The organism is Flavobacterium sp. N1994 (assembly GCF_025947145.1).
Classification (GTDB): domain Bacteria; phylum Bacteroidota; class Bacteroidia; order Flavobacteriales; family Flavobacteriaceae; genus Flavobacterium.
The window spans coordinates 806,352-1,729,097 of the sequence record NZ_CP109999.1 but is presented as its reverse complement, the minus strand read 5'-3'; the positions used below and the strand labels follow the sequence as shown (position 1 = coordinate 1,729,097).

743 protein-coding genes, 21 tRNA genes, 6 rRNA genes, 1 other RNA gene, 6 pseudogenes and 1 riboswitch (2 of these 778 running past the window's edge) are annotated in these 922,746 nt (G+C 34.7%); of the genes and pseudogenes, 420 read left to right on the top strand and 357 right to left on the bottom strand.

All coding sequences use genetic code 11. The features are described 5' to 3' along the window. The 8 genes from OLM53_RS07670 to OLM53_RS07635 form a co-directional block, all read left to right on the top strand. A protein-coding gene (locus OLM53_RS07670; RefSeq protein ID WP_264519651.1) for an FtsW/RodA/SpoVE family cell cycle protein crosses the window boundary here: on the top strand, position 1 shows a 1-nt sliver of it. 1,289 nt of this gene lie to the left of the window's left edge; only 1 of the gene's 1,290 nt is visible here; the start codon falls outside the window, past its left edge; the stop codon is cut by the window's left edge — 1 of its three bases falls inside, at position 1. A gap of 2 nt (positions 2-3) precedes the next feature. Beyond that, the gene (gene murG / locus OLM53_RS07665; protein ID WP_264519650.1) at positions 4-1,101 is read left to right on the top strand and encodes an undecaprenyldiphospho-muramoylpentapeptide beta-N-acetylglucosaminyltransferase; all 1,098 of its coding nucleotides are present in this window, start codon (positions 4-6) and stop codon (positions 1,099-1,101) included. After that, entirely contained in the window at positions 1,098-2,438 is a 1,341-nt protein-coding gene (murC, locus tag OLM53_RS07660) for a UDP-N-acetylmuramate--L-alanine ligase (RefSeq protein ID WP_264519649.1), read from the top strand. Before murG ends, murC begins: the two co-directional genes overlap by 4 nt. Further along, positions 2,435-3,157 carry a cell division protein FtsQ/DivIB gene (locus OLM53_RS07655; protein WP_264519648.1) on the top strand — a complete coding sequence of 241 codons (723 nt, stop codon included), beginning with the start codon at positions 2,435-2,437 and terminating at the stop codon, positions 3,155-3,157. The genes murC and OLM53_RS07655 overlap by 4 nt, the downstream gene beginning before the upstream one ends. 6 nt (positions 3,158-3,163) lie before the next feature. Then, positions 3,164-4,558, top strand: a complete 1,395-nt coding sequence (ftsA, locus tag OLM53_RS07650) for a cell division protein FtsA (protein ID WP_264519647.1) — start codon at positions 3,164-3,166, stop codon at positions 4,556-4,558. Between the two features lie 78 nt (positions 4,559-4,636). Continuing rightward, positions 4,637-6,628 carry a cell division protein FtsZ gene (gene ftsZ / locus OLM53_RS07645; protein WP_264519646.1) on the top strand — a complete coding sequence of 664 codons (1,992 nt, stop codon included), beginning with the start codon at positions 4,637-4,639 and terminating at the stop codon, positions 6,626-6,628. 384 nt (positions 6,629-7,012) lie between these two features. After that, positions 7,013-7,462, top strand: a complete 450-nt coding sequence (locus OLM53_RS07640; RefSeq protein WP_264519645.1) for a GatB/YqeY domain-containing protein — start codon at positions 7,013-7,015, stop codon at positions 7,460-7,462. A 10-nt stretch (positions 7,463-7,472) separates the two neighbouring features. Beyond that, positions 7,473-7,546, top strand: a tRNA-Arg gene (locus OLM53_RS07635). Positions 7,547-7,788: 242 nt separating this feature from the next. On the opposite strand, the gene OLM53_RS07630 is transcribed toward OLM53_RS07635, so the two are convergent. Both OLM53_RS07630 and OLM53_RS07625 read right to left on the bottom strand, forming a co-directional pair. After that, complete coding sequence (locus OLM53_RS07630; RefSeq protein WP_264519644.1) at positions 7,789-8,139, bottom strand: hypothetical protein; 351 nt, start codon at positions 8,137-8,139, stop codon at positions 7,789-7,791. A gap of 228 nt (positions 8,140-8,367) precedes the next feature. Next, positions 8,368-9,084 carry a helix-turn-helix domain-containing protein gene (locus OLM53_RS07625; RefSeq protein ID WP_264519643.1) on the bottom strand — a complete coding sequence of 239 codons (717 nt, stop codon included), beginning with the start codon at positions 9,082-9,084 and terminating at the stop codon, positions 8,368-8,370. A gap of 872 nt (positions 9,085-9,956) precedes the next feature. Between OLM53_RS07625 and OLM53_RS07620 the strand changes: the two genes are divergently transcribed. Then, positions 9,957-16,229 carry an SBBP repeat-containing protein gene (locus OLM53_RS07620; RefSeq protein ID WP_264519642.1) on the top strand — a complete coding sequence of 2,091 codons (6,273 nt, stop codon included), beginning with the start codon at positions 9,957-9,959 and terminating at the stop codon, positions 16,227-16,229. 507 nt (positions 16,230-16,736) lie between these two features. After that, on the top strand, positions 16,737-17,765 hold the full coding sequence (locus OLM53_RS07615; RefSeq protein WP_264519641.1) for a T9SS type A sorting domain-containing protein: 1,029 nt from the start codon (positions 16,737-16,739) through the stop codon (positions 17,763-17,765). A 74-nt stretch (positions 17,766-17,839) separates the two neighbouring features. Here the strand turns inward: OLM53_RS07615 and OLM53_RS07610 are convergent, their stop codons facing one another. The 7 genes from OLM53_RS07610 to OLM53_RS07580 are packed head-to-tail and all read right to left on the bottom strand — an operon-like array spanning position 17,840 to position 27,255. Next, a complete protein-coding gene (locus OLM53_RS07610; protein ID WP_264519640.1) occupies positions 17,840-19,510 on the bottom strand; it encodes a sodium/sugar symporter in 1,671 nt (556 codons plus the stop codon). Between the two features lies 1 nt (position 19,511). After that, a complete protein-coding gene (locus OLM53_RS07605) occupies positions 19,512-20,564 on the bottom strand; it encodes a UDP-glucose--hexose-1-phosphate uridylyltransferase (RefSeq protein WP_264519639.1) in 1,053 nt (350 codons plus the stop codon). A gap of 3 nt (positions 20,565-20,567) precedes the next feature. Further along, a complete protein-coding gene (gene galK / locus OLM53_RS07600) occupies positions 20,568-21,737 on the bottom strand; it encodes a galactokinase (protein ID WP_264519638.1) in 1,170 nt (389 codons plus the stop codon). Beyond that, entirely contained in the window at positions 21,734-24,142 is a 2,409-nt protein-coding gene (galA, locus tag OLM53_RS07595; RefSeq protein WP_264519637.1) for a beta-galactosidase GalA, read from the bottom strand. Before galA ends, galK begins: the two co-directional genes overlap by 4 nt. Positions 24,143-24,145: 3 nt before the next feature. After that, a complete protein-coding gene (locus OLM53_RS07590; protein WP_264519636.1) occupies positions 24,146-25,144 on the bottom strand; it encodes an arabinogalactan endo-beta-1,4-galactanase in 999 nt (332 codons plus the stop codon). A 2-nt stretch (positions 25,145-25,146) separates the two neighbouring features. Continuing rightward, complete coding sequence (locus OLM53_RS07585) at positions 25,147-26,202, bottom strand: arabinogalactan endo-beta-1,4-galactanase (RefSeq protein ID WP_264519635.1); 1,056 nt, start codon at positions 26,200-26,202, stop codon at positions 25,147-25,149. 6 nt (positions 26,203-26,208) lie between these two features. Further along, a complete protein-coding gene (locus OLM53_RS07580) occupies positions 26,209-27,255 on the bottom strand; it encodes an aldose epimerase family protein (protein WP_264519634.1) in 1,047 nt (348 codons plus the stop codon). A gap of 103 nt (positions 27,256-27,358) precedes the next feature. Between OLM53_RS07580 and OLM53_RS07575 the strand changes: the two genes are divergently transcribed. Then, the gene (locus OLM53_RS07575; protein WP_264519633.1) at positions 27,359-28,357 is read left to right on the top strand and encodes a GntR family transcriptional regulator; all 999 of its coding nucleotides are present in this window, start codon (positions 27,359-27,361) and stop codon (positions 28,355-28,357) included. Here OLM53_RS07575 and rpe read toward each other — a convergent pair. Together rpe and OLM53_RS07565 are read right to left on the bottom strand one after the other, a co-directional pair. Beyond that, on the bottom strand, positions 28,354-29,013 hold the full coding sequence (gene rpe / locus OLM53_RS07570; RefSeq protein ID WP_264519632.1) for a ribulose-phosphate 3-epimerase: 660 nt from the start codon (positions 29,011-29,013) through the stop codon (positions 28,354-28,356). The two genes, OLM53_RS07575 and rpe, sit on opposite strands and share 4 nt — an antisense overlap. Positions 29,014-29,131: 118 nt before the next feature. Next, the gene (locus OLM53_RS07565) at positions 29,132-29,995 is read right to left on the bottom strand and encodes an RNA polymerase sigma factor RpoD/SigA (protein ID WP_026707723.1); all 864 of its coding nucleotides are present in this window, start codon (positions 29,993-29,995) and stop codon (positions 29,132-29,134) included. 483 nt (positions 29,996-30,478) lie between these two features. Between OLM53_RS07565 and OLM53_RS07560 the strand changes: the two genes are divergently transcribed. Continuing rightward, positions 30,479-31,411, top strand: coding sequence for an FISUMP domain-containing protein (locus OLM53_RS07560; protein ID WP_264519631.1), 933 nt, complete (start codon positions 30,479-30,481; stop codon positions 31,409-31,411). 119 nt (positions 31,412-31,530) lie between these two features. Here the strand turns inward: OLM53_RS07560 and OLM53_RS07555 are convergent, their stop codons facing one another. From OLM53_RS07555 to OLM53_RS07545, 3 genes are all read right to left on the bottom strand, one after another. Beyond that, positions 31,531-33,687: a polyribonucleotide nucleotidyltransferase gene (locus tag OLM53_RS07555; protein ID WP_264519630.1), complete on the bottom strand. Its 2,157-nt coding sequence runs from the start codon at positions 33,685-33,687 to the stop codon at positions 31,531-31,533. 140 nt (positions 33,688-33,827) lie between these two features. Beyond that, a complete protein-coding gene (gene rpsO, locus OLM53_RS07550) occupies positions 33,828-34,097 on the bottom strand; it encodes a 30S ribosomal protein S15 (protein WP_264519629.1) in 270 nt (89 codons plus the stop codon). 106 nt (positions 34,098-34,203) lie between these two features. Further along, entirely contained in the window at positions 34,204-34,659 is a 456-nt protein-coding gene (locus OLM53_RS07545; protein ID WP_264519628.1) for a GAF domain-containing protein, read from the bottom strand. Positions 34,660-34,729: 70 nt separating this feature from the next. Between OLM53_RS07545 and xrtF the strand changes: the two genes are divergently transcribed. The 8 genes from xrtF (at position 34,730) to OLM53_RS07505 (ending at position 41,620) form a co-directional block, all read left to right on the top strand. Beyond that, entirely contained in the window at positions 34,730-35,287 is a 558-nt protein-coding gene (xrtF, locus tag OLM53_RS07540; protein WP_264519627.1) for an exosortase family protein XrtF, read from the top strand. Further along, positions 35,262-35,708: an exosortase F system-associated membrane protein gene (locus tag OLM53_RS07535; protein WP_264519626.1), complete on the top strand. Its 447-nt coding sequence runs from the start codon at positions 35,262-35,264 to the stop codon at positions 35,706-35,708. Before xrtF ends, OLM53_RS07535 begins: the two co-directional genes overlap by 26 nt. Before the next feature lie 56 nt (positions 35,709-35,764). After that, on the top strand, positions 35,765-36,595 hold the full coding sequence (locus OLM53_RS07530) for an ATP cone domain-containing protein (RefSeq protein WP_264519625.1): 831 nt from the start codon (positions 35,765-35,767) through the stop codon (positions 36,593-36,595). 1 nt (position 36,596) lies between these two features. Continuing rightward, positions 36,597-37,952 (top strand): MBL fold metallo-hydrolase RNA specificity domain-containing protein, encoded by a 1,356-nt coding sequence (locus tag OLM53_RS07525; protein ID WP_264519624.1) that lies wholly within the window; start codon positions 36,597-36,599, stop codon positions 37,950-37,952. Positions 37,953-38,005: 53 nt separating this feature from the next. Then, entirely contained in the window at positions 38,006-38,407 is a 402-nt protein-coding gene (locus OLM53_RS07520; RefSeq protein ID WP_264519623.1) for an HYC_CC_PP family protein, read from the top strand. Between the two features lie 49 nt (positions 38,408-38,456). Further along, positions 38,457-40,478, top strand: coding sequence for a TonB-dependent receptor plug domain-containing protein (locus OLM53_RS07515; protein WP_413614242.1), 2,022 nt, complete (start codon positions 38,457-38,459; stop codon positions 40,476-40,478). A 17-nt stretch (positions 40,479-40,495) separates the two neighbouring features. After that, positions 40,496-40,837 (top strand): heavy-metal-associated domain-containing protein, encoded by a 342-nt coding sequence (locus OLM53_RS07510; protein ID WP_264519622.1) that lies wholly within the window; start codon positions 40,496-40,498, stop codon positions 40,835-40,837. A 99-nt stretch (positions 40,838-40,936) separates the two neighbouring features. Next, positions 40,937-41,620, top strand: coding sequence for a DedA family protein (locus OLM53_RS07505; protein WP_264519621.1), 684 nt, complete (start codon positions 40,937-40,939; stop codon positions 41,618-41,620). A gap of 51 nt (positions 41,621-41,671) precedes the next feature. Here the strand turns inward: OLM53_RS07505 and groL are convergent, their stop codons facing one another. The 11 genes from groL to OLM53_RS07450 all read right to left on the bottom strand — a co-directional run bounded on the left by groL (position 41,672) and on the right by OLM53_RS07450 (position 50,823). Further along, complete coding sequence (gene groL, locus OLM53_RS07500; protein WP_264519620.1) at positions 41,672-43,303, bottom strand: chaperonin GroEL; 1,632 nt, start codon at positions 43,301-43,303, stop codon at positions 41,672-41,674. Between the two features lie 48 nt (positions 43,304-43,351). Then, complete coding sequence (gene groES / locus OLM53_RS07495) at positions 43,352-43,627, bottom strand: co-chaperone GroES (protein WP_264519619.1); 276 nt, start codon at positions 43,625-43,627, stop codon at positions 43,352-43,354. A 135-nt stretch (positions 43,628-43,762) separates the two neighbouring features. After that, positions 43,763-44,101, bottom strand: a complete 339-nt coding sequence (secG, locus tag OLM53_RS07490; RefSeq protein ID WP_264519618.1) for a preprotein translocase subunit SecG — start codon at positions 44,099-44,101, stop codon at positions 43,763-43,765. Positions 44,102-44,107: 6 nt separating this feature from the next. Next, positions 44,108-44,920: a tetratricopeptide repeat protein gene (locus tag OLM53_RS07485; RefSeq protein WP_264519617.1), complete on the bottom strand. Its 813-nt coding sequence runs from the start codon at positions 44,918-44,920 to the stop codon at positions 44,108-44,110. A 10-nt stretch (positions 44,921-44,930) separates the two neighbouring features. Beyond that, a complete protein-coding gene (locus OLM53_RS07480) occupies positions 44,931-45,434 on the bottom strand; it encodes an LptE family protein (protein WP_264519616.1) in 504 nt (167 codons plus the stop codon). A gap of 40 nt (positions 45,435-45,474) precedes the next feature. After that, complete coding sequence (locus tag OLM53_RS07475; RefSeq protein WP_264519615.1) at positions 45,475-46,308, bottom strand: hypothetical protein; 834 nt, start codon at positions 46,306-46,308, stop codon at positions 45,475-45,477. Positions 46,309-46,366: 58 nt separating this feature from the next. After that, positions 46,367-47,179 (bottom strand): hypothetical protein, encoded by an 813-nt coding sequence (locus OLM53_RS07470; protein WP_264519614.1) that lies wholly within the window; start codon positions 47,177-47,179, stop codon positions 46,367-46,369. 53 nt (positions 47,180-47,232) lie between these two features. Continuing rightward, complete coding sequence (locus tag OLM53_RS07465; RefSeq protein ID WP_264519613.1) at positions 47,233-48,495, bottom strand: sigma-54 interaction domain-containing protein; 1,263 nt, start codon at positions 48,493-48,495, stop codon at positions 47,233-47,235. Between the two features lie 11 nt (positions 48,496-48,506). Next, positions 48,507-48,878, bottom strand: coding sequence for a GxxExxY protein (locus OLM53_RS07460; protein WP_264519612.1), 372 nt, complete (start codon positions 48,876-48,878; stop codon positions 48,507-48,509). 39 nt (positions 48,879-48,917) lie between these two features. After that, on the bottom strand, positions 48,918-50,366 hold the full coding sequence (gene miaB, locus OLM53_RS07455; protein ID WP_264519611.1) for a tRNA (N6-isopentenyl adenosine(37)-C2)-methylthiotransferase MiaB: 1,449 nt from the start codon (positions 50,364-50,366) through the stop codon (positions 48,918-48,920). Positions 50,367-50,454: 88 nt separating this feature from the next. Next, positions 50,455-50,823: a hypothetical protein gene (locus tag OLM53_RS07450; RefSeq protein WP_264519610.1), complete on the bottom strand. Its 369-nt coding sequence runs from the start codon at positions 50,821-50,823 to the stop codon at positions 50,455-50,457. A 128-nt stretch (positions 50,824-50,951) separates the two neighbouring features. On the opposite strand from OLM53_RS07450, the gene topA reads away from it, so the two are divergent. The 7 genes from topA (at position 50,952) to OLM53_RS07415 (ending at position 60,668) form a co-directional block, all read left to right on the top strand. Then, on the top strand, positions 50,952-53,453 hold the full coding sequence (gene topA / locus OLM53_RS07445; RefSeq protein WP_264519609.1) for a type I DNA topoisomerase: 2,502 nt from the start codon (positions 50,952-50,954) through the stop codon (positions 53,451-53,453). A gap of 3 nt (positions 53,454-53,456) precedes the next feature. Then, positions 53,457-54,611 (top strand): formimidoylglutamase, encoded by a 1,155-nt coding sequence (locus OLM53_RS07440; RefSeq protein ID WP_264522400.1) that lies wholly within the window; start codon positions 53,457-53,459, stop codon positions 54,609-54,611. A gap of 272 nt (positions 54,612-54,883) precedes the next feature. Continuing rightward, the gene (gldK, locus tag OLM53_RS07435; RefSeq protein ID WP_264522399.1) at positions 54,884-56,305 is read left to right on the top strand and encodes a gliding motility lipoprotein GldK; all 1,422 of its coding nucleotides are present in this window, start codon (positions 54,884-54,886) and stop codon (positions 56,303-56,305) included. A 61-nt stretch (positions 56,306-56,366) separates the two neighbouring features. Beyond that, entirely contained in the window at positions 56,367-57,002 is a 636-nt protein-coding gene (gldL, locus tag OLM53_RS07430) for a gliding motility protein GldL (protein WP_264522398.1), read from the top strand. A 54-nt stretch (positions 57,003-57,056) separates the two neighbouring features. After that, positions 57,057-58,598: a gliding motility protein GldM gene (gene gldM / locus OLM53_RS07425; RefSeq protein ID WP_264522397.1), complete on the top strand. Its 1,542-nt coding sequence runs from the start codon at positions 57,057-57,059 to the stop codon at positions 58,596-58,598. A 47-nt stretch (positions 58,599-58,645) separates the two neighbouring features. Then, the gene (gldN, locus tag OLM53_RS07420; protein ID WP_264522396.1) at positions 58,646-59,560 is read left to right on the top strand and encodes a gliding motility protein GldN; all 915 of its coding nucleotides are present in this window, start codon (positions 58,646-58,648) and stop codon (positions 59,558-59,560) included. 64 nt (positions 59,561-59,624) lie between these two features. Continuing rightward, positions 59,625-60,668 carry an NAD(P)/FAD-dependent oxidoreductase gene (locus OLM53_RS07415; protein WP_264522395.1) on the top strand — a complete coding sequence of 348 codons (1,044 nt, stop codon included), beginning with the start codon at positions 59,625-59,627 and terminating at the stop codon, positions 60,666-60,668. On the opposite strand, the gene OLM53_RS07410 is transcribed toward OLM53_RS07415, so the two are convergent. Continuing rightward, on the bottom strand, positions 60,658-61,041 hold the full coding sequence (locus OLM53_RS07410) for a DUF983 domain-containing protein (protein ID WP_264522394.1): 384 nt from the start codon (positions 61,039-61,041) through the stop codon (positions 60,658-60,660). The genes OLM53_RS07415 and OLM53_RS07410 overlap by 11 nt on opposite strands. A gap of 101 nt (positions 61,042-61,142) precedes the next feature. Here OLM53_RS07410 and abc-f point away from each other — a divergent pair, with 101 nt between their 5' ends. Further along, positions 61,143-63,047 carry a ribosomal protection-like ABC-F family protein gene (gene abc-f / locus OLM53_RS07405; protein WP_264522393.1) on the top strand — a complete coding sequence of 635 codons (1,905 nt, stop codon included), beginning with the start codon at positions 61,143-61,145 and terminating at the stop codon, positions 63,045-63,047. A gap of 30 nt (positions 63,048-63,077) precedes the next feature. On the opposite strand, the gene OLM53_RS07400 is transcribed toward abc-f, so the two are convergent. From OLM53_RS07400 to OLM53_RS07370, 7 genes are all read right to left on the bottom strand, one after another. Continuing rightward, positions 63,078-63,221 (bottom strand): hypothetical protein, encoded by a 144-nt coding sequence (locus tag OLM53_RS07400; RefSeq protein ID WP_264522392.1) that lies wholly within the window; start codon positions 63,219-63,221, stop codon positions 63,078-63,080. Continuing rightward, positions 63,221-63,706, bottom strand: a complete 486-nt coding sequence (locus OLM53_RS07395) for a DoxX family membrane protein (protein WP_264522391.1) — start codon at positions 63,704-63,706, stop codon at positions 63,221-63,223. The genes OLM53_RS07400 and OLM53_RS07395 overlap by 1 nt, the downstream gene beginning before the upstream one ends. Before the next feature lie 31 nt (positions 63,707-63,737). Beyond that, the gene (locus tag OLM53_RS07390) at positions 63,738-64,361 is read right to left on the bottom strand and encodes a DUF2807 domain-containing protein (RefSeq protein ID WP_264522390.1); all 624 of its coding nucleotides are present in this window, start codon (positions 64,359-64,361) and stop codon (positions 63,738-63,740) included. A 37-nt stretch (positions 64,362-64,398) separates the two neighbouring features. Continuing rightward, the gene (locus OLM53_RS07385) at positions 64,399-64,755 is read right to left on the bottom strand and encodes a hypothetical protein (RefSeq protein ID WP_264522389.1); all 357 of its coding nucleotides are present in this window, start codon (positions 64,753-64,755) and stop codon (positions 64,399-64,401) included. Positions 64,756-64,896: 141 nt separating this feature from the next. Then, a complete protein-coding gene (locus OLM53_RS07380; protein WP_264522388.1) occupies positions 64,897-66,099 on the bottom strand; it encodes a helix-turn-helix domain-containing protein in 1,203 nt (400 codons plus the stop codon). A gap of 29 nt (positions 66,100-66,128) precedes the next feature. After that, on the bottom strand, positions 66,129-67,280 hold the full coding sequence (locus OLM53_RS07375; protein ID WP_264522387.1) for a GNAT family N-acetyltransferase: 1,152 nt from the start codon (positions 67,278-67,280) through the stop codon (positions 66,129-66,131). Positions 67,281-67,339: 59 nt separating this feature from the next. Next, positions 67,340-67,822: a DUF1761 domain-containing protein gene (locus OLM53_RS07370; protein ID WP_264522386.1), complete on the bottom strand. Its 483-nt coding sequence runs from the start codon at positions 67,820-67,822 to the stop codon at positions 67,340-67,342. A gap of 217 nt (positions 67,823-68,039) precedes the next feature. Here OLM53_RS07370 and OLM53_RS07365 point away from each other — a divergent pair, with 217 nt between their 5' ends. After that, positions 68,040-68,894, top strand: coding sequence for a Two component regulator three Y domain protein (locus OLM53_RS07365; protein ID WP_264522385.1), 855 nt, complete (start codon positions 68,040-68,042; stop codon positions 68,892-68,894). 142 nt (positions 68,895-69,036) lie between these two features. Here OLM53_RS07365 and OLM53_RS07360 read toward each other — a convergent pair whose 3' ends face one another. Continuing rightward, complete coding sequence (locus OLM53_RS07360) at positions 69,037-69,489, bottom strand: KTSC domain-containing protein (protein ID WP_264522384.1); 453 nt, start codon at positions 69,487-69,489, stop codon at positions 69,037-69,039. 557 nt (positions 69,490-70,046) lie between these two features. On the opposite strand from OLM53_RS07360, the gene OLM53_RS07355 reads away from it, so the two are divergent. Both OLM53_RS07355 and OLM53_RS07350 read left to right on the top strand, forming a co-directional pair. Then, a tRNA-Met gene (locus tag OLM53_RS07355) sits at positions 70,047-70,119 on the top strand. Between the two features lie 77 nt (positions 70,120-70,196). After that, complete coding sequence (locus OLM53_RS07350; RefSeq protein WP_264522383.1) at positions 70,197-70,388, top strand: hypothetical protein; 192 nt, start codon at positions 70,197-70,199, stop codon at positions 70,386-70,388. 280 nt (positions 70,389-70,668) lie between these two features. Here the strand turns inward: OLM53_RS07350 and OLM53_RS07345 are convergent, their stop codons facing one another. Both OLM53_RS07345 and OLM53_RS07340 read right to left on the bottom strand, forming a co-directional pair. Further along, positions 70,669-71,184, bottom strand: a complete 516-nt coding sequence (locus OLM53_RS07345) for a hypothetical protein (RefSeq protein WP_264522382.1) — start codon at positions 71,182-71,184, stop codon at positions 70,669-70,671. A 162-nt stretch (positions 71,185-71,346) separates the two neighbouring features. Continuing rightward, on the bottom strand, positions 71,347-71,832 hold the full coding sequence (locus OLM53_RS07340; RefSeq protein ID WP_264522381.1) for a hypothetical protein: 486 nt from the start codon (positions 71,830-71,832) through the stop codon (positions 71,347-71,349). Positions 71,833-72,589: 757 nt separating this feature from the next. On the opposite strand from OLM53_RS07340, the gene OLM53_RS07335 reads away from it, so the two are divergent. Then, positions 72,590-73,282 carry a fibrobacter succinogenes major paralogous domain-containing protein gene (locus OLM53_RS07335; protein WP_264522380.1) on the top strand — a complete coding sequence of 231 codons (693 nt, stop codon included), beginning with the start codon at positions 72,590-72,592 and terminating at the stop codon, positions 73,280-73,282. Positions 73,283-73,364: 82 nt separating this feature from the next. Here OLM53_RS07335 and OLM53_RS07330 read toward each other — a convergent pair whose 3' ends face one another. From OLM53_RS07330 to OLM53_RS07295, 8 genes are all read right to left on the bottom strand, one after another. Then, positions 73,365-74,018, bottom strand: coding sequence for a hypothetical protein (locus OLM53_RS07330; RefSeq protein WP_264522379.1), 654 nt, complete (start codon positions 74,016-74,018; stop codon positions 73,365-73,367). A 276-nt stretch (positions 74,019-74,294) separates the two neighbouring features. Beyond that, positions 74,295-74,717, bottom strand: a complete 423-nt coding sequence (locus OLM53_RS07325; RefSeq protein WP_264522378.1) for a DUF6998 domain-containing protein — start codon at positions 74,715-74,717, stop codon at positions 74,295-74,297. Between the two features lie 5 nt (positions 74,718-74,722). Next, positions 74,723-74,917: a hypothetical protein gene (locus OLM53_RS07320; protein ID WP_264522377.1), complete on the bottom strand. Its 195-nt coding sequence runs from the start codon at positions 74,915-74,917 to the stop codon at positions 74,723-74,725. A 208-nt stretch (positions 74,918-75,125) separates the two neighbouring features. Further along, positions 75,126-75,335 (bottom strand): hypothetical protein, encoded by a 210-nt coding sequence (locus OLM53_RS07315; RefSeq protein ID WP_264522376.1) that lies wholly within the window; start codon positions 75,333-75,335, stop codon positions 75,126-75,128. A gap of 86 nt (positions 75,336-75,421) precedes the next feature. Then, positions 75,422-76,684 (bottom strand): T9SS type A sorting domain-containing protein, encoded by a 1,263-nt coding sequence (locus OLM53_RS07310; RefSeq protein WP_264522375.1) that lies wholly within the window; start codon positions 76,682-76,684, stop codon positions 75,422-75,424. A 245-nt stretch (positions 76,685-76,929) separates the two neighbouring features. Further along, entirely contained in the window at positions 76,930-77,469 is a 540-nt protein-coding gene (locus OLM53_RS07305) for a hypothetical protein (RefSeq protein WP_264522374.1), read from the bottom strand. Positions 77,470-77,510: 41 nt separating this feature from the next. Continuing rightward, entirely contained in the window at positions 77,511-78,176 is a 666-nt protein-coding gene (locus OLM53_RS07300) for a hypothetical protein (protein ID WP_264522373.1), read from the bottom strand. A 99-nt stretch (positions 78,177-78,275) separates the two neighbouring features. Then, positions 78,276-80,021 (bottom strand): tyrosine-type recombinase/integrase, encoded by a 1,746-nt coding sequence (locus OLM53_RS07295; RefSeq protein WP_264522372.1) that lies wholly within the window; start codon positions 80,019-80,021, stop codon positions 78,276-78,278. 233 nt (positions 80,022-80,254) lie between these two features. On the opposite strand from OLM53_RS07295, the gene era reads away from it, so the two are divergent. After that, positions 80,255-81,139: a GTPase Era gene (era, locus tag OLM53_RS07290; protein WP_264522371.1), complete on the top strand. Its 885-nt coding sequence runs from the start codon at positions 80,255-80,257 to the stop codon at positions 81,137-81,139. Here the strand turns inward: era and OLM53_RS07285 are convergent, their stop codons facing one another. Beyond that, the gene (locus OLM53_RS07285; protein WP_264522370.1) at positions 81,140-81,646 is read right to left on the bottom strand and encodes a hypothetical protein; all 507 of its coding nucleotides are present in this window, start codon (positions 81,644-81,646) and stop codon (positions 81,140-81,142) included. It lies immediately after the preceding gene. Positions 81,647-81,740: 94 nt separating this feature from the next. Here OLM53_RS07285 and der point away from each other — a divergent pair, with 94 nt between their 5' ends. After that, positions 81,741-83,048 carry a ribosome biogenesis GTPase Der gene (gene der, locus OLM53_RS07280; protein ID WP_264522369.1) on the top strand — a complete coding sequence of 436 codons (1,308 nt, stop codon included), beginning with the start codon at positions 81,741-81,743 and terminating at the stop codon, positions 83,046-83,048. A 103-nt stretch (positions 83,049-83,151) separates the two neighbouring features. Then, positions 83,152-85,935, top strand: coding sequence for an outer membrane beta-barrel protein (locus tag OLM53_RS07275; protein ID WP_264522368.1), 2,784 nt, complete (start codon positions 83,152-83,154; stop codon positions 85,933-85,935). A 67-nt stretch (positions 85,936-86,002) separates the two neighbouring features. Here the strand turns inward: OLM53_RS07275 and OLM53_RS07270 are convergent, their stop codons facing one another. From OLM53_RS07270 to OLM53_RS07250, 5 genes are read right to left on the bottom strand one after another with little or no spacing between them, the layout of a single operon-like run. Continuing rightward, the gene (locus OLM53_RS07270; protein ID WP_264522367.1) at positions 86,003-86,827 is read right to left on the bottom strand and encodes a TPM domain-containing protein; all 825 of its coding nucleotides are present in this window, start codon (positions 86,825-86,827) and stop codon (positions 86,003-86,005) included. Positions 86,828-86,829: 2 nt separating this feature from the next. Then, positions 86,830-87,267, bottom strand: coding sequence for a TPM domain-containing protein (locus OLM53_RS07265; RefSeq protein WP_264522366.1), 438 nt, complete (start codon positions 87,265-87,267; stop codon positions 86,830-86,832). A 6-nt stretch (positions 87,268-87,273) separates the two neighbouring features. Then, complete coding sequence (locus tag OLM53_RS07260; protein ID WP_264522365.1) at positions 87,274-87,867, bottom strand: LemA family protein; 594 nt, start codon at positions 87,865-87,867, stop codon at positions 87,274-87,276. 20 nt (positions 87,868-87,887) lie between these two features. Beyond that, positions 87,888-88,220, bottom strand: a complete 333-nt coding sequence (locus tag OLM53_RS07255) for a MerR family transcriptional regulator (protein WP_264522364.1) — start codon at positions 88,218-88,220, stop codon at positions 87,888-87,890. Continuing rightward, on the bottom strand, positions 88,220-89,200 hold the full coding sequence (locus OLM53_RS07250) for a peptidoglycan DD-metalloendopeptidase family protein (protein ID WP_264522363.1): 981 nt from the start codon (positions 89,198-89,200) through the stop codon (positions 88,220-88,222). The genes OLM53_RS07255 and OLM53_RS07250 overlap by 1 nt, the downstream gene beginning before the upstream one ends. A gap of 235 nt (positions 89,201-89,435) precedes the next feature. Between OLM53_RS07250 and alaS the strand changes: the two genes are divergently transcribed. Then, positions 89,436-92,063 (top strand): alanine--tRNA ligase, encoded by a 2,628-nt coding sequence (alaS, locus tag OLM53_RS07245; RefSeq protein ID WP_264522362.1) that lies wholly within the window; start codon positions 89,436-89,438, stop codon positions 92,061-92,063. A gap of 317 nt (positions 92,064-92,380) precedes the next feature. Here the strand turns inward: alaS and OLM53_RS07240 are convergent, their stop codons facing one another. Further along, positions 92,381-94,132, bottom strand: coding sequence for an ABC transporter ATP-binding protein (locus OLM53_RS07240; RefSeq protein ID WP_264522361.1), 1,752 nt, complete (start codon positions 94,130-94,132; stop codon positions 92,381-92,383). A 120-nt stretch (positions 94,133-94,252) separates the two neighbouring features. On the opposite strand from OLM53_RS07240, the gene OLM53_RS07235 reads away from it, so the two are divergent. The 8 genes from OLM53_RS07235 to OLM53_RS07200 all read left to right on the top strand — a co-directional run bounded on the left by OLM53_RS07235 (position 94,253) and on the right by OLM53_RS07200 (position 106,519). Further along, complete coding sequence (locus tag OLM53_RS07235; protein WP_264522360.1) at positions 94,253-95,194, top strand: GSCFA domain-containing protein; 942 nt, start codon at positions 94,253-94,255, stop codon at positions 95,192-95,194. Between the two features lie 162 nt (positions 95,195-95,356). Then, complete coding sequence (locus tag OLM53_RS07230) at positions 95,357-95,632, top strand: hypothetical protein (protein WP_264522359.1); 276 nt, start codon at positions 95,357-95,359, stop codon at positions 95,630-95,632. A 45-nt stretch (positions 95,633-95,677) separates the two neighbouring features. Next, positions 95,678-97,579, top strand: a complete 1,902-nt coding sequence (locus OLM53_RS07225) for a sensor histidine kinase (protein ID WP_264522358.1) — start codon at positions 95,678-95,680, stop codon at positions 97,577-97,579. Positions 97,580-97,582: 3 nt separating this feature from the next. Continuing rightward, positions 97,583-99,490 carry an ATP-binding protein gene (locus OLM53_RS07220; RefSeq protein WP_264522357.1) on the top strand — a complete coding sequence of 636 codons (1,908 nt, stop codon included), beginning with the start codon at positions 97,583-97,585 and terminating at the stop codon, positions 99,488-99,490. A 248-nt stretch (positions 99,491-99,738) separates the two neighbouring features. Further along, on the top strand, positions 99,739-100,386 hold the full coding sequence (locus OLM53_RS07215; RefSeq protein WP_264522356.1) for a response regulator: 648 nt from the start codon (positions 99,739-99,741) through the stop codon (positions 100,384-100,386). Positions 100,387-100,476: 90 nt separating this feature from the next. Next, positions 100,477-102,246, top strand: a complete 1,770-nt coding sequence (locus tag OLM53_RS07210) for a T9SS type A sorting domain-containing protein (protein ID WP_264522355.1) — start codon at positions 100,477-100,479, stop codon at positions 102,244-102,246. A gap of 103 nt (positions 102,247-102,349) precedes the next feature. Further along, positions 102,350-103,807, top strand: coding sequence for a formylglycine-generating enzyme family protein (locus OLM53_RS07205; RefSeq protein ID WP_264522354.1), 1,458 nt, complete (start codon positions 102,350-102,352; stop codon positions 103,805-103,807). A gap of 81 nt (positions 103,808-103,888) precedes the next feature. Next, positions 103,889-106,519 carry a T9SS type A sorting domain-containing protein gene (locus tag OLM53_RS07200; RefSeq protein ID WP_264522353.1) on the top strand — a complete coding sequence of 877 codons (2,631 nt, stop codon included), beginning with the start codon at positions 103,889-103,891 and terminating at the stop codon, positions 106,517-106,519. Positions 106,520-106,653: 134 nt separating this feature from the next. Here the strand turns inward: OLM53_RS07200 and OLM53_RS07195 are convergent, their stop codons facing one another. From OLM53_RS07195 to OLM53_RS07180, 4 genes are all read right to left on the bottom strand, one after another. Continuing rightward, entirely contained in the window at positions 106,654-108,411 is a 1,758-nt protein-coding gene (locus OLM53_RS07195) for an aromatic amino acid hydroxylase (RefSeq protein WP_264522432.1), read from the bottom strand. A gap of 368 nt (positions 108,412-108,779) precedes the next feature. Beyond that, positions 108,780-109,313: a DUF4136 domain-containing protein gene (locus OLM53_RS07190; protein WP_264522352.1), complete on the bottom strand. Its 534-nt coding sequence runs from the start codon at positions 109,311-109,313 to the stop codon at positions 108,780-108,782. 62 nt (positions 109,314-109,375) lie between these two features. Further along, on the bottom strand, positions 109,376-111,352 hold the full coding sequence (locus OLM53_RS07185; RefSeq protein ID WP_264522351.1) for a urocanate hydratase: 1,977 nt from the start codon (positions 111,350-111,352) through the stop codon (positions 109,376-109,378). A gap of 28 nt (positions 111,353-111,380) precedes the next feature. Next, entirely contained in the window at positions 111,381-111,563 is a 183-nt protein-coding gene (locus OLM53_RS07180; RefSeq protein ID WP_264522350.1) for a DUF5522 domain-containing protein, read from the bottom strand. Between the two features lie 28 nt (positions 111,564-111,591). On the opposite strand from OLM53_RS07180, the gene OLM53_RS07175 reads away from it, so the two are divergent. Continuing rightward, complete coding sequence (locus OLM53_RS07175) at positions 111,592-111,927, top strand: hypothetical protein (RefSeq protein ID WP_264522349.1); 336 nt, start codon at positions 111,592-111,594, stop codon at positions 111,925-111,927. On the opposite strand, the gene OLM53_RS07170 is transcribed toward OLM53_RS07175, so the two are convergent. After that, positions 111,919-120,717: a fibronectin type III domain-containing protein gene (locus OLM53_RS07170; RefSeq protein ID WP_264522348.1), complete on the bottom strand. Its 8,799-nt coding sequence runs from the start codon at positions 120,715-120,717 to the stop codon at positions 111,919-111,921. The two genes, OLM53_RS07175 and OLM53_RS07170, sit on opposite strands and share 9 nt — an antisense overlap. Before the next feature lie 424 nt (positions 120,718-121,141). On the opposite strand from OLM53_RS07170, the gene OLM53_RS07165 reads away from it, so the two are divergent. The 4 genes from OLM53_RS07165 (at position 121,142) to hemL (ending at position 126,122) form a co-directional block, all read left to right on the top strand. After that, complete coding sequence (locus OLM53_RS07165) at positions 121,142-122,929, top strand: T9SS type A sorting domain-containing protein (RefSeq protein ID WP_264522347.1); 1,788 nt, start codon at positions 121,142-121,144, stop codon at positions 122,927-122,929. 69 nt (positions 122,930-122,998) lie between these two features. Continuing rightward, positions 122,999-123,910: a 1-aminocyclopropane-1-carboxylate deaminase/D-cysteine desulfhydrase gene (locus tag OLM53_RS07160; protein WP_264522346.1), complete on the top strand. Its 912-nt coding sequence runs from the start codon at positions 122,999-123,001 to the stop codon at positions 123,908-123,910. Beyond that, complete coding sequence (locus OLM53_RS07155; protein WP_264522345.1) at positions 123,903-124,808, top strand: glucosaminidase domain-containing protein; 906 nt, start codon at positions 123,903-123,905, stop codon at positions 124,806-124,808. Before OLM53_RS07160 ends, OLM53_RS07155 begins: the two co-directional genes overlap by 8 nt. 27 nt (positions 124,809-124,835) lie before the next feature. Then, positions 124,836-126,122: a glutamate-1-semialdehyde 2,1-aminomutase gene (hemL, locus tag OLM53_RS07150; protein ID WP_264522344.1), complete on the top strand. Its 1,287-nt coding sequence runs from the start codon at positions 124,836-124,838 to the stop codon at positions 126,120-126,122. Between the two features lie 52 nt (positions 126,123-126,174). On the opposite strand, the gene OLM53_RS07145 is transcribed toward hemL, so the two are convergent. The 3 genes from OLM53_RS07145 to lysS form a co-directional block, all read right to left on the bottom strand. Next, positions 126,175-126,504: a hypothetical protein gene (locus OLM53_RS07145; protein WP_264522343.1), complete on the bottom strand. Its 330-nt coding sequence runs from the start codon at positions 126,502-126,504 to the stop codon at positions 126,175-126,177. Positions 126,505-126,574: 70 nt separating this feature from the next. After that, the gene (locus OLM53_RS07140; RefSeq protein WP_264522342.1) at positions 126,575-127,012 is read right to left on the bottom strand and encodes a hypothetical protein; all 438 of its coding nucleotides are present in this window, start codon (positions 127,010-127,012) and stop codon (positions 126,575-126,577) included. Positions 127,013-127,116: 104 nt separating this feature from the next. Then, a complete protein-coding gene (lysS, locus tag OLM53_RS07135; protein ID WP_264522341.1) occupies positions 127,117-128,808 on the bottom strand; it encodes a lysine--tRNA ligase in 1,692 nt (563 codons plus the stop codon). Between the two features lie 247 nt (positions 128,809-129,055). Here lysS and lipB point away from each other — a divergent pair, with 247 nt between their 5' ends. Further along, the gene (gene lipB, locus OLM53_RS07130) at positions 129,056-129,769 is read left to right on the top strand and encodes a lipoyl(octanoyl) transferase LipB (protein WP_264522340.1); all 714 of its coding nucleotides are present in this window, start codon (positions 129,056-129,058) and stop codon (positions 129,767-129,769) included. On the opposite strand, the gene OLM53_RS07125 is transcribed toward lipB, so the two are convergent. Beyond that, on the bottom strand, positions 129,770-130,369 hold the full coding sequence (locus tag OLM53_RS07125) for a ribonuclease HII (RefSeq protein ID WP_264522339.1): 600 nt from the start codon (positions 130,367-130,369) through the stop codon (positions 129,770-129,772). Positions 130,370-130,552: 183 nt separating this feature from the next. Between OLM53_RS07125 and OLM53_RS07120 the strand changes: the two genes are divergently transcribed. The 5 genes from OLM53_RS07120 to OLM53_RS07100 all read left to right on the top strand — a co-directional run bounded on the left by OLM53_RS07120 (position 130,553) and on the right by OLM53_RS07100 (position 141,887). Further along, positions 130,553-133,612, top strand: a complete 3,060-nt coding sequence (locus tag OLM53_RS07120; protein WP_264522338.1) for a SusC/RagA family TonB-linked outer membrane protein — start codon at positions 130,553-130,555, stop codon at positions 133,610-133,612. 17 nt (positions 133,613-133,629) lie between these two features. Next, on the top strand, positions 133,630-135,195 hold the full coding sequence (locus OLM53_RS07115) for a RagB/SusD family nutrient uptake outer membrane protein (RefSeq protein WP_264522337.1): 1,566 nt from the start codon (positions 133,630-133,632) through the stop codon (positions 135,193-135,195). A gap of 155 nt (positions 135,196-135,350) precedes the next feature. Continuing rightward, on the top strand, positions 135,351-138,266 hold the full coding sequence (locus OLM53_RS07110) for a M4 family metallopeptidase (RefSeq protein ID WP_264522336.1): 2,916 nt from the start codon (positions 135,351-135,353) through the stop codon (positions 138,264-138,266). Between the two features lie 104 nt (positions 138,267-138,370). Next, on the top strand, positions 138,371-140,302 hold the full coding sequence (locus OLM53_RS07105) for a putative porin (RefSeq protein WP_264522335.1): 1,932 nt from the start codon (positions 138,371-138,373) through the stop codon (positions 140,300-140,302). 223 nt (positions 140,303-140,525) lie between these two features. Next, the gene (locus tag OLM53_RS07100) at positions 140,526-141,887 is read left to right on the top strand and encodes a pyridoxal-phosphate dependent enzyme (RefSeq protein ID WP_264522334.1); all 1,362 of its coding nucleotides are present in this window, start codon (positions 140,526-140,528) and stop codon (positions 141,885-141,887) included. A gap of 76 nt (positions 141,888-141,963) precedes the next feature. On the opposite strand, the gene OLM53_RS07095 is transcribed toward OLM53_RS07100, so the two are convergent. Further along, entirely contained in the window at positions 141,964-143,613 is a 1,650-nt protein-coding gene (locus tag OLM53_RS07095) for a GLPGLI family protein (protein ID WP_264522333.1), read from the bottom strand. A 55-nt stretch (positions 143,614-143,668) separates the two neighbouring features. Between OLM53_RS07095 and OLM53_RS07090 the strand changes: the two genes are divergently transcribed. The 26 genes from OLM53_RS07090 (at position 143,669) to OLM53_RS06965 (ending at position 181,247) form a co-directional block, all read left to right on the top strand. Continuing rightward, positions 143,669-144,937 (top strand): DUF2851 family protein, encoded by a 1,269-nt coding sequence (locus OLM53_RS07090; protein ID WP_264522431.1) that lies wholly within the window; start codon positions 143,669-143,671, stop codon positions 144,935-144,937. A 23-nt stretch (positions 144,938-144,960) separates the two neighbouring features. Then, positions 144,961-145,188, top strand: a complete 228-nt coding sequence (locus OLM53_RS07085) for a PspC domain-containing protein (RefSeq protein ID WP_264522332.1) — start codon at positions 144,961-144,963, stop codon at positions 145,186-145,188. A 4-nt stretch (positions 145,189-145,192) separates the two neighbouring features. After that, entirely contained in the window at positions 145,193-146,071 is an 879-nt protein-coding gene (locus tag OLM53_RS07080) for a ComEA family DNA-binding protein (protein ID WP_264522331.1), read from the top strand. Positions 146,072-146,099: 28 nt separating this feature from the next. Continuing rightward, a complete protein-coding gene (locus tag OLM53_RS07075; RefSeq protein WP_264522330.1) occupies positions 146,100-147,269 on the top strand; it encodes an acyl-CoA dehydrogenase family protein in 1,170 nt (389 codons plus the stop codon). A gap of 219 nt (positions 147,270-147,488) precedes the next feature. Then, positions 147,489-147,683: a 30S ribosomal protein S21 gene (gene rpsU / locus OLM53_RS07070; protein WP_264522329.1), complete on the top strand. Its 195-nt coding sequence runs from the start codon at positions 147,489-147,491 to the stop codon at positions 147,681-147,683. Positions 147,684-147,755: 72 nt separating this feature from the next. Beyond that, entirely contained in the window at positions 147,756-148,649 is an 894-nt protein-coding gene (locus OLM53_RS07065) for a tyrosine-type recombinase/integrase (protein WP_264522328.1), read from the top strand. Positions 148,650-148,684: 35 nt separating this feature from the next. Then, positions 148,685-148,987 (top strand): ribosome hibernation-promoting factor, HPF/YfiA family, encoded by a 303-nt coding sequence (gene hpf, locus OLM53_RS07060; protein ID WP_264522327.1) that lies wholly within the window; start codon positions 148,685-148,687, stop codon positions 148,985-148,987. Positions 148,988-149,078: 91 nt separating this feature from the next. Next, a tRNA-Thr gene (locus tag OLM53_RS07055) sits at positions 149,079-149,152 on the top strand. Between the two features lie 26 nt (positions 149,153-149,178). Next, positions 149,179-149,259: transfer RNA gene (locus OLM53_RS07050), tRNA-Tyr, on the top strand. A gap of 181 nt (positions 149,260-149,440) precedes the next feature. Beyond that, positions 149,441-149,512, top strand: a tRNA-Thr gene (locus OLM53_RS07045). A gap of 61 nt (positions 149,513-149,573) precedes the next feature. Beyond that, positions 149,574-150,761 (top strand): elongation factor Tu, encoded by a 1,188-nt coding sequence (tuf, locus tag OLM53_RS07040; protein WP_264522326.1) that lies wholly within the window; start codon positions 149,574-149,576, stop codon positions 150,759-150,761. Between the two features lie 65 nt (positions 150,762-150,826). Continuing rightward, positions 150,827-150,897, top strand: a tRNA-Trp gene (locus OLM53_RS07035). Positions 150,898-150,914: 17 nt separating this feature from the next. Next, positions 150,915-151,112, top strand: a complete 198-nt coding sequence (secE, locus tag OLM53_RS07030; RefSeq protein WP_264522325.1) for a preprotein translocase subunit SecE — start codon at positions 150,915-150,917, stop codon at positions 151,110-151,112. Between the two features lie 10 nt (positions 151,113-151,122). Then, positions 151,123-151,674: a transcription termination/antitermination protein NusG gene (gene nusG, locus OLM53_RS07025; protein WP_264522324.1), complete on the top strand. Its 552-nt coding sequence runs from the start codon at positions 151,123-151,125 to the stop codon at positions 151,672-151,674. A 64-nt stretch (positions 151,675-151,738) separates the two neighbouring features. Next, positions 151,739-152,179: a 50S ribosomal protein L11 gene (rplK, locus tag OLM53_RS07020; protein WP_264522323.1), complete on the top strand. Its 441-nt coding sequence runs from the start codon at positions 151,739-151,741 to the stop codon at positions 152,177-152,179. An 8-nt stretch (positions 152,180-152,187) separates the two neighbouring features. Further along, positions 152,188-152,877 (top strand): 50S ribosomal protein L1, encoded by a 690-nt coding sequence (rplA, locus tag OLM53_RS07015; protein ID WP_264522322.1) that lies wholly within the window; start codon positions 152,188-152,190, stop codon positions 152,875-152,877. Positions 152,878-152,900: 23 nt separating this feature from the next. After that, the gene (gene rplJ / locus OLM53_RS07010) at positions 152,901-153,401 is read left to right on the top strand and encodes a 50S ribosomal protein L10 (RefSeq protein WP_264522321.1); all 501 of its coding nucleotides are present in this window, start codon (positions 152,901-152,903) and stop codon (positions 153,399-153,401) included. A gap of 52 nt (positions 153,402-153,453) precedes the next feature. Beyond that, positions 153,454-153,828 carry a 50S ribosomal protein L7/L12 gene (gene rplL / locus OLM53_RS07005; RefSeq protein WP_264522320.1) on the top strand — a complete coding sequence of 125 codons (375 nt, stop codon included), beginning with the start codon at positions 153,454-153,456 and terminating at the stop codon, positions 153,826-153,828. Between the two features lie 250 nt (positions 153,829-154,078). After that, positions 154,079-157,891, top strand: a complete 3,813-nt coding sequence (gene rpoB / locus OLM53_RS07000) for a DNA-directed RNA polymerase subunit beta (RefSeq protein WP_264522319.1) — start codon at positions 154,079-154,081, stop codon at positions 157,889-157,891. Positions 157,892-158,147: 256 nt separating this feature from the next. Then, positions 158,148-162,461 (top strand): DNA-directed RNA polymerase subunit beta', encoded by a 4,314-nt coding sequence (rpoC, locus tag OLM53_RS06995; protein WP_264522318.1) that lies wholly within the window; start codon positions 158,148-158,150, stop codon positions 162,459-162,461. Positions 162,462-162,464: 3 nt separating this feature from the next. Beyond that, positions 162,465-162,773 (top strand): DUF3467 domain-containing protein, encoded by a 309-nt coding sequence (locus tag OLM53_RS06990; RefSeq protein WP_264522317.1) that lies wholly within the window; start codon positions 162,465-162,467, stop codon positions 162,771-162,773. A 234-nt stretch (positions 162,774-163,007) separates the two neighbouring features. Beyond that, positions 163,008-169,526 carry a gliding motility-associated C-terminal domain-containing protein gene (locus OLM53_RS06985; RefSeq protein ID WP_264522316.1) on the top strand — a complete coding sequence of 2,173 codons (6,519 nt, stop codon included), beginning with the start codon at positions 163,008-163,010 and terminating at the stop codon, positions 169,524-169,526. Between the two features lie 41 nt (positions 169,527-169,567). Further along, positions 169,568-170,488: a type IX secretion system membrane protein PorP/SprF gene (locus tag OLM53_RS06980; RefSeq protein WP_264519938.1), complete on the top strand. Its 921-nt coding sequence runs from the start codon at positions 169,568-169,570 to the stop codon at positions 170,486-170,488. A 19-nt stretch (positions 170,489-170,507) separates the two neighbouring features. Then, positions 170,508-172,376, top strand: coding sequence for an OmpA family protein (locus tag OLM53_RS06975; protein WP_264522315.1), 1,869 nt, complete (start codon positions 170,508-170,510; stop codon positions 172,374-172,376). A gap of 44 nt (positions 172,377-172,420) precedes the next feature. Continuing rightward, positions 172,421-173,701, top strand: coding sequence for a hypothetical protein (locus tag OLM53_RS06970; RefSeq protein WP_264522314.1), 1,281 nt, complete (start codon positions 172,421-172,423; stop codon positions 173,699-173,701). 277 nt (positions 173,702-173,978) lie between these two features. Beyond that, complete coding sequence (locus OLM53_RS06965) at positions 173,979-181,247, top strand: T9SS type B sorting domain-containing protein (protein WP_264522313.1); 7,269 nt, start codon at positions 173,979-173,981, stop codon at positions 181,245-181,247. A 175-nt stretch (positions 181,248-181,422) separates the two neighbouring features. Here OLM53_RS06965 and OLM53_RS06960 read toward each other — a convergent pair whose 3' ends face one another. Further along, the gene (locus OLM53_RS06960) at positions 181,423-181,776 is read right to left on the bottom strand and encodes a hypothetical protein (protein WP_264522312.1); all 354 of its coding nucleotides are present in this window, start codon (positions 181,774-181,776) and stop codon (positions 181,423-181,425) included. 868 nt (positions 181,777-182,644) lie between these two features. Here OLM53_RS06960 and OLM53_RS06955 point away from each other — a divergent pair. Next, a complete protein-coding gene (locus OLM53_RS06955) occupies positions 182,645-193,075 on the top strand; it encodes a T9SS sorting signal type C domain-containing protein (RefSeq protein WP_264522311.1) in 10,431 nt (3,476 codons plus the stop codon). 409 nt (positions 193,076-193,484) lie between these two features. Further along, positions 193,485-202,352 carry a G8 domain-containing protein gene (locus OLM53_RS06950; protein ID WP_264522310.1) on the top strand — a complete coding sequence of 2,956 codons (8,868 nt, stop codon included), beginning with the start codon at positions 193,485-193,487 and terminating at the stop codon, positions 202,350-202,352. Positions 202,353-202,430: 78 nt separating this feature from the next. Here OLM53_RS06950 and OLM53_RS06945 read toward each other — a convergent pair whose 3' ends face one another. Together OLM53_RS06945 and OLM53_RS06940 are read right to left on the bottom strand one after the other, a co-directional pair. After that, the gene (locus OLM53_RS06945; protein WP_264522309.1) at positions 202,431-202,643 is read right to left on the bottom strand and encodes a DUF1673 domain-containing protein; all 213 of its coding nucleotides are present in this window, start codon (positions 202,641-202,643) and stop codon (positions 202,431-202,433) included. Between the two features lie 74 nt (positions 202,644-202,717). Further along, a complete protein-coding gene (locus tag OLM53_RS06940) occupies positions 202,718-204,307 on the bottom strand; it encodes a peptide chain release factor 3 (RefSeq protein ID WP_264522308.1) in 1,590 nt (529 codons plus the stop codon). Positions 204,308-204,558: 251 nt separating this feature from the next. Here OLM53_RS06940 and OLM53_RS06935 point away from each other — a divergent pair, with 251 nt between their 5' ends. The 4 genes from OLM53_RS06935 to OLM53_RS06920 are packed head-to-tail and all read left to right on the top strand — an operon-like array spanning position 204,559 to position 209,755. Next, on the top strand, positions 204,559-206,520 hold the full coding sequence (locus OLM53_RS06935) for a peptidylprolyl isomerase (protein ID WP_264522307.1): 1,962 nt from the start codon (positions 204,559-204,561) through the stop codon (positions 206,518-206,520). A 3-nt stretch (positions 206,521-206,523) separates the two neighbouring features. Further along, positions 206,524-207,369: a hypothetical protein gene (locus tag OLM53_RS06930; protein WP_264522306.1), complete on the top strand. Its 846-nt coding sequence runs from the start codon at positions 206,524-206,526 to the stop codon at positions 207,367-207,369. Beyond that, a complete protein-coding gene (locus tag OLM53_RS06925; protein ID WP_264522430.1) occupies positions 207,332-208,759 on the top strand; it encodes a peptidylprolyl isomerase in 1,428 nt (475 codons plus the stop codon). The genes OLM53_RS06930 and OLM53_RS06925 overlap by 38 nt, the downstream gene beginning before the upstream one ends. 42 nt (positions 208,760-208,801) lie before the next feature. Beyond that, positions 208,802-209,755, top strand: coding sequence for an AAA family ATPase (locus OLM53_RS06920; protein ID WP_264522305.1), 954 nt, complete (start codon positions 208,802-208,804; stop codon positions 209,753-209,755). Between the two features lie 127 nt (positions 209,756-209,882). Here OLM53_RS06920 and OLM53_RS06915 read toward each other — a convergent pair whose 3' ends face one another. After that, positions 209,883-211,016 carry a hypothetical protein gene (locus tag OLM53_RS06915; protein WP_264522304.1) on the bottom strand — a complete coding sequence of 378 codons (1,134 nt, stop codon included), beginning with the start codon at positions 211,014-211,016 and terminating at the stop codon, positions 209,883-209,885. A 23-nt stretch (positions 211,017-211,039) separates the two neighbouring features. On the opposite strand from OLM53_RS06915, the gene OLM53_RS06910 reads away from it, so the two are divergent. The 3 genes from OLM53_RS06910 (at position 211,040) to OLM53_RS06900 (ending at position 215,709) form a co-directional block, all read left to right on the top strand. Further along, entirely contained in the window at positions 211,040-212,176 is a 1,137-nt protein-coding gene (locus OLM53_RS06910; RefSeq protein ID WP_264522303.1) for an acyltransferase family protein, read from the top strand. Beyond that, positions 212,166-213,278 (top strand): acyltransferase family protein, encoded by a 1,113-nt coding sequence (locus OLM53_RS06905; protein ID WP_264522302.1) that lies wholly within the window; start codon positions 212,166-212,168, stop codon positions 213,276-213,278. The genes OLM53_RS06910 and OLM53_RS06905 overlap by 11 nt, the downstream gene beginning before the upstream one ends. Positions 213,279-213,444: 166 nt before the next feature. Beyond that, a complete protein-coding gene (locus OLM53_RS06900; protein WP_264522301.1) occupies positions 213,445-215,709 on the top strand; it encodes an aconitate hydratase in 2,265 nt (754 codons plus the stop codon). A gap of 52 nt (positions 215,710-215,761) precedes the next feature. On the opposite strand, the gene OLM53_RS06895 is transcribed toward OLM53_RS06900, so the two are convergent. The 3 genes from OLM53_RS06895 to OLM53_RS06885 form a co-directional block, all read right to left on the bottom strand. After that, positions 215,762-216,139: a hypothetical protein gene (locus OLM53_RS06895; protein WP_264522300.1), complete on the bottom strand. Its 378-nt coding sequence runs from the start codon at positions 216,137-216,139 to the stop codon at positions 215,762-215,764. A 156-nt stretch (positions 216,140-216,295) separates the two neighbouring features. Next, positions 216,296-217,744: a glyceraldehyde-3-phosphate dehydrogenase gene (locus OLM53_RS06890; protein WP_264522299.1), complete on the bottom strand. Its 1,449-nt coding sequence runs from the start codon at positions 217,742-217,744 to the stop codon at positions 216,296-216,298. A gap of 186 nt (positions 217,745-217,930) precedes the next feature. Continuing rightward, positions 217,931-219,319, bottom strand: a complete 1,389-nt coding sequence (locus OLM53_RS06885; protein WP_264522298.1) for a trypsin-like peptidase domain-containing protein — start codon at positions 219,317-219,319, stop codon at positions 217,931-217,933. A gap of 132 nt (positions 219,320-219,451) precedes the next feature. Between OLM53_RS06885 and dapF the strand changes: the two genes are divergently transcribed. The 5 genes from dapF to OLM53_RS06860 all read left to right on the top strand — a co-directional run bounded on the left by dapF (position 219,452) and on the right by OLM53_RS06860 (position 223,444). After that, positions 219,452-220,234, top strand: a complete 783-nt coding sequence (gene dapF / locus OLM53_RS06880; RefSeq protein WP_264522297.1) for a diaminopimelate epimerase — start codon at positions 219,452-219,454, stop codon at positions 220,232-220,234. Further along, entirely contained in the window at positions 220,228-220,755 is a 528-nt protein-coding gene (locus OLM53_RS06875) for a GNAT family N-acetyltransferase (RefSeq protein ID WP_264522296.1), read from the top strand. The genes dapF and OLM53_RS06875 overlap by 7 nt, the downstream gene beginning before the upstream one ends. A 17-nt stretch (positions 220,756-220,772) precedes the next feature. Continuing rightward, positions 220,773-221,801: an endolytic transglycosylase MltG gene (mltG, locus tag OLM53_RS06870; protein WP_264522295.1), complete on the top strand. Its 1,029-nt coding sequence runs from the start codon at positions 220,773-220,775 to the stop codon at positions 221,799-221,801. Between the two features lie 2 nt (positions 221,802-221,803). After that, on the top strand, positions 221,804-222,721 hold the full coding sequence (locus OLM53_RS06865) for a YfiM family protein (RefSeq protein ID WP_264522294.1): 918 nt from the start codon (positions 221,804-221,806) through the stop codon (positions 222,719-222,721). Positions 222,722-222,808: 87 nt separating this feature from the next. After that, entirely contained in the window at positions 222,809-223,444 is a 636-nt protein-coding gene (locus tag OLM53_RS06860) for a peptidoglycan-binding protein LysM (protein ID WP_264522293.1), read from the top strand. Here OLM53_RS06860 and OLM53_RS06855 read toward each other — a convergent pair whose 3' ends face one another. From OLM53_RS06855 to dnaA, 3 genes are read right to left on the bottom strand one after another with little or no spacing between them, the layout of a single operon-like run. Continuing rightward, positions 223,445-224,167: an SAM-dependent methyltransferase gene (locus OLM53_RS06855; protein ID WP_264522292.1), complete on the bottom strand. Its 723-nt coding sequence runs from the start codon at positions 224,165-224,167 to the stop codon at positions 223,445-223,447. A gap of 53 nt (positions 224,168-224,220) precedes the next feature. Continuing rightward, positions 224,221-224,688, bottom strand: coding sequence for a low molecular weight protein-tyrosine-phosphatase (locus tag OLM53_RS06850; RefSeq protein ID WP_264522291.1), 468 nt, complete (start codon positions 224,686-224,688; stop codon positions 224,221-224,223). 44 nt (positions 224,689-224,732) lie between these two features. Further along, entirely contained in the window at positions 224,733-226,160 is a 1,428-nt protein-coding gene (gene dnaA, locus OLM53_RS06845; RefSeq protein WP_236460469.1) for a chromosomal replication initiator protein DnaA, read from the bottom strand. 187 nt (positions 226,161-226,347) lie between these two features. Between dnaA and OLM53_RS06840 the strand changes: the two genes are divergently transcribed. Continuing rightward, positions 226,348-226,746 (top strand): acyl-CoA thioesterase, encoded by a 399-nt coding sequence (locus OLM53_RS06840; protein WP_264522290.1) that lies wholly within the window; start codon positions 226,348-226,350, stop codon positions 226,744-226,746. Here OLM53_RS06840 and OLM53_RS06835 read toward each other — a convergent pair. From OLM53_RS06835 to ribD, 3 genes are read right to left on the bottom strand one after another with little or no spacing between them, the layout of a single operon-like run. Continuing rightward, positions 226,733-227,350, bottom strand: a complete 618-nt coding sequence (locus OLM53_RS06835; RefSeq protein ID WP_264522289.1) for an IMPACT family protein — start codon at positions 227,348-227,350, stop codon at positions 226,733-226,735. The two genes, OLM53_RS06840 and OLM53_RS06835, sit on opposite strands and share 14 nt — an antisense overlap. Before the next feature lie 2 nt (positions 227,351-227,352). Then, positions 227,353-227,961, bottom strand: coding sequence for an HAD family hydrolase (locus OLM53_RS06830; RefSeq protein WP_264522288.1), 609 nt, complete (start codon positions 227,959-227,961; stop codon positions 227,353-227,355). Then, a complete protein-coding gene (gene ribD / locus OLM53_RS06825) occupies positions 227,954-228,994 on the bottom strand; it encodes a bifunctional diaminohydroxyphosphoribosylaminopyrimidine deaminase/5-amino-6-(5-phosphoribosylamino)uracil reductase RibD (protein ID WP_264522429.1) in 1,041 nt (346 codons plus the stop codon). Before ribD ends, OLM53_RS06830 begins: the two co-directional genes overlap by 8 nt. A 28-nt stretch (positions 228,995-229,022) precedes the next feature. On the opposite strand from ribD, the gene OLM53_RS06820 reads away from it, so the two are divergent. Then, the gene (locus OLM53_RS06820; RefSeq protein WP_264522287.1) at positions 229,023-229,508 is read left to right on the top strand and encodes a GNAT family N-acetyltransferase; all 486 of its coding nucleotides are present in this window, start codon (positions 229,023-229,025) and stop codon (positions 229,506-229,508) included. Next, positions 229,509-230,363, top strand: a complete 855-nt coding sequence (prmC, locus tag OLM53_RS06815) for a peptide chain release factor N(5)-glutamine methyltransferase (RefSeq protein ID WP_264522286.1) — start codon at positions 229,509-229,511, stop codon at positions 230,361-230,363. On the opposite strand, the gene OLM53_RS06810 is transcribed toward prmC, so the two are convergent. Next, on the bottom strand, positions 230,364-231,608 hold the full coding sequence (locus OLM53_RS06810) for an ABC transporter permease (RefSeq protein ID WP_264522285.1): 1,245 nt from the start codon (positions 231,606-231,608) through the stop codon (positions 230,364-230,366). 118 nt (positions 231,609-231,726) lie between these two features. Here OLM53_RS06810 and hisS point away from each other — a divergent pair, with 118 nt between their 5' ends. Beyond that, on the top strand, positions 231,727-233,088 hold the full coding sequence (gene hisS, locus OLM53_RS06805; RefSeq protein WP_264522284.1) for a histidine--tRNA ligase: 1,362 nt from the start codon (positions 231,727-231,729) through the stop codon (positions 233,086-233,088). Between the two features lie 92 nt (positions 233,089-233,180). Here the strand turns inward: hisS and OLM53_RS06800 are convergent, their stop codons facing one another. Continuing rightward, a complete protein-coding gene (locus tag OLM53_RS06800) occupies positions 233,181-243,011 on the bottom strand; it encodes a choice-of-anchor D domain-containing protein (RefSeq protein ID WP_264522283.1) in 9,831 nt (3,276 codons plus the stop codon). A gap of 297 nt (positions 243,012-243,308) precedes the next feature. Beyond that, positions 243,309-243,382, bottom strand: a tRNA-Met gene (locus tag OLM53_RS06795). A 144-nt stretch (positions 243,383-243,526) separates the two neighbouring features. Here OLM53_RS06795 and OLM53_RS06790 point away from each other — a divergent pair. Together OLM53_RS06790 and OLM53_RS06785 are read left to right on the top strand one after the other, a co-directional pair. Continuing rightward, positions 243,527-243,919: an START-like domain-containing protein gene (locus OLM53_RS06790; protein ID WP_264522282.1), complete on the top strand. Its 393-nt coding sequence runs from the start codon at positions 243,527-243,529 to the stop codon at positions 243,917-243,919. Positions 243,920-243,970: 51 nt separating this feature from the next. Continuing rightward, positions 243,971-244,806 (top strand): annotated as a pseudogene (locus tag OLM53_RS06785) (aminotransferase class IV). Here the strand turns inward: OLM53_RS06785 and OLM53_RS06780 are convergent. The 5 genes from OLM53_RS06780 to OLM53_RS06760 all read right to left on the bottom strand — a co-directional run bounded on the left by OLM53_RS06780 (position 244,803) and on the right by OLM53_RS06760 (position 249,388). Beyond that, positions 244,803-245,363 carry a YqgE/AlgH family protein gene (locus OLM53_RS06780; protein ID WP_264522281.1) on the bottom strand — a complete coding sequence of 187 codons (561 nt, stop codon included), beginning with the start codon at positions 245,361-245,363 and terminating at the stop codon, positions 244,803-244,805. The pseudogene OLM53_RS06785 and the gene OLM53_RS06780 overlap by 4 nt on opposite strands. 120 nt (positions 245,364-245,483) lie before the next feature. Next, the gene (locus OLM53_RS06775; protein ID WP_264522280.1) at positions 245,484-245,756 is read right to left on the bottom strand and encodes an HU family DNA-binding protein; all 273 of its coding nucleotides are present in this window, start codon (positions 245,754-245,756) and stop codon (positions 245,484-245,486) included. Between the two features lie 175 nt (positions 245,757-245,931). Further along, the gene (fmt, locus tag OLM53_RS06770) at positions 245,932-246,879 is read right to left on the bottom strand and encodes a methionyl-tRNA formyltransferase (protein ID WP_264522279.1); all 948 of its coding nucleotides are present in this window, start codon (positions 246,877-246,879) and stop codon (positions 245,932-245,934) included. Between the two features lie 2 nt (positions 246,880-246,881). Further along, a complete protein-coding gene (locus tag OLM53_RS06765) occupies positions 246,882-248,774 on the bottom strand; it encodes an ATP-dependent DNA helicase RecQ (RefSeq protein WP_264522278.1) in 1,893 nt (630 codons plus the stop codon). Positions 248,775-248,851: 77 nt separating this feature from the next. Beyond that, positions 248,852-249,388, bottom strand: a complete 537-nt coding sequence (locus OLM53_RS06760) for an AAA family ATPase (protein ID WP_264522277.1) — start codon at positions 249,386-249,388, stop codon at positions 248,852-248,854. Positions 249,389-249,547: 159 nt separating this feature from the next. Between OLM53_RS06760 and OLM53_RS06755 the strand changes: the two genes are divergently transcribed. From OLM53_RS06755 to OLM53_RS06740, 4 genes are all read left to right on the top strand, one after another. Then, positions 249,548-249,832: a DUF493 domain-containing protein gene (locus OLM53_RS06755; protein ID WP_264522276.1), complete on the top strand. Its 285-nt coding sequence runs from the start codon at positions 249,548-249,550 to the stop codon at positions 249,830-249,832. Then, the gene (locus OLM53_RS06750) at positions 249,832-250,548 is read left to right on the top strand and encodes a DUF4290 domain-containing protein (protein WP_264522275.1); all 717 of its coding nucleotides are present in this window, start codon (positions 249,832-249,834) and stop codon (positions 250,546-250,548) included. The genes OLM53_RS06755 and OLM53_RS06750 overlap by 1 nt, the downstream gene beginning before the upstream one ends. An 80-nt stretch (positions 250,549-250,628) precedes the next feature. Next, positions 250,629-251,939 (top strand): UDP-N-acetylglucosamine 1-carboxyvinyltransferase, encoded by a 1,311-nt coding sequence (gene murA, locus OLM53_RS06745; RefSeq protein WP_264522274.1) that lies wholly within the window; start codon positions 250,629-250,631, stop codon positions 251,937-251,939. A 67-nt stretch (positions 251,940-252,006) separates the two neighbouring features. Continuing rightward, positions 252,007-252,774, top strand: coding sequence for a sulfite exporter TauE/SafE family protein (locus tag OLM53_RS06740; RefSeq protein WP_264522273.1), 768 nt, complete (start codon positions 252,007-252,009; stop codon positions 252,772-252,774). Positions 252,775-253,143: 369 nt separating this feature from the next. On the opposite strand, the gene OLM53_RS06735 is transcribed toward OLM53_RS06740, so the two are convergent. The 3 genes from OLM53_RS06735 to aroQ all read right to left on the bottom strand — a co-directional run bounded on the left by OLM53_RS06735 (position 253,144) and on the right by aroQ (position 256,609). After that, positions 253,144-255,618 carry a DUF5686 and carboxypeptidase regulatory-like domain-containing protein gene (locus OLM53_RS06735; RefSeq protein WP_264522272.1) on the bottom strand — a complete coding sequence of 825 codons (2,475 nt, stop codon included), beginning with the start codon at positions 255,616-255,618 and terminating at the stop codon, positions 253,144-253,146. Positions 255,619-255,778: 160 nt separating this feature from the next. Then, a complete protein-coding gene (locus OLM53_RS06730; RefSeq protein WP_264522271.1) occupies positions 255,779-256,150 on the bottom strand; it encodes a GxxExxY protein in 372 nt (123 codons plus the stop codon). Between the two features lie 45 nt (positions 256,151-256,195). Further along, positions 256,196-256,609: a type II 3-dehydroquinate dehydratase gene (aroQ, locus tag OLM53_RS06725; RefSeq protein ID WP_264522270.1), complete on the bottom strand. Its 414-nt coding sequence runs from the start codon at positions 256,607-256,609 to the stop codon at positions 256,196-256,198. A gap of 294 nt (positions 256,610-256,903) precedes the next feature. On the opposite strand from aroQ, the gene OLM53_RS06720 reads away from it, so the two are divergent. The 3 genes from OLM53_RS06720 to xerD all read left to right on the top strand — a co-directional run bounded on the left by OLM53_RS06720 (position 256,904) and on the right by xerD (position 259,100). Beyond that, on the top strand, positions 256,904-257,479 hold the full coding sequence (locus OLM53_RS06720) for a porin family protein (protein ID WP_264522269.1): 576 nt from the start codon (positions 256,904-256,906) through the stop codon (positions 257,477-257,479). A 125-nt stretch (positions 257,480-257,604) separates the two neighbouring features. Beyond that, a complete protein-coding gene (locus OLM53_RS06715) occupies positions 257,605-258,120 on the top strand; it encodes a porin family protein (RefSeq protein ID WP_264522268.1) in 516 nt (171 codons plus the stop codon). An 80-nt stretch (positions 258,121-258,200) separates the two neighbouring features. Then, the gene (gene xerD / locus OLM53_RS06710) at positions 258,201-259,100 is read left to right on the top strand and encodes a site-specific tyrosine recombinase XerD (RefSeq protein ID WP_264522267.1); all 900 of its coding nucleotides are present in this window, start codon (positions 258,201-258,203) and stop codon (positions 259,098-259,100) included. A gap of 52 nt (positions 259,101-259,152) precedes the next feature. Here the strand turns inward: xerD and rny are convergent, their stop codons facing one another. The 4 genes from rny to OLM53_RS06690 form a co-directional block, all read right to left on the bottom strand. Then, positions 259,153-260,715 carry a ribonuclease Y gene (gene rny / locus OLM53_RS06705; protein WP_264522266.1) on the bottom strand — a complete coding sequence of 521 codons (1,563 nt, stop codon included), beginning with the start codon at positions 260,713-260,715 and terminating at the stop codon, positions 259,153-259,155. Between the two features lie 50 nt (positions 260,716-260,765). Next, positions 260,766-260,873: non-coding RNA, 6S RNA (ssrS, locus tag OLM53_RS06700), on the bottom strand. Between the two features lie 51 nt (positions 260,874-260,924). Then, complete coding sequence (locus OLM53_RS06695) at positions 260,925-261,218, bottom strand: cell division protein ZapA (RefSeq protein ID WP_264522265.1); 294 nt, start codon at positions 261,216-261,218, stop codon at positions 260,925-260,927. Positions 261,219-261,222: 4 nt separating this feature from the next. After that, complete coding sequence (locus OLM53_RS06690) at positions 261,223-261,513, bottom strand: hypothetical protein (RefSeq protein WP_264522264.1); 291 nt, start codon at positions 261,511-261,513, stop codon at positions 261,223-261,225. A 186-nt stretch (positions 261,514-261,699) separates the two neighbouring features. On the opposite strand from OLM53_RS06690, the gene OLM53_RS06685 reads away from it, so the two are divergent. Genes OLM53_RS06685 through OLM53_RS06675 form a run of 3 tightly spaced genes read left to right on the top strand, consistent with a single transcriptional unit; the run spans position 261,700 to position 266,638 of the window. After that, positions 261,700-263,397 (top strand): M23 family metallopeptidase, encoded by a 1,698-nt coding sequence (locus OLM53_RS06685; protein ID WP_264522263.1) that lies wholly within the window; start codon positions 261,700-261,702, stop codon positions 263,395-263,397. Positions 263,398-263,406: 9 nt separating this feature from the next. Further along, positions 263,407-265,887: a TonB-dependent receptor gene (locus OLM53_RS06680; protein WP_264522262.1), complete on the top strand. Its 2,481-nt coding sequence runs from the start codon at positions 263,407-263,409 to the stop codon at positions 265,885-265,887. 37 nt (positions 265,888-265,924) lie between these two features. After that, a complete protein-coding gene (locus OLM53_RS06675; RefSeq protein ID WP_264522261.1) occupies positions 265,925-266,638 on the top strand; it encodes a hypothetical protein in 714 nt (237 codons plus the stop codon). Here the strand turns inward: OLM53_RS06675 and OLM53_RS06670 are convergent, their stop codons facing one another. The 4 genes from OLM53_RS06670 to OLM53_RS06655 are packed head-to-tail and all read right to left on the bottom strand — an operon-like array spanning position 266,639 to position 271,725. Beyond that, the gene (locus OLM53_RS06670; RefSeq protein WP_264522260.1) at positions 266,639-268,468 is read right to left on the bottom strand and encodes an ABC transporter ATP-binding protein; all 1,830 of its coding nucleotides are present in this window, start codon (positions 268,466-268,468) and stop codon (positions 266,639-266,641) included. Further along, positions 268,468-270,195: a phospho-sugar mutase gene (locus OLM53_RS06665; RefSeq protein WP_264522259.1), complete on the bottom strand. Its 1,728-nt coding sequence runs from the start codon at positions 270,193-270,195 to the stop codon at positions 268,468-268,470. Before OLM53_RS06665 ends, OLM53_RS06670 begins: the two co-directional genes overlap by 1 nt. 36 nt (positions 270,196-270,231) lie before the next feature. Next, complete coding sequence (locus OLM53_RS06660) at positions 270,232-271,191, bottom strand: glycosyltransferase family 2 protein (RefSeq protein WP_264522258.1); 960 nt, start codon at positions 271,189-271,191, stop codon at positions 270,232-270,234. Positions 271,192-271,194: 3 nt separating this feature from the next. Beyond that, positions 271,195-271,725, bottom strand: a complete 531-nt coding sequence (locus tag OLM53_RS06655) for a DUF4199 domain-containing protein (protein WP_264522257.1) — start codon at positions 271,723-271,725, stop codon at positions 271,195-271,197. A gap of 222 nt (positions 271,726-271,947) precedes the next feature. Between OLM53_RS06655 and OLM53_RS06650 the strand changes: the two genes are divergently transcribed. The 3 genes from OLM53_RS06650 to mtaB all read left to right on the top strand — a co-directional run bounded on the left by OLM53_RS06650 (position 271,948) and on the right by mtaB (position 275,091). Further along, positions 271,948-272,199: a type B 50S ribosomal protein L31 gene (locus tag OLM53_RS06650; RefSeq protein WP_264522256.1), complete on the top strand. Its 252-nt coding sequence runs from the start codon at positions 271,948-271,950 to the stop codon at positions 272,197-272,199. Positions 272,200-272,302: 103 nt separating this feature from the next. After that, positions 272,303-273,478: a GlmU family protein gene (locus OLM53_RS06645; protein ID WP_264522255.1), complete on the top strand. Its 1,176-nt coding sequence runs from the start codon at positions 272,303-272,305 to the stop codon at positions 273,476-273,478. A 284-nt stretch (positions 273,479-273,762) separates the two neighbouring features. Continuing rightward, positions 273,763-275,091, top strand: a complete 1,329-nt coding sequence (gene mtaB, locus OLM53_RS06640) for a tRNA (N(6)-L-threonylcarbamoyladenosine(37)-C(2))-methylthiotransferase MtaB (RefSeq protein ID WP_264522254.1) — start codon at positions 273,763-273,765, stop codon at positions 275,089-275,091. On the opposite strand, the gene OLM53_RS06635 is transcribed toward mtaB, so the two are convergent. Continuing rightward, entirely contained in the window at positions 275,088-275,429 is a 342-nt protein-coding gene (locus OLM53_RS06635) for a hypothetical protein (RefSeq protein WP_264522253.1), read from the bottom strand. The genes mtaB and OLM53_RS06635 overlap by 4 nt on opposite strands. A 70-nt stretch (positions 275,430-275,499) precedes the next feature. Next, positions 275,500-275,811 carry a GNAT family N-acetyltransferase gene (locus OLM53_RS06630; protein WP_264522252.1) on the bottom strand — a complete coding sequence of 104 codons (312 nt, stop codon included), beginning with the start codon at positions 275,809-275,811 and terminating at the stop codon, positions 275,500-275,502. A 69-nt stretch (positions 275,812-275,880) separates the two neighbouring features. Here OLM53_RS06630 and OLM53_RS06625 point away from each other — a divergent pair, with 69 nt between their 5' ends. Together OLM53_RS06625 and OLM53_RS06620 are read left to right on the top strand one after the other, a co-directional pair. Then, positions 275,881-276,546 carry an alpha/beta hydrolase gene (locus tag OLM53_RS06625; protein WP_264522251.1) on the top strand — a complete coding sequence of 222 codons (666 nt, stop codon included), beginning with the start codon at positions 275,881-275,883 and terminating at the stop codon, positions 276,544-276,546. Positions 276,547-276,682: 136 nt separating this feature from the next. After that, entirely contained in the window at positions 276,683-277,576 is an 894-nt protein-coding gene (locus OLM53_RS06620) for a lytic transglycosylase domain-containing protein (RefSeq protein ID WP_264522250.1), read from the top strand. A 49-nt stretch (positions 277,577-277,625) separates the two neighbouring features. On the opposite strand, the gene OLM53_RS06615 is transcribed toward OLM53_RS06620, so the two are convergent. Next, the gene (locus OLM53_RS06615; RefSeq protein WP_264522249.1) at positions 277,626-278,141 is read right to left on the bottom strand and encodes a DUF2892 domain-containing protein; all 516 of its coding nucleotides are present in this window, start codon (positions 278,139-278,141) and stop codon (positions 277,626-277,628) included. A gap of 157 nt (positions 278,142-278,298) precedes the next feature. Here OLM53_RS06615 and rpmH point away from each other — a divergent pair, with 157 nt between their 5' ends. Further along, entirely contained in the window at positions 278,299-278,460 is a 162-nt protein-coding gene (rpmH, locus tag OLM53_RS06610; RefSeq protein ID WP_008464848.1) for a 50S ribosomal protein L34, read from the top strand. A gap of 249 nt (positions 278,461-278,709) precedes the next feature. Further along, positions 278,710-281,562 (top strand): carbamoyl-phosphate synthase large subunit, encoded by a 2,853-nt coding sequence (gene carB, locus OLM53_RS06605; protein ID WP_264522248.1) that lies wholly within the window; start codon positions 278,710-278,712, stop codon positions 281,560-281,562. A 100-nt stretch (positions 281,563-281,662) separates the two neighbouring features. Here carB and OLM53_RS06600 read toward each other — a convergent pair whose 3' ends face one another. Continuing rightward, positions 281,663-282,028, bottom strand: coding sequence for a helix-turn-helix domain-containing protein (locus OLM53_RS06600; protein WP_264522247.1), 366 nt, complete (start codon positions 282,026-282,028; stop codon positions 281,663-281,665). A 136-nt stretch (positions 282,029-282,164) separates the two neighbouring features. On the opposite strand from OLM53_RS06600, the gene OLM53_RS06595 reads away from it, so the two are divergent. Beyond that, on the top strand, positions 282,165-282,320 hold the full coding sequence (locus tag OLM53_RS06595; RefSeq protein ID WP_264522246.1) for a hypothetical protein: 156 nt from the start codon (positions 282,165-282,167) through the stop codon (positions 282,318-282,320). Positions 282,321-282,429: 109 nt separating this feature from the next. On the opposite strand, the gene OLM53_RS06590 is transcribed toward OLM53_RS06595, so the two are convergent. The 5 genes from OLM53_RS06590 to htpG all read right to left on the bottom strand — a co-directional run bounded on the left by OLM53_RS06590 (position 282,430) and on the right by htpG (position 288,562). After that, a complete protein-coding gene (locus OLM53_RS06590; RefSeq protein WP_264522245.1) occupies positions 282,430-283,038 on the bottom strand; it encodes a YkgJ family cysteine cluster protein in 609 nt (202 codons plus the stop codon). Between the two features lie 60 nt (positions 283,039-283,098). Next, complete coding sequence (locus tag OLM53_RS06585) at positions 283,099-283,863, bottom strand: NYN domain-containing protein (RefSeq protein WP_264522244.1); 765 nt, start codon at positions 283,861-283,863, stop codon at positions 283,099-283,101. A 49-nt stretch (positions 283,864-283,912) separates the two neighbouring features. Continuing rightward, positions 283,913-286,048 carry a T9SS type A sorting domain-containing protein gene (locus tag OLM53_RS06580; RefSeq protein ID WP_264522243.1) on the bottom strand — a complete coding sequence of 712 codons (2,136 nt, stop codon included), beginning with the start codon at positions 286,046-286,048 and terminating at the stop codon, positions 283,913-283,915. Between the two features lie 51 nt (positions 286,049-286,099). Further along, entirely contained in the window at positions 286,100-286,504 is a 405-nt protein-coding gene (locus tag OLM53_RS06575; protein ID WP_264522242.1) for a DUF2721 domain-containing protein, read from the bottom strand. A gap of 156 nt (positions 286,505-286,660) precedes the next feature. Then, on the bottom strand, positions 286,661-288,562 hold the full coding sequence (gene htpG / locus OLM53_RS06570) for a molecular chaperone HtpG (RefSeq protein ID WP_264522241.1): 1,902 nt from the start codon (positions 288,560-288,562) through the stop codon (positions 286,661-286,663). A gap of 175 nt (positions 288,563-288,737) precedes the next feature. Here htpG and OLM53_RS06565 point away from each other — a divergent pair, with 175 nt between their 5' ends. The 4 genes from OLM53_RS06565 to OLM53_RS06550 all read left to right on the top strand — a co-directional run bounded on the left by OLM53_RS06565 (position 288,738) and on the right by OLM53_RS06550 (position 292,041). After that, the gene (locus OLM53_RS06565) at positions 288,738-289,208 is read left to right on the top strand and encodes a lipocalin family protein (RefSeq protein ID WP_264522240.1); all 471 of its coding nucleotides are present in this window, start codon (positions 288,738-288,740) and stop codon (positions 289,206-289,208) included. Between the two features lie 12 nt (positions 289,209-289,220). Further along, positions 289,221-289,916: an OmpA family protein gene (locus OLM53_RS06560; RefSeq protein ID WP_264522239.1), complete on the top strand. Its 696-nt coding sequence runs from the start codon at positions 289,221-289,223 to the stop codon at positions 289,914-289,916. Positions 289,917-290,060: 144 nt separating this feature from the next. Continuing rightward, positions 290,061-290,729 carry a TetR family transcriptional regulator C-terminal domain-containing protein gene (locus OLM53_RS06555; protein ID WP_264522238.1) on the top strand — a complete coding sequence of 223 codons (669 nt, stop codon included), beginning with the start codon at positions 290,061-290,063 and terminating at the stop codon, positions 290,727-290,729. Position 290,730: 1 nt separating this feature from the next. Further along, positions 290,731-292,041 (top strand): ABC1 kinase family protein, encoded by a 1,311-nt coding sequence (locus OLM53_RS06550; protein ID WP_264522237.1) that lies wholly within the window; start codon positions 290,731-290,733, stop codon positions 292,039-292,041. 73 nt (positions 292,042-292,114) lie between these two features. On the opposite strand, the gene OLM53_RS06545 is transcribed toward OLM53_RS06550, so the two are convergent. After that, positions 292,115-293,530, bottom strand: a complete 1,416-nt coding sequence (locus tag OLM53_RS06545; protein ID WP_264522236.1) for a complement C1q domain-containing protein — start codon at positions 293,528-293,530, stop codon at positions 292,115-292,117. A gap of 180 nt (positions 293,531-293,710) precedes the next feature. On the opposite strand from OLM53_RS06545, the gene OLM53_RS06540 reads away from it, so the two are divergent. After that, positions 293,711-294,634: an ABC transporter ATP-binding protein gene (locus OLM53_RS06540; RefSeq protein ID WP_264522235.1), complete on the top strand. Its 924-nt coding sequence runs from the start codon at positions 293,711-293,713 to the stop codon at positions 294,632-294,634. Positions 294,635-294,661: 27 nt separating this feature from the next. Here OLM53_RS06540 and OLM53_RS06535 read toward each other — a convergent pair whose 3' ends face one another. Then, positions 294,662-297,076, bottom strand: coding sequence for an alpha/beta hydrolase family protein (locus OLM53_RS06535; RefSeq protein WP_264522234.1), 2,415 nt, complete (start codon positions 297,074-297,076; stop codon positions 294,662-294,664). Positions 297,077-297,213: 137 nt separating this feature from the next. Here OLM53_RS06535 and OLM53_RS06530 point away from each other — a divergent pair, with 137 nt between their 5' ends. After that, positions 297,214-298,218 carry a 3-oxoacyl-ACP synthase III family protein gene (locus OLM53_RS06530; protein WP_264522233.1) on the top strand — a complete coding sequence of 335 codons (1,005 nt, stop codon included), beginning with the start codon at positions 297,214-297,216 and terminating at the stop codon, positions 298,216-298,218. 233 nt (positions 298,219-298,451) lie between these two features. Here OLM53_RS06530 and OLM53_RS06525 read toward each other — a convergent pair whose 3' ends face one another. Continuing rightward, entirely contained in the window at positions 298,452-300,872 is a 2,421-nt protein-coding gene (locus OLM53_RS06525) for an outer membrane beta-barrel family protein (RefSeq protein ID WP_264522232.1), read from the bottom strand. A 123-nt stretch (positions 300,873-300,995) separates the two neighbouring features. Further along, entirely contained in the window at positions 300,996-305,618 is a 4,623-nt protein-coding gene (locus OLM53_RS06520) for a T9SS type B sorting domain-containing protein (protein ID WP_264522231.1), read from the bottom strand. 209 nt (positions 305,619-305,827) lie between these two features. On the opposite strand from OLM53_RS06520, the gene argS reads away from it, so the two are divergent. Beyond that, complete coding sequence (argS, locus tag OLM53_RS06515) at positions 305,828-307,606, top strand: arginine--tRNA ligase (protein ID WP_264522428.1); 1,779 nt, start codon at positions 305,828-305,830, stop codon at positions 307,604-307,606. A gap of 170 nt (positions 307,607-307,776) precedes the next feature. Here argS and OLM53_RS06510 read toward each other — a convergent pair whose 3' ends face one another. From OLM53_RS06510 to OLM53_RS06495, 4 genes are read right to left on the bottom strand one after another with little or no spacing between them, the layout of a single operon-like run. Further along, complete coding sequence (locus OLM53_RS06510; RefSeq protein WP_264522230.1) at positions 307,777-309,510, bottom strand: hypothetical protein; 1,734 nt, start codon at positions 309,508-309,510, stop codon at positions 307,777-307,779. Positions 309,511-309,518: 8 nt separating this feature from the next. After that, entirely contained in the window at positions 309,519-310,322 is an 804-nt protein-coding gene (locus OLM53_RS06505; RefSeq protein WP_264522229.1) for a carboxypeptidase-like regulatory domain-containing protein, read from the bottom strand. Further along, on the bottom strand, positions 310,309-311,223 hold the full coding sequence (locus OLM53_RS06500) for a FecR family protein (RefSeq protein WP_264522228.1): 915 nt from the start codon (positions 311,221-311,223) through the stop codon (positions 310,309-310,311). Before OLM53_RS06500 ends, OLM53_RS06505 begins: the two co-directional genes overlap by 14 nt. A 43-nt stretch (positions 311,224-311,266) precedes the next feature. Next, positions 311,267-311,788, bottom strand: coding sequence for an RNA polymerase sigma factor (locus tag OLM53_RS06495; RefSeq protein ID WP_264522227.1), 522 nt, complete (start codon positions 311,786-311,788; stop codon positions 311,267-311,269). 104 nt (positions 311,789-311,892) lie between these two features. Here OLM53_RS06495 and OLM53_RS06490 point away from each other — a divergent pair, with 104 nt between their 5' ends. The 3 genes from OLM53_RS06490 (at position 311,893) to OLM53_RS06480 (ending at position 315,523) form a co-directional block, all read left to right on the top strand. Further along, positions 311,893-312,927 carry a hypothetical protein gene (locus OLM53_RS06490; protein ID WP_264522226.1) on the top strand — a complete coding sequence of 345 codons (1,035 nt, stop codon included), beginning with the start codon at positions 311,893-311,895 and terminating at the stop codon, positions 312,925-312,927. Between the two features lie 325 nt (positions 312,928-313,252). Then, positions 313,253-314,581 carry a signal recognition particle protein gene (gene ffh, locus OLM53_RS06485; RefSeq protein WP_264522225.1) on the top strand — a complete coding sequence of 443 codons (1,329 nt, stop codon included), beginning with the start codon at positions 313,253-313,255 and terminating at the stop codon, positions 314,579-314,581. Positions 314,582-314,635: 54 nt separating this feature from the next. Next, on the top strand, positions 314,636-315,523 hold the full coding sequence (locus OLM53_RS06480) for a bifunctional 5,10-methylenetetrahydrofolate dehydrogenase/5,10-methenyltetrahydrofolate cyclohydrolase (RefSeq protein ID WP_264522224.1): 888 nt from the start codon (positions 314,636-314,638) through the stop codon (positions 315,521-315,523). Positions 315,524-315,576: 53 nt separating this feature from the next. Here the strand turns inward: OLM53_RS06480 and OLM53_RS06475 are convergent, their stop codons facing one another. The 4 genes from OLM53_RS06475 to OLM53_RS06460 form a co-directional block, all read right to left on the bottom strand. Next, positions 315,577-316,533 (bottom strand): hypothetical protein, encoded by a 957-nt coding sequence (locus OLM53_RS06475; protein WP_264522223.1) that lies wholly within the window; start codon positions 316,531-316,533, stop codon positions 315,577-315,579. A gap of 64 nt (positions 316,534-316,597) precedes the next feature. Then, positions 316,598-317,032: a DUF1456 family protein gene (locus tag OLM53_RS06470; RefSeq protein WP_264522222.1), complete on the bottom strand. Its 435-nt coding sequence runs from the start codon at positions 317,030-317,032 to the stop codon at positions 316,598-316,600. Between the two features lie 45 nt (positions 317,033-317,077). Beyond that, on the bottom strand, positions 317,078-317,878 hold the full coding sequence (locus tag OLM53_RS06465; protein ID WP_319799863.1) for an alpha/beta hydrolase: 801 nt from the start codon (positions 317,876-317,878) through the stop codon (positions 317,078-317,080). An 18-nt stretch (positions 317,879-317,896) separates the two neighbouring features. Continuing rightward, positions 317,897-318,373 (bottom strand): hypothetical protein, encoded by a 477-nt coding sequence (locus OLM53_RS06460; RefSeq protein WP_264522221.1) that lies wholly within the window; start codon positions 318,371-318,373, stop codon positions 317,897-317,899. Between the two features lie 109 nt (positions 318,374-318,482). On the opposite strand from OLM53_RS06460, the gene OLM53_RS06455 reads away from it, so the two are divergent. Then, on the top strand, positions 318,483-318,884 hold the full coding sequence (locus OLM53_RS06455; RefSeq protein ID WP_264522220.1) for an excinuclease ABC subunit B: 402 nt from the start codon (positions 318,483-318,485) through the stop codon (positions 318,882-318,884). A gap of 69 nt (positions 318,885-318,953) precedes the next feature. Here OLM53_RS06455 and OLM53_RS06450 read toward each other — a convergent pair whose 3' ends face one another. From OLM53_RS06450 to OLM53_RS06420, 7 genes are all read right to left on the bottom strand, one after another. Next, positions 318,954-319,613, bottom strand: a complete 660-nt coding sequence (locus OLM53_RS06450; protein WP_264522219.1) for a hypothetical protein — start codon at positions 319,611-319,613, stop codon at positions 318,954-318,956. Positions 319,614-319,695: 82 nt separating this feature from the next. Next, positions 319,696-321,687 carry an excinuclease ABC subunit UvrB gene (gene uvrB, locus OLM53_RS06445; protein ID WP_264522218.1) on the bottom strand — a complete coding sequence of 664 codons (1,992 nt, stop codon included), beginning with the start codon at positions 321,685-321,687 and terminating at the stop codon, positions 319,696-319,698. Positions 321,688-321,726: 39 nt separating this feature from the next. Continuing rightward, a complete protein-coding gene (nudK, locus tag OLM53_RS06440) occupies positions 321,727-322,308 on the bottom strand; it encodes a GDP-mannose pyrophosphatase NudK (RefSeq protein WP_264522217.1) in 582 nt (193 codons plus the stop codon). Then, positions 322,305-323,264, bottom strand: coding sequence for a 23S rRNA (adenine(1618)-N(6))-methyltransferase RlmF (gene rlmF, locus OLM53_RS06435; protein WP_264522216.1), 960 nt, complete (start codon positions 323,262-323,264; stop codon positions 322,305-322,307). The genes nudK and rlmF overlap by 4 nt, the downstream gene beginning before the upstream one ends. A gap of 13 nt (positions 323,265-323,277) precedes the next feature. Continuing rightward, positions 323,278-323,940, bottom strand: coding sequence for a thiamine diphosphokinase (locus tag OLM53_RS06430; protein ID WP_264522215.1), 663 nt, complete (start codon positions 323,938-323,940; stop codon positions 323,278-323,280). An 88-nt stretch (positions 323,941-324,028) separates the two neighbouring features. Next, the gene (locus OLM53_RS06425; RefSeq protein WP_264522214.1) at positions 324,029-324,850 is read right to left on the bottom strand and encodes a DUF4249 domain-containing protein; all 822 of its coding nucleotides are present in this window, start codon (positions 324,848-324,850) and stop codon (positions 324,029-324,031) included. 4 nt (positions 324,851-324,854) lie between these two features. Continuing rightward, positions 324,855-327,221, bottom strand: a complete 2,367-nt coding sequence (locus OLM53_RS06420; RefSeq protein WP_264522213.1) for a TonB-dependent receptor — start codon at positions 327,219-327,221, stop codon at positions 324,855-324,857. A gap of 139 nt (positions 327,222-327,360) precedes the next feature. Between OLM53_RS06420 and OLM53_RS06415 the strand changes: the two genes are divergently transcribed. Next, positions 327,361-328,044, top strand: coding sequence for a hypothetical protein (locus tag OLM53_RS06415; protein ID WP_264522212.1), 684 nt, complete (start codon positions 327,361-327,363; stop codon positions 328,042-328,044). A 47-nt stretch (positions 328,045-328,091) separates the two neighbouring features. Here the strand turns inward: OLM53_RS06415 and OLM53_RS06410 are convergent, their stop codons facing one another. The 4 genes from OLM53_RS06410 to OLM53_RS06395 all read right to left on the bottom strand — a co-directional run bounded on the left by OLM53_RS06410 (position 328,092) and on the right by OLM53_RS06395 (position 331,299). Beyond that, a complete protein-coding gene (locus tag OLM53_RS06410; protein ID WP_264522211.1) occupies positions 328,092-329,315 on the bottom strand; it encodes an NADP-dependent isocitrate dehydrogenase in 1,224 nt (407 codons plus the stop codon). A 256-nt stretch (positions 329,316-329,571) separates the two neighbouring features. After that, positions 329,572-329,922 (bottom strand): 50S ribosomal protein L19, encoded by a 351-nt coding sequence (rplS, locus tag OLM53_RS06405; protein WP_264522210.1) that lies wholly within the window; start codon positions 329,920-329,922, stop codon positions 329,572-329,574. A gap of 204 nt (positions 329,923-330,126) precedes the next feature. Further along, a complete protein-coding gene (trmD, locus tag OLM53_RS06400) occupies positions 330,127-330,804 on the bottom strand; it encodes a tRNA (guanosine(37)-N1)-methyltransferase TrmD (RefSeq protein WP_264522209.1) in 678 nt (225 codons plus the stop codon). Between the two features lie 45 nt (positions 330,805-330,849). Then, positions 330,850-331,299: a DUF1569 domain-containing protein gene (locus OLM53_RS06395; RefSeq protein WP_264522208.1), complete on the bottom strand. Its 450-nt coding sequence runs from the start codon at positions 331,297-331,299 to the stop codon at positions 330,850-330,852. A 75-nt stretch (positions 331,300-331,374) separates the two neighbouring features. Between OLM53_RS06395 and OLM53_RS06390 the strand changes: the two genes are divergently transcribed. Next, a complete protein-coding gene (locus tag OLM53_RS06390; protein ID WP_264522207.1) occupies positions 331,375-332,307 on the top strand; it encodes a peptidylprolyl isomerase in 933 nt (310 codons plus the stop codon). A gap of 111 nt (positions 332,308-332,418) precedes the next feature. Further along, positions 332,419-332,751, top strand: a complete 333-nt coding sequence (locus OLM53_RS06385) for a c-type cytochrome (RefSeq protein ID WP_264522206.1) — start codon at positions 332,419-332,421, stop codon at positions 332,749-332,751. Between the two features lie 29 nt (positions 332,752-332,780). Here OLM53_RS06385 and OLM53_RS06380 read toward each other — a convergent pair whose 3' ends face one another. Together OLM53_RS06380 and glgA are read right to left on the bottom strand one after the other, a co-directional pair. Then, positions 332,781-334,052 carry a glucose-1-phosphate adenylyltransferase gene (locus OLM53_RS06380; protein WP_264522205.1) on the bottom strand — a complete coding sequence of 424 codons (1,272 nt, stop codon included), beginning with the start codon at positions 334,050-334,052 and terminating at the stop codon, positions 332,781-332,783. Positions 334,053-334,079: 27 nt separating this feature from the next. Further along, positions 334,080-335,306, bottom strand: a complete 1,227-nt coding sequence (gene glgA, locus OLM53_RS06375) for a glycogen synthase (RefSeq protein WP_264522204.1) — start codon at positions 335,304-335,306, stop codon at positions 334,080-334,082. 135 nt (positions 335,307-335,441) lie between these two features. Here glgA and OLM53_RS06370 point away from each other — a divergent pair, with 135 nt between their 5' ends. Then, positions 335,442-335,795: a tRNA-binding protein gene (locus tag OLM53_RS06370; protein ID WP_264522203.1), complete on the top strand. Its 354-nt coding sequence runs from the start codon at positions 335,442-335,444 to the stop codon at positions 335,793-335,795. A gap of 75 nt (positions 335,796-335,870) precedes the next feature. Here OLM53_RS06370 and OLM53_RS06365 read toward each other — a convergent pair whose 3' ends face one another. The 3 genes from OLM53_RS06365 to OLM53_RS06355 all read right to left on the bottom strand — a co-directional run bounded on the left by OLM53_RS06365 (position 335,871) and on the right by OLM53_RS06355 (position 339,219). Next, entirely contained in the window at positions 335,871-336,545 is a 675-nt protein-coding gene (locus tag OLM53_RS06365; protein WP_264522202.1) for a hypothetical protein, read from the bottom strand. Between the two features lie 465 nt (positions 336,546-337,010). Then, positions 337,011-337,391: a PUR family DNA/RNA-binding protein gene (locus OLM53_RS06360; RefSeq protein WP_264522201.1), complete on the bottom strand. Its 381-nt coding sequence runs from the start codon at positions 337,389-337,391 to the stop codon at positions 337,011-337,013. Positions 337,392-337,461: 70 nt separating this feature from the next. Continuing rightward, entirely contained in the window at positions 337,462-339,219 is a 1,758-nt protein-coding gene (locus OLM53_RS06355) for an ABC transporter ATP-binding protein (RefSeq protein ID WP_264522200.1), read from the bottom strand. 194 nt (positions 339,220-339,413) lie between these two features. Between OLM53_RS06355 and OLM53_RS06350 the strand changes: the two genes are divergently transcribed. From OLM53_RS06350 to yajC, 3 genes are all read left to right on the top strand, one after another. Continuing rightward, positions 339,414-340,520 (top strand): Glu/Leu/Phe/Val dehydrogenase, encoded by a 1,107-nt coding sequence (locus OLM53_RS06350; RefSeq protein ID WP_319799862.1) that lies wholly within the window; start codon positions 339,414-339,416, stop codon positions 340,518-340,520. Between the two features lie 116 nt (positions 340,521-340,636). Continuing rightward, a complete protein-coding gene (gene nusB / locus OLM53_RS06345; RefSeq protein ID WP_264522425.1) occupies positions 340,637-341,548 on the top strand; it encodes a transcription antitermination factor NusB in 912 nt (303 codons plus the stop codon). A gap of 11 nt (positions 341,549-341,559) precedes the next feature. Further along, the gene (gene yajC / locus OLM53_RS06340; RefSeq protein ID WP_264522199.1) at positions 341,560-341,835 is read left to right on the top strand and encodes a preprotein translocase subunit YajC; all 276 of its coding nucleotides are present in this window, start codon (positions 341,560-341,562) and stop codon (positions 341,833-341,835) included. A 59-nt stretch (positions 341,836-341,894) separates the two neighbouring features. Here yajC and OLM53_RS06335 read toward each other — a convergent pair whose 3' ends face one another. The 7 genes from OLM53_RS06335 to OLM53_RS06305 all read right to left on the bottom strand — a co-directional run bounded on the left by OLM53_RS06335 (position 341,895) and on the right by OLM53_RS06305 (position 348,828). Next, entirely contained in the window at positions 341,895-342,746 is an 852-nt protein-coding gene (locus OLM53_RS06335; protein WP_264522198.1) for an alpha/beta fold hydrolase, read from the bottom strand. A gap of 51 nt (positions 342,747-342,797) precedes the next feature. Next, positions 342,798-343,379 (bottom strand): YdeI/OmpD-associated family protein, encoded by a 582-nt coding sequence (locus tag OLM53_RS06330; protein WP_264522197.1) that lies wholly within the window; start codon positions 343,377-343,379, stop codon positions 342,798-342,800. A 33-nt stretch (positions 343,380-343,412) separates the two neighbouring features. Further along, positions 343,413-344,672, bottom strand: coding sequence for a peptidase T (pepT, locus tag OLM53_RS06325; RefSeq protein ID WP_264522196.1), 1,260 nt, complete (start codon positions 344,670-344,672; stop codon positions 343,413-343,415). Positions 344,673-344,732: 60 nt separating this feature from the next. Beyond that, entirely contained in the window at positions 344,733-345,233 is a 501-nt protein-coding gene (locus tag OLM53_RS06320) for a hypothetical protein (protein ID WP_264522195.1), read from the bottom strand. 195 nt (positions 345,234-345,428) lie between these two features. Then, entirely contained in the window at positions 345,429-346,595 is a 1,167-nt protein-coding gene (locus OLM53_RS06315; protein WP_264522194.1) for a DUF1501 domain-containing protein, read from the bottom strand. A gap of 2 nt (positions 346,596-346,597) precedes the next feature. Beyond that, a complete protein-coding gene (locus OLM53_RS06310; protein ID WP_264522193.1) occupies positions 346,598-347,989 on the bottom strand; it encodes a DUF1800 domain-containing protein in 1,392 nt (463 codons plus the stop codon). An 11-nt stretch (positions 347,990-348,000) separates the two neighbouring features. Continuing rightward, positions 348,001-348,828, bottom strand: coding sequence for a hypothetical protein (locus OLM53_RS06305; RefSeq protein WP_264522192.1), 828 nt, complete (start codon positions 348,826-348,828; stop codon positions 348,001-348,003). A 140-nt stretch (positions 348,829-348,968) separates the two neighbouring features. Here OLM53_RS06305 and OLM53_RS06300 point away from each other — a divergent pair, with 140 nt between their 5' ends. After that, positions 348,969-350,453 (top strand): aminotransferase class V-fold PLP-dependent enzyme, encoded by a 1,485-nt coding sequence (locus OLM53_RS06300; RefSeq protein WP_264522191.1) that lies wholly within the window; start codon positions 348,969-348,971, stop codon positions 350,451-350,453. A gap of 10 nt (positions 350,454-350,463) precedes the next feature. Here OLM53_RS06300 and OLM53_RS06295 read toward each other — a convergent pair whose 3' ends face one another. Further along, on the bottom strand, positions 350,464-351,336 hold the full coding sequence (locus OLM53_RS06295) for a lysophospholipid acyltransferase family protein (protein WP_264522190.1): 873 nt from the start codon (positions 351,334-351,336) through the stop codon (positions 350,464-350,466). 101 nt (positions 351,337-351,437) lie between these two features. On the opposite strand from OLM53_RS06295, the gene OLM53_RS06290 reads away from it, so the two are divergent. Together OLM53_RS06290 and OLM53_RS06285 are read left to right on the top strand one after the other, a co-directional pair. Beyond that, positions 351,438-352,079, top strand: coding sequence for a rhomboid family intramembrane serine protease (locus OLM53_RS06290; RefSeq protein WP_264522189.1), 642 nt, complete (start codon positions 351,438-351,440; stop codon positions 352,077-352,079). 51 nt (positions 352,080-352,130) lie between these two features. After that, a complete protein-coding gene (locus OLM53_RS06285) occupies positions 352,131-352,826 on the top strand; it encodes an SIMPL domain-containing protein (RefSeq protein ID WP_264522188.1) in 696 nt (231 codons plus the stop codon). Between the two features lie 391 nt (positions 352,827-353,217). On the opposite strand, the gene OLM53_RS06280 is transcribed toward OLM53_RS06285, so the two are convergent. From OLM53_RS06280 to OLM53_RS06260, 5 genes are all read right to left on the bottom strand, one after another. Continuing rightward, positions 353,218-353,298: transfer RNA gene (locus tag OLM53_RS06280), tRNA-Tyr, on the bottom strand. Between the two features lie 139 nt (positions 353,299-353,437). Next, on the bottom strand, positions 353,438-353,857 hold the full coding sequence (locus OLM53_RS06275) for a TlpA family protein disulfide reductase (RefSeq protein WP_264522424.1): 420 nt from the start codon (positions 353,855-353,857) through the stop codon (positions 353,438-353,440). Positions 353,858-353,859: 2 nt separating this feature from the next. Continuing rightward, complete coding sequence (locus OLM53_RS06270; protein ID WP_264522187.1) at positions 353,860-354,588, bottom strand: DUF4369 domain-containing protein; 729 nt, start codon at positions 354,586-354,588, stop codon at positions 353,860-353,862. Positions 354,589-354,669: 81 nt separating this feature from the next. Further along, positions 354,670-356,082: an MBL fold metallo-hydrolase gene (locus tag OLM53_RS06265; protein ID WP_264522186.1), complete on the bottom strand. Its 1,413-nt coding sequence runs from the start codon at positions 356,080-356,082 to the stop codon at positions 354,670-354,672. A gap of 63 nt (positions 356,083-356,145) precedes the next feature. After that, positions 356,146-356,937, bottom strand: coding sequence for a sulfite exporter TauE/SafE family protein (locus OLM53_RS06260; RefSeq protein WP_264522185.1), 792 nt, complete (start codon positions 356,935-356,937; stop codon positions 356,146-356,148). Between the two features lie 289 nt (positions 356,938-357,226). Between OLM53_RS06260 and OLM53_RS06255 the strand changes: the two genes are divergently transcribed. Next, entirely contained in the window at positions 357,227-357,997 is a 771-nt protein-coding gene (locus OLM53_RS06255; RefSeq protein ID WP_264522184.1) for a polysaccharide deacetylase family protein, read from the top strand. 9 nt (positions 357,998-358,006) lie between these two features. Here the strand turns inward: OLM53_RS06255 and OLM53_RS06250 are convergent, their stop codons facing one another. From OLM53_RS06250 to pulA, 3 genes are all read right to left on the bottom strand, one after another. After that, positions 358,007-358,192: a hypothetical protein gene (locus OLM53_RS06250; RefSeq protein ID WP_264522183.1), complete on the bottom strand. Its 186-nt coding sequence runs from the start codon at positions 358,190-358,192 to the stop codon at positions 358,007-358,009. A 102-nt stretch (positions 358,193-358,294) separates the two neighbouring features. Further along, entirely contained in the window at positions 358,295-358,714 is a 420-nt protein-coding gene (locus OLM53_RS06245; protein WP_264522182.1) for a DUF1801 domain-containing protein, read from the bottom strand. A 3-nt stretch (positions 358,715-358,717) separates the two neighbouring features. Next, complete coding sequence (gene pulA / locus OLM53_RS06240) at positions 358,718-360,679, bottom strand: type I pullulanase (RefSeq protein ID WP_264522181.1); 1,962 nt, start codon at positions 360,677-360,679, stop codon at positions 358,718-358,720. Between the two features lie 256 nt (positions 360,680-360,935). Here pulA and OLM53_RS06235 point away from each other — a divergent pair, with 256 nt between their 5' ends. Then, positions 360,936-361,343 (top strand): response regulator, encoded by a 408-nt coding sequence (locus OLM53_RS06235; RefSeq protein ID WP_264522180.1) that lies wholly within the window; start codon positions 360,936-360,938, stop codon positions 361,341-361,343. Positions 361,344-361,426: 83 nt separating this feature from the next. After that, positions 361,427-367,153, top strand: coding sequence for a PAS domain S-box protein (locus OLM53_RS06230; RefSeq protein ID WP_264522179.1), 5,727 nt, complete (start codon positions 361,427-361,429; stop codon positions 367,151-367,153). A gap of 97 nt (positions 367,154-367,250) precedes the next feature. Here OLM53_RS06230 and OLM53_RS06225 read toward each other — a convergent pair whose 3' ends face one another. Both OLM53_RS06225 and OLM53_RS06220 read right to left on the bottom strand, forming a co-directional pair. Then, positions 367,251-367,691: a hypothetical protein gene (locus tag OLM53_RS06225; protein ID WP_264522178.1), complete on the bottom strand. Its 441-nt coding sequence runs from the start codon at positions 367,689-367,691 to the stop codon at positions 367,251-367,253. 619 nt (positions 367,692-368,310) lie between these two features. After that, the gene (locus OLM53_RS06220; RefSeq protein ID WP_264522177.1) at positions 368,311-368,982 is read right to left on the bottom strand and encodes a helix-turn-helix transcriptional regulator; all 672 of its coding nucleotides are present in this window, start codon (positions 368,980-368,982) and stop codon (positions 368,311-368,313) included. 94 nt (positions 368,983-369,076) lie between these two features. Here OLM53_RS06220 and OLM53_RS06215 point away from each other — a divergent pair, with 94 nt between their 5' ends. The 19 genes from OLM53_RS06215 (at position 369,077) to OLM53_RS06125 (ending at position 380,185) form a co-directional block, all read left to right on the top strand. Further along, positions 369,077-369,277, top strand: a complete 201-nt coding sequence (locus OLM53_RS06215; protein ID WP_264522176.1) for a hypothetical protein — start codon at positions 369,077-369,079, stop codon at positions 369,275-369,277. 130 nt (positions 369,278-369,407) lie between these two features. Then, positions 369,408-371,363: a transposase family protein gene (locus tag OLM53_RS06210; protein WP_264522175.1), complete on the top strand. Its 1,956-nt coding sequence runs from the start codon at positions 369,408-369,410 to the stop codon at positions 371,361-371,363. Between the two features lie 32 nt (positions 371,364-371,395). After that, on the top strand, positions 371,396-372,241 hold the full coding sequence (locus OLM53_RS06205; RefSeq protein WP_264522174.1) for an ATP-binding protein: 846 nt from the start codon (positions 371,396-371,398) through the stop codon (positions 372,239-372,241). Beyond that, a complete protein-coding gene (locus OLM53_RS06200) occupies positions 372,241-372,702 on the top strand; it encodes a hypothetical protein (RefSeq protein WP_264522173.1) in 462 nt (153 codons plus the stop codon). Before OLM53_RS06205 ends, OLM53_RS06200 begins: the two co-directional genes overlap by 1 nt. Continuing rightward, positions 372,686-373,321 (top strand): hypothetical protein, encoded by a 636-nt coding sequence (locus OLM53_RS06195; protein WP_264522172.1) that lies wholly within the window; start codon positions 372,686-372,688, stop codon positions 373,319-373,321. Before OLM53_RS06200 ends, OLM53_RS06195 begins: the two co-directional genes overlap by 17 nt. Before the next feature lie 9 nt (positions 373,322-373,330). Next, positions 373,331-373,678 carry a hypothetical protein gene (locus tag OLM53_RS06190; protein ID WP_264522171.1) on the top strand — a complete coding sequence of 116 codons (348 nt, stop codon included), beginning with the start codon at positions 373,331-373,333 and terminating at the stop codon, positions 373,676-373,678. A 2-nt stretch (positions 373,679-373,680) separates the two neighbouring features. Beyond that, entirely contained in the window at positions 373,681-373,950 is a 270-nt protein-coding gene (locus tag OLM53_RS06185) for a hypothetical protein (protein WP_264522170.1), read from the top strand. Positions 373,951-373,954: 4 nt separating this feature from the next. After that, entirely contained in the window at positions 373,955-374,638 is a 684-nt protein-coding gene (locus OLM53_RS06180; protein ID WP_264522169.1) for a DUF3164 family protein, read from the top strand. A gap of 256 nt (positions 374,639-374,894) precedes the next feature. Next, complete coding sequence (locus tag OLM53_RS06175; protein ID WP_264522168.1) at positions 374,895-375,245, top strand: hypothetical protein; 351 nt, start codon at positions 374,895-374,897, stop codon at positions 375,243-375,245. A 226-nt stretch (positions 375,246-375,471) separates the two neighbouring features. After that, positions 375,472-375,810, top strand: coding sequence for a hypothetical protein (locus OLM53_RS06170; RefSeq protein WP_264522167.1), 339 nt, complete (start codon positions 375,472-375,474; stop codon positions 375,808-375,810). Further along, positions 375,807-376,139 (top strand): DUF4406 domain-containing protein, encoded by a 333-nt coding sequence (locus tag OLM53_RS06165; protein ID WP_264522166.1) that lies wholly within the window; start codon positions 375,807-375,809, stop codon positions 376,137-376,139. Before OLM53_RS06170 ends, OLM53_RS06165 begins: the two co-directional genes overlap by 4 nt. After that, positions 376,111-376,566, top strand: a complete 456-nt coding sequence (locus OLM53_RS06160; protein ID WP_264522165.1) for a hypothetical protein — start codon at positions 376,111-376,113, stop codon at positions 376,564-376,566. Before OLM53_RS06165 ends, OLM53_RS06160 begins: the two co-directional genes overlap by 29 nt. 27 nt (positions 376,567-376,593) lie before the next feature. Next, a complete protein-coding gene (locus OLM53_RS06155; protein ID WP_264522164.1) occupies positions 376,594-377,073 on the top strand; it encodes a hypothetical protein in 480 nt (159 codons plus the stop codon). Positions 377,074-377,078: 5 nt separating this feature from the next. Next, positions 377,079-377,450, top strand: coding sequence for a hypothetical protein (locus OLM53_RS06150; protein WP_264522163.1), 372 nt, complete (start codon positions 377,079-377,081; stop codon positions 377,448-377,450). A gap of 18 nt (positions 377,451-377,468) precedes the next feature. Beyond that, positions 377,469-377,837 (top strand): hypothetical protein, encoded by a 369-nt coding sequence (locus OLM53_RS06145; RefSeq protein WP_264522162.1) that lies wholly within the window; start codon positions 377,469-377,471, stop codon positions 377,835-377,837. A gap of 411 nt (positions 377,838-378,248) precedes the next feature. After that, positions 378,249-379,202: an RNA-directed DNA polymerase gene (locus OLM53_RS06140; RefSeq protein ID WP_264522161.1), complete on the top strand. Its 954-nt coding sequence runs from the start codon at positions 378,249-378,251 to the stop codon at positions 379,200-379,202. Continuing rightward, a complete protein-coding gene (locus OLM53_RS06135; RefSeq protein ID WP_264522160.1) occupies positions 379,202-379,501 on the top strand; it encodes a hypothetical protein in 300 nt (99 codons plus the stop codon). Before OLM53_RS06140 ends, OLM53_RS06135 begins: the two co-directional genes overlap by 1 nt. A gap of 40 nt (positions 379,502-379,541) precedes the next feature. Further along, positions 379,542-379,865 carry a hypothetical protein gene (locus OLM53_RS06130; RefSeq protein WP_264522159.1) on the top strand — a complete coding sequence of 108 codons (324 nt, stop codon included), beginning with the start codon at positions 379,542-379,544 and terminating at the stop codon, positions 379,863-379,865. Between the two features lie 71 nt (positions 379,866-379,936). After that, on the top strand, positions 379,937-380,185 hold the full coding sequence (locus tag OLM53_RS06125; protein ID WP_264522158.1) for a hypothetical protein: 249 nt from the start codon (positions 379,937-379,939) through the stop codon (positions 380,183-380,185). On the opposite strand, the gene OLM53_RS06120 is transcribed toward OLM53_RS06125, so the two are convergent. From OLM53_RS06120 to OLM53_RS06090, 7 genes are all read right to left on the bottom strand, one after another. Then, the gene (locus tag OLM53_RS06120; protein ID WP_264522157.1) at positions 380,182-380,634 is read right to left on the bottom strand and encodes a hypothetical protein; all 453 of its coding nucleotides are present in this window, start codon (positions 380,632-380,634) and stop codon (positions 380,182-380,184) included. The genes OLM53_RS06125 and OLM53_RS06120 overlap by 4 nt on opposite strands. Further along, positions 380,631-381,176: a hypothetical protein gene (locus OLM53_RS06115; RefSeq protein ID WP_264522156.1), complete on the bottom strand. Its 546-nt coding sequence runs from the start codon at positions 381,174-381,176 to the stop codon at positions 380,631-380,633. Before OLM53_RS06115 ends, OLM53_RS06120 begins: the two co-directional genes overlap by 4 nt. A gap of 81 nt (positions 381,177-381,257) precedes the next feature. Further along, entirely contained in the window at positions 381,258-382,499 is a 1,242-nt protein-coding gene (locus tag OLM53_RS06110; protein ID WP_264522155.1) for a phage head morphogenesis protein, read from the bottom strand. 41 nt (positions 382,500-382,540) lie between these two features. Next, on the bottom strand, positions 382,541-383,785 hold the full coding sequence (locus OLM53_RS06105) for a DUF935 domain-containing protein (RefSeq protein ID WP_264522154.1): 1,245 nt from the start codon (positions 383,783-383,785) through the stop codon (positions 382,541-382,543). A 1-nt stretch (position 383,786) separates the two neighbouring features. Continuing rightward, positions 383,787-384,242 carry a DUF1320 domain-containing protein gene (locus OLM53_RS06100; protein WP_264522153.1) on the bottom strand — a complete coding sequence of 152 codons (456 nt, stop codon included), beginning with the start codon at positions 384,240-384,242 and terminating at the stop codon, positions 383,787-383,789. 3 nt (positions 384,243-384,245) lie between these two features. Next, positions 384,246-385,814: a phage terminase large subunit gene (gene terL, locus OLM53_RS06095; RefSeq protein WP_264522152.1), complete on the bottom strand. Its 1,569-nt coding sequence runs from the start codon at positions 385,812-385,814 to the stop codon at positions 384,246-384,248. Then, positions 385,814-386,242 carry a hypothetical protein gene (locus OLM53_RS06090; RefSeq protein ID WP_264522151.1) on the bottom strand — a complete coding sequence of 143 codons (429 nt, stop codon included), beginning with the start codon at positions 386,240-386,242 and terminating at the stop codon, positions 385,814-385,816. Before OLM53_RS06090 ends, terL begins: the two co-directional genes overlap by 1 nt. Before the next feature lie 195 nt (positions 386,243-386,437). Here OLM53_RS06090 and OLM53_RS06085 point away from each other — a divergent pair, with 195 nt between their 5' ends. The 27 genes from OLM53_RS06085 to OLM53_RS05955 all read left to right on the top strand — a co-directional run bounded on the left by OLM53_RS06085 (position 386,438) and on the right by OLM53_RS05955 (position 404,315). Next, positions 386,438-387,418 carry an HK97 family phage prohead protease gene (locus OLM53_RS06085; protein ID WP_264522150.1) on the top strand — a complete coding sequence of 327 codons (981 nt, stop codon included), beginning with the start codon at positions 386,438-386,440 and terminating at the stop codon, positions 387,416-387,418. A 17-nt stretch (positions 387,419-387,435) separates the two neighbouring features. Next, positions 387,436-388,347 (top strand): hypothetical protein, encoded by a 912-nt coding sequence (locus OLM53_RS06080; protein ID WP_264522149.1) that lies wholly within the window; start codon positions 387,436-387,438, stop codon positions 388,345-388,347. 53 nt (positions 388,348-388,400) lie between these two features. After that, positions 388,401-388,754 carry a hypothetical protein gene (locus OLM53_RS06075; RefSeq protein ID WP_264522148.1) on the top strand — a complete coding sequence of 118 codons (354 nt, stop codon included), beginning with the start codon at positions 388,401-388,403 and terminating at the stop codon, positions 388,752-388,754. Further along, a complete protein-coding gene (locus OLM53_RS06070; protein ID WP_264522147.1) occupies positions 388,751-389,212 on the top strand; it encodes a CHAP domain-containing protein in 462 nt (153 codons plus the stop codon). The genes OLM53_RS06075 and OLM53_RS06070 overlap by 4 nt, the downstream gene beginning before the upstream one ends. After that, positions 389,209-389,724, top strand: coding sequence for a hypothetical protein (locus OLM53_RS06065; protein ID WP_264522146.1), 516 nt, complete (start codon positions 389,209-389,211; stop codon positions 389,722-389,724). Before OLM53_RS06070 ends, OLM53_RS06065 begins: the two co-directional genes overlap by 4 nt. Next, positions 389,691-390,101: a hypothetical protein gene (locus tag OLM53_RS06060; RefSeq protein WP_264522145.1), complete on the top strand. Its 411-nt coding sequence runs from the start codon at positions 389,691-389,693 to the stop codon at positions 390,099-390,101. Before OLM53_RS06065 ends, OLM53_RS06060 begins: the two co-directional genes overlap by 34 nt. Then, complete coding sequence (locus OLM53_RS06055) at positions 390,101-391,294, top strand: DUF2586 domain-containing protein (protein ID WP_264522144.1); 1,194 nt, start codon at positions 390,101-390,103, stop codon at positions 391,292-391,294. The genes OLM53_RS06060 and OLM53_RS06055 overlap by 1 nt, the downstream gene beginning before the upstream one ends. A gap of 11 nt (positions 391,295-391,305) precedes the next feature. Further along, positions 391,306-391,719, top strand: a complete 414-nt coding sequence (locus tag OLM53_RS06050) for a hypothetical protein (RefSeq protein WP_264522143.1) — start codon at positions 391,306-391,308, stop codon at positions 391,717-391,719. Positions 391,720-391,763: 44 nt separating this feature from the next. Next, a complete protein-coding gene (locus tag OLM53_RS06045) occupies positions 391,764-392,090 on the top strand; it encodes a hypothetical protein (RefSeq protein WP_264522142.1) in 327 nt (108 codons plus the stop codon). A 154-nt stretch (positions 392,091-392,244) separates the two neighbouring features. Further along, positions 392,245-394,218 (top strand): phage tail tape measure protein, encoded by a 1,974-nt coding sequence (locus OLM53_RS06040; protein ID WP_264522141.1) that lies wholly within the window; start codon positions 392,245-392,247, stop codon positions 394,216-394,218. Beyond that, the gene (locus tag OLM53_RS06035) at positions 394,218-394,880 is read left to right on the top strand and encodes a DUF6046 domain-containing protein (protein ID WP_264522140.1); all 663 of its coding nucleotides are present in this window, start codon (positions 394,218-394,220) and stop codon (positions 394,878-394,880) included. The genes OLM53_RS06040 and OLM53_RS06035 overlap by 1 nt, the downstream gene beginning before the upstream one ends. Continuing rightward, entirely contained in the window at positions 394,880-395,851 is a 972-nt protein-coding gene (locus OLM53_RS06030) for a hypothetical protein (RefSeq protein ID WP_264522139.1), read from the top strand. The genes OLM53_RS06035 and OLM53_RS06030 overlap by 1 nt, the downstream gene beginning before the upstream one ends. Next, complete coding sequence (locus tag OLM53_RS06025) at positions 395,852-396,361, top strand: hypothetical protein (RefSeq protein WP_264522138.1); 510 nt, start codon at positions 395,852-395,854, stop codon at positions 396,359-396,361. Continuing rightward, positions 396,362-396,694 carry a hypothetical protein gene (locus tag OLM53_RS06020; RefSeq protein WP_264522137.1) on the top strand — a complete coding sequence of 111 codons (333 nt, stop codon included), beginning with the start codon at positions 396,362-396,364 and terminating at the stop codon, positions 396,692-396,694. Continuing rightward, the gene (locus tag OLM53_RS06015) at positions 396,687-396,968 is read left to right on the top strand and encodes a hypothetical protein (RefSeq protein ID WP_264522136.1); all 282 of its coding nucleotides are present in this window, start codon (positions 396,687-396,689) and stop codon (positions 396,966-396,968) included. Before OLM53_RS06020 ends, OLM53_RS06015 begins: the two co-directional genes overlap by 8 nt. Before the next feature lies 1 nt (position 396,969). Next, on the top strand, positions 396,970-397,827 hold the full coding sequence (locus OLM53_RS06010) for a hypothetical protein (RefSeq protein ID WP_264522135.1): 858 nt from the start codon (positions 396,970-396,972) through the stop codon (positions 397,825-397,827). After that, a complete protein-coding gene (locus OLM53_RS06005) occupies positions 397,811-398,305 on the top strand; it encodes a hypothetical protein (RefSeq protein ID WP_264522134.1) in 495 nt (164 codons plus the stop codon). Before OLM53_RS06010 ends, OLM53_RS06005 begins: the two co-directional genes overlap by 17 nt. Continuing rightward, a complete protein-coding gene (locus tag OLM53_RS06000; RefSeq protein WP_264522133.1) occupies positions 398,302-399,171 on the top strand; it encodes a hypothetical protein in 870 nt (289 codons plus the stop codon). The genes OLM53_RS06005 and OLM53_RS06000 overlap by 4 nt, the downstream gene beginning before the upstream one ends. Positions 399,172-399,174: 3 nt before the next feature. Further along, positions 399,175-399,672, top strand: coding sequence for a hypothetical protein (locus OLM53_RS05995; protein ID WP_264522132.1), 498 nt, complete (start codon positions 399,175-399,177; stop codon positions 399,670-399,672). Then, positions 399,672-400,382 (top strand): hypothetical protein, encoded by a 711-nt coding sequence (locus OLM53_RS05990; protein WP_264522131.1) that lies wholly within the window; start codon positions 399,672-399,674, stop codon positions 400,380-400,382. The genes OLM53_RS05995 and OLM53_RS05990 overlap by 1 nt, the downstream gene beginning before the upstream one ends. Positions 400,383-400,384: 2 nt before the next feature. Then, positions 400,385-400,753: a hypothetical protein gene (locus tag OLM53_RS05985; RefSeq protein WP_264522130.1), complete on the top strand. Its 369-nt coding sequence runs from the start codon at positions 400,385-400,387 to the stop codon at positions 400,751-400,753. Further along, positions 400,753-400,980, top strand: a complete 228-nt coding sequence (locus OLM53_RS05980) for a hypothetical protein (protein ID WP_264522129.1) — start codon at positions 400,753-400,755, stop codon at positions 400,978-400,980. The genes OLM53_RS05985 and OLM53_RS05980 overlap by 1 nt, the downstream gene beginning before the upstream one ends. A 10-nt stretch (positions 400,981-400,990) precedes the next feature. Beyond that, entirely contained in the window at positions 400,991-401,437 is a 447-nt protein-coding gene (locus OLM53_RS05975) for a hypothetical protein (RefSeq protein ID WP_264522128.1), read from the top strand. A gap of 2 nt (positions 401,438-401,439) precedes the next feature. Beyond that, complete coding sequence (locus tag OLM53_RS05970; protein WP_264522127.1) at positions 401,440-402,174, top strand: hypothetical protein; 735 nt, start codon at positions 401,440-401,442, stop codon at positions 402,172-402,174. A 1-nt stretch (position 402,175) separates the two neighbouring features. Further along, entirely contained in the window at positions 402,176-402,601 is a 426-nt protein-coding gene (locus tag OLM53_RS05965; protein ID WP_264522126.1) for a hypothetical protein, read from the top strand. Between the two features lie 181 nt (positions 402,602-402,782). After that, on the top strand, positions 402,783-403,424 hold the full coding sequence (locus OLM53_RS05960) for a thymidylate synthase (RefSeq protein ID WP_264522125.1): 642 nt from the start codon (positions 402,783-402,785) through the stop codon (positions 403,422-403,424). A 66-nt stretch (positions 403,425-403,490) separates the two neighbouring features. Next, positions 403,491-404,315 carry a DNA adenine methylase gene (locus tag OLM53_RS05955; protein ID WP_264522124.1) on the top strand — a complete coding sequence of 275 codons (825 nt, stop codon included), beginning with the start codon at positions 403,491-403,493 and terminating at the stop codon, positions 404,313-404,315. Between the two features lie 171 nt (positions 404,316-404,486). Here the strand turns inward: OLM53_RS05955 and OLM53_RS05950 are convergent, their stop codons facing one another. The 3 genes from OLM53_RS05950 to OLM53_RS05940 form a co-directional block, all read right to left on the bottom strand. Beyond that, a complete protein-coding gene (locus OLM53_RS05950) occupies positions 404,487-404,894 on the bottom strand; it encodes a DUF3997 domain-containing protein (protein ID WP_264522123.1) in 408 nt (135 codons plus the stop codon). A gap of 801 nt (positions 404,895-405,695) precedes the next feature. Continuing rightward, a complete protein-coding gene (locus OLM53_RS05945) occupies positions 405,696-406,469 on the bottom strand; it encodes an ion transporter (RefSeq protein WP_264522122.1) in 774 nt (257 codons plus the stop codon). Between the two features lie 5 nt (positions 406,470-406,474). Beyond that, positions 406,475-407,350 carry a hypothetical protein gene (locus OLM53_RS05940; protein ID WP_264522121.1) on the bottom strand — a complete coding sequence of 292 codons (876 nt, stop codon included), beginning with the start codon at positions 407,348-407,350 and terminating at the stop codon, positions 406,475-406,477. 651 nt (positions 407,351-408,001) lie between these two features. On the opposite strand from OLM53_RS05940, the gene OLM53_RS05935 reads away from it, so the two are divergent. Further along, positions 408,002-408,676, top strand: coding sequence for a hypothetical protein (locus OLM53_RS05935; protein ID WP_264522120.1), 675 nt, complete (start codon positions 408,002-408,004; stop codon positions 408,674-408,676). A 95-nt stretch (positions 408,677-408,771) separates the two neighbouring features. On the opposite strand, the gene mnmE is transcribed toward OLM53_RS05935, so the two are convergent. Then, on the bottom strand, positions 408,772-410,169 hold the full coding sequence (gene mnmE / locus OLM53_RS05930; RefSeq protein ID WP_264522119.1) for a tRNA uridine-5-carboxymethylaminomethyl(34) synthesis GTPase MnmE: 1,398 nt from the start codon (positions 410,167-410,169) through the stop codon (positions 408,772-408,774). Positions 410,170-410,323: 154 nt separating this feature from the next. On the opposite strand from mnmE, the gene OLM53_RS05925 reads away from it, so the two are divergent. Then, entirely contained in the window at positions 410,324-411,157 is an 834-nt protein-coding gene (locus OLM53_RS05925) for a universal stress protein (protein WP_264522118.1), read from the top strand. 47 nt (positions 411,158-411,204) lie between these two features. On the opposite strand, the gene OLM53_RS05920 is transcribed toward OLM53_RS05925, so the two are convergent. From OLM53_RS05920 to OLM53_RS05895, 6 genes are all read right to left on the bottom strand, one after another. Next, the gene (locus OLM53_RS05920) at positions 411,205-411,894 is read right to left on the bottom strand and encodes a Lipl32 family lipoprotein (protein WP_264522117.1); all 690 of its coding nucleotides are present in this window, start codon (positions 411,892-411,894) and stop codon (positions 411,205-411,207) included. 155 nt (positions 411,895-412,049) lie between these two features. Continuing rightward, entirely contained in the window at positions 412,050-413,168 is a 1,119-nt protein-coding gene (gene dnaN, locus OLM53_RS05915; protein ID WP_264522116.1) for a DNA polymerase III subunit beta, read from the bottom strand. Positions 413,169-413,229: 61 nt separating this feature from the next. Next, on the bottom strand, positions 413,230-414,918 hold the full coding sequence (gene gldG / locus OLM53_RS05910; RefSeq protein ID WP_264522115.1) for a gliding motility-associated ABC transporter substrate-binding protein GldG: 1,689 nt from the start codon (positions 414,916-414,918) through the stop codon (positions 413,230-413,232). After that, positions 414,918-415,643 carry a gliding motility-associated ABC transporter permease subunit GldF gene (gene gldF / locus OLM53_RS05905; RefSeq protein ID WP_264522114.1) on the bottom strand — a complete coding sequence of 242 codons (726 nt, stop codon included), beginning with the start codon at positions 415,641-415,643 and terminating at the stop codon, positions 414,918-414,920. Before gldF ends, gldG begins: the two co-directional genes overlap by 1 nt. Positions 415,644-415,687: 44 nt before the next feature. Further along, positions 415,688-415,984, bottom strand: a complete 297-nt coding sequence (locus tag OLM53_RS05900) for a putative quinol monooxygenase (protein WP_264522112.1) — start codon at positions 415,982-415,984, stop codon at positions 415,688-415,690. Between the two features lie 40 nt (positions 415,985-416,024). Continuing rightward, on the bottom strand, positions 416,025-416,852 hold the full coding sequence (locus OLM53_RS05895) for an S-adenosyl-l-methionine hydroxide adenosyltransferase family protein (protein WP_264522111.1): 828 nt from the start codon (positions 416,850-416,852) through the stop codon (positions 416,025-416,027). Between the two features lie 123 nt (positions 416,853-416,975). Between OLM53_RS05895 and OLM53_RS05890 the strand changes: the two genes are divergently transcribed. The 4 genes from OLM53_RS05890 (at position 416,976) to OLM53_RS05875 (ending at position 420,196) form a co-directional block, all read left to right on the top strand. Then, entirely contained in the window at positions 416,976-417,929 is a 954-nt protein-coding gene (locus OLM53_RS05890; protein WP_264522110.1) for a PhoH family protein, read from the top strand. Positions 417,930-418,054: 125 nt separating this feature from the next. Then, complete coding sequence (locus tag OLM53_RS05885) at positions 418,055-419,002, top strand: phosphoribosylaminoimidazolesuccinocarboxamide synthase (RefSeq protein WP_264522109.1); 948 nt, start codon at positions 418,055-418,057, stop codon at positions 419,000-419,002. Positions 419,003-419,152: 150 nt separating this feature from the next. Further along, complete coding sequence (locus OLM53_RS05880; RefSeq protein ID WP_264522108.1) at positions 419,153-419,527, top strand: ankyrin repeat domain-containing protein; 375 nt, start codon at positions 419,153-419,155, stop codon at positions 419,525-419,527. Between the two features lie 189 nt (positions 419,528-419,716). Next, positions 419,717-420,196 (top strand): hypothetical protein, encoded by a 480-nt coding sequence (locus OLM53_RS05875; RefSeq protein WP_264522107.1) that lies wholly within the window; start codon positions 419,717-419,719, stop codon positions 420,194-420,196. Positions 420,197-420,272: 76 nt separating this feature from the next. On the opposite strand, the gene OLM53_RS05870 is transcribed toward OLM53_RS05875, so the two are convergent. Beyond that, positions 420,273-421,361, bottom strand: a complete 1,089-nt coding sequence (locus OLM53_RS05870) for a M42 family metallopeptidase (protein ID WP_264522106.1) — start codon at positions 421,359-421,361, stop codon at positions 420,273-420,275. A gap of 82 nt (positions 421,362-421,443) precedes the next feature. On the opposite strand from OLM53_RS05870, the gene OLM53_RS05865 reads away from it, so the two are divergent. From OLM53_RS05865 to rrf (OLM53_RS05840), 6 genes are all read left to right on the top strand, one after another. Further along, positions 421,444-422,154, top strand: a complete 711-nt coding sequence (locus OLM53_RS05865; RefSeq protein ID WP_264522105.1) for a DUF4294 domain-containing protein — start codon at positions 421,444-421,446, stop codon at positions 422,152-422,154. A 558-nt stretch (positions 422,155-422,712) separates the two neighbouring features. Beyond that, positions 422,713-424,224 (top strand): 16S ribosomal RNA (locus OLM53_RS05860). A gap of 87 nt (positions 424,225-424,311) precedes the next feature. After that, positions 424,312-424,385: transfer RNA gene (locus tag OLM53_RS05855), tRNA-Ile, on the top strand. Positions 424,386-424,477: 92 nt separating this feature from the next. After that, positions 424,478-424,551: transfer RNA gene (locus OLM53_RS05850), tRNA-Ala, on the top strand. A 103-nt stretch (positions 424,552-424,654) separates the two neighbouring features. Beyond that, positions 424,655-427,537 (top strand): 23S ribosomal RNA (locus OLM53_RS05845). A 124-nt stretch (positions 427,538-427,661) separates the two neighbouring features. Then, positions 427,662-427,771, top strand: a 5S ribosomal RNA gene (rrf, locus tag OLM53_RS05840). The 16S, 23S and 5S rRNA genes sit together here with 2 tRNA genes alongside, the layout of an rRNA operon. 177 nt (positions 427,772-427,948) lie before the next feature. Here rrf (OLM53_RS05840) and OLM53_RS05835 read toward each other — a convergent pair. Beyond that, positions 427,949-428,473 (bottom strand): hypothetical protein, encoded by a 525-nt coding sequence (locus OLM53_RS05835; protein ID WP_264521799.1) that lies wholly within the window; start codon positions 428,471-428,473, stop codon positions 427,949-427,951. 374 nt (positions 428,474-428,847) lie between these two features. Here OLM53_RS05835 and OLM53_RS05830 point away from each other — a divergent pair, with 374 nt between their 5' ends. After that, entirely contained in the window at positions 428,848-429,504 is a 657-nt protein-coding gene (locus tag OLM53_RS05830) for a porin family protein (protein WP_264522104.1), read from the top strand. A gap of 61 nt (positions 429,505-429,565) precedes the next feature. Here OLM53_RS05830 and OLM53_RS05825 read toward each other — a convergent pair whose 3' ends face one another. From OLM53_RS05825 to OLM53_RS05815, 3 genes are all read right to left on the bottom strand, one after another. Beyond that, entirely contained in the window at positions 429,566-430,021 is a 456-nt protein-coding gene (locus tag OLM53_RS05825) for a hypothetical protein (RefSeq protein ID WP_264522103.1), read from the bottom strand. Between the two features lie 10 nt (positions 430,022-430,031). Further along, positions 430,032-433,691 carry a phosphoribosylformylglycinamidine synthase gene (gene purL / locus OLM53_RS05820; protein WP_264522102.1) on the bottom strand — a complete coding sequence of 1,220 codons (3,660 nt, stop codon included), beginning with the start codon at positions 433,689-433,691 and terminating at the stop codon, positions 430,032-430,034. A gap of 76 nt (positions 433,692-433,767) precedes the next feature. After that, entirely contained in the window at positions 433,768-435,333 is a 1,566-nt protein-coding gene (locus tag OLM53_RS05815) for a hypothetical protein (RefSeq protein ID WP_264522101.1), read from the bottom strand. A gap of 160 nt (positions 435,334-435,493) precedes the next feature. Here OLM53_RS05815 and OLM53_RS05810 point away from each other — a divergent pair, with 160 nt between their 5' ends. From OLM53_RS05810 to OLM53_RS05795, 4 genes are all read left to right on the top strand, one after another. Further along, entirely contained in the window at positions 435,494-435,916 is a 423-nt protein-coding gene (locus tag OLM53_RS05810; RefSeq protein WP_264522100.1) for a PaaI family thioesterase, read from the top strand. Then, positions 435,916-436,980, top strand: coding sequence for a chorismate-binding protein (locus OLM53_RS05805; RefSeq protein ID WP_264522099.1), 1,065 nt, complete (start codon positions 435,916-435,918; stop codon positions 436,978-436,980). The genes OLM53_RS05810 and OLM53_RS05805 overlap by 1 nt, the downstream gene beginning before the upstream one ends. A gap of 46 nt (positions 436,981-437,026) precedes the next feature. Further along, on the top strand, positions 437,027-437,743 hold the full coding sequence (bshB1, locus tag OLM53_RS05800) for a bacillithiol biosynthesis deacetylase BshB1 (protein ID WP_264522098.1): 717 nt from the start codon (positions 437,027-437,029) through the stop codon (positions 437,741-437,743). A gap of 62 nt (positions 437,744-437,805) precedes the next feature. Next, positions 437,806-437,879: transfer RNA gene (locus OLM53_RS05795), tRNA-His, on the top strand. A gap of 47 nt (positions 437,880-437,926) precedes the next feature. Here OLM53_RS05795 and OLM53_RS05790 read toward each other — a convergent pair. Together OLM53_RS05790 and OLM53_RS05785 are read right to left on the bottom strand one after the other, a co-directional pair. Further along, a complete protein-coding gene (locus OLM53_RS05790) occupies positions 437,927-438,949 on the bottom strand; it encodes a M28 family metallopeptidase (RefSeq protein WP_264522097.1) in 1,023 nt (340 codons plus the stop codon). A 4-nt stretch (positions 438,950-438,953) separates the two neighbouring features. Continuing rightward, positions 438,954-440,006 (bottom strand): DUF3667 domain-containing protein, encoded by a 1,053-nt coding sequence (locus tag OLM53_RS05785; protein WP_264522096.1) that lies wholly within the window; start codon positions 440,004-440,006, stop codon positions 438,954-438,956. A gap of 71 nt (positions 440,007-440,077) precedes the next feature. Here OLM53_RS05785 and OLM53_RS05780 point away from each other — a divergent pair, with 71 nt between their 5' ends. From OLM53_RS05780 to OLM53_RS05770, 3 genes are read left to right on the top strand one after another with little or no spacing between them, the layout of a single operon-like run. Further along, positions 440,078-440,536, top strand: a complete 459-nt coding sequence (locus OLM53_RS05780; protein ID WP_264522095.1) for a DUF1801 domain-containing protein — start codon at positions 440,078-440,080, stop codon at positions 440,534-440,536. 1 nt (position 440,537) lies between these two features. Then, a complete protein-coding gene (locus OLM53_RS05775) occupies positions 440,538-441,035 on the top strand; it encodes a GNAT family N-acetyltransferase (protein WP_264522094.1) in 498 nt (165 codons plus the stop codon). A 14-nt stretch (positions 441,036-441,049) separates the two neighbouring features. Beyond that, on the top strand, positions 441,050-442,006 hold the full coding sequence (locus OLM53_RS05770) for an ion channel (protein ID WP_264522093.1): 957 nt from the start codon (positions 441,050-441,052) through the stop codon (positions 442,004-442,006). A 55-nt stretch (positions 442,007-442,061) separates the two neighbouring features. Here the strand turns inward: OLM53_RS05770 and OLM53_RS05765 are convergent, their stop codons facing one another. The 4 genes from OLM53_RS05765 to rmuC form a co-directional block, all read right to left on the bottom strand. Beyond that, positions 442,062-444,095 (bottom strand): CRTAC1 family protein, encoded by a 2,034-nt coding sequence (locus OLM53_RS05765; protein WP_264522092.1) that lies wholly within the window; start codon positions 444,093-444,095, stop codon positions 442,062-442,064. Positions 444,096-444,116: 21 nt separating this feature from the next. Next, entirely contained in the window at positions 444,117-445,541 is a 1,425-nt protein-coding gene (locus tag OLM53_RS05760) for an Ig-like domain-containing protein (protein WP_264522091.1), read from the bottom strand. 108 nt (positions 445,542-445,649) lie between these two features. Further along, a complete protein-coding gene (locus OLM53_RS05755; protein WP_264522090.1) occupies positions 445,650-446,198 on the bottom strand; it encodes an acyl-CoA thioesterase in 549 nt (182 codons plus the stop codon). Beyond that, positions 446,191-447,513 (bottom strand): DNA recombination protein RmuC, encoded by a 1,323-nt coding sequence (gene rmuC / locus OLM53_RS05750; protein WP_264522089.1) that lies wholly within the window; start codon positions 447,511-447,513, stop codon positions 446,191-446,193. The genes OLM53_RS05755 and rmuC overlap by 8 nt, the downstream gene beginning before the upstream one ends. An 83-nt stretch (positions 447,514-447,596) precedes the next feature. On the opposite strand from rmuC, the gene OLM53_RS05745 reads away from it, so the two are divergent. Both OLM53_RS05745 and OLM53_RS05740 read left to right on the top strand, forming a co-directional pair. Next, complete coding sequence (locus OLM53_RS05745; protein ID WP_264522088.1) at positions 447,597-448,169, top strand: pseudouridine synthase; 573 nt, start codon at positions 447,597-447,599, stop codon at positions 448,167-448,169. A gap of 3 nt (positions 448,170-448,172) precedes the next feature. Next, a complete protein-coding gene (locus tag OLM53_RS05740; protein ID WP_264522087.1) occupies positions 448,173-448,625 on the top strand; it encodes a tRNA (cytidine(34)-2'-O)-methyltransferase in 453 nt (150 codons plus the stop codon). On the opposite strand, the gene OLM53_RS05735 is transcribed toward OLM53_RS05740, so the two are convergent. The 5 genes from OLM53_RS05735 to OLM53_RS05715 form a co-directional block, all read right to left on the bottom strand. Next, positions 448,612-449,400: an ABC transporter ATP-binding protein gene (locus OLM53_RS05735; protein ID WP_264522086.1), complete on the bottom strand. Its 789-nt coding sequence runs from the start codon at positions 449,398-449,400 to the stop codon at positions 448,612-448,614. The genes OLM53_RS05740 and OLM53_RS05735 overlap by 14 nt on opposite strands. 33 nt (positions 449,401-449,433) lie before the next feature. Further along, complete coding sequence (locus tag OLM53_RS05730) at positions 449,434-449,847, bottom strand: GxxExxY protein (RefSeq protein ID WP_264522085.1); 414 nt, start codon at positions 449,845-449,847, stop codon at positions 449,434-449,436. A 36-nt stretch (positions 449,848-449,883) separates the two neighbouring features. After that, positions 449,884-450,909, bottom strand: a complete 1,026-nt coding sequence (locus tag OLM53_RS05725; RefSeq protein ID WP_264522084.1) for an iron ABC transporter permease — start codon at positions 450,907-450,909, stop codon at positions 449,884-449,886. A gap of 81 nt (positions 450,910-450,990) precedes the next feature. Continuing rightward, on the bottom strand, positions 450,991-452,127 hold the full coding sequence (locus tag OLM53_RS05720; protein WP_264522083.1) for an ABC transporter substrate-binding protein: 1,137 nt from the start codon (positions 452,125-452,127) through the stop codon (positions 450,991-450,993). Between the two features lie 53 nt (positions 452,128-452,180). Then, on the bottom strand, positions 452,181-452,999 hold the full coding sequence (locus OLM53_RS05715) for a T9SS type A sorting domain-containing protein (protein WP_264522082.1): 819 nt from the start codon (positions 452,997-452,999) through the stop codon (positions 452,181-452,183). A 68-nt stretch (positions 453,000-453,067) separates the two neighbouring features. Beyond that, a riboswitch (cobalamin riboswitch) is annotated at positions 453,068-453,267 on the top strand. Between the two features lie 214 nt (positions 453,268-453,481). Between OLM53_RS05715 and OLM53_RS05710 the strand changes: the two genes are divergently transcribed. Next, positions 453,482-455,434 carry a TonB-dependent receptor plug domain-containing protein gene (locus tag OLM53_RS05710; RefSeq protein ID WP_264522081.1) on the top strand — a complete coding sequence of 651 codons (1,953 nt, stop codon included), beginning with the start codon at positions 453,482-453,484 and terminating at the stop codon, positions 455,432-455,434. A gap of 381 nt (positions 455,435-455,815) precedes the next feature. Here the strand turns inward: OLM53_RS05710 and OLM53_RS05705 are convergent, their stop codons facing one another. Then, on the bottom strand, positions 455,816-456,328 hold the full coding sequence (locus tag OLM53_RS05705; RefSeq protein ID WP_264522080.1) for a hypothetical protein: 513 nt from the start codon (positions 456,326-456,328) through the stop codon (positions 455,816-455,818). A gap of 24 nt (positions 456,329-456,352) precedes the next feature. Beyond that, positions 456,353-457,765 carry a S41 family peptidase gene (locus tag OLM53_RS05700; protein WP_264522079.1) on the bottom strand — a complete coding sequence of 471 codons (1,413 nt, stop codon included), beginning with the start codon at positions 457,763-457,765 and terminating at the stop codon, positions 456,353-456,355. 122 nt (positions 457,766-457,887) lie between these two features. On the opposite strand from OLM53_RS05700, the gene OLM53_RS05695 reads away from it, so the two are divergent. The 4 genes from OLM53_RS05695 to OLM53_RS05680 are packed head-to-tail and all read left to right on the top strand — an operon-like array spanning position 457,888 to position 459,908. Beyond that, positions 457,888-458,397 (top strand): RNA polymerase sigma factor, encoded by a 510-nt coding sequence (locus OLM53_RS05695; protein ID WP_264522078.1) that lies wholly within the window; start codon positions 457,888-457,890, stop codon positions 458,395-458,397. Then, entirely contained in the window at positions 458,384-458,833 is a 450-nt protein-coding gene (locus OLM53_RS05690) for a hypothetical protein (protein ID WP_264522077.1), read from the top strand. Before OLM53_RS05695 ends, OLM53_RS05690 begins: the two co-directional genes overlap by 14 nt. 12 nt (positions 458,834-458,845) lie before the next feature. Further along, entirely contained in the window at positions 458,846-459,367 is a 522-nt protein-coding gene (locus tag OLM53_RS05685; RefSeq protein ID WP_264522076.1) for a DUF4252 domain-containing protein, read from the top strand. A 4-nt stretch (positions 459,368-459,371) separates the two neighbouring features. Then, complete coding sequence (locus tag OLM53_RS05680; protein ID WP_264522075.1) at positions 459,372-459,908, top strand: DUF4252 domain-containing protein; 537 nt, start codon at positions 459,372-459,374, stop codon at positions 459,906-459,908. Positions 459,909-459,958: 50 nt separating this feature from the next. Here OLM53_RS05680 and OLM53_RS05675 read toward each other — a convergent pair whose 3' ends face one another. The 7 genes from OLM53_RS05675 to OLM53_RS05645 form a co-directional block, all read right to left on the bottom strand. Continuing rightward, positions 459,959-460,402, bottom strand: a complete 444-nt coding sequence (locus tag OLM53_RS05675) for a sterol desaturase family protein (protein WP_264522074.1) — start codon at positions 460,400-460,402, stop codon at positions 459,959-459,961. A 6-nt stretch (positions 460,403-460,408) separates the two neighbouring features. Next, entirely contained in the window at positions 460,409-461,248 is an 840-nt protein-coding gene (locus OLM53_RS05670) for a phytoene/squalene synthase family protein (RefSeq protein ID WP_264522073.1), read from the bottom strand. Continuing rightward, positions 461,245-462,720 (bottom strand): phytoene desaturase family protein, encoded by a 1,476-nt coding sequence (locus tag OLM53_RS05665; RefSeq protein WP_264522072.1) that lies wholly within the window; start codon positions 462,718-462,720, stop codon positions 461,245-461,247. Before OLM53_RS05665 ends, OLM53_RS05670 begins: the two co-directional genes overlap by 4 nt. Positions 462,721-462,770: 50 nt before the next feature. Beyond that, complete coding sequence (locus OLM53_RS05660) at positions 462,771-463,667, bottom strand: MerR family transcriptional regulator (protein ID WP_264522071.1); 897 nt, start codon at positions 463,665-463,667, stop codon at positions 462,771-462,773. A 113-nt stretch (positions 463,668-463,780) separates the two neighbouring features. Continuing rightward, positions 463,781-463,863: transfer RNA gene (locus tag OLM53_RS05655), tRNA-Leu, on the bottom strand. A gap of 40 nt (positions 463,864-463,903) precedes the next feature. Further along, positions 463,904-463,976: transfer RNA gene (locus tag OLM53_RS05650), tRNA-Lys, on the bottom strand. 29 nt (positions 463,977-464,005) lie between these two features. Beyond that, positions 464,006-464,078, bottom strand: a tRNA-Lys gene (locus OLM53_RS05645). A 127-nt stretch (positions 464,079-464,205) separates the two neighbouring features. Between OLM53_RS05645 and OLM53_RS05640 the strand changes: the two genes are divergently transcribed. Further along, entirely contained in the window at positions 464,206-464,724 is a 519-nt protein-coding gene (locus OLM53_RS05640) for a shikimate kinase (RefSeq protein WP_264522070.1), read from the top strand. On the opposite strand, the gene OLM53_RS05635 is transcribed toward OLM53_RS05640, so the two are convergent. Beyond that, positions 464,716-465,213: a phosphoribosyltransferase domain-containing protein gene (locus OLM53_RS05635; protein ID WP_264522423.1), complete on the bottom strand. Its 498-nt coding sequence runs from the start codon at positions 465,211-465,213 to the stop codon at positions 464,716-464,718. The genes OLM53_RS05640 and OLM53_RS05635 overlap by 9 nt on opposite strands. 285 nt (positions 465,214-465,498) lie before the next feature. On the opposite strand from OLM53_RS05635, the gene OLM53_RS05630 reads away from it, so the two are divergent. Next, entirely contained in the window at positions 465,499-471,372 is a 5,874-nt protein-coding gene (locus tag OLM53_RS05630) for a fibronectin type III domain-containing protein (RefSeq protein ID WP_264522069.1), read from the top strand. A 40-nt stretch (positions 471,373-471,412) separates the two neighbouring features. On the opposite strand, the gene OLM53_RS05625 is transcribed toward OLM53_RS05630, so the two are convergent. Further along, on the bottom strand, positions 471,413-471,649 hold the full coding sequence (locus OLM53_RS05625) for a hypothetical protein (RefSeq protein WP_264522068.1): 237 nt from the start codon (positions 471,647-471,649) through the stop codon (positions 471,413-471,415). 135 nt (positions 471,650-471,784) lie between these two features. After that, positions 471,785-472,552, bottom strand: coding sequence for a hypothetical protein (locus OLM53_RS05620; protein WP_264522067.1), 768 nt, complete (start codon positions 472,550-472,552; stop codon positions 471,785-471,787). A gap of 622 nt (positions 472,553-473,174) precedes the next feature. Here OLM53_RS05620 and OLM53_RS05615 point away from each other — a divergent pair. The 44 genes from OLM53_RS05615 (at position 473,175) to OLM53_RS05400 (ending at position 542,536) form a co-directional block, all read left to right on the top strand. Then, the gene (locus OLM53_RS05615) at positions 473,175-479,081 is read left to right on the top strand and encodes a GEVED domain-containing protein (RefSeq protein ID WP_264522066.1); all 5,907 of its coding nucleotides are present in this window, start codon (positions 473,175-473,177) and stop codon (positions 479,079-479,081) included. A 344-nt stretch (positions 479,082-479,425) separates the two neighbouring features. Further along, positions 479,426-498,826, top strand: a complete 19,401-nt coding sequence (locus tag OLM53_RS05610) for a fibronectin type III domain-containing protein (RefSeq protein WP_264522065.1) — start codon at positions 479,426-479,428, stop codon at positions 498,824-498,826. A gap of 115 nt (positions 498,827-498,941) precedes the next feature. After that, on the top strand, positions 498,942-499,400 hold the full coding sequence (locus OLM53_RS05605; RefSeq protein ID WP_264522064.1) for a UpxY family transcription antiterminator: 459 nt from the start codon (positions 498,942-498,944) through the stop codon (positions 499,398-499,400). A 131-nt stretch (positions 499,401-499,531) separates the two neighbouring features. After that, positions 499,532-500,068, top strand: a complete 537-nt coding sequence (locus OLM53_RS05600; protein ID WP_264522063.1) for an ArsR family transcriptional regulator — start codon at positions 499,532-499,534, stop codon at positions 500,066-500,068. Between the two features lie 82 nt (positions 500,069-500,150). Further along, entirely contained in the window at positions 500,151-500,564 is a 414-nt protein-coding gene (locus OLM53_RS05595) for a sugar 3,4-ketoisomerase (RefSeq protein WP_264522062.1), read from the top strand. Position 500,565: 1 nt separating this feature from the next. Beyond that, the gene (locus tag OLM53_RS05590) at positions 500,566-500,985 is read left to right on the top strand and encodes a sugar 3,4-ketoisomerase (RefSeq protein WP_264522061.1); all 420 of its coding nucleotides are present in this window, start codon (positions 500,566-500,568) and stop codon (positions 500,983-500,985) included. Further along, positions 500,982-501,917, top strand: coding sequence for a GNAT family N-acetyltransferase (locus OLM53_RS05585; RefSeq protein WP_264522060.1), 936 nt, complete (start codon positions 500,982-500,984; stop codon positions 501,915-501,917). The genes OLM53_RS05590 and OLM53_RS05585 overlap by 4 nt, the downstream gene beginning before the upstream one ends. Before the next feature lie 4 nt (positions 501,918-501,921). Then, positions 501,922-502,842, top strand: coding sequence for a DegT/DnrJ/EryC1/StrS family aminotransferase (locus tag OLM53_RS05580; protein ID WP_264522059.1), 921 nt, complete (start codon positions 501,922-501,924; stop codon positions 502,840-502,842). Between the two features lie 49 nt (positions 502,843-502,891). After that, the gene (locus OLM53_RS05575) at positions 502,892-504,016 is read left to right on the top strand and encodes a DegT/DnrJ/EryC1/StrS family aminotransferase (protein ID WP_264522058.1); all 1,125 of its coding nucleotides are present in this window, start codon (positions 502,892-502,894) and stop codon (positions 504,014-504,016) included. 7 nt (positions 504,017-504,023) lie between these two features. Next, positions 504,024-505,508 (top strand): oligosaccharide flippase family protein, encoded by a 1,485-nt coding sequence (locus OLM53_RS05570; RefSeq protein ID WP_264522057.1) that lies wholly within the window; start codon positions 504,024-504,026, stop codon positions 505,506-505,508. A gap of 7 nt (positions 505,509-505,515) precedes the next feature. Continuing rightward, a complete protein-coding gene (locus OLM53_RS05565) occupies positions 505,516-506,238 on the top strand; it encodes a cytidylyltransferase domain-containing protein (protein WP_264522056.1) in 723 nt (240 codons plus the stop codon). Beyond that, positions 506,204-506,887: an inositol monophosphatase family protein gene (locus OLM53_RS05560; RefSeq protein ID WP_264522055.1), complete on the top strand. Its 684-nt coding sequence runs from the start codon at positions 506,204-506,206 to the stop codon at positions 506,885-506,887. The genes OLM53_RS05565 and OLM53_RS05560 overlap by 35 nt, the downstream gene beginning before the upstream one ends. Then, on the top strand, positions 506,835-508,421 hold the full coding sequence (locus OLM53_RS05555) for an N-acetylneuraminate synthase family protein (protein ID WP_264522054.1): 1,587 nt from the start codon (positions 506,835-506,837) through the stop codon (positions 508,419-508,421). Before OLM53_RS05560 ends, OLM53_RS05555 begins: the two co-directional genes overlap by 53 nt. 6 nt (positions 508,422-508,427) lie before the next feature. Next, positions 508,428-509,363, top strand: a complete 936-nt coding sequence (locus OLM53_RS05550) for a glycosyltransferase family 2 protein (protein WP_264522053.1) — start codon at positions 508,428-508,430, stop codon at positions 509,361-509,363. A 26-nt stretch (positions 509,364-509,389) separates the two neighbouring features. Then, on the top strand, positions 509,390-510,463 hold the full coding sequence (locus OLM53_RS05545; RefSeq protein WP_264522052.1) for a DegT/DnrJ/EryC1/StrS family aminotransferase: 1,074 nt from the start codon (positions 509,390-509,392) through the stop codon (positions 510,461-510,463). Positions 510,464-510,468: 5 nt separating this feature from the next. Then, entirely contained in the window at positions 510,469-510,870 is a 402-nt protein-coding gene (locus tag OLM53_RS05540; protein ID WP_264522051.1) for a MaoC family dehydratase, read from the top strand. Between the two features lies 1 nt (position 510,871). Continuing rightward, complete coding sequence (locus tag OLM53_RS05535) at positions 510,872-511,441, top strand: acyltransferase (protein ID WP_264522050.1); 570 nt, start codon at positions 510,872-510,874, stop codon at positions 511,439-511,441. 24 nt (positions 511,442-511,465) lie between these two features. After that, entirely contained in the window at positions 511,466-512,485 is a 1,020-nt protein-coding gene (locus OLM53_RS05530; RefSeq protein ID WP_264522049.1) for a glycosyltransferase family 2 protein, read from the top strand. Continuing rightward, positions 512,485-513,831 carry a hypothetical protein gene (locus OLM53_RS05525; RefSeq protein ID WP_264522048.1) on the top strand — a complete coding sequence of 449 codons (1,347 nt, stop codon included), beginning with the start codon at positions 512,485-512,487 and terminating at the stop codon, positions 513,829-513,831. The genes OLM53_RS05530 and OLM53_RS05525 overlap by 1 nt, the downstream gene beginning before the upstream one ends. Before the next feature lie 15 nt (positions 513,832-513,846). Further along, entirely contained in the window at positions 513,847-515,283 is a 1,437-nt protein-coding gene (locus OLM53_RS05520; RefSeq protein ID WP_264522047.1) for an MBOAT family O-acyltransferase, read from the top strand. A 1-nt stretch (position 515,284) separates the two neighbouring features. Further along, positions 515,285-516,196, top strand: a complete 912-nt coding sequence (locus OLM53_RS05515) for a DUF1574 domain-containing protein (RefSeq protein WP_264522046.1) — start codon at positions 515,285-515,287, stop codon at positions 516,194-516,196. 6 nt (positions 516,197-516,202) lie between these two features. Then, positions 516,203-517,312 (top strand): hypothetical protein, encoded by a 1,110-nt coding sequence (locus tag OLM53_RS05510; RefSeq protein WP_264522045.1) that lies wholly within the window; start codon positions 516,203-516,205, stop codon positions 517,310-517,312. Then, positions 517,312-518,508: a hypothetical protein gene (locus OLM53_RS05505; RefSeq protein ID WP_264522044.1), complete on the top strand. Its 1,197-nt coding sequence runs from the start codon at positions 517,312-517,314 to the stop codon at positions 518,506-518,508. Before OLM53_RS05510 ends, OLM53_RS05505 begins: the two co-directional genes overlap by 1 nt. A 23-nt stretch (positions 518,509-518,531) precedes the next feature. Beyond that, entirely contained in the window at positions 518,532-519,647 is a 1,116-nt protein-coding gene (locus OLM53_RS05500) for a hypothetical protein (RefSeq protein ID WP_264522043.1), read from the top strand. Next, positions 519,644-520,774 (top strand): CapA family protein, encoded by a 1,131-nt coding sequence (locus OLM53_RS05495; protein WP_264522042.1) that lies wholly within the window; start codon positions 519,644-519,646, stop codon positions 520,772-520,774. The genes OLM53_RS05500 and OLM53_RS05495 overlap by 4 nt, the downstream gene beginning before the upstream one ends. A gap of 1 nt (position 520,775) precedes the next feature. After that, positions 520,776-522,668, top strand: a complete 1,893-nt coding sequence (asnB, locus tag OLM53_RS05490; RefSeq protein WP_264522041.1) for an asparagine synthase (glutamine-hydrolyzing) — start codon at positions 520,776-520,778, stop codon at positions 522,666-522,668. A gap of 1 nt (position 522,669) precedes the next feature. Next, entirely contained in the window at positions 522,670-523,680 is a 1,011-nt protein-coding gene (locus OLM53_RS05485; RefSeq protein ID WP_264522040.1) for an ATP-grasp domain-containing protein, read from the top strand. A gap of 3 nt (positions 523,681-523,683) precedes the next feature. Further along, entirely contained in the window at positions 523,684-524,652 is a 969-nt protein-coding gene (locus OLM53_RS05480) for a glycosyltransferase (protein WP_264522039.1), read from the top strand. After that, positions 524,634-525,710, top strand: coding sequence for a glycosyltransferase (locus tag OLM53_RS05475; protein ID WP_264522038.1), 1,077 nt, complete (start codon positions 524,634-524,636; stop codon positions 525,708-525,710). The genes OLM53_RS05480 and OLM53_RS05475 overlap by 19 nt, the downstream gene beginning before the upstream one ends. Then, a complete protein-coding gene (locus OLM53_RS05470) occupies positions 525,710-526,771 on the top strand; it encodes an acyltransferase (RefSeq protein ID WP_319799861.1) in 1,062 nt (353 codons plus the stop codon). The genes OLM53_RS05475 and OLM53_RS05470 overlap by 1 nt, the downstream gene beginning before the upstream one ends. A gap of 61 nt (positions 526,772-526,832) precedes the next feature. Continuing rightward, entirely contained in the window at positions 526,833-527,738 is a 906-nt protein-coding gene (locus OLM53_RS05465; RefSeq protein ID WP_264522037.1) for an NAD-dependent epimerase/dehydratase family protein, read from the top strand. Between the two features lies 1 nt (position 527,739). Beyond that, positions 527,740-528,876, top strand: coding sequence for a glycosyltransferase family 4 protein (locus OLM53_RS05460; protein WP_264522036.1), 1,137 nt, complete (start codon positions 527,740-527,742; stop codon positions 528,874-528,876). A gap of 6 nt (positions 528,877-528,882) precedes the next feature. After that, on the top strand, positions 528,883-529,833 hold the full coding sequence (locus OLM53_RS05455; RefSeq protein ID WP_264522035.1) for a GDP-L-fucose synthase family protein: 951 nt from the start codon (positions 528,883-528,885) through the stop codon (positions 529,831-529,833). A 27-nt stretch (positions 529,834-529,860) separates the two neighbouring features. Beyond that, on the top strand, positions 529,861-531,015 hold the full coding sequence (gene gmd / locus OLM53_RS05450; RefSeq protein ID WP_264522034.1) for a GDP-mannose 4,6-dehydratase: 1,155 nt from the start codon (positions 529,861-529,863) through the stop codon (positions 531,013-531,015). 15 nt (positions 531,016-531,030) lie between these two features. Continuing rightward, complete coding sequence (locus OLM53_RS05445) at positions 531,031-532,191, top strand: glycosyltransferase family 4 protein (RefSeq protein WP_264522033.1); 1,161 nt, start codon at positions 531,031-531,033, stop codon at positions 532,189-532,191. Continuing rightward, positions 532,184-533,317, top strand: a complete 1,134-nt coding sequence (locus tag OLM53_RS05440) for a hypothetical protein (RefSeq protein ID WP_264522032.1) — start codon at positions 532,184-532,186, stop codon at positions 533,315-533,317. The genes OLM53_RS05445 and OLM53_RS05440 overlap by 8 nt, the downstream gene beginning before the upstream one ends. Before the next feature lies 1 nt (position 533,318). Next, entirely contained in the window at positions 533,319-534,326 is a 1,008-nt protein-coding gene (locus OLM53_RS05435) for a sugar-transfer associated ATP-grasp domain-containing protein (RefSeq protein ID WP_264522031.1), read from the top strand. Between the two features lies 1 nt (position 534,327). Continuing rightward, positions 534,328-534,933, top strand: a complete 606-nt coding sequence (locus tag OLM53_RS05430) for a sugar transferase (protein ID WP_264522030.1) — start codon at positions 534,328-534,330, stop codon at positions 534,931-534,933. A 6-nt stretch (positions 534,934-534,939) separates the two neighbouring features. Further along, on the top strand, positions 534,940-535,572 hold the full coding sequence (locus OLM53_RS05425) for a NeuD/PglB/VioB family sugar acetyltransferase (protein ID WP_264522029.1): 633 nt from the start codon (positions 534,940-534,942) through the stop codon (positions 535,570-535,572). Beyond that, positions 535,569-536,129 (top strand): sugar transferase, encoded by a 561-nt coding sequence (locus OLM53_RS05420; protein WP_264522028.1) that lies wholly within the window; start codon positions 535,569-535,571, stop codon positions 536,127-536,129. Before OLM53_RS05425 ends, OLM53_RS05420 begins: the two co-directional genes overlap by 4 nt. Before the next feature lie 5 nt (positions 536,130-536,134). Then, a complete protein-coding gene (locus OLM53_RS05415; RefSeq protein ID WP_264522027.1) occupies positions 536,135-537,280 on the top strand; it encodes a DegT/DnrJ/EryC1/StrS family aminotransferase in 1,146 nt (381 codons plus the stop codon). 15 nt (positions 537,281-537,295) lie between these two features. Then, on the top strand, positions 537,296-539,245 hold the full coding sequence (locus tag OLM53_RS05410; RefSeq protein ID WP_264522026.1) for a polysaccharide biosynthesis protein: 1,950 nt from the start codon (positions 537,296-537,298) through the stop codon (positions 539,243-539,245). A 118-nt stretch (positions 539,246-539,363) separates the two neighbouring features. Continuing rightward, positions 539,364-540,122 (top strand): polysaccharide biosynthesis/export family protein, encoded by a 759-nt coding sequence (locus OLM53_RS05405; protein ID WP_264522025.1) that lies wholly within the window; start codon positions 539,364-539,366, stop codon positions 540,120-540,122. 5 nt (positions 540,123-540,127) lie between these two features. After that, the gene (locus OLM53_RS05400) at positions 540,128-542,536 is read left to right on the top strand and encodes a GumC family protein (RefSeq protein WP_264522024.1); all 2,409 of its coding nucleotides are present in this window, start codon (positions 540,128-540,130) and stop codon (positions 542,534-542,536) included. A gap of 4 nt (positions 542,537-542,540) precedes the next feature. Here the strand turns inward: OLM53_RS05400 and OLM53_RS05395 are convergent, their stop codons facing one another. Next, positions 542,541-543,281 (bottom strand): tyrosine-protein phosphatase, encoded by a 741-nt coding sequence (locus OLM53_RS05395; protein WP_264522023.1) that lies wholly within the window; start codon positions 543,279-543,281, stop codon positions 542,541-542,543. A gap of 163 nt (positions 543,282-543,444) precedes the next feature. Here OLM53_RS05395 and OLM53_RS05390 point away from each other — a divergent pair, with 163 nt between their 5' ends. The 28 genes from OLM53_RS05390 (at position 543,445) to OLM53_RS05255 (ending at position 573,403) form a co-directional block, all read left to right on the top strand. Next, complete coding sequence (locus OLM53_RS05390; RefSeq protein ID WP_264522022.1) at positions 543,445-544,314, top strand: ABC transporter permease; 870 nt, start codon at positions 543,445-543,447, stop codon at positions 544,312-544,314. Further along, the gene (locus OLM53_RS05385) at positions 544,314-545,567 is read left to right on the top strand and encodes an ABC transporter ATP-binding protein (RefSeq protein ID WP_264522021.1); all 1,254 of its coding nucleotides are present in this window, start codon (positions 544,314-544,316) and stop codon (positions 545,565-545,567) included. Before OLM53_RS05390 ends, OLM53_RS05385 begins: the two co-directional genes overlap by 1 nt. Then, a complete protein-coding gene (locus OLM53_RS05380; protein ID WP_264522020.1) occupies positions 545,555-546,835 on the top strand; it encodes a glycosyltransferase in 1,281 nt (426 codons plus the stop codon). The genes OLM53_RS05385 and OLM53_RS05380 overlap by 13 nt, the downstream gene beginning before the upstream one ends. Next, the gene (locus OLM53_RS05375) at positions 546,832-547,710 is read left to right on the top strand and encodes a formyltransferase family protein (RefSeq protein ID WP_264522019.1); all 879 of its coding nucleotides are present in this window, start codon (positions 546,832-546,834) and stop codon (positions 547,708-547,710) included. The genes OLM53_RS05380 and OLM53_RS05375 overlap by 4 nt, the downstream gene beginning before the upstream one ends. A gap of 2 nt (positions 547,711-547,712) precedes the next feature. Further along, positions 547,713-548,837: a dTDP-4-amino-4,6-dideoxygalactose transaminase gene (rffA, locus tag OLM53_RS05370; protein WP_264522018.1), complete on the top strand. Its 1,125-nt coding sequence runs from the start codon at positions 547,713-547,715 to the stop codon at positions 548,835-548,837. Then, the gene (locus tag OLM53_RS05365; RefSeq protein ID WP_319799860.1) at positions 548,825-549,451 is read left to right on the top strand and encodes an acyltransferase; all 627 of its coding nucleotides are present in this window, start codon (positions 548,825-548,827) and stop codon (positions 549,449-549,451) included. Before rffA ends, OLM53_RS05365 begins: the two co-directional genes overlap by 13 nt. Positions 549,452-549,492: 41 nt before the next feature. Then, positions 549,493-550,590, top strand: a complete 1,098-nt coding sequence (locus tag OLM53_RS05360) for a glycoside hydrolase family 99-like domain-containing protein (RefSeq protein WP_264522017.1) — start codon at positions 549,493-549,495, stop codon at positions 550,588-550,590. After that, the gene (locus OLM53_RS05355; protein WP_264522016.1) at positions 550,587-551,492 is read left to right on the top strand and encodes a glycosyltransferase family 2 protein; all 906 of its coding nucleotides are present in this window, start codon (positions 550,587-550,589) and stop codon (positions 551,490-551,492) included. The genes OLM53_RS05360 and OLM53_RS05355 overlap by 4 nt, the downstream gene beginning before the upstream one ends. Before the next feature lie 31 nt (positions 551,493-551,523). Next, entirely contained in the window at positions 551,524-552,192 is a 669-nt protein-coding gene (locus OLM53_RS05350; RefSeq protein WP_264522015.1) for a cytidylyltransferase domain-containing protein, read from the top strand. Between the two features lie 257 nt (positions 552,193-552,449). Continuing rightward, positions 552,450-553,883: a phosphoethanolamine transferase gene (locus OLM53_RS05345; protein WP_264522014.1), complete on the top strand. Its 1,434-nt coding sequence runs from the start codon at positions 552,450-552,452 to the stop codon at positions 553,881-553,883. Beyond that, positions 553,884-554,927: an N-acetylneuraminate synthase family protein gene (locus OLM53_RS05340; protein ID WP_264522013.1), complete on the top strand. Its 1,044-nt coding sequence runs from the start codon at positions 553,884-553,886 to the stop codon at positions 554,925-554,927. A 6-nt stretch (positions 554,928-554,933) separates the two neighbouring features. Then, the gene (locus tag OLM53_RS05335) at positions 554,934-555,920 is read left to right on the top strand and encodes a glycosyltransferase family A protein (RefSeq protein ID WP_264522012.1); all 987 of its coding nucleotides are present in this window, start codon (positions 554,934-554,936) and stop codon (positions 555,918-555,920) included. A 25-nt stretch (positions 555,921-555,945) separates the two neighbouring features. Beyond that, the gene (gene neuC, locus OLM53_RS05330) at positions 555,946-557,073 is read left to right on the top strand and encodes a UDP-N-acetylglucosamine 2-epimerase (protein WP_264522011.1); all 1,128 of its coding nucleotides are present in this window, start codon (positions 555,946-555,948) and stop codon (positions 557,071-557,073) included. 18 nt (positions 557,074-557,091) lie between these two features. Beyond that, positions 557,092-557,955, top strand: a complete 864-nt coding sequence (locus OLM53_RS05325; RefSeq protein WP_264522010.1) for an FkbM family methyltransferase — start codon at positions 557,092-557,094, stop codon at positions 557,953-557,955. 8 nt (positions 557,956-557,963) lie between these two features. Beyond that, entirely contained in the window at positions 557,964-558,935 is a 972-nt protein-coding gene (locus OLM53_RS05320) for a glycosyltransferase family 10 domain-containing protein (RefSeq protein ID WP_264522009.1), read from the top strand. After that, complete coding sequence (locus tag OLM53_RS05315) at positions 558,932-559,654, top strand: FkbM family methyltransferase (protein ID WP_264522008.1); 723 nt, start codon at positions 558,932-558,934, stop codon at positions 559,652-559,654. Before OLM53_RS05320 ends, OLM53_RS05315 begins: the two co-directional genes overlap by 4 nt. 7 nt (positions 559,655-559,661) lie before the next feature. Then, complete coding sequence (locus OLM53_RS05310) at positions 559,662-561,068, top strand: UDP-glycosyltransferase (RefSeq protein WP_264522007.1); 1,407 nt, start codon at positions 559,662-559,664, stop codon at positions 561,066-561,068. Continuing rightward, on the top strand, positions 561,062-561,625 hold the full coding sequence (locus OLM53_RS05305; protein WP_264522006.1) for a serine O-acetyltransferase: 564 nt from the start codon (positions 561,062-561,064) through the stop codon (positions 561,623-561,625). The genes OLM53_RS05310 and OLM53_RS05305 overlap by 7 nt, the downstream gene beginning before the upstream one ends. Positions 561,626-561,627: 2 nt before the next feature. Then, on the top strand, positions 561,628-562,782 hold the full coding sequence (locus OLM53_RS05300; RefSeq protein ID WP_264522005.1) for a glycosyltransferase family 4 protein: 1,155 nt from the start codon (positions 561,628-561,630) through the stop codon (positions 562,780-562,782). After that, positions 562,779-564,320 carry a glycosyltransferase family 2 protein gene (locus tag OLM53_RS05295; protein ID WP_264522004.1) on the top strand — a complete coding sequence of 514 codons (1,542 nt, stop codon included), beginning with the start codon at positions 562,779-562,781 and terminating at the stop codon, positions 564,318-564,320. The genes OLM53_RS05300 and OLM53_RS05295 overlap by 4 nt, the downstream gene beginning before the upstream one ends. Further along, positions 564,317-565,312 (top strand): glycosyltransferase family 2 protein, encoded by a 996-nt coding sequence (locus OLM53_RS05290; protein ID WP_264522003.1) that lies wholly within the window; start codon positions 564,317-564,319, stop codon positions 565,310-565,312. The genes OLM53_RS05295 and OLM53_RS05290 overlap by 4 nt, the downstream gene beginning before the upstream one ends. A gap of 26 nt (positions 565,313-565,338) precedes the next feature. Next, positions 565,339-566,181, top strand: a complete 843-nt coding sequence (locus OLM53_RS05285) for a class I SAM-dependent methyltransferase (protein ID WP_264522002.1) — start codon at positions 565,339-565,341, stop codon at positions 566,179-566,181. Between the two features lie 14 nt (positions 566,182-566,195). Beyond that, the gene (locus tag OLM53_RS05280) at positions 566,196-567,296 is read left to right on the top strand and encodes a glycosyltransferase family 4 protein (protein ID WP_264522001.1); all 1,101 of its coding nucleotides are present in this window, start codon (positions 566,196-566,198) and stop codon (positions 567,294-567,296) included. A gap of 123 nt (positions 567,297-567,419) precedes the next feature. Next, positions 567,420-568,235: a class I SAM-dependent methyltransferase gene (locus tag OLM53_RS05275; protein WP_264522000.1), complete on the top strand. Its 816-nt coding sequence runs from the start codon at positions 567,420-567,422 to the stop codon at positions 568,233-568,235. Between the two features lie 6 nt (positions 568,236-568,241). Next, positions 568,242-569,360: a glycosyltransferase family 4 protein gene (locus tag OLM53_RS05270; RefSeq protein ID WP_264521999.1), complete on the top strand. Its 1,119-nt coding sequence runs from the start codon at positions 568,242-568,244 to the stop codon at positions 569,358-569,360. Beyond that, complete coding sequence (locus OLM53_RS05265; protein WP_264521998.1) at positions 569,357-570,430, top strand: glycosyltransferase; 1,074 nt, start codon at positions 569,357-569,359, stop codon at positions 570,428-570,430. Before OLM53_RS05270 ends, OLM53_RS05265 begins: the two co-directional genes overlap by 4 nt. A 78-nt stretch (positions 570,431-570,508) precedes the next feature. Next, on the top strand, positions 570,509-571,792 hold the full coding sequence (locus OLM53_RS05260) for an O-antigen ligase family protein (RefSeq protein WP_264521997.1): 1,284 nt from the start codon (positions 570,509-570,511) through the stop codon (positions 571,790-571,792). A gap of 216 nt (positions 571,793-572,008) precedes the next feature. Then, entirely contained in the window at positions 572,009-573,403 is a 1,395-nt protein-coding gene (locus tag OLM53_RS05255) for an exopolysaccharide biosynthesis polyprenyl glycosylphosphotransferase (protein ID WP_264521996.1), read from the top strand. Here the strand turns inward: OLM53_RS05255 and OLM53_RS05250 are convergent. Together OLM53_RS05250 and OLM53_RS05245 are read right to left on the bottom strand one after the other, a co-directional pair. After that, on the bottom strand, positions 573,383-574,501 hold the full coding sequence (locus tag OLM53_RS05250; protein WP_264521995.1) for a DUF4105 domain-containing protein: 1,119 nt from the start codon (positions 574,499-574,501) through the stop codon (positions 573,383-573,385). The genes OLM53_RS05255 and OLM53_RS05250 overlap by 21 nt on opposite strands. Before the next feature lie 6 nt (positions 574,502-574,507). Further along, positions 574,508-575,491 carry a PorV/PorQ family protein gene (locus tag OLM53_RS05245; protein ID WP_264522421.1) on the bottom strand — a complete coding sequence of 328 codons (984 nt, stop codon included), beginning with the start codon at positions 575,489-575,491 and terminating at the stop codon, positions 574,508-574,510. 195 nt (positions 575,492-575,686) lie between these two features. On the opposite strand from OLM53_RS05245, the gene OLM53_RS05240 reads away from it, so the two are divergent. Continuing rightward, a complete protein-coding gene (locus OLM53_RS05240) occupies positions 575,687-576,403 on the top strand; it encodes a CDP-alcohol phosphatidyltransferase family protein (RefSeq protein WP_264521994.1) in 717 nt (238 codons plus the stop codon). A gap of 168 nt (positions 576,404-576,571) precedes the next feature. Here OLM53_RS05240 and lptB read toward each other — a convergent pair whose 3' ends face one another. The 4 genes from lptB to OLM53_RS05220 form a co-directional block, all read right to left on the bottom strand. Then, positions 576,572-577,312 (bottom strand): LPS export ABC transporter ATP-binding protein, encoded by a 741-nt coding sequence (gene lptB, locus OLM53_RS05235; RefSeq protein ID WP_264521993.1) that lies wholly within the window; start codon positions 577,310-577,312, stop codon positions 576,572-576,574. Positions 577,313-577,386: 74 nt separating this feature from the next. Beyond that, complete coding sequence (locus tag OLM53_RS05230) at positions 577,387-577,734, bottom strand: carboxymuconolactone decarboxylase family protein (RefSeq protein WP_264521992.1); 348 nt, start codon at positions 577,732-577,734, stop codon at positions 577,387-577,389. Beyond that, positions 577,718-578,539, bottom strand: a complete 822-nt coding sequence (gene tatC / locus OLM53_RS05225) for a twin-arginine translocase subunit TatC (protein ID WP_264521991.1) — start codon at positions 578,537-578,539, stop codon at positions 577,718-577,720. Before tatC ends, OLM53_RS05230 begins: the two co-directional genes overlap by 17 nt. Further along, positions 578,539-579,504, bottom strand: coding sequence for a KpsF/GutQ family sugar-phosphate isomerase (locus OLM53_RS05220; RefSeq protein WP_264521990.1), 966 nt, complete (start codon positions 579,502-579,504; stop codon positions 578,539-578,541). Before OLM53_RS05220 ends, tatC begins: the two co-directional genes overlap by 1 nt. An 85-nt stretch (positions 579,505-579,589) precedes the next feature. On the opposite strand from OLM53_RS05220, the gene recQ reads away from it, so the two are divergent. Further along, the gene (gene recQ, locus OLM53_RS05215) at positions 579,590-581,785 is read left to right on the top strand and encodes a DNA helicase RecQ (RefSeq protein ID WP_264521989.1); all 2,196 of its coding nucleotides are present in this window, start codon (positions 579,590-579,592) and stop codon (positions 581,783-581,785) included. A gap of 36 nt (positions 581,786-581,821) precedes the next feature. Here the strand turns inward: recQ and OLM53_RS05210 are convergent, their stop codons facing one another. Beyond that, entirely contained in the window at positions 581,822-582,058 is a 237-nt protein-coding gene (locus tag OLM53_RS05210; RefSeq protein ID WP_264521988.1) for a hypothetical protein, read from the bottom strand. A gap of 75 nt (positions 582,059-582,133) precedes the next feature. On the opposite strand from OLM53_RS05210, the gene OLM53_RS05205 reads away from it, so the two are divergent. Together OLM53_RS05205 and OLM53_RS05200 are read left to right on the top strand one after the other, a co-directional pair. Beyond that, on the top strand, positions 582,134-583,693 hold the full coding sequence (locus OLM53_RS05205; protein WP_264521987.1) for an NAD(P)/FAD-dependent oxidoreductase: 1,560 nt from the start codon (positions 582,134-582,136) through the stop codon (positions 583,691-583,693). Between the two features lie 301 nt (positions 583,694-583,994). Further along, complete coding sequence (locus OLM53_RS05200; protein WP_264521986.1) at positions 583,995-585,575, top strand: NADP-dependent glyceraldehyde-3-phosphate dehydrogenase; 1,581 nt, start codon at positions 583,995-583,997, stop codon at positions 585,573-585,575. A gap of 30 nt (positions 585,576-585,605) precedes the next feature. Here the strand turns inward: OLM53_RS05200 and OLM53_RS05195 are convergent, their stop codons facing one another. Next, positions 585,606-586,718, bottom strand: coding sequence for a bifunctional methionine sulfoxide reductase B/A protein (locus OLM53_RS05195; protein ID WP_264521985.1), 1,113 nt, complete (start codon positions 586,716-586,718; stop codon positions 585,606-585,608). Between the two features lie 163 nt (positions 586,719-586,881). Between OLM53_RS05195 and idi the strand changes: the two genes are divergently transcribed. The 9 genes from idi to OLM53_RS05150 all read left to right on the top strand — a co-directional run bounded on the left by idi (position 586,882) and on the right by OLM53_RS05150 (position 594,025). Beyond that, the gene (idi, locus tag OLM53_RS05190; protein WP_264521984.1) at positions 586,882-587,409 is read left to right on the top strand and encodes an isopentenyl-diphosphate Delta-isomerase; all 528 of its coding nucleotides are present in this window, start codon (positions 586,882-586,884) and stop codon (positions 587,407-587,409) included. Between the two features lie 2 nt (positions 587,410-587,411). Continuing rightward, a complete protein-coding gene (locus OLM53_RS05185; RefSeq protein WP_264521983.1) occupies positions 587,412-587,822 on the top strand; it encodes a 6-pyruvoyl trahydropterin synthase family protein in 411 nt (136 codons plus the stop codon). Further along, entirely contained in the window at positions 587,822-588,271 is a 450-nt protein-coding gene (locus OLM53_RS05180) for a peroxiredoxin (RefSeq protein ID WP_264521982.1), read from the top strand. Before OLM53_RS05185 ends, OLM53_RS05180 begins: the two co-directional genes overlap by 1 nt. Before the next feature lie 21 nt (positions 588,272-588,292). Then, complete coding sequence (locus OLM53_RS05175; protein WP_264521981.1) at positions 588,293-589,255, top strand: type I phosphomannose isomerase catalytic subunit; 963 nt, start codon at positions 588,293-588,295, stop codon at positions 589,253-589,255. Between the two features lie 55 nt (positions 589,256-589,310). Next, entirely contained in the window at positions 589,311-589,577 is a 267-nt protein-coding gene (locus OLM53_RS05170) for a hypothetical protein (protein WP_264521980.1), read from the top strand. 78 nt (positions 589,578-589,655) lie between these two features. Beyond that, a tRNA-Thr gene (locus OLM53_RS05165) sits at positions 589,656-589,732 on the top strand. A 150-nt stretch (positions 589,733-589,882) separates the two neighbouring features. Further along, a complete protein-coding gene (locus OLM53_RS05160) occupies positions 589,883-590,362 on the top strand; it encodes a nucleoside deaminase (protein WP_264521979.1) in 480 nt (159 codons plus the stop codon). Between the two features lie 16 nt (positions 590,363-590,378). Further along, on the top strand, positions 590,379-591,782 hold the full coding sequence (locus tag OLM53_RS05155) for an FAD binding domain-containing protein (RefSeq protein WP_264521978.1): 1,404 nt from the start codon (positions 590,379-590,381) through the stop codon (positions 591,780-591,782). Further along, positions 591,779-594,025: a xanthine dehydrogenase molybdopterin binding subunit gene (locus OLM53_RS05150; protein WP_264521977.1), complete on the top strand. Its 2,247-nt coding sequence runs from the start codon at positions 591,779-591,781 to the stop codon at positions 594,023-594,025. The genes OLM53_RS05155 and OLM53_RS05150 overlap by 4 nt, the downstream gene beginning before the upstream one ends. A gap of 100 nt (positions 594,026-594,125) precedes the next feature. Here OLM53_RS05150 and OLM53_RS05145 read toward each other — a convergent pair whose 3' ends face one another. The 7 genes from OLM53_RS05145 to OLM53_RS05115 form a co-directional block, all read right to left on the bottom strand. Further along, positions 594,126-595,460 (bottom strand): DUF6986 family protein, encoded by a 1,335-nt coding sequence (locus tag OLM53_RS05145; RefSeq protein ID WP_264521976.1) that lies wholly within the window; start codon positions 595,458-595,460, stop codon positions 594,126-594,128. 40 nt (positions 595,461-595,500) lie between these two features. Then, entirely contained in the window at positions 595,501-596,349 is an 849-nt protein-coding gene (gene uraD, locus OLM53_RS05140) for a 2-oxo-4-hydroxy-4-carboxy-5-ureidoimidazoline decarboxylase (RefSeq protein WP_264521975.1), read from the bottom strand. Positions 596,350-596,355: 6 nt separating this feature from the next. After that, the gene (locus OLM53_RS05135; RefSeq protein WP_264521974.1) at positions 596,356-597,690 is read right to left on the bottom strand and encodes a urate hydroxylase PuuD; all 1,335 of its coding nucleotides are present in this window, start codon (positions 597,688-597,690) and stop codon (positions 596,356-596,358) included. Between the two features lie 87 nt (positions 597,691-597,777). Next, the gene (gene alc, locus OLM53_RS05130; RefSeq protein WP_264521973.1) at positions 597,778-598,797 is read right to left on the bottom strand and encodes an allantoicase; all 1,020 of its coding nucleotides are present in this window, start codon (positions 598,795-598,797) and stop codon (positions 597,778-597,780) included. Then, a complete protein-coding gene (allB, locus tag OLM53_RS05125; RefSeq protein WP_264521972.1) occupies positions 598,779-600,104 on the bottom strand; it encodes an allantoinase AllB in 1,326 nt (441 codons plus the stop codon). Before allB ends, alc begins: the two co-directional genes overlap by 19 nt. A 146-nt stretch (positions 600,105-600,250) precedes the next feature. After that, positions 600,251-611,752, bottom strand: coding sequence for an MBG domain-containing protein (locus OLM53_RS05120; protein ID WP_264521971.1), 11,502 nt, complete (start codon positions 611,750-611,752; stop codon positions 600,251-600,253). Between the two features lie 44 nt (positions 611,753-611,796). Further along, the gene (locus OLM53_RS05115) at positions 611,797-612,084 is read right to left on the bottom strand and encodes a hypothetical protein (protein ID WP_264521970.1); all 288 of its coding nucleotides are present in this window, start codon (positions 612,082-612,084) and stop codon (positions 611,797-611,799) included. 577 nt (positions 612,085-612,661) lie between these two features. On the opposite strand from OLM53_RS05115, the gene OLM53_RS05110 reads away from it, so the two are divergent. From OLM53_RS05110 to OLM53_RS05045, 14 genes are all read left to right on the top strand, one after another. Beyond that, positions 612,662-613,570, top strand: a complete 909-nt coding sequence (locus OLM53_RS05110) for an XdhC family protein (RefSeq protein WP_264521969.1) — start codon at positions 612,662-612,664, stop codon at positions 613,568-613,570. Beyond that, the gene (locus OLM53_RS05105; RefSeq protein ID WP_264521968.1) at positions 613,567-614,736 is read left to right on the top strand and encodes a molybdopterin molybdotransferase MoeA; all 1,170 of its coding nucleotides are present in this window, start codon (positions 613,567-613,569) and stop codon (positions 614,734-614,736) included. The genes OLM53_RS05110 and OLM53_RS05105 overlap by 4 nt, the downstream gene beginning before the upstream one ends. Positions 614,737-614,781: 45 nt before the next feature. After that, positions 614,782-615,528, top strand: a complete 747-nt coding sequence (locus OLM53_RS05100; RefSeq protein ID WP_264521967.1) for a sulfite exporter TauE/SafE family protein — start codon at positions 614,782-614,784, stop codon at positions 615,526-615,528. A gap of 6 nt (positions 615,529-615,534) precedes the next feature. After that, positions 615,535-615,777 carry a MoaD/ThiS family protein gene (locus OLM53_RS05095; protein ID WP_264521966.1) on the top strand — a complete coding sequence of 81 codons (243 nt, stop codon included), beginning with the start codon at positions 615,535-615,537 and terminating at the stop codon, positions 615,775-615,777. 12 nt (positions 615,778-615,789) lie between these two features. After that, a complete protein-coding gene (locus tag OLM53_RS05090; protein WP_264521965.1) occupies positions 615,790-616,821 on the top strand; it encodes a HesA/MoeB/ThiF family protein in 1,032 nt (343 codons plus the stop codon). Beyond that, complete coding sequence (locus OLM53_RS05085; RefSeq protein WP_264521964.1) at positions 616,808-617,254, top strand: molybdenum cofactor biosynthesis protein MoaE; 447 nt, start codon at positions 616,808-616,810, stop codon at positions 617,252-617,254. Before OLM53_RS05090 ends, OLM53_RS05085 begins: the two co-directional genes overlap by 14 nt. Position 617,255: 1 nt before the next feature. Next, the gene (gene moaCB, locus OLM53_RS05080) at positions 617,256-618,173 is read left to right on the top strand and encodes a bifunctional molybdenum cofactor biosynthesis protein MoaC/MoaB (RefSeq protein WP_264521963.1); all 918 of its coding nucleotides are present in this window, start codon (positions 617,256-617,258) and stop codon (positions 618,171-618,173) included. Beyond that, positions 618,160-619,164, top strand: coding sequence for a GTP 3',8-cyclase MoaA (moaA, locus tag OLM53_RS05075; protein ID WP_264521962.1), 1,005 nt, complete (start codon positions 618,160-618,162; stop codon positions 619,162-619,164). The genes moaCB and moaA overlap by 14 nt, the downstream gene beginning before the upstream one ends. Positions 619,165-619,287: 123 nt before the next feature. Further along, a complete protein-coding gene (gene aqpZ, locus OLM53_RS05070; RefSeq protein ID WP_264521961.1) occupies positions 619,288-619,995 on the top strand; it encodes an aquaporin Z in 708 nt (235 codons plus the stop codon). A 72-nt stretch (positions 619,996-620,067) separates the two neighbouring features. Continuing rightward, positions 620,068-620,670, top strand: coding sequence for an alpha-ketoglutarate-dependent dioxygenase AlkB family protein (locus OLM53_RS05065; protein WP_264521960.1), 603 nt, complete (start codon positions 620,068-620,070; stop codon positions 620,668-620,670). Positions 620,671-620,705: 35 nt separating this feature from the next. Then, positions 620,706-621,530 carry a sterol desaturase family protein gene (locus OLM53_RS05060; RefSeq protein WP_264521959.1) on the top strand — a complete coding sequence of 275 codons (825 nt, stop codon included), beginning with the start codon at positions 620,706-620,708 and terminating at the stop codon, positions 621,528-621,530. A 109-nt stretch (positions 621,531-621,639) separates the two neighbouring features. Continuing rightward, entirely contained in the window at positions 621,640-621,912 is a 273-nt protein-coding gene (locus tag OLM53_RS05055) for a TIGR03643 family protein (RefSeq protein WP_264521958.1), read from the top strand. A gap of 129 nt (positions 621,913-622,041) precedes the next feature. After that, positions 622,042-623,901 (top strand): peptidase M61, encoded by a 1,860-nt coding sequence (locus tag OLM53_RS05050; RefSeq protein WP_264521957.1) that lies wholly within the window; start codon positions 622,042-622,044, stop codon positions 623,899-623,901. Between the two features lie 81 nt (positions 623,902-623,982). Then, positions 623,983-624,696 (top strand): DUF4369 domain-containing protein, encoded by a 714-nt coding sequence (locus OLM53_RS05045; protein WP_264521956.1) that lies wholly within the window; start codon positions 623,983-623,985, stop codon positions 624,694-624,696. A gap of 8 nt (positions 624,697-624,704) precedes the next feature. On the opposite strand, the gene OLM53_RS05040 is transcribed toward OLM53_RS05045, so the two are convergent. Beyond that, the gene (locus OLM53_RS05040) at positions 624,705-628,361 is read right to left on the bottom strand and encodes a T9SS type B sorting domain-containing protein (protein WP_264521955.1); all 3,657 of its coding nucleotides are present in this window, start codon (positions 628,359-628,361) and stop codon (positions 624,705-624,707) included. 390 nt (positions 628,362-628,751) lie between these two features. Here OLM53_RS05040 and OLM53_RS05035 point away from each other — a divergent pair, with 390 nt between their 5' ends. From OLM53_RS05035 to OLM53_RS05005, 7 genes are all read left to right on the top strand, one after another. Beyond that, positions 628,752-629,096 carry a helix-turn-helix domain-containing protein gene (locus OLM53_RS05035; RefSeq protein ID WP_264521954.1) on the top strand — a complete coding sequence of 115 codons (345 nt, stop codon included), beginning with the start codon at positions 628,752-628,754 and terminating at the stop codon, positions 629,094-629,096. A 23-nt stretch (positions 629,097-629,119) separates the two neighbouring features. Beyond that, positions 629,120-631,336 carry a B12-binding domain-containing radical SAM protein gene (locus OLM53_RS05030; RefSeq protein ID WP_264521953.1) on the top strand — a complete coding sequence of 739 codons (2,217 nt, stop codon included), beginning with the start codon at positions 629,120-629,122 and terminating at the stop codon, positions 631,334-631,336. Between the two features lie 192 nt (positions 631,337-631,528). Next, complete coding sequence (locus OLM53_RS05025) at positions 631,529-631,927, top strand: OB-fold putative lipoprotein (RefSeq protein WP_264521952.1); 399 nt, start codon at positions 631,529-631,531, stop codon at positions 631,925-631,927. A 7-nt stretch (positions 631,928-631,934) separates the two neighbouring features. Continuing rightward, positions 631,935-632,804 carry a DUF5777 family beta-barrel protein gene (locus tag OLM53_RS05020; RefSeq protein ID WP_264521951.1) on the top strand — a complete coding sequence of 290 codons (870 nt, stop codon included), beginning with the start codon at positions 631,935-631,937 and terminating at the stop codon, positions 632,802-632,804. A 4-nt stretch (positions 632,805-632,808) separates the two neighbouring features. Then, a complete protein-coding gene (locus OLM53_RS05015; protein ID WP_264521950.1) occupies positions 632,809-633,150 on the top strand; it encodes a hypothetical protein in 342 nt (113 codons plus the stop codon). 15 nt (positions 633,151-633,165) lie between these two features. Beyond that, a complete protein-coding gene (locus tag OLM53_RS05010; RefSeq protein ID WP_264521949.1) occupies positions 633,166-633,699 on the top strand; it encodes a YceI family protein in 534 nt (177 codons plus the stop codon). A gap of 54 nt (positions 633,700-633,753) precedes the next feature. Next, positions 633,754-634,596 carry a T9SS type A sorting domain-containing protein gene (locus OLM53_RS05005; RefSeq protein ID WP_264521948.1) on the top strand — a complete coding sequence of 281 codons (843 nt, stop codon included), beginning with the start codon at positions 633,754-633,756 and terminating at the stop codon, positions 634,594-634,596. Between the two features lie 52 nt (positions 634,597-634,648). Here OLM53_RS05005 and OLM53_RS05000 read toward each other — a convergent pair whose 3' ends face one another. Then, positions 634,649-635,656: an FAD:protein FMN transferase gene (locus OLM53_RS05000; protein WP_264521947.1), complete on the bottom strand. Its 1,008-nt coding sequence runs from the start codon at positions 635,654-635,656 to the stop codon at positions 634,649-634,651. A 7-nt stretch (positions 635,657-635,663) separates the two neighbouring features. After that, positions 635,664-636,374: a tetratricopeptide repeat protein gene (locus OLM53_RS04995; protein ID WP_264521946.1), complete on the bottom strand. Its 711-nt coding sequence runs from the start codon at positions 636,372-636,374 to the stop codon at positions 635,664-635,666. A 220-nt stretch (positions 636,375-636,594) separates the two neighbouring features. On the opposite strand from OLM53_RS04995, the gene OLM53_RS04990 reads away from it, so the two are divergent. Both OLM53_RS04990 and OLM53_RS04985 read left to right on the top strand, forming a co-directional pair. Next, positions 636,595-638,703 (top strand): ATP-binding protein, encoded by a 2,109-nt coding sequence (locus tag OLM53_RS04990; protein WP_264521945.1) that lies wholly within the window; start codon positions 636,595-636,597, stop codon positions 638,701-638,703. After that, positions 638,693-639,562 carry a TorF family putative porin gene (locus tag OLM53_RS04985; RefSeq protein ID WP_264521944.1) on the top strand — a complete coding sequence of 290 codons (870 nt, stop codon included), beginning with the start codon at positions 638,693-638,695 and terminating at the stop codon, positions 639,560-639,562. The genes OLM53_RS04990 and OLM53_RS04985 overlap by 11 nt, the downstream gene beginning before the upstream one ends. Here OLM53_RS04985 and rimO read toward each other — a convergent pair. The 3 genes from rimO to OLM53_RS04970 form a co-directional block, all read right to left on the bottom strand. Continuing rightward, a complete protein-coding gene (rimO, locus tag OLM53_RS04980) occupies positions 639,559-640,860 on the bottom strand; it encodes a 30S ribosomal protein S12 methylthiotransferase RimO (RefSeq protein WP_264521943.1) in 1,302 nt (433 codons plus the stop codon). The genes OLM53_RS04985 and rimO overlap by 4 nt on opposite strands. A 134-nt stretch (positions 640,861-640,994) precedes the next feature. Further along, positions 640,995-642,512 carry an OmpP1/FadL family transporter gene (locus tag OLM53_RS04975; protein WP_264521942.1) on the bottom strand — a complete coding sequence of 506 codons (1,518 nt, stop codon included), beginning with the start codon at positions 642,510-642,512 and terminating at the stop codon, positions 640,995-640,997. 75 nt (positions 642,513-642,587) lie between these two features. Beyond that, positions 642,588-643,568, bottom strand: a complete 981-nt coding sequence (locus tag OLM53_RS04970; protein ID WP_264521941.1) for a hypothetical protein — start codon at positions 643,566-643,568, stop codon at positions 642,588-642,590. A 100-nt stretch (positions 643,569-643,668) separates the two neighbouring features. Between OLM53_RS04970 and proS the strand changes: the two genes are divergently transcribed. From proS to rpsT, 3 genes are all read left to right on the top strand, one after another. Beyond that, positions 643,669-645,147, top strand: coding sequence for a proline--tRNA ligase (gene proS, locus OLM53_RS04965; protein ID WP_264521940.1), 1,479 nt, complete (start codon positions 643,669-643,671; stop codon positions 645,145-645,147). Between the two features lie 78 nt (positions 645,148-645,225). After that, positions 645,226-645,297 (top strand) — tRNA-Glu (locus tag OLM53_RS04960). A 155-nt stretch (positions 645,298-645,452) separates the two neighbouring features. Continuing rightward, positions 645,453-645,704, top strand: coding sequence for a 30S ribosomal protein S20 (rpsT, locus tag OLM53_RS04955; protein WP_236400231.1), 252 nt, complete (start codon positions 645,453-645,455; stop codon positions 645,702-645,704). A 48-nt stretch (positions 645,705-645,752) separates the two neighbouring features. On the opposite strand, the gene OLM53_RS04950 is transcribed toward rpsT, so the two are convergent. Beyond that, a complete protein-coding gene (locus tag OLM53_RS04950; protein ID WP_264521939.1) occupies positions 645,753-646,166 on the bottom strand; it encodes a response regulator in 414 nt (137 codons plus the stop codon). A 6-nt stretch (positions 646,167-646,172) separates the two neighbouring features. Beyond that, a complete protein-coding gene (locus OLM53_RS04945; protein WP_264521938.1) occupies positions 646,173-647,894 on the bottom strand; it encodes a PAS domain S-box protein in 1,722 nt (573 codons plus the stop codon). A 165-nt stretch (positions 647,895-648,059) separates the two neighbouring features. On the opposite strand from OLM53_RS04945, the gene typA reads away from it, so the two are divergent. Further along, positions 648,060-649,856 (top strand): translational GTPase TypA, encoded by a 1,797-nt coding sequence (gene typA, locus OLM53_RS04940; protein WP_264521937.1) that lies wholly within the window; start codon positions 648,060-648,062, stop codon positions 649,854-649,856. 324 nt (positions 649,857-650,180) lie between these two features. Here the strand turns inward: typA and OLM53_RS04935 are convergent, their stop codons facing one another. From OLM53_RS04935 to OLM53_RS04890, 10 genes are all read right to left on the bottom strand, one after another. After that, complete coding sequence (locus OLM53_RS04935) at positions 650,181-651,095, bottom strand: alpha/beta hydrolase (RefSeq protein WP_264521936.1); 915 nt, start codon at positions 651,093-651,095, stop codon at positions 650,181-650,183. 3 nt (positions 651,096-651,098) lie between these two features. Further along, positions 651,099-653,111, bottom strand: a complete 2,013-nt coding sequence (locus tag OLM53_RS04930; protein WP_264521935.1) for a T9SS type B sorting domain-containing protein — start codon at positions 653,109-653,111, stop codon at positions 651,099-651,101. 29 nt (positions 653,112-653,140) lie between these two features. Next, positions 653,141-658,234, bottom strand: coding sequence for a T9SS type B sorting domain-containing protein (locus OLM53_RS04925; RefSeq protein ID WP_264521934.1), 5,094 nt, complete (start codon positions 658,232-658,234; stop codon positions 653,141-653,143). 84 nt (positions 658,235-658,318) lie between these two features. Further along, positions 658,319-659,134, bottom strand: coding sequence for an ABC transporter permease (locus tag OLM53_RS04920; RefSeq protein ID WP_264521933.1), 816 nt, complete (start codon positions 659,132-659,134; stop codon positions 658,319-658,321). A gap of 10 nt (positions 659,135-659,144) precedes the next feature. Beyond that, on the bottom strand, positions 659,145-660,041 hold the full coding sequence (locus OLM53_RS04915) for an ABC transporter ATP-binding protein (RefSeq protein WP_264521932.1): 897 nt from the start codon (positions 660,039-660,041) through the stop codon (positions 659,145-659,147). A 51-nt stretch (positions 660,042-660,092) separates the two neighbouring features. Continuing rightward, positions 660,093-660,356, bottom strand: coding sequence for a hypothetical protein (locus OLM53_RS04910; protein WP_264521931.1), 264 nt, complete (start codon positions 660,354-660,356; stop codon positions 660,093-660,095). 123 nt (positions 660,357-660,479) lie between these two features. Continuing rightward, positions 660,480-662,318, bottom strand: coding sequence for a hypothetical protein (locus tag OLM53_RS04905; protein ID WP_264521930.1), 1,839 nt, complete (start codon positions 662,316-662,318; stop codon positions 660,480-660,482). A 138-nt stretch (positions 662,319-662,456) separates the two neighbouring features. Beyond that, positions 662,457-663,515, bottom strand: coding sequence for a nucleoid-associated protein (locus OLM53_RS04900; RefSeq protein ID WP_264521929.1), 1,059 nt, complete (start codon positions 663,513-663,515; stop codon positions 662,457-662,459). A 56-nt stretch (positions 663,516-663,571) separates the two neighbouring features. Continuing rightward, entirely contained in the window at positions 663,572-664,108 is a 537-nt protein-coding gene (locus OLM53_RS04895) for a plasmid pRiA4b ORF-3 family protein (RefSeq protein ID WP_264521928.1), read from the bottom strand. 119 nt (positions 664,109-664,227) lie between these two features. Further along, positions 664,228-664,575: a hypothetical protein gene (locus OLM53_RS04890; RefSeq protein WP_264521927.1), complete on the bottom strand. Its 348-nt coding sequence runs from the start codon at positions 664,573-664,575 to the stop codon at positions 664,228-664,230. Positions 664,576-665,075: 500 nt separating this feature from the next. Between OLM53_RS04890 and OLM53_RS04885 the strand changes: the two genes are divergently transcribed. The 8 genes from OLM53_RS04885 to OLM53_RS04850 all read left to right on the top strand — a co-directional run bounded on the left by OLM53_RS04885 (position 665,076) and on the right by OLM53_RS04850 (position 671,588). Further along, positions 665,076-667,217 carry a TonB-dependent receptor gene (locus OLM53_RS04885; protein ID WP_264521926.1) on the top strand — a complete coding sequence of 714 codons (2,142 nt, stop codon included), beginning with the start codon at positions 665,076-665,078 and terminating at the stop codon, positions 667,215-667,217. Positions 667,218-667,360: 143 nt separating this feature from the next. Then, complete coding sequence (locus tag OLM53_RS04880; protein WP_264521925.1) at positions 667,361-667,981, top strand: hypothetical protein; 621 nt, start codon at positions 667,361-667,363, stop codon at positions 667,979-667,981. A 24-nt stretch (positions 667,982-668,005) separates the two neighbouring features. Continuing rightward, positions 668,006-668,179, top strand: a complete 174-nt coding sequence (locus OLM53_RS04875; RefSeq protein ID WP_264521924.1) for a hypothetical protein — start codon at positions 668,006-668,008, stop codon at positions 668,177-668,179. Positions 668,180-668,186: 7 nt separating this feature from the next. Next, positions 668,187-669,518, top strand: coding sequence for a 2TM domain-containing protein (locus tag OLM53_RS04870; RefSeq protein WP_264522420.1), 1,332 nt, complete (start codon positions 668,187-668,189; stop codon positions 669,516-669,518). Next, complete coding sequence (locus OLM53_RS04865) at positions 669,509-669,820, top strand: 2TM domain-containing protein (RefSeq protein WP_264521923.1); 312 nt, start codon at positions 669,509-669,511, stop codon at positions 669,818-669,820. Before OLM53_RS04870 ends, OLM53_RS04865 begins: the two co-directional genes overlap by 10 nt. Beyond that, positions 669,813-670,130, top strand: a complete 318-nt coding sequence (locus OLM53_RS04860; protein WP_264521922.1) for a 2TM domain-containing protein — start codon at positions 669,813-669,815, stop codon at positions 670,128-670,130. The genes OLM53_RS04865 and OLM53_RS04860 overlap by 8 nt, the downstream gene beginning before the upstream one ends. 46 nt (positions 670,131-670,176) lie before the next feature. After that, the gene (locus OLM53_RS04855) at positions 670,177-670,836 is read left to right on the top strand and encodes a hypothetical protein (protein ID WP_264521921.1); all 660 of its coding nucleotides are present in this window, start codon (positions 670,177-670,179) and stop codon (positions 670,834-670,836) included. After that, complete coding sequence (locus OLM53_RS04850; RefSeq protein ID WP_264521920.1) at positions 670,833-671,588, top strand: LytR/AlgR family response regulator transcription factor; 756 nt, start codon at positions 670,833-670,835, stop codon at positions 671,586-671,588. The genes OLM53_RS04855 and OLM53_RS04850 overlap by 4 nt, the downstream gene beginning before the upstream one ends. 155 nt (positions 671,589-671,743) lie before the next feature. Here the strand turns inward: OLM53_RS04850 and OLM53_RS04845 are convergent, their stop codons facing one another. From OLM53_RS04845 to OLM53_RS04820, 6 genes are all read right to left on the bottom strand, one after another. Beyond that, the gene (locus tag OLM53_RS04845) at positions 671,744-671,926 is read right to left on the bottom strand and encodes a CsbD family protein (protein WP_264521919.1); all 183 of its coding nucleotides are present in this window, start codon (positions 671,924-671,926) and stop codon (positions 671,744-671,746) included. Positions 671,927-672,012: 86 nt separating this feature from the next. Then, positions 672,013-672,783, bottom strand: coding sequence for a CDP-alcohol phosphatidyltransferase family protein (locus OLM53_RS04840; protein ID WP_264521918.1), 771 nt, complete (start codon positions 672,781-672,783; stop codon positions 672,013-672,015). A 48-nt stretch (positions 672,784-672,831) separates the two neighbouring features. Next, positions 672,832-673,851: a COX15/CtaA family protein gene (locus tag OLM53_RS04835; protein WP_264521917.1), complete on the bottom strand. Its 1,020-nt coding sequence runs from the start codon at positions 673,849-673,851 to the stop codon at positions 672,832-672,834. Positions 673,852-673,927: 76 nt separating this feature from the next. Next, complete coding sequence (locus tag OLM53_RS04830; protein ID WP_264521916.1) at positions 673,928-675,352, bottom strand: CCA tRNA nucleotidyltransferase; 1,425 nt, start codon at positions 675,350-675,352, stop codon at positions 673,928-673,930. A 13-nt stretch (positions 675,353-675,365) separates the two neighbouring features. Next, complete coding sequence (locus OLM53_RS04825) at positions 675,366-675,935, bottom strand: L-threonylcarbamoyladenylate synthase (RefSeq protein WP_264521915.1); 570 nt, start codon at positions 675,933-675,935, stop codon at positions 675,366-675,368. 37 nt (positions 675,936-675,972) lie between these two features. After that, on the bottom strand, positions 675,973-676,863 hold the full coding sequence (locus OLM53_RS04820) for a glycosyltransferase family 2 protein (protein WP_264521914.1): 891 nt from the start codon (positions 676,861-676,863) through the stop codon (positions 675,973-675,975). Between the two features lie 87 nt (positions 676,864-676,950). Here OLM53_RS04820 and OLM53_RS04815 point away from each other — a divergent pair, with 87 nt between their 5' ends. From OLM53_RS04815 to OLM53_RS04790, 6 genes are all read left to right on the top strand, one after another. Next, entirely contained in the window at positions 676,951-678,165 is a 1,215-nt protein-coding gene (locus OLM53_RS04815; RefSeq protein ID WP_264521913.1) for a glycosyltransferase family 87 protein, read from the top strand. After that, positions 678,122-679,048 carry a glycosyltransferase family 2 protein gene (locus OLM53_RS04810; RefSeq protein WP_264521912.1) on the top strand — a complete coding sequence of 309 codons (927 nt, stop codon included), beginning with the start codon at positions 678,122-678,124 and terminating at the stop codon, positions 679,046-679,048. Before OLM53_RS04815 ends, OLM53_RS04810 begins: the two co-directional genes overlap by 44 nt. A gap of 2 nt (positions 679,049-679,050) precedes the next feature. Further along, positions 679,051-679,827 (top strand): polysaccharide deacetylase family protein, encoded by a 777-nt coding sequence (locus tag OLM53_RS04805; protein ID WP_264521911.1) that lies wholly within the window; start codon positions 679,051-679,053, stop codon positions 679,825-679,827. 110 nt (positions 679,828-679,937) lie between these two features. Continuing rightward, positions 679,938-680,747: a glycosyltransferase family 2 protein gene (locus tag OLM53_RS04800; protein WP_264521910.1), complete on the top strand. Its 810-nt coding sequence runs from the start codon at positions 679,938-679,940 to the stop codon at positions 680,745-680,747. A gap of 44 nt (positions 680,748-680,791) precedes the next feature. After that, positions 680,792-682,747 (top strand): LTA synthase family protein, encoded by a 1,956-nt coding sequence (locus tag OLM53_RS04795; protein ID WP_264521909.1) that lies wholly within the window; start codon positions 680,792-680,794, stop codon positions 682,745-682,747. A 45-nt stretch (positions 682,748-682,792) separates the two neighbouring features. After that, positions 682,793-683,551: a glycosyltransferase family 2 protein gene (locus OLM53_RS04790; protein ID WP_264521908.1), complete on the top strand. Its 759-nt coding sequence runs from the start codon at positions 682,793-682,795 to the stop codon at positions 683,549-683,551. Here the strand turns inward: OLM53_RS04790 and OLM53_RS04785 are convergent. The 3 genes from OLM53_RS04785 to OLM53_RS04775 all read right to left on the bottom strand — a co-directional run bounded on the left by OLM53_RS04785 (position 683,533) and on the right by OLM53_RS04775 (position 686,438). Next, entirely contained in the window at positions 683,533-684,645 is a 1,113-nt protein-coding gene (locus tag OLM53_RS04785) for a glycosyltransferase family 4 protein (RefSeq protein WP_264521907.1), read from the bottom strand. The genes OLM53_RS04790 and OLM53_RS04785 overlap by 19 nt on opposite strands. 32 nt (positions 684,646-684,677) lie before the next feature. Then, positions 684,678-685,532, bottom strand: coding sequence for a class I SAM-dependent methyltransferase (locus OLM53_RS04780; RefSeq protein ID WP_264521906.1), 855 nt, complete (start codon positions 685,530-685,532; stop codon positions 684,678-684,680). A gap of 90 nt (positions 685,533-685,622) precedes the next feature. Then, the gene (locus tag OLM53_RS04775) at positions 685,623-686,438 is read right to left on the bottom strand and encodes a 2,3,4,5-tetrahydropyridine-2,6-dicarboxylate N-succinyltransferase (RefSeq protein ID WP_264521905.1); all 816 of its coding nucleotides are present in this window, start codon (positions 686,436-686,438) and stop codon (positions 685,623-685,625) included. A gap of 143 nt (positions 686,439-686,581) precedes the next feature. On the opposite strand from OLM53_RS04775, the gene OLM53_RS04770 reads away from it, so the two are divergent. The 7 genes from OLM53_RS04770 to mazG all read left to right on the top strand — a co-directional run bounded on the left by OLM53_RS04770 (position 686,582) and on the right by mazG (position 692,265). Beyond that, positions 686,582-687,466, top strand: coding sequence for a copper resistance protein NlpE N-terminal domain-containing protein (locus OLM53_RS04770; RefSeq protein WP_264521904.1), 885 nt, complete (start codon positions 686,582-686,584; stop codon positions 687,464-687,466). 102 nt (positions 687,467-687,568) lie between these two features. Further along, positions 687,569-688,156, top strand: a complete 588-nt coding sequence (locus OLM53_RS04765; protein WP_264521903.1) for an META domain-containing protein — start codon at positions 687,569-687,571, stop codon at positions 688,154-688,156. Between the two features lie 98 nt (positions 688,157-688,254). Beyond that, complete coding sequence (ruvX, locus tag OLM53_RS04760; RefSeq protein WP_264521902.1) at positions 688,255-688,671, top strand: Holliday junction resolvase RuvX; 417 nt, start codon at positions 688,255-688,257, stop codon at positions 688,669-688,671. 6 nt (positions 688,672-688,677) lie between these two features. Beyond that, positions 688,678-690,156, top strand: coding sequence for a malate:quinone oxidoreductase (locus OLM53_RS04755; RefSeq protein ID WP_264521901.1), 1,479 nt, complete (start codon positions 688,678-688,680; stop codon positions 690,154-690,156). 75 nt (positions 690,157-690,231) lie between these two features. Continuing rightward, positions 690,232-690,819, top strand: a complete 588-nt coding sequence (def, locus tag OLM53_RS04750; RefSeq protein ID WP_264521900.1) for a peptide deformylase — start codon at positions 690,232-690,234, stop codon at positions 690,817-690,819. Positions 690,820-690,930: 111 nt separating this feature from the next. Next, positions 690,931-691,410: a DUF5606 domain-containing protein gene (locus tag OLM53_RS04745; RefSeq protein WP_264521899.1), complete on the top strand. Its 480-nt coding sequence runs from the start codon at positions 690,931-690,933 to the stop codon at positions 691,408-691,410. An 81-nt stretch (positions 691,411-691,491) separates the two neighbouring features. Further along, entirely contained in the window at positions 691,492-692,265 is a 774-nt protein-coding gene (gene mazG / locus OLM53_RS04740; RefSeq protein WP_264521898.1) for a nucleoside triphosphate pyrophosphohydrolase, read from the top strand. A gap of 37 nt (positions 692,266-692,302) precedes the next feature. Here mazG and OLM53_RS04735 read toward each other — a convergent pair whose 3' ends face one another. Beyond that, entirely contained in the window at positions 692,303-694,117 is a 1,815-nt protein-coding gene (locus OLM53_RS04735; protein WP_264521897.1) for a hypothetical protein, read from the bottom strand. A 125-nt stretch (positions 694,118-694,242) separates the two neighbouring features. Between OLM53_RS04735 and OLM53_RS04730 the strand changes: the two genes are divergently transcribed. Next, entirely contained in the window at positions 694,243-695,691 is a 1,449-nt protein-coding gene (locus tag OLM53_RS04730) for an APC family permease (protein ID WP_264521896.1), read from the top strand. Between the two features lie 66 nt (positions 695,692-695,757). Here OLM53_RS04730 and OLM53_RS04725 read toward each other — a convergent pair whose 3' ends face one another. From OLM53_RS04725 to rluF, 6 genes are read right to left on the bottom strand one after another with little or no spacing between them, the layout of a single operon-like run. Next, entirely contained in the window at positions 695,758-697,011 is a 1,254-nt protein-coding gene (locus OLM53_RS04725; RefSeq protein ID WP_413614262.1) for a peptidylprolyl isomerase, read from the bottom strand. Positions 697,012-697,058: 47 nt separating this feature from the next. Continuing rightward, entirely contained in the window at positions 697,059-698,189 is a 1,131-nt protein-coding gene (locus OLM53_RS04720; protein ID WP_264521894.1) for a peptidylprolyl isomerase, read from the bottom strand. Positions 698,190-698,198: 9 nt separating this feature from the next. Then, positions 698,199-698,765 carry a gliding motility-associated peptidyl-prolyl isomerase GldI gene (gene gldI, locus OLM53_RS04715; protein ID WP_264521893.1) on the bottom strand — a complete coding sequence of 189 codons (567 nt, stop codon included), beginning with the start codon at positions 698,763-698,765 and terminating at the stop codon, positions 698,199-698,201. A gap of 4 nt (positions 698,766-698,769) precedes the next feature. Beyond that, the gene (locus OLM53_RS04710; protein ID WP_264521892.1) at positions 698,770-699,774 is read right to left on the bottom strand and encodes a DHH family phosphoesterase; all 1,005 of its coding nucleotides are present in this window, start codon (positions 699,772-699,774) and stop codon (positions 698,770-698,772) included. A gap of 59 nt (positions 699,775-699,833) precedes the next feature. After that, the gene (crcB, locus tag OLM53_RS04705) at positions 699,834-700,205 is read right to left on the bottom strand and encodes a fluoride efflux transporter CrcB (protein WP_264521891.1); all 372 of its coding nucleotides are present in this window, start codon (positions 700,203-700,205) and stop codon (positions 699,834-699,836) included. A 5-nt stretch (positions 700,206-700,210) separates the two neighbouring features. After that, on the bottom strand, positions 700,211-700,984 hold the full coding sequence (gene rluF, locus OLM53_RS04700) for a 23S rRNA pseudouridine(2604) synthase RluF (RefSeq protein ID WP_264521890.1): 774 nt from the start codon (positions 700,982-700,984) through the stop codon (positions 700,211-700,213). A gap of 127 nt (positions 700,985-701,111) precedes the next feature. On the opposite strand from rluF, the gene OLM53_RS04695 reads away from it, so the two are divergent. Continuing rightward, positions 701,112-701,984, top strand: a complete 873-nt coding sequence (locus OLM53_RS04695; protein ID WP_264521889.1) for a cyanophycinase — start codon at positions 701,112-701,114, stop codon at positions 701,982-701,984. Between the two features lie 5 nt (positions 701,985-701,989). After that, a complete protein-coding gene (locus OLM53_RS04690; protein WP_264521888.1) occupies positions 701,990-702,832 on the top strand; it encodes an isoaspartyl peptidase/L-asparaginase in 843 nt (280 codons plus the stop codon). Positions 702,833-702,946: 114 nt separating this feature from the next. On the opposite strand, the gene lpdA is transcribed toward OLM53_RS04690, so the two are convergent. The 3 genes from lpdA to truA form a co-directional block, all read right to left on the bottom strand. Continuing rightward, the gene (gene lpdA / locus OLM53_RS04685; protein ID WP_264521887.1) at positions 702,947-704,335 is read right to left on the bottom strand and encodes a dihydrolipoyl dehydrogenase; all 1,389 of its coding nucleotides are present in this window, start codon (positions 704,333-704,335) and stop codon (positions 702,947-702,949) included. A 112-nt stretch (positions 704,336-704,447) separates the two neighbouring features. Continuing rightward, positions 704,448-706,205, bottom strand: a complete 1,758-nt coding sequence (locus tag OLM53_RS04680) for an ABC transporter ATP-binding protein (RefSeq protein WP_264521886.1) — start codon at positions 706,203-706,205, stop codon at positions 704,448-704,450. Between the two features lie 3 nt (positions 706,206-706,208). Then, positions 706,209-706,946, bottom strand: coding sequence for a tRNA pseudouridine(38-40) synthase TruA (gene truA / locus OLM53_RS04675; protein ID WP_264521885.1), 738 nt, complete (start codon positions 706,944-706,946; stop codon positions 706,209-706,211). A gap of 97 nt (positions 706,947-707,043) precedes the next feature. On the opposite strand from truA, the gene OLM53_RS04670 reads away from it, so the two are divergent. After that, complete coding sequence (locus OLM53_RS04670) at positions 707,044-707,553, top strand: metallophosphoesterase family protein (RefSeq protein ID WP_264521884.1); 510 nt, start codon at positions 707,044-707,046, stop codon at positions 707,551-707,553. 95 nt (positions 707,554-707,648) lie between these two features. On the opposite strand, the pseudogene OLM53_RS04665 reads toward OLM53_RS04670, so the two are convergent. The 11 genes and pseudogenes from OLM53_RS04665 to OLM53_RS04615 form a co-directional block, all read right to left on the bottom strand. After that, positions 707,649-709,438: pseudogene (locus OLM53_RS04665) on the bottom strand (acyl-CoA dehydrogenase family protein). Positions 709,439-709,476: 38 nt separating this feature from the next. Continuing rightward, on the bottom strand, positions 709,477-709,824 hold the full coding sequence (locus tag OLM53_RS04660; RefSeq protein WP_264521883.1) for a four helix bundle protein: 348 nt from the start codon (positions 709,822-709,824) through the stop codon (positions 709,477-709,479). A 21-nt stretch (positions 709,825-709,845) separates the two neighbouring features. Beyond that, positions 709,846-711,026 (bottom strand): annotated as a pseudogene (locus OLM53_RS04655) (acetyl-CoA C-acyltransferase). Positions 711,027-711,119: 93 nt separating this feature from the next. Then, positions 711,120-713,510 (bottom strand): 3-hydroxyacyl-CoA dehydrogenase/enoyl-CoA hydratase family protein, encoded by a 2,391-nt coding sequence (locus tag OLM53_RS04650; RefSeq protein WP_264521882.1) that lies wholly within the window; start codon positions 713,508-713,510, stop codon positions 711,120-711,122. Between the two features lie 43 nt (positions 713,511-713,553). Further along, positions 713,554-713,904, bottom strand: a complete 351-nt coding sequence (locus OLM53_RS04645) for a four helix bundle protein (RefSeq protein WP_264521881.1) — start codon at positions 713,902-713,904, stop codon at positions 713,554-713,556. A 36-nt stretch (positions 713,905-713,940) separates the two neighbouring features. Then, positions 713,941-714,372: a MarR family winged helix-turn-helix transcriptional regulator gene (locus OLM53_RS04640; protein ID WP_264521880.1), complete on the bottom strand. Its 432-nt coding sequence runs from the start codon at positions 714,370-714,372 to the stop codon at positions 713,941-713,943. A 185-nt stretch (positions 714,373-714,557) separates the two neighbouring features. Next, positions 714,558-716,579 (bottom strand): M3 family metallopeptidase, encoded by a 2,022-nt coding sequence (locus tag OLM53_RS04635; protein WP_264521879.1) that lies wholly within the window; start codon positions 716,577-716,579, stop codon positions 714,558-714,560. Positions 716,580-716,681: 102 nt separating this feature from the next. After that, positions 716,682-717,125: an SHOCT domain-containing protein gene (locus tag OLM53_RS04630; RefSeq protein ID WP_264521878.1), complete on the bottom strand. Its 444-nt coding sequence runs from the start codon at positions 717,123-717,125 to the stop codon at positions 716,682-716,684. Positions 717,126-717,361: 236 nt separating this feature from the next. Further along, positions 717,362-720,472, bottom strand: coding sequence for a gliding motility-associated C-terminal domain-containing protein (locus OLM53_RS04625; protein WP_264521877.1), 3,111 nt, complete (start codon positions 720,470-720,472; stop codon positions 717,362-717,364). 2 nt (positions 720,473-720,474) lie between these two features. Further along, positions 720,475-721,104 (bottom strand): hypothetical protein, encoded by a 630-nt coding sequence (locus OLM53_RS04620; protein WP_264521876.1) that lies wholly within the window; start codon positions 721,102-721,104, stop codon positions 720,475-720,477. Between the two features lie 164 nt (positions 721,105-721,268). After that, positions 721,269-722,543, bottom strand: a complete 1,275-nt coding sequence (locus OLM53_RS04615) for a M24 family metallopeptidase (protein ID WP_264521875.1) — start codon at positions 722,541-722,543, stop codon at positions 721,269-721,271. 325 nt (positions 722,544-722,868) lie between these two features. On the opposite strand from OLM53_RS04615, the gene OLM53_RS04610 reads away from it, so the two are divergent. Continuing rightward, positions 722,869-723,153 (top strand): helix-turn-helix domain-containing protein, encoded by a 285-nt coding sequence (locus tag OLM53_RS04610; protein WP_264521874.1) that lies wholly within the window; start codon positions 722,869-722,871, stop codon positions 723,151-723,153. Between the two features lie 472 nt (positions 723,154-723,625). Here the strand turns inward: OLM53_RS04610 and OLM53_RS04605 are convergent, their stop codons facing one another. After that, a complete protein-coding gene (locus tag OLM53_RS04605; RefSeq protein ID WP_264521873.1) occupies positions 723,626-724,765 on the bottom strand; it encodes a transglutaminase-like domain-containing protein in 1,140 nt (379 codons plus the stop codon). A gap of 522 nt (positions 724,766-725,287) precedes the next feature. Between OLM53_RS04605 and OLM53_RS04600 the strand changes: the two genes are divergently transcribed. Then, the gene (locus OLM53_RS04600; protein ID WP_264521872.1) at positions 725,288-725,929 is read left to right on the top strand and encodes a DUF6266 family protein; all 642 of its coding nucleotides are present in this window, start codon (positions 725,288-725,290) and stop codon (positions 725,927-725,929) included. A 128-nt stretch (positions 725,930-726,057) separates the two neighbouring features. On the opposite strand, the gene OLM53_RS04595 is transcribed toward OLM53_RS04600, so the two are convergent. Further along, positions 726,058-726,822, bottom strand: a complete 765-nt coding sequence (locus OLM53_RS04595) for a DUF4382 domain-containing protein (protein ID WP_264521871.1) — start codon at positions 726,820-726,822, stop codon at positions 726,058-726,060. A gap of 650 nt (positions 726,823-727,472) precedes the next feature. On the opposite strand from OLM53_RS04595, the gene OLM53_RS04590 reads away from it, so the two are divergent. Both OLM53_RS04590 and OLM53_RS04585 read left to right on the top strand, forming a co-directional pair. After that, positions 727,473-728,834 carry a tail fiber domain-containing protein gene (locus OLM53_RS04590; RefSeq protein ID WP_264521870.1) on the top strand — a complete coding sequence of 454 codons (1,362 nt, stop codon included), beginning with the start codon at positions 727,473-727,475 and terminating at the stop codon, positions 728,832-728,834. A gap of 484 nt (positions 728,835-729,318) precedes the next feature. Beyond that, positions 729,319-735,918 (top strand): T9SS type A sorting domain-containing protein, encoded by a 6,600-nt coding sequence (locus OLM53_RS04585; protein WP_264521869.1) that lies wholly within the window; start codon positions 729,319-729,321, stop codon positions 735,916-735,918. A gap of 397 nt (positions 735,919-736,315) precedes the next feature. On the opposite strand, the gene OLM53_RS04580 is transcribed toward OLM53_RS04585, so the two are convergent. After that, positions 736,316-736,834, bottom strand: a complete 519-nt coding sequence (locus OLM53_RS04580; protein ID WP_264521868.1) for a helix-turn-helix domain-containing protein — start codon at positions 736,832-736,834, stop codon at positions 736,316-736,318. 1,073 nt (positions 736,835-737,907) lie between these two features. Between OLM53_RS04580 and OLM53_RS04575 the strand changes: the two genes are divergently transcribed. Beyond that, the gene (locus OLM53_RS04575) at positions 737,908-741,792 is read left to right on the top strand and encodes a glycine-rich domain-containing protein (RefSeq protein WP_264521867.1); all 3,885 of its coding nucleotides are present in this window, start codon (positions 737,908-737,910) and stop codon (positions 741,790-741,792) included. A 582-nt stretch (positions 741,793-742,374) separates the two neighbouring features. Here the strand turns inward: OLM53_RS04575 and OLM53_RS04570 are convergent. Further along, positions 742,375-743,403, bottom strand: coding sequence for a helix-turn-helix domain-containing protein (locus OLM53_RS04570; protein ID WP_264521866.1), 1,029 nt, complete (start codon positions 743,401-743,403; stop codon positions 742,375-742,377). Positions 743,404-743,776: 373 nt separating this feature from the next. On the opposite strand from OLM53_RS04570, the gene OLM53_RS04565 reads away from it, so the two are divergent. Beyond that, entirely contained in the window at positions 743,777-749,278 is a 5,502-nt protein-coding gene (locus OLM53_RS04565; RefSeq protein ID WP_264521865.1) for a glycine-rich domain-containing protein, read from the top strand. A 226-nt stretch (positions 749,279-749,504) separates the two neighbouring features. Here the strand turns inward: OLM53_RS04565 and OLM53_RS04560 are convergent, their stop codons facing one another. The 26 genes from OLM53_RS04560 to OLM53_RS04425 all read right to left on the bottom strand — a co-directional run bounded on the left by OLM53_RS04560 (position 749,505) and on the right by OLM53_RS04425 (position 768,809). Then, the gene (locus OLM53_RS04560) at positions 749,505-749,675 is read right to left on the bottom strand and encodes a hypothetical protein (RefSeq protein WP_264521864.1); all 171 of its coding nucleotides are present in this window, start codon (positions 749,673-749,675) and stop codon (positions 749,505-749,507) included. 18 nt (positions 749,676-749,693) lie between these two features. Continuing rightward, the gene (locus OLM53_RS04555) at positions 749,694-750,020 is read right to left on the bottom strand and encodes a hypothetical protein (RefSeq protein WP_264521863.1); all 327 of its coding nucleotides are present in this window, start codon (positions 750,018-750,020) and stop codon (positions 749,694-749,696) included. Continuing rightward, complete coding sequence (locus tag OLM53_RS04550; protein ID WP_264521862.1) at positions 750,017-750,370, bottom strand: hypothetical protein; 354 nt, start codon at positions 750,368-750,370, stop codon at positions 750,017-750,019. The genes OLM53_RS04555 and OLM53_RS04550 overlap by 4 nt, the downstream gene beginning before the upstream one ends. A gap of 22 nt (positions 750,371-750,392) precedes the next feature. Continuing rightward, entirely contained in the window at positions 750,393-750,632 is a 240-nt protein-coding gene (locus OLM53_RS04545; RefSeq protein WP_264521861.1) for a YtxH domain-containing protein, read from the bottom strand. 31 nt (positions 750,633-750,663) lie between these two features. Further along, positions 750,664-750,816, bottom strand: a complete 153-nt coding sequence (locus OLM53_RS04540; protein WP_264521860.1) for a lmo0937 family membrane protein — start codon at positions 750,814-750,816, stop codon at positions 750,664-750,666. Between the two features lie 96 nt (positions 750,817-750,912). Next, complete coding sequence (locus OLM53_RS04535; RefSeq protein WP_264521859.1) at positions 750,913-751,350, bottom strand: low affinity iron permease family protein; 438 nt, start codon at positions 751,348-751,350, stop codon at positions 750,913-750,915. Next, the gene (locus tag OLM53_RS04530; RefSeq protein ID WP_264521858.1) at positions 751,347-751,730 is read right to left on the bottom strand and encodes a hypothetical protein; all 384 of its coding nucleotides are present in this window, start codon (positions 751,728-751,730) and stop codon (positions 751,347-751,349) included. Before OLM53_RS04530 ends, OLM53_RS04535 begins: the two co-directional genes overlap by 4 nt. Before the next feature lie 44 nt (positions 751,731-751,774). Then, positions 751,775-751,978 (bottom strand): hypothetical protein, encoded by a 204-nt coding sequence (locus OLM53_RS04525; RefSeq protein WP_264521857.1) that lies wholly within the window; start codon positions 751,976-751,978, stop codon positions 751,775-751,777. A gap of 145 nt (positions 751,979-752,123) precedes the next feature. Then, positions 752,124-752,849 carry an MlaD family protein gene (locus OLM53_RS04520; protein ID WP_264521856.1) on the bottom strand — a complete coding sequence of 242 codons (726 nt, stop codon included), beginning with the start codon at positions 752,847-752,849 and terminating at the stop codon, positions 752,124-752,126. Between the two features lie 15 nt (positions 752,850-752,864). Continuing rightward, positions 752,865-753,602: an ABC transporter ATP-binding protein gene (locus tag OLM53_RS04515; protein ID WP_264521855.1), complete on the bottom strand. Its 738-nt coding sequence runs from the start codon at positions 753,600-753,602 to the stop codon at positions 752,865-752,867. Next, complete coding sequence (locus tag OLM53_RS04510) at positions 753,602-754,360, bottom strand: MlaE family ABC transporter permease (protein WP_264521854.1); 759 nt, start codon at positions 754,358-754,360, stop codon at positions 753,602-753,604. Before OLM53_RS04510 ends, OLM53_RS04515 begins: the two co-directional genes overlap by 1 nt. An 11-nt stretch (positions 754,361-754,371) precedes the next feature. Beyond that, entirely contained in the window at positions 754,372-754,845 is a 474-nt protein-coding gene (locus OLM53_RS04505; RefSeq protein WP_264521853.1) for a Dps family protein, read from the bottom strand. Positions 754,846-754,863: 18 nt separating this feature from the next. Next, positions 754,864-755,013 carry a hypothetical protein gene (locus tag OLM53_RS04500; RefSeq protein ID WP_264521852.1) on the bottom strand — a complete coding sequence of 50 codons (150 nt, stop codon included), beginning with the start codon at positions 755,011-755,013 and terminating at the stop codon, positions 754,864-754,866. A gap of 12 nt (positions 755,014-755,025) precedes the next feature. Beyond that, positions 755,026-757,341 (bottom strand): glycosyltransferase, encoded by a 2,316-nt coding sequence (locus OLM53_RS04495; RefSeq protein ID WP_264521851.1) that lies wholly within the window; start codon positions 757,339-757,341, stop codon positions 755,026-755,028. Between the two features lies 1 nt (position 757,342). Next, complete coding sequence (locus tag OLM53_RS04490; protein WP_264521850.1) at positions 757,343-758,377, bottom strand: pesticidal protein Cry7Aa; 1,035 nt, start codon at positions 758,375-758,377, stop codon at positions 757,343-757,345. Positions 758,378-758,390: 13 nt separating this feature from the next. Continuing rightward, the gene (locus OLM53_RS04485) at positions 758,391-758,714 is read right to left on the bottom strand and encodes a hypothetical protein (RefSeq protein ID WP_264521849.1); all 324 of its coding nucleotides are present in this window, start codon (positions 758,712-758,714) and stop codon (positions 758,391-758,393) included. Positions 758,715-758,936: 222 nt separating this feature from the next. Next, a complete protein-coding gene (locus OLM53_RS14825) occupies positions 758,937-760,391 on the bottom strand; it encodes an OmpA family protein (RefSeq protein WP_319799859.1) in 1,455 nt (484 codons plus the stop codon). A 282-nt stretch (positions 760,392-760,673) separates the two neighbouring features. Beyond that, positions 760,674-760,973, bottom strand: coding sequence for a hypothetical protein (locus tag OLM53_RS04465; RefSeq protein ID WP_264521848.1), 300 nt, complete (start codon positions 760,971-760,973; stop codon positions 760,674-760,676). Positions 760,974-760,981: 8 nt separating this feature from the next. Continuing rightward, complete coding sequence (locus OLM53_RS04460) at positions 760,982-761,368, bottom strand: hypothetical protein (protein ID WP_264521847.1); 387 nt, start codon at positions 761,366-761,368, stop codon at positions 760,982-760,984. Positions 761,369-761,507: 139 nt separating this feature from the next. Next, positions 761,508-761,942 carry a response regulator gene (locus tag OLM53_RS04455; protein WP_264521846.1) on the bottom strand — a complete coding sequence of 145 codons (435 nt, stop codon included), beginning with the start codon at positions 761,940-761,942 and terminating at the stop codon, positions 761,508-761,510. Between the two features lie 2 nt (positions 761,943-761,944). Continuing rightward, the gene (locus tag OLM53_RS04450) at positions 761,945-764,620 is read right to left on the bottom strand and encodes an ATP-binding protein (RefSeq protein ID WP_264521845.1); all 2,676 of its coding nucleotides are present in this window, start codon (positions 764,618-764,620) and stop codon (positions 761,945-761,947) included. Between the two features lie 15 nt (positions 764,621-764,635). Then, complete coding sequence (locus OLM53_RS04445) at positions 764,636-765,181, bottom strand: helix-turn-helix domain-containing protein (protein WP_264522418.1); 546 nt, start codon at positions 765,179-765,181, stop codon at positions 764,636-764,638. 107 nt (positions 765,182-765,288) lie between these two features. Continuing rightward, complete coding sequence (locus OLM53_RS04440; protein ID WP_264521844.1) at positions 765,289-765,849, bottom strand: helix-turn-helix domain-containing protein; 561 nt, start codon at positions 765,847-765,849, stop codon at positions 765,289-765,291. A gap of 118 nt (positions 765,850-765,967) precedes the next feature. Next, positions 765,968-766,309: a cupin domain-containing protein gene (locus OLM53_RS04435; RefSeq protein ID WP_264521843.1), complete on the bottom strand. Its 342-nt coding sequence runs from the start codon at positions 766,307-766,309 to the stop codon at positions 765,968-765,970. Between the two features lie 922 nt (positions 766,310-767,231). After that, positions 767,232-767,627, bottom strand: a complete 396-nt coding sequence (locus tag OLM53_RS04430; protein ID WP_264521842.1) for a hypothetical protein — start codon at positions 767,625-767,627, stop codon at positions 767,232-767,234. 111 nt (positions 767,628-767,738) lie between these two features. Further along, on the bottom strand, positions 767,739-768,809 hold the full coding sequence (locus OLM53_RS04425) for a proline iminopeptidase-family hydrolase (RefSeq protein WP_264521841.1): 1,071 nt from the start codon (positions 768,807-768,809) through the stop codon (positions 767,739-767,741). A gap of 304 nt (positions 768,810-769,113) precedes the next feature. Here OLM53_RS04425 and OLM53_RS04420 point away from each other — a divergent pair, with 304 nt between their 5' ends. From OLM53_RS04420 to OLM53_RS04410, 3 genes are all read left to right on the top strand, one after another. Further along, the gene (locus tag OLM53_RS04420; protein ID WP_264521840.1) at positions 769,114-769,599 is read left to right on the top strand and encodes an acetyl-CoA carboxylase biotin carboxyl carrier protein subunit; all 486 of its coding nucleotides are present in this window, start codon (positions 769,114-769,116) and stop codon (positions 769,597-769,599) included. A gap of 59 nt (positions 769,600-769,658) precedes the next feature. Beyond that, on the top strand, positions 769,659-771,116 hold the full coding sequence (locus OLM53_RS04415) for an acetyl/propionyl/methylcrotonyl-CoA carboxylase subunit alpha (RefSeq protein ID WP_413614255.1): 1,458 nt from the start codon (positions 769,659-769,661) through the stop codon (positions 771,114-771,116). A 192-nt stretch (positions 771,117-771,308) separates the two neighbouring features. Further along, positions 771,309-772,850, top strand: a complete 1,542-nt coding sequence (locus OLM53_RS04410; protein ID WP_264521839.1) for an acyl-CoA carboxylase subunit beta — start codon at positions 771,309-771,311, stop codon at positions 772,848-772,850. A 67-nt stretch (positions 772,851-772,917) separates the two neighbouring features. On the opposite strand, the gene OLM53_RS04405 is transcribed toward OLM53_RS04410, so the two are convergent. Beyond that, positions 772,918-774,690 (bottom strand): AMP-dependent synthetase/ligase, encoded by a 1,773-nt coding sequence (locus tag OLM53_RS04405; RefSeq protein ID WP_264521838.1) that lies wholly within the window; start codon positions 774,688-774,690, stop codon positions 772,918-772,920. A 118-nt stretch (positions 774,691-774,808) separates the two neighbouring features. Between OLM53_RS04405 and OLM53_RS04400 the strand changes: the two genes are divergently transcribed. Then, a complete protein-coding gene (locus tag OLM53_RS04400) occupies positions 774,809-776,734 on the top strand; it encodes an LTA synthase family protein (protein ID WP_264521837.1) in 1,926 nt (641 codons plus the stop codon). A gap of 72 nt (positions 776,735-776,806) precedes the next feature. Here OLM53_RS04400 and OLM53_RS04395 read toward each other — a convergent pair whose 3' ends face one another. Both OLM53_RS04395 and pyrE read right to left on the bottom strand, forming a co-directional pair. After that, positions 776,807-777,199 (bottom strand): SRPBCC family protein, encoded by a 393-nt coding sequence (locus OLM53_RS04395; RefSeq protein WP_264521836.1) that lies wholly within the window; start codon positions 777,197-777,199, stop codon positions 776,807-776,809. 49 nt (positions 777,200-777,248) lie between these two features. Further along, positions 777,249-777,890, bottom strand: coding sequence for an orotate phosphoribosyltransferase (gene pyrE, locus OLM53_RS04390; RefSeq protein ID WP_264521835.1), 642 nt, complete (start codon positions 777,888-777,890; stop codon positions 777,249-777,251). Between the two features lie 7 nt (positions 777,891-777,897). Here pyrE and OLM53_RS04385 point away from each other — a divergent pair, with 7 nt between their 5' ends. Further along, a complete protein-coding gene (locus OLM53_RS04385) occupies positions 777,898-778,497 on the top strand; it encodes an NUDIX hydrolase (RefSeq protein ID WP_264521834.1) in 600 nt (199 codons plus the stop codon). Between the two features lie 27 nt (positions 778,498-778,524). Continuing rightward, entirely contained in the window at positions 778,525-779,889 is a 1,365-nt protein-coding gene (locus tag OLM53_RS04380) for a DEAD/DEAH box helicase (RefSeq protein ID WP_264521833.1), read from the top strand. Here the strand turns inward: OLM53_RS04380 and OLM53_RS04375 are convergent. Next, positions 779,886-780,410, bottom strand: a complete 525-nt coding sequence (locus OLM53_RS04375) for a hypothetical protein (protein ID WP_264521832.1) — start codon at positions 780,408-780,410, stop codon at positions 779,886-779,888. The two genes, OLM53_RS04380 and OLM53_RS04375, sit on opposite strands and share 4 nt — an antisense overlap. A 310-nt stretch (positions 780,411-780,720) precedes the next feature. On the opposite strand from OLM53_RS04375, the gene OLM53_RS04370 reads away from it, so the two are divergent. The 8 genes from OLM53_RS04370 (at position 780,721) to OLM53_RS04335 (ending at position 787,021) form a co-directional block, all read left to right on the top strand. After that, positions 780,721-781,191, top strand: coding sequence for a hypothetical protein (locus tag OLM53_RS04370; protein ID WP_264521831.1), 471 nt, complete (start codon positions 780,721-780,723; stop codon positions 781,189-781,191). An 84-nt stretch (positions 781,192-781,275) separates the two neighbouring features. Then, positions 781,276-781,836, top strand: a complete 561-nt coding sequence (locus tag OLM53_RS04365) for a hypothetical protein (protein WP_264521830.1) — start codon at positions 781,276-781,278, stop codon at positions 781,834-781,836. Positions 781,837-782,009: 173 nt separating this feature from the next. After that, the gene (locus tag OLM53_RS04360) at positions 782,010-782,549 is read left to right on the top strand and encodes a hypothetical protein (RefSeq protein WP_264521829.1); all 540 of its coding nucleotides are present in this window, start codon (positions 782,010-782,012) and stop codon (positions 782,547-782,549) included. A gap of 170 nt (positions 782,550-782,719) precedes the next feature. Continuing rightward, complete coding sequence (locus OLM53_RS04355; protein ID WP_264521828.1) at positions 782,720-783,190, top strand: hypothetical protein; 471 nt, start codon at positions 782,720-782,722, stop codon at positions 783,188-783,190. A 91-nt stretch (positions 783,191-783,281) separates the two neighbouring features. Further along, positions 783,282-784,034, top strand: coding sequence for a hypothetical protein (locus OLM53_RS04350; protein WP_264521827.1), 753 nt, complete (start codon positions 783,282-783,284; stop codon positions 784,032-784,034). Between the two features lie 192 nt (positions 784,035-784,226). Continuing rightward, positions 784,227-785,099: a phosphatase PAP2 family protein gene (locus OLM53_RS04345; RefSeq protein ID WP_264521826.1), complete on the top strand. Its 873-nt coding sequence runs from the start codon at positions 784,227-784,229 to the stop codon at positions 785,097-785,099. Beyond that, complete coding sequence (gene eptA, locus OLM53_RS04340; protein ID WP_264521825.1) at positions 785,086-786,606, top strand: phosphoethanolamine--lipid A transferase EptA; 1,521 nt, start codon at positions 785,086-785,088, stop codon at positions 786,604-786,606. Before OLM53_RS04345 ends, eptA begins: the two co-directional genes overlap by 14 nt. 22 nt (positions 786,607-786,628) lie before the next feature. Then, a complete protein-coding gene (locus OLM53_RS04335) occupies positions 786,629-787,021 on the top strand; it encodes an energy transducer TonB (RefSeq protein ID WP_264521824.1) in 393 nt (130 codons plus the stop codon). A 20-nt stretch (positions 787,022-787,041) separates the two neighbouring features. On the opposite strand, the gene coaD is transcribed toward OLM53_RS04335, so the two are convergent. Next, positions 787,042-787,500, bottom strand: a complete 459-nt coding sequence (gene coaD / locus OLM53_RS04330) for a pantetheine-phosphate adenylyltransferase (RefSeq protein WP_264521823.1) — start codon at positions 787,498-787,500, stop codon at positions 787,042-787,044. A gap of 6 nt (positions 787,501-787,506) precedes the next feature. After that, entirely contained in the window at positions 787,507-788,493 is a 987-nt protein-coding gene (locus OLM53_RS04325; RefSeq protein ID WP_264521822.1) for a D-alanine--D-alanine ligase, read from the bottom strand. 93 nt (positions 788,494-788,586) lie between these two features. Between OLM53_RS04325 and OLM53_RS04320 the strand changes: the two genes are divergently transcribed. Next, on the top strand, positions 788,587-789,204 hold the full coding sequence (locus tag OLM53_RS04320; protein ID WP_264521821.1) for a PASTA domain-containing protein: 618 nt from the start codon (positions 788,587-788,589) through the stop codon (positions 789,202-789,204). Continuing rightward, entirely contained in the window at positions 789,194-790,243 is a 1,050-nt protein-coding gene (locus OLM53_RS04315) for an RluA family pseudouridine synthase (protein WP_264521820.1), read from the top strand. The genes OLM53_RS04320 and OLM53_RS04315 overlap by 11 nt, the downstream gene beginning before the upstream one ends. A 49-nt stretch (positions 790,244-790,292) precedes the next feature. Here the strand turns inward: OLM53_RS04315 and OLM53_RS04310 are convergent, their stop codons facing one another. From OLM53_RS04310 to folE, 5 genes are all read right to left on the bottom strand, one after another. Then, positions 790,293-790,718, bottom strand: a complete 426-nt coding sequence (locus tag OLM53_RS04310; RefSeq protein WP_264521819.1) for a hypothetical protein — start codon at positions 790,716-790,718, stop codon at positions 790,293-790,295. A gap of 113 nt (positions 790,719-790,831) precedes the next feature. Continuing rightward, the gene (gene lgt / locus OLM53_RS04305) at positions 790,832-791,746 is read right to left on the bottom strand and encodes a prolipoprotein diacylglyceryl transferase (RefSeq protein ID WP_264521818.1); all 915 of its coding nucleotides are present in this window, start codon (positions 791,744-791,746) and stop codon (positions 790,832-790,834) included. A gap of 76 nt (positions 791,747-791,822) precedes the next feature. After that, positions 791,823-792,065 carry a membrane protein insertion efficiency factor YidD gene (gene yidD, locus OLM53_RS04300; RefSeq protein ID WP_264521817.1) on the bottom strand — a complete coding sequence of 81 codons (243 nt, stop codon included), beginning with the start codon at positions 792,063-792,065 and terminating at the stop codon, positions 791,823-791,825. 9 nt (positions 792,066-792,074) lie between these two features. Continuing rightward, positions 792,075-793,553 (bottom strand): cysteine--tRNA ligase, encoded by a 1,479-nt coding sequence (gene cysS, locus OLM53_RS04295; protein ID WP_264521816.1) that lies wholly within the window; start codon positions 793,551-793,553, stop codon positions 792,075-792,077. Between the two features lie 79 nt (positions 793,554-793,632). Beyond that, positions 793,633-794,304: a GTP cyclohydrolase I FolE gene (gene folE / locus OLM53_RS04290; RefSeq protein ID WP_264521815.1), complete on the bottom strand. Its 672-nt coding sequence runs from the start codon at positions 794,302-794,304 to the stop codon at positions 793,633-793,635. 159 nt (positions 794,305-794,463) lie between these two features. On the opposite strand from folE, the gene OLM53_RS04285 reads away from it, so the two are divergent. Continuing rightward, positions 794,464-802,209: a T9SS type B sorting domain-containing protein gene (locus OLM53_RS04285; RefSeq protein WP_264521814.1), complete on the top strand. Its 7,746-nt coding sequence runs from the start codon at positions 794,464-794,466 to the stop codon at positions 802,207-802,209. Positions 802,210-802,810: 601 nt separating this feature from the next. Here OLM53_RS04285 and OLM53_RS04280 read toward each other — a convergent pair. Continuing rightward, positions 802,811-804,007, bottom strand: coding sequence for a pyridoxal phosphate-dependent aminotransferase (locus OLM53_RS04280; protein WP_264521813.1), 1,197 nt, complete (start codon positions 804,005-804,007; stop codon positions 802,811-802,813). A 128-nt stretch (positions 804,008-804,135) separates the two neighbouring features. Between OLM53_RS04280 and OLM53_RS04275 the strand changes: the two genes are divergently transcribed. Continuing rightward, positions 804,136-805,464: a PDZ domain-containing protein gene (locus OLM53_RS04275; RefSeq protein WP_264521812.1), complete on the top strand. Its 1,329-nt coding sequence runs from the start codon at positions 804,136-804,138 to the stop codon at positions 805,462-805,464. Between the two features lie 30 nt (positions 805,465-805,494). Here OLM53_RS04275 and OLM53_RS04270 read toward each other — a convergent pair whose 3' ends face one another. Further along, positions 805,495-805,929, bottom strand: coding sequence for a DUF1573 domain-containing protein (locus OLM53_RS04270; RefSeq protein WP_264521811.1), 435 nt, complete (start codon positions 805,927-805,929; stop codon positions 805,495-805,497). Between the two features lie 279 nt (positions 805,930-806,208). Here OLM53_RS04270 and OLM53_RS04265 point away from each other — a divergent pair, with 279 nt between their 5' ends. Further along, the gene (locus OLM53_RS04265) at positions 806,209-808,836 is read left to right on the top strand and encodes a valine--tRNA ligase (protein ID WP_264521810.1); all 2,628 of its coding nucleotides are present in this window, start codon (positions 806,209-806,211) and stop codon (positions 808,834-808,836) included. Between the two features lie 271 nt (positions 808,837-809,107). Continuing rightward, positions 809,108-809,734 carry a hypothetical protein gene (locus OLM53_RS04260; RefSeq protein WP_264521809.1) on the top strand — a complete coding sequence of 209 codons (627 nt, stop codon included), beginning with the start codon at positions 809,108-809,110 and terminating at the stop codon, positions 809,732-809,734. Between the two features lie 61 nt (positions 809,735-809,795). Here OLM53_RS04260 and OLM53_RS04255 read toward each other — a convergent pair whose 3' ends face one another. The 4 genes from OLM53_RS04255 to OLM53_RS04240 all read right to left on the bottom strand — a co-directional run bounded on the left by OLM53_RS04255 (position 809,796) and on the right by OLM53_RS04240 (position 814,129). Further along, entirely contained in the window at positions 809,796-810,215 is a 420-nt protein-coding gene (locus OLM53_RS04255; RefSeq protein WP_264521808.1) for a nucleoside-diphosphate kinase, read from the bottom strand. A gap of 72 nt (positions 810,216-810,287) precedes the next feature. Next, positions 810,288-811,457, bottom strand: a complete 1,170-nt coding sequence (locus tag OLM53_RS04250) for a T9SS type A sorting domain-containing protein (protein WP_264521807.1) — start codon at positions 811,455-811,457, stop codon at positions 810,288-810,290. A gap of 103 nt (positions 811,458-811,560) precedes the next feature. Then, a complete protein-coding gene (gene bshC / locus OLM53_RS04245; RefSeq protein ID WP_264521806.1) occupies positions 811,561-813,153 on the bottom strand; it encodes a bacillithiol biosynthesis cysteine-adding enzyme BshC in 1,593 nt (530 codons plus the stop codon). 13 nt (positions 813,154-813,166) lie between these two features. Further along, positions 813,167-814,129 carry a hypothetical protein gene (locus OLM53_RS04240; protein ID WP_264521805.1) on the bottom strand — a complete coding sequence of 321 codons (963 nt, stop codon included), beginning with the start codon at positions 814,127-814,129 and terminating at the stop codon, positions 813,167-813,169. Positions 814,130-814,225: 96 nt separating this feature from the next. Between OLM53_RS04240 and OLM53_RS04235 the strand changes: the two genes are divergently transcribed. Continuing rightward, complete coding sequence (locus tag OLM53_RS04235; protein ID WP_264521804.1) at positions 814,226-815,347, top strand: cysteine desulfurase family protein; 1,122 nt, start codon at positions 814,226-814,228, stop codon at positions 815,345-815,347. Between the two features lie 2 nt (positions 815,348-815,349). Here OLM53_RS04235 and OLM53_RS04230 read toward each other — a convergent pair whose 3' ends face one another. From OLM53_RS04230 to thrS, 10 genes are all read right to left on the bottom strand, one after another. After that, the gene (locus tag OLM53_RS04230; RefSeq protein WP_264521803.1) at positions 815,350-816,738 is read right to left on the bottom strand and encodes an alpha-amylase family glycosyl hydrolase; all 1,389 of its coding nucleotides are present in this window, start codon (positions 816,736-816,738) and stop codon (positions 815,350-815,352) included. A gap of 56 nt (positions 816,739-816,794) precedes the next feature. Continuing rightward, complete coding sequence (locus OLM53_RS04225; protein ID WP_264521802.1) at positions 816,795-817,556, bottom strand: C40 family peptidase; 762 nt, start codon at positions 817,554-817,556, stop codon at positions 816,795-816,797. Between the two features lie 55 nt (positions 817,557-817,611). After that, entirely contained in the window at positions 817,612-818,790 is a 1,179-nt protein-coding gene (locus OLM53_RS04220) for an acetyl-CoA C-acyltransferase (RefSeq protein ID WP_264521801.1), read from the bottom strand. A gap of 172 nt (positions 818,791-818,962) precedes the next feature. Then, a tRNA-Arg gene (locus OLM53_RS04215) sits at positions 818,963-819,036 on the bottom strand. 34 nt (positions 819,037-819,070) lie between these two features. Then, positions 819,071-819,145 (bottom strand) — tRNA-Pro (locus OLM53_RS04210). A 4-nt stretch (positions 819,146-819,149) separates the two neighbouring features. Further along, positions 819,150-819,234 (bottom strand) — tRNA-Ser (locus OLM53_RS04205). Positions 819,235-819,522: 288 nt separating this feature from the next. Continuing rightward, the gene (gene rplT, locus OLM53_RS04200; RefSeq protein WP_126745177.1) at positions 819,523-819,867 is read right to left on the bottom strand and encodes a 50S ribosomal protein L20; all 345 of its coding nucleotides are present in this window, start codon (positions 819,865-819,867) and stop codon (positions 819,523-819,525) included. Positions 819,868-819,992: 125 nt separating this feature from the next. Continuing rightward, a complete protein-coding gene (gene rpmI / locus OLM53_RS04195; protein ID WP_011921545.1) occupies positions 819,993-820,190 on the bottom strand; it encodes a 50S ribosomal protein L35 in 198 nt (65 codons plus the stop codon). A gap of 25 nt (positions 820,191-820,215) precedes the next feature. After that, positions 820,216-820,716 carry a translation initiation factor IF-3 gene (gene infC, locus OLM53_RS04190; protein ID WP_264522416.1) on the bottom strand — a complete coding sequence of 167 codons (501 nt, stop codon included), beginning with the start codon at positions 820,714-820,716 and terminating at the stop codon, positions 820,216-820,218. A gap of 76 nt (positions 820,717-820,792) precedes the next feature. Further along, on the bottom strand, positions 820,793-822,739 hold the full coding sequence (thrS, locus tag OLM53_RS04185; protein WP_264521800.1) for a threonine--tRNA ligase: 1,947 nt from the start codon (positions 822,737-822,739) through the stop codon (positions 820,793-820,795). Positions 822,740-823,363: 624 nt separating this feature from the next. On the opposite strand from thrS, the gene OLM53_RS04180 reads away from it, so the two are divergent. The 5 genes from OLM53_RS04180 to rrf (OLM53_RS04160) all read left to right on the top strand — a co-directional run bounded on the left by OLM53_RS04180 (position 823,364) and on the right by rrf (OLM53_RS04160) (position 828,420). Then, positions 823,364-824,873: ribosomal RNA gene (locus OLM53_RS04180) — 16S ribosomal RNA — on the top strand. Between the two features lie 87 nt (positions 824,874-824,960). Next, positions 824,961-825,034 (top strand) — tRNA-Ile (locus OLM53_RS04175). Between the two features lie 92 nt (positions 825,035-825,126). After that, positions 825,127-825,200, top strand: a tRNA-Ala gene (locus OLM53_RS04170). Positions 825,201-825,303: 103 nt separating this feature from the next. After that, positions 825,304-828,186: ribosomal RNA gene (locus tag OLM53_RS04165) — 23S ribosomal RNA — on the top strand. A gap of 124 nt (positions 828,187-828,310) precedes the next feature. Continuing rightward, positions 828,311-828,420, top strand: a 5S ribosomal RNA gene (gene rrf, locus OLM53_RS04160). A 177-nt stretch (positions 828,421-828,597) separates the two neighbouring features. Here the strand turns inward: rrf (OLM53_RS04160) and OLM53_RS04155 are convergent. The 3 genes from OLM53_RS04155 to OLM53_RS04145 all read right to left on the bottom strand — a co-directional run bounded on the left by OLM53_RS04155 (position 828,598) and on the right by OLM53_RS04145 (position 830,806). Continuing rightward, positions 828,598-829,122: a hypothetical protein gene (locus OLM53_RS04155; protein WP_264521799.1), complete on the bottom strand. Its 525-nt coding sequence runs from the start codon at positions 829,120-829,122 to the stop codon at positions 828,598-828,600. A 167-nt stretch (positions 829,123-829,289) separates the two neighbouring features. Continuing rightward, positions 829,290-829,934 (bottom strand): endonuclease III domain-containing protein, encoded by a 645-nt coding sequence (locus tag OLM53_RS04150; RefSeq protein ID WP_264521798.1) that lies wholly within the window; start codon positions 829,932-829,934, stop codon positions 829,290-829,292. 8 nt (positions 829,935-829,942) lie between these two features. Beyond that, entirely contained in the window at positions 829,943-830,806 is an 864-nt protein-coding gene (locus OLM53_RS04145) for an alpha/beta fold hydrolase (RefSeq protein WP_264521797.1), read from the bottom strand. 76 nt (positions 830,807-830,882) lie between these two features. On the opposite strand from OLM53_RS04145, the gene OLM53_RS04140 reads away from it, so the two are divergent. From OLM53_RS04140 to rpsA, 12 genes are all read left to right on the top strand, one after another. Beyond that, positions 830,883-832,823, top strand: coding sequence for an alpha-1,4-glucan--maltose-1-phosphate maltosyltransferase (locus OLM53_RS04140; RefSeq protein ID WP_264521796.1), 1,941 nt, complete (start codon positions 830,883-830,885; stop codon positions 832,821-832,823). Positions 832,824-832,825: 2 nt separating this feature from the next. Then, complete coding sequence (locus OLM53_RS04135) at positions 832,826-834,448, top strand: maltokinase N-terminal cap-like domain-containing protein (RefSeq protein WP_264521795.1); 1,623 nt, start codon at positions 832,826-832,828, stop codon at positions 834,446-834,448. Between the two features lie 129 nt (positions 834,449-834,577). Continuing rightward, a complete protein-coding gene (gene glgB, locus OLM53_RS04130; RefSeq protein ID WP_264521794.1) occupies positions 834,578-836,482 on the top strand; it encodes a 1,4-alpha-glucan branching protein GlgB in 1,905 nt (634 codons plus the stop codon). Between the two features lie 179 nt (positions 836,483-836,661). Beyond that, entirely contained in the window at positions 836,662-839,061 is a 2,400-nt protein-coding gene (locus tag OLM53_RS04125; protein ID WP_264521793.1) for a glycoside hydrolase family 31 protein, read from the top strand. A 37-nt stretch (positions 839,062-839,098) separates the two neighbouring features. Further along, positions 839,099-839,917: a M48 family metallopeptidase gene (locus tag OLM53_RS04120; protein ID WP_264521792.1), complete on the top strand. Its 819-nt coding sequence runs from the start codon at positions 839,099-839,101 to the stop codon at positions 839,915-839,917. A 71-nt stretch (positions 839,918-839,988) separates the two neighbouring features. Continuing rightward, positions 839,989-841,308: an MFS transporter gene (locus OLM53_RS04115; protein ID WP_264521791.1), complete on the top strand. Its 1,320-nt coding sequence runs from the start codon at positions 839,989-839,991 to the stop codon at positions 841,306-841,308. Between the two features lie 43 nt (positions 841,309-841,351). Next, complete coding sequence (locus tag OLM53_RS04110) at positions 841,352-842,455, top strand: fibronectin type III domain-containing protein (RefSeq protein ID WP_264521790.1); 1,104 nt, start codon at positions 841,352-841,354, stop codon at positions 842,453-842,455. Between the two features lie 235 nt (positions 842,456-842,690). Beyond that, positions 842,691-845,141 (top strand): endopeptidase La, encoded by a 2,451-nt coding sequence (lon, locus tag OLM53_RS04105; RefSeq protein WP_264521789.1) that lies wholly within the window; start codon positions 842,691-842,693, stop codon positions 845,139-845,141. A 133-nt stretch (positions 845,142-845,274) separates the two neighbouring features. Continuing rightward, on the top strand, positions 845,275-846,303 hold the full coding sequence (gene porQ, locus OLM53_RS04100) for a type IX secretion system protein PorQ (RefSeq protein ID WP_264521788.1): 1,029 nt from the start codon (positions 845,275-845,277) through the stop codon (positions 846,301-846,303). Positions 846,304-846,315: 12 nt separating this feature from the next. Beyond that, the gene (gene cmk / locus OLM53_RS04095; RefSeq protein WP_264521787.1) at positions 846,316-847,008 is read left to right on the top strand and encodes a (d)CMP kinase; all 693 of its coding nucleotides are present in this window, start codon (positions 846,316-846,318) and stop codon (positions 847,006-847,008) included. 66 nt (positions 847,009-847,074) lie between these two features. After that, positions 847,075-848,328, top strand: a complete 1,254-nt coding sequence (locus tag OLM53_RS04090; RefSeq protein WP_264521786.1) for a nucleoside permease — start codon at positions 847,075-847,077, stop codon at positions 848,326-848,328. A 357-nt stretch (positions 848,329-848,685) separates the two neighbouring features. Next, positions 848,686-850,461 (top strand): 30S ribosomal protein S1, encoded by a 1,776-nt coding sequence (rpsA, locus tag OLM53_RS04085; protein WP_264521785.1) that lies wholly within the window; start codon positions 848,686-848,688, stop codon positions 850,459-850,461. Positions 850,462-850,512: 51 nt separating this feature from the next. Here the strand turns inward: rpsA and OLM53_RS04080 are convergent, their stop codons facing one another. Continuing rightward, complete coding sequence (locus tag OLM53_RS04080; RefSeq protein WP_264521784.1) at positions 850,513-851,229, bottom strand: hypothetical protein; 717 nt, start codon at positions 851,227-851,229, stop codon at positions 850,513-850,515. Positions 851,230-851,452: 223 nt separating this feature from the next. On the opposite strand from OLM53_RS04080, the gene OLM53_RS04075 reads away from it, so the two are divergent. Continuing rightward, complete coding sequence (locus OLM53_RS04075; RefSeq protein ID WP_264521783.1) at positions 851,453-852,019, top strand: fasciclin domain-containing protein; 567 nt, start codon at positions 851,453-851,455, stop codon at positions 852,017-852,019. A gap of 130 nt (positions 852,020-852,149) precedes the next feature. On the opposite strand, the gene OLM53_RS04070 is transcribed toward OLM53_RS04075, so the two are convergent. From OLM53_RS04070 to pheT, 4 genes are all read right to left on the bottom strand, one after another. Beyond that, complete coding sequence (locus OLM53_RS04070) at positions 852,150-852,839, bottom strand: hypothetical protein (RefSeq protein WP_264521782.1); 690 nt, start codon at positions 852,837-852,839, stop codon at positions 852,150-852,152. A gap of 124 nt (positions 852,840-852,963) precedes the next feature. After that, complete coding sequence (locus OLM53_RS04065) at positions 852,964-853,371, bottom strand: hypothetical protein (RefSeq protein ID WP_264521781.1); 408 nt, start codon at positions 853,369-853,371, stop codon at positions 852,964-852,966. Between the two features lie 42 nt (positions 853,372-853,413). Continuing rightward, the gene (locus OLM53_RS04060) at positions 853,414-853,821 is read right to left on the bottom strand and encodes a hypothetical protein (RefSeq protein WP_264521780.1); all 408 of its coding nucleotides are present in this window, start codon (positions 853,819-853,821) and stop codon (positions 853,414-853,416) included. A gap of 490 nt (positions 853,822-854,311) precedes the next feature. Continuing rightward, entirely contained in the window at positions 854,312-856,735 is a 2,424-nt protein-coding gene (gene pheT / locus OLM53_RS04055) for a phenylalanine--tRNA ligase subunit beta (protein ID WP_264521779.1), read from the bottom strand. A 252-nt stretch (positions 856,736-856,987) separates the two neighbouring features. On the opposite strand from pheT, the gene OLM53_RS04050 reads away from it, so the two are divergent. Continuing rightward, on the top strand, positions 856,988-858,493 hold the full coding sequence (locus OLM53_RS04050) for an aldehyde dehydrogenase family protein (RefSeq protein ID WP_264521778.1): 1,506 nt from the start codon (positions 856,988-856,990) through the stop codon (positions 858,491-858,493). Between the two features lie 84 nt (positions 858,494-858,577). Continuing rightward, the gene (locus OLM53_RS04045; protein ID WP_264521777.1) at positions 858,578-858,952 is read left to right on the top strand and encodes a DUF779 domain-containing protein; all 375 of its coding nucleotides are present in this window, start codon (positions 858,578-858,580) and stop codon (positions 858,950-858,952) included. Here the strand turns inward: OLM53_RS04045 and OLM53_RS04040 are convergent, their stop codons facing one another. The 5 genes from OLM53_RS04040 to recG all read right to left on the bottom strand — a co-directional run bounded on the left by OLM53_RS04040 (position 858,953) and on the right by recG (position 867,611). Next, on the bottom strand, positions 858,953-859,879 hold the full coding sequence (locus tag OLM53_RS04040) for an AraC family transcriptional regulator (RefSeq protein WP_264521776.1): 927 nt from the start codon (positions 859,877-859,879) through the stop codon (positions 858,953-858,955). 53 nt (positions 859,880-859,932) lie between these two features. Further along, a complete protein-coding gene (locus OLM53_RS04035) occupies positions 859,933-861,240 on the bottom strand; it encodes a TolC family protein (RefSeq protein WP_264521775.1) in 1,308 nt (435 codons plus the stop codon). Positions 861,241-861,245: 5 nt separating this feature from the next. Beyond that, positions 861,246-864,332 carry an efflux RND transporter permease subunit gene (locus tag OLM53_RS04030; protein WP_264521774.1) on the bottom strand — a complete coding sequence of 1,029 codons (3,087 nt, stop codon included), beginning with the start codon at positions 864,330-864,332 and terminating at the stop codon, positions 861,246-861,248. 15 nt (positions 864,333-864,347) lie between these two features. After that, entirely contained in the window at positions 864,348-865,406 is a 1,059-nt protein-coding gene (locus OLM53_RS04025) for an efflux RND transporter periplasmic adaptor subunit (protein WP_264521773.1), read from the bottom strand. 96 nt (positions 865,407-865,502) lie between these two features. Then, the gene (gene recG / locus OLM53_RS04020; protein WP_264521772.1) at positions 865,503-867,611 is read right to left on the bottom strand and encodes an ATP-dependent DNA helicase RecG; all 2,109 of its coding nucleotides are present in this window, start codon (positions 867,609-867,611) and stop codon (positions 865,503-865,505) included. An 80-nt stretch (positions 867,612-867,691) separates the two neighbouring features. Between recG and OLM53_RS04015 the strand changes: the two genes are divergently transcribed. Both OLM53_RS04015 and OLM53_RS04010 read left to right on the top strand, forming a co-directional pair. Beyond that, complete coding sequence (locus OLM53_RS04015; protein ID WP_264521771.1) at positions 867,692-869,773, top strand: M1 family metallopeptidase; 2,082 nt, start codon at positions 867,692-867,694, stop codon at positions 869,771-869,773. Between the two features lie 138 nt (positions 869,774-869,911). Then, positions 869,912-870,565: pseudogene (locus OLM53_RS04010) on the top strand (magnesium chelatase domain-containing protein); the annotation flags it as partial. An 89-nt stretch (positions 870,566-870,654) separates the two neighbouring features. Here the strand turns inward: OLM53_RS04010 and OLM53_RS04005 are convergent. From OLM53_RS04005 to OLM53_RS03990, 4 genes are all read right to left on the bottom strand, one after another. Then, positions 870,655-870,816 carry a hypothetical protein gene (locus OLM53_RS04005; RefSeq protein WP_264521770.1) on the bottom strand — a complete coding sequence of 54 codons (162 nt, stop codon included), beginning with the start codon at positions 870,814-870,816 and terminating at the stop codon, positions 870,655-870,657. 5 nt (positions 870,817-870,821) lie between these two features. Beyond that, positions 870,822-871,124, bottom strand: coding sequence for a hypothetical protein (locus OLM53_RS04000; RefSeq protein WP_264521769.1), 303 nt, complete (start codon positions 871,122-871,124; stop codon positions 870,822-870,824). A 1-nt stretch (position 871,125) separates the two neighbouring features. After that, the gene (locus OLM53_RS03995) at positions 871,126-871,749 is read right to left on the bottom strand and encodes a recombinase family protein (protein WP_264521768.1); all 624 of its coding nucleotides are present in this window, start codon (positions 871,747-871,749) and stop codon (positions 871,126-871,128) included. 137 nt (positions 871,750-871,886) lie between these two features. Continuing rightward, on the bottom strand, positions 871,887-872,177 hold the full coding sequence (locus OLM53_RS03990) for a hypothetical protein (protein ID WP_264521767.1): 291 nt from the start codon (positions 872,175-872,177) through the stop codon (positions 871,887-871,889). Between the two features lie 137 nt (positions 872,178-872,314). On the opposite strand from OLM53_RS03990, the gene OLM53_RS03985 reads away from it, so the two are divergent. Next, positions 872,315-872,593 (top strand): helix-turn-helix transcriptional regulator, encoded by a 279-nt coding sequence (locus OLM53_RS03985; RefSeq protein ID WP_264521766.1) that lies wholly within the window; start codon positions 872,315-872,317, stop codon positions 872,591-872,593. Between the two features lie 38 nt (positions 872,594-872,631). After that, positions 872,632-873,033: a hypothetical protein gene (locus OLM53_RS03980; RefSeq protein ID WP_264521765.1), complete on the top strand. Its 402-nt coding sequence runs from the start codon at positions 872,632-872,634 to the stop codon at positions 873,031-873,033. On the opposite strand, the gene OLM53_RS03975 is transcribed toward OLM53_RS03980, so the two are convergent. From OLM53_RS03975 to OLM53_RS03930, 10 genes are all read right to left on the bottom strand, one after another. Next, on the bottom strand, positions 873,030-873,899 hold the full coding sequence (locus OLM53_RS03975; RefSeq protein ID WP_264521764.1) for a hypothetical protein: 870 nt from the start codon (positions 873,897-873,899) through the stop codon (positions 873,030-873,032). The genes OLM53_RS03980 and OLM53_RS03975 overlap by 4 nt on opposite strands. 4 nt (positions 873,900-873,903) lie before the next feature. Continuing rightward, positions 873,904-875,913, bottom strand: a complete 2,010-nt coding sequence (gene brxL, locus OLM53_RS03970) for a BREX system Lon protease-like protein BrxL (protein ID WP_264521763.1) — start codon at positions 875,911-875,913, stop codon at positions 873,904-873,906. 3 nt (positions 875,914-875,916) lie between these two features. Then, positions 875,917-878,412: a BREX-1 system phosphatase PglZ type A gene (gene pglZ, locus OLM53_RS03965; protein ID WP_264521762.1), complete on the bottom strand. Its 2,496-nt coding sequence runs from the start codon at positions 878,410-878,412 to the stop codon at positions 875,917-875,919. 16 nt (positions 878,413-878,428) lie between these two features. After that, the gene (locus OLM53_RS03960; protein ID WP_264521761.1) at positions 878,429-879,526 is read right to left on the bottom strand and encodes a hypothetical protein; all 1,098 of its coding nucleotides are present in this window, start codon (positions 879,524-879,526) and stop codon (positions 878,429-878,431) included. A 3-nt stretch (positions 879,527-879,529) separates the two neighbouring features. Then, on the bottom strand, positions 879,530-883,021 hold the full coding sequence (gene pglX, locus OLM53_RS03955; RefSeq protein ID WP_264521760.1) for a BREX-1 system adenine-specific DNA-methyltransferase PglX: 3,492 nt from the start codon (positions 883,019-883,021) through the stop codon (positions 879,530-879,532). Continuing rightward, positions 883,021-886,521, bottom strand: a complete 3,501-nt coding sequence (brxC, locus tag OLM53_RS03950; protein ID WP_264521759.1) for a BREX system P-loop protein BrxC — start codon at positions 886,519-886,521, stop codon at positions 883,021-883,023. The genes pglX and brxC overlap by 1 nt, the downstream gene beginning before the upstream one ends. Then, complete coding sequence (locus tag OLM53_RS03945) at positions 886,521-887,102, bottom strand: DUF1788 domain-containing protein (RefSeq protein ID WP_264521758.1); 582 nt, start codon at positions 887,100-887,102, stop codon at positions 886,521-886,523. The genes brxC and OLM53_RS03945 overlap by 1 nt, the downstream gene beginning before the upstream one ends. Position 887,103: 1 nt before the next feature. After that, positions 887,104-887,706, bottom strand: coding sequence for a DUF1819 family protein (locus OLM53_RS03940; protein WP_264521757.1), 603 nt, complete (start codon positions 887,704-887,706; stop codon positions 887,104-887,106). Position 887,707: 1 nt separating this feature from the next. Next, positions 887,708-887,887, bottom strand: coding sequence for a helix-turn-helix domain-containing protein (locus OLM53_RS03935; RefSeq protein ID WP_264521756.1), 180 nt, complete (start codon positions 887,885-887,887; stop codon positions 887,708-887,710). Positions 887,888-888,316: 429 nt separating this feature from the next. Further along, on the bottom strand, positions 888,317-888,709 hold the full coding sequence (locus tag OLM53_RS03930; protein ID WP_264521755.1) for a hypothetical protein: 393 nt from the start codon (positions 888,707-888,709) through the stop codon (positions 888,317-888,319). A 588-nt stretch (positions 888,710-889,297) separates the two neighbouring features. Between OLM53_RS03930 and OLM53_RS03925 the strand changes: the two genes are divergently transcribed. Then, positions 889,298-890,065, top strand: a complete 768-nt coding sequence (locus tag OLM53_RS03925) for a MarR family transcriptional regulator (protein WP_264521754.1) — start codon at positions 889,298-889,300, stop codon at positions 890,063-890,065. Positions 890,066-890,094: 29 nt separating this feature from the next. Here the strand turns inward: OLM53_RS03925 and OLM53_RS03920 are convergent, their stop codons facing one another. Next, positions 890,095-891,930, bottom strand: a complete 1,836-nt coding sequence (locus tag OLM53_RS03920; RefSeq protein WP_264521753.1) for a recombinase family protein — start codon at positions 891,928-891,930, stop codon at positions 890,095-890,097. A gap of 59 nt (positions 891,931-891,989) precedes the next feature. On the opposite strand from OLM53_RS03920, the pseudogene OLM53_RS03915 reads away from it, so the two are divergent. Then, a pseudogene (locus tag OLM53_RS03915) lies at positions 891,990-892,874 on the top strand (YifB family Mg chelatase-like AAA ATPase); the annotation flags it as partial. Here the strand turns inward: OLM53_RS03915 and OLM53_RS03910 are convergent. From OLM53_RS03910 to panB, 9 genes and pseudogenes are all read right to left on the bottom strand, one after another. After that, positions 892,871-894,223 carry a hydroxymethylglutaryl-CoA synthase family protein gene (locus OLM53_RS03910; RefSeq protein ID WP_264521752.1) on the bottom strand — a complete coding sequence of 451 codons (1,353 nt, stop codon included), beginning with the start codon at positions 894,221-894,223 and terminating at the stop codon, positions 892,871-892,873. The pseudogene OLM53_RS03915 and the gene OLM53_RS03910 overlap by 4 nt on opposite strands. 156 nt (positions 894,224-894,379) lie before the next feature. Continuing rightward, a pseudogene (locus tag OLM53_RS03905) lies at positions 894,380-895,242 on the bottom strand (neutral zinc metallopeptidase). Between the two features lie 11 nt (positions 895,243-895,253). Beyond that, positions 895,254-898,355 carry a PAS domain S-box protein gene (locus OLM53_RS03900; RefSeq protein ID WP_264521751.1) on the bottom strand — a complete coding sequence of 1,034 codons (3,102 nt, stop codon included), beginning with the start codon at positions 898,353-898,355 and terminating at the stop codon, positions 895,254-895,256. A gap of 116 nt (positions 898,356-898,471) precedes the next feature. Then, the gene (locus tag OLM53_RS03895) at positions 898,472-899,206 is read right to left on the bottom strand and encodes a hypothetical protein (protein WP_264521750.1); all 735 of its coding nucleotides are present in this window, start codon (positions 899,204-899,206) and stop codon (positions 898,472-898,474) included. A gap of 44 nt (positions 899,207-899,250) precedes the next feature. Then, positions 899,251-900,582 carry an aldehyde dehydrogenase gene (locus tag OLM53_RS03890; RefSeq protein ID WP_264521749.1) on the bottom strand — a complete coding sequence of 444 codons (1,332 nt, stop codon included), beginning with the start codon at positions 900,580-900,582 and terminating at the stop codon, positions 899,251-899,253. A gap of 60 nt (positions 900,583-900,642) precedes the next feature. Beyond that, entirely contained in the window at positions 900,643-901,989 is a 1,347-nt protein-coding gene (locus OLM53_RS03885) for a hypothetical protein (protein WP_264521748.1), read from the bottom strand. 53 nt (positions 901,990-902,042) lie between these two features. Continuing rightward, entirely contained in the window at positions 902,043-902,735 is a 693-nt protein-coding gene (locus OLM53_RS03880; RefSeq protein ID WP_264521747.1) for an RluA family pseudouridine synthase, read from the bottom strand. A gap of 2 nt (positions 902,736-902,737) precedes the next feature. Next, on the bottom strand, positions 902,738-903,292 hold the full coding sequence (locus tag OLM53_RS03875) for a hypothetical protein (protein WP_264521746.1): 555 nt from the start codon (positions 903,290-903,292) through the stop codon (positions 902,738-902,740). Between the two features lie 12 nt (positions 903,293-903,304). Further along, positions 903,305-904,123, bottom strand: a complete 819-nt coding sequence (gene panB / locus OLM53_RS03870) for a 3-methyl-2-oxobutanoate hydroxymethyltransferase (RefSeq protein ID WP_264521745.1) — start codon at positions 904,121-904,123, stop codon at positions 903,305-903,307. A gap of 135 nt (positions 904,124-904,258) precedes the next feature. On the opposite strand from panB, the gene OLM53_RS03865 reads away from it, so the two are divergent. The 4 genes from OLM53_RS03865 to OLM53_RS03850 are packed head-to-tail and all read left to right on the top strand — an operon-like array spanning position 904,259 to position 906,659. Then, positions 904,259-905,422, top strand: coding sequence for a sigma-54-dependent transcriptional regulator (locus tag OLM53_RS03865; protein WP_264521744.1), 1,164 nt, complete (start codon positions 904,259-904,261; stop codon positions 905,420-905,422). Next, positions 905,422-906,036, top strand: a complete 615-nt coding sequence (locus tag OLM53_RS03860; protein ID WP_264521743.1) for a DEAD/DEAH box helicase — start codon at positions 905,422-905,424, stop codon at positions 906,034-906,036. The genes OLM53_RS03865 and OLM53_RS03860 overlap by 1 nt, the downstream gene beginning before the upstream one ends. A gap of 43 nt (positions 906,037-906,079) precedes the next feature. After that, positions 906,080-906,295: a DUF2007 domain-containing protein gene (locus OLM53_RS03855; RefSeq protein ID WP_264521742.1), complete on the top strand. Its 216-nt coding sequence runs from the start codon at positions 906,080-906,082 to the stop codon at positions 906,293-906,295. A gap of 10 nt (positions 906,296-906,305) precedes the next feature. Then, positions 906,306-906,659, top strand: a complete 354-nt coding sequence (locus OLM53_RS03850) for a hypothetical protein (protein WP_264521741.1) — start codon at positions 906,306-906,308, stop codon at positions 906,657-906,659. A 1-nt stretch (position 906,660) separates the two neighbouring features. Here OLM53_RS03850 and OLM53_RS03845 read toward each other — a convergent pair whose 3' ends face one another. Further along, on the bottom strand, positions 906,661-907,884 hold the full coding sequence (locus OLM53_RS03845; RefSeq protein ID WP_264521740.1) for an MFS transporter: 1,224 nt from the start codon (positions 907,882-907,884) through the stop codon (positions 906,661-906,663). Positions 907,885-908,184: 300 nt separating this feature from the next. Between OLM53_RS03845 and OLM53_RS03840 the strand changes: the two genes are divergently transcribed. Continuing rightward, a complete protein-coding gene (locus tag OLM53_RS03840) occupies positions 908,185-909,819 on the top strand; it encodes an ABC-F family ATP-binding cassette domain-containing protein (RefSeq protein ID WP_264521739.1) in 1,635 nt (544 codons plus the stop codon). 2 nt (positions 909,820-909,821) lie between these two features. Here OLM53_RS03840 and OLM53_RS03835 read toward each other — a convergent pair whose 3' ends face one another. Beyond that, complete coding sequence (locus OLM53_RS03835; RefSeq protein ID WP_264521738.1) at positions 909,822-910,637, bottom strand: DUF6929 family protein; 816 nt, start codon at positions 910,635-910,637, stop codon at positions 909,822-909,824. 27 nt (positions 910,638-910,664) lie between these two features. Between OLM53_RS03835 and OLM53_RS03830 the strand changes: the two genes are divergently transcribed. After that, positions 910,665-911,540 (top strand): PPK2 family polyphosphate kinase, encoded by an 876-nt coding sequence (locus OLM53_RS03830; RefSeq protein WP_264521737.1) that lies wholly within the window; start codon positions 910,665-910,667, stop codon positions 911,538-911,540. Between the two features lie 46 nt (positions 911,541-911,586). On the opposite strand, the gene OLM53_RS03825 is transcribed toward OLM53_RS03830, so the two are convergent. After that, on the bottom strand, positions 911,587-912,621 hold the full coding sequence (locus OLM53_RS03825; RefSeq protein ID WP_264521736.1) for a T9SS type A sorting domain-containing protein: 1,035 nt from the start codon (positions 912,619-912,621) through the stop codon (positions 911,587-911,589). Between the two features lie 125 nt (positions 912,622-912,746). Here OLM53_RS03825 and OLM53_RS03820 point away from each other — a divergent pair, with 125 nt between their 5' ends. From OLM53_RS03820 to OLM53_RS03810, 3 genes are read left to right on the top strand one after another with little or no spacing between them, the layout of a single operon-like run. Beyond that, positions 912,747-914,129, top strand: coding sequence for an MATE family efflux transporter (locus tag OLM53_RS03820; protein ID WP_264521735.1), 1,383 nt, complete (start codon positions 912,747-912,749; stop codon positions 914,127-914,129). A gap of 58 nt (positions 914,130-914,187) precedes the next feature. Further along, complete coding sequence (locus OLM53_RS03815; protein ID WP_264521734.1) at positions 914,188-915,093, top strand: prohibitin family protein; 906 nt, start codon at positions 914,188-914,190, stop codon at positions 915,091-915,093. A gap of 37 nt (positions 915,094-915,130) precedes the next feature. After that, entirely contained in the window at positions 915,131-915,358 is a 228-nt protein-coding gene (locus OLM53_RS03810) for a hypothetical protein (protein WP_264521733.1), read from the top strand. 67 nt (positions 915,359-915,425) lie between these two features. On the opposite strand, the gene OLM53_RS03805 is transcribed toward OLM53_RS03810, so the two are convergent. From OLM53_RS03805 to meaB, 3 genes are all read right to left on the bottom strand, one after another. Beyond that, positions 915,426-916,061, bottom strand: a complete 636-nt coding sequence (locus tag OLM53_RS03805; RefSeq protein ID WP_264521732.1) for a response regulator transcription factor — start codon at positions 916,059-916,061, stop codon at positions 915,426-915,428. Then, a complete protein-coding gene (locus OLM53_RS03800) occupies positions 916,062-917,177 on the bottom strand; it encodes a sensor histidine kinase (protein ID WP_264521731.1) in 1,116 nt (371 codons plus the stop codon). 614 nt (positions 917,178-917,791) lie between these two features. Continuing rightward, entirely contained in the window at positions 917,792-918,874 is a 1,083-nt protein-coding gene (gene meaB, locus OLM53_RS03795) for a methylmalonyl Co-A mutase-associated GTPase MeaB (RefSeq protein ID WP_264521730.1), read from the bottom strand. 239 nt (positions 918,875-919,113) lie between these two features. On the opposite strand from meaB, the gene OLM53_RS03790 reads away from it, so the two are divergent. The 3 genes from OLM53_RS03790 to OLM53_RS03780 form a co-directional block, all read left to right on the top strand. Next, positions 919,114-920,025, top strand: coding sequence for an AEC family transporter (locus tag OLM53_RS03790; RefSeq protein WP_264521729.1), 912 nt, complete (start codon positions 919,114-919,116; stop codon positions 920,023-920,025). Next, positions 920,026-921,234 carry an MFS transporter gene (locus OLM53_RS03785; RefSeq protein WP_264521728.1) on the top strand — a complete coding sequence of 403 codons (1,209 nt, stop codon included), beginning with the start codon at positions 920,026-920,028 and terminating at the stop codon, positions 921,232-921,234. It begins immediately after the preceding gene. Positions 921,235-921,368: 134 nt separating this feature from the next. Next, on the top strand, positions 921,369-922,746 hold the 5' portion of the coding sequence (locus OLM53_RS03780) for an FAD-binding oxidoreductase (protein WP_264521727.1). It continues 26 nt past the right edge of the window; the window shows 1,378 of its 1,404 coding nt (coding positions 1-1,378); its start codon is at positions 921,369-921,371; its stop codon lies beyond the right edge, outside the window.

Here is a 922,746-nt window from a genome sequence, read left to right as displayed (position 1 = left end):
AGAATGAGCAAACTAAAATTCATATTAAGTGGCGGAGGAACGGGTGGACATATCTATCCAGCGATTGCTATTGCCAATGAATTAAAGTCGCGTTTCCCCGATGCAGAATTCCTTTTTGTGGGAGCCAAAGACAAAATGGAAATGCAAAAAGTACCACAAGCTGGTTACGAAATCAATGGGCTTTGGATTGCAGGGTTACAACGAAAATTGACATTGCAAAACGCGATGTTTCCATTAAAGTTGATGAGCAGTTTATGGAACTCCAGAAAAATAATTAGAAAATTCAAACCCGATGTAGTAATTGGAACAGGTGGTTTTGCCAGCGGACCCTTATTGCAAGCGACCAATAGTTTTAATATTCCAACAGTAATTCAGGAGCAAAATTCCTATCCAGGAATTACCAACAAATTATTGAGCAAGAAGGCCAATTCGATTTGTGTGGCGTATGAAAATTTAGAGCGCTTTTTTCCAAAAGATAAAATCGTTTTCACAGGAAATCCAGTTCGTCAAGATTTATTAGATGTTGAGAACAAAAGAATAGAGGGTATATCCTATTTCAAATTGCATGCTAATAAAAAAACGTTATTAATTCTCGGAGGAAGCCTTGGTGCCAGAAGAGTGAACCAATTAATAGCTAAAGAACTCGATTTTCTATTAGAAAGCGATGTTCAAGTTTTTTGGCAGTGTGGCAAGTTATATTACGAAGAATACAAGCATTTTAATGAGAAAGAAAATATACAAGTCGTTGCTTTTATTGATAGAATGGATTTGATTTATGCGGCAGCCGATTTTGTGATTTCGAGAGCTGGAGCCTCTTCGGTTTCTGAACTTTGTTTGGTGGGAAAACCAACTATTTTCATTCCGTCACCTAATGTGGCCGAAGACCATCAAACTAAAAACGCCAAAGCTATTGTAGATAAAAAGGGAGCCATTCTATTAAGAGAAAGCGAATTGGATTCATCCTTTGAAACTACATTTTCAGATTTGATTTCAAATGAAAATCTGCAAAATGAATTAAGTCAAAACATTAAAAAATTGGCTAAGCCCAATGCTACAAAAGATATCGTAGAAGAAATTATAAAATTGATAAAACAAAAGTGAATTTAAACCAAATACATAACGTCTATTTCATTGGTATCGGAGGCATCGGAATGAGTGCTTTGGCTCGCTATTTCCAGAACATTGGTAAAAATGTTTCAGGTTACGACAAAACACCAACCATGTTGACGGATGAATTGATTGCTGGCGGAATGTCTATTCATTTTGAAGACAATATCAGTTTAATTCCAACCGATTATTATGTAGAAAATACTTTAGTCATAATTACTCCTGCTGTTCCAGTTTCGCATTCGGAATGGAATTATTTTCTAGAAAGAGATTATGTAGTGAAAAAGCGAGCGGAAGTATTGGGTATTATTACCAAAGACACATTTTGTTTCGCTGTAGCAGGGACTCACGGAAAAACAACAACGTCAAGTATTCTTGGTCATATTCTTTACGAAAGTGGCGCCGATGTTACCGCTTTTCTGGGAGGAATCGTTGAAAATTATCATTCGAATTTAATTGGAAACGGAAAGACTGTCACTGTTGTTGAAGCTGACGAATTCGATCGTTCCTTCTTGCATTTACATCCCAATATTGCCTGCGTAACTTCCATGGATGCGGATCATTTAGATATTTATGGCGATAAAGCGGCGATTGAAGATTCGTTCCGAGAATTTGCCAATAAAGTTGAAGATAAAAATAATTTGTTTGTTCCAAAAGGATTGCCTTTAGAAGGCTTAACTACAGGAATCAATGAGGAAGCAACTTATAAGGCTTTCAACATCCGAATTGATAACGGGTTTTATGTTTTTGATGTACAAACGCCATCTGAAACAATCCAAAATCTACAATTTGGTTTGCCTGGAAGACACAATTTAATGAATGCCTTGATGGCTTTAGCAATGGCTAAAACTTATGGTACCCCAACCGAGTCCATTGCTAGAGCCTTGGCTTCATTTAAAGGAATTCAACGTAGATTTTCGTATCAGATCAAATCAGATAAGTTAGTTTACATCGATGATTATGCGCATCATCCAACAGAAATTAATGCCGTACATCAAGCGGTTCGTGAATTGTATCCAAACGAAAAAGTGCTGGCTATTTTTCAACCGCATTTGTTTAGCAGAACCAAAGATTTTGCCGATGATTTTGCCAAAAGTTTATCTCAATTTGATGAGATTTTGATGTTGGATATTTATCCGGCAAGAGAATTACCTATGGAAGGAATTACATCAAGTTGGTTGCTTTCTAAAATGGAAAATCAACATAAAAAATTGATTTCAAAAGACGAATTAATACCGTCAATTTTAAAAAGTGAGGCTAAAATAATTGTGACCATTGGTGCTGGAGATATAGGGGAATTAGTTCCAAAAATTAAACAAGCGTTATTATGAAATATTTCACTTGGATAAATATCAGATTATTGCTCATGATTGCCATGGTAATCTTCTTGTTTTCGTTCACTTCGTATCGAAATGAGAGAAGAAAAATCAAGAAAACAGAAGTGATTTTTATTGGCGAAAACACACTTTTTTTAAAGCCAGAAATGGTTAATAAATTGTTAATAGAAAAAAATCAAGACCTAAAAACATTAAACAAAGTTGATTTAGATTTGAAGAAATTGGAGTCCTCTATCAACAAACAAGAAATGATCCAAAAAGCGGATGTGTTTGTCAGTGTTGATGGGGTTCTAAAAGCGGTGGTAAAACAAAAAACACCAGTTGGAAGAGTGTTTGACGAAACGGGTTCTTTCTATATTGATTGTGAAGGAAATAAGATGCCGTTATCAGATAATTATACAGCTAGAGTTCCACTAGTTTCGGGGGAAATTAATGTAGTTAAAAAGGAAAAATTATCTGAAGTTTTAAAGATGATTACCCAAGATGAGTTTTTGAAAAAAAACATCATAGGTGTACAGGTTTTGCCTAACGGTAGCTTGGTTATGGAGAACAGAAATTACGATTATCAAATCGATTTCGGAAGAACTATTAACATCGAGAAGAAATTTAAAAACTATAAAGCCTTTTTTCAGAAGGCAGTTTTAGATAGCACTTTGAATAAATACAAGAGAATTAATTTGAAGTTTACCAAACAAGTAGTTTGCATTAAATAGAAGGTTATGGAAAAAGAGAATATTGCAGTAGGATTAGATATCGGGACAACCAAGATTGTTGCCATGATTGGCAAGAAGAATGAGTATGGCAAGTTAGAGATTTTGGGTGTTGGAAAATCCAAAAGTCTTGGCGTGGCTCGTGGTGTGGTAAATAATATTACCCAAACGATTCAATCTATTCAACAAGCAGTTCTTGAAGCCGAAGCCAATTCAGGATATAAAATTAACGATGTGGTGGTCGGTATTGCTGGACAACACATCCGTAGCATTCAACATACGGATTATGTAATCAGAACTAATCCTGAAGAAGTAATCAGCGGACGTGATATTCAATTGTTGATTGATCAGGTAAACAAATTAGCAATGCTGCCTGGGGAAGAAATTATCCATGTATTGCCACAAGAATTTAAAATCGACGGGCAATCTGAAATTAAAGAACCAATTGGAATGTATGGTGGAAGATTGGAAGCAAGCTTTCACGTAGTAGTTGGTCAAGCATCCTCTATCAGAAACGTAGGAAGATGTATTCAAAGTTCAGGCATTGAATTATCAGGATTGACTCTAGAACCTTTAGCGTCAGCAGATGCAGTGTTAAGCCAAGAAGAAAAAGAAGCCGGTGTTGCTTTAATAGACATAGGTGGAGGAACGACCGATTTAGCCATTTTCAAAGATGGTATCATCCGTCATACAGCAGTAGTGCCATTTGGCGGAAACGTGATTACCGATGACATCAAAGAAGGCTGCTCAATTATTGAAAAACAAGCCGAGTTATTGAAAACCAAATTTGGTTCAGCGTGGCCAGGTGAAAATAAAGACAATGAAATTGTATCGATTCCAGGATTAAGAGGAAGAGATCCAAAAGAAATATCGTTAAAGAATTTATCAAAAATTATCCACGCGAGAGTGGTAGAAATTATTGAGCAAGTTTTTACCGAAATCAAAGCATACGGGCATGAAGATCCAAGAAAAAAGCTAATTGCTGGTATTGTATTAACAGGTGGTGGTTCACAATTGAAACACATCAAACAATTAGTAGAATACATTACTGGAATGGACACAAGAATTGGCTATCCAAACGAACATTTGGCTGGGAATTCAAGCGAAGAAATTTCAAGTCCATTATTTGCAACAGCAGTAGGATTGGTAATGAATAGTATCGAAAACAATTCAAACAGTGCCTACAAAATTGAATTAAAAGAAGTGGCTGTGGAAGCTCCAAAACAAGTAGTTTTTCAACAAGTAGCTCCAACGCCAGTTGTAGAAGAAAAAATAGAAGAAGTTTCTAATGTTATTGAGGAAGAAATCAATCTTGAAACGGAAACTACAGAACATAAAATAAAAAGATCCTTTTTTGACCGTTACGTCGAAAAGATTAAAGATTTTTTAGATAACGCGGAATAGTTGGAAGCGGGAAGAATAAAACAGTAAGATAGACAAAATAAAATTTAGAATATATAATACCTAACAAACCCAAGCAGTATGATAAGCAACTCAGAATTTGGAAACATCTCATTTGATTTACCAAAAAATCAATCAAATGTGATTAAAGTAATCGGAGTTGGTGGCGGAGGAAGTAACGCTATCAATCACATGTTCAAACAAGGAATCAAAGGCGTAGATTTCATTGTTTGTAACACCGACTCTCAAGCACTTCAAAATAGCCCTGTGCCAAATAAAATTCAATTAGGAGTTTCCTTAACTGAAGGACTTGGTGCTGGAGCAAACCCTGATGTAGGTCAACAATCAGCTATTGAAAGTATTGGTGATATTGAAAAAATGTTGGATACCAATACCAAAATGGTTTTCATTACGGCAGGAATGGGTGGAGGAACAGGAACAGGTGCTGCGCCTGTAATCGCTCAATTGGCTAAAGAGAGAGGGATACTTACGGTTGGAATTGTAACAAAACCATTTCAATTTGAAGGGAAAGTGCGTTATGAACAAGCTTTGTTAGGTGTAGAAAAGTTAAGAAAACAAGTAGATTCTTTGATTGTTATCAATAATAATAAATTAAGAGAAGTATACGGAAATTTAGGTTTTAAAGCTGGATTTTCAAAAGCTGACGAAGTGTTGGCAACAGCATCCCGTGGAATTGCAGAAGTAATTACACACCATTATACACAAAATATTGATTTAAAAGACGCCAAAACTGTTTTGTCAAATAGTGGTTCAGCTATTATGGGTTCTTCTACAGCAACTGGAGATAATCGCGCCAAAGACGCTATTATTTCTGCTTTAGATTCTCCTTTGTTAGATGATAATAAAATTTCAGGTGCCAAAAACGTATTGTTGCTTATCGTTTCAGGTTCTAGCGAAATTACTATTGACGAAATTGGAGAAATCAATGACCATATTCAATCAGAAGCCGGACATGGTGCTAATATTATAATGGGTGTTGGTGAAGATGAAACATTGGGCGAAGCTATCGCAGTTACTATCATTGCTACAGGTTTTAATGTAGAACAACAAAATGGAATTGTAAATACAGAAGCTAAGAAAATAATTCATTCCTTAGATGGTGAGCATAAATTAGAGCGTGATTTAACACAAAAGTCAGTTGATGTTTTCCAAACCATTATTGATACTCCTGTTACTGAAGCTAAAGAAGAAAAAATCGTTTTTGAATTAATCGAAGACGAGTTGGAAGTAGAAGCTCCAGTTGTTTTTGAAGCACCTGCTGTTGTTGCTTCTATAGACGAAAACGAATTGATTGCTATGAATCATTTCATTAGAAACTTAGACGTAACCTTTGAAATCGTATCGCCAATAAATGATATCGACTTCAATGTAACAACTCCAGAAGTTCGTGAGATGAAAGTGGTGGAATCTCAAGCTATCGAAAAAGAAGAAGAGCAAATTACTTTTACTTTTGATATTCCGGCTATGCCAACCTTTGAGAAAGTAGAAACTGTTGAAAAAATAGAAGCTGTAGAAGAAAGTAGAATCGTTTTTGATTTGTCTGATTCGCCAAATAATATCGAAGTAAACCAACCAGTGCAATTTGTTCCAGTGACCGAGTTGAATGAGGAAGGTATAATCAAATATTCTTTGGAAGAGTACATGGAGTTAGAAAATGACTTGTTAAACTCAAAACCTGCAGCAGCTGTTGTAGTGGAAGAGCCAATTGCAGAAGAGTTGAACATCACGATGAAACAATTGGATGTCGAAAAACCAATTTCAACAGTAAATCATTTTGAAGATATTTCACCAGTGGAAATGACGATTGAGGAGACTTTGAAACACAGAGCTGACGATAGAAGAAGAAAATTAAAAGAGTTCAATTACAAGTTCCATAACAATCCTTCTAAAATTGAGGAACTAGAAAAAGAACCAGCTTACAAACGCAATGGCGTGGATTTGTCAACTAACACACAAGGGAATACCAACTCAAGAATGTCAGTAGGAACCGATAGTAATGATGATACTCAGTTGCGATCTAACAATTCTTTCTTGCACGATAATGTAGATTAATTCTATAGCTATCCATTATAATCTTTAACCCGTTTCGGAAGAAGCGGGTTTTTTATAGAAATGAGTTAAAACTCATCTACCTAAAGCCCACCGGGCTTCCTCCTTTTAATTTCAAATGTTCTAACAATTCTTTCTTGCACGATAATGTAGATTAATCTACAGGAAACCCCAAAATTTGTAACCCGGAAATTTCTTTGAGATTTTCGGGTTATTTTTTTTAACTTCGCATGGCTTTTTAAGTTGTTGTTTTATTAGGATTTAATGAGGTTTTTTGATAATGTAAAAATACCTGACAGCCACTGGCTGTCCTCCTTTTAATTTCAAATCATCGGGGCTAAAAAGCAAACCATTTGAATACAATCTAACAAATTAAACATTTAAACTATGAGTTTAGCTACCCAAATAATGGACGAAATGAAAAATGCTATGCGTACAAAAGATACCATAGCTTTAGAAGCCCTTCGTGCCATCAAATCAGAAATTTTATTAGCGCAAACTGCAACAGGCTCAAAAGAAGAAATTACAGAAGCCGACGAGATCAAAATATTGCAGAAATTAGTAAAGATGCGTAAAGACAGCGCGACTATCTTCACTACACAAAACCGTCCAGACTTAGCAGAACCAGAATTAGCACAAATCGCTGTCATCGAAAAATTCCTTCCAGCTCAATTATCAGAGGATGAAGTAGAAGCAATCGTTGCTAAAATCATTGCAGAAACTGGCGCGTCTGGAATAGCTTCTATGGGAAAAGTTATGGGACTAGCTTCAGCTCAAATAGGCGGTTCAGCAGAAGGGAAAACTATATCTTCTATTGTTAAGAAACTTTTAGTATAATACTAATAATGGCTCCGTAGTTCAACTGGATAGAATATCAGATTTCGGCTCTGATGGTTGCAGGTTCGAACCCTGCCGGGGTCACAACATCGCATTTGGTTTACAACAAAATCCCGTAAAACTTTGGTTATACGGGATTTTTCATTTTCCTCATATACCGTGTCGCAGCTTATGACTGCTGCGTAAATTTATCACTACTTATCCCAAATACAAAATACCTTTTGAAAATCCGCAGGATTTTCCAAGAAAGCACAGACGTAGCAGTAGTTACAAACTGCTGTTCTGCGTTCGGCTTTTTTATGAGTCAAGATTTTCTTTGGGATTTCTTAAAACACTCCTCGTGAATACTTCAACACTCTTCGTGAATGCTCCAACACTCTTGCAGGATGGTTCAACACTCTTGCAGGATGCTCCAACACTCTTGCAGGACGCTCCAACACTCTTGCAGGATGGTTCAACACTCTTGCAGGATGGTTCAACACTCTTGCAGGATGGTTCAACACTCTTGCAGGACGCTCCAACACTCTTGCAGGATGCTTCAACACTCTTGCAGGATGGTTCAACACTCTTGCAGGATGCTCCAACACTCTGTTTGAACTAAAAGATTTACGCGTTGATTTTCTATATTCCTTTTTTCCTGAAGTACTTTTTTCTAAAGCTAACATAAGCTTACGCATAACAAATATATTATTTATTAGCATTGACAATGGGTAAATTAGAGGTGTGTTATTCTGTAAAGAAAAAAGCCCTTAATGATTGTTAACCCTAGTAAAATAAGATTGAAAAAAACATCTTGCTTTGCTTTTATACGTAATGAAAATTATTAATGTAAAAAAAGGAAACCAACTATGAATGCAAACATAAAAAATTAATTTTAAACAAAGAGATCAATCCGAACCCTCTATTTAAAACCGCTTCACATACTCCTGTGTCGTCACTCCTGTAATGGTTTTAAAAGCAATAATAAAAGTATTATAGGAAGAAAATCCAACTTTTAATGCAAGAGATTCTACCGTGTGATTTATAAGATAGCCATTTTCAAGTAATTTGGTAGCGTCGTTAATGCGCACAATTTTTTTATAATCTGAAAAACTTTCGTTGCAATGAAATTTGATAATATAATGAATATGGCTGTTAGGAATTTTTAACGTGGCTGCAATATCGTCAATAGTTAAATCGGGATTTCGGAACGTATGGGTATGAAACGAAAGTTCTTCAATTTGATGCAGATATACCATTAACAATGATTTCATTTTTTCTTCCAGTTTTTTATCCTTATTGCTGCTAATGGGTAAAGAAGTACCTTCAATGTTCCAAACGCTATTGAGTACCATTTTTTCGGTAGTACTATTTATAGTTTTGTTTAAAATGTCATAACCAAATAATATTTCGGGACTCAAGATTATTTTTACAAAAATAGCTATCCAAACTAAAGCGGGCATCCAAAGGTTATCATTGCTTACATTTCCAATTTTATGTGCAATTATAATATTAACTAATCGTATGATAAAAATTAAAACAAACGAACAATACAAAAACAAACACCAGTTTTTGATTTGGTCATTTTGCTTTTGAATAATCTTAATATGAGTTGTGCGACGCCACACATGTTTATAAAGCATTATGAACCCAATTATAGCATAGAAAATATAAAATATAACAGCGAGAACGAAAAACAGCTTTAAAAACAACTCCTTTATTGTAGTAGAGTTAAAGATATTTGAGATAAAAATACTTCCTAATACTAGTGGAAATATAAAATGCATCAAATTAGATAATTCAAACTTTTTTTCATAGATAATGTTTTGAAAATAAAGATAATAACAGGGTATCAACATCACAAAGCTAACATCTATTATGGTTATTAATTTGCCAATATGCATTTCTGGGTAGGATTCTGATATCCAATGAAATAAAAAGCGTATAGCGACATTGGCAGTGATAATAATCAAGTATTTATTAATCAATGAATTCCCATTGCTTTTATTTTTTATTAAGATTAAAGCAGTACTTAAAAATCCTAATATGGAAGTAATTAATAATATAGTGTTACTTAACATAAAGCTAATTTTGTTTTAAATGAAGAGCGCTATTTCAACCTCAATATTTGTTTAAAATGAAGTTTCAAAAGTACTGTAATAATCATAAAAAAAATGAAACCAAATATCTCATAAAAAGGATAATACCTCCGAATAATTGGAAAAAAGCATATTATAAGCGCTTAAAACTTCTTTTTTAGCTATATTATAGAACTTCTTTTTTTATAAAATACGATTTGTTTTTGTTTTACTAATTGAGTTCGCTAAAATGAATCTCATTTTATGGACTTTTATATTTGCTCCTCAACTTCTACCATACCGAGAAACTAGTAAGAAGATAAAGTTCTACCAATAAACGGAAATCAAATTTTAAAACAAGGAAAACCAAAAGGCGATATTGGATATAGTTAATTTTTACTATTGTTTTGTAACCTCAAATATCAAAAAAATTAAAAATGAAAAAATTAAAAACACAAATCAGTATTTTAACATTATTGCTGCTGCTGTCTTGTAGCTTTGTTAGAGCACAAAATCCTTCCTTGCTTTTTGCAAAAGGAATTGGATCCAAATTTCCAACAGGTAGTACTCTTGTTGTGAATGCCATCAAATTGGATGGATCGGGCAACCGATATGTAACAGGTTCTTTTGTTGCCACTGCCGATTTTGACCCAAGTACAAGCACTGCCGACCTTGTAAGTGCTGGGAATTCAGATATATTCATTGCTAAATATGATGCAACGGGTAAATATGTATGGGCAATTAGAATGGGTGGCACAAGTATCGAAGTGGGGAATTCCATAGCGCTCGATAGTAGTGGTAATGTGTATATAACCGGTTATTTTAACGGCACTGCAGATTTTGACCCTAGTTCGGGTACTGCCAACCTTGTAGCTAGTGGAGGTAATGATATATTCCTTGCTAAGTACGACGCTTCTGGTAATTATGTAATGGCCAATAAAATAGGTGGTTCTGGTGATGATAAAGGTTTTTCCCTGTCGGTGGATAATGGTTATATAAGCATAACAGGGTATTACACCGGTACAGTAGATTTTGATCCAAGTGCAAGCACTGTAAACCTATCAAGTGCGTCAGGATCTGACGATATATTTCTTGCTAAATACAGTACTGTTGGAACTTATGTTTGGGCAAAAAGTATAGGATCAAGTAGTTCTGATGAAGCAAGATCACTAGCAGTGGATGGCAGTGGAAATATAGTGATAACAGGTTATTTTCAAGGCACTGTAGATTTTGACCCTAGTGCTAGCACTGCCAACCTAACAATGGCTGGAGGTATTGATATATTTGTAGCTAAATATAATTCTTCGGGCAATTATCTATGGGCTGATCGTCTTGGCGGTACTGATACTGATGTTGGTATTTCTTTAGCGTTGGATGGTAATGGTAATGTGCTGGTAACGGGAGTATTTAATGGCACAGCCGATTTTGACCCAAGTGCAAGTACAGCCAACCTAACAAGTGCGGGTGTTGGTGATATATTCATAGCAAAATATAACTCCTCAGGAAATTATGTATGGTCTAATCGTATTGGTGGCACAGCTGATGATTACGGAAATTCCATAGCTGTAGATAGTAGTGGTAATGCGTTTGTAACAGGTTATATAAATGGAACTACGCCAATTGATTTTGACCCTAGTGCAAACACTGCCACCCTAACAGGTGCTGGAGGTAAAGATATATTTGTTGCTAAATATGATACTTCGGGTAATTATGTAGGGGCAACTAGCTTTGGAAGTACAGGTGATGAGCAGGGTTTATCATTATCAGTGAATACTAACAGTGTGGTTGTAGCAGGATTTTTTAATAGCACGGTAGATTTTGACCCAAGTACGAGCACTGCAAACTTGAATGCGCCCGTACAAAATGGTTTCATAGCGAGTTATACCACAAATGGTATTTATAATGATGCGGGTATTTTGGGTAATTACAATTCTTCAAATAGTTTAATTTCAAAATATATTGTAAAAGATAGCTCAGGTAACTTGTATGTAACAGGCGTTTTTTATGGCACAGCAGATTTTGACCCAAGTGCAAGCACTGCCAACCTAACAAGTGCGGGAGGTACTGATATATTTATTGCAAAATATGATGCTTCAGGCAATTATGTATGGGCAAAAAATATGGGCGGTACTAATTATGATTATGGAAGTTCCATGGCAGTAGATAGTAGCGGCAATGTGCTTGTAACTGGTTATTTTGCAGGCACAGCCGATTTTGACCCCAGTGCAAGCACTGCCAACCTAACAAGTGTGGGAGCTAGTGATATATTTATTGCGAAATATGATGCTTCGGGCAATTATGTATGGGCAAAAAATATAGGCGGTACTGGTTATGGTTATGGATATTCCGTGGCAGTAGATAGTAATGGCAATGTGCTTGTAACGGGTAATTTTAGTAGCACAGCCGATTTTGACCCCAGTGCAAGTACTGCCAACCTAACAAGTACGGGAGGTTATGATATATTTGTTGCTAAATATGATGCTTCGGGTAATTATGTATGGGCAAAAAATATGGGCAGTACTGGTTCTGATTATGGATATTCCATGGCAGTAGATAGTAATGGCAATGTGCTTGTAACGGGTAGTTTTAGTGGCACAGCTGATTTTGACCCAAGTGCAAGCACAGCTAACCTAACTAGTGCGGGAAGTAATGATATTTTTATTGCGAAATATGATGCTTCGGGCAATTATGTATGGGCAAAGAATATGGGCGGTACTAGTTATGATATTGCATATTCCTTGGCATTAGATAGTAATGGCAATGTGTTTGTAACGGGTTATTTTACTGGCACAGCCGATTTTGACCCAAGTGCAAGCACTGCAAACCTTACAAGTGCTGGTGGAAGTAGTGATATTTTTATTGCTAAATATAATTCTTCGGGCATTTATGTATGGGCAAAAAATATGGGATCTACTGGTCCAGATGTTGGAAATTCATTGAAAGTAGATAGTAATAACAATGTGTTTGTAACTGGTTATTTTGCTGGTACAGCTGATTTTGACCCAAGTGCAAGTACTGCCAACCTAACAAGTGCGGGAAGTAATGATGTATTTGTTGCTAAGTACAACACTTCGGGTAATTATGTATGGGCCATTAGTTTGGGAGGAACTGGTAACGATATAGGAAATTCACTGGAGTTAGATAGTGATGGCAATGCTTTGGTTACGGGTCAATTTTTGGACACAGTAGATTTTGACCCAGGTAGTGGCACTACTAACTTAAGTACAGGAGAAGTAGGCAAGAGCTATGGGTTTATAGCTAAATATGGTACTATATATACCGTTACTTTCGATAATAATACTGGTTCTGGCACAATGACCAGTCAGGTAGCTTCTGCTTCTACGGCATTAACAACCAATACCTTTACCAAAACTGGTTATCATTTTACAGGATGGAATACTGTAGCTAATGGATCAGGAACAGCTTATGCAGACGGAGCTAGTTATTCCTTTGCCGCCAATATAACATTATATGCACAGTGGGCTAGAAATATCCCAACGATAACTACGGTACCTACAGCAAGTAATATAACTTATGGTCAAACATTGGCTTTTTCTACTTTAAGTGGAGGTGTAGCAAGTGTAGCAGGTACTTTTGCGTTTACTACGCCAAGTACTACACCAAATGCAGGTACTGCTAATCAAGGCTATACTTTTACCCCTACAGATACCATTAATTATACTACAGTTACAGGTACGGTAAGTGTAACGGTAACAAAAGCTACTCCAAGCATTACTACTGCTCCTATAGCAAGCAGTATCTGTTTAGGTAATTCTCTTGCCTCTTCTACTTTAAGTGGAGGTATTGCTAGTGTGGGGGGTACATTTGCTTTTACTACACCGAGTACTACACCAAGTACTGGTACTGCTAATCAAGGCTATACTTTTACCCCTACTGATACAACCAATTATAATACTGTCACAGGAATGGTAAGTGTTACCGTTCAGCCAGCACCATCGAGTGCAGGAAGCAATGGTACATTAACAATTTGTTCTACTACGACTTTAACAACAGGATTGTTGTTTGGAGCCTTAGGTGGTTCACCAGCAGCAGGAGGAACTTGGTCACCAGCTCCAATAGGTGCAGGAACGTATACTTATACTCAGGCAGCAACTTCACCATGTTCAGTTAATAATACTGCTACAGTTGTGGTTACGGTTCAACCAACAGCAGCAAGCGCAGGAACTAATGGAACTTTAACGGTTTGCGCAGGAACTACTCCTAGTAATGCACAATTGTTTGCTGCTTTAGGAGGTTCTCCAGCAGCAGGAGGTACTTGGTCAAACGTTGGATTGGTTTATACTTATACTCAAGCTGCCACTTCACCATGTACTGTTAATAACACAGCTACAGTAACTGTTACTGAGCAAGCCTTACCAGCAAGTGCAGGAAGTAATGGTACATTAACAATCTGTTCTACTACTCCTTTGACCACAGGACTGTTGTTTAGTGCCTTAACTGGTTCACCAGCAATAGGAGGAACTTGGTCACCAGCTTTAGCAGGTGCAGGAACTTATACTTATACTCAAGCGGCCACTTCGCCATGTACTGTTAATAATACAGCTACGGTAGTTGTTACGGTTCAACCAGCACCAGCAAGTGCAGGGACAAATGGAACTTTAACTGTTTGTGCAGGTACAACACCAAGTAATGCACAATTATTTGCTGCTTTAGGAGGTTCGCCAGCAGCAGGAGGAACTTGGTCTAATATAGGATTGGTTTATACTTATACACAAACTGCTATTTCACCTTGTGCTGTTAATAATACAGCTACAGTAACAGTTACTGAACAAGCCTTACCAGCAAGTGCAGGAAGTAACGGAACATTATCTATTTGTTCTACTACTACTTTAACTACAGGAATGTTGTTTGGCGCCTTAACAGGTTCACCAGCAGCGGGAGGAACATGGTCACCAGCTCCAGCAGGTGCAGGAACTTATACTTATACTCAAGCGGCTACTTCACCATGTTCAGTTAATAATACTGCTACAGTAATAGTATCTGTTGTTAGTGCTCTTACTTGGTATCAAGATTTAGATGGTGATGGTTATGGTAATTCAGCGGTTAGTCAAGTAACTTGTTCTAATCTTGCTCCAGCTTATAGTCTTTTAGGTGGAGATTGTAATGATGCTGTGGCCACTATTAATCCAGGAGTAACAGAGATTTGTTATAACAATATTGATGATAATTGTAGTGGAGCAATGTCTGAAGGATGTGCACCAGTAGTTGTAAATATGACACCATCGTACAACAATACTACTTTGGTATCCTTATCAACAGCCATTCCAGCGGTAGGGTATTCTTATCCAGGAACTTCAAATATTAAATATCGTTTCTCTATCACTAATGTAACTACTAATGTTACTTCAGCCGATATTATTCAAACCTCACGATATGTAACTATTCCTTCAGCACTTCATGTATATGGTGCTACCTATACTATTAAAGTATCCGCAGTGATTAATGATGAAGTTGTTCCTTTCTACGGAAATACTATAACAGTAACTGGACCTACGGTTCAATTGATTACATTGAGTTCATCAAGTTGTGGTGCTACTTTGGTTAGTTTGTCTTCTACGATTTCGGCTAATGGAGGATTGAATGCTACAGGGTATACTTTCCGTATTCGATTGGCAAGTGATAATGGACCAACACCAACGTATGGTTTCTCTCCTTCAGCAACTCGTTTTGTGGGAGCTAATTCATTTGCAGGTTTCCCATTGCAGTATAATTCAAGCTATAAAGTGGCAGTACAATATACTTACACGGATCCTTTAACAAGTATACCAGTTCAATCAGGTTATGGGGCAGAGTGTACTGTATTAACTCCATCAATTCCATTGATTGGTTTAGCTGCACCAACTTGCGGTTCACAAGTAGCGACATTGAATGCAGGTATTACAGCTAGTCCAGCAGCTTATGCTACAGGATACCGTTTCCGTATAAGAATGACTACTGATAATGGGCCAACGCCAACGTATTACTATTCCTTACCAAATGCTAGCAGATTCTCATCTTTAGTAGCATTCCAAGGCATTACGTTTGCTTACAATACACAGTATTCTATCGCGGTAGAGTATAGTATTTTGAATAATAGTGTAACAGTATGGTCAGGATTTGGTTCAGAATGTATCGTTCAAACCCCATTCTTCCCAACTACATCGTTAGTACCATCACAATGTGGATTGTCAACTGCAACATCGTTAACACAACAGTTGAATATTACACCTTACCCAGGTTTCCCTAATTATAAAGTGAAGTTAGATGAAATTAGTGGAGAGGATGTAGTTAATTCACAAGAAATCATTGTTACTTATTCTAACTTTAGATTGAATCAATTCTCGATTGCACAGTTAGGTAAAAACTATAACGTATCGGTAGCTATTAAATTAAATGGTGTGTTTGGAGATTATTCAACCGCTTGTGATATGTTCACAGCAGCTCCACCAAGAACAGTTAAATTACCATTTAAAGCTACAGCGTATCCAAACCCATTTGCCAATAACTTTATGTTAGATGTTACTACTTCAAGTAAATCAGTTGTAGGCGTAAAAGTGTACGATATGGTTGGAAGGTTAATAGAACAACGTGAGGTTAATGTATCTGATATGGAGAACACCACCATCGGAGACAGATATCCTTCAGGTGTTTACAACGTGGTTGTATCACAAGAGGATAGTGTGGAAATCGTTAGGGTGGTTAAGAGATAAGTTAGGTTTAATTTATTAAATAAAAATCTGATGAATGCATGGTTTTATTTTATTCTTCAATACAATGAGGCATGATTTATTAATTAATAATTCATAAATTTTTCAAGAAATTTTATTGTTAGATTTGAAAATAAGTCTACTGAGTTCACAATAAATAGATGAGTAAAGTAAATGTACAAGTTAAAAGGTACAAATACTTTACTCATCATTTTTTATATCCAAGTAATAGCCTAAAACGATATTGAAATATATTTTATATACTAAATGTTGCAAAAGCTATTTTTTTTGTTGAGATTGAACTAACCATACCTAATTATCAATATGTTTACTAATCTAATAACGATAGCTTAATAGTAAAAGAACTGGCTAATAATACAATTACTGACGATAAAATTTTTTAACTGTTAAATAAAGCCATTCGTCTACAGAAAATGGCTATTTGTCTATTATTTTAAACTCGCCTTTTAGATGTACATAAGTTTGTTTTTATAATTTAACAAATGGATTATGAAAAAAACTACTCTTTTATATATTAAATTTTTATTATTAGGTTTAACACAAATAGGTAACGCTCAGCTCTATACTAATGGTAGTATTTCTACAGGAACTATAACTGTAAATGGGACAGTGGCTCCCGCTTCGTATTCTTGGAGCGAATTACCTTCTGATGTTGGGAATGCTTTAGAATCCAATGGCTCTCTGGGATTTTCTGGGTTTTTCAATACAGCTGAAACATCAAGTTTTCGATTAGCAGATGATTTTGTCGTGCCTGTTGGTGCTACTTGGAACATAACTGATTTTTCTTTTTATTGTTATCAAACAAATTATACTGGAACAGTTCCTCCAATTGATGCCCTTAGAATTCAACTATATAATGGAGATCCTTCTTCGGGAGGTACACTAATAGCTGGAGATATGACTACAAATGTTTATGATATGGCTAACAGTACTGATGCTTTAGCTTACAGAATTTTAAACACTTCTATTCCTACTGTCACAGTACCGGGAACGACCAGAAAAATATGGAAAGTTAGAGGTAATTTAACAACTTCAATTTCATCAGGTACCTATTGGGTAGTTTTCCAAGTTCATGCCCTTGACGATGGTAGCATATTTTTCCCTTCGGTAACTATTGCGGGGTCTAGAGGTATACTTACAGCAAATGGGAAACAGTTTGTAGCATCAAATTCATTATGGAAACCCATTATAGATAGTGGAAATCCAGTTACAGCGCCTGATGTAACTCAGGAGCTACCTTTTCTAATTAACGCAAACACTTTGTCCGTTAACAGTAATAGTTTAGATGTAGGCATTTCAGTATATCCAAATCCAATAAAAGATATCATTACAATTTCAAATGTTTCTGATGCTGTAATTAATAGTATTGAGATATCTGATTTAAATGGTAGAATAGTTAAGAAGGTTTTGAATACTTCCGATTCAGAAATTAAGGTCTCCGATTTACAAACAGGTATTTATTTGATAAAAATTATGTCAGACAAAGGAATTGCAACAAAAAAAATTATTAAAGAATAATTTCCAATCTCTTTAAGGTCAAATAAAAAGCCAGAAGTATTTACTTCTGGCTTTTGTTTTTAACTATAGAAAATCTACCAAAACACAGTATATAACGCCGCTAACACTGCGATAATAATTAACATTCCAACAGTAAAACTTGGTGACATTTTGAACATGGTTTTATCCACTTCTAAACCATGAGGTTGAACTCCTTTTCGGTTTTCATACATGCTGATAAAGTACATTCCTATTACGCAAATCAGAAATACAAATCCCATACGATCAATAAATGGAATCTCATAAACACCAGTAGCATTTGGCACAGCAAATCCCATTGGGTTTAAGAAAGCTAAGTCCACAAAGGCGGGCATGAATTTGAAAATAATGGAAAATATAAATCCGCCAATAGTAGCAAATAAAGCGGCATTAGAAGTGGTTTTCTTCCAGAAGAATCCTAAAATAAACATCGCAAAAACACCTGGACTCACAAACCCAGTATATTCCTGAATGTATTGAAAACCTCCTTTTTTATCAATGCCCAAAAATGGCGCAACAATAACGGCAACAATCATGGCAATTAAGATGGTCGCTTTTCCAATTTTGACTAGTTTCTTCTCATCAGCATCCACATTTAATTTGGTTTTGTAAATATCTAAAGTGAATATAGTTGAGATACTATTTACTTTTCCAGCTAAGGAAGCTACAATGGCTGCCGTTAATGCCGCAAAAGACAATCCTTTTAAGCCAACAGGTAATAAGTTTAATAAAATAGGATAGGCTCTATCAGGATTTACACTGCCGTCTTGTAGCATCTCAGTGTGAAAGTGTCCGTTTTGATATAATACATAAGCAGCAATTCCAGGTAAAACGACGATTACAGGCATTAATAGTTTTAGGAAAGCCGCGAATAATATTCCCCCACGAGCTGTCTTTAAATCGGCTCCTAAGGCTCTTTGTGTGATGTATTGGTTACAGCCCCAATAATTTAAATTGATAATTAGCATACCGCCAATCAATACAGAAAGTCCTGGTAAATCCATATAATTGGGATTCGATTTATCAAATATCATATGGAAGTGATCATTGGCATGAGTAGTCATCAAATGAAACCCATTGATTACTCCAGTAGAACCAAATTCGGTCGCCACCAAATTCAAAGCCAAATAAGTTGTTACCAATCCACCCAAGATTAAAAAGAACACCTGAATTACATCGGTATATCCAATCACTTTCATTCCGCCAAGGGAAATCATGATAGCAAAAAGCGCCAAGAACACCATACAAAATGTAATGTTCAGCCCAGAGATACTGCTGATAGCCAAAGCTCCTAAGTACAAAATCGAAGTCAAGTTGACCAACACATAAAGCAAGAGCCAAAATACCGCCATAATCATGGCTACATTACTGTTGTACCGTTTGTTAAGGTATTGTGGCATGGTGAAAATTTTGTTCTTTAGATACACTGGCATAAAGAACACTGCTACTATAACTAGTGTTGCTGCCGCCATCCATTCATAAGTAGCGATGGCCAATCCCATTTTGAAACCACTACCACTCATTCCGATGAACTGCTCAGCACTGATGTTACTGGCAATTAAGGAAGCACCAATAGCCCACCAAGTCAGGGAACCTTCGGCTAAAAAATAATCCTTACTACTTGTTTGTGCTTTCTTTTTTCGGTTGTAAATCCAAAATCCGTAACCTACGATGATTACGAAATAGAGGAAGAAAACAATATAATCTTTGGTGGCTAAGGTTTGCATTTCAATTGGTTTTAGTTTTGTAATGAATGTTAGGTAAATCTCTTAAAATTTTAGCACTTTGCTCAGGGGAAATATCACGTTGCGCTTCTCCGAGCATTTCGTATCCAACCATGAATTTTTTCACCGTAGCACTTCGCAACAAAGGCGGATAAAAATGCATGTGGAAGTGCCATTCAGGATGAGACACTCTATCCGTAGGTGCTTGATGAATTCCAGAGGAATAAGGGAAGGATGTTTCAAAAAGATTATCGTATTTGACTGTAATTCCTTTTATGATATCGGCAAAAGCGGTGGTTTCTTCTTTATTCATTGCGATAATGTTACCGAAATGTCTTTTGCTGATAATCATCGTTTCATAGGGCCAAATCGCCCAAAACGGAACCAAGACAACAAAATGATCGTTCTCCATAACGATGCGTTCCTGTTGCTTTATTTCTTCGTCTAAGTAATCTTTGAGCAAACTAGTTTTGTTTTTTTCGTAATAGTTTTGAAGACTCTTTTGGGTTTTCTCTACTTGTGTTGGCAGAGAAGATTGTGCCCAAATTTGACCATGGGGATGCGGATTACTACAACCCATGATACTTCCTTTGTTTTCAAAGATTTGAACATAATTGATAAAATCCTGATTGCCTAGTTCGATGTATTGGGAGGCCCAAGTTTGAACCACTTTCTCAATATCTTCCACTTCCATTTCAGGCAAAGTGAGGTTGTGTTTGGGCGAAAAACAGATTACTTTGTTCATGCCTCTTTCAGGTTTTGATTGGAATAAACTATGTTTTGTATTGGTATAATTGACTTCCTCTTTTAGCAAAGCCGAAAAGTCATTTTCAAAGACATAACAGTTTGTATACTCGTCGTTTTTTATACCATTGGCACGAACATTTCCCGCACACAAATAGCAATTGTCATCATGTTCAGGCCGATGTTCATCAGTAATTTTTTCGTTCTGTCCTTGCCATGGTCGTTTAGCGCGATGAGGAGAAACCAATATCCATTCGTCTAGCAAAGGATTGTATCTTCGGTGAGGATGTTCGTTATTGTTGAATGCTGTCATGATTTAGTTTTTGTAAAGCGAAGCGCCTTTAGAAATTTTTACTTTGTATGCTTTTAATTCGATACCAAAAGCTTTTTGATAGCGTTCTGTTATTTTCTCAATGAGTTTGGATTCAGAGCCTTTTTTCACTAAATTGATAGAACATCCTCCAAAACCGCCGCCCATCATTCGAGCACCTAAAACGGTTTTTTCATGTTGAACAGCATCCACTAAAAAGTCGATTTCTTCACAACTTACTTCGTACTCTTTTGATAATCCTTCGTGAGTTTTTGACATTAATTTACCTAATCTTTTAAAATCAGAATTATTTAAAGCCTCTGCTGCTTCTTTTACACGCTGAATTTCATTTACCACAAAATGGCATCGTTTGAAAACGGTTTCGCCTAAAGTGTCTTTCAATTCTAATACCATGCTTTCAGTACAATTTCTAAAGGTTCTAACTTCTGGAAAATGTTGTTTGATAATTGATAATCCTAATTCTACTTCTTGTCTTCTAACGTTATAGCCTGATGTTAAATGCGTGTGTTTTACATTGCTATCTAATAAAAGTAACGAATATTTTTTAAAATCAGCTTTGTAGTATTCATATTCCAGAGTATTACAATCTAGTTTAATGACACTGTTCTTTTTTCCAAAAACGGAAGCGAATTGATCCATAATGCCGCAATTGACTCCAGCAAAAGTGTGTTCTGCCTTTTGACCTATAAGCGCTATATCTTCTTTGGTTAACCCTAAATGAAACAATTTATTCATGGCATAACCTATTCCACATTCAAGTGCTGCAGAGGAAGAAAGTCCAGCGCCCATTGGGATGGTGCTACTGAAAACAATGGTAAAGCCACTCATTGCAAATCCTTTCTCTTTGAGTTGCTGTAAAACCCCTAAAATATAATTGGCCCACATTGTATCAATGGGTTTCAATTCGTCATTGATATCAAATTGGTAGGTATCGTTTAAATCTTTCGCAACGAGAGTGCATTTAGAATTTTCATTTTTTGAAATGGCAAAGCAGATGTATTTATTGATGGCAGCGGGCATAACAAAACCATCATTGTAATCAACGTGTTCACCAATAATGTTGATTCTTCCTGGAGAAAGGAAAATATAGTCAGGTTTTTGTTGAAACATTATTTCGAAATGTTCTGTCGTTTGTTGAATTAATTTTTTCTTCATGGCTTAGAGATAAGAGTAATTGTTGCCGATTGTAATCCGTTTGATTTGGCTTCCAGTTTTATGGAACTTGATGTTTCCCCTGCCTGAATGATAACTTGACATTTGCCATTGAAAGTACTTCTTTGCCATTCCCCATCCTTGCATTTATCGGCTTCATGAGAGCTAGGGTCACCATTTCCAACCCCAATGATTTTGGCGTCAGCAGTGACAGTGAATTTAATTAGGTTATTAGCATCTGGTACTTCTCTACCTTTATCATCGGTTAGAGAAACGTTGACAACTGTTGCGTCTTTTCCGTCAGCAGTCAATATAGTTTTATCTGGAGTCAGCACTACATTTATAGCTTGTCCAGTTGTTTCTATTTTTGTGGTTAGTTTTTTACCTTTTTTATGCGCAATAGCTTCTAAAGTTCCAGGCTCATAAAGTACTTCCCATTGTAAATGGCTGTTTCTTGGCATGACTTTTTTGCCCAAACTCTTTCCGTTTAAAAATAATTCCACATCATCTGCATTAGAATTTACCCAAACATCAATTGGTTTACCCATTTTATCAGGCCAGTTCCAATGCGGGGAAATGTGAAGTACCTCTTCATTGGTCCACCAACTTTTATAATAGTAATAAATGTTTTTTGGGAAACCGCAAACATCCATAATGCCAAAATGCGAATTGATATTCGGCCACTGATACGGTGTCGGTTCACCACGATAATCAAACCCTGTCCAAACAAAACCACCAAGCCAATACTTGTTTTCGGCAGCGAGTTTCCACCAAGTTTCAGCTTTACTAGCCCACCAAGGAGCAGTGATGTCTTGATCAGGAACATAAGCTCTTATACTATCTTTTTCATAAATACCACGAGTGGTAACTGTACTTCCCATTTCGGTTCCAAGAAGAGGTTGGTTGGGATGGTCGCGATGATAGTCGGCAACAGCATATTCTCTGTAATTGAATCCTCGTATTGGAATTACTTCATTAACCCCTTTAAAATCATTACCCATATCGGCTGCATAAGTACTAGTTCTGGTTGGGTCCAAATCTTTTTGAATAGCTAGTAGGGATTGTGCAATTCTTTTGCCAAATTCATTTCCTTGTATGTTTTGTTCTTCATTTCCTATTGACCATAAGAATACGGAAGGATGATTTCTGTCGCGTTTAATTAAACGTTTGAATTGATCGGTATATTCTGGACTACTGTTTAGTAATCGTTGCTCATCTAACACTAACATTCCTAAGCTATCACAAGCCTCTAAAAGTTCTGGAGTAGGAGCGTTATGGCTTGTTCGGTAGGCATTTGAGCCCATCTGTTTCAGTAGTTTGATTCGATAGTATTGCAAATAATCAGGCAAGGCGCTACCTATTCCTGCATGATCTTGATGATTGTTGGTGCCTTGAATTTTGATATGCTTTCCGTTAAGAAAAAAACCTTCATTAGCATCAAATTTTACGGTTTTAATTCCGAATCGGGTTTTGGTTTGATGTACAATTTGGTTACCAGCCTTGACTACTGAAATCACTTTGTATAAATACGGATCTTCTAACGACCAAAGGCGGGCATTGTTTAGATTTACTTGCTGCTTTAAGGTGAAGTCTTTATGAATTCCTAATGTGACTTTTTGCACTGATGTCTTGGCTAACACTTTTCCGTTTCTATCTGTTATATAGGAGTAAACGGAACATGAAGAAGCATTTAATGAGTTGTTTTGAACGGTAGTTTCAATGGATACTGTAGCATTTTTGCCTTTTACTTCTGAATGAACATACAATCCGCCTTCAGGGATAAAGTTTTTGTTGGTGATATTTAACCAAACATGCCTGTAGATTCCAGCGCCTTCATAAAACCAACCCTCAGATTGTGTTGCATCCACTCGAATGACCATCACATTATCGCCTTCAAAATTGATATAATCCGAAACATCATAAGAATTGCCGACATATCCACTGAAGTTGGTGCCGACATAAAATCCGTTTAACCAAATTTCAGCATTTCTGTAGATGCCATCGAATTGGATTTCGAAACGTTTGTCTCTTTTTGATTTATCGACAGTAAAATGTTTCCGATACCAACCAATACTGGTTTCCGGATAAGAGCGCCCTACTGGTTTGTAACCATGAGAATCCATTTCGTGTGTGTTGGATTGAACAAAAGGAAGTTCGACAAGCCAATCGTGTGGGACGTTTATTTTACTCCAGGTTGTATCCACAAATTTTGGACTGATAATTGTAGTCTCAAAGACATTTGATTTATGGAGCAACAATTTGGTTCCGTAATCAAAGTCTTTTTCTGGATTGGCAGCGTGACCAAAATGGAATTTCCAATTTTCGTCAAGACTAATTTTTTCTTGTGCCTTTGCCATGGAAATCAAGCAAAACAGTAATCCGAGTAATAATGATTTTTTGAGTTTCATATCTTATTCTTTAAAAGCATCTAGGGCAGGTGAGGGTTGACCATTTTCTAACCAAGCACTTAAAGCATAATGACTCCAGCTTCTAGCACCTTGAGGTTCCCAATAGAAAACACCTAATCCTTTATTGTTAGGCACTTTTTTTACGGCTTTTATTGTTGCTGCTAATAGCTCATAAGTATTTTGAACTTTATCATCTTCACCACCGACTTCAACAACCATGACTTCTTTTCCGTACCGTTTTGCCATATCATTTAGATTGAATTGTAAGTCGGCAATAGTTTCAGAATAATCTTTTTTTATCCAATAAGGATAGTAAGACAAGCCGATTATATCGTATTTTACTTTTTGAGTTGTGGCATTGTCAAAGAATTCTCGGAACTTTTTGTTGTTGTTTCCTTCATCGACGTGAACAATTACTTTAATTTTTTTGTCTACTGCTTTTATAGCTTCATACCCTTTGTTTAATAATTGACCTAGCTGTTTCCAGTTTTTTGTGCTTCCATCGGGCCACAGCATTCCGCCTGGAATTTCGTTCCCAACTTGAACCCATTCTGGAGTAACGCCAGCTGTTTTTAAAGCATTGATTACATCATAAGTGTGATGGTAAACATCATTTAGTAATTCCGGAAAAGTATGTTTCTCCCAAGCTTTTGGTTTAAATTGTTTTGCTGGATCAGCCCAAGAATCAGAATAATGGAAGTCAATCATAACTCGCATTCCCATTTTTTGAGCTCGTAATGCCATGGCAACGGTTTCTTCCTTACTACAATGTCCGCTAGCTTTATCATCATTTGGATTTACCCAAACTCTTAGACGGATGGAGTTCATTCCGCGGTCTTTTAATAATTGCAGGCAATCTTTTTCTTTTCCGTCTGTATCATAAAATTTATAACCTGTGGCTTCCATCTGAGGCAACCAACCGACATCAGCACCTTTAACAAAGGGTTTATTTTGGCTAAAACCAAATATAGAAAGCAGTAATAATAAATAAAATTTTCTCATAATTAGTTAGCATTAAAAGCATCCATCGCTGGAAGTGAATTATTTGTAAAGTCCCAAAGTGCTTGATTTTCCCATGGAGAGCCATTAGTTGATGTTGGTCCACGGAAAGCGACCCATTCGGCACCCCAATAACAAAAACCAATTCCATTTGTACTTTGTTTTACCAAATTTTTGATGGCTAATAGATATTGTTTTTGTCCATCATTTGAAGCAGCATAAGCAGGGATTATTTGACTTGAAAGGCCTAAGATATTATTGGTGTAATCGTTGTATCCAAAAGTAAACGGATACGCTGTTTCGGCTATTACTACTTTTTTATTGTACAACTGCCCAAGAGTATTCATCTTATTTTGTAAATCGGTTAAGCTTTTTCCATGATAAATTGGATAATAAGAAATACCAATATAATCGTAATCTACATTAGCTACCTTGCTAAAAAACCAATCAGAACCGGATATTCCCGCATAATGTAGCATTATTTTGGTTGTTGTTGATTTGCTTCTCACGGCAGTAACTGCTGTCGAAACTAATTCTAAATATTGTGATTCGTTGGTTGATAATTTACCTTCGGGCCAAAGTAGACCATCATTTGTTTCATTGCCAATTTGAATGATATCAGGATAGATTTCAGTCATAATTTGTATGGTGTAATTTGAAACAGCAGTTTTTAAATCGGTATAATTTAGATTTTGCCAAGCTACTGGTTTGGTTTGATTTCCTGGGTCCGCCCATGTATCTGAATAATGTACCGTCAGCCAAACTTTCATACCTACCTGTTTTACTCTGAGTGCTAAAGCTTTTACTTCATTTAAACTGGAATGTCCATCAGATGGATTTTGCCAAAGACGAATTCTGATAGTATTACAACCTGCATTTTTTAATGTAGTAACGGCATCTTCGGCGACATTGTTGTGTTTGTATATAGTTCCTTCACTTTCGATTAAAGGCAAATAGGACATGTCTGCCGCCCGAATAAAAGTATCCTGAGTACCAGACTTACTATCTGAGGAGCAAGATAAAACCATTGCTATTACTGCCAATAAAGCTAATTTTTTCATTTTTAATTATAGGTTTTCAAATTTGAACTTTGTTTGGTGGAAATAAGTTTCATTTTTCTTCAATACAGCATTCGGAAAGTGACTGTGATTTGGAGCGTCAGGAAAATTTTGTGTTTCAAAACAAATGCCACTTAACGCATGATAGTTTGCATTTTCTTTTCCTTTGATTTTATTAAAACAATTCCCTCCAACATATATATGTACTGCAGGTTGATTGGTAGTAACCGTCATTTTTAGATTGTTTTTTTTACTGATAAGAGTTGCAGCATTTTCGTTGTTTAATACAAAAGTATTATCAATTGATACAGGACATGGTTTTGAAGTAGAAAAGTCAAAGTCATTATTTTTTAAATCAATATAATTTCCTGTTGGTATTAGTTCGTTATTGGTTTCTAGAATTTTTTGAGAGTTAATAATTAGCTCCTGTTTAACAATATCATTTGAATGTCCGTCGAGATTAAAATAACTGTGTTGCGTTAGATTAATTATGGTGTCTTCAGAAGATGTAGCTGTAAAAGAGACTTCAAGTTCATTTTCTGTTGTCAATGTATAGGTTACTTGAACGGTTATTTCTCCTGGAAAATTTTCTTCGTTATGTTTGCTAATATATTCTAGTGTTATAGAGGAACTGTCTCCTGTCACGAGTGACTTAACATTCCAGAGTTTTCTACTAAAACCTAAAATGCCTCCATGAAGATGGTGTTCGCCGTGATTTTTATTTAAATAGTTTTGTTTTCCATTTAAAAAAAACTGTCCATTATTTATTCTTCCAGCATACCTTCCTATTGTTGTGCCAAAATAAGGAGGGCTTGGCAAATAGTACGAATTTATATACTCTGTTAAAGTTTCAAATCCTAAAACGACATCTATTTTTTTGTTATTAGAAACGGGTATTTTTAAGTCAGTAATCGTTGCGCCATAATTTATAACAGAAAATTCAAAACCATTTTTATTTGTTAAATTATAACAAAGTACTTCTTTTTTGTTGGCTAGTACTCCGAACGGTTTTGTGTTTTTTCGGTTTAATATTTGCGAAATGTGATTTTTTACCATGGTATTTTTAATAATCTCACAACGAAATTATCATTATATTCTAAATACACATACCACTACCTACCAGTTTTTTTATAACTTGCCACCAGTTAGTATTCTTGAAATGAAAATTATAAATATAAATAATCAGTCTGCTCAACCAAAATATAAGCAAATAGTGATGTCAGTTGAAATCGCTATTGCTGAAAAGCGCATTAAAAGAGATGAAAAATTACCATCAGTAAATAAAGTTAGCTTAGAGTTTTCAATATCTAGAGATACCGTTTTGTTAGCTTATGATGAATTAAAAAAGAGAGGTATTATTTATGCTGTTTTGGGGAAGGGATATTATGTCAAGAGTGTTGAGTTTAGCTTTGAACAAAGATTCTTTTTATTGTTTGATGAGTTGAATATATTTAAAGAAGATATCTATAATTCATTTTTAAAAGCGGTAGATAATAATGTTCAGGTTGATATTTTTTTTCATCATTTTAATATTGATATGTTTAGAAAATTAATTAATGAAAGCAATGGCAACTATTCTAAGTATATAATAATGCCAACGAATTTAATTGGTGCAGCATCAGTCATTAAAACATTACCTAAAAATGACGTTTATATCCTTGATCAAACAAATAATGAGTTAACAGAATATCCATCAGTGCATCAAAATTTTGTAAAAGACATGTATGAAGCCCTTTTAAAAGGGAAAGATAGAATCAGTAAATACAACAAGTTGATACTCATTTTTCCTGGATTTAAAGAGCCTTTAGGAATGGTTGAAGGTTTTCAGAAATTTTGCAAAACTATTTTATTCCCTAACGAAATTATTGCAAACTTTGATAAAAGACAAATTCAAAAAGGCGAAGTTTATATTATTCCAAATGACAGGGATTTGGTTAGTGTAATAGAACAATCTAAGGCTCAAGACTTTAAAATAGTTGAAGATTTTGGAATCATTTCCTATAACGACACACCTCTAAAAAAAGTTGTTGAAAATGGGATAACAACAATTTCAACTGATTTTAGTAAAATGGGGACTTTGCTTGCCAATATGATTTTGGAAAATAGAAAAGAACAAATTGAAAATGAAAGTTGCTTGATTTTTAGAAACTCACTTTAGGAAATCAATAGTTTTAAATCTTTTATAGTTTGAGTAGGGTTTTCAGCTTTAAATACATAATTTCCAGCAACCAGAACATCTGCACCGAACTGAACTAATTGTTTTGCATTTTTATCGGTAACTCCACCATCAACTTCAATTAAAGTTGTTGCATTTTTTCTAATAATTAAATCCTTTAGTTTTTCCAATTTTGCATAAGTGTTTTCAATAAATGATTGCCCTCCAAAACCAGGATTTACACTCATCACACAAACCAAATCAATGTCATTTATTACATCTTCTAATAAAGCAACATTCGTGTGTGGGTTTATTGCAACTCCAGCTTTCATGCCTTCATTTTTTATGGCTTGTAAAGTTCTATGCAAATGAGTACAAGCTTCATAGTGAACGGTTAAAATATTAGCTCCTAATTCTGCAAAAGTCTTAATGTATCGTTCAGGTTTAACAATCATTAAATGCACATCGATTGTTTTCTTAGCATGTTTAGAAATAGCTTCCAAAACAGGCATTCCAAAAGAAATATTAGGAACAAATTCACCATCCATAATGTCGATATGAAACCAATCCGCTTCACTCTTGTTAATCATTTCGATATCCCTTTGTAGATTAGCAAAATCAGCAGCAAGAACAGATGGAGCAATGAGTTTATTTTTCATTAGTTGTAATGTTTTAGCAAAGATAATTATAAAAAATAAAACTCCGGTAATCAGCCGGAGTTTCAATCATCAATCAAAAAACGAACAGTTAATCAGACTGTTGTTATCGTTATTAGGATTAACCTAAATATGTTTTTAATATTTTACTTCTAGAAGTATGTTTTAATCTGCGAATAGCTTTTTCTTTAATTTGACGCACACGCTCACGAGTTAAATCGAAAGTTTCTCCAATTTCTTCTAATGTCATAGGGTGTTGATCTCCTAAACCAAAATACAGTCTAACAACATCTGCTTCTCTTGGTGTCAATGTTTCTAAAGAACGCTCAATTTCTGTACGCAATGATTCGTGGATTAATTCTCTATCAGGATTTGGAGATTCACCTGAACGTAAAACGTCATATAGGTTAGAATCTTCTCCTTCTACAAGAGGTGCATCCATTGATAAATGGCGACCAGAGTTTTTCATAGACTCTTTAACATCATTTACTGTCATATCTAATTCTTTTGCAATTTCTTCAGCAGAAGGTGGTCTTTCGTTAGATTGCTCTAATAAAGCATACATTTTGTTGATTTTATTGATAGAACCGATTTTGTTCAATGGTAAACGAACAATACGAGACTGTTCCGCTAATGCTTGTAGGATAGATTGACGAATCCACCAAACAGCATATGAAATGAATTTGAAACCTCGTGTCTCATCAAAACGTTGAGCGGCTTTAATCAAACCTAAATTCCCTTCGTTAATTAAATCGGGAAGTGTTAAACCTTGATTTTGGTATTGTTTTGCTACCGAAACTACGAAACGCAAATTAGCTTTTGTCAACTTTTCTAATGCACGTTGATCTCCGGCCTTAATTTTTTGAGCTAATTCTACTTCTTCATCAGCAGTAATTAGGTCAACTTTTCCAATTTCTTGTAGGTACTTGTCTAAGGAAGCAGTTTCACGATTCGTTACCTGCTTGGTGATTTTGAGCTGTCTCATTAATGTGTCTCCTTTACTTTAAAGTGTTCAGGTGGTTGTACGTAAAGAAGATCAAAAAAGTTACAAAAAGATAAATTTAATTTAATTGAGATTGTAATACGGAATATTTTTGTTGTACAAATTAGGTCTTGAATATTAATGCTACTGTCATTGCTAGAGGAATTAATATTATAACTGTCGGAATACTAATGAATAATTGAACTTTTTTCAGATTCTTTTATTTAAATTCAATGAATAGTCTTATGCAACTAAAAAAGATGTGTTAATAATCAAATGAAACCCCGATTCGTATTTTGATTAGGAGTTTTCTAAACTATTGGAATTCATTATTAATTTCTCTTTATCTTATTAATAACTCATATCTCTTTTTAGAAAATACTTGTATTAAACGTTTTTTTTTCTATTACTTTGTGAAGATGTTGTTTATAAGATTTTAAAGAAATTCTTGTTAAGGATAAAGCATTCATTTTAAAAATTACAATCATGAAAAAAAATTATATATTTCTATTAGTTTTATTTTTAATTTTTCAAACTAAATTATCAGCTCAAACAGCAATATTGCCAAGTATTAATATTGGAACACAAACTTGGCAAAGCACAAATTTGGATGTAACAACCTACAGCGACGGAACACCCATCCCGCAAGTGACTGACGATATTGAATGGAGTAATCTAACCACAGGAGCTTGGTGTTATTATGAAAATAATACGGCAAATGGTGCCATTTATGGCAAATTATATAATTGGTATGCAGTTGTAGGTATTTACGATGCAGCCTCATCAACCAATCCAGCTTTACGAAAAAATCTTGCTCCATCTGGTTGGCACATACCTACAGATTCTGAGTGGACTACTTTAACTAATTATTTAGGCGGTTTAAATGTTGCTGGAGGCAAAATGAAAGAAATTGGTATGGCTCACTGGCAAAGTCCTAATAATAACGCAACTAACAGTAGTGGATTTACAGGCCTTCCGGGTGGATATCGATATGCTTATGGTCCATTCTATAGTATTGGCGAAAAGGGCTACTGGTGGAGTGCTACTGAATACACCTCAGCCGTATCTTGGCTATATGATTTGTATTACTTTAATGGTATTTCTCATAGAAACTACATCGATAAACCAATAGGTAACTCAGTGCGTTGTGTCCGTAATCAAACATTGCAGATTCAAAATCAAACAACGAATTTAGAAATAAAAGTATTTCCTAATCCAGCATTTTCAATCCTAACTCTTCAAAATCCTAACAACACCAATTTTGATAAAATAATAATTACAGACATTACAGGTAAGACAGTTGTTAGTCAAATGCAATACTCTAATCAAGTTAATGTAGAACTATTAACAAGTGGGACGTATATTATAGAAGCCTTTTCAGGTAATCAAAAATTCCAATCTAAATTTATAAAGCAATAAATAAATTATAATAATGTTACAGCTGCTTGTCCCAAAGTGAGGGCTGCATTCAAGTAAAAATATAACCCCCGATTCAAAAATCTTGAATCGGGGGTTTCTATGAATTAATATAATCTAGATTAACCTTGAGGAGCGTCTTTTCTTTCTTCTCTAGGAGGTCTTGGTAAAAGCGCTTTTCTTGATACTTTTTCTTTTCTTGTTTTAGGATCAACACCAAGGTATTTTACCATAAACACATCGCCCATATTCACTACGTCAGTAACGTTTTCTGTGCGTTCCCAAGCCAATTCAGATACGTGTAATAATACTTCGTTTCCTGGAGCTGCAGTATATTCTACAACCGCACCAAAATCAAGCATTTTAATTACTTTCACTTCATAAGCTTCCCCAACTGTTGGTTTGAAGATGATAGAATCAATTTTTGCTAATACTGCTGCAATTCCATCTGGATCTGTTCCTAAGATTTCAACAACACCTTGTTCGTCTACTTCGTTAATCACAATAGTAGTTCCTGTAGCTTTTTGTAATTCTTGAATCACTTTTCCACCAGGTCCAATTAAGGCACCAATGAAGTTACCAGGAATAGTTCTCATGATAATTTTAGGAGCATGTTTCTTAACATCAGCTCTTGGAGTAGCAATAGTTTCAACCAATTTGCCTAAAATGTGCATACGACCGTCACGAGCTTGGTTCAAAGCTTGTTCCATAATATCATAACGCAATCCATCAATTTTAATGTCCATTTGACAAGCAGTGATACCGTCTTTAGTTCCAGTTACTTTAAAGTCCATATCACCCAAGTGATCTTCATCACCTAAGATGTCTGACAATACAGCAAATTTTTGGCCATCAGTAATCAATCCCATAGCAATACCAGAAACTGGTTTCACCATTTGGACTCCAGCATCCATCAAAGCCATCGTACCAGCACAAACGGTAGCCATAGAAGAAGAACCGTTAGATTCTAAAACTTCCGATACAATACGTATAGTATAAGGACAATCAGCTGGAATCATATTTTTCAAAGCACGTTGTGCCAAGTTTCCGTGACCAACTTCTCTTCTTGAAGTTCCTCTTAAAGGTTTAGCTTCTCCTGTTGAAAATGGTGGGAAATTATAATGTAAATAGAATTTTTCTTCACCTTGTTCTGATGGTGAATCAATTTGATTAGCTTCTCTTGAAGTTCCTAGAGTAACTGTAGCCAAAGCTTGAGTTTCTCCACGGGTAAATAAAGAGGAACCATGAACAGATGGTAAATAATCGATTTCACACCAGATAGGTCTGATTTCAGTTGTTTTTCTTCCATCCAAACGAATTCCTTTTTCAAGGATTACGTTACGAACCGCTTCTTTATTGGTTTTGTAGAAATATTTTCCAACTAATCCAGCTAGGTCAGAATTTGCAGCATATTCTTCTTCAGTAAATAAGGCTTTACACTCTTCTTTAACTGCAGCAAATTTTTCACCTCTTTCACTTTTTCCTGAAGCTTCTTGAGCAATAGCATAACATTTGTCATACCCAGCTGCTTTTACTTTTTTGTAAACTTCTTCATCTTCTACTTCACCTTCGTAAGTACGGATTTCTTTTTTACCAAAAGCTTCCTGTAATCTTAATTGAGCGTGAATTTGAACTTTAATAGCTTCGTGAGCAAATTTAATGGCTTCAACCATTTCTGCTTCTGAAATCTCTTTCATTTCTCCTTCAACCATCGCAACCGAATCCAAAGAAGCTCCAATCATCATGTCAATATCTGACAATTCTAATTGCGCTCTGCTTGGATTGATAACAAATTTTCCATCCACACGTGCTACACGTACTTCAGAAATTAAGTTGTAAAAAGGAATGTCGGAAACCGCTAAAGCCGCTGATGCTGCTAAACCAGCTAATGCATCTGGCATCACATTTTCATCATGCGACATTAATTGAATCATCACCTGAGTTTCAGCATGATAATCATCTGGGAAAAGTGGACGTAAAACACGGTCAACAAGACGCATGGTTAACACTTCATTGTCACTAGGACGCGCTTCTCTTTTGAAAAAACCACCAGGAAATCTTCCTGCAGCGGCAAATTTTTCACGGTAATCTACCGTTAATGGTAAAAAGTCAACTGCTGGGTTTGATGTTCTTGCTGATACAGCTGTCGCTAAAAGCATACAGTCGCCTAATCTAACAACAACAGAACCATCTGCTTGTTTTGCTAATTTACCTGTTTCGATTGTGATAGTTCTTCCATCACCTAAATCGATTGTTTCTTGGGTTACTTTTGGAATCATAAAAATTAATTCGTTTAAACTATTAGGTTAGTTGTGTTGTAGTTGTTGTAGTAGTTGTTTGTAACCCAATGAAAAACCGAAACTTTTCTCTTTATTTATAAAACAAAAAGAGGCGCGCAAGCACCTCTTTTAGATATGTATTATTTTCTAATACCTAATTCTTTAATAATCTCACGATATCTGTTAATATCTTTTTTCTTCAAGTAATCCAAAAGACTTCTTCTTTTACCTACCAAAAGTACTAACGAACGCTCAGTATTATAATCGTGACGATTTTTTTTCAAGTGTTCTGTTAAGTGTGAAATTCTGTGTGTGAACAATGCAATTTGTCCTTCTGCAGATCCTGTGTTCTCTGCTTTTCCTCCGTGTTTAGCGAAGATTTCTGCTTTAACTTCTTTAGTTAAGTACATGCTAATATTATTTTAAATGATTATTATGTATGAATTAAGGTTTTCTCAATTCGTGTGCAAAGATAATCTTCTTTTTTGATTAGGCAAGTAAAAAGATGTTGTTAACTTAAAAAAGTTTGGCAACTTCCTCATTTACAAACTCTAAAAAGCGCTCGTCTGCATCTGTGAAAGGATTAATGACATGACTGTCAATATCAATTTGTCCTATGTTTTGACCATTTACAAATAACGGAACCACAATCTCTGATTTCACGGTAAAGCCACAAGCAATATAATTGTCTTGAGCGGAAACATCGGGTACCACAAAATTAGCATTAGATTCGGCTACTTGTCCGCATATGCCTTTCCCAAATGGAATTACGGTATGATCAGTTTCAGCACCAACATAGGGACCAAGATGCAAGGTTTTATTTTCATGGTTTGCAAAATAAAAGCCAACCCAATTGTAATACTCCACCTTGTCTGAAAGGAATTGACAAAGGTTTTTCAATTTTGTATCTCTTTCAGAATTAGCATCAGAAAGAATAGCAATTACTTCAGATTTTAAACTTTCAAAATTCATTTTCAATTTTTTATGCAAATGTAACGACTGCGCTTTTTTTATTTTATATAAATTTGTTAAAAATTATCACTTGAAAAATCTGCTCCTGCAATACAAACCCTTTTTGCTTTTTCTAGGAAAATTTATTGTTACTTATTTGGTTTTAACGTTGGTGTATCAATCGTATTTGAATCGCTTTGATGCTAAAAATGCTGAAGTGGATACTTTTACACAGCTAGTCGCTAATCAATCTACAACGGTATTGACTTGGTTTGATTCGCAATCCTACACCATGCCACATCTGAAAGAGCCAAGTGTAAAATTGTTTTACAAAGGCAAATATATTTCCCGAATCATTGAAGGCTGTAATGCTTTGAGTGTTATTATTTTATTTATTTCTTTTGTAATTGCATTTACAGGAAAATTCAAAAACACCCTACTTTTTATACTCTTAGGAAGTCTTTTAATTCATGTTTTAAACATTGGTAGAATCTCACTTTTGTGTGTGGCTTTATATCATTTTCCACAGTTTGAACATTTATTACACGGAGTAATTTTCCCTTTAGTTATATATGGCATTGTGTTTTTGTTATGGGTTGTTTGGGTCAATAAATATTCGTTTTATGCTACAGAAGTTGATAAGAAATAAAGAAAAAGTGGGCTGGTCAATATTTTTGATATTGCTTTTAGTTTTGATAAGAGCTTTTGAGGAAACATTGTTTTACGATCCGTTTTTGAATTATTTCAAAAGTGAATATTCTCAATTGGCTTTCCCAAAAATCAATATTTTTAAATTATTTTTCAGTTTAGGAATACGGTTTTATCTCAACTCGGTTATTTCATTGTTTTTACTTTATGTCATTTTTAAAGACACTCAAATAGTCAAATTCTCGGCATTGTTATATATGATTTTAGGCTCCATTTTAATGATAAGTTTTATTTTCACCCTTAATTTCTTTGGTGAAGAAAGTAAAATGACTTTGTTCTACATCAGAAGATTTCTTATTCAACCTATTTTTATTCTTTTGTTTCTCCCAGCGTTTTATTACCAAAAACAAAGCAAAAAGTAAGCGGTTTTTTCGTAACTTTACTTTGGTTCTAAAGGCTATATTTAAATTAGTTTGCCATGAAAATAGTAAAGCATTCAGGCTCTATAGTTGATTTTAATCGAGATAAACTTAAAAGTTCTTTGCTCAAATCAGGTGCAAGCGTAAAAGTTGTAGAAGATGTTTTACAAGTAATCGAAAAACAAATCTACGAAGGAATTTCTACTAACAAAATTTACAAACTTGCGTTTGGTTTACTCAAAAAATCTTCTAGTTCTCATGCAGCAAGATATAATTTAAGAACTGCTATTCAACAACTCGGACCAGCTGGTTTTTTCTTCGAAAAATACATCGCAAGGTTGTTTATTTCAGAAGGTTATTTGGCACAAACTAATCTTTTCTTATCTGGTAAATGTGTGGGTCATGAAGTTGATGTAGCTATCATGAAAAACAAGTATATCGAAATGATTGAATGTAAATTTCATGCCCGAAGTGAATCCAATTCTGATGTAAAAGTGCCAATGTATATTCTTTCAAGATTTAACGATTTAAAAGACAGGAGCCACCGAATTTTTACTAAAAATGATACTATTTCAGGCTGCTGGATAGTTACCAATAACCGATTCACCTCTGATGCTATGGCTTTCGCCAAATGTTCTGGCTTGCAACTTTTAAGTTGGGATTATCCTGAGAACAATAGCTTGAGAAAACGAATAGACAAGGATCATCTATACCCAGTAACTTGTTTAACTACTTTGACTTTAGCAGAAAAAGACAAACTCATGGTTTCTGATATTATTTTGGCCCAAGAAATAATCAACAACTCAGAATTGCTTGAAAAAATCGGACTAAGTCCTAACCGAGTAAAAAATGTACTAAAAGAAGTTTCCGAACTTTGTAATTACTTATAAAATGAAAATCAAATTTTTAGGAGGAGCAGGAACGGTAACAGGTTCCAAAACATTGGTAGAAAGCAATGGAATAAGAATTCTAATTGATTGCGGACAATTCCAAGGAATCAAACCTTTGCGAGAGTTGAATTGGGAACCACTACCCATTTTGCCTAATACCATCGATTTTGTTTTGCTTACGCATGGCCATTTAGACCATTGTGGTTGGTTGCCCAGATTAGTCAATCAAGGATTTGAAGGTAAAATTTATTGTACAAGTCCAACGAAAGATATCGCCAAATTGATTTTGTTAGATAGTGCCAAAATTCAGGAAGAGGAAGCTGAACGCGCCAATAAAGATCATTTTTCCAAACATGAAAAAGCAGAACCTTTATATGATTTGGCTCAAACAGAAAAAGTCTTTCCTTTGTTTAGAGTTGTAAAACCCAATACAGAAATTCAGTTGGATGCCGAAATTTCAGCTAAATTCCGGAATGCTGGTCATATCATTGGTGCTTGTTCAATTGAATTGAAACTCGAAAACAAAACGTTAGTTTTCTCAGGAGATATTGGGAGAGATGATGATGTGTTGATGTATGCACCTGTAAAACCAAAAGTGGCCGATTATGTTTTTTTGGAAAGTACTTACGGCAATCGTATTCATCCTGATGAAGATGTGAAACTCTCCTTGGAAACGTATATCAACAATGCTTTTCAAATGGGAGGGACTGTAATCATTCCGAGTTTTGCCGTAGAACGCGCCCAAAGTATTATGTATTTACTTTGGCAATTGAAAAAAGAAGACAAAATCCCCAACATTCCCTATGTAATTGATACCCCAATGGGCATAAGCGTTTTGGAGGTTTTTACTAATAATAAAAATTGGCATAAGCTTTCGGAAAATGATTGTGTAGAAATGTGTGGGATGTTTACAATGAATACAGATTATCAGGAAACCATCAATACTATTTATGATAAAGGGCCAAAAGTGATTATAGCAGCTAGCGGAATGATTACGGGTGGTAGAGTATTAAGTTATTTAGAACGTTATATTGGATTGCCTGAAACTACGGTTATTATTGTGGGTTACCAAGCTGAAGGAACAAGAGGGAGAAAACTTTTGGAAGGCGCTGCTGAATTAAAAATCTATGGTAAATATTATCCGGTTTTGGCTAAAATAGTAGAAATAGAAGGTTTATCTGCGCACGGAGATCAAAATGATTTATTGAATTGGCTTTCTGAATTAAATCCTAAACCAAAAAAAGTGTTTTTAGTTCATGGTGAAAATCAGCCTGCAGATGAATTACGCATTAAAATTCAAGAGCGATATGGTTTTGAGTGCTCTGTTCCTATGATGGGACAAGAACTTGAATTATAAAGTTTTAATACGATTTTAAGTTTTTACTAATCCGATTTTAGTAGCTTTGCACTATGAATTTCAGAAAACACATCAGTCTTTTGTTAACATTTTTCCTGTTGGTTTCCAATTTAGGATTAGCGTTCAATGTGCATTATTGTGATAATGAATTCGAATCAATATCGTTAAAGTTAGTGCCTTCGGTAGAAAATGAAGTTGATGCATGTTGCGGTATTGTTGAAAAAGATTCCAAATGTTGTAACGATAAAATCATAAAAGCTGAAATCAAATCAGACCAGATTCTCGTTAAAAGTTTGTCGTTTGATTCTGGTTTTGTTCCAACATTTTACGATTGGAAACCTATTTTATTTGCTTCTAATTTCAACTTTAAAACAAGGGATACTTTTACTTACTATTGCGATGCAAATGCCCCGCCATTATATCTCTTGTACAGCCAATATACCTTTTACGCCTGATTTTATTATTCGATAAAAACTTTATACGAATATTAAAATCTTATTTATAATGAAAAAAACATTGTTATTTCTAACGTTGTTATTTACTGTATTTTCGTTTTCTCAAGAAACATTAAAAAAAGATACTTTAAAAACAGTAACGGTAGAAGTTAGACGAAAAGGATTAAAAAAATCACTATCGGGAACTGCTAATACTACTGTGGTGACAAGCAAAGAATTGCTTAAAGCTGCATGTTGTAATTTAGCAGAAAGCTTTGAAACCAACCCCTCTATAGATGTCAATTTTTCCGATGCTTTGACGGGAACCAAACAAATCAAAATGTTAGGTTTGACAAGTCCATACATCATGATTACCGAAGAAAATATTCCTTCGGTACGAGGAGCTTCTCAAGCTTATGGATTGTCATTTACGCCAGGAACTTGGGTGGAGAGTATCCAAATCACCAAAGGAGCAGGAAGTGTGGTTAATGGATACGAAAGCATTTCTGGTCAGATCAATACCGAATTAATTAAACCAATAAAAGACATTCCTTTCTTTCTAAATGCCTATGGTTCGACGGATTCTCGTTTTGAATTAAACACACATTTCAACAAAAAAGTCTCTGATTATTGGGCAACAAGTTTATTCGTTCACGGGAATGCTCGTGTGGCAAAAAATGATATGAATAATGATGGTTTTCTAGATAATCCATTGGGCAAACAAATTAACATTACGAATCGTTGGCAGTATTCTAACCCAGAGACAGGTTGGGTTTCGTTTTTGAATCTTCGTTTTATGAAAGATAATAAACAAACTGGTGAACTCAATTTTGACCCGAATAGAGATAGATTGACAACTAATTATTGGGGCTCAGAAATCAATACAGAAAGAATTGATTTTACTTCTAAAGTAGGCTATGTTTTCAAAGATATGCCTTATCAAAGTATTGGTTTTCAAAATGCTTTTAGCAATCACAATCAGCAATCGTATTTTGGATTGAATCAATATGATATCAAGCAACAAAGTTATTATTCGAACCTTATTTTCAGTTCGATTATTGACAATACGAAAAACAAATTTTCTACGGGATTGAATTTTACTTATGATAAATACGCTGAGTTTGTGAATTTAGCGGATGTTAGTCGAATAGATAATTCGGTTGGAACTTTCTTTGAATATACTTATGATAACTTGGATAAATTTAGCTTCATTTTAGGAGGAAGGTTTGATTATCATAACCGATTAGGAGCTTTCTTTACGCCAAGATTGCATGTAAAATATAATCCGTGGGAAAAAGCAGTCTTGCGATTCTCTGCAGGAAGAGGGAAACGCGCAGCCAATATTTATGCCGAAAACCAAAACTTGTTTGCTAGTTCTAGAACGTTTCAGGTTTTAGATACCAATGGAAAAATCTATGGCTTGAATCCTGAAATTGCTTGGAATTATGGAGTGAGTTTTACTCAAAATTTTATTTTGTTTGGAAAAAATGCGGATGTTACATTAGACTTCTATAGAACCGATTTTCAAAACCAAGCTGTAGTTGATGTTATGAATTCACCGCAACAAGTATTGTTCTACAATCTAAGAGGAAAATCTTATGCCAATAGCTTGCAACTTGATTTTAATTTGGAAATCCTCAAACATTTGAATTTGAGAACGGCTTATAAATACTATGATATTTCCACCGATTATCTTTCGGGTAGTTTTCAAAGACCATTACAGGCAAGACATCGTTTCTTTGGAAACCTAGAATACGAAACTCATATTGTAGAAAAAGGAAAACAATGGAAATTTGATTATACATTCAATTGGTTAGGAAAGCAGCAGTTGCCAAATACTGCAAGTAATCCATCTCAAGATAGGCTGCCCGAGTTTTCACCATCATTTGGTGTGATGAATGCACAAATAACAAGAACATTTTCGAGTACATTAGAATTATACATTGGTGGAGAAAACATTGGAAATTACCGTCAAGACAAAGCTATTTTGGGAAGTAATAATCCTTTTGGATCTACCTTTGACACTTCAATAGTATATGCACCAGTGTTCGGTCAAATGTATTATGCAGGATTGCGATTTAAAATAAAATAATTTAAAAATAATAATTTATGAAGAATATAGTTTTAGGAATGATGTTACTTTTTGTATCACTTTCAACTCAAGCACAAGAGAAAAAAAATAAAAATGCCAAATGCGAGTTTGAAGTAAATGGTAATTGTGAACAATGTAAAAAGAGAATTGAAAAAGCAGCATTTTCAGTATCAGGAGTGAAAAGTGCAGATTGGCATATAGATGACCATATGTTGCACTTAATAATTAATGAAGAAAAATGTTCTTTGCTTGATGTAAAAAAAGCTGTCGCTAAAGCGGGTCACGATACGGATGATGTTAAGGCTACGGATGAAGTCTACGAAAAATTGCATACTTGTTGTAAGTATGAAAGAAAGTAATTTAAGCCAAGGTTTATTAATCTGAATAAAATACTTTTAGTACAGCAATCATAAATCATAAAATATCATTAATTTCACGCTCGATAAAATGTATACCCCATGAATAGTTTTGACTGGACCCAATTATTAAATCCCGAATTTTATATCACAATGTCAATTGGAGGGGTAAAGGTGGGTCTTTGGATTGTGTTGTTTATTGTTTTTGCTGAAACAGGTCTTTTTGCAGGCTTCTTTTTGCCAGGAGACAGCTTACTTTTTTTGTCGGGTATTTACAGTCGTGATTTGATAGAGAATTTCTCTTTTATCGAAAGTGATATGGTTAATGTTACGTTATTATCAACATTAATTGCTGTTGCTGGGATATTAGGCAACATGATGGGATATTGGTTTGGCTCCAAAAGCGGTTACTATTTATATAAAAAAGAAGATAGTTTTTGGTTTAAGAAAAAGTATCTAATTCAATCTAAAGATTTCTTTGAAAGATTTGGAGGGAAAGCAATAATTTTTGCTCGTTTTCTTCCAATTGTTAGAACATTTGCCCCAATCGTTGCTGGCATTGTTACAATGGATAAGAAGAAATTCATGTTCTATAATATTGTTAGTTCTTTTTTATGGTCATTTATCCTAATATTCTCTGGACATTATTTATATGGGATGTTCTTAGAAAAATTTGACATTGATTTAAAAAAGCATATTGAAGTTATTGTTATAGGGATAATCATAATTTCAACATTTCCTGTCTTTCTAAAGATATTCAAGAAGTCTCCAAAACAAGAAGAATAAAAAACGTCCCGAATTATCGGGACGTTTTTTTATATAAATAATCTATTTTGATTACATCATTCCTGGCATTCCGCCTCCCATTGGCATTCCACCACCAGCGTTTTCTTCTTTGATTTCCACCAAAGCACATTCCGTAGTTAATATCATTCCAGCTACAGAGGCTGCATTTTCAAGAGCCACACGAGTTACTTTTTTAGGGTCGATAATTCCAGCTTTTAGCATGTCAACATATTCATCAGTTTTAGCGTTGTAACCAAAATTAGCTTTTCCTTCAGCTACTTTCGCAACTACTACAGAACCTTCTAATCCTGCATTTTCAACGATAGTTCTCAAAGGAGATTCTACAGCGCGTGATACAATTTGTATTCCAGTAGCTTCATCAGCATTGTCCGCTTTGATTTTGTCTAAAACCGATTTAGCTCTTAATAAAGCTACTCCACCACCTGCAACAATACCTTCTTCAACAGCTGCACGAGTGGCGTGAAGTGCATCGTCAACACGATCTTTTTTCTCTTTCATTTCTACTTCAGAAGCAGCACCAACATACAAAACAGCAACACCACCAGCTAATTTAGCCAAACGCTCTTGCAATTTTTCTCTATCATAGTCAGAAGTTGTTGACTCCATTTGACCTTTGATTTGGTTTACACGATTTTTAATCATGTCTGCCGTTCCAGCACCATTTACCAAAGTGGTATTATCTTTATCGATAGTTACTTTTTCAGCCGTTCCAAGCATTTCTAAAGTAGTGTTTTCTAATGTATAACCGCTTTCTTCTGCAATTACAGTTCCGCCAGTTAAGATAGCAATATCTTCAAGCATAGCTTTTCTTCTATCACCAAAACCAGGAGCTTTAACAGCTGCAATTTTCAAAGCACCACGTAATTTGTTTACCACTAATGTCGATAACGCTTCGCCATCAACATCTTCAGCAATAATCAATAAGGGTTTTCCTGATTGCGCTACTGGTTCTAGTATTGGCAATAATTCTTTTAAAGAAGATACTTTTTTATCGTACAAAAGAATGTAAGGTCTTTCTAATTCCACTTCCATTTTTTCAGGATTGGTCACAAAATAAGGAGAAAGATATCCTCTGTCAAACTGCATTCCTTCTACCACATCCACGTAAGTGTCTGTTCCTTTTGCTTCTTCAACAGTTATTACGCCTTCTTTTCCAACTTTACCAAAAGCGGTAGCTATTAAATCTCCAATAACTTCGTCATTATTAGCCGAAATAGAAGCAATTTGTTTTATTTTTTCAGAATCGCTTCCAACTACTTGAGCTTGCTTTGCTAAGTCAGCAACGATAGCTTCAACGGCTTTGTCAATCCCTCTTTTTAAATCCATCGGATTAGCTCCAGCGGCAACGTTTTTCAATCCTTCTTTAACGATAGCTTGAGCTAAAACTGTTGCAGTTGTTGTTCCATCTCCAGCTAAATCATTGGTTTTAGAAGCAACTTCTTTTACCATTTGAGCTCCCATATTTTCTAATGGGTCTTTCAATTCAATTTCTTTCGCTACGGTAACTCCGTCTTTAGTTACATTTGGTCCACCAAATGATTTCCCAATAATTACGTTTCGACCTTTAGGTCCTAAGGTTACTTTTACTGCATTCGCTAAGGCATCAACACCACGTTTTAAACCGTCGCGTGCTTCAATGTCGAATTTTATATCTTTTGCCATAATTTTTTAATTGTGTATTTGATAATTTTAGTATTCGGTTATTTTGGATTAGATAATGGCAAGAATATCATCTTCTCGCATGATTAAATAATCTTTTCCATTAAATTTCAAGTCGGTTCCAGCGTATTTCCCATAAAGAACTACATCACCAACCTTAACAGTTAAGGGTTCTTCTTTTTTACCATTTCCTACAGCTACTACAGTTCCTTTTTGTGGTTTTTCTTTAGCAGTATCAGGGATAATAATTCCAGAAGCTGTTTGCGTTTCAGCAGCAGCAGGTTCAATAATTACTCGGTCTGAAAGTGGTTTAATATTTAATGCCATAATAATAAATTTATGTTGTTTTAAATGTTCGCTTTTGGCTTTTCAGAAACTGTGCCAAGCAGTTCAAACTGCCATTTTTTCCTAAAAAAAATGCCAGCATGTCAGCGCTGGCATTATATATTTTGTATCTAAAAATTATTTTTTTGGAGTCTCAACTGGTTTAGCTGGAGTATTCGTAGTCGTAGTCGTTTTTGGTGCAACGCTTTCTTTGTCATCTATAATTTTTGAATTAGAATCGCTCATGCTTCCTGTGAAACTTAAACTTGACAATAAAATCAAAATGATTAATACGGTTGCTAATGTCCAAGTACTTTTATCTAAAAAGTCAGTTGTTTTTTGAACGCCTCCCATTTGTGTTGATCCTCCTAATGAAGAAGACAAACCGCCACCTTTAGGATTTTGAACCATAATTACGATGATCAATAGAAAACAAACTATTGTTATTAATACTAAAAAAATTGAAAATGTGCTCATTATGAATTAATTATTTTGTTGTAAAATTTTAATATCCGAAATTCGGTCTGCAAAGAAACTACTTTTTTCTGGATATTTCAAAATTAATATTTCATAAGCTTGAATTGCTTTTGAATATTTCTTTTGTTCCAGATAAACTCTCGCTAATGTTTCGGTCATCAAGTACGAGGTGTCTTCGGGAACTGTCTCTATTGTTGGCACTACAGCATCTTTTGCTATGGGTGTTATTTTTGGATTATTCTCGATAAATTTATCAATTAATGCCAGTTTTTTCTTTTTTTCATCAACAACAGCAACTGGGTTCTCCGCTCTTTCAATAGGTTTGAACCTTGATAATTGTAACCATTCTTGAAAAGAATGTTTTTCATCTCTAGAAAATTCTAAAGGTTTACCGATGGCTAATTTCTCAGCTACTTTTTGCTCTTCAGTTGTGGTAGCTTCTTTGATTGAGGTTAAAATAGATTGTTCAAGGGGATCAATAGTTGACTCTTTGGCTTCCACGATAAGGTGTTCGCTTCCCACAACACTCATATTCATTAATTCTTCTAATTTCTTTTCGTAAAGTCCTTTCTGAATAGAAACAAAGGAATCAGAAGTAATAAAATCAAACAAAACGCTCCTGTCTGTAGTGTAAGCCGCTGAAACTTTTAAAGCATAGTTGTAGTTAAAACTATCTTGATTATACAAATGTTTCAACCTCAAAACACGAGCACTTTGAAAATAAGGAAACGCCATCAAAACATTTTCCAATGTCTGAGCATGCTTATCATTTATAGCTTCGGGTTTGTTGAGTAAATACGTATAATCCGTTATGTTCATTTCAAATTAATTACCACTTGGCAAGTGATTCATTAAATATATCTTGTGTAATTCGTTCAAAAATCGTGTCCAAAGCTTCTGTCAATTTTGAACCTACCAATTGTGTTGTGCCATCGTAATCAAAGTAGAATGTAAATTTCTTCTCAAAATTATCAGCTTCTTTGTTTTTATTGCTAAAGCGTACATTAACCGTTATAGTCAATCTGCTTTGGGCCGCATTTTGATTAGCTGTAGCTTGCATTGGGGTAATTCTATACTCCACAATTTCCCCTTCATATAACAAATCACCATTAGAACTAGCTAAATTCAAATTGGTTTGATTTTGAATAATTTCCTGAAGTTTAATTGTAAAAGTTCTATCAATTCCTGGTTCAATCAGTTGAGCACTATTTTGAAAATGATTCACTTGAAACGTCTTCGCGTTAATTTTACCAGTCCCAGTAAAGTTATATACAGAACAACTATTGACTGTTAAGGCAAGAAATAAAATAGATAGGATTTTTAAAAACTTCATGGTAACAATTAAAGTCGCTAAAGTAATTCTTTATTTTGAATTAAGGAAGTACATCGCCTTGGTAGTAATAATTTGCTGAAGCAACTGTGTTTTCATAAGTTCCGTGATAATAGGAATCATGAGTCTGAGCTTCAGGTAGATTATTAGCGTTATAAGTGTAATGGTAAACAGAACTTTCAGGATCTTCAGAGCAATAATTATGAGTGAGAACATTATTGGCCGAATTATAAAGACCATCAATCCATCGAGAACCCGATACAAAACTGAAAGCTTTGCAAATAGCAAGTGTAGCATTTCTTATAGGATTGGTTTTGTCATCATAAGTAAATGAATTACAACTGTCACCAGGAGAGTAGGACATTATATTGTTATTTGAATAATTGACAATCATTTCAGCCCATCGAGTTTCATTAGTTCCAGTTATGTCAGTTTCTATTATCACAGTTCTTCCTTCAACTATTAGCTTATCACCATTAATCTTGGTTAGTCTATAACGGTCATTTAAAATACCTGTGTAATATGCATCTACCCCAGCATCATAATGTACTGTTTCTCCATCTACTGAAATAACAAAATCATTGTTATCATAAGTAAAAGTATGGGTTTCATTTATTCCACTAGTATTAAATAGAGTAGAGCTCGTCAAACGATTAGAAGTGTCATAAACAAAATTCTGCACAACAGTTCCATCTGCTTTGGTGATCTGGGTTAATAAACCATGGGTATTAAAAAGCCAATGTCTCTCTGAAGCAAGACCAGGATAAAAATCTATTCTTTGCAGTAAGTTTGGATTAGTAGATGTGTTCGATGAGGAATCACTAGTGCAGGAGGATAAGGCACAAATGGCAATCAAAAGAAAGTAGAACTTTTTCATATTGAATGATTTAGTTCTATAAAAGTAAGAAAAATAATTTTTAAATCAGATTTTCTAATTATTGAAAGTAATAATCAGCAAAAGAATAAACGTCAACGGCATTATTACTGCTGTCTAAAACCTCAATACCAATAGAGAAATCTTTAGTGCTATGAGTTGGATTAGTAGTGGTAGAAGAAGAGTAACCATAACTATAATAATAAGGATCAGACGTACCTCTGTCATAACCTCCTGCTATTCTTGTCGATACCACACTTTCACTAAAGAAACTTGGGTCAGTCAACGATTTTATTCTTGCTACTGCTAGAATAGCATTGTGAAGAGGGTTTGTGTAAATTTCATCAAAATGGAAATTTTTAATGATGTCGGTTGAACCACTATTTATTTTTTTGAATGAAGTCATATCACCATTAGCATAAGTCATATGATATTCACTTGCGTTAGTTCCTGTTCGCACGAAATTTTCGGCTAAAAAATCGGTAGTAACTTTACAACTAATAGTAAAACTACTTCCGTAGGTATACTCATAAGTTCTTGTTGTGGCATCAAAAGAGTAAGGTAAACCATTGATACTATTAATAGTGCTGTCAGTGTTGTAGGTGATGACGTCTGTTTCTGTAGCGATGCCATTGTTGTACTTTACGTCTCTTACCACACGATTCTGATTGTCATAAGTAAACTCTTCAACAACAGTTCCGTCGGCAAGAGTAATAGTTCTTAATAAATCATTACTGATATTCCATTGTCTTTGGTTTGCACTACCACTATAAAAAACAACTTTTTGGAGAGTTTGCGTAGGTGTCACAGTTGAATCACTACTGCAAGATATCAATGAGATAGCTACTATAAAAAGGCAAATTAAATTTTTCATGATTAATAGGTTGGGTGTCGTAAACTTAACTAGTTATTTGAAAACGAAAAAAATTACAGGTCATACTGCTTAATTTTTCGATAAAGTGTACGTTCTGATATACCTAACTCGTCTGCAGCTGCTTTTCGTTTACCTTTATGACGGGCTAATGATTTTTTAATAAGCTCAATTTCTCGTTGTTCTAATTTTAGTGTTTCTTCTTCTTCAACGGTTTCAGCCATTAAGTAATTAGCGTCATCGTCATCATCAAATTCCTCTTGTTCTATAACGTTTTGAGGGGCAAGATTGCTTATTCTATGTTCTTCTTCATAACTCGAAACGCCTTCTTCTTTTTGCCCAAATACTTTTTGAATTAAATTTTTATTCATTTCCTGCACCTTAGTGCTTCCGTTTTGCATCAATTCTAAAGTTAATTTCTTCAAATCGTGCAAATCACTTTTCATGTCAAAAAGGACTTTGTACAAAATATCTCTTTCGGTAGCAAAATCACTATCCGATTTTCTTCCACCAATAACCGATGGCAAACTACTGCCTTCCATAGGAAGATAGGATTGTAATGTGGCCAAGGAAATCTCTCTGTTAGTTTCTAAAACCGAAATCTGTTCTGCCACATTTCGCAACTGACGAATATTACCACTCCAACGGTATTTTTGTAAAAAAGCAATAGCGCTTTCACTCAATTTTATAGGCGGCATTTTATATTTATGTGCAAAATCAGCAGCAAATTTTCGGAATAATAAATGAATATCCTCTTTTCGTTCACGCAAAGGAGGCAACATAATATCAACCGTACTCAATCGATAATACAAATCTTCACGGAATTTCCCTTTTTCAATAGCATCAAACATATTGACATTGGTTGCTGCCACAATTCGAACATTTGTTTTTTGAACTTGAGAAGACCCCACTTTAATAAATTCTCCATTTTCTAAAACACGCAGTAAACGGACTTGCGTAGTCAATGGCAATTCTCCCACTTCATCTAAAAAAATGGTCCCACCATTAGCTACTTCAAAATACCCTTGACGTTCAGCATTGGCACCAGTAAAGGATCCTTTTTCATGTCCAAAAAGCTCACTATCAATAGTTCCTTCTGGGATGGCTCCACAGTTTACCGCTATATATTTTCCATGTTTTCTATGGGATAGCGAATGAATAATTCGTGGAATACTTTCTTTACCAACTCCGCTTTCCCCAACAACCAATACCGAAATATCTGTAGGAGCCACCTGAATGGCTTTTTCTATGGCACGATTCAGTTTTGGGTCATTCCCAATAATCTCAAATCGTTGTTTTATACTTTGAACTGTTTCCATATTTTATTTTATTATATCACCAACCTTTTATGTGTTAGCGATTTGTTCTGAAAGTTCGCAATGATCCCAAGTTGTGAATCAGCAAGTTTCATGTAATTTATGGTTTGAGCTATGTGCTCGTTGTTGATTTCTTTAACGGATTTTACTTCTAGAATAATTTCTTCATAAACTATAAAGTCGGCATAAAACTTATGAGGTAAAATAGTGCCTTTGTATTCTATAAAAAACTCTTTTTCTCTTGCATAAGGGATATTATTATTTCTAAACTCAATTTCTAAAGCATCTTTATATACAATTTCCAATAAGCCTGGTCCAAGAATCCTATGAACTTTCATACAAAGTCCAATTATAGTATAATTCTCTTCTTTTCTATACAACTCCATAATTGGTGAAAATTAGTGTAATTTGTGGCTTACTATTTTTTAATTCATTTCACTATACCCAACCGCTTCTCCAATTAAAGTTCCACTAGTACAATTCGTAATTTTCACATTCACAAAATCACCAATTTTATAATGCTCTCTCGGGAACACCACCATAAAACTCTGTGAGTTTCTTCCAGATAAATCGTTATCTGATTTTTTAGAAACTTTCTCAACCAAGACTTCTACCGTTTTACCCACAAACTCTTTGGTTCTAATGCCACTATGAATCCTTTGTAAATCAACTATTTCTTGTAATCGGCGGAACTTGGTTTCCTCAGGAACATCATCTTCCATTTTTCTTCCGGCCAATGTTCCAGGACGCTCTGAATAAGCATACATATAGCCAAAACCATATTTTACGGCTTCCATCAAACTCAATGTGTCTTGGTGATCTGTCTCAGTCTCGGTCGGAAAACCAGCAATCATATCTTGGGTCACACTACAATCCGGAATGATTTGATGAATTTTATCTATCAATGCAAGGTATTCTGCTCTGGTGTGTAAACGATTCATTTCCTTCAAGATTCTATCGCTTCCACTTTGCACTGGCAAATGAATATGGTTACAAACATTAGGATACTTTGCAATCACATGCAATACTTCTTCATGCATATCCTGCGGATTAGAAGTAGAAAAACGAATACGCATTTTAGGAAATTGTACCGCCACCATTTCTAATAATTGATCAAAACCAACCGCTGTGGCTTGCTGCATTTCGGTAGCTTTTACAAAATCTTTTTTCAATCCACCACCATACCAAAGATAACTATCCACATTCTGACCCAAAAGCGTCACTTCTTTAAAACCTTTATCCCACAATTCTTTAATTTCTGCCAAAATACTTTGAGGTTCTCTACTACGTTCTCGTCCTCTAGTAAAAGGAACTACACAAAACGTACACATATTATCACAACCACGCGTAATCGATACAAAAGCAGTCACCCCATTACTCATCAAACGCACTGGCGAAATATCTCCATAAGTTTCCTCTTTAGATAAAATCACATTGATGGCGTCTCTACCTTCTTCCACTTCTTTCAATAAGTTGGGTAAATCTTTATAAGAATCTGGACCCACCACCATATCTACAATTTTTTCTTCATCCAAGAATTTCTCCTTCAATCGCTCCGCCATACAGCCTAAAACCCCCACTTTCATTCCTGGATTCACCTCACGTTTTACCGCATTGTATTTTTCCAAACGCTTTCTAACCGTTTGCTCTGCTTTGTCTCTGATGGAACAGGTATTCACCAAAACCAAATCGGCTTCTTCTAATATAGTAGTAGTATTATATCCTTCATTCGTCAATATAGAAGCCACCACCTCACTGTCCGAAAAATTCATCGCACAACCATAGCTTTCAATATACAGTTTTTTGGTGTTTTCTTTTTTGTGTTCCAAAACAAGACTGTTGCCCTGCTTCTTCTCGTCAATTTCTTTTTCCATGCCTTAAAATAGTCATTCCAATTTTTTCGGAATCTGGATAGCAAAGATAATACTAAAAATCAAAATCTGACAAGATGGCAGTAAGGGTTTAACAAAAGATTAAATAAAAAGGCAACGAAATGGGTTTTTGAAATGTCTCTATTTTTAGTTCGGCGCAAGTCGTTCCAAGGTCGGCGCAAACACTTTCTAGGATGGCGCAAGCAGTTTCCAGGTCGGCGCAACTCATTCCAAGGTCGGCGTAAATGATTTCCAGTACGGCGCAAATGATTTCAAGTGCGGCGCAAACACTTTCCAGGTCGGCGCAACTACTTTCTAGGTCGGCGCAAGTCATTTCAAGTGCGGCGCAAACAGTTTCTAGGTCGGCGCAAATGATTTCCAGTACGGCGCAAGCAGTTTCTAGGTCGGCGCAAACACTTTCTAGGATGGCGCAACTACTTTCTAGGTCGGCGCAACTCATCCTTAGGTCATTACTAGCTGTAGTGACTCCTAGTATTGTTATTTAAAATGCATTTTATCGTGAAAAAAGTACAATAAAACGGTTTTTTAAAAAAAACAATTACTTTTGTCCGCAGAAACAATAGGGATATGGCAAAGAATTTAGTTATCGTAGAGTCACCGGCAAAGGCCAAAACAATCGAAAAATTTCTGGGAAGCGATTACCAAGTAGAGTCAAGCTACGGGCACATTGCCGACTTGCCCTCTAAAGAAATAGGAGTAGATGTCTTGAACGGATTCAAACCTAAATACGAAGTCTCTTCCGATAAAAAAGCGTTGGTCACTAAACTAAAAGGACTAGCCAAAACCGCCGATATGGTGTGGTTAGCTTCCGATGAGGACCGCGAAGGGGAAGCCATCTCATGGCACCTAGCGGAAGAATTAAAACTAGACAAAGCCAAAACCAAAAGAATTGTTTTCCACGAAATCACCAAAAATGCCATTCTAAAAGCTATCGATAACCCTCGCGAAATAGACTATAACTTAGTCAATGCCCAACAAGCCCGTAGAGTGTTAGATAGATTAGTAGGATACGAATTGTCACCTGTGCTTTGGAAAAAAGTAAAAGGGGGTTTGTCTGCCGGACGTGTGCAATCGGTATCCGTTCGTTTGATAGTAGAACGTGAAAGAGAAATTCAAGAGTTCAAATCAGTAGCCTCCTACTCAGTTACAGCCGAATTCACTAACGAAGCTGGAAAAGTAGTAAAAGCTAAATTGCCCAAAAACTTCGCCACCAAAAAAGAAGCCGAAGATTTTCTAAATAAAAACATCGGTTCTACTTATAAAGTAGCCGACTTAGAAACAAAACCAACCAAAAAAACTCCTGCTGCACCTTTTACAACGTCTACCTTGCAACAAGAAGCCGCTCGTAAATTATATTTACCAGTAGGAATCACGATGCAAATAGCACAAAGGTTATACGAAGCTGGACTCATCACTTACATGAGAACCGATAGCGTGAATCTTTCTCAAGAAGCTATGGCTGCAGCACAAGCTGAAATCACTAGCTATTACGGAAAGGAATTTAGCAAGCCAAGAAGTTTCAACACCAAGTCGAAAGGGGCTCAAGAAGCTCACGAAGCTATCCGACCAACGGATATGTCGCGACACACCGTAAATGTAGAAAGAGACCAAGCACGACTTTACGAATTGATTTGGAAAAGAACGCTAGCCTCTCAAATGGCCGACGCCGAATTAGAAAGAACCAATGTTAAGATAGAAGCTAATAATCACAGTGAAGTTTTTCAAGCAACCGGAGAAGTAATCAAATTTGAAGGTTTCTTAAAAGTATATTTAGAAGGGAACGATGATGACGATGAAGAACAAGAAGGAATGTTGCCAGCCTTAAAAGTCAACGAAAAATTACTAAACAATTCGATTGTGGCTACCGAAAGATATTCGCGTCCAGCCTCTCGTTACACTGAAGCTTCTTTGGTAAAGAAATTAGAAGAGTTAGGAATTGGTCGTCCATCAACGTATGCGCCAACCATTTCTACTATTATTAATAGAAACTATGTTGAAAAAGGAAACTTGGAAGGTGTAGAAAGAAAATATGTGCAGTTAACCTTAGCTTCCAACAAAGTAGAAGAAAAGATATTAAAAGAAAATACAGGTTCTGATAAAGGTAAGTTGGTTCCAACTGATATTGGTACCATTGTAAATGATTTCTTGGTAAAAAACTTTGCAGCAATTCTCGATTACAATTTCACTGCCAAAGTAGAACAAGATTTTGACGAAATAGCCGAAGGAAATATCAACTGGACCAAAATGATGCAGGAGTTTTACAACAAATTCCATCCCAACGTTCAAGAGGTAGAGAAAAATGCAGACCGTGAAAGCGGCGAAAGAATATTAGGGGTAGACCCAAAATCAGGAAAACAAGTCTCGGTTCGTTTAGGTAAATTTGGACCCATGGCTCAAATTGGCGAAGCAGATGATGAAGAGAAGCAATTCGCTAGCTTACGTCAAGAACAAAATATTGGGAATATTACTTTAGAAGAAGCCTTGAACTTGTTCTTACTGCCAAAAAATCTTGGAACTTATAAAGGAGAAGATGTTGAAGTAAGTAATGGTCGATTTGGCCCTTATGTTCGTTTCGGGAAACAATTTATTTCGTTACCAAGAGGAGAAGATCCACTAGACGTAACTATGGAACGTGCTCAAGAATTGATTAATGAAAAAGTCAAAGCTGATGCACCAATTGCAGTCTATAAAAGCATGGATGTTCAAAAAGGTGTGGGACGTTTCGGGCCTTTCCTAAAATGGAACGGTATATTTATTAATGTAAGCAAGAAATACAACTTTGATAATTTATCACAATCTGATGTGGCCGAATTAATAGAAGAGAAATTACAAAAAGACATCGATAAAGTAATTCATAATTGGTCTGAGGATGGTATTCTAGTTGAAAAAGCCCGTTGGGGGAAATCAGTAATTACTAAAGGTAAAATCAAGATTGAATTAAACAAAGATGTTGATGCTACTAAACTGACATTGGAGCAAGTTAAAGAGATGATCGCCAAAAAAACACCAGAAAAGAAAACGACCGCCAAGAAGACTACAACCAAAAAAGCACCAGCCAAAAAGAAATAACCTATGGAATTTGATTTTCTATCACCAGTTGATGATGAAATTATTCAATTTGTAAAAGGACTCTCTTCTCAACATTTGGGAAGCAAAGTAGCTTTTCATACCGATAAAGATTTTCCAGATATCGATCAAATAAAGATTGCTATCGTTGGGGTATTAGAAAACCGTGGCGCGGTAGGCTACGTAGATGATGAAGTGAATTTAAATCCAATTCGTAAAGAATTGTATGGGTTATATCCAGGGAACTGGCAAAGTTCTATAGCTGATTTAGGGGATATTATTCCCGGGAATTCATTAGAAGATACTTTTTTTGCTTTGCAAAAAGTAGCAGCAAGATTAATTAGAAAAGGAATTATACCTATCGTTATTGGCGGGTCTCAAGACTTGACTTATCCTTTGTATAGAGCCTATGATAATCAAGAACAAATGGTCAACTTGGTTTCAATTGATAATAAATTTGATTTAGGCAAACAAGAGGATGGAATTTCTGCTAATTCCTATTTGTCAAAGATAATTCTTGATGAACCTAACAATCTTTTTAATTATAGTAATGTTGGTTTCCAAACCTACTTTAATTCACAGGAAGAAATAGATTTAATTGAAAAACTGTATTTTGATGCCTACAGATTAGGGGAGATGTCCAATAATATTGAACTAGCGGAACCTGTTTTTCGAGATGCTGATATAGTTAGTTTAGATTTAAATTCTGTAAAGTCCTCTTACTCGGGAAATTTCATTACCTTTAATCCCAACGGATTTGATGGAAAAGAAATTTGTAGTTTGGCTAGATATGCTGGTATTAGTGACAAAGTAAGCTCTTTTGGAGTTTTTAATCATAATAGCACAAGAGAGGAATCAGCTCTAATTGCTCAAATAGTTTGGTATTTCATTGAAGGTGTTAATTACCGCTCAAATGAATACCCTTTTGGAACAAGAGAAAACTTTTTAAAATACATTGTACCTCTAGAAAGTGAAGAGTTAGTTTTCTACAAGAGCAATAAAACAGGGAGATGGTGGATAGAAATAAATTTTTTCGCAAGTCAGCACAATAAACTTAAAAAAAATACGTTATTACCTTGTTCACATGAAGAATATTTAATTGCTTGTAATCAAGAAATACCTGAAAGATGGTGGAAAGCACAACGAAAAAATAGTATTTAATATTCATGTAATAAATATTCTATTTAAATAGAAACACATTAAGCATAATAAAAAGATTACAAAAACAACACAAAAAGAACAGTTTATCGTTAAAAAGTGCATTTTATCGATAAAATATTTTTTTATTACTAACAATAATTCTATTTTTGAAATGTCAATTAATAGAATGAAATAGGATACAAATAAATTTAATATTAATTAATTGCTTTTTTGAAAAATAATAAATAGGTTTACGCCCTAAAAAAATATTCAAATAACCCCAAAATATACATATGAAGAAGTTCATAACATTTGCGTCATTTTTAGCTTTATTAACCAGCTGTGGTGGGTCGAGCGACAAAGGTGAATTAGTAGGAGTTAAAGGAAAAAAATGGCACCCAGAAAAACCATTCGGGATGACTTTAATTCCTGGTGGTGCATACATTATGGGTAAGTCCGATGATGATCCAGCCAACGTGCAAGACGCGCCTACTAAGACAGTAACCGTTAGGTCATTCTACATGGATGAGACCGAAATTACAAATAGTGAATATCGTCAATTTGTGGAATGGGTAAAAGATTCTACGATTAGAGTTCGTCTAGCTATACTTGCCGATGAAGTTGGTCAAACTGCTGGTTCAGGTAAAGGTGGTAAAGGTGGTAAAGGTGGAAAAACTGGTGGAAGCATTGGTGACTACGCTTTCAATGATACTGACCCTGCAAAAATGACTCCATACGATAAATACATGTATGAGAATTATTATAGTGTAGGTACTGATGATGATCCTTATGCAGGAAGAAGATTGAATAAGAAGATTAAACTTATTAAAGACACTAAAAAGTATCCAGACGAATATTATACTGAAGTAATGGATACTATGTATTTGCCTATTGCAGAATCTTTCAATGGCTTAAGAACTATTGACGTTCGTAAATTGAAATTCAGATATTCTTGGATGGATATTCAGGCAGCTGCTAAAGCTAAAACAGGTAAAAGAAGTTCTTTTATAAAAACAGAACAACAATTAGTTTATCCTGATACAACAGTTTGGATTAAAGATTTTGCTTATTCATACAATGAGCCAATGCACAACGATTATTTTTGGCATCAAGCGTATGCTCAATATCCAGTAGTTGGTGTGAGTTGGAAACAAGCTAAGGCTTTTTGCGCATGGAGAACATTAAACAAAAACTCTTATATTAAATCAAAAAAGAAACATCATGATTTAATCAACACCTTCCGTTTACCAATTGAATCAGAATGGGAATATGCGGCTAGAGGTGGTTTAGAATCAGGGACATTCCCTTGGGGTGGTCCATATGCTAAAAATGATAGAGGTTGTTTCTTAGCTAATTTCAAACCTAATAGAGGAGATTATGCTGCTGACCAAGCTTTGTATACGGTTGAAGCAAAATCTTATGAGCCAAATGGATACAATTTGTATAACATGGCTGGTAATGTTGCTGAATGGACTGATTCGTCTTATGATGCTGCAGCTTATGAGTATGTTTCATCAATTAATCCAAATGTTCAAGATTACAAAAACATGAGAAAAGCCATTCGAGGTGGTTCATGGAAAGATGTTGCTTACTTCTTGCAAGTAGGAACAAGAGATTTTGAATATGCAGATTCTGCCAGAAGTTATATAGGTTTCCGTACTGTACAAGACTACATGGGAACAAAAGTGACTAAAAATGGCGCACCTAAAAAGTAATTTCAAACTAACTTAAATAAATTATCTTAACTAACTTTAACTAACTAAAATTTTTATTATTATGGCATTATTACCAAAAAAAGTTATGAATTTCGCCTACGGTATGGGCGCGGCAGTTGTAATCGTAGGAGCATTATTCAAAATTCAACACTGGACAGGAGCAAGCGCAATGCTTATTATTGGGTTATTAACTGAAGCATTAATTTTTGGTCTTTCCGCTTTTGATGCACCGGACGTAGAATTAGATTGGTCATTAGTATATCCTGAATTAGCAGGAGGACAAGCTAAAGAAAAAACAAAAAAAGCTGAGGATCCAAAAGATGCTCAAGGTCTATTGTCTCAAAAGTTAGACGCAATGTTAAAAGAAGCTAAAGTAGACAGTGCTTTGATGGAAAGTTTAGGAAACAGTATTAAAAACTTTGAAGGTGCTGCAAAAGCTATATCCCCTACAGTTGATTCTGTTGCTTCAACTAAAAAATATGCTGAAGAAATGACTAAAGCAGCTACTCAATTAGAAACTTTGAATGGTTTATACCAAGTACAATTACAAAGTGCTGAAAGAAATGCAAAAATCAATGATGAAGTTGCTGAAAACAATTTAAAATTAAAAGATCAAATGCAAAGCTTAACTTCTAACCTTTCTATATTGAATAATGTTTATGGTGGAATGCTTTCTGCAATGAGTAATAAAGGATAATTAGTTTTATAACTATATTTTAAACAAAATAATAATTTAAACTAATTAGAAAAAATGGCAGGAGGAAAACTAAGCCCTAGACAGAAGATGATTAACCTGATGTATCTGGTTTTCATCGCGATGTTGGCATTAAACATGTCAAAAGAAGTATTAACCGCTTTTGGTTTGATGAACGAAAAATTTGAAGGCGTTAATAAATTTTCAGAAGAATATAACAAAAGTTTACTAGGATCTTTAGAGCAAAAAGCAGAAGATGATCCGACTCGTTTTAAAGGACCTTTAGATAAAGCTAACCAAGTACAAAAAATATCTAAAGAACTTTACACTTATTTAGGGTCTTTAAAAGACGATGTTTCTAAAGAATTCCCAAGAGAAGAAAAAACAGGTAAATTACCATACGAAGCAATGGACAAAGGTGGTTACATCGATGAACATTGGTTTAAAGGAGACAAATATTCTCCAAAAGGTGATGAAATAGTTTCTAGAATTGAAAAATACAAAAAAGACGTAATTGCAGTATTTGGAAATGATGTGAAATACCAAAAAATCGTTGAAAACATCAACAGTAAATTTAATTTAGGTGATGTTAAAGATAAAGATGGTGTATCTAAAAAATATTTAGCCTACCACTTTGAAGGATTCCCAGCGGTAGCTTCTATTGCAAAACTTACTAGTATGCAAAATGATGTGGAATCTACAGAACAAGATATCTACAATGCTTTAATTGGTAATACTATAGCTCAAGCAGCTTCTTTGAAAAATTTCCAGGCAATGGTTATTTTAGATAAAAATGTTTATTTTGAAGGAGAAACTGTTAAAGGTAAAGTAGTATTAGGTAAGTATGACGCTAATACCGTTCCAACTAGTTTTTCTGGACCAGGTAAAATTGAAAACGGACAAGCTGTTATCTCTATGACTGCTGGAGGTGTTGGTGAAAAAAATATTACTGGTACATTTTCTTTCATGGAAGATGGGAAACCAGTGCCTTTAAAATTTGAAGGCAAATATGTTGTGGTTCCGCGTCCAAATTCTGCTAACATTTCTGCAGATAAAATGAACGTAGTGTACAGAGGTTTACCAAACCCAATGACTATTTCATTTGCAGGTATTCCTGAAAATAGCGTAACGGCTTCGGCTCCTGGATTATCATCTGTTGGAAAAGGGAAATATAATTTAGTTCCTGGATCTGGTACTGAAGTTATTGTAACAGCAACTGGTAAAATGTCAGATGGTAAATCTGTTTCAGATAAAAAAGTATTTAGAATTAAAAATATTCCTGCCCCAGCTGGTGCAATCGGTGGAGTTACGGGAGTTCAAAAAGGGGCTAAATCTCGTTTAGAGGTTTCAACTGTTACTGCTGAACTTCAAGACTTTGTTTATGATTTAAAGTATGAAGTAACACGATTTAGTTTCAAAGTTCCTGGACAAGCTGCCGTTATTGTTAATGGAAGTAAAGTTGATGGAAAATGTAAAGCAGCTTTAGCAAGAGCATCAAAAGGAGATCAGATTTCAATTTTTGATATCAAAACTAAAATTGTAGGAGTTGGTGGAATTGTTCCTAAAGATGCTTCACCAGTTATATTTGAAGTACAATAATAATTTAAGTTGATATAAACCTACTTAAATAACTTATATTATAAATTATGAAAATTAAAAATCTTTTATCAGTAGCTTTTGCAGTAGTATGGACTTTATCCTCTTTTGCTCAGTCAAACTTGTTAAATGCCAAAACTCCAGAGGAGATTGGTAAAAAAACACCTGCTCAGTTAATTTCTGATAATGATAAACCATTGCCTTATGGCTACGTTCATGACAGAGATGTATTGATGGGCAAAACAATTTGGGAGTTTGTAGATGTTGATGAAAGAATTAATTTTCCTTTATACTATCCTATTGATACCGCTTTTGTTGGAAAAGAAAGAAGATCATTATTTGATGTTCTAGTAAAAAACATCAAGAATGGTAAAATAACTGAAATTTATGGTGATGATTATTTCAATACAAAGAAGACATTCAAGGATATGGAATCTTCTTTCACCTATATTGATACTACTGATGCTGGTAAAGATGAGATTAATAACTATTACGATGATTACAAATCTGGAAAAAAAGTATTAGATCCTCAATTTATCAACAAAAAAGAGTTAGATGCAAGTTATATTTCTGGATATAAGATAAAAGGATTTTGGTATTTTGACAAACGTCAAGGAGAATTGAAATATAGATTATTAGCAATTTGCCCAGTTACTCCAGAAGCACGTGATGCTGGAAATGACAAAGCAGATGTTATTGACTTATTTTGGGTTTACTTCCCTACCATTCGAGATATTTTGCATGAAGCGAAAGCATTCAATGACAAGAATTCAGCCATGCCTATTACATTTGATCACTTGTTGAATTCCCGTAGGTTTAACGGTGAAATCTATAAAGAAGAGAATGTGTATGGCGATAGAATGATTGAACAGTACATGAAAGATAATGCGCAATCGCAATTGCTAGAATCTGAGCGTATCAAAGAAAAGATTCGAGATTTCGAATCAGATATGTGGAACTACTAAGATTTATTTTATAATACAATATAAAACTCTCACCTTTGGGTGAGAGTTTTTTTAGTTTACAAATATGGTGGATTATATCATTGTGGGTTCTGGTTTAGCCGGAATCGCTTTTGCAGAAACGTTACTTCACAACAATAAATCATTTGTAGTGTTTGAAAACTATTCTCAAAATTCTACAAAAATTGCTGGCGGCTTATACAATCCAGTTATCTTAAAAAGGTTTAGTGAAGTTTGGAATGCTAAACAACAACTTGAATTAGCAGATAATTTTTATCAACGTGTGGAAGCCAAACTAAACACTCAAGTTGATTTTAAATTGCCTATTTACAGAAAGTTTTTTTCGGCAGAAGAACAAAATAATTGGTTTACTGCCTCAGACAAACCTAATTTAGCACTCTTTCTTTCTACAGAAATCATTCATACAAAGTATAAAGCAATCGATGCTCCTTTTGGTTACGGACAAGTATTGCATACTGGTTATGTTGATACGGTTACTTTATTAAATCAGTATCATGCTTATTTAAATGATCGAAATTGGTTTAGAAAAGAGGTTTTCGATTATGATGTCTTACAGGTTTTTGATGACTATATAGCCTATCAAAACTTAAAAGCTAAACATATTGTGTTTGCTGAAGGCTTTGGAATGCATGCTAATCCATTTTTTAAGCATTTGCCACTCGATGGTACAAAAGGAGAGTTATTTGTTATTAAAGCTCCTGATTTGGATATAGATGTCATTGTGAATACTAGTGTGTTTATTTTGCCATTAGGGAATGCCCTTTTTAAAGTTGGTGCCACTTATAACTGGGAGGACAAAACGGACGTCCCTACCGAAGAAGGAAAACAAGAACTTATCGACCGAATCAAAGAAATCATAACTTGTGAATTTGAAATTATTGAACATTTTGCAGGTGTAAGACCCACAGTAAAGGATAGAAGACCTTTACTTGGGACTCATCCTAAATATAAAAACATTCACATTCTCAACGGACTTGGCACAAGAGGTGTTATGCTAGCTCCAGCAATGGCCATCGATTTATATGATTATATCGAAAACGGGAAACCGTTAGATAAGACTATTGATAGTAACAGGTATGCTACTTCTTAGTGGCTTCTTTGTCGTAACCCACAAAAATATTGATGTAAATATTTCGTGATATCCTAGCAGTAATAGGCATTAAAACAATTAATCCAACTATAATGGCGATAAAGGTGGTAATCAAATCTAACCCTAGGATTAGTTTTGAGATGATAAATACGGCTACACCAATACCAACGGTTAAACCATAACTGACATACATAGCGCCATAAAAGAAAGAAGGCTCTATCTGATAATGCAGTCCACAATGGCTGCAGTTTTCATGCATATTGTAGATATTTTTTAGATTGTATGGATTTTGGTCCACATACATGCTTTCTTCTTGGCATCTTGGACAACTTCCTGTTAAAATACTATTTAGTTTGGATCCTTTTTTTAACATTTGCAAAAATTTTAACTTTTGTTCCGATTGGTCTTATGACTTCGGGTTTACAAAGGTACTTTATAGAAATCTTTTACATGTAACTTTTGTAACAAATCATTATGTTAAACATTCACAATTTATCGGTTTCGTTTGGTGGTACGTATCTTTTTGAAGAGGTGACTTTTCGATTAGGTTCTGGAGATAGAGTAGGACTGGTGGGAAAGAACGGTGCTGGAAAATCAACTATGCTCAAGATTTTAGCGGGTGATTTTAAGCCAGATAGCGGCCAAATTGCTACTGAAAAAGAAGTTAAAATAGGGTTTCTTCGTCAGGATATCGATTTTGTCAAAGGGAGAACCGTTTTAGAGGAAGCTTATCAAGCTTTTGAAGAAATCAAAAGAGCTGAATTAAAAATTGACGAAATCAATCACCAATTGGTGACCCGAACGGATTACGAAAGTCAAAGCTACTCTGATTTGATTGAACAATTAAGTGATGTTACACATCATTTTGAAATATTAGGAGGTTATAATTATGTAGGCGACACCGAAAAAATCCTTTTAGGATTGGGTTTCAAAAGAGAAGATTTCGAAAATCAAACGGATACTTTTTCTGGGGGTTGGAGAATGCGTATCGAATTAGCCAAGTTGTTATTACAATCTAATGATATCCTTTTACTAGATGAACCTACGAATCACTTAGATATTGAGAGTATCATTTGGCTCGAAGGGTTTTTAAGAAACTTTCCGGGCGTTGTTGTCATTGTATCGCACGATAAGATGTTTTTGGATAATGTGACTAATAGAACGATTGAAATCTCTTTAGGGAAAGCGTATGACTTTAATAAGCCGTATTCACAATACTTAGTATTAAGAGAAGAAATCCGAGAAAAACAATTAGCCACTCAAAAGAATCAAGCCAAGAAAATAGAAGAGACTGAGAAACTTATTGAAAAGTTCCGTGCCAAAGCTTCTAAAGCCTCTATGGCGCAATCACTCATCAAGAAATTAGATAAAGTAGAACGCATCGAAGTAGATGAAGATGATAACTCGGTAATGAACATTTCGTTTCCTTTATCACAAACACCCGGAAGAGTGGTAATCGAAGCAGAGCATGTGACCAAAGCCTATGGGGATAAAGTCATTTTAAAAGACATTTCCCTTTTAGTGGAACGTGGAAGTAAGATTGCTTTCGTGGGTCAAAACGGACAAGGAAAATCAACCTTTATCAAAGCTATTGTCAACGAATTCAAATACGATGGTTCGATTAAGTTAGGTCATAACGTGCAGTTAGGCTATTTTGCCCAAAACCAAGCGGAGTATTTAGATGGAGAAATCACTTTATTAGAAACCATGACGAATGCGGCGACAGATGGTAATCGTTCTAGAGTGCGTGATATGTTGGGTTCTTTTTTGTTTAGAGGTGATGATGTAGAAAAGAAAGTCAAAGTATTATCGGGAGGGGAACGAAATCGACTGGCGTTGTGCAAATTATTATTACAGCCTATCAATGTATTGGTAATGGATGAGCCTACCAATCACTTAGATATTAAATCAAAGAATGTATTGAAAGCGGCACTTCAGAAATATGAAGGCACTTTGCTTTTAGTATCCCACGACAGGGATTTTCTACAAGGAATGTCTAATATTGTTTATGAATTCAAAGACCAAAAGATTAAAGAATATTTAGGGGATATCAATTTCTTCTTAGAGCAAAGAAACGCCGTTAACATGCGAGAAATTGAGAAAAAAGACGTAGTTGTTGCGGCAACAAAAGAAACCAAAAACATCTCCTACGAAGATCAAAAGAAAAGCAAATCATTACAAAATCGTTTGAGTAAAATAGAAAGTCAAATCAAACAAATCGAAATTGATATTCAAAATGATGATAAAGCTTTGGCTTCTAATTATGATAAGCATGTAGAAGATGCTAATTTCTTCATCGCTTACAACAAAAAGAAATCAGAACTTGACAAACTGCTTGAGGATTGGGAAATCGTACAAGGAGAGATAGATAATTTATAACTGAAAAGAGTTCCTAATGGAACTCTTTTTTTATTCTTTATTAAAAACTAAATTGACATAAGTAGTATCTTTTTTTGTATCGAAGAGAATCCGTCTATTGGGTTTGTTTTGCAATTCAAAGTTTCCGTTAACCGTACGAATAAGTGCTGCTGTTATTTTAAAAATAGTTTTCATTAGGAAGTTTTTTTACGAGTTAGTAAATAATCAATGCCAAATCGGCCAGAACCCTGAATCATATAGAAAAGACCAACCCACAGGAATCCCATAGCAGGCAAGTAATTCCACATACCATTATGGATTTGTTGCATAAAAATAGCGACCAACATCGTTCCCATAATTAAGAATGAAGCGATACGAGTTTGGAGTCCAAGTACTAAAAAGATACCGCCAACCGCTTCACTAAAAGCGCCCATCCAAGCAAAGAAGGCTGGAGCAATGGCAAATAATCCTCCGTAAGCTGCTACATCATTAGGAAACCAAAAGGCGACTTCAAAGAGACCTAAGTTTTTATCAGCGGGTGACCAAGGCAACCCAAATTTATCAGCACCAAAACTAGATGTTAATAGAAAGCCACAAACGATTCTTGGAATGGCTAATAAGAAATCTTGCGACCAATGGGGTGACAAAATAGGGGTTGTAATTCTTTTTAGTAGTTTCATATTAAGAAGATTATAGTATTTGTATGGGTTCTTAAATAGCTTTTGCCGAACCAATGTTTTGAATATTTCCGTTTCCTGATCTTGTTTGTTTTATCTCGTTCGATACATTTACTTTTGCGTTTCCGTTGCCTTTACAAACAATAATTGCCTTTTTGGCTTGTAATTTGGTCGCATTTAAATTTCCATTTCCTTTACACAATACCTCCAAATTATCTACAATGCCAGATAGTGTCGTACTTCCGTTTACTGGATTTATGGATTTGAAATTTTTACTGTTAATATTCGTAACATTCAATCCAGAGTTCCCGTTATTGCTTACTTCAGATAAAAAGGGCATCGTGATTGTTACTTTGATTTTAGTATCTTCAATATATAGTTTGTTATTGCGATTGCCTTTTAAAGAAATGGTCAATCCTTTTTTGGAGGAGTCTTCAATTACGGATAGCAAGTTTATTAAATTGTCATCTATTGTAATCGAAATACTAAATGGTTTTCCAACTTCTATTTGGAGATTTCCATCCAAATCATCAAAAAACACTTTGTCAAAATTTTGATAATCATAGGTTTTGGTAATGGTTTTTCCTGAACCTTTTAGTTGTGCTGATGACAATATAGTTACTAAAGTCATTGCGATTGTAATTAGAATTGTTTTCATGATATTTTTATTTATTGATTTGATGATTGAAACGCTACTACTTTTTGTATCCCATAGATAAACCTGTATCGCCGGTTACATATAAATCTACTGAAGCTACTTCGTTAGATTTATTTTCGATTATAAGTGCTGTGTTCTGTTCGGTCTTTACGGTTACAGATTCATTTGGATTAACAGTAACTGGTGAATGAGTTCCGCCTTCCAATGGAGCCATAAAAACTTTTAAGGAATGATTAGAAACATTTTTAAGTTTTACTTTAAAATTCCCATGTTCGTTGTTGCCCAATACAAAGCTGTCATTAGGTTGAATTGTTGTATTGGATGTTAATGAACCAAAGACACTGCAAGACGCTAGTGTTAACGCTAAAAGAAAGGTGGTGATTTTTGTTCTCATGTTTTTACTTTTTAGGAAACCGATTGCTAGGTTTCTGGTTATTTGATGAGGCAAAGATGCAACAACACAATATGTCAATCGCTTCAAATTATGATTTGAGACCAATTGATGAATGAGTGGGAAGTATTGTTATCGCTGAGATTACAGCTTTTCGATAAATTCTTTTGGGGAAAGCCCTGTGTTTTTTTTGAAAGCTCTGTTAAAAGTAGCTTTAGAATTAAATCCGCAATCAAAGGCAATGCCAAGCAAAGTCGATTTTTTATGTTCTCCTTGTTGGAAACTTCTTTTTACCGCTTCAATTCGGAAGTTGTTGATGAAGTCGTTGAAGTTTAATCCAAACCCTTGGTTTATCGCTTTTGAAATTACTGCAGCATTAGTATCTAACTTTTTAGCCAAATCAGTCAAAGTAAGTTCTGGATTTTGATAAAGTTTCTCTTCAGCTATTATATTTTCGATTTTCTTTTTCCAAGTTTCAATTTCAGGAGAAGTCTGAGCTTCAAAAGTTTCATGTTCAATATCAATTATAGCTTCTTCTACACTGAAATTATTGGCTAAAAGTAAAGCTGGCTTTTTATCAAATACTGAAATTTCAAATGGAATTTTGGTTACAATAGGATTAGCATAACCCGTTACGGCTATATAATACATGACAATCGAAAAGAATAGAAAAAACCACCAGCTTCCGGTATAGGAATTTAATTCTGGATAAAAAATAGTGATGGTATCAAAGACAATCGGTAGCACCAGCATGATTAAAAAACTATAGAGATAGGTTTTAATCCATTGAAACAAAATACTATCGGCATAACTGACCACTTGAAACATTAATTTTCGATACAAATTATAATAGCGGATAGAAGCTATAAAATAGATTGCCATGGAAACCATACCGGTATTGTGGTACCAACTTTCAAAATCTTTATCAATACCATCTTTATAGAAATAATAATCTTTAAAAATATACTTGTCGTAAATCCACATAAATAAGGTGTAGAACAAGTACAAAATCCCAGGAACTAAATGCAAAAAGTTTCTTTTGGTTAACCGAAAGGAGGGGTTGAGTAAACTTTGAGTGTAAAAATAGATTACTGGTCCAATAAAGAATAAATGCTGAAATGGGGTATAAAATAGGAAATCCCGATAAGGCTGATTGTCATACCAACCCGCAAATCCTAACATCCAAGGAGCCACGAATAGACTGCACAAGAAAATAAAGATACTCAGCCAGTAATTGGAATTGGTTTCCGTTTTAATAGCTTTTACTAAAAGCAACAAACTATAAACAATCCCTTGAGAGAAAGTGATGAGAAGCAACGAACTGTAAAAACCAAATTGGAAAAGCATACCTCAAATTTGGTTAAAGATATAAAAGTTTAGTGTTCTTTGAAAGGATGGCGTTGTTGCCAAACAACAGTGGGCTCTAAACGAGGAAATAGTTTAGGCATTAATTTATCTACCCATTTATTGGTGTGATATATAAATCCTGTCATCAGCAAGGGTGCAGCACCAATAGAGCTTTTGATCTCTAAAGCCGTTCTCCCAAAAATTATTTTTTTGAATTGGTTGTCAATGCCAAACTTTGTCATGTTGTACAACATGTTTAAATAAAGCATTTTTTCTTTTTGGACTTGCTCGTCATAGCCTAGAAAGTAAGTTTCTAAAACGGTTCCGTTTAAAAGTAAGGTGTGAAAGCCTACTAATTTCTCCTCTAAAAAATAGCCCACCAATTTAAATCGGTCACCACACTGTTTTTTAAAACTGGAAAAATGATTTTCAGCTAAGAAGAACGTGTTAAAGGGAGCATTTTTAGCCACGTGATGGTACAATTCATAAATGCGTTCTTCGTTTGAAACAATTTCTTCCCAAGTTAATTCTCGATTGGTTATGCCTTCAATCTTTTTGTGCGCTCGTTTATATTGGTCCCGGTATTTTTTGGAAAAGGCGGCTATATAATCTTCATTGGTTTTCCAATTAGGGTTCAAATCAAAGATCATGTTAGGTTGTGTATTGAACTCATACATCGAGGCAAAGTCAAACTTTTTGAGTTCATCGGCACAATGTTGGTAAAAATCTTTGAAGGAAACGATATGTATTTTCGTATTCTTACTTTTAAAATACTTAATAATCTCATCGGCACAGGCTACTAATAATTCGCTTATGCTTTTAAAGTCCATATTTTTATTGAACACATAACCGTTTTGACCAGTAATCATATTGTTTCCAAGAAATAAAACATGAGAAGCAAAGTTTTTGAACACAAAATTCCGAACATAGGTTTTGAGACATTGATCTCTTTCTCCAAAGGACTCTAGCTTATTCACATCAAGATATTGTGCCAAGGCTACCCCAATCAATTCTGTATTTTCAAAAATACCTATGTAGAAACATTGCATATTGGTAGGAGCAGACTTGTCCAACACTTTCAAATAAGAAGTTTGTAAAAAGGCATTCTCACTAGCAACTGTATCCCAAGAGCTGGGAAGTTGTGAGATAGTGGAATATATTTTATAGGTAGTTGTTTCCAATAAGCTAAAAAAAATCGCCCTACAAATGTAGAGCGATTGGTTTATAATTAAATGTTAAATTATTGCATCATACAGATGATACCACCCATGATCGTAAAGCAAACAATCCAGAATCCAGCCGTTATCATAACATATTTAAAACTTCTTCTTTCGTACAAAGCACTTGTTCCTATTACTGGAAAAATCATGAATAATCCCGCAATGAAACCATGTAGAGCTCCGTGTTTGAATGTACGAAATGCTGTTCCATAATCAGCCATAAAAGCATTATAAGAAGGTAAAGCTTTTGAAGGGTCACCTCCAACCATTCCTAAGGCTCCAAATTGATGAATGACTACCATTTGTAATACAAATGAAACAAGAAAAGCATAAATGAAAGTGCTAGCCAACATTTTAAACATGTTGCCTCCTTTCATTTCTTCTTCTTCCATTCCGATTTCTTTCATCCAAACGTTTCCAAAAACTTTTGGGTTGTACCAAATAAATCCAACAACTAGTGCGGATAATGCAGCAAGTAATAATGCTAAAAAATTGATGTTCATAATAATACAATTAATTGGTTAGTATATCAAATGTAAAAAATAAAATTTAAATAGTGTTTATTCTCATTTGCAAGTCAATTTTAATAAGAAATTTTAACATACTTGTAAGATAAATTCAGTAAAAATCAACTCAATAATGCATTTCGTCGATTTTATTTGTTTTTAAACGAGTATCTGTATAGTTTTACTACGTCATAACCCACAAACCCTAAATGATATGAAAACAATTTTTACCTACATCACAATGCTTTTTGTTTCAGCATCACTGTTTGCTGAAATATCACCAGCCGAGAAAAATGCTTTAGTTAAATTAAACAAAGCTACTAAAGGCTCACAATGGATTAACAAATGGGATTTGAAATCACCAGTAACCACTTGGTATGGTGTAGAAATCCAAAACGATAAAGTAGTTTCTATTAAATTAGTAAATAATAATCTTAATGGAGAATTGCCAAAAGAAATTGGTGATTTAGCTTCATTGCAAGTTTTGAATCTTTTCAGAAACAATCTTACAGGTGCTTTACCAACTTCTATTGGTAATTTAAAGAACTTGACTAAATTGAATATTGCGTTCAATCAAATATCTGGAGCTTTACCAGAAGCTTTAGGGAATGCTAAACAATTGAAATCAATTGAAATGCACATGAACCGTTTAACAGGTGTATTGCCTGTAGCGGTTGGGAATTTAGCTAATCTTGAGACTTTGTCTTTATTTAATAATGAAATCGAAGGTCAGATACCAGCTTCTTACTACCAATTGAAATCGTTGAAAGTATTGTTGTTAAACAGTAACAAACTTACTGGTAAATTAGACAAAGAAGTTTCTAATCTTTCTTCTTTAGAAACCTTGAGTTTGTTTGAAAATAAAATGGATGGTCAAGTACCATTTGATTTAGAAAAATTAGGACACTTGAAAGAAATGAATATTTCTTATAATATGTTCAACGGATTAGTTTCAAAAAACTTATCTAAACTTGATACTTTAAATATGACAATGGTAAATGAGCAAGGTGTTGCTACTACATTAAAAGTAAGTATCGATAAAAATTCAGCTTTCGCAGCTGACGAATAGAAAATAAAGATAGAGAAAATACCTGACTGCCACTGGCAGTCCTCCTCTTAACTTCAAATGTTTTGTGTTTATAAATTTAAATTTTGTTAGGTTAAAAAAGGTCTTGAGAAATCAAGACCTTTTTTTTAAACCTATTTAAAGTCTATTCAGCGGCTACTAATTTAGAAGTACTTCTATAGATATAGTCATTATAAATGTGTCTTCTGGCAAAACGACTTGGCGATTCAGCATTGACCATTTTGATATAAATAGGTCTTAAAACACCAAAGTATTCAAAAGCACTACCATCAAGGAACGTAATGTAAAGCACTCCTTTTTCATAATAGAAGTCGGCAATGTTAGTACTTGAAGTGATGCGAGTGTATTCGGCTTTGTCTTTCTCTAAAGTTTCGGGTGCAATACTTACTAAGAAATGATATGCTGCAATAATTTCTGTGCTTTTCTCCTCTGCTGCCAAACGTTCTGCTGCATCCTGAATAGTATCCGGATGAATGTCTTTCATACAGTTTCTATAAATAGTTTTTAGCTCTTTCAAGGTGGCAGTCTTCGTAACTCCTAATAATGCTCGGTATTCAATAATTTTTTTTGTATTCATTTTGCTGGAATATAACCCTTTATGGGTTTTTTAAATTTTTGGCAAAAGTAGTTCTTTACTTTAGATATTTAAGGTGAGGGTTAAAAATAAATGAGTTTTTTTATTCAAACACCCTGATGCTGATGTAAACGGTAGGCTTATATTTTTGTTTTAGGATCCTAAAGTATGATGTTCGTGTTACTAGAGGGGAGTCCTAATGGTTAGAATTTAATTTTGCTAACGCGTCAACATTTTCTCGAAGCCGCTTCAACATTTTATCAAAGCCGCTTCAACATTTTGTCGACGCGGCTTTGACATTTTGTCCACCGTATTAGAAACAAAAATCACATCCTGATACTCATTAGGATAAACCAATCTGAAGGCCAAACTCTTAGGATACTTCGAATGTTCTGTCTTGTTGCCAACAACGAGAAGGAATGTATGGAGAAGCTTTTCTTGCAAACTTTTCTTTAATAATTAGTCCCTCACTGACTCAGTCACTTACTCCCCAAAACAATATATTTTAAACTTTTCCTTGACTTATACAATATTCCGTTGTATATTTGCACTCGAAACAGCGCGGGATAGAGCAGTAGGCAGCTCGTCGGGCTCATAACCCGAAGGTCACAGGTTCGAGTCCTGTTCCCGCTACTAAAGAAAAACTCCAACATCTTCGTTGGAGTTTTTTTTATGTCTTAAATTAGCAATCACTAATTTAATATGGCCTTATGAAAGCTGAAGAAGTATATAACATTGCCATTCATCTATCTGAAATGGAATTGGAACGATTATATGCATTATTAAAAAAGAGGATTTGCAAAAAGCAAAACATTGTTTTCAAATCACCTAAAAAGTTATTGATAACTGATGAAGAGGCGAGGAGGTATCTTTTAAAAACAGTCTTTAAAATGGATATATAGGTATCGCTATCAATAGACTAATTTTTAACTCAATTTTTTTACTTTACTTTTTCTAAAGACATTATTTTATTCTCAAAAAATTTCGAGCGAAGCTCGAAATTACTATACTTTAATAAGGGTGGTTGAGAGACTTTTACTATTTGCTGACGTTCCGCGGCTTTGCTTCAGTTGCGACTGAAGGAAAGCTTTGCTTTCGGTTAAGAAGAACGAAGATAGAAAACAATTGCGTCATTTCCGCAGGAAATTAGCAATTGAGCAAAACCGCTGTTAGCAGAAGGCTTTATACTTTTCGAGCCAAAACTTGTCTGAAATACTTATTAAAAAATCCAATTCCATTAAATTTTTCCAGAACGATTGGTTTTGCAGAAACAACAGCTTCTTCATATTTCTTTCGGTCTAAATTTGGTAAATCTCCTAAATAAACCATTCTGTATATTATATTTTCTGGTTCTATTTCTGTTGCTTTTAAAATCATTTTTGAACCTTCGTTTTCTAAATCATCATAATCTCCAAATTCATATGGAAAAATGGAAACAGTATAACCAGCAATAAAGTTAAACTCTGCCAATTCTGAAAAATTCTTTTTTCCCTCAACAAACTTTTCTTTGAGTTCTTTACTTATATCAATTCTTTCTTGGAATTCAAGAGGCGAATCTTCAATACAAATCCATAAAAAGAAAAAGAAATGTTTCCATAATTCAAAATCAAGATTTTGATTTGAATATAACTTTTGATAAGCTTCAAACGCTTTGTCAAATTCGTTTCTTTCTTCTAGAAGTAATATACTTTCGTTCATTTTTATAGTGAAGTTCTGAAGCTTTCTGCTAACGTTCCGCCGCTTCTCGTCGGTTGCGAAGTTCGAAACTGCTTACTTTCGGCTAAGATAAAAATTCTTGCGAAACGTAAACGGGAACTTACCACAAAATTTGCAATTGCGAGAAACGGCTGTTAGCAGTAGTTATTGTTTCTCTTCCGCAACTTTTGATTGCATTTGATTTGTCGCCCACAACCAAACACCTAACATTGGAATAATTGTTATCGAACCTGTTTTGACAAGTGGAGTTAAAAAATATGTAGTTATAAGTCTTTCGAAATTATCTGGAGTATTTGTTTTGTCTTTTACAACACCTACAACTCCAGCATAAATTATTATTGCCAAAATAATTAAAATCACATATTTAACTGACGTTAAAATATAATTTTTCTTTTCAAGAATTATTTCTTTTCCTGCACTACTTCCAAACAAAAGTGTCAAACCAAACAATATTGCCATAATAGCAAGAAAATGGATATTTAAAATTGCTTCAAAGAAGAATAAAATTCCATTCCCAAAATCGCTTATGGTTGACATAATCAGAAATATTATTAAAAGTATTCCAACAATTAGTCCTGTTCCTTTTACAACTTTTGTTCTTCCGAAAATTTGTGCTTCTTTTATATTCATGTGCTTAATAATTACTGCTAACGGGTCCCGGCTTAACGCAGTTGGGGACTAGTGACTCTGGCGTTTCTATTATCACTATCCGATAAAAATACAAAAAAATTGTGATAATCGACCAGAGCACCCCCAATTGCGTTAAACCGGTGTTATGCGTAGTTTTGTTTTCGAGTGAATACAAACGGAGTCTTTTGGGTTTCACCTCTAATAATTTTCAACGTATTCTACTTCTATGAAACCATTTTTATTGCGCAAAACCGATCAGACGGCTTTGCTCAGTCCAAATGGGTTTTTCGGGTATTTTTTTATGACTAAACGAAATTTGTAAATATAAACGCTTGACTTGTTGCGTTTTATTTAATAACTTCGCCAAGTCTTTACGTTGTCAAACGTTTTAAAAGTGAAACTTTACACGATTCTAATCGAAAGACTTGAAGCAAAAAAGTTCCTTTTTTCTAGTCAAAAAAAATCCCGAAAATTCATAGCGAAAATATCCAGTAACCCAACAGATTACGCATAACGTTCCGCCGCTTCTCGTCAGTTGCGAACTGCGGAACTGCGTACTTTCTGCTAAATTAAGATTTTCCAGCGGAAAATCGATAACCGGCTTAAGCAAAATTCGCAATTGCGAGAAACGGCTGTTAACCCACGTTTTTTTTCAAAACCTGAGCACGCAATGTGACACAGTTTCTTTTCTGTTTCATCCACTTTTTATTAAATATTATATATTTACATATTATTAATTTACAAATTTAGTTAAACAATGAAAAAAATATTTATTTCTATATTATTAGGTTTACTTATATCTTCTTGCATAAACAATTCAAATTCAACTGTAAGTATAGGCAAACAAGGTACAGATGGCAAAGAACAAATCTGGATGATTAAAAATCTCGATGTCACCACTTATAGAGACGGGACAAGCATACCAGAGGTAACCGACCCAGCAGAATGGGCGAACTTGACAACTGGTGCTTGGTGCTATTATAACAATGATTCTGCTAATGGAAAAGTTTATGGTAAATTATATAATTGGTACGCAGTAAATGACCCAAGAGGATTAGCACCTGAAGGGTTTCATATACCTAATGCTGATGAATGGAATGCTCTGACTGAATATTTAAGCATATCAAGTGTAGACAACTCTATTGGTGATAAAATTGAAGAAGGTGGCACACCTGGGTTGAAGATGAAAGAAGCTGGTACAACCCATTGGACTAGTCCTAATGATGACGCTACAAATAGTAGCGGGTTTACAGGTTTACCGGGCGGTGAACGTTTTGACAATGGTACATTTAAATGCGTTGGTTTATATGGTTATTGGTGGAGTTCAACTGATGAGATTACTAATAAAGATGCTGCTTGGCAATGGAATTTGAGTTGGGATAGCTGGGGTGTCGAAAAGTACTATTACAAAAAGACATACGGTTTATCTGTTCGATGCCTAAAAGATTAAACAGAATAACTATTGCATATTAAGAAAGTTAACAAACGGTTTTTTTATTAAATAAAAAAAAGTTCGTTTATAACCATATGATTTAATTGTCATTATTGAAAAAGTCAAATTTGTTTTGATAAAATTCAATTTTAAATTGTTTAACAGGGTGTTCAAATTGTTGATAGTTTCTTATGTTGTTTAGATAAGTTGCTGCACGTGCAATTCCTCTATTAGCATTATTTGAAGGTGAGTATAAAACCACACATCTAATTTGTCTGCCAAAATAATTTTGAGGAATTGTAAATTCACTTGTCATTTGATTAAAGTTGTTAGGAATATTAAATGTGTTAACAAAAATTCTTGCGGCATTATTTTTACCAAACCTTGAAGTAAAATAAATTGTGTCGACTTGGCTATTTTCTATTCCAGCTTGTATTTGCTGTGCATTGAAAATTATGTTGTAAAGCTTTGAATCGGCTGTTACATTTTCATTCTCTCTATCACATTGTCGAATAATGTCTGTAATTGCAACTTTAAAATTATTTAGTGTTTGAATTATTTCATCACGATTTCCAAATTGTCTTTGAGGAAACGCATTGGATAATATATCCCAAAAACTGCCTATGTTTCCGTAGAAGAAATCTATATTGAAGTTCTGAATTAAATGAGGGTGAATTGTGCCGATTATTAGCCTTCTACTATTCGGGCTAATTGGATAATTATCTATATAATTGTGAATCGTAGTTATTGGCATTTATTTTTATCTTTTTCTTGTTTCTGTCTCGTTTTAGTTTTCTGGCAGGTTTTCACGGATTACTTTTTGATAATTTTCAAATGTCATTTAGAAACCAAAACCTCAATATTCAGCTAAATTTCTATTGAAAACGAGGCGCGAAAAATGTGGGTTAACGTTCCGCCGCTTCTCGTCAGTTGCGAACTGCGGAACGAATTATTTTCTGTTAAAGATAAAAATTCTTGCGAAACGTAAACGCGAACTTACCATAAAATTCGCAATTGCGAGAAACGGCTGTTATGCGTTCGCCTTTATTTTTTCAAGTTGCTTTATCGAGATAAATTTCTGTTCAGCTTTTTTATTTTTAATCAAATTCCAAACTGGCTCTCCATTTCCGTTATAAATGATATTTGGCATTCCTGTTTTGTCAATCTGTATTACGATTAAATTCTTTGGTTCGTGTCTTAAACCAACTTTATTGCGTTGGGTAATTTTAATTTGATATTCTTTCTTTGTTACTTCATCAATTGCATCGTGAGTTTTTGCAGAATTATTGTAGAGTGTCAACTTGAACTTTTCTTTTGCATAAACTTCTCCAATACTGCCTAATAAATGACCGTCGATTGTAAATTTTTTACCATCTTCAAAGTAATTTTTTTCTAAACGGTTAACAATTTCCCATAGTTCAACGATTATTTTCTGAAGTTCTTTTTCGCTCATTTTATTTAGCTAACTTTTACAATATCCCAGTTTCCAGCACTTCTGTATGATTGTGCGTCTGCATTGAAACCTAATCTTTTAATTTCCTTTTCAATATCTTCTGCATTTGGTTGAGGAATAGTTGCAGAAGCAACTTGAAATTCATAACCACCAGGCATATCGCCATATTGTCTTCTCGCTTTTAGTTTGTATAATGTCATAATTTTAAATTTTGGATTTCTATTTAATTTTCTCGTTTAAGATTTTCGTCTCGAAAGGTGACGCATAACGTTCCGCCGCTTCTCGTCAGTTGCGAACTTCGGAACTTTTTATTTTCTGTTAAAGATAAAAATTCTTGCGAAACGTGAACGTGAACTTACCACAAAATTCGCAATTGCGAGAAACGGCTGTTGGCAGATCGTTTTTTCTTTAGCGTCTGTGTCTTCCGTAATGATTAGATGTGCTTCTATGTTTATAATGACCGCCTCTATGAGAACTTCCGTGTCCTCCTGAATAATGTCCTCCGTGGCTTGAAGTATGTCTTCTACCTGAATATCTTTTTTGTGCATTCAGTTGGGCAGTACTTAAAATCATTACTAAAAAGAATAATAGTCCAATTGTGATTTTGTTCTTTAACATAAGTGTTTTTTAAAGATGATTAAATATTCTTGTTATTGTTAGATGCCAATTCTAATTCAATTTTCTGTTCAATTTTGTTATTCAAATTATCTTTTCAATATCTTTTTGGAAACTGTGCCTTTATCTGTGGCTATTTGGATAAGATATATGCCAGTTTCAAGATTACTTGTGTTTATAGTTGTATTATTTTCAATAATATTTTCAGAGTAGATTATTCGACCGTTCATGTCTAAAATATTTACATTAGAAGCAGTTATATCTTTTAATTCAATAGTTATAAATGTTGAAGCAGGGTTTGGATATAGTGAAACTTGATTTTCTAATTGAAAATTAGTAGCAGATAAAGCATTGGTGATTTTCCGTATACGATTATTACCAGAATCCGATACAAAAAGATTCCCAGCAGTATCTGCAAAAACCCCAGCAGGTACATTGAATTGCGCTAAAGTTCCTATTCCATCTGCATAACCACCAGTGCTTCCTGCCAAAGTGGTTACCACTCCAGAAGTCGTAATTATTCGGATGCGGTTATTCTCGGTATCTGCTACGAAAAGATTTCCAGTAGAATCTACTGTCAAGCTGTGAGGATAATAAAATTGACCTATTGATTCTGCTAACGTAGTTACGACACCTGTATCCGTAATTTTACGTATACGATTATTATAGGTGTCTGCTACAAAAATAGTCCCAATATTATTAATAGCCAAGCCTTGAGGAGAGTCAAATTGTGCAGAAGTTCCTGTGCCATCTGCAACACCTTGAGAACTTCCTGCAATCGTAGTTACTACACCAGCAGTAGTAATTTTACGGATGCGAACATTACCTGTATCTGCCACAAAAACATTTCCATTAGCATCTACTGTCAAGCCTTGAGGCCAGTTAAATTTTGCAGAAGTTCCTGTGCCGTCAGCAAAACCTTGAGTAGCATTCCCAGCTAAGGTGGTAACTACACCTGCTGTCGTAATTTTTCGAATGCGATTATTAAAGGTGTCTGCAACATAGACATTTCCAGCTATATCTACAGCTAATCCTTCAGGAGAATAAAATTTTGCAGAAGTTCCTGTGCCGTCAGCAAAACCTTGACTACTTCCTGCTAAAGTGGTTACCACTCCTGTAGTTGTGATTTTTCGAATTCGATTATTATATGTGTCCGCAACATAAATAGTCCCATCATTAGCTATAACTACACCAGAAGGATTCCAAAATTGAGCTGCTGTTCCTGTGCCGTTAACAAATCCTTGAGTGCTACCTGCAAAGGTAGTTACAGTTTGTGCATTGGTGTTAAGAAAATAAAAATATGATAAAAGAAAAAAGATTGTATTTAGGTTGTTTTTTGTAATTTGATTCATAATAGTTTCTATTTTTTCATTTCTAATTTCGTTTTTTTCTTCTGCAGTTTTGGGGTAAAATGTCTGCCAACGTGTCGCGGCTTCAAGAAGTGGCGATGAACCAAGACCAAGCCTTCACAAATATAAACAAAACTTTTAATTAAAAACCTTTCCAATTTCTGATAAATCCCGAGCCTCGCCATTTCTTGAAACCGCTGTTAGTGGCAGGTTTTGTTATTTATTGTATTATTCACTTTTTAAACATTTTAATTCCAAGCATTTTTATCGTTACTTAATTCCGCTTCTTGAACGCTTCCATCCAAATCTTTAAATTTGACATACCATTTAACACTCCTTAAAGGAGAATAACCTACAATAATTTCATTACCATTAGATAAAATGTAAGTGGCGTAAGATTCTTCAGCTTCATTAGTTTCAAATGGTTTTAAACATTTTAAATTAAGTACAGTTCTGTCTGCCAAAGTGTATGTTAAATTTGATAAATCTTCTGAAAATATTAATTTACTTTTTACTTTTTTTGTTTCATTTTCAATTCCGTCTTTCCATACTTTGATATATTGAAAAATATTGCTTTTTGGAATTTCAACTTGTGGAACTTCAATTGTTTCAAGTTGTTGGTCTTGAGATTTTTCAATTTCAGGAATTTCAAATGTTTCTATTTTGTTTTCGTTACTTTCATTTGTATTATTTGATTTTCCACAGCCTACAAAAATTAAAACAGATAAATATATAGTTGTTAATGAAAATATCTTTTTTATTTTTCTAATATTGTTTGAATTGTTCATTTCTTATGGTTATTTTAATTAAAGTGATTTAACTTGCGTCTTCATTTCTTGTTTGTTACTTTCATTTCAGATTCTATTATTACTTCTGCTGGAACTATTTTACAAAGATTTTCTATTGAACCAATATTTATTATTTTAGGTGAATTATTCAAATTTTCAATTATAATTCTAAATTCGTTTTGATGACTGTGTTCTATTTTTTTATCAAATGGCGTTAAATCTATTTTACCAACATTTAAATTTTTGTAACTAACTGAATTCATTTCATAATTAATTTTTTCAAGTTTTAGTTTTTTTTCTATTCGTTTTAAAAATTCAAATGGGTCTTCAATTACTATTGCCGTATCATATTTTGAATTTTTCATTTTTGAATCAACTTTAAAAATTCCACTTTCATCAAATGCAGATTTATAAATTGTATATAAACTAAATGATAAAAAATAATCATTATATTGAGTTATTTTGAAAATAGAATTTGGAATTGGGGTAAAATTAAAAATTTTGTTTCCTGGATATTCTGCTCTGATACTTTTCATTTCTGAATTATCAATCCATTCTGCTCCTTCATTTTGGTCACCAATTTCTTCATTGTCAGAAGAATTGTAGTAATTTGGAAGATTGAAAAATAGTTCTCCATTTATTAACTTTTCTGCATATTTTTTCTGAGTAAATTTTACAAACATTAAACAGTCATTTAAGTTTTTCATAATTGCATTAAGTTGTAGTTTTTCACGATTTTCGGTAAACTTGCCACTAACTAGTAAATATACACAAGTTTATGCAACTTTTTTAAGTGTAGCAAATAACTAATCAAGTTTTTTCTTGTTGTTTTCATCTACTAATCTGTCTAATGGGCTTTGAATTTTATTCACAGCACTTTGTGTAAGGTGTGTGTAAACTGTTGTGGTTTTGATGCTGGAATGTCCCAAAAACTGTTGAATGTATCTAATATCTGTACCGTTTTCTAGTAAATGGGTTGCAAAACTGTGTCGTAATGTATGAACTGTAGCCTTTTTTTCTAGTCCACTACGCTTTAATGCTTCACGCATTACTGTCTGTACACTTCCTACACTATAGGGCTCTCCAGCATATTGCCCTTCAAAAACATAGTGCTTTCCTTTATACAATTCTTTATAAATTTTTAAAGATTGCACAATAGAGTAGGGAAGCATCACCATTCGATCTTTTTTACCCTTTGCATTTTTGATGTGAATTTTATATTCATCGAAAAGAATGTCATTCCACTTCAAAGTTACAATCTCACTTACCCTGAGTCCAGCGCCATAACCCACTAATAGTAAAAGCTTGTGTTTTGGGTTATCTACCACTTGAAATATCCTCAAGCATTCATCCATAGTCAAAACAACTGGTAATTTTTTTTCTTTTTTTGGTCTTGGTAACTTAAAATCATATTCTTTTTTGCCAAGGACATAATGATAGTAAAAGTGTAAACCATTCACCATACTATGTCCTGTACTTGCCGAAAGACCACGCTCCATTAGTGAACCTAAAAAACGTATAACTTCCTGCTGCGTTAGGATATCAGGGTCTCTGAAGTCAAAATGACGTAAAAACTGTATAAAAGCATTGGTGTAGGTTCTCATCGTGGAATTGCTGTAATTCAAGGCTAGCAAGGTGTCAAGCATATTCAGCACATAAGGTTGGCCAGATGGCGGAACTTGATCTAGTAAATTTTGTTTCGTTTTTGTTAAGTCAATCCGCTTTTTGTTTGGCAAATGCTTTGCTTGTAAATAGGCAGCAGGCAATTCGTTACTAATTTTGATTTGTAACACTTCCATTTGCAATTGTATACTCTCATACACTATTGGAGCAGCTGGTAGCAAATAACAGTCTTTGATTTTACTATACCTAGCCATCGAAAACCGTTTCATTTTTTCATGTACAGCCACTAACTTGGGAATGTAAATTTCCATCCAAGCAAAATCTTCTTTATGGGGAGCAATTCTAATGCTTTCTCCACGGTAAGTGGTTTCTTTGGTCAAATAATCATCTCCAAAAAAAGGGTAAACCCCCAGTATTTCTTCTACGGCTTGTTTTACTTTTGAATTCCTTAAAGCCATAAAACATTGGTAATTACTATTCCAGTAAACGCCTTTTATGGCTAACAATGATTTGCTTATCTGTTGATGATACTGCATTTTAAAAAGCCAATATTTGCCAATATTTTCTAGCAACACCAATCGCAATTTTTGGTCAAGCTGCACGTTTGCTGCTTTATGTTCAGGATTATTTGCTTTTGACAAATCTAACTGACGGTCGCTTTTAGCTATGGGTGAAAGGTCACGGCTTTTGCCGGTCACCGGTAGCGATGGTGTAACGGTTTCTTCAAAAGACTCAATTATAAGTGAACCAAAATGATTTTTCAATTTTTGATAGACACTCTTTTCATAAGGGATATGCCAGCAGGTGTGCGTTTTGCTATATACACCTCCTATGGTTTTTAAAAATTGAATTTTTTCAACATCGTATTTAAAAAACACACCAATCCTAAAGGAATCCTTATGCCAAAGCTTTTTGATAGTAATCGACATATTTGTAAATAAAAAGCTAAAATTAAATAAAATAGTGTTCCGAAACAAATAAAAAAGTAAGATAATTACTTTAGTTAATCCGATTTTATTTTAATGTCAGTTTATAAATGCTAGGAAAGAAATTCCAAAATAAATTTTGATTCAAGTTCAATAACTCAAATGTGTGTTTCTAAGCAGCAACATAAAAATTCTAATAAAAATAAGCCCTATCTTTGCACCCGAAATAGTTTATTATGGAACACAAAGCTGGTTTTGTCAATATCATCGGAAACCCTAACGTAGGGAAATCTACATTAATGAATGCGTTCGTTGGAGAGCGTTTGTCTATTATTACTTCTAAAGCACAAACCACCCGTCATAGAATTTTAGGGATTGTTAACGGAGAAGACTTTCAAGTAATCTTATCCGATACCCCAGGAATTATTAAGCCTGCGTATGAGATGCAGAAATCCATGATGGACTTTGTGAAGTCGGCATTTGAAGATGCAGATGTCTTGATTTATATGGTAGAGATAGGCGAAAAGGAATTAAAAGACGAAGACTTTTTCAATAAAATAATCCATTCTAAAATTCCGGTATTGTTGCTTTTGAATAAAATCGATAAATCGAATCAAGAGGAATTGGAATCCCAAATCGCTTTATGGAAAGAGAAAGTGCCTAATGCTGAGATTTATCCGATTTCTGCTTTAGAAAATTTTAATGTAAAAGAAGTCTTTGCTAGAATCTTAGAATTATTACCACTATCACCTCCTTATTATCCAAAGGATGCCTTGACGGATAAGCCAGAGCGTTTCTTTGTAAATGAAACCATTCGTGAAAAAATCTTATTGAATTACGATAAAGAAATTCCGTATGCTGTAGAAATTGAAACTGAAGAGTTTCTAGAAGATGAAAAAATCATCCGAATACGCTCTGTAATTATGGTGGAACGCGATACGCAAAAAGGAATTATCATCGGTCACAAAGGTGCCGCTTTAAAGAAAGTTGGGATGCAAGCCCGTGAAGATTTAGAGAAATTCTTTGGCAAACAAATCCACATCGAATTGTATGTAAAAGTCAATAAAGATTGGAGAAGTAATGCTTATCAGCTTCGTCGTTTTGGGTACAACCAAAAATAATTAGCTTTCTAAAATTTTTTCAAAAACAGCTTCTAGTTCATTCATTTGATCGTAGCCTCTTTCTCTTATTTGTCTAGCAAATACATAGAGTAGGAACCAAATGATAGTCATGATAAACATAATGATTAAGTCAGTCAGTACAGGTTTTTTCAGCGTGTAATCGGAATAAGCAAACATAGCAAAAGTCAAAAATACTCCAGCAACTATAAAATGCAAAAACATAAAAAACGTCCACAAGGTTTGAGCTGGGCCAAATAATCCTCTGATGTGAGTTGCGTTTTTTTCATTGCCTTCTTTTTCTTCCAATTCTACTGATAAGTGGGGCGACCAATATTCGTGTTTTTCACCAGCCATAGTGAATTGAATGTGGTAGTTTCTAATTTTCATCACAAAATCGGGAGACAAATTTTTTCGGTAGTTCACAAATTTATCTCTAATCACGCTGACATTTTCTTCTACATCTTTGTAAAAGCGCAACCGCAATCTAATGTTTTTTTCAGTTTCCATACTGTTTTGATTTTCAGCTTGTCACACACTAAAATAATAAAAAAATTGATAATGTGCTCTTTAATACTACCTTTGCACCATATTTAAAATGATTATGAACAATATTGTAGCCATAGTAGGAAGACCTAACGTAGGGAAATCTACTTTTTTTAACCGTTTAATCCAAAGAAGAGAAGCAATTGTTGACTCGGTAAGTGGTGTTACGCGCGATAGAAATTATGGAAAAAGTGAGTGGAACGGGAAAGAGTTTTCCGTAATTGATACAGGAGGTTACATCAAAGGTTCTGATGATGTTTTTGAAGCTGAGATACGCCGTCAAGTAGAATTGGCGATAGATGAGGCGGATGCCATTATTTTTGTGGTAGATGTTGAGGAAGGTATAACACCAATGGATGCTGAAGTAGCCAAATTGCTAAGAAAAGTTACAAAGCCAATCCTTTTGGCCGTGAATAAAGTAGACAATGCGATGCGTGAAAAAGACGCTATCGAATTTTATAATTTAGGCTTAGGAGAATATTTCACTATTGCTAGTATTAGCGGAAGTGGTACCGGTGATTTGTTAGACAAATTAGTAGAAGTATTACCGGAACTGCCTGAAACTACTGAGGAAGAAGTGTTGCCAAGATTTTGTGTAGTAGGTCGGCCAAATGCAGGGAAGTCCTCTTTCATCAATGCTTTAATTGGCGAAGACCGTTATATCGTTACTGATATTGCAGGTACTACAAGAGATTCAATTGATACGAGATACAACCGTTTTGGTTTCGAATTCAACTTAGTAGATACTGCTGGAATTAGAAGAAAAGCTAAGGTAAAAGAAGATTTAGAATTTTACTCCGTAATGCGTTCAGTACGTGCTATTGAGCATTCGGATGTTTGTATATTATTGATTGATGCTACTCGTGGTTTTGAGGGACAAGATCAAAGTATTTTTTGGCTAGCCGAAAAGAATAGAAAAGGGGTAATCATTTTGGTAAACAAATGGGATTTAGTCGAAAAAGACACCATGTCTACAAGAGATTATGAAGCTAAAATCCGTGAAGAGTTACAGCCGTTTACCGATGTGCCGATTATCTTTACCTCAGCCTTAACGAAACAACGTTTGCTAAAAGCGTTAGAAGAAACGGTAAAAGTATACGAAAATAGAAAACAACGAATCCCGACATCAAAATTCAACGACTTCATGTTGAAATTGATAGAAGCTTATCCACCGCCAGCTTTGAAAGGGAAATATGTGAAAATTAAATACTGTATGCAGTTGCCAACCCCAACCCCACAGTTTGTGTTTTTTGCCAATTTGCCACAATATGTTAAGGAACCTTATAAACGTTTTCTAGAAAATAAAATCAGAGAAAATTGGGATTTCTCAGGAGTGCCTATTGATATTTATATTAGAGAGAAATAACACAAACGTTAAAGTTCCGTAAGAATTTTATTCTTGCATAATAAAATCATTATTTAGCCGTTATTATTGTTTTCGAACTTATAGTAACAGCTAAATTTTTTTTATGCCAAAATCATTTCTCCTTTTTTGTACCCTTTTATTTTGTTCTTTAACTTTTGCGCAAAGCACTATTTCTCTGAAGGGAAAAGTAATTGACCAAACTACCAAATTACCCATTGAATCTGCTACAGTCTATCTGACAAAAGTCAAAGACTCCACGGTAATTGATTACACCATTACCAATAAAACGGGTAATTTTATTTTTAAAATCAAAAAAGACAAGGAGCCTTTATATCTCAAAGTCTCTTACATGACTTATCAGGATTATAAAGTTGATGTAACTGCATTGACGGCTGACAAAGAATTTGGAACTATTGAAATGAAAGAGGCCGTAAATGCCTTAAATGAAGTAGTAATAAAGTCTGAAATCCCACCCATCAGAATCAAAAAAGACACCCTCGAGTTTAATGCATCTTCTTTCAAAGTAGGAGCGGATGCTAACGTAGAAGCCTTACTGAAACAATTACCTGGTGTTGAAATATCTCCCGAAGGTAAAATCACCGTTAACGGGAAAGAAGTCAGTAATATTTTGGTAAACGGAAAACCATTTTTCGGTAAAGATGGAAAAATAGCCACGCAAAATCTTCCAGCAGAAATCATTGATAAAGTGCAGGTAGTTGATGCCAAAACCAAGTCAGAAGAAATCTCAGGAGAGGCATCAAGTTCTCAGAATAAAACCATAAACCTTACGATTCAAGAAGATAAGAATAAAGGCTTTTTTGGTAAAGTGGTTGGCGGATATGGTTCGGATAAGCGTTATGAATCTAGTTTGTTGCTCAATTATTTTAAAGGGGAGCGTAAGATAAGTTTATTGGCATCTTCCAACAATATTAATTCCATTGGGTTTTCTATGGATGAGATTTTTGATAATATGGGTGGCGGAAGAAATTCGTCTGTTTATTATAGTGATGACGGAAGTTTTGGTATTAACAATATGACTTTTGGAGGAGGTAATCGAGGTATAACACAATCCAATTTAGTGGGAGTCAATTATCAGGATAAATGGTTTAAAAAAGTAGATGAAAGCGGTAGTTATTATTTTTCAAATGCGGAGACTGAAAACAACAATAGAACCGATAGAATTAACTTGTTGCCCTCAGGAAAAACGTTTACTAACTCTGATAGTTATAACAAAACCATTAGTAATGGGCATACGGCGAGCTTTGATTTTGAAATAAAAATTGACTCTACTTCAACCCTTTATATCAATCCAAAATTCACTAAAGGCCTTTCTAAAAATCGTTATACTAAAACACAAAAAACTACTAACGAAGCTTTGGCAGAATTAAATAATAGTAGTAATGATGATTACAGCGAAAATGAAAATACCTCCTTTAGTACGGAAGCTAGCTACAGTAAAAAATTCAATAAGAGAAACCGAGCTATGGTGGTCAATTTCAATACAGAAATTAATAGAAGAGATGATTTTCTAGATACCAATTCGGAAACGTATTTTGCCAATGCTACACCAGCAGATATTCGAAAGCAAAACCAATTGGTAAAAGACAAGAATGATTTGTTCAAATTGGAAGTCCGTTACGGAGAACCTTTGACCGATTCACTTCGATTGAGTTTAACTTCTGAAGTAACATACAAGAAAAATAGGAATACGACTAATACTTATGATTTTAATGCTTCATCAAATGCCTATTCTGATTTTAATGACCAACAGTCAAGCAACATCAATTCAACAGTCAGTACTTATTTTCCTTCAACGGGAATCTTGCTTGGAAAATCAAAAACAAATGGAAGAATAAACTTTGGTCCGGAATTTGTCAACTTTGAGGCGCAATCCTTTTATTTAGGGCAATTGACTAATAGAAATAAACACTATGTGTTTCCAAGGGTAAAGGGTTTTCTTAGTCATACTATTGGAAAATCAAAGTCAATTTATGTCAATTATGATTTCAAAATGGATGTTCCGGAAGGAAATCAGGTTTTGCCTTTTGAGAATTTGTCCAATCCTTTAAATACTATTGTAGGGAATGAAAACTTGCGTCCGACACAAAAACACGATTTGTATTTCAATTTCAATAATTATGATTATCCAAGTAGATCAGGCTACTTTATATATACTGGATTTTCCTTAAGTAAGGATGCTGTAGTATCTTCAACTGTTTTTGATGCTAATTTTAAATCAGTAACCACCTATCAAAATGTAGATAAAGGATTGATGGCTTATTTAGGTTCTAGTTTCAATAAGTCCTTTAAAAAAGACAAAAGGACACTGCGTTTCGGAACAGGGATGGATTTCAATTACAATGTAACACAAGGATTGACCAATGCCGTTTTGTATGAATCGCGTAGTTTTGAAATCAACCCTAAAGTCAATATGTCTTGGAGTATTGATAAGTTAATTACCATTTCACCAAGCTATCGTTATACTTATTCCACTACCGATTTTAAAAATTATATTGTTGAAAATGCCAATACTTTTAGACATTATGGCAAAATTGAAATCACGTCTTATTTTCCAAAGAATTTTGTTATTGGGAGTGATTTTGGGTATACCTACAATTCTGGAATAGCTCAAGGCTTTAAAAAAGATTTTTATTTGTGGAATGTCAGTTTGGGCTATAACTTTTTTAAGGACCAACTCTTAGCTAAAGTCAAAGTTTATGATTTATTAGATCAAAACTTAAATAGCACTAGAACAATAACATCAACAGCTATTATAGATGCACAGAATACCGTTTTAAAACGGTATGTGATGTTTTCATTAACTTACAAGCTTGAAAAATTTGGAGGGAAGAAGAAATCTGAAGGAGGCATATTTATAGAAGATTAGAAAAGAAAAAAGCTCGGTTAAAATGACCGAGCTTTTATATATATATATATAATATTAGGATTAGAATCTACCAGCTTCCGCCAGCACCACCTCCAGAAAATCCACCACCGCCGAATCCGCCACCGAATCCGCCGCCACCAGAACTTCCTCCGCCGAAGCCACCACCAAAGCCACTGCCACCAGAGCTTCTGCCAAGGCTACTCAATAATATAATATCGACTAAATCCATACCGCCTCCGCGACCTCCTGAACCACCACCGTTATTTCTGTTCTTAGCAATAATGATGAATATGACTATAGCGATAATAATTATTGGAACAATTGGAAAATTGGACTCCTTTTTTGCTTGCTTTCTTTCGCCTTTGTATTTGCCTTTGAAAACATCAAAAAGGGCATCTGCACCTTTGTCTAGTCCGTTATAATAACTTCCCGCTTTGAATTCTGGAATAATTATATTTCTAATGATTTCTCCGTTTATTCCGGCGGTTAGTCGGTCTTCTAAACCATAGCCTGGTGAAATCCAAATTTTATGTTCTTTAGCTGCAACTAAGATAAAAACTCCGTTGTCTTCTTTGGCTTGACCAACACCCCACTCATGTCCCCATTTTGGCGTTAGAATACCAATGTCTTCACCTTTTAAACTTTCGATAGTAGCCACAACAATTTGAGTTGAAGTAGAATCGGAATAGCGAATCAGTTTTTCTTCTAATTGTGTTTTTTCGGTTGCACTTAGAAGATTGGCGTAATCATAAACCGAAGTTTGAAAGTCAGGTTTCTTTGGAATATCAAACTGCGCAAAAGAGGGTAAAAAACTAAACAGTGCAACAGCAATAAAAAGGACTCGAACCCCTATAGAATTCGTAATTTGTAATTTACAACTTGTGATTCTCATAGCTATCCTTTTGATATTTCGTTTGAAAGTTCGTTGGTATCATCCTCTTGATAAGGGAAATGGGCTTTAAGTTGTTCGCCAGCTTTCAAAACACCTTCAATTAATCCTTGTTTGAAATCCCCATTTTTGAAATGATTAGCCATAATATTTTTGGTAGAATTCCAAAAATCGGCACCTACTTTTTCGTTAATGCCTTGGTCACCATAAATAGCAAAATGTTTGCTTTTTACCGCCACATAAATGATAACGCCATTTCTTTCTTTGGTGTTCTCCATGTGGAGTTTGCGAAAAACTTCCACCGCTCTGTCAATAGGAGCGATGGTGTTTTCTTTTTCTATGTGTACTCTAATTTCACCCGAAGTATTTTTTTCGGCTATACCAATAGCTTTAACAATTTCTTGTTCTTCTTCAGGAGTAAGAAAGTCTTCTACTTTAGACATTTTCAATTAGAATTTTACCTTAACCGCTTTGTCAGCGCCAACTTCAGCTTCGAAAAATGGTTTTTCTTTAAGACCATACATACCCGCAAGAATATTTCTTGGGAAAGTATTGATGTTATTGTTATAAGGTTTAACCGCTTCATTAAAACGAGTTCTTGCTGTTAAGATTTGGTTTTCTGTACTAGCCAACTCATCTTGTAATTTCATAAAGCTTTGATCGGCTTTTAGGTTAGGATATTGCTCTACGCTAACCAATAATCTTGATAAAGAAGACGAAACTCCTGACTGAGCAGCATTGTAAGCAGATAATTGTTCTGGAGTAACGTTTTTAGGGTCAATAGTAACAGAAGTAGCTTTAGCACGAGCTTCGATAACAGCAGTTAATGTACTTTTTTCATGTTCGGCATATCCTTTTACCGTTTCTACTAAATTCGGAATAAGGTCATTTCTACGTTGATAAGCAGTTTGAACATTTCCCCAACTTTCTTTAACGTCTTGTTCCAAAGTCACCGCTTTATTATAAATTCCACTAGCCCAGCTGTAAAGTCCAATAACTACAACTGCTACAATAATCCAAGGTAAAAATTTTTTAAAGTTCATGTTTGTTTATTTTAATTTATTTATAATTGATTTTTAATATTTACTAATTGTGCTTTTACTGTTTCCAGTTTGCTGATGATTTCAAACTTATCTAAGGTTTTCTTTTGGCCTTCTTTCAAATGCGTTTTGGCTCCTTCAAGAGTAAAGCCACGTTCTTTAACCAAATGATAAATCAGTTGTAAATTTTTCACATCTTCGGGAGTAAACATTCTATTGCCTTTCGCATTTTTCTTGGGTTTTAAGATGTCAAATTCTTTATCCCAAAAACGGATTAGCGATGTGTTCACATTAAAAGCTTTGGACACTTCGCCAATGCTGTAATATCTTTTGCCTTCTTTTAGTTCTATATGCATTAGTCTAGAGATTGATTTTCTTGATTAGCCATTTTGGAGATCACTACATATTCTGCAGCCGATATATTTCCATAATAAAAATTCAACGGATTTACTACTTTACCGTCTTTGTGTACTTCATAATGTAAATGAGGTGCCTCACTTCTTCCAGTGCTTCCCACATACCCAATGACATCACCACGCTTAACACGTTGTCCAGCTCTGCATTTGTATTTGCTTAAATGACCATATAAAGTCAAATATCCAAAGCCATGATTGATTTCAATATGATTCCCATACCCTGATTTTGAATTGTCAGCACTAACGACTATACCGTCACCAGTAGCATAAATAGGGGTGCCTGTTGGGGAAGTAAAATCCATTCCTTCATGCATTTTACGCACTTTGGTAAAAGGATCACTACGATAACCAAAGCCCGATGCCATGCGTTTCAACTGTTCGTTTTTTACAGGTTGTATAGCTGGAATGGCTGATAATAATTTATTTTTTTCTTTAGCCAATTTCAAAATTTCATCTAGTGATTTCGATTGTATAGCCAACTCTTTTGAAATAACATCCACTCGTTTAGAAGTATTGATGACTAATTCCGAATTGTTATAGCCTTCTAATTCTTTATATCGGTTCACACCCCCAAAACCAGCCTTGCGTTGTTCCGCCGGAATAGGAGAAGTATTAAAATAAGCTCGGTAAATGTTATTATCTCTATCCTCCACATCGGCTAAAACTTCGTCTACTTGATCCATTTTTTTATTCAAAATGGCATAACGCAATTTCATGGTTTCAATTTCACGAGCTTGCAAACGGTCTTTGGGAGTTTCTAAAAGGGAAGTATTTAATAAAGCCACAAAACAAAGAAAACCAAACAGCCCAGAGGCTAATAAAAACAACCCAGCATATCCTAGTTTTTTGGACAGTTTAGGTTTGATTTTTCGGTAAGCTAAACTTTCGGTATCGAAATAATACTTTACTTTTTTCGCCATCTTTTATTTTATACTATTTTTGTGCTTGTTTTAAGAAAACAATGGTTATACGAACAAATTTAACAAATGTTTCAGTCAATCCCTAAATTTATTTTAGGAGCGAAAGGATCGGGCATTTTTGTTATCCATTTTCCTGCTATACGCACTACAAGGTAGTTGCTCCTATCAGGGCTAATTGGGAAACCATTTTTTCTAAATTTAATAATCTAAAGATCTAACAGTCTAACTATCTAAAATGAAATCACAAGACATTCGTAAACAGTTTTTACAATTCTTCGAATCCAAAGGACACTTAATCGTTCCCTCTGCGCCTATCGTTTTAAAAGACGATCCAACCTTGATGTTTAACAACTCCGGGATGGCACAATTCAAAGAATACTTCTTAGGCAACGGAACTCCTAAAAGCCCAAGAATAGCCGATACACAAAAATGTCTCCGAGTTTCAGGAAAACATAATGACTTGGAAGATGTAGGATTTGATACTTACCATCACACCATGTTCGAAATGTTGGGCAACTGGTCGTTTGGCGATTATTTCAAAAAAGAAGCTTTAGACTGGGCTTGGGAATTTTTAACGGAAGTGTTGAAACTAGACAAAGACCGTTTGTACGTTTCTGTTTTCGAAGGGAATCCAAAGGAGAATGTACCTTTTGACCAAGAAGCATGGGATATTTGGAAACAATACGTTCCAGAAGACCGAATCATTCTGGGGAATAAAAAAGACAACTTTTGGGAAATGGGAGATCAAGGGCCGTGCGGTCCATGCTCCGAAATCCATATCGATTTAAGAACTGATGCCGAAAGAGCTTCAGTTTCAGGGAGAAGCCTAGTTAATGCTGACCATCCTCAAGTAGTTGAAATTTGGAATAATGTATTTATGGAATTCAACCGTAAAGCAGATGGTTCCTTAGAAAAACTGCCAGCCCAACACGTGGATACCGGAATGGGATTCGAGCGTTTGTGTATGGCTATGCAAAACGTAACTTCTAATTATGATACCGATGTGTTTACTCCGCTTATCCAAAAAGTAGAAGAAATCACAGGATTAAAATATACTTCTAATGAAGTCAAAAATATAAGTGAAGAACAGAATAAAACCAACATCGCTATTCGTGTAATTGTAGATCACGTTCGTGCAGTAGCGTTTGCTATTGCTGACGGACAGTTGCCATCAAATACCGGAGCAGGTTATGTCATTCGAAGAATTCTTCGTCGTGCCATTCGTTACGGATTTACTTTTTTGAATACGAAAGAACCTTTCATTAACAAATTGGTGGAGGTTCTTGCCAATCAAATGGGCGAATTCTTTCCTGAAATCAAATCACAACAGCAATTAGTGACCAATGTAATCCGAGAAGAAGAAGCTTCATTTTTAAGAACTTTAGAGCAAGGGTTGCAATTGTTGGATACAGTTGTGTCCAAAACAAAAGGCAATGAAGTTTCCGGAGTAAAGGTTTTTGAATTAAAGGATACTTTCGGTTTTCCGGAAGATTTAACGGAATTGATTTTACGCGAAAGAGGATTTACTTTTAATAAAGAAGAATTTAATAAAGAACTTGAAGATCAAAGGAGAAGAGGGAGAGTGCTGGTAGAAAGAGATGACTGGATGGTGCTTATTGATGGCAATGTCGAAACTTTCGTTGGTTATGATAAAACGGAAAATGAGGTTAAGATTTCCCGATTCAGAAGGATTAAAAATGATAAAGGTGTTTTATACCAAATTGTTTTAGACAACACACCTTTCTATCCAGAGGGTGGAGGACAGGTTGGTGATAAAGGAACTTTAGTTTCGGCAAACGAAACCATTGATATCATTGACACAAAGAAAGAAAATAATTTGATTTTGCATTTTGCCAAACAGCTTCCAGAAAATATTGAAGCTAGTTTTGTGGCTAAAGTCAACACCGATTTAAGAACATCAACGTCTAAAAATCATTCGGCTACACACTTGATGCATTTGGGGTTGAGAACCATTTTAGGAACTCACGTGGAGCAAAAAGGGTCATTGGTGAATCCCAATCATTTGCGTTTTGACTTTTCCCATTTTGCCAAAGTTACGGATGAAGAAATCAGAAAAGTTGAAGATTTTGTTAACGCCCGAATTGAAGAGCAATTGCAATTAGTAGAACATAGAAGTATTCCAATTCAACAAGCGATGGCACAAGGTGCGATGGCTTTGTTTGGCGAAAAATATGGAGACAATGTTCGTATGATTGAGTTTGGAGATAGCAAAGAATTGTGTGGTGGAATACACGTAAAAAACACGGGCGAAATCTGGCATTTCAAAATAGTTTCTGAAGGAGCTGTAGCGGCAGGAATAAGACGTGTAGAAGCTATAACTGGAGATGCTGTAAAAGACTATTTTGCACAGCAAGAAAGCGATTTGGATGCTATAAAAGAAACCCTTAAAAATCCACAAGATACATTAAAAGCAGTGGTTTCATTGCAAGATGATAATGCCAAATTAAGAAAACAAATTGAGCAGTTACTTAAACAAAAAGCCAAAGGATTAAAAGGTGAATTAGCTTCGCAATTGCAGGATGTCAACGGAATGAAATTCCTAGCAACACAAGTCGATTTGAATCCAGAAGGGGCCAAAGATTTAGCTTATGAACTAGGTACGTTAGGAACAAATTTATTCTTAGTGATTGCAACATCTGAAGACGACAAACCAATGTTAAGCTGTTATATTTCTAAAGAATTAGTTGCCGAGAAAAACTTAAACGCTGGAACCGTAGTTCGAGAACTTGGGAAATACATTCAAGGTGGCGGAGGTGGTCAAGCATTCTTTGCAACAGCCGGAGGAAAAAACGTCGCTGGAATTAAAGAAGCTTTAGCCAAAGCAATTGATTTTTTGAAGTAATTAACTCAGTAAACGATTCATTTCAAATTATATATTAAACAAAATCCCTTTCAATGTTTAACGTTGAAAGGGTTTTTTATGGGTTCTTGTTTTGTCCCAGTAAATAGCGAATGCAATGCAAGTCCATAGCAAGTCCATAAAAAAGAACAAATCTATGGACTTGCTATGGACTTGCTATGGACTAGGTATGGACTTGCTCCGAATCAAAACAGCATAAAAAAGCGTAATACCGCCCTGATTTAGCTGTATAGATTTCTATTTAAATAAATGATTTATAATACTAAAAAAACCTTTCATTTGAAAGGTTTTTTTAGTTGTTATTCTTTTTTACGTTCCCCAATCTGCTGACGCCACATGGCGTAATACAAGCCTTTTTCTTCTAATAAAGCTTCATGTCTGCCTTGTTCTATAATTCTGCCTTGTTCTAGTACAAAAATCTTATCAGCATGCATTACGGTGGATAATCGGTGGGCAATTAAAACAGTGATTCTGTTTTTATCTGAAATGTTTCGGATAGTGGCATTGATTTCCTCTTCGGTAATCGAATCTAAGGCTGAGGTCGCTTCGTCAAAAATCAATAAGTTCGGATTCCTCAAAATGGCTCTGGCAATAGATAAACGTTGCTTTTCTCCGCCGGATACTTTAATTCCGCCTTCTCCGATAGTAGAGTTTAAGCCGTCTTCAGCACGTTCTAATAATTTGTCACAACTGGCTCTATGCAATACATTCAGCAATTCTTCGTCGGTTGCCGATGGTTTAACAAACAATAAGTTTTCTCTAATCGTTCCCGAGAATAATTGGGCATCCTGAGTTACAAATCCAAGTTGCTTTCTCAAATCCAATAAATCTATTTCGGTAGAATCAATGGAGTTGTATTTTACATGACCTATTGCTGGTGGATACAATCCTACCAAGAGTTTTACCAAAGTCGTTTTTCCAGCTCCAGACGGACCCACAAAAGCCACCGTTTCACCTTGCTTTATATCAAAAGTAATATGCTCAACGGCAGGATATTTAGCGGTTTTATGTTTGAAACTCACATTCGAGAACTGTAAGGTTTGAATGGCTCCCACATTTTTAGCCTCTTTTGGGCGAAATTCTTTTGGGGCATTTAACAATTCTTTGAAATTCTCCATAGAGACTTTGGTTTCATTCAACGCAATGATAAACGAACCTAACTCTTGTAAAGGCCCGAAAATAAAGAAGGTAAAGAATACCATGGTCAATAAATCACCCACAATAATTTTGTTGCCAAACAAGAAATAATAAAGCGTAAACACCACACATGTTCTAAGAAAATGAACGGTAGTGCCCTGAATAAAACTCAAACTTCGGATGAAACGAATTTTCTGTAATTCGAGTTGCAGAATTTTAAAAGTATTTAAGTTCAAACGTTTTTCCTCTTGATAAGTCAATCCCAAACTTTTTACCAACTCAATATTGCGCAAACTTTCGGTGGTTGAACCCGCCAAAGCGTTTGTCTGTGTTACAATTTTTCGGGAAACTATTTTGATTTTTTTACCCAAATAAGAGCTTATGATTGCAATAATAGGAGCTGTAATTAAAAAGATAACCGAGATTCTATAATCAATTCGGGAAACGTAAACAATCACAAAAACAAATCCGATGACTGTTTGAAATATCAACGAAATAGACAACGTGATTAGCTTTTCTGAATCTAAACGAACCTTAGTTAATTTGCTTAAGGTTTCACCACTACGTTGGTCTTCAAATTCTTCAAAAGGTAAATCCAGCGATTTTTTGATACCGTCAGTGTACATTTGGGCACCCGTTCTCTGAATAACAATATTGGTAAAATAATCTTGAAAGTTTTTGGTAATTCGGGATATCATAGCGGCTCCTAAAGAAAGACCAAGCCAAAAGGAAACCGATTTAATAAAGTTCAGTTCCTGTCCTTTGTATTTGGCAATACCTACACCACAATCCTGCATCAATTTACCCGTAATAACAGAGTCGGACAAACTGAAACAGATATTTATAGCGGCCATTAAGAGGGCGAAAAAAAGCAATAGTTTGTGTTTTTTAAGATAAGCGTATAGTAGTTTCATGAAGTATAATTTTGAATGCCAAAAGTAGAAAATAAAAAGGCAGTGTGGTGTGGTTTGAATTGTATTACTTTATAATTCGATAGAGAGGTATGGTTAAAAATCATTTTGTATTTTTGAAAAATGAACTTCACCACTAAAATACCCATTACCAAATCAAGTAATCCTATAGATTATGATTCTAAAATCTTGTCTTTGGGTTCTTGTTTTGCCGAAAATATGGGAGAGAAGTTAAGTTATTTTAAATTTCAAAATGAGGTCAATCCGTTTGGGATTATTTTTAATCCTGTTTCTATTGAAACTATAATTTCAAGAGTGGTCCATCAACAAAAATTCACTGAGGACGACATTTTCTTTCATAACGATTTATGGCATTCTTTTGAAGTGCATTCCGAGTGGAGTCATCCTAATAAAGAAACACTACTTCAAAATCTAAATCAAGTTCTTGAAGCAACATATCATCAGATTACTCAAGCTACACACATTATAATTACTTACGGAACTTCGTGGGTTTACCGAAATAAATCCTCTAAAAAGATTGTAGCTAATTGTCATAAAGTGCCGCAAAGTCAATTTGACAAAGAAATACTTTCTGTTGCAATCATAGAGCAATCCATTCAGAATACTATTGATTTAATTCAAAAAATAAATCCAAAGTGCGTCTTCATTTTTACTATTTCACCAGTGCGACACCTTAAGGATGGCTTCGTGGAGAATCAAAGAAGTAAAGCACATTTGATAATAGCAATTCATAATTCGCAATTTATAATTCACCATTATTTTCCTAGCTATGAAATCATGATGGATGAACTTAGAGATTATCGTTTTTATACAGAAGACATGCTTCATCCAAGTAAAATGGCAATAGAGTATATCTGGAACCGTTTTTATGAAAATTATATCTTAGAATCCTGTTTTGCTACTATGGAAGAAGTCAGTAGTATTCAAAAGGCCTTATCTCACCGATCTTTCAATCCCGATTCAGCCAGCCACCAAAAGTTTTTGCAAAACCTGCAATTAAAAATAAAGCAGCTACAGCAAGATTTTCCGCAAATTGTATTTTAATTTTTTATAAAATATAGCGCTATAATTTCCCAAAACTTTAGATTCAAAACTCAAAATCATAGTAAATACGACAATTGTCGTATTGTATAAAACTGTTTTTGAAAGCAAATTTGTAGTATCAATAACTTTGAAAAAACTATTTGCCAACAAAATCAATTGAATATGATTTACCTACTGCTTTTTATCATCGTATTACTTTCGCTTGTGATTGTTTATCTCCTAATCCAATTCAGTCAAAGCAATAAACTATTTAAGCAACAGATTGGCGTTTTGGAAGCGTTTTTACTGCAACTAAGCAAAGAGCAAAAGGAACAAAGCCTTAAAGTGCAATTGAACAACGATTTAAAAATTAAAATGAAGGAGGTAAATGCTACTCTAAACAAAGAAATATTTGATTTAAATTATCAGTTGTTCCAAGAGATACATTCTAGCAAATAAGTGTGTTTGTTATTTTTTACTATATTTATAATACAAAAGGATTAAATGAAAAGAACACTACTTTATTTATATTGCTCTCTTTTTAGCTTTGTTTTTGGGAATGCACAAGACGTTCAAAAAACATTGCTTAAGGCATTTAAGTCTCAAGACTCTTCCGATTACTATTTCAAAATAGCCAAAAGAAATTGTAAAACACCCGCTGATGAAGCGGAATATTATTTCTGTAAAAATGCCCGTTGCACCGACTACAATATACCAGACAGTGCTATTTATTATGGGAATATAGCCTTGAAGAAATTTAAGGAACTCAAAGATTTTAACAAGTTAATTTACACTCTAAATAACTTAGGGAAAACATACCACAAACAAGGGAAGTACGATAAAGAAATTGAGATGTTCTTTGAAGGAACCAAAATAGCCGAAAAAGAAAATTACAAAATGTGGATTCAATATTTTCCAACGGCGATTTCAAATGCTTATCATGATTTTGAAGATTATAAAAAAGGGGTTGAATATGGAAAGGTGGCCTTAGCAAAAGCTAAAAAATTAGACAAAAAGCCATGGATTAATATTGCTGGAGCTTTAAATGTAATTGCCATTAATTTTGATGATTGGAACAAACCCGATAGTGCTTTATACTATCATTATAAAGTGTTCAAATACATTAAAGGAGTCGATACTCTTAGTATTGGGAATACATACAATAATATTGGGAATACCCTGTTAAAGCAAAAAAAATACAAACAAGCAGAACGTTGGATAAAATCATCGGTCGCCATTAATGAAGTCAATTTTAAAAACGAGGGAGGGAAAAAAGATGCGAGTTATTATTATGATCTGGCTACTAATTATACCAACTTAGCCAGAATTGCCTATGAAACTGATGATTTTGCCAAAGCAGATAAAATGTTTGCCATAGCAGAGGACGCAGCAAAAAAAAGCATGAACGCAGAGAAATTGAGAGATTTATATATGGCTCGTTCTCTATTTAATAAAAAAAGAAATAATCTCGAAAAAACAGTTCAGGACCAAGCGGATTATATCAAATTAAGGGACTCTGTTTTTGATGTTGATAGAGCAAAACAGTTTTCAGAGTTAGAAGCCAAATACCAAAATGAGAAAAAAGAAAAACAACTTTTACAATCTAAAGCTGAAATTGCAGAGCGTAACTTTCAAATTAAAAGGAAAAACACTCAATTCATCATCATGTCAATTATTGGGTTGGGTCTTTTGATTATCATTTTCTTGGTGTATCGTCAACAAAGATTAAAAAACAAACAACAAGAACAGGAGTTCCAACTGAAATCGGCTATTGCCAAAATAGAAACGCAAAACAAATTGCAAGAGCAACGTATCCAAATCTCAAGAGATTTACATGACAATATTGGCTCACAACTGACCTTCATAATATCTTCTGTTGATAATATAAAATATGCTTTTGAACTTCAAAATTCAAAACTTGATAACAAACTTTCTAGTATTAGTAGTTTTGCTAAATCCACTATTATTGAGCTTCGTGATACGATATGGGCTATGAATCATAGTGAAATATCCTTTGAAGATTTGCAAACCCGAATTCATAATTTTATTGATAAAGCCAAAGAGGTAAAGCAGGATATCCACTTTAATTTTTTTATCGAAACTACTTTGAAAGAGTTAAAATTCACTTCAATTGAAGGAATGAATATTTACAGAACTATTCAAGAGGCTATCAATAACAGCTTGAAGTATGCGGAAGCCAAAAATATTTCTATTCAAGTGAGAAAAGAAGGCGATAACATTCAAATTACATTGCAGGATGATGGAAAAGGATTCGATAAAAACAATGTAGAAGAAGGATACGGATTAACCAATATGCAAAAACGAATTACGGAGATAGGTGGTAATTTCACCATTCAAAGTGATGTTAATGGAACCGAAATTATACTGCTTTTGCCTAAAAAATAGTGGATGAAAAATAAAAAAAGTATTAAAAGCTGGCTGATACTATTGTGTTGTATTTCGCAATTTGGTTTCGCTCAAAAAACACAAACACCCGAACACAAAAAGGTATTTAAAATCCTGAAAAACTTGGATGATACTTTTACCAAGGATGAAACTAAAGCGCTAAAAACATTAGATTCTTTGAATCCGATACTTCAAAAAAAATCCGAATATTCGCTTCTTGGTTTTAGCCGCCGTATTGCTTCTGATATTTATCTCAATCAACTAGACAAAACGAAAGCACTCACTGCCATTGACCAATCCATAGCATACTACAAAAAAGACAATAACAACAGAGGAACTGTTTTGTCAACGCTCAATAAAGGCAATATTTATTTTTTAAAAGGCGATTTAAAAATAGCCATGCAAATTTATACTGGGGGAATGGAGTTGGCTCAAAAAAATGGTTTGGAATATGAGGCTGCCACTTTGGGTAAAAACATTGGTCTTGTTTTCTTTAATCAGGAAAAGATTGATGTTGCTTTACAATGGTATACCAAATCACTTAACGTTTTTTTGAAACTCAATAAAAAGCAAGATGTAGCCGATACTTACACCAATATTGGCAACTGTTACTATGAAAAATACGATTCCAAAAACACAATAAGCAATTATACAAAAGCATTGTCTTATGTCGGTACAGATACTATTACGCTTGCCAAACTCTATAACAACATCGGTGCTGTATATGTCGAAGATGAAAAAGACACACTAAAAGGATTGGGTTATTTATTACATGCTTTGGATTTGAAGGTGAAAATTAATGACCAAAACAATATCATTTTTCAATATGAAAATATTGCTACACTTTATGTAGATATGAAGCAGTATGATAAAGCGGAAAGCTATCTTAAAAAAGGATTTGCCTTAGCCATAAAAGCAGAAAGCAAAGAAGAGTTAAAAGAAATTTATGAAATTTATTCGCTCATTTATGCCGGTAGAAAGGACTATAAAAAAGCTTATGATTATCATAAGTTATTTATGAAAGCTAAAGATACTTTGTTAAATATAGAGAATCTAAAAGCTGTTGAAGAAATTAAAACCAAATACGAAACCGCCAAAAAAGAGAAGCTGTTACTTCAAAAAGAAATTCAAATTAAAAACACAAGAAATCAATTGCTAATGGTTTCTTCAGTAGCTTTATTTATTGGATTAATCGGATTCTTAGTCTACCGTCAGCAAAAACTCAAAAATAAACAACAGGAGCAAGAATATCAACTTAAATCGGCTATTGACAAAATAGAAACGCAAAACAAATTACAGGAACAAAGACTCCAAATTTCAAGAGATTTGCATGATAATATTGGTTCCCAACTAACCTTTATAATCTCCTCCGTTGATAACATAAAATATGCTTTTGAACTTCAAAATTCCAAACTCGATGCGAAACTTTCTAGTATTAGTAATTTTGCTAAGTCCACTATTATTGAACTTCGGGACACCATTTGGGCCATGAATAATAGCGAAATCACTTTTGAAGATTTACAATCTCGCATTCATAATTTCGTCGAAAAAGCAAAAGAGGCCAAACAGAGTATCATCTTTACTTTTACTATAGAAGAGAGTCTAAAAGATTCAAAATTCACCTCTATTGAAGGAATGAATATTTACAGAACTATTCAAGAAGCGGTCAATAACAGTATCAAATATGCAGAGGCCCAAAATATCAATATCGCAATACAACATCAAGATAATGATATTGTAATCGTGATTAGCGATGATGGAAAAGGATTTGAAGACAAAGAAGTGGAATTGGGCAACGGAATCAACAATATGAAAAAAAGAATTGCCGATTGTAATGGTACCTTAAATATCAAAACAAGTTCAAACGAAGGAACAGAAATAACTATCAGATTTCCAAATAAAATTTCTTAAGAACGGGTCAAATTATTAGAATACGACATTTGCCGTATTTTATTCCTGCTACTATCTAGCCATATTTGTAAGGTCAAGTGGTATTGATTATTATGATTTAAAACAGCTTTTGTTTTTTATTGTTGTCCTTTTCAAACTAAGCATTAGTCAAGCAATATCAACTTAGTTTGGGAAGGACTTTTTTTAAATCATTATATTGTATAACTTCACGGTAATGAAATAGAAGAGTTTTAATTTAAATAGCAAAAATGTCAGTAAGAATAGCCATAGTGGACGATAATGTTTTTCTGCAAAAAGCCATTGCCGAAAAACTCTCTTTTTTTGAAGATTTGGTATTAAAGTTTACGGCTATCGAAGGAAATGATTTGCAGCAAAAATTAGAAAAAAACAAAAACATCGATTTAATTTTGATGGATATCGAAATGCCAGAATGCAACGGAATTGAAGCCACAAAAATTATCAAATCCAAATACCCTCAAATCAAAATCATCATGCTGACGGTTTTTGATAATGATGAAAATATTTTCAATGCCATAAAAGCAGGAGCCGATGGGTATTTGTTAAAAGAAGTAAACCCAAAAGATCTTTACCAAGGGATTATAGAAACCTTAAATGGAGGAGCTGCTATGAACCCATCTATAGCTTTGAAAACCTTAAAGCTACTAAGAAATCCAGTAAATTTTGAATTGAAACCCGATGAGGATATCAAATTAACCACAAGAGAAGTGGAGGTTTTAGAACAACTAAGCAAAGGATTAAATTATAATGTAATTGCCGATAATCTCTTCCTGTCTTCAGGAACCGTTAGAAAGCATATTGAGAATATCTATAACAAACTACAAGTTCATAACAAGCTCGAAGCGATTCAAAAGGCTAGAAATAATAATTTGATTTAAAAAAATCACAGTTTTAAAAAATACGCTATTTAGCGTATTTTTTTTTGACTTCAAACTCATCACATTTACATAAAACTTAAAAAATATATTATGAAAAAACTATTACTATTATTATCCCTTTTTTGGGTTGTTTATGCTCACGCACAAGTGGTTCAAAATTGGACTTCTGGACTGCCAACTGGTGGCTATAACAACCACACCATTGCAACGGATTCTCAAGGAAATATCTATTCCGTTGGAACCTACGACGGTACTGCCCGTGATTTTGATCCAGGATCAGGGGTTTTTACTATGAGCAGTTTTTCTAATAGTATGTATATACTTAAATTAGATTCTTCAGGTAATTTTATTTGGGCAAAAGAGATAGGTGGGCCTACTAATTATGCGATAACTTCTGCAACAGCAATTGCAATTGATTCATTAGATAATATCTACATATCAGGTAGTACTGATAAAATTGTTGGCTTCGGAAATTTAGATTTTGATCCTGGTGCAACTATTGTAAATGTGACAAACCCTACAAGTCATTATGTAATGTATATTCTAAAATTAGATTCAAATGGGAATCATATTTGGAACGCACAGTTTAACAATCCAGCTAACACCTCTTATGATTTAGACACTATACAATCGATAAAAGTAGATACTTCTGGAAATGTATATGCTACAGGGGGATATAATGGGACGGTCGATTTTGATCCAGGTAGCGCAGTTTTTAATCTAACCTCTGGAACAACATCCTTAAGTACAGAAATATTTATACTTAAGCTGAATAGTTCTGGAAATTTAGTTTGGGCAAAAGCCTTGCAAAACAATAGTACTACTACCGGAAGCAAAGTTGATAAAGGATATGCTTTAGACCTTGATACTTCAGGGAATGTATATTCAGTTGGATATTTTTGGGGCGGTATCGATGCAGACCCAGGAACAGGAATACATAATTTGGTTGGATATACGAGCGATAATCCCGTTTTAAGTGCTTCCAATGTTTTGTATGTTTCTAAATTAGATGCTTCAGGAAATTTTGTTTGGGCATACAATCTTATAGGAGATCATAATTTACAATTTTTGCCATCTTTGGTAGTTGATGGTTCTAATAACATAATTGTTTCTGGTTATATGTCAGGGAATACAAGTGCCTTAACCGATTTTGATTTTGGAACTAACACAGCTTATTTAAGTTCAACATCAGGACCTTTTGTATTAAAGATCGATGCTTCTGCTAATTTTATTTGGGTAAAAAGCACCGCAAGTATAACCACAGCGATAAATGCACAATCGTATGGCACGGGAATGACATTAGATGCAGCAGGAAGTATTTATACCACAGGAGGGATTTATAACGGAACCTATGATTTTGATCCTAGTAGTGGAACTTCATTAGTAACCCCCAGTAATGTTGATGCTTATATTTCTAAACTAGATACTAATGGTAATTTTGTTTGGGCAACAAAAGTTGGTGGGACAGGTCTTGAATGGGGCTATTCGATTGCTGTGAGTCAATCAGGTAAAATTACTGTTTCGGGTTCTACTGATACAGGCTTTAGTAAATCAGCAGCAACTGTTACAGGTGCAGGAGGTTTTCTAGCTTCGTTTACTCAACCAGCACTTTCGGCAACACAATTTGAGTTAGAAAAAAACATATCCTTTTATCCAAATCCAACAAAAGGGGTTTTAAATATTAAAGCAACTAGTTTAATAACTAAAATTGCTATTTATGACATGTTAGGAAATGAAATTTTAACACAAAATTCGAATTCAGAAACTATTGATTTGTCAGTCTTTACTTCGGGTATTTATTTCAGTAAAATTTATCTAGAAAATGGAGTAGTAGCAACTAAAAAGATTATCAAAGAATAGTCAAGAATACATATTATAATAGCTTAAAAATACGACAGTTGTCGTATTTTTTTACATATAGTGGTAGGCTACATTTGTCTTATAACTTTTAAAAATCAAGACAATGAAAACAAAAAATTATTTTTCAAAATTGGCAGTAGCAATACTGTTTTTAGTTTTTGGCTTTACAGCTAAAGCAAACAACTTAACGATTACAGGAACTTCAGTATCGGGTTCTAATATTACTTTCGATATTTCCTGGGAAAACAGTTGGAATGCCAATGTGGCTCCGGCGAATTGGGATGCCGTTTGGGTATTTGTTAAATATCAAGATTGTAATACAAGAATTTGGGCACACGCAGGATTGAGTACCGTTTCAGCTGATCATACTGCAGGTTCTCCATTACAAGTGGATACAGTAACTGACGGACGTGGTGTATTCATCCGCAGAAGTGCTTTAGGTGGTGGAAATATTGGAGCTACTTCTATTACTTTAAAAATGACAATTCCAGCAGGAACTTATAACTATAAAGTTTTTGGAATAGAAATGGTAAATGTACCACAAGCGGCTTATGATTTAGGAGATGGTGCTGCTACTTCTACTTTTAATAGTATCAGTGTAACTGCCACTTCTCAATCTAGTGGTTTATCTGCAGCTACTATCGGAGGTGCTGCGGTAGCTGCACCAGCTACTTTTCCAATGGGATATAATTCTTTATACTGCATGAAATATGAAATCTCTCAAGAGCAATATGTTGATTTCTTAAATTCATTAACCTATGACCAACAAGCAGCGCACGTTGTAAATGATCCAGTTAGTGTTGCAGGAACTTATGCCATGTTTGCAGCTTACTATTACAGAAATGGAATTAGAATTTTAACGCCAGGAAACAACAATGCTATTCCAGCTGTTTTTGCTTGTGATGCTACTGCAGGTGTAGAAAACAACACCAATGATGGACAAAATATAGCAATGAATAATTTGTCTTGGAATGATTTGACTGCTTATTTAGATTGGGCAGCGTTACGTCCTATGACTGAAATGGAATATGAAAAAATAAGCCGTGGACCAGTAGGTCGTATAGCCAATGAATATGTTTGGGGAAGTACTACTATTAATGCTGTTAACAACGGTGTAACATCAAATAATTTGCAGCCTAATGAGTCTTATGCTAGTGTTTTAAATGGATTGTGTGCTTATGGATTAAATTCATCAAATGTAGGTTATGGGCCGTTAAGATGCGGAATATTTGCCACTGGAAGTTCGGGAAGAGCTTCATCAGGAGCAGGATACTATGGTGTTATGGAAATGGCTGGAAATGTATGGGAAAGAGTAGTGTCTCTTGGTAATGCATCAGGTTCAGCATTCAATGGAACCCTTGGTGACGGAACAATTACTGCTCTTGGATTAGCCAACCAAGCTACTTGGCCATCACCAACAACAGCTTTAGGTACAGGTTATAAAGGAGGGTCATGGAATGATTATGGACCAAGCGGTTACGAACAAACATCTAACAGAGCAGTATCAACAACAGCTGATGCTGCAAGACAATATTCATTTGGTGGTCGCGGTGTTAGATAATTATCTGATTTGATAAATACATAGAAAACCTTCTATTGTATTTTAAAATGAATTATAAACAATTTTAAAAAATCAAATTAGATGAAAACAACTAAATATAAAATAGTTGTATTCTTAACATTCTTATTAGCACATATATCCATTTATGCTCAATATTCAGGAGGAAACTCCGATGGGTTTTCTAGCGAAACATTGAGTAATACTTCTTGTCCAAATCCAGCACAATTTTATGCTTATTTTGGAGGAAGTAATGATGGGTCGAGTGTCGATACAATGATGAATACAATTTGCGGTACACCAGCCTCTTTCTATGCTTATATAGGAGGAAGTGGAGATACATCAGCAACAGATGCTTTTAATCCTGCTGCATGTGGTACACCACCCTCTTTCTTTGCCTATTTTGGGGGAAGTAATGACGGATCAGCTCTAGAAACAATAAGCAATACAACATGCGGTTTTCCACCACAATTCTATGCTTATTTCGGAGGACAAGGTGATGGCTATTCTTTGGATAAAACAGCTCCAATTTGTCCAACATTACCGCCATTTGCTAACTTTACAGCTTCTGCTACATCAATTTGTGTAGGACAATCGGTAACGTTTACAGATACGTCTACAAATATTCCAGGAGCTTGGACATGGACTTTACCAGGTGGAACGCCAAATAGCTCAACAGTTCAAAACCCAACGGTAGTTTACAATACGGTAGGGACGTATACGGTAACTTTACAAGCAGCTAATTTTAATGGTCTAGATACTAAAGCAGTTACCAATATGATAACGGTTACTGCATATCCTACGGTTACGACTACTACTCCTGCTAGCCGTTGTGATACAGGAACAGTAACATTAGGAGCTACAGCATCGGCTGGAACATTGAGTTGGTATGCTGCTGCAACAGGCGGTTCCGCTTTAGGAACGGGAACTAGTTTTACCACACCAAGTATTAGTACTACCACTACTTATTATGTGGAAACGGCTAATGGAAGTTGTAATTCAGCAAGAACAGCTGTGGTTGCAACGGTTAATACAACGCCAACAATTACATCAACTACTCCGGGTAGTCGTTGTGATGCGGGTTCTGTAACTTTAAATGCCACTTCAAGTGCAGGAAATACTATTTGGTATGCTAATGCAACAGGAGGTGCAGCATTAGCTACAACAAATAATTTTGGAACACCATCTATTAGTAGTACTACAACTTATTATGTAGAAGCTTCTACGGGAAGTTGTATTTCACCAAGGACTCCAGTAATTGCAACGGTTAATACAACCCCAATAGTTACTGCCACTACGCCAGCAACTCGTTGCGATAGCGGTACGGTGACCTTAGGAGCGGTAGCCAATTCTGGAACTTTAAATTGGTATTCAGCAGCATCGGGTGGTTCAAGTTTAGGAACTGGAACCAGTTTTACTACACCAAGTTTAACAGGGACCACAACTTATTATGTGGCTGCTTCTAATGCCACTTGTACTTCCGTGAGAACTCCAGTAATTGCCACAGTCAATGCTACTCCAACGGTAACAGGAACAGCGGGTAGTCGTTGTGATTCAGGAACAGTTGTGTTATCAGCTTCAGCAAGTGCTGGAACTATTAGTTGGTTTGCCAATGCATCAGGGGGTACGGCTCTTGGAACTGGAACAAGTTTTACCACACCAAGTATCTCATCGACTACAACTTTCTATGCTGAGTCGGTAAACGGAACTTGTACTTCAACAAGAACAGCTGTTGTTGCTACGATAAATACAACGCCATCTATTACTTCTACCACTGGGGCGACCATTTGTGGCCAAGGGGGAGGGACTTTGACTGCAATAGCGAGTGCTGGAACTGTTTATTGGTATAGTGTAGCCACTGGAGGATCTGCTTTTTATACGGGAACAAGTCTTCCTGTAAGTGGAGGATCCTATACTTTTTATGCCGAAGCTTCAACTGGTAGTTGTACTTCAGCAAGAGTTCCAGTAACGTATACTTATATTCCAACACCAAGCATAACAGTAGCAGGTTCAAACAGCAGATGTGGGGCTGGAAGTGTAACACTAACAAGTGCTGCAGATTCAGGAACTATAAGTTGGTTTACTGCAGCAACAGGAGGAAGTGCTATAGCAACGGGAACAAGTTTTGTAACACCAAGTTTAGCGTCAACTACTACTTATTATGTTGAAGCAGCTAATGGGACTTGTTTATCAAGTGCAAGGACTGCCATTACAGCAACCATTAACGTAACAGCACCACCAATTGCAAATGCAACTCAAACATTTTGTAATGCAGAAACAGTTGGGTTAATTGCAGTGATTCCATCTGGACCAAGTATCATTTGGCATACGGCTGCAACTGGAGGAACAGTTATTCCTAATAACACACCTATAGTTTCGGGAACTACTTATTATGCTTCTCAAACTATATCTGGTTGTGAAAGTACTGTTAGAACTGCAGTTACGATGACAACGGGGGCTTGCTTGGGTAATGATGAATTTGAAATGAAGGCCTTAAAAGTATATCCAAACCCAACGATAGATCTTTTGAATATTTCATACAATGATTCAATTTCTAAAGTAGAAGTGTTTAACATAATTGGACAACAAGTATTGTCTGTTGAAAATAGCACCAATGAAATTCAAATTGATATGTCTCGTTTTGCTAGTGGAACTTATTTGATAAAGGTTTCTGCTGCTGACTTATTTAAGACAGTCAAGGTGATCAAAAAGTAGTTAGTAATTTTTTTATTTTTTTTAAACCATCTCGATTTTTCGGGATGGTTTTTTTATTGAAAGTAAACAACAAACCCTGCCTCAATTAAGAAACAGGGTTTGTTATATTTAGTAATTTAAAATGGCTAAGTGTATTAAACTAACTCCTTTTTAAAAATCAAATCCAATCCGCCGGAGATTAAATGAGCAATTTCAGGACGTTTTTGTTTTACGTTTTCAAGATGAATTAGTACTTCTTCTAATAATTTTGGTTCATTTTTGTCTTTTAAGATCTCAACAATTTCAACCGATAATAACCAATCGTTTGGATGACTTGATTTTAATTTAGTGAAGATGTTTGGTAATAATTCCTTGTTTTGGTTTCCTTCTCGAATAGTTCTAACGGATTTATATAACCCTTCTAATTCTTCACGTTCAAGCGATTTTTTTGCTTTGATAGTATGAGTTGAAGGTACATGATTAACCATATCAAAACTATTCACATCGGCTGGGCCCGAAAAAGCAGCAATTACTTTTTTACCCACAGCCATATCATAAACGCCCCATTCTGGTTGGAATAATATAGTTTCATTATGCGTTACGGTACAATTTTTAAAACTGATGACAATAATTTCTCCTTGTAAATTTCTTGAACCCGTGATGATTTCTCCAGTAACAGTAATGTTGCCTTCAAACTCAAGGGTTACCGATTCTGCCTCATAAATATCATAAGCGCGCAAATCTCTTGGGCTCATGTCTTCAATAGCTAAGTTGATGCCTTTTAATTTCCCGATGGGTGAACCAAAACCTTCCGCATGATATTGTGTTCCGTGACCCACCAATTCTTTTTCACGGTAGGATAATGCCGTTTTTCCAGTGGTTTGAACATAAACAGGTTTTCCTTCATGTTCAATAACATTAGTAAATAAACCTGAAATTTGAATTCCAGTGCTTAATTCTATTGTTCCTAAAGCGTTTGAATGGATTAGTTTTTTAATGCCAGATAATCCGCCTGTTCTAAGTGCCATAGTATTGGCAAATTCTTCTAAAACCAAACTTAAATGAGCAAAATCAGGAGTGACATAAAGCTGAGGTTGTGGTTTTGTAATATCAAAACTTTGGTCGGCAGCCGAAATATCATAGGGTATTTTTTTTACTTCATCTGTCATGCACCAAGCACTTTCCCCAATAGAGGATAGCAATCCAGCGCCGTATATTTTAGGATTATCTACTGTTCCAATTAAACCATATTCTACAGTCCACCAATGTAAATTTCTAATGCGAGACATTTCAGAAAGCTCTCCCATGTTATTTTGTAAAAATTCCACTTGGTCTTCTGCTTTTTTAATCTCTTCTTCTGGAGTATCTTCAGCTTCTTTTAATATTGATAATAATCGAATGGCTTCATACATTTCATAATCACGAGAGGAAGAAATAGCTTTGCACCCAATTTCACCAAAGCGACGCAAATATTCAGCATATTCTGGATTGGCAATTATGGGAGCATGACCAGCACCTTCATGAATGATATCGGGAGCCGGAGTATATTCAATATGCTCTAATTGACGAATATCGGAAGCAATAACCAACACATTATAGGCTTGAAATTCCATAAATGCGTTTGGTGGAATGAATCCATCGACAGCAACAGCGGCCCAACCAATTTCTTTAAGAATACGGTTCATACCATACATATTCGGAATACTATCCACTTCCAAACCTGTTTTTTTCAAACCGTCTAGATAGGAACTGTGTGCTACTTTTGAAAGATAATCCACATTTTTACGCATCACATAACGCCAAACCGCTTGGTTAATTGGAGTGTAATCTGCATAATCTTGTGGCTTGATAAATTGCTTTAAATGCTCTGGTAATCGGTCAATCAAAGGGTTGCTTTCAAACGGTGCTTCCATAAAATCTAAAATTGTTGTGATGGTAAATTTACTAATCTTAATGGAAAGGAGAATGATAAATATCATAAAAAAAGCCAACTGTATCTTCGCAATCTTATTTCAAAGACTAATTTGTTTTTTTAATTAGAAATTTTCGAAAATATTTATTGTGACAATATTTTTTAAAATATTTTTTTTGTCACAACCTTGTGATAAAAAATTTTTCTGTTTTGAAATTGTCACAGTCTTGTGGCAAAATATTTTTTTGATTTAAAACTGTCACAATTTTTATCAACTGATTTACTTTTTCAGGTTTGTTAAGCAACAAAAAAAACCGCAACTAGATTGTTACGGTTTCTGTTTTTTCTCTGCCAACTATTGTTGACTGCCTACTTTTTCTGTGGTGGATATTGTTCCAATATTTTGGTTACAAATTCTTTTATTTTTTCGTCTTTTTTGTTGGTGTCTTTTGTTAAAACCCCTTCGCCATCACCTTGCCAGATTAATTCTTTTTTCTTGGCGTCAATTAAATCAATGTACAAAGTTCCTTCAGTATATCTTGAAACAGAAGTATTTCCTCCCCAAAAGTAGGGGTTCCAACCATATCCCCATCCGTAACCCCATCCTGCATTGAAATGGTTAACATCTACTTGTTCGCGTTCTTTAGTGAATATATTCACTAATAAATCTGGAGTTTCACTTTTAGTAAATCCTTTAGCGGTTAAGGCTTCATCAACAGAGCGTAAGATTCGTTTCTTATCTAAATCAGATATTTCAACTTTATCTATGCCGTTTTTGTAAAAGGCAAAAGTCTTGTATTGGGCAAAATCTACTTTTTTATCATAATCAGAATTCACTTTGATAGCATCACAGGAAGCTAGAGCAAAGAGAAGGAGGAGCGGTAAAAATTTTAGTGTTTTCATAGTTATTTTTAATTAAAGATTTCTAGTTCAAATTTGCTTTAGAATTAGAAATTAATACTAAGCTAAAACAACGAATCGTCAACTATGTTAGGGATGGTGACTTTCAATAAAGGTTGCGTTTGCATCGCTCTTTTTATAGCAAAAATGGCTCCTTCATTTCTAGCCCAGTTTCTTCTTGAAATTCCGTTATTCACATCCCAAAAAAGCATTGATTCTAAACGTCTTGACGCGTCCACTGAACCATCAAGAACCATACCAAAACCACCATTAATCACTTCACCCCAGCCAACACCTCCACCATTGTGGATAGAAACCCAAGTTGCGCCTCTAAAACTGTCGCCTATAACATTTTGTATTGCCATATCGGCAGTAAAACGCGAACCGTCATAAATGTTGGATGTTTCTCTGTAAGGTGAGTCGGTTCCAGATACATCATGATGATCACGTCCTAAAATAACATAACCAATTTCGCCACGAGCGATAGCCTGATTAAAAGCTTCGGCAATTTTGATTCTTCCTTCAGCATCAGCATATAATATTCGGGCTTGAGAACCAACAACTAATTTATTTTCTTGGGCACCTTTAATCCATTGGATGTTATCGGCCATTTGTTGCTGGATTTCAGTAGGGGAGTTTTTCATCATTTCTTCTAAAACGTCGCAAGCAATTTTATCTGTTTTGGCTAAGTCTTCAGGATTCCCTGAAGCACAAACCCAACGGAATGGGCCAAAGCCATAATCAAAACACATGGGTCCCATGATGTCTTGAACATAACTTGGATATTTGAAATCGATATGATTTTCCGCCATTATATCGGCACCAGCTCTAGAAGCTTCTAACAGAAAAGCATTTCCATAATCAAAGAAATAAGTTCCTTTTGCAGTGTGTTTATTGATGGCAGAGGCATGACGACGTAAAGTTTTTTGAACTTCTTCTTTAAATTTTGTTGGATTATTAGCCATTAAATCATTGGATTCTTCAAAGGTATATCCGATAGGATAATACCCACCAGCCCAAGGATTATGCAATGAAGTTTGGTCAGAACCCAAATCAATATGAAGATTTTCTTGATCAAAACGTTCCCAAACCTCCACTATATTTCCGAGATAAGCTATAGAAACTACTTCTTGATTGGCTAATGCTTTTTTAACTCTTGGCACTAAGTTTTCGATATCGTCTATAATTTCATTAATCCATCCTTGAGAATGACGAATATGGGTGATCTTTGGATTAACTTCAGCACAAACGGTTACGCAACCAGCAATGTTTCCCGCTTTAGGTTGAGCGCCAGACATACCTCCTAATCCTGAGGTTACGAATAAACCTCCTTTTGGAGCTTTTTTAATTTTTCTGAATCCGTTTAAAACGGTTATGGTGGTTCCATGAACAATTCCTTGTGGACCAATATACATATAACTTCCAGCAGTCATTTGGCCGTATTGAGAAACCCCTAATGCGTTCATTTTTTCCCAATCGTCAGGTTTGGAATAATTTGGAATAACCATTCCGTTAGTAACCACCACTCTTGGAGCTTCTTTATGAGAGGGAAACAAACCCATTGGATGACCTGAATACATGGTTAAGGTTTGCTCATCTGTCATTTCTGCCAAGTATTTCATGGTTAAAAGATACTGTGCCCAGTTCTGAAATACAGCTCCATTTCCGCCATAAGTAATCAGTTCATGGGGATGTTGAGCTACAGCATAATCCAAATTATTTTGAATCATCAGCATAATAGCTTTTGCTTGTTCTGATTTTCCTGGGTATTCTGAAATTGGACGTGCGTACATTTTGTAATCAGGACGGAAACGGTACATATAAATTCGTCCATATTTTTCCAATTCTTCTTTAAATTCAGGAAGTAAAGTAGCATGATGTTGTGGTTCAAAATAGCGCAACGCATTTTTTAAAGCCAATTTTTTTTCTTCTTCCGATAGAATTTCTTTTCGTTTAGGAGCATGGTTTATCTCTATCTCGTAGGGTTTTGGTTCTGGTAAAATGCTTGGAATTCCTTGTTGTATTTGTTCTTGAAATGTCATTTTTTGATTTATGCTGTAGTTTAGTTTATTATTTTTTTGGTTTTATTGTTCCTGTTTTTTTGTCAAATCCGTAAGGGCAATGACGACATCCACTTCGGCAACAATACCCTCTTTTTAAGTGGTATTTTTCAGTGAAACACTTATAACCTTCAGGAGTGATATAAAAATCTTCTCCTTCGATTAATTTATTTTCATTATTTTGCTCATTCATAGCTACAAATTTAAAGACTTTATAATAAATGTTTATTATCGTTTCGAGATATTTAATTCCAAAAGGGTATCAAGGGATAACTTTCTTCCCTTTTATTATTGTTGCAGATCACTATTGGAAGCAGAATCTAGTTATGGTTAATCATGAAAAAATTCATATTCGGCAGCAATTGGAAATGTTGATTTTGCCTTTTTTTATTTGGTACGGAATGGAGTTTTTGATCAGATGGATTATCTATCAAGATAAAAATATTGCCTACCAGAATATATCTTTTGAACGAGAAGCTTATGCAAATGAAAAAGACCTTAACTATTTAAAGCAAAGGTCTTTTTGGAAATTTTTAGATTATTTGTTTCTAAAATAAAATTTTCTTAATCACAGTTTCACCTGTCTGTAATTTTATTTTTAGTAGTAGTGTACTATTGTTTTTGTGAAGACCAAAAAGCGTTAAGAAATTACTGTTTACGTTATTATAGGTGTTTAATTTTTGCCCTAAAACATTGTAAACTATTATTGATTCCATTACAAGATTACTTGAACTTACTGTTACTTCCTCATTAGTTATGATTTTTATATTGTTTTCAATTGTATAATCAATAGTCCCTAACACATTATCGATATAGATTATTTTAAACCTATCTTTAATAGTTCCTGCGGTAGTTGTGAAATGATATGGATTTGTTTTTAAGTCATGAGTGATATTTAACAAATTATCTTTCAAATATATGTTTTGTGTATTAAACAATCCGTCTAAGGCTCCAATAGCAAAAGTATAATTTCCTTGTACAGGAGCTTTTATACCGATGAGGATTTCATCGTTTGTGTCAAAAGGTAAGCTTCTTCCCTGAATTTCATATACTTCGGTATCATTTTCAATCATTGAGAAAAGTTTCATTCCAGACGGCACTGCGGTTATTGCATCAAATAATGGGTCATAATTGTTTGTTGCATTTGTCGCATAACCTAAAAGTATTCTTGAAGATTGGCTATTTGCATCGACAAGATCAAGCCAAATTCTGTTTCTTTCAAATGAAAAATCAGAATTTATTGTATTACCGTTTTTGAAGAAATTACTGTTGTTATAAGGAAGTATTGAACCGTCATATCTCATGCTATTGTTAAAATTAATAGTGCCTGATCCAGTAGCACCATCAACCATTTGTACAAAAAATGCTTGGCCAGCTTTAATAATGTCTGCTATACTTGGTGTTGTTGAACCAAGATAATTTAATGTCAAATAATCATTTGCACTATAATTGTAAAGATATGAACCATAAAAAGGATTCGCAGCTCCATAAGTTGGGTCTATTCCATGGAGCCAAAGTTTTACATTTCCTAATATTTGACCAGTTGGGTTTGTAGTGATATCATAAGTGTTTAGTTGTAAAAATTTCAAGGCATTAATGGATGAAGGGTATGGATTACCAACTAAATTGTAATTGTCATTAAGATTTGTTATTTGGACACCATTAGCACCGTTGTATGGAACTCCAGTGTAACTTCCTCTTTCAACGGTGTATGGGATAATGCCATTAAATGGTGTTCCGTTAAATGTCACTGGAATACTACTAGCTGGCATACCAAAGCTACTTGAACCACGTATAATATATCCTCTTGCCCTTGTCATTATTCCACTAGCGGACTCCCAAAATCCCTGACTTATATTTCCACCAGCTCCGTTTCCATTATTTAAAATAGGGTTCCATTGATATCTATATCCCTGTGCTCCAATATCGTAAATAGACCCAATATTCTGATTAAATACTGGTGATGACCAATATACGTAGTCAGAACCTTTAATATTGGGTGCTATCCTTTTGTAAAAAATACTACCAGTATTAACTGCGGTGTCATTTATCTGGATTAAATTGGCATTATTATTGACTGTTAATGCTCCAGTTGAGGGTGACTGAACATCAATTTTATCCGTAATGATCAGATTTTGACTTGAGCCAACGGTTAAAGATGCATTGCTATAAACAGCTAAATTATAACCAACAGCATCAGGAGCAGCAGAAATTAGTGGATAGCGACCATTTCCAACTACAGGCACTACAACACAGTTAGCGTTAGTTGGAACACCACTTGGAGTCCAATTAGAGCTTACATTCCAATTTGTGTCAGTTGAACCATTCCATATTTTATTTCCATTAACAGTTACTACAACATTATCAGTGTACTTTAAGTTGGTTCCACTACAAAGTGCGTAGGTTACTTCTGCAGTGTAAGTTGTTGTAACAGTTGGGCATACATTTATAGTGTCTGTCGTTCCCAATTGCGTTCCAGATGTACCGTTTCCTTCGTACCATTTTATAGAGGTCAAGGAAGGGCCAGTTGGAGTAAATCGCCATGCTTCACCTGAGGCGGTCCAGTTGGTATCTAATCCATTTCTGCTTGGAGGTACTACAGCAGCTGTTCCAGTTGAATTTTGAATTCCTACTATAGCATTACCATTGTTCCAAGTTGAACAAACATTTTTTTCTTTAACATAAACTTCAATAACATTTGTGTTTTCATAGAGAACAATCATGCCTGTATATAGCTGAGAATTACAACTTGATGAAAACATAGGAATATCATTCCAAGACGCAACTAGCGCTCTACAACCAGTATTGAGTGTAATTAATTCCCATCCAACTTGACCACCTTTACTTGGATCTATATCCTGATAAACTCCAAAAATAGTATTCTTAAAAAGGGAAACATCAGGTAAATTAGTATTAAACGACCAAGTTGAATATCCGCCTGGAGAGTAGGTAGTGGTGTCAAAAGTTATAACCCCATTAGAACCAATTAGGCATTTATTGTAATTGTTGCCATAAAAACAGAAATTAAAAGGAAGGTTAATTGTAGATGACCATATATCATCAACGTTGACACTTACTGGATTCTGCAAGCATGTATATTGATAAGGTGGTGAATATGGGATAGAAGCAACACTGTAATTGGTGGCTTGATTTAATTGTAAATATGTAGCTTCTAAGTTAGCGCAAGTCAAAGAAGAACACATCATAGCTGCAGGGTTTGCTCCACTCAAGCCTTGACCTCCAGCTACTACTGAAGGACATTGATTTGTAGTTATACCGGTTCCATTTCCAACAGCACATGGGGTATAGTTTGTTGGTCCAAACCAGGCACTGGTATCAGAACCTCCACAATAAGAACGTACCCAGAAATAATATTTTAAACCTGGTGTTAAGCCAGTAAGTGTTACACCTATTACTCCAGCAGCAGTTGATCCTGTTGGAGTAGTTGCTGCTGTTGGTGCTATACCGGTAGTGTTTATAAAATAGTGGTACCCGCCCGAAGCAGGTGGAGTTGAAGCTGTCCAGTTTACTGTAATACTTGTTGTTGATAAAATATTGGCATACAAATCAGCTGGAGAAGGACAACTTGGCGTTGTGGCACAAATACCAAAAGTTCCATTATTGTCATTTCCATATTCCCAAACTCTTATATAAATAATTTGCCCAGGGGTTAACCCATTCATCGAGATATAAGACATAGATCCATTATTACTGTCGTCATCATCACATTCTAATAGGGTTAAGGAGCCACAAGTGCCTGAGTAAAATGCCATACCACTATCAGTCATGGCACCACTTTGTAAATCTACATCAAGTTCTCCAGTAGCAGGTACTACTGCTGTAAACCAAACATCTCCACCATCATAATTAGCACATCCTGGTGCAGTAACTCCACCAGTACCAGCTGCTCCTGAATTAGTATAAGTACTATAACTACAAGTGGTACTTACGGTTAAGGCTATAGCATTACAAGGTTCATCATTTGTAAGAGGTGGCGTTGGACAATTAATAGTAAAATTTACACTACCACCTGAAGAAGACTCAGGGTCTAATAAAATGTAATATTGGACACCAGCAGTTAAGGTAAAACTAGTAGTAGTTCCCGCTCCTGACAGGGTATCTATACAAGACCATCCTGCACTACTACATCCAGATAAGACTGGTTTAAATTGATAGTCAATATAGGTAAAAGAACTAGCTTGTGTGATAGTGAAATTTCCACTAGATGCTGGTGTGAAAGTATAAATTTTTTCTACTCCAGGGGTGGTCCATCCGCACGAAGAAGGGCTGTAACCTCCTATTCCAGATGGAATTGTAACAGTGTTTCCTGACCCACAAGATGCAATATTTGATATTGATGTGCAAGGGTTATAAGGCACAACGCAAGTTCTTGAAATGGTAAATGTTCCTGTATCAGAGCTTGTGCCTCCAGAATAATAATTGGCAATGTATACATAGTAAGTAACTCCTATGGCAGTTGTAAAAGTATAGGTCTCGGTGCCATTTGAAAGAGCAGAATCCTGACAAGCAATGTTAGTTAAGTTTCCGCAACTTCCACTAGAGATTGACAATTCGATATCATTATTTGTAGTAGTTACTGAAATAGTACTTGAATTCCCATCACCTGTAAAAGTATACCATACACCATAATTACTCATAAGACATCCAGTACCATGCGTATAACTTGCTGCAAGCACAGTTGTTCCAGCTAGATTTGAAGTGCCACAAGGTAAAGTAGTTGCATTTGCACATTGATTATTTGAAGGCGGTACGGGAGATGTTATACAAATTGTGAAGGTACCAGTATTTGTTCCGTTCCCGTTACTGTATACTCTTACATAATAGGTTTGTCCAGAAGTTAAACCAGTTAGGGTTGTTGTCTCAATACTTGATCCAGAAGTGTTATTAACACATATTGTTGATGCTAAACTAGCGCAATTTCCGTTGAATACTTCAAAAACGGCATTGTTAAGTGTTAACGGGGTAACTGTTACTATATGAGAAATCCCAGTGGCAACAAAGCGGAACCAAACATCGTCATCAGCATTTCCTGTACATCCTACTTGAGATTGTGTTGCACCTGTTGTAGTACCAGTAGAACTAATTATACAAGTCGAATTTGGATTTACAGTTAATAATACTGCTCCAGAACAATTATCATTAGTTATTGTAGTAGTTACTGTTCCTGTTTGATATGGGCTATCGCAACTGCCGTTGCTAGCTTTAACTCTATAGTAGTATACTGTTCCTCCGTTTAGACCAGATAAAGAATAAGTTATAGCTGTGCCAACTGAAAAAGGAGAGCCTGAAATAGGTGTTGAGTATCCAGAATCACTATAAACTTCCAAGGTATAATTTATTGTGGCAGCACTTCCCCCAGCTGGAGAAGCCCCCCATGTTATGGTACAACTTGTTCCAGTTATAGCTGAATTTACAGGAGCGCTTGATAAAGCCGCAACACATGTTATAGCATTGTTGCTTAATGGTGATGTAGTGAAATAGAAAGGTGCTCCAGAACAAGCATTATTGTATGAGAAAATATAATAATAATATTTTGTATTACTTGTTAAACTAGTATCTGAAAAAGATGTAGAAGTACTTGCAACAACACTTCCTTGTATGACTAGAGTTCCTACTCCAAAAGTTGTAGAGCCAACTGCATAGGTTGTCCCATTTATAGGTGAGGGTGGAGTGGCACTAGTACTTCTAACTATTAAATAACCACTTGGTATGGTGCTAGCATTCGTAAAAGCTCCAGCTATAGTAGTTGTAGTTATAGATGACAATACAAGGGATGTAGGTTGAGACGTTGGGGTAGTACAAGGAGTCAAACCAATTATATTGACAATATAATCTTCTGTTTCTCCATATGAACTATTTGATACCCCACAAGCTTGAGCAGTTGTAAGGGCACTGTCATCTCCCCCTCTAACTCTCATTCGGGTATTACCCAGTATAGCCCCTGCGGGTACAGGAATATTTAATGTTATAGTTCCACCTGATCCACCTGTTACTGTTGAAACTACTCCTTCAGTAGCTTCAAAAACCCCATTTTGATTAAAATCAATCCAAACCGCTGCATATTGACTGCTGCCCGAACCAAAAGTAATAGATATTGAGGCAGTCGTTGATTGAGAAAGATTAGGTATTGTTGCGGTGTTGTAAAAGGTATAATATGGAGATGCTGATGCTCCAGTTGAATTATTAAGTGTACCTAGAGACACATTTGTAATTTCATCTCCTCCAAATGAAGTTCCGTTACTATATGTTGGTGTACAATAACAAATTGCAGATGCAGTTGTAAAGATCCAAGTTATAGGAGTGCCAGTAGTAATGCCGCACGCATTTTTGGGTACTATTTTCCAATAATATGTGGTTGAAGCTAATAGTGCACCGGTTGTATATGATGTTGTGGCTACGTTAGATGTTATACTGCCAGGAAGACTGCCAGCTCCAAAGTAAACATCGTAGGATGTAGCACCAGCTGCTGCAGTCCATGAAACATTTGTAATAGCTCCCGAACCAGAATAACAAATTCCAGTTGATGAGTTAGCTGGAGAAGGAACAGTAGCTAAAGTGCTTGGACTGTTATTTACAACAACAGTTGCACTACCTTGGCCTGAACTCCAACAACCTGTTGAAATTATCTGTGATCTAATATAATATGTTCCTGAAGTAGTTGCATTATAAGTATTGGCACTATTAGAGGTATTCGTTCCCAAAGAAACAGTTTGCCAATAATAGTTTTCAGAACCCGGAGGTGCAGCAGCTCTTGTTAAAGTCACACCAGGAGGATTACATTGTGGAGAATCACTTGTTGGATTTCCAGGATTTGTTGGTAATGGGTTAACAGTTACAGCATAAGTTGCAGGAGTACAAGATCCTATAGTATAATTGACAGTTACTGTTCCTGCGGCTGTTCCAGTTAGAACTCCACCAGCAGTAATGGTGGCGGTGCCGGTTCCGTTGGTAACCGACCAAGTTCCTCCACCGTTTGGATTAGTAAATGCAGGTGTTGAAGCGCTAACACACACTGTTGCTGCTCCACCAGCAATTGCTCCTGGTGTTTGTTGAACGGTTAATGCTTTAGTTACGCTACAAGTTGATGGTAAAGTATACACGACATTAACTGTACCAGCAGTACTTCCAGTTGCAACACCTCCTATTGAAATTGTAGCAGAACCAGTTCCATTGGTAATTGACCAAGTTCCACCCGCAGTAGCATCAGTAAAAGCAACCGTATTAGCTCCTGTACAAACTGTAGCGGCTCCTCCAGCAATAGCAGCTGGTATTGGATTAACAGTCACAGAATAAGTTGCAGGAGTACAAGAACCTATAGTATAGTTAACGGTTACGGTTCCAGCGGCAGTACCAGTTAGAACACCACCCACAGATATAGTTGCGGTACCTGTTCCATTGGTAACTGACCAAGTTCCTCCAGCATTTGGATTAGTAAATGCAGGTGTTGAAGCACTAACACACACTGTCGCTGCTCCACCAGCAATTGCTCCTGGTGTTTGTTGAACGGTTAAGGCTTTAGTTACGCTACAAGTTGATGGTAAAGTATACACGACATTAACTGTACCAGCAGTACTTCCAGTTGCAACACCTCCTATTGAAATTGTAGCAGAACCAGTTCCATTGGTGATTGACCAAGTTCCACCTGCAGTAGCATCAGTAAAAGCAACTGTATTTGCTCCTGTGCAAACTGTAGCGGCACCTCCAGCAATAGCAGCCGGTATTGGATTTACAGTTACTGAATATGTTGCAGGAATACAAGACCCTATGGTATAGTTCACGGTTACAGTTCCAGCGGCAGTTCCGGTAAGAACACCGCCCGCGGTTATAGTTGCGGTTCCTGTTCCGTTGGTAACTGACCAAGTTCCTCCGGCATTTGGATTAGTGAAAGCAGGCGTTGAAGCACTAACACACACTGTTGCGGTCCCACCAGCAATTGCTCCGGGGCTTTGTTGAACGGTTAATGCTTTAGTCACGCTACAAGTCGTTGGTAAAGTATAAACTACGGTTATAGTACCAGCCGTAGTACCTGTAACATCCCCAGTTGTTGAAATGGATGCTGAACCAGTTCCGTTTATGATAGACCAAGTTCCGCCAGCTGTTATGTTTGTTAAAGTCGTCGTTGTACCAGTACATACAGTTGCTGCTCCTGAAATACTTGCAGGTAGTGGGTTTACAGTAAAAGTTCCTATACTAGTTGCAGTTCCACCAGCTGTTGTTACACTGACGGTTCCAGTTGTTCCTGCACCAATTACGGCAACTAATGTACTTCCGTCATTTGATGTTATTGATGAAACCGAAGTGCCTCCAATTTTTACGTTTGCTGCAGTAGCCCCTAACAGATTAGTTCCAGTAATTGTTATACTTGAACCGACGCAACCACTTGAAGGTGTCAATAAGTTTGTTATGGTGGGAGGTAATGAATGAGTAACACAAATAGTAAAGCCATTAGAAATTAAATCCCCTTGAAAATCGTGTACTTGTATTTTGTAAAAGTTTCCAACTGTTAATCCAGTTAGAGTAAGTGTTTCTATTCCACCATCAGCTGTATTATCAATACAACTTCCACCTGTAGGACTACCAGCAACTCCACAAGTATTAATTACACTCAAAACAGGGTCAAAACCAGTGATTCCATCAACAGTGACAATGTGTGTTGTAGTAACTGCTTGGAATTGAAACCAAACTGCATTTTCTGCACCAGTTGTACAATCTCCTACTTCATTGTTGTCAGTAGCCCCAGAAGTTGAACCATTAATAGTAACACAACTTGTGTTGGAGGTTAATAATTGCGCATTGGAACATTTATCATTAGTTATAATAACAAATGATGAAAGACTCATGTTGTTATTGGTTGAATTTCCAACTCTAACATAATAAGTAACGCCAGAAGTCAATCCTGATAAACTCAGTGTTTCAGTATGTCCACCAGTTGATGTGGTTGCATTAGCACAACTCATGAATGTTAATCCTACTCCACATGTTCCAGAATAAGCATACAATATGGGATTTCTATTTGTAGCGGTAGTAATTATGTTAGCTTCAGTCCCATTTGCTACAAAACTAAACCAACCGTCTCTTACTGGAGATTGTCCATTGCATGTAGCTGGTGTTGGATCATTAACTGTTGCATCTGTGATTGAAAAAGTTGTATATTCTTGATTCAAATTTACTGCAGTAGCTGTAGCACAAGATGCACCTTGACCTGTGGCATTACTAAAACAACAAAGAAGTATAACTATAAAAGCAATGTTTTTAAAAGATACAATGTTTTTTATAACTTCATTAGGTATTTTTTGAGAATTTTTTTTGAAGTAGTTCTTTTTCATATATCATTTATTGTTTGGGGGAGAAATTCGTTATTGAATCCAATTTCTGTAGCTTACATTTCTTTTAAATTAGGTATAGCAAATAAAAATAGTGTTTTTTTAGGTGGCAAATCAATAAAATAGATATAATACAAATATTATCGGTGAATTGCATTTTTTGAATTTTAACAAAATAAATTTAATTATAACTATTCTTTCAAATTTTACAAAGCCAAAAAACAAAAAGCAACTTTAAAAATGGTATATCAATATTTTTGCTCTATTTACATCAATAAACTAACTAAAAAAACATAAAATTAGTTACGATTTGATTTTATTTTCGGTTTTAAAAATCTTGGAGTTGTTAAATAAAAATTTCTTTCTAGGTTTGAAAATGAAATAGATATAAAAATATTTCTATTTTTGTAATATAACAATTGAATTTATGAAAAGAGTAGTGCTTGTTTTTTGGATTGTGTTTTCTGTAAACTTAATTTCTGCGCAGATTTATGTTAAAGGTACAAGTTACATTTTTAATAAAGGAACTGTAGTTTATTCTAAAGGAAATTTAGAACTTAATGGTGCTAGTAGTAATTTTTACTTAAGAAATGAAGGACAGTTTCTCCAAGGCACCACAGGAACGTCAACTAACTTAGGTCTTGGTAAATTTTCTGTTTTTCAAGAAGGAACTGTAAATAATTATGCCTATAACTATTGGTGTTCTCCTGTAGGAAACGCTTCTACGACTGTTGGAAATGAAGATTTTGGAATTACTATGCTGAATGTGCCAACATCAAATATTTCAAGTACTGCCGCAACCATTACCAGTGCAAGTTATAATGGATCATCTTCGGCTGGTGCATTGACAATAGCTTCGTATTGGATATTTAAATTTTTATCTCAGGCGAATTATTCAGGTTGGGTACAGTCAGCTGCAACAACCAATATTTCTGCTGGTCAAGGGTTTACTATGAAAGGAGCAAGTGGTTCAGATGCTACAAATGTTGGGGAAACCGCTTTAAATAATCCAGGAAGTGCCCAAAGATATGATTTTAGAGGAAAACCTAATGATGGCAATATAACCGTGAATGTTGCAACAAATAACTATACATTAACAGGTAATCCTTATCCTTCAGCTTTGCATGTAAATGCTTTTTTATTGGATGCAACTAATACTGCATGCACAGGTATTGCTTATTATTGGGAGCAAGATAAAACGGTGAATTCACATGTTTTGCTTGCTTATAAAGGTGGTTATGGTACTTATTCTCCAGTATCTTTAGTTTCAACTGGTATTTATGTTCCTGCTACTTTTGACACCTATACTATCTCTGGTACAATTAATACAACAGGATCTTCTTCAGGACTAGTTATCTCAAGAAAATATGCTCCAATAGGACAAGGGTTTATGGTTAAAGGAGCATCGAATGGTTCGATCACTTTAATGAATTCTCACAGATTTTACTATAAAGAAAGTACATTGGCCACATCTCATTTTGAAAAATTTAGTAATTCAATAAATCAGACTGATAATCAAAGCGATACTACAGTTTCTCATATTAGATTAAACACTTCTTTTAATGGCTTATACACTAGACAGATTGCGTTGGCTTTTGTTGGTGGTGCTACTGATGGAGTTGACAGAGGAATTGATGCTGAAAGTCCAGCTGGTGCAGATTTAGCTAACGACTCTTATTTTGTATTACAAAATGGGAAATACGTCATACAAGGAATTGAATTTGATACAAATAAAAGGCTGCCACTTGGATTAAAAATAACCGATAATACCACAGTGAAGTTTGATTTGGCTGATGAAATTAATTTTGATTCTAATCAAGATGTTTTTATTTATGACTCACTCGATAATTCTTATCACAATTTAAAGACTGATGGTTATTCCGTAACGCTTTCTACAGGTGTTTATAATGATCGTTTTCAACTAACGTTTAAAAGTGAGGCATTATCAGTTATTCATCCAATAAAAGATAATGTGATTGTTTTTCAAGACAATGCAAACCAACAAATGGTGATTTCTAATCCCAATTTATTAGATATAAAAACAGTGGTTTTATATGATATTTCGGGTAAACAATTGTTTGAAAAAACAAATTTACAGTCAAAAAGCAGCTATGAATTTTCTACTTCTTCCTTTAGTGATGGAGTATATTTAGTCAAAATACAATCTAGTGATGGACAAAGTTTTGGACAAAAAATTATAGTTTCTTCCAAATAAAAATGACATTGAAGCGATTTTATATCGCTTTTTTTGTAGCATCCCATTTCCATAAATTACTTTTGAATAATGAGGTTTTTAGAGAGTAACAATCAAGAAATTATATTCGAAAATACTGACGTCACCCTTTTTATAAAGCGTGAGGATTTGTTACATCCTTTAATTTCAGGAAATAAATTCAGGAAACTTAAATACAATTTGGCGCAAGCCAAAGTCGAAAAGAAAGATACATTATTGACCTTTGGAGGTGCTTTTTCAAACCATATTTTAGCAGTAGCTGCTGCTGGGAAGGAATATGACTTTAAAACTATTGGGGTTATTAGAGGTGAAGAATTAATTAGCCAAATTGAAGAAAATCCAACTTTGAAAAGAGCTCAAGAATTAGGAATGATTTTTGAGTTTGTATCCCGTGAAGATTATAGAGAAAAAGAAACTCCTAAATTCTTAAATCAGTTGAAAGAAAAGTTTGGTAATTTTTATCTATTGCCTGAAGGCGGAACTAATCTTTTGGCTGTAAAAGGATGTGAAGAGATTTTGAATGAAGGAGATGCCACATTTGATTATATATGTTGTGCAGTTGGAACAGGTGGTACTATTTCTGGAATTATTAATTGTTCAAAAAATAGTCAACAAGTTTTGGGTTTTCCTGCTTTAAAGGGTGATTTTTTAAGAAAAGATATTAGTAAATTTGTTACCAATTCAAATTGGGAATTAATTACAGACTATCATTTTGAAGGTTATGCAAAAGTTTCAAAAGAATTGATAACTTTTATAAACGAGTTTTATAACAAATACAACATTCCTTTAGATCCAATTTATACTGGAAAAATGATGTTTGGTATTTTTGATTTGATAGAAAAAAAATATTTTCCAAAAAACTCAAGAATTTTAGTAATTCATACTGGAGGTTTGCAGGGAATTATGGGAATGAATAAGCTCTTAAGACAAAAAAAACAATTAGAAATTACAATCAATGATTAAGAAAACCATTTTACTGTTATTTATGATTTTTGTTGCTTCATGCAATGCGCATCAATCAGTTGTTAGAACTACAAAACCTGACCCTAGAAAATCGGAAAGACCAGTTGTTCAAAGAGTGAAAAAACCAATTTACAGACCGTCTTCTTCTGTTAGAAAATCTGTAGCAATAACCCAAAAGGACACACCAACTACAGGTAGTTTTTCAAATGCTACTGAAATTTTAGAAGCAACAACAAGAGTAAAAGTGACCACCAAAATGGTCTTAGATTATATTGAAAAATATAAAGAGGTTGCTAAAGATAATATGCTTAAAACAGGAATACCTTCCAGTATAACCTTAGGTCAAGCCATATTAGAGTCTGGAGCGGGCACAGGACCATTGAGTGTTCAAGCTAATAATCATTTTGGAATAAAATGTCATAAAGAGTGGACAGGGCCTAGTATTAAATATACCGATGATGAAGAAAATGAATGTTTCAGAAAATATGACGATCCAAGTCAATCATTCAAAGACCACTCTTACTTTTTAACGAGCAGACCTAGATATGCTGAGCTTTTTGAATTTCAAAAAGACGATTACAGAAGTTGGGCTTATGGTTTGAAAGCCGCGGGCTATGCCACTGATAGACAATATCCAGACAAACTTATTGCATTGATAGAAAAGTATCAGTTAAACAAATTTGATGCAGAAGTTTTAGGTAAAGATTTTGTACCAACGAGAACTGTTGTGAGTAAGCCTATTGCCTATTCAGATGATGTTCAAAAATATACTGTAGTTAAAGGGGATTCATTATACTCTATTTCTAAAAAGTTCAATATTTCTATTGAAGACTTAAAGAAGAAAAATAATTTAAATGATAATACTTTGGCTCTTGGGCAAAGTATAATTGTCAAATAATTTCATACTAAAACTCACATTTCAAATATGATTTATCAAAGAAGCAGTCAGCTATTTGCTGAAGCCGAAAAAGTAATTCCTGGTGGAGTAAATTCTCCAGTAAGGGCATTCAAAGGTGTTGGGGGAACTCCCGTTTTTGCCAAAAGCGCCAAAGGAGCTTATCTCTATGATGAAGACGGAAACCGATTAATTGATTATATTAATTCATGGGGTCCAATGATATTAGGTCATGCCTTTCAACCTGTAGTTGACGCCATTATAGAAAAAGCCCAAAAAGGAACTTCCTTTGGAATGCCTACAGAGTTAGAAACTAAAATTGCTGAATTGGCTGTTTCCATGGTTCCAAATATTGATAAAATCCGATTTGTAAATTCCGGTACAGAAGCTTGTATGAGTGCCATTCGTTTGGCAAGAGGATTTACTAAAAGAGACAAGATTATTAAATTTGCAGGCTGCTATCACGGACATTCCGATTCATTCTTAATTCAAGCTGGAAGCGGTGCTAGTACTTTTGGAACTCCAAATAGCCCTGGAGTTACGCAAGGAACAGCTAAAGATACTCTATTGGCAAATTATAATGATCTTGATAATGTTAAAGCCTTATTTGAAGCCAATAAAAATGAAATTGCAGCTATTATTATTGAGCCTGTGGCAGGTAACATGGGCTGTGTTCCGCCAAAAGATGGCTTTTTAGAATCATTAAGACAACTTTGCGATGAGTATAATTCTTTGCTGATTTTTGATGAAGTAATGACAGGATTTCGTTTAGCTAAAGGAGGAGTTCAAGAATTATATAATGTAAAAGCGGATGTTGTTTGTTTTGGGAAAGTTATTGGTGGGGGGTTGCCAGTAGGTGCCTTTGCCGCTAGAAACGAAATCATGAATTATTTGTCTCCCCTCGGACCAGTTTACCAAGCTGGAACACTCTCTGGAAATCCTCTAGCAATGGCTGCTGGATTTGCCATGTTGCAAACGCTAAATAATGATACTGCTATATTCAAAAGACTAGAAGAAAAAACCGCTTATTTGCATAATGGAATTCAGAAAGTATTATCAGACAATAAAATCGTATTTACCATAAATAGAGTAGGGTCAATGATTTCTGTCCATTTTGATGCTAATCCTGTTTATGATTTTCAAACCGCCAAAAATGGAGATAATGAAACCTTCAAAAAGTTTTTTCACGGACTATTAAGTGAAGGTATTTACATTGCGCCATCTGCTTATGAAACTTGGTTTATCACAGATGCTTTGACTTATGAGGATTTAGATTTTACTATACAAGCGATTGATAAAGTTTCAAAAAGTTTATAAATAAAAAAAGCCCCAATTTAATTGGGGCTTTTTTTATGAAAGTTATAAAAACCTAGTTTATTAATTTTTTGAATAAAGCTGGATTTTTCTCTAATTTATCCATTTGCTTTGCATCTAATGTAGCTCTGATTTTTGCTTCAATAACTCTAGTTAATTCAGTTCTTCTTTCTTGACTTAAATCTTTAGATTCAAGAATACTATTTTTTTGTTCAAAAAGTCTAACAAAGTTTTCACTCATTGTTTGGTCTAATGCAAGATACTCAGTCAATTCAGCAGCTTCTTTTTTTCCTTTTTCAGAGGATGTTAAACTTTTTTTATCTTGTGCATTTGCATTTACTGAAAATGCTAATAGTAACGTTAAGGCAGCAATTAATTTTTTCATTTGTTTGTTATTTAGTAGAATAATAACTCCAAAGCTAATTTATTTTGATTAAAACTCAAAATATATTTTTTTATTTTCTTTCAGGAAGTTTATCAGAATCTTTTCTTTCTCTTCTTTCCATCATCTTTTCTTTCATTTTTTCTTTTCTTTCATCACGGATTTTCTCCCATTTAGCATACTGTTCTGCAGTTAATATTTTTTTCATATCTGCACTCATCGCAGCTTGATCAGCTTCCATTTGAGCTCTCATGTCTTTTCTTGCTTGCGCTTTGTTTTCTTTCATTTCTGCTCGCTTGGCTTCTCTTTTTTCCATTTCTTTAGCAACTAGAGCTTTAACATCTGCGACTTGTTTTTCGTTTAAACTCAAATCTTTTGTCATTCTTTTTACCTGAAAATCAATCTTTTGTTCTGGAGTTAATTTTTCTCGGTCCATTTTTCTTCCTTCTTGCTCTTGTGCAAATGCTGTTATTCCAACGGCTAATAATGCAGCTAAAAATACTTTTTTCATTTTTTATAGTTTTTTAAATTAATGTGACCATTGGACAAAGGCTTTTTTAAAAGGTTTAATAGTTAACAAAACTTTACAAAAACTTTTGTTTTATTTTATTTTCTTTAGTTTAACACTACGGTCTTATTATCTCCTTCTACTACTACCTTTGTTAGACCTATTTTAGCTAATCCTTTCATAGCAGCATCCCATTTTTTTCCGCTCAATTGAGATTTTTCTTTTAGTTGTCCTAAAGGCTGATTGTTCTCTAATTTCAGTAAACTGATGATCAATTTTTCGTCCTCCGTTAAATCCAATTGTTTTTTTTCTGGTCTCATTTGAGGGAAGAAAAGCACTTCTTGAATGGAAGGATTATTAGTTAAAAACATAATCAATCGGTCCATACCAATTCCCATTCCTGAGGTTGGTGGCATTCCGTATTCTAGGGCTCTTAAGAAATCATTGTCAATGAATTGAGTCGCTTCATCATCACCTCGTTCTGCTAATTTTAATTGGGCTTCAAAACGTTCTCTTTGGTCAATTGGGTCGTTCAATTCTGAATAGGCATTAGCAATTTCTTTACCACAAACCATCAACTCAAAACGTTCTGTCAAATCTGGATTGTCTCTGTGTTCTTTGCAAAGCGGAGACATTTCTTTTGGATAATCTGTGATGAAAGTTGGTTGAATAAAATTGCCTTCGCATTTCGCGCCAAAAATCTCATCGATAAGTTTTCCTTTGCCCATGGTTTCATCTACTTCAATCCCCATTCCTTTGGCCGCTGCAAAAATCTCAGCTTCACTTTTACCTGAAATATCAAAGCCAGTAAAGTTTTTAATAGCATCTGTCATTGTAACACGGGTATAAGGAGCTTTGAAATTTACTTTGTGCTCCCCAAAAGTAGCTTCAGTAGTTCCATTCACTTCTTGAGCACAATATTCCAATAAGTTTTCAGCAAACTCCATCATCCAATTGTAATCTTTATAGGAAACATAAATTTCCATGGCCGTGAATTCTGGATTGTGGGTTCTGTCCATACCTTCATTTCTGAAGTTTTTCGAGAATTCATATACGCCGTCAAATCCACCAACAATTAATCTTTTCAAATACAATTCGTTAGCAATTCGCATGTATAACGGAATATCCAAACTATTGTGATGTGTAATAAAAGGTCTTGCAGCAGCTCCACCAGCTATCGATTGCAATACTGGAGTTTCTACTTCCATATATCCCGCTGCATTAAAAAAGTTACGCATGGCGGTAAATAATTTGGTCCTTTTGATGAATACTTCTTTCACATGCGGATTGACTACTAAATCAACATAACGCATTCTGTATCTTAACTCGGCATCATTAAAGGCATCGTGTACATTCCCTTCTTCATCTTTCTTTGGTAGTGGTAACGGACGTAAAGTTTTGCTCAAAAATGTAAACTTATCCACTCGTATGGACTTTTCACCAACTTTAGTTAAGAACATTTCCCCTTCCACTCCGATGAAGTCTCCTAAGTCAGTTAATTTTCTGAACACTTGTGTATATAATGTTTTGTCTTCGCCAGGGCAAAGAACATCACGGTTGAAATACAACTGAATTCTACCTTCACTATCTTGTAATTCTACGAAAGAGGCTTTTCCCATATCGCGATCACTCATGATTCTTCCGGCCAAAATCACCTGTTTCCCTTCTTCAAAATGTTCCTTAACCTGCTTTGAAGTATGGTTTACTGGGAATAAATTGGCTGGATAAGGGTTGATTCCTAATTCGCGCAAAGCGTTTAGTTTGTCTCTTCTGATGATTTCTTGTTCCGAAAGTTGCATATCGTATGGTATTAAGCGGGCAAAGATAGGGATAAGTGATAAAGTTTCAAAGGGACAAAATTTGAAAATTGTTTCGACTGCTTTTAGTTGGGTTTTGTTCGGGTTTTGTTCGGGGTTGTGCTACCCCTTTGCGAACAAACTACGAACATAGGCAGGAGATAATCCGAAGAATACTCATTTTAATTTGCAAAACTTTATCAGTACGATATAGGTTAAAGTTGTAATTTTGTTTCCTCATACTTCAAAAATGAACAAGGAAATTCAACTTCAGGATTTAGGCAATAAGGATTACAAGGAAACTTGGGATTACCAGGAAGTGCTTTTTAAGGAGATTGTTGACATCAAACTAGAAAAGCGAAATCAACCTGAGTTAGAAACTCCTAATTATTTCCTTTTTGTTGAACATCCGCATGTGTATACTTTAGGAAAAAGTGGTGATATGAGTAATTTGCTTTTATCCGAAAAACAATTGGAGGCTAAAGGAGCAACTTTCTATAAAATAAATAGAGGAGGGGATATCACTTATCATGGTCCAGGTCAAATTGTAGGCTATCCGATTTTGGATTTAGAAAATTTCTTTACCGATATTCATAAATATTTAAGATTTCTTGAGGAAGTGATTATTTTGACTTTAGCAGAATATAATATAATAGGTACAAGAAGCGAGGGAGAAACTGGAGTTTGGTTAGATGTGGGCACTCCCTTTGCTAGAAAAATATGTGCTATGGGTGTTCGTGCTAGTCGATGGGTAACCATGCATGGTTTTGCTTTAAATGTAAATGCCAATTTGGGTTACTTTGATAATATTATTCCGTGTGGTATCAAAGGAAAAGCTGTTACTTCATTACATGTAGAATTAGGAAGAACCATTGATGAAGAGGAAGTAAAAGCTAAAATCATTGAACACTTCCAAACTCTTTTCGAAGCGAAGTTCAATTCTTCAGTAATCATTAATCAATAATTACAATTCTAATTGAAGTTGTTCGGGTAATAATCGGAAAGACATTCGATGGTATTTGGTTACACCATACTTTCTGATAGCCTCTCTGTGTTCTATAGTAGGATAGCCTTTGTTTTTTTTCCAATTGTACATAGGGAATTCTTCGTGTATGGTATTCATATAGTCATCACGATAAGTCTTTGCTAAAACGGAAGCAGCAGCTATACTTAAAAATTTGCTATCTCCTTTCACAATGGTGGAATAGGGGATATCGTTAATAGGTTTAAATCGGTTTCCATCTACTATAATATAATCGGGTGTAGGATTTAGAGTAGTAATACACTCTTGCATGGCCTTAATGGAAGCATTTAAAATATTAATCTCATCTATTACTAACGGTTCAAGATGTTTTACCGAAAAAGAAAGTGCTTTCTCTTCAATTATAGGTTTTAACTTTTCTCTTATTTTTTCTGAAAGTTGTTTGGAGTCGTTAAGAAGGTCTAATACAAAATCATCTGGAAGTATTACGGCTGCTGCAGTAACAGGGCCAGCAAGACAACCTCTTCCGGCTTCATCAGTGCCACACTCAAGGGAATGGTTGGAATATTTTAATTGCAACATTGTTTTTTTTATAAAAATAGGTATTATGACGCAACTTTTCAAAATTTATATCATCATTATTTGTGAGTAATAAAATGGAATTCAATATTTAACATCATACAAAATTATAATTAGGTGTTAATATTTGGTTAATTAATAAATTATTAAGAAGTTTGCAGAATAACTAACTCAAATAAATTTAATATGAGATCGAAGTTCAAATGGATTTTTACGCTACTTATAGCGTTTACAATGCAGTTTTCGTTTGCACAAGAGAAAACTGTAACTGGAGTTGTTTCAGATAATTCTGGGCCAATCCCTGGTGCTAACGTTTTTGTTAAAGGAACGAAAAAAGGCACGCAAACAGATTTTGATGGAAAATTTTCAATTGTTGCTAAACAAGGCGATGTTCTTGTTTTTTCTTTCGTAGGAATGGAAGATACTACAGCTACAGTGGGAACATCCAATACTGTTAGTGTCAAAATGCAAAGTGGAATAAAGCTTACTGAAGTTGTAGTTCAAGGGTACAGAGAAGTAAGTAAGAAAAGTGCAGTTACTGCCTCCGCAACGGTTAACTCAAAAACAATTGAGAACCGACCTAATGCCAATGTTATTAATACGCTTCAAGGGCAATTAGCAGGGGTAAATATTACAGCTAGCTCAGGTCAGCCTGGGGCAAAATCAACAGTTGTTATTAGAGGGGTAGGAACTTATAATGGTAATACTGATCCGTTATATGTAATTGACGGTTTCCCTTCAAATAGTGACAACTTTAGATCAATTAACCCAAATGATATAGCTTCTGTCGATGTTTTAAAAGATGCAGCAGCACTTTCAGAATATGGTTCAAGAGGTTCTAATGGAGTAATTGTAATAAAAACTAGACACGGTAAATTTGGTGAAGCTAAAACTACTTTTAGATATTCTACTACTTATGGTGTAAGTGATTTACAAACACCAAAATATACTTATGCTAATGCAAGACAGTTGTTAAGAATTGAAAGAGATTATGGTTCAGGCTTAGGAGCTAATAACCCTGCTACAGGAGCTGCATTTACTGATGCAGAAATTAATGCTTATAATGTTCAAACGGACTGGGTTAAGTATTTCTTTAGAAAAGGGACTTCAACTAGTAATAATTTAAGTATTGAAAACAGCTCTAAAAATCTAAATGCATTTACCTCTGTTAGTTACTTCAACCAAGAAGGGGTATTGTTAACTACAGGTTTACAAAGATTTACAGTTAGAAACAACATTAATGGAAAATCTAACAACGAAAAATTTAAGTATTCTATCAATACTTCATTTGGTTATTCTAAGAATAATGAAGCTACTAACTTAGGGGGTGGCGCTATTAATAGAAACTATGTTTTAGGAGCTTACCTTTCTGCACCTTACATTTCTCCAGCTCAATATACGGGATCACAAGATGTTTACGATTTATACCAAGCTGATGGAACTTTATTATATACTCCATTGTTCTTGATTGATAAATTACACACTTATAGTAATTTGACAGAAGAAACCAGAATTGATGTATCTACTGAAGCTTCATATAAATTGACTAATAATTTCACAGCTAGAGTAAGAACTGGGGCTCAATTATTGACTACAAGATTTAATCAAGCAGAGTTTCCAATCTCTTTTAACGCCTTTTTATTTGCTCCTGCTGATGGTATTGGTGGTTTTGAAGATATCAACCAAAGAAGAGAGTTTTTATTTAACAATCTTTGGCAGTTAGAATACAACAAAACAATTGGAAAACATACTTTCAATTTAACGGGTAGTACTGAGTACAACCACTCAAGATTAAATACAAATAACTTCAGACAAAGAGGTTTAGATCCATTAACTTTTGTGCCAAACACTGGTGCAGGATATGTAGGAGATACTTCAGCGAATGATTTTCACGTACCAACTATTTCAGCTTCTCAGTTAAGAGTTGATTTAATTTCTTATTTTGCTTCTTTTGACTATGACTACAATAAAAAATATGGTTTTGTCGCTTCTTACAGAAGAGATGGAGCTAGTAGATTTGACAAAAGTAAATGGGGTAGCTTTTGGTCTTTAGGTGGAAGATGGAATATTGAAGAAGAAGGATTTATGAAGTCGTTAGATGCTGTAAAAGTTTTAAAACTTAGAGCTTCTATTGGTACGGTGGGTAACCAAAGAATCGTTGATGGTACTATCTATGCAGGAGTAAATCCACCAGCTTTTGCTGACATTTATTCTAATGCTAACAATACTTATAATGGAGGTCAAGGTTACAATATTAGTTTTGGTTATCCAGATTTAAGATGGGAAACTACAAGACAATATAATGTAGGTTTGGATTTTGAATTGTTGAAAAATAGTAGAATAAGAGGATCTATTGATTATTACAATAGAAAAACTATTGATTTATTTATAGGTCAACCTGTATCTCCTACAAGTGGAACAACATCTATTCAAATTAACTCTGATGCTGATGTAACTAACAAAGGGGTTGAGCTTAATTTAGCTTATGATTTGATTAAAAATTCAAATCTTACTCTTACCATTCGTGGTAACGGTTCTTATAACAAAAACACCATTGATGGTATTAAATCAAATAATGGTGTGATATTAGACGGTACACAGCCAACTTATATAACACAAAATGGTGGTTCTCTTTTTGAAGCTTATGTATATCCTTATTTAGGAGTTAATCCTGTAGATGGGGAGTTATTGTTTGAAGATATTAATGGTAACCCTACAGAAAACCCAACAGCTGCTGATAGAAGAGCTACAGGGAAAACTGCTGTACCAGTTTATCAAGGTGGTTTTGGATTTGATTTAGACTACAAAGGATTCTTTATGTCTACTTCATTTACATGGGCTGCTCAAGTTTGGAGATTTGATGCCGATTTACAAAATCTTTACGATCCAGATAATATTGGTACCTTTAATGTTACTAGTGATTTGGCTAATGCTTGGACTCCATCTAACACTTCAACAAATGTTCCGTCTAATACTGCAGCTAATAGAAGTGCAACGAATGATTCTGATAGATTTTTAAAAGATGCTTCTTACATCAGATTAAGAAATATTCAATTAGGTTATAAATTCCCTAAAAGATTTATTGAAAAAACATTCTTTACTGATGTTGCTGTAACATTACAAGGGGAGAATTTAATCAACTTTACAAAATGGCAAGGATTTGACCCAGAGAGTGATAGAACCTTAGACGTGTATCAATATCCAACACCTAAACAAATTACTTTAGGTTTAGACTTGAAATTTTAATTAAATTGTATATAAAAATGAAAAAATTAATTATATTATTGGTGTTTACAGGACTGTTCTCAGTTTCATGTGACGATGATTTGCTTACACCTTTTACACCTGGTTCATTGACAGATGAAGTTGCTGTTCAAAACTCAACAGGTTTAAGAAAGGTTATGAATGCAGGATACAATTACATGACAGACCGTGAGGATTGCGTATTTACTTCTGTTTTTACAGATGAAGTAGGTATTGGATATGCTAATGGAGGTCAAGGTATTGATGACAACTGGATTTTCTTTTTAAATCAATCTTCTTTCTCTCCAAATGAGATTTGGGATAATGCTTACTTTGCTTTAGCAAGAATCAACCGTGTTATTACTTATGCAGACAGATTAACCCCTGTTGATGCAGCTGATGCAGAAATTATTGCAAGAACAAAAGCTGAAGCCTTAGTTTGTAGAGCATTATGTCATATTAAAATTATGTCTTATTGGTCACCAGATCCTAAAAATGATGCTGCTTTAGCCGGTATTTTATCTGATCATATTATTACTACAGGTGAAGCTTTGCCTAGAAGTACAAACGGTGCCTTTTATACTTTGATTCACTCTGATTTAGATAGTGCTATAGCAATTTTTAATTCATTAGTATTGCCTACTCCTGCTTATGTAACGAATCCTACTTATTTTGCTAATAAGAATTTAGCAAAAGCTTTAAAAGCTAGAGCTTATGCTTTAAAAGGGGATTACACTAATGCAGAAATCTGGGCTGATGATGTTATTGCTACATCTGGAGTTGCTTTAGCTTCTACTCAAGCAGCTTACAATCAAGTGTTTTTCACTGATAATGAAGCGGCTAACACAGAGGTGATCTTCAGATTAAAAAGAACAGCGCAACAAAACTCTCAAGCTGATAACCTTCACAATGGTTGGTGTTCAGTTAGACCTAATTTAGCTGGTTCTCCATTTTTTGAAGTAGGAAGATCATTATTTAATGTTCTTGATTCAAATCCTCTTGATTTTAGAAGAAAAACAATTGTGGCTCCTTCTTCAATCATTGATCCAGGTTATGCTACTTCTAGTGATTTTAGAAATACAGATAAATTAATCATCGGAAAACACGGTGGTGTTGCTACTGGAACTGCTACTGCTGCTACAACAGCAACTAACGGTTTCAATAATGACCATAAAATATGTCGTATCTCTGAAATGTATTTAATCAAAGCGGAAGCAAGAGTTGCTGCTGGTGATTTAACAGGTGCAGCTAATGCTATAGATGCTTTAAGAGATAAGCGTTTCGTTGCTAATCAAGCTACACCAGTATATGCTAATGCTACTGCTGCTTGGAAAGCTATTCTTGACGAAAGAAGAATTGAATTTGCTTTTGAAGGATACAGATATATAGATATCAAAAGACTTGGTGCTCTAGCGGGTATTACAGGAGTAGATAGAAATCCTGCAGATTATACTTCTAGTTCTGCAAATTATCCTGCAGCTGACCCAGTTAACTTACCAATAACAAGTTACAAATGGGCATTGCCAATTCCACAAGACGAATTTAATGGTAATGGGGGGGTTCAACAAAATCCAGGATACCTATAATTAAATTAAATAGTATAAAAAAAGAGCTGCTTTCTAAGCAGCTTTTTTTATTTATACTTTGTTATTTTTGCCTAACTTTGTTTTCCTTTTGAGAAGCATTTTTTAAACATACTTTTCAATGTCAACAGTTTTAGTAATTTTTTAAAATAAATTTCATGAAAAAGCAGCATTTGGGTTTATTATTTTTTCTTTTCTTTTCTCTCCTATTAAATGCACAGAATAGATTTAAAGAAAATGAACCCTTTCAAAAAACAGTAAAGTTTACTGTAAATATTTCAAAAGAAGAAGCTATTAACTATTTTGTTACTAAGCTAGGATTAGATTCTAATACTTCTTTTACCTCTAGCAAAGAGACATCAGATGAAAGTGGTTTGACTCACCAAAGACACCAACAATTTTATAAAGGAATTAAAGTACAATTTGGAACATTAATAACCCATGTTAAATCTGGTAATGCTGTTTCAATTAACGCAGAATTATATAATGCATCCTCATTAAATTTGGTTCCAACTTTAAATCCTCAAGAAGCTTTCAATAAAGCATTATTAGATATTCATGCAACAAAATATTTATGGGAAGATCAAGGGCAATCACAAATTGTCAATTATCAAAAACCTCAAGGAGAGTTAGTGATTTTTCCAATCATTAAAACAGGAGAAGTTAAATTAGCCTATAAATATGATATTTATACTATTGTCCCAGTTTCTAGACAAGAAGTTTTTGTTGACGCTCATGATGGGCAAATACTGTTTAAAAACCCAATTATCAAGCATGCTACTAACATAACTATTCAAAATAATGATAGTTTTGAAATAAACAAGTTAGAGACTTTAATTACGGGTAATGCCAATACAAAATATAGCGGATTAAGAAGTATTGAAACTAGATTTGATACGCCACTGAATCAATATGTTTTAAATGATTTAACTAGAGGTTCTCAAATTGTAACTTACAACTGTGAAAGGGTTGTTAATACGTATCAAAATGTCCATTTTAAGGATAATGATAATAATTGGACTTTGGCGGAACATGCTAATGCTTTTTTTGATAATGCTGCTCAAGATGCTCATTGGGGTGCTGAAATGACTTATGATTTTTGGAAGACTACTTTTAACAGAAATGGTTTTGATGATAATAATGGATTGATTAAAAGTTATGTACACTTTAAACAAACTACTGCAAACTTAAATAACGCATATTGGAATGGCTCATTTATGACTTATGGAGATGGTAGTTCAAGACCTTTTACTTCAATAGATATTTGCGGACATGAAATCGGACACGCGATTTGTACTTATACAGCAGATTTAGCCTATCAAAATCATTCTGGAGCTATGAACGAAGGATTCTCTGATATTTGGGGAGCTTGTATTGAGCATTATGGAAGAACAGGTTCTTTAACTGGAACTCCAGTAGCAAATGTTTGGAAAATAGGAGAGGATACTACTGCCGGTGGGACTGGATTTAGATCGATGGCGACACCACTTACTTTTGGTGATCCTGATACCTTTCGCGGAACCAATTGGGTTGTAACTGCAGAAGATGGTAGTTGTACTCCAACCACTGCAAATGATCATTGTGGGGTACATGCTAATAGTGGTGTTATGAATCATTGGTTTTATATATTGACAGCTGGAGCATCTGGAACAAATAATGCTCCAATTGCAGAAAGAGATACTTATAATGTTACTGGAATAGGAATGGTAAAATCTTCTAAAATTGCTTATTATACAGAAAGAGATTATTTGACACCAAACTCTAATTTTTATGATGCTAGAGAATTTTCAATAGTGGTTGCTAATAATTTATATTGTTCAAGCGGGCCAGAAGTTATTGCGGTAACTAATGCTTGGTTTGCTGTGAATATTGGAATAAATTATGCAACGATTCTTAATGATGTTAGTTTAGATAGCATTCCTTCAAATAATTCTATAAACTGTGGTGTTACCAGCGTTTCTCCTACTATTTACTTCAAAAATTTAGGAACAAATCCAATTACAACGGTTACGATATCCTATAATATAGATGGAGGTTCAAGTACTAATTTGGTTTGGAATGGTAATTTAGCCACTTGTTCTACAGGTAGTCAACAAATAACGGTAAATACTGCTTCATTGTCAGTTGGAGCTCATTTATTAAATTTTACAACTACTGTTCCTGGAGATATATTTAGCTCCAATAATTCTAAATCAACCTATATTTTTGTAAATCAATCTGGAGTTGTAAATCAAGTTAATGGTTTTGAATCTTCAACAGATAATTTGTTAGCTTCTGATGAAGTAGTCTCACCAACACCTTTATGGCAAAGAGGTATTTTGAGTAAGGTTAATTTAACTAGTGCTGTTGCAGATAATTCTACTGTGTATGCTACGGGATTAACGGATGTATATACAAGTAATACTAAATCGTATTTAACATCAAGATGCTATGATTTGTCACAAATAGCCAACCCTATTTTAAAGTTTGATATGGCATTTGATTTGCAGTATAGTGGTGATATTTTATATATGCAATATTCTACAGATGGAGGAAATACTTGGAGTTTATTAGGTACTCCATCTGATCCTAATTGGTATACGGCTAATACAGGATGTTCGTTTTGTGTAGGAGGTGAATGGACTGGTGATGCAGGCAGTACCAATGGTAGCGGTACAACAAATGGAACTAAACGTTTATACAGTTATAATCTTTCTTCATTTGGATCATTATCTACTACTCCACAAACGAATGCTTTATTCCGATTTGTATTTCAATCAGATTCCCAAGACAATTATGATGGGGCTTTCATAGATAATTTTGTTATTGAGACTGGTGGATTAAGTAATCAAGATTTTTCTTCTAATACGATTAGTGTTTATCCTAATCCAGCAGGAAACATTCTGAATTATAATATCCAAAGTAATATGGCACTCTCTGCTATAAAAATAAATGATATTTCGGGTAAAGAAGTTTATAATACTACAAGTCCATCGATGACAGCAATTGATATTTCGAGCTTAGCATCAGGAGTGTATTTCGTTACCTTTAAATCAGATGCCAACTCTGTTACCAAAAAATTTATTAAGCAATAACAATATCGTTTAATCACATTTTAAAACATCCCGATTCATCGGGATGTTTTTTTATGATTTTATTCCAATTTGTTTTATGTATTTTTGCCTCGAAATAGTTTAAGATGAAAAACGTAGTCATTGTATTTTTTTTATTGATATGCTCAACAGCCTTTACACAAGTAAAAAAGACTGATGATTCAAAGCAAGGTAACGTTATTGGCGGAGTGGTAAAGTCAGCGCCAAAAGCAGCTTACAATCAATATAGAATTATTACTTTGGAAAAAGATACTACGTATGTAGATACTTCTTTGACTATTAAAAAAGAATATGAATACAATTATTTAAGAAAAGATATCTTTGGCTTACTTCCCTTTGCTAACGAAGGGCAAACCTATGCTGTTTTAGATTATGGATTGAAAAATGTAACTGCCTTTCCTGAAATTGGGTATTCAGGTAAACAATTTAACTATTTAGGAGTTCATGATATTAAGTATTATTCTGTTGCAACTCCGGTAACCGAGTTGTATTTTAAAACCGTAATGGAGCAAGGACAAAACGTTGATGCTTTTATTACAGTTAATACTTCGGAACGATTTAACATGTCAGTTGCTTTCAAAGGATTGCGCTCCATTGGGAAATATATCAACCAACTTTCTAGCACAGGTAATTTTAGATTCACCGCCAGCTATAATACTTTGAACAAAAGATATTATTTAAATTTCCATTTCACAGGACAAGATTTTCTCAATGGTGAAAATGGTGGAATTACAACTCCTGACAATTTTGAAAGTGGAGATGGAGCCTACTCCAATCGTGCTAGATTAGAAGTTTATCTCACCGATGCCCAAACCTTTATGAAAGGAAAACGAACATTCTTTGATCATAATTTTCGCATCAATCCCAAAAAAGGAGATAATAATTTATACTTAACGCACCAATTCAATTACGAAAACAAATTTTTTGAGTACAATCAAAAGACAGTGCCTTCTACTGTTAATGGTACAACAGTTTATCGTTTTGGAGATTCTTATGTTACTAGTAATATAGTAGACCATAACCGTTACAATAGAATGTACAATAAAGTGGGGGCTATATATGAAAATGCACTACTTGGTAAATTTCAGTTCTTCGTCGAGGATTTTAGATACAACTACTATTTTGATAAGGTGCTTATCTTGAACTCTGGAATCATTCCAAGTTCCTTAAATGACAGAATCAACACCGTTGGCGGGCAATACGATTACAGAAAAAATAAATGGAACGGAACCTTTACTTACTCCAACTCCATTTCAAATCAACCCATGTCCAACATTGAGGCCAAGTTAAAATATAAACTCAATGAGAAGAACGAATTTACTTTTCAATACCAACTGTTAAGTAAAATTCCAGATCATATTTATGATTTGCACCAAAGTAGTTACGTAGGGTACAATTGGTCCAACGATTTTAAAAATGAAAAAATAAATAAGATTGAAGCTATTGCTAAAACGCAATGGTTTGATGCAGCCTTACAAGTAAGTTCCATGAAAGACCACTTGTATTTCAGCAACGATGCCATCAATCCACAACAACAGATTATTTCGCCAAAACAATACGACAATGTCATTAATTATTTATCAATAAAAGTAAGCCGTGAGTTCAAATGGTGGAAATTAGCTTTAGATAACACCTTGCTTTACCAGCAAGTAGACCAAAAAGAGGACATCGTCAATGTGCCGAAAATTGTCACCAGAAATTCCTTGTATTTTACCAATTACTATTTCAAAAAAGCCTTGTATCTCCAAACAGGTTTCATCTTTAATTATTTTACAAAATACTACATCAACGATTATAACCCAGTTGTGGCCGAAGCTTTTGTTCAAAATCAGAAAAAAGTGGGCGACTTTCCAATGATAGATTTCTTCATCAATGCCAGAATTCGTCAAACTAGAATATTCCTGAAAGCAGAACATTTTAATTCCAAAATGACGGGAAGCGATTTTTACACCGCTCCTAATTATCCATACCGTGATTTCATTGTCCGATTTGGTATCGTATGGAATTTTTTCCAATAGTAAAATCAGGAACCCATCGTTTGGGCTTTATCAGTAATTGTAATTCCTGCTGTTCGCGCTACACGGTAGCCACTTCCATCAGGGTTAGTGAATAAACCATTTGAATTTTTGTAAACATTTTTATATTCAATATCTTTACCTCGCTTAAAAAAACAAGCAAAGCAAACTTCATAATGACTTAAGCTTGCAAATGCATAAGATCAAAAAACAATAAACAAGAAGAATGAAATACGCAGAAAACATACTAGGAACTATTGGTAACACTCCTTTAGTAAAACTAAACAAAGTAGTAGAAGGAATCGACGCCTTGGTTTTGGCCAAAGTAGAAACCTTTAATCCAGGCAATTCCACAAAAGATAGAATGGCACTCAAAATGGTAGAAGATGCCGAAGCCGATGGAAGATTAAAACCAGGCGGAACCATCATCGAAGGAACTTCAGGAAATACCGGAATGGGATTAGCTCTTGCTGCTATTGTAAAAGGATACAAATGTATTTTTGTAATCACCGACAAACAATCCAAAGAGAAAATGGATATTCTTCGTGCTGTAGGTGCTAAAGTTATCGTTTGTCCTACGGATGTAGAGCCAACCGACCCACGTTCGTATTATTCTGTATCCAAAAGATTAGGAACTGAAATTCCAAATTCTTGGTATGTAAATCAATACGATAATCCATCCAATGCTATTGCACATTACGAACAAACCGGTCCAGAAATTTGGGAACAAACAGACGGAAAAGTGACACATTTTGTGGTTGGAGTAGGAACAGGAGGGACCATTTCAGGAATCGGAAAATATTTGAAAGAGAAAAATCCAAACATTAAAATTTGGGGAATAGACACTTACGGCTCAGTATTTAAAAAATACCACGAAACTGGAATTTTTGACGAAAATGAAATCTATTCTTATATCACTGAAGGAATAGGAGAAGACATTCTTCCAAAAAATGTAGACTTTTCTTTAATAGATGGTTTTACCAAAGTAACCGATAAAGATGCTGCCGTTTATACTCGAAAAATTGCTTTAGAAGAAGGAATATTTGTGGGGAATTCTGCTGGTTCTTGTGTGAAAGGATTGCACCAGTTAAAAGAACATTTCACCAAAGATGATGTGGTAGTGGTTTTATTTCACGATTCAGGAAGCCGTTATGTGGGCAAAATGTTTAATGATGATTGGATGCGCGAAAGAGGATTCTTAGATGAAGAAATAACAAAAGCAGAAGATGTTATCAAAGATCACAAAGACAAACCACTGGTTGTGGTTCGCACTGAAGAATTAGTTTCTCATGCGATTGAGCGTCTAAAAAAATATAATATTTCTCAGATACCAGTAATAGATACCACAGGTTTTGTGGGTAGTTTAGATGAAACGGATTTGTTCAGAAGTTACGTAGAAGACCGAAACATAGCGGATAAACCTATTAGAGAAATCATGGGGAAACCTTATCCGATAGTAAGCGCCAATGCACCTATTGAGGAAATCTCCAAACTAATCAATAAAGATAATCAAGCGGTTTTAGTTGATTTAGGAAACGGAAAACACCATATCATTACGAAACACGATATTATCAGTTCGATAAAGTAATTTTTTTAAAATCAAGATGCAAGAGTCAAGAAGTAAGATTAGAAAAGTCTTTTTTCTTGACTCTTGTTTCTTTTCTCTATTCACCAATCAATATTCCTGAAACATTCCAAGAACTAAAACTAGTTCCCTCAGGTAAACCTTGTGGAATCTTAATTTGTAGGGAATGATTCCCAGCTTCGAGATTACCTAAATCAATAAAGACAGGATTGGTTACGGTTCCTGGACACCAATTGGCTCTACTGTAATCAGAAGAAGACAATCCGTTAGGAAAATTTCCAGAGGCGGGATTGTATAAACGGTAAGAACCACAATCTTGTCGCCAAGGCGTAAAGCTAAATGTTTCTTTCCCATCTAAATAAATAGTGTTTTTCTTTGGTACAAACTCATCACCATTCTCCCAACCACCATGGCCGGTAGTTATATAACGAAGTTTACAGTTTTTCATAGGTTTCTCTAAATTGAAAGTCACTGCCAAACCTTTATCATTATTGAACATGGTTCCATATTCTTGACCTGCCATTTCCATAATGTTGTTAGTGCAGAAAAGGGGGACAATATGCGTTGCTATTACTTTAGTTTCCTCCTCAAGATGAATAGTAATATTGGCTGAAATTTTGTGACCTCCTTTATCATAATTGCCAATGAAAATGCCGATCCAAACTTCTTGATTACTTAATTCTGTTCTCAAATCGGAAACATCCTGACGATACAAAACATTTTCTGCCCAAGTTTTATCTTTCAGTTGTAATGTATTGTATTGCTTCACTCCGAAGGGTGTATAAAACCGCATCAATTCAACAATGGGATTATAGTTTTCTGTTGCAACAATTCCTTGATAATCTTTGCCATTTCCGTTGTTATAAATAGGCAATGTTTTCACTCCGTTTTTTAAACCATCTAAAAATGAAGTGGCTTTATCAGTTGGAATCATAAAAAAAGACCCGGTTCTATCATAGGCATCACCATTGGATTGTTCCGAAACATCTACAAAAATCTGACTGCCTAATTTGATTTCAGGAATTTTGATTTTTCTCACGGCTATGGTTCCATTGGCAAAGCGAAGGATACTGTCGTTGGATTTTGAGGCATCAGAAAAGTTTATGATTTGGTTTTTGAAAACGGGAATTGTCGTGAATCGACTTTTCCAGAGTAAATCTTTATAAGTCAGTAAGTCAATGGTTTGTTTCGCTTTTTGGATAACAGGTAATGATTTTATCTTTTCTACTTTAGTGGCAGCTATAACAAAGTTACCGTTGCGATTTAGTTCTAATACTAATCCTAAATTTTGACCAAGTGGTGTAGGGGCTCCTTTTATGTTGATGTCATTTGTGTACCAAAGTTCGACAGTGTTTGAATTGACAATCGTTTTGGCTTTTTTGCAATTGTACCCTAATATTTTTTTAGTGTCATTTAAATATTCAAAACTTTGTTTCGCGAGTGAAAGACTGTCTTTCGAACAGATAGTTGATGATGAATTCAAAACCGCAATTTGACTAAATGAATTGGATCTTCTATCAACGATAGTTTGTTCAAAAGGATAAATTGCTTTACCATTCGAGATGCTTTGTGAGGTTATTTGCGTTTCATTGGCATTGATAAAAACCCAAATCGGATCTTGTCCATCAATCAAAGTTCCGTTGGAGCTTTTTAGATAAGTGATTTTATAGTTTTGGGAAAAAGAACTTCCAAAAACAAACAGTAAAATAGAAATAAGTAACTTTTTCATTACAAAAAATTTGAATATAAAAGTAATTTTCTTACTTTAGATGAAAATTAGGAATGTGAAAGAAGATTTTCTTCATTACGTATGGCAATATAAGAAGTTTGACTTTTCAAACCTAACAACTGCGTCTGGAGATTTGTTGACTATAGCAAGTGTTGGTCGTTATTTGCAACAAGCTGGTCCTGATTTTTTTAATGCCCAAATCACCATTGGAAAGCAAAAATGGGCAGGTAATGTTGAAATTCACATAAAATCTTCAGATTGGTATTTGCATCATCATGAAAAAGATTCCCATTATGACAATGTAATTCTTCATGTGGTTTGGGAACACAACACGCCTGTTTTTAGAAGAGACAATACGGAAATTCCTGTTTTGGAACTTAAGAACTTTATTTCTAAAGAGGTTTTGACTCACTATCTTTCCCTGATTTCTCCCAAGTCTTGGATTTATTGTGAAAACCAAATCGCAACTATAGATGATTTTGTTTGGCAAAATTGGAAAGAGCGATTGTACTTTGAAAGATTAGAAAGAAAATCAATTTCGATAGAACAGCTTTTATCCTCAAATGAGAATCATTGGGAAGCTGTTTTGTTTTGTATGTTGGCTAAAAATTTTGGATTGAACACTAATGGAGACTCGTTTTTAAAAATGGCAAAAGCTATTCCTTTTGGTGTCATAAGAAAAGAATGTTTTGATGTAGAAAATTTAGAAGCTTTGTTTTATGGTATAACAGATTTGTTGTTGGATTATCACGAAGATAGGTATGCCAAAGATTTAAAGAAAAGATTTGATTATATTTCTCAAAAGCATCAACTCAAAAAGACAATTATAGAACCACTTCAATTTTTCAAACACCGACCAGATAATTTCCCAACCATCCGCTTAGCGCAATTAGCGATGCTATATCACAGTCATCAAAATTTGTTTTCGAAAATAATAGCTGTAAAAAAACTTGAAGAAATGTATAAGTTATTTGACGTTTCTGTTTCTAAGTATTGGGAAACTCATTATCAATTTGATAAAGAGAGTCCCAAAAAGAAAAAGCCTTTTTCAAAATCATTTATTGATTTATTACTTATTAATACTATAATTCCTTTTCAATTTGCTTATGCTAAAAGTCAAGGCAAAGAAATTTCAGAAACTATTTTGGAAATGATGCAATCTATAAAACCAGAGCAAAATGCTAGTATTGAAAAATTTTCTAGTTACGGAATTACAACAAGGAATGCTTTTGAAACTCAGTCATTGTTGCAATTAAAAAATGAATATTGTTCTCATAGTAAATGTTTGCAGTGTGCTATAGGAATTGAACTTTTAAAGCCTTAATTTTATACTTTAAATCAAATAAAATGTCACCCGTTATCCAACTGAAATATTTTTTTGAAAAACATGGTTTCCACGTTTCTTCCCGCTTAGCAGATAAGCTTGGAATGCGTGCTTCTAATGTTCGCCTGTTTTTTATTTATATCACTTTTGTAACGGCGGGTTTATGGTTTGGAGTTTACTTGACTTTAGCTTTTTGGATTCGATTAAAAGATTTAATCCGAGGAAAACGAACCTCTGTTTTTGATTTGTAAAAATTTGGAAATTTCTAATTCAGTCATAAAATCTGTTTTAAAATATTCGAAAAGTCAACGAATCGGAATTATGTTGCTTTTTGGATTGATAATTTCGCTCCAAGGGTTTTCCTTTTTTTATGATTTTGGAAACAAACAGAATAATCATTCTGATCAGCATTGGTTGGCATTTCAAAAAGATATTGATAGTGTTAAATCTCAAAGTAATAACTTTAAAAGAACTATTTATCCATTCAATCCCAATTTCATTACTGATTTTAAAGGATACCAGCTTGGTATGTCTGTGGCAGAAATCGATAGATTGCTAGCTTATAGAAAGCAAAATAAATATGTGAATTCGGTGTCAGAGTTTCAAGCGGTTACTAAAGTGTCGGATTCTTTATTAAAAGCAATTTCTCCTTATTTTAAATTTCCAGTTTGGGTAACCAATAAAAAAAATACACAATCAGCTTTTGAAAAAAATACATTTGTAAAGCCTATAAAGATTGCCGTTCTTGATATTAATAAAGCCACTAAGGAAGATTTGATGAAAGTTTATGGGATAGGTGATAAAATATCAGACCGGATTTTAGAACAAAAACTTAGATTAGGGTCTTTTGTTTCGATGGAACAAATGGATGACATTTGGGGATTATCACCTGAAGTCATTCAAAAACTGAAAGCTTCTTTTGCCATTCAATCATCAGTTACTCTCAATAAAATAAATATTAATAATGCTTCGGTCAAAGAGTTAGCCAACTTTCCTTTTTTTAGATACCCATTAGCAAAAGATATTGTGGTTTACAGAACGATGAACGGCGATATAAAAATTGAGGATTTGTCAAAAATTAAAGGATTCCCTGTTGAAAAGATAAAAATAATTGCCTTATATTTGGAATTCTAAAAAATAAGATAAAAAATCGCTTAGTTATATGAATTCATTTTACTTCACCGAAGAACACGAACTATTTAGAGAAAGTTTTAAAGATTTTTTGCGAATTGAAGTAGTGCCACATATTGAGAAATGGGAAAAGACAGGTACAATAGAACGCTTTATTTGGAAGAAATTTGGCGAAATGGGTTTCTTTGGGATTGCTTATCCTGAGGCTTACGGTGGATTAAATCTAGATTTGTTTTATACAGTGATATTTTTGGAAGAACTCCAAAAAATAAAATCTTCTGGTTTTGCCGCTGCTATGTGGGCACACGCTTATTTGGCTATGACGCATTTAAATGCCGAAGGCGATGAAAGAATAAAACAAGAGTATTTAGCAGCAAGTATTGCTGGAGATAAAATAGGCGCTATGTGTATTACAGAACCTTTTGGTGGGAGTGATGTAGCGGGCATGCGAACAACTGCTGTAAAAAATGGAAATAAATATATTATTAATGGTTCAAAAACATTCATTACGAATGGTGTTTATGCCGATTATTATGTAGTAGCTGCTAAAACAAATCCAGAACTTGGGAATAAGGGAATTAGTATTTTTTTGATTTATGCCAATCAAAAAGGAATCAATGCAACCAAATTAGATAAATTAGGATGGAGAGCTTCTGATACAGCTGAAATTTCTTTTGATAATGTTGAAGTTCCAGAGGAAAATTTAATGGGCGAAGAAGGAAAAGGATTCCCTTATATTATGCAACATTTTGCATTAGAGCGTTTGATAATGGCTATCAACGCACACGCACGTGCTGAATATGCCATCGATTATACAATAGAGTATATGTCGCATCGAGAAGCATTTGGAAAAACGATAAACAAGTTTCAAGCACTAAGACATACTATGGTGGATCATGCTACAGAAGTGGAGCATTGCAAAATATTTAATTATGCGGCTGTAGCTAGATTAGATAAAGGAGAATATGTAGTAAAAGAAGCTACTATGGCTAAGTTAAAATCTACTAAAGTGGCAGATGAAGCTATTTATAGCTGCTTGCAAATGTTAGGAGGTTATGGTTATATGGAAGAATATCCATTAGCTCGTTTATTTAGAGATAGTAGATTAGGGCCTATAGGTGGTGGAACTTCAGAAATTCTTAGAGAGATTTTATCTAAAATGATAATTGACAAGCAAAACTATCAGCCAGCAGTAAAGTAGCATTGCGATAATAAAGGAATAAAGAATAGATTAACTTGCAGAAAATGTGACTTGGTCTATTTTGTTTGCGTTAGCGATTGGAGGGAGTACCTTGTACTGCGGAAAGCACGACCCAAAGTGGAACGCCCAACAATAAATTAAATTTTTTCTCTTTCTTCTTGTTTCTTTCTTCTTTTTTCTGTTACCTTTGCACCCTTAACGAGAGGAGGTGTCTATATTATGTTAATTATACCAATTAAAGACGGAGAAAATATCGATAGAGCATTAAAGCGCTATAAAAGAAAATTTGATAAAACAGGAACTGTTCGTCAGTTACGTTCACGTCAGGCTTTCATTAAACCTTCAGTTGTTAGAAGAGCCCAAGTTCAAAAAGCGGCTTACATTCAAAACATGCGAGACGGATTAGAAAGTTAGTCGTTAATTTTCTAAAAATATACTAACCGTTAGTACTTAAAGTTTCATAACTTTGATGCTAACGGTTTTTTCATGGAAAATTTTAAAAATAGATTTAAAGATTATTTACTCTTAGAGAAAAATTATTCTTTGCATACTGTTGCTGCTTATATTAATGATGTAGGTTTTTTCGAATCGTTCTTGTCCAATGCTTATGATGATGATAATTTGATTGCTGTAAATTATAATCAAATCCGTTCTTGGATTGTCTCACTTTCAGATGATGGGATTTCTAATTCATCCATTAACAGAAAAATATCTTCCCTAAAATCATTTTATAAATTTTTACTAAAAACCAAGCAAATTGATTCTAGTCCCTTGCTAAAACACAAAGCTTTAAAATCACCAAAAAAAATTCAAATTCCCTTTTCTGAAAAAGAACTCGATTTGGTTTTAAATCAAATAAAGTACAGTAATGATTTTGATGGTATTCGAGATAAATTAATTGTTGATTTGTTTTATACAACAGGAATTAGAAGAGAAGAACTAATCAACCTAAAGTTGCAAGATGTTGATTTGTCAAGTCATACCATAAAAGTTTTAGGTAAAAGAAACAAAGAAAGAATAATTCCGATTTTGCCTATTGTAGAAAATCAAGTTAGAGATTATTTATCCGAAAGAGCACAGCTACAAAGCATTACGGATTCGGGCTATTTTTTTCTGCTGTTAAAAGGCGTTAAATTGAATAATTCGTTTGTTTATCGTCTAATAAATTATTACTTTAGTAATGTCTCAGAGAAGGTTAAAAAGAGTCCGCATATATTAAGACATACATTTGCAACTCACCTACTAAATAACGGGGCAGATATAAATTCAGTTAAAGAATTATTAGGACATTCTAGTTTAGCTTCTACACAAGTATATACTCATAACAGTTTAGCAGAACTTCAAAAAGTATACAACAATGCTCATCCTAGGAATAAATAATGATTCTCAAATGTTTAACCAATAAAAATTTGATTATGAAGATAAATGTTAATGCAGTAAATTTCGCTGTCGATAAAAAACTGGTTGATTTTATCAATGAACGATTAGGAAAACTTGAAAAATTTTATGATAAAGTTGTCTCGTCGGATGTTTTTTTGAAGGTAGAAAAGACAAGTGAAAAAGAAAATAAAATCGTAGAGGTTAAAATTCATGTTCCTGGAGATGACTTTATGGTAAAAAAACAGTGTAAAACATTTGAGGAAGCAGTAGAGTTATCAGCAGAATCTTTAGAAAGATTATTGTTAAAAAGAAAGGAAAAAATCAGAACACATATATAAGGTAAAAATTTTTCTAAAAATGTTTTGATTAAAAGATAAAATCCATACATTTGCAGTCCGTTAGAAATAGCGGACTTTTTTTATTGATATTGCCAGCGTAGCTCAGTTGGCTAGAGCAGCTGATTTGTAATCAGCAGGTCGTGGGTTCGAGTCCCTCCGCCGGCTCAATTTAGGCATAAATAAAAGAAGTTGGGGAGATACTCAAGCGGCCAACGAGGGCAGACTGTAAATCTGCTGTGTGAACTTCGCAGGTTCGAATCCTGCTCTCCCCACAAGATTTTTAAAAGGTTTTTTCTGAAAGCTTGCTTTAGAGAAAATAAATTTTAAAAACCTTAGATAAGGCAACGTCTTATCAGGATCATCATCCTAAGGTTGGTAATCCAAAGATTGGAATTTAGAAATAAGAATTTGGTTTTTCTGAATTCTAAAATCTAACTTCTGGACTAGGCACAAGCCGACTTAGCTCAGGGGTAGAGTGCTTCCTTGGTAAGGAAGAGGTCACGGGTTCAATTCCCGTAGTTGGCTCAAATTAAATTGAAAATTGAACACTAATAAATATATATAACTAAGTTTAAAATTAATTAAAATGGCAAAAGAAAATTTTAACCGTAACAAGCCCCACTTAAACATTGGAACAATTGGGCACGTTGACCACGGAAAAACAACTTTAACTGCAGCAATCACAAAAGTATTGTCTGATGCAGGTTACTGTCAAGCGAAATCATTTGATCAAATTGATAACGCTCCAGAAGAAAAAGAAAGAGGTATTACTATCAACACTTCTCACGTTGAGTATGAAACTGCTAACCGTCACTACGCACACGTTGACTGTCCAGGTCACGCGGATTACGTTAAGAACATGGTTACTGGTGCTGCTCAAATGGACGGTGCTATCTTAGTTGTAGCTGCTACTGACGGACCAATGCCACAAACACGTGAGCACATCCTTTTAGGACGTCAAGTAGGTATTCCAAGAATCGTTGTATTCATGAATAAAGTGGATATGGTTGACGATGCTGAGTTATTAGAATTAGTAGAAATGGAGATTAGAGATTTATTATCTTTCTATGATTATGATGGAGATAATGGTCCTGTAGTTCAAGGTTCTGCTTTAGGTGGATTGAATAACGATCCTGCTTGGGTACCAAAAATCATTGAATTGATGGAAGCTGTTGACAACTGGATCGAAGAGCCAGTACGTGACGTTGCTAAGCCATTCTTGATGCCAGTTGAAGACGTATTTACAATTACAGGTCGTGGAACTGTTGCTACAGGACGTATCGAAACTGGAGTTGCTAATACTGGAGATCCTGTTGAGATTATTGGTATGGGAGCTGACAAATTAACTTCTACAATCACAGGGGTTGAAATGTTCCGTAAAATCCTTGACAGAGGTGAAGCTGGAGATAACGTTGGATTACTTTTAAGAGGTATCGACAAAGCTGATATCAAAAGAGGTATGGTTATCATTAAACCAGGTTCAGTAAAACCACATGCTAAATTTAAAGCTGAGGTTTATATCTTGAAAAAAGAAGAAGGTGGTCGTCACACGCCATTCCATAATAACTACCGTCCACAGTTTTACGTTCGTACAACTGACGTAACAGGAGTTATTTCTTTACCAGCAGGTGTAGAGATGGTAATGCCAGGTGACAACTTAACTATTGATGTAGCTTTATTAAGCCCAATTGCAATGAACGTAGGTTTACGTTTCGCTATCCGTGAAGGTGGTAGAACAGTTGGTGCAGGTCAAGTTACTGAAATCGTAGAGTAATTTAACTAAAATAGAAATCCAGCAGAGAGCCATTTTGGCGCTCTGCTGTTTTTTAATAATAATCAACGGGCGTAGTTCAAGGGTAGAATAGCGGTCTCCAAAACCGTTGATGGGGGTTCGAATCCCTCCGCCCGTGCAAAAAATAATAGTACAATGACAAAAATTGTTAATTATATATCAGAAGCATTTGAAGAGTTAAAAACAAATGTTACATGGCCAGAATGGGCTGAAGTACAACGTTTCACAATTATTGTGGCTGTATTTTCAGTAGTTTTTGCTTTGTTGACATGGGGAGTTGATGAGCTTTTTGCTAAATCAATCGCTGGTTTTTTTAATTGGTTGAAATCATAATTTTTTTCAAATGGCAGATAATAATGTGAAGAAATGGTATGTGGTTAGAGCTGTAAGCGGACAGGAAAACAAAGTCAAAGCTTACATCGAAACTGAAATCAATAGATTAGGAATGTCGGATTATATCTCTCAAGTGCTTGTGCCAACGGAAAAAGTGGTTCAAGTTAGAGATGGGAAAAAGATAGCTAAGGATAAAGTTTATTTTCCTGGTTATGTTATGATTGAAGCTAATTTGGTTGGTGAGATACCACATATTATTAAATCGATTACTGGAGTTATTGGGTTCTTAGGTGAAGTTAAAGGGGGTGATCCTGTGCCTTTGCGTATGTCTGAGGTAAACCGAATGCTAGGTAAAGTAGATGAGTTAGCTGTAAATACAGATACTCAAAATATTCCATTCAATATTGGTGAAACAATAAAAGTAGTGGATGGTCCTTTCAACGGTTTCAACGGAACTATTGAAAAAATAAATGACGAAAAGCGTAAGCTAGAAGTAATGGTTAAAATTTTCGGAAGAAAAACTCCATTAGAGTTAGGCTTTATGCAAGTTGAAAAAGTATAATTTGTTACACTATTATAAACCGCAAACGTCTGCTTCCACAGACTGATGCAATTTTTTAAAAACAATGGCTAAAGAGATTAGTAAAGTAGTTAAACTACAAGTTAAGGGAGGTGCTGCGAACCCATCGCCACCGGTTGGACCTGCTCTGGGAGCTGCTGGTGTTAACATCATGGAGTTCTGTAAGCAATTTAATGCTAGAACACAAGATCAACCTGGCAAAGTGTTACCGGTACAAATTACCGTGTACAAAGACAAATCGTTCGATTTTGTTGTAAAAACTCCACCTGCTGCAATTCAATTATTGGATGCTGCTAAATTGAAATCTGGTTCAGGCGAGCCTAACAGAAAAAAAGTTGCTAACGTAACTTGGGATCAAATTAAAGGAATCGCTGAAGACAAGATGGTTGATTTAAATGCTTTCACAATTGAATCTGCTATGAGCATGATTGCTGGAACAGCTAGATCTATGGGTATAACTGTAACTGGGGATTCTCCTCTAAAATAAGGTAAGAAATGGCAAAATTGACAAAAAAACAAAAAGAGGCTGCTTCAAAAATTGAAAAAAACAAACTGTATTCTTTAAAAGACGCTTCGTCTTTATTGAAAGTTGTTGCTTCAGCAAAATTTGACGAGTCTGTTGACATTGCTGTTCGTTTAGGAGTAGATCCAAGAAAAGCAAATCAAATGGTAAGAGGTGTTGTAACCCTTCCTCATGGAACTGGAAAAGATACTAAAGTATTAGCTTTAGTTACTCCAGATAAAGAAGCAGAAGCGAAAGCTGCTGGTGCTGACTATGTAGGATTGGATGATTACCTTCAAAAAATTAAAGATGGTTGGACGGATGTTGATGTTATCATCACTATGCCTGCTATCATGGGTAAATTAGGTCCATTAGGACGTGTATTAGGCCCAAGAGGTTTAATGCCAAACCCTAAAACTGGAACGGTAACCATGGAAATTGGTAAAGCTGTTGCAGAGGTAAAAGCTGGTAAAATCGACTTTAAAGTTGATAAAACAGGTATCGTACATGCAGGCATCGGAAGAATCTCTTTCGAAGCTGATAAACTTGTAGATAACGCTCACGAAATTATTCAAACATTACTTAAATTAAAACCAACTGCAGCTAAAGGTACTTACATCAAGTCTATTCACTTGTCAAGTACTATGAGTCCTGCTATTGCTTTAGATCCTAAAGCAGTATAATTGGTAGTTAAACAAATTTTATTATGACAAGAGAAGAAAAATCAATCGCGATAGAAGATTTAACTGCAAAGTTGGCGGATAGTAATATAGTTTATATTGCTGACACTTCTGGATTAGATGCTGAAACAACTTCAAATTTAAGAAGAGCTTGTTTTAAAGCAGGAATCAAATTAGAAGTAGTTAAAAATACTTTGCTTGAAAAAGCAATGGAAGCTTCGGCAAATGATTATGGTGATTTATCATCTGTGTTAAAAGGAAACTCTTCCATTTTTATTTCAGATATTGCTAACTCACCTGCAAAAATCATTAAAGATTTCAGAAAAAAATCTGACAAACCAGCTTTTAAAGGAGCTTATATCAACGGTGAAATTTACATCGGAGATAACCTTTTAGACAGTTTAGCTTCATTGAAATCAAAAGAAGAAGTTATTGGAGAAATCATTGGATTACTTCAATCTCCTGCTAAACGTGTTATTGCAGCATTGTTAAACAATGCAGAGCAAAAAGGTGAAGCAGCAGAATAATTAGAGCACACTAAAAAATAATAATTAAAGAACATTTTAAACGATAGAAAAAATGGCAGATTTGAAACAATTCGCAGAACAATTAGTTAACTTAACAGTAAAAGAAGTTAATGATTTAGCTACAATATTAAAAGATGAGTATGGTATCGAACCAGCTGCTGCAGCTGTTGTAGTTGCTGCTGGTGGTGCTGGTGGTGGTGAAGCTGCTGAAGAGCAAACAGAATTCACTGTAGTACTTAAAGAAGCTGGTGCTTCTAAATTAGCTGTTGTAAAAGCGGTTAAAGAATTAACTGGTCTTGGCTTGAAAGAAGCTAAAGATTTAGTTGACGGTGCACCATCTAACATCAAAGAAGGAGTTACTAAAGCTGAAGCTGAAGGTTTGAAAAAATCTTTAGAAGAAGCTGGAGCTGTTGTTGAGTTAAAATAATCCAACACCAGTTTTAGAACTAGGTTTAGGCCTTGGACAAATGCGTCCAAGGGCCTAAACCATTTTTCGTATAATAAAATTATATCCAGTTTTATTGTTAGTACGAAAATTTTTTGATCGATAACGAAGAAAGAAAATGAGCGAACTTGGTTTATTTTTAAAGATGTATCGGTTACAAAAAAGAAAGTATGGATTACTTAGTGTTTCTACACAAAAAATTACTTTTTTTTAATCAAAATTTTGATCATTGATGATAACAAATCAGACTGAAAGATTGAATTTCGCCTCTACTAAAAACATACCTCAATATCCGGATTTTCTTGATGTTCAGGTAAAATCTTTTCAAGATTTCTTCCAATTGGAAACGAAATCAGACGAGAGAGGCAACGAAGGGTTGTACAACACCTTCATGGAAAACTTTCCAATTACTGATACAAGAAACCAATTTGTATTGGAATTCTTAGATTATTTTGTTGACCCACCTCGTTATACTATTCAAGAGTGTATCGAAAGAGGTTTAACATATAGCGTGCCTTTGAAAGCACGTCTAAAACTTTATTGTACTGATCCAGAGCACGAGGATTTTGAAACTATCGTTCAGGATGTTTATTTAGGAACTATTCCTTACATGACACCAAGCGGTACTTTCGTAATCAATGGTGCTGAGCGTGTAGTAGTTTCTCAATTGCACCGTTCCCCTGGCGTTTTCTTTGGTCAGTCTTTCCATGCTAATGGTACTAAGTTATACTCTGCCAGAGTTATTCCTTTCAAAGGATCATGGATTGAATTTGCTACCGATATCAACAGCGTTATGTATGCTTATATCGATAGAAAGAAAAAATTACCTGTAACTACTTTATTCCGTGCTATCGGTTTCGAAAGAGATAAGGACATTCTTGAGATCTTCGACCTTGCTGAAGAAATTAAAGTATCTAAAACAGGTCTTAAAAAATATATTGGTAGAAAATTAGCTGCGAGAGTATTGAATACTTGGCACGAAGATTTCGTGGATGAGGATACTGGCGAGGTAGTTTCTATCGAACGTAACGAGATTATCCTTGATAGAGATACCATTATCGACAAAGATAATGTGGAAGAAATCATTGATTCTAACGTTAAATCTATTTTGTTACATAAAGAAGATGCTAATCAAGGTGATTATGCTATCATCCACAACACGTTACAAAAAGATCCAACCAATTCTGAAAAAGAAGCCGTTGAGCATATTTACAGACAATTGCGTAATGCAGAACCGCCTGATGAAGAAACGGCTCGTGGTATTATAGATAAATTGTTCTTCTCTGACCAACGTTACAACTTAGGTGAAGTAGGTCGTTACAGAATGAACAAAAAGCTTGGTTTGGATATCCCAATGGAAAAGCAAGTGCTTACTAAAGAAGATATCATTACCATCGTAAAATATTTGATTGAATTAATAAACGCGAAAGCGGATATTGATGATATCGATCACTTATCAAACCGTCGTGTTAGAACAGTTGGTGAACAATTGTCTCAACAATTCGGTGTTGGTTTAGCGCGTATGGCTCGTACTATTCGTGAGAGAATGAACGTTAGAGATAACGAGGTGTTTACACCAATTGATTTGATTAATGCCAAAACATTATCATCGGTTATCAACTCTTTCTTTGGTACTAACCAGTTGTCTCAATTTATGGATCAAACGAATCCATTAGCTGAGATTACGCACAAAAGAAGATTATCAGCATTAGGACCAGGTGGACTTTCAAGAGAAAGAGCAGGATTTGAGGTACGTGACGTTCACTATACGCACTACGGAAGACTTTGCCCAATTGAAACTCCTGAGGGACCAAATATTGGATTGATTTCGTCACTTGGTGTTTATGCTAAAGTAAACGGAATGGGATTCATCGAAACGCCTTATCGTAAAGTAACTAATGGTGTGGTTGATTTAACTTCTGAACCAATTTACTTAAGCGCTGAAGAAGAAGAAGGAAAAATGATTGCTCAAGCAAACATTGAAATGGATGCTAAAGGGAAAATTACTGCTGATAAAGTTATTGCCCGTGAAGAAGGTGATTTCCCAGTAGTTGATCCTAATCAAGTTCATTTCACAGATGTTGCGCCTAATCAAATTGCCTCGATTTCAGCTTCGTTAATTCCTTTCTTGGAACATGATGATGCGAACCGTGCGTTGATGGGATCCAACATGATGCGTCAGGCTGTACCATTGTTACGTCCTGAAGCACCAATCGTTGGAACTGGTTTAGAGCAACAAGTAGCTTCTGATTCAAGAGTATTGATTAATGCTGAAGGAGATGGAACTGTTGAATATGTTGATGCTAACATGATTACCATCAAATACGACAGAACGGAAGCCGAAAGAATGGTAAGTTTTGACCCAGATGAAAAAACATACCAATTAATCAAATTTAGAAAAACGAATCAAAGTACGTCTATCAACTTGAAACCTATCGTAAGAAAAGGGGACAGAGTGAAATTGGGACAAGTACTTTGTGAAGGATATGCAACGCAAAACGGAGAGTTAGCTTTAGGTAGAAACCTTAAAGTTGCTTTTATGCCTTGGAAAGGGTATAACTTCGAGGATGCGATTGTGATTTCTGAAAAAGTGGTTCGTGATGATATTTTCACTTCTATCCACGTTGATGATTATTCTTTGGAAGTTAGAGATACTAAATTAGGTAACGAAGAGTTGACTAATGACATTCCTAACGTTTCTGAAGAAGCAACAAAAGATTTAGATGAAAATGGAATGATTAGAATTGGTGCCGAAGTAAAACCTGGCGACATTCTAATCGGAAAAATTACACCAAAAGGAGAATCAGATCCTACTCCAGAAGAGAAATTGCTTCGTGCCATCTTCGGGGACAAAGCTGGTGATGTAAAAGATGCTTCATTAAAAGCTTCTCCATCATTACACGGTGTGGTTTTAGATAAAAAATTATTCGCAAGAGCGGTAAAAGATAAAAAGAAAAGAACCAAAGATAAAGACGATTTGACGGCTTTAGAAATGGAATTCGAAACCAAATTTGTCGATTTAAAAGAGAAATTAGTAGAGAAACTTTTCACTATTGTAAACGGAAAAACATCTCAAGGTGTAATGAATGATTTGGGTGAAGAAGTTTTACCAAAAGGTAAAAAATACACCCAAAAAATGCTACACGCCGTAGAAGATTTCGCTCACTTAACCAAAGGACAATGGGTTGCTGATGACGAGTCAAACAATTTAGTAAATGACTTAATTCACAACTACAAAATCAAATTAAATGATTTACAAGGTGCTTTAAGAAGAGAGAAATTCACTATCACTGTTGGAGATGAATTACCTGCTGGTATCTTGAAACTGGCTAAAGTTTATATCGCTAAGAAACGTAAACTGAAAGTGGGAGATAAAATGGCGGGACGTCACGGAAACAAAGGTATTGTGGCCCGTATCGTTCGTCATGAAGACATGCCATTCTTAGAAGACGGAACTCCAGTTGATATCGTATTGAATCCATTGGGTGTACCTTCTCGTATGAACATCGGACAGATTTATGAAACGGTTTTAGGTTGGGCTGGAATGAACTTGGGTAGAAAATTTGCTACACCAATTTTTGACGGAGCAACTTTAGATCAAATCAATGAATTTACTGATGAAGCAGGCATTCCACGTTTTGGTCATACTTATTTGTATGATGGTGGAACTGGAGAGCGTTTCCATCAACCAGCAACTGTTGGAGTTATCTATATGTTGAAACTTGGACATATGGTTGATGATAAAATGCACGCACGTTCTATTGGTCCATACTCTCTTATTACACAACAACCATTGGGTGGTAAAGCTCAATTTGGAGGTCAGCGTTTTGGAGAAATGGAGGTTTGGGCACTTGAAGCTTATGGAGCATCAAGTACGCTTAGAGAAATTTTGACTGTTAAATCGGATGACGTTATTGGTAGAGCTAAAACTTACGAAGCTATCGTTAAGGGAGAGTCAATGCCAGAGCCAGGATTACCAGAATCATTCAATGTATTGATGCATGAATTGAAAGGTCTTGGATTAGACATCAGATTAGAAGAATAAAAAGAATGCAGTATTCAGTCTCATATTATTTGAGACTGAATACTTATTATACTAAGTTTTTAAAGATTTATACCCGTAAACCGTTCCGATTTTTTATTGAACCTTTAGGTTTTTATAATTAGCACTTCAGGATGAAAGAGGCTTGAGGTTTAGAGAAGTAATTCGAGGTAGTAGCTGAATGAAATACTCTTTTTTTTGAGAGGAAAATCATAAATCTAAATTCAATTTAATTGCAAATAAATCAATAGTAAAAACTATGATGAATAATAGAAATAATAGTCGAGACAGCAAAAACACCATTAAGAGATTTGATAGAATTTCAATTGGTTTAGCATCTCCAGAATCTATCTTGGCTGAGTCAAGAGGCGAGGTTCTGAAACCTGAAACAATCAATTATAGAACTCACAAACCAGAACGTGATGGTCTTTTCTGCGAGCGAATTTTCGGTCCAGTAAAAGATTTTGAATGTGCTTGTGGTAAATACAAAAGAATCCGTTATAAAGGAATTGTGTGTGACCGTTGTGGAGTTGAAGTTACGGAGAAGAAAGTACGTCGTGATAGAGTAGGACACATTAACTTGGTGGTGCCTATTGCTCACATTTGGTACTTCCGTTCTTTACCAAACAAAATTGGTTACATCCTTGGTTTACCATCTAAGAAATTAGATATGATTATTTACTACGAGAGATACGTAGTAATTCAAGCGGGTATTGCTGTGAATGCTGAAGGTGAATCATTACACCGTTTGGACTTCTTAACAGAAGAAGAATATTTGAATATTCTTGATTCCTTGCCACAAGAAAACCAATATCTTGATGATTTCGATCCTAATAAATTCGTTGCCAAAATGGGAGCGGAGTGTATTATGGATTTATTAGCTAGAACCGATTTGAATGCTTTGTCATACGAATTGCGTCATGCTGCTAATAATGAAACATCAAAACAAAGAAAAACAGAAGCTTTAAAAAGACTGCAAGTTGTGGAATCCTTCCGTGATTCAAACAAAAACAGAGAAAATCGTCCTGAGTGGATGATTATGAAAGTAGTTCCTGTTATTCCGCCAGAATTGCGTCCGTTAGTGCCGCTTGATGGAGGTCGTTTTGCAACATCCGATTTAAATGATTTATACAGAAGAGTTATCATCCGTAACAATCGTTTAAAAAGATTAATGGAGATTAAAGCTCCTGAAGTGATTTTGAGAAATGAAAAACGTATGTTGCAGGAATCTGTTGACTCGTTATTCGATAATACTAGAAAAGCTTCTGCTGTTAAAACAGAATCTAACAGACCATTGAAATCACTTTCGGATTCCTTGAAAGGAAAACAAGGTCGTTTCCGTCAAAACTTATTAGGAAAACGTGTGGATTATTCTGCTCGTTCGGTAATTGTTGTTGGGCCAGAAATGAAATTGTTTGAATGTGGTTTGCCAAAAGATATGGCTGCCGAACTATACAAACCATTCGTTATTCGTAAATTAATCGAAAGAGGAATTGTTAAAACCGTTAAATCGGCTAAGAAAATAATCGACAAGAAAGAGCCAGTAGTTTGGGATATCCTTGAAAATGTAATCAAAGGACATCCTGTAATGCTTAACCGTGCTCCTACTTTGCACAGATTAGGAATCCAAGCGTTCCAACCTAAACTTATTGAAGGAAAAGCAATCCAATTGCACCCATTAGTATGTACGGCGTTTAACGCGGATTTTGATGGTGACCAGATGGCGGTTCACTTGCCACTTGGACCTGAAGCTATATTAGAATGTCAACTATTGATGTTAGCTTCTCACAATATCTTGAACCCTGCTAATGGAGCACCTATTACGGTACCTTCTCAGGACATGGTATTGGGTCTATATTATATGACTAAAGAAAGATTGTCTACTCCAGAAATGAAAATTTTAGGAGAAGGTTTAACTTTCTATTCTGCTGAAGAGTGTAATATCGCTTTAAATGAAGGAAGAGTAGAATTAAATGCTCGTGTTAAAATTAGAGCTAAAGACTTTAATGAGAACGGAGAATTAGTTTATAAAATCATTCAAACTACTGCGGGTAGAGTTTTATTTAATGAAGTAGTACCTGCTGCAGCTGGTTATATCAATGAGGTATTGACTAAAAAATCATTACGTGATATTATTGGAAAAATCCTTTCGGTAACTGATGTTCCTACAACGGCTGCTTTCCTTGATAACATGAAGGATATGGGATACAAATTCGCTTTCAAAGGTGGATTGTCTTTCTCATTAGGAGATATTATTATTCCGGAAAGAAAAGGCGAATTGATTGCTGATGCAAGAGAACAAGTTGACACTATTTCGGTAAACTATAACATGGGTCTTATTACTAATAACGAACGTTACAACCAAGTTATTGATGTATGGACTTCAACGAATGCCTTACTTACAGAATTGGCTATGAAAAACATTAGAGAAGACCAACAAGGGTTTAACTCAGTGTATATGATGCTTGACTCTGGAGCGAGGGGTTCTAAAGAACAAATTCGTCAGTTAACTGGTATGCGTGGTTTGATGGCTAAGCCTAAAAAATCGACTGCTGGTGGTGGAGAGATTATTGAGAATCCGATTCTTTCTAACTTTAAGGAAGGTCTTTCGATTTTGGAATACTTTATCTCTACTCACGGTGCGCGTAAAGGTCTTGCGGATACGGCTCTTAAAACAGCGGATGCTGGATACTTAACTCGTAGATTACATGACGTTTCTCAAGACGTAATTGTAAACTCTGTAGATTGTGGTACGTTAAGAGGAATTGAAGTTTCTGCCTTGAAGAAAAACGAAGAAATCGTTGAGACTTTAGGAGAAAGAATCTTAGGACGTGTGGCATTGCAAGATGTTATCAATCCGTTGAATAATGAAATATTAGTTCACTCAGGTGAGCAAATTACTGAAGCTATCATGAAAGCTATTGAAGAATCTCCACTTGAAAGAGTTGATGTTCGTTCTCCATTAACTTGTGAAGCTAAAAAAGGTATTTGTGCTAAATGTTACGGAAGAAACTTAGCTACTGGAAAAATGACTCAAAAAGGAGAAGCTGTTGGAGTAATTGCTGCACAGTCTATTGGAGAGCCAGGTACACAGTTGACATTACGTACGTTCCACGTTGGTGGAGTTGCGGGTGGTGTTTCTGAAGAATCTACAATTGTAGCTAGATTTGGTGGAAGACTTGAAATTGAAGATTTGAAAACAGTTGTTGGTGAAGATGCTGATGGTAACAAAGTAGATATCGTAGTTTCTCGTTCGACAGAGTTGAAATTAATTGATAGTAAAACAGGTATCTTATTGAGCACGCATAACATTCCTTATGGTTCAGTTATCAGTGTGAAAGATGGTGATGTTGTGGAAAAAGGTGCTGTTATCTGTAAATGGGATCCTTATAATGGAGTTATCGTTTCTGAGTTTACTGGAAAAATTGCTTACGAAGATTTAGAACAAGGACAATCGTTCCAAGTGGAGATTGATGAGCAAACTGGTTTCCAAGAAAAAGTAATTTCGGAAGGAAGAAATAAAAAATTAATCCCAACCTTATTGGTATATGGTAAAGACGGAGAATTAATCCGTTCTTATAACTTACCAGTTGGAGCTCACCTTATGGTAGAAGATGGAGAGAAAATTAAAGCAGGTAAAATCCTTGTTAAGATTCCTCGTCGTTCTTCTAAAGCTGGGGATATTACAGGAGGATTGCCAAGAATTACCGAGTTGTTAGAAGCTCGTAATCCTTCAAACCCTGCGGTAGTTTCTGAGATTGATGGTGTAGTTTCTTTTGGAAAAATTAAAAGAGGTAACCGTGAGATTATCATCGAATCTAAATTTGGTGAGATTAAGAAATACCTAGTGAAATTATCTAGTCAAATCTTGGTTCAAGAAAATGACTTCGTGAAAGCTGGGGTTCCTTTATCTGATGGTGCTATTACTCCAGAAGATATTTTAAGAATTCAAGGACCATCTGCTGTTCAACAGTACTTGGTAAATGAAATTCAAGAGGTATACCGTTTACAAGGGGTAAAAATCAATGACAAACACTTTGAAGTAGTTATTCGTCAGATGATGCGTAAAGTTCAGGTGCAAGATCCAGGAGATACTTTATTCCTTGAAGAACAATTGATTCACACTGCTGATTTCTTGGTAGAGAATGATAAATTGTACGGAATGAAAGTGGTAGAGGATGCAGGTGATTCTGAAGTATTGAAACCAGGTCAGATTGTTTCTCCACGTGAATTGCGTGATGAAAATTCGTTATTGAAACGTAATGATAAAAACCAAGTTGTGGCTCGTGATGTTATTACGGCTACTGCTACTCCGGTATTACAAGGTATTACAAGAGCATCGTTACAAACGAAATCATTCATCTCTGCGGCATCGTTCCAAGAGACTACAAAAGTATTGAATGAGGCAGCTGTTGCTGGTAAAGTAGATACATTAGAAGGTCTTAAAGAAAATGTTATCGTTGGACATAGAATTCCTGCAGGTACTGGTATGAGAGATTATGATCATACTATTGTAGGTTCGAAAGAAGACTATAATGAGATCATGGCTAGTAAAGAAGAATATATCTACTAAGTTATGAGTGATATCAATCAACAAGGCCAAATCAATATTGAATTGGATGAGAAAACAGCTGAAGGGATTTATTCTAACTTAGCTATCATTAATCATTCTGCTTCAGAATTTGTTGTCGATTTTGTAACCATTATGCCAGGCGTGCCTAAGGCTAAGGTTAAGTCGAGAATTGTATTGACTCCACAACATGCTAAGAGATTCCTTAAAGCATTGGGAGAAAATATTCATCGATTTGAACAAGTTAATGGTGAAATTAAAGATACCGAACAACCACAGATTCCTTTGAACTTTGGTCCTGCAGGTCAAGCATAATTTTTTAACATCTATTCATAAAAAAACCTCTTCAGCGATGAAGAGGTTTTTTGTTTTTTATGAATAAACTGCGTTCTCATTATGATTAACGCATTTTAGGCTTTTTATTTTTTAACAGTTATATTTTTATTAATCTAAATTTTGAAAAAAAAACATTTAATTTTATTTTGTAATCAAATGTAATGGGTATTCTTTAATATATTAGCGGTTCATTTTTTATAAACTAAATTAATTATGAAAAAAAATATTTTTATTTCATTAGTCCTCTTGTTAAGTTGTTTAAATGGTTTCTCACAAGTTTTTTCAAATTCAACTATTTCTGCTGCGGGTTCTTGGAATGGAACATTAACAAAAACGGTAACTGTTTCTGGTTTGTCAAATTTGAATGCAGGAATTTTTGAATTAGTACAAGTTAATCTTCATATGGGTGATGATGCTAATACCAGAAATTATAATTTGTATAGAATAACATTAACCAAAGGAACTACAAGTATAGAATTAGTTGCAAATGGAGGTTTGCCAAATTCTACTGTTAAACAAATCAATACCAAATTTAGATACAATACATATTTAAAAAGACTATTTGAACACGGTGGAACTGCTGAACCTTTTAGCGTTGGCTATTATCGTTCACAAGATGATTTAACAGCATTTAATGGGATTGACCCAAATGGAGTTTGGACTGTAACAATAACAGAAACTTCCTCTGCAACGGGAGGTCGATTTAACAATGTAGACTTGGTATTCAAAACACCGTTCACCGTTCAAGATTACACTACACTTACTAGTTATGATAATTGTTCTACTCCTTATTGTTTAGGTACCGCTGAAATTATTGTAGCGTCTAACAATGGATTTACAAATCAATCAGGTGACATGTACAATCCGAATACACCTTCATGTAGCTGGAATGCGGCACAAAACAATTCGGCTTGGTTTAAATTTAGAGCTGCTCAAACTTCAGTAAAAGTTACAATATCTGCTATATCTGGGAATTTACAAATTTTAGCGGTTGATGCAGGAGCAGATAATAATCCATGCACTCCTGGAGATAATTTAGTTTTAACTGGAGGTTGTCCAACATTAAGCATTAATGATACTTATAGTAGCCCACAATATACAAATGGCTCGACAAAAAACAATCAGCTCAATTTAAGTGGTTTAACCATAGGAAAGTATTACTATTTCATTGTTGATGGATCAGGAGCGTCTGTTTCTCCTTTTTATATAGAGACTACAGGAACATCATTTGATTGTTCTAATTGTGCCCTTAATGCTACATTAGGTAGCAATAGCCCAGTTTGTCAAAATGGAACATTAAATCTAACTTGTAATGATGGAACAAGTTGGTCTTGGACAGGTCCAAATGGTTTTACAAGTAGTAGTCAAAATCCAACTTTAAACAATGTGACATCTTTGGCCTCTGGGACCTATACTGTTGCTATCACAGACAATAATGGATGTACCGATACTAAGTCTATAGACGTGGTTATATCTCCTAATATAGTTCCTTCTTTTAATACTCCAAGTCCAGTTTGCATAGGCTCAACATTAAACCCTCTTCCTACAACTTCAAATAATGGAATTCTTGGAACTTGGAGCCCTGCTTTGAATAACACAACTACAACAACTTATACTTTTACCCCTAATGCCGGTCAGTGTGCTTCAACTACTTCACTATCCATTACGGTTAATAATTGTGATTTTGGACCTTATGCCACCGCTGTTTGGATGGATGATTGTACTACTCCTGGTGATGGTAAATTTTATAATACAACTGGAGGAGGAGCTGATTTGATTAATCAAGAACCTGGCAATACCTTCATCAAAGATTTTGGAGTTCATATAACAAACTCTTCGACTTTAATTTTAAGAGGAGGGGAAGTAAAGACTTATAGAAATGGCAATACTAATGTTTGTGGAGCCAAAATGTACTACAGGTATTATTTAAACTCTGCATCAGGTGGTGCTTTTGCTCCAAGAAACTTAGCTTTTTATAGTGATTGTAATACTGGTATAAGTGAATTTATAAATGGAGGTGGACCTTGTGTTGCTGGTCAGCAAAAATGGCAATGTGTTTCTCAATCTGGATGTGATGCTCCTGTAGATTTAACTACTCTCGCACCTGGAGATTATACATTAGAAGTTTACTATGATGTAACAGGCGATTTTAATTCTACTAGTTTATGTCGTGATACTATCATTTTAAATAACGGTGGGACAAACTATAAAGCTAATTTTACTATCATAGCAGTACCAACAGTAAGCAATACTAATCCAACAACTTGTAACGGCACAGAGGGAAGTATTACTATTTCAGGCCTTAGAGCTAATGATGTTTATGCGGTTAGTTACCAATTTAATTCAACCTCAATTGGGCCAAATAATTTTACTTCAAATAATAATGGAGAAATTCTAATTTCAAATTTAGGTATTGGTACTTATTCTAATTTTAGTTTTGTTATCAATAGTTGTACAACCACATTACCTTCTAGTGTGACGCTTCAAAATCCAATTTTCACTCCTGTTTTTAGTACACCAAATCCTTTTTGCTATGGAGCTACTGTGCCAGCTACGGTATTTCCAACAACTTCAAATAATGGGATTACAGGAAGTTGGTTACCAGCTATAAATAATACTGCAACGACAAACTATACATTTACACCAGATGCTGGACAATGTGCTATTACCAGCAATTTAACGGTTGTGATTAATCCTGAAATTACCGGAGCAATCAATTCAAATCCAAACACGGTTTGTAATGCAAGTTCTTCTGGCTGTTCTCCTTCGGGGACACATGTTGTAATTAATGAAGTGATGCATTTTCCAACCACAGCTCAAGGGCTAGTTGCTAATGGGACTGAATATGTTGAGCTTTACAATCCGACATGTTCTCCAGTAGATTTATCATGTTATACAATAGCTACAGCAGCTAGGCCAAATTCCAATCCAGGAAGCGCTCTTTCTAGAGGAGGTACTATTATTTTACCATCAGGGACTACTTTAGCGCCTAAATCACATTATGTTATAGGTACTTCTACTTCCTCTTCAAATCTTGCCAATATTGATTACAATACAACTTTAACTTCAAATTATTGTTCTATCAATCAATTTGTAATGGCCAATGGAGATGGTTGGGTTGCCTTAAATGATGCTAATGGAACTCCAGTGGATGCTATCTATTGGACAGTTGGAGCCAATGAAAGTTCTAAAATAACAACAGATGATGATTTAGATGACGCACCATGTATTCCTTCATCGGTTGGTTCTTGTAATACTAGTAGTTTGACATTGTTATCTGCCAAAGCTATCTATCAATTAAATCCAGCATTAATTAATTATGTTGGACAAACCACAATTCTAGGATTAGGATCAACAGGAAATACGTTTAGTAGAATACCTGATGGTGGTTCTTGGCAAAGAGATATTCCTGGAAGTATTAATTTAGTTAATTGTAATAATGGTATTTGCGATACAGCTCCAACGGCTACTTGTAATGGAAATGCAACAGTAATCATTACTCAAGGCTCAGGAAATTATAGTTATTTATGGAATGACCCTCAAGCTCAAACTACTCCAACAGCCACTAATTTATGTGCTGGGAATTATTGTGTTACTGTAACTGACTTGGATACTAATTGTAACCAACAATTCTGTGTAACTGTAAACGATAACATTCCAAATGTAACACCAACTTTTAGTTTTGGAACAATTTCAAATATTTGTTCAGGAGGCGTAGTGCCAACATTACCAAATACTTCAGCAAATGCAATTACAGGAACTTGGTCGCCTAGTGTTGTTGATAATACAAATGGTGGAACTTACACTTTTACTCCGGATGCCGGACAATGTGCTCTAGTCACAACATATACTGTTAATATAATTCCTCAAAATACACCAACTTTTAGTTTTGGAACAACTTTAAATACTTGTTCAGGAGGCGTAGTGCCAACATTGCCAAATACTTCAGCAAATGCGATTACAGGAACTTGGTCGCCTAGTGTAGTTGATAATGCTAATAATGGAACTTATACTTTTACACCGGATGCCGGACAATGTGCTACAGTTGCCACATTTACAGTTAACATAACACCTCAAACAACACCAACTTTTAGTTTTGGAAACAGTTTAGGTATTTGCTCAGGAGGTTTAGTGCCAACTTTACCAAACACTTCAGGTAATGCTATCACAGGAACTTGGTCGCCTAATGTAGTTGATAATGCCAATAACGGAACTTACACTTTTACTCCGGATGCCGGACAATGTGCTACAGTTGCCACATTTACAGTTAACATAACACCTCAAACAACACCAACTTTTAGTTTTGGAACTAGTTTAGGAGTATGTTCTGGAGGTTTAGTGCCAACTTTACCAAACCCTTCGGGCAATGCTATCACAGGAACTTGGTCACCTAGCGTAGTTGATAATGCCAATAACGGAACTTACACTTTTACTCCGGATGCCGGACAATGTGCTACAGTTGCCACATTTACAGTTAACATAACACCTCAAACAACACCAACTTTTAGTTTTGGAAATAGTTTAGGTGTATGTTCTGGAGGTTTAGTGCCAACTTTGTCAAACACTTCAGACAATGCTATCACAGGAACTTGGTCACCTAGTGTTGTTGATAATGCTAATAACGGAACTTACACTTTTACCCCAGATGCAGGACAATGTGCTACAGTTGCAACATTTGTCGTTACAGTAACTCCTCAAACAACACCGATATTTAGTTTTGGAAGTACATTGAGCACTTGTTCGGGTAGCGCAGTGCCAACATTACCAAACACTTCAGATAATGCGATCACAGGAACTTGGTCACCTAGTGTAGTTGATAATGCCAATACCGGAACTTACACTTTTACTCCTGATGCTGGACAATGTGCTACAGTTGCCACATTTACCGTTATAGTAACTCCTCAAACAATACCAACTTTTAGTTTTGGAACTGCATTGAATATTTGTACAGGTGGAATTGTACCAACTTTACCAACTATTTCTAATAATGCTATCACAGGAACATGGTCGCCTTCTGTTGTTGATAATAACAACGACGGAATCTATACTTTTACTCCAAATTCATCTAGTTCGTCTTCTCCTAATTTAATTGTAAACGGTGATTTTTCTCAAGGAAATTCGAACTTCAGCAGCGATTATCAGTACCTCGCGAATGCAGGCCTAAATGGAGTACAAAAAGCGTACGGAATTGTATCTGCTGCCAATTCATGGTTTCAATTTTTTCAGCCTTGTTTAAGTAATGCGCCTTCTGGAGGAAATATGATGGTAATTGACGGCTCAACATCTAATGGAGGAACTGATAAAGTTTGGGGACAAACAGTAACTGTACTTCCTAACAGAACTTATACTTTTAGCTATTGGTTGCAAACAATTGCTACTCCCAATCAAGCCTTAATTGACGTTAAAATTAATGGTGTTTCTATAGGAACATCATCAGCCCCAAATACTAATTGTCAAACCGTACAATATACTTACACATGGAATTCTGGTACAAATACTACAGCTCAAATTGAGATCTTTGATAGAATTTTTGTTGCCAATGGTAATGACTTTTCTTTAGATGATATTTCATTTGTTGAAAATGGTTCGCAATGTGCTACCAATTCAATACTTACTGTAACTGTTACTCCACAAACAACTCCAACATTTAGTTTTGGAACAAGTATAGGTATATGTTCAGGAGGAGTAGTGCCAACATTACCAAACACTTCGGATAATGCTATCACAGGAACTTGGTCACCTAGTGTTGTTGATAATACCAATAACGGAACTTATACTTTTACACCTGATGCAGGTCAATGTGCTACAGTTGCAACATTTGCAGTTTCCATAACTCCTCAGACGACACCAACATTTAGTTTTGGAACAACTTCGATTATTTGTTCAGGAGGAGTTGTGCCAACATTACCAAATACTTCAAACAATGCTATCACAGGAACTTGGTCACCAAGTGTTGTTGATAATACCAATAACGGAACTTATACTTTTACACCTAATGCAGGACAATGTGCTTCAGTTGCTTCATTTGTGGTAACTATAACTCCTCAGACGACACCAACTTTTAGTTTTGGAACTACATCGAGTATTTGTTCTGGAGGGGTAGTGCCAGCTTTACCAAACACTTCAGGAAACGCTATCACAGGAACATGGTCACCTAGTGTAGTTGATAATGCCAATGATGGAACTTACACTTTTACACCAGATGCAGGACAATGTGCTACAGTTGCCACATTTGTGGTTACAATTAATGAAAAACCTCAATTTACAATCTCAGGTGGATGTGACGGGATAAATTATGTTTTGAATATCGTTCAACAAAATCAAAATATTAATTCAGTTCAATGGTTTTATAATAATGTAATCATTGGTCAAGGAAACTCAATTGTCATTACAAATGAAGGTACTTATACAGCAGTTGCAACTAACTCACTTAATTGCGATAATAATGCTCAATTTGTTGTTACCAATGATTTTTGTTCTATACAAAAAGGGATTTCTGTTAATAATGATGGATTAAATGATGTTTTTGAATTATCAAATCTAGGGGTAAAATATTTGCAAATTTTCAATAGATATGGCATGAAAGTATATTCAAAAAGCAATTATACAAACGAATGGGGTGGTAAATCTGACAATGGTGATGAACTTCCAGATGGTACGTATTATTATGTAATAGACAGAAATAATGGCGAGACCAAAACGGGATGGATTTATATCAATAGAGCTCAATAACACATTAGATAATTTGTATTCAAAATAAAAACAAACACAAAATGAAGAAACTATATTTCATTGCGATATTGGCTTTAGCGATTACCGAGTTAAAAGCACAGCAAGACCCGCATTACACGCAATACATGTATAACATGAGTGTGATAAATCCGGCATATGCTGGTTCAAAAGAAAGTTTATCTGGAGGTTTACTTTACAGAGCCCAATGGGTGGGAATAGAAGGAGCGCCAACAACAGGTACCTTCTTTCTCCATAGTCCTGTGGGTAGAAATGTTGGTTTGGGACTTTCTGTAATTTCAGATAAGATTGGTCCTGTTGAAGAAAACAACATTTATGGTGATTTCTCATACACCCTAAATTTAGGAGGAGAACATAGATTAGCCTTTGGTTTAAAAGCGGGAGCTACTATGCATAAAATTGATTTTGCAACGATTTACCCAACGTTGCCTAATCCTTCTACGAGTGATCCGTTTTATGCATCAAATCCGAATAGTACGTTTTTAAATATTGGTTCAGGACTTTTCTACTATACCAATAAATATTATATCGCTTTTTCTGTTCCAAACATGTTAAGATCTAAATATTTAGATTTCAATGGAAGACAATACGGGACGGATGTCATACATTATTTCTTAACTGGAGGGTATGTGTTTGATTTAAATCCGAATTTAAAATTCAAACCATTTGCCATGATAAAATCGTCAGTTAACGCACCAACATCTTTTGATGTTTCTACAAACTTTATGTTTTATGATAAGTTAGAGTTAGGAGCAACTTATAGATTGGAAGACTCTTTTGGGGCTATGGTGAATTTTGCCATTACACCAAGTTTAAGAATCGGATATGCTTATGATCACATCATTTCTGATTTAAAAGTAGTAGCACCAGCTTCTCATGAGTTCATGCTATTATTTGATTTGAACTTCCCGAAAAAAGTATCACGTTCACCAAGATATTTCTAACCTAAAGTACTTCTAAAAAATGAAAAATCTATATATAGCATTAAGTTTTGTGGTCATCAGTCTTACTGTTTCGGCGCAAAATAAAAACACTAAATCAGCTGATAAATTATTCAATAGATTTGAATATGTTGATGCAGCCAAAGAATATCTAAAATTGGTTGATAACGGCAAAGCAGACCCTTACGTTTACAAACAATTAGCCGATACCTATTACAACATGTTTAATTCTACGGAAGCTGTTAAATGGTATGCCAAAGCTACAGAGACTAATCAAGAGGCCGAAACATATTACCGCTATGCTCAAATGCTAAAAGCTAATGGGAAATATGAGGATGCTAACAAACAAATGCAAAAGTTTGCGGCTGCAGCTCCAAGTGATTCTCGAGCTAAGGCATTTAAAGAAAATCCTAATTACGTTCCAAGATTATTGGATAAAACCAAATTATACAATGTTAATCCTTCTGATATCAGTAGCGATAAGTCTGATTTTGGAGCGGTGCTTTACGACAACAGTTTGTATTTTGCTAGCGCTAGAAACGGAGCTAGAAAAACGTATGGTTGGACAGATGAGCCTTTCTTAGACATTTATAAAGCAGATTACAATGCTGATGGCACTATCACCAATGCTTCTCCACTAACCGATTTAAATTCTAAATGGCATGATGGTCCAATCACTATTAGTGCTGATGGAAATACGGCTTACTTTGCCAGTGAGAGTTTTAAAGAAAAGATATCGGAAAAAGATAAAAAAGCCAATGCTAAATTCAGTCAAGTGTACTTATTCAAAGCGGTTAAAACTGGAGATAAATGGGGAGACATTACGGCTTTACCGTTTAATGATAAAACCTTTTCCAACAGTAATCCAAGTTTAAGTCGTGATGGTAAAACATTGTACTTTTCTTCAAACCGACCTTCAAGTGTTGGTGGAACAGATATTTGGAAAGTAGCTATTAATGCAGACGGAACGTATGGTGAACCTCAAAACTTAGGGGTAAAAGTAAATACCGAAGGCAATGAGACTTTTCCTTTTATAGCCGATGATAACAAAACATTATATTTTGCTTCGAGTGGTAAACAAGGATTTGGTGGCTTAGATGTGTATCAAATAGATTTATCTAATGGTTCTGAAGCTAGTAATTTGGGTAAACCAGTAAATACGGAGAAAGATGATTTTGCTTTCACGTTTAATGAAAGTAAAAAAGCAGGTTTCTTATCTAGTAATCGTAATGGAAACGACGATATCTTCGCTGTAAGTCCGATTTGTGGTGTAGATGTTCAAATTGTAGTTACAGACGCTAAAACAGGGGCTATTTTAGCTAATGCTAGCGTTTCTATATTGGATGACAAGAAAAATGTTATCGCTACTGAAATGGCTAATGCTAAAGGTGAAGTAAAATATAGAGTGGAATGTGACCGCGCTTATGTAGTGCAAGCTTCAAAAGACGGGTATGAAGGCAGTACTTTTGCTGTGACTAAAAGTAAAGGACCATCTGCTACTGTGGCTGCTGCTTTACAACCTATCGATGTTATTGTAACGGAAACAGAAATTATTTTGAAGCCGATTTACTTTGAATTTGACAAAAGCAATATCACACAGGAAGGCGCTTTTGAGTTAGACAAACTAGTTCAGGTGATGAAAAACAATGATAAAATGGTGATCATGGCCAAATCACATACCGATAACAGAGGAAGCGATAAATACAACTTAGCGTTATCTGATAGAAGAGCAAAATCTACTGTTCAATACATTGTTTCGAAAGGAATTGCTGCTGATAGAATTTCAGGAAAAGGAATGGGTGAATTAGAACCAAAAGTAGATTGCGGAAAAGATTGTACTGAAGCACAACATGCACAAAACAGACGTTCTGAATTCTTGATTGTGAAGTAAAAAATTAAAATTATATTTGCTGTCAAAAGAAACAAATATCTCTTATGACATTTAAACAATTTTATTTACTTGGTTTATTTGGAATTACTTTTTCAGTAGCAACATATTTGTTTTTTTTAAGACTATCACATTCTAACAAGAGCAAACAAAATAATTATTATAAAGAAATAAATCAAGGTTTATTGTTTATAATATTTGCCATTCTTTCATGGTCAGTTGTAGCAATTTACAAGATTTTTGATTTAAAAGAATTTTCACTTTCTTATATCATCAACGATAGAATACTATCGTCAATGAATAATCTTTTCCTTTTCTTAAGTTTGGCTTTTTTCCCAATTAAAGAGAAAAATATTTTTACGTCTTATTTTGTTAAGAAAGAAAAATGGGTTATCAATGTATTTATAATCTTTTCTATAGTTATCTGTTTTTTTACAATAACGGATAAGATTAGTGATAGTTTTAATTTCGTTTCGAGATTATTGATAGTTGGATTAGATTCTGTTTTCTCCATTGCTTGCTTATCGGGTTTAGGCTATGTTTTGTATTATGCCTATAAAGAATTAGGTTTTGAAAAATGGACACTAACCTATATTAAGATTTCTATTGGACTCTTATCTTTAACGCAAGTTTTATTGCCTTTGTCAAAGATGGTTCCTGGTGCATTAAGCCTTTTTTACCCACACTTTTTAGCTTTTTTCATCATCTGTATTACACAGTTGGTTTTTTTGATTGCAAATTATTATACAGTTTTATACTATTCTTTAAAAAACAATTCATTAGCAGAAAACAACTTTTTAAAAGACCAAAATATCAATTCTCAAGATATTGCGGAAATATTGAAAATTGAAATAGGATATAGTAATGAAAATAAGTTATTCTATTTGACTATAGTGTTTAAAGATCAATTTCAAAAGCAATTTAAAGAGACTAATGAAAATTCAAAATTATTACAACCGCTATTATATTGGTTATTATTTTCAGCTGCCAAAAAACAAAATGTTATGCTAACTCATCAAGATGTAGCATTGGCAAAATATAGAATGGTTGATTATTGGAATAAAGAAAGTAATTTTAAACTAAACCAGGAGTTATTGTTTTTTAACGAAAGTGGTTATTTTGAATTTAAAATTAACGAAGAAAATATAACTATATGTGAAAAAGATTTTTTCAAATCTAAATTATCTGTAAAAGAAATTTTCAAAAAATACTTCATTTGTTTTGTGCCACAAGAAATCAAAACTACAGAACAATTAAATAACAAGAAAAATGCAGACAAGTATTTGTTAGATAATTTTGAAGCTTTTTACAAAAATATTTTAGAATAATTTTCATCTCTCAAGGATAGTTGTGTTGATGTTTATTCTTGTAACGAAAACACAATCAAATTGTTGCCTATTTCATTATATTTCTTTTATAGCTTGAAATATTTATTTCCCTTCATAATTCTTATTATTTTTTAAAAAAAAATAAATTTGATTTGTAAAATGTATTCAAATACGATAACCAATGCCATCCTTAAACTCAATAAAAAAATATCTTCTATTCCTTTTTCTTATATCATTTACTTTTTCAGTAAATGGTCAGGTTGTAATTAATGAGTTAATGGTACGACCCCCAGGAACGGTTAACACCCCTCCAAATGGGCTGATTTATAATAGCAGTCAGGAATATATAGAGCTTTATAATAGCGGTTGTTTGCCAATAAATGTTTCTGGTTATTTTATAGCCATGAAACAAACCATCGGGACTATAAATACTGGTGGAACAATAAGAATTCCAAATGTTGCCGCAGCTATAATTCCCTCAGGAGGGCATATAGTTTTAGCTTCTGCAAATCCTGCTGGTGCAGCTGTTGGGAATGTAGATATTCCTTTAGCAGCAGCGGATTATTGTTTTTATAATGGAAATTTTGTTCTTGCAAATACGGATGGATGGTGTGCACTTTATAATGCGGCAGGTGTTGCAATTGATTGCGTTTATTGGTCCTCTAGTGCTGCTAATCTTACATCCAATACTTCTGATTATAATACAGGTCCACTATGTTTGCCTACAGGAAGCCCTGCTGTTACTTTACAAACCCCTTTTCAATTAAATACTTCAAATCCATCGATTATAAAATATGGAGGAGCAAATCCTGCTGCTGGTAGTCCTTTGAGTAGACAACAAGATGGCTCAAGTACTTGGGTTCAAAATTTAGCTACTTCAATTAATTCGATTTCTGCAACGGGTCATTGTAATGGTGGTACTTGTGTTACTCCGTCATTACCTGCAGCCCCTGTTGTCACAACTCCAATTAATTATTGTCAAGGCGCCACTGCTTCAGCTCTTTCTGCAACTGCATTAACGGGAGGTACTTTAAATTGGTATGGGACGAATGCAACTGGAGGTACTGCTAGTGCTACTGCACCAACACCTTCTACTACTACAGTAGGGCCTACTACTTATTATGTTAGTCAAACGATAGGCGGATGTGAAAGCCTTAGATCCGCTATTGTTGTGAACGTCAATGCCTCATCTAGTAGTGTTGTTAGTTGTGGGATTCCAACAACTACCTCTGTAACTTTTAATTGGACGGCAGCAACAGGAGCAACAGGATATACTATTTCATACCAAGTTAATGCGTTAACACCAGTAAACGTTGGCGCAGTTGCGAATACACCAACCTCATATACCGTTGGTTCATTGAATTCTGGTGATAGTGTAACTATTACGGTTACACCAACCGGTGCAGCCCCTACTTGTTTTACTTCAACCACTTTTTCTTGTGCTACACTTGTTAATAATGCCTGTGGTGCTTGTGCAACTCCAACTTGCCCTATAGTTGGTGTGTCTAGTTATGCCAACTTGAATTTTTCAGCTGGGTCTTGTAATACTTGGACACCTCAAGCCACAAATACGACACTTACTAATTATTATTTGGCAACCTCTGATGCTTCCGGTTTTCTTGGAATAGCTCAACAAGCTACTAGTTCTCCGGGTTTATGTATAGTGCGTTCTGCCGTTATTAGACCTTTGGCAACCTCTTGTAATGTAGCTTCTTCTATTTCTCCTTCTGCTACCAATGCGAATAGTGTTGCGTCTGGATTTAATCCTGAATGGTATGGATTGACACCTAATACACAATACATAGTTGTTGAAACCGTAGTTTTGAGTGCCACTTGTTCATTAACTTCATTATGTACAAACTATTATGGATGTACAACCCCTGCAACTCCTACAGCTAGTGTAACTGTTCAGCCAACTTGTTCTACTCCTACAGGTACTATAGTTGTTTCAGCACCAGTTGGAGCTGGAAATTTATATAGTATTGATGGTGTTACCTATCAAGCTAGTACCACATTCACCGGATTATCGCCTAATAACTATACTGTTACTGTTAAGAAAACACCAACAGGCTGTGTCTCAGGCGGAACAATACTAACTGTAAATGCTGTCCCAACTATTACTGCGCCAACCGCTAGTGCTACAGTTCAACCCACATGTACTACACCTACAGGAACAATAGTTGTAACCGCTCCAACGGGAGCCAATCTTGAATATAGTGTTAATGGTGTCACATATCAATCTAGTACAACCTTCACAGGATTGGCACCCAATAATTATAATGTAACAGTTAGAAATACCTCTAATGGTTGCGTTTCAACGGCAACTGTTGTTACTATTAATGCTGTTCCGACTATTGCAACACCAACTGCTAGCGCGACAGTACAACCATCGTGTGCCACGCCAACAGGAACCATAGTGGTTACAGCACCAACAGGGGCAAATTTGGAATATAGCGTTAATGGGACTACCTACCAAGCCAGTGCAACCTTTACAGGATTAACACCCAATAATTATAATGTTACTGTTAGAAATACTATAAACGGTTGTGTTTCAACAGCCACAATTGTTGCTATAAATGCTGTGCCAACTATTGCTGTTCCCACAGCTAGTGCAACTGTGCAGCCAACATGTGCTATACCCACAGGAACTATTGTTGTAACAGCTCCAACAGGAGCCAATCTGGAATATAGTGTTAATGGAACTACCTACCAAACTAGTGTAACTTTTACAGGATTAGCAACAAACAATTATAATGTTACAGTTAGGAATACTACTAATGGATGTGTTTCAGCCGCAACAATAGTTACTATAAATGCCGTACCTACCATTGCCGCTCCTTCTGCCAGCGCTACTGTACAACCAACATGTACCACTCCAACAGGGACTATAGTTGTTTCAGCACCTACAGGGGCAAATTATCAATACAGCATCAATGGGGTTACTTATCAAGCTAGTATCACTTTTACTGGATTGGCACCCAATACTTATAATGTAACCGTTAGAAATACTACCAATAGTTGTGCTTCTATCCCAACTATAGTTACTATAAATGCTATCCCAACCATTGCAACACCAACGGCTAGTGCTACAGTTCAACCAACATGTACCACGCCAACTGGAACTATAGTAGTTACAGCTCCAACGGGAGCCAACTTAGAATATAGTATTAATGGAACTACTTACCAAACTAGTACGACTTTTACAGGATTAACTCCAAATAATTATAATGTTACGGTTAGAAATACCACTAATGGTTGTGTTTCAACAGCTACGATTGTTGCTATAAATGCTATCCCAACCATTGCAACACCTACTGCTAGTGCTACCGTTCAACCTACTTGTACCACCCCAACAGGAACTATAGTGGTTTCAGCACCAACAGGAGCCAATTTAGAATATAGTGTTAATGGAACTACCTACCAAACTAGTACCACTTTTACAGGATTAACTCCAAATAATTATAATGTTACGGTTAGAAATACGACTAATGGCTGTGTTTCAACAGCTACGATTGTTACTGTAAATGCTATACCAACCCTTGCTACTCCAACGGCTAGTGTTACTGTTCAGCCGACTTGTACTACACCAACCGGAACTATAGTTGTCACTGCTCCAACGGGTGCGAATTTAGAATATAGTGTTAATGGAACTACCTACCAGACTAGTACAACCTTTATAGGATTAACTCCAAATAATTATAATGTTACGGTTAGAAATACTAGTAATGGTTGTGTTTCTTTAGCGACTCCTTTAACGGTTAATCCAATTCCAAGTGTTGCAGTGCCTACAGTAACTACTCAACAACCCGATTGTACTGTATTAACTGGAGCCATTCAAGTTACTTCCCCTTTAGGGACTACTTTAGAATATAGTAACAATGGAGTATCCTTTCAATTGACAACAGGATTTTTAAATTTATCTCCTAACAATTATGTGGTTACCGTTAGAAATACTATAAATGGTTGCACCAGTTCTACAGCGCCTATTATAATTGCCAATAGTGTTAATGATGTTGTTGTAAATCCAAACCCTCTTCCATTACAGGATTGCGATCCTAATAATGATGGTTTTGTAACTTTTGATTTAACACAGATTATCAATAGTATTACTGGAGGTAATCCAAATTACACTGTTACTTTTCATGAAACACCAGACGATGCCTTAATCAATGGAACCACTATTCCGAATCCTTTGATTTACGACAACATAAATCCATTTGTTCAAACTATTTATGTTAGAGTTGATTCCAATACAACAACGTGTTATCAAATAGTACCCCTTCAATTAATAGTCAACAAGACTCCAGTTCCGACCCAACCAACGCCATATGCATTGTGTGATTACACCGGAGCCGTTGGCTTTGAGACTTTTGATTTAACCACAAAAATTAATGAGATATTGGGTAGTATTAACCCGGCATTAACAAGCGTAAGTTTCTACACAAGTCAACCGGATGCTGATGCAGGAACCAATGCTATCACTAGTATTTCTAGTTATGTGAATGCTAGTCCAAACACCCAAACGCTTTATGTTCGAGTGGAGACTATCGCTACGGGATGCTATGATGTAGTAACCTTGCAATTAGTAGTGAATCCGATACCGAATTCACTTCAGCCGAACTACCCACAGTATTCTCTTTGTGATGTTGACCAAAGTAATATCGGCTTTGAGACCTTTGATTTAGGCAGTAAGATCAATGATATTTTATTAGGACAAACCGGAATGACGGTTAGGTTTTATATCAGTTTAGGAGATGCTCAGAATGGGACTAATGAAATTACCAACTTACTGTATCAAAACCAGATACAGTATGTTCAAACCTTAGGGATAAGCATTACCAATAATGCCACAGGATGTTCTGTTATCTCTACGATGGATATTAGAGTAGAGCCTTTACCAAGTTTAATTCCACCTACACAGCCTTACACACTTTGCGATGATGATCAAGATGGGTTTACTACTTTTGATTTAACGAGTTTGTTACCAGGATTGTTAAATTCGATTACTACTTATACAGTGAGTTTCCATGAAACGCCACAAGATGCTGCTAGTAATGGTACTACGATTCCTAATCCGGCGCAGTATATTAATATCAATCCGTTTGTTCAGATTATTTATGCCAGAGCGGAAGATAATTTAACCCACTGCGTTAGTGTTATTCCCATAGAGTTGGATGTTAATCCGAGTCCAAAAACGCCAGTATCTTTAGTTGATATTACAGTATGTGATACGGATAACAATCCACAAGATGCAAGTACAAGAGTTGATTTAACCCAATTAACCGCTAGTGTTCTATCACAACAACCTTTGCCAGCTACAGCCTATAGTGTAACGTATTACACCAGCTTAGCTATAGCCCAAGTAGGAACCGCACCGATTATACCAGACACGAACTATGTTGGCAGTAATGGTCAGACGATATGGGTTAGAGTAGAGAACAATGTGACCCATTGTTATAATATAGGCACCTTCTTGTTGCATATTAATACTCCACTGTTGCTTACTACTCCCACTCCGCTTAGTTTGTGTGATGATGATGCTAATCCAAACAATCAATACCATACTTTTGATTTAACGGTAAAAAATGCTCAAATCACCCAAGGATTATTAGGATATACCGTAACGTATTATCCAAGTTTACTAGAAGCACAAACCCATACTAATCCAATTACTACACCAACAGCGTATCAAAATGACCTATTACATCCAGCGGTACAAACCTTGGGAGTAGTGGTTAGTAGTCCAGCACCGGCGAATTGTGAAAGTATCACGACCTTGGATATTAGAGTCTTACCAATTCCAACTCCAAATACCAATCCAGCGGCTTTGGCACCAAAATGTGATGATAATAATCCGGGGGATATGCTAGAGTATTTTGATTTAACGGTTAATGAAAGCTACATTAGAAATAATGACCCGAACTTAAGTTTCCATTACTTCCCAACACAAGCAGATGCAGAAAATAATATTGTAGCCAACGAAATACTAACCCCAACCAACGCTTTAGTGGGGACTAATGTTTGGATACGAGTAGAGAACACCAGAGTGGACTATCAAGGGAATCACTGTTATGTACTGGTTGAACAAGCTTTGAAAGTGAATCCACTGCCAACGGTAGTACAACCATTAGCTCCTTATAGAGTATGTGATAATGATACCGATGGATTAGCCCCATTTGATTTGACTAACCCATTGTTAGCCCCACAGATACTAGGAGCAGCACAAGCTACTACAGACTTTACGATAAGCTACTACTTAACAGCAGCAGGCGCTAATCCACTGACTAATACAGGACAACTACCGCTAGTATCTCCGTATACTAATGTTACTGCCAATTCACAAAACATCTACATTAGAGTAGTAAACAATACCACAGGATGTACTAATACAGGAGTACTTACTTTAGCCGTAGAACAATATGCTACCGCTACAGGGCCACAAACTTTTGCAGAATGTGATAATTATAATGACCCTTATGATGGTATCCACCAAATTGACTTGACTCAATATGCTACGGCTATCCTTAATGGACAAAGCCCAACGGTATTCTTAGTAAGTTATTATACTAGTTTGGCAGACGCTACAGCAGGGACAAATGCCTTAACACTAGCCCAAGCTCAAGCCTATCAAACCGATCCAGATACCGATACAATATGGGTTAAGGTAGAGAACAGCAGTAATACCATTACGCCTTTATGTTATGCTATTACCACTATTGATATCACCGTGGAGCGTTATCCTAATCCTATTATCGTAACGGATAATGGTGTGAATACGATTTGTGTTAACTTTGATACCAACGCAGTAGTAAGACCATTAACACTAGATAGTGGTATTGCTAATCCCGGGAATTATACTTTTGAATGGTTTGAGGATGCAGCCACTACTCCGATAACAGGGGCAACAGGACCAACGTATACGGTGAACACTTCATCGGCAACGGGAGCTACTAGAAATTATACGGTGCATGTTACTAGTAATAGTGCACTGGCTTGTGATACTACCTCGGCCTCGTTTGCGGTGATACAATCAGGGCAAGCTTCTATTCCGACTGGAACTATTGGGTATACAGTAACTAATGCCTTTACTGAACAACAAATTATTACGGTACTTATTCAAGGATATGGAACGTATGAATACAGTTTGGATGATGGACCAAGACAGGCGAGCACTATTTTTGACAGTGTTTCGTTAGGAACCCATGTGATCCATGTTTGGGACACTGAAGGCGGCATCGCTTATAGTTGTGAGGAGCTTATAATAGAAGATGTACAAATCATTGATTACCCACATTACTTTACTCCGAATGGTGATGGCATACACGATACTTGGAATATTGTTGGATTAGGTGGACAACCGGATGCGAGGATTTACATCTTTGATCGCTATGGCAAGTTGTTGAAACAAATTAGTTCTGCCGGAAATGGCTGGGATGGAACTTACAATGGACATCTCTTACCATCGGATGATTACTGGTTTAGTGTTGATTATATTGAGAACGCTAGTGCCAAACAATTTAAAGCACACTTTAGCCTTAAGCGATAGTTAAAAATCCCCTTCAGAGATGAGGGGGATTTTTTTGAGTTGTGAATGGTGAATGATGAATGATGAATTGGGGTTGTGGGTTGTAGGTTGAGAATTACTAATTACAAATTTATTTCTATAAATTGTTACTAAGCACAAAAAAACCGAAACAACTGTTTCGGTTCTCTTTTTAAGATTAAGCTTTCACTTTTCTTACGGGTTTTTTTCTTTCGCTTTTTCTAACACCACCAGCCATTTCATATTCGCTGCTGTTAGTGCCATACTTAGAAGCTACCCCGTTTAACATTCTCTCATTCCAATCTTTAAGACTTTCAATACGTGCCAAAGCGGTATTATATAAGTCATCAATAGTACTCAAGGTAGTGTTGTAAAGTTCAACAGCATCTTTGGTTTTTCCAACCTCAGCCTCGTAGTTTTCAATGGTTAAACCATTGCCTAGATCTAAAGCAGCATTTATACTTTTAACAGCTGCTAATCGTGTACGACCTTTATCTAAATCGCGAACACGAACTAATTTTTTTCTGGCCATTTTAATTTGAATTAATAATTAAACATTAAATTTTTCACACAACACCACTAAATCAAATTATGTGCCAAAATTGTTTTTATGGAACTATTTAATAAAAATTTAACATTAATAGTGTGTAAATCTTGGAATATATCTAAATATTTTGTTTTTTAAATAGCGCATAGGGTGTTGCTTACTCTGTATCAAGTGTTGTTTATTGTGTATCGAGTGCAGGGTTCTCTGCATTGAGTGTTGCTTACTATGTATCGAGTACAGCCTTCTCTGCATTGAGTGCAGGGTTCTCTGCATTGAGTGTTGCTTACTATGTATCGAGTACAGCCTTCTCTGCATTGAGTGCAGGGTTCTCTGCATAGAGTGTTGCTTACTATGAATCGAGTACAGCCTTCTCTTCGTCGAGTTTGGCTTACTCTTGGTAAAGTTTACTAATTTGACCCGTGAAATATAAATTCATATCAATTTCTTAACAAGGGGTACAGTCTTATTTTTACACCATTCACTTTTCTAAAAAACTTTACTTTACTTTAATGTTTTATTAAGTGATTTATATCAATTTTGTACCCGATTTTGTTTTTTAGCTTTGGTTTTTTTTAATAAAATTATTTTAACAGCATTAGAGTAGGGTCGCTAAATTCTTAACTGTTTTATATAGAATTTGGGATAAGTAGTACAACGTAAGCGTTTACAAAGAATTAATCGTAGAAAAACTTTTTTTTTATATATTTTAATGTATTTTTACGCTCCCTAAATCTGTTTTTAAAAAATAATGACTTGAAAGACAGTAGTTTTTCAACTCATTTTTTTTGATTGTATAATTGCGTTTATTTACCAAAAAGAGATATATTTCAAGATAATTAATACCAATAGATTTATGAACATTTTTACACCGTCTACATTTCAATTTAGTAGTTATTCTTTTACCCGTTTCGCGACGAGTTTAGCGTTTTTATTTGTTTTGCTGTTTAGCGGAGGAATGAATGCCCAGAGTAATGCGAATTACACTCCTGCTACCAACGCGACTGCTTCTTTAACAGATATGTCAACTGGTACTACGGAATTGTCATTAGCAAGTGCTGCTATCCCAAATACAGTTTATCACGATGATGATGCTACGCCGGTGACTACTTTTTCATCCACTACGCCATTTGTATTTCACTTCATGGGAGTGCCTTACACACAGTTTAGTGTCAATTCAAATGGTCAAATGAGATTAGGAGGTACAACAGTTGGAGGAACAGCCATCACAGCAGCACAAGCGGGGCCTATATTAGCGCCACTAAGTGGAGATAATGCTATTCAAACCGATGGTAAAGTCCGTTACAAAATTACAGGTTCAGCGCCAAACAGAATTGCTATAATTGAATGGACTAGTTTTAGAGTACCATTCTCCTCTACTGCGGGAACTGGTAGCAATATGCAAGTTAGACTTTATGAGGCAACTGGAGCAGTGGAATATGTTTATGGTATTATGTATGCTAATGCTGCAACATCTAGAACGGTGGCATGGTCCTCAGGAACAACTGCTACTACAAGTGCCTGGATAGCTACAATAGGAGGTACTCCGACTAATACTTACTCAACAGCTTGGACAACCACTAGTTTTGGTGGAACAGCCAGTATGACTAATTTAAATGGTGCTAGTAACGGTTCTAGAAGAATTTTCAGTTGGACACCGTCAGTAACACCAACGGTACCAACTACACTTACTTTTACATCAGTGGCTAGTACCTCAATGACATTGAATTGGGTAGATGCTTCTACTAACGAATATAATTTTGCTGTATATAATTCATCAGACGGTGGTACTACATGGAATTATGTAGGTAATACAGCATCTACTACAACCGCTGCAACTGGTGGCGCGTATACCTTCGCTGCTACAGGTTTAGCAACAGCAACTTCGTACCAATGGCGTGTTTATGCCGTAGGTGAAGGTAAATATAGTACTGCTTTGAGTGGCACAAAAGGAACACCAGTAACTTATACGTCAGTAGCTAATGCTGATTGGAATACAGCCAGCACGTGGAGTCCAGCAGCTGTTCCTACTGCGGGAGATGTTGTAATCATAAATACTAACGTTACTGCTTCATCAACACCAACTAATCAAGTTGGATCCATCACAGTAAACAATGGTTTTACCTTAACATTGAATGGAAATTATACAAACCCAAGTGGTAGTAGCATCACGGTAAATAGTGGAGGCACGCTGGCTTTAGGAGCTGCTTTGACTAATACAGGAACTACAACAGTTAGTGGTACGCTTCAAATAAATCAAGGAGGTTCTGTTACAGGAACAGCTGTTGCTTACGGTGGTACAACTACACTAACCTATGCTGGAACAAGTACCCAAACAGCAACTGCCATTGAGTTTCCCGCAGCAAGTGGTCCAACAAATTTGACAGTAAATAATTCAGGAGGTTTCAGATTGCCATTTTCGAGAACTGTTGCAGGAAATGTTACGGTGACTAGTGGGGATGTACAAAATTTATCTGGAACGGCGGTTACTTTAACCATGACAGGAACAAGTGCTACCTTAGCTGTAGGAGGATCTATAACAGGTACCAATGTAGGATCTGGTAATGATATAAATTTGACTTATGCAGGTACAGGTACCTTGACGGTAAACGGAGCAGGTTCTTTATGTAGATTTTTAAATGTTACCATTCCAACAGCTACCACACTGGCAATTGCAAGAGGGCTTGAAGTTATGTTTGGAACATTTGCTATCAATGGTAACGCTACATTACAAATAAACGCAGGCGGATATGTTAGTACAACATCGCCTACTTACTCGTCAACATCAGCATTGATTTATAATACAGCAAGTACTTCTGGTTCACCTTATACCGTTGGAACGGAATGGATTGGTTCTTCAGCAACCGCAGGAGTTGGAATACCGAATAACGTAACTATACAAGGAAACACCTTTATTACGATGCCAAGCGGTAATCGTGGTGCTGCTGGTTTTTTGAATGTCAATTCAGGTTCGGGTATTACGTTAAATGCTTCAACAGGAGACTTAAGTATAGGAGGGAACTTTACACAAAACGGTACGTTAACTCATAATGGAAGAGCTATCAATTTCTTTGGTACTTCTGCTACTACACAAACTATTTCAGGTTCGGGTTTAAATACAGCAGGTGCTACCAACTGTTTTGCCTATTTCCTTAACAATACAACGGGTACTGGTGGTGTTACTATAGGTACCAATGTTACTGTTTATTCTACTGCTGGTGATGTATTCCAATTATTAAATGCAGGGCCTATAAAAATAGGTGCTTTTACCCTTACCCTTGATGGGAATGGTGGAAATATTTTAACATCGGGAGCGGCGAGAGTAATTGATTTTACCTCGGCGAGTGGTATTTTATTATTAAAAGGCTCATCGGCAACAACTCTTAAAACAGTGACCTCTGTAAGTAGTGGTTCCTTGAGTATTACTTCCTCTACTCCAGGTGGTCAGGTACAAGTGCAGTCGGGTGGTTTTGATTGTGGGTCTTCTTTGACTACTATAGGTAGTGGTGCTTTCTTAACAATTAATACGGGTGGTTATGTTGTGAATAATTCTCCAACTTATGCTACTGGTTCTACACTGTCTTTTAGAACGGGTGCCGGTTATGTTGTAGGTAGTGGTGATAAAACATGGGGAATAGGAACTAGCGGTGTTGGAGTGCCGGATAAAGTGGAGGTGAACACGGCTAGTACTAGTGTAAGTATTACTGAAGATAGAACGGCACGTAGTTCTGTTACTGTTACTTCGGGTACATTAACTAATAATTCAAAAACTTTAAATATAGCTACTACTGTTACTACTGGAGCCACTGCTTTGAATATAAATGGAGGGACAGTTACGAATGGTGGTGGTACTATAAATATTGGAGTTGCCAATGGAGGTAATCAAGCCTTATCATTAACCTCGGGAGCACTAACTATTAGTTCTGGAACTGTAAATCTTAATGGAAATGTAGTTAATTCGGGAGGAACACTTACTATGAGTGGTGGTAATTTTACAATCGACCCTAATAGCGGTACACTAGCAACAAGTGTTGCATCAGGAACAATCGTATTTAGTATTACTGGTGGAACGCAAGCCGTTACAGGAGGTACGATTACTTTTGTTGATCCACCAAGTGCCGGTGCTGCATTGACATTGGGGTATTCGATAACAACAACAAACCAATCATGGGTAGGAAATACCATAGTGGTTGGTGGTAGCTCTGGAACAAATGCTACTACGGCTACGGTTGGTTTTGCCTTTGATAGTTATATTGGATCTGGTCGTTTACAACTAGGAGCAGTAACAGTTGCTGGTGGTAATACTACAGACAGGTATATGAGCGGACCTGCAAGTACTGCAGACGAAGTGCTCATAGGTGGTACTTTAACAATAAATTCTGGTTCTGAATTACGTATTGGCTCTTCAGATGAATTTAACTTTGCCGGAAATATTGTAAATAATGGTACATTAACTTCATTAAACACCTCAACTACGGCTGCCTCTTCAGCTATTAATTTTGAAAAACAAAGTGGTGCGACCTCTAACACCGTTGCACAAACAGTGAGTGGTACAGGTACATTTAGGAATTCAACTACATCATCTACTGCAAAATTCTCTTCTATTACTTTTGATAACACAGCATCAGGTGCTGCAGTTACATTTAGTATAGGTGATGTTACTGTAAGTTCAGCAACAAATTTTGTAAATGGTATTGTAGATATAGGAAACAACAACAGTTTTACTTATGTAGGTACTGGTGTTGTTGTAAACAGAACCAATGGTTACGTATTAATACAAGGTACTGGGCAAATGAAAAAAGATTTTGCTACCGGTGCTTCTTCTTTTACTTTTCACGTCGGAGAAAATACTGGGACTACAGAATACTCTCCTTTTACATTGTCATTTTCAGCGAACTCAACAGCTAGAACTATAGGAGTTCGTCCTGTGGATGCTATTCATCCTTCTATGGACGATGTAGATGTACAAACCGATTATATCTCAAGATACTGGCAATTGAGCAACAGTGCTGCTGGCACGTATACTTACACTGCTACAGCTACCTATTTACCAGCTGATATTAATGGTACAGAAGGCAATATCAAAATGAATTTGTGGACTGGAACTTCCCCTTGGACACTATTGACTAGTTCGGCAGCATCCAATGTGCTTACGATTACTAGTGGTGTTACGAATGTTTCAGCCCCATTAGGTGCTACGGCAGACTTTACGGGTAGAGTAAAAGGGTCAACGACTTATACTTGGAACCAAACTGGTTCTGCTGTTTATTCTTTGGATACCAACTGGACTCCGGCAAGAACAACACCAGCCGCTAATGATATTTTGGTTTTTGACGGAGCTATTACGCCATCACCAACCGTTACAGGTTTTGCTTCTCAGACAATTTCAAAATTATTATTAACCAATAGCGTTAATTTAAATTTACAACCAACCGCTACTGCTACTTTAACTATAGCAGGAGGAACAGGAACTGATTTGGATATCCCATCAGGGTCTACTTTAAATTTAAGCGGTGGTGCTTCGGTAGGTTTAGCCTTTACAGGTACTACTACTAGTAGTATTGCTGGTACTTTAACGTTTTCTTCTACTGCAGGAACTCCTACTTTAGATTTGACTAACAATATAGCAACCGTAACTGGAACTATTAACTTGTCTTCAACAACCAATGCTACTATAACCACTACAAGTACTACATTATTGATGAATGCAGGTTCTTTTATGAATCTTACTAATGGAACCACCATTATTCCTTTGGCTACTTGGGATACTGCTTCTACTATTGTATTGTCTGGATCTGGAAGTTCTTTTACAAATGCTAATCAAAGTTATGGTAATTTTACCTATAATTCTTCTGTAAATGCCTCAACTGTATCGTTCTTTACAACAACTACCACAGGAGTTATTAAAGGAAATGCAAATATACAGGCTACTGGTACAGGAAGATTCCGTTTCCTTACTACTGGAACATTAGCCATAAACGGAAATGTGAATGTTAGTAATGCTGCTGTTGTTGATTTTATTAATGCAGCGGCGACCTTAACTGTAACAGGAAACGTAAATGTGAGCAATACAGCTGTTCTTAATTTTGCTAACGGAGCTGGTACGATTAGTATTGGTGGAAGTGTTACTGCCTCAGATGCTTCGATTATTAACTTTGGTTCTGCAGCAGGTGCTAACACTACTACAATTGCTGGAAACGTAAATCTTAATTCTTCGGCTACTTCGGTTTTATCTTTAGCATCAGGTTCTACTCAAGTGGTAAGTGTTGCTGGGAATTTTACCCAAACAGCAGGTACCTTCTCTATGGGAACAGGAACAGGAGCTGGAACTTTAAAAGTGGCAGGTTCGTTTACTGCGATTGCTTTAAATAATCCTGGTACAGGAACGGCTAATTTAATTGAGTTTAATGGAACTACGAGTCAGGCGGTTTCTCCGGGAGCCTCTATAAGTGGGGTAATTAACTTTAAAGTATCTAACCCATCGGGTATTGCTGTAACAGGTACTTTACCTTTGAATAATGGAACTACCTTTACTGCTGCTTCTAGTGGAACGGCTGTAACATCTGGGACGGTTACTTATGGTACAACAACAACATTAGCTTATGTAACAGCCGTTGGTGCACAAACTACTGGTAATGAGTTTCCTGCAACAAGTGGGCCGGTTAATGTTACTATTAATAATACTAATGCTACACCTAATGTTTCTTTAAGCGGTTCAAGAACTGTAACCGGTACATTGACTATTACGGCTGGTAGAATTCTTTTAGGAAGCAATGATTTAACTTCAACCGGAACACAATCTATTACTACACCAAGTACTACTAAAATGATTGTGACAGATGGTAGTGGTTTATATAAAAGAAGTATAGCTTCAGGAACAGGGACTTACCTTTTTCCTATAGGAGAAAATACAGGTACTATTCAATATTCACAAGTAACTTTACAATTTACAGCAAACTCTGTAGCACGTATTGTAGGTGCGAAAGTAATAGATGCTGTTAGTACTAATATGAATACCCCTTCTACACCAACTAATTATTTAAGTCGTTATTGGACTTTCTCTGAGAATGGTGCTGGAGGTACTTATAATTATTATATTAATCCGGCTGTTGCTATTACAGGAGCAGAGGATGAGAACGGAACAGCTTCTTTGATTAAAGCCGCTTATTGGAATGGTTCTACTTGGACGCTTTCTGCCAATACTTATACTAGTGGTAGTTTAGTGTCTGCCGTTGCAGGTGTATCAGAAACTGCTGCGCCACTTGGAAGTGTAGAATGGACAGGACGCGATAATCCTCCAGTATCCTATGCTTGGGTTGGTTTTACTGATGGTTCATGGAATACAAGTACAAACTGGAGTCCAAATGGTATACCAGGTTCATCTGACAGCGTAACCTTAGCTAATGGTAGTACAGGAGCTGCGGCTAATTTGAGTTTAACTACTGCAGTAACTGTTAATAACCTTACCTTTAATGGTACTGGTAATTTCTTTACCGTTGGTGCTTCACCAGCAGCTATTACTGTGTTAGGAAATGTTACTTATACGGCAGGTACAGGTACGTGGAATGCTACTAGTACTTTTAGTTTATCATCTGCTTCTTCACAAACGATACCAGCCTTTAATTATGGTAATTTAAACGGTACAGGAGGAGCCCGTGTTTGGACTGCTGGAACTACTGGTATAGCAGGAACCTTTACTACGGGTGCTGGCGCTTATACCGCTACTTCGGGAAGTACCGTTGATTATACTGGTTCAGGGTCACAAACTATTGCCTCAACAAAATACTATGATTTAACTAATAGTGGTAATGGCGCTAGAACTTTGACAACAGGAACTATAGATGTTGCGAATTCCTATACACCAAGTACTGCTACTACTACACCAGGTACTTCAAATATATTTAACTTTAGTAGTGCAGGAGCTCAAACCATACCGGCTTCATCTTATGCTAATATTACTAATACGGGTAATGGGAATAGAACCTTGGCCAGTTCAGGTACTATTACTATTGCTGGAACAACATTTACGCCAGGATCAGGCACTTATACTGTTACAGGAAGTACAGTAGCGTTAACCTCTACAACAGGATTTAATCTTACTTTACCAACTGTAAGCAGTGGTAATAGTTTTAACGTATTAACTATTAATGGTGCAGGTGGTACTTATACTTTACCATACTCTGCTACCACACAAAACTTGGCTACTACTTTAAACATTCAAGCAGGTACATTTGTTACGAATCCTGCTTCAAATACAACTGCTTTGGTCAATAATATTGCAGTTGGTACTGTTAACTTTAGTGGAGGTACTATAGATGATAAATCTACAGGTGCAGTGGTTACTACTACCAATCTTTTAATTAGTACTGCTTGGAATCAAACGGGAGGTTTAGCTACTGTTACAGGAGCTGGATTAGCGAAACTAATCTTTACTGGAGGAGGAGCTACTACATTTACAGGATTAACTCCAAGCACTAATATAATATATTATGGTTTACAGGTATCCAATACTACCACGTTAACCCTTGCCTCTAATTTAGCGATAAATGGTATAACAGGTGGAACACCAATTCTTGTAGATGCTGGTTCTACACTTAATGCTAGTTCATTTGTTTTATCGACTACTAGTACAACCAATACATTTTCAATAAACGGGACCTTTAAAACTTCTAATTTAATTGGATTTACAGGGTCAACGACTACAGCATTCAACACTACTACTAACACTCCTACGGTTACTTTAGGAACAGCTTCAACGGTTGAATATACTGCTGCTAGTACACAAGTAGTAACAAACCGAACCGATTATGCTAATCTTACCTTAACAGGAGGGTCTAAAACCATTGGTTCAACAGCATTAACACTTTCTAAAACGTTGACTATTAATGCCGGCGCTACTTATAATGGTGCAGCTAATCCTGCATTGACTATTGGAGGGGATTTCCTTAATAGTGGTACCTTCACACAGGGAACAGGCTTGTTAACTTTTAACGGCACAACCTCTCAATCGGTTGGTGGATCTACCGAAAGCACGTTTAACAATGTTACCGTTAGTGGAGCTGCAGGTGGATTATCATTAGGTAAAAGCCAAACGATTAATGGTACACTTACTTTATCGGCTTCTTCTGGAGGTAATGTTGATTTGAATGGAAGTAATAATATAACGTTAGGAGCAACAGCAACTGTAACTGGAGAAACTTGTTCAAGACAATTTATTAATACTGGTTCGCCTACACAAGGGAATGGTTATATTCAAACGACCCGTACTTTTGTTTCGGGTACTAATTACTTAGGCATTGCTATTACTACTGCAACTTCATTGGGAAGTACTAACATAAAACGATTTGTTCAAAAAACAGTTGCTACACCAAGTGGTACCAATACTATTAAACGTGTATATAGTGTAACTCCTACCACTGCTGCTACAGGCAATGTAACCTTAACTTCATCGTATTGTGATGGAGAACTTAATGGGAACACTGAGTCTCCGGTTTTAATTACTTATTATGGTACTGGTACTAATGAAACAACAGGATATAGTAATGTTTATGCTACTGCTTCTAATGATGCTACTGCCAACACAGTAACTACTGGGACAATAGGTTCTTTGATAGCAGGACAAAATAATATTACATTGGCTAATGCTGGTCCGGATGCTTATTACACCGTTCAAAATGGTAACTGGAATACAGCTGCCACATGGGCATTAGGTGCAGTTCCTCCAACCACCGCCGATGTAACTGTAAAACATACGGTTGCTGTAGTTGCTGATGCTACTGCGAATTCAGTTAAGATTAATGCAAGTAATTCGGTAACAGTGACTTCAGGATTTGATTTAAATGTTGCAAATGCTATTGTAAATAATGGAACATTAACAATAGAAAACAATGCTAATTTATTGCAAACTAATAATGTTGCCAATACAGGTACTGGTTCAACAATAGTAAAAAGAAACTCAGCTGCAATAAAACGTTTGGATTATACTTTATGGTCTTCACCAGTTACTGGTCAAGAGTTGTATGCTTTTTCACCGTTTACTTTTGCTAATCGTTTTTACACTTATAATCCAAGTAACGATTTGTATACTGCTTATTCAGGATTTGCTATTACAGGATTGAATGCCGATAATGTGAACGGAACAGATGGTAATCATGCGTTGTTCTCTACAGGAACAAGTTATTTAATTAGAGCTCCATGGGATCATCCTACTGCTCCGACTGTTTGGACAGGAATTTTTACGGGAGTACCTAATAACGGAACAGTAACACTTTCTAGTTTGACTAGTGGTAAGTTTTATGCTGTTGGAAATCCTTATCCATCTACTATTAGTGCGGATCAATTTATTGCTGATAATAGTATTGGAAATAATCCATTGACACCAGGAGACGGATTGTATTTCTGGAGAAAAACCAATAATTCTTCGGCTTCTTCTTATGCTACTTATACTACTGCAGGTGGTGTTAAATCGGGAGGAGACACTTTGAATATTGTTCCGAATGGAGTTATTCAAGTAGGACAAGGCTTTATTGTTAAAACGACTTCTACTTCTTTAGCGTTTAACAATGGTCAACGTGTTGGTAATAATGCGGATCAGTTCTTAAGAAGTGCCGCTATTGAACGTAATAGAATTTGGTTAAACTTATCTAGTTCGACGGATCTTATTAATCAGATGATGGTGGCTTATATGACAGATGCTACTCAAGGAATAGATGTTGCTATTGATGGTCGTTACTTTAATGATAATGCTACTGCTTTGAACTCGTATTTGAATAATGAAGAGTTTGCTATTCAAGGAAGAAGCTTACCATTTGATGCTTCGGATGTTGTTCCGTTAGCGTTTAAGGCTGCAGCTGATGGAAACTATACTATTACTTTAGATCATGTTGATGGTTTATTTGCAGGTGGTGGACAAACTATTTATTTGAAAGATAACTTGACTAACTCACTTTATGATTTGAGTACTGGTGGTTATACTTTTGCTACTACAGCAGGAGCTTTCAATAGTCGTTTTGAACTTGTTTACCAAACCGCTTTAGGAACTACTCATCCTACTTTTACTGCTAACAATGTAATTATCTATAGTCAAAACCATGATTTTGTAATTAACACTGGAAGTGTGATTATGTCTTCTGTAAAAGTATTTGATATTAGAGGCAGATTGTTGCTAGAGAAAAAAGGCATTAACTCTAACCAAACAGTATTCAATGGAGGAGAAGCGAATCAAGTTCTTATGGTTCAAATTACTTCTGAGAATGGTGAAGTAGTTAACAAGAAAGTGATTAGATAATTACGAATTACGAATTGTCAATTACGAATTGACAATTACTACTGAATGATAATTGAAATCCCCGCTAGCGATAGCGGGGATTTTTTTGTTTTATTACTCTTACGATATGTTGATAACTATTGTATGGTCAATAAGTTGGTTTTTTGTCGTTAAACGAGTTTAATGCTAATTTTGTCGAAATAAACTTATTTAAAGTTTTACTTACTCTATTTTTGTTGCAAATGATTTGCTTAAGGTTAAAATATTGTATAATTTAAAACCTACAAAATGGAATTAAAACATGCGTTTCATCGATAAAAAAATGTTTTTTACCGATGTTATTGTTTTTTAGTCTTATTTTTTCCACAAGTTAATCAAAATATACAGTTACAAGATTTCTTAATAAAGTCTCATAAAAAAAGAATTCGATATGGAAAAATTATTACCCCATTCCCAAGGAAGAGTTTCAACATTCTTGCTTTTATTTTTATTTTTTGTTAGCGTTGGAAAAGCACAAACGACTATTGGTCTTCAAAACTTTGAAGCATCAGGAAGTACGATGACCTATTCTGCTTCAGGAGGAGCAGTAAAAAATGGGACTTCAGGTACAGGAGACCGGCCAGCTTCTTCAAATTTTTATACAAGTGCAAGCAATGGTTATTGGATTAATAATGGAACAGCCACAGTTACTTGTGCTAATGTTACTGGATTAGGTTCTTATGTTGGTAAAACAGCCAACTTTAGTTTAGCTTCTTTTTCAGTCGGTGCAACAAACAATGGAGCTGATGGACCAGATAAAGTTACAATTTCGGTTTCACTTGATGGTGGTACCACTTACTCTGATGAAATAGAAATAGATGGAAACACAAATGCTTACTGGGCTTATAGTGCTACTGGTGTTGCATCGAGTACCTATGATGGTGATAATACTACTACTGTTTTTGCGCCTGCAGCAGGGGGAAGTAGAACTACAGATGGTTATTCTACTATAAGCATAAATCTTCCGGATAGTGCTACTCAGGTTAGAATTAAGGTTACTATGTTGAATAATTCTGCTAATGAAGGTTGGGTTATAGATGATATAACAGTTAAGGGATTTACTCCTACTAATTATTACTCTAAGTCTACAGGTAATTTAAATACATTGAGTACATGGGGAACCAATACTGATGGAACAGGAACTGCACCTTCTAATTTTACTGCTTCCAATCAATATTTTAATATCAGAAACAATGCAACACCTACTATAGGGGCTGCTTGGACCGTAAGCGGAAGTAGTTCGAAAGTTATAGTTGGAGACGGAACTACTGCTACTAATTTTACTGTACCAAGTGGGTTTGCCTTTACGGGTACTGTTGATGTATCTGCTAATGCTACCTTAACTTTAACGAATGCTACTATACCAACAATTGGGACTTTAGCCACAACCAGTACGGTTGTTTATAATGGTTCTACTGCTCAGTCAATAAGTGCAGAAACCTATGGTAATCTTACCTATAGTGGAACTAATACTGGAACCGTTGCAGGAGATTTTGATATTGCTGGGAATTTTAGCTGTACCTCTGGAAATGTAAATTTTAATAATTCGGGTACCGCCCGTACTTTTAATATTACTGGAAATTTTTCTTCGTCTACTACTGGAAATATAGAATTTGGTTCTGGTGCTGGCTCATGCACAATTAACCTTACGGGAAATTTTTCTAAGACTAATGGTGTAATGACTACTACAACTGCCTCGGCAAATGCCGATTTTAATATGGTAGGTACTACACAAACCTTACAATCTACTAATACAGGTACTATAATGAAATGGGTAGATTTTACAATAGCTAGTGGAAGTACGTGTTCGTTTTTAGGAAATTTTTATTATAATGGTTCAGCAGGAACGCAAGGAGTTATTACTGTAAGTTCAGGGGGTACTTTAAATTGTGGAACTAATATTTTACTTGGAACTGCGAGTACTACTACTTTTGTGGTAAGTGCTGGAGGTACACTAGGTGTTGGTTCAACCGTTGGTATTACAACTACTGGAGCAACAGGGAACATTCAGTCAGCTACAAGAACTTATACAGCTGGAGCTAACTATGTTTATAATGGTACTTCGGCACAAGTTACAGGTAATGGATTAACTGCAAATATACCAAACGATTTAACTATAGATAATAGCACGGGTGTTACCTTGAGTGCAGCCACTACAATAAGTGGTGATTTGTTAATTTCATCGGGGACTTTAAGCACCTCAGGAAGTAATTTTGCTATGAGTGTAGGAGGTAGTTGGACAAATAATGGAGGATTCACTGCGGGGACTAGTACGGAAACATTTACGGGATCTGCACAAACTATTGGAGGTTCAAGTAGTACTACCTTTGGAGCAGTTGTTATAGCTTCAGGAGCAACGTATACTATGAATAGCAGTAATACGGCTAGTAGTTTAACCTTTGCTGCGGCAGCGGTAAATAGTTCGTTGTCACATGCTACAGGTACTACATTTACAGTAAATGGAGCCGTAACTATTAATCAACCAAGTGCTAATACTCTTAACTCCTCATGGAATATCAATGCTGGTACAGCAACGGTTTCTGGACTTATCACTTTTGCAGGAGCTAATACAACAACTAGCAGAGTGGGTAAGATTGTAATTACTACTGGAACTTTAAATGCGAATGGAGGGATTACATTTGTAGGCTCGGCGGCAGCTACTAAAGTTATTGATATGTCGGGTGGTGCAGGAAATCTTAATTTGAAAGGTGCATTAACAATTCCGGCGGCATCAGCAACATTAGTTCCAGGTACTTCTAGTACATTCTCCTATGTAGATACTGGAGCACAAACTGTAAATAATTTCAATACGGGTAATTATTACAATCTTGCTGTTAGTGGTTCGGGAGTTAAAACATTTGGTGCAGTAACTACTATTACCAATAATTTTTCTATAACTCTGCCAGCTACGGTAACTTTTCCTAATACTACAACTAGTTCAGCAAATTCTCTTACGTTAGGAGGCTCTGGACAAAATTCAGGAACATGGGGAGGAACAGGGTCAGGCGCAACTAATATCAATACTAGTTATTTTAATGCTACTACAAATGGAAGAATTACTATTACCACTGGTACTTGTACGACAGGGTATTGGTTAGGAGGAACTAATAGTGCTTGGAATACAGCTGCCAACTGGTGTGGTTCGACTATACCTTCCTCTTCTACAGATGTTGTTATTCCTACAGGTACTCCTTTTGCACCAAGTATTACTGCTATCACTGCAGCTTGTAAAAGCATCACGATTAATTCTGGAGCTACCTTAACCTTATCGGCTAGTGCCTCTAGTATATTAAACATTAGTGGAGATTTTATTAATAACGGGACATTGACTGCAGGTGCTGCTAGTTCGGTAAACTTTGTTGGAACTGCCAATCAAGTTTTAGGAGGTTCATCCACTACTACTTTTGCTAACCTTACTATAAACACAGGTACGAGTTCAGTCACTGTTACAAATTCATCAACAGCCTTTCAAGCAAGTGGTAATCTTACTGTCACTAAAGGTAATTTAGTATTACAAGCGACTAATGCTAATTACAATTTAACAGGAAATCTTTCTGTGGCAACTACTGGAACATTGACCCATAACGTAGATTGGGATGTGGCAGGAAAACAAATAAACGTGGCAGGAAACATAGCTATTGACGGTGTTTACACAAAAGGTTCAGGAGCACGTTCCCATGTGCAAATCACAGCTCCTGCTACTAAATCAGTTCATACAGGAACCTCTTCTTTAAGCATTTTTACCATTAATACTGCAGCAGCCATAACTGCTGATGGAGCATTAACAGTTGATGATAATTTTTGGGCACCTATTGCAAATGGAGGATCATTTTCTACCAACGGACAAACCGTTATTGCAAATGGAAGTTTATTAGTCAATTCTGGTGGAACATTAAATGTGAATGGAGGTAGTTTAACCATTGTTGGAGGATTATCAATAGGTCAAATAGGTGCAAATGGAGGAACTGTTAATCTAAGCTCAGGAACCTTAACAACTGATGGAATTACAATTGGTGAGGGTACAACAGGAACGACAACAGCTTGTTCATTAACCCAAACTGGGGGAACTTTGCAGGTAAATGGTGCTGTTACTATTAATCAACCTACAGCCAATACTATTACCAATTCCTGGAATATCAATGCTCAAACTGCCACTGTTACAGGACTAATCACTTTTGCAGGTACAGATGTAACTACTTCAAGGGTGGGAAAAATAGTGATAACAACAGGAACGTTGAATGCTAATGGAGGTATAACGTTTGTTGGTTCAAATGCAGCTACAAAAGTAATTGATATGTCTGGTGGTGCTGGTAATTTGAATTTGAAAGGAGTCTTAACTGTTCCAGCTGCTTCTTCAACATTAACTTCTGGAACAACTAGTACTTTTTCTTATGTAGATTCAGGTACTCAAACTATAAATAAATTTAGTTCTGGTAATTATAATAATTTAAGCATTAGTGGTGCAGGTGTTAAAACTTTTGCTGCCTTAACTGCTATTACTAATAAACTTTCAATAGCAACAGGTTCATCTCTAAATTTAGGGACTTTTGCTAATACTGCTGGTACACTTTCTTTAGGAGGTTCTGGAACAGCAGCAGGACTTTGGGGAACTAATACAACTTCAAATCCTTCAGCCGCTACCTTTACCAACAATACTTTTTTTGCAGCTACTACAGGAAGTGTGCAAGTAGGAGCAGGTTCATGCTCTGCTTATAACGCTACAATTACTGGTACTGCTACCATTTGTAATGGAGGAAGTAGTACAATTTCTGTTACACCAATAACGGGAGGAGTAAGTCCTTATAAAGTAATTTATGTTGGTTCACCAAGTGGTGGTGCAACTGTAAATGGTTATACTGTTGGAAATACTATTTCAGTAAGTCCAACTGTTACTACAACTTATACGCTTAGTTCTGTAACTGATAGTTTTGGATGTACTGCTACCAATTTAGGTTCGGCTGTGGTAACAGTATATGCAACCTTTACTTCAGGAGCAATCAATACCACAGGAGAGACTATTTGTAATGGCGGAACCCCTGCCACAACTATTGGCAGTGCAACTGCTGCTAGTGGAGGAGACAATACTATTACGTATTCATGGAGAAGTTCAGCAGATGGTTACACTGCAGCTATATCAGGAGCAACTAGTGCTACTTATTTACCACCAGCAGGATTAACAACTACAACAAGTTATCAACGATATGCTAAAGATGGGACTTGTAATACTACACCAACGGTTTCAACAGGAACTTGGACGGTAACGGTAAGACCAGCTTTCACATCCGGAACTATCAATACCACTGGCGAAACTATCTGTAATGGAGGTATCCCAGCTACAACCATTGGAAGTGCAACTGCTGCTAGTGGAGGAGACAATACTATTACGTATTCATGGAGAAGTTCAGCAGATGGTTACACTGCAGCTATATCGGGAGCAACTAGTGCTACTTATTTGCCACCAGCCGGATTAACAACCACAATAAGTTATCAACGATATGCTAAAGATGGGACTTGTAATACTACTCCAACGGTTTCAACAGGAACTTGGACGGTAACAGTTAGACCTGCCTTTACTTCAGGAGCAATCAATACCACTGGCGAAACTATTTGTAATGGCGGTACCCCAGCCACAATCATTGGAAGTGCTACAGCGGCAAGTGGAGGAGACAATACTATTACGTATTCATGGAGAAGTTCAGCAGATGGTTACACTGCAGCTATATCAGGAGCAACTAGTGCTACTTATTTGCCACCAGCCGGATTGACTACGACAACAAGTTACAGAAGATATGCTAAAGATGGCACTTGTAATACTACCCCAACCGTTTCAACTGGAACATGGACAGTAACAGTAAATGCAACCTTTACTTCAGGAGCAATCACTACTACAGGTGAGACTATTTGTAATGGAGGTACTCCAGCTACAACAATTGGTAGTGCAACTGCTGCTAGTGGAGGGGATAATACGATTACTTATTCCTGGAGAAGTTCAGCAGATGGTTATACTGCAGCTATATCGGGAGCGACTAGTGTTACTTATTTACCACCAGCAGGATTAACAACGACAACAAGTTACAGACGATATGCTAAAGATGGCACTTGTAATACTACACCAACGGTTTCAACAGGAACTTGGACAGTAACGGTAAGACCAACTTTCACATCCGGAACTATCAATAACACAGGCGAAACTATCTGTAATGGAGGAACTCCAGCTACAACAATTGGAAGTGCTACAGCGGCAAGTGGAGGAGACAACACTATTACTTATTCTTGGAGAAGTTCAGCTGATGGATATACAGCAGCTATATCGGGAGCAACTAGTGCTACTTATTTACCACCAGCTGGATTAACAGCTACCACAAGTTACAGACGTTATGCTAAAGATGGCACTTGTAATACTACACCAACGGTTTCAACAGGAACTTGGACAGTAACGGTAAGACCAACTTTCACATCCGGAACTATCAATAACACAGGCGAAACTATCTGTAATGGAGGAACTCCAGCTACAACAATTGGAAGTGCTACAGCGGCAAGTGGAGGAGACAACACTATTACTTATTCTTGGAGAAGTTCAGCTGATGGATATACAGCAGCTATATCGGGAGCAACTAGTGCTACTTATTTACCACCAGCTGGATTAACAGCTACCACAAGTTACAGACGTTATGCTAAAGATGGTACTTGTAATACTACCCCAACCGTTTCAACTGGAACATGGACAGTAACAGTTCGACCTTTATTTACTTCTGGAGCAATTAATACCACAGGCGAAACTATCTGTAATGGAGGTACACCAGCCACAACCATTGGAAGTGCAACTGCTGCTAGTGGAGGAGACAATACTATTACGTATTCATGGAGAAGTTCAGCAGATGGTTACACTGCAGCTATATCGGGAGCAACTAGTGTTACTTATTTACCACCATCCGGATTGACTACGACAACAAGTTACAGACGATATGCTAAAGATGGCACTTGTAATACTACCCTAACCGTTTCAACTGGAACATGGACGGTAACAGTGACAGCAAATAATACTGCTGGCTCAGCATCATCATCACCTACATTGTGTATCAATACGGCCTTAACAGCGATTACTCATACCACTACTGGTGCAACCGGAATAGGAACTGCAACAGGTTTACCAACAGGAGTAACGGCAGCATGGGCAAGTAATACTATAACCATTAGTGGAACTCCGAGTAACTCAGGAACATTTAATTACAGTATTCCATTAACAGGAGGTTGTACTACTGTAAATGCTACTGGAACTATTACTGTTAGACCAGCCTTTACCTCAGGAGCAATTGGGACTTCAGGAGAGACAATTTGTTTTGGAGGTTCACCTACATTAGGGATCAATAGTGTTACAGCTGCCAGTGGAGGAGATGGTTCAATTACCTATAAATGGCAAGCGAATGGTGTTGATATTCCGGGATCCAATTCGGATACGTATGATCCACCACCAGGATTAACGGTTACTACTACTTACACTAGATTTGCTAAAGACAATACTTGTAACACTACATTTACGATTTCATCAGGTAGTTGGGTAGTTACGGTTTCCAATACCAATACTTGGACTGGATCAGTAAGCACCACATGGGGTACAGTAGGAAACTGGTCTTGTGGATATGTTCCAACTTCTGCAACAGATGTTGTTATTGGGACAGGGAGTTTTTATCCAGTACTTGTATCCGATGTTTCTATTCATTCATTGACACTGAATTCGGGAACAACCCTAAAAGTTAATTCAACCTATGACTTAACCGTTACGGATGCTATAGTTAATAACGGAACGTTGACTTTTGAAAATAATAGTAATTTGGTGCAAGTAAATAATGTGTCGAATACAGGATCAGGTTCAACAATTGTAAAACGAAATTCAGCTGCTTTACTACGTTTAGATTACACTTTGTGGTCTTCGCCAGTTTCAGGACAAGGGTTATATTCTTTTTCACCATTTACTTTACCTAATCGTTTTTATGTCTATAATACAGCAACGAACCTTTATAGTAATTCTGTTGGATTTAGTTTAACAGGTTTGCAATATCCATCACCATTGGTTTCTCCGAATGGAGTTAATGGAACAGATAGTAATAATGTTCAGTTTGTTTCAGGAAAAGGTTATTTAATAAGATTACCTTGGGATCACCCTACTGCAGCGACAGTTTGGAATGGTACTTTTACGGGTGTAGCAAACAATGGTAATATTACTTTTGCAATGACTACGGGTTATAATGCTGTTGGAAATCCATATCCATCTAGACTTAATGTTAAAGATTTTATCGATGGGAATACTAACATTTCAGGGCCATTGTATCTTTGGAGAAAAACGAATGATAATAATTCAACATCTTATGCGACACTTACTAAAACAGCTTATGTAGCTAATGGTGCAATAGGAGGAGATACTGGGACGGGTTATTTCAATGCTGGAAATGAAGCCAATTGGGTTCTTAATGTTGGACAAGGATTTATTGTAAATGCAACTAGTAATTCTAATTTGACTTTTACTAATAGTATGAGAAGAAGTTCCAATGCAGATCAATTCTTTAGAGCCTCACAAACTACAGTCAATACAGCAAATAGTGGATTGTATTGGTTGAATTTGAATGCAAGTACAGGAATTTATAGTCAAATGGCTGTAGGGTATAGTTCGGAAGGGACATTAGCTGAGGATAGAGGTATTGATGGGAGAAATATTAATCAGGAGTTTTATTTAACTAGTTTAATAGGGGCTGATGCATACTCAATTCAAGGGAGACCAGATTTTCAAGATACTGATATCGTTCCTTTATCCTATAAAGTTAGCACTGCAGGTAATTATACCATTACTATTGACCATGCAGTAGGTGTGTTTAGTGGAGGAGCGCAGTCAATTTATTTGAAAGATAATCTAACGAATACTATCAACAATTTAAGTGCTGGAGCATATGCTTTTACTTCAGCTGCTGGAACTTTTACTAATCGTTTTGAAATTATTTATCAATCGCAATTAGGAACTGAGCATTTAACCTTTTCTGATAATAATGTAACTGTTTATACTCATAACGATGAATTAGTAATTAATACTGAAAACATCATTATGGCAACCGTAAAAGTGTTTGATGTTAGAGGTAGATTACTTCAAGAGAGAAAAAACATCAACGCTAGTCATACCAGTATTAATGCAGGATTAGCTAATGAGGTTCTTTTGGTTCAAATTACATCAGAAGATGGAATTACAGTAACCAAAAAAGTAGTACGTTAGAAAATGAATTAGTAATATAAAAAAATCCCCACTAGAATAGTGGGGATTTTTTTATATTTAAAAGATTATAAATCAGTTTTAATAAATAGTCTTTCTGTTTTTTCTGTAGGTATAAAAAACAAAAAACAAACCTGAAATAGCTAATAATATTAATTTTCCATTAATTGGCGCTGGTGCTGGGTCTCCACCTTCAAGTCCGCCACCGGTATCGTTATCGCCAGGCTGCGCGTAAGTAACAAAATCTGATAATAAGATAATCGACAACAAATAATATTTCAATAGTTTTTTCATAAACAGTCTATTTCAGCGTGTAAAGATAGCAATCATTTTTAAATTTAAAAAATTTAGTTTTGTTTTTGGACTAATTAATCAAATTCTGAAGTAAAAAACAATTTTACATTTGGAAATTTACTCTGAGTCATCTGAATTGTAAATTCAGAATCGGCTAGAAAAACCAATTGACCATATTTATCGTGAGCTAAGAATTTTTGTTTGATTCTTTTGAATTCCTTAAATTCTTCACTCTTAGGGTCGTTTGGTTTTACCCAACAAGCTTTATGAACTGGGAAGTTTTCATAACTACATTTTGCACCGTATTCATGTTCTAAACGGTATTGAATTACTTCATATTGAAGGGCACCAACCGTTCCAATTACTTTTCGATTATTCATCTCTAAAGTAAAGAGTTGTGCAACTCCTTCGTCCATTAATTGGTCAATTCCTTTGTCTAATTGTTTTGCTTTTAATGGATCGGCATTGTTGATGTATCTAAAATGCTCTGGCGAGAAACTTGGAATCCCTTTGAAACTCATGATTTCTCCTTCTGTTAAGGTATCACCAATTTTGAAATTTCCTGTATCGTGTAATCCTACAATATCTCCAGGATAGGAAATGTCTACAATTTCTTTTTTCTCAGCAAAGAAGGCATTTGGACTAGAAAATTTTAAATTTTTTCCTTGACGAACATGTAAATACGGTTTGTTTCTCTCAAAAGTCCCTGAAACTATTTTTACAAAAGCCAAACGATCTCTGTGTTTTGGGTCCATGTTCGCATGAATTTTGAACACAAAACCGGCCATTTTTTCTTCCTCAGGTTTAACTAATCGTGTTTCCGATTCCTTTGGTCTTGGTGCTGGAGCAATTTCTACAAAACAATCTAACAATTCTCTAACTCCAAAATTATTCAAAGCCGAACCAAAGAATACAGGTTGTAAATTTCCAGTGAGGTATTGTTCCCTGTCAAATGGGGGATAGACTTCCGAGATTAATTCTAATTCCTCTCTTAGTTTAATTGCAGGTTTTTCACCAATTATTTTCTCTAGTTCTGGACTGTTGATATCAGAAAAGGCAATCGTGTCTTCAATATTCTTTCGGCTATCACCGCTAAAAAGATTGATGTTTTGTTCCCAAATATTATAAATCCCCTGAAAATCATATCCCATTCCGATAGGAAAACTCAAAGGCGTAACACTTAATCCCAATTTCTGTTCTACTTCATCCATCAAATCAAAGGCGTCTTTTCCTTCTCTATCCAATTTATTGATAAAAACAATCATCGGAATGTTTCTCATTCTACAAACAGCAACGAGTTTTTCGGTTTGTTCCTCAACCCCTTTGGCCACGTCAATGACAACAATAACACTGTCAACAGCTGTTAAGGTTCTAAAAGTGTCTTCAGCAAAATCCTTGTGTCCGGGAGTGTCAAGTATATTTATTTTTTTACCTTGATAATTAAAAGCCAAAACCGAAGTCGAAACCGAAATTCCTCTTTGTCTCTCAATTTCCATAAAATCGGAAGTAGCTCCTTTTTTGATTTTGTTATTTTTAACCGCACCAGCTTCTTGTATAGCACCTCCAAAGAGTAGTAATTTCTCAGTTAGTGTAGTCTTTCCAGCATCGGGATGCGAAATAATTCCAAAAGTTCTGCGGCGTTGTATCTCTTTTAAAAAACTCATAATTTTTGATAAATTGGTTGCAAAAATACTATTATTTACTGATTATTTTGACATGGTTTTGATTTCAAATTTGGCATTAGTTAATTGTACTCTGAACAGTGTTAATAAAATTTTGTTAATACTAGGTGTGATAGTTGGATAATGTGTTTGAATTGTTATTTTTGTTGATTGTTACGTTGCTATTCTAAACTATTTAGGGAAGTCAATGAACATAAGGTTTAATTGTAAATTTTATAGAAATTTTAATCAGTATGAAATTGAATAAGTTTTTTTTAGGGTTGCTATTTTTAGTCTCAGCAATCGGTTTAGCACAAAATAATTCTAAAGAAGTTTTGTTTACCATTAATAATAAACCCTACTACACAGATGAATTTTCAAGGATTTATAAAAAGAATCTAGATTTAGTCAAGGACGATTCTCAGAAGGATTTGAATCAATATTTAGAATTGTTTGTAGGCTATAAATTGAAAGTTAATAAAGCTTATAAATTAGGTTTGCAAAATGGGAAGTCCTACCAAAATGAATTAAAAACTTACCGTTCGCAATTAGCAAAAAACTATTTTAACGACACTAAAGTGACTCAAGAACTTATTGAGGAAGGTTATAATAGACTTCAAAAAGAAATTAGAGCATCCCATATTCTTATTTTAGTCGATGAAAATGCTTCGCCAGAAGACACCTTAAAAGCCTATAAAAAAATAGAAGACATTAGTAGAAAAGCTAAAGCTGGAGATAACTTTGACGATCTAGCAGTACAGTATTCAGAGGATCCTTCTGCTAAAGATAACAAAGGAGATTTAGGGTATTTCACCGCTTTTAGAATGGTGTATCCATTTGAAAATGCCGCTTATACAACACCAAAAGGAAGCATCTCAAAAATAATCAGAACGCGTTTTGGGTATCATATTTTAAAAATTAATGATGTTAGACCCAATCGTGGAGAACTTACTGTGGCTCATATCATGATTTTAAATCCAAAACCTGAGGAAACAGGTAAAGATGCTAAAACCACTATTAACGATATCTATAAAAAAATTCAACAAGGCGAGAAATTTGAAGATTTAGCAAAGCAATTTTCTGAAGACAAATCCTCATCTTCTAAAGGGGGAGTCTTAAATAAATTTGGGTCTGGACAATTAAGTTCTGAAGAGTTTGAAAATGTTGCTTTCTCTCTTGAAAAAGCGGGAGATATATCAAAACCTTTTCAATCACAATTTGGCTGGCACATCATTAAGTTAATTGAAAAACATCCAATAAAAACATTGGATGAAATGAAAGCAGAGTTAGAGACTAAAATAGGGAAAGACGATAGATCAAAAAAAATAACTGAAAAACTCAATGAGAAATTGAGAAACAAATACTCTTACAAAAGAGATAACAAGCAATTTGCCATTCTATCTAAATTGGTAACCAACGATTTTTATGATTCGAAATGGGTACTTCCTGAAAATGCTAAAACCTACACAACACCACTTTTAACTATCAATGCAAAGAAAATTGATGGAACAGCGTTTTTAGATTTTGTAGATAAACAACAAAAGGCAGAACTAAAAGTTAAACCATTATCAAAATTAATGGATGTTTTGTATACTAATTTTTTAGATGAGCAATTGAAAGCTTATTATGATGAAAATTTAGAAACTGAATTTCCTGATTTTGCCAATGTTATGGATGAATATCGTGATGGATTGTTGCTTTTTGACCTAATGGAAAAAGAAATTTGGGAACGTGCTAAAACCGACACTCTTGGTTTAAAAGCGTTTTACGATGCTCATAAAATGGAACACATGTGGAAAAAGAGAGTAGATGTAACGGTTGCTTCCTCTACTAAACAAGATATCATAAAAAAAGCCCAAGCTCTTTTGAAAAAAGGGGAAGAACCTGAAACCATAAAAAATAAATTGAATGTTGATAATGTTGTCAACATAATGACGAATAGTGGTGCCTTTGAAGAAGGAAGTGATGCTTTGCCAAAAACGATGAAATACGACGTTGGTGTTTCGGATGTTTTTAAAGAAGGCGAATATTATTTTGTAACCAATGTAGAAAAGGTAATCCCCGAAACCGTAAAGAGTCTCGAGGAATGCAAAGGGAAAATTGTCAATGATTATCAACAATATTTAGAACAAAGATGGGTTGATGATTTGAAGCAAGAATTTACCGTTAAAATCAATAGAGACGTTTTTGATCGCTTAAAGAAACAGTTGCAATAGGAAATGAGAAATAGTTTCTTCCTGATTTTTTTAATGATTTGCTCTTGTAATTATTTTAAACCCCAACAAAAGTCACAATCCATTGCTAGAGTAGGAAAAAGTTATTTGTACAAAAGTGATGTTGCCACTTTAGTTCCAGCTGGGACATCCAAAGAAGATAGTATACTTTTAGTTAGGGATTTTATTGATAGATGGGCTAGTCAGAAATTATTAATTGATGCCGCAGAAAGAAATCTCAGTGATACTAAAAAAGCAACATATAATGCCTTAATAAAACAGTATAAGGTTGATTTATATACTAGAGCTTACATAGAAGATGTAGTAAAGAATACCGTTGACACAGTTGTTAGCGAATTAGAGTTAAAAAAATATTATAACGAAAACAAAGAAAATTTCAAAACCAACGGTTCCTTAGTCCGATTACGATTTATCAATCTATCAAAAGAGAATCCACGTTTCGAAACCATAAGAAGTAAGTTTTTTGATTATTCTAAAAACGACAAAAACTTTTGGAAGACCTACGCGTTACAATGCAAGAGTTTTGCTATGAATGATACGGTTTGGGTTGATATGAGTCAAGTCTACACTAAATTGCCTTTTATTACACCAGACAATAGAGATGAGTACATCATTGCTGGGAAAAGAATTGAAAAAAATGATAAAAACGATGTTTATCTAGTAAAAATTACCAATGTGATTGATAAAAATCAAATCAGTCCATTTGAATATATAAAACCAACATTAAAAGAAGTTCTACTGAACAAACGAAAATTAGAATTGATTAAAAAATTTGAAAAAGATATCACTAATGATGCCATTAAAAACAATGATTATGAAATATATAAATAGCAAACTTACTGTAGCAATAATTGCCATTTTTTGCACGGTATGTTTTGCCAATGCTCAAGAAATTATTAAAGATACGGTAAAAACAAAACCTATAGCTACTAGTTTTAAAAAGCAAAAAGTGGATGGTGTTATTGCAACTGTTGGAGACTATATCATCTTGGATTCCGATATTGATAAATCTTATTTGGAATTATCAAGTCAAGGGAATTCTATAAAAGATATTACTCGTTGTCAAATGCTGGGAAAATTATTGGAAGACAAATTGTATGCGCATCAAGCGGTTCAAGATAGTATCATTGTAAAAGATGAAGAAGTCAAAGAAAAAATGGCGGAGCAAGTGAATTATATGGTTGAGCAACTTGGTTCTATGGAGAAAGTGGTGAAATACTTTAAGAAAAATACGGAAGAGGAATTCAAAAACGAGTTGTTCGATATTATCAAAACGAATAAACTAACAGGTGAAATGCAAAAGAAAGTGATTGATGGCGTATCCATCACACCAGAAGAAACGCGTAATTTCTTTAAAGCTATCCCAGAAAGTGAATTGCCAGTTTTTGGTGCTGAAATGGAAGTGGCTCAAATCGTAGTTTCTCCCAAAATATCAGAGGAAGAAAAACAAAGAGTAATTACCAGATTGAAAGAAATAAAGGCTGAGGTATTGGCCGGTTCAAGTTTTAAAACTAGAGCTGTTATTTATTCAGACGATAGAGGTTCAGCCTCTTCAGGTGGGTTCTATAAAATTAACAGAAAAACGCAATTTGTAAAAGAATTTAAAGATGTTGCCTTTAGTCTTGGCGAAGGAGAAATTTCAGAGCCATTTGAAACGGAATTTGGATATCATATTATTATGGTAGAAAAAATCAAAGGACAAGAGGTGGAATTAAGACATATTTTGATGATGCCTAAAGTATCTGATCAAGCTTTAAAAGATGCTAAAGAAAAAATTATTGGAATTAAAAAACGAATTGAAAACGGTGAAATTACTTTTGCAGAGGCGGCTAGAACTTTGTCTGATGAAAAAGAAACACGTGCTAACGGTGGTGTTTTGATTAATCCTAAAACTCAAGATACTCACTTCGAATTAACCAAAATGGATCCAAGTTTGTATAGTGAAGTTTCTAATTTAAAAGACAATGCCATTACTTCTCCTATTTTAGATGATGATCCAAGAAGCGGTAAAAAATATAAAATCATTACTGTTACGAATAGAATCAATGAGCATACTGCTGATTACGCTAAGGATTATATTAAAATTAAAGATTTGGCTTTAAAAGAAAAACAAATCAAAGCCATTGCTAAGTGGACAGATGAAAAAATCAAAGAAACTTACATTAAAATAAATGGGGAATATAGAGATTGTGTATTTGCCAATAATTGGATCAAAAAGTAGTTTAAGTTTATAATATCAATACAATTTAAAATCTAATACCATATGTCGGACGTTACTGCTATTCAAAATTTAGTTCAAAAAAGAACAGAACTTAAAAAAGAAATTGCCAAGATTATCGTAGGTCAAGACGATGTAGTGGATCAAATTTTACTTAGCATCTTTTCTGGAGGACATGCTCTTTTAGTTGGTGTTCCAGGTTTGGCTAAAACCTTGATGGTAAATACCATTTCCCAAGCATTAGGTTTAGATTTTAAAAGAATACAATTCACCCCAGATTTGATGCCTTCGGATATCTTGGGAAGTGAAATTTTAGATGAAAGCCGTCAATTTAAATTTATAAAAGGACCTATTTTTGCCAATATCATTTTGGCCGATGAGATCAATAGAACACCACCAAAAACGCAAGCTGCCTTACTAGAAGCCATGCAAGAACGTTCGGTAACTATTGCCGGTCAAAACTATAAATTAGATTTACCTTATTTTGTTTTGGCCACTCAAAACCCAATTGAGCAAGAAGGAACTTATCCTTTACCAGAAGCACAATTAGACCGTTTTATGTTTGCTATAAAATTGGATTATCCTTCTTATCAAGAAGAAGTTCAAGTAGTAAAAAGCACCACTTCAGATAATAAACCAGTAATCAATCCATTGTTTTCTGCTCAGGAAATTATCGATTTCCAACAATTGATTCGTCGAGTTCCTGTGGCAGATAATGTAATTGAATATGCGGTTACTTTGGTTAGCAAGACAAGACCAAACAATCCGTTATCCAATGATTATATTAAGAATTATTTAGATTGGGGAGCAGGTCCAAGGGCTTCTCAAAACTTAATTTTAGCGGCTAAAGCCAATGCTGCTTTCAACGGAAAGTTTTCTCCCGATATTGAAGATGTAAAAGCAGTAGCTACTGGAATTTTGCGTCACAGAATCATCAAAAACTACAAAGCTGACGCTGAAGGAATTACCGAAGAAATGATTATTGACAAGTTACTTTAATTTCTTTGAAGTAGTTTTTCAACAGTTTTTTAATGATAAGTATACTTTTTTCCGTTTATGCCTTTAAACCGTTTAGTTTATAGGCATAAACTAAACGGTTCATCCGTATTAATTTTTTTAAGTCGTTTTACTTCTTTTGAAGTATATCATCCAATTCCTTATCGTAAAAAAATAAAAACATACTTCCCATCATATCTTGTTGTATTTGGGAAGTGTTATCAACTTCTAATACAATTTCATAATCATGATTTTTGTATAACCAAATCCCTTCTTCGGAGGAGAAAGGTTCTATACTCGTTAGTCCTATTGTACCTTTATGATTTACAATTTTACTAGTGAAAATAGGTTTGTTTGTTGTTTTATCAAATAAGGTTATTTGAGTTGCAAAAGGGTGAACATGAAGCGCAGCGGCATGCAAACGCAAACTATCCTGAATCTGTAATTGCTGGTTTACCGAACTGTGATAAGTATTTTTGCCAATAGGGATTACCCAATGTCCAGAAAGTTTATTGCCATGTCCATCATCATAAGTGTGATTCTTAGTTTCAACAGGAATGCATTGATTAGTGCCTAGATCAAGTGGCGATTTATAAGGGTCTGATTGATTAAAAGGTAACATGATAAAAGCTGTTCTACTCATCAACGGCCTTAAGTTTTTGGCTTTCGAATAATTAATATCGACTTCATGACGCATCCAAAAATTGGCATCAGGGAGGTTATGATTTAAGGATTCAGTAGTTACATAAAGCAATTGATTTCCTTTCATGGGAACGCCATAACCAGCAGGAAAACTAAAATCTTCCATACCATGAGAAAGCGAAGTCAACCTAGGATATTGTGTTCCGATTCTTTTTTGCAAATGAAAGGAACTATAATAATTTACATCATTAAAATCGACATTGGTATGACAAATAAAGTCCTTTGAAATAGTTTTCAATGATTTTGAATCCAAGGCTTTGACATGAAAACCTGTAAGCCAAAGTACTGTTGAGTCTTGAGAAAGCTGTACATAATTTGAAGACTTCGGACCTTCCATCGATTTGTATATGCCGTCAATATAAAACTCAGGCGAAATCATTTTATAGGTTTCCGATTTGTTTTCGACTTTCCAATTTGGATTTACAATCCCAAGTTTTTCAAATAAGAAGGATTTAACAATAGCTTTATGTCGATTAGGCAATTGCCCATACCAAATTCCACCCCCTATACATCCCAACAAAAGTAGAACTCCTAAAATTTTATATATCTTTGATTTTCTCATGATTGTCAAAATTACATTTTTATATGAACGATAGAAAACAAATCAGTGCAAAAAGATTTTTTGGATTGGATTTTTTAAGAGCACTTTCTATAAGTTTGTTGTTGTTTTCGCATTGCTCATGGATTTATAATTCCACTTCTCTTTTTGGCAGATTGCAAGACGCCAGTGGTTTTTTAGGTGTTGAATTATTCATTGTCTTAAGCGGATTTTTAATAGGAGGGATACTTTTCAAACAGTTTCTCCATGAAAATTATGGTGTAAAAGATGCTCTTCTGTTTGTTTCCCGAAGGTTAATGCGGGTTTTGCCAAGCTATTATTTGGTCGTTTTTATACTCACGATTGTTTATTTGATATTTGGATTTTCGGTTGCTCAAGTTTGGAAATACCTTTTACTGATTCAGAATTTCGCAACGCCAATCCCAGCCTTTTTTCCAGAATCTTGGAGTTTACCCGTAAAAGAAATGGGTTATATATTTGCAGTGTTCTTATTGGTAATTTCAGCTAAATTAGTTGTTAATGCCTCTAAGAAAGTTCTTTTCTTAAGTGTTGTTTTTGGTCTTATCATTTTGACCTTTGTTGCCAAAACATATTATAATTTACATTCCGCTAATTTAGATTTAAAACTATGGAGTTTTGAGATTCGTTCTGTTGTGATTTATAGGATTGATTCGGTTTTGATTGGAGTTCTTTTCGGGTATTTCAACTATTACTACAATGATTTTATGGTAGCTAAAAGAAAGTTGTTTTTTGCATCAGGAATTATGTTGTTCCTTGTATTGATACTATCTATCGTTGTTTTAAAATTGCGATTAAGTAACGCGGCTTGGTTTTGGAATATCTGTTGTCTGCCATTGGTTTCCTTAATGATTTGTATGTTTATCCCTTTTTTATTGAGTTGGGAGATGAAGTCAAAAAGGATAGCTAATGCCATTCTATTTATCTGTAATATTTCCTATTCTATTTATTTGCTGCATTACAGTTTGGTGCTTTTCTTGATGAAATATTTTATAGATACCAAGAATTTTAGTCTTTGGCAGTTAAATGGTTTTGCTCTTTTGTATTTGCTAGTTACCGTTGGATTGAGTTATCTTATGTATACTTTTTATGAAAAACCAATCAATCAATACAGAGCTAAAAATTTTAAATTAAATGAAAAGTAGTATAAAAGAAAGAGTTTTTGGCCTCGATTTAATGCGTGCCATTGCTATTTTAATGGTGGTGTTCGGGCATAGTCTTTGGATTTTTCCGCCAAGTCAAAGATTTATTTATCAGATTTTTGTCTTGTTTGGTTTTTTTGGCGTCGAGATTTTCTTTGTATTAAGTGGTTTTTTAATTGGTAAAATACTATACCAAACCTACATTAAAGAGGATTTTTCTTTTAAGCAACTCTTTCATTTCTTAAAGCGAAGATGGTTCAGAACTTTACCTAATTATTTTTTAATATTACTTTTGAATATTGTAGTCTCCACTGTATTGGGATATTCGATTGATTCACTTTGGAAATACTTTTTGTTTCTTCAAAACTTCAACACTCCCATGTTGCCTTTTTTTACAGAATCCTGGAGTCTTTCAGTTGAGGAGTTTGCGTACATAGTTTTGCCCATTTTTCTTTTGATTTCAGCAACTTTTAGTAAGCCAAAAAATAAATCAAGATTTTTTCTTTTTTCAGTATTGGCTTTGATATTAATTTTCTTTTGTAACAAAATTTATTATCAATATCACACAACTAATACAACTATAACACAATGGAATGCCTCTTTAAAATCGGTTGTACTTTATCGTTTAGATAGTATTTTTATTGGCGTTTTATGTAGCTGGATTTATTGTAACTATGCTTCTTTATGGCAGAAAAGCAGAAAAGTATTTTTTGTTTTAGGAGTGTTGTTTTTTATGTTTTTGTTTGTTGGAATTGGTCGATTAGGGTTGTTTATAGAAACCCATTCGATGTTATGGAATGTATTTTATCTTCCTTTCGTTTCTATTACTGTTGCTTGCTTTCTTCCTTTTTTGTCAGAATGGAAAGAAGAAAAAAATCTCCTTGCTAAACCAATCACTTTTATCAGTATCATTTCCTATTCTATATACCTCTTGCATTATAGTTTGGTGTTGCAATTGATGAAGCATTATTTCCCAATGGAATCTCAAAATTCTTTGATGCTGAGTTTTTTTCTGCTAATTTATTTTGGGATAACGATTACATTAAGTTATTTATTGTATCGTTTTTTTGAAAAACCAATGATGGATTTAAGGGATAAAAATTAAGAATAGTCATTTTATACTGCTTTAATTAAAGTATTTGCAATAAAGCAATGGCAAAAATCATCATTTCGCAAAACATCAGCTAAAAGCAACATATTCAATTAAAAACTTTTCAGAAGTACAACGTTTTCGTAAATTTGCACTGCAAACAAATAAACCTATATATACTATGGCTTTTGATATTGAAATGATTAAAAAAGTGTATGCCACGATGGCTCAAAGAGTCGATAAAGCTCGTGAACTTGTTGGTCGTCCACTTACGTTATCTGAAAAGATTTTATATTCACATTTATGGGAAGGTAATCCTTCACAAGCTTATTCAAGAGGAAAAGATTATGTTGATTTTGCTCCCGATAGAGTAGCTTGTCAAGATGCAACAGCACAAATGGCATTATTACAATTTATGCACGCTGGGAAAAAGACAGTTGCCGTTCCAACTACCGTTCATTGTGACCACTTAATTCAGGCTAAAGAAGGTGCTGCAACAGATTTAGCTTTTGCAAACAATCAATCGAAAGAAGTTTTTGATTTTCTTTCTTCAGTTTCTAATAAATATGGAATTGGTTTTTGGAAACCAGGTTCAGGAATTATACACCAAATCGTTTTAGAAAATTATGCATTCCCAGGCGGGATGATGATTGGAACCGATTCACACACCGTAAATGCAGGAGGATTAGGAATGTTAGCCATCGGAGTTGGTGGTGCAGATGCTGTAGATGTTATGTCTGGTATGTCATGGGAATTAAAGTTTCCTAAACTAATCGGAGTAAAATTGACAGGAAAATTAAACGGCTGGACTGCGCCAAAAGATGTAATCTTAAAAGTAGCTGATATTCTTACCGTAAAAGGAGGAACAGGCGCTATTGTAGAATATTTTGGAGAAGGAGCAACTAGTATGTCTTGTACTGGTAAAGGTACCATTTGTAACATGGGGGCTGAAATCGGAGCTACGACTTCAACTTTTGGTTATGATGATTCGATGAGAAGATATTTAGCAGCTACTGATCGTCAAGATATAGTTGATGCTGCTGATAAAGTGGCAAATTATTTAACTGGTGATGCTGAAGTTTACGCTAATCCAAGTCAGTATTTTGATCAAGTAATTGAAATTAACTTATCAGAATTAGAGCCACATATCAACGGACCATTTACTCCAGACAGAGGAACACCAGTTTCTAAAATGAAAGAAGAGGCAATAGCTAATGGATGGCCTTTAAAAGTAGAGTGGGGATTAATAGGTTCTTGCACCAATTCTTCTTATGAAGATATGGCCCGTGCGGCATCCATCGTAGAGCAAGCAGTTGCTCACGGAATTACACCAAAAGCAGAATTTGGTATCAATCCAGGTTCAGAGCAAATTCGTTACACTATAGAAAGAGACGGAATCATTGCCACTTTCGAAAAAATGGGAACTAAAGTATTTACTAATGCTTGTGGGCCATGTATAGGACAATGGGATAGAGCAGGAGCGGATAAAGGAGAAAAAAACACTATCGTTCACTCTTTTAACAGAAACTTCTCTAAACGTGCAGACGGAAACCCTAATACACACGCTTTTGTAACTTCTCCAGAAATGGTAGCTGCTTTAGCGATTTCAGGAGATTTAACTTTTAATCCAATAACAGATACATTACTAAATGATAACGGTGAAGCTGTAAAGTTGAACCCGCCTCATGGAGATGAGTTGCCAAAGAGAGGCTTTGATGTTGATGATGCCGGTTTTCAAGCTCCAGCAGAAGACGGAAGTCATGTTCAAGTAGCTGTTTCTCCTACTTCAGAACGTTTACAATTGTTAGCGCCATTTGAAGCTTGGGATGGTAAAAACATTACTGGTGCAAAATTGTTAATTAAAGCATTTGGTAAATGTACTACTGATCACATCTCTATGGCTGGACCATGGTTGCGATTCCGTGGACATTTAGATAATATTTCCAACAATATGTTGATTGGAGCAGTGAATGCTTTTAACCAAGAAGCTAATAAAGTTAAAAATCAATTGACAGGAGCTTATGATGCTGTTCCTGCGGTTCAAAGAGCTTATAAAGCAGCTGGAGTTCCAACCATTGTAGTGGGAGATCAAAACTATGGTGAAGGGTCTTCTCGTGAGCATGCGGCTATGGAACCAAGATTCTTAGGCGTTAAAGCGGTGTTGGTGAAATCATTTGCTCGTATCCATGAAACTAATTTGAAAAAACAAGGAATGTTGGCATTGACATTTGCTAACGAAGCAGATTATGACAAAATCCAAGAGAATGATACTATTAATTTCTTAGATTTAACAGACTTTGCTCCTGGTAAGCCTCTAACTTTAGAATTTGTTCACTCTGATGGTTCGAAAGATATCATCTTAGCAAATCACACTTATAACGAAAGTCAAATAGGTTGGTTTGTCGCGGGTTCAGCATTGAATTTAATTGCTGCTGGAAAAGCATAATTAATTTAATGGAAGGATAAAAAAATGCTCAACATTTGTTGAGCATTTTTTTTTATTGTTGTAAAGTATTTTTATAAACTTCTTTGAGACCTGTGTTCCAAGCTACTTCTTCATAGTAGAAGTCTACTGCGGTTAAACTGTTCTTTTTTCGGATAACACATTTTCCAGTAACATCGGCTTCAGCACCATCAACAGTTACTTTTTTATTGCTTTGTAATTTATTAGCTAAATACAAATCATACAATCTTCTTGCAATGTCTTGACGAATTGTCATTTTAGAATTGAAGGTGCTCACTATGATAACACCTTTTTTGGAACGAGCTACCAACTCCATTCCATTTTGACCATAATTATAGGTCTCAATCTTAGGTTCTCCTTTAGAGAACGCAAAACAAGTTACGATAAGTAAACCAAAAAGCACTTTCTTCATATGTAATAGATTTGTGTGGGGCAACAAATTAGAGGCGAAAATTAATAATTATTTTAATGCAAAACACGTTTATCAACAAAAAAATGTTGATAACTACAAAAAATCCGTTTAGCTCTAAACAAACTAAACGGATTTTACCCTACTGAAATACTAATCTTAGTAATAAGTATAACGTCTTACTTTAGCTATATATTTTGCTAAACGGATTACTTGATGGCTATATCCGTATTCGTTATCATACCATACATATAATACAATGTTCTTTCCATCGCCTGAAACAATGGTTGCATTACTGTCATAAATTGAGGGTTGAGCAGTTCCAACAATATCAGATGAAACGAGTTCGTTATTTAATGAATATCTAATTTGTTCCACCAATTCGCCTTCAAGGGCATATTTTTTCATTATAGCATTTACATCCTCGAAAGAAGTTTGTTTCCCAACTTCCAAATTCATAACGACTAAAGAACCATTAGGAACAGGAACTCTAATGGCATTAGAGGTTAATTTACCAGCTAAACTTGGTAATGCTTTGGCAACTGCCGTTCCGGCACCTGTTTCGGTAATAACCATATTCAATGCTGCTGCACGACCACGACGGTATTTTTTGTGCATGTTGTCAACCAAGTTTTGGTCGTTTGTGTAAGCATGAATCGTTTCAATATGGCCTTTTACAACTCCTAGCGTATCTTCTATTACTTTCAGAACAGGAGTGATAGCATTTGTTGTACAGGATGCCGCTGAAAAAATATCAACTTTATCTGGATTATAGTCGTTGTGATTCACACCATATACAATATTTGGAACTCCTTTTCCAGGTGCAGTCAATAATACTTTGTCAACTCCTTTTGAAGTAAGGTGACGTTTCAATTGTTCTTCTGTTGTAAAAGCTCCAGTATTATCAATTAATAAAGCATCCGAAATCCCGAATGGAGTATAATCAATTTCTTCTGGACCATTAGCAGTAATAACATGAACTGTTGTGCCGTTTATTATTAAAGCATTATTTTCAGCATCGGCTTGAACTGAGCCTTGAAAATCACCATGAACCGAATCATAACGAAGTAAGGATGCTCTTTTTTCTAATGAAGAAGCATCGTTTCTATCTCTAGTTACAATGGCCCGTAGACGAAGTTGTTGTCCTTTACCCATTTTGCTCATCATCTCACGAGCTAACAAACGACCGATTCTACCAAAACCATATAAGACTACATCTTTTGGTTTTAAATCTTGAAAATCTTTAGCATTTTTTAGTTTGTCAATAACAAAAGCACGACTGTCATGATATTTATTGTCTTCAAGATGATACTCGTAAGTCAATTTTCCAATATCAATTCTAGAAGGTGGTAAGTCTAAATTTTCAATGGCACGGGCAATCTCCACAGAATCAAAAATGTTGATTGGTTTTTGAACAAACTCACCTGCATATTCATGAAAATTGATAATATCACTAACATTTTTATCAATCAATTGATTTCTAAAAAGAACTAACTCGATAGATTTGTCATACCATAAATCGCTGATGATTTTGATTAATTCAACAGCGGCTTTACGTCTGTCTGCTTGAAAAGATAATTCCTTCTCGTAAAATTTGTTACTGTCCATAAAAAAGATAAGTTTTAGTTGTGTGTAAATTTAAATTTAACTCCGTTCAATTCGGCTTGTCAGCCTCGGGTGGCGCAAAAATATAAAATAGAAGTCTTTCACGAAAACGATTTCGTAACTTTTTTACAAAACAAAAAAACCAGTTCAAATTTCGAACTGGTTTTAATGATTATTAATCTTTAACCTTTATAAAATGACTTGAATTATTTGTCCTAACCTATTAAGCATCTGAATGTTTACGCTTTGGTTTTCATCTTTTTTATTTAAAAACCTAGAAATACTTTCGACATCAGTAGCTTTTACGTTGTCAACAGAAAGTATTATTCCTCCTTTTAGTTGATCATAGTAGGGTTTAAGATTATCATTATTAATATCTTTAATCCTCACACCATAATCAATTTTGAATTTTTTCTTATCAGTAGCCTCAATGTTTTCTAATTCTAGTCCTTTAAAGTCCGTAGTAAAAACATCATTCTTGATTAAGGTTACCGCAGCTGATTTCGTTTCACCATGTCTAATGAAAGTTACTTTTACTTTATCGTTGGGTCTTTTGGTACTTATGTATCCTGAAAGCTCAGCGAAAGTATTAATTTCTTGATTGTCTAATTTTTTGATAATATCACCCTTTTGTAAACCTGCTTTTTCTGCTCCTGAATTTTTAGTCACTTTGCTGATATAGAAACCTTCAGTATCATTAATGCCTAATTCTTTTGAAGCTTTACTGTTTAATTCTCCACCTTCAACACCTAATATACCACGTTGCACATTCCCGAATTCCATTATGTCTTCAATAATTTTTCTTGTAATATTGGATGGAATAGCGAAAGAATAACCGGCATAACTTCCCGTTGGGGATGAAATCATAGTGTTTATTCCGATTAATTCTCCACGAGTGTTAACCAAAGCGCCACCAGAATTTCCTGGGTTTACAGCAGCATCAGTTTGAATAAAAGATTGAAGTCCGTTGTTTTCTAAATTTCTAGCTTTTGCCGAAACAATTCCTGCCGTAACTGTTGATGTTAAGTTATATGGATTTCCAACAGCCAAGACCCATTCCCCAACTTTTACTTGATCTGAATCAGCAAAAGTAGAATAAGGTAATTTTTCATCAGCATTGATTTTTAATAAAGCAATATCCATTTTTGAATCGGTTCCAATAAGTTTTGCTTTGTATGACTTATTGTTGTTTAAAGTTACTTCCAAATCAGTAGCGTTTTTTACTACGTGATTATTAGTTACAATATAACCATCTTCTGAAATGATGACACCTGAGCCTGTTCCGACTTGTTCTTGTTGTTGAGTGCCGCTACTTCCATAAAACCATTGCATCATTGGATCGTAAACGGTTCTAATCGAAACATTTTTAACGTGGACTACTGTATGAACTGTGTTTTCTGCAGCAGCAGTAAAATCAATAGCTTCACTCGATAATCCTACATTTTTGGTGTAATTATTTGGTGCCATAGTGACAATCGAATCACGATTGCTTTTTCCTTCAATAAATAATTTATAAGCACCAAGTGTGGTTGCCCCACTAAATAAAGAAATTAGAAATAAACTTGATATACGTTTCATAATCAATACCATTTTAAATTATTTGAAAGTAAAATTATAAATTTCTCTTTTTCAAAAAATCAGTTTAACGCTCGTTTAACAATTTTTAAGTTAATCTTAATAATTGCTATCTTTGTGAGAGTAAACTACGCTATGCAAACCACATTTTACAAATACGAAGGAACTGGTAACGATTTTGTCTTTATTGATAATCGTCAAAATAATTTTCCAAAAACAGACACTAAACTCATAGAAAAACTATGTGACCGCCGTTTCGGAATTGGTGCAGACGGATTGATATTGTTAGAGGATGATTTGGAAACTGATTTTAGAATGGTTTATTACAATTCGGACGGCAACCAAAGTTCTATGTGTGGTAACGGGGGAAGATGTATAGTAGCTTTCGCCAAAAGCTTGAATCTGATTTCAAATGAAACTACTTTTATTGCTACAGATGGTTTACATCATGCTTCAATTTTTGAAAACCATATTATTTCTTTAGGGATGAAAGATGTGAATGAAGTAAAAATAGAAAATGATTTTGTTTTCTTAAATACGGGTTCACCACATCATGTTATGTTAGTAGATGATTTAGATCATTATGATGTTAAAACCAATGGAGCTAAAATTCGCTATTCAGATTTGTATGGAAAGGCAGGAAGTAATGTGAATTTTGTAAAGCAAATTTCTGAAAATCATTTCCGTTTAAGAACTTACGAACGCGGAGTAGAAGATGAAACTTTTTCTTGTGGTACAGGAGCAACTGCAACAGCCATAGCAATGAATGCGCTTGGAAGAACAAATTCTAATCATATTTATTTAGATGTTGAAGGAGGAAAGCTCGAAGTCTTTTTTGAAAAAAATGGGAATGAATATACTAATGTATTTCTAAAAGGTCCAGCTACCTTTGTTTTTGAAGGAGAAATAGAATGGTAACATTACAGGGAAATATAAGTTATCTCAGAGCACTCGAACCTGAAGATTTAGAGTTTATCTACGCCATAGAAAACGATGAAAATATTTGGGAAGTCAGTAATACTATAACTCCTTACAGCAAATTTCTCATTAGACAATATCTCGAAAATGCACATCAAGATATTTATGAAGCTAAGCAACTCCGATTAGCCATTTGTAAAAAAGATACTTCTGAAGCTATTGGATTGATTGATTTATTTGATTTTGATGTTAAAAACAAACGCGCTGGAGTTGGAATCATCATCCAAAATGAAAATGACAGAAACAATGGTTTTGGTAAAGAGGCTCTAGGTTTGGTAATTGATTATGCTTTTAAGCAATTGCAGTTACATCAGCTTTATGCAAATATTGGAACAGAAAATAAAGCGAGTTTAATGCTTTTTACTACATTTGGATTTGAAAGAATAGGTATAAAAAAAGATTGGAATTTCAACAATGCTATTTTCCAAGACGAAGCTATTTTTCAATTAATTAATAAATAAATTTAAACCTTTTAGTTTTGAACAAGAGTAAAATTATAAAGATTTTAGGTGTCGTTTTTATCGTTTTTGTAGCGATTATTTATATCAAATTTTTCACTTCGGATACCAATTTCGAAAAAGATGAAATTTATGTTCAAATTCCAACCGGTTCAAAATATGAAGATGTTCAGAAAATAATTTCGCCCTTTGTCAAAAACATGAGCGATTTTGAGTTCATTGCTAATCGTCGTTCCTATCCTGAAAATGTGAAAGCTGGACGTTTTTTGTTAAAAAAAGGAATGAGTGCTTTTCAATTGGTCTCAGCAATGAGGAGAAATGTTCCAGTAAAATTGGCTTTTAATAATCAGGAACGATTGGAAAATCTATGCGAACGCTTGAGCTCTCAAATTGAACCAGATACTACCAAACTTTTGGCAACTTTTCGTGATACCATTTTCTTGAAGAAAAACGGTTTTACAAAAGACAATGTTTTTGCTATGTTTTTGCCTAATACCTATGAAGTATATTGGAATATTACGGCTGAAAAATTCAGAAATAAAATGCTCGATGAATACAATCGCTTTTGGACAAAAGAGAGAATTACAAAGGCGACCGCTTTAAATTTAACTCCAGTTCAAGTAATTACTGTTGCATCTATAGTGCACAAAGAATCTGTTAAGAAAAGTGAGCGTCCAATAATTGCAGGAGTTTATCTTAACCGATTGAATCAAGGAATGCCTTTGCAAGCAGATCCTACAGTAATTTATGCTTTGAAACTAAGAGATAACGATTTTAACCAAGTAATCAAACGCGTTTTATACAACGATTTATTTATAAATTCTCCATACAATACCTATAAAAATATTGGTTTGCCTCCTGGACCAATTGCTATGCCTGATGTTGATGCCATTGATGCTGTTTTGAATGCTGAAAAACACGACTATCTTTATTTTTGTGCCAGCGTTGAAAAATTTGGCTATCATGTTTTTGCTTCAACTTACGAGCAGCATCAAGTAAATGCTAAAAAATATGCTGATTGGTTGAACGAACAAGGAACAAACAGATAATTTTGAAAGTATTCAAAAGTTTAGTTTTTACACTGCTGTTGTGGTGTTGTCAAATTTCTTTCGGGCAAAGTGCTATTGATAATTTTTTAAAACCTTCTGACACTTTAAGTAAAAAGCGACTAAAAACGCTGGTTATTTCTGAATCTGTCATTGGAACAGCAACTTTGGTTGGTTTAAATCAACTTTGGTATGCCGATTATCCTCGTTCCAATTTTCATTTTATAAATGATAATGCAGAATGGCTTCAAATGGATAAAGTGGGTCATGTTTTTTCATCTTATCATTTAGGAAGTTTTGGCGCTAATACCTTAAAATGGACAGGAGCAAGTAGAAAAAGCCAATTAATTTATGGGTCAACTCTAGGTTTGGCATTTATGACCACTGTTGAGGTTTTTGACGGCTATTCCGCCAATTGGGGAGCTTCTTTAGGAGATGTTGCTGCGAATGTTGCTGGAACTGCTTTATATGTTTCTCAAGAACTATTATGGAAAGAGCAACGAATTGTTCCTAAGTTTTCATTTCATACCACTCCCTATGCTTCTGCAAGACCTAATGTTTTGGGAAGTTCTGTTCAAGAGCAAATTCTTAAAGATTATAACGGACAAACCTATTGGTTATCTGCTAATATTTATTCCTTTGCTAAATCAAGTTCTTTTCCAAAATGGTTAAATATCGCTATTGGTTATGGAGCAGAAGGTATGATTACGGGGGATGAAGGGTTTACCAATTCTATTTTCTTGCCAGAAAGTAAAAGATTCCGCCAATTTTATCTCAGTTTAGACGTTGATTTGACAAAAATAAAAACCAAATCACATTTAGTTAAGACAATTTTAACAGTTTTTAATTCCATCAAAATTCCTGCTCCAACGTTTGAAATCAAGGGCTCAGGAGGAACTCAATTTCACATTCTTTATTTTTAACTGCTTGATAGTCAAATTTATAATTTTTAGTTGTATATTTGCGCTCGGAAATATCAAGATGGTGACAGCGCTTGGAAATAACCTTAAATGATAAAGAAAAGTATATTTTACGTTTCAATCCTACTAACTGTTGCTTTTATAAGCACAGGTTTTAAACCTTATGACTCCCAAATCAACAACGGATTTCGTGTTGATGAAAACGAAGAACTATCCTATGTTTTTCCTTCTCAAAATTCCATCGATTACGCTAATCTTAGAATTCCATTTACTGGAAGATATTTTATTGGATTTAAAGAAGCTATTGCTCACAAAGAATCTCAAGGTAAATACGGAAAGATTAATACCCTAGGTTATCTAGGTAAATATCAGTTCGGAATGGAAACATTGAAATCTATTGGAATCAATGATAGCGTTGGTTTTATGAATAATCCAAAGCTACAAGAAAAAGCCTTTGTCGTTTTGCTTTCTAAAAATAAATATGAATTACAGGACTACATCAATTATTTTGAAGGAAAAGTGATTGATGGTGTTAAAATCACCGAATCTGGTATTTTAGCAGCTGCTCATTTAGGAGGTTCAGGTTCGGTAAAACGTTTTCTGAATTCAAACGGTGAGAAAAAATGTAAAGACGATTATGGTACTTCAGTCCGAACTTATTTGAAAGATTTTGGTGGATTTGAAACGGATGGCATTCAAGCAATCAAAAACGCAAAAATAAAATAATTACATTTTATGAATAATAAAAATAGTAGGTCGGTTATGTAAATCGACCTTTATTTTTTTCCAATCAGCCACTCTGTGTGTTTTGATATACTCTGTTGGCAAAGTGATATCTGTTGCAATGCAAAGATGAGTATTGGGTTGTAACGATTGTAATAAATCTTCTAAAAGCTTATTGTTCCTATATGGAGTTTCAATGAATATTTGAGACTGATTTTTAGAGTTTGATAGATTTTCAAAGTTTTTTAGAGCTGATTTTTTTTCGCCTTTATCTATAGGAAGATACCCATTGAAAGCAAAACTTTGACCATTCATACCCGAACCCATCATGGCTAATAGGATAGAAGAAGGACCTACCAATGGTATAACTTGAATCCCTTTTTCGTGTGCCATTTTTACAATTACAGCACCTGGGTCTGCAACACCTGGACATCCTGCCTCGCTCATTAATCCAATGTTTAATCCATTAAGGCAAGGAGCAATCATGGTGTTGTATTCGCTAACTTCTGTGTGTTTATTGAGTGTTGCAATTCTTAAACTTGACTGAACTTTTTCTGGTTGAATAGATTTAATAAATTTTCGAGCCGTTTTTTCATTCTCAACAATATAGTCGTCAATAAAGTCGATGGCTCTTTTTACGGTTTGTGGTAAAACATCATGAGGATTCATTTCTCCCAATGTAGTTGGGATTAAATATAATTTTCCTTTCAGATCTACTGGTTTCATCTGCTCTTTTTTTTATTGTTTTTTAGGGGTCAGATGTAATGCTATAAAGCATTTCATGAATGTTTTTCAATTAATTTTTGAGCTAAAATAGTGCAAGTTTCGTCAAGCATTTCATAAACCATATCAAACCCATTTTGAAGTCCATAATAAGGATCTGGAACATCTACGTTGTCGTCTGGAAATAATTCATTTAAAATGAGTTGCACTTTGTTTTTATGATTTTCGTTTTTGGCTAATTCAATTACATCATCATAATTGGAGTTGTCCATCACATAGATATAATCATAATCATCAAAATCTCTTGAGGTGAATTGTCTAGCTTTTTGATTTGAAATATCAAGTCCGTTTTTTTGTGCAGTAAGCACTGAACGTTGATCAGGTTGCTTACCAATATGATAAGCGCCAGTTCCGGCTGAATCAACTAAGAATTTATCTTTTGGAAGTTTTGCAGCTAAAAGTCCTTCTGCCAATGGTGATCGGCAAATATTTCCAAGGCAAACCATTAAAATTTTAACGGGCATAGTAGTAGTGTTTCTCTAAAGGACAAACTTAGACAAAAACAGAATTATAGCGATAATTTTTTGTGAATATCTTCAACAAATTTTTTGAACTGTTTGTCAGTAGAAACTAAGTTGTCAACCGTTTTACAAGCATGAAGAACTGTTGCGTGATCTCTGTCGCCTATTTGAGAACCTATATTAGCTAAAGATGATTTTGTAAATTTCTTAGCAAAAAACATAGCTAATTGTCTAGCTTGAACTACGTGACGTTTTCTGGTTTTTGATTGTAAAGTGTCTATGTCTAATTGGAAATAATCAGAAACTACTTTTTGAATGTAGTCAATAGAAATTTCTCTTTTTACATTTTTGACAAATTTCTCAACTACACTTTTTGCCAAATCTAATGTCACTTCTTTTTTGTTGAAAGAAGACTGAGCGATAAGAGAAATAATAGCACCTTCAAGCTCACGAACATTTGATTTGATATTTCGCGCTACATATTCTATAATCTCATCAGGCATTTCAACACCATCACGATATAAAATATTTTTTAAGATAGAAATTCTGGTTTCATAATCTGGCTGGTGTAATTCTGCAGATAATCCCCATTTGAAACGAGACAACAAACGTTGCTCAATGTCTTGCATGTCAACAGGTGCTTTATCAGAAGTTAAAATTACTTGCTTGCCATTTTGGTGTAAGTAATTAAAGATATGGAAGAAAACATCCTGAGTTCCTGTTTTTCCAGAAAGGAATTGGACATCGTCAATTATCAACACATCAATTAATTGGTAGAAATGAATAAAATCGTTTCTATTATTCTTTTTAACAGAGTCTATATATTGTTGCGTGAATACTTCGGCAGAAATATATAAAACTGTTTTTTCTGGATATTTATCTTTTATCTCAACACCGATAGCATGAGCTAAGTGTGTTTTACCTAATCCAACACCACCAAAAATTAACAGCGGATTAAATGACGTTCCACCAGGTTTATTGGCAACAGCCATTCCTGCAGAACGGGCTAATCTATTAGAATCTCCTTCAAGGAAATTGTCAAAGCTATAATTTGGATTAAGTTGTGATTCGATTTTTAAATTTCTTATTCCTGGTATTACAAAAGGATTTTTGAGTTCTGGATTAAGATTTTTAAAAGGAGCATCAACGTCTTGAGATTTTATCGGACTTCTATGAGCACTTGGCAATTGTTCAGTAAACGGTTGTTTATTGCCATAAGTGTTCTCCATTTTAATTTTATAGAGTAACTTTGCGTTTTTACCAAGTTCTTTAGTTAACGCAACTTTAAGTAATTTCACATAATGTTCTTCAAGCCATTCGTAAAAAAATTTGCTAGGAACTTGAATGTAAAGAGCATTATCAGTTAGTTCAACTGACTTAATCGGTTCAAACCAAGTTTTGAAAGCTTGTTCTTGAATATTGTCTTTTATAAATAGTAGACAGTTTTCCCACACCGATTGCGCAGTTTTGCTCATATTTTGTTTAAAATTATAGTATTTACTTATTAGGTTTTGACTCAAAAAAAACAACGAGTGTTTTCATGTTTTTCGGGGTAACAAATATGTGAATAAAATTCGTTAAAAAAAATTAAAATAGTATTGATTTTTTAAAAATATTGTTGTAGAGATAAATTTAATTTTAGATTAAAAGCAAAAAAATCAGATGAAAGAACATCAAATTCAAGTTAGAGTACGTTACTCTGAAACCGATCAAATGAGTGTGGTTTATCACGGAAATTATGTCCCATATTTTGAGATGGGCCGCGTGGAATGGCTTAGAAACAAAGGGATTTCGTATAAAACACTAGAAGAAAACGGAATTGCATTGCCAATTGTATCTATGACTATAAATTACAAAAAACCAGCACGTTATGACGACCTACTTACAGTTATAACCAAGTTCAAAGGGCAATCTTCAGTAAAGATAGAATTTGATTGTGAAATTCGTAATGAAAAGGATGAGTTGTTAACAACTGCACATTTTTTATTGGTTTTTGTGGACATAAATTTAGGAAAAGCCATTCACCCACCACAATACCTTTTGGATATTATGAATGATTGATTTTTTTTATGTCAATTTCAAATAAAGTAGTAAAAATGTCGAATATAAGTTCGGCATTTTTTTTTCGGGTACTAATTTCTATTTGGCAATTTTCCTCCATTTTTTGAGAAACAATAGAGAGATTTTTCTCTTTAATAACCCGCATGACCTTATTCATGTTTTTATAATCAAAGGAAATCTGAAAATGTAAATTTATGGTTTTTTCGATTATTTCAGCTTCTTCTAATGCCATTTGTGCGGCTGTTCGGTATGCTGAAATTAAACCACCAACTCCCAATTTCACACCGCCAAAAAATCGAACAACTACAACTAAAACATTGGTTAATCCAAAGGATTGGATTTGTCCATAAATTGGCATTCCTGCTGAATTACTAGGCTCACCATCATCGTTAACCCGAAAATAAATAGTATCTGTTCCAATTTGAAAGGCATAGCAAAAATGACCAGCTCCAAAATGTTGTTTGCGTAATTTTTCTATATGAGATTTGATTTCCTCTTCTGTAGTTATTGGAAAAGCATAACCAAAGAACTTGCTGTTTTTTTCTTTAAAGAGAATTTCGTTTGATGGGCAAGCAAGTGTTTTATAAGTGTCTTTTATTTCCAAAGCTATAAAGGCAGGTGTTTTTGCTCGAATAAATCAACAACATCTTCTTTGCCTACTTGCAAATTCCAAACGTGTAAGCCAAGAGATTCTGCAGTATCAGTATTGATTTTTTTGTCATCAACGAATAAAGTTCTTCTTGGGGATAAGTCATGTTTTCGTATCAAAGTATTGAAAATTTCAGCATCGGGTTTGCGCATTCCCATTTCATAGGAATAATACACTTTTTCAAAACATCGATAAAAATCAGAATAAAAGGACATGCCTACTTTATGCTCAAAACGACTGATGTGGATTGAGTCAGTATTCGTCAATAAAAACAAACGATACTTACTTGAAAGCATTTGTAGAAATTCTAATCGATGTAAAGGGAATTCACCTATTACTGAATTCCATGCTTTTACTATTTCTTCAATACTTGCATTTGGAATATATTTTAAAAAGGAATTGATAAATTGTAATTCAGTAATCTGTCCTTTTTCAAACAAATCATTTTGGATTAATAAATCTTCATTTGGACCATCCAATCCTAATTTTTTAAATTCTTCAACAGACGCTTCTTTCCTTAGATTGATAAAAACATCTCCAAAATCGAAAATAATAGTGTTAATCATGGTTGAAATAAAGTTTTAGTTTGTCGTCCTTTATGTTTTTTGTTTGAAATTCTCCATTTAAATGAGGTGACATGATACCGCTTTTTAAATAAATCTTACCAATAAAAACTCTAGCTTCATCCCAAAGATTGTCATCTATAAAACTTTGAAGGGTTTGTTTTCCGCCTTCAATTAGTATAGATTGGATACCATATTTATAAGAAATATGGGCAATGGTTTTGGTCAGCTGGATATCAAAGATAGCATTTTCGTATATAAGATGTTCACTATCTGTTAAATTTTCTTGCTCTGTAATGATAATGGTTTTTGTATTTTTATCTTTTATAAAAGAGTTGCTTGGAATTTTTCCGGTTCTATCTAAAACAATCCTTACTGGGTTTTCTCCTAACCAATCTCGTACGTCTAATTTTGGATTGTCGTCTAAAACGGTATTGGTTCCTACTAAGATAGCTTGTTCTTCACTACGCCATTTGTGGACTAATTGTCTAGAAAATTCATTAGAAATCCAAACGGGTTCTCTTTTTTCTTTAGTTAAAGGAGCTATAAATCCATCCAGACTTTCGGCCCATTTTAATATGATATAAGGACGGTTTTTGTTGTGAAACGTAAAAAAGCGTTTGTTTAATTCAGCACATTCTTTTTCTAGAATTCCAACTATAACATCAGCTCCATTTTCTACTAATCTTTTAATGCCATTTCCTCCTACTTTACTATTAGGGTCAATAGTTCCAACCACTACATTAGGAATTTTATGCTTGATAATCAAATCGCAACAAGGAGGTGTTTTTCCAAAATGGCTACAAGGTTCCAAGGAAACATAGATGGTAGCTTTTGCCAATAGTGATTTGTCTTTTACTGAATTGATTGCATTTACTTCAGCATGAGGCTCTCCTGATTTTTTATGCCAGCCTTCACCAATAATTTTATTGTCATAGACGATTACACTGCCTACCATCGGGTTGGGATAGGTCGTTCCGAGACCATTTTTGGCCAATTGAATACAGCGTTTTATGTAAATTTCATGTATCTTCACGGCACAAAAATAAGACATTACTTTTAGAATGAAAGGTATAGTAATTAGAGAAATTCAAAAGGAAGACAGTGCCCAAATAGCTTCAGTTATTAGAGAAGTTTTTATTTCTGATGATTATCCAAAAACGGGTACTGCGTTTGCCGATGCTCAATTGGATTTTATGTTTGAAACTTATGATAAGCCAAGAGCTACTTATTTTGTTGTAGAAGATAATGGCAAAATCATAGGCGGAGGTGGAGTTTCTCAATTGGATAACACTTCTGAAAACATTTGTGAATTACAAAAAATGTATTTTCTACAAGAGGCTAGAGGGAAAGGACTTGGTTATCAAATGATAAAGAAATGTTTAGAAAAAGCTTCTGAATTTGGTTATGAAAAGTGTTATCTAGAAACCTTACCTGAAATGCTAGTGGCCCAAAACCTCTATAAAAAAGCAGGTTTTGAATACCTTTGTGCTCCATTGGGGAATACGGGTCACAGCACTTGTCCAATATGGATGATAAAAGAACTATAAATGCTACTCAAAAACTATAAAACTATATTTCTTCAGGAGCTATCTTCCTTATATGATGAAAAGGAAATAGAGAGCTTCTTTTATCTTGTTTTGGAAAATTTTCATCAAATAAAAAGAATTGATTTAGCTTTGAATCCTGAGTTAACTATGGATGCGAAACAATTACTTCGTTGGGAAAGCGTTGAGCAAGGATTAAAGAAACAAAAACCTATTCAATATATTTTAGGGGAAACGGAGTTTTATGGTTTGCGCTTTTTGGTTAATGAAAATGTTTTAATTCCAAGGCCAGAAACAGAAGAATTAGTCGATTTAATTATTGCTAATAATCTAATAGCTCAACAATCTAACCATCTAAAAATCCTTGATATTGGAACGGGTAGTGGTTGTATTCCCATTACTTTGAAAAAGAATCTCCCTAATGCTGAAGTCTTTGCTATTGATGTTTCCGAGAAAGCTTTGGCTACAGCCCAACAAAACGCAGCGCTTAATGAGGTACGCGTTCGTTTTATTTTGAAAGATATTTTGCAAACCAATGATTTAGAGCAACAATTTGATATTATAGTTTCCAATCCGCCTTATGTTCGTAATCTGGAAAAAGCTGAAATTAATCCTAATGTTTTAGAATATGAGCCGCATTTGGCTTTGTTTGTAGAAGATGATGATGCTTTGATTTTCTATAGAAAGATTGCACAATTGGCCAAGAAAAATCTAATGCCTGATGGTAAGTTGTACTTCGAAATCAATCAATATCTCGGAAAAGAAACGGTTCAGCTGCTTGAAGATTTACATTTCAAGCATATTGAATTGAAGAAAGATATTTATGGAAACAACAGAATGATAAGTTGTTCGTTATAATTATTCATAACGCAACGCCTCAATAGGGTCAAGTCTAGAGGCTTTTATAGCTGGATAAGAACCAGAAACTACCGCCACCAAAAAAGTCGTAATCACAGCAGCCATAATAGCTAACCAGGGAATTACAAAACTAAAATCAATAGCGACTGCGATAAGATAACCTGTAATAATACCAAGAATAATTCCAACCAAACCACCAAGCTGTCCAATAATTAAAGTCTCTACAAAAAACTGAAAGGCAATAGTACTTTTTTTGGCGCCAAGTGCTTTTCTGACCCCAATTTCACGAGTTCTTTCGGTTACCGAAACCAACATAATATTCATTAGTGCAATGGAAGAACCAAAAATAGTGATGATACCTATAATCCAAGCAGACCAGTTTAAAACCCCTGTTATTTCAGCAATTTTATTAATCAAATCATCACTTCTAGATACAGCAAAGTTGTTTTCTTCCACAGGATTCAGTTTTCTTACTTTTCGCATTGTGATAAGTGCATGGTCTACCGCTTCATCTAGCAATTCATTTTTGTCAATCATAGTGCTGATAGTATAATTGATATTGGGCATAGAAAACATGGAGCGCGCTAATTGAATTGGAATCAACATTCTTAAATCCTGACGGTTACCAAACGAAGAACCTTTCTCTTTCAAAACGCCAATAACTTTGAATTTAGCACCGCGAACGGATAAGGTTTTGCCAATTGGATTAACATCTTTCAGTAATCCTTTTGTAGCAAAATCAGAACCTACAATACAAGAATGGACATTATTTTGAATATCAAAACTATTAAAACTACGGCCTTGTGTTACCTCTAGACCAGAATTGATTAGGAAATAATCATCAACTCCCATAACTGAAATTTCAGGATCTGTTTTTTTATTTTCAAATTTTACTTCAGCTGTGGAAGTTGCAGTAAATGATAAAGAAGTATGTGTTAAAGGATAATCATAGATTTCTTTGAATGCTTTGGCTTCAGGATACGAAATAATAGGATTTATTTTCTCTACTTCGTTACCTCCATTACGTCGGTTGGTGTTTTCGTATTGATTGATGTTAAAAGTATTGGAACCCATTGAAGCAAAATTAGTGGAAAGCGTATTTTGCAATGCCGAAACTACAGTAAGAATGCCAACCAAAGCCCAAATTCCTAAAGCTATAATTAACACAGTAAGAATGGTACGCAACAATTGAGTTCGGATAGAACTAGTGGCGATTTTAATATTTTCTTTGAATAATCCAATCATGGTGGTAATTTGACACGAAATTACAGTTTTTGTTACAAGAATATGCTCTTGGGTATAGAAATTAGTTTTAAAAAATAAGATATTTGCAAAGTCTATTCGTAATTCACAATTAAATAAAATGGCATCAAAACCAAGTATTCCTAAAGGGACAAGAGATTTTTCACCAGCAGAAGTGGCTAAGCGTAATTATATTATTTCGGTTATGCGAAGTCATTTTGAGAAATTTGGTTACCAACCGATAGAAACTCCGTCGTTTGAAAACTCTGAAACCTTGATGGGAAAATATGGGGAAGAAGGAGATCGTTTGATTTTTAAGATATTGAATTCGGGAGATTATTTGGATAAAGTAACTTCAGAAGAATTACAGACTATCAATTACAAAAAACTTACTAGTAAGATTTCCGAAAAAGCACTTCGCTACGACTTAACCGTTCCTTTCGCACGTTATGTCGTACAGAACCAAAATGATATTGTGTTTCCGTTTAAACGCTATCAAATACAACCTGTTTGGCGCGCTGACCGACCACAAAAAGGAAGGTTTAGAGAGTTTTATCAATGTGATGCTGATGTGGTAGGTTCTACTTCTTTATGGCAGGAAGTCGAGTTGGTGCAATTGTATGACTCTGTATTTACCTCTCTTGGTTTGAACGGAGTTACTATCAAAATCAATAACCGAAAAATATTATCTGGAATTGCTGAGGTCATTGGTGCTTCGGATAAACTTATTGATTTTACGGTGGCTTTAGACAAGTTGGACAAGATAGGAGAGGACGGCGTTAAAAAGGAGATGATTGAAAAAGGCATCTCTGAAATTGCTTTAGAAAAAGTACAACCGTTATTCAGTTTCAGTGGAACTATTCAAGAAAAATTAGAAAAACTTTCTGGATTGCTAAGTACTTCAGAAGAAGGGAAGAAAGGAATTGAAGAGCTGCGTTTCATTTGTGACAACGTTACCAAACTAGGATTGCAACAATCGATTTTAGATTTAGATGTGACTTTGGCTCGTGGGCTGAATTATTACACTGGCGCTATTTTTGAAGTGGCTCCTCCAGCTGGAATTGCTATGGGCTCTATAGGTGGAGGCGGACGATATGATGATTTAACAGGTATTTTTGGATTGAAAGATATGAGCGGTGTTGGTATATCGTTTGGTTTGGACAGAATTTATTTGGTACTAGAAGAATTGAATTTATTTCCAGAAGCCGTTACCACATCAACGCAAGTTTTGTTTTTGAATTTTGGTGAAAACCAATGTTTTGAAGCCGTTAAGTCTATTACAGCGCTTCGAAATCAAAATATTAAAACCGAAATGTATCCTGATGCTGCTAAAATTGACAAACAGTTTAAGTATGCTGAAAGAAGAAATATTCGTTTTGTAGTCAAAGAAATTGAGGGTTCTAAGTTTACTTTGAAAGACACTCAAACAGGAGAACAAGTCAAAGTAAGTTTTGAAGAACTAATTGCGAAAATTTCTAAATAATTTTATTACTTACTTATCATAAATAAAAAATCCCCGAAGTTGGGGATTTTTTATAGTGCAATTTAGTGTCAAATAAAGAGCAAAATGAATCATTATTTTATTAAGATTTTTTTGGTTACGTTTCCATTGTCGGTAACTACTTTTACAATGTAAGTACCTGTGCTTACCTCTGAAACTGGTAAGTGAATATCTGCTTGGTCTTGGTTGTTAATTGACCACTCTGTTACTTTTTGTCCCAATAAATTGAACAATAAAACAGATTTTACAGTAGCCTCTTGCAATTCGTTTTTGATGTTGATCATGTTGTTTGCTTGTGAGTGATTCACAGTAATTCCATGATTTTCTTCAACGTCTGTAGTTCCAAGAGCTCCTCCGTTTTTAAATCTTAACGAGAATCTAGTGTCATAAGTTCCAGCTGGAAGGTTCACTTGATAAGGTTGAGATTTAATACTGTTGTAAGTACTTGTTACATTGTCATAGATGTATATTTCTTGATTAGCATCAAAGTTTTCTTTGGCATCCACAACGAAAGTAACATTACCAGAAGTTGCATTTTTAACCCCTAAAGGATAAATATTATTTACATTGAAATAGCCATCACCATTAATGTTTAAGTGATCTGTTCCATTGATAAAATACATATCATTTGAAAGTGTTTCAATACTTACTCCATCATATCCATTATCAAATCCAGCTGTTGCGTGTTGGTTCATAAAACCTAGCAAAGTTTGTCTGTGATAATTGTCAGTAGAATTATATCCTAATCTTAATTTCATAAATTGTTCTTGAACAAAACTATCTTCCGAATTATTCATAGCAGGGTTTGGATTTGCTACAGTAGGATTAGTTGTTTTGAACATAGTATAAGAATTGGTAGCGTCATCTTCTTTTATGAATAGTCTTTGACCATTGTTAAAAGTGATAGTTCCACCAGTAGCTGAACCTGTTACAAAAAATCCTTGTCCAACTGGTATAAATCTCTTAGGTGTTTTACTACTTGAACCTAAACCGCTAACTCCAGCTGGAGCTACAGGAGCTGTTCCTCCAGTTTTGGTATAAGTTGCATAACCACCTTGATACTGAACAGTAGTATGAGAATTATTTGAGCTGTAATGTTGCCAGATATATAATGTCCCTTTTATACTTGTTGCGTTGTCATCAATAAACTGATCCGCATCGATTGCTGATGGATAAGGATTACCGCATAGGTTTAAGTTATTAGCTCCTACAGCTGAGGTAATAATACCATTATTTGGTTTTCCAACAAAAGTATAGTTTTGATCTGCTGTTGCTGAACCACAACCTTTCATTGTAAATCCTTGTCCTGGCAATAAAGCTCCGTTTTGTCCAGCAGATGACCAGTTAGCATAACTATTAGTTGAGTTTTGGAATTTAAATATCCAGTAGCTACTCAAAGTAATAGGTGTTGTAGGTGAACCGTTTACTCCAGTTGTCCAGTTTAAATTTTGGATGTTGTTTGGATCAGTTCCGTCCTTCATAACTCCAGCTACAGTGAATCCATGATTGATTGTAGTATTGTTTATTGAACTAACAGGAGAAGACCAATAGTTATAATTATATTTATTAGACTGTCCTTGTTGGTCTCTTTCTAATGAACCAGCACTTGTTACATCTAGCTCAGAATTTGCAGTTTGAACAAATTGAGATTTACCAGTTAAATCAATTTTACCATCTAGTTTGATATACCAATCGTTTTGAAGTTTGGTATCATTATTCATTTTAACAGTTACTCCTGGATCAATAAACATGGCTAAATCAACATTGTTAGTAGTATCAGTAATATTGTGTTTTACTTGAATAATTGAATAATCCAACTCAGTTGCATCTAAACCTCTAATGTCTTTTGTTGTATCATCAATAGCTGTTGCAAATGTTCCAGTTCTCAAAGTTGTGAATGGCATTGGAGCTTGTTGTACAGCGATAACTTTGTGGTTGTACAATTTCATTCCGGTTCCTGTATCTACAGATGCTGTTGTTAAATCATCTACAATATCATCTTTGTATGTATCCATTTTATAGTATCTCAATACATTAGCAAAAGGGAGTGAACCAACATCTTTAGGAACAATAGCACCTCTAACTTGTGAAGCTGTATTTTGAATTTCTTGATACACCATTCTTTGCACTTGTGCAGCTGTTAATGTAGTATTAAACACTCTTACCTCATCAATTTTACCTTTGAAATATTTGTTTAATGTAGATGGGTTTCTACCCAAAGTCAATTTTGTAGCATCAGCGCCAATAGCACCTGATACTGCTTGTGTAGCTACTAATTTTCCGTTTAAATACAGGTTTAAATTACCACCTCCATAGGTTGCAGCCACGTGATACCATTGTGAAGTATTTAAAGCAAAATTATAGGTCAATGTGATTCCGTTAACAGCCACTTCTAATTTTTTTGCAGCTGCCATTCTTATGTGAAATAAGTTTTGACCTACGATAAAACCATCAGCATTGTATCCTGGAGCAAGGTCAACCCAAGCCATCAATGATGCATTTGATAATCCACCTAAAATTGATGAATCTTCAGCATAATCATTTCTACCATCAAAATCTAGATATAGTTTTCTGCTTAAATCTCTTGGAGAACCTCTTAAGGCATCATTAGTATCGAATACATTTAGAATACCATCATTATCAGAGTCACCAGTACCATCAATTTTTCCGTCACCATTAGTATCGTAACTAGCATATAAACCAGTTTGGATGTCATCAGTACCGTCGTCATTTGAGTCTAGTTGTAAGAAATCAGGAATTGTATTTCCATCACTATCTTGAGCATAAGCTCTGAAAGTTGAACCAAAAGCAGTTGAATTATCAAAAAGATTTAATAAACCGTCACCTTCTGTATCAGCTCCATCGCCTTTTCCATCATCATTAATGTCACCATCACCATTTAAAGTATTGGCTTCATCAACATCAAATAAAGTATCATTATCACTATCTAAATCTAAGTGATTAGCTATACCATCACCATCAGTATCTGGAATAGAATAAGTTAATGCAGTAATCTTCGCATCAATATAGTCATTAATTCCATTTGCATTTGTGTCAGTCCAGTTAGCAGGATTGGTTTTATCCATAGTACCAGTATTGTTACTATATTGTTTAAATCCAGCTTCTTCAATATCTGGAATACCATCGTTATCACTATCTACATCAAGAATATCAGCAACACTGTCTCCGTCTGTATCCACACAGTTTTGGTTGATGATAATTTGTATGTCATCAATAAAATTACCATAAGATAATCCTCCTGTTGATGAAACAGCTGTAAAGGCTAGAACGATAGAAGTTTGTCCAACTGGTATAGTATAAGTTCCAGAGTAAGAACCCCAAGCAGTATTTCCATCTGTCATAGTTGCTACTGTTGCAATTGTTCCTAAAGTAGCTCCAAATCTAACTTCTGCTACGTCTGTTCCAGATCTTCCTCTGTGTTTAAGAGCCCAGTTGATAGTTCCACCAGCACCGTTCAAACAAAAAGTTTGGTAAAGATTTCCTGCCACATTAGCATTTAATTCGGCAAATTGATTTCCAGCAGCAGAAGGCACTCCGTTAAATCCTGTACTCCAAATTTCGATGAAGTTTTCAGCACTATTAGTCCATCCAGTTACGTTAGCAGCAGGTTCTATACTATAAGTTGAAGCTCCAATAACAGGTGTTTCAAAACTACCATTTACAAATGGGTCACTAACACAAGTACCACATTCAATAGTATCTATAATACCATCATTATCATCGTCTTGATCAGCATTGTTTTCTATTCCATCTCCATCATTATCAAGTAAACCTGTTCCTTGAATTGCAAAAGTGTATGGGTTTTCATCGCTATCGTTATTTACGATATTGATTTGAGCAACTCTTGTAAATACAGCACTAGGGTTAAAAGTTACTTGGAAAGTTGTACTAGAACCTGCACCGATAGATAATGTTCCTGGGTTAGCAGTTACTGTAAATTCAGAAGCATTAGCTCCAGAGATAGTAGGGTTAGATATAGTTAATGGAAGTGAACCCGTGTTTAGAATTGTAAAAGTACGAGTTACTGTTGCTAAGTTAATATCAGCTGGACCAAAGTCAGTTCCATCATTAACAGAAGTAACTAAGTCACCACTTGCAATAGATAGACCAATTCCTTGTACATCTATTTCTCTTGTAGTACCTGTTCCTTGAATGTTAAAGTTATATGGGTTTTCATTATTGTCGTTATTTACAATACTAAATACGGCAGATCTAGTTCCAATAGCAGTAGGTAAAAATGTGATTGTAAAAGTTGTGCTGCTAAAAGCTGCAACAGAAGCTGCTGGAGCAGAAGTTACTGTAAACTCTGAAGCATTGGCACCAGTAATAGAAATTGCTCCAAGCGTTAATGCTATATTTCCGTTGTTATAAATTGTAAACGTTCTTGTTCCTGCAGTAGAACTAAAATCAGTCCAGTCTGTAGTTGAAGGAGTAGTATCACCATCAACAATTGAAGTTGCATTTCCTTGAATATCAATTTCAGGGATTATACCAAATCCTTGTATTGCGAAATCATATGGATTTTCTGTGTTGTCATTATTTACGATGCTTATTGTAGCAGTTCTTGTATTGATTGCACTAGGAGTGAATGTTACTACGAAAGTTGTACTACTGTTAGCAGCAACAGTTGCAGCAGGAGGAGTGGTAACAACAAAATCAGAAGCATTTGTACCACCAATTGTTATAGTACCAATAGTTAGTGCCACATTCCCAGTATTACGAATAGTAAATGTTCTTGTTCCAGCAACATTGCTAAAATCGGTCCAATCTGAAGTTGTTGGAGTCATATCGCCATCTACAATAGAAGTTCCATTTCCTTGGATGTCTATTTCTTGTTCAATACCAGTTCCTTGTACGTCAAAGCTATATGGGTTTTCGTTACTATCATTATTTGAGAAGGAAATAGTAGCCGTTCTTACCCCAATAGCAGTTGCTGCAAAAGTTACTACGAATGTAGTACTAGAGCCAACAGCAACAGTGCTACTTGGAGGAGTAGTAATAGTAAATTCACTAGCATTGATACCAGTAACGTTTACTGTTCCAACGGTTAGTAATGCACTACCAGTATTTCGAATTGTAAAAGTTCTAGTTGAGTTTGTTGTTCCAAAATCAGTCCAATCTGTTGTTGAAGGAGTAACATCTCCACTTACAATAGAAGTTGCATTTCCTTGAACATCAATTTCTGGATAATTTACCGTTGCCACAACAGCAGTCCTTGGTGTAGAAGGACAAGCTCCATTAATAGCTTCAACATAGTAAGTTGTGGTTGTTGAAATAATAGGTGTTGTAAAAGGATTTCCAGTTCCTAATGAAGAACCACCAGTTGATGCAGCATACCAGTTTATTGTCCCTAAAGACGCTGTCGCTCCAAGTAATACAGTTCCAGTTCCAGTTCTTGATCCAGGAGTTGTACTAGTAATAGTTGGAGTTGCAACTACATTAATAGTTCTAGTAACAGTTGCAGGAGTACTGCATCCCGTTCCAACATTAGAAGTAAGAGTAAGAGTAACAGTTCCTGTGAAATTAGCAGCTGGAGTATAAGTTACAGTAGCAGGAGAAGCAGTTTGAGCCGTAGAGCTTAAAGTTCCTCCACCAGAGGTAATAGACCAAGCCCCAGTAGTGGCACCCCCACCAACACTAGCTCCAGTTAACGTAATAGCAGATGGAGTAGCTGATTGGCATGTATTATCAGGACCACCAGCAACAGCAGTTGCTATAGGAGTAACAGTTATAGTTCTTGTAGCTGTAGCAGCGGTACATGAAGTTCCAAAATTTGAAGTAAGAGTAAGAGTAACTGTTCCAGAGAAATTAGCTGCTGGAGTATAAGTTACAGAAGCAGGAGAGGCAGTTTGAGCCGTAGAGCTTAAAGTTCCTCCACCAGAAGTAATAGACCAAGCTCCAGTAGTGGCACCTCCACCAACACTAGCACCAGTTAAAGTAATAGCAGAAGGAGTAGCTGATTGACATACTGTATTAGGGCCACCTGCATTAGCTGTTGAAGCCAAAGTTACATTGATAGTTCTAGTAACAGTTGCAGGAGTACTACATCCCGTTCCAACATTAGAAGTAAGAGTAAGAGTAGCTGTTCCAGAGAAATTAGCTGCTGGAGTATAAGTTACAGAAGCAGGAGAAGCAGTTTGAGCCGTAGAGCTTAAAGTTCCTCCACCAGAGGTAATAGACCAAGCTCCAGTAGTGGCACCACCACCAATACTAGCGCCAGTTAAAGTAATAGCAGCTGGAGTAGCCGATTGACATACTGTATTAGGACCACCAGCAACAGCAGTTGCTATAGGAGTAACAGTTATAGTTCTTGTAGCTGTAGCAGCGGTACATGAAGTTCCAAAATTTGAAGTAAGAGTAAGAGTAACCGTTCCAGAGAAATTAGCTGCTGGAGTATAAGTTACAGAAGCAGGAGAAGCAGTTTGAGCTGTAGAGCTTAAAGTTCCTCCGCCAGAGGTAATAGACCAAGCTCCAGTAGTGGCACCACCACCAACACTAGCACCAGTTAAGGTAATAGCAGTTGGAGTAGCTGATTGACACACTGTATTAGGTCCACCTGCATTAGCAGTTGAAGCCGAAGTTACATTGATAGTTCTAGTAACAGTTGCAGGAGTACTACATCCCGTTCCAACATTAGAAGTAAGGGTAAGAGTAACAGTTCCTGTGAAATTAGCGGCTGGAGTATAAGTTACAGTAGCAGGAGAAGCAATTTGAGCGGTAGAGCTTAAAGTTCCTCCACCAGAGGTAATAGACCAAGCCCCAGTAGTGGCACCACCACCAACACTAGCACCAGTTAAAGTAATAGCAGCTGGAGTAGCCGATTGACATACTGTATTAGGGCCACCAGCAACAGCTGTTGCAATAGGAGTAACAGTTATAGTTCTTGTAGCTGTAGCAGCGGTACATCCAGTTCCGAAATTAGAAGTAAGGGTAAGAGTAACCGTTCCAGAGAAATTAGCTGCTGGAGTATAAGTTACAAGTGCTGGTAAAAGTGTTTGAGCTGTAGAGCTTAAAGTTCCTCCTCCAGAGGTAATTGACCAAGCTCCAGTAGTTGCAGCCCCACCAACATTAGCTCCAGTCAGGACAATAGGTAATGGGGTAGCCGATTGACATACAGTATCAGGCCCACCTGCGTTAGCAGTTGAAGCCAAACCTACATTAATGGTTCTAGTAACTGTTGCAGGAGTACTACATCCCGTTCCAACATTAGAAGTAAGCGTAAGAGTAACAGTTCCAGAGAAATTAGCAGCGGGAGTATAAGTTACAGAAGCAGGAGAAGCAGTTTGAGCCGTAGAGCTTAAAGTTCCTCCACCAGAAGTAATAGACCAAGCTCCAGTAGTGGCACCACCACCAACACTAGCACCAGTTAAGGTAATAGCAGCTGGAGTAGCTGATTGACATATATTATCAGGCCCACCAGCAACAGCTGTTGCAATAGGAGTAACAGTTATAGTTCTTGTAGCTGTAGCAGCAGTACATCCAGTTCCGAAATTAGAGGTAAGAGTAAGAGTAACCGTACCAGAGAAATTAGCAGCGGGAGTATAAGTTACAGTAGCGGGAGAAGCAGTTTGAGCCGTAGAGCTTAAAGTTCCTCCACCAGAGGTAATAGACCAAGCCCCAGTAGTTGCGGCCCCACCAACACTAGCACCAGTTAGGGTAATAGCAGCTGGAGTAGCTGATTGACATACTGTATTAGGCCCACCTGCATTAGCTGTTGAAGCCAAACCTACATTAATGGTTCTAGTAACAGTTGCAGGAGTACTACATCCAGTTCCGAAATTAGAAGTAAGCGTAAGAGTAACCGTTCCAGAGAAATTAGCTGCTGGAGTATAAGTTACAGTAGCAGGAGAAGCAGTTTGGGCTGTAGAGCTTAAAGTTCCTCCACCAGAGGTAATAGACCACGCTCCAGTAGTGGCACCACCACCAACACTAGCACCAGTTAAGGTAATAGCAGTTGGAGTAGCTGATTGACATATATTATCTGGCCCACCCGCAACAGCTGTTGCAATAGGCGTAACTGTTATAGTTCTAGTAACTGTTGCAGGAGTACTACATCCAGTTCCAACGTTTGAAGTAAGGGTAAGAGTAACCGTTCCAGAGAAATTAGCAGCTGGAGTATAAGTTACGGTAGCAGGAGAAGCAGTTTGAGACGTAGAGCTTAAAGTTCCTCCACCAGAGGTAATAGACCAAGCTCCAGTAGTTGCACCACCACCAACACTAGCACCAGTTAAGGTAATAGCTGATGGAGTAGCTGATTGGCATGTATTATCTGGCCCACCAGCAACAGCCGTTGCAATAGGAGTAACAGTTATAGTTCTTGCATCTGTAGCAGCGGTACATCCAGTTCCGAAATTAGAAGTGAGAGTAAGAGTAACCGTACCAGAGAAATTGGCTGCTGGAGTGTAGGTTACAGTAGCTGGTGACGCAGTTTGAGCTGTAGAGCTTAAAGTTCCTCCACCAGAGGTAATAGACCAAGCACCAGTAGTTGCACCACCACCAACACTAGCACCAGTTAAGGTGATAGCAGATGGAGTAGCCGATTGACATACTGTATTAGGGCCAGCAGCAACAGCTGTTGATGCTTTAGTTATGGTTAGGGTTTTCGTTGAAGTTGCATTTGAACAAGCAGGATTTGAAGCTGTTAATGTTAGTGTAATAGTACTTCCAGCAGTATTTTCTGCCGCACTAGGAGTATAAGTACAAGTTGTTAAGGAATTTGGATTAGTAATAGTTCCAGTTCCATTTGATGTCCAAGTTACTAAAGTTTGATTAGTGGCACTAGAACCTCCAGTAATATTAACTGCTCCTGAAGTAGAACAAGTGTTCATTGCAGAACCTGCCACAGCTGTTGGAGTTGAATAAACACCTACAGATACTGTGTTGTTACTTGAAATTGCACTTGAGCAGTATGAAGACGTTAAATTAGTAACTGTAATTGTTGTTGTTCCTAAATTTATAGATGAAGTTGTAAAAGTTCCTGTTCCAGCAGTTGATACTGTCATTGCTGCTGTACTTCCTGAAGCAACAGTTGATCCTGAAAGGTTATAAGTCACCGTATAAGTACCTACTGGTAAAGAAGTAGCAGATCCATTTAGAGTTACTGTAGATACTGCAGCACCACACATATTCGGTGAAGTTGTTGATGTTAAAGCGTAGGTTGGACAAGTATAAGTGATGATCATATATCCACCTGCACCATTTCCTCCATTTGAATTTTTAGTTCCGCCTCCGCCTCCGCCTCCGTAGTTACTACCTGAAGTTCCTACTGAAGTTCCTGAAGTTGTACCAGCACCACCAGCACCAGCAATTGGTCCGCCACCAGCAACACCAGCATTTGGAACAGATCCACTACCGCCATTAGCTGTTGTACCACCGCAACCACCACCACCACCGGATCCTGATGTAGTTCCTGAACCTCCAGTTCCACCATTTCTTGTTCCGCTTCCTCCATTTCCTCCATTTCCTCCATTTGAATAGCTTTTTCCACCAGCACCACCAGTAGCGTTAATTGTTGTACTTCCAAAGGTTGCAGTAGTTGTTGTACCATTACCACCATTACCACCTGTTGTTCCGCTTCCACCATTTCCAATAGTTAATGAATATGATGTTCCTGGCACCACAGTAACAGAGTTAATTAAAGTATAAGCTCCGCCTCCGCCTCCGCCTCCGCCATTTGTACTACCACCACTACCACCGCTACGGCCGAAACCACCACCACCACCACCACCATAGGCTTCAACCTGAATGGTTGTAACTCCTGCAGGGACTGTGAATGTACCGTTTGTTGAATACGTTTGTGTACTTTGACCTCTACTTATAGAGGTAACTATTAATAGTAGGATTAATAGGCTGTACTTTTCTGATTTAAGTAATAATTTTTTCATAACTCTGGGGTTATTACGATTTATTATTTAAATGAAGCATTTTGTACTTCATTTTGTTTTTATTTGACGATTCAAAACTATATTTTTTTTAAATATAATCGATAAAAAGCATAAAAAAATCGACGAAATGCATATTTCATTGTTTTTAAAAAGTAAAAAACTTACAAAATATTTTTTTAATATAATTATTCAACTACTTTTTTAAGTTATTCATGAAATGGTGTTGAAATGTAAAAGAGGTGAAGTGGAAAGCAAAAAAAAAGGTTTGGAAAGTTCCAAACCTTTTAATTTTTTTTGTAGCGAGAGGGAGATTTGAACTCCCGACCTCAGGGTTATGAATCCTGCGCTCTAACCGACTGAGCTACCTCGCCATTATTTAGCATTCCCTGAATGCGGGTGCAAATATAAAATTAATATCAATGGTTCCAAAGCTAAAACACTTATTTTTTTTATTTTTTAAAAAGCTTTTTTATTGATATTATATTCTATATATTTCCAAAAAATTTATTCAGATTATGGAAAGTAAAATCCGCTACGAGCTTGAATTTCCTTTAAATTCCTCACCTCAATTACTTTATCAATACATTTCTACACCTTCTGGATTGCAAGAATGGTTTGCTGATAATGTTAATTCTAGAGGAGAGTTCTTTACCTTTATTTGGGATGATGTTGAAGAAAACGCACGTCTTGCCTCAAAAAAAACAGGTGAGAAAGTAAAATTTAAATGGGTAGACGATTCCAAAAAAGATACAGAATACTATTTTGAATTAAAAATTTTAGAAGACGAGATTACTAAAGATGTTTCTTTAATGGTTGTTGACTTTGCAAATGAAGATGAAATTGATGAATCAAAACTATTATGGGAAAATCAAATTTCCGATTTAAAACATGTTATAGGTTCTATTTAGAATCCATTTTATATAAGTTATATTTGTCCCGTTTTAAAACGGGATTTTTTTATGATTAATTTTAATGGAGTAGTTCAGGATACAAATCTGCATTTGTCGATTTCTAATCGTTCTTTTTTATATGGTGATGGCGTTTTTGAAACGTTAAAGGTGGTAAATAATAGAATTCTATTTTTTGAAGACCACTATTTTAGATTAATGGCCTCCATGCGAATCATTAGAATGGAAATCCCAATGACTTTCACATTAGAATATTTAGAAGAACAGATTTTAGATTTAGTCAGACGCAATAATTTTGAAAACTCAGCCCGAGTTCGATTTAATGTATATAGAAATGAAGGAGGGTACTATTTGCCGTCAGATAATTCAGTTTCTTTTCTGATACAGGCTATTGAGTTGAATCAAAAAAAGTATCAATTTGGTCTAAGTCAGTTTGAAGTTGATTTGTATAAAGATTTTATAGTACCTAAACAGTTACTTTCTACTCTTAAAACAGCTAACAAGATTACTCATGTTACAGCAAGTATTTTTGCTAAAGAAAATCAGTTGAATTCTTGCTTGCTTATTAATGAAGTTAAAAATGTGATTGAAGCCACCAATGGTAATTTGTTTATGTTATTGGGGAACACTTTAATTACCCCCCAATATCAGAGGGTTGTCTGAATGGAATTATGAGAAAGCAAATAATTTCTTTAGCCAAACAAATAGATACTATTGATATGGTTGAAATGGAGATTTCTCCATTTGATTTACAAAAAGCAGACGAATTATTTGTTACTAACGTTATTATTGGAATCCAACCCATAACAAAATACCGTAAAAAAGAATTTGGAGTTAAGGTTTCTAATCTATTGCTAGAGAGACTAAATCAATTGATTGAGGATTAATTTAAGATTGGATTTTCTGGAGCATTGGACCAAATTAGGTATTCACCTCCTAATTCTATAATTTTTTCTTTCCAAAAATGGGTAGATGCTTTTCCGAGAATTTTATTTTCATAAATATTTTTGGTTAAAATCCAGGAATTTGCTTGCATCTCACTTTCTAATTGGTTGGAGTCCCAACCAGTATAACCTAGAAAAAAGCGAATGTTTTTTTTCTTAAGAATGCCAGTATTGATTAAGTCTTTGGTCAACTCGAAATCACCTCCCCAATATATTCCGCTAGAGATTTCAATACTATCTGGAATTAAATTAGGAACATTGTGAATAAAATAAAGATTGTCTTGTTCAACAGGACCACCATTGTAGATTTTAAAATTTGATTCAATTTCTGGTAGTAAATCTTGAATCGTATATTTAAGAGGTTTATTTAGAATAAAACCAACAGAACCTTCTGAATTATGATCAGCTAATAAAACGACAGACCTATTAAAAGATAAATCTCCTATTATAGAAGGTTCGGCTATTAGCAAATGCCCTTTTTTTAGTTTTTCTGTAATCATTTTTAGCTAATTTTTAATAAAGTTGGGAAAAAAAATAGTATTTTCCAAATTATTAACCACAAAAAGCAAAAAAGCCACTCGCATTGCGAATGGCCTTTGTATATCAGATTAACTATATTATTAGTTTACTGCTCCGTCTAATTCTGCACCAGCTTTGAATTTAACTACATTTTTAGCAGCAATTTTGATAGTTTTACCAGTTTGTGGGTTTCTTCCATCTCTTGCAGCTCTTTTAGATACTGACCAAGATCCGAATCCTACTAAAGAAACTCTTCCACCTTTTTTCAAAGTTTGGCTTACATTTCCTAAAAATGATTCTAAAGCTAATTTAGCCGCAGCTTTTGTTACTCCAGCGTCAGCTGCAATTGCATCGATTAATTCTGATTTGTTCATAATGTTAGTTATTAATTGTTGGTTAAACATTTTGTTAATGATAACAAATTTAATAGGAATTCCTTACTGCACAAGCGTTTTCGTATTTTTTTCAAATTTTTGTTGATAACTTGGTTTATTTGTTGATAAACCATCGTTTTAGTGATGATTTTGTCGACTAAATACTCTTTAAGCCTTACTCTGCTTGTGCTTTTTCAGAAAAAGTGATACCGTTTAATAGTTCATTTGTCATCATTTTTTTCTTTGCTGGAAATTGAAGATTTAAGATTTGGATAAAACCATCTTTTACAGCAATCTTAATCTCTTTTTTGGAAGCAATAATTTGTCCTATATTATAATTGTGAATTTCTACGTGAGTCCTAGCTTCGTATATTTTAACATTCCATTCTTCACCATTGTCTTTAAAGAAACACCAAGCTGTTGGATAAGGTGATAGTCCACGAATTAAATTATGAATTTCAGTGGCCGACTTACTCCAGTCAATTTTACAATTGTCACGGTTTAGTTTATAAGCAGTTTTGATTTCTGCGGTATCTTTTTGAATAGTTGTCTTAACATTTCCTTTTTCTATAATAGATAAAGTTTCTACTAGTGCTTCACTTCCTAATCGCATTAACTTATCATGCAAAACTCCTGCATTTTCCTCTTCAGTAATAGCGATTTCTTTATTCAAAATCATTGCGCCAGTATCAATTTTATCATCAATAAAAAATGTGGTTACCCCTGTTTTAGTTTCTCCATTGATTATAGCCCAGTTTATTGGTGCCGCCCCTCGATAGTTAGGTAACAAAGAAGCATGCAAATTAAAAGTCCCAAGTTTTGGCATTCTCCAAACCACTTCGGGCAACATTCTAAAAGCAACCACAACTTGAAGATTAGCGTTTAAACTTTGGAGTTCTGATAAGAAAACTTCGTCTTTGAGATTGGTAGGTTGCAATAATTTTAAGTTGTTCTCTAAAGCATATTCTTTTACGGCTGAATATTTTATCTTTTGGCCACGACCCGCTGGTTTATCTGCTGCGGTTATGACACCAACAACCTCGTACTTATTTTTAATGATGGTATCCAAAATGCCAACAGCAAATTCAGGAGTTCCCATAAAAACAATGCGTAACTTTTCCATTTTTATTTTAAAGAGTATAAATTATTTGATTTGATGCTAATGGTATCCTTTTCCAAAAGGTTTTGCAGGGCAAAGATAACATCGTCTTTCGGAAATTTGGTTAGTTTTTGAATATCCCTTGAATTGAAATCCTGAATTTTTAACAATGCAATAATTTTTTCTGATAAATCATCTGGATTGCTTTTCTTTTTATTTTTTGAAATACAATAGGAGCAAACCCCACAATCTTTCTTTATAGTTTCACCAAAATACTGCATCAACAATTTCTGTTTACATGTCTTGTCGTCTTTGCTATAGTGCAGTACCGCTTGCAATTGCTCAATTTTTAATTTATTTTGAGCTTCTAGATATTTTGAAACTCTATTAATAGTACGCTCGTCTTCCCTTACTTCGTTAAATGTAATCTTCGCATCGTTGTTTCTAGCAATCAAATCAACAATTTGCTTTTCTTTTAGTTTTTGTAAAAGCGTTACTACTGCAACTTCGTTTGTATTAGCCTTTTTGGCAATTAATATCGGGTTGAAAGCGGTTTGCATATCATAAATTCCGGGATAGGTTCTCAAAATAGTCAGCATAATTTCTTCGTCATTCGGATTTAAACTCATGTACCGAATGACTTCTTTAGACGGAATCGTAAATTGTAAACTTATTTTCTCTGAAAACTCTTGCGATAAAGTAATGATTCCTTGTCTGTCCAAGAACTGTAATGCATTATATGTCTTTAATGTTGGGAAATTATATTTGCTGCAAAACTGATTGAGATTAAAACCAAACTGTTCATCAATGCCTTCTCCGTATGCGATTTGTAAAAACGAACACAGTTTTGAAAATACCAAATTTAAAAAAGGTTTGTCAGGTAAAATGCTTATAAATTGTGACTCAGCATGGAAAATATCAGAAGGATTGTTAAGTAAAATCGCAAAAGCCTTTTCTCCATTTCTGCCAGCACGACCTGTTTCTTGGTAATAGTTTTCCAGATTTTGAGGTAAATGCAAATGGATTATTGTTTTGACATTCGCTTTATCTATGCCCATTCCGAAAGCATTGGTAGCAACCATCACTTGCACTTTTTCTTCCATCCAAAGTTGCATCTGTTTCTCTTTATCTTTTGAGGACAGACCTCCGTGATAAAAAGTAGCTTTGAATCCCATATTCTCCAACTGAAAAACAGTTTCTGAGCATGATTTTCTATTGGTTACATAAATAATGGATGGTTCACTGTTCTTGTGCAATATTTGTTGCAAAAGATGCAATTTGTCTTCGGTTTCAAAAACCATATAAGCAATGTTTTCTCGGTAAAATGATTTAGAGAAAACCTGTGGGTTGTCCAATTTTAATTGGGTAATAATATCTTCTTTCACCCGCGATGTTGCCGAAGCGGTCAAAGCCAAAAAAGGTACTTTGGGAAATAATTCTTTGAGTTGTGCAATCTTCAAATAAGCAGGTCGGAAATCATGTCCCCATTGCGAAACACAATGTGCTTCATCAATGGCAATGAGGTTGATAGGAAGGCTTTTAATGCGTTCCAAAATCCAATCGTTTTGCAAACGTTCGGGGGAAAGATAGAGGAATTTATAGTTGCCAAACTGACAATTGTCCAACAAATCAATAATCTCATCTTGATGAATTCCACCCGTCAAGGCTATGGCTTTTATTCCTTTTCCTTGCAAGTTTTGAACTTGATCGCGCATCAAAGCTATTAGCGGAGAAATAACCAAACAAATTCCGTCTTGCATCATAGCAGGCACCTGAAAACATATTGATTTTCCGCCACCAGTGGGCATCAAAGCAAAAGTATCCTTGCCATCTATCACCGAAGTAATTATAGCTTCCTGTGGCTCACGAAAAGCATCGTGTTTCCAATACTTTTGGAGTATTTCTATGGCTTTGTTCAATGTAAGAATGCTAAATGTTTTGGCTTTGGGATAAAAGTATGAAAAAGAAATGGTCTGCTATTACACAAAAGGTGTAATTATGCCAGTTGGTTCAAGATAAACTGAATACGTTCTTCAACAGTTCCTCTTGGAACTTCAACGAGTTCGTAACCATAGTTTTGATAGGTTTCTAACAAATGCTCGAAGATGAGTTTGGCTTGCTCAAAGTTTTCATAGCGCTCTTCATCACTTTCGTAAATGTCTTCCCAAGGGGGTAACACAAATATTTTAGAGTAATTATGTTCTTTACAAGCCTGATCAAAAAAAGCGGGATAACTGTCGCCAATGTAATGCATATACGCTAAAACATCAGGTATTCCTCTGTCCATGAATACAATTTCGGCTTGATCGGCAAGAGCTTGTTGGTGCTGTTTTTTTCTGCCTTCTAATAATAATTCGCTAAAGAGTAATGGTTTTTCCAAAAACAATTGTTCGATACCTTGTTTTTTGGCTTCCATAGTAACTTGACGAGAAATTTCGGGAAAGCACGCATAGCCTTGTTCGATGAGAGCATCGATGATAGTGGTTTTACCTGTTCCGGGACCACCTGTTATGACTATAAGTTCTTTTTTCAAGATTTTTTGAAATAAGGGGCAAATTTATTGAAACTAATTAGAATATGTAAAGCGAATTAGCATTTATTTTTCGGAATGAAAATTATTTTTTTTAAATCGTATATTGCTATTTCCAAAATCTAAAACCAATACTGTATATTTGCTTTTATTTTGAAATTCATGGATAAGAAAACAGAAGAATTTTACATAAGATTACGAGAAGAATTAAATAATACTTCAACGTGGCCCAGCGAATACTTATACAAATTTATTGTTCCCACCGATGCTAAAAAAATTGAAGAAGTAGAAAATGCTTTTGATAATTTAGGGGCCGTAATTCATACTACACAATCCAAAACAGGAAAATACACTAGTCTTTCCGTTAACGTTTTGATGCAAAGTCCTGAAAGCGTGGTGGAGAAATACATAGAAGTTTCAAATATTGAAGGAATAATTTCATTATAATGGTTGAGAGATATATAAAAGAAAATGCGAATGACGTTGTACACCATTTGGAATACAATGCCGAAAGACCGCATTTAATCATTCCAGAATATGGTCGTCATTTGCAAAAATTGATTGATCAGGCTACGGTTATTGAGGATAGACAAGAACGCAATAAAGCGGCCAAATATATCATTCAGGTAATGGGAAGTTTAAATCCGCACTTGCGAGATGTACCCGATTTTCAACACAAGTTGTGGGATCAAATTTTCATCATGTCTGATTTTAAATTAGATGTTGATTCTCCTTATCCGATACCAACAAGAGATGTTATCAACTTAAAACCGGAACGGTTAGGCTATCCTCAAAAAAATCCTAAGTATCGTTTTTATGGTAACAATATCAAATACATGATTGATGTAGCCAACAGTTGGGAAGAAGGCGAAATGAAAAATGCTTTGGTAAAAGTCATTGCCAATCATATGAAGAAATCCTATTTGAGTTGGAACAAAGACACCGTTACCGATGTCGTTATTTTTGAACATCTTTTCGAATTGTCAGGAGGTAAATTAAATTTATTGCAAAGCTCTGAAGAGTTATTGAATACCAATGATTTGATGCGTACCAATAAAAAAATGTCCAATAAGAACATGCCGCCATCCAACGCTAAAATCAAAAGCAACAAGATGGGCAAGAAGCCTTTTATAAAAAACAATAATAACAATAATCAGAAATAGTTGTAGGTTGTAATTTGTGGTTTCTAAGTTAAGCTAATCGCAACATACAACGTATAACACACAACCTATAACAAATACAAATGGGAACTTTTAAAATTGAAGGTGGCATTCAACTAAAAGGTGATGTAACACCACAAGGAGCCAAAAATGAAGCATTACAAATCTTATGTGCCGTACTTTTAACTCCGGAAAAAGTAACGATCAACAATATTCCAGACATCATCGATGTTAATAAATTAATCACGCTTTTAGGAAATTTGGGTGTTAAAATCCAAAAAAACGGACCAGGTTCTATCACCTTTCAAGCGGATGAGGTGAATGTGGGCTATCTAGAAACAGAAGCATTCAAAAAAGAAGGTGGAAGTTTAAGAGGATCTATCATGATTGTTGGGCCTTTATTAGCGCGCTACGGAAAAGGATATATTCCAAAACCAGGAGGTGATAAAATTGGAAGACGTCGTTTGGATACCCACTTCGAAGGGTTTATCAACTTAGGAGCTAAATTCCGTTACGAGAGAGAAGACCATTTTTATGGCGTGGAAACCAAAGGAAGATTAAAAGGAGCTCACATGTTATTGGATGAAGCTTCGGTAACAGGAACGGCAAACATTGTTATGGCTGCTGTTTTAGCAGAAGGTATCACCACTGTTTATAACGCGGCATGCGAACCGTATTTGCAACAGTTGTGCAAAATGCTAAACTCGATGGGTGCCAAAATTACTGGAGTGGGGTCAAACTTGCTAACGATTGAAGGTGTTGAAAAACTAGGAGGATGTGAGCACAGAATTCTACCGGATATGATTGAAATTGGTTCTTGGATTGGATTGGCAGCGATGACTCGAAGTGAAATTACTATCAAAAATGTTTCTTGGGAAAATCTAGGGGTTATTCCAAATGTATTCAGAAAACTAGGCATCACTTTAGAGAAAAAAGGAGATGATATTTATATCCCAGCTCATACTAAAGGATACACGGTAAAAACCGATATCGATGGTTCTATCTTAACCATAGCTGATGCGCCATGGCCAGGATTTACGCCCGACTTGCTAAGTATCGTTTTGGTAGTAGCTACACAAGCTAATGGCGATGTCTTGATTCACCAAAAAATGTTTGAAAGCCGTTTGTTCTTCGTAGATAAATTGATTGATATGGGAGCCAAAATTATGTTGTGCGATCCACACCGTGCCGTAGTAATGGGCCATGATTTTAAATCGCAATTAAAAGCAACAGTAATGAGTTCACCTGATATTCGTGCGGGAATCTCTTTATTGATTGCAGCGCTTTCTGCTAAAGGAACATCCACCATTCAAAACATTGAACAAATTGACCGAGGGTACGAAAGAATTGATGAAAGACTTCGTGCATTAGGAGCGAATATAGTTCGTATGTAATTTTAAAAAAAATATAGAATACTGAAAAACAGAGGCGCTAATGGTGCCTCTTTTCATTTAAACCAATATGGAAACCTACATCATCATTTTGCTTTGTACCGCTGCTTTCCTTGCCGGATTTGTAGATGCTATTGTGGGCGGTGGTGGATTAATACAAACGCCAGTTGCCATGATTTTGTTACCCAATCTCGCTGTGGCTACTGTAATTGGTTCCTTGAAAATACCCTCCTTTAGCGGAACACTTTTGGCCGCTAGACAATACTTGAAGAAAGTAGGAATGAATTGGGTATTACTTTCTATTATGGCAATTGGAGCTTTTGCCGCTGCTTTTTTAGGGTCTACTTTATTGACCAAAGTGCATAACGATTTTATGAAGCCTTTGCTTTTAGTGGTGTTGACTTTAATCGCGATTTATACTTTTATCAAAAAAGACTTTGGTGCCCATCAAGCTAAGGAACATAGTCCTAGAACCCAAATTTTCCTTGCGATAATCATCAGTGTAGTAATTGGTTTTTATGACGGATTTATTGGACCTGGCACTGGAAGTTTCTTTGTGTTGGCTTTTGTAATAGTTTTAGGTTTCGATTTTCTTCACGCTTCCGCGAATGCTAAAATGGTGAATTTGGCGACCAACTTTGGTTCGATATGTTTATTTATTCTGAAAGGAAAAATCATTTGGGCTATTGCTATTCCGATGGCGATTTGTAATGCTATTGGCGGATTTATTGGTGCCAAACTCGCTATCAAAAAAGGAAACGGTTTTATTCGGATATTCTTTTTGATAGTCGTCATCGGAACGTTAATCCGTTTTGGCTATGATGTGTTTTTTAAATAATAAAATGAAAATCAGCCCTAAGAAGCTTATCCGAAGGGTAATAAAGACTTAAAGTAAGCCTTAGAAACCTTATCGAAAGCAACCGAAAAGGAATTGCACTCTCCAGCAGCTCTTTTGAAAGACACAGAAGCTTTTGAGCAGGAGTCAGAAGACCTTTCGCAAGAGTCCGAAGACCTTTCGCAGGCTGGGAGGGCTTGGAAATGCTAGAAAGTTGGTTTTTGGAGGGGTTTGGGTTATAGTCCTTTTTTAATCTATTATTTGTCATTCTGACGAAGGAAGAATCTAAACCAAATTGAACTATAAACAAAGATTCCTCCTTCGTCGCAATAACAAAAAGGAGGAATCGGATTATTCTAACTATTTTGAAAACTACTCCAACACATTCAAAAACTTCAATCCAAAAATCACCCCATCACCTTGATACCCGTTTTGATACCCACGAACATAATCGATTCTAAGCAGACGGTATTTGCCAAAGCCTAGATTGTCTAATCCCACCGAGAATTCTTGATAAGGCTTTCTATCTGGCACAGCTAGGTTATGAAATCCTAACACCAATTGCGATTGCAAGTACTTCAGCAACGGAATCTTATTCATAAAATACCCTTTGTCATTATGCTCTATATGGGTTTCGCTATAACTCTTATTAGTACTTGCTACATAATAAGGTAATAAATTAAACACATTAGTATAAGTATCAGCCTGACCAATATGCGTTAGGTTACCATTAAAATGACGGTAATCTACAAACGAAATATTATCGGCGTTGAAAAACTTACCTCCTTTGAAAACCATTTGCAAGGTTCCTTTATTGCCCAATGTCAGTTCGTAATCTATTTTTCCTGCTACAAAATCGTATTCGTTATTTTTATCGGTGGCGGCAAATGCTTTTTCATATCCTAAGGTTAAGGATGGATAATCCTCATTTGGTATGTTGTATTTTCCATCGGGTCTGGATAAGTATTTTTGCCCAAAATTAAAGCGAAAAGCCACATTGGTTTTAACCAAATTGTTTTTTACAATTGCAGCCGTAGTTTCGTTAGTAGGATCAAGCGGATTGTTAGAAGTATACAAATCATTGCTCTTAATTACCGATTGATTAGTGGTATTGTATAAGGGTTTGCGCTCGGCATATTCGGCACTGGCATTTACATAAATTCCATTAACTATTTCCCTGGTAAAAGAAGTGGTCACAAAATTCTTTTCATACAATTTCATAAAATTATTTTTGAAGAAAAGGGTACTCACCGTATTCACTGCATTTGAAATAGGATTGTTGCCATTAAATTGCGCCACAGCACTTCCTCCGTTTATAGTAACGATGCTGTTATTGATGTTGTTGAATTTGTGTGTAAAATTGGCAGTAGCTCGCAACTTGTTTTCTGAGAAGCCATAGTCAAAGCGAGAACCAACTCGGGTAAAGGTTCTTTTTTCTTCGTTGCGTTTGGTATACGATAAACCAGCATTCAATTTCCAACCTTGTACTGTATTGAAAGCAATTGAGGTAAGCGGACTGTCATAATCTATAGACCATTTTTTGAATGAGTTTTTATAACTATAGCCTGTGAGGATATCTGTGATTTTAAATTTGTTGTGTTTGGCATCAATAGAGTCGAGGTATTTTAATGATTTCTTTTTGGTTTGTAAAATATCTTTCTTCACATAGTCCTTTGATTCTTCCTCAGTCAAAGGTACAGGGCGGATGGTATTCCAAAAAGCATCTTCTTTTTTATTGGCATTTTGCTGAAAAGATAGGATTTCATTAGTGAATGTTTTTTTGGCAAACTCCTTTTCAAATTCAAAATTCGAATAGACATAAGTAAATCGGCCATTCACTTTGATGCCTATCATCCCTGCTATAAAGTCGAGTGTTTGTGTGTTTTTGACCCAAATTTTATTTACCGAATTGTAACTATAGCTTTGTTTTAAAGTTAGCTGATCAATAACTGGCGTTTGCATTTGACTCCCTTTGATAGATAAATCGGTGGCGTAAATGGCAAAAGTATCATCTACAATATAGATATAGCCTTCCATAGCCGGTTCTGTATCGCGACGTGGCGTTACTTTTATTTTATTGATTTGTTGTTTGTTTTCTGAAAAGAAGGAACCTTCAAATTTGTATTTGTAATAATTGAACGCATTGTCGGCAATAGGAGAGACCACATTAATTTGAAACGGAAGATAATTTTCGTAACAATCAAAATTAACCGAAGCCGCATTGTTAAAACTAAAACCATTGTCTTTTCCGCTGACTTTTGAAGCAATAATAACTTCTTTCATCTTATCTGGTTTCTGGTAAGTAATCTTAGAAACCGTCTCCGAAAGGTAAATGATGCCACTTCTGGTAGAGTCTAATATTTCATCAAAGAAATCAAACTTTTGTCCCATGATGGTTTTCGGAGCGTCTTTCAAACGGATAATACCTCGTGAATAGAAATCGGATTTATAGCGAGCTGTCTTTTCGGAGTTGTCTTTTTTGTTTTTAATCGCATTCCGAATGATTTCATTAGCTGGATTTTCTTTAGTATTGATTACCACTTCATTCAAAGTGATGTTTTCTTCTAGCATTACGACATCAATTGTTTCAGATGCTTTATCTAGGTCGATAATACGTTTGGCTGTTTGGTAACCCAAGTATTGAAAAATAACAATATGTTTTCCTGGGACTCTAATGTTCAATTCAAATTTTCCTTGCTCATTAGTAGTAGTACCATTATAGGTATTCTCTTCAAAGATGTTGACAAAGGCTAGTGGAATTCCTTTTCCATCAGTAACACGGCCTTTGATTTGTGAATAGCAACTAAGGGAAATCAATAGAAATAGGATAAAAGTAATTTTTTTCATAAATGTTTTTGTTACACAGAGATTCACAGAGTTTTAATTATTTTTCTTTTTGGAGATTCACAGAGATATATATAGTTTATTTAATTTTCTCAGTGTATCTCTTTTTTTCTAAGTGCATCTCTGTGAAATTATTTTTTTAGTTACATAGAGATGCACAGAGTTATATTCTAAATCTTTTTATTCCTTGTTTTAGCATTTTAGTATTGAAATTTATTAATAATCCAGTTGAATAATTCCCTAGTTTCATATAAGTTAGAATTTGTGCAAAGTGAACATCGGTAAAAGCTTCAACAGTTTTTAGTTCAATAACTAGTTTGTTTTCTATTAATAAATCAATTCTATAACCTTGTTCTAGTTTTATTTCTTTGTAAATCAATGGCAATGCTTTTTCACATTCAACATGAATTCCATTTTTTTTAATTTCATAGAATAAACATTCTTTATAAGCAGATTCTAATATCCCTGGACCAAGATGCCTATGAACTTCAATTGCTAAGCCAATTATTTTTTCAGTTAAATCATTTATTTCCATATTCTCAGTGTATCTCTTTTTTTTCCTCAGTGCATCTCTGTGTAATTAAAGAAAAGACTGAAGCGCTAATTCATAACTCTTCAAACCAAAGCCAATGACGATTCCTTTAGCATTTGGGGAAATATAGGATTGATGACGAAAAGGTTCTCTAGAAAAGGTATTGGAAATATGAACTTCAATCACTGGTGTTGTTACAGCTTTTACGGCATCACCAATGCCAATAGAAGTATGAGTATAAGCTGCGGCATTCAAAATAATACCATCAAACGAAAATCCAACTTCCTGAATTTTATCAATCATTTCCCCTTCTATGTTGCTTTGAAAGTAGTACAGTTCAACTGATGGGTACTTGTTTTTAAGTTCTTTAAAAAAGGTTTCAAATGTAATAGCCCCATAAACATCGGGTTCTCGTGTACCCAATAGATTTAAATTTGGCCCATTTATGATGATTATTTTCATAGTATGTGGGTATGTTTTTTAGTAAAAGTAAATAATCTTCTCAATAAAGAAAGCGTATTTGAGTACTATTTTTTTAAAATTAGGAGGAAAAAGCTACCGTTTTAGCGGTGTTTTTGCTTTTTTGAGTTTTTATGAAAACAAGAAAACCTTGTTAATTACTCAGTAAAATAATGAAAACGAAATACTTACAAAAATAAATTGTTAATAAAAATGTTAATAACTGTAGTCAAGCCTTGCGTGGCTTGATGTTTATTACTTATAAATTTGTCGTATTAATTTTAAAATTAAACAAACATGAAAAAAATTATTTTAACAGTAGCTGCAGTATTCGCTTTATCGTTTGCTAACGCTCAAGACAAAAAAGAAAGTTCAGTAGGATTTGCTAAAGGTGATGTTTACTTAACAGGTGCATTCAGTTTTTCAAATGACAAAGATGCTGCTGGAGTTAAAACAGATGGTTTAACAGTTGCTCCTGGTATTGGTTATTTTTTAACTGACAAAGTTGCTTTAGTTGGAAATTTAGAGTACATGTCATCAAAAGATGCTTCTGGAGCTAAAACTACAGGTTTTGGTTTACATGCAGGTGTTAAATATTTCTGGACACCAGCAAGTCAATTCTCTTTATCAATTGGTGGTGAATTAGGTTATGACACTGAAAAAAATGATGTAACTAATGTAAAAATTAACACAATTGGTCTTAATGTACCAGTAGGTTTGAATTATTTCGTATCTAATAGTTTTGCTCTTACTTCAACATGGGGTGGTCTAAACTATTCATCTGCTAAAGCTGATGGTGGTGAAGCTGCAACTAAATTAGGATTAAATTTAGACATGTCATCTATCAAATTTGGTTTACTTTACAAATTGTAATCTAAATTGATTCATAAATTAAACCGCGCCCAACAGCGCGGTTTTTTTATATACGATAAATGACGTATTTGGTTATTTAACAAATTATATTACATTTGCTTAACTAATTTTAAAATTAAACAAACATGAAAAAAATTATTTTAACAATGGCAGCTGTTTTAGCATTAACTTTTGCTAATGCACAAAAAAAAGGTGATTCAAGTGATGGTATGAAGTTTGGTGTTAAAGGTGGATTGGATTTAGTTTCTGTTAAATACAATGGTGGAGGCTCAGAGTCATTAACAGGGTTTTTTGTTGGTGGTTTTGCCGAATTTAGTATTGCAGATCAATTTACATTACAACCTGGGCTTAATTATCATACCGCTACAAAATCAGTTAATGGAGTCGATGTAAAAGCAAATTTTTTAAGTATTCCAGTTTTGGTAAAATATCAAATTGCTGAGAAATTTAATGTTTTAGCTGGTCCTTCTTTGTATTATAGTTTAGAATCTAATGATACGGATAAAACAAGATTTAATCTTGATTTAGGAGCTTCTTATGATATTACTGATAATTTCTTTGTTGAACCAAGATATTCAGTTGGTTTATCAGGTGATGCAAAAGTCAGTCACTTTTTGATTGGAGTTGGATATAAATTCTAATCGCTACCAAATTAAATATAGAAAACCACTTAAGCAATTGAGTGGTTTTTTTATTGCTAATCATTTCGTTACTTTACTCCATGAACTGGAACAATTATATCAAAAGTTTTCAATCCTATCTTAAAATTGAACGGGGTTTGTCAAAAAATACCGTAGCTAATTATACTTTTGACTTAGAGCGTTTGTGCTCCTATTTACTAGAGAATAGTATTTCGGTTTCTCCTGAAAAAATTAATGAAGAAACCATACAGCAGTTTATTTATGCTGTTTCCAAAGAAGTCAATGCGCGTTCACAAGCCAGGATCATATCTGGATTAAAGAGTTTTTTCTCTTACATGATATTTGAAGATTACCGCTCTGATAATCCAATGGAGTTAATAGAAGCCCCAAAAATTGGCAGAAAACTTCCAGATACACTTTCTGTTAATGATATTGATAATCTAATCGCTGCGATAGATTTGTCAACCCCAGAAGGAGAAAGAAATCGAGCTATGCTTGAGACACTTTATGGTTGTGGTCTTCGTGTGTCTGAAATTATTTCCTTAAGAATATCCGATTTATTTTTTGAGGAAGGTTTTATTAAAATAACAGGAAAAGGCAATAAGCAACGATTCGTTCCCATCGCAAAATCAACTCAGAAATTTATTGAATTCTATAAAAATAACGTTAGAAATCATTTAGAAATTGGTAAAGGTTTTGAGGATACCTTATTTTTAAATAGAAGAGGAAAGCAACTTACACGGGCTATGGTTTTTACCATTATCAAAACTTTGGCAGTAAACATCAATTTACAAAAAAATATTAGTCCACATACTCTAAGACATTCATTTGCTACCCATTTATTAGAAAATGGTGCCGATTTGCGCTCCATACAATTAATGCTTGGACACGAATCTATAACAACCACTGAAATCTATGTTCATCTTGACAGAAAGCATTTAACACAGATTATCAATACTTTCCATCCTAGGAAGACATAAAAAAAGACTTGTCTTTTGAACAAGCCTTTTTTAAATATGAGTATTTTATAGTTTACTTCGCAATATTTACGGCTCTAGTTTCTCTAATTACCGTGATTTTTACTTGACCTGGATAAGTCATTTCGGTTTGAATTTTTTGTGAAATTTCAAATGAAAGGCTTGCTGCATTTTCATCACTTACTTTTTCACTTTCCACAATCACCCGAAGTTCACGTCCAGCTTGGATAGCGTAAGCATTTTTAACACCGTTAAATCCGAATGCAATATTTTCTAAATCTTTTAATCTTTGAATATAGGAATCAAGAACTTGACGTCTTGCGCCAGGTCTTGCACCCGAAATAGCATCACAAACCTGAATAATAGGAGAGATTAAATATTTCATTTCAATCTCGTCGTGGTGTGCTCCAATGGCGTTACAAACTTCTTCTTTTTCACCAAATTTTTCAGCCCATTGCATTCCTAATAATGCGTGTGGTAAATCACTTTCAGCATCAGGCACTTTACCAATATCGTGAAGTAAACCAGCACGTTTGGCTAATTTAACATTCAATCCCAGTTCGGCTGCCATGATTCCACAAAGTTTTGATACTTCACGAGAGTGTTGCAATAAGTTTTGACCATAAGAAGAACGGTATTTCATTCTTCCCACTACTTTAATCAATTCTGGATGTAAACCATGAATTCCTAAATCGATTACAGTACGTTTACCCACTTCAATGATTTCATCATCAATTTGTTTAGTGGTTTTTGCCACAACTTCTTCAATTCGAGCTGGGTGAATTCTTCCGTCAGTTACTAATTTATGTAAAGAAAGACGAGCAATTTCTCTTCTTACAGGATCAAAACAGGAAAGGATAATAGCTTCTGGTGTGTCGTCAACAATTATTTCAACTCCCGTTGCTGCTTCAAGTGCACGAATATTTCTTCCTTCACGACCAATGATTCTTCCTTTTACATCATCTGATTCAATATTGAAAACGGATACGCAATTTTCAACCGCTTCTTCCGTTCCGACACGTTGAATGGTATTGATGATCACTTTTTTAGCTTCTTGTTGAGCGGTTAATTTAGCTTCCTCAATGGTGTCTTGAATGTGTGACATCGCTTTTGTTTTGGCTTCTGCTTTTAAGCTTTCTACCAATTGTTCTCTAGCATCTTCAGCTGAAAGACCAGATATAACTTCAAGTTGTTGTACTTGACTTTTGTGTAATTTTTCAATCTCTTGTTGCTTCTTATCTAGCAATTCAATTTTAGAATTGTACTCGTTAGTTTTTGCTTCGTAATCATCATTGATTTTTTTAGCTTTTGCTAATTCACTAGAAACCTGAGACTCTTTATCACGAGTTCTTTTTTCTACTTCTGCAATCCGCTTGTCTTTGTTTAAAATCTCTTGTTCGTGTTCTGATTTTAATTCTAAAAACTTTTCTTTAGCTTGAAGAAGCTTGTCTTTTTTAATGTTTTCGGCCTCAAGATTGGCGTCTTTTAAGATGGATGCTGCTTCTTTTTTAGCATTTTTCACCATATTGGAGATGTTGCTTTTTTCAAGAAATTTTGCAACTCCAAAACCGCCTGCAATTCCTGCGATAAGTGCAATTATAATTAATGTAGTTCCCATTTTTTTGTTTGTGTTTATATATAAAAAAAGCCTACATTAGGTGAATGCATAAACTCGAAAGGACAAGTTTTGAGCTAACTCGTTGGTCAAGCTTCCACTAATTACGTGGCATGCTTTAGTAACGACGATTTACTCATTTTAATTTGTTAGTGTTGAGTTTACCAATTAAAATCTAATGTAGGCGGTATTGTAATCCTAATGTAAGAACGTTATTTTTTTTCGAGATAATCGAATAATAAATTATTAATCTTTTTTAATCTTTCTAGAGTTGGACCATCAATAGCATTTTCTGTTTGCTTTTGTTCCACCTGCGAGGCAAATTGTAAAGCGCACATGGCTAATACATCTTGTTTGTCGCGAACTGCATAGTTTTCTTCGAATTGCTTAATCATAGCATCAATCTTTTTGGAAGCACTTCGGAGTCCTTCTTCTTGAGACGTATCCACCGTTAACGGATAAACTCTGTCTGCGATTAATAATTTTATTTTAAGCTTATCCTCCATGCTTTTAGTCTGATAACTGCGCGATGCAGTAATCTATCTCTCTGATTAATGAATTTATTTTAAGCTTGGTATCTCGTTTGTTTTCTTCACCGCCTAATAATGAATTAGTCATCTTGAGTGATTCGCATTCTGATTTCAATTTGCTAATCTCTTCAGATTGCTTTTGAATCACACTTGCAGCATCACTTAATTGTGCTTTCAATGAAATAGAATCTCGCTCTAAACTATTTATTTTAGTAAAAAGTTTTTCAATTCTATTTTCAAGAGAATCAATTATTTCTGCAATTTCACTCATGAAATACTTTATTCATTACTTACTTCACAAAGTTAGGATTCTATTTTGTTTGCGCAATTTTTTTGTCAATTATTTATTTCGATTTTTGACATAATTTGTAATATTTTGTTTTTGAAATAGTTACAAAGAAATTGTTTATTGTAAATTTTTACTCACTTTTAATTATCTTAGCAGAAACAACACTTTATGAAAAATTATTGTTTTATTTTTTTGGTTTCTGTTTTAACTTTTGGACAAAATCAGTACCCAAAAGACTATTTTCAATCTCCACTTGAGATTCCGTTACAATTGGCTGGGAATTTCGGAGAATTACGCCCTAATCATATTCATTCGGGTTTCGATTTTAAAACACAACAAAAAGAAGGTCTACCAGTTCATGCAGCTGCCGATGGTTATGTTTCTCGAATTAAAATTTCTGAAGTTGGATACGGAAAGGCTATATACATTACCCATCCGAATGGCTATACCTCTGTTTATGGGCATTTGAAATTGGGGTATGGTGAAGTTGAAAAGCAAATTAAAAAACTACAGTACAAAGCAAAATCTTATGAGATTGATGTTCAACTTTCACCAAATGAATTGAATGTTAAACAAGGTGAAATTATTGGTTTTTCAGGAAATACAGGAGGATCAGATGGACCTCATTTGCATTTTGAAATTCGGGATACCCAATCAGAAAAAATTATTAATCCATTATACTTTGGATTTGATTCGGTTATTACAGACACTAGAAGGCCAATAATTAATAGCTTGTGGGTATATCCTTTGGATAAAAATTCAATAGTGAATCAAACCATCAAACCTATTTATTTAAGTTTATCATTGCAAGAAGATGGAAGTTATATTGCAGAAAAAGTAATGGCTTCTGGTAAAATAGGTTTTGGAATTACCGCATTAGATTTTGACGATGTGTCTTGGAATGCTAATGGGGTTTTTAAAGTGCAAAGTTTTTTGAATGGTAAATCTTCTTTTATGTACAAGTTTGACACGTTCGCTTTTGATGAAACAAGAAACGTTAATGCTTTAATTGATTATGGAAAATATAAAAAGCAAGGACAAAGAGTACAACGTTTATTTATGCAAAATCCTTATGCATTAAGCATTGTAAAACCAGGAATTAATAACGGAACTATTACTGTTGTACCCAATTTTTCTCAAACATATCGAATAGAAATTGCAGACTTCAATGAAAATACAGCAAAAATATTTATCCCAATTCAGTATTCTAATTTGCCCTCAAATGTGAAAGAGGAGCTTATAACTTCTAAATATTTAGTCAAAACTCAAAAGGAAAATATTTTTTCTTTAGAAAATGTAACGGTGACTTTTCCGGCCAATACTTTTGTCGATGATTTTTATATGGATTTTGAAGTTAAAAATGGAATAGCCAAAATTCATGAAGATGTAATTCCGGCTTTTACTAACTTTTCAGTAACTTTTGAAGACAGTATAACGCCTCAAAAAGACAGAGAGAAAATGTTTATTGGTTTGATGGATGGCAAAAAAATTAACTATTATAATACTAAACGCTACAAAAATTCGTTTACTGCTTACACCAAATATTTGGGTAGTTATAAAATAGTAAGAGATGGTATGCCTCCCAAAATCAAATCGGATAAAAAAGTTGGGGGCAAATGGATTAGTAATCTGAAAGAATTGCAATTCACCATATCCGATGAGCTATCAGGCATTAAAAGCTATGACGGTTATTTGAATGGCAAATGGATTTTGCTAGAATACGAACCTAAAACCAAAAAGCTCATTCATCACTTTGATGATGGCATTGTTGATGAAGGGAAAAATGATTTAAAAATAGTCATTACTGATAATGTTGGAAATTCTACTATCTTTGAAACACAATTTTTTAGAAGTCAAAAACCTTAATTATATAGTTTGAGAACAAATAAATATCTTTTCACGCTCCTTTTTTTTACCCTAAGTATCATCGCTTTTGCTCAAAATCAAACCGCCAAAGTGGCCGGAATTGTACTTGATGAAAATAGCAAACCTGTCGAAGGTGTTAATGTTAGTTATCAAACTAAAACTGTAAATACAGATGGTAATGGTTTTTACAGCATTACTGTTCCAGCCAATCAAAATGTAGTTTTGGTTTTTACACATACTGCGCTTAAAAAAGTAACAGCTACTTTTAATTTGAAACCCAACGAAAATCACGAATTCCACCCAATGATGAGCGATAAAGCGGAACAGTTGGGAGAAGTCGTGATAACCAATAGTAGAAAACGTGTTCAAGGAATAACAACAGTTGAACCTGAAACCATTCGTAAAAATCCAAGTGCCATGCCTGGTGTGGAAAGTGTTTTAAAAACTTTTGCTGGAGTTAATGCCAATAATGAGTTGAGTTCAGGCTACAATGTTCGTGGTGGGAATTATGATGAAAACTTGGTTTATGTCAACGAAATTGAAGTCTATCGTCCGTTTTTAATTCGTTCTGGTCAACAAGAAGGATTAAGTTTTACCAATACGGATATGGTACAAAATGTAGATTTTTCTGCAGGGGGATTTCAGGCAAAATACGGTGATAAATTATCATCTGTTTTAGATATTACTTACAGAAAACCTACTAAATATGGCATAGCTGCAGAAGCTAGTTTTCTTGGCGGAAGTATAACAGGAGAAGGCGTTTCTAAAAACAAAAAATGGTCCGCTATTACCGGAATTCGATATAGAGATAATTCACTTTTGGTAAACAGTCAGGAAACACAAACCAATTATAGACCCACTTATGCTGATGTTCAGACCAATGTGAATTTCAGTCCCAATAAAAAATGGCAATTTAGTTTTTTAGGAAATGTTTCTCAGAATAAATACAATTACCAACCTTTAACGAGACAAACCAATTTTGGAACCATTGATGAACCAATTGCTTTACAAGTTTTCTATGATGGACAGGAAAAAGATAAATATCAAACTTTGTTTGGAGCACTTAAAACTACCTTTGCAGCGAATGACAACAACACTTTCAAATTAATAGGTTCCATTTATCATACACAAGAGCAAGAGTATTTTGATATTTTGGCCGCTTATTATTTAGGAGAAGTGGATACTAATATTGGTTCGGAAACCTTAGGGCAAGTAACGTATAATAGAGGCATCGGAACTCAATTAAATCATGCCCGTAACGATTTAGATGCGTTAATTGTCAATGCAGAAATTAAAGGAACGCATCAAATCAACAACAAAAAACATCAAATAGATTGGGGTTTTAAATACACTCGCGAAAATATCCGAGACCGAATAGTAGAGTGGGAAGTAATCGATTCTGCTGGATTTTCAATTAATCCACCCATTGTAACTTTGCCAAATAATGATCAACCATACAATCCTTATACAGGTCCATTAGTGCCTTATCAAAATGTGAGAGCTACTAATTTTATTGATATTAATCGTTTTTCAGGTTATGCTCAATGGAGTACTAAAACTATGATTGGCAATAATCAATTATGGATTACCGCGGGTTCTCGTTTTCACAGTTGGATAGTTTCTGGCGCTGGAATTACAGGGGCAAAACAACAAACCGTTTTTAGCCCGAGAGCGCAATTGACTTTAAAGCCAGATTGGGAAAAAGATATGGTCTTCCGATTATCGGTTGGTTATTATCATCAACCGCCATTTTATCGTGAGTTAAGAGATTCATTAGGAACGGTAAAACCCAATATAAAAGCACAGCAATCGATACATTTTGTGTTGAGTAATGATTATAATTTCAAGATGAATAATCGTCCGTTCAAATTAGTTTCTGAAGCTTATTATAAAACGATGACAGACGTAAATACTTATACTCTTGAAAATGTTAGGATTCGGTACCGAGCTAATAACGATGCGGTTGCTTATGCCTATGGTTTAGATTTACGATTGAACGGAGAATTTGTTCCAGGAACTGAATCATGGTTGAGTTTTGGCTATATGAAAACCGAAGAAAACATCAATGACAAAGGCTATATAGCTCGTCCAACAGATCAACGTTTGAAATTTGGAATCTTATTTCAAGATTATATGCCTAACATTCCGAATATGAAATTGTATTTGAATTTGGTTTACAATACAGGTTTGCCTGGAGGTTCACCTTCTTATGCTGATTCCTATACTTATCAAAGTCGTTTGAGAGATTATCGCCGAGCTGATGTTGGATTTTCGTATGTGCTGACCGAAAGAAATAACGAAAGACCTGATGGACATTGGCTTAAAAAATTCCAAGATTTATCGGTTGGTTTTGAAATTTTCAATTTGTTCAATAATCAAAATGCTATTACTAATACTTGGGTTCGTGATGTCTATACCAAAAATCAATACGGAATTCCAAATTACATGACTACACGAGTTTTCAATATTAAACTGACGGCAAGATTGTAGAAATAAATCACTAATTTTGAGTGAAAACTTTATCAAAATGAAAAATAACTTCCCCTATATAGTAGTATTTCTAGTGGTACTTTTTGCTAGTTGTAAAAAACAAGAAGCAGAAAAACCAAAGGTTACTTACGATGCAACTTCTAAATCAAAACCAGAAATTCCTGTTGATACCACACAAACGGAAGTAGCAGATTTGCCTATTACTATGGAAGGAACGAATATTTTAATTCATCCTATTGGCAATTTAATAGGAAAAGGAAAAGCCATCAAATCATCAAACTATGCCGAAGAAGGTTTTACGGTTTCCAATTATGGCGAATATCAAATCACTGGCTATTTGAAAAATTTAAAGTTTCAGGAAATAGGAAAAGATACTATTTATGCTTTAACCGATAAAAATGTTTTGATAGAGACGGCAACCTATTTAAAAACATTTGCTGATAAAAGTAAACAGCAATTATTGCTCTATTCTTTGGCGGATATAGATACAAACAATGATGGTAAATTAGATAGCAATGATATAAAATCCTTATATATCAGTACCATTTCGGGACAAAAATTCACCAAACTTTCTACAGATTTACAGGAACTAATAGATTGGAAAGTTATTGATTCTAAAGGAATCCTTTATTTCAGAACTATTGAAGATACTGATAAAAATGGGGAGTTTGACAAGCAAGACAAGGTTCATTATTATTTTATGAATCTTATGGATAAAGACTGGAAAGTAAATAGTTATAATCCGGTTTAACTAATCAAAAGACTGCATGGAAACCAATTTAGAATAGGTTCCGTTTTGAGCCAATAGTTGTTCGTGATTTCCTTGCTCTACAATTTTACCTTTGTGCATTACCGCAATTATATCAGCATTTTGTATCGTTGAAAGTCGGTGGGCAATTACGATAGAAGTCCTGTTCTGCATCATATTTTCTAAAGCCATTTGAACTAATCTTTCGCTTTCTGTATCTAGTGCCGAAGTAGCTTCGTCTAAAATCATAATAGGAGGGTTTTTCAAAACAGCACGAGCGATAGATAAACGTTGTTTTTGTCCACCTGAAAGTTTGTTTCCACCGTCTCCAATGTTGGTATAAATGCCTTCAGGTAATTCTTTTACAAATTCATAAGCATTAGCAATTTTTAAAGCTTCAATAATTTCTTCATCAGAAGCATCTTGTTTACCTAGAATGATATTAGCTTTAATAGTATCATTAAACAAAATAGAATCCTGAGTTACCAATCCCATCAAACCACGTAAGGAATGAATATCCATATCTTTTATGTCAATGTTATCAATGCTGATTTTACCCTCATTAACATCATAAAAACGCGTCAATAAATTAGCTATGGTACTTTTTCCACTACCAGATTGTCCAACCAATGCCACTGTTTTTCCTTTAGGAACCTGAAGAGAAAAGTCTTTTAAAACATTTTCCTCATGATATTTAAAGTTGACATTTTCTATTGAAATTCCAGTTTCAAAAGTGTCTTTATGAATAGCATTTGGTTTAGAGGTAATCGTATTTTCTTCTTCCATCAAAGTAAAGACACGTTCCGCAGCTGCCAATCCCGTTTTTACTTGATAGGAAGCTTTTGAAATGTTTTTAGCCGGAGTTAATATTGTGTAAGCTAAAGCGATATAGCCTAGAAAAGCAGTGCTAGCCAATGATTTGTCAACTATAACCATATAGCCTCCATAATATAAAAGAACAGCAATAGTTAGTATTCCTAGGAATTCACTCATTGGGGATGCCAAGTTGCTTTTGTTTCCAATACTATTAGCTAACTGTTGTAATTTTTTTACAGATGCGTTGAATTTTGCAATTAAAAGATTTTCGGCATTATAGCTTTTCACTACTTTCAAACCACCTAAAGTTTCATCTAAAATCGAAATAAAGTAGCCTGTTTCTTGTTGCGCTTTAGTAGATTTTGCTTTCAAATTTTTACCAATTCTAGAAATAATTAAACCAGAGATTGGAATAAAAATAAATACGAATAGTGTTAGTTTGTAACTAATGGCAAGCATGGCAGCAATTGAAAAAATAATGGTCAAAGGTTCGCGGACTACCAGTTCTAAAACTTGAAAAAAGGAATTTTGAACCTCCGTAATATCGCCAAGCATTCTCGACATTACATCGCCTCTTCTTGTTTCAGAATAGTAAGATACGGGAAGGTGAATAATTTTTTCATATAGTTTTTCTCGCATATCTTTTAAAACACCAGTCCGCAAATGCATGATGTGATAAGAAGCCAAAAAATTGAAAATATTCTTCAAGAAAAAAACCACAATGACTATCGAAACTACAAGCAATAGTGCGTATTCTTCGCCTCTTTCTGTTGATAATTTCGTGATATAATAATTCAATAAATCTTCTCCATATTTACCAATGTAGCCAATACTTTTATACGTTGGATGAACGGTTACTTGTTCCGTTTCTTTGAAAAGTACTTTTAAAGTTGGAATGATAGAAACCATTCCTAAGGTGGAAAAGAAAGCATAAAGTATATTGAAGACAATGTTTAAAATGACATTGTTCTTGTACTTTAAGGCAAAAGGAATTAATTTTTTGAGATTACTATCCATTAGTTTAATTGCATTTCTGAAATTATATTCTTGATTTTAGTGTCTAAAAATACTTCTGCAGCTGAAATTTCTTCTAAACTTTCAATCGCAGTATTGACACTGAAATAGAATTTTATTTTCGGTTCTGTTCCACTTGGACGTGCACAAATCTTCGAACCATCTTCTAAATAATAAATCAACACATCCGATTTTGGAACCGATAAAGTTTCTGTTTCATTACTTAACAGATTTCTGGCAGTTGAATTTTGATAATCTTCCACCATAATCACACGTTGTCCATTGATTTCAGAAACTGGAGTTTCACGCATATCAACCATCATTTGCTTGATTTGATTGGCGCCTTCAATTCCTTTTTTGGTAATTGAAATTAGAGATTCTTTATAAAAACCAAAGTCAACATACATTTGCTCTAATTCTTTATAAACTGAACTTCTTTTTTCTTTGGCTTGTGCTGCAATTTCACACATTAATAAAATGGCACCAACGGCATCTTTATCACGAACGGCATCGCCTACCATAAAGCCAAAACTTTCTTCGCCACCGCCAATAAATTTCAATTCAGGGAAATCACGAATGAATTTGGCAATCCATTTAAAACCCGTTAATCCTACTTTACATTCTACATTAAATTCAGATGCCAATTCTAACATCATGGGTGTAGAAACGATAGTCGAACCAATAAATTGTTTGCCGTTAATTTTTCCTGCTTTTTTCCATTGTTCCAAAAGATAGTGCGTCATTACTACCATCGTTTGGTTTCCGTTTAACAACTGCATTTCGCCTTTATTGTTTCTAACAGCTACACCAAGACGGTCGCTATCTGGGTCTGTTCCAAAAACAATATCTGCATTGATTTTATCTGCCAAAGCTAAAGCCATGGTCAGTGCTTCAGGTTCTTCTGGATTTGGAGAAATTACAGTAGGAAAATCACCGTTTGGTTCAGCTTGTTCCGGAACAATATTTACATCAGTATAACCTGCTTTTTCCAATACTTTCGGAACCATTTTGATAGATGTTCCGTGTAATGAAGTGTAAGCTATCTTTAGACTTTGTCTGGCTTGTGCCGATGTATTAAAACTTGCATTTTCTATAGTCGATTTGGCGAAAGCTTCATCAATTTCAGTATCTATATATTGAATTAAACTTTCGTCTGCATCAAATTTGATTTCGTTGTATTTTAAATTTTCAATTACTTGAACAATTTCGGCATCATTTGGCGGTACTAATTGTCCTCCGTCTTGCCAATATACTTTGTATCCGTTGTATTCTGGTGGGTTGTGAGAAGCGGTTAAAACAATTCCAGCATGACAATTCAAATGTCTTACAGTAAAGGACAATTCTGGAGTTGGACGCATATCAGAAAACAGAAATACTTTGATTCCGTTTGCCGAAAAAACATCAGCTACTACTTTGGCTAACGTATTACTGTTATGACGACAATCAAAAGCAATAGCTACTTTAAGTTGTTCGCCTGGAAATGATTTTTTTAAATAATCAGATAGTCCTTGAGTGTTTTTTCCTAGAGTATATTTGTTGATACGATTGGTTCCAACGCCCATTATTCCTCTCATTCCACCTGTTCCAAACTCCAAATTCTTATAGAAACTCTCTTCAAGATTTTTTGGAGAAGAAGTCATCATTTCTTTGATTTCGTCTTGTGTTTTTTGGTCAAAAGTTGGCGTAAGCCATTCGTTTACTTTGTCTACTATATTTTGTTCGATGTGCATAATCTTTTGTTTTACTTAGTTCACTAAGATTTTGAATTATAAATTGACTTCGTTAGAAACTTTATAACGTTCTTCATTGTTTTTGGTTCTCAAGATGATTTCTCCTAAAAACCCTGCTAAAAATAATTGAGAACCAATTATCATCGCAGTTAATGCAATATAAAAAAGAGGGTTTTGTGCCACTAGTGTAGTCGGTTCATGGAAAGCAAATAGTTTCAGTAACTTAATACCAATAATTAAGAAAGTCGATATGAATCCAATAATAAACATAACAACACCAAGCGCACCAAAAAGATGCATAGGTCTTTTGCCATATTTGGACAAAAACCAAATGGTGATTAAGTCAAGAAATCCATTAATAAAACGACTCATGCCAAATTTTGACTCGCCATATTTACGAGCTTGGTGAATCACTACTTTTTCTCCTATTTTACCAAAGCCAGCATTCTTAGCTAATACCGGAATATAGCGATGCATTTCACCTGAAACTTCGATGTTTTTGATTACAATGTTTTTGTAGGCTTTCAATCCACAATTGAAATCATTGAGTTGCACTCCAGAAGTTTTTCGGGCAGCCCAATTGAATAATTTGGAAGGTAAATTTTTTGAAACTACCGAATCATAACGCTTCTTTTTCCAGCCTGATACTAAATCAAAATTCTGATTTACTACCATATTATATAAGTCTGGAATTTCATCTGGGCTGTCTTGTAAATCGGCATCCATTGTAATAATAACATCTCCTTTGGCCTTGGCAAAACCGGCATGTAATGCTTGTGATTTTCCAAAATTCCTAAGAAAGCGAATGCCTTTTACGCTTGGATTTTCTTTGGAAAGTTGTTCAATGATTTGCCACGATTCATCAGTGCTTCCATCGTCTATAAAGATAATTTCATAACTGTAATTGTGGGTCGTCATAATTTTGACAATCCATTGATGTAATTCGGGTAAAGATTCCTGCTCGTTGAGAAGCGGAATAATGATGGATAGATTCATCTATTATAATCCTTGATTCGATCTTGTTTTAAAAATAGCAGCTAGGATTAAACCAAAGATAGCTTGAATTACTAGGCCTACAGCGAAGCCAAGCATTAAGTTTCCAAGAGAATAGTTGTCCGTTTGAGCTAACTTCTGCATTGTTTCGTTTACTGATGCTGCTGGTGCTCCAAATTTCTCCATCATATCAGCAGTATACTTCAAAGTGATTTCTTTGATAGTTTCTTTAGCTTGTGTGTCTATGAAATTAAATAAAATGTAATAGAAAAGCGTTGATATTAAAGAACCAATGGCTGCAGCAATAAAGTATACAGTAAAGGCTTCCTTGAACGCAATGTTACCACCCATTTGTTTTTTAGTTTTTGAAACTAAAACTACACCTATGGTAATTGCTATTACTATAGATACAATGCCAATCCACCAACTTGTAAATAAGTGTAAATCGATAACATAAATTGCTGTTGTGAATAAAACTGAAAATAATCCTAAGATAATTCCAAAAGTTACGCCGTTTTTCTTAATAATTTCATTCATGGTTTTAGGTTTTAAATAATTAACAAATATAGTAATTCCATTATTACTATAAGTATGTTAGGTTTATTTAAAAAAAGTTACACATCGCTTTGTTTATTGTAAAAAAGTTGTATTTTTGCACACTCTAATTAAAAAAAGAATTAATAAAAGCTGTAGCTAGTTTACACCTTTCAGAAAGAAAGCTTCAAAACAAACTACTTCATAACAATAAAAAGATTTATCATGAAAAAAGGAATTCACCCAGAAAATTACAGATTAGTTGCTTTTAAAGACATGTCAAATGACGATGTATTTATCACTAAATCAACAGTTGAAACTAAAGAAACTATCACACACGAAGGAGTTGAATATCCAGTGTACAAAATGGAGATCTCTAGAACTTCTCACCCTTTTTACACAGGTAAATCTAAACTTATCGATACTGCTGGACGTATTGATAAATTCAAAACGAAATACGCTAAACACGCAAAATAATTGTATTAGTGTTTCAATTTTATTAAAACCATTCATGAAAGTGAGTGGTTTTTTTATGCCGTAAACTTTTGTAACTTTGGACTCACAACTCATAACAAACAAAATGAACTACATACTTTTTGACGGAACAGTTCGTAATGCCCTTTTACCATTCACTTTTACAAGACCCGTTGCTGATATCCGTATCGGAATTTTGACTATTCGTGAAAAATGGGAAAAACATTTAGGATATACCACTACGACTTTGACTGAAGAATACCTTTCAGAAAAATTCCCTATGGTGGAAATGGAAGACAATGTAATGATTAATGCTTCTTTTTTGCCCAATGATATCTTGTCTGAAATGGTAATCAGTTTAGAGAAAAATCAAGCCATTTTTCAAGGCGATGAGGTGATTGCTTTTTACACTAACGATACTCAAGAAGAAGTTGATTTTGACAGTTATGAAATACTTGAATTTAATGAAGAGTGCCTGAAAGTAGAACACACTTGGGATATTTTTGCCAAAAATGACGCCGCACTTCGAGAAGATTTTGAATTAATAACCGAAGGAAGAAACTCGCACCCTATACCTAAAAGTGTGAATGTAATTTCCCCTGAAAATATATTTATAGAAGAAGGAGCAAAGCTTGAGTTTGTTACTTTAAATGCTTCCACAGGACCAATTTATATTGGCAAAAATGCAGAAATCATGGAAGGTTCTGTCATTCGTGGCCCTTTTGCTTTGTGCGAATCAGGCAGAGTGAAGTTAGCTACTAAAGTGTATGGTGCAACAACTGTTGGTCCACATTCTGTTATAGGTGGCGAAGTGAGCAATTCCGTTTTAATGGGCTATTCCAATAAAGGTCACGACGGATTTTTAGGAAACTCTGTTTTGGGAGAATGGTGCAATATTGGAGCCGATAGTAATAATTCTAATCTAAAAAACAACTATGAAGAAGTTCGCTTGTGGAGCTATGAAACAGAAGGCTTTGCTAAAACTGGTCTTCAATTCTGTGGCTTAATGATGGGAGACCACAGTAAATGCGGTATCAATACGATGTTTAATACTGGAACTGTTGTTGGTGTTTCTGCCAATATTTTTGGTTCAGGGTTTCCACGAAATTTTGTGCCAAGTTTCTCTTGGGGAGGCGCTTCAGGATTTACCACTTATTTGACTTCAAAAGCATTCCAAACCGCTAAAATTGTAATGGCTAGGCGACAGGTTGAGTTTTCAGAACAGGATGCCAAAATCCTAGAGCACGTTTTTGAAGAAACCAAAAAATACAGAAAAGAATAATAATAGAAAGCACCTTTAAGGTGCTTTTTTATTGTATCAATAGATGTCCTTAGTTTGTTCTAAATACCTTTAATATACTACTGTTATGATTTTAATACGAGTCTAATAAAAATAGGCTTTTCATTAGACTTGTATTAGACTTGTATTAGACTTGTGCCGAACAAATTTTAAAGCTAAAGCTATTCTAATTAAAAAAATAATACATGGAATATTGACTGACTACCACATTATTGTATCTTTGCGCTCTCAATTTTTGACAACGATTTCATCAATTGAGCAATACTATGGAAAACAAAAAGAAAGTCGCCTTTTATACTTTAGGGTGCAAATTGAATTTCTCCGAAACGTCTACTATCGCGAGAAATTTTCAAGACGAAGGTTTTGATCGTGTTGATTTTGAAGAAGTGGCCGATATTTATGTGATCAATACTTGTTCGGTTACTGAAAATGCTGATAAGCAATTCAAGCAAATTGTAAAAAAAGCCATGAAGCTCAACGATAAAGCATTCGTTGCAGCTGTAGGTTGTTATGCCCAATTAAAACCTGAAGAGTTAGCTGCAGTTGATGGCGTAGATTTAGTTTTAGGCGCTACAGAAAAATTCAAAATCACCGATTATCTTAATGACTTGTCTAAAAATGATATGGGAGAAGTGCATTCTTGCGAAATTGAGGAGGCTGATTTTTATGTGGGGAGTTATTCTATTGGTGATAGAACTCGAGCTTTTCTGAAAGTTCAAGATGGATGTGATTATAAATGTACTTATTGTACGATTCCGTTAGCGCGTGGAATTTCTAGAAGTGATGCTTTAGATAATGTGCTAAAAAATGCTTACGATATCTCTAAACAAGGCATCAAAGAAATTGTTTTAACTGGAGTGAACATTGGAGATTATGGTAAAGGGGAGTTTGGCAATAAGAAGCATGAACATACTTTCTTAGATTTGGTTAAAGCCTTAGACGAAGTGGAAGGAATTGAAAGACTCCGAATATCTTCTATAGAACCTAATCTTTTGAAAAACGAAACTATAGAATTTGTATCGCAAAGCAGAACTTTTGTGCCGCATTTTCATATCCCATTGCAAAGTGGAAGTAACACTATTTTAAAGAAAATGAAACGTCGTTACTTGCGAGAAGTGTATACAGATAGAGTAAATAAAATTCGTGAAGTGATGCCACATGCTTGTATTGGTGTGGATATTATTGTAGGTTTTCCAGGTGAGACGGATGAAGATTTTCTAGAGACTTACAACTTCTTAAACGAAATGGATATTTCTTATCTACACGTTTTTACTTATTCTGAAAGAGATAATACCGAAGCTGCTGAAATGCCAGATGTTGTCCCGATGAATGTTAGAAATAAAAGAAGTAAAATGCTTCGTGGCTTATCAGTAAAAAAACGTCGTGCCTTTTATGAAAATCAAATAGGAGCGAATAGAACGGTACTTTTTGAAAGTGAAAACAAAGAAGGCTATATTCACGGCTTTACTGAAAATTACGTAAAAGTGAAAACCCCTTGGAATCCAGAATTAGTAAACACATTACACGAAATCAATTTAACTAAAATTGATGATGACGGTTCCGTTCGAATGGAGTTTTTGAATGTTGAAGTTTAGTATTTATAATGAAACCGTAGTTTGGTAATTCTGAAAACAGTGTCGCTATATTGTTCAATAAATTCGAACTTATTTCTTCCGGTTTGTTTAAAGTCAATAATGCGCTCTGCTGAAATTTCGTAATAGGCGCCTTTTCCTTCAAACATGAATTTGTCCCCGCTAGTTCTGTAAGCTGAACGCACTAAGTCGAATTCGGATAAATTCCAAGCCGTTAAATTGGCATCAAGATTATCTAATTCAGAAAATAATCCTTGGGTTATTTCTGTTTTACTGCCGTAATATTTATCTATAGTCTCAAAAAGAGCAATAATACTTTCGCGAAAATCTTCTCTATTCATTTGATAAATATAAAAAAAAAGCCATAAAAAAAGGAGCTTCATTTGAAACTCCTTTTCGGTAACTAATACTTTATATTTTAATTCCAGGTGGAAGTAAATCTCTATAAGTAGTGTTTTTTCTGAAGAACAGTGCGATTTTTGGTAAAATCGGAACCACTTTTAGCTTCCTTTCGTAAGCAATCTCCATGATGTTTTTTAATAAATCAGTGATAAATTCTTCATCTTCAAAGCCATCGAAAGTGTTTATTCTTGTTAGGAATATTTTCTTTTCTTGAAATGAATATTCTACAGAAATCAATTTACCATCTACCAAAGTTTCAAATTGACGAGCAAAGGTGTTGTCTTTGATTTCAATTTTTTCCGAAATAACTGTTGTGTTCATAATCAAGTAAAATAAAAAGGATTATTTTTAGGCAAATTTACTAATAATTAACGAGTTCACAGTTAAATAATGACTAAAATTCACGTTTATTTTATGCCTGGTATGGCAGCAAGTTCTTCTATCTTTGAGAGAATCAAGCTCCCAACAGACACTTTTGAAATGCATTTACTCGAATGGGTTTTACCAGAAAAAGCAGAAACACTAGAACATTACGCACTGCGTATGGCTAAAAAAGTCAAACACGATAAGGCTATTTTAGTGGGAGTTTCCTTTGGCGGGATTTTAGTTCAGGAAATGAAATCGTTCTTGAATACAAGTAAAGTTATTATCATATCAAGTGTAAAATCGAATGTTGAATTACCAAGAAAGATGAAACTGGCTAAAACGACTAAAGCCTATAAACTGATACCAACACAGTTATTTGAAAACATGGAGCATTTAGCCAAATATACTTTTGGTTCTTCTATTCTAAAACAACGACTGAAATTATATGAAAAGTTTCTATCGGTTCGAGACAAAAGCTATCTAGACTGGGCCATCGAAAATATCATTAATTGGAAAAGAACAAAAATTGATGCAGAGATTATCCATATTCATGGAGATGCCGATGAGGTTTTTCCAATTCAGTATATCAAAAATGCTATACATGTTAAGGGTGGAACCCATATTATGATTTTAACAAGGTACCGATGGCTCAATGACAATTTACCTAAAATTATGTTAGAAGAACAGTAATTGCTACATATTTTTGTAGTTTTACAGTACGAATAAATGAATTATGACATCGCCACAAAAAAAGAGTTTGTTGAAAACAAACACCAACAAATAAAAGGCGATTGCATATCTGACCAAAAAAATAAATCCTACAGATATGAAAACGAATAAAGCCCTATTATCTACACTTGCCGTTGTTATACTTTCGGGACTACTAGTTTTTGGAATTGCAGGGGATAATAAAGATAAACTAATGCACGAAGGAACTGCGATGTTCTTTCCAGAAAGTATCGATTTTGCTGGAGAAAGTGCTCCATTGCAAATTACAGATGTTAAAGAACGATTGGATAGAGAATTACTTATTAATGCTAATTTAGATGCTACAACGGCTCTAATTATAAAACGTGCCAACAGAGCTTTTCCTATCATCGAACCTATATTAAAACAATATGGTGTACCTGATGATTTTAAATATTTAGCCGTTATTGAAAGCGGTTTGATTAATGCTACTTCTTCCTCTGGAGCCAAAGGAGTTTGGCAGTTTATGCCTGATACCGCCAAAGAAAAAGGCATGGAAGTGAATGATATTGTGGATGAGCGTTATCATTTAGAGAAATCGACTGAGGCTGCTTGTAAATATTTTTTAGCAGCTAAAGAAAAATTTGGAACATGGACTATGGCCGCTGCCTCTTATAATGGAGGAATGAACGGTTTGAGCAAAAAAATTGATGAGCAAAAAGTAACTAATTACTATGATTTGGGTTTAACCGAAGAGACTTCACGTTATGTTTTTAGAATTTTGGCTTTGAAAGAAATCATGAAGCAACCTGCAAAGTATGGTTTTACTATATACCCAACGGATTTATATGCGCCAATCCCAACTAAAAGTGTAGAAGTGGATAGTACCATTACTGATTTAACCAATTTCGCCAAGTCACAAGGGATTAATTATAAAATCCTAAAAATTCACAACCCTTGGTTAAGAGATAAACGACTACCAAATCCAACGAAGAAAAAATACGAAATTAAAATTCCTTTGGAAGGATATTAAAATAAAAAAGTCCCAATAATTTGGGACTTTTTTATAAAGTAATTTATGATTAGATCTTCTTCATCTGCTCTTTCATCATCGTGATCTGATCTTTTAGCATGTTTTGTTTGTCTAGCTTTTTGGCTTCGTTTAATAAAGTAGTGGCTTCCATTTTACGTCTTCTTGACATGGCTATTCCAGCTAAGTTTAATTTGGCTACAGCCAAATCCATATCCATACTTAACCCTAATTCAATAGCTTTCTTGAAGAATTTTTCTGATTGATGAAGATTCGTTTGTGATAACATTAAACCGTGAAGGTAATTGTAGTAACCTTGTTGTTTTCTTACTAATGCAGTTTCTGGGTTTTTGATTTTATCTAACCACACTTTAGCCCCTGCGAAATCCTGTTTTCTTAACTTTAAGAAGGCCATAAGGATAAATTCGTTTTTATAATAAAGGAAAATTGGAATGGCAGTTAGTAAAATTAGGAAGATTCCGTTTCCTATATTTCCTTCTGTGAATTGCCAAACGGCTGTTACTACTAGTAAAGCAGCTATAATTAATTTAATAAATCTGTGAAACATAATTTTGTGTTTTTTGTGGTCGCAAAGGTAATAAAAGGATTTGAAAATATTTTTATAAAACTACTTGCCAGAAAAAAAAAGCTTTGTATATTTGCACTCGGTTTTGAAAGAGCCGTATACCATAGAAATTAATACAAGATTTTAAAGATACTAAGCAATGAGCAAAAGAACGTTTCAACCATCGAAAAGAAAGAGAAGAAATAAACACGGATTTATGGACAGAATGGCTTCTGCAAATGGAAGAAAAGTCCTTGCACGTCGTAGAGCAAAAGGAAGACATAAATTGACTGTATCTTCAGAACCAAGACACAAAAAATAATGATTAGCAATTAATCAATATTAAGCCGTTACTTTTAGTAGTAACGGCTTTTTTTATAACCTGTTTATAAATATTGATAAGTTGCAGGAGCTATTTCCCGCTATCCGTTCCAATCTTTTTATTTTTAAAGAAAAAATAAAAAGGATTTCTACTGCTATCGGGGCTAGAATCAAAAGCATAAACAACATACAACTAAACAACTAAAATCTAAGAAATCTAATTTTCTAAGAATCTAAAAATCTAACTACAATGCCAAAAGACAATTCCATTAAATCGGTTTTAATTATAGGTTCTGGTCCTATTGTTATTGGACAGGCTTGCGAATTTGATTATGCTGGGTCACAATCAGCACGTTCCTTACGGGAAGAAGGGATTGAAGTCATCTTGATTAATTCAAATCCAGCGACTATTATGACCGACCCGAGTATGGCGGATCATGTTTATTTATTGCCTTTAACCACTAAATCGATTATTCAAATTCTTAAAAACCATCCTCAAATTGATGCTGTGTTGCCTACGATGGGAGGACAGACGGCTTTGAATCTTTGTTTGGAAGCAGATGAAAAAGGCATTTGGAAAGATTTTAATGTGCGTTTGATAGGGGTTGATATTAATGCTATCAATATTACAGAAGACAGAGAGCAGTTTAAACAATTGTTGCAAAGAATTGATGTACCTACTGCTCCTGCTAAAACAGCTACTTCCTTTTTAAAAGGGAAAGAGATTGCTCAAGAGTTTGGTTTTCCTTTAGTAATTCGGCCTTCGTTTACTTTGGGAGGAACTGGAGCGGCTTTTGTACATAAAAAAGAAGACTTTGATGATTTACTTACAAGAGGATTAGAAGCTTCTCCAATTCACGAGGTTTTGATTGATAAGGCTTTGTTAGGTTGGAAGGAATACGAATTAGAATTGCTTCGGGATCAGAATGACAATGTTGTGATTATTTGTTCTATTGAGAATATGGATCCAATGGGAATTCATACCGGAGATTCTATTACGGTGGCACCCGCCATGACGTTGTCGGATACTACTTTTCAGAGGATGCGGGATTATGCTATTTTGATGATGCGTTCTATTGGGAACTTTGCTGGAGGTTGTAATGTGCAGTTTGCGGTTTCTCCGGATGAGAGAGAAGATATTGTGGCTATTGAGATTAATCCGCGTGTGTCTCGTTCTTCTGCATTAGCTTCTAAAGCTACTGGGTATCCTATTGCTAAAGTGGCTACTAAATTGGCTTTAGGCTATCACTTGGATGAATTGCAGAATCAGATTACCAAATCGACTTCGGCGTTGTTTGAACCTACTTTGGATTATGTGATTGTGAAGATTCCGCGTTGGAACTTTGATAAGTTTGAGGGTTCTGATAGAACCTTGGGACTTCAAATGAAATCGGTTGGAGAAGTTATGGGGATTGGGCGTTCTTTTCAAGAAGCGTTGCATAAAGCTACTCAATCTTTAGAGATTAAGCGAAATGGTTTAGGAGCTGATGGGAAAGGGTATAAGAACTATGAACAAATTATTGAGAAACTTACGTTTGCGAGTTGGGATAGAGTGTTTGTGATTTATGATGCGATTGCAATGGGGATTCCGTTGTCTCGTATTCATGAGATTACTAAGATTGATATGTGGTTTTTGCGACAATATGAAGAGTTGTATCATTTAGAAAAAGAGATTTCACAATACAAAATAGATACTTTACCGAAAGAGTTATTATTGGAAGCCAAACAAAAAGGCTATGGAGATAGACAGATTGCCCATATGTTGCAGTGTTTGGAAAGTCAGGTGTATAAGTTGCGGGATGAGATGAACATTAAACGGGTTTATAAGCTAGTAGATACTTGTGCGGCCGAGTTTAAAGCGTTAACTCCATATTATTACTCTACGTTTGAGGCTGAGATTGAAACGGCTACAGGAGAGCGTTATGTACATAATGAAAGTGTGGTTACCAATAAAAAGAAGGTAGTAGTCCTAGGTTCGGGGCCGAATCGTATTGGGCAGGGGATTGAGTTTGATTATTCTTGTGTTCATGGGGTTTTGGCGGCGAAAGAGTGTGGCTATGAAACTATTATGATTAACTGTAATCCCGAGACGGTTTCTACTGATTTTGATACTGCGGATAAGTTATATTTTGAGCCTGTTTTTTGGGAACATATTTATGATATTATTCGACATGAGCAACCTGAGGGTGTGATTGTACAATTGGGAGGACAGACGGCTTTGAAGTTGGCTGAGAAATTGGATCGCTATGGGATTAAGATATTAGGAACTTCTTTTGATGCTTTGGATTTAGCGGAAGATAGAGGTCGTTTTTCTGAGTTGTTATCAGAGTTGAAGATTCCTTTTCCTAAGTTTGGTGTAGCAGAGAATGCGGATCAGGCTTCGGCGCTTGCGGATATTTTGGATTTCCCTTTGTTGGTTCGTCCTTCTTATGTTTTGGGTGGACAAGGGATGAAGATTGTCATCAATAAGCAGGAGTTGGAGGAGCATGTGATTGATTTGTTGAAAAACATACCAGGGAATAAATTGTTATTGGATAACTATTTGGATGGAGCTATTGAGGCAGAAGCAGATGCGATATGTGATGGAGAAAATGTGTATATCATTGGCATCATGGAGCATATTGAGCCTTGTGGTGTCCATTCGGGGGATAGTAATGCTACTTTGCCTCCTTTTAACTTGGGGGAGTTTGTGATGCAACAGATTAAGGACCATACGAAGAAGATAGCTTTGGCTTTGAGAACGGTGGGGTTAATCAATATACAGTTTGCTATCAAAGATGATATTGTTTATATCATTGAGGCGAATCCTAGAGCTTCGAGAACGGTGCCTTTTATTGCTAAAGCTTATGGGGAACCTTATGTGAATTATGCTACTAAAGTGATGCTTGGGGTGAATAAAGTAACCGATTTTACTTTTAATCCGCAGTTGAAGGGGTATGCTATTAAGCAACCGGTGTTTTCTTTTAGTAAGTTCCCGAATGTAAATAAAGCGCTGGGTCCTGAGATGAAATCTACTGGGGAGAGTATTTTGTTTATTGATGATTTGAAGGATGATCAGTTTTATGAGTTGTATTCGCGTCGTAAGATGTATTTGAGTAAATAAAGAATTACGAATTACGAATTATCAATTACGAATGGAGCTACTTCGCAAGCTCAGTTTGAAGAAAATATATAACCGCCTCGATTACATTGAGGCGGTTTTTTTATATCCTTTTGTTTAGGATTTCTTTGTAGATGGCGAGTTCTTTTTTTAGGGCTTCGATTTCTTGTTGTTGTTCTTGGATTTGTTCTTGGATTTGTTGTTGGAAGCTGGTTTTGTTGGTTTGTTGGAGTTCTTCAGGGAGTTGTTGAATTAAATCGGTGAAGAGGTTGTAGCCTAGGGCGTGGCTTAGCTTCCAGAGGGTTCTGGTTTGGAGGGTTTCTTGAATAAAATAGCCATTTATTGTGGATTGATGGATATTCATTCTTCTTGCTATTTCGGAGTATCTAATATTATGTTCATCTATTCTGTTTTTGATGAAGGTACCCATGTGTGGGAGTTGGTTTGCGGAGTGGGAGGTTGTTTTCATATGGTTTGTATTAGATTCAACATAATTTACTATTTGTTCTTCTGTGTCAAATAGTTATCAAATTTTGTGCCATTTGGTATAAACCCAATGGGATATAGTATATACCTAACAGGGTATGGTATTAATTCAAAGGGATATGGGATTAGCCCATGGGGGTTTGGTATTAACCCAAAAGGACATGGGATTAACCTATGGGGGTATTGTATTAACCCAAGGAGATATTGGATTGACCCATAGGGGTTTTGGATTACCCCAAGGAGGTTTGGTATTAACCCAAAGAAGTTTGGGATAACCCCAAATAATTACGAATTATTAATTACGAATGAAGATACTTCGCAGGCTCAGTATGACAAGAGTGAGGTGTGATGTTATTTGTGAATAAGGAAATGAAAATACCTTTACTATGCTGGAGTTTTGAGGTCGGTGGGGAAGGGGTGGTAGGCGTAGTAGTGGAGGACTTCTTCGATGGCTCTTTTTAGGGCTTCGTTTACGGGGAGCATAGTTTTGGCTAATTTGAAATCGATTTGGGAGAGGTGCATGTAATAGTCGGAGAAGATGGGAATGTAGAGGCCTTTGCTGATGGCTTCGGTGGTATTTTGGTAGTTATCGGGTTGGTTTTCTTTTATGATTTTGCAGGTGGCTAGGCGTAGTTTTCCGAATTGGTCTCGGCTGGCAGCGTATCCGAAAAGGCGACAGATTAATCCTCGGTATTTATAGTTGGAGCAGCTTCCGTTATCGCTGTCTACTATGGATAGGGGTCGGTAAATGTGGCAAAGGGATTGGTTGGAATCGTTTAATTCGTCTAACATTCTTTCGGCTTGACCGTTTAGATAGAGGTGGAAAGCCCAAGGGAAGAACTCTAGAGGAGAGGCATCAATGTGAGGCGTAGTGCAACATCTTCCGCAACCTGCTATGCAATGTAACCCAGTTTGGGATTGGAACTGGGAGATTTCTTTTTCTAGTCGGTCAAATAGTTGTTCTACTAATTTTACCTTGGTTTCGATAGCCATTTTTTTGTAAGGTAGGCTATTTTGAATTGTGAATTGTAAATTGTGAATTTTGAATTATTTTTATTTTCTTCTGACGTAGATGTGTTTGATGTTGTTTTTGCCACTATCGCGTTCGTCAATTTCGAAGCGGTTGATGCTTTTGATTAAGGCTAGTAATTTTGGGAAACCGTAATTTCTTGAATCGAAGTCGGGTTTCTTTTTTAGCATTAAGTTGCCTAGCTCTCCTAAGAACGCCCATCCGTTTTCATCTTCGATGTCGTCTATACTATCGGCGAATAGTTTGATGATTTTTGGATCGATTTTGCTGATAGGGTTGCTGGCAGGGGCTTTAGTATTTTTAGATTGTTTTGGATTATTGGTTTCTACTGTAGGCTCCTCATCGTTTTTCTTTAGGATTTCGATGTAAATGAATTTATCGCAAGCGGTGATGAATGGCGTTAGTGTTTTCTTTTCGCCGATGCCAATGACTTTCATTCCGGCTTCCCGAAGGCGAGTAGCTAAACGAGTAAAATCGGAATCGCTGGAAACGATGCAGAAACCGTCTACTTTTCCGGTATAGAGAATATCCATCGCGTCGATGATTAGGGCGCTATCGCTAGCGTTTTTCCCGACGGAATAACTGTATTGTTGGATGGGTGTTATGGCATTTTCTAACAGGACTTTTTTCCAACCAGAGACGGTAGGTTTGGTCCAATCGGCATAGATGCGTTTGAACGTTGGGGTTCCGTATTTGGCAATTTCTTCGAACATTTCTTTTACGTTAGCGTAAGGAACGTTATCGGCATCGATTAGTACGGCTAGTTTTAGGTCTTTTTTGATTTCCATTATTGTTGTAGCAATGGCACTTTGGTTTTAGACTTTAGTGTTTCTTGCTTTAGTTTTTAATTAATTTATAGGTAGTTTTTTCCTGTTCTGTTTTGATGGTTACGAAATAAAAACCGGATTGTAGCGTAGCAATATTTATAGGTTGCAAGCTTTGGATAGTTCCTTTTAGCAGTGATTTTCCGTTGATATCTATGATTTCATAATTAGCATCAACATTAGTTTTGGCTTCTATGGTAATGAAGCTTGTTGCTGGGTTTGGATATACTGAAAAGTTATTTTTGATAAAGTTGGTTGTAGCCAAAGCAGTTACCTGTGTTGTTACGGTATTGGTGTATATTGGAGGATTATAATCAAAGTAAATGGCAGAGCTGGAAGACATAATGTCCCACAGGGCTATTGTTGCTTTAGGTTTGATTCGGTAGGCCATCCAACCGTGACTTGCTGGTTCGTTTGCTGATTCATATGGCAAATTGATGTTGGAAAAAGTATAGGTAACTTCGTTTCCGTTTCTGATTTGAATGTTGGCGTTGTGGCTTGATGCTATGGGTTCAAAGGTATCCCAGTCTAATTTTGAATCTAAGGTCTCTTTTATTACAACGGTTGTTGCGTTTGCGGTTCCTGTGTTTTGGAATTGAGTGACATAATTTAAATAATCATTGGTTTGTCCGATATCGATAAATCTACCTTCGATAACGGTTTTATCATTTGGGTCGAAGGAGCTTCTTACGGTTTGATTCCACGTAAAGGTATTATCAGATGGATAGTCATCACCAGCAATAGGATTGGCAATTACTGAAAAAGGTAGTGAGGAGCCCATAATGGCTGTCGTTGATACAGTAAAAGCCAAATCAATATAGCGGCTTTCGAAAGGTAGAAGATTAGTGTAATTCCATGTTAAGGTATTGGCAGTAGCACTGTTCTGAGCAGGGTAGGCATTGGATAAAGTTAATTTTCCATTGTCAAATGTCAATTGTATGCTCCCACTTAGATTGGTACTTCCGTTATTGGTAAAATGGATTTTATAATTTGCAATGTTGCCAGGGATAGCTTCATTGGTTTTGAACATGCCCACACTAAGATTTGTATAATTCCCTATTGAACCTATGCAAAAATTATTATTGTTATAATCTATTGGATTTACAGAATTGTATGTTGAGACATTTGTAGAAGAAGGATTACTAGTAAAATGACTATTTAAATCTATTGACGCTAGGATATCATAATTAGTGCTCATGTTAGGCACCATAATATAGTAATCTCCAGATGTATTTGTGAAAGAAGTAAATGTATTAGTATTGTTGGTTGCAGCTATCCTACGGTTAGGGAAATTAACTCCAGTTGCGCAATTGTCATTATTATTGTTTAGCTTGACTTTACCTGAAATTGTATGCGGTGTCAGATCGGTTATTTTGGTAACTATATTGTACCCTGGATTTGGGCATGAATAGCAGGGAGTATCATCTATAAAAGGCATATCATTTGTAAAACATTCGGTTGTATATACTACATAAGAGTTGTTATATACGTAGCCAATATTTATATCTGAATTGGTAAGATAATGAATACCGGTTGTGATTAGTCCTTGAGTAGGATTTACAATTGCATTATCATCAATAATTGTGTAGGGAACGATACTGTTTACTTCATAGGTATAATTAATGCAGTCGCCAACATCTACTATACTATTGCCATTTAAATCCTGGTATACTGCATTTTCTGTAGCGCTGACATTTACAGAATAAAATGATTGGGTTGGGATATCGTTATAATAGGAACCATATTCTGGATAGCCATTAACAATTTCATAATTTGTTGGGTCGGATGATAAATCAGTAATTACGGAGGTATCTGAAGTGGTGGCATGGACAATGGTTTGGCTTATGTCATAACACAAAGCACCGTATTTATATCCATTAAACATAACTACTTCGCCTGGAGCCAAACTGGCAATCGGTGTAAAATTATACATAATAGGGGTTGTTCCCGGGGCTTCTGTTATATATACATTGGTCAGCGTTTCGGTACCAGTATTTTTTACAGAAAAATAAAACTGAACATAATTAGGAGGCCCCATTAATCCATTCATCTTTAATCCGATTGCAGCTCCCGTCGGAGGATTTTCAGTAGATTTTGCTACTGCAATAGAAAAACAAAATAAAAAGAAAGAAAGTAATTTTAGTTTCATGGTAAATAGTTTAATTTACAGTAGCTTACGAATGTAAATATATAAAAATTCTTATTTACTTTTCTTGTCTTCTATCAAATCACTTAAATGCAAACGTAAGGCAGTCACTGAGATACTGATTTCCCAAAAGGAGATTCCTAAAGAGGTCAGTAGGCATAATAGACTTGCTGCAAAAAGATATATACCTAATACTTGTTGTTCCAGAAATAGGCAGAACATAGCAAAAACGGAAAGGAATAGGCATAATACCCCGAAAAGTTGCATGTATCTTATAAGCGATAGTCTTAAGTTGAGGTTTTTGATTTGGAGGAGGATACTTTTGCTATGGACTTCGTCGTAGTGTTTTTTTAGGCTTCTAACGATTTGGGCTATGGTTAGGAAGCGATTGGTGTAGGCTAGCAATATTAATGATGTTGCTGAGAAGAGAAGGGCTGGGGTTTCTATGTGTAGGGTCATATTAGTTATGAGTTTTGAGTTATGCCCTTCGACTGCGCTCAGGGTGACAATGAACTGCTAAGTTCGGGAATTTATTTAAATAAAAAACCTGTAAGTTGGAACTCACAGGTTTTATATTATGCAGACCCCTCGACTGCGCTCGGGGTGACAAATGAATTATTTAATCAACTCAAAGCTACGTTTAACGAATGCCGTTAGTTCTTCGCCTTTTAGTAATCCTTGAGAGATTTTGGCTAAGTCTAAGGCTTGTTTTACTAAACTTTCTTGGGCTGATTTATCTTCTGTATTTAGAATGGTAGTGGCCAAATCAGAGTTGGTATTCACCACTAAGTTATACATTTCAGGGAAGTTGCCCATTCCGAACATTCCGCCACCACCAGATTGACTCATTTCTTTCATACGACGCATGAATTCAGGTTGCGTGATGATGAATGGTGCTGCTGAGCTGTCCATTGGTTCTAATTGTACGGAGTAGTTTGTTTTTGGTACAATTTCTTCTACTACGGTTTTTAGTTTAGAAGACTCTTCTTCGGACAGTTTTGAAATTTGAGTATCTTCTTTTTGGATTAATTTATCGATATGGTCAGAATCTACACGAACAAAAGTTAGATTTTCGTTATCCCCTTCTAGTTTTTGGATTAAGTGTGAAACTATAGGAGAATCTAATAGTAATACTTCATACCCTTTTTCTTTAGCAATTTCGATATAGCCATGTTGTGCATCTTTGTTGGAAGCATAAAGTACAACTAACTTTCCGTTTTTGTCGGTTTGGTTGGCAGTGATGGCTTCTTTTAATTCGGCTAAAGTGTAATATTTATCATCAACTGATGGGTATAATACGAAGTCACCAGCTTTTTCGTAGAATTTAGGTTCTGAAAGCATACCATATTCTAGGACGATTTTGATGTCGTTCCATTTTTTCTCGAAGTCTTCGCGGTTTTCGTTGAATAGCGATTTCATTTTATCGGCTACTTTACGAGTGATGTAGTTTGAAATTTTCTTTACGTTACCGTCGGCTTGAAGATAAGAACGGGATACGTTAAGTGGAATATCTGGAGAATCTATTACTCCTTTTAGCATGCCTAAAAATTCAGGTACAATACCTTCTACGTTATCGGTAACGTATACTTGGTTTTGGTATAGTTGAATTTTATCTTTTTGCAATTGCAAATCGGCAGACATTTTTGGGAAGTATAAAATTCCAGTCAGGTTGAAAGGATAGTCAACATTTAAATGAATATTGAATAAAGGTTCTTCAAACTGCATTGGATACAATTCGCGGTAGAAGTTTTTATAATCTTCATCAGTTAAATCAACAGGTTGTTTTGTCCAAGCTGGATTTGGGTTGTTGATGATGTTATCGACTTCCACTTCAGTGAAAATATTGTCTTTATTTTCTTCTGCAACGCTTTCCCCTTTTTTCTGTTCGATTTTTTCTTTGCGTGTTCCGAATTTAATGGGCACTGGCATGAACTTGTTGTATTTGGTTAACAGTTCACGGATTTTGTATTCTTCTAAAAATTCTAGAGAATCTTCGGCAATATGAAGTATGATTTCGGTACCTCTGTCGGTTTTGTCATGTGGCTCTAAGGTGAACTCTGGACTTCCGTCACAAATCCAATGAGCGGCAGGTTCCTCTTTATAGGATTTGGTAATGATTTCTACTTTTTCGGCAACCATGAAGGCCGAATAGAAACCAAGACCGAAGTGACCGATGATACCTGAATCTTTGGCAGAGTCTTTATACTTCTCTAAAAACTCTTCAGCGCCAGAGAAAGCCACTTGGTTGATATACTTTTCTACTTCTTCGGCTGTCATGCCAAGACCTTGATCAATGAGGTGAAGTTTTTTACCTTCTTTATCGATTTTTACTTCGATGATTGGGTTGCCATATTCTACTTTGGCTTCGCCAATGCTGGTTAAGTGTTTTAATTTAAGCGTAGCATCCGTAGCGTTGGATACTAATTCGCGCAAGAAAATTTCGTGGTCGCTGTATAAAAACTTCTTGATTAGTGGAAAGATGTTTTCTACTGATACATTAATTTTTCCTGTTGTCATATTGTTTTATTTTTAAGATTAAACGATTTGCTTATTTACTACTCAAAAGTGAGACCACTTATAGTAATTATGACAAATTGACGTAGTAACAATTCTACAAGAATTTAGTAGGATTATGTAAATTTCATTTTAAAAATGAGCGTATATTTGCAATTGATAATATAAATTTAAACGTATGAAAAAAATTATTTTTGTAAGCTTGGTCTCGCTTTTGATTTTTTCTTGTAAATCAACTTCAGCTACGAGTACTAAATTAGATTCAAAATCACAGGTTGATTTGAAAGGAGACTGGACGATAAGTTCTGTTACTTATCCAGGGTCTAATGTAATAAAAGTAACTTCATTTGATTTGGCAGATTCTAAATGTTTTGTTGGTAGTACTTGGAAACTTATTTCCAACAACAATAAAGGCAATTTTTCATTAACTTCTTCCAAATGTACTGCTTATAGCACCCCTATAACATGGTTTATAAATAAAGATGGAGAGTTTGTCATGAAAATTTTAGATGAAACAAAAGCCAAAAAGGTTACTACTGGTTATGTTTTGAGAGTTGCCAATATTACAGAAAATTCATTTCAATTGATAGACAAAATTAATGTTGCAGAAAAAATGACAGATGTAGTTTATCAATTTAACAGAAATTAAAAAAATAAGATTATGAAAAATATCAAAATAGTTGCTTTAGCAAGTCTTTTTCTTTTAGGGAATTTATTCACAAGTTGTGAATCAGTAAAAAACACTAATAAAACACAACGTGGCGCTGCCATTGGAGCCGTTGGAGGAGCCCTTATAGGTGGAATCTTAGGGAATAATATTGGCAAAGGTGGTAATGGTGCTCTTGGAGCAGTTTTAGGTGGAGTTATCGGTGGTGTTGCCGGAGGTGTAATTGGAAATAAAATGGACAAGCAAGCACGTGAAATTCAAACTGCTTTGCCAGGTGCTCAAGTAGAAAGAGTAGGAGAAGGAATTAAACTGACACTAGGTGAAAATTCGGTTCGATTTGATACTAATAAATCCACTTTAACGGCAGGTGCAAAAGCTAATTTGGATAAATTGATTCCAGTTTTTAATCAATATCCAGATACTAATATTCAAATTTATGGCTATACTGACAACACAGGTTCTGCTGAATATAATTTGAAATTATCAGATCAAAGAGCGGCTTCTGTTAGAAGTTATTTAGCTGGAAAAGGGATTAGTAATGTTCGATTTGCGACTACAGGTTTAGGAATTGCAGATCCAATTGCTACTAATGATACTCCAGAAGGAAGAAGTCAAAATAGAAGAGTAGAGTTTGCTATTACAGCTAATGAGAAAATGGTTCAAGATGCCCAAAAGCAAGCTGGGAAATAGATTCAAAATGCAAATATTATTGAAAGCTGCCTTGAAAAAGGTGGCTTTTTTTTATGCCATTAAAACTTTAACAAAATATTTTGTTTAATAAATATTTAAAATAGTTAAACAGTTCGTATCTTTATGCAGTTTAAAATTAGAATCATGGCAACAACAAAAAAAGCTTCCGCAAAGAAAGAAATCATGGATGATGATAAAATCATTTCACTTTATATGAATGATGCATTGCTTCATAATGAAGAACCTAAGAATGTCTTCGTTTTTTGTTCGAAACACGAAATAGAAGAAAGTGATTTCTATACTTTCTTTGGGTCTTTTGATTCCTTGAAACAAGAAGTTTGGGTTAAATTTTTTGAAAATACCATTACTTCTATTGAAAAAGATACCTCCTATAATGGATACTCTGACAAAGACAAATTATTGACCTTGTATTTTACTCTTTTTGAGGTGTTGACATTAAATAGATCTTATGTTTTGTTTGCACTTAAAGAAAACAATCAAGGATTAAAAAATTTAAAATCGCTAAAACAATTTAGAAATAGATTTAAAGATTTTATAGTTGCAATTATCAGAGAAAGCTCCACATCTGGAAATGAAAAGTTACTAAAAGTGAGTGAGCCTGTTTTCTCTGAAGGAGCATGGATACAGTTTTTGTTTTTATTGAAGTTTTGGATAGAGGACACTTCAAAAAGTTTTGAAAAGACTGATGTTTTGATTGAGAAATCGGTGACTACTGTAGTAGGTTTATTGGATACAAAACAATTAGAAAATTTATTTGACTTGGGAAAATTCCTTTGGAAAGAAAAAAAATAAAATGAAAACATTAGATAAAATTCCAACTGGAAAAATTGAACGAGCCAGTCAGTTAGTTAAAACTGGTTTTAAAGTAGGAGGAAACTATGTCGCTTATTATGGGGAAAAGATGGTCAACCCTTCATTGAACCGAGATAAGCTCAATGAAAATAATGCTGAGGATATTTATGATGGATTAAAAAATTTAAAGGGAAGTGCTTTAAAAGTAGCTCAAATGTTGAGTATGGACAAAAGTATTATGCCACAAGCTTATGTGGATAAGTTTTCGCTTTCTCAGTTTTCGGTTCCGCCTTTATCTGCACCATTAGTTAGAAAAACATTTAAAAAATATTTGGGAAAATTCCCGGAAGAAATATACGATTCGTTCACTCCAGATGCCATGAATGCTGCTAGTATCGGTCAGGTACACAAAGCAACTAAGAATGGGAAAAATTTTGCTGTGAAAATCCAATATCCTGGAGTGGCGGAGAGTATCAGTTCTGATTTAGCTTTGGTAAAGCCATTTGCAACGAGAATGTTTAACTTAAAAGGGAAAGATTCTGAAAAATATTTTCAAGAAGTTGAAAATAAATTATTGGAAGAAACCGATTATGTATTAGAGTTAAAGCAAAGTATAGAGGTATCCGATTGGTGTCAATCTATTGTTAATTTACGTTTTCCGAAATACTATCCTGAGTTATCTTCTGAAAAAATTCTAACAATGGAGTGGATTGAGGGAGAGCACTTATCTGAATTTACCTCTCATAATGAAGATCGAATCAAAGGGGATAAAATTGGTCAAGCCATGTGGGATTTTTATATGTATCAGATGCATCATTTAAAGCAAGTGCATGCTGACCCTCATCCTGGAAATTTTTTGATTGATAAAGACGACAATTTGGTTGCGATAGATTTTGGTTGTATTAAACAAGTGCCAGAAGCCTTTTATGTTCCTTATTTTGAATTGGCAAACCCAGATATTATTGGTAATCCAGATTTATTTACTGAAAAATTATATGAATTAGAGATTTTACGTTCAGATGATTCTAAAGAAGAAATTGTTTATTTTACTAGAATTTTCCATGACTTATTAAGTTTGTTTACTAAACCCTTTCATGGGGATTTCTTTGATTTTTCTGATGAAGATTTCTTTGGACAAATTGCTACTATGGGAGAAGAGTTTGCCAAAGATTCACAACTAAGAAAAATGAATGGGAATAGAGGTTCTAAACACTTTTTATATATCAACAGAACCTTTTTTGGACTCTATAATTTACTACACGATTTGAAAGCAAGAATTGATACTAAGTCATTTGAAAAGTATATTTCTTGATGAAATAAGATTAGTTACTGGTTAGGTTGATAAGAGCGATATTACACTTTTTAGTTTTGTCGCTCTTATTTTTTTATCGAATTTGTTTTACTTCAAAATACGTTTTCCCTGAAAAAGAATCAATGGTGGTACCACTAAAGGTATTGTGCGCATATATTTCGATATAATCTCCAGCAGTAAGGCTAATCAAACAGTTGATGGTTCTTGAAATAAGATTGATTCCATAATGATGCGCTGAAGTTTCTTGATATTCAGAACCATTTTTATAAACCGCAATTCCGTAGTAATTGTTATCACTTTGATTGAAGGTGTGAAAGCCTGCATTGATTTCGTAGTAGCCAGTTTTTGCCGCAACAAATCGATTTGTTCCTGTATTAAATTCAGAATTAGCATCAAAAACTACGGTATTAAAAGATACTTTTTGCCATCCACTTGTTCCAAGAGATTGGTTAGTACTTAAATTGGTTCGGACTACTGAAAGCGTATTGTTAGCTGTAGTCCATGAAGTTACTCCTGCTCCGTTTGTTTGTAGCACTTGTCCAGATGTCCCTCTATTAGTTGGAAAAGCATAACCTGTTGTCGCTGGATTTCCCACTTGAATTGTACCATTGGTTCTCACGATTCTATTGTCAAACTCACCATAAATAAGGGCATTATCTACACTTGAATCAACACCATTTACACCAGTTGACATCTCAATATATAATTTATTACTACCTGTTTCATTATAAGCAGCTTGATGACCAATAGCAACATTATTTATTCCAGAAGCATTTTGTCGTAGTGTTGCAAAACCTAGGGCAGTATTGGCATTGGCATTAGCGCTTGTAAGCGCTTGTCTACCTATAGCCACATTTTCACTTCCTGATGTATTAGAAAACAAAGCTCCCACACCAATTACTGTATTCGTACTTCCACCTTGGTTTGAAAACATAGATTGATCTCCAATAGAAACATTAAGTTGCCCAGTGGTATTACTTGGCATGACATTGGTCCCAATAGCCGTATTTCTTATCCCTGTTCCTGCAGCATTTAATGAATTAGCACCAAATGAGGTGTTTTTATTTCCAGTTGACGTATTAGGATTTCCAATAAATCCAGCTCTAGTATTAAATCGTTTGAAAACAATATCTACATCATCAGTAGTTCCTAAAAAATTGGTTGCTGCACTTGTTCCAGAGTTCCCAGTTAATGACCAATTTGTATTATTTACAGTTGCCAATTGAACCCAAATCGTACCATTCCAATAATAATAACCATTTGGCGAAAAGCCTGAATTATAAACTAATAATGAAGTTACAGGAGAAGCAATAGTGGTTACATCACTGACACTAGTTAAAGCCACTCTTGGAATCAAAAGGCCACTATTAGTTGATGTAATGTCAAGCATTGATGACGCGTTAGGAGAAGTTGTTCCTATGCCTACTTGCGCATGAGTTAATCCTACTACTAAAAGTAAAAGTAGTGTTATGTAGATTTTCAATTTCATCAATCTCCTATATTTACTGATATTGGGTATACAAAAGTATGTTTAATTTAACAAAATTCATAAAAATAACATTCAAAATCTGAATGTTAAAGTCTATTAGCTTTAAGAAAACTAAATAGTAAGCTAATTAAATTTTTTATTTCATAATAGAATGTTCAATTTTGTAAATCAAGTTTCCTTATGCTAGAAGTTAAAAATATATCATTTTCTTATAAAGAAAAACCAACAATAAATGCCATTTCTTTTACTTTAGAAAAAGGGAGAAGCCTTGCTTTTATTGGCGAAAGCGGTTGTGGTAAAAGTACGTTGTTAAAACTTATATATGGCTTGTATGATTTAGATAAAGGGGAAATATTTTGGAATACCCATCCAGTTTTAGGGCCAAAGTTTCATCTTATTCCAGGAATGGATTTTATGAAATATCTAGCTCAAGACTTTGATTTAATGCCTTTTATCACCGTTGCCGAAAATGTAGGGAAATACCTTTCTAATATTTATTTTGAAAAGAAAAAGGAGCGAATTGCTGAGCTTTTAGATATTGTTGAAATGACAGATTATGCCAATATAAAAGCAAAAAATCTAAGTGGCGGACAAATGCAAAGAGTAGCTTTAGCCAGAGTCTTAGCTCTTGAACCCGAAGTTTTATTACTTGACGAGCCTTTTAGTCACATTGATAATTTCAGGAAAAATAGTTTACGCAGAAAACTTTTTGGGTATTTAAAAGAAAAACAAATTACTGCGATTTTTGCTACCCATGATAGTTCTGATGTGTTGTCTTTTGCCGATGCCGTTTTGGTTTTAAAAGACGGTCAAATCATAGAAGAAGGAAATCCAAAAGAAATTTACAATCATCCCAAAACTAAATACATTGCGTCACTTTTTGGGGATACTAACGAAATTGAAATTGATGGCAAAGCAGCATTCGTTTATCCACATCAATTAGAAATTGTATCAAAATCAAACATAAAAGTTGAGGTGGTGAGTTCTTATTTTCTAGGAAGTCACTATTTGATTGAAGCCAATCATAAAAGCCAATCACTATTCTTTGCAAGTGACAATGAAATCGAAATCGGAAGTCAAGTTCATTTAAAAAAGAAGCCCTAAAATCAGTAGACTTTAGGGCTTTTAACTTTAGTTTTTTAAATACTTTTCTAAGAACTGATCTTGTTCCCATAATAAATGGAGAATATTTTCTTTCGCCACATAACTATGTTGCTCTTTTGGTAATAAAACTAATCGAACGGGTGCTCCCAAATTTTTCAAAGCCTGAAAATAACGCTCTGATTGCAATGTAAATGTTCCTGGATTATTATCAGCATCTCCGTGAACAAGAAGCAATGGAGTTTTCATTTTATCTGCATTCATGAAAGGTGACATTTCGTTGTAAATAGTGGGGATATCCCAATAATTTCGTTGTTCGCTTTGGAAACCAAATGGAGTTAAAGTTCTATTATAAGCCCCGCTTCTAGCAATTCCGCAGGCAAAAAGATTAGAATGTGTCAATAAATTAGCGGTCATAAATGCACCATAGGAATGGCCTCCAATAGCACATTTTTTTCTATTGATGTAACCCAATTTATCTACGGCATCAATAGCGGCAGCAGCATCGTCAACTAATTGTGTCATGAATGTGTCGTTTGGTTCAGTCGTTCCTTCACCAATAATTGGAAACGAAGCATCATCAAGTACGGCATAGCCTTTGGTTACCCAATATACAAACGAACCATAATAAGGAAAGGTAAACTCATTTGGATTTTGTTTGTTTTGACCTGCGGAGTTTTTATCTTTAAATTCTTCTGGATAAGCCCAAATCAGTAAAGGTAATTTCTCCGATTTTTTAACTCTGTCATATCCGTCAGGTAAATATAATGTTCCCGAAAGATCAACACCATCTTTACGTTTGTATTTAATCACTTCTTTATAAACATTTTTGATGCTTTCAAACGGGTTTTTGAAGGTAGTAAGTTGGGTCAATTTTTTTGATTTTAGATTTCTGAAATAATAGTTTGGAAATTCATTTTTTGATTGAATTTGGACTAATACTTCTCCTTTTTTAAAATCTTCAATAGATAATAAACTTTCTTTTTTGTCTTTATATAATGAGGTATAGAGACGTTTTGTTTTTAAAGTTCCCAAGTTATATTCATCAATAAACGGAAACTGACCTTCTTTTGTAAATCCGTCTCCAATCAAATAAGCATTATTGTTTTCAATAGCCAAAACATAGCGATTGTACTCGTTTCTTTTGGTTTCAAAATTGCCTGGATCGGAATAAATATCTTGAGAATTTCTATCGGATATAATTTTTGGAGCTTGACTAGGATTAGATGGATTGATTATGTAGGTTTTTGTATTTCTAGTATCATACCATTCATCTGAAACGATTGCAATGTTGTCATTACCCCAAAGCACGCCATCAAAACGTTGTTGGGTTTTTACAAGAGAAACTGGTTCGTTTGTAAATGGAGCATCCCATGAGAAAAGTTCATCTCTGAAATCAGCTTTTTTTGCTTGATCACCTTCATCAAGTGATACTACATAAGATAAGGTTGCTGGTTTATCAGCTCTCCAGCCCATGTTTCTTTTTCCTTTTCTGACCGATGAAAACCCTTTTGGAATCACCTCGTTTAAAGGTACTTCATTTACTACCTTAATTTCTCTTCCAGTAACATCATAAACAATAGTTTTTAAAGGGAATCTATTGTATGGAACGATATAAGAAAACGGTTTTAGGATAGTTGTTATCATTAAAAAATTGCCGTCAGGAGAAAAACTTTCGCCAGCATATAAATCACTTCCTTTGAAAAAATCAATTTTACTAGATAGGTTTACTTTATATAGTTCTGAGGTCATTAAGGTTTCAAAATTAGTTTCATCCGTTTTGTTTTTTAGCAAATCGGGATACGTTCTGTTTTGCGATTTTGAACCATCACTTGAAGAAACGGTTGGTCCTTTTGGCAAATCTTTTTTACTATCAATTAAGGTAGGGCGATTTTTAGGAATCGTTTTGATTAATAAAGTTTCGCTGTCTTTCATCCAGTTGAATGGACTTCCGAGATTGGCATTTAAATTAGCTTCAGTGATTTTTTTAGCTGATGCCGAAACCACATCTATAACCCATAATTCAACTCCGGTGGCAATCGTATTTGTAAATGCAATTTTGTTTTCGTTTGGAGACCAACTGATGTTTGAGATTTTTGGGTTAGCAGGTAAACCACTAATTTGAGTTTCCACTTTATCATTTACTTTTCTAATTTTTAAGTTAGAAATATAATTCGCTGAACTGGAAATGTTAGTAATCGGATTAATCCTTAAACCGCCTAAGCGTAATTCTTCCTGATTTAAATCATCAAGGGTTTTATAAGTGCTTCGATAGGAGAAAAGAATATATTCTTTTTTCGAATTCATACTTACACTTGGAGCTCTTTCATAATCGGCTAAAGCCAAAATACTAGCAGATGGTTTTTGATACGTAAGGTTTTCTTGAGCTTTAGCAATTGTAGCTGAAAGGCAAAAAATAAGGAAGAGTAAAATACGGTTTCTCATAAGATTAATATTTGATTTTTGATTGGTCTAATTTACAAAGGAGTTGTTACATTTTATTAAATTCTAAAATAAAATCGTTCCCATTTAAAAATGTTTAATTTTGTCTCTTGCTTTTTGATAATTTAATAAAAACAATTATGTACCAATCTAAAATATCAGGCTTAGGATTTTATGTTCCAGATAATGTTGTGACCAATGATGACTTATCTAAAATAATGGATACCAACGACGAATGGATTCAAGAAAGAACAGGTATTCAAGAAAGAAGACATATTGTTCGTGGGCAGGATACCACAACATCTATGGGTGTAAAAGCGGCAACAATTGCTATCGAACGTGCTGGGATTTCAAATGATGATATCGATTTTATTGTTTTTGCTACCATTTCACCTGATTATTATTTTCCAGGACCAGGAGTTGAACTACAAAAACAAATGGGGCTCAAAACAGTAGGAGCTTTGGATATTCGTAATCAATGCTCGGGCTTTATATATGCTTTGTCAGTGGCTGACCAGTTTATCAAAACGGGGATGTATAAAAACATTTTAGTGGTAGCTTCTGAAGTGCAGTCATTGGGATTAGATATGACTACTCGTGGTCGTGGTGTTTCCGTTATTTTTGGAGATGGGGCAGGAGCGGTTGTCTTGACAAGAAGTGAGGATGGAAGTGGAGTGCTTTCTACACACTTACATTCAGAAGGAGAGCATGCTAAAGAATTAGCGGTTTTAGCACCTGGAATGGGAGGAAGATGGGTTACTGATATTTTGGCAGAAAACAATCCAGATGACGAAAGTTATTTTCCATATATGAATGGGCAATTTGTTTTTAAACATGCTGTTGTTCGTTTTAGCGAAGTAATTAATGAAGGTTTGAAAGCGAATAATTTGGAAGTTTCCGATATTGATATGTTGATACCACATCAGGCGAATTTGAGAATTTCACAGTTTATCCAGAAGAAATTCGGATTGACGGATGATCAGGTTTTCAATAACATTCAAAAATATGGTAACACTACAGCAGCTTCTATTCCGATTGCATTAACTGAAGCATGGGAACAAGGAAAAATTAAGAAAGGAGATACTGTTGTTTTAGCAGCTTTTGGTAGTGGATTTACTTGGGCAAGCGCTATAATTAAATGGTAAATTGTGAATTGTGAATTGTGAATTGTGAATGATTGAGAGATTAACTACACTAGATGCAGCAAAATGTTATTAATAGCCCCGATAGGAGCTAGCTACCATGTAGCGCGGATAGCGGGAGGATGCGTCCTTAAATATTCTATCGTTGTGCTCCTAGAACTTAAAAATAAAAAAAGCCATCTCGTTTTCACGGATGGCTTTTTCGTTACAACTAAATTCAAATAAAATATAAAATCTTACATCATTCCGCCACCGCCTTGGGTTTCGTTTTTGTCTCTTTGTTTTCTTTGTAATGCTGCATTTTTGCCACCACCAAAACGGTAACTAAAACCTAAATATACACTTTGACTTTCCCAATAAAAAGCACCTTCTTGTTTATAAGGTAAAGTCCCGTCAAAGCTAAAATTCATAGTGTTAAAGATGTCACTTGCTCTAGCACTTATGGTTCCTTGACCTTTAAGAATATTATAGCTGGCTCCAAGGTCTGTTTTATACATGCTTTTTCTCAAAAACTGTAATCCTTGTTCTTGTCCGCGATACATGCCAAAAAGTTGGAAACGAAGATTTTTAGTAGCTTTAAAGGTATTGTTAATTCTTCCGTTGAAGATAGAAACGTCTTTTTCAACAAACTGATTTGAAACGGTCCCTCTAATCGTTTTGAAATAAATATCAGTTCCTATATTGGCGCTCCACCATTTGGTAAAATCAAGATTTGCTGAAATTTCGGCTCCATAAGAATTGTTATCTTTAAAATTGTCATACGACAAAATATTTCTGTTAGGATCATTCGGGTCAATTTCTACTAAACGAGTTATTTCTTGTGAAATCATTCTATAAAAAATAACGCTCGATATCGAACCTATTTTGGTTTTACGAGTATAATTCAATTCAAATGAATTGGTGAATTGAGGTTTTAAATAGGGATTTCCAATAGATGTTACGGTTGGTGTACTCCATTCACGGATTGGATTCACTTGTCCAATACTTGGTCTGTCAACGCGTCTAGAATAGTTGAAATTAAACGTATTCTTGTCTGAAAGTTTATAGGATAAATAACCACTTGGATACACGGTGTTTATTTTATCGTTGAATGTTTTGGCAATGATTTCTGTTGTGTTTCCGTTTCCGTTTTCATCATTGGCATCTACTGCATGAAAGTTGGCATCAGCAGTGTAGTTTTCAAATCGGGCTCCAAGTTGATATCCCCATTTTGTCCATTGTTTTCCATAAGTTACATAAGCAGAATGGATTTGTCTTTCGTATTTAAAATCAGAATTATAAACAAAGTCTTTGTTGAAATTATTATTAGTTGTCTCAATACGTGTTTCTAAACCAACTTCAAGTTTGGCATCTTTTGGCAACGGATTTGTGTAGTCTAAGTTGATTTTAGTATTGTTGTTGACATTCGTAATGTAATTGTAGTAATCCGAAACATTAGCACCAGCTATAGTGGTGAAATGTGAATCTTCGGTTCCTTTGTTTCTATTGTAATTGGCTTCCAATTCAATGTTTTCACCTTCTTTTTTAAATTTATGTTTGAAATCTAAATTATAAGTACCGGATGGATTGTCGTTGCGACTTTCATTAGTCTGAGCTATATCAGAAATTAAATTGTCTTGATAATTAACACTTGTTATACTATTTCCGCTAGATAAGTAGATGTTTTGATTGGTGTAAATGGATAGTGTATTGTTATCATCTAGATAATAATCGACACCAATTTTATATAGATGTGAGGTGTTTTTATTTCCAAAATCAAAAGCCACTGTTTTCTCTGCGTTGGGTTGATGGCTATTTACAAAACCGTGATTTTTTTGTAACCCATGATTGAAACCATAATTGGTATAAAAATTAAATTTTCCCACTTTGTAATTCATATCAAATGACGAATTTACTTTTGGTGTTTTGGCAAAAGTTACGCCGTTATTTATGCTTGCATTAAAACCTTGATTGGCATTTTTATGCAAAACAATATTTATAATTCCGCTCATGCCTTCTGGATTGTATTTGGCAGATGGATTGGTAATCAGTTCGATTTGTTTGATTGAAGCAGATGGAATTTGTTTTAATAACTGAGCAGGATCAATGTTGGTTGGTTTTCCGTCAATTAAAACCCTAACGTTTTCGTTTCCTCTTAAACTGATGGCATTGGTTTGAGCATCAACACTTACCGAAGGAATATTGTTTAGGATTTCTCCAGCTGTAGCGCCAGCAGAAATAAGGTCTTTTCCAACGTTGATAATTTTCCTATCAATCTTTTGTTCGTAGGTTGATTTTTCCTTGACAATTTCTACACCTTCTAATTGTACCGCTTCTTCCTCAAGAGACATGGTATTTAGATTAATACTTTTTGAAGTTGTAGTAAGTGAAACCGTTAGGACAACTTTTTTATAACCAATAAATAAAATTTCAGCGGTATAGGTTTCTAAAGCTAAATTCTTGATTGTGAAATTTCCGTTGTCTTGAGTGATTCCTCCTGTGATTATTTTATTAGCTTGTTTAATGCTAATGTTTACGTATGGAATTGGTTGTTTCGTGTTTTTGTCGATTACTTTCCCCGAAATGCTACCAACGTTACCTGTCGATGAAGTTGAATTTTGTGCTTGAAGCAAAGATAATGTGCAAAAAAAGAAAAGAAGGGATATTTTAAATCGCATGATTTTGAGATGTAATTTTTTTTAATACTAAAGTAGACACAAATGCCATAATTTTGTTACAAATTTTAACATAAAAAAACTCCTGATTTTGTCAGGAGTTTTTAAACATAGTAGGTATATAGGTTATCGCTTCATAGCAAAATGGGCTCTAAATTCTTGTGCAACTTGGTGTTCGTCGGTATAACTAACACTAAACCAGTAATCATCTGAAGGCATTTGGTGTCCATTATAAGTTCCGTCCCAACCACTGTTGCTTGGTTTTATTTGAGTAAGTAATTTACCATATCTGTCAAAAATTTCAATTTTAGCTGTTGGTTGACTTGATAAATCTTTAATATTCCAAGTGTCATTATATCCATCTCCGTTTGGTGTGAAGAATTTAGGATAGTTCACAACTAGAGCTTGAATAGTGGTACTTCCGCAACCATTTTTGTCTCTAACAGTTACAGTATGCATTCCAGAGTTTACATTTTCAAAAACATTACTGTCTTGGAATGGACCATTATCTAATTGATACTCAAAATTATTTCCTTGACCCGTAGCGGTCACAGTTATTGTTTGGCTATCTGTAAAATCTTGACTCACTTCATAAGCCACAACTGCAGGCTCAGATGGAGAAACGGTTACATCTACTGGTTCAGAAGGACAACCTGTAGCAATATTGGTTGCTACTACTGTATAGACTCCAGGTAAAATGGCTTGGTAATTAGTTGCAGTGCCAACAGTAGCACCAGTGTCATTTGTCCAAACAAAAGTATGTCCAGCTGAAGTTAAACCACTATACATAGTGTATGGGTTTAATAGAGTCCCTGTTTCGCTATCAATACAAATTATTCCGTCAATAGGAGTTGGAACAGGTAATTTATTTACTATAATAGTTATTGGTTTAACGTCATAACAATTTGCTGTCAAAGTATTTTTAACTCTAACATAAACTACTGATAGGGAAGAAGTAGTTACAGGATTTGTTCCTGTAGTTGCATCGGCTAAACTTTCGTAATATGTAACTTGAAATTCACTTCCTGTTTGTGAACCAAGAACTGATGAAGATAAACTACTCAAGTTAAATGGAGTTACCCCATCATTGGTTCCATCCTGATCACAAACAGTTCTCAGATTAGCAGGAACTGAATGAGCAAATGGTGTATCAATTATAGTAACTGTAAACGAACTTTCATCACTACATCTTGGAAGGAATGGAGAAACAGCATATACATAAATTGTTTGTGATGTAGAAACAACTGTTCCTGCATTTAACAATATTCCTGTGCCATTTGGACCAGTATAGTATTTTCCTATAGTTAAAGCTGGTAGCGTATAACTTTCACAAATAGTCACGTTTGGTAAATTATCTACATTAAATATAGAGACAGTAAAACTTCTTTCACTACTACAATCAGGTGAAGTCGCAGTATTGGCATAAACATAAACCGTTTGATTTGTTGTTAATACATCACCTGCATTTAATAAAGTTCCAGTCGCATTTGGGCCTGTATAATAATTGCCAATTGTTAGTGATGGTAATGTATATGAATTACAAGACGATACATTTGCAATTGGGGCAATAGTTGGTGTATGGTTAATAATTACTGTAAAGGAACTTTCATCAACACAAGAGAAAGAGGTTCTGATAATAGATTCTTTGAATATATATATCGTTTGACTTAAAGTAATTGTTGCTCCTGCTGCTATCTCCATTCCAAGACCATTCGGACCTCCGGTTTGTGTATAATATTTATTACCAGCAGTTAATTGAGGTAAGGTATAACTATCACAAGCGGTTATGTTTTGTGAAGTATCAGCAGTTGTACTAAAAATATTAATTTGAAAACTATTCTCAGCGCTACATGGTGGAGTACTGTTTGATAGAGCATAAATATAAATTCTTTGAGATGATGTAATAACAGTATTAGCGGCTAACAATGTACCTGTTCCACCTGGACCAGTATAGTAATCTCCTACTGTTAATGGTGTTAAAACGTATTGGTCACAAATATCAATGTCAGAACGTGAATCTATAGTTGGTAAAGGATTTATTGTTACAGTAAAACTAGTTTGGCTTGAACAAGTAGCATTTAATCTTTTAAAAATATAAAGAGTTTGAGTATTTAGAATAACATTTCCAGCAAACATTGGTGTGCCAGTTCCGTCTACACCAGTAAAATAATCACCATTTGTTAAAGCAGGTAAAGAATAGGTTTCACAAGCAGAAACATCGGGTAATGTATCTATTGGGGGTTGAGCAAAAGTTAATGTAAAATGTAAATTATCGGTACAATTAACTCCACCACTAGTTGTTTGGGCATAGATATAAATAGTTGAATTAGTGTTTATTACTGTTCCTGCTGGTATTTGTTGACCAGTCCCAGTTGGACCTGTATAATAATTTCCAATAGGTAATGGAGGTAAAGTGTATCCATTACATTGAGAGACATCTGCAGGTTGAGTAATTCCAATATAAACTTCAAAACTATCTTCTGCAATACATGGTGTTGGTCCAGGTGTTGCAGCATATACGTATATTGTTTGACTTGATGTGATGACAGTTCCTGCAGCCAATTGAGTACCAGTTCCACCACTTGCAGTATAATAGTTTCCTACAGTTAATGGTGGAAGTGTATATGAAGTACAATCAAAGACATCTGCTCTGGTACCAACATTTAAATTATTAACAATTGTCACATAAAAGCTTGAGTCAACAACACATATAGGTTGTATTGTAGTTGTGAAATAATAAAATATTTGTTGTGAAGTTGATATTACAGTTCCAAAAGGAATTACAGTTCCAGTACCTGTAGGTCCACCAGGTGCAGTATAATATTTTCCATATGTTAATGAAGGTAAAGTATAACTGCCACAATTTGTCAAATCACTAGGTGTAAGCGAATCTTCGTCTACTATAGTAACTTTAAAAGAACTATTTGCAGCACAAGTTCCTGGTCCACCTGGTTGATTAAAAATATAAACGGTTTGAGTTTGTGTAAGAACATCTCCAGCAAACATTGGTGTGCCTGAACCGCCAATTTGAGTGAAATAGTTTCCATTAACTAATGGCTGCAATATATATTGATTACAAACTATTACGTTTTCAAGAACATCAACTAAAGGCGTTTGATTTACGATTAAATTAAAACTAGATATACTAAAACATCCTGGGTCACTACTATTTTGAACTCTAACATAAATAGTGGTGTTACCATATACTCCATAAGAAGGATCTGCAATGGCATTTATTCCATTAGTAGCATTATTTGAAGAAGTATAATAACTAACGCTATATATACTTGGAGATTGTGTTCCTAAAACAATTGCAGTTTGAGAAGTAAAATTAAAATAAGCTGTGGTTTCTGTGTTGGTAAGAGTACATCTTAACAAATTTGGTGCTTGATACGCCACAGGCGGAGGAGAAACTTGCAACTGAAATGATTTTACTGTATAGCATTGGCTGTTTGGTAGCTGAATTCTAACGTATATGGTTTGTCCACTTGGGCTATTATACAACAATGGAAGTTGATTGATATTGTTATCAGCATCATTTTGAGTTAAAAAATAAGAAACAACAGTTTGTGGCGATAAGCCTTGTTTAACTACAGGAGTATTTAGATCTAAATTATAAGTATAAGATGCTAAACCCATATCACATTTGTAAATTGTTTTAGGATTTGGAGTAATTATTTGAGGACTGTATTCAACAACTATAGAGTCGGTAATTGGAGAACAAGTGCTAAATAAATTTGTGTAAGTAACGGCATAAGTTCCAGGTTGTGTAACAGTCAAACTTGGCCCAGTTTCTGAGGGAAGCACAACGCCGTCTTTTTTCCAAACAAAAGAATAATTAGTTGCACTCAAGCCAGTTGAAATTTGCTGACTTGCGCCATAACATACTGCAGCATTATTCGCAATAGTTAAGTCTTGACCTAATACATCTTGACCAATATTAAAGCTGTCAGAAGATAAGAATATAGCTGAATCGGATTGTGGGTCTGCCCTGTCTGCAATTACTAATTTTATATGATAAGGAACACCAGCAGTTAAAACGGAAGCAGCGGTTAGAACTTTTGTTTGACCATTAAAATTTGTTGCTGAGTTTGCCATTCCTGAACCTCCATTAAAACTTCCAAAATATTGTGGGTTTGCAGAAGGACATGATGAGTTATATTGAAAATCTCTAATGGTTACAACAGAAATGGGCAAATTGGTATTAGGAACTACGGCTAAATTTGTAGTTACCCCCGTACTCATGTTAGTTAATAAAAATGCGAAAGCATCAGAATATAAACATTGAAAATTTCCATATTCTTCAGAGGCAAAAATGAAATCAAAACTAAAGTTTGGTGAAATAGGAGTAAAATCAAATTCCAAAACGGAAGCGTTCTTAGAGACCATGTTTATACCAGCTGCTGCCAATGTTGTTTCTAAACTACTATCACCAGGCCAACTGGTTGAACCATCATTTAATAAAGAGGTATTAGGTCCTGGAATATTTAATATGTTACCTGTACTTAACACAACACCGCTTTGCATTGGAAAGTTTGGATTAGTGTTTTGGAAAAATCCAAGACCATTGGTAGAACCAAAATTGGTTCCTGTACTCCAAGTAATATTGGTTGCAGAAACACAAGGTGAATTAATTAACACATTATTTACCAATTGTGGTACAGTGTAACTAGTAGAACTTACAGATAGTGGTTGTGAGAAACCAGCAGTGGTAAGTGTAATGAAGATTAATAGTAGTAATTTTTTCATAATTTGGGGATTTTGACAAAACAAATATTGAAACAAATGACGTTTAAACGCAAATAAAATCGACGAAATGCATTATATTTATTATTTTAAAGTATAAAAACTTACAAAAACATATTTTTATAAGATGAATGACCTCAATTTTTTTATAAATCCGCCTAATTATTAATATTGTGCTGTAATGTTTATCTTTGCCAACTCAAACTTTATACATCATGCTTTCTCAAATTCTCAAAACTCCAATTCAAAATGCAGTCAAACAATTATTTGATATTTCAATTGAAAAAATTGAATTTCAAATTACTCGTAAAGAATTTGAAGGTGATATCACAATGGTAATTTTTCCTTTATTGAAGGTTATTAAAGGAAATCCAATAGAAATTGGCACTAAAATTGGAAACTATTTAGTTGAAAACTTAGATGAAGTTGTACGTTTTAATGTTGTGTCTGGGTTTTTAAATATTGTTATTTCAGACTCCTATTATATTAAATTCTTCAATGAAATTAAGCCTAATGAGAATTTTGGATTTGTTTCAGCTTCGCCAAATGATAAAGCAATTATGGTTGAATATTCTTCACCAAATACCAATAAACCTTTGCATCTGGGTCATGTTAGAAATAATTTGTTAGGATACTCTGTTGCTGAAATTATTAAAGCTTCGGGGAAAAAAGTATACAAAACTCAAATCATCAATGACCGAGGAATTCATATATGCAAATCGATGTTGGCTTGGCAAAAATTTGGCAAAGACCAAACACCCGAAAGTACTGGCTTAAAAGGGGATAAATTGGTTGGGAATTTCTATGTGAAGTTTGATCAGGAATATAAAACTCAAATAGCGGAATTAATTGCTCAAGGTAAAACAGAGGAAGAAGCTAAAAAACAAGCCCCAATTATCTTAGAGGCACAACAAATGCTTTTAGATTGGGAGGCAGGTAAACCTGAAGTAATAGCTCTTTGGAAAACTATGAACCAATGGGTTTATGATGGTTTTGCTCAAACCTATAAAAATCTTGGAGTTGATTTTGATAGCTATTATTATGAAAGTAATACGTATTTGTTAGGAAAAGAAGTAGTTCAATTGGGATTAGAAAAAGGCATTTTCGAAAAAGATCCTGATGGTTCCGTTTGGATTGATTTAACAGAAGATGGTTTAGATAGAAAAATTGTACTCCGTTCTGATGGAACTGCGGTTTATATGACACAAGATATTGGAACAGCCATACAACGTGTAAAAGATTTTCCAGATGTTGGAGGAATGGTATATACGGTAGGAAACGAACAAGATTATCACTTTAAAGTATTGTTTTTAATTCTGAAAAAACTTGGATTTGATTGGGCTGAAAGCTTATATCACTTGTCCTATGGTATGGTCGAATTGCCATCTGGGAAAATGAAATCTCGTGAAGGAACTGTTGTTGATGCTGATGATTTGATGGAAGAAATGACAGCAACAGCTGGTAAAATTGCAACTGAATTAGGAAAATTAGAGGGCTATTCAACTGATGAAAAAGAAAAGTTGTTTAAAACTATTGGTCTTGGAGCACTAAAATATTATATCTTAAAAGTAGATCCCAAAAAACAAATTCTTTTTAATCCAGAGGAATCTGTTGATTTTGCTGGAAATACGGGACCGTTCATTCAATATACTTATGCACGAATTCAGTCTATATTGCGAAAAGCTAATTTTGATTTGAATGTTGCTTCGAACATCATTACTATACATCCAAAGGAAAAAGAGTTAATAAAGCAAATTGAGCTTTTTCCCGAAGTTATTCAGAATGCAGCTCATAATCATTCTCCTGCCTTGGTTGCTAATTATACTTATGAGTTGGTAAAAGAGTATAATTCCTTTTATCAATCAGTTTCTATTTTAGGAGAAGAAGATTCGGATAAGAAAACCTTTAGAGTGCAACTTTCAAAAAAACTAAGCGAAATAATAAAATCGGCATTTAAATTATTAGGTATTCAAGTGCCAGATAGAATGTAAATTTTAAATAAAAAATCCTGATACAAAAGTTATCAGGATTTTAAACTCAAAACAAACTCAAAAACTAAAAAATTATCTCAGTCTGAGGCTATAATTACTATTATGCTACTACTGAAACAGTCGATAATATTAACATCTCAAAAATAAATTACCCTACTGAGAATGACAATTTAAAAGTTTATCCTCGCGAAAGCATTTAAACTTCGTTGTAATGAAAAGATGTTAACTTGTTCAATAGTTACAGCATTCTGATTTACACGATAGTATTGATTGATGTTGTTTTTAGTATCTAATAAATTTTGAATAGAGACGCCAAAAAGAATCTTAGTGTTTTTAAGGAACGAAAATGAGTAACTGCTTGAAAAATTCATCTGAAAATAATTATCTAAATTGGATGAATTGGGTAAATTATAAGAGACTTCAGGAATCCCCTGATTATTAGTTACAGGAACATTACTCATTGGTTCCGTATTTGGTTTTCCGGTAAACCAATGAGAGCCTAATGCCATTTTTAGTTTTTTATAATCATAAATTAGTGCCATACCAATATTATGATTTATCTCAAAATTATTAGGAAAAGAAGTCGTTGAAAAATCATTAAAAGTATAATTGCTTTTGGAATTGGTATAACTCAGCCAAGCGGTAATTTTATTGAATTGTTTTTGGATTAAAAACTCATTGCCCAGAATTGAATAATCACCATTTAGTTTTAAAAATTCTAATTGATTTTGAAACCCTTGACTTCTAGTTGAAATTCCGTTTACTTTTTTGTAAAAACTTTCCAAAGTAATAAGCCAATTGTTTTTTTTATAATTTAACCCAAGAGATACTTGATTACTCCTTATTATTGGTACATCTTCATTATTTGAAAGTATCCATCTTCTTTTTTCAACACCTAAAAAGTCTTGTTGTAAATCTATAACTTGAGCTGAAGTTTGACTTTTCATTTCTGCTAATAATTCAATGTTTAAAAAGGAATTTATAGCATAATTGCTTTGCAGTCGTGGTTCAAAAATAATTTTTTTAAATTCTTCCACATAACTCCCTCTTGCTCCCAAATTGGTTATTAGTTTTGTGTTTTCGGATTGGTATTGTAATTCAGCAATTAGTACATGGGTTCTTAAAACATCTTTAATTTCTCTTGAAAAAAAGGGACTATTGATTTGGTCAAAATTGGTAATGCCAATTTCATTAAATTGATAACCATTATTCAAAACCAGTTTTTTTGTCAATTGATGACTGTTTTTTAATCGAAATCCTAAATCTAATATTGAATTTTCTTGATTAAATATTTGGCTGTTTTGTATTGATTCGTATTCGGAAACTATGGAATAATAAGAAGTATAAGTACTTAATTCAGTACTGTTTTTTTCATTCCATTGGGTTTTAAATAAAATGCTTCCGCCCATGGTTTTTTGGCCGAGATTACTATTTCTGTCTACTGTTGTGCCGTTTTCTAATTTACTTTGTGTTAAATCAAAATGATTGGATATGGAAATTCCATCTATAAACAAATCGCTTTTTTTATTGATTTTTTGATGAAATTGTAATGTGAAATCATAAAAGTAAAATTTTTCATTATTGATAAAATTTACAATTTGATTATTTGCTAAATCGGTTACTATAGTGTTTTGAAATATTCTATTAAAATAGCTTTTATAGGTTGGTGTCTCAAAAACATCAGTATAAGATCTTCTTCCACTGAATTCAATGTTAGATTTAGCACTTGTTTTTATTTTGCCATAAAAATCAGCATTAATCATGTTGACACCAAAAGATCCTTTGTTTCCTTCCACATTATCGCTATGAGTTGAAATATCAACCACACTAGAAACACTTTCTCCATAAAAAGGAGAGCTTCCGTTTTTAGTTACTTTTATAGTTTGAGGCAAATTGGGATTCAAAGCTGATATTAAACCAAAAAAATGGCTCGTTTGAAATAAACGAATACCATTCCACAGAAATAAATTTTGATCATGTGTCCCCCCCTGACATTGATGTTGGAGACGGTTTCATTAACACTCACAATACCTGGAATTTCTTTTAATGTTTCAAAAACGTCGGGCTCTGTGAGTCCGGGTAATAAACCAAATTTTTTGGGTTTTATTGTTATAGTACCATCATTTTCTTTGCTTATTCCTGATGATAAATATTGATTTGCTACAACTTCAGTAAGATTAGTAGTTACAGATTTTAAATTTAGTTTAGGACAAGTTGTAATATATAATTCTTCGGGATAGATAGTCTTAGGTTCGTAACTTTGGTGCTTTATTACAATTCTATTGGAAGATACTTTGGGCAATTCGAAATAGCCATCAGCATTAGTAAAGGTTGTAACGTTACTTTTTTCAATAGATACTAGTGCATTTTCAATTCCGAATCCTGTATCATTATCAATTAAGTAACCACAAAGGGGTTTGTCTTGATTTTTGTTATTATAAATAGTATAATATCCTTCAGAGATTACTTTGAATTGAAGGTTTGTCTTCTTTTTTAAATCTGTTATTTTTTCTTGTAATGTCCAATTTTTTTCAGGTGGAATAATAGCATAAACTACGACTTCATCCTCTAAATAGCTAAATTTTACTTTATGCTGTTCGCTAATTTGAGTCAAAATATTTTTTAATGGAAGCACACCCTCTTCTTTTTGAGCTATGCAAAATGAAAAAGAAAGGGTAAAAAATAAGAGGAAATAAATGGTCTTATTTTTGAGCATCAACCGATTTTAAAATGATATTGTTTTCACTCACTTTTACAGGTTGCAGATGGTAGGTCGTAGACAAAACTTGTAGCGATAAATCTATGTTCTGAGCCGGAATGGTCCCAGTAAACAATTGTGAATTGGTATTGCATTTTAATTGTAAAGAAATATTAAAATGTCTTTCAAGTTCTTTAACGATATCTTTTAAGTCTTCTTTGTAAAATACTAACTCATCATTTAGCCATTCAGGTTTTTGAGTTGTGTTTTCAGGAATGGGTATTGATGTTCCATCTTTAAATGACACCCGCATCCCTTTGGTAATAATTACTTCTTTTTCATTATAATTTACTTTGACTCTACCTTCATAACAAGTAACATCAAATCTATTTTCGCGTTGTTTTACATTGAATTGAGTTCCAAGAACAGTGACTTTTCCTAAAGGAGTGTTAACTTCAAACTTTTTACCTTTAGCAACCCTGAAATAGGCTTCACCAGAGAGGTTTAGTTTTCTATTATTATCCCAATTCCATTTTTTATAGTCAATTTCTGAACCAGAATTTAAAACTACTTCTGAGTTATCAGGTAGTGAAAATGTTGTCTTTGTACCATTTTCTGCCAATTCAGAAGAAGTAGAGAGGAAGGTGTAGGCAAAAAGTAATCCAAAGCTAATAACAACAACTGCAGCTACACGTAGCAACCAATTAGATTTCATTGAAATGACTTTTGGGCTGTCTTTTTTTGCCGAAATTACTTTTGAGAATAATTTTTGTTCCTCGAAAACAGGAGTCTCTAATTCTGAAGAATAGAGTCTTATTTTTTGGTACAAATGATAATCTGATTCTGATTGGAATTCAATTAATTCCTTATCAGTCATTTCATCATTAAGCCATTTTGCTAATTTGTAATTTTCTTCCATGATTCCTGTATTCGTTATTAAAACAAATTATATTAATTTAACCCTACTTAAAATAGTCAAACTCTTTTCTTAACTCTAATAATGCCAAATGAATACGCTTTTCAACAGCTTTAACACTAATGTTTAATTCTTCTGCAATCTCAGCATATTTTTTTCCGTCTATGCGATGCATAAGGAAAGCAACTCGTTGATTTTCATTTATTTTCTCAATTGCTATTAATAGTTTGTCTTTAAATTGTTGCTCTTCTAAAATGAATTCTGGACTTTGATTTGAACGGTCTGAATGCGAATTGTTATTTTTATAATTCAACTTTACTTTTTCATGAGCAATAACATTTAAAGATGAATTGGTTGCAATAGTATAAATATAGGATTTAGCTTTTTCAATAGGGACTTCAGAACAATTTTGCCATAATTTAATAAAGGCTTCTTGTGTTAAATCTTCTGCTTGGTCCTGATTGCCAAACTTATAGAGTAGATGGTTTCGTAATGGCTTAGCGTGTTTTTTAAAGAAATCAGAAAAAATAGTTTCTTTGCATAAACCAGTATTTTTGGGGTTCTCCATTATAAGAAATAAAATTATAATGTAAATTTACAAAAATATAATTTAAACTTGGTAGGGTAATTTAGAAGTACGGTGTTTGAATTTGTATAGCGTAAAGATTTGATATGAAAATTAAATACTTAATACAGTTGTTTTTACTTTTGATTCTTTTGGGATCGTGTCAAAATGAAAAGGACACTTCTAATCAGAGTATAAATAACATTGTTGTCAATTCTCCTTTAGCAAAACTAATCTCTAGAACAACGCAAAATCCAACGCAGGATGATAATGTTTTAGATAATTCGAGTGCAATAAGTATTCAATTGCCAGTTACAGTAACTGTTGATGGAAACACTGTTTCAGTAGCTACTCCAGATGATTATCAAGTGGTTCAAGATATTAAGGACGAGTATAGTAATGATAATGATATTGTATATTTTGATTATACAAACTCAATTACTATAAAGTATAAAAATTTTACTACTCAAGTAATTCATAATGCCACCCAGTTACATGATGCCATAGAAGCATGTGGTGAGGATGATGGTTTTTATGAGATTGATTGTATTTCTTTTAATTGGCCAATAGCAATGAATGTATATGATAGTAACAATCAGGTTGCTAATACGATTACTATTCAAAGTAATCAGCAATTATATAATGTTATTGCTTCTTTGTCAAATGGTACCATTACATCAATTGTTTATCCAATTTCAATGAAAGATGCTAATGGACAAAATATAGTCATCAATTCAAATGTAGAATTGGAGACTTTTATTGATAGTTCAATTGATTCTTGTACTGAGCCTTCAACTTCAAATCCAACTTTTCAATCTATTTTAAATTCAGGTTCTTGGTATGTGTACTACTTCAGTGAAGGAGAAAATGAAACTTACCATTACACAGGATACAATTTTACTTTTATAAATGGCGGAACAACAAATGTTACTAAAAATGCCGTAACTAGTAGTGGAACTTGGTCATACTACACAAGTAGCAGTAGCGGTCAAAATAAATTGAACTTGACTTTTAGTGATTCTAATCTGCATGAACTAGTAAAAGATTGGATAGTTACTGAATATAACCCGTCTATAATTCACTTAAAACATTTAAGTGGTGGTGGTAGTGAAATTCATTATTTGGATCTCAAAAAGAATTAGAAGTAATTAATAAGAATATTGATGAAACTTTTACACAAAAAACATTTAAAAGAAGAAAACTATAATTTTCAAAAAAATATTGAAAAAGAAGAAAGCATTATAAAAAATAACACTAACACTACTGTTTTTCAAATACTTATTTGGTCAGTAATAGTCGCATTGATAGTGGTGATTTTTAATAAGTGTTTTATAAATTAAGATTAAAAATAGATATATTTTTCACCAAAAAACCATTCATTTAAATGAATGGTTTTTTTATTTGTTCAATCACAAAAGTTCTAAATCAAATCCTTAAATTTGCACTTCATTAAAAGTAATTCAGCATATGTTCAATAATTTAAGTGATAAACTAGATAAAGCATTTCATATCCTAAAGGGACATGGAAAAATTACCGAAGTCAATGTAGCCGAAACTTTAAAAGAAGTTCGTCGTGCTTTACTTGATGCCGATGTTAATTTTAAAATCGCCAAAGATTTTACCACAAAAGTTAAAGAAAAAGCTATTGGTGAAAATGTATTAACCACATTACAGCCTGGGCAGCTATTAGTAAAAATTGTAAAAGACGAATTAACGGAATTAATGGGAGGGGATGCCACAGGAATAAACCTCTCAGGAAATCCAACTGTGATTTTAATGTCAGGGTTACAAGGTTCAGGTAAAACAACTTTCTCTGGAAAATTAGCCAATTATCTTAAAACAAAAAAGAACAAAAAACCTCTTTTGGTCGCTTGTGATATCTATCGTCCTGCTGCAATCAATCAGTTGCATGTGGTTGGAGATCAAATTGGAGTTGAAGTATATTCAGAACCAGAAAATAAAAATGCAGTTCAAATAGCATTGAATGCCATTCAGCACGCAAAGTCAAATGGTTTTAATGTTGTTATCGTTGATACCGCTGGTCGTTTGGCTATTGATGAGGAAATGATGAATGAAATTGCTAATGTTCATGCCGCTATCAAACCTCAAGAAACATTGTTTGTTGTGGATGCCATGACTGGACAAGATGCTGTGAACACGGCTAAAGCATTCAATGACAGATTAAATTTTGATGGTGTAATTCTAACTAAATTAGATGGGGATACTCGTGGTGGAGCTGCCATTTCTATTAAATCAGTTGTTGATAAACCTATTAAGTTTATTGGAACGGGAGAAAAAATGGAGGCCATAGATGTGTTCTATCCATCGCGTATGGCGGAAAGAATTCTCGGAATGGGAGACGTAGTTTCTTTAGTTGAAAGAGCACAAGAACAATACGACGAAGAAGAAGCTAGAAAAATTCAAAAGAAAATCGCCAAAAACGAATTTGGATTCGATGATTTCTTAACCCAAATTCAACAAGTGAAAAAAATGGGGAATATGAAAGATCTTGTCGGGATGATTCCAGGGGCAGGAAAAGCTTTGAAAGATGTAGAGATTGAAGATGATGCTTTCAAACATATTGAAGCAATTATTTACTCGATGACACCTAAAGAAAGAACTAAACCTTCTATCATCGATATGAAAAGAAAAACCAGAATCGCAAAAGGTTCAGGAAGAAAAATAGAAGAAGTAAATCAACTGATGAAACAATTCGACCAAATGAGCAAAATGATGAAAATGATGCAAGGCGGTGGCGGAAAGAATCTGATGAAGATGATGAGTGGAATGAAATAAAAAAGTAGAGACGCGATTTATCGCGTCTTTTTTATAAAAAACAACAACACTAAGATGAAGTTATTAGACGGAAAAAAAATTTCGAGTGATATCAAAAATGAAATCACAGCCGAAGTTGACAAAATGAAATCCAATGGTGAAAAGGTGCCCCATTTAGCAGCCATAATTGTTGGCAATGATGGAGCCAGTTTAACTTACGTAAGCAGCAAAGTAAAAGCTTGTGAATTGGTCGGATTTGAATCGACTTTAGTCAAAATGCCAAGCACAACCTCAGAAACCGAACTTTTAAAAAAAATAGCCGAACTCAATGAAGATGACAACATCGATGGGTTCATTGTTCAGTTACCATTACCAGATCAGATTGATACTCAAAAAATAATTATGGCTATTGATCCAAGTAAAGACGTAGATGGATTTCACCCTGAAAACTTTGGTAAGATGGCTTTAGATATGACTACTTTTATTCCGGCTACACCTTTTGGAATTTTAGAATTGTTAGAAAGATATAATGTAGAAACCAAAGGAAAACATACTGTTGTAATTGGTAGAAGCCACATCGTTGGAAGACCCATGAGTATTTTGATGGGAAGAAAAGGTTTTCCTGGAAATTCTACGGTAACCCTCACACATAGTTATACTAAAAATATTGCTCAAATCACTACTCAAGCTGATATCATAATAACGGCTTTGGGTGTCCCTAATTATCTAAAAGCAGAAATGATAAAAGATGATGCAGTGGTAATTGACGTTGGAATTACCCGTGTAGCAGACGAAACTGACCCAAGAGGCTATCGAATCACTGGTGATGTAGATTTTGATGCTGTTTCTAAAAAAGCTTCTTATATAACACCTGTTCCAGGTGGTGTAGGACCAATGACCATTGCGATGCTTTTGAAAAATACTTTATTGGCACGAGAACAAAAACGATTAAGACAAGCATAAAAAAATCCTGAGTTGTAACTCAGGATTTTTTGTTTTATAAGAATTTATGTTTTTTACAACTTAGCCAACCAAAGCGAAGCATTCAGATGCAATCTTGAGTGTGAAGCTAATTCTGTCCAACCTGGATATAAAGTATCGCCCGTAGCACCTGTTCCATCATCAGCAGGTGAGCTGTCGCCAATTACTACAACTCTTCCAGTTCCGAATGTAGCAGTAGCACACATAATGTTAGAAGTGCCTTGTGAGGAACTTCCTCTCCAAATTAAACCTTGAGCCGTTGCATTGGCAGTGGTATTGATTGACATTGTAGCTCCGTTAGAGTATTTTAATTGCGTTACAGTACCTTGTGAACCATTCAATATCGGATTTGTAGTAGTACTTAATCTGTTAGATGTAGTTTCTGAAATATTATTTAAAGTAATAGTAATTCCAAAAGGATTTGTTTGTACTGAATTTGTAGACATCAAATCATTCCAAATAGCTGGTGAATCCCAACCGTCATTGTTTCTATCTGAAACGGTATGATCAGAAATCATAAATAAACCACCCCCATTTTTAACAAAATTTAAAATGGCTGTTTTCTCAGCAGCAGTGAATCTTGTATTTGGCTCATCCACAACAAATACATCGTAGTTTTTTAAATCTTGAGCTCCAGTTCCTCCATAAGTAATAGCAGTTCCTGATGGTAAAGTTTCAACAGTATGCCCTAATTTGGCCAAAGCAATTCCCCAAGAAGACAATCCACCTCTCCAAAAACTTTCCGTCGTTGAAGCTGTAATGTTGGATTGAGCTGGAGTTGGGAAACGTTGCGGTGAAGAATCGGCATCTAAAACCCAATCCGCATTTCCAGCAGTTTCAGCTTTAGTAGCGTCAAATAAAAATTTCTTTGGAGTAGTAGCTAATGTTGTTGCTACTGTAGTTTTTGAAGTTGTAGTGCTTCCATTTTCATTACTACAAGAGAAAGAAATAATTGCAAGACCTGCAATCATTAGTTTACTAATTACATTCATCTGTTTTTATAGTTGGTTAGTCACTTAATAACAGTCAAATATATAATTTACCCTAATATAAAAATTATTTTTTCCCGTTTTTAAACTTAACTTTTTCAACAATTTCAATTTTTGGAGCGGGTTTCTTATCTTTAGGATTGAAAGGCTTCTTTTTGAAATCTGTTTTGGGTTTAGGTTTAAATTCTGCTTTGGGCTTGAATTCAGTTTTAGCCTTTTCTGAAATATTTTTTCTAACCACTTCTTGATTTTGTTTGATAACCTCCATGGCGTTTTTAGGATTCTCTTTGGTACCGCGTAGATGAATCACTAAACCGTTTAAGAAGTTACGCAAAACTTGATCGCCACATTCCATAAAATCAGCATGGTCTTGGTTGCGAAAAAGATTCCCTATTTCTCCTTTTGACATTCTGAAATCTACTAATTCCAGGATTTCTACAATTTGGTCATCACGTAATTGCAGCGCCACTCTTAGTTTTTTGAATATATCGTTGTTGTTCATTTTGTTTTTATTTATGTTTTTTACTTCGTACTTCTATCATCGTACTTAGAATAGCCAAAGGTAAGCCTTTTTAAAGCTTTCTCTCCACAGTTTTTCATTGTGCTGTCCGCCTTTAACGATTACTTCTTTGTTTAATTTTTTACATTCACAACGTTTAGTGTTAACCCAATGTTCCACATTTTTCATATCCGGAATAACATCAGCATCACCTTCGTTATCTCCACAAAGGAAATATACTTTAGCGTTAAAATCTTTAGTCTTTGCTAATAGATCATTCATCTCTTTTCTTCCAAACCAAAAAGAAGGCGAAAAGCACCCCACTTTTCCAAAGACATTTGGATATTTAATGGCAGCATAAAAAGAAACTAATCCACCAAGAGAACTGCCAAAAATAGCGGTGTTTCTAGTACTTGTTTTGGTTCTATAGGTAGCATCTATTTTTGGTTTTAGTGTTTGGACAATGAAATCCAAATAATCATCGGCTTTGCCACCTCCATATTTTACATGTTTAAACGGAGTTAGTTCCTCCATTCGTTTGTCACCTCCATGTTCTATTCCTATTACAATAACTTGTGCATTGATGCTGTCCAAGGTTTCATCTATATTCCATTCTCCAACATAAGAGGTAGTGGCATCAAACAAATTTTGTGCATCATGCATATAGATTACGGGATACTTTTTGGTAGTACTCGCATAATTTTTAGGGAGATATACCCAAATCTTTTTTGTGGTCTTCAGTTGGGGTGCCTCAATCGTAAATGACGATACTTGTTTACTAGCAGTGCTTTGCTGAGCAGTTACATTTAATAAAACAAAAAGAAACAGTATTGGTAAAAGATACTTCAAAATAGGATAGGTTAAAATTTATTCATTCTCTGTTTCTTTCTTCTCTTTCTTTTTTTTCTTTTTGTCGTCTTTGTTTTGGCCTTTTTCTTCTTTTAATTTTTGGTATTTTTCTCTTTGGGAAGCATTTAAATAGCTATTGATGGTTTTGTCCGTCTTTTCTCTAATCGACTTAATTTCATTGCTTTTCTCTTCATCGGTGAAATCTTTTTTCATTACAATCTCGATACTCTTACTACTAGCAACAATTTCATTTTTAATAGCAATTAACTGAAGCTCATCTAAAGTTAGTTCCTCTTTTAATTTAAGCATTAACTCATCAATTTTTTTGTTTTTATCTTTTTCAATATCTTCTGCTGATGGAGCTTTAGGAGGTGATTGTGGAAATTGGTTCGTTCTTGCTCGACCACCATTACCGTATGGATTATTTCCATATTGTGCTGTGGCGCTCATAGAACAAAATAAGATACTAAATAAAACAAGCTTTAAGAGATTCATGATTTCAGATTTAATGAAGTAAAAATAAACCAAAAACAATTTTCAAAACAATAAAGTAGCACAATTTCACAAAAAATTATATTTTAGCTTAAAAAATAACTTCTATTTGATGAATAATTACGAAGAAAGATTAGCCCTTTTGTCTGAAATGATTGCCTTTTCTGTTATTGACGGAAGATTGCACGAAAGAGAATATCTTTTCTTGACCATGATTGCAGAAGAACTTCAAGTACAAAAACATGATTTTAAAAACTTGTTTCATCAAGAAGAATATCCCATTGTAATTAAATCTGAATTTGAACGCATTCAACAATTCTATCGTTTAGCATTACTGATGCATTGTGATGGAGTACTACATGAACGAGAGCAAATCAAAATACACGAAATTGGGATTAATATGGGATTGAACCCCCATGCTATTAAACGGGTTTTGAAAGCGATGGAAACTTCACCAAATAAGATGATATCGCCCCAGTTCCTTATAGAAGTTTTTCAGGAACAACTCAATTAAAACCTATATAGCCAAGCTTCCGGAATTTTTAAATGTTTAAGCTGAATTTAGTTTCGTAAACTATTTAAATTATCTTGTCAGAACTTTTATCATTCCGTCTGCACCTTTATCATCAAAGAGTTCCACACTTTTAGGTATTGAAAGTATAGTAATGTCTTTGATGTTTAGTTTTTCAAGTGTTTCGTAAAGTCTGTTTTGGGGGTAATCCGTCAAGGTTTCATTGATATATAACAGTGGATTGGCTCCAATTTCATAGTCTACCACTTTATCTTCTAATAATAATCGGATGTTGTATGTTTTTTGACCTAAAGCATCGACTTTATAATAAATGTCTTCTTTGACTTTAAGCTTGTTTTCTCTGATAATTTTCCAAAATTTCTCAGCCCATTGTCCGTTATCCCATAGCTCTTTTTTATTGTTTAAGGTATTTTCAATAAGTGGTGCTGGTATTTTCAAACCGACTATTATCTCAAGTAACGAATGCATTTCTAAAGGCCATTTGCAATTGTCGAATCGGTTGATTAGTGCAGTGCTGAAAGGTTTTAAATCGGTTTTATGGTCTTTTTTTAAGGTTGTCAAAAAAAGAGATAAATCAGAAGTTTCTAATTTTGATATGCTATCATTTACTGCTTTTTCAAATTGAATTTTTGGCAGTTTTTTTAATTTGGTATAGTTGTCGTTCTGAGAAAAACATACTAGCGGAACAATAAGCAAAAAGAGTAATTTCATCAGAATTGAAAGGATTAACTATATAAAGATAATTTTTTTCCAATTAAATAGGATTGAAATATAAAGACTTTAGTGTTCATTTTTAAGCCATTTTATCTTGTAACATTTTAATCTCATCACGCAGTTTGGCCGCTTGCATAAAGTCGAGTTCTTTGGCCGCTTTTTCCATTGCTTTTCGAGTGTCACGTATTTTCTTCTCTATTTCTGGCTTTGATAAGTACAAGCTTTCAGGTTCTGCCGCTTTCGCGATTTTGTCTTCATAATATTGGGTGGAAACCGAATTGCCACTCAAAGCACTGCCCAAGCTTTTATTCAACGCTTTAGGCTCTACTCCGTGTAAAGTGTTATAGGCGATTTGTTTTTCCCGACGGTAATTGGTATCATCCATAGTTTTCTGCATACTGTTAGTAATCTTGTCAGCATACATAATCGCTTTTCCATTAACGTTACGCGCAGCTCTACCTACCGTTTGTGTAAGTGAGCGATGACTTCTCAAGAAACCTTCTTTATCCGCATCTAAAATGGCAACCAAAGAGACTTCTGGTAAATCCAAACCTTCTCTTAATAAGTTGACACCAATCAAAACATCAAACAATCCTTTACGTAAATCTTGCATGATTTCTACACGCTCTAAAGTATCTACATCGGAGTGAATATAACGACATCTAATGGAAACTTTAGTCAAATATTTAGTCAGTTCTTCCGCCATTCGTTTGGTTAAAGTCGTAACTAAAACTCTTTCATCTGCTTCGCAACGGACTTGTATTTCTTCAATTAAATCGTCTATCTGATTCAAACTCGGACGCACTTCTATAATAGGGTCTAGCAATCCTGTTGGGCGAATCACTTGTTCAACGTATATTCCTTCTGATTTTTGCAATTCATAATCGGCTGGTGTTGCCGAAACATAAATCACTTGGTTTTGCATGCTTTCGAATTCCTCAAACTTTAACGGACGGTTATCCATCGCCGCAGGTAATCGGAAACCATATTCTACCAAGTTTTCTTTTCGGCTTCTGTCTCCACCATACATAGCATGCACTTGCGAAATCGTAACGTGACTTTCATCCACAACCATCAAATAATCATCCGGAAAATAATCTAATAAACAGAAGGGACGTGTTCCAGGTAAACGGCGGTCAAGGTAGCGGGAATAGTTTTCAATTCCGGAGCAATAACCTAATTCGCGAATCATTTCCAAATCAAAATTGGTGCGTTCTTCCAAACGTTTAGCTTCAAGATGTTTGCCAATTTCTTTGAAATAATCTACTTGTTTTACCAAGTCTTGTTGGATATCCCATATGGCGGCTTGCAATACATCAGGAGATGTTACAAACATATTGGCGGGATAAATGTTTAGTTTTTCAAAGCGCTCTATCACTTTGGTACTTTTGGCATCAAAGGCTTCGATTTCTTCAATTTCATCTCCAAAAAAATGCACTCGATAAGGCTCATCGGCATAACTCGGAAAAATATCAACGGTATCTCCTTTGATTCTAAAATTTCCTGGCGTAAAATCGGCTTCAGTTCTGGAATATAAACTTTGTACCAATCGATGTAATAACTTGGTTCTAGAAATGGTTTGTCCTTTTTCAATCGACACCACATTCTTTTGAAACTCTACAGGATTTCCGATTCCATACAAACAAGAAACAGAAGAAACCACAATAATATCGCGACGTCCGGAAAGTAGGGCAGAAGTAGTGCTCAAACGCAGTTTTTCTAATTCATCGTTGATAGATAAATCTTTCTCGATGTAAGTTCCTGTTACTGGAATAAAGGCTTCGGGTTGGTAGTAATCGTAGTAAGAAACAAAATATTGTACCGAATTGTTAGGGAAAAACTGTTTGAATTCCGAATACAATTGAGCTGCTAAAGTTTTATTATGCGCTAAAACCAATGTCGGTTTGTCCACTTGCTGCACCACATTGGCCACAGTAAACGTTTTACCAGAACCCGTAACGCCAAGTAAAGTTTGGTATTTTTCACCATTGAGAATTCCAGCAGAGAGTTTCTCAATAGCTTGTGGCTGGTCACCAGTAGGGACATAATCGGATACGACTTGGAATTTCATAGCAAAAGTTCAGAAGCGTAAAGATAGGAAGAATGCATTCTAAATCAAACCATTGATTTTAGCATGTTGCAACAACATAATAGTCTTGGCATCTTTGATTTCTCCAGTGGCAATCATGTTACAGGCTTTATCAAAGTCGAGTTCCAAAACTTCAATATTTTCTTGTTCATCTGCCACACCGCCACCTTCGTTAACCTTCATGTCTTTCGTATATTCGGCGACAAAGAAATGTACTATTTCCGTAACAGAACCAGGAGACATATAGACTTCAAAAACCTTTTCTACAGAAGAGATTTTATACCCTGTTTCTTCTTCGGTTTCTCTTCGGATGCATTCTTCGGGGTTGTCTTTATCTAATAACCCGGCGCAGGTTTCAATTAGCATTCCAGTTTCATTGCCATTTAGATACGTTGGCATACGGAATTGTTGGGTTAAGATTATTGTTCGAGTAGTTTTATTGTACAACAAAATGGTAGCACCATTTCCTCGGTCATAAGCTTCACGTGTTTGTGTTTCCCAAGTGCTGTCGTTTTTGAGATAGTTGTACGTTATTTTTCGGAGCGTGTACCAATTATCTGAAAGCACTTCGGTTTTCAGGATTTCTATTTTTGGATTACTCATATAGTCAGAGAATTTATCATTTCTTGTTGTTGAATAGGCGATTGAAACGTCCAAGCTACTATTCGACTAGTCTTTTGGCCTTGAGCCATATCTATAGTTTTAACCTCAGCAGCACCCACTTTATTCAAGAGTTTGTATATGTTTTTAAGATTGTCTTTTTTGGAAACTAAAGTCGTAAACCATAAACATTGCATCGGATACTTCACACTTTCGTATATCATTTGGGTAATGAAACCTAACTCTCCACCTTTACACCAAAGTTCCGCATTTTGCCCACCAAAGTTTAACGTAGGTTTCGATACTTTATTATTTTCTAAAGTATTTATTTTTCGCAAAGCACTTTTTGCAGCTTCTTCGGGAGAGGCATGAAAAGGGGGATTGCAAATCGTAAAAGCAAATTTATCTTCGGGAAGGATGATGTTTTTGAAGATGAATCTTGGTTCGACTTGCAATTGTAAACTGATAACCTCAATTAGTTTTGGGTTGTCAGCGATAATTTTTTTACAGTTTTGAAGTGCTTTTTCATCGATGTCAGTTCCAACGAAAATCCAGCCATAAGAAGCGTTTCCGATGATTGGATAAATACAATTGGCACCAATTCCGATGTCTAGTCCGACTATCATTTCTCCTTCAGGAATAGTTCCATTATTGGTCGTGGCTAATAAGTCGGCGATATAATGAATATAATCGGCTCTTCCTGGAATAGGGGGACATAAATACCCTTTAGGAATATCCCAATTTTGAATATCATAATTTGAAATTAATAAGGCTTTATTCAATGTTTTCACAGCATCGGGATTGCTGAAATCGATAGTTTCAACCTTATGCTCATTAACCGAAACAAAGTTTTTTAAATCAGGGCAAGCACTAGTCAAGGCATCAAAATCATACCGAAACCGATGTGGATTTCTGGGATGTAAGCCTGCTTTTTCTGTGGTATTATGTGTTTTTTTCAAGAGTGTTTTTTGTTTAATCCCAACATTCCATTAATAATAAATCGCCATCGGAATGAGTTATGGAAACGATTCCATCTTCTGATACATGATTACTACTTCCGGTTCGGTAGCCGATGGTTAATTCTTCATTGTTCAACGAATAGAAAAGATTTTTAGTTGTAATTCCAGTTACTTTTCCAATAGGAATTAAAGAAAGAATGGTGTTAGCCGTGTACCATTTTTCAAATGTTGTTGGCAACAAATATACTTTAGAATGATCATCTAAAATAACCACTTTCAATAGGTTTCTATAAGCAACGATGTTGGTTAGATTAGTGATGGTATGATCGGCTCTTCTTCCGGTTGCCCAAATGACGTTGGCGGCTCTGTGTCCTTTTTCTATTAAATAATCAAAGGCTTTTTCTAAATCTGTTTTGTCTTGGTTGGGTGCGTGAACAATTTCAATAGGATATTGTTTTTCTTTATAATACTCGGCATCAAAATCCCTGTCAAAATCTCCTAATAAGACATCAATTTTAATTCCCAATTCCAGAACTCGTTCTATAGCCGAATCTAAAACAATAACCAAGGGAGACCATTCTAGTAATTGCCCTAATAGTTCAGGACTGCAAGCTTCACCGTTAGCAATGATGAGAGCTGGTTCTTGATCGTCGCGAACGATATGGTGTGAGGACATTTTAAAGTACGATGTTAGAAGTTGAAAGCACGAAGTGTAAAAGTATAAAAAAAACTTCCCACTTCGTGCCTCCTACTTTGTCCTTTATTTATTGAATTAGATAATTTCTAAAATCCGTTTCTGAAACATTAAAATACCCTAAAGCATAATTATCAGGATGAGTTTGATTGATGATATTACCTCGAACGGTTGCAGGTGGTGTTGAGAACGGACCGTTGCTTCCGCCTGAAATCAAAATTAGTTTACTCATATAATCAAAATAGCGTTTAGAAATACCATAAATAGTTATGTCAAGGTGATCTCCCGTTTTTATATCTTTATTAGTAAAGTAACCAAAAAATGAGTTTCCTTGATAGAATTCATCATCTGATACATCATAATTTGGTATCGCATTGTTACTTGCTTTGTATTTGAATAAATAATAGTTATCTACATTTCCAGGGTCGTTATAATATGTTTTTATTTCAATATCGTTTCCTGAGAATCCACCATCGTTGGTTTGAACAATATTCGTAATAGGGGAAACACTTTTTAGCGATTCTGTTGCCGTGTAAGTTTCTCCATTTAAAATGACAGTCAGGACATAGGTTTTATCCATTTCTGGAATAAAATTGTGACACAAGTATAAGCCTGAATTTGGAACTTCTTCGGTAAAATTGAAAGTTATGTTATCACTATTAGTCACTGCTACTATAGCTCCAGAAACCGTTGGAATAGTCGTGCTATAAAATCCAGTAGTAGTTGATAATTTTATTTTTTGTTCGTTACCAGAAGTTCCTTTTTGCCATTGAAGAGACCCTTCAATCACTAGTTTTGGAGCAGCAGTATCTAAGTCAACTTTAACAACATCTTGGCAGCTTGCTAGTAAAAAAAGAGAAAGTATAATTAATATATAGTGTATTTTTTTCATGAGATTAAAATTTAAAGTTATAACTAATACCTGGAACTACTCCGAAAATGGATAATCGAATCGCTTCATTTGCTCCAGTATCTACATTTTGTCTAAATGAAATGGAAGCGGCATTTTTTCTGCCATAGAGATTGTAAATGCTGAATACCCATTCACTTTGCCAACCTTTTTTCTTGTTTGGTTTTGGGGTATAAGTGGCAGAGATGTCCAAGTGATGATAAGTAGGCAATCTGTTTTCATTTCTTAACCCGTAACTCGGAATAGTAATGCCTCCATATTCATATTGTCCGTTTGGATAAGTTACAGGTTGACCCGTTTGCAATACAAAGTTGGCTCCAAAGGTCCATTTTGGATTCAAGTTGTAGGAGCTTGTTATAGATAGGTTGTGTAATTTGTCATAACCTGAACGATACCAATTTCCATTATTTATACCAGGTTCATTTGCATTTCTTCCAGGAGTTCTTTGTTCAGATTTTGACAAAGTATAGGAAATCCAACCGTTAAGTTTACCAGTATTTTTTCGGAATAAGACTTCTAAACCATAGGCTCTCATTTCACCATTTAATACTACTTGTTCAATGGCTTCATTGGCAATCAAATCAGCACCATCGATATAGTCGATACGGTTTTTAATTTTTTTGTAAAACGTTTCCACTTCCAAGGAATAGTTGTCTTCTTTAAAATTTCTGAAATACCCTAAAGCTACTTGGTCTAGAATCTGGGGTTTAATATATTGATCACTTGGAGTCCATACATCTAAAGGGGTTGGAGAAGCAGTATTTGAAATTAATTGCAAGTATTGTGTCATCCGATTATAACTCGCTTTTACCGATTGATTTTCATCTAACTGATAGGAAGCAGCAAAACGGGGTTCGAGATTATTAAAGCTTTCAATGACTTTATTATTGTCATAATATTGTGTTCCTGTTGGAGTTCCTTTTTCATAAATCTGTAATTCAGAATTAAAGACAACCGCTTGATTGTTTTGATAAAGATTGACTGTCGAACTTCCTAATCGATAAAATAAGCTGTAACGCAATCCATAAGAAATAGAAAAATCTTTTGTTATTTTTTGTTCGGCATCAATATAGATTGAGGGTTCAAAAGCATACTTCTTTTCTAATTGTTTGTAATTGATTCCTGAATTTGCATCAGAGGGTTCAATAGTTCCTGGATTGAATTTGTAATAAATGCCACTAACTCCATAATTCAGCTTAACTTTATCGGTTAGATAATGTTTGAAATCATATTTGATATTGTAATTTTTAATGCCTGAATTCCATAAGAAACCTAATAAATTTAAATCCAAACCATAATAATAATCACTGTAAATCAAGGATAAATTAGAGAATAATTTATCTGAAAATAAATGGTTCCAGCGCAAGTTTAAGGTGGAGTTTCCATAAGTGTTTACAAAACTATTACTTAAACTAAATACGTCACGGCCAAAATATCCCGAAAGGAATAAGCTGTTGTTTGAGTTCAGTTTGTAATTCATTTTTGTGTTTAAATCATAGAAATAAGCTGAATTTTTATTGTTAGATAATTTCAAAAATAAATGAGCATAAGAAGCTCTTCCTGCCAAAAGAAACGAACCTCTATCTTTTACAATCGGTCCTTCAGCTAACAATCGGCTTGAAATTAATCCGATGCCACCATTCATGCTGAATTTATTGCTGTTTCCATCTTTTTGATAAATGTCAAGTACAGATGAAACTCTTCCGCCGTAGCGAGCAGGAATACCTCCTTTGTACAATTTTAAATCTTTTATAGCATCGGGATTAAAGACAGAAAAGAAACCAAAAACGTGAGAGGAATTAAAGATAGTTGCTTCGTCTAGTAGAATTAAATTTTGGTCGGCACCACCACCTCTAACATTAAAACCTGATTGTCCTTCTCCGGCATTGGTTACTCCGGGTAATGTTAGTAATGCTTTTAAAACATCAACTTCACCTAAAACCACAGGAATCTTTTTTATAGTTCCTATGGAAAGTTTGTTGGTACTCATTTCGGGTTTTCGGGTGTTCGTTGCTGTTTTTTCTGTGATAATGACTTCGTCTAATTGTTCGCCGGTTTCAGTTAAGTTGAAATTTTTCTTAATGTCTTTTGTTAAATCAATAGTTTCTTCTATTGTTTCATATCCTAAATAACTGATTTGAATTTTATAAGTTCCTTTAGGTAAGGTGATGGAATAAAAGCCATATTCGTTAGAGGTGACTCCAGCTTTGCTTTGGGGGATAAAGATATTTACACCGATGAGAGTTTCGTTAGTTTTTGTATCTGATAGCGTTCCGCTGAGGGTAAATTTTTCTTGAGAAAAACAGATAGTTGTTACCAATAAAAGTAACAATAGGGTGATTTTTTGTTGCATGTAATTGATGATTTTTGTTTTGATTGCCCGTTTGACGTTTAAAGATAAGTAATGTTACTGATGATTTGTTAATCAATGGTTAATTTGAATCAATTTTTGAGTAGAATTTAAATACTTTTACAACTTAAATAGTTTCTGCATGAAAGCAGTTGTTGCTTTTTTATTTTTATTGCTATGTTCTTTTAAAGGTTATTCGCAATTTGAAAGCCCTAAAAGAACCATCAATATTGCACCCATTTCAGATAATAAAGGAAAAGTATCGCCTACTAGTTCTAGAGCAATAACTTACCCGAGCCTTTTTGATAAAAAAGACAAACTTACCTCCAGTGTTTCTTTACTAAAAAAGAAGGAAGAAGAAAAAAGTATCTTTGAAAAAGAACAATTTGCTAGCCCTGCAAAAGAGTACACAGAAAAAATGAATAACCAATTGAAATCAGAAGGACTCACGAGTGTTGTTGAAAACAGTGATTTCTTTTTTGGAGAATTTAAAGTCTATACTAAAACCCTATTCATTTCGTGTAAGGATTATGGTGCCATTGATGGTGATGCTATTGCCATTTGGTTAAATGGTGAAAAAGTTATCCCTCTTATTATGCTAGAGGCGGGATTTAAAAGATACACTTTTGAACTAAATGTAGGTTTAAATATTGTTCAAATTGAGGCTTTAAATACGGGTCAGCTATTCCCCAATACAGGTCAGTTTGCTATTTTTGATGGAAATGAGAAATTGATTAATAATCAACAATGGGTTCTGAATACAGGCTATAAAGCTGTTTTTAAAATTTTTAGGGTCAATGGGGTTGAACTTGAAGTAAAGAAATAAAAAAAGCGACTAATAAAGTCGCTTTTTTTATTCAATATGAATTAGTTTTATCCCAATTTAACATCTAAATTTTCTTTGATGGCAGCAAGGAAACCTTCTGTAGTTAAATAATCAGCATTAGTTAAACCTTCTGGTTTTACTAACATGGCTAGATCTTTAGTCATTTTGCCGCTTTCTACAGTTTCTACACATACTTGCTCTAAAGCATGGCAGAAATTGATTAATTCCTGATTGTTGTCTAATTTACCTCTGTGCTCTAATCCACGTGTCCAAGCAAAAATAGACGCAATTGGATTGGTAGAAGTAGCTTTTCCTTGTTGGTGCATTCTATAATGACGAGTTACTGTTCCGTGAGCAGCTTCAGCTTCCACTGTTTTGCCATCTGGAGTTACTAAAACAGAAGTCATTAATCCTAATGAACCAAATCCTTGTGCTACAGTATCCGACTGAACATCGCCATCATAATTTTTACATGCCCAAACAAATCCACCATTCCACTTCATACAAGAGGCTACCATGTCGTCAATTAAACGGTGTTCGTAGGTCATACCGTTTTTATCAAATTCAGCTTTGTAGGTACTTTGAAATACTTCTTCAAAAATATCTTTAAATCTTCCGTCGTAAGCTTTTAGAATGGTGTTTTTAGTGGAAAGATATAAAGGCCATTTTTTGGTCAATGCCATTTGGAATGACGAATGAGCAAATCCGTAAATACTTTCATCTGTGTTATACATTGACATGGCCACACCATCCCCTTTAAAATCATAAACATTCCAAGAAGTAGTTTCTCCGGCTTCGTTGGTGAAAGACATAGTCAAGGTTCCTTTTCCTTTAATTACTTTATCTGTAGCTTTATATTGATCTCCAAAAGCGTGACGACCAATAACAATGGGTTTAGTCCAGCCTTGAACATAACGAGGAACATTTTTCATAATAATTGGCTCACGGAAAACGGTTCCGCCCACAATATTACGAATGGTTCCATTGGGAGATTTCCACATTTCAGAAAGATTGAATTCCTTTACTCTTTCTTCATCTGGAGTGATGGTAGCACATTTGATACCTACATTATATTTTTTGATTGCTTCTGCTGAGTCGATGGTGACTTGGTCTTTGGTAGCATCTCTGTGCTCTATGCCTAAGTCGTAGTATTTTATATCTAAGTCTAGATAAGGAAGTACTAGTTGTTCTTTAATGAAACTCCAAATAATTCGTGTCATTTCGTCGCCATCCAATTCTACTACTGGATTGGCTACTTTAATTTTTGCCATATTGTTGAGGTTTTACTCCGCTACGCTCCATACAATTCGGCAGCGCCTCGGGTGTTGTTTAAAAATTTTCGCGATAGCAAATATAATTAATATGATAGAATTTTGGTTGCTAACCAGTGCGAAATCGATTGAATTATCAAATTGTTATTTTGAGGTTAAAAAAATAAAGATTTAATAAAATAACCTCTTTTAATTGATATAATAAAAAAAGTCTCGATGAAAATCGAGACTTTTTTTATGAACAGAAAGTTTAGAATTATCTTCTTCTTTCTTTGATTTTTGCTTTTTTACCAGTAAGTTCTCTAAAGTAGTAGATACGAGCTCTTCTAACTTTACCTCTTTGGTTAACTTCTACTTTTTGTAAAGCTGGCATGTTCACTGGGAAGATACGCTCTACACCAACTGCACCAGACATTTTACGGATGGTAAAAGTTTCAGTCATTCCAGAACCTTTTCTTTGGATAACAACTCCTTTGAAAAACTGAGTTCTTGTTTTTTCACCCTCTTTAATTTCGTAGTAAACTGTGATAGTATCACCAGCTCCGAAAGCAGGGAAATCTTTTTTTGTTGATAATTCGTTATTAACGAAATCTACTAAATTTGCCATTTTTGTAATTATTATGGTTTAAATCTGAGCAACATTCACGGTTTTCGCCAGAGGTTGGTCAAATGTGGGGGCAAAGATAAGTAAAAAGTTTAAAGTTGCAAGTGTATTTTAGAAAAAAGAAGCAAGAGACAAGAGTCAAGAAATCAAATAGTTAGGATTTATTTAAACAAAAATATCTTTCTTCTTGTTTCTTTTTTCTTTTATCTAGTCTTCAAGCAAGTCTGGACGTCTATTCTTCGTGTGTTCATACGCCATATCTTCTCTCCATTTATCTATTTTAGCAAAATGACCACTAGTTAAAACTTCTGGAACTTTCCAACCTTTGTAATCGGCGGGTCTTGTGTATATTGGTCCAGATAACAAATTATCCTGAAAACTATCTGTCAAAGCTGAAGTTTCATCACTTAAAACTCCCGGAATCAAACGAATAATAGCATCGCAAAATACAAGGGCTCCAATTTCTCCACCTGAAAGTACATAATCACCAATTGAAATTTCTTTGGTAATAAAGTGATCGCGCACTCTTTGGTCAACGCCTTTATAATGACCACAAAGGATGATGATATTTTCATACATCGAAGCAGTGTTTGCCATTTTCTGATTCAATGTTTCTCCGTCAGGCGACATGTATATTATCTCGTCGTAGTTTCTTTGACTTTTTAAATGAGTAATACATGCGTCTATTGGCTGAACCATCATTACCATTCCAGCACCACCGCCAAAAGGATAGTCATCCACACTTTTTTGCTTATTGGTAGTATAGTCACGTAAATTATGAAAATGAACTTCTACCAAACCTTTTTCAATGGCTCGTTTCATAATCGAGGCTTCGAAAGGGCTTTTCATTAATTCGGGTAAAATGGTAATGATGTCTATTCTCATTATATTTTGAGTTGAAATTTTTTATATGGTGGCAAAAGTACAAAGTTAAACCCCAAACTGCTCTAAATGATGATGGGTATGTTTCCACATTAACGCATCCCAATCCTCATAAGTCATTTTCCCCCAAAATGGATGGTTCATCAGTTTAATGGAAGATTTTCCTTCTGATGCAAATCGGCTAAAGTTGGCAATAAAAGCAGCTTTCGCTTTTTCAAATTCAATATGATTGGTTATAATAAATTCTTTCGCAGTAGGCGAGTTTTTGCCCATATCACCACCATAAAATACCTTTTTCTTAAGCATTCGTCCCAATAGTTTCAATAAGAAATTAATTTTTATTTCTCTTTTTCCAAAAGCTACATCACTTGTTACGGTGCAATGTTGCAACATTTGATCCACCGTCATTTTTCCCCATAAAGCTTTGCTTTCAGGAGTTAGTTTGTTGATTCTTGCAATGATTAAATCGTTGTCTGTTTTATTGTAAATAGAACTCATGTTTTCAGGTTTAATGCTAGTCAAAATTACAATTTTATATAGTACCTTTGCACAGCATTTTTAAAAATATACACAATGGAAAACGGAATATATGCTAAATTCAATACTTCAAAAGGTTCGATTTTAGTAAAACTAACTCACGATTTAACCCCAGGAACAGTTGGAAATTTTGTTGGATTAGCCGAAGGGCAACTAGAGAATTCAGCAAAACCCATGGGAAAACCTTATTACGATGGATTAAAATTCCATAGAGTCATTCCTGACTTTATGATTCAAGGGGGTTGCCCACAAGGAATTGGAACTGGCGGTCCTGGATATAACTTTGATGATGAGTTCCACCCAACATTAAAACATGATAAGCCAGGTGTTTTATCAATGGCTAACTCTGGCCTTGGTAGTAATGGCTCACAGTTTTTTATTACGCACGTTCCAACCAATTGGTTAGATGGAAAACATACTGTTTTTGGGAATGTAGTAGAAGGACAAGAGGTTGTTGATGCAGTTGCTCAAGGTGATTTGATAGAAAGTCTAGAGATTGTTAGAGTAGGGGATGAAGCTCAAAAATGGAATGCAATTGAAGCATTCAGAACGTTTGAAGGTTCTCGTTTGAAAAGAATTGAAGAAGCAAAAAAACAAGCTGAAGAGGCGATGGAGAAATTAGCGGCTGGTTTTGATAAAACCGAAAGTGGTCTTCGTTATAAAATCATTCAAAAAGGAAACGGAAAACAAGCAGAAGCTGGAAAAACAGTTTCGGTTCATTACACAGGACAATTAGAAAATGGTAAAACCTTTGATTCTTCTTATCCTCGTAAAAAACCAATTGAATTCCCATTAGGAAAAGGACACGTTATTGAAGGTTGGGATGAAGGTATTGCATTATTAAAAGTAGGGGATAAAGCGCGTTTCGTGATTCCTTCTTATTTAGGTTATGGTTCAAGCGGAGCGGGAGGAGTAATTCCACCAGATGCCACTTTAGTTTTTGATGTTGAATTAATGGATGTAAAGTAATTGATAAAATTATTGAACAGCTACTAAATTAATATTTAGTTAAAATTAAAATCCCAATAGTATCTGTTGGGATTTTTTTTATAGTTTTACTCAAACCAACAAACCAAAATCATGAAATATAAAATTGTAGCCTTTTCTGCTTTAGCTGTACTTCTTTTTTCGTGCGCTTCTAAATCAAGTGTACCGACTACAGAAGTTAAAAAAGAAGAAATCAAAGTAGCAGATTCAAAACCAGTGGCAGCTGTTAAAAACACAGTAATGACAGCAGAACTAGCGGAAGGAAAATCACTGTATGAAAACAATTGCGCTAAATGTCACAAGTTATATGATGCTAAAGATTTTTCATCAGAAGAATGGAAACCAATTGTAGCAAGTATGCAAAAGAAAGCCCATCTAGATAATTTGCAGGGACAAAAAATATACAACTATTTAACTATGAATTAAAAAAAAACGCTCTAATCAGAGCGTTTTTTTTAAATAGTAAAGCCATCGGGAAGAGTGGCTCCTTTTTTTACTACAATAATTCCATCTTTTATAGTATACAAATTGGTATTGGTATCTTCTAAATGCTTGCCGCCATTGAGTTGCACATCATTTCCTATTCTACAATTTTTATCTACAATGGTATTGTTTATAAAACAACGTTCACCAATGCCTATATTGATAATGCCATTGATACTGTTGGTTCTAATTTCTTCTAAATTTTGATAATAATCGTTACCCATTAGATAGGAATCAATAATTTTTGAACCATAGCCAATTCTACTTCTAATACCCACAACAGAATGTTCTATAGAAACGCCATTAATAATACAACCTTCAGCAACAACCGATTTGTCTATAGTAGAAGCTCCAGTAATTTTTGATGGCGGTAATACTCTGGCACGTGTATATATTTTGCTAGAATTATCAAAAAGATTGAATTTCGGAATATCATCAGTTAAACCCAAATTGGCTTCAAAAAACGAATCAATATTTCCAATGTCGGTCCAATAGCCTTCATATTGGTAACTTAAAATCTTTTGTTTTCCTATGGCTTGCGGAATGATTTCTTTTCCAAAATCTTTAGTATCTGGATTTTTCATTAATTCTACCAACAAATCCCGATTGAAGATGTAAATCCCCATTGAAGCTAAGTAATGCTTTCCTTCTGCATTTGATTCTTCACTTACTTCTGATGTCCATTCCGGTAACAAACTAACATTCGGTTTTTCAATAAAAGAAGTAATAAAATTGTCGTGATCGGTTTTGAGAATACCAAATTCTGGGGCTTCTTTAGCCGTTACTGGCAAAGTTGCAATGGAAATGCTAGCGCCACTTTTTTCATGTGCTTTTATCATTTCATTAAAATCCATTTGATACAATTGATCTCCCGATAATATCAAGGCATAATCAAAATCATGATTCATAAAATGTTGCATGCATTGTCTAACCGCATCCGCTGTTCCTTGAAACCAAGTTGGGTTATCAGGCGTTTGCTCTGCCGCTAGTATGTCTACAAAAGCCGTACTGAAATGACTAAAATGATACGTGTTCTTGATATGTTGATTCAAGGAAGCCGAATTGAATTGCGTCAAAACAAACATTCTTTTTATATCCGAATTGATACAATTGGAAATCGGAATATCTACCAAACGGTATTTTCCCGCTATCGGAACTGCCGGTTTAGAACGACTTTCGGTTAGTGGTGCTAATCTTGAACCTTGTCCGCCGCCCAAGATGATGGCTAGTGTGCTTTTATTCATTTTTTATTGGAATTAATGAGTTTTGTTTTAAGCTTTTTCTTTTTCAAATCGATTGATTACGGTTGTGTAATAGTTGAAAGTAGTTTTAGCTATCGACTCCCAGCTGAATTTTTCTAACACTCTTTCTCTTCCTGCTTTCCCCATTTTGTTGGCCAAATTTTCATCGTCCAATAGTTGATTCACCTTAGCAGCAAAGTCCTTTTGAAAGGCTTCCGGGTTTTTCGGATTGAAATCGGTTCGCGAGATACTTTCTAAGCCAATTAAATACCCCGTTTCCCCCTCCACAATAATTTCTGGAATACCACCCACAGCACTACCAACGACTGGAGTTTCGCAAGACATGGCTTCTAAATTGATTATGCCAAAAGGCTCATAGAGTGACGGACAAGCAAATACGCGCGCGTGACTATACAATACTTTTATTTTTTCGCGAGGTAGCATTTCCGAAATTAAAATAATGCCCTCCCGTTTGGCTTTTAAATCAGTAATGAGTTCCTCAGTTTCTTTGGCAATTTCTGGTGTGTCTGGCGCTCCGGCACACAAAACCACTTGACAATCTGTATTGAAATATTTCGCAGCCGATATCAATTGGGAAATCCCTTTTTGACGCGTAATTCTGCCCACAAATAAAACAAACGGAATTGCTGGATTTATGCCGTATTCCTTTAGTAAATCCTCATCGAAGGTTGGTTGGTAAAAGTCAGGGTCAATGCCGTTGTGAATAACCGTTACTTTTTCAGGAGCCACACCATAAGCTTCTATAACATCGGTTTTCATTTGTTCGCTTACCGCAATGATACCATCAGCGGTGTTGTAGGCATGGTGTTCAATCCAACGGGAAAGGAAATAACCGTTTCCTAATTGCTCTACTTTCCATGGGCGATGCGTTTCTAAACTATGGGTGGTTAAAATTAATGGCGATTGTAATAACTCTCTAGAAAAGATTCCGGCCAAATGCGTATACCAAGTATGACAATGAATCACATCTGCTAGTAAAGTATGTTGGGACATTTCTACATTCCGACTCAAATTATGAAACATCTTGATGTGCGGATTGTCGGGCTCTTCCATTTTGTTCAGCGAAGATTGTATGCCCTCAATGTTCATGGTTCCATGGGTTTCCAACTGATGACCAAAACAACGCACCTCTACTTGACCCAATTTGGCTAACTCCTGACTTAAAAAATCGATATGAACGCCGGCACCTCCGTAGATGTTGGGTGGAAATTCATTAGTAAAAAGCGCTATTTTCATAGAGTTAACGTTAAATGATTTTAATACCTTGCATTTTGATTTAAATGTATAAAATTTATTTAGTTTATGCTTTAGCAAAGCCTATATAAAAACTATACATTTTTGTTAGTCAGTAATAATTTAATTGATTTTGGTATGACAAACGAGTTATCATCAACAATACAATGGCAAGATTTTGAAAAAGTAGACATGAGAGTGGGCACCATCCTCGAAGTAAATGACTTTCCCGAAGCCAGAAAACCTGCGTACCAATTGACCATTGATTTTGGTACTGCCATCGGAATCAAAAAATCATCGGCTCAAATTACCCAATGCTATGCTAAAGAAGATTTACTTGGGAAACAAATTGTAGCTGTGGTTAATTTTCCCAAAAAACAAATTGGCCATTTTATGAGCGAATGTTTAGTCTTGGGTTCTGTTGGTGAAGAGAATGATATAGTATTGCTTACTTCTGATTTAAAAGTGGAAAATGGCTTGCGGATAGGATAGTTACTATACTCTGTAATACAAAAAAAGCACCCGATTAAGAGTGCTTTTCCAATAGTAATTCAAAATTCAATACTTCTAAGAAGCCCAAATACTCTGAGGATTACTCAAAGGAGAAACTCCAGCCGTATTCGCACCAAATACATAGAAATAGTATTTCTTACCCGGAGTTAAACCCGCAAATACTTTTTTACGGGATTTATTAAAATCCTGACGCACCATAGGGTCTGTAGCATGAAGTACAATTTGACCATTGTAAAGAGCTGGAGCTTGCAAAGGAGCATCTTCAACACAAATACAATTGTAGTTTACATTCAACTGATTGGCATAAGCCGGAATATCAATCAAAATTTCTCCTGATGATTTTGACAAACTCACCCCAAAAGCCTCAATTTTTGGAAGTGGTTCAGTACTTTGTGGGGTATCACTAGTAGGAACAAAACCTCCTAAAGCAATAACCGATACATTTCCCACGGCTACCGAATCGACATAAGTTGCCAACTTGTCAAGGGTATACATCAAAATAGCTTTAGCTTGTACATAGACTACTTTTTTGGTAATGCCATATTGCACATACTCGGCAGCAGCATTGTTAAAAGCATTTTGTTGTGCTGTTATATCAGCTTCGGTAACGGGTGGAGCTACAAAAACAGTAGGATTATTAAATATACCGTTTTTTACCTCATTCGAAAAGGTGTCTAGGGCAGAGGTACCATACTTGTGGTACTCTAATCTGCAGGTAATCGTTTTCATCTTTTTAAAAATTTACTAATTCAACATTTACTAAAAACTCAAAATGATATCATTACCTCTAGAACGCATGAGAATAGTTTTTATTACAAGAGAAATACTACTTTAACAAAAGTTTTACTTTTGATTATCAATATTTTAACTATTTACCTATTGGTTTTGCACCATTTCCTATTGGTCAAAGGGTATTTTCCATTGGTTTTTACTGTTTTCCTAATGGTTTTTTCAAATTTCCTAAAGGTGAGAGGGTATTTTCCATTGGTTTTTACTGTTTTCCTAATGGTTTTTTCAAATTTCCTAAAGGGGAGAGGGTATTTTCCATTGGTTTTTAGTGATTTCCTAATGGTTTTTTGAAATTTCCTAAAGGTTTTTATAGTATTTCTTTAAGTTTAGCTAGAAGTAAGCATAAAAAAAGTCCAAAACGTTACCGCTTTGGACTCCTTACTAGTTGTAATTACTAGTTACTTTTTAGATATCGTCAAAGTCGATATCGGTGAAACTTTTTTCAGCTGGTGCTGTAGTTTCTTCTGTGGTATCTTGATTGTATTCTCTTTTAAAATCTTTTTGATGTCTTTCTGAAATTACTTCTTCTCCTTTGTGGTTTAACACATACGCTGTCATTTCTTCTAAAATATCAGTAAAAGCAGCAAAATCTTCTTTGTATAAATAGATTTTATGTTTTTTGAAGTGAAAAGAGCCATCTTCTTCGGTAAACTTTTTACTTTCGGTAATGGTTATGTAGTAATCATCAGCTTTAGTTGCTCTAACATCGAAGAAATAGGTTCTTCTTCCCGCTCTTAAAACTTTAGAAAAAATCTCATCTTTTTCTAACATATCATTTTCTCTCATGTTCTTTCAGTCTATTATTAGTATTACTTGACAATTCAAAAATGGTAATTTTTTTGTTACGAAACAACATTTAATTTAATTCTTTTTCCGAAAGTTGTTTCAAGTAAATTTCGGCATAATACCCGTCTTGGTTTACTAATTGATTATGAGAACCTTCTTGAATAATTTGGCCTTCATCCATTACAATAATTTTGTCGGCATTTTTAGCAGAAGAAACCCTATGACTCACAATTATCGTTGTTTTGTCTTTTGAAATGTCAAGTAGATTGTTCAAAATTTGCTCCTCAGTTTCGGTATCAACCGCAGAAAGACAATCATCAAATAATAAGATTTGTGGATTTTTGATGATAGCTCTTGCAATAGACACTCGTTGCTTTTGTCCGCCAGAAAGGGTAATGCCTCTTTCACCCAAAATGGTTTCGTACTGCTTGTTGAACGTCATGATATTATCATGAACCACCGTTTTTTTTGCAGCTTCAATCACTTCTTCATCGGTAGCATTTTCTTTGCCAAACTTGATGTTGTTTTTAATAGTATCCGAAAATAAGAAAGCATCCTGTGGCACTATACCAATGCTGTTTCGCAAATCGTATAAATTAACATCCTCTATTTTTTTACCATCAATAGTAATAGTGCCTTCTGTAATATCGTGCATGCGAGTAAGCAAGGATAAGATACTCGATTTTCCAGCACCTGTTTTGCCTAAAATGGCTAAGGTCTCTCCTTTTTTTACTTTGAAGGAGATGTTTTGTAGTGCGGTTATATTAGTATCATCATAAGTAAAAGTCACATTGTTGAATTCAATTTCACCTTGAATTATAGACTTCTCAGAAGTTTTGTTTTTAATATCAGGTTCAATTTTAAGGAACTCATTTATTCTTTTTTGAGAGGCTTCTGCTTCTTGTACTAAAGAGGAAACCCAACCGATAGAGGCTACAGGCCAGGTTAGCATATTGACATATAATATGAATTCGGCTATGGTTCCTATACTTTTTATGGTGCCGTCAATGTACATTAAGCCCCCAAAGTAGATGACTACCAAGTTGCTCACACCAATTAGCGCAATCATCAATGGTCCGAAAAGCGATTGTACACCCGCTAAGCTCATGCTTTTGGTTTTGCTTTCTTTCGCTAATTCTTCGAGATTATTTTGGTATTGTTTTTCTAAGGCATAGGCTTTTACCACCCGAATTCCAGAGAAAATCTCCTGAGTAAAACTAGATACTTTCGATAAATATTGTTGGAAAATAGTACTACGCTTGTTAATTTCTTTACTTAATCTGAAAATGATAAAGGATAGAATAGGTAAAGGTAAAATGGTGTATAAAGTCAGCAAAGGAGATACATTATACATATAGATAATAACGACTGTAAACCGAATGAAAGTATTAATGGTGTACATAACCGCTGGGCCAACATACATTCTCACTTTCGCTACATCTTCACTAATACGATTCATTAAATCACCAGTGCGATTGCGTTTGTAAAAATTCTGATCTAAGTTTTCGTAGTGTCGGAATACCTCGTTCTTTAAGTCAAACTCCACATGCCTTGACATTACAATCAAAGTCTGACGCATCAAAAAGGTTAACACACCAGCAATCAGGGTGGTACCTATAATCCAGAAGATATTATGGATTAATTCCGTTTTAACTATTTCATTTCCTAAATTGTTTTTGTGATACTCTTCAATAACCTTAAATGATTTACTGATGAGCTTTGGTGTGAACAGAGAAAAAATTTGTGCTACAATGGTGATGATAATTCCTAATAAAAAATGGAATTTATATTTCACAAAGTATTTGTTTAAATATTGAAGTTCTTTCATCTAAAATAGACCGATTTGGGATTTAAAACCTACTTTTTTGTTAAATTTTTAAAAATAGTTAAATTATTGTATTCTTTATTTAAATTGATTTTATTAACAAATTACTAATTATTGGTGATTTCAATGAATTTTATTGAATAAAATTTTAATTTTGTCGGGACTTTTTAAAAAAGTCTAAATTAAATAATTACAAAATGACTTCAGAAATCACTACACCAGCAGAATTGCAAAAAATGAATCCAGTTTTTGGCCAGCTATCTTTTGATAATCACGAACAAATTGTTTTTTGTAATGACAAAGATACAGGATTAAAAGCAATTATTGGTATCCATAATACAGTAATGGGACCAGCACTTGGTGGGACTAGAATGTGGAATTATGCTAATGAATGGGAAGCATTAAACGATGTGTTACGTCTTTCTCGTGGGATGACTTACAAGTCGGCTATAACAGGTTTGAACTTAGGCGGAGGTAAAGCAGTAATCATCGGAGATGCTAAAGCAGATAAAACACCAGAAATGATTACTCGTTTTGGTCAGTTTGTTAATTCGTTAAGCGGAAAATATATCACTGCTGAAGATGTAGGTACGACTACTGAAGATATGGATAGAATTCACGAAGTAACTAAATTTGTTACTGGAATCTCTATTGAAAAAGGAGGCTCTGGAAATCCTTCTCCTGTAACTGCTTATGGTGTTTACATGGGAATGAAAGCAGCAGCTAAATACCAATTTGGTTCGGATAACTTAGCCGGTAAAAAAGTTTTGGTACAAGGAACAGGTCATGTAGGTGAAACTTTGATTAGTCATTTGACAAAAGAAGGAGCGATAGTTTTCGTATCCGATATTCATCAAGATAAAATGGAAAATATGGTCGCTAAATACGGCGCTCAAATTTTCACTGGAGCTGATTTATACGCTGCTGATGTGGATATCTATTCACCATGTGCCTTAGGAGCTACTATTAATGATGATACCATTTATAAAATTAAAGCTAAAGTAATTGCTGGTGCGGCTAATAATCAATTAGCAGTAGAAGCCATTCACGGACCAATATTAAGAGAAAGAGGTATTGCATATGCACCTGATTTCTTGATCAATGCTGGTGGGATTATCAATGTTTATGGTGAGTTAGTGAAATATGCCGAGGGAGAAGCCATCAGAAGAACAGAGAATATTTATAATACCACTTTAGAAATATTCGGTTTTGCGGATCAAAACAATATGACTACACAACAAGCGGCTATGCAAATTGCTCAAAACAGAATTGATCAAAGAAAAAAAGAAAACGCTGCTAAATAAAGCCGTTTCAAAATAAAATAATTACTATTTTTGCAAAGCGAAAGATTTTCTTTCGCTTTGTTAATTTTAAAAAGTTCTTACAGGTGTTAAACAGAAGACATATTCGAGTAAAAGTAATGCAATCTATTTATGCATTGCATCAAAAAAGCTCTGATGATATTGAAAAAGAAGAAAAGTTTTTGCTTCACAGTATCGATGCTATTCAAGATTTGTATTTAATCATGTTGTCTTGTTTGATAGAAATCAGAAAGAAAGAAGTTATTTTCTTAGAAGCTTCTAGTAAAAAACATTTAGCTACCCCTGAGGAGAAAAATCCCAATAGAAAATTTGTCAATAACGCGGTTCTTCAACTATTAGAAGAGAATAACTCGTTGAGTATTGCGTTAGAAAAAAGAAAAATCAATAACTGGTCGATGAATGACGACTATATATTGCTTTTACTGAATGAGATCAGACAAAGTGATTTGTATCAAAAGTATATGAGTACCAAAAAATCTTCTTTTCAAGAAGATAAGGACTTTGTGATTGACATGTTTACCGATTTGATTGCACCCAACGAAAAGTTATATGACTATTTGGAGGATAATAAACTAACTTGGATTGATGATATTCCGTTAGTGAATACACAAATCTTAAAGCAGCTGAAACAAATATCGGATAAAGAAGATTTTAGAGTGGTTAAACTTTTTAAAGATGAGGAAGATAAAGAGTTTGTAAGCTTGTTGTTCAGAAAAACAGTGCTTAATGAAGTCGATTTAGCCAAAGAGTATATTGATAAAACACCAAACTGGGACGCCGAAAGAATAGCTGAAATTGATACTATCATTTTGAAGATGGCTATTTGTGAGTTTTTAAAATTCCCATCCATTCCTGTTAAGGTAACTATCAATGAGTATTTAGAAATTGCTAAAGAATACTCAACACCCAAAAGCAGTCTTTTTATCAACGGAATATTAGACAACTTAGTCAAAGAATTCCAAAACGAAAATAAAATCCAAAAAACCGGAAGAGGTTTAATTCAAAATTAAAATACATTATTATGGGACAAATAGGTCAATTTTTACCGTTTTTACTAATGTTTGTGGTTATCTATTTCTTTATGATTAGACCACAACAAAAGAAAATCAAACAAGAAAAAGAATTCGAAGCTACTTTAAAAGTGGGCGATAAAATCATCACTAAAAGTGGTTTTCATGGCAAAATAGCTGAGTTATCAGAAACAACAGCCGTGATTGAAACGATGTCAGGAAAACTTAAAATAGAGCGCTCTGCAATCTCGTTAGAATTAACAGCTGCTTTGAATAAAAAGGCATAAGCTTTTTACACATTTCAATATTTATAATCCCAAAGACTAGTAATAGTGTTTGGGATTTTTTATTCTAATGTATAAAGCACATCTCTTATTTCTTTATAATGTTCCCATGGAATAAAATGGTTGGCATCCTTGATAGAAATGATTTGTAGTGATTGTGCATTAACAAATTCCAGTCTCATATAGGCCACGTTACTATAAGGTACTAAAGGATCCTTGGTACCATGTATGATGATAACATTTGATGTGATGTTTTGCAGCATTGGTTTTAAATCATACAAATCTTTCTTTAGCCACCACAATTCATCATTAGAAGGGCGAAGTGCTCCAGGGATGATATAACGTATAGGTCTTGTTTTAATGACCGCTCTCCAAGTTTCAGGTTTTTCGGCTTTGGGGTCAACCGCTCCAGCTAAGATGATTAATTCTTTATAATCATTGGGTTTATCTGCAGCCATTTGCACAATAGTTGGTCCTCCTAAAGAATGCCCAATTAAATAAATAGGTTTCCCATTGGCTGTTAATTTTGTAAACTTTTCAAGGATGTTAGCCTGCGTTTTTAAGTCTTCGGCCTTACCAAAATTACTGTAACCAAATCCAATTCGGTCAATGGCAATCATTCGGTATTTAGAAAGTAATAAACTATCTTTTAAATAGTCTTTGTAGGCATCCCAGCTTCCAGGAGAACCATGAACAAAGAAGAGGGTAGAAGCATTTTTGTTCCCAGTTTCGATATAATGAATAGTAAAGCCATTTATTTCCTTGGAAGAGTCTATATAAGCTGTTTTGGAAGTTGTGAAGAAGGCTTTGGTTTCCTTAGTCGTCATTCGCATTCTCATACAAGATTGACAAAAAGCCAAGTAGAGTATCGCCAAGAAACTTAAAATTGATTTTACTTTATTTCGTTTTATCATGAGTAGTAGTTTTTGCATTAGTGAAATAAAGAATTATGTTAAAAACAATTTTTAAGTTCGATACTTATCATTCAAACCTCGATATTCCATAATCAAAGGTTTTATTTTTTCAAAGCGACTGACTTTAGTCTTCTCTTGTTTGGCAGTGGCCATGTATTCCCAGAATTCTTTTTGTTTGTATGGACTGAATTTTTCAAAAGCCAGTTGTAAGGCTTTGTCTTTTTTCAATTCTATTTCAAAGAATTCACATTGCATGGCTTCTTTCTTTTCAGGTTTAATGGAAAGCCCAGCTTTTTCATTAGCAATTGCCTCATGAATGTAATGTAAAACTAATTTTTCATTGACTTCTTTAGCTGAAGTAAAACGCCATTGCCGTAATCCTTTCGTAACCCCTTCATTTGCATTTACTAAAACTTTAGCTTCGTCTTTTAGAAACACACCGTTCATAAACCAAATGGTAAAATAGTTTTTGAAACCCCCAATACCCATAACGTTTTTGTTATTGATGGTGTAGATTTCACCTCCCCATTTATTGGTTTCGACCAACTCAGTTTTATGAATAATGTTACGCAATAAGGCTAATTCTTCTCCCCATTGATTAACTTTATCCCAGGTATGTTTCTCTTCTTTCATGAATACTAATTCCTACTCACTAATCATTCTTTACTATTTTTTCTTTTTAGAAAAATCAGTAGTAGCGGTTAATTCAGCAATTTTTATAATAACGTCAATCGCTTTCTGCATACTCTCAACAGGAACATATTCATATTTCCCATGGAAGTTATGCCCACCCGCGAAGATATTTGGACAAGGTAATCCCATATAAGACAATCGGCAACCATCAGTACCTCCACGAATAGGTTTGATTAGAGGTTTGATGCCTAATGATTTCATAGCTTTTTCTGCCAAATCAACGATGAACATTACAGGTTCTACCTTTTCTTTCATGTTGTAGTATTGGTCTTTTATGGTAGTAATAACAATGTCTTCTCCAAATTGTTTAGCAAATTTCTTATTGAACTTTTTAGTCAGTTGCTCAATTAAGGCTTTACGTTGTTTGAATAATTTCATATCGTGGTCCCGAATGATTAATTCCAACTTCGTTTCTTCAAGGCTCCCTTGCAATTGGGTTACGTGAAAGAACCCTTCGTAATCTTTTGTTTCCTGTGGGGTTTCTCCTTTAGGTAATTCATTGATAAAGTCATTAGCGATAAGCATAGAGTTTATCATTTTTCCTTTAGCATAACCTGGATGCACGCTTTTTCCTTTGAAGGTAATTTTCACTCCAGCCGCATTGAAGTTTTCATATTCTAATTCGCCAATCTGACTTCCGTCCATAGTGTAAGCCCAATCGGCACCAAATTTTTTCACATCAAATAAATCAGCACCTCGACCAATTTCTTCATCAGGGGTAAAGCCTACTCGTATTTTTCCGTGTTTGATTTGTGGATTGTTTATCAAATATTCCATGGCGGTTACAATCTCAGTAATACCTGCTTTGTCATCGGCGCCAAGCAAAGTCAACCCGTTTGTAGTGATAAGCGTTTGTCCTTTATAAAGCAATAAATCTTTAAAATAACTAGGGGATAAAACGATATTTTGTTCTTTGTTCAGAACAATATCGCCACCATCATAATTAGGAACTATCTGTGGTTTAACATCTTTACCTGTAAAATCTGGAGTGGTGTCAAAGTGAGAAATAAATCCTATAGTAGGTACTTTATGATCAACATTAGAAGGTAAAGTAGCCATGATGTAGCCATGTTTGTCAATAGTAACTTCTTTTAGTCCGATGGCTTTGAGTTCTTCAACTAATTTATTGGCTAAATCAAATTGTTTTTTGGTACTTGGAGTGGTGTCTGAATTAGGATCCGATTCGGTGTCGATAGTGACATAGCTTACAAAGCGGTCGATAATATGTTGCATGATTATTATTTTCTTCAAAGATATTGAAAGATTGAGTAATTGTTATTACTTAATTAAAACTTACTTTTTATTAAAATCAAATTTGATGTAAATATTATTATCTCTATTGATAACTATATACATTGGCACGAAATCTTTAGGACCAGCATAAAACATGTGTCTTCCGTCTTTTTGATTAGGGAGCAGTTTTAAAATTCTGTTAGCAGGAAAGTCAACTATTGTATTGTAATCAATTCGACCAACTGACAGGCAAATTTTAGAGCTGTCACACAAAATAATTTTATCTAAATCAATTTCTTTTTTTAAGGCTGAATTGTTTTTAGCTTCTAGTGTAACTATAAAAAACTTTCCATTTTTCACATGGCTAAATACTCCGCTTCCGTAACCATTTATGTTTCCCATATGCTCAATTTTAGACAGTTTAAAATCAATACTATCATAAGAAATGGTAAGTTTATCTTTGTCTCCAATTATTCTATTCACAGCACAAGAGCTTAGTAAGAAAACCATGAGAAATATTAAAGTTACTCTAATCACATAGCTCTCCATATTTTGTTTCATAATGATATACCTTTTAGACAAAGATAAAAAGTAATACTATATTATGATTTTTGAATTTTATATTTTTTTATACTGTTGAGTATATCATTTTAAGTTCTCACTACTACATTGAAATATTAGCAAAAAATTACACCTGACAAGATATAAAACCTGTCTGGTGTGAATAATTTAATTTCAATCCTAATTATTTTTAACTCAAAACAATCCATTTACTAATGTATTGCTAATCCCAATTTTGGTATAATCAAAGTTCATTTTACTTTGCAATAAGGTAGCATAAACACTTCTGAAATCAACTTCGTGTTTTAAATCTCCGTTGTCTAAGTTTGCAAGATTAGGGTTTTTGCCAATAATGGTTCCTTTGTTATTCCCACCAATGATAAACATAGGCGCAGCAGTTCCGTGGTCAGTTCCGTTGCCGTTGTCTTTTACGCGTCTTCCAAATTCTGAAAAAACAACTAACGTTACATTTTGTAATAGTTGGGCTTTTTTTAATTCGTTGTAAAAGCTATAAATCGCATCATTCAATTCGGTCAAATTGCGTTGTTGAATATTCACTTGATTATCATGGGTATCATAACCATTTTGGGAAGTATAATATACTTTGGAGTTGAGGTTGCCTTTTATTAAACGAGCAATCCATTCTAAGTTTTTGCCTAAACCTGTTTTAGGATAACTGGTTTCTGAAGTGGATTTGGACAAAGCATTTTGAATGTCATCAGAACCTTCAGAAACCGAATTAGCAATCTTACGAACAAAATCGAGTTGAGGATTATCGGATAGTTTTACTGTTTCTTCTTTGTCTGATTTTATTTTAAAGCGATTAGGATCTTTTACGGTTATTGAGTTAGGTTCATTTCCTTTAAGAGATAAATTATCAATACTGTCAAAATTAACTCCAGCTGTAGGTTGATGTTCCTTGCATTGTAAATCTAGATAACGACCTAGCCAACCACTACTTAAATATTCATTAGATGCTGATGCTGTTTGCCAAATTTCTTGACTGCGAAAATGAGAACGATTTGGTTCGGGATATCCAACGTTTTGAATGATTGTCAAATCGCCATTTTGCTGCATGGTTGCAAAATCTTTTAATGCTGGATGAAATGCCATTCCTTTGTTAGTGCTAATTACCTCATTTTTTGATAAAGCAATTTTAGTTCGGTATTCATAATACAATGGGTCATCATAAGGAATAAACGTGTTCAAACCATCGTTACCACCATTCAACTGTATAAAAACCAAACATTGTTCGCCAATAACCAAAGTAGACTGTGATCCAAAAGCATGAAGGAAATCGGGGAGGAGTAAGGTTCCTGCTGTGAAGGTTCCTGTTAGTGAAAGAAAGTTTCTTCTGTTCATGATTAAATGATTTGGAATTCAGGAGTTTTTATCATGTTGTTAAACAAACGCATCACTGCATTATCGGCACTTTCCGCTTTGGGGTTGAAGTCATATTTGAGAAGTGTTTCCCAATCTTTTTGCAGGTCTTCATCAGTTTGAAACAGTAATCGGTCTTGTAATTCAGCGATAATAGTTTTATTCGTTCCAGATTTCGTCCAATTCAAGGATACTTTTATCAATTGGTTCACATTTTCACTGGTCATGTCGTCATTTATAATCTTTGCTCTTCGACTGATGTTTCTTCCGTTACACAACAAATCAGCTACGTTGTTTCTTTGTAAATATACTTGAGAGCTTAACCATTCTTTCCCGCCGTTCCAACCTTTAACATTGGGTTGATTGAATAAATCCATGCCTTGTTGTTTTAAATAAAAAGCCAATAACCTTGGATTTAGTTGCTCAACATTCAGTTCATTCATTAGTTGTAAAATGTAAACGAGCGGATCTTTGATTTTACTGCCAGCGTTGTCTTTGGGAAATTCTTCGGTAAAGATTTTGGTTAATAAAGGCTTAATTTCAAAATCAACTTTCCTAAAATAATCGCCATAATAAGTTACTAAAGCTTCTGTAGGATTATCATAGATAAACCATTTTAATATTTTTCGGGTAATTAAATAAGGAATTGCCTTTTGTTCAAAAATAATATCAATCATATCCTCCGCTTTGAACTTTCCAGTTTTACCAAAATAAGTAATGGTGTCATCATTCTCTAGGAAGCGTCTGTATTCCGCTTGATCTTCGCCTAAGGTAAGTCCGGCTAAACCTTTTGCTCCATTTTTGATATCTTCTTCGGTGTAATTGCCAATACCAAGGGTAAAAAGTTCGAGTAATTCCCGACTCAAATTTTCATTGATTTTATCTCTTTTGTTATCTACATTGTCAAGATAACGAACCATGGCATTGGATTGAACTATCTTTTTTGTCAAGGTTTTGAAGTTGCCAAAAGCATTTTCTCTCAATATTTGATTGTGTTGGAAAATCCAATGATTCACTTTTACTTTTTGGAACGTAGACACAAAATGATTGTGCCAAAAGCAGGTCATTTTTTCGCGTAATGGAAAGTCATCTGTCATCATTTTTTGAAGCCACCACGCTTTCATTTCTTGTTGCACTTGAATTTCTACTTTCAATAATTCTTTGACATTATCAGCATTTGAACTCTTAATTTCCTGACGTCTTGTTCTTAATTCTTTTAATGATTTTGGACTATTATCCAGAAAGGAAGGTGTTTTCTTTTCATATGAGGAACGAAAAGATTTCTCAAGAAAAGTGGATAGTCCCATTTGTTCAATAGCTCGCTGCTGTTTTGCAGAAAAACCTAAACGGAGAGACCAAAGTGTGTTTTTGTTCATGACAATGAAGTTTATCTTCTTCCTCCTCTTACACGACCACCTCTCATTCCACCTCTCATTCCACCTCTAACTCCAGCTCTTCTGCCTTGATGAATGATAGTTGTGCCTCTACGATTATGGATAACTAAAGTTGAAGAATGTCTTCTAGGATAATATATTCCTCTTGCTACTACTACTCGTCTAATTGCTACTGGGCGATAATATGGTCGATAACGAACACCATAACTATAAAAAACAGGATGTGCTACTGGACGCCATGGTTTCCACCATCTTGGATAAGCTCTCCAACGATAAGGAGAAATCCATACGGAATATCTTGGACCATATAAAAATCGGACACTTGGCCAAAACCAAACATTAACTACGGTTGTATTTTCTACTACAGCAACATTAGATTCAGTTTTTAAGTTTTGTACGGCTCCTTTTTCTTCAGCTTGAGGTTCTACTATAGTATTTTTGGCAAACAAATCTTCATCACCTTCAATTTGAAGTACTGCTTTGTCATTTCCAGTTTTTTCAAGTGTAATGATAGCGATATCTTGTTTTTCGGTTTCATCAAGATAGGTGCTCATAACAATGATGTGGGTATCATTTTCCTTGATGTCTTCTACATTAATATAATCAATATCACCATCTCCGTTGAGGTCAAGATTATTAACGTTATTTTTTTGATCGTTGAGGTTTTTTTCAAATTCTTCTAAAGAATTAGAACTTTTGAACAATTCTAATGCTCCTTCTAAGCTAAAATCATCTCCAGTGTTTGCTGATCGATTGTCTTCTTGACTAAAAGCTGTAGTCATTCCTAGAATAACTAAAAGCAGCGCAATTTGATTTTTCATAAGTAAAATTTTTAGGTTTAAGACCTTCTAACAAAGTTAAGGTTTAAATGGATATGAATATTTGTGAATTTCACAAAGAAAGGCATTTGTTTTTAGCTAAAATTAAAAATAGTGTATCTTTGAAATCAAATTGTTACCCTATGATTACCACAGCAACCGAAACTCAATTAGAACACTATTTTCAGCAATTCCGCAAGCATATCATTGGCGTTGACCAAGAGTTTGAAACGCCTTTTGGAAAAAAGAAAATAGTCTACACGGATTGGACGGCTAGTGGAAGATTATACCGTCCCATTGAAGAAAAGTTAATGAATGAATTTGGTCCTTTTGTGGCTAATACTCATACGGAAACAACCATTTCTGGAACGGCTATGACTATGGCCTATCATGAAGCAAAACACATTATAAAACGACATGTAAATGCTAATGACAATGATGTTTTAATCAATACGGGAACAGGAATGACAGGGGTTGTAAATAAATTTCAACGTATCCTTGGACTAAAAGTGCCAGAAAACCTTAAAGAGTTTACTGCTATTCCAGCCGCATTAAAACCAGTTGTTTTTATTTCACATATGGAGCATCATTCTAATCAAACCTCTTGGATAGAAACTATTGCTGATGTTGTGGTTATTCCGGCTAATGAAGAAGGTTTGTTTTGTTTGAATGAATTCCAAACACTTCTCGAAAAATATAAAGATAGAAGCTTTAAAATTGCCTCTATAACTTCTTGTTCTAATGTAACTGGTATCCGAACGCCTTATCACGAAGTGGCTAAAATTATGCATCAAAACAATGGCGTTTGCTTCGTAGATTTTGCTTGTTCCGGACCTTATGTTGATATTGATATGCATCCTGATTCTGAAAGTTATTTAGATGCTATTTTCTTTTCGCCTCATAAGTTTTTGGGTGGGCCAGGAACTTCAGGAGTGTTAGTTTTTAATAAAAATTTATACAACAATAATGTGCCCGATTGTCCTGGTGGAGGAACTGTGTCTTGGACGAATCCTTGGGGAGAACATAAATATATAGACAATATTGAAGACCGAGAAGATGGTGGAACTCCGGGTTTTCTTCAAGTGATTAAGACTGCATTAGCTATTCAGCTGAAAGAGCAAATGGGAGTTAAAAATATCATGGACAGAGAGCATGAAATTGTGGATTATGTTTTTTCGGAGCTAAATAACATTGAGAATCTTAAAATTTTAGCCAATCAACATCAAGAAAGATTGGGCGTTATTTCTTTTTATATTGATGATTTGCATTTCAATCTTGGGGTAAAATTACTAAATGATAAATTCGGTATTCAAACTCGAGGTGGATGTAGTTGTGCTGGAACTTATGGTCATTACTTATTACATGTAGATCAAGAAACTTCTCATGATTTGGTGTGCCAAATTACCTCAGGCGATTTAATTAAAAAACCAGGATGGATCAGAATGTCTATTCATCCAACTACTACTTCAGAAGAAATACAGTTTGTTTGCGAAAGCATTAAATCGTTAGCAAAAAACCATAAAGACTGGGCAAAAGATTACGATTACAACCCAAAAACAAATGAGTTTGTTCATAAAAATGCAAAGCATAAGGAAAATGAAATGGTGAAGTCTTGGTTTAAATCCTAGTAACAGAAAACTATATTTTCTTGTGTTTCCAACGTTTGTGTGTCCACAAATAATATTCAGGAGCTTCTAAGATTTGTTTTTCGACTCTTTTCAGAAATTCATCCGAGATTTGATAATTAGGTACTTCTTTCGGATTATCAAACATCAATTCAAAAGTAGCTTCATAAAAGCCACGTTTCACTTTTTTTACCCTTAAAAAAATCACATTCATATCAAATCGTTTAGCTAACATTTCGGCACCTGTATGGACTGGAGTTTCAATACCCATAAATTTGGTCCAATGAAAGGCTTTGTGAACTTGTGGCGATTGATCGCTAGCAAATCCATAAACACCATGATGATTGTTTCTGATATTTCTCTCTATTGTTGGAATAGTTTCTTTGGTAGTAATTAAAGTCGCTTTAAATTTGGAACGAATGTCTTTTACCAGTTTATCAAAGTATTTATTATTCACTTTTTTATAAATAGCAAATCCTTCAAATTGAATGTGCTTATTCATAGAGATAACCCATTCATAGGTAGCATAATGGGCAATCATAACGGCAATACTTTTCCCTTCTTTTTCTAACTCTTGATACAGTTCTAAATTGGTAAAGACAAATCTCTTATCCATTTCTCTTTGGGAAATAGTCATGGTTTTCATCATTTCTAAAAACATATCACAAAGGTGATGGTATGATTTCTTTTCTATTACTAATCTTTCTTTTTCCGATAAATGGGGTAACGCCTTTGCAATATTTTGTCTAACTGTTTTTCTTCTGTATTTGATAATATGATAAACAAGAACGTAAACGATATCTGAAAAGCAATAAAGAATTCGGAAGGGAAGTATGGAAATTAACCAGATTATAGGATAGGCAAGGATAAAAATAATAAACTGCATGTTGCTTAATTTTATGCAAATATAAAGTTTAAACTCATTTAATAGATTGTGATTAACAAAACCTAAAGAAGTTTGTTATTTTTACGAAAATATTTCAAACTATGGATAACATCTTCGTATTGGCAATTATTGCAGCCAATGTCTTGTTTAGTTTAAAAGGATTTAATGATCCCTATTTTTTCAGAAAGTACGAATTTCATGTTGGTAGTATTAGAGCAGGAGAACAAATCAGAATGATTTCGTCCGCTTTTCTTCATGTTGATTTTGTTCATTTGGCATTCAATATGATCGCTTTATATTCTTTTGCACCTGTAGTTACTCAAACTTTAGGGAATTTCACTTTTCTATTAATTTACATTGGGAGTTTAATTTTTGGAAGTTTACTTACGATGGTTTTTCATTCTAATGACTATGGGTATCGTGCCGTGGGTGCATCTGGAGCAGTAACAGGAATAATTTATTCAGCTATCCTTTTATATCCCGATATGACTATTGGTATTTTTGGAATTATACCTTTACCAGCTTATATTTTTGGGATAGGTTACTTGTTTTACTCCATTTATGGAATGAGAGCCAAGAATGATAATATTGGACATACAGCGCATTTTGGTGGAGCTATTGGTGGTTATGCTATTACCTTATTAAAGGAGCCAATATTATTACAACAAAATACCTTAATGGTCATTCTACTAGCTATTCCTATTATTATACTTTTTGTTATGGCAAAGCAAGGCAAATTATAATTGGCACAACTTTTGTAAAACAAAAACACAATATCATTAAATAAACAAATTATGAAATCGACTGTATTAATTTTAGTAACACTATTTGGATTAACAGCATTAGCTCAAGAGCAAAAAAATCAAGTACCGCAAATTTCGGTTACTGGAGAAGGAAAGGTAAAAGTAATTCCAGACCAAGCCCTAATAAATGTTGGTTTTCAGAACTCGGGTAAAGATGCCAAAGAAGTAAAAAGTCTCAACGATGAGGTGGTTGACAAAGTCATTAAGTTTCTGAAGAAAGCAGGAATACCAGCAACCGATTTTAAGACTAACAACGTCAGCTTAAACAAAAGCTACGATTACGAAAAAAAGAAATACAATTTTCAAGCCAATCAATCCTTGACTATTACACTTAAAGATTTATCAAAATATGATGATATCATGATGGGATTGAATGATGCTGGAGTAAATTCGATTCAAGGAGTGGAATTTAAATCCTCTAAAATGGCCGATTACGAAAAAGAAGCCAGAAAAAATGCCGTTCTAAATGCAAAACAAAAAGCAACTGATTATGTTTCGGTATTAGGACAAAAAGTAGGTAAGGCATTGTTGATTACTGATAACTCTCAAAGCTATACACCACAACCTATGTATAAAGGAAACATGATGATGGCTATGGCAGCTGATGGTGCAACACCAAGAGAAACCTTAGCGGTTGGAGAATTGGAAATTAATACCAATGTAAGTGTAACTTTTGCTTTAGAATAAAGATTGAAATCAATTATAATAAAAACGCTTCATGTAATTGAGGCGTTTTTTTGTTTATGAAATTAAGGGAGCAGGATTATCTCATGATCCGTAAGGATGAATCTTGTATATAACGTTTTAAAATAAAACATAGTAATACAGCTTTTGGTACTGATACCATTGCATTAGAGTAAACAGGATTTTGCTTCGCAACATCCCAAGTAAGGTACCCTTACTCAAAGCAAAAAGCCCAAAACATTTATAAAAGTAAACTTTTTAAATGTTTTAGGCTTTTGACTTCGTGGGGAGAGCAGGATTACTTTATGATCCGTAAGGGTGAACCTTACGCAACATTTTAAAACAAAAAAACCATCAAGCGAGCTTGTGGTTTTTTCTTGTTTAAAACATTGTGTGGGGAGAGCAGGATTCGAACCTGCGAAGTTCTCACAGCAGATTTACAGTCTGCCCTCGTTGGCCGCTTGAGTATCTCCCCAGCAATGATGCGAGTGCAAATATAAAAACACTTTTCAGCTTCGCAAACAAAAAAATAACTAATTCACAATCCTTTTCTCAACCTTTTGGTTTTAAGTAAAATAAAAAACCTCCCGAAGGAGATTTTTTTATCGGTTGTATTATTTTATGGCTAAAAGTTCCTTGATTTTAGCTTTTAACGAATCACCATATAAGTCAATCGCAACAATTTTTCCAGAGGCATTTATTAAAATTGTAGATGGAATTAAAGTCACACCATATTGTAAAGCAATGGGGTCTTTCATTTCCTTTAAATTAGAAACCTGAATCCAAACTAGTTTATCATTAGCAATGGCATCCTTCCATTTTTTAGCATCTTCATCTAAGGAAACACTAATAATGTTTAATCCCTTGCTGTGAAACTCAGTATAAAGTGCAGCCACTTTTGGATTTTCTTCTCTACAGGGCTGACACCATGATGCCCAAAAATCGATTAAAGTAACTTTTCCTAAATTCTCTTTTAAAGAAGTACTCTTTCCTTCAGGAGTTGGTGCTTTAAAATCAGGAGCTAATTGACCAATAATTACTTTAGCGCTGGTTTTTTTTTTAGATCAGCAAGACTTTGTTTGATGGCTTTACCTGGTTTTGTTTTTTTCAAAGATTCATCAAGTGAATTGTAAATACCCTCAGCATCTTTTGAATATTTAGGGTTGTTTATCATCATTTGAGTAATCAAAACACTGATATAAGATTTTGGATGTGTTTTTGGGTAACCAAAAGTATAATCAGTAATATCTTTTTGAAGTAAATCATATTGTTTTCTGATGGAGTTCATAGTAACAGTATCATTTTTTTGTTGTGCTTCATTCATAGCAGCCATGTTTTTCATTTGAAAATCCATCACTTGTTTTTGCATTCTTTTTTGAATTTTATTAGATTCAGTATTAAAAGTGTTGAATTCATCATTGCTATAAGTTCCGCTCAATTTAGATTTGAAAAGACTGTCTTTGTCAACAGTAATTTCTATTTCACCACCTTCAAGAATAAAAGGCACTTTACCGTTTACTTTATCAATTTGAATAAAATGAATTTCTGGCTCTGTTGTTTTTCCTTTGATTTCAAATTTACCATCTACAATTTTTACGGTGTCGATAGCTTGAGCACCCATTCCCATAGGGTTTTGTTTTTCTAAGAAAACCAAACCAGTTTTAATCCCTTTTACATTTCCTGTAATTACATATTCACCTTCTGCTAATCTATTACAAGAATATAAAGCTACGGCTACGGCTACTATAAGAAGTATTTTTTTCATGTTTTTGTTTTAAATTTTTTACGAATGCAAATGTATTTAATTTGCCTATTTAATAATTAGTTATTTGATTTTTTTTGTGATTTATTTTTTGGTTGAAGGACATACAAATTGCGTACAACTTACCTTAGTTTGTTTGATGCCGCTCATTCCTTTTTCAATATTTATGATGTTATGAATACCTCTCGATTTTAAAAGGGATGCCATAATAACAGATCGATAACCGCCAGCGCAATGCAAAAAGAAATCGTCTCCTCTTGGAACGGTTTGAAAGTTTTCATTAATAGTGTCCAAAGGAATATTCAAGGCATTACTTACATGTTCTGCTTCAAATTCACTGGGTTTTCTAGCATCAATTACAATACTTTTAGAATTCAATTGAGTAGCAAATGCTTCAGGAGAAATGGAGGCAATACTATCCGTTTCAAAATCTTCTGTTTTCCATGCTTCAATGCCGCCTTTTAAATACCCTAGCACATGGTCGAAGCCTACACGAGATAATCGGGTTATAGTTTCTTCTTCTCTTCCTTCTGGAATGACTAAAAGTAATTTTTGGTTAACGTCTCTCAACATAGAACCCACCCAAGGCGCAAAAGCTCCTTGAATTCCAATAAATATTGAATTCGGAATATGAGCTTTTACAAAGTCATTTTCATGTCTAACATCCAAAATAACAACATTTCCTTGATTCGCAACAGCTTCAAATTCTCTTGGGGAAAGACCAACTTTGCTTTTCTCAATAATACTATCTAAGGAGTCATATCCTTTGATATTCATCATGACATTCTGAGGGAAATAAGCAGGAGGAAGGCCTAAACCATCAAGGAGTTCTTTAGTGAATTCTTCTTTAGTCATGTCTGCTCTCAAGGCATAATTGTTTCGTTTTTGGTTGCCCAAAGTATCTGTGGTTTCCTTACTCATGTTTTTACCACAAGCACTTCCAGCCCCATGACTTGGATACACCATTAACTCATCTGATAAAGGCATTATTTTATTTCGTAACGAATCAAAAAGATAGCCAGCTAATTTTTCTTGAGTTAAATCATCTACTAAAGCTTGCGCCAAATCAGGACGACCCACATCGCCAATGAATAAGGTATCACCCGTAATAATTCCGTGTTGATTTCCGTTTTCATCGAAAAGAAGATAACAAGTACTTTCTAAGGTATGTCCAGGAGTATGAATGGCTTTTATGGTATAATTCCCCACTTTAAATTCTTGTTCGTCAGTGGCAATTATCGCATCAAATTCTGGATTAGCGGTTGGACCATAAACAATTTTGCCGCCGCTTTTCTTAGCTAAGTCTAAATGACCAGAAACAAAATCAGCATGAAAATGAGTTTCAAAAATGTATTTTATAGTGGCATTATCTTTTTGGGCTTTATCTAAATAAGGCTGTACTTCACGCAATGGATCAAAGATGGCGGCTTCCCCATTACTTTCCAGATAATAAGCGGCTTGGGCAATGCATCCTGTATATATTTGTTCGATTTTCATTTCAAAAAATTTTAAGCAAAATTAAAGAATAGCTTCAGTAATCAATAATCCATTTGGAATACTTTATGAAAAAACCTCTTTATACAAAATAAAGAAGGACATAATCAATACAAAGAAACCAAATATTTTTTTTAAATGTTTTTCATTGATATAGTGTTGAATATAAAGACCAATAAAAATACCAATCACCGAGAAAGTAGTAAACGTAATTAGAAACGCCCAATCGATTTCCATGTTCTGCACATCACCAGTAAAGCCAATCAATGAATTAATAGTTATGATTAGTAACGAAGTGCCAATGGCTTTTTTTATGGGTAATTTGGCAATTTTTAGTAGTGCAGGAATAATTAAAAAACCACCACCAGCTCCAATCAATCCAATTAAAATCCCAACAAAAAATAGTTGGATAATCGTAATCCATAAAGAATTGGTTTTATATGCAACAGCCTCTTCTTCTTTCTTGGTTTTCAACATTGAGTAGGCTGCCAAAAACATAACAACCGCAAATAGCAACATTAAAAAAGTTTCTTTTGACAATTGAGCCGAACCAAAATAAAATAGTGTTTCGGGTATCTTAGGGACTATAAACTTGCGAGTGATATAAACGCCAATTACCGATGGAATGGCAAACTGAAGCGCTGTTTTCGGTACGACTAATCCTTTTTTAAAGTTTTGAAAAGTACCAAATCCAGAAGTGGTGCCGACTATGAATAGAGAATAAGCGGTTGCCGTTATCGGATTGTAGTTGAGGACGTAAACTAATATAGGAACCGTTAGTATGGAACCACCGCCTCCAGTAATTCCTAATACTATACCAATAAATAAAGCTCCAATATATCCTAAAACTTCTAACACTACTAAAGATTGATACTGTAAAAATAGTGTTATTTTTTAAAGATAAACGGTTATTTTTTATTAGTATTCGAGGATTGTTTTTGGGCTACCAATTGGCTTGACTTTAAAGAGTAGCAGTGATGTCTTTTAATAGCTTTTAAAAAGGAGCAGGGGTAAGGTTTAATTTCTAGGCATAGAATATAGGAGTTTTCTTTTCTATTGACGGACGTTTTCCATTGTAAAAAAAGCTTTAAATTTGAATCCATCATTGTCGAAAATAAATCTAGCTCTTGTCCCAAACTCTTTTTATATGAAACGTATTCTTTTTAGCTTTTTACTTTGTTTACCATTACTATTCTCGGTGTCTTGTACGCCCAAAAAGACCAAACCGGATGTCCAACATGGTGGAGTAATCTTAAGTTTTGACGATGCCTATGTTGACGAATGGTACGAAGCCGATCAATTATTAAAACCTTATGGCTGGAAAGCTACTTTTTGTGTCTGCCGAATTGATTCTATTGGGACACCGCAAATGCAAAAGTTATATGATTTACAAAAAGAAGGACACGAAATAGCAGGGCATGGGTACCATCATTTTAACGCGGTGAAATATATAGCTGCTAACGGAATTTCCACTTATTTGAAAGAGGAAATAGATCCTATGATAGCCTCGATGAAAAAAAGAAAGTTCCATTCGACATCCTTTGCTTATCCATACGGCGAAAGATCGGCCGAATTGGATTCGGCATTGACACCGAAATTCGATATTATTAGAGGTCGTGCTTTTTGTGGTGATGCTCCAGAGAAAGAAGGCTGTTATTTTAGAGGGTCTAAGTTTGTCTATGCTTTTGATATTGATAATAGCCATGTCCATTTCAGCATACCCTATCTTTTAGAGTTATTAGATGATGCCAAACGAACCAATAAAATCCTCGTTTTGTGCAGTCATCGTCCAGTAAAGAACATTACCGATAATTATCAAACCAAATTTGAAACCCTAGAATTTGTGTGTAAATACATGAAGCTAAACCACATGAAGTTCTACACGCTATCCGACTTAAATCAATGGATGTCTAAGTAATATCAAGCTCTAGCGTTGGTATTTATAATCATGTGAGTTGCCTCTAGGGGCTTTTCCAGTCCCATTAGTAGCACCGTTGGCTCCTGTTCTATCGGAAGCGGTTCCTGAGTTGGGATACCTACCTGAAGAGCAAGAAAATATTGTTAAAGCTAAGAAAAGCAATAGCATAGTACGGAAGTAGTATAAAGTTTTCATCATCTACTATTTTAGTACTTTAAAGGTACTTCGCACTAATGGATTTGTTCTTATATACTGATGGGATAAAGTTATACAATTCCAGTACTATTTCATGTTAGGCTACGCTTGAAATCCATCACGGATAGCGGCTTCTAGAATTTTAATATTGATAGCTTTTATCGTTTTGAACTTAATGCAATATCCAGTGACAGTTGCTTTGCCTATGGTATCTCCATAGGTTTTGGCTAAATAGGTTTTATCCTCAATGCCCAAAATATAAACAGAGATGCCGCTAGTGTTAGTACTTAGTCCAATTTGATAAAATTCCTTAGTAGTTCCATCAGCATAGTGTATAGTTCGAAGTCCATACCCAATATTCGGATTAGAAACGACCTTGCCCTCACTATTTTTACCATCCAAGAACCATAGTTTAGCAGTAGGTTCAATACCTTGAATGATACCGTGCAAGATTTCTAAGTCACTGCGTTTAGGTTCAGCTTGACTGGTTATGTAGTTTTTGATTTTTGATTCTATGTTCATATCCTATTTATATAATACCAAAGCACTAATGCGACCCACAGAAATAGTTCCGTTTACCTTCTCAATTCCTTTTTCGTTTACCAAATCTCCATTCGCCACTACGGTCCAATTACCTTCAGGAAGCGTGATGGTTTTATCGGTTTTATCTCCATTCAACACAATTAAGATGTCTTTCCAAGCATCGCCATTAGCATTATTACTGATTTGAAATTGGATTAACAATGAATCTTTACTTTCCCTAAAGGTTACATGCTCTTGTATCATCTTTGCCGTTGGCATTCTAAACGCTGGATGGTTTTTACGCATCGCTAACAACGACTGATAATAAGTAAAGACAGCTTTGTATTTCGATTTTCGACTCCAGTCAATAGCATTAATGCTATCGGGGGATTTATAGGAATTGGCAACTCCTTGTTTGGTGCGTAGCATTTCAGCTCCCGAATGGATGAAAGGCACTCCTTGAGAAAGAAAGACAGTCAATTGTGCCAGCTTGTCCATTTTAATTAAATCGGATTCAGAGGCTTCAGGATTGGCAATTTTTAGTCGGTCAAATAAGGTGTTGTCATCGTGGCAAGAAGCATAGTTAATACTTTGAGAAGGTTCAACAGCCCAAGGAGCATCTGAATGATTGACGGCTTTGTAATTAATTTGCGGATGCGAAACAGCGCCCACTATGCCAAACTTCACACTCTCGGCCGTTCCCGTTTTTCCACCAACAAATCCGGTTTCTTTTACCTTATCATAAGGTCCGTGCAAACCGTCCCGAATATCATCACTAAAAGCGGCAATCTTATTCAATTGATAGACATTTTTCTTCACCGCTCTAAGTTTCTCGTCAAGCGGACTAGCCCCTGCAGTCCAACCTTCGCCATAAATAAAGATAGAAGGATTGATTTTATGCAAAGCCGCACTGATGTCATTCATAGTAGCTATATCATGCACGCCCATCAAATCAAATCGGAAACCATCCACATGGTATTCTTTCGCCCAATAGCATACCGATTCAATGATGAACTTACGCACCATAGCTCTTTCAGAAGCTACTTCATTTCCACAACCCGTAGCATCTGAGTAGCTTCCATCGGGATTTTGTCTGTAAAAGTAATCGGGAGTAAACTGATTAAAACTACTATCGCGTCCCGAAGTATGATTGTACACCACATCCATGATTACTCCAAGTCCGTTACTGTGCAACGCCTGCACCATGGACTTAAATTCTTTGATACTCACTGTTCCATCCTTGGCATTACTAGCATAACTGCCTTCGGGAACATTATAATTTAATGGGTCATAGCCCCAGTTGTATTGCGCTAGTTCGGGTTTTGACTCATCTACCGAATTAAAATCAAAAGCAGGCAACAGATGAATGTGCGTGATGCCTAGTTCTTTTAAATGATCTATTCCGGTTGATAATCCTTCAGCACTTTTAGTTCCTTTTTCCGCCACGCCTAAGAACTTTCCTTTAGCAGTAATCCCTGAGTTAGCATCGATAGAAAAATCTCTAATATGCGATTCATATAACACCATATCCGTGGCATTTTTTACGACAGGTCCTTTATCAAGAGTCCAGTTTTTCGGATTGGTTTCTTTTAGATTTACTACCATGCCTCGTTTGCCATTTACCCCCACTGCTTTGGCATAACTGTCAGGTGTTTCTAAAAGCCATTTCCCATTTAGCATGACTTGGAAAGTGTAGTAAGTGTTTTTTAGGTCTTTAGCAACTTTGGTTTGCCAAGTGCCTTGCATTCCTTTTACTAAAGCAATCTCTTTCAAAGCAGTTCCGCCACTACCAGCAACATACAAACGTAAAGTAACTTGTGAAGCTTTGGGCGCCCATACTTTAAAGGTTGTTGCTTTCGGTGTATAAGTAACGCCAAGGTCAGTGCCAGCATAGTTGGGATACTCTTGCAATTGGATTTGGGAAACAGCAAGGGCAGGAAGAAATAGCAGCATAAAGAGTTTCATATCAATTTGTTTTCAAATAAGAGTAAAGATATAATTTTTATATTGTTAGTAATGCAACAAAAAAAGTTATACATTTATGAATAGGGCATAGATGGGAGGAATTGTGTAACAAAAGCAATTTGAAACTTCAACATATGTTAAATAATTTATTTAAACATTAATTTCTTCAACAAGCAAGTTAGATTTAGTACTTTAACAGAATAAATTTCTTACTGAAAATATTGATTGAATTTCCTCTAATTTCTAAAAATAGCCTATGACACATACTATACTATTGATAGAAGATAATGAAGGTGATATTGTTTTGATGAAAGAGGCTTTGAAAGAGGCTAATTTTCAAGGGAAAATAATGGTAATAAAAGAGGGTAATGCTGCAATACGTTTTTTTAAAGAAAATGTTGATGCCGAAGCACTTTCCATTAATTTAGTATTACTGGATATTAATCTGCCCAAAAGAAATGGGCATGAAGTGCTAAAGTATATTAAAAGTTCTCCTGAATTAAAGCATTTACCAGTAGTAATTTTTACAACATCTTCTTCAAACGCTGATATAGAAAAAGCGTATCAAAATTTCGCAAACGCCTTTGTTACTAAGCCAACTGATACTGATGAGTTTCTTGAAGTAATTGCAAAAATTCAAAATTATTGGATTTCAGGTATTTAAACGCTAAAAGAAAACAATGCAATATTTCGATTTTGTTCAAAACAAGATTTTAATCGCCAATTACAATTTGATATTTTGAAAACATGAAGAATAGTCTAGAAAAATATAAAATAATTTTTGATAACTCAATATCCGCAATTTTATTTACCACTCCTGATGGCAGTATAGTAGAGGTCAATAAAACGGCAGAAGAAATGTTTGGTTATACCCAACAAGAGTTTGTCTGCTTAGAAAGAAAAGATGTTGTTGACTATACAGATGCTGATATCCAAAAACTTATTCAAGAACGAAAAGAAAAAGGAAGCATCAAAGCGGAGCTGATTGGAATAAGAAAGAATGGCGAAAGATTTCCGATTAAATTCACATCCACCTTATTTGTTGATGATGATGGAAAAGAATACAGTTGCACTACTATGCAAGACATTTCGATCCGAAAAAGTTCGGAACAGGAAATGGCAGTAATGATTGACAATACAGGGGAATCATTTATCTTATTGAATGCTAATTTAAATGTTGTTTCTTTTAGTAAAGAGTTGCAAAATTTAGGTAAAAAATATTTAGGCTTTGAAATAAAAAAGGGAAATTCAATCTTTGATTACGCCCAGCCAGAGCGAATAGCCGACTTGAAAGCCATATACACCAGAGTGCTAAAGGGTGCTGTAGAAAAATCAAACATTACAATTCCCTTGGCTGATGATGCTAACCGGTACTTTACGTTTACTCATTCTCCCACAAAAGATGAAAAAGGAACTATAATAGGGGTATTTGTTACAGCCAGAGACGTTACCGATGAAACCGAGAGTCAACTCGCTATCAAGGAAACTAAAGCGGAGTTGGAGAAAATCATGGATTTTTCACGAGACGTTATTTGTACGATTGATGTTACTGGCAATTTTGTAAAAGTAAGCAAGGCATCTGAAAAAGTATGGGGTTACAGCCCTGATGAATTGGTTGGGCAAAGCTTTACTGCACTAGTTCATCCAGATGATTTAGAAAAATCCATAAAAGCTTCACTTGAAGTTATTGCAGGTATTGATCAAACCAATTTTCAAAACAGGTATATAAAAAAAGATGGTACCATAGTGCCAATTATTTGGTCTGCCAAATGGGATGAGACTGAAAAAATGATGTTTTGCGTCGCCAAAGACGGTACCGAAAAAGTAAAAAAAGAAGAGGCTCTTGTGGAATCAGAGAAACTCTATAAAAATCTTTTTGAGAACAGTCCGGCTCCCATGTTTATTTTTGATTTTAAGACACTTCAAATCATAGATTGCAATGAGGAAACCCTGTTAAAGTATGGGTATACTAAAGAAGAGTTTTTATCGCTCACCATCAAAGATATTCGGCCTCCAGAGGATATTGAACAACTTGAACGTGCCGTTTCCGACGAATCTATTTACGGTAGGATACATAAAAACATTTGGCGTCATAAAAAAAAGAATGGCGACATTATGTTCATGGATATCAGTGGTCACTTAATGACTTACAAAGGAAGGAGAGTATCCTTAGTGATTTTAATTGATATCACCGATACATTAAAATTAGAAGAACAAAAAGAATTTGAAAAAAGGGATAAAGAAGCTTTAATTAATGGTACTGATGATTTAATATGGAGTGTAAGTAAAGATTTTAAATTAATAGCGGCTAATCAAGCCTATATTACTACTATTAAAGAACTCACAGGCATTACCATTGAAGCAGGAGACGACATTTTGATGCCCACTGTTTTTTCTGGGGAACTTAATGATTTTTGGAAAACTTTTTACAGCAGAGCTTTAGCTGGAGAATCATTCAAGGAAGAGATAAAAAGTCCTGCTACTAAAAATAGTAAAGAAACTTGGTCTGATATTTCTTTTAATCCTATTTATAAACAGGGAGAAATAGTTGGGATTGCTTGCTATGGTAGAAATATTACTGAGAGTAAAAAAGCTTTAAGTGTTTTAAAAGATAGAGAGGCCAAATTACGAGCTGCCCAACAAATTGCTAAATTGGGTTATTGGGAAAGAAACATCGAAACAGGTGAACTGTTTTGGTCTTCAGAGGTCTATAAGATTTGGGGCATCAACAAAAATGGTAAGCCCGATTATGAATTGTTTGAGGCTACGATCCACCCAGAAGATATTAATGCTTTCTTGGAAGAACAGTCGGCTGTAATAGCTGGCGATAAAGAAATGGATATTGAGCACAGAATTTTGCTAAAGGATGGAACTATAAAATGGGTACATGTAAAAGGGAGCTCCAAAAAAGACAATCAGGGAAACACTATCTTTTTGGAAGGTACAGTGCAAGATATTACAGAACGTAAGAAAACAGAAGAGAAACTAAAAGAAAGTATTGAACGCTATGAGAATGTTACTAAAGCAACCTCGGACGCTATTTGGGATTGGGATTTAGTGACTAATGTTACTTATAGAGCTGAAGGATTTAAAACCAGTTTTGGATTTAATTTAGAAGAGCTCAACGCTCCTGAAACCAATTGGGATAATTATATTCATCCAGAGGATAGAACCATAACGCAACAAAGTATTAAGGATATAATCCATAGTAATGAAAATTTCTGGAAACAGGAATACAGAATCATAAAGCCTAATGGACAACAGGCATTTGTTCAAGATAGTGCTTATCTTGTAAGAGATGAAACTAATAAAGTTGTTCGAATTATTGGTGCACTTAAAGATATTACAGAACGGAAGAATACAGACGATAAACTAAAAGAAAGTATTGCGAGATATGAAAATGTGACCAAAGCTACTTCAGATGCTATTTGGGATTGGGATATAGCAACTAATAAAGTTTTTTGGGGGGAACCTTTTAATCACTTATTCGGTAAGATGGATGATGTAGCAGTAAGGGATGAAGAAAAGGTTAAAAAGCGATTGCATCCGGAGGAAGTTGAACAAGTTATACAAAGTGCTAAAGAGGCTATTAAAAGTAATGATGCTAATTGGTCCTATGAACATCGTTACCTTAAAGCTGATGGTACTTATGCTTATGTTACCAATAAAGCGCTTATAATCAGAGATAAAAAAGGAAATGCTGTCCGAGTTATTGGCGCTATGCAAGATATTACTCAGCGTAAACAAGAAGAACTGCAGTTGAAATTAATGAGTTCTGTGGTTACCAATACCGATGATGCTGTTTTAATCACTGAAGCGGAACCGTTTAATGAGCCAGGACCTAGAATAATTTATGTAAACGATGCTTTTACCAAAATGACGGGCTATACTGCCGAAGAAATAATTGGTAAAACCCCAAGGATATTGCAAGGGCCGAAATCAGATAAAAAAGAGTTACTACGGTTACGAAAAGCACTTGAAAATTGGGAATCATGTGAAATCACACTTGTTAATTATAAAAAGAATGGCGAGGAATTCTGGGTTAATATGACTATTAGTCCGGTAGCCGATGAAAAAGGATGGTTTACCCATTGGATAGCTATAGAAAGAGATGTAACGATACACAAAAATGAAGAACTGCAAAATGAACTTATTGCTGATATTAGTATTGTTTTTAATGAATCTGCAAAACTTCATGAAACCCTAGATAAAACGCTACGTCTTATTACTAATTTTGGAGGTTTTTGTTTTGCCGAAGTCTGGATTAGTGGTAGTCAAAAAAATGTATTACTAAAAACCAGCACGCACTCTACTACTGCTAACATGAAATTGTTTCTAGAAGATACAAACGCTATAGAAATTTCCAGACAAGGAGAAGGTTTTGTTGGTATCGTTGCTGAAAGCAAGGAGATTGTGATATTAGGAGATTTAGCGAACCAAAAAGTATTAAGACGAAGAGCAACTATCCTTAAATATGGTGTAAAAACACTAATAGGTTTGCCCTTGCTTTCTAATAATGAAGTTATTGGAGTGCTGGCTTTTGGACTAGATTATGAGGTTCTAAATCAGGCTAAATACATCACGTTATTTAATTCCTTGTCCAATTATTTAAGCCCAGAAATTAAACGAAAACAACTAGAGCAAGAATTGAATCAATTATTCAATTTTGCTCCCGATTTAATTGTAATCGTTGGGCTTGATGGATACTTTAAAAGAATAAATCCAGTTGTTTCTGAACTTTTAGGGTATACCGACGCAGAGCTGTATGCGGTTCCTTATACCAATTTTGTTCATCCGGAAGATAGAGATAAATATATTATAGAATTAGACTCGTTAATAGAATCTAATACTACCAATTACTTTGAGATTAGAAATATAACCAAATCAGGAAAGGTAAAATGGTTGGCGTGGAATGCTATTTATATTACAGAAGAAAACAACATTTATGCTGTTGCTAAAGATATTACGGAAAAGAAAGAATTAGAAGAATTACTCCAAAAGGCAAATGAATTAGCCAGAATTGGAGGCTGGGAAGTTGACATCCCTAACAATACTATTTTCTGGTCTGATATTACTAAAGAAATTCATGAAGTGGATCCTGATTATATACCTAAATTAAAATCGGGTGTTCACTTTTATAAAAAAGGAATCAGTAGAAATAAAATCAATAAATATATCAAGCAGGCTTTTAAGACTGGTAAATCTTGGGACGATGAATTTCAAATTGTTACTGGGAAAGGAAATGAACGTTGGGTAAGAGTTATAGGGGAAGCAGAGTTAGTAGATGGAAAATTCAATAGGATTTATGGTAGTTTTCAGGATATTGATGATAGAAAAAAAGCAGAAGAGCAAATTAAAAATAGTGAAGAGCGGCAAAAGTTAATCATGAATGCCGCTTTGGATGCCATTATTTGTATCGATAAAAAGGGAATAATTACCTTCTGGAATCCAGAAGCAGAGCAAATATTTGGATGGAATGCCACAGAAGTTGTGGGTAGGTTATTGTCAGATATTATTATCCCTGAATCTCATCGAGCGTTGCACGAGAATGGCATGAAAAATTATTTAAAAACAGGAAAAGGACCCGCCTTAAACGTTTTACTTCAATTTAAAGCTATCCGAAGAGATGGGGAACATTTTCCAATTGAATTAACGGTATTGCCTATTCTACAGGATGGAGAAGAATTCTTTTGTGCTTTTATAAGAGATATATCAGAACGAAAAGCCTATGAATCTCGTTTGATTGAGTTGAATGAAAGTCTAAAAAAGCAAAAAGCAGAACTTATTGTTTCTAATCAAGAATTAGAACAGTTTGCTTATATAGCTTCACATGATTTGCAAGAACCATTGCGAATGGTTTCTAGTTTTATTACCCTATTAAATAAAAAATATGGGTCCAATTTTGATGAAACGGCAACCAGTTATATTGACTTTGCCTTAGATGGAGCCAAAAGAATGCGTCTGCTTATTTTAGATCTTTTAGAATATTCAAGAGTGGGTAAGATGCCTGAAACAAAAGAGTCTATCGACCTTAATACATTAATTGAAGAAATAAAAATTTTATACAGAAAGCAAATTGAAGAACAAGATGCCAGTATCATTGTTTTTGGGACACTTCCTCTCATAAAATCATATAAATCACCATTGTTGCAGTTATTTCAAAATTTGATTAGTAATGCTTTAAAATACAGTCGTAAAAACATTCATCCGATTATAAAAATTTCAGTTATTACTCAAGATGATAACTGGTTGTTTGCTGTAGAGGATAATGGAATAGGCATTGAGGAAGAATATTTTGATAGAATATTTGTGATATTTCAACGTTTGCATAGTAGAGAAGAATATGGGGGAACAGGCATGGGATTGGCTGTTACCAAAAAAATTGTAGAATCATTGGGTGGTAAGATTTGGTTAGATTCAACCCTTAATGAGGGGAGTACATTTTATTTCACCATACCAAAGCACTTGGCCTAAACCCTCTTGCTCAATATGGTTTTGTTAAGACGTTATGATTTACCCACAAATCAACGAAAGCTTCGCTATTTCGTCAAAGGGCTGTTAGCAGTAGGCTTTAGATTGTTATAAAATTCTTTTCAAAATCGCTTAAATCCGAATTGGATTTAATTTCATTTTTAACGCCAATAATTATCATTATTGGAATTTCGTCAATTTTCCCAAATCCAACGTATCTAAATGTTCCATCATTCATTTTATATAATGCGCCTTCAAGTATTTGGTTTCTGGAATTAAATTTTATTTCGCGCTTTTCTGTAAATTGTATTTGTTCTTCGATTTGTTTTAGCGTTTTTTTACGCATTGAACTTCCTGAAGATTCAATAGTAAACCATGAAGCTGAAAAACCATTGCATTCATTTATTTTAGTTTCTGATTCCGCTACACAATTTTCTGGAATATTTATCGTTGATTTTCCGTATTGAAGTTTTTCAATTTTATTTTGAGCGATTGCTGTTGTTGCAAAAAATAAGAAGGCAAGGATGATTTTTTCTTTCATAGATAAAGTTGGTTAAAGATTACTACTAAAGTTACGCCACTACTCCTAGTAACGAACTTCGGAACTTTTTATTTTCCGTTAAAGATAAAAATTCTTGCGAAACGCAGACGTAAGGGGGGTAAAACAAAAAGTATCACTACACTAAACCAAAAAAGGTCTAAAAAGGTCAATAAAATCAACCATTTAGGCTAAAAAGGTCTAAAAAAAGTTTAAGTACGAAAAGTACATTTACTACCATTTAACTTCCATTGATTGGGTACTTTTAAACGCTTTAAATATCATTACTACCATTACATACATCAAAGAGGTTTAAAATTGCTATAAGAGCAACAAAATAAGCTATTAAACTCTTTTTAATAACCGTTTAAACTAACATTTAAATGGTTTTTTTATGCCTTAAATTTTGATATTTATAATAAATAACAATATTGCAATTATTAATTTTGGAGTGACAGTTGCCGTGACAGTTGCCGTGACAATTTTATAAAATAATTATACATTGTAATACCTATAAATACTAAATAATATAATATAAATATCAAAAACATAGTTATGCAAGTGGGGATAATACTATTTTAAATAATAATAAAAACATATTAAATAATTGAATTACAGTAATTTACTCTAGTCTAATCACTCCAACTACCAATGCTATACCCTTTATATCATCTTTATGTACTTCAAAAGGCTCATAACTTTTGTTATCTGAAACCATTATCAATACATCTTCTTGTTCAGATTTTTTTAGTCTTTTAATTATAATTCCTTGCTCTTTTGTTGCTACTACATGAGTTTTATTCCATTGAATAAAAGTGCTTTCTTTGATAATTGTGCATGCAACTACATCTCCACTATTATATTTTGGATACATACTACTGCCTTCAACCTCAATCATAAAATCTATTTTTTTATGTTTAAATTTTGGAATGACATAGTACTCTTTCACATCCTGCTGCATTATTACAAAATCACTACTACCAAATCCGCCAATTGCTGTTACTGAAACAAATGGAAAACCATCATTTAAATTTTCAATTTGAATTGCAACTGGAACATCTTCCTTTAGCATGGATCCTTCTCCTGTTAATAACCAATTTGAGTTAATGTTGGGAAAACGATTAATTAAATTTTGAATTGGTGTAATACCAGCATTAGTTCTTTTTTTACAGATTTCTGTAATTAAAGAAGGGCTCACTTCTATTTCATTAGCAAAACCTTTAGGGGTATGTACTATTTTAGTAGTTTTTAAATACTCGTAACATTCTAAAAATCTTATTGTTATGTCATTCATATAAAATAATTTACAAAATTCTGTATAATTTATTTTTTACATACAGAAAACTGTATATATTTGCATTGTATTGATATTGTAACCAAATAAAACAATGAGTAAAGATAGAAAAACAAAACCATATGCAATATATAACAAAGCCATTATTAAACGATTACGTGAAAAACATGGCTTTACATCACATTTTATTTACGCATCACTTCGAGGTGATAGAACTAGTGAAAGCTCAGTAAAAATATGTGAAGATTATAAAAATATGGAAATTGAAATCAATAAAACACTAGGTAAGCTATGAAATTTCGCATCATTCATCACGTAAACTGTGACTTCACTTATAAAGTAATCGAAAAGCAATTACTAATAAATGAAACTGTTATCAGCTCTGTATTTTCTGAGGTAAAACCTATTTAATCAGTTGTTAAACTATGTTTGAATATCATCAAAATACACTTTGTGTAGTTAGTAGTTGGCTTTGGGAAAATAATATTCTCACAGCAGAACATTACAGAAAACTATGTAGTAGAGGTCACATCAAAAAACTAACCATTGGCGGAAATGGTCGTAAAGCATTAGTTGCTTTCGAGTCTATTCCAGAGCGTTTCAAAAAAATGATCCGTGAAAAAGGTATTGATCCCTACGCAAGCGTTAAGAAAATTGTTTTTAGTGAATACATGCACTGGGACCACAAAGCGGAGGATTACTATAGAGACTATCTACTTGACAATGGTACCCATTTACCTGAAGAGAAACAACAGGAATATACTCATCAAGCAATAATGTTCAATACAGTTAAGCACATTGCAGTTAATGTAGTAGTTCAAAAGCGTTTTGGAGGTAAAAAACAAATGTGGGAAAGAATGCTGGAGGCAATTCAAAACTTACCCGAAACATGGTTACATACCCGCTACAAAAATGTAATCTCATTCAAAAGAGCATTTAAAAAATATGAAGACGAAGGCTACGGTAGTATAGTTTCTGGAAAGTGGCTTAACTCTAACCCATCAAAAATAGTTGATGATGTTGCTGACTTCATTTTATCTCAATACTGCCTACCTGTTAAGTACACAATATCGGAAGTGATCTATATCTATAATTCAGTTCGTGAGACCAAAGGATGGAAGTCATTAACCGAAAGGGCAGTTGGCGCATGGCTTGATAAGACAGAACAAAAAAGAATTTGGATGCTCGCAAGAGACGGAAAAGAAGAATATATGAAACACTTTGGACATACAGTTACTAGAAATCGTACACAATGGTTCCCTAATGCTTGGTGGGCTATTGATGGAACTAAGCTAGACTTAGTACACTTTGCTAACAACAAACAAAAGATGGCAGCTGAACTAAAAATAAACGTAGTTTTTGACGTTTACAGCGAAAAAATCATTGGTTGGGATATTGCATATTCAGAAAACCATGCATCGCATTTCAGAGCCATAAAAAGGGCTGTAAATGAGTCTGGCTGTAAACCGTTCCTATTTACCTATGATAAACAGTCCGGACACACCTCTGCACGTATGCAAGACCTATATGATAGACTTCCTGCAAAAGGAGGAACGCATTACAGTCACAAAGTAGGTCGTAAGTCATCTCCAGCTGAGCAAATATTCAACCGTTTACAGCAACAAGTAATTTCTAAAATGTGGTTTTCAGACAAACAAGGAATTAAAGTGCGTAAGGCCACTAATAAACCAAACACAGACTTTATAGTTGAGTACAAAGAAGCCCTACCAACGGTTGATGACTTCAATAAAATATTTCAAGCCCTGGTTAATAAATGGAATGCTGGTAAACAAGAAGATTGGACTATGAGTCGAATTGAAATGTATGAGCAACCAACAGAACACCGAGAAGAAATAGACATGATGGACCAGCTTTCAATGTTCTGGATTGACGAAACCAAACCCAAAAAATATTATGCTCACGGATTACCTCTTACGGTTGAAGGTCAAGACTACATATTTGAAGTATATGATGCAAATGGTAAAGTAGATATGGATTTCAGATGGAAATGGGTAAATGAAAAAATAATAGTTCGCTACGATCCTGAATACTTAAATGACTACGTGGCACTTTACGAATTGACACCATCTGGAGAAAAAAGATTTATAACCTATGCTCAAAAGAAAAGAGCTCATGAGAGCATACCAATACTTATGGTTGAAAATTCTAAAGCATTACTACTCGAAGACATGGCTATACGTGATCTAGAATTGAAAAAATCACAAGAGAAATATGAAGCATTGATTGAAAGAACAGGCATCACCCGTGAAAGCTTAATCGAAGAGCAAGAGTTAATGGTAAAATTCCAAGGTCATTTACCCAAAGAAGAACAAATGGTAACCGATACAAACGCATTTCATTCAAGATTTACAAAATATTAAAAACTGTTTAAACCCTAATTAAACCTCACATTATGACACATCAAGACAAAATTCAAACTGTAGAAGCTTTAGAGCGTATGATAACCATAAAAGGTTCTCAAAACAAATTGGCTGCCGATATGCCAGGAGTATCCCCGGCAACACTTTCGCAAATGAGAAATCACAATTGGGAAAATATAGCTGATGAAATGTGGCGAAAAGTTGCTGTTTATGTTGGAGTAAGCTCTAACTCTTGGAACTATGCCCCAACTCGTAACTCAATGGAGCTAATGCAGTTCTTTCAAGATAGTCAAAAGTATTCGCTTGTTATGGCTGTGACTGGAAAAGCTGGAAGCGGAAAAACCGAGACTGCAAAGAAATTTGAAAGCGAAAACAAAAATGTTTTTTTGCTTTCGTGTAATGAATACTGGGATAAACGTTGGTTTTTACGTGAATTATTAGCCAAAATGGGCAAAGATCATGCAGGATTGACTTTACCAGAAATGATGTTCAAAGTTACGCAATTACTAAAATCTTTGGAAAATCCAACTATCATCATGGATGAAGCCGATAAATTGGCGGATAACGTGCTTTTATTTTTCATAACCCTATACAATGAGCTTGAAAATCATTGTGGAATAGTGCTAATGGCAACACATTTTTTAGAAAAAAGAATCAAGCGTGGTGCAGCAATGGAAAAGAAAGGTTACCGAGAGATATACAGCCGTGTAGGACTTCGTTTTATCGAGTTAGAGACTACAAGTTACTCAGATGTAGAAAAAGTGTGTAAAGCTAACGGAATTGAAGATAGTGCTACCATCAGAACCATCAGCAAAGATTGCGAAGGTGACATAAGAAGAGTTAGAAGGTTGATTTTTTCAAATAAAAGAGCTGCATAATGGAATTTAGATATCACCCAATACTTGAAGGGCTAAAGGTCAATGAAGACGGAAGTGAGATTATTTATTTAGGTAAAAAGCTAGAGCCTAAAACGTATGAAAGAACAGGAAAGTCTATCCCGATGCAAGTAGTCAACATAAAGTATAAAAACATCACAGTAATGCGATTGGTAAACGAATGTTGGAATGGTGAAAGTGAAAATTTAGACTACATAACTAAAAAAATAGATCCAGAAAAAGGAAACCATTATTCTAACCTGTGCTGGTCTAAACAAGGAGTTGGTATGTCACATGACAATAGCCCAAACTTTGGTACAAAACCAAAGTTTAGTGAACAGCAATTCAAAAACTTAAAAGCCGAAATCAAACCAGGCGAAACTGTAACTGATTTTTTAAAGCGAAAAAAAGTAAGTACAAAAGCCTACTACACAGCCAAAAAGAAGTATGAAGAAAAGCAATAGAGCCTATTCAATATCAAACGTTCTTACTAAAAAGTTTCATCCGTTAGAATTTGAAGGCGAATGGGAAGATACTTTGGGAAAACCAGATAAAGCATTTTCAGCAATACTCTACGGAGGAACATCTAACGGAAAAACAGAAGCTGGAGTAATGATTGGAAAGTATTTAAGCAATTTTGGTAAAGTAGATTACAATTCACTTGAGCAAGGATTGTCAGCCACTATAAAAGATGCCTTAATTAGAAATCACATGGAAAGTTGTAAAAATAATTTTCGATTGCTTGATAGAATGCCATTTGATGAATTGATAAAACGGTTTTCAAAGCCAAAAAGCGCCGATTTTCTTATAGTTGACTCTGTACAATATTTGAGAATAACCAAAGCACAATACTATCAGTTGAAAGAACTAATGTTATCAAAAGGGAAAGGCATCATATGGGTTAGTCAAGCAAAAGGGAAACTTCCCAAAGGAGCTTTAGCCGATGATATCATGTTTGATGTAGACTTGAAGCTTTGGGTAGAAGGTTTTAAAATTTTTCCTGAAGGAAGATTAAACGGCGGCGGAGAACCTTTCATTATATGGCCCGAAAAAGCAGCAAAATATTGGAAAGAAATAATATAAACAAAAGACATGAAAACAACAATCAGCACAATACTAAAAAAAGACGAAGTAGAATTCGAAGAGATACAAATAGCTAGATATATGCGTTGGTGCATTAATTTATCTAATAAAACAGGGTTGAGTTTACAAGCTATACTTGCCAACACTGGTATAAACAACTATTACAACTACGAATTTTCAAAGCTTGAAAATAAGTTTAGAAGTTTAGTTAATGGAAAAAGTCAATGGCTTGAGCCAAAAGCTCTCGAAGATATGTATAACATAATTGTTGTTGATATTTTTAAGATATATCCATCTCCATTAATAGAAGCAGCTAAAAACTTAAAAATAGAAAACCCACCATATACCATGAACTAACTATGAATTATCAAGCCCTAAACTCTCAAGAATATGAAAAAATAAGCTCTCGACTTGAGCTATTGTTTGAAGTACTATGGCATTGCTCACAATGTAAAGAAGTAAATCGAAGTGTTTTTACAGTCAATGAGCGAATATTAATCAACCAGGAGCGTGGAGCATTAATGAGTCAACAAAATTTGCTTTTAGAGATTTATAATGAAGATGTCCGCTACTATCAAGTGCATGAAAATATTGAAAAAAAAATACAATTAATAAAATCTAAATTATAAAACTATGAATAAAACAGATGAACCAATAGACATCAAAAATCTATCTGCTGAAGATAGAAAGGCATTAAAAGCACAACTTGCTCAAGAGGACAAAGCAGAAAAAGAAGAAAGACGTGCCAATGTCCAAGCATTAAAAGACATGGGACTTGAGTTCCTCAATACAAACATTGATTCTCTAGCATTAGCGCAAAGTGAAATGGAAACTAATGTAGCTAGCATTTTCAAAAATATGTCAAGCTATATTGATTTAAAAGCAAAAATTTACGGACTCGACAAATTAGATCAGGATAGCCATACTATTACTCATCCCGATGGCAATTGCTCTATTACAATTGGCTATAATGCTGGCATTTCATTTGATGGTACCGAAACCGCTGGTGTACAAAAAATAATGGATTACATCACAGCTTTATCTGGAAATGAAGAGGATGAAAATGCAATGAAATTGGCTAAAGCAGTTAAATTCTTTTTAAAGCCAAATTTAAAAACAGGAATGCTTAATCCTGGTCGTATCATTCAATTGAACCAAATGCGAAAAGACTTCAATTCTCCAGAGTTTGATGAAGGAATGGATATTATCATCGATGCTCAAAATAAAACCAAAGGCAGCACTTATGTGAGCGGTTGGAAGCATGTAGATATTGGAGATAATAGAACTAGAAAACTAGAGTTCAGATTTACAGTATAAAATGGAAAAGTTAATTCAATTAATACAAATCTTTTTGAAAATAGTAGCATGTGGAGCAGTTTCCATATTGGGATTTTATGTATGTATTTGGATTGGATTATTTCGGAATTGGTTTTTAAAAACGATGGATGATTTAAGCAAAAAATATAAAAGATAGTTTGATTAGGTTAACTGGTCTCCCGGAAAGTGGCAAAAGCGCAAAGTGGGGTTTGCGTACAGGTTCGAGTCCTGTTCCGGGAACAAAATAAAAACAACAATGACAACAACAACTAAGAGACAACCAATAGCATACAATGGCAGCGGTTCTGCCATTGATAACTATATGAAACCACAACCCGAGCAAGTGCAAAAGGTTGAAAATTGGGCAAGTTTTACCAAATTAAAACCTGATCCTAAAAAGCGTAAAGTATTGTTTTCATTATTGCATCAAGCGCAATGGACAAAACCGAATGCAAAATATGGAGAAGTTCCAAACTTAGAACGTTTGAGCGATTTTTTGAAAAGTGATAAGTCTCCAGTACAAAAGAAGTTGATTGATATGGAAATTGTAGAAATGGAAAAAATAATCAAAGCTTTCAAAGGAATAGTAAAATCAACATGGAAATAACCTTCTCAATATTAGACATAATTATAATGGAAATAGCAGCCTACGTAATCGTAACTTTTTTACTTGTTTTTTTTCTTGCTGAAAGGTTAAAAAGAAAAATAAAGCAATCACAATGCATACATCAGAACAAATTCACACACGTTCAAACTAGTTATGCAACTTGTGAAGAAACCGTAGAAACATGCCTTGATTGTTTTAAAATACTTTCTAAAAAAACCGACTGCAGATGAAAAAAATAGAACTACAGCTTACAGCTAGACAACTAAATACTTTAGTGTATTGCTTCAATTTTATAGGTTTTACATATCCTAAAACACGTGAGCAAAAAGTAATGAAGTCCATACTAGATGATGTCATATTGAGAGTAAAGAAAAAGCATTTAGAGGTTGAAAGTAGTGTTAATACGCTTTTCACAAAACCTAAAAAGTCAAAATTCACATTCAAATATTATGAAGCCGATTGTTTGGAGAAGTTTTTAATAATGAGTGAGCAACAAAGCTTAAGCGAGTATGATAGAAATGTAGTTCTTTTTATAAACAACAAAATAAACCAACAATTAGCATGACAACAATTTACATCGCTGGCAAAGTTACTGACGTTCCAGTTGCCCAAAGAACAAAGAAGTTTCTAGAAGCTCAAAACATGCTTGAAAAAAGAGGTTTCAAAGTTATTAATCCAATAAAGTTAATAGCTGACCCACATACTAATTGGCATGAGGCAATGGATGTTTGTTTAGTGGCATTAAAACAATGCGATGCAATATATATGCTTCCATGTTCTGTTGATAGTACAGGTGCTCAACTTGAATTACAACATGCTTTAGATTTAAACATGGATATCTATTATGAATTAGAAAATGTTGAAGATGGAACAACTGACAACCTACCGAGCTAAAGGAAAAACAATAGGGCTTGAGTTCCTTTTTAAATACGATTTAAACGGCAATTTAAAGTATTTTGAAATTGTGGAAGGCCAACTAAATGAAGAGCAAAAAGGGTGGTTATTCAGCAACAACTTTCCAGCAACTGAAGCAGATATAAAAGCGAAGTGGTTGAAGCTTGAAAAGTATAAGAAACACTTTGAATTAACTGTTGCTCCAGCAAATTTAAGTTTTGAAGCTGCATGGGAATTATTTGGACACAAGATTAAAAAGTTTGAAGCTGAGGAGCGATGGAAGAAAGCAACAGAAGGAACTAGAATAAAAGTATTTACATCGATACCCGCCTATAAAAAATATATAGAACGAAAAGGAGTATCACAAACCAATTTAGCCACATTCATTCATAAACGATATTTTGAGGATGATTGGAGAAAAGCATAAAAATTTAAACATTAAAACAATTATAACATGAGTGAACAATTAACAGTACCAAAAGATGTTGTATTAAATGAATACAACAAAGCAAAAACAAGAGGCAAAGTTCGATTAGAACGAATATTCGGTTTAAAGACTTTCTGTCCTAATATTATGGATAGGATTAATGGATTTGAAGACATCTGCAAAGAGCTTGGGAAAAATCCAAAAGATTACATCTGCAAAAGTGATGATCCTGATGATATAGCAGCCAATGCTCTTAAACAAGCATTATTAATTTCAAGATGTTACAATGCTGCTGAAGCTCCAAAAACTATTGATTGGGCTAATTCTAATCAGCCTAAATACTGTCATTATTATGAGTACTCTCCTGCCTCGGGCTGGTCGTTGTTCGATGTCGATTTCTGGATCTCGTGTACGTACTGCGGCTCCCGCCTTTATTTCATAAACAAGGAACACGCACAAGATGCTTGGAACAAATTCTCTGAAATTTATATTAATCTAGTAAAATAACAACAATGGAATCTAAAATTTTAACACTAGCCGATGCATTCATCGCTGAAGGAATTAACCCGGATACAAGACCGGATGTTTCAATGCTTCCTGAAATAGATCAGGAGCCAACAATCAAAAAGTTTATTGCTGAAGTACTGATAAGAGCATTAAATAATGAAGGTCAAGAAAAGCCTTGGGTAGCTGATTTTTCAGATGATAGTCAAACTAAATATGAACATATATACCATTTCTCTCCTGCCTCGGGCTGGTCGTTGTTCGGTGTCTTTTACTGGAGCTCGGTTACGTACTGCGGCTCCCGCCGAGTTTTTAGAACGAGAGCCATAGCAAATGATGCTTGGAACCGTTTCAAAGAGCATTTCATAGCAATTTTATAATCTAAAAAAAACAAGGACATGAGTAAAAAAAATATAACATTCGAAGAGTTCTGCGCATTAAAAGGAGTATCCGCAGTTCTACCAGAAATCACAGGTATTTCTGAAAAAGTCAAAAATCAAATGTTGGCAACCTATCAATGGGAATTTATCGTTAAAACATTAAATGATGAAGGTCAAGAAAAAGAGTGGGAACCTGACTATGCAAATGAGTATGAGCAAAAATGGGAATTATGGGTTGAGTTCTCTCCTGCCTCGGGCTGGTCGTTGGTCGATGTCGATAGCTGGTCCTCGCATACGTTCTGCGGCTCCCGCCGAGTTTTTAGAACGAGGGAAATTGCACGTTATGCAGGAACAGAACTATTACATTTCTACATAGCAACTTTTTAAATTAATTAAGGTTGTACATTGAATGCTGCTGCTTTGGTTCGGTCTCCTGCCTCGGGCTGGTCGTTGCTCGTTGTCGATTACTGGTCCTCGCGTACGTACTGCGGCTCCCGCCGAGTTTTTAGAACGAGGGAAATTGCACGTTATGCAGGAACAGAACTATTACATTTCTACATAGCAACTTTTTAAATTAATTAAGGTTGTACATTGAATGCTGCTGCTTTGGTTCAGTCTCCTGCCTCGGGCTGGTCGTTGAACGATGTCGATAACTGGAACTCGAATACGAACTGCAGCTCCCACCATGTATAATAAAATTATTCAATGTAAACCCTGCCAGCATGGCAAAAAATCACAAAGTTAAAGGGGCATTAGTATTCAATTCTTGTAAAGAACGTGACCCAATAATGCAAAGGCATGAAACGCAAAAACAATCTTTTTAATCAAATAACATCTTTTGATAACCTCCGATTAGCTGATACCCGCGCCCGAAAGGGTAAGGGTAGTCAGTACGGAGTAAAAGTTTTCGACAGAAACCCGGAAGGAAATTTACTCTTACTTCAAGAGCTTCTAATCAATAAAGGATATCAAACCTCTGAATATTCTACATTCAAAGTGTACGAGCCAAAGGAACGCCTTGTATTCCGTTTAAAATACTTTCCCGACCGAATCACCCATCATGCAATTATGAACGTTATGGAGCCATTATTTGCATCATGGTTTACAAATGATACTTACAGTTCAATAAAAGGAAAAGGAATTCATGCAGCTGCTAATGCAGTTAAAATGGCCATACAGGATAAAACTGCTACAGCATATTGTTTAAAGCTTGATATTACTAAATTTTATCCCAATGTTGATCATGATATTCTAAAGCAATTACTGCGAAGAAAAATAAAAGACAGGGATTTACTTTGGATACTTGATGAAATAATTGATAGTGCACCAGGCATTCCAATTGGTAATTATTTGAGTCAATACTTCGCTAACTTTTATCTTACTTATTTTGACCATTGGATCAAGGAAACAAAATCAGTAAAAGATTATTTCAGATACGCTGATGACATAGTAATTTTTGCAAGTACTGCAAAGGAGCTACACAAGCTTCGTGTAGAAATTACTGAGTATTTGAAAAGAGAGTTAAAATTGGATGTAAAAGGGAATTATCAAGTATTTAAAATCTGTAAACGTCGAGGTCTTGATTTCGTTGGATATGTCTTTTGGCATACACATACATTTATGCGAAAGTCAATCAAAAAGAATTATGCCAGGGCAGTAAAAAAGAAAAAGCCCAAATCTACATTAGCTGCCTACAAAGGATGGGCGATACACGCCGACACTAAACACTTAAGACGAAAATTAGCAGCATAATGAGCAATAACTTTAAAGACTTCGGAATAACACCAGAAGTAAATTATTTCACAGGTAAAAGCATCTCAATAGATGAAATACTAAACATTAATATCAAAGTATTCAGTTTCAAAATAGAGCCTTCTAAAAAGAAAGCAAATAGCGACTACTTAACACTTCAAATTGAACATGAAGATAAGAAAAGAGTAATTTTTACAGGAGCATCAATTTTGATACAAACGATTAAAAAAATTCCATTAGAAAAATTTCCATTTAATACAACGATTGTGAAGAAAAACGAATATTTAGAATTCACTTAAACAAATTTCTTACTTTTATAAACTTTAAAAACAACAAATCATGAAAAAATTTATTTTATTACTTAGTCTTTTAGCTATTATTAGTTGCACAAATAGTAGCCCTGATGATTCAAATGTAAAAGATGTAGCAAGAGCTGTAATTTTGCATAATTTAAAAAGTGCAAATTCTACTGAATTTCATCATAATGAAACAATTAATCATTTAAATGATAATACATTTGAATACAAAGAAACAATTAATGCAACAAATAGTTTTGGAGGTTCTTTAGTTGAGAATGCAACAGTAAAAATTAAATGGACTGGAGGTGATCCATCAAAAACTGAAAATTGGAGTGTCGTTGATGTAAATTTTTCAGAAAGATAATTAGATTAAAGCATATAAACCCACTATTAAAGTGGGTTTTTTTATGTCAAATACTTTCTTACTTTTGCTATATGTCTAGCTCCGATAATCGTTCTCTTGGAATTCAACGCAATAAGCTGTTACGATACAAGCTTATCAAAGAGCTATATGAAAAACATAAAACGGAAGACATTCCTACAACCGTGGTTTGGCGAAAGTACATTTGCCCAGTTTATCCAATTTCTAGAACTACATTATATGAAGTTTTAACAACTCCTGTAACTTCTGAACTTCGAAAGATTGAACTGCTTATTGATCAGCAAACAAAACTATTTGATTAGACATTGGTAATACCAATAGTATAAGTCACTTCATATTCTTGAATACCATCGTCACGCTTTACTTTTCGTATGTTTGTTCTCATCATAGCACCGGCAGAACCTTCAACACTAATTCCGTGAAGCTTCTTATGTATATCTTCCACAATATCCCAAATGCTCCAAGAATTATCTTTTTGTGATTGTGGTGTTCTGGCACTTGTGTTGGTAAGTTTTAAATTGGCAATACTCAATACAATTGTTCCAGTTGCCATTTGTCGATTAACAGGAGTTAAACTTCTATCTTTAGAAATATCACTATACTGTAAGCTTCCAATATCAATAAGTACCAAAGGAAATTGAGTTGGTGGATTTGGACTATAATCATCCAATTGGCCCCAATCTTCATCAATGTATTTCAGTTGCGGGACGTTGGTTAAAATGCTTTGAATATTCTGTAATACTGCTTTCATCGTTTCAGTTTATTAAAAATTTGCTTTTCTATTTCTTTCATGTTTAGATCAACAACATGTTCAATTCGATGTCTTACTTCTGGGTGATCACCTATGAACTGTCGTTGCTTAACTTTCATTTTTGCTCCTACTTTTTGTAATGCTAAAGATTTCCACATTCCTGCCTCTTTAGAAAGCCTCATGCCTCTTTTGTCAAGAACCGCTGTCTTTGTTTTTACATCATATCTTACAGCATTTACAGCCTTATAATACATAGCCCAAAAGAAACGTTTCATTTTTTCAGTAACAATAATCTCTCCACCTTCATTTTGCAAACTAGCATACGGTAAACTACTAGACCAGGTTAACTCATTATTACTTTGTATTGATTTTATGGAACGACGTAGTTTGCCGCTTCTCATCATCAAAGTTCCTTTTCTATTTGTGAATTTTGTATCCTCCCAAGCTTTATCAAAAAATGCTGTACGTTCAAAGTTTCTGTCGAATTCCTCTGTTAAGTCAACCCTCAAATCGGAGAGAATATTTTTTATAAAATCTTGCATTTCAAAAAGTTTTGTATATTTGCAACTTAGAGTTCGAAAAAAAATGTTAGGATTGAGACCTGATTGAGTTTTTTTTGGACTCTATTTTTTTATGATAAGATTAGCAGAATAAGGTTTTTCAAACTTTCCATTTATCTCTTCAGTATTTAATCTAAAAAGTTGTTTTTTCCATTCAAATTCATAATAATGAAAATTAGTAACCCCTTGTAAAACTTTCTTTTGATAGTTTTTACTATTTGGATCTAAAGGGGCAGTTCCAAGATGTTTACAGTTTTTTAAATTGGAAATTATATTTTTTGCAACTTCTTTTAATTCGGGTGCAGAAAAATGGTCACCAATACTTTTTATAGAACCTCTGGATATTTTAACTTGTCCAGTTTTAAAGTTTTTAAGATTTACAATTTTTGCAGTTTCTGGAATATTAGCTTTTGCCCATTCTTTAATTTCAGCATCTTTAGCTTTTCTTAATGCTGCATTTGCATTGGTAAACATTTCGTTTATAATTGGAGTAGCGACCTTAGCTCCAGCAATCATATTGTTTGGGTGTAATGGAGGTAATAACTTTTTATCTGCACCAGGATTAAATCTAAATATGGCTAGTCGGTTCTTACCATCTTTGCCAATTTGAGTAGTTGCTGCTTCTCCTTTAGTTATGCTTTCTTCAGAATTACTAACAGGATATTTATCTTTTAAAACTTCTACAAGTGTACAACGACAGTTCCATCCATTAGGGGGAGTGTAAGAACTCCAAAAAGCATCACTTTCAGGTAGAGTAGTTCCATTAAGATTTGCATGTTCTTGTCGAACTCTCGTATCTCCTGCAGTTCTATATTGCAAATAGTATCTGTTATTAGTGCCAAACGTAGACCATTTGGCAGCCATTTGTGACGAACTTACGGCAAACTCGTATTCAGACTCTAAATAGGTTTTATTGTAGCTTACATTAAGTTTGTCAAATTCATTTGATAATTGTTGAAAGGGTTTTAATTTACCATTGTCATCAAGTAATAATTTTGAAGCTTCAAAAAGTTGTGCATGTGTTTTCAAACCACCAAACAAAAAAGCATCGCTTTGTAAAGCTATACGCATTTCACTTGGCATGTCATTGTCGGTAATTGCAAAATTGAAAACATCAAAAGTTTGATTAATCAAATCTTGATATGCCTTTTCAGTTTTTAAATCTTGTGGTTTGTAACTACCAATTTCGTGCAAGCGTTTATAGGCTGTTTTACCAGCATTTAAAACGTTTTTAAAAGAATTACTTATTGATAAGTTTAATTGTTCTGATTTGTGTTTACAATCATCACACCCACAATTATACAAGCTTGTAATTCGAGAGTGAAATGCCCTAAAATAATTAGGGCTTAGACGAAAAAACGCTCGTAGTCTTCTAAACTTAATTTAGCCGGAGGTGTAGGGTTCAATTGTTTTGCTCCAATCACTTCAATTCCAAAGGTATCTTTCACCCAATTAGAATCTATTTCTAAAAAGGCAGCAGCTTCAGTTGTCATTTTCCATAACTTATCTAAATCCTCAGCTGGAGGATAAGTGTATATAACATCTTTTGTAATAATACCTAAAGCTTTCAATGCAGGAATTACAGTTGAATTCCATGCTTGCTCAATAAGAGACAAATCACTATCTATTAAATCTTGTAAAATTGATATTGACGTTTTCTCTTTTGAGTTAGAACCGTTCTTGGTATCTTGGCCAACAACAGTGCCTGCAATTCCCATAGACATTTCATTATTACAAAAAGTCATAATTCCTTTGTAAACATCACCGTTAGTTGATACACCTTGTGCAAACTCGAAGCTTTCGTTTTCATCGATAATAAACCAAGCTGCAGCACCCATGTCTTTCATCATTCTTTCTCCACGACTTACCATAGTTCTGTCTTGTGTATTAGTTTTTAAAACACGAGGTGGAATTCCATATATCTCACAAAGTTCCGAATAACAGCTTTGAGCAAATCTTTTAAAAAGTACGTGAGGAATGCATCCGTCTAGTAGTCCAAAATCTTTATTAGCTCCAAATTCAATTAACCAAGAGCCATATTCTTTTTGCTGACGGTATTCTATCTTCTTTTCGTCTAAATAATCGTAAATCAAATAGCCATTAACAGGCTCAACATTTTGTCTGGGTACTAGATTAAAAACTAAATCACCATTAACATAGTCAAATTCTCCAAGCGAGTGACCATAGTAAATAGTTTGTAAAATAGCTTTATTGACTTGGTATACAAATCTTTTATTTTGCAACAAGTCTGTTAATTCTTGATCTAAATTTCCTTTTAAATCTTTCATTATAAAAGGCTTTGAAAGCGATTTTAACATTCTATTATTTATCTGACTTTGCAAATGCAAATCAACCATAATGTTATCAACCAAATTGTAATATGGATAACGTTTAGGGTTCTCAGCACTCAAAAACATATTTTTGGCAAGCATCCAGTTTTTTATATCCTGGCGTGTTTGTGAAATAGTTTTTGGAGCAATGGTAGAAGCATAACTAGTGCCTTTTTTTGCTGTCGTATTTCCAGCAGCTAAATTTGTTGTAGCAATTTTAGACCCTAAAGCCACATCTATAATATCTTTAAATTTTCCCATCTTAATAATCGTGATTAAATTTTGCTCTTGAACCAGAGCTAAAAGGATTTCTGTCTTCAGTAGTTTCAATGTCAATTCTTGGTAGTGATGTTAGAACCACAGTTCCTTTTGCTAGTTTGGTAAACCAATCTATAGCTCTATCATATCTTTCTTTAGCTTGTTCATAGATAAAGTCAGCATTACATAAAACTGCAACGTGGAATTTTGCTAAAGTCAAACAGTGTTGAAGTATCAATGAATTTCTGTCTAATCCTGTTGCTGAAAAAATGGCTTGAACATCATAAACAATGCGCCCATCAAAAGTTTTTAAACTATTGACATTTGCTGTCAAATAACTTTTTGCCTCTTCTACTGCAGCAGAAAGAGCTTGAGCGACAATATTCTCGTCACCTTCAGTTATCTGATCTACTTGGTATGCGTATATCACATTTCCAAAGTCTTTTTTTTCTAAAAACATAAATTAATATTTACGGTTACTTCTTTCTCCAAAAGCATAACTAGCTCTGGATATTCTGCTCTTTTGGTTTAAATATGAAAATGCCCCGTGTGTTGCATCTGGACCATCGTCGTGAGAATTACTTCCTTTTTCAAAGGCTAAAAACTGATCAATTAAAACCTGCATATCATTGTTTGGAATTTCATCAGAATTGAAAAAAACATTCTTGCGTTCAAAGTGTCCATTAAGACTTTCAATTCTATCATATTTATCAGCTTTACTTCTTTTGTCTGCTGAAACTGGAATGTAATAACCTCTCTTTTCACCTTCAGCATCAAAGTCAGATACAAACTCATCCATGGCAAAAAGCCCTTCAATTTTATACCGAATGTTAAAGTTTTCTAGATTATATAATTCATACATATCATAAAGCCATTTTGCAGAGTGAGCTCGGCTTTTTTGTTGTAAATAGGCTAATAGTATATGAAATTCTTTGCCTTTTATCCCTACTAAAACAAGTGCTTTGTAATCAGCGTTTGCCTTATATGACAAATCGCCATAAAAACACAGAGCTTCATAATCTTTTAGCGGGAGTGCCTTTTTTCGTTGGATATCTTCATATTTAAAAATAGCACCATCTTCAATGTGAACGTGCATATACTCACGCATGAAGGAACGATAAGGCATTTTGTTAAATTTCTTTTTCCAAAAATCTGCACTTGTTTTTTCTTTCCATTCAGGTTCAAAAGTTGCAGTATCTTTAACAGCACAAACTGTTAGAATAGAATACAATGTATCTGTAAGATCATCCTCATCTTGATTTTTAATGACTTCTTTAAAATAAAGTTTTAGTCTATTGGTAATACTATTTTTATGGAAGTTATTATTAGCATAAACAAATCTCTCTATAGCATCATCATCGGCATCGAAACAACCCCAAATATCTTCGGTAATCATATCAACAGACTCACGCATTAATCTATCGTTATTTACGTGTTTTTTACTATCAACATCATCAACAGCGATATAGTCCGGTCTTTCAGCTTGCTCTCTTGCACCCCTTGGATTTTGTCCAAAACCAAGTGACATAAACTTAGTGCCGTCTACAGTCGTAAAATCTCCATCAGCCCAACTTCCTTGTTGGAATTTTTCACCATAATCATTTTTTAAACGGTTATTAAATTGTAACTGTCCTTGTATTCCGCTTAATAAAGTATTTGCCTTTGGTTCTGTTTCTCCGATTAATAGCATGAACTTTAATTGGCCAAGAACTAAGTATAGAAATAATGGAATTCCCATATCAATATGTACAGACTTACCAGCACTTCTAAACATTTCAGCTACAAAGCGTAGACGCTTGTTTTTAATAATTATGTCTGCCATTTTCTTATGAAACCAACCACATTTTTTCTTTGCATAATTTGGAAAATAGTACTCAAACCAATCAATGTAGTTACTCTCTAATTTTTTAATTCTATCTCTTTTTTGTTGAGCGCTTTCATGTATATTAATAGAAGTGGCTTGACCAATACGAATGCAATGTTTATCGTAGTCTTGGAGTAACTTTAAATATTTTGAATTCTCTATACTCATTAGTTTTCTAAACTTATTCTGAATTGTAAAAATTGCTTGTGAAATGTTGTGCATTTTGAAGCAAATGCAGGGTCAATTTGAGAAATGAACAGGTCTAATTCTTTCAGTATACTATGTACAACTATTGGATCGGCTTGCTTATTTAAACGGTCAAGTGTTGCCATTAATTTAGAAATGCTATCGGCAGGAAGTGTTGCCTTTTCACCATTAGCAATTTTTAATAATTCTTTCTGAAGCAATTGTTTAATTTTTGTTGGTGATGCATGAAAGTCCAAACGTTTTTGCTCCCAATCATATTTTTTCACCCATTCACCAATTGTCTTTTCTGTTACTTTAAATAATTCTGCAACTTCTTTTTGAGTTACTTCTATATTTTCCATATAAAGAGCTTCGGCTTTAACTCTTATGCCATCTTTTGACCTTGCCATTTTCTAATTATTTGTTTCAAAATTGAAGTATTAGAAGCTCTTAAAAAAATTACCGTTTACTTGCTTTACACATCTGTTAGGTCTTGCTACACAAGTGTTCAACAGCCGTGCATTAATTTTATTTAGAAAAGCTATCTACTAATATTTGTCATCTCAAAAGCGGACAAATCGCTTTGTTAAGCTGAAAAATAAGTAATGCCAAAATCAAAAGTTTTTGTTCTAAATGATGATACTGTTCAAAACAGTTATGGCTTTTTCATATTAACATCTGGAGGTAAACTGGATCGTTTTAAAAGCAATCCTGTGATGCTTTCTAATCATGTTAACTTAAATGAAAATGTTATTGGTCGTTGGTCGAATTTGACTGTCATGGATGGTATTATTCAAGCCGAACCTGAATTTGATGTAGACAGACCAATTGGTTTGGAAATATCTGGCCAAGTCGAGCGAGATTTTATAAAAGGGGCTTCGATGGGAATTTTACCAGACTGGGATTCTATGGAAAGAATCGGGGATAAACTCATTTTAAAAGAATGGGAATTAGTCGAAGCTTCAATAGTTCCAGTTCCATCCAATAGAAATTCAATCGCTATTTATAGTGTTGATGGTAAAATCTTGGAAGAGTCTGAAATTCAAAACTTATGCTTGTCTTTTCAAAACGAGGGAAATCCAAACTTAAATCTAAAAAACAGTAATATGAAAAAAATCCTTTTAAGCGTAGCATGTCTTATGGCATTAGGTTATAAAGACCAACCAACGGAGGGGCATGATGCTTCAGATGTTGAAAGTAAAGTTTTAGACTTAGCTACCAAATTAAAAGCACTTGAAATTGAAAATGAGGGCTTGAAACTTGCAGCTCAAAAAATCAAAGAAACTCAAGAAGCTGAGGCAAAAACTAGAATCACTACCAAAGTAGAATTGGGTATTACTCAAGGAAAATTTGGAGCTGATAAAAAAGAGGAAATGATCAGTTTAGGATTAGCTTCTGAAAGCGGATTAGATACAGTATTAGCATCTATTGCTCCTAAAGCAAATTTTACAGCTGGTCTGGTTATTCCTTCTGGAAATGGTTCTGCAACTGTGGTAACTATGGAAGAATTCCAAAAGCTTTCTGTTGAACAACAATTATCATTCAAAAATGATAGTCCAGAAGAGTACAAAAAATTATTTTCTTAATCAATAAATAAAAAAATATGCCAGCAAATTTTGCAGAGGTTTGGGTAAATAGAGTTATTCAAAACTTAACTACAACAGATGTAGCACCCTGGTTGGATGGAATTCCTGAATTAGATACTACAGTTGCCGAAATGGGATCGGGTGAAGCTTCAGAAATGAATGTTATTCACATTCCTAGAACCAATTTTAATCCTAACGTATTATTGAATAACACTGCTTATCCAATTGCGTTACAGAGTTACACAGACGATGAAGTTGTTGTTGCTCTTGACAAATATCAAACAGAAGTTACAACACTTTCGGATGATAAAATTGTTGGAGCTTCATATAACGTGATTGATCCTGCCACAAAAGGCCACGTTAAAGCAATCAATTCTAAAAAGTTTAAAAAAGCAATACATGCTATTGCTCCTGCCTCTGATTCACTTTATACTCCTGTAATTGTTGCAACAGGAGACCCATTAGTTGCGGGTGGTTTACCAACATTAACTTATAATGATTTGGTAACATTAAAGGACAGATTAGATGCAGATGATACTATTCCTGTAGAAGGAAGAAGATTAGTATTGTGTTACCGTCACTGGAACGACATCTTGAGAGATAGAAAGTATTTTGGTGATAAGTTGGTAAACTACAACACTGGTATGCCAGCTCCAATTATTGCAGGTTTTGAGTTGTATCAATACAATGGTAATCCATTGTTTACTTCAGCAGGAGCTAAAAAAGCTTTTGGTGCTGTAAAAGCAACAGGTGATCGTGAGGCTTCTGTAGCTTATTGGGTAGGTGCAATTGCTAAAAAAACAGGTTTTACAAAGCAATATTTCACTCCAGCTGCTATCAATCCTAGAACACAGGCTAATGAATTGAACTACCGTCATTATTTTATTGCGGTTCCTTTTCAAGCTAGAGCAGTAGCTGCTATTTATTAATAAATCAATGGCCACTATCAGTTGATAGTGGCTATTCCTTAAAACTTATTAACGTGTTAGAAACTGTTGTTTATCCTGTCCTTGCCTCTGGGCTTACTGCTTTTATTCTTAAAATAATAGAATGGAGAAAAAACAAAGCCGAATCCAAATCAACTGAAATTGATAACGAAGCTAAGTCAGCTACGTTTTATCAAAATCTATTAGACGATGCTACTAAAAGGATAAACCAGTGTCTTGAAATCATTGATAATCTTAATGGAAAAATTACTGAACGCGATAAGATTATTGAAACTCAAGATATCGAAAAAAAGCAGCTTCAAACACACATAAAAGAGTTAATGGATTCTATCGAAACGTTGACAACTGAAATAAAGAAATTCAAACAACTAAACGGTAAAACAGAATGAGCACATTAGCATTAAGAGCACTTGAAATAGCCAAAACACAACTTGGAGTTCAAGAAATACCAAGAGGTTCAAACGCTGGTCCAGCAGTTGAAAAATATCTTAAATCGGTAGGCTTAGGTAAAGGCTATGCTTGGTGCGAGGCATTTGTTTATTGGTGTTATCAAGAAGCTTCAAAACAGCTAGGAGTTCCAAACCCACTAGCTAAAACAGCCGGAGTATTAGATCAATTGAATAAGAGCCAAAAGTATGTGGTAAAAACTCCACAAAAAGGGGATTTATTCATTATGGATTTCGGAAAAGGTCAAGGTCACATAGGATTTGTAGATGATGCTTTTATTGATAAAATCAATACGGTAGAAGGTAATTCTAATGAAGACGGAAGCCGAGAAGGATATGAAGTTTGTCAAAAACCAAACGGAAGAAAAATTAATACTATAAAAGCATTTTTAAGAGTATGAAAACGAAAATAAAATTGTTGTTCTTGTTTGTCTTGTTTGCTATGGTTTCGTGCTCAAGCACGAAACCATCAGTAACAGATAAGGAAGTTACATCAACTAAATCAGTTGAAACGGTACATGATACAATTTTTAAAACTGAAATAGATAGCAGCACTTACAGAGCTTTACTTGAATGTAGAGAAGGAAAAGTAGTTGTGAAAGAAGTTACTCAAGCCGAACCAGGACGGAAATTAAAAAGTCCAAAGGTTCGGATTGATAACAATGAATTAAAAGTTGACTGTAAAGCTGAAGCAGAAAAACTATTTGCTTTTTGGAAGTCAACACAAGTTCAAGACATCCAATATAGGACAATAACCGTTACAAAATTCACTAACATTTTAACTTTTTGGCAGCAGTTCCAGATTAAAGGATTTCGCATCCTTTCTATTTTATTCCTGGTACTAATCATTGGGTTAATTCTAAAATCAAAATTAAAGTTATGGACGACGTTTTTAAACAAAACCCCAAATTAGAGAAATACTATAGTACTTCTGATGGCGAAGCTTTCTACAATGAAAATGATGCCAAAAACCATGCTAAAAACTTAGAAGTTAAAACTGTTGAAACTGTTTTTAATGAACTGTTTTTGGATGTGATCAAAGACGAGGAATTGTCTGAAGAAGAAAAAGAAGCTTTACAACTTGCAGAGCAAGAAAAAGCAAAAGAAGCAAAAGCAGAATTAGAGAAATCTTTGTTAGCATTTGATTCAGCAAATACAAAATACAATGATGCTGTGAAATTATTCAGAGCATTAGGTTTGACTGCTGATTCAGAAAAGCAAGATGTCATTTATCCTATTCTTTTAGCTGAGCAAGCTAAAGTTAAAGAAGCAAATACAACTCAAGCATAATGGAAAAACCTAGTGTAGATGTAGCATTCGAAAACGGTAATCTTGGAGTGGTTGCCACAAGTCCTGACGGTATTTGTGCAATCGTTTCAAGTGCTACCGCAAACGATGGCTTTGCTTTAAATACCCATTATACGGTATTTAGTTTAAACGAAGCTGAAACGTTAGGCATATTGCCTACAGTAGCCAACTATGAACTTCATAAAACTATTAAAGAGTTTTATGCTGAAGCTGGAGACGGAACCGAACTCTGGATTTATGGTGTTGCCAAAACCAGAACTTTAGATGAATTGGTTGATGATAGCCAAGTTGTATTAACTGCTGCCAATAGAAGAATTCGTTTTGTAACGTGTAAATATGCTCCATCTGTTGAAGAAACAGAAACAGAAAATGGATTGCGAGTAGATTTTCCTGCAACATTAGCAGCGGCTCAAGCAATAGCTGATGATTTTACAGATAATAAGATTGCACCAGTAGTTTTCATTATTGAGGGGTATAATTATACCGGTGTTCCTGCTGATTTAGTTGGATTTTCAGAAACTACTTTTAATCGTGTAGCAGTTATGATTGGTGATACTGAAGCTAGAACTGGAGCAACAGCATCTAAAGGTGCAGCGGTTGGAGTTCTTGCCGGAAGATTAGCAAAAATTCAAGTTCATATTAGTGCCGGACGTGTGAAAAGTGGAGCATTGAAACCTTTACAATTTTACGTTTTGGACACTCCAGCTGAGCAAGTAAATATTGATCCTTTATACGACAAAGGGTTTATTGTTCCGACAACACATGTTGGTAAGACTGGCTTTTATATCTGTGAAGACATATTGGCATGTACGGTAGAAGATGATTATCACTTCATTCGCGACCGTCGAGTTATTGACAAAGCATTCATCTTGGCCAACTCAACTTTAGTGAACTACACTCTTGATGATTTTAACCTCGTTGATGGTGGAAAACTTTCACCAATTGATGCTAAAGTTATTGAAGCTGAAATTGAGCGAGTAATTGCTCAAGAAATGAGTGCCAATGGAGAGCTTTCAGTTGATGTTACAAAGGCAAATGATACAGGAGTTAGAGCATTAGTTGATTTGACAAATAATGTTAAAACTACCGGAAAGATAAAAGGTAAAATTAAAGTAAAGCCAAAAGGTTACGGTAGGATTTTAGAATTCACAATCGGGTTTACACTTAACTCTTAATACAAAAAAACATGAGTTTTAATAGTAGAGAATACGAATGGGCAGATATTACTGTTTCTGCTGGTGGAATTGATTTACTCGCAATAAGAGCAGTAAAATATAAAAAGAAAGTAGAGCAAGAAGGAATCTATGCTAAAGGACGTGAACCTTATGCAATTCAAAAAGGTAATGCTTCTTATGAAGGAGAACTAGAACTTTTAAAAGGAGGTTTTGACCAATTAGAAGATGCTGCTGGAGGTGATATTACAACTGCTCGATTTGATATTTTAGTCCATTACGGAAATCCAGCAAATGGTGATGTAATGCGAACTAATAAGATTACAGGAGTATCAATAGGTGAAAATGAGGAAGCTTCTAAACAAGGGGATAAGTTTATGCCTGTAACACTTCCATTCTTAGCATTGGGAATAAAGAAAAATGTATAACAAAAGTCCCAAGCAATTGGGACTTTTAAAATAAAACAAACAAAATGAATACTCAAGAAACAACAACACACGCAATTTCAGAAAAAACCGCATGCCCGGAACAAATAGCATCTTGGAAAGCACAGTATGGCGAATTCTTTGGAATTGTCATTGAGGATAAAGTATGCTACTTAAAAAAACCAGACCGTAAAGCTTTAAGCTTTGCCTCTCAAGTTGGTTCTGACCCAATGAAGTTTAACGAAGTTATTTTGAAAAACTGTTGGATTGGTGGTGATGAAGAAATACTTACAGATGATAGCTTGTTCTTGGCGGCATCATCAAAATTGGATCAAGTAATTGAATTCAAAAAAGCAGAGCTGGTAAAGTACTAGAGTCATCAGAAGTTGACGAAAAAGATTGGCTTCGAGTAACTAATGCCCAATTGCGCTATTACATGAATATAGCCAATCCTGATGACTTATCGGATACCGAATGGGCGCAACGCTACAAAGAATTAGAATTCATTAGAAAAAAAGAAAACGCTAAATGAGCAATACCTTAAGTTATATTATTCAGATTAATAGCAACTTTGAAAAGGTTAATTCTTCATTTAACACTTTTGAAACCAACGTTCATAAGGGTATTGATAAAATTCAGAAGCAATTAAATAGCGTAAATATGAACGCTATGATTCAGAATATTAGTGCTGCTGCTGATGGCCTAACTTCTTTGAATGATCCTGGAATAAAATTGAGTTCTAGTCTTGCTGATTTATCAGCGATTACTGGACAAACTGGTAAAGGATTAAAAGAAATTGAAGGTTATGCTCGTGAAAATGCTAAAACTTTTGGAGGTTCTGCTGCTGACGGTGTTGAAGCCTATAAGATAATATTATCAAAGCTTACACCTGAAATTGCTAAGCAACCAAAAGCGCTTCAAGCAATGGGTAATTCAGTTGCTACATTGTCTAAAACCATGGGTGGCGATACTGTTGCAGCAACCGAGGTTCTCACAACTGCAATGAATCAGTACCAGGTTTCAATGACTGACCCAATACGTGCCTCTAAAGATATGTCTACTATGATGAATATCATGGCGGCAGCAGCAAAAGAAGGGTCAGCGGAACTACCAGAAATTAAAAGTGCTTTAGAGCAAGCGGGGCTTGCTGCAAAAACAGCTAATGTAAGTTTTGCAGAAACAAATGCCGGAATACAAGTTTTAGATAAAGCAGGTAAGAAAGGAGCTGAGGGAGGCGTTGCATTACGAAATGTAATGTCAACATTAGCAGAGGGAAGATTTTTACCTAAAGAAGTTATTACAAATTTAAAGTCTGCTGGGGTTGACATTAATAATTTAGGCGACCGATCTAAAACTTTAAAAGAACGTCTTGAGCCACTTAAAAAAGTTATGGGTGATCAAGCTTTAATGACTAAACTATTTGGTCGTGAAAATATTGCTGCAGCCATTGCTCTTATTTCTGGAACCGATGAAATGGGTAGATTAACTAAAGTTATTCAAGGTACTAATACTGCTTATGAGCAAGCAGCAGTTGTTATGGACACACCGCTTGAGAAAAATAAAAGATTACAAGCTCAGATTGATGATTTTAAAATTTCACTTTTTAATTCAACAAATGGTTGGTTAGGTTATGCAAATGTAATTGGAAATACAACCAGAGATTTTAGCAACTTAATGCCGCTTTTTAATGGTGCCACTACAGTAATTGGAACATTAACCAGTGCTACAAAAATGCAAGAGCTTTGGACTAATACTGTTTCTAAAGCTACCAAAGTTTGGTCAGCAGTTCAAATGGTTTTTAATGCTGTAATGGCTATGAATCCAATAGTTTTAATTGTCTTGGCAGTAATAGCTTTAATTGCCGCGATTGCAATTGTTGTCTCTAAAACAGAAGGTTGGGGCAAAGCATGGAAGCATACTATGAATGCTGGAAAATTAATCATTGCTGCATTTGTTGAAGCTGTGAAATTATATTTTGGTTTATTAGTTGAACCTTTTTTGGTAGCAATCGATTTAATTAAAGTTGGTTGGCTTGAGCTACAGGATTTTTTAAGTGCTGATAATTCAAATGCTGCAGCAATTGCTAAAATTAATGCCGATGCAGATGCAAGGCAAAAGGCATTATTAGAATCAGCTAAAAAGGTAAAAGATTACACATTACAAGCAGGTAAGGAAGTAATATTAGCGGCAACTTCTGTTCATTTTAAAAAAGAAGGTAAAACTACAGACAACAAAATTTCAGAAGCAAATATTCCTGGTACTGATTTTGGAAAAGGAGGTGCTGTAGGAGCTGGTTCTGGAGCTAGTAAAGTACAAAAATATAATGAGGCAGTAGCTACAGGCGGAACAAAACATAATTACTTCACCATTACAATTCATGAGGTAAACGGTTTGAAAGATGTAGTAGTAAGTGCAAAAGATGTAGCTGTCAAAGCAGGAGATGAAGTAGCCGACGGATTATTAAGAGTTATAACAATGGCAACAACCGCAACAGGATCATAATGAGTTTAACTAATCAAGACATATTATTTGCCAGTTTAATGGGTGTTAGAAACATTGGTTTATATCAACGTTCACAAATGGTGCAAAATGAATTGAGCAAACATGTTTTGCCTAATATTCCTTTTTTGCCTTTGCAACAAAATGATAATTCTGTTACTGCTGCTAAAACTATAAATCCTAGTTTTAAAATAAATGAATCTGATGCACCAACTCCTGAAGCACAACAATTTTTTCCTTTATCATTCAGTTTTACTAAAGATGGACAAAAGTGGTTGTTTCCTTATGAACCAATGATTAACATTAGTTCTGGTAATAACATTGTGAAAAGAAATGTTGCTAAACAAGGAAATAAACTTATTGGAACAGTAAAAGAAAGATGGTCACGAAAAGATTTTGATATACAAGTTACAGGAGTTCTTATAGGTAGTTTATTGAAAGGTTCAGTAGAAGATTGTTATCCAAAACAGCAATTGCAAGAACTATTTGAATTTTTGATATATGAAAAAGAATTCTATGTGTATTCTCCACCATTGGAGGCATTGGGTATAACAAAAGTGGTTGTAGAAGATTATAGTTTTCCTTTTTCAAAAGGAGAAAATGTTCAAGCTTACGATATAAAATTGGTCAGTGATTTTTCATATAATCTATTGGTAAAAGAATAATGTATAATGAGATTTGGAGTATAAAATTTAAAACTGATGGAGATACTTATAGACTAGAAACTATTGCAAGTATTGATATTGATTGCTCAGTTGACAATCTTGTTGATACAGCTTCTATAACACTTCCTGAAGCAGTTATGAATCAAGTTTTAAATATTGGAAATCAAGTTAAACGAGGTTCGGAAGTTATTATTAAATCGGGTTATGATCAAGATTTAGTGACCGAGTTTGTTGGTTATGTTGAAGATGTGTTATCCAACGATAGTTCTTTGAAAATTAAGTGTGAGGATGCTTTATTCCTTTTTAGAAAAGGAGTTAAGGATGTGGAATTAAAACCAACATCATTGCCAAAAATAGCACAACTTCTGATTAATCAAATTGACCCAAGTTTCAAGTTGGTTTGTGATTATGATATCACTTATGAAAAGTTTGTTATTCATCAAGAAACAGGCTATGATGTTTTGAAAAAATTAGCTGAAGAAACTAAAGCCAATATTTATTTCAACACGGAAAAGAAAGAATTACATATTCATCCGCCTTATTTAGAAAAAGCTGGAGAAGTAATTTACTCAATGCAGGATAACGTTGAAAAGAGTTCTTTAGAATTTAAAAAAGCACTTGACCGGAAAGTTGAAGTAACTGTAGAGAGTACCAACTTAAAAGGCAAGGTAGAAAGTCACACTGTTGGAACCAGTGGTGGTGATAAGATTACACTTAAAGTAGGTTCTGTCGATGCAGCAAGTAGAATTAAAATTGCCAATGCTGAATTATTGAGACGTTCAGCTGATATGTATGAAGGTTCAATTGATACATGGTTAGTTCCATTTGTTGCACCAACCTATTCGGCAAAAATCAGAGATGAAGATTATCCAGAAAAGAATGGAACATATTATGTAACTGGAGTTACAACAAGTATTAATGAAAATGGAGCGAAACGCACCGTTAAAATTGGAGTAAAATTAAGTGCATAAATGGATGTAGCAGCGGAAATAAAAAAGGCATTAATTGAATTGATTGGAGCTAATCCAAATCTTCCAATTACAGCAACAATAGTTTCTGTTGAAGGTGATACTTGTACTATTAAATTATTGAGTGAGCTCGTTCTATCTGATGTTCGATTAAAAGCAACGATTTCAGATGATACTGATAGCTTACTTATTACTCCAAAAGTTGGAAGTGAAGTAATGGTATTAAGTCAAACTGGAAAGTTGAGTGGTTTAGTAGTTATTAAGGTAGATAGTGTAGAAAAGATAGCTTATAAAAAAGCAGATTTTGAATTTGAAGTTGATGGAACTACTGGTAAAGTTACTTTGAAAAAGCAAGGAGCAAACTTTGGATCATTAATGAATAATTTGATAGATAGCATTGCAGGAATTCAAATCATAAATTCAGACATGACAACTGGAGCATTAAATCCAGCTTCAATAACTCAATTTGAACAAATAAAAACATCGTTTAATTTGATTTTAAATACTGTTTAAATGAAAGATTTAGCAATTCAGTTAACAGATGGGAATTCAGATAATATTGATTTAAAAATTGATGTTGTACGTGATACTGAAGGATTGATAACTCAAGGTTTGGTTGTTGGTAATACGCTTCATCAAAATCAAGCAATTTTATTAATTGTTAATCCAGGAGAATTGAAATTTAATCCGACTATAGGAGTAGCAATTGGCGATTTATTATTAGACGATGATTATTTACGTTATCGACATCGAATTAGAGAGGATTTTACTAAAGATGGCATGAAAGTAAAATCTATTGAACTATCAAAGGATAAGACACTTAAAATTGATGCAGGCTATGAGTAAAAAAATTGTTTATAGTGGTCAGTCTTTTTTAGACAAAGTGCTTGAGTGTACTGGTGATGTTACAAATGCTGTTGAGATGGCAGTTGAAAATGGAATTAATATTACAGATGATTTGGTTGTTGGTAATGAGGTTAAATCAAGTAGCATAACTAAAAAAAATGTAGTTAATTTTTTTACAGAGGATAATAGGCCAGCAACAAGATATGTGCAATTGGCGAATAACGTAAGTGATAATTATGGATTCCCAGAAGGTGAATTCCCAATAGGATTTTAAAATGGCTAGATCTCACAAGGAAATAAAAAAGTTAATGACTGATGATTTCATCAGTAATCCAGATGTTATAGCAAAATATGGTTTAACAGCTGGTAACAGCTTTGAGCAGGAGTTTTCAATTGTTTCTCTTGAAAATATATTGTTTGACAACATTGCATTTTCTATTATGGCCCATGAGCAAACTGCTGAACTAAATGCATTAGTTAATTTGCAACAGAATGAGCTTAATTTTAAAGCAATGGTTGCTTCCTATGTTGATGGCGCACCAGTGATTCATGTCAATGGAAGATATCAACAAGATTTATCTGGGCTTACTGAAGATGAGATTAAAGCAAGAAGAATAATTAAACGAAATGCTGTAATAACAACTGCAGAAGGAATAATTGTAAAAATTGCTACAGAAGTTGGAGGTGTTTTACAACCTGTAACTAATGATCAAGCTCAAAGTATCTTGTATTGGATATCGATAAATGCAACTCCGGGAGTTCCTATTACATTAATTAATAAAGCTCCAGACAAATTAAAAGTTGTTGTTGATGTTTACATAGATCCAATTGCAATTGAAATAGGAACCGGTAAACTTAAAAATGCTACAGAAGATACTTTCCCTGTTAAAGATGCTATAAAAGAGTACTTAGAAAACATTGAGTTCAATGGTGCTTTTGTTAAAAATAAATTTGAATCACAATTGGAGAGTGCGGCTGGAGTTAAACTTATTAACCTAACAACATTAGAATGGAAATATGAATCACTTCCATTTGTTGATGCAGGAATTTATAGAGTTTCTAGTTCTGGATATTTTATAATTGATGATGCCGATTTAACAATAAACTATATGAGTTATGGTAGTTTGGCATAATCCCGATTTATTTAAACTCAACAGAGAGCTTATTCCTAATATTTTAAGAAAGGAAATGGTTATGTCTTTTTTGGATGCAGTTGTTACTCCATTGGCTATAATACAACAGGAAACTTTGTATACTTCACAACATAATAGCTCCAAGATTTATCTTGAAAAGGTGTTGAATGACTATTATAATATTTCTGGATTTGACCCAAATATGCATGAAACAACCAAGAAGATTTATATAGAAAATATACCACGCCCTGGTTCTGTTTTTATATATCAACCCCTTGAAAATAGTGCAGTCTTTTTAGGTGATAGTACAAACTCTAATGAGGTCTTTATTAAACAGATGAATGAAAATGTGAATCCTTTCAGTTTTACAATTTTTATACCGGACACAGTTGTGTTTGATGAGCAAGATTTAAGAGCACAATTTGATAAATATGCCAGTGTAGGCAAATTATATAATATTCAAACTTATACGATATGAGTAACATTATAGATTTTAGTCGATTAGGTGGCTACAGATTAGAGCAACCTACATTTGATAAAATGCAGTCAAATACCTTTGGAATTCTTGATGCCTTAATGGGTCATTTGAGAGTTCCGAATGTTGGAAATTTCATTGTTTCTGGTTGTGAGCTTGCAGCTGGTAATATTGGTCCTGGTATCATGTACATAGATGGTGTTCTTTGCCCTTTTGCAGGAACAACTTCGGGAACTGAAACCACAGCAACTAAAATTAAAAAAAATGTAGTTACAAGTTCATTGTCGTTTGAAAATGGAACTAACCCGGCTGTATTTACTGCAATAAATGCAATTGTAGATGCAGCAGGAACTGCACTAAGTTCCTTTATTAGAATACCATATAATGATGTGGTGGCTTGGTCTACTTTAGTGGATATCCCTACCGATCTAGTTCATGATGCTGCTTATGTTCATACGGATAATAATTTTACTAATGCTCAAGTCATAAAATTATTAGGAATTCAACCAGGCGCACAGGTTAATATTAAACCTAGTTGGATAGCTCCTGCTGGAGCAGCAAATGAAGTTTTAGACAAACCAGATGGCCTTCTAATTACTTACTTGAAGCAATTTACTTATATCCATGGTGATTTGATTGGTGATAGAGCATTGGTTACTTTATCATTTCCAGATATAGGAACTTCTGACTATAAAGTTATTATTAATCAAGTTGGTTCTGGTAGTGATTATGCAGCTGACGGATTGATTAATTATCATACCAGAGAACACACTTCAACATCTTTTAAGTTAGCCCTTGTAGATAGATTTAATTCTAATAATCAAAGTGTAAAATTTCAAATAATACTAACTCCAGATATAACAAATTAAGCTATGAAACAGACGTATTTTAATGCGATAGCATTAGCAAATAAACCCTTTATTTCTTGGATTTCAGTTGGAAGTTTTACTCCTGCTGAATTTGCAGCTTCTGAGTATGCAGATGATCCTTTGATTATACCTGAAGATGAAGTTCCTTTTCCTTACAATGTTTTTGGCGTTTGTCCTAAAAAGATTGTTTCAGGTGTTTTAGAAGATAGAACTCCAGCAGAAATGGCAGTTTTTGAAGCTGAGTGGATTATAGAGAATAGTTTGAAATTAGAACGAACAAAAAAACAAGGAATTGATGATAATAAGTTCTCTTATGATGGTCAGTACTTCCCAATGGATGAAGTTAGCCGATTGTTTTATTTAGCCATTGAAAAGAATCGTGGTAATACTAAAATCAAAACAATGAGTAATACACTTTACTCATTATTGGATGGCGATATTGATGACTTCTTAGCAGCTTATTACTCAAGATTATTAACTATATCTCAACATACAATCTAATGTTACAGAACGGAAATCCACCTCAAAAAATTGATACTCCTGAGCGATTAGCCTGGGCAGTTGGTAAAGACCCAAAAACGTATGAGTCTGCTGCTGACTATAATTTTTTATTGAATAGATTAACAGTACTTTGGGCTATTGCAAATCCTAACCCGGCTAATTTTCATCCTAGCAGAAAGATTGACTTAGGTACAATTTCAGTTCCATTCATTACTTATCTTAATACTAACACTCCTAGAACGTTTTTAGAGCCTTCTTTTGTAGTTTATAAAGTTGGAGAAATTCAGTATGTCTATGCATTTGTTGGTAAAGAGGGAACTTATGGAATAGGACATGTTCCATTGACTGAAGCCCAATTCATATTTTTAAGTTCAACTGATATACCAGAGCCAACTCTACCTAGTCGAAAAATAGCATTTGGGACGCTAAGTGGTGATGTTTTTGATGCATCAGTAAATAGCTTAGGATATGAAATTACAGTAAATCAAGTAGATGATTATTGGTTAACAAATATTCCTTTTTTTCCTACGACTGTTGTGAGAATTCAGGATCCTTTAAATATAACTATTGATACTGGAGGTTTTGTAAAGGCATCCTGGTTTAATCAAGGAGGATTTGTAGCATTAAAAAATGTTTATTTTCCACAACAAGGAGCTACATCTGATGGCGGTGAGTTTTCTCATGCCTACATAGAATTTGAACAATTATAATTATGAAACAACAGGTAACTATAGACCCAAGTATAGCGGGTATTGTAAACATTGCGACTATTGGTAAAAATGAAATTGTACCGATTTATTTTGAGGCTGAGCAAAATTGGGTTGGCTCTTATGTCTACAAAGTTTGGACAACGGATAAAAAAACGACAGCTCTTACTATTCCAGAAACTTTTTATGTTCAAGTCGATGCTCCACCCGCAGAGCCTGTAGTTTATAAAACTATTGAGGTTATTGAAAAAATAATGACTTTAATTATTGCTCCGGCTGAACAGAATTTAACCTCAGGTGATTTTTACTTTGAAATCATTGAGCAAAACTCAAGCAGAGTAGTATTTAAAGGGATAAAAAAAATAGTTGAATAATGCTTGTAAACATTACATCACCGGAGGCAATTAAAGTAACAGTAACTTGTGGTAAACCTAATATTATTGAGGTTGTTCAATCCGCGCCCGTTAATGTAGTTTTATCTGTTTTTAGAGATGGATTATCGGCTTATCAGATTGCAGTTAAATATGGTTTTGTTGGAACTGAGCAAGAATGGAACAACCAATTTCAAAACCCGAACATTGACGGAGGATTAATATTTTAAATAAAAGATTATGAGTAATATAATTAGACTTAGAACCAAAACAACAACAGGAGCTCCTGTATTAACCGATTTTCAAGCAACACGAGAAATTATTTTTGTTGCTCCTGATAATGCCTTCTATATTAAAAAAGATGTTAGTACCATAGTTGGTCCTTTTGTTGTAGCCGGTGCTGGAGCTGATATGCAAAAATCAGTTTATGATACCAACAATAATGGCAAAGTTGACAATGCAGATAACGCAGATAAGTTGGGCGGAATTGCCGCTGCTAGTTATGCTACTACAGCATCTGTTACGGCTGCAATTAATGCTTTGGTAAATTCTGCCCCAGGAGCATTGGATACTTTGAACGAGCTTGCGGCTGCTCTAGGTAACGATCCAAATTTTGCATCAACAATAACTGCTTCTCTTGCTTCTAAGCTTGATGGTAACTCAACGATTGACGGCGGTACATTTTAATTATGGCAAACACTATTAAAATAAAAAGGAGCAATACTACCGGAACGGTACCAAGTTCTTTGGCTGATGGCGAAATTGCCATTAACCAAAAGGACAAACTTTTATTTTATAGAGATGATGCCGGTAATGTGAAATCATTGGATTTAACTAATCCTGTTCCAGATGCAAGTAGTTCTGTAAAAGGGAAAGGAAAGCTTTATACTGGTACAGGTTCCGGTACTGATGGCTCTATGACTCAGAATGCTATTACTAATGAATTATCCACTAGGGTTAAAAGAATAGTTAATGATGTTACTAGTGTTAATGTAACTGGAACTACATCGGAAACATTGCTCAAAACTTATACGTTTACTCCTGGTACTTTACCCACAAGTGGGTTTTTGGATTTGTTTGTATATACTACAAGAACTGGATTTAGTGGAGGCTATACTGTAAATATTAGAGTAAATTCAACTAATAATTTTGCAACCGCTACTTTAATTGCCTCGCCACAAACAGCAGGTAATTTTAATCCTCAGATGCAAATTGCTAGAAAATTTACTCTTAAAGGGGGTAATATAATGACAGCTTCTTTAGTAACAGCAGGTAATAATAACTACACAGATATTGGAGCATTCGGAAGTGGAGTTTCTGCAGCTTGTGATAATACAACTAATAACGTTTATGTCTATGTATCGATAACGCCTACTAATAGTGGGTCAACTTGTCAAATAGAAAGCGTTGAAATCAAAGTTTAAAATGAAAACAGTAATTGATAAAAAAACTGAAAAAGTACTTTTTGTTACTGCAATTGAGGTAGAACTTAGTGGTGACCAAACGTTAATTGATGATTATCCTACTGGAGAATTTTCAAATCCTTATTACAGTATTTCCAAAAAAGAATTTTACGAGGGTGTTGCAGTTATTGAAGTGGTTCCGGTTCCTGTAGAAGTTGCTCTTTGGAGAATAAGAACCATTTTGAAACTTAATGATAAGGAAACCATTATCGAAGATGCTTTAAATAGTTTGGAGGATCCAATAAAAACTGCAGCACTCAATATTTGGCAATTTGGTACAACAATTGAAAGGCAAAGTCAAACGGTTGGTTTATTACAAAATATATTGCAGATGACTAATGATCAAGTAGACGAAATATTTATACAAGCCCAAGGTATAGATTTATAACATTCTCAGGAGGAGAGAAAAAAAGTCCTCCAACATTAAAAAAAACTTCTCAAGGTAATTAATAATAGCACAAAGCCAGCGTTGGAGGACAAATGTCTTCTGATGCTGGCTTTGTTATGTTTAATAATTTCCTTGAGAGGCGCAAAGGTATAATAATAATCATCAATCATCAATCAAAAAAATGAACAAGTATCATGAAATTTTGACGAAAATCGTCAAGAGAGGGAAACGCCAGGAGAACAAAAAAGGTGCAATTACTTATTTGCTAAATCAATCACTTGAACTAAAGCCAATTGACTTATTGGAGTTATTCGAAGGGCATCCGTTAGTTAAAAAGAAGCTTAAGGAAGAGTTGAGCTTATTTATGAGTGGTGAGCGGTCAACAGAAGCCTACAGAAATATTGGAGTAAATTGGTGGGATTACTGTGGCCCAATCTTAGTCAACAGTTATCCAACTTACTTTGAACAGCTGCCAAAGCTTATTGATAAAATTAACCGAGAAAAGCGGCCGTCAAAGAATTATGTTTTGTTTTTAGGTTCCACCAACACTGAGAGCAACCAGCAGCCGTGTTTAAGCCTGGTGCAATTTCAAATTGAAAATAATAAGTTGGTAGTTACTGCATATCAAAGAAGCTCAGACGCATCGCTCGGATTACCTTGTGATATCTATCACTTGTATTTGATAAGTAAACAAATTAATGTGCAATTAAAGAGCATAACATTGTACTTAGGCAATGTGCATATCTACGAGAATAACCTCGAAGCAACTAATCAATTGCTCGATGGAAAAACCGCCACATTTACGCTAAATGTAGGTGCATAAATAACCCTTAAACACACTATAAATATACAAATCATTAATCAATAAAACAAATAATTAATCAAAAAAATGACTAAAAAAACGAAGAATTTTATCACTGCACCATTGCCGTTTATGGGACAAAAACGCAACTTTTTGAAAGATTTTAACAAAGCTTTAGAAAACTATCCAGATAACGCAATTTATGTGGATTTATTTGGAGGTTCTGGGTTATTATCGCACACAGTCAAACAGCTTTATCCAAAAGCTAGAGTAATTTACAATGATTACGATAATTTTTCAAAAAGGCTTCAAAATATCGCTAAAACAAACGCTTTATTAGCAGATATTAGAGTGATTTTAGAGGGATATCCAAAAGATAAAAAGATAGATGACCCTTATAAAAGTGCAATATTGAGCCGTTTAGAACTGGAAGATAAAGCAGGGTTTGTTGATTGGATTACTATAAGCAGCTCTATTTTGTTTAGTGGTAAGTATCATTTGAACCTGCAGGAGTTCCAGAAGGCTACGTTATACAATACTATTCGAATGAGTGACTATAGTGCTGATGGTTATCTTGAGGGTGTTGAGCGTGTGGCCGATGACTATAAGAAGATATTTCAAGCATTTAAGGATAATGAGTGTGTTGTCTTTTTAGTTGATCCGCCATATTTATCTACTGATGTGAAAGCATATAAGAGTTACTGGAAGCTTGCGGACTATTTAGATGTTCTGACTGTGCTTGATGGTACCAGATACTTCTACTTTACCAGTAATAAATCCTCAATAATTGAACTGTGTGAATGGATTGAGAATAGTACTGTGGGTAATCCATTCAAGGATGCGAATAGGTCGTTTGTAACTAATTCAGTAAACTTCAATGCAACCTATACGGATATTATGGTGTTTAAATAGTATTAAAAGGGCGTTTAAATTGAATTTTAGCGCCTTTTTTATTTTTTTGGTATTCTGGTGTAGAATGATACTTTTTGCTCTGTAATAATGTACTTTTCGATTTTCCGATTATAGACGTGAACTTACTGCAAAATGCGCAAGTGCGCGAAACCGCTGTAAGCGGTAGTATTTTTATGGATGCTCGTTAAAATTCATATCAAACTTAATCTTTGCTATTTTCAATTGCTTAGTTAGACTATCAAATTGAATTTTATTTAAAGGTCCATAAACACCTTTCTTCGATTTCACATTTTTAATTGTGTCAATTATGTAATAATGAATATCGGGATTATTTCCAAAATGAGTTTTTGCAAATATAAATTTGTCACTATGACCAACTGAATAAACATAAGAATCTACAATAATCTCAAATATTGAACCGCCGATTGTACCTTTACATATTCCTCTGTTAGATTCTAAATCACCCCAATAAGTCACATAACTGCCTTCTATTTTCTTAACTTCGCTTTCGTCTAGCCAAGCGCACCCGACAAAAAACGTTAATATGAAAATTACCAATAAAAGTCTAAGTTTTCTCATGTGTTGAAATTGTACCACTAACGTTCCGCCGCTTCACAAAGTAACGAACTTCGGAACTTTTTATTTTTTGTTAAAGATAAAAATTCTTGTGAAACGCAAACGTGAGGGTACCACAAAATGCGCAAGTGCTTGAAACGGCTTTTAGCACTCGTTTTTTAATTACTTCATTAATTTTTCAAACCAAACTCTAATTCTCTGTTGATAATTAATTATAAATATGATTAAGCTCAAAAAAACTAAAAGAAAAAATAAATTTCTAGAAAAAATATAATCAGAAGTTGTAATAAATTTATTTAACATAAAATCATAATATACATTAAAATCAACTTTTCCTGTTTTCTTGAAAACATCATAATTATGTGGGTGAACTTCAAAAACATAATTCTTGTTATTAATTTTAACTATTGCATCTGATTTAAAAGAATGTCTTTCGTAGTATTTATTAATTTTAACTATTTCAAAATTTAACTTCGGAGTCTTGTTTGTTATGTAATAATTTTTACTCATTACAATAAAAAACCATAAAGTTGTCAAAATTAGTAAGACTTTAAAATACTTATATTCTTTAAACATTATTGTCAAGTTCTGTGGATAAATTCGATTTTAAGTAGTTTGGCTAAAATGAGTGCTAACGTGTCGCGGCTATATTTAGTTGCGAACTTCGGAACTTTTTATTTTCTGTTAAAGATAAAAATTCTTGCGAAACGCGAACGTGAGGTTACTACAAAATGCACACACGAGCGTAGCGACTGCCGAAGGAATTGTGAGAAACGGCTGCTGGCTGATGCTTTTTGTTTTTAATTAGAATTTTGTTCCGCAATTCGGGCATTCACATTCTTTTCCATTTTCTTTATCTTTTTGCATTCTACTAATAAATGCTGAACTTATTATTCCTGTTGGCAAAGCAACAAATCCAATTCCGATAAGTGCAATTATAGAACTTAAAATTTTTCCTAAACCTGTAATTGGGTATATGTCGCCATAACCTACAGTTGTTAAAGTTGCAACTGACCACCAAAGGGATTGTCCAATATTTTCAAACTTGTCAGGTTGAGCTTCATTTTCTACATAATACATTAGAGTTGATGATAAAATCATCAATATAAATGCAACAAATAAGGTTATTGATAATTCTGATTTCGATTCTTTTAAAACACTTGTGATGGTTTGAAGTGACTTTGATAATCTTCCCAGTTTAAATATTCTCAATAATCTGAATAAACGCAAGATTCTCAAAACTCTTAAATCGAAAGGAAAGAGTAGAGGCAAATAAAAAGGCAAAATTGCAAATAAATCAATTAAGCCAAAAGCAGATAAGCTGAATTTCATTCTTTTTGAAAAAGGGGAGCCTTTTTCATAATCTAAATCTGCTGTCCAAAACCTTAAGATATATTCTACCGAGAAAATTATGACTGAAAACAATTCAAAGTTTTCAAAAAACAATTCGTATTTGGTATAAATCTCCTTGTAAGATGCGAGAATTAAAGAAAGTACATTTAAAATTATTAAAGTATAAATGAACTTTTGGAATAACGAATTTATATTAATGAAATTGTATGTTTTTTTCTTTAGCATTTAGTTTAGTTTTTTGAAATGTATAAATAAAACAAAAGCCCCATTGAGATTATTAATGTTATTCCATTATATAATATTCTAGAAAATTGTTGCTTCTTATGTAATTCAAGTTCTTCATCTGTAAATCTTCTGTATTCCTTGATAACTGAATTATAACGCACAATTCTTTTTCCACTTGAATAACGATTATCTCTTTTATAAACAGGAACGCGTTCATAAATAGGAACTTTGCGTTTTAATAATCTGAATAAAGAAGTTATTAATTTTTTAAACGAGAAAAAGGCAATTAGCATATAAATGAAATGTTGAAACCATCTACTTTCTGGTTCTTTTGTGTCTATTTTTTTTACATATTCAATAGGAATATAAAGATTGTCTGAATATTTATGTTTCTCATCAAAACTAAAATCAGTTCTACTTGGTTCGGTCAATTTTAGATTTGAAGTTCTTGTAAAACCAATTAAATCCTCTTTATCTGAATTTTTAATGGCTTCTCCATTAAAAATTCCAATAGCTTTTTTGAATTGAAAAGTTGAGTCTATTTTCTGTGAAAGATTATAACTTACAATTGTATCTTTTTTAAGTGTGTCAGCTGAATACTCATTTTTTTCTATTGCCATTCTGTAAACTGGAATTTCATCAAAAGTGTAATTTTTCCAATTGTTTACATATAAACTATCGTTTTTTTCTAATTGGAAAATGGTTAAATCATTCTTTTTAGAAAAGCTATAACTAAAACTGATAATAATTATAATTGCAAAAATTGAAAACAAAAAATTCCAAATATTACTCAAAGTTAAATGATGTGCAATTTCGTCTCGGTTTTCTGAATATGTTCTGTAAACTTCTCTTGCGAAAATGTATCTTATTATGGAATTCATTCGTTCTTGTTTTTCGTATTTACAATCTTCTACAGCTATTAAATATACACAAGTTCACACCACTTGTTTATATCCGTAACTATTCAAATATATAAAAAAGAGTACAAATTCATCTTTAACTGTCCTACAATCATCAAAAGTTACCCTCAAAGCAACGAAAGTTAGGGTCAAAACGAACTAAATAGCTCTAAGAACGAAGAAAGTTGGGGTCAAAACGAACTAAGTAACCCTCCAAACGAAGAAAGTTGGGTTCAAAACGAACTAAGTGACCCTCCAAACGAAGAAAGTTAGGGTCAAAACGAACTAAATGACCCTCCAAACGAAGAAAGTTGGGGCCAAAACGAACTAAGTGGCCCTCCAAACAAAGAAAGTTGGGGTCAAAACGAACTAAATGACCCTCCAAACGAAGAAAGTTGGAGTCAAAACGAACTAAATAGCCCTCCAAACGAAGAAAGTGGTGTTCTAAAACGTTAAATAAGAGTTAAAGTCTTCAATGTTAGACCTCTGCAATCCCTTGTATTTCCTAAATCCTACAAAAATATAACTTTTTATTAACACTTTATCCTACATTTTGGCATCATTTCTGTAAGGTAAATAGTCATGGTACCTATAAAGTTAAAATAAGCTATTAATCATTAAATTTTTTTTACTATGAAATTACGTTATTGTAAGTTGGAGTTCCATTCGTTTGGAACTACAAAACTGGACACTTTTGCCAGTGAAGTAAAAAACGGGGTATATACCAATACCAGCGTTTTTCCGAACCCTACTGTTAGTGATGCTGATTTTACCAAATCTCTAACTGATTTTAACGCGGCCGCTGCAGATTATGCTCTGTATGGGTTAACCAAAAAAACGGTCTTTGATACGAAACGTCAAGTGTTAATCAACTCTTTGGATAGTTTGGCTAGTTATGTTGATTCCGTAGCGCAAGGGGATGTGTCTACCATCGCTCTTGCGGGCTATTCACCAAGTAGCGGTACTTTTGAACGAGTACCTATTTTGAATAAGCCAGAATACTTTGTGTTAAAACGTACCAGTGTAGCGGGTGAAATTATAGTCGACATACAACCCATCACCTCAAAAGGGGCTGTGAATTATGGTTGTATTTGTACTGAAGGAGCACCTTTAAGTCAACCGGTCTTTGCCTATGGACAATTAAAATTGAGCACAGGTGATCCTAATGTGTTACATGATACCAACAAATCGCGTCGTAAAGTATTTAGCAGCTTAACGCCAGGTGTGGTGTACTATTTTTATGTATATGCGACCAATACGGTCAGTGTATCTCCGCTAAGCGACCCGAAAAATATTTTGGCAGCTTAGTTCATTCTTACTTTTTAACTTAAAACAAAACTCCCAAGTCGCCTTGGGAGTTTTTTCGTGGTATTTATAGAAATTTCTCAGTTGAGAAGGTTGTTTTATTTTCCGATACAAAAGTTAGCGAAGATGTTGCCCAAAAGCTCATCATTAGTTACTTCCCCCGTAATCTCGCCAAAGTAATACAAGGCTTGTTTGATATCAATTGCCATCAAGTCGGAAGACAAGTTAGTATCCATACCAAAGCGTACTTTTTGAATTTCTTCTAAAGCTTTTAACAACGAATCATAATGACGCGTGTTGGTCACAATGGTTTCGTTATTGCGCAAGGCTCCAGTATTCACAAAAGAAAGGAGTTGGTTTTTAAGTGCTTCTATGCCCGACTTTTCTTTAGCCGAAAGCAATAAGATGTTTGGGATATTGGATTTGAGATTATCCACCTGAGCTTCGGATAATTTATCGGACTTGTTGCCAATAACTACTAACGCTTTTAACGGAAACTGATTTTTTATTTTTTCGAGTTCAACCTGAACTTCTTTGAGGTTCTCATTATCTAAAGCCAATTGGGAACTGTCAATTAGATAAATGATAACTTGTGCCTGTTCTATCTTTTCAAAGGTTTTTTTGATGCCAATGCTTTCAACTACATCTTTGGTTTCTCGTATACCTGCGGTATCAATAAATCGGAAACCAATGCCTCCAATGACTAATTCGTCTTCAATAGTATCTCGAGTAGTACCTGCAATTTCGGAAACGATGGCGCGTTCTTCATTCAATAAAGCATTCAATAAAGTAGATTTCCCCACGTTAGGTTCTCCCACAATCGCTACCGGAATCCCATTTTTAATCACATTACCCACCGCAAAAGAATCGATTAAGCGTTTCAAGACAAACTCAATGCGAGTCAATAATTCTTTAAACTGAGTACGATCGGCAAATTCTACATCTTCTTCGGCAAAGTCTAATTCGAGTTCGATAAGTGAAGCAAAGTTTAAGAGTTCTTCTCTTAGTTTGCCAATTTCATTCGAGAAACCCCCGCGCATTTGCTGCATGGCAATTTGGTGACTGGCTTCATTATCTGAAGAAATCAAATCGGCCACCGCTTCGGCTTGAGATAAGTCGAGTTTACCGTTCAGAAACGCTCTTAAAGTAAATTCCCCCGCTTGTGCCATGCGACAACCTTTTCGCAACAGTAACTGAATGATTTGTTGCTGAATGTAAGTCGAGCCATGACAGGAAATCTCTACCACATCTTCGCCAGTATAGGAGTGAGGGTTTTTAAAAATAGACAATAAGACTTGGTCAAACACCTTTCCCTCTTCTACAATATGTCCTAAATGAATGGTATGCGTTTTTTGGAGGCTAATAGATTTCTTAGACACCGATTGAAAGACCTGTTCTGCAATAGTCAAAGCATGGGGTCCCGAAAGTCGGATAACGGCAATCGCACCAGCACCTGATGGAGAAGCTAAAGCCACAATAGTTTCTTGAGAAATCATAGTCACATTTTTGGCAAAGTTAAGAAAACTAACGAAGTATTATTTTATAAAATGTAAAACGGTCTATTCGTGTTAAATAATTTATAATCTGATATATATCATATTGTTTTTGGTGGTTTAGACGTAATTTTGAGTAGATATAAATTCCATTACCATGAAAAAGATTCTTTTACCGTTAGACTTTTCTAAAACTTCAGATAATGCTTTTATCTATGCCTTAGAGATGGCGAAGTTGTTTAAATCAGAGTTGGTGTTATTACACACGTTTGATTTGCCTATAGTGGATAGTCAGGCGATGCCTATTAATTATTCTGTGATTTATGATACGATTGAGTTGGCTAATTTTGAGCACTTCAAAGAAGTCATGCCCAGATTAAGAGCCTTAGCCGAAGAAAGAAACTTGGGACACATCGCAATGAGTCATATTTTGATGGATGGGGACTTGGTTTACAACATCAAAAAAGTAATCCAACAAGAAAACATCGATTTTGTGGTTATGGGTACCAAAGGGGCTTCGGGATGGTTAGACTCTTTTATAGGAACAAATACCAGCGCTGTAATTTCTAATGTATCCGTTCCCGTTTTGAGTGTTCCGGTAGAAGCCCAATTCAAAAAAATTGAAACCATAGCTTTTACTACACGCTTTAGAGATAAAGATATTGAAGCACTCGTTAAGGTGTTGCTTTTTGCCAAAAAAATGAATGCAAAAGTAAAATGCTTGTATGTAAAAACACCTGATTCTGATGTGTCAGACGAAATGATTAAAAAATGGGAAGCGCACTTTGAGGCCGAAAAAGAGTTGCAATTCTTTATCATTCCTAATGAGAACGTAAAAGAAACCATAGAAGATTTCTTGTTGAATCAAGATGTGGATATCCAAGCCATGTTGACCTACAAACGAAACTTCTTTGTGGAACTCTTTACCAATACTACTACACAACAATTGTCTTATCATTTAAAAACACCGATATTGGCGTTACACGAATAAAAAAAGCCCCAACTCCTTGGGGCTTTTTCATTTTATTTAAAACTAAATTATTGTTTTTTAATTTCAGCTGGGTTAACCGCCACTTGAACTCCAGGGAGTTTAATAGGAGCTCCTAATTGCGCTAAGAAACTTCCTTGTACTTCACCTGTTTTGTATGTTGTGAAACCTATTCTGTATAATCCCATTACTAATGATTTAGAAGGGTTAGACGTGTCGCTGGTAATTCTCATCAAAGAGTTGTATTTGCTACCAGAAGGTTGAGCTGGCATTTCAGACGAATCATCATTGGTTTCATATTTTGTCCAAGATGTCGTTTTAACTTTTGAAGCGATATCTTCAATTTTAAAAATAAGATCGGCTCTTTCAAAAGTTACCCAAGTGTCAAAGAAACTCTTAGTATCGGCAGCATTAGCAGTGTAATCAGCCGATTTGTAATCTTTATCAGAGGGTGACATGCCTTCTGGCACTGGAGAAATCATTCTAATACCAATTTCTGGTGCAGCAACCGGAATCCAAACGTAGATATAGTACATTTTTTTTCCTGCTTTTACTTCATCTGGTTTTGATCCTGGTTTGATAAATCCATAATAGCTAGTCATATCGGTGTAAGGAACTCTAATTTCTTTTCCGAATACTGATTTTTTAGCTAAATCGGCACCAAAGCTGCCTAGTTTTTGAGCGGTAGCGCTCATTCCAATAGCAAGACATACTAATCCTGCCAATACGTTTTTCTTCATGTTTTGTTAGTTTTATAATTGTTAGGTTTTCAAATATAAGAAAAAATATAAAAGTTGCAACATTAACTGATAAGTGCTATTTTGATGGTAACAGCAATAAAAAAACCGCAACTTCTTTCGAAATTACGGTTCTCCGGTATAAAGGTTAGTTTATATTAGTTGTTTAACATTACTGGCATAACAAGCATAGTAACAGTTTCGCCTTCATCTAATCCATCTATAGGAGTTAAGATTCCAGCGCGATTAGGCATTGACATTTCTAACATGATTTCGTCAGAAGTTAAATTAGTCAACATCTCCGATAAGAAACGAGAGTTAAAGCCAATTTGCATATCATCGCCTTGATAATCACAAGTCAATCTTTCTTCTGCTTTGTTGGAGTAATCAATATCTTCCGCAGAGATGTTCAATTCGGCACCTGCAATTTTCAAACGAATTTGGTGGGTAGTTTTGTTAGAGAAAATGGCAACACGTCGCACAGAGTTCAATAACAAGACACGGTTAATCATTAATTTATTTGGGTTTTCTTTTGGAATCACCGCTTCGTAGTTTGGATATTTTCCATCAATCAAACGACAAGTCAAAACATAACTATCAAAAGAGAACGTCGCATTAGAATCATTGTATTCGATAGTAACATCAGAATCGGAAGTTCCTAAGATGCTTTTCAAAATGTTCAAAGGTTTCTTTGGCATGATGAAATCCGCCACTTGTGATGCTTTTACATCGGTGCGAGTATATTTTACTAGTTTGTGCGCATCGGTAGCTACAAAGATTAACCCTTCTGGAGAGAATTGGAAAAATACGCCGCTCATTACAGGTCTTAAATCATCATTACCAGCAGCAAAGATGGTTTTTCCGATAGCGGTAGCCAATACATCTGAGGCTACTACAGTAGAAGAAGGATTGTCTAAACTTACAGATTTTGGAAATTCTTCACCAGGAGCATAAGCAATAGCATATTTCCCTGAATTCGAACTGATTTCAATAGTGCTGTTTTCTTCTACCGTGAAAGTTAACGGTTGCTCTGGAAATGTTTTTAGAATGTCTAATAACAATTTCGCAGGAACAGCAACACTTCCTTTGCTAGTAGAATCAATTTCTAAAGTAGCCGACATGGTAGTCTCTAAATCAGAAGCAGAAACCGTTAAGTTTTTATGGTCTAATTCGAAAAGAAAATTATCTAAAATAGGTAAAGTATTACTACTGTTGATAACGCTACCTAAAACTTGTAGTTGTTTTAATAAGTAGGAACTCGATACTATAAACTTCATTTTATTTATTTTTTACAAATATATCTTAAACTAACAGATTTCAAAAAGTTTTTTATTAACATTACTTACTATACTTTCGCTTGCGCAAAAAGGTGAATGCTACTCCAAATAACAATAGAATAACTATTGGAACTGCTACAGTTATGACCTGCGAATACGTGTAAGAAGCATAGACTTTTTCTTTGTCTAAAATAGGCAAATTCACTTCTTTGCTTCTAATGTTGATAAGTCCGTTGTCATCCAATAAATAATTGACGCAATTCATCATGAATTCTTTGTTGGCATACAAGTTATTGGTCCATTTATCATACCCTAGTTCTAACGGTTGCAAGTTTTTGTCCAACTGGTTTTTGATGACATCACCATCGGAAACGATAATCATTTTTCCAGATTTGTCTGTGGTTTTAAAAGTGCCATCTTTAAAAGGCAACACGCGATTCTCATAAACCGAATGAAATTGACCTTCTAATAAAACTGCTACAGGATAGTTTCCAGTACCTGTGAAGTCTTTAGCATCGGGTCTTTGAGAAACTACTTTTAAATTCACTTCCGCAGGTGTTCCAACTAACTTAGAATATTGAGACGATTGTAATAATACCGTTTTCTTAATAGGATTCTTCAAAGGTTCAATCGGACTGGCAAACTCAAATTTGATGCCGTCAAGATTACTAACAATAGGATTCTTAGAATGCAATTCCGGATAAATCATGGGTGAATAAAACCAAGGATATTGCGTGTATTGAGTAGCACTTCCTTGACCTCCAGTTGCGAGAGCGATTGGAGTATTTTGCAAATCAAAAATCAAATCAGGTCGGATTCTAACGCCGTATTTGAAGAACATATCATTTAAGTTCAAATCTCTAGGAAAGGCTAAATTAGCACCTGACTCGTTATACAAACTGTCCATTTCCATATTCACTTGATCTACTAGCCACAAGGTTTTACCTCCGTGAATTATAAATTGGTCAAGCACTTGTTTTTCTTCATCGGTAAACGCTTCTGTTGGTTTCGCTATGATAGCTAAGTCATACTTCTTAAGGTATTTCAAACTCTCTACCGGACTTTTAGCCACTGAATCCAAAGTAAAAGGACCAATGTAATAGTTGTCTTTAACCGATTTAATAAAATCAGCCATTAAAGCATCGTGCAATTCACCGTTGCCTTGAATAACCGCTACTTTCTTTTGTTTGACTCTAGAAACCGTATTGATAGCATTGGCGAAAGCATACTCTAAGTGTTGCACAGAACTCACGACTTTTTGTGCCGTTGAAGCCCCCATCATATTTTTCAACAAAGGCACTTTCACCGAGCGATTGCCACAAGTAGCCACCGCCCAAGGGAAAACCACTTCTTGAGTTTGTTGTCCTTTATCATTTACGGTAACATTAACAGGAGTCATACCACGCTCTAAAAACGATTGCATGGTTTTGTCTTTGTCGTCTTCGTTTTCTAAAGGATTTACAAATTGAAAGATGATGTTGGAATTTTGAGCTTTATATTCCTCTAGTAATTGCTGTGTCTCGGTTTGTAGTTTCTTAAATTCTCCCGGAAACTCTCCTTCTAGAAAGACATCTATATATAAAGGTTCTTTAACCTTGCCAACAATGTTCAGCGAAGTTTCCGAAAGGGTATACCGTTTGTCTGCCGTCAAATCAAAACGATGGAATACGAAATGACCAGCTATGTTCAATAGTACTATAATGGCAATAGTAACTAGTATTCTTTTGAAGTTATTTTTAGTGGTGCTCATTACGATTTCAAAGATTTAAGTTTAAAAACAGTAAAGGACAAGAACAAAAAGGCGACACTCACAAAATAGAGAATGTCTCTGGTATCTATAACACCGCGTGACATACTTTTGAAATGATAATCCATTCCAATTCGGGCCACAGCATCTTCAAAACTTTTAACATAAGTGGAAATGCCTTCAAACCCAAAGTAAAAAAGAAAACACAAAAACACCGATAACAAGAAAGCCACAATTTGATTTTCAGATAGGGTAGAAGTAAAAATCCCAATAGCGGTGTAAGCACTTATTAAAAACAACAATCCAAAATAAGACCCCATCGTGCTGCCCATATCGATATTACCTTCGGGCATTCCTAAACCATAAATAACGTATACGTATACCAAAGTGGGAAGTAGTGCAATGACAATCAAAAGAAACGAACCTAAAAATTTCCCGCTTACTATTTGCCAAAGCGATAAAGGCTTGGTTAACAACAACTCTATAGTGCCTTGTTTTTTTTCATCCGAAAAACTACGCATGGTTACCGCTGGTATTAAGAAAATCAAAATCCAAGGAGCCAAAGTAAAAAACGGACTCAAATCCGCAAAACCACTTTGCAAGATGTTGTATTCGCCATCAAAAACCCAAAGGAACAACCCATTGAGCAAGAGAAATATCCCAATCACCAGGTATCCAATAGGAGAACCAAAGAAGGATTTTATTTCGCGTAACGCTATTGATTTCATTAATATCTGTTTTTTCGTAATTCGTAATTTCTAATTCGTAATTCTTATGGTAGTGTAACTACCTTGTCTACACTCCATGCTTCTGGTTTTTCGTTAAAGAGTTGTTTGGTAAACGTCCACACCTCATAAAACAATTCCGAACGGCGATAGTTTTCCAAGTCTTCTTCGGTGTCCCAATAGCTATAAGTAAAGAACACGCACGGATTATCTTTGTCTTGGTACAATTCTAGCAACTGATTGCCTTGTGCGCCTCTTATCTTTTCTTTCATCACGTCAAAATTTTCCAAAAATTTCGGAATATGTTCTTGGTGAAAACTCATTTTAACTATTCTAACAAACATAATTGCTCTTCTCTATATTCTTTTCTCTTGCTTCTTGCTTCTAATTCCTAAACTCAATCGTAACCACATCTCTATAATTCAATCCTAATAAACTGGCTGCGGAACCTACGGTTTCTGGATTACTTCTAAAAATGGCAATCTCTAAAAAACCAGCTTCATTAAAAATGGCCAATTTCTGTCCTTCATAATCTTTTAATGGATATTGTTCTGAAAGTCCGATATCCGAGTATTTGGAGAAGATGGTTTTGATGTTTTTGTTTTTAAACTTAATCTCATAAGGACGTGTTTTGCCAATTTCTAAAAACAGCTTCTTAGAAATATTAGTTACCACATTGCCCAAATGATCGGTATAAATGACATACCCTTTAATTTGGTTGTCGGAGCTAATGGGTTGCAACTCGGTTACTTCTTTAATAGCTTTGATTTCTTTACCAATAACGTTAGGCAATCCTCCTTTAGCTAAATGACAGGCTACTTTAACGAATACATCCAATTCGGTAGCATCACTGGGCAATCTATCATGAATATTAATGGCCACTAATTTCTGTGGTACTATTTTTTGAATCAGCATGCTCAAAATCCCATTATCAGCACAAACGAAATACTGGTTGTTCCATTGCATGGCAATGTGTTGTGGTGTTTCTGGATTGATTTCGATATCTACTCCTATTAAATGCACCGTTCCTTTGGGGAAACTACTGTAGGCGGCATTAATCACATAAGCCGTTTCAGCAACATTAAAGGGATCAATATTATGAGAAATGTCAATGATAGTAGCTTCTGGAAACTCTGATAATAATTTACCTTTTAAAGCCCCAACAAAGTGGTCTTTTACTCCATAATCGGTCGTTAAGGTAATTATTGACATAGATTGTTTATAACTTGGTTGAAATCGGTTCCAAAAATAGTAAAAGCTATTCTTTTAATTGATTAAATTTGGATACAAAGCTAACAATATATAGCGAATTATTTTAATTTAATACTCCCGCTTTTGAACGAACGTATCATTGAATTACACGACATTGCTCCAAAAGAATTTTGGGGCGCTCAAGATACCCATCTTGAAACTATTAAAAGGTACTATCCTAAACTCAAAATTGTCGCTCGTGGCACAACTCTAAAGGCGTTTGGCGAAAAAGAAGAACTCGATGAGTTTGAAAATCGTTTTAATCGCTTGATGTTGCATTTTACGCGGTACAACAATATTGATGACAATGTAATTGATCGAGTCATTCATAGCAATTCTCACGAAGAGCAACGTATGCCAGACAGTGATAAAATCTTAGTTCACGGAATAGGAGGAAAGCTGATTAAAGCTATGACTCCTAACCAACAAAAGCTAGTTGATTTTGTTGCCAAAAACGATATGGTATTCGCTGTTGGTCCAGCTGGAACTGGAAAGACTTATACAGGAGTAGCTTTAGCAGTAAAGGCATTAAAAGAAAAACAAGTAAAACGAATTATCTTAACACGTCCTGCTGTGGAAGCTGGGGAAAATTTAGGGTTTTTACCAGGGGATATGAAAGAAAAGCTAGATCCTTACATGCAGCCTTTGTATGATGCTTTGCGCGATATGTTGCCACCACAAACTTTGGAAGATTATCTACTAAAAGGAATCATACAAATTGCACCACTAGCTTTCATGCGTGGAAGAACCTTAGACAATGCTTTCGTAATTTTGGATGAAGCACAAAACACTACGCATTCGCAAATGAAGATGTTCTTAACGCGTATGGGTAAAAATGCCAAGTTCATCATTACTGGTGATCCGGGTCAGGTAGATTTACCAAGAAGAACCATCTCAGGTTTGAAAGAAGCCATACTAGTTTTGAAAGATGTAGAAGGTATCGGAATCATTTACCTAGATGACAAAGATATCGTGCGTCATAGATTAGTTAAGAAAGTGATTGATGCGTATAAGAGTATTGAGAATAATGACTATTAAATAAATGTTGTTTCAATAACAAACCCTGTCAAATTTAACTTGGCAGGGTTTGTTTTTTATTTTCAATTGTTATCTAAAAAACTAATCTCAAATCCCTATTTTTGCACTAACAACAACACTATATAATGAATACAATAACTACAACCAATTTTCATTTCCCTAAACAGAAATCCGTTTATCGAGGCAAAGTCCGTGAAGTCTATAATATCAATGACGAACTTTTAGTTATGATAGCCACAGATAGACTTTCCGCTTTTGATGTCGTTTTACCCAAAGGCATTCCTTATAAAGGGCAAATTCTAAATCAAATCGCTACGAAGTTCATGCATCTCACACAAGACATTGTGCCTAATTGGCTTATTGCAACACCTGATCCTAATGTTGCAATTGGACATCTTTGTGAACCGTTTAAAGTTGAAATGGTGATAAGAGGTTATCTTTCAGGTCATGCAGCTCGTGAGTATGCTTTAGGAAAAAGAATTATTTGTGGAGTAAACATGCCTGATGGACTAAAAGAAAATGATCAGTTCCCAACCCCAATTATAACCCCAACCACTAAAGCGGATAATGGTTCCCATGATGAAGATATTTCGCGTGAAGCTATTTTAGAAAAAGGTATTGTCTCTGAAGAAGACTATTTGATATTAGAAAAATATACAAGAGCCCTTTACCAACGAGGAACAGAAATTGCAGCTAGCAGAGGTTTGATTTTAGTAGATACGAAATATGAATTTGGTAAAACCAAAGAAGGTAAAATAGTTTTAATAGATGAGATCCACACTCCCGATTCTTCTCGATATTTCTATGCAGAAGGCTATCAAGAAAGACAAGATAGAGGAGAAGAACAAAAGCAATTATCCAAAGAATTTGTTCGTAGATGGTTAATTGAAAATGGATTCCAAGGTAAACAAGGGCAACAAATTCCCAATATGACAGATGAATACATAGAGTCTGTTTCAGAACGCTACATCGAATTATATGAAAACATTCTTGGAGAAAACTTTATCAAAGCTGATATTACTAATATATATGAACGCATTGAGAATAACGTTTTACAGTTTCTAAAATCCTAAATGAAGATAATAATACTAACTAGTGCCACGTTATGCGTGGCTTTTTTTATGCCTTATGTTAAATAAATGTTATTGTTAATTTCTTGTTGTAACGAAAATTAGTTGGCTATCGTCTTACTCGTTAATCAATAACTTTTAAAATCAATCATCATGAAGAAAACAATCATTTTTGCAGGTTTAGCTCTAGTAGCTTTCGCTAATGTTTCATTAGCATCTAATGTGACAACTTTTCCAATTTCAAAAGAAGTTGTGAATTATGACAACACCCCTTTATGCACAGCTATTTATAAAGGAGATTTAGCAACTGTTAAAAAATTCATTGAGTACGGAGCCGATGTAAATGAAATGTCAAATGGTTTAACACCATTAATGTTTGCTGCTCGCTATAACAAAGTTGATATTCTTAAATATTTAATAGCAAAAGGAGCAGATAAAGACAAACAAGATGAAAGAGGACGAACAGCAAAACAATATGCAGAGTTCTCCAAATCACAAGAAGCTTTGGACTATCTGAATCAAGTCTAAAAGAATCTAGAAGCACCGATTGATAATTCAATCGGTGCTTTTTCCTTAAAATCAAATAGATGCGATTTACTAAAAGTTAAAATTTTGTTAAATATAAGTACTATGCAATACAAGATACTTGTTTTTAGATATATATTTGCATAGGATATTAATAACAATATAATCATCATCAATAAAAAATCAATCATTATGAAATCAACAATTATTTTTTTAGGACTAGTTGCTTTAACTTTCACTACAAATGCAAAAGCAACAAATGAGTTTAAAACTCAAGATTTAAACCAACAAGAAGTAACTACTTTGAACGTAGACATCGCTCAACAAAATCAGTTAGCTTGTGTAAATGAAGCAGTAAACACTAGAGGAGAAAACACCGCAGAAGACACAGTAATTTTTAATCCAAATACTGTTCTTAAAACAACTTACATCAAAACGGAAGAAGAAGTTATTACTGAAGACAAATTGATTATTGAAACTAATGAAGTAAGTATTCAGCCAATAACAATTGCTTCAACAGTTGTGGACCAAATTACAGAGGACAATCAAATCATTGAAAGTGCTATTAGTAATGAAGTATATCCACTAAATTTTGACAAAATCAATCGTTCAGTAAAAAGTACCAAAGTGTCAAATAACAATTTGGCAATTACTGTAGATTTAAAATTATAAGTTTAGGTTGATTGCTTTCGCAGCCATGCGAAAGTTAAAAGCATCCCAATTTGATTGGGATGCTTTTTTTTTGGAATTATTTGAAATAGGAAAACGAATCGTTGTTTTCTATTTTTTGTAAACTTTCGTAAATTAATTTAATTACGTTTTCAACATCTTCTCTATGAACCATCTCAACAGTGGTATGCATATAACGTAGCGGTAATGAAATTAAAGCAGAAGCTACACCACCGTTACTATAAGCAAATGCATCAGTGTCAGTTCCTGTTGCTCTAGAAGTGGCATGACGTTGAAAAGGGATTTTATTATTTTCAGCTGTTGAAACAATCAAATCTCTTAAAGTATTATGTACCGCTGGAGCATAAGCAATTACAGGTCCTTTGCCCATTTGTAAATCACCTTCAATTTTTTTCTCAATCATCGGGGTGGTTGTGTCGTGACAAACATCAGTGATAATGGCAACATTAGGTTTGATGGTATTGGTAATCATTTCGGCACCTCTAAGACCAATTTCTTCTTGAACGGAATTAGTAATATACAAACCAAAAGGTAATTTCTTTTTATTTTCTTTTAAAAGCCTAGCTACTTCAGCAATCATAAAACCACCCATTCTGTTATCAATAGCTCGACAAACAAATTTGTTGCCATTCAAAATCATAAATTCATCCGGATAGGTAATCACGCAGCCTACATGAACCCCTAATTTTTCAACTTCTTCTTTGGTAGAACATCCACAATCAATAAAAATGTTGTGCAATGTAGCTGATTCTTCTTTACCTCGATTTCTAGTATGAATAGCAGGCCAACCAAATACTCCCTTTACAATACCATTTTTAGTATGAATGTTTACCCTTTTAGAAGGCGCAATTTGATGATCAGAACCACCATTTCTTATAACATATATAAGACCGTCAGAAGTAATATAATTAACATACCATGAAATTTCATCAGAATGACCTTCTATTACCACTTTATATTTGGCATCAGGATTAATAACACCCACAGCAGATCCATAAGTATCAGTAATAAATGTATCTACATAAGGTTTTAAATAGTTCATCCAAATCTTTTGACCATTCGATTCATAACCCGTTGGAGAGGCATTATTTAAATAGGTTTCGAGGAAAGAAAGTGATGATTTTGTCAATATTGATTTTGCTGCCATAAATATTTTTTTTGCTAAAATATAAATTTGGCATTAGAGTTGATAGGGATATTATATATTTTTACCTTAACAATCTATAACTATGAAATCAAAGATTCAAGATTACCAAAACAGCAATTTTAAAATCATGAGTAAAAAGTTAATTTATTTCTTTTTTTTCTTTACTATTTCCTTCACTTCAAAAGGACAAATAACTAACGATTCTATTAAAAAAGAGGTGGTTAAAGACGAAAACGATACGATTGTCCCTCTAGAAGAAGTGGTTGTTTATAAACATAGACTAAACGCTGCTGAACTAAAGGAATTTCAATTACTTCAAAACAGAGTCTATAAGGTTTATCCTCTAGCAAGAGTAGCCGCAGAAAGATTGACAGTGTTGAATAAGAATATGGATAAGTTGCAATCTAAAAGAGAAAAAAAGAAATACTTCAAAATAGTAGAAGACTATATGGAGAACGAATTCACAGGACAACTCAAAAAACTTTCCAGAAAACAAGGACAAATATTAGTCAAATTAATCCATCGCCAAACAGGTTATACAACTTTCGAGCTTATCAAAGACTATAAAAGCGGATGGAAAGCCTTTTGGTCCAATAATACCGCAAGATTATTTGATATCAATCTCAAAACAAAATACGCTCCCTATGAAGTTAACGAAGACTTCTTGATAGAAACCATTCTAGATAGAGCTTTTCTGAGAGGCCGATTAGTTCCTCAAGTACCAGCTAATCCAGTTGATATAGACCAGCTATATAGTTTCTGGGAGAAAAAAGCTCAAACTCTCCAAAAATAACTTTTTAAATACCAGAAGCACCAAGTCAGTATTCTTTAAGAGCATATGCTCCCGCTATCCGTTCTATCTTTTTCCTTTAAAAAAGGAAAAAGGATGCCACTACTATCGGGGCTAGTGATGACTTTTGGTTTTCATCAGGAAGTAGTTTTTAGTAGTACTCGACGAATGGTAATTGTAAAACACAAGTTATCAACATCTTAAAAAAAGATGGAAAAAAGGGCAAATTTTATTTGGATTGAAAGAAATAGAGTTCTTATATTTGCACCCCGCAAGAGAGGAAAAGTTCATTGAAGACTGAAAAAACGAAGGAATTAAAATAATTCAAAAATAATTTTAAAAAGCCTTGTTAGTTAGAAAAGAATAATTACTTTTGCACCCGCTTTGAGAATGAAAGCGGTATTAAAAAAGAAGAACACGTTCATAGACATATTGAATTGACAGCCGTTTTAAGCAGTGATGTTTAAAACAAATAAAAGAGAGTAAGAGAATCGAAAGATTTGAAAAAGCCTAGCCTTTGTCTAAATTACGATGCAGATAGCGATATCAGCATAACAATATACGATGAAGAGTTTGATCCTGGCTCAGGATGAACGCTAGCGGCAGGCCTAACACATGCAAGTCGAGGGGTAAGGTAGCAATATCTGAGACCGGCGCACGGGTGCGTAACGCGTATGCAACCTACCTTTTACAGGGGAATAGCCCAGAGAAATTTGGATTAATGCCCCATGGTGTATTTAAGTGGCATCACTTGATTACTAAAGTTCCAACGGTAAAAGATGGGCATGCGTCCTATTAGCTAGATGGTAAGGTAACGGCTTACCATGGCTACGATAGGTAGGGGTCCTGAGAGGGAGATCCCCCACACTGGTACTGAGACACGGACCAGACTCCTACGGGAGGCAGCAGTGAGGAATATTGGACAATGGGCGCAAGCCTGATCCAGCCATGCCGCGTGCAGGAAGACGCATCTATGGTGTGTAAACTGCTTTTGTACGGGAAGAAACACTCCTACGTGTAGGAGCTTGACGGTACCGTAAGAATAAGGATCGGCTAACTCCGTGCCAGCAGCCGCGGTAATACGGAGGATCCAAGCGTTATCCGGAATCATTGGGTTTAAAGGGTCCGTAGGCGGTTTGATAAGTCAGTGGTGAAAGCCCATCGCTCAACGATGGAACGGCCATTGATACTGTCAGACTTGAATTATTAGGAAGTAACTAGAATATGTAGTGTAGCGGTGAAATGCTTAGATATTACATGGAATACCAATTGCGAAGGCAGGTTACTACTAATGGATTGACGCTGATGGACGAAAGCGTGGGGAGCGAACAGGATTAGATACCCTGGTAGTCCACGCCGTAAACGATGGATACTAGCTGTTCGGAGCAATCTGAGTGGCTAAGCGAAAGTGATAAGTATCCCACCTGGGGAGTACGTTCGCAAGAATGAAACTCAAAGGAATTGACGGGGGCCCGCACAAGCGGTGGAGCATGTGGTTTAATTCGATGATACGCGAGGAACCTTACCAAGGCTTAAATGTAGATTGACCGGTTTGGAAACAGATCTTTCGCAAGACAATTTACAAGGTGCTGCATGGTTGTCGTCAGCTCGTGCCGTGAGGTGTCAGGTTAAGTCCTATAACGAGCGCAACCCCTGTTGTTAGTTGCCAGCGAGTCAAGTCGGGAACTCTAACAAGACTGCCAGTGTAAACTGTGAGGAAGGTGGGGATGACGTCAAATCATCACGGCCCTTACGCCTTGGGCTACACACGTGCTACAATGGACGGTACAGAGAGCAGCCACTGGGTGACCAGGAGCGAATCTACAAAACCGTTCTCAGTTCGGATCGGAGTCTGCAACTCGACTCCGTGAAGCTGGAATCGCTAGTAATCGGATATCAGCCATGATCCGGTGAATACGTTCCCGGGCCTTGTACACACCGCCCGTCAAGCCATGGAAGCTGGGGGTACCTGAAGTCGGTGACCGTAAGGAGCTGCCTAGGGTAAAACTAGTAACTGGGGCTAAGTCGTAACAAGGTAGCCGTACCGGAAGGTGCGGCTGGAACACCTCCTTTCTAGAGACGATAAAAAGGACTAGACCTTAAATTAGAAATTCAATTACTCTCGCTGTTAGTTCAAATATTATAATAAGCAAAATACAGAGTCTCGTAGCTCAGCTGGTTAGAGTACTACACTGATAATGTAGGGGTCCCCAGTTCGAGTCTGGGCGGGACTACTTTGTTTAGCTTGTTTAAGGAAATTTTAGAGGTTGAGTGACCGTTTGAAGTACTGTTAACTGAAAACTGTTAACTGTCCACTAAATAGAACGGGGGATTAGCTCAGCTGGCTAGAGCGCCTGCCTTGCACGCAGGAGGTCATCGGTTCGACTCCGATATTCTCCACAGCCGCTAACGCGGAAAAGTTCATTGACATATTGAGATAAGAAAATAATAACAAAGTAGAAAGAACACGCTCTCTATGCAGTAATGTGTAGAAGCAAAAGTACAATAAGCAAAATAAGGGCGTATGGGGGATGCCTAGGCTCTCAGAGGCGAAGAAAGGCGTGATAAGCTGCGAAAAGCTACGGGGATTGGCACACACGAATTGATCCGTAGATACCTGAATGGGGCAACCCGGCATGTTGAAGACATGTCACTCCGATAGGAGAGCAAACCCGCTGAACTGAAACATCTAAGTAGGCGGAGGAGAAGAAAACAAAAGTGATTCCGTAAGTAGTGGCGAGCGAACGCGGATTAGCCCAAACCAAAGTTGTTACGGCAATTTTGGGGTTGTAGGACCACGACATTTCTTGCGGATTGAATTAGAATAACCTGGAAAGGTTAACCGAAGAGGGTGATAGTCCCGTATAAGTAAGAGAAGATAAGGATAGTGGTATCCTGAGTAGGGCGGGGCACGTGAAACCCTGTCTGAATTTGGCGGGACCATCCGCTAAGGCTAAATACTCCTGAGAGACCGATAGTGAACCAGTACCGTGAGGGAAAGGTGAAAAGAACCGTGAATAACGGAGTGAAATAGATCCTGAAACCATACGCTTACAAGCGGTCGGAGCCCTTTCGTGGGGTGACGGCGTGCCTTTTGCATAATGAGCCTACGAGTTAACGTTGCTGGCAAGGTTAAGGTATTAAGTACCGGATCCGTAGCGAAAGCGAGTCTGAATAGGGCGCTTTAGTCAGTAGTGTTAGACGCGAAACCGTGTGATCTACCCATGGGCAGGATGAAGCTGTGGTAACACATAGTGGAGGTCCGAACCGGTTGACGTTGAAAAGTCTTCGGATGACCTGTGGGTAGGGGTGAAAGGCCAATCAAACTCGGAAATAGCTCGTACTCCCCGAAATGCATTTAGGTGCAGCGCAAGTGTTAAAGTTATATAGAGGTAGAGCTACTGATTGGATGCGGGGGCTTCACCGCCTACCAATTCCTGACAAACTCCGAATGCTATATAATGTTTACTTGCAGTGAGGGCATGGGTGCTAAGGTCCATGTCCGAGAGGGAAAGAACCCAGACCATCAGCTAAGGTCCCCAAATATATGCTAAGTTGAAAAAACGAGGTTTGTCTGCCCAGACAGCTAGGATGTTGGCTTGGAAGCAGCCATTCATTTAAAGAGTGCGTAACAGCTCACTAGTCGAGCGGACGAGCATGGATAATAATCGGGCATAAGCATATTACCGAAGCTATGGATTTATACGTAAGTATAAGTGGTAGGGGAGCATTCTAACAGGGTTGAAGGTGTGTCGTAAGGCATGCTGGACTGGTTAGAAAAGAAAATGTAGGCATAAGTAACGATAATGCGGGCGAGAAACCCGCACACCGAAAGACTAAGGTTTCCTCAGCTATGCTAATCAGCTGAGGGTTAGTCGGGTCCTAAGGCGAATCCGAAAGGAACAGTCGATGGCCAACGGGTTAATATTCCCGTACTACTGTTAATTGTGATGGGGTGACGGAGTGATGAAAGCGCCGCGAACTGACGGAATAGTTCGTTAAAGTACCTACCTATAAGAGCCGCAGGCAAATCCACGGCTTTTGGGGAAATACGATAGTACACGGAGTCTTCGGACAAAGTGATAGTGCGCCTAAGGGCTTCCAAGAAAAACCTCTAAACTTAGATTAACAGTACCCGTACCGTAAACCGACACAGGTAGTCGAGGAGAGAATCCTAAGGTGCTCGAGAGATTCATGGCTAAGGAATTAGGCAAAATAGACCTGTAACTTCGGGAGAAAGGTCGCCAGCAGCAATGCTGGCCGCAGTGAAAAGGTCCAGGCGACTGTTTATCAAAAACACAGGGCTCTGCAAAATCGTAAGATGAGGTATAGGGCCTGACACCTGCCCGGTGCTGGAAGGTTAAGAGGAGATGTTATCTTCGGAGAAGCATTGAATTGAAGCCCCAGTAAACGGCGGCCGTAACTATAACGGTCCTAAGGTAGCGAAATTCCTTGTCGGGTAAGTTCCGACCTGCACGAATGGTGTAACGATCTGGACACTGTCTCAGCCATGAGCTCGGTGAAATTGTAGTATCGGTGAAGATGCCGATTACCCGCAATGGGACGAAAAGACCCTGTGCACCTTTACTATAGCTTAGTATTGGTCTTGGATAAGTGATGTGTAGGATAGGTGGGAGACTATGAAGTGGCGTCGCTAGGCGTTGTGGAGTCATTGTTGAAATACCACCCTTTGCTTATCTGAGGTCTAACCCCGCGTATGTGGGGGACATTGCTTGGTGGGTAGTTTGACTGGGGTGGTCGCCTCCAAAAGAGTAACGGAGGCTTCTAAAGGTTCCCTCAGCACGCTTGGTAACCGTGCGTAGAGTGCAATGGCATAAGGGAGCTTGACTGAGAGACATACAGGTCGATCAGGTACGAAAGTAGAGCATAGTGATCCGGTGGTTCCGCATGGAAGGGCCATCGCTCAAAGGATAAAAGGTACGCCGGGGATAACAGGCTGATCTCCCCCAAGAGCTCATATCGACGGGGGGTTTGGCACCTCGATGTCGGCTCGTCACATCCTGGGGCTGGAGAAGGTCCCAAGGGTTGGGCTGTTCGCCCATTAAAGTGGCACGCGAGCTGGGTTCAGAACGTCGTGAGACAGTTCGGTCTCTATCTATTGTGGGCGCAAGAAATTTGAGTGGATCTGATTCTAGTACGAGAGGACCGAATTGGACAAACCTCTGGTGTATCTGTTGTTCCGCCAGGAGCACCGCAGAGTAGCTACGTTTGGAAGGGATAAGCGCTGAAAGCATATAAGCGCGAAACCCACCACAAGATGAGATTTCTTTTAAGGGTCGTGGAAGATGACCACGTTGATAGGCTATAGATGTAAAGGCAGTAATGTCATAGTCGAGTAGTACTAATAACCCGTAAGCTTATGTACACGCTTGCGCCTCGAAAGAGGCGCAGCACTCTTTGTTACTTGAAAATTGTTATTTCTTTATCTCAGTATGTTAAGATATTGTGTAATGTTGATTGATTAAGTCAATCACCTTTGCAAAACCTTTTAAGGTGGTTATTGCGTCGGGGCTCACCTCTTCCCATCTCGAACAGAGAAGTTAAGTCCGACTGCGCAGATGGTACTGCAGTTATGTGGGAGAGTATGTCGCTGCCTTTTTTTAGAAACCCTATCCTAACGGATGGGGTTTTTTGTTTTATATAAATTTTTAGAAAAAATTAATTAAAGATAGTCGAACAGAGAAGTTAAGTTATTGGCGAACTGAAGTTCGCGTACCTGACTGCCACTGGCAGTCCTCCTTTTAATTTCAAATCTTTTTTTAGAAACCCTATTCATTTATTTGGATAGGGTTTTTTGTTTATAGTTATTGGCGAACTGAAGTTCGGGTACCTGACTGCCACTGGCAGTCCTCCTCTTACTATCAAAGGTTCTCGATATAATTCCGATTGCATCGAAATCACTCGAACTGACGTGGAGAGCCAATATTCTTTCGATGTAAGTTAAATATCTTTCGGCGTAAGTCGAATATCTTCTGATGTAGGTTGAATATCTTCCGATAGAAGTCAAATATCGTCTGATGTAGGTTAAATATCTTCCGATGTAAGTCGAATATCTTCCGATGTAAGTTAAATATCTTTCGGCGTAAGTCGAATATCTTCTGATGTAGGTTGAATATCTTCCGATAGAAGTCAAATATCGTCTGATGTAGGTTAAATATCTTCCGATGTAAGTCGAATATCTTCCGATGTAAGTTAAATATCTTCCAATGTAAGTCAAATATCTTCCGATGGAAGTTAAATATTCTCTGATGGAAGTTAAATATTCTCTGATGGAAGTCAAATATCTTCTGATGGAAGTCAAATATCCTTTGATGGAAGTTAAATATCTTCTTATGTAAGTTAAATATCGTCTGATGGGAGTTGATATTTGGTTTAATAGGATGTCTTGTTTTATGACTATTGCGTGAGGGATGGGAGCGAGTACCGTGTACTGTGGACAGCCCGACCCGAAGGGGCACGCCCATGTTTCTAAATATTTTTTAATGGATATTGGCCGTCTTGTTCTTACTATAAAACCAATTGAGTGGAAATTCAAAAGAGAAATTATATAACTTATAAATAGAGTTGTGTAATTGGTTTCATTGAGATTATGCTGAATTTTATACAGTTATTCTTATTCAAATTAGAGTATGAAAACCGTCCAAAAATTGGATGTATAATTTAAAAACAAAAACAATGAAAAAAGGAATCTTAGTAATCGCATTAATTACAATAGCAACAACAAATGCTATTGCTCAAAATGAGTCCACATCAACAACAACTACCGATAATCGAGAAAATTTATTTTTTGGATTAAAAGGAGGGGTTAATTTATCTAATGTATATGATTCAGAAGGGCAAGATTTTGTTGCTGATGCTAAGTTTGGATTAGCTGTAGGAGGTTTTATCTCTATTCCTATATTGGGAAAGTATATTGGTATTCAACCAGAAGTTTTATTCTCCCAAAAAGGATTTAAATCAACTGGGACATTTGCTGGTAGTACTTATGAAATGACCAGAACTACTGACTATATAGATATTCCACTTTTGGTTTCCTTTAAACCTATAGAAAGTGTTTCGGTGTTATTTGGTCCACAATTTTCTTATTTGCTAAAACAAAAAGATGATTTTAAAGGAGGAACCATTTCCTCTACCCAACAACAGGATTTTAGTAATGATAATTTTAGAAAAAATACTTTCTGTTTAACTGGAGGAGCCGATTTTAATCTAGATCATATCGTCATTGGTGTTAGAGCAGGTTGGGATGTAACCAATAATAATGGAGATGGCACTTCTACCACACCGCGTTATAAAAATATGTGGTATCAGGCTACCTTAGGGTATCGATTTTAAGAAAATGAAAAAGCTCCTGAATTTCAGGAGCTTTATTTTATTATAGGGAATTCAAGAAAAATTATTTTTTAGTTGTTTCCTTGTAGTCTTTGCTTCGTTCTCCTTGAATGAACATTTTTTTTGAACTGAAATGAATAGTAAATTCTACGGATTTCCAATTACTGTCCTCTTCCGTATCGCCTTCTTGTTTTGTAGTGTATTGGTACCAAAGTATATACTTAGCATTGTCAAATCCTTTTTTATATTTTAGGGCTCCCGATTCATCACATTCTAAACCCCATATCATCGGTCTTTTGGGCTGATCGTGAAGCTGATAAAACCCAGCTCCGAATTCATTAAGTTCCACCACAGGTTCTTGTCCTTCAAATAAATATTTACCTAGGATATCTAGATTGATATTATTCATATAATGTGAAATGTAATGCATGCCATCTTTAGCTTCGATTTTATCCCAGTTTTGAGAGAAGCTATTTACTGTAAATAATAAAGCAATTAGAAGTAATTTTTTTGATTTCATACTATTAATTTTATCTGTTATCAATCCACAATCTTGCATTAACAAATGCTTCTAACCAAGGCGATACTTCGTCTTTTTTATCTGTTGGATAATGAGCCCAATTCCACGGAAAAGTCGAGCGTTCGATATGCGGCATCATTACTAAATGTCTACCAGTTGTATCACAAAGCATAGCGGTATTATAATCAGAGCCATTTGGATTAGCTGGGTAACCTTCGTAGGCATATTTGGCTACAATGTTATATTGATTTTCTGGCTCTGGCAAATGGAATTTTCCTTCTCCGTGTGATACCCAAACCCCAAGAGTTGTTCCAGCTAGTGATTTCAGCATAATAGAGTCGTTTTCCTGAACTTTTACGGAAGTAAATATACTTTCATGTTTATGTGAATCGTTGTGCTTCATTTTGCCATGAATTTCGTGTTCCGGATTGATTAACTCTAATTCCATGAACAATTGACATCCATTACAGATTCCGACTGAAAGCGTATCTTCTCTTTGGAAGAACTTTTTCAATGCCGTGTTCGCTTTTTCGTTGTATTTGAAAGCGCCAGCCCAACCTTTAGCAGAACCTAATACATCAGAGTTAGAAAAACCACCAACAGCTCCTATGAACTGAATTTCTTCTAACGTTTCGCGACCCGAGATTAAATCAGTCATGTGAACATCTTTTACATCAAATCCCGCTAAGTACATTGCATTTGCCATTTCCCGCTCGGAATTACTGCCTTTTTCACGAATGATGGCAGCTTTTGGGCGAGGTTTTGAGTTGTCAATTATTGGTTTTATACCTGAAAAATGTTCTGGAAATTTATAATTTAAAGATTGGTTTTTGAAATTCTCAAAGCGTTCTTTGGCTTTGTTGTTTTTGGTTTGTTTTTGATCGAGTAGATAGGAAGTTTCGAACCAAATGTCTCTTAATTGCTGGATGTTGTAAGTTGTAATTCCAGAGTTGATTTTGATTTCTAATGAATTGCTTTCAATCACAGTTCCTATTTTGAAGAACTCCATTCCATTTAATGTTTTTTCAAATAGAGTATCGTCTTTTGCCTGAAGTACTATCCCAATATTTTCTGAGAATAAAATTTTCACTAAGTCTTTTTCTTCAAAAGAACTGAAATCGATTTTAGCTCCTAGAGTAGTATCTGCAAAACACATTTCTAACAAAGTAGTAATCAAACCACCGCTTCCTATATCGTGACCAGCCACTATTTGTCGGTCTTTAATTAAATTCTGAATGGTGTTGAAAGCTCGTTTGAAGAAATCAGCATTTTTGATAGTAGGTGTGTCGTTTCCAATTTTATTTAAAACTTGAGCAAAGGAACTTCCTCCCAATTTGAAATCATCTTGCGACAGATTGATATAGTAAATGGACCCCCCGTTTTTTTGCAGTACTGGTTCCACCACTTTGGTAATATTGGAACAATTTCCTGCTGCAGAAATGATTATAGTTCCCGGAGCAATCACTTCGTCATTCGGATATTTTTGTTTCATGGATAAGGAATCTTTTCCTGTTGGAATGTTGATTCCTAATTCGATGGCAAAATCGGAACAGGCTTGAACGGCTTCATATAAGCGGGCGTCTTCCCCTTCGTTTTTGCAGGGCCACATCCAGTTGGCTGAAAGAGAAACGCTTTTGAGATTGTCTTTTAAAGGAGCGAAAATAATATTGGATAATGCTTCGCCAATAGCATTTCGGCTACCCGCAGTTGGATTGATTAAAGCTGAAATTGGGGAATGTCCTATTGAGGTTGCAATTCCTTCTTTGCCATTAAAATCTAAAGCCATTACTCCAACATTATTTAGAGGTAGCTGTAATGGACCAACGCATTGTTGTTTGGCTACTTTTCCGCCTACACAACGGTCAACTTTATTGGTTAACCAGTCTTTACAAGCTACAGCTTCTAAACGTAACACTTGCTCTAAATAGCTTGGAATATTTTCTTGAATATATTCTAAATCTGTATAATTTCTTTTTATGGTTTTGTCGGCCATAATCGTTTTTGGTGAACTGCCAAACATGTCTTCTAAAGCGAAGTCCATTGGTGAAGCGCCAGTAGATTTACTTTTGAATGTAAATCGATTGTTATTCGTGACTTCACCCACTTGATACATTGGTGAACGTTCTCTGTCAGCGATACGTTGTAAGGTATCAATATCTTTTTGACCAATGACTAATCCCATTCTTTCTTGTGATTCGTTGCCGATGATTTCTTTGGCTGAAAGTGTAGGGTCTCCCACTGGCAATTTATCTAAATCAATCAAACCTCCGGTTTCTTCTACCAATTCAGAAAGACAATTTAAATGTCCACCAGCACCATGGTCATGTATGGAAACAATACGGTTTACTTCACTTTCCACCATACCGCGAATAGCATTAGCCGCTCGTTTTTGCATTTCGGGATTAGAACGTTGGATAGCGTTTAATTCGATTCCGGAGCCAAAAGCACCAGTGTCTGAAGAAGAAACGGCGGCGCCTCCCATACCAATTCTGTAATTTTCTCCACCAAGAATAACAATTTTATCCCCAGGAGTTGGTTTCTTTTTGATGGATTGGTCTAATTTTCCATATCCAATTCCACCAGCTTGCATGATGACTTTATCATAACCGAGTTTTCTGTTTTCTTCTTCGTGTTCGAAAGTTAGGATAGAACCAGTGATTAAGGGTTGTCCAAATTTGTTTCCAAAATCAGAAGCTCCGTTAGAAGCTTTGATTAGGATATCCATAGGCGTTTGATACAACCAGTTTCTTTCTATCATTCCGTTTTCCCAAACTCTACTTTGGTTTAATCGAGAATAAGATGTCATATAAACAGCAGTTCCTGCTAATGGTAAAGAACCTTGTCCTCCTGCTAAACGATCGCGAATTTCACCTCCAGAACCTGTTGCGGCTCCATTAAAAGGTTCTACGGTTGTTGGGAAATTATGCGTTTCGGCTTTTAAGGAAATGACAGAATCAAATTCTTTGGTTTCATAGAAATCGGGTTTGTCAGCACTTTTTGGCGCAAATTGAGTAACTCTTGGTCCTTTGATAAAAGCTACATTATCTTTATAAGCAGAAACGATATCGTTAGGATTTTCTGCTGATGTCTTTTTGATTAATTTGAAAAGAGAGGTTTCTTTTTCTTGACCGTCAATGACAAAGGTTCCATTAAAAATTTTGTGACGGCAATGTTCTGAATTCACTTGAGAGAAACCAAATACTTCAGAATCGGTTAGTTTTCTGCCTATTTTTTTCGAAACATCATTCAAATAACTCACTTCTTCTGAACTCAAGGCTAAACCTTCTTGTTGGTTATAAGTGGCTATATCGTCAATTTCTAGAATAGGTTCTGGTTTTATATTGATGGTAAAAATGTCTTGGTTTAATTCGCTATACTTTTGCGAAAGCATAGGATCAAAATCTGTAAAATCAGCAGGAACTTTTTCAAATTCTTCTATTCTGATAATGCCTTCTATGCCCATGTTCTGGGTTATCTCGACAGCATTGGTACTCCAAGGGGTCACCATAGCGGCACGTGGGCCAATAAAAAAATCCGTCAGGACGGATTTTTCTATTTTATTTGCGTTATCAAAAAGCCAATTTAGTTTTGAGATAGTTTCTGCTGAAAGTTCGTTTTGCGATTGAATGGCAAAAACAGTAGTACTTTCGTTTCCGAAGAAATGAATCATTGTGTTGTTGTTTTTAGTTGTAGTTGTTAGCGCAAATTTAGGCTAAATAAATGAAACCAAAAAACGGCTTTTTAAATTAATTCTTTCCAGATGGTGCGGGAAATGTTATCCAATTATAAGCCCCTAAATCATAAGAACCTACTCTAGCATTCCCTAAAATATCATTAGCAACTCCAACATCTACTCCAAAACCTTTTGCATCTGAATCAGCTCCAATAAACAGTTTGTTTTTGCTAATATTTAAAAAATCGGGGTCTCCATTTTTTATAATGTTTGTCACGTCATTAATGAAAGCATAATCAGGATTATTGGTAAATTGATTGGCCGTATTATTAAATCGGATTTGGCATTTGGCAAAAACGGGTGCTGTCCAATTAGTATCTGGGCTTATAGTACTTTTATTTAAAAGGAGTTCTACTTGATTTGAACCAAAAATTATGCAGTTCTTAAATACAGCGCTTTCTAAAACATAAGGATGTTCGGTATTGGTGTCGTCTTTATAAAAATTATCAATTACTACTGCTACTTGTTTAGAGCTAGACCAATTGTTATTGAAAGTACACTGTTTGAATTCATAATTACCACCAAGCGTACAAGCCAAAGTGGCTACACCAGCCGTGTTAATAACCATATTTTTTCCTCTAACATGAGCAGCTCTTGCTAATATTCCAATATTGGAGCAATCGTAAATTTGAGTATTCTCAATGGTCATTGGTGTTCCGTAATTATTTTCAATCAATAAACCGATGACTGCATTTTTAAGGGTTAAATTTTTAATGCTATGATTAGTACTTCCTTGTCTTAGATAAACTGTTCCCCATTGTCCTGGCACATCAGAGAAATCGGGTTCTAAACGATCGCCTTCAAAGATGACTTCTTTTTCTAATAGGGTAGGAGAAGTGGACTGAGAACCTTCAATATGTAAACTTCCTCCTTCTTGCACTACTAATCCAGAATTGGCATGAAAATGTACTCTAGCGCCACCAGGTATAGTCAAAGTTTCTCCATTGGGCACACTCGCGTAACCATAGACGACATAGGGTTTGTCTGTTTTAAAAGTATATTCATCTCCGTTATCGGGATGAGAGTGACTTAGATTTCTTCCATTTGTACTTAGAACAGTACCATCTTCATTATAGCCAATTGGAATTTGATCAATAATTCCATTGGTTCTGTTTGGGAAAATGAAATAAGCATCTTGAATAAGTGTTACCAATTCTACTTTTTGGAAATTAGCTCCACTGTCAAACTGAATTTGGTCGGTATAAAGGAAATCCGTTGGATTGGCGTCTGCAATTCCGGCCGTAGTTTCTACGAAAATATACATGCTGTCTTTAGCCAATAATTCCACGTCATGGAAAATCCTGTTGTTGTCTCCGGTCATTCCGTCAACAGTCATTCTGTATTTTGAAGCTTGTCCTTTACCTAGTTGAATGGTTGGAATTTTGATATCTGTATTACTTTTGTTATACACTTTCAAAGTGTAGGTGCTAGAGCCGATATTGGTAAAAACGGTATCTAAATAGATGGTGTCTCTTGAAAAAGTTAAATTCCCTTTACTAGCTTCAAAAACAAAATCTTGACGACAAGAACTAAGGGTAATGGCTAAACCAACAAAAAAAAGAATAACGAGTTTACGCATTGGTACTATGAATTTTGGTAAATGTAAGTATTAATTTGAAAATTTAAAAATCTTACCACTATAACGTTGAAAAACCAAATTTATTGTTAAATGTAGTTAATTCCATCCCATTTGGTTTTTAGATTCTTGTAAATAAGTCTTATTTTTACAAAAAAAAGCTATGTCATTTGATAAAGAAAAAATGCTCCAACTTTGTAATGATTGGTGCAAAAATACTTTGATGGATACTTTAGAAATTGAATACATTGATGCAGGCGAAGATTACTTAACTGCAAAAATGCCTGTTAATCCAAGAGTACATCAACCTATGGGATTGCTTCATGGAGGCGCTACAGTTGCCTTAGCAGAAAGTGTTGGAAGTGCAGCTTCCTTTCTGTTTATTAATACAGAAAAACAAGAAGTTAGAGGAATTGAAATTTCGGCGAATCACTTAAGAAGTAAAAGAGAAGGAACTGTTTATTGTACCGCTAAAATTATTCATAAAGGCAGAAGTATTCATCTTTGGGAAATTAAAATTACGGATGAAGAAGGAAAATTGGTTTCGCTTTGCAAGTTGACTAACATGATTTTACCTCGAAGATAATGACCGATTTATTCATAAAAGTTAAAACACATCAAGAACAAAAACTACCTTATGTGTTGTTTTGCAAACCCAATTCGGATAAGATTGTTGGTGTTTTTCAAAAAAATGACCATCTTTATTTTTTAGAAACTTTTGAAGAAAAAGGGTTTGTTTTAGCCCCATTTGATGCTGATGAAGTTCCTTATATTCCCTTGGAACATGCAAACGTATATATCGACAATGTTACTTCAATTGATTATTTTTTTGAAACAGAAACTACCGATTCAACAGATTCTACGGGAAAAGATTTTTTTGAAGAAGTTGTAGCCAAAGGGGTCAATGCTATTCTTCAAAATCAATTCTCAAAAGTCGTTATATCCAGAAAGGAAGAAGTTGCTGTTCCTAATTTTGACATAGAGAATACTATGAGGAAAATGATTCATTATTATTCTAATGCATTTAAATATTGTTTTTTTCATCCTAAAATTGGTACTTGGATAGGAGCCTCTCCAGAACAATTTTTAAATGCTCAAGGCACTACAATTAAAACAGTGGCGCTTGCTGGAACACAATTAGCCTCAAAAGCAAAAAATGTGGTTTGGGAAGAAAAGGAGAAAACGGAGCAACAAATGGTAACCGATTTTATTGTGGAAGGTTTAGAAGGGTTGGTTAAAGAAATTACTATTTCTAGTCCGTATTCATTAAGAGCTGGAAATTTGTGGCATATCAAAACGGATATTTCCGCCAAATTAAAATCGAATAAAAGTATTAAAAAATTAATCTACGCTTTACATCCCACTTCGGCGGTTTGTGGATTGCCCAAGCAAGCGGCAAAAGATTTTATAATAGAAAATGAAGGCTATAATAGAGAATATTATTCGGGTTTTTTAGGAGAGTTAAATATTGATTTTGTTACTTTTAGGACCTTGCATACAGATTTGTTTGTTAATTTGCGTTGTATGAAAATTATCAAAGACAAAGCCCAATTGTTTATTGGTTGTGGCATTACAAAAGACAGTATTCCTGAGCGGGAATATTTGGAAAGCGTCAACAAATCGATGACTATGAAAAAGATTATAAACTGATAATTGATAACTGATAATTTTGACAGTTACTAACAAATAATAAAATATGAAATTAGATATATTGGCTTTTGGTGCGCATCCAGATGATGTTGAATTAGGTTGTAGTGGTACTATTGCCAAAGAGGTTTCGCTTGGAAAAAAAGTGGGGATTATTGATTTGACAAGAGGTGAATTAGGTACTCGGGGGTCTGTTGAAATTCGGGATTCTGAGTCTAGTTTGGCTGCAGAAATATTAGGGATTTCGGTTCGTGAAAATCTAAATATGCGTGATGGTTTTTTTGTAAACGATGAAGCGCACCAGATAGAAATCATTAAGATGATTAGAAAATATAAGCCTGAAATAGTGCTTTGTAATGCCATACGTGACCGTCATATTGATCATGGTAAAGGGAGTAAATTAGTTTCGGATGCTTGTTTTTTATCAGGTTTGCGAAAAATTGAAACCACATTTGATGGTAATAATCAAGAAGCTTGGCGACCAAAAGTAGTGTATCATTATTTACAGTGGGAAAATATTGAACCTGATTTTGTAGTAGATATTACTGGATTTCTTGATCAAAAAACAGATGCTATTTTAGCGTATGCTTCTCAGTTTTATTCTGAAAATTCGAAGGAACCCGTAACGCCAATTGCTACTAAAAACTTCTTGGAAAGTATCCATTATCGTTCTCAAGATTTCGGAAGGTTAGTAGGGGTAGAACATGCTGAAGGTTTCACTGTAGAAAGATATTTGGCAGTCAATAGCTTAAGTGATTTAAAATAACTTTTTAATTTTTTTCTTGTCAAAAGAAAAGAATTATAATATATTTGCACTCGTTAAAAATGGTGGTTGTAGCTCAGCTGGTTAGAGTATTGGTTTGTGGTGCCGAGGGTCGCCGGTTCGAACCCGGTCAGCCACCCTTAAGTAAAAAGTCCTGATAATTCAGGACTTTTTTTGTTTTTAACGTTATGGATTATCTTTTTTATCTACTACTAATTTATCTTTTCTGTTGGCAATTTCCCAAGCAATAGCAAAACCATATTGGGCTCTTTTAGTAAGCGTATCAAATTCTATTTTGTTTACTTCATCTGTAGGCTTGTGGTAATCGGCATGAGTTCCGTTGAAAAGGAATACGACAGGAATCCCATATTTGGCAAAGTTGTAATGGTCTGAACGATAATAAAATTTATTAGGATCATTTTTATCATTGTATTTATAATCCAAAGAAAAGAAGTTGTATTTTTTATTGACGTCTTCACAAACATTAAACAAATCGGTAGACAAATAATCGGAACCTATAACGTAGACGTAGTTATTACTTTCTTTATGAAAATCATCGCGACGGCCAATCATATCAATATTGACATCGGCAACAGTATTAGTTAAAGGGAACAAAGGGTTTTCAGAATAATACCTTGAGCCATGTAAACCGTGCTCTTCTCCTGTCATGTGAAGAATTAAAATAGAACGTTTTGGTCCGTGACCTTCATTTTTAGCTTTTTGAAATGCAGCGGCTATTTCCATAATGGCTACTGTTCCTGAACCGTCATCATCAGCACCATTGTAGATTTCTCCCTTTTTTACTCCAACATGATCATAGTGAGCTGAAACTACTACAATTTCATTTGGTTTCTCAGATCCTTCTATGAAGGCCCAAATGTTTTCGGAGTCGTTTAAATTTTCATTGTATTTGGCGTTTAAATAGGCTGCAGGAATATGTTGGTAATAATCGGTGGCTCCTTTTGGGAAACTAATGCCATGACTTTTATAGAAATCAATCATATAACGACCTGCTTTTTTTTGACCTTCACTACCAGTGTCTCTTCCTTGCATTTCGTCAGAAGCTATTACAGTTAAATTAGTACGTAAACTTTCGGTTGTAATGGTTTTGAAATAGTCTTCAGAAGTTATACTTTTTGTTGCTGTTTTAGTCGTAGAGCAATTAGTAAAGATTACAATAAGTAGCAACAAAGCAATTGTTTTTCTCATGATATTAATGAATGTTAATTAGAGTATATATAAAAAATAACGCAAGTATAATAATGATAAAAATCATGTTAATAAAGAACAACGTAATACTTTTGAAGAAAGAAATCCATCGGGTTTCTCCATAAAATCGATGATGCGCTGGGAAAAAGTAATAGAACATCCAAATGGAACCTATGAATCTGACAATCCCTTTGATAATGATAATTATTCTTGCTTCTCCAAATAAGGAAAGGGTACTTGATGAAAGAAACATGATTAAATAAATCAAGAGGAGGAATGAAAAATAATGCAAGGTAAAGATTCCATGATCAAAATAATACCAACGTTTTTTGCCATGAAACAACCAAAGGAAGAAAGCAAAAAGCGGCATGTAAATCAGTAATACTTTTGGAAAATTATGACTTGCAGATTCAAAAAGCTTTTCTACAATTTCTGCTCTGGTATTATGGTCGTTTACATTCTGAATTTTTCGGGTTATCCAATACTCAACAGGATCTAATCGGTCTTTTTTCTTGCCATATTTTTGAAGGGAATCTAACTCTTTAACTGATTTATACCCCATATTGATAAAATGATCTTCTTCTTTATTTTTATTATTATCTAATGAGTCGGCTGCATCTCCTTTTGACAAAAGCTCTTTTAAACCTATGGTCTTGTTACCAATAGTATCAATTTTGACTTTGTTATTCTCAACGGTTGATGTAGTTTTAGTTTGATTTATATTCACTAAGTTTTCACTGGCATTGGGAAGAACGGCCACTAAAAAAAAGGTTACAAAACTGATGAAAATATACAGTCGAACTGGAGCTAAATAAGAAAGACGCTTACCCGAAAGATATTCTTTAGTTAACGAAGAAGGACGGAACAATAAGTTTTTTATAGTTTTCCAAAACGCATTTTCGTAGTGCGTTAAATCTTCAAAGAAGTGAATAAAAAGATGATGAAATGTTTTTCGAGTATCCGTATTTTCTTGACCACAGTTAGGGCAGTATCTTTGGTCAACAACGTGTCTACAATTTAAGCAGGTTTTATCTTTTCTTAACGGACTTTTAGACATATACTTGTAATAAAATTCAATAGGTAAATCTATAAAATTATTTCTATTTTTGAGAAACAAAATTCAAAACTATGCAATCTAAAGCACTAAACCCCGAGCAATACTTGTTGGAACTCCCTGAAGAAAGAAAAGAAGCCATGAACAAACTTCGGAAAACAATTAAGGACAATCTTCCAAAAGGTTTTGAAGAAGTAATGAGTTATGGTATGTTAGGGTATGTTGTGCCTCACAGCATCTATCCCAACGGATATCATTGTAATCCAAAATTGCCTCTCCCTTTTATCAATTTAGCTTCTCAAAAGAACTTTATTGCCCTTTATCATATGGGTGTTTACGCCAATAAAGAGTTATTGGATTGGTTTGTTGCCGAATATCCAAAACACAGTACAACCAAAATTGATATGGGGAAAGGATGTTTGCGTTTTAAGAAGTTGGATACCATTCCTTATGAATTTATTGGCCAACTGGTAGCTAAAATAACGGTAGAAGATTGGATTGCTCAATATGAGAAAATGTGGAAAAATAGATAAAATGATAGTAATAGAGAGAAATCGAGATGACCATTTTGAAGCTGTCAGAGCTATTGCCAAAGAAGTTTGGCCTGTAGCTTATGGTGCTATTTTAAGTCAAGCTCAATTGGACTATATGATGGAAATGATGTATAGTGTTTCCTCGTTGCAACTTCAATCGGGTGCTAAGAAAAATTATTTTATTTTGGCAAAAGAAAACGAAAATGTAGTAGGCTTTGCTTCCTATGAATTCAATTATGGTAAAAAGCCTAAAACTAAAATTCATAAAATCTATATTCTAACCTCTCAACAAGGTAAAGGAATTGGAAACCAGCTTATAGATTATATTGCCAATGAAGCAAAAAATCGTCATCAAAAGGGGTTGGTTTTGAATGTAAATAAAAAAAATATAGCCACCCGTTTTTATGAAAGGATTGGTTTTTCCGTTAGCTTTGAGGAAGTTATTGATATTGGTAATGGATATGTTATGGACGACTTCGTAATGGAAAGACCCATTTAAAAAGACAACAATTTATGCAGTTTTTAAAAAAAATAAATAGCAAAGCAAAATCGGATTCAAACACTGGTTTTGGAATTAACGCCTCTAGTTACGGTGAGCGATTTTTTACTAAAAAGGGCGATGCCAATGTTAAGAAATCAGGAATTGGTTTGTTTGAAAGTATCAGTTGGTATCATACGATGCTGAACATACCGCGATGGAAATTCTTGGTCATTATCGTGTCATTTTATTTTTCGGTAAACTTTGTTTTTGCTAGCCTTTATTATGCTGTGGGTGTTGAACACTTAAACGGGATGACTGCGGTTACCAGCTTGGATAAATTTGGCGAAGCTTTTTTCTTTAGTATACAAACTTTTACGACGGTTGGTTATGGACATATTAGTCCAACTGGATTTGCTACTAGTTTTGTAGCTGCAGTAGAAGCCTTATTTGGGTTGTTGAGTTTTGCTATTGCAACAGGTTTGTTTTACGGAAGATTTAGCAAACCCAAAGCTCACATTAAATTTTCGCATAATGCTTTAATTGCACCTTATCAAAAAGGAACGGCTTTAATGCTTAGACTTACGCCCTTTAAAAACACTAATTTGACAGAGGCAGAAGCCAAAGTAACTTTAGGAATGAAACTAGAAGAAGGTGGAGTTTTGGTAAATAAGTTTTACACTTTGGACTTAGAGTTATCCAAAATTAATGCCTTGGATTTGAGTTGGACATTAGTACATCCCATTACCGAAAATAGTCCGTTGTACAATTTAACCAAAGAGGATTTCGAGAATATTAATGGTGAGGTTTTGATTTTTCTAAAGGTTTTCGATGATATGTTTAGTACGACTGTTGTTAAAAGAGCCTCTTATTCATTTGAAGAAATTGTATTTGGAGCCAAATTTCTCCCCATGTTTTCCCGAAGTGACAACCAAAGCAAAACCATGCTTCACATTGACAAACTAAATTCTTTTGAAAAAGTAACGTTATAAAAAAGTCCCTTTTTGAAATTTCAAAAAGGGACTTTTTTAAAGATTGTAAAGTAAGTTATTCTTTTATGAACTTTTCAGTATAGTGTTTTCCTTGCTCATCTTTTAATAATAAGATGTAAGTTCCAATAGACAGTTTTTCCACATTTACAGTAAGATTAGTTACTGCTGTTTCAAGTACGATTCTTCCATTTAAATCGAAAACTTGTGCTGTTTTTAACGCAACAGAACTTGAGGCATTCAAGACAATGTTAATATTGTTTTTAACTGGATTTGGATATATAGTGAACTCATTATTGTTAAATGAGCTAACTGCTAAAGTACTACCTTCTACTACTAAAACTGTTTGATTTGCTGTAATGTTGTTTACCGTATCTACAACACCTGAAGGCCATCTTACGATCATTTGAGTTACTACAGTATTGCTGCCTAAACCAAAATGGGTATTCAAGGTACTCATATTTCTGAATCCAGTGCCACTTTGAACATCTCTTATTTGTTTGCCAAAAGCACCATAGATTTCAATTCTAGCCCCAATTCCGTTTCGGTTACTTTGTATTCCTTGCAGATTTATTTTTAGCCATTTATTACTATTTCCGTTATTGAATAATACTGAACCGTTGCTTTGTATATCTAAAAAGCCATCATTATTCAAATCTCCAACAGGTTTGTTATATGCATCTAAAGGATAAGTGTTAGGGTTTGGTGTGAAATGAAAATTACCGTCACCAAACATTATAGTATTTCCAGATCCTAAAACATCTAAATTACCATCATTGTCAAAATCATGAGCTACATACTCTCTTCCCATTGCTGTTATAGTATCATAACCAGAACCTGTGGTTACACTTGTAAATGTTCCGTCACCATTATTTCGTTTTACATTTGTGTTGCCATTAGAGGTAGAGTTAACACCAACAACAATATCCATCCATCCGTCATTGTTAAAATCGCCAACTGCTGACGACCATGTTTGTTCTGGATCGGCTAAATTAGCGGCTGCTGCTTCATTAATATACGTTCCATCACCATTGTTTTTATACATTTGGTTGATATTACCTCCAACTCCAGATCCGCCTTGACCGCATTTTGCAATGAACATATCAAGTTTACCATCATTATTATAATCAAACCAAATAGAACCATAATTACCACCAGTTGGAAAATCTCCAAGACCTCCTTGATTGTGATTTAAAGTTGTGCCATCGTTTAAATAGTATCGGTTAGGTGAGTTGTCATCACAAGTAAAAGCATCTAACTTACCGTCATTATTAATATCAACAAAATTAGAACGTTGTACTAAATAGGATTGTGATTTTCTATCAGAAGTATATCCAGTTCCATCACTATTCGCTTTTAAAAAACACACTCCGCTTCCAGAACCATAAATTAAATCATTATATCCATTATTATCATAATCTCCCGCAGCAATACTCCATGATGGAAGTATTGTAGTGTTAGGAACGGTAAAGGTTGTGGTGTTGAAAGTTCCTCCTGTTTGTTGGTAGGTTATGGCTAAATGAGTAGCATCTATCGCAGAAACAATATCATCTTTATAATCTCCATTCATATCAACTACGCAGTTGTAATAAGTGCCAGCAATACCTGAAACGGGTTGTGAAGTGAATGATAATCTATCTGGTGCTGGTGCTGGTGACTGCATAAGGGTAAAGTCAAAACCTGCGGAACTATATTTGTTATCAAAAACTATGGTGTAAGTGTTGCCAGTAGTAACATTAAAAGATACTTGTGATCCAAGCCCCCCGTTATAATCATCATTAGAAGCTACACACATAAGTACTGTACAATCTCCAGAATAAACTATAACTCTGGTGTCTGTATTGCTGTTTTGAGCCAAAACCGTAGAGACGGTAACATTGATGTTTTGAGTAGGGATGTATTTGTACCATTTTCCCTTTAGAGCCCCAGTATTCAATCCACAATAATTAGTTGGGGGTACACCAGTTTCATTGGTGAATGCAGGCGCAGTGTTTGTGCTGTTTAAACTTAATGGTAACGCACTACTACAATCCGTTTGCGCTGATACAATGGTAGTAGTTACTAGTAATAAAAAGAGTAATTTTTGTTTCATTTTATATTTTGTTAGGTTGGTTTAATTGCAAGTTTGCGTTAAAGAATTTATCCATTCTTGAACGAGGGCTACACCTTCGTCGTGAACAATTGTTCTTCCTAATAATGGCATCCTCTCGCTTTCTACATTAGAGTTTAATCTGTAATTCATTACTGATTTACTAGCATTACCCGGCAAAATTAGTTTTTGTAGTGTAGGACTTATTGGTTCGTCGGCCTGTACACAAACTCCAACAAGAGTATTGTTTGTGGTTAAAGAAAAACTAAGTCTCAAAGCTCGATAATCACAACGTCCCAAATCTTGATGACAATGTGCACAATTGGCATCAATATAAGATCGGAATCGTAAATCTATTGATTGTGTGGTGTCATGATAATCTACAGTGGAAACAATGGAAGTAGGATAGTTTTCTAAGTAACCTTGTTCCACCAATTTTTGTAATTGATTCTTACTTCCTTCTGCATAGTTGAAATTATGATTAATGTTTTGAGGCTTAATCCCAATTGGTGTTCTTACTTCATTTATTTTATGACAAGCATAACATTCAGATTCTGATGGAATTCTATAGTTTACAGTAACTATTTCGTTATTTGGTTTTTGGAAAGTAAAGGTTTTTACACCGCCATTTTCAAAGTCAGCTCCCGTTTCTAAGAGAGCATCAGTTTGCGCATCATTCCATAAATATTCATAAAAATACCAACGATCTGATTTTAGTACCATCAATCGAGTTTCAATTATCTTAGTCGTGTTACCGGGCTGAATAGTATTGTAATAAAAATTCTTTATAAGCACTGTTCCAACTGGGAAATTGAGTACTTTACCATCAGTGTTGTAAGTCGCTTTTACACCAGCAGGCATCCAAATAAATCTTTTTTTCAAAGCATAATCGGTGAATAAACCACTAGCAGGTTCAAACGGAATAACGTTTAACGATGGTACTAAATTTTTAATGTCACCAATAAAGAAATGGTAATCAGATAGCTTTGTGAATGGAACCTGAGTTAAATCTGCCGTTACAATCGGAACCGCATTTATAGTTACTAATGCAGCATTAGAAACATTATTTTGAGCATCTTTTACCGTATAGGAAATTTGAGTTGGATTACCAGTAAAGGTCGCTATTGGTGTAAAAGTTAGTACGCCAGTTATGGCATTTACACTCCATGTTCCTTGATTGGGAACAACCAATTGGTCTAAAGTTCCATTAGCATCGGTATCCGTTCCGCCAACTATACTTACTGAAGAAGCTACAACTACATCTCCATTAGTGTCATTTGCTAAAATGGAGATCACTTCAGGTTGGGTTAAGTTACTGCTGACAACATCATCGGTAGCAATTGGTAAGGTATCTATAGGAATATATTGGTCATCATTATCAGAAGAACAGGCAATAACAACGCTTAACAACAATATGGAGGCAACAAAGAAGAGGTAGTTTTTTTTCATGAGTTTTAAAAATGCAAACCAAAAATAATAAAAAAAACGTAACGTCGTAACAATAAAACTATTACTCTGAGGAATATTTAATTTTATTAAGAATAGTATAAATAAAATTTAAAAATTTTCTAGTTTAGTTCGATAGGATTTAAGAGATTCAAGAGCGGTTTCCGATTTATAATCAAAAGCTTTTTCATGCTGATTTTTATCTTTTTTCAAACTGATTTGCTTGATGCCATTACAAAAACGTCTGATTTCTTCATCGCTTGATAAAATTAACCCAGGAACCAAAACATTGTTTTCTTGCTCATCTTTGGCTACCATGGTAAAGTAACTAGAGTTGCAATGTTTTACTTTTCCGGTTTGAATGTTTTCAGCTTCCACACGGATGCCAACAATCATCGAACTTTTGCCTACATAATTGACGCTAGCTTTCATGGTAACTAATTCGCCAACGTCTATCGGACTCAAAAAATCAACCGTATCTACAGAAGCAGTAACACAATAATGCCCCGAGAATTTAGAAGCACATGCAAAAGCAATTTGATCCAGCAAAGACAAGATATAACCTCCATGAATTTTACCGCTGAAATTAGTATGCGAGGGCAACATCAATTGGGAAATAGTAATTTTAGAAGATTTTACGGTTTTAAATAAATCACTCATCTTTTTCAGCTCGGGTTAAAATATTTTCAGGTAAGGCTTTCTTGGCTTTGGCTCCCATTTTTTTGAGTTTTTCTACACTGGTAACCAAATTTCCTTTACCATCCACTAGCTTGTTCATGGCACCTTGATACTCGATTTTTGCTTCATCCATCTTTTTGCCGATTTTTACCAAATCACCAACAAAACCTTCAAACTTATCATACAAAGCACCTGCTTGTCGAGCAATTTCTAAAGCATTTTCTTGTTGTTTTTGATTCGTCCACATGCTATCAATAGTTCGCAAAGTGGCTAAAAGGGTAGAAGGCGTAACGATTACAATATTCTTTTCAAAAGCTTTATTGTAAAGCGATGTATCTTCATTCAATGCCAAAGCAAAAGCGGATTCAATCGGAATAAAAAGCAATACAAAATCAGGGCTTTCCATTTGGTATAAATCCTGATAGTTCTTTTCACTCAATTGATCTACGTGACGTTTTAATGACATTACGTGTTCTTTTAAATGTTGCGTTTTCTCCGTTTCATCTTCCGAATTAATATAGCGTTCATAGGCAGTCAAAGTCACTTTTGAATCCACTACCATTTTCTTGCCATCTGGTAAATTGATTACTACATCTGGGAAAACACGATTGCCTTCTTCAGTCACAAAGCTTTGTTGTACTTCATATTCCCGACCTTTTTCTAATCCTGATTTTTCAAGGACTCTCTCCAAAATCAACTCTCCCCAATTCCCTTGCATTTTACTGTCGCCTTTTAATGCTTTGGTAAGGTTCAAAGTTTCTTTACTCATCTGCTCGTTCATTTCACGTAAGCCTAAGATTTGTTGGCGCAAAGCAGCATGATAATCAATACTTTCTTTATGAGTGTCTTCGACTTTCTTTTCAAATAATTGAATTTTATCTTGAAGCGGCGTCAAAATGTTTTTAAGGTTTTCTTTGTTTTGTTCGGTGAACTTAACGGTTTTTTCTTCAAGGATTTTGTTGGCCAAATTTTCAAATTCTTTGGTAAATTTCTCTTGTAGTTTTTCGACTTCCTCTTTTTGTTCTTTGTTGCGTTCCCAAAGATTTTCAAAATCGGTTTCTTTTTTTGATAGTTGAATAGCTAATGATTCTTTTTCGGTTCTAATGTTTTCACGTTCCTGTGCCGTTTGATTGACTTGGTTTTTAAGTTGCTCAATTTGCTGCAACAAGCCGTTTATTTTTTCTTCCAAGGAAGCTTTGTCCGATTTAGAATTGGCTGCAAAAAGCGTTTTTCCAATAAAAATGCCAATGGCTAAGGCGATGATGAAAGCAAGAATGATGTATAACGAATCCGACATTATGAGAATATGTTTTTTGTAAAAATAAGCATTAAATTGAAATTCACTATTTGAAAAATGTATTTTTGTTTCAAATAAAATTCATGCACTATCACTTCCTTATTCACAAGCCTCACGGGTATTTGAGCCAATTCATTTACGAGAAAAAGCGACCTAAAAAGTTGCTAGGAGAATTGTATCCTTTTCCAGAAGGGACGATGGCTATTGGTCGCTTAGATGAAGATTCAGAAGGATTATTGTTGCTGACCACTGATGGTATGATGAGTGAAATCGTAAGAAGCAAAACCGTCGAAAAAGAATATTATGCCCAAGTAGATGGAATAATTACAGAAGAAGCTGTTAATCAATTAAAAAACGGCGTTGAAATTGGCTTCAAAGGCATTAGGTACACCACCAAAAAATGCGATGCTAAACTCATTACTCAACTTCCTGACTGCATAGGCGAGGGTAGAAGAATTAGAGACGAACGGCACGGACCAACTAGCTGGGTTTCGATAATCTTAACGGAAGGTAAATTTCGTCAAGTCAGAAAAATGACTGCTGCAGTTGGATTTCCAACACTAAGATTAGTTAGAATTCGAGTGGGAAATATACATTTGCAAAACTTAAAAGCCGGAGAAGTAGTAGAAGTGGCTTCTTTTCAAATAAACGAATAAATTATGCTCAACATCGTATTAGTAGAACCTGAAATTCCAAACAATACTGGTAATATTGGCCGACTCAGTGTGGGTACAGAAAGTCGATTGCACTTAATTCATCCGTTTGGTTTCAAAATTACCGATGCTAATCTAAAGCGTTCTGGTTTGGATTATTGGGTACATCTCGATTGGCATCAATACCAAAATGTAGATGAATGGATAACACAAATTCCAGATAAAACCAGAGTTTTTCTAATGAGTTCTCATGCAACCAAATCAATTTATGAAGCCGAGTTTCAAGATGGCGATTGGTTGGTTTTTGGTAAAGAAAGTGTAGGTTTGAGTCAAGAAGTTTTAGCGCAATTCGTGAATCACTTAACAATTCCTATGTCCAGCTTAATCCGAAGTTATAACATAGCTAATTCAGTGGCGTTTGTAGTTGGTGAAGCGAAAAGACAGATTAGTTTGAAATAACAAACTTTCCCTTTTCACCATCAAAAGAAATGGCATCGTCTTTAAATAGCGTACTAAAAACACCTTTAGTAATCAAATTACAGGGTTGGTCTTGAACCACATGCTTTTCCGTCATGACAATCATTTCATCCGAAAGTTGTATCGCCAAATCAATATCATGCGTAGAAAAAAGAATGCACTTGTTGGTTTCTTGTGATAGTTTTTTTAGCAATTTAAAAACTGCTACTTTATGATGCAAATCCAAGTGGGTAGTAGGTTCATCTAAAACAATTAGCGGTGTGTCTTGTGCCAAGGCTCTAGCAATTAAAACAATCTGTAATTGACCGTCACTGATTTCATGATGTATTTTGTTAACCAAATGTTCAATATGGGTCAGAGCAATCGCTTGATGTATTTTGTCTAAATCGGCTGCTGATAGTTTTCCTAACCAATTTGTATAAGGCTGTCTTCCTAAAGCAATCAATTCAAAAACAGTAAGGTTGCTTGGCGGTAATTTATCGGTCAACACCAAACTTAAATTTTGTGCCAAAGCTAAGCTACCAAAGGAAGTAATGTTTTTATCGTTCAAGTTGACACTTCCAGCTATAGGTTTCTGAATCCCTGTTAAGGTTCGCAATAAAGTAGATTTTCCAATACCGTTGGCGCCCACTAAAGCAATGAGCTGTCCTGAGGATAGGGTAAGATTCAAATTCTCAGCAATAATAGTATGTTGCCCTTTGGTGTGATACCCAATGCTTAAATTAGAAGTACTTATTATTTTTTTTTCTGAATTCATATTTTATTTTAAACACATAGGGACATAGTTTTTTTATTCTAACGATAATTTTTTAAAATATTCATTAACTATGGTTTTTTGACCTTCTTTAAAAATATTGGAACAATTAAAATTGATTAATATTCCTTTAGGTGCTTTTAGAAGTTTCATATAGGTTTGAAGCTGCGCTTCAAATATAGGATTAAGTTGTTGTACCGATTTAAGTTCTATTACTAAACAGTTTTCTACAAATAAATCACATCTAAAATCTACCATTAGCGGTTTGTCTTTATAAATCAACGGGACTTTTTTCTCTGTCAAAAATTTTATTTTTCTATGATGTAACTCTTCTTGCATACACAAATGATAAACACTTTCAAGCAAACCTCTTCCCATTGTTTTGTGCACTTCAATAGCAGAACCAATAACTTCATAGGTTAACTCGTCAAGATATTTTTGTGTTATCATTTTAAAATAAATACTATGTTTCTATGTGTTTTAAATTTACGATATACTTTTTTTTCTAACAATCAACCATATGACCACTGGAGCTCCAATGATGGAAGTTATAGCATTAATCGGTAAAGTAAAATCAAAACCTGGCATTTGGGAAACCGTATCACAAAATAACATGATAATAGCACCAACAAAAAGTGTCCCAACAAATAAAGTGCTATGGTTACTGGTTTTGAAAACTAGTTTTACTAAATGAGGAACAGCTAAACCAATAAAGGCAATCGGTCCAGCAAAGGCAGTGATGCTTCCTGCTAAAACACTGGTGGCAAAAATAATTAGGTAACGAGCTTTTTTGATATCCAACCCCATACTTTTGGCATAGTTTTCTCCTAGCAATAAAGCATCTAAAGATTTTAAGGAAAGCAAGCTAAATAGTAATCCAATAAAAATAGCAAAAGCTAAAATGGATATGTTTTGCCAAGATAAATTGCCAATACTTCCCATAGACCAAAAGGTGTATTTCTGTAATTGCTCTGCCGAACTGAAATAGGTAAAGACACTAACAATAGCACTAGTAAAACTGCTAAACATCAACCCCACAATCAAAATAGACATAGTATCACGCAAGCGTTGAGAAACAATTAAGATCATCAGTAAAACCGCTAAACTTCCTAAGCAAGACGCTAAAATGATTCCGTAAGAGGACAATAAAAACTGTGAAAATACGGCAGGTAGAAATCCAGCGCCTAGAATCACAAAAGCCACTCCCAAACTCGAACCCGAACTTAAACCCAACACATAAGGACCCGCCAAAGGGTTTCGAAATAAGGTCTGCATCAATAAACCAGAAACTGAAAGTCCGATACCGACTAATACCGCCGTAATCGCTTTGGGTAACCGAAAATTAAGAATGATATAGTCCCAAGTCTCTTTGGAAGCATGACCTCCAAACAAACTCTTAAAAACTTCTTTCACTGGAATAGCCACTTGTCCCATGGAAATGTTCAATAGCAAAGTGAACAATAAAGCCAAGGCTAAAATGGAAAATAAAAGTGTATTTCGGTTTTTAGACATTTATTACTTAATGATTTTGTCTTTCTGACGAAGGAAGAATCTCGAGATTCCTCATACTTCGGAATGACAAATTGAGGTGTTTTATTTTAATTTTTCAAAAAAGAAAGGCTTGTAACCAATCAACAATTCAGGATGCAATATTTTTACTAAATCTTTCAGCACTATATCAGGTCTGTTAGGAGCCAGTTCATAATACAGAATACCACCGGTTGTTCCTTTTTTGCCACTGAACGAATATACATTATTATTTTGAAAAGCTTTGAATTGACCGTAATGTGGATTAGAATCCGTCATCTCTTTTAAGGTAGAAAATTGTCCTGAAGTAATCCAAACATCTGCGTTTTGTGCTTTTTCCAATACGGTTTCAAAGGATAAAGACAAACTTCCCGTTCCTGTAGTTTCTTTCCACAAATAATCAGACTTAGCTTGTTTTAAAAGCAAACTACCCCAGCTGGTGCCTTTGGGCAAATACCAATGATCTTCGAACATATCGCCAGCTAAAATAGTGGGAGTAGTGGTCGCTCTTTTGGCAATGTCAATGGTTTTCAAATAATCTTTTTCAATTTTAGTAAAGAGTTCATCGGCTAATTTTTGTTTGCCAAATAAGGCTCCGAAAAACTTAATCCATTCGGCTTTTCCTAGAGGGTTTTCTTCGTTCCAATCGCCATTCAACATGACTTTGAGACCGCTTTTCTCCAAATTGTCCAACGTGGGATTATTGTTGTCAATGCCGTAGCCAATAATTACATTGGGTTGTAAATCGAGTAGGACTTCGGTATTTAAGTCATGGTTGTTGCCGAGTTCTTTGACTTTTTTAGCTTCAATACGCGCTCTCACTTTTTCAGAAGAAATATAATCGCAATGAGGAAAACCCACAAGTGAATTCACTTCATCCAACATCTCCAAAGAAGGAATGTGCGTGGTTGAGGTAACGACTATGGTTTTGATGGGAACCGGGATAATGATGTTTTGTTTCAAACTATCTGGAACAATTCCGTCTTTTTCTTTGAGGATGTATAGGTAGGTTTTAGTAGCTTTTGGCCAAGGATTCTTTACCGTTACTATTGAATACCCTTCATAGTTAACTATCGAAAAACCTTTGGCATAGTGTACTTCATTTTGAGGAGCCACTACCGCTTCTGGTTTTGTTTCGCTTTTGCAACTGAAAAGAAAGACAAGAAAGAAAGAGAATAGAATTTTTGATATAATAGATTTCATAAGGATGCTTTGCAAGTGATGCAAAGGTAAAAGGAAACCCTAAAAAATCTTTTTTATTTTTTAATCAATTTATAATTGGCTGTCTGTCCGTTATCAAAATTAAGATTCAAGATATACATTCCAGCACTTAATTGCGAAGATTGATTATCTAAATTTGATTTTGATGATGTTGAAACTATTGTTTTTCCCATAACATCTGTTATAGAATAGTTGGTGATGGTTTGCTCTGTTTGAATATCAAAATTATATGAAAATGGATTGGGTGAAATGATAGCTTTTGGTTTTTGAAATTGCGGATTAGAGAGCACTGTTCCTTGTACAAATTGGGTGGAGGCAATTACCGCAGTATAATTATCAAGTGCTGATTTTAGGTCAATTGCATCACAATCGCATACAACAGCATTAGTGGATGAGTAATAAAAGACATTATAAGTCTGGAAAATCTGATTTAAAACAGCATCATTTGTTACGACTACATTTCCTATTGAACCAGTCTGATAAATACTGCCAGCACTAACAAACTGAACATATAAAGCATCACTAAATCCGCCATAAGTATATCTAGCCGATGCAACAACACTTGAATAAGCTCTCAAATCAGTAATTAACTGAGCAGGATAAGTTCCATTAAAACCAAAGATTTTACCTTGATAAGGAGGATAAGGATGAGCTTCATAAGTCCTGAAATAAGTAACGGTATAATTACTTAAAATAGCATTTAAACCTGTATCATTTGTGGTGTTGCACAACCAATCATTGAAAAAATAATCACATTGTGGTGTTCCAACATTCGAATTAACCAATCTAATTTCCACACCTGTTTGCGAAATAGCAAAATTGGAAAATAAAAGTAATAGTACTAACTTTTTCATAATCATAGGATTAAAGGATGTTGTAAAGCTAAGAAAATATTTTCAAGTTATTTCCGTTTTCTATGTTATATTTGCCCTCGAATTAAGGTTGCGATTTCTGTTTTTCAAAATCGCATTAAAAGGGAATTTGGTTCAAATCCAAAGCTGTTCCCGCAACTGTAAGCTATTAAGCTTGTTGTTATCTACAAAACCATTGTCCTATTTTCGGGATGAGAAGGTCAACAACAAGACGCAAGCCAGGAGACCTGCCTAGTTCATCGAGTAACAAACTTTCGGGAAAAAAGGTTTGGGTATGGGTAAATTCTATACTTTTCTCCCACAATGGTAATTAATCAAAAGGTTTAAAAGACATGTTTTTCTCTCTGTGTATCTCTGGGCTACTTCGTGTATCTCTGTGTAATTTTTTTATTTCGCAGAGTTTCACAGAGAAAAATTAGAGATTCACAAAGATTTTAAAGTTTTTGATTGTAGTATTAATTTAAATGAAAAAAACAGTAAGAGCAGTGGCTATAATAGCCTTGCTAAACTCTTGTGTCTATGCGCAAGAAAAGGATTCTACCAAAGTGAATTCGTTAAAAGAAGTGGTGGTTTCGGACACCAAATTTGCACAAAGCAAAGAAAAATCAGGAAAAGTAATTGAGGTCATAACGGCTAAAGATTTAGAAAGAAAGTCAGGGCAAAGCTTAGCCACCGTACTATCCGAAGTTAGCGGCGTTGAAATCAACGGAAACCAATCGGCTAACGGGAAAAACTTAGGCTACTACATTCGAGGTGGTAAAAACAGACAAGTTTTAATTTTGATTGATGGGATTCCAGTAACGGATGCCTCGGGAATTACTCTTGAATATGATTTGCGTTTACTGCCTGTAGAACAAGTAGAGAGCATCGAAATCATGAAAGGAGCTGCCAGCACACTTTATGGTACAGGAGCTGCTACCGGAGTGATTAACATCACCTTAAAAAAAGCTTCTAAAAAGGAAATCCAAGGGAATGCTTATGTGAATATTGGTTCCAATAATACGGCAGACAATTCTAAATACAACGGACAAGATTTCAACCAAGGGCTTTCAGTAAATGGCACCTACCAAAAAGTCAATTACTTTGCTGGATTCAATAGTACCGAAACCAAAGGCATGTCTCAAATTGCTGAACCTAATTCGGCTGCTAACTATGAAAAGGATCCTTTTTCTAGACAGAATCTTTTAACGAAATTAGGTTTTAAAGCTACAGAGAAACTAACTTTGAACTTCTTTGGGAATTACGACAGAATCAAAAATGCTTACGATTTGCCTTTTGACAATACAGGTTTTGACGATACTAATGTGAACAAAACTACTTCAGAGCAAATCCGTTTTGGATTCGTGCCAAAATACCAATACCGTCATGGCGAATTGGTCCTAAATGCCGGGTTTACCAAAATCAATCGCGATTATAGTGAATTCAATTCTTATACTTCAGGCACTGATTATTCGTCTTATGGTTCTCGAAGTATCGTGGTAGATGCTTTTAACAAATACAGTTTTAGCAACGAGTTTACTGTTATTGTGGGTGTCAATTATCAGTTTCATGATATGTTGAGCCAAACGCCTTATAGCACTATAGACAACAAAAACACCAAGTTCAACATCTTAGATGGTTACACCACTTTTGTATACAATCTTGATTTTGGATTAAATATCAACACCGGTATTCGTTTGGACAATCATAGTGCTTATGGCAATAATTGGGTAGCCAATTTTAATCCGTCATTCAATTTTAAAACCAGCTTTCCTTTGAAAGTTTTGGCTTCTTACAGCACGGCTTATATCACGCCAAGTTTGTACCAACTCTATTCGGAATTCGGCAACGCTAACTTAACACCTGAAGCCAACTCCACCATAGAGGCAGGCTTTGAAACCGAGTTAATCAACAAAAAAGTAAAGTTCAATGCCGTAGCTTTCTACCGTGATCAAAACAATGCTATCGATTTTTATTATAACCCCACCACTTTTGCAGCCTATTACATAAACGTAGACGGAAAAACAAAAGCCAAAGGAATAGAAACGTCGTTGAACATTGCCCTAACGTCAAGACTAAACTTGAACGGAAACTATACTTTCACCCAAGTAGATGAAGTACTAGACCGATTAATTCCAAAACACAAAGCCAACGCCAGTATCGATTTTCACCCCACATCCCGAACCTTATTCAACGTGAGTTACCAGTATTTTGATGCTAGGAAAGATGCTTTTTATGATGCGAATACGTTTGGAGTCTTAACCACTCAATTAGGGTCTTATCAATTGGTGAATGCTTTGGTAAAATACGAACTTATCAAAAGCCGTTTGACTGTTTTTGGTGCTGCTACTAATATTTTCAACGAAGCTTTTGTAGAGAATTTAGGCTACTCCACCAGAGGACGAAACTTTAAACTAGGATTGACTATTATTTTATAGATTAAGAAAAGGCTAACCGAGAGGTTAGCCTTTTTTGATAAGCATGATACTCTCTCTTTTACTCTCTTTTTTGTAAGAAAGGTATAGTCTCAAAGGAGCTTTGTTCGAGTCATGTTTTGGATTTGTTCGGTAAAAGGCTATTTAGGGTAGTACAACTACGAACAAAACCCGAACAAAACCCGAACAAAACATGTGCATAATAATGATATTTTGTAATTGATTATTCTTACGAAACATGCTTTTTTATGCTTAAAAAAGAGTTTAAATTTTTGTAAGAATAAAAAAAGCACCCCTAAGAGTGCTTTTGTGATAATAGTAAGTAAGGATTGAACCTTTTTTAGCTTTTGTTTGACTGCAAGTTGGTCAATGTACTATTTGTGATTACGGTTTGTATTGTCCAATTTGCGTTAAAACTTCTTTTAGTGCCTCGGGTTTATTAGTGCCTATTAATAGAGCAGCATTGTTGGTTGTAACCAATTGCAATCCTTGGTTTCCGGAAACGTTTAAGGCTTCTCCAGCACCAAAAAGACCATATCGGATGCCCCAACCACCATATTCTGTGATAGGGCTGTATTTTCTAACGTATAGTTTGTTGAGGTTATCCCAAGTATATTTTCGGTATTGAATTCGGAAAGGGTAAAATCGCACATACACCCCATCACTTTTAATTTGGGTTTGTAGTTTTATAAAACCAAACATAAGGGTTAACAAAAGCATCAGTCCAAAGCCAATATACAATCCGCTATCACTAGTGGGGTTATCCCCGAAAGGTACTTTTTCAACGATTTGTTGGTATATACCAAACAAAAATATCCCATTAAGGCCTATAAGTAGTAGCCAAAGCCACCATTGTTTGAATTTTTGTTCTTCGTAGAATAGGATTTTTTCTTCCATTTAGGGTTAACTGTTGTTATAGTCTTATTTATGATTCAAATACATGTCGGTGCCCATAGGAATCATAGTCTTAGCATTGCTAAAGTCACGTTCAATAACACTTGGCACTTGAGGTAACATTTTGCCACTGGCTATAATTAGGTTATAGGCAGCATTAAAGAGAGGTTCATCGGTACTTCCCAAAACTCCCATGTTATTAAAGTTTTCAGGAAGCAAATTAGTAGGAGTAATCCCTGAGGTGTAATCGCCAAAACCGTTTTTATTTACAATCTTTAATACGATAGGCTGCATGGCATATTTATGATTAGGATTCGCATCCGATTTACCAAAAGTAGGAGAGTCATATAAAGTAACCGATCCTACATTTTTTCCAGTAGTGATGTCGCCAATTTGCACTACATTGATATAAGGTTTCAAACAGTTTATGACCAATTCACTAGCAGAGGCAGTAGCTTTGGTAGTTAAAACGTATACTTTGTTGAGGTGCAAACCATTCAATCCCCCGATGAATCTATTTTCTAAAGAACCTGGATTATTGTTGAGATAATAGGCTTGTGCTTTAGCATTCCATTGTTGGCTAGCAAATAATTGTCCGCTAAATTGTCCCGTAATCATACTCGCTAATTTCACAGCAGTATTGATGGAACCTCCTGAATTATAGCGTAAATCCAATACCAAATCGGTTACGTTTTGAGCCGCAAAATTACCAAACATGGTATTCAATTGATCATCATAGCTAGGATAAAAACCATTGTACATCAAATACCCAATATTGTGGGTTCCATGGGTAATCACTGTATTGATAAAAATAGGGTTTTCAGCAACATCTGTTTTAGTTAGCGTTATCGATTGCCCATTCGGAGTAATATTGCCATTGTCATAATCGGCTAGGTTGATGGTGTAGGTAGTAGCATTTAACAGCGAGAGGTTGTTATCTGTAGCGGTTTGGTATAAAGGAGTACCATTTACAGCATAGAAAATAGTACCACGTTGTACATTTTTAGCAGCGGCATCGGTATTAGGCAGCACATAATGAACCCAACCAAAAACAGGGCCAGAGCTTCCTGACTTATAGCGTAAGCCATAGTCCATGCCGTTATTTAAAGTATTGCCAGCTAGAACTCCTTCCAGAACCGTGTAATCACTGGTAATTCGACTAAATTTATCTATAACATTTTGTTGGTAAAGCAATGATTTAAATAAATCAGAAGGAGAAGCAAATGGAGTTAGATAGGTATTTAATTCACCTTGATTAGCAAAACGAGTGTCTGATAAATCAGGAACATCCGCTTGCCAGAGATAGTATAAGTTCATTCCTTTCCAAACAAAGTCTTTAATTTCTAAACTATCTGGAACAGCATTGTCATTCATATCAGTACATCCAATAGGAGCAGTAAATAAGAATAGCAGTAATGAAGCAACAACAATTTTTCTCATAGCAGCGATTTGTTTTAATAAACGTAAATTTACTAAGTTTAGATTAATAATATCATTTTGTTTGTAACAAATAAAAAGGAGTCTCGTCTAGGCTATATAACCACTAACTAAGAGTAGTTTCAATGAATCAAAATGAGTTTATGCAATTGGTGAATCCGTTTAAGGATAAACTCTTCCGAGTGGCAAAACGATTACTCGTGAGCACAGAAGAAGCCGAAGATGCTACTCAAGAAGTTTTGGTAAAATTGTGGAATAGGAATGAAAGTTTAGACGAATATAAAAGTGTTGAAGCGGTTGCGATGACCATGACTAAAAACTATTGTTTAGATCAATTAAAATCGAAACGCGCCAGTAACATGAAAATTGTTCACAATAATTTTACGGATAGGGAAGCAAGTTTGCAACAAAAAGTAGAGGATAGTGATACTTGGTATTGGGTAGAAAAAATAATGAATGAGTTGCCTGAACAACAAAAGCTAATAGTGCAAATGCGAGATATTGAAGAAATGGAGTTTGAGGAGATTAGTCAAGTTTTAGATATGAATGAGCAAGCTATTCGTACGGCATTATCAAGAGCAAGAAAAGTGATTAGAGAAAAAATGATAAAAACACATCATTATGGCATTGGATAGAATAGAAAAATTAATAGAAAAATACTTCGAGGCAGAAACCAGTATTGCTGAAGAAAAGGAATTAAAAGAGTACTTTGCTTCATCAGATGTTGCTCCGCCTTTGAAACAATACCAACCCCTATTTGGTTATGTCGTTCAAACAAAACAAGAACAGTTCAACGCAACGATTCCATTAAACACTAAGAAACGCAATAGCGTAGTTTGGTTATCTGTTGCCGCTTCTGTGGTGGTTTTACTTGGTGTGAGTTTGTTTACATACCATTATTTTAATCAACCCAAATCCAATGATTTAGGTACTATTGATGATCCTGAAGTAGCCTTTAGAGAAACACAAAAAGCATTGGCTATTATTTCAGAACATGTAAATAAAGGCATAGGAAGTATGAGCTATTTAAATGAATATGAACAATCAAAAAACAGAATTTTTAAAAAATAACAATCAGAAATCATGAGAAAATTAATTTTAAGTTTAGTATTAGTATTAAGTGCAAATACCTTTTTTGCACAAACGGTTTTCGATAAATTTGAAGACCAAGAAGGGATAACTTCAATCGTGGTTAACAAAAAAATGTTTTCACTTTTAAGCAAAATGAAAGTGGATGATAAAGAGACACAACAATATGTGAATCTAATCAAAAAGCTTGATAATTTGAGAGTGTTTGTTACCAAAAGTGACAAGAAAGCGGATGAGATGAAAGCCATTTCGGATAAATACATTAAAACAGCTTCTTTAGAAGAGTTAATGAAAATTAATGAAAAAGGGAAAAGCGTAAAAATATTTGTAAAATCAGGGGCTTCTGATTCTCAAATCAAAGAACTAATGATGTTTATTGAAGGCTCAGGGAACGAAGAAACTGTTTTAATGTCTTTAACGGGAGACTTTGACTTAAATGAGCTATCGGTATTGACCGATAAAATGAAATTGCCTGGTGGTGATGATTTGAAAAAAGCTTCAAAAGGTAAAAAATAAGTTCATGAGAGTAGTAGTTTATTTAACCGCTATTTTGGCTTCACTCTTGCTATTAAGTTGTAATAGAGAACCCACACTCCAAAAGTATTTTGTTGATAATTCGAGTAAGCCTGGGTTTATTGAGCTTGATCTTTCGTCTAGTTTTATCAATAAAGATAAAATAAAACTGACCCCAGAGCAAAAAACAGCTTTGGCTTCATTTGACAAAATGAATATATTGGCTTTTAAACTAGACGAAAATAATAAAGCACAATACGATGTTGAAAGCCAAAAGATAACGGCTATTTTAAAGAATAAAGAGTATCAAGAGTTGATGAAAGTAGGTTCAGGAAAAGATGCTGCAACAGTTAGCTTTGTTGGTGACGAGAACCATATCGATGAGTTTATCCTTTTTGCCAAAAAGAGAGAAAATGGATTTGCAGTAGTTAGAATTCTAGGAGATGATATGAATCCGAATAATATTATGAATATGATTTCACTGCTAAAAAGCTCTAATATAAATATGGATCAATTAAAACCGTTAGAAGGTTTAGTGAAATAAGACTCAGGTTAGTTATTCAAATAGAAAGTCCCGATTATATCGGGACTTTCTTATTTTTTAAAATATTTAAAAGGGACAAATAACATACCGAAACATTCTCCATCTCCTTTTCCAATATGTTTGTGATGCATTTTGTGAGCTCTTCTAACCCCTTTTGCATAGAGGTTATTAGCGTTTCTGAATAGTTTAAAACGTTGATGGATAAAGATATCATGAACAATAAAATAGGCTACACCGTAGGCGAAAATTCCAAGTCCAACGGCAATTCCTAATTCAAAAATACCTTTTTGCCAAAGTAAAAAACAAGTAATACTTACAACAGCATAAAAAATAAAAAAAGCATCATTACGCTCAAACCAAGAGTCATGGTCTTTCTTGTGATGATCTGCATGTAAAACCCATAAAAATCCATGCATGATGTATTTATGAGTAAACCAAGCCATAAATTCCATGATGCAAAAAGTAAGTATAAAAACAATAATTTGGAGAGCCATAATAGGTTATAATAAGTTTAATCGATAATTAACGTAACATCTAGCTAAAAGTCCAATTTTTTGATAATCAGGAACACGGATTCTAGTATTCTTAATTTCTAGAGATGGGGTCTTTTTTAATTTAGATAATAACTTCTTGTAGTAAACATAAGCGGTGTAAACACCAAATTTGGCTTCTAAAGGCAGTTTTAAAATCCCTTCAAAACCAGCATGAAAATCAGCTTCAATTTCTTTTATAATAGCTTGTTTAGACTCTTCATCTAAACGTGATAAATCTGTATTGGGAAAATACGTTCTATTCAAATCTTCGTAATCTGCTTTTAGGTCGCGAAGAAAGTTTACTTTTTGAAAAGCCGAACCTAATCGCATTGCTGCATGTTCTAATTCATTAAACTTAGTGTCATCGCCATTTACAAACACTTTCAAACACATAAGTCCCACTACATCAGCAGAGCCATAGATATATTCGTTGTATTCATCAAAGGTTTTATATTCACTTTTGTGTAAATCTAATTGCATGCTTTTCATAAAAGCAGCGATCATCGTTTGTGGAATATTATATTTATGAACGGTATGTTGAAAGGAATTCAGTACAGGATTTAAACTGATTTTATTTTCTAAGGCACTAGTCAAATCCTTTTCAAACATCTCAAATAAATATTCTTTGTTATAGTCATGAAAAGAATCCACTATTTCATCAGCAAAACGAACAAATCCATAAATATTATATATGTCCTGACGAATGTTAGGAGCCAACATTTTTACAGCAGAAGAAAACGAAGTACTATAAGATTTAGTTACGTTTTTACTACAATCGAAGGATATTTTATCAAATAGTGATTTCATATTGTTGTAAAGTTAGTTTTTTTTTCGATAAGTTCAGATACAAGTTTTCCCGATATCAAAGCAGGAGGAACTCCAGGCCCTGGAACTGTCAATTGTCCTGTAAAAAAGAGATTTTTTACTTTCTTACTTTTCAATTTAGGTCTTAAAAAGGCAGTTTGTAATAAAGTATTGGCTAATCCATAGGCATTTCCTTTGTACGAATTATAATCTTTAATAAAATCATTTAAACAAAAGGATTCCTTGAATAAGATATTATCTTTTAGAGATTGCTGTGTCAATTTTTCAAATCTTGAAATTATCTTCTCAAAATAGGCTTCCCTTAATTCGGGAGTATCTTCTAGACCGGGTGCGAGTGGAATTAAAAATATTCCAGCTTCTTTTCCACTAGGAGCTACATCAGCATCTGTTTTTGAAGGGAAACTAGCATAGAATAAAGGTTCGTCTGGCCATTTTGGAGTATCATAAATGTCTTGAGCATGAACATCAAAATCAACATCAAAAAATAAGGTATGATGTTCTACATTTTCAATTTTTTTATCAAAACCAACATAAAATAGGAGTGAGGAGGGGGCAAAAGTTCTATTCTCCCAATACTTTTCCGAATAGCCTCGATACTTTTCCTCTAATAATGTTTCACTATGATGGTAATCGGCACCACTTAAAATAATATCCCCTTTTATACTTTTGCCATTTACAACAATAGCATTAGCAACTCCATTTTCTACTATAATTTTTTCGATATTTGAATCCGTATGTATTGCAACACCTAGTTCTTTGGCTAATTTTTCCATAGCTAAAATGACGCTGTACATACCGTTTTTTGGATGCCATGTGCCCAAACCAAAATCAGCAAAATTCATGAAACTGTAAAAGGAGGGAGTGTCTGAAGGCTTTGCTCCAAGGAAAAGTACAGGAAATTCAAGTATTTGTATCAGTTGGGTATTGGTGAAACGTCTTCGGATGTCTTTGGAAATATTACCAAAGAACTGATTTACTTTTTTTGCCGTTTCAAGAGTGATTAATTCCAAAGGAGAAACACCGGGACGATAGACTAAATCTTTGATAGCAATATCATAATTGCTTTGAGCTTCTTTCATAAAAGCCTCCAATTTTCGTCCGCTTCCTTTTTCTATACTTTCGAATGTTGTTATGATTTCGGATAGGTTATCGGCAATAGTGACAAAATTGTTGATACCAAAGTACACTTGATACGCTGGAGATAATTTTATCAGTTGATAATAATCGGAAGGTTTTTTGCCAAAATCGGCAAAGAATCTTTCAAACACGTCAGGCATCCAGTACCATGTTGGCCCTATATCAAAAGTAAATCCTTCTTTTTTAAGTTGACGTGCTCTTCCGCCAATAGTGTTATTTTTTTCGTAGACTTCTACATAGTTACCTTCTTTGGCAAGATAGCATGCAGCCGCTAATGACGAAAAGCCTGAGCCAATTATTTTGATTTCTTTTTTCATATTGTTTAACAAAACTACAAAAAAGCTAAACAATAAAAAATCTTTTTATATTATAAATTATCAACCAACTCTTTTATGGAGCTAAAGATACTAATTTTTCCTGAGATTAGCCTATTGTCTATGTTATGAATCATTCTTCCGATAAGCCAGAATTTGGAGGTCTCGTCTAATATTTCTTCACTAATTTCTTTAATGTAGGGATTTATATGTTCTTTATTGGGTTCTACAGTAGTGTAACATATATAAGTTATGTTGTCGAAATACTTTTTAACATCTCTTAAACTATCTGTTGGCACACTTTCCCCTAGATAAATACTTTTATACCCATGACTTAAAATTTCATAATTGAGATACATTAATCCTAATTCATGAATCTCATTCATTGGTAGGTATAAGATAAAAACAGTATCCTTATTAACAGGTTCTTTTATTTGAACCATTTCAGTATTAATCAAAAGCTTTTGCTTTATTAAATAAGAAATAAAGTGTTCATGTGCAGGACTTACAGTGCCAGCTTGCCATAATAACCCAATTTCTTCTAATAGTGGGATAAAGACTTCATAAAAAACACTTCTAAATGATTTTTCAGATAGTAATTTATTGTAAGTATTGAAAAACAAGGTATGATCAAAATTCATCATAGCCATTTTGAAAGAACTTATGGCATGATGTTTTGCGCTTTTGTCAGATATAATTTCGTTCACTAATTCTGGAATTCTTTCATTAGAGAGTTTGGAAATATTCGAAATTTTATAACCATGTTTGTGTAATAGGGTTATGTTTAGTAATTTTTGAAGACTCTCTAAATCGTATAATCGAATATTGGTTTCGGTTCTCATGGGTTCAAGAATGGCATATCTTTTCTCCCATATTCTTATAGTATGTGCTTTGATTCCAGAAATATTCTCTAAATCTTTTATACTGAAAACACTTTTAACATTGTTCATGTTTTATTTCATTTTGTTAAACAAAATTAACAAAATAAGTTTACAAACATAGTTTTGAATAATAAACTTCAAAAAAAAAGAGTGAACTCAATAGAATTCACTCTTTAAAAATGTGACCACGGTGGGATTTGAACCCACACGCCCTTACGAGCACCACCCCCTCAAGATGGCAAGTCTACCGTTTCTCCACGTGGCCTAAAACAAAAAAAAGTCAAACACTTCTGTTCGACTTTTTGTGACCTGACTGGGGCTCGAACCCAGGACCCCATCATTAAAAGTGATGTGCTCTACCAACTGAGCTATCAAGTCATAGCATCAAAGAAATGGAAAAAAAATTGTGACCTGACTGGGGCTCGAACCCAGGACCCCATCATTAAAAGTGATGTGCTCTACCAACTGAGCTATCAAGTCATTAACCTTTCTTCAATGCGGGTGCAAATATAAGACCTTATTATTTATATTTCAAAGCAATTTTATTATAAATTTACCTTTTTTTGACAATGGGTCTTAATGGCTTAATTTATAAGGTTTTATTGCTATGCAAAAAATAATTTTAGTGGGTTATATGGCTGTTGGCAAGACCACAATTGCACAATTATTAGCTAAAAAAATTGATTTTAGAACGGTCGACTTAGATAAATTAATCGAAAAAAAAATGAATTTAACTATCAATCAAATTTTTGAATTGAAAGGAGAAATTTATTTCAGGAAATTAGAACATGAACTATTCAAAGAAATTCTAGAGAACGATGAAAATATAATTATTAGTACAGGCGGAGGGACTCCTTGTTATGCTAATAATCATTTATTTTTAAATGGAGAAAATTGTATTTCAATTTATCTAAAAGCATCTATAGAAACAATTTTTGAGAGACTTAGAAATGGAAAAATGGATAGACCACTAGTTGCTCATAAATCTGAGGAAGAGTTAAAAGAGTTTGTTGCTAAACACCTATTCGAAAGAAGTTATTTTTACAATCAGGCCACTTGTACTGTTTTGATTGATAATAAAGATCAGGAAAGTATAGTAAAAGAAATCCTTGAATTGTTACACTAGATAAGCGTAGTTGTTATTTTTTTCAAAAACGACATGAACATGTTCTTTGAGCGATGTTGAAAATGAAATCCCTTTAAAATCAACTTTCACAGGAAACTTTTTATGATTTCGATCAACTAAGACCGCTGTTTTTATTTTTTTAACAGGAACGTCTAAGAAATGTTTGACGCCATATATAAGTGTTGACCCTGAGTTTAAAACATCATCTATGACAACTATTCCTTTGTTGGTGTAAACTTCTTTTGAAATTGATGTTGTTACGGTATTAAAAGGATTTGATTTGTCAATTTTCACTTCACACAAAGTTATATTCAAATCGGATATTGAGCTTAGAATACTACTTATTTTTTCTGCTAAAATAAACCCATTGCTTGCTATTCCTGCTAAAACAATTTCATTTTCATCTGAGAAAGTTTCAAAAATTTGATAGGATATTCTTTTAATTTTGTGTTCTAGTTCTTGATGGTTTAGTATTACATTTTGATTCATTGTAAAGTTTTTTTTCAAAGATAAATAAACTGCTGGTTTCATTTTTATGGATTTTAATTTATTGACTAAAAACATAAGAATTATAACAATTTAAGCACGACCCTAATCGAATTAATTTAACATTTCAACGATTTTAAATAAAATTTAGATTCCAAACACTTTTTTTTTAAAGATTTCCTATATATTTACAACCTTATGTGAGACGTATAGTGATGATTTTAATTTAATTACGAATAAGAAGTTGGTTTCCTTCAGTATTTTTTGGAAATGATTTTAGAGAAACAAATGAGTAGTAAAAGTACCCCAAATACAACCTTAAGTAAAAAAAAGCAGTTATTTGTTTTTTTTATTGCGTTGTTATTTTCCTTATTTAACCAACTTTGTTTTGCTCAGGTTTCAACCTATAGCTTTAGCGAATCAATAACTAGTTATACTCCTTTAGCTACATCATCCATTGCTTATACTGCACCATGGGATGATCATACATCAGGCGCTGCTTTTACAGCTCCTATTGGTTTTACGTTTACCTATGATGGTGTTAATCAAACGCAATGTTATATAAGTCCTAATGGATTTTTGTCTTTTGGTGTCCAGCCGGCCTCTAATAATTATTTGCCTCTGAGTGTTGCAACTACATTTACAAATGGTGGAACCATTGCTGCTCTTGGTATGGATTTAATATCAGGAACTCCAACAGATAATATTGTTTACAACACTATTGGCTCAGCTCCTAACAGAATTTTTGTGGTGCAATGGACTAATGCAAGAAGAAAAGTAGCGACAGGAAATTATAATTTTCAAATTCAATTATTCGAATCGACCAATGTTATAAAGATATCTTATGGGCTTTGTGTTCCTAGTGACCCCACTGTTTATAATGGTCAGGTAGGTATTCGTGGTGCTACTAACGATTTCTTACAAGGGAATATTAATAATCGTCTCCAAAATGGCGCAAATACTAATTTACCATGGTCTGGTAAAACGATTAGTGGAACCGCCAATTCAAGTACTGTAAGAACCAGTGTTACGGAATATCCCAATGATGGATTAGAATATACGTATACACCTTCCTTGCTATGTAGTACTCCAACAGTTAGTCCAACAAGTTTGGTAATAGGAAGTACTAGTGTTACTTCAACAACTTTTGTTGGAAATAGTTTTGCAGCAGCCGCACCAGCTCCAACTAACTATTTAGTTTTAAGAAGTACCGTTAATACTACCCCAACTAATATAGATATACCAAATCGTGTTTATTGGTCAGTAAATGATTTGATTAGTGGGATTTATACTGTATTAAGTAATTCTAATGCTACTTCTTTTACGCAAACAGGTTTGACACCTAATACAATGTATTATTATTGGGTAATTCCATATAATGCTGGTTGTTCTGGAGGGCCAATTTATAAAATGAGTGGTATTTTAAATGCATCAAAAGCAACATGTCTTACTGCTACAAGTAGTGTGTCTTCTTCAAATGTGGATGGTAATTCATTTACAGCATCTTGGAGTCCAGTTGTAGGTGCTACAGATTATCAAATAGATGTTTCTACCACCAATACTTTTTCCTCTATTTTACCTACTTATACCAATTTTTCTTCAGCTGGAGCAACAAGTATTGTAGTTTCGGGATTAAATCCGTTAACAACATACTATTTTAGAGTTCGTGCTATTGGTATAAGTTGTGGAACAGACAGTAGTTTAGGTACAGCCACAACCTTATGTGGGGCTTATCCAATACCTTATTCCCAAAATTTTGATACAACACCTATAGCCACATTACCCAATTGCTTTACTGTCGTAAATGATAATCTTGATGCGATTACTTGGCAAGTTCAAAATGCCTTAGCGTCTTCTTCTCCCAATGCTTATCAATTAAATACAAGTTCAGGAGTGAATAGTGACGATTGGTTTTTTATGCCTGGATTGAATTTAACAGGGGGTGTAACTTATCGATTAAAATTTAAATATAATACCGCTAATGCCGGTTCTTCAACAGAAAATCTTAGAGTTAGACTTGGATCTAGCGCTACTGTGGCTAATATGAATTTTACGATATTGAATTTATCTAATTTTATTAATACGGCCTATCAAACAGCCATAGCTGATTTTACCCCAGTCACTAATGATATTTATTATATAGGTTTTCAAGGTTTTAGTTTTGCTAATCAAAGTAAAATTTTGATTGATGATATAAGTGTTATTGTATCTCCAACTTGTTTTGAACCCACCAATCTTTCTGTGACTAGTGTAGGTGTTACAACAGCTACTTTAACTTGGGATGCTAGTGTACCGCCTCCTGCAAATGGGTATAATTATTATGTAAGTACTTCCAATACTACTCCAAGTAATTCTGTAACTCCTACAGGCTCTGTTGGTGCTGGAATTACTACTGCAAATATTACAGGATTACTGTCAGCTACACTTTATTATGTTTGGGTTCGAGGTAATTGTGGAGGAACAGATAGAAGTGAATGGAGTCTTTTAGAAACTTTTACTACTGACTGTGATGTGCCAGCCTATTTAACAGTAACAAATGGAACATTGTGTGGTGGGGGCTCTGCTACACTAACTGCTACAGGTACATCAGGATCAATTATTGAATGGTATTCAGAGCCCACAGGAACAATTTTAGTTGGAACAGGAACTAGTTTTGTGACACCAACACTTTTTGCTACTAAGACTTACTATGCTCGATCTAAAGTTAATGGAGGTCTCGAAGTTGTTGGACCTTTTTCACCTTTAACAGAAGGAGGCTCCTTAGGAGTTCAATCCAATCCTGCTAATATTGGTTTTTCTGTTTTTAATACTACTGTTTTTCAGTCTTTTGATATTTATCCAATGGTTGCCGGTCAAAATGGCGTGATTTATATTCTTAATGCTTCAAGTAATATTATAGGAACTTATAACTATGTTACCAATGTAGGTGGGGGTAATACTCCACAAACCATTACTTTGGCAATAAGTTTGACTCCTGGGAATTACTTTTTGAATATGGATACGTTGCCAACTGCAGGTTTAGTTATCAATGTTGACACTACATCTTATCCATTTACCTCCACTAATGCAAACATTACAGGTAATGATTATGATAATACTTTTTATTTGTATGCTTACAACTGGAAATTTTCTAATGTTTGTAAATCATTATTAACACCAGTTAATGCTAATATAACTACTGCGCCACTACTATCATTTAGTTCATCAACTGCAACTATATGTTATGGAGAAACAACACCTCTAGTTACTGTTTCTGGTTATGGTGCCTACAACAATTTTGTATGGTCACCTAATACTGGGATTTCAGGTTCGTTAGCTACGGGATTTACTTTTAATCCGACAATAACCACTACTTATTCCCTAACAGCTACACAAACGTCTGGTAGTTTATGTGCTTCTTTAATTACCTATACAGTAAATGTCAAAGCTCAACCACCAGCTATTAGTTTAGCACCCGCTAGTGTTACCATTTGTCAAGGTGTTATTCAGCCTTTAACAGCAAGTTTAGCTGCCGCAACGGCTTCTACAATACTTAGTGAGAATTTTAATGGTGCCACTAACAATTGGACTACTGTAAATAACTCTGCTGGTGGTAATCCTTCTTTAGCGGCTTGGACCTTAACCAATAGTCCTTATTTTGCTAGTAGTGCCAATTGGAATAGGACTTTTAGTAGTAATGATGCTTCCCAGTTTTATTTTACCGATTCTGATGCACAAGGTCCGCCAAGTACTAATGCCACTAAGACATACTTAATATCTCCCTCATTTAATTTAGCGGGATACACTACTGCCTCATTGAGTTTTTGGCAGTATTTAAGATATATTGGAGGGAATAGGGCTAGAGTTGAAGCTTCCATTGATGGAGGAACTACATGGGTTACTATGCTTACACAAATTGCTTCGCAAGGTACCTCTAGTGGTTTTGTTAATACTACAGTGAATTTATCAAGTTTATTAGGAAACTCTAATGTAAAGATTAGATTTTATTATGATGCCACATATGATTATGGATGGGCAGTAGATAATGTATTAATTACAGGAAACCTAGCTTTAGAAGTAAATTGGTCTCCTGCTACTGATTTATATTTTGATGTTACAGCATCTACTCCATATATCGCAGGAACACCTGCTGGAGTTGTATATGCTAAGCCAAATGCAACCATTACTTATACAGGTACAGCTTTAGGATCCAATGGATGTTTTACAAGTAATACTTCTGTAATAACGGTTACTCCAAGTGTCACTACTGGTACGCTTTCAGGGAACCAAACCATCTGTGGAGCATTTACACCTAATAGTTTAGTATTGTCTGGGTATACAGGTACTATAGTTAGATGGGAATATGCTACTAATGCCACTTTTACAGTAGGATTGACCACCATTGCTAATACTACTAATACTTTATCAGCCGCATTAATTGGAACCTACACAGGTGATCGCTATTATAGAGTGGTACTTCAAAGTGGCTCTTGTCCTGCTGTTTATTCGGGTTCTGTTTTAGTTAGTTTTCCAACTACTATTTGGAATGGTTCAGCATGGAGTAATGGTACTCCAAATTCTACGCTCAAGGCAGTCTTTAATGGAAATTATAGCTCTACAGGAGATTTGCAAGCTTGCTCTGTTGAGATAACTTCGGGAGCTGTTACTTTTAATACGGGGCATACTTTAACCGTTCAAAATAATGTAAAAGTTACTGCGGGATCTCTTAGTTTTGATAATAATTCTAGTTTAGTTCAAGTAAATGTTTTAGATAATAATGGTGTTGCCATAACGAACTCAGGAAATATTACTTACAATAGAACCACTACTGGATTGTTTAAATTTGATTATACTTATTGGTCGACACCGGTAAGCCCTCAAATTTTATTTAATGTATCTCCATCATCACCGGCTAATTTATTCCTTCAGTTTAATTCGGCTACAAACGCTTGGCAATATATTTCTAGTCCTAGTACAACGGTTATGGTACCAGGTAAAGGATATATTTTTAGAGCGCCAACTACTTATGCTATAGGGTTTCCTGGTTCACCAACCCCTTTTACAGCTAGTTTTATAGGAGTTCCTAATACTGGAACTATTACTATACCTGTAACAGGAGGAGCAAGTCAGTTTAATTTATTGGGTAATCCTTATCCGAGTGCGCTTTCTGCGGATGCCTTTTTATTAGATGCTGCTAATGCGGCCACTTTGAGTGGAACTATTTATTTATGGACACACAATACACCCTTAAATGCATCTTATCAATATTCGGGAAGTGATTATGCAGTTTATAATTATTTAGGAGGAACGGGTACTAGGGCAGCTACTAACGCTGGGGCAAATGTTTCAGTGCCTAATGGTAAAATTGCGTCAGGACAAGGATTTTTTATCAAGGGATTGTCTAGCGGGACAGCTACTTTTAAAAACAGTATGCGTATGACAGGTAACAACGATCAGTTTTTTAGAATGGTATCTCCTGCAGCTAATACTATTACAACTACTGACATTGAAAAACACAGATACTGGTTAGATATAACCAATACTCAAGGAGCCTATAAGCAAACCTTGGTAGGATATGCTGATGGGGCAACTCTTGGTTTGGATCGTTTGTTTGATGGAGATATGGTAGATGCTGGAAATGTTATCAACCTTTATACCATTGGACAAAATACTAAATTAGGTATTCAGGGACGTCCTTTGCCATTTGATGTTAACGACATTGTTCCTTTAGGTTATAAGTCGACAATTAATACAACTTATACTATTGCATTGTCTAATTTTGATGGTTTGTTTGTGGATCAGAAAGTATATTTAGAAGACAAAGAACTAAATATAGTACACGATTTGAAAACAGGTCCTTATACTTTTACTACTGGTATTGGAACTTTTGATACTCGATTTGTATTAAAATATACGGATAGTACTTTAGGAATACCTTCTAATGAATTTACTGAACATTCTGTTGTAATTTATAAAAATACAGAAGGTAATTTTGTGATTTCAACGGGTGTTTTTGACATGGCTACCGTTAAGGTATTTGATATTAGAGGCCGATTATTATTGGATAAATCAGCTATTAATGCTTCACAAACTCAGTTTAACATAGGTATGACTAATGAGGTTTTGTTAGTTGAGATTACTACTGTTGATGGACTTAAGGTTACTAAGAAAGTGGTTCGTTAATATTTTTAAAAGACTTTATTATATAAAAAGGTATTCCCTGTCATTTGATGGGGATTTCTTTTTTATCTTTTACAGGATGGTTTAACACTCTTGCAGGATGGTTCAACACTTTTACCGGATGCCTCAACACTCTTGCAGGGTGGTTCAACACTCTTGCAGGATGGTTCAACACTTTTGCAGGATGCTTCAACACTCTTGCAGGATGGGTCAACACTTTTGCAGGATGCTTCAACACTCTTGCAGGACGGTTCCACACTCTTGCAGGATGCTTTAACACTCTATTGAATTTTGTCGCATTTTTGGTTTCCCGCCTTCGCGGGAAAGACAACTGAATTTACATGTTTGCGATTTATATTCCATAAAAAAAGAGTTTCGCGATGGAAACTCTTTAGGTTAAATAAGATTTTAAATTTTAGTCTTTGTTGGGTTTAGTAAATCTTAACCCGCTTATTTGACGGTATTCTCTGGAGGAGGCTCCGAATACTGATTTTATGTATTTTTTTACTTCGAAAGCCAAGTCCACTAGACCAATTTCGGAATCGTAGAGTTCTTTATCCCTTGCTATTAGGGCTTTGCTGTAAGGGACTAAAGCGTTTCTTACTCGGGTGTTTATTGCATTTAGACTGTCAAGGTAGCTTTGTAAAGCTGTTGTTTTTAAGTCGGCTTCGTTTGGATTATAGGTTCCTTCCGTTTGTGCTAGTACTACTAATTCTTCGAAATTATCCACTAGGCGGTCGAAGCTTTGTTGGGACACCGATATTTGATTTTGTTCTGAGTCATCCTTTGGTGTATTATCGGCTCTTTTTCCGGTTAACTTTCGGATGATGGTTCTGGCGTCTTTTACCACTGTAGCCGGTGCTTTTTGTGCAATAAGTGCGTTGATGACTCTGGTACCGTATGGTTTTATTGGTTTGAACAGCATTTGTCTTTCTCCAACCACTGAGTCGTAAGGTTGTTTGGTGTCTTTGACTACTTTTAGTTTTTGTCTTGATTTGTCGTACTTAGCTTGTAAGTTGCTAATAAGAAGGTCGCTGTTTGCAGGGTTATAGTCCTCACCATACCCGTTACAAAATGCCAATAGTGTTTCGAAAAGGGCTACGTTTTTGATGTGACCTGTTTCGCTTACCGAAGTTCTACTAGTTTCGGATTTTGAACTGTTTGTTTTTACACTTTTTTTCATGTTTTCTATTGATTAATAAGTTATTGTGAATTATTTCACAAATAGCTATTACCAAATACTGTGCCAAAGTTGTAGGAATAGTTCTGGATGGTGAATGATTAATTGTGAATGGTGAATTTTGAATGGTGAATTTTGAATGATTAATTGTGAATTGTGAATTGCGAATGGTGAATTTTTGATGGCGAATGGTTAATTTTGGATGACGAATGGTTAATTTTTAATGGTGAATGGTGGGTGGTGAATGGTAAATTGTGAGTTGTGGGTATGCTTAAAAAATGCTATAATACTGACATTCAAAGTAATTTATTAACAAAAGTTGTAAAATGTTCACATTTTATTACTTTAGCACGCGTTTTTTTTGTAAAAAAAGCTAAATTTGGTAACATTTTAGTAACAATAATACCCTTTTGGGTGTTGTATTGTGCATCAATAGGGAGCAATAAGTCGATACATAGGCTTATTTATACTGCTTTTGTCGATGCTTTTTACAGTTTGTCGAAAAACGTTGTTTTTTGGTTACCAAACGCTTGCTACTATATTTTTAAGATGTATTTTTATATCCTTAACCTTAAGATAACCTCTTGTTTTTGTTATCTTATATAATGTCAAAAAAAAAATAAGAATGAAAAAAAAATTACTATCCCAATTCGTAAAGAATACATTTGAAACTTCCTATTCGTTTTGTAAGTATTTATTAGTTTTGATGGTGCTTTTGTCTTCTTTGAGTACACTACATGCTCAAAATTTAGCTGCAAACTATACCGTAACACAAACTGCTATTTCTCCGATTTATGCTGCTTTAGGAGCCACTAAAATTCCGATTATTGATTTGAATCCCAATCCTTGGGACGATAACGTATCTGCTGCCGTTAGTTTACTTGCTGCTTCTAATACTAATTTGGGGGGAATTGATTTTGCATTTAAATTTAACAATGTCACTCAGACTTCTTTTTATGCTTCCTCTAATGGATTTATCACTTTTGGTTCGGCACCAACTACAACTAACTATACTCCCTTAAATACTACTGAAGGTTCAGGAGGTGCTATTGCTGCATATGCCACTAATTTGAGTGTGTCTTCTTATTCAGCCAGTAATACAGTTTCTTATTTTGTTTCCGGAACTGCACCAAATAGAATAATGCAAATAGAATGGAGAGGATTTAGACGTATCTCTTCAGATAATAGTCAAATGAATATGCAAATTTGGTTGTATGAAACGACCAATGTAGTTCAGTTGCGTTATTTGACACAGGGTGCTAAATTTAATGTTGATGCTTATGGTCAGATTGGATTGCGTGGTGCAGAGGGTTCTGTAGGAAACATGACTAATGCGAGTGCTTTGTTTTGGGATGGTATTACTCCAGCGAGTATTCCATGGCCAACTTCGCCATCTACTATGGGTACAGCTACTTCTAGAACTGACAAAGTTTATACAGCTGCTTCAGGATCGGCAAATACTATACCGGCAGCTTGTAATAGGATGTTTACTTGGACACCAGTAGTAGTTTCATGTTCGGCACCTACAGTTTCGGTTTCTAACGTTTTGATTAATACAGCGACTGCTACTTTAAGTGGTTCTACCAATTATGAATATGTTATATCCAACTCGGCTACTGCTCCTTCTGGTTCAGGTATAGCCCTTACTGCTCCGGGTACTACTTTTAATATTACAGGATTAACTCCTAGTACTTCTAACTATTATTTTTGGCTTCGATCGGATTGTGGAGGAGGATCTTTTAGTAGTTGGGCATCAGCGGGACCTTTTGCAACATTGTGTGCTGGTTTGACTGTTCCTTATTCACAAAATTTTTCTAGTGCTGCTAATACTTTTATTCCAACTTGTACGGCTAGGCAAGTTTTTAGTGGTAATCTTTGGGGGGTTTCTAATCCGGCAGATGCCGCTTCAGGTTATGCTACTCCACATTTAATGTACATACAAAGTGGTGTTGCTAATGCCGATAGTTGGTTTTATACCGAAGGTATCTCTTTAACAGCGGGACAAACTTACAGATTATCTTATAATTATGGAGGAACTGATGGTTCTACTATTATAAATAAGATGGATGTTAAGTATGGCTTGGCACCTAATTCTACTAGTATGTTATTGCCTTTGGACAGTCATCCTAATATAAAAGGTATAGGGAGTTCTAACATAGTGCTTTTCACAGCACCTTCAACAAAAGTTTATTATTTTGGTTTCAGAGCTTATTCAGCATTAGCTATGGGAAGGATTTATTTAGATGACATTTCTATTACTACTTCTGATTGTGTTAGACCTACTTCGGTTTCTGCTAATTCAATTACAGGAACTTCAGCTTCAGTGACATGGGGGCAAGTGGCTTCACCACCATTACCTGCTACACCAGGATACTCTTATTATGTTACTTCAGCTGCTGTAAGCGCAGGCTCATTTGCTATTGGAACATCCTATCAAATTGCATTTGTAGGATCTACTGATTTTACTACAGTAGGTGCAACGACAAGTGCTGTTGTTACAGCATCTGTTAGTGGTACTACAATGAACGTTACCGCAGTTACAAGTGGTACTTTAGCCATTGGACAAGCTATTTGGTGTACTGGTATATCCCCAGGAACTGTTATTACAGGTTTTGGTACAGGTAGTGGTGGTACAGGAACTTATACTGTTAGTATTTCTCAAACTCTTGGGTCACAAAGTTTCAAGGCTTTTACTCTAGGTACTGCTTTTACAGCAACTGCTGCAGGAACTGGTAGTGGAGTGGCTAACATTTCAGCTTCAGTTCCGATTGTAACTGCTGGTGGTTTTGTGGTGGGTACTCAATATGAAATTGTTTCTTTAGGTACCACTAACTTTACGTTGATAGGGGCAAGTAGTAATACAGTAGGTACTTATTTTGTTGCTACTGGTGCTGGTACTGGAACAGGAACTGCTTCTACTGTTTTATCTAATGGGACTGCCCCTTCGGCTACGCTTGCTGGTGGTATTAATGGAGTTAATTTAACTGGTTTAGCACCTAATACTACATACTATTTTTGGGTCAGAAGTTCATGTGGTGGTGGTGATTCCAGTTTATGGAGTCAATATTTTTCATTTACCACTTTAAATACAGCTGGATATTGTACGCCGACAGGAAATTCAGCCTCTAGTTATCTTTCTAATTTTGCTACTTCAGGTGGTCTAACTAATATTAGTAATTCTACAGGTTATGCATCTCCATCAGGTTATGCTAATTACACCAGCCAGTCAGTAACACAAGTAGCTGGTAGTAGTTTTAATTTCAGTACTTTAATAGCAGGGCCAACAGTTGGAGTTGCTATTTGGATTGATTGGAATAATGATAATGTGTTCAATAATGCCGCTTACCCTGCTGGAGAGCGAATGTACAATACTGCTGCCTATGTATCAACAGCTTCTGGTAGTATTACAGTGCCAGTAGGTACTGCTATAGGTAATTATAGAATTAGAGTTTGTATTGATTATTGGGCTACTAGTCCAAATCCATGTTCGTTTACCAATAATGGAGTTCGTAGAGGAGAAGTAGAAGATTATAATTTGTATGTTTCTGCACCACCAGCTCCTTTAACATTGTCTGCATCAACTAGTACGCAATGTATTAGTGCTAATTCTCCTTTGATTACTTTGACAGCAGGTGCTTCAAGTTATGATACTTTTGCATGGACGCCAGCTGCAGGTGTTACTGGGGATCAGACGACGGGTTGGATTTTTAATAATGCAACAACAACTACTTATACTTTAAATGCTATTAAAACTAGTCCTTTTTCTGTAAATAGTGCTACTTTTACCTATGTAGCATCACCACCACCATCAGCAGTTATTATTACTCCGGCTAGTCCAACAGTTTGTCAGACAGGATCAGCCGTTTTGCTTACGGCTTCTGGGGGAACAGTTTCAAATAGTGTTGCTCTTTCTGAAAACTTTGAAACTGGGGCTACTTCATGGACAATAACTAACGCCTCTGGAGCATCTAATCCAGTTACAACAAGTCCAGCTCCACAACCTTTATGGACTATTAAACCTAATAATTATAGTAGACCACCGCAGTTTAACAGTAATGATAACTCTCAATTTATAATTTCTGATTCTGATGCTCAGGGATCTGGGACTAATACAAGTGTTGTTTTAGAGTCACCAGTTTTTACTTTATTGAATTACACTTCAGCTAATTTGAGTTTTTGGCATTATTATAGAACTTGGACACCATCTACTGCTTTGGTAGAAATATCTACTAATGGAGGAGGTAGTTATACTACTTTACAAAGTTACACTACCGTTACTCAGGGTACTTCAACTGCTTTTGTGAATGTAAATATAAACTTGAGTGCTTATTTAGGACAAACTAATTTGAAAATACGTTTTAAATATGATGCTAGTTGGGGCTATTACTGGGCTATCGATAATGTTGTTGTTAGTGGGAATAAATCAGCTCAAATTGTTTGGACTCCAAACGGTGCAGGTTCTGAATTATATACCGACATAAATCATACAATCCAATATTCTGGTGCTGTCTCATCCACAGTTTATACCTTTGCTAGTAGCAACAGGACCTATACTGCTACATCAGGAAGTTCGGGAACTTGTACTACCAATCAAACGGTAAATGTAACTTATGTGCCATTGGCAGTTGGAACTGCCTCAGGGACACAAACAATTTGTGGTGGGTTACCTTCTGATTTGACATTGGCTGGTTATTCTGGTACTATTCAATGGCGTTCCTCAACAGATAATGTCACTTTTACGGATATTGTGGGAGCTACTTCGGCCACTTTGACTTCTGCTCAAATGGGAAGCTTAGCTGTAACTACTTATTATTTAGCAAGAGTTAGTAATGGAGTTTGTTTTAAAGATTCTAATGTTATTACTGTTACTGTTTCAAAAGTCACTTGGTTCTCTGGTGCTTGGTCAAATGGAACGGGTCCGGATGCCACTACTTCAGCAGAGTTCAAGAGTAATTATACTTCTTCAATTAACGGAGGTCCTACAGGAAATTTATCTGCTTGTAGTGTTTCTATAATTAATGGTGCTAATGTTCTTTTTGACAAAGGTACTTTGAGTGTTGAAAATACTGTTGCTGTTACTTCAGGAACTCTAACTTTTGATGATTCTACTAATCGAGATGTTGCTTTGTATCAACGCAATAATGTTACTAATGCCGTAGGTTTTTATAATGGAGGTAATACAGGAAATATAAGCTTCAAGAAAACTTCTTCTCCATTGTTTAAGTTTGATTACACTTATTGGTCTACTCCTGTGAATCCTCAAAATTTATTAGCAGTATCTCCTGATTCACCTGTTGGTTTATTTTTAGATTATACTACAGCATGGCATTACATATCAAGTCCAGGGACAACAACCATGGATGTAGGGAAAGGTTATATTATAAGAGCCCCCGTTACTTACAATTTGTATCCAGGTACGCCATTAAATTATCAAGCGCCTTTTGCAGGGGTTCCTAATAATGGAAATATTTCAGTTCCTATTATTGGAGGAGCTGGGCAATTCAATTTTATTGGAAACCCATATCCAAGCTCTTTATTTGCTAATGATTTTATTAATGCAAATTCTAATATTAGTGGGACTTTATATTTCTGGACACACAATACACCAATTAATGCCAGTGGTCAATATGCTCTTACTGGGGACTATTCTTCCTATAACTTATCAGGAGGAACAGCTTCTACGAACAATGGTGCTGGTAATATCACTCAGCCAAATGGTTATATATCTTCTGGACAAGGGTTTTTTGTAAAAGGATTATTGACTAGTCCTGCCGTATTTACTAATGCTATGCGAAGAGCTAGTGGTAATGATAATTTTTATAGAACTTCTTCAAATACCACTCTTCAAAGTGATTTAGAAAAACATCGTTATTGGTTGAATATTAGCAATACAGAAGGAGCATTTAAACAAGCCTTAGTTGCTTATGTTGAAACGGCTACATTAGGTTTTGACCGATTATTTGATGGAGATTTGGTTGAATTAAGTAATGTTATTTCGCTTTACACTAAAGTTGATCAAAGTAAATTGAGTATTCAAGGAAGACCATTACCTTTCCAAGTTTCTGATTTGGTACCTTTGTGTTATAAATCAACTATTGCTAGTACTTATACTATTACCATGTCACAATTTGATGGTTTGTTTACTGAGCAACATGTTTATTTGGAAGATAAAGTACTTCATGTAATACACGATTTACGAGAAGGTCCTTACTCATTTGCTACTGAAATAGGTACTTTTGAGGATCGATTTGTATTACGTTATACTACTCAAGCTTTAGGAACTAGTACTCCTATATTCAATGAACAAAGTGTAGTGGTTTATAAAAATGCACAAGGTTTATTTATCAATACAGGTAATGCCATTATGAAGGCTGTCACTATATATGATATACGAGGAAGAATACTTGCTGCTCAAAAAGGAGTAGGAAGTAACAACACCGTATTTACTACTTTACCAAATACCCAAGAAGTCTTACTAGTAAGAATTGAAGGTGAAAATGGAGGTATTATTACTAAGAAAATAGTATATTAAACAAGGCGATAAAATAATAATGAGATTTCCATAAGTGCTTCATTTAAGTAGATATATGGAAATCTCAATTTATTTCTGTTGATTTTTTTATGCTTTACCTCCTATACAAACCCACTACAAACTACATTTATATCATGATTTTCAGTTTATTTAGAAGGTTTTTTTCTATTGCAATCTCTAGTATAAGTATTTAAGGTACTTATATAGAATATTTTACTATTTTCGACTTTGCTTAGTCATTGGTCGAGAAAAAGTGTTTTTCATCGATTTAGTGCTTTTTTATTTTACATTTTCTTAACATAATACTATTTTAACGGTCTTAATTAACCCAATTTTTTTTATTTATGGAAAATTATTACAATTCTTTGAACAGCGGTATGGTTACTTGGTTCAAAAAAACTGCAACAAATTTGTTTGGTTCCTCAAAATCAGATAAGCTCGTTGTTTCAACTTTTCGTAATAGTTATACACAAGTTTTGTTTTTGCTATTATTAGTTGCTTCTCTATTTGGAGGGCAACAAATGTCAGCGCAAACTTATTTAACAGAAAGTTTTGAAAGTGAATTTACTCCAAACACGGCTTCAGGACCTAATGCTCCTTCTTCTTGGACACAAACTAGATTGGGTACTTTAACTACTGCTCCAGGTACACCAGGTCTTAGTGGAGCTAGGGATTGGGGAAAAATGACTTGGAGTGGAAGTGCTTGGGCATCAAGTACTGCACCAAATTCATCTCAAATTCCTTATAGTACCGCTACAAATGGTCCTACTGGAGCTCAGCTAGGAACTGGTTCAGCATGGTTTAATGATGGATATTGTGCTGGTAGTGGTACATCTGGTACTAATATAAGAAGACTTGAGTCACCTATTATTGACTTGTCTGGTTCTTCAGCTCCTATAGTTTCCTTTTATCATGCTTACACTTCAGGTTCTGCTGGGTTAGCTTTGGTTGCTTCTAACGATGGTGGTACTACTTGGAATACTATTCAAACATATACTAGTGTTGGGTCTTGGGCGTGGACTTTACGAACTGTGGTGCTTCCTGCCATTTATAAAGTTTCCAATGCAAAAATTGGTTTTTTAGCTACTAATTCTTGGGGTTCAAATGATATATTTATTGACAATGTAAAGGTAGCTGAAGCTGGTAATATAACTTCTACAATAGGTGGAGGAAACTGGAGTTCAACGGCCACTTGGGTTGGTGGTGTTGTTCCTAGTGCAGGTGATAATGTTACCATTGTTGATGGTGCAACAGTTACTATTGATGCTACTGCTACTGCTGCTTGTAATAGTTTACTTGTAGGTCAAGGTGTAAGTGGTGTTCTTATTTTTAATGCCACAACTGCAAGAACAATTACAGTAGGTGGTAATCTTTTTGTATCCTCTGGAGGTACTTTTCAAAGTGCGGCAACGGGAACCATTACTACCCATGCTCTTTCAATAGCAGGAAATATAACTAATAATGGTGTTTTAGATTTTAGTACCAATACAAATACTGCTGGAGCTGGTATTACTTTTACAGGTGCTGCGAATCAGTTATTTTCAGGTACTGGAGGAACAACAGATTTATTTACTTTAACAATGACTAAAACAGCGTTAGCTAATTTAGTTGATTTTAATTTATCAAATTTCACAGTACGTGGTTTGTCTACTGCTGCTACAGGAGCTCTACTAACAACTAATACAGGAACAGGTACTTTAAAATTTAGTGGTTCAAATACGTTTAGTGGAACTTTATGGTCGACAGCATCATATACGATTCCTTCTACCTTAGGAATTTGGTTAAATAATTCTAATTTTAGTGTTACAGGTTTAGCAGGTAGTCCAACAATGAGTGGTCTTTTAAGGCTTACAGCTGGTACTTATACTTTTGGTACTGCTGTAGGTAATGCTGTGGGTGGAGCTGCTACTTCAAGTTTTGTTATTGAAGGAGGTACTTTAAACATTGCTTCTTCTTTAAGTATAGCTTCGTCAGGGGCATCGTTTACTATGTCTAGTGGGACAGTTAATGTTACTACAGTTGCTAATGCTTCAACCTCTGCTGGTTTTGGATTTACTAGTACAACGTCTGTTATTTCAATAACTGGAGGGACTATTAATTTGGTTCAAGCTAGTTCAGGGGCAACTCCCTTAGATTATTCTATCTCTGCAACATCTCCTACTATAACAGGTGGTACATTAAATATTGGAACCGCTTCAACAGCTACGAATTTTAACTTCAGAATTGCGGGAGCTATTCCAACTACTATTATTGATACAACTACCAATAATAAAACCGCCTCATTAGCAGCTGCCACAAATTCTTATGCCGATATGACTATTAATTCAGGAGCTACTTTGAATTTAAATGGTTTTGCTTTTACCGTAAGAACAGGTACCTTTACCAATAATGGTACATTAACAGGAACTGTTGCATCAAGTAGGTTTACCTTTGCTTCTCCAACTAATGCCCCTCAAACTTTTGCTGGTACAGGTACTGTAACTTCTCCACTTGATGGATTAGGAGTTAGTACTACTGGAGGATTGACGATTACTCATGTTAATTCTATTCCCACGTTACGTGTCAATTTATTTGTTGGTACGATAACTAATAGTAATAAAATTACTTTGGGTACTGGTGCTGCTTTACCAGTAGCTGTTCAAGTTTCTCAAGCTAGTAATACGACAATTCCAGGAGGTTTCTTTGACCAAGCTCCTAACTTTAATTTGGGGACTGGAGTTTATAGTATAAGTTATTTACAAGAGTCAGTTGGAAGAACTACTGGTTTTGAAATTCCATCAGGTAGAGTTGTTGGAAACGTTACTATCAATAATACTAATGGTGTTACTATAAGTGGTGGGGATATAACAGCTACTACAGGATTGACTTTTACCACTGGTCTTCTAAATACTGGTAGCAATACTTTTATTTTAGGAACTTCTGTTGCTACACCTGGTACTTTAACATATACAGCTGGTGGTTTTACTTATGGTAGTAATTTCCAACGTTGGGTTGGTACAGCTGCTATAACTATTGGAAATGTGGCTGGACAGTTTCCATTTAGTAATGCTGCTGGAACTCAGTTTAGACATGCTTATTTTGGAAGTGCTACAGCAACAACAGGAGGATTTATTAAAGTTCAGTATAATGATGTTGCGGGTACTACTCCAGTTTCAATCTCAGATATTTACAGTGTAGGATTGAGAAGTAACAGTAATTGGGTAGTTTCAACAGGAGGAAGTTTAGCCATAACCAACTCGGATGCACAAATGCGTTTTAGAGGTGATGGAATCTTTACTTTAAACAATATTAATAATTTTTTAGCGGTAGGTTCTTCAACAGTTGCAAATGGAACCTCAGTTTTAGGAACAGGTACACTTGCCCTACCTGAGGCTAATAAAACTTTATTGTCAACAGCTGGTTTATCTCAAACCGTGTACGTTGGTACTGCTAATACTATTACTTCAACCGCTACAGGTGGTGCATGGGATGTTGGTACTTCTTGGATTGGAAATACAGTTCCTGGATGTGGTGATAATGTTATTATTGCTAATGGGGCAACCGTTACTGTTAATGCAGCCGCTGCTAATTCAACTTCGGTAACTATAAACGCTGGAGGTACACTATTGGTTAGTGGAAATACATTAACTGTAGGATGTAGTGCTAACAATAATTCTCTTCTAAATAATGGTACATTGTCTGTATCAGGAGGAACATTAGTTGTTAATGGTAACATTAATAATACAGCTGCTTCTTCATTCTCGCAAACAGGTGGTCAAATCACTGTAGATGGTAACAGTAATGTTGTGGCAACTTCTGTTGCTACGGGAACCCCACTATTTTGGTTACAAAATACTATTTCGGCTAATGTTACTTTATCAGGAGGAACTTTAACCATACTTGATCCTCATTTAGGGGCTGTTGCTGCTGACGATGCCTTCCGATACTCTGGAGGTGCTGTCATTACTGCCGGAACGAATCATACCTTGCAACTAGGTAATGGTGTTGCTTCTTCACAAGTAGGAGGAAACACTACAAATGGTTTTAGTATTGCGGCGAATGCATCTGGAAGAGTTGTTCTAGGAAATGTTGTGGTTAATGCTCCAACTCCAGGGACTACAAGATTTGTTGCTAATAGATTAACAGGTGATATCATTGGTGGTAATTTAACAGTTACAGCTGGTGAGTTTAGATTCCTTTCTGGTTTAACTACAACAGTTGCAGGAAGTATTTCTAATTCAGGTGTATTGACTACCATTGGGACATTACAGTTGGCTGGTGTATCTGGAGGTTCTATACTTCCTAATACTGCAGCACAAACTATTGATGGTGCTGGAACTTTCCAAAACGCTACAAGTGCTTCTACAGCTAACTTCGCTAATCTAATTGTAAATAATGGTAATGCTACTGGTGTTACATTCAATAATCTTAATTCCTTACTTTGTACTACTGGAGTAACCAATACTGGTACTGTAAGTGGCACATTAACTTTGACAGCAGGTAAAATTAATACTGGTTCTAATATCTTTTATTTAGGTGTTTCAACCGCAACTCTAGGAACTTTGTCTTATACTTTAGGAGGATTTGCTTCTGGAAGTACTTTGTCTAAATGGTATGCTGCAGGTACAGCAGGAACTACAATTACGTTAAATACTTTGCCAACCTCTACAGGAACTTTAGGATCAGGTACCTATCCGTTTGTTGCTCCAAATGGAGTTGAAAGTCGTTTTTTCTATTTGCAAAGACCAGCTACTACTGGGGCTACAGGAGGAACCATACGTGTTAAATATACGGATGCTTCTGGAGTGAATACTTTATCTCCTACGCTTGCTGATGGAGCTTATACTATGGACAGACAGACTGCTGCAAAATGGACTGTTTCTATTGGAAACTCCTTTGCTGTAGGTACAGGTACTTTCAATTATGCTATATCGGGTGCTAATATCTTTAATCCTGCAACAGCTGTTGCAAGAGTTGTTAAACAAACTTCTGCTACAACAGCCTCTTTAGCAGGTACTTTCCAAGCAGGTACTACATTGCCACTTGGTCAAGTTACTGCTATATCGGCAGCTAATTATTTAGGAGACTTTGCTCTTGGTTTTGCTAATTCAGATAACTCTTTTACTTCTGTAGCTTCAACAGACTGGAATTTAGGTACAACATGGAATAAAGGAACTGTTCCAACTTCTACTGATAATGTATTTATCGGAAGTGGTACTTCAGTATCGGTTAGTGATGCAAGATCTGTAAATAGTGTTACAGTAAATGGGGGTGGTACTCTTACTGCATCTAATTCTGGAGCTTTAACAGTAACAACTACTTTGACTAATACAGGTACAGTAAATGTTAGTGGAGGAACAATTACCACAACAACTAACATTACTAATAATGCATCAGCAGTTATAAACGTAACCTCTGGTACTTTAAATGCAACTGGTACTTTGACTAATGCAGGTACCTTTAATGCTACTGGAGGGACTACTAATGTAACAGCGGCTTCAACTACTGGTATTACTATTGGTACCACTGGAGTATTTACAATTGCAGGAGGAACTGTAAATATGGGTACTGCTATAACAGGTTGTAATCGTACTTTTACTAATAATGGAATTCTTACTGTTTCTTCAGGGACTTTAAATATTTATGGTAACTTAGTTGTTGCTTCTGGTTCTTACTTCAATCAGAGTGGTGGGGATATTAATGTAGATGGAAATGGAGCAGGAGTTGTTCCAAACTCTTCTGCTGCTGCTTTAGTTTCTATTAATAGTAATTTAGGAACTGTTACTGGAGGTAATCTTACCATTGTTGACCCATCTGCGGTTACTACAGCTGCAGCTGCTACAAGATCTTTTGCTTATAATTTTGGGACAGCCAATAGTACCAGTTGGACAGGGCATACATTGATACTTGGGAATGGTACAAGTACTGATGTTGGCGGAAATGCTAATGGTTTTGAATTAGATTGTTATGTAGGTTCAGGTACTTTAATATTAGGAAATGTAATAGTAAATGGAGGAAGTGGAACTAATAGATATACTACATCAACTTCTTCTACAGGTAATGGTTTATTTTTACAAAATTTAACCATTAATTCAGGTTCTGAGTTTAGAGATGGTTCAGCGACTAACTTTGTTATTAGTGGAAATATCCTTAATAATGGTACAATGACCAATCAAACGGCAATACTTAATTTGGCTAATGTTAATATTACTTCTATTGTAAATACTACTAATGCACAAACCATTGGTGGTTCAGGAACTTTTAGAAACTCAACTACAGCTTCAACAGCAAGCTTTACATCGGTTACTGTAAGAAATACTAACGCAACTGGAGTTACTTTGAATGTTCCCTTATCCATTAGTGGAACTTTGACAATGAATTCAGGATTAATCAATACTACATCTACTAATTTATTAACCTTGGGAACAACTTCGGTAGCCGGAACTTTTGCTGGTACACCAAGTGCTACTAATATGATTGTTGGTCCATTTGCAAGAACATTTGCAACAGGTAGAACAGCAGTTGGAACTTATGATACCACGACTATTTTCCCTGTGGGTAAAGGAGGAGCGGCTTATCCAGTATATGTTGACCCAAGTACTACAGGTGTTGTAGTGTTTACAGCTCAGGCTTTCAATTCTACTTCAGGCAGTACTTTTTCAGGAGGAGCAACAAGTCTTTCGACCAATAGATTTGAAGTATTACCAACTACTGGTTCTGCAAACTTGACTAATACTTTTATTAAACTTTCGGACGCCAACATAGCTTCAACAAGTAAAATTTTACAATCTTCTGCTGCTACTGGAGACTATTCTCCTATAGCTTCTGCAGTAACCTATACCGCTGGAACACCAAATACTTTGACCACCGTTTCATCACTTTTGGCGGCTAGTTATACGGGTTATTTATCTTATGGTAATGTTGTTAATTGCGTTGCTCCAACTAACCAGCCAAGTTCTTTTGTAGTTTCTTTAAAAGGAACTACAAGTTTTACAGGAAGTTTTACTGCAGCTTCATCTAATCCAACAGGCTATTTAGTTGTTCGTTATCCTTCAGGTGGTACAGTAACACCTCCTGCTGATTTTACAAGTTATTCTGTTAATGGTGCCTTGGGGACTGGAACTGTAGTTTACTCTGGTTTAACAACAACTTTTAATGCTACAGGATTAACAGCTAACACTACTTATGATTTTTATGTGTATAGTTTTAATAATTCGGGTTGTGCAGGACCTGTTTATTTTACTACTTCACCATTGTCGCAAACAGTTACTACTTGTGCAACAGCTATTGGTGTGCCAGGTACGCCAACAAGTACTAATTTATCAACTAATGGAGTTACTGTTTCTTGGACTGCATCTTCGACTTCTGGAGTGAATTATTTCATTGATGTTGCTACTAATTCAGGATTTACTTCGTTAGTTAGTGGTTATAATAACTTAAATGTTGGAACTGTTTTAACTACTAATATTACTGGATTGACCGGTAATACTCCTTATTGGATTCGAGTTCATGCTGAATCAGTGGCTGGATGTTCTAGTACCCTTAGTTCTAGTTTGAGTATTACAACTCTTTGTACTGGTGTTAATGTTCCGTATATTGAAGATTTCGAATCAGTTACTGTTCCAGCTTTACCATCATGTACTAGTATTCAAACTATTTCTGGTACTTCTTGGACTACTTCGAGCCCTGCTAGTAATGGATTTAATTCTAAAACTTTACAATATACTTATTCTTTTTCAACCTCTGGTAATACTTGGTTTTATACTAGAGGGGTTAATTTAACTGCTGGAACCTCTTACACTATATCATACAGATATGGTACAAATGGTTACACAGAAAGTTTACTGGTAGCTTATGGCACATCACCTGTTGCTACCTCGATGACTTCTACATTAGCTGATTATCCATCTATTACAACCACTTCTCCTATTACTGAAACTAAAATTTTCACGCCATCTACTAGTGGAGTTTATTATTTTGGTTTTAAAGATTATTCAACTTCAGGTCAGTTTTATTTATTTGTTGATGATATCTCTGTCATTAAAACACCTACTTGTTATCCACCAACAAGTTTATCTGTTTCTAATTTGTCAGACACTACTGCTAAAGTTAATTGGGTTGCTCCAGCCAGTGGAACACCAACTCAGTATAAGTATGAAATAAGAGCTACTGGAAATCCTGGAACTGGAAATACAGGTTTAGTTGCTAGTGGTACAACTACTGGAACACCTCTTTTTGTTAATATATCAGGTTTAACGGCTAATACTCCTTATACTGCTTATGTAAGTTCTGATTGTGGTTCAGGGGATATAAGTGCTTGGACTACAGGATTTGCTTTTACCACAAATTGTGCAGCAGCATCATTACCTCAGACTCAATTGTTTAATTCTTCAACGATACCAAGTTGTTGGTCACAACAATTTGTTACTGGTGCTATATCTTTTAGTTTTCCAACTTCAGGTTCTAGCCCAACGGTTTCCCCTCAGGAAGGTACAAATATGGTTTATTATAATTCCTATAGCAATACTACAAAAACCCGTTTAGTTTCTGCTAATTTGACTTCCGTTGGAACTTCTAGTGTTGATGTTGAATTTTATTGGTATCATGGTTCTGATGGAGGAGCTACTTCCTATCTTACAGAAGGTGTTACCCCACAATATTCTATTGATGGCGGAACAACATGGACTTCTATAGGTACGCAAATACTACGTTATAATGCAGTTGTCGGTTGGAAAAAATATACTCTAACTTTACCTGCTGGAGCAGGAAATGCTCCTTCTTTACTAGTAGGATTCTTGTTTGAAGGGAATTCAGGGTATAACAGTTATTTAGATAATGTTATTATTAAATCTTCCCCAACTTGTTATCCACCTACTAATATTACTGTTAGTAATATTACCGATACAAACGCTAAAATTAATTGGACATTACCAGCTACGGGAACTCCAACGCAATTTAAATATGAAGTACGTTCTACTGGGTTAGGAGGAACAGGAAGTACTGGTTTAGTTGCCAGTGGCACTACAACAGGTGCGCCATTATCTGTTTTGGTACCTTCTGTTTTGTCTGCCTCTACAACTTATAGTGTATATGTTCAGTCAGATTGCGGCAGTGGTGATTTAAGTGTATGGAGTCCTGGTACAACTTTTACAACAAATTGTACAGCCATTGCTTTACCTCAAACACAATTATTTAATGCTTCGACTATACCAAGTTGTTGGTCACAACAATTTGTTAGTGGTTCATTATCTTTTACTTTTCCAACTTCAGGTTCAAGCCCAACGGTTTCTCCTCAGGAAGGAACAAATATGGTTTACTATAATTCCTATAGTAATTCTACTAAAACCCGTTTAGTTTCTGCGAATTTGACTTCTGTTGGAACACCAAGTGTTGATGTTGAATTTTATTGGTATCATAGTACTGATGGAGGAGCTACATTTTATCTTACCGAAGGTGTTACTCCTCAATATTCTATTGATGGAGGAACAACATGGACCTCTTTAGGTTCACAAATATTGCGTTATAATGCAGTTGCTGGATGGAAAAAATATACTTTGACATTGCCAACTGAAGCAGCAAATATATCATCATTACTAGTAGGATTCCTTTTCGAAGGGAATTCAGGATATAATAGTTACCTAGATAATGTGACTATAAAACAAAGTCCAAACTGTTTTGAACCTACTAATATTACTGCTACTAATGTGTATGATACTTATGCTACATTTAGTGCTAATGCACCTGCCGTTGGATTAACTCCTTTGGCGTATAATTATGAAATTCGAACTAGTGGATTACCAGGAAGTGGAAATACAGGTTTAGTTTATAGTAATTCAGGTTCATTCCCAATTGCACTTCCTACAGGAACTTTAATAAAATTAACTAATTATACTTTATACGTACAATCAAAATGTGCAAGTGATTCAAGTAATAATAGTACTTGGTCTTCAGGATTAAGTTTTACTACTTCTGATTTATTATGTTCTGGTACTCCAGTTGCAGGTTCAATTAATCAAACTGCTATCTCAACATGTGCAGGTTCTACAATTGCTGCTTTAACCTTATCGGGTGCAAATCCTTCTAATAATGGAGGTATATCTTATCAGTGGGAACAATCCACAACTGGAATTGGTACTACAGGTTGGTCTAATGCCATAGGAGGAACTGGGGCTACAACAACTTCATATACACCACCTAATGCTACTGCAGGTACTCTTTACTACAGATGTAAAGCAACCTGTTCTATTGGAGGTTCAGTTGGCTATACTTCAAATACTTGTTCAGTTACTATAACGATGTGTACCTATAATACGGCTTACACAGCATCAGGTGCTGCATTCACTTCTATTATGCCTGCAAATGGCGGAAATGGTTTGGCATATTCTGGTTGGATAAATACAAGTGGAGACGATAACACTACCACTACGGTTCCTTTGAGTACTACTTTCCAATATCAAGGTGTTTCTGTATCAGGTTTCCAAGCTTGTACGAATGGTTGGATGACGTTTAATACATCTAATACATCAACTGCTTATTCTAATAATCTTACTTCTTCTTCACAAAATCAGGTTTTAGCACCATTTTGGGATGATTTAGTTTTAACAGGTCAAGCTTATGCTAATAGAGATATTTGTATGAGATACTCTACGTCTAATTTGAATTCAGGTAATGGTGTTATCACTATTGAATGGGCAGGATTGGAGAGATTCAGTATACCTGGTCCAAACTTGAATTTCCAAGTTAAGCTATATGAAAATGGTAACCGTATTGAATTTATATACGGTAGTTTCGAAGGTTTTGATGGTACAGTTACCTCTGCTTATTCCTATAGTATAGGTTACAACGGTTCCTCTCCAACAAGTGTTGATTCTATAGGACGTTTTGCTCTACAAACAGCTAATGCAAATCATTTCTCTGCTACAACAGATCCTGCTAGTTTGATTATTATGCCGACTTGTTATTCAATGTACACCTTAACTCCTGGTATTTATAGTGGTTTAACAACTGCGCCTTCAGTTGCTGTACCTGCGAATAATGAAAGGATTGGAGCTACTAATCTTATAGCAACAACATTACCACCATCAAGTCTATGTGGATCTTATTTTACCTCACAAGCAGCAACTAATTCTGGAGCAGGTCAGGCTTGTGCCACTACCTCAGGTTATGAAGATGATGATGTATGGTTTAAGTTTGATGCAGTGGCCGGTAAAAATTATACCATAAATCTTAGAAGTTCACCTAATTATGATGGTGTTTTGCAACTATTTGGAACAGATGGAACTACTTCTATTGCCTGTGTTAATGTAACAGGAACTGGTTCAATAGAAACTTATAATACTTCAAATTTGCCAGCGGGAACTTATTTTATAAGAGTATTCCACAATGGTACAACTATAGGAAGTAGTAATGGTCAGTTTGCTATTACTGTTAATGAGTTGATTTCACCTCCAATTAATGATGAGGTAAATTCTGCTACTAGTTTGACTGTAAATTCAACATGTACAACTACCTCAAGTCAATTGCCAAATACTTTAGCTGCTACAGCTTCTACAACTACCCCTGCACCTTCATGTGGTACACCAGATGATGATGTTTGGTATTCATTTACAGCTACTTCAACATTAAATAAAATTACTGTACAGTCAGGTACTGGTTATAATGCAGCTATGCAAATTTTATCATCTTCTAACAATTCAGCTACGGGTGGTACATTTACAGAATTAGCATGTATTAATGCTACTAGCACTGGTGGTATTGAAACTTATTCGGGACCTTTTGTTCCAGGAAACACTTATTTTGTTAGAGTTTATCATTCATTAACTGGTAGTGGAACAGGTAATTTCACCATTTGTGTGACGGCTCCACTTCCCGCTTGTACAACTAATACAGCGCCTGTAGATGCTATTATTACAGCTTCAATTACGCCAACTTTATCATGGACTGCTTCAGCTGATGCTAGTAGTTATGATATTTATTTATATCCTACATCTGGTTCTGTGCCATCAATTCCATTTGCTAATTCAACGACCACAAGTTATACTGTGCCAGCTGGACAATCTCTATTAGGATTGACTCAATATACTTGGTTTGTTGTTCCTAAAAATGGTAATGGTTCTGCTACATGTTCAGCTACAAATGGTACAACATTTACTACTGTAAGCTCATGTACGGCACCTTCTGCTATTGCTTTTACGAATCTAAATCCATCCACTAGTTTAGTTGATTTGTCATGGACTGCACCAACAATTGGTCTTACACAATCTTATCAATATATTGTTACTACTTCGTCAACTGCACCAGTTAATGGTACAGGAGCTACAACTCTTACTGGTACTTCAGTCACTGGCTACAGTGGATTAGTTCAAGGTTCTACAGTTTATTTATGGGTTAGAACTTATTGTGGTGGATCAGACTATAGTGCATGGGCTAGTTCTACTGCATTTAAAGTTCCTGCTATAGTTCCTGCTCCATGGTTAGAAACTTTTGATGGTGCTGATATTGTTGGGTATGATTTTACAAATAGTTTTGAAGGAAATTATATTGGGCTTACAGCTAATCCTGGTTCAGGTATTACAGGTCAGTTATATGCTAGTAATACATCATACGATTTCCAAACTGTAAACGTAGGACCTGTTACATCAAGTCAAACATTATCATTTGATTATGCTGCATTTAGGACTACTTCAACTTCAACTGCACCAGCATCTGGATCAGGCAGTTTTGATGTTCAAATATCAACTGATTTTGGAGCTACATACAGTACTCTTGATACTGTGACTAATGATGGTGTATTTGGTTTTAGAAGCAAATCATACTCTCTTGCTGCCTTTGGAGGTCAAATTATTAGAGTTAAAATATCTGCAACTAGAAGTTCTGGTAATTACATACTTACTTTCGATAATTTTAGTGTTCAGTCACCTTGTTCAGGTACTCCTAATGGAGGTACTATCAACATTGAATCTCAATCTGTTTGTAATTTATTACCACCTTCTTCATTAACTGTTACTGGGGCTTCTGCTGACACAGGTATTGTATACCAATGGGAACAATCAACAAATTCTGGGGCTTCATGGACTAATGCAGTTGGAGGAACGGGAGTTAATACAACAACTTATACACCACCTATATATGCAGGTACACCTATTTTGTATAGAATGAAAACAACTTGTGTGTCTTCATCAGTTTACACAAGTAATACCTCTTTGGTTACAGGTGCTCCTAGAGCATTGCCTTATAAAGAAACTTTTGAGACATTATCTAATCTAGCTGGATGGAATGCTCCAGCATGGGGTTATGGATCTTATTCAGCTGCTCCTGGTAATTCAGGTAATAATGCGAATGTATCATTATATAGTTTATTTACTTCAGCAAGCTTATCTACTTCACCCTATGGTCCAGTATCTGCGAATCAAGTACTAACATTAGATTACAATATTTCTAATTCAAGTAGTCCTTATGCTCCACCTGCTGCTGGATCTGGTAGTTTCCAAGTGTTAATCAGTACAGATTGTGGTGCGAATTATGTTTTGTTAACTACTGTTACAAATGATGGTGTTAGCGGATATCGTACACTTACCTATCCATTATCTAATGCTTTTGTAGGACAAAATGTTTTGATTAAAGTAGCTGCTACATGGGTTTCAGGTGCTTATACACTTTCGATTGATAATTTAGGTATTATTACTCCACCACCAACTATTACTTCTTATGCTCCTACAGCAATATGTGCTGGAACATCAGGTTCAGTTGTAATAACAGGAACTAATTTTAGTACTATAAGCGCTGTTAAAATCGCTGATGTTGACGTGCCTTATACAATTGATAGTCCAACTCAAATTACAATTAATTTGGCCTCTGGAAATACGTTTACTTCTGGATTGATATCTATTATTAATACATCAAATGATAGAGCTAATACAAGTAGTAATTTCACGTTTAATCCTTTCCCACCAGCCTTTACAGTAACGGGAAGTACCAACACACTTTGCAGTGATGGTTCATTTACCACTTTAGGAACTAATATTACTACATCAGGTAATTTATGGACTAGTACTAATCCAACTGTTGCTTCTGTTGATGGTAATGGTAAGGTAACCGGATTAGCTCCAGGTACATCTACTATCGGTTTCTCAGTTCTTAATAATGGATGTCAAACGTTTAACTCTAACACTTATGTTGTTACGGTTAAAGATAAAATTGCTATTACACAGCAACCAGGTAGTATTTTTGCACTAGTAGGTAATCAGAAAAAAGTTAAAGTTATCGCTAGTGGTGATGGAACTTTAAGTTACCAATGGTACAGAAAAGTTAACCCTACTACTTCTACTATAGTTACTAATACAGCCACTACTGCTGGTGTTACCACCTTTAGTGGTGCTACTACTAATGAATTGACTATAACAGATATTCAAGCTAGTTATGACGGTTATCAATATTATTGTGTGGTATCATCAGATTCTGGATGTTCTTCGGTCAATTCAATAGGTGCGTTTATCAGTATTGGAAATATTAGTATCGATTCTGACCCAATAAGTGTAAGTCAATGTAGTTTAACACCACAAACTTTCAGTATTACACTTACCAATCTAGATTCTCCAGTGAATGCTGTTGATTTATTAGCGGATACTTTATATAAAATTACCACTGTAGGAACTACTGATTTCACAGCGATAGGTGCTGCTTCTAACACTGTTGGAACTATTTTTACTGCTACTGGTGCAGGTGATGGAGACGGCACAGCTTCAGCTCTTTTAACTTATAAATGGGGTATTATTGATGTGGTTAATGGTTATACTCCTATTACAGACAATGCTAAGTATAGTGGAAGTAATACACTTTCACTAACGGTGACACCAACAGTTGCCATAAATGAAACATACGGTTTGAGAATATTTCCTTTAAGTAGTGATCCAGATACTTACTTAGATTCTAATTATGCTTCGTTCTCAGCTCAATTGCCGGTGAGTACACCTATAATAAGTAATGCTACTCAAACATCTTGTAAAGTGGTGGGTACAAAAACATTTACAGTAAGTACATCAGCTGCAGTATCTTCTATTCAATGGCAAAGTTCACCAACAGGTTTGGCGGGTAGCTGGACTAATGTAGGAACGGCTTCTTTGAATAATACTCTAACAGTGAATGTAACAACAAGTTCAGCATCAGGAATTACTTATTACCAAGCTATAGAAAGTGGTTTTGGTTCTTGTCCTCCAGTAACATCTAATACTGCTACCTTGACAATAACACAACCAACAGTTAGTGTAAACCAAAGTGCTGCATTTTATTGTACACCAAGTGGTACAGCTGTAACTTTAACAGCTATTGGTACTTCGGCTACTTACGGTTGGACAGGTACAGGTATTCCAGCTAATACTACTGGGGCTACATTAAATGTAACGCCAACAGGAACAACTACATATACAGTAACGGCAACTGATACTAATACTTGTACAGCTTCTGCTACTGCAACAGTTACTGTTGGAAATGCGTTTACAGCTGTGGTTGCAAGCTCACCGTCAACAGCAGTATGTCCTGCAACCCCAGTTGCATTGACTAGTACCGTTGCACTGGTAGATCCATCTAATATATCAACTATTGCAAGTTATACATTTAATAATACTACCTCACCATATGCTACTATAGTAGGTGGTACAGGTACTACAGCAGTTACATTATCTGGAACTGATTCCGCAATATCATCAACACAAACTTTACCTTATTCATTCAGTTTTGGAGGTAATAGTTTTAATAGTTATAAAATTAATTCTAACGGATGGATAACATTTGATGCTACTTCAACTAGTACAACAAATTACAATTCATTGAATGGTACAGATAACAACGTGATTGCAGCATTTAGTTTTGATATGGATTCTAATGGTTCAGCATCTACAACTTATTATACTCAAACAGTTGGAACTGCTCCAAATAGAATAACAAAAATTGAATGGACTAATTTTAAAAACTACTACTCAACCAGTAATCCAAATTCTGGTAATGCTCAAATATGGTTGTATGAAAATGGCACAGTAGAAATTCGTTATGGTGCATTTACATCTTCTTCAGCAAGAACGACAGCAACTACATGTCAAGTAGGTTTAAGAGGAGGTAGTACATCAACTACAGATGTCTTGTCAATTAGTAATACAGGTGCATGGTCGTCTCCTACTGTAGGTAATACTAGTACTTCAACTATTGATTTAGGAACTTTTGCAAGTTCATTGCTTCCAGATAATGGTAGAGTGTATCGATTTACACCAAAAGCGGTACCGCCAGCGAATGTTTACACTTATGCTTGGACATCAACTCCATCTGGTTTAGTGTCAAATGCGACAAGTTTAAATGTTAGTCCATCGGTTACTACAGATTATAACTTAACCGTCACGGCTCAAACAGGATGTTCTGCTCAAGTAACAAAAACAGTTTCTGTACTTCCAGTTCATACTATAGCATTGACGAGTGGTTCATCAACACCTACACTTTGTATTAATACTTTATTAGGAACTAATATTGTATATACTGTTGGTGGTGGAGGAACTGGAGCAGGAGTAACAGGATTACCAACAGGTATGACAGGAACTTTTGCTAGTGGTACTTTCACTATTAGTGGAACACCTACTCAAAGTGGTACTTTCCCTTACACCGTTACAACTACAGGAAATTCTTGTAGAGTTGCAACAGCGACTGGAACCATAACGGTTAATCCAAATCATGCAATAGCATTGACTAGTGGATCCGTTACACCAACACTATGTATTAATACATTATTAGGTACTAACATTGTTTATACTGTAAGTAGTGGAGCAACGGGTGCTGGAGTAACAGGATTGCCAACTGGCATGACAGGAACTTTTGCTAGTGGTAAATTAACTATTAGTGGTACACCTACTCAAAGTGGTACATTCCCTTATACCGTTACAACTACAGGAAATTCTTGTATTGTTGCAACAGCTACAGGAACCATAACGGTTAATCCAAATCACGCTATAGCATTATCTAGTGGTTCGGCTACACCAACACTATGTATTAATACATTATTAGGTACTAACATTGTTTACGCTTTAAGCGGTGGTGCAACAGGAGCAGGAGTAACAGGATTACCAACAGGTATGACAGGAACTTTTGCTAGTGGTAATTTCACTATTAGTGGAACACCTACTCAAAGTGGTACTTTCCCTTACACCGTTACAACTACAGGAAATTCTTGTACAGTTGCAACAGCGACTGGAACCATAACGGTTAATCCAAATCATGCAATAGCATTGACTAGTGGATCGGCTACACCAACACTATGTATTAATACATTATTAGGTACTAACATTGTTTATACTGTAAGTAGTGGAGCAACAGGTGCTGGAGTAACAGGATTGCCAACTGGCATGACAGGAACTTTTGCTAGTGGTAATTTCACTATTAGTGGAACGCCTACTCAAAGTGGTACATTCCCTTATACCGTTACAACTACAGGAAATTCTTGTATTGTTGCAACAGCTACAGGAACCATAACGGTTAATCCAAATCACGCTATAGCATTATCTAGTGGTTCGGCTACACCAACACTATGTATTAATACATTATTAGGTACTAACATTGTTTACGCTTTAAGCGGTGGTGCAACAGGAGCAGGAGTAACAGGATTACCAACAGGTATGACAGGAACTTTTGCTAGTGGTAATTTCACTATTAGTGGAACACCTACTCAAAGTGGAACTTTCGCTTATATAGTTTCGACTTCGGGTAATTCTTGTGTGCTTGCAACTGCAAATGGATCTATAACTGTTAATCCAAACAATACGATTGCTTTGAGTTCTGCTCCAGCAACAACTGCACAAACAGTTTACACCAATGGGCCAATAACTGCAATTACCTATAACACTACAGGTGCTACAGGAGCTACATTTACTGGTTTACCAGCTGGTGTTACAGGAAGTTGGTCAGGTAACGTGGTTACAATTACGGGGGCTCCAACTTCAAGTGTTGGTAGTCCATTTAGTTATACAGTGACCTTAACAGGAGGTTGCGCTACAGTTACTGCCAATGGAACTATAACAGTTAATCCATTATCAAATTGGTATTTAGATGCTGATGGTGACCATTACTATACAGGTGCGGCTATTTTACAAGGTCCTACACCAGGTGCAGGATATACTACATCTGTTATAGGAGGAGGCGATTGTAATGATGCTGTTGCAGCTATTAACCCAGGAGTAACTGAGGTATGTTATAACAATATTGATGACAACTGTAATGGAACTTTATCAGAAAGTTGTGCGCCAGTAGTTGTGAATATGACACCTTCATATAACAATACTACTTTGGTATCCTTATCTACAGCAATTCCTGCAGTAGGTTACACTTATCCAGGGACTACGAATATTAAATATCGTTTCTCTATTAAAAATGTAACTACTAATATTACTGCAGCAGATATTATACAAGACTCACGTTATGTAACTATTCCTTCAGCACTTCATTTATATGGAGCTGCTTATGATATCAAAGTGTCAGCAGTGATTAATGATGAAGTTGTTCCTTTCTACGGAAATACTATTAGAGTAAACGGACCAACTGTTCAATTGATTACTTTGAGTACGGCTAGTTGTGGAGCTACTTTGGCTACTTTGTCTTCTACGATTTCGGCTAATGGCGGATTGAATGCTACAGGGTATACTTTCCGTATCCGATTAACAAGTGATAATGCGCAAACACCAACTTATGGTTATTCCTCTTCAGCAACTCGTTTTGTGGGAGCTAATTCATTTGCTGGTTTCCCATTACAGTATAATACAAGCTACCAAGTAGCAGTACAATATACTTTCACTGACCCAGTAACGAGCTTACCAGTTCAATCAGGTTATGGAACAGAGTGTACCGTTTTAACTCCATCTATTCCATTAATTGGATTGGCGGCACCAACTTGTGGTTCACAAGTAGCGACATTGAATGCAGGTATAACAGCTAGTCCAGCAGCTTATGCTACAGGATACCGTTTCCGTATTCGATTGACAAGTGATAATGGGCCAACGCCGACGTATTATTATTCATTGCCAAATGCTAGTAGATTCTCATCTCTAGTAGCATTCCAAGGAATTACGTTTGCTTATAACACCCAATATTCTATCGCGGTAGAGTATAGTATATTGAACAACAGTGTAACACAATGGTCAGGATTTGGTTCAGAATGTATCGTTCAAACCCCATTCTTCCCAACTACATCGTTAGTACCATCACAATGTGGATTGTCAACTGCGACTTCGTTAACACAACAGTTGAATATTATACCTTACCCAGGTTTCCCTAACTATAAAGTTAAGTTAGATGAAATTAGTGGAGAGTCTATTTCTAATTCACAAGAAATCGTGATTACATATTCTAACTTTAGATTGAATCAATTCTCAATTGCACAGTTAGGTAAAAACTATAACGTATCGGTAGCTATTAAATTAAATGGTGTGTTTGGAGATTATTCAACAGCTTGTGATTTATTCACAGCTGCTCCATCAAGAACGGTTAAATTACCATTTAAAGCTACAGCGTATCCAAATCCATTTGCAAATAACTTTATGTTAGATGTTACTACTTCAAGTAAATCAGTTGTAGGCGTAAAAGTTTATGATATGGTTGGAAGATTGATAGAACAACGTGAAGCTAGTGTAACTGATTTGCAGAATGCTACTATCGGAGACAGATATCCATCAGGTGTTTACAACTTAGTTGTAACGCAAGAAGATAATGTTGAAACCGTTAGAGTAGTTAAGAGATAATCGTTTAATTTAAACTAATACTATTAAAGACCTTCGAGCAATCGAAGGTCTTTTTTTTATATTTATGGTATACTTATTTTCAGTAATTTTGAATTTCATAATTAAAAATAATGATATGCCATGGTATGCTTTATATACAAAGTCAAGACAAGAAAAAAAAGTAGCAGATCGTCTACTTCAAATCGGTATTGAAGCATATTGTCCTTTAATTATCCAAGATCGTCAATGGTCAGATAGAAAAAAAAGAGTTGAAGTACCCTTATTACCATCCTACGTTTTTGTTAATATAGAATCACAAGAAAGAGAACTGGTTTTTCAAGTTTCGGGAGTAGTACGTTTTTTGTACTGGCTTGGTCAACCAGCTATTATTAAAGATTATGAAATCGAAATGATCCAAAAACGATTAAAAGACAAAATCACTTCTTATGAAATTGTAGGTATTCAACCAGGTTCTTTATATGAAATTACCTCTGGTCCTTTTATAGGTCAAAAAGGAATTGTTGATAAGGTTGATAAAAACCAAATTACTTTAGTCTTAGAACAGTTAGGTGTAAAAATTATTCTACATAAGTAATTCTTTTTCATTCTGTTACTTTTTTTTGGTAGTTTAAATCTTAATAACTTACTACATTTTCTCAAATTTTAGTATAGTTTTAACATTTATTAAAATTATTGAGTACATTTGTTACTCGGAAAATTTTATTGATGCTTGAAAATTTAATTACTTCGAAAACACGATTACGTCTCCTTGTAAAGTTTTTTATAAACGTTGCAAATGAAGGCTATCTTCGTGGTTTGGCATCAGAGATGAATGAGTCAACCAATTCTATTCGTAAAGAATTAAATAACCTCACAGATGCGGGTTATTTGATACGTAAAGAAGCCAATCAAAAGATTACATATAAAGCTAATCAGCATAATCCTTTTTTTATTTTACTTCAACAAATTGTACGGAAGTATATTGGACTCGATACTATTATTGAAATGGTCTTAGAGCGAATGGGTGCTGTTCATCGAGTTTTTATTGTTGGGGATTATGTTAAAGGAATTGATAGTGGTAGAATAGAAGTTGTTTTAGAGGGGAAAGATTTAAATGAAGAATATATTAAACAATTGTCGCATAAAATTGAAGCTGAGATACAGAAGAAAGTAGTTTTTTATCTCACGAATAAACATGATAATAGTGGTTTATTAGTTTTTGAAAATGAACTAGCAATCAATACTATTGTGACAAATACTTAAAATTAATTTTGATTAAAATTGATCGCTTTGTTGGTTTACAGATGTGACTGACCAAGCGAAGCTGTGTAAAAAAATAACGTTTATGGATACATTAGAAATGGATAAACCACAACTGATTCAGCTTCCTAAAATACATGATTTAAGGGGGAATTTGACTTTTATACAACATCCAGACCATTTGCCTTTTGAGATAAAACGAGTTTTTTGGATTTACGATGTGCCTGGAGGTGAAACTCGAGGAGGACATGCTTATAAAACACAACATGAACTTATAATTTCTTTGAGTGGTAGTTTTGATGTTGTCATAACATATCCTGATGGTAAGCTGCAACGATTTACACTTAATAGAAGTTATTTTGCTCTTTATATACCATCTTTACATTGGCGACATATGGAAAATTTTTCAACTAACTCGGTTTCATTACACCTATGTAGTGATAGTTTTGATGAAGATGATTATATGAGAGAATTAGATTCTTATTTAATACACAAATAACATGAGCAGTACAACTACTATCTTTGATTGTAAGCTTTTAGATTTTCCTAAGAACCATCAACTTAATGGAAATTTAACCTCAATTACTAATGGTAAAGAAGTTCCTTTTGATATTAAAAGAATATACTACCTATATGACGTACCAGGAGGGAATAGTAGAGGAGGACATGCACATAAAGATTTGGATCAGATAATGGTTGCTTTAAGTGGGAGTTTTACAGTTACTATTGATGACGGAAATAACAAGCAAAGTTTTCATTTGTTTCAACCTTATCAAGGTTTGCTAATTCCACCAGGTTTGTGGCGAGATTTAGATACTTTTTCCAGTGGTTCTATTTGTATGGTTTTAGCCTCTGAATTGTATGATGAAGCGGATTATTTTAGAGATTATGAAGAGTTTTTAAAGTATAAATTACTATGATTGAGTTAAAAAAATATGATTCCTCTCAGAAAACTATTTGGGATACTTTTATTACCAATTCGAGAGTAAATACATTTCTCTTTCATAGAGATTTTATGGAGTATCATTCCGATAGATTTGAAGATTTTTCATTATTAATTTATCGAAAAGGAAAGCTAGAAGCTGTTTTGCCTGGCAACATAAAAAATAATATTTTCTATACTCATCAAGGTTTAACTTATGGCGGATTAGTTACATCAGCTAAAATAACAGCAATTGATGTCCTCCATATTTTTGAAGAAGTAAATCTTTTTTTAAAAGAAAACGCAATAAATGAAGTGGTATATAAAGCAATACCATTAATTTATCACAAACAACCAATGCAAGAAGATGTTTATGCATTGTATAGACTTAAAGCAGATAAAATATCGTGTACGCTATCAAGTTCTATCTTTACAAAAAATAAAATCCCTTTTACAGAATCGAGAAAAAGTGGGTTACGGAAAGCGAAAAATACAGGAATTAGTATAGAAGAAAGTACAGATTACACATCTTTCTGGAATATATTAGATACAAATCTTACCAATAATCACGGAGTAAAACCAGTACATACTTTAGAAGAAATTGTAAAGTTGAGAAATTTATTCCCAGAAAATATTAAGTTGTTTTGTTCTTATCTTGATGGAAAAATGATAGCAGGCACAGTACTTTTTATCATGGAAAATATCATTCATGTTCAGTATATTTCAGCCAATGATGAGGGAAAATTATCAGGAGCTATTGACTTATTGTTTGATGAAATTATTAATGTGATTTTCAATGACATTGAAGTAATTGATTTCGGTCATTCTAATGAAGATTCAGGAAATTATTTAAATGAACGATTAATTTTCCAAAAAGAAGGATTTGGAGGTCGAGGAGTAGTGTATGAAATATATAGTTATAAAATTTAAATAGGTGTTTGTACTAAATCCAGATCAATTTTTGTTGCCAGCTTACAGACTATGTCCATTTAAAACAGACTATGTTGCTTCTAATTCTGTAGTACCTGAAGATGATTTTGCAGTAACTTACTTTAATACTAAATTCGGAAAAGGGAACTGGCGCTATACTTTCAACGGGCGTGAAGCCATCCGATTAGCACTAGAAAGCTATGAGTTGCAACCAACAGATTTGGTGACTATAATTACTACATCTCAGAACTTTTATATCAGTTCTTGTGTAACCAACACTATTGAAAAATTTTGTCGTTGGAACAGAGAATTACTTCCTGAAACTAAATTGATATTGGTTAATCATGAATTTGGATTTGTTCATCAACAAATGGAAAAGTTAGTAGCTACTGGATTACCAATCATCGAAGATTGCTGTACCACTTTTTTTAGTCAAGACAGTAATAATGCTATTGGGAAATATGGTGATTTTTCGACTTACAGTTTTACCAAATTTTTTCCAATTCAAATAGGTGGCATTTTAGTAAATAATAAAGGGATTTCAAAAATTAATACATCTAGTTTAAGCAGTCAACAAACACAATATATTCAAAATGTACTTTCAAATCAGTTGAAAAACAACCCAATTCAATTGGATAAAAGAAAGAAAAATTATGATTGTTTATTGGAGTTATTGATTCCATTAGGTTTTACAGCACGCTTTGACAATACTGATTCAACTGTTCCTTATGTTTTAGTTCTGAACAATAATGGGGTGATTAAAGATTTAAATGAACTAAAAATATTTTTAAATAATAACGGAATACAAAGCAGTGTTTTTTATGGAGAAGATGCCTTTTTTATTCCTTGTCATCAAAATTTAGAATCTTTAGACTTGAGCTATTTTAGTCAGGTAATCAAAGAAATAATAAAAAAAGTTCAATAGAGGTTCTGAAACAACCTTAATTACAAAAGTATTTAACGAATAAATTACAATGATTAAATTCTTAGACTTACAAAAAATAAACGCTCAATATGCAAACGAACTAAAGCAAACGGCTTCAGAAGTTATTGATTCTGGTTGGTTTTTAATGGGTGAAAAAGTAAATAGTTTTGAAACTAAGTTGGCCAACTATATCGGAACAAAAAATGCCATAGGGGTAGCCAATGGATTAGATGCTTTGCGATTGATTTTAAAAGCATACATCGATATGGGTGTTATGAATGAAGGTGATGAAGTGATTGTTCCAGCAAATACCTATATAGCTTCTGTTTTGGCTATTACAGATAACCGATTGAAACCTATTTTAGTTGAACCAAAAGTTTCTAACTTTAATATCGATATTGATTTAATAGAAAGTCAAATCACTCCGAAAACGAAAGCCATAATGATTGTTCATTTATACGGACAAGTTTGTTGGAATGACAAGTTAGCCGATTTGGCTAAAAAATACAATTTAAAAGTTATCGAAGATAATGCCCAAGCCATAGGTGCTATATGGAACGGAATTAAAACAGGAAATCTTGGTGACGCAGCTGGGTTTAGTTTCTATCCTGGAAAAAATCTGGGTGCTTTAGGTGATGCCGGAGCTGTGACCACTAATGATGATGCATTGGCAAAACACATTCGAGCTTTAGGAAACTATGGTAGTCAAAAGAAATATGTCAACGAATTTCAAGGATTGAATAGTAGATTAGATGAGATTCAGGCTGCTTTTTTAGAAATAAAACTGAAATACATCGATACCGAAAATCAATACCGAAGACAATTAGCATCGTTATATCTTAAAGGAATTAAAAATCCAAACATAACATTGCCATTTCCAGAAAATACCAAATTGGATTATGCTCAAAATACGGAACATGTTTGGCATTTGTTTGTTATTCGTTGCACAGATAGAGAGAAATTGCAAGAATATTTAATAGCAAACGATATTCAAACGTTGATACATTACCCAATTCCACCCAACAAACAGCTTGCCTATAAAGAAATGAATCATATGGATTATCCAATTACAAATGCTATACACAACGAGGTAATGAGTATACCAATTAGTCCGGTGATGATTGAGGATGAAGTTCAAAAAATTATAACCATCTTAAACGAATTCAAGGTATAATTTAACGGTGCAAAAATCTACCAGTTATAAATCTATTTTTAAAGCAACTTCAATTTTTGGAGGCGTTCAGGTATTTAACATTTTGGTTACCCTTATTCGTAGTAAAGCGGTCGCTGTCCTTATTGGAACTGCTGGAATGGGTTTGAACGGTTTGTTTATGTCAAGCTTGAATTTAATCAAAACCATTTCTGGGCTTGGTATTTCGGAAAGTGCAGTTCGCGATATATCCAAGGCACACTCTACAGGTGATACCGAGCATATAGGAAAGACCTTTACCGTTTTTAAACGCTGGATTTGGATAACGGCTGCTCTGGGAATTGTAATAACCATTGCATTTTCACCTCTTTTGAGTAAAGTTGCTTTTGGCTCGACCAAAAATTGGACTTCTTATATTTGGCTTTCGGTTACATTTCTTTTTGGAGCATTATCAGGTGGAATCTATACATTTTTAAGAGGAACACGACAAATAAAATATTTGGCTCAAGCCAATATAATTGGTGCCATCGCAGGATTGTTTGCCGCTTTACCAATTTTCTATTTTTACGGAATTGAAGGCATCGTTCCGGCAATTATCTTAACCGCCTTAGGAAATTACTTGGTTTCGCTCTATTTCAGAAGAAAAGTCAAGTTTACCAAGGTAAATATTAGTTGGACTGAAACATTTAGTTTGGGTAAACCAATGGTGCAATTAGGATTGAGCTTAACCTTGATTAACCTAATGACAGCTGCGATTGCGTTTGTTTTAAACGCATTCATTTCCAAAACCGGAAATCTGTCTGACCTTGGCTTGTACAATGCAGGTCAGGCCATTGTTGAAGGTTATGTCGGAATGGTTTTCACGGCTATGGCGACTGATTATTTCCCGAGGTTATCCGGAGTTATTAGCGATGATAAAAAATGGAAACAACTTGTAAACGAGCAGTCAGAATTAGTTATTATTATTCTGAGTATCGTTTTGGTATTACTAATTTCAACCACGCCAATCTTAATCCGTATTTTGCTAAGTAAAGAGTTTTTAGCTTCACAAGATTTTATTCTTTGGGCTGTACTTTCAATACCATTAAAAGGATTGGTTTGGGTTACTGGATTTGTAATTTTAGCCAAAGGACACAACAAGCTTTTCCTTACCGTTGAATTAATTACCAATATAATTTTACTCGGATTCAATTTGGTGTTTTATAAATTTTATGGGCTTAACGGACTTGGAATATCTATTATAATAAGCTATTTTATTTTTACTATTATTATGATTGCCGTTTTAAAATCGAAGTATCAATTTAATTTTTCAAACGATGTAATACTGCTTACACTGAAAAGTTTAATTGCTTTATCATTGTGTTTGGCATCAATAAAACTCTTGGGGTATCCCAATGCTTATTATGTTGAAGCGGTTATTGTTGTAATCACCATTTCGTACAGTTTATACGAACTCAATAAAAGAGTAAATCTCAAAGGGATTTTACTTTATGTTAAAGACAAGATTAAAAGATAAAATATAAATGAAAATATACGCTATAATTCCGGCCCGTTCTGGTTCAGTCGGAGTAAAAAATAAAAACATCAGACCCATCGGTGGGCAACCCTTGATGTCGTATTCCATTCAGTTTGCCAAAGCTTTAGGGGTTGATCGAGTTTTCTGTTCTACTGATTCGGAAGAATATGCAACTATTGCTAAACAATATGGTGCTGAAGTTCCTTTTTTACGCTCTGATTTTGCAGCTTCTTCTACAGCTATGGAACAGGATATTTTAGTCGATTTGTATCAAAAGTTTGAAGAACATAACATTCCACAACCCGATATTTTAGTTTGGCTCCGACCAACATTCGTTTTTAGAAGCCTTGCCGATGTTCAAAAATGCATTGATCAATTGAAAAATGATTCTTTATTGTCTGCTTCAAGAACGGTTTGTGAAAGCGAAGGAAGATTATACAAAGTAGAGAACGATATTTTAGTACCTTCATTTGATGATAATGGAAAATCGATGATGAGAAGACAAGATTTTGGAGATAGATACAAAGTCTTCAGTACCGATGTTTTTAGATCCGACAAAAAAAATACTACTGATGATTTCCTAGGCAGAAAAGTAGGAGCGGTAGTAACCAATAAATTATGCGGTTTGGATATCGATGATGAATTTGATTTCCAAATTGTAGAAAATGTTTTAAAATATAACAGCGCTATTATAAATGAGTACATTGACGCCTCTTATTTCGGAAATTAAAGCCCAATTAGAAACGGTTTTACAACTTCGGAATACCAAGAAAAAGAAAGAAGATGACAGCTATGTCTCTGAAGGAGATTTGCTATTGGATAAAGTTTGCATGGATTACATCAACCGCACTTATTCTTCAGTACAAATCATTACCGAAGAAACGTATTCTAATGGAGAAGTCGATTTGAATGCCTTCGAATACACTGCCGTTGTTGACCCGATTGATGGAACCGAAAATTTCGTTTCAGGCTTAATGGAGTGGGGTGTTGGCGTTTGTATTTACAAAGGTTCACAATTCGAAGAAGCTTTAATTGCTTTGCCCGAATTGAATCAGTATCTGTTAAGTGATTCGTTGGTCTTCGAAAAGTATGATTCCAGAATCTATGGCATTTCATCATCATTGACAAAAGAAGATTTACTAAATTTAGAATCAGGCTTTGAATACCGAATCATCGGTTGTTGCATGTATAATATGTTTAATGTAATCACCGGAAGATACAAGATGTTCCAAAATCCAAAAGGTGCCCGTTGTTGGGATATTTTACCTGGACTTAATATGGCGCATAAACTAGGATTAGACGTTACCGTAAATAATAATAAATACAATGGAGAATTTTTACAACCAGCTGAAAAGTATCGTTTCAAAATTTCCAACTGATTTCAATAACATCGTTATTGTTGGAAAAGGCGAGAGCATAAAGCAAATTAATAAAGAGGTGCTTTCGGGGTCGTTGATTATCAATGTCAACGATTCGGAGTTGTTGATTAACGGTCACTTTACCATTTTTTATGCTGAAAGAGTTTTAGAATCATTAAAGAAAAATGGTTTTAAAAACGAGGTATATATTTCAAGTCAAAAGTTGGAACCCGTTCTTCCGAATAGCGCAGAATACATTCACGCTGACTACAATCCGTTAACGAATGAAGGCGTTGAGCATATTGCCGCCCTTTTTGAAAAAGACAGTTTTGAATTAACCGATTTCTTATTGCTTTCGGCCATAAAATTAGCTTGGCTTATCAATCAGGCATCTGCAAAACAGTTACCGATATATTTGATTGGATTTGATTTTGATTTGGAAAAAGAATCCAAACCCAACGATAATTCACAGCATGATGCATTGTACAGAGAAATTCTCTTTAAAACCCAAAAATCGCAATACGCTTTCATTCAGCAATATCTAAAAGACAAATTAGGAATTCAGTTGCGCCACGTTGGCAATGCTAACTTTAGTAGTTTGTCGGTAGCCGAGTTCAATCAACTGACAACACAGGAAACGGTTGTTGCAAAGCAGTCTACATTTGACAATGTTGCCGAATATCAAAAGCTTTTGGATAAAGTTATCTATGAAAATTACACCATCGTTGTGGCCGAATTGACCAACAATCATATAGGTGACATTGATCGACTTCGAAAAATGATTAAACTAGCAAAAAATGCTGGTGCCGATATGGTCAAAATTCAAAAACGAGATGTAGATACTTTTTATACACAAGATGAATTGAATACGGAATATATTTCGCCATTCGGAAACAAATTAAAAGATTACCGCGACGGTGTTGAGCTTGACGATGCTTTGATGAAAGTTTTGATAACCGAATGTGAGCAAAATGAAATTGTCTGGTTTTCATCAGTTCTTGACTATCCTTCGTTGTTATTTTTAGAAAAATACAATCCACCTTTAATCAAACTGCCTTCTACGATTTCCAATCACCGAAACTTCCTTAAAAAAGCCGGAGACGAATTCAAAGGTGATTTAGTAATATCAACAGGTTTCACTGATAAAGAATACGAAAATTTTGTTCTAGAAAACTTCTGTACTAATAGAAATTTATTCTTGTTACAATGCACATCAAGTTACCCTGCACCACCAGAAGCTTGTCAGATTTCGGTTGTGAGACATTACGATAATTTGGATTTACCAAATTTATTTGCTGGATACAGTAGCCACGACATAGGAAGTTTAGGCTGTATGATGGCTGTTGCTGCTGGAGCAAAGATGGTTGAAAAACACGTCAAACTAGGCGATTTAGATTGGATTCATTTTGATGGAGTTGCCTTGGATTTAGCAACAAACCAATTCGAAATATTTGTAAAAGATATCCGTAAAGCAAGTATTATGTGCGGTTCTAAAGAAAAGAAAATCCACAAACAGGAACATCATAAATACACTCCAAACGAGAAACACTTTTAATCCATTATGTTAGTATCTGTTCCAATAACGGCATACAATTCGGCCGAATATATCATAGAAACTCTAGAAAGCATTTATAATCAAACTTATAAAGAGTTAGAGCTGATAATTTCTGATGATTTTTCTACTGACGCAACAATACCTTTGGTAGAAGAATGGGTCAAATTAGATCGAGTAAAAAAACGTTTTTCTAGAATTGAAATCATAACAGTTCCCAATAATACTGGAGTTTCTGCTAATTGCAATCGATGTGTCAATGCTAGTCATTCTGATTGGCTTATGATGGTTGCTGGAGATGACATTCTTTTGCCAGATTGCATTGTAGATAATATGCAATTTGTTGTGGATAATCCCCATGCCCATGTCATTTTCAGTCAAGTAAAATTATATAAAGGCACTTTTGAAGAAAAGAACTATATAAAATCAATTCCCAGTTCGTATCCAAACAATATCATGCACGAATCTTTCGATGCCAATGATCAATACCAATTGCTTTTGTTGTCGGATAGAATTCAATATACTCCTTCTTTTTTTGTTAATAAGAAAGCAATTCATAGTGTTGGAGGTTATGACGAGTCCAATCGTTTGGTTGAAGATTATCCCATGTGGTTGAAATTGACGGGTTCAGGAGAAAAATTGTATTACTTCCATAAAGAAACGGTTGGATACCGAATGCACTCTAAAGCAACTAATAATTCAGGGCAGGATGTTTTAATTAAACCATCAGTAATTAATAGTTATTTAATCCGAAAAAAATATGCGCATCCCCATTTACCAAAACTATTGGTTTTAGAAGAAAAATGGGTTTACAACACGGCTGTACTATTTAAAAAAATGGGAATCACAAAAGCCACAAACTTCAATAAAAAGTTATACAAATTGATGACAATATACCTCAATCCTTTTTTTTATTGTCAAGCGATTATTAAGCGAATTAAATAATTTTTTCATCAGTTAAACACTAGAAAATGATAAACGTTACCAAAACTTTTTTTCCGCCTCTTGAAGAATATGAACAACATTTGCAAAGAATATGGAAAAATCAATGGTTAACCAATAGAGGGGCATTACTTCTAGAATTAGAAGAAAAGATTAAAAAGTACCTTGAAGTTTCCAATGTGATTATCATGAATAACGGAACCATTCCAATTCAAATTGCATTAAAAATTTTAGGGGGTAATGGTGAAATTATCACTACACCTTTTAGTTATGTAGCTACTACTGCCTCAATTGTTTGGGAAAATTGTTCTCCAGTTTTTGTAGATATTCATCCAGAATATTTAACCATTGACGAAACTAAAATTGAAGCTGCTATAACTCCAAAGACTACAGCAATTTTAGCCACTCATGTTTTTGGGAATCCTTGTCATGTTATAGCTATAGAAAGTATTGCTAAAAAACATAATTTGAAAGTGATTTATGATGCAGCACATGCATTTGGTGTTACTTATGAAGGGAAGTCGATATTTGACTATGGAGATGTTAGTACTTGTAGTTTTCATGCTACTAAGTTGTTTCATACTGGAGAAGGAGGGGCTCTTTTTTGTAATGATGAATTACTTAATCATAAAATGTTTTATAGTCATAATTTTGGGCATAATGGACCGTTAGATTTTCATGGTCTTGGGGTGAATGGAAAAATTTCAGAATTAAGTGCGGCTATGGGATTAGCAGTGCTGCCTTATATTGACGAAATTATTCAAAGCAGAAAAGATGTCGTTGATTTCTATACAGAGCACTTAGATTTTGCTAAACTAAAAACAATCAAAATAAGAGAAAATACGACTTGGAATTACAGCTATTATCCAATTTTATTGGAGTCGGAATCAAAATTATTAGAAGTCCAAAAAGCTTTGAATACTTCCGAAATTTTTCCAAGACGTTATTTTTATCCATCCTTAAATACAATTGATTTTACAAAAGGTCAATCCATGCCAGTTTCAGAAGATGTTGCCTCTAGAGTTCTTTGTCTTCCTTTATATAAAGGACTTACAAATGATGAGTTAGAGCTCATAACAACTACTATTAATAGAACAATTTAAGCATTATGAAAAGACAAATTAATGTAGGTGACAAAGCCAACAGTTTCTTTACTTATACAACAGCGTTAGTAGAACAATTTTCTTCTATTTCAAAAGACGTAAATCCAATTCATTTAGATAAAGAATTTGCTGCGAAGACTCTTTTTGAAAAACCTATTGTACATGGTATATTTGTTTCAGGGCAGATTTCTGCACTTATAGCAAACGAATTGCCGGGACCGGGCTCAATCTATCTCTATCAGGATTTAAATTTTTTGGCACCAGTGTATCACGACGACACCATAAATTGCATAGTAGAAGTTGTCGAAAAAAAAGAAGAAAAAAATATTTTAATATTGAAAACAATTTGCCAAAACCAAAACGGGAAAAATGTTATTGAAGGTAAGGCAGTAATAAAACTAGTATAAAATGGGATTTTTAAGCAAAGAGCAACTGTTGTCAATAGGATTTAAGTATTTAGGAAAAAATGTAAATATTTCTGATAGAGCCGTATTTTACAACCCAGGTAATATTAGTATTGACGATAATTCCAGAATCGATGATTTTTGTATATTATCTGCCGGTGAGGGAGGAATTCAAATTGGAAAATATATTCATATTGCTGCTTATTGCTCCATGCAAGGAAGCGGTAAGATTACTATGGAAGATTTTAGTGGACTGAGCAGTAGGGTAGCTTTATACTCAAGTAGTGATGATTACAGTGGAGGTGCAATGACGAACCCTTGTGTACCTAAGGAATATACTAATGTTATATCGGGAGATATCACCATAAAAAAACATACTATTATAGGCGTTTCAAGTTGTATTTTACCTAATGTGACAATTGGAGAAGGTTCAGCAATAGGCGCATTTTCATTAGTAAGTAAAAGTATTGAAGATCATGTTATAGCGGTTGGAGTTCCAGCAAAAGCTAAAGTACCCCGAAAAACAACAATTTTCGAGCTTGAGAAAAAATTCCTTGCAGAGAAAAAAGAGTAATTTCAAAAGGACTTATACTGCTATATGCTCAATACCAAAAAAATAAGTATCATAATTCCAGCCTACAAAGTAGAGGGCTACATTGAAAAATGTATTCGAAGTTTGGCGGATCAAGATTTATCAACGGAAGAATACGAAATCATTGTCACCAATGACGGTTCACCTGATCGTTGTCGTGAGATTGTAGAAGAATTGCAAAAGGAATATTCTAATCTTATATTGATTAATCAGGAAAATCAAGGAGTTTCAATGGCTCGGAATAATGCTATTGCTATAGCACAAGGTGAATATATTTTACCAATTGACCCTGATGACTATGTGGTTCCGAATGTTTTGAAATCGGTTTATGAAAATGCTAAATCCCGAAACTTGGATGTTTTGTATTTGGCCTACGAAATCTTTGACCTTGAAGGAAATTCGGTTTGGGAAACGGATTATGAATCGAAAAACGATACTATATTTGACGGAGTAGAAGGTTACTTTGCACCTCGAAGTGTGGAGATGAAAGATCCTGACAGGAGTTGGGCCGTACTTTACCGATTGGAAATGTTGAATCAAAATGGAATCAATTACCCTAAAAATGTGCCTTTTTTAGAAGATGGTTTGTTTTTAGGTAAAGTGTTTACAGTGGCTAAGCGAGTTGGATTTTTATCAGCCAAATTTTATCAAAGAGCCACTAGAATGGGTTCTGCCACGAATTCGAAGTTGTTGTTTTCTAAAAAAGCTATAGATGGCTTTTTACTTGCAGTAAATGACTTAATGTATTTTTCTAAAACCATTCCGAATCAAAGTAAAGAACGTGGATTAATAAATCACGTAACGGCGAAGTTTGTCTTTTTGCCTTTGAGTTCGTGTTTAAAATCAAACAACTTCAAGGACTTTTTTAAAATAATTAATGCATTGAAAAAATTAGGTTTAAAGAAGCTTGATTTATATGGTTGTAGCGGAGTTTATCTTAGATATGGTATAGCTTACAACAAATCTATTGCACATTTTATGGCAGTATATTACAGCCGTCTTTTTAAAGTAAAATACAGCCGATAATGACTGAAAAAATAGAACAATTTTATCATGCATTATATACCGAATTACAGTCTAAATTGGGTGTTTGTATTTATAAAGAGATTGATGTTGTTCCGTTGGAAATTCAGTTTTACATCAACACTTTTATCAATAGTAAAACGTTTATTCATCGCATTGAAGAAGCGGTTTCAGAGAAAGAGCTACAGCTTTTAGTAGAACGTTATTTTGAAGGCTATTTTTTGGCTAAAAAAAACAGTCAAAAAATAGTGGTTATTATTAAAGATGTTTTCAGGTATTTGAATCATCAGTTATTTCATAAATCAAAGCAATCAAAAGCTGATTTCTTTGTGTTAATTACCAATAAAAAGTTCTTTTCGTATATCAAACCTATTCAGGATGTATTGGAACAAAAGGGACAGAAAGTAGCATTTCTGCTTTGGGATAAAAACGATTCTAATCAAAACACCCATTTGCCTAAGACCGCATTTCCTGCTTTTTGGAAAAAAGGGTATTTGGAATATCACAGCTTTACAAGCTTGATTGACCGAGCTAATGGATTTTTACCATTGTTAAAAAACAAAAAAGGTATTCTAATTGAAGGTGATTTAGAAGCACACCATATTTTAGGTTTGTTAGGTAAAGAACATCAATTTGAAACTTATTGTTTACAATGGGGATTCTTCGGGAAGACTGCAACAAAGCCGGGTTGGAGAGATATGCCTTATGATAAGCTTTTAGTTTGGGGCGATTTTTTTGCAGAGAACTTTAAAGTATATAATCCAAAACTAAACATTGTTTCTTGTGGGCACCCATCATTACAAAAAAATGTTATTTCTGATAAAGGAAACGTAATTTTATTCGCAGTTCAAAAGCAGTTTGGTGAGCATATCACTAAGCAGGATGTTATTGATTTTATTCATTTTGCTGTAAAAACTGCCACACAAATGCCCAAATATAAAATCATTGTCAGAAGCCATCCCGATTTTGAAATTCCAGAAAGCATCAAACAAGTATATCAATCGATTGGGAATGTCATTTGGCACGATTATAAAAATTTTAGCCTAAGTCAGAGTTTGAATCAAGCCAAATATTGTGTCAGTATTTCGTCAACAGTAAGTTTAGAATCGATAGCATTTGGATGTTATCCAGTGTATTTAAAAATCAATGATTTACCGTTGCAAATTCATCAGTTACTAGCACAGCATTCAGAGTATCAACACGTTTTTGATGCTGAGAACTTTGTGTCTGGAATTCAACATTTGGAAAAACAAAATCTGAAAGACTATTTGACCGATTTTGAACATAAGCTCTACAGAAAGCTAGGAAATGAAGCTATAAATGCCATTATTTCTGAAATCAACACTTAAACTTATCCGCCATCTATGCTTTTTAATTCTATAAATTTTGCAATTTTCCTTCCAATAGTTTTTATTCTCTATTGGTTTTTTGCAAATAAAAATCTGAAACTCCAGAATTTGTTGATTCTAGTTTCAAGTTATTTCTTTTATGCCTGTTGGGATTGGAGATTCATGTTTTTATTAATCTTCTCTACACTTTTAGATTATTTCACAGGACTAAAAATGCATGAATCAGAAAATGGTAAACAAAGAAGATTTTGGTTTTGGTTAAGTATTATTGTTAACCTTGGATTTTTAGGAATTTTTAAATACTATAACTTTTTCGCAAAATCTTTCTCAGAATTGATTGCTAACTTTGGGTTGCAGGTTAATCCTTGGACCTTAAAAGTGATACTTCCTGTTGGGATTTCATTCTATACTTTTCACGGATTATCCTATGTAATCGATATTTATAAAAAAAGAATTCCAGCAGAAAAAAACTTTGTAGAGTACGCTGTTTTTGTTAGTTTCTTTCCTCTTTTAGTAGCTGGGCCAATAGAAAGAGCAACCCATTTATTACCACAAATAAAGGTCAAAAGAATTTTTCAATATTCTAAAGCTATTGATGGTTTGAGACAAATTTTGTGGGGATTGTTTAAAAAAATTGTGATTGCCGATCAATGTGCGATTTACGCAAATCAAATTTTTAACGATGTTGGACATCAATCAGGAAGTAACTTATTTTTAGGAGCTTTATTTTTCACTTTTCAAATTTATGGCGATTTTTCAGGCTACTCAGATATTGCTTTAGGAACCGCCCGACTTTTCGGGATTGAATTACTTCGAAATTTTGCCTTCCCATATTTTTCTAGAGATATTGCTGAATTCTGGCGTCGTTGGCATATATCATTATCGACTTGGTTTAGAGATTATTTATATATTCCTTTAGGGGGTAGTAAAGGCGGAACTTGGATGAAAGTTAGAAACACATTCATCATTTTTCTAGTTAGCGGTTTTTGGCATGGCGCTAATTGGACTTTTATTGCATGGGGATTTTTAAATGCGTTATTCATAATGCCATCTATAATTTTCAACACGAATCGGAATAATCTTGAGATAGTAGCTCGTGGAAAATATTTGCCAAGTGTCAAAGAGTTTTTATCTATTACGGTTACTTTTCTCCTAACGGTGTTGGCTTGGATATTTTTTAGAGCATCGAGTATAGGAAATGCTTTTTTATATCTAAAAAAATTGTTTTCGGAAACGCTATTTACTTTCCCTACAGTGATGCCTTATCTATTGCTCTTTTTTATTGCCTTTTTTATGACCATTGAATGGTTTGGACGTGAAGAAGAATTTGCCCTAAATAAATTTGGATTAAATTGGCCAAAACTTATTAGACAAGGTTTCTATATGCTCTTGATATGTGCCATTTTCTTGTTCTCAACCAAAGAACAACAATTTATATACTTCCAATTTTAATATGAAAAAGTTCATTATAAAAATAGTATCTTTTGGAATGTTGTTTTTTGTATTTGATAAAATATTTATAGCATTTATCGTCATATCGCCTAGCAAAGAAATAGATAAACGTCTGGAATTATTGATCAATGGAAAAATTAATAAAGAAATTGTAGTTATTGGTTCTTCAAGAGGAGCGAGAAATATTATCGCTTCTGAATTAGAAATGAAAACACATCATTCAGCTTATAACTTATCGTATCCAGGTTCAGATATTGAGTTTCATGAGTTTATAGTTAGAACATTAGTTAAATTCAATAAAGCTCCAAAATTAATCCTGCTTTTTATGGATTATCCTATGGAATTTTTACCAGATTCGATTTTAAATTTTAGGTTAGATAGATTATATCCTTTGGTAAAATACAATTATATCAATAATGAATTGGTTTCAAGAGGAGAAAAAAATAAGGTTATGTCTTATCTATTCGCTTTGCATAGAATGAATAAAGCCAATTTTGATATCAGTCAAAAAAAATTCACTGATTTAGATACTCTTTTTGCTGATGGGTCAATGCCCATAAGTTTTCAAAAGAAAGGTGAAGATTGGACACCATCAACTACTATTGAAAAATATAGAATCGTAAATGAATTAAAAGTAAAGCAAGAAAGTTTCAGAAAAATTATAGCTATTTGTAAACAAAAGAATATAAAATTGGTCTTGGTATTCCCTCCATTATTTGATTCTATGGATTTGAAATTTAAAGAACGAGTATTGCAATTAGCAGGAAACAATATTGATTTTTATGAATATAATGATGAAAATCCTATTTATAAAAACAAAGATTATTTTTATGATAGAACACATTTGAAAAATAATGGCGCATTATTATTTTCGGATGAATTGGCCAACCATTTAAATAGCATTAAGTTTTAATAACCTATGAATTCTAAAAAAATACTAATAGTCTGTAACGGTTTTTATCCCGAAATATCCCCTCGTTCTTTTAGAGCTACCGAATTAGCAAAAGAACTTGTCAGACAAGGAAATGAAATAACGGTTTGTACCCATTTTCGTGACGGACTTGAAGCTTATGCTCTTAAGCATAATTTTAAGGTTATCGATTTAGGAAAACTGACTTGGCCAAGACCAGTAGTAAAAGGTAGTGGAATCGCACTATTATTCAGAAGAATAGTGGCAAGGTTTTCATCCTTGTTATTTGAATATCCATCGATTCAGTTGGTTTCATTGGTTAAAAAAGCGCTTAAGAATGAAAAAGGGTATGATGCTTTAATTTCTATTGCTGTTCCCTATCCAATACATTGGGGTGTTGCTCGCGTTTGGTCGAAAAATAATCAAATTGCTAAAACATGGATAGCCGATTGTGGAGACCCTTATATGGGACAGGAAAATGACACTTTTAAACCTCCTTTTTATTTTGGATGGGTAGAAAAATGGTTCTGTAAAAAAACTAATTTCATAACTGTTCCGACCCAAAACTCTATTCTGGGATATTATCCGGAATTCCATCAAAAAATTAAAGTCATTCCACAAGGTTTTCGTTTTGAAGATGTGACATTGTATGAAGGTGCCCTGGACCAGAACAAAATTATTTTTGGCTATGCCGGAATGTTTATTCCTGGAAGACGCGATCCCTCTGAGTTTCTAAATTATCTTAACGGTTTGGACGACAGTTTTAAATTTGAGTTTCATATTTATACTACCACTCCACAATTTGTAGCACCATTTGTCGAAGCAAGCAATGGTAGAATCATTCTACAACCCATAGTTGCCAGAGAAAAATTACTCTATGAATTATCGAAAATGCATTTTGTAGTTAACTTTGAAAATGTAGGTCACACACAAACACCAAGTAAATTGATTGACTATCTTATTATCGATAAACCAGTATTAAGTATTACTTTTGGTAACTTTGATTCAATTGTTTTTCATGATTTTTTAAAAGGAAATTATATAGGAAAAATGGTTTTACCAGAAAAAGACAATTACCGTATTGAAAATGTTGCTTCTCAATTTTCAGCATTATTATAATGAAAAACGCTATTTTTTATTTTATTATTTTTCCTTTTCTGGGGTTTATTAACGCCATAAAAAACTATAGAAGTTCGTGGGCAAAACCAACAATGATAGCTTTTGTAGCTTTTTTTGGTATGTCGATGGTGAAAAGTGATTCAGTTGATAGTGCCAGATATGTTCATAATCTTGAAAGCATGTATGCTAGCAATAAAAGTTTTGATAATATTAAAAACAGTTTTTATAGTGAAGAAGATGGTCAATTGGATATTTATGTTGCTGTAGTAACTTATGTATTTTCTTTTTTTACAAATAATGGAAACATTCTTTACTTATTTTATGGTTTAGTGTTTGGTTATTTTTACGTCAATAACATAGGTTTAGTTTTAAATCAATCTAAGGGGAAATTAGCATGGGAACAAATTTTATTATTAATTGCCTTTAGTTTTGTTGTTGGATTTTGGACTTTAAATGCCGTTCGAATGTGGACAGCAGCTCATGTCTTTTTTTATGGAGCCTTTTTATATTTATATCAAAATAAAAAAAAGGGAATACTCATAGCTTCTTGTAGTTTTTTGATTCACTTTTCTTTTATACTACCTGTAGCTTTATTAATTGCTTATAGTTTAGTTCGTTTGAATTTTAGGATTTTATATCTATTTTATATTGCCAGTTTCTTTATTGTTGAACTTAATATTGATTTTATTAGAAGTGCACTAGAATCTAATTTGCCCGATTTTATGTTGCCAAAAGTTAAAACTTATTTTAATGATGATTATCTAGAAGGATACGAGGAAGCCAGTGTTGCTGTTAATTGGTATGTTTTGTATTATAAAAAAATACTAACCTATTTTACTGTTATTTTTATTTCAATTTTATTTTTTAAATCAAGCCCATCAGCTCAGGCTCGAAAATTATTAGGATTTACTTTATTGTTTTTATCCGTTGCTAATGTTTTGAGTTTACTTCCCTCAGGTGGTCGTTATTTAAATGTAGCCTTTCTTTTTTCTTTAGCAGTTTCTTTCATTATTGTATCAAATAGCAAAGAACTTCTTATTGCTAAAGGGGTTAAATGGCTTTCGCCAATGTTAATTTTGTTTTGTATCATTTCAGTTCGTTTATCCTTTGACTATTTTAATATCACCACATTAACTAATCCTTTAGTGGTTATGTTTACCAATATTAATACCCCACTTATTGATTTGTTTAAATAAAATCAATCTATTAACAAGTAATAATGTCTTTGTTTACCAATAAAATTTCATTTCTAAAATCTTTCGCAACAGGAGTTGATATCAATAAGAAAGGAATTTCTATAAAAGAAAAACTTATTATTATCGAGTCTGATGATTGGGGAGCTATTCGAACACCTTCAAAAGAAACGGTTAGCTATTTTGAACAAAAAGGGTTTGGAATTGCCAATAGTATCTATAAAAATGATGCCCTAGCATCTCAAGATGATTTAGAAAAATTATTCGAAGTGTTGCAACTTTATAAAGGAAGTGACGGGAAACCGGCGGTTATTACAGCCAATAGCATTATGGCAAATCCAGATTTCGAGAAAATTAAAGCTCATGATTTTCAGGAGTATTTTTGGGAATCTTTTACAGAAACATTTAAACGATATCCAAAACATCAGAACAATTTTCAACTTTGGAAACAAGGTGGCGAAAATGGTGTTTTTCATCCGCAGTTTCATGGTCGTGAGCATTTAAATGTAAAGCGTTGGATGAAAGCTTTGCAATCAAAAAATGAGGACATACTAATCTCTTTTGATCAGCAAACTACTTATTCTGGAGATGGAGATTATAGTTTTATGGAAGCCTATGATTGGGACACCCAAGACGAAATAAAACAACATGAAATCATTATTGCAGAAGGACTGAAAATTTTTGCAGAACATTTCGGTTTCAAACCTAAAAGCTTTATTGCTCCTTGCTACAATTGGGATACAAAATTAGAACCTTTTTTAGCTAGTCAAGGTATAGAATGGATTCAGAGTTTACGCTCACAGTTACAACCAACGGGAGTTTTTAATGAATACGAATCGATTCGACATAGTTTTGGTCATCAGCAAAATGGATTGCGTTACAATATCCGCAACTGCTTTTTTGAACCAAGTATGTTGCCTCAAAAAAATTGGGTAGATAGTTGTTTAGCTCAAATTCAAGCAGCTTTTTTATTCTCAAAACCTGCTGTGATTTGTTCTCATAGAATTAACTTTGTAGGCTATATCAACTCGAAAAATGGAGAGAGAGGTTTGAGTGATTTAAATCAATTACTGAAAGCAATAGTAAAAAAGTGGCCAGAAGCAAAGTTTATTACCACCGATGAATTATCTAAATATATATGATTAAAATAGGTTTTACTGGCGATTTTTGCCCATGGCTTCGCGTTGAAAATGAATTTAAAGCGAACAATTGGCAACCTCTATTTCAAGAAGTCAAAACTTTTTTTGACCAAAACGATTTAAATGTTCTTGATTTAGAATGCCCTTTAACTAATGCTGTTGATGGAATTAACAAAACAGGACCACATATTAAAGCTCATCCAGAAACGGCAACTATTTTAAATCATTTGAATTGTGAAGTAGTAGCCACTGCCAATAATCATTTTAAAGATTATGGTTGGAAAGGAATGCAAGAAACCTATGAAACTTTGACTAAAAATAAAATTTCTTGGTTAGGTAGCGGTGCTAATTTTGAAGAAGCTTCTAAAACTTTTTATTGGAAAAAAGACGATTGCACTATAGCTTTTATAAACATTACCGAAAACGAATGGACCACAACTCATGACTCCAATCCAGGTTGTCATCCTATTGATTTAGCAAATGTTTTTAATCAGATACAAACTGCTAAAAAATGTGCTGATTTTGTTATTGTCATTGCTCATGGTGGTCACGAGCATTATGAATTGCCAAGTCCAAGAATGAAAAAATGGTATCGCTTTTTTGTTGATGCTGGAGCCAATGCTGTTGTAGCCCATCATACCCATATTATTTCTGGTTACGAGGTGCATCATGATTCTCCAATTTTTTACAGTCTTGGAAATTTTTGTTTCGATTGGGAAGGACTAAGGAATAAACCTTGGAACAAAGGAATGATACTTCGCTTAGCATTCGAAAAAAACAAGCCTATAACTTTTGAAATGGAATTTGTTTCCCAAAATAACGATGCTGTTGGTCTTACTTTATTAAAAGATGAAGATAAAAAAACCATGATGACCCACCTAGATAAATTGAATGTTATCATTGCCGATGATGCAAAGTTGGAAGCTGAATTTCAAAAGTATGCAGAAACTTGGAAAGCGGTTATGAACACTTGGATTCAGCCTTATAAAGGAAAAATTATGTCCAGCCTTTACAAACGTGGCCTTTTGCCATCAATTATTACTAAAAAAAAGAAACTGCTTTACACTAATTTGATTCAATGTGAAGCGCACCGAGATATTCTTTTACAATCCATAAACCCTAATAAATAGTATGTGCGGATTTACAGGATATTATTATTTTAATGACCAAAAAGATTCGAATAATCAAATTATTCGTCAAATGCTCTCAATTCAAAAGCATCGTGGACCTGATGATTCAGGTATTGTAGCGATTAATACAGTAGAGAAGTCTTTTGAAAATGTTTCTATTGCAGAAGAAGTGAATTTTAAAAAACCAAGTGATCTAATCTTTGGTTTTAACCGTTTAAGCATATTAGATCTTTCTCCAATGGGACACCAACCAATGGTTAGCCCAAATGAAAAAGTGATTCTAATGATGAACGGAGAGATTTACAATGCTTTTGATTTTAAACCCGAGTTAGAGCAAAAAGGATATAAGTTTAAAAGCACCTCTGATACTGAAGTTATTCTGCATTTGTACACTGAATACGGCATGAAAAAAATGATTTCAATGCTCAACGGAATGTTTGCTATGGCAATTTATGACTTGGAATTAGACACCTTATTTCTGGCTCGAGATCGATTTGGAATTAAACCGTTATACCTTTTACAAGAAAAGGGAAGATTAGCTTTTGCATCAGAAATGAAAAGTTTTAAAGCATTGGCAAACTTTAAATTCGAACCCGATTTCAGTAAATTAGATGAGTTTTTATTGTTCAGAAATGTTATCAATGATACTTTGTTTAAAAACATTACCAATTGTATTCCGGGTACTTATTTAAGTATTAAAAGTGGAAAAATTCAATCGCATACCTATTATGAATTAGACAAAGAAGGGACTAATACTATTCCAAGTAATCAAGCACAGTATCAATTAGAGAATGCACTTCAGAAAAGTGTCGATTCCCAAATGATAAGCGATGTGAAACTAGGTTGCCAGCTTTCCGGTGGTGTCGATTCCTCTTTAGTAAGTTATTATGCCGCCGAGTCCTTGAAAGAAGGGAATCTTGAGACCATTTCCATTATTTTTAAAGACCCCCGTTTTTCGGAAGAAAAATTTATTGATAAAGTTGCTCAGCAATTAGATCTAAAGGCTCATAAATTTGAAATGGATGCTCAATACTATTTTGAGGTGTTGGAGAAAGCAATTTGGCATTTTGAACAGCCCATGAATCATCCTAATACCATTGGAATTTATTTATTAAGTCAAGAAGCCAAAAAACATGTTACGGTTTTGTTGAGTGGAGAAGGAGCAGATGAATGTCTCGCGGGTTATAGCCGATTTGTTAGAGCGCTTCAGTTCCCTTATTTTAAAAGACAATTTTTAGGTGGTTTGAAAAGAAATATCAATTTTGCTTTTGAATATTTGAACTATTTTTTCAATGCCAATAAAAGAATGGTTATGGAAACTGCCTTTGGAAGTTTGGCCACAGCTCATGCGTTGAAGTCTAATTTCAAACTTGACAATGCCATAACTGAAAGAGTACAACTTCTAAAGAAATTAAAAGGGAATACCAGTCTTAAGCAAAGAAAATACGAATTGCTAACTTATTTGCCTGATTTGTTAATGCGTCAAGATAAAATGTCGATGGCTCATTCTATTGAAAACAGGGTGCCTTTTTTAGATAATAATATGGTTACTACCTCTTTAAATATTTCAGGTGATTTATTGACAGGAAAACATAACGGAAAAGAGGAAAGTAAAATTTTACTCAAAGATATTTGTGCTACCAAATTTGGTGAAGACTTTGCTTACAGAGATAAAATGGGATTCGGAATTCCGTTAAGAGAATTTTTTTCATCTACCGTTTTCAAAGAAAAATGGAATACACAAATTGCGCCTAAAATAAAAAATAGAGGTCTATTTGAAGTAAAGGAATTAAATTCTTGGATGCAAAATATTGATCATGCCTCATCAGATCAAATGGATGCTATCTGGTTGATGTTAGGTTTTGAATTATGGGCACAACACTATTTAGATTAAAATGATAGCTATCCACAACAATACAAGTACTGATTTATTCCATTTTAGATGGATTGAATATTGCGATAAAAACAACATCCCGTATAAGTTGGTTAATTGTTATGATAGCGATATCATTCAGCAATTAAAAGGGTGTTCCACTTTAATGTGGCATTATCATCAGGCGAATCCAACGGATATTATCATGGCAAAATCGCTTCTCTTTTCTTTAGAACAGAGTGGGGTAAAAGTTTTCCCTGATTTTAATACAGCATGGCATTTTGACGATAAAGTTGCACAGAAATATTTATTAGAAGCCTTAGAAATTGATATAGTTCCAACCTGGGTTTTCTATAATAAAAAAACAGCTAATCATTGGATTGAATCCGCTTCATTTCCCAAAGTTTTCAAACTAAAAGGAGGAGCAGGTTCTCAAAACGTGCAATTAGCAAAAACAAAAGAGGACGCCAAATCATTGGCCGATAAAGCTTTCGGAAAAGGTTTTCCAGCTTATGATGGTTGGGGAAGTATTAAGGAAAGATTTAGAAAATGGCAGTTAGGTAAAACCAGTTTTTTCGATGTCTTGAAAGGGTTTGCGAGATTGTTTAATCCACCGCGCTATGCTAAGGTAATGGGTAATGAAATGGACTACTTGTATTTTCAAGAGTTTATTGCCAATAACGATTCTGATATTCGAATTGTTGTTATTGATGGAAAAGCATTTGGAATTAAAAGAATGAATAGAGAGAATGATTTCAGAGCTTCTGGTAGTGGATTTATTTTATATGATAAACAATCAATAGACGAATGTTTCGTGAAAGCTGCTTTTGAAGCCAATAGAAAACTAAATGCCCAATGCATTGCCTATGATTTTGTATTAGATAATGAAAACAAACCGCTGTTGATTGAGATAAGTTATGGCTTTGCCAATGGTGGTTATGATGCTTGTGTTGGCTATTGGGATGAACAATTAAATTGGTATGAAGGATCATTTAATCCCTACGGATGGATGATTGATTTGATGCTTAAATAGATAATGATGAAGTACGCCCCAATTTTTGTAATGGTCTATGATCGATTAGATAGCTTAAAAAGATGTATTGAATCACTTCAAAATTGTGAAGAATCCTCGGAATCTATCCTTTACATATCTTCAGATGCTGCTTATAGAAGTCAGGATGTCGAAAAAATTGAATCCGTTAGAAAGTACATTCAAACAATTTCAGGTTTTAAAAAAGTGATTCCAATTACTCCTAAAGAAAATTTAGGATTAAATAAGGCATATCATTTTGCCATCGATTTGATTTTTAAAGAACATGAAACTTATATTTTTTTAGAAGATGATATTATTGTCGCTCCCGATTTTTTAAAATTCATGAATGAAGGATTAGAGTTCTATAAAAATGATGCTAAAATCATTTCTATTTCTGGGTTTTCACATTCCGTTTTTTTTGATGTTGATTCGAGTTTACAATCAGATGTTTATTATACAAATCGCTGGTGTCCCTGGGGATTTGCATCATGGAAAGATAAAATGACAAGGATGTCAACCCTTTCATTAGAACAATTAAAACAAGATTTGAATACTAAAAGTTTTGTAAATAAGTTGGACGAAATTGGAATCGATTTATACACGGCTTTTCAGAGAAAATTATACAAAAAAGAACCTTTGGTTTTAGATTATAATTTTGTTCATCACATGGTGAAAAATGATTTGTATACCGTTACTCCATACAAAACAAAAACGTTCAACATCGGTAACGATGGATATGGGACGCGAACTAAGAAAAATGAAAAGTTTACAAAGTTTGATACTACTGCTTTAAATCAGATTAATCCTTTTCAGTTTTCTGAGTTTTCAAAAGATAAAATAAACAACACGTTTAATTTTTTATGCAACAATACTAGAACTAGTAAGCTAAAACGTTTATTAAATTCGATTGGCTTATTACAGTTTGGGTATTATTTACATGAAATCAAGAAAAAATGGCGAAAAAGAAAATAGTCATAGTATTGCCCAAACTAACTCCAGGTGGAACAGAAAGAACCGCTGTAGTTTTGGCAAATTATATGGTCGATAAAGATATTGATGTTACTGTTTTGGTAATGTTCAAAAGAGACAAATTCTATGAACTTCATCCAAATGTAAAACTTGTTGAGCCAGCAAATTTTCGTGATAAATATGGCAAAATTTTATCATTTCCGATTTTACTTTGGTACTTGAGAAAAAACATCAAAAATGAAAAACCAGACACCATTTTTTGTCTTGGTTATATTCTCCTAGGAATGATCACTTCACTCGGATTAAAATCAAAAGTCATTATTTCTGGAAGAAGTAGCCCAGACAGACTAAGATTTCCTGGAAATAAATTGTTTAATGCATTTTATAACCTTTGTTATTCGATTTTGAAATTCAGAATCAACGGAATTATTGCACAAACGAATTATGCCAAAGAAGTTTATCAAAAAAAATACAGTTGCCCAATTGTTGTTATTCCCAATTTTCTAAGAGAAATCAAAGAATATAATCACGAGCGGAAAAATCAAATCATCACATTAGGAAGATGTTCTTATGAGAAAGCACAGCATTTTTTACTAGAAGCTTTTTCAAAAGTTAATGCACCTAACTGGGAATTAGCCATTGTTGGAGACGGACCCTTAATAGAAGATTTAAAAAGTCAGGCAAATGAATTGAATATTGCAGAAAAAGTCGAATTTTGCGGTTTTCAAAAAGATGTTGATTTTTATCTGTCGCAGGCCAAAATTTTCGGATTCACTTCAATAATAGAAGGCTATCCAAATGCGCTAATTGAAGGTATGGCAAACGGTTTGGCTCCAGTTAGTTTTGATTGTGTTGCTGGACCTTCAGATATTATTAAAGAAGGTGAAAACGGATTTTTAATTCCAGTTGGGAATGCTACTCTATTAGCCGAGAAGCTACAGTTATTAATTGATAATCCAAAGGTGTTGAACGAAATTGAAAACAATGCTTCAAAAATTAAACAAACCAACGATTTGAAAATTATTGCAGAATTGTACAAGGATTTTTTAATAAAACAATAATGAGACTAAAACATTTTACAGAATTAGACGGTGTAAGAGCGATTGCTGCTTTGATGGTTATGGTTTTTCATTTTTGTAATAACATACAAACGACTAGTCCAATTTTAATTTTAATAAAAAAGTTTGCCTTTATTGGACAAACAGGGGTGTCACTATTTTTTGTTTTATCAGGTTTTTTAATTACAAGAATCCTATTAAATTCAAAAAAATCGGACCACTTTTTCTTGAATTTTTATATTCGAAGAGCGTTGCGAATTTTTCCTTTGTATTATCTATTTCTCATTATTTTTTATTTCCTTTTGCCAGCTCTAGACGGATCCGAAATTGTTCCTTTTGGACAGCAGATTTATTTTTGGGTCTATTTGCAAAACATTGCCATGACATTCAGATGGGACCCAATAGGGCCACAGCACTTTTGGTCTTTGGCAGTTGAAGAACATTTTTATTTTTTCTGGCCTTTTTTAATTTATTATTTAAATACTAAAAGAATTAAAATAGCTATTTGGATGATTATTTTAATTGCTTTTGTTGTCAGAGTTCTTATGGTTACTAACCACATCGAAGTTTTTTATTTTACTATTTCAAGGATGGATGAATTAGCGGTGGGTGCTTTACTTGCTCTTTGGGAGCTAAAGGGTAAATTACAAGAATCCGAATCTAAAAAATTTATTGCACTATTTGGACTAATATTAATTCCAACCTTCATTTTATGGTATTTTACTTCAGGAATGAAAATAGATTTTATTCAAATGGTTAAATTTATCTTATTAGCATTTTGTTACTTCTGTTTCATTGGATATGCCATCACTTGCAAAGCAAATCATTGGATGAAAAAGATGTTGCAACAACGATTTCTACTTTATTCAGGTAAGATTAGTTATGGTTTATATGTCTATCATCCTTTATGTTTTATGATAGTGAACAAGTATTTCAAAAGCAATTCTATTATAATTGACTTTTTAACTAGTTTTATTTTTTGCTATTGCATTGCAAGTCTAAGTTATTATTTGTTTGAATCTTTATTCTTGTCATTTAAGAAAAAATTTAGTTATAACGCTTAAAAACCCCAAGCAAATTATTTGATTGGGAAAAAAATATATTTTAAAAATTTAAAATTTATATATGAAAATTTTAATAATTGGCTCTAAAGGATTTATTGGTGGTGCAGCTGTTGGGTTTTTCAAACAGCTTAACTACGAAGTGTTTGGTTGTGATGTAGTGACTGATTATGTAGACAAAAAATATATTCAGATTGATGTGACAAATTCAGATTACAATAGCATTTTTAAAGAAAATAAAATAGATGTTTGTCTCAATTGTTCCGGTGCAGCGAGCGTTCCTTTATCCATTGAATTTCCATTGAAAGATTTTAACCTAAATACAGTTAATGTTTATAAAATATTGGAAGCCATCAGGATGCAACAACCTAAATGTAAGTTTGTAAATCTTTCTAGCGCTGCGGTTTATGGAAACCCGACTATTTTACCTATCAATGAAAGTGCATCATTAAAGCCATTGTCTCCTTATGGTATTCACAAGATGCAGGCCGAGCAGATATGTAAAGAATTTTATGATTATTATAAAATAAAAACATGTTCTTTAAGAATATTTTCTGCTTATGGAAATGGCTTAAAAAAACAATTGCTTTGGGATTTATTTAAAAAATTTGCTTTTAATGACAAAGTTGAATTGTTTGGAACTGGTAATGAAACCAGAGATTTTATTCATATTGATGATGTTTTACATGCAATTCACCTGATAATCCAAAAAGCTTCTTTTGTTGGTGAGGAAATTAATTTGGCAAATGGTGAAGAGCAATCAATAGGTTATATTGCTGAATTATACAAAGATATTTTAAGAAGTGATAAAGCAATAGTATTTAACCAATTTTCAAAACCAGGTGATCCTCTAAATTGGAGAGCCGATATTTCTAAACTTTTAGCAATGGGTTATGTCCCAAAGAAGAAGTTGGAGGATGGAGTTAAAGAATACATACATTGGGCGAAACAATTAAAAACTGATTATTAAGATGATTATTGAGAGAATTAGGCTAGGAATTCTTTTTAATTTCAATGTTAAATGGACAGGTGGAATTATTTATAATCTTAACATAATAAAAACCCTTAATTTTTTAGATGATAAGCATAAACCTCATGTATTGGTATTTTATAATCCAACCTTAAAAAAATACATAGACGAAATTGATTATCCTTACCTTCAATTGGTGCCGTATTATTTTCCTTCGATATATAAAGGTTACATCGATTCTTTTCTGAAAAACAAAAATACGTTTGTACATGATTTGGTTGTCAATCATAAGCTAGATGCAATTTTTCCAATGCATGATTATCCAGTGAAAAGTAAATTAGACGCCAAATTAGTTTCCTGGTATGCCGATTTACAGCACATGTATTACCCGCAGTTCTTTACCAAACGAAAAGTAATCGAGCGTAACGCCCGAATTAAATTGATACTTAAAAATTCTAAAGATTTAGTGGTTTCCAGTCAGGCGGTAAAAGATGATTTCTTGAAATTTTTCAAAGTTCCAAAAAACCTAAATATCCATATTTATCATTTCGTTTCCATCATTGAAGGTTTGCCCGATATGACATTTGATGAAATTCGAGCGAAGTATGATTTGCCTGAACATTTCTATATGATTTCTAACCAGTTTCACAAACACAAAAATCATAAAGTAGTATTTGAGGCTGTCGCCGAATTAAAGAAAAAAGGTATCGAAGTTAGTATCGGAATCACAGGACGTTTTCCGGACGAACCGGATTCGCCTTACATGCAGGAATTGCACGATATCATCAATAAAAATGATTTGAAAAAATCGATTAAATTTTTAGGATTGATTCCGCGTGGCGACCAATTATTATTAATGAAATATTGTAAAGCCATCTTACAACCCAGTTTATTTGAAGGCTGGAGTACCGTTATCGAAGATGCAAAATCCCTTCAAGTTCCAGTAATTGCTGCTAATCTAAACGTAAACATTGAACAGCTTGAAGAAACTGGGACTTATTTTGAACCTCACAACGTGGAGCAATTAGTTTCGATTATGGAAAAATATCCCAATAGAGATTACACCAAACCATTATACGATTCGTATGATAGCCGCATGAAAGCTGCTGCCAACGAATTATTATCTGTTTTTAAATAAATACTAATGAACAAATCTTCAAAAATATACATTGCAGGACACAAAGGAATGGTAGGAAGTGCCATTTGGAATGCGCTGAAAGCTAAAGGATATGAAAATCTTATCGGTAAAACCAGCAAGGAACTCGATTTGAGAAATCAGGCCGCCGTTCAGGATTTTTTTGCTACTGAAAAACCCGATGTGGTTATTGATGCAGCTGCTAGAGTAGGCGGAATATTGGCCAACAATAATTATCCGTTTACGTTCCTGATGGAAAACATGCAGATTCAAAACAATCTAATTGATACTTCTTTAAATCAAGATGTAGATAAGTTTATCTTTTTGGGAAGTTCCTGCATTTACCCAAAACTAGCACCACAACCTCTAAAAGAAGAATGTCTGTTGACCTCGTCATTAGAACCTACAAACGAATGGTATGCTATTGCCAAAATATCCGGAGTGAAAGCTTGTGAGTCTATCAGAAAACAATTCGGGAAAGATTTTGTGAGTTTGATGCCAACCAATTTATACGGACCAAACGATAATTTCGATTTGCAGACGTCACACGTTTTACCAGCGATGATGCGTAAATTTCATGAAGCGAAATTGAACAATAACGAAGCAGTTACACTTTGGGGTTCGGGTTCACCAATGCGGGAGTTCTTGCATGTTCATGATTTGGCGGATGCTGTAGTTTTTGCTTTAGAGAACCCCTTTGCAGAGAATTTGTACAATATTGGAACTGGAGTTGATTTGACTATAAAATCGCTCGCTGAAATGATTCAGAGAACAGTCGGACATAAAGGAGAAATCATTTGGGATAGTTCAAAACCTGATGGAACGCCAAGAAAATTAATGGATGTTTCCAAAATGGCAAATCAAGGCTGGAAAGCTAAAATCACTTTGGAAGAAGGAATAAAATCAACCTATAGTTGGTTTTTAGAACACGAACATTCGTTTAAAGAAATCAAAATATAATTATATACTTAAAAAAAAATCAAACTAATGAAAACCGCATTAATTACTGGAATTACAGGACAAGACGGAGCTTATTTAGCAGAATTGCTTCTTGAAAAAGGCTATATGGTTCATGGTATCAAAAGACGTTCGTCGCTTTTCAATACAGATAGAATCGACCATTTATATCAAGACCCGCATGCTAAAGGAATTCGTTTGAAATTGCATTATGGTGATATGACTGATTCGATGAATATCACCCGAATCATTCAGGAAGTACAACCGGATGAAATATACAATCTGGCTGCAATGTCTCACGTTAAAGTGAGTTTTGATACACCAGAATATACCGCAAACGCGGACGGAATAGGAACACTTCGACTTTTAGAAGCCGTTCGCTTGTTAGGATTGCAAAACAAGACTAAGATTTATCAGGCATCAACTTCTGAGTTATACGGTTTGGTACAACAAGTGCCACAATCAGAAACCACTCCTTTTTATCCGCGTTCACCTTATGCTGTTGCTAAAATTTACGCCTATTGGATTACCGTAAATTACCGCGAAGCCTACAATATGTTTGCCTGCAACGGAATTCTGTTCAATCACGAATCACCTTTGCGTGGGGAAACTTTCGTAACCCGAAAAATAACCCGTGCTGTTGCCAAAATTGCTTTAGGATTACAAAGCGATTTATACATGGGTAACCTTGATGCACAACGTGATTGGGGACATGCTAAGGATTATGTAGAAGCGATGTGGAGAATCTTGCAACAAGATACCGCAGAAGATTATGTAATTGCAACAGGAATCACAACAAGAGTTCGTGATTTTATAAAAATGGCATTCCAAGAAGTTGGTTTCAAATTAAGATTTGAGGGAGAAGGCGTAGAAGAAGTTGGGATTTTAGAAGAAATTGATACTGAAAGATATCATACAGCTTTAGGAAAAGAGTTTGCTACAAAAGAATTCAAGATTCCTGCTATTGGAAGCACTTTGGTAAAAGTAGACCCAAGCTATTTCCGTCCAACTGAAGTAGATTTACTAATTGGAGATCCAACCAAATCGAAAACGAAATTGGGTTGGCAACCGAAATATGATCTTAAAATGCTTGTTGAGGAAATGGTTTCATCGGACGTAAAATTATTCCAAAGAGATATTCATTTAGCTGAAGGCGGACATAAAATCTTACGTCAAGCAGAATAATTGTAATTTCATTTAATGGAAAAAATAAAAGATAGAAAGATAGTAGTCGTCAATCAGGCGTCTAATTATCTAACTGTTGGTTTTTGTAACGCTTTCGCAGATAGGTTTGAGAATGTTGCCTTGGTTACCGGAAGCATTCACATTCAGGGCGAAGAACTTTCTCCAAATGTTGAAGTCACGTACATCAACAAATGGGTAGAGCGTCCTGCCAGTAAAAAGTTCTTATCATACATCAAGGCGTGTTTCAAAATCTATTGGCTATTGATGACAAAATACAGAAATCACGAAGTGTTTTTTGTTTCGATTCCGCCTATGGGTTATTTGTTGAATCTTTTGGTTTCTAACCGATTTAGCATGGTGGTTTGGGATGTCTATCCCGATGTGTTCAAAATTACTGGAATGAAAGAAACGCATCCAGTTTATAGAATTTGGGCATTTCTAAACCGAAAATCTTTTAAAGATGCCTTCCGATTATTTACCATTGGAGATAAAATGGCGGAGCTTTTAGAAGTGTATGCTTCAAAATCCAAAATCATCATTCAACCAATTTGGTCTATTTTTCATGCGAATGAACGGGTTGCCAAAGAAGACAATCCATTTATAAAAGAACATAATTTACAAGACAAATTCATAATTCAATATTCCGGTAATATCGGTTTGACTCACAAAGTTGAGGTTGTGGTAGAACTGGCTGAACTTTTAAAAGATAATACAGAAATCATTTTCCAAATAATAGGACGTGGTCCACGAGTTCCGGCTTTGCAAAGAATGGTAGCAGAAAAGAATTTGCCGAATTGTACTTTTCTTCCGTTTCAATCGGATGAAATGTTTCCGTTTTCGTTATCCGCAGCCGATTTAGGGATTGTGATTCTGGATGAATTGACCTCCAAAGGAAGTGTTCCGAGTAAGTCATATAATTTAATGAGTTATGGAATTCCATCAGTATATATCGCAGGTGAGGATTCAGAATTGAATACGTATGCACACAAATACAAAGCCGCAGAATGTTTTGCCGAAAAGGATTTGCATTTGGCCAAAGACTTCATTCTCGACTTAAGCAAAGACAAACAAAAATGGAATGAAATGTCAGCCAATGCTATTGCCACAGCGAAACTTTTCAGACGCGATAATGCTGATAAATTTGTCGATTATTATTTGAATCCACTACATGATTAAAACTATACTTTCTACTATTATTTCGAATCTAAAAAATAGCATCGGTTGGAAAACCCATCGTAAAATTGTTGTTTTTTCAGTAGATGACTATGGTAATGTCCGATTAAATTCGGCGCAAGCCAGAAAAAACATGGATGCAGCCGGAATGAAAATCTACTCGCGTTTCGATGCTTTAGATACTTTGGAAACTACACAAGATTTGGAACAACTTTTTGAAACCTTGTCCTCTGTAAAAGATAAAAACGGAAGACATGCTGTTTTTACGCCATTTGCTTTGCCTTGTAATATTGATTTCGAAAAAATGGAAGCAGATGATTTTCACCATTTCTATTTTGAAACGCTTCCCAATACATATAAAAAACTTGCCCTTGAACAACCTGAATCCTACACCGGAACTTGGGATTTATGGAAAGAAGGAATCGCCAAAGGTTTTCTAAAACCACAATTTCACGGAAGAGAGCATTTGAATCTGACTGTTTTTAATGACAAATTGAAAAAGAGAGATTCACAGTTGTTGACAGCCTTAAAAAATAAATCTTACACCAGCATTTCAGATGATGACTATCCAACGATGTCGAGTACAGCCGAATTGGATTTTTGGGATGTGAACGAAAATGAAGCTTTAAAGCCAATTTTAAAAGAAGGTTTACAGCTTTTCGAAGAAGTTTACGGATATAAAAGCAATTATTTCACACCACCAGTTTTCAATATTCATCATTCATTGTTTCAAACGTTAAAAGACAACGGAATACAATTTTTAGACTTAGCTTTGCTTCGAAATGAGCACCAAGGTTTGAATGTTTATAAAAAATCATTCAATTACATTGGTAAGCAAACTAAAGAAGGCTTGACCATCATGGTTAGAAATGTGGTTTTTGAACCAACTGAAGATAGAGGAATGGATTGGGTAGATTATACGATAAAGCAAATTGAAACAGCTTTTCGTTGGAATAAACCTGCCATCATTAGTTCACATCGTGTGAATTTTTGTGGACATATTGACCCTCAAAACCGTGAAAAAGGTCTTGACAGTTTGAAACGACTATTGCAAGAAATTGTAAAAAAATGGCCAGATGTTGAGTTTATGGCAGCCGATGAATTAGCAACATATCTTAAAAATAAATAACATGTTTAAAAGGGTACTTTATTTAGGATATTATCTAAAAAAAATGGATTGGAAGAAGTTTCAACTTTTTCTGAATCACGCTTTGAAACTTTCTGGTAAAAGTAAAATCAGTCTTGTTTTGGATGCCGTTTCTAGTGTGTTTAAATACAATATTTCGCTTTTAGAATATTTTCAATTTCGATTTTTTGAACAAACGAATGAGCAGCGTAAAACTTGGGCGGGAACCGGATATATGTTCGAGTATCAACTGAAAATGAATCCGAAAAACTCTAGAGATATTCTGGATGATAAGACGAAATTTTATCGTTCCTATAAAGATTATTTTGTACATAATGTTGCCGATATAGCCGATTTGAAAGCGTATCCCGAATTGCTTAAAAAACTACTACAAACCCCTTCGGGTAAATTAGTTTTTAAGGTGGCTGATGGTAATTGTGGTATCGATGTTTTGATAAAAGACGCGAAGGAATTCGACGAAAAAAGTATCATCACTTTTATGGAAAATAGTCAGTTTGATTTGGTGGAAGAATTTATACAGCAACATTCGGTTCTCAATGCATTATCGCCATCAGCCGTAAATACCGTTCGGATTTTTACTCAGTTAGATGATAACAATGAAGTGGTTTTATTAGGCTGTAGACAAAGAATCTCTGTAAACTCCTCAGTAGATAATATGGCAGCGGGTAACATGGCCGCATCTATTGACGAAAACACCGGACAACTTTCGGGTCCCGGAATTTACAGTGATATCACAAAGCCACAAGAGAAAGTACATCCGATAACGGGCATCGAAATTATAGGTTTGCAGGTTCCGTTTTGGAAAGAAACTGTTGCTATGGTTAAGAAAGCAGCAAAAGAACATCCTGAAAATCGTTCGATAGGTTGGGATATTGTTATTACTGAGAATGGTCCCGGCTTTATTGAAGGTAATCATGATTGGTGTAAATTGTTATGGCAATTGCCTGCTCAACAAGGATTAAAATCGAAATTAGAACCTTTTCTGAAATAAGATGTATCGACTGTTTTTAAAACGATTTTTGGATATTTTGGTTGCTGCTATCGGATTGATTGTTGCTTCACCAATTCTGATTGTTGTTTTTTGTATTTTAGGATTTCAGAATAAAGGGTCGATTTTTTTCTTTCAGGAGCGTCCGGGTTTTAAGCAAAAAGCTTTTAAAATTGTAAAGCTCAAAACCATGACCGATGAAAAAGATGCTGACGGAAAGTTATTGCCCGACAATCAAAGAATAACTAAGGCCGGAAAAATAATCCGAAGATTATCTATTGATGAATTGCCACAGTTGGTAAACGTTCTCAAAGGAGATATGAGTTTAATTGGGCCACGACCCTTATTGTTTAAATACATTCCGTTGTACTCGGAAGAGCAATTACGCCGACACGATGTTCGTCCCGGAATCACAGGTTGGGCACAAGTCAACGGAAGAAATTCCATTAGCTGGAAACAGAAATTTGATTTTGATATTTATTATGTGGATCATTTGTCACTTGGGTTGGATATCAAAATTTTGTGGCTGACGTTTATAAAAGTAATTCGTACCGAAGGCGTAAATCAGTCGACAGATAGACCGATGCAACCCTTTAACGGAAATAATTAAGAAGATATGACGCAAAAACTACTTATAATTGGTGCCGGAAGTGTTGGTAAATTTGTTGCTTACAATATCAATCAGTTTAATCAATCTTTTGAAATTATTGGTTTTTTAGATGATGATGCTTCAAAACATAATACGATAATTGCCGGTGTTCCTGTATTAGGTGCGATTGATAAATTACAGGAGTTTTCAGGGAAAGATATGGCCATTGTTTGGGGAATTGCTTTTCCATCAATTAAGAAAAAATTATTTGATAACTATCAGAACCTATCTTTTAATTTTCCCAATTTTATTGCCAAAGATGCTTGGGTTTCAGAGGCAGTGACTTTTGGGAAAGGATGTATTATTTATCCGGGAACCACTATTAACTATGAAACCGTTATTGCTGATTTTGTTGTGATTAATATGAATTGTAGTTTGGGACATAATTGTTCGATACAATCGTTTTCATCCTTGGCACCTGGTGTAAATTTAGGTGGCAATACGGCAATAGGATGTTGTGTTGAAATGGGAATTGGTTCATCCACCGTTCAAGGAGTTATCATTGCTGATGATGCTACTGTTGGAGGACAAGCCATGGTGGTTGCTAATGTTTCTAATGCTGATGTTGTAGTTGGAGTTCCGGCTAAAAGTATCAAATGAAAGCCATCGTAAAGAGAGTTTTCGATTTCGTTGTTTCGTTCATTGCATTGATGATTTTTTTGCCATTTATTATAATTTCTTGGTTGATTTTGATAGTAGACACACAATCTGACGGATTGTTTTTCCAAAGAAGAGTAGGGCAATACGGTAAACTGTTTACCATTTATAAGTTAAAAACGATGCATCCGAAAACGGGAAATATTTCTAAAATCGGATTCTTTTTTAGAAAATATAAACTAGATGAGCTGCCACAGTTTTTGAATGTATTGATAGGCGAAATGAGCATAGTTGGGCCACGACCCGATATTGAAGGATACTATGATAAACTGGAAGGCGAAGAACGAAAAGTATTGGAATTAAAACCTGGAATTACCAGCGAAGCTTCGATAAAATATTACAATGAAGAACAAATTCTAGAGCAGCAAAAGGATGCTTTATATTACAATGACACGGTTATTTTTCCGGATAAAGTGAAGATGAATCTAGATTACTACCACAATCAGAATATCTTTTTAGACATAAAAATTATAATTAAAACCATTTTAAAAGGTAATTAATAAAAATGAATAATTCAAAAATTTGGCTGTCCTCTCCACATATGGGAGGTAATGAGCAACAATTTGTAAATGAAGCTTTTGATACCAATTGGGTAGCGCCATTAGGGCCTAATGTGACTGGTTTTGAACAAGATTTAGAACAGTTTTTAAATGATGAAGTATGTGTTGCCGCTTTAAGTTCAGGAACAGCTGCCATTCATTTGGGGTTAGTTTTATTGGGAGTTCAGGCTGGAGATGAAGTGATTTGTCAGAGCTTTACATTCTCCGCATCTTGTAATCCGATATTGTATTTGGGAGCCACCCCTGTTTTTGTTGATAGCGAGTCAGAAACATGGAATATGTGTCCGATTGCGCTTGAAGAAGCTATTGTTGACTGTATTTCAAAAGGAAAGAAACCTAAAGTTATTATTCCGGTTCATTTGTACGGCATGCCATTTAAAGCAGAGGAGATTAGAGCTGTTGCCGATAAATATGGAATCCCGATTTTGGAAGATAGCGCTGAAGCTTTGGGAAGTACTTATAAAGGCAGAAAATGTGGTACTTTCGGAGATATTGCAGCTCTATCATTTAACGGAAATAAAATCATTACTACTTCTGGAGGCGGAGCATTGGTCTCACATTCAAAGGAAGTTAAAGAAAAAGCAGTTTTCTTGGCAACTCAGGCCCGAGATAACGCGCCACATTATCAACACTCAGAAATTGGGTACAACTATAGATTGAGTAATGTTTGTGCTGGAATTGGAAGAGGACAGATGGAAGTCTTAAAAAAACATATTAATTTAAGACGACAAATGCATGAATTTTATCTTGATTTTTTCAAAGATATAAGTGAGGTGACTGTTTTTCAAGAGCCAAATTCAGATTTTTTTTCAAATCATTGGTTAAGCTGTATTGTAATTGATTCCAATACTTTAGGCAAAACAAGTACTGAGTTAAGATTGTTTTTGGAAAGAGAAAATATTGAATGCAGGCCTTTGTGGAAACCAATGCATTTGCAACCTATATTTGAAAAATATCCTTATTACGGGGGGAATGTTTCAGGGCACCTTTTTGAAAATGGATTGTGTTTACCATCGGGTTCTAATCTTACAGAATTCGATAAAAAAAGAATTTCTGATGTATTAAAAAGATTTTTTAGTATAAATTTGTAGAAATAGGGTTTCTAAATGCAAGAGTATTTATTTAATTTTTTGAGAAAAATCATCTCTACCAAAAGATTCCAAAACATTGGTTATTTACCAAGATGGATAATTTTTGCTATAGATGTTTTTATAGTTTCTTTGGCTTGTGTGATTACACAAATAATAATTCAGAGTTTAAATGTAAAGCTTTATCCAAATCTTAGTCTGTTTTTTCAATATGGTTTTGTAATTTTTATTAATGCCGTTTCGTTTATTTTCTTTAGAACCTACAGTGGTATAATAAGGCATTCTACTTTTATTGATGGCGTTAAGCTTTTAGTTGCTACAACTGCTTCTTATTTATCATTAATGGTTTTCAATTATACCTTACAAATTATTTTAAAAGAAAGGTTATTATTGTCAACAGGTTTATTTATTACTTATGTTATTTCATTTTTATTATTATTTCTCTTTAGAATTTTAGTAAAAAATATTTTTGAAACTTATCTTCAAGTTGCTGATTCCAATCAATTAATCAAAGCTTTAATTTATGGTGCTGATGCTAATGCTATATCAGTGGCTAATGCATTAAAAACAGAGAAACCTGCGCGATTTAATGTTGTTGGTTTTGTAAATAAGTTTGAACAGAATAAAACAAATAAAAGCATATTGAATTTACCAATAATCAATCAAAAAAAAGGAATACATGTGATTCTAAAATCAGTAAATGCTGAAGCTTTGATTATTGCTGAAAAAAGTTTGACTAAAGAGGAAACTAGAACATTGGTTGAAGAATGTTTAGAATATAATTTCAAAGTCTTTACAGTACCATTAATCACAGATTGGGAGGATCAAAATCAAATATCCAATCAATTAAAGAATTTTGCTATTGAAGATTTATTAGATAGAAAACCTATAGTTTTAGATAACGAAAAGATTTCAGCTCAAATTAAAGGAAAGACCGTTATGATTACCGGTGGAGCAGGATCTATTGGAAGTGAAATAGTTAGACAAGTACTAAATTTTAATCCATATAAAATAATTATTCTAGATCAAGCAGAGTCTCCTTTGCATAGTTTACAACTTGAAATTTTAGAAAATTCAAAAGACATAAAAATTAGAACTGTTTTGGCAGATATAAAAGACAATAATGTGCTTGAAATGGTTTTTGAAAAATACAAACCCGATTTTGTTTATCATGCAGCTGCTTACAAACATGTTCCATTGATGGAAGAAAATCCTTTACAGGCTATTTTAACCAACGTGCTTGGAACTAAAAACTTAGCTGATTTAGCTAAGAAATATATGGTTGAAAAATTTGTAATGATATCTACTGATAAAGCGGTGAATCCTAGTAGTGTTATGGGGGCAAGTAAACGTATTGCTGAAAAATACGTTCAATCTTTAAATTATCATCTAGTTAATTCAAACAAAAAAAATCCTACCAAGTTTATCACTACAAGATTTGGAAATGTTTTAGGTTCTAATGGTTCTATAGTTCCATTATTTACTAAACAAATTCAAGAAGGGGGACCAATTACAATAACGCATCCAGAGATTATAAGGTATTTTATGACGATACCTGAAGCTTGTCAATTAGTGCTTGAGGCCGGAGCTATGGGCAATGGAGGTGAGATTTATATTTTTGATATGGGGGAACCTGTAAAAATAATTGACTTAGCTAAAAAAATGATACGCTTGGCAGGCTTTATTCCGGATAAAGACATAAATATTAAGATAATAGGTTTAAGACCTGGTGAAAAATTATTTGAAGAATTATTAAATGACTCTTCAAAAACGTTGCCTACTCATAATACTAAAATTATGATTGCTCAAGAGAAATGGGATGATTTTGATGAGGTTAAAGAATCAATTACGGAATTAATAACAATAACAAAGAAATATTCAAGTTTAGAGGTAGTTGCTCAAATGAAGAAAATTATACCAGAATTTAAAAGTATGAATTCAGAATATCAAATCTTAGATGCAAATTAGTATTTGTTATTCATTTATTTTGATGAAAACTTCTTAATCATATTAAAAATATAAAATCTAATTGTAGATTTGCTTTTTTTAACTATCCACCAGAATTGAATTACTTAAAATTATTAGAATGATAAAAAAAATATTACTATTTGTATTAGCTTTAACTATCACATCTTGTGCCAGCAAAAAGGATGTTTTATATTACCAAGACATCAAAAATAGTGGACAAAGCACTATACAATTCATCCCAAATGAAGTCCAAATTAATGATATTTTATATATTAACATTTCTTCATTGATTTTAGAATCAGCAGAGCCTTTTAATGTAGATAAAAGATACACTAATCTATCAAACATTCAAACTTTGAAAGTTCAAGGATATCTAGTTTCAAAGGAGGGAGAAATTGTTTTTCCTATATTAGGTAATATCAAAGTTGCAGGGAAAAGTACAGAGGAGGTACAAAAAATCATCGCAGACATGTTAAGTAATAAAGGTTATCTAAAAGATCCTATAGTAAGTGTAAGAGTGATTAATTGCAAAGTAACTATTTTGGGAGAAGTTAAAGCACCTGGAACTTATAGTTTTGACGAACAAAACATTTCACTTAATCAAGCTATTGGATATGCAGGTGATTTAACTATTAATGGTATTAGAAAGGATGTTCTATTAATAAGAGAGAGCAATGGTACAAGAACTTATACTAAATTGGATTTAACTTCCTCAAGTTGGTTTAATAGTCCATATTACTATATAAAGCAAAATGATGTCATAATTGTAAATCCAAATGGAGCTAAAGTTATGAATTCAGGATATTTAAGTAATATTGGAAGTGTATTAGGAGTACTTACTTTTGCTGCTACAATGTATTTATTATTAAAAAAATAGTTTTAATGGAAAATTCCCAGCTTGATCTTCAAGAAAAGCATAATAATTTTGACTTTATAGAACAGTTTTTTCTCTATTTACGCTATTGGCATTATTTCTTAATTTCAGTAGTAGTTTGTTTTTTTGTTGTGAAATATTATTTAAACCACACGGTTTCAGTTTATGAATCAAGAGCAAAAGTTAAAATAATTGATGATTCTAAGAATAGTTTCATAATGCCTAATAGTCCAGTAGCTTTATTTGGAAAAAGTAAAGTGAATTTGGATAATGAAATTGAAGTTATAAAATCGTATCGAATTCTTGAGCAAGTTTGTAAAAGTTTAAATCTAAATAATCAATATTACAATGTTGGTTATTTGAATAATATTGAGATTTGGAAAAACAGACCTTTTACAATTGAATGGTTGGATAACTCTTCGAAAATGGATGAGAAATCTATTTCTTTTGAGATTGAAATAGCCAATGGAGGATATAGAATAGCTAATTCCTCATCGAGTACTTCTTCAAAAGTTTATCCTTTTAATTCTGTTCAATATGTCAATGGAGTTCCCTTCAGGTTATCACTTCAAGTTGGGACAAACTTAAAAGCATTAAACACAAGAAAGTTTTTGATTGTTCATGCCACAATTGAGTCAGTTGTCCTAGGCTTAGCTGGAAGTTTAAATATTTCAAATAGCAATAAAAATTCTGATATTCTAATACTATCTTTAGTTGGAGCCAATAGAGATAAGTCTGAAGTTATCCTAAACGAAATCATAAAACAATTTGATGCTGATGGTTTGAATGACAGAAGGTTAGTGTCTAAAAGAACCATTAATTTTGTTAATGAAAGATTTAAATCATTAGAAAAACAATTAGACTCTGTTGAAACAAATAAAGCTAATTTTAAACGTAATAATGAATTAACCTTTATAAATGAAGATGCCGTAAGCGCAACTTCAAACAAAATAATTGCTTCTAATGATGTCTTTCAAGTCGAAACTCAAATCGCACTGGCAAAAATTTTAGAGCAAACAGTAAAAGAAGATAAAAAATTAGGATTGTTACCAGCCAATTTAGGGCTAACTAATCAAGGAATAAATGAATTAATTTCCGAATTTAATGTAGCGGTTTTGCAACGTGAAAGACTGGCAGTAAGTGGTGGAGTAAATAATCCAAATATTCAACTTTTAAATGCTAAACTGGCAAATCTTAAGGATAATATTATAGGGTCTATTAAAGCTTACCAAAAAGAATTAGAGGTTTCTCTTTCTAAAAATGACTACATCAAAAAATCATCGATTGATAAATTTAGTGCTATCCCAAATGATGAAAAAGTATTGAGAAAAATTGAGCGTCAACAAAATATTAAAGAAACTTTATATCTTTTGCTTTTACAAAAAAGAGAAGAAGCTGCTATAAATTTAGCCATAACTTCTTCTTCTTTAAAAATTGTAGATTACGCCTTGACAAGTTCTAGCCCAGTAGCACCTAAAAAAGGAACCTATTATTTAGTATCAATTCTTATTGGATTGTTGATTCCATTTTTAATATTATATTTAGGGTTCTTACTTGATGATAAACTTCATACCAAAGAAGATATTTTAAAATTAACAAGAAATAAAATTATTCTTTCAGAAGTTCCACACATTAATACTAAGGATAAATTAACAGCACTGAATGACAGATCTATACTTGGTGAATCATTTAGAATATTAAGAACCAACTTAACGTATATTTTCCCTTTACAAAAGGAAAAAGTTGGTCAAACTATAATGATAACCTCTACTATAAAGGGAGAAGGTAAAACATTTACAGCTCTGAATTTGTCTATTTCATTTTCAATAATGAATAAAAAAGTGTTGTTAATTGGTGCAGATATGAGAAACCCTCAACTGCATAATTATTTAAACATTAAAAAGAATCAACACGGACTTCAAGATTACTTACATGACATTTCTGTTGATTGGCACAGTACTGTAAATAAAAATACTTTAGATAATATTAATTTAGATATTATTTTGTCAGGAACGATACCTCCAAATCCAGCAGAATTATTATCAAACGGAAGATTAGAAAAATTGATTGCAGAAGCTAAAAAAGAATACGATTTTGTCATTGTAGATACTCCACCAACATTATTGGTAACTGATACACTCGTTATTTCTCATTTAGTTGATACTACTTTATATGTTGTTAGAGCCGATTATACCCCTAAGAAAATATTAGAATTTTCTGTTAACTTAAGTGAGAAGGGAAAATTAAGAAATATGGCTTATGTTATAAATAATGTTGGAGCCAATTATAAAGGTTATTCTAGTTATGGTTATAATTATAAATATAACTACGCTTATGGATACGGTTATGGTTATGACTCAGATTTAGGAACAAAAAAATCGTTAGTTAAAAGATTTTTATCTTTCTTTAAAAAGTAAAAAACTAAAAGTCAAAAAGAGAATTATTTTGAAAAGCAGAAGTTAAGTATTCATAATTTTTCAAAATAATTCTTTTATGCATGTATTCCATGTGACGATTGTGATGAACATCTGAACCAATAAAATCGATTAAACCATTTTTCAATAATAAATCAGCTGCTTTAGATACTCTTTCACCATAATAGCCTGTTGTAGAAAGCATATTAAGTTGAAATAAACATCCAGCATTTTTAAGTTTTTTATATTCATCCAAGGAACTATGATAAAAATTATATCTTTCTGGATGGGCTAAAATTGGTCGATAGCCTGCTACCTGTAAATCGAATAAAATTTCAAATAATTGAATAGGCGGGTTTAAGTATGATATCTCAACTAAGACATAATTATCTTTTAGAGTTAGTAGTGATTTACTTTTGAATAAAGCAGTAAACTCTGAATCAATCATATATTCAGCTGCAGTTTTCATGCGATTATCAATATTTGGAATCTTTAATTCAGCAATAGTAGCCAATAATTTTTCGTTAATTTGATCATTGGTATTTTTCCAAACATCACCCATTACGTGAGGAGTTGTGATAAATTTTTTAAATCCAATTTCTTGCAAACCATTTATATAACTGGTAGTGTCCTCAATACAAGTAGACCCATCATCAATTCCAGGTAACAAATGAGAATGAATATCAATATAATTATCTGGAATTAAATCTTTTAAAAATGGTTTTTTATGTTTGAAGAAATGTAGCAAAATGATGTCTTTAGTTTACAAAATTAGTCAAATAAAAGTACTTTATCTAAATGTTAATAGTTTCTCCAATAAATCAATTCAATTCTTTTTCTGCACCTATTCAAATTTATATATTTGTAGCCAACCATAGTATGACAAATATTTTTAATTCCATAAAGCAGTAATGAAAGATAATGGACAATCTCAAAATTGGGATTTAATAATCAAAGGACATACTTCGCTTTTTGATTTAAAATTTAGAGACCTTTGGCATTATAGGGATTTATTGTTCCTTTTTGTTAAAAGAGACTTTGTTAGTTTCTATAAACAAACTATTCTTGGACCACTTTGGTTTTTCATTCAACCCATTTTTACTACTATTGTGTTTTCATTCGTATTCGGAAACTTAGCTGGTATTAGTACTGATGGAATCCCAAAATACCTTTTTTATCTAGCTGGAATTACTTCATGGAATTATTTCTCTGATTGTTTGACCAAAACTAGCACCGTTTTCAGAGATAATTCAAATATTTTCGGAAAAGTATACTTCCCAAGATTAATCATGCCACTAAGTATCGTTGTTAGTAATTTAGTCCGTTTTGGAGTTCAGTTACTTTTGATGATTTTCATGATGATTTATTTTTACTTTAAACCAATACCGGGAACGAGTTTTCATGTTACATCAGGAATATTTTTATTTCCTATTTTGGTGTTATTAATGGCATTATTGGGATTAGGACTTGGCTTGATTATTACTGCTATGACCACTAAATATCGTGATTTAACATTTTTAGTCACCTTTGGAGTTCAGTTGCTTATGTATGGAACCACCGTTATTTATCCGTTGAGTTATGCCAGAGAAAAAGGATATGGATGGATAGTTGAGTTGAACCCTATGACTAGAATTATAGAAGCTTTCCGATATGCCTTTTTAGGTAAAGGAGAGTTTACAGCCATGACTTTATTAAGTTCAGCATTAGTTACTTTTTTAATTTTAATTGTCGGTATCATTATTTTTAATAAAACCGAGAAAACCTTTGTTGATACCATCTAATGAGTAAGCCAATTATACATGTTGAAAATTTATCAAAAGCCTATCAGATTGGACAAATCGGAACAGGAACAATATCACGTGATATTGAGCGTTTTTGGTTAACTAAAGTACTTGGAAAAGAAGATCCTTTTCTTAAAATTGGAGAAACTAATGATAGAAGTAGTAAAGGAACTAGTGATATTGTTTGGTCTTTGAAAGATATCAACTTTGAAATTAATCAAGGTGATGCAGTGGGGATTATAGGAAAAAATGGGGCTGGAAAAAGTACATTACTCAAGTTATTATCAAGAGTTACTAGTCCAACTACTGGTGAAATTAAAATAAAAGGAAGAATTGCCAGTTTACTCGAAGTAGGTACTGGTTTTCATCCTGAATTATCAGGAAAAGAAAATATCTATTTGAATGGGGCAATACTTGGGATGCGAAAGAAAGAAATCACAAGAAAGCTCGAAGAAATAATTGATTTTTCTGGAGTTGAAAGATATATTGATACTCCAGTAAAAAGATACTCCTCTGGAATGTATGTTCGTTTAGCTTTTGCTGTGGCGGCTCATTTAGAGAGTGAAATTTTAATTGTTGATGAAGTATTAGCAGTTGGTGATGCCGAATTTCAAAAAAAATGCCTTGGCAAAATGGGAGATATCAGCAAAGGGCAGGGCAGAACCGTACTTTTTGTAAGTCATAATATGGCAGCTGTAAAAAGCTTTTGCTCCAAAGGAATGGTGCTTGAAAACGGAATAATAAAACATTCAGGCGATTTAGAAGATTCTTTAACCTACTATCTGAGAAATAATTCAATTGACGATGATTTATCAGAAATACAATTTGAAGAGGATAAAAACAAAAAATCACAAATTTTAGAAGTTAGTATCAAAGATTCTGAAGCTAATGCAGTAACAGAGTTTTTTACAGATCAAGAAATATTTATTCATCTAAAACTGAAAAATGATTTTCTAGAAGAAAATTTAAGATTGAATTTTTCATTACTGGATAAATTTGAAAATGTAATCTTTATTAAAAGAAGAGAAATAAATTTTGTTGGAATTAATACATGGATAATAAGAATTCCTAAAGATATTTTAATAGCCAACAATTATGTAATTGGACTTGCAATTGATGTTCCAAAGGTTAAGTTATTAGATTTTCCTGCCAAAAAATTGAATTTAAAAATAATAGATATCGGACAGGAGGAATTTAAAAAAGGAGATGTTGAAAACGGATTCTTTAAAATACCAATGGAATGGGAAAAGTAAAAAAAAACATTTTATTACTTTCAACAGGGGATGTTAATGGTGCTTATGAAGCAATATACAGACTAGCCAAATTATATAGTGAAGAAGGGCATCAGGTAGCCATGCTTGTAAAAAACAAAACAAAAAGCGACCCATTTATTATCAAGTACAAACCCATACTTAAAAACAAGTATATAAGCAGTCTCCAAAAAATAGTAAAAAGTCAGTTAAGAAAGTATAATAAAGTTGATCCTAATTATCATTTTATAAGTGATGACGAGCAAACTAAAAATATTGACCCTGCACATTTACTAAATCAAATTGGTTTTATTCCTGAAATTACTTTCGTTGGGATGACGGATAAGTTTATGAATTCAACGGATATAGTAAATATTCAGCAATTAACTAAATCAAAGGTTTATACGATTGCTGTAGATATGAACCATTTTACTGGAGGATGCCACTATGCATGGGATTGTAAGGGTTATGTTAGCGGATGTAGTACTAATTGTCCAGCCATACTTGATGCAAAAAACAAGGGCTTGGCTAAGCTAAATTTTGAAACTAAATTCCATAATGCTAAAAAAGGAAATTTTCAAATAATTTCTATGTCGGAATGGACTTTAAATCAAGCAAAAAATTCAAAAATATATAAAGATCAAATTGAGTTTAAGAATATTAATAGCATAATTGATGTTGATCAATTTAATCCGAATAAAAGGAATATTGCTAAACAAGTATTTGACTTTGACGAAGATAAATTTTACATCCTCTGTGGCTCTCAAAATTTGAAATCAAAAAGAAAAGGATTCCAGTATTTTATGGAAGCATTAAAAATATTGGAAAATAATTTAACTGAGGAGCAAAAGAATAAAATTGTAATCTTAAATGTTTCAAGAGAAACTCAGAGTGAATTATCGGATTTGACTTTTGAAATGAAAAACATTGATTATATCAATGATTACAGACTTTTATCTCTATTATATCAAGCAGTAGAAGTCTTTGTAAATCCATCCATTGAAGATTCTGGACCCATGATGGTTTCTGAAGCTTTAGCTTGTGGTACTCCGGTGGTTGGTTTTGATATGGGAATCGTTACTAATATGGTAATTGATAACTATAACGGGTATAGGGCATCACTAAAAGACAGCGAAGATTTGGCATTTGGAATTAAGAAAATTTTTGAGTTATCAAAATCAGAGTATCAATCCTATTCTAATAATAGCTATAAATCAGTTTCTGAAAATTCGTCTTTAAACTCTATTTTAAAATTAAATTTACTTCAATGATAGGTTTATTTTTAATGTCCGAGAAAGGATTTAATGTGGTAGAAAGTTTAATAGCCAATAAAAAGCTAAACTTAATTGACTTTATCTGCATAGGAACTGATAATAAAGTTAAAAATGACTTTTCAAATCAGATCAAAGAACTATGTGCAGCAAATGATATTGTTCATTTTTTTAGAAATGAAGAAAAAGATATTACCACTTTTAAAAGTCATTACTATATAGCCATATCATGGAAATGGATGTTAGATTTGCCTAATTTAATTGTAATTCATGATTCATTATTACCTAAATATCGAGGGTTTGCTCCTTTAGTGAATATGTTAATCAATGGCGAAAAAAAGATTGGTGTTTCGTCCATTTTTGCTTCTGAAAAATATGATATGGGGGAATTGATATTTCAAGAAGATGTTGAAATTCAATATCCAATAAAAATAAATGAAGCTATTAGCATTATTAGCAAACTATATGTTAGTGTAGTTTTAAAATTAACAACCGCTATTGAAACAGGAATTCCACTAATTTCATATAAACAAAATGAGAGTGAAGCAACTTATTCTTTGTGGTTGGATGATGAAGATTATTTTATAAATTGGAATTTATCCTCAGATAAAATAATTCGAAAAATTGATGCCTGTGGTTTTCCATTTACTGGTGCCAAATGTTTATTAGATAATGAAATAGTTATCATAGAAAATGCATTACTAGTGGAAGATGTTGTGATAGAAAATCGACAACCCGGAAAAGTAATTTTTATAGAAGACTCTTTACCAGTAATTGTCTGCGGAGAGGGATTGATTAAAATTTCAGATGCATTTTATGAGGATACTAAAAAAAGTATATTTCCTTTGACTAAATTTAAATTAAGATTTAAATAATTATGATTCCCTTTAATAAACCTTACCTATCAGGCAATGAAACATTGTATATTGAAGATGCCGTAAGAACTGGTAAAATATCAGGTAATGGTAAGTATACTAAACTGTGTCAGGATTTTTTTGAAAATAAATATGGTTTTAAAAAGTGTTTGCTAACCACTTCGTGTACAGATGCTCTTGAAATGTGTGCTATTTTAGCAGATATTAAGCAAGGTGATGAAGTAATTATTCCGAGTTATACGTTTGTTTCTACAGCATTGGCTTTTATCAGACAAGGAGCAAAAATTGTATTTGCCGATTCAGAAGCATCAAATCCAAACCTAGATGTTACCCAAATTGAAAAACTAATTACTTCCAAAACTAAAGCAATTGTTCCGGTACATTACGCTGGTGTAGCTTGTGATATGGATGCTATAATGACTTTAGCCAATAAATATAATTTACTGGTTATTGAAGATGCCGCTCAAGCTATTGATAGTTATTACATCAGTAGTAATGGCGAAAAAAAACCATTAGGAGGTATTGGTCATATGGCCGCATTTTCTTTTCATGAAACAAAAAATATCATTTCAGGGGAAGGCGGATTATTAGCCATAAACGATTCTAAATTTGTGCAAAGAGCAGAAGTTATTTGGGAAAAAGGAACTAATAGAGCGGAGTTTTTTAGAGGAGAAGTGAACAAATACGGTTGGATAGATATTGGGTCCTCTTTTTTGCCTTCAGAAATTATTGCGGCTTTTTTATGGGCTCAATTAGAAAACTTAAATGACATCCAAAATCGAAGAAAACTTTTGTGGAAAACTTATATGGATGCCTTTCAAAAGCTCAATAACAGTAGTATTCAATTACCAGTTTTTCCAGATTATGCAACCAATAATGCTCATATGTTTTATTTGGTTTTACCCGATTTAGCATCACGGTCTGATTTGATTACCCGTTTAAAAGAAAATGGATTTCATTCGGTTTTTCATTATATTTCATTGCATTCAAGCGATTATTATAAAGATAAACACGATGGCAGAATATTACCCAACACTGATAGATTTTCAGATTGTCTAGTAAGGCTTCCATTTTTTTATGAATTAGAAATTAATGATATAAATCGATTAGTTAAATGCTTAGAATAAATAAAATGGTAAAAAAAATCATCCTTTTTTTTATAAGGCCTTTAATTAGATTCATCAATTTCATTATACATGAAAAGGCTAAATATGAAAGAGACGAATTAAAGCAAAAGTTCAAAAAAGTGGGCGTTAAATTTACTATTGGGAAAGACAGTAGAGTATTTAATCCTAAGTATATAGAAATTGGAGATAATTTTATCGCTCTAGACAGATTCAGAATTGAAGCTTGGGACAAATATGAAAATGACACTTTCCAACCTAGTATAAAAATAGGGAACAACGTAATTTTTAATACAGATATTCATATTGGCTGTATCAATTCTGTTGAAATTGGAGATAATTGTCTATTTGCCAGTCGAATTTATATTACAGATCATCATCACGGCGATACTTCTGATGGCATGATTAAATTACAACCTTCCAAAAGACCACTAATAAGTAAAGGTAGTGTCAAAATCAAGAATAATGTTTGGGTTGGCGAAGGGGTTGTAATAATGCCAGGTGTCACTATCGGAGAAAACTGTATTATTGGTTCAAATGCCGTTGTCACAAAAGATATCCCAGATAATTCTGTTGCTGCCGGAATGCCAGCTAAAGTGATCAAGAATCTAAAGTAAATCATTCATTAAATAAAAATACAAATCATTATATCATTAAAATGAGTAAAGCTAGAGTAATCGCTTATTATTTGCCACAATTTCATCCCGTTGCTGAAAACGATGAGTGGTGGGGAAAAGGTTTTACAGAATGGACGAATGTTGGAAAAGCTAAACCCTTATTTAAAGGCCATGATCAACCAAAAGTCCCAGCTGATTTAGGATATTATGATTTGAGAATTCCAGAAGTTCGGGAACAGCAAGCCAAAATGGCTAAAGAATACGGCATTGATGGATTTTGTTATTGGCACTATTGGTTTGGTGACGGAAAACGATTACTCGAAATGCCCTTTCAAGAAGTTATGAAAACCAAAAGTCCAGATTTGGGATTTTGTCTGGCTTGGGTTAATATTAGATGGGGTGGAGTCGCTTATGGCGATTTGTATGAGAGAATCTTAATGGAACAAACTTATCCTGGAGAACAAGATTATATCAATCACTTTAACGAATTATTGCCAGCTTTTAAGGATGAACGTTATATGAGGATAGATAATAAACCTATCTTTGTTATATACAACCCAACGGGACTGCCAGACTCCAATCAATTTATAGACTTATGGAATAAATTGGCCAAAGAAAATGGTTTAGAGGGAATTTATTTTATTGCCTATCAGCATTTTGACTTTCCATATAAAGAAAAAGGATTTCAAGCGTTGACCCCGCCATCTCCAAGTCACCTTTTTATGAGGGTTAAATATGGCATATTGGATAAGCTTACCAAAAAGATTCTAGATAAAAAATGGAATCAGATTAAGTATAGTGCTTATAAAATCAAAAATATATACACTCACAAACAAATAGTGGCTGCAAGCAATTATTCAAATGTTCCTAAAGACATAAAATTCTTTCCCAGTTGTGTTCCCAATTGGGATCATACGCCAAGAAGTATTTACAAAGGGCAAGTTATAGTTGACAGTGAACCGGAATTGTTTTATGAAAATTTAATGAACTGTTATGAAAGAATCAAAAACTACAAAGACGAGGAGAAAATAATTTTCATTAAAGCATGGAACGAATGGGCAGAAGGAAATTACCTTGAGCCCGATTTAAAAACAGGATTTCAAAATTTGGAACAAATTAAAAAATTCCAGAATTCGTGAAGAGTGTTTATAAAATCTCAATATTAATTTCAACTAAAAATCGGTGTGATGAATTACTTTATTCACTCAACAAAATAAAGTATTTACTTGGACCCAATGTTGGATGTGTTGTTTTTGATGATGGTTCAAACGACGATACTTATAAGCAAATCGCGACTCTTTTTCCAGAAGTTGAACTAAAAAGGAATCCCATTTCCAAAGGATACATTTATTGCAGAAATAAAATGCTCAATGAAACGGATGCTGATTTTGCCATTTCTCTTGACGACGACGCTCATTTTTTAGTTGAAAATCCAATTGAAATTATAATCGATTATTTTGAAAAAAATCGAGATTGCGGATTGATAGCAGCTCGAATATTTTGGAGTAAACAATCGTTTCAAAATAGTACTACCAACGAAATTCCGCAACAAGTAAAAAGCTTTGTAGGCTGTGGTCACGTTTGGCGAATGACAGCTTGGCGAGGTATCCCCAATTATCCTGAATGGTTTGAGTTTTATGGGGAAGAAAATTTTGCCTCTTTTCAATTATTTAAGAAAAAATGGAAAGTGGATTATGTTCCAGAACTTTTTGTTCAGCATCGCGTTGATTTAAAAGAAAGAGCGAAATCGAAATCAGTATTTGCCTTTCGATACCGTAGAGCTATTCGTGCTGATTGGTATACTTATTTTTTGTTTTCCCCAATTTTAAAGATTCCCAAAAAAATGGCCTATTCTATTTGGATGCAATTCAAAACGAAGATTTTCAAAGGTGATTTCAAAGTAATTCAACCCTTGTTTTTAGCTATTTTAGATTTGATTATTGCCTTTCCAAAACTTATAAAACATCGAAATGCTTTAACATCTAAAGAATATCAAGCTTACTTGCAATTAAACGAAGCAAAAATATATTGGAAACTCTAAAAAAAGTTACTTTTACGACTTAGTTTTGCTAATGAAAAACATTGTAATAATCCCCGCCCGTGGTGGTTCAAAAAGATTGCCAAACAAAAACATACTGCTTCTTGACGGTATTCCATTAATTGCACATAGTATTCTTTATGCCCAAAAAAATGCTGGGATAGTAGACGGAGTTTTTGTTTCTACGGATGACGAAAAAATTAAAGAAATTGCTCTTCAATTTGACGCACAGATTATTGACAGACCAGCATCATTATCAGGAGATTTAGAACCTACAGCTAGCGCATTAAAACACGGTCTAGAATTTATCAATGATCCTGCTATTGAAAATATAATTTTGTTGCAACCCACAAATCCATTGCGTCCTGAAAATTTGCTTAAGGATGCGTTCCGTTTTTATACTGAAAATAATTGCGATAGTTTATTTACCGTTTCAGAAAATCATCAAAAATTTGGAAAAATTGCAGATAATAAATTTGTTACTTTTAACTATGAAATCGGACAAAGAAGCCAGGATTTAGAGCCTCTTTATTTTGAAAACGGATTATTATACATAACAAACACCAAAGCTATTTTAGAGGATTCAATAATTACAAAAAATGCCTTTCCTTATCAAGTAAATCATATTTTTGCCAATATTGACATTGATACTCAAGAAGATTTTGATTACGCTGAATTTGTATCGAAGAAGTATAAATTTTAAATATGAAAGCACTGTTTACTAAAATTATATTCCTGCTCAAAGAATACTTGTGGATAGTATATATTTTGATAATTTCGGAGTTCTTTTTTATCAATAAATTTTTGGTTTCAGGCTTTTCATCAAGTCCAGTGGCACAATTCGTAATGAATATTAGCGCCAACCTTTGCATCCTTCTTTTTATAAATATTTTTTTTAATAAAAAGATAACACTGATTTTATTCTCCTTATTCATTTTAATTCCCAATTTTTTTGAGCAGATGACTTTGATTTCGATTGGGGGTTTTATCACTCAATCGGCAATTGCTGCCATGATTAACACTAATTCGAATGAGATAAAAGAATTTGTTTCAAAGTTTTATATCGGAATACCACTTTTTTTAGTGTATTTGTTTTTTATAGTTTTAGCATTCAGACAAATAGAAAACAAAATCAAACTTGGTAATAAAATTAAAATCATAATTAGTGGAGTGTTAGTTTTCTTGCTATTTAATATTGTAATTGCAATCCCCATGTATAAAGAGGTGCGGACACATTACAATAAATATTTTTTTGTTTTTCAAAACAGCGATTTCACTTTTCATAACACCAAAAATGTACCGCCTTTAAATTTTTACCATCAGTTGATTTTACAGAATGAATTTCTTTCTAAAATTTCACCTTTATTAAAAAAGCAAGAGGCATTTACATTCAATGCGAAACAAGAAAAAAAGAATAATCCCGAAATTGTAATTTTAGTTATCGGGGAAAGAATGCGATATAAGAATTGGGAAATCAATGGATATGACAGAGCTAACAATCCCTATTTGAAAAATGAAACGAATCTAATTTCGTTTAATAAACATTTTTCAAATGGTAATTCCACCATGGCTTCAATTCCTTTCTTATTGACCGAAGCCACGCCAAAAACACCAATGAAACCCTATGAAGAAAAAACAATAATAAGTTTATTCAAAGAATGTGGCTATAAAACATATTGGATTTCTAATCAGGGGGTATTTTTCCTTTATAACGACAAGGAACCAGATTCTTTAATTAGCAATTTTAATGGCAATACTGTTGATGATGTAGTCATTAATCAAGCTAATAAAATAATAGATAATGGAGATTCTGGCCCAAAATTCATATTGATAAACTTATTAGGAGGGCATGGTAAAATTCCTAAAACCTTCAAAACGAATCAGTACAAAAAAGTTAGTTATTTAAATTCGGTGCAAGAAGAAGAGTTAGATCATTATGATAATTTAATCTTATATCATGATTTTATTCTTTCTCAACTTTTTAACGAAATAAAGAAAACCAATAAATCAGCGGTTCTATATTTCACTCCTGATCATGGAACTTTACTTTACGATAATGATTCTGCAAAAAATAAATTTGGATACGGTTCAGAACAAGTATATTTAGGCGAAGTTAATATCCCTATGTTTGTAATGTATACCGATAAATATGGCAAGGATAATCCCTATTTAATTGAAAATTTAAAAAAGAATAAAGATAAACTCACCACGAATGACAATTTGTTTAATACGATATCAGACATGGCATCCATTAAGTATAATCGTTATGATGACACAAAAAGTTTTAGTAATTCAAAGTTTGTAGAAGACGATACATTATTGGTTTACAATCGAATAACAACAAAAAAGTTTACTAAAAAAGAAGTTTATAAATACACTAATAGTAAAAAATAAATGAGCAATCCTTATATTGAAATTGCAAATCGAAGAGTAGGATTAGATTATCCACCATTAGTTATTGCTGAAATCGGAATTAATCACGAAGGTTCACTTGCGGTTGCTAAAGAAATGGTTGATGCTGCTTTTCGCGCTGGAGTTGAAGTAGTAAAACATCAAACGCACATAGTGGCTGATGAAATGAGTGGCGCTGCTAAAAAAGTAATTCCTGGTAACGCAGATGTTTCCATCTATGAAATCATGGAGCGTTGTTCTTTGAACGAAGCTGATGAATTGGAACTTAAGAATTATGTAGAACGCAAAGGAATGATTTTTATCTCTACACCATTCTCTCGTGCTGCAGCAGAAAGATTAAGAAAATTTGATATTCCAGCTTATAAAATTGGTTCAGGCGAATGCAATAATTATCCATTGCTAGAACACATTTGTAGTTTTGGAAAGCCAGTGATTTTGAGTACTGGAATGAATACTATTGAAAGCGTTCAAAAAGCCGTTGCTATTTTTGATAAACATAAAATTCCTGTAGCACTTTTGCATACAACCAACTTATATCCGACTCCAATACATTTGGTTCGTTTTGGAGCGATGACACAACTACATGAAGCCTTTCCCGATAAGGTTTTTGGACTATCAGATCATACATTAAATAACAATGCTTGTCTTGGTGCAGTTGCGCTTGGAGCGAGTATTTTAGAACGTCATTTTACGGATCATATGCAAAGAACCGGACCAGATATTGTTTGTAGTATGGATGAAAATGCCTGTTCGGAATTGATCGTTTCTTCTAATGAAATTTGGCAAATGCGCGGTGGACAAAAAGAACCTGCAAAAGAAGAGCAAGTTACTATTGATTTTGCTTTTGCAACCGTTTGTTCTATTGCCAAAATTAAAAAAGGGGATGTTTTAACCAAAGAAAATATTTGGGTGAAACGACCAGGAACTGGTAAAATTTTAGCTGAACATTTTAATAATGTATTAGGAAAAATTGCTGTTCGGGATATAGAAAATGATGAACAATTAGACTTTTCAGATTTTAATTAGTACGATATGAGAGTTGGAATGAATCCTCAAAAGCAGGAAAAGAAAATCGATTTAAAATCTAATCACAGAATTGTGATTGTTGTATTTATTCCAAAGCTTGAAGGATATTATGCCGATATTTTTGATGTTTTAAAACTTTCAGTTAATTCCGCTTTTGCTACCAAAAATAACAACTGCGAAATTACACTTGTCAATAACGGAAGCTGTAAAATAGTTACTGATTATTTGAATCAATTATATGATGAAGGAATAATTAATTGTGTTATTCATCATAAAGAAAATATCGGGAAAATGGATGCTCTGATAGGAGCCGCGAGAACAGCAAGAGAAGAATTTATAACTACGGCTGATATCGATATCTTATTTGTAAAAGGATGGCAGGAAAATGTTGAGAACTTATTTAATTCGATTCCCAATGTAGGTTCAGTTTCTCCAATTTCAGTAAGAAAGTCACACCGATATGCAACATTCTCAACAATGGAGCGGATTTTACTGAAACAAGTGAATTTTAAATATGAACCAATAGAAGAAAATTTTGATACTTATAATAGATTTTTGGAAAGTATTAATTGGGAAAAAGAAGAAGACCCAAAATTGAAATGGCCTGTTATTACCTATAAAAATCAAAAGGCAATTATGGGAAGTTCTCATCAAATTTTAACTATAAAAAGGGATTTGTTGTTCTCAACTATTCCATTTGAACCATCACTAACACTTGTTGGCAATAATTCGGAATATGAATATGTCGATTTGCCTATAGATTTATCGGGTAAAATGAGATTGTCAACTTATCATAACTTTGCATTTCATATGGGAAATAAAGTTGAAAGTTGGATGACAGATATTCAAAAAGCTAATTTATCCCAGCCAATAACTACAAATCCATCGCAAAATTTTGCTCCAAATACAGTTAATAATTCGGAGACTTTTGGTTTTAAGTTGAAAAGGAAAATGGTAAAAAAACTATTTAAATTAATCTATAAATTTCAGTAGCATTCCTTGTGAAGATTTTGAATAAATGAAGAAAATCCTTTTTCTTACGGGTACTAGAGCCGATTTTGGTAAAATAAAATCACTGATTTCAATTCTTGAAAATAGTCAAGAGTTTGAAGTTTTTGTTTTTGTTACTGGTATGCATTTGCAAAAGGAATACGGATTTACTCTTATTGAAATTGAGCGATGTAATTTTAAGAACGTTCACGCATTCGAAAATCATACACACGAAACTACAATGGATTTAACTTTAGCAAAAACTATTGAAGGTTTTTCGAGCTATTGTAAAAAAATTGAGCCAGACATGATTGTTATTCACGGTGATCGTGTGGAAACTTTAGCTGGTGCCATTGTTGGGTCGCTTAATAATATTTTGGTTGCTCACATCGAAGGAGGTGAGTTATCAGGGACAGTTGATGAATTGATTCGTCACAGTGTTACAAAATTGAGTCAAATTCATTTTGTTTCCAATGAAGAAGCTGCGAAACGATTATTACAAATGGGGGAAATAAAATCCTCTATTTTTACAATAGGCTCACCCGATGTTGATATCATGTTTTCGGATGATTTGCCCAGTCTTGAAAGCGTGAAAAAATATTATCAAATTGATTTTGAACGCTATGCCGTTGTTATGTTTCATCCGGTGACAACTGAAGCAAAACAGATGCAACAATATGCTGATGATTTTGTGAAAAGTTTACAAGAGTATGAGGAAAACTTTGTGGTCATTTATCCCAATAATGATTTAGGCAGCCAATACATCATTGATGCCTATCAAAATATCAAAGACAATCCTAGATTTAGAATTTTCCCTTCGTTACGATTTGAATATTTCTTGGTGTTACTTAAAAACGCTAAGTTCATTATAGGAAACAGCAGTGCCGGAATTAGAGAAGCACCCTATTACGGAATTCCAATTATTAATATAGGAACTCGTCAGCAAAATAGAACGTTAAATGCAGATATTATTAATGTTGATTACAATAAAAACAATATTCTAAAAGCACTACAATCTATCTCTAACCATAAGATTAATCAAATTAATTCTGATTTTGGAAAAGGAAATAGTGCCGAATTGTTTTTAAATTCTTTATTGACCGATAAAATTTGGGAAATAAGCCATCAGAAGAAGTTTAAAAACATCAATTTTTAGAACCATTTTATCCACCAAATGCAAAAACTATTACATTTATACAGATTAAATTTCGCTAATCAAATTTTGGTTTTAAAGTATCTTTTAAAGCGTATTTTTCAATTAAAAACTACAGAAGAAGAAAAGCAAATCAATGAATATTATTTCCATTTAATAGCCTTTAATGGTTTTTTAAAGCAAGAAAATAGTAAAGATTTTGTTTTTAATTATCCTGATTTTGAGAATACTATTAAACTTAGAAAAAGACCTTCAAGCGATTTGAATGTATTTGCTCAAATATATCAATACAAAGAATATAAGCCGGTTGTTGAAGCATATCAGAATCATTTTCCAAATGATAAAAAACTAAACATCATTGATGCTGGAAGTAATATTGGGCTTACCTCGGTTTATTTATCGCATTATTTTCCGAGTTCAAATTTTATTGCCATTGAACCAGATACATCCAATTTTGAAAGTGTTTGCTACAATTTAGAGAGTAACGGAATTCAGAATGCTATTAAAATTAAAGGTGGAATTTGGAGTAAAAACACCAATCTAAAAATCGTTAATGATTTTAGAGATAAAAAAGAATGGTCAATACGAGTAGAAGAAACAAAGGAAGAAGCCGATTTAAAAGCATTTTCATTAAACTATTTGATGAAGGAATATAAATTTGAACAGATTGATATACTCAAAATAGATATTGAAGGCTCAGAAAAAGAAGTCTTTACCGGATTAAATGCGGATGTTTCTTTTTTATCTAAAACAAAATGTATTGCTGTTGAAATTCACGATGAGTTTGATTGCAGGGAAGCGATTTATAAAATTTTAAAAGAGTATAATTTCGATTTCTTTGAATCGGGAGAATTGACTATTGGGATTAACCAAAACCTAAAATAAACTATTTTATGATTGTTAAAATAGAAAGCTATTTCAAACATCATTTTGATATAAAAAAGCAAACTCCTAATAGTGCAATGCAATGGGGAGGCTTTACATTTACTGATGAAGATGTTGAGGAATGTGACTATTTAGTAATTTTGGATTATCCCAAAACTGATTTTTCGGTTAAAGTAAATAGAAATAATATCATCCACATTTGCCTAGAACCACCCAATGAAATTTCAAAATACAGACAATATGCTAACAAAAATGTTAGCTTAATTTACAATCAGTTAGATATCAAAAGAAATAATGTTTTGTCTCACGGTGCTTTGCCTTGGCATGTGAATAAAAGTTATGATTTCTTGTCAAATGTTAAAGTAGCAGATTTATCAAAAGAAAATAAGATTGTTTGGGTTACTAGTAATCAAAGATCTTCTAAAGGGCATAACGTAAGGATGGATTTTTTAGATGCCATTAAAACGTTACCATTTGTTGAATTATACGGAAGAGGAATCAAGCCAATTGACGATAAATGGGATGTTATAAGTACTTCTAAATATGCCATTGCCTATGAGAATTTTCAAAATGATTATTATTGGACTGAGAAAATAATGGATTGTTATTTAAGTTTTGCAATGCCATTATACTATGGATGTAATTCGATTGAAAAATTCTTTCCTAAAGATTCGTTCATTCAAATTGATCCAAAAGATAAGCATTCGGACTTACTTTTAAAAGAAATTGTAGCTTCAAACCAATGGGAAGAAAATTTAGATGCTATTGTAAAAGCAAGAGATTTAATTTTGAATGAATATCAATTATTTCCTTTCTTGCACCATGAAATTAAAGCACTAGAAGCCAAAAAAGAGGTGAATGTTGCCACGCGTAAAGAAGTATTTCATTTTAAAGGCGGAAACGACTATTTTGATAATTATCCGATATCGGTTGATATTGAAAAATGGATGATGAAGATTAAGAAAAAAATTAAATTATGAGCACTATGTATTATTCTCAATGCCGACAAGATGAGTTTTTGAATACCGTTATCTTTAATAATAAGAAAAAAGGTTTCTTTATAGATATTGGTGCTCATGATGGAAAAACGTATAGTAATTCCCTGTTTTTCGAGTCTGAAAATAATTGGAACGGAATATGCATCGAGCCCAACCCAACAGTCTTCGCCAAATTAAACTCGTTTAGAAAATCAACCAATCTGAATGTTTGTATTGGAGCCTCTAATAAATCAATTAAGTTCACACAAATTGAAGGATATGCCGAAATGCTTAGCGGGATTTCTGAAAATTATGATGAAAGACATATTCAAAGAATAGATCGCGATATAGCTAAAAATGGCGGAAAAAGAAATGAAATAGATGTCGAAATGATAACGCTTAATAGCATCGAATTACTCAAAACGCAACCCATTGATTTTATATCAATCGACACTGAAGGGAATGAGTTTGACATAGTTTCAAGTATGGATTTTGACAAATTGGATGTAAAATCTATCGTAATCGAAAACAATTACAAAGACAACAGAATCAAGGAATTTCTTTCTGGATTTAATTTTGTTCAACTTTATAAATTAGATTTTGACGATGTGTATGTCAATAAAAAATATCTTTCTCCCAGAATTAAGCTACGTTTAGAATTATGGAAAATGAATGTTCTTTTGAATCGAATTAAAAATAAATTTAAAAACGTTACTAGATAATTAGATAATGCCTAACAAAAAAATATTCATACTTCTCCCGGATGGTATTGGCTTAAGAAATTTTGCCTTTACTAATTTTCATAAGCTTGGATTAGAAAAAGAATACGATATTACTTTTTGGAACAATACGCAATTTGATTTGTCAAAATTGGGTATTAAGGAAATAAAAATTGAAAAAGCTAAAGCACATCCTATAACTGATTTGCTAAAAGGAGCACAAACACAAATTGAATTATCTCAAAATATAAAGCGATCAAAAGATAAAGTTTATAATTCTTATCGTTTTCCATTTTCGTATAGAGATGCAAAATCTACTGTAAAGAGTGTTATTATAAAAACACTAATTTTTTGTAATAATTCTCAAAATGGATTAAAAAGAATTAGAGAAAATATTGCCAAAAACGAAAGAAAAACTAAGCTCTATTTTGATAGTTTGACAACACTTCAAAATGAAAATCCAGCCATTGTTTTTTGCACGAACCAGAGAATAATGCTGGCAGTTGCCCCCATTTTGGCGGCTCAAGATTTAGGAATTCCAACTGCAACATTCATTTTTTCATGGGATAATTTGCCTAAAGGAACCAAAATTTTAGAAACCGATTTTTATTTTGTTTGGAGTACTCACATGAAGAATGAATTACTCTATTATTATCCCCATATTAAAGAAAATCAAATACTAATAACAGGGACACCACAGTTCGAGCCTCATTTTCAAGAAGATTTGTTAGTGCCCCAAAGCACATTCTTTAGAGATAATCAATTAGAGGAAAGTAAAAGATATATTTGTTTTTCTGGTGATGACATAACCACTTCTCCTAATGACCCTGTTTATCTAACGGATTTGGCGGAATCAGTGATGAAATTAAATGAAAAAGGGAATAACTTAGGTATCATTTTTCGTCGTTGCCCTGTTGATTTTTCAGATAGGTTTGACTCTGTTTTGAAAAAGTATGCCAATACCATAACTAGTATTAATCCAAAATGGGAGAAAAAAGCAGATTCCTGGCATTCTATTTTGCCTACAAAAGAAGATTTGGTGCTTCAAATGAATACCATTTTTCATTCGGAATTGGTTATTAATCTGGGTTCTTCAATGGTTTTTGATTATGTTGCATTTGCTAAGCCTTGTGGCTTTATAAATTATGATGTTCCAAATCTTGATAATCCTAATTGGTCTGTTAAAAAAATTTATAATTTTATTCATTTTAGATCAATGCCTTCCAAGGATGCTGTTTTTTGGATAAATAATCCAAAAGATTTTGAAACTGTAATGGAAAAGATGTTAGATAAGGATTCAAATAAAGTTATTAAAAATGCTCAAGAGTGGTTTAAAAAAATAAATCAGCATCCACCGCAATTGGCTTCAGAAAGGATTTGGAATGTCATTGATGAAATTTGTAAAAAGCAATGCTAAAAGAATATATTTTATCGGATTTTAAACGCTGTGGTATCCAAAAAATATCAATAGGAGTATTGTTATCTACGTTTTATATTCATCCTAATCCTGGGTTGAAATTCATGACAATCTTTAGAGCAACACAACATTACAGAAGAAAAAACAAACTGTTGTTTTATTTTTTCTTTTGGTGGCTTAGACGGTTAAAATTTAAATATGGTTTTGATATTTCCTATAGAACTCAAATTGGGAAAGGCTTTTATATCGGACATTTTGGGAACATTGTTATTCATGGAGACGCAATCATTGGTGAAAACTGTAATATTTCTCAAGGAATGACCATCGGAGTAAATAATTACGGAGAAAAGAAAGGTGTTCCAACGATTGGGAATAGAGTTTTCATTGGTCCAAATGCTGGAGTTTTTGGGAACATATCTATAGGTAATAATGTCACGATTGGTGCCAATGCTGTTGTTACAGAGAGCATAGGAGATGGTAAAACAATTTTGCCTTCAAAAATGATTGTTATTGAGAAAGATTTATCTCCTTATTACATTCATAATAGCCCCATTTAATTATGAAAATTGCTTTTCTAACTTCTGAATTTCCGCATCCAAAAACAGGTTCTTCTGGCGGAATTGGCACTAGTATTCTAAATTTATCTAAAGGATTGTCGGAAGCGGGACACGAAGTTTCTATTCTAATTTATGGACAAAAGGAAGATGAATTTTTCATAGAAAACAATATCTCCTTTTATAGAATTAAGAACAAAAAACTAAAAGGCTTTTCAAGATTTTTGACACAAAAAAAAATACAAAAACTACTCAATAGATTAGTCAAAGAAAATAAAATAGAAATCTTAGAAGCTCCAGATTGGACAGGAATCATGTCTAATATGCATCCAAAATGTCCCGTAGTGATTCGTTTGAATGGCTCAGATACTTATTTTTGTCACTTAGATAATCGTCCAGTAAAGTTTTTAAATAAACATCACGAAAAAAAAGGGTTGCTTAATGCTGATGCACTACTTTCAGTTAGCCAATACACTGCTGATGTAACTAAAGAATTATTTTCTTTATATCGTAATTTCACGGTTATTCCAAATAGTATTGATATCGAAAAATTTTCTTTGGAGGATACCATCGAGATTCAAGAAAACACCATTCTTTATTTTGGAACCCTAATTAGAAAAAAAGGGCTTTTAGAATTACCGTTGATTTTTAATGAGATTTACAAGAAAAATAGTAAAGCAAAATTGATTTTAATTGGTAGGGATTCAGCCGATATTATTTCAGGAAATGCCTCCACTTGGGATATGATGCAATCTTTATTTGATAAAGAAGCTCTTCAAAATGTGAATTATTTGGGAAGCGTTCCTTATGATAAAATCAAAGAATATATTAGTTCCGCAACGGTTTGTATTTTTCCAACATTTGCTGAGGCTTTACCCGTTTCTTGGATAGAAGCTATGGCAATGAAAAAAGCAATTGTAGCATCCAATATTGGTTGGGCCACCGAAGTTATTGAAGATAATGTTAACGGATTTTTAGTGCATCCAAAAAACCATAATTTGTTTGCAGATAGAATTTTAGAACTACTAGATAATCAAAACTTAAGAAATCAGTTTGGTGTAGAAGCCCGAAAAACGGTGGAGCAAAAATTCAGTATTGAAGTGGTAGCCAAGCAAAGTGCCGAGTTTTATCAAAAAATAAGTAAAGAAAAAAATCAATGATTATTTTTTACCACAATAACTATAAAATTACCGAAATAGTTTCAACAGAAGCGGATCATTTTTCGAATTTCATCAATAGAAATATTACGGCTGTTTTGTTTGATTTTGCCAATAAGTTTAAAGATCAAATTTTGGTTTGGTGTCATGATAGTGAAAAGCAAAACTTGAATATTGATGCTATAACAGATTTATTTCACCACGATAAATTCCTTTTTTCTTATAACGCTTCTAATTATTTTGACAGACGATTGGGATACTTCGAAGATTCTCCTTATGTCAAGGTTAACAAGGATGTAACCTATGGAACTTGGCAAATGAGTAGTCATGTGGGAGCCATTCACGCAACGGCTTTAAATGCATGTAAAGACGATTTGAAAGTGGAGTCTAACTTTGATTATTTTCTAAATTCCTTTGCCAAAAGAGCTATGGCTCATGGATTGTTATGCTATTCTAATCCTCAATTATTGCAAAAGAGAAGTTTGCCCATAGAAGCCAACAAAGCCAATATTTATCAACTTTTTAAATTCACAAAACAGCATTATAGAATGCGTTGGGTGTTTCTTTTGTTTTTTAATCTGATACTTTTTGAAAAGAAGTTTCCAATGCTACCGTTTTTAGCTTCCTTTTTTTATAGCAAACGCAAGTTCAATCCAACCTTACTGAATAAAATTCCTTTAAAGTCTTCTAAAAAATTAATGGAAAAAGAAACCATTGATGTTTTAATTCCAACAATTGGGAGGAAAGACTATTTGCTTAATGTTCTAAATAATTTAGCTTCTCAAACTTATTTGCCAAAAAATGTCATCATAATTGAACAGAATCCGGATGACAATAGCCAATCAGATTTAGATTATATTCAGAATCAAAAATGGCCTTTTGTTATCAAACATCATTTTACCCATCAAGCAGGTGCCTGCAATGCAAGAAATATTGGTTTAGCATTGATTGAAAGTGAATTTTGTTTTATGGCTGACGATGATGTCGTTTTTCAAAATGATTTATTAGAAAAAGCGATTCGAAATGTTCAAATCACTGGGAATGAGGTTTTTTTGATAGCCTGTCATTCGAAATCACAAACGGTTGTTCCTCAACTGCCAATTCAATTTCCTGTTTTTGGAGCTGGACATGCTTTTGTTAAATCCTCATGTATTAAGAATTTGAAATTTAATATGGGATTTGAATTTGGTTTTGGTGAAGATGCTGATTTTGGAATGCAATTACGAAATAGTGGTTTTGATGTTCTGTATATTTCAACCTCGACGATTTTGCACTTGAAAGCGCCAATGGGTGGTTTTAGAACTAAGCCTGTTTTAAGATGGCATAGCGATGAGATTCAGCCTAAACCTTCACCAACAGTAATGTTATATAGATTAACGCATGATACCCAAGAGCAAATTTTTAATTATAAGTCGATGATTTTTCTTAAAAATATGAATAAAAGTGTTCTCCTAAACCCTTTCAAGTATACTAAAACATTCAAGCAAAAATGGAGTAGAAGTGTCTATTGGGCTAATGTTTTAAAGAATCAAAAATCATGAATTTCACGTTAATTGTTTGTACTTACATGCGTCCAACTGCCTTACTGAGTTTATTAGAATCAGTAAAGGAGCAAACACTTTATCCCAATGAAATTTTAATAATTGATGGGTCAACTAACAATGAAACGGAAATAGTCTTAGAGAATAATAGATTTCAAAACCTAAAGTATTTTACAGTTCCACCTGAACATCGTGGTTTAACCAAACAAAGAAATTATGGTATTGCTAGAGTTGAAAAAACTTCAGAAGTCATTTGTTTTCTAGATGATGATATAGTTTTGACTCCAACTTATTTTGAAAATCTACTAAATACCTATACCTCTTATCCGGATGCTTTAGGAGTAGGAGGATTTATTGTTGAGGATGATATTTCTTGTGAATATGTAGGTGATAATTATAAACCAACTATCAAGGAATATTATTTTGATGGTTGGAAACGCAAAGAAGCAAGTCGTTTCATTATGCGAAAAAGATTTGGTTTAGATAGTGATTGTCCACCTGGATTTTCAAGTTTATATTCACACGGAAGAAGTGTCGGTTTTTTACCTCCAAGTGACAAAGTATATGAAGTAGAACTGCTAATGGGAGGAGTTTCCTCATTTAAAAAATCGGTTTTTGAGAGCTTGCAGTTTTCGACTTATTTCGAAGGGTATGGGCTCTATGAAGATGCTGATTTTTCCATTAGAGTGGCAAAAACAGGAAAATTGTATTTGAATACTACGGCAAAATTATACCATTATCATGATGCTTCTGGAAGGCCTAATCAATATCAATATGGTAAAATGGTGGTTCGAAATGGTTGGTATGTTTGGAGAACTAAAAACCCGAAACCACTTTTGGATGCAACCATTAAATGGCATTCGATTACGCTACTTTTGACAATCATTAGATTTAGCAATACCTTTGCAACCCATAAAAGAAAAGAAGCATTTACAGAAGCATTAGGCAGAACAATGGGTTGGTTTAGTTTGTGGTTTAATAAACCAAAATAACAGCAATAGTAAAACTATAATTTAATATGACGCAATACGAGAATTGCAAAGTTTGTGAAAGCAACATCAAAGTAGTAAACGAAAAATATAATTTAGGGCAATGTGATTCTTGTAAATTAATTTTTTGTTTAACTATTTTTTCTCAAGATGAATTTGTCAAAGTTTATGATGAGTTGTATAATAAGGTAAACGCAAATTACAAGTATCATTCTATTGTTGAATATAACATGTTGCTTGAGAATAAAACAATCAAAGTTGGTTTTCACAGAGCAAAACTTTTAAAAAAATATGTTTTAAATAAAAAATGTCAATCTGTTCTCGAAATAGGTAGTGGAGTAGGGTTAATAGGTTCTTATATTCGGCAACATGATGCTAGTGTAAATTATACAGGAATCGAAATTGACAAAGAAGCATTTGAGAAATCGCAGACATTAGGTCTAAATACTATAAACAATGATTTCAAAGCTATGGATACTATTGAAGAAACCTTTGATGTAATTATGCTTTGGGAAGTTTTGGAACATCTTCAGGATTTAAAATCATTTCTTGACTTAGCGCATAAAAAGTTAAATAAAGGAGGCAAAATAATTCTTTCTGTACCAAACTATAATAAAATTTATAATACTCCGAATAGAGAAAAAGACGCTATTTTTCAGGATTTACCGCCAATCCATTTAAATTTCTTTACCAAGGAAAGTATCATCAATGTTTTCGAACTAAATCATTTTAAAGATTGTAAAGCAAGCGTAAAAAAGTTCCCCTATATCAGTTTAAAGAAAACAAATTTTTATATCGAATTTATCAAAGCGTTGCTCAATAAATATAATGGTTCAACCATACATTTTGTTGGTTCCAAATCTAATAATTAAAGCAATAGATAGTTATGAAAACAGTACTTATTGCCCATAATTATAGCGTAACCACATTCTCAGCAATGAGTTATTATTTTGCGCATCATTTGGCCGACACAGGACATAAAGTTATCTTTATATCGCATAAACCTTTTTTTTCTGAGAAACAGATGGTAAAAACAGAAAAAGGAGAAATCCATCTGTATTCATGGTCATCCGAAAAAAGACCTACTTCTATTGCTGATTTTATTTGGTTTTCCAAAATTTATCGGGAGCATAAACCAGATATAGTAATCGGGCATTTCGTAGGGACGAATATCAGTTTCATCGTTTCAAAATTGCTTTCTTTTTGGAAAGTAAAAACCTACGAACATTATCATACCCTATCGGATCAGATTTTGACGGATTTAAAAAAAATGTCTTTAAAACAAAGGCTTTTATTTTTCAGAAGGAAACTATTTTATCCCATTTTTTGTGACCAAATCATCTGTACTTCCCAATTAGGAAAAGAGGATTTAGAATCTTTTTTTGGTGCAAAAAACAGTTTTGTTTTATTAGGTCCAATGGTGGATAGATTTGAAAGCAAGAAACCCATTTCTAAAGATTCGATAATCATTTCATTTTTAGGCAGATTAGATCCATCAAAAGGTGTTATTGATTTGATAGAGGCTTTCTTTAAGTACAAGCAAAAGAATCCTAGCTCAAAAATTAGCATAAACATTGGAGGCTCTGGGCGACTAGAGGCGGAAATAAAAGAATTAATCAAGGATAATGACTCCATAAACTTTGTGGGACCTCTGACTTACGATAAGGTTGATGATTATTTTAATCAAAGTCATTTTAGCATCATTCCTTCTAAGATTGATAATTTACCAACAGTGGGTCTAGAATCTTTAATGAATCAAACTCCTATATTGATATCAAATAATACAGGTTTGACACAGTATTTAGTTGACGGAAAGGACTGTTTTAAATTTGATGCCAATGTTGATGCAATGATTTCTTTATTGGAGAAAGTGGAAGCCAAATTTGAGGATTGCCATGAACAAATGAGTATTGAAGCCCGAAAAACATTTATGGATAAATTTAGTGTCAAAACCTATTGCGAAGATTTTAGCAAAGCCATTTTATAAAAATGAATATAGTTGGCATTTATAAGATTTAGCAATATATTTACGACCGTTAAAGAAAAAAGAAATCTCCAGAAGAATTGCGTTTATTCTCTGTATTCTTTAAACAATACTTTATAAAAAACTATGAAAACACAAGAAGAAATTATTGAAATCAATAAGAAGCAAAAAGATTTTTATAATCTGAAAAGTGATAAGAAAAACTTGCCTACCAAAATTTGGTATTATTTCAGAGAAAAAACGTTAAAAAAAATCCGAAAAGATATTGGTATTCTTAACGAATCTTATGAAATACACAAAACATGGTTTGGCGATTTATCTAATAAAAAAGTGTTGGATTTAGGGTGCTTTGCCGGAAATCACTGGAGTTTATATTTGGCAGAACATAGTAAAAAGTTTATAGCATTAGATTTAAGTGATGTTGCCATTAAGCAATTAGCGGAAAGATTAAAACCTTTTCCAAATGCAGAGGCTTTAGCAGCTGATTTTCTTTCGGAACAATTTGCTGAAAAAGATTTTGATATTATTTATGCTTATGGTGTTTTACATCATTTTCAAAATCCAGATGTTTTAATTGCCAAACTGGATGAGAAATTAGCACCTAACGGAGTTATTATTAGCTATGATCCATTAGAAACTAGTTTACCCATAAAAATAATGAGAGTCATGTATCGTCCTTTTCAATCGGATAAAGATTGGGAATGGCCATTTACTAAAAAGACTTATTTTAAGTTTGCTAAAACCTTTAAAGTTGTTGAACGCCATGGTCTTTTAGGTCAAGCCAAATGGTATTTCGTGATGAATTTTATGCCTTTCCTTTCAGAAGAGAAAAAGCAAAGTATTGGAAAAAAATGGCATAAGAAAGATTGGGATTTATCTGCAAAATCAGATAGTCATTTGTTTAAATGTATGCATTTGACCATGTTAATGCAAAAAAAATAAAGTAAGATGAAATTTGCCATAATTACTCATGTTATTCATGGTAAAATTTCAGACAAGTATTTTGGCTATGAACCTTATGTTCGTGAAATGAACTTATGGATAAAAAATGCCTCCGAAGTTTTAATCGTTGCGCCTCTTGAATCTATTCCCAAAAGTCCTATTCAAGAGTTTTATGTTCATGATAGCATAGCATTTACTCCAGTTAAAAGCTTCGATATTTCCAATATAAAAAATACTTTATACTCCTTAATGGTCATGCCTTCCATAGTTTTGAAAATATATCAAACTATGAAAAGAGCTGACCATATTCATTTGCGCTGTCCCGGAAACATTGGTTTGTTAGGTTGTTTAGTTCAAATTTTCTTCCCTTCAAAACCTAAAACCGCTAAGTATGCAGGTAATTGGGATTTAAATGCAAAACAACCCATTACTTATCGTTTGCAAAAATGGATTTTGAGCAACACCTTCTTGACCAAAAACATGAAAGTTTTGGTTTATGGGGAATGGGAAAATAGCTCAAGTAACATCAAACCATTCTTTACTGCTAGTTATTTTGAAAAAGATAAAATAGAGGTTAAACCTAGAACTCTATCTGGAAAAATTTCGTTTGTTTTTGTTGGGACATTATCCAATGGTAAACAACCATTGTATGCTATTCAAATCATAGAATTACTTCATAAAAAAGGGAATGATGTTCAGTTACTACTTTATGGTGAAGGAAGTGAAAGAGCCAGTTTAGAAAAATATATTTCAGATAATCATTTGGAAAATATCGTAAAGTTAATGGGAAATCAAAACCAAGAAACGATTAAAAAAGCCTATTTAGAAAATCATTTTGTAGTTTTACCATCATTGAGTGAAGGCTGGCCAAAAGTGGTTGCAGAAGGAATGTTTTGGGGCTGTTTGCCTATTGCATCAAGAGTTTCATGTGTTCCCAATATGCTTCAAAATGGAAATAGAGGTTTGCTTTTAGACTTTAAATTAAACCAAGATATTGATCACATCGAATCTATTTTAATAGATAATAATTTATATCAAGAAAAAGTTAGTCAAGCAATCAATTGGTCAAGACAATATACTTTGGATGTATTTGAAAATGAAATTAAACTGCTTTTACAGTCATGAGAATAGTTCAAATCATTGATTCATTAGAAATTGGCGGAGCCGAAAAAATGGCTGTTAATTTTGCTAATGGTCTTTCTAAGAGAATTGAATTTTCTGGATTGGTTGCGACAAGAGAGGAAGGGAATTTAAAATCAGAGGTGATTGATAATGTCTCCTATATTTTTTTGAAAAGAAAACGAACGATTGACATTCCAGCTGTTTTTAGATTGAGCAACTATTGTAAAAAAAATAAAGTTGATTATTTACAAGCGCATAGTAGTTCTTATTTTACCGCATTATTGGTGAAATTGGTTTATCCAAGAATAAAAATTATTTGGCATGACCACAATGGTTTAATTGAAAGTATAAGTACTAAGGAATCTTTTGCATTGAAAATAGCTTCATTTTTTTTCAAAGGAATTATAGTTGTAAATTATCAACTTAAAGCTTGGGCAGAAAAGGAATTGAACTGCAAAAATGTAATTTACTTGCCTAATTTTACAAGCATTGAAGATTCAACATATGAAGAAACCGTTTTAAAAGGAGCTTCAGGAAAACGCATTTTGTGTTTGGCCAATTTGAGAGAACAAAAAAACCATTTTTTTTTATTAGAAGTGGCTAAAAAGCTTATGGTATCAGCTCCTGATTGGTCATTCCATTTGGTAGGAAAAGATTTTGGAGATGACTATTCTAGAAAAATTAGAAATCTAATTAAGCAAGGAGATTTAGAGAATCATGTTTTCGTTTATGGTTCAAAAAAAGACATAAAAAACATTTTAAATCAAATAGATATAGCCATTTTGACCTCAAAATCGGAAGGCTTACCTGTTGCTTTTATTGAATATGGGCTTTCAAAAAAACCAGTTTTAACTACAAAAGTTGGTGAAATCCCTTTAATTATTAAAGATGGGATTGATGGTTTTATGGTTGATGTAAATGACTTAGACTTGTTTTGTCAAAAGTTATCCAAGCTTGTATTAGATGAAGAATTAAGGTCTAAACTTGGGAATTCGTTTTATGAGACTATTAGCAAAAATCATACAGAAAAAGGAGTTATCACTCAATATTTAAATTGGGTTTTAAGTTTATAAAATATGAAAGATAAAAAATATATTATACTGGTTTCTCTTCATATATTGATAGGAATTTTGATATACTTATTTCGACCATTGTCAAAAGCATACTGTGTTGCCATGCTGGCATATGGAGTATATTTTGTGATGAAAAGTAGAAATAGAAATAATGAAGTTTTGTATATCTCTGCTTATATTGTTGGTAGTGAGGTTTTTTTGAGGATGACAGGGGGGAACTTGTTATATGAAACCTCAAAATATGGAGTAATGATCTTTTTAGGTCTCGGAATGTACTACAGCGGACTATCAAAAAACACGATTCCATTTTGGATTTATTTATTGTTATTATTGCCAGGTGTAATAGTGGCTACAGATGCTTTAAATCTTAGCACAGAAATTAGGAAAGCTATTGCTTTTAATATCTCGGGGCCAGTTTGTCTTGGTGTTTCGGCTATATATTGTTACAATCGGAAAATTTTACTTTCACAAGTCAATGATATTTTGTTAGCCTTGGCTTTGCCTGTCTTTGCTACTACTATATATCTGATTTTATATACTCCAGATTTAAAAGAAATCCTAGTAGGGACAGGCTCAAATAATGAGACTTCCGGTGGATTTGGGCCTAATCAGGTAGCTACTTTATTAGGAGTTGGAATGTTTGTTTTCTTTTCTAGATTAATTCTTGAATCAAAATCAAAGGTACAGTTTGTCATCAATCTAATTATATTATTTAATATTACCTACAGAGGTTTAGTTACCTTTTCAAGAGGTGGGATGGTTACAGGATTTGTAATGATAATTATATTTTTATTTTATTTACTTATAAAAACTAAAAGCCAAGGGAAATATAATTTGTATCGAATAATAGCCTTTATGTCGGTCGCTTTTTTAGTGACATGGCTATATACTTCTAATCAAACAGGAGGATTAATTGACAAAAGATACGCGAACAAAGATGCTGCAGGAAGAGTAAAAGAAAGTCAGTTAACCGGTAGAGAAGAGATATGGGATAGTGAAATTGAAGATTTTTTGGATAGTCCAGTATTTGGTATAGGTGTTGCCAAAGCTCTAGAGGTTAGGGAGGTAAAAACGGGTGGAGCTATTATAGCTTCTCATAGTGAAATCTCCAGAACATTAGCGGAACATGGAGCTGTTGGAATAGTTGCTCTTTTAATAGTGTTTTTCACTCCAATTTTTTTATTCCTCGATAATAAACAAAATATTTATACGTTTAGCTTTTTGTTATTTTGGATATTGACCATTAATCACGCTGCAATGCGAATAGCAGCACCAGCTTTTGTATATTCTCTTTCTTTATTGAAAGTTTATATAAATGATGGGGCTATATTGCCTATGAAACAAGCTCCCAAACTAGAATAATAACTTTAATGAATTTCTTTAGAGTGTTATTTGCATGCTACTATTCAAAGTGTCAGACTTTTCCAAAACTTGATTTGATAGTTGATTTATTCTCCAAAAGAAAAGAATCTTTGAAGAGTTTTGAATTGATGATAGAAAAAAAGCAATGTATACAATTACCTATTTAATAACTAATATTTATTAACTTGCGTCCTCAAAAACGTTTTCAATCAGAGCATGAATAAGCATAAAGGAATACATTTTGAAGTTTCAGAAAGAAAGATTCTTTTAAGGATTTTTGATGTCGTTTCTGTATTACTTTCATTGTATTTGGTTGGTGTTATTTTTAGATTTAATTATTTTAATATCTCTGAAACCAATTTTTATTGGACCATCGTTTTAGGAATTTATTTAAATTTTATAGGTTCTGTTTTTGAAATGTATAATTTGCAAGTGGCTAGTAATCAGTTTCAAATTATAAAAAGTATTATTCTAACTACCTCAATTACGGTTTTGGTGTATTTATTAACTCCATTATATACACCAGTACTTCCTTCAAATCGTATTCAAATCTTTATTTTTTTCATCGCTATTTTTTTAGCATTGTTTACTTGGAGAATGACTTATCTCCGATTTTTTGCATCCAATAGATTTTCCAAAAAAGTAATACTAATTTGTGATAAAGAACAGCTGATAGAACTAGTTCAAGGACTTGAAAGTGCTGATCCACATTATAGAGTTTTAGGTTTTGTTAATTCGGATAGTGCTAATACCAAAACGAGTAATAACTTAAAGATTAAGAATATTGACATTAACAACCTCAAAGATTTTGTCAATAAAAATGCCGTTTCCGAAATTGTGATTGCCTCTCAAAAAACAGACGGAATTACAGTCAACCTTTACAATCAATTAATACATTTATTAGAAAACGGTTACATCATCAGGGAATATACTCAGGTTTATGAAAATCTTACCCAAAGAATTCCTGTGCAATACGTGTCTCGAGATTTTTATCGTTATTTTCCTTTTAGCCGAAGCAATCAGAATCACTTTTATTTAATTATGGTTCGTTTTTTTGAAATCGTAATATCATTAATTGGTTTGCTAATTGGTGTTATGATACTCCCGTTAATCCTAATTGGAAATCTAGTTGGGAACCGAGGGAAACTGCTTTATACTCAGGAAAGAGTAGGTAAGAACGGAATGGTTTTTAATATAGTTAAATTTAGAACTATGGTTAAAAATGCCGAAAAAGGAGGCGCAGTTTTTGCCACTATGAATGACAGTAGAGTTACACCATTTGGTAAAATTTTGAGAAAATCTAGGATAGATGAATTTCCTCAATTCATCAACATTTTGAAAGGAGATATGGCTGTTATTGGACCTAGACCAGAACGACCAGTTTTTGTAGATGAAATTGCTGAAGTAATGCCTTTTTATGAAACACGTCACGTTATAAAACCTGGATTAACAGGCTGGGCTCAAGTTAATTACTCTTACGGAGAAACTATTGACGATAGCTTAATTAAGTTGCAATATGATTTGTATTACATCAAACACAGAAGCCTTTTTCTAGATGTAAATATTATATTTAAAACACTAAGTACTGTTTTACTTTACAGAGGTCAATAGTTTAAATGGATTACTACCATTTAATTTCAATAGGATATACAGGTTTGTAATGATGAATGGTAACAGGATAACCAAGTGCGGTTTTGTTACCATTATGATACAATATAGTAATAGCATTATCAATAATGTTATATTCAATTTTTTCAGGAAATTACTTTTAACAAAAGGAATTAATAGAAAAAGTGGGTTGAATAACAAAGCATTATAATTCCAAAGTAATTCTTGATGTTCTGAATAAAATCCAACCAAGCAAAGAAAAGCTCCTAGAATCCCTGCTGCAAAAAGATAACTAACAAACAAAAATCTTTTATTGATTACTAGCAAGATTAGTAGTAATGCACAAATGAAATAAATACTGTTTAAAAAAGAAAAAGCATGTTCTGTTTTGTCACCATCTACAACAGTTTGTTTTTTTGATACTAATGGTTTTCCATCAATGGTAGCTTTATCTAAACTGTTTTCTAATTCTATAGGAAGAAATAATTTCTCAGCTTTGGCATCTGTTTTCGCTCCAAAAATGATATTAATTCCCAATTTGTACCAAAAGAAATCCTCAAAATAAGGATACAAAAGTGTTCTATAGCTTATCGATTTATCATCTACTTTTTCAATTTCTTTTTTGCCTAAAACACCATTGATTTTATCGACAATCATTGAGGTACAATTTCTATCAATAAATTTATAAGTGTAGAACTTCTCACTAGAAAGTAAGGCCGAATTTAAAGTATCAAAAAGTTGCTGTTTCTTTTCTAAAGACAAATTTAAAGTTTGCTCCACTACTTCTCTTTCATCTGTTTGGTATTCAACAATAAAATCTTCGTAGGAAGTGACATTCATAAAGTATTGTAAATCCCCTTTTACAAATTTAAAATAGAAATTGTCAGTCCTAAAGTCAAAGTAGCCATAATTATACACTACATCGAGTTCGTTTACTGGGTCTTTTATTCGGAGTGCTGTGTGTCCAAATGTTGAATATAATTCTTGACCTCTGCCACAGGTAAAAATACTAACTTCGGTATTGGGTGATAACTTCGGAACTTGTGAGAATCCAGTAAGACTAACTAAAAGAAGTAATAGGAGTACTGTTTTTTTGAGCATAACTTTTTATCTAAAAATACTGAGATCAACTTTTACTGAAAAAATATTAGAATATAAGGCTGCACTTTGATCCCCTAAATCGGTTAGTGCATAGTCTATTTGGATGCCTTTGTATTTAAAACCTAAACCGATATTGGGTTGGAAATTAACTTTTTTACTGCCGTCAATTTGTTCTACATTTTGAAAGTTACCTACACCCGCTCTAAGAAAAACCAATTCGGTATAACCAAATTCAAGTCCTAATGCTGGATCTATACTCACGGCATCAGATGAAATGACATCATTGGTTCTGTTAAATTGCATATTTAAATTGAGCGCGGCTAATAAGGTATAATCATAATGGAAGTCAATTTTTCTTGCGATACCTAATTGGGCTTTTGGCAAGGTAATTTCAACACTTTCTGGTAATGCTTGGTTTTGTCCGGCTACTGCATCTTTAATTTGATTGTATTTTTCTTCATTAATAGCCCAAACATTGTATGTAGTAGTAATGTCTCGAAGCATCAAACCATAATGCCAATCGTCCTTGTCATATTGAATTCCAGCATCAAAACCAAATCCCCATGAACTTGCAAAATCTCCAATGATTCTACGAATTACTTTGGCATTCACACCATAGTGTAACCCGTCAAACTTCATCTTTCTAGCATAGGAAAAAGTCAATCCATAATCGGCAGTTGAAAAGAGGCTGATTCTATTGTAATCAATATTTCCTTGAGCATCTATAAGTTGGGTAGTGTTCATGATATCATCCACTCCAAAACGAATTAAGGAAATCCCCCAAGCACTTTGGTCGTCAATCTTTTTAGCATAAGCAGCGTAATCATAAGCCGCAATATTGGCAAAATAACTAGCATGCATCAGGGAAACTTCGCTATCTTCAATTTTTAATAATCCTGCTGGGTTCCAATAGCCCGAATTCACATCTCCAGAAGAAGCCGTTACTGCATTAGACATCCCTAATGCGGCAGCATCCACTCCAATATTCATAAATTCATTGGAGTACTTTCTAACCGACTGAGCGTGAGTAATTGTGCTAATAAAAAGGAATAGAATAGCAATTGTTTTTTTCAAGGCAATTTTTCTTTTTACAAATATCAAATAAAAATCTCTATAATAAAACGTAGAAAGCTTTAACTTATTGTATTAAATTTGTATTTCTTTAAAAATACTAAACAATTACAGATGAATATTAAAGCGCAGATTCCCAATTTATTTACGATGTTAAATTTATTTAGTGGTTGTGTAGCTTTGGTAATGATAACTGATTTGCGATTTGATTTAGCATTTTACTTTGTTTGTCTTGGGATTTTCTTTGATTTCTTTGATGGTTTTTTTGCACGTAAATTTAATGTTGCCGGACCATTAGGTGTTCAATTGGATTCCTTGGCAGATATGGTTACTAGTGGAGTGGTTCCTGGTTATGTGATGTTTAAATTATTGAGTAATAATGATGCTTTTGGGACACAAAGTTATTTACCTTATTTAGGTTTTATCATAACTCTTGGGGCATGTTATCGCTTGGCTAAATTTAACATTGATGAAAGACAATCCGATTCTTTTATTGGTTTACCAACACCTGCTAATGCTTTGTTTTTCTCAAGTTTGCCTTTGATTAACATAGCTTTCTATGATGATAATTTCTCGGGAGTAATTTATAATAAATGGTTCTTGGTTATTTTGACATTAATAAGTGCTTATGTAATGAATGCCGAAATTCCTTTGTTTTCTTTGAAGATCAAGAATTTTAGTTTTGCCAAATATAAATTGCAGATTTCCTTTTTAGCAGTATCTATTTTGGTGCTCATCTTCCTTCAGATATTGGCGATTCCGTTGATTATTATTCTTTATGTTTTGCTTTCGGTAGCCGATAATTATTTCCATATTACTAAGAAACAATAGCAGTAGTATGCTCTGTTTTCAAGAATTAAGGGCACAAGGCGGCAGCAGTATGCTATGTTTTTAAGAATTAAGGGCACCAGGCGGCAGTAGTGTGCTGTGTTTTTAAGAATTATGAGCACAAGGCGGTAGCAGTATGCTATGTTTCAAAAATTTAGTGCAGTCTACGGCTTAAAAGTGTAGTTTCTTTTTACGAAGCTCAAAGTTTTGACCGAGATATACTTTTCGAACCATTTCGTCTTCTGCTAGTTCTTCTGGAATTCCAGCTTTTAGAATTCCTCCTTCAAACATCAAATAAGTTTTATCTGTAATGGCCAATGTTTCCTGAACGTTATGATCAGTAATTAGGATTCCGATATTCTTATTTTTCAATTGGGCTACAATTCTTTGGATATCTTCTACGGCTACTGGGTCAACGCCTGCAAAAGGTTCGTCAAGTAAGATGAATTTTGGGTCGGTGGCCAATGCTCTAGCAATTTCTGTTCTCCTTCTTTCACCACCCGAAAGTAAATCACCACGATTAGTTCGAATGTGTTCCAAACTAAATTCGGCTATTAAACTTTCCATTTTAGCCACTTGTTCTTCTTTGCTCAACTTAGTTAGTTGTAAAACACTAAGAATATTGTCTTCGATGCTTAATTTTCTGAATACTGAGGCTTCTTGTGCCAAATACCCGATGCCGTTTTGAGCACGTTTGTACATAGGATATTCAGTAATATCTAAATCATCCAAAAATATCTTTCCCGAATTAGGTTTAACTAATCCAACAATCATATAAAAGGAAGTTGTTTTTCCGGCACCATTTGGACCTAAAAGGCCCACGATTTCTCCTTGATTCACTTCTACTGAAATGCCTTTAACGACACTTCTTCCTTTGTAAGTTTTGACTAAATTTTCGGCTCTTAACTTCATAATAGACTTCTTAGATTCTTAGATTGTTAGACAAATAAACGAATAACCCAACGACCAAATTAACTCTTTAACAATTATTTGTCTTCTTCTAGTGCTTCCCAAAATTCGTAAGCTCTTCTTAAATGTGGAATTACAATGGTTCCGCCTACTAATGTGGCAATTCCCATGGCTTCCATCATTTCTTCTTTAGTGATTCCTTCTTTGTAGCTGGTTTCTAAATGGTATTTGATGCAATCATCACAACGCAAAACGGTTGATGCTACTAATCCTAGAAGCTCTTTCGTTTTAACATCTAGCGCTCCTTCAGCATATGCATTGGTATCTAGATTGAAAATTCTTTTTACAATTTTATTATTGTCGGCCAATAATTTCTCGTTCATTTTAGAACGATACTCATTAAATTCTTCAACTAATTTGCTCATCTCGTTTTTTATTTTTTACTACAACAGCTGAAATCCAAATACATCCCTCATAAATAATCAACATAGGCACAGCTACGGTAATCTGACTCACCACATCTGGAGGTGTAACAATGGCTGCGATAATTAATATGATTACGATGGCATATTTTCTATATTTTCTCAAGAAACTAGGACCTACTAATCCTAATTTGGTTAAGAAATAAATGATAATAGGCAATTCGAAATACAAACCACTGGCAATAACTGCTGTTTTGACCATACTCACATAAGAGTCAACACTAAATTGATTTTTGACTACGCTACTAATACTAAAAGTAGCCAAGAAATTAACTGACATTGGTACAATAACATAATAGCCAAAAAGGACTCCAAGAAAGAATAAAATAGAAGCTACAAAAATAAAAAGTTTCGCTCCTTTTCTTTCTTTCTCATATAGTGCAGGGCTAATGAATTTCCAAAATTGCCACAATATGTATGGGAAAGCCAGAATAAATCCAGCCGTAATACAAACCCAGACAAATATATTGACTTGGCCTTCCATTTCTGTATTTTGGATAATGAAGTTGAGTTCGGTTATACAAATACTATCAGCAAAGCCTAAGTAATGAGAGGCTTCACAAAAAAAACGGTAGGTTATAAAACTGGGATCAGTTGGTCCAAATATTAAATCAGTAAAAATATAATCGGCAAAGAAATAAGATATAACGGCCATGAGTACTACTGCAGCCGAACATCTTACCAATACCCATCTCAATTCTTCAAGATGCCCCAGAAATGACATTTCTTTAAATTCCTTTTTTGCCATTATAGAATCCCTTCTTTTAAAATGTCATGTAAATGAAGTACACCTTTGTACTCGCCACTATCAACAACCATCAATTGTGTAATTGAAAAGTCTTCAAGGATATTTAAAGCATCACTTACGAGCTCCGTTGATTTTATGGTCTTTGGATTTATCGTCATTATGTCTTTGGCCGTTAAACCGGAAATGTTTTCTGTTTTATTCAACATTCTTCGGATATCACCATCAGTTATTATTCCGATTACTTTATCATTTTCTATAACAGCCGTAACTCCTAAACGTTTTTCAGAGATTTCATGAATCACGTTTTTAATCGTTGAGTCTGGAGCTACTGTTGGTTTGTGAGTAGCATCAAGCATTTCGCTTACACGAAGTAATAATTTTTTACCTAAGGCACCACCAGGATGGTATTTGGCAAAATCTTCTGCAGTGAAATTTTTCATTTCCATCAAACAAACTGCAATGGCATCTCCCATGACTAACTGTGCAGTGGTGCTATTGGTTGGAGCTAAATTGATTGGACAAGCTTCTTTCTCCACATAAGTATTCAAAACATAATCCGCTTCTTTTCCAAGGAATGAAGTGGTGTTTCCGGTAATAGCGATTAGTTTATTTCCAAATCGTTTTAATAAAGGGACTAACACTTTAATCTCTGGGCTGTTTCCGCTTTTTGAAATGCAAATCACGACATCTCCGGGTTGCACCATGCCTAAATCACCATGTATCGCTTCAGAAGCATGCAGAAATAGGGAAGGGGTTCCAGTAGAGTTTAAAGTAGCTACAATTTTTTGGGCGATGATAGCACTTTTACCAATTCCCGTAACCACTAAACGTCCTTTTGAATTATGGATGATTTCTACCGTTTTTATAAAGTTGTCGTCTAAAAGCGTCACTAGGTTTGCAATAGATTCACTTTCAGACAAAATTGTCTTTTTGGCAGAAGCTAAAAGGGTATCTTTATTTATCAAAATTGAAAAATATAAAATTTGTATGTGTAAAAGAAAATAGTATCTTTATGTTTGCAAATTTATGTAAAAATACCATTAACCAAGAATGAATTTAAACGAAATTGACATTCATAAAGAATTAAAAAAGTATTTTGGTTTCAACCAATTTAAAGGATTACAAGAACATGTCATAAAAAGTATTATTACTCAAAATAATACATTTGTTATAATGCCTACTGGTGGCGGAAAATCATTGTGTTACCAGTTGCCAGCCCTAATTCAAAACGGAACCGCTATTGTGGTTTCTCCCTTAATTGCCTTAATGAAAAATCAAGTGGATGCTATACGAAGTTTGTCTTCTGAAAATGGCATTGCACATGTATTGAATTCATCCCTTACCAAAACTGAAATAAATCAAGTTAAAAAAGATATTACCAGTGGTATAACCAAACTGCTATATGTAGCCCCTGAATCATTAACAAAGGAAGAATACGTTGAGTTTTTACAGAGTGTGCCCATTTCTTTTGTGGCTATTGATGAAGCACATTGTATCTCAGAATGGGGACACGATTTCAGACCGGAATATAGAAATTTAAAAGCCATCATAAAATTAATTGGTGATGTACCTGTTATAGGTTTAACAGCAACCGCAACACCAAAAGTTCAGGAAGATATTTTGAAGAACTTGGATATGTCTGATGCGACTACTTTTAAAGCTTCCTTTAATCGTCCCAATTTATTTTACGAAGTACGTACCAAGACTAAAAATATCGAAGCGGATATTATTCGTTTTATCAAACAGCATAAAGGCAAATCGGGAATCATCTATTGCTTGAGCCGTAAAAAGGTGGAAGAAATTGCAACGGTACTTCAAGTTAACGGTATTTCAGCAGTTCCGTATCACGCAGGGTTAGATGCTAAAACTAGAGCTAAACATCAGGATATGTTTTTGATGGAAGATGTAGATGTGGTAGTAGCTACGATAGCTTTTGGGATGGGAATCGATAAACCCGATGTTCGTTTTGTAATTCATCATGATATTCCAAAATCATTAGAAAGTTATTATCAAGAAACAGGTCGTGCTGGTCGTGATGGTGGCGAAGGACATTGTTTAGCTTACTACTCTTATAAGGATGTAGAAAAGTTAGAAAAATTCATGTCTGGAAAGCCTGTTGCTGAACAAGAAATTGGATTTGCTTTGTTGCAAGAAGTGGTAGCTTACGCAGAAACGTCAATGTCTAGACGTAAATTTTTATTACACTATTTTGGTGAAGAATTTGATAATGAAACAGGAGAAGGCGGCGATATGGATGATAATGTTAGAAATCCAAAAACCAAAGTCGAAGCCAAAGACCAAGTAAAAATGTTGTTGGAAGTCGTTCGCGATACCAAGCATTTATACAAATCAAAAGAAATAGTGTTTACTTTAATAGGAAGAGTAAACGCCACTATAAAAGCCTATAGAACAGATACTCAAAACTTCTTTGGAGTAGGTGCTGCGTTTGAAGAACGTTATTGGATGGCTTTAATACGTCAAGTATTAGTAGATGGGCTTCTGAATAAAGATATTGAAACCTATGGTATTTTAAAAGTATCTGACAAGGGTCATGACTTTATTAAAAATCCAACATCCTTTATGATGTCGGAAGACCATGAATACAATGAAGCCGAAGATGATGCTATTGTAACAGCAGCAAAAGCTAGCGGAACTGCAGATGAAGCATTGATGGCCATGTTAAAAGATTTACGTAAAAAGGTGGCCAAGAAATTGGGAGTACCACCATTTGTAGTTTTTCAAGATCCATCGCTTGAGGATATGGCTTTGAAATATCCAATTACCATGGAAGAATTAACCAATACTCATGGTGTTGGGGAAGGGAAAGCTAAAAAATACGGAAATGATTTTATAGCTCTTATTGCAAGATATGTTGAAGATAATGACATCATTCGCCCAGACGATTTGGTGGTTAAATCAACAGGTGCCAATTCAGCTAACAAACTCTATATTATTCAAAACATTGACCGAAAGTTATCGCTTGATGATATAGCCAAAGCCAAAGGAATGAATATGGATGCTTTGCTCAAAGAAATGGAGCAAATCGTTTATTCAGGAACCAAACTAAATATCAATTACTGGGTAAATGAGATTTTAGATGAAGAACAACAAGAAGAAATCCATGAGTATTTTATGGATTCTGAAACTGATAAAATAGAAGACGCTTTAAAAGAATTTGAAGGTGATTACGATATCGAAGAACTACGATTAATGCGGATAAAATTTATAAGTGATGTAGCGAATTAATTGATTAGAGAAGTTTATGCTTCTCTTTTTTTTATCCTATAGATATAACTCTCCACGATGTGGCTTCAAGGCATCTCGAACAGCAATCATATACTCATCGGTTACCACCATGAAGGCGATAGCGTGCATTTCGTTTTTTATCTCAAACCCCGTTATGTTTAGTGGTAATTTTTCGATAGTAATATATTCTTTCAAATGAATTTCATGATGCTCAGCCGTTTTTGCTGATGCTTCTCCACGAAAATCCCAAATTAATTTTATCTGTCTTGACATTACTTTTATAGGTTGTTCTGAAGCAAAATTACAATAACAATTTTCAAATTGCTACTTTTGTCAAAATTCTAATCTATGCCACAAGAACTACAACTTCAGGTTTCTCCCGTAATAGCTGCTAATGAGCAGTTATTATACGAACAGGTGGCTCAATTAGTTCGGGTTTCTCCTAAATTGGTGCATAAAGTTGTAATTCTCAAACGTTCCATTGATGCCCGTCAAAAAGCAATTAAGGTCAATCTTAAAGTTTCGGTCTATCTCATAGATGAAAAATATAAGGAACAGCCAATCGAACTTCCAGATTATCAAAATGTTGCTAACAAACAAGAAGTTATCATTGTTGGTGCAGGTCCGGCCGGATTATTCGCTGCTTTGCAATTAATAGAATTAGGTTTAAAACCAATTGTTATTGAACGCGGAAAAGATGTTCGTGGTCGCCGTCGTGATTTGAAAGCTATCAATGTAGATCATATTGTAAACGAAGATTCCAATTATTGTTTTGGAGAAGGAGGCGCTGGAACTTATTCTGATGGAAAGCTATATACTCGTTCCAAAAAACGAGGCGATGTTGATAGAATTTTACGGCTATTAGTTGGTTTTGGTGCCACACCAGATATTTTGGTTGAAGCGCATCCTCATATTGGAACCAATAAATTACCCCAAATTATTCAAGATATTCGGGAGAAAATTATAGAATGTGGAGGCAAAGTGTTGTTCGAAACCCGCGTTGTAGATTTCATTATAAAAAACAACGAAATGCAGGGTGTCGTTACTCAAAACGGCGATACTATTGCAGCCAATAAATTGATTTTGGCAACCGGACATTCGGCTCGAGATATTTTTGAATTGTTAGATAGAAAAAAAATCTTAATCGAAGCTAAACCTTTTGCCCTAGGCGTTCGTGCTGAACATCCTCAGGAATTGATTGATAGAATTCAGTACAGTTGCGATTTTCGAGGCGAATATTTACCTCCAGCACCTTATTCGATAGTGAAGCAAGTTAATGGTCGCGGGATGTATTCTTTTTGTATGTGTCCAGGAGGTGTAATTGCTCCTTGTGCCACTAGCCCAGGAGAAGTGGTTACTAATGGTTGGTCGCCATCCAAACGTGATCAAGCTACTGCCAATTCGGGAATTGTGATTGAATTGAAACTAGAAGATTTTAAACCCTTTGCCAAATTTGGAGCACTTGCCGGAATGGAATTCCAAAAAAGCATCGAACAAAAAGCATGGCATCTAGCTGGAGAAACTCAAAAAGTGCCAGCACAACGAATGGTCGATTTTACTCAAAATAAAGTTTCAACCTCTATCCCAAAAACCTCTTATGTTCCAGGAACAACCTCTGTAGAAATGGGACAAGTATTCCCTGGATTTTTAGCTCAAATATTGAGAGAAGGATTTGTAGAATTCGGAAAAGCAATGCGAGGCTACATGACGAATGATGCCATACTCCATGCTCCAGAAAGTAGAACTTCATCACCAGTAAGAATTCCACGTGACAATGAAACATTAGAACATCTCCAAATAAAAGGACTCTATCCTTGTGGAGAAGGCGCTGGATTTGCTGGCGGTATCATTTCAGCGGCTATTGATGGTGAGAAATGTGCTTTAAAGATTGCAGAGGCTTTGCAATAATTTAATAAACTCTTTGGATGTAATTATTATAAATTCAACAGTTCAAAAAATTAAACACATAGATACATAGAAAAAAGATTGACCTAGACCAATTCTTGGTAGCACAGAGCTATATCTTACTATGAAAAGTAAAATGCCTTGATATTTTTTTAAAAACTATGTTACTATGTGTTTGAAATAAAAGAAATTGAATCCAACGGAATCTACTAAATTCAATTACAACGTTTTAGTTAATTACTTTTTCTAAAGGGATGTAAATGGTTTTCATAGAAACTGTAATTTTATAAAAAATCACTTTTTTATGACTACAATTCCAGCTGAATTTCAAATTACAACTTTATTACATCAAGATACTTATTTAGTAAATGGAGAATTAAAAAAATGGACAGGGGAAACCTCAGAAGTTTATTCTACCATTTCCTCTACCCAAAATTATGCTCCTACACTTTTAGGTTCTATTCCTACTATGGGAGAAGAGGCGGCCGATGAGGTTGTGAAATCAGCTGTGGCAGCTTATGATAAAGGGCAAGGAATTTGGCCTACCATGAAAGTCATAGATCGTATTAAATGCATGCAAAATTTTGTCACCCAAATGAAAGCCACTAGAAACGAAGTAGTGAAGTATTTAATGTGGGAGATTGGAAAATCATTGGGCGATTCAGAAAAAGAATTTGACAGAACGGTAGAATATATTTACGATACGATTGAAGATTACAAACAACTTGACCGCAACAATGCTCGCTTTACCAAAAGTCAAGAGGTAAATGCTATGGTACGTCGTGGCCCTTTAGGGGTTGTGTTGTGTCTTGGACCTTATAATTATCCGCTGAATGAAACATTTGCCATGCTTATTCCAGCTATTATCATGGGAAATACCGTGATTTTTAAACCCGCTAAACATGGTGTTTTATTGATGACTCCTTTGCTTGAAGCCTTTAGAAGTAGTTTCCCAAAAGGAGTGGTAAATATAGTCTATGGGCGAGGTAGAGATGTAGCATCACCCATAATGAAATCTGGTAAAGTGGATGTTTTAGCTTTGATTGGCAATAGTAAATCGGCCATCGCTTTGCAGGACCAACATCCCAATAAAAACCGTTTACGTTTAATCTTAGGATTAGAAGCCAAAAACCCAGCGATTATTTTACCGGATGCCGATTTAGATTTGGCGATTCAAGAATGCATTATGGGAACCTTGTCTTTTAACGGTCAGCGTTGTACGGCTTTGAAAATTTTATATGTACACGAATCTATTGCAGCAGAATTTAATAAACGATTTGCTGAAAAAGTAGATGCTTTACCTTTTGGAAATCCATGGGAGAAAGGGGTATCCTTAACTCCGTTACCGGAGGTAGAAAAACCCAATTACTTACAGGAATTAATTGATGATGCCAAAGCTAATGGTGCCAGTATTTTAAATGCAAAAGGAGGGGAGCGAACCGAGAATTACATTTTTCCTGCTGTTTTATTTCCTGTAAACAAAAAAATGCGGGTGTACCACGAAGAACAATTCGGGCCAGTAATTCCAATATTAACCTTTAAAGATATTCAGGAACCCCTAGATGATATGGCGGAATCGAATTATGGTCAGCAAGTGAGTTTGTTTGGTAAAGACATTAAAACGATTGCTCCGCTGATTGATACCTTGGTCAATTTAGTTTGTCGAGTAAACTTAAACAGTTCTTGTCAACGCGGTCCTGATGTTTATCCGTTTACCGGTAGAAAAGATTCAGCAGTCGGAACCTTAAGTATTCATGATGCTTTACGCTCGTTTTCTATTAGAACTTTTGTCGCTTCTAAAGATAATGAGTATAACAACTCCATTTTGCAAGAACTACTCAATAGTAAAGAATCTAACTTTATTAATACCGATTATATTTTATAAAAAAAGTCCCGAGCAATCGGGACTTTTTTATTAGTGTTTCTTTTTCAATCTCTCTTTAAAGACTTTCTCAAATTTCTCTAACTTCGGCTGAATCACCATTTGGCAATACGGCTGATTTTTATTGTTTTGATAATAGTTTTGATGATAATCTGCTGCAGCATAAAACGCTTTGAACGGCTCAACGACAGTAACTATTTTGCTACTATAAACATTTTTTGAGTTCAATTCGTTGATGATACTTTCAGCGGCTTTCTTTTGTTCTTCGTTTTTGTAAAAAATCACAGAACGGTATTGCGTACCCACATCAGCACCTTGTCGATTCAAAGTGGTTGGATCATGAACGGTAAAAAAGACTTGAAAGATTTCATCCAAATTCGTTTTGGTTTTATCATAAGTAATTTGAACTACTTCAGCGGCGCCAGTGCTTCCAGTGCAAACTTCTTCATAACTCGGATTTTCGACAGTACCGCCAGAAAATCCAGAAACTACTTTTTGAACACCATCTAATTGTTCGTATACGGCTTCAACACACCAGTAGCAACCCCCACCAAGGACTATGGTTTCGGTATTTCCTTTACTTTCAATAGATACAATTCCATCTGGAACAAAATCTAAAGAAATGGCATTCATACAATAGCGTTTTCCTGTAGGCTCAGGACCATCATCAAACAAATGGCCTAAATGACTATTGCATCTTCCACAAAGGGCTTCTGTACGTTGCATCCCAAAAGAATTATCATTTTTAAAAACAATACTTTCTTTATTGTCTTGTTCAAAAAAACTTGGCCATCCACAACTACTAGTAAATTTTTGGTTCGATTTGAATAATCTCAATCCGCAAGCGGCACAATAATAAGTTCCTTTAGTTTCTGAATTCCACATGGTTCCAGTAAAAGCTCTTTCAGTATCTGCTTCTCTAGCTACAGCATACAAATCAGGAGATAATACTTTTTTCCATTCGGCATTAGATACATTTAGTTTTTTGGTATCAGTATTAGAATAATAAGGATTGTTTGGTTTAGAAATTACATTTTCCATAGCAGTGGTTTTTGTTGTTTTAGTTTGAGTTTTATTGTTTTGTCCGCATGCTGTTAACATAAACATCGGAAGCAAAAGTAAATAGTTTACAATGGATTTTCGCATAGTGTTTGTTTTTAAATCTGATACAAATTTACACCACATATACGGGACAAAATGTCAAGTAGATTACAAATTACCGCTATTTAAGGAAAGTTTAACGGTTGTTCAAAATGGATACTACAGAAGGCTTATTTTTTTTCGTATTTTTGAGCGTTTAATAAAAGCTATGACAGAAGAACAAGTAATCTTGGTCAACGAACAAGATGAACCCATTGGGTTGATGAATAAACTCGAAGCACATGAAAAAGCGGTTTTGCATCGCGCCTTTTCTGTTTTTGTTTTAAATAGTAGCAATGAAATCATGTTACAACAACGAGCCCATCATAAATACCATTCCCCTTTATTATGGACCAATACTTGTTGCAGTCACCAAAGAAAAGGAGAAACTAATATTCAAGCTGGAACACGCCGTTTGTTTGAAGAAATGGGTTTCAAAACTGAACTCAAAGAGTTATTTCATTTTATCTATAAAGCCCCATTCGATAATGGTTTGACGGAACACGAACTTGATCATGTGATGATTGGGTACTATAATGACGAACCCATAATTAACGAAGAAGAAGTAGAAAGCTGGAAATGGATGAAAATTGAAGACGTGAAAACTGACATGATTCAGAATCCTAACATATACACCGTTTGGTTTAAAATCATATTCGACGAATTTTATCATTACCTTGAAGACCATAAACTTTAATTATGAAAGTAACCGTATCTAGAAAAGCACACTTTAACGCAGCACATCGTTTGTATCGCAAAGATTGGTCGATGGAACAAAACGACAAAGTTTTTGGCAAGTGCAACAATCCCAATTTTCACGGACATAATTACGAGTTAATCGTTTCGGTAACTGGAGAAATTGACCAAGAAACAGGTTTTGTTATAGATGTGAAAATCCTATCCGACTTAATCAAAGAACACATAGAAAACGCTTTTGATCATAAAAATTTAAATCTAGATGTTTCCGAATTTGCTGATTTAAATCCAACTGCCGAAAACATAGCGGTCGTTATTTGGCAAAAACTTCGAAACTATATTGATGTCAATAAAGAGTTGGAAGTTGTTTTATATGAAACGCCCCGAAATTTTGTAACCTACAAAGGCAACTAATGGCACTTAAAATTGGAGACAAAATCCCTTCATTTACTTCGATAGATAGTAAAGGAGATTCATTTGAGATAAAAGATTACTTAGGAAAACCAATAGTGATTTATTTTTATCCAAAAGATGACACGCCGGGTTGCACTATTCAAGCCTGTACTTTTCGGGATAAGTATGAAGATTTCAAATCGTTAGGAGCCGAAGTTATTGGTATTAGTAGTGATAGTTTGTCATCCCATCAAAAGTTTGCTTCTCGATATAAGCTTCCTTTTATTTTACTTTCTGATTTTGACAAAAAAATAAGAACACAGTTTGGCGTTCCTAATGATTTTCTAGGGTTAATTCCAGGAAGAGCCACCTATGTTATTGATAAAAATGGTGTTGTTCAGTTAATTTTTGATAGTACTTCGTCTAAAATTCATATCGAAAAAGCACTCGAAATTCTGAAAAGAATGTAAGTTTGCTGAAAATCATTCCCAATGAAATTATATCCTTTACAATTTGAACCCATCTTAAAAGAAAGAATTTGGGGTGGAACCAAATTAAAGACTTATCTCAACAAACCTATCACTTCTGATATTACTGGTGAAAGCTGGGAAATTTCTACTGTTCAAAATGATGTTAGTGTTATTGCCAATGGAGCATGCAAAGGAAAATCTCTTAATGATATACTTACTGATTATCCTGAAGCTGTTTTGGGAACTAAAGTTTATGCCCAATTCGGGAAACAATTTCCATTGTTATTTAAATATCTTGATGCTCGAGAAGATTTATCCATTCAAGTGCATCCTAATGATGAATTAGCCAAAAAACATCACAATTCGTTTGGTAAAACTGAAATGTGGTATGTAATGCAAGCTGATGCTGATGCTAAATTAATTGTAGGTTTCAAAGAAAAATCATCCCCAGAGGAATTCATTCAAAATCTTAACAATAAAACTGTATTGAGCCTTCTCGACACAAAAAAAGTAAAACAAGGAGATGCTTTTATGCTAAACACAGGAACGATTCACGCTATTGGAGCAGGAACGGTTATTGCAGAAATTCAACAAACCTCTGATATTACTTATCGCGTGTATGATTTTGATAGAGTAGATGCCAATGGAAATACTCGGGAATTACATATCGATTTGGCTTTAGAAGCTATGAATTATAATGTAGTTGAAGCGCAACGAACCTACTCTAAAGTGACTAATGTTTCCAATGAAGTAGTGAATTGCCAATATTTTACGACTAATGTTATTCCGCTTGACGGAAAGGTAACAGTTACAAAAAACAAACAATCTTTTACAGTTTATATGTGTGTGGATGGAAGCTTTAAATTAACTGTTGATGCTCAAATTTTCCACTATCAAAAAGGAGATACGGTTTTAATTCCAGCCTCTTTAACTGATTTTGAGCTTTCTGGATTAGCTACTATCTTAGAAATTTATATTTCGTAGTTGGAGTTCTAAAGATTTAATGTAATTTTGCACCAAATTTTAAAAATAAAAGAAAATGCCAAGTGTTAAAAATTTAAAGAAAGATATTAACTTCGTATTAGGTGATATTATTGAAGCAGTTTACATCTATGAAATGACAACTTCAGGAAAACCATCTGATAAAACAAATGCTCTTATTGATGAAGCTATCGCTTCTTTTGACGGTTTGATAGCTAAAGTTAATGCTAAAAATGTTGAAAATAAAAAAGCGCATTTCAAACAAATCAATGCCGATTTAGAACAAACTGCTAATCAATTGGTTGAAAAAATCAACGCACTTTAATAAAATAATTTCAGAAAAAAGTTCACAAATATTTTGGAGAATTAATTTTCACTTCTATATTTGCAGAACAATTACGCCGCCAGCGTAGCTCAGTTGGCTAGAGCAGCTGATTTGTAATCAGCAGGTCGTGGGTTCGAGTCCCTCCGCCGGCTCCAAAAAAGGAAAACGAAAGTTTTCCTTTTTTTTATGGTATAAAATCAAGCTTTCCCAAATCCTGTTTTCAAAAAAACTTTTTTGTAAACCATTTCTATTCGTATCTTTATTGGCTTCAAAATTTTGAAAAGATAAAATAGTAGAATAAAAATATGTGCTCAACAAAACAAAGTGAATTTATGACGGAAGCGATTCAGCTTTCTATAGAAAATGTAAAATCAGGGAAAGGCGGACCATTTGGTGCAGTTATCGTTAAAGATGGAAAAATCATCGCACACGGAGCCAATAGTGTAACATCAACCAATGACCCAACAGCCCATGCCGAAGTGGTAGCGATAAGAAATGCTTGTGCAGCATTAGGAAGCTTCCAATTAGACGGTTGTGAAATATATACCAGTTGCGAACCTTGTCCTATGTGTTTAGGAGCTATTTATTGGGCGAGACCAGACAGAATGTATTTTGCCAATACCAAAAAAGATGCTGCTGATATCAACTTCGATGACCAATTCATTTATGAGGAATTAGAATTACCTTATCAAAATAGAAAATTAGAAACCATTCAAATGATGAATGAAGAAGCATTAGAAGCTTTCAAACTATGGTCAGAGAACATCAATAAAATAGAATATTGATTGCTAAAAAATCTTTATGATTCAATTTATATTAAATAACCAACTCATCAAAACCGACAAGCCAGCAAGTACTACTCTGCTGGATTTTGTTCGTTATGAGGAAAACTTACGCGGTACAAAAATCGGTTGTCGTGAAGGGGATTGCGGAGCTTGTACTGTTTTAATCGGGACAATGAAAGAAGGAAAACTTGAATACATGAGCGCCACTTCCTGCTTAACTCCATTGCCAAATGTTCACGGGAAACATGTCGTTACTGTAGAAGGGTTGAATCTCCCTGACAAGCTAAACCAAGCTCAACAAGCTATGGTGGATTGCTCCGGGACACAATGCGGTTTCTGTACACCAGGTTTTGTCAATTCGATGTGTGGTTATGCTTTGACTTGTGGTGAATCAACTTTAGAAAGTGCCATCAGTGCTATCGATGGAAACATCTGTAGATGCACAGGTTATAAAACCATCGAAAGAGCTTCGGCAAAACTAGCTGAGAAACTAAAATCCAAAGACCAAGAAAATCCAATGGCATGGTTAGTTGCCAATGAGTTTGTGCCTGATTATTTTTTGAATATTGAAGAGAGAATAAAGACGATTCAAACCAATGAATATAAGTCGAATGGGCAAATACCAATAGGTGGAGGAACTGATTTGTATGTTCAAAAGCATGACGAATTGCACAATGTCGATTTGGATTATTTATTCGATAAAGAGCATCTTAACGGAATTTCTTTCTACGGAAATACCTGCGTTTTAAAATCATCAGTAACTGTCACCGATTTAATAGAGAATAAAACCTTATTGGATGCTATTCCAAATTGGTATCATTACCTCAAATTATTGTCATCGACACCCATTAGAAACATTGCTACCATTGCTGGAAATATTGCTAACGGTTCACCAATTGGGGACTTTACGATTATTCTTTTAGCGATGAAAGCGCAATTAACATTGACCAATAAAGCTAATGAAACCAGAAAGGTGATGCTGAAAGATTTCTATCTAGGCTACAAAACTTTAGATAAGAAAGCAGACGAAATCATCAGTGAAATCGCTTTTAAATTACCAACTAACGGAACGAAATTCAACTTCGAAAAAGTCTGTAAAAGACAATATTTGGATATTGCCAGCGTGAATTCGGCCATCACAGTATCCAGTTTTGAAAATAGTATTACCGAAGCTCATGTTTCTATGGGTGGAGTAGGACCAATTCCGAAATATTTAGCGAAGACCAGTGAATTTTTGGCAAACAAAACTATCACAGTTTCAGTTATAAAAGAAGCGGAGCAGGTACTCCAAACCGAATTATCACCAATAAGCGACGCGCGTGGTACGGAAGCCTACAAAAGATTATTGGGACGCCAATTGTTCTTCAGTCATTTCATCACACTTTTTCCTGAAACCATTAAAATGGACGACCTGATATGATAAACATAGACGCACACAATCACGTAAAAGGAAAATCCATTTACCTTGATGATATTCAGGAAGTAAACGGAACTTTATATGCACTTCCGTTCGATTCAACCGTGGCTCATGCTAAGATTAAGAGCATTGATTTTGAAGCGGCTTTAAATCACAAAGGAATCGTTTCTATTCTAACCGCCAAAGATGTCACCGGTTTAAACCAAATAGGAGGTATTATTCCAGACGAACCTTTATTTGCCGAAGATGAGGTGCACTTTCGTGGACAAGTAATTGCATTAATTGTTGGATCTACTGAACATCATTGCCGACAAGCAGCTAAATTGATTAAGGTTGAATTCGAAGAACTTCCAGTCATTGTTGACCCACGGGAAGCACAAGCCAAAGGGAAATTAATCGTACCACCAAGACAATTTAAATTAGGAGATACTGAATCCGCTTGGTCTCAATGCGATCATATTTTTGAAGGCCGAAGCGATGTCAACGGTCAAGAACATTTATATATAGAAACGCAAGGTGCTTACGCTCGACCCAAAGAAGACGGAAGCATTATCATATCTTCCTCAACTCAAGGACCAACAGCCGTTCAAAGAATGGTGGCTCAGGTTTTGGGAATCCCGATGCACAAAGTTGAAATCGATACGGTTCGACTAGGCGGAGGTTTTGGTGGAAAAGAAGACCAAGCGACACCTTGGGCAGTAATGGTAGCTTTAGCTTGCCAGATTCTGCATAAGCCGGTAAAAATGTCAATGCACCGAATGGACGATATGCGCATGACAGGAAAACGCCATCCGTATTCTGCCGATTTTAAAATTGGTTTGGATAAAAACTATAAAATCATTGCCTACGAAGTAACGCATTTCCAAAACGCTGGAGCTGCAGCCGATTTGTCTCCAGCAGTTATGGAAAGAACCTTATTCCATTCCACCAATTCGTATTTTGTTCCGAATGTGATTGCGAAAGCTTACAGTTGTAAAACCAACTTGCCACCCAATACTGCTTTTCGTGGATTTGGCGGACCTCAAGGAAAGTTTGCTATTGAAGCGGCTATTGTAAAAGCAGCGGAGTCTTTGGGAGTTAGTCCGGCTGTGATTCAGAAAGCCAACTTGGTTAAGGATGGTGACGAGTTATCGTATGGACAGATTTTACAACAAGTAGAAGCTACTAATGCCTGGGAAACCTGCATGAAAAACTATGATTATGAAGGTCAAAAAAATAGGGTAGAAGCCTTTAATAAATCCAATACCCGATTCAAAAAAGGATTAGCGATTCAGCCGATTTGTTTCGGAATTTCGTTTACCAATACTATGATGAATCACGCTAGAGCATTGGTACATATCTATCACGATGGAAGTGTTGTGGTCAGTACGGGTGCAGTAGAAATGGGGCAAGGGGTTAATACCAAAATGCTACAAATTGTAGTCCAGACTTTCGGAATCAACGCTGATAAAGTCCGCATAGAATCTACTAACACCTTACGCGTTGCCAATACATCTCCAACTGCCGCGAGTGCTGGAGCCGACCTAAACGGTAAAGCGCTACAAATGGCTTGCAACAATTTATTGGAACGATTAAAAGCAGTAGCTCAAAAAGAATACACCGATCAAATCATCGAGCTCAAAGACGAAATGGTTTTTGCTAATGAAAGCAAAACGGAAATGAGTTGGAAGGATTTAATTCTGAAAGCCTTCACCCAACGTGTCGCTCTTTCTGAAAACGCTCATTATGTCACGCCTACCATTCATTATGATAAAACCAAAGAAAAAGGACATCCGTTTGCCTATCATGTCTACGGGACTTCCATTCACGAAGTAACTGTCGATTGCCTTAAAGGAACCTACGAATTTGATAGTATCAATATTGTTCATGACTTCGGGAAAAGTATGAATCCAACGATTGATAACGGTCAAATAGAAGGCGGATTAGTACAAGGTATTGGCTGGATGACGTTAGAAGAAATTGTCTATAACGATCAAGGAAGATTACTATCTAATGCCTTATCGACTTATAAAGTGCCTGATATTTATTCGGTACCAAAGCAAATCAACATACAACATCTTGAAACCGAAGGCCACGAATTAGCCATCAAAAAATCAAAAGCAGTAGGCGAACCACCCTTGATGTATGGTATTGGAGCTTACTTTGCGATACGAAATGCAGTAAAAGCCTTCAATCCAAATGCTGATTTGGTGGTTAATGCACCGTATACTCCAGAAAAAGTTTTAATGGATTTGTATCGAAAATAATAATCAAATTTTGAACCTTATTTATATAAAAAGCCGCATCAGTCTGATGCGGCTTTATTTTTTTGTCTAATAAGTCTAAAAATCTAATAAGTCTAATTATCTATTTCCCAGCTCTATTTTCTAATATTTTCTTGAAAGAACGTCCTCTGATTTCCTCTAAAGTCAGTCCAGTTGCCAATACTTCTTCTTCGGTAATTGCACCGCTGTTTAAGGCTCTAAGGAAATAGTTTAATAATCCTTGTCCTGTAGCGGCATCATCAAATACATCTCCGATTAGCGTAGCACGCGCTGCTTTTTCAACAAAGGTTTTTAAGCGGTCAACGGCATCATCATAACTCTCCAAAAAGAACGCATACACCGCTGCATAACGCATAGGAAATTGTGCCGGATTCAAATCCCAACCCTGATAATAGCCATTCCATAACGAATGACGGATATGGTCGTAGCCTTTTTTCCAAGCTCTGTGCACCACTTCTCTATTTTCTTTTTCTTGTTGAGGTGTCAAGTCTCCTCTATGTGGTCCGATAGGCATTGTGTTTGTGGCACCATCGCTTAACCAGATGCCAGTATGTGCTAAAGCTACTTTAGTTACGTGATGAGCAAAATCGCAAACAGGGTGATCCATTTCTTGGTATTTCGCCGTAATACTGCAACTTGCTGTATAATCATAGGTTCCAAAATGCATCGCAATACATCTTCCTTGAGCGGCTTTTATAAATCGGTATAACGGATTGGTTCCCGCAATATCCATAATAGCTTGTGTGGTTTCGACCATCATTTCCATTTTCAGAGATCCTTTGGCTAAGCCTAATTCTTCTTCCAAAATAGTCATGAAGTTGGCTAGTGTTTCTGGTTGCTCTGGGATAGTCACTTTGGGTAACATTACGACGAAATTGTCTGGTAATTTACCTCCGGTTTCTTTTACTAAAGTTGAAATAAAAATATCTAAGGTTCGCAATCCTCTTTCTTTCATTTCTTCAGTAAAAGGTTTGATACGAATACCAATGAATGGAGAAAGCGTTTTATCTTTCATTCCTTTTGCTACTTCTTTGGCTGTTGATTCAGCCGTCGCATCTTCTTCTTCATTGCTTCGGTTGCCGTAACCATCTTCAAAATCAATACGGAAATCTTCAATGGCTTCCGATTTTAATTTGGCCACGACCTTATCATAAATTCTCTTACTGAAATCATTGCCACCATTTAATCCAAAAGCTTTTCCAAAAACTTCGTGGTTAGGGGCATAGGTTTCTAATATCTCCAAAGCTCTTTGACCCAATAGGATAGGAGCGTCCGATTTGAAAAGGTTAGCACCACCATAAAGGGTATGCACCGGCTGACGATCACTTCGGTCTCCTGGATATATTTCGTTGAAAGTCGAATTGGCTTTGCTTAAACTGTTGAACAATTGTTCTTTTTTATTACTAGGAATAGTCATCTCTATTATTTTAAATTTTGAATTATAAATTTTAAATGAATTAGCTGCCTCTGTACGTACTATAGCCAAAAGGATTAAGCAGAAGCGGCACATGATAATGCGTTTCATCAAAAGTGCTGAAAATGATTTCTACTTTTGGGTAAAAGGTTTTGGTATTGGTTTTTCCGTAATAACTTCCCGTATCGAAAACCATTTTATAGGTATCAGGTTTCAGATTTTTGTCTTGTGGCAATAAGTCTGGAATTCTACCGTCATTATTAGTAATCCCTTGCGCGATGGTTTGCCAAATAGTATTTCTAAAAGCTTGTAATCTGATGGAAATGTCTTTGCCTGGAATTCCCGTTGCCGTATCTAAAACGTGGGTCGTGATTTGGCTTACCTTCAAGAAACTGAAATCCCCATCAGGGAGCATCTTCTTGAAACGGATGATGGAAATCTTTTGTTGTTCGCCCATAGCAATGTGCAATTCTTCCTCGGCGGTATTTTGCAAGCGGTCATTTAATAAGGCTAACATTTCATCAGCTGATTTTCCAGTAGCACAGACAATGAAGATAAATCCGTTTTTAGTTTCATAATCGGAATTGGCTTTCGCCAAATGCTGTATCGTTTCCTGAGTTGCCACTGCTACTCCAGCTTGTTCTTTACCAGCAAACTTTTCAGTAAGACTTTTAACATCGCCAATTTTCGGATGATGCGTAAACGATTCTCTCCAATCCGCTTCAGTACATTCGTCATACCATATTTGGGAAGACAAATCCACCAATTGTTTTTCAGAAGCAAAAGGGAAATGTTTCATCATTCCATCTGCCCATTGGTTTGAACCACAACAAGCGAATAGCTCTTTTCTAGCCGATTCTTTATCTAAACTATTAAATGCAGTTAAATTCATAACGTTTTATTTTAGGCTCGCACCTTGTTCAATCCAACACCGAATCATATTGCGTTCTTCTTCAGTAATGTTGGTTTTATTATTCTGAGGCATCGTCTTGGTAATGACCACGCGTTGCATAATCAAATCTTTCTTATTGAAAATATCTTGAGGTGTATCGTATTTCACGCCATTCGGAGCCGTTTTATAAACATCATCCGTAGGGTTAGAGGAGTGGCATTGCACGCAACGTTTCTGAACAATCTCCTGAACTTCCGCAATACTAACTTCTTTTTTGCATTCATAAGGATTAGTACTGGGCGCCGAAATAAAGCAAGCTGCCAAAAGAATTACAACTGAAACCGGCAAAATCCATACGTTGAGTTGGTTCTTTTCTTTTAAGTTCAAATAGTGTTTCACTCCAGCCGCACCTAAGGAGATAATCCCCAAAATCAGCCAAGGATACTCATACCCAAATGTAGACGGAAAGTGATTGCTCACCATCACGAATAATACCGGTAACGTAAAATAGTTATTGTGTAACGAACGCGCTAACGCTTTTTTACCCAAACTAGGGTCTAACGGAATACCCAATTTGGCACAACGCACCATTTCTTTTTGTCCCGGAATAATCACAAAGAACACATTGGCCACCATAATGCCACCAATCATCGCACCAAAATGAATATAAGCGGCACGTGCACTAAACACATGGCAATAAAACCACGCAAAGAATATTAGGAATGCAAATCCCACTAAAGCAAAAGCCAATTGGTTTTTGATTAAGGAAGACTTACACATGCGGTCGTATATCAACCATGCTACTACAAACGAACTTACTCCAATTAGAATTCCTTGTAAAGCGGTAATGTCTAAAACATTCTTGTCTATTAGGAACGCAGAAGCATTGAAATAATACACTACAAACAACAAGCAAAAACCAGAAAGCCAAGTAAAATAGGCTTCGTATTTGAACCAGTGTAAGTGTTTGGGAATTGTTTTTGGCGCGACTTTGTATTTCTCTAAATAATAAAAACCCCCTCCGTGAACCGCCCAAAGATTTCCAGCCAATTCGTCGCGAACATCTTCTGTTCTGTTCAAGGCATTTTCCAAGAATACAAAATAGAACGATGCCCCAATCCAAGCAATTCCGAAAGTAATGTGCATCAACCGAATGACGATATTCAGCCATTCCATCATATGACTTTCCAAAGGAGTGCCTTGTACTAAAATGTAAGTATTGACCAAAATCCCGACAATCATCAACAACATTCCAGCGTAACAATAATTCAAGCTAGTGTTTCTGATGTCTTCATCGCCTTGCAGATTCTTCTGCGATTTTCCTTTGAGGAAGCTCGGCATTTTATAAGAGATGTAGCCCAACGTAATCAATACGCTGAAGTAAATCACATATAAAACGATTAATATAAAGGTATTGATGACCACTTGTTAACTGATTTTACCAAACAATCTCAAACGACTAATACCTCCGTCAGGGAAGATGTTCATTCTAACGTGAGTTATTGCAGGATGGGTGTTTATTTCTTTTACATATTCGTGCTCGTTATCGGCACTTAATTTTTGTTGGGGTAGCAAGGTCTGCCAATTACCATTATGGATAACATCAGCATCATTGTCGCTTACGCAGAATTCTATCGAACAACTATCAGGATAATTGCCTTTGAAATGACAAGTGTCCACCACAATTTTCTCGACGGTTCCTTTGTGAGCTAATTTTAAAATCACCCAGTCGCGATTGTTTGGTGTTCGATTTCTTTTGGTTTCCCAGCCGTCTCCCATATTGGCACCACGATTAGGCATAATCAAATTACTCATAGCACTAAAGAACATGTCATTACAAGCAATCGCTTGACCACCATTAATAGCTGCTGCTAAATCTAGTGTTTCAGAAGTAGAGACTGCATTCCAATTTTTGAATACTTCTCCGTATACTCTAAATCTTGCTACACCACCATCAGGGTATATGTGTAAACGTAAATGAGTAAAGATTTCGTCACTTTGACATTCGTAAAAGTTTTGAGAACCTGCATCCAAATGTGATTTTGGTAGAATTTCTTTCCAAGCTACATTTTCCCAATCGGTTATTCCATCTGCATTAGCCAAATTAACTGCTTCAATAGAAGCATGAGGTGGATGATTGCCCAAAAAGAAATTGGTATCAATATCAAAACCCCTAATTTTTCCTGAAGTGGCTAATTGAATAACAGCCCAATCGTGTCCTGGAGTTCTTTTCCGTCTACTTTCCCAGCCGTCCATCCATTTGCCTCTGTCTGTGTATTTATCGGTAATAAAAATGCCTCGTGTGGGTAGAATTAAGTTTTCTTTTTCCGCAAAAAAATCATCGGTAGCATACAATACTTTTCCACCTAGGCGCTCTGCTGCTAAATCAGTTAGTGCTGTAAATGCTGGTGATTCTTTGATAATCTCGGTTACTTTTGCAAAAGCCATTGTCCTTTATTTTTGTTTTGTATTGATTTATTTTGAAAAACGGTAGTGCCATTTACTATCGTTTCTAGCACTTTTCCGTGTAAGTTTTGTGCAATATATGGACTTATTTTATATCTGAAAAATACGTCTTCAGCTTTTACTAAATCGATTTCGTTGGGATTCCAAATTACAATATCAGCATCGTAGCCTGTTTTAAGTTCTCCTTTGCTTTTAGATTTGATGAAATGTGCTGGTTTTGAGGTTACTAAAGGAATGAATTGTTCCAATGTCACAGTATCTTTCATAGCCGTCCAAGAACCCGTCAAAAGAAACTGAATACCAGCAATGCCACCCCAAGCTTTTTTCAGATTGCCACTTTCCATTTCTTTTATGTTGGGTGGAGCAGGTGAGTGGTCTGTTGTAATAAAATCTAAAACACCAGAACCAAAAGCTTGTTTCAATTGATCATTGTTGGCCTTTTCTCTTATTGGTGGGGCACATTTGTATATGCAATTGGCATTGGGAATAGTTTCGGCATTAAAGAAAATATATTGCGTACAGGTTTCGGCAGTAATCGGTAACCCTTCTTTTTTGGCTGCTTCGATTTTGGTTAATGCTTCCGCAGAGGCTACATGAACAATATGAACAGGGCAGTGGTGTTTTCGACACATTCTGATCATTAAGTCAATTGCATCATTCTCCCATTTTTTAGGTCGGCTCGCCAAATAATGTTGGTAGCTTGTTGGATTATTTTCAAAATCACAGTCGATTTCAGTATCGTATAATTCGCAATGTGCTAATAACGGAATATTGTGTTTAGCAATAATGGGCATCGCCTCATCTAAATCTTTTTCGGTCACATTGGGAAATTCATCTATGCCCGAATGCGTAAGAAAACATTTAACCCCTACCACACCAGCTTGAATTAAATCTTCTAAATGAACTGAATTACCTGGAATCAATCCAGCATAAAAGCCCACATTGACATTCATTTTTCCTTTTGATGCCTCTAGCTTTTCATTAAAAGCATTTAAGGTTGTTGTCACCGGACTCGCATTTAAAGGCATGTCGATAATGGTGGTAGAACCTCCGGCTGCTGCGGCTTGAGTGGCTGTTTCAAAACCTTCCCATTCGGTTCTTCCGGGTTCGTTGATATGAACATGTACATCAATAACACCTGGCATAATTACGGCATTGCCATAATCTTCAGCAGTATCTAGCCTTTCCAAATGAATGGCAGTAATGGTTCCGTTATCAAAACAAATGGAAGCGGGTTGTAATTGATTGTTAACCCAAACGCGTTTGCTATATAGTATTCTTTCTTGCAAGACTTTCTTTTTTTAATTACGAACCTACAAATATAGATTTAAATTGAAAATAAGGAAGTGATGATTTTAGTTATGTTTAGTAAAAAATAAAAGCCTCTAACTTTCGAAAGAGGCTTAAACAACTTAAATAAAAAAACTCTTATTTTTTATTCGTCTTCAGCTAATTGTGTTTTTATTTTCAATTTTTTATCAATTTTTAGAGACGTTCTTTGGAACAATACCTTTTTAGTTACCATTGCACCGTCTTCTGAAGTGATTTGAACCAATAGAACTTCATCGGTACCCCCTCCATTCATAGTAGTATGGTTAGCGTTAATCCCCTTTTTTTCTTCAATCAATCGACCTCTAATATCAAATATTTTTACAGATGACATAATGGTGCTTCCTGAATCAATTGTTAATGCATTGTTTTGATTATAGATAATCACATTATTACTCGTAAAGACAGCATGTTGTGTTCCTAATGTGGATTGGTAAATAATTTCAAAACGATTTGTAAAAGTTCCCACATCTGAAGTAAAAGCATAGGGCCCAGTACTTAAATTATTTATTGTATTCGTAAGGTTATCTTTTAAATAGATAGATTGTGTTCCTCCACTAAACAAACCTGCCGTATGATCTATAGTAATGGTATAATTACCCGCGACGGTAACTTTATAAGATAAAGGAACGATATCTGAATCTTGAAAATCTGGTCGCCCTTGAATTGAATATTCATCGGTTCCTATTAAACTAGTTAGATAAAAATCGGGATTGATATTTTTCCCATCAATACCTCTATCCTCGGCCAATGTTCCTTCTGAACTATAGCCTACAGCCATTTGACTAAAAACACCTGTATCGGTATTCAAATTCAACCAATACAATCCATTAGTTGAAGAAGCTACAGTAGGTTGTGACGCTCTAAAAAATTGGTCTCCATTAGAACTTCTTCTCATACTATTAGTAAAGGTTATGTTCGAACCACTAGTGGTTCTTATAATAAATCCTTGTCCAATATTAAGGGCCCAATTGGCTTCATTTCCTGGATTGAAATAATTATTCCCATTAGTTACACTATTTGGGTCCCCATTTGAAACAAAAGCTGTTTTTGTGAGTGTAGAATAAGAACCATTAGAATTACCATTCGTTTTTCTCCAGATATATATTGGTCCACTAATATTAGAATTTCCATCTATAAAGTCTTTAACATTAAGTCTTGATGGATAAGGATTTCCAACAGCATTATATCCAAAAGATGTTCCAAACGTAATATCTCCATTGTTAGGAATCCCCGTAAAACTTCCATTCCAAACGGTGGCTGTTGTAGGATGATCCCATGGCACTCTTATTAAATAACTTTTTCCATTGACAAATTGAATATTGTTAGTATCTGTTCCATTAACTCCATTTGGAGAAACCAATGGCGAAGGATACTGCAATCCTGTCAAATTAAAACCGACAGCGTTATTTAACTGATTAGTAGCTGTGTCATAGTAATAAAAACGATTAGGCAATGTAAAGGGTGAAAAAGCATACAGCCCCTGACCAGTAACAGGAGAAGACCATAAAGTATAATCCAAACGTTTTAAAGCAGATGAGTTACGCTTAACAACAATATTGCCAGAATTGGCTACTGTAGTATTTTGTATTAAATTAGCCGTATTACTTAAGGTAAAAGTACTTCCGGAATCAACAGTCAATTTACCATTCAACGTAACATCAAATCCAGGGGATACTGTCACCACTGCATTATTGATTAATCGAAGTGAACAAGCTGAAAAATCAGCATTTATTATGGCTGTAGCACCATCAAAAATAACCGATTTTGAAATACTCGGACTTCCATTAGACCAAGTTATTCCTCCATCCGTTGAGGTAGTAGCATCAATAACAACAACAGCAGAACCAGTATTTCCAGTTCCTACACAACCATTAGCATCGGTAACAGAGATCAAGTTATACGTGGTAGTACTAGTTGAAGAAATCGAAATATTGGAACCACTAGTATAATTACTTACACTTCCCGAAGTATAAACAACAGTGTATGGAGAAGTCCCTCCTGTAATGGTAACTTGTAAATTCGTTGAACTAGCGGAACAAATAGCTGCAGTGCCTGTTATAGATGCTGCTGTAGAGCCTGACCTAACAGTAATAGTTCCAGTTGCATTTACAGTGCCACAACCTCCTGTTAATGGAATACTGTAGTTAAAGGTTCCTGAGTTACTTGGCGTACCGCTAATTGTAATTGTATTACTAGCCCATGCTGCTGTCACTCCGGTTGGTAAACCTGTTGCAGTTCCTATTCCGGTTGCACCAGTAGTGGTATGTGTAATTGCTGTTAAAGCTGTATTGATACACAATGTTGGAGTACTTGACCCTGCACTTGCTGTTTTGTTTGGGTTAACCGTAATAGTACCTGTAGCATTTACAGTTCCACAACCACCTGTTAATGGAATACTGTAGTTAAAAGTTCCTGAGTTACTCGGTGTACCGCTAATCGTTATGGTGTTACTAGCCCATGCTGCCGTTACTCCAGTTGGTAAACCTGTTGCAGTTCCTATTCCTGTTGCACCAGTAGTGGTATGAGTAATCGCTGTTAAAGCCGTATTGATACACAATGTTGGAGTACTTGACCCAGCACTTGCTGTTTTGTTTGAGGTAACTGTAATAGTTCCAGTAGCATTTACAGTTCCGCAACCTCCAGTTACTGGAATAGTGTAGGCAAATGTTCCTGAAGCTGTTGGTGTCCCACTAATAGTAATGGTGTTGGTAGCCCAAGCAGCCGTTACGCCTGTTGGAAGCCCTGTAGCTGTTCCGATTCCGGTAGCTCCTGTAGTAGTATGAGTAATAGCTGTTAAAGCTGTATTGATACATAAGGTTGGAGTAGACGATGCTGCACCTGCTGTATTAGCTGGTGTAACAGTAATAGTTCCAGTTGCATTTACAGTGCCACAACCTCCAGTTAATGGAATAGTGTAGGCAAATGTTCCTGAAGCTGTTGGTGTCCCACTAATAGTAATGGTGTTTGTAGCCCAAGCAGCCGTTACGCCTGCTGGTAAACCAGTAGCCGTTCCTATTCCTGTAGCACCTGTTGTTGTATGCGTGATAGCTGTTAAGGCTGTATTGATACAAAGTGTTGGTGTGCTTGAAGCAGCACTTGCTGTCTTGTTTGGTGTAACAGTAATAGTACCTGTAGCATTCACTGTACCACAACCTCCAGTTACTGGAATAGTGTAGGCAAATGTTCCTGAAGCTGTTGGTGTCCCACTAATAGTAATGGTGTTTGTAGCCCAAGCAGCTGTTACGCCCGCTGGTAAACCAGTAGCCGTTCCAATGCCTGTAGCACCTGTTGTTGCATGAGTAATAGCTGTTAAAGCTGTATTGATACATAAGGTTGGAGTAGACGATGCTGCACCTGCTGTATTAGCTGGTGTAACAGTAATAGTTCCAGTTGCATTTACAGTGCCACAACCTCCAGTTAATGGAATAGTGTAGGCAAATGTTCCTGAGTTACTTGGCGTACCGCTAATCGTTATAGTGTTATTTGCAAATGCTGCTGTTACACCTGTTGGTAAACCTGTTGCAGTTCCTATTCCGGTTGCACCAGTAGTTGTATGAGTAATCGCTGTTAAAGCGGTATTGATACATAAGGTAGGTGAACTTGAGGCAGCACTAACTGTTTTGTTTGTTGTTACTGTTATAGTTCCTGTAGCATTAACAGTTCCGCAACCTCCTGTTAATGGAATAGTGTAGTTAAAGGTTCCTGAGTTACCCGGTGTACCACTAATTGTTATAGTATTACTAGCCCAAGCAGCCGTTACGCCTGCTGGTAAACCAGTAGCGGTTCCTATTCCTGTAGCACCTGTTGTTGTATGAGTGATAGCTGTTAAAGCTGTATTGATACATAAGGTTGGTGTAGATGATGCAGCACTAGCTGTCATAGCCGGAGTTACGGTAATAGTTCCTGTAGCATTTACAGTACCACAACCTCCTGTTAATGGAATAGTATAGGTAAATGTCCCTGAATTGGTTGGTGTACCACTGATAGTAATCGTATTAGTAGCCCAAGCTGCAGTTACACCTGTTGGTAAACCTGTAGCCGATCCAATTCCGGTAGCTCCTGTAGTTGCATGAGTGATAGCGGTTAAAGCTGTATTGATACATAAGGTTGGTGTAGACGATGCAGCACTAGCTGTCATAGCCGGAGTTACTGTAATAGTTCCTGTAGCATTTACAGTACCACAACCTCCAGTTAATGGAATAGTATAGGTAAATGTCCCTGAATTGGTTGGTGTACCACTAATGGTTATCGTATTAGTAGCCCAAGCTGCAGTTACACCTGTTGGTAAACCTGTAGCCGATCCAATTCCGGTAGCTCCTGTAGTTGCATGAGTGATAGCGGTTAAAGCGGTATTGATACATAAGGTTGGTGTAGATGATGCAGCACTAGCTGTCATAGCCGGAGTTACGGTAATAGTTCCTGTAGCATTTACAGTACCACAACCTCCTGTTAATGGAATAGTATAGGTAAATGTCCCTGAATTGGTTGGTGTACCACTGATAGTAATCGTATTAGTAGCCCAAGCTGCAGTTACACCTGTTGGTAAACCTGTAGCCGATCCAATTCCGGTAGCTCCTGTAGTTGCATGAGTTATAGTGGTTAAAGCGGTATTGATACATAAGGTTGGTGTAGACGATGCAGCACCAGCTGTTTTATTAGGAGTTACGGTAATAGTTCCTGTAGCGTTTACAGTACCACAACCTCCTGTTACCGGAATAGTATAGGTAAATGTCCCTGAATTGGTTGGTGTACCACTAATTGTAATCGTATTAGTAGCCCAAGCTGCAGTTACACCTGTTGGTAAACCTGTAGCCGATCCAATTCCGGTAGCTCCTGTAGTTGCATGAGTGATAGCGGTTAAAGCGGTATTGATACATAAGGTTGGTGTAGACGATGCTGCACCAGCTGTCATAGCCGGAGTTACGGTAATGGTTCCTGTAGCGTTTACAGTACCACAACCTCCTGTTAATGGAATAGTATAGGTAAATGTCCCTGAATTGGTTGGTGTACCACTAATAGTAATGGTGTTTGTAGCCCAAGCAGCCGTTACGCCCGCTGGTAAACCAGTAGCGGTTCCGATACCGGTAGCTCCTGTTGTTACATGCGTGATGGCTGTTAAAGCCGTATTGATACAAAGTGTTGGTGTGCTTGAAGCTGCACCTGCTGTATTAGCTGGTGTTACGGTAATAGTACCTGTAGCATTAACAGTACCACAACCTCCAGTTACTGGAATAGTATAGTTAAATGTCCCTGAAGCTGTTGGTGTCCCACTAATAGTAATGGTGTTTGTAGCCCAAGCAGCCGTTACACCTGTTGGTAAACCTGTAGCAGTACCAATGCCTGTTGCTCCTGAAGTTGTATGAGTGATAGCGGTTAAAGCAGTACTGATACATAAGGTTGGTGTGCTTGAGGCAGCACCAGCAGTCATAGCCGGAGTTACTGTGATAGTTCCTGTAGCATTAACAGTACCACAACCTCCTGTTACCGGAATAGTATAGTTAAATGTCCCTGAAGCGGTTGGTGTTCCACTAATTGTAATCGTATTAGTAGCCCAAGCCGCAGACACTCCTGTTGGAAGTCCGGTAGCCGATCCAATTCCGGTAGCTCCTGTAGTTGCATGAGTGATAGCGGTTAAAGCAGTACTGATACATAAGGTTGGTGTGCTTGAGGCAGCACCAGCAGTCATAGCCGGAGTTACTGTGATAGTTCCTGTAGCATTTACAGTACCACAACCTCCTGTCAAAGGAATGGTATAGCTAAATGTACCTGAAGCTGTTGGTGTTCCACTAATAGTAATACTGTTGGTAGCCCACGCAGCCGTTACGCCCGCTGGTAATCCAATAGCCGTTCCAATGCCTGTAGCACCTGTTGTTGTATGCGTAATAGCTGTTAAGGCTGTATTGATACAAAGTGTTGGTGTTGATGAAGCTGCGCCAGCAGTATTATTCGCTGTAACTGTTAATGCCCCATCAATATAAGAAATGGAATAATTGGCTGCAGTAAATGATACTCCTGTTGCGGCTGATGGTGTTATACTATAACTGCCGGCGGCAGCGGCTGAACTCGCTCCTAATGACGTTAAAGTAACACTACCTATTGTTTCCCCATTTTGCAGTCCAGAAGATGTAAATGCAGTAGTTCCAAAAGTATAAGTTGTACCAAAACATTTAGAAGCATTGTTGGCTGTAATGGTTAATGATGCAGTTGTTACACTCAAATTATTAGTAACATAATTTATAGTGTAATTGCTCAACGTAGCTGTTCCACTTGTTTTTACAAAGACACTTGGCGATACAGCTCCGGTATAAGTTCCTACTGCTGATGTGGCGATGTTACCACTAGTATAAGCAAGGGTTACTGTTCCTGCTAAAGTCTCTGAGTTTTGCATGCCTGTAACACTCAATGGTGATGCACCTGCGCCTGGCGTTAAGGTAGCTCCATAAATATGAGTAGCTATGTTTGCCGTCACCGTTAAAGCCGCGGTGGTAATTGTTACAGCACCATTGGCTGCACTAAAACTATAGTTAGTAGCGGTTAAGCCAGTAATTAATGGTGTAATAGTTACCGAAGCTGTAGCTGCTGCTGTAGTAGGGGTATACGTAGTGCTGTAAGTTGCTAAACCTCCTATTACTGAGGATGTTTCACTATTCACAAAACCAGTAGCTGTATAAGTACCAGCACCGGTAACGGTTGCTACAGCAGTACCATAAGAAACAGTTTGGTTTACAGCGGTAATTGTTAGTGGGGCTTTATTGATGGTAAGCGTTGCGCTCGTGCGGACAGCACTTGTGCATCCGGTAGTAGTATTTCTAGCTTGGGCATAAGCAGTATAGGTACCAGCATTTATTCCTGTCGGTGCATAAGTTAGTGTTCCCGATGCAAGTAATGTACCTCCAGTAGCAGCATCATACCAATCTATGGTAGCTCCAGCACTCGCTACTGCCGAAACGGTAGTGGCATTAGCAATACCTGTATAGGTTTTGCTATTACCAGTTGCTGACGTTACTGTTGGTAATGCCAATATAGTTTGTGCAGCAGAAGTAAACACGGTATTTCCCGGACCTACGCCTCCGCCATTATTACCAAACCAGGAAATGCCTTCATACACTATATCAAAAGTAAGGTTATTGGTTCCGGCAGCTAAAGCAGTGGTATAAGCACTTCCTGTATTATTGGATGCCGTTATGGTAAAAGTATAGGTAGCAGTTTGTCCCGGAGCCAAGTTATTGGCACTGGTTCGCACATTATAGTCCGCCCAGTTGGAGCTATTTGTATTCCATTTTACCCCAATGTTAATCGTACCAGAACCATTTGTTCCATCCGTCCAGGTGGCTGTTCCAATATTTTTGATTGTTACCGTTATATTTCTTGTTTCACCTGAACACCAGCTGGTTGAACCTAAATTGGCTGATATAATCTGGCTTTTATAAGTAAGTTGTTTATAGGTTATAGCAACTTTTCCACTACCGCCTGCACCTCCTGATCTAGTACTAAAATTAGCAGTTGCCCCGGCACCGCCGCCGCCACTATTGACTGCTGCTGAAGCACCGTTTGCATTGTTTGTTGATCCGTTAGCGCCAGCACCTCCTCCGGTAACTGCGCCACCGCCTGCAGTTCCTGTAGCAGTGTTACCATTTGAACCGGTACCTGCACTACTACCGCCACCTCCGCCAGAAGTACCTCCATTACCTCCAGCCCCTCCGTAATAGGAAAATGGTGCAGTAGCCCCAACGTTTCCAGTACTGATAGCTGAAGCACCTGCTGCACCGCTACCACTTGAGCTTAAACCTCCGTTGCCGCCTTTTGCTAACACGGTCGTGGTGGAACCAAACCAACTGTCTCCTCCTGTTCCTCCTGTCCCTGTACTACCAGTTCCTCCTGCCCCTACAGTTACTGTGTAGGTTGTATTAGGAACAACTGTTATGGCAGTATTTTTAACATAAGCTCCTCCGGCTCCGCCACCTCCAGCTGCTGAGATAAAAGAAGAAGCGCCACCTCCAGCACCTCCAGCACCCCAGGCTTCTACCGTAACACTGGTAACACCAACTGGTGCAGTCCAGGAGCCTGTAGCAGTAATAGTTGTGCTTGCTTCAGTTGCAATGACAATAGTAGCCGTGTTGCCGCTACTAATCGTGCTGCTGCAGGTTGCTGCATTTTTTATGGCCGTAATGGTAATAGTGGTATAACCTGCTGTTGCCAATGCAGATGTTGCAAAGGTTCCTGTACCAGCTACTATCGAAACACTTGCGGTGGAACCGGTTGCTGTGTTATCACCGGTAAGATTATAGGTAACGGTGTAAGTACCGTTAGCCAAACTTGTTGAATTGATGGTTACTGTTGAGGTACCTCCGGCTACGGGGTTGGTTACCCCAACACTAAAATTGGATATATCCGGCGATGCATTGACTGTTAGGGAACCATCTGCATAACTAATGTTGTAGTTGGTCAAACCCGTACCTGTTGCATTAGCGGCAATAATAGGGTAAGTGCTTGCATTAGAAGAAGATGCAGATCCGGCACTTGTTAAAGTAACACTGCTTACAGTATTCCCATTTACCAATCCACTTGTCGAAAATTCGGTACCTGAAAAAGAAAATGGGATACCAGCGCAATTCGTTTGATTATTTGCTGTAATGGTCAGTGCTTTTGTAGCAACTGTGCCACTGTAATCTATATAAGAAATATTGTAGTTGCTTTCCAAAAAACCTCCCGTACCAGTTGCTACAGATGGCGTAACGGTATAGGCAGCGTTTGCCGCAGTAGTTGCTGAAAGTCCCGCTGAATCTGGTGTAAGCGTTACACTGGTGAGGGTTTCTGAGCCGACAAGGGTTCCTGCAACACTAAAATTAGTAGTGCTAGCACCCGCTGTTAAGGTAGTACCATACGTTTTGGATGGACCTGTAGCCGTTACTGTTAATGCTATTCTGTTAACTATCACACTAACTGTGGTTATAACTGTACTATAATTCGCAGCATTTGTTGGTGTGAAAGTAACTGATTGACTTGTTGTTCCTGCATTTGGCGCAGTGGATGGTGTGGTTAAGGCAAATGTTCCTGCCACACTTGCTACACCGCCACTCAAAGTTGAAGCTGCCAACGTTTGACCATATGTAATTGCTGTGGCAGTTGGCGCAGTGGTAATAGTTGGAGTAGTTCTTGTATCACTACCTGCTGTTACATTACCTGTTATACCCGTAGTGAAGAAGGTGTTGGTTTTGTTTGTTGCACTTGTAGCGGCAACTGCCCCCCAAGTACCATTAACAGTTCCTACCCCCCCAACTGTTAAACTACCTACAGAAATATTAGCATTCGTTACACTTGCTGTAGCGGACCCTGTAGGCGCAATAGAAAGATTACCTGACGTAAGTGTGCCACTTGCTGCAGTACCTATGGTTTTTGCTCCAGATCCAGAAAGGGTTAGGTTATTGTAAGTAATAACTGCTAGCGTTTGATTGCCTGCAGCATTATAATTTACGGTACCTGTGCCTGCTGTAAATGTCCCTCCTGTTCCGCTAATCGGAGTTGGAGTTGCTGAAAGGGTTAGTGTACTCGACCCTCCGTTAAGCGTTCCAGCTGTTCTGGTCCAAGTTCCCGTAAATGTATGTGATAAGCCTGCGCCCAGGTTCAAAGTGCCGCCTGTTCCATTAATAGTCAACCCTCCACCGTTTACATTACCTGCAAAAGTAGCTGTTCCGGCTGTCTTTGTCATAGAAACGGTACCTGTAGTGGTGAACCCGTCTATGGATTGAGTAAGCGATGTCCCAGCAATGGTTACACCGCCAGAACCACTTGTTAATGTTCCACCGTTGATAAAATCTCCATGAAGTGTAATAAGATTAGCACCAGGCGTTAATGTAGCCCCCGTGTTGATATTCAAATCTACGTTGGTATTGTTACCCACCTGTACAGCTCCAGGAGTAGTGATAGCTCCCGTATTTTTTATAATGATACCTCCGGTGGCAACAAAAGGAGTAATCCATTCTTTAGAAGTTGCAGTGTAGGAAGCTGGTTTATTGTATTGAAGGGTAGCATTTGCTCCATAAGTAACTACTCCTGATGTGACAGAAACCGTTGCCGTGCCTTCCAAAGATAAAATTCCGTTCACAGTTGGTGTGGTGGCAAATGTTTTTGCTAAAGACCCTGATAAAGTAAGATTGTTGTAGGTAGTTACCAAGCCGGTTTGTGCAGCGCCAGTATAGTTTACTGTATTACCAGCAGCTGAAGCGGTTAGCGAACCAGTTACGCTCCCCCCGATATTTAATATCCCTGTTGCACCCTGTGTTAAAGCAGCAGTTAAAGTAAGTGTTGTATTGGACGTTATTGTGCCGTTGTTGGTGTAGGAGCCTGTAAACGTCACTGTTGGAATTGCCAACGCAGTTGCCCCACTGATTGTTTTTGATGCTCCTGAAAACGTATGCGTTCCAGTATTGGCGGTAAAAGTAGTGGCATCATTTGTAAAATGGCCGGCAAAGGAATAAGTAGAGACGCCTGTTTCATTCCAAACGCCACCTGCATTAATATCTACATCTCCAGTAAAAGTTTTAGCACCAGTACCAGCTAATGTAAATGTACCGGTTACTGAAGTGACGCCGGTTACCCCAAAAGTAAAAGTGGCACCGGTATTTAAAGTACCTCCGCTATCAATGGTCAAGTCACTTGCTGTTGCATTGGCTGCTAAGGTAACCGTATGACCGTTTCGTATGGTAACCAAATCATCGCTACTGTTTGGTACGCTGGTGGCCGTTACCCAGTTAAGTCCTCCGTCGGTAGATTCCTGCCAGCTAGCCGCTGTGCCCCAATTAAAAGTAGTTGCATTACTTCTAAACTGTTTTGCGGGCCTAAGTGCAATTATTTGCCCCCCAATTCCAGAGGAAATAACACCTGCAATATTTCCGGCACCAGTTGAACCAGCCGTAGCCTTGGTAGCCCAAGCTGCACCAACAGCACCTGAAGTTCCTGTACCAGGGCCAAAGTCATATAAACTATTAGATAATGATGCCGGAGAAGTGGTGGTAAAAGCACCAAAGTTGGCATTGGTGGTGGTGGTACCTCCACTTGACATTCCAAACATTAATACGGCCGCATTGGAAGTTACTGTTGTAACAGCCGTAATTGAAGCCAATGAGGTTGAGGCGGTATTACCTGAAGTAGTAAATGTACTAGTTGGTGTTACATCAAAAGGGGTTACCGTATTTACTCCAGAAAAAGCAACAATCGCACCTACAAAAGAATTTGCTGCCGTTGTAGAAAATGTATAGGATGCAGGCTCCGCAGCAGTGGCTACCCTGTACAACAAGGTGCCAAATAGCTTGTTATTACCTCCCAGCGCACCAGAACTTATAGCCGTCCAACTCGCATTAGTGACAGCAGCGGCTGATTGAGGGCTCTTATAAGTTGCAAAGTTTGCAATCATCACATCGCCCGCAACAACACCTGTTGGTACATTAATGGTAACTGATGTGGTAGTTGCTGAGGCTGTAGTAGCCGTTCCTCTTAACGCAATCTGCGCACTTATTCCTTGCGCACTAAAAACTAAAAGAAATAAAAATAAAATCCTAAGCATCCTATTTTTAGGTATAGCCGAAAAATTGTGTGTTGTGGTCATTGTACTGTATTTAGTTTGAAAAGTTATATTTGACTGTGGGGATTTTAAATTGTAAATGAGGGTATAGTAGCTGAGAGCACCGCACCAAGTCTAGGTTGATTAGTTACTGTGGGGACGACAACAATATCAGTTGCCGACGTTCCTAGATAGTTTGTTCCGCTGGTCTTACTCCAGTTGGTCGTATTATTCCATACTCTACTACTGGAACCTGTCCAAGTATAGGTGATTTGAGCATTTGTGCTTTCAGAAATCCCGAATACTAGAATTAGTAGTAGGTAAAAGTGTTTAAAGCTTTCTAGGGTAAGTTTAGGGTTAGATAATTTTTGAATCATGACATTAAGTATTTATTAGACTTTAGGGTTTTGATAAAGCAAATATCTATAGGTTATTAATTTTCACCTCTTGAATAAGTCGAATGAACAAAAAGTGTAGACAAAAGGTAAAATCGAATAGTTTAAACTATTTTTTTATCGATAAAATGCGTTAAATTTTATGATTTGTTTATTCAAAAGTCTTTCGGAATAGGAGGCTTACTAAAATATTCTCTGTTTCTAATTTTTGGTTTGTACAAGGCACTAGAAATGCAGAGTTAAAGCAAAAAGTTAATTTATCTTGGGGGCTTTACACGGAATATCTTCTTATCAAGTCCAAAGCTTAAGCATATCAAATCCATAGCTAGTCCATAAATTATTGCAAAACTATGGACTAGCTATGGACTAGCTATGGACTAGGTATGGACTAGCCTCGAAGAAAATCATATGTAAAACAACTATTGATTATTGTCTATTCAAAACAAATGGTACTCTATTTTTCTTTAGTTAACTAGTATAGTTTTTCGATTTCCCCAAAAAACTAACGTCAATACTTAAGGATAAAAAGTTAATTTTGACAAATCGAATATGCTAAATAATGACTCGAGACTTCTACAAGAAACTTCAGCAGATTCTCCAATCCGAAAAGCGATTGGTATTGATGGTTGTAATTGCCAACGAAGGGAGTAGTCCTGGGCGGAAAGGTTTTAAGATGGTGGTAGCCAAAAACCAAATGTCTGGCACCATCGGAGGTGGAATAATGGAGCATAAGTTGGTGGAGTTTGCACAATCACTTTTAGAGAAACCATCGTTTGAACCTTTTATAAAACATCAGATTCATGATAAATCGGCACCCAAAGACCAATCGGGAATGATTTGCTCTGGTCAACAAACCATTGCTTTTTATGATATTACGACTGATTTTCTTCCTTCGGTTGACCAAATTTTAACCAAAGATAATTTTCAAATTACCTACACTAATTTCGGAATCAATACCGCAGCTGATAATCCTGAATGGAGTTTTGTTGAAACCAATTCGCTACCACAAAAAGTCTATATTATTGGAGGAGGTCATGTAGGGTTGGCATTGAGTGAAGTGCTTTCCCGAATGGATTTTGAGATTCATATTCTAGATCATCGGGAAAACCTGAATACAATGGAGCAAAATCATTTTGTGCATTCAAGACAAACTGTCGAGTTTGAACAAATTGATGCTTATATTCCAGAAGGAGAAGCTATTTATGTAGTAATTATGTCTTTTGGTTACCGAACGGATGATATCATTATAAGAAGATTGATTAATAAAAATTTCAAGTATATCGGAATGTTAGGCAGCATAGAAAAGATTGCCACCTTATTTCAAAATATGATAGAGGATGGCTTTGATAAAGACCGAATTGCCAATGTTTATGCTCCCATAGGTATCCAAATCAAAAGCGAGACTACCCAGGAAATTGCGATAAGTATTGCAGCACAATTAATCAGAGTTAAAAACCATAACAGATGATTTCCACTTCCGAAGCCTTTTCGATACTTGAAAACCTCGATTGCCGCAAAAGAGTAGTGGCACTTTCTTTGTTGGAAGCCCGAAATCATGTCTTAGCAGAAACACTTTATTCGCCTATTAACATGCCGCCTTTTCGTCAAGCTACTATGGATGGGTTTGCCATTGCTTTACACGATTCGTTGGAGTATGAAATTGTTGGTGAAGTAAAAGCAGGCGATTTTTGGGATACCCAATTAAAATCAGGTCAAGCGGTGAAAATATTCACAGGTGCCGCAGTGCCTAATTCAGCGCAAGCAGTGATTCAGATTGAGAAAGTGATTGTTGTAGAGACTTTTTTGCATTTGAAAGAAATAAGTAAGCCAGAAACCAATATCCGTCAATTAGGAGCCCAGATAACAAAAGGAGCAATGGCTTTAGCGGAAGGAACTTTTCTAAATCCAGCTGCTGTTGGTTTTTTAACTGGATTGGGATTTACGAAAGTGAAAGTCTATCAAAAACCAAAAATCGGAATTGTAGTGACTGGAAATGAGCTTGTCTCCGCTGGAGAAATCCTTCAAGATGGAAAAGTATACGAAAGCAACACAATCATGCTGCAAACGGCTTTATTTGAGGCTAATTTCAATACGATTGCACTTTATAAAGTAAATGATAATTTCGAAAACACGAAAAACACACTTGAAACAGCCATAGCGGAAAATGATGTAGTGTTGGTTTCAGGTGGTATTTCGGTGGGTGATTATGATTTTGTGGGCAAAGCTTTGGAAAGCTTAAAAGTTGAAACGCTGTTTTACAAAGTCAATCAAAAACCAGGAAAACCGCTATTCGTTGGAACACAAAACGATAAAATTATCTTTGCCTTACCAGGAAATCCAGCGGCAAGTCTTACTTGTTTCTATGTTTATGTACTGCCAAGATTGCAAAGACTTTCTGGAATACAACAGCCCTATGGTTCGTCGTTGCAAAAGAATTTAGCTCATGATTTTTTAGTAGATAATCCAAGAGCTCAGTTTTTGAAAGCTTCGATAGCGGAGGAAGAGGTTACTGTACTTGCGCATCAGGATTCGGGTATGTTGAATTCCTTTGCGCTTGCGAATGCTTTGGTTTATGTTTCTGAGGGAACTTATCAATTGTTAAAAGGTGACAAAGTTTTGGTTTATCGCATCTAAAATCATAATTGTCTTTATATTTACAGTTCGTTAATTTTAAAAAATATGCTCGCTGGCGAACTTATTCAGTCTCCTTTATTACTCATTTTATTGCTTGTTGTGGCCTTTTTGTATGCCAGTGTTGGGCATGGAGGAGCAAGCGGTTATTTGGCATTGATGAGCTTATTTGCATTCCCTATCACCTTTATGAAACCAACGGCTTTGGTGTTGAATATCTTGGTTTCGGGCATTTCGTTTTATTTTTATTATCGAGAGAAAAAGTTTGATGGTACCCTGTTTTATCCGTTTGCGATAACCTCAGTTCCTTTTTCCTTTTTGGGAGGAAGCATTACCATTGAGACCCACGTTTATAAAATAATTCTAGCCACCGTTTTGTTATTCGCAGTAGCCAGATTGTTAGGGTTGTTTGGAAAGCAAAAAGCAGCAATAAATCCCATAAACCTCCCGTTAGCATTATTCATTGGAGCGGTAATCGGATTTTTATCGGGCTTGATAGGCATAGGAGGAGGCATTATTTTGAGTCCAGTGATTTTACTTTTGGGATGGGCGGATATCAAAAAGAGTGCAGCGGTCTCGGCTTTGTTTATTTTGGTGAATTCCATTTCAGGGCTTTTTGGGTTTATTTCAAAAGGAGGGACTTTGCCTAATGCTTCGGTTTCATTAATTACCGTTGCTTTGATGGGAGGTATTCTTGGAGGATATTTTGGGAGTAAAAAGATGAACAATGCACTACTAAAAAAGGTATTGGCTTTGGTCTTGTTAATAGCTATTTTTAAATTGTATACAACGTAGTTTAAGATGGAAGTTACACTAAAATATTTCGGAATTATTGCTGATATTACGCAGAAAACAGAGGAATCATTTTTTATAGCCGAAGAGTCAATTACCTTAAATAATATAAAATTAAAAATTGAAATAAAATATCCTAAAATACTGGTTATTAATTATTCAATAGCTATAAATAAAAAATTCTTACAAAATGATATTTTGCTAAAAAACCAAGATGAAATAGCCTTTTTACCGCCCTTTGCAGGAGGCTAAAAAACAAACCCAATGAAGCGATACGAAAGACAAATAGTGCTGCCTGAAATCGGAATTTTAGGCCAACAAAAACTAACTGAAGCCAAGGTTTTAATTATTGGCATGGGTGGTTTAGGTTGTCCTGTTTTGCAAAATTTAGTAGCTGCTGGTGTCGGTAAAATTGGAATCGTTGACGGGGATGTAGTAGAGGAAACCAATTTGAATCGACAGTTTCTCTATTCTTCACATGACGTTGGAAGAAATAAAGTGGCAGTAGCAGCTGAGGTGGTATCCAAACAAAACCCAGAAGTGGCATTAGTTCAGTATTCGGAATATTTTACCAAAGACAATTGTCTTGCCATCATTTCTGATTACCACCTTATAGTGGATTGCACGGATAATATATCCACGCGCTATTTAATTAACGACGTGGCTATTATGAAAGGAATTCCAATGGTTTATGGGTCAATACATAAGTTTGAAGGACAGCTTTCGGTTTTTAATTATCAAAACGGTCCGACCTATCGTTGCGTATTTCCCGAGAGTGAAACTTTAGAAGCTATTCCGAATTGTAATGATGCTGGAGTTTTGGGAGTACTTCCCAACCTTTTAGGATCGATGCAAGCCAATGAAGTGTTGAAAATAATACTAGGAATTGGACATGTTTTAAGTGGTGTATTAATGTTGTATAATAGTTTAGATAATAGTTTTCAAAGTATTGAAATACAAAAAAATATAAATTTAAATAATAAATATAAATTTAGGGATAAGAGCAATATAGTTACGAATTTATGCACTTCTAATTATTCTCTGATTATCGACATTCGCGAAGCGTATGAAGAACCAAAATTAAATCTAGAAAATTGCAAAAATGTACCTTTGTCTCAGTTGGAAAATTTTATGAAGGAGGTTGATTTAAATCAAGAAATAATTTTGGTTTGCCAATACGGAAATAGAAGTGAATTAGCCGTTGATTATCTCTTAAAAAAAGGATTTAAGAAGGTTTTTCATTTGCAAAACGGAATAGAATCTCAAAAAACAATGAACAGTAATGACGTCAGATAAACCCAAAAAAACATCGTTTATTCAGGGTGCCATACCTCCTGAGTTTGTTGGTAAGGCTATTGCTAAGCATCAAAGTAAAACTACTATTGGCGCTCATAACATTTTCCTCGGGCAAGTTCGAGCTGATGTAATTGATAGTAAAACAGTGGTTGCTATAGAATATTCAGCTTATGAAGAAATGGCAGAGCAAAGTTTGTATGAAATTCGGGAAGCTGCTTTCGCTCGATATGAATTATCTTGTCTGCATATATATCACAGCTTAGGATTGGTTAAAATAGGTGAAATTTGCTTGTTTGTTTTTGTTTCGGCACCAAGACGTAAAGTAACTTATGAAGCTTTAGAATTTTTGGTCGAAGCAATAAAAGAAAAGGCAGCCATTTTTGGCAAAGAAATCTTTGAAGACGATACCTATACTTGGAAAAAAAACACATAAAATGGTAGATATAACTCATAAAATAACAACGCTAAGAACCGCGGTAGCTCAAGCTATTGTAAAGGTGGGTTCTTATGATACTATAAAAGCTATTCTTGATAAAAAAGTTCCTAAAGGCGATGTATTGGAAGTATCGAGAACGGCTGGCTTATTTGCTGTTAAAAATACGTCAAGTGTCATTCCGGATTGCCATCCAATACCTATTGAGTTTACTGGAATTCACTTTGAATGTTTGGATGACAGCATCAAAATTGAAGTGACTGTAAAAACCATTTATAAGACGGGAGTTGAGGTTGAGGCAATGCATGGTGCGTCAATAGTGGCTTTGACCATGTATGATATGTTAAAGCCAATTGATAAAAATGTTGAAATTGCTACAGTAAAATTACTGCATAAAAAAGGAGGGAAGTCGGATTATGCTGCCAAGTCAATGCTAAATCTTAATGTTGCGGTTTTGGTTTGTTCTGATAGTGTTTCTTCAGGAAAAAAGGAAGACAGTGCTGGAAAAGTGATTGTTGAAAAGCTTGAAAAATTAGGCTTACGTATTGCGAATTATGCTGTTATTCCTGATGAGGTCGCTACTATTCAAAGCAAGGTCAATTCATGGCATGAAGCCAAAACAGATTTGATAATTCTAACCGGTGGAACAGGATTGTCTCATAAAGACGTAACTCCGGAGGCCATAATTCCTTTACTTGACAGAAGAATTCTTGGAATTGAAGAAGCTATTCGTTCGTATGGTCAAGAACGAACTCCTTATGCTATGTTGTCTCGAAGTGTGGTTGGCTTTAAAGGCGATACTTTACTTATGGCTTTGCCGGGCTCTACTAGTGGTGCTGCCGAGTCTATTGATGCTGTTTTTCCTTCCGTATTGCATTTATTTCAATTGTTGAATGGTTTCGATCATGGAAAGCAGTAATCTTTTGCAGGATACTTTAGGGCGCAAGCATGATTACTTGCGTATTTCAATTACAGAACATTGTAATTTGAGATGTACTTATTGTATGCCAGAAGAAGGAATTTCGCTTACCCCAAAACCTCATTTGATGACGGCTGATGAGATTATTGTCATTGCTCAAACTTTTGTAAATTTAGGTGTGACAAAGATTAGATTGACAGGAGGAGAGCCTTTAGTTCGGAAAGATGCAGCTGCTATTATGTTGCGATTGGGGAAATTGGGAGTTAATTTAAGTATAACCACTAATGGAATTCTAGTTTCGAATTTTATTCAGACCTTCAAAGAAGCTGGAATCAAAACCGTAAATATCAGCATAGACAGTCTAATAAAAGATAAATTCAATGCCATTACTAGACGGGATTATTTTGACGTTGTTCAAAAAAACATTGATTTATTACTACAAGAAAAATTTAAGGTTAAACTTAATGTAGTTTTAATTAAATCCTTTAATGACAATGAAATACTCGATTTTATTTCTTTGACAAAAAACAAAAATATTCAAGTTCGATTTATTGAGTTCATGCCTTTCAATGGTAACCAATGGGACAAATCAAAATTGGTTTCTTATGCCGAAATTATGGAAATCGTTCAGTCGAAATATAAAATGAGTGAGATAGAACGGCTACAAGATGCTCCAAATGATACCGCTAAAAACTTTAAAATTAATACCTATCCAGGTAGCTTTGCCATCATCAGTTCGGTTACTAATCCATTTTGTAGCACTTGTAATCGCATTAGGTTAACGGCTGACGGAAAGCTTAAAAACTGTTTATTCTCTAATTCAGAAATTCCATTGTTAGAAACCCTTCGTTCAGGAGATTCTATACTTCCCTTGATACATCAAAATCTGATTACTAAAAAAGCAGTTCGTGCAGGATTGGATGATGATTTGAAATTCCAAAATCCAGAACTATTTTCACAGAACAGAAGCATGATAACCATTGGAGGATAAATAAGGTAATTGGTTCAGAACCTTGTTAATAAGTTTGCTTCAACTCATTTTTTACCAAGTAATTTCCTTGTAATTTTAAGTTACTAACCAATCATGATCCTTCATGATGTAAACAAAACTATTATGAGAAAACTATTTGCAGAATTTTTTGGTACTTACTGGCTGGTCTTTGGCGGTTGTGGGAGTGCATTATTTGCCGCAGGAATTCCTAATTTGGGCATTGGATTCGTTGGAGTTTCACTAGCCTTTGGATTAACCGTTTTAACCATGGCTTATGCGGTGGGACACATTTCTGGAGGACATTTTAATCCAGCAGTTTCTTTTGGATTATGGGCCAGCGGACGCTTTTCAGCAAAAGACTTACTTCCCTACATTCTTTCGCAATGTGTTGGAGCTATTGCAGCAGCAGGCACACTTTTCTTTATCTGGTCTGGAAAAACTGGAAATGTTATAGACAATACTAAAGCAGGCGCATTTGCTTCCAATGGTTTTGATGCTTTTTCTCCAGATGGTTATTCGATGATGTCATGTTTTGCTGCCGAATTCATTTTGACGATGTTCTTTTTATTAATAATTCTGGGAGCAACGGATAAATTCGCTAACGGAAAATTTGCTGGAATTGCTATTGGATTAGGCTTAACTTTAATTCATTTAGTTAGCATTCCTATTACCAATACTTCTGTAAATCCGGCTCGTTCTTTGTCACAAGCTATTTTTGCTGGTGGCGAACCATTACATCAAGTGTGGTTGTTTTGGGTTGCCCCAATTGCTGGAGCTTTAGTAGCTGGGTTTATTTATAAAATGCTATTAGAACAAAAAGAAGCTGCATAATCTCCCTTAATATTTTTTTGTTTAAAGAGAAAAGAGTGAATGAGTTCATTTTTTTCTCTTTATTTTTGAAGTATGAATTCACTTTTCCCCAAAGAACAAATCACTTTCAACATCCCAGATGCGGAGATTGAATATTATCCCAATTTCTTTGATGCCAATCGCTCCAACGAACTTTTTGAGAAACTTAAGAATGAAATTCCATGGCAGCAAGATAACATTACTGTTTTTGGAAAAACACATCCACAACCTAGATTGACCGCTTTATTTGGCAACGAAGGCAAACCTTATAGTTATTCTAATATTGTCATGCAGCCTCATCCTTGGAATCCACTATTGATGTTTATCAAAAATGAAATCGAGGAAATTTGTCAGGAGAACTTCACCACTGTATTGCTTAATTATTACCGAGACGGGAAAGACAGTAACGGCTGGCATGCGGATAACGAAAGAGAATTAGGAAGAAATCCTATCATTGCGTCAGTAAGTTTTGGTGAAGAGCGATTTTTCCATTTACAACACAATACACTCAAAGAGCAAAAACTAAAAATAAACTTGGAACATGGAAGTTTGTTACTTATGAAAGGAACAACACAACATTTTTGGAAGCATCAAATTCCGAAAACAACCAAACCTATCGGACCAAGAATTAATCTCACTTTCCGAATTATCAAATAGTTCCTTTTAGTATATTTGAATCAAATACTTAAGCCATGAACGAAATTATTAACTACTTTTCTACTATTCCTTCTTCTCATAGAGCTTTAATTTTAGCCAGTGGAATAGCCTTCTTTTGGTTGATTGAAACCGCGGTTCCTCTGTTTAAATTCAGTTATAACAAATGGCAACATGCTGGAATCAATATCTTTTTTACAGTCACCACCATGATTGTCAACTTTTGTTTGGCCTTGATTTTATTGAAAGCTGCTAATTGGGCTACTGAACATCATTTCGGAATTTTAAATTGGTTGCCAAGCTTTAATATCTGGATGTATACTATTGTCGGCTTGCTCCTTTTGGATTTAATCGGAGCTTACTTAATTCATTTAATAGAACACAAAGTAAAGTTCCTATGGCGCTTTCATCTGATACATCATACCGATACTTGGATTGACACCACTTCGGCCAACCGACATCATCCTGGAGAAAGTGTATTACGCTTTATTTTTACAACCCTAGGGGTTTTAATAGTAGGATGTCCAATGTGGATGGTGTTTTTGTATCAAACTTTATCGGTAGTGGCAACCCAATTCAATCATGCCAATATCTTTTTACCAAAGAAACTAGACAATTTCTTGAGTTACTTTATTGTCTCTCCAGATATGCATAAAGTACATCATCATTATGTTTTGCCTTACACGGATAGCAATTACGGTAATATATTTTCGGTTTGGGATAGATTATTTGGAACCTTTAAAACTTTAGACAGAGACAAATTAGTATATGGCGTGGATACTCATATGAAACCCGAAGAAAACAATAAACTTTCGAATTTATTGGCTATTCCTTTTCAAAAAACCAGAAGGCCCAATTCTTAAGATTTGAAAAAAAAGATATTGATGTTTGTCAACTAATTATTTTTTTTACTAATATTGAAATACGAATTAACAAATAGAATACGGATTTTTATAAAATGCTTTTACAGAAATGAAAAAAAGTAAGTTAGCGGAACTTGATAGCGAACAACTAGAAAGAGTTGTAAGCATGGCGCAAGAGGAAAGAAAACCTTTTGAAGTAATTAAAGAAGAATTTGGACTTACTGAAAATGAAGTGACCGAATTAATGCGAAAAAGATTGTCTAAAGACAATTTCGAACTTTGGAAAAAGAAAGCTGTAGGTAGTAAGCCAAAGCCTAAACCAATCATTGACGACTTCGATGACTTAGATAGTAAATATTACATCAAAAATAAATTTGATTAAAACTCAAAACTCTTGCAATAGCGAGAGTTTTTTTTTGGAAGAATTTAGTTAATCAAATCTAAAAAAAATAAAACCGTTGTAACTATTGGTTACTTTTGGGGACATATTCAAAAAAATAAATAGGAACTAATGAAAAAATTAATTTTTAGTACTGTTTTTGCTTTAGCCTCTTTCAGCTTCAGTATTACAGCACAAAACAAACCATCAACAGAAGTCGAAAAAGTAACAATAGATTTGAATACGGTAAAAAATGACAAAGTGATGGTAACCATTACACCACCAACAATTACCACAAGCGATATTGTATATCACATTCCAAAAACAGTTCCCGGAACCTATTCTGCCGATAATTATGGTAAATATATTGCCGATTTTAAAGCATTTGGAAAAAATGGTAAGGAATTATCTACTAGTAAAACAGATGATAATTCATGGAAAATCTCCAATGCTAAATCGCTAACCAAAATCACCTATTGGGTAAATGATACCTACGATTCTGAATCTGGTAAAGGATATGGGAAAGACGATATCTTTTCTCCTTCAGGAACCAATATTTTGGATGGTGAAAACTTTGTGGTAAACAACCATGGGTTTGTAGGCTATTTTGAGGGTAAAACCGAGATAAACTTCAACCTTACTGTTTTGCATCCAGCAAAACTTTTTGGCGCTACTTCTTTAATAGATATGGATAAAAGCGATACCGTTGATAATTTCGTTGTTTCACGCTATTTTGATTTGACAGATAATCCGATTATGTATGCTAAACCAGATTATGAAACGTTTACAGTAGATGGAATGGAAATTCTATTTAGTGTATATTCTCCAAACGGAACACATACTGCCAAAGAATTGTTACCTGATTTAGAAAAAACAATGCGAGCTCAGAAAGCTTTTCTTGGACCGATAAACACCAATAAAAGATATACTGTTTTGTTATACTTATCGGATATGCAAAAAAATGACGCTAAAGGCTTTGGAGCATTAGAACACCATACTTCAACTACTGTAGTTTTTCCTGAAGTTATGCCCGCCGATGCTTTAGGGGAACAATTAAAAGATGTCGTTTCACACGAATTTTTTCACACAGTAACTCCTTTAAGTATTCACTCTAAAGAGATTCAATATTTTGATTATGCTAATCCTAAAATGTCTAAACATTTATGGATGTATGAAGGGGTAACTGAATATTTTGCTAATCTATTCCAAGTAAATCAAGGGTTAATTGATGCAGATGAGTTTTATCAAAGAATGGTGGGTAAAATCACCAATGCCTCAACTTTAAATGACACTATGCCCTTTACCGAAATGAGCGCTAATGTTTTGGTTCCACCCTATAAAGACCAATATCTAAACGTATATGAAAAAGGAGCGTTAATCGGAATGTGTATCGATATCATCATCCGTGAAAAAAGTAATGGAGAAAGAGGTATTTTAGATTTAATGAAAAAATTATCAAAAGAATATGGCGTTAGCAAACCCTTCAATGATGATGAGCTTTTCGGAAAAATAACCGAGTTGACTTATCCTGAAGTTGGGGAGTTCTTAACCACTTACGTTTCGGGTAAAACGCCAATTCCTTACGATGTGTATTTTGCAAAAGTTGGGGTTAACAAAGATAAAGTTCAAATCCCAATGAATCCTTTCTTAAAAGATGAATCAACACCTTTTATCACAATTAACCCTAATACCAAAGAAATCGTTATTATTCCTGGTTCAGATTTAAATAACTTCATGAATAACTTGGGTATTAAAGGAGGTGATGTCATTGTAGCTATCAACGATAAACCTTATAATTTAGATTCTGTTTACGACATGATTATGCAAAGTCAAAACTGGAAAACGGATGATCCTATCAGCGTAAAAATCAAAAGAGACGGTAAAGAACAAACCATCAATGGCAAAGTAAAATTGTCTTTTAAAGAAGAAGAAGGATATAAGTTTACAGATACTTCAAAAGAAAAACTGAATGCAGCCTGGTTGAAAGGATAGTTCATTCAAAAATAAACTTCAAAACCTCAATTTGTGAATCAGATTGAGGTTTTTTTAGTATCATTGCCAAAATTTTAAATCATGCGTAAATCACTAATTGCTCTGTTTTCTATACTGGTTCTGATTTCTTGTACTGAAAAAAAATCAACCAAGAACTTTGTTTTAACGGGAAACATTAAAGGATTAAAAAAAGGAACTCTATACATTCAAAGAATAAAAGACACAGCCCTAGTCGCTATTGATACCATAAAAATTAATGGTGATTCCCATTTTACCAGCGAATTTGATTTGCAATCTCCCGAAATGTTATACTTGTTTTTAGATCGTGGAGTGACCAATTCACTGGATAATAACATTCCGTTTTTTGCTGAACAAGGCCATCTTAACATTGATAGCTCATTGGATTTTTTTACGGCCGATGCTAAAATCACAGGTTCAAAAAATCAAGAGTTATATGAGGAATACCGAAAAGTAGTTTCAAGATTTGTAGATCAGGATTTAGATTTGATTGAAAAGAAATTCAAAGCAGTAAAAGATAAAAAAACGGAGGAAGTCAATAAAATAGATGAAGAACAAAAAGACATCTTAAAAAGAAAATACCTGTACACTACCAATTTTGCAGTCAATCACGCAGATTATGAAGTAGCTCCGTATGTGGCTTTGGCCGAGATTTACGATATCAATCTAAAATTTTTAGACACCATTCAAAAATCAATGACACCAAAAATCGCCAAATCTTTTTACGGTAAAAAACTTAACAAGTTTATTGCCGATAGAAAAAAAGACGAAAAGTAAAACGCTGATTAGCGCAACATAGCAAAGTGACCTTTGTGAACTTTACCATCTTTTCGAGTTACATAAAACCAATAATCATCAGAAGGCATCATATAACCATTATAAGTGCCATCCCATGCTTCAGAACTATTCATGGTTTTAAGTAACTTGCCATAACGGTCAAATATTTTTACATCAAATTCCTGTTCAAATTGCGAAAACTTAATGTACCAAGTGTCATTAATGGAATCATTATTGGGCGTAAAAAATTTAGAATAGTTTAATAACAAAGCTTCGTCCGTTACAATACCACATCCATTTTTATCCTTAACAAATACTTGATAAATACCCGGAACAAGATTCTCAAATAAATTACTCTCTTGATAGGTTATACCATCTAAGGAATAAACATAATCTTGAGGACGTATGCCAGTGACAAAGACTTCAATCACATTTTGATTGGCAGTCCAGTCAATAGTTTTAATAGAGGTGATTGTAGCTGGATTAGATAAAAACACAGAGAAACTCTTCGTAGAATCACAAACCAAACTGCCATGATTTTCTGTCACAGTAACGGTATAATTCCCCGGTTGCGCAATCGGAATAGCATGAAAGGTTTGTCCTGAGGACCATAAGTAACTATCAAACCCAAGCCCAGCGTCTATCAAAACATTTCTGTTTTCACACACGGGATAGGAATCCTGCATATGTATTCTTGGCGAATCAATGAAAATAAATTTAAGTTGCGCTACCTTATAACAACCATCTGAAGAAGTGACTCTAACATAAACGGTATTATTGGTATTACTCATGTTATAAGACGTAAAATTGGATATAATACCCGATGAATTTGGAGTTTCAGCGTATAAAGCACTAGTATAATAAGCAAAAGTGTAATTACTCGAATTAGCAATCAAGTTAGAAATATACAAAGTCAAATCAACATTCTCTGAACCGTCATTAAACGCATCGCAAAGTGTAGTCTGGTAATCACTAGTCACAGGAATCGGAAGATAATGCGAGTACAAGTAAACATATCGTGTACGTGAAATACAAGTAGCTTTTTTTACCACGATACTAAAGTTAGCTGGCCCATTTAAATTAGCAAGCACAGGGTTTGTAGTCCATGTCAACCCACCATCAAAACTATAAAAATCTCCCGGTGTTTCAATGGTTAACGTAGCATAGGTGCCACAACCAGCTTCAATCAAATCATACTCTGGGTAACTGTCCTCTAGATTAGTTAAATAAACATAAACGTTAGGCGATGTACATCCTTGTGCATCTTTTATTTTAATAAGGTAACTTCCGTCAGTCAAATTCCCTAAAGTATTCGAAGTTTGCCAAGTGGTTCCACCATCAAAACTATATTGGCTAGCAGGTGTAGTAATGATAATGCTTCCCAGATTACCACAAAAGGGATTGTCCTTGATATAAAGAGGAGGCGATAAAAACTCACTATTTAAATCAACACTATTAAAATTAGAAACACAACCCTGAGCATCTCTGGTTCGAATCAAATAAATACCCGAAGGAAGTCCACTAGCAACATTATTAGTGGTCCATGTTACGCCATCATCAAAACTATATTCTGCAGCGGTAGTCGTAATAGTGATACTTCCCAATCCACCACAAAAAGTAGGGTCAACTTTAGTAAATGAAGGAAAAAAGGATAAATAAGGGATAATACTAACAGCAGAACTATACGAAGTACAACCCGCCAAGGTTCTAATCTTAACATTGTAAGTACCATAAGGAAGATTAGACATGGTATCGTTTGGACCCCAAGTAACACCATTGTCAAAACTGTATTCTGAAGCAGGGGAGGTCACATGTAACGAACCCGTACTAGTGAAACAAGTAGGTTGGGTAACCACAATAGAAGGCAACGGTGCCACATTATTACTTAATATGGTTACCGAACCAGTAGCAGAACACCCATTACTGTCAACAACGGTTACCGAATAAGACCCTATAGAAGTTACCGAAATACTTTGCATAGTCTGCAAACTGCCCGCCCATAAATAACTTGCACCTTGGGTAGCCGTCAATACAGTACTTCCGCTACACACATTCAAGATACCGCTAATATTTACAAACGGATTTTTCACAACCAATTGAATCGGAATAATTTTATAGCAAGTAGCACTCAAAGTAACCCTTATAAAAATGGTAGTCGAGTAACTATCATAATTCAAAAAGGTAGTAATCGGATTGGTGTCTGCCGTAGCATTAGCCAAAGATTCGTAATAACTAAAAGTTAACCCAGCCTGAGGAGTAGTAACCAGCACATTGGCATTCGACAGATTAAAAAATTCTTTTCCATCATGATTCGTATCACACAAAGTAAGACTGGCAGTTTGAACATTGATAGCACAATTGGCACAATTCAAAAACCAAATATCCCAACCCGGATTAGCATCATCATCAGTAGCTGCATTAAAAGTAGCCCCAGAACAATTCGTTTGAAGGATGCCAAAATTAATCGTCACACTAACGTTATACGTACCAGTAAGAACATTGGGTAAGTTAGAAGCGGCAATATCAAAACAAAATCTCTTGGTAGCAATATCAAGCGATACAGGCGTTTGTGAAGTATACACTATCGCATTAGTAGCATCTCTAACATTCAAAACTACCGAGGTTACATTAGCATTAACTCCTCCTGAGGTAGGTAAAGTAAATTTACCACAAACCGAAATAGGAAGGGTAGGACAGACTTTATTCAAAGGATCTAATTCAATACTGCCTTGTAAACTTTCATTAGAATGTAACAGACAAATATCATCTATATAAGTATAGCCAAAATGCCCATTCAATCCACATCTCGAGGCCATAAACTCAACCGTAAAATCTTGATTATTCGGGATACTCGAGATATCTAAAATACCAGATTGCCAATTCGGATTATACAAAATAATACTACCGCCCTCAATGACAGGAGCCTGCGTAAAAATACAATTGGCAGGGTCTCCAATCAAACAAAATTCATCTACTATAACCCCGGCATTATTGATTATTCTAGCCTTCAGAAAAGGTTGCTCATTGTCGTGATCACTTCCAGTAATACTCTGAAGTACTGCTTTATAATTGAATTTTAACTGATTCTCATTATTCGTTTTAAAGCGTTTGGCTTGCACCAATCCTAAGCTGGTAGAAGATTCTTTAAAATTAATCTTTAAAGTATATTGATCAAAAGCATTAATGTTACCAATAAATTCATCAATAAAATTAGACGGAACTGTAGAAGCCATCAAACCAGAATCCGCCGGATCATATTGCTTAATTCTAGCATTAGCTTGATCATCAATAGGCCGGCATTGCATAGGATTAATAGGGTCTCCCGAAGTAGTCTCGAAATTCTTCAACACATTAACGCTTCCTAAAGTCTCAAATTCCTCAAAACCACCATTAGAACACAAGGGCACAGAGGGAAGCGAAGCCAAAGCGGAAACGCTATTCTTTTTTTGCAAATCAATGGCTTTCTGTCTTTTTTCAAAAAAAGCTTTTCGCGCCAAAGGATCCGTAATCAAACGACCATTGCGGTCCTCAATTTTTTGGTTTCCATCAAGTGAAAAAGGAGCAGTAGTTTTTTTAGAAATAATTTTGTGCTGACCCATTGCAGCACTGCAGCAGAGCAAGAGGGCAATAAAAGAAATTGTCTTCAAAGGGCTTGTAACTAACATAACAAATCATTAATTTTTATTAAAAACCAAACTACTGTCAGCTAGTCGGGAACCAAAAATAAAGATAATTCTTTAAAAACTAAAAAAAATCAATCAAAAAGGTAAATTTTTTAGCACTAAAAACGCAAGGCAACAAGAGTTTAATGTATATCGAACGACTTTATTTTTATATCTTATTACTTTATTTTTAAAACTAACTATTATATTATTATATTGTAATATTTTATTATTATAATTTAATTATTATATTTTATATTAGATTAATAATATTTTACAACTTATCTATTTAGTTTTATAACTATTTACTAATTACTTATTACTAATTATTTTTTTTTCATATCTTAGCATGTAATTTTTAGTACTAATGACTGATTTTTTAAACTAACCACTATGATTTTCTTTAATTTCTCCCGAATTTTCAAACTAAAAGGAATTACTAAGCCTTTTAGCTATTTAGTAAATAATGGATACTCCGCTGGTTATGCTACTAAATTAACCAATGATAGAGTACAAGAAATAAACCTCGAACGTCTAGAAAAATTTTGTAAAGATTTCAATTGTACGCCCAATGATATCCTAGACTTTCGTCCCAATACCAAAGACAATCTCACCAAAGACCACGCCTTACATACTTTAACCAAACCCGAAATCTCCAACGAAATCATCGGTAAGATTAATGCCATGTCCGCCGAGAAAATTCAGCAAATCCACGACATCATAAAAAATATGGAGTAATTTTGTTCCTCGATATCCCATCCATGAAAGACCTTCTATTACTCACGCCACCCTTCACACAGCTAAACACACCGTATCCGGCTACAGCATACCTGAAAGGTTTTCTAAACACCAAAGGCATTGCCGCCTTCCAAATGGATTTAGGAATAGAAGTCATTCTCCAACTCTTTTCAAAACAAGGTTTAACCAATATTTTTCAAGTTGCTGACAACAACTCACAACTTACAACCCACAACCTACAACGAATCTATTCGCTAAAACAAGAATACATCAATACTATCGATGCCGTAATTGAATTTCTCCAAGGTAATAGTCAAACACTGGCACGCCAAATCTGTTCTGGTAACTTCCTTCCCGAAGGGTCTCGTTTCGAACAACTAGATGACATGGACTGGGCCTTTGGTTCCATGGGAATGCAAGACAAAGCGAAACACCTTGCCACACTTTACCTAGAAGATCTCTCCGATTTCATAGTAGCCTGCATAGATGAAAACTTCGGTTTCAGTCGCTACGCCGAACGGTTAGGTAGAAGCGCCAACTCTTTTGATGAACTACATGACCATCTCCAAAAAGAGCTAACCTATATTGATGGTATCACGTTAAATATCCTAAAAGAAAGAATTCAGGAAGTTTCTCCGAAATTAGTGCTCATATCAGTCCCCTTTCCAGGGAATTTATACAGCGCCTTTCGATGTGCACAGTTCATAAAAAAACATTTTCCAGATATAAAGACAGCCATGGGAGGCGGTTTTCCCAATACGGAACTAAGAGATTTAAAAGATAAAAGAGTTTTCAACTACTTTGATTTCATCACTTTAGATGACGGCGAACTCCCAGTCGAATTATTACACCACAACGTTTGTCATTCTGAACGAACTGAAGAATCTCAATTCAAACGAACCTTTCTTCTAGAAAACAACGAAGTAGTTTATAAAAACAATACCTCAAAACCTGATTACAAGCAAAGTCAAGTAGGCACCCCTGACTATTCTGATTTGGTTTTAGAGAAATACATCTCAGTAATTGAAATAGCCAACCCAATGCACAGCCTATGGAGCGACGGCCGTTGGAATAAACTCACCATGGCTCACGGTTGTTACTGGGGAAAATGTACCTTTTGCGACATCTCTTTAGATTATATCAAAGTATACGAACCTATTCTTGCTTCAACTTTAGTAGATAGGATGGAGGAAATGATAGCGCAAACAGGGGAAAATGGTTTTCATTTTGTAGATGAAGCAGCACCGCCCGCTTTAATGAAAGAACTAGCTCTAGAAATCATTCGCAGAAACCTAATTGTCACGTGGTGGACCAACATTCGCTTTGAAAAGAGTTTCACTCGTGATTTATGCCTATTGCTAAAAGCTTCAGGATGTATCGCCGTCTCAGGCGGACTAGAAGTAGCCTCTGATAGATTGTTAAAGTTAATTCAAAAAGGAGTAACGGTAGAACAAGTAGCCCAAGTAACAAGAAACTTTACTGAAGCTGACATTATGGTTCACGCTTATTTAATGTATGGCTATCCAACACAAACTATTCAAGAAACAATAGATAGTTTAGAAATGGTACGTCAATTATTTGAAGTAGGGGTTTTACAATCCGGATTTTGGCATCAATTTGCCATGACAGCTCACAGTCCAGTGGGAATGTTTCCCGATGAATTTGGTGTTATTCCTGAAATAAATGAAATAACTTTTGCCAACAACGATATTCAATTCAAAGATAAAACCGGAATCAATCATGATAAATTCAGTTTTGGATTAAAGAAATCCTTGTTCAATTACATGCACGGAATTTGTTTTGATTATGAATTACAAGATTGGTTTGATTTCAAAATCCCAAATGCTACCATTCCTTCCGATTATATTATTTCTTGTCTTGAAAAAGAAGATAAGTTCACGATAAAACCTTCGGCTAAAATTATTTGGCTAGGAAACAAACCAATTACTGAAATTTATAGTAAATACAAGAAAGGAAATTCATGGGAAATGATGAAATTAACCTTTCATGATAAAAAAGAGACTTTCGAAATTTCACTAGAAAAAGACAAAGCCAATTGGTTACTAAGAACATTGGATGATATAACAATTAAAAATTATTATGCTACCCCAAATAAGGAAATGCAAGTTACCTTTATTCAACTAAAAACGGATTTTGAAACGCAATTTGATGATTTTGAGCTGTTTTGGTTTTCTAAACCAATTGCTATTTTGAAAGAATTTGGCTTAATTTTAATTTGATTTGGTCCTTTTATCTATTTTTTTTCACTTTTATAGACTTTTTTTTAAATTTTGGGTGGGGTATTATTTGTCATGTTTGTTTTAACCATCATATAAGCAATATCATTTAGTTGTATAATCAATTTTCACTTAATGAAATAAGATTTGAGATTAAAATAAGTTACAATTATAAGCACTTTAAATACTTTATATATGAATAAAACAATCAAAATACTACTTCTATTAGTAGTCATAGCAGTAGGAGGCTTTTTTGGAGCTCGCTATTATGCTTACCACGGAGGCAAAAGAGATATCCAGTCAGAAGAAGCTGCCTTTACAATAACAACAAAAGCCATTGTTGCTGAGTTTACTTCAAACGTTGATGCTGCTAACAAAAAGTATTTAGAAAAACCAGTTGCTATTTCGGGAACTGTAACTTCTGTTAACGATAAAGAAGTGATATTAGATAATGCTGTTAATTGTAATTTTTCTTCAGCTGATACTACTATAAAAAATGGTCAAAATGTGACTATTAAAGGAAGAGTAGTAGGATATGATGATCTTTTAGGGGAATTAAAATTAGACCAATGTAACCAATCAAATAACAAATAAACTCAAGATGAAATTAATTAAAATTGCGTGTTCAGCTTTCTTGATATTTGCTTTTAATGCAGCAAGTGCTCAGGATTTAATGAGTGAACTCGATTCAGTGCCAAAACAAAAACTAGCTGTTTCAGCAGCATTTAAAGGATTGCAAGTATGTAATATGCAATCCACTAAGTTACCAGCCAAAAATGAGTGGTATTTTCTAGTTTCTCACCGTTTTGGTGATTTAAAAGAAGGAATCAATAATTTCTTTGGTCTAGACAATGCATTAACAAGATTAGGTGGGATTTATGGAGCAACGGATTGGTTGTCTTTAGGATTGTCTCGCCACACTTATCAAAAAACATTCGAATTTTCTATCAAATATAGATTGGCGAATCAATTGGAGAACGGTTTTCCATTTACTATAGTAGGATACAATACAATGGACATCAATTCCTCTAAATTTGATCCTAATTTGTATCCAGATTTTAAAGAATCAAATCGTTTCGCATTTACTAGTCAATTACTTATTTCAAGAAAATTTTCTGATGCCATTTCATTAGAAGTTAATCCAGTGTTTATTCACAAAAACTTATATGATTTACAACCAGGGACAGATAGAAAAGATCAAATGGCTATTGGTTTCGGCGGAAGATGTAAATTATCTAAAAGAATTAGTTTTAATTTAGAATATGCTGCTCGTTTAACTCCAGTAGAGCATGAATATTATCACAATCCTTTAACAGCCGGTTTTGATATAGAAACAGGAGGTCACGTATTTCAGTTAGTTTTCTCTAGTTCTCAGCCTATGAATGATGTTGCTTATTTTACCAACACCACAGGAAGATGGGACGCAGGAGGAAGTATTTATTTTGGGTTTAACATGTATAGAGCTTTTTAACAATATGAAAACAGTAAAAATTCTTTTTTTAGTAGCCATTGGAACATTAGTAGTTTCTTGCGAATCGAATACCTATTCGGGTATTTCAGGTTTTGTTGCCAATCCAACGTATGAAGGTAAAATAAAACAAATAATGACTGCACAATGTGTATCATGTCATAGTGTCAATGGGACTCGACCAGATTCTCCATTAGAAACCTATCAACAAGTAGTTGATAATGCTGATAATATTGCTTGTAGACTTGATGGCTCTTCATGTGGATTAATGCCACAAACAGGTAAATTACCTCAAGTACAAATAGATATGTTTAATGCATGGATAGATCAAGGGCTTATCCAACAATAATAAATTAAAATAATTATGAAAAAAATTGCAATTATAGTAGTAGCTCTTTTAATAGGTGGAGCAGCATTTTCTCAAAAAATGATGACACGTGTTGGAGAGATTAAGTTTGACGCCACTGTTCCTGGAGCTATGGACGAAGTTATAGGAACTAACAAAACAGTTTCAAGTATTTTTGACAAATCTACTGGTGAAGTTGTTGTTCAAGCTATGGTAAAATCATTCAAGTTCAAATCTCCTTTAATGGAAGAACATTTCAATGAAAACTATATGGAAAGTGATAAACTTCCTAAAGCAAGTTTCAAGGGAAAGGTTTTAAATTATGATGGAAAAACTGGAAGTTACGATGTAGAAGGTGATTTGACTATTCACGGAGTGACTAATAAAGTAAAAACTAAAATGACTGTTACTAGTGAAGGTGCTAAATTAAATATTGCTGGAAGTTTCACTATTAAACTTGCTGATTATAAACTTGAAGTTCCTGCATTAGCCAAAAAAACATTAGCAGAAACTGCTAAAATCACTATTAAATTACCACTTGAAAATAAATAATAATAAGAACTTAAATGAAATTCATTTAGTTCAAAAAAGTAAAACATTTTAATTATGAAAAAAATTATACTAAGTATTGCAACGATATTTGTGATGTTCGGTTTTTCTTTTAAAGCATCAGCTCAGACAGCAGGAACATTAACATTTACATTAACTTGTCCAAAGCATACCTCAGGGAATTATGAAACTGATGGTAGATATGTAATAGCTGTTTGGATTGAAAGTTGTACTCCATGTGGAACTACTGCAGGAACTTCAACTTTTGTTAAAACTAAAGCCCGTTATTGGGCAGGTGGGACCAATGATCATTTAGCAACTTGGGTTTCTAAATCTGGAAGTAGCGTTGTAGATGCCTCTACTGGAGCAACAATGGGAAGAGGAGCAACTGGAACGCCTAATTCATTAGCGAATGCGTTTTTACCTCATACATACACTTGGAACGGAACAAACGTTGCTGGTACAGTTGTAGCAGATGGATCTTATAGAGTAGTTGTTCAAGAAACATGGGGACATAGTAGCGCTACAGCAACAAGATATTTCCCTTTTACTAAAGGTCCAAATACTGATTCACAAACTCCAGCAGCTGACACTAACTTTACCGCAATTTCTTTAAGTTGGGCAGCAACTTTAGGTGTTGAAGATTTTAATACTACACCAGCTTTTGTAGTTTATCCTAACCCATCAAAAGGTATTTTTAATATTGATTTTAAAAATGAAGTTAACAATATTAAAGTAGTAAATATTTTAGGTGAAGTAGTTTATAGCGAAGATGTTGATTCTTCATTGATTGATACCACTAAAAAGATAGATCTATCTTCCTTTGCTAATGGTATTTATATTTTTAGTTTAACTAATGACAAAGGAACAGCAACTTATAAAGTTCTTTTGGATAAATAATTTTTTTGAGACTATGTTTTTAGGAAAAAGCATCCATTTATGGATGCTTTTTTTATTCTTCATCAGTTACTTCAGAAAGTATTAGTTTTATGCCAGGTGTTTCAAAGATTTGATAATTCCCTTTTTCATCAGAATAAATCAAATAAGCTTGAAGTTCAGTATGCTTTTGTAAAAACGCTTTAGCCTTTTCTAATCCCATTACTAAAATACCTGTAGCATTGGCATCAGAACTGATACATTGTTTCGAGAAAACAGAAGCGCTTAGTAAATTATTTTTGGTTGGATATCCTGTTTTAGGATCTATATGATGAGCGTACTTAACGCCATCTTCAATAATAAATCTTCTATAATTTCCAGAAGTCGCTACTGCTAAGTTTTCTAATTTGACTACTGCTTTCAGAGGGTTTAATTCCGTTTTATTGTCAATAGGTTTTTCAATTCCAATACTCCAATTCTCACCATTTGGTTTCTTACCATTGGCATAAACTTCCCCACCAATTTCAACTATATAATTGTGAATTCCTTTTGAATTTAAAAATCCAGAAACTACATCCACTGAATATCCTTGGGCAAAGGCGTTAAAATCAAGGGCAACTCGAGGATCTTTTTTAACTATTGTGTTTCCTTTTAATTCAATCAAATCAAAACCAACAAACTTAAGGATGCTATCAATTTTTTCCTTTTCAATTTTTTGTTTTTTTCCTGGACCAAAGCCCCATGCATTTACTAAGGGGTAAACCGTTGGGTCAAAAGCACCATTAGTATTCTTCCAAACTTCTTTGGCTTTTTTAAAACAGGCAATAAAATACTTGTCAACTTTGACATTTTTTTGATTGGAATTTACTCTAGAAATAATTGAATTGGGGATATAAGTTGAAACAGATTTATCAAAGTCTTTTAATAATTTCTCAATTTCAGGTTTCAGATTTCTATTTTTCTTATCAAAATAAGTGATATGATAAGTTGTACCTTGAGCTTCTCCTTCTATTTTGACAGGTTCATTCTGAGCATAACCAAAAATTGAAATTAGAAGAAAACTAAAAAAATGTATTTTTTTCATTATGTAATTAGTTACAATTAACTTTAGGTAATTTTGATTTAAAATTTTCATCTAATTCACAGCATTTTTTAAAGTCATCACAAGCACTTTTTTGCTGACCAATTTTGACTTTTAATTTGCCTCTCTTTAAATAGAATTCAGGATTGATGTCATTTAATTCAATAGCTTTATTATAATCTAGCATAGCTTTTTTATATTCTTTAAATTGCATTTCAAGCGAAGCTCTATCAGCATATACTTCAGCATGATCGGGTCTTAATTTTATCGCATTTGCATAATCATTCATAACGTCTTTAAAGTTTTTTAATGCTACTTTATTTAGGCCACGAAAATAATAAGCATCCGAATTTCTAGGTTCTAATGCTATAGTTTTTGTATAATCTAAAATGGCTCCTTTATGGTCTTTTACTTTTTCTTTTGCCATAGCTCTAAAGAAATAACTATCGGCAAAAGTTGGGTCAATTGCTATTTGTTTTGTGTAGTCGGCGATGGCATTTTTATAATCGTGAAGTAATTCATAAAGTTGCCCCCTAAAGTTATAAGCGGATGAATCATTGGGGTATAATTGAATGATTTTAGTATAGCATTCAAGACTTTCTTTAAACTCTTCTTTATAGAAATGTTGAGAAGCTTTTTCTTTATATTCTTCTTTTAACGTTTGGCTATTAGCATTTGTTATAGAGGTCATAGTTATCAAAAACAAGAATAGTATCTTCATAATTATTATCGAATATCATATATAACAAATTTAAATTTTTATTGTGAAAATGTCTTTAAAAAATGAATAAATCATGGTCTTTTTTTAAGATTTTGTGAGGCCAAGAAACTATTCTAAATTCTTAATAACTTCTTGATTGTTTTTATTTTTATGGGTAGTTATTTCCGTTTTTTTAACATATTTTTAATGCTCAGCAAAATAATTATCTATATCCGTAATAATGACAGTAAAAAAGACATTTCCCAAAATACTTTGGTTAATATTTTCTTCCAGCATTTTTTTTATCCTTCTCTACTTCGCCTTATTTTATTATACCAAAAAAGCAGAAACACAAGTTTATGGGCATACGATTGAACAGTTTAATCACGAAATAAATAAACTACTTGAAGTTAATGCAAAGCCCATATTAGTTGCTATAAATAACGATACCAATTGGGACGAATTTGTGAATTTCATCAAATCAAAAGATGAAAATTGGTACAATAGTACTATAGGAAATGAATTAGAAATCTATGAAGCGGATTACTTAGGCGCTTATGATGCCCAAAAGAACTTTATCATTAGAACACCAACAGCAAAAATTAAAACACTAGATTTTATTCCAAAAAAAGAAATGGAATTACTAGATAAAGTTGGGATTAATAAATTCTATATGAAAATTCCAGAAGGAATTGTAGAAGTAACCGGTGCCGCAATCCATGCGTCAAATGACCCTATGAAAAATAAAACGCCAACTGCGGGCTATTTTTTTGTGGTTAGATTGATAGATATTAAATATGTTAAAAACCTAGAAAAATTAACCAGTTCAACAATAATTTTTACCGATACTAATCCGGTTTTGCCAAAGCATAAAAATGAAATTACTTCCTTGTACAAATTGACCGATTATAACAATCAATTCGTTGGAAATTTTTTATTTAAAAGAAAGTTTGAAGTCTATTTTGAGAATGCCATAAGTATATTATATGTTATTATAGTTGCCTTCATTATTAATCTTTTAATTAATTTATTTTATACAAGAAGGTTAGTGTACTACCCATTAGATTTGGTAAGAAGAGCATTAGAAACTGGGAATAGAAAAGCTATAAAAGAGTTAAAGAAAACTACCGGTGAGTTCAGTTATATAGGGGATTTATTTGAGGAGAATAGCAATCAAAAAATTGAATTAATCAACGCCAAGATAAAAGCGGAAGAAGGAGATAGATTAAAATCATCCTTTTTAGCTAATTTATCTCACGAGATAAGAACTCCAATGAATGCCATTAATGGTTTTACAGAATTAATTATTAATACTGAAATCAGTAAATCTGAAAAACTAGAATATCTAAATATAATTGAAAAAAGTGGTAAAAATCTAGTTTCTATTATTGATGATTTGATTGAAATGTCCAAAATAGACTCGAATCAACTCATTCCAAATCATGCTGTTGTTAATTTAGAATCCTGTATTAATGAGCTTTACGAAACAGTTAAAATAACCATAAAGAATAAGAATATTGATTTCAAATTAATAAAAAGTAAAGTTCCGACCGAGTTTAATATTATAACCGATGATATAAAACTCAAACAGGTAATAATTAATTTGTTGACTAATGCCATCAAATTTACCGAAAAAGGATCTGTTACTTTAGGTTTTGAAATTGACGAAGAAAATAAATTAATTCATTTTACAGTAAAAGATACTGGTTTGGGAATTGATGAAGATAATCATAAAAATATTTTTGATAGATTCAAACGTGTTGATAGCGATATTTCCATCAAAGTTGGCGGATTAGGATTAGGTCTAGCTATTTCAAAAGCCTACATAGACTTATTGGGAGGAACGATTAGTTTGTCATCAAAAATTGGTGAAGGCTCTACTTTTTACTTTTCTATACCATTGGTTTATGCTAAAGCGGAACATATAGTTGTAAAACCTGTAAATAATGTCGAAGTTATTCAATCAGAAGATCAAGTTATCCTTATTGCCGAAGATGACAATATTAATTTCTTGTTGTTCCAAAAGATGATGCAAAAAACAAATTTCAAAATTATCAGAGCTATCAATGGTCAGGAAGCCGTAGATGCATGCCTCAATAATCCGAATATTGATTTGGTTTTGATGGATATTAAAATGCCATTAATGAACGGTTTTGAAGCTTTGGAGCAAATTTTACCTATGCGTCCAATGTTACCAATTATCGCTCAAACTGCCTATTCTTCCTCTGATGATAAAGTAAGAATTGAGGAAGCTGGTTTTACAGATTACATAACAAAACCATTAAATAGAGAGAGACTATTTGAACTAATAGATCAATATCTTAATAAAAAAAATAGTTATGAAATTTAGGGTATTGTTTTTATTTTTAGTTTTCTCTTCTTCAATGTATTCACAAGAAAACCAATTGAAAACGGATAGTATAAGCAGTGAAAAAGAGAAAAGCATATCATTAAAGTTAGATTTGGTCAGTCGTTATCTTTGGAGAGGTCAATGCTGGGGAGGGGATTATGTTGCATTGCAACCTACAATTGAATATGCAATTACACCTAAATTAACTCTAGGCTTTTGGGGAACGACCAATTTTAAAAGTGATTATTTTTATCCAGATGAGACTACTTTTTATAAAGGCTATCAAGAAATAGATTTTTATGCCACGTATCAATTAAATGATTTTTTACAAGTGCAACTTTGGGATTATTATTGGCCATCCGTTAATAGAGTAGATGGTGTTGATAATAGGTTTTTTAACTATGGAAATGATGGTGTAAAAACGGTAGACGCTATTTTGTATTTTGATTTTTCAGAAGGATACAAATATCCATTTAATGCTACCATCAGCACGCTTGTTGCTGGTAATGATTATCAATATGATAATAATGGAGAGAATCCCAAGCAAAATTACACAACCTATTTTGAGTTGGGTTACACACTAACTTTATTTCAAAAATCTTTAATTAAAACTTTACAAGGAATTGAATTAGACCCTTTCATTGGAGCTGTTATCAATAATAAAGCTGCCTATTACAATTACGCTGATTACGACGAAGTATCATTTTGTAACATGGGAATCAAAGCCACAAAAGAAATAGATTTAGGTAAAGGAATTTCTATGCCACTTTCATTGAATTTTGTTCATAATGGAGCCAAAAATAACACTGAAACTTTTGGTAAAAACTTTCTAGTAGTTGGGATTAGCTTTAACTATTAAACAGGTTCTCCGTAAAGATCAAACTCAGTAGCATCTATAATTTTCACATTGACAAAATCACCAGTTTTTACATAGAATTTGGAAGCGTCTATAAGTACTTCATTATCAACATCAGGACTATCGAATTCGGTTCTTCCAATGAAATATTGGCCTTCCTTTCTATCAATAACGCATTTGAAAGTTTGCCCAATTTTTTCCTGATTTAAATCCCAAGAAATTTGTGATTGTAAGTCCATTATTTCGGCTGCACGGGCTTGTTTTACTTCTTCAGGAACATCGTCTTCTAATAAATAAGCATGAGTATTTTCTTCGTGTGAATAGGTAAAACAGCCTAATCTTTCAAACTTCATTTCTTGAACCCAGTCTCTCATTGTTTCGAAATCTTCTTGTGTTTCTCCGGGATAGCCAACAATCAGAGTAGTTCTAATTGTCATTCCAGGAACAGCTTTTCTGAAGTCTTTTAAGAGTTTTGTTGTTTTTTCTTTGGTAGTACCTCTTCTCATAGATTTTAGAATATTGTCTGAAATATGTTGAAGAGGAATATCAATATAGTTGCAAATTTTTGGTTCACGTTTCATTAAGTCTAATACGTCCATTGGGAAACCTTTAGGGAAGGCATAATGCAATCGAATCCATTCAATTCCTTCTACTTTTACAAGGTTTTCCAATAATTCCGCAAGATTTCTTTTTTTGTATAAATCCAATCCGTAATAGGTCAAGTCTTGTGCAATTAAAATTAATTCTTTCACACCGTTTTTAGCTAAACCTTCAGCTTCTTTTACTAATTTTTCTATAGATTGTGATATATGTTTGCCTCGCATAATTGGTATAGCACAAAAGCTACAGGGTCTATCACAACCTTCAGCTATTTTTAAGTAGGCATAGTTCTTAGGGGTAGTTGTTATACGTTCCCCAAGTAGTTCATGCTTATAATCGGCTCCTAAAGCCTTTAAAAGTAATGGTAATTCTGTTGTGCCAAAATATTGATCAACATTTGGAATTTCTTTTTCTAAATCGGGACGGTATCTTTCCGAAAGACATCCGGTTACAAATACTTTGTCAACAAGCCCTTTTTCTTTTTTATCAGCATATTCAAGTATAGTATTTACAGATTCTGCTTTGGCATTATCAATAAAACCACATGTGTTTATAACAACAATGTTTCCTTCTTCTTCATGCACAACATCTTTTCCGCTGGCTTTCAATTGTCCCATTAAGACTTCACTATCATAAGTGTTTTTAGAACACCCTAGAGTGATAACATTGATTTTATTCTTCTTTAATGACTTAGTTCTCATAGCTTTAATTCCGATTGTTTTGAAGGCGTGCAAAATTACTCTTTTTATTTTAATTTAAAGGAGTCCCCATTCTTTATAAATAAAAAAAACCATCTCAATTGATGAAGATGGTTTTTTAGTGAGAGTCTATAAGTTTAAAAATTCATAGAGTAACTTATGGTTACATTGTTGTAGTAACTACTTATCCTAGCGGCATCAGTCATACCTGAAGATAGAAATGTTTGATTCATACTTCTATGGTCATAAGAGTAGGCTAAATCTATTCTGCTATCGCCAAATGTATATCCTAAACCTCCAGAATACCCTGTCAGATCACCAAAAGGCAAATCTACTTTATAAGGACTTTGATCGAAGTGGTAACCAGCTCTGAAGCTATATTCTTTGTATTTATATTCACCACCAAGACGTATCTCATATGCTTTATCTAAAACAGAACTCATATAAGAATTTATACCCTGGTAGTCATTTTTCGGTCTAAATGATGTATTACTATAATCTTTTAAGGAAGTATCAACACTTAATAATCCCTTTTTTCCAAAGATATAAGCAATACTTCCTGTCCATTTACTAGGTGTTTGAACTGTGTAGGGCAAATAAACCATAGTCACATCAGGATTAAATACTACTGGATTATTAGAACCACAGTTTGGACAATCAGCATAAACTGCTTGTCTTTGCTCATCTTTTAATCTATACCAAGTTGGAGATTGGTAGGCTAATCCCAGGCGCAAACCTTGAGTTGCTTTAACGATAGCTCCTAGGCTGAATGAATAACCACTTCCAAATGTGTGAGTTTCTGTATCAAATTGAACAGATTGCAACCCTGATGCAGAATTTGTTGTGTCATAGGATTCATATACTGATGATGTTTTTTTAATATCAGTGTAATGGTAGTTCAGATTAATTCCTAAAAATAAAATATCTTTATATCCAGTAGCAAAGTTTCCAGTAAATTTTCCGTTGTATCCCGTTGTGATATTATAATAATCTTGATAGTAGTTATTACTTGTTGGAACATTAGAAACATAAGTTGAATTTTGAGGATTAGTACCATCTACAGGATTAAATATATAGGCTTGATATCCAAGAAAAGCTTGTTGATCAATAAAATTTAAATTTTCAAAATAAGCATTTTCAAGAGTATTTAGGGTTATTCCTCCTTCTTGAGGTAAGCCGTTGGCAAATCTTAAAAAATATTTATCAATAGAATTATAAGGATTAATTCCAGCGGAGTAAATGTTATTATCGAAATTATTATTGTTTTCGTAATTGAGCGCTACAGTAAATTTTTTCCAATCATTTTTCGGATTATTATCTTTAAAAACAAATGCTACTCCAGCTTGATTAATATCTAATGTATTGCTGTTGTCATTAGTCTTATTTCCAAAATAAGTTGAACCATTTTTAGTATTATAACTAGTTCCTGTAAAAGTGGCATAATTATTATTGAAGAAAATAGAGCCAGCAGGGTTTTGATTAATTGCTGATAAGTCACCTCCAACTGCTCCAAAAGCGCCACTCATTCCTCTGAAACGAGCTGATCCTGTTAAACTTTCAACTGCATAACGAAGTGCATCTTCTGGTGTTGTTTCTTGTGCTTGAGTTGCTGAAAACGCTAATCCAGCAATAATAATAGATAAGTACTTTTTCATAATGTTTTATTTTTTATTCAAAAAAATATCTATACTACAGATTAAAATAGTATAGATATTTATAATTCATTTTTTTTATCTTCTACCACCACCGCCTGATGATCTTCCGCCACCGCCACCACTGAAACCACCACCTCCTCCAAATGATGAAGATCGGGTGCCATAGTTTGATGATGGTGTATAAGTACGAACTGGTTGTGATTCATTACTTCTTGTTGGCTGTTGATACGTATTATTTCTTGTAGGTGAAGAATTGTAATTAGTATTATTTCTAACTGGGTATGAAGTTGAAGATCTTGTATTATTATTGAAATAATTGTTTCTAGTAGAGGAATTCATAGACTCTGTAGTTGAATTTCTTCTGCCACCACTCATTCCGTTGTAAATAGAACTTCTACCACCTCCAATACTACTGTAATTTGAACTTCTTCCTCCTCTAAATCCATTGTAGGCATAAGCATTTGAAGTTCCTCTTCTACCTCCATTATAATAATAGTTATTGTAATAATTACCACACCAATTGTTACAGCCATAGTAACCAGGTCCATACCAATTATTCCATCCAATACCCCATCCTAAACTCCAACTTGGACCGTACCAACTATTCCATCCCCAACCAAAACTTGGTCCATACCAGTTATTATATCCCCAATAACTTCCGTACCAATAATTATTCCAATAACCATACCCCCAATTACTATCGTAAACATTCACTGTTACGCTTTGTGGATTATTTCCCCAACTGGAATTATTTGCATTGTAATTATTAGTGCTGCTGCTATTTATGGTGTCGTTACTTACAGAACTGTATTTGTCAACATCAGTAAAAACTTGAGAGTCTTTATTTAAATCACTAAAATACTCTTGATATTTATTGCTTTGAGAATAGTTTTTGTTTGAACTTTCTCTTTTATTAGATTGGGAATTCCCATAAACTCCATCACTATCATAATAAGAACTGTTTTGATAAGATCCACAAGAGGAAATTACAAATACAACTAATCCAAGTATAGAATAAATGGATAATTTTTTACGGGTAAAATAATAAGTTTTCATAACTACAGCATTTTTATTGTTGGACTATACAAAAATAGTTAGTTTTGTCGAACTATTTAGTTAAAAAAAGTTAAACAATTATTATGCCAAACTATTCAAAATGAGTAAAAACTTAACAAAAAGAGCAGAAGATTATTCAAAATGGTATAACGAACTAGTCGTAAAGGCTGATTTAGCTGAGAATTCAGGAGTTCGAGGATGTATGGTTATTAAACCATATGGTTATGCTATTTGGGAAAAAATGCAAGCAGAATTAGACAGAATGTTTAAAGAAACTGGGCATAGTAATGCTTATTTTCCTCTTTTTGTGCCCAAAAGCATGTTTGAAGCTGAAGAAAAAAATGCAGAAGGCTTTGCTAAAGAGTGTGCCGTAGTTACTCATTATCGACTTAAAAATGACGAATCGCGCCCAGGAAAACTTATGGTTGATCCAAATGCAAAATTGGAAGAAGAATTAATTGTTCGTCCAACCTCAGAAGCAATTATTTGGTCTACTTATAAAAATTGGGTTCAATCATACAGAGATTTACCTCTTTTAATTAACCAATGGGCTAATGTCGTGCGTTGGGAAATGAGAACAAGATTATTTTTGAGAACAGCAGAATTTTTATGGCAAGAAGGACATACCGCTCACGCGACAAAGGCAGAAGCAATAGAAGAGTCTGAAAAAATGATGCATGTGTATGCAGAATTTGCTGAGAATTTTATGGCTATACCAGTAATTAAAGGATTAAAAACCGAGTCAGAACGTTTTGCTGGAGCGGAAGAAACTTATTGCATAGAAGCATTGATGCAGGATGGAAAAGCATTGCAAGCAGGAACATCACATTTTCTCGGACAAAATTTTGCTCAAGCCTTTGATGTAAAATTTGCCAATCAAGACGGAAAACAAGAATATGTTTGGGGTACATCATGGGGAGTTTCTACTCGACTGATGGGAGCCTTAGTGATGACACATTCAGATGATAACGGATTAGTTTTACCTCCAAACTTAGCTCCAATACAAGTAGTAATTGTTCCAATTTTTAAAACAGATGAAGAACTTGAAACTATTTCCACTGTTGCTAATGAATTAATCGCTCAATTTAAAAAATTAAATATTTCGGTTAAGTTTGATAACAGAACTACTCAAAAACCTGGGTTTAAATTTGCAGAATGGGAATTAAAAGGAGTTCCAGTAAGAATTGCGATTGGACCAAAAGATCTAGAAAATGGAACTTTTGAGATAGCTAGAAGAGATACTTTATCCAAAGAAGTAAAACCTAAAGAGGGTATCGTTAACTATATTTCTGACTTACTCGAGCAAATTCAGAAAGATTTATTTAATCGTGCTTTAGATTATAGAAATGCACATATAACTGAGGTAAATACCTTTGAAGAATTTGAAGATGTTTTAGAAAATAAAACAGGATTTATTGCTGCACATTGGGATGGAACTCCAGAAACAGAAGAAAAAATCAAAGATTTGACTAAAGCAACCATCCGTTGTGTACCATTAGATAGAGTAGAGGAAGAAGGAAAGTGTATTTTTTCTGGTGCTAAATCCACTGGTAGAGTGTTGTTTGCGAAAGCTTATTAAAAAAAGATTAAAAAAAATATCTCAGTCTCTTGTGAAAATAAAAAATAGTTGTATTTTTGCATCCGCATTGAGAAAGATGGCCCGTTCGTCTATCGGTTAGGACGCCAGGTTTTCATCCTGGTAAGAGGGGTTCGATTCCCCTACGGGCTACAAATTAGTTGTAAATTAGTTTTATAAAACAAGAGTTCAGTGTCTCGAATTTTTGTTTTATTAGTTAAAACCAAAGTGATTATGTTTAATTGTGGGAGGTTTTTCTTTTTTAACTAGTATTTTATTAATTACAATTAAATTTAAATTACAAGAAAATGGCAAATCACAAGTCAGCTTTAAAAAGAATTAGAAGTAACGAGAAAAAAAGAGTATTAAACAGATACCAACACAAAACTACTCGTAATGCAATAAAAGCATTAAGATTAGCGACTGACAAATCTGATGCTTCTGCAAAATTATCTGCTGTTGTTTCAATGATCGACAAATTAGCAAAGAAAAATATCATTCATGATAATAAAGCAGCTAACTTGAAATCTAAGTTAACAAAACACGTTTCAAAACTGTAATTGAAACTTTAGAATATAAAAAAACCTCTCGAAATTCGAGAGGTTTTTTTATTGTGGAAATTGAGGTTTTAAATTCTCTAACATTTCTTTTGTTACTGGTTTTGAAAGAAAACCTATTACTGGGTATGTTTTAGCTCTGTTTATATCGTAAGGATCAATAGAAGAAGAGAGAACGATGAACCTGGTTGAATCAAATACTTTATGGTAATCTTTGCTAATATAGCATTCCAAAAACTCCCATCCATCCATTACAGGCATATTTAAATCCAAGATTACTAATTTTGGATATACTACAGAATCATTATTCTTTCTGCTTTCAAATAAATTGTCAAAATAGATAATAGCTTCTTCTCCATTGTTAACAGTAATTATTTCTCTTGCAAAATCAACCTTCTCCACTACTTTTTTACAAAGCATGAGTGTAATTGGGTCATCATCTACACATAAAATTTTGTCTAACATTTTCTGCTAACTGTTTTTAAAAATAATGGTAAAGGTAGTTCCTTTTCCAACAATACTACTTACTGAAATCGTTCCTCCCATACTTTCCACTTGCGATTTGACTAAATACAATCCCAATCCTTTACTGTCTGGGTAATTGTGAAATCTTTGATAAAGACCAAAAATTTTATCTTTATTTTTATTTAAATCAATACCTATTCCGTTGTCTTTAAAGGTAATGATTAAATTATCATCCTCTACTTTTGTAGCTATACTGACTTTTAGTTGCCTAATTGGGGCTCTATATTTTATAGCATTCGTCAGTAAATTTAAAAAAATACTTTCTAAATAGGACTTGTTTATTTCTAAAATCGTTACGTCTTCTAAATCAATCTTTAAAATAGGTTTGTGAACACTAATAAGGAAGCTTAATTGATTAAATACATTTTCAAAGACTTCTTTTATTAAAACTTTTTCTTTTTGAATGGAAGGACTATCTTTAATGATAATCACTTTTACTAAATCATTTATCGTTTCATTTAATAAATGTGTTGATTTGGAGAAACCAGTAATTATTTCTTTTAACTCAGGGTCTTCTATATCGATGTCATCAATAAGATTCAATAACCCCGTTAAATTAGATAAAGGAGCTCTCAAATTGTGAGAAGTAATATAGGAGAATTGCTTTAAGTCGTTATTGTTCTGTGTCAATTCCCGAATGAGTTGTTCTCTTTCTTTTTCTTTTTCTTTTTCTAAAGTGACATCTCTTTGAATGGATATCCAGTGGGAATGTTCTCCATCTTTATTGGTTACTGGAATCATAGAAAAATTAACCCAGAATTCTTTACCATTCTTTTTATAACTAATGGTTTCAATAAAACATTCTCTGTATTCTTGAATTGCAGTTTTTAATTTGTCATATTCTAAAAAATCTGATTTTTTTCCAAAAAAAATCGAAGGCGATTTGCCTATAACATCTTTTGCCGAATAACCAGTCATGTCTGTAAAAGCAGAGTTGATGAAGATAATATTGGGAATAGGATCTTCACTAGTGTCAATGTCGGTAATCATAACCGCATCTTTCGTCTGTGTAATTACGGTTTCCAATAATCGAAGTCTTTGCTCTTCCTCTTTTTGTTTGGTAATGTCTTGAATGGCTCCAATCATTCGGATTAACTTTCCATCTGCATCTTTTACCAAAAAGCCCCTGTCAAAAACATATTTGTAACTGCCATCAGCACATTGGAAACGATACTCATCTTGCCATTTTTCAGTCTTTTGTTCAAGGAAAGAGTATAGTTTAACCGACATTTTTAAACTGTCTTCAGGATGAATTCTATCAAACCACCATTTGGATGTTTTCCCAACTTCTTCTTTTTTATACCCAAATACTCCTTGTATTCCTTTGTTCCAAATAAAGCTATCGTCTTCCATTTTCCAATCCCAAATGGTATCACTGGTCGCTTTGGCCACAATGTCATAGCGTTCGTTAGATTCTTTGATTTCGATGTTGGTTAATTGCAATTTTTCAAAAACCGATTTATTTCTCATTTCATTTTGGTACAAAATGAGTTTTAAAACCGCCCCCGAAATAATAATAAAAAGGAGGTCTTTTATAAAATTTAATTGCAGTAAAGACTTGGTATTGGATTCAGAAAAATAATCTGCGAATAATTTATGGCCAAGGATTGCCACAAACACCAAAATAAGTACGTATAGTAATGTAATTTTATTAGAATTATTTTTCATTGACCCAAATTTACATAATCAAAAATTAATTTTCATTATTTAAATATAAAAATTGTGTAAAATGTTACTCTTTTCACTTCTGAATGTTAGCAAATTTTAAACAAACGAATAATCCGTTTTTTATCTAAAAATAAAGTGTACCTTTGCACCCACAAAAAAACACAGATGGAATCTATTAGAAACATTGCTATTATTGCTCACGTTGACCACGGTAAGACTACCTTAGTTGACAAAATCATGTATCACTGTCAATTATTTCGTGAAAACGAAAACACTGGTGATTTAATTTTGGATAATAACGATTTAGAGCGAGAAAGAGGAATTACAATTACTTCTAAAAACGTTTCGGTTGTATATAAAGGTACAAAAATCAATATTATTGATACTCCAGGTCACGCCGATTTTGGTGGTGAGGTAGAAAGAGTATTAAATATGGCCGATGGAGTATGTCTACTAGTAGATGCTTTTGAAGGGCCTATGCCTCAAACACGTTTCGTTTTGCAAAAAGCTATCGACTTGGGATTAAAACCTTGTGTGGTTATTAATAAAGTAGATAAAGAAAACTGTACTCCAGAAGAAGTGCACGAAAAAGTATTCGACTTAATGTTTGAATTAGGAGCAGAAGAATGGCAATTGGATTTTCCAACGGTTTATGGTTCGGCTAAAAACAATTGGATGTCTGACCATTGGGAAAATATAACGGATAACGTAGAAGCATTATTAGACATGGTTGTTGAACACGTTCCAGCTCCAAAAGTGTCTACAGGAACACCTCAAATGCTAATCACCTCATTAGATTTCTCTTCATTTACCGGTCGTATTGCTATTGGTCGTTTAGAAAGAGGAGAATTAAAAGAAGGAATGCCAATTTCTTTAGTAAAAAGAGATGGTAGAATATTCAAATCAAGAATTAAAGAATTACACACTTTTGAAGGTCTTGGACGTAAAAAAGTACAAAGTGTAATTGCTGGAGATATTTGCGCTATTGTTGGAGTTGAAGGGTTTGAAATTGGAGATACTATCGCCGACTTCGAAAATCCAGAAGCTTTACAAACTATTGCCATTGACGAACCAACAATGAGTATGTTGTTTACTATTAACGACTCCCCATTCTTTGGTAAAGAAGGAAAATTTGTTACTTCCCGTCATATTAGAGATCGTTTGACTAAAGAGTTAGAAAAAAATCTAGCGATGAAATTAGGTGAAACGGATTCCGCTGATAAATTTATGGTTTTTGGTCGTGGCGTATTGCACTTATCAGTTCTTATTGAAACGATGAGAAGAGAAGGATACGAATTACAAATTGGTCAACCACAAGTAATCATCAAAGAAATTGATGGTAAAAAATGTGAACCAATAGAAGAATTAACCATCGATTTACCTGAGCATTTATCAGGAAGAGCAGTCGAGTTTGTTTCGATCCGTAAAGGGGAAATGCTTTCGATGGAAGGGAAAGGCGAGCGTATGATTGTAAAATTCAATATACCCTCTCGTGGAATCATCGGATTGAGAAATCAACTTTTAACGGCTACTGCTGGTGAAGCCATTATGTCACACCGTTATATTGGTTACGAACCTTACAAAGGAGAAATTCCAGGAAGAAACAACGGTTCGTTAATCTCTATGGAAAACGGAAAAGCGATTCCTTATTCTATCGATAAATTGCAAGATCGTGGTAAATTCTTCGTTAATCCAAATGATGAAATTTACGAAGGTCAGGTTATTGGAGAAAACTCTCGTAGCGATGATATGAGTATCAATGTTACTAAAGCTAAGAAACAATCTAACGTTCGTTCCTCAGGGAATGATGAAAAAGCTAGAATTATCCCACCCATTATTTTCTCTTTAGAAGAAGCGTTGGAGTACATTCAAAAAGATGAATATGTAGAGGTTACGCCAAAATCAATTCGTTTGAGAAAAATCTATTTGAACGAAACGGATAGAAAACGTAATAAAATTTAATCTTAGTTTTAAGATATAAGAGAAACCCTTTCAGTGATGAGAGGGTTTTTTGTTTTTAGAATTTTAATTATGAGATTCAGTTCTCTTCAGAAGGGAACTAGTTCTCTAAATAAGGAAGTGAGTTCTCTTCGGAAGGAAACTGGTTCTCTAAATAAGGAGGTGAGTTCTCATCGGATGGAAACTGGTTCTCTACAAAAGGGAGTGATTGCTCTTCGGAAGGACATCATTGCTCTAAATATCGTGGCGATTGCTCTTCAGTAGGACATCATTGCTCTAAATATCTTGGCGATTGCTCTTCAGATGGACTAACAATCACTTATAATTTTATTTTCCCAATAAAAATTCCAAAGGAATTGGTAATCTTTCGTGCCAAGCTTTTTCAGAATGGTCTTTACCAGGGAAGAATTTGGTGATCCAGTTTTTAGCTGTAAATCCTTTTTCAATCATAATAGCATCAATTTTTTCTTGAAAAGGTTTGTAAAAACTGTCTAGTGTTTGGTCACCATAATCAAAATAGATTTTATGATCCTTTGGATTTGGCAAATGTAATCTTAGATACTCTCTAAATTTAGAAGCAATATCAGCATCAATATTAAAAGTAATTTTTTCTTTTAAAATCATAGGAGTATGGGTAGAAAGGCAAGCTGCTCCACCAAATACTTTAGGATATTCACAAATAGCATACAATGAAATCAAACCTCCCATACTGGAACCCGCAATGAAAGTGTTTTTGACATCGGTTTTAGTAGCAAAGTTTTTATCGATAAAGGGTTTTAATTCGGTTACCAAAAACTTAAGATAATTGTCTGATTGTGGTTTGTTTTTTAGTTGTTCTTCGATAACCAATTTTTTAGTTGGTTCTGGGATATCCTTGATAATGCGCTGTGGGAAATATTCTGAGTGACGATACTCTCCATTATTCCATATCCCTACCACAATGAATTTTTTAGTTTTGCCTTCAGCTATTACTTTTCCGGCCACTTCATCTACCTCCCAAGCTTGTTTGTTCCAAGTGGTTTCGGCATCGTAAAGCATTTGCCCATCATGCATATAAAGCACAGCATATTTTTCATTTGGAGAATAGCCATCGGGTAACCAAACATCCACATTTCTGGCATCCACATATTGTGATTTAAAATTAGCAAAGCGTTGTACTTTTCCCGAGGTCACTTTTACTTCTTGTGCGTTGGAAACTATACTCATCAGTATAAGAATTACAATGGAGATTTTATTTTTCATAAATTATCGTTTTAAAGTGAAATGTCCTTTAGCGTTTCTTCCGTCTTCTAATTGAATGAAATACCAGTAATCATCAGCGGGCATTAGTTTTTGGTTAAAATTACCATCCCAGCCTGGACTAAGAGCACTAATTTGTTTTATAAGTTTTCCTAATCGATCAAAGATATAAATTATGGCATTAGCATTGGGTGACACAGGATTGATGCCTTGAATGTTCCAATAATCATTATAGCCATCGTTATTGGGAGTGAAATACTTAGGTACTTGCATGAGATAAAACTCTTGAAAAACCGTTCCACAACCATTTTTATCTCTAACAAATGCAGTGTAAACTAGACCGCCTAAGTGTTCAAAAATGGGACTGTCTTGATAATGAATGCCGTCTATGGAATACTCATAGTTTCCATTACCCGAGGGAACTATTTCAACCGAACTGTCATCATTTAAATCATTTATTATAATGTTACTGATAGTAGCTATTTCTGAACCGAGTACTGTAAAGGTCTTTATTTTAGAACAACCATCAGTATTTTGAATAGTAACGGTATAGGTTGCCGGATTGGAAACCTGAATAGATGGTGTTATATCGCCAGTACTCCAAAGATAGGATGGATAACCACTGTCAGCTAAAAGGGTTGTCGAGTTGTTATTACATATGCCAATTGTTACATCAGCTATAGGATTAGCAAAAACCTTTATGTTTAGCGTTACTGGAAATGCACCATAACAAGTAGTGTTATCAATTTTTGCGTAGATAATCTGTTGAAATGGGATGGTGTTTAAATAGGAGTTGGGTAATGGTGTGGTACTAGTGGGACTACTATAAAAACTCACTTGGTAACTGGCAGGCAAATTCGTAAATAAGGTGGGTACAAAATCACTTAAGGTAACCGTGGAAATTCCATCTTGGATAGCATCTTGATCACAGTATGTATAAGAAGTTTGTCCAGTTATAAGTTGTGGAGCAAAATCCAAATCAATATCCGTAACAGTCGAACAGGTAGGGGAATAGGTCGTAGTTAGGGAATAATTTCCGTTTTGAGAACTGCTGTAAGGCGGATTGAAACTTAAGGTTGCTGCATTTTGTCCTGGAATGGGATTCCCGTTAAAATTCCACTGATACGTTTGCATTCCTGTAGATGATGCTCCATTTAAAGTTAGGCTTTCATTGAAGCAAACCGGATTTTGATTGGCAAAAGTTCTATCAGGTCCCAAAGAAACACCAAAGGAAAAGCTACTTCCTTTTAAAAATATGGCAGAATCGTATCTGTAATTTCCTTCGTCAGCAATGACTAATTTTATATGGTATTGTTGCCCCGGAATCACAGCTGATTTAGCGGTTAAGATTTTAGTTTGCCCATTGAAGTTGGTTGGGTATTCCGTTGGGTTAAAGGCATCAAAATATTGTTCGTTTTGCGCGGTACAACTTCCAGAAATATCAGGATGAACCGAGGTTACTTTCACAGGAATTGTAGTATTGGGAATTAAAGCCAAGTTTTGATAGGCAGGATCTCCCACTTTCTTTAATAAAAAGGCAAAACCATCAGAGTAGGTGCAAGTGGCACTATCATGATATTCTTCAGAAGCAAAGATGTAGTCAAAACTAATCTGATTTCCTAGCGGAACAAAATCAAATTCAAGAAAAGTAGCATTTAGAGAGTTGGATATGCTTAATGCCGAATTTAAATCTGAATCCCCATTCCAGCCCATTCCACCACCATCATCAGAAACAAAAGCATTTGGTCCTTGCGCATCTACAATTTTTCCGGTACTCAGAATAATCCCCTCTGTAAATGGAAAAGTGGAACCATTAGCATTAAAATAACCCCAGCTTTTTTCACCAGTTGTAAAATTACCTCCTGAAACAGATACATTAGTAACCGAAGCACAACCAGAATTAATTAATACATTTTCTATTAATTGAAGAGGAGTATGAGTTTCATCTGTAGTAATATATTGAGCAGAAGCTGCTGAATATATCAATAAAAGTAAGAGATGAAATTTTTTAAAAAGCATTGTGGTATTTTTGACTAGGCAAAGTTACACTATCTTTTTAAAGTAAAGTGTCCTTTAGCACTTCTTCCATCTTCAAATTGTATATTGTACCAGTAGTCATCGGCAGGCATTGGATGACCGTTAAAGGTTCCATCCCAACCAAGTCCAGTGGTTCCAATTTGTTTTAACAATTTTCCAAAACGATCAAAAATGTATATTGTTGAGTGATAATTAAAATCGGCACTAACTCCTTTTACATTCCAGTAATCATTATATCCATCACCATTTGGCGTGAAATAATGTGGAATTCCAAGGACAGCGACAGTAATGGGGCCTACTGTACCACACTCATTTTTATCTCTAATATAAATTTCATGGATTCCCATAGGAACATTATAAAATAAATTAGAGTCTTGATAAGGTCCACTGATATCATCTATTGCATATTCATAAACTCCTGCACCGGTAACGTTAACTGTTATAGTATCGACATCCGACAAATCCACAACATCAATAGATTGAATGCTGGCAATCTGCGAACGGGTAACCGTAATAACTCTAGTTTTCGTGCAACCAAAAGCATTAGTGACATCAACACTATAAGTTCCTGTTGCGCTAACGGTTAGCGTTGGAGTAGTAACACTAGTCATCAATACACCATTAGAATACCATTGAAATTGATAGTTAGAGGTTGGTGAATTATCTAGAATCCCTGCATCAAGAATAGCTTGTGTATCCGGTAAACAGATAATGATATGTTCTTGTTGATCTATTTTTGGAGTGGGATGCACCACAAATGGAATAATTACTTGAGCAGTACAAGTGGTGTTAATTGGATTGGTAACCGTAACCAAGACATTTTGAGTTCCGGTTCTAAATGGATTAGGCAAATGATTTAAAACCGTTCCGTTTTGAAGGGTATAGGATATTTGCATTCCGGTTTGACTTCCAAGAATAGTAGCTTCAAAAGTTGAAGTATTAAAATCAAGTAATCCGTTTTGATCAACAGGATTGGGTTCATCATCGCAAAATGAAGTTAAGTTAGGATTTAGGGCAAATGCTTCTGGTAAATCGTCTACTATAAATTGTAATGTTTCCTCATCATAACAAGGTTGTCCGCCTGTTAGAGTAGTATTGTTTTGCACTCTTATCGTAATAGTTTCAGTACCGTTTACAAAAAATGGGTTTGGTAATGGTGTAGAAAGTGGGGTTCCGTTAGCTCTAAAGTATTTAACATTGGCATTGGTTTGTCCATTCAAAACGGTGGCTTGAATTGTTGAGGTATTAAAACCATAAATTCCGTTTTGGTCATCATCACAATGACGAATTAGATTTAAGGCATTCACTGGATTTGCAACTGGCAATGCTTCAACGATGACATCAAAAGTTTTGAATCCAAAACAAGAATTATCCAATGTGCTTTCTACTCGAACCCAGATGGTTTGATGGTTTGGGAATCCAATATTTCTGTAGTTTGTTGGATTTTGAATGGCTAAAGAGTTTCCAGATGCATCGGTTTCTGCCAGAAAATCAGCTTGAGTTTTATAATATTTTATAGCAACGTTTGTTGGCAAAATAGCTACAAGACTGGCGGTTATACTACTAAAATTAAAACTAGAAACACCATCTCTATCATCATGAGCAGCATCTATAAAATCATCGCATTTATATTGATTTGGAATGACAAAACTTGCTGGAATTTGAGTCACAGAAACAATTAAATCAATTCGAGCCACTCTATAACATCCGTTACTATTTTCGACACGAGCATAAACACTTGCACTACTTGAAGTGAAGGCAATTGGGTTTGAAATTAAGAAAGCATTGTTTTGAGTATTTGCTGCAGCTTGGGTTGTGTAATATGTAAATGTTTCTGCCAAATAGTTAGTTGATATTACATCGTTTTTTTGTGTTAGATTAAAAATGGATATTCCATCAGTATCATCATCACATTGTTTTAATGTTATTGGGGTTGTAATAACTGGTAAAGCGAAGGTAGTAAGCGTTGCTGCATTAGAAAGCAAGCCACAGGTATTTCCATTTTTCATAAGGAAAACTCGATATTGATAACCAACCATAGCGGGTGTTACATTAGAAACAGTAAGCGAATTTGTTGCTGCCCCCGAGTAGGTCGCGTTATTTGAAATGAGTGACCATGATATACCACCATTAGTGGATAGTTGCCACTGATAACTGTTTACAGCATTTGTACTAATTGAAAAAGTAGCACTTTGTAGTTCACAAGCTGTTGTGTTTTGAGGCTGTGTAGTAATTACTATAGGAGCAGCTGTTATATAATTTGGATTTGGATTTCCATAGCCAGTTCCACTAGTTACAAGCCCAGTAGTATTTACTGTTGGAGGTGCTGTCCCTCCTAATAATCCATCAAGATTGCTGTCTAAATACCCGGCCTCAATTACATCATTGCATGAATCATTATCGCTATCTAATTCAATCGCGTTATAAATTCCATCTCCATCAGTATCGGCTAAGCTGTAAATTGGGTTTAAAATTCCGCTATCAGGTGAAGTTTCTAGAGAGTTTAATAATCCATTAGTCCCAAAATTGGAGCCGTCGATAACACCATTATTATTAGCATCAATGGTATTAAAGCCCGATTCATCTAAATCATGAATTCCATCGTTATCCGAATCTAAATCTAAATAGTTTGGGATTCCATCATTATCAGTATCAATTGGATTTACTCCAGAATTAAAAACATCGTCAATGCCATCTTGATTAACATCAACATTAGAAAGTATAGTACCACTTTGTCCTCGTATTTCATATATATCAAGTATCCCATCATTATCACTATCGTAATCGTCTTGATCGGGAATCCCATCATTGTCGCTATCTTTTGGTACACAAGTAGCGGTTACGTGAAGTTTGACGCGACTAGAACTTACATCAGAGATATTCAAATTTTGAATAATTAAAGAATTGATAGCGGTTCCTCTTATAGAAAATGTTCCAGATCCAGCAACTAAAGGAGTTACACCATTCAATCGTAAACGTAATTCGAATGAAGAAAATTGCGTAACACCACTTTCAAAAATCCCATCATAATTAGTGTCAATCAATAGTTGATTGTTAGTATTGAGTATAGTCAGCGTTTTATTTACAGGGCATGTAATTCTTATTTCTGAAGCAGCGGTCAATAAATCATTAGTTAGTGCACTTGTTGGATATTCAATGGAAATATTCAAAGGCTTTGTGAAATTAGATAGCGTATAAAGTACCGAATTGTTTTTAGGTATGGCCGTTTCTGAAGTAAAATTACCCTGAGAATCACCTGTTACGGCAATGGTTTGAGGGGTTCCAGTACCTAAAAAACTAACAGCGCCAGTATAAGAATTTGAATAATTAGCTACTGCGATAGTACCGGTAGTTAAATTTGTAAAATCGAAATCTTTATTTCCAAAAGATTCCATACAATTGGTAATTCCATCATCATCATTATCTAAATCTAGGCTATCAATAATTCCATCATTATCAGCATCCGTTGGACAAGAACTCACAGGAATGTTATCAGAAGGAGGAACACTTAAAGGACACCCTATTAGTTGACCCACTACTTTGTAATAGCCTGGTGTAGTGGGAGTATAGGTATTGGTTGTAGCACCCGAAATGGGATTATTGTTAAAAAACCATTGAAAACTATCAAAGTTGCTAATTGCATTTACAGACAACACACTATTTGGGATACAGAATGTTTGAGTAGTAGCTATTCCATTCAGAGCAACTTCCGGTTTAAAGGTGAAACCAGAATAGAAGCCTCCATAAGTTGCAGCTCCACTCGAGCCATAATAAGAGAGATAAACTTCTTCAGAAGAAAAAACGGAAATATTACCAATCAAACCTTCAAATGTATAAGTAACATAGTTTGTATTACCAGTGATAGTTGAAGGACCATTTACGCTAGTAGCTGGAAGATTAGCCAAAGTATAATTTGTTCCATCGATTATAAAATTTAAAGTAGCTCCCACTTTTGTAACAATACATACTGTACCATTAAACCCTCCCAAAGTTCCTACTTGACTAATGTAAGGAATATTATTGATGGATTTTGGGGTTTGACAACTAAGAGGGGGAAGGAACTGCATGTTTTGATTAGCTTGACTAGTAGAACCTCCTATTCCTTGATAGGCAAAAACATTTTTGGAAGTGTTTATATATAAATTACCATTTGCTGAAAAACTAGTTCCATCCAATGAAAGATACTGTCCAGAATTTAAGGTTATATAAGGTGTAGTTGATCCATTTAAAAACACATCCGTTCCATTTTCATTAGCTACAATTAAGGGTCTTTCTACTTCATTGACTCCTGAGCCTTTTATGAAAATATATTCTTTACCAGTTCGTTCTGCTGATACAATTTGGTCAAAACCTAAATCTAAGTTATTGGTTGTGCCATTAGTTCCAGCAAAAGAACCACAATTAACAGCAATAGGTTTTGTAGAAGTAATAGAAGCACCAATAAGACCATCTTTATTAGCTGTATTTGTTCCTTCAACAGCTATTGCATAACTTTCTCCAGCATTTAAAAAGATGTTTGCTGGAGTGTTACCAGCTGCGGTATTATTAATTAATTGGACCCCTGGTTTTATATCACCAAATGAAATTTCAGTATTGTTTTCAGTGGCAAGAATGGTAGCAAAAGTATAATGATTAGCAGAAGTACTAGGAGCAAAAGTATTTACAAAAGCACCAATTCTAAATTGAGTTCCTAACGCAGCATTGCCTTTGGAAACAATACCGCCAGCCTGAAAATCACCTTGAGAAGAAGTCATTCGTACGGTTACGTATACTAAGTCTTGTGCTTGTATAATATATCCTTTGTTATTTTTGATAGTTCCTACATCACTTCTCGAAATTAATACTTGAGTATCAAAACCAGTCCCAATATCGTAGATGTATGGATTATCTCGACTTACTGTACCTGTAATAGTGGCACCACCAATTTCTTGTAATTGAAAACTAATAGGAGTAATACTAGGGCATGAAATATACAAGGTTTGATAATGAGGCTCTTGTAAATCTGAATTGGATAGTGGCGGAATATAGTGAGTTTTACTAAATTGTGATTGACAATTCAACGAGCAAAGCAAAACAAAAAGTAAAAACAGTAACCTCTTTTTCATTCGCTAAAATTAGCAAATAATTAAGAAAACATAAAAGAAGTTAAGTCTTTTATGTTTTCTTTAAGGAATTGATTGATGATTGAATTATAAATCTCTTTTTTGGATAATTTTATAGGATAAGAAGAGGAACAAAATACTCCAAAATAGGACTATGAGAATTGCAGAAAAATGAACATCATAGTCTCTAAGCAAATCTTTTCCAGACACTTGGTTTTCTATTGCTCTATAAGCTTTAAATCGAGTTATTGGTTCAGGAATTAAGTTGTACATAGATTCTAAAGGAAGAAATTTATCTAATGAATTAGGGATGTTAATCACATGCATTAAGATTTTTTCAAAGATGTACCAAATAAAAATAAACCCTATGGCAAAAGCGGAACGCTTTATTAAAGTTCCAATAAATAAGCATAGTGAAAAGAATCCCATCAGTTTTACAAAATAACCTATTAGATATTCTAAATCAGAAAAAACAATAGCTGATTCATCAAAAGAGGAAAAACTATAACCTAAAATTAGTGTCATTATGAAAACATAAATTGTAGACAACAATGAGAAAAAAAGAATAGTATAAAATTTTGAAAGGATGAACTCTTTTTTGCTAAGGCCGTCTATTAGGTTTTGTTTAAGGGTTCCATAACTATATTCATTAGCAATCATTGAAACAATTACTATGGCAAAGAAAAACTTAAATAGACCTGCAACGAATGTGTTAAAATGCCAAATAAAAGGAAAATTATAAATTCCCATATCTGCCATTCTAATATTCAATCCAATAAAACTAAAATTTATTGAGGATATTAAAGCTATAGAAGATAGTATCACAAAATAACTAATAGTCAAAACTCTACTGGCACGATTTTTCCAAATTTTTTGTAATTCAATGGCGAGTAATCTTTTCATACTTTGACTTTTATTTATTGGTTAATGCTAAAAATTGTTCCTCTAAACTCAATTTTTTATAGACTAAATGATTGAGAAAAACTCTTTTTTCTGATAAATAGCGATTCAGGATAGAGGCGTCAAACTGATTCTTAAAATGGACTATTATTTTTCCTTCTATTTCTTCTATCTTTTCAACTTCAGGATGATTTTTAAGGATATCTATGAGCTTATAATTATTATCAGCATGTAATTCAAAAAAACCACCACTGTTAGTCATTCCATCAACAGTTCCTGAATACAGAATTTCGCCAAAGCGTAAAACCAAAACATGACTGCAAACTTTTTCTACTTCATCCAACAAATGAGAAGCCAAAAGAATTGTCGTTCCTTGTGAAGCAATCAATCGAATAATATCTCTGATTTGGTGGATTCCTTGCGGGTCTAAACCATTTGTAGGCTCATCTAGAATTAAAATTTCAGGGTCGTTTAAAAGGGCAGAAGCAATAGCTAATCGTTGTTTCATTCCTAATGAAAAGGATTTGAATTTGCTGTCTTTTCTATCGATAAGCCCTACAATTTCGAGCTTTTCATTTACTTTAGAATAATCAATATTTTTGATTTTGCAGACCAACTCCAAATTTTCTTTAGCTGTCATATAAGGGTAAAAATTGGGGCGTTCAATAATAGCTCCAACTTTTTTCAGTGCTTCATGAGTCTCAATTGTACCACCAAACCAACTATATTCACCAGAAGTCTTATTGACAACATTGAGAACAATTCCTAATGTAGTCGATTTTCCTGACCCATTTGGACCAAGAATTCCGTAGACATTACCTTTATGTATTTCGAGGGAAACGTTGTTTACAGCATGAACTTTGCCATAACGTTTGTGAAGATTTTTGATAGAGAGAATAGTCGATTCCAAAGGTTTTGGTTTTAGAGTTTCCTTTAGGACGACTAAAGCTAAATTTTGTTACTATTCTTTTTTTCTAAAGTAAAACCTAGAAACAAATTGTTTCTTCAAATTGATATAAAAAAGAGTTTCATTGATGTCTTTAAGTTCTGAAGTTAAAGCAATTTTATTATTTCTAATATCATTTGTAGCCTGCATTTTACAAACAGTACATTCAAATTCGCTAAAATGAGCATTTACTTTTTTTGTTTCTACAAAACGATGGCCCAATAAAGTACAGAAATAGCTTTTTTTAACCATTCCTTGGGTTAAGTAGTTTAATTTCATAACATTAGGGTTTAGGTTTGTTAAAATAAATCTATTTGATTGTCGTCATCAAACCAAAAATAATCGATGAAATACACTTTTTTGTAATTTTATAGTGTTTAATACTTACAAAAAAAGAAAAAATTAATTATAAGGGACAATGGTAGGTTCACCAATTTGGAAGTCAGGTAAGGATAAATCATTGTTTTTAAAACTGTTAGTTTTTATGACATTAGTTCCTTGATATGGTATGGAAGGATAGAAGGAAAATGAAACTTGAAAACTATTAAATACTAAATAATCATTGTTTATCAAAGCACCAATACTAAAAACAGAGTAAACTTTATCATTAAGGAATTTATTAGTTTCGTTTCCAAGTAACCCTAATGTCATATTAAAAAATGGGCTAAAGTGGAATCCATGCCAGTTTCCTGGAACATAAGTTTGTGTTTGAAAAGTTGTGAAAAGTTTTTTAGTACCATTAATCAGTGGGTTATTAAAACCAGAAATTCCGTTTTGATCCGAAATGATTAGTCTGTCGGATATAATTGGTACTCTGTGTGTACCCATTACAAATGTGGGTTTAATAAATTGTCTAACTCTCCAACTACCTATTGACAATAGATTTGTAAAATAATTAGCCTCAATTCTTAATGTTGTTTCTTGCGAATTGCCTGTATCAAAGAAACTTCCTAATTCAATATTAATGCTTCCGTAACCAACAGGAAAATAAGTACCATATGAAAAACGCCCACCAAAATAAGTTCTTCTTAAATTATTTTTATCTTGAAATCCACCAGTAATCGAATATACCTGACCATAGGGAACATCTTCAATAATACCAAAGTTGAATAAATATTTATCTTCGGTAAACTTTCGTGTATTCAAGCCAATAGTTGCTAAGTATAGTTTCTCTGAAGAAAAATACCTCGAAGGATCATATACTATGGAAGGATTTAATATATAGGCAACATTTTTATATCCAAATGTTGTTACAAGATTAGTACTTCTAAAATCCTCGCTACGTCCCTTAAAAATTTTAAAAGAATGACCTAACCAATATTGTTGTGTTTCTGTTTTAAAATCTTGTTTGGCAAACACCCCTGCATTGTCGGGCAATGAATCTACTCGAAATCGGTTTTCAAAATACGCACCACCAGCCAGTCTTGTTAATGGAGAGAAAAATTGTCTTTCTATTCTGGCACTTCGTTTTATGTTATCATTTAAATCTTTGTCGTAGGCAAAGGTTGTTTTTATATAAGTGTTTTTGATGTTGTTAATAGTGTAACTAGCATTGTAGCCTTTTTTTCCATCATTAAATCTTCTTATAAAGTCATTTTCAATTTCATGACCTAGACCAAAAAAATTCCTTTCAATCAAGTCAAAATTCCCTTTGGAATCTGAAACAGCCCCCGTTGGAATCAAACTCCATGAATCTAAAACTCTAACAGAAACATCTATTGAATCGTTAGAGCCAGGAATTTCAACGGGTTTAATAATTACGCTTCTGACATAGCGCTGTCTTCTTATCAAACGTTCTGATTCTTTGGCTACAAGCGAATCTAAAGGTTCATTCTTTTTGAAAAGCAATAAATTTCGAATGGTCCAATTCTTGGTTTTTATATGTAACCTGTTTCCAAATTTTTCAAACCCTTTATCAGGCTCATCTTTATAATTATCAACCGAATAACCAAAAGGGTCTAAGGTTTCAATTCTTATTTCTCTAATAATTTTCCCTTCGTTTCTATCAAATGATTTTTTGATAAAAAACTCTCTTCTAACATTTTTTTGGGATTTGGTTTCGCTTCTTTGGGATTTAAATAGAAGGCGATAAATGAATTTTTTGAACTTCGATTTCTTAGAATAATCCTCAATTTTTTTATATACTTTGACAGAATCATTGCCGCTATTTTTTATCTGGGCATGACTTAGCTGACAAGCTAGGAAGAAAATAAAAATAAAATATAGGAATTTGAATTTCATAGCATGTTCGAAACAAACAAATATAATAGCTTTTTAGCAATTTTAATTTATATAATTCTCAGTTTTATTTGTACTAAAAAGTAAAAATCCCCAACTGCCTTTAACAATTGAGGATTATTTTTTATGATTTAAAAAGTTTTATGACTTCTGTTCTTTGTTGAAATAAACTAAGTAATAATACATTTGTTTTTCCTCATCCCACCCTTTTTCTACATATTTTTCGGCACTTTCAGGGTTAATGAAATCTAATTTGATTTGAATATTAGTATCCAAATTAATTACATTTTTGATCGATTTTCTAGCGTCAGAAACGGCTCCATTAGCGATAGGAAAAGTAGTAACGTCTTCAATACTGTATTTTTCTCCTTTATCAACTTTATAGTTTTTAAATTCAGGAATTAAGTCGGGATTGTCTAACACTTCATTCAAGAAATTCGTTTCTTCAAACTGATCGTTTTTGGCAAAATAATTAACCGAACGATTCATGAACATCACTTCTTCTTTCTTGTCTTCTGCAGGAAATACTACGTCTTTAGCAAATCCTTGACAGAACTTCAAATATTTTTTGGTGATAAAATTTTCATCTTGAAAAGCATCAACTGAAAGGAAATGCTCTAACCAATAGCGAGTGTCATATCGGTTACTATCAACCGATAAAATCTTGTAACCTTCTTCTTTTTTGTAATTAAAAATCAAACAACCTTTATCTAATTTATTAAGGTTTATTCCTTGTTGTAAAATCATTTGAAGGGTCTTTCCTTTTTCTTCAAACTGCATAAAATCGGACATGATTTCACTTTTGAAAACACCTATGGCATCAACAACATTATTGTCAATATTCAGATTGGTTAAATAAGTTACATAAACTTCACCATTTTTGATGTGAGGATGATTGGACTGTTCAAAAAGATGGTTTGTAATTTTTTTTGAAATTTCATGAGCATCACTCGGATTCGTAAAAATTTCGGTAGCCAAATTGAACATATCGTTGTATTCTAAATCTACCTCGTGGGCAAACTGGAAATAGTTTTCTTCCTTTTCACGAAACGATTTGAAAAAATATTCTTTTAACAAAGGAACAATTTCGTCATTCAAATTATAGGCTTCCTCCGAAAGAAATACGGCTTCATTGCGACTTTTATTTCCAACTCGGTGTATTGACAAGCTCTCAATATGAGCATTAAATAGGTTTATCATTTTTTTATTTGAAATGTATTAAATGACTAGCAATCATTTAAAATATAAAGTAATTTTTAATTCCAATTCTCCTCAAATCCGTAATCTTCAAAACTATCATCACCTCCAAAAGCATCTAAATCATCTTCATCTAAATCATCTTCAAACTCGGAGTAGAAATCTTCTCCTTCTGATTCAAACTCTTTTTCAGGTGCAATGGCAGGCAACTCTCCATGCGAAAATAATAAACTTGGATAGGTTTCACCAATTTCTGCTTCTTCCATGGCAGCAAGTTCTACCAAGAATGTCCACATATTGATAAAATCATAAACATAAATGATCTTAGTTTGATCTTTATCAAATAAATGATTCAATTGATAATCACTCATTGTTTTTTGTTCTCCTGGAATATCACCAGTATCAAACATTGGGATTTCATCTTCTTGATTCCAAGTATCATCGCAGGTATAAAATGAAGCCACTTCTAATCCATCAAAACCAAAGGCATTTACAATGGTATTATGTAAATCTTCTAAAGTATCTTCTTCTTGAATAGCAACATCTCTGAAAACATCGTCTTCGGCATCGAGTATTGCTCTAAATTTATAAATCATAATCTAAATTTTAGTAAGCGAGCAAAGGTAAATTATAAATTATAAATTATGAATTATGAATTGTGAATTGTTGAAAAGATTTTCCGTAAAAAAACCTAACGATTGTTAGGAATAGATTATTACTTTTTTTCGGCTATACAGAGTCCAATGATTTTATGAAAAGTTTCATGTAAGACATTGAAAGCTGATTTTATTTCAACATCAGAAGCTTTAGTTTCAACTAAATCATGAACTATGACTGTATTTTTTTTCAAAGTCAATAAGGTTTCAATCATTTTTGGATTTCGAAACGCTTCAGGTATACTTTCTACACATAAATTATCTGCTCTTTCCAATAATACCTTAGAATTTAATTTAATCGATTTAAGATTTACTTCTTTACGTTTATAGGTTTTACTAATAATTTCGTGATACGCTTTTATCTGAGGCCAATTTATTTCGAACGGTAAGGCAGATGCAGAATTCATAGAAAAGAATGTAGCAAAAGCAAACAGTGATTTAATAATTTTCATTAATAGGTTTCTCTTTTTTTGGTTTCGTAATGCTACTAATTTTAATTTTTATTTACTGTTAAAAAACATACTTTTTTGATTTAAATTGTTAAAAAAAAAGGCAATGTTTTGAGTTTGAATTACATAAAAAAAACATCGATGAAATGCACCAAAAATTGAATAATTGTAACTCTATCGAGTATTGAGGTAGTTTAACGATTAAGTTATAATTAGGAATAGTATTCCACTAATTTAGCCTTATAAAGTTAGAAAAACATCAAGATATACTACTTAATTCGTAGTGTTCTTTAAAGATAAATATCCTGTCAGATAATTAATAATTCAAACTGAAAAAACCTATTCTTAATCGAATAGGTTTTTTTTTGCAGTTCATCCTTAAAAAATAACATTTCAGTAAACTTAAATTGTATAGTTTTAACTCTTGATGCAACTTTGGCCCATCAAAACATAAACATATGAAGACGCTTTACACTTTAACACTTCTTTTTATTGCTTTTATAAGCAATGCTCAGCAAATCATTTCAGGAACTATAGTCGATGAAAAAAGCAAACCAGTTGTTGGAGCTAATGTTTTTATCGATGGTACTTATGACGGTGCATCTTCTGATGAAAAAGGGAATTTTACTTTCCAAACGTCAGCTTCAGGAAATCAAATTCTGGTGATTAGTTTCTTAACTTTTGAAACCTTAAAAGTGGCTATTGATGCTAGTAACTGCAAAGACAAAACATTTAAACTTAAAGAAAGCGTCAATACATTAGATGCCGTTGTTGTTACTGCTGGAACATTTAGTGCTGGAGAAAAAAGTAGAGTTTCGGTTTTGAAACCATTAGATATTGTTACTACTGCAGGTTCTGCTGGAAATATTATTGCAGCCTTGCAAACTTTACCAGGAACACAAAACGTTGGAGAAGATGGTCGATTGTTTGTTCGTGGTGGTGAAGCCGATGAAACGCAAACCTTTGTTGACGGAATTCGAGTAGCGCAACCCTATGGGGCATCGACTAATAATTTGCCAACTCGTGGTCGATTTTCTCCTTTTTTGTTTAGTGGAATTTCATTTTCTACTGGAGGGTATTCAGCCGAATATGGGGAAGCTCTGTCAAGTGTTCTATTATTAAACACACAAGATGAAGCCACTCAAAACAAAACGGATATTTCCTTTATGACTGTTGGTTTAGGTTTGAGCAATACGCAAAAATGGAATAAATCTTCTTTAAGCGTAAATACAGCATACATCGACTTAGCAGCCTATCAAGCAGCGATTCCACAAAATGTAGATTGGAACAAACCTTTTCAATCGCTATCAGGAGAGTCTGTGTATCGTTATAATTTTGCCAATGGGATATTCAAATTTTATGCTGCGTTTGATGCCTCACGATTTGATTTGAACCAAGAGGATATTAACCAACCCAACAAAGTAAGAATTAATTTAAGAAATAATAATTTTTATCTCAATTCTTCTTATAAAGGTAATTTTGGAATGAATTGGCAAATATTTACAGGCTTAAGTTATGGTTATGGTCAAAATAAAATAGCCATTGATGCTAATGATATAAGCAATGCAGAGCACGCTTCTCATTTAAAATTTAAACTTACTAAGAAATTGTCTGACAGAATAAAACTCAATTTTGGTTCGGATTATTTTATCACCAAATTTGATGAAAACTATAACACAACTTTCAAAAGTGGATACAATGCGGGTATAGCAGCCATTTATACGGAAGCTGATATTTTCTTCTCGAAAAATTTCGCTGCCAAAGTAGGTGTGAGAGCTTCTAACAATAATTATATCAGGGAAAACAGCTTGTCACCACGTGCCTCTATAGCTTATAAAATTTCTAAAAACTCTCAGTTTTCTTTTGCTTATGGTACTTTTGAACAAGCACCTAAACAAGACTATTTGAAATATTCAGATGATTTTAAAACCGAGAAGGCAGCGCACTATATTCTGAATTACCAATATGTTAAAAACAGTACTACCTTAAGAGCTGAAGTTTATTTTAAAGGATATTCCGATTTAGTAAAATATGATACCCCATCGGCACAGTTTAATTCTCAGTATTCAAATAATGGAAAAGGATATGCTAAAGGATTAGATTTATTTTGGAGGGATGGCAATAGCATCAAAAACTTAGAGTATTGGATTTCCTATTCTTATATCGATACCCAAAGAGATTATAAAAATTTCACTGCCGAAGTGACGCCAAGTTTCGTGTCTAATCACAGTTTGTCATTGGTTACCAAATATTGGATATCAGACTGGAAATCACAAGTAGGATTTACACAACAGTTTAGTTCTGGCAGACCTTACAACGACCCTAATCAAACTGCTTTTATGAACGGAACAACAAGAACCTATAGCAATTTAAGTTTCAATTGGGCGTATTTATTATCTCAACAAAAAATATTGTACTTTTCAGTTTCTAATGTTTTAGCGACAGAAAACATCTTTGGCTATCAGTATGCTACTACTCAAAATGCAAGTGGTATGTACGATAGGAGAGCCATTACGCCTACAGCAGATAGATTCTTTTTTGTGGGGTTCTTTTGGACGATTAGTGATAATAAGAAAGACAATCAGTTGAAGAATTTGTAATACAGTAAACAACTATAAAACAATTCATCCATCAAAATCAACAGTTCAGTAAGTATAAATTTTATCAGAAGCAAATCCACAATATTTTTACATCAGAATTAAAAACAAGGTTTCAATTAATCAATCCAAAAAAAAACAATAACATGAAAACAATTATCACATCTTTCGCTTTATTTATTTGTTCATTATTATCCGCTCAAACCCAATACGAACAAGGAATGGGAAAAGCCATGCAACTTTGGGGGCAAGGAAAAGACACTGAAGCAGTAGCCACTTTTGAACGCATTGCATCAGTTGAAAAAACTAATTGGTTACCTAATTACTACATCGCTTTTATTTGCACTATTGATGTTTTTGGTGCCAAAGACAAAACACAAGTACCAGCACTTTTAACCAAAGCGCAGAATGCCTTAGACAACGCAACAGTTATTAGTCCAAATAATCCTGAAATTATGGTAGTTCAGGCCATGCTTTACACGGCTATATTAATTCAAGATCCAATGACCAATGGACAAAAATATTCTGGTTTAGCTCTGGAACAATACAACAAAGCCTTAATTATAGACCCTAAAAATCCAAGAGTGGTATTCTCCAAAGCTGAGTTTGAAATAGGTGGTGCTAAATACTGGGGATCGGATACCAAACCAATGTGCGAAGCAGTAGCCAAATCAATTGAACTTTTTGCTAACTTTAAACCTGAAAGTCCGTTTCATCCAAGTTGGGGATTAGATAGAGCACAAGAAACATTGAAAAATTGTAAATAATCTAAATCTTTAAGTTTTTTAATCATGGAAAGTCAAGACAAAAAAAGAGATCACATTGATTGGTATATATTCATAGGATGTATGTTCATAGGAATGGGAATTGGAGAAGCGTTTGATAGTGGTGGAGTGGGAACTATGGTTGGAATGGGTGTAGGATTTTTGGCATCGGCACTTTACAAAGGCGAAAAAAGTAAATAAGAAAATGATGAAATTCAGACTAAGAGAGGTTCTAAGATCAATAGGAATTGGCATAATTATTTTTCTTGTCATTCTTCTTTTGAATATTATTTATGGTGACAAAATTGAATTCAACCGCCAACTTGGAGTACTGTTTTTGTATACGATGTTGTACTCTATTGTGTTGGGTTATTCCAATAGATTAGTGTTTATTTACCTCGATAAGAAGTTTGCTGCTGAACGGTTTTCATTAAGAAGAATGATTGTGGGTTTTGTAACCTCTTTTATAGTAACGATTTTTGTTATTTTTTTACTGCGGATTTTTACGGATGTTGTAATAGAAGGAGGTACTTTCCAAAAGTATTGGGCCAATGAAAAACTTGCCAATTATGTTTTTGCCTCAGCCATGGCCTTTATTGTGTTGCTTTGTTTTTATATCTTTTATATTTATAAGGAATACAACGAAAGCAAAGTCAAAGAACAAAAGATTATTGCAGGAACGGTATCGGCACAGTTTGAAAGCTTAAAAAATCAAATCGATCCCCATTTCCTTTTCAACAGTTTGAATGTGTTGAGTTCTTTGATAGAAGAAAATCCCGATAATGCGCAGCGTTTCACCACTTCCTTATCTAAAATTTATAGATATGTTTTAGAACAAAAGGATAAAGAATTAGTTTCGGTTTCAGAGGAATTGGCTTTCGCCAAAACCTATATGAACTTGCTAAAAATGCGTTTTGAGAACAGTATCACATATGAAATCCCCACTGATTTTGATAATCTTGAAGCGAAAGTAGTTCCATTATCATTACAACTTTTATTAGAAAACACTATTAAACACAATATTGTTAGCGAGAATAAACCGTTGCATATTAAAATCTATATTGAAAACAATTATCTCATAGTAGAAAACAATCTGCAAAAGAAAGAAGTACTCCAAGATAGAAGAGGAGTAGGCCTTCAAAATATTGTCAACCGTTACGGACTAATTTCGGAACGTAAAGTGCTGATTGAAGAAAACGAAGCTTATTTTAAAGTAAAAATTCCAATATTAACAAAACAAATTGCTTTTATGGAAACACAAAATATATACAACGAAAACATGGCTTTTATGAGAGCCAAAGACCGAGTAGAAAAGCTCAAAGGATTTTACGGCAACTTGATTTCTTATTGCTGTGTGATTCCGGTTCTAATATTCATCAATCTGCAAAGTGGAGGATTTCAATGGTTTTGGTTCCCTATGGGTGGATGGGGAATGGGACTAATTTTTCATGCCTTTGAAACCTTTGGTTATGGTAAATCATGGGAAGAAAAGAAAATTCAAGAAATTTTGAACAAAGACAAACAAACGAAATGGAATTAATCATGGAACAGTATAACGAAGAATATGAAAGATACCAACGTGCTAAAAAGCAGGTAGATGAAATCAGGGGCTTTTATGGCCACTTACTTTCATTTGTTTTAGTTATGCTCATTTTATTATTTATCAATCTAAAATATACACCTCAAAATTTATGGTTCTTTTGGCCGATGTTAGGTTGGGGAATTGGATTGTTGTTTCACGGATTAAAAGCGTTTAACTTTTCACCTTTCCTAGGAAAAGATTGGGAACAAAAAAAGATAAAAGAATTTATAGATAAAGAAAAAGGCAATAAATATGAATAACAATTACACTCCAGACGAAATCAAATACCAACAAGCCCTTAAAAGAGTTAAGCGAATTAAAGGATTTTATACGCATTTGATTGTATATATAGTAATCAATGCCATGTTGTTAATTGTTAAATATAAAAACATTGATGTCAATGAAAATTTTTGGCGCTGGCAAACTTTTAATACGGTCTTCTTTTGGGGAATAGGTTTATTGGGTCATGGTCTTTCTGTATTTTTGCCAACAATGGTTTTAGGCAAAGATTGGGAAGAAAGAAAGATCAAAGAATTAATGGAAAAAGAAAAGCAAAATAAATGGGAATAAATGAATTGGTTCTGTTATCAGTAACAGTTTATTTTTAATATAAAAGATGGAATTAGTATTTAAAATTTTACTCGTAATTCATGTCATAGCGGGTTGTATTGGTCTTATTACAGGAACTTTAAATGTGACAAGAAAAAAAGGAAACAAACCACATCGACAAGTTGGAGTTTTTTTCTTCTTTTCAATGATAATCAATGCTGTTGCAGGATTTGTAATGTCCATTTTACACGAAAATTTATTTTTGCTAATTATTGCTGTTTTCTCTTTTTATATGACGGCAACTGGCCAACGAATTTTGGCTTTAAAAAGTTTAGATAAAGGTCAGAATCCAAAACGAGAAGATTGGACATTAACTATTTCGATGATTCTTTTTGCTGTTTTCTTTATTGTTTATGGTATTTATTTACTTGCAAATGATACCAATTTTGGTTTGGTCTTATTAGTTTTTGGGACAATAAGTATTCTAATGGCTAAAAAAGATATTGCCATATATCAAGGAGATATCAAAATAAAAAACTATTGGCTTTTAATCCATATTCAACGAATGATTGGAGCTTATATTGCTGCTTTAACGGCTTTTTTGGTAGTCAATAATACTTATTTACCTCCTGTTTTTGCCTGGTTGTTGCCAACTGTAATTTTAACACCGCTAATTTTTTATTGGTCTAAAAAGTATGCAACAAAAAACCTAATTCATAGAAAATGAAAATTATTATTATAGAAGATGAAAAGCCTGCCGCACGATTGCTTCAACGTAAAGTTGAAAAATTAGGCTTAGAAGTCAATACGCTTTTGCATTCTGTTGAAGAAGCTATTCATTGGTTCAATTCGAATACACATCCTGATTTAATTTTTCTTGATATTCAGCTTTCTGATGGCTTGTCATTTGAAATTTTTGAAACTATTGATATCAAAAGTGCTGTTATTTTTACTACTGCTTATGACGAATATGCTTTGCGAGCTTTTAAGTTAAACAGTATTGATTATCTGTTGAAACCTATTGATGAAGATGATTTGGAAATCGCTGTCAATAAATTCAAAGCAAGAAATAGTGGCTTACCTAATTTATCGCTCGACTTTGAAATGATAAAGAAAATGTTGGTAAACCCGATGGATAGAAACTATAAAAAACGTTTCACCATAAAAATGGGTCAACAGCTTAAGATGATTAATATAGAAGAAGTAGAATGTTTTTATTCCGAAAACAAAGGAACCTATCTCCATACCTTTGATAACCGTGATTATTTACTAGACAACACTTTAGAACAACTCGAAACAGAACTTGATCCTAAAGATTTTTACCGTGTTTCCCGAAAATTCATTGTCCCGTTGAGAGGTATCAAAGAAATTCAGATTTACAGCAACTCAAGATTAAAAGTTATTTTACTATCGTACAAAGACGATGAGGTAATTGTGGCTCGAGAACGAGTCAATGATTTTAAGGAATGGTTGGGTTAAAAGGTTATAGTTAACATATTATATATGCTACTATTGGATATACTCACTGTCAAATAAAAGTATCCAGAAAACACAAATTAGACATAAAAAGCCTCAATTTACAGAGGCTTTTTCATTGATTCAACATTTTTGAAATAATTAAAGTCTTATTTGTTTTAATCAAATAAGGCTTTAATCTCTTTTTCAGTCTTTCCTATTTTTTCCTGCAATCTTCCCCACATTTCTTGTTCTTTGCCTTCTTCATAAAGCAAATCATCATCAGTTACTTCAGCATATTTTTGCTTCAATTTTCCTTTTAATTGTTCCCAGTCTCCTTTAATTTCTTTTGAATTCGGCATGATTTATAGTTTAAAATTTATGTACCGTAAATTTCCTAATTTAGAAGCAATAGGTGTTATAAAATTATAAATCGATATTATATAATTCACAGTATTAATTTTTTACGAATCCCAATCAAAGCAAAAATCAATAACGTATAAGCAATAAAAAAAGGAACAATATATTCTATCCAACCTAATGGTAACATTATCGCGATGATTAGTAGTTGAAAACCTAATCCATAAACAGAAAGTAATGTCATAAACCAATTTGGAAATGTCTTTACTTTATAGGCATCTTGGTCTAATGCATGTATAATTTTGTCAAAGGTGCCGTAAACGATGGTATAAATTCCAAATAAAATATTGACAGATTTTTGACTTTCTCCTGGTAATGCTTTCGGCGTTTTGTATTCAAATATCTTACTTGTTGAATCGCCTCCAACCGATTTTGTTCTCAGAATTACATAATAGTAATTGTATAAAGTACCTTGTAATTGGATACCAATAAAAGCCAAAAAAGTAAACCAAAATGTGGTTTTTGAAACATAACAAATCGTCATTAAAAACATAAAATTTAAAATAATGTCAAATACACTATCTAAATAGCGCCCTGAATAAGAGGGTGTTTGTTTTAGTCTAGCTAATTCACCATCAGCAGCATCAATCCCTGATTTTAATAAGATAAAAAATCCGGCAAGCCAATAATGATTAGTCAGAATACAATATATAGCAATCAAACCAGAAAGCCCGAAAAGCAAGGTAACATGAATAGGGGTAAAGCGAGTATTTTTTAATTGATAGGCGAAAAATCTACCGAAAGATCTTCCATAATCTGATAAATCTATAAATTTATCTTGAGCAGCAAGTTTAGACATTTAAGTTGGTAAACGAGTAAATGCGACAATATAGTCTGGGTAAGCGTATTATTTTGATAATCTGTGTAATGTGTAGGTCATCGCCGTTAATAAAAAGAAAGCTGTGATTTGATGAATTAATCCTAACCAAAGAGGAACGCTATATAATAACGTAAAAACTCCTAAAGTAAACTGTAGAAAGACGATAAAAACCAAAGCATTCAATCCATTTTGTTGTTGTCTTGAAAGTGGATATTTTTTACTTTTAAAATATAAGAATAGAATTAAACTTACCACAACATAGGCCATAGTTCTGTGTACAAATTGAACTCCACTTTTGCCTTCTGTAAATCGGGCTATCCACGAATCTTTTTCTAATGTAATACTGTCGTGAAAAAACTGTCCGTCGCTCATTAAAGGCCAATGATTGTGAATCAATCCAGCGTTTAAACCGGCTACAAATCCACCATAAATGATTTGAATTAAAAGAAAAACAAATGTGATTCGAGCTAGTTTTTTTAACGGAACAATGACTTCTTTTTTTTCTGGATAAATCAAATCAAGCGATACCCAAAGAGTGTAAGCAAACGTTATAAAAGCAAACGTTAGATGCAATGCTAAACGAAAATGACTCACATCAGGATTATCCACCAAACCGCTTTTTACCATAAACCAACCAAAGAAACCTTGTAAAGCTCCCATACCGAGGAGGATGTAGCATTTTTTTAATGTTTCTTTGTCAATACGTTTCTTAATTAGGAAATAGACAAACGGGATGACAAATACTAGTCCGATGATACGACCTATAAAACGGTGAAACCATTCCCAGAAATATATGAATTTATAATCTGTGAGCTGAAAATCGTTATGAACGTTTATTTTTTGATATTCAGGAAACTTCTTGTATTCTTCAAAAGCGGCATTCCATTTAGCATCTGTCAAAGGAGGTAAAGTATCGGTAACCAAATGCCAATCCGTCATTGATAGTCCCGAATTGGTTAGACGTGTAATACCTCCAACCACTACCATTAAAAATACTAAAACACAACCTGAAAGTAGCCAGTAAATAACCGATTTATCTTTTTTCATTTCTATTAAAATGTTTTGCAAAATTAGTTATTGAGTCTCAAATTTTGCATTCAACAATAGTTAATCTACTATCAATTTATACAACTTTTTTTAATCCCATTTTTTCGGCTTTCGCCAAAACAAAATCGTAGGCCGCTTGATACTCATTTGGAATTTCACCTTCAAGAATTGCTTCTTTCACAGCTTCTTTTAGCATTCCAATTTCGCGAGATGGTTTTAAATTGAATAGTTCCATGATTTGTTCCCCAGAAATTGGAGGTTGAAAATTACGGACATGATCACGCTCTTCCACTTCGATGATTTTACGACGAACGATATCAAAATTGTTATGATATTTTTTAAACTTGGTTGGGTTTTTGGTTGTGATATCAGCTTCGCACAAGGTCATTAAATTATCAACATCTTCACCAGCATCAAATACCAAACGGCGCACTGCAGAATCGGTAACAAGATCTTCCGAAAGTACTATGGGTCTTGAACTTAGCATCACCATTTTGGATACAAATTTCATTTTTTGATTCAATGGCATGTGTAATCTTTCAAAGATTTTCTTTACCATTTTTCCACCTAAAAATTCGTGTCCGTGAAACGTCCAGCCTTGTTTTTTGTTGAAACGTTTAGTTGGCGCTTTTCCAATATCATGCAACAAAGCAGCCCATCGCAACCAAACATCATCGGTATTCGGACAAATATTATCAACCACTTCAAGGGTATGATAAAAGTTGTTTTTATGTGTATGACCTTCAATTTCTTCAACGTTATTTAATGCTGTCAATTCAGGCAGAATGATGTCTAGAAGTCCGGTTTTGTATAAATGTAAAAATCCGATAGAAGGCTTTTCTGTGGATAAGATTTTGTTTAACTCATCTACAATACGTTCACCAGAAATAATCTTGATTCTGTCTTTGTTTCTTTCAATGGCTTTTAAAGATTCGGCTTCTATAACAAAGTTCAACTGTGTTGCAAATCGAATCGCACGCATCATTCTTAAAGGATCGTCAGAATAAGTAATATCAGGATTTAAAGGTGTTTTAATGATTTTGTTTACCAAATCGGTTGAACCATCAAAAGGGTCCACTAAATCTCCAAAATTCTTTTCATTTAAAGAAAAGGCTAAGGCATTAATGGTAAAATCACGACGGTTTTGGTCGTCTTCAAGCGTTCCGTTTTCAACAACTGGATTCCTGCTGTCTTCAGAATAGCTTTCTTTTCGGGCACCTACAAATTCTATGTCGATTTCTTTGTAACGCAACATCGCTGTTCCGTAGTTTTTGAAAACTTGAACTTTTGGTTTATTTGGTAACAATTCAGCAACTTTTAAAGCCAAATCAATACCAGAGCCAATGGCAACAATATCAATATCTTTTTTAAAATCGCGTTGCAACAAATAATCGCGAACAAAGCCACCAATGACATAACTTTCAAGGTTAAGTTCTTGTGATGCTTTTGAAACGATTTCAAAAATTTTATTGTCTAATGCTATTTTGTAGTTTTTTGACACTAAGTATAATAAGTTACTTGCGAATTATTTTCACTTGATTATCTAACGAGAGTTTAATAATAGTTGATGGTTTATCGCAAATTTTTTCGTGGTGCAAATTTACTACATAGTCTACACCTTTTATAATTTCGGAATCAATTTCTTTGAAAGACTTTGGAGTAAACATCCCCGAAATATTTGCTGAGGTAGAAACCAAAGGTTTTTTCATGCGTTCCATCAGTTTGAAACAAAAGGGTTCTTTCACTATTCTTACCCCAAGTGTTTTGTCTTCTGCAATGATATTTGGAGCTACATTTCTTGGATTGTCAAGTATTAATGTTGTTGATTTTTCGGATAAATCTAGGATTTGCCATGCTGTTTCTGGAATATCTTTGAACACGTTATACATCATTTTTTCACCATTCATCAACACAATCATGCTTTTAGTTTCTTCCCGCTGTTTTAAAGCATAAATCTTTTTTACTGCTTCTGCATTGGTAGCATCGCATCCTATTCCCCAAACAGTGTCAGTAGGATAGAGGATGATGCCGCCGCTTTGAATAATCTCGAATGCGTTATGGACTTCTGTATTGATGTCGCTCATTGCTTGTAAATTGTTATTAAATTTTAAAAGATAGTTTCTACTTTATTGTTAAATAAAAGGCTTTCAGTTTATTTATAAAGTAGTTAAAATTTTTCTTTAGAACTAATTGTTTTCCATCATAATTATCACCAAGTCTTAAAACGGTTTTATATAAATAACTAGAAGTTATTCCCCATTTTGAAGCAAATGTTTTTCTGTAATTATTTTTTTTAACCTTAACTGTACTCTTAGATTGAAAGTGGTACACGAAAGATTTACCAATCCCTTTAAAATTTCGAACACCTTCGTCCCAAAGTTTCATACTAAAGTCGGGATCAGAGCCAAATCCTGGTGAATACTCAATATCATATCCGCCAACTTTATCCCATATTTTTTTGTGTACAATGGAAGGAGGCCATGAAGCACCAAACCAATCTGATTTTTTAGCAGTTTTTAGAAAATCTAATAACTCTTTCTCTTTGAAATTATCTGCAGTAGTCCCAAAATCATAGGGTGATAAAACACACTTATTGCTTTTTCCAGTATGTTCAATCATTGTCCCAGAAAAATAGAAATATTCATCGCCTTGTTCTTGGATGGCATCCATTAGGTATTTATCCCAATCGGGACAAGTATACATATCGTCATTTATATACAATATGTAATTGCTAGTTGCTAATTTAGCCAATGCATTAAGAGCATAACAAACCCCAACATTTTGATCACTATGAGTATGACTATAATTATTGGCTTTAACCCATTCTAAAGAGCCATCAGTGCCTTCATTAATGTGTATGATTATTTGATGTTTGAAATGAGAATTTTTTTCAATGCTTTCGACACAAATTTTTAATAAATCTAAGTTGTTCCAAGTGGGTATTAAAATTGAAAAAACAGCATTTTCGTCTAATTTTCCTTTAAAAGAATTTATAGGATGATTATAATTCATACATTTATTTTTTGGCTCTATAACTTACAAAATTAATTAATAAATTTGTAAAATGGGTTTTTAATTTATCTGCCTCAAATTATTACTATGATTAATAAAATTCTACTATTTTTTGACAAACCTTTTTTTAAAAGCAAAAGAAATATTTCTATTATATGGCTTGTAGTCAATATAATAGCAATTTTACCCAAATTTTTCAGAGATAAGTATAATAATTATTTGATTTATAAAAATGTGTTTTGGCATGTGTATGATCAATTGCCTTTATACGCTCATTATCCTGATTTGTATTTCGATATTAACTTGTATGGTCCCGTTTTTAGTTTAATTATAGCGCCATTTGCCTTACTGCCTAATTTTTTTGGATTGCTTTTGTGGAGTGTTTTTACAACCATCTTAATTTTATCAGCCATTCAAAAGTTACCTATAAAGTCAATCAATGTTGTTATTATACTTTGGATTTGTTTGAATGAATATTTGATTACTGCACAAAGTTTTCAAGTGAATCCAATCATGGTTTACATCATAATAATGACTTATGTTTTCATTGAAAAAAAACAAGATTTTTGGGCAGCTATGTTGATTGCTGTTGGGACTTTTATAAAGCTGTATGGTATAGTAGGGCTTGCTTTTTTCTTCTTTTCAAAAAATAAAATAAAGTTTATTTGGTCTTTGGTTTTTTGGAGCCTACTTTGTTTTGTTCTTCCGATGCTAATTTCCTCACCACAATATATTTTAGATAGATATGTAGAATGGTATAATGCCTTAGTAATCAAAAATGATGTTAATGCTGTTTTAGGTTCGTATCAAGATTTTTCTGTTATGGGTGTCGTTCGAAGAGTAACAAATGATAATTCTATACCTAATTACCCTTTCCTGTTAGGAGGATTATTACTATTTGGGTTACCCTATTTGAGATTTAAAGCTTATGCTAATTCTAAATTCCGACTTTTAACTTTAGCTTCTGTTTTAATTTTTACTGTAATTTTTAGTTCAGGTTCAGAATCACCAACTTACATCATCGCTTTTGTTGGGGTTGCTATTTGGTATGTAGAACAACCGCTACCAAAAAGAGGTTGGGTAAATGGTTTGCTTATATTTGCCATAATTTTAACAAGTTTATCCCACACGGATTTATTTCCAAATTTTATAGTAGAAAATTATGTTAGAAAATATTCTTTAAAAGCAATACCTTGTATAGTCATCTGGTTAGTAATAGTATATCAATTGATGACTTTAAAATTTGAAACAACAATAGATGAAGACAATAGCGATAATAATACCAGCCTACAACGAAGCTGATAATATACTTCCGGTATATCAAGAAATACAAAAAGCTCTTTTAAGTTTTACTTCTTATAATTGGGAGGTAATCTTTGTAAATGATGGAAGTTCAGATAAAACGTTAGAAGTTTTAGAGTCAAGTGCTAAGGAATATGCTAACTTGAAATACATTTCCTTTTCGAGAAACTTTGGTAAAGACAATGCTCTAAAAGCGGGTATTGATAGTGTTAAATCGGACCTTGTTATCACTATGGATGCAGATTTACAACATCCACCTTCGCTTATTCCAGAATTAATTTCAAAGTATGAAGAAGGCTATAATGTGGTTTATGCGCACAGAAAAGGGAATAATCCACACGCTTCTTTTTTTAATAAATTATCTTCAAAATTATTTTGGAAAATTTTAAATATGCTTTCGGGATTAGATTTAGAAGATGGAATCTCAGATTTTAGATTATTAGATAAAAAAGTGATTGGCGTTTTAAAGTCGATGAATGAAAGTGAATTGTTTTTCAGAGGAATGGTGAAATGGGTTGGATTCAATCAAATAGGAATTGAATATGTTCCAAACGAAAGATTGAAAGGAGAGACTAATTACTCAAAATCGCAACTTTTAAAATTAGCCATCTACAGTATAACTTCTTTTAGTACAAAGCCTCTCTATAGCGCAATTTATATCGGTTTTATTTTTTCTGGATTGTCCATTTTATATATTCCTTACATTATTTATTCCATCATACATCATCTTGAAGTTCCAGGATGGTCTTCCATAATTATGACTATCGTATTTTTTGGAGGGCTGCAATTAATCATGCTTGGAGTTATTGGCATTTATATTGGAAAAATGTTTATGCAAGCAAAAGATAGACCGAATTATATAATCGACACAAAAAATTTCTAACAATGGTATTGCTAAGTTTTGATATTGAAGAGTTTGACTTACCATTAGAATATAATAAATCAATAGATTTTATTGACCAAATAAGTATATCTGTTGAGGGCACTACTGCTATTTTAAATATCTTGAAAAAGCACCATGTAAAAGCCACTTTTTTTTCTACAGCTACCTTCGCTATACACGCTCCCGAAATTATCAAAAGAATTATTGATGAAGGTCATGAAATAGCCTCTCATAATTATTATCATAGCGATTTTAAGGTAGAACATTTAAAATTATCTAGAGAAAAATTGGAAGAACTCACAGGTCAAGAAGTTCATGGATTTAGAATGCCAAGAATGCAGCCTGTTGATGAAATAGAAATTTTTAATGCAGGTTATCAATACAACTCATCATTAAATCCTACCTACATTCCCGGGAGGTATAATAATTTTAAAAAGCCGAGAACTTTTTTTAAGGAAAAAGGAGTATTACAAATACCTGCCTCTGTTAGCCCGATAATTAGATTTCCTTTGTTTTGGTTGTCGTTTCATAACTTGCCTCTTTCTATTTATGAATTTTTATGCAAGCAAACTTTAAAAAAAGATGGTTACCTTAATTTATATTTTCATCCATGGGAATTCACTAACTTAAATCAGCCTGAGAGATTTAATTTTCCCGGATATGTCTCCAAAAACTCTGGTGTTTCAATGATACATCGTATGGATTTATTCATTGAATGGTTGAAAAAAGAAAATTACTCTTTTGTTACCTTCAAAGAATTTATTTCTGAAATGAAATAGTAGTCTTAAATTTGAAAATACTTTACGAACTACTTTAATAATTTAGAAAAAGAAAAGCTTTTTATAAGTAGTATTAAAAAATATAGTATTTTCACTTTTCAATAATTTTGATGAAAGCTTCCATAATAATGACCACATACAATTCAGAAGATTGGTTAAGAAAAGTCTTGACTGGATTTAGTGTTCAAACAGAAATGGATTTTGAAGTTATTGTTGCTGATGATGGTTCTACTATCGAAACTAAAAAGGTTGTTGAGAGTTTTGCATCCAAATTTAAGTATCCTATAATTCATGTTTGGCAGGAAGATGATGGTTTTCAAAAGACTAAAATTTTAAATAAAGCCATACTAAAAAGCACTTCCGAATATCTTATTTTTACTGATGGCGATTGTATTCCGAGAAAAGATTTTGTTCAAAATCATCTAAAAAATAAAGAAAAGGGTTATTTTTTATCGGGAGGCTATTTTAAATTACCAATGTCCATTTCAAAGTTAATTTCTGAAAATGATATCATTAGCCAAGATTGTTTTAAGATTTTATGGTTGAAAAAGAACGGATTAAAAATCAATTTTAAATTAACAAAACTCACTCATAACAGCTATTTTTCGGCTTTTATGAATTGGGTCACTCCTACAAAACGTTCTTGGAATGGACATAATTCATCGGGTTTCAAATCAGATATTCTTGCTATAAATGGTTTTAATGAATTATTACATTATGGCGGAGAAGATAGAGAAATGGGAGAACGATTATTTAATAACGGATTACTATCAAAACAAATTAGATACATTGCCATTTGTCTGCATTTAGACCATTCAAGAAGTTATGTAGATCCCGAAGGGATAAAGCAAAATTTAGCCATCAGAAAGTTTAATAAAAAAAATAAAATAACTAAAATTGAAACCGGAATTAAGAACTAATAAAATGTTCATTATATTCGAACGCCATTAAGTTATAATAAAACATGAAAGATTATATTAGAATCAATGAATACAAGGTTTTAGCATACAGGTTACTTTTATTGTATTTGCTTAATACCATTACCCGTATTTTATTTGTTTTGCATAACTCTAACTCCTTGCATATTGATAAATCGGGAATTCAAGATTTATTTTTATTGTTTTTTTATGGTTTAAAGTTTGATACGGTTTCGATCATCTACTTGAATATTCTTTTTATCTTATTTTCTTTAATTCCATTAAAGTTCTTAAGCCATAAAAAATACCAGAGAGTTTTATCGTATTTCTATTTTATTCCTAACACTATTGGATTAATATTTAATTGTGTTGATATAGTTTACTACAAATTTACTCTGGCAAGAAGTACGTCTCATATTTTTGAAAGCATTGAAAATGAACCAAATAAAATAAAATTACTATCCACTTTTTTGGTGAATTATTGGTATGTATATGTTTATTTCTTTGTCTTACTTATCCTTTGGATTTTTTTGTTTAAAAAAGTAAAGCCTAAAAAAAACCACTATGTTACCAATGCAAAGTTTTATTTCTTTTCTATAGTTATTACCTTGACAATTTTCTTGGTTGCCTTTTTTGGTATTCGAGGCTCTTTAGATGTTACCAATCGACCTATTAATATCATAGATGCAAACAATTATGTAAACGATAGAGCACAATCCGACATTGTCTTAAATACTAGTTTTTGTGTGATAAGAACACTTGATGATCAAAGTTTTAATAAAAAAAATTATGTTTCCCAACATGCAATTGAGACTACTATCCAACCCATAAAAAATTATGCCGAGGTTGGAAAGCCATTCAAAAAAATGAATGTAGTTGTTTTTATTTTGGAAAGTTTTGGGCGTGAATATTTAGGGTCATTCAACAAAGACAAACACATAAAGAATTATGTCAGTTACACTCCTTTTTTAGATTCATTAGCAACGAAAAGTTATATTTTTACTAATGCCTATTCTAATGGAGTCAAGTCAATACATGCCATGCCTTCTGTTTTAGCTGGTATTCCCTCTTTTGAAGAGGCTTTTACTACTTCACCTTATATAAATACTAAAATTGAATCGGTTGTTTCCGTTCTGAATAAAGAAGGATACGACACTTCGTTTTTTCATGGAGCACCCAATGGTTCTATGAGTTTCCTAGGATTATGTGGTATTTTAGGTTTTCAACACTATTATGGTCTGAATGAATACAATAATAATGATGATTTTGACGGGGTATGGGGAATTTGGGACCATAAATTTTTCCAATACATGGATGCCACTTTGTCTAAAAAGAACAAGCCATTTTTTGCTACTGTCTTTTCAGTTTCTTCTCATGATCCATTTCAAGTTCCTAAAGAATTTAAAAATCAATTTAAAGAAGGTGATGTTCCGCTTCATAAATGTATTCGATACACCGATTATTCATTAAAAAAATTCTTTGAAAAAGCATCAAAAGAGAAATGGTTTTCCAATACCATCTTTGTAATTACCGCCGATCATTGCAATCAAATTTATTACGATGAATACTTTAAAACGTTAAATAAATCCGCTGTTCCCATCCTTATTTACATGCCTGGGAACCCAGAATTTAATGGAATTAATAAAGATTGGGCTCAACAAATAGATATTTATCCTACTATATTGGATTTGTTAGATTATGACAAGCCTTTCAGAAGTTGGGGTAGAAGTTTGTTCAATACAAATGAGGTAAAACCTTTCGTGGTTAATTATATAAATAACCAATATCAATTTATGTATGGTGATTATATATGTACATTTAGTGGTGATAAAGTAACTGGGTATTATTACAAAACAGATTCGAATTACACTAGAAACTTAATCAAAGAAAACAGAAAAGAATTCAAATACATTGAAGTCTTCTGTAAATCATTTATTCAGAATTATTACAACTCAATAATTGATAGACATTTGGATAATGTTCAAGCAAGTAATTTAAACTAATAGATTACCTTAAATAAAGTTCAAGATCTAATAAAACAATCTATAATGAATCATAAAATTTCGGTTTTTATTATTACTTACAATGAGGAAAAGATCATTGAACAATGTCTAAAAAAATTGCTTTGGGCAGATGAAATCATTGTTGTTGACTCAAAAAGCACAGATAAAACCGTGGCCATTTGTGAAAAATATGGCGCTAAGGTTTATTTAAAAGATTTTGAAAATTACGGTATACAAAAACAGTTTGCTTTAAACAAAACTACTAATAATTGGGTTTTATCTCTTGATGCTGATGAAATACTATCGGAGGAACTGTGTAATGAAATTCAATCACTAGATTTAAACGGAAACAATTTTTCAGGATATTTAATTCCTAGAACTCATGTTTTTTTAAATAAAATTTTTCGTTATGGGTCTGAAAACAAGAAACCTATTCTTCGTTTTTTTGATAAAACTAAAGGCTCTTTTATTGAGAATAAAGTTCATGAAACTATAGTGGTTGAAGGAAAATTAGGTAAATTAAATAGCGAAATGCTTCATTACACTGTATTCGATTTTGGTAATGCAGTTCAAAAACAAACAAAATATTCTCTTTTAGGAGGTGAGTTTTTATTTGAGAAAAATAAAAAAGTTTCTGTTTTCAAAGTAGCTGTAAAATTTCCTTTTGAATTTATTCGAGTGTATTTTTTTCAAAGAAATTTTATGAATGGTTATGAAGGTTTTATTTGGAGCATGTTGGCTTCTTACAGCAGTTTCATCAAATATGCCAAACTTTTTGATTTACATTATAACAAACCCTTGTAACAATTGATTAATTGTTCAGCAATTATTGGATCATTAAATTTTTGCACAAATTGATATCCTTTTTCAGCTACTTCATTTCTCAATGTTTCATTACTTAACAACGAAATAATTTGTTTTTTTAATTCTTCAGCATTGTCTGGATTAATGTAAATAGAATCAGGACCACCAGCTTCTGGGAAAACGCCTGATTTGGTTGTTATAACTGGAGTTTTCGAATATAAAGCCTCAATAATTGGAATTCCAAACCCCTCAAAAATAGAGGGGTAAACAAAAATAGTGGCTAATTGATATATGATGGCAAGCTCTTTGTTATCTAGTTTACTCAAATGGTAAACTCTTTTTTCCATTTTATGGTCAATAATATATTGATGAATCTCATTGTAGTAGGACGTTTTTTTACCAATAATAACAAGAGGAATATCAATATCTTTTATCGACTTTGCAATAGTGAACAAATTTTTTCGTTCTTCAATTGTACCAACATTTAGAATAAACTTTTCTGGTAAGTTATGTTTTTCAACTACTGCTTTTTTTTCCTCTAGAGTGTATTCTTTTTTAAATACATCTTGGCATCCTTGATAAATGACTTTAATTTTCGCTGGATTAATTTTTAAAAAATCAACAATGTCTTTCTTAGTTTGTTCACTTATGGCAATAACTAAATCAGCTTTTTTTGCTGCGTATCTGAATTTCCAAAAATATATTTTTCTATCAAAAAAACCATATAGATTAGGATAACGAATGAAAATCAAGTCATGTATTGTAACTATCTTTTTAGTTTTATTATTTAAACCAATCGGCAATTCTCCTGACAAACCATGATAAATTTCTATACTATGATTTTTAATGTCATTTGAAATAAAATACAAACGCCAAAGCGAACTCAGTTTTCTGAATAAAATATTTGAAGGAAGTACTTCGATTACTTTTGAAGAGTAATTTTGTAAAGAAAACTTACTTGATTGTTTCGGATTAAAGAGCAAATAATCATTTTCAGAATAAGCATCAGATAATAGCTTAACCAAACTTCTGCTATAGTTTCCTAAACCAGTTTTGTTATGAAAAAATCTTTTGGCATCAAATCCGATTCTCATTTAAATGGAAATATCAAGAATTTATTAAATAGTTACATTATTTTATCAAAGGATTTCATAGTCGATTTAAAATTAAAATCTATTTCATTTAATTGTTTTTCTTTTTCAAAAACTATAAAAGTGTGCTTGGTCAAAAGATTTTTAACACTCAAATTTATTTTTAATTGTTCACGATATACTTCCTTTTTGATAGCTGTAGGGACTTCCTTTTTTTTCTTTAAATTTTTGAAGTATCTAAGGTATGAGCTTATAAAAATAAAAGGATAAACTATTGGAAACAATACTAGGGAACCTTTGCTCAATCTTAAATATTGTATTTCTTTAACTTTAAAGCCAGATAATTTTCCGAGCATTCTTAATTTTTGAAGTCCAACAAGAAAAATGTGACCATAATAAATTTCGGTTGTAGCTTCTTTATCTGACATCCAAATATCATCAATTTCGTTAGGAGGCATCAACTTAGTAGTTTCACTTTCAAAAAGCATATAACTAAATTTTGAAGCCAAATTGGATTGCGAAGGAGTGGTAATTATTAATTCACCATTTTTCTTAATCACTCTATTAAATTCTTTAAATACTTTTAACTGATCACTAAAATGTTCGATCCCTTCTTGACAAATTAAGAAATCAGAAAAATTATCCTCAACTGGGATTTTATCAATAATATCAGCTCTTTTACATTCAACTCCTTCTAGCATAAAATATTCAGGAAATAAATCAAACGCTATTGGTTTTGCTCCATTCATCAATAAAATTTCTGTAGTTACTCCATTTCCAGCTGGCAAATCAATGACAATTTTATTTTTAAACCGTTCAATGTGATGGTCTAAATATTTTTTGACATAATACTTTGGGCTTTTGGGGTTAAATACATAATTGTCTATCATAAGTATTTTTTTAAAAATTATAAATGGTTGTAAAGCTAATCAATTTATTTTATTTCAAGTAAGCACTGCTAAGTGTCACTATATATTATTTTATACTGCTACATCATATTCTCTCAAAGCATTGTTGAGGGATGTTTTTAAATCGGTTGAAGGTTTTCGCGTACCAATAATTAAAGCGCAAGGTACTTGATATTCACCCGCTGCAAAAGATTTAGTATAGCTACCAGGAATTACAACAGAACGTGCAGGAACATACCCTTTGTATTCAATTGGTTCACTTCCTGTAACATCAATAATTTTTGTAGAGGCCGTCAAACAAACATTGGCACCAAGAACCGCTTCTTTTTCAACACGAACTCCTTCCACCACAATGCATCGGGAACCTATAAAAGCCCCATCTTCTATAATTACTGGAGCTGCTTGTAAAGGTTCTAAAACACCACCGATACCAACTCCACCAGAAAGATGAACATCTTTACCAATTTGAGCACAGCTTCCAACAGTAGCCCAAGTGTCAACCATAGTTCCTTCATCAACATAAGCCCCAATATTAACATAGCTTGGCATCAAAATCACACCTTTAGCAATATAGGCTCCATATCTTGCAGTGGCTGGCGGAACAACTCGAATTCCTTTTTCGGCATACCCTGTTTTTAGTAACATTTTATCGTGGTATTCAAAAATTCCTGCTTCCCAAGTCTCCATTTTTTGAATGGGAAAATACATTACTACCGCTTTTTTTACCCATTCGTTTACTTGCCAACTATTGGCTGTTGGTTCTGCAACACGTAAAGTACCTGCGTCAAGCAATGCTATGACTTCACGGATGGTTTTTAAAGTAGTTTCGTCTTTCAATAATTCTCGGTTTTCCCAAGCTTTTTCTATTATGGATTGTAAGTGATTCATGTTTTTTTAATTTTCTTGCCTATCCTCGATAAAAGGTATCGAGTGCTCAAAGATAAGTTTTTTAGCCTATTGTTAAAAATGCATTTTATTTAACTTTATTTTACGATATGATTTGATAATTTTGAGCAACTTATAGTACTTCCATGAAAAAAACTATTCTACTAGTAGCACTCGTTTTTATAGTAAGCTGCCAAAAACAGAGCAATTCAAATAATAATGGTAAAGATTCAAAGAGTATATCTTCCCTAAATGCTAAATATCCATTGAACTATGTTGGAACTTATAAAGGAATTCTTCCTTGCGCTGATTGTGATGGGCTGGAAACAGTAATTGCAATAAATGAAAATTCGACTTATTCTGTAGCAACAAAATATTTAGGTAAAGGAGCTAAAGTCTACATTCAAAAAGGAAATTTTGCTTGGAATAAAAAAAAGACAATAATCATCCTAACCGATGTAAAAAATGCACCCAATCAATACTTAGTTGGAAAAAATACTTTAACCCAGCTAGATTTATCGGGTCAAAAGATTTCAGGGAGTTTAACTGATGAGTATATTTTATCAAAACAACCTACTGATACTTCTTCTATAGAAACTGTTGAAGAAAATAATGAAGCGACCGTTGATTTAAATAGTAGGATGGCCACAACAACAGTGATTCAAAAGGTGAATCCAGCCGTTGGGAAATATACTTTAGCAGAGACCAAATGGAAATTAATTTCGCTCAATAAAACGAAAGTTACTCAAGAAGGAAAGAAAGTTTATTTCCTAAAATTAAATTCAAAAGACGCCAGATTTAGCGCTTATGCAGGCTGTAATTCTATCGCCGGAAATTATATTATGCCCTCATCAGACACATTAGATTTTTCAGAAGTTATTATGACAAGAATGGCTTGCCCTGATATGACATTAGAAGATAAATTCGGTGCGATGCTTGTTCAAGTAATTAAATTTAAATTAGAAGGCGAAACTCTTACTTTATTTGGTCAAGGAAAAAAAACCATTGCAAAATTTGTAGCTATTAAATAAAAGCTATTGAATTGTGTAATAAACAGCTAAAATTGTATAATTCTTTTAAATTTCATAAGGTTAATTTTGCATCATATAGTACAAATTACTATACCTAGATTTATGAGAAATATTTATTTTACGGTTGCTATTTTGTTTTTGGGTTTTACTAGTTGTAAAAATAATGAAGCAACTGAAGTTGAAAATACTAATGATTCTATCGCTGTGGAGCAAAATAGAGTAGAAGCCAAAGATACTGCGAGTTCTGATGTTACCTCAACAGAAAGCGATTCGTCGGATGTTAATTTGCCTAATAAAATGTCAACATCAACATCCACAAACACCACAGATCCTTCAAAAGGAAAATTTGCTTTAGCAGAAACAAAATGGAAGTTAGTTGAATTAAACGGAAAGGCAGTAGAAAGCCCTAATAAAAAAGAGTATTATATAAATTTTGATTCTAAGAGCGGAAAATTTGAAGCTTTTGCTGGTTGCAATACAATTAAGGGAACTTTTTTTATGAAAGCTGCTAATAAGCTAGGATTTTCTAAAATTGTTGGAACTAAAAAAGCATGTGATGCAATGGATTTTGAAAATGATTTTATTAAAACCATTCAAATGACAGACAATTACATGATTGAAGAAAAAGGAACAATGCTGCATTTTCATAATGGAAAAAAAGCAATCGCTAAGTTTAAAGCTATTAAATAGATAACATTTATTTAATTTATAATCCTTGCCTTTGGTGAGGATTTTTTTTATTCAAATCTTAATACACTTAAGTATCTTTGTTTAATAACCCAAAAAGAATGTCAAGAATTCTAGCTATAGATTATGGAATAAAACGAACAGGAATTGCTGTTACCGATGAATTGCAAATTATTGCATCGGGACTAACAACAGTGGCATCCGATACGGCTATATCATTTTTAAAAGATTATTTTTCTAAGGAAAATGTGGCTAAAGTTCTTATCGGTGAACCCAAACAAATGAATGGTACTGCTTCAGAAAGTACGCCTATCATTGAAAAATTCGTGAAAGAGTTTGTTACTAATTTTCCCGAAATACCTGTAGTTCGAGTTGACGAACGCTTTACTTCCAAAATGGCTTTTCAAACCATGATTGATAGCGGATTAAAAAAGAAACAAAGACAAAATAAAGGGTTGGTAGATGAAATTGCTGCTACAATTCTACTTCAAGATTATTTGACCCGAAAAATGATATAAAATTTTATGGAAAACCCTGATGTAATTCTAATTGGTGCCGGAATAATGAGCGCAACACTAGGTGTTTTCCTTAAAGAACTCCAGCCAGACATTAAAATTCACATTTACGAAAGATTAGACAAACCAGCACAAGAAAGCTCTGAGGCATGGAATAATGCAGGTACTGGACATTCTGCTTTTTGTGAATTGAACTACACTCCAGAAAATGAAAACGGAGCCATTGATTGTAAAAAAGCCATCAAAGTGGCAGAGCAATTCCAATTGTCAAGACAGTTTTGGAGTTATTTAGTTGCTAATGGTAAGCTGACAAATCCTGATAATTTTATTCATTCGGTGCCCCATTTGAGTTTTGTTTGGGGAGATAAAAATATTGATTTTCTTAAAAACAGGTATCAAACAATTATAAAAAATCCTCTTTTTTCAGCGATGCAATTCAGTTCTGATTTCAATCAATTAAAAGCTTGGATGCCTTTGGTTATGGAAGAAAGAAAGAGACAAGACAAATTTGTAGCGACCTATATGCCTTTGGGAACTGATGTGAATTTTGGAGTATTAACACAAAGCATGATTGATTATTTAGCGAAACAAGATGGCGTTTCTATTTATTACAATCATGAAGTTCGTAAAATAAAGCAAAAAGAAGACAAAACTTGGCGCTTAAAAATTAAGAATGCAACTACTCTTGAAACTATAAAATCAAAAGCTGCATTTGTATTTATCGGAGCGGGAGGAGGTTCTTTATTACTGCTTGAGAAAGCGGATATCAAAGAAGCAGAAGGTTTTGGTGGATTTCCAGTTTCCGGACAATGGTTGAAATGCAACAATGAAGCTATAATCCAAAAGCATCAAGTAAAAGTGTATGGAAAGGCAACAGTTGGTGCGCCGCCAATGTCAGTTCCGCATTTAGACACTCGAATCATCAACGGAAAGAAAGAATTACTTTTCGGTCCCTTTGCTGGATTTTCAACTAAATTTTTAAAGAACGGCTCTTATCTTGACTTAATAAAATCTATTGAACCGGATAATATAATTCCCATGCTTTCTGCAGGTTGGCATAATTTACCTTTGACCAAATATTTAGTGGAGCAAGTCATGCAATCTGATGAAGAAAGAATGGAAGCACTAAAAGAATATTTTCCTAATGCCCAGAAAGAAGATTGGGAATTACTCGAAGCTGGTCAACGGGTTCAAGTGATCAAAAAAGATGAAAACGAAGGTGGAATTTTAGAATTTGGTACAGAAGTGATTTCAACTTCTGATGGTACTTTAGCGTGTTTACTCGGCGCTTCTCCCGGCGCATCAACTGCTGTAGCTATTATGATAGATGTTTTGAACAAATGTTTTAGTAGTAAAATGCAGCGCTCTATTTGGCAAGAAAAAATGAAACAGATAATTCCTTCTTACGGACAATCTCTAAATGATAATCCGGAATTGTTGGCTTCAATTCAAGAAATGACAAGCAAAACCTTGAAATTACATTACTAATTTATTTTTTTGATTACTTTTGCATTCGATAAAAAGTAACGTATTCTATTGAATACTTAATCTGATACTACAAAAATGATTATTCCTATTTTCGGATATGGCGAACCGGTTTTAAGACAAGTGGGAGCAGAGATTTCTCCTGATTATCCTAATCTAAAAGAAGTTATTGCCAACATGTATGATACAATGTATAATGCCTATGGCGTTGGATTAGCTGCACCTCAAGTGGGTTTAGCCATTCGTTTATTTATAATAGATACCGAACCATTTAGTGATAGTGATGATTTGTCAAAAGAAGAACAAGCACAATTAAAAAACTTCAAACAAACCTTTATCAACGCTAAAATGTTGAAAGAAGAAGGAGAAGAATGGGGTTTTAATGAAGGTTGCTTAAGTATTCCAGATGTTCGGGAGGACGTTTATAGAAATGAAAGAATCACCATCGAATATTGCGATGAAAATTTCAATAAGAAAACAGAAGTCTTTGATGGTTTGATTGCTAGAGTAATTCAACACGAATATGATCATATCGAAGGGATTTTGTTTACTGACCATCTTACTATATTGAAGAAGACTTTGATAAAAAAGAAATTACAAAACATCATGGATGGTAAAGCATTCCCTGATTACCGAATGAAATTTGCCAATAAAAAAGGAAGATAGTTTATCAATCCCCAAAAAAAGAACATTATTAATTTTACCTTAAAATGAATTTTGCTTTTTGAACTTTGGGATTTTTATTATTTATATTTGCCCCATAAACTAAAATAAAAAATGAACGTAGAAAAAATATTAGCTATTGCTGGAAAACCAGGTTTATTCGAATTGAAAATACAAACCCGCTCTGGCTTTTTAGCAGAATCATTATTAGACGGAAAGAAAATCACTGTTGGATTAAGAAGCAATGTAAGTTTGCTTTCTGAAATCTCCATGTATACTTATAGCGCTGAAAAACCATTGGTTGAAATTATGCGCGCTATCGCTATTAAAGAAAATGAAGGACCAACTGCAGTTTCTCATAAAGATGATAATGCTAAGCTAATTGCTTATTTTAAAGAAATTCTTCCTGATTATGATGAAGATAGAGTGTATGCTTCGGATATAAAAAAATTGTTGAATTGGTACAATATTTTGCAATCAAAAGGATTAGTTTCAAAAGAAGAACCAATAATTGAGAACGCTGAAGCTGTTAAAGAACAAGTGGTAGAAGAGGTGAAAGCTAAAAAAGAGGCTAAACCCAAAACCAAAAAATAGTTAATTACTTTCTAATAAATATACATCCCATGGCTAATTTCTAGTGATGGGATTTTTTATTTTTACATAAATCCAAATTTTATGAACACCCGTCAACAACAACTAGAAGCTTTCAACAGATTGTTAGATATCATGGACGATTTACGTGAAAAATGTCCGTGGGATAAAAAGCAAACCCTAGAAAGTTTACGTCATCTTACTATCGAAGAAACTTATGAATTGGGCGATGCTATTTTAGATAATGATTTACAAGAAATCAAAAAGGAGTTGGGCGATTTGTTGTTGCACATAGTGTTTTATGCTAAAATTGGTAGCGAAACCAATGACTTTGATATCGCAGACGTAGCTAACAGTATTTGTGATAAATTAATCGATCGTCATCCTCATATTTATGGAGATGTTGTAGTGGCTGATGAAGAAGAAGTAAAGCAAAACTGGGAGAAACTAAAACTGAAAGAAGGCAAAAAATCGGTGCTAGAAGGAGTTCCTAAAAGTTTACCAGCCATAGTGAAAGCTAGCAGAATTCAAGACAAAGTAAAAGGAGTAGGTTTCGATTGGGAAGAACCCCATCAGGTTTGGGATAAAGTGCAAGAGGAATTACAAGAGTTGCAAGACGAAGTTCAAGCGGGTAATCAAGACAAAATTGAAGCCGAGTTTGGTGATGTATTATTCTCTATGATTAATTATGCCCGATTTTTGAAAGTCAATCCAGAAGACGCTTTAGAACGTACCAATAAAAAATTCATGAAGCGATTTATGTACCTAGAAAGTAAAGCTGGAGAACTCGGGAAACCCTTAATGGATATGACTTTAGCTGAGATGGATGTGTTCTGGAACGAAGCTAAAAAACTTTAAAAAAGCGACTTGAGTTAAATTTCAAGCCGCTTTTGATTTATGCCATTTCTAATTGTGGTATTTCGATGCTTAAAACAGCATTTTTATACTCATACAATTGGTTTTGAATTTTCTCAAAATCTGTTTTAAAGAATTTAGTTTCTTTAAATAAGGCAACATAATACTCAATGCCTTCTAGTAAATTATTTTTAAATGATTGTAGTTTTTTGATTTGTGCCGATGTAATTTCATTTGCCATATCACCAATTTCATTTTGCAAATAATCAACATACATTTTCAATTCATTGAGGAACAGATTAGGGCGATTGATATTGCCTAATACCGATTTGTTTCCATAAATATGTTGTACCATGTCTGATAATGAAACTACTTTATCAAAATAGGCCAAATTTGGTCCTGGACAAATCACAACGCCTTGTTCTTCGCCTTTTATTTTAATTCCGTTTTCCAAATAAGCCGCATTCACTAACCCTACACAAAGACAAGATTTGTCTGTGATTTTTGTTTTTCTCTTTTCAAATTCAACATCGGATAATATATCTTTTAAAGCATTCAATTCTTCGAGCTTAATATCCTGATATTTTCTTGAAGCGGTACAAGTTCCTTGTTCTGAAAATTCTTTACTCAATGCCAATAATTTCTTCGGACAGGAACTTCCCGATTTATCTTCGGCGATACGATCCACTTTTAATAGTTCATTTGTTGTACCACGTACGGTATTAAAAGGAACTCCTAAGGGAGATATTTGGCTGATATAAAAATCTTTTTCTTCTGATTTTGCCAATAAAGCTCTAGTCTCATCATCAACAGAAGTGGCTTCGGGAACCAATAAAAAAGGAGAGCCCCAACCCACAGAATCTACATTATAATAATCTAGAAGAAAATCATGTTCTTCCGCTGTGCCCACACCACCTTGAACGGTAATTTTTAATTCTAACGGTTTTTCAGGAGCGGGCATTTCTTTTTGAGCCAAAGCTTTAACCATTAAATCATGTGCGGATTGAATTAATTGCTCTTTCTTTTGCTTGAATTCTTCCATGATAGGCCCTAGTAAAAATCCGTCGGTTGCAAAGGCATGACCTCCGCAATTCAAACCCGATTCAATTCGGTATTCCGAAACCCAAAGTCCTTTTTTAGCTAAAAAATTCCCTTGAATCATAGCCGAACGGAAGTCACTTACTTTTAGAATAATTTTCTTTTTTAATTTGCCATTGAAATCAGGAAAGAAATCTTTAAAACTTTCAAAATAGCTGTATAATCTTGGATTCATTCCGGCAGAAAGAACAACGGATGAGGTTAATTTACTATTAGCAAATCCGCGTAATGAAGCATGAGCATCGTTAAAAGTGACTGGTAATTGTTCGTTTTTAATGAAGTTGTCTTTATCCACTTTAGTCATAATATTGACATCAATACTTCCTGGATGTAAATGTTTTTCAAGATAATTCTGTATGACTTCTTTGGCTGCAATTCCATCATTAATTAGATGTTGTAACCCTTTTTTAAGTTCTGATTTATTAGGAAGTAAGGCTATATAATTTTCTAACGCTTCTTTACTTTCGACTAATTCTTGTTTGAATGCTTCAAACTTCTGTTTTACAACATCGTCTACCATATTAAGATAGGTCGTGATTCTTTCGGCACGATAATCATGAATTTTAATAGAGATTCCTTCATAATTAAATTGAAATTTTTTGCTGTAAAAGAGATGCATTTTTTCGATAAGCTCATCATCTATTATTGACATTACGGAGGAAATTCCATAGTGTGCTACTCTAATCGGACTATCAATGGTGTAGGCCAATCCCATTACTGGAATATGAAAAGTATGAGCGGATTTATTATTATTCATAAGTAGGTACTAGTTTATTTAATTTACAAATATTAGAAACCATAAAGATTTAAAAACTGATAAATATCATACCAATGAAATTTTATAGTAAAAAAATGTATATTTGAGATTATAGAATTAAAAATATGTCAGAAGAAAAACACGAATTAAAGCGTTCCCTTGGCCTAATTGATGCCACAAGTTTAGTTGCCGGTTCCATGATAGGTTCCGGAATTTTTATTGTTACGGCTGCCATGGCAAGAGATGTAGGGTCGGCGGCTTGGATATTAGTTATTTGGTTAGTTACTGGTTTATTAACTATGTCAGCTGCCTTAAGTTATGGGGAATTAGCTGGAATGATGCCCAATGCTGGCGGACAATATGTTTACATTCAAAGAGCTTATGGAAAATTAATTTCATTTTTATATGGCTGGACCGTTTTTACCGTAATTCAAACAGGAACTATTGCAGCAGTAGCTGTAGCTTTTTCTAATTATACTGCTGTTTTTTTTCCAATGCTGGAAAATAAAATTCTAACGATAGGAACTAGTTTTTCATTTACCAACAAGCAGGTTTTGGCGATAATTATTATCATGCTTTTAACCTTCATTAATACAAAAGGAATCAAAAGTGGTAAAATAATTCAAGTTGTTTTCACTTCTGCTAAACTCATTGCTTTGTTTGCTCTAATAACATTGGGAATTTATATCGGTTTTCATAGCAACACTTTTGCTGAGAATTTTGCCACTATGTGGGAAGCCAAAAAAACAGTTTTAAATGAAAACGGAACATTAACCATAACCAAATTATCCGGAGTTGTATTAGTTGGTGCTATGGGAGCTACTATAATAAATTCTTTGTTTTCGAGTGATGCATGGAATAATGTGACTTTTATTGCTGGAGAAATTAAAGACCCCAAAAAGAATATTCCGAGAAGTTTGTTCTTAGGAACTTTGATTGTTACTATTATTTATATTCTAGCGAATATTGCTTATTTAGCCTTATTACCACTTTATGGAACACCTAGTGATGATGGAACTATAGCGCAACACGGAATTATGTTTGCCAGTCAAGATAGAGTAGGAGCTGCCGCAGCTAGTGCTATTATGGGTAACATAGGGGTTTTAGTTATGGCTGGATTAATTATGGTTTCCACCTTTGGGTGTAATATCGGACTGATTTTATCGGGAGGTAGATTGTTTTATGCGATGGCTAAAGATGGTCTGTTTTTTCAAAAAGCTGCCGAATTAAATGATTATGATGTTCCAGCAAAAGCCTTGTGGTTTCAATGTATTTGGGCTTCCTTTTTATGTCTAACAGGACGTTATGGAGATTTATTGACTTATGCCACCTTTGCTTCTTTGTTATTCTATATTCTAACTATTGGAGGTTTATTTATACTTAGAAAAAAAGAGCCTAATGCTGAGCGTCCCTATAAAGCATTTGGTTATCCGTTTGTGCCGATTTTATATATAATAGTCACGAGTTTAATTTGCGTTGATTTATTAATTTATGATACCCGAAATACTGGTATGGGCTTAGTGATTGTAGCCCTTGGAATACCTGTTTATTATCTTTTTATGAAGAAAAAATAATCGAATAATAAAAAAAGTCCCGATACTATTTTTAGAATCGGGACTTTTTTATTTTGCTTTATTACATTATTGCTTAGCTGCTGGAATTGGAGCATTTTCCAACATTTCAACTTCAAAAATGATGTTGGCATTTGGCGGAATAACATTTCCTGCTCCTCTTTCTCCATAAGCAAGTTTTGAAGGAATATATACTAAAACTTTATCTCCAAAATTCATTAGGTTTAACATTTCAATGAATCCAGGAATCAAACCATCTTTTTTACCATAAGGAAAAGGAAATGGTTGGTATCCATTTTGTTTTGCTCTGTTTTCATCAAATTTTCCATACTCTTTATTAATACTTTCAATACAACTATCAAATAAAGAACCATCTTCTAAATATCCTGCATAATTAATATAAACGTTTGCTCCATCAGCTGGTTTTTTACCCGTACCAGTTTGTAACATTTTATATTTTAAACCTGAAGCTGTTTCTGTGGCTGTAGCTTTTGTTTCTGTCAAATATTTTGCTTTAGCTGCTATTACAGGTCCATATGTTTTTAAGTATTCAGCTTTTTTCTGTGCTTCTAATTCAGCTTGTTTTTTTTGATTCTCTGCCGCTATAGCAGCCTCTTTAGCATCATCTCCAGCTTTGTTTGCCATATAATCAGAAAAAGTTTTGGCAGCGTCAAATTTTTTAGCTTCAGCGCCTTTTCTAATAATAGTAACTTTATTGATTACATCATTTTGTTTAGTTGTATTTACTATATCCATTCCTTTTACAACATAACCAAAAATAGTATGTTTACCATTTAACCATGTTGTTGGTGCTACAGTAATAAAAAATTGGGAACCATTTGTCTTTGGCCCCGAATTAGCCATCGCAAGAATTCCTGGTTTGTCAAATCCAGCATCTGTAAATTCATCTTTAAAGGCATAACCCGGACCACCAGAACCATTTCCTTGTGGGTCTCCACCTTGAATCATAAAATCTTGTTGGTCGCCATTGTATTTAGTAATTACTCTATGGAATTTTAAACCATTATAAAAAGGTTTTCCTTTAAGTTTTTCATCGGTTACAAAAGTATTTGTTCCTTCAGCTAGCGATATAAAATTAGCCACAGTAATAGGCGTTTTTTTGTACTCTAATTGAATGGTAATAGTTCCTTTTGTAGTTTGCATTTCAGCAAAAATTCCCTCATCAATTGAGGTTGTTGCGGGTTTTAAACCTACTTTTTTAGTTGTAGTTGGTTTTGTTGCTTTTGGTCCTGTTTTTTTGGCAGTTTGTGCAGTTGCACTTATCATACCAATACAAATCAAAAGAAGAATGTTAATTTTAATTTTCATGATTTATTAATTTATACTTATGGTTTATTACTATTTATAATTTACTTTTTTAGTTCGACTTCAAATATCAAATTAGCATTTGGAGGAATTACATTTCCAGCTCCTTGTTCTCCATAACCTAAATTATATGGAATATAAAAAATAGCTTTTTCACCCAGTTTTAATTTGCTTAATCCTTCAACAAAACCAGGAATCATTCTATTAGAACCCATTACATAAGGTAATGGAGAATAACCATTTTGTATAGCTCTTTGTTCGTCAAACATACCAAATTCTTTGGCAACTGCCGAGTCACTAGTATCAAAAAGTGTCCCGTCTTCTAAAAACCCTGAGTATTCTATATAAACAGTTTCTCCATCTTTTGGTATATCTTGTTTTGATTTTTGAAGTATTTTGAATTTAAACCCAGATGAAGTTTTAGTGGCTGATTTTTTTAATTCATTGAAATACAAAACTTTTTTGTCTTTTACCGCTTTGTATTTTTGGTCATATTTTCTTTTGTTCTCAGCATCAATTAAAGCTTGCTTTTTTTGATTTTCAAGTTCTTTTTTGAAATAGTCATCAAAGACTTTTACAGCATCAAATTTTTTAACGGCTTCTCCTTTACGGATGATTCGTATGGTTTTGATAACATCCTCTTTTACAATCGAATTTACTACTGTCATTCCATCTCCAACCACTGAACCGAATACAGTGTGCTTTCCATCTAACCATTGTGTTTCTACTAAAGTGATAAAAAATTGACTGCTATTAGTATTGGGACCAGAATTTGCCATAGATAAAACTCCTGGTTTGTCATGTCTTAAATCGGTAAATTCATCTCTGAATTTGTAACCAGCATCGCCTGAACCATTTCCTAAAGGGTCTCCAGTTTGTACCATAAAATCTTCAGTATCACCGTTTAGTTTTGAGATTACTCTGTGAAATTTTAATCCATCATAAAAAGGTTTTCCTTTGAATTCTTCTGTAACAAATTGGTTTTTACCTTCAGCCAACGTAACAAAATTGGCTACAGTAACTGGGACTTTTTCGTAATCCAGTTTTAGTAAAACGGTGCCTTTTGAAGTTTCCATCTCGGCATATAATCCGTCTTTCAAATCTTTATATTCATCTTTGCAAGAGGTTAAACTTGCTGTAATAATGGCTAATAAAAGAAAAATCTTTTTGTTCATTTTGTGCTATTAATTTTCTGGTTTTACTTTTTCTTGCGGTTTAAAATCATTTAAGGTGACAGTACAAATAATGGGCTCATTCGATTTAATCAACTTGTTATCACCATGATATCCGTAAGCCATATGAGATGGAAAAAGGAACGTTACTTTTTCGTTCTTATGCATTAATTTTATTCCGTCACGTAACCCCATCAATATATTTTGTTTATCAACATGATAGGTTTGAGGTCGCAATTCTACTTCTGAATAGACAACATTACCTTTTAAGTCCATGATTTCATAATCAAATTGAGCAATATCTCCTTTTTTTGGACGAAGAGTATCGCGCTCATTTTTGGTTACATAATGATACCAATATCCTTTTTGAGATGCGATATATTGTATTTTTGGATTACTCTTTATGATGGAGTCTATTTTACTTTCTTCACCTGCAATAAGCTTCTTATTTCTAATAGCAGATTCTTTCATAAAGGTTCCTGAAGAACGTGAAATTGGCATACGGGCTTGTTGTTGTTTACAACTTGTGAACGCTGTAAGTGCTAGAAAGAGAATCAGTATTTTAACTAGATTTTTCATGTTCTTAAATGATTATTTTTGAAATTAAAGCTTCAAATTTAGCAACTGTAGCTTTCATACTTTCATATGATTTTCCACCGGCTGCATTAATGTGTCCACCACCGTTGAAATTTTCTCTGGCAAATTGATTCACATCAAAATTACCTTGAGAGCGGAACGAAATCTTGATAATATTTTCATCTTTATGCTCAATAAAAATGGCAGCAAAATGAATCCCTTTTATAGTTAACCCATAATTCACAATGCCTTCAGTATCTCCTTTTTCGTAATGAAATGTATCTAATTCCTTTTGTGATAAAGTAATATAGGCGGTCTTATATTCTGGAAACAGTTTCATATTCTGCAAAGCCCTACCTAGAAGTTGCAAACTACTGTATGAATTATTGTCAAAAAGTAAATTATAAACCTCGCTGTTTTGAACCCCTTTGTCAATTAAATCAGCCACAACTCTGTGCGTTGTACTTGTAGTTGATGGGAAACGGAACGAACCAGAGTCGGTTAAAATTCCAGTATAAATGCAAGTGGCAATGGTTTTATCTATCAATTCTTTTTTGTCTAAAAAGGAGATGAAATTGTAAATCATTTCACAAGTGGAACCAAAAGAAGTATCAGAATAAGTAAAGGTAGCATAAGTATCTGGTTTCTGATGATGATCAATCATTATCATTGGAACAGAAAGTTTGTTCAACACTTGCTCCATTTCACCAGTTCTGTGTAATGCATTAAAATCTAAAGTGAAAACTAGTTCAGCGTCATTTATTATTTTGGTGCAATTTTCTCTACTGTTTTCATACACTAAAACTGTTTCCGAACCTGGCATCCAAGCCAAAAAATGAGGAAAATCATTTGGAGCAATGACGACAGGTTGGTGATTTAATTTTAAAAGAAAATGATATAATGCCAAGGTGGAACCAATAGCGTCACCATCAGGGCTTCTGTGTGGAATTATAGCAATCTTTTTGGGAGTTGCCAATAAATTTTGAATGGCACTAATTTCTTCTTTTTTCATCGTTGGCGAAAGTACTAAAAAATGAAACAAGATTGCACAGCTTAACGAGATTTTAAGTTTTATTTAGCCATCAAAAGACCAAACCAAATGGCAAAAAGTCCAAGGAATAGGCTCATTGCAATATATCCAAAAGCCAATAGTGAATTATTGTTCTGAAACAAATTGTAATTCTCCATTCCAAAGGTAGAAAAAGTCGTAAATCCACCACAAAAACCAGTGATTAAAAACCACTTTAATTGACTGTCACTCAACTGATTTTTTTCTAAAATCCCAATAAATAATCCAATTAAAAAACAACCAACCAAATTAGCAATAAAAGTGGCTAAAGGAAACTGATTTGACCAGAATTTAGAAACCAAAACAGAAGTCAAAAAGCGCAATACGCTTCCTAAGGCACCTCCAATAGCTATATAAAAAATGGTTTTTAACATGTTTATTAAGAATTTGGATTTCTATTAATTCTATGATTCTGCTTGGGTAAACTAGCCTCTTCTGTTTTGCTAGAAGGTTCAATTAATTTGTTTAATTGTTTGATTTCATCTTCCGTTAAATCTCTATAACGACCCACATGAACATCAAGTGAAATATTGATAATTCTTGTTCTTTTTAGTGCTGTAACTTCATAATCCAAGTACTCACACATTCTTCGAATTTGACGATTCAACCCTTGGGTTAAAATGATTCGGAAGACAAATTTACTGATTTGTTCTACTTTGCATTTTCGGGTAACGGTATCCAAAATTGGAATTCCATTGCTCATTTTTTGGATGAATCGGTCCGTAATTGGTTTGTTTACCGTAACGATATATTCTTTCTCGTGATTGTTTCTGGCGCGGAGAATTTTGTTTACTATATCTCCATCATCGGTCATGAAAATTAAACCTTCACTGGCTTTGTCTAATCTTCCAATAGGAAAAATTCGTTTAGGGTAATTGATGTAATCAACAATATTATCTCTGACATTTTGGTTGGTAGTACACTCAATTCCAACGGGTTTGTTAAAGGCTAAATAGATTGGTTTTTCTCTTTTTTCTCTAATCAATTTACCATCCACACGCACTTCGTCATCTAAAGAAACTTTGGTTCCCATTTCTGGAACAATTCCGTTAATGGTAATGCGTCCTTCTTCCAATAATTTATCCGCTTCACGACGAGAACAAAATCCCGATTCGGAAAGAAATTTATTAATGCGTGTCTGATTGATTTCCATTTGGCAAATATAGGATAATTTAAGAAGTTGATTTTAATTTCTGTTTCTTGATAAGTAAGTTAATAACTGGTTCCAAAAAAATAAAAAAAAGATTTGTAAGTAGTAAGATTTTCCTATTTTTACCCACATGAATATACGTGGAAAACTAATTATAATTGGTGGAGCTGTTGACAAAGGCAGTTTTACTGAGACCGATTTAGATAAAAATGCCGCAAAGAATTTAAACTTTTTTGAGGCTGGAATCTTAAAACGAATTATAGACGAATCAAAGCATAAAGCCAATTCTCGCATTGAAGTGATTACAACTGCTTCCAAAATTCCAAGAGAAATTGGACCAGAATATGTAAAAGCATTGCATTATCTTGGAGCTGACAACGTTGATGTACTTAACATTGAGCGTCGGGAACAAGCTATGGACAATGAAATATTAGATCGTTTAAAAGCTGCGGATGTGGTAATGTTTACTGGTGGAGATCAGTTGCGATTGACATCTATTCTTGGAGGAACGCCATTCCATGATGTTTTATTAGACAAATACCATAATGAAGAGTTTGTATATGCCGGAACTTCTGCTGGTGCTGCTGCGGCTTCTAATAATATGATTTATCAAGGAAGTAGTAGTGAAGCTTTGCTGAAAGGTGAAGTAAAAATCACGAGCGGTTTAGGTTTAATTGATGGTGTAATTATCGATACTCATTTTGTACAACGGGGTAGAATAGGAAGGCTTTTTCAAGCTGTAGTGGGTAATCCAAAAGTGCTTGGTATTGGACTTGGAGAAGATACTGGTTTGTTGATTACCAATAATTCTATGATGGAAGCCATTGGATCAGGGCTTGTAATTCTAGTGGATGGAAGAGAAATAAAAGATACCAATTTGACGCAAGTAGAATTAGGACAACCTATATCCATCAATCATTTGGTTACCCATGTGATGAGTATTAATGATACGTTTGATTTGACTACTTTTAAGATGACTATTAAGTCTTCACAATACGTTTAACCACCATGAAAATTATCATTCACGGAGGTTTTTTCTCTGAATCATCTACCAATCATGAAACCAAAGTTGCCAAACAGCAAGCCTTACTTCATATTGTCAAAGATTCCTATGATTATTTAAAAACACATTCTGCACTTGATACGGTTGTGTACGCTACATCATTATTGGAAGACGATGAGTTATTCAATGCTGGTATTGGTTCCCAAATTCAAAGCGATGGCAAAATCAGAATGAGTGCTTCGTTGATGGATGGCTCGACTTTAAAAATGAGCGGAGTCATAAATATTGAAGAAGTAAAAAATCCGGTGCAAGTTGCCAAAGTTTTACTGAATTACGATGACAAAGTTTTGGGAGGCAGCGGAGCTACAAATTTTGCAAGGGAACTTGGTTTTGAAAAATTCTCTACCGAAATTCCGCAACGTAGAGCAGAATATGAAGCTAAACTAGAAGCAACAAGAATAGGAACTGTAGGTTGTGTAGCCTTGGATGCTAATGAGAAAATTGCTGTAGCTACTTCTACAGGAGGAAAAGGTTTTGAAATTCCGGGAAGAATATCCGATTCGGCAACAGTAGCTGGAAATTATGCCAATGAATATTGTGGCGTAAGTTTAACAGGAGTTGGTGAAGATATAGTGAGTGGTGCAGTAGCAGCCAAAATTGTCACCCGAGTTACTGACGGATTTACTTTAGCGGAAGCTTTTGAGAAAACCTTTAATGAACTAAAACCTTTCGATGGTTTTGCTGGCGCCATTGCCATTGACAGTAGAGGAACCATTTTTCACCAAGACTCTCATCCTAGTATGGTCTTTGCTAGTTTTGATGGTGAAAAAGAGGAGGTCTTTACTTAGTACTTATAAAAATATAAAATAAAAGCCCAATCGAAAGATTGGGCTTTTATTGTTAATCGAAAATATCCGTCTTGCTTTAACAAAACGGATTTTCTATAAATTCTTATTTGTTATTTATAAATGTATCACTTCTCCATAAGCATCAGCTACAGCTTCCATAACGGCTTCACTCATGGTTGGGTGTGGGTGGATTGATTTCAGGATTTCGTGTCCTGTAGTTTCCAATTTACGTGCTACGACAGCTTCTGCTATCATATCCGTAACTCCGGCACCTATCATGTGACAGCCTAACCATTCACCATATTTAGCATCAAAAATTACTTTTACAAATCCGTCTGGAGTTCCAGCAGCTTTAGCTTTACCTGAGGCTGAGAAAGGGAATTTTCCAATTTTCAATTCGTATCCTTTTTCTTTAGCTTGTTTTTCGGTTAAACCAACAGAAGCAATTTCAGGAGTAGCATAAGTACAACCTGGTACGTTTCCATAATCTATGGGTTCAACATGTAATCCTTTTATTTTTTCTACACAATTGATTCCTTCCGCTGAAGCCACGTGTGCTAGAGCTTGACCTGGAGTAACATCACCAATAGCATAATAACCAGGAACATTAGTTTGAGAATAAGCGTCTACTAAGATTTTATCTTTATCGGTTTTGATACCCACTTCTTCTAGACCAATGTTTTCAATATTAGTTTTAATACCAACAGCCGAAAGTAATATATCAGCTTCAAGAATTTCTTCTCCTTTAGCAGTCTTTACAAAAGCTTTTACTCCTTTTCCAGAGGTATCTATTTTTTCAACAGAGGAATTGGTCATAATATTGATACCTGCTTTTTTCAACGAACGCTCAAATTGTTTTGAGATGTCTTCGTCTTCTACTGGAACAACATTAGGCATAAACTCCACAATGGTAACTTCTGTTCCCATCGCATTGTAAAAATGCGCAAACTCCACTCCAATAGCTCCTGAACCTACAACAATCATTTTCTTTGGTTGCGTTGGCAAGGTCATGGCTTGTCTGTATCCAATTACTTTTACACCATCTTGTGGTAAGTTTGGTAATTCTCTTGAACGGGCACCAGTAGCGATGATGATATGATCAGCTGAATATTCGGTTACTTTTCCGTCAGCAGCTGTTACATCAACTTTTTTTCCTGGTTTTATTTTACCAAAACCATCAATAACGTCTATTTTATTTTTCTTCATTAAGAATTGAACCCCTTTACTCATACCATCAGCAACATCTCTCGAACGTTTTACAACGGCTGAGAAATCTTTGTCAAATTCTTTTATCGTTAGTCCATAATCAGAAGCATGTTTTAGGTAATCAAAAACTTGAGCTGATTTTAGTAAGGCTTTGGTTGGGATACAACCCCAATTTAAACAAATACCGCCAAGGTTTTCTTTCTCGATTACGGCTACTTTAAAGCCTAATTGTGAGGCACGAATAGCAGTAACATAACCGCCAGGACCACTTCCTAAAACAATAATATCGTATTTCATTTTTTCGAATTTATTTTAATATTGGTAAAAATGCAGTCGCAAAAGCTTGTGTCATTTTTGTATGATTTTCTAAATTAATTGAGACTGCGAATTTATGGATTTATTTTGAAATTTATTCAACTTCAGAAGCAAACTGAGAATCATACAATTTTTTATAATACCCGTCTTTTTTGTTGACTAACTCTTGATGTTTTCCTTCTTCTACAATCTGTCCTTTATCCATTACAATAATTTTATCGGCATTGATGATGGTTGCTAATCGATGAGCAATTACAATAGAGGTTCTGTTTTGGGTAATAGTTTCAGTAGCTCTTTGAATTAATTCTTCACTATAGGTATCAATAGAGGAAGTCGCTTCATCCAAAATCAAAATACTCGGATTACTCATATAAGCTCGAAGAAATGCAATCAGTTGTCGTTGACCAGAGGATAACATTACCCCACGTTCTTTTACATCATAGTCATAGCCATTGGGTAAACTTTTTATGAATTTATGAATGCCAATTTTTTTAGCAGCAGCGATTACATCTTCTCTAGTTATGGCCGGATTATTTAAAGTGATATTATTGTGAATGGTATCCGCAAAAAGAAAAACATCTTGAAGTACAATGGCAATTTGAGCTCGTAAACTATCCAACTGAAAATCATCAATGTTTTCATCATCAATGTAAATGGCTCCCGAACTTATTTCGTAAAAACGATTTAAAAGATTGATAATAGTTGATTTTCCTGCTCCTGTAGCACCGACGATAGCAATCGTTTCGACAGCGTTTACTTTTAAATTAATGCCTTTCAACACTTCTTCATTATCAATATAGCTGAAACGAACTTCCTCAAAACGGATATTACCTTTAAAATGACTGGCTATTTTTTTTCCGTTACTTTGGATATCGTCATCGCTATCTAGTATGTCAAATACTCTGTTGGCCGCAATCATTCCCATTTGCATTTCATTGAATTTATCAGCAATTTGACGCAACGGATTAAATAATAAACCAATGAACATGGTATAGGAAAACAAATCCCCAAAGGTGGTAAATTTATCACCATCTAAAATATGAAAACCACCGTAAAGCACTACAGAACCTAGTACTAAAGAAGAAATAATATCGGCAATAGGGAAGAAGATGGAGTTATAAAAAATGGTCTTTATCCAAGCATTATTGTGTTTGCTATTGATTTCTTTAAACTTTTCATATTCAATGTCTTCTCGATTGAATAGTTGTACAATCTTCATCCCAGTAATGCGTTCTTGAACAAACGTATTCATGTTGGCTATTTGCGTTCGTACTTCTTCAAAAGCCACTTGCATTTTACGCTGAAATATTCTTGTAATATAAACTAAAAGAGGCATGGCAATAATAACAATCCAGGTTAATCGCCAGTTCATATAGAGCATGAAAAAGAGCACTACCACCATTTTCATCATGTCACTAAAAATCATGAACAAACCTTGGCTAAAGATTCGAGCGATTTGTTCTATATCAGAGACAGAGCGAGTTACTAATTGTCCAACGGGAGCGTTATCAAAATAGCGCATTCTAAACGTTAGCAAATGTTTGAACAATTTAGTTCGGATATCTTTGATAATATCTTGTCCTAACCAATTCGCCCAATACACAAAATAGAATTGCGAAAAGGTCTCTAAAAGCAACACAATTCCCATCATAGCTACATAAAACAGTAAGCCATGTTCGTCTTTGGGTTTGATATAGGAATCAACAGTTTGTTTTAATAAATAAGGACGCAACGCAGCAAATACAGATAGTGATATAGCAAATAAAACCACACCATAGTACCTGAATTTATAAGGCTTGGTGTATTTTAAAATTCGTTTGAATAATTGGGTATCAAATGCTTTTGCTTGCATTTATTATTTTAGGTATTTGTATTCAATTTGGGTTAAATATAATCCATGTGCTGGTACTGAAAATCCAGCTTCATTACGATCTTTACTTTCAATTATTTTTTCAAAATCTGTTACATTTATTTTTCCAGTGCCAATGTTAATCATCGTTCCTACAATAGCTCGAACCATATTCCGTAAAAACCTATCCGCCGCAATGGTAAAAACGATAGTGTTTCCCGATTGCTTCCAATGAGCTTCAAAAATAACACAATTAAAAGTTCTAACATCGGTATTTGTTTTAGAAAAACATTCGAAATCATTGTACTTAAAAAGGAGTTGACAGGCCTCGTTCATTTTGTCTAAATCCAATGGAGCGGTAACAAACCAACTATCGTCACTTTCAAAAGCATCCTTAGCCGTATGGATATGATATTCATACGTTCTTTTAGTAGCATCAAAACGAGCATGTGCTTCATCAGCTACTTTGATAATGTTGAAAATCACAATGTCTTTCGGTAAAAATGAGTTGAGCTTTTTTACTAAAGGTTCCACTTCAATGGCACTATCATAATCAAAATGAGCAAACATTTGCTTGGCATGAACGCCCGTATCAGTTCGACCAGCACCAACAATGTCGATTTCATTTTTTAGTAATAAAGATAAGGCTTTATTCAGAGTTTCTTGTACAGAACTAGCATTGGGTTGGTATTGCCAACCGTGGTAATTCGTTCCTTTATACGCTAATTCAATAAAATATCTCAATGTTGAAATTCCAAAGTTTTGACATTACAAAGTTACAAAGTTTTTATGTTGCCAAATGGTTAAAGTTTTTGGTATAAATTTGTACCCTATTCAAACGATGAAAAAAATACTACTTCTTTCCGACACCCACAGCCACATAGATGATGCTATTTTAAAATATGTTCGTCAAGCGGATGAAGTATGGCATGCTGGCGATATTGGTGATTTGAAGGTTACAGATACTTTAAAAAAAATTAAACCACTACGAGCTGTTTATGGGAACATTGATGATGATAAAGCCAGAATGGATTTTCCTTTGAACAATAGATTTCAATGCGAGGATGTTGATGTTTGGATTACTCACATTGGTGGATATCCAGGGAAATACAATCAAACTATTAGGAATGAAATTCAAATTAATCCCCCAAAGCTTTTTATTTGTGGACATTCGCACATCTTAAAAGTGCAGTTTGACAAAAAACTGAATTTGCTACATATGAATCCGGGAGCGGCTGGAATTTATGGGTTTCATCAAGTTCGAACCATGTTACGTTTTGAGATTGATGGAGATAAAATTCAAAATTTAGAAATCATCGAATTGGGAAAACGTAATGTTGTTATTGACTAGCAATAGTATAAAAGACATTCATTGGGCCGAACAAAAAAAAGGCACCCATTATTGAGTACCTTCTTCTTTTTCAAAACATTTAACTTAACTTCTAACTAAAAACAATAGCCATTCTCCGCCACTAACTTGGTGGTAATGGTTTCTCTTAAACCAACTATATTGGGCATGTTAGTATATTTTGTAAAACGACGTAATCCCATTAGCATCATGCGTTGTTCATCGCCTTCGGCAAAGGAGATAATGCTTTCTTTTCCTTTCTGAGTTACTACATCGACTGCTTTGTATAAGTATAATTTAGCCATAGCAATTTGCTCTTTTACATTGGCTTCTCCTTCTTTTTTGGCTAACTTTTCTGTACGCAATACAGTACTTTCGGCCATATAAATTTCAATCAAGATGTCAGCAGCAGCCATTAATAACTGTTGGTGTGAATCTAAATCAGGTCCATATTTTTGTACGGCACCACCCGCTACCATAAGGAAGGCTTTTTTCAGTTTACCGATAAGTTCTTTTTCTTCTGAAAACAACTCAGAGTAATCAGGTGTATCAAATGAAGGAATACCCATCAATTCCTCTTGTACTTTAGAAGCTGGTCCAAGTAAATCAACATGTCCTTTCATAGCTTTTTTAATCAACATTCCTACGGATAACATACGATTAATCTCGTTGGTGCCTTCGTAAATACGAGCAATACGAGCATCACGCCAAGCACTTTCCATCGGAGTATCTTCAGAGAATCCCATTCCACCATAAATCTGAATCCCTTCATCCGCAGCGTTTTGAACATCTTCCGAAACGGCGACTTTAAGAATAGAACATTCGATAGCGAACTCTTCAACCCCTTTTAACTCGGCTTCTTGGTGAGAAGTACCTTCTGCTTCACGTAATTTGATTCGGGTTTCGATATCTTTTGCTGCACGATAAGTGGCACTTTCTCCTGCATAAGCTGAGGTTGCCATTTCGGCTAATTTATATCGTATTGCACCAAAACTAGAAATAGGAACATTAAACTGAATTCTTTCGTTAGCATAATTCACTGCATTTGAAGTAACTCTACGTTGCGCATCCAAACAAGCAGCAGCCAATTTGATTCGACCTACATTCAAAGCATTCATGGCAATTTTAAACCCTTCACCACGACCGGCTAACATATTTTCGACAGGAACTTTAGTTTCATTAAAAAATACTTGACGAGTAGAAGAAGCACGAATTCCTAATTTGTGTTCCTCTTCGTTCATGGTGATTCCATTAGCTGGATCATTTTCTACAATGAAACCAGTGATGTTTTTATCGTCTTCAATTCGGGCAAACACGATGAATAGTGAGCAGAAACCAGCATTTGAAATCCACATTTTTCCTCCAGTAATGCTATAGGTTTTTCCATCAGCAGAAAGTACTGCTTTAGTCTTTCCTGAATTGGCATCACTACCGCCCCTGGTTCTGTTAGGCAATAAGCACCAAACCATTCTCCTGAGGCTAACTTAGGAACGTATTTTTGTTTTTGTTCTTCGGTTCCGTATAACGTAATGGGCATAGTCCCAATTCCAGTATGAGCCCCAAAGGCTGTAGAAAACGAACCTGTTGCTCCGGAAATATAGTCACATACCAAGCAAGTATCTACGAATCCCATTCCCATTCCACCATAAGCTTCAGGAACAGCAACACTCAGGAAACCCATATCACCAGCTTTCTTCATTACTTCTTCGGTAAAAGCATAATCTTTAGCCTCGAATCTGTTTTTGTTGGGCCATATCTCTTTGTCCACGAATTCTTTAACCGAATCGCGCATCATAATTTGTTCTTCCGAAAAATCTTCGGGAGTGAAGATATCTTCACATTTGGTTTCTTTTACGAGGAATTGTCCTCCTCTTGTTATATCGCTCATGGCTTTATTATTTTAAATTTTGAATTATAAATTTTAAATTATTTCTTCTCTTGTGATGTTTTGATAATCTTAGTTATTATGTTGATTATGTGTTCTATTTCTATGAGGTATTCTTCAACATTTATTTTAGTCAATTCTGATTTATCTAATAGTCTTAACCAATACTTAGTTTCTCTTGCTTCTTTGTTAGCAATAGAAAGCTTATTGATAAAATCTTTCATTGACTGACCTGCAATCGCTTCTTCAACATTTGCTCCAATACTAGTTCCACATCTTAATAACTGCTTAGAAACTATAAATTCGTTTTCTTTTTTTAATTGAATAAATAATTTGATAATCATCAATGAAAAATCAAATGTTTTATTAGCTATCAAATTATCTTTCATTTAAAATTTAGAATTTAAAATTTATAATAATTCATAGACTCCAGCCGCACCTTGCCCAGTTCCTACACACATAGAAACGATTCCGTATTTATCACCACGACGTTTCATTTCATCAAATAATTGTACCGATAATTTAGCTCCTGTGCAGCCAAGCGGGTGCCCTAAAGCAATGGCACCACCATTCACATTTACAATTTCTGGATTGATTCCTAATTCGCGTGTAACGGCTAATGCTTGGGATGCAAAGGCTTCGTTTAGTTCAATTAAGTTAATATCATTTAATGTTAGTCCTGCTTGTTTCAAGGCTTTCGGAATTGCTTTTACTGGACCAATTCCCATGATTCGCGGTTCAACCCCTGCTGCTGCATAACTTACCATTCGGGCAATAGGAGTGAGGTTTAATTCTTTTACCATATCCTCGCTCATGATTAAAACAAAAGCGGCTCCATCACTCATTTGAGAGGAATTACCAGCCGTTACACTACCACCAGCTGCAAAAACAGGTTTTAATCCGGCTAAAGCTGCTGTAGAAGTTCCAGCTCTTGGTCCTTCGTCTTTGGTTACTGTGTATGATTTAGTTTCTTTTTTACCATTTTCATTGATGAAGGTTTGCTCAATAGTTATCGGTACGATTTGTTTGTCAAACTTACCATTTGCTTGAGCTTCCAAAGCCTTTCTGTGTGAATTAAAAGCAAATTCATCTTGGTCTTCACGAGATACATTGAATTGTTTGGCCACTGCTTCTGCTGTTAATCCCATTCCCCAGTAGTAATCCTCGTGACCTTCTTTAGCCACAGCATAATCTGGAGTGGGTTTGTAACCACCCATTGGGATGAAACTCATGCTTTCGGCACCACCTGCAATAATACAATCTGCCATACCACTTTGAATTTTAGAAGTTGCCATGGCGATGGTTTCCAATCCTGAAGCGCAATAACGATTTACGGTAACACCGGAACTTCAGTAACTTTTAATCCCATTAACGAAATTAAACGCGCTACGTTTAATCCTTGTTCGGCTTCGGGCATGGCGTTTCCTACCATTACATCATCGATACGGGTTTTATCAAAATCGGGCAACTCATTCATCATAAACTGAATGGTTTCGGCAGCTAATTCATCGGGTCTTTTGAATCGGAAAACTCCTTTTGGCGCTTTCCCAACGGCTGTTCTGTATGCTTTTACTATATAGGCTGTTTTCATATTTTTATTTTTTGAGAGGAAAGAGGCAAGAGGCAAGACCGCTTTGCTGAAAGATTGTTTTTTGTCTTTCTTCTTTCTTCTTGTTTCTTTCTTCTAATTTCTCAATGGTTTTCCTTTGGTTAACATAAATTGGATACGTTCCAATGTTTTTCTTTCGGTACAAAGCGATAAAAAGGCTTCTCTTTCGATATCCAATAGGTATTGTTCGGATACTAAGGTTGGTTCTGATAAATCGCCACCCGCCATAACATAAGCTAGTTTGTTAGCAATCTTTTGATCGTGTTCCGATATGTATTTTCCAGCTACCATTTGGTCGGTTCCCACTAAGAACATCCCTAAAGCTTGCTTTCCTAAAACCTTTACATCGGTTCTTCGGATAGGTTGTGTATAACCAGCTTCAGCCATTAGCAACGCGTGTTTCTTAGCTTCAGCAATTTGACGGTCTTTATTGACTACGACAATATCTTTGCCTTTTTGCAATACTCCGGTATCAAATGCTTCGTAGGCTGAAGTTGATACTTTAGCCATCGCCACAGCTAAGAAATATTCCTGAAGTACATTTAATTCCACATCGTTTTTACGGAATAAATCAGAAGCACGCAATGCCATTTCTTTAGAACCCCCGCCACCTGGAATTACTCCAACTCCAAACTCTACCAAACCAATATAACTTTCAGCGGCAGCCACCACTTTATCAGCATGTAACGTCATTTCGCAACCCCCACCTAAGGTCATGCCATGAGGAGCAACAATAACAGGAATTGAAGAATAGCGCACTCGCATCATGGTGTCTTGGAACATTTTGATGGCCATATTTAGTTCATCGTATTCTTGTTCTACCGCCATCATAAATATCATTCCGATATTAGCTCCCACAGAGAAATTAGCTCCCTGATTACCAATCACTAATCCACTGTATTCTTTCTCGGCAAGATCTATTGCTTTGTTGATTCCAACCAAAACATCACCACCAATGGTATTCATTTTGCTTTGGAATTCTAAATTCAAAATACCATCGCCTAAATCGTGAATAACAGCACCACTATTGCTCCAAACTTTTTTGCTTTCGCGGATGTTATTTAGTATGATAAAACTATCTTGTCCCGGAACTTTAGTTTGTGATTTTGTTCCGATGTTATAGAAATAAGTAGCCCCTTCTTTTATAGTATAAAAACTAGTATTCCCAGAAGCTATCATGTCATTAACCCAGGCAGCAGGTTTTAGACCTTCGGCTTCCATTAATTCGATTCCTTTTTGAACTCCGATAGCATCCCAAATTTCAAACGGACCATTCTCCCAACCAAATCCCGCTTTCATGGCATCGTCAATTTTGTAGAAGTCGTCAGTTATTTCAGGAACTCTGTTGGAAACATAAGCAAACATGGCAGTAAAATTCTTTCTGTAGAAATCACCTGCTTTGTCTTTTCCTTTTACTAATACTCTAAATCTATCAATAGGTTTATCAATAGTTTTGGTCAATTCTAATGTTGCAAACGAAGCTTTTTTCGCTGGGCGATATTCCATCGTATCTAAATCTAATGATAAAATATCTTTGTCAACTTTCTTGTAAAAACCTTGTCCTGTTTTACTTCCCAACCATTTGTTTTCCATCATTTTGTTGATGAAATCTGGGAGTTTGAATAGCTCGTGTGCTTCGTCATTTGGGCAACCCTCATATAAACCATTGGCTACATGAACTAAAGTGTCCAAACCAACCACATCCACAGTTCTGAATGTAGCCGATTTTGGTCGACCAATAACGGGTCCAGTTAATTTATCCACTTCTTCGATGGTTAGGCCCATTTCTTTTACCAAATGAAACAAACTTTGAATTCCGAAGATTCCAATTCGGTTCCCAATGAAAGCAGGAGTATCTTTGGCTACGACCGAAGTCTTCCCTAAATATCTAGAACCATAATCAAATAAGAAATCTAATACTTCTTGAGCCGTTTGAGGTCCCGGAATGATTTCGAACAATTTTAAATAACGAGCAGGATTAAAGAAATGTGTTCCGCAGAAATGTTTTTGGAAATCTTCGCTTCTTCCTTCACTCATAAACTTGATAGGAATACCAGAAGTGTTTGAAGTGACCAAAGTTCCGGGCTTACGGAATTTATCGATTTGTTCAAATACCAATTTCTTGATGTCTAGTCGCTCTACTACTACTTCAATAACCCAATCGTAGTTAGCTATTTTCGCCATATCATCGGTAGTATTTCCAGTAGTAATTCTACTAGCAAACTTCTGACTGTAAATAGGAGAGGGATTCGATTTCAAGGCATTCGCTAAATGATCATTCACAATACGATTGCGAACCGCTTTACTTTCTAACGTCAATCCTTTTTTAGTTTCGATTTCAGTAAGGGCATTTGGAACAATATCCAATAACAAAACTTCTAATCCAATGTTAGCAAAATGACAAGCAATTCCAGAACCCATGATTCCAGAACCCACTACAGCCACTTTTTTAATTGTTCGTTTCATTTATTTTTTATTAGATGAAAGAAGCAAGAAGCAAGAGAAAAGATTATTCCAATTTACTGATAAAACCAGTAATCATTTTTTGGAATTCAATTATCTTATTTTCTACTTCTTTTGTTCTTTCTTCGGTTATATAATTATTTTGATATGCTATTAATACTTGTGTTTGTAATTCAAAAGAGGAACCTAAGCTGATATTTAAAAAATGTTTAAAATGAATGTCACTTCTGTTAGACCCTTCAGCTATATTTGATGGCATTGAAATCGCAGCTCTGTTCATTTGACTTGTTAAACCATAAACCTCATATTTAGGAAAATCATGTGTCATTTTATTTATATCTGATGCAATATCCATTGACAATATCCATATTTTAAGATTTTTAAAATTATGTTTCATAAGTCTTGCTTCTTGTCTCTTGCTTCTTTCTTCTATTTAAAATATCTTTTTCTCGGTTATCAAATCATTAATCACTTCAGCAACCTCCATGAAGTGTTGTAACTTTTCTTCAGAGATGTTTTGTTTTACTATTTCGTTGAATTTTAAAACAGTACTTTTTGATTGTTCTCGCATCTGTTTTCCTAAATCGGTTAGGTATATCAATACCCCACGACCGTCATCTGGATTTTTCTTTCTGATGATTAAGCCTTTTTCTTCAAGGGTTTTTAAGGTCCGTGTTAAGCTTGTAGGTTCCATTCCCATTCGGTTACTGATATAAGTAGATGGGGTTCCGTCTTCTTTATCAATACTTAATAAGGCAAATCCAATTGCCATAGAACCTTCAAATTTGGATGCTTCTTCGTTATACATGCGGGCAACGGCTTGCCAAGTAGCGCGGAGTATATAATCAATGGTTTTGTCTTTCATCTTGGTTTACGATAACGTTTTAGTTCCGAAGTCAAAGATATAAATAATTTATTATGCACGCATACTATTTGTGTTAAATTTTATGCATGCATACTATTTTTTATTTTGAAAGTAAAGTTAGGGAACAAAAAAAGCGAAAGAAATTACTCTTTCGCTTCTGTAAACATTCGATTCATATTTTGCTCCTAGTGAAGTCCTAAGCTTTTAATGTAGGCTTTATTATTAGAAGGCCTTCCTAAAAATTCTTCAACGGCTTCTATGATATCTCTTTGGGTTCCGTTAGCTAAAATTAGTTCACGATAGCGCAACCCTGTTTTAGTATCGGTCAAACCATTCTTTTCAAATTGGGTAAACATATCTTGCGCATAAACTCTGGACCATAAATAACCATAATAATATACAGGGTGTGTATTGATGTGAATCCAGCTAGCTTGCGGATGGGTATTATCTACATAAAAATTCATTATGCCCAATTGCTTATCAATATTTTTCCATATTTGATCGGTAGCAATTGGTGCTTTCGAATTGTATTTGTCATACAAATTCATATCATACAAACATTTTTGAAGTTGTTGTATGGTACTTAAACCAGAAGCTACTGTTTTGCTTTTTTGGATATTCTCAAAGGTAGCTTTTGGAAGTGTTTCACCAGTTTTGTAATGTTTGGCAAACGTACTAACAATGTCATAATTACTAATCCAGTTTTCAAATAACTGTGACATCGACTCTACAAAGTCGGGTTTTGAATCCGATTGAAAAGAATAGTCTCCATGAAAAGACATCATGTTTACAATATGTCCAAACTCATGAAATAACGTATTTAACTCTTTTTGGCTCAATAGTGAAGGAGAAGTTTTGCTAGGTTTTGTAAAGTTTCCTAATAGCATGGAAACCGGTATTTCCTTTCCTTTTCCAGAAGCTATGTTTACTCCATAAAACCAAGTTTCTTTATTTGGTCTCGGAAAAAGATCCATATAAAACCGACCTTTTAAAGTATTGCCTTCATATACTTCATACATTTCAACATCTTCTTGCCATACCGAAGGATGCTCCACTTTTCTAAATTCAAAGCCTAATAGTTTCTGATAAATGTCAAACATTCCTTTTAGACATTGTTCCATTGGGAAATAGGCTCTTAATTCTTCATTATTCACCTGGTGCTTTTTCTTTACTATTTGATTTTTGTAAAAACTAATATCCCAAGGCGCTAACTCCACCTTATCTTTTGTGTTCAATGCCGCTTTTTTCTCATCGGTTAACAGTTGAACATCGGCTATTGCCTTTTCTTTGGCACGACTTATCAAATCATTGATAAATCCCCAAGCCGTTTTTGAGTCTTTTGCCATTTTCTGAACCAAACTATAAGCAGCAAAGGTGGGATACCCCATGACTTTGGCTAACTCATCGCGTTTTTTGACCATACTATCTAAGATGCTTAGGTTTTTATCCGCTGCTCTATTATTGAATTTAATATAATAAGCCTTTCTGGTTTCTTCTAATGCGGCATTGCTCATAACCGTTTCATTAGTAGCGTTAATGATAGGGATTTCATATTTTCCTTCACCTACTTTATAGTTGTTTTTAAATTCTTCAGGCAGTCCTTGCATTCCCTTTTCATCTACTACTAGGATATCTTTGGACGTATTCATATTGTTAGAATAGTCAGTAGAAAGGTCACCGATTTCTTGGGTCAGTTTTTTGAATTTTTGAAGCTGTGCCTCACTCAAATTTACTCCAGAACTCTCTGACTTAAGAATCATGTCATCTACCAACATCTTTTTAATTCCTTTAAGCTCTTTATAGGCAGCCGATGATTTAAAACCAATCATTTTAGCATAAATATCTTTATCGGCATTGATAACAGTAGTTAATGAGTCTATAACATGATAACTAGCGATTCCTTTGGCACGGATAAGCGAATCAGTAGAAACCCAATTCAGCATAAAACAATTATAGCTAGTGGTGCTAATCCTATTTCTAACTTCATCCATAGCTTCAAATACATTGGCAAAAGTGGTGGTAGGCTCTTTCTTAATAGCAGCCATCTTTTTGCTTACTTCTTTAATGATGTAATTTGCATAATCGGTTACGTCATTGGGAGTCACTTTTGCATAGGCTACTGGTTCATTCAAACCTACTAGAAAAGGATTGTTTGTATTCTCTTGTTTTGATTGAGAATGGCCTATAACTATATTTAAGGAACACATAAGAAAAGTTAGGTATGGCAATTTTGTTTTTTGAATCATGATGATACTATAATTGAGAATTGTATTGTTTAGGATAGTGATGTATTTTAGGTGTCTCGGTATTTAATTCCCTAATATTTTTCTTTTTTGTTGTTCAAATTCTTCTGAAGTGATTACGCCGTCATCTACCAAGTCTTTGAGCTTTTTTAGTTCGTCGGCTATGCTTATGTTGCTTGTGGTGGAGCTTGCATGGGTATGATTAGGCTCATTTTGCATGGCACTTTTTATTTCCATTTTTCCTTTTTCGATGCCTTCTTTGATTTGTTTTACTTCGGCTTTGGTAAAACCATTAGCTGCCATCATAGTACCCCCTGCAAAAATAGTAATGGAAGAGAAACCTATTAATGGCGTATCTATCTCAACAGAGGCTATATGATCGTAATCAAAATGTTTGGTTTCTCCGCTAAATAGTCCAGGTATTTTGATGGTAATGCCTGAGGGTTCTAAATAGATTTCAGCAGGAAACAGTTTATTGCCAGAGGATAGGCGTGAAGCTACAAATTTCATAACGTATTATTTTTAGTTTTTGGTAGCCAAAGATAAAGAGTAATTCGATTTTAATTATAGATACCATCATTATTTTACTGATGAGCTATATACAACTTATAGATGGCCCAAAGAAGTATTGCCAATGTTATAGAGCCTAAAAGTAAGGCCACTATTCTCATTCTTTTTCTAAGTTCTTCTCTCATGAAAGGTATTCATTACTATACTATCAATGGAATTTCAAACTATGATAAAGACTAGTCTTCTCTTAAAAGATAAATCCAACCTGTTTTTGATTCTTGTCGGTTATCATTAAAATCAATTACATAGAAATAAGTACCATCAGGTAATATGGTGCCATCATCTTTTTGACCTTTCCATTCTTTTAAATAATTATCTTTAGAATAGACTTTCATGCCATATCTATTAAAAATACTTAAGTGTTTTACATTTAATAGTTGCAAGTCGAAAAAATCATTTTTGTCATCATTATTTACTGAAATCCCTTTCTGAACCCCACAAAAAACATGATCAACAAGAACGTTTTTACTCACTGCACAGCCATTAGTATTAATCACTTTTATAGTGAAATTCAAAGGCAACGTTTCTATAGCTGGTGTTCCATTTAAATAGGCTGTCACATCAAAAAGCGCCGAAGTACTAACGGTTTGATTATTCAGCTGCCAAATATAAGAAGCTGTAGTGCCATCAAAACTTTGATTTAATGGAGTAACCTGAAAATAGAAATCACCATTGTCACAATAACCTTTGTACTCAAAATCAAAATCATTATACACCTCTATTTTCAAAGTAGTTGTATTGGCACATTCACCAATATTAGGACTAAAGGTATACGTGGTTGTTTGGGTATTATTGATAGCTGGAGACCAAGTACCTTGAATACTATTGTTAGACGTTACTGGAAGATTAGTAATGCTACTTCCATAACAGGCGGTGGCTACTGGAGTAAAAGTAGGATTGACTTTTGGATTGACTGTAATCGTTATTTGTTTTGGATTAGAACAAACACCAGCATTTGGCGTAAAGGTATAAGTAGTGGTAGCTAAATTATTGACACTTGGTGACCAAGTTCCACTAAAACTGTTATTGGATACCAAAGGCAGCGGCGAAAGCGTATCTCCTTCACAGATGGGGTTTATAGTAGTAAAGGTAGGATCTACTTTCGGATTTACAACTACGGTCATGGTGGCACTATTGGTACACAAACTAGTTGCCGAAGGAGTGAAAGTATAAGTCGTTGTGTTGTTATTATCAATACTAGGAGCCCATGTTCCTGTCACGCTATTATTAGATTGAGTTGGTAAGGTGAAGGTATCTCCAACACAAATTGGATTCACTTGCGTAAATAATGGAGTAACTCGTGGATTTACATTAATAGTAATTTGAACATTGTTAATACAAGTCCCAGCACTAGGGGTAAAGGTGTAGTCAGTAGTAGTTACATTATTGGGAGCTGGTGACCAACTTCCTGTAATATGCTCGATAGAACTGGTTGGTAATGGCAATAATACATCTCCTTCACAAATTGTGGTTGGTATACTAAAGGTTGGCACCGACCCCGTTGGAGAAACCACTATGGTCATATCCGCTGTGTTGAGACAGCTCCCTGAACTTGATGGTGTAAAGGTATAAGTAGTGGTGGTTTGGTTATTTAAAGCTGGTGCCCAAGTTCCCGTTATCCCATTATCCGAAGTAGTAGGCAAAGGGTTTAAAGGTTGCCCTTGACAAATAGACGGAACTTGAGTAAATACAGGCGACACATTGCCCCCTACACTCACAGTTGCTACCGTAGATAAATTATTAGAACAAGTCCCAGTAGCTCCTAAAATATAGACCAAATTGATGGTTTGATCGGTAGCGGCATTAGGTATAGTAACAACAGATGTTCCACCTGTTCCTATAGTAACATTAAGTGTACTACCATTATTAATTTTATAACTAACAATGTCCCCAGGAGTACCTGATATAGTAAAAATGGCATCTTGACCAGGGCAAATAGGAGAATTAGTAGTTACCACTGGAGTAGTACAAAGCGTACCACAAACAGCAACAATAGGGGGGGTAATAAAATCGAAGGACGTTTGGTTCATGTCTTGGTTAGTACCATCTCCCATAGAACCATTAATACGATGCCCTACATAACCATATCTAATGCTTCCTAATTTAATCACAGCAGTAGAATGTCCACCAGTTTCACAATGCGTAATGACATCGGTGCTCTGAATACCAGCAGGGATATTTAAATAATTAGTTCCTGATTCAACGGCTCGGCCTGCCATATAATAGCTATTAACACCCGCTGTATATAGAAGCCCTCCAGCTTTTATGACCGATAATCCAGGGTATAAATTATCATGTTCATTAGCCGAAATCCAAGCAGCATCGGTAATTACTGAGCCATTTGGATTTTTACAATTCACCCATATATTTCTATCAGTCGCAGTATTATCACCCAATTGACCATTACCATTCTCCCCCAAACTGTATACTTTTTTATCGGTACCTAAAACATAATACGAGGGAGACCCCGAAGAGCTACTGTCAAAGGTTCCTTGAATCATCTTTATTCCCGGAATCCCTGTTGGTAATGTCATTTGTGTGGCAAAAGATCTGTCTGTTGCCCCTGTGGCATTTCCTAAATAGGTAGATTCCCCCCATGTCCAAAGTGTACCATCCGATTTTAAGGCAAATCCAAAATTACCAGAGCCTCTACTAACAATTACATTACTCAAAGGGGTGGTTGGGTCTTGCATTATCTTTACCCAACCTGTTTCTGTTCCTGTATTTCCTCTCATCAGTGAATTTCGAGATAATACGTATACCTCTCCAGTACAAGTTGTTATCATTACAGTACCTGAAGATATAAAAAGAATTTTAACATCGGTAGGGGTTATGTTCAAGGGTAGGCCATCTGCTTTTCCAGCTACTGTAATTTTTCTAAAAGAACTAGAGGTAACGACAGAACTGCTTATTACAGAATTTGGAGACCCCACAACAAATAGTCCTGTTGAAGTTAACACTACCATTTGTGTTAAATCCCCAATCCCTATTTTAAATATAGTGCCTGTTAAAGCGGGATAGGTGGTAGCATTAATCGTAGTTGGAGATAGAAAATGCCCATTCCCAGTATTATTGATGTAAGCCCCCCAAGCTCTCCAACTCCCATTAGGCTCTCGGATATAACTAGCATGATAAGCAGCGCCCATATTATCATAGGCAATACTGGCGGCATCATCATTAGAGTAAAGACCGGTATTTCCATTACACACCTCAGAATCGCATTGCCCAAATAGTGGATTTATGGCAAATAAACAAGTCGCGAACAATAGTATCACTATTTTTTTCATAATTAATCTTGTATAGGTGTTACTAAAGAAACAGATTGAACGGTATCATTGGCATCAATAAAATCGAACATGAGCCAGGAGTTTTCTGTTACCTGTCCGGTTAGTGAATATTGAATGATATGGGTGCCATCATAATACACTCTATTACTATTTTTTAAATGAGCCGTTATGGTAGTGCCAATACCCGCTGATGTAACTGTTTTATTATTTAGTACTACAGGTTGTTGATCATAAGTAGTTATAGTAACTGGGATGCTTACGGTAGTGTTAGCCGTATCTTTATTTTTCCGAATGGGTTCAGAAAACGAAATGTGTTTAGTGTCAAAAGTCATTTTAATGCGACTTACATTGAGCTTAATTTCATTAGGTAAGTGAACCTCTTCACAATCTTTTTTCTTAGAGGAGTTGTCTATGATTTTAATGGTATATTTTCCAGGCTTTTGAAATTTGTAACTATTAATTTCATTGCCTTTTAATTGGATTTTTTCTGTTCCTCCCGTAATGATAAATTGGGTTTTAGTACTAACATTACTCAAATGAATGCTTTCGTTAAAAGAAATGGTCATGTCATTTTGTGCCAAAATAAAATGGGAAATGAACAATATAAAAAAGGAAGATAGGAATGCTTTCATATTTTAGAGAAATAGTTAGTTTTTTTGTTTACGCATAGTTAACAAAAAATATTATAATAGTAAGAATTTTTAGCATCTATTTATTCATTTTGTTTTAACAATAATTTCATTTAGAATTATATAGACATCTTTTTAGCTTTGATAAAGTTTTAGAACTTTAAATATTAGGCAAAGGGTTCATCAATAGAGTGGCTAGGAGGAGAAAACCATTTAGGGCCTTCTTCAGTCATATACACACAATCTTCTAAGCGAATGCCAAATTCTCCAAAGATAGAAATATTGGGTTCTATACTAAAGCACATACCGGTTTGTAGCAGGGCTTTATTGCCTTTTACCATATTCCCCCATTCATGTCCATCCATGCCAATGCCATGTCCAGTGCGATGAGGTAGCCCCGGTAATTGATATCCCGGACCAAAACCAGCATCCGTGATTACTTTACGTGCTGCCGCATCTACGGCTTCACAAGGTGCTCCTATTCTAGCAGCAGCAAAACCAGCCGCTTGTGCTTCTTTTTCAAGATTCCATATAGCGATTTGCCTTTTAGTAGGTGGGGCTCCAAAAACGATAGTACGGGTAATGTCTGAATTATAGCCTTCTACCGTGCAACCACAATCCATTAATACAATATCTCCTTTTTTCAGACTCTGTGGTACTTTAGTGCCATGCGGATAGGCAGAAGCCTTCCCAAACAAGCATAAGGCAAAATCAGCGTTTCCTCCTAATTGGGTCTGGGCTTCCATGATGATTCCAGAGAGTTCGTCTTGCGACATGCCTTCCTTTAGTTGACTAGCACCGTATTTTATAGCGGCAAGGGTAATGTCATTAGCCTTTTGCATGAGTTGAAGCTCCGCAGCAGATTTAATAATACGACAAGGAATAGTAACGGGGTCACCACTGACGTAAGAAAGATAGGGTGCCTCTTTTTGTATGCCGTTGCTGATAAAGAATCGGGTTCTTTCTTCTATGGCAATGGTTCCAAAAGGAGTCCCCATTTCTTTGAGTGCTTTGGCTGTTAGTTGGAACGGACTCTCGTCTTCTTGCCAAACATAAACCTGATTGCCAATTGTTAGCTGTTCCCTAAGTCTAGCTTCTTCAAAGGCGGGACCTACATAACGCACGGCTCCTTTAGCCGGAATAATTGCTAACATAGTTCGCTCACTAGGCCACCAACTGACACCGGTAAAGTAAAAGAGACTAGTACCAGCTTCCACCACTAAAGCGTCTATTTTATTTTCAGTAAGTAAGCGTTGGGCTTTGGTAATTCTGGCTTCCCGTTCTGCTACTGAAATAGGAACGACATCAGCAGTCATTGAGGGTAAGGTGCTGTTTCCTTTGGGGGTTTCTTTTGAACGGTCAGTAGGGTAAGGAGTGAATCCTGTAACTAAACCACTAGCGGCTACCATACCGCTTAAACTTATAAATTCTCTTCTTTTCATAGTATAAAATTAATAGGCACCACGTATAGTATGGCGCTGTCAAATCTTCAATTTAATTCGATAGTGGGAAAATAGTGTTTTTTCTTTTTGATTTATCGCTAAATATACTCTTTTTTAGAGTACAAAAAGTAGGAAGGAATAGTATTTTAGCACATAAGGCTAAAAACCCATAGTGCATGATGGCTTATGTCTATTGGTTTGATTGATATTAACTTAAGATTTGCTTAAGATTTCATTAGTGATGTAAAAGTATCAAAAAAAGGCACGAAATTTGTAAGAGGTCGTATAGCCCTGACGACTTTATTTATAACTAATGCTATTCCTTATGAAAAACAATGACATCAACGCCATTATGCAGCAACTCCAAGAGCTGATAGCTAGGGCAGGCTACAACAAAAGTAACTTACTAGAAGAAGTTTTTTTAAACAGTGACCAAATGGAGCGCTTGCTCAAATGCAGTCCAGCCACCTTATACCGCTGGCGGAACAAAGGCATAATCCCTTGCTGCAAAGTAGGAGGGGTATACCGCTACCCAAAAAGCTTCCTTACTCAGGAATTCCTAAACAGCATTACGAAAAACGAAGACCGCTCTAAACGGTTTGATGATTAAACCCAATGCATTCTTTTGATTGTAGCTTACAGATGGTAGGAGTATACCGCTTGCGCTTTTGTGGTTACGAGACAATTACTGCCACACGAAAGGATTCGTGCGGTAGCGGGGGAAAAACGAAGACCGGTCTAAACGGTTTGATGATTAAACCCAATGCATTCTTTTGATTGTAGCTTACAGATGGTAGGAGTATACCGCTTGTGCTTTTGTGGTTACGAGACAATTACTGCCACACGAAAGGATTCGTGCGGTAGCAGGGGGGGGTGATGATTAAACCCAATGCATTCTTTTGATTGTAGCTTACAGATGGTAGGAGTATACCGCTTGTGCTTTTGTGGTTTGAGGCTATAAGACTATACTAATATCACACGAAAGGATTCGTGCGTTAGCGGTGGGGTTACGAGACAATTACTGCCACACGAAAGGATTCGTGCGGTAGCGGGGGAAAACCTGTATTGGCAGATCATACTTATTATTTATTTGGTTCTGTCCAAAATAAACTTGGATTATTAGTTTTATAGTGAATAAATTTCACACCTGTTTTCGTATTCGTTTGCTCTTTTTTTTGTGGAGTTTGTACAATTCCGTCTAATGGTAAGAGTTCAACATAAGTTATTTCTTTTCCGCTTTTCCAAGTTTCAGAATCATATTCACTTACCAATGGCGTTTCTAATCTATATAGGTTTTTAGCCATATAAGTTTCTAAATAATATTCTTTTGTTTGTGAATTTTTTTTATTCCAATTTGCTTCTGGATTTAATATTAATGTTTTACCTTTTATTAATCTTTCACGGACTTCACCAAGTCCAAGTAATTCTCCTTTTTCATTCATTACATAAGCATCAAATGTTGGGTCAATCCAAATCCATTTTTTTAATTCATTGCTGTAAACCATATTTATTACGTGACAATCATCAAATTCTGTTTCTTTAGGCATACAAGTTATATATCTTGATTTTATTCCCATTGATAAGTAACATTCATTTAGAATAGTTGCCATCATTCTACAATTAACTCCACGTTTTTCAGTTTTACAAACTTTAATTAAATCGATTGCATTTTTTAATGTTGGATTATTACTACTACCATCGTGTCTTATTATATTATGAACCCAATGTAATAAGTTAAGAATTTTTGAAACTTCATTTCCGTTACCTGCAATTGAATCTAATTTTAAATCTTTTCTTATTTTTACAAGATTAGGGTTATCCATTGATTGATATTCAAATTTTGGAATAAATCGATTGTCGGATGAGTTATATTTTTCTGCTTTCTTTAATTTTTCTAAATACGGCATTTTATATTTTATTTGCGTATTTGCTTTTATTGAGTCATTTAATAAAACGATAAAATTAAATTCCGTGTCTTTTTTAATTTTAATTGTAATTGAATCTTTATCAGTAATAAAAGTAACTTTTTGTCCCAAAGAACTTGTTTCATAAACATCAGGATTTATTTCAGGTGAAATTGTCCAATTTTGTTTTCTGAAATTTTTTCCATCTCGCACGTCTATTTTTTTAGAAGTTGCTTTAATAATTGGAATGTTTTTTTGAGCAAAAAGAAATTGAACAAAAAGTGATAAAACTGTAATTAAAGTGATTTTAATTTTCATATGTTTAGTTAATTTTCTTTATAACGTATTTTTTCGTCAGATAGTATGTCTACCAACTAATAAATCTACTAAAGTTCTTACCCCTTTTTAAAAAGATAAAACAAGACTTCTAGTTATTAGTACCAAACTTACAAAACTTTTCCCACCCATACCTCACCACTAATGGTGATTTTCAAGTAAGGTATTACTTTGATTATAGTAGTTTTTTAGGGTTAAAATCTGCTCTCCTTTCTTATTCCATTCTGCTTTCCTCCACAACTTCTTCGCAAAATACCCCCATTTTGCGAACGAAACCCGACCAAGACCCGAACCACATCCGAAGAACGGGGTTCAAGAAGGGGTTTTTCATTAGTCAACACTAGTCAATACTAGTCAACAGTAGTCAATACTAGTCAAAACTAGTCAACTCTAATCATTACTAATCACGCTATTGTGCAGGGAAAAGGGTTGGTATAGCTTTGTTGTACTCAGTGACCAATAGGGCTGAGATTCTTAGTATAAATCCCTTAAAATCTATTAGTTATGGGAACTTACAACAAGGGCATATTAGGCCCATTTTCAGGAAAAGTTGGTACTGTGATAGGCGCCAACTGGAGAGGTAAAGACGTAATGCGTTCGTTACCTAAAAAAAACAAACGAACTCCAAGTGAGACACAAAAGTTGCAACGTCAGTTGTTTACTAACGTTTCCGAGTTCTTAACCCCGATAAGCCCAGTGCTATCGCTGTATTTTGGAAGACGAGGCGGAGAGCAAAGCCGTCGCAATCAGGCCACATCCTATCACATGAGGAATGCGGTGCAGTATGTAGCCCCCGATTTTACCATTTTGTACAATAAGGTGCAAATCAGCAGAGGGGATTTAGAAGGTATTCAAAATCCGGCTGTAATAGCTTTAGGTGGTAACAAGGTTAGCTACACTTGGGATAACAATGCCGACCAAGGCTCGGCTAAAGCTAGTGACCAATTGATAGTGGTGCTGTATGCTCCTGCGGAAAATTTGTATTACTATTTATTGAATGCTGCTACCCGAGATGCTACTACAGTTATCTTGGCTTTGCCTAACTACTTCGTAGGACTTGAGGTGCAAAGCTGGATTACGTTCGCTTCGGCGGATAATACTAGCTATGCTACTAGTGTGTATATGGGGGCGGTGACGGTGAGTTGAGGTTAGAAGCAAGAAGAAAGAGGCAAGAGGTAAGAACTTTTTGCTAAAAGGAGGGAATGAAAAAATCGCCTATAAAGTATTTTACAGGCGATTTTGATTTTGTTTTACCCGCAAGGGGTGGTGGTTTGTTACAAGGCTATTGTACCAAGATTGGTAGCTACACCTGCTGTTACGGATACATTGACTTGCGTTACTGGAAGTAAAGGTAAAACAGGAGTTATAGTAAACGAATACACGCCAGCAGGAAGTCCTAAAACTTGAAACTGACCCAAAGCATTTACATTACTAGAATACACTACGTTGGTAGCAGAAGTTGCTGTTACTGTGGCAAGCGTTCCAATAGGAGTAATCGATCCTTTGATACTTCCTGATGCCGTTACCACTACATTTCGCAATACCGGTTTTAATTTGTAAGTACCAGCTCCTGTTTGCACAATAGAGGTATTTGCATCAAAATCGATTAAGATTTCATTTTCTACGTTTTGCACTAGGGTTTGATTTAGATTTATTTTCAACCCCGTTTGGTCAGCACTTGGCGTATCCAAAGGATATGAAACCCCATTCACTACTACCGAATTATTAGTACCCAATAATAATCTAATTTGTGTAGCATTTACATCGCTTAAGCCACTAGTAGCAATGATGGCATTCACCCCATTAGAAAGGGTCAACAAATTGTAGATACCAGCTGTAGTGTTTAAAGTAACTGTTTGTCCATCACTGCCAATTACTTCTACCGCTTGTAGATCGATGTTTACTTGGTCATAAGGACCAGGAGCATCCGTCATACGCACTTTGTACGCATATTTCCCCGTTGAATTAGAGTCGCTAGTACAAGAATTAAATGAAATTCCCAATACCATAAATGACGCCATTAAAATTACTTTTTTCATAGTTTAAATATTATGTTGTGAATTAGGTTTCACAACAGGACAAAGTTCATAGTAATCTTCTTTTGGATTGTTTTACAATAAAAAGTAAGTTTTATATAATTATAAGGTTTTGGGATTGTATCCCGTTTTTGAAGGTCTTTTTACAAGATAAAGTAGCTTCTTGTAGGTTTTTCTATTCTTCGAAATCTTATATATTCACAAAGAAGGCATCTATTAATTCCATTTTATTTAATAAATATCCTATATAATTCGAATAGTATAATTATCATTTTATTGTATTTTAAATAAAATTATTGTTTTTTACCCATAAATTCTACTAAATATTTTAAAATAGTACGGTTATTTAGGGATTAAATAGTCAAAAAACCTATACAACAACAATACAAAATATAGGTTTTGACAGTATTTAGCTTCATTTGATAGGAAGGTTTTAAAAAAACAATATTTCTAAAATCCAGCTATAGCTAGCCATTTAAGCGATTGATGTATAAAATGGTATTGTATAGTTCTTATATACTATAGTAAAAACGATTGTAACTATAACTTCATTAAGTTTAAATTCCAAAATCTTCAGAACTAGAAAACACTTTCTCGTTCACCTACAGCATCTCGAATCAACCTTAAGTTTTAAAACTTAAATAAAGTTAAACATGAAATTATTTTTATTTTCAGCCATGCTGCTTTTTTCAAGCTTTGTATTTCCACAAGTGGGTATTGGAACCACAAACCCACAAGGAGCTTTAGATGTTACTTCTACAACTGATGGTTTTTTAATTCCAAGGGTGCCATTAACAGTGGGGACAGCTAATGCGTTACCACTTACGGCACCTATCACTTCCGAAATTATATACAATACTGCTACGGTTGGTGGTGCTACACCTGGCTTTTATTATTGGAATGGGTCTAGCTGGGTAAGATTTGCTACTGGAGTTACAACGGGTTGGCTAACTGCAGGAAATACTGTTGGAGCAGCAACTTCTTTTATAGGAACGCTAGACAATTTTGACGTTGCATTTAAAAGAAGCAATACAGCAGCTGGTTTTATTGGAGCTACCAACACTGCTTTTGGTGTTAGTTCTTTAGCGGCTAATTCAGGAACAAACAATACCGCATTTGGTACCAATGCTTTAGCAGCTAACAATTCGCCTGGTGATAATACCGCCATTGGTTATAATGCCTTGGCAGCAAACACACTAAATTCGGGTGCAGGAAATAAAAATACTGCTGTTGGAAGTTCATCATTAGCTGCGCTTAATGGAGGAGCTCGTAACACCGCAGTGGGTGCGCTTGCTTTATCAGGTGTAAATGGCAATGCTTCTTTGGATAATGTTGCGGTTGGTCATAATGCGTTGCCAGGAGGTGGCACTATCGATCAGTCTGTAGCTATAGGATCTAATGCTTTATCTGGTAGCGGCACCGGATCAACAAGGAGTACGGCTATTGGTTATAATGCAGGAAATGCTATTTCAACAAGTATTGATAATGTAATTATAGGTTGGAGTGCTCAAGGTTCTGGTGCCACAGCTAGGAATCAAATCGTAGTTGGGGCAGGTGCTAGTGCTAATGCTGATAATACGATTACCTTAGGAAATGGTTCCATTACAACTTTAAGATGTCAAGCTACTACGATTACAGCATTATCTGACCGAAGAGATAAAGCAGATATCGTGACATTAGCAGAGGGAATTGAATTTATAAAGAAATTAAAACCCGTAACATTCACTTGGAATACTAGAGATAAGTCAAAAGTTGGAGCTAAGGCAGCAGGTTTTATAGCTCAAGATTTATTGGATTTACAACAAAAATCTGCCATAGGAGAGAATTTAGATTTAGTAACTTATAATAATCCTGAAAGATTAGAAGCTCGGTATGGAAATTTGCTTCCAGTTATTGTTAAGGGAATCCAAGAACAACAAGAAGAAATTGAAGCGCTGAGAAAAGCCAATGCTGAACTGATGAAAATGAATGAAGTTATTATGAAAAGACTAGAAGCTTTAGAAAACAAAAAATAAGGTATTCTATTTTTTTATCTAATTCGAAATGAGTTTGTAAAAAACATAAAAAAAAGATGGTTTTTTTAAAGTATCCGTTTTTTTATTGATAAAAAAATAACAGATTAATACAAATGGATAGGAGTTCTATTAATGGTAAAGCGTTGTTTCAATACAACATTAATACAACATTATAAATAAAAAGTGCGAATATACAGAAACACAGTTAGGTATTTTTTTTTAACAATAAAAGCTACATCGATTGCGTGTAGGCTATATAAGGCTAGAATTTTTAATACCACCAACTTGTATGGTTTTTGTATACTCAAACGTTGTAGTTACAGAATGCAAATAAATATAAATTTACCAACCACTAAAAAAAATTAGATTTTATGAAACAAAATACTTTGGACACAGTCACTTGATTTTATTCAAGTTAGCAGCAAACCTCAACCAAAAAAAGCACCTACATTTTAAAATAATACAGAACTATAAATTTATGAACATGAAAAAACTATTATTACTCTTCTTCCTGATGACTTTTTCATTAGGATATTCACAACCCGGAGCAGGGGCGTCAGCTCCTCCTGCAAGAAATAGCTGGGATGTGCTTTCCGTCTTTAGCGATTCCTATACTCCACAACCTGGAACTAGGACTTATAATCCAGGTTGGGGACAAGCTGGGTCTGCAAGTGTTGTTTCCATAGGTGGTAACAATGTTTGGAGTGCCACAAATCTTAATTACCAAGGTTTAGATTTTGGAGGTAACATCAATGCTACAGCCATGACTACGTTCCACGTAGATGTTTGGACTGCCAATGAAACTTCTTTACAATTTTATCAAATCAACAACGGAGGTGGTGAGCGTTCTTACACCCTTACACCCTTAGTTCAGAACTCATGGAATAGTTATGATATTCCATTAACGGCTTGGACAAGTCAATCTGGTTTTGCCGTAAATGCTTTATTCCAATTTAAAGTAGTAGGTTCAGGTGGAAAAACAGTTTATTTTGATAACATGTATTTCTACAGAGCAGCTACTGCTCAGCCTCCAACATATGGTGCCTTTACAGTTCCAGCTAAATTAACTACTAGTGCACCTTTTACTTTAACACCTCCAACTTCAAATAATACTAGCCCATTTACTTATGTTAGTAGTAATACAGCTGTAGCTACTGTTAGTGGTAGTACAGTAACTATTGTTGGAGCCGGTACTTCTACTATTACAGCTAGTCAGGTAGCTGATGGTACTTATGGTCCAGGTTCAACAACTGCTTCTTTAGTAGTAACGGTCCCACTTCCGGCTACTCCGGCTCCGAATCCTCCAGCAAGAAATGCTTGGGATGTCATCTCTTACTATAGTGATACTAATGTAGGTTCGGTCTACGCCGTTGCCTCTGCGCCAACTTGGGGTGGACAAACAGCCGATACCCCTATATCGGGTAATGCTACTAAGTTTTTAGGTAGCTATCTTTTTGGTCAAATTGCTTTTGCCAATAAGAATGTTACTTCCATGTCAACAATACACCTAGACTTATATTCTGTAGACCAAACCACTACATGGTTATGGTTAAATAATGAAAAATATATTATTACCCCAGTTACCACTGGTGTATGGACTTCCTTAGATATTCCATTATCAACTTTTGTGGTAGCCGATAAAACAGCTATTAATATTATTAAGATAGAAAGTCCAACAGGGGCAGCAACTCCTTTAAGAAATGTTTATGTAGATAATATCTATTTTTACAGAGCAGCTACTTTACAACCACCAACGTTAGGAAGCTTAACGGTTCCTTCAAAAGTGGTAGGGGATGCTCCGTTTACTTTAACGAACCCAACTTCTAATAGTTCGGGTGCATGGACTTACACTAGTAGTAACACTTCAGTAGCTACCATTTCAGGTAACACGGTAACTGTACTAGCAGGTGGTGTTACTACTATTACTGCTACTCAAGCTTCAGATGGCACTTATGGGGTAGGTACTGTAACGGCTCAACTATCTGTATTGCCTCCAGCAGCGCCAACACCGCCAGTTAGAGTGGCAACCAATGTTATTTCTTATTATAGTGATGCTTACACGCTTGCAGCTACTCCAACTTGGTCAAGTAGCAGTACTAATGCTGATGTATCTTTAGGAGGTAATAATGCAAGGTTTGTGAGTAATTTTACATTTGGACAAATAGCCTTCGCTAATAAAGATGTTTCTGCTATGAGTACTATCCACGTTGATGTGTATTCTTTAGACTCATCGCTTTTATGGTTATGGGTAGGAACTAATAGAAAAGATATCGCTGTAACTCCAAATACTTGGACGAGTATTGATATTCCTTTGTCACAATATTCTGCTATTGGAGTTAACTTAACAGCCGTTAATATTGTTAAGATTGAGAATCCACTTGGAGCAGGTACTTTGAGAAATATGTATGTAGATAATATCTATTTCTATTTTGCCTTGACTGCACCAACGTTTTCTAACTTCTCATCCGTAGCGAAAGTTATGGGAGCAGCACCATTCACTTTGGCGGCTACTTCTACTAGTCCAGCAGCTATTACGTATACTAGTAGTAATACAGCTGTAGCTACAGTAAGTGGTTCTACTGTTACAGTAGTAGGTGTGGGAACTTCTACACTTACTGCTTCGCAAGTAGCTACTGGGTCGTATGCAGCAGGTTCTGCAACAGCTACCTTAACGGTTACGGGTTCTACAACGCCATTGGCAGGTCCTACAGCACCTCCAGCAAGAAATTCTTGGGATGTGATTTCAGTCTTTAGTGATGCTGCTTATACTGCGGCTCCAGGAACTAGAGGATACAATCCTAGTTGGGGACAAGCTGGTTCTGCTAGTGTGGTTTCATTAGCAGGTGACAATGCTTGGCGTGCTACTAACCTTAACTATCAAGGATTAGATTTTGGCGCTAACGTAAATGTTTCAGCCATGACTACGTTCCACGTAGATGTTTGGACTTTTGATGAGACTTCTTTACAGTTTTTCCAAATCAACAATGGTGGTGGAGAAAGATCTTATACCCTTACTCCATTAGTTCAAGGGCAGTGGAATAGCTATGACATTCCAATCACAGCTTGGACAAGCCAATCTGGTTTTGCAGTTAACGCTTTATTCCAATTTAAAGTTGTAGGTTCAGGTGGAAAAACAGTGTATTTTGATAACATGTATTTCTACAGACCAGCTACAACGCAACCTCCAACTTATGGAGCCTTCACTATTCCGTCAAAAGTTGTTGGAGATGCTGATTTTAATTTAACGCCTCCAACATCTAATAATACTAATCCTATTACTTACTCTAGTGGTAATACAGCAGTAGCCACGGTTACTGGTACTTTAGTTCATATTGTAGGACCTGGAACTGCTGTTATTACAGCAAGTCAAATTAGTGATGGCACTTATGGTGCAGGAAGTACGACGGCTACGTTAACAGTAACCCCTCCTGCAGCACCCACTCCAATTACCAGAAATACCTGGGATGTAGTATCTCTATATAGTGACGCTTATACCACTTCTTCTTCGCCAAACTTGGCAGGATTTGGTACTGGTGTTACGCTATCAGGTAACAATGGTAGATTCCTTACCGGTTCACCAACATATCGACTTGCTTTTACGTCTACTGATGTTTCAGCGATGACTTATTTACATATAGATGTTTATGCTCTAAATCAAAGTTCATGGCAGTTTAGATTGAATGACAAAGCAGTTACAGTAGGTACTCCTGTGAATGGATGGACAAGTGTTGACATTCTTTTGTCAGATTATATTCCGTCTGGGTTAAATTTGGCAACCGTTTCTTATTTTGATTTTTTCAATCCTAATGGAGCTAATCCAAACTCATCTTATTTAGATAACATCTATTTCTATAGAGCTGCAACGCTTCCTCCAGCGACAGTAGGTACTTTTACAGTTCCTGCTAAAGTATTGGGCGATGCGCCATTTACCTTAACTCCTCCAACTTCTAATAATACTAGTCCGTTTACTTATAGTAGTAGTGATACTAATATAGCTACTATTAGTGGAAGTACCCTTACAGTAGTAGGTGGTGGAACGGCTACCATTACAGCCTCACAAGTTGCAGATGGAACTTATGGGCCAACTAGTAAAACAGCTAGCTTAGTAGTAACTTATCCTGCTCCTGGAGCTTCTCCAGTGCCACCAGTTAGAGATACGGCTAGAGTAGTATCTATGTTTACTGGTACACCTTCAGTATATGCCAATGCTATTACAGCAGTTCGTTCTAGCTGGACAGGTGCAACTACTATGACCACGATTCCAAATGGAACTAATACTTGTTTACAATTAGATAATCTTGGGTTTTTAGGTTTAGTAGCTAGTTCAGGCACTTTCAGTGCAGTAGGAATGACTAACTTGCATGTAGATGTGTATTTAAATTCACCTATTTCAAATATGTTTGTTGTTCTTGTATCAACAGCTGCTGATAAATTATACAACACCGGAGCTCTTGTAGCAGGGTGGAATTCTTTGAATATTAATTTAGCAACTGCATATCCTGGATCACCTTTAGGAACTATTTATGGTTTGAAATTTGAGCAAAACGTTGGAGCAGCTCGTCAGATTTATCTAGACAATGTATATTTCAGCAATGATTATTATACTTTCTATGCTGACACCGATGGTGACGGATTTGGAGATTTAGCTTCAACTGTTTCAGCTACTACCGCTCCTAGTGGATATGTAAGCAACAGTACTGATTGTAATGATTCAGACCCAGATGTATGGAGAAGTGGAGATTTCTACATTGATGTTGATGGAGATGGTTATAACTTAGATATTCCATTAGTAAATTTATGTTATGGAGCTTCTTTATCACCATTATACAGTGCTACTTCACTCGGAGTAGATTGTGATGACAATGATCCAGCTATCCATGCACCATTGACACCATCAGTTCAATTGGATAGTAGTGATGCTGATAACTCATTCTGTACAGGAACTAGTGTTACCTTCACTGCAACGGCTTCTAATGTTAGTGGTCCAGCTACAACTGGAGATGCTGTAGTAACTTATACATTCAAAGTAAATGGTTCTTCCGTTCAATCTAGTATTGATAATACCTATACTACTACTACCTTGACTACTGGTCAAATAGTAACAGTAGATATTGATATTACAGGGGGTACTTGTAGAACTAGTGATACAGCTTCTAGTACAGGTATTACCAATACTGTAAATCCGTTACCAACAGTAACTGCTGGAAATGTGAGTGGTTGTGCAGGATCAGCTATTACTTTAGTTGGTTTACCAGCAGGAGGAACGTTTAGTATTGCTAATCCATACACAGGACCAAGTACTACTTATACTTACTCTTATACCAATGCCAGTGGATGTTCGGCTACGAGTGCTTCTGCAACAGTTACTATTACAGCACAACCTTCATGGTATTTAGATGCTGATAATGATGGTTACTATACAGGAACAGCAGTGGCCTCTTGTACTTCACCAGGAACAGGATATACTACAGCTAGCTTATTTGGTGGTGGTGATTGTAACGATAGCGTTGCAGCCATTAATCCAGGTGCAGCTGAGGTTTGTTATAACAACATTGATGACAATTGTAATGGTACTTTGTCAGAAGGTTGCGCACCAGTTGTTGTCAATATGACATCCTCTTATAATAATAGTACTTTAGTATCATTAGCTACAGCTATTCCAGCGGTAGGGTATTCTTACCCAGGCACTTCGAATATTAAATATCGTTTTTCTGTTAAAAATGAAACGACAGGTGTTACGGCTCCTGATGTTATTCAAGGATCACGCTATGTAACTATTCCAGCCGCACTTCATTTATATGGTGCTACTTATACTATCAAAGTATCAGCAGTGATTAATGATGAAGTTGTTCCTTTTGCTGGTAATACTATAACAGTAACTGGACCAACCGTTCAATTGATTACTTTGAGTTCTGCTAGTTGTGGTGCTACTTTAGCTACTTTAGCTTCTACGATTTCGGCTAATGGAGGATTGAATGCTACAGGGTATACTTTCCGTATTCGATTAACAACGGATAATGGACCAACACCAACGTATGGTTTCTCTTCATCAGCTACTCGTTTTGTGGGTGCTAACTCATTCGCAGGTTTCCCATTGCAGTATAATACAAGCTACCAAGTAGCAGTAAAATACAGTTATATAGATCCTCTGACTAGTTTACCAGTAGAATCAGCTTACGGAGCAGAGTGTTCTGTTTCAACGCCATCGATTCCATTGATTGGTTTAGCAGCACCAACTTGTGGTTCACAAGTAGCTACAATGAATGCGGGTATCACAGCTAGTCCAGCAGCTTATGCTACAGGATACCGTTTCCGTATTCGATTGACAAGTGACAATGGCCCAACGCCAACGTATTACTATACATTGCCAAATGCTAGTAGATTCTCATCATTAGTAGCATTCCAAGGGGTTACGTTTGCTTACAACACCCAATATTCTATTGCGGTTGAGTATAGTATCTTGAGTAACAGTGTAACGCAATGGTCAGGTTTTGGTTCAGAATGTATTGTTAAAACACCATTCTTCCCAGTGACTTCGTTAGTACCATCACAATGTGGATTGTCAACTGCGACTTCGTTAACACAACAGTTGAATATTACACCTTACCCAGGTTTCCCTAACTATAAAGTTAAGTTAGATGAAATTAGTGGAGAGTCTATTACCAATTCACAAGAAATCGTGATTACTTATTCTAACTTTAGATTAAATCAATTCTCAATTGCACAGTTAGGTAAGAACTATAATGTATCGGTAGCTATTAAATTAAATGGTGTGTTTGGAGATTATTCAACCGCATGTGATTTGTTCACAGCTGCTCCAACAAGAACAGTTAAATTACCATTTAAAGCTTCGGCCTATCCAAACCCATTTGCCAATAACTTTATGTTAGCTGTTACTACTTCAAGTAAATCAGTTGTAGGCGTAAAAGTGTATGATATGGTTGGAAGATTGATAGAGCAACGTCAGGTAAATACATCTGATATTGAAAACACTACTATTGGAGACAGTTATCCATCGGGTATTTACAACGTAGTTGTATCGCAAGAGGACAGTATTGAAACCGTTAGAGTGATTAAGAGATAAATAACTCTCTAGTATAAATAAGAAAGACCTTCGAGCAATCGAGGGTCTTTTTATTTTTAATACGGTGGACAAAATGTCCAAGCCACGTCAAGAAAATGTTTAGGCTGCGTGGTGAAAAAATCAAGTCGCTATTTAAAATTTGTCAACTGCATTTTCAAAAGTTGTCAGGATCTTGTCCCGAGAGAAGTTGACTATAAATCCGATAATACTCTCAAAATAAATAAGTCCATAAATTTATCCTCCAATGCACAATGCTTTACTTTCAAATAAGGCACCTTAGTTTCTAATAATTCTTTTACGCCGACTCTCCAATTATCGAATTGAAGTTAAAAAAAGTTGTAGGATGGAAATTCGAATAGACCTAGTTTACTATAAGACGGAAGAAGTTAGCTACAAATTATAACCGCTTTACATACTCCTGCGTCGTTACTCCCGTAATATTTTTAAAAGCAATACTGAAGGTATTGTATGATGAAAACCCTACTGTGGTAGAAAGCGTTTCTACTTTATGGTCATTGAGGTAACCCTCTTCTAGCAATTTTGTGGCATCGTGAATGCGTACAATCTTTTTATAATCGGTGAAACTCTCGTTGCAATGAAATTTAAAAATAAAATGGATATTGCTAACAGGAATTTTTATCGCAATAGCAATATCCTCCAAAGTCAAATTGGGACTTCGAAATGCATGCGTATGAAAAGAATACTCTTCCAGTTTATGAACATATTCCAGAAGCACTGGTTTCATCTTTTTCTCTAGTTTTTTATCCTTCTCACTTGCAATAGGAAATACCGTTCCTTCTAAATTCCATACAGTGCTTAGTACTAATCTTTCTTTAGCGGTATCAATGGTTTTGTTTAATAAGTTATATCCGTAAAGGATTTCGGGGGTAAGAATTATTTTTATAAATATACCCATCCAAATTAGTCCTGTTATCCAAAGGTAGTGGTCCCTAGACGTACCATTTCTATAGCTGATAATACTTATTGATATCCGTATTAAAAAAATAAAAACAAAAGAAAAATACAGAAATAAACTCCATTTTTTTATCAATTCGTTTTGTTTTTGGATAGCCTTGATATAGGTTTTACGCCGCCATACATGTTTATAGAGTATCACGAATCCAAAAACAGCATAGTTGATATAAAACAAAAAGACAAATAAGAAAAACAGTTTTTTTATCAAATCTGCTTTTTCAGGATTACTATGAAGAAAGGTGAAAAATAAACTGCCCAACAAAAAAGGCACTACAAAATGCAACAAATTTCCTAGCTCGAACTTGCTTTCGTATATAATATTTGTAAAATAAAGGTAAAAGCAGGGCATCAACATGATAACGCCTATATCGAGTACAGTTACAAATTTACTTATGGACATTTCTGGGTACGATTCTGCTATCCCATGAAAAAAAAATCGTATCGCATTACTTGCAGTAATAATAGTCAGGTATTTATTTATTAGAGAATGTTCCTGATATTTATTTTTCCCAAAGATTAATGCTGTGCACAAAAATCCGAGTACGGCTGTAACAAATAATATAATGTTGCTAAGCATAAAGCGAAATAATTTAAAGAAGAAAGACCTTTGATATTCTCCCAAAATGGGATGTAAAAAAGACTGCAATTTACCATATTAATTGTCACCGTTTCAAAAAAAAAACATCTCAAAAACTGGAAATAATCTCTCAAAAAATTGAAAAAATGTCGTAAAACAATAAAAAGGGGATATTTGGAAATTTCATCAGGCTATTATTTTTTTGATATAATCTAACCATTTTTCTCTAGCTAAAACTAGTGTAATGCCTGTCCTAATATTTTAGAGGAATAGGCTATCGTTTTCTTCATTTTTAGGACTCCAAAAACCGGGAAATAAAAAATAGTATCTCAAAAACTAGGAATCGTAAATCAAAAATCAGTAAAAAAAAGAATTGTTGTTGCGGGCAGTATATTATTTCACATTTTTGTCCTATAAAATTAAAAACAGTAAAAAAAATGAAAAGAATTTATTTAAGTCTTTCTCTATTAATCTCAATGATTTTTTCAGTTTCGGCGCAACAGCTAAATGTGGATGTATTAGTAGTTTCTGGCGGTGGTAGTGGTGGAGCAGGTTTTGGCGGCGGCGGCGGCGGCGGCGCAGTAAAATACTTTACTAATCAATCAATTTCCGGTGCCATAGCAACAACTGTTGGTGCAGGTGGAGCTGCAGTAAGTACAGCAAATGGAATAGTAGTTGGAAATCCGGGAGCGAGCTCCAGATTTGGATCGTTAATTGCAACATCAAGTAGCAGCGCTAATGGCCCTAATGCCGATGGTGGCGGTGGAGGTGGTGCAGGTTCTGGCGGTGGCGCTGGTGGAAACACCACCACGTCTTTATTATCAGGAGGAACAGCGGTATCAGGTATGGGTAATAATGGTGGCGGTTCCCAAGGCAATAATAAGAATTTTTCAAATATTTGTGGCGGTGGCGGTGGCGGTGCAGGAGCTGTTGGTGGTTTAGGAGGAACAAGCAATGGAGTCAAAGGCGGAAATGGTGGAGTGGGTGTATCTAATAGCATAACTGGTGTTGCTGTATTTTATGGCGGCGGCGGCGGCGGCGGTGTAACTTTTAATGGATCTGCTGCGGGAGTTGGTGGAAATGGTGGGGGCGGCGCTGGTTCGAAAGGTGATGTTACTGCTACTAGTGGTACTGCAAATACTGGCGGTGGCGGTGGCGGTTTTGGAAGTACTAATGGAGGAGTAAGCAATAACTTATCGGGTGCGGGAGGTTCAGGAATAGTAATAGTTAGGTATTTAGGTTCCGTTATACGAGCAACCGGAGGGACTGTTACGCAGGTGGGTAACTATACAATACATACCTTTACTAGCAGTGGTACTTTTACTGTGGGGCCGACGATTACCACTTCATCAACTGCAACAGCAGTTTGCAAAAGTACCAGCGCACAAAATAGTTCGTTGGCTTACAGTGCAACAACACTCGCGCCCACAACCTACAGAATTAGTTGGAGTGGGACGCCCGCCAATAGTTTTGCGGCAGTTACTGATGCTACATTAACATTAGGTCAAATAAGTATTGCTGTTCCGGCAAATACTACTGAGGGAACTTACACAGGTACTATTACGGTAAAAAATGCAGCTGGAGATGTAAGCATAGGAACCAATTTTACGATAACGGTTAATGCCTTGCCAACAATTACTGCTGGAAATGTATCGGGATGTACAGGAACAGCGATTGCATTAGTTGGTTCACCAGCAGGAGGAACGTTTAGTGTTGCTAATCCGTACACTGGACCAAGTACTACTTATACGTATTCATACACAGACGTAAACGGATGTTCTGCAACAAGTGCTTCGGCTACAATTACACCCAATCCATTACCAATAGTTACTGCTGGAAATGTATCAGGATGTGCAGGAACAGCGATTACTTTAGTTGGTTCACCAGCAGGAGGAACGTTTAGTGTTGCTAATCCATACACTGGACCAAGTACTACTTATACGTATTCTTATACAGACGGAAACGGATGTTCTGCAACAAGTGCTTCAGCTACAATTACTACCAATTCATTACCAACAGTTACTGCTGGAAATGTATCAGGATGTGGAGGAACAGCGATTGCATTAGTTGGTTCACCAGCAGGAGGAACGTTTAGTGTTGCTAATCCATACACTGGACCAAGCACTACTTATACGTATTCATACACAAACGGAAACGGATGTACTGCAACAAGTGCTTCGGCTACAATTACTACCAATCCATTACCAATAGTTACTTCTGGAAATGTATCAGGATGTGCAGGCACAGCGATTGCATTAGTTGGTTCACCAGCAGGAGGAACGTTTAGTATTGCTAATCCATACACTGGACCAAGTACTACTTATACGTATTCTTATACAGACGGAAACGGATGTGCTGCAACAAGTGCTTCGGCTACAATTACTACCAATCCATTACCAGCTACACCAACAATATCAGCTGGAGGCGCAACTTCGTTCTGCGCAGGTGGAAGTGTTGTGTTGACAGCAACTGCAGGCAGCAGTTATTCATGGTCTAATGGAGCTACTTCACAAAGTATCACTGTTACTACAACAGGAAATTATACAGTACAGGTAACTAATTCATTTGGATGCGTAAGCGCATCATCTCTGCCAACTACAGTAACGGTAACGGCTCAACCCTTATGGTATTTGGATGCTGATGGTGACCATTACTATACTGGAGTTGCAATTCCATCATGTACTTCACCTGGAGCAGGATATACCACTAGTGGTTTATTAGGTGGCGGCGATTGTGCTGATGATAATTCAGCTATAAATCCAGGAGCTACAGAAATATGCTACAACAATATTGATGATAATTGTAATGGTATAAAATCAGAAGGTTGTGCACCAGTAGTTGTAAATATGACCCCTTCTTATAACAATACTACTTTAGTCTCATTAGCTACAGCTATTCCAGCGGTAAGTTATACTTATCCAGGAACCTCGAATATTAAATATCGTTTTTCTATCACTAATGTAACCACAAATGTTACTTCAGCCGATATTATTCAAACCTCACGATATGTAACTATTCCTTCAGCACTTCATGTATATGGTGCTACCTATACTATTAAAGTATCGGCAGTGATTAATGATGAAGTTGTTCCGTTTTATGGTAATACTATAACAGTAACTGGACCAACAGTTCAATTAATTACTTTGAGTTCTGCTAGTTGTGGTGCTTCTTTGGCTACTTTAGCTTCTACGATTTCTGCTAATGGCGGATTGAATGCTACTGGTTATACTTTCCGTATTCGATTGACAACTGATAATGGACCAACACCAAACTATGGTTTCTCATCATCAGCAACTCGTTTTGTGGGTGCTAACTCATTTGCAGGTTTCCCATTGCAGTATAATACCAGCTATCAAGTAGCAGTAAAATACAGTTACATAGATCCTCTGACAAGTTTACCAGTAGAATCAGCTTACGGAGCAGAGTGTTCTGTTTCAACGCCATCGATTCCATTGATTGGTTTAGCAGCACCAACTTGTGGTTCACAAGTAGCTACAATGAATGCGGGTATCACAGCTAGTCCAGCAGCTTATGCTACAGGATACCGTTTCCGTATTCGATTGACAAGTGACAATGGCCCAACGCCAACGTATTACTATACATTGCCAAATGCTAGTAGATTCTCATCATTAGTAGCATTCCAAGGGGTTACGTTTGCTTACAACACCCAATATTCTATTGCGGTTGAGTATAGTATCTTGAGTAACAGTGTAACGCAATGGTCAGGTTTTGGTTCAGAATGTATTGTTAAAACACCATTCTTCCCAGTGACTTCGTTAGTACCATCACAATGTGGATTGTCAACTGCGACTTCGTTAACACAACAGTTGAATATTACACCTTACCCAGGTTTCCCTAACTATAAAGTTAAGTTAGATGAAATTAGTGGAGAGTCTATTACCAATTCACAAGAAATCGTGATTACTTATTCTAACTTTAGATTAAATCAATTCTCAATTGCACAGTTAGGTAAGAACTATAATGTATCGGTAGCTATTAAATTAAATGGTGTGTTTGGAGATTATTCAACCGCATGTGATTTGTTCACAGCTGCTCCAACAAGAACAGTTAAATTACCATTTAAAGCTTCGGCCTATCCAAACCCATTTGCCAATAACTTTATGTTAGCTGTTACCACTTCAAGTAAATCAGTTGTAGGCATAAAAGTGTATGATATGGTTGGAAGATTGATAGAGCAACGTCAGGTAAATACATCTGATATTGAAAACACTACAATTGGTGACAGTTATCCATCGGGTATTTACAACGTAGTTGTATCACAAGAGGATAGTATTGAAACCGTTAGAGTGATTAAGAGATAAATAACTCTTTAGTATACATAAGAAAGACCTTCGAGCAATCGAGGGTCTTTTTTTTATGATAAAACCAACCTAAGCCCTCTGTAAGGTTCTTTAGAGGGCTTTTTAATGGTTGTTTAATTATTTTTTTTCTAAAGCTTCTAAGCGTTTTAGGATGGCTTCGTTTGCTTTTTGAAGTTTACTATTTTGTTCTTATTGTTCTTGGAGGGCTTTTTTGTCTTTTAAAGAAAACCGTAATATAAATTTAAAGTACTCTTGTAATAAATGCAGGCTAGCGAACACTAAAAATGACAAGTTAAAGAAAAGAATGAAACTTAAGTAATCTTGAATAATTCTTTGGTTCTAAAATCAGTTCATTTTTCTTATGCTATAGCGTACCACTTTTTCAGTTTTGGCATTAATGGTTTTATTTGAAAAATTAGTGGCCTTCTTAGATTTAGTCTCGAACAATTTGCTGCTAGATTTCGAGAAGATACTTATGTTAATTGCATTCTTAAAACATAAATAAATATATGTTTTTAACTATTTTATTTTTATATAAAACCGTTTATAGGGAATTGATTTTACTAATGATTATCAATTATTTTAATCACTATTAATGGATGAAATGTATTGATGGGGCGATTTACCAACAACATCTTTAAAACAGGTAAAAAAGGGGTTGTATGAGCTAAACCCTACCTCTTTTGATAGTGATTCGAGCGTGTTTGTAGTTAGATAATTGTTATTGATTAATTCTAATGAATTTTGAATTCTAGATATTTTCTTATAATCTGAGAATGATAATTTAGAATGGTATTTAAAAATATATTTTAAATGACTATTGGGAATATTTAACACTTGCGCTAAATCTTTAATAGAAAAATCGGGATTTCTAAAATAACTATTGTTAAATAAAAGTGCGTTTAATTCAAAGACGTATGGTTCAATTTTAGTACTTATTTTTTCTTTTAGCAATTGGTCTTGGTTATTATTTATTTTAATTTTTGACTGTATATTCCAATAATTATTGCTTTTTAAATCGGAATTAGTTTTAGTGGTTTCTACCTGTAAATAAGAATAACCGTAAAGTAACTGTGGATTTGATAAAATTATCAAAAATAATACAATCCACACTAATGCGGTTACCCAAAGGTACTTTGTAGGTTCTATAATTAAAGGTTCATAAAATAAATATTCTTTGTAATACAAAAGAAAGAAGCGCAATACAAAAGCATTTATGGCAATAAAAAATAGTATAGTCCATTTCGTAATTAAATTATTTTGGGTTTTCACAAAACTTAAAGTTGCTTTTTTATGCCACACATTTTTTTTAAGCAGTAAAAAAATCACTACTAAATAAACGAGAACGTAAACCGCAACAAATTGACTAAGGTAATAGTTCAATTTACAATCAAATAAACTGTCTAATAGCAAAAATTCTCGCTCTATTATTGCTAAAAACAGCACTACTATATGCAATAAATCTTTAAAAATAAAATGTTTATGATTGTTAATTAAATATTTAAAATATAAATAAAAACAGGGTATAAATAAAACAGTATAACTATTGCTTGTTATAGAAAATTTTTTTAAATCAGCTATATTATACATTTCTGCGATGCCATCGATCATCAAACGGGTATATTCGATATAAAAAAAATAATCAATAAAAAAGAGTTTACTATTATATTGTTTTTATAATTTTTAAAGGCTAAAAAAATAACGATATAACCTAAAAAAACTGATAAAAGTATTATAATGTTAGCAGACATAGAGGCATGGTTTTACTGGTTGCTTTGCAATTTTATTTATAAAAAAAGCTCTAATTTGCGATTTTTAGTAAGTGCTAAATTATATAAATTAAAGCAATGTAGGTAGTATTTTTTGTTACTAAAAATTGTAAATTTTTACTATTTATTAAAAAAAATAGTAGGTCTATATTTTATGACCTTTATGTTTTGCAGTACTGTATTATCATTGCCAAAAATTTAAAAAATATATTAAAATGAAAAAAGTTTTTTATTTGTGTATTGTTATGTTAGGCATGAGCATTTCGGCGCACGCTTCTCGTATTATTGCTTTCAATGAAATTACAAGAGCAAATGTTGATACAACCCTTTCAGTTCCCAAAGGAGCTATCTCACCGTCAAATGAAGCGGTAATGGCTGGTGCTGGGATTATGAAGCGTTCTTTCGCTGTTACTGGTGTAGCACCGACTTTTAAAAATTTTGATATTTTAACACACTCAAGTGCTCGTACGTCCTTAAAAATTTTAATAAATACTGTAGGAGCAGCTTCTTCTACTCCGACTATATGCATCAATACACCTTTGACTTCTATAACTCATACTACCACAGGAGCAACTGGTATTAGCAATGACGGAGTAGCAGGAGCTAACGGTTTACCAGCTGGAGTATCTGCAACATGGTCTAGCGACATCATTACCATTAGTGGTACTCCAACAGCATCAGGAACTTTCAATTACAGCATTGCATTAACAGGAGGTAGCGGAAGCGTGAATGCTACAGGAACTATAACGGTAAATCAATTCAACAGTGTAATAATTGGTCAAGTATTGGTTGTTGCGGGTGGAGGAAGTGGTGCAAAAGGTAGACAACAATTAGGAGGAGCAGGTGGAGGAGCAGGTGGAGTTGTTTTTTCAAACGCTTATACTTTAACTTACGGTACCTATAGTGTTACAGTTGGTAATGGTGGAACTTCTGTAACGTCACCTGGTATCGGTGCTGTAAATGGCAATAATGGAGGCAACTCAGTATTTGGAACCCTAACCGCCATTGGCGGCGGCGGCGGCGGGAGTGATTATATAAGTTCTGCTTACTTCGGTCAAAATGGAGGTTCCGGTGGAGGTGCAGCAATATCGTTGTCTGGTACTACTGCTACTGCAGGATCATCTACTCAAACAGCACAAGTCAATGAAACCAGTCATTATGGAAATGGGGGTGGTAGGTCTTATAGTGGAAGTACTGGTTTCCCTGCTGGCGGCGGCGGCGGTGCTGGAAATGCAGGGTACTCTCCAAATTTTAACGGTTATGGTGACTATGGTGGAAATGGTGGTGAAGGGGTGACTGTTAGTTTTAGTTCAGGGTGGCCATCTGGTTATTTTGCAGGCGGTGGCGGTGGATCTGGAGGAGATGCTGGCGCAGGCGTTCCTGGGCGAAGAAATAAAGGAGTAGGAGGTAGTTCAATTGGTGGAAATGGAGATGGTGCTGATGCTAATTTTGTTACATCGGGTGTAAGTAACACTGGAAGTGGCGGTGGCGGAAGTTCCGGAAGACCAAGTGGTGCTGGTGGTTCAGGAATAGTTATTATTCAATATCCTGGAGCTCCAATTGCATCTGGTGGAACTATTACACAGAGCAATGGGTATACCATTCATACTTTTACATCGTCTGGAACATTTGCATTTAGTAATAATGGCTTAGATATCGGATCTAACCCACAAACCTTGTGTCAAAATGCGACAGTTACCGCTTTAACAAGTAGTTTGAGCACAGCTCAGTATACTTTTCAATGGTATAGTAATAATTCGGCTAACAATACAGGTGGAACAATTATTAGTGGGGCTACTTTAAACAGTTATACCCCAAGTTCTGCTATTATAGGCACAACCTATTATTATGTTGTAGTAACCAATTCTAGTGGCTGCTCTGCAGCAAGTAATGTCTCTGGTGCAATAACAATTACACCAATCAACACAGTAAGTGCAGCATCAATCACGCCAACCTTGTGTATTAATTCGGTTTTAACATCAATCACACATACTTCTACAGGTGCCACGGGAATTGGAACGGCTACAGGTTTACCAGCAGGAATTACAGCATCATTTGCAAATAACACCATTACTATTAGTGGTACTCCAACAGCATCAGGAACATTTGCTTACAGCATCCCAGTAACAGGAGGTTGCGGTACAGTAAATGCTACTGGAACAATCACGGTTACAACAAACAACGTAGCAAGTGCTGCATCAAGCACGCCAACTTTGTGTATTAATTCGGTTTTAACATCAATCACACATACTACTACAGGTGCCACAGGAATTGGAACGACTACAGGTTTACCAGCAGGAGTTACAGCATCATTTGCCAGTAACACCATTACCATTAGTGGTACACCAACAGCATCAGGAACTTTCAATTACAGCATTCCATTAACTGGAGGTTGTGGTACAGTAAATGCTACTGGAACAATCACGGTTACACCAAACAAAACAGTAAGTGCTGCATCAAGCACGCCAACCTTGTGTATTAATTCGGTTTTAACATCAGTCACGCATACTACTACAGATGCTACAGGTATTGGAACTGCGACTGGTTTACCAGCGGGATTAAGCGCTGCGTGGGCCAGTAACACCATTACCATTAGTGGTACACCAACGGCATCGGGAACATTTGCTTACAGCATCCCAGTAACAGGAGATTGTGGTACAGTAAATGCTACTGGAATAATCACGGTTACAACAAACAAAACAGTAAGTGCTGCATCAAGCACGCCAACTTTGTGTATTAATTCGGTTTTAACATCAATCACGCATACTACTACAGGTGCCACAGGAATTGGAACGGCTACAGGTTTACCAGCAGGAGTTACAGCATCATTTACAAGTAACACCATTACCATTAGTGGTACACCAACAGCATCAGGAACATTTGCTTACAGCATCCCAGTAACAGGAGGTTGTGGTACAGTAAATGCTACTGGAACAATTATAGTGAACGACCTACCTGGTGTATATTTAGGATCGGCAGTAAATACAAATGCGCAAACGGTATGTATCAATCAAGGTATTGGAACCATATATTATCAATTTTATGGAACTTCGGGAGGATCTTCAGGAATAACAGGAGTTACCGTCTCGGGATTACCATCAGGTATTTCAGGCACATATTATCCTTCTACATATTCGCCTGTATTATATATTACTGGCTCAACAAATCAAATAGGTACATTTCCTTATACCATCACTTCAATAGGAGGAGCATGTAATGCAGTAAGTGCTTCGGGAACCATTACCATTTCTCCCCAAACCGTTGCTGGAGCGGTTACGGGTAGCACCACCGTATGCAGCGGGACCAATTCGACCACTTTAACCTTAAGTGGTCAAACAGGTGATGTCATCAAATGGCAATCTGCACAGTTAGGTACTTTTCAAAATGCTGTCGATATTAACAATACAACAACAACTTTAATCGTTTCTAATGTAACTACTAGCACCTATTACAGAGCAGTGGTAAGAAGCGGTGGTTGTGGTATTGGAAATAGTGATGCGGCAACTGTAACAGTAAGTCCACCATCAGTTGGAGGAACAATAGCCGGTAGCGCAACAGTTTGTGCAGGAACCAATTCAACCACTTTGACTTTAAGCGGCCACACAGGTGCTATCACCCGATGGGAATCCTCTTTGGATAACTTCGCAACTGCAGGAACTAGTATTGCCAATACAACCACATCTTTGACTGTGACTAATTTAACAACCACTACTTTTTATAGAGCTGTGGTTACTAGTGGCGCATGTAGTGCAGCAAATAGTGCAACAGCAACTATTAGCACTAATCCATTACCCGCGACACCAACAATATCACCTGGTGGCGCAACTTCGTTCTGCGCAGGTGGAAGTGTTGTGTTGACAGCAACTGCAGGCAGCAGTTATTCATGGTCTAATGGAGCTACTTCACAAAGTATCACTGTTACTACAACAGGAAATTATACAGTACAGGTAACTAATTCATTTGGATGCGTGAGCGCATCATCTCTGCCAACTACAGTAACGGTAACGGCTCAACCCTTATGGTATTTGGATGCTGATGGTGACCATTATTATTCAGGAGTTGCAGTTCCATCCTGTACTTCACCTGGAGCAGGATTTACCACTAGTGGTATACTTGGCGGTGGTGATTGTGCAGACGGTAATCCAGCTATAAATCCTGGAGCAACAGAGATCTGTCATAACAATATTGATGATAATTGTAATGGTACTGATTCAGAAGGCTGTGCACCAATGGTGGTTAATATGACTCCTTCCTATAACAATACTACATTGGTGTCCTTTTCATTAGCCATTCCAGCATTAGGGTATACTTACCCAGGCACTTCGAATATTAAATATCGTTTTTCTGTTAAAAATGAAACTACAGGTGTTAAGGCTCCTGATGTTATTCAAGGATCACGCTATATAACTATTCCAGCCGCACTTCATTTATATGGTGCTACTTATATTATCAAAGTATCAGCAGTGATTAATGATGAAGTTGTTCCTTTCTACGGAAATACTATTAGAGTAAACGGACCAACCGTTCAATTGATTACTTTGAGTTCTGCTAGTTGTGGTGCTACTTTGGCTACTTTAGCTTCTACGATTTCGGCTAATGGCGGATTGAATGCTACAGGGTATACTTTCCGTATTCGATTAACAACGGATAATGGACCAACACCAACGTATGGTTTCTCTTCATCAGCCACTCGTTTTGTTGGAGCTAATTCATTTGCTGGTTTCCCATTACAGTATAATACAAGTTATCAAGTAGCTGTACATTATACTTTCACTGACCCAGTAACGAGCTTACCAGTTCAATCAGGCTATGGAACAGAGTGTACCGTTTTAACTCCATCTATTCCATTAATTGGTTTGGCGGCACCAACTTGTGGTTCACAAGTAGCTACAATGAATGCGGGTATTACATCGAGTCCAGCAGCTTATGCTACAGGATACCGTTTCCGTATTCGTTTGACAAGTGATAATGGGCCAACGCCAACGTATTATTACACCCTACCAAATGCAAGTAGATTCTCATCATTAGTAGCATTCCAAGGTGTTACGTTTGCTTACAACACCCAATATTCTATCGCGGTAGAGTATAGTATTTTGACTAATAGTGTAACGCAATGGTCAGGATTTGGTTCAGAATGTATTGTTAAAACACCATTCTTCCCAGTGACTTCTCTAGTACCATCACAATGTGGTTTGACTACTCCAACATCGTTAACACAACAGTTGAATATTACACCTTACCCAGGTTTCCCTAACTATAAAGTTAAGTTAGATGAGATTAGTGGAGAAGATGTAGTTAATTCACAAGAAATCATTGTTACTTATTCTAACTTCAGATTGAATCAATTCTCAATTGCACAGTTAGGTAAAAACTATAACGTATCGGTAGCTATTAAATTAAATGGTGTGTTTGGAGATTATTCAACAGCATGTGATTTGTTCACAGCGGCTCCATCAAGAACAGTTAAATTGCCATTTAAAGCTTCGGCCTATCCAAATCCATTTGCTAATAACTTTATGTTAGATGTTACTACATCAAGCAAATCAGTTGTAGGCGTAAAAGTGTATGATATGGTTGGAAGATTGATAGAACAACGTCAGGTAAATGCATCTGATATTGAAAACACTACAATTGGAGACAGTTATCCATCGGGTATTTACAACGTAGTTGTATCACAGGAGGATAGTATTGAAACCGTTAGAGTGATTAAGAGATAAATAACTCTTTAGTATAAATAAGAAAGACCTTCGAGCAATCGAGGGTCTTTTTTTTATGATAGGAAGATCTTCGTCTTTATAGCCCCGATGGGAGCAAACTACCTTGTAGTGCGGACAGCGGGAGGGGAAGTGTAAAGAAGAAGGGGAGTAGTGCTTCTACTGTTTAACTATTTTTTTCAGTAACAGCAATAAACAAAAAAAACTCCTCGGCAAGGAGAAGTTGGATTTAAATGGAGACTATTGTTTTCTTAGTAAAGGCTAACCAAATATAATGATTGCCATTAACTACCGCTTTTAAGGCTAAGTAGGAAATGAGAAACACAATGCAATAAAAAAGGTCTAATTTGTTTTGTTCTTCCATTGCTGCATTCGGTTGCAACTCTTTTGATTTTAACATGGGTTCTATGATTTAACCTTATAGTTCTTTTTTCGGACTTAACTTATTGAGTAAAGTCATCGTCAAGTTACCCAGTATTTTCTTGATGGGTTTTTGAAAAACTCCTAATACAGTATTTTTTTCAATAAAATTGGAAGCCATATTGATAGTACCATGAAGTAAGTCTGATTTTATATCGGGAGAACCTATAATACCAGAAATAGTATTTTTTAAAAAATACAAGGGATTTAATTGTTCAATAGTGGAGTGAAATTGTTTTTTGAGTAAATGTAATTCAGCGGTTTGTTGTATTTCTAAAGCACTGATGCGTTCCATTAAATACACCTTTTTGTCTATAGTTTTCATGATTTCTGTTCAGATTCAAAACTGTCAATAACCAAATTGCTGATTCGGATTTTAATCCATGGTTTTCTGAAAATATAGATGATAATGCCTAAAACAACATAAAAGATTCCCATGATTAAAAAACCATAAGCTGTTTTCTGTAAAACATCACCTATCCATAACGCTAATGCCACTGTGAAAAGTAAAGTGACGATAAAAGTTATTAAAGTGAATACTAATTTTACAGCTAATAAGGAAAATAGCGCTGCAGTTTTATAAATGGCAGAATACTTATATAAATCAAATGAAGTTTTACTATACTGCTCTATCCTTTCGACTAGATTTTCTATTGTTGTGGCGCTATTTTCCATAAATTTTTAAGAAAGGATAAGTTTATTTTTCCTGATGATCAGAAACAAATTCTTTGGCATCTTCCATCACATTTTCATATTGAGTTGCAATGTTACCATATAAGTCCTCGAATTTATTTTTAAGGTCTTTGGTATAATCACTTCCTTTTTTCATGATTCTTTTTCTAGTTTTGGTTCCTTTGGCTGGGGCAAACAGCACTCCGGCTAATGCACCTACGGCTACGCCACCTAAAACGCCTAATACTACTGTACTCGTTTTCATAATCTTAATGTTTTTAATTAATTATTTATTGTTAAATTCTTTTTCCTTGTATTAATCTTAGTATTATAGCTATCACCGCTATCACTAGTAAAATATGTATAATAGCACCTGCACTGTAGGCGAAGTAACCAATGGCCCATAGAATAATTAGTATTACGGCTATGGTGTAAAGTAAATTGCTCATGATTGTCTTTTTTTAGTTATTTTGATATTGTAAAGGTATCTTGAATCGAGACCATTTCCCTTACACAATTTTGAATAAGAATTGTAGTATTCACACTTATACATTGTGATTGTTTTGTGTATTAACGTCAGTATCTGCTTCTGATTGTTTAATGGTTTCTTCAAGAATTTCTTCTTCTATTTCTAGATATTCTTTTGCTAATTCTCTTATTTCCTGTTCGGTTTTTTCGCCAGTATTCATCACGGCATTATTAGCTGTTTCGTGGGAAGAGATTAGTTCGTTCATTTTTAAGTGTACTAGGGCAGAGTAGCGGTTGAAGGATTTTTGGATGATAAACAAACTTAGAAAAGTAGTCCCAAAGATAAAATCACCAATATTCTGGTGAAGATCATTAGAGATAAACATGCCCCGAGTCCACCAAAAAAGCACAAGGCAAAGCGCTAAAATAAAGGTTATAGAATTCCCGAGTATTTTAGTAGCTATTGAAGTTAATTTTTCAAAAATCCGTTCAATTACGATATAGGGTTTATTCATAGTTTATTTAGTAAAAAATAGTCAGTCACAAAATCATTTTGTTGCTCTGTAGTTAGCATTTTGGTTGGTTTAGTAGCTATGATTATTTTATAAAAACGATTATCCGATGAAAGACTTTTAAAGAGTTGCGTTATTACATTGGGCTTACCAAACAAGACTACTTCATCATATTGTAGCACATAATCACTCAATTTTTGAAAATACTCCTTACTGAGATAGTCTTCTTTATATTCAAGATGAATTTCATTGGTTTGAAGCGTATGGTTTTCATCACTTACGAAAAGGCATTGAGATGCTCCTATTTTTAGTTGGAGCAATTCAAGGGTAAATTCAATGAGATTTGCCGATGCGGTTTCCATGTAAATGCCCAATTTCTTCATAGTATTATCTGTTGGTTAAGAGCAGTAGGAACTACTACTGTTATTTATTGATTTATAGTGTATTTTTTTAAAATTGATTCTAAGGAGTTGAAATACTCTTGCAACACCTTATTAGTCATTTCTGGGTTATTAACATCGGGTAATGTAACTGTAAGTTCATTCAAATACTTTAATAATTCGGGATGTTCATTCCGAATTTTCATAGTGATTTTTAAGATGTCTTCGTTTAATTTTTGTTCTAAAAGCATAATGTAGAGATTAGAAAAAAGCACCATAAAAAAGGTGCTCTTTTAATGAAATGATTCTTTTTTACGACCTAATAAAGGTATGATAATACTACAGCTGCGTAGTTATATAATACTGGAATTAAGTTATAGGATTCCTACTTTTTGGTTACTTTTTCTTTTTCGATTGTTTTTCCTCTTCCAATTCCTGTTTCTTTTTTGCGGCTTCTTTTTCTTGTTTTTTAAAGTAACCTCTTAGTAAGAAATTATGTTTAGCCGCTTCCATATTTTCATTTAATCCTTTTGTGGCATGTTGCATATTGGTTAGTGTTGCATCAAGCGATTTGCCCATTTTATCATCGTTTACCAATTTAGAAAGGACACTGTTTTTATTGTTCATCTTAGAAGTGAACTCCGCCAATTCATATGTGATGTATTGTGCATTATCAACACTGACTTTGACGCTTTTCATAATGTCTTCGATTTCAATGGCTTTGGTAGTGGCTATTAGCGCATTGTTTTTTACCATTACTTTTGACTTACTTCCTGGGGAAATGGTTAATACTTTATCCCCCATCAACCCATCAGATCCAATACTAGCCATAGCGTCTGTTTTGATGTATCGATGGACTTCTTCTTTGATAACGACTATAACCACGACGGCAGAGTCTGAAACAAAATCAATGGCTTTTACAGAGCCAATGTTGATTCCGGAAAAGCGAACATTATTGCCTACTTTTAATCCGCTAACGTTTTTAAAATTAGCTTTTAGTTGAAACGTTTCACCAAAGAGGTTTTTGTTGCTTCCAATTACATAAATCCCAATAGCAAAAAGAAATATGCCTATGATGACAAACATACCTAACTTCCATATATATCCTGTTTTTTTAATCATAACTGTTTTTTTTAATTATATAAAAAATGATTTTACCCAAGGGTCTTTGCTTTTTTCCAATTCAGCATAAGTACCTTCCGCATTAATCACTCCGTCTTTTAAAATCATAATTCGATTTCCTGTTACTTTGGCGCAAGCCATATCGTGTGTGATAATGAGTGATGTTGTTTTGTATTTTTTTTGAATCGAAACCATTAATTCGCTGATTTCTCTTGAGGTAATGGTATCTAATCCTGAAGTTGGTTCATCGTACAAAATAATTTCTGGTTGAACGATTAAGGCTCTGGCCATACCAATTCGTTTACGCATACCTCCTGAAAGCTCTGAGGGCATTTTATCTATTGCTTCTAATAAACCCACATTGTCTAAGGCTTCGTTTATTTTAGTATCAATGATTTCTTTGGTGCTATTTTTATCATGGTGTTTTAAGGTAAACGTCAGGTTTTGTCTGACGGACATAGAGTCGTAAAGGGCTCCGTTCTGAAACATAAAACCAATGCGAGCTCTGATGGTATTGAGTTCATTTTCATGGAGTTTTGTGATGTCGGTACCAAATACTTTTATGGTTCCCTCATCTGCTTTTTCTAATCCGACGAGGCATTTAATCGTAACTGATTTCCCTGATCCAGAGCGACCTAAGATTACTACATCCTCACCTTTATTGACGGTGATATTGACACCATTAAGCACCTCATTTTCTCCGAAGGTCTTATGTAGGTTTTTGATTTCTATGACGGGTTTATTGGTTTCCATTAGAAAAATAAATCAGTTATTTGAACGGCCAACATATCGATAATAAAAATAGAAAGCGATGCTGTCACGACAGCTGAATTAGCAGCCACACCAACACTAGCTGTACCATTGGAAGCATTAAATCCTTTGTAGCAACCAATGAGTCCGATAAAGAATCCAAAGAAGAAAGTTTTAATGGTGGCAGGCATAACATCTAGAAATTCTAAATGTTCGAATACTCCGGTAAAATAGCGGTACATACTCATATCGCTATGAATGTTGTATCCAATATAACCACCAAAAATCCCCACTAAATCGGCATAAATTACCAAAAGGGGAATCATTAATGTTGTGGCTAATATTCGGGTTACCACTAAATACTTATAGGGGTTGATAGCCGAAACTTCCATAGCATCTATTTGCTCGGTAACTTTCATCGAACCTAATTCGGCACCAATACCCGAAGCAATTTTTCCGGCACAAATTAACGCAGTGATTACAGGAGCAATTTCCCTAATCAGTGAAAGTGAAACCATACTGGGCAACCAGGATTCTGCCCCAAACTTAGCCATAGTAGGACGGGATTGAATCGTTAGCACTAAGCCCATGATAAATCCAGTAATGGTTATCAAAGGCAATGATTTATAGCCAACGGCATAACACTGCCTTATGAACTCGTTAATTTGGAAAGGTGGTTTGAAAACTTCCTTGAAAAACCTTGCGGTAAATACTGTAATCGAACCTGTATCGGTAAAAATATTTTTAAGTCCTGCTATCATATACTTTTAGTCTAATTTAAATAGCGTCTTAAAATCCAAGCCATCGTTTCGTGTTGTTGCAATATTTTGGTCAATAAATCCGCTGTACCCGCATCATGATTTTCATTAGCACATACATCAATATCTTTTCTGATTTCGGTTATTAAAGTTTCGTTATCCTTTAATAGTTCTAAAATCATATCCTTTTGAGCTGGATAGTTATTTTCGTTTTCTTCCAATCGAGACAGATTGGTAAACTCTTTCATGGTTCCGATAGTTTTACTTCCCAGTTTGTTGATACGTTCAGCTACTTCGTCTATTATTGCTTCAAATTGTATGTACTGAGATTCAAATAATTTATGCAGTTCCATAAAACTGTTGCCTGAAATATTCCAATGGAATTTCCTGGTTTTGACGTATAAAGTCATTTCATCCGACAAAAGAATGGATAATAAAGAAGTACTTTTTTTCAAGTTAGTTTCAGCTATTCCTATTTTGGGTGTCATTATCATGGTGTTATTTTTTTATATGGAGTCGTTATCGCCAAATTCATTGATTTTCTTTTTGATATTCTGTTTGGAATAAGGTGATTTATTGCTGTTATCTGCATTAGTTGTGTTTTTTGTGGTCCCACTCTTTTTAGGCATCACTTTTGTTTTTTTTGGAAATGGCATAATGTTCAGTTTTTAAATTGGTATATGTTGTAATTGTTTGCTTGTTTTTAAGTCTCTTTTTTGAATTACTAAAGGGAGATTTTTAGGTTCTGTTTTAAAATAGTGTCCTAAAGTCAATCGAGCCATTAAATAACTTACTGTTGATTCGGCTCCTTGATTTAAATTGACATAGTCTTCCTCAAGTCCATCATAACAGCCACCAGTACAAGGATTATAGATGATTTGATTTAAGTGATTTTTACCCAAAAACCAGTTAAAAGCTATCACCATTTTTTGCAAATAATCAGTATCGCCAAAGGCATCATAAAATTTACTCAAAGCCAAAATAGTATAAGCCACATCTATAGGTTGCTCGCCACCAATTTTTCTAATATGTTCTTGTCCACTATGCATCCAGCCCTTATTAGAGACAACTTTTATACTGTCTTTGGTGAAGATTTTTGATAGCAAAAAATCAAATGAGAGTAAGGCAATTTCTTTGTAAATAGGAGTTTCTAAAGTTAAATAGGCGCAGAGCATCGCTTCTGATAAAATGCTGTTCCCATACGTTAAATAGCTTTCAAACCACTGCCAATTTTCATTAGCTTCATGTTTGTACATTTGGACTAATTTGTTGGCTAAGTGTTCTAAAATGAGTAGATTAGTTTCTGATTTATTTTTGATATTGGCATAATAAATGCCTTTTATGATAAAGGCCATGGCTCTTGGAGAATGTATCTTTAGTACATTGGATAATGATAATTTCATTGTCGCTTTAGCTTCTTCAACCAAATCAAATGGAAGGTGGTCACTTATTGAAATCAAATACCCCAAAGCCCAAATGGCTCTTCCGTTAGAATCTGATAGATTAGTTTCGTTGTTTTGTTTTGTAAACTGTTGATTGATATCTACATAATTTAAAAAATACCCCTCATCCTGTAAACAGTATTTGATGAAATTAAAATAAATACGAATGTATTCCAGGCAGGATTTGTCTTTAGTGAGTTTATATTGCTGACACATGGCTACTAGAGCTCTGGCATTGTCATCTAAAGTAAAGCCCGAATCTAAATCAGGTTTATTGATAATAGAGAATTGAAGCATACCAAAGGGTGTGGTCAGTTTTTTGATGTGATTCAAGTTTACTTCAGGAATTTTGAATTGCAATGGCAATCCCTTTTCAGAAATGGTGTCAAAAAGCATACTATGAGCGATAGCCGAGTTTTCCCAAGCGCTAGGTGCTATTTTATGAATTCCGTTAGCTGATATTCGGGTGCAATAATTTACATCTTCAATAAGTTCGATAACTTTTCTAGCTAATTGTTTTGGGTTTTCAAAATCGACTATGATTCCCGTTTCGTTTTGTAACACTTCAATAGCATGTGGAATTGGTGTTGAAATTATGGGGCAACCACAACTCAAAGCATAGGAAAAAGTACCACTCACGGCCTGATTTCTGTCTTTGGAAGTGAATAAGTAGATGTCGGTAAGTTGTAAATATTCTAGTAAATCTGTAAGCGGCAAATATTGATTGATGAATTTTACATTGTATTCTAAATGCAATGTTTTAATTTTTGCTTCCAATGAATTGCGATACTGTTCTCCTTCTTCTTTGATAACATTTGGATGCGTTTTTCCAATAACTAAAAAAAGTACATCGGGATATCTTTTTACTATGATTCGCAAGGCACTTATAGTAGTTTCAATGCATTTTCCAGAACTTAATAAACCAAATGTGGCTAGTATTTTTCTACCACTCAGATGGTATTTTTCTTTTAAAATTTCTTTGTCCAAATGCTGAACAAGATGTGTTCCGTGAGGGATAACAGTGATTTTATCAGCGCTGATTTCGTAATCGGAGGTTAGTATTTTAGCTGACGTTTTGGTCATTACTACGATTTGTTGCACAGCAATATTGATGTTTTTAACTAATTTTTTTAATACATCACCTGGCTTTGGCAAAACCGTATGAAACACCATTATTATAGGCTTATTAAGTTGCTTCAAGAATTCTATAAAATCATTTTCATTGTTTTTAAAAAGGCCAAATTCGTGTTGCACAACAATAATTTTGATAGTCTTACTTTGGTTGATGTTTTCCGCCGTTTCAATATAGGATTCAGAGTTATCTGTTTCCAAGACATAGGCTACCTCTTTAGGATAATTGTATTTGGCTGTCTGATGTTCTAAAGCACAAATACTGATTTTAAATGACTTCCCAAATTTATTTCTTATGGCAGTAATCAAATCTTGAGAATAGGTCGCTATGCCACATTCTCGTGGTGGATAAGAGGTAATACAAACAATTTCGGGTAAGTTATCGGGAGTATTTTGGGTTCTGTTTATCATGCTATATTTTATTTGCTATTAATTCATTTACTAATTCGGTTAAACTCATAGTGGCACAAGCAATTCGTTCATCGGCAGCACCATAATAAATGTATAGCGTGTCATCAAAAACTACCGCTCCAGTGGGGAAGCAAACATTGTTGACTTCACCTTTTAATTCCCAATAAAACTCGGGCACAAACAAGGGATAGGGTAATCTTGACAACTCTTTTTGCGGATTTTCTAAGTCCAATAACGCAGCACAAGCCGAGTAAACATAACCTTTCAAAGAATCATGAACACCATGATAGATAAGCAACCAGCCCTGTTCGGTTTCAATAGGAGGGCAACCTCCTCCGATGTAACTGACTTCGTGGTCGTATTTGGGTTTCAAAACCACATAGTCTTTAAAATGTAAGAAGTAGTTTTCCCAAAATTCTTTAGTTAATTCTTCTAATGTTTCAATTGAGGTTACAATTTGTATTTCGGGACGGATGCGGTGCAGAAAAGTCAATTTTCCGTTTATTCTTCTAGGAAAGAAAATAAGATTCTTGTCCCAAATCAACATCTCTTTTCCATCTTTTTCAAGAATGTGATCGTGTTGGTTGTAGCGATAATACTTTTCATTGCTGATACCCTCTGCATTAATCAACCGATTAAATTCTTCATAAGTTATCTGAGGCACTATAATTCCTTTTCGGTTAAAATGGATTAAATCTTTCGAGGTAGCCAAACAACCTAGTGCATTAACACCATCATACCCTGTAAAAGTTAGGTAATAAGTGTCATCAATTTTTACAATTCTAGGGTCTTCAATACCATGAGATTCATAATCAAATTGAGGAGCGAGCAAGGGTTTTTTATCTCGAGTTTCAATAGATAAAGGTCCATTGAGTTTACAATAACCAATACTCGAGTGATTGCCTTTGCTTACTGCTCTGTAAAGAAGGTGAACAAACTCGCCATCTCTTATAGCTGCTGGATTTAAAACCCCTTCGTTTTCAAAATCAAGACCCGTTTTTTGAAGCAGTATGCCTTCTTTAATTACGTTTATCATGGTTGAGGTGCTTTTATAAAATTAAAATCAATAACAAAATGATAATGATAACCGCTCCGATAGAAAGGTATATCCCTCTACTAGAAGCTTTCATACTTTTTTTAATGGCTTTAACTTCTGAACGAAGTGCTTTCTTATCCGCTCTGGTTAGGTTGGATTTATCCATGTCTTTGATTTCATTCAATCGATTCAATAATACTTCAGTTTTAGCATCTTCTGATGGTGCAGCGCTAATGGCAGTAGTAGTTATAGGATTATTGGTATTCGCGGCCATTGGTATAGAAAAAACCAGTACCAATAGTAGACTTATCATTTTTAGTTTTGAAGTAGTTTTCATGATTTTAAGATTTAATTTCCTTTTTTGGTGTTTTTTAGTTTAAAAAAAGGATTAGTTTATAATTATAAATTTCGTTCTATTTCAGTGCTAAGCTGTTATACAAATCTGTCTATAAATTATATTATTCACACTTTAATTATTTTCTAGTCAGGCTATAAAAGCAAAAAGGTTGCCTCATTTGAGGCAACCTTTTATAAAGAATTGAGCAAACAAAATTGTGGTTTAGTAAGCTGTTCTCAATTCTACTCTTCTGTTTTTAGCACGACCTAAAGCAGTTTTGTTATCAGCGATTGGTTTGCTTTCGCCAAAACCTGTAGCTGTTAAACGTCCACCAGAAATACCTTTGCTGATTAAATAGGCTTTTACAGAATCCGTACGTTTTTGTGAAAGATTTAGGTTTAAAGCATCTGAACCATTGCTGTCGGTATGACCATCTATGAATAGATTGGCTCCTTCATATTTATTTAAAATTTTCACTAATTCATCTAAATTCACTAGAGAAGCTACTTTCAATTTAGCACTATTGTTTTCAAAGAAAAGTTTACTTCCAATATAAGTGATTCTCACGATGTCTTGTTTGGCAATTTCTGGACAACCTTTGTTTTCCATAGATCCTTTAGCATTTGGACAACGGTCATCAATATCCGCAACTCCATCTCCATCTGCATCTGGGCAACCTTTTAAACTGGCTAGTCCGAAAGCATCTGGACAACGATCTTCATCATTCATCACACCATCTTTGTCATTATCTAAAGCACAACCTGTTGCATCTACACGGCTTCCCGCTTTTGAGTTTGGACATTTATCATCTAAATCGGCCACACCATCACCATCGGTATCAGGACATCCTTTTAATTCAATAGTTCCTTTTGTATCAGGACAACGGTCTTCTGAATCGCTTACTCCATCATTATCTTTATCTGGACAACCGTTCATTAGGGCATTACCTGCCATGTCTGGACACTTGTCTAAATAATCGGCAACACCATCGCCATCTTTATCAAGAGGACATCCTGTTTTATCCACCGCTACACCTGCTGGTGTATCAGGACATTTGTCTCTACTGTCTGAAACACCATCGTTATCGGCATCTTTTTTGCTTCCAAAATTGAAAGTTAAACCTGCAGAGTGCATTAAGTAGTCATCATTTTTACCTGCAACAATTCCATCTCTAGCATCATTATTGGTAAACATAAATGTTTCCTGAAGGTTAAGAGTAACCACTGAAGATAATCTAAAGTTAATACCAGCACCGGCCGTTGGTAATGCGGAATCAATTAGCTCTTTGTGAAAATTAAGTTGTCTGTCAAACAAGATGACACCTATACCACCAAATACATAAGGTCTAACTATATATTCAGAAGTTATAAAATTCCATCTTAAATTAATGGTAGCAGCGCTAAAATCACTTTTATAACCAGTTGTTCCGCTATCGTAACCCAATGTTCCTCTTGAATACATTCCATTAATGTCAATGTATTTCCATAAATACCTTGAAACGCTTATCCCAGCAAAACCATACATAGCTTTATCGGTCTTATACCAATCTCTGCCTAAATCTCCATGATATTGAATAACTCCGCCATGAAGACCCACATTCCATTTTTTGTCTTCGGTTTGAGCTTTTGTCGAAAATGTTGCCGCTAAGCAAATACATAATAGTAGTAATTTTTTCATTTTTATAATGTTTAATTATTTGAGACAAAGGTTGCATAGTTTTAAGGGTAACCAGTTACACAACTATTATTATAGTTTGCGTTATTCCCACATTTTAAAATGAGTACATAAAAAAAGTCCTGCCGCGAAGTGTCGACAGGACCAATAATAAACGGTCTCAACGTTTATTATCAACTAACCAAAATTCAACCTAAATTCCGAAATGCCTTTAGAGCATGTAGTTGGTTATTCTTGAATAGCTTTTTTAAGTGTAACCTTAATTTACATTTTGTTTGAATTGTTTTATTTATTTATTTTATCCGCTTTACAGATGGATGGGAAATTAGCTTCTAAGTCTTTAACATGTTCTCTTGTATATTTGTTTAGAACAGTAAGTGTTTCCACTAATTCAAAAGTAGAGGCACTACTTATTAGCAATGGAATTGCAATCAAAAGTTGTTTTTCATACCAATAGATTTTTTTTAATTCAATCATTGCTTTTTCATTTACCAATTCTGAATTATTCATTTTTTTTCTGTCAACCATTTCTTTGAATTGATAATAGGATACTTTAGTTTGATAATTAGCAGCTCTATTTTTCATACTATTTTTTATTTGGCAGCAAAAAAATCTCTAACAAAAGCATGCTGTTGCTGTGGCGTCATTTTGTCTGTTTGTTTTACCTGTATTTTGATATCATGGAAGCGAGTATCAGCAACGATAACATTGAAAAGCTCTTCTTTAGCATTGGTAGGGCCAAAGAGAATTACTTCATTGTATTTTTTTACAACATCCATTAGTTTCTTATAATACTTTAATTGCTTTTGTTGTTCTTTATTATGCAAGTGAAGTTCTCCTTTTAAAAGGCTATCCATTTTTTCCTGATGTGTAAAATTAGATTCGATGGTATTTACTTCAAATGGGTTATTAGAAAACTCCATTAGATGTGCGATGGAATGATCCATCCAAATGCCAATTTTGGTTGCTGTAGTCGCCATGTTTCTTTGTATTAATTGAAGATTGTTTTATCAATACAAAGTTGGGAAGGAAGAAGATTAAATCTGTTATATGATTTAGGTCTTTATTTTAATAATTCACACATTCTGGGGGTGTTGTGCTTTTGAGAGGTATTGAAAATTACATTCTGTCCATATACCAATTGAGTTCTTTCTCCATTTTTTGGTATTTAAAAATATTTGAAATTACTTTTTGTAATCGAACAAATGCAGTTTCACTTTTCACTACATAATCAAAAGCTTTGTGATGCATGCAACTTACTGCTACTTCAATTTTATCTTGACTAGATAACATAATTACTGGGATTCCAGCATTAGTTTCTTTGATTTTATCTAAAGTCTGCATTCCGTTGATAGCATTTTTTACTATACCATCTAAATGATAATCCAATACAACTATATCTGGTTTTTTGTTTAAATTTTGAATACACAATTCTCCTGTTGAAAATGTTTCTACTTCGAAATCATCATTTTCCATAAATTGTATTTGTAGTGCTTTTAAGAAAACGGCATCGTCATCTACCAAGAAGAGCTTGATTTTATTTCCAGTTTTCATACTTATTTTTTTAAATTGATTAATTCATTTTCTAATTCAAGAAATGACTGTAAACAACCTTTCTCTAGTTCTGTTAATAAGCTATTTAATTCAGATGAAAGTTCAAGCTTTTCAGCATAGTCATGAATTTTTTTAGCTAGATTTTCATATTGAGGATTCATCCCCATTATGGCGAAAGAAGGCATTATTTTGTGAGCGGTTGCTTTTAATAATATCCAATCTTTATCTTTATAACTTTGCTTCATCGATGTTAATAAAGAGGGTGTTTGTTTTAGATAGACCTCTATCATTTCTGTCATTAATTCAGGATTGGCTTTAGTAATCAGTGACAAATAACTCAAATCAACATATCGAATAGTTTGCATGTTTCCTTTCGTTTCCTTTTCGATAATAGCAATAGGTTTTTTAATAAAACTTATTAATTTACTATATAGTAAACGCTCGTCAACAGGTTTTGAAATATAATCGTTCATTCCTACTGCTTTACATTTGGCCACATCCACTGTGGTTACATCGGCTGTTAGTGCTATAATAGGCAGCATTAATTTCATGTTTTGTCTAATATGTTCTGTAGCTTCAAAACCATTCATTTCGGGCATTTGCAAGTCCATCAAAATAATATCATAGTTGTTTTTTTGAAGTTTTTCTATAGCGATTTTACCATTAGCAGCAATATCACATTCGAAACCGAAATCATCTAAAAGTGTTTTCATTAGCAACTGATTCAGTTCCATATCTTCTACCACTAATATTTTAGTGTGTTTTATTTCGGTATCAATTTCTAAAATTTCAGGTTCTAACACCGCTTCCACATTTGTTTTGTCAAAATAGAGTACAAAGCTAAAATTGGATCCTTTACCAATAGTACTTTCCACCTCAATATTCCCATTCTGTGCTTCAACCAACTGCTTTACAATAGCCAAACCTAAACCAGTTCCGCCAAATATCCTGGATGTGCTACTTGTGGCTTGTTGAAAGTTTTCGAATATTTTTTCGGTTTTTGTTTCACTGATTCCTATACCCGTATCGGCTACGGAGAATTTTATAGCCACATCGTCATCAGTTTCAGAAACTAAATCCACACTGACAGTAATCTTTCCAACACTGGTAAATTTAACAGCATTGCTAACTAAATTCAGAATGATTTGATGCAAACGTACAGGGTCTCCCACTAATACTTCGGGGATATCCTTATCATAATGGGTTACTAATTTTAGGTTTTTCTCTTGAATTTTGGTTTCAAAAAGATGCAACATAGCTTTGATAGACAATTTCAATTTGAATGGGGTTTTTTCAAAAGTCATTTTTCCTGCATCTACTTTGGCTAAATCGAGAATATCATTGATTAGTACGATTAAAGCATCACCACTCATTTTTATAGCAGTCAGGTATTCTTTTTGTTTGGCTGTCAATTCGGTTTTTAGCACCACTTTGGTAAACCCAATAATGGCATTCATAGGGGTCCGAATTTCATGACTCATATTTGACAAGAACTGTTGTTTTGATTTAACCGCTTCGTTGGCTTTGATAGTGGCGGCTTCAGCAATTATTTTGGCTTCTTCAGCTATTGATGATGCTAATTCAGCATAAGTCTTAGCTTCAATTAATTCTTTTTGTGCTTTCTTCTGTTCTGTTATATCTCTTGCTACTACTACGGCACCAATGATATTGCCTTCTTCATCTTTATAAACGGCACCATTGAATAATACATCGGTAAGTTTTCCATCTTTTAAAACCAAGGGATAATCAACCACAAAACCTTTGGAAAAAACTTCTTCATACCCTTTTTTAGCTTTTTCAGGTTCGGTGAAATAATTGATGAAATTGGTGTTAATTAAATCTTCTTTAGAAACTTCTGTAACTCTTACAGAGGCTTGATTGGTATCGGTAATTTTGCCTTGAGGGCTAATGGTAAAAAGCGGATCACGACTAGCTTCTATAAGACTTAAAGAATATTGCGAAGCTAATTTGAGTGAATAATTATAGGCCTCCAATTCTTTGTTTTCAAAGACGCGTTTTTCTTTTTCTTCGTTTTGAAAATTAAGTTCTTTATCGGCAATTACTAATTCTTTATTGGCAATTACTAATTCATCCGCTCTGTCTTGTTTTTCTCCTGTTTGATATAACAATTCTTTATTGGCTACCTGCAATTCATTAGCCCGTTTTTCTTTCTCGCTGTTTTGATGCTCTAACTCTTTATTGGCAATTACTAATTCTGCTGCTCTTTTTTCTTTCTCTTCATTTTGAAAAGCCAGTTCTTTATTGGCGAGGAGTAATTCGGCTGTTATTTTCTTTTGATTGGTGATGTCTATGAAAGAAGTGTGGTTGTATTCAATTCCTTCATAGTCTATGATTTGAATGGAAATTAGAAACCAAATAGAATCTCCCTTTTTATTACTGAGTTCAATCTCGATATTATTTGAATTTTCTTGATTTTTTAATTTCAGTATAATTTCATCTCTAATTTGAGGAGTTATAATCCCTACATCTGTAGCGGTTTTTCCAATAATTTCTTCTTTGGTATAGCCAAAGCAATTCAGAAAGGATTGATTGGCATATTCAAATTTTGAAGTTTTTACATCGGAAAAAGCCATACCGATAGCACAGTTTTCAAACATGTCAAAAAACAAATCGTGTGATTTGATTTTTTTAATTTCTGATATATTGAATTGATTCATCTAATTTAATTAACATTAATTGCCTACTTCTTCAATGGGGCTTCTTCGTTTGTCTTTAAGTAGTTTGAAATGGGAAGGCGATAAACCCGTTACTTTTTTAAATTGTGTAGATAAATGGGCTACACTGCTGTAGTTCATTTTCCAGGCAATTTCCGTAATGTTCAGTTCGTCATAAATGATAAGTTCTTTGATGCGTTCCACTTTGTGTAAAATCACAAATTGCTCTATAGTGGTTCCTTGTACTTCCGAAAATAAGTTGGCAAGCGTGGTATAGTTTTGATCTAATTTTTCGCTAAGGTATTCTGAGAAAGTCACTTTTAGTGGCTCCTCTGCATAGTGCACCATTTCAATGATTACGTTTTTGATCTTTTCAATCATGATGGCTCTCTTGTCATCCATAAGTTCCAATCCCGATTCTAATAAACCAGCTTTGAGAAGGGCCCTTGTGTTATCCGAGATGTCCTCCATAATATCAACCACGCCCAAATCAACAATCATAAAGTGTAAACCTAATTTTTTAAGTTCCTCTTTTACCATCATTTTGCAACGGGTACTGACCATGTATTTTATATATAGTTTCAAATTCTCTATTTTTTGACTTTTTTGGGCAAAGGTTTACTTTTTGAAGCGTTACTAGGTTACACAATAATCAGTTTAAATTGCAAGATTCACACTTCGTCAAGAGTATTCCGCTTTTTGTCTTTAAGATTTTTAAAGAAAGTAGGGGTTAAGCCAGTAACTTTTTTGAATTGGGTGGATAAATGCGAAACACTACTGTAGTTCATTTTATAGGATATCACGGTGAGGTTGAGTTCGTCATAAAGTAACAACTCTTTTACCTTCTCAATTTTGTGGGCAATGATGTAGTGTTCTATGGTAATTCCTTTGACTTCAGAAAAGATGTTCGCCAAATAAGTATAATCATACCCCATTATTTTACTGATGTATTCGGAGTAGTTTACTTTGGGTAATTCATCGTTGTAATGAATCATTTCGGTGATGACAATTTTTATTTTTTCAATAAGCATAGCTTTTTTGTCATCCATCAATTCTAAACCAGATTCAAGTAAATTGGCTTTGAGTTTTTCGCGTATTTCTGGAGTAATGTTTTCTATAATTTCAACAGTGCCTAATTCTACCAATACATAATGTAATCCCAAGTTTTTTAATTCTTCTTTGACTAACATTTTGCACCGCAAGCTGACCATATATTTGATATAGAGTTTCATTTTTGGTAGTTCATTTGAAAAGCACTTCGTTGCACTTTCAACGTTAAACTAATTTTTTATTTTTTCTTTCGAATATGCGGTAACTTTTAGTAGAAATGAAAATTAGGAAGGGCAAGCTCTAATCTTCGTAACCACTTTTAATAATGGTAGAAATCATTTTGAATTGCTCGTTAGCATTAAAGCTATGTTGTGCATGTGCTGGAATAATGATTCCTTCTCCTAAGCACAATTTGTGTTTGTGTTTTTTGATAACTATTTCGGCAGTTCCATCAATAATTTGAATGTAATTATCATAGGGAGATATTTTTTCTTCCAGTTCTTCTCCGGCGTCAAAAGAGGAAGCTGTAATGTTTCCTGTTGTTTTTTTGATAATAGTTTTGCTTACCACTGCATTGGGAATGTATTGAATGATTTCAACAATAATGTGAGATTTAGCTTTGTCAAGTTCCGAAGTATCCATGATTTTTTTTTAAGGGTTATAATAAATAACAATATCACAAAATAGATTTCTATGTAATATTATATATACAAAGGTAGTCACTTTAAATTGAGGAAAACGATATGTTTAAATTCAATTTATATTGACACCTACGATTCATCCTTGGTAGTTCTTACTAAATTGATACCTGAAATAAAAAAAAGTAATCCTAAGACTCCATATATGACTAGTGTTTTTATATCTCTAGTGCTTTCTGTTGCTGACAGAAATACTTGTGCGGCATAGATGAGACTTCCTATTCCTAATAGTGTAAGTAGTGCTCCAAAAATTCTTTTTAGATTCATATTCCTTTTTTAATGTTGGTAAACAACTGTTAAACGATACAGCGACAAAGGTTATTCCTTTTATCTGTTAACTCTTGCATAATAATTTTATTAAGTTGCATATTTCCCACATTTTTACTTTTAATGGTCTTAAAAAACTAATTAAATGTTATTTTATTTCTCCTATTTTAATTGATACGCCAATAAATGAATATGCCATCGTCATAAATGAATACCCCGCCATCATAGATAAATAGTACATAGTCATGGATGAATACCCCGCCGTCATAGATAAATATGCCATCGTCATGAATGAATACCCCGCCGTCATAGATAAATATTCCATCGTCATAAATGCATACCCCACCGTCATAGATAAATATGCCATCGTCATAGATAAATATGTCATCGTCATGAATGAATATCCCATCTTCATATATGAATATCCCATCTTCATGAATGAATACCCCATCTTCATGAATAATATATCAGGGTAATATATAATGTTGCTTTATGTTAGAATAAAACAATTAGTCAGGCTTTGTATTTAGACTACCTATAATAAAAAAAACGCCTGAGAATTTAATCTCAGGCGTTTTCTCATTATAAAAACTATGTAATTACTTCATTTTACCGTTGACTACGGCAACAGCGGCTCCTACAACTGCTGCTACGACCATTGTAGCTACAATGTCAATTCCCATTAACTTAAAATCAATAACTTCTTTATACATGTTTCTAAAGAAATTATCACTTAAGCCTAAGAATAAGGCAATACCGACAGCCATTTTAATTCCATTCATGCAAGTAGAAATGCCTTCTCCTTTTGAAAAAACATAAGAAATTAAAAATCCGAAAAACAGGCATCCTAAGAAAATAAAGGTCATGTTTTCTGCTCCGGCGCCCTCAGGTTTAGGAAAAGTGTCTTTCAGCAAAATGCCCCAAACGAGCCATCCCATTAAAAAGTCTACAATTCCGCCAACAATTCCACCGACAATAAAGTTTTTAACATTCATAATTAATAATTTAATTGGTTAGTACATTAAAAGTATTAAAAGAATGAGCATGTAATAATTTGGTAACTGTTTAATTGTTAACTTTTTAAAATCAGTAATTGTTAATAACCTCTATTGTAATTGATGACTAGTTTCTTTCTTGAAAGTCCCATTATCAACGTCTTTCAAGAACTTAATAACTCCGGGGAAGTAATGTTCTTGGTCATCATATTGAGAGCAATGACTTCCGTTAGGACAATATAAGAACCGTCCGTTTTGCACTTCATTAGATATCCATTCCATGTGTTTGGGGTCCATAGTGTCGTATTGAGCTCCAATGGCTAAAGTAGGGATAGTCAATGTTTTTAAACGAGCAGTTACGTCCCAATTTTTTAGAGTAGCATCACCAGTGATTCCAAACTCACTCGGACCCTGCATAAACACATATACATTAGGATTCAGGTGTTTGAAAGCTCTGTTGATAGACTCAGGCCATTGTTCAACAGGTTTTCTTAAGATGTGTTCTGAATAGTAATATTTCATTAGCAATTCCATATATTTTGGATTGGTGTAGTCTTTATTTTTTTCAAAAGTTTTGATTTGGTCAAAGACTTCTTTTGGTAATTTTGGACCTAACACATCTTCCGCATATTTGTTATATGCTGGTGCACTGGCCATCATATTGGCGATGATTAATCCTTTTAAATTCTTTTGGTATTTCAGTGCATATTCCATGGCAAGAATTCCGCCCCAAGATTGTCCCATTAAATAGAAATTAGTATTGTCTAATTTCAAGGCTTTACGGACTTGTTCCACTTCTTCTACAAAACGCTCTGTCGTCCAAAGTCTGTTGTCATTGGGTTGATCGCTGTAGTAAGACCCTAATTGATCATAATAAATATACTCGATGCTTTCTTGCGGAAAATAACCATCAAAACTTTCAAAGAATTCATGGGTTCCGCCAGGGCCTCCGTGAAGTAAAAGCACTTTTATTTTGGGATTGTTCCCCACTGTTTTGGTCCAAACCTTAAACTTGCCAATAGGTGTAGTAATGGGAATCATTTTGATACCACCAGTAGCTTGGTCATCTCTTTTGGAGAAATCCAAATAATTGGCTTTTATGGAATCTTCGGTTTTACTTTCTTTACAACCCGTCAATAACAGTAATGTTAGCAAAGTACTTAGGAGTAGTTTCATTTTCATGTTTTATAATTTATGAGTTATTATTTAGATAATAGAAATTAAAAAGGTAACTAGCGTGTTGTTAGTGAATTACTTCAATCGCATAATATTCAAATATAAACATAATTTCGGTTAGCTACTTTTCTTTTGTTGGTAATCCAATATCTTCTGATGGAAGTCGAATATCCTTTGATGTAAGTCACATATCTTCTGATATCCAGTAAAAAATGTCACATAACTATATTAAATAAGCAATAAATTGATTTTTATCATTTCGCAATCGATTTCGAATCCCTATTTTTACTTCAAATTTAAATTAAGAATTATGAGTAACTCTTATACACTTTCGGTAAATCACAACCTCTCTTTTGATTTGTCTGAAAGCGATCTAAAAAAATTAGATGCTGTCAGCGTTGAAAAAAATAAATTTCATGTTCTCCAAGATTCCAAACCCTATAAAGCAGAAATTATAGCTGCTGATTTTTTGGCCAAAAAATACACTGTTAAAGTCAACAACAATACTTATGAAGTAGCGATAGCCAATGATTTGGACCGGTTGATAAAAAGCATGGGCATTGAACGCGGACGCACTAAAGTAATCAATGCTATCAAAGCTCCTATGCCTGGATTAATTCTTGAAATTAATGTTGCTGTGGGCCAAGAAGTAAAAGAAAACGACCTTTTAATCATCTTAGAAGCCATGAAAATGGAAAACAGTTTTATTTCACCACGAGATGGAGTGATTAAATCGATTGCTGTTGAAAAAGGACACGCTGTAGATAAAGGACAATTACTAATTGAATTTGAATAGAAAATAGAAACAAGAAGCAAGAAACAAGATAGGATCTTTCTTCTTTTAATCTTTAAAATATGAAAAAAATAACCAAAATATTAGTTGCCAATAGGGGTGAAATTGCCATTAGGGTAATGAAGACCGCTAAGAAAATGGGTATTAAAACAGTAGCCGTTTTTTCAACAGCCGACAGAAATGCACTTCACGTTAAATATGCTGATGAAGCCGTTTGCATTGGAGAAGCTGCTTCTAGTCAATCGTATTTGCGTGGCGATAAGATTATTGAAGTTTGTAAAGAACTTAGTGTAGATGCCGTTCATCCTGGCTATGGTTTCTTGAGTGAGAACTCCGCTTTTGCGGAAGAATGCGAAAAAAACAACATCATTTTCATCGGACCCAAATCCAAAGCCATTGAAATGATGGGAAGTAAATTGGCAGCGAAAGAAGCAGTGATGCAATACAATATTCCAATGGTTCCGGGTATTGACCATGCCATTACAGATATTGAAGAAGCGAAAAGATCAGCTAAAGAAGTAGGTTTTCCTATTTTGATTAAAGCCTCTGCAGGTGGTGGTGGAAAGGGAATGCGTATCGTGGAAAGAGAAGAAGATTTTGTTTCCCAAATGGATAGAGCGATTAGTGAAGCTACTTCTGCTTTTGGAGATGGTTCTGTTTTTATTGAAAAATATGTAACCAAACCGCGCCACATCGAAATCCAAATTATGGCGGATAGTCATGGCAATGTGTTGTATGTTTTTGAAAGAGAATGTAGCATTCAACGTCGTCATCAAAAAGTTGTGGAAGAAGCGCCATCGTCTATTTTAACTCCGGAAAAACGTAAAGAAATGGGAGAGGCTGCTGTAAAAGTGGCTCGCGCTTGTGATTATCTTGGAGCTGGAACCGTAGAGTTTTTGATGGACGATAAACACAATTTCTATTTTTTGGAAATGAACACCCGTTTGCAAGTGGAACATCCCGTTACCGAAATGGTTTCTGGTTTAGACTTAGTAGAATTACAAATTCGAGTAGCTCGAGGCGAAGAACTAACTATCAAACAAGAGGATTTAGTAATTCACGGTCACGCTATGGAACTTCGAGTATATGCCGAAGATTCTATGAATGATTTCTTGCCGAATGTGGGGCTTTTAAGTACTTATCAATTGCCTGTGGGCGAAGGCATTCGTGTGGATAACGGAATTGAAGAAGGTATGGAAGTGCCTATTTACTACGACCCAATGTTATCGAAACTGGTTACTTACGGAAAGACCCGTGAAGAAGCCATCGAGTTGATGATTAAAGCTATAGATAATTATCATGTAGAAGGAGTAGCGACAACTTTACCTTTTGGAAAATTTGTTATGGAGCACGAAGCCTTCCGTTCCGGAGATTTTGATACGGGTTTTGTGAAAGCGTATTATAATCCTGAAAAAATGAAAGCCAATCTAGACACCGAAGCAGAAATTGCCGCGATGATAGCTTTACAACAATATTTAGCTGATGCCAAAATCTTAAGATTACCAATAATTAGTGATTAGTAATTAGCGATTTATATTAACACATTAAATTAATTTAAACCACATAGAATCATAGGAGGTTTAAGATTTTAAAAGATAAAATAGAAAAATCTTCGATTTTCATAGTAACTATGTAATCTATATAAAGCGAAGCATCTCAACACAAATGAAATTATTAATCTATGTTTCTATGTGTTTAAAAAATAAAAAAAAATGGAAGATAAAATCAAAATATTAAACGATAAAATTGCCTTGGCCAAATTAGGCGGAGGCGAGAAAAGAATAGCCAAACACCACGACAAGAAGAAACTAACAGCAAGAGAACGTATAGCGTATTTAATGGATGAAGGTTCTTTTGAAGAAATCGGAATGTTAGTAACCCATAGAACCACTGATTTCGGAATGGAAAAAGAAATCTATTACGGTGATGGGGTGATTACCGGTTACGGAACTATTAACGGTAGAGTAGTGTATGTTTTTGCTCAAGATTTTACAGTTTTTGGTGGTGCTTTATCAGAAACTCATGCGGAGAAAATCTGTAAAGTAATGGATATGGCTTTACGAAGCGGTGCCCCGATGATTGGATTAAATGATTCAGGTGGTGCTCGTATTCAAGAAGGGGTTCGTTCTTTAGGAGGATATGCGGATATTTTTTATAGAAACGTACAATCTAGTGGAGTCATTCCACAGATTTCGGCTATCATGGGGCCTTGTGCTGGTGGGGCGGTGTATTCGCCTGCTATGACCGATTTTACCATGATGGTAGAAGGGAATAGTTATATGTTTGTTACTGGACCTAACGTGGTTAAAACCGTAACTAACGAAGAAGTTTCATCTGAAGAACTTGGTGGTGCAAGTACGCATTCGACAAAATCGGGTGTGGCACATATTACTTCTCCAAACGGAATCGAATGTTTGGAAGACATCAAAAAGTTGTTGAGCTATATGCCTCAAAACAATAGAGAAACTACTCCGAAATTGCCCTATTTTACCAATGATGAAATACGCGAAAAATTAGATACAATAGTTCCTGATAATGCAAACAAGCCTTATGACATGCACGATGTAATAGACAACATCATTGACGAAGACTCATTCTTTGAAATTCATAAAGACTTTGCTGAAAATATCATTGTAGGTTTTGCTCGTTTGGGAGGAAGAAGTATCGGGATTGTGGCCAATAATCCTAAGTTTTTAGCAGGATGTTTGGATGTGAAATCATCTATTAAAGGAGCGCGTTTCGTTCGTTTCTGTGATTGTTTCAATATTCCGTTGTTAGTATTAGAAGACGTTCCTGGTTTCTTACCTGGAACCGATCAAGAATGGAATGGTATTATTGTTCACGGAGCTAAATTACTATATGCTTTCAGTGAAGCTACTGTGCCAAGAGTAACTGTTATTACTCGTAAAGCTTACGGTGGTGCTTATGACGTAATGAATTCCAAACACATTGGCGCCGATATGAATTTTGCTTGGCCAAGTGCGGAAATTGCGGTTATGGGAGCTAAAGGAGCTTCTGAAATTATCTTCAAAAAAGAAATTAGTGAAGCAGCCGACCCAGCGGCGAAATTATTAGAAAAAGAAGCAGAGTATGCTGAGTTGTTTGCTAATCCCTACACAGCAGCGCAACGTGGTTTTATTGATGAAGTAATTTTACCCAAAAATACTCGAAGAAAACTGCTTAAAGCGTTTAGTATGTTAGAAAATAAAGTGGTTAACACTCCAAATAGAAAACACGGTAATATTCCGTTATAACAACCCAATTAAAATAAAAAACTGCCCAATATTGGGCAGTTTTTATTTAAAGGAAACAGTAAACTTATTAGTTATAAATCTTTTGATACAAATCTTTGTATTTCTCCATTACGATTTTGCGCTTCAATTTGAGCGTAGGAGTGAGGTGTCCACCATCAATAGACCAAACATCTGGGGTTAGTTCAAAACGTTTTATTTTTTCCCAGTTGCCAAATTTCTCATTCGAAATATCTACTTCTTCTTGTATTCTTTTGATGACTTCTGGATTGGCTATAATCTCTTCATTGGTGGTTCCTATAGTTATATTTTTTCTTTTGGCCCAATCTTTCACAAAATCAAAACTAGGTTGAATAAAAGCCGCTGGCATTTTTTCGCCATCCCCAATCACCATTACTTGTTCAATAAACAAGGATTGTTTCATGGTGTTTTCTATTAATTGAGGGGCAATGTATTTTCCGCCAGAGGTTTTGAACATTTCTTTTTTACGGTCGGTAATTTTTAAGAACCCTTCGGAGTCAATTTCTCCAATATCTCCAGTATGGAAATAACCATCTTTAATGGCTTCGTTGGTCAATACTTCATCTTTATAATAGCCCATCATTACGTTGGGACCTTTACAAAGTATTTCTCCATCAGAGGCAATTTTAACCGTTACATTTTTGATTACTTTACCAACAGTTCCGACTTTAAAGCCTCTATTTCTTTGATCATTTACAGTGATTACTGGTGAAGTTTCAGTTAGACCATAACCTTCCATAACAGGCATTTCAGCAGCGGCAAACATTCGGATAAGTCTTGGTTGTAAAGCGGCACTTCCTGACACCATTACCGTTAAATTTCCACCCAAACCTTCTTTCCATTTGCTAAAAATTAGTTTACGTACTATGCTCAATTGGAACTCATACCACCAACCATTAGCACCATAAGGTTCGAATCGCAATCCTAAAGCAATAGCCCAAAAGAACAGTACTCTTTTGATTCCGGTTAGTTCTTCGCCTTTAGCGTGAATTTTATCGTATACTTTTTCTAAAAGTCTAGGTACTACAGAGAACACAGTAGGTTTTACTTCCTTGATGTTATCCGATAATTTATCAATTGATTCGGCAAAATAGATAGCGACCGAATAATATTGATAAATATATAAAATTACTCTTTCGAAGATGTGACAAATAGGAAGAAAGCTTAAAGCTACACTCGTTCCTTCTTCAAATGGAATGCGTTCGGCACTATCCAATACATTCGAAACAATATTATTATGCGAAAGCATTACGCCTTTAGGTTTTCCTGTGGTTCCTGAAGTATAAATTATGGTCGCTAGTTCTTCTGGTTTTACGTGGTTTTTTCGGTCTTCTACTACATCCTGATTGCTGGTGTCTTCACCTAAGACCAAAAGCTCTTTCCAGTTTTTACAACCCGTAATTTCATTGAAAGAATAAACCTCTTTAAGGTTAGTCAATTTGCTTTTGATGAGGTTTACTTTGCGCAACACTTCTTCATCCGAAACAAAACAATATTTAGCTTCACAATGGTTTAAAATGTATTCATAATCATCCTCTGAAATCGTGGGATAAATGGGAACATTTTGAGCGCCCACTTGCAATACGCCAATGTCCATAATATTCCATTCGGTTCTATTGTTGGAAGAAATGACCGCAATTTTATCATCTTTTTGAACTCCCAATCGAAGTAGAGCTCTCGATATGGTATTAGCCTTTTCTAGGTATTCTTTAGTTGAGGTTTTTATCCATTTGCCGTCGTATTTGGTGACAAGACAATTGGGCATATTGTTTTTTTCAAGCTGATAGTATGGAAAGTCAAAAAGTCTTGTGATGGACGTCATTAGAATGGTAATTTTAATGCAAATTAATTAATAATAGTTTTATTCACAATATTAATTTAAAATATAAAAAATATATAGCCGAAATATGTAGTTTTGTCACTTTAAATTTTACTTTTTCATGAAAAAATACCCACGGTTTCAGGAGTATAAAGTATTAGGCTATAGAATTTTATTGGCTTACGTTTTTTACTCTGTTGCAAGAGTTTTATTCTATGTTTATAATAGTTCTTTAATAAAAGTTGGTAGCGTTTCTGATTTTCTAGAGCTGTGTTACCACGGTATAGCCTTTGACACTACAGCGCTGATGTATGTAAATAGTTTGTTTATTTTACTATCCATCATTCCGATACTGTCCAACTCTAAAAAGAAGTTTCAAAAGTTTTTATTCTACTTGTATTTTGTAACCAATTTGATTGCGTACGCAACCAATTTCGTCGACTTTATTTATTACCGTTACACCTTCAGCAGAAGTACGATTGCTTCACTGGATACTCTTGAGCATGAGAATAATAAGATGCTTTTACTTTTTGATTTTATAGTCCATTTTTGGGATGTGTTTTTATGGTTCTTTATATTGGCGTTTGCTTGGATTTACTTGTACAAAAAGGTTAAAGTGCATCACGTAAAAGAAACGCCTAATGCTAAATACTTCGGGTTCTCTATACTAACCTTTCTTGTAGTGGTTACGCTTTGTATTGGAGGCATTCGTGGCGATTTCAAGAAAAGTACCCGACCTATTAATATTTTAGACGCTAGCCGTTATGTTACTAATATCTCGCAATCGAATTTAGTTTTAAATACGCCTTTTGCTATTATTCGAACTTGGGATCTTAATAACTTTAAGAAAGTCAATCTAGTTTCCAAAGCCCAAATTGATAGTTTAATAGTGCCGATAAAACAGTATAAAAATAATCCTCCTACCAAGCCTAATATTGTCATTTTTATCATTGAAAGTTTTGCGAGAGAATACAATGGAGCCTTTAACAAAGGAACTAAAATTCCCAATTATCAAAGCTACACGCCTTTTGTAGATTCGTTGGCGCAACACAGTTTGATTTTTACGAATGGGTATGCCAATGGTTGGAAATCGATTCACGGAGTGTCTTCTGTTATTGCTGGAATCCCTTCGTTTAAAGATGCGTTTACATCATCTCCTTATCCTCAACAGAAAATAGAATCGTTGGTGTCTACTTTGAAAAGCGAAGGCTATGACACTTCCTTTTTTCATAGTGCCCCTAATGGTTCAATGGGTTTTCTTGGTTTCGGAAACATCTTAGGCTATGACCATTATTATGGTAAGACCGAATACAATAATGATGCTGATTTTGATGGGGTTTGGGGTATTTGGGACGAACCTTTTTTCCAATTTTACAATAAGACTTTGTCTCAGAAGAAACAACCTTTTATGGCTACTCTTTTTTCTGTTTCTTCTCACGAACCCTATAAAGTCCCTGAAAAATATGCAGGTAAGTTTCCAAAAGGAACAGTCAACATTCATGAAAGTATTGGGTATACCGACTATGCTTTAAAGCAATTTTTTACTGCAGCCAAAAAAGAACCTTGGTACAACAACACCATTTTTGTAATGGTAGCCGATCATTGTAATACGATTGCTTATGATGAATACACAAAGGAATTCAATAAAAACACGGTGCCAATTTTGTTTTTCTCTCCTAATGAAAAATATGTGGGAGTTAACAACGATTGGGCGCAACAAATCGATATTTATCCAACGCTGCTAGATATGATTGGCTACCAAAAACCTTTTAGAAGTTGGGGTAGAAGTTTGATTAATGACAAACAAGTGGCTCCCTTTGTAGTGAAGTACAGTTCCGATATGTACCAATTTATGAGCGGCGATTACATTTGTACTTTTGATGGTATGAAAGCGACCGGCTTCTATGATAAGAATGACAAAGCGATGGAACACAACTTAATCTTAAAACGAAATGCCGCTATGAATTTGCTGGAATTGAGATGTAAAGCATTCGTCCAGGATTATATGGAAAGGGTTATCGATAAGCGTTTGACTACGGTTAAATAAAAACAAAAAAGCTACTCAATGAGTAGCTTTTTTTATAGGTTCCCGCCTTCGCGGGAAAGACAATTTAGTGTTTTATAATTTATGCATATTCTCTGCTAAAGTCTCGATGAATTTAGAGATAGGCCCTTTAATCATCATCGCCATCATAGGATTGAAATCGCCTTCAAAATGTAATTGTACCGCACTTGAAGTATCAGAAAGACTGTCAATATTAGCCGTTAATGTAAAAGGTAATTTATCACTAGCTGCTGCTAATACTACTTTGGAATTCGGAGTTTTGTCCTTCATTTTCAATTTGATTTCGGGCATGCCTTTTAAACCAAAGTTGAAAATATCATCTCCCAACACTTCAAACTTAGCGATGTTCTCAGGCATTAATTTTTCAAAATTCTTGACATCCGATAACGAATCAAAGAGATGTTGTGCTGATTTTTCTACGGTAACTTTCGGACTTTCTAAATTCATAGTGTATAGTTTGTTGTTTATTTCTTTTCTCTTGCTTCGTTTCTCTCCATTACACACTCCAAGTGGATGGACTTTCACGCCATTCTTGTAATGCTTTCAATTCCTTTTCGGTGATATAATTTTTGGCTACGGCTAGGTTTAATAATGTTTCATAATTGCTCAACGTCTTTAAATCAATATTGGCATTTTTGAAGTTATCCACAGCTACATCAAACCCATAAGTAAAAATAGCGACCATGCCTTTAACATGTGCCCCTGCTTCTTTTAAAGCTTCTACAGCTAATAAACTGCTGTTGCCCGTGCTGATTAAATCTTCTACCACGACAACGTTTTGTCCTTTTTGTAAAAAGCCTTCGACTTGGTTTTGTCTGCCATGTTTTTTAGGCTCTGGGCGAACGTATACGAAGGGTAATCCCATATATTCTGCTACTAAGATCCCGATACCAATGGCTCCCGTGGCTACTCCGGCAATCACATCCGGTTTTCCAAATTCTTTTTCAATTTGTTTAGAAAATTCTTCTCGGACAAAATTTCTTATCGCTGGGAATGAGAGGATTAGTCGGTTATCGCAATAAATTGGCGAATTCCAACCCGAAGCCCATGTAAAAGGATTTTTTGGATTCAATTTAATTGCATTTATTTGTAAAAGCAATTCGGCAGTTTTTTCGGCTGAGTCTTTATTAAAAATCATAGTACAAATGTATAAAGTTTTTGTCAACGACAAACCTCTTTTTCTAACAAATGAAATCGCTAAAGAAACCGATTTTCAATTGTTTTTGCTGGAAAGCATTGATATTGAACAGCTCATCATCAAAATGTTTCAGAACAAAATTCAGAAAGCCTCTTTGTACTATCCCGATGAAAAAGCCATACTGAAAAAACTCAAAGAAAAAATTCCAGTTTGCAAAGCAGGGGGAGGATTAGTTTATAACAAAGATGGCGATGTTTTGTTCATTTTTAGAAACGGAAAATGGGATTTACCCAAAGGCGGCATCGAAAAAAATGAAGAGATTGAAGACACCGCTATGAGAGAAGTTGAGGAGGAGACCGGTGTTAGTAATCTAACTATCACCAAAAAACTCCAAAAAACCTATCACGTTTTCAGACGCAACGGAAAATACAAGTTGAAAATTACGCATTGGTTCGAAATGCAATCTACTTTTGAAGGCACTCCGTTTCCGCAAGCCAATGAAGGGATTGATAAAGCCGTTTGGCTTAACCCAGTGCAAATCAAAGAAGCCTTGCTGAATTCTTATGAGAACATCAAATTGCTGTTTGAAGAAGAACATCTCTTGTAATTCACTTTTTGGGGCTATCTTTGCCGCATGACGCATCACCACCATTCTACCAATTTATTGCTGAATTTAGGCATTGACAGCTTAAATGAAATGCAACTTGCCGCACAAGAAACTATTGTCAATGATTCTAATGTTTTATTGCTTTCGCCAACAGGTTCGGGGAAAACATTGGCTTTCTTATTGCCCATCTATGAATTGTTAGACGAATATGTGGCCGGGGTGCAATGCTTGATTTTAGTTCCATCCCGAGAATTGGGATTGCAAATTGAGCAGGTTTGGAAGAAAATGGGCACCACTTATAAAGTGAATGTGTGTTATGGTGGACATTCCATCGAAACGGAAATCAAAAACTTATCAAATCCACCCGCGGTTTTAATTGGAACTCCAGGACGAATTGCGGATCATATTGATAGAGGGACGTTTAAAGTAGACCGTATTCAAACTTTAGTATTAGATGAATTTGACAAATCGTTGCAATTGGGTTTTCATGAGCAAATGTCTTTTATCATTGGGAAATTATCCAAACTGAACAAACGCGTTTTGGTTTCGGCTACGTCCGGAATTGAAATTCCAAAGTATACTCGAGTAGTCAATCCGACGGTTTTAGATTTTATTCCATCCGAAGAAGAGAAAGTCAATCTTTCTATGAAAATGGTAGTTTCTAAAGAGAAAGATAAGATAGGGAGTTTGTTTCACTTACTTTGTTCGTTGAAATCGCAATCGGCTTTAATCTTCTGCAATCACAGAGATGCGGCTGAACGGATTAGCGACACTTTAAACGAAAAAGGAATCTACGCCACCTACTATCATGGAGGAATGGATCAGGACGAACGCGAGCGCGCTTTAATTCAGTTTCGAAATGGCAGCGTGAGTTATTTGGTTACGACCGATTTGGCAGCAAGAGGGTTAGACATCCCCGAAATGAAACACGTCATTCATTATCATTTGCCGTCAAAAGAAGACGAATTCACCCATAGAAACGGAAGAACAGCGCGAATGTTAGCTTCGGGAACTGCTTATATCATTGCGCACGAAAGTGAAAAAAAGCAAGAGTATCTGGATTATAGTATGCCCGTTTTAAAGGTTGACAACCAAACTACTTTACCCAAGCCACCCGAATTTCAAACGATTTACATTAGCGGAGGCAAGAAAAACAAACTCAATAAAATTGATATCGTAGGCTTCTTTTCTCAAAAAGGAAAACTAGAGAAAGGCGATTTGGGATTGATTGAAGTCAAAGATTTCATCTCTTTTGCCGCTGTAAAATTCAATAAAGTAAAGGACTTGCTTTCCAATATTCGAGACGAAAAAATGAAAGGCAAGAAGTTTAAAATTGAAGTAGCGCGTAAAGTGATTAAGAAAGAAGAGGACGCAAAACCTGAGAAGTACTAAGCCAACTTTTCCAACGCTGCTTTTAGCAAAGAAGCTTCGTATTGCAATACCTGTTGTTTTATTTGTTGGGTAACCAAATCGGGCAACACTTTTTGTTGTTTGTCTTTTTTGGTTCTAGTTTGGATGCTTTGCACTACCTTTTCTGTGAAGGTTGTTTTTTTGTTGGGATGATTTTCGAAATACTGTACCAAATGCATTGCTGCTTCCTTAGCTTGCTGTTTTTTCTCTAATCGATTTACTTTTTTATCGTTTCGCATTTGCTGGTACTGATTTTCTTTTAGCAAGGCCTCAAGTCTTTCTTTAGTTTCATTTTTTTGACTAGCCAAAAGGTTTTCAGTATTCTTTGCCTTAGCTGATTGTATATGGGTGAGTAGTTCCGCTAGTTGTTCTTTGGCTTCTAGTGGCAAATCTCGTTTTCCTGATACGAACATAGACCATTGGCTACGATTAATATTTAGGAACATAGCTGTCTCATTTTGAGTAGTACCTAACAATTCGGTGATAGTTTCTTCTTTTTTCATAACGCTATTTTTTTGGTGTCTTTTTTTTCACAGCAAAAAGTTTGCCACATTTTTTGTGTCAACTATTTTGAAATGAAATTTTTGACACACTTTTTGTGTCATTTTTTTCAAAACGAAAAGTTTGACACACTTTTTGTGTCTTTTTTTCCAAAATGAAAAGTTTGACACAAAAAAATTAAGTTGTTGATAATTATAAAGGAAACCCTTCTGGTTGCCTTTGATTTTGTAATATTTTTACGTTGAGTGAATCGGAAAAGGATGAGAGGCTTGAGGAGATTTGCTTGTTAGTGGTAACACAAAAAAAAGGATAATGAAAAGACATTTAATAATAATTTTAATTTCAATTTCTATCTTAATATCATTAATATTTACTGGTTTTCCAATAGAATTTAGCGATATGTTTACTGAAAGAATAGCAAGGTTTGTTATTTCAATTTTAGTTATTATAATTTTCTTTTTTCTTTTTAAATTATCAAAAAAAATTAATTCCAAAATACTCAGAATAGCTTTCATAATTTTAATTGTTTTAACAGCCTTGCCTTATACCTTAATTTGTATCTATAATATTTCAACTGCATTTTCTAATAATTATTCAAGATGGAAAGACATATCAATTCTTGAGAAAAAAGATGGAAAAAAAATAGCTTATCAAGTTTTAGAAAGTGGCTCAATTTATAACTATAGATATAGGAAAATCATATATGAAAACAAATCAATAAGAATTTCTGTCAATTGTGATATTGGCAATCAAACTGGTTGGTCGGAAACAAAAGTTAACTAATTATGAGCACTACTGATAACAGCTGTTTCCCACATAAGCAAATTTTTTAGTTGAGCAACATTCCAATAGACTATTAAGCATTTTATGAAAAAAAAATTGTCCATCGAAGAAGTAAGAGAAATAATTGCAGCAAAGTATTCTCCAAAAAATATTTTGCAAAAATGGTCTCCATCGGTTACTTATAAAGAATATTTGGAAATTAAAAGTTCTGATTACAAAACTAAAGATCAAACGAAAAACCTGAGAATTGGGGTTGACAAAACGAGACCAATAGTTATATTGATTATTTCGGCAACTTTTTTGTTTATTTTTCCTTTCATTAACTACGGTAATGAAAAGTCGGGTTTTCTGATTTTACTAGGCTGTATTAGCTTCGGGTTACTAGTTTTATCCCTCTATACTATCTACTTTAACAGTAAAATAATTTTCACGACCAATTCAACCTCGTTCACTTTTAAAGACCAGACCATAATTTGGGACGATATTATGACTACTGGAATTGAGATAGTTCATGGAGGTCCATCCCATCAATATTTGGTATTAGGCCTTTCTAACGGAGAGATAGTTAAACTTGACGTTGGAACATCGGATATTGGTCCAACAGATTTGATTAGAATGATTCACCTAAATAGAACTGTAGAATAGAAAAATCGCACGACAGTCGTTTTACACAACACAAATTTTCTAGTAAGTCCACAAACGTTTAGTAAGAAGTTTTATCTTTAACAGAAAATAAAATGTTCTGAAGTTGGCTACAGCTTGAAACATCGGAACAGTGGCAGGCAGCATAGTAAAAAATACTAAAACTGAAAAAAAACATGAAAATTAAAGAAGTAATAATTATTATGGCAACTTGTTTTATGTACACAAGTTATTCCTTTGGGCAATCAAAAACAATTGAGGGATTAAAACATAAAATCGTTGTTGAAAAACCTATAAATTGGATTCAGTTACCTGATGAAGGACCATTTTATATTATACCTGATTACGAGGATGCAAGCGGAGAAACTTATATAAAGCTAATTGGAAACGATTATTCTAAAACGCCAAAATTGGAGGAATTTATTGAGGAACTTCATGAAAATATTAAAAAGAATCATAGTGATATAAAAATGGAAACTTTTGACCTTAAAATTAAAAATATAAAAAAGGATAATTTTATGACGGGTAACTATAAAACATATACCTACAGTTATGAAAATGGACAAAAACTATGTATGCTATTTATTGAATGCAAAAAAACAATAGTTCAATTGGTGTTTTCTGCCAATAATGAAGAAAGATTTAAAAAATATTTCAAATCATTTGAAAAAATGGCAAAATCCATTAAAGTTGTTGCAAAAAAGCAAACTAAATAATAATGCCGATTTGCAAAAAGCGATTTGGCAAGAAATTTTATCTTTAACGGAAAATCCAATGTTCCGAGGTTCATCACTGTTTGAAGTGGCGGAACGTTAACAGCCATAATTCGTAACCTTAAATAGTATATTATACTTATATGAAAAGCCTCTTTTTAATTACATTTATAATGTTAACTTATCATTCAAATGCACAAGATTCGGGAACATTAAAACAGCAAGCCGAGGAAATGGCCAATGCTGGAAAAAATTATAATTATGCTATAGTTTTAAAATATACATATCCAAAAATTTTAAAAAATTTCACCAAAGAAGAAGCTTTAAATGCTATTACTAATACTATGGATATTCTTAAGTCCAAAGGAATAGAAATTGAAAATGTAATAATTGGTGAACCAGGCATTATTTATAATGCTGGGAAAGAATTACATTGTCTTGTTCCTGAAAAAATAATCTTTAAATCTAAAGAAGGCCGATTTCAAGACAATAGTAATTTACTTGCAGTATCGTTAGATAAAGGAAAAAATTGGTACTTTATAGATTGTGCTATAGGAAAAGAAGATCTAATGGTGATTTTCCCCAATTTTAATAATAAACTTATAATTCCAAAAAAATCTGAGTTAGTAAAATTAGAGAATTGAAAATTGCGGCTGTAAACTCCGGTTTCGCGCAATTCCAAATGTTCTAGTATGCCCACAAACGTATAGTAACTCTAGCATTGACCAACAAATTATGAAACACTTACCTAAAATCAACCTCTTTTATTGGGCATTAATCATTAGTGCGAACACCATGGGAGAAACGGCAGGAGATTTGATTTCCCAAACGTTTAATTTAGGGTATGGTGGTGGAACACTTGCTTTACTTGGGCTTTTTCTAATGGCTTTGATCATTTCCTTGTATTCAAAAAGTCAGAAGCCACTCTTGTATTGGACCGTGATTACTTTGGCAAGTACATTAGGAACTACCATTTCAGATTTCATAAGCCGATCGTTTTTTCATTTGCAATTAGGTTTTACAGAAAACCAAGGCTATACCTTCGGGACTATTATACTAATCGTTGCCTTGATTTTGACATTTAGTATTTGGAAATACCATTCCAAGACCAACACCATAGCAAACGGACTAAACAAGGGAACAGAATTTTTATATTGGATAGCGATACTAACTTCCAGTACATTAGGAACTGCTTTTGGCGATTTATTGGCACACAACACACCTTTAGGTTTTGACGGAGGGACTTTACTTTTATTGGGACTTCTTGCAGTTGTGGTTGGCCTTTATTTTTGGACCACCATATCGAGAGAAATTTTATATTGGTGTACCATAATTTTGACCCACCCCATTGGTGCGACCATGGGCGACTATATGACGAAAGAAGAAGGATTTAATTTAGGAAACCTAAAAGCCAGTTTAGTTTTAGTCGGGGTATTTATATTAGTTATTGTAACTGGACAATTAACGAAAAACAGACAGATGAATTGATGAAAAATGGCTATTAACAGCAGTTCGCAGCAAAAGAACAACTCTAGATTTAAAGCTATGGCTTAGTAAAATCTTTCTCAGTGCTATCCCGTTTATACTTTAAAACTTTTAGGTATATTTGTCAACGTCAGTGGAGCCTCATTAAGATGGGTGCCATTGAAAAGTCCCAGTTAAAGTTTAAAATAGCAGTACATGTTACAACAAACCACCCAAGAAAATCTGGAAACCAATACCATAATGAACACCTATGTTATTGCTAATTTCTCTGAACTCAAACGTTCGTTATTTTTTTTACCGTTATTTTTAGTATTGGCTATTGTGGTATTTCTGTATAGTCAGAATGCTTTAAATGTTGGGAGTTATAGTCAAATTCAGAAACCTTGGTTTTATGGTATTAATTCAAAATTATCCCAATTCCCGGAGGTTATTTATAACCTGACCCAGTTTGGTGATGCGCTCATTTTTTTATCCTTGTTAACGCTTCTTATTGTTTATACACCCAAGGTGTGGGAGGCTTTACTATCCGCATCCATTGTATCTGCAATCTTATCGGCGATACTAAAAAAAATATTTGCTGTCCCAAGACCTGCTGCCGTATTTGACAATGATACTTTTGTGATTATCGGGAAAACATTGACTGGAGGAAACAGTTTGCCTTCTGGACATTCCATTACCGTTTTTACTACGCTTACCGTATTGCTATTTGCCTTTATGCCTAAAAAAGCAACTAATAAAGTTTTATGGAGTTTATTGATACTCATCACAGGAATCCTTTTGGTATTAACCAGAGTAGGAGTGGGAGCTCATTATCCGCTTGATGTTACAGTAGGAAGTATTGTAGGGTATTGCTGTGGCCTTCTAGGTATTTTTATCAGTCAAAAATATAAAATATGGAATTGGGTTAATCATAAAAAATGCTATCCCATTTTTATCGTCTTGTTTCTAGTTTGTGGGGCAGTAGTAATCGATAAAATCAGCAAAGAGAATTTGATTATATTTTATGTAACATTGATTAGTCTTGTTGTTTCACTCTATAAAATTACCACAGTTTATGTTAAAAAATAATCTGAAAATAACTCATTTCGCCTTGATAATGAGTTGTCTTAACTTTTTATTCTTCCATTTTCCTTTTTTCTCTTTTGTCTTTGATAACGTTGACTATAAAAGTTTTGGTGGCATTATTCTGATTATCAGTTTGATTGTTTTAATGTTGGTTTTAAATGCTTTTGTCTTTTACCTACTATTTTCACTATCCCGAAGAGTTGGAAAGTTTTTACTCATCTTATTCTTTATAATCAACGCCATTGCCGTTTACTTTGTCAATACGTATGGGGTCATTATAGATGAAACGATGATTGGGAATGTACTCAATACCAAATACGAAGAGGCAAGTAGTTTTTTTTCTATTAGATTAGTGGCAGAAATCATTCTATTTGGAGTTATCCCTAGTGTTTATATCTTTAAAGCTAAAATCACAAAGGTTCCTTTGAAGAAGTTTTTAATTACGGTTTCGCTTACGCTTTTATTTATTCTAACGTTAGTCTTTGCCAATGCCAGCAATTGGTTGTGGATAGATAAAAACTCAAAAACATTAGGAGGATTGGCTATGCCTTGGTCTTATACGGTGAACATCTCCCTTTTTTATAAGCATCAATTTAGTAAAAATCAAAAGGAAATTTTATTGCCTAATGCTACTATAAAAGACAATCAGAAATCGGTTGTAGTCTTAGTCATAGGAGAATCGGCTAGAAGCCAAAATTTTTCTTTATATGGCTACAAAAAAAATACAAATCCACTGCTTTCCAAAATGCCTGATGTCTATCATTTTGAAGCGAACTCTTGTGCAACCTACACCACTGCTGGAGTAAAATGTATTTTAGAACATGCCAACACGGATGATTTATATGAAATTTTGCCTAATTATTTATACCGGAATAATGTAGAAGTGATTTGGAGAACCTCTAACTGGGGAGAGCCACCAGTGCATATCAAAAATTATCAAAAACGAGAAGAGATACTACCCAAATGTGAAGGTGATGAATGCAATTACGATGAAGCGCTTTTGAAGGGACTAAACGAGCAGATACTAGCCAGTAAGAAAAATAAAATATTGATAGTATTGCACACCAGTACTAGTCATGGCCCAACGTATAGCAAAAAATACCCGCCCCAATTTGAAAATTTCAAACCCGTTTGTAATAGTGTAGAATTAGGGAAATGTTCTCAAACCGAGTTAATCAATGCTTATGACAACACGATTGTTTACACCGATTATATTTTATCGAAAGTAATCGAAGATTTGAAACAATTGAAAGAGTACAAAAGCGCTATGATTTTTGTGTCAGATCATGGAGAATCCTTAGGAGAAAAAAATCTATACATGCACGGAATTCCTATCAGTATTGCTCCTAAAGAACAGTATGAGATTCCCTTTATAGTTTGGATGTCTGAAGGTTCTAAACAACTTAAGCCTAATACAACCGTTTCTCAAAACCATGTGTTTCATAGTGTTTTAAACTTTTTAAACATACAAAGTACCATTTATAATGAGGAGATGAATATTTTTAAATAACTACTACTTTCCCAATACAAAAATGAAAAAAACAATAACATTGCTACTGCTATTTATAACAATAGCTGCCTTTTCTCAAAGTAATGCAAAAGTAGATGCAAGTCCTATTTATGATATTACTGGGATTGATGTTAAACCAGAATTTCCTGGAGGATTAGACGCCTTAACTACTTTAGTAAATGAAAACTACTTAAAAGCTGGATTTGCCTCAGAAGTAAAAGGAAAAGTTTATGCGGTATTTGTAATTGAAAAAGATGGTTCACTCAGCAATGTTGCCATTTTGCGTCATATTGAGACTCCCAAGGCCAAAGCTTTAATTAAAATTTTAGAGAGTTTGCCAAAGTGGAGCCCAGGAAAACAAAACGGACAATTGGTTAGAGTACGTTATGCGCTTACGCTACTGATTGGAAAGTAAATGTATTGTTTACCAAATGACTATTTCTTTACCACAACGCTCTCAGGCACCAAAACAGTATAATCGCCATGATTTCTAATCACATCTCTTACGATGCTGGAAGAAATATACGAAGTTTTAGAAGCGGTTAAAAGAAACACGGTTTCTATTTTAGACAATCTTCGGTTGGTGTGAGCGATGGCTTTTTCAAACTCAAAGTCGGCTGGATTTCGCAATCCTCTTAGGATGAATTCGGCATCTAATTTTCGGCATAAATCAATCGTTAAACCTTCATAAGTAATCACAGAAACTTTTGGCTCATCTTTAAAGGCTTCTTCAATAAACTTTTTTCTGTCTTCAAGAGAAAACATGTATTTTTTATCGGCGTTAATACCAATAGCTACAATCACTTCGTCAAAAAGTGAAATGCCTCTTTTGATAATATCATAATGCCCTAAAGTAATTGGGTCAAACGAACCTGGGAAGACTGCTTTTTTCATGATGATTTATTTTTTCCAAATCGGTTTTCTTTGTAAAGCTAAACTAATTTCATTATCCAACAAATCGCTAAAAGGAATATTAGCATGTGCCGCTTGTTGCGGAAAGATACTTTGTGGTGACAATCCAGGATTGGTATTGATTTCTATAAAATGTGGAATGCCATTCATGATGATAAAATCGGTACGCGAGAACCCAATCATGCCTAGAGATTGATAAACTTTTTTAGCGGTTTCAATTACTAAATCTTCTAACTCTTTTGAGATTCGGGCTGGAGTGATTTCTTCGGATTTTCCTAAATATTTGGCTTCGTAATCAAAGAACTCATTTTGGGATAATATTTCGGTAATACCTAATACTTTGGTTTCACCTTTAAAATTTAAAACACCAACAGACACTTCCGTTCCGTTTAAATAGGATTCGATTAAAATATCATTATCTTCTGCGAAAGCAAAGTCCAAAGCTTTTGGCAAATCCTCTAAAGTACTTACCATAGAAACACCCAAACTACTTCCGGATTGATTTGGTTTTACAAAGAAAGGCAAATCCAATTCGGCCACAATTTTATTTCCATCAATGGCTTCTCCTTTGGTCAAATAAATCGATTTGGCTTTAGGAATATTAAATTTTGACAACACCGAAAGGGTATCTCTTTTGTTAAAAGTCAAGCTTGATTGATAATAATTGCAACCAGTGTAAGGCAATTCAATAAGTTCCCAATAGGCTTGAAGATGACCGTCTTCTCCTGGAGTTCCATGCACTGTGTTTACAGCAACATCAAATTTTATAGTTTGATTGTCTTTGGTAACAGTAAAATCAGCTTTGTTGATGGGATATTTAGTCGCTTCAATTAAGCAATACCATTCGTCTTTAAGGATATGAACTTCAAACGGTTGGTATTTGGTTTTGTCAAGTTGATTTAGGATTAATTGACCACTTCGTAATGATATCACAGATTCATCTGAATATCCACCCATTACTACTGCTACGTTCATTTAGGTAAGTTTTAGTTGAAACAAAATTATCATTTTTTTTGAAACCAAATACCTTTATGTTTTTTATATCTTTGTGCAAATTAAAATTTCTTTATGAGTTTACGAAAGTATTTAACAAGTGGGGTTTTCTTTGCACAGATTCTTGCCGCCATGGCAATAGTTGCTGTTATCTCGTTTTTATTTTTTCATTGGATTACTTACACTACGCATCATGGTCAGGAAATTACGGTTCCTAATTTGGCCAAACTTTCGGTAGAACAGGCAGAAGAGCAATTATCGGCACTTGATTTAGACTTTGTAGTTTTGGATACCGTTGATTTCAAACCCGACTTCCCAAAGCTGACTGTAGTAGAGCAGGAGCCAAAAGCAGGAGCCAAAGTAAAAGAAGGAAGAAAGATTTACATCAAGATAAATGCTTCAACGTATACCATGGTTGCCTTACCTGATTTGATTGAAAAAACTTATCGCCAGGCTGTACCAACATTAGAAGCAGTTGGTTTACAAGAAGGAACTATTTCTTATAGACCTTATTTAGGAAAAGACATGGTACTTGAAATGAGTATGAATGGAAAAAAATTAAAAGCAGGTGATAAAATTCTAAAATCGTCTAAAATTGATTTAGTTCTGGGAGACGGAAAAGTTACTTATGAAGAAACCGTTGATACTACTACGGTAGATACCACACAAATGCCTCCTTTAGATGGACAATAATCCTGATACTACGCCCGAATTAGAAGAAGAGGAATTATTCGAACACCATAGACATGTCGCTGACAAAGGGCAATCGTTATTGCGTGTAGATAAATTCCTGATGCAGTTGATTGCAAATGCCACACGAAATAAAATTCAGAAAGCGGCAGAAGACGGAAACATCTGGGTCAATGATATTCCGGTAAAGTCCAATTACAGAGTTAAGCCTTTTGATGTAGTTCGCGTGATGTTATCCCATCCTCCTTTTGAAAATTTAATTCTTCCTGAAGATATTCCTTTGGATATTGTTTATGAAGATGAATCGTTATTATTAATCAATAAACCACCAGGATTAGTAGTGCATCCCGGTCACGGAAATTATACAGGAACCTTAGTCAATGCTTTGGCATTTCATTTTGAAAACTTGCCTAAAAATTCTAGCGATCGCCCAGGATTAGTTCATAGAATAGATAAAAATACATCTGGACTTTTAGTCGTTGCCAAAACAGAGCAAGCTATGACGCATTTGGCCAAGCAATTTGAAGACAAAACCACCGAACGTGAATATATTGCTTTGGTTTGGGGGAATGTTAAAGAAGAGGAAGGAACTATAGAAGGCAATATTGCACGTCACGTAAAAGATAGAATGCAAATGGCCGTTTTTCCCGATGGAGAGATAGGAAAACATGCAGTTACACATTACAAAGTGTTAGAGCGTTTTGGTTATGTTACTTTGGTTTCCTGCAAATTAGAAACCGGAAGAACACATCAAATTCGGGTGCACATGAAATACATTGGGCATACTTTATTCAATGATGAACGTTATGGAGGGGATTTGATTTTGAAGGGTACCACTTTTACCAAATACAAACAATTTATAGACAATTGTTTCAAGACCTTGCCAAGACAAGCGCTTCATGCTAAAACATTGGGATTCATTCATCCCACAACAAAAGAATACATGCGATTTGATACTGAGTTACCAAAAGACATGACAGATTGCATTGAGAAATGGCGCAACTATGCTAAGTCAAATGCTAATCAAGAAGAAGAAGAATAAAAAAAGCCCCGATATTAAATCGGGGCTTTTTTGTATAATATAATTTTGATTATTTAGTACAAGTTGGTCCATCTACAGTAAAAGTAAAATCTTTTGTGCTTTCTTTTTTAACACCGGGGTTACTTTTATGGTCTGGTTTATAACAAGCCCCAGTACCTAAATCAACACCAAGACCCACCAATCCCCAACTTGCAACGCTTAAAATAAAATTTCCTGTACGGAACGCTTTATTAAATGTTTGCGTTTTTGTTTCACAACCTGACTCTCTTACTTCAACAGTTAATTCTTTATTTCTAGGAAAAAGACTGGTAGCTGTTCCATTTCCTAATTTTTTTCCATTAACATAGATTTCAGCATTGGGGTGATCCTTGACAGTAATTGTTCCGTTATACTTACTTCCTCCAAACATAACTCCACAACTGTTTAACAGAATGCACATGGCTAATAGCATTGTAATAATTGAAATTCTTTTCATAAAAGGTGTATAATTAATTGGTTTTATATGTTGGCAAAAATAAAGGTTTATTTGTAAGAAAAAAATGTTTTATAAAAAAAGCCCCGATTTAATATCGGGGCTTTTTTGTTTTATTATATTTCGTCTTCAATAGGCTTTTCAGCGACAAACAAATAGTAAATCCCAATTAGTATAAAAGGGATACTAAGCCATTGTCCGGTAGTTAGTAATCCGAAGTATTGTTCGATACCCCCTTGACTTTCTTTTACATATTCAACGACAAATCGAACTGACCAAAGTAGTATTAAGAAGTATCCAAACAACAAGCCTTGTTTTTCAGCAGTTTTGGTTCTCCAATACAAGAAAAATAAAATCAAGAATACAAATACATAGGCAAACGCTTCATACAATTGCGCTGGATGCTTGGCTGGAACTTTATCTAAAAGAGCAGCATATTTTGGATCGGTCACTAAGGCATGATAGGCCTCATTAACATTTGAAATATGAGTATCATTCACTACATCTTTAGGAGAATAATAATCTCTAACAAATCGAATCCCTAGAGGAGAATCGGTTACTTTACCCACAATTTCGGAGTTAAAGAAATTTCCAATTCTAACAAAAATTGCACCGCAAGCTACTGGAATTACCACTCGGTCTAAAACCCAAAGTATAGGTCTTTTGATGACTTTTTTGCTGTAGAAATACATCGTAAGAATTATGGCAACTGCAGCACCATGACTAGCTAATCCTTGAAAACCAGTAAATTCAAATTTTGGACTAAAACGAAATGGAAGTAAAATTTCTAACAGATTATTTCTGTAATATTCCCAATCGTAAAAAAACACATGACCTAAACGTGCGCCAAGAAGCGTTGCAATTACGGTCCATATAAATAAAGTGTCTAATTTTTCTAGTGGTTCATTTTCTTTTTTGAAAATGTATTTCATGATGTACCATCCAAGACCAAAGGCAACGACAAACATTAAACTATAAAATCGGATAGTAAAAAAACCAATATTAATTCCTTCTGATGGATTCCAAATCATGATTGATTGTTTTTTGCTTTAGTTTAGGTGTAAAAATAGTGTTTTGTTCTAAAAGTTAGAATAAATTAAGGAAACTTTAATGACCGCCTTTTTTTTCAGGTACAGGATCATAGCCATTTTTTCCCCAAGGGTGGCATCTTGAAATTCTATTTAGCCCTAAATAAGTTCCTTTAAATAACCCATGAACTTTTAGTGCTTCAATAAAATAACTCGAGCAAGTGGGTTGAAACCGACAACTAGATGGCATCAAAGGAGAAATTATAATTTTGTAAAAATAGATAAGCACTAAAAATGGAGCAATTATAATTTTCTTCAACATTGCTTTAGATTATATACTAAATGTGGTTCCTTCTTTTCCGTCTTTAAGTTGGATTCCTAGGGCTAACAATTGATCCCGAATTTGATCCGAAAGGGCAAAGTTTTTATTGGCTCGCGCTTCTTCTCTCATTCCTATTAGCATTTCAACAACACCGCTAAGTTTTTCAGAGTTATCCGCCGAAGTTTTTTCATCTCTGATTCCAATGACATCAAAAGTAAAAGTGTGCAATGTTTCCGAAAGGGTTTTCAAATCTTCAGCCGTCACAGTTTCTTTTCCGTCATTGATTAAATTAACATATTTGATGCCTTCAAACAAGTTGGCTATCAAAATAGGCGTATTAAAATCATCATTCATAGCATCGTAACATTGCTGTTTCCATGCCGAAATAGCTATCGATGAACTTGAACTGGGTTGTAAATTTTTGACAATATCCATGCCTTCCATCAAACGGTTGAATCCTTTTTCAGCAGCTACAATTCCGTCATTGGTAAAATCGAGTATGCTTCTGTAATGCGCTTGCATCATAAAGAAACGAGCCACATTAGCAGAGAAAGCTTTACTCAAAAACGGACTTCCGCCATGGTAAATTTCACTTGGCAAAATATTATTTCCAGTAGACTTTGACATTTTTTTACCATTCAAGGTCAACATATTAGCATGCATCCAATAGTTTACAGGACTATGACCAGTACAAGCTTCATTTTGAGCAATTTCACATTCGTGATGCGGGAACTTTAAATCCATTCCGCCTCCGTGAATATCAAAGGTTTCACCAAGATATTTAGTACTCATAGCCGTACATTCTAAATGCCAACCTGGGAAACCAACTCCCCAAGGCGAAGGCCAGCGCATAATGTGCTCAGGTTCGGCTTTTTTCCAAAGCGCAAAATCTTGTGGGTTTTTCTTATCACTCTGTCCGTCTGTATCTCGAGTATTAGCAAGCATTTCATCAATGTTTCTGCCACTTAATTTTCCGTAATGATTGGTTTCATTAAATTTCACTACATCAAAATAGACAGAGCCATTCTTTTCGTAGGCAAATCCTTTTTCAATAATTTGACTAACGATTGCAATTTGTTCAATGATGTGCCCTGTTGCAGTAGGCTCAATACTTGGCGGTAAAAAATTAAACTGATTTAAAACATCATGAAAATCTACCGTATAACGTTGTACAATTTCCATAGGTTCTAATTGCTCCACACGGGCTTTTTTAGCAATTTTATCTTCGCCATCATCAACATCATCTACAATATGACCCACATCAGTAATATTTCTAACATAACGGACTTTATATCCCAAATGCAGAAAATAACGAAAAATCATATCAAACGACATAAAAGTACGCACATTGCCTAAATGCACATTGCTATAGACCGTTGGGCCACAAACATACATGCCAATGTTGCCAGCATGAACCGGTTTAAAAAGTTCTTTTTCTCCCGAAAGGGAATTGTATATTTTGAGTGATTGGTCTTTGTAAAGTTGCATTTTTGTTAGGAGCTATTTCCAGCTTTCCGTTATATCTTTTTCTTTAGCAAGAAAAAGGATACCACTTCAATCTGGGCTATTAAAAATTAGTTTCTAATCGAATATAGTCTAGGAATTCTCTTCGAGTTTGGTCTTCTTTGAATTTTCCTCCAAATTCAGAAGTTACGGTGCTACTTTCAATGTCTCTTATGCCTCTAGAATTGACACATAAATGTTTGGCATCAATAACACAAGCTACATCTTCAGTACCTAAGACTTTTTGCAATTCTTGTACAATTTGCATAGTCAAACGCTCTTGTACTTGAGGTCTTTTGGCAAAATAATCTACAATACGGTTCATTTTTGAAAGCCCCACTACAGTTCCATTTGAAATATAGGCAACATGAGCACGACCAACAATAGGTAATAAGTGATGTTCACAAGTAGAGTAGAGGGTAATATTTTTCTCTACTAACATCTCACCGTATTTATAATTATTTTGAAAAGTAGAAGAACTTGGTTTTTTATTAGGATTTAATCCGCCAAAAATTTCTTTCACAAACATCTTTGCTACACGATTTGGAGTTCCTTTCAAACTATCGTCTGTTAAGTCCATTCCTAAAGTTTTGAGAATGTTCTCTACATCTTTCTTAATGGAGTTAATTTTTTCCTCATCATTTATGTTGAAAGCGTCTTCTCGCACAGGATTTTGAGCACTAGTCGCAATATGACTATTTCCTAATTCATCCTGAAAATCATCATTATTTATCATTAAATAAAAGAATTAATTGGGGTTTTAGAATAAGAGAACAAAGATAAATAATAATATTTAAACTCCATCTGGATGTGTTAATATTTGAAAATAATTAATCTTTTGGATTTAATATTTCTTTAATTTATGTAAATTTCGCTCCAAAAATTGACTTACAACATGAAAAAAATTTATTGCTATCTACTTATATTTAGTTTATTCTCAATAAATAATATATTTTCTCAAGGGGCTAGTTGTGGCGCTTCAACCGCATTTTGCGCAGGGGGCTCAGCCTTAACCTTCCCTAATTCTACCGGTACAACAGCTCAAACAGATGTAAATTATGATTGTCTTGGAACGCAACCCAATCCAGCTTGGTTTTACATGCAGATTGGTTTAGCAGGTAATATAGACTTTCATATTTCACAAGTGGACAATGGAGGAACGCCTCGTGATGTTGATTTTATTGCATGGGGCCCTTTTACAACTCCAGCTTGTGGTCCAGCAAATTTGAACCCTTCATCAGAAGTAGCTTGTAGTTATTCAATAGCCGCAGATGAATTTTTTACAATTCCCAATGCCCAAGTGGGAGAAATTTATGTTGTATTATTGACCAATTATCATGGAACTGCAGGACATATTACCTTAACACAAACCAACACTGGTCAAGCTAGTGCTGGTGCTACAGATTGTAATATTATTTGTCCATTGGATGTTCCTAATCAAGTAATTTGTTCAGGTGGTCAAGCTATTTTAACAGCAAACATTGTGGGAGCTACAAGCTATCAATGGTCTTCATCAGTAACGGGTCCTATTGCTGGAAATACACAATCTATTACTGTTACTCAACCTGGTACCTATACTGTAGTTGTGAATAAACCAGGTTGTGTAGCCAATTCCACTGATACTGCAACGGTTTCTTTTAATGCCCCCCCACCAATTAATCCGCCTTCTAATTTAAGTCAATGTAATAACATTCCTAATTTTAATCTAACACAAAACTCAACAAGTATTTTTACTGGGACGGGTTTAAATCCCGGAGATTATGATATTTCTTACCATCATACTGCTAATGATGCGCAACTAACATCAAATCCTATAGCAAATCCCGCTGCATATGCTGCTACTTGTGGAGAAACGATTTATTTGTCAATAACAGATAATAGTGCCTCATCAAGTGGTTGTACTTCTGTTTTCCCATTTACAATTGGTTGTACTGTTTGTACTATTCAGCCTGCACCAACACCAAACCTTGTTGTTTGTGATGACCCTTCTAATGATGGAATTGCCACTTTTGATTTTACGCCTCAGACAGCTATAGCCTTAGGAGGCAATCCTCCAGCCAATTATACTGTTACCTATCATTTAAGTCAAGCAGCTGCCGATGCCGATACAGGTGCAATTAACCCCATAAACTCTTTTAATAATACTTCAAATCCACAGACGATTTACATCAGATTAGAAGAAAATGCAAACCATGCTACTTATGGTACTGGAAATTTTCAATTAATAGTAAATCCATTGCCAACGGCAACAATTTCTGGAACTACTGCTGTATGTCAAAACACACCAAATCCTTCAATTACATTTACAGGAGCCAATGGAATTGCACCATACACCTTTACTTATTTAGATCCAGCTTTGGTTTCTCATACTATTACAACAACAGTTGGGAATAGTGTTACATTACCAGTATCAACTTCTACGGCTGGCACATTTACATACCAATTAGTGAGTGTTTCAAGTTCCAGCACACCAGCTTGTTCACAACCTCAAGTTGGTTCTGCAACAATTACAGTAAATCCTATACCAACAGCAACTATTACAGGAACTACGGCCGTTTGTCAAAATACATCAAATCCAGTAATAACGTGGACAGGCGCTAATGGAACTGCACCTTATACCTTTACTTATTTAGACCCAGCTTCGGTTTCTCATACCATAACAACTACGGTTGGAAATAGCGTGACACTTCCGGTTTCTACTGCAACTGCTGGGACTTTTACTTACCAATTAGTTAGTGTTTTAGATTCAGGATCTACTCTTTGTTCACCAGCACAAGTTGGCTCTGCAACAGTTACAGTTAATCCGATTCCAACTGCTACCATATCTGGAACAACCACTGTTTGTCAAAATTCTTCAAGTCCTTCAATTACATTTACAGGAGCCAATGGAATTGCACCATACACCTTTACTTATTTAGATCCAGCTTTAGTTTCTCATACTATAACAACAACAGTTGGAAATAGTGTTACATTGCCAGTATCTACTTCTACGGCTGGCACATTCACATACCAATTAGTGAGTGTTTCAAGTTCCAGTACACCAGCTTGTTCTCAACCTCAAGTTGGTTCTGCAACAATTACAGTCAATCCTCTACCAACGGCAACTATTACAGGGACTACGGCTGTTTGTCAAAATACATCAAATCCAGTAATAACGTGGACAGGAGCTAATGGGACGGCACCTTATACCTTTACTTATTTAGATCCAGCTGCAGTTTCTCATACCATAACAACTACGGTCGGAAATAGCGTGACACTTCCAGTTTCTACTGCAACTGCTGGGACTTTTACTTATCAATTAGTTAGTGTTTCAGATTCAGGATCTACTCTTTGTTCACAAGCACAAGTTGGCTCTGCAACAGTTACAGTTAATCCGCTTCCAACTGCTACCATATCTGGAACAACCACTGTTTGTCAAAATTCTTCAAGTCCTTCAATTACATTTACAGGAGCCAATGGAATTGCACCGTATACTTTTACTTATTTAGATCCAGCTTTGGGTTCACAAACAATTACAACTACAGTTGGAAATAGTGTAACACTTCCAGTATCAACTACTATAGCAGGAACATTTACATACCAATTAGTTAGTGTAGCTGGCTCTGGAACACCAGTTTGCTCACAACCACAAGTTGGTTCTGTTACTGTTACTATTAATCCTTTGTCAACGGCAACTATATCAGGAACCACAGCAGTTTGTCAAAACGCACCAAGTCCATTAATAACCTTTACAGGCTCTAATGGAGTAGCACCATATACATTCACTTATTTAGATCCTAGTGGAGTGTCTCAGACAATTTCAACCACATCAGGTAATAGTGTAACTTTACCAGTATCAACATCAACTGGAGGAGTATTTACCTATCAATTAGTAAGTGTTTCAAGTTCTACTACACCAGCTTGTTCACAACCACAACTAGGTTCTGTAACGATTACAGTAAATACTCTACCAACTGCAACTATTTCAGGAACCACATCAGTTTGTTTAAATTCCACATCACCACAGATATCATTTACTGGCGCCAATGGGACTCCTCCCTACACATTTACATATTCTATTAACAATGTTCTGCAGCCAACAGTTCAGACATCGGGTGGAAATAATGTATTATTAATTAATGCGCCAACATCAACAGCAGGTACTTTTATTTACGATTTGAAAAGTGTTCAAGATGCGAGTTCAACAACTTGTTCTCAGGTTCAAACAGGCTCTGCTACAATCACTGTAAATGTTGCACCAACAATCAATACCCCTACAGATTATGTAGTTTGCGATGACAGTTTAAATAATGATGGTATTTATTGTTTTACTTTAACAACAAAAGACATAGAGATAAGTACTAATCCTAATGTTGTTATTACCTATCACGAGACCCCAACCAATGCTCAAACAGGAGCCAATCCACTAACAAGTCCGTATTGTAATATTAATAATGCTGGATTTCAAACAATTTATGTTAGAGCATATAATTTAGGTTCACCGAGTTGTTATTCGACGACCTCTTTTAATCTAATAGTTAATCCTATTCCACTACCTAATCCAAACATCACAGATTATCTACTTTGTGATATCAACAATCCGGGTGATGGAGTAGAGGTTTTTGATTTAGGAACCAAAAGTTTGGAAGTTGCCAATGGACAATTAGGAGTAACAGTAAGTTATTATGAAACCTTAGCCGATGCTCAAGCTCAAACTAATGCTTTGCCTAATTTTTATTCCAACATTAGTAATCCACAAAAGATTTGGATAAACATTAGTGACAATATTACAGGTTGTAATACGACAGGTTTCTTTAACTTGATTGTTAATCCATTACCAGTGGCGGTTTTACCACAGCCTATCTTTCAATGTAGTAATGGAATATCTCCAACAGCAGTATTTAATTTGACTGTAAATGAAGGAACAGTAACAGGTGGCGTTACAGGAGTAACGGTAACCTATTACCATTCACTTGCTGATGCACAAACTCTTACCAATCCTATACCAACCCCACAGACTTATTTAGGATTTGATACAGAGATTGTATACATACGAGTAGAGAATAATGCTACAGGATGTTATGCTACCACGACACAATTATTACGCGTAACTCAAGGGCCAGTGGCCATTACTCCGACACCACTGCAAATATGTGATCCGAATAATGATGGTTTTGGCACCTTCAATTTAACAGATGCTACCAATGAAATAACAGGAACACCTCCGGGTGCGCCTCTACCTCTTGGAGTGTCCGTTACTTATCATGAAACACCTGATGATGCTTTAATAGGAGCTAACCCTTTACCAAGCTCCTACACCAATATTCAACCTAATACTCAAACAATATATGTTCGTGTATTTTATACCCTAACAGGTTGTGCTAATTATGTTCAACTCCAATTAATAGTCAACAAGACCCCAGTTGCGACCCAACCAACACCTTATGCATTGTGTGATTACACCGGAGCCGTTGGCTTTGAGACTTTTGATTTAACCACAAAAATTAATGAGATATTGGGTAGTATTAACCCGGCATTAACAAGCGTAAGTTTCTACACAAGTCAACCGGATGCTGATGCAGGAACCAATGCTATCACTAGTATTTCTAGTTATGTGAATGCTAGTCCAAACACCCAAACGCTTTATGTTCGAGTGGAGACTATCGCTACGGGATGCTATGATGTAGTAACCTTGCAATTAGTAGTGAATCCGATACCGAATTCACTTCAGCCGAACTACCCACAGTATTCTCTTTGTGATGTTGACCAAAGTAATATCGGCTTTGAGACCTTTGATTTAGGCAGTAAGATCAATGATATTTTATTAGGACAAACCGGAATGACGGTTAGGTTTTATATCAGTTTAGGAGATGCTCAGAATGGGACTAATGAAATTACCAACTTACTGTATCAAAACCAGATACAGTATGTTCAAACCTTAGGGATAAGCATTACCAATAATGCCACAGGATGTTCTGTTATCTCTACGATGGATATTAGAGTAGAGCCTTTACCAAGTTTAATTCCACCTACACAGCCTTACACACTTTGCGATGATGATCAAGATGGGTTTACTACTTTTGATTTAACGAGTTTGTTACCAGGATTGTTAAATTCGATTACTACTTATACAGTGAGTTTCCATGAAACGCCACAAGATGCTGCTAGTAATGGTACTACGATTCCTAATCCGGCGCAGTATATTAATATCAATCCGTTTGTTCAGATTATTTATGCCAGAGCGGAAGATAATTTAACCCACTGCGTTAGTGTTATTCCCATAGAGTTGGATGTTAATCCGAGTCCAAAAACGCCAGTATCTTTAGTTGATATTACAGTATGTGATACGGATAACAATCCACAAGATGCAAGTACAAGAGTTGATTTAACCCAATTAACCGCTAGTGTTCTATCACAACAACCTTTGCCAGCTACAGCCTATAGTGTAACGTATTACACCAGCTTAGCTATAGCCCAAGTAGGAACCGCACCGATTATACCAGACACGAACTATGTTGGCAGTAATGGTCAGACGATATGGGTTAGAGTAGAGAACAATGTGACCCATTGTTATAATATAGGCACCTTCTTGTTGCATATTAATACTCCACTGTTGCTTACTACTCCCACTCCGCTTAGTTTGTGTGATGATGATGCTAATCCAAACAATCAATACCATACTTTTGATTTAACGGTAAAAAATGCTCAAATCACCCAAGGATTATTAGGATATACCGTAACGTATTATCCAAGTTTACTAGAAGCACAAACCCATACTAATCCAATTACTACACCAACAGCGTATCAAAATGACCTATTACATCCAGCGGTACAAACCTTGGGAGTAGTGGTTAGTAGTCCAGCACCGGCGAATTGTGAAAGTATCACGACCTTGGATATTAGAGTCTTACCAATTCCAACTCCAAATACCAATCCAGCGGCTTTGGCACCAAAATGTGATGATAATAATCCGGGGGATATGCTAGAGTATTTTGATTTAACGGTTAATGAAAGCTACATTAGAAATAATGACCCGAACTTAAGTTTCCATTACTTCCCAACACAAGCAGATGCAGAAAATAATATTGTAGCCAACGAAATACTAACCCCAACCAACGCTTTAGTGGGGACTAATGTTTGGATACGAGTAGAGAACACCAGAGTGGACTATCAAGGGAATCACTGTTATGTACTGGTTGAACAAGCTTTGAAAGTGAATCCACTGCCAACGGTAGTACAACCATTAGCTCCTTATAGAGTATGTGATAATGATACCGATGGATTAGCCCCATTTGATTTGACTAACCCATTGTTAGCCCCACAGATACTAGGAGCAGCACAAGCTACTACAGACTTTACGATAAGCTACTACTTAACAGCAGCAGGCGCTAATCCACTGACTAATACAGGACAACTACCGCTAGTATCTCCGTATACTAATGTTACTGCCAATTCACAAAACATCTACATTAGAGTAGTAAACAATACCACAGGATGTACTAATACAGGAGTACTTACTTTAGCCGTAGAACAATATGCTACCGCTACAGGGCCACAAACTTTTGCAGAATGTGATAATTATAATGACCCTTATGATGGTATCCACCAAATTGACTTGACTCAATATGCTACGGCGATACTTAATGGACAAAGCCCAACGGTATTCTTAGTAAGTTATTATACGAGTTTGGCAGATGCTACAGCAGGGACAAATGCCTTAACATTAGCCCAAGCTCAAGCCTATCAAACCGATCCAGATACCGATACAATATGGGTTAAGGTAGAGAACAGCAGTAATACCATTACACCGTTATGTTATGCTATTACCACTATTGATATCACCGTGGAGCGTTATCCTAATCCTATTATCGTAACGAATAATGGTGTGAATACAATTTGTGTTGACTTTGATACCAACGCAGTAGTAAGACCATTAACACTAGATAGTGGTATTGCTAATCCCGGGAATTATACTTTTGAATGGTTTGAGGATGCAGCCACTACTCCGATAGCAGGGGCAACAGGACCAACGTATACGGTGAACACTTCATCGGCAACGGGAGCTACTAGAAATTATACGGTGCATGTTACCAGTAACAGTACACTGGCTTGTGATACTACCTCGGCCTCGTTTGCGGTGATACAATCAGGGCAAGCTTCTATTCCAACTGGAACTATTGGGTATACGGTAACTAATGCCTTTACTGAACAACAAATTATTACGGTACTTATTCAAGGATATGGGACGTATGAATACAGTTTGGATGATGGACCAAGACAGGCGAGCACTATTTTTGACAGTGTTTCGTTAGGAACCCATGTAATTCATGTTTGGGACACTGAAGGCGGCATCGCTTATAGTTGTGAGGAGCTTGTTATAGAAGATGTACAAATCATTGATTACCCACATTACTTCACCCCGAATGGCGATGGCATACACGATACTTGGAATATTGTTGGATTAGGAGGACAGCCTGATGCGAGGATTTACATCTTTGACCGTTATGGCAAACTGTTGAAACAAATTAGTTCTACAGGCGATGGTTGGGATGGAACGTTTAACGGACATCTCTTACCTTCAGACGATTACTGGTTTAGTGTAGATTATATAGAAAACGCCACAGCTAAACAATTTAAAGCGCACTTTACGCTTAAACGATAAACAAAAATCCCCTTCAGAGATGAAGGGGATTTTTTTTAATTACGAATTAGCAATTACGAATTACGAATTGGAAATTTAGGTTTTATAAATTACAAGTCGAGTTTTATAAATTACAAGTGGAGTTTTATAAATTACAACTGGAGTTTTATAAATTACAACTGGAGTTTTATAAATTACAAGTGGACTTTTATAAATTACAAGTAAAGTTTTATAAATTACAATTGGAGTTTTAAAATTTACAAGTGGACTTTTATAAATTACAAGTGAAGTTTTATAAATTACAAGTCGAGTTTTATAAAATACAACTGGACTTTTATAAATTACAAGTGGAGTTCTAAAATTTACAAGTCGAGTTTTATAAATTACAAGTGAAGTTTTATAAATTACAAGTGGAGTTTTATAAATTACGTTGGCCACTTTATAAATTACAATGCGAATAAGTAACATAGTGTAAGAATTGCAATAGTAGTTTATAGCCCCGATAGGAGCTGGCTACCATGTAGCGCGGATAGCGGGAGGGAGAGTGTAAAGAAGCAGGGAAGTTATGCTTCTAAAATAAAAAATCCCGCCGATGGCAGGATTTCTTAGGAATATAATTGTGTTACTTTTGGTTATAAGCTTTTAATGCTTCTTTTAAAATTGCGACTGAACGAATCAAATCTTCTTTCTTTAAAACATAAGCGATACGGACTTCGTCTAAACCCACATTTGGAGTAGAATAGAAGCCAGCAGCGGGAGCGACCATTACTGTTTCCTTGTTGTTATCATAAGACTCCAAAAGCCATTGTGCAAAATCGTCTGCATTTTTGACTGGTAATTTGGCGATACAATAAAACGCCCCTTTTGGAGTACCTACTTTTACGCCATCAATTTTTTGTAGTTCGGCAATTAAAGTATCTCTTCTTTCTTTGTATTCTTCGATGACAGCGTCAAAATAACTTTGTGGGGTGTCTAAGGCTGCTTCGCTGGCAATTTGGGCATAAGTGGGTGGACTTAGTCTTGCTTGTGCGAACTTCATTGCAGTTGCCATGACTTCTTTATTTTTAGAAACTATACATCCAATTCGGGCCCCACACATACTGTATCTTTTGGAAACCGAATCAATCATGATGGCATTTTCTTCTAAACCTGGAACGTTCATTACGGAGAAGTGTTTATCATTTTCATCATAGATAAATTCTCTGTATACTTCATCGGCTATTAGAAATAAATCGTGTTTTTTAACGATGGCGGCCAATTGTAAAATTTCCTCTTGTGAATATAAATAGCCAGTAGGATTTCCGGGATTGCAAATTAGAATGGCTTTTGTTTTTGGTGTAATTAATTTTTCAAAAGCAGCAATCGGTGGTAGTGCAAAACCTTCATCAATGGTAGAAATCACAGGTACAACTTTCACACCAGAAGCGGTAGAAAACCCATTGTAGTTAGCATAGAAAGGTTCTGGTATAATGATTTCATCATCCACATCCATAGTGCTTCCCATTGCAAAAAGCAAGGCTTCAGAACCACCTGTTGTAATTATTATATCGGCAACATCAATGGGTAAACCATGTGATTTGTAGTAAGCAGAAAGTTTAGTTCTGTAACTCTCAAAACCTGCGGAGTGGCTGTATTCTAACACTTTAATATCCGCATTTTTAACCGCATTTAAAGCCACATCAGGAGTTTTAATATCGGGTTGTCCAATATTTAAATGGTATACTTTATTTCCTTTCTTTTTTGCAATTTCTGAATAGGGCACCAATTTTCGGATTGGCGATTCAGGCATGTGCTGCCCTTTTAATGATATTTTTGGCATGAGTTATAATTTAGAGATGCAAAATTGCGATTTTTTTCATTGGTATACAATCCAAACTACAAGATATAATTTGTTAAAATAGCAGTTGTCGGAAATTTATTTTTTATTTTTATAGAAAATCAATTAGAATGCGTTTCAAATTATTGTTTCTATTTCTTCTTTTTTCCATCACTACTTTTGGACAATCAGAATTTCAAATAACAGGTAACCAAAAAAAAGTCGTCATTCCTTTTAAACTGATTAACAATTTGATTTTCATTCCTATAAAAGTAAATGGTGAAGACTTGACTTTTTTGTTGGATACAGGAGTAGAAGAGACCATACTTTTTAGTTTAGATGACAAAGAACAAGTTCAATTTTTTAATATCGAAAAATTAAAACTTACTGGACTTGGCAATAATGATGCAGTAGAAGCTTATAAATCCTCTAAAAACAAACTTGAAGCTAATGGTTATGTTGATTTAAATCATGAAATTTATTTGGTATTAGATCAAGACTTTAATTTTTCTTCTAAGGTTGGTATTCCTGTGAATGGCATCATTGGGTATCATTTTTTTAAAAACAATAAGGTTGAAATTAATTATGAAAAGAAAAAAGTAATCATCTATTCCGATTCCAATAAAAAATTAGAGAAGAAACTTAACAGAAATTTCAGTAAAGAGCCGATAATTATTGAAGAAAGTAAGCCTTATTTTATTTCTACTATTACGCAGGATGACAAAATTGTATCCTCAAAATTATTATTAGATACGGGAAACAGTGATGCGCTTTGGGTTTTTTTGAATAAAACTAAAGACATTGTATTGCCAAAGAATACCATTGATGATTTTTTGGGAAGAGGGTTTAGTGGTGAAATATTTGGAAAACGAGGTAGACTCAATAGTTTTAGTTTTGGAAATACCGCTTTCGAAAATCCAATAGTTACTTTTCCGGATTCAACCTCGAATCGAAAAGTAAATTTTGTAACCAATAGAATAGGGTCAATCGGGGGTGAAGTAATGCAAAGATTTACAGTGATTTTTGACTATAAAAATAACCTTATTTACACTAAAGCAAACGATAAAATAAATGATCCATTCAATTTTAACATGAGTGGAATCGAGGTGGAACATGCAGGTTTAGAATGGACAAAAGAATCTTATGAAAATAATAGACCAGAGGGGATACAAATTTATACTAACAATACTGATGAAAGGTTTCAAAACAAACTTCAAATTAAATTTGAACTGAAACCCATTTTTCGAATTTCTAATATACGGAAAGATTCAAACGCTGAGAAAGTAGGTTTAAAAAAAGGAGATAAAATTCTTAAAATAAATGGTAATAAGATTAAAGATTTAACCATTGAAAAAATCAACGAGTTGCTCAAGTCACAAGAAGGCAAAACCATTAAAATAGAAATTGAGAGAAATACTATTCCCTTTACTTATAAATTTCAACTCAAAAGTATTCTATAAAAAAAACGTCCCATATTTGGGACGTTTCGTTTATTGCATCATCGGACTTGTTGATTTTTTCTCTAGAAGGTTGACTACCGGTTTTTCAACCACTTCACCTTTTATTTTTATGGCTACTCGTCCTTCTTGTACATTAACAGCATTACTTTCCACCGTAATTGTTTTTCTAATTGGGCCAGTATGCATATTGTACTTCACATCAATTTTCCCTGTTTTTCCTGGTAATATTGGTTCAGTTGGTTTTGATGGTACAGTACAACCACAAGTAGATTGCACATTAGTAATGATAAGAGGTTCATCTCCTGTATTGGTAAACTCAAAAGAGCGAACACCATTATCATCTTCTTTGTTTACTGTTCCGTAGTCAATAGTATTGTCTTTATCCTTAAATTCAATCTTAGGACCACCTTGAGCGAAAATCGTAGCGTTTACAAGGAGTACAGTTAAAAGTATATATTTTTTCATGGTTCAAATGTATTATTTGGTTAGTAAAAATAGCTCGTTTAAATTAATACACAAAAATTTAATTCTTAATTTTTTCTAAAGTCTTTATTAATTACTTTTGCAGTTCAGTTTTACAAAAATCATACCAAAGTTAGGAGCGAGTGTTTTGGGCATTTTAGTATACCATTTTCCCGCTTTTCGGGCTACACGGTAGCCTCTTCAATCGGGGCTAAAAGAGAGACTAAGGGCACATTTGTAATCTGAAAATATAATAATCTAAGAAGTCTAACAATCTATACTATGATTCCTGTACAATTCAACGCCAAAGAAGTAGAAAAAAAATGGTATGACTATTGGATGAAAAACAAGTATTTTCATTCGAAACCCGACCATAGAACTCCATATACTATTACAATTCCACCACCCAACGTGACTGGTGTTTTACATATGGGCCATATGTTGAATAACACTATTCAAGATGTTTTGATTCGTCGTGCTAGATTGAAAGGATTCAATGCTTGTTGGGTACCAGGAACAGACCATGCTTCTATTGCTACTGAAGCTAAGGTTGTTGCTAAGCTAAAAAGCGAAGGGATAAACAAAAATGATTTAACCCGAGAAGAGTTTTTGAAACATGCTTGGGATTGGACTAATAAATACGGAGGGACTATTCTTGAGCAATTAAAGCAATTAGGTTGTTCTTGTGATTGGGATAGAACTAAATTTACCATGGACCCGGATATGTCCGCATCGGTAATTAAATCGTTTGTTGATTTATATAAAAAGGGACATATTTATCGCGGTTACCGTATGGTGAACTGGGATCCTGAAGCAAAAACTACTTTGTCTGATGAAGAAGTAATTTATGAAGAACGTCAAGGAAAGTTGTACTTTTTAAAATACCAAATTGTAGGCAGTAATGAGTTTGTAACGATTGCAACAACACGTCCAGAAACCATTTTGGGAGATACTGCTATTTGTATTCATCCAGATGATGAGCGTTATCAGCATTTGAAAGGAAAACAAGCCATTGTTCCTATTTGCAATCGTTTTATCCCAATTATCTTTGATGATTACGTGGATATGGAATTTGGTACAGGTTGTTTAAAAGTAACACCTGCTCACGATGTAAACGACAAAGCATTAGGTGAAAAACACAACCTAGAAATCATTGATATTTTTAATGAGGATGCTACTTTGAATAGTTTTGGTTTACAGTATCAAGGTAAGGACCGATTTGTAGTTCGAGAAGAAATTTCACGAGAATTAGAAGCTATCGATGCTTTAGCAAAAGTGGAAAACCACATTAATAAAGTTGGGACTTCAGAAAGAACTAAAGCTGTTATCGAACCAAGATTATCCGATCAATGGTTTTTGAGTATGGAAGAGTTAGTTAAACCTGCCATCAAAGCGGTATTAGAAACTAAAGAAATTAAACTATATCCATCTCGTTTTGACAATACTTACCGTCATTGGTTAGAAAATATACGTGATTGGAATATATCACGCCAATTGTGGTGGGGACAACAAATTCCTGCCTATTATTATGGAGATGGTAAAGAAGATTTTGTAGTTGCTGAAACTAAAGAAGAAGCCTTAGCTTTAGCTAAAATAGCTACAATGAATGACCAACTAACCCAGTCCGACTTGACTCAAGATGCTGATGCATTAGATACTTGGTTCTCTTCATGGCTATGGCCAATAGCGGTTTTTGGCGGGATGCTTGACCCAGAAAATGAAGATTTTAAATACTATTATCCAACTAATGATTTAGTAACTGGACCAGATATTTTATTCTTTTGGGTAGCTCGTATGATTATTGCGGGTTATGAATATACGGGTAAAAAGCCTTTTACCAATGTATACTTGACAGGGTTAGTTCGAGACAAACAACGTCGTAAAATGTCTAAATCGTTAGGAAACTCTCCTGAACCATTGGAACTGATTGAAAAATTTGGCGCTGATGGAGTAAGAGTAGGGTTGTTGTTAAGTGCTTCTGCTGGTAACGACATTATGTTTGATGAAGAATTGTGTAACAATGGTAAAGCTTTTGCCAATAAAATATGGAATGCTTTTCGCTTAATCAAAGGTTGGGAAGTTACTGATATTCCTCAGCTGGAAAGCTCTAAAGTGGCTATAGAATGGTATGAAGCCAAGTTACAACAAACACTATTAGAAATTGAAGATCATTTCGAAAAATACCGTTTGTCTGATGCTTTGATGAGTATCTATAAATTGGTTTGGGATGATTTCTGTTCTTGGTTTTTGGAAATGATAAAACCAGCCTATCAACAACCAATTGACAGCACAACATACAATAAAGCTATTGAAATGTTGGAAGCTAATTTAAAATTATTGCATCCTTTTATGCCTTTCTTGACAGAAGAGATTTGGCAACATATTACTGAAAGAACACCAGAACAAGCATTGATTATTGCTGAATACCCTATTATGACTTCGTTTAAAGAGCAACTAATTACTGATTTTGATTTTGCTGCCGAAGTTATTGCAGGTGTCAGAACCATCCGAAAAGAGAAAAATATTGCCATGAAAGATGCTATAGATTTGAAAGCAATAAATCATGAAAAGGTTTCCTTGTATTTTGATAGTGTTATAATGAAACTGGGTAACATTACTTCTTTAGAATATATTTCAGAAAAAGTTGATGGCGCTTTGACGTATCGAGTAAAATCAAATGAATATTTTATACCAGTTTCTGGAAATATTGATATTGCTGCTGAAATTGCCAAGCTTACAGAAGAGTTGAAATACACGCAAGGATTTTTAAGAAGCGTACAAGGCAAATTATCTAATGATAAATTCGTTTCAGGTGCACCACCTCAAGTCATAGATAATGAAAGGAAAAAAGAGGCTGATGCTTTAGCAAAGATTACTACAATAGAGCAAAGTTTAGCTAGTTTGAAATAAAAATAAAGTCCTGAGAAATTGGGACTTTTTTTATTCTCTAATCGAATGCTATTTTTATTATTTTTTATACTTTTTTATAAAATATAATCAAAATTCAGGTTAAATAATTAGAGATATTTTACTATTTTAATAAGAATTTAGAGTTTAAATCTGCATTTCGTCGATTATTTGTGTTTTTCATAGAGAAAGAACATCACTTATTAACATTGTTAATAACTTTGACTTACCTCAATCCATAAGCCTACCTCTTAACCATCTTAATTGCGTAAGTATGAAAAAATGTGCCCGTTTTTTTATAGGTTTTGGAAGTGCTTTATCTTTTAGTTGTTTTGCCCAACAAAACAATCAATTATCATCCAACAAAGATCTTGCTGTAGTATCCTATCATGTTGAGGAAAGAATCAATGTATATCTTGGAAGCAATATCACTACCTATGATGTTCCTAATTTAGACCTAGTTAGCACCAACGATTTAGGACCAAATAATAGCAGAGTGATTACTCCAAAATATGCTAAGCCTAAAGCTGTTGTTGTAACGACAAGTAAAGAAAAATTAAAGACTGAGGTTTCCACTTTAAGTACAGATGTAAGTCCCAATAAAGTAACATCCATAACTCCAACGGTAATTAAGGATTATGTTACGATTGATGTTGTAAGTACTTATGAAAGGGTCTTGGATAATGGTTATAAATCGGTTGATATGATGAAGAAAGTAGCTAACCGCCATTTTTTCGATGATGACTTAATTGTTGCAGCTAAATGGTATTCTGAGTTATTTACTACGACCACAGATTTAGATGCCGTATATTATTATAGGTATGCTCAGTCATTGAAGGCTATTAATCAATTGGAGAAAGCCGAACAAATGATGAAAATATTTGAAAGTAAAAGTTTGTAATCATACAATAAAAAATCCCGCTTCAACGAAGCGGGATTTTTTATTTTTAAAGTTCAGTTATTTAGAACTGCTCTCTTCCTGCAAAATGAAAAGCACTTTCGATAGCTGCATTTTCATCACTGTCTGAACCATGAACTGCATTTTCACCTACTGAAGTGGCATATTTTTTACGAATAGTGCCTTCAGCTGCTTGTGCTGGATTTGTAGCACCAATCAACGTTCTGAAGTCTTCAACTGCATTTTCTTTTTCTAAAATTGCTGCTACAATTGGTCCACGTGTCATAAATTCTACTAATTCTCCGTAGAAAGGTCTTTCAGCGTGTACTGCATAAAATGCTTTAGCATCTGCTACAGTTAATTGTGTTAATTTCATTGCTACAATTCTGAAACCACCTTCAGTAATCATATTTAATATTCCACCGATGTGTCCGTTTTCAACACCATCTGGTTTAATCATGGTAAATGTTCTATTCGTTGCCATTTTTTGTTTGTTTATTTTTAATTTGGGTGCAAAAGTAAACTTTTTATACCATTATTAAAAATAGAACAGCAATCAATTCTTGATAATTTTTTGCACTGCAAAATCTAAACCTGAAGTAATTTTCACAAAATAAACTCCTTGACTAAATGCAGCCCCGTCTAATTGGAATTGAGAAGCATTAGGCGTAAAACGTTGTAGCATTTTACCAGTCACATCAATAAGTTCGATACTATCTATAGTGGTTGTATGCGAGATGTTCCAAAATGAATTTGTTGGATTAGGGTATATTTTGACATTTGTAATAGCATTTTCAGTAATTGATAATGTATTGGTAAACGTATAATTTCCATTACTTTTATCGAAAGTAATATTGTAAGTCCCTGCAGTCACAGGTATGTCTGGTCCGTTTTGAGTTCCTGTTCCTGTTGGGAAATCTACAGCCCCCCAATTGACATCCCATGAATTGTCTTTTCTGAACTTAACAAGACCATCTGTTAATACTAGATTAGAAATGGAGTAGCTAAATCCATCAGATGTTGATAAATCAGTGTCAGCAACTGTAAACCCATTAAGAGCGGTTCCTAGAATTCCAACACTTGGATAAGCAAAACTATATGCTCCAGTATTTCGGTTAAAAGTTACAAACCATTCACCACCTGTTACCTGTATTGTTGGACCTCCTTGAACAGCTGTTCCCGTTGGAAAAGCTACACTTCCCCAAGTATTAAAGTTATCATTATTAAAACGGAAATAGGCTGTACCACTACTAAAATAAAAACCAGATAGCGTGTAAATAATACCATCCGTAGTTCCCATTTTTACATCTGGGCCAACAAAACCATTTTGAGAATCTACCGCCGGCCCCCAAATTCCAATAGTTGGAAAACCTGATGGAATAAAAGTGTAGGTTCCATTTACTCTGTTGAAAGTTATATCATAAGTTCCTGCTGTGGTCATGATATTTGCTCCACCTTGTGTAGCAGTTCCTGATGGAAAATTAGCAGAACCCCAATTGACAGTCCAATCATGTGCTTGTCTGAATTTCAATCCAGTTGTACCAGGATCTGTAGCTGTTGTTATGGTAACATTATTTAAAGTATAAGTAATATTGTCTGTGGTATTCATATCAGTGTCCACAGTCCAATTTCCTGAAGGGCTAGTACTTCCAATCATAGAAATAACTTGACTATAATTTAGTTGTGTACTTAGACAAAGAATAAGTAAGAGTAATTGTTTTTTCATAGAAGTTTGATTTATAATTAGTGTATCTAAATGTAAACCAAAATGAGCATAATGAAAAATGCAAGTGAATCGAAAACGTTTTCGTGTTGAAAACTTCTAGTAATTAAAGAGTTATTATGCTAAAATTAGATTCCAAGGGGTTGAGTTCATGGATCAATTTTTCTATTAACTTTTGATTTACATCTAAATAAAACTCCGAAAAATTTAGTTTTCTCTCTTGTAATCCATGGTTAGGAAAAAGTTCGTTTTGTAAAAGTATAATGCGTTCTAACTTTTCAGCATGTACTCTTTTTTCCGCTTTTAGTAATCGTTTTTCTAAGTTTTCCAAACCTTTTGTTTGTTTTATTTCCTGTGCTTTTACAGCACCTAAAAATGATTTGTCAGTTTGATTAGCAATCTCAATTAGCTTTTGAAATTGTTGCTTCAAATGCTCTTTTTGCTCTGAAAAATCTATTTTAAACCTAGAAAACTCCTGAGTTTTAGTATTGAATAATTCTTGTTGATTAGAAAATAAATCAGACCAAGTTAGGTTTAATTTATCGGCTTTTTGAACTTGCTTTTCAGTAGCTAATAATACGGAATTTCGAATTAAAAGTATTGGAAAAGTAATCTTGTTTACTTGAAAATTGGAGAGTAATTGCAACCAATAACTGATTTCACCACCACCTCCAATATAGCATAAATTGGGCAAGATAACCTCTTGATATAAAGGTCTTAAAATAACATTAGGGCTAAACTTTTCAGGATGGCTTTGCAGTAATGCTAAAATTTCTTTTTCAGAAAAACTCAGTTTGGTATTGTTTACTTTAAACAGATTGTCTTCAAAAACTATTCGTTCCCGAAGCTTATTTTCGATGTAAAACAGATTAATTTCCCTCGGGTTTACTTGAATTTCATAGTCTTTTTTGAGAATCGAATTCGTATCTGTAACCTTTTTAAATGATGTTTTGTTTAGCAACTCTTCTTTTACAAAAGGAATGAATAATTGTTTTAAAGATCTATCATCACCATCAAGAATAACTAATCCTTTGTCTCCAAATAATTCATTAGCCAAAAACCTTGTAGCATCAGCAAGATTATTGTGTTTTAAATAACTGTTTTCGAAAAGTTGTTTTAAATAGTTGGCATTTTGCCCGATACCCAGTAGGTCACCAAAAACAGCTAATACCTCTTCCAATCCAACAGTAGAGAGCCTTCCAACAGAGCCATTACTTGTGGTATTCCATTTTATTTTGGTTTTTTTAAACTGAAAATAATTGATTTCTTCAAAATCATGATCTTCTGTTGCCATCCAATAAATGGGAACAAAGTTATAGTTAGGATATTTTTGTTTTAATTCTTTGCAAAGATTTATAGTAGAAACAATTTTATATAAAAAATATAGTGGACCAGTAAATAAGTTTAACTGATGACCAGTAGTTACCGTAAAAGTTTTAGCATCAGATAAAAGAGAAATGTTTTCTATTGTATTCGTTGAAATTTCAAATTTTTGATATTGATTTTTTAAAGCTTCAACTAAAACTTTTCTACTTTCTTGCACATAATTTACTGCCTTTTCGTCAATTTGATTTTTAAAATTCTCAAGTTTAGGAAACCGATTGTAAAGGGACTTCAATTCTGGCTTTTCCTCTAAATAATCTACAATTAGTTTAGTGAAATAACCTGATTTTTGATAGCTAATACTGTCGATTGGCATTTATTAGTTCTATTTATGGATTAGTAATTAATGTTCCAAAAGGATAATTATCGCCTAAATAAAAATCGCTGTTTCCTTTTTTCAAGGTGACTTTTTTCAAATTAATAGTATGTTGAAAACCAGCACCTAAAGTGGTTGTAGTTACTTCAATTATTCCGCTGGTGGCTTCAATTCCATCTACTGCATTCCATTGTTGTATTAGTGTTGGAGTTGCAGGTATTGTTGTAGCACAGAAATAATCATTAGTTATTACACCAGAATATAATCGATAAGATAATTTATTAGTTGCATTAATCAGAACAGTTCTCGGTGTTGTAGTTGGTTCATTAGCAAATAATGTTGGAAAATCAGCAACATCTAATGTGAAAACTTCTCCACCGCTAAAATCATAAATTTTATCGCTGCCGCTACAGGTGCTTTTGTCGACTTGTTGATTAAATCCAAAGGTCAAAGAATTTGCTATTGGTTTTGTATAATTCCCAAAGGGGAAATTGTCATATTGCTGACTACCATTAGGTTTTTGAAACGTTATATTTTTAAAATTTATATTGTAAGTGTATCCAGTAATTTTGGTTGAATTATTACTTGCGTTTGTGGTTTTAATAGCCGTAGACGTGATTTGTATGATTCCAGAAGTGGCTGTCCATTGTTCTACCAAGTTAGGTGTTACATCTGGAGCCGCACCACAAATATTATTTGCCGAAACAGTACTAGCATATTTTCTATAAGTTACTTTTACTGTACCTGAAATAGGCACTTCGATAGGTACACCGTCAAGAGTTTGGTCTTCTATAAAGGTAGTACCTGGAATTTCAATAAAGAGCATTATATTGTCTTTAATCTTATAAATCAAATCTTTGTCACTGCATTTTTGAGCGGGAACATCAGAAAAATCTATGGTATCAACAGTTAATCTACCATCATCACAAGCGGTAATTAATAAAAGTAAGATCAGGATACTTGAAATTCTTTTCATTGGTTTTGTATAAATTTTAAGCAAAAATAAGTTTTTTATACTATTAATTTTCCCTTTTATCATTTAATTAAGAACACTCCTTTTTATATTTGCACCATGCAAAAAATTTACTTCGATAACGCAGCCACTACTCCCATTCGTCAAGAAGTTATTGATGAAATGGTTAGAGTGATGCAAACGGAATATGGAAATCCTTCTTCTACACATAGCATTGGTAGAAGTTCGAAAGCAGTTATAGAAACTTCTAGAAAAACGATTGCCAAATATTTGCATTGCAATGCTTCCGAAATAGTTTTTACTTCAAACGCTACTGAAGCCACCAATTGGATAGTAAGAAGTGCAGTCAGAGATTTTGGTATAAAAAGAATCATTACTTCCAAGGTGGAACATCATGCTACACTCTATACCATTTTGGCTTTGCAACAAGAGTATGGAATTCAAGTGGAGTATTTGAGTGTCAATCACGAAGGGGTTTTAGATTACAATAAATTAACTTCATTGCTTTCTGATGAAACAAAAACATTAGTGTCCCTGATGCATGTGAATAATGAGACTGGTGTTGTTAACGATATCAAGAGGATAGGAGAGATGTGTCATCAAAACAAAGCCTTATTTCATTGTGATACAGTACAATCTATTGGTAAAACGGAATTGGATTTGCAACAATTGCCTATCGATTTTATAGTAGCTAGTGCTCATAAATTTCATGGGCCAAAAGGCATTGGGTTTGCTTTTGTTCGCAAAAGTTTAGTATTGCAACCTATGATTTTTGGAGGAGAGCAAGAAAAAGGCTGGAGAGCGGGAACCGAATCCGTGCATCAGATTGCTGGTATGGCAAAAGCCTTGGAGTTATCGCATGACTATTTAGCTGCTGAAACCATTATCATCGGAGACTTAAAGGAGTATTGTTTAAAACAATTGCGAAATGCTTTCCCTGAAATTAAAGTAAACGGTTCGAATACTTTTTATAATATTCTAAATGTTATACTGCCTTTTTCTTCTGAAAAAACAGCTATGATTTTATTTAATTTGGATATGAAAGGAATTGCAGTTTCTCGTGGAAGCGCTTGTCAAAGCGGAAGCATAAAACCTTCTCATGTTTTAGCCGAAATGCTCACGGTTGAAGAATTAGCCAAACCAAGTTTACGTATCTCTTTTAGTCATTACAACACAAAAAAAGAAATTGATTATTTTGTCGAAACGCTAAAAAGTATTTAGTCTTATTTTACTAAAACCATATACTGCCAAGGCTTGAGTTCTAAAACATCATCACCTTTGAGTGTTGTTTTTACTCCAGTAAACCATTCCGTATAATCTCCTTTTTGGAATTTTGAATTGAGTTTTACGGAGGTTGGCTTGTCGCTGTAATTAACTATTGTAATTACTCTATCCTTATCCTTAGTTCTTGAAAACGAAATCACTTGGTCTTGTTTGTCGTTAAAAATCCGAACCATTACACCACCTTCTTTACCGTTCCATAAAGCATGATTGCTATGTTTTAAATCGAAGAGTTTTTTGAACAAACCTTCATAAGGCATCTTACTCCAATCGATTAAATCTTTGTCGAAAAACTTTAGTGATTTGCTAAGTCCAGCTTCTTGTCCGCCATAAACCAATGGCATTCCGTTAACAGTGCCACACAAAACCATTGAAGCTTCTAATCCGTCACCAAAATTAAAAAACATATTGTGGTTCCAAGAATTCATATCATGATTGTCAGTAAACAGCATGCGGTATCCATCACGCGGGAACGTACTCACATCATGCGCCATATATTCTACTAGACCTCCCATGCTTTTTTTATCGCGAGTAACTGCAGTCATTTTATCAAAGAAAGTCCAAGAATACGTCATGTCAAAAGCTTTTTTGTGTAAGTCACGAGATTCCCATTCGGCCAACATAAAAACGGGTTTTACAGCATCCATTTCAGCTCTAGCATTGTCCCAAAAATCAGTGGGAAGAAAACCAGCCGTATCACAACGATACCCATCAATATCAAAATCTTTCACCCAATACACTAAAGCTTCGGTCATGTATTTTCTAATCCCAGGTTGTTCATAATCAAAATCAATTACATCATCCCAATCATACCATGGAGTAGGTTGAAAATTGCCCTCATCTGTTTTAGTATACCAGTCGGGATGTTCTTTGGCTAAGGGATTATCCCATGCCGAATGATTTGCTACCCAATCCACAATTATATGCATTCCCATACTGTGAATTTTATCCACCAAATGTTTAAAATCGGCTTTAGTGCCAAACTCTGGATTAACTCCATAATAATCTTTCACTGAATACTCGCTGCCTAAAGTCCCTTTTCTTTTCTCTACTCCAATAGGGTTTATTGGCATTAGCCAGATGATATCAATACCCATAGCTTTGATTCTTGGTAAATGCGATTCAAAGGCTTTGAATGTTCCTTCGGGCGTGAATTGACGAATGTTGGCTTCGTAAATGGTAGCATTTTTAGCCCATTCCGGGTGCTTCAATTCTACATATTCTTTGGGTTGGTATCTAGAATCATCGGTTGATGGTTCATCATTTTTTTTAAGACAACTTGAGGCAGTAATCACTAAAAATGATAAAAGTATTTTAGCTGAATTTTTCATTTGGGAAGTTTTAGAAATCTAAAATAAATAAAAAAAACCGAAACTAATGTTTCGGTTTAAATGATTTTTTTGATGACACGCAAACGGTGTGTGTGTCTGTTTTGTTCAGCATTGTATATTCCTAAGTGGTCTAATCTATCAATTCTAACTTTACCACTGGCGTGAATGATATAATTGTTTTCCATAATGATGCCCACATGGATGATCCTTCCTTCTTCATTGTCAAAGAAAGCCAAATCTCCTGGTTCACTTTCCTCAATAAAACTCAAAGCATCGCCTTGTGTTGATTGTTGAGAAGCATCTCGTAATAATTTATAGCCATTCAGTTTATAAACCATTTGCGTAAAGCCTGAGCAATCCACTCCAAAAGGCGTTTTGCCACCCCACAAGTAAGGCGCATTCAAATACAAATAAGCAGTAGCAATCAACTCTGATTTTGCTTTCACACCACTGGCTCTCATGCCTTCAAATTCGAAACCTTCCCTGTTAATTTCGCTATGATTTAAAAAAGAAAGGGAAGCGCCTAGTGGAATAGGTAACAAGATGTTTTTGGCATTGGTTACATAGTCTACCAAATCGGAGTTAAGGATGATAGCATCTTTAGATAAGTCTTTGAAATTCTTTTCAGATATAACTTGGTACTGTTTTGAATCGACCCAACCTTCATAATCATCATACTGCAATTTGATTTTGGACCATTGATTTTGGGTCTCGGTAATTTCAAAATGCTCACCAAACAAAACTTGCGAAACGATTTCGCTTCGGTCACTAGGTTCGGCTCGTAACGGAATTATAGCAAGATTACAAATGGCAAACATTCAGATATAATTGATAATGGATAATTGATAATTGTTAATTATCAATTTTAATTATTTAAGCTCTTTCAATAACAATAGCAGAGGCGCCACCACCACCATTACAGATAGCTGCTGCACCAATTTTGGCGTTATTTTGTTCTAAGACATTGATTAGAGTTACTATGATTCTAGCTCCAGAGCACCCTAGAGGATGTCCTAAAGATACCGCTCCACCATTTACATTTACTTTATCATTAGCCAAACCAAGAATTTTAGCATTGGCTAAACCTACTACAGCAAAAGCTTCATTGAATTCGAAATAATCAACATCTGAAACAGCTAAACCTACTTTGTCTAATGCCTTTGGTAAGGCTTTAGCAGGAGAGGTGGTAAACCATTTTGGCTCTTGTTCTGCATCAGCGTATGATTTGATATAAGCTAATGGTTTTAAACCTAAGGATTGTGCTTTTTCTTCACTCATTAAAACTAAAGCAGCTGCTCCATCATTAATAGTAGAAGCATTGGCTGCTGTAACAGTTCCTTCTTTGGTAAAGACAGCATTTAGGGATGGTATTTTATCTAATTTCACATTAGTGAATTCTTCGTCTTTAGCAAAAACAATCGGTTCTCCACGACGTTGAGGAATAGAAACAGGAACTACTTCATTATTGAATTTCCCAGCTTCCCAAGCCTTAGCAGAACGCTCATACGATTGAATAGCGAAAGCATCTTGCTCTTCTCTTGATATTTTATATTCGGCAGCACACATATCGGCACAAACTCCCATTGCATTGTTATCATACGCATCTGTCAATCCGTCTTTCTGCATTCCGTCGATCATAGAGGTTGGACCAAATTTAACGCCATTTCTCAAATGAACGTAATGGGGAATCAAACTCATGTTTTCCATTCCGCCCGCCACAACGATATCAGCATCTCCTACCATGATAGCTTGAGCACCTTGCATCACAGCTTTCATTCCAGAAGCACACACTTTGTTAATGGTAGTGCAGGGGATAGTATCAGGTAAACCAGCAAAACGAGCCGCTTGACGAGCAGGAGCTTGTCCTACGCCAGCCTGAACTACATTACCCATTAAAACTTCGTCTACTAAGTTGGGGTCTAAATTAATTTTATCTAAGGCACCTTTGATGGCAACGGCACCTAATTGGGTAGCAGTAACAGTGGATAATGATCCCATAAAACTTCCAATAGGGGTTCTAACTGCTGAAACGATAACTACTTTTTTACTCATGATGAAGGGTTTGTTGTTTGTACTGCAAAACTAAACTTTTATTGCAAATTATGGAATTGAAAGCCTTATAATATTTAACTTAAAAAGTTTTGAAATAGAATATGATAGGGGAAGGGAATTCATTACCTGAAATAAAAAAACCATCAAGTTACTATAACAAGATGGCTTTATGTGATCCCAGAAGGATTCGAACCTTCGACCTACGCATTAGAAGTGCGTTGCTCTATCCAGCTGAGCTATGGAACCCTTAAATAGTTTTTGCATAAAAACTACTAAAAAGTCGGGGTGGCAGGATTCGAACCTGCGGCCTCCTGCTCCCAAAGCAGGCGCGATAACCGGGCTACGCTACACCCCGAATGCGGAGAGACAGGGATTCGAACCCTGGCGACAGTCACCCGTCGACAGTTTAGCAAACTGCTCCATTAACCACTCTGGCATCTCTCCAAATTCAATATATAAAAATAAGAACTTTTCTCTTTAAGCGGTTGCAAATGTAACAGTTCATTCTATAATTTACAACTATTTTATTTCTTTTTTTAACGAATAAAACAAATATTTATAAAACGAGTTCACTCTCAATACACTAGCCATTGTTGATTTTTGCTATTTCTAATAATTTGCGAACAATTGTGCTTAGAATTCTAGAATTTGCACGGTATTAAATAAAAAAAATCCCAATCTTTCGACGGGATTTTTTTATTATAAGTAAGTTAAATAAGGTTGTACAAACGTTTATTTTACTTTTTTAAGTACTGCTTTGAAAGCTTCTGGGTGATTCATTGCTAAATCCGCAAGAACTTTACGGTTCAATTCGATACCGTTAGCTTTTACTTTACCCATAAACTGTGAATAAGACATTCCTTCTAGACGAGCTCCAGCGTTGATACGTTGAATCCATAAAGCACGGAAATTTCTTTTGTTCACTTTTCTATCGCGGTAAGCATAGCACATAGCTTTCTCCACCGCATTTTTAGCAACCGTCCAAACGTTTTTACGACGACCAAAGAAACCTTTGGCTTGCTTCATTATCTTTTTTCTTCTTGCTCTTTTAGCAACTGAATTTACTGATCTTGGCATAATTTTTCTGTTTTTTTGTAGCAGGCGTCCCGAATTTAATCAAGGGAACTTTATTGGCCATACTCCAAGGTTATTAAATAATTTGTAACCTAAAGAATTCTAATTTATTATCAAATGATGATGAATTAGATAATTCTTAATTGTTGTTTGATACTTTTCTCATCTGTTTTGTGAACCAAAGCAGAGTGTGTCAAAGCCAATTTACGCTTTTTAGATTTTTTAGTCAAGATATGACTTTTAAAAGCGTGTTTTCTCTTGATTTTTCCAGAGCCAGTTACTTTGAATCGCTTCTTAGCACTGGATTTTGTTTTCATTTTAGGCATTTTTTCCTAGTTTATTTAATTTAACTTACTTACTTTTCTTTTTTGGAGCAATGAACATAATCATTCTCTTTCCTTCTAGAACCGGCATCGCTTCGACTTTTCCGTATTCTTCTAAATCTTGTGCCAAACGCAACAATAAGATTTGACCTTGTTCTTTATAGATGATGGAACGACCCTTAAAAAATACAAATGCTTTTAATTTGGCACCTTCTTTAAGGAACTTTTCAGCATTCTTTCTTTTAAATTCATAATCGTGCTCATCTGTCTGTGGACCAAAACGAATCTCTTTTACAACAATTTGTGTAGATTTTGCTTTTAGTTGTTTATCTCTTTTCTTTTGTTCATAAATAAACTTCCCATAATCCATCAATTTGCATACAGGAGGAACGGCATTGGGAGAAATTTCTACCAAATCTACTTCTTGCTCTTCAGCTAAACGCAAAGCTTCAGAGAATTTAAATACTCCTGGCTCAATGTTTTCTCCTACTAAACGGACTTCAGAAACACCACGAATTAAATCATTAATTCTATGTGCTGCTGTTTTTTCTACTCGAGGTTGATATCCTCTGTTGTTTCTAATTGCTATGGCTTTATTATTTTAGTTAAACTTCAAATGTTTTTAATGTTTTGGCAATTTCTTCGTTTACAATTCTTGCAAATTCTTCAATTGTAACCGTAATATTCCCTTTTCCTTCTTGACCGTGACGACGAACAGATATGGTTCCGTTTTTCTCTTCTTCCTCTCCAACTATCAGCATAAACGGCATTTTCTGAACTTCAGCTTCTCTGATTTTCTTTCCAATCGTCTCGTTGCGGTTGTCAATTAGGGCGCGAATTTCGTGATTTTCTAGCAATTCTAAAACTTTTTTCGCATAATTTTCATATTTCTCGCTCAAAGACAATATTATAGCTTGCTCTGGCATCAACCATAATGGGAAATTTCCAGCCGTATGTTCCAGTAAAATAGCGATAAAACGCTCCATCGAACCAAAAGGTGCACGGTGAATCATCACAGGGCGATGTAATTTGTCATCCGCTCCTTTGTAAGTTAATTCGAAACGCTCTGGAAGGTTATAATCTACCTGAATGGTTCCCAATTGCCATTGTCTTCCCAAAGCATCTTTTACCATGAAATCCAATTTCGGGCCATAGAAAGCAGCTTCACCATATTCAATAACGTAATTCAACCCTTTGTCTTTTGCAGCACTAATGATAGCACTTTCTGCTTTTTCCCAGTTTTCGTCGCTGCCAATATATTTATCTCTATTCTCTTGATCTCTCAACGAAACTTGAGCTGTAAAGTTTTCAAATCCTAATGAGCCAAAAACATACAGTACCAAGTCAATTACTTTTTTAAACTCAGAATCTAATTGATCTGGTGTGCAAAAAATATGGGCATCATCCTGAGTAAATCCACGAACGCGTGTCAAACCATGCAACTCTCCTGATTGCTCATAACGGTAAACGGTTCCAAATTCAGCATAACGCTTTGGCAAATCTTTATAAGACCAAGGCTTGTTATTGTATATCTCACAGTGATGTGGACAGTTCATAGGTTTTAACAAAAACTCTTCACCTTCTGCAGGAGTATGAATCGGTTGAAAACTATCAGCACCATATTTAGCATAGTGACCTGATGTAACATACAATTCTTTTTGTCCAATATGTGGAGTAACTACTTGTTCGTATCCTGCTTTTTTCTGAGCCCTTTTTAAGAACTGCTCTAATCTATCTCTTAAGGCAGCTCCTTTAGGTAACCATAATGGTAGACCTTGACCCACTTTTTGAGAGAAAGCGAATAATTCCAATTCTTTCCCAAGTTTTCTATGATCACGACGTTTCGCTTCTTCCAATAATTCTAAGTAATCGGTCAAATCTTTTTGCTTAGGGAAGGAAACTCCATAAACTCTTGTCAATTGCTTATTCTTTTCATCACCTCTCCAATAAGCTCCTGCCACACTCATGATTTTCATGGCTTTGATAATTCCAGTATTCGGAATATGGCCACCACGACACAAATCAAAGAAATTAGCATGATCACAAAACGTAATCGTTCCGTCTTCTAAATTCGAAATCAATTCGGTTTTATATTCGTTATCTTTATAAATAGCTAAGGCTTCTGCTTTTGAAACCGGACGCATTTTAAATTCATGTTTCTCTCTCGAAACTTCTAAAACGCGGTCTTCAATTCTCTTAAAGTCCGCATCAGTAATTTTTTGATCACCAAAATCCACATCATAATAAAATCCATTATCAATGGCAGGACCAAGTGTTAACTTGATTCCTGGAAATTGCTCTTCTAAAACCTGAGCCATTACGTGTGAGGTCGAATGCCAAAAAGCTTTCTTTCCTTCTTTGTCATTCCACGTATATAATATAAGAGAACCATCGGTGGTTAATTCCGTTTCCGTTTCAACTGTTGTACCATTAAAAACAGCCGAAATCACATTTCGCGCTAATCCTTCACTGATGCTTTTTGCAACATCCATGGGAGTTGTGCCTTTCGCAAACTCCTTAACCGAACCGTCAGGTAGTGTAATCTTTATCATTCCTAATATTTTATGGACTGCAAATATATAAGATTACCAAAACACATACAACACTAGTAGTATATTATATTAATGTATTTATTAGGAGCAGAGCGTCTGTGGTCATCAGGAACGTGTCGTCCCGCTATCCGTTCTATCTTTTTCCTTTAAAAAAGGAAAAAGGATGCCACTACTATCGGGGCTAGTGATGACTTTTGGTTTTCATCAGGAAGTAGTTTTTAGTAGTACTCGACGAATGGTAATTGTAAAACACAAGTTATCAACATCTTAAAAAAAGATGGAAAAAAGGGCAAATTTTATTTGGATTGAAAGAAATAGAGTTCTTATATTTGCACCCCGCAAGAGAGGAAAAGTTCATTGAAGACTGAAAAAACGAGGAATTAAAATAATTCAAAAATAATTTTAAAAAGCCTTGTTAGTTAGAAAAGAATAATTACTTTTGCACCCGCTTTGAGAATGAAAGCGGTATTAAAAAAGAAGAACACGTTCATAGACATATTGAATTGACAGCCGTTTCGAAAGAGATTTCGAAACAAATAAAGAGAGTAAGAGAATCGCAAGATTTGAAAAAGCCTAGCCTTTGTCTACATTACGATGCAGATAGCGATATCAGCATAACAATATACGATGAAGAGTTTGATCCTGGCTCAGGATGAACGCTAGCGGCAGGCCTAACACATGCAAGTCGAGGGGTATAGTAGCAATACTAGAGACCGGCGCACGGGTGCGTAACGCGTATGCAACCTACCTTTTACAGGGGAATAGCCCAGAGAAATTTGGATTAATGCCCCATGGTGTATTTAAGTGGCATCACTTGATTACTAAAGTTCCAACGGTAAAAGATGGGCATGCGTCCTATTAGCTAGATGGTAAGGTAACGGCTTACCATGGCTACGATAGGTAGGGGTCCTGAGAGGGAGATCCCCCACACTGGTACTGAGACACGGACCAGACTCCTACGGGAGGCAGCAGTGAGGAATATTGGACAATGGGCGCAAGCCTGATCCAGCCATGCCGCGTGCAGGAAGACGCATCTATGGTGTGTAAACTGCTTTTGTACGGGAAGAAACACTCCTACGTGTAGGAGCTTGACGGTACCGTAAGAATAAGGATCGGCTAACTCCGTGCCAGCAGCCGCGGTAATACGGAGGATCCAAGCGTTATCCGGAATCATTGGGTTTAAAGGGTCCGTAGGCGGTTTGATAAGTCAGTGGTGAAAGCCCATCGCTCAACGATGGAACGGCCATTGATACTGTCAGACTTGAATTATTAGGAAGTAACTAGAATATGTAGTGTAGCGGTGAAATGCTTAGATATTACATGGAATACCAATTGCGAAGGCAGGTTACTACTAATGGATTGACGCTGATGGACGAAAGCGTGGGAGCGAACAGGATTAGATACCCTGGTAGTCCACGCCGTAAACGATGGATACTAGCTGTTCGGAGCAATCTGAGTGGCTAAGCGAAAGTGATAAGTATCCCACCTGGGGAGTACGTTCGCAAGAATGAAACTCAAAGGAATTGACGGGGCCCGCACAAGCGGTGGAGCATGTGGTTTAATTCGATGATACGCGAGGAACCTTACCAAGGCTTAAATGTAGATTGACCGGTTTGGAAACAGATCTTTCGCAAGACAATTTACAAGGTGCTGCATGGTTGTCGTCAGCTCGTGCCGTGAGGTGTCAGGTTAAGTCCTATAACGAGCGCAACCCCTGTTGTTAGTTGCCAGCGAGTCAAGTCGGGAACTCTAACAAGACTGCCAGTGTAAACTGTGAGGAAGGTGGGGATGACGTCAAATCATCACGGCCCTTACGCCTTGGGCTACACACGTGCTACAATGGACGGTACAGAGAGCAGCCACTGGGTGACCAGGAGCGAATCTACAAAACCGTTCTCAGTTCGGATCGGAGTCTGCAACTCGACTCCGTGAAGCTGGAATCGCTAGTAATCGGATATCAGCCATGATCCGGTGAATACGTTCCCGGGCCTTGTACACACCGCCCGTCAAGCCATGGAAGCTGGGGGTACCTGAAGTCGGTGACCGTAAGGAGCTGCCTAGGGTAAAACTAGTAACTGGGGCTAAGTCGTAACAAGGTAGCCGTACCGGAAGGTGCGGCTGGAACACCTCCTTTCTAGAGACGATAAAAAGGACTAGACCTTAAATTAGAAATTCAATTACTCTCGCTGTTAGTTCAAATATTATAATAAGCAAAATACAGAGTCTCGTAGCTCAGCTGGTTAGAGTACTACACTGATAATGTAGGGGTCCCCAGTTCGAGTCTGGGCGGGACTACTTTGTTTAGCTTGTTTAAGGAAATTTTAGAGGTTGAGTGACCGTTTGAAGTACTGTTAACTGAAAACTGTTAACTGTCCACTAAATAGAACGGGGGATTAGCTCAGCTGGCTAGAGCGCCTGCCTTGCACGCAGGAGGTCATCGGTTCGACTCCGATATTCTCCACAGCCGCTAACGCGGAAAAGTTCATTGACATATTGAGATAAGAAAATAATAACAAAGTAGAAAGAACACGCTCTCTATGCAGTAATGTGTAGAAGCAAAAGTACAATAAGCAAAATAAGGGCGTATGGGGGATGCCTAGGCTCTCAGAGGCGAAGAAAGGCGTGATAAGCTGCGAAAAGCTACGGGGATTGGCACACACGAATTGATCCGTAGATACCTGAATGGGGCAACCCGGCATGTTGAAGACATGTCACTCCGATAGGAGAGCAAACCCGCTGAACTGAAACATCTAAGTAGGCGGAGGAGAAGAAAACAAAAGTGATTCCGTAAGTAGTGGCGAGCGAACGCGGATTAGCCCAAACCAAAGTTGTTACGGCAATTTTGGGGTTGTAGGACCACGACATTTCTTGCGGATTGAATTAGAATAACCTGGAAAGGTTAACCGAAGAGGGTGATAGTCCCGTATAAGTAAGAGAAGATAAGGATAGTGGTATCCTGAGTAGGGCGGGGCACGTGAAACCCTGTCTGAATTTGGCGGGACCATCCGCTAAGGCTAAATACTCCTGAGAGACCGATAGTGAACCAGTACCGTGAGGGAAAGGTGAAAAGAACCGTGAATAACGGAGTGAAATAGATCCTGAAACCATACGCTTACAAGCGGTCGGAGCCCTTTCGTGGGGTGACGGCGTGCCTTTTGCATAATGAGCCTACGAGTTAACGTTGCTGGCAAGGTTAAGGTATTAAGTACCGGATCCGTAGCGAAAGCGAGTCTGAATAGGGCGCTTTAGTCAGTAGTGTTAGACGCGAAACCGTGTGATCTACCCATGGGCAGGATGAAGCTGTGGTAACACATAGTGGAGGTCCGAACCGGTTGACGTTGAAAAGTCTTCGGATGACCTGTGGGTAGGGGTGAAAGGCCAATCAAACTCGGAAATAGCTCGTACTCCCCGAAATGCATTTAGGTGCAGCGCAAGTGTTAAAGTTATATAGAGGTAGAGCTACTGATTGGATGCGGGGGCTTCACCGCCTACCAATTCCTGACAAACTCCGAATGCTATATAATGTTTACTTGCAGTGAGGGCATGGGTGCTAAGGTCCATGTCCGAGAGGGAAAGAACCCAGACCATCAGCTAAGGTCCCCAAATATATGCTAAGTTGAAAAAACGAGGTTTGTCTGCCCAGACAGCTAGGATGTTGGCTTGGAAGCAGCCATTCATTTAAAGAGTGCGTAACAGCTCACTAGTCGAGCGGACGAGCATGGATAATAATCGGGCATAAGCATATTACCGAAGCTATGGATTTATACGTAAGTATAAGTGGTAGGGGAGCATTCTAACAGGGTTGAAGGTGTGTCGTAAGGCATGCTGGACTGGTTAGAAAAGAAAATGTAGGCATAAGTAACGATAATGCGGGCGAGAAACCCGCACACCGAAAGACTAAGGTTTCCTCAGCTATGCTAATCAGCTGAGGGTTAGTCGGGTCCTAAGGCGAATCCGAAAGGAACAGTCGATGGCCAACGGGTTAATATTCCCGTACTACTGTTAATTGTGATGGGGTGACGGAGTGATGAAAGCGCCGCGAACTGACGGAATAGTTCGTTAAAGTACCTACCTATAAGAGCCGCAGGCAAATCCACGGCTTTTGGGGAAATACGATAGTACACGGAGTCTTCGGACAAAGTGATAGTGCGCCTAAGGGCTTCCAAGAAAAACCTCTAAACTTAGATTAACAGTACCCGTACCGTAAACCGACACAGGTAGTCGAGGAGAGAATCCTAAGGTGCTCGAGAGATTCATGGCTAAGGAATTAGGCAAAATAGACCTGTAACTTCGGGAGAAAGGTCGCCAGCAGCAATGCTGGCCGCAGTGAAAAGGTCCAGGCGACTGTTTATCAAAAACACAGGGCTCTGCAAAATCGTAAGATGAGGTATAGGGCCTGACACCTGCCGGTGCTGGAAGGTTAAGAGGAGATGTTATCTTCGGAGAAGCATTGAATTGAAGCCCCAGTAAACGGCGGCCGTAACTATAACGGTCCTAAGGTAGCGAAATTCCTTGTCGGGTAAGTTCCGACCTGCACGAATGGTGTAACGATCTGGACACTGTCTCAGCCATGAGCTCGGTGAAATTGTAGTATCGGTGAAGATGCCGATTACCCGCAATGGGACGAAAAGACCCTGTGCACCTTTACTATAGCTTAGTATTGGTCTTGGATAAGTGATGTGTAGGATAGGTGGGAGACTATGAAGTGGCGTCGCTAGGCGTTGTGGAGTCATTGTTGAAATACCACCCTTTGCTTATCTGAGGTCTAACCCCGCGTATGTGGGGGACATTGCTTGGTGGGTAGTTTGACTGGGGTGGTCGCCTCCAAAAGAGTAACGGAGGCTTCTAAAGGTTCCCTCAGCACGCTTGGTAACCGTGCGTAGAGTGCAATGGCATAAGGGAGCTTGACTGAGAGACATACAGGTCGATCAGGTACGAAAGTAGAGCATAGTGATCCGGTGGTTCCGCATGGAAGGGCCATCGCTCAAAGGATAAAAGGTACGCCGGGGATAACAGGCTGATCTCCCCCAAGAGCTCATATCGACGGGGGGGTTTGGCACCTCGATGTCGGCTCGTCACATCCTGGGGCTGGAGAAGGTCCCAAGGGTTGGGCTGTTCGCCCATTAAAGTGGCACGCGAGCTGGGTTCAGAACGTCGTGAGACAGTTCGGTCTCTATCTATTGTGGGCGCAAGAAATTTGAGTGGATCTGATTCTAGTACGAGAGGACCGAATTGGACAAACCTCTGGTGTATCTGTTGTTCCGCCAGGAGCACCGCAGAGTAGCTACGTTTGGAAGGGATAAGCGCTGAAAGCATATAAGCGCGAAACCCACCACAAGATGAGATTTCTTTTAAGGGTCGTGGAAGATGACCACGTTGATAGGCTATAGATGTAAAGGCAGTAATGTCATAGTCGAGTAGTACTAATAACCCGTAAGCTTATGTACACGCTTGCGCCTCGAAAGAGGCGCAGCACTCTTTGTTACTTGAAAATTGTTATTTCTTTATCTCAGTATGTTAAGATATTGTGTAATGTTGATTGATTAAGTCAATCACCTTTGCAAAACCTTTTAAGGTGGTTATTGCGTCGGGGCTCACCTCTTCCCATCTCGAACAGAGAAGTTAAGTCCGACTGCGCAGATGGTACTGCAGTTATGTGGGAGAGTATGTCGCTGCCTTTTTTTAGAAACCCTATCCTAACGGATGGGGTTTTTTGTTTTATATAAATTTTTAGAAAAAATTAATTAAAGATAGTCGAACAGAGAAGTTAAGTTATTGGCGAACTGAAGTTCGCGTACCTGACTGCCACTGGCAGTCCTCCTTTTAATTTCAAATCTTTTTTTAGAAACCCTATTCATTTATTTGGATAGGGTTTTTTGTTTATAGTTATTGGCGAACTGAAGTTCGGGTACCTGACTGCCACTGGCAGTCCTCCTCTTACTATCAAAGGTTCTCGATATAATTCCGATTGCATCGAAATCACTCGAACTGACGTGGAGAGCCAATATTCTTTCGATGTAAGTTAAATATCTTTCGGCGTAAGTCGAATATCTTCTGATGTAGGTTGAATATCTTCCGATAGAAGTCAAATATCGTCTGATGTAGGTTAAATATCTTCCGATGTAAGTCGAATATCTTCCGATGTAAGTTAAATATCTTTCGGCGTAAGTCGAATATCTTCTGATGTAGGTTGAATATCTTCCGATAGAAGTCAAATATCGTCTGATGTAGGTTAAATATCTTCCGATGTAAGTCGAATATCTTCCGATGTAAGTTAAATATCTTCCAATGTAAGTCAAATATCTTCCGATGGAAGTTAAATATTCTCTGATGGAAGTTAAATATTCTCTGATGGAAGTCAAATATCTTCTGATGGAAGTCAAATATCCTTTGATGGAAGTTAAATATCTTCTTATGTAAGTTAAATATCGTCTGATGGGAGTTGATATTTGGTTTAATAGGATGTCTTGTTTTATGACTATTGCGTGAGGGATGGGAGCGAGTACCGTGTACTGTGGACAGCCCGACCCGAAGGGGCACGCCCATGTTTCTAAATAGTCTTTAATGGATATTTACAGTCATTTTGAAGAGGACATTCGGGGCATTTTGGTTTGGATGGTCTACAGGTTTCCCTTCCAAGGAAAGAGATTGCCATACCGATTTCGCTCCATATATCTTTGGGTAACGCCTGCATTAAGAGTTTTTCTGCTTTAATACCATCTGCGGTTTCAGGAATGATTCCTATTCTGGGTGCTACTCTTATAACGTGTAAATCGGCTATAATTCCTTCGGCTGGCGCATTGGTTTCACGCATAATGACATTGGCAGATTTTCTTCCGATTCCTTTTAAGGCTGTTAATTCGACCATGGTTTGTGGAATATTTTTGTCTTCTTTAAGAGTTTGAGCAATCTCCAATATCCAAGAAGCTTTTGAATTGAAATTGGTAACCTTAGAAACATAGGGAAGTAAAGTTTCTAGGTTTATCTGTGTTAACGATTCCAAACTTGGAAATGCTTCAAAGAGTTGTGGAGCTATTTTATTAATGTTGGCATCGGAATCACGTGCTGATAAAATCACCATTACCATCAGTTGATAGGTATTTTGATAGTCAAGAGGATGTTTTTTGCCTTGGTATTTTTGAATTAGTGGTTGCAGTTTTTCTGCCCAGTGATTGGTTTGGTTAAATAGTTCCATGATGTTTTTTACTTTGAAATAAAGTTAAGCATACTTTCGTTTACTTTTTTGTCTCCTAAAATTTTTCTGTGTCCTAATTTTTCGGTGATGAGAAGGCTTCCGTTTTTTAAATTAGAATGGATATTATGCGCAGCCTTTACAGCTATTTCATCATCATTTTCATCATGAATGACTAGCACTGGAATTGCTATAGATTGAGCCGCAAAGCTAGCAGAATACTTTTCCATAGGTTCTCCAAATTTCTTTTCAAAATGAGCTTTCATTATGTAGGCGATTTCGGGTTTTAGTTTTAATTTTAAAACAAAGGAATCTAAAATGTCCTGAATAATATCTCCGCTCCCAATGATTACTGCTTTTTTAACCTCCAAACCTTGTTTGATGGCGTTCAGTATAGACATGCCTCCTAGGGAATGACCAACAGCAAATTCGAACGGACCAAATTGTTTTTCTATCTCTAAAATAGACGCTATGAATTCGGGCATTAGAGTTGTTTTACTGCCTGATTTTCCGTGGGCTGGTGCATCAAAACTAATGGTTGAAAATCCATTTTGAAGTAATTCATCAGCGATTTTCACTAGTTGGGTTCCGCGTCCTGACCAACCGTGAACTAGGAGTATTTTGTGTTTACCTTCTCCGTAGTGATAAACATTTATTTCTTTATTGATTTTGGGGATCCATAGCTTTTGTTGTTTACTATCCCGTTCCATGTGTAATTCTCTCTTCGGAATACTGTGTTTTAGTGGCGTTGTGAATAGTTTTGCAGCAAAAAGCGTTGCTAATTTCTTAGAAATTGCTTGTAATAATTTAGCGGTTACGGTAATTGCTTTAGGAATTTGCAATGATTGATTGGGTATGCTGACTTTTTTTGTCATTTCAATAAAATTATAGTGCAATTTATAACTTATTATATTTTTTTCTAAATTACAACTTCCTAAAAGTACAACTAAAATGCAAAACCAAACCCGAATAATAATTGAAAATGTTTCTCCACAACTTGACGGTGGAGCTTTTTTTATCAAAAGAATTGTAGGTCAAAAAGTAACTGTTACTGCTAATGTTTTTTCTGATGGTCATGATGTCGTAGCCTGTAGTGTAAAATTTAAACACGAAAAAGAAAAGAAGTGGCAAGAGATTAGAATGGTTGAAACAGGGAATGATGAATGGATAGCCGAATTTAAAGTAGACAAACAAGGATTCTATTCCTATTTTGTAGAAGGTTGGGTGGATTATGCTTTGAATTGGCAACACGGAACCCAACGAAAAATTGAAGATAATCAATATGTAAAATCAGAATTATTAGAAGGGGCTGAATATTGTGAAGCTATTCTAAAAGAGGTTAGTAAAGAGGAGAAAGCCTATTTGACTTCCGCTATCAAAGCATTTCAAGATGAAAAACAATACGATAAGGCAGTAGCTATTGCTTTGTCAGCAGAATTGCATCATATATTTAAACAGTATCCAACACGAACATTAGCCAATGCTTCTGCAGAATTGAAGGTATATGTAGATAGAAAAAAAGCTTTATTTAGTACGTGGTATGAATTTTTTCCTCGCTCGGCATCCCAAGAAAAGGGAAAGCACGGCACTTTTAAAGACTGTGAAAAATTGTTGCCAAGAGTGGCTGCGATGGGATTTGATACTTTGTATTTTCCACCAATACATCCTATTGGTGAAGTGAATCGAAAAGGGAAAAACAACGCTACCAATGCACAACCTGGAGATGTTGGTTCGCCATGGGGAATAGGTTCTAAGCATGGTGGACATAAATCGACGCATCCAGAATTAGGAACAATTGACGATTTCAAATCCTTAGTTAAAACAGCAAAAAAACTAAATATTGAAGTCGCTATGGATTATGCTTTACAAGCTGCTCCAGATCATCCGTATGTAAAAGATTTTCCACAATGGTTCAAATGGCGTCCAGACGGAACTGTGCAATATGCTGAAAATCCACCTAAGAAATACCAAGATATTCAACCTATTTATTTTGAAAGTGGTGATTGGAAAAACCTTTGGAAAGAGTTATTGGATGTAGCTTTATTTTGGGTAGAAGAATGTGATATCAGAGTATTTAGAGTCGATAATCCACATACCAAACCATTTTATTTTTGGGGTTGGCTTATTGCCGAAGTGAAGAAAAAGCATCCTGATGTATTGTTTTTGGCGGAAGCTTTTACTCGACCTAAAATTATGCATGAGTTGGCTAAACAAGGGTTTACACAATCCTATACTTATTTCACATGGAGAAATACCAAAGCAGAGTTGATTGAATATGTGGAAGAATTATCTAAAACAGAACAAAAGGAATTCTTCCGACCTAACTTTTGGCCGAATACTCCAGATATATTGCCGTATGCTTTGCAAAGCGGACATGAAAGCGTTTACCTTCACAAATACTTTTTGGCTGCGACTTTAAGTTCTAGTATTGGAATTTATGGACCTGTTTATGAGTATATGATTTCGGAAGCTATGCCTGGAAAAGAAGAATACCACAATTCCGAGAAATATGAATTTTATAATTGGGATTGGTCAGTTCAGAATAAATTGATTACCGTTATTTCTCGATTGAATAAAATTAGACACGAGCAACCTTCCTTGCAACAAACCAATAACATCCAATTTTGTGCTACCGACAATGATCAAGTTTTGGCATATTACAAATATGATGATGATAAACTAGATGAAACGTTAATGATTTGCAGTATTGATCCTTATTATGCAAAACAAGCATGGGTTCAATTGCCTTTGCAAGCTTTGGGAGTTCATCCGGGACAACCAATTAAAGTGATTGAATTGATTACTGGAAACAGTTACATTTGGGATAAAGAATGGAATTTTGTCGAATTAAATCCAGCCTTGCCCTTCCATTTATTTAAAATTGTGAAATAGTCATGGAAAACGATAATCAAGATACTTTTTCAACTCCATTTATTTTCAAAACTGACTGGAAATCAGCCTTTGAAGATGAAGAGTTTATCAAAGTATTCTCCTCGGATATTTTAGAGAATTACATCATCAATAAACGTTGGTATGGCGGAAAAGCAAGTACGTTAAAGTATATTGAAGTAGTAGATCATTTTAAAATTACTTCCAAGAAAAACAGCTATTACGGCGTGCTTTTGGAAGTCAACTTCAAGGAAGCTTTTTATCAGCATTACTTTATGCCTTTGGCTTTTATGTCAGAGGAAGAATTAGACACCAGTACTATCATTGCACCTGTAAAAATGGGCAAACAGAATGGTTTTTTGGTAGACGCTTTGCATCAGGAAGATTTCAGAAAATTGCTTTTTGAAAACATCGTTCAATCCAAAGAAAACAAAGAATTTAAATTGGTTTTCCATAAAGGAGCCAAGTTTGAAGATAAGGAATACAAATCCTCCAAATTCATGGGGTTAGAGCAAAGCAATACTTCCATTATTTATAATGATGCTTTTGTTCTTAAGATTTTCCGTCGCATTTATGTTAGTACCAATCCAGATTATGAAATCAGTCGTTTCCTAACGGAGCGAATGCATTTTGAAAGCTCACCAGCTTATACAGGAAGTATCAATTTAGCTTTACCAGAAGGTAACATTACTTTGGGTTTAATGCAGGAATTAGTGCCTAATCAAGGCGATGCTTGGAAGTTCATGTTGGAAGAAGTGGATGGCGTTTTTAGCAATTTGAAAACCAAGAAAATCAAGATTGACAAGCTACCCGATATTCCTTTATTCAAAAGATTAAAAATAAATGAAATTCCACCTGAGATTATTGATTGGGTTGGATTGAGTTTGTTTCTTCGTTTGCAAACCTTGGCCAAACGTACTGCAGAAATGCACATTGCACTTGGAGGCGATATCCATGACACAGCTTTTACACCAACGACTTACAACGGAGATTATACCGTTTGGTTAAAAAACCGAATGTTGTATCAATTCCAAAACCGATTAAATATTATAGAAAATAGTTTGCATAAGTTAGATGGCTTGGCTTTAGAGTTGGCGCATCAGTTTATGGAAAACAAGAAGCTAGTGCGTAAGCATTTTGTAGATTTCGACTGGACGAAAATGAAATCAGAACGTATCCGAATTCACGGCGATTATCATTTGGGACAAGTCTTAGTGAATGGCGATGATTTTTATATTCTAGATTTTGAAGGCGAACCAGAAAGCACCATTCGGGACAGAAAAGTGAAGCAACCTCCGTTAAAAGATGTGGCAGGATTGTTCCGTTCGTTTCATTATGCTATATATGCTACGATTTTCAATAATAAAGACAAATATCCGTATGATCAAGAGCATCTTTTCAAAGCCGCCGAAATATTGTTTAACTACTTCGTTGGGGTCTTTTTGGAAACCTATGTAGAGAAAGCACAAGCCGGGAATCTGAACATTGGGTACAACCATGAAATTGATTTTCTACTTAAATATTGCTTGATAGAAAAAGCAGTTTATGAATTGGGTTACGAACTCAACTCAAGACCACGATGGGCAGTGATTCCGTTGCGTGGCATTCAGAGTATTATGGGGTATTAGGAGCGAAAGGCTCGGGCATTTTAGGAAGCCATTTTCCCGCTTTCCACACTACACGGTAGTTTGCTACAATCGGGGCTAGAGAGGATTTGAATTGATTTAAAAACAATATAATTACACAACTAAATACAAATGAACCAAGTACAAGTACATTCGCTTTTTACCGATTTTGATATCGATTTATTTAAAGCAGGAAAACATTTCAAACTCTACGAAAAGATGGGGGCGCACCCTATAGAAGTCAATGGGGTTAAAGGCGTTTACTTTGCCATTTGGGCTCCATCCGCACGTTCGGTTTCAGTGGTAGGCGATTTTAATTATTGGATACAAGGCGAACATTTGTTGAATGTGCGTTGGGATGCTTCTGGTATTTGGGAAGGTTTTATTCCAGGTGTTGAAAAAGGAACTACTTATAAATATAAAATACAATCCAACAACGGCGGTATCATTACTGAAAAAGCGGATCCGTTTGCTTTATATTGCGAACATCCACCGCAAACGGCTTCCATTATTTGGGATTTAGACTATAAGTGGAAAGACAAAAAATGGATGGACACTCGAAAAGACAAAAATGGTTTAGACAAACCTTTTTCGGTATACGAAGTGCATTTGGGTTCGTGGAGAAGGAATAAAGAAGGTAAATTTTTAACCTATCTTGAATTGGCTGACCAGTTGGTAGATTACGTAAAAGAAACTGGTTTTACACATGTTGAATTCATGCCGGTTATGGAATATCCTTATGATCCTTCTTGGGGGTATCAATTGGTGGGGTATTTTGCACCCACTTCGCGTTTTGGAAAACCACAAGATTTCATGGTTTTAGTTGATAAATTGCACCAAGCCGGAATCGGAGTAATCTTAGACTGGGTTCCGTCACACTTCCCTGATGATGCTCACGGATTAGGATTTTTTGACGGCTCTAATTTATACGAACATCCAGACAGACGTAAAGGCTATCATCCCGATTGGAAGAGTTTGGTTTTCAATTATGGCAGAAATGAAGTTCGTTCTTTCTTAATAAGTAATGCAATATTTTGGCTAAGCCAATACCATGTTGACGGTTTACGTGTAGATGCAGTGGCCTCTATGCTTTACTTGGATTATTCAAGAAAAGAGGGCGAATGGGAACCTAACATTTACGGTGGAAGAGAAAACTTGGATACCATTAGTTTCTTAAAAGATTTTAATGAAGCCGTTTATGCTAACTTCCCAGATACACAAACAATAGCAGAAGAAAGTACTAGTTTTCCAATGGTTTCTAGACCAACATTTATAGGAGGTTTAGGATTCGGAATGAAATGGATGATGGGTTGGATGCACGATACGTTACAATACTTCAAAAAAGAAAGTGTGTATCGAAAATACCATCAAAATGATTTGACTTTCTCGATGACCTATGCGTTCACTGAGAATTTCATGTTGCCGTTGTCTCACGATGAAGTGGTGTACGGAAAACAATCTATTTTAGGGAGAATGACGGGTGATGAGTGGCAAAAGTTTGCCAATTTACGTTTGTTGTATGGCTATATGTTTACGCATCCTGGAACTAATCTATTGTTTATGGGCGCTGAATTCGGGCAAAGCAGTGAGTGGAATTTTGAAGGAAGTTTGGATTGGCATTTGTTGCAATTTGGCTATCACGATGGTATCAAAAAATGCATTACGGATTTGAATGCCTTGTATAAAAATAACCCCGCTTTATATGAAAAGCAATTCCATGTAGATGGTTTTGAATGGATTAATTATTCGGATAGCGAGAATGCGGTGTTGAGCTACATCCGTAAAGGAAATAATGAAAAGGAAAGTTTAGTAGTAGTTTGTAATTTCACACCAGTAGTGAGAGAAAACTATAGAATTGGCTTGCATAGCAAAGGAAAACTGACTCAGATTTTTAATTCTGATAACACTGAATATGGCGGAAGTGGCGTAGTAATGACCAAACCGATTAAAATTGATAAAACTCCATGGAATTACAGAGATTATTCGGCTGAATTAGTCTTACCACCATTGGGAGTTACGGTTTATAAAATATCTTAAATTTTTTTTGGCCACGAATTATACTAATTCACACGAATTGATTTGTGTAAATTAGTGTAATTCGTGGTTATTTTCTTTTATTACTATTCGCAAACGTTGTAGTTAAAAACTACTTTATCTATATGTAAATTTATAGTGGTCAACTTTGTAAATTTGGCACTCGACACAAAACAAACCATATGATTACCAACCAAGAACTTGAATACAAAGGCGATCAATTTCCTTCTAAAATAGTTAGTTTCCAACAAGATGTAGATAGCATCTATTTCAATACTGACAATAATGTAATTCTAAAGATAACCATTCTTCGAGATAGTTTAATTCGTTTTCGATATACTACCAAAGGCTACTTCAGCAATGACTTTTCCTATGCTATCGATAAGACGCAATCTCATGGCTATAATCAGTTGGAATTGACTGAAGAAAATGCTTTTTATTTGATAAAAACCAGTAAAGTATTTTGTAAAGTCAACAAGAAAGACTTGAAAATATCCATTCATGATATTGATGGTTTTACCATTTTAGAAGATGAATATGGGTTTCATTGGGAAGAATGTTATGAGCATGGTGGCAATATCGTAAAAATGAGCAAAGCCTCTAAAGATGGGGAGAGTTTTTACGGAATGGGGGATAAGCCAACCCATTTGAATTTGAAAGGGAAACGTGTAGAAAACTGGGCCACTGATCAATATGCTTTTCATAAAGACCAAGAGCCATTATACAAAGTAGTTCCTTTTTACATTGGTTTGCATCATCATAAAGCTTATGGAATTTTCTTTGACAATACCTTCAGAACTTTTTTTGATTTTTGTCATGAAAAACGAAATGTAACTAGCTTTTGGGCAGAAGGTGGTGAGATGAATTACTACTTTATTTATGGTCCAAAAATGAGCGATGTGGTGACTACTTACACGCATTTGACAGGAAAGCCAGAATTGCCACCTATGTGGACTTTGGGTTACCATCAATGCAAATGGAGTTATTATCCAGAAAGTAAAGTAAAAGAAGTTACCAGCAAATTTAGAGAATTAAAAATTCCTTGTGATGCTATTTATTTAGACATCGATTATATGGAAGGCTTCCGTTGTTTTACTTGGAGTAAAGAATATTTCCCCGAGCCTAAAAGAATGGTGGCGGAATTAGCGAAAGACGGTTTTAAAACGGTGGTTATCATTGACCCTGGAATTAAAATCGATAAAGATTATTGGGTATACCAAGAAGCCTTAAAAAATGATTATTTCTGTAAGCGTGCCGATGGTCCTTATATGAAAGGAAAAGTATGGCCAGGCGAATGTAATTTCCCTGATTATACTAATCCAGAAGTAAGAGAATGGTGGGCGGGATTATTCAAAGAATTGATTTCGGAAATAGGAGTGAAGGGAGTTTGGAATGATATGAACGAGCCAGCAGTAATGGATGTTCCTGGAAAAACTTTCCCATATGATGTGCGTCATGATTATGATGGAAATCCTTGTAGTCATAGAAAAGCACATAATATTTATGGAACGCAAATGGCGAGAGCTACCTATGAAGGGGTTAAGCGATTTGCCTATCCGAAAAGACCATTTATCATTACGCGTTCAGCTTATTCAGGAGCACAACGTTATACTTCGTCTTGGACAGGTGATAATGTAGCGAGTTGGGAACATTTGTGGATTGCCAATATTCAAATGCAACGTATGTCCATGTCGGGAATGGGATTCACAGGTTCTGATATAGGTGGATTTGCAGAGCAACCTTCGGGAGAATTATATGCACGTTGGATTCAGTTAGGGGTTTTTCATCCTTTTTGTAGAACGCATTCTTCAGGAGATCATGGAGAACAAGAGCCTTGGTCATTTGGGGAAGAAGTGATTGATATTACTCGGAAATTTGTCGAATTGCGTTATCAATTGTTGCCGTATTTGTATACCATGTTCTGGCAATATGTTAATGAAGGAACTCCGATGTTGAAGCCTTTAGTTTATTTCGATCAGGATGATATGCATACGCATTACAGAACGGACGAGTTTATTTTTGGGAATCAAATTTTGGTTTGCCCAATATTAGAACCTAATGCGCTTGGAAGAAGAATGTATTTGCCAAAAGGCAATTGGTACAACTACTGGACAAACGAATTGGTTGAAGGTAAAAAAGAACTTTGGGTGAAAACCGATTTCGATCAGATTCCAATTTTCGTCAAAGAAGGAGCTATCATCCCGAAATATCCGGTGCAACAATACGTTGGGGAATTACAATTTGATGAATTGACTTTGGATGTTTATTATAAATTAGGAAAGGAAAAATCTACCGTTTATGAAGATGCTCAAGATGGATATGACTACAATAAAGGAAGATTTTCTTTAAGAACCTTTACCTTAAATGGAAAAGAGAAAGAGCTTATTATTCAGCAACATAAAGAAGGGACTTTTGAAACAGGATACTCTAATTTTAAAATCAATCTAAAAGCGTTGCCTTTTAAAGTAAAGAAAATAGAGGTTGATAACGAAAAAATAACTTTAGATTCCCTTCGATTAAACGGCGACAATACCTTGATATTATATAAAGATTTCACAGAATTACATATTATTGGCGGATAAAAAATTCCTAAATTTGTTATCAATAAATTGAAATAATATGAGAAATAGAATCTTACTCTGTGGTGTTGTGATGGTTGCGCTAGTTGTATCTTGTGCTAAAAATCCTTTCACAGGTAAAAACACCTTAGCTTTAGTTCCGAATAGTGAAATTTTACCATCGGCATTTGCTCAATACGGAACCTTTATAAAAGAGAATAAAGTTATAGCAGGTACTACTGATGCTAAAAAAGTAGAGCTTGTTGGAACCAAAATCAAAAATGCTGCCGAGAAATGGTTAAATGCTAATGGATATCAAGGCTACTTGAAAGATTATGCGTGGGAATACAAACTAGTAGAAAACAAAGAAGTAAACGCATGGTGTATGCCAGGTGGGAAAATTGTAGTCTATTCTGGAATTTTACCCATTACTAAAGATGAAGCTGGTCTAGCTACAGTTTTAGGACATGAGGTGTCACACGCATTGGCTAATCACGGTCAACAAAGAATGAGTGCAGGAATGATTCAGCAACTTGGTGCCGTTGGAGTAGCAGCAGCAACAGGAAGTAAAAGTGCCGAAACACAGCAAATAGCTATGACAGCTTATGGAGCTACAACAGAAATAGGAGGAATGTTACCTTTTAGTAGAAGCCATGAAAGTGAGGCTGATAAAATTGGATTAACCCTAATGGCCATTGCTGGATACAATCCAGATCAAGCCGTAGTATTTTGGTCAAGAATGGCATCAGCAGGAGGAGGGAATAAACCACCAGAATTTATGAGTACGCACCCATCAGATGAAACTAGGATTGCAGCATTACGTAGATTAGTTCCTGAAGCTAAGGCAGAAGCAGCTAAATTTGGCGTAACGTTTAAATAACATTACAATTCCAAAAAAAGAGTATATTTAATCCCGATTATGTCGGGATTTTTTATTTAAAAGAAATACTTATGTCAATACTTCCTAAAGGTCATCCAAAATTACTCAACGCTTGGGCTTTTTATGATTGGGCTAATTCAGTTTATAGTTTGGTTATTGCTTCGGCAGTTTTTCCTATTTTTTATAATGCTTTGTTTGATAAAGACAATCCCTACATAGTTGTTTTTGGACATAGTTTTAAAAACTCGGCACTAATCAGTTTTGTAACCGCAGCAGCGTTTTTGTGTGTGGCTTTGTTTTCTCCATTACTTTCTGGAATTGCAGATTATATGGGTAATAAAAAGGTTTTTATGCGAATTTTTAATTACATAGGTGCCTTGTCTTGTATTGGGTTATATTTTTTTGATTTGAATAACATTGGTCTTGGTCTTACTTTTTACTTTTTTGGACTGATTGGTTTTTGGGGAAGTTTGGTATTCTACAATTCTTATTTACCTGATATCGCTTTTCCAGAACAACAAGATAAAGTCAGTGCCAAAGGGTATTCATTAGGTTATATAGGAAGTGTTTTGTTATTGATTGTCAATTTAGCGATGATCATGAAACCAACTCTTTTTCATATATCAGGTACGCCAGGGGAAGCCTCAATAAAAGCGATGCGTTATTCGTTTGCAATGGTTGGAATTTGGTGGATTGTCTTTAGTCAATATACTTATTATTACCTGCCAAAAGGAAATTCTAATAAAGAAAAAGTTAGTTTTTCTGTAATATTCAACGGGTTTAGAGAGTTGAAGAAAGTATGGAAAATGCTTCAAACTGAAATTCCATTAAAACGTTATTTATTGAGTTTTTTTGTGTTTAGTATGGCTGTACAAACAGTAATGCTTATCGCCACTTATTTTGGTGCACAAGAGATTCAATGGAGTAGTCCTGAGGAAAGTCAAATAGGTTTAATAACTTGTATCCTTTTAATTCAATTGATTGCCATTGCTGGTGCCATGCTAACTTCAAAAGCTTCCGCAAAATTTGGAAATATTAATGTGCTGATTTTTCTGAATGGATTTTGGTTATTACTCTGTGGATTCGCTTATTTTATTACAACACCAAACGATTTTTATATCATGGCAAGTTTAGTGGGATTAGTAATGGGAGGGATACAATCACTAGGTAGATCAACCTATTCTAAATTTTTACCCGAAACAGAAGACACAGCCTCCTTCTTCAGTTTTTATGATGTTTCCGAAAAAATTGGCATTGTTATCGGGATGATGGTTTATGGATTAATTGATCAAATTACGGGAAGTCCAAGATTTGCTATTGTATTTTTGGGCCTATTTTTTTTAACAGGTATGTTATTATTGTTGAGAATTCCAAAAAAAGCATTGTCATAAATTCAAAAAAAATTATATTTGAACAATTATTATCAAATCTATCATGAATAAAATAAAATTATTAGGAGCCTTTTTTTTAATACTTATGGCTTTTACTTTTACGTCTTGTGAGAATGAACCAGTTGATGCAGCCCTTAATCTAAATGATTTTGGAACTTGCGCAACCCCAACGTCACTTTTGGCAAGTCCTTTCAATAATAATACGGTAACGTTAAGTTGGATACCTGGTAATGAGGAGACTTCATGGACTATTGAATATGGAATTGTAGGTTTTGTACTTGGATCAGGAACATCAGTTACAACATCAAATACTACTATTATTATTACTGGTTTGAATTCAAACAACAGTTATGATTTTTATGTAAAGGCTAAATGTAGTGCTACGTCAAGCAGCAATTGGGTTGGACCAGTAAATGTTGCAGCAGTTCAGTCTAATCCTAATTGCGCAAATCCTGGCGGTTTGACTGCCACAAGAGATGCAGGCTCAAATACCAATGTAAATCTACTTTGGATAGCTGGAAATACTGAAACTCAATGGGAAATTCAATTTGGAACCAGTGGCTTTTCATTAGGTTCTGGAACAATTGTTAGTTCTAGCAATACAACCGCAACAATAACTGGTGTTTCAGCTTCTAGTAGTTATGATTTTTATGTTAGAGCTAAATGTTCTGCTACAGAAAGCAGTGGTTGGATTGGTCCAGTTGTAGTGGCAGCAGTTGGTGGAGGTGGACCTACAGCAACTGTACCAGGAACTTATACGTTAACTGCTTTCAATACCACACCTGCTACAGATTTGAATGGAGACGGAACTTCATCTGTAAATCAAATGAACGAAGTAAATTGTTTTAATAATTCGCTTTTAGTTATAAATGCAAACAATACTTATTTAGCAAATTCTAGAGGAGTTGATTTAAGTTTAACTGGAGGTTATGAATGTTATACAGATCCAGATGATGTTGGAACTTGGTCTCTTAGTGGAAATCAACTTACATTAACAAGTTCTGATATTACAAATCCACCTCAAGTTTTTATTGTCTCAGGAAGTACATTATCTACAACATTTACAAATGGATCAGTACTTACCAATCAAGGAGGAGTAGTTGTAGAATTAACGGCTGATATTACTTTTGTTTATACAAAACAATAAACCTAGATATTCTTTTTAATTAAAATATAAAAACGTCTTGTCATATTTACAAGACGTTTTTTTTTGGCACAATACTTGACTAATAATGTTGCAAATCGGTAATAGTAGTTTATATATCGATTTTAAGCCAAATCAACTGTTATACATCGATTTTAATTTATTTCCTAAGAAAGATGTTCTACTTTTGTTTAGCATTGAATAATTTCTAATGTCATTTTGACTTTAATTAAATACTATGTCAAACCGCAATATTATTTCTTTTGACAATTTGTCACTACAAGAATTCGATACCGAAACCGATTTAATTCCTCTTTTAACACCTGAAGACGAAGAAGAAATGAATAACGAAGAACTTCCTAGTTCTTTGCCCATTTTACCCTTAAGAAATACTGTTTTATTTCCGGGTGTTGTAATTCCAATTTCGGCAGGAAGAGATAAATCTATTAAACTAATCAATGATGCCAATGCTGGAAATAAAATCATTGGTGTAGTAGCGCAAAAAAATGAAGAAGATGAAGATCCAACGAAAAATGATATTTATACCGTTGGAACTGTAGCACAAATTCTCAGAGTACTCAAAATGCCTGATGGAAATATTACGGTAATTCTACAAGGAAAAAAACGTTTTGAAATAGATACAGTAACTTCAGAAAAGCCTTATTTGAAAGCCAATATAAAAGAGGTAGAAGAAAAAAGACCTGGAAAACACGACACCGAATTTCAAGCTATTGTTGATTCTATTAGAGAACTAGCGATTGAGATTATCAAGGAAAGTCCAAACATACCAACGGAAGCTACTTTTGCTATCAAAAATATTGAAAGCCAATCGTTCTTAATCAATTTTGTTTCTTCTAATATGAATCTTACGGTTAAAGAGAAACAAGATTTATTAGCTATTAATGCTCTAAAAGAAAGAGCTTTAGAAACTTTGCGTTTCATGAATGTTGAATTGCAAAAACTAGAACTTAAGAATGATATTCAATCTAAAGTTCGTTTTGATTTAGACCAACAACAACGTGAATATTTCTTGCACCAACAAATGAAAACCATTCAAGAAGAATTGGGTGGCGTTTCCAACGAGCAGGAAATAGAAGATATGCGTTTGAAAGCCAAAACTAAAACTTGGGACGAAAAAACTGCCAAACATTTTGATAAGGAGATTGCCAAGATGCAACGAATGAATCCACAAGCTCCTGATTTTGGTATACAAAGAAATTACCTTGAGTTGTTTTTAGAATTGCCTTGGAATCATTATTCTAAAGATAATTTCGATTTAAAACGCGCTCAAAAAATTATTGATCGAGACCATTTTGGTTTAGAAGATGTTAAGAAAAGAATCATAGAACATTTGGCTGTATTGAAATTGCGAAATGATATGAAGTCTCCAATTATATGTTTAACTGGGCCTCCAGGGGTTGGGAAAACTTCTATTGGAAAATCAATTGCAGAAGCTTTAGGCAGAGAATATGTTCGTATTTCATTAGGAGGTTTACGGGATGAGGCTGAAATACGAGGACATCGTAAAACCTATATTGGCGCCATGCCGGGAAGAATTATCCAAAGTTTGAAAAAAGCAGGAACATCTAATCCAGTTTTTGTGTTAGATGAAATCGATAAATTATCCAATAGTCATCAAGGGGATCCATCTTCGGCTTTATTAGAAGTTTTAGATCCTGAGCAAAATAGTGAGTTCTACGATAATTTCTTAGAAATGGGCTATGACTTATCTAAAGTAATGTTTATTGCCACTTCCAATAATATGGCTAGCATTCAACCAGCTTTAAAAGACAGAATGGAAGTTATCAAAATGACTGGCTATACTATTGAAGAGAAAATAGAAATCGCTCGTCAGCATTTATTTCCAAAGCAATTGAAAGAGCACGGTTTGGCCACTAAAGATTTATCCATTGGAAAAAAACAATTAGAAAAAATTGTGGAAGGATATACTCGGGAATCGGGTGTTAGAAGTCTGGAACAAAAATTAGCTCAAGTCATCAGAAATGCTGCTAAATCAGTAGCCATGGAAGAAGACTACAATAAGAAAGTTACCGATGAAGATATCGTTAAGATTTTGGGTGCACCAAAACTAGAGCGTGACAAGTCTGAAAGCAATGATGTTGCGGGTGTAGTAACTGGATTGGCTTGGACATCAGTAGGAGGAGATATACTGTTTATAGAGTCTTTAATTTCATTGGGTAAAGGTAACTTAACGCTGACAGGAAACTTAGGAACAGTGATGAAAGAATCGGCAACTATTGCTTTAGAATATATAAAATCTAATGCAGAGATTTTTGGTTTAGATCCAGAAATGATTTCTAAATACAATATCCATTTACACGTTCCAGAAGGCGCTACACCAAAAGATGGACCAAGTGCCGGAATTGCTATGTTGACCTCCTTAGTTTCCTTATTGACACAAAGAAAGGTAAAGAAAAACTTAGCCATGACAGGTGAAATTACATTACGTGGAAAAGTATTGCCTGTGGGTGGAATCAAAGAAAAAATCTTAGCAGCCAAAAGAGCCAACATCAAAGAGATTATTTTGTGTCATGAAAACAAAAGTGATATTGATGAAATCAAACCAGAATATATCGAAGGCTTAACTTTCCATTATGTTAAAGAAATGAGCGAGGTGATTGAAGCAGCTCTAACCAATCAAAAGGTAAAAAACGCTAAAAAGTTATAAAGTACTTTCAAAATAATTCAGTTAAGGCATAAGCAAAACAACCCTTATGCCTTTTTCTTTTAACTTTTTTTCATACCATATAAAATAATATCTTCGCATTTCCGTTATAGTATATAGCATAAGCCATTTTTTAATGTTTAGAAAAACAATTTGTATTGGATTTTGTCTCACTAATTTGATTGGTTTTAGTCAAATTGGAGGGAAGTCAATATATCAATTTCTAAACTTGGTCACCTCCCCACGACAAGCTGCTTTAGGTGGAAAAGTAATTACTTTTTATGACAGCGATGTCAATCAAGCCCATTTCAATCCGGCTAATATAAATCCAGAGATGGACAATAAACTTTCCTTGAATTACGGTAGCTTATTTGGAGATGTTACTTATGGTACAGCTTCTTACGCCTATACTTATGATCGACATGTTCAAACATTTTTTGGAGGGGTTAATTATGTCAATTATGGAAAATTTGATGGTTATGATGAAAATGGCAATACAACTTCTAATTTTACAGGAAGCGAAATAGCGTTAACTTTCGGTTATGCTTACAATATTCCTTTTTCTGATTTTTATGTAGGTGCCAATGCTAAATTGATTTCGTCCACTTTAGAGAGCTACAATTCTTTTGGAGCCGCTGTTGATATTGGCGCTATGTTCATTGATACCCGAAATGATGTCAACTGGGCTATCTCTATCAGAAATGTGGGAACCCAAATTACAACCTATGCTGACACAAGAGAAAAATTGCCTCTAGAAGTTTTAATCGGAGTTTCTCAATTAATGGAAAATGTTCCCATTCGTTGGCATCTAACTTTAGAAAACATGCAGCAGTGGCAATTAGCATTTGCTAATCCCAATAGGGCACAAGGTGGATTGGATGGGGGTTCAACTCCCGAAAATGTTTCTGTTTTTGGCAATGCTTTACGCCATGTTATTCTTGGAATTGAATTGTTTCCAGAAAGAGCTTTTAATTTGAGATTAGGGTACAACTTCAGAAGAGCAGAAGAATTACGTATTTTAGAGCAGCGAAATTTTTCTGGAATTTCAGTTGGTTTCGGATTAAAAATGAATAACATTAAATTTAATTATTCCTATTCAAGATATACTTTAGCCGCCAATACAAGTTTGTTTGGGTTGACTATTGATTTCGCTAATGACAACTAAACACACAACAAATTGAAAAAAATTACCATAGCCATCGACGGATTTTCCTCAACAGGAAAGAGCACTTTAGCCAAACAATTAGCCAAACACTTAGGCTACGTATATGTTGATACTGGTGCTATGTATCGTGCGGTTACTTTTTTTGCTATGCAAAATGGGTACATTAATAAAGATTTTTTCGATAAAGAATCCCTAATTAATAGTTTGCCGTTTATCAATCTACATTTTCAATTTAATGCGGATTTAGGTTTTGCCGAAATGTATCTCAATGACGTCAACATTGAAAAAGAAATCAGAACACTTGAGGTTTCTAATTTTGTGAGTTTAATAGCTGAAGTTTCAGAAGTCAGAGCCAAACTTGTAGAGCAACAACAAGAAATGGGCAAAGGAAAAGGCATCGTAATGGATGGTCGAGATATTGGCACTGTTGTTTTTCCAAATGCAGAACTCAAGATTTTCATGACCGCAAGTGCTGAAACTCGAGCACAAAGACGTTTTGAAGAATTGAAAGGGAAAGGGCAGGAAGTTTCTTTTGAAGAGGTTTTAAAAAATGTAGAAGAGCGCGATTATATTGATACTCACCGTGATGATTCTCCTTTAAGAAAAGCAGATGATGCTATTGAAATAGACAATTCATACCTTACCCGTGAAGAGCAATTCAATGCCGTTTTAGAAATGGTGGAAGATGTGACGAAATCGTTGTAAATATTTGTTTTTCTCAATATAAATAGTAGATTTACGTTCTATTTTAATGAAACCAAAACTATTTTTATGAGTATAAAATTGAGATTGACATTGATGAGTTTTCTCCAATTCTTCGTTTGGGGAGCTTGGCTAATTACTGTTGGAAATTACTGGTTTGGAACCAAACAATGGAGTGGCGAACAATTTGGAGCTATATTTTCCACTTTAGGATTGTCTTCTATCGTTATGCCTGCGATTACAGGAATCATTGCTGACAAATGGATTAATGCCGAGAAACTTTACGGGATATTACATATTCTTGGAGGAGTTGCCCTTCTGTATATTCCACAAGTAGATAATCCAACTACTTTTTACTGGGTTATTTTTGCGGCAATGCTTTGTTATATGCCCACGATTTCATTATCCAATTCAGTGGCTTACAATATCTTAAAAAATAATAACTATGATGTAGTTAAAGTATTTCCACCTATCCGAGTATGGGGAACAATTGGTTTTATTGCAGCGATGTGGTTGACTAATTTATCAGGCAATAAAGCTTCGGCTAATATGTTTTATATCTCGGCTGTTTCGGCGGTTATACTTGGAATTTACTCGTTTACATTACCAAAATGTCCACCACAAAAATTGATTGCAGAAAACGCTACATTGACTCAAAAACTAGGATTAGATGCTTTCAAATTATTTGGAACTTATAAAATGGCTTTGTTCTTTTTGTTCTCGATGTTCTTAGGAGGGGCCTTGCAGTTAACCAATATGTATGGTGATGTATTCTTGTCAGAGTTTGGAAAAGTACCAGAATATGCCAACAGTATCATCGTGAAAAAATCAACATTGATTATGTCGATTTCTCAGATTTCGGAAACCTTATTTATTTTGGCAATTCCTTTCTTCTTGAAACGATTTGGAATCAAACAAGTGATGTTGATTTCGATGTTTGCTTGGGTATTGCGTTTTGGTTTATTTGCTTACGGTAATCCAGCTGACGGACTTTGGATGATTGTTATGTCTTGTATTGTTTACGGAATGGCCTTTGACTTTTTCAATATTTCGGGTTCACTTTTCGTGGAAACTACTACCGATTCTAAAATACGTTCTTCTGCTCAAGGGTTGTTTATGATGATGTCTAACGGATTTGGAGCTTTATTTGGAGGTTTAGCCAGCGGTTATATTATTGACGAATTCTTTACTCATGATGGCAACAGAGACTGGCATAATATCTGGCTTTCGTTTGCTGGATATGCTTTAGTAATTGCGATTGCTTTTGCTGTAATGTTTAAACACAAACACGACCCGAATGCTGTAGCGAATGTGAGTCATTAGTATCTTTTAATATATAAGATTAGACCTGATAAGTTGTTAAACCTGTCAGGTCTTTTTTATTCAATACCATTCCTCTTTAGCCCTGATAGGAGTGGCTACCTTGTAGCGCGGATAGCAGGAATAGGGAAACCTTTGAAGCCCAAGCCATTCGCTCCTAAATTTTAAAATCTTTTCTCTTGCTTCTTGCTTCTTTTTTCTGGTATAATTATTTTGTAATTAATATTTTATGCTTACTTTTGCACACCTTTTGGCGAAGAAGAGTTTCCTTTAGGTATCAACTATTTAAATCTAACACTGTTGTGTTTTTATTTGCATCAAGAAACTCGAAGAACATAACATACAAATTATTTTATCAGCATGGCTGTATTGAACAAAGAACAAGAAGCGTTTTTAAATGAATTTAACTGGCACAACTATTCCGAAGGAATTGACGCAGTTGATCAAAAAAACTTAGAAGAGTTTGAAAACTTAGTAACTAAAACTTTCATCTCAACAGATCAAGAAGAAGTTGTAGAAGGTGTAGTAGTAAGAATTACTGACAGAGACGCAATTGTTGACATTAACGCGAAATCAGAAGGAGTTATTTCTTTAAATGAATTCCGTTACAACCCAAACTTAAAAGTGGGTGACAAAGTAGAAGTATTAATCGACGTTCGTGAAGACAAAACAGGTCAATTAGTATTATCTCACAGAAAAGCAAGAACTATCAAATCATGGGATAGAGTTATTGCAGCTAACGAAACTGGAGAAATCGTTCAAGGTTTTGTTAAATGTAGAACTAAAGGAGGTATGATTGTAGACGTATTCGGAATCGAAGCGTTCTTACCAGGTTCACAAATTGATGTGAAACCAATCCGTGATTACGATGTATATGTAAACAAAATGATGGAGTTCAAAGTTGTGAAAATTAACCACGAATTTAAAAACGTTGTGGTATCTCACAAAGCTCTTATCGAAGCAGATATCGAAGTTCAGAAAAAAGAAATCATTGGTCAATTAGAAAAAGGACAAGTATTAGAAGGTATTGTGAAAAACATTACTTCTTATGGTGTGTTTATTGACTTAGGTGGTGTTGATGGATTAATCCACATTACTGACCTTTCTTGGTCAAGAATCAACCACCCAAGTGAAGTTTTGGAATTAGACCAAAAATTAAACGTTGTAATCCTTGATTTTGATGATGAGAAAACAAGAATTCAATTAGGTTTAAAACAATTAAACGCTCACCCTTGGGATGCTTTAGATGCTAAATTAGCTATCGGAGACAAAGTGAAAGGTAAAGTAGTTGTAATCGCTGATTACGGTGCATTTATCGAAGTAGCTGAAGGTGTTGAAGGTTTAATCCACGTTTCTGAAATGTCATGGTCTACGCACTTGCGTTCGGCTCAAGATTTCGTAAAAGTGGGTGATGTTGTTGAGGCAGTTATCTTAACTCTTGATAGAGATGAAAGAAAAATGTCTTTAGGTATCAAACAAATGACACAAGATCCATGGACAGACATTACGGCTAAATACCCTGTAGGTTCTAAACACACAGGTATCGTTAGAAACTTTACTAACTTCGGTATATTCGTTGAGTTAGAAGAAGGAATAGACGGTTTAGTGTATATCTCTGACCTTTCTTGGACTAAGAAAATCAAACACCCATCTGAATTTGTTAACGTAGGTGACAAATTAGATGTAGTAGTATTAGAATTAGATGTTGACGGACGTAAATTATCTTTAGGTCACAAACAAACTACTGCTAATCCTTGGGACAAACATGAAGATGCTTTCGCGGTGGGAACTATCCACAACGGAACTATCGCTGAGATTGTTGACAAAGGAGCTACTGTTGATTTCGGAGATGATGTAGTTGCGTTTATTCCAACACGTCACTTAGAAAAAGAAGACGGTAAAAAATTGAAAAAAGGTGAGGCAGCTGACTTCAAAGTAATTGAATTCAACAAAGAATTCAAAAGAGTAGTAGCATCTCACACCGCTATCTTTAGAGAAGAAGAAGAGAAAAATGTTAAAGCTGTAGCTGAATCAGTTGCTTCAAATAACAATGCACCTGCTCAAACTCTTGGAGATAACAATGACATTCTTGCTGGTTTAAAAGCAAAAATGGAAAAAACAGAAAAAAAGAAATAATCTTTTTAAGTTTATAATTAAAAAGTCCCGAGTAATCGGGACTTTTTTTATTTAGTTATTATAGTATTGCCGTTGCCAAATCTCCTCATTAAAGTTTTTTCCCATCATAAAAAAGTAATACCCTAAAGTTGCAAAAATAGACTTGAAGCTAAATAAGAATATAATCGCTGGAGCCAAAGGAACCGATTTACTTAAGTTATTCGTTGGTATCAATAAAGTCAATAACACACTTATCAATACACTGAAAATGGTAAAGTTCCATAAGTTCTTAATAGGTAATACAAGCAGTTTTCTGGTGGCATTGATTTCTGTTCCCCACTTATGAACTAAATAATAGTAGTCATTTCCTAACGGTAAAAAGAGTAAGGGATCGTCATAGTTTAACAAATGAAAAGCTTTGCTTGGCGCGACTATTTTAAAACCATCTAGTTTAGTGTTATGATTTTCTTCCATCATTCGAATCTTAGTGATAGCTTCTTCTGGAATGGTATTCTTAAATAAATGACTGTCTAAAAAACGCAGACGATAATCAATACATATCGTTTTGATTTGATCTAAATGAAAAATCTTATCGGTTTCCAGTAAATCCAACGACAACTGATGGGCTTTTGTTTGACTTTTGTTTTTTAAGGTATTCCTAATTTGATTTCGAGCTACCTCATTGGCTTCAAAAATAGCTTTGACTTCTTCTAAAATGGTGGCTTCCGATTTGAATTTTCTTCTTTCTGAAAGCAATTTTTTTTCTAAATTAATCCTATTATCAAACATTTTCAATGCTTTTTAATTAATAATGATACCTGAAACGCAATGATTCTAAAGTACAAAATAAAAAACAGCTTCACCAAATTATTCTCCTTGTTTTTTGGCTTTCAGCACTTTAAACTATTGTTAAAGTTTTATGGGTGTTAATTTTATCAAAAAAAATTGCGTTCGATAAAACCATAAACAACTTCATGGCGTACATGGCTTTATAACTTTTAAAAAAAATATTATGAAAACTAGACATTTTTTAACAACAGCCTTTTTTGCCTTAACCCTTTTTGCAACCACGGCTACTTTTGCTCAGAAAGAAAAAACAGTAAATGTTGGTGGTGCACCGATGTATCCTTCTAAAAACATTATTGAAAATGCCGTAAACTCTAAAGATCATACAACTTTAGTAGCGGCAGTAAAAGCAGCAGGTTTAGTAGAAACGTTACAAAGCAAAGGACCCTTCACTGTTTTTGCACCAACGAATGAGGCTTTCGCCAAATTGCCAAAAGGAACGGTTGAAACCTTATTAAAACCAGAAAACAAAAAAACACTACAAACCATCTTAACGTATCACGTGGTAGCCGGAAAAATGAACGCTTCTGATATTGTTGCTGCTATTAAAAAAGGAGGAGGGAAAGCTACTTTAAAAACCGTTAGTGGTGGAACCTTAACCGCTTGGATGAAAGGAAAAGACCTTTACATCACGGATGAAAATGGAAAAAGCGCTAAAGTGACTATTGCCGATGTAAATCAATCTAATGGAGTGATTCATGTTATTGATGCTGTTGTAACTCCAAAAGCATAATTTTTATACCAGTACTTCGAATTACTTTTTGTGTAAAAGAGAAAAGTCTCCCTTTTTAGGTTAGGGGAGACTTTTTTATTTGGAGAGATTGGAGAAACTGGATAAAACTTATATGTCCTTTTACTCATTGTTATTTATTAGACTTTACCCAACTATTATAATCATTAATCAAATCTATGATCTGTTTTTCCTCGGCAAAAGGTCTTGATTTGTATAATGTATCTAATCGTTTTTCTATTTCCTTATTTCCATTTAAATATTCTTTTACTATGTCATAGACATCTGTTGTCAATAGTAACTTCCCAAATTCGCTGATCATTTCTAATTTTGAATCATATATTGAGATATAATAGGTTTTATTTTTATGTGCAGCTATATAACCAGCTTGTCCAGGAGCACTAGCTTGTCCAGGAGTACCGGTAGCGGGTTCATAAACTTCATCAACGAATAGATTTACTTTTCCAACGGTTAATCTTTCAATATATTTATACTTTATACTATTTCTATATTCCTCTAAATATGAATTTTCATTTCTTCTGTAATCATATTTTTCCGGAGCTTTTATTTCTTTTTTTTCAAGCGGTATGCGAACATAGTACTTATTTTCTTTTGATATGTAGTAACTAATTATGTCATCCATATTATATTTTTTCTTTTTGTCGGGAGTCTTTGTTTTAATTTCAAAGTCAGTCATAGTAATCTTATCTACATAAATAGTATCATTAGATGTAATAACAATAAAATCAGATTTTTGAGCCTTACAATGAAAGCAAGTTGCTAGAACAATTAGAATGAAGTAGGGGAGCGTTGTTTTTTTCATTGTGTTTGCTGATGTTTAGCAGAAAATGGATGAAATTTACAGTATTCTTGTAAAGATATTTAAATTTTCTACTGAGTAATTTCTGGATAGGAGAAACTATAGTGGTTATTTTGCCAAACTACTTTTAGTTGTTGGCTTTGACTAATTTTAAAATCTTTTTCTTTCTGTTTTCTGTAAACATTTTTACCCAATACGTTACAATAACATCATATCCACCGGAATAGATTTTTTCCTTTTCATTCAACTCTACCACCCAAGTGGCAATTTTATTTCCATTTTTGTTCCACTCTCTTATGTAGTCAAAGTATTTAGATTTTGTTCCTAACTGCTGTCCACTGTTTCCGGTAACGAAAATTACTTTCTTATCCTTAAAGTTAAAGTTTTGACGTTGCTCTTTTGACATATAATCGGTTAAAAATTTAGATTCCGCTTCCGTTAAGTTTGGATTGTTGTCCATGCCGAGTTCGTCTAAATTTTGACCAAAGGAATTTACAGCAATAAAAAATACTAGTGTCGTCAAAAATGTTCTCATAAGGTAAGGTTTATTAAGTTTGCAATCAATGTTTTCCCGATTTTAGCTTTTAATATGATAATCTGTAAGTACTAAAAATTTATAATTTTCGGACGTCAAATTTGGCTTCACAATTTTTACTTCGATAGTGTCATTTAAAAGTCCGTGATGAAAATTGCAATCTCCGATTCTCAGCGAATAAATTCTAGCAGTCTGACCAAAAAAATCTTTTGTATTGCAATAATTTTGTTTTGTTTTCATTTTTGACGAACTAATATAAATACTATCCCTTTCTACATTGCCTGAAATTACATAGGCTTTGTTATGTGGCGTACAAAAAATGCTCAATTTTATTTGAGAATCTGATTTACTAACATTTTTAACATAATGAGTATGAGGAGCTCCTAAAGGCATCAAAAAGCAAGAGCTTACGATTTGACTTAAAAATAATAAATAAATGACTTTCTTCATTTTAGGACAATGTTGTTTAAATAATGGCTTATAACTAGCAAATCTACTCAAGCTTATAACACTGTTTTTCTATTCACTCCATGTAAAAATATTACAATTATAAAAACCATTCCCAACGGTAGTCAATAATTATCAACAACTTGATTAAGTTGTGGCAAAAATTTCATTTTGAAAAAAATGCCACAAAAAGTGTGGCAAAAGTTTCATTTCAAAAAATTTGCCACAAAAAGTGTGGCAAAAGTTTCATTTCAAAAAAATTGCCACAAGAAATGTGTCAAAAGTTTCGTTTTGAAAAAAATGACACAAAAAGTGTGTCAAAAGTTTCAGTTTGGAAAATTTGACACAAAAAGTGTGTCAAAAATTTCATTTCAAAAAATTTGACACAAAAAAATCAAAACCAAAGGGAATCATAATGAAACAAAAAAGCCCCGAGATATCGAGGCTTTATATATACTGAGATTCTTCCTTCATCAGAATGACAAAAGAGCGATTATTTTCTTAAACTAGCACCCACTTCGGTTTCTAAATTCTTCTGAAGTTTGCTCATGATTTTGTCAATCTGCTCGTCCGTTAAGGTTTTAGAATTGTCTTGGATGGTAAAGCTTACCGCATACGACTTCTTACCTTCAGGAAGATTTTTGCCTTCGTATACATCAAATAAATTGATGTCTTTTAGCAAAGATTTTTCCGTATGACGCGCAATGTTGTAGATAGCATCAAAGGTTACGGATTGGTCTACCAATAAAGCTAAATCTCTACGAACTTCTGGATATTTCGGAATGTCGGTAAATTTGATTTTGTTGCTGATTAGTTTTAAAATTAGGTTCCAATTGAAATCGGCAAAAAATACTTCTTGCTTGATGTCGAAATGCTTTAAAATAGATTTCTTTACAGTTCCAAATTCCACTAAAATATCATTCCCACTAGCCATAGCCATACCTTCAGCAAATACATCAGAGGCTACAGGTCGGTTTTCAATTTTGCAAATGCCCAAACGATTTAATACCGAATTCACATAGCCTTTAAACAAAAAGAAATCCGATGGTTTATCACCGTTTGTCCAGCTTTCGGCTAAACGATTTCCAGAAACAAATAAAGTTAAATGCTTTGGTTCGCTGTAACCCGAAAGTAATTTGTGATAGGTTTTTCCAAATTCGAATAATTTCAAATCGCCATTTCTTCGGTTAATGTTATACGACACGGCTTCTAAACCAGAGAACAACAACGACTGACGCATCGTGGCCAAATCATTACTCAATGGGTTCAACATCGTAACGTTGTATTCTTCTTTCAGCATATCCGATAATTTTACATAATCGGCATTCGTCAAAGAGTTCGCCATCATTTCATGAAATCCTAACGAGTTCAATTGCGTGGCAATAATATTCTGTACTTTATAATCTTCGGTTCTAGCCGAATTCGCTACGGTAGCGTTTAATTTTTTAGTAAAATTGATGTTGTTGTAGCCATACACCCGAAGGATTTCTTCTACTACATCTACTTCACGTTGCACATCCACACGGTAAGAAGGAATGATTAACCCCAAACCAGCATCGGAAACACTGTTTACTTTAATATCTAGCGAAGCCAATATTTTTTTGATGACTTCTTTCGGCAATTCTTGTCCAATTAACTTGGCCGTTTTGTCAAAATGCAAGAACACTGGGAAATCTTCAATCTTTTTAGGATAGATGTCTACAATATCTGAAGTGATTTCGCCACCTGCTACTTCTTTGATTAATAAGGCGGCACGTTTTAATGCAAACTCGGTTACATTAGGATCAATTCCTCTTTCAAAACGGAAAGAAGCATCGGTATTCAGAGCATGACGTTTCGCTGATTTACGAACTGAAACCGGATTGAAATAAGCACTTTCCAAGAAGATAGAATTCGTAGTTTCAGTAACGCCTGAATTTTTACCACCAAAAACACCAGCCAAACAAAGCGGTCCTTTTTCGTCGCAAATCATTAAGTCTTCCTCGCTCAAAGTTCTTTCTACATCATCAAGTGTAGTGAATTTGGTTCCAGCCGCCACCGTTTTTACAATCAGCTTTCCATTGATTTTAGAAGCATCAAAAGCATGAAGCGGTTGTCCTAAATCATGCAGAATATAATTAGTAACGTCAACAATATTATTTTTTGGAGTCAAGCCAATAGCTTTCAAACGGTTTTGCAACCAAGCAGGGGATGGTTTTACAGTAATCCCCGAAAGTGTTACCCCACAATATCTTGGCGCTAATTTACTGTCTTTAACATCCACGTCAATTTTCAAAGTTCTTTTGTCAATTCTGAACGTACTCACAGAAGGCGTAATCAATTCGATGTTGCTATTTTTTTGTAGTAAACTCGCACGCAAATCACGCGCTACACCATAATGCGACATAGCATCGGCACGGTTAGGCGTTAAACCAATTTCAAACACTTCATCATTTTCTATGTTGAAGACTTTCGCACAAGGAGTACCTGGTTTTAGTTTGTCATCTAAAATCATAATCCCTTCATGGCTAGTCCCTAAACCTAATTCATCTTCGGCACAAATCATTCCGTGACTTTCTTGTCCACGAATTTTTCCTTTTTTGATTTCAAATTCAACTCCGTCTTTGTCAAACAATTTGGTTCCGATAGTAGCCACAGGAACTTTTTGTCCAGCCGCCACATTAGCTGCACCGCAAACAATTTGTACTGGAGTACCATCACCTAAATCAACCGTTGTGATTTTCAATCGATCGGCATCAGGGTGTTTTTCACAAGTCAGCACATGACCTACCACCACACCTTCGAGTCCTCCACGAACCGATTGGTATTTTTCTACCACTTCTACTTCCAACCCTAAATCGGTAAGAATAGCTGAGGTTTCCTCTGATTTTAAATCTATTTTAATGAATTGTTTTAACCAATTGTATGAAATTCTCATGTAGTGTACTTTAAGGCTGCAAATATAGGGATTGTAGTTTTTAGATTAAAATATATTTTCAGTCAAAAACGCTTACCATTAGCAGGCAACCGATTGTCATATTACTGATTATTTAAAAGTATTTTTTAAGGATTGGTAATTATGAAGTGTTAAAATTAGCATATCAACAAAATTGTGCTATAAAATGCTTGAATTGTGCTATTCTCCAATAGATATAGCAGGTACATTTGGATAAATCAAAAAAATACAATTATGAGTAATTTAGTTCAAAGACCTACATTTAAAGATAAGTATGATAATTACATTGGTGGAAAATTTGTGCCACCAGCCTCAGGACAATACTTTGATGTAGTGTCGCCAGTAGACGGAAAAGTGTTTACCCAAGCCGCCCATTCTAACAAAGAAGATTTAACTTTAGCTGTTGATACAGCCTATGAAGCTTTCAAAACGTGGAGCAAAGTTTCGGTTACCGACAGAAGCAATTTGTTGATTAAAATCGCCCAAGTGATGGAAGACAACTTAGCGTATTTAGCGGCAGTAGAAACCATCGACAACGGGAAAGCAGTTAGAGAAACCTTGGCAGCAGATTTGCCATTAGCGATAGACCACTTTAGATATTTCGCTGGAGTTATTAGAGCTGAAGAAGGTTCGGTAAGCGAGTTAGATGAAACTACGGTTTCTTTAATTGTTCATGAACCAATTGGTGTAATCGCGCAAATCATTCCATGGAACTTCCCAATATTGATGGCCGTTTGGAAATTAGCTCCAGCCCTTGCTGCAGGAAACTGTGTAGTGTTGAAACCAGCAGAAAACACTCCAATCTCGATCATGGTTTTAATGGAGTTGATTGGTCACATAGTGCCAGTAGGAGTATTGAATGTAGTAAACGGTTTTGGAGCTGAACTAGGAAGAGCTTTAGTTACCAATCCAAAAGTAGCCAAAGCCGCCTTTACAGGTTCAACTGCCACAGGAAGAATGGTAATGCAATATGCTACCGAAAATATAGTTCCAGTAACTTTAGAGTTAGGAGGAAAATCGCCGAACATTTTCTTCCCTTCCGTAATGGATGCCGATGATGAATTTTTAGACAAAGCTGTTGAAGGCGCTGTTTTATATTGCTTGAATCAAGGAGAAGTATGTACTTGTCCGTCGCGTTTGTTGGTACACGAAGACATTTACGATAAGTTTATTGCCAAAGTGATAGAGCGAGTTGCAGCGGTAAAAACTGGAAATCCATTAGACCCAACGGTGATGATGGGGGCACAGGCATCGAAAGTACAGCGAGACAAAATCATGACCTATATCAATCTAGGAAAAGAAGAAGGAGCAGAGTTGTTAATTGGTGGCGCAGAGAACAAATTGGGAGGAGATTTAGATAACGGATATTACATTCAACCTACCGTTTTCAAAGGAACGAACAAGATGAGAATCTTCCAAGAAGAAATATTCGGACCAGTTTTAGCGGTGACTACTTTCAAAACTACAGAAGAAGCCATTGCCATTGCTAATGATACTTTATATGGTTTAGGAGCTGGAGTATGGACTCGAGATGCACACGAATTATACCAAGTACCGAGAGCGATTCATGCTGGTAGAGTTTGGGTAAATAGTTATCATGCTTATCCTGCTGGAGCGCCGTTTGGAGGCTATAAACAATCGGGTATCGGAAGAGAAAATCACAAAATGATGTTGGCACACTATCGTCAAACTAAAAACATGTTGATTTCTTATAGTAAAAGTAAATTAGGGTTCTTTTAATAGAATACAAATAGTTGGTTAGTACTTACCGCAAATCGATTTTCCCCTATTGATTTGCGGTTTGTTTATTATAAAAAAAATAAAATGAAAAGAATAGACGTAACACAAGAAGCATTGACGTTAATTGAGATGCTCAAAGGTAAGTTTGGCGATTTAATGTTTTATCAAGCGGGAGGGTGTTGTGAAGGAACGCAACCCCAATGTTTTGAAAAAGGAGGTTTTTTTCTGAGAACTGAAGATGTTTGTATTGGTCAGGTGGATGGTTTTGATTTTTGGCTAGATAAAGATTTATTCGAATATTGGAAAAACGCGCATTTCACTTTAGATGTGATGGATGGCATAGGAGCAGGAGGATTTTCATTGGAAACCCCTTATGGCAAAACATTTATCATCAAGTACCGTTTGTTTACTCCAGAAGAATTGGAAATGTTGGAACCCGTTAAATACAATACTTATTAATTAATGCGAAGAAAAGTTCATTAATTGGTATTGCTTTGGCGTAACGCCTTCATATTTTTTGAATAATCGAATGAAGTAGTTACAATCTTCAAAACCACTAGCATAGGATACTTCATTTACATGAATGTTGGGATTGCTTAGGAGTTTCTTGGCGTATTTTATTTTTTCATTCAAAATATACTCAATCGGGCTCATACCTAATTCTCTTTTGAAATAACGATAAAAAGAAGTCGTGCTCATACAAGCTTTGTCGCTCAAGTCCTTAAGATTAATCGTTTCCCGAATATTCTTTTTAATAAACTCGATAGAAGGTGTGATTGGACTATTGCTGTCAATAATTTTTTCATTTTCAAATCGTTTTGCCGTTTGCGTTTGAATGATGCGGATGATTAGTTCTTGCAAGGTTAAATCGGCAATAGCGTCTTTGGTTATCGAGTCACCCATGCATTCCTTGATGAGTTTGTTGATGGTGCCTGCGAGTTCAACATTGTTGTAAAAGAAATAGTTTTCATGGTCTAGTTTCCACAAATTGCTTTTGCCTTCTTTTGGGTATTTTTCGTTTAAGAAATCTAAGGTGTTGGTTATGATTTGATTATCAATAGCCAAAGCAATACATTGAGTAGGATTCTCCTTAGAAGCTTCTGGGAAATCGATTTTCATTTCTACATTGGAAGGAACGATAACGGTTTCACCAGGAAGGTATTCAAATTGGGGTTCATCAAAAAGATGCATTACTTTTTTCCCTCGAAGCATACTTGTTACTACCAAATCATTAAACTTTAAAGGAACCAAATCTGATTTTTGATAGGTTTCAAAAATATTCAGTTCGCAATGGTCTAACGAAAAAATAGTACGGTTTTCCACTAAAGTCTTCAAAGACTTTTCGTGGGTAAGTGCAGGTTTATTAAGTAAGGCTCTAATGGACATAAAAAACAAATAGTTCCACTAAAGTAGTGTTTATAATGACAATATCAAAAAAATTAAAAACTCAAATTTCCTGCTAATTCTTTTAGGTTGATTTCGGATAGTTTTGCTTGGAACTGCGCGTTCGTGTTTCTGACTTTAGCATTGATATAATTTAGTTGTGCCGTTCTGAATTCAATAGGAGTGATGGTGCCAATTTTAAATTTCTCCAAAGTAATATCTAAGTTTTGTTTGGCAATGGCTTCGTTTTTTTCTTCTAGTTTTACCAAATCCAAATTGGTTAAATAGGTTTGGTACCCGCTTTCTAGTTGCGCATTCAAAGCACTAGTTTGTTGCTCGATGGCAATTTTAGAATTCTCGATTTCAAGTTGGGCTATCTTTTCGTTGCGGTTTTGAGCAAAGCCATCAAAAAGATTCAAACTAGCGCTAAAACCATAATTCAATCCTCTGGCATAAGCTGACGAAGTAAATCCTAAACTCGATTGACTTTCAGAAAAATTATAACCTGTATTGACTTTTACTGTGGGATAGCGATTTGCTTTGACTTGTTTTAATTGTAGTTCTGCTACTCTTTTGTTGATGATTTGGGCTTCGAGCTGTGGATTTTGTTTTGTGGCCAAATTCGATAAAGCTGGCAACAATAAACTTTTATCTACCACAATAGCATCCACTACTTTGAAATCAGTTTTGACATCGCGTGCTAAAATTTGATTCAAAAGAATTTTGGTATTAGCCAACGTTTCCTTTTGTTTGAATAGTGTGGTTTGGTCCGTATTCAAATCTACTTGAGCATTGAGCACTTCAAGTTTAGAAGCCTTACCAATAGTAAATCGGTTTTGCGCCACAGTTAAACGTTGATTAGAAATCACGATAGAGCTATCTAAAGCCGCTAATTGTTGTTGTTGCTGCACCAAATCAAAGTAAGTGTTGTTAACGTCACTTATTTTGGTGATGATGGTTAGTTTTAATTTGGAATCGCCCAGTTTTTGTAATTCGGCTAACTGACTTTTTTTGGCAAACATTTTGAATCCGTCAAAAATGGTCCAATCTAAATTGGCGCCATAAGTAAGGCTATTATTTTTGGCGTTATTCAACTCTGTTATCGTTCCATCTTGTCTGGTTTGCTTACTGTATTGAATTCCATTGTTATCGACTACACTTGCCGTTACTTTTGGTAACATGCCTGCATTTCCTGCAGTTGCATTAGCTTCATCCATTTTTAAATTATTAGAAGCTATTCGGATATCAAAATTGTTTTCTAAAGCAATTTTTACGGCATCTTCTAGTTTCAATACTTCTTGTGCTTGTGTTTTTGGAATACAATTCAAGAGTAGGATGATGAGATATAATGATTTGATTTTCATAGTCATTATTTTTCTAAAGCTTCTAGGTTATCAAATTCAGGGCGGTGCTTTTTGGCTTTTGACCACATCAAGTAAAACGATGGAATCACAAATAGCGTAAGTATCAAGGAGAAAATAGTGCCTCCAACAATCACAACTCCCATTCCGATTCTACTGGTTGAAGCCGCTCCAAGAGATAAAGCAATCGGTAAGGCTCCAAGGGCAATCGCTAAACTCGTCATTAAAATGGGTCTTAATCGAGCCTCTGCAGCGTGAATAATGGCGTCATATTTGGATAATCCTTTTTCTCGTAATTGATTCGCAAATTCGACAATCAGAATTCCGTTTTTGGTTACTAATCCAATAAGCATTACCGTTCCAATTTGACTAAAGATATTCCAGGTTTGTCCAAACAACCAAAGAGAAAATAAGGCTCCAGCGACAGCCATAGGAACAGTCAAAATGATAATAAACGGATCAATAAAACTTTCGAATTGGGCAGCTAGAATCAAATAAATTAAAAGCAATGCCAATCCAAAAGCAAATAGAGTATTGGAACTACTCTCCACAAAATCACGTGACTCACCACCTAAATCAGTAGTAAAAGTACTGTCTAACACTTTGGCTTTGATTTCATCCATGGCGTCAATTCCGTCACTAATACTTTTTCCTGGAGCTAAACCTGCAGAAACGGTAGCCGACATGTAGCGGTTATTGTGGTACAATTGTGGTGGATTACTTTGTTCATCAACTTTAACAATATTGTCTAACTGAATTAAGTCGCCTTTGTTATTTTTGACAAACATCGAAGTTAAATCTAAAGGTTTATCCCGATCTTTTTCATCAAATTGTCCAATAACTTGGTATTGTTTTCCGTTTCGCATAAAGTAACCAAAACGTTGTCCACTCAAGGAAAGCTGTAGTGTTTGTGCCACATCTAAAACAGAAATCCCTAAACTCTCCGCTTTTTCTCTATCGATAGTAACATTGATTTCGGGTTTGTTGAATTTCAAATTAACGTCCACATTAGAAAAGGTTTCATTTTGATTAGCCAAATCCATAAACTGTGGAATTTTTTCCCGAAGCTTTTCAAAATTAGGAGCTTGAATGATATACTGAATAGGTAAACCGCCCCGTTTATTTACTGCAATTGTGGGCTGTTCAGATACGGTGACTTTGGCTTGAGAATATTTTTTAGTCCATTTCGTAAAAGCATCAGCGATTTCTTTTTGAGAATGCTTTCTATCTTCCGGATTTTTCAGTGCCAAACGAACTCTTCCACTATTTACAGAAGCTGAAGCAAAACCTGGTGCGGTAATCACCAATGCTATTTTTTTCTCAGGAATCGAATCGTTAATCAACTTAGTTAATTCTTCCATAAATCGGTCGGTATAGTCATAAGTTGAGCCTTCTGGGGTACTAACTCCAACGATAACCAAACTTCTATCATCGTAAGGCGCAGTCTCTTTTGGAATAATTTTAAAGAATAAAACTATCAATCCTAAACAAACAATTACGATTGGGAAACTTAGCCATTTCTTTTTCATGAAGTTTTCTAAGGCACTGGCATACCCTTTATTTAATCCTTCAAAGTAAGGTTCAGTAAAGGTGTAGAATTTAGTTTTTTTCTGCTCGCCACCTTTCATTAAATAAGCATTTAACATTGGGGTAAGCGTAAGCGAAACAAAAGCTGAAATCAAAACAGCAGCACCAATGACGACGCCAAACTCTCGAAACAGCCTTCCCACAAATCCTTCCAGGAAAATGATAGGAAGAAATACAGCTGCTAGTGTTATAGAAATCGAAATTACGGCAAAGAAAATCTCATTAGAACCTTTGATGGCCGCTTCAATAGGAGTCATCCCTTCTTCTACTTTTTTGAAGATGTTTTCTGTGACTACAATTCCGTCATCTACTACTAATCCTGTGGCTAGAACGATGGCTAATAGCGTTAAAACATTTACTGAAAACCCACATAAATACATGATGAAAAAGGTAGCAATCAAAGAAACCGGAATATCAATTAAAGGACGAAAAGCAATAGCCCAATCTCTGAAAAACAAGTAGATAATCAAGATTACCAGAATAATCGATATCAATAAGGTATCAGCTACTTCTACAACCGATTTTTTGATGAATAACGTATTGTCTAAAGCCACATTGATTTTAATGTCTTTGGGTAAATCTTTTTTGAACGCATCAAACTGTTTGTAAAATTGCTTGGCAATATCCAAATAATTGGTTCCTGGTTGAGGAATAATTGCCAAACCTACCATTGGTTGACCGTTTGATTTTAATTGGGTTTCCAGATTTTCTGCCCCTAATTCGGCGTGACCGATATCACTTAAACGAACTACTTTATCCCCGTTGGCAATGATTATGATATTGTTGAATTCTTCAGGCTTAGAAAGATTTCCCATCGTTTTCACGGTGAGTTCGGTATTGGCTCCTGTTAATTTTCCTGCTGGTAATTCTACGTTTTGTTTTTGTAACGCAGTTCGAACATCGGAAACGGTAACGCCATAAGAAGACAATTTCACAGGGTCAATCCAAACGCGCATGGAATATCGTTTTTGTCCCCAAATCTGAACACTACTAACTCCAGGAATAGTTTGCAAACGTTCGGCTATAACATTTTCGGCGTAATCACTTAAGTCTAAAGCATTCTTGGTGTCACTTTGAACCGTCATAGTAATGATGGGGTCAGAATCGGCATCAGCCTTTGAAACTACAGGTGGCGCGTCTATATCTTGTGGCAAACTTTTAACCGCTTGCGATACTTTATCTCGAACATCATTGGCAGCTTCTTCTAGGTTTTTTTCCAGTTTGAATTCGATGGTAATGGTGCTTGAACCTTGATTACTTGATGAGGTTATATTCCGAATTCCGTCAATAGAATTGATAGCTTTCTCTAAAGGCTCGGTAATTTGGGATTCGATAATATCGGCATTCGCACCAGTATAATTGGTTCGCACAGAGATTTGAGCAGGGTCAATAGATGGAAATTCACGAACACCCAAATAGCTATAACCAATAATCCCAAAAAGGATAATGGTCAGATTGATAACAATCGTAAAAACCGGTCGTTTGATGCTTAAGGTGGATAAACTCATAAGTTTTGCTGGGGTTTACTTGATTTTTACTTTGATATCGGCTTCATCTTTCAATGACATCATGCCAGAAGTTAGCAAAGTATCACCCGCTTTCAATCCGGAAGTGATGACTACATCTTTGTCGGTTCTTGCTAAAGTTTCCACTTTTATTTCTTTGGCTTGACCGTGATTTGCAATAAACACTTTTTTACCATCTTGTATCGGAACAATAGCTTCAGTTGGAATGATGATGGCGTCTTTAATATTTTTTAATGGAAGTTCAATATTGGCAAAAGTCCCAGGTAATAATTTTCCATTTGAATTTTCGGTTAAGGCTCTTATTTTTAAAGTCCTTGTAGCCAATTCGATACCCGGTTCTAAAGCGTAGATTTTGGCAGTGAATTTGTCTGTTATATTTGGTACAGTAAATGTGATTTGAGAACCTTTTTCAATTTCAGAAGCATATTTTTCAGGAATAGAAAAGGTAATTTTTAGTGGATTGGTGTTAACCAAATTAGCAATCAAAGTGGCTGGCGTTACATATGTCCCTGGTGAAATATTGCGTAATCCAATTTTTCCAGAGAAAGGCGCTCGTATTGAAGTTTTTCCTATTTGAGCTTGAATCAATTGGGTTTGTGCTTTAGCAGTTCTATAATCGGCACTGGCAATATCGTATTCTTCTTGACTGATAGCTTCTTTTTGTAATAAGAGTTTGGCGCGTCTTTCGTTTTCCGATGCTAAGCTTTCTTTGGTTTTGGCTTGTACCAATTGCGCTCGGAGTTCTATATCATTCACTTTAAGTAAGACTTGCCCTTTACTTACTTGACTCCCTTCAGAAAAAGAAATACTTTCTACAATTCCAGAAACTTCGCTGTGAATTTCAATTTGTTCGTTAGCATCTATCGAACCTGAGAGTGAAATGGTATTCGAAAAATCCTGAGTTTTAACCACAATGGCACTAACAACTGTTGGTGGTTTTTTTCCACTTTTATCGTTTCCTTTTTCGTTTTCGGTTTTGTTTTTAGTGATTCTGTAGGCTATCATGCTTCCTAAAGCGATGACAAGAACAGTGATAATTAGGTGTTTTAATTTCATTGAAATAAACGTAAGTAAATTTGAATTACAAAGCTACTTTTTACCAATGAAAGCTACGGTACAGTTAGTTTTTATTTAACACTTATAATAGAATTTTTAACTAATATAATTCCAAATGTTTTTCTTTTTGGTCAATTCTATAAAAACAGCTCGAAGCGTTTGATGTTCGGGCAAAGTCATACTGGCATCTTTTTTTAGTAATTCAATAGCTTTATGTCGAGCTAAAAGTAATATGTCTTTGTCTTTTACTAAATCAGCAATTTGAAGATTTAGGACGCCGCTTTGCTGTTTTCCCATGATATCGCCTGGACCGCGTAGTTTTAAATCGACTTCCGCAATTTCGAAACCATCGTTAGTTTGACACATAGTTTCTAAACGAATTTTACTATCACTAGACAGTTTAAAAGAAGTCATCAAAATGCAATAACTCTGTTCCGCGCCACGACCAACTCGACCTCTTAATTGGTGCAACTGCGATAACCCAAAACGCTCCGCACTTTCAATAATCATAACACTGGCATTTGGTATGTTCACACCAACTTCAATCACGGTTGTGGCCACCATAATATTGGTTTTACCTTCAGCAAAGCGTTTCATTTCGGCATCTTTATCGGCAGGTTTCATTTTACCATGAACTATAGAAATGCTGTATTGTGGCAAAGGAAAATCCCTAGAAATACTTTCGTAGCCATCCATCAGATCTTTATAATCCATGGTTTCGCTTTCCTTGATGAGCGGGTATACGATATAGATTTGGCGCCCTTTGGCAATTTCATCTTTAATGAATTTCCATACTTTCAATCGGTTACTATCATAACGATGTACCGTTTGAATAGGTTTTCTTCCAGGAGGTAATTCATCAATCACTGAAATATCTAAATCACCATACAAACTCATCGCCAAAGTACGCGGAATAGGAGTAGCCGTCATCACCAAAATGTGTGGTGGTATATCATTTTTTTGCCAAAGTTTGGAACGTTGCTCTACGCCAAAACGATGTTGCTCGTCAATAATCGCTAAACCTAAATTTTTAAATTGCACTTTATCTTCGAGCAAGGCATGAGTACCAATGAGAATGTCTAAACTTCCGTTTTCTAGAGCTTCATGGATGATTTTTCGTTCTGCAGTTTTAGTTGAGCCAGTCAGTATTTTAATATTGATATTTAGGTCTTTAGCTAATTCCGTTAAACCATTATAATGTTGGTTTGCCAAAATTTCTGTAGGCGCCATCAAACAACTTTGAAAACCGTTATCCAAAGCGATTAGCATCGCCATCAGTGCAACAATTGTTTTCCCCGAACCCACATCACCTTGAAGTAAACGATTCATTTGGGCATTGGTTCCCATATCGTTTCTAATTTCCTTTAGCACTTTTTTCTGCGCATTGGTTAACTCAAAGGGCAAGTGATTTTGATAGAAATTATTAAAATGATCCCCCACAATCGTAAAAGGATGTCCTTTGATTTTGTGTTTTCGAACTAAATTTTTGGTAATCAATTGCAGCTGAATGAAAAACAACTCTTCAAATTTCAAACGGAATTGCGCTTTAGATAACAGCTCCTGACTTTTAGGAAAGTGAATGTTGAACAAGGCAGCATTTTTCGGAATCAATTTTAACTCCTCTAAAAGATAAGTTGGGAGGGTTTCAGTGAATTTGGCCTGAGTTTCAAGAAACAGTTGTTGCATCATTTTATTAATGACCCGATTGGAAATTCCACGATTAGTCAAGGTTTCCGTCGATGGATAAACAGGTTGCATAGAACAACGCAGACTTTGTTCATGTTCTGTGAGTAATTCCATTTCTGGATGCGCCATACTGTAGGTGGTTCCAAAGTAAGCTACTTTTCCAAAAATCACATAAGCAACATTGATTTTCAAACTATCTCTAATCCATTTGTGTCCTTGAAACCATACTAGTTCAATTTGTCCTGTTTCATCTACAAAAGTGGCTACTAATCTTTTTTTGGCTTTACCAAATTCAACTGTTTTGATATTGATGATTTTACCAATGATTTGAACTTCACTTTCATTTTTTTGTAACTCGTTGATTTTGTAATATCGAGTTCGGTCTATATACCGATTGGGATAAAAATTGATTAAATCTTCATACCGATGAATGCCTAGTTCCTTTCGCAATAACTCTCCACGTTGAGGTCCAACGCCTTTTAGGTATTCGATGGGAGTTTGTAAAAGTGAGTTTGACATTAGCTAAAATTGGTGTAGCGAAGATAGTTTTTTAATTTGAAAATTTGAAAAGGACACAACTTGAAAATGATTATATTCGTATGAAATATTGTATCCCGATGCGCCACGTATTTTTTCTTCTTTTTACCGTTTTTACTTTTGCACAACAAACCCAAAAAGTGGATTTCAAAACCGTCACAGGAAATATTACTATTGATCCAATTGCGAAAAAGGTTTTTGGTTCCGTTCGATATACTTTGGAAGTTAAGCAAGATATTGATACCATCAAAATCGATGCGCAAAATATGACTTTCAATGCAGTTCAAATGAATGGTAAAGCCAGTTTGTTTTCTAGTTCAGGGAAGAAATTTCTATTATTTGATGGCTATAAAAAAGGAAAGTATATGTTGACATTTACTTATGAAGCTTTCCCAAAACAAACCATGTATTTTAATAAATATGGAGATAATTTACAAGTATGGACACAAGGGCAAGGCAAATATACCAGTCATTGGTTTCCAAGTTTTGATGATGTGAATGAAAAGGTAATTTTTAATATGAACATTACTTTTGATGAAAAGTATAACGTATTAGCAAATGGCGTATTAAAAGATGTTTTTCCGAATAAAAATCAAAGAATTTGGAAATATGAAATGCAAAAACCAATGAGTTCTTACCTACTTGCAGTAGCCATTGGGGATTATAGTAATAAAGTCTTGGCTTCTAAATCTGGAATACCGTTACAACTATTTATTCAACCTAAAGACACCGTCAAATTTGAAGCAACGTATAGGTATTCCAAAGAAATTTTCGACTTTTTAGAAAAGGAAATAGGAGTGAAGTATCCTTGGAGGATTTACAAGCAAATTCCAGTAGAAGATTTTTTGTATGCTGGTATGGAAAATACATCGGCAACGCTTTTTGCTCAAGATTTTGTGATTGACGAGATTGGTTTTAATGATAGAAATTATGTCAATGTCAACGCACATGAGTTAGCTCACCAGTGGTTTGGCGATTTGGTTACCGCAAAATCAGGGAAACATCATTGGTTACAGGAAGGTTTTGCTACTTATTATGCCTTGTTGGCAGAACGGAAACTTTTTGGAGATGATTATTTTTACCATCAGCTGTATCGTAATTCATTGCAACTAAGAAATGCTTCAAAGACTGATACTATTCCGATGCTGAATGAAAAAACTAGTTCGTTGTCTTTTTATCAAAAAGGGGCTTGGGCATTGCATACTATTAGAGAAGCTATTGGTGTTAAAGCCTTTCAAAAAGCAGTAAAAAACTATCTGAAAAAATACCAATATCAAAATGTTGAAAGTGATGATTTTTTAGCAGAAGTTAAAAAAGTAGCTCCAACATTTGATGTGGCAACTTTCAAAAAAACTTGGTTAGAAGATTATCATTTTCAGACAGATCAAGTGAATGACTTGTTGAAGAAAAATGCTTTCATGCAAACGCTTTTTGAAGTACAACAAATGAGAAAAAAAGCATTTGCCGAAAACAAGCAGAAGTTTAAACAATTGTTGCAATCCACGGTTTTTTATCCAGTTAAAACAGAGATTTTATATCAAATTAAAGACATCGATTTTCAAGATAAAAAAGAATTGTTGTCTTTGGCTTTGCAAACCAATGATATCAAAGTTCGTCAAGCTGTGGCTGAATTTACTGAAACAATTCCGTTAGAATTTAAAATTCAATATGAGTCGTTACTTGAGGATCAATCTTATGATACCAAAGAGATTGCCTTCATGAACTTATGGAAAAATTTCCCTGATGATAGAACTAATTATTTGGCGAAAGCTAAAAATTGGGTTGGCGGAAATGACAAAAGTTTGCGCATTTTATTTTTGACTTTTTCAATAGAAAATGATAGCCCTCAAAAGGACAATTACTATAATGAATTAGTCGACTATACTTCTCCAAAATACGAAAGCTCCGTGCGTCAAAATGCTATTATTAATGCTTTGACAATTGACGAAAAAGATACTATAGTTCTGAAAAATTTGGTAAATGCTACCACTCATTTCAAATGGCAGTTTAGCAAATTTGCTCGAGATAAAATTAGAAGCTTGTTGTTAGATTCTAGTAACAGAACTTTGTTTGAAAACTTATTGTCATCACTTTCAGAAAGTGAAAAAGTGCAATTGTTAAAGCTGTTAAGTGAAAAGAAATAAAACTTTAGTTTTAACAAAGTAACCCTTTCTTGTCTTACTTTAAGTAAACTCATCTTCAATTTTTCTCCATAAAATGTACACTTTTTGCTTACTTTTTAATTTAAGCAAAGGTTTATTTTTAGGAGGTAAATAGTAAAGATGTTAGTAAAAGTTTTTGGAAGTGCCGTTTTTGGAGTAGAAGCAACCACTGTTACAGTTGAGGTTAATATAGACCAAGGAATTGGCTATCATTTGGTAGGTCTTCCTGATAACGCTATCAAAGAAAGTAGTTATCGTATTGCTGCGGCTTTGAAGAACAATGGTTATACTTTACCAGGAAAAAAAATCACGATTAACATGGCACCGGCCGATTTGCGTAAAGAAGGTTCTGCTTATGATTTGACTTTAACAATAGGTATTTTAGCAGCATCTAAACAAATAAAAGCTAGTGAAGTCGGTAATTACTTAATCATGGGAGAATTGTCATTAGATGGTAGTTTGCAACCTATAAAAGGAGCTTTATCAATTGCTATTAAAGCAAAGGAGGAGGGATTTAAAGGTTTTTTTCTTCCCATTCAAAACGTAAAAGAAGCAGCTATTGTAAAGGGATTGGATGTTTATGGTGTGGAAAATGTAACCCAAGTCATTGAATTTTTTGAAGGCAAAGGCACTTTGGAACCTACTGTAATTGATACTAGAGAAGAATTTTATAAAACCTTAGATTTTCCTGAATTTGATTTTGCGGATGTTAAAGGACAGGAAAGTATCAAACGATGTATGGAAATAGCCGCTGCTGGAGGACATAACATTATATAAATAGGTTGCTATATAATAGCATCTATTTTATATAACTTAAAACCCATTAAATCAAAAAGATAGCACCATTATATTTTTTTTTAAAATCATATTTTGTAAATTTTACCATTTACAAAAAGTATTTCAACATTCATCTTAGCCATTATTCGTTCCTTTTCTTTTTGGGTCAACCTATTTGGGTCGAGGACCATAAAAAAATGTTTCGTTTTTTCTAATTGATGCGTTATGGTGATTCTTGTCTTCTTCATGATGTTTAATTCAAACTAAATTCATAATCCATTCCCAGCATATTCTTTTTCTGATGGAATTTAATAATTAAGAAGATTGAATCATCTTCAATTATAAAATGAAAAAACTTTACGTTGCTGATATACTTTTCAAGTGTTGAGCCAAGTTTCTTTTGGTCTACTTTAGTATCACGTGGTAGCCAAAATTCAATCATCGTTTCAACTGGTGACGTACCAGTTCTATTCATGTTGCTAAAAACTTCGAAGCGGTGGCACTTATACCTTCTTGCAAGTTCCATGTAGATTTTATTTAATTGGATGAAGTGCATACTAATTGGTTTCGTTAAGGATTGCTTTTACTTTTTTCACTGTGTTCGCTGATACTTTATAGTCACCATCACTAGCTAGTTTTGCTAAGTCACGGAGTGATAAAGTTGGATTAGATTTAATGATTTTAGCTGTCCTACGGTGCTTTTCTAGCGTCACTTCTGGTGAATCAGTAGTTCCTTTTACTCGCCCAGTATAAACTCCACGAAGCTTGGCTTGATATATCCCCTCAGCTTGCCTTTCAAGCAGAGTTGACCTCTCCAAAGAATTAATCTCACTTAGAACCGTAGTAATTAGATTAAAAATCGGGTTGATTTTACCATTAACAATGGATTCAAGACCTAAATTTTCAATTTTAACAATCACACCTTTATTTTGAAAGTAGGATAATGTTGTTAAAACATCAATTGTTGAGCGACCAGCTCTTGATAGGTCATGGAATGTTAAGTAACTTATTGAACCAGCTTCAACAGCCTCAATGAGTTTTTTTCCTTCTGGTCTTTCAGCAAATGGAATTGAACCACTAATAATATCAATAAACAAACTTTCGTCTGGATGTGCTTTTGCTAGTTGACGAAGATTTGTTTGTGTTTTACTACTTTGACGAATGTATCTAGCCTTTTTCATAATTCTGTTTTTTATCTAAAAGTTGTGAAATATTAGGTTGGTGTATTTTGCACGAGTTTTTTTATCGGTTTTCCTATTTCTTTTAAATTATCTATCTCGAACTGATAGGTTATAATCTAATTCTGCACACCGAAGGATTATTTTCCTTCGATGTAATCAAGTACATCAACCAAAGTATCACAGTAAACATCTTCGACTTCTCTTACTGCAACACCGTTTTTATTTACAAATGTGACTGTATATGTATCAATCCATTTAAGCTGGACCAATACATTTCCTTTGTGTCTCAAACCATTTACTTGAAACTTAACACCACCTTGATATTCTTTGGATTCTGGTAATGCTACATAATTGCTTGCACCATAAGCCATCAAAGCCCATTTGTCTCCAAACTTGATTTGTTCTAAAATTGTTCTTGCTATCTCCATAATGTAAAGTAATACTTGATTAATATATTACAAAGTAAAGCATTATTTTATAATAAAACAAACTGTATTTGATATTTATTTAAATAAATTAAGTGATACTTGATTATTTTTTGTTAATTTGCAAAAAAGAAAAATATATGGCTATTCTCAGATTGAAAGAGATTATGAATCACAAAGGAATATCACGTGATGATTTAGCGAATAAGGTCGAAGTGTCACCCACTACCATATCCAATATATCTAGTGAAAAAAATCTACCGACAATACAACTGCTATTAAAGATTGCCGAAGCATTAGATGTAGATGTAAGAGAATTATTTGTTCCAACTAAAGGAACTGCTATAACCCAACAAGAAGTTGATGAATCAAAAGAATTAATTCGAAAAGGTTTAAAAATTTTAGATGGCGAAAAATAGTTTGTCCAATTCATAGATATTTATTATCAAAGCAAACTATGAAAAATCAAACAATCAAACTAAAATGCGGTCACGAAGTTGAAGTAATTGCAATTGACATTAGAAGAACCTATGGTGAGATTTTGGCTGGGTCACCGAGCTTCGTAGACAACTTTCATGTATATGAGAATTTAAAAGCACCCGAACAATGGGGAAAACGTAAAACCGTGATGAATCAAGAGAGTTTCAACTTAGATTTGAAACACTTCAAGAAATACACAGTTTATCTTTGGCTTTCATCAAACAAAAGTATTGATGACCCGTTTAAAAAATTCGATGGTTCTGAGTTGGTAGTTGTTTGGGCAATAGATGACTTATTCTCTTTTTCAATTAACTCACTTATAGAAGAAGGAATAGAAGGATTCGATTGGGAGTCTTATGCAGTAAACACCAGTATTTAGACGTTACTTTTAGAAGAACCAATCCACCTTTCAATATCGTTAAAACTTGCTTGAATCACCATCCATGAAATTTTACATGTATCAATATCTGGATTAAAATTATTTGATAGTTGGTGATATGGGTGTACAACATTTCTAAAATCTCTTAGTACATGACTAAATTTTTTAACATCTAATTGTATCCATCCAATTTCATGAGCAACATCAATCATCTCATTTAAAGTCCAATCTGCAAAATATTTTACACTACCATCTTTTTGTTTCGGTACGTTCTTTGCCGAATTTGCTATTCGTGGATTTTTCTGAAACATTCCCAGCAATATACCTTCAAGAACACTCCCCATTAAAATTATTGCACCAATTGGCGAGTCATTTTCAATACAGTTATTGATTTCTACCCAACGCTTTTTTAGGATTTCGGCTAATCCAAACTCGAAATTTAAAAAATCAAAATTAGGTGGCGGTAAAAATTCAAATTTGCTAATATCTTCCTTGCTGGTCTCCTCAAAATTATAATTGGGTACAATTTTAGAAAGTATTGGATTAACACCTTCAATTGAAATTTTTAGACCTTCAACCATTAAAATTTCATTGAGGGTCCTCAATGCCAATTGTATTTTTTCCCTATCTCCACCATAAAGTTTTGGCGAAGCAAGTCTTATTATTACTTTTTGTAAATCAACACCACTTAACCTATTTATTAAATTCGATGTCCACGGATTTCTACTACTCCCATCATGAACTTCATTTATTCCAACTTCTTGAAAGAATTTCGATAAATAAAACGAACTTCTGTAAATAGGGTGCTTTTCTTTTAAATCACCACAAATAAATTCAGCGATTTTATTTTTTGTAGTTGCATCCATAAAATTATTTTACAAACGTCACTTCACAAGCTTTACACAATCTCTTTTCTTGGATGTATTCATTGACATCATACCATCCTCCTGTCTTCTGCCAAATATCCAATCCACGACCTAAAACAATCTTCCAACCATTATTCATCACTATTGAACGGTCATGAATATTTTCATCGAATTCGTAGGTGAAAATAATCCCAATCGATTCTAAAGAATAGGTCATTTGCTCAAAAGCGTCTTTTGCACCTTCTATATAATCTTCATTGTTACTTGTTACCAGATGCAATTTTACCTCAGTATCTGGGTCTTTTTTCTCCGAGATTAGTTTTGCCAGCTCCATAAAATTCCTCAGTTGATACGGTAGTCTTACATAAGGGTCAACTACTTTAAAATCTGTTGTTCCAAGTAAATAAGCTCCAAAAAGTAAATCATAAGAAATCCCTGTTTGGTTATCTCTGATTATTTTTTGACCAGCACTAAGTGTAATTGGTGTTGTTACTTTAGTTTCTATTGCATCCTCGGATTTTATTTCTGATTCAATTACTTGCTTTTCAAAAATAGGTTTTAGATGCTCCAGAACTTCAAGAGTTTCTATTTCAACTTTTTTACCAGAACTTTTGATAGTATAGCTAAAATCAACTTCTTCAAAAGTTTCATCCATATTCTGCAATTGAAGCTTTACTCGTTTTCTACATTCAATAGCAAAATCTAAAAGCTCCTTCATTTCTACTTCAGATACTTCACCATGTGGATATAGTATTTTTGCTAATCCAGCACAAGTTTTGATGATAGCCGTTTTATCTCTGGTCGTTATCGAATCAGATAATTCGAAGTATTTTGAATATTCATTGGTCCTGTCTTCTTTACGAAGCTCTTTGAGTATTTCTGCTAAGTAATCAACTATGAATCCATAGTCAGATGTGAACATATCGTTTCTTAGTTTTTGAACTTCCCACCCTGGCAAATAGGCATGGATTCTGTCTAAGAAAGCTGTGTCATAGTAGTCCTTTGGTAACGCATCAAACAAGTTGCTATGTTTCAACATGTATGGAACACTGTGGTCCGTATTACCAACAAAAACCATTGACGCTGAAGCACCATAGACTTGAGTTCCTCTTGAAAAGGATTTGTTTGCCATGTAGTTCTTCATGATGTCAACCAATCCACGGTCAGTAGATTTGGTTTTACCAGCAAACTCATCATAAGCAACCACATCCCAGTAACCAACTAATCCGATTTCTCCAGAGCTGTTATTTACAAATAGTTTAGCCTTTGAAACTTCACCACCAGAAATCAACATTCCATGTGGTGAAAGCTCCGAAAAAATGTGTGATTTACCCGTTCCTTTTGGACCAAGCTCAATCAAGTTGTAGTTATTCTCAACAAATGGGACAAGTCTTGTTAATTGAAGCAACTTGGACCTAAAAGTAAATTCATCTGGATTTAAACCTATGGTTTGAAGAAGAACATCCATCCATTCTTCTTTACTAAAAGATTTTCTTCCTTCTTTAAACTCTTCAAGGTTGCTAATAGAAATTTGAATTGGTTTTATGGTTTCAATAACCCAAGGTGATGTACCTTTTTCATCAGTAGAAACATATCCCAAAGTTAAAATACACCAAACACCACTTGACAATAGTTTTTGGTGCTCACGAATCACTGAATCAGCAATTGGAATTCTATTAAGTCCTAAATTGGCAAAGTATGCTTCGTATTGGTCTTCTCTATCATTTAGTTTAACCGAGATTTTATCAATGATTCTATGCGACCCTTTTTCTCTTACAGTTGACTTAATGATTTGTGCCTCGTCTCTGTGAACAAAGTGTTTGGTTATTATATTCTTAACCGTTTCAACTCCTTGAAGTATGGTTTCTTCATCACTTGTAGCACAATACTGTCCAAGAAGATACTCAAGAACATATATAGGTACAATAGCATTTCCTTTGACTAATTTTGTAAGGTCTTTACGAACCACCTTACCACCAAAGTGTTCGTTTAATTTTGTGTCTAATGCTTTCATATATTAAAAATCATCAAAGTCGTTTGTAAACGATATATTCAACGTGTAATAGTATTCTTGGTATTGTTTCCATTTTGAAGTGCCTTCAACAGGTTCTTCTAAAACCAATAGCACTCTTTGGTTTTTGTACTTTCCACTGGCTTTAGAACTTAACTGGAATCGATGTTTAACTTCTCTTTGTCGTTCGCTTCCTTCTTCGATGTCAAAATTGTATTTGAATTGGTCACTTAATTCCTCACCGTCTTCTGCACGTATAAAAGCTCGAATGTTTCTAGGTAATACTTGCTCGCTAACAGCTTCTTTCTGAATAAATGAAACTGCAAGAATATTTGTTGTAATTCTGTCAGTAGATTTAATGATGTCGATGTCAACTTGAGTTGTTGTATCCTGTCTTGTTTTAGTGATTTTAACCAACGGAATTACTATTTCTTGTAAAGATGCTCCACCATGAATAAAACGTGAACCAGCACCCTTTATTCTTAGTCTGTTTATGGATTTTGGAATCAATACATCAACACCCGATTTTATATCAAGTTGTTCGCTTTTAAATGCTTTTGTTGCTGAATCATTAGAAAGGTTTTTACCTAAGATAAATCTTCTGTTTTCCTTCCAAATTTCACCTATGTGATTTGATTCACTAAAATCACTTTCTGCTAATTCATTATGTTGATAGATAAAACCATGGTCGGAAGTTATTATCATATTATAACCATTCATGTTGTTTATCTTCTTTAGCATATCCATCAAGAATGCAAACTCTTCTTCAACAGCTTCAAATACTTTTTCTTCTGTTGTTTTATCGTCACCAGTCTTATCTATTCGATTATGGTAGATGTAAATCAAATCATATTGTTTCACAAAATCACGACCTTCTTTGGCAGAATTCATCTTCATAAAGTCCTCTGCCTTGATTGCTGTTGCTCTAGCGTCAGAGTTAGTTTCAAGAATTTTTGAACGACCTTGAATACCACTACTTGACATACCATCTATGAGGACCAAATCACTACCATCTTGAATACTTAATTCTTTATGAGGAAGTAATGAAGCCATCCCCAATTGAGTATATGAGGGTAAACTTGCAACCATGTGACCAATTGAGGCTTCGTATCGGTTCTCTGATTGTAATTTTTTTGCTAATTCAGCACCACATTCATATCTAAACGCATCTGATATAATCACAAACAATCGTTGTTTTTTATCGACTACAGGCTTTACATGTGTATTGTAAAAATGTTTTTGACTGGTTGCTGAATCGATGGTCCATGATGAAAGATTATCAATCACACTTTGCCAGTTGTTGTTATATATCAACAACCAGTCATTTGAATATACTTTCTCTACCTTATCAGCTAATTCTGCAAGAATTTTATTTTGATTGGTCCTTCTATAGCTCCAAATAAATTTACGGTACAACAAATCTATTTCGTAAAGACTGGTTGCGTAATCCTTAGTTCCTTCAGCAAATGAATCATATTTGGTGTTGCCATTTTTTCTAACCAATGTTATCATTTGCGATGCAAAAACAATACTTTGATAAAATGATTCCAGTTCACCATACCAATATTTATTTTCACGTTGTTTCACATACTGTAAAACTTTATCGTTTGATATTCCTTCAGAAGTAATTAAATTAACAAGCTCATGGATTACCTTCTTATCAATGAGTTTAAACAAGTCATCACTCACAAGAGAATCTATATTTGATTGATTCAACTTGTTTTCTACATCAATGTCTATTGCGATTTTATCCGAAACCTTTCCGAAAAACTCTCTAAATTGAATTGTGTCTTTCCAAAGTGATAACAAAAGCCTTGATTCTTTTGCTATTCCATTTTTAATTCCAAGTACGAAGTTTGAATTAAATACTTCCAGAAGGAAATCGTAAATTGAAGGTAAATCATTTGTGTAGTTATACTTTCGTTTAATTTCGCTCCAGTAGTATTTGGTTAAATTATACCTATCTAGGTCCTTGTCAAACTTTTCGTTTCCATCAGAAAAAGAGGAAGCGTGTGCATGTATATATGTTACCAAACTGATGTTCTCAGTTCCAAATGTAACAGCAAGCATCTTATAACGTATTTCTTGATAATCATCACCGTCACCCAAAAAATCTTTTAGCTTCAGTCTTCGTTCTTTAGCTCTAAAAAACTCCATGTGCTCGGTAACCAACTCTTTCAGATGATAACCCAATCCCATTTCTTGAAGCCACATCGCTTCTTGGTCTGTATGAAACACTTGATGTGCTAATTCCATATCCAACAACCAATTGTCTTCGTTGGCTGGTTTTTCTCCTGTAAAGTACAATAGAAACTTACCTTTAGGGTTTTGTTTGTTGATAATGTGTTTGACAGCAAATTCGTTTCCTTGAACGTGAATTTTGGACACATCATCAAGTAACACCTCGTTGAATTGTTCTGTAAGTTCTTCCTTTTCATCGTACCAAAAAATGATACGATGTTTATTGAACAACTTTATTAATGCTTCTGATATTTTATTCATAGAACCTAGGTAATAATTATATGCTCTCCTCTGTCTCTTGAACAAAAGCCTCCAAAAGTTTAATCTGTTCCTCTGGACCTAATTGCTTAAACAGGATTTTAGTTTTTTCTGTTAGTTCTTGATTATCTTTCTGGACCAAAGCTGTATTTTCTCTTTCTGCTTCTGGAGAAGAAAGCAGTTTAACAGAGTTCCCTTTTACGATGTGTTCTTTAACCAATTTGGCAATGACCTCAATTTTTTTGTCTAATGCTTCTATTTGAGGTTTCGTTCCTTTTTTATGCTCCTTAAGCTGTCTTTTAATTGCTTTCTCAACTTGAATTGATATGTTTTCAAGAAGGTCTTCTTCTCTTTGTTTTTCACCATCAATTAGTTTTTGATTATCACCATAACTTTTAGTAATCTGAGCAACTGTAGTTTTGTATAATAGGTATGCAGAAAATACTTCAAAACCTACTTTGATTAATTCTAAAAACTTGCTTGCTATGTCAAAATTGATATTAATGACGAAATCAATGGAACCATTATCAACTTCAATTAATTCAATATCCTTTGGTGATTCACCTTTAATCAGACCATAATATATCAAAAGACTAGTATTCCATTTATTAATTTCTTTAGCCAAATTTTTCAATCCACCGATTGTTTTTTCATCATTAAATTTGATGGAAAAAATTGCGTTTTCATCAGTTTGAAGAGTTGAATAATCTTTATCAAGATAGGGTTTAAAAATAGATTTCAAGTTCTCCAATTTTTCAATGTTTTCTGTAATCTTTGCAATCAAGTCATTAAATATTGGAGTTATTTCATTGTAGTATTGATTTACATCTACAACATTTGAACTCAATAAATCTTGAAAAAGTTGAACAAAATTTGTTTCCGTGAATGGTTGACAACCATTTGGTACTAATATTGATTTAAGAAATAACGGAGTTTCACTTGAGTACAAGGCACTCATTTTAAGCATTTGTTTTTCAGTTAGTTCCTTTAGCAAAACAATGTTTTGCCTATTACTTATTATTGTATTGTAATTATCTTGGGTAGTTTCCCAAAAACCATTTTGTTGTAGATTTTCATCTAAGTACTCAATTTGCTCTATTAATTTTCTTATTGTCATTCTCTATCTTATTTGCGTTACATCAATCCAATCAAACTCTTTAACCTTTTTCTTTGTCTTAGCATCATTTAATCCAGCGACATCTTTGATTGCTTTACCAAACTTGTTATAGTTTACCAAAACACCTTCATCTAGGTCTATATTGATGCGTTCTATAGCCAAAGGTCTCAGTGTTTCTCTTTCGTATTCTTGAAGCTCTATAAGCACCAATTTAAGCTTGTCTTTTTCCTTTTGAGCTTTAGTTTGTTCTGTGGAAGAACCAGACACGATTAAATGGTCCAAGTGTTCCAAACGAGTGTTTAGCTTTTCTCTATACTCAATCAGATAGCCATTCAAAATTTTATTAAGAGTATCTGTTGTATAGCGGTGCATGTAAATCAACACATTGAATGAACCTTTGGGTGACGAGAACATCCAATAAATTGGTCTTTTCTTGTAACGCTTGATATGGTCGTTGTAAAAATCTTTCACAAAATATTTGCGAACATCTTTACCCAGACACTCTTCTACAAATGCCAAGTTTTTATCAAAGTTAGCAGTACCGAAACTTGCTTTTAGAAACGCATGAAAACGTCCTGTAATGTCATCCTCAAACCATTCGTCATCCAGAACAGGTATAATGTTGTCATCATCTGGAATAAAACTCAATTGGTCCTTGGTCTTTTCTATTTTTGCCAAATAGTCTTCAAGAGTTTCACCTTGATTGGCAAGAATTAATCCTCCTTTGTCTAATGAATAACGACCAAACATGCAACCCACCGCATAACTCAAGAACTGAGCAAAAACTTCCTCTGTTTTAAATGTCAATTGCCCATTCTCAATTACTGTTTCTTCTTTTAGAATAGTTATATCTTCTATTTGAACTTCTGGTGATAATTCCGCTTGTAAACCATAGATTTCTATGAATTTTTTATTTAGCTCTTCTTCGTTTTTGTGTAATTGGTAAAATCTATTTTTCCAGTATTGCTGATAGAGGTCAAAAGCTTCTTCAAGGTCTTGGGATTTGTGACTAATGATTTTAGACTGAATAAAATCATCTGAATTTTCATATGAAATCCAATCCTCTTTTGCTATATCTATAGATTTATTTACTAATTCTGATATTTCTTCATTTTCAATTTTTATTATTGGTAATGATGCCACTGTACCAGCACCATAATTGAGGGTAGGATTGATTATATTTAATATTTCTTGAGATACTCTTGAGTTTAAAAAACCTAAATAAACATTAAAATTGTTTAGTTTACTTTCAAGAAATAATGATGACCCAGCAGAATCGAAAATTGTCTTTTTGTCAGAAAATCTTGCACAAAATTTATTTGATGATAATGCATTCCATGAAATTGAGTCTTGAAAATATAAGTCCTTACTTCTCAAATTGGCACTCGAATTTTTGAGTTCTTCTCCTTCATTTTGCCAATTGATAATGTAATCAAAATTACCATACCATCTTCTAAAATTGCCACCTTTATTGTAAAATACCCACTTGCAGTTTCTATCAATTCTATTATATTCTACTTCACTCCAAAGTCTTAGAAAATAATCATTTTTACCAGTATCTGCACCCTTTTTTGGAAGTTCAACTTCCCCAAGTAGTTTGTTGTTAAAGAGTTTTAAATATCTCTCACTCAACCAATATCCAATTGGATTGCCAGGGATTTTTTCAAAATTATTTTGGCTTTTGATAAAGTATAATTTTGAGCTTTTGTTAGTTTCAATTTCTATTGTAGCCAATCGTTTTAGCTCAGATGAATTAAAATCAACTAATCTAAAATAAACACCTTTATCATCTAATGTCCTATTCCAAAAAGTAAAAGAAGCATTTTGTACCACTTCACCACCAATCTCTGGAAAAGTACGAGAACCTAGATGCAAATTAGTATCGAAGAAAACGTTTTTAACTAGTCTCTCACGAAGTTTTTCGTAGCTACTCAAGAACATCCAAGAATGTTGGTTTATCATACCTAAAAAGCCTCTTGTTTGTAACATATTAATTCCAGCTTCCATAAAGCAAGCCATCAAATCTGCTTTGCTATCTGGGTAGTTTACTTTTACATAATCACCTAAAATTTTGTTCATATTTCCACCACCCATGTACGGTGGGTTATCTACAATACAATGGTATTTTTTACTCAAAAGAATCAACTGTTCAATAGATATTTTCAATTGTTCTAGTTGATACTTTAGGAATGCATCACTAGTATTTTCTTTCGCAATAATTCCAACTAATGTCCTTTCTAATTCTTGGGTAGAAGTATGTGGTACAATCAAAGAACCATAGTTGGTTGCCTGTTGCATTTGTGTTAAATCGTAATTTAACTCATCTGTTAACTTAATTCCAATTTGCTTAAATGTTTCATTATATTCATCTTTGCTCAGTACCAAATCTTTATAACAAAGTATAGTCGGTTCAACTTCTTTTCTAAAAAATCTTCTGTTATAACTTCTGGCTTTCATCATCAATGCCATTCCAGCTAATTGTGATGCACGTTCATCAATTTCGAAACCGAATAGATTGTTTTTGATAATGAGTTCTGGTATCTCGTTGGTATTGTATCCTTCTTCTTCGTAAATTTTGTACAATAAATCAAAACCATAAACCAATATGTGACCACTACCACAAGCTTGGTCCAGCAATGTTAATTCTTCAATAGAATTTAACTTTAAGTAGTCTTCATTGGTCACCGAAGGAGATTCAATAAAATATGGCATGTGCTCTCTTAACTTGGAATTAGGTTTGTTTTGTAACCATAACTTTCCAACAGTATTTTGAACCATATATTCTACAATCCAACGTGGTGTAAACAACTGAGTTGCGGCTGGTATATCTTCCTTTTTAACAGCCGATTTTGAGGCAAAAACCTCATCTTTTTTCTCAGAAATATAAAATTGATACAACCATCCGATAACTTCCACTTCAGCACAATCTTCAATACTCATTCCATCACGAATATCTTGTATAATGGATAGTTCTGATGTAAGGTCATCTGGCAACAACAACTCGGTGTAATCGTTGATTCTTTCAAACAAGAAAGGAAAAACTTTATTCAAATGGTTACATGCTCCAATCAATAAGTCTTTGTATGCCTCATTTTGTGCATTGGTACTCGGTATTTTTCCATCCAATAAATCATAGATTCGTTGGTTCTTAACCGAAAGCTCTTCTGGAATGTGACCTTGCTTAGCCTCATCCAATAATTCTGGAAGGGTGTAGCCATCCTTTGGTGTCAACACACGAATACCTATGGGTTGGTAATCATTAGCATCCATGAAGCGTAACGCCATAAAACGGTTAAACCAAGTGTATGTAACCTTATCTATTATTTGTTCCTTAGAAGTCCTCTGAATGGCTTCTTTTAGCTTTTGAACTTGGTCTGCTTTCTCACGAAGTTCGGGTGTATCAGTATGCAATACATATTCCAATTTAGCTCCCACTTGTTCTAGGAGTTTCCTTCTGGCTTCTTGAGCGAATTTTTTTAGAGCGTTTGTATTCATTATAATGAAATTCTTCTAGATTCTTTAATCTGTTCTAACAAAGCCTTTTTAAGTGCCTCAACATAGTCATTTACATCAGCTTCGGTCCTCAATTCTGTTTTGTCAAAATCAACCTTGATGGAAGCTCTTCTTATGTAATGTGGTGTTGGCTCATTTACTACACCAGAACCACTATCCGCTGGAGTACTCAAACGAATCATTTCGTTTAACTGCTTTGGAAATAAGTGTTCCAGTGTTTTTGATTTGGCATCACGAATCAAAGCAATGTAACGTTGCGTCTGTAGTTTATCGATAACCTCTTGAAAAGGAAGGGTTATCTTGTTTTGATTTGCTGAATCTAACATGATAAATTCTTCTTTTGATTTGATGTCATCTATAGCACCTTGGATAGCAGAAATAGCTTTGGTTTTCTCTTCACTGATACGTTCCAAAACTTTCTTAGTTAATTCATCTTGAGCTGTTTTAGCTTCTTTTATTGAATTACCGCTATAAGGTTTTGGGTTATCCAATAACTCCTTTAAAATATTGAATTCATTACCTTCAACGTAATCAAAGTTGGAAACATCACTCTTTACGATTGTTCTTATACCTTCGTAAATTTTTAACTGGTCACCATTGATAAATCGCTTGATTGGGTCCAGTAGATTTTCCTTGGTATCTAGTAACTCATCTTCAAAATCTTTAAGATTTGTAAGGTAATAACTGTATTCTTTGTTGGATAATTTAGCTATCAACTCTTTAAACTCAGTCAAACTTGACATGAACGGAAGTTCACTTTGTCTAGCCATCAATTGAGCTAAATCACCATTCATTTCTTTGAGTTTTTCTTTGAAAGCATTAGCAACATCTTTAGCGTCATTTAATGAGCAATTCTCGTCAAATGCTTCCGCATATACTACCTTCAAATCTTTTACTAATTTCGGGTCAATAACAGCTTGTGGCTCTAGCAAAGTATTTGCGTAACTAGCAGAATTTAACAAAGCTTGAATAACATCAATGTCTTCCAATACGTTTGAATCCTTCTTGATTTCAATCTTACCACGCTTGTATAATTTGGCTACAATGGTCCAAACCGCATTTTGATACCAACCGTAAGGTTTCTTTGCGAAAATGGTTTTAAGGTCATTTAAAGTAGTTCTATCAGACTGTCCTTTTCTTCTGTTGATAATAGTCAAGATTTCAGATTCAGCCTCACTCATGGTTTCATCATCCGATTTAAACAAATCATCAGCTTTACCACCAATAACTTGCTTGAAAGTATCTTCTGAAAACTGAGTAGCTCCCAACATTCTTAAGTTCACATAAACCGTTTTAATCAAATTTTGGAAGGCATTTACGACAAGTGTTTTGCCATCTGAAGATTGACCAGTTTGAATCTTTTCACCATTCAAAAAAACATCAGCAGAAGCCAAGGCTTTGTTTGCCATCAATAAAAGGTTTCTTCTTCGTTCTGCATTTTGCATCCCTTTGTCTTGAAGGATTCTTTTTACCTCGCTTTTGTTTGCTGTTGATTGGTTTTGTTTGTTGTATTTATCTGTTTTTAAATACATCTTAAGGTCCTTCATGAATGTAGCGTCAGAAGGAAGCAAAATCTTCATTCCAGAACTAGCTATCGTTTGAGATTGTATAAAAGTGATGTTGGTAAAATCAGAATAGTTCTCAGTGAGTATCTCTATCTCCAATTCTTTTTCACGCCCCAATACAACACCGTCAATCTTGCTGGTGAATTCATAGTCCTGTTTGTTGTCATTGTATTTAATTTTGTTGTCTCGAATAATTTCGTCAAACAAAATCTCTTTTAGTAAATTGGTAATTGCTTGGTCATCAATGTCGGTGTTCTTGATTTCTTCTTCGATGTCTTTTTCGTCATCAGTTAAGAATTCATAGATGTCACCATTGCGTTGAACATAGCTTTGATTCTCCAGTAAATTCAACGCTTCGTCAATCTTTTGTTCGTGCGTTTTTAAATCAACTCCAATAGAATCAATCATCAACACAGAAATATTGCGTTTCGTTGTTTTGAAATTACCGAAGTATTTCACTAAGAAAAGAGCTTTCAAGACCTTAACCGCAAACAAATTGTCAAGATTACGCTCTGCTAGTTGAATAGAGCTTTGTATTTGTCCTTTCAATTCGTTTCGAATTCCATCGAACATCAAATCAAAACTTACTAACGAATCAGCACCACGTTCTTCAATATTTTGAATAACCTGTTGGAATACACCCAACATGCTTCTTTCACCTACAGACGCATGTTTACCTTGAAAAGCATTATGAGTTGAAAGTGCTATTCTACATTGTTGGAATAAATCGAACTGATAAGATACAAAGGGCATCTTATTGGCAAAATCTACATCGTTTTTAAAACCTTTAAACTGAACTCCCGAATCAGAAAAACTCAATAGGGTATCCAACAAAGCACTTTCTTTTTTAAAGGTGCTGGTCAAACTCGTATGTGCATCTTTGTTTTTCTTTAAGAGCCTTTTTTCGATTACTTCGTCAACGTTTGCTGAAGTCAAAGGAACTTTTATTTTGAATCTTGCTTGGATTCGTGAAAAGTCATTTTGTTGGCTTTTGCTCATGTCGCCAACAACCTTTTCCATATCTTCTTGTGATGTTACAAGTATCCATGAATTACCTTTGGTTGTTGTAGCTAGAGTTTCAGCAATAGTTTGAAGATTCAACATCAATTTGGTATTATCACTAATATATTGACCAACCTCATCGACAAAAAAGTTCAACCTAAAACCTTTTGGTTTCATCTTGATGTATTCGTTTACTCTTTGGCAGAAATCTTCAATGGATTGCTTATGTTTGTCCTCTATCGAATCTAAGATATTTTCGTACTTGGAAGAATCAGTTCCAAAAATTTCACCCAATGCTTCAGCTATACTTGAAGTAACCAGAGGGTCAAAATAATCGATTCGAGCTGTTTCCCAATCAGAATTATGTTTTGCCTTGAACAAAGGTTTAAAGGCTTCGTATTTATCCTGTTTATCCAGCCACATTTCAAATTCGGCAACGTGTGGTTGGAAGCCATAGTACCCTATGTGGTCATAGAACACTTTGTAGAAAACTGAAAGGATTGCATTTGCATCAGCTTTACTTGTAATTTGAGCTTGTTGGTCAATATTGAATAGAATAGATTCAGAAGGAATTCTGGTGGCAGAAAGCACATCGGCTTTAAGCATCTCATCATCTTCAATTTTTTCGGCAAACAATTCACCACTTTTATAACCGTTGAATTCTTTGTTTTCTAATACGTAAGAAACAATCTTCAGCAAGTGTGATTTACCACTACCAAAGAACCCAGAAATCCAAACACCATTTGCTCCGCTATAATCATTGTAGCTTTGGAACAAATCTCTGATTTTCTTGCCAATTTCTTTTGTTATTACATACTCCGCAACTTCGGTTGAGATGTTATCTCGGTCATCAGCTTTGATTACCGTTTCAATATTTCTATTGATGTCTTTTTCGAAAAAATCTTTTACTATCATTATTTAGGTTCTAAGATGTCAATATTAAATGCTCTGTAATAGTTGTCGTCTTTTAATAATCCGAATAGATTCAATGTGTGACCATTGTAATCCCCAGGAAAAAACGTAACCGTTGGTGAATCTTTGGCAACATTCTGAAGGTTATTCAATATATTGTGGGAGCGTATGTAAGGGAAAACCATTCCAATACCTGTCAAAAAGTAAACCTTGGATGGATTATCATCAATCATTTGTTTTATCCTAGGCATAAGGATTTGATGAATGTTAAGTGTTGACTGCAATGCACTCAAAAACTTATCTTTATCCTTGGATAACTCAATCTTGAACATGCGTTCCATACCGCCTTTTTCTTCAAGTATGTCGCAAACTATGTCGTATAAATTTAGTTCAAGTACCGATACACCAGAAGTCTCTAATTTGTTCTTTAATAGCTTTATTGAATCACAAACTTCTAATTCTTGGCGAGCGTCATAAGCTGTAATAAAGAATGGGATTTCACCGCCCAAAGCCTCTTTATTCAAGAAACGCTTTGATGAAATCACATTGTATAAGTGCGAAAATTTTGCTGTTATATCTACCATGTTATTCTTTTGCTCTTTGTATGTCGGTATCTGAAACCAATAGTACTTTCAACCAATTTGGGTTATCTTGGACCAGTGCTTTCATAAGTTTGTAATCTATGATTTGCGGTTGAATAATTCTATTCTTAATGTCATTAATTAATCCAGCCTGTTCAAGTATTTTGAATGTTACTTGTTTAATTTTTTTCTCTGTCAATTCTGTTAGAGAATCCATCTCTTCATGAAAGTCGAACTTTCTTCTGTAAAATGATATGTAATCACCATCAGTAATTTGATAGTCATATACCAATACCTTTTCACGAACAACCTCTACGATGAATTCCCTAATAAACGAATATGATTTACATACTGAGACCAGAGTCAATTGTTTTTGGGTCACCAAATCACTATTTAACAACACTTCAACCTGTGCTGGTGTTAAGTGCGATATTCTTTTCTTGAACTCTGATAACATTCGTTTACCTGTTGATGATTTACCACCACCTAAGTCATTGGTATAGTCAACCTCAATACCATCATGATAGGCACGAGCAACCAATAACATCTCGTTTAATCGCAACGAAGATGCTGTAAATGAAAAGTCATATTTATTCGATATTGTCATTTTAATTTATCAGTTCCTTAATTGGAATATTTAAAATTTCACTCAATTTTTCTAGGTGTTTTTGTGAAGGAACACTTTTTTCTTTGACCCAATTGCTGACAGTCACTTCACTAACACCAAGTCTTGATGCTAACCATTTTTGCTTAACCCCCTTTGTTTTCAATAGTTCTTTTAACAGCATGTCTTTAAAAAAAATTAAAGTTTTCCTTCGTGTAAACTTAAGAAAAAAAAGCATGCTTTTAGAAAAAAATCGTAAAAATCAATTGAAGTGATTGAACACCTTTGAACTAAGGGGTTTTAAAATATCTTCACACGCAAATACTATACAAATTGCTTCGTGTTTACGTGTGCGTCATGCCCCATAACGCAGAGATAAAACATCGTTATTGATAATTATGAGTTCAAAAAAAATCCATAAAAAATTTAAAAAATATTTTTTTTCAAAAAGGCGTTTTGGAAATTAATTTCCAAATTACCCAGAAATATTTAGGTTCGAATCCCACATCATAGACATGATTTTGTTAACGGAGGATGGTCCTAGGGAGGGGAGGTAACTGCTCCAAACGGAGGGAGGTCTACCCATTTAGGATGGTAGCCCAATCATTAACGGTTAAGCTTTTTTTAAATGCTTTCTAATCTTTGCAATCAAGGTCGGAATGATAGGTCTGATATCGATTGAATAGCGAATTCTTGCTGGAAAATCATCTATTTGAATCATACTGGTAGAGACTACCCGATTATTGAACAACAATACAACAGTAATATGGTCCTCGTCTCTGGTCTTTGAGGTATCTTCATTAGTACTGGTTGAATTGTACTTAGAATATAGGTGTTTCAAAGTTTCTGATTTCAAATGGTTCTTAATCATGACAGTTACTGACCTAATTATATTTATTGCAATTTCGAACTCGACATCATCCTTTTTGAAATTATGGTCCTCAAAGTAACGCTGACAGATTATTTTACCTCTGTAATTTAGGTTCAATTCGAATTGATTTTTCATGTTTACTTTCATAATATATAGTTTAAATTAAACCGAAAAATAGGACTTTCAATTTGCATGGGCTGGGTAACTTCCTTTAGGTTGGGTCAATAAAACACTAATCATCCTTGGTAGGTTGATGTGGGTTTTGGCTTCGCCTTAATTCATTGATTAGTATAAAAAGGCTTCGCCTTGTTCTTCGTTGAAGTGAGTATTCGCTTCGCTATTGATATTTATTAGTACAATTATTGTATCCAAAGGATTTGAAAATTGTTGGCGATGTATCGAAGCCTATGCGAAGATACTCGCTAAAACAATTTTCCAAATTCATATCACTATAAAAACACACTTACCTCACGGAGTTTTTTATTATACTTATATAGTATATGGTATAATAATTATACCTATATTGGTCTATTATTTATACCATTAAAAGCTTTTTAACTAAAAGTTTCAACTTAGACTTTACATTTTGGGGCGTAGTGATATATTTATAGATAAGTAATGTGATTCAACTGTACAGACATTGCTTTCGGTTGCTGGGGAGTTAATTACCCCAGCTTTCCTTACCGAAAAAAGGAAAATAATAAGGAAATAAAAAACAATCAAATGAAAAACAAAACTGTTATAAGAAAAGCAAATGTGAACGGTCAGTTCACTACCGTACATAACTCAATATTAAGAGACAAGCGATTATCACCCAACGGATTTAGACTTCTCGTTAATATTTTGTCCGATTCCGATGAAAATTTCAAACTATCACCAACCGTATATTGCAACAGGCTCGATATAACTAAATCAACCTTTTTTAAAGCAATCTCAAATCTCGAAGAATGCGGATACATTAAACGTGAAGAATCAAAATTAGATAAATCGAAAAATCATTACACGGTTTCTGAGTATGGTAATTTAACTCCAAATCAAAATGAGGTCACTAAAAATAATTCAATCTCAACAAATAAACAGGAAGTGGTAGAATCACAATCAACTCTACCAGAAGGAATGACTCAAGAATTTTATGATTACATGTTGACTTTAGTTAATCTTATGGACTATAAAGAGTTTGAAAGACTCTTGATTAATGAATGGTTAGGGGATTTAGGTATCAGTACAAAGGCAGAACTTGAAAAGAAAGTAAAAGCTTATTTAGTGGGTGTTTACAGTGAATATCTTGGTTTTGCAATGAATCCAGACAAGCACCCCAAAGCCCTTGAAGAATACAAAAAATGGTTAAAAAAAGAGATTTTTACAAATCATAATTTAAGTATCAATGCTCGGTCTAAATGGTCATATTTATCTTTGATTAAACATAAAAAACCACATAAGACTGATTTTGAAACAGAAATGGGTGATTACTATGAAAACCCAAAAGATTAACTAAAAATTTCAAGATAAAAACAAAAGCATTAGTTAGTTTTAAATTGATTGTTATCGGCTAAAAAATTATCAATGTAATGATATTTCTTAAAGACTAATTGTTTTAGTTCAGATAGTCTTGGCTTAATTTTTAGTAGTTGGTCATCTATGGTTTGAAGGTCATCCACATTTACAATGTCTCCACCAACTCTAATAGTTTTATTAGAAATAACTCTAATAGAACACGTAGCTTTGTACAATTTAATATTTAGAGTTTGTTTCTTGTCGATAAGCAAATAAATGAAATCATCCATTTCATTTGCTTGTTTAACGGTTTTACTTCTTGTAAAATACTTCAATTTAAGTTTGACAATTGTAAATCGCATAGATTGGTGTTCAATTGAAATTTTTTCAATGAAAAAATTTATGTAATTCTTTACACTTTCCTTTGACTTCTCAATTAAATCCAGATTTGATAATACAATCGAATTAAAATCTTGATTCTTAGTATCAATTGTTTTCTTTTTGTTTTCTAACCTAAATAACTCTTCATTTAGTTTATCAAGTTGTCTGTCATATTTGGAAATTTGTTTACTGATTTCACTAAATCGGTCACCCATCATTTTTTTATTCTTAACTTGTTTAAGAACTTTTTGGAAATCAGAAATCTCTTCTAATTCAGTCTCTAAAGAACTAATTTCTTCCGTTGTTTTGGTTATTAATTGCTCAGTTTTTCTTAGTTCTTCATCTGGGTTGAAGAGTTTGACAGCATCATAAAAATTTTTAATATCGGATTTCAACGTAATCCAAACGGCACTATCCAGCATTTCAAGACTTATCGCTTTTTTGTTTTGACATTGATGCATTCTGGTCCTTCCAGAGCATCGATATGCACTTTTGTTTACACCATTTAGCACCCTATAATTCGCTAAGAAGAACCTACCACAATACTCACATTCAATCAACTTTGAAAGCAATGTAATGTTAGTATTTGATTTTTCTACTCTAGTATTGTTGGTTTGAAGTAACATTTGAACTTCATTGAAAACCTCTCTAGAGATTATTTGAAGGTATTTAATTTCAGTATTTGTAACAATATATGGTTCTGCTTTTTTATTCGTTTTATATTCTGGGTTTTTTCGTTTGTTGCTTGTTATCTTAAAACCAGTATAGGCTTCCTCCTTTAGTAGTTTGTTAATATTCCTTTTGCTATGAGTATAGATAGGATAGTTCTCCAAACTACTGCAATGTTTAACGATTTTACTTATTGAAGTACTGGATGTTCCTGTACCCTCTATTCCATTTATATACCAGAAGAAAATCTTCCTTACAATATCTGCATTAACTGGATGCTCCTCATAAGTGTTTCTTTTATCATTATACGGTACTCTTTTATAACCAAAGAGTTCTTTACCTGGTATGGAAAGTCCTTCTTTCATCAAAGCTGTTTTGGCTTGTTGGAATCTGAATTTTTTTGCCCTAATTTCAGACTCTGCAAACATTCCGTATAGTGCAAAAAGATTATAACCACTTTCTGAGACTGTTCCATTATCCTCAAAAAGCCTATAATTACCCTCTTTTAGAATTAGCTGTATTCTATTATTAACAAACCAATCCCTTAAAGAAAAAAGTACCGATTGTCTTCTTGCTAATCTTGAAATCTCAGAGCAAAATACGGTTTGATATTTTGGGTTTTGCTCAATGAACTTAAACATCTCAGTAGTCCCCACTTTATCAACTTCATCTACTAATCCAGATTCCTTGGTCTCAATTACATGAATTTTTGTAAACCCTAAATTTTTAGCATACTCCAAAAGTGCATTTTTTTGAGGACCCAAATCTTGAAAGTAGCTACTAACCCTAACTAGTATTACAGCGTGCTTCATTATGATTTAATAAAAAAACAAAGATATAAAAAGATGCTATTATATCGACACCTATATTTATTTTGATTGGTCCACCAGGTTCTGGGAAAACAATGTTAGCAAAGCGGTTACCGAGTATCCTACCTCCAATGACCTTAAATGAAGCTTTAGAGACTACTAAAATTCATAGTGTAGCTGGTAAAGTAAAAGATACTGGCTTGATGAATCAAAGACCTTTTAGAAATCCACATCATACGGCGTCAAGTGTTTCATTAGTTGGTGGAGGAAGTTATCCACAGCCTGGAGAAATATCGCTGGCTCATAATGGAGTTTTGTTTTTAGATGAATTGCCCGAGTTCAAAAGAGAAGTTTTGGAAGTAATGCGTCAGCCTTTAGAAGATAGAGAAGTGACTATTTCGAGAGCTAAATTTACAATAACCTATCCTTCCTCCTTTATGTTAGTGGCTAGTATGAATCCAAGTCCAAGTGGCTATTTTAATGACCCTGATTCCCCAATACAATCTTCTTCCGCTGAAATGCAACGTTATCTAAGTAAAATATCGGGACCCTTGTTAGATAGAATTGATATTCACATTGAAGTGACTCCCGTTCCATTTGAAAAGCTAACAGAGACTCATCCTGCAGAAAATAGTAATGAAATCAGAAAACGAGTTACTCAAGCTAGAGAAATTCAATCCAAACGATTTGAAAATTTTGAAGCTATACATTACAATGCCCAAATGAGTACGAAACAAATTAGGGAATATTGTGCTTTAGATGAGGCTTCATTACAGCTTTTAAAAACCGCTATGGAAAGACTCAATCTTTCCGCACGAGCTTATGACCGAATTCTGAAAGTATCCAGAACGATAGCCGATTTGGAGGAATCAGAAACAGTAAATTCTAATCATATTGCTGAAGCCATTCAGTATAGAAGTTTAGATAGAGAAGGGTGGTTGGGTTAACTAAATTTATAATATCTAGCCCCAAGTAACACTGGATTTTCTTTTTCAATACTATCTAAATAAAATTCGCTTTTTGGAACAATGACTGATTGTTTTAATTCTTTTTTATGCAGTTTTTCATAAGTACTAAAATCAATTGAAGTACGTTTTTCTAACGTTTCAAATAGTTTCACTTTTTCAATTTGGTTTTGCCAATTTTCTGAAATTTCAGCTTCAAAGACTTTCGATTTGGAACCACTGCCGTAAGCTATGAAACCGAATTTTTGATTTGTTAAATTTGTTTTCTGTTTGAAATGATAGCAAAGCGTTGATAATAATCCCAAGAAAATGGAACCAGTATAAATGTTGCCAACTTGTCCAGATGCTATTTCAGAAGGCAGAATTTTTTCAGTAACCATTGCTAAATATTCTGGACTTTTAGATAACGCTTTGATTTTTTCTTTTACAGTTTCTCCAATTTGATTCTCTACTAGCTCAGGATTTTCATTAGCAAAAATTTCAATAAAAGTCCGTCGACCTTGAAAGCAGTAGGGAAGATGCATTAGAATGTTGGCCCAGTTTTGATAGAGTTTGCCCTTTTGATTGCTTTCTGTCTTGTAATGTTCGTAAGCTTCTGTAATTCGGTTAATATAGCATTGGTTTGAATACTGTCCGTCAAATACAGGTTGTTCTTTATAAATAGCAATTTCATTTTCTAAAACCCCATGCCATTCTGGATTTCCTTCTAATTGTAGTGCCTCTTCTTTTGTAAAATGACGTCTTGGTTTAAAGAAATCGAATACACCTTCAGTAGCCACTCCAACCTCATTTGAAAAACTTATTATTCTTGGATTGGCTGTGATTAACATCGCAATAGCACCAGCACCTTGTGTATATTCACCAGTAGAATTTAAATCGTATTTGGCATTATCAGAAGCAATTACAATGGCTTTTTTGGTTGGATTTAATCGAATATAATCTAAGCAATTTTGTAATGCATCAATAGCACCAATACATGCAAATGTCAAGTCAACGACATCACAATTTCTGAAACTGGCTTCTCCGAAAATTTGTTCTAAATTCGATAAAACATAGGAACCAACAGGTTTTGAACTATCAATGCCGCTTTCGGTTCCAACATAAATTCTATTGATTTCTTTTGGATGTATAGTTTCCTGTTTTATCAGTTTTAATGCTGCGTTGGAAGCCATTGTTACAACATCTTGATGGACATCAAGGAAACTCATTTTGTGTAGTCCTAAACCTTTGATGAGTTTGTCAGCTTCAATATTTCTTTTTTCTGCTAACGTGGTAATCGGTAAATATAATTGTGGAATATCAAATGAGATACTATCAATGCCTACTTTCATTTTGTTATTTTTTGCTTCACAAAATTAAAAAAGCCAACTTCAATATGTCTTGAAATTGGCTTTAAAATTGTTATGTTGAATACGATTTATGATTATGACAATAAAATCATAATTAAATTTTTGAAATGCTATTTTTAACTTTAATTACTGATAATTTTAATTCATTAAGGCTGAAAAAGTGTCTCCTTGTTTAATGTCACCCGTGGTATATCCTTTCTTAAACCAATACATTCTTTGTTCAGAGGTACCATGTGTGAATGTGTCGGGTTGCACTTGCCCGGACATCTTACTTTGAATAGCATCATCGCCAACGGCATTGGCTGCACTTAACGCTTCTTCAATATCGCCAGCTTCTAAATATTTTTTATTGTAATGAGCCCAAACTCCAGCGTAAAAATCAGCTTGGAGCTCTAAGCAAACCGAAAGTTTATTGGCTTCTGCTTCACTTTTTCCCGATTGTAATTGTCTTACTTTGTCTGAAGTGCCAAGTAACTTTTGCACATGATGCCCCACTTCATGAGCAATAACATAGGCCGTCGCGAAATCGCCACCTTCGGCACCAAAACGCGATTTTAGTTCTTTCATAAATTCTAAATCCACATACACTTTTTGGTCCCCAGGACAGTAAAACGGTCCCGAAGCTAAGGTTGCACTTCCGCAAGCAGTTTCTACAGCATTAGAGAACAAAACCATTTTAGGATCTTCATAGTCCATTCCGTTTTCTTGAAATACTTGCCCCAAGTATCTTCAGTGTAGGCAAGAACTGTTTTTGCAAAATCACCAATTTCTTTTTGTTCTGGAGTTAATTCAATAGTATCCCCACTTTGAGAAGTAGTCGTTTGATTTTGTTGTACTTGATTTTGAATGTTATCAATTAAGGGGGCGCTTTCGGGCATGAATATTTTTAAAAGAAAAAAGACTATGGCTAATCCACCACCACCAAGTGCCAACTTTCCACCACCTGACATTCCTCTTCGGTCTTCTACATTGTCACTTTGACGATTTCCTATCCATTTCATAGTAATACATTTTAATTAGCGGTTATCCATTTACTAATGATTTTTATTAAAACACTTTTATCTATTGGCTTTGGTATGTAATCATTCATACCATACTCAATGCATTTTTCTTTTTCTCCTACTATGGTTCCGGCGGTTAATGCAATGATTGGAATTTTTTCTACATGTGGAATTTTTCTAATTTCTTGTGTTGAGTCGTATCCGTTCATTATTGGCATTTGAATGTCCATTAATATTAAATCAGGTAAAAGAGATTGCGTTTTTTCTAATACCTCTTTTCCGTTTTCAAATTCATAAATACTGGCATTGGGCAGAATTTGTTTTATCAAAGTCTTTGCCAAAAACATATTTATTTTATTATCCTCGACAATATAAATTACCTTTTCCTCATTACTTACCACATTATCGGATTTTTTTAGTGCTATAGAGGCTGGTTTGTTTTTTTCTGTTGCTTGTTGGTTTGAATAAGGAACTTCTAACACAAAACTAAACTCACTTCCTTTCCCTAATTCGCTTTCTAACTCTAATTGACTATTCATTAGGCTTAACAGTTGATTTGAAATCGATAAGCCTAATCCAGTTCCACCAAATTTCTTGGTTGTCGAGTTATCTTCTTGAGAGAATGCTTCAAATATTTTTAATTGATTATTCTTTTTAATACCAATTCCAGTATCCTTTACAGAAAATTTTAATTGAATTTTATCATGATCAATAAATTCAAAAACAGAAACATGTAAACAGATTCCCCCTTTTTCAGTAAATTTTACGGCATTGCTAAGTAGATTAACCAATACTTGTTTTAGTCGAATGTAATCAACCCAAATATATTTAGGAACCTTTGGATCGATGTCTAAATTAATTTCTAATTTTTTAAGATTGGCTTCAAAATTTACTAAATCAACTACTTGATTTGTAATTTCTTCTAGATTAATTTTTTCAATATTGAGTTCTAATTTCCCTGATTCTATTTTTGAGAAATCTAAGATATTATTGATAACCTCCATCAAAGAATTGGCCGATTGATTGATGGTATCCATGTATTTCCTTTGGATAGTTTCTAAATTAGAATTCATCAAAAGCTCGGTGAATCCAATAATGCCATTTAAAGGCGTTCTAATTTCATGACTCATATTTGCCAAAAACTCAGATTTTGCTTTGTTAGCTGCTTCAGCGTAATTCTTAGCTTTGATAGCTTCTTCAGCTTCCATTCTTTTTGTGATATCGATAAAAATACCAACAATAAATTCTATTTTACCCTCTTTGAAAATAGGTTCTCCAAATTCTTCTACCCAGATATAATGACCAGCTTTGTTTATTATGCGATAGATTAAATGAATTTTTTGTTTTTCTTTAAATAACTCATCTGCTTTGTTCTTAACAATTTTTAAATCTTCTGGATGAACCAAATCAATATAATAAATTTTATTTTGAAGAAAATCTTCTTTAGGATATCCTGTTAGTCTTTCTATTTCGTCATTCAAATATATTTTAGACCATTTGTCATCATATCGAGAAAGGTGCACAGTTCCTGGTATGTTGTTTGCCAGCAGACGGAATTTCTCTTCACTTTCTTTGATTATGGATTCGTTAATATTTCGTTCTATAGCATAGGAAATATTATTAGCTAAAGTTTGTAGCGTGCTAATCTCATCATTGGTCCATTCGCGTTCATTTTGAGTTACAACGAACCCTATGGCACCATATAGATTTTTTTTAACGAAAACAGGTAGTAGTAATATAGATTTTGTATCTACTTTGTCAAAAAATGCTTTGCTATACTCATTTTTTATTTTTCTTGTTACGGAATAATAAGGTTTGTTTTCAAGTAATTTTTCTACTACGTCTGGAATCTGAGAATATGAAACTTCTAAAATCAATGGATTTAATTCTGTTAATGATTTAGTTTCCCCTGACCATCTATATTTTTGGGTTAAAGTTTTAGTTTCTGAGTTGTTTTCAAAAAAGGATAAACGGTCCACTTGGATAACATTACCAATTGTGTCTAAAATTCCATGGAATATTTCATCCGTATTTTTGGACATTAAAAACTTTTGAGTGTTTTTATTAATTACTGTCAAAATTTCACTTTTATAAGAAAGCTTTTTATCCGATTCTAAAAGTAATTGTGATTCTATGGCAATGGCAATCAAATCGGCAATAGAACGCGAAAAATTGATGTCTTCATTATCCCATTCGGTTGCTTTTTCAATTTTTTCAAAACATAAAATCCCTTTAATTTCACCATTAATAAATATTGGAGTGTCTAATAAAGATTTGATATTGTTTTTAGGGAAATAATCAAAGCAAAGCTCTTGTGTAGTAAGATTGTCATACACATTTGAAGCAACAATTTGTGATCCAGTTTCAATGTTTTTAAAATAGACAGGATGACTTTCTTTATCTAAGAAGAAGTTTTTTTCAAAGCGATCACTTTGTAAATAATAGAGACTTTCACAACGTATGCCATCTTTTTGAAAAGCCCAATAACTTGCTCTATCGATGGTACAATTCGTGCTTGCTATTTTAAGTATGTTTCTCAGTATTCCGTTGAAAGTATCTTTATTCGAATAACTTTGAGAAGTTAATATTTTTAATGTCTCGTTATGGATTCTAACTTTTTTACTTCTGTTATAATGTTCAATTTCTAGGCTCTTTATCAATGTAATATCTCTGGCAATAGCTGAAAAACCTATAACTTCATCATTTTCATCTTTCTTTAAGGTTACTTTTTGAGAAACCCAGACGATATCTTTGTCTTTTTTCAGTATTGGAAAAACTAAGTCACTGTATTCGTTAGCTTCCGTTGGAATATCTTTATAAAAATCGACAACGTAGTCTACATAATCTGATCTAATAAATTTATAGAAATAATTGTCTAGAACTTCTTCTTTTGGAAAGCCCAGTGTTTTTTCTGTGAATTGATTTACATAGGTAATTTTTGAATCTAAATCAATTTCGTATATCAAATCGGCAGCTGATTCAATTAGACTTCTATACTGATTCTGAAGAAGAATTTGACCAGTTACATCTTGACCAATACCAATGATAATGTCCTCGGTATATTTTTTATCTTTCCACTGAATGTATTTGTGGTCTCCATTTTTGCATTTCAATTTTCGGATGTACAAACGCTCATCAACATAATCATTATGATAGGCTTCTCCAATGAATTGATCATCTTCGGTTACTTCCCAATATTTAAATCCTAATACTTCATCAACAGTATAGCCTAAAATTTCTTCAATAGATTCACTACAAAACGATACTTCCCTTTTTTATTGGTTGTCATAATCAAGGAGTTTCCTTTGTTTACAACGATGTTTGTAAAATTAAATTTATTTTCTGTTTCTATAAATGCCAAATGTCTAGCCGTATGAAACGTTGTAGTTAGTATGAATGCACAAATAAGGATGATAGTGTATTGATGTGAAATGAATTCAAAACCATAAGAACTTACCAACAGCAATAATATAGTAATAACAAATAACCAATAATGTAAAATATTCTTTAAAGCAAAATAAGAAAGGAAGTATATTATTATTAGACTCACATAGCACATTAACTCAAAAGGCCTAAAAAAAACATTATAAAAACTCATCCCAAAATAACCAAAATAACAGACGGTAAAAACTTTACTAATATGTTTAGCAAAAAAGACTGTTTTGGTACAAAGAAGATAAAGGGTTAGTAGTATGATACCAATTAAAATATTGGTTGCTAATAAACTTTGTGAACGGACTTGGAAAATTTCCAAAATGGTTTCTATCAACGGAATTGAAATCCCGAAGAAAAGCAGATATAAAGAGTACTGCTGTTCTTTAGCATCAAATTCGGAACGACTACTAAGATTTAATTTCTTTTTTAAAGATTTGTTAGTGGCAAAATAAGCACCATAAAGCAATAACAGCAGTATGGCTATGATAATTAAATTATTAGTATTAGAAAAAGTAAAAAAATCCGTCAAATTATATAGTGTTACATGTTTGATTAATCCAAAAATAAATAAATTTAGCTAAGCCATTTTAGTATTGTCCTTAAATTTTTTAACTTCCCATTGTAAGGGGCATATCGCAATGGGATATCCAGCCAATTGGCTTTTTTTACAATAGCCTTTTGATGACTAAATGTGTTGAAACTCAATTTACCATGATAGGCTCCTATACCACTATAGCCCACACCTCCAAAAGGTAATCTTTTATTCGAAAAATAGACTACCGTATCATTAATACATCCGCCTCCAAAAGAATACTTTTCAATTATTTTTTTTGCAAAAAGCTTGTCATTACTAAAAATATAGAGCGATAAAGGCTTTTCATATTTTGAAATAATGGTTTTCAAATCCATTTCATTTTTGAAGGATAAAATAGGAAGAATAGGACCAAAAATTTCATCTTTCATTACCAGGCTATCTAATTTTGGTTCATCAATTAGTGTAGGCGAAAGATAAAAATCCTTATTGTTGGTTATTCCACCAGCAAGTAAAGTTTCATTTTCTAACATGGCAACTAACCGTTTCCAGTTTTTTTCATTAATAATTCTTGGAAAATCTGAAGAGGTTTGTGGATTTTTTCCATATGCCATTTCAATTTCTTTTTTCAATAATTCAATGAATGGGGTTTTTATTTTTTCAGAAACCAATATATAATCTGGAGCAATACAAGTTTGACCTGCATTGAGAAATTTTCCCCATACAATTCTTTTTGCGGCTAATTTTAAATTAGCGGTTTCATCAACAATACAAGGGTTTTTACCGCCTAGTTCTAAAGTAACTGGAGTCAAGTTTTCTGCAGCCGCTTTAGCTACGATTTTACCAACAGCTACACTTCCTGTAAAAAAGATATAATCCCAACGTTGGGATAATAATTGTTGAGCTACTTCAGCATCTCCTTCAATGCATTCCACATGATTTTTATCAAATGTTTCGTTGATTATTTTAGCAACTATTTTTGAAGTGTTTGGTGTTAATTCAGAAGGTTTTACTACTACTTGATTTCCTGCTGCAATAGCTGCAATCAATGGACATAATGCTAATTGATAAGGATAATTCCAAGGAGCAATAATCAATACTTTTCCGTAAGGTTCTTTATAAATATAATCCGTTGAAGGAAAATTTAAAAGAGAAGGAAACACCAAAGTTGGTTTTGCCCATTTAGTAATGTTTTTGATGGTATAATTCAGTTCTGATTGAATATAAGCTGTTTCACTTAGGACTGCTTCAAAATCAGATTTTTTGAAATCATCATAGAGTGCTTTTATGATTTCTTGTTCATGTGCCTGAACACAATGTAATAATTTAAGTAAGGATTGTTTTCGATAACTTACATCAGTTTTAAAAATCATGACTTGGCGCAATTGGTTCAGCAAGTTACAATTTTAACATTTAAATGCCAACTTTATTCTTTATAAAAATGCATAACGGTATCCAGTATAAACATTGGCTTGTTTTCCGTCTGCTAAAGAGGTAAATATTGAATTGGAACCAAGGTAAAATCCGGCTAATCTAAATCCTAAACCCACATTTGTCCCCGAAATGTTATCATTTGAAACAGGAAGATAAGCTTCAAAGAACCCTAAATTAACTCTTGGAGTAACCGAAAAAATATTACGGGAGGTAATTTGGTCATCACTGTCATCTTTTTTCATTTTTTGTTGTAAATATCCAGTCACATATACTTTTGGAACGATTTTAAAATCGGCGTACAGTGTTAATACGGTTGGTAAGTTTACCTTGAATTCCTTTTTCTCAGGGCTTTTGGTTAAATAGCCTTTACTCAATAAAATTTGCTCTACATCGCTTAAATTGTTGATGTTACTAAACAAACTTAAATCTAAACCTTGCGGGTTTTGTACCGTTGGTTGGATATCTAAAGTATAATTAGTGTTGTAATTATTGTTGTTTTTAAAAGTCATGCTCCCAATATTTCTGATAGATGCACCTGCTTTAATTTTATAATTTGTTTTTCCGTCTTTCCATTGATAGGTCAATCCAATATCTGTTGCTGCTCCATTTAATCCACCAAAAATTGATTTTGTGTAATCATTAAAATTGGTAAAACTATCTGCCAAATTCCCTGAATAAGCGATATTTAATGTAGCGGGTTGATTGGTTGTTAAATAGGCACCAGTAGCATTTTCCGTAATGGTACCATTTAAATTTTTCAAACCAACATTAGAATATGTACCTGGGAATAACATTTTAAAAGTTATACCAGCACTTAAAACGTGTTTGTCATTTTCAAATAACGTTCTGGCTGCTGAAAGTCCTAATTCACCCCAAGCTGTTCCATTAAGTCTTTGGTTGTCAGGATTATTTAATAATGTAGTGTTTAAAACTATTTCATTATTTGTAATGGCATTTCCAATCGCCGTGTCCACATCCACTACATCAAATTTTACATTGGCCTTGGTACTAATTCCGAAGCCCCATTTCATCCATCTCATAGCAAAACTTGGACCAAGAATAGTTCCGTCAAAACGCATGTTTACAGGCTCGTCACCTTTGAAAATTAAAGTTTCTAGATTGGTATTGGAAGTTAAATCTTTAAAACCAACTTTATTATTGGATACATCAAAACTGACACCATAAAAATTGATTTCAAATTTTTTAGATAGATTGGAAAATTCAGCTGGATTAAGAACACCATTTAAAATCCCAACTCGACTAGAAGTGCTTATTCCAGAGAAATGGTCTTGAGCAAAAACGCCAAAACCAAATAGCAAACAGAAGGTTAAAATTAGTTTTTTCATTGTAGGTATTTTTACTTGGGTTATATAGTAACGTAAAAATACGCTTTTTAGTATCAAATGGAGTTCCAAATGGCATCTTTCGGTGCCTCCGCAATGATTTCTATGTTTTCTTTGGAGACAGGATGGATAAAAACTAATTTTCTGGCATGAAGATGTATTCCTCCATCAGGATTACTTCGGTCAAAACCATATTTTAAGTCTCCTTTTATAGGACTGCCTATGGCTGCTAATTGCGCTCTGATTTGATGGTGTCTTCCAGTATGAAGATTGATTTCTAAAGCAAAATAATTATCCAGCGTTTTAATAATTTTATAATCGAGACTCGCTTTTTTACTTTCAGGAATTTCTTTTAAATGGGCTTTTGAAGTATTGTTTTTTTCATTTCTTTTCAGATAATGAATAAGGATGTCTTGCACTTTGGGTGGTTTGTTTTTCACTACGGCCCAATAGGTTTTTTGTGTTTCTCGATTGCTAAACAATTCATTTAGTCGGGTCAATGCTTTAGAAGTTCTAGCAAAAACAACAATACCGGTAGTTGGACGGTCCAGTCTATGAACCACGCCCAGAAAGACTTCTCCAGGCTTGTTGTATTTCTCCTTGATATATTCTTTTACCACTTCTGATAAAGGCTTATCTCCCGTTTTATCACCCTGAACAATATCGCCAACACGTTTGTTAACCACTATGATGTGATTGTCTTCGTGAAGAACTTGGAGATTATCTTTGGTTGAGACTATCTTAGACATGATTATTCTTTTATATCTAATAATTCCCATACACCATCTCTTTTATATTGGTTCACAGCCAATTGAAATGAAGTTTTTTTATCCTCTGAAAAATAATCCGAACCATTTTTGAAAACATAATGTTCTTTGCAACGAAGAATAGCTACTTCAGTAATCCCAGACATCTTACTGTCAGCTAATCTTAGGACACTCTCTTCCTCTTCAGAGTAATCTTCGTTTGAAGGACCGTAAACCGCTTCTTTAGCGGCGTATTTCAAAATCAGTTTTTTATCAAGAACTTCAAATGTTCCAGTAGTATAACTTACATCTGGAATGCAATAAAAATCGCTAACGAATGTGCCGTTTTTTAAAAATATAATTTTACCATCACAACAATCACAACCATCATTATAAGCGGTACAATTTTCTGTATTTAATTTGGTTGAAATATAAAATACCTTCGAATATAAATCAGAAGTTTTCAGAAAATCTGATACAGGCTTGATAACAGGCTCTGCTTCATTTTTTTTACACGAAATCAAAGCAAGTACAAAAACAAAAACAATTTTTTTTCGCATCAATTAAGGTTATTAATACTGTTCGTTCTTGTTCGGAAAATCTTCAGATTTCACATCAGCCACATAATTACCAATAGCTGTTGTCATTTGCTCGTATAAGTTCAAATAGCGTCTTAAAAATCGGGGACTGAATTCATTGTTCATGCCTAGCATGTCGTGAATGACTAATACTTGTCCGTCAACACCACCACCAGCACCAATTCCGATTACAGGGATAGAAATGTTTTTTGCGACTTTCTCAGCTAAGGAGGCTGGTATTTTTTCCAAAACCAAAGCAAAACAACCAATTCTTTCCAACAATCTAGCGTCTTCCAATAGCTTTTCAGCTTCCGCTTCTTCTTTCGCACGAACCGTATAGGTTCCAAATTTATAGATGGATTGTGGCGTCAAACCTAAATGTCCCATTACCGGAATTCCAGCATTCAAGATTCGCTTAATACTTTCTTTAATTTCGCTACCGCCTTCAAGTTTTACGGCATGCCCACCACTTTCTTTCATAATTCTAATGGCAGAACGTAAAGCTTCTTTTGGATCCGATTGATAACTTCCAAAGGGTAAGTCTACAACTACTAATGCGCGTTCTATTGCTCTGACTACAGACGATGCATGATAAATCATTTGATCCAACGTTATAGGTAAAGTAGTTTCATGACCCGCCATCACATTACTAGCAGAATCGCCCACCAAAATCACATCAACACCAGCGGAATCGACAATTTTAGCCATGGTAAAATCATAAGCCGTAAGCATAGATATTTTTTCGCCATTGGCTTTCATGTCAAATAATGATTTGGTCGTAATTCTTTTGTAATCTTTTTTTGCTGTAGACATAGTGCTTTGTTTTGAAATACAAAAGTATTAAATCTATTTGGATGACCATTATTTTAGTTTCATTTGAATTAGATTTGAATTTCATTGAAATAATGCTTTACATGTTTAACTTTGCAATCTTATAAATGCAACGCAATGCCCAAAATATTAATCATTGAAGACGAAGTGTCTATCCGAAGAGTATTGACCAAAATACTTTTAGAGGAAAGCGATACTTATACCGTTGATGAAGCCGAGGACGGAAAACAAGGTTTTGAAAAAATTAAAAACGAAGACTACGACTTAGTCCTTTGTGATATCAAAATGCCCAAAATGAATGGGGAAGAATTACTAGAAGCTGTTAAAAAAATTAAGCCTGAAATTCCGATGGTGATGATTTCTGGTCATGGTGATTTAGAAACTGCTGTTAATACGATGCGATTGGGTGCTTTTGATTATATCTCTAAACCGCCTGATTTGAATAGGTTACTGAATACCGTTCGCAATGCTTTAGACAAAAAGAAGTTGGTGGTCGAAAATAAAATATTGAAGAAAAAAGTTTCCAAAAACTACGAAATCATTGGAAAAAGTGAGCCTATCAATCAAATCAAATTGATGATTGAAAAAGTAGCCTTAACGGATGCTAGAGTATTAATCACTGGTCCAAACGGAACTGGAAAAGAATTAGTAGCTCATCAATTGCATGAAAAAAGCGAGAGAGCTAATGCCCCAATGATTGAAGTGAATTGTGCTGCTATTCCATCAGAGTTGATAGAAAGTGAATTGTTTGGACATGTAAAAGGAGCCTTTACATCTGCTGTAAAAGATAGAGCTGGAAAATTTGAAGCTGCCGATGGGGGCACTATTTTCTTAGATGAAATTGGAGATATGAGTTTATCGGCGCAAGCCAAAGTATTACGTGCCTTACAGGAAAGTTTGATTCAAAGGGTAGGCGCAGACAAAGACATCAAAATTAATGTTAGAGTTATAGCAGCCACCAATAAAGATCTGAAAAAGGAAATTGCAGAAGGGCGTTTCCGTGAAGATTTATACCATCGCTTGGCCGTAATTCTCATTAAAGTTCCTTCCTTAAACGACAGAAGAGATGATATTCCTCTACTAATTGAGCATTTTGCTGCAAAGATTGCTGAGGAACAAGGAAATACCACCAAATCATTTTCTAAACCCGCTATCCAATTATTGCAAGAATACGATTGGACCGGAAATATTCGAGAGCTTAGAAATGTTGTGGAGCGCTTGATAATCCTGGGTGGAAGCGAGATTTCGGAAATGGACGTTAAACTTTTTGCTAGTAAATAATGAACTTAAAAAAAATAAATCCCCATCTGCAAAAAGCACTTATCGAAAACGATTTGACGGAAGCTAATGAAATGCAATTGGCTACTTTTTCAACTATTAAAAGTGGTGCCGATGCGGTAATTCAATCGCCTGAAGGAAGCGGAAAAACAACTACTATAGTGTTGAATGTATTGCAACGGATGGAAAAATCTATGGGCGAAAGTACCCGAGCTTTAATCATTGTTGAAAATAAAGAACGCGTTTTAGAAATGGAAGAACTGTTTTTGAAATACGGAACGTATCAGGATTTAAGTATCTTGGGTGTTCATGACAAAGGTGACATCGATTATGATAAAAACATTATCTCTTTGGGATTGGATGTTTTAATTGGAACTCCCAATAAAATCAACACCATGTTTGCGTCAGCTGGATTTAATATTAATACCATCAAAATGTTTGTTGTTGATGATGCTGATGTACTGTTTCGTTTGCGACATGATGCTATTATTCAGCGATTGATGATGAGTATTGAAAAAACACAACGCCTTTTCTTTTGTTCCCAAATCACTGAAAGAGTAGAGGTACTAGCAGACAAAATCATGATTGAACCTCTTTTCTTTGAAATGGAGGATTAAAACCTAATTCGTAATTTTTAATTTGTAATTCGTAATTGATAAAATGGGACTAATAAAAATATTTTCTGGAGAAGAAATTTTAGCCGTTGGTTTAAAAGAAAGACTAGAAGAAGCTAACCTTAATGTGGTCATTAGAGATAACAATCAGGCTAATGTTTTACCAAGCATACAAACGGCAAAAGCAGTCGAGTTGTTTATTCAAGAAGTCGATTTTGGTAAAGCCAGTCCAATTATTGAGGCCTTTCGATTGAGTATTTAAGATAAAGAGTATGCGAGCCTTTAGATTACTAAATGATAGTGTAGGCAATTCCTATTTTGAGGAAGGCGTCTTACCAGAATACTTAAGTATACCTAGTGAACGCTTTATTATTCAAACTAAAATAGAAGAATACCAAAAGCATCAACATCCGGCTCCAAGAGTGCAATATGTGGTAACTTTAAAAGGAAAACTTAGGTTTACTACTTCCGATGGGAAACAATTTATTTTAGAACCTGGTATTATTCTTGTCGCTAAAGATATTCATGGAGAAGGGCATTCTTGGGAAATTATTGAAGGGGAAGAGTGGCATAGAATTTATATCATTCCTGATGAAAAGGAAGACGATAAGTTTGTTTCTTATTGATTTAATTAAAGACCTTCAACCTACTTACTAATAACGAGATAAGAACTCCAAACACCCCAATAATTGCAAAGGAGTATTTCAAACTGGTCAGCTCGGCAATGAATCCGATTAATGGTGGCCCAATTAAAAAGCCCAAGAAACTGATGCTAGAAACAATAGTCAAAGCAATACTAGTAGGCACTTTTTCATTATTTCCAGCGACGTTAAAGATGATAGGAACTACATTGGAAACTCCAAATCCAACCATCATAAAAGCAAGGGTACACGGAATTAAATAAGGGAATAAAACGGCGCAATATAATCCTGTAGAAATTACGATACCGCTAACCACAAGTACTTTTTTAATCCCATACTTTGCGGCTAAAATATCACTCAAGAACCTACCCGAAGCCATACTAATCATAAAGGTGGTATACCCTAAAACTACCAAAGCACCGGGAGCTTTGACAATTTCTTTAAAATAAACACCACTCCAGTCAAACATTATCCCTTCGCTTGCCATACAGCAAAAGCAAATGATGCCTAGCCATATCAAAGTAGTATCAGGGTTTTTGAAAAAGGAATAGTTAGCTTGTTCTTCTGGCTTCTTTACTTTGGCTTTAATAATAAATTTATAGTTGAAAATCACTATCAGCGTTATCAAAGCAAAGACAATAACAAAATGTACAAACGGACTTAGCTTCAAAGCCAACATCAATAAACTTAGCAAAGCACCACAAAATCCAGCCAAACTCCACGAACCATGGAACGATCCTACAATGGGTTTATCAAACAATTGCTGTGTGTAAACCCCTTGTGTATTCACTGCGATATTGCAAAAATTACAAAAGAAACCAAATAAGAATAACCCTATAGCCAATTCCCATTTTACAGTAGCTAATCCTAATAAAATAAGGAAAAAAGAATAAACTAAAAGCCCTAAGATAGATATAGTTCGACTACCATATTGAGTCACAATTTTACCCGAAAGGGGCATGCCTACAAGTTGACCAATCGGTAAAGCAAAAAGTAAAGTCCCCAATTCAGCTTCGCTAAGGTGTAGCATCGATTTAATATCTGGAATTCTACTAGCCCAAGTTGCAAAACAAAATCCCATGCCAAAAAAGAATAAGGAAGTAGCAAGCCTAACCCTATTTAAATAAGATCTCTTAGCATTTCTAAACCCTTTTTTAATCTTGGCTTTGGGCAAAATTTTGGACAGGAAACTATAATCTAGTAATGGCATACCTTGTTTTATTCTGAATGACTGCTTAAAAGTAACCATTTTATTGACATGCTGCTTATTTTTGACTACTGTTGACTAGTATTGACTAGTGTTGATTAGTGTTGACTACTCTTGACTAGTTTGTTCTGGTCATGTTCGGGTCATGTTCGGGTTTTGTTCGCAAAACAGGGCATTTTTGCGAACAACACCCGAAGAAAAGCACAATAAACCAGCAATAAATCACCTGATTATGGAATAAATTAATTTTCAAAGGGTCAAATCTCAAATTAAACTATCTTTGCCGCTTCAAAAAAATGCTATATGATTACTGTTAATGACATAGCCGTTGAATTTGGCGGCACCACACTTTTTAGCGAAGTCACTTTCGCCATCAATGAAACCGATAAAATAGCCCTTATGGGTAAAAATGGCGCGGGTAAATCAACACTGCTAAAAATTGTTGCTGGGGAAAACAAGCCTTCACGTGGTTCTATTTCGGCACCAAAAGAAGCTGTAATTGCCTATTTGCCTCAGCATTTACTTTCAGCCGACCATTGTACCGTGATGGAAGAAGCTTCTAAAGCTTTTGCCGAAGTTTTCAAAATGAGAGATGAGATAGACGAAATCAACGAGCAGCTAACCATTCGCACCGATTATGAAAGCGATGAATACATGAAGTTGATTGAACGTGTTTCTGAAGTAAGTGAGAAATACTATTCGATAGAAGAGGTTAACTATGAAGCGGAAGTAGAGAAAGTATTGAAAGGATTAGGATTCGAAAGAGAAGATTTTAATCGACCAACTTCTGAGTTTTCTGGGGGATGGAGAATGCGTATCGAGTTGGCTAAAATATTATTAAAACAACCTGATTTAATTTTGCTAGATGAGCCAACGAATCACTTGGATATGGATAGTATTCAGTGGTTAGAGGATTTCTTGATTAATCAGGCTAAAGCGGTAATGGTCATATCGCACGATAGGGCTTTTGTGGATAATATTACCAATCGAACCATTGAGGTAACCATGGGAAGAATCTACGATTACAAAGCCAAATACTCGCATTACCTGGAGTTGAGAAAAGACAGAAGAGTGCACCAGCAAAAAGCCTACGACGAGCAACAGAAATTCATTGCCGATAATCAAGCTTTTATAGAACGTTTTCGAGGGACTTTTTCTAAAACAGATGCTGTACAGTCACGTGTTAGAATGTTAGAAAAAATTGTTCCTATTGAAGTAGACGAAATCGACAATTCGGCGTTGAAACTAAAGTTTCCGCCCTCCGTTCGTTCTGGACAATATCCTGTTATTGTCCGCGATTTGGAGAAATCCTATGGTGACCATTTGATTTTTAAAGATGCCAATATGGTGATTGAACGCGGTCAGAAGGTAGCTTTCGTTGGTAAAAACGGGGAAGGGAAATCGACGATGATTAAAGCCATCATGAAAGAAATCGAAATCAATAGCGGCAATGTAGAGGTGGGACACAATTCACAAATTGGTTATTTTGCTCAAAATCAGGCGTCGTTATTAGATGAAAATGCTACCATTTTTGAAACTATTGACAATATTGCGGTGGGTGATGTTCGTACACAAATCAAGAATATTTTAGGTGCTTTTATGTTCCATGGTGATGATATTCAGAAGAAAGTAAAAGTGCTTTCGGGTGGAGAAAAAACGCGTTTGGCGATGATAAAATTATTGTTGGAACCAGTTAACTTACTGATTCTGGATGAGCCTTCTAACCATTTGGACATGAAGACAAAAGACATTATTAAAGAAGCCTTAAAAGATTTTGATGGAACTTTAATTTTAGTGTCACACGATAGGGATTTCCTTGACGGATTAGCCACGAAAGTTTTCGAATTTGGCAACAAGAGAGTGAAAGAACATTTTGAAGATATCAAAGGGTTCTTGGCGCACAAAAAAATGGAAAGTCTGAAAGAGATTGAGAAATAGTTTTATGTTAAAGTAAGTTTATAAATAGTAGATACTAATCCTTCGGTATCATTATCTTCACAAAGCAGCAATTCGATTTGAGTGGCTGTTTTTTTATATAAAGTCAGTCCTTCAAACTTTTGATGGGTACTAATTTGAATGTAATTTTTAAGTTGCAATGTTTTTAAATCAAGGGTTCCAATGATGCTTCCTTCAATATCTCCATCATTGTAAGTTGAGGAAGTATTTTCGGCTGCAGCCAAAAAATAAATACTATCATCAATCAAAATGGCATCTGTAAAAGTGGCTTCAATCCCATTAATTTTTGGAAGTGAAATCAAGTGAAATTGAGCTGTTTTATTCTTTTTGTCATAACTAAAAACTCCATTTTGCGAATTAAGACCATTACCTCGTTGAAAAAAATAGGTGGTTTCTGCGGTCATAATTACCCCCTCAATATTCAACTCATCTGGTGTTAGTGCTATTTTCTCGATGAGTCGGTCATATATTTTATTGAGACTTTTTTCTTTAGCTTTTTTGCTTTGAAGATTGAAAACCACTCTTGTATTTCTTTTTTTTGTAGAACCTGAGCCATATAAATATAGCTTTTCGTTAAATAGCGTTAGGGATTCAAAATCCGCTTTGTCTTTTTTGGCTAGATTTTCTTGGCTATTGTCAAAAAGTTTTATCTTTTCAAGAAGGTTTTCGTTGAGGTCAAAACAATAAAGAAACGAGCTATTATCAGAAACTATAAATAGCGAATTATTGTGATACACTATCCCTGATGCTGCTCCAATTCCTTTGATTTCTAGGAAGGGTATAAGTTGAAATTTTTCCATAAGTTTACAAATATAAATACTTACCAGATGAAAAGCATAAACCCCGATGATTTTAGAGTGATTGAACCTATTTCTTTATCAAAAATCCCAACCGAGTTAACTATCGATGCGGATGCGGATGAGAAAGAAGAAGAGTTATTAAAAATCCAACAGAAGTTGAGTCATCGTCAAGATATGATGTATGCTCATAACAAGCACGCGGTTTTGATCTGTTTGCAAGGGATGGACACCAGTGGAAAGGATAGCTTAATTCGGGAAGTATTTAAGGAATTTAATTCTAGAGGTGTTGTGGTGCATAGTTTCAAAACGCCTAATTCAAGCGAGTTAGAACATGATTTTTTATGGCGTCATTATTTGGCTTTGCCCGAAAAAGGGAAGTTTACTGTTTTCAATAGGACACATTATGAAAATGTTTTGGTTACCCGTGTGCATCCTGAATATTTACTTTCTGAGAATTTACCAGGAATTGAAAAAGTAGAAGATATAACAGATACCTTTTGGGATAACCGATTTAAAAGCATCAATCATTTTGAGAAGCATTTGGCACACAATGGAACAACTATATTGAAGTTCTATCTCCACATGAGTAAAGAAGAACAACGCAAACGACTATTACATCGATTAGAAAACGGAGAAGACAATTGGAAGTTTTCTACTGGCGATTTAAAAGAGCGGGAACGTTGGGAGGATTATATGAAGTATTATGAAGAGGCTATTAATAAGACTTCTAAAGATCACGCCCCATGGTTTGTGATTCCAGCTGATGATAAAGAAATGGCTCGAGTGATAGTTGCCAAAATCATTTGGGAAGAACTACAAAAACTAACGGATATTAAAGATCCTGAACTAGATTCAACAGTAAAGGCCAACATCGATTTGTATAAAGAACAATTGAGTAAATAAAAAAAGCGCTGAATTTCAGCGCTTTTTTTTTATTTCGTTAGGCTATTTATTGCACCATGATTTTTTGAGTGAAACGTTCTTTGCTATCAGTTATAATTTCTACGATATACACCCCAGCGTTTCTAATAGGATTTATAATTACATCGTTTACCGTTTCTTGTAATGAAATAGTTTTGGTGTCTACTTTTCTTCCTTCAATATCATAAATAGTTAATAAAGCATTTTCTAAAGCAATATTGGATTTGATATTCAAAATGCCATTAGTCACTTGGTTACTAGCAATAGTAAAAGTATTTTTATTAAACTCATTGTTAGCCAAATTAAAGGACAATGTTTCCCATGTAGTAGCTACGCTTAAAAGACTTACGGCTCCTGTTGGCATACCAGCTGGTCCAGCATTTTGTCTAAAAGACAATCTGTCAATATTTCCAGATTGGTCATTACCAGCAAAGTTGGTTGCCGATACTGTATTTCCTGCTTCTCCAGCAGTATAATTAGCATTGGCATATAAAGTAACAGTATCATCATTAGCCCCAGCAGCTTGAGTATATTTGAAAATTAATAAATAATCAGTTCCATAGTTAAAGGAATTGGCAGTGTAAACTGTTGGATTTGTAGTGTCTCCTTTTCTAATTCCGATACTGAAAGTGGAACCACTTGTAGGTTGAACCAGCATTCTGAACGTAGTGGTTAAATTAGCTCCGCTCATCACCCTAAAAAAGTCTAGGGGAGAAGATTGCGCATTCGTAATGTTTACAACCATTCCAACATATAGATTTCCATTAGTTGTAAAAGGAGTAAATCCTCTTCCACAACCATCGGTATCAGGAGTTAAACTAAAAGCTTTTGTTGAAGAACCATAACCAGTAGCGCTTATGTTTTGGTCGATAACCTTAGCATTAGAACATATAGCACCTACACACGAACCTAAACCACCAATTGAGGAGGAGTTATTTGTCCAAGTTCCCTGACCGCTTAACTGAGCATTGGAATTATAACTGGCAAAAGAATCTTGAAAAATGTTTTGAGCATAGGTCAACGTTGCCGTTAATGTATAAATAGAGAGTAAAATTTTTTTCATTGTAATTGTGTTTAAGTAATTAGTTTTAGTTTGACGTAAAGTTAAAAAAATATTTATTATTTAAGAATTGTATAACGATACTTATTTTCTTTGAATACCCTATTTTTGCAATCAATTTATTCAAAATGAATCTATCTCAATACACTAAAGAGTTCTCGTATAATTTAAGACTAGCTTATCCCGTTATCATTGGAATGCTGGGCCATACTTTAATAGGTATTGTTGATAATATTATGGTTGGTAAATTAGGAAGTACAGAACTAGCTGCTGTTTCGCTTGGGAATAGTTTGATTTTTGTAGCCATGTCATTGGGAATTGGTTTTTCAACCGCTATTACACCCATTGTTGCCGAAGCAGATGCAGAAAATAATACTTCCAAAATACGTTCTGCCTTTCATCATGGTTTGTTTTTATGTATCATTTTAGGCTTTTCTCTTTTTGGATTGGTTGTTTTGGCTAAACCTATAATGGAATTACTGCACCAACCTAAAGAAGTTATTGCCTTAGCAAAACCTTTTGTGAATTGGGTCGCTTTTTCATTAGTGCCACTTATCATTTATCAAGGCTACAAACAGTTTGCGGACGGATTATCGATGACAAAAGTATCTATGTACGCTATCGTGATGGCCAATATTCTTCATGTAATCATCAATTATTGTTTGATTTACGGTGTTTGGATATTTCCTAAAATGGGGATTCTTGGCGCAGGTTTAGGAACCGTTATTTCCCGAATTGCTATGGTTAGTTTCATGCACATCATATTGTCACGAAAAGAAAAATTAAAGCCTTACTTCCACAATTTTAGTTTTGACGAAATCAAGAAAGATATGATTAAGAAAATTGTCAATCTAGGTTTCCCTTCGGCGATGCAAATGCTTTTTGAAGTAGTGCTTTTTACTGCGGGAATTTGGCTTTGTGGGAATATTGGAAAAACCAGTCAGGCCGCAAACCAAATAGCATTGAGTTTGGCTTCCATGACTTTTATGTTTGCTATGGGGTTGAGTGTAGTCTCTATGATTAGAATTAGCAACCAAAAAGGATTGAATGACTACAAGCAATTAATTATTGTAGCACGTTCTATTTTTTTATTGGCCATACTTATTGAAATTCTATTTGCTGTAATGTTTGTGTCATTGCATCAAGTATTACCTTATTTGTTTTTAAATATGGAAAACGGTACCCAACTTTTAGACAATCAAGAAGTAATAACTATTGCTTCAAAGTTGCTATTAGTAGCTGCGGTCTTTCAAATTTCTGATGGAATTCAAGTAGTTGTTTTAGGAGCTTTGCGTGGTTTGCAGGATGTAAAGATTCCGATGTATATTACGTTTGTGGCGTATTGGATAGTTGGTTTTCCTATTTCTTTTTATTTAGGTGAATATACTTCCCTAAAAGCTGTGGGTGTATGGATTGGCCTTTTTGCAGGTTTGACTGCAGCCGCTACTTTTTTGTTTATACGTTTCCATTACTTAACCAAAAAACTTGTTACAGAAAATACTTCACAATAATTTGTAACTTACATTAGAGTGTTGCGTATAATCACCGTATAATTTAAAAACAAATAAAATGATACTTTCCATTATTATTGGTGTTATCTTAATTATTATTAGCGTTACGCTAAAAAACAATGCTAATCCTGCCTCAAAATTTGCTCCGCTTTTAAAAATCTTTGGTTTTGTTGTGATTTTAATCGGACTCTTATCCTCAGTCTTCAAACAAATTGATGCAGGAAAAGTAGGGGTGAAGTCGCTTTATGGTAACGTTCAATCTGATGTTTTAGAAAGTGGTTTACATGTTGTCAATCCACTTTTAGATATTACCATTTTTGATACACAAACCCAAAACTATACTATGTCAGCCATTCACGATGAAGGATCAAAGCAAGGTGATGACGCTATTCGGGTATTATCAAATGATGGTTTGGAAGTGGTAATCGATTTAACCGTTTTATATAGAGTAATACCTAATGATGCTCCAAAGATTTTAAAAGGAATTGGAGAGGATTACACGGATAAAATTGTTCGTCCAGTAACGCGTACTCGTATTCGTGATAATGCAGTTTATTATGATGCCGTAGCATTATATTCTACTAGAAGAGGTGAATTTCAACAAAGGATTTTTAAATCTATTGAGGATGATTTCAAGAAGAGAGGTTTAGTTTTAGAACAACTTTTAATTCGAAATATTAACTTGCCAACCTCTGTTAAAGCCTCTATTGAAAGTAAAATCAATGCGGAGCAAGATGCTCAAAAAATGACTTTCGTTTTACAAAAAGAAAAGCAAGAAGCGGAACGTAAAAGAGTAGAAGCACAAGGTATTGCTGATTATCAAAGAATTATTTCGTCAGGTTTGACCGATAAACAATTACAATACGAACAAATCAAAGCACAAAAAGAAATAGCGACTTCTCCGAATGCCAAAATTATTTTCATGGGCAAAGGAAGTGCCCCCGTAATATTGTCGGATAAATAGTTTATTCGTTTCTTTGTGTAATCCAAAATAAGACAACATGCAATTACCAAAATTTGTGCTAGCTGACAACTCTGATTTTCCCGAAGATATATTTGTTATTCATCTTGATTTCCCTCGCTTCATTATCAATTTAAAAGACGATGAGGTAGAGTTTCTAGAAGATTTAGAAGGAGAAGATGAAACCGAATTAGAATCGGAAATGGAGCATTTAATTACTTTAGCTGGAGAATTCTACGATAAAGAAATGGAAGGCTACGAAGAGTAGTTTTCAGTTTTAGTTTATAAGGCAGTTTTTGATTTGATTTATTTCAAATTAAAAGCTGCTTTCTTATTTAGGAAAATCCGTTTTTGATAGCATAAACAGCCAAACCCACTCGTGTCTTTAGTTCTAATTTTTCAAACAAATTATCACGATAACTTTCCACCGTTCTTGGGCTACAGCACATGAGTTCGGCAATTTCTTTATAACTCATTTCAGTAATGGTGTACTTTAGAAACTCTTTTTCTCTTTCAGTAAGTTTTGATATAGAACCACTCGTGGTTCCATTCATGTTAGAATAAATAATTTTGGAAGCCCAATCGGGGTAAAAAAAGCCGTCTTCTATCAATTTGTTTAAAGCTATTTCAAGTTCTTTGGAATGGGTATTTTTCAATAAATAACTTCTAGCACCATTTCGTATCATCTTGATAACACTTTGTTCGTCATTCTGCATGCTTAAAGCCATGATTTTTATAGCTGGGTAATTCTCTTTTAACCACAATGCCGTATCAAAACCATTCATTTCGGGCATGCTTATATCAAGCATCACTATATCCGGAATTACTTTTGAGGTCTCTATTTTATGAATAAGGTCTTTACCGTTTTCGCATTCAAAGACCACTTCAAAGTTCTCAAAATTTGAAATTATCCCTTTCAGAGCTTGCGCTATGAGTAAGTGATCGTCTACTATGGCAATAGTGTTTTTCATTTAAAGCGGTAGGGTTACTGTTATTTTGGTGCCAATATTTAGTTGGCTATCTAATTTAAAAAGACCATTGAGCATTTCTGTTCGTTTCTTACTATTTATTAAACCAATTCCGTTCGTGTAAGTTTTGCTAATATCAAAACCTTTGCCATCATCTATCAATATAAGTTCTACTGAATTATCATCTGTATTAAGTTGCAAAGTTAAATTTTTACAATCGGAATGTTTGATACTATTTTGAAAAAATTCTTGTACAATACGAACTAAAACAGTTTTAGAGTCGTAATTTAATTCGATATTTCTTTTAGGACAACTAAATTTTACTGAGCATAAATTCAGTTTTCTCACCCGTTCACATTCGTCTTCCATTAGTTGGATAATACCGTTTTTTTCAATAGTATTATCAGTAAGGGATTTACTCAACTCTCTCATTTCAGCTAAAGACTCATTAATTAAAATACTAATGTTGTCAATGTTTTCTTTTATGTTTGAGTTGTTGTTTTCGTGTTCAAGTTGTTGTGTATACAAGCTCGCTAAAGTGAGTTTTTGTCCTATGTTATCATGAATTTCTTTACCAATGTAATCCATGGTTTGCTTTTGCATTTCAATTTTGGTAGCAAAGAGTTGTACTTCATGTTGATGTTCTACTTCATTTTTTTCTTTATCTACTATAAAATATTTATAGATGAAAGCTCCTATGAAGCAACTGTTTTCAAAGAAATACCCATAGCATAGATAATGAAAACCAGTGTAGATACTAGTGGCTGAATTGACTGTAGAATCCCAAAGTGCTAAAATTCCAGAAATAAATAAAATGGTTGTTCCCATGAATAAATACCTAAAAAACACCACTTTTAGTTCTTTTCCAATATGATAATAAAATAGCAAGGCTATCACATAAATAATCAATCGAGTTATTAAGAAAAAAGGGAAGCTTACTCTAACAAAATGGGGGAATATGAACATGATGATAAAATACAGTCCTGTAAAACCAACATAGCCATAATACGTTTTTTTTAATTTTTTATATTTAGGATGTTGTAGTACCATGGCGTGGTAAATGAAAGAGCAAAATAATAAAGCACTCAACATTTGTAATCCATCAACGACTAGTTGCATGATAATACGCCGATTGCTTTTTAAAGGAAAGTCGCCAGTATCTTTTATATATACCGTTGCTACAAATAACAAAAGTGTTAGTATGTACAAACTATAATACCGATAAATTTTAGATTTGAAAAAGTAATTCAGATAAGCACTAGTAAACCCAACAAGTGATAAAAATCCTATAGTAAAAAAACAAATCCCGATAAAAAAAGGGTCATTTAAAATCATGCTTAACTTACATTCCGTTACGACAATACACAATTTGCAAAGTACTAGAAAAGACAATAAATAAATTCCGCCAGACACCCATTTTTATACCCGTTAAACAACGGTATTTTTTATAGTTAATCCAACATAGTAAATATAGTTTTTTACTCATAGTTAAAGCCTAATTATATTGTGAAATTTGGAGTAATTATTTAAAGTTCTTTGCACAAATAAATGGATAAGAATTATAAATTATAACAGGAAAGAAATTTAAAGAAACAAATAATTGTGGTTTATTTGAGTTGTTCCCTAAAGCCGGTAGCGTTTGCCCGCTGGCTTTTAGGACAACATTTAAGAAAGAGTTAAAAAAAAACAGTTAGTTAATTCCGAAAAGTCCCGAACTCATCACTCGGGATTTTTTATTTGAAATATTTTTTTAATAAAATTTGTGCCGCTGCAAAAGGGGATACTTCATCATTTTGAACCGCTTTTTTGCTTTCTTCTATAAGGGATATTATTTCTGGATGATTATAAAAATTGTTTTTTAACTGCTCGTTAATCGTTTCTATCATCCAATACTGGTTTTGCTCTTGGCGTTTGCTTTCAAAATAGTCATTGGTTTTAACCAATTCCATATATCGGCTAATCGTTTCCCAAACAGCATCAATTCCGGTTTTTTCATAAGCACTGCAAGTCGAAACTGTCGGAATCCAACCTGAACTTTTAGCAGGAAATAAATGTAACGCTCTATTAAATTCGGTTTTGGCTAGTTTTGCTTTATTGATATTATCACCATCAGCTTTGTTGATGACAATCGCATCTGCCATTTCCATAATACCTCGCTTGATACCTTGTAATTCATCACCAGCACCTGAGATTTTTAGCAACAAAAAGAAATCTACCATACTATGCACTGCGGTTTCACTTTGCCCAACACCAACCGTTTCGATGATGATAGTATCAAATCCTGCGGCTTCACAAAGGATAATGGTTTCTCTAGTTTTACGAGCCACACCACCAAGCGTTTCTCCAGAAGCGGAAGGTCGAATATAAGCATTCTCATCTTTGACCAATTCTTCCATACGGGTCTTGTCTCCTAAAATACTTCCATGAGAAATAGTACTACTAGGGTCAACTGCTAACACCGCTACTTTCTTTCCTAACGAAGTTAAATAGCTTCCAAAAGCTTCAATAAAAGTAGATTTTCCAACTCCAGGCACACCAGTAATTCCAATTCTAATAGATTGATTAGCATAAGGTAAACAACCGTTGATAATCTCATTGGCTTTCGATAAATGTGCAACATTAGTACTTTCAACTAAAGTGATGGCCCGACTTAAAGCGACCTTATCATGGTTTAAAATTCCAGTAATTAATTCGGAAGCGGAAGGCTGTTGTTTTCTGCTGGTCACAATTTTCTTCAAGGAGGCTGCACTGAAAGTTTCCGGTGGTGGAATTCCATCTTTTTCGTTCAATGCACTTTTGTTGGGCTTCTCGTTCAAAGTAAAATCGTTTGGGTAAATTTAGTAAAATATTGTTTCATAGAGATAATTAAAACCAATCGCTTTATTGTATTTCCTAAAAATTCAACCACAAATTAAACAAATTTCCAAAAAGTATTTCGTGCTAATTTGTGCAATTTGTGGCAAATAAATTAAGTTTTTTAGTAAACCTTTCAACGTTGTAATTCTTCTTTTCCATTTTTTTGCTGTTCCTTTGCAAAATAAATCTATCATTTCGAATGGATAACATTCTGTTGATTTTTCTGTGTTTGCTTATGGGCTTGGGGATGCAACGACTTGCCGCTTTTCCCAAAAACGGTCACTTAGCCCTAAACCAATTTATTATTTATGTAGCCTTGCCAGGATTGGCTTTGTTTTATATCCCCAAAATAACCCTTTCGAGCAATTTATTATATCCTTTAGCAGAATCTTGGATTGGCTTTGGCTTGTCTTTCCTGTTTTTTTATACCCTCGGAAAACGATTAGGTTGGCCCAATCGACTCATTGGCTGTTTGATTATAACAGCGGGTTTAGGAAATACTTCCTTTGTTGGCTTCCCAATTATTCAGGCTTTGTATGGAGAGGAAGGATTGAAAACGGCTATTATGGTAGATCAACCTGGAACCTTTGTTGTGATGGCTACACTCGGATTAATAACCGCTGCAGTATTTGCTAAAGGCGATGCAAATCCCAAAGAAATAGTTTCTAAAATTGTATTGTTTCCGCCGTTTATTGCCTTTGCCATAGCCTGTATAATGAATGTAATGAAGTTTGATTTTACGGATAATTTCCAAACGGTTTTTCAAAAATTAGGGGCAACAGTAACTCCAGTAGCACTAGTCTCAGTAGGATTACAATTGAAATTAGACAAACGAAGTCAGCATTGGAAATTCCTTAGACTTGGCTTGCTATTCAAATTGATTATTACCCCAGCCATTTTCTTCTTACTCTATAAAGTTATGTTGCAAGGCAAAGGAGTAATAGTGGATGTTTCTGTGATGGAATCTGCCATGGCACCAATGATTACGGGAGCTGTCTTGGCTTCTAACTATGGACTAAAACCCAAATTAAGTAGTATGATGGTCGGTATAGGGATTCCATTATCTTTTGTTACGCTAGCTTTTTGGTATTTCATCTTAAACCATTTTTAAATGAAAACAGCAGTTACTTCAACTCCAGAAAACAGTGCTTTATTACAAAAGACAATCTACTCGATACTATTTTCGATAAGTTTTGCCCATTTGTTAAACGATTTAATTCAGGCTATAATTCCATCAGTGTACCCGATTTTAAAGCAAAATTACCACCTTTCTTTTTCACAAATTGGATTAATCACCTTTGCTTTTCAGTTGTCCGCTTCGTTATTACAACCCTTCGTGGGGTATTATACCGATAAATATCCTAAACCTTTTTCCCAAGTCTATGGGATGTTATTTTCTATGACAGGGATTATTTCCTTGTCGTTTGCCAATAACTTTTATTGGATATTGATTTCTGTTGTTTTTATAGGAGTTGGCTCTTCCATCTTTCATCCTGAATCGGCTCGGATTTCCAATATGGCTTCAGGAGGTAAAAGAGGATTGGCACAATCTATTTTTCAAGTAGGAGGGAATTTCGGAACGGCTCTTGCTCCACTTTTAGTGGCTTTAATTGTAGTGCCCAATTCGCAAAAATACATTCTTTGGTTTGTCATTGCTGCTGTAATCGCTTTGGGAATCATTAGTAAAATTGCTTTTTGGTATCGAGACCATTTGGTTTTCAAAAAGAACAAACCCACCGTTTTCATCGATTTTCACAACTTATCCAAAAGCAAAGTCAAATGGGCTATTCTAGTGTTGCTAATTGTTATTTTTTCTAAGTTCTTTTACACGGCTTGTTTGTCAACGTACTATACTTTTTTCTTGATGGATAAGTTCCATCTCAGTATCAAACAAGCGCAATTTCATATGTTTATTTATTTGATTGCTTATGCTACTGGAACCATACTTGGCGGGCCTTTAGGAGATAAGATTGGTAGAAAGCATGTGATTTGGTTGTCTGTTTTTGGTGCTACTCCGTTTGCTTTATTATTGCCGTATGTGAATTTGTTTTGGACCGATGTTTTAATGATTATTATCGGAATCATAATGTCATCTGCTTTTCCTGCCATTTTGGTGTATGCACAAGAATTAGTGCCTAAGAAACTCGGAATGATTTCCGGTTTGTTCTACGGATTTGCTTTCGGAATGGGAGCATTAGGTTCTGCTTTGCTAGGTAAATTAGCCGATTACACTTCTATTCAATACGTGTATCAAGTTTGTTCTTATCTCCCTTTAATTGGCATTATTTGTTTTACACTTCCCAATTTAAAAAAGCGTTAGGAGCGAATGGTTCGGGCATTTTTGGAATCCATTTTCCCGCTGTTCGCGCTACACGGTAGCCACTTCCATCGGGGCTAAAAAGCATTTGTCTTTTCCTTTTGTAATCCTTATATTTACCTACCAATTTTTATAAAATGTCTCTCAATCCAGAAATACTTCAAAAATTAACGAATATAGTTGGTGATGCTTTTGTTTTCACCGATCAAGAAACCCGTAACTTTTACGGTCACGACGAAACAGAAGATTATGTTTTTCCACCAAACGTAGTGGTAAAACCAGCCAATGCTAATGAAATTTCAGCCATCTTAAAAGTAGCCAACGATTATAAAATACCAACGACTCCGATTGGAGCAAGAACGGGTTTAAGCGGTGGTGCTTTGTCTATTTATGAAGGAATAGGGTTGTCAATGGAACGCTTGAATAAAATTCTAGAAATTGACGAACAAAATCTTCAAGTCACCGTTGAACCAGCAGTGATTAATCAAGTATTGCGAGAAGCTGTTGCTGAAAAAGGGTTGTTCTATCCAGTTGACCCTAGTAGTATGGGCAGTTGTTGGATAGGAGGTAACATAGCAGAAAATGCTGGTGGAGCAAGAGCTTTGAAATATGGTGTGACCAAAGATTATGTTTTGAATTTAGAAGTGGTGTTACCAAATGGGGATATCATTTGGACTGGAGCCAACACTTTAAAAAATTCAACCGGATACAACTTAACCCAATTGATGGTAGGAAGCGAAGGAACCCTTGGCGTTATTACCAAAGCGGTGCTAAAATTAATTCCAAAAAATAATTATAATGTATTAATGTTAGTTCCGTTTTATAAAGCTAATGAAGCTTGTGAAGCGGTTTCCGCCATCTTTCGTGCCGGTATTACGCCGAGTGCTTTAGAGTTTATGGAACGCGATGCTATTGATTGGACATTGCAATATGTTGAAGGAATTTCTGTGACTATCAAGCCCGAGCATCAAGCCCATTTACTAATTGAAGTGGATGGAAATTATCAAGAGATTTTAATGCAAGAAGCGGAAAAGATTTTGGCAGTGGTTGAACAGTTTGATATTGATGAAGTCTTGTTTGCCGATACTGAGGATCAAAAAGCAGCACTTTGGAAAATGCGTCGTTCAGTGGCAGAAGCGGTGAAGAGTAATTCTGTTTACAAAGAAGAAGATACCGTAGTACCAAGATATATGTTACCCGAATTACTATCGGGAATTAAGAGGATAGGAGCGAAGTATGGTTTCAAGTCCGTTTGCTATGGTCATGCTGGCGATGGCAATTTACACGTTAATATTATTAAAGGAGATATGACCGATGATAATTGGCAAACACAAGTTCCAGTCGGAATTCGCGAAATATTTGAGTTGACGGTTTCGTTAAAAGGAACTCTTTCTGGCGAACACGGTATTGGATTTGTACAAAAGAACTATATGGATATTGCCTTTTCCAAAACCCATTTGGAACTGATGGAAAGCATAAAGCGTGTCTTTGATCACAACAACATCCTCAATCCAG

What these genes read in the sequence shown, in the direction of transcription:
- murG (WP_264519650.1), top strand. Translation starts at nt 4, where the DNA reads ATGAGCAAACTAAAATTCATATTAAGTGGCGGAGGAACGGGTGGACAT.
- OLM53_RS07655 (WP_264519648.1), top strand. Translation starts at nt 2,435, where the DNA reads ATGAAATATTTCACTTGGATAAATATCAGATTATTGCTCATGATTGCC.
- ftsA (WP_264519647.1), top strand. Translation starts at nt 3,164, where the DNA reads ATGGAAAAAGAGAATATTGCAGTAGGATTAGATATCGGGACAACCAAG.
- ftsZ (WP_264519646.1), top strand. Translation starts at nt 4,637, where the DNA reads ATGATAAGCAACTCAGAATTTGGAAACATCTCATTTGATTTACCAAAA.
- OLM53_RS07640 (WP_264519645.1), top strand. Translation starts at nt 7,013, where the DNA reads ATGAGTTTAGCTACCCAAATAATGGACGAAATGAAAAATGCTATGCGT.
- OLM53_RS07630 (WP_264519644.1), bottom strand. Translation starts at nt 8,139, where the DNA reads ATGCGTAAGCTTATGTTAGCTTTAGAAAAAAGTACTTCAGGAAAAAAG.
- OLM53_RS07625 (WP_264519643.1), bottom strand. Translation starts at nt 9,084, where the DNA reads ATGCTTTATAAACATGTGTGGCGTCGCACAACTCATATTAAGATTATT.
- OLM53_RS07620 (WP_264519642.1), top strand. Translation starts at nt 9,957, where the DNA reads ATGAAAAAATTAAAAACACAAATCAGTATTTTAACATTATTGCTGCTG.
- OLM53_RS07615 (WP_264519641.1), top strand. Translation starts at nt 16,737, where the DNA reads ATGAAAAAAACTACTCTTTTATATATTAAATTTTTATTATTAGGTTTA.
- OLM53_RS07610 (WP_264519640.1), bottom strand. Translation starts at nt 19,510, where the DNA reads ATGCAAACCTTAGCCACCAAAGATTATATTGTTTTCTTCCTCTATTTC.
- OLM53_RS07605 (WP_264519639.1), bottom strand. Translation starts at nt 20,564, where the DNA reads ATGACAGCATTCAACAATAACGAACATCCTCACCGAAGATACAATCCT.
- galK (WP_264519638.1), bottom strand. Translation starts at nt 21,737, where the DNA reads ATGAAGAAAAAATTAATTCAACAAACGACAGAACATTTCGAAATAATG.
- galA (WP_264519637.1), bottom strand. Translation starts at nt 24,142, where the DNA reads ATGAAACTCAAAAAATCATTATTACTCGGATTACTGTTTTGCTTGATT.
- OLM53_RS07590 (WP_264519636.1), bottom strand. Translation starts at nt 25,144, where the DNA reads ATGAGAAAATTTTATTTATTATTACTGCTTTCTATATTTGGTTTTAGC.
- OLM53_RS07585 (WP_264519635.1), bottom strand. Translation starts at nt 26,202, where the DNA reads ATGAAAAAATTAGCTTTATTGGCAGTAATAGCAATGGTTTTATCTTGC.
- OLM53_RS07580 (WP_264519634.1), bottom strand. Translation starts at nt 27,255, where the DNA reads ATGGTAAAAAATCACATTTCGCAAATATTAAACCGAAAAAACACAAAA.
- OLM53_RS07575 (WP_264519633.1), top strand. Translation starts at nt 27,359, where the DNA reads ATGAAAATTATAAATATAAATAATCAGTCTGCTCAACCAAAATATAAG.
- rpe (WP_264519632.1), bottom strand. Translation starts at nt 29,013, where the DNA reads ATGAAAAATAAACTCATTGCTCCATCTGTTCTTGCTGCTGATTTTGCT.
- OLM53_RS07565 (WP_026707723.1), bottom strand. Translation starts at nt 29,995, where the DNA reads ATGAGACAGCTCAAAATCACCAAGCAGGTAACGAATCGTGAAACTGCT.
- OLM53_RS07560 (WP_264519631.1), top strand. Translation starts at nt 30,479, where the DNA reads ATGAAAAAAAATTATATATTTCTATTAGTTTTATTTTTAATTTTTCAA.
- OLM53_RS07555 (WP_264519630.1), bottom strand. Translation starts at nt 33,687, where the DNA reads ATGATTCCAAAAGTAACCCAAGAAACAATCGATTTAGGTGATGGAAGA.
- rpsO (WP_264519629.1), bottom strand. Translation starts at nt 34,097, where the DNA reads ATGTACTTAACTAAAGAAGTTAAAGCAGAAATCTTCGCTAAACACGGA.
- OLM53_RS07545 (WP_264519628.1), bottom strand. Translation starts at nt 34,659, where the DNA reads ATGAATTTTGAAAGTTTAAAATCTGAAGTAATTGCTATTCTTTCTGAT.
- OLM53_RS07535 (WP_264519626.1), top strand. Translation starts at nt 35,262, where the DNA reads ATGCTACAGAAGTTGATAAGAAATAAAGAAAAAGTGGGCTGGTCAATA.
- OLM53_RS07530 (WP_264519625.1), top strand. Translation starts at nt 35,765, where the DNA reads ATGAAAATAGTAAAGCATTCAGGCTCTATAGTTGATTTTAATCGAGAT.
- OLM53_RS07525 (WP_264519624.1), top strand. Translation starts at nt 36,597, where the DNA reads ATGAAAATCAAATTTTTAGGAGGAGCAGGAACGGTAACAGGTTCCAAA.
- OLM53_RS07520 (WP_264519623.1), top strand. Translation starts at nt 38,006, where the DNA reads ATGAATTTCAGAAAACACATCAGTCTTTTGTTAACATTTTTCCTGTTG.
- OLM53_RS07515 (WP_413614242.1), top strand. Translation starts at nt 38,457, where the DNA reads ATGAAAAAAACATTGTTATTTCTAACGTTGTTATTTACTGTATTTTCG.
- OLM53_RS07510 (WP_264519622.1), top strand. Translation starts at nt 40,496, where the DNA reads ATGAAGAATATAGTTTTAGGAATGATGTTACTTTTTGTATCACTTTCA.
- OLM53_RS07505 (WP_264519621.1), top strand. Translation starts at nt 40,937, where the DNA reads ATGAATAGTTTTGACTGGACCCAATTATTAAATCCCGAATTTTATATC.
- groL (WP_264519620.1), bottom strand. Translation starts at nt 43,303, where the DNA reads ATGGCAAAAGATATAAAATTCGACATTGAAGCACGCGACGGTTTAAAA.
- groES (WP_264519619.1), bottom strand. Translation starts at nt 43,627, where the DNA reads ATGGCATTAAATATTAAACCACTTTCAGACCGAGTAATTATTGAACCT.
- secG (WP_264519618.1), bottom strand. Translation starts at nt 44,101, where the DNA reads ATGAGCACATTTTCAATTTTTTTAGTATTAATAACAATAGTTTGTTTT.
- OLM53_RS07485 (WP_264519617.1), bottom strand. Translation starts at nt 44,920, where the DNA reads ATGAACATAACGGATTATACGTATTTACTCAACAAACCCGAAGCTATA.
- OLM53_RS07480 (WP_264519616.1), bottom strand. Translation starts at nt 45,434, where the DNA reads ATGAAGTTTTTAAAAATCCTATCTATTTTATTTCTTGCCTTAACAGTC.
- OLM53_RS07475 (WP_264519615.1), bottom strand. Translation starts at nt 46,308, where the DNA reads ATGAAAAAGTTCTACTTTCTTTTGATTGCCATTTGTGCCTTATCCTCC.
- OLM53_RS07470 (WP_264519614.1), bottom strand. Translation starts at nt 47,179, where the DNA reads ATGAAAAATTTAATTTGCCTTTTTATAGTAGCTATCTCATTGATATCT.
- OLM53_RS07465 (WP_264519613.1), bottom strand. Translation starts at nt 48,495, where the DNA reads ATGGAAACAGTTCAAAGTATAAAACAACGATTTGAGATTATTGGGAAT.
- OLM53_RS07460 (WP_264519612.1), bottom strand. Translation starts at nt 48,878, where the DNA reads ATGGAGTTGTATAGAAAAGAAGAGAATTATACTATAATTGGACTTTGT.
- miaB (WP_264519611.1), bottom strand. Translation starts at nt 50,366, where the DNA reads ATGGAAAAAGAAATTGACGAGAAGAAGCAGGGCAACAGTCTTGTTTTG.
- OLM53_RS07450 (WP_264519610.1), bottom strand. Translation starts at nt 50,823, where the DNA reads ATGAGTTGCGCCGACCTAGAAAGTAGTTGCGCCATCCTAGAAAGTGTT.
- topA (WP_264519609.1), top strand. Translation starts at nt 50,952, where the DNA reads ATGGCAAAGAATTTAGTTATCGTAGAGTCACCGGCAAAGGCCAAAACA.
- OLM53_RS07440 (WP_264522400.1), top strand. Translation starts at nt 53,457, where the DNA reads ATGGAATTTGATTTTCTATCACCAGTTGATGATGAAATTATTCAATTT.
- gldK (WP_264522399.1), top strand. Translation starts at nt 54,884, where the DNA reads ATGAAGAAGTTCATAACATTTGCGTCATTTTTAGCTTTATTAACCAGC.
- gldL (WP_264522398.1), top strand. Translation starts at nt 56,367, where the DNA reads ATGGCATTATTACCAAAAAAAGTTATGAATTTCGCCTACGGTATGGGC.
- gldM (WP_264522397.1), top strand. Translation starts at nt 57,057, where the DNA reads ATGGCAGGAGGAAAACTAAGCCCTAGACAGAAGATGATTAACCTGATG.
- gldN (WP_264522396.1), top strand. Translation starts at nt 58,646, where the DNA reads ATGAAAATTAAAAATCTTTTATCAGTAGCTTTTGCAGTAGTATGGACT.
- OLM53_RS07415 (WP_264522395.1), top strand. Translation starts at nt 59,625, where the DNA reads ATGGTGGATTATATCATTGTGGGTTCTGGTTTAGCCGGAATCGCTTTT.
- OLM53_RS07410 (WP_264522394.1), bottom strand. Translation starts at nt 61,041, where the DNA reads ATGTTAAAAAAAGGATCCAAACTAAATAGTATTTTAACAGGAAGTTGT.
- abc-f (WP_264522393.1), top strand. Translation starts at nt 61,143, where the DNA reads ATGTTAAACATTCACAATTTATCGGTTTCGTTTGGTGGTACGTATCTT.
- OLM53_RS07400 (WP_264522392.1), bottom strand. Translation starts at nt 63,221, where the DNA reads ATGAAAACTATTTTTAAAATAACAGCAGCACTTATTCGTACGGTTAAC.
- OLM53_RS07395 (WP_264522391.1), bottom strand. Translation starts at nt 63,706, where the DNA reads ATGAAACTACTAAAAAGAATTACAACCCCTATTTTGTCACCCCATTGG.
- OLM53_RS07390 (WP_264522390.1), bottom strand. Translation starts at nt 64,361, where the DNA reads ATGAAAACAATTCTAATTACAATCGCAATGACTTTAGTAACTATATTG.
- OLM53_RS07385 (WP_264522389.1), bottom strand. Translation starts at nt 64,755, where the DNA reads ATGAGAACAAAAATCACCACCTTTCTTTTAGCGTTAACACTAGCGTCT.
- OLM53_RS07380 (WP_264522388.1), bottom strand. Translation starts at nt 66,099, where the DNA reads ATGCTTTTCCAATTTGGTTTTTACAGTTCGTTGCTTCTCATCACTTTC.
- OLM53_RS07370 (WP_264522386.1), bottom strand. Translation starts at nt 67,822, where the DNA reads ATGAACATCAATTTTTTAGCATTATTACTTGCTGCATTATCCGCACTA.
- OLM53_RS07365 (WP_264522385.1), top strand. Translation starts at nt 68,040, where the DNA reads ATGAAAACAATTTTTACCTACATCACAATGCTTTTTGTTTCAGCATCA.
- OLM53_RS07360 (WP_264522384.1), bottom strand. Translation starts at nt 69,489, where the DNA reads ATGAATACAAAAAAAATTATTGAATACCGAGCATTATTAGGAGTTACG.
- OLM53_RS07350 (WP_264522383.1), top strand. Translation starts at nt 70,197, where the DNA reads ATGAAAGCTGAAGAAGTATATAACATTGCCATTCATCTATCTGAAATG.
- OLM53_RS07345 (WP_264522382.1), bottom strand. Translation starts at nt 71,184, where the DNA reads ATGAACGAAAGTATATTACTTCTAGAAGAAAGAAACGAATTTGACAAA.
- OLM53_RS07340 (WP_264522381.1), bottom strand. Translation starts at nt 71,832, where the DNA reads ATGAATATAAAAGAAGCACAAATTTTCGGAAGAACAAAAGTTGTAAAA.
- OLM53_RS07335 (WP_264522380.1), top strand. Translation starts at nt 72,590, where the DNA reads ATGAAAAAAATATTTATTTCTATATTATTAGGTTTACTTATATCTTCT.
- OLM53_RS07330 (WP_264522379.1), bottom strand. Translation starts at nt 74,018, where the DNA reads ATGCCAATAACTACGATTCACAATTATATAGATAATTATCCAATTAGC.
- OLM53_RS07325 (WP_264522378.1), bottom strand. Translation starts at nt 74,717, where the DNA reads ATGAGCGAAAAAGAACTTCAGAAAATAATCGTTGAACTATGGGAAATT.
- OLM53_RS07320 (WP_264522377.1), bottom strand. Translation starts at nt 74,917, where the DNA reads ATGACATTATACAAACTAAAAGCGAGAAGACAATATGGCGATATGCCT.
- OLM53_RS07315 (WP_264522376.1), bottom strand. Translation starts at nt 75,335, where the DNA reads ATGTTAAAGAACAAAATCACAATTGGACTATTATTCTTTTTAGTAATG.
- OLM53_RS07310 (WP_264522375.1), bottom strand. Translation starts at nt 76,684, where the DNA reads ATGAATCAAATTACAAAAAACAACCTAAATACAATCTTTTTTCTTTTA.
- OLM53_RS07305 (WP_264522374.1), bottom strand. Translation starts at nt 77,469, where the DNA reads ATGAACAATTCAAACAATATTAGAAAAATAAAAAAGATATTTTCATTA.
- OLM53_RS07300 (WP_264522373.1), bottom strand. Translation starts at nt 78,176, where the DNA reads ATGAAAAACTTAAATGACTGTTTAATGTTTGTAAAATTTACTCAGAAA.
- OLM53_RS07295 (WP_264522372.1), bottom strand. Translation starts at nt 80,021, where the DNA reads ATGTCGATTACTATCAAAAAGCTTTGGCATAAGGATTCCTTTAGGATT.
- era (WP_264522371.1), top strand. Translation starts at nt 80,255, where the DNA reads ATGGAACACAAAGCTGGTTTTGTCAATATCATCGGAAACCCTAACGTA.
- OLM53_RS07285 (WP_264522370.1), bottom strand. Translation starts at nt 81,646, where the DNA reads ATGGAAACTGAAAAAAACATTAGATTGCGGTTGCGCTTTTACAAAGAT.
- der (WP_264522369.1), top strand. Translation starts at nt 81,741, where the DNA reads ATGAACAATATTGTAGCCATAGTAGGAAGACCTAACGTAGGGAAATCT.
- OLM53_RS07275 (WP_264522368.1), top strand. Translation starts at nt 83,152, where the DNA reads ATGCCAAAATCATTTCTCCTTTTTTGTACCCTTTTATTTTGTTCTTTA.
- OLM53_RS07270 (WP_264522367.1), bottom strand. Translation starts at nt 86,827, where the DNA reads ATGAGAATCACAAGTTGTAAATTACAAATTACGAATTCTATAGGGGTT.
- OLM53_RS07265 (WP_264522366.1), bottom strand. Translation starts at nt 87,267, where the DNA reads ATGTCTAAAGTAGAAGACTTTCTTACTCCTGAAGAAGAACAAGAAATT.
- OLM53_RS07260 (WP_264522365.1), bottom strand. Translation starts at nt 87,867, where the DNA reads ATGAACTTTAAAAAATTTTTACCTTGGATTATTGTAGCAGTTGTAGTT.
- OLM53_RS07255 (WP_264522364.1), bottom strand. Translation starts at nt 88,220, where the DNA reads ATGCATATAGAACTAAAAGAAGGCAAAAGATATTACAGCATTGGCGAA.
- OLM53_RS07250 (WP_264522363.1), bottom strand. Translation starts at nt 89,200, where the DNA reads ATGGCGAAAAAAGTAAAGTATTATTTCGATACCGAAAGTTTAGCTTAC.
- alaS (WP_264522362.1), top strand. Translation starts at nt 89,436, where the DNA reads ATGAAATCACAAGACATTCGTAAACAGTTTTTACAATTCTTCGAATCC.
- OLM53_RS07240 (WP_264522361.1), bottom strand. Translation starts at nt 94,132, where the DNA reads ATGAAACTACTATACGCTTATCTTAAAAAACACAAACTATTGCTTTTT.
- OLM53_RS07235 (WP_264522360.1), top strand. Translation starts at nt 94,253, where the DNA reads ATGAACTTCACCACTAAAATACCCATTACCAAATCAAGTAATCCTATA.
- OLM53_RS07230 (WP_264522359.1), top strand. Translation starts at nt 95,357, where the DNA reads ATGATTTACCTACTGCTTTTTATCATCGTATTACTTTCGCTTGTGATT.
- OLM53_RS07225 (WP_264522358.1), top strand. Translation starts at nt 95,678, where the DNA reads ATGAAAAGAACACTACTTTATTTATATTGCTCTCTTTTTAGCTTTGTT.
- OLM53_RS07220 (WP_264522357.1), top strand. Translation starts at nt 97,583, where the DNA reads ATGAAAAATAAAAAAAGTATTAAAAGCTGGCTGATACTATTGTGTTGT.
- OLM53_RS07215 (WP_264522356.1), top strand. Translation starts at nt 99,739, where the DNA reads ATGTCAGTAAGAATAGCCATAGTGGACGATAATGTTTTTCTGCAAAAA.
- OLM53_RS07210 (WP_264522355.1), top strand. Translation starts at nt 100,477, where the DNA reads ATGAAAAAACTATTACTATTATTATCCCTTTTTTGGGTTGTTTATGCT.
- OLM53_RS07205 (WP_264522354.1), top strand. Translation starts at nt 102,350, where the DNA reads ATGAAAACAAAAAATTATTTTTCAAAATTGGCAGTAGCAATACTGTTT.
- OLM53_RS07200 (WP_264522353.1), top strand. Translation starts at nt 103,889, where the DNA reads ATGAAAACAACTAAATATAAAATAGTTGTATTCTTAACATTCTTATTA.
- OLM53_RS07195 (WP_264522432.1), bottom strand. Translation starts at nt 108,411, where the DNA reads ATGGAAGCACCGTTTGAAAGCAACCCTTTGATTGACCGATTACCAGAG.
- OLM53_RS07190 (WP_264522352.1), bottom strand. Translation starts at nt 109,313, where the DNA reads ATGAAAACACTAAAATTTTTACCGCTCCTCCTTCTCTTTGCTCTAGCT.
- OLM53_RS07185 (WP_264522351.1), bottom strand. Translation starts at nt 111,352, where the DNA reads ATGACATTTCAAGAACAAATACAACAAGGAATTCCAAGCATTTTACCA.
- OLM53_RS07180 (WP_264522350.1), bottom strand. Translation starts at nt 111,563, where the DNA reads ATGAATGAGCAAAATAATGAAAATAAATTAATCGAAGGAGAAGATTTT.
- OLM53_RS07175 (WP_264522349.1), top strand. Translation starts at nt 111,592, where the DNA reads ATGTTTATTATCGTTTCGAGATATTTAATTCCAAAAGGGTATCAAGGG.
- OLM53_RS07170 (WP_264522348.1), bottom strand. Translation starts at nt 120,717, where the DNA reads ATGAAAAAGAACTACTTCAAAAAAAATTCTCAAAAAATACCTAATGAA.
- OLM53_RS07165 (WP_264522347.1), top strand. Translation starts at nt 121,142, where the DNA reads ATGAAAAGAGTAGTGCTTGTTTTTTGGATTGTGTTTTCTGTAAACTTA.
- OLM53_RS07160 (WP_264522346.1), top strand. Translation starts at nt 122,999, where the DNA reads ATGAGGTTTTTAGAGAGTAACAATCAAGAAATTATATTCGAAAATACT.
- OLM53_RS07155 (WP_264522345.1), top strand. Translation starts at nt 123,903, where the DNA reads ATGATTAAGAAAACCATTTTACTGTTATTTATGATTTTTGTTGCTTCA.
- hemL (WP_264522344.1), top strand. Translation starts at nt 124,836, where the DNA reads ATGATTTATCAAAGAAGCAGTCAGCTATTTGCTGAAGCCGAAAAAGTA.
- OLM53_RS07145 (WP_264522343.1), bottom strand. Translation starts at nt 126,504, where the DNA reads ATGAAAAAATTAATTGCTGCCTTAACGTTACTATTAGCATTTTCAGTA.
- OLM53_RS07140 (WP_264522342.1), bottom strand. Translation starts at nt 127,012, where the DNA reads ATGAAAAAAGTATTTTTAGCTGCATTATTAGCCGTTGGAATAACAGCA.
- lysS (WP_264522341.1), bottom strand. Translation starts at nt 128,808, where the DNA reads ATGCAACTTTCGGAACAAGAAATCATCAGAAGAGACAAACTAAACGCT.
- lipB (WP_264522340.1), top strand. Translation starts at nt 129,056, where the DNA reads ATGAACAAGGAAATTCAACTTCAGGATTTAGGCAATAAGGATTACAAG.
- OLM53_RS07125 (WP_264522339.1), bottom strand. Translation starts at nt 130,369, where the DNA reads ATGTTGCAATTAAAATATTCCAACCATTCCCTTGAGTGTGGCACTGAT.
- OLM53_RS07120 (WP_264522338.1), top strand. Translation starts at nt 130,553, where the DNA reads ATGAGATCGAAGTTCAAATGGATTTTTACGCTACTTATAGCGTTTACA.
- OLM53_RS07115 (WP_264522337.1), top strand. Translation starts at nt 133,630, where the DNA reads ATGAAAAAATTAATTATATTATTGGTGTTTACAGGACTGTTCTCAGTT.
- OLM53_RS07110 (WP_264522336.1), top strand. Translation starts at nt 135,351, where the DNA reads ATGAAAAAGCAGCATTTGGGTTTATTATTTTTTCTTTTCTTTTCTCTC.
- OLM53_RS07105 (WP_264522335.1), top strand. Translation starts at nt 138,371, where the DNA reads ATGAAAAACGTAGTCATTGTATTTTTTTTATTGATATGCTCAACAGCC.
- OLM53_RS07100 (WP_264522334.1), top strand. Translation starts at nt 140,526, where the DNA reads ATGAAATACGCAGAAAACATACTAGGAACTATTGGTAACACTCCTTTA.
- OLM53_RS07095 (WP_264522333.1), bottom strand. Translation starts at nt 143,613, where the DNA reads ATGAAAAAGTTACTTATTTCTATTTTACTGTTTGTTTTTGGAAGTTCT.
- OLM53_RS07085 (WP_264522332.1), top strand. Translation starts at nt 144,961, where the DNA reads ATGTCACCCGTTATCCAACTGAAATATTTTTTTGAAAAACATGGTTTC.
- OLM53_RS07075 (WP_264522330.1), top strand. Translation starts at nt 146,100, where the DNA reads ATGAATTCATTTTACTTCACCGAAGAACACGAACTATTTAGAGAAAGT.
- rpsU (WP_264522329.1), top strand. Translation starts at nt 147,489, where the DNA reads ATGTTAATTATACCAATTAAAGACGGAGAAAATATCGATAGAGCATTA.
- OLM53_RS07065 (WP_264522328.1), top strand. Translation starts at nt 147,756, where the DNA reads ATGGAAAATTTTAAAAATAGATTTAAAGATTATTTACTCTTAGAGAAA.
- hpf (WP_264522327.1), top strand. Translation starts at nt 148,685, where the DNA reads ATGAAGATAAATGTTAATGCAGTAAATTTCGCTGTCGATAAAAAACTG.
- tuf (WP_264522326.1), top strand. Translation starts at nt 149,574, where the DNA reads ATGGCAAAAGAAAATTTTAACCGTAACAAGCCCCACTTAAACATTGGA.
- secE (WP_264522325.1), top strand. Translation starts at nt 150,915, where the DNA reads ATGACAAAAATTGTTAATTATATATCAGAAGCATTTGAAGAGTTAAAA.
- nusG (WP_264522324.1), top strand. Translation starts at nt 151,123, where the DNA reads ATGGCAGATAATAATGTGAAGAAATGGTATGTGGTTAGAGCTGTAAGC.
- rplK (WP_264522323.1), top strand. Translation starts at nt 151,739, where the DNA reads ATGGCTAAAGAGATTAGTAAAGTAGTTAAACTACAAGTTAAGGGAGGT.
- rplA (WP_264522322.1), top strand. Translation starts at nt 152,188, where the DNA reads ATGGCAAAATTGACAAAAAAACAAAAAGAGGCTGCTTCAAAAATTGAA.
- rplJ (WP_264522321.1), top strand. Translation starts at nt 152,901, where the DNA reads ATGACAAGAGAAGAAAAATCAATCGCGATAGAAGATTTAACTGCAAAG.
- rplL (WP_264522320.1), top strand. Translation starts at nt 153,454, where the DNA reads ATGGCAGATTTGAAACAATTCGCAGAACAATTAGTTAACTTAACAGTA.
- rpoB (WP_264522319.1), top strand. Translation starts at nt 154,079, where the DNA reads ATGATAACAAATCAGACTGAAAGATTGAATTTCGCCTCTACTAAAAAC.
- rpoC (WP_264522318.1), top strand. Translation starts at nt 158,148, where the DNA reads ATGATGAATAATAGAAATAATAGTCGAGACAGCAAAAACACCATTAAG.
- OLM53_RS06990 (WP_264522317.1), top strand. Translation starts at nt 162,465, where the DNA reads ATGAGTGATATCAATCAACAAGGCCAAATCAATATTGAATTGGATGAG.
- OLM53_RS06985 (WP_264522316.1), top strand. Translation starts at nt 163,008, where the DNA reads ATGAAAAAAAATATTTTTATTTCATTAGTCCTCTTGTTAAGTTGTTTA.
- OLM53_RS06980 (WP_264519938.1), top strand. Translation starts at nt 169,568, where the DNA reads ATGAAGAAACTATATTTCATTGCGATATTGGCTTTAGCGATTACCGAG.
- OLM53_RS06975 (WP_264522315.1), top strand. Translation starts at nt 170,508, where the DNA reads ATGAAAAATCTATATATAGCATTAAGTTTTGTGGTCATCAGTCTTACT.
- OLM53_RS06970 (WP_264522314.1), top strand. Translation starts at nt 172,421, where the DNA reads ATGACATTTAAACAATTTTATTTACTTGGTTTATTTGGAATTACTTTT.
- OLM53_RS06965 (WP_264522313.1), top strand. Translation starts at nt 173,979, where the DNA reads ATGGTACGACCCCCAGGAACGGTTAACACCCCTCCAAATGGGCTGATT.
- OLM53_RS06960 (WP_264522312.1), bottom strand. Translation starts at nt 181,776, where the DNA reads ATGGCCAGAAAAAAATTAGTTCGTGTTCGCGATTTAGATAAAGGTCGT.
- OLM53_RS06955 (WP_264522311.1), top strand. Translation starts at nt 182,645, where the DNA reads ATGAACATTTTTACACCGTCTACATTTCAATTTAGTAGTTATTCTTTT.
- OLM53_RS06950 (WP_264522310.1), top strand. Translation starts at nt 193,485, where the DNA reads ATGGAAAAATTATTACCCCATTCCCAAGGAAGAGTTTCAACATTCTTG.
- OLM53_RS06945 (WP_264522309.1), bottom strand. Translation starts at nt 202,643, where the DNA reads ATGAAAAAACTATTGAAATATTATTTGTTGTCGATTATCTTATTATCA.
- OLM53_RS06940 (WP_264522308.1), bottom strand. Translation starts at nt 204,307, where the DNA reads ATGAGTTTTTTAAAAGAGATACAACGCCGCAGAACTTTTGGAATTATT.
- OLM53_RS06935 (WP_264522307.1), top strand. Translation starts at nt 204,559, where the DNA reads ATGAAATTGAATAAGTTTTTTTTAGGGTTGCTATTTTTAGTCTCAGCA.
- OLM53_RS06930 (WP_264522306.1), top strand. Translation starts at nt 206,524, where the DNA reads ATGAGAAATAGTTTCTTCCTGATTTTTTTAATGATTTGCTCTTGTAAT.
- OLM53_RS06925 (WP_264522430.1), top strand. Translation starts at nt 207,332, where the DNA reads ATGCCATTAAAAACAATGATTATGAAATATATAAATAGCAAACTTACT.
- OLM53_RS06920 (WP_264522305.1), top strand. Translation starts at nt 208,802, where the DNA reads ATGTCGGACGTTACTGCTATTCAAAATTTAGTTCAAAAAAGAACAGAA.
- OLM53_RS06915 (WP_264522304.1), bottom strand. Translation starts at nt 211,016, where the DNA reads ATGAGAAAATCAAAGATATATAAAATTTTAGGAGTTCTACTTTTGTTG.
- OLM53_RS06910 (WP_264522303.1), top strand. Translation starts at nt 211,040, where the DNA reads ATGAACGATAGAAAACAAATCAGTGCAAAAAGATTTTTTGGATTGGAT.
- OLM53_RS06905 (WP_264522302.1), top strand. Translation starts at nt 212,166, where the DNA reads ATGAAAAGTAGTATAAAAGAAAGAGTTTTTGGCCTCGATTTAATGCGT.
- OLM53_RS06900 (WP_264522301.1), top strand. Translation starts at nt 213,445, where the DNA reads ATGGCTTTTGATATTGAAATGATTAAAAAAGTGTATGCCACGATGGCT.
- OLM53_RS06895 (WP_264522300.1), bottom strand. Translation starts at nt 216,139, where the DNA reads ATGAAGAAAGTGCTTTTTGGTTTACTTATCGTAACTTGTTTTGCGTTC.
- OLM53_RS06890 (WP_264522299.1), bottom strand. Translation starts at nt 217,744, where the DNA reads ATGGACAGTAACAAATTTTACGAGAAGGAATTATCTTTTCAAGCAGAC.
- OLM53_RS06885 (WP_264522298.1), bottom strand. Translation starts at nt 219,319, where the DNA reads ATGAAACGTATATCAAGTTTATTTCTAATTTCTTTATTTAGTGGGGCA.
- dapF (WP_264522297.1), top strand. Translation starts at nt 219,452, where the DNA reads ATGCAAACCACATTTTACAAATACGAAGGAACTGGTAACGATTTTGTC.
- OLM53_RS06875 (WP_264522296.1), top strand. Translation starts at nt 220,228, where the DNA reads ATGGTAACATTACAGGGAAATATAAGTTATCTCAGAGCACTCGAACCT.
- OLM53_RS06860 (WP_264522293.1), top strand. Translation starts at nt 222,809, where the DNA reads ATGATAAAGAAAAGTATATTTTACGTTTCAATCCTACTAACTGTTGCT.
- OLM53_RS06855 (WP_264522292.1), bottom strand. Translation starts at nt 224,167, where the DNA reads ATGAAACCAGTAGATCTGAAAGGAAAATTATATTTAATCCCAACTACA.
- OLM53_RS06850 (WP_264522291.1), bottom strand. Translation starts at nt 224,688, where the DNA reads ATGCCCGTTAAAATTTTAATGGTTTGCCTTGGAAATATTTGCCGATCA.
- dnaA (WP_236460469.1), bottom strand. Translation starts at nt 226,160, where the DNA reads ATGAGCAAAACTGCGCAATCGGTGTGGGAAAACTGTCTACTATTTATA.
- OLM53_RS06840 (WP_264522290.1), top strand. Translation starts at nt 226,348, where the DNA reads ATGAAAGAACATCAAATTCAAGTTAGAGTACGTTACTCTGAAACCGAT.
- OLM53_RS06830 (WP_264522288.1), bottom strand. Translation starts at nt 227,961, where the DNA reads ATGATTAACACTATTATTTTCGATTTTGGAGATGTTTTTATCAATCTA.
- OLM53_RS06820 (WP_264522287.1), top strand. Translation starts at nt 229,023, where the DNA reads ATGAAAGGTATAGTAATTAGAGAAATTCAAAAGGAAGACAGTGCCCAA.
- prmC (WP_264522286.1), top strand. Translation starts at nt 229,509, where the DNA reads ATGCTACTCAAAAACTATAAAACTATATTTCTTCAGGAGCTATCTTCC.
- OLM53_RS06810 (WP_264522285.1), bottom strand. Translation starts at nt 231,608, where the DNA reads ATGATTGGATTATTCAAAGAAAATATTAAAATCGCCACTAGTTCTATC.
- hisS (WP_264522284.1), top strand. Translation starts at nt 231,727, where the DNA reads ATGGCATCAAAACCAAGTATTCCTAAAGGGACAAGAGATTTTTCACCA.
- OLM53_RS06800 (WP_264522283.1), bottom strand. Translation starts at nt 243,011, where the DNA reads ATGAAAAAATTATTACTTAAATCAGAAAAGTACAGCCTATTAATCCTA.
- OLM53_RS06790 (WP_264522282.1), top strand. Translation starts at nt 243,527, where the DNA reads ATGGAAAGTAAAATCCGCTACGAGCTTGAATTTCCTTTAAATTCCTCA.
- OLM53_RS06780 (WP_264522281.1), bottom strand. Translation starts at nt 245,363, where the DNA reads ATGATTACAGAAAAACTAAAAAAAGGGCATTTGCTAATAGCCGAACCT.
- OLM53_RS06775 (WP_264522280.1), bottom strand. Translation starts at nt 245,756, where the DNA reads ATGAACAAATCAGAATTAATCGATGCAATTGCAGCTGACGCTGGAGTA.
- fmt (WP_264522279.1), bottom strand. Translation starts at nt 246,879, where the DNA reads ATGGAAAAGTTACGCATTGTTTTTATGGGAACTCCTGAATTTGCTGTT.
- OLM53_RS06755 (WP_264522276.1), top strand. Translation starts at nt 249,548, where the DNA reads ATGGATAAGAAAACAGAAGAATTTTACATAAGATTACGAGAAGAATTA.
- OLM53_RS06750 (WP_264522275.1), top strand. Translation starts at nt 249,832, where the DNA reads ATGGTTGAGAGATATATAAAAGAAAATGCGAATGACGTTGTACACCAT.
- murA (WP_264522274.1), top strand. Translation starts at nt 250,629, where the DNA reads ATGGGAACTTTTAAAATTGAAGGTGGCATTCAACTAAAAGGTGATGTA.
- OLM53_RS06740 (WP_264522273.1), top strand. Translation starts at nt 252,007, where the DNA reads ATGGAAACCTACATCATCATTTTGCTTTGTACCGCTGCTTTCCTTGCC.
- OLM53_RS06735 (WP_264522272.1), bottom strand. Translation starts at nt 255,618, where the DNA reads ATGAAAAAAATTACTTTTATCCTATTTCTATTGATTTCCCTTAGTTGC.
- OLM53_RS06730 (WP_264522271.1), bottom strand. Translation starts at nt 256,150, where the DNA reads ATGGAAATAAATGATTTAACTGAAAAAATAATTGGCTTAGCAATTGAA.
- aroQ (WP_264522270.1), bottom strand. Translation starts at nt 256,609, where the DNA reads ATGAAAATAATCATCATAAATGGGCCAAATTTAAATCTATTGGGTACA.
- OLM53_RS06720 (WP_264522269.1), top strand. Translation starts at nt 256,904, where the DNA reads ATGAAAAAAATTATTTTAACAGTAGCTGCAGTATTCGCTTTATCGTTT.
- OLM53_RS06715 (WP_264522268.1), top strand. Translation starts at nt 257,605, where the DNA reads ATGAAAAAAATTATTTTAACAATGGCAGCTGTTTTAGCATTAACTTTT.
- xerD (WP_264522267.1), top strand. Translation starts at nt 258,201, where the DNA reads ATGAACTGGAACAATTATATCAAAAGTTTTCAATCCTATCTTAAAATT.
- rny (WP_264522266.1), bottom strand. Translation starts at nt 260,715, where the DNA reads ATGGGAACTACATTAATTATAATTGCACTTATCGCAGGAATTGCAGGC.
- OLM53_RS06695 (WP_264522265.1), bottom strand. Translation starts at nt 261,218, where the DNA reads ATGGAGGATAAGCTTAAAATAAAATTATTAATCGCAGACAGAGTTTAT.
- OLM53_RS06690 (WP_264522264.1), bottom strand. Translation starts at nt 261,513, where the DNA reads ATGAGTGAAATTGCAGAAATAATTGATTCTCTTGAAAATAGAATTGAA.
- OLM53_RS06685 (WP_264522263.1), top strand. Translation starts at nt 261,700, where the DNA reads ATGAAAAATTATTGTTTTATTTTTTTGGTTTCTGTTTTAACTTTTGGA.
- OLM53_RS06675 (WP_264522261.1), top strand. Translation starts at nt 265,925, where the DNA reads ATGAAAAATAACTTCCCCTATATAGTAGTATTTCTAGTGGTACTTTTT.
- OLM53_RS06670 (WP_264522260.1), bottom strand. Translation starts at nt 268,468, where the DNA reads ATGGATAGTAATCTCAAAAAATTAATTCCTTTTGCCTTAAAGTACAAG.
- OLM53_RS06665 (WP_264522259.1), bottom strand. Translation starts at nt 270,195, where the DNA reads ATGCACATCGAACAAAATATAGTAGACAAAGTAAACGAATGGCTTACG.
- OLM53_RS06660 (WP_264522258.1), bottom strand. Translation starts at nt 271,191, where the DNA reads ATGAATCTATCCATCATTATTCCGCTTCTCAACGAGCAGGAATCTTTA.
- OLM53_RS06655 (WP_264522257.1), bottom strand. Translation starts at nt 271,725, where the DNA reads ATGAATGAAATTATTAAGAAAAACGGCGTAACTTTTGGAATTATCTTA.
- OLM53_RS06650 (WP_264522256.1), top strand. Translation starts at nt 271,948, where the DNA reads ATGAAAAAAGGAATTCACCCAGAAAATTACAGATTAGTTGCTTTTAAA.
- OLM53_RS06645 (WP_264522255.1), top strand. Translation starts at nt 272,303, where the DNA reads ATGAACTACATACTTTTTGACGGAACAGTTCGTAATGCCCTTTTACCA.
- mtaB (WP_264522254.1), top strand. Translation starts at nt 273,763, where the DNA reads ATGGAAAACAAAAAGAAAGTCGCCTTTTATACTTTAGGGTGCAAATTG.
- OLM53_RS06635 (WP_264522253.1), bottom strand. Translation starts at nt 275,429, where the DNA reads ATGAATAGAGAAGATTTTCGCGAAAGTATTATTGCTCTTTTTGAGACT.
- OLM53_RS06630 (WP_264522252.1), bottom strand. Translation starts at nt 275,811, where the DNA reads ATGAACACAACAGTTATTTCGGAAAAAATTGAAATCAAAGACAACACC.
- OLM53_RS06625 (WP_264522251.1), top strand. Translation starts at nt 275,881, where the DNA reads ATGACTAAAATTCACGTTTATTTTATGCCTGGTATGGCAGCAAGTTCT.
- OLM53_RS06620 (WP_264522250.1), top strand. Translation starts at nt 276,683, where the DNA reads ATGAAAACGAATAAAGCCCTATTATCTACACTTGCCGTTGTTATACTT.
- OLM53_RS06615 (WP_264522249.1), bottom strand. Translation starts at nt 278,141, where the DNA reads ATGTTTCACAGATTTATTAAATTAATTATAGCTGCTTTACTAGTAGTA.
- rpmH (WP_008464848.1), top strand. Translation starts at nt 278,299, where the DNA reads ATGAGCAAAAGAACGTTTCAACCATCGAAAAGAAAGAGAAGAAATAAA.
- carB (WP_264522248.1), top strand. Translation starts at nt 278,710, where the DNA reads ATGCCAAAAGACAATTCCATTAAATCGGTTTTAATTATAGGTTCTGGT.
- OLM53_RS06600 (WP_264522247.1), bottom strand. Translation starts at nt 282,028, where the DNA reads ATGAAAACAACCTCCCACTCCGCAAACCAACTCCCACACATGGGTACC.
- OLM53_RS06595 (WP_264522246.1), top strand. Translation starts at nt 282,165, where the DNA reads ATGGGATTAGCCCATGGGGGTTTGGTATTAACCCAAAAGGACATGGGA.
- OLM53_RS06590 (WP_264522245.1), bottom strand. Translation starts at nt 283,038, where the DNA reads ATGGCTATCGAAACCAAGGTAAAATTAGTAGAACAACTATTTGACCGA.
- OLM53_RS06585 (WP_264522244.1), bottom strand. Translation starts at nt 283,863, where the DNA reads ATGGAAATCAAAAAAGACCTAAAACTAGCCGTACTAATCGATGCCGAT.
- OLM53_RS06580 (WP_264522243.1), bottom strand. Translation starts at nt 286,048, where the DNA reads ATGAAACTAAAATTACTTTCTTTCTTTTTATTTTGTTTTTCTATTGCA.
- OLM53_RS06575 (WP_264522242.1), bottom strand. Translation starts at nt 286,504, where the DNA reads ATGACCCTACACATAGAAACCCCAGCCCTTCTCTTCTCAGCAACATCA.
- htpG (WP_264522241.1), bottom strand. Translation starts at nt 288,562, where the DNA reads ATGACAACAGGAAAAATTAATGTATCAGTAGAAAACATCTTTCCACTA.
- OLM53_RS06565 (WP_264522240.1), top strand. Translation starts at nt 288,738, where the DNA reads ATGAAAAAAATTATTTTTGTAAGCTTGGTCTCGCTTTTGATTTTTTCT.
- OLM53_RS06560 (WP_264522239.1), top strand. Translation starts at nt 289,221, where the DNA reads ATGAAAAATATCAAAATAGTTGCTTTAGCAAGTCTTTTTCTTTTAGGG.
- OLM53_RS06555 (WP_264522238.1), top strand. Translation starts at nt 290,061, where the DNA reads ATGGCAACAACAAAAAAAGCTTCCGCAAAGAAAGAAATCATGGATGAT.
- OLM53_RS06550 (WP_264522237.1), top strand. Translation starts at nt 290,731, where the DNA reads ATGAAAACATTAGATAAAATTCCAACTGGAAAAATTGAACGAGCCAGT.
- OLM53_RS06545 (WP_264522236.1), bottom strand. Translation starts at nt 293,530, where the DNA reads ATGAAATTGAAAATCTACATAACACTACTTTTACTTTTAGTAGTAGGA.
- OLM53_RS06540 (WP_264522235.1), top strand. Translation starts at nt 293,711, where the DNA reads ATGCTAGAAGTTAAAAATATATCATTTTCTTATAAAGAAAAACCAACA.
- OLM53_RS06535 (WP_264522234.1), bottom strand. Translation starts at nt 297,076, where the DNA reads ATGAGAAACCGTATTTTACTCTTCCTTATTTTTTGCCTTTCAGCTACA.
- OLM53_RS06530 (WP_264522233.1), top strand. Translation starts at nt 297,214, where the DNA reads ATGTACCAATCTAAAATATCAGGCTTAGGATTTTATGTTCCAGATAAT.
- OLM53_RS06525 (WP_264522232.1), bottom strand. Translation starts at nt 300,872, where the DNA reads ATGCGATTTAAAATATCCCTTCTTTTCTTTTTTTGCACATTATCTTTG.
- OLM53_RS06520 (WP_264522231.1), bottom strand. Translation starts at nt 305,618, where the DNA reads ATGAAAAAATTACTACTATTAATCTTCATTACACTTACCACTGCTGGT.
- OLM53_RS06505 (WP_264522229.1), bottom strand. Translation starts at nt 310,322, where the DNA reads ATGCTCAAAAATAAGACCATTTATTTCCTCTTATTTTTTACCCTTTCT.
- OLM53_RS06500 (WP_264522228.1), bottom strand. Translation starts at nt 311,223, where the DNA reads ATGGAAGAAAATTACAAATTAGCAAAATGGCTTAATGATGAAATGACT.
- OLM53_RS06495 (WP_264522227.1), bottom strand. Translation starts at nt 311,788, where the DNA reads ATGGAGAACCCCAAAAATACTGGTTTATGCAAAGAAACTATTTTTTCT.
- OLM53_RS06490 (WP_264522226.1), top strand. Translation starts at nt 311,893, where the DNA reads ATGAAAATTAAATACTTAATACAGTTGTTTTTACTTTTGATTCTTTTG.
- ffh (WP_264522225.1), top strand. Translation starts at nt 313,253, where the DNA reads ATGTTCAATAATTTAAGTGATAAACTAGATAAAGCATTTCATATCCTA.
- OLM53_RS06480 (WP_264522224.1), top strand. Translation starts at nt 314,636, where the DNA reads ATGAAGTTATTAGACGGAAAAAAAATTTCGAGTGATATCAAAAATGAA.
- OLM53_RS06475 (WP_264522223.1), bottom strand. Translation starts at nt 316,533, where the DNA reads ATGAATGTAATTAGTAAACTAATGATTGCAGGTCTTGCAATTATTTCT.
- OLM53_RS06470 (WP_264522222.1), bottom strand. Translation starts at nt 317,032, where the DNA reads ATGAACAACAACGATATATTCAAAAAACTAAGAGTGGCGCTGCAATTA.
- OLM53_RS06460 (WP_264522221.1), bottom strand. Translation starts at nt 318,373, where the DNA reads ATGAATCTCTTAAAGCTTGTTTTATTTAGTATCTTATTTTGTTCTATG.
- OLM53_RS06455 (WP_264522220.1), top strand. Translation starts at nt 318,483, where the DNA reads ATGAATAATTACGAAGAAAGATTAGCCCTTTTGTCTGAAATGATTGCC.
- OLM53_RS06450 (WP_264522219.1), bottom strand. Translation starts at nt 319,613, where the DNA reads ATGAAATTACTCTTTTTGCTTATTGTTCCGCTAGTATGTTTTTCTCAG.
- uvrB (WP_264522218.1), bottom strand. Translation starts at nt 321,687, where the DNA reads ATGAAATTCCAAGTCGTATCCGATTATGTCCCTACTGGTGACCAGCCA.
- nudK (WP_264522217.1), bottom strand. Translation starts at nt 322,308, where the DNA reads ATGAGTAATCCAAAAATAGAAATCCTGAAAACCGAAGTGCTTTCAGAT.
- OLM53_RS06430 (WP_264522215.1), bottom strand. Translation starts at nt 323,940, where the DNA reads ATGTCCTCACACCATATCGTTCGCGACGATCAAGAACCAGCTCTCATC.
- OLM53_RS06425 (WP_264522214.1), bottom strand. Translation starts at nt 324,850, where the DNA reads ATGAAAAAAATACACTATATATTAATTATACTTTCTCTTTTTTTACTA.
- OLM53_RS06420 (WP_264522213.1), bottom strand. Translation starts at nt 327,221, where the DNA reads ATGCAACAAAAAATCACCCTATTGTTACTTTTATTGGTAACAACTATC.
- OLM53_RS06415 (WP_264522212.1), top strand. Translation starts at nt 327,361, where the DNA reads ATGAAAGCAGTTGTTGCTTTTTTATTTTTATTGCTATGTTCTTTTAAA.
- OLM53_RS06410 (WP_264522211.1), bottom strand. Translation starts at nt 329,315, where the DNA reads ATGGCAAAAATTAAAGTAGCCAATCCAGTAGTAGAATTGGATGGCGAC.
- rplS (WP_264522210.1), bottom strand. Translation starts at nt 329,922, where the DNA reads ATGGCAAATTTAGTAGATTTCGTTAATAACGAATTATCAACAAAAAAA.
- trmD (WP_264522209.1), bottom strand. Translation starts at nt 330,804, where the DNA reads ATGAGAATAGACATCATTACCATTTTACCCGAATTAATGAAAAGCCCT.
- OLM53_RS06395 (WP_264522208.1), bottom strand. Translation starts at nt 331,299, where the DNA reads ATGAGTTCTATTTACAATAAAACAGACAACGATTTAATCATTGCAAGA.
- OLM53_RS06390 (WP_264522207.1), top strand. Translation starts at nt 331,375, where the DNA reads ATGGAAAACGGAATATATGCTAAATTCAATACTTCAAAAGGTTCGATT.
- OLM53_RS06385 (WP_264522206.1), top strand. Translation starts at nt 332,419, where the DNA reads ATGAAATATAAAATTGTAGCCTTTTCTGCTTTAGCTGTACTTCTTTTT.
- OLM53_RS06380 (WP_264522205.1), bottom strand. Translation starts at nt 334,052, where the DNA reads ATGAATAAAAGCACACTAGCCATCATCTTGGGCGGCGGACAAGGTTCA.
- glgA (WP_264522204.1), bottom strand. Translation starts at nt 335,306, where the DNA reads ATGAAAATAGCGCTTTTTACTAATGAATTTCCACCCAACATCTACGGA.
- OLM53_RS06370 (WP_264522203.1), top strand. Translation starts at nt 335,442, where the DNA reads ATGACAAACGAGTTATCATCAACAATACAATGGCAAGATTTTGAAAAA.
- OLM53_RS06365 (WP_264522202.1), bottom strand. Translation starts at nt 336,545, where the DNA reads ATGAAAACGATTACCTGCAGATTAGAGTACCACAAGTATGGTACCTCT.
- OLM53_RS06360 (WP_264522201.1), bottom strand. Translation starts at nt 337,391, where the DNA reads ATGAGAGAAAATGATATGTTAGAAAAAGATGAGATTTTTTCTAAAGTT.
- OLM53_RS06355 (WP_264522200.1), bottom strand. Translation starts at nt 339,219, where the DNA reads ATGAAAGAACTTCAATATTTAAACAAATACTTTGTGAAATATAAATTC.
- OLM53_RS06350 (WP_319799862.1), top strand. Translation starts at nt 339,414, where the DNA reads ATGACTTCAGAAATCACTACACCAGCAGAATTGCAAAAAATGAATCCA.
- nusB (WP_264522425.1), top strand. Translation starts at nt 340,637, where the DNA reads ATGCAATCTATTTATGCATTGCATCAAAAAAGCTCTGATGATATTGAA.
- yajC (WP_264522199.1), top strand. Translation starts at nt 341,560, where the DNA reads ATGGGACAAATAGGTCAATTTTTACCGTTTTTACTAATGTTTGTGGTT.
- OLM53_RS06335 (WP_264522198.1), bottom strand. Translation starts at nt 342,746, where the DNA reads ATGATAAAACGAAATAAAGTAAAATCAATTTTAAGTTTCTTGGCGATA.
- OLM53_RS06330 (WP_264522197.1), bottom strand. Translation starts at nt 343,379, where the DNA reads ATGAAAGAAGAGAAACATACCTGGGATAAAGTTAATCAATGGGGAGAA.
- pepT (WP_264522196.1), bottom strand. Translation starts at nt 344,672, where the DNA reads ATGCAACATATTATCGACCGCTTTGTAAGCTATGTCACTATCGACACC.
- OLM53_RS06320 (WP_264522195.1), bottom strand. Translation starts at nt 345,233, where the DNA reads ATGAAACAAAATATGGAGAGCTATGTGATTAGAGTAACTTTAATATTT.
- OLM53_RS06315 (WP_264522194.1), bottom strand. Translation starts at nt 346,595, where the DNA reads ATGAACAGAAGAAACTTTCTTTCACTAACAGGAACCTTCACAGCAGGA.
- OLM53_RS06310 (WP_264522193.1), bottom strand. Translation starts at nt 347,989, where the DNA reads ATGAACAAAAACACACTTTGGTCTCTCCGTTTAGGTTTTTCTGCAAAA.
- OLM53_RS06305 (WP_264522192.1), bottom strand. Translation starts at nt 348,828, where the DNA reads ATGAAAAATCAAATTGCGCTGCTTTTAGTTATTCTAGGAATGACTACA.
- OLM53_RS06300 (WP_264522191.1), top strand. Translation starts at nt 348,969, where the DNA reads ATGATTACCACAGCAACCGAAACTCAATTAGAACACTATTTTCAGCAA.
- OLM53_RS06295 (WP_264522190.1), bottom strand. Translation starts at nt 351,336, where the DNA reads ATGCAGTTTATTATTTTTATCCTTGCCTATCCTATAATCTGGTTAATT.
- OLM53_RS06290 (WP_264522189.1), top strand. Translation starts at nt 351,438, where the DNA reads ATGGATAACATCTTCGTATTGGCAATTATTGCAGCCAATGTCTTGTTT.
- OLM53_RS06285 (WP_264522188.1), top strand. Translation starts at nt 352,131, where the DNA reads ATGAAATCGACTGTATTAATTTTAGTAACACTATTTGGATTAACAGCA.
- OLM53_RS06270 (WP_264522187.1), bottom strand. Translation starts at nt 354,588, where the DNA reads ATGAAAAAAATACTTCTTATAGTAGCCGTAGCCGTAGCTTTATATTCT.
- OLM53_RS06265 (WP_264522186.1), bottom strand. Translation starts at nt 356,082, where the DNA reads ATGAAAATCGAACAAATATATACAGGATGCATTGCCCAAGCCGCTTAT.
- OLM53_RS06255 (WP_264522184.1), top strand. Translation starts at nt 357,227, where the DNA reads ATGAAACGTATTCTTTTTAGCTTTTTACTTTGTTTACCATTACTATTC.
- OLM53_RS06250 (WP_264522183.1), bottom strand. Translation starts at nt 358,192, where the DNA reads ATGAAAACTTTATACTACTTCCGTACTATGCTATTGCTTTTCTTAGCT.
- OLM53_RS06245 (WP_264522182.1), bottom strand. Translation starts at nt 358,714, where the DNA reads ATGAACATAGAATCAAAAATCAAAAACTACATAACCAGTCAAGCTGAA.
- pulA (WP_264522181.1), bottom strand. Translation starts at nt 360,679, where the DNA reads ATGAAACTCTTTATGCTGCTATTTCTTCCTGCCCTTGCTGTTTCCCAA.
- OLM53_RS06235 (WP_264522180.1), top strand. Translation starts at nt 360,936, where the DNA reads ATGACACATACTATACTATTGATAGAAGATAATGAAGGTGATATTGTT.
- OLM53_RS06230 (WP_264522179.1), top strand. Translation starts at nt 361,427, where the DNA reads ATGAAGAATAGTCTAGAAAAATATAAAATAATTTTTGATAACTCAATA.
- OLM53_RS06225 (WP_264522178.1), bottom strand. Translation starts at nt 367,691, where the DNA reads ATGAAAGAAAAAATCATCCTTGCCTTCTTATTTTTTGCAACAACAGCA.
- OLM53_RS06220 (WP_264522177.1), bottom strand. Translation starts at nt 368,982, where the DNA reads ATGAATGACATAACAATAAGATTTTTAGAATGTTACGAGTATTTAAAA.
- OLM53_RS06215 (WP_264522176.1), top strand. Translation starts at nt 369,077, where the DNA reads ATGAGTAAAGATAGAAAAACAAAACCATATGCAATATATAACAAAGCC.
- OLM53_RS06210 (WP_264522175.1), top strand. Translation starts at nt 369,408, where the DNA reads ATGTTTGAATATCATCAAAATACACTTTGTGTAGTTAGTAGTTGGCTT.
- OLM53_RS06205 (WP_264522174.1), top strand. Translation starts at nt 371,396, where the DNA reads ATGACACATCAAGACAAAATTCAAACTGTAGAAGCTTTAGAGCGTATG.
- OLM53_RS06200 (WP_264522173.1), top strand. Translation starts at nt 372,241, where the DNA reads ATGGAATTTAGATATCACCCAATACTTGAAGGGCTAAAGGTCAATGAA.
- OLM53_RS06195 (WP_264522172.1), top strand. Translation starts at nt 372,686, where the DNA reads ATGAAGAAAAGCAATAGAGCCTATTCAATATCAAACGTTCTTACTAAA.
- OLM53_RS06190 (WP_264522171.1), top strand. Translation starts at nt 373,331, where the DNA reads ATGAAAACAACAATCAGCACAATACTAAAAAAAGACGAAGTAGAATTC.
- OLM53_RS06185 (WP_264522170.1), top strand. Translation starts at nt 373,681, where the DNA reads ATGAATTATCAAGCCCTAAACTCTCAAGAATATGAAAAAATAAGCTCT.
- OLM53_RS06180 (WP_264522169.1), top strand. Translation starts at nt 373,955, where the DNA reads ATGAATAAAACAGATGAACCAATAGACATCAAAAATCTATCTGCTGAA.
- OLM53_RS06175 (WP_264522168.1), top strand. Translation starts at nt 374,895, where the DNA reads ATGACAACAACAACTAAGAGACAACCAATAGCATACAATGGCAGCGGT.
- OLM53_RS06170 (WP_264522167.1), top strand. Translation starts at nt 375,472, where the DNA reads ATGAAAAAAATAGAACTACAGCTTACAGCTAGACAACTAAATACTTTA.
- OLM53_RS06165 (WP_264522166.1), top strand. Translation starts at nt 375,807, where the DNA reads ATGACAACAATTTACATCGCTGGCAAAGTTACTGACGTTCCAGTTGCC.
- OLM53_RS06160 (WP_264522165.1), top strand. Translation starts at nt 376,111, where the DNA reads ATGGAACAACTGACAACCTACCGAGCTAAAGGAAAAACAATAGGGCTT.
- OLM53_RS06155 (WP_264522164.1), top strand. Translation starts at nt 376,594, where the DNA reads ATGAGTGAACAATTAACAGTACCAAAAGATGTTGTATTAAATGAATAC.
- OLM53_RS06150 (WP_264522163.1), top strand. Translation starts at nt 377,079, where the DNA reads ATGGAATCTAAAATTTTAACACTAGCCGATGCATTCATCGCTGAAGGA.
- OLM53_RS06145 (WP_264522162.1), top strand. Translation starts at nt 377,469, where the DNA reads ATGAGTAAAAAAAATATAACATTCGAAGAGTTCTGCGCATTAAAAGGA.
- OLM53_RS06140 (WP_264522161.1), top strand. Translation starts at nt 378,249, where the DNA reads ATGAAACGCAAAAACAATCTTTTTAATCAAATAACATCTTTTGATAAC.
- OLM53_RS06135 (WP_264522160.1), top strand. Translation starts at nt 379,202, where the DNA reads ATGAGCAATAACTTTAAAGACTTCGGAATAACACCAGAAGTAAATTAT.
- OLM53_RS06130 (WP_264522159.1), top strand. Translation starts at nt 379,542, where the DNA reads ATGAAAAAATTTATTTTATTACTTAGTCTTTTAGCTATTATTAGTTGC.
- OLM53_RS06125 (WP_264522158.1), top strand. Translation starts at nt 379,937, where the DNA reads ATGTCTAGCTCCGATAATCGTTCTCTTGGAATTCAACGCAATAAGCTG.
- OLM53_RS06120 (WP_264522157.1), bottom strand. Translation starts at nt 380,634, where the DNA reads ATGAAAGCAGTATTACAGAATATTCAAAGCATTTTAACCAACGTCCCG.
- OLM53_RS06115 (WP_264522156.1), bottom strand. Translation starts at nt 381,176, where the DNA reads ATGCAAGATTTTATAAAAAATATTCTCTCCGATTTGAGGGTTGACTTA.
- OLM53_RS06105 (WP_264522154.1), bottom strand. Translation starts at nt 383,785, where the DNA reads ATGGGAAAATTTAAAGATATTATAGATGTGGCTTTAGGGTCTAAAATT.
- OLM53_RS06100 (WP_264522153.1), bottom strand. Translation starts at nt 384,242, where the DNA reads ATGTTTTTAGAAAAAAAAGACTTTGGAAATGTGATATACGCATACCAA.
- terL (WP_264522152.1), bottom strand. Translation starts at nt 385,814, where the DNA reads ATGAGTATAGAGAATTCAAAATATTTAAAGTTACTCCAAGACTACGAT.
- OLM53_RS06090 (WP_264522151.1), bottom strand. Translation starts at nt 386,242, where the DNA reads ATGGCAAGGTCAAAAGATGGCATAAGAGTTAAAGCCGAAGCTCTTTAT.
- OLM53_RS06085 (WP_264522150.1), top strand. Translation starts at nt 386,438, where the DNA reads ATGCCAAAATCAAAAGTTTTTGTTCTAAATGATGATACTGTTCAAAAC.
- OLM53_RS06080 (WP_264522149.1), top strand. Translation starts at nt 387,436, where the DNA reads ATGCCAGCAAATTTTGCAGAGGTTTGGGTAAATAGAGTTATTCAAAAC.
- OLM53_RS06070 (WP_264522147.1), top strand. Translation starts at nt 388,751, where the DNA reads ATGAGCACATTAGCATTAAGAGCACTTGAAATAGCCAAAACACAACTT.
- OLM53_RS06065 (WP_264522146.1), top strand. Translation starts at nt 389,209, where the DNA reads ATGAAAACGAAAATAAAATTGTTGTTCTTGTTTGTCTTGTTTGCTATG.
- OLM53_RS06060 (WP_264522145.1), top strand. Translation starts at nt 389,691, where the DNA reads ATGGACGACGTTTTTAAACAAAACCCCAAATTAGAGAAATACTATAGT.
- OLM53_RS06055 (WP_264522144.1), top strand. Translation starts at nt 390,101, where the DNA reads ATGGAAAAACCTAGTGTAGATGTAGCATTCGAAAACGGTAATCTTGGA.
- OLM53_RS06050 (WP_264522143.1), top strand. Translation starts at nt 391,306, where the DNA reads ATGAGTTTTAATAGTAGAGAATACGAATGGGCAGATATTACTGTTTCT.
- OLM53_RS06045 (WP_264522142.1), top strand. Translation starts at nt 391,764, where the DNA reads ATGAATACTCAAGAAACAACAACACACGCAATTTCAGAAAAAACCGCA.
- OLM53_RS06040 (WP_264522141.1), top strand. Translation starts at nt 392,245, where the DNA reads ATGAGCAATACCTTAAGTTATATTATTCAGATTAATAGCAACTTTGAA.
- OLM53_RS06035 (WP_264522140.1), top strand. Translation starts at nt 394,218, where the DNA reads ATGAGTTTAACTAATCAAGACATATTATTTGCCAGTTTAATGGGTGTT.
- OLM53_RS06030 (WP_264522139.1), top strand. Translation starts at nt 394,880, where the DNA reads ATGTATAATGAGATTTGGAGTATAAAATTTAAAACTGATGGAGATACT.
- OLM53_RS06025 (WP_264522138.1), top strand. Translation starts at nt 395,852, where the DNA reads ATGGATGTAGCAGCGGAAATAAAAAAGGCATTAATTGAATTGATTGGA.
- OLM53_RS06020 (WP_264522137.1), top strand. Translation starts at nt 396,362, where the DNA reads ATGAAAGATTTAGCAATTCAGTTAACAGATGGGAATTCAGATAATATT.
- OLM53_RS06015 (WP_264522136.1), top strand. Translation starts at nt 396,687, where the DNA reads ATGAGTAAAAAAATTGTTTATAGTGGTCAGTCTTTTTTAGACAAAGTG.
- OLM53_RS06010 (WP_264522135.1), top strand. Translation starts at nt 396,970, where the DNA reads ATGGCTAGATCTCACAAGGAAATAAAAAAGTTAATGACTGATGATTTC.
- OLM53_RS06005 (WP_264522134.1), top strand. Translation starts at nt 397,811, where the DNA reads ATGGTAGTTTGGCATAATCCCGATTTATTTAAACTCAACAGAGAGCTT.
- OLM53_RS06000 (WP_264522133.1), top strand. Translation starts at nt 398,302, where the DNA reads ATGAGTAACATTATAGATTTTAGTCGATTAGGTGGCTACAGATTAGAG.
- OLM53_RS05995 (WP_264522132.1), top strand. Translation starts at nt 399,175, where the DNA reads ATGAAACAGACGTATTTTAATGCGATAGCATTAGCAAATAAACCCTTT.
- OLM53_RS05990 (WP_264522131.1), top strand. Translation starts at nt 399,672, where the DNA reads ATGTTACAGAACGGAAATCCACCTCAAAAAATTGATACTCCTGAGCGA.
- OLM53_RS05985 (WP_264522130.1), top strand. Translation starts at nt 400,385, where the DNA reads ATGAAACAACAGGTAACTATAGACCCAAGTATAGCGGGTATTGTAAAC.
- OLM53_RS05980 (WP_264522129.1), top strand. Translation starts at nt 400,753, where the DNA reads ATGCTTGTAAACATTACATCACCGGAGGCAATTAAAGTAACAGTAACT.
- OLM53_RS05975 (WP_264522128.1), top strand. Translation starts at nt 400,991, where the DNA reads ATGAGTAATATAATTAGACTTAGAACCAAAACAACAACAGGAGCTCCT.
- OLM53_RS05970 (WP_264522127.1), top strand. Translation starts at nt 401,440, where the DNA reads ATGGCAAACACTATTAAAATAAAAAGGAGCAATACTACCGGAACGGTA.
- OLM53_RS05965 (WP_264522126.1), top strand. Translation starts at nt 402,176, where the DNA reads ATGAAAACAGTAATTGATAAAAAAACTGAAAAAGTACTTTTTGTTACT.
- OLM53_RS05960 (WP_264522125.1), top strand. Translation starts at nt 402,783, where the DNA reads ATGAACAAGTATCATGAAATTTTGACGAAAATCGTCAAGAGAGGGAAA.
- OLM53_RS05955 (WP_264522124.1), top strand. Translation starts at nt 403,491, where the DNA reads ATGACTAAAAAAACGAAGAATTTTATCACTGCACCATTGCCGTTTATG.
- OLM53_RS05950 (WP_264522123.1), bottom strand. Translation starts at nt 404,894, where the DNA reads ATGAGAAAACTTAGACTTTTATTGGTAATTTTCATATTAACGTTTTTT.
- OLM53_RS05945 (WP_264522122.1), bottom strand. Translation starts at nt 406,469, where the DNA reads ATGCTAAAGAAAAAAACATACAATTTCATTAATATAAATTCGTTATTC.
- OLM53_RS05940 (WP_264522121.1), bottom strand. Translation starts at nt 407,350, where the DNA reads ATGAATTCCATAATAAGATACATTTTCGCAAGAGAAGTTTACAGAACA.
- OLM53_RS05935 (WP_264522120.1), top strand. Translation starts at nt 408,002, where the DNA reads ATGAAATTACGTTATTGTAAGTTGGAGTTCCATTCGTTTGGAACTACA.
- mnmE (WP_264522119.1), bottom strand. Translation starts at nt 410,169, where the DNA reads ATGATTTCTCAAGAAACTATTGTGGCTTTAGCTTCTCCATCAGGTGCT.
- OLM53_RS05925 (WP_264522118.1), top strand. Translation starts at nt 410,324, where the DNA reads ATGAAAAAGATTCTTTTACCGTTAGACTTTTCTAAAACTTCAGATAAT.
- OLM53_RS05920 (WP_264522117.1), bottom strand. Translation starts at nt 411,894, where the DNA reads ATGAAGAAAAACGTATTGGCAGGATTAGTATGTCTTGCTATTGGAATG.
- dnaN (WP_264522116.1), bottom strand. Translation starts at nt 413,168, where the DNA reads ATGAAGTTTATAGTATCGAGTTCCTACTTATTAAAACAACTACAAGTT.
- gldG (WP_264522115.1), bottom strand. Translation starts at nt 414,918, where the DNA reads ATGAGCACCACTAAAAATAACTTCAAAAGAATACTAGTTACTATTGCC.
- gldF (WP_264522114.1), bottom strand. Translation starts at nt 415,643, where the DNA reads ATGAAATCAATAGCGTTACGCGAAATAAAATCCTTCTTTGGTTCTCCT.
- OLM53_RS05900 (WP_264522112.1), bottom strand. Translation starts at nt 415,984, where the DNA reads ATGTTTGTTAGAATAGTTAAAATGAGTTTTCACCAAGAACATATTCCG.
- OLM53_RS05895 (WP_264522111.1), bottom strand. Translation starts at nt 416,852, where the DNA reads ATGTCAATAATTACCTTAACGACCGATTATGGAGTAAAAGACCACTTT.
- OLM53_RS05885 (WP_264522109.1), top strand. Translation starts at nt 418,055, where the DNA reads ATGAATACAATAACTACAACCAATTTTCATTTCCCTAAACAGAAATCC.
- OLM53_RS05880 (WP_264522108.1), top strand. Translation starts at nt 419,153, where the DNA reads ATGAAGAAAACAATCATTTTTGCAGGTTTAGCTCTAGTAGCTTTCGCT.
- OLM53_RS05875 (WP_264522107.1), top strand. Translation starts at nt 419,717, where the DNA reads ATGAAATCAACAATTATTTTTTTAGGACTAGTTGCTTTAACTTTCACT.
- OLM53_RS05870 (WP_264522106.1), bottom strand. Translation starts at nt 421,361, where the DNA reads ATGGCAGCAAAATCAATATTGACAAAATCATCACTTTCTTTCCTCGAA.
- OLM53_RS05865 (WP_264522105.1), top strand. Translation starts at nt 421,444, where the DNA reads ATGAAATCAAAGATTCAAGATTACCAAAACAGCAATTTTAAAATCATG.
- OLM53_RS05830 (WP_264522104.1), top strand. Translation starts at nt 428,848, where the DNA reads ATGAAAAAAGGAATCTTAGTAATCGCATTAATTACAATAGCAACAACA.
- OLM53_RS05825 (WP_264522103.1), bottom strand. Translation starts at nt 430,021, where the DNA reads ATGAAATCAAAAAAATTACTTCTAATTGCTTTATTATTTACAGTAAAT.
- purL (WP_264522102.1), bottom strand. Translation starts at nt 433,691, where the DNA reads ATGATTCATTTCTTCGGAAACGAAAGTACTACTGTTTTTGCCATTCAA.
- OLM53_RS05815 (WP_264522101.1), bottom strand. Translation starts at nt 435,333, where the DNA reads ATGCGTAAACTCGTTATTCTTTTTTTTGTTGGTTTAGCCATTACCCTT.
- OLM53_RS05810 (WP_264522100.1), top strand. Translation starts at nt 435,494, where the DNA reads ATGTCATTTGATAAAGAAAAAATGCTCCAACTTTGTAATGATTGGTGC.
- OLM53_RS05805 (WP_264522099.1), top strand. Translation starts at nt 435,916, where the DNA reads ATGACCGATTTATTCATAAAAGTTAAAACACATCAAGAACAAAAACTA.
- bshB1 (WP_264522098.1), top strand. Translation starts at nt 437,027, where the DNA reads ATGAAATTAGATATATTGGCTTTTGGTGCGCATCCAGATGATGTTGAA.
- OLM53_RS05790 (WP_264522097.1), bottom strand. Translation starts at nt 438,949, where the DNA reads ATGAGAAAAACAATTGCTTTGTTGCTACTTATTGTAATCTTTACTAAT.
- OLM53_RS05785 (WP_264522096.1), bottom strand. Translation starts at nt 440,006, where the DNA reads ATGTCTAAAAGTCCGTTAAGAAAAGATAAAACCTGCTTAAATTGTAGA.
- OLM53_RS05780 (WP_264522095.1), top strand. Translation starts at nt 440,078, where the DNA reads ATGCAATCTAAAGCACTAAACCCCGAGCAATACTTGTTGGAACTCCCT.
- OLM53_RS05775 (WP_264522094.1), top strand. Translation starts at nt 440,538, where the DNA reads ATGATAGTAATAGAGAGAAATCGAGATGACCATTTTGAAGCTGTCAGA.
- OLM53_RS05770 (WP_264522093.1), top strand. Translation starts at nt 441,050, where the DNA reads ATGCAGTTTTTAAAAAAAATAAATAGCAAAGCAAAATCGGATTCAAAC.
- OLM53_RS05765 (WP_264522092.1), bottom strand. Translation starts at nt 444,095, where the DNA reads ATGAAACAAAAATTACTCTTTTTATTACTAGTAACTACTACCATTGTA.
- OLM53_RS05760 (WP_264522091.1), bottom strand. Translation starts at nt 445,541, where the DNA reads ATGAAAAAAAACTACCTCTTCTTTGTTGCCTCCATATTGTTGTTAAGC.
- OLM53_RS05755 (WP_264522090.1), bottom strand. Translation starts at nt 446,198, where the DNA reads ATGAGTGATTTATTTAAAACCGTAAAATCTTCTAAAATTACTATTTCC.
- rmuC (WP_264522089.1), bottom strand. Translation starts at nt 447,513, where the DNA reads ATGTCGGATTCGTTATACATCATTCTTGCTTTCATCATCGCCTTAGCC.
- OLM53_RS05745 (WP_264522088.1), top strand. Translation starts at nt 447,597, where the DNA reads ATGCACTATCACTTCCTTATTCACAAGCCTCACGGGTATTTGAGCCAA.
- OLM53_RS05740 (WP_264522087.1), top strand. Translation starts at nt 448,173, where the DNA reads ATGCTCAACATCGTATTAGTAGAACCTGAAATTCCAAACAATACTGGT.
- OLM53_RS05735 (WP_264522086.1), bottom strand. Translation starts at nt 449,400, where the DNA reads ATGAATTCAGAAAAAAAAATAATAAGTACTTCTAATTTAAGCATTGGG.
- OLM53_RS05730 (WP_264522085.1), bottom strand. Translation starts at nt 449,847, where the DNA reads ATGATAACACAAAAATATCTTGACGAGTTAACCTATGAAGTTATTGGT.
- OLM53_RS05725 (WP_264522084.1), bottom strand. Translation starts at nt 450,909, where the DNA reads ATGTCTAAAAACCGAAATACACTTTTATTTTCCATTTTAGCCTTGGCT.
- OLM53_RS05720 (WP_264522083.1), bottom strand. Translation starts at nt 452,127, where the DNA reads ATGAAATCTATTATATCAAAAATTCTATTCTCTTTCTTTCTTGTCTTT.
- OLM53_RS05715 (WP_264522082.1), bottom strand. Translation starts at nt 452,999, where the DNA reads ATGAAAAAGTTAGTACTATTACTTTTATTTTCCAATTTTGCTATTTCG.
- OLM53_RS05710 (WP_264522081.1), top strand. Translation starts at nt 453,482, where the DNA reads ATGAAAAAAACAGTAAGAGCAGTGGCTATAATAGCCTTGCTAAACTCT.
- OLM53_RS05705 (WP_264522080.1), bottom strand. Translation starts at nt 456,328, where the DNA reads ATGGAAGAAAAAATCCTATTCTACGAAGAACAAAAATTCAAACAATGG.
- OLM53_RS05700 (WP_264522079.1), bottom strand. Translation starts at nt 457,765, where the DNA reads ATGAGAAAAATTGTTGTTGCTTCATTACTGCTATTCTTATTTACTGCT.
- OLM53_RS05695 (WP_264522078.1), top strand. Translation starts at nt 457,888, where the DNA reads ATGAATCAAAATGAGTTTATGCAATTGGTGAATCCGTTTAAGGATAAA.
- OLM53_RS05690 (WP_264522077.1), top strand. Translation starts at nt 458,384, where the DNA reads ATGGCATTGGATAGAATAGAAAAATTAATAGAAAAATACTTCGAGGCA.
- OLM53_RS05685 (WP_264522076.1), top strand. Translation starts at nt 458,846, where the DNA reads ATGAGAAAATTAATTTTAAGTTTAGTATTAGTATTAAGTGCAAATACC.
- OLM53_RS05680 (WP_264522075.1), top strand. Translation starts at nt 459,372, where the DNA reads ATGAGAGTAGTAGTTTATTTAACCGCTATTTTGGCTTCACTCTTGCTA.
- OLM53_RS05675 (WP_264522074.1), bottom strand. Translation starts at nt 460,402, where the DNA reads ATGGCTCTCCAAATTATTGTTTTTATACTTACTTTTTGCATCATGGAA.
- OLM53_RS05670 (WP_264522073.1), bottom strand. Translation starts at nt 461,248, where the DNA reads ATGAAATCACTATTTGATAAAATATCCTTCGATTGTAGTAAAAACGTA.
- OLM53_RS05665 (WP_264522072.1), bottom strand. Translation starts at nt 462,720, where the DNA reads ATGAAAAAAGAAATCAAAATAATTGGCTCAGGCTTTTCGTCATTAGCG.
- OLM53_RS05660 (WP_264522071.1), bottom strand. Translation starts at nt 463,667, where the DNA reads ATGAACAATGTTAAAAGTGTTTTCAGTATAAAAGATTTAGAGAATATT.
- OLM53_RS05640 (WP_264522070.1), top strand. Translation starts at nt 464,206, where the DNA reads ATGCAAAAAATAATTTTAGTGGGTTATATGGCTGTTGGCAAGACCACA.
- OLM53_RS05635 (WP_264522423.1), bottom strand. Translation starts at nt 465,213, where the DNA reads ATGAATCAAAATGTAATACTAAACCATCAAGAACTAGAACACAAAATT.
- OLM53_RS05630 (WP_264522069.1), top strand. Translation starts at nt 465,499, where the DNA reads ATGAGTAGTAAAAGTACCCCAAATACAACCTTAAGTAAAAAAAAGCAG.
- OLM53_RS05620 (WP_264522067.1), bottom strand. Translation starts at nt 472,552, where the DNA reads ATGAAAAAAAGTGTAAAAACAAACAGTTCAAAATCCGAAACTAGTAGA.
- OLM53_RS05615 (WP_264522066.1), top strand. Translation starts at nt 473,175, where the DNA reads ATGAAAAAAAAATTACTATCCCAATTCGTAAAGAATACATTTGAAACT.
- OLM53_RS05610 (WP_264522065.1), top strand. Translation starts at nt 479,426, where the DNA reads ATGGAAAATTATTACAATTCTTTGAACAGCGGTATGGTTACTTGGTTC.
- OLM53_RS05605 (WP_264522064.1), top strand. Translation starts at nt 498,942, where the DNA reads ATGCCATGGTATGCTTTATATACAAAGTCAAGACAAGAAAAAAAAGTA.
- OLM53_RS05600 (WP_264522063.1), top strand. Translation starts at nt 499,532, where the DNA reads ATGCTTGAAAATTTAATTACTTCGAAAACACGATTACGTCTCCTTGTA.
- OLM53_RS05595 (WP_264522062.1), top strand. Translation starts at nt 500,151, where the DNA reads ATGGATACATTAGAAATGGATAAACCACAACTGATTCAGCTTCCTAAA.
- OLM53_RS05590 (WP_264522061.1), top strand. Translation starts at nt 500,566, where the DNA reads ATGAGCAGTACAACTACTATCTTTGATTGTAAGCTTTTAGATTTTCCT.
- OLM53_RS05585 (WP_264522060.1), top strand. Translation starts at nt 500,982, where the DNA reads ATGATTGAGTTAAAAAAATATGATTCCTCTCAGAAAACTATTTGGGAT.
- OLM53_RS05575 (WP_264522058.1), top strand. Translation starts at nt 502,892, where the DNA reads ATGATTAAATTCTTAGACTTACAAAAAATAAACGCTCAATATGCAAAC.
- OLM53_RS05565 (WP_264522056.1), top strand. Translation starts at nt 505,516, where the DNA reads ATGAAAATATACGCTATAATTCCGGCCCGTTCTGGTTCAGTCGGAGTA.
- OLM53_RS05560 (WP_264522055.1), top strand. Translation starts at nt 506,204, where the DNA reads ATGAGTACATTGACGCCTCTTATTTCGGAAATTAAAGCCCAATTAGAA.
- OLM53_RS05555 (WP_264522054.1), top strand. Translation starts at nt 506,835, where the DNA reads ATGGAGAATTTTTACAACCAGCTGAAAAGTATCGTTTCAAAATTTCCA.
- OLM53_RS05550 (WP_264522053.1), top strand. Translation starts at nt 508,428, where the DNA reads ATGTTAGTATCTGTTCCAATAACGGCATACAATTCGGCCGAATATATC.
- OLM53_RS05545 (WP_264522052.1), top strand. Translation starts at nt 509,390, where the DNA reads ATGATAAACGTTACCAAAACTTTTTTTCCGCCTCTTGAAGAATATGAA.
- OLM53_RS05540 (WP_264522051.1), top strand. Translation starts at nt 510,469, where the DNA reads ATGAAAAGACAAATTAATGTAGGTGACAAAGCCAACAGTTTCTTTACT.
- OLM53_RS05535 (WP_264522050.1), top strand. Translation starts at nt 510,872, where the DNA reads ATGGGATTTTTAAGCAAAGAGCAACTGTTGTCAATAGGATTTAAGTAT.
- OLM53_RS05530 (WP_264522049.1), top strand. Translation starts at nt 511,466, where the DNA reads ATGCTCAATACCAAAAAAATAAGTATCATAATTCCAGCCTACAAAGTA.
- OLM53_RS05525 (WP_264522048.1), top strand. Translation starts at nt 512,485, where the DNA reads ATGACTGAAAAAATAGAACAATTTTATCATGCATTATATACCGAATTA.
- OLM53_RS05520 (WP_264522047.1), top strand. Translation starts at nt 513,847, where the DNA reads ATGCTTTTTAATTCTATAAATTTTGCAATTTTCCTTCCAATAGTTTTT.
- OLM53_RS05515 (WP_264522046.1), top strand. Translation starts at nt 515,285, where the DNA reads ATGAAAAAGTTCATTATAAAAATAGTATCTTTTGGAATGTTGTTTTTT.
- OLM53_RS05510 (WP_264522045.1), top strand. Translation starts at nt 516,203, where the DNA reads ATGAATTCTAAAAAAATACTAATAGTCTGTAACGGTTTTTATCCCGAA.
- OLM53_RS05505 (WP_264522044.1), top strand. Translation starts at nt 517,312, where the DNA reads ATGAAAAACGCTATTTTTTATTTTATTATTTTTCCTTTTCTGGGGTTT.
- OLM53_RS05500 (WP_264522043.1), top strand. Translation starts at nt 518,532, where the DNA reads ATGTCTTTGTTTACCAATAAAATTTCATTTCTAAAATCTTTCGCAACA.
- OLM53_RS05495 (WP_264522042.1), top strand. Translation starts at nt 519,644, where the DNA reads ATGATTAAAATAGGTTTTACTGGCGATTTTTGCCCATGGCTTCGCGTT.
- asnB (WP_264522041.1), top strand. Translation starts at nt 520,776, where the DNA reads ATGTGCGGATTTACAGGATATTATTATTTTAATGACCAAAAAGATTCG.
- OLM53_RS05485 (WP_264522040.1), top strand. Translation starts at nt 522,670, where the DNA reads ATGATAGCTATCCACAACAATACAAGTACTGATTTATTCCATTTTAGA.
- OLM53_RS05480 (WP_264522039.1), top strand. Translation starts at nt 523,684, where the DNA reads ATGATGAAGTACGCCCCAATTTTTGTAATGGTCTATGATCGATTAGAT.
- OLM53_RS05475 (WP_264522038.1), top strand. Translation starts at nt 524,634, where the DNA reads ATGGCGAAAAAGAAAATAGTCATAGTATTGCCCAAACTAACTCCAGGT.
- OLM53_RS05470 (WP_319799861.1), top strand. Translation starts at nt 525,710, where the DNA reads ATGAGACTAAAACATTTTACAGAATTAGACGGTGTAAGAGCGATTGCT.
- OLM53_RS05465 (WP_264522037.1), top strand. Translation starts at nt 526,833, where the DNA reads ATGAAAATTTTAATAATTGGCTCTAAAGGATTTATTGGTGGTGCAGCT.
- OLM53_RS05460 (WP_264522036.1), top strand. Translation starts at nt 527,740, where the DNA reads ATGATTATTGAGAGAATTAGGCTAGGAATTCTTTTTAATTTCAATGTT.
- OLM53_RS05455 (WP_264522035.1), top strand. Translation starts at nt 528,883, where the DNA reads ATGAACAAATCTTCAAAAATATACATTGCAGGACACAAAGGAATGGTA.
- gmd (WP_264522034.1), top strand. Translation starts at nt 529,861, where the DNA reads ATGAAAACCGCATTAATTACTGGAATTACAGGACAAGACGGAGCTTAT.
- OLM53_RS05445 (WP_264522033.1), top strand. Translation starts at nt 531,031, where the DNA reads ATGGAAAAAATAAAAGATAGAAAGATAGTAGTCGTCAATCAGGCGTCT.
- OLM53_RS05440 (WP_264522032.1), top strand. Translation starts at nt 532,184, where the DNA reads ATGATTAAAACTATACTTTCTACTATTATTTCGAATCTAAAAAATAGC.
- OLM53_RS05435 (WP_264522031.1), top strand. Translation starts at nt 533,319, where the DNA reads ATGTTTAAAAGGGTACTTTATTTAGGATATTATCTAAAAAAAATGGAT.
- OLM53_RS05430 (WP_264522030.1), top strand. Translation starts at nt 534,328, where the DNA reads ATGTATCGACTGTTTTTAAAACGATTTTTGGATATTTTGGTTGCTGCT.
- OLM53_RS05425 (WP_264522029.1), top strand. Translation starts at nt 534,940, where the DNA reads ATGACGCAAAAACTACTTATAATTGGTGCCGGAAGTGTTGGTAAATTT.
- OLM53_RS05420 (WP_264522028.1), top strand. Translation starts at nt 535,569, where the DNA reads ATGAAAGCCATCGTAAAGAGAGTTTTCGATTTCGTTGTTTCGTTCATT.
- OLM53_RS05415 (WP_264522027.1), top strand. Translation starts at nt 536,135, where the DNA reads ATGAATAATTCAAAAATTTGGCTGTCCTCTCCACATATGGGAGGTAAT.
- OLM53_RS05410 (WP_264522026.1), top strand. Translation starts at nt 537,296, where the DNA reads ATGCAAGAGTATTTATTTAATTTTTTGAGAAAAATCATCTCTACCAAA.
- OLM53_RS05405 (WP_264522025.1), top strand. Translation starts at nt 539,364, where the DNA reads ATGATAAAAAAAATATTACTATTTGTATTAGCTTTAACTATCACATCT.
- OLM53_RS05400 (WP_264522024.1), top strand. Translation starts at nt 540,128, where the DNA reads ATGGAAAATTCCCAGCTTGATCTTCAAGAAAAGCATAATAATTTTGAC.
- OLM53_RS05390 (WP_264522022.1), top strand. Translation starts at nt 543,445, where the DNA reads ATGAAAGATAATGGACAATCTCAAAATTGGGATTTAATAATCAAAGGA.
- OLM53_RS05385 (WP_264522021.1), top strand. Translation starts at nt 544,314, where the DNA reads ATGAGTAAGCCAATTATACATGTTGAAAATTTATCAAAAGCCTATCAG.
- OLM53_RS05380 (WP_264522020.1), top strand. Translation starts at nt 545,555, where the DNA reads ATGGGAAAAGTAAAAAAAAACATTTTATTACTTTCAACAGGGGATGTT.
- OLM53_RS05375 (WP_264522019.1), top strand. Translation starts at nt 546,832, where the DNA reads ATGATAGGTTTATTTTTAATGTCCGAGAAAGGATTTAATGTGGTAGAA.
- rffA (WP_264522018.1), top strand. Translation starts at nt 547,713, where the DNA reads ATGATTCCCTTTAATAAACCTTACCTATCAGGCAATGAAACATTGTAT.
- OLM53_RS05365 (WP_319799860.1), top strand. Translation starts at nt 548,825, where the DNA reads ATGCTTAGAATAAATAAAATGGTAAAAAAAATCATCCTTTTTTTTATA.
- OLM53_RS05360 (WP_264522017.1), top strand. Translation starts at nt 549,493, where the DNA reads ATGAGTAAAGCTAGAGTAATCGCTTATTATTTGCCACAATTTCATCCC.
- OLM53_RS05350 (WP_264522015.1), top strand. Translation starts at nt 551,524, where the DNA reads ATGAAAAACATTGTAATAATCCCCGCCCGTGGTGGTTCAAAAAGATTG.
- OLM53_RS05345 (WP_264522014.1), top strand. Translation starts at nt 552,450, where the DNA reads ATGACTTTGATTTCGATTGGGGGTTTTATCACTCAATCGGCAATTGCT.
- OLM53_RS05340 (WP_264522013.1), top strand. Translation starts at nt 553,884, where the DNA reads ATGAGCAATCCTTATATTGAAATTGCAAATCGAAGAGTAGGATTAGAT.
- OLM53_RS05335 (WP_264522012.1), top strand. Translation starts at nt 554,934, where the DNA reads ATGAGAGTTGGAATGAATCCTCAAAAGCAGGAAAAGAAAATCGATTTA.
- neuC (WP_264522011.1), top strand. Translation starts at nt 555,946, where the DNA reads ATGAAGAAAATCCTTTTTCTTACGGGTACTAGAGCCGATTTTGGTAAA.
- OLM53_RS05325 (WP_264522010.1), top strand. Translation starts at nt 557,092, where the DNA reads ATGCAAAAACTATTACATTTATACAGATTAAATTTCGCTAATCAAATT.
- OLM53_RS05320 (WP_264522009.1), top strand. Translation starts at nt 557,964, where the DNA reads ATGATTGTTAAAATAGAAAGCTATTTCAAACATCATTTTGATATAAAA.
- OLM53_RS05315 (WP_264522008.1), top strand. Translation starts at nt 558,932, where the DNA reads ATGAGCACTATGTATTATTCTCAATGCCGACAAGATGAGTTTTTGAAT.
- OLM53_RS05310 (WP_264522007.1), top strand. Translation starts at nt 559,662, where the DNA reads ATGCCTAACAAAAAAATATTCATACTTCTCCCGGATGGTATTGGCTTA.
- OLM53_RS05305 (WP_264522006.1), top strand. Translation starts at nt 561,062, where the DNA reads ATGCTAAAAGAATATATTTTATCGGATTTTAAACGCTGTGGTATCCAA.
- OLM53_RS05300 (WP_264522005.1), top strand. Translation starts at nt 561,628, where the DNA reads ATGAAAATTGCTTTTCTAACTTCTGAATTTCCGCATCCAAAAACAGGT.
- OLM53_RS05295 (WP_264522004.1), top strand. Translation starts at nt 562,779, where the DNA reads ATGATTATTTTTTACCACAATAACTATAAAATTACCGAAATAGTTTCA.
- OLM53_RS05290 (WP_264522003.1), top strand. Translation starts at nt 564,317, where the DNA reads ATGAATTTCACGTTAATTGTTTGTACTTACATGCGTCCAACTGCCTTA.
- OLM53_RS05285 (WP_264522002.1), top strand. Translation starts at nt 565,339, where the DNA reads ATGACGCAATACGAGAATTGCAAAGTTTGTGAAAGCAACATCAAAGTA.
- OLM53_RS05280 (WP_264522001.1), top strand. Translation starts at nt 566,196, where the DNA reads ATGAAAACAGTACTTATTGCCCATAATTATAGCGTAACCACATTCTCA.
- OLM53_RS05275 (WP_264522000.1), top strand. Translation starts at nt 567,420, where the DNA reads ATGAAAACACAAGAAGAAATTATTGAAATCAATAAGAAGCAAAAAGAT.
- OLM53_RS05270 (WP_264521999.1), top strand. Translation starts at nt 568,242, where the DNA reads ATGAAATTTGCCATAATTACTCATGTTATTCATGGTAAAATTTCAGAC.
- OLM53_RS05265 (WP_264521998.1), top strand. Translation starts at nt 569,357, where the DNA reads ATGAGAATAGTTCAAATCATTGATTCATTAGAAATTGGCGGAGCCGAA.
- OLM53_RS05255 (WP_264521996.1), top strand. Translation starts at nt 572,009, where the DNA reads ATGAATAAGCATAAAGGAATACATTTTGAAGTTTCAGAAAGAAAGATT.
- OLM53_RS05250 (WP_264521995.1), bottom strand. Translation starts at nt 574,501, where the DNA reads ATGCTCAAAAAAACAGTACTCCTATTACTTCTTTTAGTTAGTCTTACT.
- OLM53_RS05245 (WP_264522421.1), bottom strand. Translation starts at nt 575,491, where the DNA reads ATGAATATTGGAGTGGATGCTGCCGCATTAGGGATGTCTAATGCAGTA.
- OLM53_RS05240 (WP_264521994.1), top strand. Translation starts at nt 575,687, where the DNA reads ATGAATATTAAAGCGCAGATTCCCAATTTATTTACGATGTTAAATTTA.
- lptB (WP_264521993.1), bottom strand. Translation starts at nt 577,312, where the DNA reads ATGAAGTTAAGAGCCGAAAATTTAGTCAAAACTTACAAAGGAAGAAGT.
- OLM53_RS05230 (WP_264521992.1), bottom strand. Translation starts at nt 577,734, where the DNA reads ATGAGCAAATTAGTTGAAGAATTTAATGAGTATCGTTCTAAAATGAAC.
- tatC (WP_264521991.1), bottom strand. Translation starts at nt 578,539, where the DNA reads ATGGCAAAAAAGGAATTTAAAGAAATGTCATTTCTGGGGCATCTTGAA.
- recQ (WP_264521989.1), top strand. Translation starts at nt 579,590, where the DNA reads ATGAATTTAAACGAAATTGACATTCATAAAGAATTAAAAAAGTATTTT.
- OLM53_RS05210 (WP_264521988.1), bottom strand. Translation starts at nt 582,058, where the DNA reads ATGTCAAGACAGATAAAATTAATTTGGGATTTTCGTGGAGAAGCATCA.
- OLM53_RS05205 (WP_264521987.1), top strand. Translation starts at nt 582,134, where the DNA reads ATGCCACAAGAACTACAACTTCAGGTTTCTCCCGTAATAGCTGCTAAT.
- OLM53_RS05200 (WP_264521986.1), top strand. Translation starts at nt 583,995, where the DNA reads ATGACTACAATTCCAGCTGAATTTCAAATTACAACTTTATTACATCAA.
- OLM53_RS05195 (WP_264521985.1), bottom strand. Translation starts at nt 586,718, where the DNA reads ATGCGAAAATCCATTGTAAACTATTTACTTTTGCTTCCGATGTTTATG.
- idi (WP_264521984.1), top strand. Translation starts at nt 586,882, where the DNA reads ATGACAGAAGAACAAGTAATCTTGGTCAACGAACAAGATGAACCCATT.
- OLM53_RS05185 (WP_264521983.1), top strand. Translation starts at nt 587,412, where the DNA reads ATGAAAGTAACCGTATCTAGAAAAGCACACTTTAACGCAGCACATCGT.
- OLM53_RS05180 (WP_264521982.1), top strand. Translation starts at nt 587,822, where the DNA reads ATGGCACTTAAAATTGGAGACAAAATCCCTTCATTTACTTCGATAGAT.
- OLM53_RS05175 (WP_264521981.1), top strand. Translation starts at nt 588,293, where the DNA reads ATGAAATTATATCCTTTACAATTTGAACCCATCTTAAAAGAAAGAATT.
- OLM53_RS05170 (WP_264521980.1), top strand. Translation starts at nt 589,311, where the DNA reads ATGCCAAGTGTTAAAAATTTAAAGAAAGATATTAACTTCGTATTAGGT.
- OLM53_RS05160 (WP_264521979.1), top strand. Translation starts at nt 589,883, where the DNA reads ATGTGCTCAACAAAACAAAGTGAATTTATGACGGAAGCGATTCAGCTT.
- OLM53_RS05155 (WP_264521978.1), top strand. Translation starts at nt 590,379, where the DNA reads ATGATTCAATTTATATTAAATAACCAACTCATCAAAACCGACAAGCCA.
- OLM53_RS05150 (WP_264521977.1), top strand. Translation starts at nt 591,779, where the DNA reads ATGATAAACATAGACGCACACAATCACGTAAAAGGAAAATCCATTTAC.
- OLM53_RS05145 (WP_264521976.1), bottom strand. Translation starts at nt 595,460, where the DNA reads ATGACTATTCCTAGTAATAAAAAAGAACAATTGTTCAACAGTTTAAGC.
- uraD (WP_264521975.1), bottom strand. Translation starts at nt 596,349, where the DNA reads ATGAATTTAACTGCATTTAATAGTTTAGATAAAGAATCGGCTAGAAAA.
- OLM53_RS05135 (WP_264521974.1), bottom strand. Translation starts at nt 597,690, where the DNA reads ATGCCGAGCTTCCTCAAAGGAAAATCGCAGAAGAATCTGCAAGGCGAT.
- alc (WP_264521973.1), bottom strand. Translation starts at nt 598,797, where the DNA reads ATGGCTTTTGCAAAAGTAACCGAGATTATCAAAGAATCACCAGCATTT.
- OLM53_RS05120 (WP_264521971.1), bottom strand. Translation starts at nt 611,752, where the DNA reads ATGACCACAACACACAATTTTTCGGCTATACCTAAAAATAGGATGCTT.
- OLM53_RS05115 (WP_264521970.1), bottom strand. Translation starts at nt 612,084, where the DNA reads ATGATTCAAAAATTATCTAACCCTAAACTTACCCTAGAAAGCTTTAAA.
- OLM53_RS05110 (WP_264521969.1), top strand. Translation starts at nt 612,662, where the DNA reads ATGACTCGAGACTTCTACAAGAAACTTCAGCAGATTCTCCAATCCGAA.
- OLM53_RS05105 (WP_264521968.1), top strand. Translation starts at nt 613,567, where the DNA reads ATGATTTCCACTTCCGAAGCCTTTTCGATACTTGAAAACCTCGATTGC.
- OLM53_RS05100 (WP_264521967.1), top strand. Translation starts at nt 614,782, where the DNA reads ATGCTCGCTGGCGAACTTATTCAGTCTCCTTTATTACTCATTTTATTG.
- OLM53_RS05095 (WP_264521966.1), top strand. Translation starts at nt 615,535, where the DNA reads ATGGAAGTTACACTAAAATATTTCGGAATTATTGCTGATATTACGCAG.
- OLM53_RS05090 (WP_264521965.1), top strand. Translation starts at nt 615,790, where the DNA reads ATGAAGCGATACGAAAGACAAATAGTGCTGCCTGAAATCGGAATTTTA.
- OLM53_RS05085 (WP_264521964.1), top strand. Translation starts at nt 616,808, where the DNA reads ATGACGTCAGATAAACCCAAAAAAACATCGTTTATTCAGGGTGCCATA.
- moaCB (WP_264521963.1), top strand. Translation starts at nt 617,256, where the DNA reads ATGGTAGATATAACTCATAAAATAACAACGCTAAGAACCGCGGTAGCT.
- moaA (WP_264521962.1), top strand. Translation starts at nt 618,160, where the DNA reads ATGGAAAGCAGTAATCTTTTGCAGGATACTTTAGGGCGCAAGCATGAT.
- aqpZ (WP_264521961.1), top strand. Translation starts at nt 619,288, where the DNA reads ATGAGAAAACTATTTGCAGAATTTTTTGGTACTTACTGGCTGGTCTTT.
- OLM53_RS05065 (WP_264521960.1), top strand. Translation starts at nt 620,068, where the DNA reads ATGAATTCACTTTTCCCCAAAGAACAAATCACTTTCAACATCCCAGAT.
- OLM53_RS05060 (WP_264521959.1), top strand. Translation starts at nt 620,706, where the DNA reads ATGAACGAAATTATTAACTACTTTTCTACTATTCCTTCTTCTCATAGA.
- OLM53_RS05055 (WP_264521958.1), top strand. Translation starts at nt 621,640, where the DNA reads ATGAAAAAAAGTAAGTTAGCGGAACTTGATAGCGAACAACTAGAAAGA.
- OLM53_RS05050 (WP_264521957.1), top strand. Translation starts at nt 622,042, where the DNA reads ATGAAAAAATTAATTTTTAGTACTGTTTTTGCTTTAGCCTCTTTCAGC.
- OLM53_RS05045 (WP_264521956.1), top strand. Translation starts at nt 623,983, where the DNA reads ATGCGTAAATCACTAATTGCTCTGTTTTCTATACTGGTTCTGATTTCT.
- OLM53_RS05040 (WP_264521955.1), bottom strand. Translation starts at nt 628,361, where the DNA reads ATGTTAGTTACAAGCCCTTTGAAGACAATTTCTTTTATTGCCCTCTTG.
- OLM53_RS05035 (WP_264521954.1), top strand. Translation starts at nt 628,752, where the DNA reads ATGATTTTCTTTAATTTCTCCCGAATTTTCAAACTAAAAGGAATTACT.
- OLM53_RS05030 (WP_264521953.1), top strand. Translation starts at nt 629,120, where the DNA reads ATGAAAGACCTTCTATTACTCACGCCACCCTTCACACAGCTAAACACA.
- OLM53_RS05025 (WP_264521952.1), top strand. Translation starts at nt 631,529, where the DNA reads ATGAATAAAACAATCAAAATACTACTTCTATTAGTAGTCATAGCAGTA.
- OLM53_RS05020 (WP_264521951.1), top strand. Translation starts at nt 631,935, where the DNA reads ATGAAATTAATTAAAATTGCGTGTTCAGCTTTCTTGATATTTGCTTTT.
- OLM53_RS05015 (WP_264521950.1), top strand. Translation starts at nt 632,809, where the DNA reads ATGAAAACAGTAAAAATTCTTTTTTTAGTAGCCATTGGAACATTAGTA.
- OLM53_RS05010 (WP_264521949.1), top strand. Translation starts at nt 633,166, where the DNA reads ATGAAAAAAATTGCAATTATAGTAGTAGCTCTTTTAATAGGTGGAGCA.
- OLM53_RS05005 (WP_264521948.1), top strand. Translation starts at nt 633,754, where the DNA reads ATGAAAAAAATTATACTAAGTATTGCAACGATATTTGTGATGTTCGGT.
- OLM53_RS05000 (WP_264521947.1), bottom strand. Translation starts at nt 635,656, where the DNA reads ATGAAAAAAATACATTTTTTTAGTTTTCTTCTAATTTCAATTTTTGGT.
- OLM53_RS04995 (WP_264521946.1), bottom strand. Translation starts at nt 636,374, where the DNA reads ATGAAGATACTATTCTTGTTTTTGATAACTATGACCTCTATAACAAAT.
- OLM53_RS04990 (WP_264521945.1), top strand. Translation starts at nt 636,595, where the DNA reads ATGACAGTAAAAAAGACATTTCCCAAAATACTTTGGTTAATATTTTCT.
- OLM53_RS04985 (WP_264521944.1), top strand. Translation starts at nt 638,693, where the DNA reads ATGAAATTTAGGGTATTGTTTTTATTTTTAGTTTTCTCTTCTTCAATG.
- rimO (WP_264521943.1), bottom strand. Translation starts at nt 640,860, where the DNA reads ATGAGAACTAAGTCATTAAAGAAGAATAAAATCAATGTTATCACTCTA.
- OLM53_RS04975 (WP_264521942.1), bottom strand. Translation starts at nt 642,512, where the DNA reads ATGAAAAAGTACTTATCTATTATTATTGCTGGATTAGCGTTTTCAGCA.
- OLM53_RS04970 (WP_264521941.1), bottom strand. Translation starts at nt 643,568, where the DNA reads ATGAAAACTTATTATTTTACCCGTAAAAAATTATCCATTTATTCTATA.
- proS (WP_264521940.1), top strand. Translation starts at nt 643,669, where the DNA reads ATGAGTAAAAACTTAACAAAAAGAGCAGAAGATTATTCAAAATGGTAT.
- rpsT (WP_236400231.1), top strand. Translation starts at nt 645,453, where the DNA reads ATGGCAAATCACAAGTCAGCTTTAAAAAGAATTAGAAGTAACGAGAAA.
- OLM53_RS04950 (WP_264521939.1), bottom strand. Translation starts at nt 646,166, where the DNA reads ATGTTAGACAAAATTTTATGTGTAGATGATGACCCAATTACACTCATG.
- OLM53_RS04945 (WP_264521938.1), bottom strand. Translation starts at nt 647,894, where the DNA reads ATGAAAAATAATTCTAATAAAATTACATTACTATACGTACTTATTTTG.
- typA (WP_264521937.1), top strand. Translation starts at nt 648,060, where the DNA reads ATGGAATCTATTAGAAACATTGCTATTATTGCTCACGTTGACCACGGT.
- OLM53_RS04935 (WP_264521936.1), bottom strand. Translation starts at nt 651,095, where the DNA reads ATGAAAAATAAAATCTCCATTGTAATTCTTATACTGATGAGTATAGTT.
- OLM53_RS04930 (WP_264521935.1), bottom strand. Translation starts at nt 653,111, where the DNA reads ATGCTTTTTAAAAAATTTCATCTCTTACTTTTATTGATATATTCAGCA.
- OLM53_RS04925 (WP_264521934.1), bottom strand. Translation starts at nt 658,234, where the DNA reads ATGAAAAAGAGGTTACTGTTTTTACTTTTTGTTTTGCTTTGCTCGTTG.
- OLM53_RS04920 (WP_264521933.1), bottom strand. Translation starts at nt 659,134, where the DNA reads ATGAAAAGATTACTCGCCATTGAATTACAAAAAATTTGGAAAAATCGT.
- OLM53_RS04910 (WP_264521931.1), bottom strand. Translation starts at nt 660,356, where the DNA reads ATGAAATTAAACTACTTAACCCAAGGAATGGTTAAAAAAAGCTATTTC.
- OLM53_RS04905 (WP_264521930.1), bottom strand. Translation starts at nt 662,318, where the DNA reads ATGAAATTCAAATTCCTATATTTTATTTTTATTTTCTTCCTAGCTTGT.
- OLM53_RS04900 (WP_264521929.1), bottom strand. Translation starts at nt 663,515, where the DNA reads ATGATAAACCTATTTAATGCTCATATTGAGAGCTTGTCAATACACCGA.
- OLM53_RS04895 (WP_264521928.1), bottom strand. Translation starts at nt 664,108, where the DNA reads ATGATTTATAAATTTAGAGCAATACTCGATGCCGAAGACGATGTTTTC.
- OLM53_RS04890 (WP_264521927.1), bottom strand. Translation starts at nt 664,575, where the DNA reads ATGAATTCTGCATCTGCCTTACCGTTCGAAATAAATTGGCCTCAGATA.
- OLM53_RS04885 (WP_264521926.1), top strand. Translation starts at nt 665,076, where the DNA reads ATGAAGACGCTTTACACTTTAACACTTCTTTTTATTGCTTTTATAAGC.
- OLM53_RS04880 (WP_264521925.1), top strand. Translation starts at nt 667,361, where the DNA reads ATGAAAACAATTATCACATCTTTCGCTTTATTTATTTGTTCATTATTA.
- OLM53_RS04875 (WP_264521924.1), top strand. Translation starts at nt 668,006, where the DNA reads ATGGAAAGTCAAGACAAAAAAAGAGATCACATTGATTGGTATATATTC.
- OLM53_RS04870 (WP_264522420.1), top strand. Translation starts at nt 668,187, where the DNA reads ATGAAATTCAGACTAAGAGAGGTTCTAAGATCAATAGGAATTGGCATA.
- OLM53_RS04865 (WP_264521923.1), top strand. Translation starts at nt 669,509, where the DNA reads ATGGAATTAATCATGGAACAGTATAACGAAGAATATGAAAGATACCAA.
- OLM53_RS04860 (WP_264521922.1), top strand. Translation starts at nt 669,813, where the DNA reads ATGAATAACAATTACACTCCAGACGAAATCAAATACCAACAAGCCCTT.
- OLM53_RS04855 (WP_264521921.1), top strand. Translation starts at nt 670,177, where the DNA reads ATGGAATTAGTATTTAAAATTTTACTCGTAATTCATGTCATAGCGGGT.
- OLM53_RS04850 (WP_264521920.1), top strand. Translation starts at nt 670,833, where the DNA reads ATGAAAATTATTATTATAGAAGATGAAAAGCCTGCCGCACGATTGCTT.
- OLM53_RS04845 (WP_264521919.1), bottom strand. Translation starts at nt 671,926, where the DNA reads ATGCCGAATTCAAAAGAAATTAAAGGAGACTGGGAACAATTAAAAGGA.
- OLM53_RS04840 (WP_264521918.1), bottom strand. Translation starts at nt 672,783, where the DNA reads ATGTCTAAACTTGCTGCTCAAGATAAATTTATAGATTTATCAGATTAT.
- OLM53_RS04835 (WP_264521917.1), bottom strand. Translation starts at nt 673,851, where the DNA reads ATGAAAAAAGATAAATCGGTTATTTACTGGCTACTTTCAGGTTGTGTT.
- OLM53_RS04825 (WP_264521915.1), bottom strand. Translation starts at nt 675,935, where the DNA reads ATGAGCGACATCAATACAGAAGTCCATAACGCATTCGAGATTATTCAA.
- OLM53_RS04820 (WP_264521914.1), bottom strand. Translation starts at nt 676,863, where the DNA reads ATGAATTATAATCATCCTATAAATTCTTTTAAAGGAAAATTAGACGAA.
- OLM53_RS04815 (WP_264521913.1), top strand. Translation starts at nt 676,951, where the DNA reads ATGATTAATAAAATTCTACTATTTTTTGACAAACCTTTTTTTAAAAGC.
- OLM53_RS04810 (WP_264521912.1), top strand. Translation starts at nt 678,122, where the DNA reads ATGAAGACAATAGCGATAATAATACCAGCCTACAACGAAGCTGATAAT.
- OLM53_RS04805 (WP_264521911.1), top strand. Translation starts at nt 679,051, where the DNA reads ATGGTATTGCTAAGTTTTGATATTGAAGAGTTTGACTTACCATTAGAA.
- OLM53_RS04800 (WP_264521910.1), top strand. Translation starts at nt 679,938, where the DNA reads ATGAAAGCTTCCATAATAATGACCACATACAATTCAGAAGATTGGTTA.
- OLM53_RS04795 (WP_264521909.1), top strand. Translation starts at nt 680,792, where the DNA reads ATGAAAGATTATATTAGAATCAATGAATACAAGGTTTTAGCATACAGG.
- OLM53_RS04790 (WP_264521908.1), top strand. Translation starts at nt 682,793, where the DNA reads ATGAATCATAAAATTTCGGTTTTTATTATTACTTACAATGAGGAAAAG.
- OLM53_RS04785 (WP_264521907.1), bottom strand. Translation starts at nt 684,645, where the DNA reads ATGAGAATCGGATTTGATGCCAAAAGATTTTTTCATAACAAAACTGGT.
- OLM53_RS04780 (WP_264521906.1), bottom strand. Translation starts at nt 685,532, where the DNA reads ATGATAGACAATTATGTATTTAACCCCAAAAGCCCAAAGTATTATGTC.
- OLM53_RS04775 (WP_264521905.1), bottom strand. Translation starts at nt 686,438, where the DNA reads ATGAATCACTTACAATCCATAATAGAAAAAGCTTGGGAAAACCGAGAA.
- OLM53_RS04770 (WP_264521904.1), top strand. Translation starts at nt 686,582, where the DNA reads ATGAAAAAAACTATTCTACTAGTAGCACTCGTTTTTATAGTAAGCTGC.
- OLM53_RS04765 (WP_264521903.1), top strand. Translation starts at nt 687,569, where the DNA reads ATGAGAAATATTTATTTTACGGTTGCTATTTTGTTTTTGGGTTTTACT.
- ruvX (WP_264521902.1), top strand. Translation starts at nt 688,255, where the DNA reads ATGTCAAGAATTCTAGCTATAGATTATGGAATAAAACGAACAGGAATT.
- OLM53_RS04755 (WP_264521901.1), top strand. Translation starts at nt 688,678, where the DNA reads ATGGAAAACCCTGATGTAATTCTAATTGGTGCCGGAATAATGAGCGCA.
- def (WP_264521900.1), top strand. Translation starts at nt 690,232, where the DNA reads ATGATTATTCCTATTTTCGGATATGGCGAACCGGTTTTAAGACAAGTG.
- OLM53_RS04745 (WP_264521899.1), top strand. Translation starts at nt 690,931, where the DNA reads ATGAACGTAGAAAAAATATTAGCTATTGCTGGAAAACCAGGTTTATTC.
- mazG (WP_264521898.1), top strand. Translation starts at nt 691,492, where the DNA reads ATGAACACCCGTCAACAACAACTAGAAGCTTTCAACAGATTGTTAGAT.
- OLM53_RS04735 (WP_264521897.1), bottom strand. Translation starts at nt 694,117, where the DNA reads ATGAATAATAATAAATCCGCTCATACTTTTCATATTCCAGTAATGGGA.
- OLM53_RS04730 (WP_264521896.1), top strand. Translation starts at nt 694,243, where the DNA reads ATGTCAGAAGAAAAACACGAATTAAAGCGTTCCCTTGGCCTAATTGAT.
- OLM53_RS04720 (WP_264521894.1), bottom strand. Translation starts at nt 698,189, where the DNA reads ATGAACAAAAAGATTTTTCTTTTATTAGCCATTATTACAGCAAGTTTA.
- gldI (WP_264521893.1), bottom strand. Translation starts at nt 698,765, where the DNA reads ATGAAAAATCTAGTTAAAATACTGATTCTCTTTCTAGCACTTACAGCG.
- OLM53_RS04710 (WP_264521892.1), bottom strand. Translation starts at nt 699,774, where the DNA reads ATGAAAAAAGAAGAAATTAGTGCCATTCAAAATTTATTGGCAACTCCC.
- crcB (WP_264521891.1), bottom strand. Translation starts at nt 700,205, where the DNA reads ATGTTAAAAACCATTTTTTATATAGCTATTGGAGGTGCCTTAGGAAGC.
- rluF (WP_264521890.1), bottom strand. Translation starts at nt 700,984, where the DNA reads ATGGAAATCAATCAGACACGCATTAATAAATTTCTTTCCGAATCGGGA.
- OLM53_RS04695 (WP_264521889.1), top strand. Translation starts at nt 701,112, where the DNA reads ATGAATATACGTGGAAAACTAATTATAATTGGTGGAGCTGTTGACAAA.
- OLM53_RS04690 (WP_264521888.1), top strand. Translation starts at nt 701,990, where the DNA reads ATGAAAATTATCATTCACGGAGGTTTTTTCTCTGAATCATCTACCAAT.
- lpdA (WP_264521887.1), bottom strand. Translation starts at nt 704,335, where the DNA reads ATGAAATACGATATTATTGTTTTAGGAAGTGGTCCTGGCGGTTATGTT.
- OLM53_RS04680 (WP_264521886.1), bottom strand. Translation starts at nt 706,205, where the DNA reads ATGCAAGCAAAAGCATTTGATACCCAATTATTCAAACGAATTTTAAAA.
- OLM53_RS04670 (WP_264521884.1), top strand. Translation starts at nt 707,044, where the DNA reads ATGAAAAAAATACTACTTCTTTCCGACACCCACAGCCACATAGATGAT.
- OLM53_RS04660 (WP_264521883.1), bottom strand. Translation starts at nt 709,824, where the DNA reads ATGAAAGATAATTTGATAGCTAATAAAACATTTGATTTTTCATTGATG.
- OLM53_RS04650 (WP_264521882.1), bottom strand. Translation starts at nt 713,510, where the DNA reads ATGAAACGAACAATTAAAAAAGTGGCTGTAGTGGGTTCTGGAATCATG.
- OLM53_RS04645 (WP_264521881.1), bottom strand. Translation starts at nt 713,904, where the DNA reads ATGAAACATAATTTTAAAAATCTTAAAATATGGATATTGTCAATGGAT.
- OLM53_RS04640 (WP_264521880.1), bottom strand. Translation starts at nt 714,372, where the DNA reads ATGAAAGACAAAACCATTGATTATATACTCCGCGCTACTTGGCAAGCC.
- OLM53_RS04635 (WP_264521879.1), bottom strand. Translation starts at nt 716,579, where the DNA reads ATGTGTTCCTTAAATATAGTTATAGGCCATTCTCAATCAAAACAAGAG.
- OLM53_RS04630 (WP_264521878.1), bottom strand. Translation starts at nt 717,125, where the DNA reads ATGAAATTTGTAGCTTCACGCCTATCCTCTGGCAATAAACTGTTTCCT.
- OLM53_RS04625 (WP_264521877.1), bottom strand. Translation starts at nt 720,472, where the DNA reads ATGAAAAAAATAGTGATACTATTGTTCGCGACTTGTTTATTTGCCATA.
- OLM53_RS04620 (WP_264521876.1), bottom strand. Translation starts at nt 721,104, where the DNA reads ATGAAAGCATTCCTATCTTCCTTTTTTATATTGTTCATTTCCCATTTT.
- OLM53_RS04615 (WP_264521875.1), bottom strand. Translation starts at nt 722,543, where the DNA reads ATGAAAAGAAGAGAATTTATAAGTTTAAGCGGTATGGTAGCCGCTAGT.
- OLM53_RS04610 (WP_264521874.1), top strand. Translation starts at nt 722,869, where the DNA reads ATGAAAAACAATGACATCAACGCCATTATGCAGCAACTCCAAGAGCTG.
- OLM53_RS04605 (WP_264521873.1), bottom strand. Translation starts at nt 724,765, where the DNA reads ATGAAAATTAAAATCACTTTAATTACAGTTTTATCACTTTTTGTTCAA.
- OLM53_RS04600 (WP_264521872.1), top strand. Translation starts at nt 725,288, where the DNA reads ATGGGAACTTACAACAAGGGCATATTAGGCCCATTTTCAGGAAAAGTT.
- OLM53_RS04595 (WP_264521871.1), bottom strand. Translation starts at nt 726,822, where the DNA reads ATGAAAAAAGTAATTTTAATGGCGTCATTTATGGTATTGGGAATTTCA.
- OLM53_RS04590 (WP_264521870.1), top strand. Translation starts at nt 727,473, where the DNA reads ATGAAATTATTTTTATTTTCAGCCATGCTGCTTTTTTCAAGCTTTGTA.
- OLM53_RS04585 (WP_264521869.1), top strand. Translation starts at nt 729,319, where the DNA reads ATGAAAAAACTATTATTACTCTTCTTCCTGATGACTTTTTCATTAGGA.
- OLM53_RS04580 (WP_264521868.1), bottom strand. Translation starts at nt 736,834, where the DNA reads ATGGGTATATTTATAAAAATAATTCTTACCCCCGAAATCCTTTACGGA.
- OLM53_RS04575 (WP_264521867.1), top strand. Translation starts at nt 737,908, where the DNA reads ATGAAAAGAATTTATTTAAGTCTTTCTCTATTAATCTCAATGATTTTT.
- OLM53_RS04570 (WP_264521866.1), bottom strand. Translation starts at nt 743,403, where the DNA reads ATGATCGATGGCATCGCAGAAATGTATAATATAGCTGATTTAAAAAAA.
- OLM53_RS04565 (WP_264521865.1), top strand. Translation starts at nt 743,777, where the DNA reads ATGAAAAAAGTTTTTTATTTGTGTATTGTTATGTTAGGCATGAGCATT.
- OLM53_RS04560 (WP_264521864.1), bottom strand. Translation starts at nt 749,675, where the DNA reads ATGTTAAAATCAAAAGAGTTGCAACCGAATGCAGCAATGGAAGAACAA.
- OLM53_RS04555 (WP_264521863.1), bottom strand. Translation starts at nt 750,020, where the DNA reads ATGAAAACTATAGACAAAAAGGTGTATTTAATGGAACGCATCAGTGCT.
- OLM53_RS04550 (WP_264521862.1), bottom strand. Translation starts at nt 750,370, where the DNA reads ATGGAAAATAGCGCCACAACAATAGAAAATCTAGTCGAAAGGATAGAG.
- OLM53_RS04545 (WP_264521861.1), bottom strand. Translation starts at nt 750,632, where the DNA reads ATGAAAACGAGTACAGTAGTATTAGGCGTTTTAGGTGGCGTAGCCGTA.
- OLM53_RS04540 (WP_264521860.1), bottom strand. Translation starts at nt 750,816, where the DNA reads ATGAGCAATTTACTTTACACCATAGCCGTAATACTAATTATTCTATGG.
- OLM53_RS04535 (WP_264521859.1), bottom strand. Translation starts at nt 751,350, where the DNA reads ATGAATAAACCCTATATCGTAATTGAACGGATTTTTGAAAAATTAACT.
- OLM53_RS04530 (WP_264521858.1), bottom strand. Translation starts at nt 751,730, where the DNA reads ATGAAGAAATTGGGCATTTACATGGAAACCGCATCGGCAAATCTCATT.
- OLM53_RS04525 (WP_264521857.1), bottom strand. Translation starts at nt 751,978, where the DNA reads ATGCTTTTAGAACAAAAATTAAACGAAGACATCTTAAAAATCACTATG.
- OLM53_RS04520 (WP_264521856.1), bottom strand. Translation starts at nt 752,849, where the DNA reads ATGATTAAAAAAACAGGATATATATGGAAGTTAGGTATGTTTGTCATC.
- OLM53_RS04515 (WP_264521855.1), bottom strand. Translation starts at nt 753,602, where the DNA reads ATGGAAACCAATAAACCCGTCATAGAAATCAAAAACCTACATAAGACC.
- OLM53_RS04510 (WP_264521854.1), bottom strand. Translation starts at nt 754,360, where the DNA reads ATGATAGCAGGACTTAAAAATATTTTTACCGATACAGGTTCGATTACA.
- OLM53_RS04505 (WP_264521853.1), bottom strand. Translation starts at nt 754,845, where the DNA reads ATGACACCCAAAATAGGAATAGCTGAAACTAACTTGAAAAAAAGTACT.
- OLM53_RS04500 (WP_264521852.1), bottom strand. Translation starts at nt 755,013, where the DNA reads ATGCCATTTCCAAAAAAAACAAAAGTGATGCCTAAAAAGAGTGGGACC.
- OLM53_RS04495 (WP_264521851.1), bottom strand. Translation starts at nt 757,341, where the DNA reads ATGATAAACAGAACCCAAAATACTCCCGATAACTTACCCGAAATTGTT.
- OLM53_RS04490 (WP_264521850.1), bottom strand. Translation starts at nt 758,377, where the DNA reads ATGATAAACGTAATTAAAGAAGGCATACTGCTTCAAAAAACGGGTCTT.
- OLM53_RS04485 (WP_264521849.1), bottom strand. Translation starts at nt 758,714, where the DNA reads ATGAAAACTACTTCAAAACTAAAAATGATAAGTCTACTATTGGTACTG.
- OLM53_RS14825 (WP_319799859.1), bottom strand. Translation starts at nt 760,391, where the DNA reads ATGAAAAAATTACTACTATTATGTATTTGCTTAGCGGCAACATTTTCG.
- OLM53_RS04465 (WP_264521848.1), bottom strand. Translation starts at nt 760,973, where the DNA reads ATGAAAAATAGAGCTGCTAATTATCAAACTAAAGTATCCTATTATCAA.
- OLM53_RS04460 (WP_264521847.1), bottom strand. Translation starts at nt 761,368, where the DNA reads ATGGCGACTACAGCAACCAAAATTGGCATTTGGATGGATCATTCCATC.
- OLM53_RS04455 (WP_264521846.1), bottom strand. Translation starts at nt 761,942, where the DNA reads ATGAAAACTGGAAATAAAATCAAGCTCTTCTTGGTAGATGACGATGCC.
- OLM53_RS04450 (WP_264521845.1), bottom strand. Translation starts at nt 764,620, where the DNA reads ATGAATCAATTCAATATATCAGAAATTAAAAAAATCAAATCACACGAT.
- OLM53_RS04445 (WP_264522418.1), bottom strand. Translation starts at nt 765,181, where the DNA reads ATGGTCAGTACCCGTTGCAAAATGATGGTAAAAGAGGAACTTAAAAAA.
- OLM53_RS04440 (WP_264521844.1), bottom strand. Translation starts at nt 765,849, where the DNA reads ATGAAACTCTATATCAAATATATGGTCAGCTTGCGGTGCAAAATGTTA.
- OLM53_RS04435 (WP_264521843.1), bottom strand. Translation starts at nt 766,309, where the DNA reads ATGGATACTTCGGAACTTGACAAAGCTAAATCTCACATTATTGTTGAA.
- OLM53_RS04430 (WP_264521842.1), bottom strand. Translation starts at nt 767,627, where the DNA reads ATGAATGTTAAAAACTTTATTGTCGGTGGAATTGTTGGCGGAATTGTA.
- OLM53_RS04425 (WP_264521841.1), bottom strand. Translation starts at nt 768,809, where the DNA reads ATGAAAATGAAACTACTCCTAAGTACTTTGCTAACATTACTGTTATTG.
- OLM53_RS04420 (WP_264521840.1), top strand. Translation starts at nt 769,114, where the DNA reads ATGAGTAACTCTTATACACTTTCGGTAAATCACAACCTCTCTTTTGAT.
- OLM53_RS04415 (WP_413614255.1), top strand. Translation starts at nt 769,659, where the DNA reads ATGAAAAAAATAACCAAAATATTAGTTGCCAATAGGGGTGAAATTGCC.
- OLM53_RS04410 (WP_264521839.1), top strand. Translation starts at nt 771,309, where the DNA reads ATGGAAGATAAAATCAAAATATTAAACGATAAAATTGCCTTGGCCAAA.
- OLM53_RS04405 (WP_264521838.1), bottom strand. Translation starts at nt 774,690, where the DNA reads ATGACGTCCATCACAAGACTTTTTGACTTTCCATACTATCAGCTTGAA.
- OLM53_RS04400 (WP_264521837.1), top strand. Translation starts at nt 774,809, where the DNA reads ATGAAAAAATACCCACGGTTTCAGGAGTATAAAGTATTAGGCTATAGA.
- OLM53_RS04395 (WP_264521836.1), bottom strand. Translation starts at nt 777,199, where the DNA reads ATGAATTTAGAAAGTCCGAAAGTTACCGTAGAAAAATCAGCACAACAT.
- pyrE (WP_264521835.1), bottom strand. Translation starts at nt 777,890, where the DNA reads ATGATTTTTAATAAAGACTCAGCCGAAAAAACTGCCGAATTGCTTTTA.
- OLM53_RS04385 (WP_264521834.1), top strand. Translation starts at nt 777,898, where the DNA reads ATGTATAAAGTTTTTGTCAACGACAAACCTCTTTTTCTAACAAATGAA.
- OLM53_RS04380 (WP_264521833.1), top strand. Translation starts at nt 778,525, where the DNA reads ATGACGCATCACCACCATTCTACCAATTTATTGCTGAATTTAGGCATT.
- OLM53_RS04375 (WP_264521832.1), bottom strand. Translation starts at nt 780,410, where the DNA reads ATGAAAAAAGAAGAAACTATCACCGAATTGTTAGGTACTACTCAAAAT.
- OLM53_RS04370 (WP_264521831.1), top strand. Translation starts at nt 780,721, where the DNA reads ATGAAAAGACATTTAATAATAATTTTAATTTCAATTTCTATCTTAATA.
- OLM53_RS04365 (WP_264521830.1), top strand. Translation starts at nt 781,276, where the DNA reads ATGAAAAAAAAATTGTCCATCGAAGAAGTAAGAGAAATAATTGCAGCA.
- OLM53_RS04360 (WP_264521829.1), top strand. Translation starts at nt 782,010, where the DNA reads ATGAAAATTAAAGAAGTAATAATTATTATGGCAACTTGTTTTATGTAC.
- OLM53_RS04355 (WP_264521828.1), top strand. Translation starts at nt 782,720, where the DNA reads ATGTTAACTTATCATTCAAATGCACAAGATTCGGGAACATTAAAACAG.
- OLM53_RS04350 (WP_264521827.1), top strand. Translation starts at nt 783,282, where the DNA reads ATGAAACACTTACCTAAAATCAACCTCTTTTATTGGGCATTAATCATT.
- OLM53_RS04345 (WP_264521826.1), top strand. Translation starts at nt 784,227, where the DNA reads ATGTTACAACAAACCACCCAAGAAAATCTGGAAACCAATACCATAATG.
- eptA (WP_264521825.1), top strand. Translation starts at nt 785,086, where the DNA reads ATGTTAAAAAATAATCTGAAAATAACTCATTTCGCCTTGATAATGAGT.
- OLM53_RS04335 (WP_264521824.1), top strand. Translation starts at nt 786,629, where the DNA reads ATGAAAAAAACAATAACATTGCTACTGCTATTTATAACAATAGCTGCC.
- coaD (WP_264521823.1), bottom strand. Translation starts at nt 787,500, where the DNA reads ATGAAAAAAGCAGTCTTCCCAGGTTCGTTTGACCCAATTACTTTAGGG.
- OLM53_RS04325 (WP_264521822.1), bottom strand. Translation starts at nt 788,493, where the DNA reads ATGAACGTAGCAGTAGTAATGGGTGGATATTCAGATGAATCTGTGATA.
- OLM53_RS04320 (WP_264521821.1), top strand. Translation starts at nt 788,587, where the DNA reads ATGAGTTTACGAAAGTATTTAACAAGTGGGGTTTTCTTTGCACAGATT.
- OLM53_RS04315 (WP_264521820.1), top strand. Translation starts at nt 789,194, where the DNA reads ATGGACAATAATCCTGATACTACGCCCGAATTAGAAGAAGAGGAATTA.
- OLM53_RS04310 (WP_264521819.1), bottom strand. Translation starts at nt 790,718, where the DNA reads ATGAAAAGAATTTCAATTATTACAATGCTATTAGCCATGTGCATTCTG.
- lgt (WP_264521818.1), bottom strand. Translation starts at nt 791,746, where the DNA reads ATGATTTGGAATCCATCAGAAGGAATTAATATTGGTTTTTTTACTATC.
- yidD (WP_264521817.1), bottom strand. Translation starts at nt 792,065, where the DNA reads ATGTTGAAGAAAATTATAATTGCTCCATTTTTAGTGCTTATCTATTTT.
- cysS (WP_264521816.1), bottom strand. Translation starts at nt 793,553, where the DNA reads ATGCAACTTTACAAAGACCAATCACTCAAAATATACAATTCCCTTTCG.
- folE (WP_264521815.1), bottom strand. Translation starts at nt 794,304, where the DNA reads ATGATAAATAATGATGATTTTCAGGATGAATTAGGAAATAGTCATATT.
- OLM53_RS04285 (WP_264521814.1), top strand. Translation starts at nt 794,464, where the DNA reads ATGAAAAAAATTTATTGCTATCTACTTATATTTAGTTTATTCTCAATA.
- OLM53_RS04280 (WP_264521813.1), bottom strand. Translation starts at nt 804,007, where the DNA reads ATGCCAAAAATATCATTAAAAGGGCAGCACATGCCTGAATCGCCAATC.
- OLM53_RS04275 (WP_264521812.1), top strand. Translation starts at nt 804,136, where the DNA reads ATGCGTTTCAAATTATTGTTTCTATTTCTTCTTTTTTCCATCACTACT.
- OLM53_RS04270 (WP_264521811.1), bottom strand. Translation starts at nt 805,929, where the DNA reads ATGAAAAAATATATACTTTTAACTGTACTCCTTGTAAACGCTACGATT.
- OLM53_RS04265 (WP_264521810.1), top strand. Translation starts at nt 806,209, where the DNA reads ATGATTCCTGTACAATTCAACGCCAAAGAAGTAGAAAAAAAATGGTAT.
- OLM53_RS04260 (WP_264521809.1), top strand. Translation starts at nt 809,108, where the DNA reads ATGAAAAAATGTGCCCGTTTTTTTATAGGTTTTGGAAGTGCTTTATCT.
- OLM53_RS04255 (WP_264521808.1), bottom strand. Translation starts at nt 810,215, where the DNA reads ATGGCAACGAATAGAACATTTACCATGATTAAACCAGATGGTGTTGAA.
- OLM53_RS04250 (WP_264521807.1), bottom strand. Translation starts at nt 811,457, where the DNA reads ATGAAAAAACAATTACTCTTACTTATTCTTTGTCTAAGTACACAACTA.
- bshC (WP_264521806.1), bottom strand. Translation starts at nt 813,153, where the DNA reads ATGCCAATCGACAGTATTAGCTATCAAAAATCAGGTTATTTCACTAAA.
- OLM53_RS04240 (WP_264521805.1), bottom strand. Translation starts at nt 814,129, where the DNA reads ATGAAAAGAATTTCAAGTATCCTGATCTTACTTTTATTAATTACCGCT.
- OLM53_RS04235 (WP_264521804.1), top strand. Translation starts at nt 814,226, where the DNA reads ATGCAAAAAATTTACTTCGATAACGCAGCCACTACTCCCATTCGTCAA.
- OLM53_RS04230 (WP_264521803.1), bottom strand. Translation starts at nt 816,738, where the DNA reads ATGAAAAATTCAGCTAAAATACTTTTATCATTTTTAGTGATTACTGCC.
- OLM53_RS04225 (WP_264521802.1), bottom strand. Translation starts at nt 817,556, where the DNA reads ATGTTTGCCATTTGTAATCTTGCTATAATTCCGTTACGAGCCGAACCT.
- OLM53_RS04220 (WP_264521801.1), bottom strand. Translation starts at nt 818,790, where the DNA reads ATGAGTAAAAAAGTAGTTATCGTTTCAGCAGTTAGAACCCCTATTGGA.
- rplT (WP_126745177.1), bottom strand. Translation starts at nt 819,867, where the DNA reads ATGCCAAGATCAGTAAATTCAGTTGCTAAAAGAGCAAGAAGAAAAAAG.
- rpmI (WP_011921545.1), bottom strand. Translation starts at nt 820,190, where the DNA reads ATGCCTAAAATGAAAACAAAATCCAGTGCTAAGAAGCGATTCAAAGTA.
- thrS (WP_264521800.1), bottom strand. Translation starts at nt 822,739, where the DNA reads ATGATAAAGATTACACTACCTGACGGTTCGGTTAAGGAGTTTGCGAAA.
- OLM53_RS04150 (WP_264521798.1), bottom strand. Translation starts at nt 829,934, where the DNA reads ATGGAACTATTTAACCAAACCAATCACTGGGCAGAAAAACTGCAACCA.
- OLM53_RS04145 (WP_264521797.1), bottom strand. Translation starts at nt 830,806, where the DNA reads ATGACAAAAAAAGTCAGCATACCCAATCAATCATTGCAAATTCCTAAA.
- OLM53_RS04140 (WP_264521796.1), top strand. Translation starts at nt 830,883, where the DNA reads ATGCAAAACCAAACCCGAATAATAATTGAAAATGTTTCTCCACAACTT.
- OLM53_RS04135 (WP_264521795.1), top strand. Translation starts at nt 832,826, where the DNA reads ATGGAAAACGATAATCAAGATACTTTTTCAACTCCATTTATTTTCAAA.
- glgB (WP_264521794.1), top strand. Translation starts at nt 834,578, where the DNA reads ATGAACCAAGTACAAGTACATTCGCTTTTTACCGATTTTGATATCGAT.
- OLM53_RS04125 (WP_264521793.1), top strand. Translation starts at nt 836,662, where the DNA reads ATGATTACCAACCAAGAACTTGAATACAAAGGCGATCAATTTCCTTCT.
- OLM53_RS04120 (WP_264521792.1), top strand. Translation starts at nt 839,099, where the DNA reads ATGAGAAATAGAATCTTACTCTGTGGTGTTGTGATGGTTGCGCTAGTT.
- OLM53_RS04115 (WP_264521791.1), top strand. Translation starts at nt 839,989, where the DNA reads ATGTCAATACTTCCTAAAGGTCATCCAAAATTACTCAACGCTTGGGCT.
- OLM53_RS04110 (WP_264521790.1), top strand. Translation starts at nt 841,352, where the DNA reads ATGAATAAAATAAAATTATTAGGAGCCTTTTTTTTAATACTTATGGCT.
- lon (WP_264521789.1), top strand. Translation starts at nt 842,691, where the DNA reads ATGTCAAACCGCAATATTATTTCTTTTGACAATTTGTCACTACAAGAA.
- porQ (WP_264521788.1), top strand. Translation starts at nt 845,275, where the DNA reads ATGTTTAGAAAAACAATTTGTATTGGATTTTGTCTCACTAATTTGATT.
- OLM53_RS04090 (WP_264521786.1), top strand. Translation starts at nt 847,075, where the DNA reads ATGAGTATAAAATTGAGATTGACATTGATGAGTTTTCTCCAATTCTTC.
- rpsA (WP_264521785.1), top strand. Translation starts at nt 848,686, where the DNA reads ATGGCTGTATTGAACAAAGAACAAGAAGCGTTTTTAAATGAATTTAAC.
- OLM53_RS04080 (WP_264521784.1), bottom strand. Translation starts at nt 851,229, where the DNA reads ATGTTTGATAATAGGATTAATTTAGAAAAAAAATTGCTTTCAGAAAGA.
- OLM53_RS04075 (WP_264521783.1), top strand. Translation starts at nt 851,453, where the DNA reads ATGAAAACTAGACATTTTTTAACAACAGCCTTTTTTGCCTTAACCCTT.
- OLM53_RS04070 (WP_264521782.1), bottom strand. Translation starts at nt 852,839, where the DNA reads ATGAAAAAAACAACGCTCCCCTACTTCATTCTAATTGTTCTAGCAACT.
- OLM53_RS04065 (WP_264521781.1), bottom strand. Translation starts at nt 853,371, where the DNA reads ATGAGAACATTTTTGACGACACTAGTATTTTTTATTGCTGTAAATTCC.
- OLM53_RS04060 (WP_264521780.1), bottom strand. Translation starts at nt 853,821, where the DNA reads ATGAAGAAAGTCATTTATTTATTATTTTTAAGTCAAATCGTAAGCTCT.
- pheT (WP_264521779.1), bottom strand. Translation starts at nt 856,735, where the DNA reads ATGAGAATTTCATACAATTGGTTAAAACAATTCATTAAAATAGATTTA.
- OLM53_RS04050 (WP_264521778.1), top strand. Translation starts at nt 856,988, where the DNA reads ATGAGTAATTTAGTTCAAAGACCTACATTTAAAGATAAGTATGATAAT.
- OLM53_RS04045 (WP_264521777.1), top strand. Translation starts at nt 858,578, where the DNA reads ATGAAAAGAATAGACGTAACACAAGAAGCATTGACGTTAATTGAGATG.
- OLM53_RS04040 (WP_264521776.1), bottom strand. Translation starts at nt 859,879, where the DNA reads ATGTCCATTAGAGCCTTACTTAATAAACCTGCACTTACCCACGAAAAG.
- OLM53_RS04035 (WP_264521775.1), bottom strand. Translation starts at nt 861,240, where the DNA reads ATGAAAATCAAATCATTATATCTCATCATCCTACTCTTGAATTGTATT.
- OLM53_RS04030 (WP_264521774.1), bottom strand. Translation starts at nt 864,332, where the DNA reads ATGAGTTTATCCACCTTAAGCATCAAACGACCGGTTTTTACGATTGTT.
- OLM53_RS04025 (WP_264521773.1), bottom strand. Translation starts at nt 865,406, where the DNA reads ATGAAATTAAAACACCTAATTATCACTGTTCTTGTCATCGCTTTAGGA.
- recG (WP_264521772.1), bottom strand. Translation starts at nt 867,611, where the DNA reads ATGTCAAACTCACTTTTACAAACTCCCATCGAATACCTAAAAGGCGTT.
- OLM53_RS04015 (WP_264521771.1), top strand. Translation starts at nt 867,692, where the DNA reads ATGAAATATTGTATCCCGATGCGCCACGTATTTTTTCTTCTTTTTACC.
- OLM53_RS04005 (WP_264521770.1), bottom strand. Translation starts at nt 870,816, where the DNA reads ATGAAGAAGACAAGAATCACCATAACGCATCAATTAGAAAAAACGAAA.
- OLM53_RS04000 (WP_264521769.1), bottom strand. Translation starts at nt 871,124, where the DNA reads ATGCACTTCATCCAATTAAATAAAATCTACATGGAACTTGCAAGAAGG.
- OLM53_RS03995 (WP_264521768.1), bottom strand. Translation starts at nt 871,749, where the DNA reads ATGAAAAAGGCTAGATACATTCGTCAAAGTAGTAAAACACAAACAAAT.
- OLM53_RS03990 (WP_264521767.1), bottom strand. Translation starts at nt 872,177, where the DNA reads ATGGAGATAGCAAGAACAATTTTAGAACAAATCAAGTTTGGAGACAAA.
- OLM53_RS03985 (WP_264521766.1), top strand. Translation starts at nt 872,315, where the DNA reads ATGGCTATTCTCAGATTGAAAGAGATTATGAATCACAAAGGAATATCA.
- OLM53_RS03980 (WP_264521765.1), top strand. Translation starts at nt 872,632, where the DNA reads ATGAAAAATCAAACAATCAAACTAAAATGCGGTCACGAAGTTGAAGTA.
- OLM53_RS03975 (WP_264521764.1), bottom strand. Translation starts at nt 873,899, where the DNA reads ATGGATGCAACTACAAAAAATAAAATCGCTGAATTTATTTGTGGTGAT.
- brxL (WP_264521763.1), bottom strand. Translation starts at nt 875,913, where the DNA reads ATGAAAGCATTAGACACAAAATTAAACGAACACTTTGGTGGTAAGGTG.
- pglZ (WP_264521762.1), bottom strand. Translation starts at nt 878,412, where the DNA reads ATGAATAAAATATCAGAAGCATTAATAAAGTTGTTCAATAAACATCGT.
- OLM53_RS03960 (WP_264521761.1), bottom strand. Translation starts at nt 879,526, where the DNA reads ATGACAATAAGAAAATTAATAGAGCAAATTGAGTACTTAGATGAAAAT.
- pglX (WP_264521760.1), bottom strand. Translation starts at nt 883,021, where the DNA reads ATGAATACAAACGCTCTAAAAAAATTCGCTCAAGAAGCCAGAAGGAAA.
- brxC (WP_264521759.1), bottom strand. Translation starts at nt 886,521, where the DNA reads ATGATAGTAAAAGATTTTTTCGAAAAAGACATCAATAGAAATATTGAA.
- OLM53_RS03945 (WP_264521758.1), bottom strand. Translation starts at nt 887,102, where the DNA reads ATGGTAGATATAACAGCAAAATTTTCGCACTTATACAATGTGATTTCA.
- OLM53_RS03940 (WP_264521757.1), bottom strand. Translation starts at nt 887,706, where the DNA reads ATGACAATATCGAATAAATATGACTTTTCATTTACAGCATCTTCGTTG.
- OLM53_RS03935 (WP_264521756.1), bottom strand. Translation starts at nt 887,887, where the DNA reads ATGCTGTTAAAAGAACTATTGAAAACAAAGGGGGTTAAGCAAAAATGG.
- OLM53_RS03930 (WP_264521755.1), bottom strand. Translation starts at nt 888,709, where the DNA reads ATGAAAAATCAATTCGAATTGAACCTAAATTACAGAGGTAAAATAATC.
- OLM53_RS03925 (WP_264521754.1), top strand. Translation starts at nt 889,298, where the DNA reads ATGAAAAACAAAACTGTTATAAGAAAAGCAAATGTGAACGGTCAGTTC.
- OLM53_RS03920 (WP_264521753.1), bottom strand. Translation starts at nt 891,930, where the DNA reads ATGAAGCACGCTGTAATACTAGTTAGGGTTAGTAGCTACTTTCAAGAT.
- OLM53_RS03910 (WP_264521752.1), bottom strand. Translation starts at nt 894,223, where the DNA reads ATGAAAGTAGGCATTGATAGTATCTCATTTGATATTCCACAATTATAT.
- OLM53_RS03890 (WP_264521749.1), bottom strand. Translation starts at nt 900,582, where the DNA reads ATGATTTTTAAAACTGATGTAAGTTATCGAAAACAATCCTTACTTAAA.
- OLM53_RS03885 (WP_264521748.1), bottom strand. Translation starts at nt 901,989, where the DNA reads ATGAAAAAACTAATTTTAACCTTCTGTTTGCTATTTGGTTTTGGCGTT.
- OLM53_RS03880 (WP_264521747.1), bottom strand. Translation starts at nt 902,735, where the DNA reads ATGTCTAAGATAGTCTCAACCAAAGATAATCTCCAAGTTCTTCACGAA.
- OLM53_RS03875 (WP_264521746.1), bottom strand. Translation starts at nt 903,292, where the DNA reads ATGCGAAAAAAAATTGTTTTTGTTTTTGTACTTGCTTTGATTTCGTGT.
- panB (WP_264521745.1), bottom strand. Translation starts at nt 904,123, where the DNA reads ATGTCTACAGCAAAAAAAGATTACAAAAGAATTACGACCAAATCATTA.
- OLM53_RS03865 (WP_264521744.1), top strand. Translation starts at nt 904,259, where the DNA reads ATGCCCAAAATATTAATCATTGAAGACGAAGTGTCTATCCGAAGAGTA.
- OLM53_RS03860 (WP_264521743.1), top strand. Translation starts at nt 905,422, where the DNA reads ATGAACTTAAAAAAAATAAATCCCCATCTGCAAAAAGCACTTATCGAA.
- OLM53_RS03855 (WP_264521742.1), top strand. Translation starts at nt 906,080, where the DNA reads ATGGGACTAATAAAAATATTTTCTGGAGAAGAAATTTTAGCCGTTGGT.
- OLM53_RS03850 (WP_264521741.1), top strand. Translation starts at nt 906,306, where the DNA reads ATGCGAGCCTTTAGATTACTAAATGATAGTGTAGGCAATTCCTATTTT.
- OLM53_RS03845 (WP_264521740.1), bottom strand. Translation starts at nt 907,884, where the DNA reads ATGCCATTACTAGATTATAGTTTCCTGTCCAAAATTTTGCCCAAAGCC.
- OLM53_RS03840 (WP_264521739.1), top strand. Translation starts at nt 908,185, where the DNA reads ATGATTACTGTTAATGACATAGCCGTTGAATTTGGCGGCACCACACTT.
- OLM53_RS03835 (WP_264521738.1), bottom strand. Translation starts at nt 910,637, where the DNA reads ATGGAAAAATTTCAACTTATACCCTTCCTAGAAATCAAAGGAATTGGA.
- OLM53_RS03830 (WP_264521737.1), top strand. Translation starts at nt 910,665, where the DNA reads ATGAAAAGCATAAACCCCGATGATTTTAGAGTGATTGAACCTATTTCT.
- OLM53_RS03825 (WP_264521736.1), bottom strand. Translation starts at nt 912,621, where the DNA reads ATGAAAAAAATTTTACTCTCTATTTATACATTAACGGCAACGTTGACC.
- OLM53_RS03820 (WP_264521735.1), top strand. Translation starts at nt 912,747, where the DNA reads ATGAATCTATCTCAATACACTAAAGAGTTCTCGTATAATTTAAGACTA.
- OLM53_RS03815 (WP_264521734.1), top strand. Translation starts at nt 914,188, where the DNA reads ATGATACTTTCCATTATTATTGGTGTTATCTTAATTATTATTAGCGTT.
- OLM53_RS03810 (WP_264521733.1), top strand. Translation starts at nt 915,131, where the DNA reads ATGCAATTACCAAAATTTGTGCTAGCTGACAACTCTGATTTTCCCGAA.
- OLM53_RS03805 (WP_264521732.1), bottom strand. Translation starts at nt 916,061, where the DNA reads ATGAAAAACACTATTGCCATAGTAGACGATCACTTACTCATAGCGCAA.
- OLM53_RS03800 (WP_264521731.1), bottom strand. Translation starts at nt 917,177, where the DNA reads ATGCAACTAGTCGTTGATGGATTACAAATGTTGAGTGCTTTATTATTT.
- OLM53_RS03790 (WP_264521729.1), top strand. Translation starts at nt 919,114, where the DNA reads ATGGATAACATTCTGTTGATTTTTCTGTGTTTGCTTATGGGCTTGGGG.
- OLM53_RS03785 (WP_264521728.1), top strand. Translation starts at nt 920,026, where the DNA reads ATGAAAACAGCAGTTACTTCAACTCCAGAAAACAGTGCTTTATTACAA.